Origin of the sequence: Lentilactobacillus curieae (genome assembly GCF_000785105.2) — a bacterium.
GTDB lineage: Bacteria > Bacillota > Bacilli > Lactobacillales > Lactobacillaceae > Lentilactobacillus > Lentilactobacillus curieae.
In genome coordinates, this window is sequence record NZ_CP018906.1 from 461372 (window position 1) to 1384117 (window position 922746).

Below are 922746 nucleotides of genomic sequence, written 5' to 3' on the forward strand. Positions count from 1 at the left end.
ATCAAAACATATGCCATTGGTTGTAATTCTGGAATCTTGGCCATCAGTTTCATAATAACTTCAGCGACTCCCCGCATTGCTAGAATCCCGATTAACCCACCAATTAACACAATTACTGGATTAGGCGAAATTGCCAATGATGAAAGTACTGAGTCAATTGAAAAGACAACGTCCATAAACTCAATCTGAATAACAACCGACCAGAACAGTGAAATTTTACGTCCCTTTTTATCGGAAGCCAACTTCTTAGTGTGGACAACCTTTGTTTTTCTAAAGTAAGACCAAACAAGGTAAAGCAGGTACACTCCACCTAAAATTTTGATTTCCCAGAAATTAATCAGGTAAGTTCCAACACCGATAATTAGAAATCTAAATAGGTAAGCTCCCCACAGCCCGTAAAACAGTGATTTTTCCTGTTGCTTTTTAGTCGGCAACACTTGAGTTTGTGCAGCCAAAACCACAGCATTATCAACTGATAGTAAACACTCAATAACAACCAGTGAAAAAATAATTAGCCAGTCAGAAGACGATGTGATCACCGTTTCCCAATTGTGCACATCAAAGAACGGTCCGTAAAGCTTTTCAATAATGTTCAACGATCAAACCCCTTCCAGTTTTCCCTACATATATATTAAGCACGTTAATTAACTTCTGTGAAGCTTATTTTATCATCTACCGGAAAGAAACGGGGGCTTTCTGATAAAATCATTTCATCTGTCAGCCGATATTTGAGAACTTGCTTAGAATGATATGTTTGGTAATATAGCGTTCTGCTCTCACAACAAACGGCCGCTCGGTAAACTGAATAGGTTGGCTGGTGTTCACTACTCTTTGGCACATTGACGGAGTCCAGAATGTGCCAGCAATTATCAACCGCTTCAGCTTCATCCATTGGTAAATCAATCCGTTCTTTAAGATATGCAGCCCGAATAAATCGGGAACCAGGGGTATAAGATCCCGGCGGTGTCATCTTACCAGATACGCTACGGGTCGTTACTCTCGGAGTATTTAATGGTACCGTCCCATTTTTAAAATCTGGAGTAAATTCAACATAATCTTCTAGGCGCGCAAGCTGGCGTTGAAAATGGTTTGAGTTGGTCACTACTCCAAGCGGATTTTCAATCACTTCAATTGGGTGAGTCACTGGTTCAATCACCACAATTCTTCCGGTTGGGTCACTGGCTGCAAAGTGTAGCTCTGAATGACCATATTTTTTTAGGCTGTACTTGTCAGCCATCAACTCAATTTGTTCTATATTAGCCACAATGTCTTCAACCGATTCAAAGTTAGCTAATAAATAGTAGGAAAGTTCAAAAGGTGCAAGGTGTGTTTTCCCTGGAGTTGGCTCAACCGTAAGCTCTGAACCGTTTGTAAACGTTAGTTTTTGGACAGCCAATCCATGTTCATTAACGCCATCAGAAATATCAATCTCATTGTCGTGTTGCCCTCCAGAACCCAAGACTGCGTATTTACTGATAAATTCGTGGTTATCAAAAACTGATTGCCAGTGAAAGTTTCTCGGAACAAAGGTTGGTTTTGCACCTAATCGGGGCCAATCCATAGTTCTGGCCAGGACGTGTTTGCCATCTTCTTGCCCAATTTGAAAAATACTCGTACACAAATTTGCCACCCCACTTCTTAAGTTTAAGTAAAATCAATAGTAATTCTGATTGTTTGGCTAAAATTCCTTAAGCGACTTCTAATTAAATGGTATCCTTATAGTAGTTGTATTTACAAACATTCTAGGAGACCGAGTAATATGAAGCAGTTAATTCAAAAATTACATAAAAATCGAATATTTACCCTAATAGTATGGTTGATAGTGGTACTCATTGCAATCATTTCAGCTCCAAACATCACCACTTCAATCCAGCAGTACAATCAGCCTCAACTATCGGCAAAGTCACAGCCTTCTAAGGCCCAAAAAATCAGAAATGATTGGGGGTACGGCCTTAAGGATACTTTCACAATGGACCTGGTGTATCAGAGTTCCAAGGGTAAGTTAACCGCTAAGCAGCAGCAAGACATTGCAACTCAACTAAGCAAACTAAAGGATAATCAGTCTTACTATAGTATCAAAAAGATTTCCACTATTGATACTAACTTACAGGGAAAGCCAGCAATGTTATCAAAGGATGGTTCGACAGAAGTTGCCACCATTGATATCTCTAATAACGGAAATAGTTTGCGGGTTTTGACTAATCAGTTAGTTGATCAAGCAAAAGTTTCTGGTTTGAAGTCATACGTTACCAGTCCAGAAGTTGTTCGCGATGTTAATAACGCTAAGATAGCTAAGGTAACCACGGTCAGTCTAATTGCCCTCTTCATTGCGGCAACGTTGATTATTGCCATTTACCTACGCTCGATTCTGGCAGCACTAGTTTCATTTGTAACTTTATTTGCATCGTTTGTTACGACGTACAGTCTTAGCTTGCATTTAGCAATGCACTTCAACTGGCCATTTTCCGACTATTCAGTTTTAGAAATAGGATTTGCGACTTTAATGATCGGTACCATCTGGCAAATTTACATACTGCGCCGTTTTCGAGAGCTGCTTAAAGCCCAGCCTGAATCGCACTACTCTACAAAACAGACAATCTCTGATTTGAGATTTCCAGTCACTGTTGTTGGCTTAACGTTGTCATTTATATTTCTATGCACAACGTTTATAAACTTCAACGAAATTAAGTCACTATACGTTTTATCGATTGCATACGCAGTGTTGATTCTGGCCGTACTGACGTTAACTCCTGTGTTCATGTCAGCACTTGGAGAAAGTATCTTTTGGCCAACAAGCTCAAAATCAAAGATTTCTAAAGCTACCTACTTTGAAAAGGCCGGGGAGTTCTCAATGTGGCAACCATTTGCCAGTCTGCTTTTGGTGCTATACCTCATCTTACCGTTCATTTACTTCTTCAATAGCAAACTGAGTTACTCACCAATGACTAACCTTACCCAACAAGATCAAGCGGTTAAAGGTGCTCAGACCCTAAGTGCACACTTTACTCCAGGAAAACCAACGCCAATGATCGTCTACATTCAAAACGACAAGCCACTGAATAACGAGAAGTATTTACAACCTCTCGATGCGTTAACCACCAAGTTAAAGGCTAATAAGAACGTTGATTCTGTATATTCACTAACGCAACCAGGTGGCATGCAGATTGAAAAGTACTACGTTTCAAATCAACTTGAGGCAATTTCATTTGATACAAAGCAGGCAAGCGGTCAGCTTAAAAAAGCTTCTGTTGGAATTAAAACTAACGCAAGAAACCTGAACCTGGCTAATTTGCAGCAACAAGTTAAGGACATGCAAAAGCTTGTTGGTCGTAGTGATAGAATTGTTTCTCGCAGTAATAGTCTTTCTAATCAGGTGAGCCAAGCCACTAGTTCGGTTAGTTCATCAGAACGAAGAAGCGCATCCAAGAAGATTCGCCGTTATCAAGCCAAAATCAAGAACTTGACCGAAGAATTGCAAACAGTTGAATCTGGTCTGTCACAATTGGTTTCAACCGGACAAATCATTCAAGATTACAGCCAAACAAATTACACGTACATTAAAGATTACAGTCAGCAAATTAAGCAAATCAATAAGCAGTTACAGGCCGTTAACAAAAACGTTGTCTCCTCAAGCGACCAATTAAATGACATCTATGATTACCTTGACGGGCTGCAAAGCTCACAGGCAGCCAATGTTTACTATGTAACTCCTCAACAGTTAAAGGGTTCAGACTTTAAGCAAACAATGGCAAACTTTGGTAGTCAAGATCAAAAGACCACAATGTTACAAGTTGTCTTTAATAAAGATACCGATTCAGGAAGCAACCTCAAAAGAGTTAAAGATGTCCAACAACAAATCAAGTTGCAACTTAGGGGTACCCCACTCGCAAAGGCCAAAGTTGCGGTCACCGGTGAGCCAGTAATCGAGTCCACCATTGAAAGTAGAATGAACAATAAATTTGTATTCTTATTATCCGTACTAATTATTGGCATGCTACTTGCAGTATTCATTCTGAGCAGAGCCATTTTGCAACCACTTTACTGGACTGCCGCCTTTGTAGCTTCGGCTTTCACTGGTTTTCAATTAACATACATTACAATGCATTTCATTGCTCACGTAGAATCATTTGACTGGCAAGTACCAATTATTGCTGCAGGACTGTTAACAGCGATAGCTTCTTGGCAAATAATCAGCCTTGGATTGTCGTTACGTTACACAGAGTTGCCTTTACTAGAATGGTTGATTCCAACAGTCAAAAGTTACGGAACCATTGTCCGTTACATTGTCCTTGTTGCAATCGCATTTGCAATTGCAATGACATTTGGCGCTTCGAATGCATTAATTGAGGTTGCATTAATCTTAATTTACACAACGTTAGCATTCTATTTAGTATTACCAATGATCATCGTTTCGTTAGGTAAACTAGCTGTTACACTCCCTAGCAAGGAAAATATCATCAAAAACAAGTAAATTTAACTAAAAGTGCCTCCATCTTTTCACAAAGATGGAGGCACTTTTATTACAGTAACTATTCGCTATATACCAGCGTTTATGAAAGTTGTCCGGCCAAACATTGTGAAAGCTGTTGCAACCTGACAAATTCATTTAACTGGTTTGATATTGTTTTGTCACAGTTCTGCAACATTCAATTGGTATTCTATTCCCTGTTAAATACGAATAGGAGTTGTTGAAAAGTTATGAAATTACATAAGAATGTTTTGTTAAGTTTAGTTGCATTGTTCACATTATTGACCGCAGGTTTCTTCGAAGTTGATGCAGGTGCTAAGGCAAAGGCTGATACAGATGCTACTTTCTCACAAGTTTATAGCACTGCTAAGTCAAAGCTTGGTACTCCATATGTTTGGGGCGCTACTGGTCCTACATCATTTGATTGTTCAGGTTTCACTAGCTACGTTTACAAAAAGGCAGCTGGAGTAACAATCGCTCGTACTGCACAAGCACAATACAACACTAACAAGCATGTTGCTTACAAGAACATCGAAAAAGGTGACCTAGTATTCTTCGGTGGTAGCTCAGCATCAATCTCACACGTTGGTATGTACATTGGTGGCGGTAAGATGATCGATGCTCAAAACCGTGGAGTTATTACTGAAAGCGTTAAGGCCCCTTGGTGGCATTATGTTGGCGCAGCTCACGTTGCTGACCTCGACTAATAAATACCAAACCTATTTAACTTCACAACATAACAACAACTAAATAAATTAAAAAAATCATCTATGACGAAAGGTCATAGATGATTTTTTGTACTACATATTTACTAAATAACTATAGCTTACGGTTCATCATTCGGTGACGGATTCCTGCTTCCATAAATGGTTCAGAGGTAACTTCAAACCCAAGCTTTTCATAAAATCCAATCGCCGTCTCTTGAGCACCTAAATAAAACTCTTTAGCCCTAGCAAATGATGAATCATCCATCAAAGCCAAAATAACCGCTCTAGCAACTCCCTGACCACGGTATGGCTTTAGAGTAGCGACTCGTTGAATATGCACCTTATCATCCTCTAGAGTACCTCTCGCAGTGGCAGCTGGCTTATCATCTACATAGGCAACAAAATGCACCGCCGCCTCATCACTTCCGTCAAATTCAATTGCAGGAACCACACCTTGTTCTTCAACAAATACCGTTTTTCTAATCATCCGGGCATCTGTATACACGGGACTGGTTAAATCCGTAGTTTTTCTTACTTCCATATCATTACCTACTTTTCGTTATATGCTGTTATTTTGGCATCGTCGCCATCAAATTCCAGTTTAGTGAGACTACCGTTGGCTGGGCGTTCAGAAATATCAAACTGACCATTCCCATATCGTTCAACCACACTCAACAAGGTGTTTCCATGGCTCACTAACAAAACGTTATCGCCATCTGAGATGTCAGGATTTTGTTTGATTAGATCAAAGCCAGCATCAACCCGTTCCCAATACTCTTCGTTGTTTTCCGCCTGATGGAACGGATCCGCATCTTTCAAGAAGTCCTTGGCTTTGCCAATCGAATACTCGGCAACAATATCCTTGAACGTTGGCAATCCATGAGGTGCACCTGCTAAATACCACGCTTGATCCATATCGGTACCCTCATAGTATCCATAAAATTCCTCACGAAAATGCATTGAAGTAATTGGTTGATTGACATCTGATACTTGGTTCTTATCAAGAATTGTTTGAATCGTATCCATAGCTCTAGTAGTATCACTGCAGTAAGCCGCTGCAAATTTAACATTGGCAAGTTTTTCACCAGTATCAACCGCATTTTGAATTCCCTTTTCGGTCAATGGCGAATTACTCCACCCTTGTAACTTATTATAAATATTGAAATACGTTTGTCCGTGACGCACCATATACAATGTAAATTTCTTTGCCATTTTAAAAAATCACGTCCTTTACGTTTACTACATTAAGTATACCAACTATAATCAGTCGAGGACCAGATTCGGTTAAGATTTTTGCAAGGTTCAAAAATTTCCTTAACTTTCATATTTACTCTGGTAATATGAAACAAGTAAACACTATTTAAGGAGCCCCGTCTTGAAATATATAAATAAGATTCTGGAAAAGAGCAGTACCCGCCGAGGGTTTCTAGTTCTTTTAGCTGCGCTTTTCTGGATAAAGACCATCATTGCGTACTTTGTTGACTTTAAATTAGGAATTCAAAATCCCTTCCAATTTATAATCGTAATGATCAATCCAATCGCAACCACTGCACTATTATTAGGAATCCCGCTTTACTTCAAAAAGAGTCGGGTATTTTACCCTCTAGCAATTCTAATTGCCATTCTCCAAACGGTTCTACTGTACTTAAACGTTATTTACTTCAGAGAATTTACTGACTTCATGACTGTCAGCACAATGACCGGTTATTCGAAAGTAAATCAGGGATTGAGTGGAAGTTCGCTTGCCTTAACCAACGTTCACGATATTATCTACTGGATTGACATTGTTGCGGTAGTAGTATTGTTAGGACTTAAAAAGATTAAGATTGACCCCCGCCCTCTCAATAAACGGATTGGTTTGGCCGTAACATCGTTTGCAATGCTATTTTTTACTATCAACCTATCCTTAGGTGAAATGGATCGACCACAACTCCTAACTAGGACTTTTGACAGGACTTATATCGTTAAGTATCTTGGCTTGGACGCGTTCACAGTTTACGATGGGATGAAGTCACAGCATAACAACGACCTGCGGGCTACCGCTACTAAATCCGAACTAACCAACGTTTTAAAATTCACTCGTAAGCATTACGCCAAACCAGATAAAAAGTATTACGGAATGGCAAAGGGTAAGAACGTCATCGTGATTCATTTGGAAAGTTTCCAACAATTCTTAATTGGTCAAAAGATTAATGGTAAAGAAGTTACTCCATTTTTAAACAAACTATATAAGAGCAAATCAACGTTTGCCTACCGCAACTTCTTCCACCAAGTTGGTCAAGGAAAAACTTCCGATGCTGAAAACATGCTCGAAACTAGTACTTATGGATTGCCACAAGGATCATTATTTGCCCAACTCGGTAGTGATAACACATTCCAGGCAGCCCCAGCAATCCTTAAACAACGAGCTGGCTACACAAGTGGCGTCTTCCACGGAAACATCGCCAGTTTCTGGAATCGAAACAACGTGTACAAAAACATGGGTTACGAAAACTTCTTTGATGCCAGTTACTTTGACACCACAGGTGACCGATCACTTGGATATGGTTTAAAAGATAAACTACTGTTCAACGATTCCATTAAGTACCTACAGCACTTACAACAACCGTTCTACGTAAAATACTTAACGGTTACTAACCACTTCCCTTACGATCTCGATAAGGAAGATACCAACTTTAAGACTACTAATACTGATGATGACGTTGTTAACAACTACTTCCTCACGGCTCATTATCTTGACCAGTCTGTTCACGAGTTCTATCGTTACCTTAAGAAGTCTGGATTATTGAAGAATTCAATGATTGTACTTTATGGTGACCACTACGGAATTTCTGATTCTGAGAATAAAAACTTAGCTAAAGCGTTAGGTAAGAATCCAGACACCTGGGATGATTTTGATGACGCCCAAATGCAAAGAGTTCCCTTCATGGTCAACATGCCTGGAACTAAGAAAGGTTTCATTTCTAATAAGTATGCTGGAGAGATTGATGTATTACCTACCATCATGCATTTATTAGGAATTAGCACTAAGCGTTACGTCCAATTTGGTACAGATGTCCTTTCAAAACAACATGACCAAGTTGTCGCATTCAGAAATCAAGATTGGGTAAGCCCCCACTACACATCTATCAGTGGCGACGTTTATGATAACCGGACTGGTAAATTAGCCAAGCTTACTAAAACTCAAAGAAAACAGGTCAAAAAGAACAAAGATAAAGTTCAAACTGAGCTTTCACTTTCCGATTCACTAAACGAGAAAAACTTATTACGTTTCTATCACCCTAAAGGATTTGAAAGTGTTGATCCTCGTAAATACAATTACGCCAATAGTTTAGATAAAGAAATCAACATCGAAAAGAAATTGGGTAAAAAGTCCAAGAGCTTGTTCTCTGAAAATGGTAATAAATCAACTCAGAAGTTGTACAAGACAAATGCTCCTGAAATTCATCACAAGACAACTAACTCAAGCAGAATTAAGATTACCAACCCAGATGCAACTCATGAAAGTTCTCGATAATCGAGGTCATTAACTGTGAATTCAAATGTTAAATCAGGATTAATATTAATCTACAACATAGCTTTATCAATGTTGGCAATTTTTTCAATGGTCCTTACCGTTCTGTCGCTACTTGGTGATATTTCACTTCGCCATGGCCTAGCATCGGTAACATTCTTTGGAATCTGGATTATTTTCTTCGCTGATTACATCATCAGATTTTGGGCAGCTAAGTCCAAAAAAACATTTTTGATTCAGAATATGTTTGATTTAATTGCATTAATTCCATCCCATCCGGTATTCTCGTTTTTCCGGATCTCCCGAATTGTGCAAATCATTCGCTATTACCATCTGTTTTGGAAACTAGGCTGGTCAGGGAAATTTACGAAAAAGCTTCATAATTTCTTGTACGATACTGGCTTTATTTATCTACTGTCAATCAGTCTGGTTATTCTGATTTTTAGCTCGCTAATCTTCGCTTCATTTGAACATGATTCCCTCGAGAAATCACTATGGTGGGCAATCACAACGGCGACAACCGTTGGCTATGGCGACGTTACCCCGACGACTGGTGGCGGGAAACTCATATCAGCCGTCCTCATGTTTGGCGGAATTGGTTTTATTGGTTTGCTAACTTCAACGATCACTGATTTCTTCACGGATCAGGACAAAGAAGACGAACAAACCCAAAGCATTAAACAACTAACCAAACAGGTCGAGCACTTGTCAAAGCAGGTCAGTCAGCTGCAAAAGACTGTGAATGCGAAGGCAAGTCATAGAACGACGAAGAAAAAATAACGTCCAATCAAGAATCAAAAAAGCTCCTAGCATATGAACTCGGAATTTTAATTGTTTCCGCGTCAATATGCTAGGAGCTTTTAATATTTAAAAGAAGTTTCTTGGTTGCCGATATTTAAATTCCGTTATTTTCAATATAGTTAAAAAAGTCTTTAACACTAAATGGTAGGCTTGTATACCCATAACTATCAAGAATCTTGGCAAGTCTAGTCTTGGTAAATGTCCTATGATACTTACCTAAATCCATACTTTTTTTATAGATTACCTCCATAATATAGTCATTATGCGGATTATTTAACCATGCTTTGATTAGATCTTGTTTAGTTGGCTGATATGATAATAATGATTTTTAAAGTTGAATGCTTTTTGAGCTTTCTCCTCACTCTTATAGCCATAGCCTCTACCATCATCTAGCAGTTCACCAGTATCAATATCAATTACTACAAACCGATCTTCTTTTATTGATAGTTTCTTTGACTTAATGATTGCGATGTTTTCGATAGTAATCACTTCCATTCATATGATTAGTACTTGATGATTATCCAAGTTAGTGTTTCTGATTAATATACTTTTGGCAGTTCCTGCTTTCCAATTACTACATTGTGAGAAAAACTTTTTAATAATTACTTTTCTAAATTCAAACGTTCTTTTATGAATTTTTGAAACTATGATTGTATTTTCTTACATACCTTTACCATCTTTATGGACAATCATAATTTTTATCTGATTCACATTCAGCAAACACATTTAATATAATAATGATTATCTGCCAGTTTCAATTGCCTCCATAGATACTGTCTTGTCAGAAGGATCAATTATTGTTCCCATACCGATAGTTTTACTAGTTTTATCTAGTAAAATTTCTTTATGACCATTGTTCGATTGATCATCTTGATAAATCATTTCGTAAACACTCTCTTTAGCAACTGAATCTCCAGTAAACCCATTTTTCATAAAACCATGATCATCAACGTCAGCAGCAGATATTGCTAAACACTCACCATTCCAATTACTGATGCTCTCTTTGGCAGAAAGTTCTTTTGGTAAGTCATGACCATCTTTATAATGGTCGAAATTAGTAGGAAGGGTAATTGCCCGTTCATGAGCCATATTATCTAGGGTGCCACTTTCAGCTACAGGAGCAATGTTACGTTTTGCTCTTTCTTCATTTAAGTATTTAACAAATGATGTTCTAAAATCACTTTCTGTAAAGTCATACTTAATTCTCTTATTATCATCTGGGTTCCATACGGTATTTTCATCAGTAGCCGTTGATTTCTTTTTGTCATTATCTTTTTTAGGTTTGTTATTATTTTTACTTTTTTTGTTTACAATTTGAGTGAGATAACCGTTCCAAATCCACCCGTGAACTTTACCAGATTTGTTTTTAATGTAAGAATAGTAGGCTTTCTTACCATTAGTTTTTCTCACAGTAATAAAGCGATGCGTTGTAAATTTTGTAGTTAAATAATGACTTGCATCATGAGCCTTAGTTTTAAGATGACGATTAGCCCAAATATTCCCATGTTGAGCCATTACAGTAATATATGAGTCTACCACGGTATTATGTAATATTTTCATTCTACTAGATGCTGATGCAACTTGTGCGCTGTAGCCAAACCCAATCACTATCCCTACGATTGTAGAGGAAGTTACCACAATCTTTTTTAAGCCGTGTTTTCCCATGCTTACGCTCCATTCAACTTTATTTAACTGGTTTATTCTTTTTGAAACTCAATCAATTTATCAACCACAAATCCAGGACTATCGCCGGTTGCAGCGGACAACGCTAACACAATTTTCAGGCTGATGTTGCCAACCGGTTTCGAATTAGCATAAAAGAGAGTGTTTTGATTAATCCCAGTGATTTTGCTAACTTGATACCTTGAAATCTGATGATTTTGCAAATATTTATCTATTTCCCCCGCCAAATTAATATCCCCCTCAAATTTTTTAAAACTTAATTGTATACGCAAAAATCACCTCCAAGATTATTTATAGCAGTAAGGACCTAACGGACAGCTACTGATTTATTTGACGGGCTTTTTTACCCTATCCAAATATGCACAGTTATTATACTTCAATATATTGAAGTAATCAATGATGACAACCAAAAAGCAAGTAAGAATTTTAAACTAAAATTCTTACCTGCTTTTTTTATTAGCTCATTCAGTTTATTTTCGCCAAAATAAAGTCATGTCCGCCTTATCCTGAATATTAAAGTCGATGAACTTTTTTAAAAGTCCGTAATCAACTTCTTCATTCCAACCAATTCGCACAAAATTTTTAGTGTATGTGTATCCTGATTCCTCAATGTCTTGTTTGAATTTATTCATAGTGTACTGCTCTGGAGCAACCGCAAAATTATTTTTAAAATGACTAAACCCAATTATATAGGTCCCATGGTCAGTAAACATCGGCTGATTCCAAGCAATCTTACCATCAAGATTGGGGTAAGACTTCGCAACCCAGTCTAAAACCAACGACATTTTTTCACGGTGATCAGGCTCATCAATCTTTTGTAAGTACTCTTCAAACATGATGACACCTCCTATGGTTTTAGGTTAATTATGACATAGTTGGTAGGTGGTGTGGTGAAGAAGGGCTCGAGCTAATCCCTACAATGGCAGCATAGCTAAAGCGTGCTTACTCAATCTAATCCCTACAATGGCAACATAGCCAAAACGTGCTCACTCAATCTAATCCCTACGTTTAAAAAAAGCGAGACCGCGCCGTTTGCTCGCTCCCACTTTTTAAATTAGTGCTCAATGATTACCGCTTGCGGTCGGCACTCTATTCTAGAACGGCTTCACCCAGCAGTTCACTCTCCTAAGCACAAATTTTTGTCCGCGCATTACACTTGCTCGCCCAAAAATTTGCAACTTAGTGCTCGTGAACTACCACTGGGTTCAGCACTCTTATCTTTTCATCGACGTACTATGCACGGGTCCGCGTCGATCCGGATAAATGCTCTTCATCGCCGCATTCACCGCCATCGGTGCCTCGCCAAATCCAGTAGCAATTAAAGGCTGCTTATCCTCATACTCTGCCACGTCACCAATCGTGAACACGTTCTTCACATTCGTCGTTCCATTCATCCCACTATGGATCTTTCCTCGTTGTCCATCAGGGTGTACTTCCCATCCTGCCAACGCATCATCCTGTGCAATAAAGCCATAATTAACAACGATGTCATCAACGACCATCGTCTTCTCTTCATCACTCTTCATTCGTTTAGCTTCGACCTTAACTCGGTCACCTTCTTGACTCAATGAATGAATCAAAAATGGTGTTACTGGTTCAACTGTAGATTCGTTTAGCATATCAACGCTATGTTCCATCGCCCGAAAATTGTCACGACGATGCAGCAAGTAAACCTGGCTAGCAACCGATTCAAGTAGTAAAGCTTCATCAATCGCAGAATCTCCACCACCAGCGACAAGCACTTCTCTGTTTTTAAAGTGCTCAAGATTTTTAACACTGTAAAAGAGGTTTTTGCCTTCAAACTCATCACTATTATCAACAGCTAGTTTTCTTGGGTTAAAGGCACCAACCCCTGTTGCAATAATGATTGCCTTGGTCATTGATTTACCAGTACTAGTTTCAATTTCAAATTCGTCACCAACTTGGCGAACATTCTGCACCGTAGTGTTCAACTTAACTTCAGTGTCAACGGTCTTAAGCTGTTCCTCCAAACGGGAAACCAGTTCACGCCCTTTAATTTGTGGGTAACCACCAACGTCCAAGATTGTTTTCTCTGGATATAAAGCAGCTACCTGACCGCCTAATTCCGAAAGACTCTCAATAATTTGCGTTTTGGCATTTCTTAATCCAGCATAAAAGCCAGCAAACATCCCGGCAGGGCCGCCCCCAACTACCGTAATATCATAAGTTTCTAGAGCTTCAGCCATGATAATCCTCCTACTTAGTTTTAATCCGCTTAAGCATTCTGCGGCTATCTTTTTTATTGGTAATAATCTGTCCCTGAAGGGTTTTAACTTCACGTAACCCAGCATCGATCAGGATCGTAATTGCAAACCAACCAACAATGACATCAATCGCTTCTTGAATCAATGACATCACAATTGTGGTATTAGGAATGTCCCAATCCCAAAAGGTATGTAGGGCAATCACTAGTAATAAGAATATAAAGAATCGGGGTTTGGTAAAGAAGTCACGCACCGTAAACGGCTTCTTTCTAACTTTACCTAGAATAATTGCCCCGCCAACAATTGCCGCCCACACGGTATGAGTTCCAAAGGCTTGGAAGCTTCGCGTAAAGATGGTAAACAGTCCATACTCACTCACATAACCGGAACTTTCAAACACTGAGAAACCCGCACCAATGGCGGCACCAATTAGCACCCCATTAAATATATAGTTCACCTTATAGCGATTGATAAACAAAATAATTACGAGACACTTTGCTACTTCTTCGACAAAACCGACTAACAATGCGTTTTCAATACTAACTGTCGTTTTAATTGGTAACGCTAAATACAAACTCATCGTAACCAACAACGACATAATTCCACCAACCAGGAATGTCGTCAGTAATTGCAGGACCGAAATGTTCTGATACACATTAATTTCAAAAAACATCATCAAAAGCGAAAACGGCACCGCCAACGATCCAATAAAAATCATTCCTGGAATTGCCTTATCACTTTGGAATAGGTACAACAACAGCATTAGCATTGAAAAACTAACTGCCAGGACTAAAAATACTCGAGTGAAGAACCAAGGTTTGACTGGGCGACTTGAGACTTTCTTTAAGCTAGGAGTCGTCGTCCGGGTTCCCACAATAAACAAACGGTCAGCCTCATCTTTGGTATGACGTTTAAATACCTCAGAGAACATCTTAGAAAGGTGAATTTCGACCGTCTCATCAGGATTATCGCCCAGATGCTTGGCAATGTTGTCGTCTAAATTATCATAATTTCGCTTAACACCTGTCCATAAAAATGAACACATTTTACGAAAGGTGCTCGTAATTTTATTTTCCATATAGAACTCCCTGTTTATCAGTCTTACTAAGCGTAAACTAGAAATTAATTTGATTCAAGTGGTAGAAAAATTGAGTTTTAAGTCATAATCGAGTATTATTAAGTAAAGGGTTTTCATTACTGATATTATAATAACTGGAGGTAGTTTTTAATGGCCCAAAAGAAAATGATTCTTGATCTTGATACTGGTATTGATGACGCAATGGCAATCGCCTACGCAGTCGCTTCACCCGAAGTTGATCTAATCGGGATTGTTGGTTCATACGGAAACTTATACGTTGAAGATGGTGCAATCAACTCACTGAAAATTCTCGAATTACTTGGAGTAACCGATGTACCCGTGTACGTTGGTTTATCACATTCATCTGAAGATGATCACTTCGACAGAATGCCTGTTTCAGCACAGATTCATGGTGAAAATGGAATTGGTGAAGTTGAACTTCCAGCACCAAGTCGTCCGGTTGAATCAAAAAATCCAGACGATGCCATCGATTTCTTAATCGACTCAGTCAAAAAATACGGTAAAGATTTGATTTTAGTTCCAACGGGTCCATTAACTAACCTTGATGCTGCTATCCAAAAAGATCCTTCAATTACCAAAGAAATTGGTAATGTCACAATTATGGGTGGTGCATTAACAGTTCCTGGTAACGTATCTAACGTGACTGAAGCAAACATCCAACAAGATGCAGCTGCAGCTAACCGTGTATTTACCAGCCCACTCCACTTAACGATGGTTGGTCTTGATGTTACTTTGAGAACCCTATTAACTTATAAAGAAACTCAACAATGGCGTGACCTTGGCACGAAGTCAGGTAAGGCATTTGCTGATATCGTTGATTATTATATCAAAGCCTACGAAGTTACTAGCCCAGATTTGCACGGATGTGCTTTGCATGATCCATTTGCTGTTGGGGTTGCAATCAATCCCGACTTCGTTAGTTGCCTAGATTTGAATATGTACGTAACTACTGATGATAAGTTTTACGGTAGAACTGTTGGGGATCCAGCAAGACTTTCAGAACCTGACACCAATGTTAAAGTAGCGGTAAACGCTAATGTTGATGCATATCTAAATGAATTTATGAATCGTCTAACTGGACTATTCAAAGAAAATTAGCCGGTAGCCATATCGGTAATTTTAAAAAACTAGCTAAGTTGTTTTCCAACATCTTAGCTAGTTTTTTAGTCTTATTTAAACAGCTCCTGGGTATCTTTTCTCTTTAAAAATGCAGCAACACCATCGTCATCATTCGACAAAGTAATCGCATCACTAACATTTTTGACCTCATCACTAGCGTTGGCCATTGCGACCCCCACTTTAGCGTGCTCAATCATTCCAAGATCATTGGAAGCATCCCCAAATGTCATCAAGTTTGAAAAGTTCCAACCAAAGTGTTCAAGTAACTTTCCGAGTCCCACAACTTTATCCATATCTGGAGCAAGAAATTCCATGATGTGTGGTTGTGACCTAACAATGTGGTAGTTCTGCTTTAGTTCTGGAGTAAATTTAGTTTCGTACTCGTCCAATAATTCTGGCCGATCACAAATCACTGCCTTTGAATACAATTTTTGATCATCTAAGTCAGCAAATGGCATATGATCAAATTTCAATTGGCCATGGAACTGTTCTTCGTACAAAGAATGTTTCAAGTCAGTCACTGAGTACACTTGCTCGAAGTCCAGAATATCCAATGGGGCGCCAATTTCTTGGGCAAAATCATGTAGAATTTGCCAATGAGCCTTATCTACACCGCTCTTAGCTAATTCAGCTTTATCGCGGTTATGGACCACCAACGCACCATTGAAGGTAATTGTGAAGTCCTCGTCCTGTAATAAATCAAGTTGTTCAATCAAGTGCCAAATCGCATTAATTGGGCGACCAGTACACAAAACTACTTTGATTCCTTTACTATGTAAATCCCTAAGTACAGCTTCGTTAGTTTTTGAAATGGTTTTTTCACTAGTTAATAACGTGTTATCCAAATCAAGGGCAATCATCTTAATCACGTGCGCGTCCTCCTTAATTACCTCTATATTGTACAACCATATGTGAACAATTGAACAGATATTTTAAATAAAGCAACAAAAAAAGCCAACATCAAAAATGTTGGCTTTTGGATTCAACATAACTTATACGTAATGTTGATTATCCAATCATCTGAGCTTCAAGCTCACGAAGTTCAGCTTCCCTGACACTGCGTGGTAGAAACCGACGAATTTCTTCTTCGTTAAATCCGACTTCAATCCGGTGATCATCAAAGATGATTGGTCGCTTAATTAAATCGGAATATTTAACAACCAAGTTTACTAGTTGTGATACTGACAAATCATCTAAATTAAGATTCAACTTCTTATAAATGTTGGAGCGAGTTGAAATGATGTCCTCGCTACCGTTTTCGGTTAAGCGCAATAGTTTCTTCACTTCATCAGCACTCAAAGGATTAGAATTAATGTTTCTTTCCTTGAATTCGATGTTGTGCCCCTTTAACCATGCACGTGCTTTCCGACTTGATGCACTGCTTTGTGCTACATATAAATTTAACATTTATATCCCCCCTATAGGCTATCTTGTACAACATATCCCTTGTGTATAATATTATCACAGCGATAATTATTGTCAACACCGTTACTTACTTTTTTACAATCACTTTTTCACAATCATTTTCCCTTTTTTTGTCCCCCTGTGTGACCTATAATAGCACTAATAACGCTTTTGGGGGACATTTTTATGGAAACGTTTTATTCTGTAACACTACTTATTGTGGCCGCAATTATTTCAAACATAATTGCCTCCGCATTTGATAAAATTCCGCTAACATTTTTCGAAATTGCTTGCGGTTTTGCACTATCATTTCTGCCATTATTCCACCATTATTCACTATATCCTGAGATGTTTATGATCTGCATAATCGCTCCATTATTATACACAGACGGTACAAAAGCCAATCTAAAACAATTTCGAACTTCACTAGGCCAACTGTTTTCAATGGCTGTGTTTCTTGCCATTGCTACTGCAATATTAATGGGAATCCTCTTTCATTCACTAATGACGATTGTTCCACTAACATTGTCAATCATGTTGGCAGCTATCATCACCCCGACTGATTCACTGGCCTTATCATCTATCACTACAGACATTAAAATTCCCCACCATGTTTCTGGAGCCCTTGAAAATGAATCGTTATTTAACGACGCATCGGGGATCGTTGTTTTTAACTTAGCTATCCTAACCTTTTCAACTGGTGATTTCTCCTTAGCAAATGGATTGGCAAGTTTTTCAATCAGCTTCTTTGGGGGAATTTTTATCGGCCTCATTGTTGGATTATTATTTTATTCCTTACAAGGATTTTTAATTTCAAAATCGATGGATACCTCAACCGTTTTGGTTCCATTAAACTTAATGTCACCAATCGCTACATATTTAGTCGCTGAAGAATTTCATGCTTCCGGAATCTTAGCAGTTGTTGCCGCAGGAATTCTACATGGCCTTTACTCTAGCCGTCTACGTTTAACTTCAACTGATGTTCAATTGGTTATCAAAGCCTCGTGGCAAGTTGTTAGCAGCTTGTTATCTGGAATTGTGTTTGTCTTGCTGGGAGTCACCATTCCAACTGTGATTTCGAAAATGACCCAGTTCTCCAACCATTTCTTGATGGAGTTGTTAGTGTTAGCCGTTGTCCTATATCTTGGAATGCTAATGATTAGATTTATGTGGGCTAAATTTAATTTAGTAAATCTCCATCCAGATACCCAAACTAAGAACTCTACCAAAGATTCATTCTTAATTGCCATCGGCGGAATTCACGGAACCATTACGCTATCAATGGCGTTATCAATTCCCTTTACTATCAATGGCCACGACTTTCCGTTCAGAGATGAAATCATTTTCGTCGCCACCATTGTAATTTTATTAAGTTTAGTAGTTCCAACATTTGTCCTCCCACTAATACTAGACAGACGAGAACGCCATGATGACGCTAGCTTCAACAGTTATCGAAACCAAATGGTCAATTACAGTATTCAGCAGATTCGCTCTGATCCAACAATTAACCTAGTTGACCGCAACTATGTAATGGATTTACTTGATAGCCAAAAGAAACAAGGAACTACCAACAAAAAACAGGTTCAAGAAATTATGAACCAAATTAATTCCATTCAGTACCAAACCATCGTAGAAACTTTGGGAGATAATAAGATTGATCGGAAATTGGCAAACTTTGCCGCCCGAAGATTTTTGGTAAACCCAAACCGTCCTGGTGGCATTTTTAAAAAGATTGGTTTCTTCATTAGGTTAACAATTTCAAAACGGTGGGCAAGAAAAGCCCAACGAAAATTCGTTGAGCGTGATCCAGAAGAGCACAAAGAAAGCCGTGCTGCTCTAAGAGATCAACTTCATGCGTTGCGTGCGCAGATTGAAGATGAAGCATTTAGCAGGGTAAATGAGTACCTTGATGAAATCGAAAGCATGGAGAACAGTAACTCAGTAAGCTTTGTCCGCCGCTCCGTTACCTTCCGCCACATGCGAGAAGATGCCGATCATGAAACCGATGTTCAACGCAATGAACTACTGATTAAAGCACTTCAATTTGAGTATCAATTCGTTTCAGAACGGTTTAGACAAGGTAACATTGATAAGGAACTTTCAGATCGACTAAATCAAAGCATTGCTACCGACCAAATGGTTTATTTACAGTCGGTTGAAACTGATTAATGATTCTTTCTTTGGGATAATTTACATTACATTCAATGTTATATATACTAGAGTTCATAGATAATCTGCGGGTGAAAATATGAAAATAACAATTCTTTGTACTAGTGATACACATGGGTTCATTGAACCTACTAATTATGTTGATAAGGGCTTAAATAAACCGTTTGGAATTGGAAAAGCAGCCAGTGCCATTCGGGATTATAAGCAGCACCATAAAGACGAAAAAATCATTGTAGTCGACAATGGGGACTTTTTAGAGGGCTCTCCATTGTCTTATTATGCTGCCAAAAAAGCTGACGATACTGATCGACACATCTACACCGAATGTTACAACGAAGTGGGTTATGAGTTAGGAACGATTGGCAACCATGAATTTGATTACGGCTTAAGCTATTTGCGAGACGTAATGCGTCAATCACATAGAAAATTCATCTGCGCCAATATCGTTGATCATAATAACCAACCAATGTTAGGGAAACCATACGAAATTGTGGATTTTGGCCCGTGTAAAATCGGTTTCCTAGGTCTAAGCACCACCAGTACCAAAAAGTGGAAAAACGTAAACGACCTAGATGACTTTAACTTAGTGTCAGAAATTGATACTGCAGAAAAATATATTCCTGAAATAAAAAAGCAAGCTGACTTTGTCGTCGTTGTTTATCATGGTGGCTTTGAACGTGACCATACTGGCAACTGGAACGATATTAATCCTGGAGAGAACAAAGGCTATGATTTGCTAAGCCAATTTCCAGAGATTGACGCCTTAATTTCTGGTCATCAACACAGGAAGATTGAAAGCCATTTATTCAAAAAACCAATTGTTCAGCCAGGATTCCGGGGTGAATTTATCGGTAGAATCACCCTTAACGTATCCGCTTCAGAAAAGCGAATTACCAAAAGCGAATCAGAATTAATCAGTGTGGCTGATTATCCCGTCCATGAAAGAATTAGTAAAACAGTAACCCCTCTTGCTAAAGATGTTGCTCATTGGCTAGACCACCCCCTTTCAAGAATCCAAGGCGATTTATCATTCCTAGATCCGTTTACAGCTAGAACTGAAGATTCTTCATTCATTGAATTTATTCAAAAGGTCCAAATGGAAAAGATGGGCGTCGACATCTCAGCAACGGCTCTATACAATAACGAAGCCCATGGATTTGCGAACCCAATTACCATGCGCAACATCATTACCAACTATGTTTATCCCAACACATTAGTGGTATCTGAAATTTCGGGTGCGGACCTAAAGGGAGCCCTTGAAGTTTCAGCTGAATACTTCGCTTTAAAGGGTGGCAAAGTTGTCGTTAACGAAAAATTCATTTTTCCAAAACACCGCTATTATAATTATGATATGTACGAAGGCGTTGACTACACTTTAGACATTTCCAAACCCGTTGGCAGTCGCGTGACCAAGCTCGAATATCACGGCGAACCAGTAAGCCCAGAACAAAAACTGCGAGTAGTGCTTAATCGTTATCGGGCCAACGGTGGTGGTCACTACCCCATGTTTACCAAAGATAAAATCGTCAAAACAGATGATACAATCATCTCGCAGATTTTCCTCGAGTATTTAAAGAAACATCCAGTAATCGAAGCAACCAATAACCATAACTTCAACGTGATTTCTGGGAAAAAGTAAGCCATTGATATTTAAAAACACGACCTATGGTGCTTTCTGCATCGTAGGTCGTTTTTGATTCAAATAATTTTCCACCATAATATATTTTGGTGATTGCTTTTATATACCCCCGGGGGTATATTGTTATTTAGACAAAAATAAATCGAGGTAATCAAATTATGATGGATTCAATTAATAGCAATGACTTTTACACCAAGGAAACTTCAACCCCTGTACCACTTATTGACGTTCGTGAAACAGATGAATTCGCAGAGGCGCACATCCCAGGTGCCGTCAACCTACCACTTAGTACCTTAAACACTAATTTTAGTCAGCTTGATCACGATACTCACTACTACATCATTTGCCGTTCGGGTCGCCGTTCTCAATTGGCTAGTCAATTCTTATCAGCCAACGGTTACTCTGTAACTAACGTTGAGGGCGGAATGCTCGCATGGAAAGGATCTGTTGCTTAATGGCAGAACAACAATCAGTCATAAATCGCTTAAAACGAGTTGAAGGCCAACTCAGAGGCGTTCAAAAAATGATTGCTGATGATTCTGACTGCCTAAAAGTAATCAACCAGTTAAGTGCGATTCGCTCAAGTGTTGATCGTACAATTGGGGTTATCGTTGCTGAGAATCTAAAAGATTGTTTGGAAAATCCTGAAAATGATACCACTGCCCAAGAACAAAAAATCAATGAAGCAATCAAACTAATCATCAAAAAATAAGTAGCAAAAAAGGCGAGCCATTAGGCACGCCTTTTCTTTTTCTTCTTGTCAGCACCAACGTACGATACTGCTTTAAAACTGCGAATCAAAGTAACTTTGATCTTACCTGGATAAGTAAGTTCATCCTCAATTTGATCCTTTATCTGCTTGGATAACTCTTGGTTTTTAGCGTCATCCACTTTATTTGGATCAACCATCACGCGGACCTCACGACCTGCCTGAATGGCAAAACTATCTTTAACCCCTTGTTGTTGTCTGGCAATCTTTTCAAGACTCCGAAGACGATTGATATACTCTTCAACCGACTCACTTCTGGCACCTGGACGGCCTCCAGAAATTGAATCCCCTGCCGCAACTAAGTGGGCGATTGGGGTGGTAACGTCAACATCACCATGATGAGAAGCGATTGAATTAATTACTCGCTCGTCTTCACCATAGGTTTCAGCTATTTGAACTCCAAGTTCAACGTGAGTTCCATCAACATCATGGTCAATCGCCTTTCCAATATCATGGAATAGGCCGGCCCGTTTTGCAATTTGAACATCGAGCCCAAATTCAGCGGCCAACAAACCTGCAATTTTAGCTACTTCAATCGAGTGGTTCAATACATTTTGACCATAACTTGTCCGGTACTTGAGCCTACCTAGAATCTTCATCTCATCAGGATGAACAAATCCGATGTGAAGGCCAGTAGCAACATCCTCACCAGTCTTGCGAATTTCTGTCATTAGATTGGTTGATGCAGTTTCAACTTGTTGTTCAATCGTCTGTGAATTAATTTGTCTGGTAACCATCAAGTTTCCAATAACAGTTCTAGCGATTTCTCTTCTCAACGGATCAGAGGTTACCACATGAAGCATTAACGGTTCGTTTCGGTCAAAGACAATGTCAACTCCAGTCAGGGTTTCAATGTACCTTAAGTTGGTATTTTCACGACCAAGTAGTTTCTGTTTAGTGCCCTTGTCTGGTAGCACAACAGAATGTTCTACATGTTCCCGCGGATAATCAACTGGTCCACGCTGGATTGCGTCATCCGCAATCCTTCTAGCCATTTTAGGTGCAATTACTTTTGCTTCATCATTTTGGTAACGAAGTTCAACGTCACGGTCACGTTTCAAATCAATCTTTAATTGGTCGATGATTTGTTCCGTAGCAGCTTCATAACTAAGTTTAGCGTTATTTTGTAACGCAACTTTCCGCTCAGTTTCCAATAAATGCTGTTTGTCGGTCAATTCCTTGATTTCATTTTTAGCTTCATCAAGTTCAACTTGTTGTTCAGCCAAATTTGTATGCATTTGATCAAGTCGCTGCTTGGTTTGCTCAATCCCATGATTCCTTTGGTCAATCCGAGACTGGCGAGTACGGTTATCCGCCTCATAACTATCAAGTTCCTCATTCATTGAGGCTCGATACTCTTGAGCACGTTGTTTACCTTCATTTATTACCTCGGTCTTAACGCTCTGTGCGTCTGACTTGGCATTTTCAATGATTTTATCAGCTTGTTGCTTTGCTTGCTCAATTTGCTGAGCGTGCTTCTTTTGCTCAAGCTTCATCCCCGCAACTCCAGCAACCACAGCTGCGATAATTGCTAATCCAATTATTAATATCACTCAGGCACCTCCCTTCAAAAAACTCGATACAACTCATTATAACAACATTTCAGTACTTTTTCTTCCTATTTAACATACTTGTTTAGGAATGCACTCACCTTTTCTGTATATAACTTTGGGTTCTTGTCGTAGGACTGGGCGTGAGCAGCTCCCTTTACAATCAATAATTCTTTTGGCCCCTTTGTAGCATGATAGAGCGGGTAGACCATTTTTGTTGGTACAAACTTGTCTCTAGATCCATGAATGAACATCATTGGTCGGTGATTCTTTGCCACTTGTTTCAAAGCACTCGCTTGCTTAAAGTTATAGCCATCCTTGGCCTGAGTAATCAGGCTAACAATATCTACTAGTGGAAATTTAGGCAAACTGTACATTGATTTAGCCTGGTAAGCAATTTCATCGTAGGCAGTAGTGTAACCACAATCTTCAACAAAGGTTTTGACCTGTTTTGGCAACCCTTCATCCCCACTGACCATCATTGTTGTCGCGCCACCCATGCTGACACCAAACACAACAATTTGCGAGTCCTCGCCATTCTTATTGACAACTTGTTTGATCCACTTTAAATAGTCTAGACGTTCAGGCCATCCAAACCCAATATAGTCACCCTGACTTTGCCCATGGCCCCTAGCATCTGGCAGCAAAACATTGTATCCCAAATTATGAAACATGTAGGCATACGAAAACATTTTGTTCTTATTACTCATGAAACCATGAGCAACCAGCACCGTCTTGTTTGTTTTCTTAGCTGCCGGTATGTAATTAGCATCCAATTTTAAATTCTGGCCAGCTGAAGTCTCATACCACTTATCCTTTTCTACATCCTGGTACCATTTATGGGCAGGATATGCTGGACTATTCTTGCGGATTGGCTTGTCCTTTGACAAGAATGTCTTAGGCGCAGGAACGACCGCCACGTTATAGAAGTACATCCCTGCTCCAAACAGGCCGGCTGCTACAACGGCTAACGCAGAGGCGCCAATTGTAATTACTTTGGTTTTCTTTTTCATCTTATTCATCCTTAAATTAAAGTCATAACGTCGATAATAATAACACATCATCCCATTAATCAAATGGAAAGTTTTTGAGAACTGCTAAAATGCAGTATAATGAAAGTAATAACAAGGATGGTGATCATATGTTTTCTGAACGACTGAGAGCGCTCCGTACTGGGCAACACCTTACGTTAGAGGGGTTGGCTAGCGAATTGAATAAAATGTTTCCAACTGACAAGCAGCATGAAAACACCCCTGCTCAAATTGGAAACTGGGAACGAGGGGTCAGGACTCCCTCATATCTGGAAGTTCAAAAGCTCGCAAAGTATTTTGACGTCACAATGGACTACATCACGGGCTTATCAGAAAACACCACTTACGATTTAGGCCGACTATTTATCTCCGATAAGGATTTAACTTTCAACGGCCAAACAATTTCTTCTGCCGATCGTTATGAAGTATACCAACTTATTTCTGGATACTTACATGGTAAAGAAAATCGCAGTGTTAAACCTGGGTTCCAAAATGGATTTCAAGAACAGTTGGACCTTAACATCAATGACAATTAAGGAATTTTAAGATGCTCTCAAAAAAACAGAAGAAACAACTTTTAAAAAATAAACATTCTCATTCAAATAAATCGAATCCTGATTCCGACTACATCTCGCAAATGAACGCATATCGGGATCTTTTTTCTGCTGTCCCTGAAATCGGCTTTCTAATTAATAATGTCCTGCAAAGCGACCGCTTAATAAAATCAGGAATCCTACCTCAAGACTTACCAGAATTGATTTTACCAGACAATATCCAAGATCAAATTTTTGAAATCGTAAATGCTAAATATGCCAAGGGCGATCCTGAAGGGGATAAACTCTGGAACCAACTAACTGATGCTCTGCCCAAGGTCGATAAATTGCTCAGATCATACCGAGACTATCTGGAGGAAACGTACGGAATGTGGGCGTATATCTCTGCCCCCTTCGTCAGTTCAATTGCCGATTACATCGGGGATAAGGCCGTTCTTGAAGTTATGGCAGGGAATGGCTATATCTCTAAGGGACTCCAAAATTTAGGAAAACAAGTTTTTCCAACCGACAGTTTGGCTTGGGAATCCGAAAATGAAACTGGTAACCACCAAGTAACTAACGTTGAAAAGCTTGATGCGCTCACTGCCATTGAAAAGTATGGTAATGAAGTTGGTTACGTAATTATGAGCTGGTCTCCCGATAAGGATCCTATCGACGTTCAAGTACTTCAAAAAATAAGAAACGCCAACAACAAAGAGCTTAAACTCATTGTCATTGGCGAAAAAGATGGTGCAACTAACTCAGCCGAATTTTGGAAGATTGCTAACTTCATTGATGAAGAAGCAGCAGCCAAGATAAACGAACATCATCAGCCATTTGATTTAATTAAAGACCAGGCTTACCTAGTTGACTAAGATTAGGTAACGGTAACTTTTGAATAAAACGCTTTTTAGGGGCACTTCTTTCAAGTTGGAGAAGTGCTTTTTTCTGTGCCTCGCCACCACGATACTTACCAGGTTCCCCATCAGCCTTAACAATTCGATGACATGGAATCATAATCAAAACTGGGTTTAACGCAACAGCATGGGCAACCGCCCGGGTCGACTTTCTGTTGCCGATCTTTGAAGCCAGGTCACCATAGCTCATAGTTTCCCCATATGGGACTTCCTCCACAGTTTCCCAGACTAGCTGTTGAAACTCTGTGCCTGCTTCAGAAACATCGATAGGCAAGTCAAAATGGCGCTCTTTACCAGCCAAGTAATCTTCAAATTGTTCACGATAATGGGAGGTTTTTAGCTCATCGTAGTCAAATTCAATTTGGTACCGGGATTTTGGATAAAAATCAAACATCTCTGATAACTTTTTCCCTGGGCTGGAAACGAAGTTTATCCCCTTGTCCGTAACGGTGAAAAAGAATTTTGTATTCTCAATCTCAACACTATCCCAATAGATTTTTTTAATCATGTTAGATTCTCCATATAATATCACTAGTCTCATTTTATCATGAAACAACGAATGGTGCTAACGACTACTGACTAAAAAAACGCGACGATAAATTAACTAGTTTAAGATATCGCCGCATTTTTATTTCAGTTGATATGTGATCTTATGCTTTAAAGGGTCTTCCAGTCTCTATCACTGCTTATGCACATGCGCACGGTAATAATTGAACGAAGTGACCCTTTCGACATCATCCCCATACGCAACCTGAAGTTGTTTGTACTTTCCACTCTTACTTACCCGGTAAAAAGTTCCGGTACCATGATCTTTAGAACTTTTGATTTCAACCCATTTACCCTTGGCATTCTTTGCCGTTGATTTTATTGGGTCTTCATACTGATACTTACCCTCATTGAAGTTCCGGTAAGATACAGTATGCTTAGTAAACCGGATTCGGGCATAGTGATGATCTCCTAGATACTGGTACCAGTTACCCCGAATACTCTTAGGGATAACTGCAGCTTGCGCCTGGACCGTTAAGCCTGTGCTTAAACTTAAACCCATTAAACAAGCTATGCCAAATACCTTAGCAAATCTGCATTTTTTTGAATTCATTTTCCTGTCCTTCTTGATTGATTAATATCTATTATTGATTGTTCACAAAAATTAGCAACCTTAATCGACAAAAAATCAATCTTTTTTCGATTTCTAGCCACACAAAATTCACAATCTTCACGGAAAAGTCATAAATATGTAAGGGGCAACCACTACCTTTCAGCAAAATACCGAAAGCTAATAGTTGCCCCTAATTAAACATTAATGTGGTTTTAGAAGGTAATCTGACCAACAATCAAACCGTAGATTGCGTAAATCGCACCAATCACGATTAATATTGCGACTACCCTTTCAACTGGTCCAAATACCTTTTCTGCGTGATTATCCTTCTTTTGAAGAATCCAGTAAACTGGAATTCCGGCTGCAAACAAGATGCAAGTTAATAGTAAGAAACTTGCTCCGGCGGCAAACAGTAACCACAATGCATAGATACTTGAAATTACACCGATTACAATGTTTCCAGTTCTTCCAGCTGATCCGCTTGATTCATTTAACGAGAATTTCAGTTGATAAAAGGCTGAAAATGCGTATGGAATCAAAATTGCGGCACTAGCGATTGAATAGAAGAAGTTATAAGCCTGAGCAGTAATCAAGTATGAGAACATAAAGATTTCAACTAAGACGTTAGTAAAGAGTAACGAGTTAATTGGTGCACCATTTTTGTTTTCCTTGGCGAATACTTTAGGGAATGTTCCTTCCTTAGCAGCTTCGTATGGAAGTTGGCCGGCAAACATTGTCCATGAAAGCCAAGCACCAACCACAGAAATGATAAGTCCCAAGTTAACAACTACGGCACCCCACTTACCAACTAAGCTTTCTAGCAATTGTGCCATTGCTGGTTGTGACAAGTGTGCAAGTCCGTTTCTACTCATTACACCAAATGATAGCAATGTAATCAGCATGTAAATCAAGATAACGGTAATGATACCAAGAACAGTTGCTTTACCAACATCAGAACGTTTTCTAGCTCTTCCTGAGAAAACAACGGCTCCTTCAATACCGATAAATACCCAAACAGTTACTAACATAGTGCTCTTGGCTTGCGAGAGAACGCTGCCCCATTCAAAGTTACCACTTGCAGTGTCCCAGAAGTCCATTGTGAACATGTTGAGCTTAAATGCGAATAATACAATGATCAAGAATAAGAAGATTGGAATCAACTTAGCAATCGTGATGATCGTGTTAACAAATGACGCTGATTCTACACCTCGTAAAATCATAAAGTGACAAGCCCATAAAATGAATGAGGCAGCCACGATTGACCAAATGTTTTGACCATCTTTAAAGATTGGCAAGAAGTATGCAACGGCACTCATCAGTAATGTTGCATAACCAACGTTTCCTAACCATGCGGATAGCCAATAGCCCCACGCTGAGTTGAAACCCATAAACTTACCAAACCCAGCTTCGGCGTAACTATATACTCCGGCATCCAGGTCTGGTCGTTTCATTGTTAAGTTTTGGAATGTTAATGCTAACATAACCATTCCGATTGCGGTGATTACCCAACCAATGATGATGGCACCGGCACCAGCGTCGGTAGACATATCATGCATCAAGTTGAAAACTCCACCACCGATGATTGATCCAACAACTAAACCAATCAACTCAATTAAACCTAATTTTCCATCATGTTCTTTCATTTCTTCACTCCCTAACTAGGTAAAACCCCTATTTGTTATCTGTCAAAATCCGAAAATACTTTTTGCCATACAAAATCTTCTGGTCTTTAACTAACTCTGACACCATCTGACTGGTTGTTTCCCTTGTAGTTCCACTGATTTTCGATAATTCAATCAGTGTCGTTGGATAAGGTATCAAGATCGTGCCATCCGGTTGTTTCTCACCAATCTGCTCTCCCAAAAACTCGACGGCGCTTTCCACTCGCTTTTTGGCACTGGTAGTTACCATCTTTCGCAACTGAATTTCAGTTGTGTTAATGATACGTCCCATTTCCTTGATCACGGAAACCATCATGTCGGGATTCTTCTTCAACAGTTTTTCAAACAGCTGCATTGGCATAATTGCCAACTTAACCTCTGACATTGTTTCAGCACTATAACTATAGTTCTCGCCAGAAAACAAACCGATAAATGGGAACGTCTTACCTTCCTTGATGTAAAAGTAAAGTTTCTCATCGCCATTTTCGTCATAGTGTAGTGACTTTACGATACCGGAAATAATCAAATAAAAATTATTGCGGGGGTCACCCTGGTCATAAAGAACCTGGCCACGGTGATATTCCTTTATCGTAATTGCGTTCACAAGCTCATCCATATCCCGCTCGCTCATTCCCGCGAACTCTGGATGATGTTTAATTTTGAGTAAGCATTCTGTATAGTCATTTTTATCTATCATTTTCGGATTCCCCAGAACATTTTTATTATGTTGCTTGAAAAACTTAAGTGCAAATTATATGTCCGTAACCCCCAGACTAATCCGCACTAATAATTGTTCCTGATCCATCATTGATGAACCCATCAATGTTATCAAGAGCAGTAACCACTGCTTCACTCTTAGTTGCCTTAACAAAGTCGATTGCGGCCTGAACTTTTGGCAACATGCTTCCCTTAGCAAATTGGTCTTCATCAATGTACTTCTCTAATTCAGATACGGTAACGTGTTCCAATTTCTTTTGATCTGGTTTATTGAAGTTAACAAAGATATTTTCAACAGCAGTCAAAATGATTAATGCGTCAGCACCAACCAATTCAGCTAATTTTTCACTAGCAAAATCCTTATCAATAACCGCTTCGCGGCCTTCTAAGTTACCATCTTTAGTGACAACTGGGATTCCACCACCACCGACTGAAATTGGCACGATACCAGCGTCAACCAAGGTATTAACTGCTTGGGTTTCCACCACGTTGATTGGTTTTGGTGATGGAACAACCCGCCGGTATCCACGGCCAGCATCCTCAACAAAGGTAAAGTTAGGATTCTCTGCCTTAGCCTCATCCGCTTCATCCTTTGACATGAATGGACCAATTGGCTTGGTTGGATTAGTAAATGCAGGATCATCAGGACTAACTTCAACTTGTGTAACCACAGTAGCAACAGTTTTATCCATTCCCTTTTCCTTTAAAACCCGGTTCATGGCATTTTGCATCCAGTAACCAATGCTTCCTTGAGTCATCGCAACGGCTGTATCCAAAGGCATTTCTGGGTTTTCTGGAGTACTACCCCCAGCTTGTTGAAGTAACAAGTTACCCACTTGAGGACCATTCCCGTGAGAAATGATCAGTTGGTCTCCGTTTTCGATAAACTTAACTAAATGTTGAGCGGTATCTAAAAGTGCTTTTTGTTGGGCACTGGCTGAGGCATCCTTTGATAGAATGGCGTTACCACCTAGTGCAACTACGATTTTTCTTCCCATGCTGTTCTTCCTCCAAAATCAACAATTTAAATCAAAAAGGGACGGAATTGATATCCCATCCCTTCTTTGAAGTGTCCCTCGTTAGAGGTGCACTCTTCGTATTAAACCTTAGGGATGAACATGTTTCCTAAAGTTGCGGCCATCATAGCCTTAATTGAGTGCATTCTGTTTTCTGCTTCTTCGAATTGACGAGCATACTTGCTAGTGAACACTTCATCTGTAACTTCCATTTCAGTGATTCCATACTTCTTCTCAACATCTTGTCCATATTGAGTTTCAGTGTTATGGAAGGCAGGTAGGCAGTGCATGAAGATCAATTGATCATCAGGTGTGCCAGTTGCTTTAAGTGCTTCCATATTTACTTGGTATGGCTTCAAGAGGTTAACTCTTTCTTCCCAGTTATCTTCACCCATTGATACCCAAACGTCAGTATAAACGATGTTTGAACCGAGCATACCTTCTTTTACGTCATCAGTGATGAGGATCTTAGCACCTGATTTTTCAGCGAATCCACGTGCGATGCTTTGAGTTTCTTCAGTTGGGAACAAGCTCTTTGGAGCAACGATGTGAACATTGACACCAAGGATGGCACCAGTAACTAACAATGAGTTAGCAACGTTGTTACGGCCATCACCCATAAATGTAAGGGTTAAGCCCTTCAAAGTACCAAAGTTTTCCTTAACAGTCATAAAGTCAGCCAACATTTGAGTTGGGTGCCATTCATCAGTTAAACCATTCCAAACTGGAACTCCACTATCGCGGGCAAGGATTTCAGCATCGCTTTGCTTGAAACCTCTAAATTCGATTCCGTCAAACATACCTCCAAGAACCTTGGCAGTATCAGAAGTACTTTCCTTCTTACCTAATTGAATGTCATTTTGACCCAAGTATTCTGGGTGTGCACCTAGATCGATAGCTGCAGTGGTAAATGCAGAACGAGTTCTAGTTGATGACTTTTCGAAAAGTAAGGCAATGTTTTTGCCTTCAAGGTAGTGATGTGGAATCCCTGCCTTCTTTAATGCCTTCAAGTGTAGGCCTAAGTCGATTAAATATTCCAATTCTGCGGCAGTAAAGTCTTTTTCGGCCAAAACACTGCGGCCTTGGAATACGCTTTGTCTAAAATCCTTTTCCATTGTGGACTCTCCCTTGATTTTAAAGTTTATTTAGTTAAATCTTCACGAACGATTGGGCAACTCATGCAACGTGGACCCCCACGACCTCTAGATAATTCACTTGAAATAACTTCAAGTACTTTAAGGCCATGTTGTCTCAATAACTCGTTTGAAACATAGTTACGGTTGTAGGTTACAACAACGCCTGGTGCAATTGCCAAAGTGTTTGAGCCATCGTTCCATTGTTCACGACCAGCGATGATTGGATCACCGTTACCAGTTGGGATTAGGTCAAGATCATCTAAGTGAAGTGCATCCTTCAAGGTTTCCTTGAGGTCTGTCTTGTGTTGGATATGAATCTCGCCTTCGCCTTGGCCAGGAGTAAGGGTGTAAGTGTCGATATGGCCACCTTCACCTAAGATCCCTGGATGAACTGTAAATTGATCGTAGTTGATCATAGTGAACACAGTGTCTAAGTGCATCATTGCATGGTTATGAGGAATACTGATTGCGATAACAGTGTCGTAGTTACTGTCTTTAAACAGGTTACGAGCGATATCTTCAATCGCATCAGCTGAAGTTCTTTGTGAAACCCCAATTGCCATAACGTGGTCGTTTAAGACTAATTCGTCCCCACCCTCGATACGAGTGCTGTGGTTACGATCACGCCATACGTGAACACCTTGGTTAGCAAACCGTGGATGATGTTCAATAATGATTTGGTTAAACAATGATTCTCGTTGACGAGCAGCGAAAGTCATATGATTAATACTCAAACCTTCCCCTATACATGCTGAAGGATCACGAGTGAAGTAGAGGTTAGGCATTGGATCCATGTAGAATTCATAGTCCCCGTCTTCGGCCATGCTTTGTAAATCAGTTGGCACAAAGTCTATTTCATTCTTGCGAATACCTTCCATGATCTTGTTGACCATGTCTTGGTTATTCATGCTAGCAAGATATTCTTTCAAAGCATCATGGGTTGCCCCAGTTGCGTATCCAGATTCTGTTAACATCTGTTCCAAAAACTTGTCTTTTAATTCGGCCCCGCCAGCATCTAATGCTTCTGCAGCGAGCTTTTCAAGGTAAAGAACTTCTACTCCGTTATCACGAAGTGTGTTTGCAAAGTAGTCATGTTCTTCCTGTGCCTTAGGTAAATATGGTATGTCATCGAACAAAAGTCTTGGCATCATATCAGGGGTGAAGTTTTCAATTTCATGTCCTGGTCGTTTAAGCAAAACTGTCTTTAACTTACCGATTTCCGAAAAGTTGTGAATTGGACTTGTCATATTACTGCCTCCTGTTCCTTTCTTAATACAACCACATCATAATTCTTTCTGAAACCGCTATCAAGAAATAACTCTCAGACAAAACGAGAGATTTCTAACAAAATTAAGTGTAATCGTATATTTGGCATTCTATATGACAAATAATTCACAATCAATAAATATGCTCGATAATTATTCACAAAAAATATTTTAAATTAGAAAATAAATTTTTGATTAGATTTAAAAATAGCAATCCAACAGGTGGTTAAGCGATTACACGGCCATCGTTATCTAATAGAGTTGGGTTATTTATACCCTCCGTTTAAATTTATTCAAAAAATAATCACAAAAAAAGTGCCGTTTCTTCATAGAAACGGCATTTTTCACGTACTTACTTTTTTACTATTCAGAATAGAATGTATGATTTTCGACTATTCTTCGCTAACAGAGACCATCAAATCAGGGTTTACGTGTTTCATAAAGAAATCATGAACCTCTGTTGCAGCCTGCTTGCTTGGACAAAAGGTAACGATTGTATCATAACCAGCAAGTGTCCCAGTCACATTATCTAAGCGCAAGTCATCAATAACTGCAGATAAAGGGTTGGCATAACTTGGTTGCGTATGGATCACATTAACAAATTCAATCTGTTTAACATCAGTCACTGAATTATTGATCATCCGATTAAGGCGTTCCAGTTCGTTTTGGTTCCCAGACTTAAAGATCATGTATCGAGCATTACCTGAACTATCTGGTTGCTTTACAATCTGCATCTCACGGATATCTCTTGATAACGTGGCTTGAGTAACACTGATGCCAGTGTCTTTAAGCTTACTCATCAATTCCTCTTGAGTCGTAATGGTAAATTGATTGATGATCTGCTCAATTTTTGCTTGGCGTGATTCTTTCTTCATTGAAAATGCCTCCAACTATTAAGTTTGTTTATATTATTTGTTTAAAAAAAGCAATTCGATAATTTTATATGAATAACCTTACCAACAAATGATAAAACAAACTGGCGACGATTACCACAAAGCAATCGTAAATTTCATCAGGCTCTAATATTTAATCACTTGATTAGGGCTCTCCCTAGTTAGTTCGCACTCTGCTCCAGCAATTATCATCGTTGTCCCCGTACCGCTTAACAGGCTAACTCGGACCTCGTGCTCATAGATTGCAAATATATACTCGCTATTATAGAGAAAGATTCTAAACTTCACACTATTCCACTGTGAAGGTAATTTAGGGTACATCGAGAACGTTTCTGCATTATTAACCACCCCAGCAAATCCATAAAAGATTCCTTCCCATGCAGCTCCCAAACTTCCCGCATGAATTCCATTTGAAGTATTGTGATGAGAGTTTTGAATATCAGTCTCAATTGCTTGTGCAAAGAAGCTATACGCTTGTTTCTCTTTGCCAATCCTAGCCGCTGCAATCGCAAAGATGGCCTTTGATAGACTCGAGTCATGGGTCGTGATTGGCTCATAAAAATCAAAGTCTCGGGTTAATTCCTCATCACTGTATCCCTTTGGAAATAGGATATCAGCCAATATGGTATCAGCTTGCTTATTAACCTGGCTCCGATACAACATTAGCGGATGATAGTGTAGTAGTAGTGGAAAATCACTAGTATCGATATGACTGAGGTTAATTTTGTTCATCTTATCAAAGTTTTGATACTGTAATTTGACGTTATTTTCCTTATCAAATGGTAAGTACATTAAATCGGCAGCTTCTTTGATCTCTGCCAATTCCTGTTTGGATAAGCTAAGCCGTTTTGATAGGTCAGTATTTTCAAACCGTTTTGCATACTTCTCAACCATTCTCAAATTAAACTTAACCATCTTGTTTGTATAGTAATTATTATCAACAATCGCGCTATACTCATCAGGACCAGTTACCCGATTGATAACAAACCGACGTTCGCCATCAATTTCGGTAAATTTTCCCCATTCCATGTAAAAGCGGGCCGTTTCAACAATGATTTCATAACCATAGTCAGCTAAAAAGTCATCATCACCAGTGACTTCATAATACTGTTCGATTGCATATGCAATGTCCGCATTAATATGAATCTGAGCCGTTCCGGCTGGCCAATAGGCACTAGCTTCATAACCATTGATTGTTCGCCAAGCATACATAGCACCACGATTAAATCCAAATTGAGTGGCTTGCCGTTGCGCTTGCTTAAGAGTTTGGTAACGATACATCAGAATTTTTTTAGCAAGTTCTGGGTTCGTGTAAATAAAGAACGGTAACATAAAAATTTCAGTATCCCAGAAGTAATGACCACCATAACCACTTCCAGACAGCCCCTTTGCCGGAATACTTGTGTGCGCATTACGTCCAGCCGACTGATGCAGCTCAAATAAGTTAAACCGCAAACTTAACTGAACTTGTGGATCACCATCAATCTCCACATCACTGTGAAGCCAAAACGTTTGCCATACTTGAGCAGATGCCATTAGTTCTGCTTTAAAACTAGTATGCCGAATATGTTCATTTAGTTTTGCAAGGTATTGGTCCGCGTACATCTGGGCATTTACCAATGGATGAACATCACCAATGGAGAATAGAAATTCAAACTCTTTTTGTGAGCCCTTTTTGGCATGATACTTAGCATGGTAGCCCCAATGATTATTTTCGTCTTTGTAATACTCCAGCTTAAAGCCCTTACCATTATACGTAAGGATTGCCCCCTGCTGGCTCTTATACGTAGTAATCAAGTAGCTGGGTTGGTCATATCCTTCAAGAAAATCAAGCTGCAGGTGTCCTTCTGATTCATTAACCCGGACATCTGAAACAGTCGAACTAGTAGCCTGATTGATGTAACTATGCATTTTGATGACTTCAATATCATCATCAAAGTTAACCGGCACAACCCCATATTTAATTCCATAAACATTGTCAGACGCAAGACTGCTAAAGCTCTCAACAACTAGGTTAAATATTTTGCCCTCGGGAGTTGTTACGCTAAATATTTCGTGGAGTAACCCCGTTTGCATGTCCAGGTTCTTATCAACAGTTTCTGACTTGAAGAAGTCTACGGAAGAATTCTCATCCCCAACTTTAATTCTGATGTACCGCGGATCAAATAATCGGTTGATTACCTGATCATTCTCAGGATATCCAGTATATTTTTCCCCATACTCAATTGGGTAATAGTCGTAAAATCCGTTAACAAATAGCCCTGGTGTCCCCACATAGTTCGGATTGTTTCCTTGAAGCGGGTTAGAGTCTCTGACCCCAATGTGTCCATTTGCCACATTAAATATAGTTTCTAGATATAATTGATCTTTTGACTTGAGATTTTGTAAATGGATTTGAAAATCTGGCCGTTGTTCAATTCGCATTTCAATTCTCCTATTAGCTAATTGTTTTATTAACTATTAAGGTAATTAAAACCACAAAAAAAAGCAATCATTTGAGATTGCTTTTAAGTAAAACGCTATATTACCAACTAGCCTTTTTAACACCAGGTAATTTACCCTCGTGTGCCAACTTTCTAAAGTTGAGTCGTGACATGTGGAACTTACGCATATATGCGTGTGGACGGCCGTCGATTTCGTCACGACGGTGGATTCTTGTAGGTGAGGCGTTTCTTGGCAGCTTACTTAGAGCTGCGTAATCGCCCTTAGCCTTGAGTTCACGGCGTAAGTCAGCGTATTTTGCCACTGTTCTTTCGATTTTTAATTCTTTTTGGATCTTTGATGTTTTTGCGATAAGACGCTACCTTCTCTCTCAAATAGTATTAATTACCATTTAAATATACCATTAACTTATTTTTTGTCAACAAAATTTAAAGTAATGAAACCGCCCATCCCCTTTACTAACCCGTTTTTAATGGGTATAATTAACTTGTTTTTCACTTGGGACATACACTGTATTCACGGGCATAGGAAATGCGTCGAGTTAGCTGATGCTATATAATGTGTGTAATGAATACGCCAGTTTTTATAACCTCAAAGAAATTTTTTCTAAAGGAGAAATTAAAGTATGAACAGTAAGCTACTTTCATTTCTGGAAGAGATCAAAGCCCAAGGAAATATGTCAAAGGCTGCTCAGTCTTTATTTGTGACCCAGCCTTACATTAGTAGAGTTATCAAAAATGCGGAGGACAATTTCGGTGTTAAATTAATCGACCGATCATCTCACCCCATTCAGCTAACTTACGCCGGCGAACGATTACTTGGCTTCTTACAAGATGAACACCAACTAAGAGCCAATCTTGACCGGGAAATGACCCATCTGTCTCAATTTAAATACGGCCACCTTACGATAGCATCAAATGAGGCGGTTACCAACGAAGTTTATAAGCCAGTCCTCCTTAGGTTCTATGATAAATACCCTAAAGTGCATGCGCAAATTATTTCAATTCCAAGTCGTGATGCTGAAAAGCGTTTGACTTCCGGATCATTAGACTTTTTCGTCGGTAACCCACTTCAAAGTCCAAAAATTCAATATTTACCAGTTGCTCGGGTACCACTAGTATTGGTAATTCCAAAGTCATCTGCCCTTTACCAAGAAGGCAAGACGTTTGTTGATTTTGAAGAGCTAGACCTCAAGCAAATGGCGGGCGAATCATTTATCAGTATTCCCCATGACAACACATATCACAGACTTATCGCTAGTTTCCTTCATGATAAGGGTGTTGCAGTCGAATATAGTATTGAAGTACCGGATGTTGGTTTAGCTGCCGAATTAGCGCTTAACCACATTGGGGCATCAATTATTCCAGAGAATTACGTCACTGAGGACAAGCTTGCTGATGCAAAAACTGAAGACATCAACATCGCCCGAATTCCAATGGGTATGCTTACTGCTGACTTCGGAATTTCATACATCAAATCAAAACAGACTGCAGAACCAGTTGATGACTTGGTGACAATCATCTCAGATGTATTCAAAGAGCTCACTCCCAAGCGAGACTAACACGTCTTAGAGTAAAATATTAGCCATTTATATTTAATGGCTACAAAAAATATTAGCAACATTGAAAAAGCCACTCTCATTTCGAGAGTGGCTTTTATCCGTTTAGTCTTCTGTAACAACATCTTTTAGACCAGTGTGATTCAACAGAATGTTTAAAATTACGGCTGTAAAACAGCCAATAACCATTCCGTTACTCATAATAACTTGAACTGATGATGGTAAGTATTGGAATAAAGCAGGCTGAGTAGTAACCCCAATTCCCATACCAACTGAAATCGCAATAATTAATAGGTTTCTGATGTTTAAATCAACGTCTGAGAGCATCTTGATACCTTGAGCACCAACCATCCCAAACATGATCAACATTGCACCACCAAGAACTGAGCTTGGAATTAGAGTAGCAACCGCCCCAAACTTGGGAATTAATCCCAAAATCATCAACATAAATGCTGAATAGTAAATTGGTGCTAACTTCTTAATTCCTGATAATTGCACGATTCCCACATTTTGTGAGAATGTTGAATATGGGAAGGTATTAAATAATCCACCCAGGATGGCGGCAAGCCCTTCTGAACGGTATCCTCTAGCCAAGTCATCGTCTGATAGATCACGTTTGGTAATATCAGCAAGAGCAAAATATACCCCCGTTGATTCAATCATACAGGTCAATGCGGCTAAAATTAATGTAGCAATTGATGACCATTCAAACTTCGGTGCTGAGAAATAGAATAATTGTGGTAATTGAACCCAGTGAGCTTGGCCAACTGAAGCAAAGTCTACAGTTCCCATCGCAACTGCTAGTAATGTTCCCATTACAATCCCAATTAAAATGGCAATTTGTTTGATGAATCCACGAGCCCAAATGTTGAGCACAATAATAACTAAAGCTGTAAATGAACCAATAATCAAATGGGTTGGATCACCAAACGATTTAGCAGTAGTATCGCCACCACCAAGGTTTTGGAACGCCACTGGCATCAGGGTAAAACCAATTAATGTAATTAATGAACCAGTAACAACTGGAGGGAAGAACTTACGCAGTTTTGCAAATGGTTTTGCAATTAAAAGAATAAACAGTCCGGCAACCATAATTCCACCGTACATGTAACCTAAACCAAAGTTCTTACCAATTGATTGTAGTGGGGCAACATATTCGACCGCACAACCCAAAACAACTGGCAACCCAATCCCTGTAATTGGAGTTCGCTTGATTTGCAATAGCGTTGCAACCCCACACATAAAGATATCCATTGAAACTAAGTACGTCATCTGAACAGCATTAAATCTCAAGGCAGTTCCGATTAATAACGGAACTAAAATGTCGCCTGAGTACATCGCAAGCAAATGTTGAAAACCAAGAATCGCATTTCTAACTTGTGACTGCTTTTTTGGCGCTGATGCATTATCCATTAACTTCCACCTTTTCCTAATCGTTTAGAATAGGTTAATGTTAACATTTTGTTCGGGAAATGGCAACGAAAATCCGAATATTAACCGTTTTCAGAAATCGTTTGTTTGTATTTTACGGACTAATGTTCGGATTTAGGTGGTTGGTATGGGTAAAATTCGGATTTTAAGTCGTTTTAATGTATTTCCAAACGTGCTCACTCAATCTAATCCCTACGTTTAAAAAAATAACGAGCATCACGACAACTCGTCGCAACTTTGGCAATATAGACTAAACGTGCTCAACCTTTCAGGTTACTGTGTACCTCTTAGCAACTCCCAAACGTGCTCACTCAATCTAATCCCTAAGTTTAAAAAAATAACGAGCATCACGACAACTCGTCGCAGTTCTGGCACCATAGCCAAAACGTGTTCAACCTTTCAGGTTACTGTGTATCTCTCAGCAACTCCCAAACGTGCTCACTCAATCTAATCCCTACGTTTAAAAAAATAACGAGCATCACGACAAATCGTCGTAATGCTCGTTATTTCATTAATCCTCGGGATTACCCGATTGAGTTCGCACTCTATTTTCTTAATACCACCCATGTGACAACCAGTGGCGCTTAGCATTCACCCAGCTACCATAACGGTTCTTCACATAACGATCAGCAGTCTTTTCTTGGTTGGTCTTTGACCAATCACCATGAAGATATGCAGCTGACAGTTGGTAACGACCAATGTATTGGCCATTTCTTACCTTGTATGATCCTCTTGATTCACGGTATGCGATCCAAGCCTTGGCCTTTTGATTAGCCTTTGATAAATTTGATTTGTAAACTTTGCTAGTCTTAGCGCTTGCAACATCTGGGGTTACAACGCTTTCGAATGTGCCAAACAATGTTAAAGCACTCATTAAAACTACAACTAATTTCTTGAAATTCATAAAGATTATTTCTCCCCTTAATTTATTCAACGATGGATAATATACAGCATCGGAATTACAGGGGGATATCTGTCAAGTTACATATTTATTAATCATCTTATGAAAATCGTAACATTTGTGTCACATTGGTCGATAAATTTTATATTCTATGGATTTTCATTCGCATTTATTCCGGTCTTTTCCTATAATAAGGCAAGTACATATACTATCCAGGGGGGATTGCGGATGGACGACGAGTTTAATGACGTTACTAAAGCGGGATACGAAAAGTTAGAGCAAGAAATTGAAGATTTAAAAGCGTCAAGACCAGAAAAAATTAAAATCTTAGCAGCTGCTAGAGCACTTGGAGACCTTTCTGAGAATGCTGAATATAGTGCTGCTAAGCGTGATTTACGGCACCTTGAAAGCAGACTTCGGTTTCTTACAAAACAGCTCCAATACGCTAGAGTCTACGAGCCAAGCGATAACGATATTGTTGAGATCGGCAAAACCGTTACGTTCCAATATCTTGACGATAACGACACTGACACCTATGAAGTTGTCGGTACTCCAGAGGTTGATATTGATCATGGAAAGATATCAATTGCCTCACCAATTGGAGCAGCACTTATGAATCACAAAACTGGGGACACGATTACTGTTTCCGCTCCAAATAATAGTTTCAAAGTAAAAATCATTAAAATAACCCGGTAAAGGAGAAACTGATGTCGCAATATATTCATGTTGTAATGACGGCTGCAGTTGCATTTCCATTCATTGCAATTTTAATCACGTTTCCAATTTTATTAATCAATTATCACAAGTACGGTTCCATCCCCAAATGGAACATCTTCATGCTTTATACCTTTGTGTTCTACTTATTATGTGCGTATTTCTTAATTATTCTGCCATTACCACCACTTAGTTATGTGGAACATTTAACGACACCAAAATATAATTTAAAGCCATTTACATTTATTCTTGAATTTATTAAATACAATCCATTTTCGCCACTACACCCAGGAACTTGGGTAGCTGCATTAAAAGCCCCCACCGTCATCCAACCAGTCTTCAACATGGTTCTGACAGTTCCGTTTGGGCTTTACCTTCGCTACTACTTCAAGCGAAATATAAAACAAACTATTTTAATTTCATTCCTACTTTCATTATTCTTTGAAATCACCCAACTAAGTGGGCTATACGGTATTTACCCCCGCCCTTATAGGCTCTTTGATATTGATGACCTGATGCTCAACACTTTGGGTGGTGTAATTGGGTTCTTGCTTGCGGGTCCACTTCTCCGCTGGCTACCTACTCGAGAAAACGTAATGAAACGGGCAAGTTCGTTAACCGAAAACGTTTCTGTATTTCGTCGGGCAGTCGCCTTTATTTTCGACATGATTGTCGTGTTTGCACTATCAATTATCTTTAACTTCGTGCCTGTTATTCGTGACTTTGGTTTCGCGCTTTCTCTAATCATATTGGTGGTTATCCCGCAGATTATCTGGGGCAAATCGCTTGGGATGCGAATGGTCCGAATTAAAGTGACGGATCAGTACAACCAGAAACCACTTTGGTGGCAAGTTATTATTAGAAACATATTTGCATACGGACTATCTGGCGGTTTAGTACTGGTATGGCTCAAAATGTTAGAGTTGACTGGAACAATTTCTCGTAGCTATTTAGGGATTGTTCACATCTCCATTATTATCATTACCGTGTTTATCGTACTAATTCTGGCTGACTTTTTGCTGGAATCATTCTCAAAGAAGCATCGCTTGTACTTTGAACATCTAAGCAAAACAGATACCAAAAATACGTATAGATAGAAAAAACCAGCCTTGATTATAAAATCATGGCTGGTTTTTGTATATGTCATACATTTATTTTCCCAACGCCTTCTTGATTCCTGACAGTACAAACGTAGGAACCGCTGAAATGATAATGATTCCAGCATACAGAGGCATTGATAGTGGCGCTGTTCCCATCACTTCGTTGAAGAATGGTAACAAGGTCACCAACACAGATGAGGTTGCAGCGAACCCAACTGCTAGGGTCAACCGTGAATTAGAGAACGGATTCCTGTCAAACAGTGTATGGGCGCTTCTGGCATCGTACACGTGCCATAGCTGACCAAATACCAACACAAGAAAGGCAACAGTCTGTGACTCTGCCACAGAATAGCCACTACTTGCAGCCCAGATGAAGCCTAAGAATACTAGGCCACCCATGACAGATCCCCTTAGTAGCACTCGTCCTAGCATCCCATTTGCTAAGATTGACTGGCTGGTATCACGAGGAGCTTCTTTCATCATGTTAGCTTCTGCTTCATCATAGCCCAATGCGAATGAAGGCATTGAGTCACTAACCATGTTGACCCACAACACCATCAAGGCAGTCAAGGTTGGGGTAACTGCAGTAACTTCACCGATAGTAGTGTTGATTAACACCACCCCTAGTAACAGTGATAGAACTTCGGCCACATTCGTAGTCAACTCATGGCGCATAAAATTCAGGATGTTACCAAAGATTGTCCGCCCAGATTCTACGGAAGCCTCAATCGTCGTGAATTTGTCATCCAATAAGATTAAATCTGCGGCATCTTTCGTAACCTCAGTTCCATTGATTCCCATAGCAATTCCGATGTTTGCGGCTTTTAGTGCCGGAGCATCATTAATTCCATCTCCAGTCATCCCCACAACTTGGCGGTGACGCTGAAGCTGCTTCACAATTCTTTGCTTATGCTCAGGTGAAACCCGAGCGTAAACTCTTGTATCCAAAACTTTTTCGCTCAACTGATCATCAGTCATCTCTTCGATTTGGCTACCCACAATTGCTTCAGCACTGTCACTCTTAATAATTCCTAGTCGCTTAGCAATCGCTTTTGCCGTTGCAGCGTGGTCTCCGGTGATCATTACCACGTTAACAGAAGCCCCAGTCAGTTTACTGATGGCATCCTTAACCTCTTCACGTGGGGGATCAATGATTCCAGCAATTCCTAAGAAGCATAAATCCTGCTCTAGCTCCTCAGCCGTACCGTGATAAGCTTGCTCTTCAGTAACTTTTCTGTGGGTAATAGCGATAGTTCTCAATGCATCATTAGCGAACTCCAGAATCGTTTGGTCAACTTCATCAGCGATTTGTGAATAGCTAACCTGTTCTCCGTTGACCAACGCACCAGTTGTCCTCACAGCTACCACATCAGGTGCGCCTTTAGTTAAACTGTAGTATTGATCATCTTCTTTGATAACCACCGTCATCATTTTTCTAGTACTATCAAACGGAATCACCCTAAGCACATCAATATCCCGATTTTCTTCCTTCTCTAACAGATGATCTCTGGTAATCCCAGCTTTTTTGGCCATGACAACCAAAGAAACATCAGTAGGGTTACCAAACGGCCGCCAATTCTGGTTCTCGTCCGGCTTAACTTCCGCTTCATTATTCAAGGCAGCAATTTCAAAGAAACGGCGATAGTCCTTTTCATCAGCGACCTCGCATTTATCATCAAGAATATCACCAAACGGAGTGTAGCCATTTCCTTCCACGTTGAATTTCTTGCGATTTGAATAAAATCTGGTTACCGTCATCTCATTCTTAGTTAAAGTTCCAGTTTTATCAGAAGCAATGTATGTTGTTGCCCCAAGGGTTTCCACACTGCTTAATGATTTGATCAGGCCTTTAGATTTAGCGAGCAACTTGGCGCCAATCGTCAACACGATTGAAAGTACCACAGGCATCGCATCTGGAATTGACGCCACGGCGATTGCGATTGCCGTTGAAGAGATTCCAGCAATGTCTGATACCGTGATTGTGCCAACGTTCATAAATTGCTTAGTTAATTCAAATCCAACGGTAAAGACAATTACTCCACCAGCAATCAACATTAACTTTTTACTTAAATCAGCCACCGACTTTTCAATTGGCGTCTTTTGGGTGTCTTCGTCATCCATTAAGTCAGCAATCTTACCAAGTTCCGTATCCATCCCGGTTGCAACGATTACCCCGATACCATTTCCGTTTACTACCATCGATCCTGAAAATCCCATGTTAGTTCTGTCCGCTAAATCAGTATCTTCTGGCAAACTATCTGTAGTTTTGGTAATCGCATCGGATTCACCGGTTAATTGGGACTCGTCAACCTGTAATTCCGACGTCTTAAAGAAACGCATATCGCCTTCAATAAAGTCACCTGACTTAACACTAACTATGTCTCCAGGAACTAGCTCGTCAGCTGCAACCGATGTCCACGTTCCATCTCTAAGCACATTTAAATGCGGTTGGCGCATATCACGCAGTGCATCCAGAGATTTTTGCGCACTCCTAGTCTGGTGGAAGGTTAGACCCCCGTTGATTAAAACGATGATAAAAATTGCGGCCGCTTCATATAGTGAGGCCACTCCATGTTCAGAATTACCTGAATTAAACTCATAGATTGAGCTTAGAATTGCAATCGTGATTGCTACTAACAAGATAACAATCAGTGGTTCTTTAAAGCTTTCCAGAAACATGAGCCAAGCTGGCTTACTCTTTTTCTGGGTGATTTCGTTGGGACCGTAAGAATCAATTCGCTTACTTGCCTCAGCATTGCTTAGCCCCGACGCTCGATCGGTGTTGAGCTTTGAAATTACTGAGTTTGCATCATTTGAATACCATGACATGGTGCTCACTCCATTCGATAATTATTTTGTTATTAAAAGTATAACAAAAATAACGGAACGATTCACTAATTAACTACTGGGTGCCAACAAAAAAATGGGTATCTAAGGCATTTATCATGCCTTAGGTACCCACTTTTTATTTAATCTTCGCTTTAGTTTTTGAGTATCGATAATAAAGAAATGCAGCAACTGCCACGACTGCAATTACTAAAATCACAACCAACCATTCATCGACAATTCCAAGAATGTGTTGCCATGCATGGCCAGCATAATGACCAACAATAATCAAAATTGTATTCCAAATTAAGGTTCCGAGAATTGTAAATAAGCTAAATTTTGCAAACGGATAATTCACCATGCCCGCTGGAATCGAAATTAAGCTCCTCACTACCGGCACACAACGGCCAAAGAAGATTGCTTTACCCCCGTATTCAGAGAAAAAGTTTCCTGCCTTGACGACATCACTGCCTTTTAACCTAAGCACTCGGCCGATTCTTCCGGACAGAACTTTTTCCAGTTGATGCACACTTAGGAGTTTTCCGACCCCAAACAAGACTAATGCACCAAGATACGCCCCGACTGTTGCAGCAATAATTGCACCAATAATGTTGATATCACTGGAAATCGTTAAGTAGCCAGCAAACACTAAAACTAATTCGGACGGGATTGGTGGAAAGATATTTTCAATGGCAATCAGGAAGGCAATTCCTAGATAGCCATACTGATTTACTAATTCGATAATTTGAGTTTGGCTCACGAAATAGTCTCCCTCTCTTGATTTGTTAAAAAAATTATAGCATAATCCCCTCAGCAATTTCTTAAACTAAGGTTTAACTGAAAGCGTTATAATGGAATTCAGAAAGGACTGATACACTTGAAAACGATTAAACTTGGAAACACAAATTTTGAAGCATCCCAAGTCGCATTAGGCATTATGCGGATGGCCGGTATGGAAACTGGTAAGGCTGCTGATGCCATCAATGCTGCCGTAGATTCAGGTATCAATTACATTGACTCAGCCGATATTTACGGCGAAGGTCAATCAGAAACTAAGTTTAAAGAGGCACTAAAGCAAGCTAACGTTAGCCGTGACAAGCTTTTTATTCAATCAAAGGGTGGAATTGTTCTCGACCCTAAACGTAGTCATGACGGCTTGGTATTCGGTGCTCGTTACGACTTTTCGAAGGAACATCTAATTGAATCAGTTGATGGGATCTTGGAACGAATGGGCCTTGATTATCTGGACTCATTCCTACTTCACCGACCAGATCCACTGATGGAAGAGGATGAAGTAGCTGACGCCTTTGATACTTTACAACGTCAAGGTAAAGTCCGCCACTTTGGGGTTTCAAACTTCAACCCTGAACAAGTTGAAATGGTTCAATCATGGGTTAACCAACGATTGATTATCAACCAACTTCAATTTAACGTAGTTCATTCTGGAATGGTTACTCGCGGAATGCACACTAACATGATCGATAACGGAAGTATTGATCATGATGGTGGAATTCTGGAATACTCGAGAAGAAAGCACATGACGATTCAAGCATGGTCACCTTTCAACTATGGATTATTTGCAGGAATGTACATTAATGATCCTAAGTACCCTGAACTAAACGCCAAGTTGCAAGAACTTGCTGATAAGTACGGGGTATCAAAGAACGCCATTGCAACGGCATGGATTATGCGTCACCCAGCACACGTTCAGGTTCTTTTGGGAACGATGAATCCAGAGCACATCAAGGATAGTGCTAAGGGTGCGGATGTTGAGCTGACAAAGCAGGAGTGGTATGACTTGTACTTTGCGGCAGGAAATGATTTGCCATAGAAAACAGAGTGCTGAACCCAGCGGGAGTTTACGAGCACTAAGGCGCAAATTTTTGGGCGAGCAAACGAAGTGCGCGGACAAAAATTTGTGCTTAGGAGAGTGAACTGCTGGGTGAAGCCGTTCTACTAGAGTGCTGAACTAAACGGTATTCATCGATCATTTTCTTAATATTTTGAATTTAGTAAACAACGCCCATCAGATTGAACATCAGTCTGGTGGGCGTTATTTTATTTTAAATGACGTAAAAATCTTAATGAACAGTCATCCCCATTAATTCAACGGCTTTTGCGACCTCACAATTTCCGCCGGCCACAACATTAGTAAATATCCATGACCTTCCTGATCAAATGCTAAGCTCTCACACTCACGCCTAGATGTTAACGCTGTGTAGTGAATATCTGATGGCTTAAAACTACCATCTCGAACCTGCTGAGCCGGAATTGAAGTCAAAATATCATCAGTGACGTAGTAAATTCGGTCGTTTGCAGGGTTATAACTTATACCCTGATTGGGCGAGCCACCCCGATTTTTCATGTATGATGGAGCCGCTTGAAATTGGATGTTATTTTTATCTAACCGGCCATAGAAAAACATATAACCCATTCCAATTTTTCTACCCCAGTAAGCATTCCCCGCTTTATCAAACGTCAAAGTGTGTAACTGCAGATTTCCATCAGTCCCATTATGCATCTGAAAATTGTACTGTCTAATTGGGTTTAAAGACTGTGCATCCATTTCAACAACTTCATTATTTTGGTCCCTCGTTGCCAAATCAGTCAGCGTATTATCCTGAACAATATATAGATGCCGATTTTGCGGATTAAACGCAAGCGTTTCGCCATGACCGATATCAATTTGTGGGCTCAATTGCGCAGCACTAGCAACCTTTGCGTACTCCAGTAAAGCGTGATTTTTATCTTGGAATTTTTTCAAATTATCATTCTGGTTTTTAAGTCGTAATTTCAATTTAGAACTGCTTTTCTGTACTAGCTTCCCCTTAGTTATCCTTATTTCTTGCTTATCCGTCTTGATTCTATCTGCCACATCTGAATACTGCTGATTATGAGCAATGCCGTCTTTCGTGTATGGATTGTAGTAATTAAATGCCCGCCATAAAATCATCGGGTCTGACTCAGTTCCCAGCTTTTTTAGTTTAGAAAGTTGGTATTTAATAATTACCCCTAAATTTGTTTCACTTCCGTTTGACTCTGCAAAATAGATATTCCCTGAATCATCCATCGTTACGTTTTGAAAGTTTCCATGCTGATAGCTGGTAACGTTGAATCCATCTGGTAAATATAAATCTGTTTTAAAGGAATTGCTACTGGTGCTGTCAGCGGTTGTTTGATAATTATTTATCGGGGCTGCTTCATTGAAATCCAACTCTTTTTCAATATATTTCCGATCCATATTGCCCTTTGCAGTAAGGTTATCAACCGCATTCAAACTATTCTTTGTGTAGTCCTTCAGGACATTGCCTGCATTCACCACTGGAATGTTTTTGGTACTACTACTAGGAACGTCTAAAACATCAGCTTGGGCAACTTCCACTGCCCCACCAACTGCAACAAATGTTGCCAGCATCAATAAAGTTGTCTTTAATTTAGTCATTTATGTCACCTCGACTGGTCTGTAATTGAACTGGAACGTTTATCGAATCACCAAACTTAGCACTTGCTAACCTATCAGCGTCGGCATCAGAAATTTGCTCTCCGTTACCAATTTGGTACCCAGTGCCATCCAGAATTGCAATTGCTTGGTGAATAATGGCTAACCGATCTGCGGGTAGCAATTGCAGCTTACCGTTATTGATTGCTCCCAAGGTACTTCCCTTTTTAGCGGGATTATCGGAATCTGTATTTACATAATCAAAGCTCCGGACTACATTTTTGTTATCACCACTTACAAGGTTAATTCGCACAGCGTTATCCGCAATCTTGTTAGTTTTAGAGCTGGCTGAGACATACACCTGGCCACCAAAATTACCATTAGCAATCTGCTGGTACTGACTATCAGTTAACTTAATCTGGTACGTTGACGCTTTAAACTTATCGTCTAATTGCGATTGAATCTGTTTTCTTTCATCTGCACCTAAACTGCCAACCTTCGTTCCCCTTTGTGCTTCCTTTCTTGCAAAATCAACGTACCCAATCACAGAATCATTTGGATCCATAACGTTGATTCTAATTGCATCATCACCAATCTTAATCGTTGGCAAGGCAGTTAATGCAGCCTTACCACCAAAGGTTGCCTGAGCCAAAAAGCCACCCTTACTTGAAGTAATCGCATCCAAAGTGTAGCCTGTGCCAGATAATGATGCCCTGACTGCGTCCTGAATTTTCTTTTGATCCGTAGCCTTCAAAAGCCAGACGGGCGTTCCATCATTTAGATAACTGATTCCCAAAGTTTGGCCGCTCTGAGCCCCAGGCTTCTGGTAGTCGAAATACTTAATCAGATGACCAGCACTGTTTAAAATATCAATTCTAACAGTGTCATCACTAACCTTGGGCTCCGCTTCAACAAGTCCTTTCAGTTCAATCCAACCGTTAGCCCTTGTGTCTTTTGCATCAGTATTCTTAACGTGCACCCAAGTATCTCCTTCACGGGTTCGTTCCCCGATTTTATCAATTCTAAATGTTGAGTCTTGATACGAAATTAATGAGTTCACTGTTCTACCAGCACCCAAAACCGTATTCATTGGTTGTATATATGTAGAATTTTTGCCATCATTTACCAGTCCAAAGGTTGCCAACTTAAACGTTTTGGTGATCAAACTCTCTGGAACTGAGCTTTCCTTAAAAGTGATAAATTGCTTAACTCCACCGCTCAATCTTTTAGGTTGCTTGCCTCCATAAATCCAACCCTGATATCGATTATCGAAGGACCGTACCCAGTAGAATCTTTTCCCATTTGCTTCTTTAGCAACTTTTAGAGCAACAAAGTTATCCTTTGAATTGGTACTTTTTGCCAATCTTTTCAATTGGGATTTGGTCAAGATTATCTGCCTAGAACCACTTGTTTGGGGATCTCGATAAAGAGCAAACTTCCCAGTAAACGTAACGTTAGGCCTAGAATTTCCAGTTAATGAACTTACCTTTACACTTTGAGGATTATGGCTGGCAGTAGCTGTCGTCGATCCGGGTAAACACCCCAGTGCAATGCCTGTGAACACCGCAATTATTCCTAAACCAGTTGTGTGATGTAATTTCAATCAGCTCATCTCCGTTTCACATAATTGTTTACAAACTGATTGTAACCTCGATTAGCAGCTGAAAATGTTGATTTACCAAAGGTTTACACACCCTTTACATACTTTTACAAAGGTACGGCTTTACTTGCCCGCACAAACGTTTGCTGTTATCGTTATTAGGTAAGTTATTAAAGGGGAATGACCATGCCAAAAAGACGAAGATACTACCACAAGCGCACAACCCAAAGCACAATTGCTGCCCTCGCATTGCTTCTTGTTATTTGGGTAGTCAACGGAATTTCTAAGGGAAATTTATTTGAAAACAATTCTCAAAATAATATCACCAATTCACGCACTGTTGCTAAATCGGATGAGCTATCAAATCTTGATTTTAAGTCTGGCGAATCCAGCGTAGTTTACATAAATAATAACAAGGCGACACTAAACCCGGCAGATTGGAAAAGTAACCACGTCGAGTACCAAAACCTCGACCAGTACAACCGCACAAGCGGAGCTAATGTTGCCTACTTAGAAAACCACAACTTAGCTTCCGATAATAGTCGTGAGCGTCAATACGTCCGTCCAACTGCGTGGCATCAGAAATTTGTCGATGGAGAACCAATCATCAACCGTGGCCATCTGATTGCCTACTCACTTTCGGGTGGAATTAATTCTGATGGTCGATACGTGGGGTCTGACGTGGGTGACCAAAATAACCCTAAGAACTTGTTTACCCAAACATCATTCTCAAATCAAAAAGTTCAAACAATTTATGAGCAAAAAGTTCGCCAAGCTCTTTATGACTACAAAAAGGTGATTTTTTATGCTAAGCCAATTTTCAAAGGTTCGGAATTGATGGCCCGCGGAATTCACCTGCAAGCAATCAGCACTGATAAAAGTTTAAACTTTAATGTTTATCTGTTTAACGTGCAACCGGGGGTTAAGTTTGATTATCAAAATGGCCGATCAACAATTGATCGAAACTTTGACGTTAAGGAGCCCTAACAATTTCATTTAATCCATTAAAAAACAAAAAGCAGCTGCGATTAATTATCGCAGCTGTTTTTATAACTTACCCACTGGTTTACTTTTTAACCAACCTTAAATTAGTGTCAATAATCTTTCTGTTGGTTTCATTTAGTTCTTCATAACTCATAAAATTTGGGTGCTTAAACCAATATACATATGAATTGATAATGCCAAACGAAATATATTCTAACGCCAATTTCTTTGGACTATCATCATCACTGATTTCCAGGACTTCTTGAAATGTACTAAAAAGCATCTTATGCAAATCATCAATCAAGGCATGATGACGATTATTCAAGCATAACTGCCTGAACCCTTGGTAATTTGACATCAGGATTTTGTCAAAAATCGTAATGATATCGCTCGACACAGATGCTTCATTATTGAGAGCTCGATATACCTTTAGTGCCATCTCATCTCGGAAGTCCTCAAAAATTTCAAAAATATTGGAATAGTGCATATAAAATGTCCGGCGACTCACATGTGCCTTAGCGCATAGTTTTGTAATCGTGATTTCTTCAATCGGCTCATCTTCTAACAAACCGAACAATGCACTGGTTAAAGCTTGCCTAGTTTTTTCAATTCGCTTGTCCATAATAATTCCCCTAAAGATATTGCACACTTTACTGTATTTTGGCGCTAAAGCTATTCTACAAAGCAATAAAATAAATAACAAGTAAAGGCACAATATCTTTTGGAAGAGAAGAATAATTATGTGGAACTTTTTAAACAGTATTTTTGCAACATATCATGGGACGTCATATTCCTTAAACGAATTTGTTCATTCGTTCAGTCCCAGTAATCCTCATTTTGCGTTAACTTTAGGAATTGCTGGTTTAACTTTTGCAATTGGATTTATTGAATACATTTACAGCTTTTTATTAGTAAATCGTGAAGCTAAATCACCATACAATATTTTGATGCACTCTTATTATTTTGCTATTGATTCTATGGGGATTTTCGTATTTGCCACCGCATCACACGCAGTTGGTGGGTTTTGGGTATTTAATGCCGCTTCCATTGCAGAAGTTGTGTGGACCTTATTTGAGGTTTATAACCTAGTTAAATGTGTTTACCTAGAGCGTGAAGATATTTGGGGTAATATTTCAGTTGCTGACGCCTGGATGAGAGTCTGTGGATGGGTATTAGTAATGGTTCCAACAGTTAACTTATTCAGGGTATTCATGAATGATCCCGCAATGTTAAAATGGTACATTTTCACTAACGTTTTAATGGGAATCATGCCTGGTCTGTACTGGGAAAAACGGGGAACCCGCGAAGGTGCTTCTTTTGGCTTAGCAATCGTAATCCTAATTGGGACAGTCAACTCGTTCTTGCCAAATAACATGTGGTCATTAACTAGTTCATACTTCTCATTTTCAAACAATCCATGGTTCTATGTGACTGGAATCGTAGCAATTTGCTTTTCTATCCGAACTTTATTCGTATATAAAAAATTACCAGCCAAGCCAAAAGTTTTGGCAAATGGTAAGCATTCAGTCTGGTAATTAAAAGACATGCAACTAACTTTTTTTCCAGAGCCTGCTATGTTTAAATCAATAAAGCGCAATGATGATTAAATCATCATTGCGCTTTTCTGTTTGATAACTATTGTTCCAAGCTTTTAAGCTCTTTGGCCACCATCAACTGTAAATTCTGCACCATTTGCAAACTTGGATTCATCACTGCCCAAGTACACGCAAATTTCACCAATATCCTTTGGCTCACCCATGTGACCAACTGGAATTCCGGCAACAATCGCATCCTTGTATGCATCTGGCACAATATTAGTATCAATCCAACCTGGATGAACTGAGTTGACCCGAATATCAACCTTTTGTTGTGCGAGTTGAAGTGCAGTTGCGTGGGTCAACATTCTTGTTCCTCCCTTTGTTGCGGAGTAAGCGGGGTTGAGTGGTAATCCAACCAAACCAGCTACTGATGAAACATTGATGATTGAACCCTTACCACCATTATGTTCCTTCATGGCTAAGATTCCGAACTTCTCACCTAAGAAGTTCCCCGTTAAGTTAATCCCAACAATTTGGTTCCAATCTTCCAAAGTAGCAGTTTCGATTGGAATGTTCTTGCCACCAATTCCGGCATTGTTGACCAAGATATCTAATTTACCAAACTTCTTGATAGTTTGATCAATCGTGTTCTTCCATGAATCTTCATCGGCAACATCCTGTTGCACAAACAGTGCTTTGTCATCACCAAATTTTTCAACGGCTTTCTTTCCACCGTCAACGTTATGGTTTGCGGTAATAACAACCTTAGCACCTTCACGAACAAAACATTCTGCAATCCCCAGCCCGATTCCGGCAACACCACCTGTGATAATTGCTACCTTATCCTTTAATCTATCCATGTCTGATTTCCCCTTTCACTTTTTGAAACGCTTTCATGATAATTTTATCTAGCAGGTTTCCAAATAGCAATTAATTACTATTAATTTCACAACCAAAATTTGTTAATCGCATTGACCATTTTGATGATAAAATTAAATCACAAAAATTCTTCACAAGGAGCTAACTGACATGCCAGGAATTACAACCGAAATGCGCAAAGTTGCGGATAATCTTTGGACTAAAAGTTTTAATCACCCCTTCATTAAGAAGTTGGCTGACGGTAGTCTGCCAATGGACACCTTCCGTTACTATTTGAAACAGGATAATTATTATTTAAAAAACTTTGGAGAACTCCATTATAAAATTGCCAATCAAGTTGATGATGAACAAACTAAGCGGTTCCTAATTGATGGTGCTCAGGGGCTAAATGAAGGTGAAAATGAAATTCGCCGAGAATTTTTTAGTAAACTTGAGATCACCGCAAATGAAATGAAGGATACACCAATTGCACCTAATGCTTACAGCTACGTATCCCATATGTATCACGAGCTTAACGAAGGGACGGCTGCGAGAGCTTGCACCGCACTACTCCCTTGCTATTGGCTGTACAACGAAATTGGAAAACAACTAATCGCTAATGGCTCACCAGTAGATTTATACCAACAGTTTATAGAAACCTACGACAGTCCCGAATTTACAGACTCAACTAATAAGATGATTGAGATCGTTGATAATTTTGGCGCTAATGCCGATGTTAATGAACAACAAGAAATGATTACTGCATTTGTCAGGAGTAGTTATTACGAGCTTAACTTTTGGGAGATGGCATACTCAAATGAAAGTTGGAGAGCATAGTTAGTTGAATTAAAAATCAAAAACGAGTCTTGATGTTTTTAAGCATCAAGACTCGTTTTTTGTTTAACTAAAACTCTTCCACCGTTTCCACAGTATAATTTGCACTACCCGACAGCAATTGAGACACAGGACATCGACCTTCTGCTTCCTTCACCATGTCTTCAGCTGTTGCTAAATCAACCTTAGGAACCCTAATTCGAGCATTAACTAAAAACTGGTACTTTGCTCGTTCACCAATGAAGGCAATTTGGACATGGACTTGCGCAGAATGCTCAATTCCCCGCTCCTTTTCAATCGCTTCAAGTGTCGACTTCAAACATGTTGCTAACGACATCCCCAGCAACTGTTCTGGATTCGATCCTGGGTGCTGGTTAAGCGGACTACTGGTCTTAACCACAATGCCATCCGGTACATAAGCATATCCTTCAAGCCCCGTATCATTTCTTGCTTCCGTCTTGTAAAGTGCGTTGTTCCAGCGTTCATCCTTCATGTTAGCGCCTCCATCATTTTCGTTGATTCAATTATATGCCGCTACCAAATTAAATCAATCATTTTCAGGGCGCACTATTTTTCTACGAGTGTTGCGACCAATTAATCCTAACCACCTGTTACCATCAATGTTTAAATTAAAGTAATCAAAAATTAGATTAATCTTTTTATCGTATCTAAAGTATAGGTTGCTGATATTTATCGTTCACATTTGACCACCTTAACCCAGGTTAACGAACAAGGTGCTATCTAATGGCACACAAATAGGACTTAATACTTGTATCCTTCAATTTACAAAGTGAGACCTCACAATTCTGAATAAATGCAAACTTTCTTCAAATTTTAACTGGTAAGGGGTGGTAATAATTAGCTAGTTAGTTATAATGGATATGGATGATGAAAGCGCAACCATTTATTGATATATCTACTTTTGGCACTTTCACTGGCTGCGTGGTTCTGCCAATATTTTATGAGAGGGAGCATAATTATGGACAGAAATATGGTAATTTCATTAATTGGTTTATTCACACTGATTTTTGGTACGATTTTAGCAGGAATTGTTGCTAATTGGGGAATCGGAGAAATGTTACCAGAACTGGCATCGTTTGGGGTCGCTGCTTTAATTGCGGTCGGAATTGCTAAGGCATCACATTTGAGATATAAGCACTAATTGATTTCAGTTAATTTTGGATCAAGTAGCCAACGGTCAGAATTTATTAGATTCTGACCGTTTTTTATGTGTGGAGATTACCGTGGAGCTCAGCACTCTTTTCTTAGAACGGCTTCCCTCCACAATCTCCTCTTCCAATTTCAAAATTCTGTCCGTGCACTCCGTTTGCTCGCAATCCTTGGCTGGCTAATCCTCGGGAATTCCCGTGAGGCTCAGCACTCTTATAAAAAAAAGTATATACTATTACTAACATTCATTAGGGGGTCTTTTCTTGTTCACACATCAAGTTAACCAATCCATCTCACTTAAACTACCAGCGGTTTCTGACGCTGCCGCTCTCTATGAGCTTGTTGACGAAGACCGCCGAGATTTTAGCCAATGGCTACCATGGGCCGAACAAATGATGTCTGTTCAAGATGAAGCCTCATTTCTCGATTACGGGATTAAAAAGATGGCCGAAGGTAACTTCTGGTTTGCCATTATTCTTGTAGATAACGAAGTTGCTGGAATGATCGATATTCATGCAATTGACCAAGAACACCACCGCGGCGAAATTGGTTACTGGCTCAGCGAGCGTTACCAAGGACAGGGAGCAGTCACTGCATCCCTTGAAGCCGTTGAAGACATTGCCTTCAATGAGCTAGCAATCCATCGTCTAGAGCTGTTTGCAGTTACCACTAACACCAAAAGTCGGGCGGTTGCCGAACGTCGATTTTTCCATCAGGATGCTGTTTTAAAGGATTATCTGATGAATAATGGTAAATATGAGGACGCAGTACTATATTCTAAAATCGCTGATAATTAAAACAAGGCCTAGATTTCAAAGAAATCTGGGCCTTGTTTTACATTGTTCCAACACTTGTTTTCTCAATCACCTGTTTTATGATATCCACCCCTGCCAGTAACTTTGCTTCCGGCATAATCAATGGTGGTAGTAGTCTCAGAGTGTTATGCTCTGCGCTCAACGTTAACATTCCTACCTTGTGCAGCTCTTTAATCACATCAATAACTGGTACCTCATCACTTAGATGAATACCAATCATCAACCCCTGGCCAGTAACTTCTATAACTGCAGGTAGTGAGCAAACTTCATTTTTTAACTTGGTCCACAAAGTTTCTGCTTTTTCTTGAACCACCTTTAAAAACTCTGGTGTTAGTTGAGTCAACACTGCCTTAGCAGACGCCATAGCCACCTTGTTACCACCAAACGTAGTTCCATGCGTTCCAGGTCCAAACGCCCCAACTAATTTCTCTTTGCCAATCATTGCTCCAACGGGAAGCCCATTTCCCAATGCTTTTGCACTAGTAATGATATCGGGATCGAGCCCATATTGTTCATATGCAAATTTTGTACCTGTTCGGCCAATTCCCGTCTGAACTTCATCCACAATCAACAAAACGCCGTGTTGGTGACAAGCTAATTCAACCGCCTTAATCCAGTCAGCATTGGCGGGAACAACTCCACCTTCACCTTGGACAACTTCTAAGATGACGGCTGCTAAATCATTAGTGACGGCTTCGACACTTTCTGGATCGTTATAAGTCGCAAAACTAACCCCAGGAACTAAAGGCGCAAATCCTTCTGAAATGTGGGGATTTCCCGTCAAAGACATTGAACCATATGAACGACCGTGAAACCCATTCTTAAATGCCAATACTTTGGTTTTGCCAGTGGCTTTTCGGGCAAGTTTAAAAGCCGCCTCATTTGCTTCGGTCCCAGAATTACAGAAGAATGCCACCATTCCCACAGGGCATAACAAGCTAGCAACATCTTCTTGGATCTGACTGGGATACAGATTTGAAGTATGCCATACCTTCCCAATCTGTTCAGTAACCGATTTTGTGATTAGCTCATTACTATACCCAAAACTGCAGACCCCAATTCCACTGGTAAAATCCAAATACTCAGTGCCGATACTATCAACCAAATGATAATCATGGCCGTCCACAATTTCCATTGGGAACTGGGCGTATGTATTAAATAAATGTGTCATTAAATTACCTCCTCATTAGCTAAACTAATTTCCGTACCTGGAGCGGTCAAACTTCCAGTGATTGCCACCGAATTAACCCCGGATTTTAATGCGGTTACAGCAGCATTGATTTTCGGAATCATTCCTGAAGTGATCTCACCATCTTGAAACAGTTCTTTAGCTTTCAACTCTGATAGTTTTTCAATCAACTGATGCTCGTGCAAAACCCCAGGAACGTCAGTTAAAAATAATAATTTATCCGCCTGAATTTGTTTTGCCAGTCCTGCAGCAAAACTATCCGCATTAACATTAAGTAACTGTCCAAACTGATTTTTAACCAATGGGGCGAGAACGCCGATACCCAACTCAGAATGCACTGGATCTAGATCACAACTAACCAACTTACCAACCAGACCGTATTGACTGGTGTCAATCTCTGTTCCGTTCAAATCAACATTGCTATTTAAGTTAAGCGAATTGGCAAATATTTGGTGCTGCTTAAGCTTATCAATCAGTTGGGGCTGAACTACTCCCAACAATACTGCTTGGACAACAGCAATTTCTTGTTCACTAGTCACCCTGATTCCGTCAATTTTAGGAGCCAAAACTCCTAGTTTCTGACTAATCTTCCCAATCTGTGGACCCCCACCATGGACGATAATCACCTTAATTCCAGCGGTCTGCCATAATCTTAACTGGCTGAAAAAGCTATCGTTCAAATCCTCTACTGCCTGTCCGCCAATCTTCACTACATAAGTTTTCATATAATCACCTATTCATATGCTGCATTGATCTGTACGTATTTGTACGTCAAATCGCATCCCCAAGCTGTTCCCACACTATTACCGGCATGTAAATCAACGTCAATCACAACTTCATGCTCGCTCAATGAATCGCGGGCTGGTTGTAAATCAAATGTTGCTGGTTCGCTATTCTTCACGAGTTGAATACCATTCAACCACACATTAACGTGATCAACATCGAGCGAAGCATCTGTCTTCCCGATAGCGTCCATAATTCTGCCCCAATTTGCATCTTCACCAAAGAGCATGGCTTTTACCAAACTAGAACCAACAATTTCTTTAGCAACCTGTTTGGCTTCTAATTCTGTGGCAGCCGACTTAACATTAACCTCTACTAACTTAGATGCACCTTCACCATCTTCAGCAATTTGTTTTGCTAGGTAAGCCAGCACCTGGTGGATTGCCAAAGCGAATTTTTCTTTTTCGCTAGATGAATCATCAATTTCCACATTGCCTGCCATTCCATTAGCCATCAATACAACCATGTCGTTCGTAGAGGTATCTCCATCAACCGTAATTTGGTTAAATGTATTATTGGTTTCATCAATTAAAAGTTGCTGTAAATAATCTCCATCTACGCTTGCATCAGTTGTCACAAAGCCAAGCATCGTTGCCATATTAGGATGAATCATCCCTGAGCCCTTACAAAATCCGGAAATCGTAACCTGCTTGCCAGAAAGATCTAATTGCACCGCAATGGTTTTGGGATGAGTGTCAGTCGTTAACACTGCTTCCGTGACCGCAATTGAATCTGACAATTGCAAAGCATCAATCCCCTGTTCAATTTTTGCCATCGGAAGTTGTTTGCCAATAATGCCTGTGGAAGCGACCCCAACTAAATCAGGAGCTATGTTTAACTTATCGGCAATCATATTCTGTTCTTTCAACGCATTCTGCTTGCCTAACTTACCCGTACACGAATTTGCATTACCACTGTTCAAAATAACCGCTTGAAGCTGCTGATCCGCACTAATCGTTGCCTTAGTTAGTTTAGTGGGTGCTGCTTGGAACTGGTTTGTTGTGTATACTCCTGCCGCTGATGCTGGAACTTCAGAAACTAACCAGCCTAAATCTAACTTATTCTGTTTAATCCCTGACTTGGTTGCACCAGCACTATATCCAAGGGGCCATTTAAAATCAATTTCAGTTGCTTGTTGTTCTATCTCTTGCATATTCCTGTCTCCCTTACACTGTCACTTGGGCCAACTTTAGCCCCTCGTCTTCAGCAAAGCCAAACATCTGGTTAAAATTCTGGACTGCTTGGCCACTTGCACCCTTTATCAAATTGTCAATTACACTGACAATCATCAACGTCTGATTAGTTTCGTTATAGGCAATTCCAACATCACAGAAGTTAGTTCCAACCACTTCCTTGATATCCGGGAGTTCAGTCCCTGTAAATCTAGTAAATGGAGCATCCGCTAATTCTGCTTCAAACAATTCATCAATCTCTGAAATTCCAACATCAGGTTTAACCTTAACATACATAGTTGCCATAATTCCTCGAGAAATCGGTAACAACGAGGTAGTGAACTGAATTGGCTTTGCCTCATGATTCCACTCGACGAGTTGCTGCATAATTTCTGGAATGTGCTGATGTTGATTAGGTTTATATACTGAGAGATTTTCATTAACGTTAGTAAAATGACTACTCTCAGTTAACCTTTTACAAGCTCCTGAGGTTCCAGATTTAGCATCCACAATCACACTGTCTAAGGAAAACATGTCAGAATTAAATACAGGTTTTAATCCTGTTAGCGTGGCCGTAGCGTAGCACCCAGGATTGGCAACGTAGTTAGTAGTTGAAGCTAAATGATTGAAGTCAGCAATTCCATATTCTGCTTCGTCCAATCCGCTAACTGCTGCCGGCTTGTGATACCAGTCTTCATAAGTTTGGGGATCAGTTAACCGATAATCTCCTGACAAATCAATGACTGGAAAACCTTCGTGAATAAACGGTTGGGCCAGTTTTGAGGTGACCCCGGCTGGGGTGGCAAAGAAAGCTGCGTCATTTTTATTCATAATTTCTGAATAGTCATATGGATAAACTCGGTCTCGGTTACCAATCATTCCCTTATATGTATCCGCAACAGTGGTAACCTCATCAACGTTGTGATCGTAGATATTTACTTGATTTACTCGGGAATGGCCACCCAACAATTGATATAATACTTTACCTGCGTACCCACTCAATCCAATTAACGCGACTTTCATATGCACACCCCTTTTTATTCATTTGATGATTATTTTATAAATTGTTTTGTATATTACACTACTGGTTTTATAAAATCAAGGAGTTTTAGAAAAATATTCTTTTATTTTTATTATTATAAATATTTATGCAATGTAAAGGTATAAAAGTAGGCTGAGCAGTTTAATAATTCAAACTTTACCCAGCCTATAATCTAAAATTATTTAATTAGCGTCCAAAGACTAACGTCAACAACAAAGCCACAGCAGAAATTAAAATCGTCTTAGCACCTAAAATTGGTAATAACAATCCGCTTAAAAAGGCACCAAATGCAAACGCCGTAATCACTAAAATAATTCTACCTGCACGATTTCCGGCGTCCTTGTCACCAGTTGTTAGAAAGTCAAAAATTGATTCAGAGAAGGTTCTCAAGTGTCCCGTCATCATTAATGAAGTGAAAGGCTTGCCCTTCATAAGTCGGAACTCCTGAAGCTGCCCGGCTGCCGCAATTGACAAGAATCCTGCAGTTAGCATTCTAGGCATAAGCGGTGCTAAGAATGCCACCAAAACAAAAATTGCTATTTCATAAATTAGCGTCAGAGATTGTCGCTTTAATGCTACCTCACTTGGATAATGTTGCTGGATGACTCGGATAATAAATACCCCAATCATGAACATAAATATTGAGAACAATTCAAGGCCAGCCTGGCTAAAGTCACGACTACCGATGTGCATCCCCATTAGGATCAAGTTACCAGTTTGCAAACCTGCAAATACTCCGCCGTCATGTAAATATGAGTATGCATCAAGGGAACCTGCTGCAGTTGCCAACATCATTCCCGTGGATAGCTTTTGGTAAAATTCTTCATCTTTTTCCATCATGTCTCTCACCCCAAAATCCCGTTATTCTGGTGTATATATAACTACACTTTTAAAAAATAAGCAACTAACTCACCCAGAAACATGACAGCAAAAAAGCAGGCTCACAGGCCTGCTTTTTGTGGTTTATAGTGACAATCCACCTGTAAAGTGGTTGGCATTGTTTGTTGTGTAAACTTTGATAGTATAGTTACCCTTCCCGACCAATAGTGAACCAGTTAAGGTTCCGTTGTCCGAACTGATTGTTTTATAAAGGTTACCGTTCTTGTAAATTCGGATTGAGAATGGATTGCCACTGTCAGCACCTCCATCTGTGTATGTTTTGACATTATACTTCAACACATTTAGTAAGTATGGGGCTGAGACACTTGTGGTCTGACCACGATTCTCACTCTTGAATTCTGAGCCCGTTAGGCGAGGAGCTTGAACTTTAGCACTATTTGCTGATTTGGTTTTATCAACGTTTGATCGTTGTTGCTTATTTTGATCAGTTACCCGCTCTTGACGAACTTGATTGTTACCAGGGGCAACGTTCGCACTTGCAGCGACTGATGTTAACGCTACGGGTGAAATCATTGAGACAGCAACCGCTGCCTTTACTAAATTGTTCTTTACATTTTTCATATTCAAATACCTCTTTTATATTCACATATTCCACAGTTGAAGGCGCCTTGCTTAACTGTTGAAGATAGTATATAAAAGCCAACTTAATGGTGACTTAACCTGACCTTAAACGGGGCTTAAATTCAAATGTTTATAAATTATCTTTCCCATTAAGTTGGATTGCTTTGAGAATCTCTGTTAGCAACTTTAAACCTAACAACTGAACCAGTCCGTGCTGAGTTTGGCTGACTAACGGTTTCTGTAAATCCAACCGCTGACTCCACTACATATAGTGGTCGTTTCCTTGATGCAACGAATGTCCGATAAATATAGGACCCAAGAACGCCAACTGAAGTAATAACTGCACCAGCCATTGCAACGACAACGCTTGCTAAAATATCAACATCACTAAAACTAAAGATCAAGCACCCTAAGATTAAAGCAACCCCAATTCCAAATAAACCGGAACCAATGATGCTGATCAACTTAAGAGGAAAATTAGAAAACGAAGTAATGCCATCCATTGCTAATTTAAACATTTTCTTCAAAGGATACTTGGTTTCACCGGCAATTCGCTCCTGTCTTTCATAGCGAACAGCTGCTTGCTTGAAGCCAACCCAACTTACCATCCCCCTAACAAAGGGTTCTGGTTCGTCCATCGAGGTCAACACATCGACTACCTTTCTATCCATAAGTCTAAAATCACCAGTATCTACTGGAATTTCAATTGAAGTAATTCGATCTAACAAACGATAAAATGTTGCCGCTGTGAACTTCTTAAACTTGCTTTCACCCGCCCTTGCAACCCGTTGACCGTACACAACGTCGTATCCCTGTTGCCACATTGAAATCATTTTTGAAATAATTTCAGGTGAGTCCTGTAGATCCGCATCCATTACCACAACGGCACTACCGGATGTGTATCTAATTCCCGCGGTGATGGCTAATTGGTGGCCAAAATTTCTTGAGAAATTAACTAACTTAATATTTGGCTTTCTAGACGCATGATGTTTAATTATCTGGACAGTTCTATCACTTGAACCATCGTTAACAAAAATTAGTTCAAATCTTTCGTTTCTTGTTTCCACATATTTTTCTAGTTTATTGATGGTGGTTGCAATTAGCTCTTCTTCATTAAATACAGGAAGAACAATTGAAACTAAATCTGCTTTTTCTACCATTGCCTTCCTCCTTTATTTATAAATTCCTGACAAGTCGTACAAAGTCTCTTGATTGCCACCGCCCATTGGTCCTTGCGGCTGTTTCATTCCTTGCTTTGGCTTCGAATTTGAAGTTTGTTTTCCAGTTGCTTTTTGTTTTGGATTTGGATTTTGTTTTAAATTCTTACCTGGCTTACCCTTGCCTTTAAACCCAGGTCCTTGCTTTGATGATTTATTAGGTCTATTGGGCATTTGTCCACTAGCTTTAGATTTGTTGGTACTACGTGATTTTCTAGTTTGACTAACCTGCCCAGGTTGGTTATTTTTGCTTGTCTTATCCAGATATTCTGAACTTGCAACTTTCTTACCATTTTTCTTGACCCAGCTTATGATTTTGCTATTCTCACTACTACTTGATCCTTGACCACCCATCATTCCACCACCGTAAAAATACTTAAGTTGGCCTGACTTAACGAGCTGCTTTAACTCCTTTAAGGTAATGGCCGGATCGGATCCTTGGAAGCCGCCCATTGCCATCACTGGTTTTCCAGTCTTAATAATGTATGGTGCTGCTGATTGAGAACTACTAGTGGCGAATAAATATTTAGCACCATCCTGATTCTTTTCCAAATAGTTCAGCAATTTGGTGTTGAGCTGGTTACCCATATCTCCGCCACCCATTCCGGTAGCTCCTTGTTTATTGGATAATAAATCAGGTCCAGCACTAGGAATTCCGGCGGATTCAGCTGCAATTGTTGGTGTCAATGACCACCATGTTGGAATCACCATGATTCCGATTATGGCGGCAATACTACCGTAACGAATCAGTTTCTGATGGTTTCTTAGTACAACTAAGGCGACTGCCAATAGGATAATCAGTCCAAATAAAATGCCTGTCCAACGTGGATAATATTCATAGGCATACCACAACTGAAGAATTCCAGTTAAGATAACGCCAACAACCAACGTAAGACCAGAAATACTCATTATTCCGGATTTTCGGATCCCCGAAATTAACTTAGTGACCCCAACACCAGCCATGACGGCAATTGGAGGTGCCAACATTATCATGTAGTATGGGTGAAAGAATCCCGCAATTGAAAAGAATCCATAAACCGGAACTAACCAGCCTGCCCACATCAACAGATTCTTTTGCTGTTCGGATAGTTCATACCACCGACGACGTCGGTCTTTATATGCAAACAGACTAAACATCAATCCGATAATTGCCATCGGCAATAGCCAACTAATTTGTGGTCCTAGTTCTTTTTGAAATAGGCGGAATGGTCCGGCAGTTCCAATGTTAAATGCGCCACCACCGCCACCTTTTTTACCGGCTCCGCCCATCTTTGGTGCTTTCATTTTTTCCCCACTGAGCTTCTTCTTAACACCGGAGGGAATTCCCTTAGGTTGCTTGTGTTTACCCCCACTTGGCATGGCACCACCACCGCCACCAGATTGTCCCGTAAGTCTTTGAGTACCGTTATATCCAAACGCGAGTTCTAACTCTGAATTATGTTGAGACCCACCGATATATGGACGCTGTGATGCCGGGATTGAATCAATAGTGATCGGCAAAGCCAACGTAAAGACAGCTAGTGACAGCGTGGCCAAAAGTGTCTTGATAATTTTTTGTTTCCAACTTTCATGACCAGCAATCCAGTAGAAGAAATACATCGCTGGCAAGATCATAAATGCTTGAAGCATCTTGATATTAAATCCAATTCCGACAAGTCCAAAACTAATCAGTAGCCAACGAGTTTTGCTTGTCTGAACCGCTTTGTCCAAAAACCAGAGAGCCAATAACAAGAAGAACATCAATGTTGCATCCATGTTATTAGTCCGTGCGTTGGCAACCACAATCGGTGTAAGCGTCATGATTAATGCTGCCATCCGCCCTGCGTTTCTTCCAAAGTGCGGAGTTACCAGCTTATAAATCAAAAATACGGAACCGGTACTAAACAATATTGACGGAAGAACAATGCTCCATCCATGGAGGCCAAATATTTTAGCACTGATTGCCATAAACCAAAGTGCAACTGGCGGTTTATCTACTGTGATGTACCCTGCAGGATCAAAACTGGCAAAGAAGAAATTCTTGAAGCTCATTGTCATACTCTTAATTGCGGATGTATAAAACGAGTTAGCATTTCCCGCTTTCCAGCATTGCCATCCGTATAAAAATAGTGCAAGTGCTATAATTGCTGTTAAAACCCAGTCAAATTTTTTTCGCTGGGGTGCTTTACTATATTGCATTTTTATCTCCTAAATAATTAAAGTGTAAGTATTTATTAATCATAATTAACTCACCATAAGCCAACCTTAAATATTATTAATTATCAAAATATTGCAAATTAATTTGACCAAATCCATTTCAATCCGTACACTGAATAAATTCAATTAACTATTAAATATTACTGATACACCTGGAGGTACCACATTGAACGACTTAAACATTCTAGTAATCGAAGACGATGAAGATCTCGCAAAAAGTCTTAAACTATTTTTAGACGACCTTGGTAAGGTAACAGTTAGTTACGACGGCTTTGAAGGCCAAATGCTAGGAGAAGACGGTATTTATGACCTAGTTGTACTTGACCTAATGTTGCCTGAAATAAATGGCTTTGAAATACTGAAAAAATGGCGGACCGATGATAAGTTGGATATGCCCGTATTAATCTTGACTGCCAAGGACACTCTAGATGATAAGGTCCACGGCTTTCAATTAGGGGCAGATGACTACCTCACTAAACCATTTCACAGAGAAGAATTATTATTACGTGTAAAAGCGCTACTTAAGCGTTCTGGACGAATCGGTGATGAAAATCAACTAACCGTTGAACCATTTAGTGCCAACTTAAAAAACCGCACAGTCAAGGTTAATGGCACTAACCTTGAACTGAACGGTAAAGAATATGATTTATTAGTTTACTTCTTGCAAAATCCCGGCACCATTATTACCAAAGATCAAATTTTTGACCGTTTATGGGGATTCGACTCAGATACTGCTCTATCAGTAATTGAAGTTTATATGAGTAATTTGAGAAAGAAGATCAAGCAAGTAGCGGAAATTCAACCCATCAAAACCATCAGAAACGTTGGTTACATTTTTGAAACGGAGGAATAGGATTGGCAAAAAATGACCCTCAGCAAAAACAGCAGCGAACCTTCTTTGTTAAGGAACTGATTGCCTTTGCCGTACTGTTTATCTTGCTTGGATTTACAGTGTTCGGAATTTTTCAACATTCAGTAATGCAAAACGTTGATATTGGTTTGGAAAATCAGCGGAGCCAAATCCTAACCAACCAATCGCAACCATCAATAAGAATTGACCCTAACAAGGGGACGGCAAAGATTACTCCATCTGTAGGTGGCCCTTTCAGATCATCAACAATCATCTTTGATAAAGATGGCACAATCATTAACAAGCCAATGCTAGGTGACCACTTCTACTCACTTATCAAGAGTATAAAATTAGATAAAACTCAGACTGATAAAATTTATGACATGACAATCAGTTCCAAAAACTTTACTAGCCACTTTAGAACATTATTAGTAAAGGTTCCTGAAAGTAATGAAAACGCCCTGTATGCAGGTAACTATGCAATGATCGTTGAAAACATAGATGCTGATCTCCTGGCTCTAAAAAGCTTCCAAAAGGCAATCTTTATCACAATTATTATTTTCTGGATTCTAGCAATTAGTATTGCATACTACCTTTCAAAATCCAGCATGAAGCCAATCTTAAAATCATGGCGGCGTCAAAGGGACTTCAGTGCTAATGCCGCACACGAATTGAGAACTCCCCTAACAATTATCCGTAATCAGCTTGAGTTCTTGTTAACTAAGCCCAATGATAAAGTTGTTGATCAAGCGGAGAAAATCTCCACATCTCTCAACAGTGTTAATCAGCTACAAACGTTAACCGATAGGCTCCTAACGTTGTCTAGGTCTGATGCAGATGTTGTCCAAGTTAATTTGCAGTCACAAAAACTAGACACCTTTTTTACCGAGGTAATTCGGCCATACAAAGATGTTGCTGCCAGCCAAAATAAAAACCTAACTGTAAATATTGATACTCCAGGATCTGGAGCTTTTGATGGTGGCTTGATTCGCCAACTGTTAGTAATTTTGATTGATAACGGAATCAAGTACACCCCAACTGAAGGTGAGATTGGCATTGATATTCAACGAATTAAGGATAACTTGAAGATTAAGGTTAGCGATAATGGACCGGGAATCCCAGATACAGATAAAAAGCGGATTTTCGAGCGTTTCTACCGAACTGATAAATCAAGAAATAGTAAAACCGGTGGCAATGGTCTCGGTTTAGCAATTGCATCATTTATCGTTGACCAACATCACGGAAAAATTTCCGTGAGGGACAATCAACCAAATGGTGCAATATTTGAAGTTTCAATTCCGCTTAAAAGTCATGTCAAAGTGATATAACCGTTGATTCATATTTTAAAAAAATTGTCTAATCGTGCGCAACCAGTCATTGCCTATTTGACAGTAAATGGTATCATTAAGGTATGAATTATCATACACAATAATTCATAGTTCCACACAAAGAAATCTAGCCATCTCTTGTATGTCCCAATACTTGATGGCTAGATTTTTTCGTATGGAGGTCTTTTCTGGAGTAGAAGCTGACTTATCCGTTTAAAAATAATAACGGCACTACGATAAAGTGTTTCGAAAGCGTGTTCAGTTGCTCATTTTTCTCCGCTTAGTAGGCTACACTGCCTAAACGTGTTCATATAAGCTGATTCCTACGTTTAAAATAATAACGGCACTACGATAAAGTTCAATCGTAATGCCGTTATTTCTTTAATCCTCGAAATCACCCGCTTATACTCACACTCTACACAAAAACACCCGCTCCAGCAGCGGGTGTCAGCAATTATTATATGAGGAAAGGAATTTTTATGGAGTATGCGGCCTCATACCCCAAGTCCTCACAATATTATTTGTAAAAGCCGAAATAGTCGTGTGCATTGTTATACGAAATATCTTCAACCATCTTACCCAATAATTCTTCATCTTCTGGAACTTGACCACGTTCTGCCCAGGTTCCAATCAAATTACATAGAACTCGTCTAAAGTACTCATGACGTGGATACGATAAGAAACTCCGTGAATCCGTTAACATTCCAACAAAGTTTGATAACAAGCTTTGTTCTGCCATAGTTGTAAGTTGGTTGGTCATTCCAGTGTAGGTGTCATTAAACCACCATGCAGCCCCTAACTGAATCTTCTGAACACCATCTTGTTGGAAGTCACCCATTCCACTGGCTAATTGAAGCCAATCGTTTGGATTAAGTGAGTACAAAATCATCTTTGGCAATTCATTTTCTGATTGCATATCAATCAATAACTTCATAAATTGATCTGCAATATCAGCTTGAGTTCCCATCGAATCAAACCCACCGTTACTACCAAATGCCTTAAGCATTGGCTTGTTGGCATCACGGATAACATTCATATGGAATTGCATTGTCCAGTTGTGCTTCTTATTCAGTTTCATTAACTCTTCAACGACCATCGTTTGATACTTATCAATTTCAGTTTCAGTCAAATCTTCGTTATTACGAGCCTTTTTGATAATTGCATCAACTTCTGAATCACTAGCCTTGTTAAATCGGAAGAAATTCAAGCCATGGTCTGATAAGCTACCGCCCATGGTTTCAAAGAAATCAAATCTTTGGTCTAGAGCAGCCATCAAGTCTTTAAATGAATTGATGTCCTTACCTGAAATTGCAGATAACTGCTTCAGGTAGTCATCATACCCAGCACTAGTTAGGTTAAACACAGCGTCTGGACGCATTGCTGGCAATACTTTAAATCCGTTTTCCTTTTCTTCTTCCTTAAGTAATTTGTGATACTTAAGGTCTGAGGCAGGATCATCTGTTGTACAAACAACTTCAACATTAGAACGCTTGATTAAGTTTCTTGGTTTGAAGTCCTCAGTTGCCAACATTTTATTAGCCTTTTCCCAAATTGCTGGGGCTGTCTTTTCACTGAAAACATCATCAATCCCGAAGAAACGTCTTAACTCAAGGTGCGTCCACTCATAGAGTGGGTTGCCGAACGCTTTTTCGATTGTTTTTGCCCAAGCAATGAACTTTTCGTAATCATCACCATCACCAGTAATCAAGTCTTCCTTGACCCCGTTGGCGCGCATTAACCGCCACTTATAATGGTCCCCAAAGTTTCCTTCATTGATCCAAACCTGGGTAATATTGTCATAGTTCTTGTTTTCGTAAATTTCTTTTGGTTCCAAGTGACAATGAAAATCAATAATTGGCATTTTTTCAGCATGATCATGGAAAAGCTTTTTTGCCATATCATTAGTTAATAGAAAATCATCGTTCAATAATGACATTTTTAAAATCTCCTCTTTTATTTAGAAAATTCTGCTAAAGTGGCCTTTAATGTTGCCCGAACGGCACCCTTACCACTAATTTGTTTTGCAAAGTACGATTCAACTTGATCAGCTAAACCAATTTCATACAAGTCATGACCAAAGATCGCCTTGTTCGCCAAAATGTCCTTCAAGTGTTCGTGAACATTAACGTCTTCACCAAGTTTGATGTCCGAAACCTTTGGTTGAAGTTCAGTTAACAATGGATCTGGACTTGGTGTGAACTCCTCACCATTATCGTCGATTGCCATTAAGTAACGGCACCAAGTTGCCAATACAAGTGGGATAAAGTGAAGATCAGAAACATTTCTGTCACTTGCATCTAAATAGTGAGAAATGGTTACCCCATATCGGATAGCAAGTTTTTGTGAAGTATCTGATGCAATCCGTTGAGGCTTGTCAGGAATGTATGGATTTGGTAATCGCTTGTTTAATAGTTGGTCGATAAAGTCCTTTGGATCGATAACCTTAGGATCCTTAACAACCGGAAGGCCCTCGACGTAACCAATTTGCTTTATCAAGTTAAGCATATCTTCATCCTTAACTTCTTCAGAAATTGATTCAAATCCTAGTAAATCACCATGAACTGCTAAGGCAGTATGCAATGGGTTCAAACAAGTAGTAACCTTCATCTCATCGGCATCATTAACAGTATCTCTATCCGTCATGATAACCCCAGCTTTTTCAAATGATGGCCGTCCATTAGGGAATGAGTCCTCAACAACCAGGTAATGAACCTCTTCAGTATTAGCAAATGCGGCAAAGTCGGTATTTCCAGTTGAAATAAGTTGAGAGTCTTCAAAGCCTTCGTTTGCCAATTTCTTAGCAACCGTTTCTGAAGGGTTTGGTGTGATTCGGTCAATCATTGATAGTGGGAAGCTAACTAACTTATCGTTCTTCAAGTAGTCAACAAACTCACTATCAACTAAACCATTTTTAGCCCAGCCTTCAGCTACCGTAACTACACTCTTCTTCAGCTTATCTCCATTTTGTGAAAAGTTATCGGTACTCAATAATGCCATCGGGTACTTTCCAGCTTTAAAACGGGCAAACATCAATGATGCTAAACCTGCCATATTATTAACAGGGCTATCGGGGCCATCAGCGATGTCCTTTTTGACAACATCTGTTAACTCACCATCTGACTTCCAAAGACCATAACCCTTTTCAGTAATGGTAAATGATGCAAGCTGTAACTCAGGCGATTCGAAAATCCCCTTCATTTTTTTCCAATTATCTGTTTCTGAAGGCGTTAAATATAATGCCTCAGAAACTGAAGCAAGTAATGACTTATCAAAATTTCCATCATCTTTTGTAATTACCCGCAATATTTTATTGTTAAAGGGTTTGTACACATCTTCAATCACAGCTTTACTGTGAGTATCTGCTACCACAACTCCGGCATCAAGATCACCAATTGATAGCAATTTGTCGGCCACTGCGGCGTGGTAAGCCCTAAATAAGTTTCCACCACCAAAATGAACCCAACGAGTTTTTCCAGATAGCTTAGTATCATCGTAATCTGGAACAGAGATTCCGGCGTCCGCGAATGCTTGATTATTAATATAATTATCCGTAATTTTTACCATGTTAGAATTTAATCCTCCTGAATACCATTGTACTGGTAAGCGATTTCACTTAAAAGCTAAAAAATAGCCGAACTAACGGCTATTTAATTTTTATTCGAAACTGTTCCATTTAGAAATCAATTCTTTAGCATTAGCAGTAACTGCTGCATAATCACCCTTTGCAGCTGGAGCACTAAGTGAACCACCAACTCCGACAATCAAAGCACCGGCTTCTTTCCATTCGCCAAGGTTGTCTGCATTTACGCCACCTGAAGGCATAACACTAACGTATGGGAATGGTCCGTGAATTTCTTTAATTGCACCTGGTTGTGCGATGCTTCCTGGGAAGAGCTTAACAATGTCAGCACCAAATTCAAGAGCATGTTGAATTTCAGTATTTGTAAAGGTTCCTGGAATGTATGGAATTTGATAAAGGTTTGAAATTTTAGCAACTTCTTCATTAAATGATGGGCTAACAATAAACTTGGCACCAGCAATAATGGCAATTCTTGCTGATACTGGATCCAATACAGTTCCAGCACCAACCATTACATCAGTTCCTGCATACTTTTCGTTTAATTCACTAATTGCTTGGTCAGCGTTAGGAACAGTAAACGTTAACTCAATTCCCTTAACGCCACCTTCGACAATTGCATCAACTGTCTTAATCGCTTGTTCTTTTGAATCGCCACGAACTACAGCAACGACACCAGCCTTTTTTACATTGTTAAGAATCTCTACTCGTTTCAAAAGGTTCACCCTCACTTTAATTTTTTTGTTACCTTAAGTATATTAATATATTAGTTAATGTCAAACTATTCTTTTAATTTGATTTATTTCTTTAATTAAAGTACGTTTGACATACTGATATATTAATATACAATATTTGTAAGCGCACTCATAATATCACAAAAATTGGAGATTGAAAACTATGAAATTAACATCCTTTGGTGAATTAATGTTGAGATTCAAGCCAGAATCGGCAAAGCGGATCAGCCAATGTGACAGATTTGAAGCAAGTTTTGGCGGTGCCGAATCTAACGTTGCCGTTTCACTTACTCTATTAGGAGATAACGCACAGTACGTAACTAAGCTTCCTGAAAACACCCTAGGTGATATGGGAATTCAAAAACTGCGTGGCATCGGCGTTGATACTAAAAATATCGTTCGTGGCGGAGATAGAATAGGAATTTATTTCTTTGAAAAAGGTGCTAGTGTTCGGGGAACTGACGTCGTTTATGATCGTAAATTTAGTTCCTTTTCTGAATCAAAAGCCGATGAGTATGATTGGAGCAAAATTTTAGGTGACACTAATTACTTCTATGTATCAGGGATTACCCCTGCCCTTTCAAAAGAACTACAAGAAGCAACACTTGCTGCAGCAAATTACTGTAATGCACACGGAATTGAAGTGATTTATGATGCTAACTATCGTGGCAAACTATGGTCAGTGGAAGAAGCTCAAGCATTTTCTAAGCAAATGTTGCCAAAGGTTTCAGTTGTGTTAGCCCATGATGAGGACTTTGAACAAGCTTTTGGAATCAAGGCATTTGACGGTGACATGACAAACGGTATCAACCAAATCGCTTCGTTTGAAGACGCAATGAAGGAATTAAAGAATCAATACCCTAACATTAAAACAGTTGGGACTGTAGTTAGAAACATCCTATCCGTAGAAAAGAGTACTTGGACAGCACTTCTATATACAGACGGAAAGTTTTACCAAGGTGGTTCTTACGATATGCACGTATACGAAGGTGTTGCCGGTGGTGATGCATTCGGAGCGGGCTTAGTCCACGGAATGATGAATGGAATGGATCCACAGGCACAAATCAACTTCGCAATTGCTGCTAGTGTCTACAAGCTAACAATTAGTGGCGACTGGAACCTAGCTTCCGAATCAGAAATTAGTAGCATTATTTCTGGTGGTTCAGCAATGAATCGTTAAAAGTGAAATAGTTTTTCAAATCTTGGCACCCTCAACTTATTGGGGGTGCCTTTTTTAGTGTGTATTCATTGTTTTTGTGAATAAATCAACATTTTTAACAAACAATTAAAAATAATTTACAAAATATCTAAAGCAGACAAACGCTGCTATTTCAGTACATCAAGGGGTTCTTTTGGTCGAATTTTATTGAAAACGCTTTATATTTTGTTGTAGAATGTGAATTTTTGTGCTAATCTTTATCTGTATTGAAATACTAATATATTAATTATTGATTTTATTCATTATTTGGAGGCATTATTATGAAAGCAACAACTAACGCTACGCCCTTGTCTAGCAAGGAACACAAACGTGCTTACCCCAAGTATTTAACGCTTACCGTTTTCGTTGCAGCACTTGGTGGGCTCTTGTTTGGTTATGATCAAGGTGTCATGTCAGGAGCAGTTTCGTTTATCGGTCACTCGTTCAAAATGTCCAGTGGACTGCTCGGTTTTATCTCAGGCTGCATCCCTTTGGGAGCCATGGTTGGTTGCCTGATTGCAGGTTACCTTGCTGATAAGATTGGTCGGAAATTGATGATGTTTGTTTCAGCAATTTTCTTTGCTCTTTCAGGTGTCGGCTGTGCAGTTGCACCATCAGTTGGAATTCTAATTGCATCACGACTTCTTGGTGGTCTAGGAATTGGTATGGTATCCACATTAGTTCCCCTTTACATCGCAGAAATTTCTCCTAAGAATGTTCGTGGAAAAATGGTTGGTAGTTATCAACTTGCCGTTGCAACTGGAATTTTCATAGTCTATCTAGTTAATGCTTTGATTGCCAACACCCACACCATGGAATGGAACCAAAACGTTGGCTGGCGCATGATGTTCATGGCCGCAATCATCCCCGGAATTTTATTCTTTGGATTACTATTCTTAATCCCTGAAAGTCCAAGATACTTAATTAGTAAGCATCAAGACGAAGAAGCTCGTAAAATTATGACTCGGGTTTCTTATGAAAGTAGTCAAACTATCAACAATGAAGTTGAAAGTGTTAAAGATTCACTGAAAGAAGAAAATAACAGTGGTAATTTCTGGAAAGAAATTATCAAAAAGGGAACTCGAATGGCCTTGTTCATCGCCATTATGTGTTCAATCTTCCAACAATTAACTGGTGTAAGTGCCGTTGCTTACTATGCCCCAGTTATTTTCAAAAATGCCGGTGCAGGTACCGATGCTGCGATGGTAGAAACCGTTTTAATTGGTTTAGTAAAAGTTATCTTTGTTGCCTTCTTCATGGGAATGATCGACAAGCTCGGTAGAAAGCGACTTCTTAAATGGGGTGGCTACGGAATGGCAATTTGTATGTTCCTACTAGCCTACTGCTTCAGCCAAAGCGATATGTCAAAGGCATTCGATATCTTCGTCATTGCCCTGATCATCATCCACACTAGTTTCTTCGAAATGTCATGGGGTGGCGGTGCCTGGGTTCTTATCTCAGAAATGCTTCCAAATAAGATTCGTGGTCGTGCATCATCTCTCGCATCATTTGCTCTTTGGGGTGCCACATACGCAGTAACCCAATTGTTCCCAATGATGCTTGATAACCTTGGTGATGTTTGGACATTCGCAATTTTCGGTATCTTCTGTGTCATCATGGGATTATTCATTCACTTCTTCTTTAAAGAAACTGCTGGAAAATCTCTAGAGGAAATTCAAGAGTCAAAATAAAGTCTATTAAGCAAAAAATAGCGCGTTAGAAAGCCCATAGCTTTTCTAACGCGCTATTTTTTAGGCAAGAAGCCTTCTTATCCGACACTTACCAAACTAACCTTAGATTGCCCAGCAACGACCACTGAGAGCTTGCTAATCCATGTAGCTTAGGCTGTCGATTCAACACGGACTGACTTTATAATACAAAAAACCAAGAGAGCGGCAAGGAGGCATATTCGTATGCTTTCTTGACCGCTCTCTTGGATTTTTTTTTGTTTAGATAATACTCTTTAAAACTAGTTATATGATTAGGAAATAACTAATTACTCAATGAATAAGTTCCAGAACCTAATTCGGTCTTAGTATAGTCCGTTCCATTTGCCTTTGGTAACATTACCGTTGCCTTAGTATTTGCGGGAACAGTTACCTTAGCCGTAAGCTTATCTCCACTCATTTGGTAACTGACCTCAATTGTTCCTGATGCAGTCGGAACTTTGATTGCAGCACTATTAACATTTCCTGGTTGAACTTTAACATCAAAGGTCTTGTATCCAGGAGCAGTTGGTTTAAGTCCAAACATTCCTTGAATCAATTGAGTTGCTGGAGCAGATCCCCAAGGATGAGAGAACGTCATGTTAGGCTTCAATGATGGGTCCCATGCCTCAGGAGTAATTGTTGAGTGCAAGTTATCAATAACGTGCAACCAGCTCCTAATGTCAGTCGAATTCAACAATTTAGTTGCTTGTTGTGAATCGTTACCATTATAAAGTCCTTGAAGAACGAAGTATGCTCCGTAAATACTGGTATGGAATCCATCTCCACGAGCATCAATCTTCTGAGTTAAATTCTTAGCCATTTCAGGGGTGTCATAAACTCCCATTGCTAGTGGGAATGCTTGGGCATGTTCAGAAGCGTGGTCAGTTGCTTCTGAATCTTTAAACTGTCCTTTTTTGCTGTCATAAAGATTTTTGATCATCCCTGATTTTACATTGTCCGCGTACTTAGTAAATGCGGCTTTATCACTTTGATTACCAACCGCGTCAGCAATCTTGGACATATCTCTATATGCACCATATGCCAAGGCATTTAAAACAGTATCATATTTACCAAATGTATAGTCATCACGCTCGGATTGTGGCCAATCGACTAGCACAGCATTCATAGTGCTTGATGACGTGTTTTCATCTCTAACTAATCCGTTCGCATCGATATCATGTGTAAATAAGTCGTTACGACTAGCCTTTAACGCATCATATTCCTTTAATAATAAGGTCTTATCACCAGTATATAAATATTCATTCCAAGCATTCATGACTGAGAAGAAGCCATATTCTGCTGGCCAAGTCGGATTACTAATGCCCCACTCAGTACTAAAAGCTGATAATGCGTAGTTATTATCTACCGAGTATGAAGATAGTGAGTTGATCAATGTATCTCCCTCATAAACCCCACGTTCACGGGATTGAGAATCAACCATCAAATCTTGGTTAGTAGCTTTAATTGAGTACTTGGATAATTCATATTCCTTATTCATTGCACTATCTGAAGATTTAAAGTTCGATGCTTCATCATTAAATTCTTGTTGAAGGGCTAGTCCTTCAACATTGTTTGTCTTCAAATCTGCTGGTAAATTAGAAATTTCTACATACCTATAAGTTAGCAAATCAGTATTTTCAACCGTCTGCTTACCTTTAAGGAAGCTCCAAAACTCACCATAATTATTGGTAGTCCGCATTCTCCATTTGACTGAGTTACCATCAAGTTCCTCACCATATCTAATTTCAGCAGTTCTATCTGATTTAACATTTAAATTGCTTAATCCAAAACTACCGACAATCTCTTTACCCATATCAATCAGATAGTGGCCATTAGCTAATTTCTTAATTGATTGAGGACGAACAACCTTACGTTGAACATTATCTACTGGGTAGCTTTCAAGCTGTTGATCACTTGATACTAAATAATTACCGTGGCTTGTTGGCGTCTTCCATCCCTTATTAGAAGTGTTTTTAGGGTTAGTCCAATTGTTAGGGAAATATTTTTGATTAATATTTTGAGGTGCTGCTTTGAAGTAAAAAGTTCCTAAATTATCCTTGCCATTATCACCAAACGCTTTGGTTCCATCGTAAACTTGCCATCCAGAATTTTTCACCCCACTATTAGTCATTATTTTTTTAGTTCCATCTTTATAGTAGACCGTCATTTGGGCTAAGAAACCAGAATCCAATAACGAATAATTCAGTGCTCCAATAACATTCTTACCCTTACGCAGATTATTAGTGATGTCATAGTTATTGTAATAGTAAGTATTGCCATTATTTCTAGCTGGACCTTCACCGACAAATTTTCCGTTCACGTAAAACGAATCAACGAATTGGCGGGTTTCTTGATTGTTTTTGGCTGCAACACTAACCACAGCTTTCTCAATCTTTTCTGGATTGTTGATATTCAATCGTTTTCTTGCAAACACAAAGTTCGCGTCCACTCCAGAATTATTTTTTAGTGACCAGATTGAGTTTTTACTCTGCCAGTCGGTTTTAGTGGTAAAACTTTGCTTATTTGATGGTCCACTGGTATTCCCATGATTATCTTTAACCTGAACTGTCCAACTGTATAAATCATTGTCTTTAAGTTGGCTAACTTGGGCAACATGAACTCCTGTAGAATTATCTGACTGGGTCCATCCAGTTTCCACAACAGGGGAATTTGAACCTTCATGGTAAATACTAATTTTGTAGGCAGTCTGTTTACTGTTGTTTTGGTTATCGGTCATCGCCCAAGAAAACGTTGGTTCTTTTGATTGATCAACTCCCAATGGTTTGTTCATTAAATTAATCTTTTGATTAGTCACATTAACTTTATTTTCGCTAGCTAGCAACGTTAGTGAGCCAAAGGTCAACGCAATTGCAAACGATAATACTGCTAAATACATCTTCTTCATTTGTTTAGTGTCCTTCCTGTAAGCGCTTTTAATTATTCCAATAAAAAAAGGCACTCCGATACCGTTTTTAATCGTAAATCATTGTTTTACTTTTCAATCGCCTTTCCGAGTTCATTTAATAACTCTACCCACGACTTCTTACCTTGGTACTTAATATCCATACTGGCAACAAACTGAGTAAGAATATCTTGAGTTGGTTGTGAATACTGACCCTTCACATCTTTTAATGCTTCATTAATTCTTAAGTCTTCCCATTGCATGTAGGTCTGGCTTTCCCACTCGGTGCCGTTATACACCAAGGCAAATGTTTCTTGATTAACTAGATTACTAAGATTAGCGTTATCACTCAGTCCAATTTCCGTTAAGTCAAGGTTTGAAAAATCATCGCTCTTTGAGACATTAAACATGTTCTGGTCTGGTTGGTTGTATACAATAATTGAATCTGCCAATGTAAAAAGTTCCTTCTTTCATACTCACTAGGTTATTTTCTTAAATCATCACTAATATCCACTGCATCCAGGGTAAACTTGCCCTTTGTTACCACCACCCTAACTTCATGGTGACCATATGGTAGGTCATGGATAATCAGCACTTCTGACTTATCAGCACCCTTTTGGCTGGCAACACTCGGTAAAACAACCCGTCCATCAATGAACACCTTTAAATATGATCTGCGGTTTTGCTTTCCAATTAGTGAAAAGCCAGTTCCGTCAAATTCGAATTTGAAGTTATTCTCACCATCGCCCTGAGCTGAAGACAAAGAACGATTCCAGATGGTGTTTCCAAGGCCACAAACGTGATTCCAGTTTCCGCCGTAAATAATCTGATCATCTAAGTCATCTAGGCGAGTCTTAGTGACCGTGACACCGCCAGAGATACTTATAACAGTGATTTTATGAATTTTAGTATTGTAAAAACCAGTTCCAATCTTAATTCGACCACTGTAGTGAATATTTTCGTCATCAACGTACTTAAATAGCACTTTATCGTCTACTTTTGAATACAGAATCCCGTCAACAATCGTAAACTCAACGATATGATGAGCATCTAAATCCAAACCATCCACGTAACCTAAATTAACAACTTGATCATCCTTAAGTAGTTGATAAGACCCGTCAGTATAAAGCTTGAATACATAAGGGGCACTTTCCAATCTCCCCTTGACATCAGTCATTTCGTACAGACCAATCCCGATGTAGTTACCATAAGCAGTGTTTTGAATTGTCTGGTTATCAAACTGGAAGTCCAACTTGACACTGTAATCTGTCCAGTGGTCATCCCCCAAAGTAAAGTTAGGGGCGTATGAGTATTCCCAGTCTAATGCTCGTTCCTTTTCGGTAATCATTTGCTGCAGAACGTTTCCTTCTGGGGTCTGAACGACTTCAAAAGCACCGCCCTGGTCGGTAGTAAACCTTGGAGTCCCTCCTCGGCGGCTTAGATAGTCAGCAGGATAATCTGAATAACTAAAGTCATCAGAGTACAACAAATTTGTTCGTACATCTTGGACTAAGACCTTCTCATCTTTACCAGAAGTAATTCGTTGATACTTAACTTCATTATCGTCAGCTAATTTTAACGTCGTGGCAGTCACAATACTATGAGCTGGTACGAACACCTTAACTACATCTGCAAAATCAATCGTCTCTCGTAGCCGCTTTAGATTAGCATCATAATCTTCTTCTGCACTCTTAGGTCCCTGGCTTTCCCAAACATCTAAATCTTTTTCCGGAATATTTTTTAGTGAGATTTCGTACTCACGGCCAGCAGGACCGTCATTAACAAAAATCACCGAATAATCTTGCTTGTCTGGAGACATTAGGGTTAAGTAACTTGGCTTGAAGGTATCTTCGGTCAGATTTTCCGTTCCGCCAACTTGGCTATCAGAAGCACTAGTTAGAATCCGCCAAGCGCCGCAATCTTCCCAGCCGGTTTTGGCAAAGTCAGTAAAGTGCTTGATAATTTGAAGTCCAACGTTGTCTACATCAAACTCTCCTGACCATGGACGGCTGGCAGAAATTAGCTCTTTGTGACTGTAGTTAACCCCTGGATAATAGGCCGAAACGGCAGGTTGGAACAGATACAAACTACGCCGCGACTTTACGTAACTTTTGATTACTCGGTTGGCAACATCCAGCCCTGACTGCTTGCCACCGATTCCATCACCGTTACTTGCTTTGACTCGATACTTGCCAAAGGTCATTGGCGCAATTCCTTCGCTATACCAAACTTCCTTATGATACTCATCAGCAAGTTTCGTAAACGAGTTATCTGGACTGTCGTCAGTATTATAGTGGAAACCAGCAGCAGTTACTTTATCTCTGAGTTCTGCATCCGCTACCATAGCATCCCCAAAGTCAGTCTCGTAGTTCTGATCGGCAGCGATAATTTTAATCGCATGATATTCATCCACCGGAAAACCATTGGGAAAATCTATGTCACTCTTAATTCGGTCTGCAAACCACTTTGTCCACTTATACATTGGGTGCTTATTTTCATTACGATCTGGATTCACATAGTCAAACACAAACCCGTAAGTTTCATAAGCCGCAACAATTGTTTTCTTGTAATATTGGTACATTGGTTCATAAGCAGACTCAGGTACTCGGTTGTCGTGATCCGAACTCTTAACCTCTGTCCAAAACGGCCTTAAAAATCCTGGTTCACCCCAGCGTAATAAGGCTGTTTTGATATCAGGTTGGATTCGTTTTACATCAGCAATTAGCTGATAGCCTGCCCCACGTTTAACATTCGCTTCACCATCAATGGATCTAACTGGAGCTGGTTCTGTACCAGACGAGGTATTAGCATCGTCACCCAGTTCTACTTTGAGCATTCGCATTACTGGGTGCTTACCACCAAATAAGGTAGCTAGAATTTGTTGATAACTTTCTGGATGTTCATATTTGTAGTCCATCAACAATCTTGATGAATTGTTACAGTTGATGTAGCCAAATCCCTTAAAGGTATTAGCATCCGAGGTTGTTAACAACTCGCTTGCATCAATCGTAAAACTGGTACTATTCAATGTAATCCCTCCAATTGAATTATGTTTAGGCTTTTAGTCGCCTAGTTTTTCCCAACGCTTCTTTAAGAAGAAAGCTGCTGCTTTTGGCTGGCGATCTCTTGTAAAGATACCCTTCTTGTTACCGTTCACCCGCATATTTCCTTCAACAGTTTGGAAATCAGCGAAGTTCCAAACTTGTTCACCACGAATGAAGTCATATGAATCAAACACTCGGCCAAACATTTCTAGAACTTCAACTTGATACTCTTCACTCCACATGATTGAAGGCAATTTATGAAGTCCTGGTTCAGTATCAGCACCGTATTCCGTGTATACTAGTGGCTTATCAATATCTGAATTCTTCCACTGATCCATCTCACGTCTTAATCCAGCTTCACCATCTGAGATTTCAAATCCCCACTTGTGATACCAACCTGGATAACGGTTAAGAAGGTATAGGTCTGGGAATTGCTTACATTTTGATGCTTCGTAAGTATCATCTTCACTAAGAGTGAATGTCCGACCACGGTGTTGTGGGTCTAAGTCTTTAGTTTCTTCAAAGACTTTGGCAAAGTATGGCACGGCTGAATCAGTTACAGTATCAGGTTCGTTAAACAAGCTCCAAGCAAATACTGATGGATGGTTCTTGTCACGTAAAATCATATCGTGAATTTGTTCCAAATGCTTCTTTTGCAATTCTTCAGTCCAATCACCATCAAAGAATGATGCGTTCAATCCACCTAAGAAACTAGCGGCTGCCATCTTAAATCCAACCGCAGGAACTTCATCAATCACTAAGAATCCTTCACGGTCAGCAAAGCGGTATGCTTCTTCATCATATGGGTAATGTGAAGTTCTAAATGAGTTAGCATCAGTCCACTTCATCAACTCAACGTCTTTTCTTTCAACGTTAAGATCAAATGCACGGCCAGAGAAAATACTATCCTCGTGGCGGCCAAATCCTTTAAGGTATACAGATTTACCATTAACTAAAATCTCGTGGCCTTTGATTTCGATTGTTCGAATTCCAATTTCATCAGAATATTCATCCACAATTTGATCACCATCGACTAGCTGAATTTTGATTGTGTACAAATATGCGTCTCTAACATTCCATAACTTAGGATTAGTAACTTCTAAGCTACCAGATTTACCAGTGGCAGTTGCTACTTCATTGCCCTCTTCATCAGCTAGACTAACCTTAACGTCTGCATCACCAGTAATTTCTACTGAATAATTGACTTTAGCTGAATTATTACCTAGTTCAAATGTAGTTGAGTAGTCACTAACAGCTACCTTTGGAGTTGCAATTAAGTGAACACTTCTGTTCAAACCTGAGTAATTATAAAAGTCAAAAAATGGTTTTACCATCTTCTTACCATTTTCAAGGGTGATCGTATCCCCTGCAGGAAGAGCATCGCGATGTAATTCATTGTTGATTTTAATCGAAACAACGTTATCTGCACCAAACTTTGCTGCAGACGTAATATCAGCGGTGAATGGTAGAAAGCCACCTTCATGACTACGAATTTCTTGGCCGTTAACATAAACAGTTGCCCGGTGGGTTGCAGCACCAAACCGAATCCCAACTTGTTTGTCAGCTAGGTCACTTGGAATGAAAAATTTGGTTGAATACCAAAAGTCTCCAGCATATTCACGAGATTCCTTATCAGTAAAAAAGTCATTAAAACTGGCAGGAACCGGCATCTTGGTGCCATCGTGAAATCCCTTAGTCCAATCTTCTTGATTACCGACCTGTTTTGGATCAAACTTGAAGTTCCAAAGACCATCAAGCTTGCGGTCGTAGCGATATTCATTTAATTCTGGGTAAAGTAAACTTGTTTCCATAATTGTTGTATCCTCCAAATCAAATTAGGTAAGCGCTTTCTCTTTAACTTTTATTGTACTAGCAAAAAAGTCCCGGTCAATGTTTTTTAGTAAAAAAGAAGAACTTTTATCAAACTTACACATTATTTTACTAAAAAAGAAGGCTACTCCTCGTTTAACGAGAAATAACCTTCTACATTAATTATAAACTACTACCTCGATACACAATTTCAGTAGCTAATGTATTTGTTTCTGGAATCTTTTTAGGGTTCTTAATTCGCTGTTGCAATAACTCAATTGCCCGCTCACCAAGTGCTTCGGTATGTGAATGTACCGTTGTCAACGGAGGAGTGGTGTACTTGGCAATTGCAACATCGTTGAAACTAATGATGCTAACGCGATCAGGAATTGGGATAGCATGATCATTCAATGCCCTAATCGCGCCAACTGCCATCGTATCACTAGCAACAATGAACCCATGTGGCAACTTATCACCTAAAGTATCAATCGCTTTGTTCATCAATTGATATCCGGAATCCGGGCCAAATTCACCGTTGAATACAAAATCAGCATTAAAAACTCCCTTAGCAGTTAGATAATCTTTATGCGTCTGCTGTCTAGGTTCGGGAACTAGATTCTTTTCAGTTACAGTAGTTTCTTGACCACTCAGCATTCCAATATCTCGAATTCCCTCTTCAAAGAAATGATCAATAATTTGCTTAACTGGGGTAATGTAATCACTTCTTACACTATCAAATCCATACTGCAAAGTATCTTGACCAACAAACACAACTGGCTTTCCAGTATTTGCCAACTTATCAACCTCGGTTTTATCAAATTTCCCGATTGCCACAATTCCGTCAAAATCTGAAATCGTATCATTATCTAAGTTTTTTATTGAAAAGGTATCAGTTGTAGCACCAGTATTACTTGCTTTGTTTTCAATTCCGTACTGAATCTGTAGGTAATATAAATCAGTTAGTTCCTCTTGATTTGAGTGCCATTGAGCAATTGCGATTTTTTGAGAAACAGGCTTATTCTTTTTTCTTGGCTTACGCTTATACTGGATTCGCTCGGCAACCTCGAACACTCGTTGTTTAGTGTCATTGGTAACCGCTAAAGTATCATCGTAGTTTAGGATACGCGAGACGGTTGAGATTGAAACCCCCGCTTGTTCTGCTACATCTTTAATTGTTGGTCCCTTTTCTGAGCTCATCCGCGCACCCCGTTTCAAATTTAAATCATTACGATTACTAAACTAGTTTAACAAATTATGCCAATTTTTCCTAAAAATACTGATAATTAACTAGAACTCAGCTAATTCAGTTATAAATTCTTGATCAGAAACTTTAAATGTAACCTTACCATCAGCTAATTCAACAGTTGGAATAATTAACGTTCCATTTTCATCAAGGGACTCTAGTTCACGGTCACCAAGGTATAGTGAAACAAATACATAATCTCCAGGATCTACAACTCCACTTTGTAGAGGAATTCTAGTCTTTGGGAAGTAGATGTTGGTATTTGGCTCTGGAGTTGATAGTTCTGCAGTTAATTTTTCAGAGTAACCAACAATCCCGGTAATTCCTACTTCAGTTTTATAAAAGACTGAGTTAGGGACATCAGTTTTGATTTCTTGTTGTTCTGGCAACCCTGCTTCAGGTCCTGAAAAGCTCCCTTCAGCAAGATGTAAGGTTCTTCCAGTATGGATCTTGTGAACACGTACGTGCCAAGGCATATGAGGGATCACAAAGTTTTTAATTTCAACGTCATCATATGGTTTCCAATCAGAATAAACGTAGTCTTCATGCTCTGCGTAATCTTCATACTTAAAGGCGGTTTGCCAGAAGTTTTCTGATTCAGAAACGGCCAGTGTGTTATCAAAAGCTCCTTGCTTCAATAAAACACTACCCTTTGGCGTTGAAAAACCGAAAGTTGTAGAGTAAACATACTTTTCGTACTTGGCTTCACCATGAGCATGTTCATGTGAGTGTTGACCAGCGGTAAATGCTTGAACTTCTAATCCATTCTTGCTGTGTTCAACGAGCATTCTTGGTTCTGGTTGTAACTTACTCTTTTCAAACTTAAAGTCATCGCTCTCTTTTGCTTGCCAGAATTCGTCGTCATCAGGAAGAGCAAAGAAGATAAATGTCTTGAGTGCCCAGTATGCTGATGCTGGTCCGTTATACCCTTCAGCAAAGTTCATATTTGGATATGAGTAGCCAATTGGAATCAAGCCATCGGTAGTAAAAATATTTTGTTTGAACCACCAACGGAGGTTATTAAGAAGTAAATGCTTAATGTCACCCATTGTGTAACCTTCAGGCATATCAACGTGAGCATATGAGTACGCTGCCCAGAAAGCCGCTTGAGCAAACCGATAATCCAAACTACGTCCATATGGCAAGGCTGCACCATCAGCCGCAAACCAGTTAGCGTAACTAGGAACAAATGCCTTGGCACGTTCCTTCAACAGTTCAGCTTGTTTGCTAGTTGACTTAGTTAATCCAACAGTCAAAATCGTAAAGAACTGATATGCAAATGGAATGTAATTATCAATTTGATTTTCATAACCGTCATATGACCAACCATGATCTAAGTAGTGAGTGTTAGTTATTGCATAGTCATCGTCAACTTGCTTGGAACGATCATAATATCCTGAATCCGTAATAAACTGATTGACCATTGCTCTAAAGAATAGCCAGTTAGTCTTTGGGACAACTTTGTAATTAACTTGATCCATCCAGTCAACAATGCGCTTTTGTTGCACTTCTGAAAGGTGGTCCCAAAAGTAATCCTTAGTTTCATATAGGTATGCAGTCAAAGCACCCATTTCGACAAATAATTGGTCATAATCTCCAAGATCACCACCAAAATAATCAGGTGATTCTGGGTTTGTTCCTTCTAGAATTCCCTTAGACACCATCTCAAACCATTCTGGTTTTTCATATACCCTACGCTCATCACTAAAGAAAGGCCCCAAGCCCCAGAGCAAACGCATAAATCCTTCAATTTCTGTCTTATCCTGTAAATAAACGGCACCGCTGTCGCTCATTCTAAATCTACCCGCTCGCTTTTGTTGGGCTAAGACATTCATTGCTGGTTCAAGGATATCTTCTAAAGCAGCTTTAACATCAGCTTTAGTTCTTAACGGATTATCTTTGATCTGTTCATTAAACAATTTTCGATAACTCATATGACACCTGTCCTTCCGTTTTTTTGAAACCGATTACAAAAATAAGTATAAAATAGTTTTAGTAAAAATCAACAAAAATTCTAAACAATCTGCTCTTTAACATTTTTTTACTGTCCTTCACACATTCGTTGAAAAAAATGCGTTTCCTTTATATAACAAAGAAAACGGTTACGTCATGTGAATAAAATTTACTAAAATATAAAAAATATTACTAAATTTCTTGTGTACTTTTGCCAGTTAATGATTATAATGGTGGATGTAAGCGCTTATATATTCTCTTTTACTTTAAACAAAGGAGTAACAAAAATGGCAGACAATAAAGAAAAAAAGGTCGTCAAAACTGCGGTTGGTGAAATCACTAACGCAGTCATTAAAGATGAACAACAACCAAAATTACCATGGTTAGTATCATCTGCAATGTTTTTGGCACCATTATGTTGGTACGGACCTATTGGTTCTACTAGAAGTGTTTTAATTCCACAACTATTTGCACAAATTGATCCAGCAAACAAAGTTTGGGCCGTTGGTATCTTAGCAACGATTGCATCAATTACTGGTGCGGTCGCTAACTTGCTATTCGGTGCATTCTCAGATGTTACTAGAACTAAATTCGGTAAACGTAAGCCATACATAGTTGCTGGTACTGTGTTGGTGGCAATATCACTAATTATCATTGCTAACCTAACGTCGATTTGGGGAATTATAATTGTTTGGATTGTCGCGGCGGCAGCTGAAAATGCGATTGCAGCTGCGATATACCCACAAATTTCTGATCGAGTTGCCCCTAAATGGCGTGGTACTGTTTCAACATTCTATGGTGTTGGATTTACCATTGCCCAACAAGGTTTCGCTTTACTTGCCGCTCAATTCCTTGGCAATGTAAAAGTTGGTATCTATGTTATGGCTTCAATGACCGTTGTACTTGCAATCATTCATGTACTATTGATTAACGAACACAGTAACTTGTCAGAACCACGGGTTGCTTTTAATAAAGAATCATTGAAGAAGTACTTCTTCTTCCCAACCCATGATGCCCGTGATTTCTATCTTGCCTTAACTGGTAAGTTCTTCATGGTTGTTGGTTCAACAATCGTCACTACTTTCCAACTATTTATCTTTACAGATTACATCGGCCAAAGTACAAAATCAGCCGGTCAATCAATCTCTATTTTCTCAATGATCATGTTATTCATCGGTGTATTCTTTGCCTTAGTTGGTGGACCATTAGCTGATAAAATGAAGCGAGTTAAGGCACCAGTTGTTATTGCAACCTTCGCTCTTGGTGCAGCTGCCCTCTTCCCACTATTTATCCGTCACCCATGGGCAATGTTTGTATACGCAATTATCGCTGCATTTGGTAATGGACTTTACAACTCAGTTGACGGTGCCCTTAACATGGACGTTTTGCCATCATCTGATACTGCCGGAAAAGATTTAGGTTTAATTAACTTGGCCAACACTTTAGGTCAAATGCTTGGTGCCATGGTTGCCTCAGCAATCGTTGAAGCCTTCGGTTACCAATCAATCTTTATCTTCGCCGTTGCAATGGAAATCATTGGTGGTGCTGCTATCATGGCCATCAAACGTGTCCGGTAATTCTATAATTTACAGTAGAAAGAAGGATTTACATGTCTGTAAACAATGAAGATTGGAAAGCTGCCTTACAGTCTAAGGAAGGCTTTGAAGAATTTATTACTAAATACTTTCATGAACACAAAGAGTTAACCGGTAACTATGATACTCCCAGTTACTACGAGTATTACACCGTAACTTTAGATAGCAAAAAGGGACTAGTTGTTACCCTTAAAACTGGTTTAAAACAATCAAATCCCCCACTACCATTCAAAGATATCGAGCACTTATCAATTGAAGAATTCCGCCAACTGATTTTAAACAAAAAGTTTGAGGATCAAAGCGAAACTCTGGGAGATGTCTTTTCAAAGATGTTGTCCGAAGAACCTAGTGCCCACATCAAAAAGAAGGACGAATAATTTAATCAACAGCAGCAACCTCATAAAGTTGTTGCTGTTTTTACATACTAATAAAGCGAGGAATTTCCAAATGAAAAAACACGGATATTATTTATTTACTTACTTTGCTGGCGAAAAATACGCTGATGGTGAAAGCATATTCTTTGCCGTTAGCCGTGACGGCTTACACTGGCAAGACATAAACGATAATCACCCCATACTAACTTCAAACACTGGTACCCACGGGATACGTGATCCATTTATTATTAAAAACCCACGAACAAATCAGTACACAATTATCGGCACTGACTTAAAGATGCATGAAGCTGATAACTGGGGTGAAGTTCAGAGAATCGGTAGCCGCAGTCTACTTATCTCAAATTCTGATGATTTACTGAATTGGAGTGCCCCACAATTAATCGAAGTAGCTCCTGAAGGCTTCGGTTGTGTCTGGGCTCCAGAGGCAACCTATGACCCAGTAACTAATCAATTTTTAGTTTATTGGTCCTCAAAAACTAATGAAGATGACTATAAGAAGCAAAGAGTTTATTGCGCTACCACTCTAGACTTCACTAACTTTAGTTCACCAAAACTGATGATTGAAAAAGACCACAGCACAATTGATACCACCGTCATTCACTACAGAGATCACTATTATCGATTTAGTAAGGATGAAACTGATAAGCGGGTTTTTGCCGAACGTCTGAAACAATTGGCCTCTACCCCTCAACCAGTCACCTCTCCTGCACTAACTGCACTTTCAGGGGTTGAAGGACCAACTATATACAAATTAGTTGGCCAATCCAAGTGGGTTTTACTTCTAGATAATTATTCAAAATCAGGATACTTTCCATTACTATCAAATAACCTTCCTAAGGGCGAATTTAAGCAACTACCAGAATCCGCATACCACATGCCTTCTCGCGCCCGCCATGGGACGGTAATCTCAATTACCCAAGAAGAGTACCAACGCATCAAAAATCACCAATTTTAAACAATAAAATACCGCCTGTGATTATTCCCTGATGGGTTAATCACAAGCGGTATTTTTAATTAATCAATATATTGTTTAGATTACTTATTCTTTTGGATTGATTCCCAAAGTCCATTTAGGTAAGTAATTCCTAGGGCTCTGTCGTACAAACCATAACCAGGACGGCCATCTTCGTCCCAGATATTTCTACCATGGTCAGGACGGATGTAACCATCAAAACCACTATCATCCAATGCCTTCATGATTTCGTACATATCTAGTGAACCTTCGTCTGACAAGTGTGGAGCTTCATGGAACTTAGTCTTTTCAGCGTTAGTAAACTTGATGTTTCTAGCATGGATAAATGGTGCACGGTCCTTGCCAACAAATTCTCGGATAATTGCAGGAAGGTCGTTCTTAGGGTTTTCGCCCAAACTACCAGTACAGATAGTGAAACCATTGTACTTAGATTCGTTTAATTCTTCAATGGCAACCATGTCATCACGGTTTTTGTAGATTCTTGGCAAACCAAATAGTGGGAATGGAGGATCATCTGGATGCATTGCCATTCTTACGTCAGCTTCCTCACAAACAGGAATAATTTCGTCAAGGAAGTACTTAAGGTTTTCAGTTAACTTCTTAGCATCAACGCTCTTGTATTTTTCAAACAAGGCTTTAACTTCAGCAAGACGGTCTGGCTCCCATCCTGGCATTTCAAATCCTTTTGAGCCTTCTTTGATTCTTTCAATCATTTCATTAGGATCGTCAGGCACCATAGTTGGATCATATGCCAAGGCATTTGAACCATCTTCAAGGGGTTCATGCAAATTAGTTCTCAACCAGTCGAATACGGGCATAAAGTTGTAACAAATTACCTTAATTCCGTATTTTGAAAGGTTACGGATTGTTTGCTTGTAGTTTTCAATATATTTATCACGAGTTGGCAAACCAATCTTGATGTCATCGTGGATATTAACAGATTCGATTACTTCAAGCTTAAGGCCAGCCGCTTCAACAGTTTCCTTCAAGTGAGCAATCTTTTCTTCTGGCCAAACTTCACCAACTGGAACATCGTACAGTGATGCCACAACCTGAGTAGTACCAGGAATTTGTCTAATTTGCTTTAACGTAATTGGGTCATCATCTTCGCCAAACCAGCGAAAGCCCATATCTAGCTTCTTCATCTTCTGCCTCCAAAATTTAAATACGAATATATTAGTATTCTAGTATATAGAAAACATTTTTGCAGCTAACTACGTCTTAAGTTATGGGCTTAATTTAAGCCCCAAATCTAATAGTTGATAACAAACGGCACTGATCAAACCCGCAAAGGAATTACGTTTGTCCATCCTATAAATAAAATTTGCTGGCTACAAAAATTGTTCTTTATTTAATTAATATATTAGTATACTATATACATATGATAGCATCTTCTGTAACCGCTATCAACACATATTTTTACTTTATTTAATAAGATTTATGATAAGATTTAAATGTTAATAATTTTCGACACAAAGGACAATATAATGGAAAGTCTACAAGATCGTGCATACAGCACAATATACAATTCAATAATTACCTTGGAACTAAAACCTGGGCAACGAGTTTCTGACCATGAGTTCGAAAAGCAGCTCGAAATGAGCCGCACCCCAATTAGAGAGGCCATGCTCCGTTTATCAAGAAACGGCCTACTTAACTCTGTTCCCCAAAGTGGAACTTTCGTTACCAGGATCAATATCAAGAAAGCCTTAGATGCTCGGTTTGCCCGCCAGACTCTTGAGCGTAAAATTGTTAGTGAAATTACCGCCAACCACACCGAACAAAACATTGAAGACCTAGAATTTTTATTGCTTCAACAAAAAAGAGCAATTAGTCGAAATGAACTAAGAACATTTTTTGAAGCCGATGATGAATTTCATGCCTCGCTTTACAAATTCACAGATCACGGTAGTATTTGGGACTGGTTAATGAGTTTAAGCATCGACTTAAACCGATTCAGATATCTCCGTTTATTCGATACCAACTTATCCCCTACCCCATTGATTGATGCCCATGCACGTTTAATTGATGCCATTAAAGGTGATAAGAAGGGCGATGCTGACAAAATCATTGAGGACCATTTGGATTTGCAATTGGTTGATAAAAACGATGTGATTAAGCAGTATCCTGACTACTTTGAAGAATAAAAAAAGACCATCACGGTAAAATGCCGTGGTGGTCTTTTTTTGTTTGTGTTGGGTTTTAGAATTTGCTGTTTGCCAACGGCAACATAGCCAAAACGTGTTCACTCAATCTAACCCCGAGGATTACCCGATTGAGTTCGACACTCTACCAGAACGGCTTCCAGCCTCAGACTTTTCTCTTAGCTCCAAATTTTGCCTTGCGCACTTCGTTTGCTCAATCCAAAATTTTAAGCTAATGCTCAAAGTCTCCCAAGGCTGTCAGCACTCTATTCCTTATTCATGCTCCGCATGGCTCTTTGACTTCGCATTGTTTTGACCGTAATATGCGTTCGCACCATGCTTACGGTAGTAATGCTTGTCCAACAAGTATTGTGGTACGTGGATTTCATCTCTAGTCAATTGCAAACCATGGTATGCAATTTCAGCTGAAACTTCCAATACCTTTGCGTTGTAAACTGACTTGTCTGGTGTTGGTCCCCATGAGAATGGTCCGTGTTGGCTAACCAATACGGCTGGCACAGCATCTGGATCAATACCACGACGTTCAAATTCGTCAACGATAACCTTTCCAGTATTTAATTCGTATGCTTCTTCAATTTGTTCCTTAGTCAAAGCTGGAGCAGCTGGAATATCACCGTAGAAAGTATCTGCATGAGTAGTACTTACAGCAGGAATATCCATCTTAGCTGCAGCAAATGAAACACCCCAAGGTGAATGAGTATGAGTAATTCCACCAATGTTTGGGAAATGGTTGTATAGGTAAGTATGAGTTGGTGTATCTGAAGAAGGGTTCATGTCACCTTCAACAACTTTACCGTCCAAATCAACAACAACCATATCTTCTGGCTTCATATCATCGTATTCAACACCTGATGGTTTGATTACAAATAAACCTTTTTCACGGTCGATACCTGAAACGTTACCCCAAGTAAAGGTAACCAAATCAAGCTTTGGCAATTTCATGTTTGCTTCGTAGACTTCTTGTTTGAGCTTTTCTAGCATTCTCGTAACTTCCTTTTCGAATTTTTGATGGTCATTAGTTTTATTTCAAAACTTACGTTTTACCTAACAATGCCAATGTCAAAAAACGGTCGTTAACTGATCAGTTTTTAACATCGGCATAGTTAATTATCCGGACAACTTTGTTTACTTAGTCATCTTCATTGACTTAACAGCTTCTTGTTCTGCAGGAAGAGCAGCCTTGTAGTTATCGATAAACTTATCGTAACCAGCAACACTTTCTGGTTCAGGTTCAAGAGTTGCACCAGTGGCATCCTTGAAGACGCGATTCTCAAGGTAATCTGCCAAGCTTTCGCCGTTCTTCTTGTTGCTTGCGTACAATGCAAGAATTGCCATACCCCATGGGCCACCTTCGCCGGCGTTGTCCATAACAGTAATTGGAGTGTTAAGAGCGTCAGCCAAAACTTGTTGGGCAACGACTGGTGTCTTGAACACACCACCTTGAGCAATCAGTACGTTTGTCTTGATGTGTTCTTCTCTAAGAAGAATATCCATACCAATCTTCAATGGAGCAAATGCTGAGTACAATTGAGTCTTAATGAAGTTTGCTAGGTTCATCTTTGAATCTGGCTTTCTTACAAACATTGGGCGACCTTCAGGAACACGAGTAATGTTTTCACCTGAAAGGTAACTGAAGTTTACAAGGCCACCGGCATCTTGGTCACCCTTAACTGATTCTGAGAATAAAGTTCCGTATAAATCGTTAGGTTTAACTTGGACACCAAGTGCACGAGCAAATTCACCAAACAATGATACCCAGGCATTGATATCTGAAGAACCATTGTTAACGTGAACCATGGCAACTGGTGCTCCATCTGGAGTAGTAACCATATCAATATCGCGGTGAACTGCCTTCATTGGGCCATCAAGGACAACCATTGAGAATGCTGAAGTTCCGGCTGAAATGTTACCGGTACGAACCTTAACAGCGTTAGTTGATACCATACCAGTACCAGCATCACCTTCTGGAGGAGCGATTAATGATCCTGCTTCAAGTTGACCTGAAGCATCAAGTAATTTAGCACCTTCAGCGGTTAATTCACCAGCTTTTTCACCGGCTGGCAAGATTGCTGGTAATACGTCAGGAACGTTCCATGAACGGGCTTTGATTTCATCAAGGTCATTGAATTTATCAAGCATTTCTTGGTCGTATGACTTAGTTTCGTTATTAATTGGAAATACACCTGAGGCATCACCAACACCCAATACGTTTTGACCTGAAATCTTCCAAGTTACGTATCCTGCAAGTGTAGTGATGAAATCAATATCATCGATGTGTGATTCGTTGTTAAGCACTGCTTGGTAAAGGTGAGCAATACTCCAACGTTCTGGAATGTTGAAATCAAATAACTTAGTCAGCTTTTCAGCAGCTTGACCAGTGATATTGTTTCTCCAAGTTCTAAATGGAACTATAAGTTCACCCTTTTTGTTGAATGGCATGTAACCGTGCATCATAGCACTTACACCAATTGAGCCAATCTTCTTAAGATCAACGCCATATTCATCATGAACTTGTAATGCCATGTTGGCGTAACTAGTTTGAATTCCAGTCCAAACTTTATCGATTGAGTAAGTCCAGATACCGTTATCCAATTCGTTTTCCCAGATAAAATCACCTGAGGCAGCCGTTTCAAAGTCATCGGTAACTAAGACAGCTTTGATACGTGTAGAACCAAGTTCAATTCCAAGCGAGATGTTTCCGCTTACAATTTCATCTTTAATATGATTTTTGTCCATCGGTTTTTCCTCCACCGTTCGTTAGTTATTTACCTTACAAATCTAAGTATAAAATATTCGTACGTATAAATCAATGAATACAGAAATTTATTGAACAAATTTTTGTAAGCGCTAAACTATCAGTGCTAACCCGTCTTCATCGATGATTGAGACTTTTGCTCCAGCCGTACTAATTAGCCCTTGTTCTGCGAACTTTTTCAGCGTTCTGGTAATTGTTTCTGGAGTTGTCCCTAAATAAACCGCAATATCTTTTTTCTTCAGCGGTAATTTAAACGATTTCGATTTTTCACCAGCGCTAGTTTCCAATAAATAACGCGCAACTTTTTCGGTAACGCTGGCAGTTGATGCGACCGCCTTTTCGTTTTCCAACTCAGTAATTCGACTTCCCATCGATGCCATCATATTCGTTGCCAAATCAGGGCTCTTGGTTAGTAGTTGTTGAAATGATGTTTGACTGATCTGACAAATGTTTGAATCGGTTAGGGCAACTGATGTGGCATTTCGCGAGTTTCCAGAAAAGAGTGCAGTTTCGCCATCAAACTCCCCTGGAAGGAGAACCCGAATTATTTGTTCCTTACCATCTCGGTTTACCGTTGATACCTTCAGCTGACCCTTATCGACAATCATGAACTGGCCTAGTTTATCTCCGGCCATATAAATCGTTGTGCCCTTGGGATAAAATTTTTGAACAACCAAATCAGCTAATTGTTGACGCTGGTCTAACGGCAATGTGTTAAACATTGGCACTAAATTTATACATTCTAAAGCATGATGCTGATCCATAGAATCACCTATTTTTCTGAAATCATTTGTAACCATTTTTTAGTTGGTACATCAAAGTTATCAGGAACGTCAAATCCAAGTGGTTCAAAGATTCCCCGAACCTTTTCCCAGTCAATTGTACCTTCGTTACTAAAACTAGTAATTGTTGCTTCTAATTGTTCTTGGGTAACTTGTTGAAGCTTTTCTTGGTTGCCACCTAAAGTTGCGATAAACGTATTAGCAGCTAATTGGCCAGCAATAATTTCGTTAACCCCGCTAGCATCCAACTCATCACTGATTGTTTTTCGTTCCTTAAGTGGAACAGCTTTTAACTCCCGATTTAAAAATCCTTGGAATTCAGAAAAGTTATCTGCAATTTGTTCATAAAATTGCCAAGGAACCCCAACATTAATTTGTTGTAGTACTTGAGGTAATAATTCTTCAATCGACCATACTTGTTGGTCCTGGCCAATAACGATCCACTGTTGTAAGAATCGTTGCATTGATTCTCTAACTGCTAACTTAAGTTTTTTCTTTAAAGTTAAACCGTAGCGAACAAGCATGAAATCTTCGAACTCTGAATCGTTGATTGTTCTTTCTTGTGGCTTGCGTTTTGCCTTTAAAATTTGCTTGATTTGTTTTTGTTTGCTTGATTTTGCGTACTTACCTTGTTTTGCCAATGTATTTTCTCCTTTGTCGTATACAGACATTTTATCATGAAATGATTAACTAATTTTGAGGAATGAAAATTGGTCTTTTCATTGGAAAATAGTAAACGTATTTTGCGTACGAATTTCTTGCTATAAATTTTTTTCTGGCTAATACAACATCCAAAATGGAAAATCAAGATTGAATATACAAACTTGTGTTCGTATAATTAAATAACCGAACGGAGGTTGATTACATGGAACAAATTTTACCAATCAGCGCAATTGCCGAGGACGCAATGCGCAACGGAGCAATCGTTGAAATTAAACTTTTCAATAAACAAAAGGTGTTTCACCGACAGGATTTAATCGGTAACGTCACCGGAGTAAAGGATAGAATAATTACCTTAACTAACCTCTTTAACCATTCAAAAAAAATTAATGAGGATGATATCGACGATATTGTCTACATAACAAAATAAGGGAGAGCTAAAGAAATCTCTGATTTCGTCTTAGCTCCCCCGCAACGATGACGCATACTAATCGGCACGAGTAGTGACGATTAGTCGCGACAGAGACTGTGCTGAAGTTTGCGAGTAGCAACTATCTGTATAAAAGAGAAAATACCGTTATAATTTCAAAAAATGAAATTATAACGGTATTTTTTTGATGGGCCTAGTTTTTATCCCAGCCTCTTTTTATTTACCACTTCTAATTCACACATCATGAACTTCCAATATTGCATTAAACACACTCTGTGGCAGTTTAATATCATTCTGAGCTGCCTTTCTCTTATTTATATTTTGGCGTCTCAACAATGCTTGTTTCTTAGATACACTCTTCTTATCGCCACTAACCGCAGCATTCTTTCTTAATGGTGGCACGTCAACTCTAGCAATCGCCTTACCCTCAACCATCGCTTGGACTGGCATTGGATAAAGCTTTCTAGGAATTGTGTACTTCAACTTGTGTACTAACTCTTGCGTCTGTTTTGGTGCATCCAATCGGTGAGTTACGAATGCCAATGAATCCACGTCAGCATAGTTAATTCTGACATCCACCTGCACCATATCAGCGACCCGATAGCCAATCATCTTAGAAGATAACGTTGCGTAACCATGACTAACCGACTTAAGTTTATTGAAAAATTCAAAGGCAATTTCTGATAGTGGCATATTATAAATTGCGTCAATCAGGCCGTTATTATCCTGCAAATCATCAAGTTCCCCCTTATACTGCTCAGCTAACTTCATAACCTCGCTAAGTAATTCGTTAGGCGTAGAAATAGTTGCCCTAACAAACGGCTCCTCAACGTATTGCACCTCTGAAAAGTCTGGAAATTGGCCTGGATTTTCAACTGTTAATGCTTGTCCATCGCTAGTTGTCACATGGTAAGTAACGTTGGGTGAGGTGGTCAAAACGCTGACCCCATATTCATCCACTAGTCGCTCACGGATGATTTGCAAATGAAATCCGCCAAGAAACCCACACCGAAATCCAGGCCCTAATGCGTCCGAAACTTCTTCCCTGTAGTGAAAAGCAGGGTCATTTAAAGCAACCTTTTCCACGGCTAATTTCAAATCAGCGTAGCTCGACTCATCTGGATATAGTCCAGCAAACACAACCGGTTCTGAGGATTCGTATCCTGGTAAGGTTACTTTTGCTGGTGCCTCAGCATAGGTAATCGTATCGCCAATCCTAACTTTTTGAGGATCCTTAATTCCAGTAATTATGTAGCCAACTTCTCCAGCAATTAAACTGTCCTGTGGATTTTTGTCAGGGGTTAGAATCCCCACCTCACCCGCATTAAAATCGGTCTGATTGGCCATCAATCTTAATTGTCTTTGCTTTGTTAGGTTGCCACTAACCACTCTAACTAACGCCACGATTCCCTTATACTGGTCGTAATTAGAATCAAAAACTAACGCCTTCAACTCATCGCCATCATCGGCAGTTGGCGCAGATATTTTATCAACAATGGCTTCTAAGACTTCAGGAACTCCTAATCCAGTTTTAGCCGAGATTTTGAGAATTTTTTCATCTTTTAGTAACTCATCTAAATTATGGATCTGAGATTCTACTCGATCCACTTCTGCAGACTGGCTATCAACTTTATTAATTACGGGGATTATTGCTAGACCTGCAGCTTTAGCTAGCCTAAAATTTGCAACCGTTTGTGCCTGAACACCCTTTGTTGCATCGACCAATAAGATTGCCCCTTCACAGGCAGACATACTCCGTGAGACCTCATATGCGAAATCAACGTGCCCCGGCGTATCAATAAAGTTTAGTTCATACTTTTGGCCATCGCCGGCCTGATACTCATTAGTAACCGTTCTCGATTTTACCGTCACTCCATGGGCTTGCTCAACCTGCAAATCATCCAGCAACTGATCAGACTGCTCCCGTTCACTAATCGTATCCGTTAACTCCATAATTCGGTCTGCCAAAGTCGATTTGCCATGGTCAATATGCGCGATGATTGCAAAGTTACGAATTTGCTTTACGTTTTTCACTTGATGCCATTCCTCTCTGAAAATCCATTTAGGTAATCTTGAAAGGTCTCAATTGACTCTGCGACCACATTAACGTTAAAGTCCTTAAAATCCCCAATTTGTTCGCTATTAAAGTCACTCAAACCAGACAAATTCATCAATCCACTAACAATTGAACTTTGGATTACAAATAAATGGCTAGCTGCTGAAACAGAAATTTGTGGTAATTTTTGATGAATCATTTCACCTAACTCTTCGTTGATGACGTACAAACGTTCCCTTTGTGCGAGCGTTTGTTTACGATCAGCTCCGGGTTCCAAGATTGGTCCCCTTAAAGAATTAAGCCGTAGTATAACTGTCTCGTTAGTTACCATGTCTTTAGTCTCAACTAAAAGCCAATTAGCAAACTCGTCCCAGTTGTTTATTTCAGCGGCATTTAATCTATTGATAAAACCCGCAAAATACTGCTGGTATCCGTCTAAAAGTAGATACATAAAAACATTTTCTTTAGTTTTAAAGTAATTAAATAGTGTCCCCTTAGAAACCCCAGCTCGTTTAGCAATAACAGCCATCGTAATTTCGGGATAACTCTGCTCTTTAAAAATTGTTTTAGCTGTATTGGCAATAAGTCTTGCCTTAGCAGCTTTTTCTTCATCAGATAAAAAATTCATATTGCACCTTTCAAAACTGACTACCGGTCATTTTTAATCAATATTATTACCTGTGGACGTATAAATGTCAAATTAAGACGGGCTCAGATCCACTACGTTCCCAATAAAAAAAGGCCGCGAATCCTCGCAGCCATTCCTTATCCCACCTTTGCGTGGGCAAAACTATCTTTAATCTTATAGGTCAAAATAAATGAAGCGAAAAGGAATACCGTAACTACTATATATGGGTAGTGGTAATTCCAATCAAGCAAAGCACCGGAAACAATTGGGCCAATGATATTTCCAACACTGGTTAACGACATGTTGATTCCGTTAACAAAACCTTGGTTAGTGGTGCTTGCCTTTGTCAGCAATGTGGTAATTGCTGGTCTCAATAAATCATACATCGTAAACACAATTAAAGTTGCCACAATAACTTCAATTTTTGAATGGGCCAAGATAATCCAAATCGTTCCAGCAAATGCTAGGAAGAAACAATATCTAATTAATCGTTTCTCAGTCAACCACGTTACCATCCGGTCGAACAAGACAACTTGGAAAAACAATGACGTAAATCCATTAAGCGTCAAAACTAACGCAATGTTTTCTAGAGTGAAATGATGAACTTCGTTAACGTACAAACTATAAATACTCTCAAATCCAACTAGTCCAAATGATGATACCAAAATCATCAAGAACAGTAATCCCATCGGACCAAATAAAATTCCTTTAGTTTGAGTCCAACTAGCTCTACCAGCTCGGGGATCTTTGACCTCTCCCCCAGTTTGATTGGCAAGTACTTTGATATCTTCGTCTTTAGGCAACATCACAATGAAGGAAATCATTGAGAGGACACCCAAAACAGCTGCACTCCAAAATGGTGCCTTGTAGTCAATCTTAGCAAGGATACCGCCAAGACCGGGTCCTAAAATCAATCCCCCACTGAATGCCGCTGACAACAATCCAATTACTCTAGCACGTTGTTTGGGCGTGGTAATATCCGCAGCCAATGCGTTAGTAGTTGGTACCACCATCGCTGCTGACAGTCCCCCAATTACCCGAGAAATATCAAACATCCACAGATAGTTGGTGGCAGCGAACATCACTTCCGAGACAGCATACAAAGCTAGACCAGCTACCAAAATCTTTTTTCTACCCATTCGATCAGAGATCTGACCAACAATCGGCGAGGCAATTAGCTGTGCCAACGCAAACAACGAGTTCATAATTCCCATGTCAGTCGCCGATAAATGTAGTTCATTTTTAATAAACGGCATAACTGGGAAAATCAAGCTCATCCCAATACATACCAAAAAGTTTCCAAAAATCAAAACAATAATGGCATTTCTTACCTTTTTAGACATAACTAATCCCCTCTTTCGAATCAAGTCCAATAGAGTAGATTATACGAGATTTTTTATGTAAAGGTCAACTCACTTGAAGAACAAAAATCGGTGGTACAAAAAGCATCTGAGAATACTTTCTGTACCACCGACTATAATTTAAAAGTAGTATTAGGCTCAAAAGCAGTTAAGCCGTCTTATTCCTCATTCCAAATAGTGCGCTTACTATCAATACCAACACACAAGCCCCAATAATAGAAGGAATCAATGCCATCCCCGCTAACTGTGGCCCCCATGATCCTAAAAGGTTTTCTCCTAGCCAAGAGCCAATCAAGCCCGCAATAATGTTTGCAATCCATCCGGATGGACGTTTTGTAATCCAACCTGCAACTGCTCCGATAACTGCACCAATAATTAATGTCCAAATTAATGACATGGTTAGTACCTCCTTTTTAGTTCCTTACCTACATCTCTACAACCATAATTATAAATAATTTGTTTTTAAATTTCACTTTTAAAGTCTGAAACAGTTATCCTCAATCCATAATTAGATGATTTTGTGAAAGTTACCGCCAATCCATTATTTATGGGGCATAATTTGTTATCATTAACTCAAATATTGCACCAAAAGGAGTCGCCAAATGAATCAAGCAATTCAATTACCAGTAAAAATTAAAACAGTTTGGAAATTTTCAGCTTTAATGACATTTTTATCTACTATCGTTATCTTTGGAGTAGCGTTTACTATCGGACTAGCAACCGAATGGAGATGGTTAGTTTACTTATCATACGTTGCTCTTGGATTAGGACTAATACTTAGTATCGGTGAGTTTGCCTTGATTTCATACCGATATGCCTTCTTCCGCTACCAACTCACGGAAGATGCTGTCCAGATTCAAAAGGGGTTTATATTTCGCGAACGGGTTTCGGTTCCCATCGCTAGAGTTCAGGACGTTAAAATTGAACAGGGACCCATCTTGCGATCGCAAAACCTTCAGTCAGTCACGGTGACAACTGCTTCAACTAATCATGCAATCGACGGTCTTGAACCAGAAGTCGCTGAACAACTTCGTGAACAAATCATGGAAAAGGCAATGGAGGCGGTTGAAAATGACGTCTAAGAAACACCTTAGCCCAGTGGCTCTGCTATATTTCATTTATAAGACCTTAGTTGAATGGTTATGGGTAATCTTCGTATCATTTGCCTCTGTACTCAATATTTTCAAAGATCTCCACATAAGCCTACCTTTGGTGATTGCAGGTTTTGTGGTACTGATTGTCGCAATCTCGGTTATTAGATTCGTTGTATTTACGTACGAAATCACCGACAAAATGGTCACCATCAACAGAGGGATATTTATTAAGAAGCATATTCATATCCCATACCACCGGATTCAGACTATCACCCAAAGCCAACTCTTCTTCTTGATTCCGTTTCACTTAGAAACTATCTACATCGAAACCGCTGGGCACGAAGATGGCAAAGCGGAAGCTGTATTACCAATGGTTCCAGATACCGTTAGGTCAGAAATCGAAACCTACCGTCAGGGTGCCCAACCAGGAAGCGATTTAGAAGTTCACAACATTTCGCAGAACTTAGAAACTGGCGACGAAAACACATATAGGATCAACAACCATGACTTGAATTTATTTTCATTAACATCGTTGGGCATCTTGCCTATCATCGCAATTTTAGGAGCAATATATGGAAAGGTTCAGGAAGCTATTCCTGACAAATACATCAATAGTGCATTTAGCAAAATTGGTCATGAATCGCTGCCAATCATTATCGGTGGTGTGGTAATTGTGTTGGTAGTTGGCCTAATTGCATCTTACTTAATGAGTGTGTTGAAATACTACAGATTCACCCTCTCAGAAAATAATGGGCAATTACAAACCACTCAAGGGTTAATTACCAAGCGGTCATTTAGCGTTAAGCAACAACGAATTCAAGCAATCGTGTTTAAGCAAAACGTCATTCGCCAGCTATTCAATCTGACCACAGTTCAAACGATTGTGGCATCAAAAGCTGGTAAAGAAGAGGACGAAAGCGACATCACAATGGTTCCTGTAATCAAAAACGACGAGGCGGCCACAATGGTTAACGGATTTGTTAGCTGGGTTCCTAACTCAATGCCTCAGCTAAACCGCCTTGCTCATAGCAGTTACTGGTACTACATTCGTAATGCCATTTTAATTAGTCTAATTGTAATTATTCCAAGTATCGTATTTTTCCGATTTTGGGGAGCAATTAGTTTAGTGTTGATTCCGCTTGCTGTTTGGGTCGGTTGGTACTCAGCTAAAAATAACGGCTACTACATTGGTAACAAGCAGTTAATTATCTCTGATGGCCACTTGCTGACAAGATCCATCTATGTTGTTGAAACTAAGAATATTCAGTCATCCGCCGTTCGCCAGTCAGTTTGGATGGCCAACAAGGGGCTGGCCCACTTTAAGATTCACGTCCGTTCAAAAAACAATGATAAAGAAATTGAGCTTCGCTACATTTCTAAAAAAGAAGCCGATGAACTTTTTACCTGGCTAGCTTAGAATTGAAATAAAGGAGGACGATATCAGATGAAGACAATCACAATTGGAGACATTACCGTTCCCGCAATTGGTTTGGGAACTTGGCATATGGGTGACCATGCAGAAACCCGCGACGCAGAAATTAGTGCTATTCGAGCTGGCGTTGAAGCCGGTGCTCGGGTCATTGACACTGCAGAAATGTATGGTTCTGGAAATAGCGAAAGTTTAGTTGGTGAAGCAATCAAAGGACTTGATCGCACCAAACTGTTTATAATTGATAAAGTTCTACCATCAAACGCATCCCTCAAACAATTACCTAAAAGCTTAGATGCTAGCCTCGCTAAAGTTGGCACAGATTACTTTGATTTATACCTATACCATTGGCGTGGTGGCGTACCGCTGTCTGAAACTGTTGAGGCCTTGAGAAACGCTCAGGAGGAAGGCAAGATCCGCCAATGGGGCGTTTCCAACTTTGACGTCAGTGATATGGAAGAATTGTTAAAATTACCAGGTGGCAAGGGAGTTGCTGCTAACGAAGACTTATATAATCTTGGTAGTCGTGGCACCGAATTTGATCTCCAGCCATGGCAAGAAAAACGTGAAATTCCGTTCATTGCGTACACTCCGGTCGCTCAAGGGGATAGATTTGGTAAGAATCTAACCAAAAACAAGGTAATCCAAGCAATTGCTGGTAACCATAAGGCCACTCCTTATCAAATTCTTTTGGCTTGGGTCATTAGAAATGGCAATGTCTTAGCAATCCCACAATCAGGCGATCCAGTTCACGCCCGAGAAAACGTTGAGGCAGCGAACATCGAGTTATCAAAGGAAGAACTATTTATGATCGATAGCGAGTTTCCTGCCCCAACCAGCAAACAACCTTTGGATATTTTATGATGAGCGATATCTATAAAGTTACTAAACTTACTAACCCGACACCCGTTCAAATGGACCAAATCATGGATCTCTGGTTACAAGGAAACTTGGATGCCCATTCATTTATTAGTCGAAACTACTGGCTAGCCAACGTTGCTGAGGTTCGTGGAGCAATTAAACAATCAGAACTTTACGTTGCTACCGAACATGAGGACAAAATCATCGGTTTCATTGGGCTGGTAAATGATTATGCGGCCGGCTTGTTCGTTGCTACCAATCATCGAAGTCATGGAATTGGTAGTGAACTACTTAAAGTGGCTATCAGAACTCATCCCCACCTCACATTGCATGTTTACGAGAAGAATCCACGTGCCTTTGAGTTGTATAGACGATTAGGATTTAAGGTAATTAGTAAACAAGTTGACGATGAAACGGGTGAAATGGGATATTCTATGGAAATACAAAAAGGAACGCCTTAGGCGTTCCTTTTTGCATTACGGCTCAATTTCAAAAGCAAACTCAATATCTTTCTCAGCCGAAATGTGATATTCATCTTCAACATCAGCACCCCAACTATCGATTCCGCCAACTCCACGAACAGCTCCCATAATGGTGAGCACCGTGCGTCTTTCTAGTGGCAATTCTTCGATATGAGTGGCATTCTCCAACTCTTCAGCTGTGTATGGTAAACAACTAAATGCAAATGGTTTATCAGTCTTTTCAATTCGTAAACTAAACGGGTTATCATCGTTATCCGCATTATTTTGCGTTGTCCTTCTAGTGACCACAACCTCACTAGATTCCATATGAACCCCACAATCTTGTGGAACCATGTAAGGTGCAACGGGCATTCCTTCAACCTCGTAAGTTCCGAGAATCCCGCCATCCTTTCTATCAGGATACGTCTCACCCGATAGTCCAGTATAAGAAAAACCGTCAGCTGCAGTTGGCATGATCATTCTAAACCCAAAAACAGGAAGCTCTGGTAATCCTTGTTTTCCAGTGAAATGACTGGTAACAGTAATCTTGCCATCAGCATCCACTACATATTTTACGGTTACTTCTGTAGCAGGTACCGTAGGCGTTTCAAACGTATAAGTAACCCCCGCTTGACTAGCTACCTCATTGGGGCCGTATTGATTATTGACCGGAGCGATTGGCATCTCAATTGGTTTACCATCCACTTGAACTTCGGTTCCAACTTGTTTTAAAAACATGTCAGCGCCCAGCCACATAGCTGATTTTTCACTAAAGTGGCTACCACGGTCATTATCTGTAGTTGCCCGCCAAAAAGTTGGCTTCGGTGTTCGATACAACCATTCTTTTCCATCAATTAATAAAGATTCTAGACCACCTTTTTCGTAACTAAAGATGTAGTGGAAATTGTCCCCAGCAACGCCAAGTGTACCATCGCCAAAAACTAGTTTTAGACTATTCTTTGTATTTTCCATAGTAGTACTTAACCTCCTGCATTGCTGGTTTTTCAGTTCTGTCAGCGAACATGATTCCGTCTCCTGAGAACTCGTAATCTGAATGGCGTTCATCAAAATCGCCACCGTAACGTAATACCTGTTTTCCCGAAACTGCATCGGTTACAAATAACGCTTGATCAATGAAGTCCCAGATAAATCCGCCTGAGTATCCTTGATGCTTATCATACAGTTTCATATATGAATCCAGGCCACCCATTGAGTTTCCCATGTCATGCATGAATTCACAGCTCAAGAATGGCTTTTTAGGATTGTTGGTCAAATAGTCATCTACATCCTTTGGTGGGAAGTACATCATACTTTCAACATCCGAAATTTGATCCTCATACTTACGGTTACGGCAGACCCCTTCGTAGTGAGTAAGTCGGCTTGAGTCCATTTCTTTGTAGTATTTGTCCATAGCCGCAATATCGTCACCTGCATAGGATTCGTTTCCTAATGACCAGAATAAAATGCTGGTATGGTTTTTAAACGTTTCGTAGTTATTCTTGGCGCGATCTAGCACAGCTCCCAGCCACTTAGGTGACGAACCAGGAACGTTGTATGAAGGCTCAACCGCGCCCATTTTTTGCCATGACCCATGAGATTCAAGGTTGTTTTCTGCCATCATATAAATTCCATTTTGGTCACACATGTAGTACCAAGGAATTTGGTCTGGATAGTGACAGGTCCGAACAGCATTAATATTGTTGTCCTTAAACGTCTGCATGTCCGCTTGCATATCAGCAAGTGTGATTGCTCTTCCTGAGTGGGCATCCCATTCATGACGGTTAACCCCATTTAATTTGAGGCGTTTACCATTTAGCAAAATTACCTTATCTTTAATTTCAATTTTTCGGAAACCAAAGTCGTAAGGAACAATCTCCATCAATGATCCGTCAGCATCCCTAACTTCAATCGTCAAAGAATACAAATATGGATCAATATTATCCCAAAGATGAACACCATCTAGGGCACCTGACTTAAACTCAATTGTTTCACCAGCTGTCTTTTCATCACTGAAAACGACATTGCCTTCAGCATCCACCGCATTCAATTTAACAGTGGCACCAGTCAAATCCGCGCCAGTTAACTTAGTGGTTGCTGAGAGTTGGCCAGTCTTAAAATCATCAGATAACGTTGGTTTAATCGTCAAATCCTCAACATGTGCCTTAGGACGGGCAATCAGGTTAACACTCCTAAAGATTCCAGAAAAACGGAACATATCCTGATCTTCTAGGAAGGAGGCAGTACTGTGCTTAAACACCTCAACAGCTAAAACATTCTTTCCATCTTCGTTAAGGTATGGTGTCAAATCGTACTCAGAAGGCGCAAAGCTGTCTTCGCAATAACCAATAAAGTTACCGTTGATCCAGATAAACATAGCGCGTTCGACACCCTCAAACTCTACGCTAACCCGTTGATTCTTAAAGTTATCAGGAAGTTCGAACTCTTTGACGTAAGAGCCGACAGTATTATCTAGTCCTTTACTAAACATCCCTGCTTGTGGATCAGTCTCATCCGGAACATATGCTGGTCGTCTAAAAAACTTTCCTTCCCAAGGATACAAAGTGTTGATGTACTGAATTTGACCATACCCGTTCAACTCGATGTGAGACGGAACCTTAATGTCGTCAAAGTCACTGACATCAAAACTCGTTTGGTAAAAATTTTGTGGTCTGTCCATCGGCGTCTTAGAAAATTTAAATTTCCAGGTACCGTTTAAACTTTTAATTAAACTTGATTGATGTTCCTTTAACTCACGATAATTCGCGTAAAATCGGTGGTCACTATGAATTGGAATTTGGCCGACTCGAAAAGTTTCCGGATCGTCTAACCATGTAATGTCTGGTGTCATGGAATGCTCCTCTCATTTCTTGTGTTTGTTATCATTATTTATAGTATAGCGAATAAAATGTGCAACCGCTTACTAAATCAACGCTTAAAACTAATTTTTGCAACTTGATGGTTAACATCAACTGTTTCTCCTGAACCTACTTCGATGTTTTCCTGATCAATCTTCTTTTGTTCCGTAAATAGAATCAGTACCGTATCTTTATAACCACGGGATTTAATCAAGTCACGGTTAAAGTCTAACAGTAAGTCACCCTTCTTTACTTGTTGGCCCTCAACAAAGTGCGTAATAAATCCTTCTCCGCGCATATTAACCGTTCCAAGACCAACGTGAATCAGTAACTCGAGTCCTTGATCCGTAACGAACCCAATCGTTTGCTTAGTTGTGAATGATAAAATAATTTTCCCGTTTGCCGGTGCGTAGATATGGCCGTCTAGCGGACGAACAGCAAAACCATTTCCAGGAACGCCTGTATGGCCGGTTTCATCTTCCACTTCATCCAGCTTCTGAACAACACCCTCAACTGGTGAAGTCAAAAATTCCGTGACACTTTGGTTGGTTTCGACAGTTTCACTGCTATCTCCCTCAATACCTTCACTAGCCAATTTTGCTTGTAGTTCTTCGACAATTTCAGCATGCTTCTTTTCAGTAACTTTAACCTTTGTCATATAGATAACTAAAGCCAGAATCAGCAATACTAAACCAGCGTAAAATGCAACTCCCTTAAATAGATGAATTCCAGCAGGAGTAATTGATGCCGCTGTTGCTGTTCCGGTCATTCCGGTAGCAACGGCAACCCAACCAACAATGGCATTTGATAGGGCTCCTGACATTTTGTCGAGCATTGGTCTAATTGCAAGCGTAACAGCTTCGTTCCGGTTACCATTTTTCAACTGACCATATTCGATGGTATCGGTCAAAGTTAAAATAATGGTCATAAAAATAAATCCTTGTGGAACATAGTAAAGAACTAAGCCAAAGATGACCATTGGTAAGGAATCAGTTGAAACAATGAAAATCACGTATGCCAAAATCATGGAAATCATGCTGACACAGTAAATGATTTTTCTTGGCACGTACTTGTTAATAATTGGGAACAGTGGTGATGTAAAGAAACCAGCAATCGTTGGAATAATTCCTGAAATCCAGAATGCACCCGGCTGTCCCAAAACATACTTGAACATGTAGAACATTAGCCCAGCGGTGGCAGCATTACCAAAACCGTAAACTAAGTAAGGTAAAGCTGTCCACAACATTTGATCATTATGAGCAAGACCATAAAACATTTCCTTGAGAGAAGTTTTCTTCTTAGTTACCTGACGAATTGCGTTGTTCTTTTCGTGTGTTCCTAAAGCAACAACAAACGAACAGATAATCGCAACCACAGCGATCATTGCGGCAAACACAGTCCACCCTGCCTGACCTTCGTTATGTTTACCAGTAAATACGAAGGTAAAGTATGTAACGACGGGAACAACAATCATTGTGACGATATTTTGACCAAATCCAGTAAAGTTACCAGCTGCCGTATAAATTGACCGCTCGTGACTATCTTCAGTTAATGCTGGAACCATTCCCCAATAAGAAACATCTCTGAATGAGTAAAAAACATCAAAGATAATAAAAATCGGGATGAATAAGATTGTAAACCAAAGGGGATTCATTCTAGATAATCCAAACACTCCTGAGAACAGTACAATCAATAGCAATGCGGAAATTGTTCCACCAATTATCAACCATGGTTTAAATTTTCCCCACTTAGTATTAGTATTATCAACAATATTTCCTAAAATTGGGTCAACAAAAATTTCTGCAATCCGAATGATAAATACCAACGACGTGATCATTGCAATTAATTTATTAGCCGTTGCTGCAGGTACTCCAGTAAACATTGCGGTAGTTACATAAATCATAAAGTAAGTTCCGAATGTCATATATAGAGCAGAACCACCCAAGTTAGCAATCGCAAAAGATACAATTGAACTTAAACTTTTATCTTTCTTTGGATGTTGTGCCTTAGTTGCTTGATCTTCAATATGAGTATCCAATTTGATACACCTCCAAAACAAAATAGCGGTATTTAGTTAACTGAAGTAAAATTAAATTAGAGCAAAAGCAGAGCACTAAACACCTTTAATACAAGGATTTCTGTTACCTTGCATTTATAAGTTTATATTGTAAGGGCTTTCATAATGTCATAAATTAACTTTAAAGTATCAGATTTTGAACCTATTTTTGGGAGGGATACGAATGCGAATTGCGTTTAATAAACCAACAAATGTCTTACCGCTGTATTGCGACAGCATTGGATACAACTGGCGAGAACAGGATATGAAGCGTCCAAACGGATACTACACATATCATTGGTTACAAACAGAAGCTGGAAGTGGGACAGTTTCAATAAATGGCAAATCTTTTGCATTATCCCCTAATCAAGGGTTACTAATGCGATCCCGCTTGCCTCATAGTTATCATCCTAACGAAGGCGACACCTGGATGACGTCATTTTTAACATTTGATGGCACCCTGGCCGAACCCATCACTTCTTTATTCGGATTAAAAGATTACGTGCTATTACCCAAGTTGGCTCCGGAACTAGCAACATTTATTTCTAAATACTTTGATACCTTCGTCAATAAGGACTTAATTTCACTAAATGAACAGTCGGTGAATATCTACCGATTTCTTACATTAATTCACGAAAACGAACTGTACGCGCGACGGACCACCTTTCATGACCAAGAAATTGTCTCCAAGATCATCCAATACATTAACCAGCACTACCCCGAAAGAATTACTAACGCTACGCTTTCAGAAGTTACCCGCTACACAACTGCCTACCAAAACCGAATTTTTAACAAAATCTATAATCAAACTCCACTTGAGTATTTGGATGATTACAGAATGCAGAAAGCTAAAGAATTTTTGCTTACTAAACCCGACTGGGAAGTTAATAAAGTAGCTTACGAAATTGGTTTTGGAACGTCTTCTCAATTTATTTTTCACTTTCGAAAGTATTACGGAATCACTCCAGAGCAATTTCGCAAGAACTTTTAGCAAAATAAAAGCCCCCAGAAGTTTTCACTTCTAGGGGCTTTATTCTCTACTTTAATAGTTAAAATGATGTCAGCTAAGTTCACTCAATCGTTGTTTTCACTTGTTCATACATTTTGGGGGAGATGAATAATTATGAAGAGATGAGATCACTCATGATGGTCGAGCCATCAACCATTTAACTAAGTGTCTATATAGTAACTTGCTTACCTTAAGCCAACCTTAAATTGGTTTAAGTTTTTTTCTGAATTCTTTTTTGGGGAAACCTAAAAACTAAGCGCATACCTTCTTTCTTTTAGGATGACTACATAATATATTCTGAAGCTTAAATGAAGGTTAAGTTTGGCAATTATATTTAATCTTTCCCAAAAGAAAAACCGATTCCTGCTTCAAGGGAATCGGCTTATTTTTAAGTTTTAAATTAAATGATGGATCTTGGAGTCAACGGATTGTATTTTCTACGATTTAATATATTGGGGGAGTAAATGAAGAGTTTCTACAATTTGTTATTAAGAGGGGGTGTTGGCTCCAATGCTTCAACCATATTTAATTGTGTTTAATTTACATCTTCTAACTTAAAACTAGCTTAAAAGTTAAAAATATTTTTTAGGCGTTGAAGAACACTGAGTTGTTATCCACATTTGTGGTTAATTTGTTGTGGTATTGTTTCGAGAGTGTTTTGACCATTTATTTTATTTAGAGGTTAATACCGTGCTGATATTTTGTGAATCGAACTTGTGGCAACAGCAACCGCAGCGATAATTGCGGCTGTGCCTGCAGTGATAATTAGTGTTTTATTTTTCATATAGTAACTTCCTTTCATTAATCGACTTCAGCGAGTGCTGATGGCTATGAACTAAGTTGATTCACTCCTTTCGCTTATTGATTGTTTGTAGAATACAGTGGCTAGCTTAAGCCAAGTTTAAAAATCAAAATTTAGGTGTTAGCTTAAGAAATCCATAATAAAAGGAGATAAGCCAGTCGTCAGATTTCTAGTGACGATTACTTATCTCCTTATTTTTTCAATAGTTCCCTCAACTTCCGCGAATCCTCATCCACCACCGGTTTCATTGCCTTAAACCTCTTTGAATATGATGGGTGGTACAACGGAAAAATGTCGTACTTATTTTTAGTCCATTCAAACTTGCCGGTCGCTTCATTGAAATGTTGGACAGACTCATTGAGCAACTGTCCATGGAGCTCGCCGACTTTAGCATCCTTCCCCAAAAGTCGCTGGAGACTAGCGTTGCCCATCGTGACCAATAATTTATCTTTAAACTGCACCAGTTCGTAATCAAACATTGGCGCATACGCCTTCACTTCTTTGTTATTAGGGCGACGGTCACTTTTTAAACCAGATTTTCCAACCCTAAACGGTCTAGCACTGACTACCCCAAAGATGTAAACATCTTCTCTGGTCAGCCCAAGTGAGTCAAGCCAGCGATCCAGTTCCTTACCGGAAGGTCCCTGAAATGGATGGCCAAGCTCAATCTCCTTGGCACCAGGTGCTTCACCTAAAAGCAAAATTTTCGGGTTCATACCACCTTCCCCGGCAACAAAACCCTCTAAATTATCAAACTTTTCGGATTGTTCCTTACCCCATTTTATCCATTCTGGAGTTAGTACTGTTTGAATTGACAAGTTGATCACCTCGTTATTTGAATTTATAGTAACTAACACCCATAAATACCGTCACATCAATATTTAAATCATACCAAAATTCCTCTAGTTTTTATAATTCTTAGCTTTTCAACTCATTCTTTACATACTCATAATCGCGCTTAACTGTCGTTCAGCACATTACATAATTACAAATTAGTATTTTTTACATATAGTTTCCAAAAATGAGGTGTGAACAACTTTTACGGGGCTTTTTAAATATGTTATTTTTTATCAACTTCTAATTAAATCAACTTTATTTTCGTTTTTTTACCAATCCGTGTAACCGAACATTTTAAATATAAGGGCAATATATATGTCGTGATTAGGTGTTAGATGCTAATTTTTGCGGGATTTATCATTAACATCAAAATGTGATAAGTTGCAGTTTTTATAATCGTTTTATAATGTTCGTTACCCATCTGATAACGAACGTCTATTGACAAGGCCATTTATTGTCTCTAAAATTACATAAAAACTAATTAAATTATTTTCTTTCTCATTTTCGCTCAAAGACGAAGGAAGGACATCAATGAAAAATTATAACATCATCCCTGTTGGCGACCAGTCAATTTCCATTGAGTTCGCTAACCAAATCGATCCAACTATCAACAAGACATTACAAATAATTGCCAAAAGTATAGTTTCCAGCAATACGGATGGAATTACTTCAGTTGTCCCTGCCTACCACACCCTGCTAGTTTCCTTTGACGCATTATTAACAACCCGAGAGAGCTTGATTGAAAAAATCCAGAAACTAATTAAAAATCTTCCTGACGCTTCAAGCGTAAAAACTAAAACTTGGATTATTCCTGTCTGCTACGATTCGGAATTTGCTCCTGACTTAACCGATGTAGCAACCTTTGGCGGTCTCACACCAGAGCAAGTCATAAAAATGCATACTAGTAAAAAATATTTAATCTATTTTCTTGGATTCTTGCCTGGCTTTGCATATATGGCAAGTGTTGATAAAAAGATTGCCATGCCAAGACTATCAAAGCCAAGGCTAAAAATTGCCGCAGGAAGTGTGGGAATTGCAGGCAGCCAAACCGGTTTTTATCCAGTTGATTCTCCTGGTGGCTGGCGATTAATTGGTAAAACCCCAATTAATTTATACGATTCCACTCATCCTGAACCATTCTACCAAGCTGGCGATTTTATTCAGTTCAAGTCAGTTTCTAAGCCTGAATTTTTAGACATCCAACAAAAAGATCGAGCGGGTGAATTCAAGCCAAAGGTGGTGACTACAAATGGATAATCTTACATTCTTAGACGCAGGGTTTCAAACCACTGTTCAAGATAGCGGTCGACTAAACTACCAGATTGAGGGGTTTCCCCAGTCGGGATATATGGATTTCCTTTCTGCCGAAACTAGTAATATTCTTCTCGGAAATGAACGAAACACCGCTGTCTTTGAGTTCGCATTTAGTGGACCAACCATCAAATTCAACTGTCCTACTTTTTTTACAATTACCGGTGCAGAGTATCAGCCTAAACTAAACGGACAGCAAATCAATACCTACCAAGTTTACCAAGCAAACATTAATGACGTACTAACAATTGGTGCCTGCCATCAAGGACGCTTTGGATACTTAGCAATTTTGGGCGGAATATCAGTGCCAAAACTAATGAATAGCTATTCCACCACAACCAGAATCGGAATTGGCGGATTCCACGGTCGAAAACTTGAATCTGGTGACAACGTTATGATCCATAGTTCAGAGACGTTGGTTGGCTATTACCACCGAAAGACCGCATCAACATTAAACACAGATGCAGAAAAAACTATCAGATTTGTTAAGGGGCCTCAGTGGAATATGTTTTCTGATACCGATAGAAGGGCTCTTCTTTCGACGACGTTTACATTAACAAACCAATCGGACAGAATGGGTTACCGCCTTTCAGGCAAAAAGATCGGTTCAAATCTATCAAGCTTGCTTTCAGAGGGGACTGTCAGAGGTGAAATCCAAATTCCCAATGATGGCCAACCAATCGTCTTAATGGTTGATAGACAAACGACGGGTGGTTACCCAGTCATAGCTGCTGTTTCCAGTGCGGATATTCCTTTGCTAGTTCAGAGCCAACCAGGAACTAAACTAAGATTCAAAGAAATATCGCTTTCTGAATCTACCGAATTAATCAAAAAGCAGAGCCAACAACTAAATAAATTACAAAACCAAATCACCCAATCGCTATTTAAGCCTCCATACGGCATTAATAGAATTGCAAGTCACAGAATATCAGAACTATTTGAGGAGGTTTAATCGTGGATACAAGTGATATCGAATCATTAATCAAACTTTTAAAAGATAATAACCTATCTGAAATTACATTTGAGGAGGATGACAGAAAAATTGAGGTAAAACAAGAATTGTCGTCCTCTCCCTTAACTGCAACCCCTGCAGATGCTTCACCAAAGGCTGATACAGTTACCCAAAAATCAAAAACAATCAATGCTCCAATGATTGGAACATTTTATCAGGCTCCTTCTCCTGATGAACCTGCTTTTGTAAAAGTTGGCGACAAGATTAATGTCGGTGACAAAGTTGGCCTGATTGAAGCAATGAAAATGCTAACCGATATTAAGTCGGATCAAGCTGGAGAAGTTGCTGAAATTCTCGTTCCAGATGGAGAGGGGGTTGAATATGGTCAACCGCTTATTCGCCTCAAATAATCCCGTTTCAACTTGGCCATTCCACAAGATACTAATTGCTAACCGTGGAGAAATTGCCGTCCGTATTATTCAGACATGCCGTTATTTAGGAATTCCCACAGTCGCAGTTTATTCAACTGCAGACCGTTCAGCAATGCACGTTAAGCTCGCAGGCGAAGCAGTTTGTATTGGCCCCCCATCACCAACTAAAAGTTATTTGAACATCGCCGCTTTAATTACAGCCGCAAAGCAAACTGGTGCAGATGCAATCCATCCTGGATATGGCTTTCTCTCCGAAAGCTCAGAATTTTCAGAAGCTTGCGCCAAAGAAAAAATAAAGTTTATCGGTGCCAAAAAAGAAATGATTGATCTTTTAGGAGACAAAGAACGGGCTAGAGCAACCATGAAATCTGCTGGCTTGCCAATTGTAAAGGGTAGTTCCAAAGCAGTAACTACAGTTGAAGAAGCTTTAATCCAAGCTGATGAGATTGGCTTTCCAATAATGCTAAAAGCAAGTTCAGGTGGCGGCGGTAAAGGTATGCGCATCATTGAAAGTCGTGAACAGCTCAAAGATAACTTTTCAACTGCTCAAGATGAAGCTATTTCATCATTTAATGATAATCATATGTATCTCGAACAATACTTAGCCACCCCGCGCCACATAGAAGTTCAGATTATTGCTGATCAGTACGGAAATGTAACCGCTCTGGGTGAACGCGATTGTACTATCCAGGCACGTCACCAAAAAGTATTAGAAGAAGCCCCAGCAGTCGTATTAAAAGCAAAAACCAGAAAAGAGATTTTTGAGCGTTGCGAAAATGCTGTTGAAATTCTAGGGTACGAGGGATTGGGAACGATTGAGTTTCTATACAATCCTGATGGTTCTTATTATTTCATGGAAATGAACACCAGAATTCAAGTCGAACACCCCATCACTGAACTAACCACTAGAACTGATTTGGTACAGATGCAGCTTGAAGTCGCTGCAGGTGCCAAACTAAATAAAAGGCGACCCCAAAAGACTGGCTTTGCTCTGGAGTGTCGAATCAATGCCTTTACACCCGGAAAAATCACTGGGCTTCATCTTCCAACTGGACATGGTGTTAGAGTCGATACTGCCATTTATCAAGGATATTCAGTTCCAGCAAATTACGATTCAATGATTGCTAAACTAATCGTGTTTGGCAGAGAACGAAAATCTGTTATTCGCAGGATGATTACCGTACTAGATGAAACCGTAATTGACGGAATAGAAACTAATTTGGACCAACTTGTACAAATTCTCGAACAACCTGAAGTTCAAAAGCAAACCACTAACGTCAATTGGCTCGACCAAAAGATTGATGGGAAGGAGTGATTTTAATGACAACCGTAACAGCAAACTTAACACCAGTAGAATTACGAAGAAAAATTAGAAGTGGAGAATTTTCATTACCAACAAGTGGTTTATGTCCTGGATATACCCAAGCTAATCTTGTGATTCTTCCTAAATCACTTGCATATGATTTTCTGCTATTTACTCAAAGAAATCCTCGTCCTTGCCCAGTACTAGAAGTAAGTGATGCTGGTAGTCGTTCGCTAAATGTATTTGCAAAGGACGTGGACTTAGCGAATGATTTCCCAAAATACAGAATCTACAAAAATGGAGAAGTGACGGATGAAGTCACATCGGTTCAGAATTACTGGCAGGAAGATTTCGTAAGCTTCCTAATTGGGTGTAGTTTCTCATTCGAATCCGAACTAATTTCTGCTGGAATTGAGGTTAGAAATATAACTGAGAATGTAAACGTCCCAATGTTTAATACCAACATCCCTCTCCAATCAGCTGGAATCTTTCATGGAAACATGGTTGTAAGTATGCGTCCCATTCCAGAAGCACAGGTCCCAACTGCAGTGCAAGTAACAGCAAGTATGCCAAAAGTACACGGTGCTCCTATTCAAATCGGAGATCCACAAGCGATTGGAATCAGTGATGTAAATCAACCTGATTATGGTGACTCTGTAACCATTAAGCCAGGTGAAGTCCCAGTTTTCTGGCCATGTGGAGTAACCCCTCAAAACGTTATCATGCAGACCAAACCACCCCTAGTAATCACCCATGCACCTGGTCACATGCTTGTAACTGATGTTATTAATACCACTTTGAAGTATTAGGAGGCTCTATTATGTTAAAAATTGATTTAAATAGTGATTTAGGGGAAAGCTATGGCCGCTACCATATTGGAAAAGACGACCAGGTCATCCCTCTAATCACATCTGCCAACATTGCTTGTGGGTATCATGCTGGCGACCCAGATGTAATTGCAAAAACAGTCGCTACTGCTGAAGAAAATCACGTTGGTGTTGGAGCTCATCCAGGTTTCCCTGATTTAGATGGTTTTGGACGTCGAAAAATGGATATGAGTCTAGATTCTGTTTCCCACATGGTTACTTATCAGATTGCAGCCCTTGCTGGATTCACTAGCAACCATAAACTCCATCACGTCAAACCACACGGTGCTCTGTACAATGCAGCTGGGAAGGATCTCAACTTAGCACTTGCAATTTGCCGAGGAATTAAGGAGTTTGACCCCAATCTCACCGTTTACGCCTTATCAAACGGAAAGTTGGTAGAAGCCGCTAAACAACTTGGACTACCAGTTGCCCAAGAAGTATTTGCAGATAGAAATTACGAAGCAGACGGTAGCTTAGTTTCCAGAAAGAAGCCTAATGCTGTTCTAACAGATCCCGAGGTAGTGGCCAAGCGAACAGTCGAAATGATTAAAAATCAAGCCGTCACCGCAATCACAGGTGAAACCGTTCCATTAACTGTTAATTCCATCTGCGTTCATGGCGACAACGATGCAGCTTTACAGATAGTTAGTCAGTTACACAAAACTTTGAATAATGAACAAATTGACGTTGCAACTTATTAGGTATCCACGAAAGGAGACCGCTTATGGCCCAAAAAATTACAGATATTCCCGTAACTATTGAAACCCCAGCAATTAAGGCAAAGAAAAAACGCAGCATCGCAATGGGTGCCGCTTTCCTAATGGCAATGGCGGCCGTAGGTCCAGGTTTTCTAACCCAAACTGCTACCTTTACTGGTCAAATGGGCGCAAACTTCGGATTTGCAATTGGAATTTGTATCTTGGTCGACATTGTGGTTCAACTTAATATTTGGAGAATCATTATTGTTTCAGGAAAAAGAGCTCAAGTTATCGCGAATGATGTATTTCCCGGATTAGGATATGTTTTATCATTTTTAGTTGCCGTTGGTGGTTTCTTTTTCAACATCGGTAACATTGGTGGAGCCGGTCTTGGTCTTAACGTTCTGTTTGGTATTTCTCCTGAAAATGGTGCAATTATCGCTGCCGCAATTGCCGTTAAAATCTTGATTGTTAAGAATGCACTTAAGGCGATGGACCGAACGGTTATGTTGCTTGCAGTTATTAAAGTTGGAATTTTAGCTTATATTTTAGCAATAATGAAAGTTCCTTATGCTCCTGCAATTCATCATACATTCATGCCAACTCAAATTAACTTCTACTCAATCGTTACAATCGTTGGTGGTACTGTTGGTGGATATATTTCATTCGCTGGTGGTCACCGACTATTAGAAGGTGGTCTTCATGGCAAAGAAAACATTAAATACGTGAATGAAGGTGCCCTAACAGGAATTGGTTTAGCCTCAGTAATTCGTATAATGTTGTTCCTTGCGGGTCTTGCTGTCGTCATTACTGGTGCAAAGCTTAACCCCGCCAACCCAGCCGCATCAATTTTCCAATCAGCAGCTGGAGGGTTTGGATACAAATTCTTTGGCCTCTTAATTTTTGCATCTGGAATGTCATCAATTATTGGATCAACCTTTACTTCAACTTCATTTTTGGATTATGCTGTTGGTGGCAAGCAAGAAGGTGCCTTCAAACAATACAGAACTGCATTTATTATCGCGTTCATTGTTCTATCAACTGCTGTTTTCTACTTTGTTGGTAACCCTGCTCAAGTATTAGTTGTCGTTGGTGCGGCGAACGGATTTGTATTGCCAATCGCACTTACGATTTTATTAATTGCATCTAACAGGACAAAAATTATGGGTACTAAATACCGCCATCCATTGTGGTTAACAATCACGGGATGGGTCGTTGTCCTATTCATGGCTTTCGCTAGTGTTGAAACAGTTATTAACTTGGTTCACTAATATTTCTTTATTAGCAACAAAAAGAACACCCCAATTCTATAAATGAATTGGGGTGTTCTTCTATTAACCTATACTTTTAACTCGACCCAAAAATTCCTCAAACAACTTATCTTCGACCACATCCCCTTCAAACATGAGTTCCGGATGCCACTGGACTCCCATTATTGAACCATCCGAATTTTCAACGGCCTCAATTATTCCATCCCCTGATTTGGCAGTCACGTGAAGTTCATCAGCGACCTGCTTAATTGCTTGATGGTGGTGACTATTTACTAATAGTTTATCTGTATTAACGATACTGGCTAACTTGCTTTCAGACTCAATATCAACATAATGCGCTGTTTCAGATATGTTATTCTTTTGAGAATGCTGAAATACAGGAGTGGCAATTTGACTCTCAATGTCTTGGTATAGGTTTCCACCCATAGCAACGTTCAAAATTTGCATTCCTCGACACAACGCAAAAATCGGCTTTTGGGCATGAATAAATTCTTTAATTAATCTGATTTCACTTTCATCCAACAACGGATCAATATCCCCATTTTGCGGAATCGGCTCCTCACCATAAAACCGTGGTGCCACATCAGTACCACCAGGTAGTAGGAGTCCATCAACTAATGGCAAGTATTCAGTTACTACATCAGGATTCCGCGTTGGAATCAATAATGGCAACCCACCGTGCCTTAAAATGGCTTTCACTTCACCCTCATTGACGTTATTTCTTAATGTTCCGTTAAACGTCCGAATTTCAGCGGGGATCCCGATTGTAGGTTTGTTAAGTTTCATCTGTTTCTCCTTAAACAATATGTTTTTTTATTACGCCACTCGATCACTGTCCTCAGTCGTCTTAAACGCCATCACAACAAGTTCAATGAATGTAATTAGCATTCCTGTTGGGGGGATAAAAATAAATTGCAACTAAGACAATTACGTATACTGCATATGACAACCAACTTTTCAGATAACGAAAAATCGTCATTGCGGAAATTTTATCGGCAGCCTCTTCATTACCACTTTCTTTGGCTGCTTTCACAATTCCCAACGTCAATCCAAGGTATGCGACACTCCAAATAAAAAATACAATTACATAGAAATATTCAGGAACTGGCTTATCGATAAACTTTCCAGCCCAAGCAGTTGCAACTGGGATCAAAGACATTGAAAATAGCCAAGCACTATTTAACCAAAAAATTTTCTTCGTTATTTTCGGTGCTAAAGCAAACATATAGTGGTGATTATACCAGGCTACTGAGATAAATAAGAAGCTGACGGCAAATGCAAATAGATAAGGCAGTTGCTCCAAAAGTCCGTCCCATTCAAACGTCTCTGGCGTCTTAAATTCCAAAATCATAATTGTCATAATTATAGCAACAACTGCATCAGTAAATGCGGCTACCCGACCTTTGTCCATGAAGATTTCCCCCTGATTTATTTAACAAAATTGTACAATAAGCCACATTCTTTGTAACCTAAAACACATTTATTTATCAAAAAAGGCCTCGCAAAAGCGAAACCTTTATAAAATAACTATTTATTATGATGGACAATGGGAGCAGCTACATTCTTTTTTGCAGCAAGACTCTCACCAGTAATTTTACTTCTGTTGTAAATCATTAATGCTAATGTAGCAATTACTAATATGCTTGAACCAATTGCAGCAAAGTTTGTAGTAAATGTATAAACAATCCATGCTAATGGGCTAGCGGCAAAATCAACACTTGCAACTGAACTAGTACCAGCAGGAATTAAGTTTGCTTGAACCATCTTAACTGCTGAGGTAAAAATGGTTGCAAGTGCTGTTGCTGAAAGTACACCTGCTATTAAACTAACTAATCCAACAATAAATGATCTTAAAACATTTCCATTTGTATATGGAAGAACTAATGGAAATAGGTAAATTAATCCAGAAAGACTAGCAAGCGGTAAGAATTCATTACCAGGAACAACTACTGATAAGAAAAGAATTGTTGGTACCAAAAGTAATGAACAAACTAAAGTGGTTGGATGACCTATAACAAGTGCAGGTGTCATACCAATATTAAATTTTCGACCCTTAAATCTTTTACTAATCAATTCTTGAGAACGCAACGAAATTGGATTCAATCCTTCAATAAACATTCCCGTAATTTTTGGAATCAATACCATTACCGCACTTAAAATAATCCCAAGCTGTAATGTTTTGGCAATTGGATAACGTGCTAACAATCCAAGCAATATTCCAATGATGACCCCTAGTAGGATTGGATCGCCAAATAACCCGAACTTCTTTTCTAGTTTTTTAGCGTCAAAATCAACTTTATTCAAGCCTGGAATCTTATCTATAACCCAATTAATAGCTATTGCAAATGGAATAAATGTCACACAGAAAGCCTGTGGAATTGAAATTCCTTTCATATCATCACCATAGAAACTTTCCACCTTCTTCTGAGATCTATCCGCTCCAACTAAAGTAACAATAATTGTGATTGATGCGGCAAATAATCCCCAGAAAAAGCTCTTAGTTGCTATTGACACAATTGAACCAATAAATGCAAAGTGCCAATAATTCCAAAGGTCAATATTTAGAGTTTCAGTTGTCTTAGTTAACAACATCAACACATTAATACCTAAACCTAGTGGAATAATAATCGCTCCAACCTGTGTACCAAACGCAACTGCAGAAGCAGCAGGCCAACCTATATCAAGAGTGTGTAAGTGAAGTCCATATATCTTAACCATAGAATTAACTGCTGGTCCCAGATTATCAGCAAGTAACTGAGTAATCACGTTCAGCCCAACAAAACCAACTCCAACAGAAAGCCCTGATTTCAAAGACTTCGATGGCCCCATACCAATTAGCATTCCAAAGACAAAGAAAATAATTGGCATCATTACACTTGCCCCCAAAGACATGATGTAATCAATAACGCCCATAGTGTACCCCTCCATAACTAAAATGTGTTTTCTTATATGGAAATCGATTATTCTCAAAAGGAAATTACAAACAGAGTATAAAATAGCAATTACGAAATTGCAAATGATTTCACAAAATAATTTACAACTTTTAAATCATTACTAGGCATCTTTAATTACAGAATACATCGTCATGATTGCGTTTACATAAGTTTTGATAGTTTATAAAATTTTTTTGCAGGTCCAGGGAAAATGATATTTTTTTAACAATCAATCTGACAAATCAATTTTTTTGGACTACAATGTTTCCATATAAGAAATTAATGGAGAATTATTTTATGGAAAAGAAAATGTATGGAACCGTCTTAATTAAGGCCTCAGATATTCTTGATGCCCTTGATGATGGTAAACCCAAATCAATTCAAACGATCTCTCAAGAAACTGGTATCGGTGCTCCAACTGTCTCAAAAATTTTATCAACACTAGAGTATCTATACTATGTATCTAAAAATAGTAATGACAAAACATATTCACTGGGCTCAAAATTCATGAAGTTCGGGTCGATTGAAACAACCACAACTGACTTTGTGGAAAAAACCCGTCCTTATTTAGAGGAATTACAAGGAAACATTGACGAAGCAATTCACTTAGCAGTTCCTCAAAACGATAAAATGATATATGTAAATAAGTTAGAGCCCAAAAAGCAGTCAATATATATGACTTCAAAAATTGGACTGACAAGAGAGATGTATAGTTCAGGAATTGGTAAAGCCGTCTTGAGTCAATACTCTCCTAAAATGTTGGATAACTATCTATCAAAAATAAATCTTACTCCGAAAACTCCAAATACCATTACTTCTAAAGAAGAATTAAAACAAGACTTATTAGAAACTCGCAAGCGAGGATACGCCATAGACAATGAAGAACAGGAAAAAGATGGCTATTGTATTGCCGTTCCAATTTCGAGATTTGATCAGGTGGTTGGTTCCTTGAGTATTAGCATTCCAAAATTTAGATTAACTGAAGAATATCGTGATCAAATTATCGCCAATATTAAAAAAACTCAACATAAAATTGAAAGCGAACTAAATAAATAGTTCGCTTTTTTTGTGCATTAAATATGGTTAGATACTCACAAATTTAAAAAAATTAGATAAATTATGTTGCAATTGGATTTTTATAATATATACTTAAGTCACATATAGGAAATGGTTTATTCCAAATAGGAAATTACAAATTAAATTTATTTGGAGGAAAACACAATGACACAATCAGAAGAAGAGATTAAAGAAATTACGGCTGCACTCAATAAGTTCAAGATGAACTGGTTTGATTTGTCCGGAAAAGTAGCAATCGTGACCGGAGGTAACACTGGGTTAGGCCAAGGATATGCAGTTGCCTTAGCAGAGGCCGGCGCTGACATCTTCATTGCCACCTTCGGTACCCAAGGCTGGGATAGCACTCGCGAACTAATTGAATCCAGAGGTCGAACCGTCGAATTTATGCAAACGGATTTGACTGAAGATGGCGCTGCTGACAAAGTAATTTCAGAAGCAATTTCCAAGTTTGGTCACATCGATATTTTAATCAACAACGCGGGAATGATTAAACGTAATCCAATTCTAGAATCAAAAGATGAAGATTGGGAAAATGTTATTGCAATTAACCTTTCAGCTGTTTATCACCTTTCCCTAGCTGCTTCAAAGGAATTTGCTAAGCAAAAATCAGGTAAGATTATAAACATCGGATCAATGCTTTCATTCCAAGGAGGAAAGTTCATTCCTTCTTACACTGCTGCCAAACATGGTGTTGCAGGATTAACAAAATCATTTGCTAGTGAAATGGCTGCATATAACGTTCAGGTTAATGCAATTGCCCCAGGATATATCAAGACTGCAAATACAGCTCCAATTAGAGCTGACAAGCAGCGTAATAATGAGATTCTTTCAAGAATTCCTGCCGGTCATTGGGGTGAACCTTATGAATTAATGGGAATTGCCGTATATCTTTCCAGTGATGCCGCAAATTACATTAATGGGGCCGTAATTCCCGTTGATGGTGGATACTTAGTAAGATAGTTCATCTATTTGTAGGAGGTTATTATGAGTGAAATCCTAACAATTGGTGAACCACTGGTTGTATTCAACTCAACACAGACCGATGTTCCGTTAGAAAACAGCAACCAATTTAACAAGCAGATTGGTGGTGCTGAGCTCAACGTTGCGATTGGAGCAACAAGGCTTGGTCATTCCGTTAATTACATTTCACAAGTGGGAACAGATTCGCTTGGTAAGTTCATCATCAATGAAATTAATAGTGCAGGAATAAATACTAGAAATATTTTCTCAAGTACAGAATATTCAACTGGTCATCAATTCAAATCTAAGGTATCGAGTGGCGACCCTTATGTAGAAAACTACCGAAGGAATTCAGCATGTAGCCACTTGACTCCAGATGTTATTAATCGAGTTAACTTAGACGGCACAAAAATTGCCCATTTTACAGGAATTTTTCCGGCAATTTCACCATTGGCAATTAACACTATGCAACTACTATTCAATAAACTAATTGCTAAAAGAATTCCAATTGTTTTTGATACCAATTTACGTCCTTCACTTTGGAAAAGCCAAAATAACATGGTTAAAACTATCAACCACTTTGCATCTCAAGCAACAATCGTTTTGCCAGGCCTTAAAGAAGGACAATTGCTAACCGGTTTAGAATCTGATAATGAAATAGCAGATTATTACTTAAATAACGAAAAAACTAAGGCGGTTATCGTAAAAGATGGGCCAGATGGTGCATTAGTAAAGACATGCAACGGAATTAAAGAGTTTGTTCCTGGTTTTAAGGTTAATCACGTTATCGATACAGTTGGTGCTGGTGATGGATTCGCACTGGGTACGATCACTGCCCTACTTGAAAATAAGAGTATTGTGGACGCAGCTTTGCGTGGAAATGCCATCGGTTCTCTTCAAGTTCAAACACCTGGAGACAATGATGGATATCCTACCAAACAACAACTAAAAAAATATTATGAAAAAACTCAAAAAAACGCTTCGGGGGTAAAAGAACATGCATAGCAAATCTGAGATACTTACAAATATTCAGAATAATCCTGTTGTTTCAGTAATCAGAGGAGAAAGTGCTCAAGAATCTTACAACACAGCTGAAGCATGCATCAACGGGGGAGTCAAAGTCATAGAGTTAGCATTCACAGCACCTCATGCTGATGAAACGATTGCTAGCCTAAGTGAAAAATACACAGATACAGATATTGAAATTGGCGCAGGAACTGTTTTAGAGGCAGAAACTGCCAGAATCGCAATTATCTCAGGGGCAACTTTTATAGTTAGCCCATCATTTTCAGAAGAAGTGGCGAAGATTTGTAATCTTTACACAGTTCCGTATATTCCTGGTTGTCTCACCCCTTCAGATGTTCAATCAGCCCTTACCTATGGTTCAGAGATAATCAAATTATTCCCTGGATCTGTTGTCGGTCCACAAATGATTTCTGAATTACACGGACCATTCCCACAAGTTAAGGTTATGGTTACAGGTGGAGTTTCACTTGATAGCCTCCAATCTTGGTTTGATGCAGGGGCAAATATTGTTGGTGTAGGTGGCCAAATGGTTGGGCCTGCAAAAAATGGTGATTACAAAGGTGTCACTAAGAATGCAGAGAAGTTCATAAAAGGCACAAAAGCCTTACATTTAATCGCATAAAGAATTAAATAAAGTCTATCTTTATTAGAAGATAGACTTTTTTGGTCTTATTAAAAATAAAACGTCCAATTATTTTACACCACGGTGCTATCACTATATACTCAAGATGGTCAAAAGACCAAGTGATTTAAAGGAGGTTTGATAATGGCAAAGGTTGCAATTGTAACCGGTGGTGGTCAAGGAATTGGTGAAGGTATCGTCCGCCAATTAGCCAAGGATGGGTTCACTGTCGGGGTGGCTGACTTAAACGAAGAAAACGCTAAGAAAGTCGCCGAAGATGTTGGTAATAACTCACGCGGATATTTTGTTGATGTCGCAGAGAAACAGAGTTTAGTTGATTTAGTTACTCGAGTAGCCTCAGACTTAGGTGACCTCAATGTTATGATCAATAACGCCGGAATTGCTAAAATTGGCCAAATCACTGAAACTAGTGAAGCCGATTTATCACAAATCTTAGACGTTAACATCAAGGGAGCATTTTTTGGTATTCAAGCCGCTGCCGACCAAATGAAGACACAGGGACACGGTGGAAAGATTATCAATGCTTGTTCCATTGCAGGTCACGAAGGTTTTGAACTTCTCGGTGCATACTCCGCTACAAAATTCGCAGTTCGTGGTTTAACACAAGTTGCGGCAAAAGAGTTGGCCAAAGACCAAATCACGGTCAATGCTTACTGCCCTGGCATTGTTTTGACCCCAATGTGGGATCAAATCGACGCTGAAATGGCTAAAATCTACAATGTTCCGATTGGAGCTAGTCTTCAAAAGAACATTGACTCAATTGCACTTGGTCGCGGTGAAAAGCCTGCAGACGTGGCCAACTTAGTATCTTTCTTATCAGATGAAAAATCGAATTACATCACCGGACAATCAATAATCGTCGATGGTGGAATCAATTATTCATAACCTCTTTATTAATACCCTTAATTCCATTTTTGATATTCTCCCCGATCCCCAAGTTGCCCTCCCACAGTAACTTGGGGATTTATTGTAAACAAAAAGCGTGATCCCCTCTCTCGAGTGGTTCACGCTTTTTCGCCTATATTAGCTTTCTGACGCTCCAGTTGACGCATCAACCTCTGGCTTTGCAGCGGCTGGTGTACTTGGCTTTGGTGCAGCCTTTGGAGTCTCAGTTACTTCTTTTGGTTGAATACCTTCAGTAGCGGTATTGTTACCTGAGTTAAGCAGGTCACCAATTTCGATGCCACCTTCGTCAGCGACTGGCGCTTGTTCAACTGCAGGTGCGGCTGGAGTTGCGTCACTTTCTGAAGCTCCGGTAGAAGCATCTGCTTGTGGAGCAGCACTTGCTGAGCTTCCGTGTGAAGAAGCCCCAGTAACTGCATCCAATCCAATAATTGGTGATGTTGGCCGTTTATTTTCATCAACAACTAGCTTTTGACCAGTTGAATCTAAGTAGTACTTAATGATTGGCATGATGTCAACGACCCACTCGTTAACTCCCCGATAACGACCATTTTCATCGTGCATCCCTTTATAGTAATGCATAATGTGCTTGTCTGGGCCGTTACCCGGAACAGGCATTGCCACCAAGTCAGAATCGCCAGTCCGTAAAGCATGAATAACTTGCTTAACGTGCTTTACAGCGCGGTCAGGGTGAACTGATGATAATGGATCACCCGCTTGACCTGGACGACGTGGTGCCAACATCTTAGCAGTTGGAGTGTTCTTGTTGTAGTAGATGAACTGGTTGTTGTCATCAGCATAAGTCAACTCAACTGGCATTGTGTTCAAGAAGTAGTTAAGTTGATCAACAGTTAAAATCCCACGATCCAACTTAACGTAAGTACTTCCATCGACAGCATGAACCCGAACAGCGGCCTTTTCAACCCACTCATCATCGTTCATGTCGACACCTTCGATAGTGGTGTTAACCTTACCTTTAGCTTCAAGGTCCTCGTCATCAGCAGTCATTGTATCTGGAGCATCAAACAAATCGATAACCTTAACGTACTTCAAGAATTTATGAAGCAGCTTTTCCAAGAAACCAATTGTTCGCGCATCCTTCAAGTTACCTTCTGCATCAAAGGCTTCTTTTGCGTTAGAAAGAAGGAACTCATCACCAGGCATAACAACAGCATTGATTCCTGGTGATTCCAAAATTTGTTTTAAATGAAGTTGAGCTCTAGCTGACCCTTGGCTGTGGTATGATGCACCAACGATCCAGACTGGTTTGCCTTCAAATGGATGCAAATTGTATGACAACCATTCAATCATGTTCTTCATTGCTGCAGGAACAGTATGGTTGTGTTCTGGAGTTGCCAAAATTACCCCTTGGGCACTAGCAATCTTTTGGTATACTCGTTGAACTTCTGGGCTCTCACTTTGATCCTTATCTGGGTTAAATACAGGAAGGTCACTAATATCAACCAATTCGATTTCTGCTAAACCAGCATACTTCTTAGCAATAAACTTCAATAAATCGCGATTATATGATTGTTCGCCGATTGAACCAGCGATTCCAACTAATTTCATCATTAATGTTCAGCCTGCCTTTCAGTTCCTTCGACACCGTAGTCAACATGCATTTCGTTTTTCCGGCGTTCATCATCCGCATAGGTATGTTTAAGTTTACCAGTTACATCTGTAAAGGTCATGAAATCTTCGAACAAGGCGTCTAAACGTTCATTTTGACTCTCGTCCAACAGGTCTCCATTTTGATCAAATGCGTTAAGTGAATGACCTAATAAGAACTCAGAACTTGGCATAATTCTGGCTTCAATTTCTGGTGAATCCAAAATTTGGCGAAGTTGAGCTTGGGCACGAGAAGTTCCCAAGTTACCAAATGAAGCTCCAGTGATCATAACCGGTTTGTCCATTAATGGATGGATTCCGTATGATAACCAAGCAAGCGCACTTGAAAGGATTGCTGGGATACTGTGATCCCATTCAGGAGTGGCGATAATTACGCCAGCAGCGGCATCGATTTTTGCGGCCATTTCTTTAGCTTGATCTGGAATTACCATTCCGCGGGTCTTTTGGAAAATTGGTAAGCCATCGACCTCCATCAAGTCAATTTCTGCCTCACCTTTATACCGTTGTTGCATATATTCCAAAAGTTGGCGATTTGTGGACCGATCAGCGTTTGACCCCACAATTGCAACAATTTTTTTCATAATTTTATTCCTCTTCCTAACTCTTTTCATCTTAAACAATGGCTTACCACATACCGATTAACTTCATCCAGAGTGAACCTACACCAACCCAGACAACTAGGTAGAAGATTCCCATTAAGGCGTTCATCGACCACCACTTGTTTTGAGTAACGTATCCTGAACCAAACAAGATTGGTGAAGGACCACTACCATAGTGAGTAGTTGATGCGAACAAGTTACCGAAGAAACCAAGCATCAATGCAGCAAGCATTGGTGGAACTCCGGCAGATAGAGCAACGGCAAGCAAAGCACTGTACATTGCACTAACGTGAGCAGTAGCACTAGCAAACAAGTAGTGACTGTAGAAGTAAGCCAAGATGATGATTACCAAAGCGATAATCCAGTTGAAGCCCTTCATATCATCTGAAATTGTCTTACTTAACCAAGGAATAAATCCAAGGGTGTTCAATTGAGTTGCCATCATAACAAGAACTGAGAACCAAGTTAAAGTATTCCAAGCACCAGTTTCGTGAGTAACGTCGCTCCATGATAGAACGCCGAATACCAACAGTAATGACAAAGCAATAAATGCAGTAACAGTTGCGTCAATGTGAATAACACTACCAGCTACCCAAAGAACCAGCGCTACGATAAATACTGCTGTCATAGCTTTTTCGGGTTTGCTCATTGGACCCATGTCTGACAATTGTCCTTCTGCCCATTCACGAGCATTAGGTGTTTCTTTAATTTCAGGTGGGTAAATCTTGTAGATAATAAATGGAACTAAAATCAATGAAATCAGTCCAGGAACTAAGGCTGATAAGAACCAACCCATCCAGCTAATGTGGACACCTAGTGACTTAGCTAATGATTGTGCCAATGGGTTTCCGGCCATAGCGGTCATAAACATTGCTGAAGTAATAATGTTTCCTTGGAATTCTGAGTAAAGTAAGAATGATCCGATTTTACGTTGGGTACCATCCTTAGGGCTTGAACCAAATGATTCAGCCAATGAATTAATGATTGGATACATGATCCCACCGGCACGGGCAGTGTTACTTGGAGTGGCAGGTGCCAACACCAAATCAACCCCGATCAATGAGTATGCCAATCCTAAAGTCTTACGACCAAACATCTTAACAAATTGGAAGGCAATTCGTCTTCCGAGCCCGGTTTTAATAAAACCACGGGAAATAAAGAATGCCATTACGATCAACCAAATACTTCCGTTACCAAATCCGGTAATGGCGGTATCGATTGGGACTACGCCAGATAATACTGTAATGGTGAAACCAATAATTGCAACCCCACCAATGGGGAGTGGTTGGGTGATACACCCAATAATTGTTGCCACGAAAATGGCAAACATATGCCAGCCGGCCATTGAAACACTGTCCGGTTTAATTGGTGAAGCAAACCATAAGATCAGCCCAACCAAAACTGGCGCTATGAATTTTTTATAATCAACTTTTTCTAAGCTCATCAGCTTTCCTCTTCTCGTATCTCGGTACTAGTTCAAATAATTAAATACTTGTTGACCCGCTTGGCGACCAAAAATCACAGTTTCCGCAATCGAGTTCCCACCGATTCGGTTATTACCGTGAAGGCCCCCAACGATTTCTCCACAGGCATAAAGTCCTGGGATAACTTGGTCATCATCAGTCAATACTTCAGTTTCCTTATTGATACCAACGCCACCCATAGTGTAGTGAACAGCTGGAGCAATGTGGATAGTGTAGAATGGGCCATCTTCAATCGAGCGGTCCATTCCAGTCGTTCTACCAAACTCAGTATCGTTATGGTCAGCGACTGCCTTGTTCCAAGTAGCCACTGTTTCAGCCAATGCCTTACCATCAAGACCAGTCTTGTCAGCAACTTCTTCCACGGTGTTACCTGTGTTTACCAACCCGATTGAGTCGTAAAATTCAACGGCTTTAACTCGGTCACGGATTGCCTTACCAAATACAAGGTAGGCGCCGCCTTCGTTCAAACCATCAATGGCATTAGAAACTGTCTTTCTAGTGTCCAATTCGTTGATGAATCGCTTGCCAGACTTGTTAACCAAGATGGCACCTTCACCACGAACAGCTTCCCCGATTAGGTAAGCATGAGCGTTGTCTTGTTGAACAGTTGGGTGAACTTGGATTTGGTCCATGTCGACCACTTTGGCACCCAATTCTTCTGCCAAACGAATTCCGTCTCCGGTTGCACCAACTTGGTTAGTTGTCTTGTAGCCCTTCAAGTCAGGACGGTACTTAACTAACATGTCTTGGTTAGCACCGAAACCACCAGTAGCCAAAATAATTGCCTTGGCAGCAATGTGCTTTGCTTCGCCATTGGCAGTTACCTTCATACCGGCAACCTTGCCATCGCTATCCTTTTCAAGTTCGTTAACCTTAACACCTGCAAATAGAGGAATTTCTAGCTCTTGAATTTGCTTTAATAATTCAGTTACCAAGAAGGCACCGATTGGAGCCATTGATGCTGGACGATGAGTTCTCATCTTGCTCATCCCACCAGTGATGGTAATGTCATCCAAACGGATGCCGTGGTCAGCTAACCAATCGATTGAAAGTGCAGCGTGATCAGTGAAGTATCTTAATAGTTCAGTGTTGTTCATCCTGCCACCACCGACATAAGTTTCTTCAAAGAAATCTTCATAGCTATCAACCACGTTGTGCTTAAGTTGAACCAAAGTTTCAGCGGCATTCATCCCTGATGATGCTCGAGTTGAGTTACCACCTAACTTGTCCATCTTCTCCAAGATGATTGGGTTCAATCCCAATTCTTTGGCTTGGATGGCACTGGTCAAACCAGCAGCACCTGAACCAATCACAACTAGGTCATAACTATCTTTTAGTTCGCTGACATCAGTCAGTCTGAATTTAAACTTGTCTGCCATTGTTTTGCTCCTTCGTTTTGGTAATTCGCACCAATCGTCTTATTTGTCGTAATTAGTCATGTCGATTGGCACAACCCATGCGTCAAATTGTTCTTCAGTAATTTCGCCAGACTTCAATGCTGCTTCTTTCAATGTAGTACCGTCTTTTTGGGCTTGTTGAGCTATTACAGCACTGTCGTGGTAACCAATGTGTGGTGACAATGCAGTAACGGTCATCAATGAGTTTTCAACTAACTCTTCCATTCTTTCAGCGTTAACTGTCATGCCGGCAATCATCTTGTCAGCAAAGCCAATTTCAGTACCTGCCAATAATTCAGCTGATTCAAGGAATGCACTGATTAATACTGGTTTGTAAACGTTCATTTCAAAGTTACCTTGGCTTGATGCAATATCAACAGTTACGTCGTTACCCATAACACGGGCAGCTGCCATTGTGATTGCTTCTGCTTGGGTTGGGTTAACCTTACCAGGCATGATTGATGAACCAGGTTCGTTAGCTGGTAAGTTTAATTCACCATATCCGGCACGAGGACCACTACCTAAGAAACGAACATCGTTAGCAATCTTCATTAAATCACTTGCTAGTGTCTTGAAGGCACCGTGAACAACGTTTAGTCCAGAGTGATGTGAAAGGCCATAGAACTTGTTTGATTCTGAAGTGAACTTAATGCCGTAGATTTCAGTCATCTTTTCAGCGATGATTTTTGAGAAATGAGGGGCGGCGTTCAAACCAGTTCCAACAGCAGTACCACCCATTGCTAATTCGCCAAGGGTTGGTGCTAATTGGTTAAGGTATTCCAAATCATGTTCCAAAGCACTCTTCCAACCACTGATTTCTTGACCAAATGTCAATGGCACAGCGTCTTGAAGGTGGGTCCGGCCGATTTTAACAACGTCCCAGTACTTCTTTTGTTTCTTATCTAATTCGTCGATCAAGTGTTGAGTTGCCTTCTTTAAGTCTTCAACGGCAACTGCTGCAGTAATGTTCATTGCAGTTGGGAAAATATCGTTTGAACTTTGACCATGGTTAACGTCATCGTTTGGCAAGATTTCAATATTAGGATTGATCTTAGCTGCCATGTGAGAAACAACTTCGTTAGTGTTCATGTTAGTTTGAGTACCTGAACCAGTTTGGTAGATAACCAATGGGAAGTCTTTACGCAAGTCTTCGTCACTAAGAGCCAACAAACTATCAATAGCTTCGATAATTAAGTCAGCTTTTTCAGCTGCAATTGCCTTTTCTTCTTTGTTAGCTTGAGCAGCAGCCTTCTTAATTTGAAGCAATGCCTTGATCATTTCCAATGGCATCTTTGAGCCAGTTGGGAAGTTGTTACGGCTACGTTCAGTTTGTGCGCCCCAAAGTGCGTCAGCGGGAATTTGTACGGGGCCTAGAGTGTCTTCTTCAGTACGATATTCTGTCATGATGTATCCTCCTATTTCTGGACAAACGATTAACATTATTTACAAACAAATGATATATTTCACAAGGTGCTATAGTCAACCATTTAGCAATCTATAAAGATTACTTATAACGCCACAACCCCCTTGAACACGGCATTCTTGTTATTCGCCGTTTATGTACACTAGCGATAGCGACCCAGCCAAAGTCGTTGATACCACTACGATTGATCACGATTTCACATCAATATTTAAAAAAATGTGAGCTACTGCCCTCCCATCTAAATTTGCTCAAAAAAATACCCCAAACCGGCAGTTCGACAACTAACAGAATGGAGCACGAAAAAAATTCACTTTTTCTAGTATAGCTAATGTAGGCGGGTGGGTCTAGGAGAAAATGGATAAATCAGACATTTTCTTGGCCACCCTTATATTCCCTAAATTGATACAGCAACAATTCCATAATCACTATCATTGAAACATGTGATGTGATTTCAATTTTCTTGTCGTGAATCTCGTCAGAAAATACGTATAGATTATAATCGCTTAGATTTTGAATACTATTGTTGTTAGCCCCCGTCACTGAAACGAGGGAAGCAAAGTCACACTGGTTTTTGATAACCTGAATAATCCGGATCAGCTCTTGGTCATCCCCCGAATAACTCATCACAAACACAAGGTCATCCTTACCAATATTTCGGTAGGCCAACTTCCGTTGCTCAAAATTTTTAGGAAAGACTACCAGAAATCCTTCTAGGGTATACAAGTATTCAACGTACTCTGCCGCATACTTGCTGAATCCCTTCGCAAAGATAAAGATTTTTGGTCGGTTCATCATCAGTTCACAGAGGGAGTTCAGTTTGTTATCGTCCAAAACCCTGACGGTTTCCTCAATATTCTTGAGGTATTCTTCGCGGTAATCAGATTGCTTCATGTCAAAGGTAGCAGTAGCTGCTGGCTTTTCTTGGTCATTTAAAACTGTATATTTGATCACAGTCGTAAATTCACTATAACCAGAAAAACCAATTTTACGGACAAACCTTAGGAACGTGGTTGTGGACACAAAACACGCCGCAGCAACTTCCCGAATGTTTTGGTTATGGATCTCGTTCATGTGCTTAATAACGTAATCCAAAATTTCATATTCATTTTTAGTTAGTTTCTCAATGTTTGGATTAATTATTTCAAAAAAATTCATACTGGATCCCCTTATTTCGGAATGCTAGCTACGATTGAATGGATATTTCCCCCACCGAGTAACAACTCTCGGCAATAGATAGGGATAATCTTATGGTCTGGGAACAGCTCACTAAACGTTTTAATGGCCACAGCATCCTGTTCATCATTAAACGTTGGCAGGATGACCGCCCCATTAACAATGTAAAAGTTAACATAAGAGGCTACCAATCGATCCCCAGGATACCTAGGCAATAAGCCATTAACCGGATCGACCCCTTCACTTTCACCATCGCTAGCGTACATTGGTGAAGGAATTTGGATTTTATGAATCTTCAACCGGTTACCGTTTGCGTCAGTAGCAGCCTCTAAAGTCTGCAATGCTGCCCGTGAAATCTGGTACTGTGGATCATTCTCATCATCAGTCCACGTCAACACGACCTCACCTGGTTTAACAAACCGAACCATGTTGTCAATGTCACCGTTGGTTTCATCCATATAGTAACCCTGTTCAATCCAAATAATCTGTTTTACGTTCAAATAGTCCTTCAACAGTTGCTCAACGGCTTCCTTTTGAACCACGCCATTACGCCCTTCTGACATAACTGACTCTTCCGTCAAGATCAGTGTCCCTTGACCATCAGTTACAAAACCACAGCCTTCGAGCACAAAGTCATTGTGATAATAGTCAATCCGGTTAAGTTCACACACTTTTTTGGATACCAGATTGTCTTGGTCCCATGGGAAATAGAGCCCATCAAACAAGCCACCCCAGGCGTTAAACTCCCAGTCGATTGCCCGTATATTCGTGCCATTCTTCAAAAAAGTTGGTCCTAAATCCCGAAAGAAAGCATCGTTGTAACTCATCTCGACTACCCGAACATTGGTATTCTCAAACACACTGTGAGCGTGTTGATATTGCGATCGGTTAACCAACATTGTTACTGGTTCGACTTCACTAATGTGTTTAGCAATCTCTGCGTAAACTTTTTGTGCCGGCTTACCCCCTTCACGCCAGTTATCCGGTCTCATTGGCCACAACATATATGACTCAGAATGTTGATTCCATTCGGGTGCTAGGTGGTAATTATCCTGTTTTGGAACTGTCCCTTTGATTTCCATTTCATTTCACCCCGTTGATATTTAAATCATACCATTAATTATGCAAAAAGAATCGGGCTTTTGGCGACCCGATTCTTTCTAAAGTTCTAGTTTTTAACCGTTTCACTAACTGCGTGAATGATGGTTCCCTCAGTTCCCTTGATGATGTCTTTAACATCTTCTAGGTCGCCGATTACGGCTGGGTTGCCAGTTGCATTGACAAAGTCAACAGCTGCCTGAACCTTAGGAAGCATGCTTCCCTTTGCAAACTCATCGTTAGCAATGTGTTCTTCGATTTCACTTACGGCAACGTCGTGAAGTTCAACTTCATCTGGCTTGCCAAAGTTATAGAAGACTCCGCCAACTGATGTCAGAATGATCAGCTTGTCGGCATCAACTAGCTGAGCAATCTTCGAGGCACTAAAGTCCTTGTCAATTACGGCTTCTTTACCAACTAACTTGCCATCTTTGCGAACAACGGGGATTCCGCCACCACCAGAAACGATGGGAACGATTCCTGCGTCAACCACAGTCCGAATTGCTGAGTACTCATTGATTTCAACTGGTTTTGGTGAAGGAACAACTCTTCGGTAACCACGGCCAGCATCTTCCATCAAATTCCAATCAGGATGTTCTGCCCGAATTTCAGCTACTTGGTTTTCTTTATAGAAAGGTCCAATGGGCTTTGAAGGGTTAGAAAATGCAGGGTCATCGTCATCAACGATTGTCTGGGTAATGATTGCCATTACGTCCTTGTTGATTCCGCGTTTTGCCAACGCTTCCTTCATTGCGTTTTGGAACCAGTAGCCAATGCTACCTTGAGTCATTGCCCCACAAGTATCCAATGGCATTGCGGGATTTTCAGTTGAATCCGAGTTGATTTGCTGGAGTAACAAGTTCCCAACTTGGGGACCGTTTCCGTGGGTAATGATCAACTGATCACCATTTTCCACAAAGTTTACTAATTGTTCAACGGTTTCTTCAACCGCTTTTCTTTGTGCTTGTGCAGAAGCATCCTTTGAAAGAATTGCGTTTCCACCCAAAGCGACTACGATTTTTGCCATACTTACCTACACCTCTATTTGCCCAGCGGAACTTGTTGGGTGATGCAGTGAATGTTTCCACCACCAAGGAGGATTTCACGTGCATAAACACCAACGATTTCACGGTCTGGATATAGTCTTTGTAACGTTTCTTTAGCTTTTTGGTCCATTGGATCGTTAAATTCAGGATAGATGATTGCGCCGTTTGCAGTGTAGTAATTTACATAGCTAGCTGCCAATCTGTCGCCTTCTTGGCGAGGAAGGGTTCCGTCGACTGCGTCAACGCCTTCACTTTCTTCCTTAGTGATTTTAACTGGGGTTGGTAAGTAAATCTTCTCAACCTGAATCTTACGGCCTTGAGCGTCAGTTGCGTTTGATAAAATATCATAATTTTCTTTTGAAATGGCGTATTGAGGATCGTTCTCATCGTCAGTCCAAGCAAGGGCAACTACCCCTGGACGGACAAAGTTTGCAATGTTGTCAACGTGACCATTAGTTTCGTCATTGTAAATCCCGTTCTTCAACCAAATGACCTTATCAAGGTTCAAGTATTCTTTAAGAATGCTTTCGATTTGGTCCTTTGAAAGTTGTGAGTTACGGCCATCTGAGAGCAAGCACTCTTCAGTGGTAATCAATGTTCCTTCACCATCAACGTGGATTGAACCACCTTCAAGGATGAAGTCATCTAAGCGGTAACGGTCGGCATGTTCTAATTCGGTGATCTTTTGGGCAACACGGTCATCCTTATCCCATGGGAAGTAAAGGCCATCAACCAGGCCACCCCAAGCATTGAAAGTCCAGTCGACTCCCCGAATTTCACCATCGTCGTTGGTAACAAACGATGGACCACAGTCTCGAACCCAAGAGTCATCGTTTGAAATTTCTACAACTTCAACATCGTCTGGCAACATGTGGCGTGCATTTTCGTATTGTGCATCTGAAACCCCAACAGTTACGTGTTCAAATTTTGAAATTGCCTTAGCCACGTTTACAAATGTATGTTGGGCTGGCTTGCCTCCATTTCTCCAGTTGTCAGGACGTTCTGGCCAAAGAATGTAGACGCCTTTATGAGGTTCAAACTCGCCGGGCATTCTGAAGCCGTCTTTTTTAGGAGATGATTGTAAAGTGTTCATATCTAGTTCGCTCCTTTGTCATGCGCTATTTTTGAATCAACTTTTGGTTGTTGAATTTTATCTTGCTTTTCTGAATGAGCAATGCAGATTTCGCCAATGATTACCGTGATGATCGTTCCAATCAGAATTGGGCCTTTGTCGTTGATTTCACTTGCTGAGCCGTTTAGAGGGATAGCTGTAAAAATCAAAGTGATAATCAGTAAGGTAACTGGAATCCAAGTCATAAGGTTAATCATGAACTTGTTGCCAGGAACTCTAAATGGTCTTTCAGTATTAGGGTCATCTTTTCTGAGTTTCCAGAATGCTGGGAACATCAAGATGTAAGAGCCTAGCAAGGCCACCACGTTAAGTGAGAAGAAGGCCCAGAACAAGTCGGGATTTGGAATCAATGGGGCTGCAATTACTAGTACTGCGGCAATCACACCATTCAGTACGGTTGCTCCAGTAGGCATTTCTGTCTTCTTATTAATCTTACCAAAGATACTTGGTAAATCATGGTTCTTGGCTGCGTATGAAGCAACATAGTTAACTCCGGCTGACCAGGAGATCAGGTTGGCAGCTAATGTGTACATGAATAAGAAGGCGATTAAAACAACGAACCAGTTGTGTTGACCAACTAAGAGAAGAATTGAGTCCATCAATCCACCTGATGCTGATAAACTGCTTGCTGGAATTGCGACACCCATTCCAAATGCTGCAAAGACATAGAAGAAGGCAATCAGAATTCCACCCCAGATAATGGCTTGGGGAATTTGTTTCTTAGGGTTTGGCATGTCACTGGCCATCGTTGTAACGACCTCAAATCCAAGGAAGTTAAATAGGATAACTGAGATGTAGCTCAAACTCTTTAAGTCAAACTTAGGTAACATGGTTGAAACTGTGAACTTGCTGGCAACCCCTTTAGTGACCGCCACGTAAATTCCCAAAATACCTAAACTCATGATAATTACAATCTTGGCAATCGCAGCTAAGTTAAGGATCCACTTGCTGTCTGCGATTGGATAGCAACAAATCAACGTGATTACTGCGATAAAGATAAGTTGAATCGCCACGTTTGTCCACGTGCCCATCTTAACCTGGAAGGTTTGTTCAATCACTCCAGTGAATAGGACGGCCAAACTCGCCATCCAGATTGGAAAGTTGATCCAGTAGAGCCAGGCAGCACGCCCGCCCCACTTTTTACCAAATGCTTTTCTTACCCAGTCATAGATTCCACCATCATCATCATAAGTGGTTCCGAGTTCAGCGGAAATCAATCCGTATGGTAAGAAGAAAAGAATCAATAACGCTATCCACCAAAAGAATTGTGATGGTCCAATTGCTGCTGCAGGGGCGACCGATTCAACAACCAGTACGACTACGACAGCCATTAAAACTGCATCAAACAGTCTAAATTTTTTCTTTTCCATTATTTTCACCCCTAGTTGAGGAATCGAATCGCCTCACATTAGAATGTGGAGTTATCAACTCTTTCTAATAGCATTTGTTTCAAAGTAGGATCGTTTAATCCGTCTAATTCTGATTCAGTGTAGTTCATTGTTGGTGTCATCAAGTAAACAAGTAATGCTCTCATGGCAGTCAAACGGTTTTCGGCCTCATCCCAAGCGATTGATGCTGGTGAGTCGATTACGCTATCAGTAACTTCTTCGCCACGGTTAGCTGGCAAGCAGTGCATGAACATTGCGTGTGGAGCAGCCTTTGCCATTAATTCGTCGTTTACTTGGTACTTAGGGAAGAAGATCTTCATTCTTTCGTCGTATGAAAGTGGTGCTTCATACAAGCCATACCATACGTCGGTGTAAACAAAGTCTGCATCCTTCATTGCTTCGTCAGCATCTTCAGTGATGGTGATTGTTGAGCCTGACTTTTCAGCGTTCTTCTTGGCGATTGCCAATTGTTTTTCGGGGACTTGGAAGCCTTCTGGGCCAAATTGAACGAAGTCCATACCCATCTTAGAAGCCATGAACATCATTGATACACAAACTTGAGTTGCGTCACCAACGAAGACTACTTTACAGTCGCTAAGGCGTTTGCCTGAAGGTAAGTGTTCTGCCATGGTGATGATGTCGCCCATTTCTTGGGTTGGATGGTTGTAATCACTCATACCGTTAAGAACTGGAACAGTTGCAGTTTGAGCAAGCTTTTCAACAGTTTCGTGCTTGGCAACCCGAGCCATCAAGATGTCTACTAAACGTGAAAGAACAATTGCTGTGTCACCTAATGATTCGCTTTCAGCACTTCCTAAATGAATTTGACCTGGTGCAAGGTATTGAGCATGACCACCAAGTTGAGTCATTGCAGTTTCGAATGAAACTCGAGTTCTAGTTGATGATTCTTCGAAGATCATTCCTAATGTTCTGTGTGAAAGTAAATCTGGGTAGTTCCCATCTTTGATATCCTTCTTGATTTGGATACCTAATTTGATCATGTATTGGATTTCTTCTTTGGTGTATTCGTTAGTATCGATAAAGTCGCGTTTCATAATGAGCATCTCCTAAAATTTTTATTTTTTGGTTGTTCAGAAATTCTCGAGTATTTCTTTATGGCTTAAATATAAATTATGTAAGCGCTAAAATCTAGTCATATCAACGGCTTTGACGCTTTTTGGTGGGGTTAGGATTTTGTTCCAAATCGCGGAACATGTTCCACCTGCCTATTAAGTTGAGCGTTTAACTATGATTAAACAAAAAAATCACGACCTGAGAAGGTCGTGATTGGGGAGAGGTATGTGAGTTTTGTTACATGATTTCCACACCAAACATCGTTATCAACAAACTTGCCTGGTACGCATTGATTTTAAGCCCTTTTAACCTAGTTGGATCAACTACCAAATCATTGAACGTGGCTGTACTTAAGTCGACACCCTTCAAGTTAGTATCTAGAAAATCAATACCGTCAACCACACAGTTATCGAACTTCAGTCCTTTGACCACTTTGACGTCTTGAAATGATGACTCGATTAGGTCACAATCGATGAATTTGCTTTGCTCAATCTTGGTTTCACTGAAGTTTGAGTACAGTAACTTGCAGTTTGCGAACTTGGTTTTCAACAACTTGGTTCCTACAGAAAAATCCGTTCCCGTCATTAAAGATCCCGTAAACTCGCAGTCCACAAAATAGCTACGGTGGAACGTCTTATTGGGTAGCGAGCAATTGATGAACTTGACGTCAGTCCAATCAACACCGTCAAAGTCGTCCTGTTCAAACGCACAATGGTTGAAAACAACGTCTTGGACCATCGTCTTTTCGTTGGCTGGGCTAAAGGTACAATCTTGGTACTCGTTATCAGCTTCGATATCATCGAATGAAAGGTGCTCGTTAGTGTACGTCATGCAGTGAATTCTCCTTTAATTTTTCTTCCCTAAAACTACCCTTGATGTAAATACAGCCAGGCAAACTCCTAGCGCTAAAGGAAGTAGCGCCGAATAGTTTAGGTGACAAACTTCAAATATCATAAACAGTGCCATGAATGGCGCTTGCTGTGATGCCGCTAAAAACGAAACGGCACCCAGTAGGCCCGTCTCCCAAAGCGGAATTCCAGGGCCAAAGCTGTTTAAAATCAATCCAAACACAACTCCGACAACCGCACCAATCGCGATTGACGGTGTCAAAGTTCCGCCTGATGCACCGGCCCGTAGTGACAAGACAGTAACCACCGCCTTCACCGCAGCACCAATTATCAATACTTCGAGAATAAACTTTGGATTCGTTGATGCAAAAGCGGTTTGTGCTAAAGCACGACCGTTTCCCATTACCTCAGGAAACTTAATTGCTGTAATCGCGGTAATCAGTGCAACTAATGGCAATTGCCAAAGAATCTTGTTATCCCTAGTCTGGTGAGCATTAGCGTAACTAAATAACTTGCGGAACCCGCCACCTAACAAGCCACACACTGGCGCAATTAGTAAAACTACTGCCGTACTGATGAGCGAAAAGTTATCATGCCCCACCCCGTAGTATGGCTGAAATCCCTTTTCAATCGAGCCAACCAACATCGCTTCAATCGACATCGTGACACTGACGAGAATTGCCCGTTGGTCAACCCGTTTTAGTAGCAACTCAAGGCTGAACATCGTCCCTGTAATCGGGGCAATATAAACTCCAGCAAATCCTGCCCCAGCTGCTGCAGCAATTAACAATCTTCTGTCATCGTCTGACAGTTCAAGATTAGTAAACTTTTTCAATAGTCGTTGCCAAGTCTGTGACAACATTGCCCCCAATTCACGAGGAGCCAATTCACGACCAACAGAGCCACCGGCACTAACGAAAAAGATTTGCGTCAGCACGTGGACGAAGGTGGTTCCAACTGGCATGTCCTTGCCAGCTATCCCCTGGTTGATTGATACCGTTGACTTCATCTTGGTTCTGACAAGCCACCAAACAAGCGTCGCAACGATTCCCCCAACTAAAATGGAAATAAATCTTGTGCCAGCACCCGATACCCAAGCAACTGGGGCCCACGTAGTTTCATGGTAGTGCAGAAATAGTTCTTCTATTAAATTAAAAAATAGGCTCAAAAGCATTGAGCCAAGCCCTACCAAGAAACCAAGAACGATGGTGGAGATGATGAGGGCGGTGTTTTTTGAGGAGTTAAGCATGTGTGGTGTGTCCTTTTAATTAATTTTCTTCAAAGTAATAATCATCTAATGCATAAGTCTTTATTGGGGTAATATGTAATTCATATTTTTGAACCAAATCAGCTAATGTTTGGCCATCAATTAAAGTAACTGTATTATTTCCTTGTCTAGCCTTTTTAATGGCTTGAGCAGTAAATTGACTGGTAGTTACAAAGATACCATATTCGGCATTAAATCCGTCCATGACTCCTTTAAATTTATCAATTTCTGGTTCTGAAACCGAGTTGTCCGTATACCGCTTGCATTGAATTGCAACCCTACTAGTTCTAAATTCATCAGAAGTGAAGTACCCAAAACCATCAATACCATGATCGCCAGATTTAACAATACCTCGCTCTTTATCAATTTGAACTCCCATTTTATTGATTAATAATCTAGAGAAACTTTCAAATTTAGCTGGAGAGAATTTCTTCAAACAATCTAGTAGTTCTGACTTCCATTTAGTTGAACTAACGTCTTCAGCGTCACTACTATCTACAGATTCGGGTTCATCTAAATGAACCGTTTCTTTCTCTGCTGCTTTTCGTTCCTTATTAAGTTGATGCTTTTTATCCCAGTATTCCGAAACCTTACTTTCAATTTCATGAGTTGGAAAACTAGACATATCAAAATCGCGGCCAACTTTAGTCAAAACCAAGTCAACTCCCCGTTGAGCACCTTCAATAAATCCTGCTGCTACCAATCCCTGAATTCCAAAGTTAAAATCAAACATAAATGGACTATATTTATTACCACTCTTTGCAGTTACCTGTCCAAAAACATCTTCTTCAGTAAAATCATCGATACTGTTACTAGCTATCTCTGCTCTAACTTGCTTTCTTGATGCAGAACCACCTAAGTTTCGCAAAGCTAAAACAATTGCTTTTATGGTGTCTCGACGTTCATACTTGTTAGCCATTTCTTCACCCCATAATATTGCATTAACAAACTAAATATCAGAATAATTCTTGTATTTAAAAAAATCCTAACTTATAAGACTATATTATCACGACCACCCAAAAGTCCGATCTCATTAATAAGGTTCTTGAGTAGTCAAAACAACTCATGACTGTCCATTTACCTTTTATATTGATTCATAAAAATAGGAGAAGCCATTAAAGGCTCCTCCCCAAAAGTATATTTGATTGATTTAAGAGGTTAGATAACTAGTAAGTAGTAATTATTACTTCATCAACTTTACCTCTCCCACTGCCTTTAGAATTGATGGCTCGACTAGCTTGAACCCTGTTAATAGTAAAAATACTATCCGAATACAATTCTTCAATCAGGGGAACATCTGCATTGGAAAGCATAACTTTTACCCCACGATTATGAAGTTCAATTGCAGTATCCCTTAATTGTTCTTGCTGCAACAAACCGAAGCCGTTTGAAGTATAACTTGTAAATGAAGATGTTGGACTCACGGGGATATAAGGCGGATCAAAATAGACAAAATCATTTGACACTGCCTCAGAAACTGCCGCTCTGTAATCACCGCTAGTTATCTTAACATCATTCTCGTTAAGATAACTACTAACTTTTTCTAATGATGGCGAAATTATCTTAGGATTACTATACCTTCCATACGGAACATTGTTTTGACCCTTTGAATTTACACGCCAAAGCCCATTAAACCCAGTTTTATTCATAAAAATAAACCTTGCAGCTCTTTCGACAGGAGTCATTTCAGCAATTCTTCCATCCCTATCAGCAGATCTAAGGTTAAGATAATAATCTTTAGAATTGTTTTTTTTATGAACTTCTAACAACTTAATTAAATCATTTGGAAAATCTTTTACTACCTTCCAAACATTTACTAATTCTTCGTTCCAGTCATTAATAACAGCGCGTTCAGGCTGTAATGACAGCAAGAGTGCTCCACCACCAATGAATGGCTCATAGTAGGTTGAATAGTGTGAAGGAGCATATTCCTTCAGAAATCGAACAATTTGACGTTTCCCACCGACCCACTTAATGAATGGGGTCAAAACCTCACTTTTTGAAAGCTTAACTATATCAGTATCTAAAACATCAGAAAGTTTACTTACATATTCCTGCTTCCAATTACTAATCTCTTTATCTTTTATCGAAGCTAGCGTGGTATATGGAATGTCAGCGGCATTTGCTAATTCCTTTAGGTTATACCCATACTCCTTGCCAATTTCTTTAATATTCATCGCAGTCTCTTTTCGTATTTAATAACAACATTTTATATCATAATACTAAATACCACAACGTAGATTTATTTTTATTTTTCTACCAACTCACTAAGATACCCATTTTTTGCCATAGTGACATTGATAATATTTGGAATGATTGCAAAAGCTTCTTCCATAGGATTTTTTGCAGTATCCCACCCAGGGCCGTCACTAATCCAAACAAAGTTTACGTTTTTTGCATTCTTAAAGTTAACGCTGTAAAGATCACTAAATTCACCAGCCACAGCTTTTAGTTTAGAACCACCAGAACCATAAAAGTTAGTTTCAATGATTGTCACTGTCTCAGTTAAATCATTATATATTGCTCCATCATATCGACGACCACCCTTATTTTTTGATGGAGTAACCTCTGGTACAAGGATGCCCCATTGATTAAACATTTGTACTTGTGTAGGTTGCAATAGATAATGTAAACTTTCATCTCCACTAACTACCCTCTCAAGTAATGTCGCAAGGATTCTTTCGTTCTGCTGTCCACTACGATTTTTTCTGCCGTTACTATCTAGGCCTACTTGTACACCCAAAACATAATCTACAAGTGATTCATTAAGTTCTTTTTCTAAGAAGTTTAATAAACCTGAATCTTTCATAAAGTTTAGATATAAATCAATTTTACTAATGTCGGGATTCAAAAAATCTATAAGTGAATGAGACATCTCATTATCAGCATCAACAATTAAAACATCTAAGGTCATATCTCGACTAGCTATTAACAATGGAATGGTTTTTATTAAGTTAGGTTGCTCTAAAAAGAGTTTTCTAGCCTCTTCCGCTATATTTTCTTTACCAACTAAGTAATTCAGTGTATTTAATGATACTTCGTATGATGCAATATGCTTATTAGCATTTTCCCACTTAACCCAATACGAAGGCGTTCTATTTGTGGTCAATCTTGTCTTCATAAAGTACTGAAACTTGTTTACTGGAGACATCCCCATATATTCTGCAAAATCTATAATATCTTTCCAACCCTTTCGTTTTCAATATCAATAACTCTATTTTTAGCTATTGATAAATAACTTTCTGATTCATCTACTCCTATTACCTTCATTCCAAGCATTTTTCCAGCAACTGCTGTTGTTCCAGAGCCGACAAAGGGATCTAAAATAATCATATTTGTGTTTGCACTAGCCTTTAATATCCTCAGCATTAACGACAATGGCTTTTGAGTTGGGTGCTTTCCAAATCTCTTTTCCAACTTACTAATTGTAGACGTCGTCCAAACATCCTTCATTTGTTTGCCCCCATTGATAGCTCTCATTTCATCGTAGTTAAACAGCTGTTTGCCGCCTTGCTTTTTTGCCCAAAGAATGGTTTCCGTTGAGTGCGTAAACATTCTACGACTCAAATTTGGTGCTGGATTAGACTTTTGCCAGGTAACATTATTTAAAATTTTAAATCCTAGCTTAGGTAACAGGTAGCCTATTGTGTATATATTGTGCATTGTTCCAAAAATCCACAGAGTACCATTATCCTTTAAAACTCTAAATGATTCTTCAAGAAAACTCGAATAAAATTGTTCGGAATCAACCAGGTTTGGATCATCCCACGATCCCTTATTGACACTAACTTTTTTACCCCCACTATTTGAAAAGCCACCATTACTTAAAAAATAAGGTGGATCAGTTACTATCAAGTCTATAGATTTATCTGGTAATTTTTTCAAATAATCAAAACTATCTCCCAATATGTATTTAACATTTTGGTCTTTATAAAATTCTTTCATCGTAATCCTCCAAATCGCGTTTATACAGTTAATTACGATCTATATCCTAATTACCTAGATTTAATTTATACTTTATTTGAGTGTATTACCATAATTCATAGGATAATGCCTAGCTTGTGAGCATTGATAATAGAGTTATTACTTTTTATTCTTACCTACCACCTCCTTTAATGAAACAATATGAAAGTAGCAGGTATCCCTTAATTAGCATACTTTACCTTTATCAACAATTCATCTTCATCCCTTTTAAATCCATAGAAATCATTTAATTGCTTTTCAAACCTTTTTTTAAACTTATCTGTGGTTCTAGTTCCTATTAATGGCAGAAAATCCTGAACAAGATAATCAAACTTAATTTCATTGGAATTTCTAAACACCCGTACCCATTCATGAACTTTTAACATAAGGTCACTATTTGTTTGATCTAGCAATATAAATGGCGAGCCCGAAACTATAAGATGTGAATTTTTTTGTAATAATACCTGTAGTAATTCTTTATCTACTTCGTTAAATAAAATAATCGGTCTAGTCTTAATACCCTGGACGATTGTCATTTCTTCGACTCTAAAATTTTCTATCAATTCACTAGTCAGCTTTGCTGAGCTGACTTCTACTTTTGGACTATAATTATTACCGGTGAAATTTCTGAATACCCTTTTAAATAAGCTTAGCTTCTTCTCGTCTGTACCATTAGCTTCAATTTTTGTATCTCTAATTGCTTTCAATCGTTCTTTTATTGAAAACCGATACTCAAAAGTTAATTCTTGCCAAAATTCAATTTGATATAAGGGGGGCAACTTTGAAATTCTTCTTACAAACCCGTCATTTAAGTTTAACGAATCAATCATTAATTTCTTTTGGTTTATACTTATTTCATTACCTGGAATATCCACCCTTTGGCGTAAATATTCCGCAACATTTTTCATCACAAAGTTAATGTCATCATCCATTCCCAAAAATTCTAAATCAGTCCTAAGAACCTCTCCGTTATGAAGATGAATAACATCTAATCCACAGCTCTGAAAAGCTTGTCGGATTCTCTTAGAATGTATAATAATTTCTGGAAATACAACCTCAGCTGCTTGCTCATTATTCTTAACTGCGTCTAATAAGTTGTTAAAAGATAGTTCTTCCTTTTCATCAAAGACACTTTTACCTATCTCAGTGTTTTGTTTATAAGATTTATAATCACGCTTTGGTTCTTCTGGTTTATTATGATTTGCTTCCAGCACTTCTTCAACCGTCATTTCTAAAACATCATCATTTAATGGAACTATTCCAATACCTTGTAATTGATTGAATATCCTCGTATCAGCACTAAAAAATACTCTGAACAGGTTACTGACAATAATTCCATTAAAATAATCGCTGCTCTCAACGCCAGACTTTTCAAGAAAGTATCTAATCTCATTTGGCAAAACCAGATCTTTAAATGTATTAAAATTTGGTTTAACTGCTTTAAAAATTGTGAAGTAATCATCAAATTGTTCAATGTTTTTATAAAATACATCTGTTGGTGTGTTAGTTATTACTTCAAATCCCCTTAAAGCAAACTCCATAACCAACCTATGAAAAAATGTATTATCCTTTTGATAAACCTGATTCAATTTTGTAAGTGGGATTCTTACTTCGCTTTTATAGCACAGCAATTTTAAATTAATGTCATATTCATTGATAAACTTATGTAAATTGGGGCTATTAATTGAATCAACGTTAGTTGGACACCTAACATAACCTACTATCATATTCTTCCCTCTCTAGTTGTAACTCTAAATGTTGTGTAAAATTTCACAGTAATAATTAAGTATACAGGAATTGTTACCATAATAAAACCGTGCTATAAAAATGTGAAAATACACTTAATCTAGTTACATTTCTATCACGTGCCGTCAATAAACATAAAAAGATAGTGTTGAGACATAAGTCTATCCATAACTGTTGCAGGCGGATGGGTCAAAATAAATTTATATTTTTAAATTTATCCCAATTGATTTTTAATATCATATACAATTAACCTAACTACAAAACCGGAGGTAATCCCCTTGCAAACCATCTACTTTAACCACGACGGTAACGTCGACGACCTTGTTTCATTGCTGCTAATTCTCCAATTCCCTAACACTAAGATTATTGGTGTTAGTGCGGTTGGTGCAGACTCTTACGTTGAGCCATCTGTTTCCGCATCTCGCAAAATCATTGATCTATTTGGTCATCAAGATGATTTAGAAGTCGCAATGTCAAACTCCCGCGCAGTTAACCAATTTCCAAAAGACTGGCGCTTAAGCACATTCTCTTTTGATGATTTTCCAATTCTTAACGAATCTGGCCAAGTCAAAACACCGCAGGCTAAGCAACCCGCACATTTGGATATGCTTGAAAAAATCAAAGCTAGTGAAGAGAAGGTCACTCTTGTAATGACTGGTCCGCTAACTGATTTAGCTAGAGCAATCGAAATCGATCCAACGGTCACTGATAACATTGATGAACTTTTCTGGATGGGTGGTTCAATGACCACTGACGGAAACGTTTCGGAACCTGGCCATGACGGCTCCGCTGAATGGAACGCATTCTGGGATCCAGAGGCAGTTAAAACCGTCTGGGACTCCAACTTAAAAATCACGGTTGTTAGTTTAGATAGTACCAACCAAGTACCGTTGACTCCTGAACTTAGAAAACGCTGGGCAAGGAAACGCCAATACCCCGCAATTGATTTGATTGGAATGGGCTACTCACTAGTTCACTCATTTGAAGCAGATTCCACTTACTACCTTTGGGACGTGTTGACCACGTTGGTAAGCAAGTACCCTGAATTGGTTGAATCAAAACAAATCAAGTCAGACGTGGTCGTTGACGGACCATCTGCTGGAAAAACCTACATCACCGAATCCGGTCGTGAAGTTACCTTCGTGACGAGTGTTCATGCGGATGAGTTCTTTGATAAGATGGATGAGTTGGCGAAGAGTGCGACAAAGTAAGTAACAGATGTTATAAGAAAAACCACTTCAAAATGAAGTGGTTTTTACTTTAAAAAATATAATTATTCGCGAATTTCAGCTTCGTCTTTAACTCGTTTAAACTTAATATCTGTGTCAACAGCTTTGAAATGTTTTTCACCGGAAATGATTTTTTCTCGTTCATGTGGCCTTAACTGCTCGTCACTAACATTACCTTTTGTTTCAACAATAAAGTAAAGATGTTGTTCATTATCTTCTTCATAAAGTAATGCCCAATCTGGATTGTATGGCCCAAGTGGTGTGCGAATCTTAAACCAATCTGGCAGTTTTATGTAAAACTTCACATAGTCATCCATCTCGGCTTTTTTAGCAAATTCTTTTTCAATCGCCGAGTCGGTCACAATGTAGTCATACACAGTTTTGTGCTTAGTCTCATCAACTTTTACAGAATTACCATTGTCTCCTAAATATGCACTGAGCGTTTCAGTTGTGAATAATGTTTGCTCATATTCATCATCCGTACGGGTATATTCAATACCATCAACAATTAGCTGATTTTTAATAGCATTTATAATTTTAGCTGCTTGGTTCATATAGGCTAATGGGTTGTTAATAAAGCTATCCAAATTATTTACAGATTTTAATATCGAAACAAGGGTTTTTCGCGTTAAATTAGTTTCATTCTGTAAAAATGTTATAATATCTGGCAACTTATATGCACCAGGAGTCTCCGCTTTTACATTACTTTCGCTAGTCTCCTTTGCTTTCACACCAGCATCACTCATTTGAACCATACCCTTATTATAAAGGTAGGTTCCTCGGCGGGTTTGAATAGAGTTTATTCCTTCTAGCGACTCGTTTCCATTAATGGCAAAATCTATTAGCTTATTTGAATCAAAGTTAATTTTATATGTCGTCTTGTATTTGATCTTATTCCATAGCTCTAAGAAGTCCTCCGTTAATGCTTCTTTTACAACTTTGACTTCAACCTTATCCCTAGCATCTTTAATATCAAGACTCTTGACCTTAGACTTAACAACATCCAATATTTTTGAACCAAGTTCTGAAAACTCTTCGGGAATTTCTAACTCCTGGTCGGCAATCGCTTCCTTCATTTTATCCGTTGCATGACCGGATGAACTTATATAATCCTCATCTTTAAAGAAATTGAAAAGTTGCTCTGATTTTTTCTTTCCAAAGATTTGCAAATCTTCAGTTACGTTGTCATAAGATTCAATAATGGTAGTAAAGCTATCCTTATCAAATACTCCAAAGACAACTCCCTCTTCTTCGTATTCCTTCTGAAGTCCTTCAGCAAATTCTTTATAGCTCTCATTAGCCATAACAGTTAAGGTATTCACTTGAAATCCTGGAACCCGCTGGCCTTCTTCATTAACTGCAATACGTAATCCACGACCAATCTTCTGCCGTTTTGTAATCGTATCCTTAGTCTCAATCAAAGTTGCAATCTGAAATACATTTGGATTATCCCATCCTTCTTTTAGTGCTGAATGAGAGAAAATAAACCTGATTTTATTGGCCTTATCCGTATGATGCTTCTCTTCATCATAGAAAGTTAACAGTCCTTCTTTATTCTTCATTATCATTTCATAGGTTGATTCATCCGCTTGAGAATCGCCCTTAGTATTTTTTAGCTTCCCTTTTTTATCAACAGAAAAGTAACCATCATGAACTTCAGAAGCTGGAACGTTAACATCATTTAATACTTTATACTTCGGCAACCGAATTAACTTATTATATTGTTCCTCAAATATTCGTGCATATCTACCAGGAGTCGCATTTCCGTTATCATCATATACACGATAGTTTTCAACCTTATCCAAGAAAAATAGACTCAGAACCTTAATACGTTGGCCAGATTGTTTAAACTGTAATTCTTTATTCAAATGTTCTTCAATCGTTTTTGAAATTTGATTACGTTTCACCACTTCATCTTCCAAAGTGGCAGATTCCAGTGTTATTTTGTCCGGCGTGCCAGAAAAATATACTGACTCCAATCCCGGTGTAGCATCAATATCTTGGATGAATCCAACCTCTTCATATGCTTGAAGCTTGGTCTTAGTGAACATGTCATCCCCTGCTTTGAAACTCAAAATTTTCTTATCAGCATCCTTACTCGTTTTTTTATATACCTCAATTCTAGCTGTTATTCCGTTTTTACCCGTCTTAACATCAATCAGCTTCATATGAGCACGATTGCCATCTTCGTCCATTGAAATACTAGCTACTTCAATTTGCTTAACTAACTGCTTATCATAAGCTTCAACTGCACCGAGTTGATAAACTTTTGGGTAAGAACCATCACGATGAGTAGCTGAATAACGAAATCCCGCCGATGGATTTAAACTAGTAAGTGCACCTTTTGCCAAGACAGTATTATCTACTGACTGTGGCTCATCAATAATGACAATCGGCCGAGTTTCCGCAATTAAATCAATTGGACGTGCTCCCGCGAGTTGATCATTTTCGCGATTCATAACGTTCGTATCCTTATTAAACGCCTGAATCGTTGTAACCATTATGTCGATTGTAGTTGCTGATGCAAATGACCTAACACGGTCAAGTTTGCTACTATCAAACATAAATAAGTCGTAAGCTACACCATTGTACTGATTCTTAAAGAATTCTTTTGTAATTTGGAAGGTCTTAAGGACACCTTCCCTAATTGCAACACTTGGTACAACAATAACAAATTTCGTAAACCCATATTTTTTATTCATTTCAAGAATAGTCTTCAAATATACAAATGTTTTGCCTGTTCCCGTCTCCATCTCAATATTGAATTGGGGAAAGTTTTTATTGTTTCCAAATAAATTATCACTTGGAACAATACCGTTCAAAATTTGTACTTTGTTAACATTTTTTAACATTTGCTCTTCGTTAATAATTATACGATTTCCAACCCCGATACCATCACTCGCAAACAACGTTCCTTGAGGGTCGCTGTTTGTGATAGTAAAATTAGATTCTTTTATTGTCTGGCCTTCAAACACACGTACTGCACTATTCACAGCATCGGTTTGAAAATCAAGAGTATCAAATTGTATTTTCAAGTGTATGTACCTCCCTTCCTTTAAATACTCAAAATATCATCATACTGAATACCACTTGCGTTTAACCGCTCAATCATATTTAGCTTTTCACTATCATCAACAAATTTTTCATCTTGCAAAACAACTACTGAATTTTCAGCTTTTTCGTCATCGATTTTCTTAATAATATATCCAGCGATATCACTCGTAATGTTGTTTCCAAGCACTACAAACATCGAACCAAATGCAATATCATAAATAACTGCATCTCCAACTTTTGTTTCATTGATTGGATAAGTTAAATCAAGGCCTTGTTTTAACATGATTTCATATACAACATCGAGTGGTTTTGAATCTTCTTCAAAGTTATTAGTGAGTAGTTCAAATTGTTTATTCAAATCTTCTGGATTTGAATTCCATTTTTTGATATTTGACTTGGAAAGTTCAAATACCTTAAACCCAGTATCAAGCTGTTCTGTTGAAGTAGAACTTTCTTGAATAATTTTATTACCAGCAAGCCGAATCCGTTCTTCTGCAATATCTGAAATAGTTTTATACCCATCCTTATAAGCAATATCCTTTTCAGAGAGTTGTTCTGGCAATTGAACCATAATAAAGTGACGATCACCACCGTCTTCAGCATTCATCCGCATTACAGCCTCTGCCGTCGTAGCTGAACCACTGAAAAAATCCAGGACAATTGAATCTTGATTAGAATACAATTCAACAATTCGTTGAACCAACGGTACTGGTTTAGGATATGAAAAATATGCTTTATCATTAAAAAGATGCTTTAGATATTGGCTAGCACTTTGGGAATGTCCTACGTCTTCGTATTTCCATATTGTCATTGGAGTAACAGTTTCTTTTACCTCAGACGCAAATCTCTTGTATGAGGGTGCGTTATTTCCATCCATTCCAAACCATACACGATTATCAGCACGCAATTCATCATATTTTTCCTTTGAAAATCTCCAAGAATATCCACTTGGCGGCATTACCTTCCTTCCTGAAGGAGTGACAATTTCATATATATTTTTTTCATTTGCTGGACCAACAGAGAAGTTATCAGCTTTATATGGGCCTCTATAATCATTGTCAGGATTTTTATACATTTTTGTTTGTTTAGATAATCTAGATATTCCGTTGGACTGCACCAACTCACGATTCTTTGCATAGACCAATATATAATCATGACTTTGAGAAAAATTTTTCTTCAAGTTGATTGGGGCATACGCCCTTTCCCAAACAACCTGTGCTAAAAAATTTTTCTCTCCAAATATCTCATCACATATTTTCCGTAAGTTATGATCTTCCGTGTCATCGATACTAATAAAACAACTCCATCTTCGGTCAATAAGTTTCTCGCAAGCTTTAATCTTGGATACATCATATTTAGCCAATCAGTATGATAACGGCCATTTGTTTCTGAATTAACACTTAACTTATTGCCTTCATTATCAACCTGACCAGTCTGCTCTAGGTAATTTTCTAAGGAATCCGAAAAGTTGTCGTTATACACAAAATCTTTTCCCGTATTATAAGGTGGATCTACATATATCATTTTTACTTTTTTAGCATATGATTTCTGCAAAGTCTTTAAAACTTCTAGGTTATCGCCTTCAATATATATATTTTGGGTTTTATCCCAATCCTTAGACTTTTCCTTGTTCGGCTTTAATGTAGCTACAGTTGGTTGTTGTGCCAGCTTCATTGCCTGCTTCTTTCCATTCCAAGTAAAACTATAGCGTTCTGGTGCTGTTTCAATCTGATCACCAAGAATCAAACGCAGCTTATCAAAATCAATCTTTTTCTCAGTTAGTACTTCAGGAAACAATTCCTTCAGCTTTTCAACATTTTGCTCAGTAATATCAAGTGAATTTGAAGGCACTTGATTATTCTCATCCATCATAAATTAGATTTCCTTTCACACTTTCATCCTAATGATTAATTTCACTTGAAAACTCATCCTTCAATTTCTTCAACTTCATTTGCATGTCAATTTTACGATTCAGCTGAGGTTCTTTTTTTATATTGCTACGCAAATCTTCCATCTGCTTTTTCAAATCATCAAGTTTATCTTTCTTTTCACTATCGATATGCCCTACAGTTTCACCATATTGTACTTTAGCCATAAATGTAGCAATTTCATCACGTATTCCATCATAAAGTACTTTCATGTTTTGATTTGGCAGATTGATAAATGATATCCGATGTAAAACCATTTGTAATTCTTCATCTTGATAGACAGGTGACGGATAAATATTTGCTAAGTTCAAGTAACCGGTTGATTTTTTTTCAAATCGGCCAGTATAAATAGTAAAACTGTCCGGTTCATCAGTGAGAATTACTAATGGATACGGAATCAATAACGACAACATTTTATATATTTTAGTTGAGTCACCTTTTCCTTTAGTTTTCACATAAAGGAATTGGATTTCTTGATAAAGTTCCTTATCATCTTCATATACATCTATGTTTGTATTATCTTTTCTCAAAGTAGCTAAAACATATATATTTTGCACAGAATCTTGTAAAAAATGCTTGTCAGTCGCTTCTTTCATATGTGGATAGATTTGAGTTTTTGGCAAATTACGATTAATAATCGTACTGTTTGGAAAACCCCACCATTTTATAACGTCTTTTGTTTCCAAATGTATCACCTACTTAATTATTAAAAATGATATTAATTCTACATCATCTAAGTTATTCAATAATTCTGTCTGCAAATTTGTGCCTCCTGGAGAGAATAACGATCCCATGCCTACTTCGTCTTGTTTACCTTTAATTGCTTCAATAGCTTTACTTAATATTTCTGAGTAAACAGACATATCTCTTCCACCGCTTGTTTCCGCATAGAATTTATCCACTAATGGCTGATTAACAGTGCTTTTGCCGACTGTTAACTTCTTAAAAAAGTCCAATGCCTGCTTGGCATACATATAATTAACTTTTGTAGTTCCATCCATCCTCATGTAAACCACAATATATGGCAAGATACTATTATCTTTGCCAAATTCATCAGTTTGCTGTTTTAAAGTTAAAATAACACCTGGTTCAGCTTCAGAAAATCCACTTGTATCAGTGATTGCATACATTCCTAGTGGAGCCTCATTCAACAGTTTTTCGTGATCTTTTAGTGCATTTTGTAAATCAGCCTTAAAATCATTAAAGGTCATATCTGTGATTGAAATTGCCCCATGAACATCTTCCAAATCAACTACTTGAGTTTGCAACTGCTGCAACTGTTTCTTACGGTATTTCAAATCATTCATTTCTTTATTGGGCTTAATATTAAGTAAATCATCTTCACCCGTCGCTGCAGTATCCAACATCACCATTCTTCCCTTGGCTCGTTGTTCCAGATTAAGATAAGTATCTAAGTCCACGTTTGGCCAAAAATTAACTAACTGAATTCGTTTGTTTTTTGAGCCAATACGGTCAATACGACCAAAACGCTGAATTACACGCACAGGATTCCAATGAATATCATAATTGATCAGATAATCTGCGTCTTGTAAGTTTTGCCCTTCCGATATTGTATCTGTCGCAATAAGCAATTCAATTTCTTCAGTGGCATTTGGGTTAATTTGAGCGCGACCTTTTGATATTGGTGAAAAGTTCGTTAAGATATCACTCATCTCATTTGCGTTAACTCCACGCATGGTTGTCTTGTTCGGTGTTGAACCACCTGTAATTAATGCCGAATTAAATCCAAAATTGTCTTTAACTTTATTTGCTAAATTTTCATATAGATAATTTGCAGTATCAGCAAACGCAGTAAATACAATAATCTTTTTGTTGTTTCGGTTAATTGGATGCTCATACTTATCCTTAATAATTTTTTCTAAGTCTATGAGCTTAGCATCTTTTTCAGGGGTTACCTTATGTGTAATATTTTGAAGTTGTTTCAATTCAAGCAAATCTTCTTTAAGTGCTTGTGGCCACTGCAATAGATCCATATCACCAATTAATATTTTTGTCTTCGTACCAACTGATTGTTCATCAAACGCATTTTCCAGATCTTCATCATCAAAGTCCGTAATACTTGGCATTTCAACATCATTAGACTGACTGGCTTTGATATTGTCTAGGATTTCTTCAATACCGTTAACCATTCGGTCTATGGTTAATCCAAATGAAAAGATTGAACTTTCAAGTCGCTTGAATAAATTAGCCCGAATCAAGTTACCCAGTTCTTGCTCACGGTCTGTTTGCCTAAATGCGGATTTTCCATCTTTCACCTTGGTATCATATAGGTCTTCGTAATACCTACGTTTCACGGGTAGAACATACTTAAGTGGCTTATACATTGCCATGTTTAAGCGTCCAATGGATTCATACACATTTTTTAAATTAGGAAACTCTCCCGATGCATCGATATCAGGCTTAACAGTTTTTGGTTTTAACCTCTCTGGAAAGCTACCAAGTGAAGCAGTATCATAATACTTTTCAATATGCTTACGACTACGTGCAATCGTCACCATATCCAATAGCTTAAAGTAATCAGGGTTAACTGTATCAAGAAAATTTTGGGTTGTTCGTTCATTTTCATCAAGTTCCATCCACTGATTAAAAGCACGTTGGGCAGATCTCAATGTAGTGTCAATATCTTCGATTCCATATTCAGCTAGTGCATCAGTTTTTCCTTCGGTAATAAAACCAATTTGATTTTTCAAATCATTCATTTGGTTATTAATTGGCGTAGCTGAAAGCATAAGCACCTTAGTCCTACGACCTTTTTTTATAATGTCTTCCATTAAGCGTTGATACCGAGTTTTTGTTTCTCGATTTACACTAGTATCATTATTACGAAAATTATGAGATTCATCTATTACCACTAAATCAAAATCTGACCATAAAAACGAATCCAGTTTAATTCCATCACTTTCACCTTTATATCTACTAAGATCTGTATGATTCAAAACTGTGTAATTAAAGTAATCATCTACTAATACATTACGCACATCTGGTCTAGTATAGAGTGTCCAATTATCTCTCAAACGTTTTGGAGCAAGAACTAAGACGCGTTTACGTTGCAGTTCATAATACTTTATAACTGCCAATGCAGAAAATGTTTTTCCTAAACCAACAGAATCAGCAAGTATTACTCCATTATATTTTTCAAGTTTACGAATAAGACCCATTACACCATCTTTTTGAAATTGATAAAGCTTATTCCAGATGACAGATTCCTTAAATCCAGAACCATCGGGAGCGACATCCTGTTCATCAAGTTCTTCTAGCTTGTCATGAAAAATATGATATAGAGACACAAAGTAAAGCCATTCGGGTGTGTTTTCCTGATAAATAGTTCTTACTTTATCAAGAACTTTGTTAGTCACTTCTTTAGACTTGTCAGAATCATTCCAAATCCTATCAAAATCCGCTTTAAGCCCTTCAAAATAATCGGCGTCAACGTCAGCATCTGAACCACCAATTGCCGTCATCGAAGATAAATTATTAGACTCAGTAATTCCTAACCCATCCGAAGTAAACTTGAACATTCCTGGTATTGCTAGACTATCTTTGATGTCTTTGTCATTAAGAATCAATAACTGATCGAGTGCACTTTGATCTGGGCTTAACTGTTTAACATTTACTTTATCTTCTATAAGCTGAGCTGTCTCACGAGCAATAAAAGCTGTGTTCATCTTATTTCTCAACTTGATTTCATACTTATTTCCATATACACCGTCACTGTCCTGTGCTATTTCATACCTTTTTAAAAAACTCGTCTCTTCTTTTTCAAAAAAACTTTTCGTTAAAATAAGTCTTAATTCTTTTGACTGCTTAATTTCCTTTTGTAGCGCGTGAAAAGCAAAAATAGAAAATGCAGCTGTCTGTATACTTATTTTCGAATGAGTATTAACCTTGTCGCTTATTAAGTTTTTTAAGGTGTTATCACCTTTGTTATTTACCAGCTTTGGCACAACTTACCTCCCCAAAGAATATCAATTTCAACTTCAATTGTTTTGTTATATAACTTTATGCTTTTAAATGATCTCAAACACAATTAAAAGCTAAGAAATATTCCAATAGTATTATGATTATTCGTATCAGTACGTTAAAAGTAATTATTTTATTCCGAAATTAAATGTAGCAAAGTTGTACTGATAATGTCAACGGGTAAAAGGCTTAACCAGGGCATATAAACTTGATGAATTCTTATTTGTCGAATTTAATGTAAGTTGACCTTTGATTATTAAATAATATGCCTATCTCCAATTGCCTAAATTACTAGTTAAAATATCTGATATTGATTTACCATGCCACTAGTTCACTAACCCAAAGATATATAAATATTTCTTTCAAATATAAAAAGGTACCGATAATATTTATCGGTACCACAATGGCTCTGCTAACTGACCAACACCTTTATGCCAATACCCACCAATGTCTCAATTCTTACTCGGTAGTTTCAGCAACGCATGAGCAACTTTGTTTCGCTTAAATTATGTGATTTATTCATCATTTTGAAGTTGCTTTTTCTTTCTTAGTCCGTCAATTTCGCCATTTATTTTACATTGGAATGACCTTATTAAGCACAGGAGTTACTAATGTCAGATCAATGTGTTGCCTTTTTTCTATTACCCCAAAATATGTAAAAAGCCACCTAAAACACTCAAACACCTATTCCCCCGCCTTTCTTAGTGCTATGCTTATAATGGCGTAGAAGAAAGTAAAGGTGGCGAACTATTTATTCAGCGGTTATAAATCTAACTATCTATTATTAATACATATTCGCCACTCAAAAAGGGACGGTGAAGACCAACATGAAGAGTCATTTTGATGGATCAGACATTGGTGTTGATATCATTATTATTGGAGCAACAATTATATACTGCATTTTTTTTGTAGAGTTTTGTATTGATCTATTTTGACCAACTCTTTTTTCTAAAAAAAGAGGTCGAGGAAATTACCTCGGCCTCTTTCATTTATATTAATCCTAAAACTCCAACCTCTCCACACTCCTCAAACTTGCCCAGTACGTTAGTGCCAAAATCACAATGGTCACTAACCCTGCTGCAATCATGAAAGGTGTGAAACCGTCATCTATATATAGTTCCATCAATTTATCCCAGGCGTTTTGCCCAAAATCTGTCTTGGTAAAGATCCAGGATGCTAATCCCAGAATCAAAACAACTGCAGCGCCAATTCCGGACACGAACATCTGGGTTTTGGTTGGACCAAACTTAATCTGGAGCGGAATCAGTGCAAAGCCCACAACGGTAATTGCCATGCAAACTAAGGCAATCTGATTGATTAATGACTGCTCCTCCACCGACCAATTTAGCAGATTGTGGAAAATATACATCGCAATGATGGTCAGCACAAATGAATCAATCATTAACGCCAACAATATGCTGAACTTTTCCGTCACGTACTGTTTTCGCGTTATCGGCGTAGTGAAAAGAAATTTCAGACCATTATTTTCTTGATCACTAGAAATTAAAAACAGGGTTATGAACTCCATGTTTACGCCAATAATTGCCATTGTAATATACAGTCCCGTTGCCCCAAACAACATTGGATCCAACATTGCCAGGAAAGAAATTATAAATGCCATTGCCAACTTTTTGATGGCAATTCCATCACGTACGAATAAACTACTCATGGTCAATCCCTCCTACAAAAAACAAGATAATGTCATCAATTGACGTTTGTTCAATCACAACTTCAGGATAATTTTCTGCGTAAAAACTTCTTTGATCGGTCAACGCACTATAACCAAAATCGGTCTTGTTTGCTTTCAACAAGTATTGCTTATCAACATTGTCGTATTGTGCTTCGGTTAATTTTAGCAGTGCGTACGAATCGACAATCTTATCTGTATCTTCTTTAAAAATCAACTTACCGTCATCAATCAGCATCACCCGATCAGCAAGTGAAGCTAAATCACTGGAAATGTGCGTGGTGATCAAAATACTTCTAGTTTCATCTGCATCTAGGTAGTCTTGCAGTAATTCGATGATTTGCTGGCGAACAACAACGTCCAGTCCCGCAGTCGGTTCATCTAAAACTAAAATTTTAGCATTATGCGTCAATGCAATGATCGTCTTCAATTTTGCTTGATTACCTGTTGATAGATCCTTAACTGCTTTGTCCAACGGAAGCTTGAGTTTAGCTGCTAAATCCATGAACTGCGACTCAGAAAAGTGTTTAAACGTAGACTTTAGAAGTTTGACCGTATCCAATGCTGTGAACTTTTCTGGCACTGTACTATCTGGGAATACGTAACCAAACTGCTCTTTGCCATCAGTGGACAGTTTTTTGACATCAGTCCCATCAAAGGAAACCTCGCCTGCATCCCGCTCAATTAAATTGCCAATTGCCTTTAACACGGTCGATTTACCAGCACCGTTTCTACCAATCAGTCCGACTACAGAACCCTCCGGAACTTGAAAACTCACGTCAAGTTTAAATCCTGGATAGTTCTTTTTTAAATCCTTCACGTTTAGCATTTACTTTCCCTCCAATTCATCTGAAAACAGTTCAGTAATCTGCTTATCAGTTAGTCCTAAGCTCTGGGCCTTGCTGATTGTCTTGCCAAACTCTGTCTTAATTTCTTTACCAATTTCGGTGACTTGTTCATCCGAATTGATTTTTGCGATAAAGCTTCCCTTTCCGTGAACCGTGTTAACCAAACCCTCAGTTTCAAGCTGGTCGTACGCTTTTTTTACGGTCAACGCACTGATGTGTTGATCCTTGGCTACACTTCTAACCGATGGGAGCGGCGTGCCTTCAAGTAGCTGTCCAGCAACCATCTGCTTCTTAATTTGGTCAACAATCTGTTCATAGATCGGCACCATTGAATTTTTTGAAATTATCAGATTCACTTCATCACTTCCTCAACTGTTTATCCATTCGTAAACAGTATATAACAATATATAACAGTGTCAAATAAAATACTTAAATTCCGTCTTCTTCCCAGTGCTATACTTAAACCAACATACTTTGGGGGAATCACTATGAAACTAGGTCGTACTATCTACATAACTTTATTTACCCTGCTACTTGCATTCTGTTTTACAATACCGGCAAATGCAGAAAAGCTCCAAACAGAACCGGTAATTCAAGACGACATGGGCTTACTGTCGAGTAGTCAAATAGATGAAATTAATCAAATAAATGATAAGTTAGCAAAGCTAAAGTCGCCCCAACAGATTTGGGTATACACATCGAGATCAGCTCCGGATTATTACGATTCCGGATTTGCTGACGACACTGGCAATCATGGGCAAGTCAAAATCTCTGATTCTGTTTCGGAATCGGCTAAGGTTAAAATTGCTGAACAACTTGGGATTGACTACAATAACCCAACGACCATGCAGACTGACAAATTGAACAACACAACGATGATCACCGTCATCTTCGTTTCACCATCCATGAAGCAGCCAGTCTCAGTTGCAATGTCCGATGACATGGACTCCACTATGGGTGGCATTCGCCAGACATTCTTCAATTTTAAAATTGATAATCAGACAATGAGTGGTACGAACATTGTTAACACTGCCAAGAACTATTCTGCGTTTATGGAGAAACATTTAGACACACATACTATGGACAGTGGACCAGAATGGGATACCACCATTACCTGGACGCTTATTTTTCTGGGGATATTCTTTCTCATTCGTCACATCGTCAAAGGTAAAACTGGCGGTGGCAGCAGTGGTAGCGGCAACAGTTACGACAGCGGATTCGGTGACGGCTGGTGGCTGGGACAGAATTCGGGAAATGATGAGAGGTATTGAGTGAAAAGGATGACAATTCTATTTTAAAAATTGTCATCCTTTTTAGCTAATTTTCTCCCCACCCCCACCATCCCGCAGTACACTTAAACTATTCAATACATACGGGAGATGATCTGCTTGGACGACAAGTCTTCAAGTTCATTTAGTTCCATACTTAGCACCTTAGTCACACTGGTAGCATTCGGCTTAATTTTGGTATTCGGATTTTATGCACTTATAGTAGCGATAGTTATAATCGTCTTAACGTTATATTGGCTAATTCGCGGAATAATTTTTTTATATCAATATTTCTTTCATTCAAAAACGTTGGATGCAGAGACGTTTAAAGACTACTACTTCGATAACCTTGGAAAAGAAAAGGAAATTGTGTTTTCTCTAACCCAAGAACAATTTACATACTATGTAGCAGCAATTTATCACCAACTTGGCTATCAAAATGTCCGTGTCATCAAGTCTGTAATCGGAGATCAATTGCTTGTCAGTGCGGATAATGGCAACCAACGGACCGAAGTTTTATGTTGCTACGATACAGATGATTATCAACATCATTACGATATGAATGAAGTCCGTAGTCTATTCGACCGTGACATTGACAACCGAATATTCTTCACAAAAGATTATCTAACTGATGAGGAAGTGGAAACTTTAAATAGTTACTTTATTGACGCAATTTATGGACAAGGGTTTACAGAAACCATCAAAAACGTGATTGAAAATAACTAACTGATTCGCTATACTTATGCAGGCTAAATGGTATAAACTTCTACATAAAGTCAAACCTTAACTAACAACAACGTGTTGTGCAATCAAGGCTACGGTCTTGCTGCCAACGCGTTTTTTAAACCAAGTAATCGCAAGGAGGAACGGCTATGGAAACCATTCCCAGCAAAGACCTATCAACAGACAATAAGGCGCTAATTGCGGCAGTTTTATCCATGGGCAAGGGACTAATTGAGTTCGGTTCTGAAGTTAAACGTGCCGAAGACACCATGAACCGAATCATCAATAGCTCCACATTCCTAACGCCTGATGAAAAACAAGAATCGTACGTCTACGTCACCATTAACTCAATCTTTTTTCGTAACGGCAACGTTGATGTGGATTTCGTAAACGTCTTGAACCGTGAATTTAATTTGGATAAAGTCGCCAAATTAAATCAATTGTCCCGCGATTACTCTGCTCAAAAAATTTCAATTCAAAAATTATTGGCGAGTATCAAAAAGGTACTAAAAGAGCCAGCCAAGAAAAAGTTCTCCTGGCTGGCATATAGTGTTTTAAGTTCAAGTGTGACACTGATTTTAAACGGGAGCGTGTTGGAATGTGCCTTAGCTGCAATTATCGGACTGGTAACCAGCCAGTCCTATCCATTTTTTAGACGCTATTTAAACAACAAGTTCTTGCCGGAATTTATTGCGGCGTTCATTGGCGGTTTAATGGCCGCACTGTTTTGTAAGTTTTTCAAGCTCGACCCAACGTTACTATACACTGCCGCAATCATCCCCATGGTTCCTGGAATCGCTCTAACCAACGGGGTGCACGATACCTTCGATGACTATTTCATCTCTGGTCCGGTCATGATTCTGGAAAGCTTGACGACCCTGGTATCAATTTCGCTAGGAATCACGCTGGTTCAAGTCCTACCTTTGGGAATCCAGGCCTCCGGAGAAATTCAGGTAACAACGGTATCGTTAGTTGCCCAGATTATTGGAAGCGCACTTTGTTCAGTTTCATTTGCTTACATTATTCACGCATCCAAGTCGATGTTTTGGCCCATCAGTGTTGCCGGGGCATTAACCTGGATTGCCTACGTAGAGGTCACATCCCTCTCCCACAACAGTTTGCTAAACACGTTAGTTAGCGTCGGCATCCTGTCTTTAGTTTCACAATATTTTGCCAAACGCTACAAGGCACCGATGACGATCTTCTTCATCCCGTCATTAGTTGCCCTGGTCCCCGGAATCACCATGTTCGTTGGCCTCAGCCAACTAGGTACAGGCCAAACTGCAGCGGCAATTACCACCCTAATTGGGGTGATGGCTAATTTGCTTGGCCTAACCATTGGCAGTATTACTGGTGATGAGGTGTATAGACTGTTTATGCTGGTGAAAAATAAGGTGGTTAACCTAAGTTAAAAGAAAATCATCTGTGATGCGAACTGCACCACAGATGATTTTTTCATTTATAACAATTACTCGCGATCCTTAAAATCCTTCTCCTGCCAATCCATAAACACGCCCAACCCAAACATTGGAAATGACTTCAACGTTGCGGATAAAGTTTCCAGAAGTAATAAGAACAAAAATGGTGCCGACCACTTTAAAACGTGAAAAATAAAACTGATCCAACCAATAATCACAAACCACCGCTTGAAGGTTTCCCATTTTGAATCAGTTCGAACAGTAGCGTGACGCGGTTGGTATCTATGTATTTGGAACTTCATTTCTTCCCCTCATACTCTATTTAGATTTATTCAAATTCAAAACAATCTGAATATTCAATTTTCCGTACTTTGTACGCTGCAAAGCTAAAAGCGCGTTAATATCCCCCAACTCAGCCCGCCGTTCTATTTCATGGCGCGCGTAAACCGATAAAAGTGCCGAGCCAAAATCTGTTGGTTTCAGTAAGCGAGCTAATTCAGCATCCGTTTTATCACGCATATTTTTTCACCTTCATAACTGTATTTGTTATCTAGTTTACCGCAATTTTTTCCTATTAAACCAACAATCGCACAGCTTATAAGATTTTTCTCTGGTAAATTAAAACGTTAAAATTATTTTATTTTTGATATGGAAACGATTACACTATGAGTGTACTAATTTTCATTAGCATTCATTTTATTCTAGGGGGAATTTAATATGTTCAACTTTTTGAAGGCGTCGCCTGACGCTACGCAAAAGGTGCCGGATGATCAAGTCGCTAGCGTGTACAAGCGCAAACAACTCGGGGTTATCATCGCTACCAGTCTGACGTACATTAGCTATTATATTATTCGTCTAATTTTCACGACTGAACAGGCACCAATTATGAAGCAGTATGGCTTCAGTATCGGCCAAATTGGTTTGATCTTATCAACATTCGGGGTTGGGTACGGAATATCTAAATTATTCATGGGTGCCCTTTCTGATAAGTCAAACACCAAGGTATTCTTGGCCACCGGGCTTTATGCTTCTAGTGTTTTAAACGCTTTTCTAGGATTCACCCGTAATTTCTGGGTGATTTTAGGATTGATGTTATTGATTTCAATTACGCAGGCAGCTGGTGCCCCAGCTTGTCAGCGGGAAATCAACCTGTGGTTTTCTAAGAAACACAGAGGAACCATGTACGCAATCTGGTCATCAGCCCATAATGCTGGTGCTTTCGTATGTGTGGCCTGTGTGCAACTTGCAACTTTCCTTTTCTCTGGATCATTGACTGCTGTGTTCCTTACAGCATCAGTAATTTCAGCAGTTATCGCCACTTTGATGCTGTTGATTAACTCAGAACGTCCAGAAACTGAAGGTTTGCCAAACATGGCTGAATATTCTGGTGAAGTTGAATTGACTGAATCAGGAAAATCAACCGCTAAGGATGTCACCACTGAATCAACTTGGAACATCTTCGTTCACGATATTTTGATGAACAAAGTTGTTTGGGCAGTTACTTTAACTTCAATGTCACTATATCTTGTCCGTTACGGGGTTATGAGCTGGATTCCAAGTTACTTACCTACCAAGGGATTTTCTGAAGACTGGGCAAAATGGTTAGTTGGTATCTTTGAATTGGCAGCTGTTCCCGGAGTTATCATCATGGGAGCAATTTCCGATGCATTAAAAGGTCGGCGGGCATTAGTATGTTTCCTATGTTTGTTAGGCATGATTGCTTGCCTTATTGCCTACTTTACCAGTGCAAACCACGCTGTTATCGTGGCAGTTTTGTTCGTCCTTGGTTCATTAATTTACGCCCCACTTACTTTAGTGGGACTAATGGTTAATGAAGCCGTACCAAACTACGCCGTTGGTTTCTCAACTGGATTCATGGGATTCTTCCAATACGTGTTTGGTGAAACTGCCGCCACTGCTCTAATTGGTAACTTAGTTGCCAAATTTGGCTGGGTGGCTCAATCATCCACAATTTATGTAGCTGCTGCCGTTGCCTTCTTATTGCTTGTTTACTTACTGTTCAAGGAACGTAAGATTCTAGCAATGGAAGAAAAAGCAACCGCAGAAAAGGCTAAGTCTGAAGAATAAGCAATTATAATAAAAGCCGTATCGCAATTGCGATACGGCTTTTTTAGTTAATTTTTAACACTAGTTCCAGTTGCGTAATTTAACGTGTATCCTGGTTCAACATTATGAATATAAACATTGAAACTCACATCATTGCTACCAACTGATTTAGCTTGCATATGAATCCCTGAGGCTAACAGGTTGTTGCCCTTAAAATCAGGAGCAACTGAATACCGCACATAATGGCGTGAATTCATTTTCAAATAGCTAGCAATCTGGTTTTCATACTTAAGCATTGCCGGATCATTCAACTCTCGCGTTCCAGTAATCAGATTACGAGGATTGTTGTTCTGGCCAGTTAGTTGATAACCAATTAGGTGACAACGATTGTACAGCCAACCTGTACTGGTACGTTTGTTCTTCCAACCGGTCGGGTTAAAATAGAGCGGCTCACGCTCAGCTGTCGGCATTAAGCGCTCATTAAGCATTGCCTTAGCTAGCGTAGCCCGATTTAGCCCATCAAGATTACCGTAATATTGCCAAGGACCGCGAGCAGTAGAGAGGTCGCTTTTGGTAAACGTTGGCCGATTACCGTTGACTAAGGAAATAATCTTGCCATGGTAATTTGTCTTTTTGACGGTTGGATTTCGCCGAACCGCTCGTCTGACTGTGCGGCGTTTGACCCGTTTAACCGTCTTCCTGTGAGGATTGTAGTCGGTTTTGGCTAAGGTCAACCCTCGCCGTCTAGCAGTAGAAAGTCTAACTTTGAAAACTTTCTTAGCCCGATTCAAACCACGATTGTGGCGATGATAAAAGTAGTGCTTGCCAGTCCGTGTAATGTACACGTATGTGGCTGCATTTGTAGGTGTCGGATTCACAACGGCTTGCGAACTAATGGTCAGTCCGAAAACTAGCATGAACACCAAGACAACCTTCTTGAATTGATGCATAAATTCATCTCCCAAATATGTATTGTGCGCTTAAATCTAGGCGCAATAGATAATTATACCGAAGTTGGGAAATGAATAAAAATTTTATTTAGGGATTGCGTACATTTGGTAGCTGCTTTCTAAAATCAAAATTATTGACTTACGAATTTCAAACGGCTACAAAAGTTTGTCCTGACGCGGTTACTTTCTTTGACCAGGTTACAGAAATTCCATTACTATGAAACCGAAATCAAAAAAATGGAGGTTTTATCATGACAGATCGTTTAAAGGACAAAGTTGCCATTATCACTGGTGGGGTTGCCGGAATCGGGCTTGGAATCGCCGAATGTTACGTGCGTGAAGGAGCTAAGGTCGTTTTAACGGCCAACCATAACGTTGATGGTGGAAAGGCCGCCGTCGAAAAATTTGGTGAGGATAACGCCCTCTTTGTTCAACAAGATGTTTCTCAAGAAGCTGACTGGGAAAAGGTTATCGAAGAAACCATGAATAAGTTTGGCAAGGTCGACATCGTTGTTAATAACGCTGGCGTTCCACCAGTTCAAGTGCCAATTAATCAGTTAGACATGAAAGATTGGAATAGAATTATTTCAATTAACTTAACTGGAACCTTCTTAGGTATTAAACATGGAATGAACGCAATGCTTAAGAGCGGTGGCGGATCAATTATCAACATTTCTTCAATCGAAGGCTTTGTTGGTGTCCCAACCGGAGGTCCTTACAACGCAAGTAAGGGTGGCGTTCGGGCAATGACTAAGGCCGCAGCACTTGATGCCACTACTGGGGATTACAACATCCGCGTAAACTCAGTCCACCCAGGATTTATTGACACGCCAATCCTGCCAGAAGAGTCACGCAAGCAATTAGCTTCAATTACGCCAATGAAGCATATTGGTGATCCACAAGATATTGGTGAGCTTTGTATCTACCTTGGCTCGGCTGAATCTAAGTTTGCCACTGGATCAGAATTTGTTGTTGATGGTGGATTTATCGCTCAATAATCCGTTTATGCTAAACGACTGTTGCCTATTTTGAAGGCACAGTCGTTTTTATTATGGGAACAATCTGTACAAAAGTATAATATTCATAATAACCGGGGCATTATAATCACTATTAAACGGGGGTTCTTAAAAATTTGTTCGTAAATTTGTCTGTTCCCCTTTTGTTATGGGGATTAACTATTATACAATGGCTTTTGTCAATCGTTTGACAATGATAACAATGGGAGAAAGATAATTTATGAACAACCACAAAGTTTCAACCGCACTAGTAACAACAACATTGCTATTTAGCGCAGGCCTAACTACTTTTGCCGCTGCTAAGAAGGCTAAGGTTAGCCATTACAAAGTAACTGAAAACAGTCGTTACTTCACTGGAAAGGCTACACCAAAAGCTAAAGTGAAGGTTTCACGATACGGTATCACTTATGCTTACGGCAAAGCAAAGGCTAACGGAACTTTCAAGTTGAAGGCTAACGATGAGTTAACTGCTAACTGGAAGTACCGTGTAACCGTTGCCAAGAAGGGTTACAAGACTACTAGCAAGTACGTTAAGGCCAAGGCTGTTTCACAAAAGACAAACACTGTCTACGTACCCCAAACTGACCCCGCAACTGACATTGCATTGCAAAACAGTCAAAAGCAAATCAGCCAATTAAACGACCAAGTTAAGAGCTTGAACGACCAATTGACTGGTTTAAAGGGTAACAATACTGAATCTGCAAAGAGCACTGCAAGTGATCTCCAAAGCAGAATTGATGATTTAAAATACAGAATCGCAGATTTGAATAGTACTAATAATGATTTGCAGGCGAAGATTGCGGAATATAAGCCAAACGTAGATGCATACACCAAATACACAAACGCTCAAAAAGCAATCAAAGATGCTCGTTGGGATAGTATCAGAGTTAAAAACTGGCTTAACATTAAAGAACAATTAGGTACTGTTAAGACTAGAGCTACAGCATGGGCACAACTTGCTCAAAATCTCAAAGGTTACAACAAAATCAAAAAGAATCATGACCAATACATCAATACTTACAACACAATGAAAGATCAAGTTGCTAGCAACTCCGCTAACATCACCAACCTTACAAATCAGCAGACTAACTTGAGCAACCAATTGGCTGCCATCAACAAAGAATTGGGCGTTTCAAACTAAAGTCCACCTATTCTGTTATTTATTTACCTTACAGGAATGCCACGCACCGAAATGATGCGTGGCATTTTCTATTTCCTTAGATTTACTTTGCCAACCCCCACCCTATTCAGCTATATTATAAGTAACGACTACTTACAAAGAAGGTAACTACATGAAAGCTGTTAGTACTATAGAGATTGATGGCAAGGTCTACTTGGAGATTCCAAGTGACTTCAAGGTACCCGCTGGCGCCACGTTTGAACCTAAACAGGTAAATAACGGAATCTTCTACGAAGCGGTAGACCAAAAGCCTAGTTACGACTTCACTAGTGAAATTTTGGAAGAGGTTATCGAAGCCGGATTTACGGGCGACGACGTCATTAAAGAGTTCAACCGTAGAAAAGAACAACTTCGTAAAATTCTTGGCGATTAGCTTAATGAACAAAAATAAGGAGGTACCAAATCAACTGATTTGGTACCTCCTTTTATGTCAGGCGGACATAATTATATTTATAAATCTATGTGCAACAACTACTACCTTCAGCAGTGCGGATGTATCACTTACTGAATGTAATCCCCTTTAAAACTCCGTCCCCTAGAGCTGTTTCGGTATTCCTCGTGTATCTCAACTAAAAATTATGCGTTTTGAGTTTGAAGTCTGTACTTCTTGTTACTCTTGTACAAGTCATAAATGGTCCATGCCAACAATGCCAGGATTAAAGCGATAACCACATAAGCGATGTTGTCTGCTAAATGCAGTTGAGCAGCAGTTGCGTGGTCACCGAAGAATCCTTCGATTGAATCTGGTAGTCCCTTCATGTTCAAAACTGTTAATGCAACAACTGAAATCCAGCCTAGCCAATTAACTAGTCTTGAGTTCTTGAAACGGTTTCCCATTTCCTCTGCAGAATTAGTCATCATCAATAGTGGAAGCATTGAGAATGGCAATGCAAAGGCCAAGAACACTTGCGAGTTGTTCATCAAGGTATTTAGTGCTTGATGTTGTTGAATTGGTGATTGGCGACTTGTCATGGCAACACAGAGCAATACTGGGATAACTGAGATTAGACGAGTAACCAAACGACGAAGCCATAATGGCATCTTCATGTGAATGAAGCCTTCCATGATTACTTGACCAGTCAAAGTCCCGGTAATGGTTGAGTTTTGACCTGAAGCCAACAATGCAACAGCAAACAAGATTGATAAAATTCCTGATTTAGCAACTCCAATTAAGATTCCGTTACTCAAAACAGATGTATCTGATAGAGCTTGGAACAAACCGAAGAATGATGGATCTTTAACTGCACCGGTCTTAAATACGGCAACACCCATAATTAAGAGAAGTGAGTTTACAACAAATGCAAATGATAGCTGAATGTTAGAATCCCAAGTTGAGAAACGAACAGTCCGTGCAACGTCCTCTTCGTCATTATGATCAACTTTTCTCGTTTGAGAAACTGCTGAATGTAGGTAAAGGTTATGTGGCATAACCGTAGCTCCGATAATTCCAAGAGCCCCACTCAGTGGGTTCATTCCACCAACGTTTGGTCCACCAGAGAATGTCTTGGTAGTTGGTACTAATCCACCAAACACTCCAAGCCAATCAGGTTTTGAAAGTGCAACCTGATATACGAAGACAAACAGAATGACCAAAATCAAACAAACAACGATTGCTTCAATCTTTCTAAACCCGACTTTCGTCAATAATAGCAATAACAATACATCAAATACTGTGATGAAAACTGCGTATACCAATGGAATATGGAATAAAAGATATAAAGCAATGGCTGCTCCAATAACTTCAGCGATATCTGTCGCCATAATAGCTAACTCTGTTAGGATCCATAGAACGATTCCTAAAGCCTTACTAGTTCTTGCCCGAATTGCTTGTGCAAGATCCATTTGAGTCACAATGCCCAGTTTAGCCGCCATGTACTGCAATAACATTGCAATTAAACTCGACATTAAGATCACAGACATTAATAGGTATTGGAAACTTTGACCACCAGTAATTGAAGTTGACCAATTACCTGGATCCATATATCCAACCGCTACTAATGCACCCGGCCCAGAATACATAAATAATGTTTTCCAGAATCCTTTGCCTTTTGGTACCTCAACAGTTCCGTTGATTTCTTCCAAAGAGCGACCATTTGCGTATTCAATTAAATGATGCTTCTTCGGAGTAGTTTCTTTATCCATAAATGGATTCCTCCTTCGTTGGACGACAACGTCCGCCTGAACATCCTCACTTATAGTAGCACTATCTTTTTATTATAGGAACCCCCAAAATGCCCATCCACGGGCATTTACTAGAAACACAAGTTAAACAATCGGTTTTACAAAAGCGATGAAAGCGATTGCTAACAATTTGATTTTTTCTCAAAAAATCTTATAGTTGATTATGATTTGAATTAATTGTGTGCCTCCATGCATATTTCTACTGTTTAAAATAATTGCATGGTAGAATTGCTTTCATGAACAAGTGATTACCATAAATAACTTACCAATCAAAAGCTCGTTAAATCATTACTGTATCAACGTTAGTACGACTTATACATCACCATGTAATCATCTATCAAATTTCGCCTTGCTTTGGTACATTATTATATATAAGACAACTTATAGGGGGGGTGTGTGTTGGGTATATCAGCGAAGAAAACCAGAACGACTATCACCCTGGAAAAAGAATTTAAAGAGCACCTTCAACAATTAGCGGACGAAGAGAATCGCTCTATGAATAACCTTATCGAAACTGCACTTAAAAAATACGTAACTGAGCACGAAGAAGAAAGCAAAAAGTCAGGTAATTAGCGCAGTTAACCGGCAATTCACACCAAATTGGTTTTTCCAATCGCAGCAATGCATAGTCGAAAAAAGACCAGAATTTAAATTCTGGTCTTTTTTGTCTATATTTTTATTTTTCAGTTACTTGTTCTGGATGCTTAACATCGTATTTGTACTCAGTATAGAAGTAGATTGTAACGATGATGAAGCAGATCACTGGAACGATGAATGAGAATTGCATTGAACCTGAAAGGTCTGATACCAATCCTTGAACAGCTGGAAGAACAGCTCCACCAACGATGGCCATAACAACGAAAGCACCAGCAGTTTCTGTAAAACGCTTGTCCTCAACTGTATCAAGGGTATGAGCGTAAATTGTTGGCCATTCAGGACCAAAGAAGAAACTGGTTGCGATTGCCATCCAAACGGCTGTCATGTTTGGAATTGTAGTTGTCAAAATCAAAGTAACAGTTCCAAGCAATGAGTAGAAAGTTAAAACTTTGGTTACAGAGAACTTGTTCATCAAGAAGTTAGCAACAACTTTTCCGACGAACCATGCTGCATAAGCGTAAATCATGAATGTACTTGCATCTGAATCAGTAATGTTGTGGCCCAAGTTAAGTGCCAAACGAATTGTAAATGACCAGACAGTTGTTTGCATTCCAACGTAGAAGAATTGTGCCATGACACCTTTCTTGAAACGCTTGTTCTTTGACAGGTACTTGAAGGTTTCAACTAATGAAGGTTGATCCTTCTTTTCAGCATTCTCGCTAACTGCCTTAGATTTAGGCATTGGTGTAATCGCTAACAAAATTAGGATTGCAATTAGGACAACCAAGATGTACTTATATGGTTGCAAAGTAAGTTGCAACATCTTTTCACCATAGGCAAGTCTTTCAGCACCATGCATGTGTGACATAGTCTCTGATAAGTTACCAACGGCACCGAAAATCAAGTATTTTCCTAACACAATTCCAGCGATATCTCCAAGTGGTACCAAAGTTTGGGAGATGTTTAGCCGCAAGTTAGCGTACTTTTTAGGTCCAAGCATCGAACTATAAGTATCACAAGATGTTTCTAGGAAACTTAATCCTACAGCAATCGCAAAGATAGCTGCAAGGAACATTGTGTATGTAGCAACCTGTGATGCTGGGAAGAACATTCCACAACCAACGATATAAAAGATTAAACCAGTCATAATAGCAAATTTATAACTTTGTTTTTTAATTACCAGCGATGCAGGAATCGCAATCAAGAAGTAACCACCGTAAAAGGCACTTTGAACGAATGCTGTTGCAGCATCGTTAAGTTGAAAAACGGTCTTACATTGAGTAATTAGAATGTCGTTAAGCGATGCTGCAGCTCCCCAAAGTGGGAAAATTAACGAGATCAACGCAAATTGAAAAATCGGGGTTTTTGATAAATACCCATCGGCTAGCTGGCGCCAACCGTGCTTTTCTTCAACGACTTTAGCTTCAGTTCCATTAATGTCCATGTCGATATCCTCCAAATTGTTTTAAAAAGTAACGCCTGATTCAAGAATGATGTTTGAAAATGCGGTCATTTCACCAGTTCTAACAAATGCGTGTGTCTTTGCTAAGTTCTTCTTCAAGTCTGAGTGAGGCATGAATTCAACCTCAACATCAGGTAGCAACTCGTTAATTGCTTTAAGTTGTTCTGGGTTTTCAGTCTTGATTTCATCTGCCAAGTATATCTTTTGAACTTCTAACTCAGACAAGATGTTTTTCAAAACATCCATAAAACTTGGTAATTGCTTGGTTAGTGCCAAATCAATTTTCTTAGTTCCCATTGGGACGGGCATCCCTGCATCCCCAATACTCAACCAATCCATGTGGCCCATTCCGGCAATCACATTTGATAGTTCAGTATTAATTACGGTTGTTTTCTTCATTATTTTTTATCTCCTAATTATTAATTAACTCTTTAACTTCATCCAAGTGAGGAATTGATGGTTGAGCACCCAATCTTTGGACTGTGATTGAGCTTGAATGTTCAGCAAATGAAATTGCTTCTTCAACGTTGCTGTAATCAGTTTTAAGCTGTGCTGACAATGCCCCAATGAAAGTGTCACCGGCTGCGGTTGTGTCCACTGCTTGAACCTTATAAGCAGGAACTAAGTTATGTTTACCATCAATCATATAAAATGCGCCGCGGTCTCCAACAGTAATTAGTACATTGGCAACTCCCATTTCGGCGAAACAGGCAGCTGTTTTTACCATTGATTCTTCATCGGTGATTTCAATTCCAGTGATTGATGCACTTTCCAATTCATTTGGAACGATAATGTCAGTTAATTTCAACAATTCTGGATCAATTGACTTTGGTGCTGGTGCAGGATTCAAGATTGTCTTAACCCCGTTTGCCTTAGCAATTTCGAACGCCCGAATTGCCACATTTTGTGGAGTTTCGAATTGAGCAACCAAGAAATCAGAACTGGCAATTTCATCTTCGGCTCCTTCAATATCTTCTGGAGTAATTGCTTGGTTAGCACCACCATAAACTAAAATGCAGTTTTGACCGTCTTCGTCCAACATGATTGTTGCAGTTCCAGTTCCAACACTTGGGTTGATACTGACACAACTAGCATCAATATTATCTTCTTCAAGTGACTTCACCATGAATCGACCTGAGGCGTCGTCACCAACTTGACCGATGAATGATGTTTGAGCTCCTAAACGTGAGGCAGCAACTGCTTGGTTGGCGCCTTTACCACCAGCAGCGTTTCCCTTTTCCTTAACACTGATAGTTTCGCCAGGTTTGGGGAAATCAGTAACTCTAAATGATGTATCTACGTTGAGGCTTCCTAATACTGTGACTTTATTCAAAGTGTTCACTTCCTTATTGAAATTAATTGTTTTTGATTAAAACGTTTATTTACAACGGTTTACTAAAATGTTTTACGAATGATAATTTATCATGGATTGTTTCCGCTTTCAACAACTTTTTTTAATTTAGATGATAAATTAATCTTTGAAAACTGTGATGTAAGCTTGCTAGGTAAAAGGATAAAGCTAACTAAAAAAGTTCAAAAAAATTCCGTTAGCTAACAGCCAACGGAATCATTTTGAACAATTTCTATTTAAATAAATATGCTCTTGTTTCATATGGTCGAAGATTTTCTGACTTATCTTCGTAATTACTAATGAGCAGTTCATCAGCGGCATCCTGCCCATAATCTCGACTAACTTCCTTGTCAGTAAAGTTGCTGATAACTAGCAGAGTCTGGCCATTATAGTGACGTTTGTATGCGAATACCTCATCATCGGTCGGATCTAACAGCTCGTAGTTACCATATCTAATAAGTTCGCTCTCATGGCGCAGTTTAATTAGTTTTTGGTAGTAGTAGTAAACGGAGTCCTTATCGTCAACCGCTTGTTTAACGTTAATTTCAGGATAATTGGGATTCAATCTGTACCAAGGTTCAGAATCGGTAAAGCCAGCATTCTTACCGTCATCCCATTGCATTGGTGTCCGAGCATTATCCCTTGATCGGTCAGCAACGTACTTCATAAATAGTTCTGGCTTGATGATTTTCTCATCCTCAACAGCTTGCTTGTACAAATTCTTCACTTCAAGGTCTTCGTACTCAGAAAGTTTGGTGAAGTGATTATTAGTCATTCCAATCTCTTCGCCTTCATACACGAATGGTGTTCCTTGCATGAAGTGAAGTGTGGTTCCTAACATCTTGGCAGCCCTAACCCGATATTTGGGATCATCAGTTGCAAACCGAGAAACTGCCCGTGGTTGATCATGGTTGTTCCAGTATAGACTGTTCCAACCCTTGCCATCTAAATCTTCTTCCCAACGAGAAAGTGCCTGTTTTAACTCAGGAAGCTTGATTTTAGAATCAATATACTTACCGAGTCTCGCATCTGGGTTAGGTGACAAATTAACGTGCTGGAATTGGAATACCATGTTTAACTCGGTGCCATCTAGATTAGTGTATTGAGTGGCATCCTCTGGAGTTGAACCGGGCATCTCCCCAACCGTCATGATGTCATACTTGGAAAGTACTTCACGATTCATTTCTTGTAAAAATTCATTTAAACGAGGGCCATCAGCAACCAGTGGTTCAACGTTGCCATACTCACCACCCTCTGGCATTGGTGCGTCAGGCAAGCCTTCAGGTTTGGAAATCAAGTTGATAACGTCCATTCTAAATCCATCAACACCCTTATCAAGCCAGAACTTCATTAGGTCATAGACATGTTGACGGACAACAGGATTTTCCCAGTTCAGATCTGGTTGTTCTTTAGCAAATAGGTGAAGGTAGTACTGGCCTCTTTCGGGAACGTAAGTCCAAGCTGGACCACTAAAGTAGGAACCCCAGTTATTGGGTTCGTGGCCGTCGACTGGATCACGCCAGACATAGAAATCTGAATATGGATTATCCTTTGATTTTTTACTTTCTTGGAACCATTTATGCTGATCAGAGGTATGGTTCACAACCAAATCCATTAATAGCTTCATCCCGTTTTCGTGGATGTCAGAGAGTAAGTTATCAAAGTCTTCCATAGTTCCGTAGTCTGGATTAATACTTTCATAATCGGCAATGTCATAGCCATTATCAACGTTTGGTGATTTGTAAATCGGGTTGAGCCATAGCACATCAACTCCCAAATTTTTCAGATAAGGTAGCCGTTGACGAATCCCATTCAAGTCCCCAATTCCATCGTGATTACTATCTTGAAAGCTCATTGGGTAGATTTGATAAATGACTGAATCTTTAAACCAAGTGGATTTCATGTTATTTTGCCTCCGTAGTTTTTTTAGTTTCAAATGATGAATGAATCAGACTAACTGATAGTGACGCCAAAATCAATGAGAATCCGGCAACTAAGAGCATTGCTGGCATTGAGTGACCAACTAGTGGGAAGATTGCAAAACTAGCAACTGAGGCCACAATTTGTGGTAAACAAATGCTGCAGTTAAACAGTCCAAGGTAAGCACCTTCGTTTTTACCATCAAGTGATTCAGTAAGAAGCGAAAATGGTTGAGTATTCATAGTCAAATTGTTTACCCCAATTAGGATAAATGAAATGATCAGCAACCACTGACTGTGAATAAAGAATACTGAGATAAACCCAGCTGCCCCGATTAGTGCACCCACTCTGTACCAGAATTTACGCTGCTCTGGACGTGACTTTGCAAGGAATACTCCAAACAATACAGATGCAACTGACTGAACACAGAACAAAACTCCGTACCAGTTACCAGCTGCTTGATACCCAGCTGATGATGCATCTGATGTATGCCAAACATTTTGCGCAATGGCACCAGTTGAGTAAGTCCAAAGATACATAACCGCAAACCATTCGAAGAATTGAACAACAGCAATTTCCCAGAATGACTTAGGTGCTGATTTCAATAATTCAATAAAACTTGGTGATTTTTTGTCCTCTTCTTCTGGATCGATTCCATGATACTCTGCGTATTTAACCGGATCATATTCATGAACAGAAAACACAGTGTACAAAGATGAAAGAAGCAAAATAATGGCTGCTGCATAGTATGAAATTTTAACTGTTAAAGGAACTTCACCCTTTGGTGCTGTGTTAGCAACGCCAAACATCGTTAGTAAGAATGGTGCAATTGTTGCAACAACTCCCCCTAAATTAGAGAATGACTGTTGCCACGACCAAGCCATATCCTTTTGATTTTCGTTAACCATGTCACCAATAACCATCTTATATGGTTGCATACAGGCATTAGATGTCAAATCCATGAATAATGTCGCAATTGCCCCAAACATCAAAGCTGCCAATGATCCGTAACCAAATCCAAATGATCCCGCGTTTGGAAGTAGAATCAAAACGATTGCCCCGATTGGACCAGCAACTAACAGATAAGGCATTCTCCGTCCGTATTTCGTCCAGGTCTTATCAGAATACTTACCAATTAATGGCTGAATTACCATTCCTGCCAATGGTGGCAAAATAAAGAACCAGCCAAGGTTATTAGGGTTAGCCCCTAAAGTCTGAAAAATTCTCCCCATTTGTGACGACTGAAGTGAAAAGGCCATGTTTACCCCAAAGAAACCAAATGTCAGTGCAAAAATTGTGGACATCCTAAGTTGTGGTAACTTATGACTTGGTGTTTCGCTCACAACAGTTGCCTTTTCAACTTCTTCGCTAGATACTTGATTATTAATCATAATCGTCCCTCCCTAGAATAGGTCTTATGTGTTCACCAATAATTTAACACTAATTGTAAACGTTTACAATAGCTGTTTTAAAGAAACACAAACGTTTACAATATATCAAATCGTTTTAATTGTGATAAAATAGGGCTAAGAAAAAATTGTGAGGCAAATCATGAAGGCAACAATCAAAGACATCGCTAAAAAAACAAATTTATCAGTAGCCACCGTGTCCAGAATTTTAAATAATAAAACCGGCTTTTACTCTGAAAAATCTGCAGCTAAAGTTCACCAAGCTGCTGATGAGCTGGGGTATCAAAAAAATTCTAGTGCCGTGGAATTAGTCACCCAGAAAAGCCGGGTAGTTGCAGTAATTATTTCCTCAACTAAAACGAACTTTGCCAGTCATATCATTGATGGGGTTCAAAAAGTTGCCTTTGCCAACGATTTAAACGTCATCTTTTTATATGCAGGTGAAAATAATGAAGAACTACAAAAAAAGGCATTAGAAACCGCAATCGAAAGATCAGTCATGGGAATAATCATGGTGGCAATTGAATTAGATGGCAACAATCTAGACTACCTTCAGCAATCAAGAATTCCATATGTACTGTTATCAACTGCCCATGGTCCAAATGGGTCGACGTTTATCACAACTGACAACTATCAACTCGGATACAAAACCACAAAATACTTAATTTCCCGTGGGCATAAAAGAATTGGCCTAATCGGTAATGACCTTTCTGATACTGGAACAGAACGACTTCGGGGTTATAAAGACGCATTGCATGAAGCAAAAATAATGTTCAATCCAGATTTTGTCACCACTGGTCACTTCACTTACGAAAATGGTGTCGATGCCATCAATAAATTGTGTAAAGAAAGCCAGCAAGTCACGGGCTTGATTGGCGGAAGTGATATGGTCGCCATTGGAATGATCAATCGGGCGAAGGACCTAGGATTAGCAGTTCCGGCTGATTTATCGGTAATGAGTTTGGATGGGACCGAGCTAACTAAGCTGTACCGTCCCATCATCACTTCGGCTATCCAACCATTTGAAGAAATTGGCAAAAAAGGAATGGAGCATTTATTGGAAAACAACGAAGACTCTAAACACTCCCAATTGCTATCATTTAAAATTGAAGATGGCGAAAGTACAAGAAAGCTATAAAAAAGAGGATTGCTGGGAGCAATCCTCTTTTTTTAAATCTTCAATCTCTTCATCATTCTTCTCAACACCCCAATTGAAAATTGGCCTGGTGCTGATTCTTGCCCAACCGTCGCAAAGGTAATCGCAGAGCCAAACAACTCTCCACTTACCCGAGTGATTTTACCCAAGTTACCCATAGACATCGTAACGATAGGTTCATCAAACCGCTTATCGGCTTGATTAGTCACATCCAGTAAGGTTAAAACATCCTCGACACTTTGAGGCATTACCGCGATTTTTAAAATGTCAGCATGCTTATCACTCATCTGCGAAAATCTTCGCATTAATTTTTGTTTATCAGGTGTTCGCTGAAATTCATGGTTGCTCATTACAACAACAATCCCATTCTGGTGGGCATCTTCAACCAATTTATCCACTCGCTTTGAATCACGCAACAACTCAACATCAATTGCATCAACGTATCTGTCAGTCACCATCACGTTTCCCAGTTCAAAATATTTATCTTCATTAAAGGGCTGGTTTCCACCTTCTGCTGCGGTTCTAAACGTCGCCAAAATTGGAATCTCATCTAATATTTGCCGAAGCTGGGCACTAACGTCTGATACCAATGAAAAGTCATCGACATCATTAAACAAATCAAGACGCCACTCCACAATGTCAGGAAGGTATCCCCTGATTACCTCAGCTTGCTCGAGGATACTCGGGACCGTTTTGGCCGTGATTGGTACGGCAATCTTTGGCAACCCGGATCCCACATTTACATTTCTCAACTTCACTGGATTCATCTTCCCACCTCTTCATGTATTTATTTTTACTATACAATAACTAGGCACTCAAACATACTTTGCGACACTGAAAAAGCCGTGATAATTTCAAATTGAGATTATCACGGCCATTTTTCTGTTATTCAGATAGTGTCATCTTTGTGGGGAAAGCATCTTCGTATGCTTTCTGTCTCACTCCCTATTAAACGGGTTATCTTTCAACACACGAATATAAAACTCAATATCCTTAAATGCATCTTGGAAACGTGCCGCAAAGTGGTCACTGTTTTCAACACTCATATCCAACTTGCCATCATCAACAAAGTTAGGATCAGCATTCCAAATTAAAACTGGTTCTGGTAGAACCATCATCTTAAGCATTTGAAGAATTTCCACAATTGACTCAGCAGCAAGCATTCCCCCATCACTAAAGTGTGAGTAGCTAATGATTTGTACTGGCTTGTGATCAACTTCTGGGCCAATGTAATCCAAAGCATTTTTGAATGCACCAGTAATCGCATGATCGTATTCTGGAGTCATCATGATGTAACCATCTTGTTCAGCAATCACTGACAACCATTTTGATTCTGCATCATTCAAACCTTGAATTCGCTCAGACAACGGAGTTTCTTCATGGTCATAAAGTGGCAATGGGTAGTCCTTAAGACTGATCCATGTGTACTCAACTTCCTCAGTCGACTTGAAAGTGTTCTTCAAGTAATCCATGATTTTTGAACCAAGTGAGTTGGATCTGGTACTTCCTAAAATTATTCCAATTTTGTATGACATTATATATACACCTCGAATTTTTCATATAAAGTATTGCACAAAAAAAGGATTAGGACAATGCCTAATCCAAAAATACTTATAAAAAATTAGTAGAAGCTTGGCTTATCGCCATCTGTACCAGGTTGATTTACTCCCAAGGAACGCCGAATTTCTTTTGTTGGATCTTCAATCAGTTTAACAACAACGTCAGCAATGCTCTTTCTAGAAACTTCGGTACCTTTAAATGGCTCACCCTTTTGCGTAATCTCATAATCAACAATGTCTTTATTGGATAACCAGGCTGGGCGAATTAAGGTGTAGTCTAAGTCAGACGCTTCGATCACCTTTGCTGCTGCGGAGTACGTTTCTAGGTAACCGCCATCAAGCATTTGATGGTTCCACTCGCCATATTTCCCCGGAACCTCGTCATAAATTCCAAGGGTTGAAATCCAGACGAGACGTTTTACACCAGCAGCATCCATCGCTGCTACCACAGTTTTTGCTTGACTCTCAATATTACTACCAGATAGGTTTGCGTAGACAACATCCACACCACTCAAAGCACTCTTTAGGGTCTCTGCGTCAGTCACGTCACCCTCAATTACGGTCTGACGTTTACTGTCAGCAACTTGGAGTCGGCTTGCGTTTCTCAAGAATAATTTCATGTGAGCATCTGTTTCAGAAAGTAACTGTTCTTCAGCTAAATGAGCAATCTTTCCGTTTGCCCCTAAAATCAGTACATTTGTCATAATGCTATCCCCTTTCGATTACAATTACATATTAGATTCTTTTTGGCAGTCAGATAACGGACAATATGGAGAGTTTGTCCGTAAATTATGGGGTTGAACCGCAGTGCTCATGGTTTTATCATAGGGGGTGCACCATAAATCTGAACAGAATTAAAGGAGAGTTTTATTATGAGCAAAATTGCTGTTCTTGTGACCGACTTTGTAGAAGATATTGAATATACTTCACCAGTGGAAGCATTGGAAAAAGCCGGTAACGACATTACTGTTATTGAATTTGAAGCAGGTAAAACTGTTGAAGGTAAGCACGGCACCAAAATCAAGGTCGACAAAGCTATCTCAGATGTTAAGCCAGAAGATTTTGATGGCCTGTTAATTCCTGGTGGCTTCTCTCCTGACCAACTTCGTGATGACGAAAAGATGGTAGACTTTGTTAAATCATTCTTGTTAGCAAGCAAACCAACCTTTGCAATCTGCCACGGCCCACAATTGTTTATCCAAACTGGATTAACTAAAGGTCGCAAGATGACTGCGTACAACACCGTTCGCCCCGATCTTTACTACGCAGGTGCAGAAGTTGAGGATAAGGCAGTCGTTGTTGATAACAACTTAGTTACTAGCCGAACTCCAGATGACCTCGACCAATTTAACGCCGCAATCGTCGACACACTGAAGTAATTTGATTACAATTGACGTAAATAGATCCGAAAGAAGTGACATTTATGTCAACCAAAAACAAAATTGCTGCAGCTACTAAACAATTGGTACTATCACAGCCCTTTAACCAAATATCGGTAACCAACATAATGCAAACTGCAAACTTGAGGCGGCAAACATTTTACGATTTCTTCCACGACAAGTATGATGTTCTGGAATGGGTATACCAGTCTGAAGTTCAGGAAGCAGTATCCAAATGTACCGAGTTTAAAACTTGGCCGGAGACTGTCGTTAAAATGTTAACTTACTTCAATGACAACCGTGAGTTTTACCAACGAGTAATTAAAATTGATGATCAAAATTCACCAGAGCAGATTATTAAGGAGCACATTGAAAGTATGGTTGGCGCAATCTTCAAGGATATGGCTAACCAGAAACACATTTTGGTTAATACTGACTATTGTGTATTCGTTCAAGAAATGCTGAGTGCCTCATTGGTGTACCGCTTAAAAACTTTTCTGGACTCTCGGGAAACTAATATCAGCGCCGAAGCTAGAAAAATGCAGTACTACCTTGAAGATGGTATGAATGGTTTACTGATGAGAATTGGCGATAAAGTAACAACTAATTAAAGTGGAAATTGACTACGGTCAATTTCCATTTTTTTATCCTTGCCAATAAATAATTCTCAAAAAGGGGTTTACTATTAAAAAATAATGAGTTAATATACTTGATAAATTAAAAGAACATTAAATAAAAGCACAGATAAGCGAGAGTAAACTATTAACCGTATTCAGAGAGTGACCGTTTGATGAAAGGTCATTACGTTTAATTCTTGAAAGTAGGCTTTGAGCTGTAGATGCGAACCTGAGTGTCTAATGGATGCCACCATTAAAAGGCCAGTGATTCCGGATCAGTCCGCGATCATTAAGGTTGAGTTTATTCTCAACAAAATTAAGGTGGTACCGTGCATCTAATGCGCCCTTCGATTTAATTCGAGGGGCGTATTTTTTTGTTCTTTTAAAAAAATAGGAGGTTTTACAATGCATAAATTACTAAGACAACTAACTGAAAACGCTGGGACAATTATTCCAGCAGCTGGTAACGGCAATACTTTACAAATCTTAAACGGCTACGAGTCCGCCACCATTTATTTAGACGGTACTCTGGCAGCAAACAATCTGCTAGCTGAAAATTCTCAGGGCCTATTGACATTGTCAGAATACTCAAAATTTCTCAGAGACATGCGCTTAAAAACTGACAAAATGTTAATTGCAGATTTACAGGCTGGGTTTGGCTCACCACTGAACACTTATTACGCTGCTCAAGAGCTAGAACGTTCAGGAGCAACCGCAATGATTTTGAACGATCAAACCTATCCCGCACACAGTAACTCACACCCCATTATCACATCTGCTGAAGATTTACTTGGTAAGACTAGAGCTGCACTAGATGGAATTTCAGAAGAATCGACGGAGCTCTGGGTCAAACTAGAAGGCATGAAAGAATTTGGGTTAGAAGAAATTCGTACTAGAATCAACTACCTAGCTAAAGCTGGTGCCCATGCGATCGTCATCGACCACTTCACTGATTATGAGTTGGCATCACTGACAAATGAACCTTCTCCGCTACCATTAATTGCAACTTGGACCCCAGATACCAATCAAATTGCTGGAATTACAGCTTGGTTAGACAAGGGATATTTGGAGAAACAAGCAACTGCAGCTAAAACCGCAGCACTAAACACAATTAATTATGGAGGCCTAGAATATGCAAAAAGATAATGAGATGCGCAAACAGTTTAAGAACATGGTAATGAGTGGCAAAATCGTCCGCATGATGGTTGCTCCTGATGCCCTAGCAGCAAAAGTTGCGGAAGCAAGTGGTGCCCAGGCGGTTTTCTCCGCTGGATATGCTTCCAGTGCATCGGCCTTAGCAATGCCAGACCGCGGAATCGCCGACTTCGGTATCACGTTGGAACGGTGTCGAGAAATTATAAATGCTGTAAACATTCCCGTTTTCGCTGACGCCGACACTGGTTATGGCGATGATGACAATATTCGTCGTACCGTTGAAAATTTTGAAGCCATTGGCGCTGCCGGTATCTTTATCGAAGACCAGACTTGGCCAAAGCGTTGTGGGCACATGGATGGCAAGACCGTTGAACCCACAGAAGTATTGGAACATAAAATTAGAATTGCTGAAGAAACCAGAAAACATGACGATTTCTTAATCATGTCACGGACAGATGCCCGCGCTGTTAATGGACTTGAAGATGCCATCAACCGTAGCAAACGTTACCGGGCAGCTGGTGCCGACCTGATTTTCATTGAGGCACCACAAAGCATCGAAGAATTGGAAACAATCCACGAAGCGTTCCCAGATACTCCAATGATGGCCAACATGATTGAAGACAGAAAGACACCACTTACCGAAACATCCGAGCTAGAACGACTTGGCTTTAACATTGTAGTTCACCCTAACGCTATGACCTACACTCAAGCATTCGCCGAAAAAGAGTTGATTGAAACCCTTAAGCGGGACGGAACCACCAAGGCTTTCAAGGACCATATGATTACGTTCCCAAAGTTCAATGAATTTGTAGGTCTCGATAAAGTTAACAACCGGGACGCAATGTACAGCCCTGAAAAAATGCACGCATATATGGATTAACAATTGGAGGTTATTATATGGAAGCAAGTTCAATTAAATTAGAAGCCGCGCTTAACAGCGCCAAGGAAACCCCACTGTTCTACAAAGTTTTTGCTCTAGCTGGCGCCGGAATGATTCTAGATGCAGCTGACGTTTACATGGCTAGTGCTATCAATAGTTCCCTAATCGCGAGTAAATTCGCGAGTATTAGCCAAGGATCGTTCTTCTTATCAAGTGGTTTCTTAGGACTATTTATTGGTTCAATTTTAGCCGGATACATAGGCGACTTTTATGGTCGTAAGCGCGCCTATCAGTTTAATTTATTACTGTTTGGCGCATTTACCTTACTATCATCAATCGCCCCAAACATGACAATTTTAATTTTATTTAGGTTTATTTCAGCCATTGGTCTCGGTGCCGAAATCGTCACCGGGTACGCAGTTGTTAATGAGTTTGCTCCAATAAAACGGCGTGGCCACTGGTCTGGAATGACAGCGATTGTTGCCAACACTGGTGCTCCAATCACCTTATTGATTGCGACCTTTATGATTCCACGATTTGGTTGGCGTTCCATGTTCATTTTAATTGGAAGTTTTGCAATCATTCTTTGGTTTCTGAGAAGACATTTCCCAGAATCTCCCCGTTGGCTACTAGCTAAAGGTAGAACCTCTGAAGCTAACGAAATAATTGAAAAACTAACTCAACGTGGACTGTACGAGGAAGGCGAACTCAAGGATAAAAACGAACCAGCTGTTCATATCAGTTTTTCTAAGGGATTATTTATTGCCGTTATTGCGGTTAGTGCAACTCTGCTCTGCCAATACACATTCACTTCATGGGTACCAACGTTGCTATTAAAACAAGGGATCGACATCGTTGGTTCAATCGGTTTTTCAGCAATTATGATGATTGGCGCCCCAATTGGTTCTGCAATCGGTGCACTATTAATTGATAAGACTGGTCGAAAAAAGTTAATTATTTCAGCATTTATCTCAACCGCAATCTTAGGAATCGCATATCCATACGAACAAACTACTGCAGGCACCCTAATCAATGGTTTCTTATTAACAATCACGCTCTACATCCTAGTTGCCAGCGTTGTTAGTATTTACACCAACGAGCTTTTCGAAACCTCACACAGGTTTAGGGGAGCAGGAATTGCGAATGGAACATCTAAGCTGCTAAACGTTTTAATGCCAACGACCGTTGCCTTCTTGATTACTCAGATTTCAACTTCGTTTATCTTCTACGGGATTGCTGCATTAGCAATCATCGCTTCGATAATCATTGGAATTTTTGGACCAGAAACGGATCAAAAAGCCATCAAGTAACAAAAAAGTCATTTCAACAGACCGTTGAAATGACTTTTTTCTATCTCTTATAATCTTTTCGATACGCAATTCCCACCATTACCAAGTTCACAATCACTAGTAGCGTGGTCATCAAGAACACATGACGATAATCAAAGATTCCAGCAACCCCTGAAGCTAACATTGGTCCCACCACACACCCAAATGCTTGAGCAGATTGGTAGTAACTAAAGATTCGGCTCACAGATTGAGTTGGTGATTCAAGGGTCAGGACAGTTTGGACAACCGGCAACAAGGCAGCGTCCGCGATCCCGATAAGGAACCTGAGTACCCCTAAGAATCCAACTGAAGTTACAAAAAACATTGGGAAGAACACAATTCCTGAGAATGCTAATCCCCACAACAGCACTTTTTGCGGACCAACTCGGTCACCTAACTCACCTAATTTAGGAGCTGAAAACAACGTGGCAATTCCAGGTAGAGCCGCAATGATTCCACTCATAAAAGCAACATTCCCATGACCATGCATCAATTGTTTAACAAACAAACTGATGATTGGGTTAATTGAGTTGGTGGCTGCTTGAATAAGCAATGATGAAGCAAACATCGCCCACACCACCCGTTTATGAGCAATCCCAGCAAAGGCTTCCTTGATTCCACTTTTCGCCTTCTTAGCAATCGGGGTAAAGTTTTCCTTCACAAAGAACAGGGTCACCATCGATGCACAGAACATCATAAACCCAAAGATGAAAAACGGAATCCGATAGCCAAACATTCCAGCAAGATAACCACCAATAATCGGACCAATCAGCTGACCACCGACAGTTCCCGTGGTCATTTTCCCCATCGCTGAACCACTTTTGTCACTAGGAACTTCACTCGCAACCAACGCATAGGCGTTATTAATGTAACCAGAGAAGGTTCCCTGAATTGCCCGAATGATGATAAGTACCCACACATTTGGTGAAAAACCCGTTAGTGTAGCGCTAATCGTCATTCCAAACGCTGCTCTTAGCAACATTGGTTTACGGCCAGTTCTATCAGCTAAGTTCCCCCATAGTGGCGAGACAATTGCTTGGGATAAGAAGGTCACTGCAAAGGCAGCCCCCGCATATAAAGTTAGTTCCCACTTGGGAAAGTTTCCCATTTGGGAGATAAATAGCGGCAGGAAGGGCAAAGACATGCTTGCTCCAGCCCCCGTCGCAAAGTTTCCAAACCACAACGCTCGCATGTTTCGTTGCCACTGTGGTGTGCTGCTGTTACTCATAAAAGATGAACCTTTCTATTTAAAAATCGAGTCAAACAATAATTGAGTATAAACGTTTTTAACAAAAAATAAAGGGGCTTACCCATGGCTGACCAACGTCAACTCGGATAAGTCCCTTCGACTTGAATTATTTTTTAGTTAATTGTTGTTGCAACCACTGACTAATGTAGTAGCCAAATTGTTGGTAAGTTTGGCTAGTTGGATGAACCCGGTGATCATAGTATTTTTGGTAGAAATTTGTCTTATTGATGAAGTATGGGTGAGCCTTAGAAATATTATAGGTAGGAATTCCTAACTTTTTATAGGTCTGCGCCATCCCTCTTTGTAGTTCTGGGAAAGTGTAACCACCAATTCCGACTCTAGTGTTGATATCACTAAAATCAAATCTAGGTAGTGGAATAATCCCATAAATTTTTATTTTAGGATTTTGCTTTCTGATATATTTGATTGCTTGCGTCATCTTTGCCTGTACCTGCTTAAGACTAGCAGTGCTGTGGCGATAATCATTAGTTCCGTATTCAATCACTAACACATTAGGATTCTTAAAATTAATGGTTGGCAAAATTGTGAACAGATCGTTGAAATTATGACCCGTTACTGACGAACGAACGTGACCCTGCTTGTGGACCTTAGCTTGTAGATACTTATGAACCCACAGCGGGAAACTGGCATTTTTATAGTTGTAATAACCGTTATAACCCTTAGTAATTGAGTCACCCATAAATAAGATGGTGTTCTTCTTCATGCTTGCGGTGTTAGGCAATGCCACTCGATAGTGTCGATTAACAACAGTTGCGATTGCCTTGCGTGGTACAACCAACTTTTTAGTTTGATTACCACTTTGGACTTCATAAAGATCGCCAGCAACAGACTTACCAACTGCATACCACACCGTCTTGGGGTGGGTCATAGTTAGTTTTTTATCCTTAACGTAGACTGGAATCGCGTCCATTTTACTGAACTCAACTTGATTTAATTTTTTAACTGTTTGCTGGCGTGCACTTGCGGGTGCGTGCGTGGTAGCCCCGCCTGACACAACCGGGTAAGTTGCGCAAACCAATAAAGCACCCAGGCTAATAATTGCCTTGCTGATAAACTTGCTCTTCATTATTAAACTCTCCCAAAACTGTTTCATTAACATTTATATATACTACCAAAATCCCCAATTAATGTGAAGAACTTGTCACAGAATTCAGGCTCAATATCTTGACAATCAGATTAAGAAGTGATTTCACAAAGATTACATTGAGTAAAACGTTGATATGTTAGGGATAATCCAACTTTTATTTTTTGCTTGTTAAACCGCTTACATCACTTTATACTTAAAGCAATCACATAAGGAGGGTTCACAAGATGACTCACAAAAATAGATATGCAATTATTGGATTATTAGGTATGCTTTCCGTTTTATTACTGATCGTAACCGGCTGTGGAAAATCAAATTCCAGCAAAGCACCAATTACCGTGGCCACGTCAGGGACACTTTACCCCACTTCATTTCACGATGAAAAATCAAATAAGCTGACAGGATTTGACGTAGAGGTTGTTCGAGCCGTTGCCAAAAAACTCGGTCGTAAAGTTGAGTTCAAAGAAATGAACGTTGCTGGTCAACTAACAGCTGTCAAGACCGGTAAAGTTGACATGGCTGCTAATGATTTCTCAATCTCTCCTGCTAGAAAGAAGCAATTCGTACTATCTACCCCATACAAACACTCATGGAACAGTATGGTAGTTCGGAAAAAAGATAATTCTGGCATCCATTCATGGGCTGACATCAAGGGCAAAAAAGCTGCCGGTGAAGCAGGAACCAGTTACCAAAAGTTGGCAAAACAATTGGGAGCAAAAACCGTTAACTACGATAACGTTGCTAACTCAGTTTATTTAAAGGACGTCAAAAATGGACGGACCGATCTAATTATGAATGACTACTACCTACAAAAACTTGCCCTTTCAGCTGTGCCAAATAATGGTTTGAAGATTTTAACCAACATGTTCTTCACTACCAATGATGATGGTGCTGGAACCGGGATTTTAATGAAGAAGAGCAATACTAAATTAGCAAAGCAAGTTAACAAAGCTCTCAAGGAATTAAAAAAGGACGGCACTTTAAAGAAGATTTCTATGAAGTACTACAAGGCAGACGTAACCAAGAAGCCTAACGTGAAGATTTCTCGGAACTTTACGATTAAATAGTAACCAGGTGATTTGATGTCGATTCTTCACTATCTATCAATCCCCAACTTTTTCGACGCTCCATTAGCTTTCAACTCGGTACCAAAAATTCTCGCTGGGTTTCCGTTATCGATTATCCTAACAATCATCAGTTTTATTCTGGCCTTGACCTTAGGACTTTTGTTGACACTAGCTCAACTTAGTAAACGTAAACTTTTTCACCGCCTTGCAAGAGCCTTTATCTCCTTCATGCGTGGTGTACCAATGATCGTGGTTTTGTTTGTCGTTTACTTTGGATTCAATACTGCTGCATTACCAGCTGCAATCATTTCGTTTAGTATCGTCAGCAGTGCATTTGTCTCCGAAGTCTTTCGGTCCTCATTTATGGCCGTGGATACTGGTCAGTGGGAGGCAGCCTACTCACTAGGTTTGTCGTACCGAATTGTGGTGGCAAAAATCGTGTTTCCACAGGCTTTTCGAATTGCAATCCCAGCTTTAGGAAATATTTTATTGGATCTGTTTAAAAGCACGTCACTTGCAGCAATGATCACCGTCAGTGAAATGTTCATGAATGCACAGATTGTTGCTGGCGCCCATCAGGACTACATGACGATCTACTTAACGATTGCCGTGATTTACTGGTTCTTCTGTTGGTTGTTGACGGTTGGACAGACGATGTTGGAGAAAAAGTTGGCATAACCAAAAACCGCAAACCTCGCTTGAGGTTTGCGGTTTTGTCTTCGTCTTTATAGTTCTTCTTCTCGGTACTTAACCAAATCAGCGGTGATTGCTTTAGTACTTGGATAGATTTGCTTATAAATTTCATGAAGTCGTTGATATTTTTTAACGTTGTCAGGTTTTGGTAGAAATACATCCTTAAATGACACAAAAGTCTTGGTACATTCCTGAACGTCTTTGAACCAGCCCAACCCGACAGCCGCAAGCATTGCTGCCCCAAGGCCAGGTCCCTGTTCATTTTTAAGGGAAACCACCTTAACGTTGAAAATATCGGCCTGAATTTGTTGCCAAAGCGGACTCTTTGCCCCACCACCGATTGAAACGACAGTGTCGAACTTGGCTCCATTTTCTTCGTAAATGTCCATAATATCTCTGAACGAAAAGATGATGCCCTCTAGGACAGCCCGAACAAAGTCATGCCGCTTATGAATTCCATCAATTCCAATAAAGCTACCACGGATATCAGCATCTGCATAAGGTGCTCGTTCACCAACAATATATGGTGCAAATAACAGACCGTTTGCACCTACTGTTGACTCAGCCGCACTTTCAACAACTGAAGTAAAATCTTCGTTTTCAGCAAACGTCTTCTTAAACCAACTTAATGAAAACCCAGCGGCCAAGGTAACTCCCATTGAATAAAACGCATCCGGAATCGCATGATCTTCATACTGCAGAACCCCACGGTAATTAGTTTCCTTTTGTGGCTCATACTTTAAAATTACTCCGGAAGTCCCAATACTTGAAAGCACCTTAGTTGGCGAATCGATTCCAGCGCCGACTGCTCCGCAAGCATTGTCTGCACCACCACCAAATGTTTTAGTGGTTGTCGATAACCCAGAATACTCTGAATATGCTGGGGTAATGTTGCCAGTTTCATCAATCGAACGAACCAGTGGTGGACAGAGCGATTCTGGAATATCGAACGCCTCTAGAATTTCTTGGCTCCATTGTTGGGTATCGACATCCAGCATTACCGTTCCAGTAGCATCGGAATAATCCATTGCCAAGTTCCCAGTCATTCTAAACCTGAGGTAGTCCTTAGGGAGCAACATTGTTTTTGCCTTAGCAAAAATTTCAGGTTGATTTTCTTTAACCCACAGCAGTTTGGGTAAAGTGAAACCTTCGAGCGGTTTGTTATGAGTGATGTCGATAAATTTTTCGCCCATCTTAGCCAAAATCTCCTCGCACTGTTTGGTCGAACGAGTATCATTCCAAAGCATGGCTGGACGCAAAACTTCGTTGTTCTCATCCAAAAGGACTAGCCCATGCATCTGACCAGAGTAACTGATACCGGCAATGTCTTCCGGCTTGATTTGATCATTTAAAATTAACCGTACAATAGAAACTGTGGTTGCGCTAACCCAGTCCTCTGGATCTTGTTCTGCATAACCTGGTTTGGGTTGTTGGAGGGGGAAATCCATTCCCTCTTGAGCAATAATTGTTCCGTCAGCAGTTACAGCCGAAACTTTTACTGAGCTAGTTCCTAAATCAACTCCAAGAACACACTGTGCCATGTTAATTACCTCCCTTATCAAAAAAGGATGGAAGGTTAATTCCATCCCTTTTGAAAATATTGTTTTTAGAAGAAAGATTCATTTGTTACTAATACTTGTAGTGATTACTTTGAAAGTGTGTCAATGATGTAATGGTTAATTGTGTCCTTAACTCTTTCAAGATGATCTGATGAAGTTGCGTCACGCAATTCCTTTTGGGTCTTGTCTAATGAGTAGTCTTCAAGAGTCTTCATGTCGGCCTTACCACTTTCAATGTCAGCACCGATACCACTGTTGTATGAACTATAGCGTTCCTTAACGATGTCTTCAAGAACACCGTCTTCCTTCATCTTGTTAGCAACTCTAAGTCCAGCAGCAAATGTATCCATACCAACAATATGACTGTAGAATAGGTCATTTGCTTCAAATGATGAACGACGAGGCTTAGCATCAAAGTTTAATCCACCACGAGGGCCAATTCCGCCTGCTTCAACGACTTCATACATCGCTCCTACTGCTTCGTACAAGTCTGAAGGGAATTCATCAATATCCCAACCAATCAACTTGTCTCCTTGGTTTGCATCCAATGAACCAAGCATACCGGCTTCGCGTGCAACACGAATTTCGTGTTGGTACGTATGACCTGCTAAGTTAGCATGGTTACCTTCAAGGTTAAGCTTGAAGTCTTTATCCAAACCGTATTCCTTCATAAATGAAATAGTAGTAGCGGCATCGAAATCATATTGATGAGTTGATGGTTCCTTTGGTTTTGGTTCAAGTAGCATTTGAGCATCAAAGCCAATTTCATTAGCGTAATCTTTTGCCATGTGGAACAACTTAGCTGCATGCTCTTGTTCCATCTTCATATCAGTGTTCCACAGTGATTCGTAACCTTCACGGCCACCCCAGAATACGTAGTTTTCAGAACCTACACGCTTACCAATTTCAAGACTGTGTTTTAATTGGGCAGCTGAGTAAGCAAAGATGTCAGCGTATGGTGATGTACCTGCACCTGAAACAAAACGTGGGTTTGTGAACATGTTTGAAGTATTCCAAAGAACCTTCATACCACTTGTCTTTTGATTTTCCACAATCTTGTCAACAACTTTATCCAAGTTCTTGTTAGTCTCACGAAGGGTATCGCCTTCTGGAGCTAAATCACGATCATGGAATGCTAAGTAGTCAACACCCAATTTGTCGTAAAATTCAAAAGCATAGTCAACTTTTGCAAGTGCTTGATCCATTGGATCTGAGTACTTGTCATATGGACGAATTGCAGTTCCATCACCAAATGGGTCAACTAAACGTTGATCAAATGTGTGCCAGTAAGCAACTGAAAAGCGCAACCAGTCACGCATCTTCTTACCACCAATAACTTCATCAGGGTTGTAGTATTGGAAAAAGTTTCCTGACTTTAAATCTTTTGTTCCTTCATATTTAATTTTATCAATATCCCAGTAACTCATAAGATAGCCTCCAAGTTATTTGTTTTATTTTTAATTAGTTTGTCTATCCAACCAACTTACAAATTTAATTATAAAAGGCTTGATCATTTTTTGCAAGCCTTTTCATAATTTTATTTTTTATAATTCTTTGTAATCGAAATAATCAAATTCAGCGGGCTCGTCATATCCCGCATAATCGACAGCTGCTAAGCCAACAAATGCACCAGTAAAAAATCCACCATATGTTTGTAGCACATAGTCATCAGATAAAACCGCTGCATCTAATTTAACAGGTACCTCTTTCCATTCTTTACCATCAAACGAATATTCATAGGTATATGTTTGTTTTCTAACTTTAGTCCTGAAGTACACAGCTTCAATATTGGCAGGGATACTAATTGCGTCTTCTTTCAAATAAGACGTATAGTTTCCACGATTATTTTCAGCAACTTCAATAACTCGTCCCTTGTTTTCATCAAAAGTAACAAAGATCCATGACCAATGTTTATCATTATAGAAGTTAGTTAATCCCGCCATTTGCTGGTATGAGAACGGATTAAATTTAACTTTTGTTTCAGCATCAAAATTAAACGCTTGCCATCTACTTGCAACCAGTGATACATCAAAGGTACTTGCTAGTGAATTTTTTCCAACTAGTCTTAAATTTCCGCTACCAGTCGAACCCATTTCAGCATTGAAAGGCACCCTTAATGTGTTCCAATCGTTATCCAATACGTCATCGTCAAAATCATCGTGGCGAGAATGGTCCAACGGAGCATCAGTAATAATCGCATCTTTAGGCGCATCAACCTCAACTTGTCCGCCGTGTCCTCCAACTATTCTTGGCCAGCCTTCATCATCCCACTCAACTTTCTGAATTGATGTTTCTCTACCCAGCGTGCTCCAGCCACGAGGATCATACGCTGACTCATTATCATGATTCCATGGTCGTGAGCTTAACGATGCATAGTACCACTCCCCGCCCGGTGTACTAACAAGTGCACCATGCCCTTGTTTTTGAATTTCCAAATCGGGAGTATCAAAGTTTGTTAAAAACACTTCTCCAGGTTCTGTAGCAAATGAATCAGCATCAAGTGATGTTGACCTGGCCACAACCTCCTGATGGGTAAACACGGTTCCACCTTGAGCAGCAAAAAGGTAGTAGTAACCATCTTTTTGGTAGATATGGGGACCTTCAACAAGTTTAACTTTGGTTCCATAATAAATCGTTCGAGCCGTTTCAGGCTTAAGCTTCTTAGTCGAAACATCATATTCTGTTAGTGTGATTCCATTAAACGGATGCTTATATTCTCTATGATCCCAGGTTTGTTGAACTAAATACTTTCTACCATCTTCATCATGGAATAAAGATGCATCAAACCCAACTCCATTTAAGCGAATAGGAGAACTCCAAGGGCCATTAATATCTTTAGCTGTTGTAAGATAGTTAGTCATATCTTTAAAAGCACCTTCGGTCACCTTAACATCTGTATATACTAGCCAGAATTGGCCATCAGAATATGATAAATCTGGCGCCCAAATTCCTCCAGAAGCTGGGTTTCCTTTCATATTCAATAATTCTGTTGTCGACAGTGGAGAAGGAAGTAAATTCCAATGAACTAAATCTTTTGATTCATGCAACCTAACACCAGGGAACCATTCAAAAGTTGAATTTGCAATATAATACGTATCATCAACTCTAATAATACTTGGATCAGCATTGAACCCTGGAAGAACTGGATTATTAATTTTCATGATTTACACTCCTAATCACTTATAGTTTTCCTTCAGATTTTCTTTCATCAATTTCAAGATTAATTCGATCAACATCTGCATCACTTAATGGATAACGACTCATAATCCACATAGCAACAACGGCAAGAACAATTGGTATCCAAATCATCGACCACTGAATTCCCATCAGCGCTGTATTACTTTGAGTAGCTTTTGTACCATCAAATTTAAAGAATGCATTAATATAACCAGGAATAATTCCACCCAGAGCTAGACCAATCTTAAAGAATAATCCCATAATGGCATTAATAATACCTGCCACACGTTTTTGGGATTTATATTCCCCATAAGATACCACTTCCGGAACAAGTGACCACATATAACCTGTTGCTGAAGTTATACCCCATTGTTGTAAAAATCTTCCGATATAGCCCAATAATGGTGATTCTTTAAAAGCAGAAGTTTGCCAGATCCATAGAATAACTTGTCCAACTACGAATAAGGTAAGGAAAATATAGAAGAACTGTTTCTTTCCAATTCTCTTTCTAACAATTGGCCATAAGAATACTAAGAATATCCCTGGAATCGATCCAATTAGGTTAATAGATGCCATCCATTCAGGATGCCCAACATTGTACTGCATATAAAATGGCCATACAGTATTTCCAAAAAACATAAAGGTAAAACCAATTAAGAAAAACATTCCAAGAATCTGTAATGGTTTATTTCTTTTTATTTCGGCAAATAAATCTGTATATTTAACTGAATCTGTCTCTTCTTTTGTGGGTAACACACGTTCTTTAACCCCAAAGTAAGTGAATAGCAACAGCGCAAATCCAATTACCATGTAAATCGACATCACCATAAAGTAGGCTCCGCCGGCGTGTGGTGATGCATAATTTCCTAAGTTAAGTTTAATTCCAAATAAACCAATATCTTTAATTTGTTTATCTGGAGAGGCTAACTGAACAAATAAAGGCAAAAAGGTATAAACCATCAAATTACCAATATTCGCTTCGGTCATTCTAACTGTTGTAAGCGTTGAAACTTCGTTATTATCTCTTGTTAATGACGCATTTAATGCTCCATAAGGGATATTGACGAATGAATATATAAGTGCAGTTGCTAAATAAGAAATAAATGCGTATACAACGCTTCCTCTAACAGCATCAATAGGGAAGAAGAGCAGAGCTGCACAAACAGTTAGCGGGATTCCAAAGTAAAGAATGAATGGGCGGTATTTGCCGCTTTTAAACTTACTCCGATCAACAACAGCCCCAACCCATGGATCCCAAAAAACATTGACCCATCTAACCACTAGAAAAATAGTAGCCCCAACTGCAGCTGAAATTCCAAATACTGTTGTTAAATAAAATAGCAACATCGAACCAACAGTTCCAAAGATTAAATTTTGTGCTAAATCACCAGCACCATAGCTAATTCTTTCTATCCAAGTCAGCTTTGCAAACTCATTTTTAGCCACGTTGTTTTCATCCTTGGTTTTTTGCAGATTATTATCCATAGCAATGAATCCTTCCTGGTAGTCATTTTCTTCATTTAGTTTGTTTGTTATACCAACTAAACAAAGCAAAACGTTTCCTGCAGAAAAACGATCAGACTTCCCCAAACATTTTATTTTTATAGGTTCCCTACAAAAACAATTGTATTCGCTTTCATCAAAAATTTGTATATCCATTTGTGCCTATTTTTTGTCAAATTGTGACATTAATTGTTTTGAGTTATTCAAAATAACCTTTTTGAGTTTTTGATCTAACGATACGTTTTTTTGAAATCTGTCTTCTATATTGGGAAGGTGTCACTCCTGACCATTTTTTAAATTGTTTACTGAAAACCGCTATATCTCCCGCCCCAATCATAAAAGCCACATCTTCGATAGAATATTCATCATACCCTAAAAGGATTTTAGCTTTTTGATATTTTTGATCCTCTATATAATGTAAGGGCGTTACTCCATAAACTTTTTTAAATAATCTGTGACCATATCCTGTACTAATCCCCAATTGATTACATATATCTCCAAAACTAAATGCAGTATGTTCGATATCATCAACTTTAGACTGAATTAACGCCGCAATTTCTTGACTAACGGTTGCTTCTCGTTCTGAAAAAATGGAATCGCTGGTATTAATGTTATGATCTACATTTTCAGCTAAATATGCCATATATTGTAGTATCACTATCTGAATCTTTAATTTAATAACCTCAGTACTCAAGTTTGTAGAGCCACTAATATCAATAACCTGTCTTGCTACCCTATTAGACATTAACGCAATTTCGTTATCCCGATCAATTACTCTATTTGCCAAGTAACCAATTAGCTTAGACTTTAACTTTAGACTATCAAAATTAAAATGAAAGCATATATACGTCATCTCTTTAAATATACTACTATTTTTATTGGTATGACTTGTTCCTGGAGAGATTATAACTACATCACCGGGTCCATAAGAAAGTGTCTTATTATTTTTAAATTCAGTTGTTTGCCCACCATCAATTACACACATCAACTCAAACGCTTGATGCTTTTGCTCAAAAAAACTCCATCCTCCTGGAACAGTATGTTGATGACCACCGAACATGTACATACTCGACTCAACTACTGGAATTGATATAAATTTTTCCATATTTTCCCCTTATATTACACATACATACTAGCTACCAAAATTTAGGTCTGCAGCACTAATCCCCAATACTTCATGAGTAACTAACGAACAAGCTCCCAACAAACATGCCTTATCTGAATCATCAAGCAATATTAATTCAATATCAGATTTCCCGAAATTTCGTACAGCTTCACTAATTAAGCCGAAAATTTCTGGTTTTTCTTGCATTAAAGGCGATCCAATATAAATTGATTTTGTGTCAAAGTTCATGGCAACATTAAAAATTAACATTGATATTTCACTGATAAATCTATCCATTGCTTCAAATGCAAGCTTATCTTTTTTATCTAGCAAGCGAATTAAATCTTGTCGACTTAGTTTTTCTACACTACTTCGTTCAACTACATAATTTATGATTGCATCTTCCGAACAGATAGATTCAATCGTTGCATAATGACCATCATTGGTTTTTGTCAGTGTTCGACCCACTTCACCAGCCTCACCATTGAATCCTCTAAATAAGCCATTATTCAATATAATTCCAGATCCAATTCCTTTGTGGATGCTTATTGCAATCAAGTTTTTAATTCCTTCATTGTTTAGGAAGTCTCTAACATACAAGCCTGTTAAGTTAGATTCATTTTCAAGGTAAACAGGAACGTTATATTTATATTCAAACTCTTTTTTAATATCTTTATCTCCCATATCCAAAAAAGGTGAATACGTAATCTGACCATCCTTAACAATTCCATGAATTGAAATTCCAATTCCTAAAAGTCCATTCACTGACGACGTGGTCCGACCATAATAATCTATCCTATCAGTAATTTTTGAGACTATTTGTTCAATTGAATCTCCTTCAATATTAATATCTTCTCTACTAATTACAGATGCGTCCAAATAATTAACCATAAAATGGATGCGATGATAGGCAAGGTCTAAGCTTATGGTGTAACCAAACTCAGCATTCAATTTTATTCTTGTTGGGCGTCTCCCCCCAACCTTTGAAGCCTCACCTTCTCCAACCTCAGTAACGATTCCATAATCTTTTAAGTCGTCATAAATACTCGAAACTGTGGATTTATTTAACCCTAGATCTCTTGAAATTTGGGCTCTAGTGGTGATACCTCCGTTAATTAATTGCTGCAGAACCATTTTCGATGATTCCCTTTGCAATACATCCGATTTACTAAGTTCAAACATTAGTTCAACCTCACAATTTAGATTTTAATAATTTTTTAGGTTAGTATACTTTATAAACTAATTAATCTTAATCTAACACGAACACTGAGATGGAGTAAATATATATTCACACAATACATATGGTTCTCTATAAAAAAGCCAGTCGAGATAATTCTCTCGACTGGCCACTTTAAAACCAAGCTATATCTTATTTAATCCTGAAATTATCTTTTGAATATCTTCTGGGCTGACTCCCATAGTGGTTGCCGCACGAAGTGGCATGTTACTAAACATTTTTGACTCCGGTGTACCATTAACCAGACCATCATATATATCTTTAAGACCTAAGTTGATCATTTCATCCTTAAATTCTGGTCTCTTAACAATATCACCGATATATGTTGAGTCACTTACCTTATCTAATTTTGCTTTATTCCAGTCAAGATTGATATCACTCATTAAATTAGCTGTTGAACTACTTTGTCCAACAGAAATGATATATTGGCCGTTATCCAGTTGCCAGTCACCGGATTCACTATTATACCAACTAAACTCACGTTTCTCCAAAACCATGTGGATACGTTGCGTCTCTCCAGCATTCAAGTAAACTTTATCAAAATCAGCTAAAATTTTCTTTGGCTTTTCAATTTTACTTGTCATATTGCTAACATAGGTTTCCACAACACATTTTCCAGGAAAATCTCCTGTGTTAGTGACATCAACATCGACATTGACATTATTTGATTCCACATCCACATTCATATTTCCAAATTCAAACGATGTATAGCTCAATCCATGACCGAATGGGAAAAGGACAGGCATATTCTTTTTTTCGTAGTATCTATACCCAACAAAAACACCTTCACGATAGTCCTCAGCTTCAGGGTTTGCATTAAATGTTAAATAACTCGGTGTATCCTCAATCCTTAATGGAAATGATTCAGCCAACTTTCCGGAAGGGTTGACTCTTCCCGTCAAAACATCCCAAGTCGCCTCGCCAACTGCTTCTCCTGTAAGATACGTTTCTAGTACCGCACCTACCTTATTAATCCATGGCATAGTGACTGCTGACCCGTTTTGCAAAACAACAATAACATTGTCGTTTACTTCACAGATTTGATTAATTAGATTGGTTTGATTTTTTGGCAGGTTAATACCTTCCTTATCATAACCTTCAGACTCCATACTTTCAGGATATCCCGCAAAAATTATAACTTTATCAGCCTGCTTTGATGCCGTAAGAGCACTATCTAACAAATCGTGATCATCGTTATCACTGCTCAGATTATACCCTTCATCATAGCTATAATTAATCTTTTCTTTTTCCAGTCTATCAAGGGGGGTGACCAGTTTATATGCATTAACATGAGAACTACCACTTGCCTGATACCTTGGATTAGCTGCAAGCTGCCCAACTACAGCAATCTTCTCAGTTTCATTTATAGGCAAAATTTGATTCTCGTTTTTAAGAAGCACAAAACTATCAGCTGCAAGCTTTCTAGAAAACTCATGCTGCTTTTCAAGATCATAGTCTACACTGTCCTGACGATGTAAGCTGAATTTTGAAACCATATTTATAACTCGGTTCACAGAAACATCCAACTCTTCTTCAGATAAAGTACCATTGCGAACTGCATCAACAACCTCGTCTACTGAAAGTTTTCCTTTTCCAGGCATTTCTAAATCAAGGCCTGCCTTTATTGACTCAGCATGATCAGAAACAGCACCCCAGTCAGACATTACTAATCCATGAAATCCCCATTGATTTCTCAATACATCCGAAAGCAGCCACTTATTTTGCGCACTGGGAATTCCGTTGATTTTATTATAAGAACACATTAACGTTGCTGGATGGGCTTTCTTTACAACTTTCTCAAAAGCTGATAAATACATCTCTCTGAGCGTTCTTTCATCGATATTCGAAGACATGGTAAACCTTTTATTTTCCCTATTGTTTGCGGCAAAATGTTTAACGCTAACACCAACACCTTCGCTTTGTACACCCTTTACATATTCAGTCGCAAGTTCACCAGCTAGATAGGGGTCTTCTGAAAAGTATTCAAAGTTTCTCCCTGCCAATGGGCTCCTTTTTAGATTAATACCTGGCCCGAGTAAAATCGAAACTCCTTCTGCCTTTGCAGCAGTCCCTAAATTTTCACCTAATTGATTTAAAGCACATCTATCAAAAGAACATGCCGTTAAGGCTGAGGCTGGAAAGCACACTGCCTCAACGCTATTATTAAGACTTAAGCCTGCTGGATCATTGATTTGCTTGCGAAGTCCAGAAGGCCCATCTGTCATCATTATTGAATCTAGTTTTCCAGGTATCTTTGCTGTATACCAAAAATCTTTGCCTGAAACTAGTTCTGCTTTTTCTTCTAAAGTTAACTGGGAAATTATTTTCGAATTATCTTTCATGCATAATAACTCCTTTGTAGGTAATTAATGATGAAATATCAACCTAATCCCATCCATATTTAATGCCGTGTGAATTGCAACCGATGCACCTCCAAGTAAGGTGGCTGAGTTAGTATCTTTTGACATTACAATTGGAGGAATAAGAGGCATAAATGACAATTTCATTTGAATTTTCTTTAATATTTCAGGAATTTCTTCAATCAAAGGTGAGTTGAAAAATATCATTTGTGGATCAAAGGCTGCAATTAGGTCTGCGGTTACAATTGCGAGCTGGTAACAAAAATCATCTATTAAGCTAATTATTTTCGGATTTTGTTCATTGTAATCAATAACCAATTGTTTTAAATCATAATTTTTGTCCTCGAATATTTCTTGGGCTTTTTTTATTATTGCCTTTTGAGACCATTCTGATTCAAAACTAGCCAATTTTTTCAAATTCTTACCATCATTTCCCGGTGACTGAATAACAATTCTACCAATTTCTCCAGCCTGACCGTAGTTACCAGTATACAGCTGGGTATTTAATATTATTCCTGCCCCCACACCCTCATGGATACTTATAGAAATGATATTCTGTAACTCCTGCTTACTAAAATCTTGTTCAAAAATTGCAGAAAGATTTGCTTCATTTTCTAAAATAACGGGAACACTATATAAATCTTTCAGTTTTGAAACAATATCAAAACTCGAGAAGTCAATAAATGGAGAATTGATAACTTCACCATTATAAACCGTCCCAAAAACTGCAATTGAAATTGCCAATAAGCCATTCGTCGCGTCAAACTTCGGCATAGTATCAATAGAATCCTTCATCATTGTATAAACTTTATCAATTGATTGATCACCAATATTTTGAATGCTTCGTTCAAGTGTCCTGCCGTCTAGCTTTGTTGCCAGCATCTCTAATGTCTTACCAGAAACGCTAAAATTAACTACATACCCAAATGAAGAGTTAAACTCAACCAATTCCGGCTTACGACCACTCGTTAAGGTTGTTTGATCTTCTCCTAGGCTCTTAACAATCTGCTTATCAATAAAGGTGCCTACAATTTCAGAAACCGACATTTTATTAAGGCCTAGCTTCTTCGATATGTCATTTCGTGAAATTGGACCACTATTAATTATTGCTTGAAGAACCGACTTTTCATTTCGATTCCGCATAACTTCTTTATTGATAATCACCTTTTATCCACTCACTTTTCAAATTTAATTCTCAGCATTTTCTTTAGCGTGTTTTACTGCCAAGTCGCCTTGCATCTTTTTCTCAATGCTATCAACATGATAGAACATTAAAGCGATTCCTGAAAGTGCAAAACCAATGAGTGGAACCCAAATATAATTCATTTCAATTCCATGAAGTGCCGTAACACTTTGAGTTTTGTTAGCAACATAACCTGTAACTGATAAGATCCAACCAGTAATTACGCCACCAATTCCCATTCCTAACTTGGCACTGAAACTTGAAAATGAAGTAACAATTCCTTCAGCTCTAACACCATTTTTCCACTCACCATAGTCAACGGCATCCGCTAACATAACAGCAATAAGTCCAGATACATATCCAGTTCCTAAATACCCTATAATTGTTGCAATAATAATGATTGAAACACTTAGATGAGTAGCACCTAAACTAAGTAAAAGTTGACCAGCTACAGCCATCACCATACCAATCAACATAGTGTTTCTTTTCCCAATCAACTTAGAAGTTAACGGAGTTAACACAACCGCAATTAATGATACGAATTGTAAACTAAGTACAAATGAGGCTAAGCCAGCGTTGTGCATATTGTATTTAAAGAAATAAACGGTTACCTGAGATCTCGTCTGCATACCCATCCAGTAAATAAAGTTAATGAAAATAATAATTGCCCAAGGCCAGTTTTTCTTTAGAGCCTTTAAAGACTCTTTAATTGGAATGGATTCGCGGGAGCTTTTTGTTTGTACACGTTCATTTGTGTTCTTGAAGACAATTGCAAAAATAATCACTACAATAATTCCCACAATCAATGCCCAAATAAACCACCCTTTTGAACTAGTAGTTGATCCACCAAAGAAGGAAACCATTGTTAAGGTAATTCCAGTGATTATTGCTGCACCAGCAGTACCCATAAATTGACGAATGGTAGACAAAGTAACTCTTTCCTGACTGCTGCTTGTTAGTGAAGGTAGGATAGAAGTAATAGGTATATTAACTGCTGAATATAAAACATCAACCCCAATATATGTGATGTAAGCCCAAATTAATTTTCCGGTTAAGCTTAAGTTTGGGGTTGTAAATACTAATACACAGAATACCGCAAATGGGATTGAAAACCACAACCAGTATGGCCGACTTTTGCCCCATTTTGTATGGGTATGGTCAATCATAATCCCCCAGAATGGGCCGTCAAAAGCATCAACTATTCTGGCTACTAAGAATAAAGTTCCGACAGCTGCGGCACTAATACCAAAAGTATCAGTATAAAAAATCATCAGATAAGTTCCTACCATCTGAAATGAAAGGTTACAAGCAAAATCACTTAAACTGTAAGAAAACCGTTCATTCCATGGAACCATATTTTTAACTTTCTTGTCTGTCACTGACTCAACATCATGACCATGAAGTACTGTTTGGCTCATATCAAACACCTCAAATTTTTATTTGACATTTTAGTAAGTTCAACTTTCGAACAAAGTATAGTGTAACCGATTTCATAAGTCAACACTTTGTTATTTTAATTATTAAAACAGTATAAAAACACTTATATAACAGTTTTTGTCAAAGAAAGCGTTGACATATTTCCGATTAAGCTATACACTTTGTTCGACAATTAATAAGTTCAACTTTCTAATTGAAAATTATGAGGTGACTAGCAATGAAATTTACAGATGGATATTGGCTAACGCGTCCAGAATTTGAAATCGAATCTCCGAGGGAGGTTTTTGACTATAAGAAAAATGATGATTCACTTATTTTATATGCACCTTTCAAACAAATAAATGATCGCGGTGATGAATTGAACCTTGGTATGAGCACCATAAAAATTTCATCCCCTGTAGAGGGAGTCATTGGTGTTAAATTAGTTCACTTTGATCAAAACAAAAAGGGACCATCTTTTGAGCTCGTAGATGAGCATCCGAAAGTTGCTATTAAAACTTCTGATGATGAGCTTTCTTTTAAGTCCGGTGACTTAACCGCCAAGGTCCCTTACAAGTCGGGATTTGAGATTGACTTTTTGCATGGAGATAAAATTATCACTAAATCTATGGATAAAGCTGAAGGTGTAATTTACGACCAAAAGAACAATAAGCATTACATGAGAGAACAGTTATCTATGGGTATTGATGAACTTATTTATGGGCTTGGAGAGAGGTTTACTTCATTTGTAAAAAATGGGCAATCTGTAGATATCTGGAACAGAGACGGTGGTACTGGTAGTGAGCAAGCATACAAGAACATTCCATTCTATTTAAGTAGTGAAGGGTATGGAGTTTTTGTAAACCAACCAGAGAATGTTTCTTTTGAAATTGCATCTGAAAATGTTGACCGAACTCAATTTAGTGTTGAAGGCCAATCACTTGAATATTTCATTATTGATGGTCCAACACCAAAAGAAGTTTTGAATAAGTACACTCGATTAACGGGACAGATAGCATTACCACCAGCATGGTCATTTGGATTATGGCTATCAACATCTTTCACAACAGATTATAGAGAAGAAACTGTTATGAAGTTTATCGATGGTATGCGTGACCGCGAAATTCCTCTAGATGTTTTTCATTTCGACTGTTTCTGGCAAAAAGGATTCGAATGGTGCAATTTGCTTTGGGACAACGAACAATTTCCTGATCCAGAGGGGTTAATTAAACGCATTCACGACAGGGGTATTAAGGTGTGCGTTTGGATAAACCCATATATTGCTCAAAAGTCCCCATTATTTGAAGAAGGTAAAAAGAACGGTTACTTCATAAAGAGAAAAGATGGTAATGTTTGGCAATGGGACCTTTGGCAAGCTGGCAACGGTTTTGTTGACTTTACAAATCCGGATGCCGTTAAATGGTACACAAGTAAGCTAAAAGCTCTACTTGATATGGGAGTAGATTGTTTCAAAACAGACTTTGGTGAAAGAATCCCCGTTGAGGATGCCGTATTCTTTGATGGTTCAGATCCCCGTAGAGAACATAATTATTACACTTATCAATACAATGAAGCTGTTTTCGATTTAATTAAGCAAGAAAAGGGGGACGATCAAGCGGTTGTATTTGCCCGTTCAGCTACTGTTGGTTCCCAAAAATTCCCTGTTCATTGGGGAGGAGACAATCTATCTAGATTTAAATCAATGGCTGATTCTTTAAGAGGTGGGCTTTCATTCCTCCTTTCAGGATTTGGGTTTTGGAGTCACGATATTAGTGGTTTTGAAGAGCAAGCAACCCCTTCACTATATAAGCGATGGTCCCAATTTGGACTTCTATCATCTCATTCACGCTACCACGGAAGTGTACAGTATAAGGTGCCTTGGTTGTTTGATGAAGAAGCGGTTGCAAACACCAAGAAGTTTGTTGACCTTAAATTATCTTTAATGCCTTATCTTTACGCAGAGGCTGTCAACACTCACAAAACCGGTACCCCATTGATGAGGCCAACATTCCTTGAATATACAGAAGACAGAAACACTTACTTCCTCGAACACCAATACATGCTTGGTAGCAAATTACTGGTTGCACCCATCTTTAATGACGAAGGAACCGTAAAATACTACCTTCCTGAAGGAAAATGGACAAATATTCTGACAGAAAATTCTTACCCAGTTTCAAAAGGTGGAGAATGGATTGAAGAAACATATGATAATTTAACCTTACCGGTTCTTGCTCCAGAAAATAGCATAATCTTGAGAAAGCCAGGTGCAGTTCATGCTGAATACGACTACGCTGACAGCCCTGACATCAATTGTTATGAAATTCAAGACGGTGCTAATTTAAGCACTCCTGTTGTTGATATTAAAGGTAATCAAGTCGGAACCGTTTCCGTAAAAAGAAATGGTAATAAACTGAGTGTATCAACCTCTGGTATTCAAGGGAACCCAACTGTGATCATGCATTATAACGGTGAAACTAATTCAACAACTATGAAATCGTCAACTGAGACGATTACAATCTAAACTAATTTACTGTGAATAAAAAGCAGGAGGAATTTAATGTTCCTCCTGTTTTTTATTGATCATGGTTCTTTAGAAAGCGCTTGCAATATTTATACCAGAATGTTACTATTCAGTTGATAAGTTTTCCCAACCAACCAACTTACAAATAAAACGATTGAGGTGCTTATCATGCAACAAAGTTCAAATACTAAGACTAAAGTTCATCACGTAACTGCTGCCTTCGTTTACTTTTTTGGTGCCCTAGGCGGCCTACTTTTTGGATATGATACTGGTGTTATCTCCGGAGCCATTTTATTTATTGAAAAACAACTACATCTGGATTCTTGGCAACAAGGATGGGTCGTTAGTGCTGTTCTATTAGGTGCCATTCTAGGTGCAGCCATCATTGGTCCAATGTCAGACAAATACGGTCGCCGAAAGTTAGTGCTATTATCAGGAATTATTTTCTTTATCGGTGCCATTGGATCTGCATTTTCTCCTGAATTCTGGACGTTAATTATTTCTAGAATTATTCTAGGTATGGCAGTTGGTGCCGCATCAGCTTTGATTCCAACATATCTAGCAGAATTATCCCCAGCTGATAAGCGGGGCGCAATGTCTAGTCTATTTCAATTAATGGTTATGACTGGAATTTTTCTTGCTTACGTAACAAACTACACATTCTCAGGTATGTATACAGGTTGGCGTTGGATGCTCGGGTTTGCAGCCATTCCCGCCGCACTACTTTTTGTTGGTGCCCTTATCCTACCCGAAAGTCCTCGTTTCTTAGTCAAAGAAAACAAGGCAGATGAAGCTCGTCAAATCTTAAATATCATGAACAAGAATAATTCTGGTGTTGTTGATCAAGAACTTAAAGATATTAAAGAACAAGCTGCCATTAAGAGTGGTGGCTGGAAAGAACTATTTGGTAAGTTAGTGAGACCCGCATTGGTCATTGGTGTCGGTCTAGCTATTTTCCAACAAGTTATGGGATGTAATACCGTCCTGTACTACGCCCCAACAATTTTTACTGACGTTGGCTTCGGTGTGTCTGCTGCATTAATTGCTCATATTGGTATCGGAATTTTCAACGTTATCGTCACTGCAGTTGCCGTTATGATCATGGATAAAATTGATCGTAAGAAAATGCTGATTGGTGGAGCAATCGGAATGGGTATCTCCCTATTTGTAATGAGTTTTGCAATGAAATTCTCAGGACAAAGCCATGCCGCAGCAATTATTTGTGTTATCGCCTTAACTATATACATCGCATTCTTCTCAGCAACTTGGGGTCCAGTTATGTGGGTTATGATTGGTGAAGTATTCCCACTTAATATTCGTGGTTTAGGTAACTCTTTCTCAAGTGTTATCAATTGGACTGCAAACATGATTGTTTCATTAACATTCCCACCATTGTTGGACTTCTTCGGAACAGGTAGTCTATTCATCGGTTACGGTGTCTTATGTTTTGTTGCTATCTGGTTCGTTCATAGTAAAGTGTTCGAAACTAGAAACAGATCACTTGAAGATATTGAAGAAGAATTGCGTAAACGTGAAAACACAGTTGAAGAATCAAATATAACACCACAAAGTCATTAAGAGATAATTTGCTAAGAAACTAGCAAAAAAAGGAGTACCTCTCTCGTTAGAGGTACTCCTTTTTATAAATTTTCCCTACCCTCTTCTGCATTCTTCCCAAATACTGTACTCTTTAATTAAGAACTCTTTTTGAAAGAAGGCTATTTGTCTTGAATAAATTTAAGCTTCAATCCATTGTCTTTGTCCTGGTCGCATTTATGCTAGGGTGCAATGAATTCATGGTTGTCGGGGTGATTTCCGACCTCGCCAAAAGTTTCCACGTGTCAATTTCATTAGTCGGCTACCTGGTTACCATCTTCGCGACCGTCTACGCAGTCAGTACACCATTTGTAACAATTTTAACCAGTAAGTACCGTCATTACAACACACTTATGGTACTAATGGTGGTCTTCTTAGTTGGAAACACACTGAGTGCATTTGCCACCAACTTCTGGTTCATGATGATCTCAAGAATTATTTCGGCGATGACAGCTGGTTCAATCATCTCACTTATAATGACGTTTGCTAGCCAAATTGCCCCTCGTGAACAACGGGCATCCCTCATCTCATGGATTTTCGCCGGTTTTAGTATCGCCTCAGTTTTTGGAGTCCCAATCGGAGTTGCGATTAGCACAAGCTTCGGCTGGCGTTACGCCTTCTGGCTAATTTCTATTGTAAGCATCTTTACAATGATTCTTTTGGGAATCCTACTACCTAAAAAAGTTGACCAAACAACTAGTACCATTAAAAGCCAATTGTCACTGTTACTCGATAAGCGAATTTACTACGGCATCATCTTAGTTCTTTTTACCGCTGCCACTATGTATTCTTACTACACTTACATCAGACCACTCCTCACAACTAGCATGCACTTCAGTCTTGGTAGTCTAAACTGGCTATTAGTCATTATCGGAATCTTTAGTATCCTTAGTAACCGACTTTCAGGAAAGATTGCTGAATTACCAAATAGTTTAGGAAAAATGCCTGCATTCTATATTACTGATATTATCCTGCTTTCAGCACTACCGTTTTTATTACAGTTCAAATTTATAGCCTTTATTGTAATTTTGGCACTGACATTGATCGTAACAATTTTAAACGCCCCAATTCAGATTCATTTCTTAAATGTTGCTGAAACTGAATATCCCCAATCTTTAGTATTGGCATCGTCATTAAACTCCATCTTCTTTAATTTTGGAATCTCCTTGGGATCCGCTACTGCTTCAATCATGATTTCAAAAGTTGGTTTGAACAACATCAGTCTGAGTGGTGCGGTTTACGCACTGCTATGCCTGGGCTTAGTAACCCTGCTTGTCCATTCAATCAAAACACGCACCGTTTCCCCTAAAGGCAAAGAAGAACTATAATCAACAGTAATAAATTTTTCACGGGGGTATTTTCATGGATAAACTAGATCGAAAAATTCTCAACATAATCCAAGAAGATGGACGGGCATCAGTTAAAAGCATTGCCGAACGTTGCTTTATTTCTGCCCCATCCGCATCAGTTCGAATTCAAAATCTAGAGAACCACGGATTTATTAATGGCTATAAAGCAGACGTCAACTATGAAAAACTTGGCTACTTGATCAAAGCCTTCGTCCGAATCGACGTCAGCTACAAAGAGATGCCTAAATTTGTAAATTACATCTCCAAAGTGCCAAATGTAGTGGAATGTAACTACATTACTGGGGACGCCTCAGTCCAACTAAAAGTATTCTATAAAAACATGACCGAACTAAACGAGTTCAACGCCTCGCTCAAAGAATTTGGGGATACCCATACGAACGTTGCGTTTACCACTAATATCGGTCCTCGCCCACTCAACCTTCCAGAAGAGTAGGCTTTTTTATTTTCAACTAAAGCTATCAAAAGCACAATTGATGTGCGACAATTAAATTACCTTACATATTCTCCACCCGAAAGGAATCTTCACAATGGAAAAGACTGCATACCAACACATGATGGATCAAGAACTATACGACGTTAATGACGAAAAGTTAACCGCCGATCGCGAAAAGGCGCGGATTATTTGCGATAAAATGGCAGCGCTTCCAATTACCGCAAAGAAAGAAGCCACAGAGTTAGCCAAACAATTAGTCGGTACATCGGGCGATAAAATTACGATTATGCCTCGGTTTATTTGTGACTATGGTTACAACATCCACGTTGGCGATAATTTCTTTGCCAATTACGACTGTATTTTACTAGATACTTGTCCGATCACCATCGGAAAGAACGCCCTGCTTGCTCCACGGGTACAAATTTACGCTGCTGGTCATCCATATAACGTTGAGGCTCGGACCTCTTGGCTTGGCAACGGAAAACCAGTTACCATTGGAGATAATTACTGGATCGGTGGTAATTCAATTATTGTTCCTGGCGTGACCCTCGGCTCAAACGTAATTGTCGGCGCAGGTTCGGTTGTTACGAAATCATTCGGCGATAACGTTGTAATTGCTGGTGATCCTGCTCGAATCGTTCATCATCTTGATGACGAAGGTAACGTTATTGATTAAGCTCCCTTGGGGGCTTTTTTATTTTGTTGTAATGAAAAACAATTTTATTTTCATAGGCAGCAACTCCCGTTTACCTTATTTTCATTAAAAAATATCCAATTTTTATAAATCATCTAAAAACTCATCCCCCAAACAAACACATATAGATTAATGAATGCTAGCATATTCCCAATTGATTAGAAGGCCTCTAGTTTAATTAGAATCTTTGAAAATCGGGAGGAAGAATTATATGCAAAAAACACAGATTACAGAAAACGAGGATGGTACCCGCCGTTCACTTAGCAACAGAAACGTCCAGATGATTGCCATTGGGGGAACAATTGGAACTGGATTGTTTCTTGGATCAGGTACTACCATTAGCAAAACCGGACCATCAATTTTGTTAGTATATTTAGTCTTAGGAATCTTTTTCTTCTTAATGATGAGGGCAATTGGGGAAATGCTGTACTCAGACCCATCGCAACATACTTTCGTGGCCTTCATCACGAAGTACCTTGGCCCAACAGTCGGTCACTTTACCGGTTGGACATATTGGTTAGGAATGTCCTTTTGTGCCATGGCTGAAATCACTGCCATCTCTACATATGTTCAATTTTGGTTTCCAAACATCCCAGCGTGGATCATTCAACTAACATTCTTAGGTGTCTTAGCTGGCGTCAATCTAATTGCCGCCAAAATCTTTGGTGAAGCTGAGTTTTGGTTTGCGCTGATAAAAATCTTTGCAATTTTAGCATTGATCGTCACAGGTATCTTTATGATTACCTCTCACTCGGTCACTCCTGTTGGCCATGCTTCAATGCAAAACATCTTCCATAACTTTTCAATGTTCCCACACGGAACTTTAAGCTTTGTTTCAGCATTTCCCATGGTGTTCTTTGCCTTTCAAGGAATTGAATTTGTTAGCATTACTATCGGTGAAGCCACTACTCCTCACAAAATCATTAAAAAAGCTGTTAACGAAACCCTACTCAAAATTCTTGTATTCTACTTTGGTGCTCTAATCGTAATTATGGGAATTATTCCATGGACCCATCTTAATGCTGATAGCTCCCCATTCGTTCAAGTATTTAAACTAGCTGGATTCCCAGCAGCCGCTGCTTTGATTAATTTCGTTGTCTTAACTTCAGCATCATCATCACTCAACAGTTTCATCTTTTCTGCTGGTCGTCACTTGTACCAAATCGCTGACGAGCTTCAAGAGGATAGCTGGATGCACCAACACGTTGCTAAGATTTCAAAGAACGGTGTTCCTGCAGCTGCTATCACCCTCTCGGCAATCTTCTTGCTAGTTACGCCACTCATGAGTTTGACCAGCGCCACATCATCTGTATTTACAATCGTTTCCGGTTCTTCAAACGATATGTACATCATCGTGTATGCACTAGCTATGATTGCCCACAGAAAGTATCGTGAATCTAACGACTTTCTAGAAGATGGTTTCAAGATGCCCTGGTACAATTTCACCAGCCCACTAACTATCGGATTCTTCGCCATTATCTTCATTACCTTGTTCTTCATCCCTCAAGATATCATCGGTGCTGTTGGTGCCATTATCTGGACCGTTGTTTTCGGTGGAATCACTTACCTTCACCAACGCAGCTTGGTTTCAGTCGACATCAACTAAAGGGTTTCCACCATTTAGACTCCACTGATTATTTTCCTTGTTATAATTAACTAAGAAGATAATCAGGAGGTAGAGACCATCATTCAAAAAACATATTCAGGATTAGGTACCAAGATTGACCTATCAATCAGTGACCAAGCAAATCCTGAAATTCTCCCACAAACCAACGAATTAATTCAAAAATATGAGGACTCACTTACCGTTAACCGCGATCAGTCCGAAATCATGGATATTAATCATAATGCCGGCGTAAAACCTGTCAAAATCTCAGTCCCAGCTTATTCAATCGTGAAGCAAGCAGTTGAGGTAAGTCAGTGGCACGCCGGTTTTAATGTGGCCATTGGCCCGCTTGTTAAGCTCTGGAAAATTGGATTTGGTGGTGCCAACGTTCCACCGAAAGAAAAGATTGCGACTGCTTTACAGGATATCAATTCCGATAATATCGTGTTGGATGATGCTAACCAAACAGTATTCTTAACTCAACCTGGCATGGAACTAGACCTCGGTGGAATTGCCAAGGGGTACATTGCTGACAAGATTAAGGAATTTTGGCAGTCAAAACATGTTTCCAACGGTATCATCAACCTTGGTGGTAACATACTGTTAGTGGGCAATAGTGATCATGAAAACGGGCTATGGAACATCGGAATTCAGTCACCAGAATTAAAACGGGGACAAGATTTAGCCGTCGTAACAATTCCAGAATCATCAATTGTAACCTCCGGAGTTTACGAGCGGTATCTAAAAACAGATGGTCATATGTACCACCACATCATCGACCCTCATACTGGATATCCATTTGAAACCGACATCGCAGGGATCACAGCCATAACTCCCACCTCAACAGAGGCTGAAATCTGGACTAGTTTAGGATTCTTTAACGGAATCGACAAAGCTACCCAAATGGCTGCTGAACGCGGATATCAAGTTAGTTTCATTGCTGTATACCAGGATGAAACGATTAGAATATCAGACAACTTGAAAGATCGCTTTACTCTAACTGATTCCACCTACCAACTTATTTAAACAAGGAGAATTGCCATGACAGAAGTTAGTCCTTATATCAAAGACACAATTATTCAATTCAAAACTGGCCAGCTATCACTGAGACAAATTGAAGCTATTTTTAGCGTTTTGCCATTTGAAGTCGACTTTATCGATGATAATGACCGCTTCATCTTCTTTTCAAACCAAGCAACCAGGATTCATTCCAGAACTTTAGATCAGCTCAACTCTGATTTAGCAGTATTGCATCCGGATGCTGTTAAACCGATGGTTGCCAAAATGATTACTGATCTTCGCTCCGGAACAAAAGATAAATTCGAAATTGTGTCAGGCGAACACCACACCTATAATGGTTACTTCGCTGTTCGAGATAACGACAACAACTACATGGGAACGTTAGTATTCACTGGTCAACTCGATTACTTTACCAATTTAATCGAGAATGGACCAAGCTTTGATCAAGTTGCTAAGCCAGATACATCGACCGGGGCATCTGCATCTTACGACCCCACCAAATTTGAGGCACCAAAATACGACAAAGCTCCTCACCCTCATAAGCCAGTTGAAAAGCACCCAACATCATCAAGAACGGTGCACAAAGACGCTAGCACTGGACCGTCGGATACCCACTGGTTGTCATAATTAAATACGGAATTAATAGTGAGATTTTTTTGAAATTCTCGCTATTTTTTTGTCCTTAACGGCAAAAATATGCTAAAACTAAAGTAGGAGGTGAGATAAGAATGGTAAAAGTTCAAGTTAATCCTCATAAGGATCAACAAACTGTTAAGTTATCCGATGGTAGTGAAGGCTTTGCTCGGAAAGTAAATGATGAATTTGATTTTGAATTTTCAAATCACCTGCATCCCGCTTTTTGGACGCCATCAACGTTGAATAATCATGAAGTATTTAACGTTCATTCCATCGATGGTACCCAACAATTTGAAATTGTATTTAGTTGATGATTTTATATATGTTATTTACGAAGGTAAAGAACACATATAAGCTTAGCAACAGCATAAAGGCTCTGTGCATTGGCACAGAGCCTTATTTGATTTGAGTCTTGAATACTGATACCATTAGTTGAAATATTTAAGAGAGGTAGTGAAAGCATGATTTATTCACCATTAAACGAATGTGACGTTCCTGCTATCCGTTAATCAGCGGATAGTTTCCGCTGAATTCAAATTAAGAATAAAAGCGGAGGAATAAAAAATGAATAACAATAAGTTACTTGGAGCAGTTTTTCTTAGCCTAGCAGCTAGTATTTGGGGCGGCATGTTTGTGGTCGTTAAATTAGTGGTTTCAACAGTTCCGCCAGTTGAGTTGGTTTGGTTGAGGTACATTATTGCAATCATAGTCCTACTAATAATTAGCCGGATTCAAAGAGATCAATGGAAAGTTAATAAGCGTGACTTAATTCTAATTTTCATAATTGGCTTAGTTGGCAATGCAATTTCAATTGTTGCTCAAGAGACTGGCACTTGGCTATCTAGTGCTCAGACAGGGGCCGTAATTACATCAGCGACCCCAACTTTTATGCTATTTTTTGGTTTCATAATTTTGAAGGAAAGACTAGACTCAGTTAAAGTCACTTCAATAATTATGGCAACAATTGGTGTAATCATGATAGTTGGCGTAAATCTAACTGGGACACATATCTTGCTAGGAACTTTTTCACTCATCATTGCCGCAATTACGTGGGCACTGATGTCTGTGTTGATAAAGTTGCTTTCCAGCAACTATAACTCTATTCAAGTAACAATTTTATCGACAGGTGTAGCAATTGCTTTGCTAACTCCCTACATCATCAGCCACCACCAAGTAATGGCAACAATTCCGTTTGGGTCTCCAAGGGTTTTCTTATCATTACTATATCTCGGGGTAATTTCAACAGCATTAGCTTTTGTGATGTGGAATAAAGGGCTCCGATTAATGAACGCTGCAAGTTCCGGGCTGTTTTTCCTTTTTCAACCGATTGTCGGAACACTTTTAGGATATATATTTTTGAAAGAGCCATTATCAGTAGGTTTCTTGATTGGATTTATCCTAATAATTGCCAGCGTTTGGGTTTCTATAAGATTTGCAAAATAGCCATTAAAGATTTAAAACATTAATAAAACCGTAGCATTGATTTTTCTAACTAAAATCATTGCTGCGGTTTTTTGTTAAAGTAATCCCGAAAATCAAACGTATTTATTAAACTGTTCCATCAAATATTTCACCGTCAAACTATCCTCTGTCTTAATCAACTCGGATGGTTTTCCAGCCGCCACAATCTTGCCACCAAGACTGCCACCTTTAGGACCCATATCGATCATGTAGTCGGCATTTGCCATTAAATCAAGGTCATGGGTGATCATCAAAACTGTTGCCCCTTGTTTAATTAAGCCATCAAACACCGTTAGTAAAACGTGAACGTCGATTGGATGTAGTCCAACTGATGGTTCATCGAAGATAAACAACGTGTTCTTCTGCGAACGTTTCATGTGAGATGCGAGTTTTAACCTCTGTGCTTCCCCACCAGAGAGACTTGGGGTACTTTCACCAAGGTGCAGATAATCAAGCCCCATTCCCTTCAAAGTGTTTAAAGTTTGAACAATTGCATCCTCATCGCCTAGTTTTTCCAGCGCTTCGTTAACATCCAAATCAAGGACATCAGCAATCGACATGTCGTGCCACTTAACCTGTAACACATCCTGGTTAAAACGCTTGCCGTGACACGTTGGGCATTCCTCAACCATGTCGGGAAGGTACTGAATATCTAGTGAAATCTCCCCAGTACCGCCACAGGTTGGGCAGGCTCCTTGCTTATTATTGTAAGAAAAGTGGCTTGCGGTGTAATGGTTCTCTTTTGCCAAAGGCTGTGCTGCGTACAGTCTACGCAAATGATCCATTATGTTCGTGTAAGTTGCCACCGTTGAGCGAGCGTTCTTCCCAACGGGAGTAGCATCAACACTAACCACATTTTTAATGTGCTTAGGGTCAAACTTATTTACATAATTAGGTAACTGAACATGTTTTTTATTGCTTGCAAACGCCTTTAGTAGACCATCAAGCACTAGCGTTGTCTTTCCAGCACCTGAAAACCCAGTCACCGCAGTCAATCGATTGATTGGGAAGTGAGCTTCAACGTTGTTTAAATTAAATCGTTGGCTGATTTGCAGGTCAACGCTACCATTTTTAAATGGTTCGGCGGCCACCTCACGAGTTTGTAACTGAGCCTTTCCCGTTAAGAACGGACCAATCAAGGATTTTGAATTCTGCTTAATGTCGGCTGGAGTGCCCTGCGTGATTACCTGACCACCTCTTTGACCAGATCCAGGTCCAATCTCGATTACCCAATCAGCAGCGTCAATTATTGATGTTTCGTGATCAACAACTACTAGCGAATTACCTTGCTCAACGAGTTGATGAAAGATATTGATCATCCCCGCAACGTTATCCGGATGTAACCCAACTGATGGTTCATCTAAAACGTACAACACCCCTGTTGTCTGGGTTCTTAAAGTCCTTCCTAACTGGATTCGTTGTAATTCTCCAGTTGATAACGTTGCTCCTGCCCGGTCCATAGTTAGGTAGTCTAGCCCCAAGTCGAGTAACGGCTGCAATTGATTTAGCAGTTCACTTGCTAGGTTATCGGCAAGTTTTTGCATATTATCAGGAAGCCAAGCCTTCAGATCAGCCACGAACTTCGGTAATTCACCAAGTGGTAATTGACTGGCTTCATAAATATTTTTGCCATTGATAAGTTGAGAAAGGCGATTAGGATTAATTCGGCTTCCATGACAAACTGGGCAAGTAGTGAATTTATAAAACTTATTCAACCGCTTTAGCGCAATCTCACTCTTAGTTGTCTTCATGCTATCTTGAATAGCGTTAAAGGCATTTTCGTAAAGCGCGTTATCCATATGAAAGACCCGCCCATTTTTTGAGGGGATATTAATGGCAAACTTTTTTTGTTCCCCATGTAAAACCGTATCGACCTCTTCGTCGGTAAGCTCATTAAATGGGACATCAATTCTGACCCCGGCTGCTTGAGCAACAATGGGCATGAAGTTTCTACCAGGAATGTGCCAGGCATTAACCGCACCTTCCCTAATTGTTTTAGTTCTATCACCAATGAGCGTATCAGGATCAATTTGTTTGGTAACCCCTAATCCTTCACATTCAGGACAGGCGCCGTCGGAATTAAAGGCGAAGTCCTCGGCACTAAACGCGTAAAACTGAACCCCACAGGTTGGACAAGTAATTCTGCCCATTTCTTCACCAGTTTTATCCATCGCTTCAGCAATTTCAATCGTTGGTGGTACCTGATGGCCATTAGGGCATTTTGGAGAACCTAACCGAGAATACATTAGCCGCAATACATTAAAGATTTCGGTCATGGTTCCAACGGTTGAACGAGCTCCAGGGACGGTAGGCCGCTGCCGCAGTGCAAGCGCTGATGGAATGTGTTTAACCGACTTAACGTCGCTTCTGCCTACCTGGCTAATTCTGCGTCTGGTATAAGTTGCGAGGGCGTCCAAGTATCTTCGAGCCCCTTCAGAGTAAAGGATTCCCATCGCTAAAGATGATTTTCCTGAACCAGATAAACCAGAGATAGCCACAAATTTATGTAGTGGGATATTGATATTAATGTTTTTTAAATTATTGACGTTACCGCCAATCACTTCAATATGTTCAGTCTTATCCATACGTTCGCCCTCCTTGAGTCCATTATAGTAAACGCCTAACTTTTCGCCAAAATAAAAGGGGTGAGACATCGTAATCAGAATAACCCAATTACCGTCCCACCGCCTATTCGTAAAATTTAACTGGTAATGCTGGTCCTGGCTCAACCTTGCCAGGATTTTCTTCAATTGCAAATAGCGTATCAATCAGTCTGGTAGCAATTTCATCGATCGGCTGAATCACAGTTGGCAATTCGGGCACCATTGAACGGACTAACTGACTACCATCATACCCCGTAATTAAAAAGTCGGTAAATGGTTTCTTGTCGGTTAGTCTCACCTGGTTAGCAATTTCAATTGCGACCATGTCATTACTAGCAACCACCCCATCAAAATCACCTGGAAAAACATCAGCAAGTTTAGTCTTATTCAAATCAACCGGAAGATAGTCAATGTGGTTCTCAGTGAACACATCAACCGAACCTTGAAGTCGATTGAGGGTTGGTGAGCTAGATGTGTCTTCATCAACGATAACAGCAACGTTCTTTGCCTGGTTTTTGACCATGTAATCAGCTGCCATTCGTCCCCCAGCATAATTATCTGCAGAGACAATTGGAATATTATCAGATAAATAGCGGTCAAACGCTACGATTGGTGCAGAAATCCGTTGATATTCTTCAATTCCCAAATTATGGCTACTGGAAATAATTCCCTCAACTTGGTTAGCCATCAGCATACCCAGATATTCGTGCTCAATCTGCTCATTTTCAGCCGAAGAAGCAATAATCACCTTGTAGCCCTTCTTGAAGAGTTGGCGTTCAAGAGCATTAACTAACTCCGCAAAAAATGGATTAGTTAAATTCGGAAAAATCAACCCAACAAATTGAGATGACTTTCCCTGCATTGCTCGCGCCAAAGCATTTGGTTGATAATTCAACTCGCGCATTGCGTCATGAACTTTTCCAATGGTTTTATCACTAAGCGATCCGTAATTGTTGATCACTCGCGACACAGTCGTGACTGACACCCCGGCTAGCTTAGCGACATCTTGTAATTTTGCCACCATACTTTTCCCTCAACTTTTATTTATTATCTCTAGTATACAAAAAGAACTGAAAAGTAAAACCAATTCAGTGCTAATTTTTACAAAGAGCTATTTTTTATTCTGGGTCTTGAACCATTACAGTTTCGCCGTTTGCGGTTACCTTAAATGATTTGTCAGCAGCGTTTGCTTCTAGGACAGCAACGTTAGCACCTGACTTATCCTTACGGGTAACAACCATTGTAGTGTCTGATGGAGTTTCTACTTCGATTGAACCATCAAGGTCGAAGGCAGCAAATTCGTTTCTCCATGAAAGCAACTTCAATAGGTTAGCAACTACTGGGCGTTTAACTTCTTCCGCTACTTCGTCCTTAGTGTAGTAATGACGGTTGATGTTTCGGCCTTCCTTAGTCTTTTCAAGCAGGTCAATATCGTTTTCACCTGCCAACAAACCAACGTAGTAGATTTGAGGAATTCCTGGTGCGAAAATTTGAAATGCCCGAGCAAGCAAGTATGCTTTATCGTTGTTACCCAAAGCTGAATAGTAAGTTGAGTTGATTTGGTAAATATCAAGGTTGTTGTAGGCAGCTGAAGAATATGTCTTCTTAACGTTAGCCCCAATCTTGTAAAGTTCGTTTGATGCATAATCAATTTCATCGTCGGTTAAGATATCACGAGCATCAACGACCCCAATACCATCATGAGTATCCAAAGTAGTGAATTGCTTCATTGGTGTCATTTGTAACCACTTAGCAAGCCGGTTAGTCTTTCCTGAGTATAGAGTGTATAGAGTAGTCATTGGCAGTGCAAAGTCGTAAGTGAAGTAACCGTGGTCAGAAATCTTCTTTGGAATTGAGTAATGTTCATGAATTTCAGGCAAAATTTCTGCGTGAAGTGGTTCAAGGATGGCGCGAACCTGGTTTAATAATTCCCAAATTTCTGGTTCAACAAAGAAATCGTTAGTATCAATCTTCTTGATTGCGTATGCAAATGCATCCAATCTGATCAAATCAGCACCGTGATCCACCATGTCCTTGAGAGTTTGGCGAACGAATTGCATTGCAACGTCTGATTTAACGTTGATATCAATTTGTTCTTCACCAAATGTGTTCCACAAATGTTCTTTAGTTCCGTCAGCAAATTCAATTTCTTGGATTGGTGCCCGGTCTTTACGTTTGTAAATCAAATCTACATCTTCTTGGGTTGGCCGGTTTTCACCAGCTTCAGCCCAGAATTTTTCCCAGCGAATAAAGAAATCTTTGTATTTTGAATCGTCATGCTTTTGCTTAAAGTCTTGGTACATTTCTGATTGAGTTGAAATGTGGTTAATCATGAAATCAAACATCAAGTAGTATTCTTCACCCAATGCTTCAACGTCATCCCAGTTACCAAATGCAGGATCAACAGTTGTGTAATCTGAAGGAGCAAATCCTCTATCACCAGCTGATGGGAAGAACGGCAATAAGTGAACTCCACCGATTGCGTCACCAATGTAGTCTTTTAAAACTTCATGGACTTCTTTGATATTTTTACCCATTGAATCAGAATAAGTAATTAACATTGCTTTGTTTTTAATTGGCATTATTATTTCCTCACTAACTTTTTGATGTTGAAACTTTCTTATATCCATATATTCCAGCGGCGATCACCAATAAGATGATTCCGTACACCGGAAACGGTGTTGCTAAAGCCAAGCCTTCGTTTGGTTTGCCAAACAGGTGGTTGATCAATTCGGCCACACTTGGGGATAAAAATGCTCCCAGGTTAAAGCCAATCAATACCAGAGATGTTGCCATTGATTGCCACTTTAACGGTGCTAAATTAGGCAGTTGATTAAAAATCAGCGGTGACACTAATTGTAGTGGGAACCCGATTAGAAGTAAGCCAATCACCATTACCACAAAATTGTCACCTGCAAATCCGAACATGAAACTTGAAAGAGCCATCAATCCTAGTCCAAGATAGACAGTTCCGAAACCCAGTTTTTCTTGAATCCAACCGTAAGTTAGGCCACCCAAAGTTGCTCCAATCAACATTAATGATAGAAACATCGAGGCTCCATGATACTGACTACCATTAATGGCAACTGCTATACTTGAAAACCGATTTTCCATTCCCACAAAATCGACTACCAGAAAGAATGCAAACGCCGCAAGTACATAAACCATTGGGCTGACCTTTTCAGGATAGTTTGTCTTGTTGGGCTGTGAATCTTCAGCATCAGTTTCCTCTTCAAGCTGGACTTCATCAGTATCAGGAACTCTCAATGAGAAGAACACCAATGCTGCAAAAGCTAAAGCATAAACAAGAAATGATGAGTGCCAGCCAAAGGTTAATAAGAATCCTGCAACCAGCAAGGTTCCCGCTTGGCCAAGTTGCTCAGCGGCCGCCCGCCAACCCAGCATCTGTGATCTGGTATTTCCTTGGTACCAGATTGAGATAAGGGCAATGGCTTGAGAATTGTACAATCCTAGCCCAATTCCCAATGCCAGACGCGATACTAAAATTACCCAATAATTTGAGATAAAGAATGGAACTAACCCTGCAATTCCGACAATCGTCAAACCAATCTGAATCATCCGTTTGTCAGATAACTTAAACAATCTCGAGATGATTGGCGAAGCGATTACAAAAAACATCACCATAAACGAAGGGGTCGTTGCAAGATACTCAGCTTGTGTTTGGCTAACTCCCAAAGCGTCCCTAAGCTGGGGTAGCGCTCCCTGAATCGCATATGCGCTGGTAAGCACAAATGACACAGATAGGAAAGCCGCCTTGGTCAACAAGCTATTCTGGTTTTTCATTTCATCACCTACTGCAAAATGCATTTCCTTCCAAAAACTATTGCAAAAAGTAAATTGATAAACGTTTATCAAATTTCCAAAGCAAATATATCATTCTCTCAGAAAAATGTCAAACGTTTATCAATTTCTTTTTTGGTGATTTTTATTAAAACAATTTTTTATTCAGCTAACTCATGTCTCTTCTTCAAATCCGCTTCGATCTTAGGTTGCATCTTATCGAACTTGTAGAAGTACATCAGGATTAAACCAATCCCAAATCCAATGAATGGCACCCAGACAAAGTTCATTTCAATTGCTTTTAAAGCTTGAGCAGTCTGTGCGTGGTTTGCAACGTATCCATTCATACTTAGTAGGAATCCGGTAACAACACCACCCATTCCCATTCCTAGGTTTGAGGCAATTCCTGAGAATGAAGTTACTAAACCTTCAGCACGAACACCATTTTTCCATTCACCATAATCAACAGTGTCAGCAAGCATAACTGGAAGAAGTCCTGCAAAGAAACCATTACCAAAGTAGCCAAGAATTGTTGCTCCGGCAAGAATTGGAACGTTCATCATTTGTGCACCAATTCCTAAAATCAATTGACTTAGCACACAGAGACCTAGGCCAATAACCATAGTTCCTTTTTTACCGAAGTGCTTAGTTAAGAATGGTGTAAATACAATCACAATTAGCGAAAGTGCTTGAAGTCCTAGCATAAATGAAGCTAGGTCAGCGTTGTGCATGTTGTATTTGAAGAAGTAAACGGTAACTTGAAGCTTGGTTTGCATCCCAATCCAGAAGAAGAAGTACATCAATGAGATGATCATCCATGGCCAGTTTCCTTTAAGCGCACTAATTGATTCTTTCAATGAAAGCTTTTCTTGTTTTTGTGAATGAACCCGTTCGTGCGTGTTTTTGAACGTCAATAACAGTAAGAATACCGTGAGGACAGCCACTACGATAGCGGTTACAAAAAATCCCTTACGATCATTGCCTTGACCCAACAATTGAACTGTTGGCAAGACAGCAATCGAAATCAATGTAGCACCAGTAGTTGCCAAAACTTGGCGAACAGTACTGAATTTGACCCGTTCTTGAGGATCAGCGGTTAAACTTGGGAGCATTGAAGTAATTGGAATGTTAATACCTAAATATAAAATATCAATTGCAATGTACGTTACGTATGCCCAAATTAATTTTCCGAGTGGTCCCAGTGGAACTGATGAGAACGTCAGAATAAACATGATTGCGTATGGAATTGAGAACCAAAGGAAGTATGGCCGACTCTTTCCCCAGCGAGTATGGGTTCGGTCAATCATGATTCCCCAAGTTGGTCCAGAAACAGCGTCCACAATTCTGGCAATGAAGAACAAAGTTCCAATTGCCCCGGCTGCTAAACCAAAAACATCGGTATAGTAGTACATCAAGTATGTTCCAACCATTCCGTTGGCAACGTTACATGCGAAATCACTCGCACCATAACTTAAACGTTCTTTATTAGTAATCGCATCATCAAGCGGCTCAGTTGAAATGTTATTTTGCATAGTCCCTGTCACTTTCATAATCTTTTTTCCTTTCTTCAAAACCTACTGTTCAAACTTGAACATTGCGGCATCCCATGGTGCCAGTTCAACTTTGCCCTCATCCTTCAAAGAATCATTATTAGAAATTACCAGTTTTAGCTGATTAAATGTAGTTGGCAACATGTAGCTTGTTGGTTCATCACTTAAATTAGTAACTATCAGATAACCGTGACCATTTTCTACTCGTTTATAAACAAACAGTTGGTGATCGTCAGTATCAACCAATTCGTACTTACCATCTAATAATGCTGATTCAGTCTGGCGGAGTTTGATTAACTGCTTGTAAAAATTAAGGGTTGAGTTTGGCTGGTCGATTTCATTGTCAACGTTAACTTCGTGGTAATTTTCGTTAGTTGCTAACCAAGGCTTGCTTTGGCTAAAGCCACCATTAACATCTGAACTCCACTGCATCGGTGTTCTTGCGTTATCCCGACTCTTAGCACGGAGACGCATTAATGTATCAGTCTTCGTCTCACCAGCAGCAAGTTGTTCCTTATAGAAACGAATTGAATCCAAGTCATCAAAATCATCAATGTTGTTAAAGGAAATGTTAGCCATTCCCAACTCTTGGCCCTGGTAAACAAATGGCGTTCCCTTCATCATCATGTACATAAGTCCCAATGCTGTGGCACTTTTTTTGCGGAACTTAGTATCATTACCGAAATAAGAAACGGCCCTTGGTAAATCGTGATTTTCTAGGAACAAAGCATTCCAACCAATTCCCTCAAGGCCTTCCTGCCAACGTGATAACGCTTGGCGTAGTTGAGCAATATCGACTTTCCCGACCGTAAACTTTTCCCAAAAACTTACGTGATCGAATTGAAAAATCATATCGAAGTAGCCGGTTTTTGAATTAACCCAACGCTTGGCTTCTTCAACGGGAATGCCACCAGCTTCACCAACTGTCATTAAGTGATTAGCTTTAAAATCATCACTTAACTGTGCGAGAATCTTATCAATCCCCGGAACGTTATTCATTGCGGCCTCTTGATTAGTAACATCCGCAAATGTTTGGTCCTTCTTTAAATGCGAAATGGCATCTAATCGGAAACCATCCACGCCCTTATCTGCCCACCATTTAATGATGTCAGAGACAGCTGAATGCACTTTAGGATTCTCCCAGTTTAAATCGGGCTGCTGCTTGGCAAATAAGTGATAGTAGTACTCATCGGTTGTTTCGTTATATTCCCATGCTGGACCACCAAATAGTGATACCCAATTATTTGGCAGCTTCCCTTCTGGTGCTTTCTTCCACATATAGAAGTCATGATATGGATTATCAACTGACTTCTTGGCCTCTTGGAACCACCTATGTTGATCAGAGGTGTGATTGATAACTAAATCAAAAACCACGCGGATTCCTCGTTCATGGAACTTAGCAATCATTTCAAACACATCATCAAGATTCCCATATTGAGGGTCAATATCTTGGTAGTCCGAAACATCGTAGCCATTGTCCACATTGGGAGACTTGAAGAATGGCGATAACCAAACAAAGTTGACTCCCAACGAAGAAATATATGGGATTTTTTCAATTATTCCGGGAATATCACCGATCCCGTCATTATTACTGTCATAAAAGCTTTTGGGATAAATTTGATATCCAACGGCATTTTGCCACCAAGTTGGATCTGACTTATTATCGATCAAAGTTTTCACCCTCCAAATTGTTTTGCAAGCACTTTCAGAAAACCCTTACAAGTGATATCATACTCATAAAATAATTTATGTCAAACGTTTATCATATTTTTCCAGATATCCATTTTTTAGCAATGCTATAATTTAAATAAACAACTATCAATAAGGAGTAATCAAGATGCAACCTAAGTTAGCTGACGTGGCAAAATTAGCAGGCGTCTCTGTCACTACAGTTTCAAGAGTAATCAATAATCGCGGTTATCTTTCTACAGACACTAAACAACGCGTCTCTGCAGCCATGCGCCAGTTAAACTACCAACCTAGTTCAGCCGCTCGGGCACTGAAGGGTAAACAGTTCAAGCTAATTGGTTTAATTTTTGCTAGTTTAGAAAATCCACTAATCGCTGAAGTAGTTGAAGAAATTGAAGATAGACTATTTGGCCATGGATACAAGGCCATCATTTGTAACAGTAAGGATAATCCCGAAAAGGAACGTCAGTATCTAAAGATGCTGGTCTCTAATCAAGTTGACGGAATCATCACCGGTTCTCACAATGAAGGAATTGATGAATACCGCATGTCAGGCTTGCCAATCGTTTCTTATGATCGTTATTTTCAAACTCAAATTCCGACTGTCAGTAGCGATAACTACGCTGGTGGTCAGCTGGCCGCCAACACCTTGATAAATAAGGGTTCAAAGAAACTGCTACTGGTTTCTGGTAGTTTAGAAAGCAAGACTCCAAACAATCTACGTTCTACCGGATTTCTTGACACCGCTAAGGACAAAGGCGTTACGGTTAACCACCTTAAGTTTCCGTTTAATACCACCCCTACTATTAAGCGTGCAACCTTGAAGGATGAACTTTCAAAAAAACACCCTGACGGCATTTTTTGTACTGATGACCTAACAGCTTTGCTGTGCATGCAAACAGCTAAGGAGGCTGGTTTAAAAATTCCTGAGGACGTCCAGATTATTGGCTACGATGGCTCAACTTATGTGCAGGAATATCATCCCGAGTTAAGTACCATTGTGCAACCAGTTAGCGACATTGCTGATATGGTAGTCAGATTGTTGTTTAATCGACTCCAACCAAACGACGAAAAACTATTAGATCAGTACTTGCTGCCTGTAAAGTTACTTCAACGCAATTCATTAAGAGAATAACCAATCGGAGATGATTTTTTGAAACGCCTTGCACCACTATTCGTCGCAATTGGCGCAATCAGTTACGGGATTCCCGGATCCCTATTTAAATTAGCAAACCATGATCAGGTAGCAGACGGTGCCTTACTGATTGCTACCTTTTTAATTGCGTTCATAATTTTTACACTAATTCGTAGTTTATTACCTAAGCGTCAAAAGCGAGTCGCAAACCGCAAACTAAAGTGGTTAGTGATTGTTTCCGGAAGCTCAATGGGCTTCACTAACACATTCTATCTACTATCTTTGAGTTACGTTCCTGTGGCAATTGCTGCGGTCATGATGATGCAGTCAGTGTGGCTGTCAATCGTAATCTCATGTCTGATCAACCGCAAACTACCGACCAAAACACAAGTTATCAGCGTGATTACCATCCTAATTGGAACTGTTCTAGCAACTGGACTTTTCCCGTTAGATCATGCTGTATCACTCAAAGGAATGGCATTGAGCTTCCTGTCAGCTTTGGCATACGCGTTAACAATTCAATTTACTGGTAACGTTGGCCAAGAACTGCATCCCTTTACCAAAGCCCAACTAATGAGTGCCGGTGCGCTGATAGTAATCTTATTAATCTGGGTACCAACAGTTTGGCCACTTACCCACATCAGTTCTGCTATCCATTGGGGAAGCATCACCTCATTCTTTGCCATGGTTTTACCACTAACTTGCTTTTCATTTTTCATGCCAAAACTTTCATTAGGAATTGGGCCAATCATCTCATCGCTTGAATTACCTTCATCCGTTGTTTTCGCCTTTATGCTGTTAGACGAAACCGTAACCGGAGCGCAAATTTTGGGAGTTATCTTAATTATTCTAGCAGTGATAATTACAAATATTTTGCCGTTGAGAACTCAAAGGCAGTGGAAATAAAAAACCTCGTAGACACTAGTCTACGAGGCTTTTTATATTATAAAGTTTTCAATTTCCCTCTAAATTCATCTAGAGAATGATAACCCTTTTCTTCCATGATATCTTCTAGTTCTTGAGAAATTCTGTCAAAAATTGGGGTACCCTCTGGACCAAATGCTGTTCCAATTTGAACTAAGTCTGCACCGCAAAGGACGTGTTCAAAAACGTCCATTCCTGACTTAATTCCACCAGTACCAATCATCTTGATCTCTGGTTTTAATCGTAATCGGAAACCGCGAACGTTGGCCAACGCAGTTGGTTTAACATATTCGCCACCGATTCCACCAAAACCGCCCTTAGGTTTGATCACAGCAGTTTCAGTTGCAGGATCAATAACCAAACCATTTCCAATTGAGTTAATTGAATTAACGTAAGCAATTGGGAACTTATTCAAAATTTCAGCCATTGCATCGAACTGGGTTAAGTCAAAGTATGGTGGTAACTTCAATCCTAATTTCTTATCGAAAAACTTAAATGCTTCAGTAAGTACACGTTCAACGGCCTCAAAGTCATAACCAACCTGTGGTTTTCCCTTAACATTAGGGCATGAAAGGTTCAATTCTACTAAACCATTGAAGTTGCTACTTTGAATTTCTTTAAGCATTTTAAGGTCATCTTCAATTGATAAACCGGCGACAGAAAAGATAATGTTGTTTCTACCTTCTGATTGTTCCTTCAATACGTACGCCATATAGTAATCAAATCCGTGATTAGGTAATCCCATTGAATTGATACTACCCAATGGAAGTGACTTCATTCTTGGGCTTTCGTTTCCTTCACGTTCTTCAAGAGTGGCGCTCTTAGTAACTGCACCACCAGCTTGAGAATTAAGGATTTCATTGAGATCCTTGATACTTGAACAACGAACACCCGCAGCATTTAACATCAAGTTGTCGAACTTTACACCAGCGATTTCTGATTGAAGAGATACCTTAGTTTGCATTAGCTTCCTCCTGTTTTGTCCAGTCCCATGGGGCTTTGTGCCAAGTTGATAAGTAGTCAAACTGCTCTTTAGTCAAGCGACCCTCATCGTAACCCTGCTTGATTACGTCTGAGTAAGTTAGCAGCGGTTGAAGTTCAGTATCCGCATCAGCGAAGTTCTTATCTGCATCTGGAAATTGGTAAGTGTAGATTGAAGCAACCCCAGCAACATTGTATCCGGCGTCCCGGACCGCTTTAACAGCCTTCAAGACACTACCACCGGTTGAGATTAAGTCATCAATCAGTACAACCTTGTCGTCTGATTTGATTCGTCCTTCAATTTGTTTATTAGCACCATGATCTTTGGGTTTGGAACGAACATAGATCAATGGCAAACCTAATTTTTGAGCAACCCATGATGCATGAGGAATTCCGGCGGTTGCAACCCCACCGATTACGGTTGCGTCTGGGTAGTTGGTTTTAATAATTTCTGCCAAACCTTCAGCAATCATTTCCCGCAAGTCTGGAATGGAGATTGTTAATCTAAAATCCGTGTAGATTGGTGCCAGGATTCCACTGGCGTATCTAAATGGTTTATCAAGTGAAATACTTACAATTTCGTTGTCAATTAATGATTGAATGATTTTATCTCTTTGCATCTTCCCACTCCTCTAACATCTTATGGTATGCAGCAACTGGATCAGCTGCCTTGATAATTGGTCGACCAACAACTAGTGCACTACTTCCATATTCAGCAGCTTCCGCTGGGCTAGCAGTTCTTGATTGGTCATCCTTAGGAAAGTCCTTTGGCCGGATTCCCGGAGTAACGTACCAGAAATCGTCACCAACTTCACGTTTCAGTGCACTTACTTCGAGTGGTGAGGTGATAACTCCATCTGCACCTGAGCTTTTCGCAAGTTTTGCCAGAGAAACAACTTGGTCAACCATGCTGAGCTTACTATTTTGCTCGTTTGCTAACCCTTCAGGAGTGATTGAAGTCAACTCTGTAACGGCCAATAATTTAGGTGTTGGGACACCAGCTTCCTTGGCTCCTTCTACTAATCCTTGTTTAGCCTCGGCAATCATCTCTGATCCTCCAAGTGCGTGAACGGTAGTAAATGTAACGCCCAGGCGACCAATTTGCTTCATGCCATTTTTAACAGTGTTGGGAATATCGTGTAGTTTTAAATCGAGGAAGATATCATATCCTCTATCAAGTAAATCCCGAACAATCTGCGGACCTTCACCGTAGAAAAATTCCATTCCAATTTTAACCGTGAGCTTTTCGTCCCGATCAAATTTATCAATTAATGAAAATAAGTCTCCCCTTGTGGAAACGTCTAATGAAATAATTAATGGTCCTTGCATCGTTTACCTCCTGAAATTTGGCACAAAAAAAGTCCGAGAAATTTGCGGTGGATAGAGTTCCTCTGAATTCTATCCAATTGTCCCGCAAGTTCACGGACATTATCTATTCGTCCGCTTTTGGCTTCTCTGAACCAAATTAAAGCTTTGTTATTTGATAACAACTTTATCACGACAGGGAAATATGTCAAGATGAATCTAAATTTTAGTTATTTTAATACCCGATCAATTTACCCTTGAATTATCTTTAAGTTCGTGGAATAATCTTAGGTAATCAAAAATAAGGAATGTCAGCGAGCATTCATTTGGAGGAACGACACATGGAAAATACTACTGTAAACACGCACACTCATGGCTTAACAACTAAGCAGAAATGGACAATTGCTTCAACTAGTTCAGGTTTTGCTTTGGAAAACATGGATGTGCTTTTTTTATCGTTTGCGATGAGTTCCATGATCAGTGACCTCCACCTTTCAGGTGGGGCTGCAGGTCTAATTGGTTCAATCACAAACTTGGGAATGTTATTCGGGGGAATTTTATTTGGACTTGTCGGCGATAAATTTGGCCGAGTCAAAACATTCACATACACGATTTTCATCTTCGCTTTCGCTACAGCAATGATGGCAGTTGCAAACAACATTGCAATGATTTACATCCTCAGATTCCTAGCCGGAATTGGTGCTGGTGGTGAATATGGCGTTGGAATTTCAATCATCGCAGAATCTTTCCACAAGAACCAAATCGGTAAGATGACTTCAATTGCCGCAATTGGAGGTCAAATCGGGGCAATCCTTGCCGCTATTGCAGCTGCTATGATTATCCCTACTCTTGGTTGGCACGGACTCTTCTTGCTCGGAATCGTCCCAGTAGTTCTAACCTACTTTGTTCGTCGCCATCTAACTGAAACTGATGAATTTATCAACGCAAAGAAGGTTGAAAAGGAATCAACTAGTAAAGCCGTATTTGAATACATGTTTAGCTCACCAAAAGTGGCTTACCAAAGTTTTGCACTAATGATTATGACAACTGTTCAAATCGCCGGATACTTTGGTTTAATGAACTGGTTACCAATCATTGTTCAAAAGCAATTAGGACTTAACGTTTCTGGTTCATCCCTCTGGATGATTGCTACCATTGTCGGAATGAGTTTGGGAATGATGACCTTTGGTTCAATCCTTGATTTCTTCGGACCTAGAAGAGCGTTCGGAATCTTCTTGATTGCTTCAGCCCTTATGGTTTACACCATCACTCTTGCTCATAACACCGTTACTTTACTAATCATCGGTGCTATCGTCGGATTCTTCTCAAACGGAATGTTTGGTGGTTACGGAGCCGTCATTTCTCGCCTCTACCCAACCGAAATTCGCTCAACCGCCAACAACATCATCGTCAATGTCGGCCGGGCAGTTGGTGGCTTTTCATCAGTAGTAATCGGAATTTTGATGGATCATTATTCACTAACAGTCGTAATGACATTCTTATCAGTTTTATACATCATCAGCTTCATCACCATGATGACATTGCCTGGTATGAAGAAATTATCAGTTAAAAACTAACCATACTTTTCAAAAGCTCAATTCCGGCCAGTGCCTGAGTTGAGCTTTTTTATTATCCATAATTTAGAAATTGGTTATTAACCCTTTACAAAACTTGAAAATCGGACGATTATTTTAGTATGGAGTTTTCATATTTATCTACAAATGGCCATGTACCACACAGAGAGAAAAGTAGAAGAGGTTTAAAATGCAAAGAGAGAAAGAGAGTTCCAAATTGTTTGACCCCAAATCATTGGGGATTTTGTCATTATCACTATTAACTATGGCAACGGGAATTGTCTCACCGGCCATCCCCGCCATTGCCAAGCAGTACCCAGCGGTATCTCAAAGCTTGGTTGATCAAGTTTCAACCATTCCATCATTTCTGATGGCCCTATTCATCTTGATTAGTGGTTGGATCGTCCGAAAAATTGGGACAAAGAAAACAGTAATTATTGGTCTTTGGTTAATTATTGCCTCAACAGTTCTATCGCTAATTGCCCCAAACATTTATGTCTTATTGGCTGCTAGAGCCCTTCTTGGCGCCGGGATTGGAATGTATAACTCCTTGGCAGTCAGCTTGATTACTGTTTCCTATCAAGGCGACAAGCAGTCACAGCTACTTGGCTGGCAAAACGCCTTTCAAGGAATTGGAGCGCTTGGTGGATCATTACTTGTATCGGTCTTGTTACTGATTCATTGGCGAGCAAGCTTTATAATCTACTTCATCGCAATTTACATTTTGTTTGTTTACCAAAAGAACGTTCCTGAAATTGCCGTAACGGGAACCGCAGCTGAAGATAATGCGTCAGCTCCTCAAAAGACTAACTGGATGACAGTTATTGCTGCTGGAATAGTTACTTTCGTATTGATGGCAGCTTACATGATTTCCGTAGTCAAAATTCCAACTTATTTGATTCAAAATAACATTGGTTCAGCTAGTACAAGTAGCTTGCTAATTGGGGCAATCTCCCTATTAATTATTTTTGCCGGAATCGTATATGGTAATTTATACAAACGTTTAGGTTATGGCGTTTTGATTATCGCTTCATTTTTAATGTTGGCAGCATATGCCTTACTAGCTTTTAGTCACACGTTGATTACTAGCGCGCTTGCAACAATCTTAATCGGTGTAGCATTTGGATTCTTTGTTCCATTCACATTCGGTGCCGCAAGTAATGCCGCAGACATTTCACAGTCGGATAACGTTACGAAATTTATGATGATCATGAATAACTTAGCCAACTTTGCTGCTCCATTTTTAGCGGCTTCAATCAGTGGCAACAGCAGTTCTACTAACGCCGTATTTAGCGGCGGAACTATCGTTCTTACTGTAGCCTTTATCCTAATTTTATTAGTCGGCGTTAAAGAGTTGGCACACATAAGAAATCACAGTTTGAGTCGGTAATTCTGCGCAGAAACTTGGTCTGATAACAAAATATGAAAACATACTAAACTAAATATATCTAGAGGCGGGAAACCCAAATATGGGCATTCCCACCTCTTTTTTATCTTAAGACAAAATGTGTAGTTATATCACCGTGAATGGAGTAGAATAAAGTTGTGGATGAAAACGGTTCCACGAAATCTATCGCCCATTTTCAAAATTCAATTATTTAAGGAGACGATTAGTTATGAAAGCAGCTGTATGGCACGGTGTTAAAGATATTCGCGTTGAAGATGTTGATTTAAAACCGCACAAGGACAATGAGGTTGTTGTTAAAGTCGCCTGGGCAGGGATTTGTGGAAGTGACCTTCATGAGTATTTGGAAGGCCCAGTGTTCATTCCGGTTGACCACACCGATGAATTAACCGGCGGTCATGCCCCATTAACAATGGGACACGAATTTTCTGGTGTAATTCAAGAAGTTGGTAAAGATGTCACTAAATTTAAAGTTGGGGATCACGTATCAATCAACCCAACCATCACCCATCATAATGTTCCTGACGACATTGATGTTTACGATGGGTACAGTTTCATTGGTCTTAGTACTGATGGTGGGTTCACTTCACTTGTAAATGTTCCTGAAGAAAACCTATATTCATTACCTGCTGACTTCCCATTAGAACTCGCAGCAACCATCGAGCCAACTGCCGTAGCTGTGCAAGCAGTTAAAGAAGGTGGCCTAAAATTCGGTGAAACCGTAGCAATTTTTGGAGCTGGACCAATTGGCGTATTGGTTGCCGCGGCTGCTAAAGCAGCTGGTGCCACAAAGATTATTTCGGTTGATTTATCAGAAGTTCGTTTAGATAAAGCTAAAGAAATGGGTGCAACCGATGTAATTAACCCAGCTAACGACGACGCAATTAAGAAAATCCATGAACTCGTACCAAATGGTGTAGATGTATCCTTTGAAGTTGCTGGTGTTCAGCCAACATTTGAACAAGCAATTGACGCTACGAAGGCTCGAGGTAAGATGGTAATCGTGTCAATTTTTGCTCGACCAATCCAGTTCAACCCAATGCAATTAATGAACTCCGGAGTTCAAATTACTACCACAATTGCATACTCAATGGAAACCTTCCAACAAACAGTTGACCTTGTATCAAGTGGTCAAATTAACGTCAAACCAGTAATTACCAAACATATTGATCTTGATAATATCGTTAATGACGGATTTGAAGCATTAACTACGGATAAGTCACAGGCGAAGATTTTGATTAATTTGGAGAAGGAATCGTAAAACGTACTAAAGAAGACCAGGCAATAACTGCCTGGTCTTTTCTATGCCGATTTAAACGTCACCGCCACCTTCACACCCTCATGCTCCGCCTGGTCACTAACATATTTTTTGATTTGTTCTTTTACCTTACTATCATTATGATTTAAATAAATTATCAAAACACTTTGTTTATTGTCTCCCTGCTCGTCTAGATTACCAACAGCGACCCTATCAACATCTGAGCTAAATTTATTTTCAACTTGATTCTGTAATTGATTCAATTCTTCTGAATCTTGATTATTACCCTGATCTGAAACTGAGTCGCTACTTGATTCCTTCATATACGACTTAAACTCCTTGGCCGTAATGTAGTTCCCCCTAGGAACCGCAATGACAATCGCAATTACCGTTCCCCAAATCTTATGCTTTAAAGAAAGTTTCACGTGTTCCCCATTTTTTATTCTAAAATAGGCGGTCCCGACTACAGTCGCCAGCATAATGAAGAAAATATTAATTAAGAACAGGTAGCCTGCACCCAATATATAATGTAAATTCATCTGGGTGATACCAAATCCAACTGTACATACTGGTGGCAACAACGCTGTGGCGATTGCCACTCCGGGGATAACATTACCGCCATCCTGTTTAGATGCAGCGATAATTCCTGCTAAGCCACCGAAGAAAGCGATGATAACGTCCCAAAGCGTTGGGGCAGTCCTGGCAAGAATCTGATCATTGAGTTCTTTTAGTGGCGATGCGAAAAAATATAAAGTAGAAGCAACTAAAACAAACAGCACTTCCGTCAAAAACAACTTAAAGGCGGTTCCCAATAACTTTGAATCACCGCTTCCAAATGCGTACCCCATCCCAACGATTGGTCCCATCATCGGTGAAATCAGCATTGCTCCAATCACAACTGGCGATGAATCCATGTTCATCCCCACGCAGGCAACAACCACTGCACACACCAAAATGGCCAGATTAGGAGCCCGAAGGTTCAAATCCGACCTAACATTAGTATTTAAATTTTTGATTTCGGAAACTCGTTCAGTATCCATTAGGCTCATCCCCAAATAAGTATCTACCAAAAGTTTATCATTGTCTGGGGAATTCCTGCCAATATAGCGACCTAACCAACAAATCCATACGCATCTAGGAACAGCCAGATTGAAAGTCCGATTGCTCCAATGACAACAATCCCTTTCATCAACCGTTCTGGAATTAATCTAACAATCCTAGGGCCAATAAATCCACCAACAAAAAATCCAATTGCCAATGGAATAACCAAAATCCAATAAATATGTGATTTAAACGCATAAATAATAGCTGCTAATAGATTTGATGCTCCTAAAGACACATTTTTCAGTGCATTATAAGTCGTGAATTTATACTTGCCACTTCTTGAAAGCAAAGCCAGCAACATGACTCCCCCGGCAGCTCCAAAATAGCCAGTATATGCCCCAACAACAATGATCAGAAGATCAAAACCGAAAGAACGCCACTTACTTCCCTGACGTGCTTCAAGTGACGCCGCCGATGGTGGAAAGGCAAGGATTAGACCTGCAGCCAAGACAAAAAATGGCACAACTTTTTCAAAGGTGTCTGCCGGCTGTTCAAGTAGTAAAATCGCCCCTAAAATACTCCCTAACAGCGTTAATGGCATAACCTTCATCAAATCACCATAATGGTGTTTAAGCTCCTTCTGCGATGAAACAGTGGCTCCTGCTCCCGCCAATACTAGGGCAGTAGTATTGGTAACATTTGCAAAAACTGGAGGTACTCCCACAGCAAGTAAGGCCGGATAAGAAACTAACGATGCCATCCCAGTAGTTGAACTCATAATCCCAGCAAGAATTCCAGCTGGAAATAATACAATAATTGCTTGAAACATATCGATATGGATAATCACCACTTCATTTCATTTAAATTACCATACTATTGAACCACAATAACCGTCTGAATGGAACTGATGTTACTACGTCAAAAGGAGAATTCGTTTCCGAATTCTCCTTTGTCTTAATAATTATTAAATGTCCCTATATCCAATATCTTCCCGGTAGTAAAACTTAGATAGATCAATTTCTGCTAGTTCAGCATAAACTTTTTGTTGAGCATTTTTTAAGCTGTCGGCATGATCAACAATGGTAAAAATTCGACCGCCATGACTTACCAGTTGGTTTGCATTTTTTTGGACGCCCGCAAACACAACGTTCTTTGGAAGATCAGGCATCGGAATCGATTGCTCTGGTTTTTCTGGATAACCTGGTGCTGAAACTACCACCCCAAGATAAAATCCATCGTGCTGAAACTCAGTCTTAACGGGATTCCCAGCAATTAAATCCATGGTTAACTGATAAAAATCACTTTTTAGTTGAGGTAATAAAACTTGGGTTTCGGGATCACCAAATCTAAGGTTGTATTCAATAACTTTGGGAACACCATGATCCAAAATACAACCAATATATATCACCCCATTAAAATCAAGGTGTTGAGCCTTTATTCCCTTGATAGTGGGATCAACAATCGTTCTCTCAGTGATTCTTATTAATGAATCATCAATGTGTGGAACCGGAGAGTATGCCCCCATCCCTCCAGTATTGGGACCCTTATCGCCAGCAAAAATTTTCTTGTGATCTTGGGAGACCGGAAAAATCACCCGATCATTCTTCCCTAACAACACCATCATTGAAAACTCTTCGCCATCAATAAACTCTTCAAGTAATACCCGGCCATCCTTAGAAATTGCGTCATTGATAGCAGCTTCCAAATCGGTTTGGTTATTGACGATGGCAACGCCTTTTCCAGCAGCCAAGCCAATCTGCTTAACTACTACCGGAAACCCTAGTTTAGTCGCAAATTTAAGGGCAGTTGCCGAATCGGTAAATGAACCAAATTGGGCCGTAGGAATACCATTCAGTAGCATAAAATGTTTAGCGAAATCCTTATCACTTTCTAGTCTAGCGGCATCCTTGTTAGGACCAAACACTGTTAATCCAGCTGCTTCAAAGGCGTCAACAACCCCTTTTGCCAGGGGAACTTCAGGGCCAACGAATGTTAAGTTAATTAGCTTATCCTTTGCAAATTCAACCAAACCATCAAAATCTAGTTCTGCAATATCAATAGTTTGAATATTATCACGAACCATTCCTGGATTTCCCGGAGCGCAGAACACGTCAGTAACTTGCGGACTCTTTAAGAATGTCTGTGCTAAAGCGTGTTCCCTAGCTCCTGAGCCAATTACTAATACCTTCGCCATCGTTGTTCCTCCTAGTGTCTAAAGTGGCGTCTTCCGGTTACCACCATTGCGATTCCGTATTTATTTGCCATATCAATTGAGTCTTGGTCTTTAATACTTCCACCCGGTTGAACAACCGCCTTGATACCATGTTGAGCAGCATATTCAACACAGTCATTCATTGGAAAGAATGCATCTGAAGCTAAAATAGCATTTTCGTAGCCATCTTTTGGCATTGCCTTTTCAATTGCAATTTTGGTTGAATCAATTCGGTTTGGCTGACCCATACCAACACCAAGAGTTTTAGTATCAGTTGTAACTACCACTGCATTACTCTTAACGTGTTTAACAACATGTTGGCCAAATTGAAGGGCTTTAAGTTGCTTGGCAGTTGGCTTAGCATCAGTAACCACTTTAAATTCTTCAATTTGATCCACGGTGTGATCAACTTCTTGCATCAGCATCCCTCCACTAACAGTGACTAATTCAAACTTGTCTGCCTTGTCCCGGTTAGTTAGGTCAACTTGAAGCAAGCGGATATTCTTCTTCTTAGCAAGCATATCGTAAGCTTCATCGGTAAATGAAGGAGCAATGACAATTTCCAAGAATAGTTCGTGCATCTTAGTTGCCGTTTCTAAATCAACTTCTCGGTTAACCGCAATAATCCCACCAAAAATTGAAATTGGATCAGATGCGTATGCCTCGTCCCAAGCCTCACTTAATGAGCGAGCAACCCCAACACCACAAGGATTCATATGCTTCATTGCGATAACGGTTGGATCATCAAATTCACTAACCATGTTAAGGGCGGCATTAGCATCCTTAATGTTGTTGTATGATAACTCCTTACCATGAAGCTGGTTAGCAATAATTGAAAGTTTAGATGGCAAAGCGTTCTTGTAAAATGCTGCCTTTTGGTGACTATTTTCACCGTAACGCAAACCTTGTTGCTTTTCAAAAGTCACGGTCAGCTTTTCAGGGAATTCTTCTTCAGTGAGGTAATTAGCAATTAGTGAATCATAGGCAGCGGTATGTCTAAAGACCTTAGCTGCCAAATGTTTTCTAAAGTCGTAGTCATCATCATTATTCTTAATGGCATCAGCAACTGAACTGTAATCTTTAGGATCAACAACCGTTAACACACCAGTAAAGTTCTTTGCGGCTGCCCGTAGCATTGATGGGCCACCAATATCAATTTGTTCGATTGCTTGTCCTTCAGTCGTATCTGTGCGTTCAATGGTTTCTTTGAATGGGTATAAGTTGACAACTACTAAGTCGATTGGAGTAATTCCTGCTTGTTTTAACGCATCCATATGATTAGGATCATCACGCCGAGCCAAGATTCCTGCGTGAATCTTAGGATGAAGTGTCTTAACTCGACCATCTAACATTTCTGGAAATCCTGTAACTTCGTCAACACCAGTAACACTTAAGCCGGCATCTTCTAGTGCCCTTTTTGTACCACCGGTGGAAACTAGTTCGAAATCCAGGTTTGCGAGTTGGTTTGCGAATTCAACTAAACCAGTTTTATCTGAAACACTTAACAAAGCTCTTCTTGTCATTATATTTCTCCCTTTTCAAATAAATCTTTTACGACTTGTGGATACAATTTATGTTCAGTTGCGTGGATTCGAGTTTCTAATTCCGACAAAGAATCCGACTGATAAACCGGAACCTCTGCTTGGGCAATGATCTGCCCTGAGTCAATTCCTGAATCAACCCAGTGGACTGTTACCCCAGTCTTAGAAACACCGGCTTCATATGCGTCTTCGATTCCATGGCGTCCTGGAAAGCTTGGTAACAACGCTGGATGGATATTGATGATTTTTCCTTCAAACTTATCTAACAGTGTTGGTCCAATAATCCGCATATAGCCTGCTAAAATAATGAAGTCAATTTTTTCGTTTTCAAGTTGCTTTAGAATTTCTTCTTCTGCTGCAGCTTTGTTTTCGTAATTTTTAAAATTTATGATAAACGTTGGTACATTCGCTTTCTTAGCCCTGTTCAACACATTGACTTTTTGATGATCACAAACCAGCAACTTTACGTTGAAAGGTAATTTTTCAGATTCAAAATAATCAACTAATGATGTGAAGTTCGTTCCTTCACCTGATGCAAAAATGGCAATGTTTTTTTGCTGACTCATCTTTATTTTTGCACCTCGCTTAATTCCACTTTATCTTCTCCCTTAACAATGTGACCAATTTTAAATGCCGGTTGGTTGGCTGATTCTAATTCTTGGAGAACTTCGCCCTCATCTTTTTCATGAACAACTAGAATAAACCCAATTCCTAAATTAAATGTTTGATCCATATCTGCCTGTGAAAGATTGCCCTGAGACTGAATAAACCGCATGATTGCTGGAACTTGCCAACTGCTGCGCTCTAGCTTAGCCGTTAATCCGGCCGGAATAACTCGGCCAAGGTTATCAGCAATTCCACCGCCAGTGATGTGCGCCGCTCCTGCGATTAATTTACGTTCAAAAAGCGGCATCAACTGTTTGACGTAAATTTGGGTTGGCTTTAATAATTCCTCACCTAGATCAGTTTCTAAACCTTCAGGGACGTCATTGATTGATAAATGCTGTTGTTTAAACAACACATCCCTCACTAGACTAAACCCATTTGAGTGCAAACCTGACGAAGGCAAACCAATAACGGCATCGCCAGGTTCAATTTGACTCCCGTCAACTAACTTTGATTTGTCAGCAATTCCTACAGAAAATCCTGCAAGATCATAATGGCCATTTGAGTACATATCTGGCATCTCAGCGGTCTCACCACCGATTAGACTGCAGCCAGCCAGTTCACATCCCTGTTCAACCCCAGCAACAATTTTGGCAGCTTTTTCGGGAACTAACTGACCAATTCCTAAGTAATCCAGGAAAAACAACGGCTTAGCCCCCTGTGCCAACACGTCGTTGACACACATTGCAACTAAATCAATCCCAATCGTGTCGTGTTTATCAGCTTCAAGTGCAACCAATAACTTTGTTCCAACACCGTCAGTTCCAGAAACTAATACAGGATCTGAAACCCCAGCTAAATTCAATGGAAACATGCCACCAAAGCCACCAAGATCAGCATTATTACTAATTCTTTTAACGGTATCTACAAACTTTTTGCCAGCCTCAACGTCAACTCCAGCTCGTTTATATGCGTCCACGTTTCTACCTCATTTCTTGAAGTGATCGTAATTCGTAGTTGTACTCAGTTTGATAATCATAAAGTGGCGTTGGGTACTTACCGTCAAAGTAAGCAACACATAGACCTTGGTTTGGTGCATCGCTTTTTAAATTAATCGCCTTAATCAGGTTATCTGTGCTTAAAAATGCAAGTGAGTCAGCACCAAAGTACTCACGCATTTCTTCAACAGTTTTATTCGCAGCAATCAATTCCTTAACACTTTGAATATCGATTCCGTAAAAGCATGGGTATCTTAATGCTGGTGATGCGATCCGAAGGTGAACTTCTGCTGCACCAGCATCTTTAAGGAGCTTAACAATTCGTTTGCTTGTAGTTCCACGAACGATTGAATCATCCACCAAAACGATTTTTTTACCGGCAACCACACCCTTTACGGCCGAAAGCTTCATGTTAACTCCTTGTTCCCGTAGTTCTTGAGTTGGTTGGATAAACGTTCTGGATGAATATTGGTTTTTGATCAAGCCCATTTCATAAGGTAAACCAGAAGCCTCGGAGTAACCGGTGGCCGCTGACAAAGAGGAATTGGGAACCCCAATTACCATATCTGCATCAGCAGGGTGTTCTTTAGCTAACATTTCTCCCATTCTTTTTCGTGCTGAATGGACGTTTACTCCGTATATATCTGAGTCAGGTCTAGCAAAGTAAATAAATTCCATGGAGCAAATCGCTAGTTGAGTATCTTCAGTATATTTATCAATTTTCAAACCATTGTCATCGATGATCAGTAGCTGCCCAGGTTTAACATCAAACTTAAACTCCGCACCAACCGCATCCAGTGCACAAGTTTCGCTCGTCACAACGTAACCGCCATCCGGTAATTGACCAACAACTAAAGGTCGAAAACCATTAGGATCAAGAGCTGCATACAACTTGTCGTTAGTCATAATTAGGTAAGCAAAGCCCCCCTTAATCGTGTCCAGTGCTTCCTTAACCTGATCATCTAGATTAGTTTGCCGACTTAAGCGGATAAGGTGCATTAGGTTCTCGGTATCGGAACTTGAGTGATAGATTGCTCCACGACTTTCAAGTTGTTTTCTAATCGAAATCGCATTCGTTAGGTTTCCGTTGTGAGCTAAAGCAAATTGAGAGTCACTGAAGTTAAATGGTAGTGGTTGAATATTTTCTAACAGATTACTTCCAGCAGTTGAGTAGCGCACATGGCCAATTGCTGAAGATCCGGTTAATTCACCCACGGCTTCTTGATTAGGAAAAACGTCAGTTAACAATCCCATTCCCCGTTTAGTAGTAAGCACCCCATCATTATTAACCGTAATTCCTGCACCTTCTTGGCCACGATGTTGAAGGGCAAACAGACCAACATATGTCAATCTGGCAGCATTTGGGGTTCCCCAAACTCCAAAGACGCCGCACTCTTCATTTAAACTTTTTACTTCATTTGGCATTCGAGTGCTCCCTTCCAGGTTTTCTTTGCATCCTTGATCGATAGTTTTAATTGATTGTCCGAAGTAGTGATATTAACCATTCCATCTGAAGTTGTCTGACCAACTAGAGTAGCTGCATTACCCATGATTTTTTCAAATGCCGACTGTTGTTTCTTGGAAACGGAAACCACAAACCGTGATTGAGTTTCAGCAAACATCTGACTAGCTGTTAAGTTAACAGTGACATCGAAACCAACTTCATGACCAAATCCGCTTTCAAGCAAACCAACCATCAAACCACCTTCAGCCAAGTCATGGGCACTTTGGACAGTGCCCGCTTCGATAGCTGTTCTAACTTTATTTTGATTGGAAAATTCTGTATCAAGATTGAAATCGAACAGTTTACCTGAAACTTTTCCAGTTAACATTTTCTGAATTTCTGAACCGTTAAAGTCGTTACCTGTTTTACCAACAATGTAGATTAAGTCATCAGTGCCTTTAAAATCTTGAGTCGTAATGTATTCAAGTTTTTCAATCAATCCAACCATCCCCACCATTGGAGTTGGGTAGATAGCCTGACCGTCAAATTCATTATTCAAAGATACGTTTCCAGAAATTACTGGAGTGTCGAATAGCTTGCATGCATCAGTCATTCCCATTACGGCTTGGTCTAATTCATAAAATTGATCAGGCTTTTCTGGATTTCCAAAGTTTAGACAGTCTGTGATTCCGACTGGCAACCCACCTGAAGCAACAACATTTCTAGCTGCTTCAGCGACTGCCATTTGCCCACCAACCCGTGGGTCTAAGTATAAGTAACGACCATTAACATCGGTAGTCATTGCCAGAGCCTTGTTAGTCCCACGAACTCGAAGGACCGCAGCATCTGAACCAGGGGCAACCACTGTGTTAGTTTGTACTTGAGTGTCATAAGTTTCATAAATACTATGTTTTGAAGCAATGGTTGGCTGAGCTAGCATCTTATTGGTGGTAGCTTCTAAATCCTTAACTTGAGGATCAAACTGTTCATTTGATGCATGAAGTAATCTATCAGGGACTTGTGATTCACGGTGATAAACTGGGGCATCTGATGCTAGTGAATCAACGGGAACATCAGCAACAACTTCGCCATGATGAATCAACTTGTAGTTAGAGCCTTCAGTAACGTGACCAATGACTGCTGCTTGAACCCCAAAGTCATCAAACACATCAAGAATTTCTTGTTCATGTCCTGCGCGAACACACAACAACATTCTTTCTTGAGATTCTGAAAGCATAATTTCAAATGGTGTCATGCCCGATTCACGTTGTGGGACTAAATCAAGATCAAGCGTCATTCCATTGCCGCCAGCTTTAGAACCCATTTCAGCAGATGACGAGACCAGCCCAGCGGCACCCATATCCTGAATACCAACCAAGGCATCTGGATGATTGTTAATAACTTCGAGGCAGGCATCCATTACTAATTTTTCAGTAAATGGATCACCAACTTGAACAGCCGAACGTTGGCTTTCGTGTTCAGAATCAAATTGTGAAGAGGCGAATGAAGCCCCATTGATTCCGTCACGACCAGTACTTGCACCAACATAAATAATACTGTTGCCAACACCGGCAGCCTTACCAACCTTGATTTTATCCAAATCCATCAAACCAACACACATAACGTTAACCAACGGATTTTTTGAATACGCATCATCAAATGCAACGTCACCACCGACTGTTGGAACGCCGATACAGTTTCCATAAGCACTAATTCCAGCTACGATTTGGGAAATGAAGTAGCTGTCGTTCTGGTTTTTGATTTCCCCAAAACGCAAACTATCAAGACAAGCAATTGGCTGAGCTCCCATTGAAAAGATGTCGCGGAGGATACCGCCAACACCAGTTGTTGCACCTTGGAATGGCTCAACAGCTGAAGGATGGTTATGACTCTCGGCTTTAAAAACAATGCCCTTACCGTCACCAATATCGATAATTCCGGCTCCTTCACCTGGTCCTTGAACTACCCGACTAGATTTTGAATAAAACTTCTTCAAAACCGGCTTAGAGTTTTTATAAGAACAGTGCTCACTCCACATACCAGAATATAGGCCAATTTCAGTATAATTAGGTTTGCGTTTTAAGACTTGGTTTGCGATTAGGTCATATTCATGATCTGTGAGACCCATATTCGCATACAACTTTCGATCCTTGATTTCTTGTGGTGACACGGCTTGTTTAATCATAGACAATTCCTCTACTCATTACGTTTTCAATCATCGACTTAAACAATCTGATTCCATCAGTGGAACCAAGTAACTCTTCAACAGCTCGTTCAGGATGAGGCATCATCCCTAATACGTTGCCACTTTTGCTAACAATTCCGGCAATATCATCGACACTACCATTAGGGTTTTCCGCGTATTTAAATGCTATTTGATTATTTTCTTCAAGCTCTTTTAAGGTAGTTGCATCGCAAAAATAATTTCCCTCTCCGTGAGCAATTGGCAATTCAATTTCTTCACCAAACTGATACTCACTAGTAAACATTGTTTGGTTATTTTGAACTTGAAGTTTAACTGGCTTACAGATAAACTTGGCCGTTTTATTGGTTAACAACGTTCCTGGCAATAAACCAGCTTCCGTTAAAATTTGAAATCCGTTACAAATTCCCACGATTGGTTTTCCAGTTCTGGCAAATTTAATCAACTCAGTAATAATTGGTGAAAAACGAGCAATTGCGCCACCCCGTAAATAATCTCCGTATGAGAACCCACCTGGAATCAGCACTGCATCAAATTCGTTAAGAGAACCACCTTTGTATGAAACTAGTTCTCCCGTTTCCCCCATCACATCAGTAATTGCATGGAGTAAATCATACTCACAGTTTGAGCCTGGAAAACTTAAAATTGCAAACCTCATTTTGCGGCCTCCAATTCCTCGATTTCATATTTATAGGTTTCCATATTTACGTTTGCTAATAATTGATCACAAATTTCGTCAGTCTTTTTAGCTGCTTCATCTTTGTTCTTAACCCCGTCAATGGTTAATTCAAAATACTTACCAAGCTTGAGGTCGTTTACCTCATCATAGCCAAGCCGATTAATAATTGCCCCTTTGATAGCTTGGGCTTCTGGGTTCAAAATTGATTGTTTGTAATTTACGTAGATTTTTGCCAGATACATAATTACGCCTCCACAGTTTTAAGTCTGTCTAGAATTTCATCATAAACGGGAACCAATTCTCCCAAACCTTTACGGAACACATCTTTATCAAGTGAGTTGCCAGTTGATTTATCTATTAGTCGACAACTATCAGGTGAAATTTCGTCTGCCAAGATTAGGTTTCCAGTGCCATCAATTCCAAATTCAACCTTAAAATCAACTAGATCAATGTTCATATTCAAAAAAATATTTTTAAGGCGTTTGTTAACCTGAAGAGCAATTGTAATCATGGTAGTCATTTGAGCAGGTGTAGCAACTCCGAGAGCTTCAGCTTGAGATTCATTAATAAATGGATCATCAAGTTCATCACTCTTATAGAAAAATTCCACAACCGGTTTTTCGAATTTCATTAAATGTTCAGTGGCAAACTTTCTTTCAAAACTACCTGAAGCCATGTTCCGAACTACGGTTTCCAATGGAATGATGTTTACTCGTTTAACCAACTGGTTGTTGTCATCAATTTGCTCGATAAAGTGGTTAGGAATGCTATTGGCTGTTAGGTCTTTGAAAATCAGGCTGGAGATATTGCAATTAGCAGCACCTTTACCACTCATTTGAACTTTTTTCTTACCGTTAAATGCAGTGACCTGGTCCATATAGTGAACCCAAACTACTTCTGGGTCCTCAGTTGAATACATTTCCTTTGCTTTGCCTTTATAAAGTAAATCTTGCTTAGTAAGTTCTGTCATGATTTCTCCTTTAATTTTCACCGGTTAACATTGCAACTGTGTCTAATAACTTTTCTTGATCATCACCGACAACGGTAACGTGGCCCATTTTCCGCTGTGGTTTGAACACTGCTTTACCATAATCGTGAAAATGCCACTCTGGATGATTGATTAGTAATTCACGGGCAGTCGTTAAATCATTTCCAAGAATGTTTCTCATAACTGCTGGTTTGTACTGTTCAATCTTTGGGATTGGTAACCCACAAATACTACGAACGTGAGCTTCATATTGAGAAACGTTGCAGGCTTCAATGGAATAGTGACCCGAATTGTGTGGTCTAGGAGCAAGTTCATTAACCATCACCTGGCCATCTTCAGTGATAAACATTTCGATTCCCAAAACACCGAACAAATTAAGCTTTTCAGCAATCTTCTTGGCGATTTCACTAGCCTGTTCGTGAACTGACTGTGAAAATCTACCAGGGGCAATGGTTGTATGGAGAATGTGGTTATGGTGAATGTTTTCAACTAATGGGAAACTAACGACCTCACCATTTCCAGCTCTCGTTACCATAACTGATGCTTCAGCGTGAAATTTAATCTTAGCTTCCAAAATGCAACGACTGCCCTGATATAACTTTTGGGCCGCAAACAAATCTTCTTTGCCATTAATGTCCATCTGACCGTGACCGTCATAGCCACCAGACACAGTCTTTAAAATTGCTGGGTAGCCTGTAATCTCAACTGCTTTTTTCAGTGAAGACTCGTCTGTCACCTCAGCAAACTTAACGACTGGCACCCCAGAATCCTTAAGAAAGTTCTTTTCGTTAAGCCGATTTCCTGTTGTTCTAAGTAAGTCTGTTCCTTGTGGAAGTTCACTGTATTGTTTAGCTTCATCCAAGGTATTTTCATCAGCGTTTTCAAATTCGTAAGTCAGAACATCGCTGAGTTTCGCTAATTTCATAATGGCTTCATGGTCATCGTAATCAGCAACGATTTGGAAATCAGAAACCTGAGCTGCAGGTGCATCTGGCGTTGGGTCCAAGACAATCACCTTATAGCCCATTTCCTTAGCACTTTGAGCCATCATTTGTCCAAGTTGGCCAGCTCCAACGATTCCAATTGTTGCTGGCGGGAGAATGGTTTTAATCAAGGCGTTGTTCACTGGCCTTTGCCTCCTCGCGTTGGTTTTGTTTAAATTCAAGCAATTTATCTCTTAGTGATGAATTACCTCTAGCGATTACTTGGACAGCTAGGATTGCCGCATTTTTAGCTCCTGCATCACCGATGCTTACAGTTGCAACCGGAGCACCGAATGGCATTTGGACAATTGAAAGCAAAGAATCCATTCCGTTTAATGTTCGTGTTTTAATTGGAACACCGATTACAGGCAAGACAGTGTTAGCAGCAAGCATTCCTGGTAAATGTGCAGCTCCACCCGCCCCAGCAATTATCACTGAAAAGCCGTTTTGTTCGGCTTCTTTACCAAACGATGTCAACTCATCAGGCATCCGGTGAGCCGAAATTATGTGTTTTTCATATTCGATGCCTAAGTTATCTAGCACTTCACATCCGAGTTTCATTGTGTCCCAGTCGGAAATTGATCCCATTACTACAGCAACTTTTTCGCTAGCCATCAATCACACCTCGTTTTATTTTGTGTCTAAATAATACTTAACAATTGTTTTTAAGTCAATACCTAATGTTCGTGTTTTTTATTTTTCACTGAAATTTATAGTTTTCATAAGCACTATTGTTCGTGTTTTGCTGGGGGCTGATTTTCAAATTCCTTTTCATCTCTAGTGGGAGTATGATTTACCCAAGGAATTAAAAGGAGTAACGATAATTATGAAATATAGAACTTTAGGTAAAACTGGATTCAAAGTCAGCGAAGTTTCTCTGGGTACATGGCAGCTTGGTGGCCAATGGGGGACCCCATTGGATTCAAAGGATGCAATGGATACACTTGAGGAAGCTTATAATAACGGGGTAAACTTTTTTGATACCGCTGACGGTTATCAAGACGGTGATAGTGAATACACAGTTGGAAAATTTTTAAAAACTCATCCAGACGTTCATTTCACTACTAAAATCGGTCGTAAGGATCCCCTTTCCGTTGAGAACTTTGATAAAAAGCATTTAAATCGTTATGTAGAAGAGTCATTAACCAACCTTGGTGTCGATTCTCTTGATATGGTGCTTTTGCACTGTCCACCAATGAGTGTCTACTACATGCCAGAGACTTTCTTTGCATTGGACGAATTGAAGAAAGCTGGAAAGATTCAAAATTACGGAGTTAGTGTTGAACGCGTTGAAGAAGGTTTAAAGGCTCTAAGCTATGACATTTCAGCCGTAGAAATAATTTTCAATATGTTTAGACTTCGCCCAAGAGACCTTTTCTTCGAACAAGCCGCTAAACACAACGTAGGAATATTAGCCCGCGTTCCGTTAGCTAGTGGCCTCTTAACTGGAAAATATACCTTAGACACTAAATTTCCAAAGGAAGATCACAGAACAAATAACCGAAATGGCGAGTTTTTTGATAAGGGAGAGACATTCTCTGGCGTTGACTACGCTACCGGAGTAAAAGCAGCAAGTGAACTTAAGGAGCGTCTCGGAACTGATAACTTAGCTGCAACAGCATTGAAATTCATTTTGATGTATGACTCTGTTTCAACGGTTATTCCCGGTGCAAGTAAGCCTAATCAAATTCAAAGAAATACAATTGCCTCTGATGAGCCAAGTTTAACCAATGAACAGATGAAAATTGTTAATGATGTTTACGACAAGTACATTAAGAACCCAGTTGAATATTTGTGGTAGTAGAAAAAAGGTCAGCAACTAATAAGTTGCTGACCTTTTCAGTTATATTTAATTAGAGGTGGCGTTGTGGGGAAAATGTCACGGAATCACAGATTCCTTCGATTATCTACACAGTCGCCATCACGACTCAACGCCGCTCCTCACGGCGTTCAGTTAGAGGTGCCGTTGTGGGGGAACTGTCACGGAATCGCAGATTCCTTCGATTATCTACACAGTCGCCATCACGACTCAACGCCGCTTCTCACGGCGTTTAGTTAGAGGTGCCGTTGTGGGGGAACTGTCACGGAATCACAGATTCCTACAGTTCCTCCTCCTCCAACCCCTCCCTCGGATCATTACCCAACATTGCCTGCAATTCCGCAATGTTATGGTTGTTTTCACCTAGTAATCCAATCAAAAATTGGCCTACCACCGGGCGTTCTTCCTTATCCGCCAACTTAATTGCTCTAGTAATGAACAAGTTTTCCGTATCATAATCGCGAACCAAGTTTTCGATTTGCCATTCGGCACTCTCATACTTATTCTGACCGTTTTCCTCAAGCATTGCATACTCACTAAATTCCTTAGTCGTAGTTGGCGTCAATAGATTCTCATCCACTAGCAACGTACCTAGTTGATCTTTTTGCTGCTGCGCTTGCACAAGTAATTTTGCTGCCTGTTGCTTAATAACTGGCGCCTGTGGTCCTTTAGCATACCATTTGACTAATTGTAGCTTATTAGCTAAAACTACCAAATTACTAACGATATGGCCAATCATCGCCCCGGCCGTTGGGGTATGGTGATCAATATCTGCTTGCTTTACTTCTTCTGCGAATAACTCTGCTGGGCTTTGCATATTAGTCCTCCTTAACCTTCATATTTTGAACTTCGTAACCTAAATCACTAACAGTTTTTGCCAATGCATCAGCACTAATTTCACTGCTATCAAACTCTGTTTTTACCTTTGCGGCATTAAATAAAACTTTAACTGTTGAAACTCCCGCTTGCTTTTCAAGAGCACCTTGAATCTTTTGCATACATGAAGGGCATGACAATGCGTCTAATTGTAAGATTGCTTTACTCATAACTATCTCCTCCTAATTTACCTTTAGTTTAATGGTTTCCAGATTCGTTTAAATTGACCTGCATCAAGTTTTTATCAACTTGCTGACTTTTTGGTCGATACTTTATTAATCTCATCGCGTTGAAAATAACCACCAGGATACTTGCTTCATGGACAAACATTCCGCTAGCCATGTAGATGTATCCAAAAATCAATCCGACTAGTAAAAACACAACCGTACCAACAGCAATAATAATGTTTTCCCAAGTATTTCTAACAGTTTGCTTTGAAATTCCGTAGGCGTGAACTAACTCGCCAAATTTAGATGACATCAAAACTACGTCTGATGTTTCAATTGCCACGTCAGTTCCCGCTCCCATTGCGATTCCAATGTCCGCCGTTACTAGTGAAGGGCTGTCATTAATACCATCACCAACAAAGACAACTTTTAGCCCGGCGGCCTGCATCTTTTTAACATATTCAACTTTCTCATCGGGTAACAGTTCTGCATGAACCTCATCGATTCCTAGCTGATCAGCCACGATTTGGGCAGTTGCGGCATTATCTCCAGTCAGCATCACCAATTGCTTAATTCCCATTTCTTTTAGAGTGGCAAGTTCTTCCTTGACTTCAGGCCTAATTGCATCTGCAATTCCAAACATTGCACTAACCTTACCAGCAATCGTTGCAATCGAAACTGACTGACCAGCCGAAGTCATTTTTTCGTAATCAGCATGTTGTTCGCTAGATAAATCAATCGCATAATCTGCCAATAGTTTAGGATTACCAATCAACACATCCCCAGAATTAATCTGTGCCTTAACTCCCTTTCCCTTAATTGTATCAACACTAGCAACCTTTTCTAGTTGGTTTGCAGTTTGCGTTCCTTGTGAATCCAAATAATCAGCAATCGCTTTGGCTAATGGGTGTTCAGACTGCCGTTCAATCTGGGCAAAATAGTCTAGGTATTCATCTGTTGCCTCATAGTTTTTAAATGAAACTACTTCTGGGTGGCCTTTAGTCAAGGTACCGGTCTTATCAAACACCATCACGTCAGCCTTACTCAAAGTATCCATTACTTCGCCGCCCTTGATCAAAGCACCGTTATGAGCACCATTACCAATTCCGGCAACACTAGAAACGGGAGCTCCAATAACGAGGGCCCCTGGACAACCCAAAACCAAAACGGTGATTGCTAAAGGGACATCCCTAGTAATGAGCCACACCACAAACGCAATCATCAATACTGCTGGTGTGTAGTACTTAGCAAAATGGTCAATGAACTTCTCTGCATGCGATTTAGTGTCCTGAGCTTCTTCAACCAATTCCACGATTTTTCCAAACGTAGTGTCTTCGCCTGCTTTGGTAGTTTCGATCTTTATGGTTCCATTATCAACAATTGTTCCAGCAAACGTGTCTGAACCCGTAGTCTTCTCAACTAGCTTTGATTCACCCGTAACGCTTGCTTCGTTAACGTTTGCTGTACCTTCAATCACACGACCGTCAACCGGAATTTGATTACCAGCCTTGACGATAACTACGTCTCCTTCATCAATGAAATCCACGTCTTCTTCAACTTCACCATAATCAGTCACTAGTGTGGCCGTCTTTGGTGCCAAGTCGGTTAACGCTTTAATCGAATTTCTAGTCTTTCCAAGTGTTTTTTCCTCAAGAAAAGTTCCAAATAAGAATAGGAAGGTGACAATCGCCGACTCTTCAAACTCCCCAATTAAAATAGCCCCGATTACTGCGATGCTAACGAGGAGTTCAATCCCAATCACTCGATATCGTAGTGCTGAAACAGCCTTTAAAATGATTGGCGTAGCAGCAATTATCGAAGCAATTAAAAAGAACGTTGCAACGATCGATTCATTTCCCAACAAGTGACCAGCAAAGGCAATCCCAATCAGAATTGCCGAAGCAATGGTAATTTCATTTGTATGTTTATAGATATATTTTGAAAATTTCATCCTGCTCATCTCCCTTACAAATCAAGTTTAAAATACAGCCCTTCATAAAAAATTGATCCCCATCAAGTAAATTTCAAGTTGTTTTGGTTTTTAAATTCTCAATATGAAAGTATAATTTAATTGTTAAAATAACTATTAGGAGGGCACAAGATGAAAATCACTGTGATTGGAGCCACCGGTCGTGTAGGTTCTACAATCGTAAAAAAGTTGACCAACGCCCCAGATGTTGAAGTATTTGCAGGCGCCCGGAGTCCCGAAAAAGTTGACAAGGGTAATAACGTTACCCCGTTCAAAATTGACCTGCACGCATCTCCAGAGATAATTAATGAGGAGTTACCAGAAAGTGATGTTATCATTTTCGCAGCAGGCTCAGGTGGTAAGGACTTACTTCAAGTTGACCTCAATGGCGCCGTTAAGGTAATGCGGGGAGCTGAACATAAAGGAATCCGTCGATTTATTATGCTTAGTTCTCGAGATTCATTAGATCTTGAAGCATTCAGCGAACCAGACGCATCTCCTTTGACTAACTACCTAATCGCTAAACATTACGCTGACAAATGGTTAATGAACAACACTGACCTTGACTTTACAATTCTCCAGCCAACTTCATTAACTGAAGAACCCGGAACAGGAAAAATCACACTAGGGCAATTCACTTCAAGTACCAACACAATTGATGACGTGGCGGAAACACTGATTACGATCATTAAGAATGAAAGAACTATCCGCAAAGTACTTGCTATGAGCAACGGGGATACACCGATTGAAGATGCTGTACTAGCGATTTAATTTAGTGATAGCACTCTGCAATGTTACTTTATATGACATCACGTGGGACACTTCCAAAAAAAATTTTGGAGGTGTTTTTTTATATTTACCAATGAATTTTCATTTGTTTTCAAAAATTGGTATATGACATCTATAAAAAAATCCTTTTTATTTTCTAATCAGAATGTTAGAATTCTTAACATTAAATAAAAGGGAGCGGTTCTATGAGTTTGGCTAACACATCATTCGTTATACTTTCCAGTATCTTAGTATTATTTATGACTCCAGGCCTGGCATTTTTCTATGGTGGTCTAGTTTCAAAAAGAAACGTAGTCAATACAATGCTATCTGTTTTCATAATGACTGGAGTAGCAATTTTACTTTGGATCATCGTTGGCTACTCATTATCATTCAGCGGTGACCACTTTGGATTCATCGGTGATTTGAATCACTTCTTTATGCACGGATTTAAAGCTGATAGTCTTACAGCTACTAAAATCCCTGAAAGCATCTACTCTTTGTTTCAGATGATGTTTGCAATCATTACCCCCGCACTATTCGTTGGTGCGGTTGTCGGCAGAATCAAATTCAATTTCTTATTAGTTTTTTTGATTGTCTGGTCAATTTTGGTTTATTACCCTATGGTGCACATGGTTTGGAGTACAGGCGGCATTCTTGCTAAACTAGGCACCCTTGATTTTGCAGGTGGAACTGTCGTCCACATCAATGCCGGAGTTACAGCATTCGTTCTATCAGCATTTCTTGGCAAAAGAATTCACTATGGTGATATCCCTCACACCCATTACAACCTTCCATGGGTACTTCTAGGAACCGCAATTCTTTGGATTGGTTGGTATGGATTCAACGCCGGTTCAGCCTTGGCGGTCAACAACGTAGCCGTTGCCGCGGTAGTCACCACCACGGTCTCAACTGGGACTGCAATGGTAACTTGGATGATTCTTGACATGATTATTTCTGGAAAACCAACGTTAGTCGGGGTATGTACGGGAACGCTTTGTGGTTTAGTTGGGATTACCCCCGCAGCTGGTTTCGTAACCATCCCCGGAGCATTTGCCATCGGAATTCTTGCCACACTAGCAAGTTACTTCTTTGTATCTCAATTAAAAGACCGAATCGGAATTGACGATGCTCTAGACGCCTTTGGTTGTCACGGAATTAGTGGAATCGTTGGTAGTATTGCGACTGGCTTGTTTGCCACTAAAAGTGTTAACCCTATCGTTACTTCAAACGGCTTGTTTTATGGGGGTGGCTGGAAACTACTCGGAATCCAAATCACAGCTACTTTATTTACCATCGTATTTGTAATTATCGCCTGCTCCATCATCATTAAGGGGCTTTCTCTAGTTATGCCAATGCGCGTCAACCGAAAAGAAGAAGAGCTAGGATTGGATAAAGGTGAACATGGTGAAGAAGTTGATTACACTATTGAGATGTCACAAGACATCGATACGTATCGCAGTGATCTCAGTGTTTACAGTAAAGAATTCCGCGGCCAGATTGGTCAGTTGACTAAGCATTCAGATCCAGATTGATGATTCAGGCTCTCAATGATTTGCTATACTAAATGTAAATCTGAGTTTGAGGTGAGCAAATGACTTATTCACGTTCTGAACCAATTGAAATGGTTAATATGTGCATGATTTATAACCCCGAAACTAACGAAGTGCTAGTAGAGGATAAAACTGACGTTACTTGGAAATTCGGTCACACTTTCCCCGGCGGCCATGTTGATAACCGCGAACGCCTTTATGATGCTATGGTCAGGGAAGTATTTGAGGAAACTGGGCTAACAGTTAAAAACCTTGAGCTGTGTGGTAACGTTGAGTGGTTTGATACTAACCCTGATTATCGCAGAATTGGCTTTCTATATAGAACCAGCGACTTGTCTGGTGAGCTTAAGCAAAGCGAAGAAGGTAAGAACTTCTGGATGAATCTCGATGACCTAACTGAAGAAAATACGGCAGATAGTTTTATGGAAATGCTCGAAATCTTCACTAAACCACACGTAGTTGATGCTTTTTCAAACGAAATGAACGGTCATTTATCACTAAATCCTAAACAATAAAAAACGGTAACCAAAAATTCACTTCAGACTTAGAAATGAATTTTTGGTTACCGTTTTATTTGTATCTAATGAACAAATCCAGCATAAATCACGTATTTGTGACCATGACGATCACTAATTAAATCGTAGTTTAGCTTATGGCCTTGTTTCTCAATCACAAGTTTTGCTTTTACCGTGAATTGCTTGTGAGTCCTAGTTTTAACCCACTTGTTCAAATGGTAATTACTATAAAATCTATGGCTTCCTGAAACCTTGACATAACGTTTCCCCTTAACAAACTTAGTAGCTAATAAGTCAGCGGAATTGTTCTTTTTAACCGGTTTTGCAGGCTGGCTAGTAGAACTATTTGAATTTACAACAGGAGCAGGATTTTGAACTGCTGGCGTTGAATTAGTTGATTCAGTTGGAGCTACCGGTTGGGAGCTTGGTTGTTGGGTCTGACTAACCGGTTGTTGCGTAGATGGTTGCTCAACCGGACTCGCCGGCTTAGCTGGAACTGATGGTTTTATGACTTTCGCAGGCTTAACCTTAATAACTTCAACCTTATCGCCCTTTTCACCGCCAATTAGGTTAAAGTTCATCTCACCAACCTGAGTATAACCGTCAATATCGAAGTGATAAATAACATCTCTAATAAATTCTTTGTCATCTGTCGATACGGTTACCAGACCATTCTTATCGGTACGTTTAGCGATTTTTTGGTTATCTTTAACGGCACCATTTAGATTAGGAATTTCTGTTAAATTGGCATTCTTAACGGGTTTTCCAGTGTCTGCGTCAACAATCTTAAATACTCTTTTTCCAGCAAGGTATGCAAAGGCATCAACTTCAACGTCTAGTTTCTGCTTATCACCAAATTTAAACGATTCTGTGAGTGGCTTGACTTTTTGATTATCTGAATACAAGACAAGTTTGTATGTTTGGCCCTTAACCAACCCATCTTTAGTTGTCAAAGTAGCTCCAGTATTTGCAAGACTAGGATATTCATCGGTAGTCTTTTTGATCACCTTGGTAGTAATGAGCTTTTGGCCATCGTAAACTTTCACCGTTAGGTCTTTGCCATAGGCAGCAGGAGAGCCATTTTGTAAGCTAAATACTAGCGCCTCACTGGTTTCGACCTGGGGCTTTGCGACTGTTACAGGCTTAACCTTGATGACTTCAACCTTATCACCTTTTTCACCACCGATTAAGTTAAAGTTCATTACACCAACTTGGTTGTAACCATCAATATCGAAGTGGTAAATAACATCTCTAATAAATTCTTTGTCATCCGTCGATACGGTTACCAAACCATTCTCATCGGTGTGCTTAGCGATTTTTTGGTTATCTTTAACGGCACCATTTAGATTAGGAATTTCTTTCAAACTAGTATTAGCAATTGGTTTTCCAGAATCAGCATCAACAATCTTAAATACTCTTTTTCCAGCAAGGTATGCAAAGGCATCAACTTCAACATCTAGTTCTTGCTTATCACCAAATTCAAATGTTTCTGTAAGTGGCTTTACTTGTTGATTATCCGAAGTCAAGACAAGTTTATACGTTCTCCCCTTAACTAACCCATCCTTTGTGGTTAACGTAACTCCAGTATTTGCAAGACTAGGATACTCGTCGGTAGTCTTTTTGATCACCTTGGTAGTAACGAGCTTTTGGCCATCGTAAACTTTCACCGTTAGGTCTTTGCCATAGGCAGCAGGAGAGCCATTTTGTAAGCTAAATACTAATGCCTCACTGGTTTCGGCTTGGGGCTTTGCAGCTACTTGTGAGCTGGTAGTGGCCGCAACTGCATTATCTGCAAAAGCACCAACTCCCAATAATGCTGCTACTGATAAAAATATGTATCTCTTTTTCAAGAAAATCTCCTCCTTGTTTTTAAATAGTAATCGTTACTATTTATAGCAGTGCAACAAACATATTAGCGTAAAATGAGCATTTCGTCCACAACTTTTTGAAAACCACTTAATATTTTTCGAAATATGGATTATGATTAACAGAATAAATCCATTACTGAGAGGATAAATTATGGACGAAGAACAAAGCCGCAAATTGTATCACATCACCCGCGCACTCAATAACCCAATCCGATTGCAAATCTTGTATAGTTTGCTCAATAATGGCCACCAGAACGTCACTGCACTAGTAAACCAAGTGAAGGTCAGCCAGCCAGCCGTATCGCACCATATTCGTATTCTTGCCGACTCTGCACTTGTTTGTTTCCACACCCATGGAAAGGAAAAATTCTTTGATTTGGCTGATGATCACGTGAAGCAAATACTGGAAATCTTAAGTTCACATTTAACTGAGTAAATTTCTTGATAAACATATCAACATATGTTTATATATAGATGTAGGAAGAAACCGTTTTCATTATCTAGGGAGGAATTTACTATGGCAGACAACAAAGCAGAAGTAATTAAAAACCATGTACACTCATTAGAGTGTGGACACACGAAATTACTGCATGAAGGCCACGTAGATTACGTAGAAGCAAATGGGCATCTTCATCATAAACATGAAGACCATTGGGACGAGTGCAAGATTGAAGTAACCGACATGAATCCAGATGCTGAAACTCCAGTTAAAGGCGAGATCCATGACGAATACTGCGGACATGAAACTGTTCCTCACGGCGACCACGTTGACTACTTGGTAAACGGACGTTTACAACACGTTCATGATGGTCACGTTGATGATCACGGACCTGTTGATGTGGTAAGCTAACTAATTAAATATAAATGAAAAGGACCACGAGATTTATTCTCGTGGTCCTTTATTAATGAATATGGACAGAATTATTTTGCTAAACCTTCAGCAATCTTATCTAAGTTCCACTTCATCATGCCATAATAACTGTCACCAGTTTGGCCTTTTTTAGCAATTGAATCAGTAAATAGCGTTGAGTAAATTGGAATTCCCGTATCTCTAGAAACTGTCTTCATTGGTTTTCTACTTACACTACTTTCAACAAAAATTGATGAAACCTTTGTCTTCTTTAGTTTGCGTACTAAAGTCTTAATTTGATCAGGTGAGCCTTCAACTTCAGTGTTAATTTCCCAAATGTAAGCTGAAGGAACATTGTATGCCTTACTGAAGTACTTAAAGCAACCTTCACTAGTAACAATTAATTTCTTGTCCTTAGGGATCTTATTAAATGCTTTCTTTGCTTTGGCATCAAGCTTTTGTAGCTTACCAACATAAGCATTCAAGTTCTTTTGGTAATCAGACTTATGCTTAGGATCTACTCTTTCAAGTTGCTTAGCAATATTTTTGGCATAAATAATTCCGTTCTCAAGGTTTAACCATGCATGGGGATCTTCTTTATTAGTTTGACCCTTACCTTCTAAGTGAATGGCATCAACGCCTTCACTAGCAGCAAATGACTTTTTCTTAACTTTTTCACCAAGATTATTTTGCATCTTAGTGAACCAGGCATTCTTAGCATTTTCTAGGTTAAGACCATTGTAAAATACTAAATCAGCTTTAGCGGTTTTAGAAACGTCTTCTGGAAGTGGATCATATTCATGAGGGTCTTGACCTGTTGGAACGATTACATGAATATCAGCGTGATTTTTAGCAACGTTTTTTGCAATATCACCGATAATTGTGTCCGTTGCAACAACAGATACCTTGCATGATGCATTAGTATTTTGTGAACTATCTTTTGACTTTGATTGGCTACATGCAGTTAGTGTAAGACCTAGAACCGCAACAAGGGCTAGTCTAAGAATCGATTTCAGTTTCATTGGATAATCTCCTCCGGTGGATTAGTGTTTGTTTTGGTGAAAAGATGAAGCTAATTGCAAAAATTATAGCCCCCACAATTACAATGCATGAGCCAACAGCAATATTTAAGTTATATCCTATAAACAAACCTAGTACTGAGGTCACTCCACCGAGAGTTGCGGAAACAATAATCATCGACTTTAATTTATTGCAGAACAAGTAAGCTGTTGCCGCTGGCGTAACAAGCAGTGAAACAATTAAGATTGTTCCCACACTTTGCATTGAAACGACTGATACCAACGTAAGCATTGCCATTAATAGGTAATGATATGCGTTGACACGCATTCCAAGTGCTTTGGCCATGGTTGGGTCAAATGAAGTTAATAATAATTCCTTGAAAAATAATCCAACCAAAATTAAAACAACTACTGATACTCCAATAGTTAAATACATATCTTGATCTTGAACTGCCAACACATTTCCAAATAAAATATGAAACAGGTTGGTAGTAGTTGGAACGAGGGCAATCAAAATCACTCCTAGTGCCAAAAAGGTACTAAAGGTAATTCCAATGGCCGTGTCGCTTTTAATGACACTATTCTGTCTGATTAATGTTATTAAAAACGATGCGACAATCCCGAAAATTGCAGCTCCAATTAACGGATGAATTCCAAACATGAACGAGATTGCAACCCCTGGTAACACCGCATGTGAGATTGCATCGCCCATTAAGGACATTCCCCTTAGAATGATAAAACTTCCGATAGTTCCGGCAATTATTCCGATTACTACCGAGGTGATCAAAGCGTTTTGTAAAAAGTGAAACTCTTGAAGTCCACTAATAAAATTAGTAATCATATTATCCTCCCTATACTTCCAGCATTGGCAATCCGTACGCTGCACTCATATTCTTTGAATTGAATGTATCGTCCGTTTTTCCTGCTGCAATCAAGTTCTTCTTAATGATTACCGTATTATCAAAATACTCTGAAACCTTATTCAAATCATGATGAACCATCAAAATCGTCTTTCCTTCAGCTTTAAGTTCACGCAAGATTTTCATAATCGTTGCTTCACTATGAGCATCAATTCCAGCAAATGGTTCATCTAACAGAATTAATTCTGGTTGTTGAATAATACAACGGCCAATCATAACTCGCTGAAGTTGTCCGCCTGATAGTTGGCCAATTTGTCGATCAGCGAATTCGGTCATCTCAATTCGATCCATGACACTTTCGATTTCATGGCGATATTTCTTTTTGCTTAGTCGTTGAAACAACCTTAGCCTTGGCAAGATTCCCAAACCGATTGTTTCTGCAACTGTAATCGGAAAGTTCAGATCAACCTTACTCTTCTGTTGTACGTACCCAATCTTTTTTGCCATTTGGGGAAGGCTCACACCATCAAAGGTTGCTCCTCCTTCGTGGGGGATAACTCCTAAAATGGAATTCAATAGTGTGGATTTCCCCGCACCGTTTGGGCCGATGATTCCAGTAATTGTACCAGTGGGAACTGAAAATGATACATCCGATAGCACTTTCTTCCGATTCTGGTAGACAACACTGACTCCGTTGACAATAAGTATGTGAATCATTCCTTAAAAACTATACCTTAGTAACAAAACATTTTTGACGCTTACTCACCTCCTCGTAAAAAGATATAGGAATTTCCCACCCCCGTCAATAGTAATTTTTACTCTTTAAGAAACAGTGGTCCGCAAAACATTGACATTTCAGCAAAATGCTTTAATATTTAAATGGTATTAGTTACTATTTGTCAAGGAGGCATTCGTATGCGCATCAATATCGTATTACGCAATAAAGAAACTGGCGAAGAATACTTAACCAGTAAAAACCGTCGTAATAACCCAGATAGAATCAAATTGATGAAGTATTCACCAAAACTTCACAAACGAGTTATTTTCGAAGAAAAGAAAAACTAATTAGTCTTTAGGGGATTTGCATTTTTGCAAGTCTCCTTTTTTATTTTAAATTTTATCTTGACAAATCTTTGTGATTGGATTCATAATGTTAAACCGTAACGATTACTATTTACGATTTTGGAGATGATAGGTCATTTGAATGATAATTTTGTTTTGCTCTGCTCGCTCGTAATGATTCCCATGATTTTCTTTGTCCCGGTAATGTACATAAACAGCTACCCCGATAGCGAATCAGACAATCATCTAACATCAATGATTACCGCATTACTCTGTGGAATTGCTTGTTGGATAATCTTCGGTAACTCTGAATCTTTCCACTTTGGTTTTTCTAGTCTAAGTCTCCAAAGTGGGAATCCAGACATAACATTACTCTCACAAATGTGCTTTTATTTGTATTCAATCGTAATGTTTACCGGAACTGTTCTAAGAAATGCCAGCTGGAAATTCTTTGTCGGCTTTATCCCCCTCTGGACGCTATTGGTCTACGCCCCAATTGCGAACCTAATTTGGTCACCGACCGGAGTTCTCTATAAAATGGGAGCTCTAGACTTTTCCGGCGGGCTAGTTGTCCATTTGACCGCAGGATTGACCAGCCTAATTTTGTCAGTTTTTATGCGAAACAACCGAATTAAATTACCCAAAGATAACCAACTGCTAAATTACGTTGCCACCTTGTTTATCCTAACCGGCTGGCTTGGCTTTAACCTTGCCCCCGCAGGTGTATTCAGCAACGGTGGATCCTCGATCATCGTAAATACCTTAGTTGCAGTTATCGGATCAGTAATTGGCTGGACATACAGCAGTAACCTTGGACTTTCTTCAGATGCAGGTGCCGTGTACAACGGGATTATCTGTGGACTCGTTGCCAGTACAGCTCTCGTAGCCTACGTTTCAACCTTATCAATGCTCATTGTAGCGTTAGTTAGTGGCATTATTTGCCACTACATGTGTGAGCTCCTGTCAGCATCAGACATCTTCCATGATCCAGTCGATTCATTTGCAATAAATGGTATCGGTGGAATTGTTGGAACTCTTGGTTTAATTCTGTTTGCAAGCCCAATTGTCAACAAAGATGGCGCAATTGGATTACTTGCAGGTGGTTTTAACTTTACTGGTGTTGAATTATTAACCCTCCTCACCACAACTCTAATTACGTTACTTGGCACATTGATCAGTTTAGGAATTGTAAAGGCTATAAAGGAGCTTAAAGTCCGAACAGGAAAGGAAGAAGCATTTTGAACGTTAACTACTCAGTCGCAATAATTGGGGCAGGTCCCGCTGGGATTGGCCTTGGAACAGCCTTGCAAAATTACGGAATCAATAACTTCGTAATTCTAGAAAAGGATTATGTGGGTGCTACTTTCGATAAATGGAATAAAGAGACTCACTTCATTTCACCATCCTTTACTACGAATGGTTTTGGTGCACCCGATTTAAATTCCATTACAACAGATACTTCACCAGCATATTCAATCAATTCAGAACATCCCTCTGGAAAGCAATATGCAAATTACCTTCGCTTAGTAGCGATGATGAATCATCTACCCGTCATTCAAAACACAGCGGTTAAAGATATTATCCCTTCTGGAAACCACTATGAATTGATGCTTTCATCATCAGAAGTGATTGAGGCTCAATATGTATTTATTGGAATTGGTGACTATTCATATCCTTATCGCCCTGACATTTCAGGGAGCAACTATGGGCTGCACTACGTGGATATTCAAGATTACGACGATTTTGAACGCAAACCGCAAACCATCATCGGTGGTAATGAAGCTGGCATTGATATCGCTGTCAATCTTGCCAAACGAGGTATCCCGTCAACAATTTATACCGACGAAAGTGGTCTCGAATCAAAATCAGCTGATCCTAGCAAAAGATTATCAACCTACACCACCAGTCGTTATTTGAACTATGCGAATATGATTAATATTGAGTCTAATAAGAAACTCGTGGCTATTAAAAAAACAACCTCTGAATATAACCTCACATTTCGTGATGCCTCAACAGCAATATCACAAACCAGACCAATATTTGCAACCGGGTTTGCGGTTTCGCAAAGCCCATTGATCAGTAATCTCTTCGAAGTTAGTTCAAATCGTCCTGTACTCACAGCCTCCGACGAATCAACAATCCATCCCAATGTCTTTTTGATTGGTCCACAGGTAACACATGACGACGTAGTACTTTGTTACATCTATAAATACCGCCAACGTTTTGCACCGTTGGCAGAAGAAATTCTAGCTCGCAACAATCTGGCAGCTAATCCACAAATCACTCAAGCGTACAAAAACGCAAACATGTTTTTAGATGACTTTGACGATTGTGATGTAAACTGCGAGTGTTGATGTACCGAAAGGAGAATTCCTTTGGAGAAACAAGATCTTGCTTCTGCTTACCGGCGAATGAAGAGTCCTAACATTAAGACTCGTAAGCGTGCCTTGAAAATCATTCACGAAGTTAAGCGACAAAAGAAGCACAATGCATTGGCAAGTAAGTAATTAAAAAATAGACCTAATTCTGAGTTGCCCCTCAGCGTTAGGTCTATTTTTTATACTCCAGCTTTTTTCATGTTCAAAGCTAGTTTAGTTCTCATTAAATCCGTTTGTGTAATTGGATTAAACCCATTTTTACTCTTAGCAACCTTCTGATAATCAAAAATCTCAGGTCTTTGACTCGACCAGTACATTACGTCAGTTTTGTTTGGTGAATGCTCTAGTCCAAACACATGCCCAAATTCATGGGTGATGATATTTGCATATTGGAATTTACGTGCCTTATAAGCCGTACCATTCTTGTCAATTGAGCTTTGGACTTCTTCTAATTGCTTCTGAACATAGTCAATTTGCTGTTGTCTGTAATGTTCCACTTTTGAATAATAATCTGGATCAGACTTTCCTATCTGGTTCGCATACGCCACAATCTTGCGATTAGCGACCGCAGAAAACTGGCTCAAGGATTTCTTCAACATTTCATTTCGGATGCCACTAACGGACAATTTATAGTAATAATCACGAACTTGCATTTTCTTTAGTTTTGGAATCCACCATGCATCGCCTGTATCTACTCCAGAGGTAATTGGTTCCTTAGAAACTGAAAACGTCAGAGTATGGCTACGCTTAGTCCCATACGTAATTACCTTCTTACCTAATTTTTGGTTCCAATAGTTAACTGCTAATTTAATACTAGATCTTAGAGTCTTGTTTTTAGTTGCCACATAGATTTTGGCGTGACCATTCTTAGTCAGGGCAGTCTGTAAACTATAAGTAATGCGATACTTCTTGGCAATTGTCTTAGCATGACTTCGATAGTAAGTTTTCGTTTTTTTAAGCATCGTCGCAGACGGTTTAACACTGCTAGCATGCACATTAGAGCTTGTTGGAAAGGCAAATAGTGTCAAGGATAAAACTGAAATCATCAGTAGTTTTATCCGTAAGTTAAGCTTGGTTGTCATGAAAATCCCTCCTCAAAAATAAGCATACCACGTTTCCGCATGTTTGCAGTTTTGGATAAACTAAAAAACACAAACAGTTTCATTAGAAAATGTTTGTGTCCAATAGGTTATGAAGTTTAATTATTTTTCAGCGTTCTTCAAAATCTTTTCAAGTTGGCTGTATTGGCTAACCATCCATGATTTGTATGTCTTACCAGCTGGTAAGGTTTCCGTTACAGGTAATACGGGAACTCCGCTTTTCTTTGAAAGAGAAACCATGTTATCAACGGTCTTTGAATCAACTTGCTTGTTAAATACGAAGAAAGCAATCTTCTTTCCTTTGATTCCTTCTTGCATATTCTTAATTGTACTTGGAGCTTGATCAACATCGTTTTCAGTGTCTTCTTCAAACTTCTTATTTCCAACCTTAAAGCCAGCAGCTTCAAGAGCGTAATCAAAAACAGGTTCACTTACATAAACTAATTTTGAATCTGACTTCTTAGCAATTGCATTCAAACTATCAATCTTTTCATTAATTGGCTTCAATGAATTGATGTACTTTTGAGCATTCTTTTTAAAGTATGCCTTGTTCTTAGGTTGAATTTTACCAAAACGAGCTGCTAATGCATTAGCAAGTTTGGGCATAGTTTCTGGCTTGTACCACAAGTGAGGATTGTCACCATCTTTTTTGTTTAATAGTGATTCCCCAACCTTAATGTACTTAACATCTGAATTGTTCTTAACCAGTTTATTCATCCAGCCATCATAGCCCACACCATTAGCTACGGCAACGTTTGCCTTAGCAACTTCAGTACCGACTTTAGTAGTTGGTGTGTAATCATGAGGGTCTACATTAGGATTATTAATAATTGAAGTAACCTTACCCTTGTCCCCAACAACAGCCTTGGCAACTTCACCATAAAAATCAGTGGTAGTAACAACATTAATCTTACCGCTCTTGGCGTTAGATCCCCCATTAGATGAACAACCAGCGATAAAGAAAATTAGTGAAAACAACGCAGCGAGTAGAACAAAAAATCTTGATTTCTTGACCAAAACGACGATCTCCTTTTTCTAAATAGTAATCAATACTTTTTACATTATGATGTATAAGTTTTAACTTGTCAATAAGTTTTAGACAAATGTCACAAGATGGGAAATTAATTTAATTGTTGATACATTTTGAAAGAATGTGGTTACATCCAGGAGATATAGCAAAATTACCAATTAATAGTCAATGATTCCATCAATTTTTGCCGCTAAACATAAAAAATGCCCACAAGATTAAATAATAATCTTGTGGACGCTTTTTAAAGTAGTGATTAGTGATTACCGCTTAGCACTCTATTTAGAACGGCTTCACCGAGCAGTTCACTCTCCTAAGCACAAATTTTTGTCCGCGCGTTTCACTTGCTCGCTCCAAAATTTGCGACTTAGTGCTCGTGAACTCCCGCTGGGTTCAGCACTCTTTCTTAGAACGGCTTCCAACCTCAGACTTTTCTCTTAGCTCCAAATTTTGCCTTGCGCACTTCGTTTGCTCGCTTTCGATTTTTCCGTTAATGATCGATGAATCCCGTTTAGCTCAGCACTCTTTTACTTTCCATTCTTATCCACCGCTACAAGGCCACCAGCCAAATTATCAAAGTTTGGCTTGTCCGCCTTGACGATGAGTTGTTCATTAACGAACGCCATCTGACCAATATGGCTCATTTCACGGCCATATCCTGAGTTCTTAACTCCACCAAATGGAATTTCTGGCAATGAAACCATGAAGTTATTTACAAAGACCATTCCAGTCTCAACTTGGGAAGCAACTTCAGCAGCATGTTCTGTATCACCGCCAAATACAATCCCACCTAATCCGAACATTGAATCATTAGCAAGTTCAATTGCCTCTTCTTCGCTATGGACCTTGTATACATGAGCGACTGGTCCGAACATTTCTTCACTGTATGCTGGGTTGTCCTTAGTAATATTAGTCAAAATAGTTGGCTTGAAGAATTGACCGGGAAGATCAATTGGTTCATTATCATATTCAACGGTAGCACCAGCAGCAACCGCACGATCAACTTGATCTTGTAGCTTATTCTTAGCTTTTTCTGAGTTCATTGGTGCCAACGTTGTGTCATCATCCATTGGATCACCAGGTTTAACTGCAGCAAAGTTTTCCTTTAATTTTTCAACAAACTCATCGTAAAGGTTATCCATAACAATGAATCTCTTTGATGAAGTACATACTTGACCGGCATTATAGAGTCTTGCTCTCCACGCAACGTTGTTAACATCATCGATATTGGCATCACCGAGAACAATAAACGCATCCATTCCACCAAGTTCCATAGTGTTTTTCTTCAAGTTTTTACCAGCAGCTTCAGCAACTGAACGGCCACCACGTTCTGAACCAGTCAAGGCAACACCCTGAATTCTAGGGTCAGAAACAGCTTCAGTAACTTGGTCGTAGCTTAAGAACAAATTAGTAAGTGAACCCTTAGGAGCACCTGCCTCTTCAACAACATCTGCAAACATTTGTGCTGATGTTGGGGTGTTTGATGCATGCTTCAAAATCATTGTATTCCCAACCATGAAGTTTGGTGCAAACACACGCATAATTTGGTAATAAGGGAAGTTCCATGGCTCAACCATCATAATTACCCCGGTAGCGTGCTTTTGAACTTCTGCTTCACCAGTGGCAATAGTATCAATCTTATCAGGTTTTAATAATTCTTCTGAATGATCTGCAAACCAGTCTGCAATAATTGCACAAAGCTCAACTTCACCCTTTGATTCGCGAAGAAGCTTACCCATGTCCACGGTTGCAGCTTTAGCTAATTCATCAGAATGTTTACGAATATTTGCGGCTACAGCATGCAAAATCTTTGACCGCTCTGAAATAGGTTGTTTCTTGAACTGTTTAAACAGTTTGTAGCTAGTATCAATTGCCGAGCTTAGTTCAGCTTCTGTTGTCTCTGGGTACTCTTTCACTACTTCATTTGTATATGGATTTACTGTCTTGTATGCCATGTCTATGATTCCTCCTAAAATTGTGAAAAAATAATCAATCTCTCTAAGAAACAGAAAAGCAACCAGCAAGTGGTTGCAAGATTGGTTTAATAGATTGTTAAAGCGATTTCATTTCGCCCAACTAGAATCATAGCACGCTTTGAAAATGTAATCAATATAAAAAGGCTACGTTTTCAAAAATAACTAAAAACGCTGCCTTTTAAGTAAATAGACCGTGAAAATAATTTTAATTAATCCATCTTTTTAGTCGAATCTTTAATAATAAATACCAAAATCATGGCAAAAATTTCCAAAAGCAAAAAAGTTAGGAATACCGCGGAAAAGTTCCCGTTTCCTAAAATAACCGTAGCGATAACCACCGCAGTCGATCCCATGATTTGCCGAATTGTAGCAATAATCGACGACCCATGAGGAATCAAATCATCTGTAAGTGAATTGGCACCTAAAGTTGTGGCGGGCATCATCGCAAATGCGTTACCCGCTTCAACAACCATCGATCCAATAATTGCTAGCCAAACATTGTGTAATCCACTAATTGAAAGTAATAATAACCAGCCGACGATAAATAGACCAAATCCAATCATAATTGTTGGCTTAAAACCAACCCTATCAGCCATTTTACCGCTTCTACGGTTTAACCAAGATAATAATGCAGCAGCTGGAACCAAGGCTAATCCAGACCAAAGAGGTGTCATTCCAAGTACTTGTTGATAGTAGAGCGGCATGATAATTGTCACAGTTATTAGTGACATATAGGAAAGTGAAGTTAATGCAACACCTAAATCAAAATTACCGATTTTTAAAATGTCCAGTCGCAATAAAGGTTCCTTTGATGCCAGTTGCCGTTGTACAAACAAACCCAGTAGCACTAAAGAAATTACTAAGATAATCCAGTTACCGTAATTGCCACTAGTCATTTGTTTGATTTCATTAATAAAATACAACAATCCAATTATTCCGAGCGAGTAAAACACTGATAGAAAGTCAAAACGAGTAGCTTTAATTTCTCTTGGGCTAATAATCGTTCTCGATGCTAACAAAAATACCACAACCAATACGATTAAAAAGAGACCAAAAATCGCTTGCCAATTTAAAACTTGGAGAACAACACCTGAAATGATTGGTCCAACTGCTAAAGCAGAACCCATTACAAGACCAACAGTACCCATAATTGCACCACGGTGCTCCTGTGGTGTAATCTCCAAAATAATTGATTGGTACGAAGGAAATAAGATTCCGACACTGACTGCTTCCATTAGCCGACCAACCATCATAATTGGAAAGTTTGGCGCAAATATTATTATGATTGTCCCAATCGCAAAAATTGCCAGTAAGGTTAAATACAGTGGTTTGAATTTAAAGTTATCCATCAGCCAAGGAGATAGTGGCATAACCACAGACATAACTAGCATAAACCCAGTGGTTAGCCATGCGACTGTACTAGCTGGTAGGTTAAAGTAGCGCATAAACGTTGGGTATGCAGTCGATAGTGCTGACTGACTAATTGACATTGTAAAAGTTCCAACCAGCAAAGTGGCAACAAACCACTTTCTGGCTTTATTTGAAAGTTCCAAAGTAGATTCCCCCAAAAATATATTTATAAAAAAGGCAGGAAATCAACATTCTTCGATTTCCTGCCTATAAGCTAAATTGCTTGCCAATTTTAATTAAATTATTCTCTTACAACCATAACTGAAATTGGTGAATACTTAGCCATGTATGCAGCTTGGGAACCAAAATACTTTCTGATTCCTGTTTTTGAAAGTGAACCAATAATTAACAAATCAGCATCCGCAGCTGGAATAACGTTCTTAACGATTGTTTCTCCGGCTTCGCCTTCATCAATAATCATTTCAACATTCTTAACACCGGCTCTAAGTGCCAAATCACGATATTTAGAGATATGATCCGCTAACTCATCACGCTTACCGTGAACAAAGTCCTTATTGAGAGCTTCATAAACATTCATATCTTCATGTTCAAGAATTGAAGCAATGATTAATGTTGCATCAGAACTTCTTGCTTCACGAATTGCGTATCTAAATGCTAGTTGGGCATCTTCTGAATCATCAACTCCAACCAGAATTCTTTTAAAATTTTTATGTTCTTCCTGCTTTTGTTGCATGGAATTCCCCTTCTTTCAACCATCACAATTTTTATTTATCTGAACCAGAAACAACTCTCTTGTTACCACGATATAAATCATAAATTGTCCAAGCTAATAGCGCCAAAATGAGAACGATTAAAACATAAGCAATTATGTTCGCCATATCAGTCTGGGCTGGGGTAGGATTTGCACCAAAGAATTCAGCAATTGAATCTGGTAATCCCTTTAAGTTCAAGAATGTTAAGGCAATAACTGATATCCAGCCAAATAACTTAACTAAGAATGAGTTCTTAAATCTGTCACCCATTTCTTCCTTTGAGTTAGTCATCAAAAGAAGTGGCAACATTGAAAATGGTAAAGCGAAAGCAAGGAACACCTGAGAATTATTCATCAGCGTATTCAGAGCCTCATGTTGCTTAATAGCTGATTGACCACTTGTCATTGCCACACTAAGAAGTACGGGAATAACTGAAATCAAACGGGTTACCAAACGACGAAGCCATAGTGGCATCTTCATGTGGATGAAACCTTCCATAATAACTTGCCCTGTCAAAGTACCCGTAATGGTTGAATTTTGACCTGAAGCCAATAAGGCAACGGCGAACAGAACTGACAAGATTCCTGATTTAGCAACTGCGATTAAAATTCCGTTACTCAATACAGAAGTATCTGAAAGAGCTTGGAACAAACCGAAGAACGATGGATCCTTAACTGCACCAGTCTTGAACACAGCAACACCCATGATCAATAGTAATGAGTTAACGATGAATGCAAATGAAAGTTGGATGTTTGAATCCCATGTTGAGAATCGAACAGTTCTTGCAACATCTTCTTCATCATCATGATCAACTTTTCTTGTTTGAGAAACAGCTGAATGCAGATATAGGTTATGGGGCATAACAGTTGCTCCGATGATTCCCAAAGCACCTTGAAGTGGGTTCATCCCACCAATTTCAGGTGAACTTGAAAATGTTTGTGGAGTTGGGATTAATCCCTTAGCAACTCCAAGCCAGTCTGGTTTTGATAATGCTACTTGATAAACGAAAACAAATAGGATAACCATGATTAAAGCAACAACGATTGCTTCGATCTTTCTGAAACCAATTTTCGTTAACAATAGTAAAAGCAAAACATCAAATACTGTGATAAATACCGCATAAACTAATGGAATGTGGAACAACAAGTATAGGGCAATCGCAGCACCAATAACTTCTGCGATATCTGTTGCCATAATTGCTAACTCTGTTAAAATCCATAAAACAATTCCTAATGATTTACTTGTTCTTGCCCGAATAGCTTGCGCCAAATCCATCTGCGTCACAATGCCCAGTTTAGCCGCCATGTATTGAAGTAACATTGCAATTAAACTCGACATTAAGATTACAGACATCAATAGGTATTGAAAACTTTGTCCACCAGAAATTGATGTTGACCAGTTACCTGGATCCATGTATCCAACAGCTACTAATGCGCCAGGTCCTGAATACATAAATAGTGTCTTCCAGAATCCTTTACCCTTTGGTACTTCAACGGTTCCGTTGATTTCCTCTAAAGAACGACCATTTGCGTAGTGAATTAAGCCCTTCTTCTTTGGATTTTTGTTATTATCCATAGCGGATACCTCCTCTTAGTGCGTGTTTAACACCACCGTTTATACTATCACAATTTTTTCAAAAAGAAACCCCCAAAAATGCCCGTAGACGGGCATTTTCAGGGGGTAATTAGTTCAAAAACTTCAACAGTCATAGCTATGAAAGCGTTCCCTATAAGTTGAATAATCTGTAATGGTTCTAATCTAATTTAACAATTTTTCCAGTAGCAATTGGTAATGTCGTGTGGGGGTCATACATCCCCACTGATCCTTGAACTGTATCAGGAAATTCCATATCTGCAGGAACGCCATGAATATAGATTACCCGTTTATCCAAGCGTAAATCATCATCATTGAAAACTTCTTTAAACTTGGCACTAATTTCTGATAGCGGAACTTTTTTCTCATAGTGATAGTGACCAGTAGAATCAGAAACTGGGTAAGTATCAGTCAAGACATTCATCTCTTCAGGGGCATCGTTAAAAGGCACCATTGTAGTCCCTGAAACCGGCTCAGTTTCCGGCAAGTCTACATAACCATCACCATTAGTGTCTTGGGCTTCAGTTGCTGGTTCCGCATCTTTACCATCTGGGAATCCATGAAAATGCATCCAGTGCTCTGTATTTGGAGAAGTTCCTTCCATAGTAATTTCTACATCTAGTTGGTCGCCATCAATAGTAAAAGTAGCCACTCCTGTAGCACTGGTTCCAATCTTGTTGCCATTTAACGGTTCAATCTTTGCTTCATACTTTGTCATCAAATCACTCCTTTTGTTTAGTTGACTTAAGTATAGTCAATAAATAGATTGCGAACAATTTATATGCAATATTTTTTATTTGGTTATTGACTTTAGATGCCGTGGTGTTTATATTTACCACGTGTTGCATAAATAAGGAGGAACATCCATGGCATTTCTAGAACTACATGACATCCATAAGTCATACTACCTAGGAAGCGAAGAATTTCCCGTTCTAAAGGGAATTGACCTCAATCTCGAACGAGGCGAATTCGTTTCCATTTTAGGTGAGTCTGGTGGCGGTAAATCAACGTTGATGAACATTATCGGTGGGCTTGACCGAAACTTTGATGGTGCGGTCATCGTTGATGGTAAGAAACTGGATCACAGTAAAGAAAAACAATTAGACAATTATCGGAGAAGTACCATTGGTTACATTTACCAATCTTACAATCTAATAAGTCATCTAAACATCGTTGATAATATTTTGGTGTCACTAGATATGACCAAATTAAGCAACGCTGAAAGAAAGCAACGGGCAATCGACTTGCTAACTCAAGTCGGCCTAGGAGATCAGCTAAAAAAGCATCCCAATCAATTGTCTGGTGGTCAAAAGCAACGGGTCGCAATTGCTAGAGCGTTAGCTAGTGACCCCGATATCATTATCGCAGATGAGCCAACTGGTGCCTTAGATTCACAAAACACTAAAGAAGTTTTAGAAATTCTAGAAAAAATTGCTGCCGAAGGTCGGCTAGTAATAACCGTTACTCATTCACAGGATGTTGCTAATTACGGGACTAGGATTGTCCACCTTGCGGATGGAAAGCTAGATGGTGATACTCGATTAAAGCCAGCTTTCCCAATTCCTAGTAATACTGAAAAAATCGAATCCAAACCACTTTCAGCTGGTGCCAGCTACAACAATGCCTTTAAGCATTTAAAATACAACTTCTGGCGTAATTCTTTGATTATGATTGGAACCGCAATTGGGTTGTTTGCGGTCTTACTATTTAGTGGACTTGGGAACGGAGTTAGTGCGTTTATTCAGAACCAAATCAACTCTATGGTTAACCCAAACTCAGTCACCGTAATGAAAAATCCGTCTGGTAAAAAGATGAGTACCGCTGCATTCCAAGCATCAATGAGCAAGTTTGCAAGCCAGCCACAAAAGATGTTGGTTAAAGACTCGGAAGTTGCTAAACTGAGGGATATAAAAAATGTAGATAAAGTTGAGCCTGGATACCAACTCAGCACATACACCCTCTCTAGAGGTAGAAAGAACTCAAACGGAAACGGACTACAAACTTGGTCAAAGGCGTTTGCGACTAACACCATTCAAACCGGTCACAAACCTGGAAATAATGAAATTGTCATCAGTAAGAACGAGGCCATTTCATTATCAAGTGGTAAAAATTACAAAAATCTGATTGGCAAAAAGATCAAGCTATCACTACCTTGGATCACTTCTAAAAATCATCCCGTTCAAGTAAAAGGAACCTTGAAAGTTGTTGGTTTTACAAAGGGTGGCAGCGCATCAATTCCTGCCGCAACAAACTTCAGTACAATGAAACAACTACTTAAAGATGCCAAGGCGGAAACTAAGGCAAACTACATTTCCGTCAACATCAAAAAGAGTACTCAAGTTAAGCAAGCTGCCAAAGACATTAAAAACATCAAGTCAGATGGTAAATACACCTTTGGTTCAATTACCGTCGGTGAAATTTTAGATACCGTTAACCAATACGTTCAAATCGCTACAATCTTGTTGGCTGCAATTGCGGGAATCTCATTAATCGTTTCTGCTCTGATGATCATCGTCACGATGTACATGTCCGTTTCAGAAAGAACTAAAGAAATTGGAATTCTGCGTGCATTAGGCGCTAGGAAGAAAGACATTAGACGATTATTCACAGCTGAATCAGTATTTATTGGTTTATTCTCCGCTGCAATTGCCTTAGTTATCGCGTGGGGCGCAGCAATTGGACTGAACAATGTCCTATACGGAATCGTCAAATATAACATGGTGCAGATAACTCCAACTAATATAATTGTTACGGTTATTATCGCACTAATTATTTCATTCATCGCCGCGCTAATGCCATCACGTCGGGCTTCTAGACTTAACCCAATTGATGCGTTAGCTGCAGATTAATCGAAACCAAATAAGCACGACTAATCGTTTGAATTAGTTGTGCTTTTTATTTGTCCAAATTTTTAGCTGGTGCTATATTATCTCCCATAAAAATAAAAGTTACTTTTTGTAAGCCATTATCCATAAGGGGGATCTTGTCATGATTAATGCACAAAAAAAGGCAACTTTAACTCAATCAAACATGGTCAGACCATTAATTTTCGTAACAATTGGAATTTATCTTGTTTATATTTTTGCATCACGATTAATAGAATTACTGGTTCCCAATTATGGAATCAATTCAGTGATTCACATTGTGCTGGTAGCTTCAATTTCATTTGGAATCATGGCCATCGCTAAGAAATTCAACTTTCATTTAAACTATTCACTTGGAAACTTACGTGGATTAGTTAGAGTCCTACCAATGATTGTAATTGGTATGTGGTACTTCTTTTTAAATACACTGCCACAGGTAATTAATAATACCAGCGATTGGCTTAATATGGGTATTGGTAAGAATATGGCAGACGTTTTGTATGGAATTTCAGCAGGATTTTGGGAAGAAACTTTTCTTCGTGGATTCTTACTAGCCGGTTTATTATTAGCATTTAGCACTGGTAAAAATTCCGGAATAAAAGCGGTGATTTACTCAGCACTAATTTTTGGTGCAATGCACATTACTAACTTGATGAACCCTGGGTCATCCCTTTTAGGCGTCTTTCAACAAATGGTTTACGCAGCAATCTTTGGCGTTTTATTCGGAGTACTCTACCTCCACACCCATACCTTAGTTTATGGAATCATTATCCACTCTGTCTATGATTTTGCCAGTTTCATGTCAGCACCTAAAGGCGCTTTAGCTGGCGATGCCGTGATACAGTGGAATGGCTTTATTGTGGTATTCGGTTCGATGTTATTAGTAGCTTTATTTTATCTATTTGCGTTTAGAAAATATAACCAAACGTTGGTAGAACATATTAAATAACTAAGTTAAAAAACTGCTAACAGATGTTAGCAGTTTTTTAGTTTATTATTTATTTTTTCTAGTCAATCTCATAATGACAACATACAAAATTGCTGCCAAAATCATCGACACGAAAGTCGCACCAACTGTATTTACAATCCATGGTACCATCTTGAACAGGCTATAGCTGACAACAGCAACTGCCCACACAATAATAGCAACCCAATTAATTCCAAACTGATACCAGTACTTACCATTAATTCTGGTAAACTCAGTGGTATCATACGTTGATTTTTCAAGAAGATAATAATCAGCTAAGAATATTGCAATTTCTGGGCCCAGGAACATCCCAATTCCATCCAAGAATGCTGTGAAAACTCCTAGGAAAGTTGAATAAAAAACAGGAATAAAGGTAACGAATGTCGCAATAATTGTAACTAGGATAATGCTAGGAGTTAGCTTTAATCGCTTAGTCATATTGGTCAACGCAGAACCCGCAGCCATTAAGTTGACCGCATTGGCAGTGGTACTAGTAATAATAATTACTAACATTGCTAAGATCCCTAAACCAAGTTTGCTGGCAATCGTTGATGGGTCCGAATTATTCGCATCAAAGTGACCCAAAGTAATGGCAGTTGCTAATGTTGAAATTGTCCCGACCATAGTAAACCAGAACAATCCGAGGTTGGCACCCAAGAACGGTGCCCACGTCGCACTACTTTCTCGTTTAGAAAATCTCGTAAAATCACTGCCGGCAGTGACCCAGGCAAGGTTAAATGCTGCCAAAACGTCAATTGCCTGACCAGGTGTCATTCGCACGTCTGCAGCTGGACGGTAGGAAACAATTTGGCTAAATGATACATGTTTAAACACAACATAACTTTCCCAAATTACCAAAATGAAAACTAGCACAATTCCGACTCGCTCAATGATTCTGACGGATTTTTCTCCCATTGAGGTGCTAAGAATGTGGAGAATACTCATGACGATGATTCCACATATTAGCCCCTTCATCCCTCCTGGCTTTCCGTAAACTGGCCATCCTAGAAGGTCATGCAAGATGTAACTAATTGATGTTGCAGCGATAAACGTATTAACCGCTGCCCAACCAATAAATTGAACTAGATTGATTACGGAAGGCAAAAAGCTACCTCGAAGCCCAAATGATGCTCTAGTCAAGGCCATCGATGAAATTCCAGTATCGTAGCCCATCTTCGCCGCAAGGGCTAACAGAATGTATGAAATTACTCCCGCAACTACCATTGTTACAGATGCCGTCGCAAATCCACACGCAGCCATTACTCCCCCAACGTACCAAGTTCCATTATTAGCATTGGCTCCAACCCAAGTGGCAAACATGTCCCAGAACGACTGATGCCGATGTTGTTTTTCAATAACTTCAATTTGACCAAACCGTTTTTCTTCCATAATAGCTCCTAACTAAAAATCCCCTTATGCGCCGTGGCATAAGGGGATTTCAGCAGTCTATAACTGTTGTTAAGTCGTTCCTTATAGCCTCACGGGACTAATTAAAGGTTTAATTTCTAATGATTGATTATACGGTCAAATTGACATTCGCGCAATAGCTTTATTGAGCTAAATATCCACCATCAACAACAAATTCTGATCCAGTAGCAAATTTAGATTCGTCGGATGCAAGGTAAACACACATATATGCAATATCGTTAGGTTCGCCGATATGTCCCATTGGTGTTTGAGTTCTTTGTGATTGAGCCTCTTCAGCACCTGGAATATCATCTACCAATGGTGTCTTAATGTAACCTGGGTGAACTGTGTTAACCCGAACATCATAATCATTCAGCGAGCAGTGCAAAGCTGCTGACTTAGTCAATAAACGAACTCCACCCTTTGATGCGTTGTAGGCAGCTAAATTAGGATCCCCAACGAAGCCTTCAATTGATGACATATTGATAATTGAAGCCCCTAAATTCTTATTCTTCATGCGAATAATTCCTAATTTAGTACCATAAAATACACCGTCAAGGTTAATTGACATCAACTTACGCCATTCTTCTGCAGTGGTATCTTCAATATTCTTAGCAAGTGCAATCCCAGCATTATTTACTAATGTAGTAACCTGACCAAACGCTTTTTCCGTTTCATCAAATAGGTCAGTCCAACCCTGCTCATCTGATGCATCATGCTTAATAAACCGAATTTGGTCTGGGGTGCCAATTTCTTTAGCAGCCTTTTCGCCAACCTCTTCTCGACGACCAGTGATTACAACCTTAGCGCCTTCTTCAACAAACTTTTGTGCAACTGCGTAACCAATCCCTAAAGTACCTCCAGTAACGATTGCAACTTTACCTTTTAATCTATCTGCCATAAAAAAATCCCCCTTACTTGTTTTCATGTAAACGATATCACAATTTACCAATCAGCTGAAATAATTACTCTGGTGAGTTGACACTCACTTTGAAATTGATATAATTAGTTTGAAAAGTGAGTGGCCACTCACTAAGGAGGCAAACTAATGACTGACCTTATTAAAGTAACCAACGTTAATAAGTCTTATAACGGTAAGTTAACGCTTGAATCAATTAATTTAGTAGCTAAATCCAACCAAGTACTAGGTTTACTCGGTCCTTCTGGGGCCGGGAAAACCACACTAATCAAAATCATTATGGGCATGGAACATCCTGATTCTGGAACTGCGACCGTTTTTGATCAGCAAATGCCAAATCGAGAAGTATTACAGTCTATCGGGTTTATGGCTCAAGAAGACGCTTTATATTCAAGTTTATCCGCTCGCGAAAATCTTCGGTTCTTCGCAGAGTTATTTCAACTAAATAAAGATGATATTGAGAACCGAATCAACTACGTTGCCAGTATCGTCGACCTAGTTCCCGATTTAAATAGGCGGGTCAGCAATTTTTCCGGCGGAATGAAGCGGCGCTTATCACTAGCAATTAGCTTAATTGCAGATCCCAAAATTTTGATTTTGGATGAACCAACCGTGGGAATTGATCCTGAGCTTAGACGGCAAATCTGGAACGAACTCCATAAGTACCGCGATGAAGGAAAGACAATTATCATCACAACGCACGTAATGGAAGACGCCGCTCAGTGTGATAACCTCGCTATGATTAGGAACGGTAAGATAATTAGTTCTGGTTCGCCTGAAGAAATGAAACAAGCGTACCACGCAAAAGATTTGGAAGAAGTATTTTTAACAGCGGGGAGGGTTACAAATGAGAATTCTGTCAATAACTAAGCGAATCATTAAGGAAATGCGCCGTGATAAAAGAACTTTGGCGTTGATGTTTGTCGCCCCTCTATTTATTCTGACGTTAATGTTCTTTTTGTTTCAGCAAAATTCTGACGTTGTAGCAAAAGTTGGAGTACACAATGTTCCAGCAGCTGTCACTAAGCAAATCAAAAATAAGCACATTGAATTTAAACATTTCGATAACAAGCAATCAGCTAAAGAAAACATTCGCAATCATGATTTAGACGGCTACATTTCAAAAAACGGAAACCAGTTACACGTAACTTACCAAAATGCGAGCCAAACCCAAGCTGGAATCATAAAGAAATCAGTTCAAGCTGCGTTAGTAAAACTACAAATCAAAAAACTTGCTACCGGTGGTCAAAAAGCCCGTTTAGCAATTAACAAAATGCAGTCACAGATTAAACAAATCTCCGCTCAACTACCAGCCCAAGCACGTTCACGGATTAAGCAACCGCAAACCACAAACCAAGGGTTTTCAAATTCGACCCTAACGATGAAGAATGGTTACTTATATGGCAATAGTGACTCAACATTTTTCTCAACGATGTTCCCCATTTTTGTAGGTTTCGTTGTCTTCTTCTTCGTTTTCTTAATCTCAGGAATTTCCCTGCTTCGCGAACGTAATACCCGTACGCTGGACAGATTACTGGCAACTCCAGTTAAACGAAGCGAAATTATCTTTGGTTATATTTGCGGTTACGGTTTGTTTGCGATTGTGCAAACATTAATCGTTGTTCTTTACTGCATTTATGGTCTTCAAGTCCAAATTTTAGGTAGCATTTGGTTAGTATTGTTAATTTGTTTCCTATTAGCTTTAGTTGCCTTATCGATTGGACTATTTGTATCAACATTTGCTGCCTCAGAATTTCAAATGATGCAGTTCATTCCAATCCTAGTCATCCCCCAAATTTTCTTCTCTGGAATTATTCCCGTTGAAAACATGGCTGGTTGGTTACAAGTCATTGCCCATATAATGCCACTCTATTATGGAGCTAGTGCATTAACCGACGTGATTCAAAAATCAGCAACTTTGAGCTCCGTTTCAATTCCGGTGCTAATACTCTTATTCTTCTTCGTTGTGTTTACAGTTCTCAATGTAGTAGGCATGCGTCGTTACCGGAAAGTGTAGGTGAATATAGTGACCTCAACTTCAATCAAATCTTTTTACAACGAAGACATAAACACCGATGAGAACTTACCTAATAAGCAAAAGCAAGTGATCAAAGCTGCCTTAGAATTATTTTCGACAAAGGGATTTAGCCAAACAACCACCACTGATATTGCCGAAAAAGCCGGTGTGTCTCAAGGAACTGTTTATAAACGATTTCGCACTAAAGACGAATTGCTTCAGGCAGTCTTATCACCAATCTTCCAAAAAAGTCTCCCTAAAGCAATCGATGAATTTAAAAACCAAGTTGAAAGTGCAGATCAAAGCGATTTACGTAAACTACTGAAGTATAGTTTTCAAAATCGGTTTGAATTTATTATCGCAAACCAGCAATACATCAAAATAATGTTTACTGAAGCGCTTAGTAACGATCAATTAAAATCAGAACTAATCCAAGCATTTAGCGCCCTTTCTTTAGGAGCATTACCTAAAATTATCGAAAAGTTTAAAGCAGAAAAAAAGATCGTTGATTGGCCAACAAAACGAATAGTTCAATATTTAATTGCGACTGGAGCTAGTTACGCTGTCCAACCAATTCTTTTAGACTTACCTCTTGATCCGGATCAGGCATCAACTGATGCAGCCGAATTTTTGTACCAAGCATTGTCTGTAAAATAAAAAACATTTAAAAATAGCCTTGACAAAAAATTACGACACGATTAGTATTATCATTAAATTTTAATGAATATCGAATTTAAGGCTCAGACGAGAAGAGTAACTTCTAAGTGGCTTTCAAAGAGAACCCGGCTGGTGTGAAAGGGTAAAGCTAACGGAAGTGAATATGAACTCGAAATAGCCATCCCGCAGTTAACGCTGTGGTATCGGGAGCAACCGTTACATTGCCGAAGTATCAACAGGTACTTTTTGAGGTAACGTCTGCGAGGGCGCTACAAACCAAGGGTGGTAACGCGAAAGCACTCGCCCCTTCATCAGAAATGGTGTTGGGGTGAGTGCTTTTTTATTTACTCATATTCAATATTGAATTCGAAATTCATTAAAAAAAAATGCTAATTAAAGTTAAAAGGAGATTTTTATTATGGCAAAAGTTGAAAGTTTTACACTGGATCACACAAAGGTTAAGGCACCATACGTACGGTTAATCACTGAGGAACATGGCGACAAGGGTGACGTGATTTCAAACTATGATTTACGATTAGTTCAACCTAACGAAAATGCAATTCCAACAGCCGGATTACACACAATTGAACATCTGCTGGCTGGCCTACTTCGCGATCGTTTAACCGGCGTAATTGATTGTTCACCCTTTGGCTGTCGAACGGGATTTCATCTAATCACTTGGGGTGAGCATTCAACTACTGAAGTTGCTAAGGCACTAAAGAGTTCTCTAGAAGAAATCGCAACAGTAACCAAATGGGAAGATGTTCCTGGCACCGACATTACTAGTTGCGGTAACTACCGTGATCATTCACTTTTCTCAGCAAAAGAATGGAGTAAGAAAATTCTCGATGAGGGAATTTCTGACGAACCATTCGAACGCAATGTAATCTAGTTACTAAACCTTAAAGGAGGCTATGCTATGACAACCACTATTATCGGATTCCCAAGAATTGGTCACCATCGTGAACTTAAATTCGCTACTGAACATTACTGGAAAAACAAGATCAGCAAGGAAGAATTGCTTGAAAAGGCAAAAACAATTCGGCAAAACCACTGGCAAGCTCAGTTAGATGCTGGGATTGATTTGATTCCCGTCGGCGACTTTTCTTTTTTTGATGGTCTGTTGGACACCGCAAACCTATTGAACGTGGTTCCCAATCGGTATAAGCAATTAAACTTATCACCACTTGATGAATACTTTGCTCAAGCCCGTGGTCGTCAAAGCGATGGCACTTCGATTAAGGCACTCTCCATGAAAAAATGGTTCAACACCAATTATCACTACATTGTTCCTGAATTTTCAAAAACTACCGAGATTAAATTAGTTGGAAATAAACTGTTCGAAGAAGTTGCAGAAGCTCAAGCACTTAACGTTCCTGTAAAAGCTGTTATTACTGGCCCCTACACGCTATTAAGACTTAGCCGTTTCGTAGACGGCACCACTCCAAACGAATATGTAAATAGCTTAGTTTCTGCATATAAAGCCGTTCTGGCAAAACTGGCTAGTCAACATGTTGAATGGGTTCAAATTGATGAACCAGCACTTTGTTTTGACGTTACCACTCATGAGAAAAACGTATTTGACCAGTTGTATGACGGAATCCTAGCTGAAAAATCTGGGGTAAAGGTTCTATTACAAACCTACTTTGGTGATATTCGTGACATTTACAATGACGTAGTCTCAAAGGATTTTGACGGAATTGGTTTGGACTTTATTGAAGGTAAATACAACCAAGAATTAGTAGAAAAATCTGGTTTTCCAGCTGACAAAGTATTATTTGCCGGGGTTCTAAACGGTAAGAACATCTGGAGAAACCATTATTCAGAAACCATAAAGACTTTGAATCAACTAGGTATAAAGTCAAATATCATTTTGAACACCTCATGTTCTTTACTCCATGTCCCATATTCCGCTGAAGACGAAACCGAATTACCGGGCGATGTTAAACAACACTTATCATTTGCCATTCAAAAACTGTCAGAACTAAAGGATATCGATTGGATTTTTTCAAATAAGGATAAAGAAGATAAAATTCTCAAAAACAATGATGCTTTGTTTAGCAACGTTAAACATCCCGTAAATGAAGATGTTCGAAAGGAAATTACCTCATTAACCGATGCAGACTACACTCGTTTACCAAAGCGCAGTGAACGCGAACAAATTCAAAAAGATGAATTTAAGCTCCCTATTCTGCCAACTACTACTATTGGATCGTTTCCACAAACTAAAGATGTGCGCCAAAATCGTTCCAAGCTCCGCAAAGGTGAAATCACCCGCGAAGAATACGACCAATTTAATAACGATAAAATTAAACGAATCATTAAGTTCCAGGAAGAGATTGGCTTAGATGTATTGGTTCATGGTGAATATGAACGAAACGACATGGTTGAATATTTTGGTGAAAAACTTGATGGGTTTGTATTTACCCAAAACGGTTGGGTTCAATCATACGGTACTAGAGGTGTTAAACCTCCAATCATCTGGGGCGATATCTCTAGAAACGCTCCGATTACTGTTAAGGATACCGTTTTCGCAAAGAATTTAACTAACAAACCAGTTAAGGGAATGCTAACTGGCCCAGTGACGATTTTCAACTGGTCTTTCCCACGTGAAGATGTTTCTCCTAAAGAATCAGTGACTCAAATTGCCTTAGCTCTCCAAGATGAAGTTCTTGATTTGGAAAAAAATGATATCAAAATTATTCAAATTGACGAGCCAGCACTTAGAGAAAACCTACCACTTAGAAAATCAAACTGGTATTCAAACTATCTCGATTGGGCAGTACCGGCATTCCGCCTAGTTCATAGTAAAGTTGCCCCTTCAACCCAGATTCATACTCATATGTGCTACAGTGAATTTGGCGATATCATTAAGGCGATCGATGCGTTAGACGCTGATGTTATTTCGTTCGAAGCATCAAGAGCAGACTTTACCTTAATTGATCAATTGGTTGAAGCTAACTTCCAAACAGAAGTTGGCCCTGGAGTTTACGATATTCACTCACCAAGAGTCCCATCAGAGGACGAAGTCGAAAGTTTGATCAAGCAATTAGTTGATAAACTGCCACTTGAAAAGATCTGGGTTAACCCCGACTGTGGTTTAAAGACTCGTTCAGAGGATGAATCATTCCAAAGCTTAAAGAATATTGTTAATGCTACCAGGAAAGTTAGGAGTGAAATCCATGAACCTAACGGAGTTATCTAAAACGAAAACTATTTTCTCACTAGAAGTTTTTCCACCCAAGAAAACCTCCCCCAACTCAACTGTTCTGGACACCATTTCAAAATTTAAAGCCGTCAATCCAGACTTTATCTCAGTTACGTTAGGAGCCGGTGGAAGTAACCACTTTGAGGGAACCATTGAAGTTGCAGATATCATCCAAAATCAATTGGGAATTGAAGCAGTTGCCCATGTGCCAGGCCTTTATCAGTCAAAGCAAGATGTATTAAAGTTGCTGGATAAGCTAAATTCAATTAACGTCGAAAATGTTTTGGCGCTTCGTGGTGACCACATTCCAGAACGCAAACCGGTTGGCGATTTTAACCACGCAAACGAATTAGTTGAATTCATTAAAGAAAACCGACCAGAGTTTGATGTCACTGGGGCTTGCTACCCAAACTGCCATCAAGATTCTAAAGATTTTATTGACGATATCGCAAACCTAAAACGAAAAGTGGAATGTGGTGCTGACCACCTAATCACACAATTGTTCTTTGATAACAACGCCTTCTACGATTTTTACGAAAAAACTAGAATTGCGGGAATCAACGTACCAATTGAAGCTGGAATCATGCCATGTACTAATAAGAATCAAATTGATAGAATCACTGCCATCACCGGTGTACCAGTTCCTCGAAAATTCAGAGCGATTCTCGATCGTTATGCAGATAATAAGGAAGCAATGCGCGATGCAGGGATCGCCTTTGCAGTTGACCAAATTATCGACCTAGTTTCACAAGGGGTGGATGGAATCCATCTCTACACGATGAATCGAGCAGATATTGCTTGTAGAATTTATGAAGATACAAAGTCCGTGTTCAAGGCAGCAGAAGTTAAATAATAACAATATCAATTGTGAAAATCAAAAAGCTGATGAACTGTAAAGTTCATCAGCTTTTTCTATATCTATTACATAATCAATCGCACCACAGCCATCGAGATTACCCCTACGATTACAACCACCATTAAGCTTTTTGAAATTACACCACTAATAATGGTTGGAACTGAAGCAATTAAATTTTCAATGTTAAATGCTGGCCAGGCACCCTTTTGGTAAACCAACAAACTTTCCACAAAAATTGCGGTCAAGATTGCAACTGGAACAAAACTAAGAAAGCTCATCACTCCCTTAGAAATCTTAAACTTCTGAACAATAATAAACGGCACTACTCTAAGCAACCACGTTACTACCCCACTTGCAATAATCGTTCCATAAACATAACTAGTCACTTTTTCTCCACCACCATTCCGAAGAAACAACCAAGAATTGTTGCTACCAAAATTGCACTGTTACCAGGCATAAACCTCATTAATACAAAGACACACACTGCAACAAAACCGGCAACTTTAAGGTGCATTATTAATGGTTTGCTTCTATCAGTAATCATCTGAAGATAAAGCAGGCCAATGAACATTGCTACTACAGCAAAGTCTAGTCCTAATGTTTTGGGATCTGATACAGCACTACCTAAAATAGCTCCAATCGCAGTTGATAATGCCCATACTAAATATGCAACTATGTTTGCGGAATTGAACCAAGAGCTGTTTAACTTTCGTTCTGTGTAATTCATTTTGTTCATCGACAACGCAAAAGTTTCGTCAGTTAGTAATGTTCCAATCCCAATATTAGTAAGCATGTTTTCGCCCTTAAGATGCGGAGCGACCGTCATACTCATAAGACTCATCCGCGCATTAATCAAAAAAGTTGAAATTGTAATGGCCAATATGGGACTATGTGACAACATCATTGACACGATTAAAAATTGGGCTGAACCTGCATAAACCACTAGCGACATGATAAAGACAGAGATAATTGAGAGGCTCGCAGCTTTGGCAACCACCCCAAAAGCTAGTCCAACCCCAATGTAACCGACCAAGGTGGGTACGACATCCTTGAGTCCTGCTTTAAATGTAAGTTCCTGATCCAATGAATATCACTCCCACTTAATTAAAAAAGTTTTAATATTAATTATACCAACATAACCGTTGTTATCAACGAGTTTTTGAAACACAGTTTGTGAATTTGACATTGCTTATAGAAATGATAAGATATAAGTGTAGAGAGGGGTAGGCTCTTTAAACCGTAAGTCGTTAAATTAGGACGGAGGTTTTAATATGATTAACCTATATGTATCTTCAAGTAGTGCGTCGAGTCGTAAGGCAAAAGAATGGTTGGAAGCCAATGGTATTGAATTTAAAGAAAGAAATATCGGACGGAAACCACTTACGCGAGATGAAATTAAACAGCTCCTCTCTCTAACAGAAAATGGTAGTGAAGATATCGTATCTACCCGCGCAAGAATGTACGGCAAGATTAAGTCAAAAATCGATAACTTAACGCTATCACAGTTAATTGATGTGTTAGTGAAAAATCAGGAACTGATCAAGCGGCCGATCATTTTTAATGACCGAATCATGCAGATTGGGTTTAGCGAGGAAGATATCCGAGCTTTCCTACCGCGGAGTGTCCGGAAACAGAATTTAGAGTTAATGACCAAGAAGGCATTGACCGTATAAAAGGAGCGCCTAGGGCGCTCCTTTTTACTTGAACAATGTACGAATCAACAATCAAATTTCTTATAATTAGTCTTCCTAGTTTAGAATTGTTATAATGTAGATGTGAAAGATTCGACTAAACTAAAGGGGAGGATTACATGATTAAACTAAGCAACTACACCAGACTGATGGGGGTGTTAGGGGTTGCCATTATTGCGTCCATTTTAGAATTTATCTTGCACCAACAAATGACCGCTCAAATATTAATTACCATCGCTGGTTCGATAATCGCCCTACTCATGTTTATTGATATGATCAATACCTTGCGATCAGGAAAATTTGGTGTTGATTTACTGGCAATTACCGCTGTGATTGCAACGCTAGTAGTATCAGAATACTGGGCAGCATTAATTGTGTTACTGATGCTAACTGGTGGTGATGCCCTTGAAGATTATGCAGCTAGTAAAGCAAACAGCGAACTGCAAACCTTACTTGATCAATCACCGCAAACTGCGCATCTCATTAAACAAGATACAGTTTCGGACGTTAAGGTTGAACAGGTAAAAGTCGGCGATAGAATACTGGTTAAACCGGGGGAGGTTGTCCCCGTTGACGGAACAATTTTTTCAGGTTCTGCAACTGTAGATGAATCCTCGCTAACTGGCGAGTCTAGGCCAATAGATAAAACAGTCGGTGATCAGATTATGTCAGGATCGCTTAACCAAGATACTTCATTTAAAATGATGGCTGACAAATCGGCCAAAGATAGCCAGTACCAAAATATCATTAAATTAGTTAGGGAGGCTGAGGAGCACCCTGCTCCATTCGTAAGAATGGCTGACCGGTATGCTGTACCATTCACAATCGTGGCATATATTATTGCTGGGATTGCTTGGTACCTTTCTGGCGACCCGGTAAGGTTTGCTGAAGTATTGGTTGTTGCATCACCGTGTCCATTAATTCTTGCCGCTCCAATTGCTTTAGTTTCAGGAATGAGTCTCTCTTCTAGAAACGGAATCATCGTTAAGAGTGGAATTACTATCGAACAACTCTCTAAAGCTAAAACATTCGCATTTGATAAAACGGGAACCATTACTAAAGGTCAATTAACGGTTTCCGATATTTACTCAGTTAATGGCTACACAGATGAACAAGTTCTAAGTTTAGCCGCTAGTGCTGAGCAACAATCAGGTCACATCCTCGCCCGTTCCTTAGTAAAGGCAGCTTTGGGAAACATTCCTGAAGCAAGTGATGTCACCGAAGTAACCGCACAGGGTGTCCAAGCAACAATTGACGGTAAATTAGTCAAAGCCGGAAAGTCATCTTTTGTAAGCGAAGAAAGTTTTGAAACGGTTGATAAAACCGCTGTCTACGTTTCAGTTAACGGCAAATACGTTGGCTATGTAGCCTTCGAAGATGAACTTCGTCCTGAAGCAAAATCAGTTATGGATAGTTTGCATGACCTTGGGGCTAAAAACTTACTCATGATTTCGGGAGACAAATACCCAATTGCTAAGAAAATTGCCAATGCCGTTGACATTGATAAAGTTTATGCTGAAAAGTTGCCTAAGGAGAAAATCCAGGTACTTTCACAACTTGATAAACATGAAAAACCTGTCGTAATGGTCGGCGATGGGGTTAACGATGCTCCATCATTAGCAACTGCAGACGTGGGGATTGCAATGGGGGCTCACGGAGCTACAGCAGCCTCTGAATCAGCAGATGCAGTTGTTTTAAAAGATGACCTATCTCTAGTCAGCAAAGCCCGTCAAATTGCAGATCACACTATGGGCGTTGCTAAAAACGCGGTTTTAATTGGAATTGCCATCTGTATTATTCTAATGTTAATTGCTAGTACCGGAGTTATCCCCGCAATTATCGGTGCTCTTTTTCAAGAAGTTGTTGATACAGTTACGATTCTGTGGGCATTGCGGGCAAGAATAGATCCCACTAAATAATTGGAATAAAGCAATCTTAAAAACAAAACAAGCTATGATGTTGAAAAACATCATAGCTTGTTTGCTTGTTTTATTATTAATAACGACTTGTCGACATCAACACTTCTGGATTTCTGTTAGAAAGTAACATCCCATGACCAGATGCATCATAGAACAAACTTTCAAATTCTCTACCAGACTTAAATCTTGTGTATTTGAATGATCCATTAGTTAATGAACCGCGACCTTTTAGGCGTTTTGCTGGCAAGCTAGCAATTGAATCATCGGAAACTAGGTACAAGCGACCATTCTTTGGGTTATAGCCCATAGATTGTTGGTGGGTACCGGTTTGATGTGCTAATAACTGCTTGGTTAGCGTTACAGAGATATGGTTTCCGGAAATCGTGGCCTTGTAAATTTTTACTTTACCACCAGATATTCCCCACCAGTATGCGTGACCAGTCGTATCAAAAGTCAAATTATGCCCGGCAGGAACGTTAGCCCCGTGATTGCTCATGTGGAATTTAATTGCCTTATTTGGCTTTAATGACGTAGCAGAAATTCTTTGAATAGTTGACCACTTGGTTGGTTTCATACTAGTTGAATCCTTCCACATCCACAACGAGTGATGCTTCTTGTCATAAGCTAGTGATTGACCATGACCAACCTTAAACATTGGTCCAACTTTAATTCCTGGTGCCGGTGTTTTAGTATCCAAACCGGATTGTGCCTTTGCAAATCCCATACTTGCAAGTTTGGAACGGTCATAACGAACCACAAACCCCATGCCATTTAATTGGTGAGGTGCATAAGCAACAAACAGGTACTTACCATTGGTAGCTGCAGATTGCGGATTAGTAACATCGTACTTACCGTTTCCCTTTGCAGCATGGGTGGTCGGCAATAGGTACTTTGTCTTTAATGACCACTTAGTCCCACTGGCACTAGAGATTGTCTCACTTCCAGTTGGGTTTTTTGACCAAGCATAGTTACCATTTGCCTTAACAAACTTAACCTTACTGTTGTTAACAGTTCGCAAACTTGCTGACGAATATTGATGGATGGCATTTGATTTTTGTACATAGGTTGCCGCCTCAGCAATTCCAAATGAAGCAAATGCAGCTAATCCACCAACGATGATTCCACTACTGATCTTCTTAAATCTCATGTAAAACTCCCCCACATCTAAAATGGCTTATCGGCCTGCAAGACTTCTGGATAGTGATTTACCAGTAAATTTCCATGCGAAGTTCCATCGTAAGCGATTCCTTCAAATTCACGAATGGGTGAAAACTTCGTCCACTCAAAGCTCTTATTGGTCAAATGGCCACGTCCTTTGAGCTTTTTAGCTGAAAAACTAGCAATCGATCCATCAGAAACCAGCAATAACCGTTTCCTAATAGGATTATACCCCATACTTTGAATTCTAGTACCTGGAATATGACGTAAAATTTGGTGAGTTAGTCTAAATTTAACCGACTTTTTGTGAATTTTCCCCTTGTAAACATACCCACCAAATCCTGGATTTGACCAAAAGTACGCATTTCCGCTCTTATCAAATGTCAAAGTATGACCACCAGGAACACTGAATTTTTTGTGTTTCAGTCTAAACCGAATCATTTTATCTGGTCGTAACTTTTCGTGATCAATATGAAGAATATATCCCCATTTACTGGTTGGGATTCTTGGTGCCTTCTCTTTATCACGCCACATATACAAACCATGATTCTTCCAATTGTATGCTAGTGACTGTCCATGACCAGTCACAAAGATTGGCCCAACCTTAATATATTTTTGGATTTGTTTTTGCAGTTTTGAATAATGCCCGTTCTTCTTTATGTACGCTCGCTGCAATTTCTCCGGATGTAACCGAATCCCCATTTTGTCTAGCTTTTTAATGTTAAACCGGACGATTCGGCCTTTGTTTTTTAGATTAGTAGGACAATACACAACATACATATACTTATGCTTAGTCATTGCAATCGACTGAGGGTTTCCCCAACGTTGGTTATTTTTCCCTGGGAACGGAAGGAGATATCGAGTCGTAAAGGTAACCTTTTTCCCCTTAACCCCCTTTATCTTGTGCTCATCGGACTTATGAGCAACGTGATGGTACTTCTTTGGTACCTTCACGTACTTCACTTTTTTATTGTTTACGTACCTCAGTGATCCCTTCTTAAGTGCTGATGACTTCTGGTGGTACACCGTAAACTTTGCATTTGCCGTAACCGAACCACACAAACAAAAAGACAATATAATCCCACAACAAATTCTAATTAGCTTCATAGACATCCCCCTAGCTAATAAAGTGAACAAAAAAACTGGTCTAATTAAAATATTAGACCAGAATTATTTTAAAGTAAAATTAAAGATTTGCCTTTATCACTTGATTTGGTAAATGCTTCACTGCTTTTTCAAGTTCTGAACCATCGATTTTAATCGTCTGGGTTGGCTCTCGCTTTGAAAAAAGAATCCCCTCCGTTTTAAATACCGCGTTATCAATTATTAGCGTATCTTCATCCGGATATCCAAATGGGCACAAACAACCTGGTATACAACCCGAAACTTTTTCCACCTTATCTTCAGAAACAAAGGTTAATTGCTTTCCTGCAAGTTCACGCAGTTGCGGGAAACTAACCCTTCTTCTAGCCAGCGTAAACACCATATAATAATGTTTCCGTTTGTCCTGTAACAAAAGTGTTTTGGTTTCCGTTCCGTCAAAGTTTGCTTGTCGTTTAGCAACTTCCGCATCTTCATAAGACAAAACTCGCAGATGTTTATAAATCTGATAATTCAAATGATAGTACTTTAATAAATCTTCAAAGTCGAACACAAAATCACCTAGTTACTTTTCAAGGGTTAACTGCCAGCTAGTCCCAAACTTATCGGTTAAATTGGCATACAATGCAGTGAAGAATGATTCCTGAAGTGGTAAGTGTACTTTGCCACCATCAGCTAAACGCGAATATGCATTTCTAATTTGGGATTCGTCTTTGGAATTAAACAATAAGGCGAAGTTATTTCCATGTTTTAGGTTTGTACCTTTGGCCACGTCAGACATTAAAATCTTCATATCGTTAATTTTAATCTCTGAGTGGATTACTCGGTCCGCATCTTCGGGATTACCCTCAAAATCGGGTGCATCTTTATAGGTCATGATTCGCTTATCTTCATCAGCTACATCAAAAACATCAGCATAAAAATCGATTGCCTGTTTGCAATCACCATCAAAATACAAATACACATTCAAAGCCATTTAGACACTTCTCCATTCAATTTAATTACCAGTAACCCAACTTCTGGGCTAGTTTAGCTCTATTAATGTCACGATCAGTAAACGTTCCACCGTTCTCAGTTCCATCAAGGCCGGTACTTGAACGTTCAACCGGCGTCTTCCAGGAATACTTTGCAACTGCATTACCTTCACTGCTGCTTGCATACATTAAATCACTCTGATAGCCCGTATGATCCAATCCCAAGGTATGACCCAATTCATGTGTCATCACTCCGACCCAGTACGTACTAGGAGTAATTTGAGCAGCTTTTTGTTGACTGAGATAGGCAGTTGGATATCGTGGGTTTAAGAACCGACTAGCATCAATATAAACTGCTTGTCCATTGTACATCCCATCCCAGTCCGAATTACTAGCGTTAACTAATTTAACTTCTAACGTATGATTATTTCTGGTTCCTAGCTTAAACACAGTCTGTTCCATTGCGCTATTCCACTTCTCAATTGCTTGTTGAACGTACGGAACAAGTCGACTATTCTCAACGTAAATCGTTGCGGTATGATTATTAAACATCCCTGAAGGGGAGGTTTTAATGATGTTGTAAGCCTTGTTCAAGGTTTCCCCGTAAACATTATACTCGTTTGCACTGAGGTTCAAAATAGCGTCAGATGGGTTCATATCAGGCGCCTCGTCGATCAAACGACTCATTGCACCTGCAGACATCATTTGTTCTGCAGCTTCAGCGCTTACTTGATTGTTATCAGTGGCGGATTCTGAGTTAGCAACTACTTTCTTGGAAGGTATCTGAATCATATAGCCACGCCAAATGTAGCCCTTTACCTTCTTAGATTTATTCTGAACGTAATAGTAAACCGCATTTTTACCATTAGTCTTTTTAACAGTAACTTGTTTATTCACATAAAAAACTGTCTTTGGATAATTGTCAGCGTTGTGAACCTTCTTAGTCAGTTTAGCTGAACTATAAATATATCCCTTTGTTGCCCTAAATTTCTTGGTATCAAACTTCTTAGTTTTAATAATTTTTACGCTCTTCGTTTTTGCTTGAGCTGTTTGTCCAGTTACCCCAATTAGCACAGCTCCAAAGGAAAAGGCAGCCGTAACTAATAACAGAAACCGGTTTTTGAATTTTGCCATAAAAAACCACCCCTTAAATCTGTTATTGATATAAATATAACATATCTAGGGGTGGCGTTTTCAGTTATATGCATTGATGAAACTAGCTAACAATATGAAGACTGCCATTACCATTTAAAATACTAATGGTATCGTCTAAGGCAATATCAACCATATTTTTAACAGCAACGTTTGTATAAAATCCAATGTGGGGACTAACGTTCACATTTGGCATCTTCAACAATTTTTGGAGGTTTGCGTTTGGAACCTCACCATTAAGGTCCTTTCCAACCGTAGCGCTCTCACCTTCATAAGTATCAATGGCGGCTCCAGCAATTTCATGATTTTCTAAAGCAGACACTAAATCTTCAGTTTTCACCACGGGACCTCTAGAAGCATTGATAAAGAACGCACTCGGCTTCATTTTTTTAAACACTTCAGTATCAATCATGTGGTGAGTTTCATCGGTCAATGGAGTATGCATAGTCACAATGTCCGCAGTTTTAAACACAGTATCGTGATCAACATAAGTCAGCGTATCGTTTAGTTCGGGACGCTTAATTGGGTCAGCTGCAATCACAGTGGCTCCTAAGGCTCTAAAAATCCGGGCAACCGCACTCCCAATTTTTCCTGCTCCGATGATTCCGACTGTCATGTCATGAATCTCACCAGATTCAATTCCATCCCAACTGAAGTTCCCCTGACTTTCTCTGTCTGTCACAATCCCCATGTGGCGAACTAACCACATTGCATGAGCAAGAACTAGTTCACTAACCGAGCGGGGTGAATAAGCAGGTACATTCGTAACCACCAAGTCATTCTTCCTAGCAGCATCCAAGTTTGCAATTTCGTAACCAGTAATTCGCAAACCTACTTGTTTGATTCCAAATGAATGCAGTTGTTCATAAACTTTTTCCGAACCTAAGGAGCCGTGTTGCTGAGTAATAATTCCATCGTAACCCTTAGCCAACTCGACCGTGTCATCACTAAGTGGTACGTGGTTTGTGGCAATCTCAACGTTATGGCTTGCTTGGTAATTTGAAATATCCTGTTCTTCATCTGTTCTGACGTTGTACATCAAAATCTTCATTATGACTGGGTCTCCTTATTTGACTAATGCGTATTCTTTAATTCGCTTAACGGCTTCCTTCAAATCAGTTTCACTGGCAGCGTAGCTGATTCGAACATATCCTTCACCACCTGGTCCAAATGAGGCGCCTGGAATTAGTGCAACTTTGGCGTTTTCTGCTAATTCGTAACAAAAATCAACGCTATTTTGGGTCATCCCTGCAGGAATCTTTGCGAAAATATAGAAAGCACCTTTTGGATTAGGACACTCAAAACCCGCTTCAGATAATCCTTGAGTTACAATATCTCGCCGTTTTTCGTACTCGGCCTTCATAGGAGCAGCATCGTTCATTCCGTTTTTAAATGCTTCTGCAGCAGCTCTTTGAGCGTTTGTGGTTTCCGATGTTACGGTAAATTCACTTACCTTTCCGATTTCAGAAATAATATCTGCCGGGCCACAAATAACTCCGATTCTCCAACCAGTCATGGCGTGGGACTTAGATACCCCATTAATAACTAATGTTTGTTCAGGTAAAATGGTTCCCATTGAAACGTGTTTCTTTTCGTAAGTTAATTCACTGTAAATTTCATCACTAATCAAAAAGATATCCTTACCGCGGAGAACATCAGCAATTTTTTCCAGATCATCGCGACCGTAAGTAACTCCAGTTGGGTTAGTTGGGTAATTTAAAATTACCGCCTTGACTGTATCCTTATTCTCCTCAATTGCTTCTGCCAACTTCTCAGGTGACAAGATAAAACCATTATCTGATGTATCTACAAAAATTGGAGTTGCCCCATTTAATTGCGTGATTGGTATGTAGAACGGGAATATTGGGGTAGGAATAATCACTGAATCGCCAGGATTTAAAATTGCAGTAAGTGATGAGTAAATTGAGCCTGTAGCTCCAGCTGTAATCAAAACCTCACTTTCGGCATCGTAATTTAAATCGTATTTAGTGTTAAGGTAGTTAGCTGCGGCCTCGCGCAGCTCAATAATTCCGTGAGAGTTTGTGTAGTGACTATCATTATCCTCAATTGCGTCAATTGCAGCTTGCTTGATATGGTCTGGGGTATTAAAATCTGGCTCTCCTAAAGTTAGCTTGATAATCCCTTCAATGCCAGAAATCTTTTTATTGAACTCCAGAATTGATGATGGCTTAAGTTGAGTCACCCGCTTATTCATTTTTGCTACTAATTCTTTACTCATATCCATTTCTCCCTTCAAAAAAGCCCTAGCAATCATATTAGACTGCTAGGGCTTGCACTAGTTTCATCCCACGCAGTCAATGTCTGATCTGCGCGGCCTTAATTCCATTACGAAATTCTTTTGGCTTACAGATCGTTTCTGAAAAACCAAAAGCATAAATAACTATTCAATTGAGTTTCACATTTTTTAGTCATGATTAAAAACTCCTTAGAATAATTTAATCTAATACTAGCACACTGAGAATAACAATCAACCTTAATTTTGCATCGATTCCGCAAATTTAGTCTTGATGAAGTTTGCAGAAGTTTGTAACTTCTCTTTTTCTTCATCGGTTAACTTAAGTTGAAGTTGTTCCACAACACCATTTCTACCAACAATTGCCGGGTATGAAAGGTATGTGTCGAGCTCTTTACGGTAATTTGATACTGGTAATTCTTCGTGTGCATCATTCAATACAACATTTGCTAAACGCACGGCAGCTGTTGCAACACCATAGTTGGTATAACCCTTGCCACGGAAGACAACGTAACCACCAATTCGAGCATCATGATCAATTTCGTCAAGATCAAGGCCGCGTTCTTCAGCAATTTCAGTAACTGGACGACCCAAGGCCCGTACAGTTGACCAAGCAGTAAATTGAGAATTTCCATGCTCACCAAGGTTGTAACCAACGACTGAACGAGGATCGATATCTAATCCGTGAGCAACTGCCCGCTTCATCCGAGCTGAATCAAGTAAGGTACCGGTACCTAACACTTGGTTCTTTGGTAATCCAGTTACCTCTTGGTAGATTGACGTAATCACATCAACTGGGTTGGTGATTGCAATAATTACGCCGTGGAAACCTGAATCCTTAATCTTTTGAGCTACGTCCTTTACCTGACCACTAGTAAATGGTAATTCTGCAAATCGGTCATCGCCTTCATTATCTTGCAAGTCAATTTTGCCTAAAGCTGACACGATTACGTCAGCATCTGATAAAGCAGAATAGTCGTTTACTGTAATATTAGTATGTGTAGGTAAGTTAGCCATTGCGTCTTCAAAGTCGACAGCATCAGCAGTTACCTTCTTTTCATTTGTGTCGATCAGCACTAAATCATCTGCTGACCCTGATGATACTATGTAATGGGCTACCGTTGATCCAACGGAACCCATTCCGATTACTCCAATTTTTCTTGTCAATATAATCACCTCAAAGTCATAAATTATTAACAGTCTATTACTTGTACGAGGTGATTTCAACAGCGAATTTTAATTTTTCTAATTTATTTTTAATTCAGTGTCACTTCATATATGCATATTTATAGTTCCATTGTGTTCCGGCAGTGTTATGAATCACCCCGTGAATTGTTGGTTTTTGCAGGTATGCAGTTACTTGTTGATAGAGCGGCGTAATTCCTTGATCACGATTAAGTGTCTTACTTGCATTAACCAAGTCATCCCAACGTTTCTCATGATTATTGGCATCCTGATTTGAGGCTTTTTCAATCAGTTGATTGTATTCTTTATTATCGTATTTTCCATAGTTATAAGGGGTGCCCTTTGCAGGGATTTGTAAGTGAGAAATTGGGTCATTAAAGTCCGCACCCCAACCTGACAAACTGATGTCAAAATCACCCTTTTGGGTTAAGCTATTGGCTGCATTACCCGGAATAGATCTCAACTCAAGTGTAAATCCAGATAATGTTTTTTGTAGTTGTGCTTTCAAATATTGAGTTACAGTGCTTGCTTCTGGATCATCATTTGAAGCTAATAGACCTAATGAAACTTTCTTGATTCCCAATTCCTGCAATCCCTTTTGCCAATATTTTTTAGCTAACTTGGAATTATAGTCAACCGTATCTTTAACCACTTGTTGTTTAGAAAAGTCTTGGCCACTCTTTGGATCCTTGGCGACATTTGAAGGAACCAATCCAGTTGGCGTTGATGAACCGTCTCCTAAAACTTTCTTGGTTAATTGATCCCGATTGATTGCTAGGGAAATTGCTAGACGGATATTTCGATTATTTAAAATCTTGCGCTTAGCAGCATTACTATCAGCAAAGTTATACTTCAAGAAGGTATTGTAAGAATATGGATATTGCCTATATTCGTTATTATTCTTATAGTTTCTAACTTGTTCAGTTGAAAGTGGTGTCAGATCTAGCTTGTTTTGTTGATACAAATCAATTCCAGTTGACGGATTTTGCACAACGGTATAGTTGATGCGGTTAAGCTTAACGACCTTCTTATCCCAATACTGATTATTCTTTACAAATGACCACTTGTTGCCAGTTCCGGTCCAATTAGTAATCTTAAATGGGCCAGAATAAACCATATATTTTGATTTTGTAGCGTACTTCTTGCCGTACTGCTTAATTACCTTCTCGTTTTGTGGTCCAAAAAGTGGGTAAGCCATTAATACCTTGAAATAAGCAATTGGTTTATCTAACTGCACAACTACAGTTTGCTTATCCTTTGCTGAAATACCAATTGAATTAGGGCTCTTTTTACCACTATTAACAGCACTTGCATTTTTAATTCCATCAAATAAATATGCGTATTCCGATTTAGTTTTCGGGTTAATCGTTCGTCTCCATGAATAAACAAAGTCTTTAGCTGTAATTGGATCTCCATTACTCCATTTAGCATCTCGCAATTTAAACGTCCAAGTCTTTCCGTCCTTTGAAACAGATGAACTCTTAGCTAGTCCAGGAGTAGCCTTACCATTTTTACCAAGTCTAAAGAAACTTTCAAATACATTTCCAGTTTGACCATATCCAGACGACTTTGAGATATCAATCGTATCCAAAGGTGCAGTTGCGCTTAAGTTCATAACTTGATCCTTCACACCTTGCGAATTGGTATTCGTCTTTCGGTTGGCAACAACAAAGCCACCAATTCCTCCAACGATAACCACCGCAGCAACAAGTCCAACAATTCCCTTTTTATTCATCAATAATTCCTCCGATTTTTGTTAATTTAACCTCGATACTTCAACATCGGACTACACATAAAATTCGACCATCCCTCCGAAATTAAGCAGAAAAAAAGTGCCCAGTATCAGCTACACCGATACTAGGCACTTCTAGTTTCTAGATATACTTTTCCCTCAAAAGCTGGGAATCATATCTAAAATTGAATACCAGAAAAACCACGATCAGCGCGCACTTGTACTGAACACATTGAACAACACATAGTAACTGCGGCTAATTTGCACATTCGTGGTTTTCCCCTTTCGTCTACTTATTTTGGAATAATAATACCTAAAGATTTTTATAATGTCAACGCAGTTATTTTTAAAACCGTGGTAAGATAGCATTATTAAATTGTTGTGAGGGGTAGACAATGCCAAAGCACGTAGAGAAAGAACCAAAGTCAAACTCAGCCAAAAAAATAATTTGGTGGGTAGTCACAATTCTGGTAATCATTGGAATTGGTGCATTTGCGATAAGTAGGAGTCGTTCGACAAACAAAAACGATGCAACTAGATCTAGCCAGCAATCGAATACAAAAAAGGCTAAACCGAAGAAAAAGCCACAGCCAAAAGTCAAGTTAACAAAGGCTGAAAAAAAGATTGCTAAACGCTACAAGTTAACTTCATTTGAAGTTGCTAATGCAAAAAAACGCCAAGTTACAGCCATTGGGGACTCGGTCATGGTTGATATCGAGTGGGCAATTAAAGAAGTTATGCCTCATAGTACTGTGAATGGGGAAGTTGGGAGACAATTTAACCAATTACCAGGAATAGTCGCTCAACTAAAGGCTAACGGAAGTCTAGCTAATAATATCGTTATTAACTTGGGGACAAACGGACCACCTACACAAACAGATGTAAATTCAGTTCTTAAAGAAGTTGGAACCAAACGCCAAATTTTCTGGATTAACACCCACGTGCCAACCCAGCCATGGGAAAAAACAACTAACAAATTAATTGCTAAAACTGCCAAAAAACACAGTAATGTACACGTAGTCAACTGGTACAAGCTTTCTAAGCACCATAAAGCTTGGTTTGCAGCTGACGACGTTCATGTTGGTGATGTCGGAGCCAAGTACTACGTCGCTGAAATTGCTAAGGTAATGGCAGATGTTTATAACAAGTAAATCAGAAATAGAGCTGAAAAAAGTCGCTATAATTTCAAGAATGAAATTATAACGACTTTTTATTTTATCCAGATGGCTGTAACACGCAGTATGCGTCAGGAGTGATTCCCACTATTCATAGACTTCTAAATGCTCCTCAGAACCTTGAATCCGCAACGCGATTAAAGTATCGGACATAATAATTCTCATGTTCTCTATCATAAGTAATTTTAGTGACACTACAATTGTCGGGCTCTTCCACCGCCATCAAGTCATCCGAATTATTGGTGGCTCCTAACACAGCAGCCTTAATTGTAAATCCATGGGTTACAGCAATAATATCACCTTGCGGGTACTGTTTTGCATAGTCCATCATAAATTGCTTAGCCCGGTATATAACTTGCTGAAATGTTTCCCCGTTGGCAAGACTAGCATACTCAGGTAAAACGTCATTTAAGACGGGATCAAAGACTTCAGGAAACTTATCTTTGAGGTCAGCATTGCTTTGCCCATCCCATTCTCCATACGAAATCTCCAAGAGACGTTCATCGGTTTCCGTTTTTAGGTTTGCGTTCTGGTTTAAAATCGCTGCTGTATCAACAGTTCGCTGTAACGGGCTTGATACGATTAGACTTGCAAACCCAATATCAAGCTGATCATGAAGTTGGTTAGCTTGACTCTTTCCAACTTCCGTTAAATTAGTGATTTCCGAGTTAATTGTCCCCTGCTTCAAACCAGCTTTGTTAGCTGAAGTTTGGCCGTGACGTACAAAGTAAAAGTTAGTCATTTGCACCCTCCGATTTTTAATTACTACAATTCTGCTAAACAACCTTTATTTGGTCAAGTGTTTAATGCTACTTAAGCCTCTGTTGGTGTCTTAAAAAGTTTCCTTAAAACAGCAAAGTTTATTAGTACCAACACTAGAACTAATCCGAATGATACCTGACTACCAATTGCCACATTTTGGACGTTGGAATTACCTGGTAGACTGATACCAGTCATTAAAGCAGCCATAATTGTAGTACCAACTGAACCCGCTAGTTGTTGCCCCGTATTATAAACCGCGTTTGCATCGTTTCTCAGATTCTGATTCATGACTTTTAACCCATATGTCATGGTATTTCCAAATGCCATCGAGCGACCAATACTGAAAATCAGGTATAGCACAATAATTACTGGAATCGTCATTGTGGATCCCATTATAACCATAACAACCATTGAAACGGCAACCAAAAAGTTACCCAAATATAATGGCAATTTACCACCAAACCGATCTAACATGTACCCGTATAGTGGCTGACCAAAACCATTAAGCAAACTTCCTGGCAATAATATCATCCCTCCCACTAATGAGCTAGAATGATTAACCAATTGAACGTAATTTGGTAACAGAAAGTTGATTCCAATGTTGCTTAACTGCAAAAAGACGTATGGCAAAAAGCTTAAAGCAAAGATAGAATCCTTAAATACTTTTAGGTTAAACAATGCTTTGTTGCTGTTCTTTGATTGAAGGTAAAAGATAATCAGCATTATCATTGAGAAAACAAATAAAACTGCAAACTTGATCCAGCCATTATCGCTCGTTGCCAAGTTTAAACCTAAAATTAAGGCAACTATCCCGACTGAAAGAACCACAAACCTAACCCAATCGAATTCGATTTTAACAGTTTCTGAATATTGGCCAATTACCCTTCTACCAATAAATAAGTCAATCACAGCAATTGGTAATGTTGACCAAAATATTAACCGCCAATCTGAAAGGTAAACCATCAAACCGCCAAACGAGGGGCCAATTGCCGGAGCAATTAGAATGATTAAGCTCCCCATTCCTAAATAAAGCCCTAATTTACGTCTAGGAACAAGCTCCAACATAATATTAGTCATTAGCGGACCAGAAATTCCCACACACCCTGACTGAACTATTCTGCCCAATAACAGCATCCAAAAATTCGGAGCAAAGATACACATTAAGTCACCGATTATGTACAGAATAGCGGCTGCGGTGAATAACTGAACATTTTTAAATCGTCTCTTTAAAAATGCGGAGGTAATCATTAACAGCGCAACGGTTAACAAGTACCCAGTCGTTACCCATTGAACAGTATTCATATTTACCCCATAAGTTTTCATCAGCGCAGGAAAGGTAACGTTCATCGAAGTTTCTGTAAGGACCCCGATAAATGTCAAAGTAGCAATAGTCGCAATTGCTAAAAATGACTTCCGACTGATTTTTGTTTCAGTAGTATCCAATCGTTTTTCCTCCTAAAAGTTCTCAACTATTAATATTAGCGAAATATTGAGTAAAGGACAAAACTATTTATGACAGTTGCTTTTTAAATTAAAATTTGGTAAGTTTTATTTATACCAATGAGGAGGAATAATTTAATGAAATTAACAATTAAATTCAACAATGTATCATCCTCCTGGTCCACATACCAACCTAAGTGGGCCTAGTTTTGGTTGCAAAACATGACATTAGGGTCCCGCATAGGTTGTCATAACTTCTGCGAGGCCGCTTAATTAGCGAAAGTGTGAGTCCTCACAGGTAAACTGTGGGGACTTTTTTATTTTTAGAAGGAGTGGAAATGATGAAGATATACAATTACGCTGCCGGGCCAGCAAAACTACCCGATTCAGTTATCAAACAAATTCAAGAGGAACTACCATCTGTTCACGGTTCAGGAATGAGTGTCCTGGAAATATCTCATCGCTCCTCTCTGTTCGAAAATATCCTTGAGGATGCCAAAAACGATTTGAAAGAACTCATGGGTATCCCCGATAACTACCACATTCTGTTTTTCCAAGGTGGCGGAACTGGTCAATTTGCCGCTGCTCCATTAAATCTAGCAACTAACAATCATAAAATCGCTCTACTAGACAGTGGTCATTGGGCAGCTCGAGCCGGAGACGAAGCAGTCAAGTTAGGATTTGAAGTTGATACACTAGCATCGACTAAAGATAATCATTATCAATCATTACCCCACCTACCTAAAGATACTAATGGCAGTGTGTATGATTACCTTCACCTAACGATGAACAACACCATCGAAGGAACTGCTTACCATACGCCAGAAAAATTACCAAATACCACTTTAGTAGCAGACATGTCGTCAAACTTCTTGGCCGAAACGTATAACGTCAATGATTACGGTTTAATTTTCGCAGGTGCTCAAAAGAACCTAGGTCCTGCTGGTGTAACAGTTGTGATTGTCAGAGATGACTTAGTTCATCCAGTCGAAAAAATTCCTAGTATGTTGGATTACAACCTATTTGTAAAAAAGAATTCCCTATATAATACGCCGCCTGTATTCCCAATCTACGCCGCAGGACTTGTTTTAAAGTGGCTTAAAGATCTCGGTGGCGTGTCAGAAATGCAAAAAATAAATGAGCACAAATCAGGATTACTTTACGACTTTCTTGATCAGTCACAAATGTTTAGTAACCACATCAAACCAAGCGACCGCTCATTAACGAACATTCCATTTACCACTGGAAGTGATGACTTAGACGCACAAGTTATTAAGGCTGCAACTGATCACGGTTTAATGAGTCTTAAAGGTCACAGAAGTGTTGGCGGCCTTAGAGCAAGCTTGTATAACGCAATGCCAGTAGAAGGTGCTCAAGCGTTAGTTGACTTTTTAGATAACTTTGAAAAGAACAATAAAAGGGGATAACTAATATGTATCAAATTAAAACTTTTAATGCAATTGCCCAGGAAGGCTTAGCCAAATTCACAAATAACTATGAAATCAACAAAACAGACAACGCTGATGCGTACCTAATTCGTTCTGTAGATATGCACGAACACGATTTTCCAAGTAACTTGAAGGTCATTGCCAGAGCCGGTGCTGGATTCAATAACATCCCTATCGACAAGGCCACTGAAAATGGAATCGCTGTTTTCACAACTCCCGGAAGTAATGCAAATGCTGTAAAAGAGATTGTCATTGCAATGCTGGTTGCGGCTTCAAGAAACCTATTCGCAGCCGCTGCATACTCTGCCCAAAATAGTGGTGCAGACATCTCACTAAGAGCCGAAAAAGATAAAACCAAGTTTAACGGTGAAGAACTCGAAGGCAAAACGCTAGCTGTTATCGGAGTTGGCCACGTTGGTTCACTCGTTGCAAACGCTGCAAGTGCACTCGGAATGAAAGTTATCGGTTACGATCCCTATCTTTCTGCTGATGCCGCATGGCAAATTTCGACTGACATCAACCGTGCTGAATCTTTTAATGATGCAATTAAGGATGCCGACTTCGTGACGGTTCATGTACCTAAGAATGACGAGACAACTGGGATGATTGGAACCCCAGCAATTGCAAACATGAAAAATGGTGCTACCCTATTAAACTTTGCTAGAGGTGGTATCGTCGATAACGAAGCTGCGGTTGTAGCTTTGGATGCTGGCAAACTACACTCGTTCATGACTGACTTCGGTGACGACGTTTTGCTTAACCGCAATGATGTTGTAATTACGCCTCATATCGGTGGTTCAACTGAAGAAGCCGAAGTTAACGGGGCTACTAAGGGTGCCACTACAATCATGAGTTACTTGGAAACAGGTAACGTACATGATTCAGTTAACTTGCCAAACCTTTCAGTACCATTTAATTCACCTTACCGAATTACAATTATTCACAAAAACATTCCTAACATGGTGGGTCAAATTGCCACGGCATTAGCAAACGAAAACATCAACATTGAAAGTATGTCTAACGCCGCAAGAAAAGAAGTAGCCTACACGATTATCGACACTAATCATCTGCAAGAAAAACAAGTAGACGAAGTTATCAATGAACTTGATAAGATTGGCTCAGTATATAAAACCCGCGTGATTGAAAAGTAAAATAGACCAGGACTGCGTGGAGCAGATATCTGGATAAAAAAACACCGTGATAATTTCAAGACAATGAAATTATCACGGTGTTTTTTAACTATTTATTTTTGGTACACTACCTGGCCATCAACCATTGTTAATTCAGTTTGGCCATATACTTTTTCGCCAACAAATGGTGAATTTTTACCCTTAGATTCAAACTCAATCTCTTTAATTGAGCTAGCATCATCTAGATTAAATACCGCTAAATCAGCTGGTGAGCCAACACTGATTTCGCCAGCACCTTTGATGTTAAATACTCTTGCAGGCTTCTTAGCTAACCAGCCAACAAGTTGTTCTAACGTAAAGATTCCAGTTTTTACATACTTTGTGTATAGCATTGAAAATGCGGTCTCGCTTCCAGTGATTCCAAATGGTGCCTTACTAATTGGCTTATTTTTCTCATCTGGTGTGTGCGGAGCATGGTCAGTAGCAATCATATCAATTGTTCCATCAAGTAAACCATCAACCAACGCCTGACGATCCTCTTCGCTTCTCAAAGGTGGATTCATCTTAAACAGTGAATTGTCTTCTACAATGTCGTCTTCTGTTAGTAATAAGTGGTGTGGTGTAACTTCACATGTAACATTAATCCCATGACGTTTGGCAGCTCTAATTATTTCAACAGTGTGCTTTGAAGATACGTGGCAAACGTGATAGTGAGCACCAGCCGATTCAGCTAGCATTAAATCCCTAGCAACTTGTGCTGTCTCACTAACCCATGGAATTGGTTTAACCCCAATCCGTTCAGCAGCAGTTTCGGCAAGGGCACCACCGGCGGATAGTGAAGAATCCTCGACGTGCGCAACAACTGCCATTTCAAGTTTAGCTGCTTCTTGCATTGCTTTATACATTGTTTCGCTAGTCTGAATTCCACTACCGTCGTTAGAAAAAGCAAACGCACCGGCATTCTTCAATGCAGCAAAATCAACAAGTTTGTCACCCTCACGATTTTCAGTAATCGTTGCATATTGGAGAACTTTAACAACTGCCTTTTCGTCATTCAACTTAATTTGATCAGTTAAATGTTCAACTGTATCAGGAGTTGGATTAAGATTTGGCATCGCACATACAGTTGTGTAACCACCGTGCGCAGCTGCCAATGTCCCAGTTCTAATAGTTTCCTTTTCCGTATAACCAGGTTCGCGATAGTGAACGTGCACATCTACAAGCCCCGGAGAAACAAACTTTCCAGCAGCATCAATCGTCTCGTCTGCGGCAACATCTTGGCCGGGCATTAATATAGAAGAAACAATTCCATTTTCAATCAAAACATCTTGAGAAACTAGCTTGTTATCAACAAGCAATTGACCATTTTTAACTAACGTCCGCATTTAAATTCATCCTATCTATTCTATTCTTCGATTAATCCGCGATATCTAAGCATGCTAGCAAGAATTGCCATTCTAATGAACACACCGTTAGACATTTGGGCGAAGATTCTTGAGCGGTCGCATTCAACCAATTCGTCAGCAATTTCAACGTCGCGGTTTACTGGAGCTGGATGCATGATGATTGCATCATCCTTCATGCGACGTTCACGTGCTTGGGTCAAACCGTATGTTTCATGATACTTAACATCTGAGAATGAACCATTTTCATCAGCAGCGAGTCGTTCGTGTTGAACTCTGAGGAACATCATGACGTCCATTTCTGGTACCAATTCATCGATTTCACGCCATTCACCATATTCAGCAAAGTCTTCGTTAAACCACTTTTCTGGTCCGCCAAAGTATACCTTAGCACCCAGTTTAGTTAATACTTCCATGTTCGAACGAGCCACACGTGAGTGAGCTAAGTCACCGATAATCGCAACTTTAAGTCCTTCAAAATGACCGAATTCTTCATAAATAGTCATCATATCTAGAAGTGATTGTGATGGATGTTGTCCTGAACCGTCACCACCGTTGGCAATTCCTAAATGAACATTTGGATCTTCAACCAAATCCTTGTAGTATTCATTCTTACGGTCACGGATAGCAACTAGGTCAACGCCAATTGCTTGAAGAGTTTTCACAGTATCGGCCATTGATTCACCCTTGCTTAATGAACTAGTTGAAGGATCAAAGTTTACTACGTTCATTCCAAGTTTCCGTTCTGCCATTTCAAAACTGGTGTGGGTTCTTGTACTGTTTTCGAAGAACAAGTTTGATGCATATACGGGTCTGGTTAAAGTAACTTCCTTGCCGTTCTTAAATTGTGAAGCTTCTTTAATAAATTCCAAAACATCGGCAGCACTTAAATCTTCCATGCTCAAAACATTTTCAAAACTGAGTACGTTAGTCATTTCCATCATGGTAAAATTCCTCCTAAAAAAAGCGCCTTGCCGTGTTTGCAAAGCGCCTAATCCAGGGTTCACCTGTAGTAGTATGTGCGTTTTGCTCTCACGGGAGCAAATTAACTTATTTTTATTTTTATAAAGAAAACAGCCTCTCTACCGTCCGTGGGTAAAGAGGCTGCTTTTAGTCTGCTACTAATAGCAAGTTTCTTCGTCGATCCTTCTTAACCTCACGGGGTTATTGTTAAAGGCAATTAACTTTATCCAAAATAATATTCTAATTCTGATCAGAAAGCAACCCCTAAATCTAAATTTGTTTTTGTTTATTTATCCAAAGTTCGTAAAACAACCAAAATTTAGGATAATAATATAGAAATTCAGCTTAGACAGTAACCATTTTGTCGGAATCCGACATTTTTATATTTATGCGTAGTATGCAAAACTTTTTAATATATTTTCATATTTAACCATATTTTCGTATATTTTCTCTTGACAAAGCATCATTTTCCATCTATCTTTTATAACCAAACGCATGAACTTTTGTGTCGACGATAATCAGGAGGTTCGGAAATGAAGAAATATCTAACTTTAGAAAATGGTGATACCTTCGTTGGTGAAGCCTGCGGTGATAAAACTGCAGAAATTGATGGTGAATTAGTTTTCACTACCAGTATGACCGGCTACCAGGAAACGGTAACTGATCCTTCATACGAAGGCCAAATCATCCTATTCACTTACCCACTTATTGGAAATTACGGGATTTCAATGGCAACAAGCCAATCAGATTCAGTTACTGCACGGGCAGTTGTAGTTCGCGAAATGACTGATGAAGTTTCCCATTACCAAAGCGTATTAACCATGAATTCATTTCTTAAACAAGCAGGGGTTCCTGCAATCAGTGGCGTAGACACTCGCCAACTTACTAAGATCATTCGCCGATACGGAACAATGAAAGCTAGCTTGACCAATCAACCAATTAACCAAGAAGAAACGCAAACTCCAAACTTATCAGTAATTGAAGAGAAGAAGTTTAGCAGTCAAGCAAACTCAGAGACTAAAGAAATTGTCCTCGTTGACTTTGGTGTCAAAGACAATATCGTTTCATTACTTCAACAAGAAAACGTGAACGTAACGGTAGTTTCACCAGAATCTACACTGCAAGATATTGAATCACTCCATCCATCTGGAATTTTACTTTCAAACGGTCCTGGTGATCCAACTGACTGGGAAGCCTTTGTGCCAGTAATCCAGGCGCTCCAAGAAAAATACCCAATCTTCGGTATCTGCCTTGGGCACCAACTACTCGCTTTAGCAAATGGCGCCAAAACATACAAGTTACCATTCGGACACAGAGGGATTAATCATCCAGTTAAAGATTTACAAACCGGCAAGATTTTTATTACTTCACAAAACCATGGTTATGCAGTAGATATTGACTCAATTGCTGACACCCCACTGGAATTGACTGCAATTGAAGTTAACGATAAAACGTGTGAAGGTTTGCGTTATCCTGGAAAACCAATTTTCTCAGTCCAATTTCACCCAGAAGCTGCACCTGGTCCACACGAAGCTACTGAACTATTTGATAAATTTCTAAACACAGTCAACGGAGGTGTAGTCAATGCCTAAAAGAACAGACATTAACAAAATCGTGATTATTGGATCGGGTCCAATCATTATTGGTCAAGCAGCCGAATTTGATTATTCTGGAAGCCAGGCATGTCTAAGTTTGCGAGAAGAGGGCTACGAAGTTATCTTGATAAACTCAAACCCTGCCACCATCATGACAGATGATGAAATTGCAGATAAAGTATATCTAGAACCACTAACTTTGCCTAGCATCAAAAAAATCATTAACAAGGAACACCCTGATGCAATTCTGCCAACTCTGGGTGGACAAACAGGACTGAACCTTGCTGTTCAACTAAGTAAAGACGGCATCCTAGACGAACTCGGAATTGAGTTACTGGGTACCAGCCTTAAAACTATCAACCAAGCCGAAGACCGTGAAGAGTTTAAGAGTTTAATGAATGAGTTGGGCCAACCAATCCCAGCATCAAAGACAGTCTATGAGCTTCAAGAAGGATTAGATTTTGCCGAATCAATTGGTTACCCTGTTATCATTCGTCCCGCATATACACTTGGTGGAACTGGCGGTGGAATTGCTAAAAACGCAAACCAAATGGAAACCATTTTAAGCCGTGGTTTAACCATGTCACCAACCACGGAATGCTTGATTGAAAAGAGTATTGCTGGGTATAAAGAAATTGAATTTGAAGTAATGCGTGACCATAACGGAAGTTCGATTATTGTTACGGGAATGGAAAACTTTGATCCAGTCGGAGTTCATACTGGTGATTCAATTGTGTTTGCCCCAACCCAGACTCTAACTGATAAAGAATATCAGCGTTTACGTGATGCATCACTTACTATAGTTAACGCTCTAAAAATCGAAGGTGGCTGTAACGTTCAGCTAGCTCAGGACCCAACTAGTGAAAACTACTACGTAATTGAAGTTAACCCACGTGTTAGCCGTTCTTCTGCTCTAGCTTCAAAAGCAACTGGTTATCCAATCGCCAAAATTGCTGCTAAAATTGCTGTCGGTCTTAATTTAGATGAAATTATCAACCCAATTACGGAAACCACGTTTGCAATGTTTGAACCTGCATTGGACTACGTCGTAGCTAAGATTCCTCGTTTTGCTTTTGATAAGTTTACCAATGCTGACAACACCCTAGGTACCCAGATGAAGGCTACTGGGGAAGTTATGGCAATTGGTACATCAATCGAAGAATCATTGGTCAAAGCCATTAGTTCTTTGGAACTTGATGATGAATTACAGACTAATCTACTATCTCCAGAAGACACAACCAAAAAACTAGCAGTTTTACTAAAAGAAATTGAAACTCCAACAGACATTCGTCTATTTAAGATTTTGACCGCCCTCGGTGAAGGAGCATCAATCAACTCTATTTATAACGCAACTAAAATTGATAAGTTCTTCCTTGAAAAGTTGCAACACATTGTTGACATCCAAAAGGAACTCAAAGGTGGCCTGCTATCAGCACAACTAGTTGAGAAGGCAAGAAAAGCCGGTTTTACCAATGCAATGATCAAAGCTGTTCACCAAGCAACTGATAAAGAACTAGCAAAACTAGACTCAATGGCCAATCAGCACATGGTTTATAAAATGGTTGATACTTGTGCAGCTGAATTTGAAAGCACTACCCCATATTTCTACAGCACAATGGGAACCGAAAACGAAAGTAAACCGCTTGGAAACAGCGTTCTAGTTATCGGTGCAGGACCAATCAGAATTGGTCAAGGAGTTGAGTTCGATTACGCCACTGTCCACAGTGTTAAAGCAATTCAAGCTGCAGGATACAACGCAATTATAATCAATAACAACCCCGAAACGGTTTCCACTGATTTCTCGATTTCCGATAAGCTATACTTTGAACCTTTAACTATCGATAGCGTTATGAACGTCATTGATCTTGAACATCCTCTGGGGGTTGTCGTTGAGTTTGGTGGTCAAACTGCAATTAACTTGACTGAAGAACTTACCAAGCGTGGAGTTAAGATTCTGGGTACATCCCTTAAGGGAATTGAACAAACTGAAAACCGCCACAATTCGAAGATCTATTGATCAGTCAAAACATTTCTCATCCAAAGGGAATGACTGCAATGTCAGCCGAAGAAGCGAAAGGAATCGCCAAAAAGCTTGGTTATCCAGTCTTAGTTCGTCCAAGTTTCGTTCTTGGTGGTCGAGGAATGGCCGTTGTTGATAACGAAGGCGAATTAAACGATTACTTAGGACCTGCACTTAAGGCGAGTCATGGTCAACCCATCCTAATTGATCAATACATTAAGGGGATTGAATGCGAAGTCGATATTCTAAGTGACGGCAAAGACGTATTTGTTCCAGGAATTATGGAACATTTAGAGGGATCTGGAGTCCACTCAGGAGACTCTGTTGCAATGTACCCACCACAGCACCTAACGGATGAACAAAAGACAAAAATTGTTGCAGTGGCTACAAAGATTGGAAAACAAGTTCATGCAGTGGGAATGATGAACATTCAGTTTATCGTTGCCGATGATGTCTACGTCATTGAAGTTAACCCTCGGGCATCAAGAACGGTGCCATTCATGAGCAAGATTACTAAAATGCATTTAGCTCAGCTAGCAACTCACCTAATTTTAGGTAAATCATTAGCGGATCTTGGTTTGAATGCAGGACTTTATCCAGAACCAGACAAAGTGTTTGTTAAGGCACCGGTATTTTCATTCGCAAAACTCCCTGATGCTCCGACCGCTCTTAGCCCTGAAATGAAGTCAACAGGAGAAGATATTGGCTCAGGCGATACTTTTGAAGAAGCCTATCACAAAGCTTTGTTTGACAGTTATCACTACGATTCTGATTCATCAGCCCAAAACATAATTGTTTCGCAAACCGATGGTAACAATGCTGAAACGGTTTCCGAATTAACCAACAATGGATTTAAAGTTATTGAATATTCACACGGAATGGACTGGCCTGATGACCTAGCATTCGTCTTGGCAACATCTGATGACACCACTAGCGACCGCCAACTAATTTTGGCCGCATTAAGCCATCAAACTCCTCTATTTACTGCTTTTGATACTGTAAAATCACTATCACCTAAAAATGTAACAATTAGTTAAAATAAATATTTAAATATGAAAGCGGCTCAGAATATAGCATTCTGAGCCGCTTTTTACATACTATATGTTGTGTTTTTGATTAAATAGCACACAATATATGGTTGAAATGTGTTTCACAAAACCATACAATAATCTCAGACATTTCAAAAAGGGGCGCTGGATATGGATGTAATTAAGAATATAACTTCTACTCAAGAAATCGAAGATAAATTATTAAACTCAACCACTGTAATCAAGGCCGATGGGGAAAAGACTAAATTCTATCCCTACAAAATTAGCTTAGTTCTGGATGAGTTAACAGATGATTCCGAACTAAAGGCTAGCCTTTACGCAACTATTCTCTCAGCAATTGAGGGAACTGCGACAATCACTACTGATAAAATCCGGGAAATTTTTAAACAAGCCTTAGAAGTCGCTGGTCAAAATGACCTACTAAACCAATATACTACATATAGACAAAATGATGTTGCTTCTTTTGAACGGATTACTGATCCCAAAACTAAACTGAATCAATTCTTCAACAATTCTGACACAATTGTTCATGAAAACGCGAATAAAGACAGTGACGTTTTTAGCACCCGACGCGATTTAACTGCCGGGATGGTCGGTAAGTCACTTGGACTAACAATGATGCCACAAACGGTCGCTAAGGCCCATTTACGCGGTGATATTCATTACCATGATCTCGACTACTCCCCATTAACTGAAATGACTAACTGCTGTTTAGTTGATTTTAAGGAAATGCTCACGAACGGGTTTAAAATTGGAAACGCTGATGTTGCGTCACCAAAATCTATTCAAACCGCAACTGCTCAAATGTCACAAATAATTGCCAATGTGGCATCAAGTCAATACGGTGGTTGCTCAGCTGATCGTGCAGATGAACTATTGGCACCATTCGCAGAACTAAACTACAAGAAACATTTAAGAGATGCTGAAAAATGGGTTCCAGAAGATAAGCGGGAAGAGTACGCCAAGAGTAAGACTAAAAAAGACATCTACGATGCTATGCAAGCATTAGAGTATGAGATCAACACCCTGTTCTCATCACAAGGTCAAACACCATTTACCACAGTTGGTTTTGGTTTAGGGACTTCTTGGATCGAACGTGAAATTCAAAAATCGATTCTGCAAATCCGAATCAAAGGGCTTGGCAAGCAACACAGAACGGCAATCTTTCCTAAGCTTGTTTTCACTCTAAAACGCGGATTAAATTTGAAACCAGGTGATCCTAACTATGACATCAAGGAATTAGCTGTCGAGTGTGCAACTAAACGGATGTACCCTGACATTTTAATGTACGATAAAATCAAGGAATTGACTGGAAGTTTCAAGGCTCCAATGGGCTGCCGTAGTTTCCTTCAAGGGTGGAAAGACGAGAACGGCAAGGAAGTAAATTCTGGCCGCATGAACCTCGGAGTTGTAACAATCAACCTACCAAGAATTGCCATTGAATCCCACGGCGATAAGAGAGTATTTGAAGAAATCTTTGATGATCGCCTCCAAGTCGCTAAGAAAGCCCTACTCAATAAAGTTGAGAGAGTAAAGCAAGCAAAACCAGAAAATGCGCCAATTTTGTACCAATACGGTGCATTTGGTAAACGCCTTAATGAAGGTGATTCTGTTGATGAACTATTTACTCACCGTAGAGCGACCGTATCCTTGGGATACATCGGTCTCTATGAAGTCGGTACCGTATTCTATGGTCCAAAGTGGGAACACAACCAGGAAGCCCACGACTTTACCTTAGGAATCGTCAAAAAACTACATGATTACTGTGTTGCTTGGGAAAAGGAATATGACTATCACTTTTCCGTTTACTCAACGCCTGCAGAATCACTAACAGATACTTTTTGTGAAGACGACATTAAAAAGTTCGGTAAAATTAAAGACATCACTGAAAAGGAATATTACACGAACAGTTTCCATTACGACGTTAGAAAGAACCCAACTCCATTTGAAAAGTTAGCATTTGAAAAGGATTATCCAAAGTATGCTTCAGGTGGTTTCATTCACTACTGTGAATACCCAAACCTCAAGCAAAACCCTAAAGCACTCGAAGCTGTCTGGGACTGGGCATATGATCAAGTTGGCTATTTAGGGACCAATACATGTATCGATCATTGCTATAAATGTGGTTTTGATGGTGAATTTAAGCCAACTGCCCGTGGATTCGAATGCCCAGACTGTGGAAACCGCGATCCAGAAACTTGTGACGTTGTTAAACGAACTTGTGGATACTTAGGCAATCCACAAAAGCGCCCAATGGTTCACGGACGTCACGTTGAAATCAGTTCACGTGTTAAAAATATGAAACTGGGTGAGATTCAAAATGGATAGAACAAAAACCACCCGCAAACCTAGAAATCCGCAACCCCAAGAATGGTTGGCTAAAGACCACAGTATCAACTACGTTGCTGACTATAAGCCATTCAATTTTGTTGATGGTGAAGGTGTCCGCTGTAGTTTGTATGTATCTGGTTGCTTGTTTAACTGCCCTGGCTGCTATAACAAGGCAGCGCAGAGTTTCCATTATGGCCAACCTTATACGCAAGACCTTGAAGATCAAATCATCAAGGATATGTCCCAAGACTACGTTCAGGGATTAACCCTTCTAGGCGGTGAACCATTTCTTAACACCGAAGTCTGCTTAAAGTTAGTTCGCCGGATTCGGGCTGAATTTGGTCACACCAAAGATATTTGGTCATGGACTGGTTACACCTGGGAAGAAATGATGCAGGAATCGTATGATAAATTAACTTTGCTTAGTTATCTAGATATCCTCGTCGACGGACGATTTATGCAAGATAAAATGGATCTTACGCTCCAATTTAGAGGTAGCTCAAACCAAAGAATTATTGATGTTCCAAAGTCACTTGCCCAAAACAAGGTAGTTATTTGGGATAAATTAGTACGGTAAAAATCGGAGGCTCACATGGCAAATCTGGAAATTAAAAATTTAAGCGTTGCAGTAGAAGATAAAACAATTCTCAACGGCGTCAACCTGACAATAAATGACGGTGAAGTACACGCTTTGATGGGCCCTAATGGAACCGGAAAATCTACTCTTTCAGAAACGATTATGGGAAACCCTCGGTACAGGGTCACTGACGGTGAAATAATGCTTAACGGGCAAGACTTACTCAAGATGACTGTTGATGAACGAGCAAGAAACGGAATATTCCTGGCTATGCAGTATCCCATGGAGGTAGCAGGAATATCAAACGCTGACTTCATCCATTCTGCCATGAATGCTAAAAACGCAAACCATGCTGTTCCGGTGTTACAGTTCATGCAAAAGCTGGAACAGAACATGAATTTTCTAGACATGAAGCCAGAAGTAGCCGAAAGAGATCTAAACGAAGATTTTTCTGGGGGTGAAAAGAAGCGCAATGAAATTCTCCAGATGATGATGCTCCAACCTGAGTTAGCTATTTTGGATGAAATCGATTCTGGTTTAGATATTGATGCACTAAAGGTTGTAGCTAAAGGAATCAACTCAATGCGGGACAATAAATTTTCTGCCCTCATGGTCACCCATTACCAGCGACTGCTAAACTATGTAGTTCCTGACGTTGTCCACATAATGATGGATGGCAAAATCGTGGAAACTGGTGGCCCAGAACTAGCTCAGCAGCTCGAAAAAACTGGATATTCTGATATTAGAGAGACCCTTGTTGGGGAAAGTACAGGTGATTAGCAATGCAGGAACTTTCATCATTAGCAAAAAAATACGATAAAAATGCCAAATTTCCTGAATATATGGGGATTGATTACTCAACTTCACTGTTCGACTGGCAGGATGTCAACAATTCCGAATGGAAATGGAACGCTAATCAGGACACCCTTTCAGAGTTACGAGCAAATGGCGGAGACGTTAAAACTTTTTCAAGTAGCACAATTACTGAAAATGAGATGAAGTTTTTAACCAATCAAATGGAAACTAATAACGAGAACCAACTGTTACTTAACCATTTTAAAACCGACATCAATGGAATTGTAATTTCTGTTCCTGACAATATTCATATCACCGAACCACTTAACTTAACAATTGATGCAACATCAAATCATTCTGTAGCGTTGACCTTAATTTTAAATATTGGTAGTAATAGTTCCGTATCTATCAATGAACGAGTTAATATTTCTGGTAAAGCAAAGCAGGCCAGCATTAACGTAACGGGTAAAGTAGCAAGTGATAGTTCTGTCGATTTCTCAACTATTATGACCTCACTATCAGACACCAAGCTATTTATTTTTGGTGATCAAAATGTTCAGCAAAACGCAAACCTCAACTGGTCATATTTCTCTTCTTGCAGAGGAAATATTTTAGGCGAGCTAACTACTCATTTAAATGAACAAGGGGCACGAGCAAACTTCTATGGTTTGGAAATTGCCAATTCAAATGATCAAATTGGATTGCAAGCTGCCATCAAACATCATGCTGGCCACTCAACTTCACGTATCAACATGCGTGGTGTTTTATTAAATGACTCGAAACTCGAATTTACCAGTATCGGTCAAATAGATAATGGAGCATCCCTATCAGACGCTCAGCAAGAAAGTAGATTAATGACCGTTGGCAAAAACGCAAACGGGTCGGTCAATCCCCTATTGCTAATTGACGAAAATGATGTAATTGCAGGTCACGCTGCTTCAGTTGGCCGTTTCAACGATGAACAATTGTATTACTTACTTAGTCGCGGGATTCCAGAGAGTGCCGCAAAACAGATCTTAATTAATAGCTTCATTGCCCCAGTTGCATCACATTTACCTGCAGAAGCCAAAGGAATTATTAGCCGTTACTTTGATTAGAGGATATTTCTATGGATAAAGATAATAAAGTCTATCTCGATAATGCTGCCACTGCGCCAATTGCTCCCAACGTTATTTCAGTCATCGAAAACTATTATAAGGACTGTAAGGTGAATGTTCACCGGGGAATGTACAACTCAGCACAACTGGTAACTGACCAGTTTGAACTGGTTAGGTCGAAGATGGCAAAATTCATCAACGCGCCCGAACCAGAAAACATCGTGTTCACTTCTGGTGCTACTGATTCACTTAATATGGTCGCCTTTGGGTTTGCAACCAAGTTGCTAAACCCTGGTGACCATATTTTGACGACAGTTTTGGAGCACCACTCTAACTTTGTTTGTTGGCAGCAAGTCGCAAACCAAACCGGCGCAAGCCTGGACATCGTTCACTTAGATAACAATGGTTACTTAGACCAAAGTGAACTATCCAAATTACTTAAAAATCACCCTAAAATTGTTGCCATTTCAATGATGAGTAACGTTCTTGGAACGGTTCAGCCCATTAAATCGATTAGTAAGACAGTGCATGATGCTGGTGGTTATATCGTTGTAGATGCTGCTCAAGCTATCCCCCACCTACCAGTTGACGTCCAAGATTTAGATGTTGATTTTCTCGCCTTTTCAGGCCATAAACTTTACGGGCCAACTGGGATTGGGGTCCTTTATGGTAAATTAGATCTTTTAACCCAAATGAATCCAGTTAGATTTGGTGGTGAAATGATCGATAATGTAACGGAAACTGAAACAACATTTCAACCAGCACCAATTAAATTTGAAGCTGGAACTCCCAACATTGCGGGTGTTCTTGGATTAGGTGCTGCCATTGATTATCTTTCAAAGCAAGATTTTGATAATCTTATCAGTAAAGAACGCAGATTAGTTTGCTACTTGTTTAGTGAATTAGAAAAAATACCGAACGCGAAACTTTATGGTCCAAAAGAAGCATACGCACACACCTCAGTAATTAGCTTTAACATCGCTAATTACCATCCCCACGATGTCGCCACAATTTTAGATAACTACGGTGTTGAGGTTCGGGCTGGCCACCACTGTGCCATGCCATTAATGCAGGAGCTACATACAGAAAGCGTTGTTAGAGTCAGTTTAAGTTTCCTGAACACTGAAGAAGACATTGATCAACTAATCTTTGGTCTAAAAAAGGTGGCCGATATATTATCATGACCGACATAAAGGATTTATATCAAAAAATTATTATTCAGCATGCCAACTCACCACACAATTTCGGAAACCTACCGGAAACTCCCTTCAAAGTTACTTTAAGAAATCCAAGCTGTGGAGACGTGATTACAGTTGCTGCAACCATCAGTGACAACTATATTTCTAAAGTTTGCTTTACCGGTTCGGGTTGTGCAATTAGCCAAGCTTCTGCCAGCATGATGACGGACATTATTCCAGGAATGATAGTCACTGACGCAATTCAAACTTCCAAGGATTTTCATCACCTTACTGAGGGACAACAGCTTGACCAAAATGTGTTAGCTTCACTATCAGATGCAGTTGCCTTTTCAACTCTCCATCAATTTCCTACCAGAGTTCGTTGTGGTAATTTAGCCTGGCACGCATTAGATACAATTTTAGAAATGTGGGGTAAATAGTATGGAAAATTCTACCGAAACTGAAATCGAAGAACGGGGAGATACCGATAACTTTACCCCATTGCTAAGTACCGGAATTGGTATCAACGAAGATACAATCAGAATGATTTCTAAAGCCAAGCAAGAACCGAAATGGATGTTAGAAAAACGTCTAGCAGCATTTGCTCAGTATAAGGAAATGCCTTTACCCTCATTTGGACCCAATCTCAGTGACCTGGATTTAAGTGATATTTTGTACTTTCAACGACCAGTTAATCACGTGTCTAGAACATGGGATGAAGTTCCAGACACAATTAAAAAAACTTTTGATCGAATTGGCGTCCCCCAAGCTGAAAGAGAATACCTTGCTGGTTCAGCTGCCCAGTATGAATCAGAAATGGTCTACAGTAACCTTAAAAAAGAACTAGAGAGTCAGGGAATCATCTTTATGGACACTGATTCTGCCCTCAAGCAACATCCTGACATCGTTAAAGAATACTTTGGCACATTGGTACCTGCAGATAATAACAAGTTCTCCGCCCTCAATACAGCAGTCTGGTCAGGTGGAACATTTATATATGTTCCCAAAGGGGTTCATGCCGACATCCCGATTCAAAGCTACTTCAGAATCAATGCTGGTCGCACAGGACAGTTTGAGCGAACCCTAATCATCGTGGATGAGGGAGCCAGCGTTAATTACGTTGAAGGCTGTACTGCTCCAAACTACTCTGAGGACAGCCTCCACGCCGCTGTCGTAGAAGTGTTTGTTAAGGAAGGTGGATACTGTCGATACACAACCATTCAAAATTGGTCCACTAATGTGTATAGTTTAGAAACCAAACGAGCTACTGCTGCCAAAGACGCAACCATGGAATGGATTGATGGTAACCTAGGCTCCAAAGTAACCATGAAATACCCAAGCGTTATTCTCACTGGAGAACATGCATCTGGAACAATGCTGTCAATCGCTTCTGCCGGTGGTGGAATTCATCAGGACACTGGAGCCAAAATGATTCACCTGGCTCCCCACACCAGCAGTTCCATCGTTTCTAAAACAATTTGTCATGACGGTGGCCGAGTCGATTACCGTGGATTGGTTAAATTTGGCAAAGACGCACACTTTGCACACTCTCACGTTGAGTGCGACACCATTTTAATGGATCCAGAAAGTGCAAGTGATACCTTCCCGCAAAATGACATTGAAACAACAGACGGAACTATCGAACACGAAGCTAAGGTTTCCAAAGTTTCTGAAGAACAGCTTTACTACCTAATGAGTCGAGGATTAACTGAAGAAGAGGCCACCCAAATGATTTTGATGGGATTCTTAGACCCCTTCACTAAACAGTTGCCAATGGAGTACGCGGTTGAACTGAATCGATTAATTAAGTTCCAAATGGAAGGCAGTATTGGATAGGTAGCACTGCATAAATCTCTTATTTATTCCTTTATTATCATTAATAACGTAAAGAAGCTACGATGCTTTCAACATCGTAGCTTCTTTTATTTACAAATCCTTATTACAAAGATTTTCCTTATATTATTAAACAATTTCCAAATGTAATTGTGTGTTCTTAACCCAGTGAAGAGCAAGAAGAACTCTGTATACAACAATTGACACAATAGCGGGAACTACGATTCCCATCAATAGATAGGCCATAAATGAACCCAAATTAGTCGATGCCAGTGTAATTGGTGCAATAAGTGAGTTAAGCCCTAATCCACCAAGCGTATAACTAACCTTAAAGTGGAAGAACAACGTAGCGATTGGTGCTGAAATCACAGCTGCCGTAAAGGTTGGAATTGCCAATTTTGGGTTGGCTAATAAATTAGGGAACTGAACCTTTGGGGTAATGATTCCTTGAGCGATGTTTGCACCCAGGTCATTTTGTTTCCATGAAATAACTGTGAAACCAACGAACTGAGCCGTTGTACCAATTAATGCAGCTCCGGATGACAAAGGATCTAACATAATTGCAACTGCCAATGCTGCAGACGAGGCCGGAGTCATTAGGAAAAGTGACCACGCAAGCGAAATTACCATTGAACCTACCAAAGGATTAACTTGCATTGATTGAGCAATAAATCCGCTCAACCAGTTCAATGCGGGAGTAGTAACGCTCGCCAGTCCCAGTCCTGCAATCGATCCAACTAAAGTTGCCGCCAAAGGTACAAGCATCATATCCAAGGGAGTTTTTCCGGTTAAGTACTTCCCAACTAAGGCTGCAATCAAACCAGCAGCAACAGCACTAATTGGTTGGCCAGTTGTAAAGATGCCGGCTTGAGCAGCTTGAGCCATCTGATTTCCCGTGGCTGTTGCAGCATGAACACCGCTAGCAGTAAAGTAAACTGCATTTGCACCAACTGTCGCTGCAATCATCGAAGAGAATAATACCAAAGTGTTCGTTTTAAGTTGTGAGGCAACAGCTGCCCCAAACGCCGGAGCTAGTAGCCACTGTGCAATTGACCCGATTTGATGAAGTTGTGGCCAGTGAACGAAGTTTGCTAAGGCTTGAGTTAATAAGCCAATTCCTAACATCACCAACACCGCATTTGATACCCCTGCAGAAACCATGTAAACATAATCCATAACTGACATTTTCTTTGTTGACTCATTAACTGAAGCTTCCATAGCAATCCCTCGATTCTTTTTCAAAATTATAATTTGATTAATAATAAATTAGATTATTGCAATTTAAGCACCTTTAAGTTTACTTGTCAACATGTAATATGAAACTTTTTTCATTTTAATTCACTTATTTATCAGCGTTCATAACGAAACGGGCTCAATTAAATCCTAATTATTAGAGTTTTTTTCATTTTAATTTTCAGGTATCGTAAATGCCATTTATCGCTTTGTGATATACTCAAATGATGAATATTTAATAATAGTAAAGAGGAATTATCATGGGAAAAATTGCAATCGTAACTGATAGCACTGCGGCAATTTCTGAGTCGGAAGCCGCAAAGCTCGGGAACGTTTTTGTGGTTCCGATAACCGTTACGATCAACGACCAAGTTTTTCGCGAAGGTATCGACATCACAAACGAAAAATTCTACAGTACGCTCACCACTTTAAAAAAACTACCAACAACTGCCCCACCTACCCCTCAAGAGATGTTGGACACATACGACAAGCTTGTTAATGCCGGTTATGACCAAATTATCAGTATTCACCTAACATCCGGGATCACCGGATTTATTAATAATCTCAAAATGATTGTTAGCGGTTATCCCAAAGCAAAAGTTTTTGTTTTTGATTCACATATTAGTATTGAAGCAATGGGATACATGGTTAGGTATGCTTCTGCACTCGCAAACTCTGGTGAAGACGTTACTAATATCATCTCAAAGTTAAAGGACGTTAGAGCATCTTTAAACGAGTATTTCGTTGTTGATGACCTGAAAAATTTAGTTACCGGTGGCCGACTAACAAACGCTGCAGCATTTGCTGGTAGTGTATTGAAAATCAAACCAATATTGACTCTTAACGACCAACATGAAATTGTAGCGATCGATAAAATTCGTACCCTTAAGAAGGCTCGTAGATTCATCGAAGGCAAGTTTGCGGATGTTTATCAGCAGTCTAACTTTCCTCTACATGTTATTCTGACCGGAACGAATAATGCTTCTGCTATCAGTGATTGGCAGGCCGAAATGAAAACTAAGTTCCCGAATGCTACTTTTGAAACAGGACAAATTGGGCCCGTAGTTGGCACACATTTGGGATCCAACGCATTTGTTATCTTGTGGCTAAAACAAGTTCCTGAACTAAATAAATAGCCATTATTAATGGTGCTAAAGTTTGATCAAAGCCAAACTCTAGCACCTTTTTATTAAAACCAGTCTTTTGTCCGTACTGCATTTACGGTATAATGAAGCCGATTTCAAGAATTTTATCAATGAGGGAGATCTAAATGTTAAGCTACTTTGCTTTAATTACACTTGTTAAGCTGTCTGGTTTACTCATTCCACTAATCTGGTTTTTGATTATTGCAGACAAACGAGGCCGCCTTATAGGCCTTGGATTAGTGTTAGTACTATTTGTTGTTAGTTATATCAACACCTATTTCAATCTGCCAGATTTAGCTTACCCGGCATTAATCGATGGTTGGTTAAGTTGGTTAATTGGTGGTCTGATTGTAGTTGTCGTAATTCAGAGGATGTTTTACTCAACCAAAGCATCAAAAAGCTCAGACTCAAATGGTTTCTTTGCTCAAGTTGTGAATCGTTTGACAGACGCATTTGGCTGGGCTGGAAAAGTTATCCTAGCACTTGGGTTTGCGATGTTAGTTTTCGTTGTGCTAACTGGAATTTCTAGCGTAGTTACGCAAATGAACCCTGCACCATCAGTTAATTCCATTAAAACTGATTTGAACAATGACGCCAGCAAAGCACCTATGCCCGTAATTAAGGGTGGCGACGACACTCCTGTTGTTAATGCTCCACAAACCATTTCAACGGATATGAACAACTCGCTAAACAGTTTTAAGAACTCAAACGTTTACGACTTAAACCATATGCGCGTTCAAATGTACAAGAAAAAGATGGTTTACGTAGCTCCTGTTGAATTTTCAGGCGGTTTTTGGAGATATATTCACTACCAACAAGTCCCCGGGTACTTCATGACAAACGCTACGGATAAAAATGCCGATCCAAAATTTATTAAAAAGCCTATGAAGTACACTCCAAGTGCTTACTTTAATAATGACGCAGATAGAAGAATTAGTGCTCATAGCCTTGGCTACTCCATGGTTGGATCAACTGCTCAACTAGAAGTAGATGATAAAGGCACTCCATACTATGTCCGGACATTGGCCAAACCCATTTCGTATATTAATCGAAATTATGACTACAAGCATTTCAAAGTTGCCGTTCTAAACACCATCACAGGTAAGGTTTCCGTTTACTCACCAAATAAGGTTCCCAAGTTTGTCGATATCTCCGTTGCACCTGAGTGGGTGTCAAAAGAAGTGTCAATGTTTGGTAAGTATCGTAAAGGGTTCTGGAATGCAACAAGTTTTGGTGGTCATACTGACGTTATGAAACCAACTAAAGCCGGTACTGAAGGTGGCGATACGTTGACTCCTTATGCTTATAAAGGTCGCGTGTACTACTTTACTGGAATGACAAGTATCAATTCCCATCAAAGTTCAATTCTTGGTTACACATTCGTTGATGCCAGAACAAACACACTACATTACTACAAAGAACACGGAAACGTGATGACTCCTGAACGAGCAATCTCCTACGCGGAGCAAGATATTAACCCTCAAAACTATAAGGGAACCTTGCCATTACTTTATAAAATTGGTGGCAAGCCAACCTGGGTAGTTTCAATGCTTGATCGTGAAAATAACTCGTTTATGAAGTTTGTATATTTGCTCGCAGATGGAAATAATCAGTCAGGAACTTATGCCGTGGGCGATGATGCTCAGAGTACCCTTGATTTATTTAATCAACGTGTAGGTGCAAAGGTAACTCCGGACAAATCAAGTAAACAACTGGCTAAGACCGTTAAAGGAACTATATACAGAATAATCAGAACGGACGATAATCAAGTCCTATTTATTCTTAAAGGCGATCCTCAAGTTTATAAGATTGATCCAAAGGATTCAGACTTTAAGCCAATGTATTCATTCATATCCACTGGTGATAAGGTTAACTTTAAAGCTAGTCCAATCAACGGAAGTAACGAACTAGCTACTGCAAATGTAACTTTAAATACCTTCAAAGATTCAGCATTAACTCAAAAATAAACAAAAAAAACGGAAACCAATTGGTTTTCGTTTTTTTATACGTTGTTCACTTCAGAATGGTTACGTTTAACAGCCTGTAACTTCATTTTTGTTCTCTCAAGCCCCTGTGCCCAAATATTCAATACACCTGCACAAAGCATTATGATTAAAGCAACCACCATAATATTATGAAGACCAGTATGTAAAATAGTCCGCATTTGTGGTAACAATTGGCTTGGAAGCCCCTTTGCAGTTGCTGAGTTTGACAACTGATTCATCATTTTCATTGTAATGGTACCACCTGAATCTTGAACACCAGATTTTAAAGCACTGTTCAAAATAATCCCAAAAATCGAGGCAGTGAATGATTGACTCAACATTCTTACCAAAAAACTGAACGATGTTGCCGCCGGAATGTCTCGGGCATTTGCATCTTCTTGAACCTTAACTTGCAGTTCGTTGAAACAAGCTCCATTACCAAATCCTTCAAACGCACCTGCTAGCAACAATACCCAGTATGGTGCTCTAACTCCGCAAAATACCATTAACAAGAAGCAAATTATCAGCGTTAGCAAGCTGAGCCCCACCACTTGTTGTGGAGTTATATATCTTCTCATCGGGGCAACTGCACCAGAACCGATAAAATCAGTAACTGATCCTGGAATTTGAGTCATTCCCCCAATAAACGCTGAGGTTCCCAATAATCCTTGTGCCCACATCGGACTATATATCAGAAAGCCAATAAAAGATCCCCAAACAAGTGCAAACGTCACAAAGTCAATTACTAGCGAACGGTTTTTAAATAACCGGTTGGGAATTATTGGGTCCTCAACTACATTTTCGACTTTAAACATTATTGCTAATAGGATTACTGCAGCTACCACTAACACACCAATAAGTACGTAGCTAGCATCCCCAATCAACTCGATTGCTAGAAGTAAACAAAATAATCCAGCAGTCATCAACACTGCCCCTAGGTAATCAACCTGGGTATTCTTTTCCTCCAACTTACTTGCCTTGTAATAGTATTGAATAACAAATATTGAAATCAAACCAATAGGAACACTAATGTAAAAAATCCAGTGCCAACTAAAGGCATCAACAATATAACCACCAACCAGTGGCCCTAAAATAGTTGCCATGCTGTAACTAGCAGAGACAAATCCCAGAACCTGCATTCTTTTTCTTGGGTTTGCGTACATTTTAGAGTAAATAATGTACGGAACAGAAACCATCCCCCCGTTTCCAATTCCCATAAATGTCCGCGAAATAATCAGCATCCACATGCTACTAGAAATTCCTGAAAGAAATGATCCAAGCACAAAAATCGCCACAGATAGTTGATAACTGCGCTTGTTTCCTATGTACTCACCTAATTTACTCCACAAAGGAGTACTAATTGCAGTTCCCAGAAGGAAAACTGCTACCACCCAACCAATCAATTCAATTCCGTGTAAATCAGAAATAATTGCTGGCAAAGCCGTGTTGATTATCGTGTTATCCAAACCACTCATTGCATTTGAGAGCAATAATGCACACGTAACGATAACGATTTGTCGCTTTGTCATAGTGCCACTTCTTTCCTAATTAATCATGCCTTAAACATGTTACAACAAAATTAGGTATATAAAAAAGGGCTAATTTTAAAATTAGCCCTTTTCTCTATTAAACATTAAAATTACTTAGTAGCTGCTTTTGCTGAATCAGTGGTAGTTGCAGTAGTAGCTGCTGCATTATCTGAGCTAGCATTAGCGGCTTTCTTAGCTGCATCGTCCGCTGCCTTCTTAGCTGCTTCATCAGCGGCTTTCTTTTCTTCAACAGTTTGGCCAGTGTAACGAGTGTTACCAAAGTTAGTCAAGTTTTCGAAAGCTGACTTGATACGGTTGAAAAGGCTGCTAATTGCGTTTTCAAAGCTGTTTTCAGTATCAGCCTTCTTGTCAGTGGCAACTGCAGTAGTAGTGGTTGCGTCAGTAGTTGTGTTAGTAGCAGTGGTATCAGCTGATACAGCACCTGCACTAGCAACAAAGAAAGTTGCAGCTGCAACTAAAACCATAAGTGTCTTCTTCATAATATAAAACCCTCCAAAAATTCCAGTTCTAAAAACAATCTTTAATGATTTTATCTGAATTTAACATTAATTACAATAGTTAATTTATTATCTGATAACGGTCTTAATTAGCTCTATTCATTAATGTATCAGGATTTAGAACTAATTTTTCACCATCAAATAATAAGGGCTAAGGCATAAAGCTTACCCATATATACTAAAAATGTAAACTAACTGATTCTTTTCAAACCATTCAAAAACTGTTACAGTATAATCTGAATTTTTAATCTAGGACGGAAAATACTTTGAGATCAAAATCGCAATCCAAAAAATCCAAAAGTATAATTACCCATAAAAATATTGTAGTTACCGCAATCTGTCTTATGGTGCTTGGAATTTTGGTCCTAATATCTGGAAACTTAAAAATTATGTTGGCTGATAGCGCCTTAAACATCGGGTTTGGCGTTATTTATGTAGCTTTAATCATCTTTCAGTTTTGGAACCATAAGCATTAGGACAAAAATAATTCACACTTTTTTCACGAAACATTTACAATAACGGCATTTTTTGTTCACTTTTTAGGTTTTAAATACTCATTATGGGGATAAAGAATCATAAGGAGTGTCTGTTATGAAATCATTTTCGAATAGATTAAAGCTTGCCAGAAAAAATTGTGGCCTTTCACAAAAAGAAGTTGCTGAAGCAATGAATATTTCTCGTCAGTCAGTTTCTCGATGGGAAAATAACCGCTCATACCCTGAAATTAACAACCTAGTTCAGCTGAGCCAATTGTATGACACTTCTGTGGATGAACTACTACAAAAAAATGGTTGGAGTTATTTAAACAAGGTAACCAACTGATAACTAAAGAACATCCCCCTGAAAACGTTAGTTTCCAGGGGAATGTTCTTTTTTTAGTCAATTTCCAAATCTCTTCTTTTATATCCAAGCCAACCAATTATGAACAGAACAATCGCTAATAGTATCATCAACCAAAAAACATTCCAATCCATTTCCTTTACTGGAACTTTATTTACCCAACCAAACGGAATAACTTTTTTTGTCCAACCAGGCAACTTTAACAATCCGCCCATATAAAGAATGATAAATCCAACAGCAGTGTATAGCCACAACACTGAAGTTAGCCTTGGAAGCCAACCAACTAAGACTACCGCTAGTCCAACCATTATCAAAATTGCTGGAATATAGGTAAGAAATAATTGTGTTCCCACCCTACCAGCGTTTAGCTGTTGGGCTGACGATAACATAGCATTTCCTGTTCCAATTAATGAATAAACTCCAATTGCCAGTAAGCCAACCCCTAAAATTAACGCTACAAACATATATCCTAGTAACATTCTAGTTCGCGATAGTGGCTTAGAGTGCAATATTTCCAGCCATCCTTTGGACTCGTCACTCTTAAGTTTAAAAATAATTTGAATTCCCGGAACCACTGCTAGTATGGCTAAGACCATTCCGATGGTAGCAATAAAGTTTAATATTAGTGTGTGGTTTGCGCTGTGAACAGCCGCACTACCAAAAACCTTTTGCATTGTCGGGTTCGTCTTTAATACATCACCAATTGAGTTAAATACCGAACCATACGAAACGGCTAACGCTAATACACCAACTATCCAAGCAATGATTGTCGTTCTTTGTAACCTCAATAGCAAGCTAACTGGTCCTTGTAGCCAAACTGAAGCACCCCTTTTACCTGGTCTTGTGCTAATAATTCCACTACCTAAGTCTCGATGAAGATTGGCCACATAGGCTAACCCTATAAAGATTACGGAAAGAACTACCATTAAGACAATTGGCGCCCAGTTGTTATTTTGATATGGAGAAGTTTTTTCAATCCAACCAATGGGTGACCACCATGTAAAATCAGGATTTGAAACATCAGTAACCATTCTAATAATATATGCAACTGCAAAGCCCAAATAGCTCAGTATCATCGCATTGTTAGTGTGATCAGCAACCTGAGCCATCAGCAACGCAAATGATGCAAACATGATGCCAATAAATCCTAGTGATAATCCAATTATCCAATCGCCTTGATTATCTGAGCCACTCATATTCGCAAACTGCAAACCAACTGAATATGCAACTCCTAAAACAAAATTAATCGTTACTAATTCGATAATTTGAGCAGTAAGCGGACTTAGTTTTCCAACAGTTTTAGCTCTGATCATTTCAGTAACACCAAGGTCTTCTTCTCCACGGGTGCCAGAAATTGCTAGCGAATAATTCATCACGACGGTTACAATCGACATAAAAATTACCATTTCTTGTGCAAAAACGCGGGCAGTTGTCATGGTAACCGAATTTGGATAACCAAGGGTTCCAAATAATGAAACCATTGCTTTTGATTTTAATGTTGGCATAAGTGTTTTAATCGCAGTAGAAGAACCGTATATGTCACCAAATTTCCAAGCAATCATCACCATCAGAGCAATTAGTACAATAATCCAAACAATTAATTTAAAGCGATCCTTTCTAAAATTAAACCTAGTTAAAAGTCCGCTTGAATGAAATAAGCTACTCATTGTCGCCCACTTCCTTTTCGTCTGAACTTTTATCGTTATAGTAACGCATAAAGAGATCTTCTAGAGTTGGCGGTGTGCTTTGAATAGAAATGATTCTCCTTGAGACTAGCTCAGCCATTACTGACTGCATACTCTCAGAGTCAACTGAAAACGTTGCTTGTAACCTATCATCACTTAATTCAAATCCGTGAACACCACCAATAGCCTCCATACCGCTAAGGGAGTTTGCGGTTTTCACTTTAATAACTGTTCGCGTCAGGTGTCGCATTTCATCTAACGTCCCAGTTTCAATAATTTTACCTTCCCGAATTATTCCAATCCGATCACACATCTTTTCGACTTCAGACAGAATATGACTTGAAAGTAAGACTGACTTACCAGCATTTTTTAGTTCTTGAACATTTCTTTGGAAGATTTCTTCATTAAGTGGATCAAGTCCCGAAGTCGGCTCATCAAAAATATAAAAGTCAGCATCAGTCGAAAATGCTGCAATTAGCGCAACCTTTTGTCTATTTCCCTTAGAATAAGTTCGCGCTTTTTTTGATGGGTCAAGAGAGAACTCCTTGATTAAATCATCAGTTTTTTGAGAATGCCGGTTTCCACCAAGCTTCAATAAGAGGTCAATAATTTCCCCACCGGTTAAATTTGGCCACAGATAAACGTCACCTGGAACTTATGCGATCCGTTTATGGATTTTCACACTGTCCCGCCAAACGTCATCACCAAAGATGGTTGCATTTCCTGTACTTGCCTTTAAAATTCCTAATAATGTTCTGATTGTAGTTGATTTACCGGCTCCGTTGGGACCGATAAATCCAAAAACTTCACCCGAATATACATCAAAATTAATGTCTTTTAATGCTTCAAATTTCCCAAACTTTTTCCCAAGATGGTCAACGTGTAGTACAACTTTAGATTCAGTCATAGCTACCCCTCCAATCCCCTTTTTCATTTCGCCATAATCTTAAAACTATTCATTCTCGATGTCAATCAAAAATGAACTATTGAGAATTTATATTTCATTTTTAATAAAGCCGCTGTAATCAGAACGATTCAATATTTTTATTTATAGAATGAAATATTATATGATATAATTTCATTATCGAACAGGATATAGGAGGCACTTTATGGCAAACCATTCAAAACAATCAAAAAAAGACTTGATCTTAGCAACTGCTAATAAGTTATTTGTTACTCAGGGTTACCAGCCAACAAGTATCCAAATGATTGCTCAAGCTGCAAATGTTTCACAAGTAACAATTTATAAATACTATGAAAGTAAACAGTTTCTAGCCCATAAAGTTGTTCTTGGACTGATTACTGATGGGTATGCCGATTTCCAAAAAATTGTGGACGATTCCAAATTAAGCTTTAAATCACTTGTAAAACAAATGATTCTAACCAGTAGTATGGAAACTAAGGATATGCACCCAGATTTTCTTAAATTTATGATTAAGGATTTAAGCGGAGAGTTTGGTAATCACGAATCGATTAACGCATATGAGGATGGTAAGGCTAAATTCTGGGGGGCCGTTATCAAACGGGGTCGCAAAGAAGGAGTAATTAGCTCAACAATTTCCAACCAAGCAATAATGGTTTATCTGGAGATGTTTGTCCAATTTTCGCAAAACCCTAAAAATAAACACCTGTATGAAAATTCACCTAGCACAATGCTTTCGATTACCGATGAGCTCCAACATATGTTCTTCTACGGACTAATTGGTAAGGGTGATGAGGAAGAATAGGGTTGTTCTATTCGAATTAGGCAATATGAAGTTAGAATCACCAAAAAATGCCTTGATAATTTCATCTTTAAAATTATCAAGACATTTTTTATTTTATTTAAAATCGCTTTAATCGTCTAAAGATTAGTATTTTGAACGATTGGTGTTTTCGTAGTCGACACTTCTATCAGCTTTGCGTTTAACTGTTTAAATTCATTTTGTGCAATATTTGCATTTTCTTGATTAGCCCGTGTGAGCATTTGGGTCAATTGATCTGGATTGGCAATCGTCTGAGCTAACTGATCATCTTCGAACAGTCTAGCTGATAATTCACTATTAACACTGCTTTGAACAGGTCTAACGTACTTCTTAACATACTCATTATAATATGGATCCGCGAGTGTCTTGGTTTCCTTATATGTCCAGTACGCTGAGCGATTGTCATATTTATTAGTACCAATTTTATATTGTTCAGGAGTGTTATTGATATCCGTATAGAACGGAACAAAAACACTCGTATCAGGTGATGATAATGCTAACCACTGAATTCCAGAAACGGCATCAGGAACATCCTGTCTAAACTGGATAATGTGTGACTCCATGTTAGTTGGTACATTAATTGGTCGATATTTTCCTTCCCACTTACCTGTCGAATCATATTTAGTTCCGTTAAAATGCAAACCGAGAACCTTAGCAACTTTTGAAACACTGATTTTTTTGTCTGGTTTCATAAACATTGCAAACCGCTTCTGCTGAGGTGTCTGTTTCTTACTTGGTGTTAGATACCTTTGCCCATCCCATACCCTTGGCCGATTATATTGGGCATCGGATTTCTCATTTGTTCCAAAAGTTTTTGCAAAATCAATTGAGTTATTCTTGATAGTGGTTAAGTGGTTTTTCTTCACAAAAGACTGTAAGTTCGGCGAAACTAGGTAATTATTTGAGCTATTGAATTTAACTTTGCCAATCATCAACTGATTAGGAATCACAGCATACTTGTCATCTGGAACTTTTACAGCCGCCCACTGATGACCAGATCCAATTTCAAAGTACCAAATTTCATTTTTATCCGAAAAAATAATTCCATCTGATTCGGCAGCACCCTTTTCATCAATAATCTTCCCTAAGCGTTGGACTCCCTCTCTTGCAGAGTGAATAAATGGCAAAACCACATCCAGCATAGAATCTTCGCTGATTCCAGTCTTAACAAAAGGGTCAGCCTTTAATACTTTTTTGTTAGCCGTGGCAGATTCAGTCCCACTCATTGCAACGTTACTTTGATTAATTCCATCTTCGCCAAAAGTACCATCCTTGTCAGTCCAGTCAGGTGTAGAGGTATATCTTTGCTGCACCGCGGGTAGCGAAATTGAAAAATCATTACCTTTAGAAATATAGTTTGTTTCCCCATTATTTGTTGCAGGAGTCACCACAAATCGTTTTGTCCAAGCAGTTTGAGCATCTTCATTTCTAGCAATTATTGTTGATCCATCAGTGCTTGCCTTTTTACCAACAAGTACCGTGGTACATGCTTGAGCAGTTGTTATAGCTATCGAACTCATACTTATTGAAGCAATCACTAAAAGTGCCTGTCTAATTCCTTTATTCATAATAAATCCTCCCCATTAAGTGTAACCGTTTACAAGTGAATCATAACACAATCTACAACCCTTATTAAGTGAATTTTTTGGCTAAACTTCACATATTTTATAAACGCAAATAGTATAATGAATTTACCAAATCATTGGGGGAGATGAGTACAATGAAAATTTCAAAAATTCTATTTCTGGTTGCAACATCACTTTCATTTGTTGCACTATCGCAAACTACCAACGCAGCAACGCAAACCGTCAAAAGTTCTCGAAACCTAACGTTCAAACAAATCACAGCCAATAATTCTCACAGATTAGGGACCATACGACAGTTAACCCGTAGCCAAATTGCTACTGACCACAAATTAACCGGAAAACAAGTTCAGTATCTGGCCAGCTTACCATTGCCTAAGAGATTGTCCGCCAAAAACTTTACAATTGACTCACAGAATCTCACAATGTATTTAACAAAAAATAAGCTTAACGTTAAAACAGCAAGAATTCCTTTGTCGAAACTATCCGGAATTATTTTAAACCGCTATATGCCTTCCAAGTATAAGTTCAAAGCTCCCGTTTCTAGTAAGCACAAAGTAGTTGCCCTCACATTTGATGACGGTCCAGATCCAACTTTAACTCCAAGGTTACTCAAAATTCTTAAGAAAGCTAACGTTCACGCCACATTTTTTGAAGTTGGTAGTAGTGTAATCCGCTATCCCCAAATTTCAAAAATGGTTTTGAAATACGGAAACCAAATCGGAAACCATTCATGGAATCATCCGCAATTAACCTCAATTGGCCGTTTAAAGGCGCTTAACCAAATAGCACTTACGGATGCTGCAATTTATAAAGCAACTGGCACGTTACCAGAATTTGTTCGTCCACCATATGGAGCAATTAATTCTTCAGTTGGATCAGCATTTGACCGGCCAATTATTCAATGGAACGTTGACTCACGCGATTGGGCATATTTGAACACTACGAAAACTATTAATCATGTACTTGCAACAACCCACAACGGATCAGTAATTTTAATGCATGATATTCATGCTACTTCAGTTGCTGCAGTGCCAACAATTATTAGCACTTTAAAAAAACGCGGGTATAAGTTCGTGACCTTGCAGGAATTAATGCAAAAGCCCTTGTTGTCAAATTACCAATACTTTGGTAAGAATGATTACCGTGGACTTTAATAAAAATAATTTTACCAATCAAAAAGGAGCGACGATGCAATACATCGTTGCTCCTTTTATACATTAGCAAAAACAGTTTATTTAAATGGCAAAATGATATCTGATGGTTTAACTTCTTTGCCAAAGTATGGCTTCAATTGTGAATTGTAATCCTTAAGGAAGAACTTTTGCTTGTTTAGCTTAGTAATTTCTTTATTTGTCCAGTTAAGTAGTGACTTATTGCCCTTCTTCACTGCAGGAGCAATGTATGACTTAGGTCCGATACTCTTAATCCCAACAGTGTACTTAGGATTGTTCTTTGACCATGCATACAAGTATGAATTGTCATCAGCAAGTGCTGCCGCACGACCATTCTTGAGGGCATTAAACTGTTGAGTTTTCGAATCAAACTTCATTAAGTCAACACTCTTTTGACTTTGTGTAAAGTAGGTTTCCGCGGTAGTTCCCTTTGTAACAATCAAATTCTTTCCCTTTAGTTGGCTAACCTTAGTGATTGGCTTACTTTTAGGGGAAACCACTCCAACGGAAACCTTCATGTATGGTTTAGCAAAATCAATAACCTGTTTTCGTTCTGGAGTAACCGTGAAGTTTGCGAGTACCAAATCAACCTTATTTGAATTTAAAGCATCAACTCGGTTGTTAGCATTAACTTGAACAAACTTAACCTTAACTCCCAAGTCATTGGCAACTCTGTGTGCAAGGGTTACATCATACCCAACTCGTTTTCCCTGTTTGTTAACCCAACCGTAAGGAGGTAGATCACCAAACACAGCAATCCTGATTGTACCCTTTTTCTTAATTTGTTGAACTGAGCTTGGGTTGTTGCTGCTACTACTTGAATTCTTTCCATTACCGCAACCGGCAAGCACCAAAACTAGCACTGCTAATGAACCAATAACCACGGCTAAGCGTTTAAATAATTTACTCTTCATAATTATCTCCTCCAATTAATAACTAGAAATCCATACTTTCCAAAAAATCCTTTGCGCGATCAGTTTGCGGATTGCTGAAAAACTTGTCAGCAGGCGTTTGCTCCAATATTTGGCCATTTTCCAAGAACAATACTCTATCTGCAATCTGCTTAGCAAAATTCATTTCATGAGTCACAACAATCATCGTCATATGATCATTTTTAGCTAAACCAATAATAATATCCAAAATTCCGCGAACCATTTCTGGATCCAGAGAAGCAGTAACCTCATCAAACAGCATGAATTCTGGATGTAGTGCCAATGCTCTAACGATTGCCACCCGTTGCTTTTGGCCACCTGATAATTGTCTAGGATAGGCACTGGCAAATTCATTTAAACCAACACTCTTTAACAATTCATGAGCTTCAGATTCAACCGACTTTTTATCCTTCTTTTGAACCTTAACAGGACCCAACGTTATGTTATCAAGAACTGACAGATTCGGAAATAAATCGTAACTTTGGAATACCATCCCAATTTTTTGTCTTAACTTTTGCAAATTTTTCTCGGTTGGAACAACTTCTTCACCTTGAAAGAAAATTTGGCCAGACTGGTAATCTTCCAATCCATTAATAGTTCTGATCAAAGTACTCTTACCAGAGCCAGAAGGCCCGAGCAATGTAACCACCTCTCCCTTCGCAACACTAAAGTTTATGTCGTGAAGGACTTGTTTTTTACCGTATGCCTTATTCAATTCTTTTACGTTCAATATTGTGTTAGCCATTTTCCCGCTCCATTCTTCGCTTTTCTAACCTCTTTGCCCACCAAGATAACGGGTAATCGATCAAGAAGTACAGTACGAAAATTAGTCCATACACCCAGAAAACTCCAGTTGGATAGCTGTGGTTATTAGCCTCAATAACTTGCTGGCCAACGTTGATAACATCCATCACCGAAATTAGCATTAACAACGAAGTAGTCTTGATTACCCTAGTTGCTAAATTAATTGTGGCAGGAATTTCTAAAGAAACAGCTTGGGGAATGAGCACATATCTGTAAAGTTGATATCTGTTTAATCCGATGGCTTTACCAGACTCTTGTTGGTGCCTAGGCACAGAAATCAACGCTCCTCTAACTATGTCGCTCATTTCCGCTGCCACCCACAAACCGAAAACTAAGGTTGCCAGTTCGTTGGCTGGTAAATTAAAGTTTAGCTGGCGGGGCAGAATGTAGTAGAACAAGAACAACAAAACTACGGTTGGAACAATTCTGAAAAACTCTAGGTAAAGTCTTAATACAAACCTAAGGAGACGATTTTTAAAAGTTCTTAAAACGCCAAGAATCGTTCCTAAAATCAATCCTCCAACCAGTGCACCAGCAGCAATCTTAATTGTGATCCAAAGGCCACCAAGCAAACGGATGAAGTTCTCGCCTTCAAATAGTACATTAATTCCCGAATGACCCATAACGAACCCTCTTTTCAAGATATGTTAGCACTAATGACAGTGGAATTAGGATAATTGCGTAAGCTACAACTAACACAAACAAATATTCATTGGAACGGTAATACATCCCAATCAAATCCAATGCTGTGTTTGTCAGCTCAGGAATCGCAATCACTGTAAAAATCGACGTTTCTTTAATCAAGAAAATAACATTTGCAGCCATGGCGGGAACACTAAGCGCAAACCCTTGTGGAAAAACTACGTACCTAGCAAGTTGGCCACGACTAAGACCAATTGCCTTACCGGTTTCAATTTGAGTTTTGGCAACCCCATTAAAGCCTCCGGTAAAGCCTTCCGCCATGTAGCTGCCACCAAGAAAAATTAGCCCAATGATTCCAGAAAGTTCGGCACCGAGTTTAATGCCGAAAACCGGAAACGCATAATATAAGAAAAATAGCTGAATTAATAGTGGTGTGTTTCTTGATATTTCAACGTAGATACTACCGAATTGGTGGAGAATTGGCACCTTAAAGTACTGAACTAAACTCACAACTATCCCAACAATAATTGAGCCTAAGACCCCAACAAAAGAAAGCCAAAGTGTTAGTTCAAATCCCTTAGTAAACATTGGCAAACTTTGTTGAATAATTGCCCAGCTCATGCGAACTCATCTCCCTCATCTATTCATAATTCCAATAAAAAAGTCCCTGCAAATAACTTGCAGGGACGATAGATTATCGTGGTTCCACCCATTTTCACACACCCAAAGTGTGCCTCATGAATAAGACTATTTAGTTGTTAACGAACTCCGAGCGCACTTTCAGCACGTTTCCGTCGCTTTCTCACCATCCACGATCTCTTAATCGGAAACAATTGCATACTCTTCTCTTCATCGTTCAATTAAAATTCTCATTGTTATCTAACAATTAATTATTAATCTAACGGGAAACGGGAAAAAAGTCAACTGTTTTTAATTTAATGGCTTAAGCTGTTCATCTACATCAAAACCTTGTCTAGCGATATTTGCTAACAATTCAGCTCTCACGCTTCGATCCCTGGAAAGCTCTGACAGGATATGAGTGCTGAATGTCTCCTTACGATTGTTGCTACCCCTTTCAGCATAATATTCATTGATTTGGGCATCATATTCGGGGAGAACATCAGAAATTACTTTGTCTAATTGATAAGTATCAGTAAAGTGCTGGAGCTGTTTAGGCATTCTTGGCTTAGTTTCCGGTTCTGTTTCAGGATAACCAACCGCAATCCCTAATAAAGGAAACGTTAATTCTGGTAATCCTAATAATTCAATAATTCGCTCTGATTCATTAAGGATACTTCCCATAATAGTTGCACCCATCCCCATACTCTCAGCTGCCAAAACCAGATTTTCAGTTGCTAGGCTCGCATCAAAAACACTTGCCAAAAATTTATCGGTAGTTCTTAATATATATGGATCTTGACCAGCTTTCTGCGCGATTTGTAAATTACGATACTGATCTGCAACCATCACAAAGTAATGGCCACTCCCTAACATCCATTTTTTTCCACCAGTTAATCGCTCAATCTCAGCAAGTTTTTGGGGATCGGTCACACTAATAATCGAATATTGTTGAGAAAAAGTAGACGTTGATGCATGAGTAGCAGCATCAACTAATGTGTCCACTTCATCGCCCGTCAATTTTTGATTTTTAAAGTGGCGAATACTTTTATGATTTGTAATTACATCTATAATTGAATTGTTCATAAAAAAATCTCCTAGATAAATAAAGTAGTGAAAAAATAAATTGCAATGAAACTAAAAACGTATATAATAAAAAGTGTTAGATAATAATAATTACAAACTAGGTGGGAGATATGAAGAAAAAAAGGACGCTGGCTCAAAAGATTAACGTTATGCGTGCAGCCGTTATGGGCGCAAACGATGGTATTCTTTCAGTAGCCGGTATAGTTATTGGGGTTGCAGGTGCAACTACTGATAATTTTGCAATTTTTATTTCAGGAATCTCTGGAATGCTGGCCGGAACTGTATCAATGGCAATGGGGGAGTGGGTTTCAGTGAACACCCAAAAGGATTCCCAAAAGAATGCAATCGCTCATCAGAAGAAGGCTCTAAAGAAATCATACCAAGAGGAGTTTGATTTTGTAGCGAATAAGCTCACAGATTCAGGAATTGCCCCAGAATTAGCTAATCAAGCGACTCACGAAATGATGGAACGGAACGCATTGCAAACAACAGTCCGTCAGAGATATGGATTTAACGTTAATGAATTTACTAACCCATTCTCTGCTGCATTAGCTTCCATGATTTCATTTCCACTAGGCTCAATTTTACCACTTGTAGCAATTACTCAGTTTCCACCCGCAATTAAAGTGGCTGCAACCGCAATTTCAGTAGTCATCGCTTTATCAATTACAGGTTTTACCGCCGCTAAACTAGGCAACTCCAACAAAACTCGTGGAGTTATTCGAAATGTTGTTTCCGGAATACTAACCATGATAGTTACATACGCAATTGGTAGACTTATCGGAAACTTGTAGGAGGAAAACAATGGAGATTTCGAAGGATAATAAACAAAAGAAACACGAAACACTAGAGGAGAAACTAAATACCCTTAGAGCGGGAGTTTTAGGATCCAACGATGGAATTCTAACAGTTGTTGGTGTGCTTTTCAGTGTTGCTGTTGCGACCACAAATCAGTTCACCATTTTCATTGCTGGTCTTTCAGACTTACTTGCCTGTGCTTTCTCAATGGCTTCTGGTGAATATGCATCAGTTAGCACCCAAAAGGACACCGAAAAATCTGTCGTGGCAACAGAAACTAAATTACTAAAAACGGATTTTGAAGGCGAGCTAAAGGCTGTTTCCGACTACTATCTTTCACAAGGTGTTTCTCGTGAAACATCAGAAAAAATTGCTAAAGATTTAATGTCTAAAAAACCGCTTGAAACTATTGTTGACGTAAAGTATGGAATTCAATTGGGGCATTATATGAACCCTTGGAATGCCGCATTTTCGTCATTATTCTCAGCTGCCGCTGGTGGCCTCTTCCCACTAGTAGCCATGACATTAGTGCCTGGAATTTTTCAATGGCCAGCAACAATTTTAGCCGTCTGTGTATCCGTTGCAATCACTGGCTTTTTAAGTGCCAAACTAGGTAATGGTCTCGTTAAGACCGCAATGATTAGAAATGTTATTGTTGGTATCGTTACTATGATCATTCACTATTCAATCGGATTGCTTCTCTAACAACAATTGACCAGATTACTCTACCACTTGATGGTGGAGTTTTTTTGTACACTAAATAAGCTATCATAACTTTTATTTTAAGCAGTTCTGAAAATTATGCTGCTAATGCTGTCGTAACAGTTTCTGCATCGTTAGCTGATGATCCACTAGATTGTTGCGAGTTAACTGTTTGTTGAGTGCTATTTGTTTGATCACTTGTAGTTTGGGTTGTCTCAGTAGATGAAGTTACATTACTTGATTCTGAAGTACCAGCGGTAGTTGTATCTTGGCTACCATTAATTTCATCAGTACCGCTTGCTATATTGTCGTTACCAGTAGGGTTACTCTGCTGGTTATTATCATCATTTACAGTTGGTGCTTCCGGAACACTGGCAGTCGGTTTTTGAGCCGTAGCGTTACTATCCTTGCTTGTTGAAGGTTTGCTTTGCTGGTTTGCTTTTGAAGGCGTCTTTTTAGCTGGCGTTCTATTTTCTTTTTGAGATGTAGTCTTCTTCACCGACTTATTTGTAGATTTAACAGTATTTGTCCGCTTAGTTGAGCCTACACGGTTACTCTGATATCCTCCAGCTGCTGGTGCTTGATAATCAACATTGTTAGTTGAATTGCGACTAGGATTATTAGTTTTAACTGTATTAACTTGTTGTGAATTGTAATTATTATAGCCTTGAGTATTCTGGGTGTCGTATGTTCCTGATGCACTTGCACCGCTTACGTAGTAATTACCTGTATTGGCAACATTACCATTTACAGGCTGACTATTTTGATAATATGTGGTTTGTGAAGCTCCACCATTATAGTTTTCGTTATTTGTTGTTGAGGTCTGAACTGGACTTTGCTTAAAGAAATCGCTACTTGGAGCAGTAGTATAAGTTCCAGAAGTTGGGTCAAAAGTTGTTACTGTGGCTTGTTTACTTGGAGTAGTTTGAGAAGTGTTGCCTGCAGCCGCATTGCTCTCGGTCGAATTAACTGAACTTGATTGACTAGTTGTGTCGTTAGAGTTAAAGCTACTATCGCTGTCTGAATCGTCATCTGTAGACTTGAACATATCTACAGATTTGATCACGTTATTTTTAATTTTAAGCTTTTGATCATTAAAGGTTGCTTTGATTGCAGTTTTGCCACCCTTTTCTTTAGTGGGAATGGCGTATGCTTGAATGAACTTACCGTTCTTAACCGTCTTAGTAAATTTAAGTTCTAATTTATAGTTACCGCCTTTGTGATACTTAAATGGCAGACTTTTTGCCGCACTTGCCTGCATGTTCTTGAGATTAACGTTCTTTTTATCAAACTCAAAATTAAGTTTATCGCCCTTAACAAAGTAATTATCCTTTGTTGGAGTAACTGTTACTTTGAGAACAGGAACTTCTTTAGAATATTTAACTGTAGCCTTCACAGCTTTCTTAAGATCAACCTTACGATCCTTTTTGTCCGCATGGGCTACTACACTATCCGCACTAGCCAACATGACTGGTTGTGCCACAACTGGGGCAAATACAACAAATGCGGATGCCAAGGCAAGCAATTGTCTAATTTTCTTTACTCCAAACGCCATCAAATGACTCCTCCTGTAATCTCAAAAACTAAAATTGTCGAAAATAATCCTACATTACAGAATATCATTAAGTGTGCAAATTCGCTATCTTTTTTTGATTAAGTGGTGTCATTCTGTAAATTTTATCCATATAAAATGAGGTTGAGACAAAACTAGGCTCAACGAAAAAATGCTGTTATAATTTCACTTTTTGAAATTATAACGGCATTTTTTCTTCTATTCAGATGGTTACTACACGCAGTAACCATCAGGACTGATAGTCTCAGGACAGTAAGCATCAGGAGTGAATCCCGCTACTCGCAGAATTCACTTACTGTTGCTCTTGTCGGGGCACTACGACTGAATCAAAGATTCATGTAGTGCTCCCTACTCCTGACTCTCAGTTACTGTTGGTCTTGCGGGGGTGAGACGACGAAAGCATCTTCGTATGCTTTCTGTCCCACTCCCTTTTTGACTATTTCACCAAGAATTCCAGAATCAAAACAAGAATTTGAAAGCACCCTTTATTCATGTGCCGAATTTTGCAAATTAATCATGTCGTAATAATAACCATGCTTTGCCAACAATTCATCATTCGTTCCTCGTTCAACTATTCGTCCATTCTCCAGAACCAATATTAAATCAGCATTTTGAATGGTTGAAAGTCTGTGTGCAATTGCCACTGTGGTCCGATTCTTTTGAATATTGGCCAAACCTTGTTGAATCAACTTCTCAGTTTCAGTATCAATATTGGCTGTCGCTTCATCCAAAATGAGCACCTTTGGATCTGTGGCGACAGTTCTAGCAAATGAAATCAATTGTTTTTCACCACTAGAATAACTTGCCCCTCGCTCAATCACCTTAGATGAATAGCCGTCAGGAAGAGCCTCAATAAATTTATCAGCGTGAACGAACTCGGCTGCTCTACGAACATCCCCATCACTTATTGAACTGTTAAACATCCTGATATTGGAAGCAATCGTTCCATAAAACATAAACGGCTCCTGCAAAACCAATCCAAATTTTTCACGAAGTTCTTCAATTGAATAATCCCTGATATCCCGATCATCAATCAAAATTTGACCTGATTGATATTCATAGAACCTCATTAGAATGTTAATAATTGAGGATTTTCCACTTCCAGTTTCCCCGACTAGAGCCAATGTTTGCCCTGGATTGATCGTAAACGAAATATCATTTAGGACTGGATTATCACCATCGTAAGCAAAGGTAACGTGTTTAAATTCAATTTTACCAAGACTTACCTTAGCATCCTCAACCGGAGTTTGTTTAGGAGTCAAAGTCTGATCATCCATAATTCTTAAAACTCGCGAACCGGCAACCACACCATCTTGGAAATCACTTAAACTGTCCATCATGTTGGTCATCGGATTATAGAAGTTTTCAATGTACGTCACAAAAGCATAAATCAGTCCTGCTGGTACATAAGCATGCAAACCGCGAACCCCAAACATAGCTAAAGCGAGAACCACACCAAATGAATATAGCAAGTTTATGATTGGGCTCAATAGTAGTGAGTTAACACGAATCATTGATCGTCTAGTTTGAAAATACTGTTCGTTAGTATCATTGAATTCATTATTAATCCGTTTTTCCTGTCTAAATTGCTGGATCACACTAACTCCAGTAATGGCCTCTGCAAGCTTAGCATTTAGCTCACTTAAACGTTCACGCATCCGTCTATAGACTCGAGAACTGTACTTCTGGTAATACCAAATCACCAATAATAAGAATGGAACAAGTACTAAGAGCCACAATGCAATTTCGGTGTCAGCTGTATACATTGCAATAAACGATGAAATTACTGCGAATGATGCCACAATCAAACTACTAAACAACTGCCAAAAGTTTGCGAACGCCATCGTATCGTTAGTTAATCGCGAAAGTATCGAACCACTCGGAACTTGGTCAAAGTACCGCATCCCCAAAGTAGTTAATTTCTTAAAAAGAACTCGCCGGGTATTTTCCAGCATATATTCTGCACCCATTTCATACAGATAAGTTTGGACAAATTGCATAATTGCTTTGGATAGCATTCCAAAAAAATATAAGCCCGCAAAAAACCACATGACTTTGAATTCCGGATGGTTAGCAACTAAGTGACTATCCATATATACCTGAATTATCTTTGGCAGCAAAATATTAACCACACTAATTGCTGCGGCAAATATAATTGAAATAAAGAAGTACCATTTGTAAGGCTTAGCAAACGTGAATAATCTGCCAATAATTCTCAGCTGATCTTTCAATGATATACTCTGCGACCACGCAGATTTTCGACTTGAACTTGCCAAACTACTCACCTCCCTGATTGCTTACATCAAGTTTCTGTTCAGCAAACATTTGAGCATACCAACCATTCAATTTCATTAATTCATCATGGTTACCACGCTCAACAATTTTACCTTCGTTCATCACCAAGATTTCGTCAGCATCCATCACAGAACTTAGACGGTGTGCTGAAATAATCGTTGTCTTGTTTTTTCTTTCTTGCTTTAAATTAGCTAAAATCTGGCTTTCTGTTTCGGCATCAACCGCTGACAAGGCATCATCCAAAATTAAAAGTTCAGGATCGATTAGCAACGCCCTTGCAATAGCTAGTCGTTGCCGCTGACCTCCAGAAAGAGAGATTCCCTCTTCGCCAACCTGAGTTTGATAGCCATCTGGTAGGCCCTCGATTTGTTTAAATAAATCACTCTTCTTAACAGCCGCCGTAACTTCTTCATCAGTGGCATCTGGTCTAGCAAACTTAATGTTTTCTTTAATAGAAGTTGAAAATAAAAAGGTGTCTTGTGGAACATAACCAATTGCCGGAATCAATGAATCGAGTTTGTAGTTTCGAATATCAATTCCGTTGTATTTAATCGTCCCTTGATATTTATCAAATTGGCGAAGGAGTAGTCTAGAAATGGTGCTCTTCCCTGAACCAACTTTACCAACTAACCCAACTGTTGCACCTGGTTTGACCGTAAAATTAATGTCTTGGAGAATGGGCTGTTGGCCATCTGGATACGTAAACTCAGCAACGTTATATTCTAACGCCCCTGTAGGCTTTTGATCTACACCATCTGGATCATCAATTACTTCACTCTTTTCATTAAGCAATTCCATAATCCGATCATACGAGGCGTTACCTCTTTCCAAAGTATTAAATAACATTCCAATCGCAAACATTGGCCAAATCATCATCGCAAGATAAGAAACAAAGGAAACCAATTCTCCAATAGTAATTTGGTTTGTGGTAACTAAATACCCTCCATAAACGATTGTAACCACATATGAAATTGAAATTATCATTGTGGTAATCGGATCAAATAGTGAATCAAGGAAGTTTACTCGCCGGTTAATTTTGATTGTTTCAGCAACTTGATTATCAAAATCTTCTCGGTCTTGTTCTTCTTGGCCTAAAGACTTGATCACTTTAACCCCAGAAATACTCTCCTGTGCTTTATTATTGAGCCGCGAAAAAGCTGCCTGAGATTTTCTAAACGCGAAGTGCATCTTTGTCCCAAGTTTTCTCGCCATCAGTGCCAATAGCGGAAATGGCAGGATTGCAATCAAAGTTAGGCGCCAATCAATCATTGTAATCATGGCAATTAGCACCGTTCCACCAGTAATCATAGAATCTGCCAGCTGAAGAATTCCTCCACCGGCAACTCTTTGAACGGCAGATACATCGTTGGTTGCATGTGCCATTAAGTCTCCAGTACGATACTTTTGAAAAAACTCCTCATCCATACCAAGGTAATGCCAAAATAAGCGAGTTCGAAGCACCTGTTCTAATCTTGCAGCTCCACCCCAAATTGCGGTTCGCCACATATAGCGCGTTATGTACTGGCCAATTGCAACAACCGCAAGAATTCCTAGAAGAAATACTAATGAATTCACTGCCAGATGTCCCGAATGAATATTATCAACAAGTAATCCAATTATTCTGGGTGGCACAATTGTCAAAATAGCAGTGAGAACTAGTCCTAATATCCCTAAAAGATACAGTTTCTTTTCCTGCTTAAAAAACCATCCCAATTTTGAAAAGATACTCATTTAATAGCCCACCTTTCTAAACCGCAATATCGTAACACAACCATAACAATCCATTACAAAATATGCTCAAAATGTAATCCTAACTGTTTTTTAAGAGGTTTGTGTGTTTAAATTATTGTATAATATGTAATAGATATGATTTATAGGGCGGTGAATAACTTGAACGACAAAAATAACTACTGGACGATGAAACAAATCGCTGATGATTTGGGCGTAAACAAGATGCGCGTATATAGAACAATCAGCAAAAATAACATTTCCGAATCATTCAAAAAAGGCCAAGCCCTATACTTTGATGAAAAAGCGAAAACCACAATCGAAAACCTGATTAATCCAAGTTCAAACCGCCAATTACCAACAACTAACGTTAGTGCATCAGTACTAAGATCACTAAATGAAGAAATCGCTAGTCAGCAGGAGCAAATTGAACGGCTAACCCAATTATTAGATCAATCGCAGAAACTTCAATTGCTTGCACAACAGCGAAGCGTTGCTGCGGAACGCAAAGCTAACCAAATGGAAACTCAGCTCAAACAGATTGATGCCAAAGAGATCGATTCTAATCGTTTGGAAACTGCTCCGACAAATGATAATCAGCAACGGGTATCAACCAACCACCATTACGATAAGCCAACGGAAGTAATCATGCCCAATAAAAGCCAAGACAGTTTGGCAAAACGGGCTAGCAAATCAAATGAAGATAGTGATTCAAATGACAACTTCTTCAAGCGTTTCTGGGAAAAGCCTTTACTATAAAAGTAAGTTGTTTAATTGAATAAAGCTACCCGAAATGATACCATATCTTTAAAATAAACTAATCGTTTTTTAATTTTACACTCATTTTAAAAAATACTCAATTTGACGAGGTGGAATATGCGACCACGAATAGCACTTCCTGCAGACACACTTGCAGAAGCAACCAACATTATTAATGAACGAAACGCCGCCTTCGCACCACGTCCCGCAATTGAAGCAATCGTCAAATCTGGCGGTGTTCCCGTAATTTTTCCTAGTGTCAACCCCGAGGATGTGCGGGACTACATGACCCTCTTCGACGGTGTCTGCTTTTTGGGTGGATCAGATGTTGATCCAACTTTTTATGGAGAAGAACCATTTTATAAGTTAGGCATGACTTACCGAAAACGCGATCTATTTGAAATTGAATTGCTCAAACAATCGGTAACAGCGGGAAAAGCAATATTTGGGATCTGCCGTGGTATGCAACTAATCAACGTTGGCCTCGGTGGAACGCTCTACCAAGATTTATCTCAAGATCTTCACGCAACTCTTAAGCACAGCCAGGATGCTCCTGGCAATATGCCATCACACCACGTAACCGTTGACCCACAATCACGATTACACACAATTATTGGTGAGCGTCCATATGTCAATTCTCGACATCACCAAGCAATTAAAGAGCTTGCCCCTTATCTTAAAGTGACTGCTCGAGCCGATGATCAAGTAATTGAGGGAATTGAATCTGTAAACAACGACCAAATAATGGCGGTACAGTGGCATCCCGAAAATATTTATAAGCATTTTGAAGATTCAAAACGGCTCTTTCGTGATTTCGTCCAACGGGCGGAACTGGTTGCTGAAAAGCGAAATCAATAACAAAACAGGCTAACGAGAACCATCTCGTTAGCCTGTTTTTAGTTTTCGGTTTTCGGTTTCTACTTAATGTTAGCTACCTTAACTTGCTTCAATGTTTTAGTCTTATAATCAAAATACGTAATGTGTTGCTTACGAAGGTTGATTTTATCCTTAGCAGTTAAAGTTCCGTGACCGGCGTATAAAGCTGATTCCCAACCACCGTACATTGGGTTTGGAAGAATAATGTATTGAGTACCAAACTTATCTTTATTCTGTTCAACATCAGCATTTCTACCATCAACTGTGCTTTCCGAAGGATCGTTAAAATCAGTTAGGTTATCCCCAACATACATTACAACATTGTGGGTCTTTTCAATCTCATCTCTTCTAGTTTGCTTACTAGTCATAGAAGGCGTTTTTAAAATAATGTGATCTGGGTTTGCTTGTGGCAAGCCTTGGTTACGTAAGTTTTCTTCAGTTGCACTTAATTCAGTATTCGCATCACGATCAGATACATAATAGATATCTACTCCATTATGATCTGCATAGTTTAAGAATTCGCGTGCACCTGGAACAGCCTTAGCTTGGGCACTAAGAACCCAATCATGCCAGCCAGTTGGATACCCAACGTGTTGAATGATTTGGGTTCCTTCTGTTGGTGAATTATCCAAAACGGTTTCATCAATATCAAGCACTACTGCAAGCTTCTTATCTGAATGCTTAGTAAGTGCCTGTTTCAGGTTGTTGGTAGCCGTTTGGTAGCCTTGATAATAAAGTGCCTTGGCTTCGGAAGAAGTTTGATACCAGGCAACAGCCATTGTTAGTTCATCAGTAGCTTGGTTCGCATACTTCGTTGAATTACCATTTTCTTTTGTAGCTGTTGTCTTCTTAGTCCGCTTTACCTTCTTGGCTTTCTTAACTTTCTTAACCTTCTTAGCTGCTTGAGCTACGGTTTGACCATTATCAGTCGTTGGCACAAGGTTAACATCTTGACTAAATACCCCAAGGCCTAAACCAACAGCAAGTAACAACAAAAACTTAGTCTTCATTTATTATTCCTCCCCAAAAAAATAATTGTTTCATAACAATTATATGTTAAAATTCACAAACCAATCAATATAATTCCAAATTCATTTTTTAATCATTTATGCTATCAGTAAGGGGGAAATATTATGCCTAAAAAGCCATCTGTACGCAATTTTAATGAATATGTTAGCATCTCCGCACCTGGCGCTCAGCCACTCTTAATTGGATTACGAAACCAAATACTTAGTGAAACTGAATCCGTTTCCGAAACGATTTCCTGGTCCCAACCATTCTTTGTTTTACCTGATAAAAAAATAAGCACCTCCGCTTATAAAGATCACGTCAGTCTTCAAACTTCACTGGATTTGACTGACTCAATTACATCCCAAGCAAAGGCTGCTGGCTATACAACTGGGCAAAAACGACTCAACATAAAGTTCGACCAAGAATTGCCTACACAAATCATTAGCGAAATTATCAAGCAATCTGCAAATCCTTAAACAAATCTTGATAACAATCACGAGACTGTTACAGTTTTTAAAATTTTATTATCTATCATTTACTGAACCGCAACATTCGGTTATTCCTGTCAACAATGTGTTACGCTTTGCGTGAAATGAAAAATATTTCACAGGGAGATGTAGGATATGAAGCATAATTCATTAATCAAAATTGGGGTTTCTTTTGCTGCGGTCGCAGGGATTGCCCTATTTTCAAATCAAGCTAAGGCCGCTCTTTATCCATCAAGCACAAATCCAAGGACTGACATGTTAGACGTTTCTAGCTGGCAGGCAAACCTTAGTGCTAGTGATTATCAAAATTTAGCAAATAATGGCGTTAAAGCCGTAACCATTAAGGCATCTGAAGGTACGGGTTACATTAACCCTTACCTTTCACAACAAGTCCAATATGCTCAAAATGCTGGCTTAAGTATTAATTTTTATCACTTCGTTCACTTCACATCACAATCTGCTGCAAAACAAGAAGCCCAGAACTTCATTACAGCTGTTCAACAAGTGACTGATAGTAAAAATGTTGTCATGGTCGCAGATTTTGAATCATCTGAATTGGGTGGACTATCAAAAGCTGCCAATAACGCAAACCTAGCAGCATTTGACCAAACGCTTAATCAAGCTGGTTACAACAAAACCGACCTCTACACAATGTCTAGCTGGTTAGGCTCAAAAATCGACACCAACGATCAAAATAAGGGCTGGATTGCCAACTGGCCAGGAACTCCAACTGGAAATAAGTACCCAGATGCCAATGCTTGGCAATGGGCAAGTGATTACCGATTCCCAGGCGAAAACCTTAATCTAGATATTAGTCAACTAAACAACGACTTCTATCTTGGATCTGCAGGAACTTCAAGCAACCACACATCCTCAGATACTAATGATTCTAGTTCAAGTACTAATTCTGATTCTTCATCAAGTAGCACGACAGATAATTCAAACTCTGACAGTTCTACTGGTACTGATGGAACAGCAGTAATTGTTCCTGGACCTCCAGCATCAAAGAGCCAATATTCAGCAACAAGATCCAAATCTGTTAAACTAATTTGGCGTAAGTCGATGGGTAGATATGCGTTCCATACTCTTAAGGGTGCTCGTTATTCTAAACATATGGGAATTCGCTATGGATATAACGAAGACTTGCCAAACGTAACTTGGTACACAGATGCCCATCAAAAACTGTATAAGAAGAATACTGGCCATTACGCAATTTACTATCACGTTAGAAGTCATGACAATGCACATGGTGGTTGGATTTGGAGAGGCTACCTTACTAGAGGTATTAACCCAAACCAAAACTAAATTAAAAACCTCGAGACACAAATTGTGCCTCGGGGTTTTTGTATGTCCTTATTCTTTTTCTGATGAAGCAACACGTTGTCTTCCTAGAACTGGTCTTAAGAAGTGATACCCGAGCCCTAATACAGCACCAAGGACAGCAGGGACAACCCAATCCATCCCTAAACTTGCAAACGGCAATACGTGTTGTTGGAAACTAGTTAATGCTTGTCCAAATGCACTTTGGCTAACAACTGGTGGGAATGCTGCAACCATATCCAATAATGCAGGAACAGTTGTGAAACCAACTACTAGTGCATAAACTACTGGATCACGGTCGAATAATGGAGATGTTACCGAAAGTAAGATCAAAACCATAGCAAATGGATATAAGAACATTAGCATTGGAGTAGACCAAGCAATGATTGTATCCAAGCCAAAGTTTGCAGTTAAGAATGAGGCGGCACACATCATTGCCAACCATGCACGGTAACTAACCTTTGGAAAATGATGATGAAAGTCTTGTGCAAATGCAGCAACAAGGCCAACGGCTGTCGTTAAACAAGTCACCGTTAGCAATGTAGCCAATAGCGCGTGGCCAAAACCACCTAAGTAATAAGAAACTAATTGGTTAAAAGCAACTCCACCATCTGCGGATGGTTTAAAGTGTGCTAACGTGGTTGAACCTAACCAAACCAAAACAACGTAGATGGCGCCAATGGCAGCAGTAGCAAAAACTCCAGCCTTAGCAGTCACCTTTGCGTTAGAGCTTGGACGAGTTTTTCCAAGTTGCTTAACTGCAGTAACTACGGTAACCCCAAATGCTAATCCAGCTAACGCATCCATTGTGTTATATCCTTGTAAAAATCCGTTGAAGAAAGATTGATGTTGATATGCAGAAGTGACAGCCTGTTGAGAAGCCTTTCCCATTGGGCTTAAGAACCCTAACAAAAATACACTAAATAATAGCACTAAAAAGACTGGGTTAAGCACTTTCCCAACACTACTCATAACGTTTGATTCTCTAAATGAAACTAGGAAAGCAGCCCCGAAGAATAAAGCTGAAAATAAAAACAGTCCAACCTGGGCAAATGATTGTGGTAGTAATGGTTGAACTCCAACACTGAAAGGTACTGTCGCTGTTCTTGGAGTCCCAAAGAGTGGTCCAATGGTTGCGTGAATAAGAATCATAAACGTCAGTGCAAACACTGGCCCTAAGGGTTTTCCAATATCATAAACCCCTTCTGAACGCGTTACACTAACTGCAAGAACTGAAAGTAATGGCAAAACAACTGCAGTTACCAAAAAACCAACTGTGGCACTCACCCAATGAGATCCAGCCAATTGGCCCAAATGAATTGGGAAAATTAAATTTCCGGCTCCAAAAAAGAGTCCAAATAACATCGAACTGACGACAAAATATTGTTTTTTAGTTAACGGCTTAGTATTTAAGTCCTGTAATTTTTCCATTTCCATACCCCTTTTGAGAAAATAAAATACTTTTGATTGTGACTAATCTGACTAATATCAATCTGAGATTCCATTTACACCATCTCCTTTATTTTCGAAACAAAAAAGCACCCCTAGTCTAATAGACTAAGGGTGCTTCTACCTGCACGGTACCACCTTAATTCATGACACTATCACTAATGTCACCTCTCGCGTACGGCCACTATGGGCGATACGCCAGCACTATAATGGGTGCCACCAATGCACGTTACTTTTGTTTTGGTGCATCGCTCGAAAGGGATATTCCCATAAATCAATTGTGCTTCCTCTCACCTAACGAAGCTCGCTTCACAATTATCATTACGGTACTAAGCTTTCTCATCGCGTTTGCTAATAATTGTCACTTATCATAATCAGATTTAAATAAATTGTCAAATCAAAAATTCAGAAAATGTGATTATTTCTTTTAAAGACTGAATTAACCTATAATTAAAGCGGATACAATTTTATATGAGGAAGTGTTTTTACATGACTAAAGTACTGATTGCAGGAAGAATTCCAGAACACGCACTTAATATATTAAAGAACGCAAACCTAGAAGTTTCTGTTTTTGATGACAGCGAGAGGCTCATAACCAAAGACGAATTAATGAAACTTATCCCAGATAAAGATTTTTTGATAACCCCACTGTCAACACCAGTCGACTCAGAAACAATCGATGCCGGAAAAAATCTAAAATTGATTGCTAACTTCGGTGCTGGATTCAATAATATTGATACAGATTATGCCAAACAAAAAGGAATTCCCGTTACCAACACACCTAAAGTCTCTACAGTTTCAACTGCAGAAGTAACATGTGGACTGATCATCGGCCTTGCTCACCGGATGATGGAAGGTGACCACCTAATGAGAACTGAGGGCTTTAGTGGTTGGGCTCCTTTGTTCTTCCTTGGAACTGAATTAAAGGGGAAAACATTGGGAATTATTGGAATGGGACAAATTGGTCAAGCCGTTGCCAAGAGGATGCATGCATTTGACATGAATATTATCTACACTCAACGCCACCAACTAGATTCGGAAACTGAAAACAAACTTGGAGCAAAGTTTGTCACCCAAGATGACCTTATCAAACAAGCCGATGTTATCTCGATTCATCGACCAGCTACTCCCGATGCCCATCACATGATTGACGCCGAACAATTCAAACAAATGAAGAATTCAGCTGTTTTGATCAATGCAGCCCGGGGACCATTAATCAACGAAGCTGCTTTGTTGTCTGCATTAAAAAACAAAGATATTGCCGGAGCCGCACTTGATGTTTATGAAAATGAACCAGAGGTTGATGACGGATTTAAGCTGCTTAACAATGTTGTTCTCACTCCACATATTGGTAATGCAACCACAGAAGCCAGAAATGCCATGGCAGAAATAGTCGCAAACAACACGGTCAAGGTTGCCAATGGTGATAAGCCACTTTACGTTGTAAATGGCGTCAAATAAGGATTATAAGTGCAAACAAAAACCCGTAACGTTATGTTACGGGTTTTTGTTTTTGTTTCTGTTTATTCTTTATAATTATCTTCACCCATCAATCGTTTTAAACGATCAATTCGTTCATCCAGAGGCGGATGCGTGTCAAACATTTTTAGAATAAATGGAGTCTTTCCATTCTTTTTAATTGGTTCATTGATATATAAAGCTGCACTCGAAGCGTCTGCCTTTTTCATAGGAGTGGAATCATTTTTAAGTACTTCTAAGGCGTTAATTAATCCTTGTGGATCTCTGGTTAAATTAACCCCAGAAACGTCTGCTAGTGATTCACGTTCCCGAGAAACGGCAAACTGGAGGACTTGCGCGATTGGAACACCAATGATCCTGATAATCCAGCCACCAATCCAGATGATTACCCCAAACGCAATCATTCCCATCACGAAGGCCAATCCGCTCTTATTATCATCACTATCACGACTACCAAAGCTCATCCAACTGGCATTTCTCATTAGTCCAGCACCAGCAATAATTAGAACTGTCCCTGCGCCTGCAATAAAAGTTGTTAAGGCAACAGTAATTGATGACACCCTAATATCGTAGTTTTTAATATGTGAGATTTCATGGGCAATTACCCCTTCGAGTTCCTCACGGTTCATCATTAAACGTAACCCTTTAGTCACCGCAACTGCTGCGTGCTTAGGGTCGCGCCCGGTTGCGAACGCATTAGGTGCGTCTTCGTTGATCATGTAAATATCCGGAACAGGAATATTCGCAGCCATCGAAAGGTCAGTCACGATATTAAATAGTTGCTGATCATCAGACTCTTGGATTTTAACCGCATTACTCCCACGCATTAAAATATTTGTTACTCCCATATACGTGAAGAATGCATATATAACAGCCGCAACCAAAAAACCGGCCATTGTGTACAATGCGACATTTAAATCAAACACCTCTTGGCGAGACGCAAAGATGCACCCAATCAGAAAACCAATAACGGAAACAACCACGAGAAAGGCAACCAGAACAAACCAAGTTCGTCTTCTATTTTGAGAAACCTGCTTGCTAATAGTTTCCATTTATTTGCCAATCTCCTTAATTAAAATTTCATTTGTGGGACTTCTTTTGCTGATTCAGGAACTTGCAAGAATTCTTTTTGCTTAAAGTTACCTAATTTAGCCACAAGATTGCTAGGGAATGATTGAAGTTTGTTATTCAATTCCATTACGTTAGCGTTGTAATTTTGACGAGAGAATGAAATCTTATTTTCAGTGTTGGCCAGCTCTTCTTGAAGGCTCATAAAGTTTTGGTTTGCCTTTAAGTCAGGATAGTTTTCTGAAACAGCGAACAAATGGTTCAGTGTATCAGTCAGCTGGTTATCAGCCTTGACCTTGTCGCCCAAACTTGCATTTGGATCTGAAATTTGGGTTCTCATTTCAGTAACCTTTGCTAGAGTTTCCTTTTCATGAGCAGCATATCCCTTAACCGTTTCCAGCAAGTTGGGTAATAAGTCAGCCCGTCGTTGAAGCTGAACATCAATTTGACTTTCAGCCTCATCGACTAAGTTTCTTTGGCGAACTAGTCCGTTATACATCATAACGACTGCTAACACTACTAGCACGACAATCACAATTATCGCAATTAACATAATGATACCTCCCAATTAATATTAGCTTAAATCTACCATATCCATAATTAATGTAAAGGTTATACGCTGGATATTTATAGATTACTAATTGTTTTCGTTAAAATTTTTTAACCAAACGTTGTTCTCGGTATTCGCTACGCCCAAAATGTGCAACCACAAAAGTACAGTTACCCTCAAACTATCATTCGTATTTAACCACCATCATTTTTCCATGCCGGTACGTTGCCATAAAGATTGTTTTCAGCTCTTCTGGTCCAGAAATTCCTAATTTATCATAGAGCCAATCTTCGCTCTCTTCCATTACTTCTAACACATCAGGATCTAACTGGCCATCAACTACTACGGGGTAGCGGATACTTCCATCACCGCGCCTCAGAACGGTTAAACTCCCATTTTGTTCCAAAATTGCTCGCTTAACATCTTCTACATCATAAACACCAGCCGTTCGAAGTTTAAAATCTACATCTTTCGCAGATAAGTTAGCTTTTAAACAATTTTCGACTAAGATTTCTCCATTTCTCACAATCGTAATCGGTTCACCTTCAATAAATTTTCCGAACCAATGAATATGGGTTTTTAAATACCTAGTTCCCAAAATTAGCAGTGACCATAACAGCAATACCGTAATAAATTCCGCCAAAGTAATCGCTGGATTGTACAGCACCCCACCAATAATTCCACCAAGAACATAGTTCTGTAGCTGGTCCATTGCTGAAGTGGGTGCCAAGTTCCCTTTTCCTGTTAAGTTGATTAATACCGATATAAATAAGAAACCTACGATTAGTTTTACGACTATATCTGAGTACGTAAACATCTGGCTACCCCCTAATTATCTTGATTTTTGGATCGTGTAATTCAATTTTTTCTAGCACAAAACTTGTCCCATCTGAACTAAAATCAATTCTAAAAAATCCCTTTGGCGTATCAACAATTAGACCATCAGTTTGATTTGTTGAATTTACCGCCACCTGAGAAGGTTTGATTTTAAGCTCCTTTGCGGTTTGCTTTACGGTTTGCGTTATTTGCCCAGTTTGTTTTTGAGAATTTAACAAATTGCTATAATCGTTATACTGCATTGCAAGTACTAACAACAGTGCCGTTGCAAAAATAATTCCTAAATCTTTGTACTTAATTTCAAATCTATTTTTTAAATACATAAAAAAGAATGCACTAACTGCAATCACTAACACAACAATCACAATAATTTTTATGAGCTGCCGTGTATCCTGATTTGAAACTAAGTATTCATATGAGTAAAAGTTCATTTGTTATCCCCCAGACTAAAAAATACCATTTCAGTATAAAACAGAAATGGTATTTTCACTATTTAATTATTCAAATTCTTCATACTCATTTGGATCCTGACCATCAACCCGTCCGTCGCTCTTACTTAAACTGTTGATAGCAGCCATTTCATCATCAGTAAGCTGGAAATCAAATGTTTCAAGGTTAAGGCTTTGATGTTTTAAATTAGCCGACTTAGGAATTGGAATGATACCTCGTTGTTCGTGCCACCGCAGGATAACTTGCCCTACATTCTTACCATACTTGTCAGCAATCTTTTGAATAACTGGTTCCTTCAGTGCAGCGCTACCACGCCCTAGTGGACTCCATGCTTCTGTTACTACACCTCGCTGATTGTCTGCCTCAAGCATTCGTTCGTTATTCCAGTACGGATGAACTTCAATTTGGTTAACCGATGGCATCACACCAGTTTCCGATTTTAACCTATCCAAATGCTCCGGCTCAAAATTAGAAACCCCTATTGAGCGAATCAGACCTCGTTTTTGAGCATCAATCATCGCTTGAAACGCTTCTACATAATGGTCACGCTTAGGTAGTGGCCAATGAATCAAGAATAGGTCTAAATAATCTAATCCTAGCCGATAAATCGATTCTTGAATTGCCATTGTTGCGTCTTCGTACCTATGATACTTTCCGGGTAGCTTTGAAGTGACAAACAGATCGGCACGGTTAACGCCTGAGCGCTTGATTGCACGGCCAACTACTCCTTCATTATCATAGTTTGTGGCTGTATCAATTCCAACATAGCCATCCTTAATAGCAGCAAGAATATGGTTAACACCATCCCCGCCACGCATCTGATACGTTCCTAGCCCAATCGCCGGCATCTTAACACCATCATTGAGAGAAATAAATGGAATTTTGCTTGTCATGAAACTGCCTCCTTTTATACCAATAACATAACGCGATTTTTTAAAAATGTGAACTTTAAAACACAAAATCGGAAACCATATTTAGTTTCCGATTGGATGAATTATTTGTTTAAACCTTGTTTTTCAATGTCTTCAAGCGTATGACCTCTGGTTTCTGGAACCCGAGTTCTAATGAAGAGCACTCCCAGTAGGCAAATGATTCCAAAAATTGAGAACACTACTTCCTGATTCATTGAAGCAGTCATAATTGGGAATAGCAATCCAACTAGCCATGATCCAACCCAGTTGAGTGATGATGCTAAACCTGATGCCCGACCACGAACTGCAAGTGGAAACATTTCCCCAACTATAACCCAAGTTAATGGGGCCCAAGTAAATGAATAAAAGGCAACGAAAATTGAAAGGAATACCACAATTAACATTGGATGAGTTCCGGGAACAATAAACTTAAGTAAAGCAGGCATCAAAAATGAAATCCCCATCACTGCTCCACCAAGAGTTAACAATGTTCTCCGCTTAAATTTATCAGCAATTGCAATGAATACCAACGAACCAATTACCAAAATAACTCCCTGAACAATTGGCCACATTAGTGCTGAGCTAGCAGCTTTACCCGTAGCCTTTTCGATAATCAGAGGAATGTAGTAAAAAATCGCATTAGCTCCCTGAAATTGTTGGAAAGCAGCAACCCCAATACCGGCAATTACTAAAAACCGGTACTTCTTAGTAAATAGTGATCCCCAATTTGTTGTGGCTGCAGCTTGTTTTTCATCAACAGCCGCTTTTTTAATTTCATTGATTTCTTGATCAGCAGCATCTGCGCTCGGACGGATATAACCAAGAACTTTTCTAGCGTCATCTTCACGATTGTTTTTAACTAGGAAACGTGGTGATTCTGGCAACTTTAAAACTCCTGCAAATAAAATTAATGCGGGAACAGCAGCCAACCCAAGCATCAGTCTCCATGCTAATTCTTCAGGCAAATCTTTAAGTAAGAAGTCAACAACATATGATATCAACATTCCTGATACAATCATTGTTTGGTTCAGTCCCGTTAGCTGTCCCCTTAGCTTAGCCGGAGCCATCTCCGACATGTACGCAGGAACCAGTGCGGATGAAGCACCAACAGCAGTTCCAAGGAATACTCTGACCACGATCAAGTAGATTGAACCATCATGGGGAGCAAGGCCAGACAATAGTGAACCAATCATGAAAACAATGGCTGAAAGCAAAATCATCTTTCTACGACCAAGTTTATCGGATAGCTGACCCGCAATGGCGCCGCCAAATATTGCACCAAACATAACAGCTGAAGTAATCCAACCAGTAATTCCAGCACTATTTTGTAGACCCCAGTCAACTTGAAGAAATGGTAATGCACCAGTCATAACTCCAATATCGTAACCAAACAGTATTCCACCAAAAGATCCGAAGAAATAAATAAACGCGCTTGAAATCTTCTTTTCTTTAGTAACGACTTCTTCCATAAAAATAAAATCTCCTAATTGTAAAAATTTGTCCATACAAATAAATTAAAGCACTTACATTTACATCTAAATGCCATAACATCAGTAACACACGACTACTCGAATGATAAAAACGGTTACATTAAACTTTAAAAAATATATTGAACACGAGAAGTATATTATGATATTTGTACGTATAAATCAACACCTATTTAATTTATACTTACCAAAAATATTTAACTTTCAAAGCAGAATATAAAAATTATTTTAGTAATGTACTTTTACAAGTTTTGCATGTTTTACTGCTTCAATATCCTTAGTTCCAGCAAGTTGCATGTCAATTTCCAACTCATGATTGAGCTCTTCAAACACTGATTGAACTCCTTGAGCACCACCAAGTGCTAAACCATAAATTACTGGGCGACCCATTGCAACTAAGTCTGCCCCGCTTGCCAATGCTTTGAATACGTGTGATCCTCGACGAATACCACTATCAAAAATAATTGGTACTTGGTGATTAACGGCCTTAGCCACATCTTCAAGAACATCAAATGAAGCTGGTCCACCGTTCAATTGACGACCACCATGGTTTGAAACGTAGATTCCCTTTGCGCCAGCACCAATTGCAAGTAATGCATCTTCTGGTGATTCGATTCCTTTAACAATAACAGGAAGATCAGTATAATCAGCAATCCGTTTTACATCATCTGCATTAATCTTTTGAGCAGCTGATGCGTAGATTTCTTCGATTCCTTTACCTTCACCGTCCCCTTCAGAGAACTTAGTCAAGTTTGCCATTGGAATTGGGAATTGGAAGTTATTGATAATGTCAGCTTCACGATAACCATCAACAGTAGCATCAACAGTCAAAATGATTGCCTTAACGCCAGCTTTTTTAGCCTCATCTAGCAAACTTTCATTAAAGTCCCAATCTTTACTCATATAAAGTTGGAAAAATTGAGGTGCCCCTTTACCGGCAGCAGCGGTATCTGCAATTGAAGTTGATGAGTAAGTACTTTGTGCCATCAATGCACCAGCAGCAGCAACACCTTCAGCAGTTGCCTCTTCACCGCGTGAGTGTGCAAGACCTTGCGCAGCGGTTGGAGCCATCATAATTGGAGTTTTAAGATCTAATCCAAATACCTTAGTGGCAGTAGATGGGTTTTCCATATCAGTTAACGCACGGGGAACAATCTGTACGTGATTAAAAGCTTCTGAGTTATGGTTAAGTGTCCATTCATCTTCAGAACCACCAACAATATAACCAAATCCACCAGTTGGGATAATCTTTTTAGCTTCTGCCTCCAAAGAAGGTAGATTTAAAATGTTCAATTTTTCTTCACGGTCACTTTGTTCATATCCATTTACTACAGTCATATTTATTATCTCCTTTAATTTACAGTGGTCTGTCATCCAAATAAATTAAACCAAACACGCTGTTCCTTTATGTAAAAACATGTTATCCGCTCCTGTTACTTTTTTAAGCACATCTATAAATTAAAACTATTTTGTCCACTTGTCAACAAATAAATTAAAAAACCTCTACAGCTGTTTTAGTCAAACTGTAGAGGTCGATCAATTATCTGTTTATATTAAACTGTCTGAGTCTTTTTCTGAATTACACATACATCATCAAGCACTTCTTGCAGAGTAATCTTCGCCATTCTAGCTTCAGCAGTACTTTGAATCTCTTGATAATAATGGTCCAAAACATTGGGAATTACTGATCCAACTGGACAAGTCGAATTAGTCTTTTCATCAACATTAAGTAAACTATTATCTGGAGAAATAGCCAAATAGACATCTAGTAAGGATATTTCCCCCGGATTCTTAGCAAGTGAGGGAGTAGCCGCACCCTTTACCGCGTTAATTAAACCCGCATTTTTTAGCTTACTCATCATTCGTCTAATTAAACTTGGGGAAGTATTAATGCTCTCAGCTATTGCCGAGCTCTTAATTTCTGATTTATCTTGATTTAATGCAATGTATGCGAGAATGTGCGTTGCGTCACTTAACTGTGTATTAGCCATAATTATCATCCTCCTCGCTAACCTGTTATAAATTATATAACAACTCGCTAAAAAAACAAGCTTCTAAAGTTACTTGAAACATAAAAAAGCAAGCATCATTGCTTGCTCAATAATTCTATATTATTTCTTAACTCCCGCGGGGCTTTTCACGCTAGTAATATCCGTTGCACTATATATAAACGAATGTTTTTCCACCTTATACATTCCAACTTCAAAGTTGTTTTTCTTCTTCGTGTACTGTAAATCTCCCGATATTTCATACACATGCTTATTTACATAACTACTATAATCACGGTCATAGTATGGAATGCATTCCAATGCCCTAACTGGATGGCCATCCAACATCATCCGCAATTTAACGGCGTTTTCTGGTGAAAGCGACATTCCAAACGCAATCATAACTAGCCCCACTATGACAACCACAATAGCTTTAAAGATCCCTTTTTTCATTCAATATCCCCGTACCTTTCTTCCCCAAGAAAGTAATGCTTACAAGTATGTTATGGCATTGTTTACTTCAAAAATCAATAAATATAAACTTTTTTGTATACAAAAATCCCTTCCAAACAAAATTAGAAGGGATTTGTTATATCTAGTTATTTAGTAATATTTAAGACGTCGTCACCATGGGTAACTTTGCCACTAGCCTGTTTAAATTCAATGTTATGAACTTCGTCAGAGTTACTAATTACAAGCAATACCGTGTCATCTAAACCAGCTTTTTCAATCGCCGGTGCCCAGAATTCAAGCAACATATCGCCTTGTTCAACACGCTGACCCTGTTTTACGTATGAAATAAATCCAGTACCGCGCATTGTAACTGTATCAATTCCGACGTGGATCAATGTTACCACCCCGTTATCTGACTTCAATCCAACCGCGTGTCTAGTTGGAAATACAACTTCAACGGTTCCACTAAATGGTGCGTAAACTTTACCATCAGTTGGTTTAATGGCAAATCCTTTACCCATTTCACCAGAAGCGAATCTTTCATCATTAACGTTGGCTAGGTCAATCAATTCACCATCAATTGGTGCTTTATAGTCGATTACTTGAGCTTCAGATTCTGTATCTGCAGAATCATCTGTCCCTAAGTGTTGACCCCATGTCTTTTCAAGTTCATCAACAATCTCTGCATGGGCCTTTTCATCCAATTTGATTTTCTTTGAGAACAAGATTGAGGCAATCAAGAACATTACTGCTGGAATCCCAAACATCATAAACTTAAATGCTAACTGTCCACTTGGAGTGATGTCAGAAGCTGATGCTCCAGAGGTCATTCCAGCAATAATGGCTGTCAAAACAACCACTCCGTTTGAAACAGCACCACCAAGTTTATCAAGCAAAGGTCTAACCGATAGAGTCAATGATTCATCACGGTGTCCCAACTTCAATTGACCATACTCCACTGAATCAGTCAAAATCATTAGCACAACCAAGAATACTAAAGGTTGTGGAATATAGAACAACACAGCTGAGAAGAGCACCATAAATAGTGACTTACCAGAGAATGCGAATAATAGTAAAGCTAAGAACATGATTGAAATTGAAATAAAGAACACATTTTTTCGCTTAAACTTTTGTGCCAGTGGTGGAAAGGCCAAAACGGCAAATACACCAATCACCGCATTAAGTGAAGCTAGAAAACTAAATTCAGCCGGCTTACCAAGAATATAAGTGAAGTAGTAAAGTTCGAGTGAATTAGTAATGGCCATTCCAGTAGTGTAAATACCGTATGTCAAAGCCAACCACATAAGTTGATCATTGTGGACTAAGACCCCAAGAACCCCTCTAAACGTAGTCTTTTCTTTATTCTTACGCAAATCTGAGTCAATTTCTTTAGTTCCTGCAGCAACTACCATTGCAGAAATCCAGGCAATCAGCGCAACAATTGCCGCAAACGCAAACCATCCACGCTTATCACCTTGGCCGTGGTTCGCATTTACTGAGAAGAACAGAACCAACGGCATAACGATAACTCCAACAATATTTTGACCAATATTTGATCCCACCCGCGCGAAAGTGGCAATCTTTTCACGTTCATTCGAATCAAATGATAGTGCTGGGATCATTGACCAGAAGCCAATATCTTTAAATGAATAAAAAATATCCATAGTGATATATAAAATTGCAAATAAAATTAGGTATAACCATGGGTTGGATACATTTAATCCGCCTAAATCAGTGAACAGTGCTGCTAGGATGATTGATCCTAGGGTTCCACCAAACACAATCCAAGGCTTAAAATGTCCCCACCTGGTATTGGTATTATCAATTGTGTTACCAATAAACGGATCAATAACTAGCTCAACAATTCTAAGCGACGTCATGATTATCGTTATGTAGGTAATCATCTTGGCACCAGTACCACCGTTACTCTTATCAAACAAATGCGACGTAATAAACATTACGAAGTACGTTGACAGGGTAGCGTAAAACATATCGTGACCAAACGCTCCAAATGTATATGAGAGCCGTGAGGCCAACTTATGAGTCTTTTGCTGCATTGCGTACATCTCCTCAAGAAAAAAATAATTGCTTAAGTATAATGTAACCGTTTGTAGAGAATTTCACAACTTAGTTTACTTTTTAATTAGTAAATTTTACTGAATATCATTTTCAAATGGCAACTAACTCTTTACATACCAAGGGATACAACAATTTAAATAAGAAAAAATATTTTTAAAATTATATCAACTTGCTCAATGATTATTTTGTAAAAAATGAGCAAATTTCGCTTTTTGATGACAAAAAAATAAGCCACATAATCTTCAAAAAATGAAAACTACGTGACCCAATCCATTTATATTTTATCTTCTTCTATGTTTAACAAATGTAAAGAAATGCAACATGCAAGCTAGTAATACGTAAAAGATAACCACAAATGAAATCCACATTAGCCAAAAGCTGTGGTTTGCTAATAAGCCTGTCAGTGATTGGATTCCCATTGTAGCTAAAGCCATAACTGCAATCATAAAGAACAGCTCTATGTATCGTTTCATCGTGTTATCATCCTTTCGAATAGCTGAGTTTAACTTAATCCCTGCTTGCCTTAATTGCCGTTGCTTATTATTAGGCAACTCTGTTAATCCGTAGCTATTTGTAACCACGATTTCGTTTAACTTAATTACCCCAGCAGAAGACATTACCTTATCTATAATTCGGAAACTTTGATCGGTAACCCCCGTAACAAAGTTTTCGATGCTACTCATATAACAGTCGGTAATGCTGATATAATGTTTGTCCTTAAACTTATCAGGATGCGTTTCACCTAGATGATCAATCCGTACTAACCGCTGACGCATACAATCAAAGAAGTCTTTTAATTTCCCAGATAAACTTCCCCAGTACGTTGGTGCCGCAATAACCCACACGTCTGCCTCAAGCATCTTAGATTCCAGGATATCTAAAACCGGATCCTTAGCATCTCCTTTATCTGGGCCAAAATTATAATCTTCGAGATAGATAAAGTCTGTTGTATTCGGAAACTTAACTTGATTGAGAACAGTATCCAAAGCCATTCTAGTGACACCATTCTCTTTATGAGAACCAAGAATCCCCAATATCTTCATTTAATCCGCCCCCAAATTAAAGTAAATTACTTATGCCTCAATTTTAAGGATATTTATAATTTTTTACAAATCAAAAGGAGTTCCATTGTTTGAAAACAACGGAACTCCTCTATTAAAATTTAAATTTTGTCTTGATGCTTAAAATAGTCTCTACCATAACTATTCACGCTCGCTATGAGAGCCTGATTCATTTTTAATGGTATCAGAAATCGGGTAAGTTAACCTTAAGAAGCTTCCAACCACAACTGGAATCAAGAAAATCAGGAAGATTAACCCGACAATCACACCTATGGCCACTTGAATCAACGTCAATACCCCGGAAGGCATCAAGGCTGCAAATGTACCACCAAGGATTATTGCGGCTGAGATAACAACAGTTCCAATAATCGAAGCCGCCTTAACGATTCTACGGCTTGGAATATCATAGTAGACACCCAATTCTCTGTACTTAGTCATCAGGAAGATACTGTAATCCACCCCCAAAGCAACTAGCATAACAAAGGTAAAGAATGGCGTATTCCAAGTCAACAAGTCATGCCCAAGGAAATGGCCACTAATAAATCTGGTAATGCTAAGCGAGCTAAAGTAAGCAAATATCAAAGTTCCAATGATATATAGTGGCTGCAAGACTGACTTGGTTGTAAACATCAACGCAATTAGAATTCCAATTAGCATGATTATTGCAGTTCTCAAGAAGTCACTGTTGGCAGTCTTTTTAACATCAGAAATCGTTGCGGTTTGCCCGCCAACTGCAACCTTTGCTTTATTCATTGAAGTTCCCTTCAACACTGCTTTAACTTGGTCACCTAATTGATCTACGCGCTTCATGGAAGTTTGTGAGTTAGGGTCTGTTCCCAAAATAACGGTCAATTTAGCAGACTTCTTATCCTGTGAAAGGTAAGCATTGGTTGACTGCTTAAATGTATCGCTCTTTAAAACAGAGTTAGGGATGTAGAACGTGTTGGCAGCTGCAGATTTTTGCAATCCAACAAGGTAATCATCAGCTTCTTTTAAGCCCTTACCAATTTGCTCTAAACCAGCATTAGCTTGCTTCAGTGATGATTGAATAGTTTTAAGCTGCATACCGACTGCTTGAGTATCACTGCCAATTGTCTTAGTACTTGCTGCGACTGACTGAAGCTTTCCGGCAATGGCTTCGGTTTTTGCTTGTTGCTGCTGCATTGCAGCAGACAACACTTGAGTTTGCGTTGCGGTTAGCGGTTGCCCAACTTGAGTCATTTTGGCTTGAATTCCGGTAATCACAGACGAGCCACTAGTGGTCTGACTTGACTGAATGGAGCGGAGTTGTGTCGCTATACTTTGAGCATTTGACCCAATTGATTTCAAGTTAGAAGAATCAAATTTAGTGTTCTCACTCTTCTTTTGAATGGTCTTAATTCCCTTTTGAGCGGTCTTCATCCGCCCGTTCAAGGTTCTTAACTGATCATTTACATAAAGCTGGTTAAGTGCTGAACCACCAGGCTGAGTGACGGATGCTACAGTCTTAACCCCAGGTTCCTTTTGGAGTTGCTTGGTTAGCGCATCTAACGTCTTCAAATCCTTCTCGTTATTGAGTTTGTGATTAGCTCTAATGTAAATCGTAGTTGGTTCAGCAGTTCCCTTTGAGAACTGCTTTTGGACAATCTGATAACCTTGCTTTGATGACAAGTCGTTTGAAAGTTCAGTTGTATCATCATAGTTTAACTTGCTTTGATAAGTAGCTAAAAAAGGAACGGTAACGACCAGTGCAGCAATAATAGCAATCACTGGGTGTAAAACAGACTGTTTAGATAAGAATTTCCAAGTAGGACTTTCTTTAGTTGACACCCGCTCATGCGATGGCCAGAAAATCTTTTTCCCAAAGGTTGCCATAAAGAATGGGTTCATGGTCAATAGGACAAACAATAGGACAAATACCCCAATTGCAACTCCAAAGGCTGATTGATAAATCGAGAACTTAGCAAGTCCTAAAGCTGCAAACCCAATGAGAACTGAGCTACCACTGTAAAGGATAGTCTTACCAGCCACCTTGAGCGAATGCATTGTGGCCTCGGCTTTCTCCAGACCTTCATTTAAGTCATTTTTAAACTGATTGTATAACAAGATGTTATAGTCGGTTCCAATTCCAAACAGAACCACCACCATGAATACCTGGGTGAAGTTAGAAATTGTTAACCCGTAATTTTTAGCTAGATTCATTACAATGCTAAGCGAAATAATGAAGGATGTTCCGACAGTTAATAACGAAATTAATGGAACAATTGGTGAAGCAAACACAATGATTAGCACGATCAATATGAAAATTGTGGCAATCAATTCTGTCTTCTTAATCCCATCTTCAGTTGCTTTTCTAAAATCATCATTTAACACATCGCTACCTGTAACGTATGTTTTTACGCCAGCGGTTTTCGATGCTTTCTTAATATCCGAGTTCATTTTCTGCACGGAATATTTCTTCCCAACATCTAATTGAACCAGCTGAGTAGTTTTATCTTTTGAAATTAGTTGCTTTTGGGTCATCGTACTATCATTTGGCCCAGTGATCCCTTTGATATTAAGCTGTTTTGTTTGGTTCTTTAGATAATTAATGGTTGAGTTGATGTTTTGTTGTTGCGTGTCCGAAAGTTTGCCATTTTTATCATGGAACACAACAACAACTTGTCTCGTGTTGGAAATTTTGTGACCCCATTTATTTTGAATCACTTTGGCAACCTGACTTTGGGCACTATCGGGAATCTTAGTTTGCCCTTTATCTGCAAGTAGTTGCGACATGTTTGGTAACAAAATAACGGAAACCAAAATCGCAATTACCCAGCCAATAAACGCAAACCCATATCTCTTACTTAGCTTATTCATGAATTCTACCTTACTCCTTCACATTCTTTTCTCTCAATTGGTTATTGTTTAACAGCGACGAAAGATACTTGTGAGCCTTAGCTTTATCGACTGGATTATTCCGAAGAAAAATCCATTCCAAGACTAATAAAATGGTATTGCAATAATGGTCAGCAACTAACTCAGGAGGAACATCATTATCATAATTATTGCTAAATTCTTCAGCAATCTTTCTAACCAAATCTTTAAAATAATTCAAAAAGCTATTAATTAATAATCCATCCATTGAATTACATTTTTTAATGCCATCAAGTAGCTCTTCTTTCTCTGACAACAAGTCAAAGAGCCGGTCAAAATATACGTCAATCAATTCTTCAGGACTAAATTTCAAATACTCCTCTAAATGAATCTCTTGACTAAGAACATACCAGCAGTAGTTAGCTAAATCATACTTATCATCGAAATAGTTATAAAACGTGGCACGGGGAAAATTACTTACATTCGAAATTTCATTAACGCTAATATCCTCAAATGGCTTCTCCTGCAGCAAACTAAACATAGTCTGTGCGAATGCATCTAAGGTTCTTACAGCCCCTCTAGTAGGCTTTTTATTTAAGTCATACTTCATATTATCTCTCCAAAATACCCAGTATTTTTCAACACTGGGTAGTCTAGCATGCTGACCAAATTTTTGCAACTGTCTAAATTTAAACATATGTAAATATCAGTTTGAAGTTTTGACAATTTCTTCTACTAATTCCGCAAATTTTTTATCATGATAATCAGAATCTCTAACTATTAAATAGATACTCCGTGAAAAGTGATTTCCAATTTCTATTGTTGGTACTTTTTTCGGAATATCTTGATTTGAAATGATTGATTCACCAACCCCGTCAGCAAGAAGCTGCTTAATCAAACCGCTATTATTAACCTGAATAATTTTCTTTGGTTGAATACTCTCTTCACGTAAATACTGATCAGTATAGTAACCAATCCCTGAGCCGCTTTCCCGAGTAATCCATACTCCAGTCTGGTAACCTGCCCTTACTAGTTGGTCATCAGCCACTGAAATTCGCTTGATTCCTTCCGTTACTAATGGTTTTTCAATCATACCAATATCAATCTTATGGTTCACCAATTGATATAGAACATCGTCTGAATTACTAACTTTTACTAAAAAATCATTTTTACTTCCATATTTATTTTCAAGATTACCCATTATTTTTGAAAACATCACCCGAGAAACGGTCTGAGAAATACCAAATTCAACCATTCTGCGTTGTTCGCCTTCGATATTATCAATGTCACGACCAACCTCTGTCCAAATATCTATTAATTCATTAGCCCCTTTATATAGAACATCTGCTGCTTTAGTTGGAATTACTTCTCGCTTTTTTTGTCTAATAAACAGATCTGATCCAACCTGCTCCTCAAGTTGCTTAATCTGATTTGAAACCGTTGGCTGGGTAATGAACAATTGGTCGGCAGCCAATGAAAAGCTTCTGGTTTCGTATACAATTACAAATGTCTCAAGAAATTTAAACATGTAGTGAGCCCCCTTTTAACATAAGAAATATTTATGCTAAAAATAAAATTAATCAATTTTATCTATTATACTACGCAGTTTATAATTAAGACATAAAGAAAATAACTTATACATTCAGGAGGAAAACGCATGAAGACATTGTTTAGGCAAGTGCCACTACCAATTTGTGGACTAATTTTAGGAATTGCATCTTTAGGAAATTTGTTCAAGGCACTTGGACTCAATGTAGTTGCTAACGGGTTCGGAATTATCTCATCCGTTTTGATGCTGCTAGTTTTATGCAAGATCGTTACTGATTTTAAACACACAATTATGGACATTAAAGATCCAATCATTGCATCTGTTGCTCCAACCTTCACGATGGCCTTGATGATTATTGCTACTTTCATTAAAGCTTGGGGAGCTCCTAGCTTAGCTGCTGTAATCTGGGTTGCCGCAGTCATTCTCCAGTTCGTAATCATCGGTGCATTCTTCTACTTCCACATGTTAGTTCCATCAGTTGGTTTAGAAAATGTCTATCCAAGCTGGTTTGTAACATTTGTTGGAATTGGTGTAATCCCTGTTACTGCACCCAACTTTATCGTTCAACTAGGAACACCAGTGTTATGGCTCTCACTACTACTCTACGCAGTATTACTACCAATTGTCTGCGTTCGCTTACTTAGAAGGGAACTACCATTCGAAGCAACTTTACCATTGCTAACAATCATGGCTGCTCCTGCATCACTTTGCTTAACTGGCTACTTATCAATGACTAGCCACCCATCATGGGGATTCAGCTTATTTATGCTAATCCTAGCTCAAACATTATACTGGGGAACTTTAGCAAAAATCGTTAAGTATGTTCGCCTTTCATTCTATCCAAGCTTTGCAGCATTCACATTTCCTCTCGTAATATCAGCAACCGCACTAAACTTGTTTAACAAAACATTTGTACTAACAAACAACCTAAACCAGATTCTTAACGGCTTGGTTTATGTAGAACTAGTTATCGCAACATCAATGGTACTATTCGTTCTCGTACGTTACGTTGCCTTTCTTGCCAAGAAATTTCAAGTTCAACTATCAGAATTAAAAAATGAGACTTTGTAAGGTCACAAAAGCCGATGCGTTTGCATCGGCTTTTTATTTTTCAATAATGCCACTTTTCCAAAAACGAAGCTCTGTTTCGCCAACCAAATCTATATTGGTTTACGGTTGCCGTCTTTGAACTCAATCTAAATACTGACCAAGCATTAGCATTGATACCTGAAAGACTCCTAATTGACTTCTGTGGATTTCGATACTTTTCAGCACCGTCACCACGGTCGGCAATTCCAGAGGTTTGCGTAACAAACCAGATTCCATTTTTATAAGCATAGTTGTCTTGGTGAGTGTGACCGGAAATATAACCAACCACCCTGTCAGTCTTTTGCTTAAACTGACTGATCAAATTAAACACTTGGCGGCTTTCTTGAACACCTGGAATGTTAGTAACTTCATTATTTTCAAATAAGGTTTTTAGATAAGAATGCTCAGAACGTCTACGGCCAGCCATATCATAAGTGTTAACCCAGTTATCCACGCCATTAACAGCAATGTGATTTACAAACAAGGCTTGCTTATCTTCAGGAAAGTTATTGAGCTGGTCAGTTAACCACTCTATCTGTTCCCGACTGTAATGAGTGTATCCATGGCGGAAACTACTAAAGTGAATCTCCCCATCCTCTCCTGGAACTAAGTCTGCTTGGTCAAATCCATCCAGAACGATGACCCTGAATGGCGATTCTGGAATATCATACGTTCCATAAACAGCGTGGTTTTCGTTCTCACGTCGATTCAAGAAATTGCTTTGGCGAATTTCCCATGCTTGTTCGTTAGTAATCAGTTGATCGACTAAGTAACCTGAGTTATCCCTAGCGTAACCTGAATTATCGTCATGGTTTCCGTTCAAAATGATAAATGGTTTTTCGGATTCTTTAATTGCTTGAGTTCCTAGCATGACATCTTGAAAACTTATCTCCCTTGGTTTGTTACCATCATTCAAGTCACCACCATGAATAACTAAATCCACACCATAATTTTTAGCGTAATAACTCAGTAACCGCAAACTTCGTAATACGGAAACCGAACCTGGTGTTTGATAACTATCAATATGAGTATCAGTCACGTAAGCAATCAGCTTATCTGTACTGTCCATATCTTTTCTAACTTCAGCATCAAACATATCAAGTGCTAATTTTTCTTGCTCGGTTGGAATAAATTCAGAATCAAAGTCTTCATGGTTCAAATCCAATCCTTTTTCCCAATCAGTAACGTTTGCTAAAAATGAGCCCGTTTTACGACCATTAACATCAATTTTTTTACCCTTAGATTTAGCCGAATATGGCCAAATGTTTTCCCAGGGCTGTTCGGCATTCTGGTCTAAAATATTCCCAACCTTTTCATATCTACCCGGTCGCGGTAACTTAGTAATCTTTCTTAAATCTTTGGGTGCATACATTGGTAGGTAACTGCCATCCAGTAATTCAGCCCAAAAAGAGTCATTATCAATTCCCTTTACCTTGGCCTGATAATTGACCCGTTCACCGCTAGAGATTACTCTATCGGTCCGATATTGCTTTAAAAATGATGGCTGCTGGTACACAGCCACCGGCTTTTTAACTTCCAACCAACTACTTGGTTTCATCGGAAACCGATAGTCTTCTAAAGACCTTTTTGATGACATACTTTACCTCCGCATACTTTCTAGTAACAGTTTAGTTGAGCCAATACTTTGGTGCAAATTATATTTTTTGTTGCATTTACAACAAAAGTGGGCTAAATTAATTAATAACCTGGAGGTGAGTCAAATTAAGCCAGATATATTACGTAATCTTGGAATGATTGCCAGATCACTGGATTCAATCGCAAACATTGAATTTAAAGACTATGCATTAAATAAGGGTCAATACCTATATCTTGTCCGCGTTTTTGAAAATCCCGGGATCATTCAAGAGCATTTAGCAGAAATGATCAAAGTTGATCGGACAACAGCCGCTCGTTCAGTTAAGAAGCTGATAACTAACGAAATTTTGACCAGGAAACCAGACCCCGAGAATAAGAAAATTTGGCATCTTTACGCCACAGATAAGGGTAAGCGAATCGCACCTATTATTATTCGAGAAAACCAATACTCCAATGAGCGGGCATTGTCTGGAATTAGCGATGATGATGCAAAAAAACTAGCCACTTTATTGGAGCAAGTTAACAATAATATCAATGAAGATTGGCACTATGTAAAAAAAGGTAATCACAGAAAATACTAAATTTGGGGGAGTTATAGATGCAAAAATTAATTATTGATAATGGTATTTTAGATATATTCCCAGAGATTCAAATCAACATTTTAACGTTGTCAGGAATTGACAACCATCATAACGATTCACAGGAAGACTACTTCAAAAATTTACTTGCCGAAGCAACAAAAGCTTCCGCAAAATTTACTAATGAAGAAGAAACCTTCAGTAAAAATCCTGTAGTTGCTCAATGGCGTGAAGCAGAAAGAACTATGTTAACCGATGAGACAACCAATGCGGTACTAGTTATTGAATCTATCAACGAAGAACAAGCAAATCGAGCTAATAATGCAATGAGCGAACTGAAAAACTTATGCGAGGCTTATTTTAATGTAACAGGTGAAACGCAAACTTTAACTAAAGAAAATCCCGAATCAGTTATTAAAAAATAAAAAGGTGAAGCATAGAGGCTTTTGTAATCATAGTCTCTCAGGCTTCACCTTTTTTAAGCTTTTTTAGATTTTTCCAACCAGCTTAGTTCCCGGTTGCAAAGTTTTCTCTGCTGGTTTCCAGTTTGCAGGGCAAACCCGATCACCATGTTCTGCGACAAATTGTGCTGCCTCAAGTGTTCTCAAAACTTCACTTGCATTACGACCAACACCCATATCGTTAATGGTGTATGACCGAATCTTTCCTTCAGGATCAATGATAAAGACACCACGATATGCTTGGCCGGCCTCTTCATCAAGGACATCAAAGAATCTAGCTAACTTTCCTGCTGGATCAGCAAGCATCGGGTACTTAACTTTGCCAACCTCTTCACTGCGTTCGTGCCAAGCTTGGTGAACAAATTCAGTATCTTCAGAAACTGAATAAACCTCAGCCCCAACACTTTGGAACTCTTCATACAAGTCTGCCAAATCCCCTAACTCTGTAGGACAAACAAATGAAAAATCAGCTGGGTAAAACAATACTACTGACCAGTGCCCCAACATATCTTTTTTAGATACTTCGTGGACATCCCCATTCTGGTACGCGTTCACAGAAAACTCTTCGATTTCTTTACCGATAAAACTCATCAATAACCACCCTTTCAATTTTAAGTCCCTACAGTTATAGTTTAGCGTACCCATCAGCAGTAATCAATAACCATTCTAATCTAATAATTATTATTTATAATCTTCATCGTTTTCCCAACCTTTTTTCTGTATAATTATCATTAAACAAACCAGAAAATGTAAAGGAGATATCAATTTATGCAAATTGCTGGATTTGGTGTCGAAGAATGGCTTAACGTTTGGGAACGGAAAGCAACTTACGATATCGCTCAAAGCACCATTGCTTCAATGACCATGAAAGAAATTTTAAACATTGATGGTAGTAATGGACAAAGCTTTTACGATCTACTCGACCAACAAAAGATGAACTACGGTTGGATCGAGGGCTCACCTGAATTTAAAGAAGAAGTGGCCAAACTATATAAGCATGTGGATTCAGATAACGTACTGCAAACTAACGGTGCCACTGGTGCCAATCACCTTGCACTGTATTCATTAATTGAACCTGGTGACCAAGTAATCGCTGAATACCCTTCATACCAACAGCTTTACGATATCCCAAAGTCATTAGGTGCTAAAGTTGATTACTGGACCATTCACGAAGATGACAACTGGTATCCAGATATCGAAGAATTAAAGCAGCTTGTTTCACGTGAAACAAAAATGATTTGTTTAAATAACGCCAATAACCCAACAGGAACTGTGCTAGACACTAACTTCTTAAAACAAGTAGTAGAAATTGCCAAGTCAGTTGACGCCTACGTATTAGTCGATGAGGTTTACCTACCCTTAGACAACCCAGAGAGCTTTACTTCTATCGTCGACTTATACGACAAGGGAATTGCTACAAATTCACTATCAAAAACCTATTCGGTCCCCGGTATTCGAATCGGATGGACAGCTTCAAATGCTGAAGTTGCAGACATCTTTAGAAAATACCGTGACTACACGATGATTTGTGCCGGAGTATTCAACGACATGCTGGCAGTTCACGTTCTCCGGAATAAAGATAAGATTCTTAGCCGTAACAAACAGTTAGTTATGAACAACTTAAAAATCTACCAAGAATGGATTGAAAATGAGCCAAAAGTGAGTTTGATCATGCCACAAGCAGTCTCTACATCCTTTCCTAAAATTGATATTAACGAAGATATTGAAGAGTTCTGCATTAAGTTGCTTAAAGAAAAAGGCGTTTTGTTGGTTCCCGGAAATCGTTTCGACATGCCAGGCCATGTTCGCTTGGGATATTGTGCTCAAGAAGATACATTAAAACAAGGATTAGCAAAACTTTCAGAATTTTTGAAAGAATACTAAAAAATCATGGTCTCAAAATTCGTAATTGAATAGCGAGATCATGATTTTTATATTTAATGTCCTTGGTACACTTTTCGATTTAACTGTGGAGCTTGAACTGGTGTTCCTGCTGCGGTCATATCCTTGATATATTGAACAAAAGTATCTGTATCCGTTCCAATAGAACCTTGGATTGGCGTATCTTTAAACGCAGTAAAGTCATCCCCACCTCCGTGAAGGAAGTCATTAATAACCACATTATACGTCCCATCTGGGCTAATCTTTGTCCCATCATCCTTTGTCATTGATACCACCTTAAACGGCTGGTTAGAATCACCTGAATCAGTATAAGTATATTTAAGTCCAGCTATTTGTAAGTAATATTGCTGATTTTGATCATACTGCTGATTCAACGCTTGTTCAATTTGCTTTCCAGTCATCTTTACAACCTGGAGAATATTTCCGAATGGTTGGACGGCAGTTGCTGATCCCCAGGTAATATCTCCATTTGAGTTAACTTCAAGGTCAGCTCGAACACCACCTGTATTAGTCATAGCAAAATCAGCAGGAACGTTGTGCTTATTAGCCTCGTATAGTTGCCCATCGACAACCAATTCACCAGCTGCATTTTCCATTGTTTTATTATTGTGCAAACGGCCAGTAATGGTTTCTGGTTTAGCTGCTTTACCAATAACCTGGTTAACCTGTGGGCCTACACGATCATCTGCATCCTTAACAACGGCCGCAACATTTGGGTTTGGACTAGTTGTTGGATCATCTTGCTGTGATAACACTGGGTACACGTGTGGTGCAACAGTTACAAACTTACCAGATTTTGGACTAACGTAGCTCCAAACATCATCGTATGCTTTACCTGTGTAAACTGCTTGAACAACGTGAGTATTCCCGATCTTAGCGTTTGCGTATTGATGTGAGTGACCAGCAACATAAAGACCGACATGATTATCTGGATCAATTGAGTTTAATTTATTAAGAATATCAACAACTGGGCCAGTCGTTTGTCCTTGTGGACTCGTTGCCACACCAGTATGGGCAAGAACAACAACTGCTTTAACACCCTTCTTATTTAGGATCGTATCGTACTTGGCAATGGTTTGGGCCTCATCCAGAACCTTGTAATCTTTGTAGTTATCATAGAGTGTTAAACTTGGCAAAGTTGATGTGTCCACACCAATAAACCCAATCTTAGCCTTTTCATTACCGGCCTTTATAGTTTTAATGGTATATGGTTTATACCCAAATGGGATTTGGCCATTATCCTGGCGAACTACATTAGCAACAACCAATTGCATGTCAGTTGAATAATGAGGATAGTCCTTCACCAATTGGTTGGCGTTAGTTTGTGCTGTAGGCGGATTTCCATTTAAAATTCGGTTAAATTCAGGTAACCCGCGATCAAACTCATGGTTCCCCAAGGTCCCTATTTGAAACCGCATTTCTTTAAGCGCGTGCATTGTAGATTCATGAGCTAACAATGATGAATTTGCCGGAGCAGCACCCACCATGTCGCCTGCTTCAACCCTAAAGGTATTATTTGAATTGGCAACTTCCTTAAATTGCTCTTGTGCTTGATCAAGATATGTAGCTAATCTAGCTGCTGTTCCAGCACCCTTGTAAGTCTTTTGGCCGATTCCTACATCCCCCGTGGTACTTAGTCCACCATGGAGATCGTTAATTCCTAAAATCTGTACAGGAATGTCCTTTTTATACTTACTTGGAACAGATTGAAATTCCGGTTGTTCGATTGGCTTAGCATACTCATCGGTACCCGCAACATTCGGTAATGTTTGGGTTGAATCATCTGCATTTGCTGCTGGTGCTATACTTACAAGTCCCGCTAAAATCAGTGGTAGGGACAGCATCGAAATCAGCTTTCCCCTAATGTGACTAGTCATAATTATTCCTCCCCTTAAAAACTTATATAACGCCAAAAGTTTATAATGAAAACGCTTTACTTGTCAACGATATGTGCCGTTTTTTTATTTGCAAATCATTATTTGCTTATGATGATAAACTAATCTCAGAGGATCAAAATTATGGAAGAAATTATATTAGATAAAAGCAGTTCCCAAATTAAGCAATTTGCCAAATTAATTCAAGAAGTTTCTTGGGGAGCCGGAAAGTATTTAGCAAATATCATGATAAATAATCAACTTTCTGACTTTGAACGAGTAATAATGCTGACAAATCAAAATGAATTAGTTGGATTTGCAGCACTACTAAAAGAAGATATCGTTAAAGACACTGGTCTAACCCCATTTATTAGCACCGTGTTTGTTGCCGAAAAATATCGGGGCAAGAAGTTGAGTCAAAAATTAGTTTCTGACTTAGAAACTATTGCTAGGCAGGCGGGATTTTCAACTGTATATATTGCAACTGCTCACATCGGTTTGTACGAAAAGATTGGTTACCAACACTTTGATGATAAATTAGACATAATGGGTAGGCCGATGCGATTACTAAAGAAACAATTAACAAGCGCTAACTAGATTTATTTATGCAAAACTATTTTTTACGAAAGGGATGAACTAATGAAAGAGATTAAACTTAAGTGGCTCGTAACCGGTGCCCTAACTAGTAGTATTGGGATGAGTTTCATATGGCCACTCACCAGTGTGTATTTGCATAATCATTTACACGTATCATTAACCATTGTCGGAATTGTGTTACTCTTCAACTCCCTTGCAAGTGTGTTGGGAAGTTACATCGGCGGCCACATGTATGATCACGGAAATCCATATAAATTGCTAGTTGGTGGCGTAACAACCACGTTAGTAACACTACTCTTATTAATTCCATTTCATGGTTGGCCAATTTTTGGGCTTTTGCTATTTTTTAATGGTCTTACCTCTGGCTGGAATATTACCATGGTCAACGCAATCGGCTCCAGCATTCGTAGCCAAGATACCAGGTTTGTGTTTAACATGCTCTACTTCGCTCAGAACCTTGGTGTCGTATTGGGAACATCACTTGTCGGCTTTGTTTACAACTTTAGCGTTACGCTACTGTTTGTCATCGCTAGTGGTTTATACCTTATCTTTTTAATACTCGTCATCACCAAGTACAAACCAGCAGCAGTTAAGCCAAAAAAAGCACTAATACGCAATCGCAAAGACCAAAAACCTGATAAATTACCAAGAGCTAACATACTAATTCTAAACTTATTCTTTATATCGCTATTGTTAATTTGGGTTATGTATCAGCAGTGGGTATCTAACCTTTCCGTATATATGACTGGTCAAGGAATTCCCCTAAGCCTTTACAGTGTGCTTTGGACACTTAATGCCGGCCTGATTGTAGTGATCCAAATAATTACTAATTGGATTGCCCGTTATTACGAAAACCTAATCTTGCAAATCCTGTTCGGAATACTAGTGGTCGCTTCGTCCTTCGTGGTTTTGATTTTTGCCAAAAGTTACTACATGTTTGTAATTTCGATGGTAGTTCTCACCATTGGTGAAGCAACGGCCTTTCCAACCATCCCAGCCCTCGTCAATACCCTTACGCCAGTATCAGTAAAGGGAAAGTACCAGGGAGCAGTAAATGCTTGGGCATCAGCAGGACGTGCTTTTGGTCCATTATTAGGTGGGCTGATTATTGACGCTCAATCATATGTGTCATTATTTATTATTGCAACAATTACAATCTTTCTGGTATTAATCACCCTAGCAACAACCTGGAATTTAACTAAGTCAAAGTTAGAATTTTATAGATAATAAAACCCGCCTTTCATTCGGAAAGGCGGGTTTCAATTAGAATACACTTCGAATTCTTTTCTGCAGTTCTGGTAACACATCAGTTTCAAACCACGGGTTTCGTTTTAACCACCCATAATTAAGTGGCGAGGGATGGACTAATGGAAAGTACTCTGGTAGATACATTTGATAATTGCGAACCGTTTCCGTCAGGTTCTTACCTAACCTGCCATTTAAATAGTATTTTTGTGCATACTGGCCAATCAGTAGGGTTACCTTAACATTAGGCATCTGTCTCAACAGTTGTGCATGCCATTTCTCAGCAAACCCCTTCCTAGGCGGTAGATCACCATGAGTACCCTTACCAGGATAGTAGAAATCTAGTGGCATCACTGCCACCTTACCAGCGTTATAAAATTCATCCTTGGTCACACCCATCCATTCTCGTAATCGGTCACCACTCGGGTCATCCCAAAACACCATGGATTCTTGGGCTTTTCTACTAGGTGCTTGACTAATAATTAGAATTTCTGCTTCAGGAATTACATGATATAACGGCAAGATTCCCTTTTCCGTAAACGCTCTGTTATCTGGATCCGCCTTAATATCATCAAAGATTTTTTGTAGTTGTTCCACGACTAATCCTCCTGGGATTCTTGTAACGCCTTATAAAATTCAGGAAGTTTCCGTTTCAAATTGATAATTCGATTATTCGCATCTAAAAAGCCATGTTCACTGATTCCTTCAAATACTAATTCGTCATTATGAAACATCTGGTATTTCAAAATTAGCTTTGCTACACCGACTTCTGAAACTTGGGTTTCAATTCTAATTTTATCAGGGAATGTTGTTGGTTTGAGGTATTTTCCGTTAACTGAAGCAACGGGGGATGTGATCCCGCTTTTCTCAAGCTTTTCAAATGGCCAATCAATCTTGTCTAAAAAGTCAGTTCTGGCTTCCTCCATATAACGGATATAGTTAGAATGATGCGTAATTTGCATTCGATCTGTTTCGTAGTATTGCACTTGGTGATAATATTCTGAAATCATGTTTTGCCTCCTAATTTACTTATGATATGGGCTACCCTCATTAATCATAAACGCCCGATAAATCTGTTCAGTTAATACTAACCTCATCAACTGGTGAGGTAACGTAAACCTACCAAACGAAATCTGTGTGTCCGCGCGTTTTAATACGGCCGGATCTAATCCTAATGATCCGCCAATTACAAAGGTGATGTCTGAATGTCCGTAAGTTGTCAGGTTTGCGATTTCTTTCGCGAATTCCTCAGATGAACGCTCCTTCCCAAGAATCGCAAGTGCGTAAACATACTCCTTATCCTTGATTTTCCCCAGAATCCGTTCTCCTTCTTTTTGCATCACATCAGCCATTTCAGCATCACTCAACGATTCTGGAGCCTTTTCATCGGGAACTTCAACGATTTGAAATTTGCAGAATCTTGAAAGGCGTTTAGCGTATTCCGCAATTCCTTGCTTAAAGTACTTTTCCTTTAGCTTCCCCACAACGACCAGTTTAATGTTCATCTAATCTTTTCCTCCTGTGCACTACTGTGCAAAAATATCGAGGTATCAACAGTTTATCCACAAAGTTATCCACAGGTTGATAAAATGATACCGCTTTTCCTTATCCATGCATTTTTTTCTAAATTGTCAATAAGCATTTTTTATCCACAACTTTATTAACAACATGTGTTCGGAATCTTAAAACGCAAACCCTAATATGGCAACGTTTCTAACGTCTTTCTAATCCGAACAAACAATCTCTGCAAAGTTATCCACATTTCTGTGGATAACTTTTAGATTGTCCAAAACATTTTTATTTACTTTAATACCGCCTTTTTAACCAAAACCAAAAGTTATTCACCAAGTTATCCACAGAGTTATTCTCAATCTTTTTTTGAAATAAATTTTGTATTGAAATATATAATCTTGATTTTCAGTTGGCGTTCGCTTTTTTATCATACAACAAAACAAATTTGAGTGCTAAGTCTGGTTTTTGTTCGGAATTTGAAAAATATGTCACCCATAACAGACAAATTCTTCGACTTATTCCATACAAAACCATAGCTTCGCATGATCATCCTACCAATATAATTGGAAAAGCCGATTATCCAGCAATTTTATTCTGGTAGGACAAAATAAAAAGCAGCGAGATTATCGCTGCCTTTCATTAACTATTTAGGTTTGATTTTTGAGTTAACTTAACTTGGCCGGTTTTTTGCGAACCATTGTGATAGTAAGTTATCGAAATCGAATCACCAAGTTTGTGTTGATAGAGAATATCTCTAATCGCTGTCTGCTCAGTAATTTTTTTACCATCAAGCTCAGTAATCACATCGTACTTCTTCAAACCAGCCTTTGCTGCTGGAGAACCTGATGAAACCTTAAAGACTACCACTCCAGTGGATACTGAACTAGGCAATTTCAGAATCGACCTCTGTTGTTTCTCAGAGATATTAGCTAAATCAACATATTCAATTCCCAGTGCAGGTCTTACCACCTTACCACCAGATATCAATTGATTAATGATTCTCACAACTTCATTGGAAGGAATTGCAAAGCCCATTCCCTCAACGCTAGTTCCTTCTTGATCCTGAGCTAGCTTCATTGAATTGATCCCAACTACTTGGCCATCCATATTGATTAATGGACCACCAGAGTTACCTGGGTTGATAGCTGCATCAGTCTGAATAACCGTTGCGTTTCCGATTGCTTGACCATTAGAGTTGGTTTGGGCAACCTCACGTTTTTTAGCAGAAATGATCCCTTGGGTAACAGATGTTGCGTATTGTGAGCCAAGTGGTGAACCAATAGCAAGCACTGGTTCAGCAACCTTGATATTATCAGAATTACCAAACGAAGCTACGGTCTTAATCTTATTAGACTTAACTTTCAGTACAGCTAAATCGGTAACTGAATCCTTACCAACAATTTCGGCACCAACCTTAGATCCATCACTGAGGATAATTTCCAAAGAATTTGAACCGCTGATAACGTGGTTATTAGTTACGATATAAGCCGTATTACCATTCTTCTTGTAAACTACACCCGAACCTTCACTGGCGGCCTCTAGCTTGCCTGAATCGCTCTTAGAACTCGATCCACTATCGCCCTCAATGCTCCCAAACAGTCCAGCTAATCCTCCAGAAGAACTAGTATTTTCCTTCTGCAGATTAATAACGGAGACCACAGCATTTTTAGTAGAATTAAAAGCCTTTTCTGATTGGGTATTCAGATTGACCTTAACATTACTTACTTTCGCCGCTCCAGAACTATTTGTAGTTAATTCAGACGTTGTTCCGCCATCTTGGTTATTGAAATACGAAACGCCACCATAAGTTACCGCGCCACCAAGTGCACCGGCAACCAACGCAGTCAGCACGATTTTTCCAAAACCATTACTTGTTGCCATCGGGACTCCTCCTTGTGTAAGAACACTTTTTATATTTATTTTAGTCTATAACAATAAACTTAAAATAACCTAAAATAATTAACTAAATAATCATTAAAGGTGAAGCAGATTCAGCCTCGGTATCGTATAGTTGAAAATCATTATCAACCCCGAAATCATGCTCTGTCAACATTGAAGATACTGTTAGGTGTGCTAAAGATTTCATGTTATTGTGTTGGCTTCTGTGACCTAAGAAGATTTTCTTAGTTCGATGACCAATAATATCCATCATGGTATTAGCACCATCAACGTTTGATAAATGCCCGCGATCGGACATAATTCGCTGCTTTAGTGGCCAAGAATAGTCGCCATTACGTAGCATCTCTATATCATGATTACATTCCAGTAAATAGCCTTCAGCATCCTTAATAACGCCTTCCATTCGGTCAGAAACATAACCGGTATCCGTTAAGACTACAAACGACTTATTATTATGGTGAAATACATAAAACTGGGGCTCTGCAGCATCATGTGACACCGAAAAACTCTCAATGTCCAAATCTCCAAAACTCTTCACTGTATCAGGTGGAAAAATGTTCATCTTATCGGCAGGCATTTTACCAATCTTGCCGTTCATTGCGTCCCAAGTTCCCTCGTTAGCATAAACATTTAAGTCATACTTTCTAGCCAAAACGCCCACACTTTGACGGTGATCAGAGTGCTCATGGGTCACTAATAACGAGTCGACATCGTTAATATCTCTACCAATAGAACTCATCAAGTTAGCAATTTTCTTGCCACTCAATCCAGCATCCAGTAAAACCTTATGCTGAGGCGTCTCTATGTAAGTGACATTACCAGTGCTTCCACTGGCAAGGACACTAATTTTCATATCATCATTTTCCACATTAATTACTCCCTGTTTAGCTAATCCCACCATTGGTTTGACCATTTTTAAGTTCCGCATTAGTTTCTCGAATAATTCCCCCGGTAAATGCATTGATCCGTTTAAGCTGAACCTGAGGTGAATTTTGTGGTCGAATCGCAATAATCCACGTTGGAATAAATACTCTATCTGGCTCAACCGTAATCAGCTTTGTATAGCCCAATTTCGTCCAGGCAACTTGGGTATTATTTGGAATTTCATTGTATTGATATAACCAGATTAACGCCCTTTGTTCAGATATTGTATCAGATTTTTCACGCAGGGTCGTAATATCATCCAGGTGAGTTTGCGTATAATTTACAATCTGGTTATTTTCGTTCATGAAAAATTTGATCTGAGCCTCACTCGAATATATTTCCTGACCAACTGCCTTCTGAACGTACACAATTGTCTGATCAGTTGATAAATCCTTACTGTATTTATAATCATTCCCGTCAATCATGAAGGAGGAGTCCTTAATTAAGGCATTGATAGTCTTACTAGGATTCTTAGGATCCACGTCTACAGGTTGTTTAAATTCACTTTGAATCTCATGGCCAACATAGTGGGGAGTCTGGTTGGCTAATTGTCCCATCATGGAACGCAAACCATCATTTTGCGAACCTGAAATATAGTATGCTTCACTTTGCGAAGTCGATAAATCACCAAATTTAATTTGGTCGCTCTTCATCTCTTTAGTAATTGTGGAATTGGTATTTCCTTGAGAAACATTTTCAGCCTGCATGTTCATATTCTGCCTGAACATCCCAAACAAAAAGATATCAATCGCAATAAAGGTAACCAAAAAAATAATTTCAATTCGCTTAAAGTTCACTAGACTCCCCTCCCTTCTATTTGCTTAACATAGTTGAGTAACTGTACCACTTGTTGTTGTATTGAATAAACCAATCTGGAGTTAAATTAATCAACATTGATCGTTGCTGCTTTTGTTTCCAGTCATAACCCAACCGGACTTTCTTCACCCTTTTAAGATTGTATCCGTGGGCCTTCAGCCGTTTTAAAACAGTTGCTGTTGGCGGTAATGTTGTATAACCGTCCTTACTTGGAATTGGAACTTGCGGCGTATCCAACAAGAAATTAATCTTTTGAACACTTTCATTCACAGTGTTGATTGCAATTTCTCCAAACCCGTTTTGCCGAAAAATCGGAAACCCTTCGACAAATGTTCTAAACGAGGCCTCTCGATTATTGCTCTTTTCAAAGCCATAGAAACGCAAATTATCCATTGGCAACCCAATCTTCAATAACAAACGATAAGAGTCATCAATTACTGACTTAAGGTTATTAGGAATGTTGTTTGCTGAGTAATTAGAATAAGTTGCAATTCTGCTTTTTGAATTAAACACTAACTGTTTCGTTCTTTGATCAGAGTAAACGGCAGTATTTTGCCGTCTCTTAACCGTAACGTTTGCTGAATTTTCGTCATTTAACAAACGACTTACAAAATAATCAGCAGATTGGCGGTCTAACAGGTACTTATATGGCTGCATTTGCACCGGTTGATCAACATACATTAGCGGAGTTCCATTTAGATTTCTAATGGAAACTGGAAACCTACGAGACTGAATTTTGAGAACATTATTGAGTCCCTTAAGACTGTGTTTTTTTACACTTACTTGGTAAACAGTAAAGTTACTGTCATTTAGCAGGAAGATTCGTGATGAATCATCCAGTGGTAGCAAAATTCTTGTTACTTGATGATCATCTAAGTTTGCAAACTTGTTATGAACTATAGCATTGACCGTTGAAATCATTACTGGACTAGCGTAATTCAATAAAATTGAATTAGGTCTGGTAGCCATTTCATAATATTTCTTTTGATTTTGAGAAACTGTAGTCTTCAACTTTGCGTTTTGATAGTTTCTCATTTGGTGTTTAATTTCAGAAATCATGTTAACTGAACGGTTGACCAGTATATTTTGCGAACCGTCCTTATCGTTAACAACTGCTTGAGTTGGTGAAAAAACGGACCGTTTTGGCTTTACCAAAACTTCATCCTGTGGATTTTGAGTAGTGCTCGTTTTACTACGGTAGTTCGCTGGATTAGTCCACAAAATAACTGATAAAGCTAAACTCAAAATAACCGCAATTACCAGAGAAATTGGAATTAAAAATTTACTAAACCTCATCCCATAGATCCTCCTCTGCTAATGGTTCGTAAGGTAATGCAATGTAAAATGTAGATCCCTTACCTTCAATACTTTCAGCCCAAAGTTGACCACCCAAGGCTTCAACCACTTCTTTAGAAATAGCTAGCCCAAGACCAGTCCCACCTTGTTTTCTGGACCGAGCCTTATCAACACGGTAAAAACGATCAAAAATGTGTGGTAGATCCTTACGTGGAATCCCTAAACCTTGGTCACTGATACTCATAATGACCTTGTTTCTAGTCTCATACAGACGACAAGTTACAATTCCACCATCTGGAGAATACTTGATTGCGTTATTCATAATGTTATCAAGTACCTGAGTAAACCTATCGGTGTCCAGTTCAACCCACAGATCACGTTTTGTAAAGTACCGCTTAATCGAATAGGTCTTCTCTGGATGATCGTCCTTTTTAATGATCATATCAAATCGATTCAACACATAATTGAACAGTTCGTTGATATTAACCATTTCGGTTTCCATTTTTTGGGTTCCCGATTCCATTCTTGAAAGTGTTAGCAAGTCATTGATCATCCGAATCATTCGGTCAGTTTCATCCTGCGTAACTTTCAAGAACTTAGGTGCCAGCTTCTCATCCTGCCAAGCACCATCAGATAAAGCTTCAATATACGAACGCACACTGGTTAGTGGAGTTCTCAACTCATGGGAAACATTAGAAACAAATTGCTTACGATCCTGGTCAATTCGTTGCTGTTCAGTAATATCACGAAGAACACAGACAAGACCACTAATAAACCCTGATTCTCTTTGAATCAAAGAGAAATGAGCATGCAAAATTAAATCCTGCTCATCATTTGAGAGATCTAAAATCACTTCATCAGGTTGCTCAAGTAAATCGCGCAAGTTGTAATCCTTTTGAATGTCTAAAACGTCCAAAATGGAGCGTCCCATAGCATCCCCTTCCTTTAAATCAAGGAAGCTAGCGGCTGTTTCATTGATAATAATTACATTACCACGACGATCGGTCGCCAAAACCCCGTCAGTCATGTTGGCCAACACTGAATCAAGTCGCCGACGTTCCGACTCCGTTGATTCATGTGATTCTTCAACTCTGACAGACAGGTTATTAACTGCACTGGCTAACTGACCAAGCTCATCGTTTCCATAAACGTGAACCTGTCCAGAATAGTCCCCACGAGCAATTCTTAGGGTTTGCTGTTTCATTTCTTCAATTGGTTTAGTTATCGCCCTAGAAATCACGATTGAAATCAATAGTCCCAGGATTATGGCAATTGATGCCGCAAACAGGTAGATTACCGTAATGCTATTGATCTGTTGATAGACAGTATCAAGGTTAGCCTTTACGAAAACTGCCCCTACGACCTGCCGGTTATTCCCGGAACTCTTCATCAAAGGAGTGATTCTAGTGTAATATCGAGCATCGCTTGCAGAATCAAAAGTATTCTTTTCAATTGGTTTTCCAGAATATAGTGCGTTCTTAACTGAATTGTCGGTAGTCTTTTGGCCAACAATGGTTTGATTATTGATTTGATTAGTTCCCCTGATAGTTCCCTTACTATCAATAACCTGAATTTGTGCAGAACTGGTATTTTCTGAATCATTTAGAATCGTTTTGATTTGCCGATTTGCCAACCTAGTATTGGAACGCGATAACTGCGTCGTTAGTGATTTGCTCACGTAAGTTTGCAGTTGAACCTGATTTTTGAATGTAGACAGGTTTTGGTGTTCCAATTGTTTAACAAAAACGGCCCCCACAATTTCGAGGGTCAATAGTAGAACTAGGGCGAAAACTAGCGCAATTTTGAATTTAATTGATTGATAAAATTTGATTTTCTCGTTCAAAACCAGTTTTACCCCTTTTATTATTTACTAGGCTTGTTCATTTTCTGGATTTCTTAAGTAGTAACCAACCCCACGGCGAGTTACTAACCAAGTTGGGTGACTTGGGTTATCTTCAACTTTTTCACGAAGACGACGAACAGTTACATCAACCGTTCTGACATCACCAAAGTAGTCATAGCCCCAAACAGTTTGAAGCAAATGTTCACGGGTCATAACTTGGCCAATATGTTGTGCCAAATAGTGAAGCAATTCAAATTCACGGTGAGTTAACTCGATACTTTCACCGCGTTTCGAGACTGAGTAAGCATCTGGATGAATTACCAAGTCTCCAATTTCGATATCTTGCGTTTCGCCATCTTGATCACCAGTATTTGCTGGAACAGTTTGGCGACGCAAATTAGCCTTTACTCGAGCTACTAACTCACGGTTTGAGAATGGTTTAGTAACGTAATCATCCGCACCTAATTCCAGACCAAGGACCTTATCTAATTCAGAGTCCTTAGCAGTTACCATAATGATTGGAGTATCTTTGGTCTTTCGAACTTCTCTAGCAACCTCTAGACCATCAACCTTAGGCAACATCAAGTCAAGAATGATTAGATCTGGATCCACTTCGTTTACTTGCTCTAGAGCCTCTTCACCATCATAAGCTACATATACATCGTAGCCTTCTTTATTTAAATTAAACTTTTCAATATCGACGATTGGCTTTTCATCATCGACAACTAAAATCTTTTTTGCCATTAACAATTCTCCTAACGTTGAATTCTAATGTTTATTTTTATTTTTTACCTAAGTTCACACACGAATATTATAACACAGTGCTAGATTACCCTTAAAATTCACACAATTTCAACTTTTTGAAACTTTTTTTAATTCTAGTGTTGCAAAAATTTTTTCAGCATGATACTATATTTAAGTCGGTTAGTGATGGGCAGTTAGCTCAGTTGGTAGAGCAACGGACTCTTAATCCGTGGGTCCAGGGTTCGAGCCCCTGACTGCCCACTATCATTACTATTAAATAACAGTAACGCCGCCCCTGAGCCGTTACTGTTATTTTTTTACCCAAAATTTGGGTTTACATATAAGCTAAACGCCCCGAGGGAACGATTTCGTTTGAAACCGCCTCGGGGCGTTTTTTATTTATCCTTCTGGTGCGTAGGAAATTGAGGAGAACTTATTATATGACTTAACAAACAGCAATTTAATCGTTCCTCGAGGACCTGAACGGTTCTTCTCGATAATTACCTCAACTTCACCTACATCGCCCGTATCGTCCTCTTCTTGGCCTCCTGCGTCATCATCTTCGCCATCCTCACGTTCATAGTAGTCATCACGATATAGAAAGGCTACGATATCAGCATCCTGCTCAATTGATCCAGACTCACGAATATCAGACAATACTGGTCGCTTATCTTGGCGTTGTTCCACACCACGAGATAACTGAGAAAGGGATATCACGGGAACGTGTAGCTCCTTAGCAAGCTTCTTCAACTGCCGAGAAATATCAGAAACTTCTTGTTGCCGGTTTTCCTTATTTCCGCCTTCAATCAACTGAAGGTAATCAATCACAATTAACCCCATGTTGCCAGTTTCTTTTTCAAGCCGCCGACATTTAGCCCGAATTTCGGACATCTTAATACCAGGAGTATCGTCAATGTAAATGTTAGCTCTAGAAAGACTTCCCATCGCTACAACCAAGTTTTGCCACTCTTCTTCAGTCAGTTGACCAGTTCGTAAATGATTGGCATCAATGCTACCTTCAGCACACAGCATCCGGTTTACCAAAGACTCAGCACTCATTTCCAAACTGAAAATGGCAACCGCTTTATCCGTTTTGGTTCCAACGTTTTGCGCCACGTTAAGTGCAAACGCAGTCTTACCAACGGCAGGCCTAGCTGCCAAGATTACCAACTCATCATCATGTAACCCAGTAGTGATTTTATCCAACTCGGGATAACCAGTTGATAGCCCTGTAATCTCATCCCCCTCTTGAGAGAGACGGTCGATTTCACTAAACGCTGAATTTAAAACATCTTTAATTGGCTTAAAACCCGACTGATTTCGATTTTCGGCAACATTCATAATGTCACGTTCGGCATTGTCTAAGACCGTTTCAACGTCGTCCTCAGTCGCATAACTATTTGTAACAATATTAGTAGCCGTCTGGATTAAACGCCTTAAAACGGCCTTATCCTTAACAATTTTGGCGTAGTAAACCACATTGGCAGCTGTAGGCACTGATCCAGCAAGTTCTGCGATATATGCCATTCCGCCAACGTCTTCGAGGTTATTTTGATCAGTCAACATATCCGACACTGTAACAACATCGATTGCCTGATCCTTATCATTTAAGTCCACCATCACTTGGAATATGATTTGGTGTGCCCGTTTATAAAAGTCACCCGGATCTAAGTATTCCATCGCTTCAATCAAAGCGTCGGTACTTAAAAAGATGGCTCCTAAAACAGCCTTTTCCGCATCAATATTTTGGGGTGGCAGCTCATTTATAGCTTCATTGTTCATTTAAATTCCCCAAGTTTCTACATAATTAAGTCTATATTAGCACAATCCATTATAAATCAAAAAACGTTGTTACATCGGGATTCGCACCCTTTACGAAAAACAAATACCCCATAGTTACCAGTTATTCTGGTAATTATGAGGTATCCATTATTCACAATAATTATTGTTCAGAAACATGAACTCTAATTTTTGCAGTTACCTTTGGGTGGAGCTTAACTGGAACATTTGTGTAACCAGCAACCCGAATTGGTTCGTCTAACTCAATCTTTCGTTTATCAAGTTTAACTCCAAATTGCTTATCAAGAGCTGAAGCAATTTGCTTACTAGGAATTGAACCAAACAAACGACCATCGGCACCTGCCTTGGCTTTCAATTCAACTACTGTATCATCGCTCTCGAGGGTTTGCTTAACCTTTTGGGCATCTTCAAATACTTCCTCAGCCTTTTTCTCTTCAGCCTTTTGTTGACCTTTGAGTTGGCTCATAGCTGAAGCTGTTGCTGCTTTGGCCTTGCCTTGTTTAATTAAAAAGTTTTGAGCATAGCCATCCGGAACCTCTTTGACCTGGCCGCGTTTACCTTTTCCGCGAACGTCCTGTAAAAAAATTACTTTCATAATTGATCACTCCTACTCAAAATTATTCCTGTTATTCATTATCATCGATATGGTCAATGGTTTCAAGGAGCATTTCTTTTACTTCAGCAACTGTCTTATCTTCAAGTTGGGTAGCTCCACTGGATAAGTGACCACCACCGCCCATTCTTTCCATAATAATTTGAACGTTGATGTTTCCAGTACTTCTTGCAGATACCCCAATTTTACCGTCTGACCGCTTTGTAATAATAAATGAAGCATCTACCCCAGACATTGTTAATAACGAGTCACAGGCTTGCGCAGCGGTTACTGAGTCGTAGTTTTTATCCTCTTCACCAGTAATCAGTGCCATATCATCGTGGAAAAATTCAACCAACGAAATTAGGTGGTTTCTCTCAAGATAATTATCAACATTTTCCTTCATTAATTGCTGCATATCATTAGAATCCGCACCAGTTGATCGCAAGTAACTAGCAGCATCAAAAGTTCTTGTCCCAGTTCTCATTGAGAAACTCTGGGTATCAACAAAGATTCCCGTTAGCATTGCCGTTGCTTCAACCTTATTAATCGGTTCTTCTTCATGTGATTGGTACTCAAACATTTCAGTAATCAGTTCACACGTTGACGATGCATAGGGTTCAATATAAACCAGCATTGGATTTTCAGGGAATTCTTCACCACGTCTATGGTGATCAATAATAACCACCTTTTTAGACATTGATTGATAAACATCCTCTGAAATACTGATTGATGGTTTTGAATGATCCACCATGATTAACAGACTGTTGTCAGTAGCCTTAGATTGAGCTTCAGAAGGTGTGATAATTGAATCGCTAATTTCTGGATAACTCTTAGTTTCTTGAAGTAATCTTTGAATATCTGAGTGAACCCGTTCCTTATCAAGGACTATCCAACACTTTTTGCCATTCATTTGAGCAATTCTTCTAATTCCCAAACAAGCCCCTAGAGAATCCATATCTGGACGAGTATGACCCTGAACAAAAATCTGGTCAGAATCATTCATTAACTCGTTAAGAGCTTGTGAGATCATCCGTGCTCTAACTCTGGTACGTTTCTCCATTGGGTTGGTTTTACCACCATAGAAACGAGCGGTGCCTTCAAGACTTTTAACTACGACTTGATCACCACCACGTCCAAGTGCTAAGTCTAAATTACTTTGAGCCTGGTCAGCTAAACTATTCAAGTCTTCGTCACCATAAGCAATTCCGATACTCAATGTGAGTGGGAAGTTTTGTTTAGATGTACTTTCTCGAACCACGTCCAAAATATTGAATTTATCGGACTCTACGTCTGTCAATGATTTAACATATGCCAGCAAGAAGAAGTGGTCATCATCGATTTGCTTCAAATACATACCATATTTTTGTGACCAAGAGGCTAGTTCATTGGTAACATAATTACTCAAGTTAGAAATATCTTGATCGGTCATTGACTGGGTAACTTCATCATAGTTATCCAAGAAAATTTGCCCAACTGTGATTTGTTCGTTGTCGTAACGTTCCTCTAATTGGGCATACTTTGTGATATCTAAGAAGTACACCGTGTTATATTCTCGCTGAACCAACATTGAAAACTTATTATCATGCCAAGTAACTGTATGAAACTCCTTGGAATCTTCAAACTTAAGGATCAGTTTCTCTAATTCAGGATCAAGTTCACCCAGTCGCTTTTGGAGAATGCTGTCACTCTGGAAATAATTAAGTAAGAATGGATTTGCCCACTCAATTTTCTTATTATCACCAAGTACTAACACACCAATTGGCATCTCTAACAGTGCTTCTTGCTCACCACGATGAATTCGATAAGAAAGATCAGCAATGTATTTGTTGGTATCAGAACTGATTTCGTTCATCATCACTATGGTGTAGATTAGTCCAACCACACTAATTGCGATTAAAATTGAAGCCGCAATCGTGCTATATAAAAAGGACACTACGACCCCATAGATCACAGTGATAGAAATAAAAATCATTATTCGTCTTAATCTAGTGTTATGAATAAATGGAGGTAGTTGCCCACCATTTTTCGAATTATTATTGTTCATACTAATCCTCTTAACTTAACGATGTAATTCTCTTTATTTTACCATAAATAGGGATACCCCTGTTATTCACTACTCTAGGTGACAGTTTTTAGAGTAAAAAAAGAACCGAGATATAAATATCCCAGTCCTGGTATCGCTATTAGTCTTCAGCAACGAAAGGCATTAATCCCATGATGCGTGAACGTTTGATAGCAATTGTTAATTTACGTTGGTTTTTAGCACTAGTTCCAGTCACACGACGTGGAAGAATCTTTCCACGTTCTGAGACGAAACGCTTCAACAAATCAACATCTTTGTAATCAATGTACTCGATGTGGTTTGCTGCGATAAAATCAACTTTACGACGGTGACGGCCGCCACGTCTTTGTTGAGCCATAACTATTTCCTCCTCAAGTTATTCGAGTGTTTACCTAGAATGGTAAATCGTCATCGGAAATATCGATTGAGTCTCCTGAATTAGCAAATGGATCTGCAGGTGCAGAACTATTGCTGTTATTAGAAGAACCTCCACCGAATGGATTTCCGTTATCTTGTTGAGGAGCATTGCCACCTTGTGGTGCACTTTGATTATTGTTATCACGATTTGATCGTGGTTCTAATAGTGCAAAGTTTTCAACCACAACTTCAGTTACATAAACTCGTTGACCTTGTTGATTTTCATAATTTCTAGTCTGAATCCGACCATCAATTCCAACCAAAGATCCTTTATGAACGAAGTTGGCAAAATTTTCAGCGGATTTACGCCAGATAACGCAGTTAATGAAATCTGCCTCACGTTCACCTTGTTGATTAGTAAAGCGACGATCAACTGCCAGTGTAAAAGTACCAACAGCTGTTCCGCTTTGTGTGTATCGTAAATCAACATCGCGGGTTAGGCGTCCCGTTAACATTGCTCTGTTTAGCATGCTGAATTTGCCCCTCTCAATTTAAAATTTAAATATTAACCTTCGCGTACAACGGTCATATGACGTAAAATATCGTCATTGATCTTTGCAAGACGGTCAAATTCGTTCAATGCTGCATCTGAATCAGTAGTTAAGTTAACAATGTGGTAAGTACCTTCATTGTAACCACCAATTTCGTATGCAAATTTACGCTTTGACCAGTCTTTTGAATCGATGACCTTGGCACCGTTATCGGCCAAGACCTTGTCGAATCTTTCTACTAAAGTAGTCTTAGCAGCGTCTTCAATATCAGGACGGATAATGTACGTAATTTCGTATTTCTTTTCTTCCATGATTTGCACCTCCTTCTGGACTAATGGCTCTTCTTATTAAGAGCAAGGAGAGTTTCTGTATTATCAGATACTCACAGTTTAAAACTATAACATGCATTCAAAAAAATATCAATATGCCTAAAATGTTGATCACGATACACCAATTATATACGAAAAAAGATGACGATTACCGTCATCTTTTTAAATTATTCTTCAGAATTATTTTCGTCATTTGCTTGGTTGCCATTTTCATCGGCTTCATCATCTTCAGAAACTTCTTCTTTTTCAACTTTTGCCATGGTAGCAACCTTTGCATCATCGTCCATTCTAATCAAATGAACTCCGAGAGTTGCCCGACCAGTTTCAGATACGCCGTTGACATCAAAACGGATCATAACACCCTTATTGGTAATCAGCATAATATCTTCTTGTCCACTAACAGTAGTTAGTCCCGCAAGTGGTCCATTCTTTTCAGTAATGTTGGCAGTCTTAATACCTTTACCACCACGACCCTTAATTGGGTACTGAGCAGCAGGCGTCCGCTTTCCATAACCTTTCTCAGAGATTATAAATACTTCACTCTCTGGGTCAAGGATATCTGAACCAACCACATAGTCTTCTTCACGGAGTCTTATTCCGCGAACACCGGTTGCAGAACGTCCCATTGAACGAACATCGGCAGCTTTAAAACTAACAGCATAACCACGATGAGTTCCGATAATAATGTTTTGATTTTCTTCAACAATCAATACGTTATTAACTTCATCCCCGTCCTTAAGGTGAATTGCCTTAAGACCGTTGCTCCGAATATTTGTAAATTCAGCAACTGGAGTTCGTTTAACAGTTCCTTGGGTCGTAACAAAGAATAGATCCTTTTCGGTGTCATTATTTCTGTCTGAGATATTAATCACAGCTTGAATCTTTTCGCCGTTTTCAATACTCAACAAATTAATGATTGGAATTCCTTTAGCTGACCGACCGTATTCTGGAATTTCGTATCCCTTCATCCGGTAAATCTTACCAGCGTCAGTAAAGAATAGTAGTACGTCATGAGTTGATGTGGAAACTAAATGTTCCACAAAGTCATCATCATGAACTCCCATTCCTTGAACACCACGACCACCACGATTTTGTGATTTAAATTCATCCGTTGGAATTCGCTTGATGTACCCATTGTGAGTAAGAGAAACAATAACGTCCTCTTCTTCAATTAGGTCTTCATCTTCAAGACTAAGAACCTCACCAACTAACAATTCAGTCCGGCGCTCATCACCAAATTTGCTTTGAATTTCAAGTAATTCTTGGTAAATGATGTCATTGACTTTATCACGACTACCAAGAATAGCCTTAAACTCCTCAATGCTCTTCATGAGTTCGTCGTACTCTTTATCAATCTTTTCACGTTCCAAACCAGTTAATCTAACCAGTCGCATATCTAAGATTGCTTGAGCTTGCTTATCACTAAGACCAAAATCACTGATCAATTGGTTTTTAGCAATTTCGCCAGTTTGTGAACCACGAATAATCTTAATAATGGCATCAATATGGTCCAACGCAATTCTCAATCCTTCAAGAATGTGAGCTCTTGCTTGGGCCTTATTTAATTCATACTTAGTTCTGCGAGTAATAACCTCAACTTGATGTTCCAAGTAATAGGTTAAAATTTCTTTCAAACTAAGGATTCTTGGAGTTCCGGCAACAATTGCCAACATGTTAAAGCTAAATGATGTTTGCATCAACGTTAGTTTATAAAGATTATTCAGAATAACTTCTGCACTAGCCTCACGCTTAACATCAATAACCACCCGTAAACCTTCACGGTCAGATTCATCATTGATATCAGAAATTCCTTCAATTCGTTTATCACGAACTAATTCGGCAACTCTTTCAATCAACTTAGCTTTATTAACCATGTATGGTAATTCAGTGGCAACAATCTTTTGCTTGCTATCTGAATCACCTTCAATTTCAACTTTAGCTCGTAAAGTAATGGTACCCTTACCAGTTTCGTAAGCCTTACGAATTCCAGACTTACCCATTACGACACCACCGGTTGGGAAGTCAGGTCCAGGTACTGCTTCCATCAAATCCGCTGTGGTAGCATCTGGATTTTTCATCAGAATATGAATAGCACTAATTACTTCAGCCAAATTGTGAGGCGGAATGTTGGTTGCCATTCCGACAGCAATCCCTGAAGCACCGTTAACCAATAAGTTAGGAAAACGTGCTGGCAAAACGCTAGGTTCACGTTCTGTACCATCATAGTTATCAACAAAGTCAATTGTATCTTTATTGATATCGCGTAACATTTCCAAAGCAATTTTACTTAAACGTGCTTCGGTATAACGCATGGCCGCAGCACCATCACCATCGACAGAACCAAAGTTTCCGTGACCGTCAACTAACATGTAACGATAACTAAAGTCCTGTGCCATTCTAACCATTGATTCGTATACGGCAGAATCACCATGGGGGTGATACTTACCTAAAACATCACCAACGATTCTGGCAGATTTCTTAAATGGCTTATCAGGTGTAACACCCAATTCATGCATATCGTATAAGATACGACGATGAACAGGCTTCAAACCATCACGAACATCAGGCAAAGCACGAGCCACAATAACACTCATGGCGTAGTCCAAGAAAGATGTCCGCATTTTTTTAACTAAGTCGACATTGGTTACTCGACCATCATTGTACTTATTATCTTCATTAGCCAACCCTCAAACCTCCATTTCGGGTAACAAAAGATCAATGTTTCATGTGAAACAAAAGCTAAATATCCAAGTTTTCAACAAATGTAGCGTTATCTTCAATGAACTCGCGCCGAGGTTCAACTTTGTCTCCCATTAACATTGAGAAAACATCATTTGCTTCGGCAGCATCTTGAGATTCAACTCTCAATAATCTACGATTTTCTGGATTCATGGTTGTTTCCCATAATTGTTCCGCATCCATTTCACCAAGACCCTTATACCGTTGAATAACTGGTTTAGGTGATGGTTGTAATTGACCAAGAAAATCAGTCAACTCTTCGTCACTATCAATATATTGTTGCATCTTACCTTGACGCACTTGATACAAAGGTGGTTGCGCAATGTAAACAAATCCTGCATCAACCAATGGCCGCATGTACCTGTAAATCAAAGTTAGCAACAATGTTTGAATATGAGCACCATCGACATCGGCATCAGTCATGATAATTAGCTTATGATAATGAATTTTTGCTAAATCAAAATCTTCACCAAATCCTGTTCCCATGGCTGTAAACAGTGAACGAATTTCTTCATTCGCCAGAATTTTATCCATAGTTGCTTTTTCAACATTCAAAATCTTTCCCCGAATTGGCAAGATTGCTTGAGTTAGTCGCGAACGCCCCTGCTTAGCTGAACCACCGGCAGAATCACCCTCGACGATAAATAATTCTGAAATTTCGGGATCTTTTGATGTGTTATCAGCCAACTTACCTGGTAAGTTACTGATTTCCAGACCACTCTTTTTCCGAGTAACTTCTCTGGCACGCTTAGCCGCACTTCTAGCTTTAGAAGCTAAAATCCCTCGATCAACAATTTTTCTTGCAACGCTAGGATTTTCCATCAGCACTTTTGAGAAGTGGTCACTAAAGATTCGGTCAGTAGCAGTTCTGGCATCAGAGTTACCTAACTTAGTCTTAGTCTGACCTTCAAATTGTGGATCCGGATGTTTGATACTTACAACGGCAGTTGTTCCTTCACGAACATCTTCACCAGAAAGGTTATCATCGTTGTCTTTAAGCAGATTATTTTTGCGAGCATAATCATTGATTACTCTGGTTAAAGCACGTTTGAAACCTTCTTCGTGAGTCCCACCTTCATAGGTATGAATGTTGTTAGTAAACGTCATTAAGTTACTGTGGTAATCATCAGTATATTGAATCGCAACTTCGACTGTAATTCCGTTTTCTACACCTTCAACGTAGATTGGTTCGTCAAACAGAACTGTCTTATTTTTATCGAGATACTCAACGTAGTGCTTGATTCCACCTTCATATAAGAAGTCTTCTTCAGTTGGTTTTTCAGGACGAAGATCACGAACTACGATTCTCAAACCTTTGTTCAAGAATGCAAGCTCTCGAAGTCTAGTTGTTAGAATTTTAATATCATAAGTGGTTGTTTCTCTAAAGATATCTGGATCTGGAACGAAGTGAACCTTGGTTCCGTGCAAGTCGTCAGAAACTTCATCGATTACTTTCATTGAAGTTTTAACTCGGCCACGTTCAAAGTCCATGTAGTAAACCTTACCATCACGGGTAACGGCAACATCTAATTCCTCTGAAAGGGCGTTAACAACAGACGCACCAACACCATGAAGACCACCAGATACTTTATATCCGCCGCCGCCAAACTTACCACCAGCATGCAAAATAGTATAAACAGTTTCTAGGGCTGGTTTTCCAGTCTTCTTTTGAATATCAACAGGAATACCACGACCATCATCTGTAACGGTGATACTGTTGTCTTTTTCAACAGTTACAGTTATTTTAGTTGCAAAACCTGCGAGGGCTTCATCAATACCGTTATCCACGATTTCCCAAACCAAATGGTGAAGGCCTTGAGAAGTAGTAGTTCCGATATACATCCCTGGACGCTTACGAACAGCTTCAAGTCCTTCAAGAACTTGAATTTGACTGGCATCATATTCATGGGCTAACTCTTTTTTTGTTTCCTTTTCGTCTGCCATTTACGATCCTCCTGATCTTAATCCTTAGTTACTTTTCCAGCGGCAATGTGAAACACCTGAGGATTTGTAAGCAACTCCTGTTGAACCCCACTTAAACTCGTTGTGGTAAGAAACGTCTGGACCCGATCTTGGATTGCCGTTAGTAAATGAGTCTGGCGGTAATCATCGAGTTCAGACAGCACATCATCAAGTAACAGAACTGGATATTCTCCAGTTTGTTGTTTCATCAAGTCAATCTCTGCGAGTTTCAGTGACAAGGCTGTGGTTCTTTGTTGACCCTGTGAACCAAATGACTGAACTTCCTTATCATTAACGACAAAGACGATATCATCGCGGTGAGGACCAATAATTGTAGATGCTTGCATTATTTCTTTTTCCTTGATGGTTGAAAATTGTGTCAAAAGATTATTGTAGATGGAATCAACACTATCCATTTCACCTTTAGAAGCGGCAGTTTTGTATCTAAAAATCAACTTCTCTTTCCCTTGGGTGATTTCCGTGTGAATCCGTTGTGCAAAGGTTTGTAACTGATTTAAAAGTGAAATCCGTTCAAAAATAATCTCAGCCCCATAAGCAGCAAGTTGATCAGATAAAACATCTAAATAAACTTTATCGCTGCGGCGCCGAAACTTTAAATCTTTCAAATACCTATTACGTTGTTTTAATATCTTTCGGTACTGAGTCAAGTTGTACAAATAATGATTGCTCATCTGGCCAAATTCCATGTCCATAAACTTACGACGTCCCTGAGGCGAACCTTTCACAATTGAGAGGTCTTCTGGGGCAAATAAAATAACGTTGAGCTGACCAATATAACTAGATAACTTTGCCTGCTCTAAGTGATTTAACTTAGCCTTTTTACCTTTGGGTCCTAAGTCCAATTCGATTGGTAGGCTTGAATATTGTTTCTCCACCAAGCCTTTAATTTGGGCATTTTGACTATCCCAACTGATCAATTCCTTATCATTTGAAGTTCTATGGCTACGGGCTAATGCCAGTACATAGATTGCCTCTAACAAATTGGTCTTTCCCTGGGCGTTTTCTCCCAGCAAAACATTGATTCCGTCAGAAAAGTCTAGTTCCTGGTCTTCATAATTACGAAAATTATGAAGGCTAATTTTTTTTAACTTCATTCACTTTCCTGCTTTGAGCGAATAAAAAATAAGCCAACATCTGGAACGGAAACATTATCGCCGTCGCGTAATTTCTTACCTCGCCGATTTTCCGGTTCCCCATTGACATCGACTGCCGTTTCGCGCAAAAACCATTTAGCTTGACCACCACTTGAAATGATCGATTCCTCTTTTAACAGTTGACCTAAAGTGATGTATTCTCCATCAATCAAAATCTCTTTTTTCACAATTTCACCCACCTTTGACAAGTACTATTATACGCTTAGTTATGATAAAAGTACATCTCACAATGCAATATAAGCCACTGTAAGCCGTTTTTTTGTATTTCGACTTATTTGCCCAAATTTAAATAAAATTCCATAAAACCGCGTACACCGAATTTTAAAGAAAATCCCCCCATTTTTTTAATTAAGGTCAAAAAAAATCACCTCTCTTAACGAGAGATGATTAAAGTTAACTAATTTGTGAACTAAAATGTCCGAATTGGTGTAATCAATTGAATAAAGCTTTCACCGTCTTCAGTTGGCATCAAAGTAAATGGTCTTAATGCAGATGTAAAGTCCACATTAATTGATGTTTGGCTAAGTGAACGCAAAGCATCCTTCATGTAATCAGGGTTAAATGAAATTTCCAACTGATTACCTTCCAATGAAATTGGATCAATATTTTCTTGAACCACACCAACGTCTGGGGAGTTACCGTAAATCGTAACTTTCTTTTCATCAGGTTCGATAATCATTTTAATTACATTATTCCGTGACTCATGTGAAAGTAAAGATGCACGTTCAACAGTTGAAAGTAGTGCTGATGCATCAAATGATACGCGGGTATCAAATGAATCTGGAATTAAACGAGAAGTGTCAGGATAGTTTCCCTCTAATAATCTTGAGTAGAACAAAGTATCACCAACGACAAATAGTGCTTGGTTTTCAGTGACCGACAATAGAATGTCATCTTTTGAGTCATCGATCATCTTTGAAAGTTCAGCTAAGCTCTTTCCAGGTAACACAAAGTCGTAGCTATTTTCGAATGGTTGTTTCAAGGCAACTTTCCGTTGACTAAGTCTATGACTATCAGTAGCAACTGCCAGAATGTTATCTTGATCCATCGTGAAATGAACCCCAGTTAATATTGGCCGACTTTCTTGGTTAGAAACAGCAACAACTGTTTCACTAATGATTTGCTTTAACACATCTCCAGCAACTGGTAGTGAGTTACTTGAATCGATTTCTGGTAAATGAGGATAGTTGTTTGCATCTAAGCCATTAATGGTAAATGAAGCTGATCCAGATGTTATAACGGTTTGGAAGTTATCAGTAACTTCGATGGTTAAAGTGTCTTCTGGTAGTTTCTTAACGATTTCAGTAAAGAAACGTGCAGGTAGAACGATTGCTCCTTCGGATTCAACTGCTAATAAGTTGTCAGGATCTGATGTCTTAATAGTTGTTTCAATGGAAATATCTGCATCGCTTCCTGTTAGTATCAAGCTTTGATTTGTAGCAACAATCTTCAATCCAGTAAGAATTGGAATTGTTGTTTTAGTTGAGATGGCTCTTGATACTGTGTTAAGTCCCTTAATGAAAGCGGACTTGCTGATTGTGAATTTCATTATTTCTTTGAACCTCCCGGAGTGTTGTTTTATATATTTAATTAATAAAAAAATAGCAGAAACAGTAGGACCTGTGGATTTGTGGATAACTATCGAAAAGCACAGATGACAACTAAAAAGAGACTGTGGATAACTCTGTGCATAATTTTAAGTGAACTCTGAAGCTTATCCACAGACGATTATACCATTTTATCCAAGTCCCTTTTTGAGATCGGTAATTTCTTTTCTCAAATCGGTATCGATTTTTATCTTCTCGGCAATTTTTTCATAAGCATGAATGACGGTTGTGTGATCCTTACCACCAAATTCCTTACCAATTTTTGGAAGTGAGTTGTTAGTAAGTTCTCTTGCCAAGTACATTGCGATTTGTCTTGGCATTACGATTGATGCTAATCGTTTCTTGCCCTTCAAATCGTTAACTGAAACGTGGAAGTAATCTGCAACTTTACTTTGAATATCTACGATACTAAGTTGGTGACTTTTTGTTTCTAATTTTAATCCTTTAAGCGCTTCATAAGCTAAATCTGTGGTAATTGGTTCGCCCTTCAATTTTGAATATGCTTGAACTCTAGATAGGACTCCCTCTAATTCACGAACGTTTGAATCAACCTGATTTGCTATGTAATTGATGGTTTCACTAGGGATTTCTAGGTTATCAATTTCAGCCTTGTTTTGGAGGATTGCAATTCTAGTTTCTAAATCTGGCGGGGTAATGTCGACTGGGAGGCCCCATGCAAATCTCGATACCAATCGGTCTTGGAGCTTGGGGATTTCTTGTGGTACCCGATCTGAAGTTAGGACGATTTGTTTATCATCGTTATATAGATCGTTAAATGTATGGAAGAACTCTTCTTGAGTTGCTTCTTTATCGGCGAAGAATTGAATATCATCAACCATTAAAATATCAACGTTGCGATACTCCTGACGAAATTCTTCAGTTTGATTGGTTTGGATTGCGTTGATGAAGTCGTTAGTAAAAGCTTCACTAGTTACGTATTTAACCTTAGCATCTGGTCGGTCAGCAACTAACTTGTTACCAATTGCTTGCATCAAATGCGTTTTTCCTAAACCAACACCACCATAGAAGAATAATGGGTTGTACAACTTTCCGGGCTCTTCGGAAACGATTAGCGCTGCTGCATGAGCCATTTGGTTACCCTTACCAATGATGAAAGTATCAAATGTATAGTGAGGGTTTAAATGTCCTTCCTTACTAAATGCATAACTTTCTGGTTTTTTCTTGGCCTCAGGAATATCTGATTTATCATCCGTGCTGGCTTTAACATCGGAATCTAGCACAAATTTTGGTTCAATATTTCCCTTTGTGAGTACAAACGCGTACTCAATTAGGTTTGGTGCAAGTTGTTTTTCCCAATAATCACGATGCAATTCAGATGGTAAAGATAACGTGAGTGTCGAACCATCAAAGTTAACTGGTTTTACAGGTTCGATCCAGGTTTCGAATGAAAGCTTTGGCGTGTTTGCTCTGAACTTCTCGCTAAGTTCGGACCATAGAGCTTCTTTATCTGGCACGGCTGTTCCCCCTTTTATATTTTTAAAATCAACTCGATTTTTTTGAAAGCAAATTTATTCTAGCATTCTCAAAAAAAGTTTTCCACAGGGTAAAAGTGCCTGTGCATAAATGTTTCACATAAGTTGATGACTCAAAATGCCACCCTGTGGATAAGTGTGGATAACTTTTGAGATTACGGGTAATCCACAACTGCCTGTGGACAAAAAGTTGGTGTCGTGCTAGGGTTACAGAGAATTATTTTTAGTTTTCCACAGCCTGTGGAATGTGGATATCACACTGTGTGTATTTGTGGATAACTTTGTACAAAACTTGTGGAGGGACTTTTTCTCCACATAGAGTTATCCACATGTTTATGCTCATGAAACATTTTAAAAAATTTTTTTGACACTCAATTAACTATTTCAATAATTTTGGAACTGTGTTACTATATTTGGGAAATGCATTTGAAACTTATATATTAAATGCTTAATTGCAACTTTCTAGTAAAGGAGGATTCCTTCTTATGAAGAGAACATACCAACCAAAGAAGCGTCACCGCGCTCGCGTTCATGGTTTCCGTAAACGTATGAGTACCAGCAATGGTCGTAAAGTGTTAGCACGCCGACGTCAAAAAGGTAGAAAATCATTGACTGCATAGACCACTGACCATTCAGTGGTCTTTTTTCATTTTTAAGCTTATTGGAGATGCACTATGCGAAAATCATATCGGGTCAAAAAAGAGGCTGACTTTCAAGAAGTCTTTGAGACCCATAACTCTGTCGCTAACCGACAATTTGTCGTGTACTCATTAGATAAACCAGGGCAATTACATTTTCGAGTGGGAATTTCCGTTGGTAAAAAGATTGGTAACGCAGTTCATCGGAATTGGGTAAAACGCAGAATCCGCCAATCAATCTTTGAGTTAAAACCTGATTTGAGACAAGATGTTGATTTCATTGTTATTGCCAGACCATCAACTGATCAGATGGCGATGAAGGACGTTAAATCAGGTTTAATTCACGTTTTGAAGTTAGCAAATCTTTTAGATCAAGATTACGATAGCGAGGAATAACGTTGAAAAAGAAAGTTAAGAAGGTAGTAACGCTACTGGCCTTACTGAGTATGACGTTGATTTTGACGGCTTGTAGCAACGCACCAATCACCAGTCATAGCAAGGGATTGTGGGACGGCTTAGTTGTCCTTAACTTCTCACGAGCAATCATTTGGTTATCAAAATTCTTCAGTGATAATTATGGAATTGGTATCATCGTATTTACTATCATTGTAAGAATTATCATTTTGCCATTGATGATTTACCAAACTCGAAGCATGAGAAAAACTCAGGAGATTCAGCCACAGCTTAAGGCACTCCAACAAAAGTATTCTTCTCGTGATGCTGAGACAATGCAAAAACTACAAGCAGAGCAAAAGAAGTTATATTCAGAAGCTGGCGTTAACCCAGTTGCTGGATGTCTCCCACTTGTTGTACAAATGCCAATTATTTTTGCGTTGTATCAAGCAATTTGGAGAACTGAAATTCTTCGTAGTGGATCATTTATGTGGTTGCAATTAGGTCATAAAGATCCATACTTCATTTTGCCAATTCTAGCCGCAATCTTTACGTTCTTGAGTTCATGGTTAGCCATGAAGGGTCAACCAGAGTCAAACTCAATGACTACAATGATGACAGTCGGAATGCCAGTAGTAATTTTGATTACTGCCATTAACTTACCTTCAGCTTTGTCACTGTACTGGGTGGTAACTAACGCATTCCAAGTTGGACAAACATTAGTAATTCAAAATCCTTGGAAGATTCGCCGGGAGCGAGAAGCCAAGGAAAATGAAGAAAAAGAGCGGAAACGCGCAATTCAAAGAGCTATGAAAAAGGCTAAGAAGAGTAAGCGTAAGTAGTTATGCCGCTTGGATAAATAAAACCCGCATGTCATTGTTGAAATGACATGCGGGTTTTTGTTTAATATAATATTTATTTTAATCTGCCACATCCTGCTTCTTCTTCAGACTTAGTGGATATGCTTTAACATCGGCATCTAAAATATCGTAAGTTTCCATTAACGCATTTTCAACTCGCTCACCAATTACATACGATGTATTTAAATCAGTATGGTCAGCAAGATAAATTCCTACTTGAATGACAACTTGATCACCGAGATATCTAGGCTCAATGCTTTGGACACCAAGAACGCCATCGACGTTGCTTACCGTTTCACTATATTTATCAATGACTTGAGGATCAAAACCTTCAGTTAGTTTCATAATGGTGGTCCTAAAAATCGTTATACTGGCGTGTAAGATGAATCCACCGACTATGAGGGTTGCAATCCCATCAAGCCATTTTAAGCCGAGGTACGCCCCGCAAATCGACAGGAATGTACCAAAACTCGTGATAGCGTCACTTTGGAGATCTTTTCCTGAAGCAGTTAGGGCGGTGTTGTTCAACTTAAATCCCTGATGTGAGTTAATTAATGCTAATCCGGTAATTAGGACCCCAGAAATCAAACTAATTCCTAAAGACCACAGGTTGGGGTTGATTGTTTCACCCGCAAAGTACCTTTGTAGTGATTCAAAACCAGAAATAAAAATTTGGATACTTACTGCGAACATGATTGCTGCTGAGAGAAGTGCGGCCACATTTTCAAACTGCCAATGACCCAGAACGTGTGATTTGTCAGGCGGCTTAACTGCCATATGTAACCCAAAAATTAGAATCAAAGCACCACAAACTCCTGTTAAGTTGTTTAAACCATCAGCGATTAACACGGTTAGGTGAGTCATATACCCGATAATTAATTCAGCAGTCATGATTGCTGAATAAGTGAATAAATTAATATAAGTTATTTTTTGAGCTTGGTAGAGTTTCTTGATTCTTTTGTTCCAATCAAGCAGAACGTTTCTACCAGCATCATATTGCCCCGAATTTGACATTTCAATCCCCTCTGATATTGAAATCTTACCTTAAATCTTCAGATAAATGGACTGAAAATGCAACTAATTGAATGTTTCATAACTGTTATTTAATTACAAAAAGGTTGCGAACATAATAAGATGCACGTCATATCTACGAAATCCATTTATTTGATAGTAAAAGTGTGCTATCATATTTCAGTTAAATTTATTAGAAGAGGTTTGTAATGACTACTTATTCAGGAAAAACAATTGAAGAAGCAATCGCAAACGGTCTAAAAGACCTTTCATTGACCCGAGACCAAGCCAGCGTTGCCGTTAAGGTACAACCTAGAAACGGTTTTTTTGGTATTGGTAGAAAATTAGCACAAGTTGAAATTACTAAAAAAGAAGAACCAAAGACTGAGGAGAATAATCAAGCTTCCGTGAAAATTGTAAACCAAACGTTTACTGTTGCTGGATTTGACCAGGCTCCAACTGAAGACGAAGATTCTGAGGAGCAAAATGAAGAAAAGCTCCAGGATATCGTCACTGATTTAAGTACGTATCTTAATGATGTGATTGATGCGATGGGCTTTGAGCACACTTTAAGCACAGACTTGAAAAATCATCATTCACTATACGTAAATATTGACACTGCTGAAGAAAAGCAGAGTCTATTAATTGGGCGCCATGGTCGGACAATTAACGCTATGCAAGGATTGGCACAAATTTACGTTAACCGTTTAGGGGCAAATAACCTAAATGTTGTTTTGGATATTGCTAATTACCGTGCAAGAAGAAGTGAAGCGTTGGCTCAGTTGGCTGAAAAAACTGCGCGAAATGCAATTGCAAATGGTAAGCCAGTGTATCTTAACCCAATGCCTGCATTTGAACGTAAAGAAATCCATAATGTTTTGGCTGATAATGATCACGTGATTACTTATTCAACGGGACGCGAGCCCCACCGGGTAATCGTGGTTGCACCCAAATAAAATCTAAATATCGTTGACAAATGATACCCGATAAAATATTATAGTGGTAATCATTCTTATCTTAACTAGGTAAAGTAGTGAAAGTGCTTTATCCACGTCCCTAGGGCGTGGTGTAGGCACTTTTTTTGTTCTGAAAATGCTTTTTCGCATTTTGGAGGTAATAATTTATGGTTTTAACAACAACTGAATTGGATACAATCGCAGCAATTTCAACTCCACCTGGAGAAGGGGGAATTTCTATCATCAGAGTTAGTGGTGAAGAAGCCCTAAACGTTGCTGAAAAGTTATATCGCGGTAAGGATATCTCAAAAGTAGCCAGCAATACTATCAATTACGGACACATTATTGATCCTGAGTCTGGTGAAGAGGTTGACGAAGTTATGCTTTCAGTAATGAAGGCACCGAGAACTTACACGATGGAAGATATTATCGAAATTAACTGTCATGGTGGAATCGTTGCCACTAACCGGATTTTACAACTGGTTTTAAGCAACGGCGCACGGATGGCAGAACCTGGTGAATTTACTAAGCGGGCATTTCTAAATGGGCGAATTGATTTATCTCAGTCAGAAGCCGTCATGGATTTGATTGAAGCTAAAACTGACCAGTCCATGAAAGCTGCAATCAGCCAACTTGACGGTAATTTATCGCATTTAATCCGTAATTTGCGCCAAGATATTTTGGATGTTTTAGCGCAAGTTGAGGTTAATATTGACTACCCTGAATATGACGATGTAGAAACGATGACTAGCCGTCTCCTCAGGGATAAAGCAGTTGATGTTCACGCTAGAATTGACCAATTATTGAAAACTGCCAAGCAGGGAAAAATCCTCCGGGATGGTTTAGCCACCTCAATTATTGGACGACCAAATGTTGGAAAATCAAGTTTATTAAACCACTTACTACACGAAGATAAGGCAATCGTTACGGATATTCCTGGTACGACGAGGGATGTTCTTGAAGAGTACGTTAACGTTCGTGGCGTGCCATTGAAGCTAATTGATACGGCTGGAATTCGAGATACTGAAGACAAGGTTGAAAAAATCGGGGTTGATCGCTCCAGAAAAGCTATCGATAGTGCTGACTTAGTTCTACTTGTCATTAATGCAAGTGAACCGCTCACTGGTGAAGATCGGGAACTAATTGAAAAAACTTCTGGTAAACAACGAATTGTTGTTTTAAATAAGACAGATTTACCAATTAAGTTAGACCTTGAAGAACTTAAGCGACTAACTGGCGGTAAAAATATGATTTCAACGTCAGCAATTGAAGCTAATGGGCTTCAAGAGCTTGAAGAATTAATTGCGAAAATGTTCTTTGAAGAAGGAATTGAGAATAGTCAAAACAATGTGATGGTTACTAATGCTCGCCACATTGGCTTGTTGAATCAAGCGAACCAGTCATTGAATAGTGTCATTAATGGCCTTGACCAAGGGATGCCAGTTGATTTAGTTCAAATTGACATGACTCATTGTTGGGACCTACTTGGTGAAATTACTGGTGATAGTTATCAAGATGAATTAATTGACCAATTATTTACGCAATTTTGTCTAGGAAAATAGTTGTTTCATGTGAAACATTTGGAGGAAAAAACATTGGAGAGTTTACGTGTTAGCGATGTGAAACAGTCATATCGCGGTGAAGACTATGATGTCATTGTAGTTGGAGCAGGCCACGCTGGCTGTGAGGCCGCACTTGCTGCTGCTCGGATGGGTAACAGAACATTGTTAATGACCATTAATTTGGACATGGTGGCGTTCATGCCATGTAATCCATCAATCGGTGGCCCTGCAAAGGGAATCGTGGTTCGTGAAGTTGATGCTTTAGGTGGCGAAATGGGTCACAACATTGATAAGACTTATGTTCAAATGAGAATGTTGAATACTGGTAAGGGTCCAGCAGTTCAAGCTTTAAGAGCTCAAGCTGATAAGCATGCTTACCATGCTGAAATGAAGGATACGCTTGAAAATGAACCAAATTTGACACTCCGTCAAGGGATTGTTGATGACTTGATTGTTGAAGATGGTGAATGTCGAGGAGTAATTACCAATACAGGTGCTAAATACAGTGCTAAGGCTGTTGTAATTGCTGCTGGAACCGCTGCTCGCGGTAAGATTATCATCGGGGAATTGATGTACGCATCAGGTCCTAATAATTCACAACCAGCCGAAAAGTTAACTGCTAACTTAGAAAAACTAGGTTTTGATTTGGAACGGTTTAAGACCGGTACCCCTCCACGGGTTGATGGAACAACTATTGATTACGGTAAAACTGAGGAACAACCTGGAGATGAACAACCAAATCACTTTAGTTACGAAACTCCAGATAGTGAATACATTGATGTGAAGAACCAACTATCTTGTTGGCTAACTTATACCAATGAAAAAACCCATGAAATTATCAAAGAAAATCTTGATCGAGCACCTATGTTTACTGGTGTGATTGAAGGTGTCGGTCCACGTTACTGCCCTTCAATTGAGGATAAAATTGTCCGCTTTGCGGATAAGAGTCGTCACCAACTATTCTTAGAGCCAGAAGGTCGTAAGACAGAGGAATGGTATGTTCAAGGACTCTCAACTTCAATGCCTGAAGAAGTTCAGCAAAAGATCGTTCACTCAATTGCAGGTTTGGAAAATGCTCAAATGATGCGTCCAGGTTACGCAATTGAATATGATGTAGTTGCGCCTTACCAATTGAAGCCAACTTTGGAAACTAAGCTGCTTAAGAATTTGTACACTGCTGGCCAAACAAATGGTACTTCAGGATATGAAGAAGCTGCTGGTCAAGGAATTATTGCCGGAATTAACGCTGGTCGCCGAGCACTCGGTAAAGAACCATTCGTTTTGAAGCGGAATGAAGCTTATATTGGTGTAATGATTGATGATTTGGTAACTAAGGGAACTAAGGAACCATATCGTTTATTAACTAGTCGTGCAGAATATCGTTTGTTGCTTAGAAATGATAACGCTGATATGCGGCTAACTGAAAAAGGCCATGAACTTGGACTAATTTCAGAAGATCGTTACGAAAACTTCTTAGCTAAGAAATCTGCTGTTGAAAGTGAACTTGATCGCCTGAATAGCATTCGGATTAAGCCTTCTGATAAGGTGAACGAATTTGTTCAAGCGCATGGTGATAAACCACTTCAAGACGGTGTGCTTGCCGCTGTGTTCCTTCGTCGACCATATGTTGATTACAAAACTTTGATGCAATTTATCGATGCTCCTGAGGTTTCACTTGATCACCGTGTAGTCGAGCAAGTGGAAATTCGGACTAAGTATGCTGGTTATATTGCTAAAGCTGAAGCTAACGTCGATAAGATGAAGCGGATGGAAGAAAAGCATATTCCAGATCGAATTGATTACGCTGCGATTGATGGAATTGCCACTGAGGCCCGCCAAAAGTTGGCTAAGATCCAGCCACAAACAATTGCCCAAGCATCAAGAATTAGTGGGGTTAACCCATCTGATATTGCAATTTTGAGTGTATACATTCAACAGGGAAAGATTGCGAAGATTGATGCTCAAGGTGCATAAATGATTAAATGAATAGGGAGCGTTACAGAAATCTTTGATTTCGTTTTAACGCCCCCACAACGATGACACAAACTGAGCGCTGCGAATAGCGGCGGTCAGTCGTGACAGAGACTGTGAAGAGCTGTTACAGAAATCTTTGATTTCGTCTTAACGCCCCCACAACGAAGACACAAAAAAGGCTACGATGTTAAAAACATCGTAGCCTTTTTATTAGGTTCATTAACCATTTAAATATTTTATCTTTGTGGCTTCATATTTAACGTACTAAATAATGTAAAGCTTAATATCATACAAATCGCAATAGCAACTGCCATCGGTAGGTATGTTGCAGTTCCGAATAGACCAACAATTGGAGACATCAGACTACCAGTACCATTTTGAGCTAAACCAAATAGTGCAGAAATACTACCGCCGTTTCGGGAGCCAATGTTCATAACGATTGAAGTTGTGAGGGTAAAGAGTACACCAAACTGTGTGACAATCAAGAATACCAATACGATTACGATTGGTAATGATCTAAATGTGTACCAACTTCCAACTAGCAATAACGAACTAATGAATGCGGTCATTAAAACAATTTTTGTCTGTTTCGTTTCCGGAACTCGACTTGCTAGGAATCCTGGGATAATTGAACCAATTGCAATCCCGATCCCGTTTAGTGCATATAAGAAGCTGAAGTTTTGTACGGACATATTGAAGTAATCTTGAAATACAAATGATGAAGCTGAAATGTAAGCAAATAGTCCGCCCGTAACTAGCCCAGCTGAAATGATTAGTCTCAGGAACCTACCGTTCTTAACTAGTGCTCCAATTGAGGCGATGGTAGAAATGAATCCACCGTCAGTCCTTTCGTTAGTTGGCAAGGTTTCCTTGATTCCGCAGAACAGTGCCAAAACAACTAACAGTCCAATTACAGCAAGAACGACAAATATTCCCTGCCAACTGGTGTACTGAATGATTATTCCCCCAATAACCGGTGATAAAACTGGGAAAATTCCGTTAACTGCGGAAAGCATCGAGTAAAATTTAGTTAATAATGGGCCGCTGAATAGGTCTCGTGCGATTGCCCTTGAAAGTACCTGACCGGATGAACCAGCGAGTCCTTGGATAAATCTAAGGCCAATCAAAAGCGTAATTGAGTTGGTCATAGAAATCATTAGTGAAACAATTCCAAATAGGGCAAATCCAATGATTAATGGTTTTTTTCTACCAAATTTATCACTCAGTGGTCCAACAATTAGTTGGCCCAGAGCAAGTCCAATCAAACAGGCGCTTAGGCTTAGTTGTAGTACAGATACCTGGGTGTGTAGATCAGTCGCCATTTGCGGTAAGGCTGGCAGGTACATGTCCATCGAAAGTGGTCCCGTTGCGCTGACGGTTCCTAAAATAAACGCGAGCCACGCTTGTTTTTTTCCAGAAATATTTGATTTCATTTTCATTCTCCTAACACGATTTACTATAATACAGGGTTGGCTTACCTAGCGCAAATTAATAAGAAGTGCTTAAGATATGAACTCAATATTAATAATGTGATAAAATAAGTGTCAGCTGTAGCCTACCTTTTAGTTAGGCTACTTTTATTTAAAGGAGTTAAACAATGTCAAAGAAATCAAAAGCTGAACAAAAGCCAAATTCGAAATTTGCTGAAGCCATGAGTTGGATCATTCCAATTGTAGTTGGAGTATTAGTTGCACTACTATTGAGACAATTTGTTGTAACATTTGCTCGGGTAGATGGTCCTTCAATGGAACCAAACCTAGTAAATAATGAACGAATGATAGTTTGGCGTCAGGCTAAAGTAAAACACCTCAGCGTAATTGTGTTTGATGCTCATGGAGTCGATCCAGAAGCTACTAAGCCAAATACCGATTATGTTAAGCGGGTGATTGGAATGCCTGGGGACACCGTTTCAAGTCGTAACGGTAATATCTATGTTAATGGCAAAAAAATCAACCAAAACTTTATTAATAAGTACCAAAGAACTACTGGTACAGGTAACTGGGACTTGAAGTCATTATCAAAGAGTTGGTCGAGACATACTAACTCAGTTAAGGTTCCTAAGGGTGAATATTTTGCCCTTGGTGATCACCGTAGCGTATCTAACGATGGTCGTTACTGGGGTTTCATTCCTAAGAAAAAGGTTCTTGGAGTTGCCAAGACATTCTTCTGGGAAACAAACAAGACTAAGCGTAATAACGTTAATAATTTAGCTTATTAATTAAATTGGTTCTCACATTAACTACGGCAGTGGTTGAGTGAGAGCTTTTTTGTTAGAAAGGTTGAATAATATATGGTTGATTTGGATAAACTGTACCGAATTTTGAGTCAACATTTAGGCCCGTCTGGCTGGTGGCCGGCGGATTCTAAGCGAGAAATTATTATTGGTGCCATTTTAGTTCAAAACACCAACTGGAATAATGCTGCGTTGGGATTGGTCAGTCTTAAAGCAAAGACAGCGTTTGAACCAAAAAACATTCTTAGTTTATCGCAATCAGAGTTGATGGAGATAATCAAATCAAGTGGGTTTTATAAAAATAAATCGCGAGCAATTTTGGCCACATTTGAATGGCTGAATAATGAGGGGTGGGACTATGATGAAATCCGTGATCGTTATGGGGACAATCTTCGGCAGCAGCTGTTAAAAATCCCCGGGATTGGCCAAGAAACGGCGGATGTTTTTCAAGTTTACATTTTTGATAAACCGGTATTCATTGCAGACAGTTATACACGCCGACTATTCAGTAAACTTGGTTATCGAAAGACAAAAACTTACCAAGATCTTTGGCGCCAGGTAAAGTTACCTGCGAGTTTTAGTTATCAGGACGCTCAAGAGTTTCATGGATTAATTGATAATTTTGGGAAACAATATTTAAGGTATGCGGGACAGTTTGAGAAAAGTTTTTTAAATAACAAAGACGTGAAACACTCGTAAGTGTTTCACGTCTTTTGCTCTAGATTTCTGTTTGGTTGTACTTTAATAGCTCAGGTTCAGCTGTTACATCTAACACAGCGATACTTCCATTTTGGGGCTGTTCAACAAACCCACCTGGCTTTGAGTAAAGCGTAGCAACGTTTCTGATGAATGTTCCATGTGAAACAACCAACGCTGTTTCTCCATCTTTAAGTTGTTTTTGGACATCAGAGAATGCTAATTGAATTCGGTGTTTTAAATCGTCACCAGTTTCAGCTTCTTTAAATGGATCCGCATCATGCATGAAATCACGGACCTTAAATGTATCATATTTTTTGATTAACACGTCCTGATCGAAGCTTCCGTGGGGGCCACCAATTTGGTTCCAGGTTAATACACTGTCGATTCCCTCAAACGAACCAAAGTAAACTTCTCGAAAGTTTTTATCGATAATAGGAGTCACTGTTGAGGCAGTGTTTTCCGCTAAGATTAGATCTCGGGTTCGAATTGCCCGCATCATGTCTGAACTGAGTGCTAAATCAAAGTGAACCTGACTCAGTAGTTTACCAGTAGCTGATGCTTGTCTTTCGCCAGCTTCAGTTAATGGCGAGTCGACCCACCCTTGCATTCTTCTAAAACGGTTAAGAATTGTTTGACCATGACGGACTAGATAGACTGTTTTCATAATTATTCCCTTCGAAAATAAAGACTATCATTATTTTAATATATCCGGCACAAATTAGCCATTAAGCTTGTACTGTCACTGGACTAGTTGCCAAAAAATTAGAGACGATTTGGTTGGCAACGGATGTGTCAGTCATAATTGATTCTGGGTGGAATTGGATTCCATAAACTGCGCGTTCTTCATCAGCGATGGCCATAATTTCCCGATCCTCAGAAACGGCACTGACACTAAGATCAATTGGGAGGGGACCATGTGAAACTACCAGTGAATGATATCTTGCTGCAGTAAAGGACGAGGGGCAATCATTAAAAAGTTGGTTTTGCTCCAAAACGGTAATGTTTGAAGGTTTTCCATGCATTAATTTATTGGCATGGACTACTTTACCACCATAGGCTTCAGCAATTGCTTGGTGGCCTAAACAGACTCCCAGAATTGGTGTTTTGCCAATAAACTTATCGAGTACTTCCATTAGTTTACCGGCATCTTCAGGTCGCCCAGGTCCAGGAGAAAGAATGATTCGCTCCGGATTAAGGTCCTCAAGGTGGTCAAGCTGAGGGTCATCGTTCTTTAATACCGTAACGTTACCGTTAGTTAGCGTCCCAATCAGTTGACTGAGGTTGTAAGAAAAACTGTCGTAATTATCAATTAGAAAATTCATGTGCATTCTCCTCCTCTGAAACTGGGTAAAGTGAATTAATCACGCCCCGAGCTTTATTATTAAATTCTTGATACTCATATTTAGCAACACTGTCGGCAACGATTCCTGCTCCAGAATGGATAATCAAATGATTACCCTTCCGATAAGCAAGCCGGATTCCAATACATAAATCAAGGTCACCGTTAAAACCAAGGTAGCCAATCCCACCGCCATAGATTCCCCGTTTGTTATTTTCTAGCTTGGCAATGATTTGCATTGCGGAAACCTTTGGGGCTCCAGATAACGTACCTGCAGGAAGCACGGAGTCAACGATATCCATAGCAGTGATATCTTTAGCAGCTTGGCTTTCAATTACTGAACCTAGGTGCATCACACTCGAAAATTTAAGCAGATTTCTTGCAGAAATTACATTAACTGAGCCAAATTCGCTGACACGCCCAAGGTCATTTCTCCCTAAATCGATCAGCATATTGTGTTCAGAAAGCTCTTTTTCACTGGTTTGAAGTTCCTTAGCGAGTTGTTGATCCTCGGCAGCGGTTTTTCCTCTGCGTCTAGTACCAGCCAATGGATATGAAAATAGGCTTTCCTGACGTTTGGTGATCAAGGTTTCTGGGGATGCGCCAACCGATTCAAAATCATCGTGATGAAAATAAAATTGGTATGGTGAAGGATTTTGGTTAAAGAACCTTCGAGCACTTCCTAACAATGAACCCTTAATTGTTGCCATGTGTGGATTAGATAAAATCAATTGAAAGATATCGCCATCCACAATGTGCTGCTTAGTGGCAGCTACCTTTTTGCTAAACTCAGCTAATGAAAATTGAAGCTTCAGTGGTGACAATTCTGGAGCTTTGATTGGTATTTGGGTTGTTGGTGACATAATTCTCTGCTTAAATTTATTAAGCTCAGCGGTTGTCTTTTCGAACAATTCTTCAACCCGACTTGCATTGACCAGCTTGATGATCGTTACCTGCTGTGAAGTATGGTTATACGCCACCACAGTTTTAACTAACATTAAGTCGGCATCGGCCAGTTCATGAGGATCTGTCACCTGGGTAATTGATGCTGTGGTGGCATAACGCGAGTAATCATAGCCAAAGTAACCAACAACTCCACCAGTAAACGGTGGCAGTCCGGCTAACCTTGGTGTGCGATTTTGCTCAAGTAGATTCTCGACGAAGGGATGTAATGGAGTGGCGGTAGTCTTTAAGTCACCTGTAAAATTATCGATGGTGAGCTTACCATTTCGATATGTATAACTAGCCTCTGGATCCACACAAATAAATGTATATCCATCTTCATTTTGTTTAGGCTTACCAGTCATCATAAGTGACGGCTTACCTGCAATCTGAAATTCTCTCATTATTGAAAGAGCGTCAAAGTTGGTATCCTTAAATTCAATTGTGATTGGTAGTAATGCGTAATCCTGCTTTAGGTTCAGTAAGTTTTCAATGTTCATAATGGGTTCCTCCGTTAAATTTAGTAGTTTATCAACTCAACGGAAGTTGCCATCGTCTTTCATAAATCATATAAATTCCTCCTATCAAAAAATCCGCCCTCACAAAAAAGAAATTGTTAAGGACGGAAATTCCGCGGTGCCACCTTAATTCAGCATTCACTTCAAAAAATAGGAAGATAAATACTGCCCTCATGAGATACAATCATATCTCTGACAACTGACGTATGTCGAAACGTTTCCCCGTACTAAAATTTCGGAGGAACCCTCGGTGGTCCATTTAGCTAGCTGCGTTCGGTTACTTCTCAGCTCCAGTAACTCTCTGTGCGTGCACACTAACCTTGATCTCCACCTCATCGGTTTGATGGGCATGTAAATTTATATTGGGAATAAGATACGAGTTTTATGAGAAAAAGTCAACCGATAATTAGAAAATTAATTTTAGATGTTGACAATTGTCCGTCACAGGACTAGACTTCAAAACAATTAAATTAAAACTTTAACAGGAGATTCTCATTATGCAAACTAAACCACTAGCATTTTCACAGTCTTATTATTTTTGGCCACGCTAGTGTCTACGACGTACAAGTTGCAGGCACTGTCTACAACTTGTGCGGCCAAGGTTTGTTAAGCTCAATTATTGGTCACACAGTATTGATTGAACACTGTGGGGCCTTATTTTTTACCCAAATTTCCCCGCAGTGAAAACTCTCACTGCGGGTTTTTATTTAACTAAATTTTAGAAATGAGGGATTATTATGATTATCGTTATTAAACCAGGAAATGAAGCAATGGTGCATGAAATTAGTCAAAGGTTTGCTAATAAAGCAGACGTTTTTACTCACGGAAACCGGGTGGCAATTCAGGGTGCTGACCGTGATTGTTTAAGTGCAGAAGAATTGGCGGCCACTCAGGAAATTATTGAAAACCATCCAGCAGCAATTCAAGGCAGTCGGGTATTTCATCCTGAGGATACGGTAATCGAAACTGCCCATAGTCTAATTGGTGGCGATAACTTTACGATGATGGCGGGACCATGTTCAGTAGAGTCATTGGCCCATGTTCGGAAAATGGCTGCTGTCGCCAAACAAGGCGGCGCCACAGTTTTACGTGGTGGTGCATTCAAACCCAGAACCTCACCATACTCATTTCAAGGTTTAGGTGAACCGGGATTAAAGTTTTTACGCCAAGCAGCAGATGAATTTGGTATGGATGTTTTAACTGAAGTTATGGATGAAGATCACGTAGAAATGGTTGGCAAGTACACTGATATTTTTCAAATTGGCGCTAGAAACATGCAAAACTTCTCGCTATTAAAAGCGGTTGGTAAGACTAATATTCCGGTGATGTTGAAGCGCGGGATGTCCGCAACCGTTGATGATATTTTGAATGCAGCAGAGTACATTGCGGCTGGTGGAAATGAACAGATTATGATTGCTGAAAGAGGAATTCGGACGTTTGATAACAAATATACTCGGAACACTCTAGACGTTGGTTCTGTGCCAGTCTTGCAGAAGTTATCACACTACCCAGTAATCGTAGACCCAAGTCACGCTGCCGGACATACAGAATTTGTTACCCGTGAGGCGTTAGCTGGGGTGGCGATTGGAGCTAGTGGACTAGTGGTTGAGATTCATGATGATCCAGCACACGCATTTTCTGATGGTGCTCAAGCCCTGAAACCTGATGAGTTCCAAGCAATGGCTGATAAAGCATTTGCTATTCGTTCGTTGGTCAAACCAAATCAGAAGGCTGAGGTGAATGCTTAATGGAGATTCTAGATGTTAACATTCCGAGCCATCCATACCAAGTAAAAATTGGTAGAAATCTATTAGCAAGTACCGGTTCCTTGGTAGCTTCTGTGTGGCAACCACGCAAGGTAGCTTTGATTAGTGATGACAACGTTGCCCCACTCTACCAAGAAAAGGTAGCAGAATCACTTACTAAATCAGGATTTACCGTTTGTGCTTACCGATTTCCTGCTGGCGAACAATCAAAATCACTTGATGTACTTGGTGAACTGGCGACGCAGATGACCGATGATGGATTTAACCGTGATGATGGAGTAATTGCTCTGGGCGGTGGTGTTACTGGGGATCTAGCAGGATTTGTAGCTGCATCATACATGCGGGGATTGCCTTTAATCCAGATTCCAACATCATTTTTAGCCCAAGTAGATAGTTCTGTGGGTGGTAAGACTGCGGTTGATTTGGGAACGACTAAAAATATTTTAGGGGCTTTCTTACAGCCGGATTTAGTGATTGTTGATCCTGAAACGTTAAAGACGTTGGATCAGCGTGACTTGGTCGAGGGTTACGGAGAAGTAGTTAAGGTGGCCGGTCTTACCGATCATGACATTTGGAGTTTAGTAAAGATGATTAATTCACCTACCGATATTTTAAAAAATTCTGAAAAACTCAGTGAGCTAGCAATTAAATATAAAGCTGAGGTAGTTGAAGCGGATGAAAAGGAGGGCGGCCTTCGGCAAGTTCTCAATTTTGGCCATACAATTGGCCATGCCGTTGAAGCACTTAGTGATGGCAAGCTCCGCCACGGAGAAGCAGTAGCAATTGGGATGGTAGCAATCAGCCAGGTTTTTACTGACCATGGACTGACTCCAGCTACAGTTACTGAGCAGCTTAAGGAACGCTTGGCATCGGTTAACCTGCCAGTTGAAATGCCAAGTGTTTCTCCAAAACAAGTATTAGCTAAAGTTAAAAATGATAAGAAAAATCATGATGGTAAGCTTAATTTGGTATTTTTAAAGGAAATTGGCGGTCCTGCGATTAAATCAGTAGATCTTGAAGATGTCGCTGATTTTCTAGGCCTCACGAGTGATGCTTCGAGTCACTAGAAAAGTTTTTTGCAAAAAGTATTTGACAAATTGATGTTTTCTGAATAGTATTTAATACAATTAGATTTTGATTAATCGGCTGTGAAGAGAAAAGTAGCTGCTCTATTTCAGATTAGAGAGGTCCATCTTAGGTGAAATTGGATCGCTGAACGGAGTAAGTGAAAGTAGTCTCTGAGCCGCAAACGCGAGAGTGATTTAGTGTTTGCTGGGTGCGCCCATTACAGCGCCAGTGTATCGCGGAATTTCCGCCGTACATGATGAGACAATGGCTGTGAGGTCGTTGTGAAGCTGGGTGGTACCACGAATTCTAAATCAATTCGTCCCTTGAAGTTATTAACTTCAAGGGACTTTTTTTATGCATTGAAAGGAGAACTAAAAATGAAATTTAAATCAGCTGGCGGGATTACCCGAGTGAAAATGATGACAATGTTGACTGGTAACTTACGAATTAAAGAGGAGAGATTTACATGAATAATCAGGAAACTAAATTAGGGATGAAACACTATATTATTATTGGATCAATGTTGTTCGGGATGTTCTTTGGTGCCGGGAATCTAATTTTTCCAATTCATTTAGGACAACTCGCAGGATCAAACTGGTTAATTGCCGGAATTGGGTTCTTATTAACTGGAACACTCTTACCATTATTAGCAATTATTGCAATCAGCGTTACTAGAAGTAGTGGAATTTATGATCTGGCAAAACCAATTGGTAGTAAATACGCAACATTTTTCATGTTGTTAGTTTGCGCAACATTGGGACCATTATTTGCCACTCCCAGAACCGCAACTGTACCATTTCAAATTGGATTTGCCAGTCATTTAAGTAAGGCCGATCAACCATTGTGGCTGTTTATCTACTCACTTATTTTCTTCGGAATTACCTACTGGGCGTCAAGAAAGCCAACGAACATTATTAATACCATCGGAAAATTACTTAACCCTGCATTTTTAATCTTACTAGCAATTATTTTTGGGTTCGCATTTTCACAACCAATCCATGGTGGCAACAGCATGACCCCATCAACTGGTTATGGTAACGCAGCAATGCTTAATGGTTTTCTTCAAGGCTATAACACAATGGACTGTATTGCTGGATTACTCTTTGGGATTGCGATTGTTACTGCAATTAAAGGCCTAGGTGCTAAGAGTCCTCGTCAGATTTCAATGACAACATTAAAATCAGGACTACTTGGGATTGGTCTTGAAGCAATTATCTACATTGGGCTAATTTGGTTAGGCTCTACTAGTTTGAGCATGTTTAAAACCAGTATTGATGGTGGAATTGCATTCAACCAAATTGCCAATCATTACCTTGGTATGACCGGACAAATTATTTTAGCAATCATGGCTACCCTTACCTGCTTGACTACCGCAGTTGGGTTATCAGCATCATTCTCTGAAGCACTTCACAGAAAGTTCCCAAATATTTCATACAGAACGTTTAACATCATGGCAGTTGGTTTCTCATTTGCATTTGCTAACGTTGGCTTGGATACCATCATTGCTTGGTCAACTCCAATGTTGATGTTCCTTTATCCACTTGCAATCACTCTGATCATCTTGTCGATTACTTCACCACTATTTAACAAGGATCGTAGAGTTTACATCTGGACCACCATTTTTACCATTATTCCAGCAATTTTGGATGCAATTGCTTCAGCTCCAGCAATTATCTCTAAATCAGCAATTGCTCAAGGAATTCTTAAATTGGATAACTTCTTGCCAGGAGCAAGTCTTGGAATGGACTGGTTACTACCTGCAGGAATCGGGCTAGCAATTGGTTTGATCATCCACTTTGCAACTTCATTCAGTGGTGAAAAGGCAACTGAAATCGAACACGAATAGTTAACTGTAAGGGGGAAACAAAATGGACTTTATTGGTGCTTTATGTTTCTTGCTAATCGTGTCAACGTTGTGTGGTCACCTTGCGAATCGATTCAAGATTCCCGCTGTAATTGGGCAAATTGGTGCCGGAATTATTATTGGTCCAGCAGTGCTTAATCTGATTCAGCCCACCAGTGCAATTAATTTATTTTCAAATATCGGCGTTATCGTGTTGATGTTTATTGGTGGAATCGGCAGTAATTTGGAACTCCTTAAAAAATACCTGCGACCGGCGATTATTGTTGCAGTTATTGGGGTAATTTTTCCAGTGATCATGATTGGAATTGCATTAATCTGGTTTAACTTTTCGATGTTTGAAGCAATATTTATCGGAGTTATCTTTAGTGCAACGTCTGTTTCAATTAGTGTTGAAGTGTTGAAGGACTACCATTCATTAAACACAAAGGAAGGCGCTACGATATTGGGTGCTGCGGTGGCGGATGACATCATCGGTGTTGTTCTACTGTCTATCATGGTCTCACTGATTGGAACTATTAAAGGTGGACAATCAGTAGATTTCAGTAAGTTTGGTGTTCTGTTTATTGGCCAAGTGATATTTGTGGCTGTAACCTACTTCATGATGAAGTGGATTGTACCGTACCTAATGGGAATCTCTGAAAAACTGCTGATGTCATCAAGCCCCACAATTGTATGTATTGTAATCTGCTTGTTCATGGCGTGGCTTGCTGAGAAAGTTGGTTTGAGTGGTGCTGTTGGTGCATTCTTTGGAGGAATTGCGGTTTCTAAGACTGCTGAAGCTAAACTGATTGAATCACACGTCGAATCGATTGGTTACGCAGTTTTTGTCCCAGTTTTCTTCATTAGTATTGGATTGAAGATGAGTTTTTCTGGGATCGGGCAATCGCTCGGTTTGGTAATTGTGCTTACTGCCCTCGCCTGTGCTAGCAAATTATTAGGCTGTGGATTAGGATCCGTAGTTAGTGGAAATTCGCTACGCAGTAGTTATCTGATTGGTTCAGGAATGATTTCTCGTGGTGAAATGGGACTAATTACTGCCCAAATCGGGTTTTCACAACACATAATTTCTAGTCAGTACTACTCAGCTGTTATCTTAGTTATTATTTTGACTACGTTGATTGCACCGTTGCTGATTAAGCATTCATTGCATGGACTTAAAAATCAGGATTCAGTGATTAGTGACTCAGAGTTGGCTGACGGAACAAAATAAAAAAGAATATATGGTTTGGCATATTTATTGAAGACTGGTTTGGTATCTAGTAGATATCTAACTGGTCTTTTTTGGATAGAGAATTGTGTTAACCTAGTGCGCTGACTGATGATTGGAAGTTAATTTTTAGCAAGTTTTATAGACATGTATCATCAAAGTTTCTGGATCTACGATATGGTTAAGAAACCTGTGAAAGAGAAGAAAAAAGAGCCAGTGAAATATTAAGAATCAATTATCATCCATAAGTAATCTATAAGGATTGATTCATTTTCGTACATATTATACATAAAGTGTAATACTAATAGCGAAATGGGGGTCAATTATGAAGCATAAAAAATTTGCTATTTGGTCTGCTGGGATTGCAGTAGTTGCCATCTTTGGTTTTGTAGCTGTTAAGTCAACGCTCAGCCCTGATAGCATGCCAGCCGCGGTAACTCAGGTTAAGGGTGAAGTGGCACCAAATCATGTGTTTCAAACTTATAAATACCCTTATAAGTTACGGCTAAAAGCAAATAGTACCAAACTATTCTCGGCCCCAGCTGGAACACGTGGGGCAAAATATTTAGGGACGGTTAGCGATAACAAAGTTACTAAGAACATCATGGCAACAAGGCGCTCAGATTTAAATGGAAGTGCCAAAACAGGTTACATTAAGTTTAAGGATAAGGCACACACGTACTGGGTAAGCGCTCAGCAAGTTAGTTTCCGAGATTTGAACGCATTAGCCGGAAACAATGCTAAGGTTGAAACGGCCATCAAAGCTGGTTTGAAACTAGTAGGTCATTCAGGATATGATTATGGTGGTGGCAGAAATATAGCTGATGTGAAACACCATAAGTTTGATTGTTCTTCTTTTGTTAGGTATTGCTATAGTAAGGCCGGAATTACGTTGGGCGATTTAAGCAGCGTTACGACGTATACTTTGGTTGAAATGGGACAACCTGAAAAATTTAAAAACTTAAAGCGTGGAGATCTATTTTTCTTCACCAACTCTAAGGGTCAGGTCAACTCGCACGTGGCGATGTACCTCGGTAACAACCTATTTTTACATGACCACAGGCAGTCTGATACGGGTGGCGTCGGCATTTCTACGCTAAACGCTCCAAGTTGGCGTAAAGAGACAAATGGAACGGTTAGAAGAATTGCTGTTTAAAAAATGCTTGTTAAATGTAAGCAATGAGTTTAAAATGTCCCCTATCGCTCAAAAAATAATATATAATTTGGCTGGTACGGAGATAGGTAAGCTGTTTACTAGGAGGATTTACAATGAAATTACAATTAGCAATCGACTTGGAAGATGTTGACGGTGCAATTAAGTTAATTGAAAAGACTAAAGATAGTGTTGATATCTTTGAATACGGAACACCATTAGTAATTAACTTTGGTTTGGAAGGTCTCAAGAAAGTTCGCGAAGCATTCCCCGATATTACATTACTCGCTGATTTGAAAATCATGGACGTGGCTTCATATGAAGTTGAACAAGCCTTCAAGTATGGCGCTGATATCACAACGATTCTAGCAGCTGCTGAAGACCAGTCCATCAAGGATGCAGTTAAAGCTGCCCACGATGCTGGCAAAGAATTATTAGTCGATATGATTGGAATTCATGATTTAGCTAAACGTGCTAAAGAAGTTGACGCCATGGGCGCAGATTACATTGGTACTCACACAGGATATGATTTACAAGCACTTGGTGAAACGCCATTTGAGGCATTTAATACGATTAAAGAAAACGTAATTACTACTAAAACTGCGGTTGCCGGTGGAATCAAGGTTGATACTGCAGAAAAGATTATTGCGGCAGGCCCAGACCTATTAATCGTTGGTGGTGGAATATCTACTGTAGATGATCCAGCTGCTGCAGCTAAGCAAATCAAGGCAATGATGCCTAAGGATTAAGAGGAGTTGTCTGAATGGATAATTATTGGTCAAAAATAATTGGTGAGCTCAATCAGGTTGATGTCACTGTTGATGATAAGTTTGTTGACTTTATCCATGATGCCAACAGAATTTTTGTAATTGGAGCCGGTAGATCAGGATTAGCAATCAAAGCTTTTGCGATGCGGCTATCCCAATTAGGTAAGCAAGCGTTTGTGGTTGGCGAAACTACTAACCCGCCAATTACTGAGGGAGATGTTATAGTGGTTGCTTCTGGATCCGGAACCACTGCACAGGCAGTCATGCTTGCTCAAAAAGCTCAAACGGTTGGCGCTAAAGTTGGACTAATTACAACTAGTCGCGATACGCCTTTAACGGAAATTGCTGAACAGGTTGTTTTCCTAGGTGGTAAGGCGAAGTACGAAGAAAATTCAACAACTGTTCAGCCAATGGGTTCATTGTTTGAACAGTCGGTATTCCTTTATGGAGATGCATTTGTGCTTGGTTATATGGAAAAATTCTCCATTACAGAATCAGAGATGCAACAACGACACGCAAATTTAGAATAGTGAATAGTTTTAAATGTAAAAGTCTGTACTATCAGCTAAACTGATGGTACAGACTTTTTGGGTTTCTATCCTTAAAATAATAATTGTGGTATAACTAAAGGGATGTTAAGTTGCTTAAACAAGGAGATGCATGTATGTCAGTAAAAGTTCGTCATCTGTTTGGACTCGCGGCGATCATTTGTTTTTTAATTGCGGCCGCAATCTGGTTTGTCCATTTTCAAAGCCATACGGTAGAACAACTAATGCCAGTTATTGGGCATAATCGGCCAAATGGTGCGTTTGGCTGGTCATTAGTTATTGGAGTAATTCTACTAATTATCCCTAACTTCTTTTCGAAACAAAAGTAAGAATACATAATTTAATTGCCAAACATATACCCGAACCCCCTGATTGTTCTTAACAATCGGGGGCTTTTTGGATTGAGTTCGATTTTTTTCCTAAGGTTACTGATGTGAGTGTCAATAATTCTGAGCGTTGCCCCACTTGTATTTTCCCAGACCTCAGCTGCGATTTGTACTCGGTTCAAAACCACACCCTGGTGCTCCATAAAGAATAACAGAAGTTTATACTCAATGGGGCTGAGCTTAATTGGGTGATTGTCAACTAGCACAGTGAAGGTATCCAGATTGATTTTGAGGTTTGCTGTGCTAATGATATTTTGAGATTCGTTCTGTTTGCGGTTAGCAAGCGGAACGTTTTTTTGGTATGCCCACATTTTTTGGACTAGCCGGTAGCCAATTTCGGAAATGGGCCGTTTATATAGGTAGTCATCAAAATGGTAGTCCATGAAGCACTGTTTGATAAATGAATTTGGGCGATTTTGTTTATCCAAAATGATGATTGGTCCCACTACTTGGTTTCTAATGAACGAAAGTAATGCTGGATCCGTTGGTAACGGTATGTTACCTAAATCCCAGATAATGGCAAAACAGGTTTTGATCAGCTCAAATGAAAACGAGTTTGTTGTTTTCATAAGGATATGAAAACTATTAAGTTCGCTTTCAATCTGTTGCTGTAATTTTAAATCTGAACTTATTAATAAAACATCGGCTACCATGGCTGTCCCTCCGCTAAATGTTTTTTCCTCACCATAGTTATCCCATATATAAAACAGAAATTGGGCGAATTTACGATACATTTACAAAAACAAAACTTGATATTTACATTGCCTTGATATATTAAAACCGTACTCAAGAGCAGTACACAAAACTTGGGATTTACATTTAGGAGGAAATATCATGAAAAAGAAGTCACTAGTTTCTGTCGCAATCGCATTTTCAGCACTTGGGGTAATTTTAGCTGGGTGTGGTTCTAGTGCATCAAAGTCTTCTTCATCTCAATCTGCTAACGCCAAGGTAACGGCGGTTGGCTCGACTGCTTTGCAACCATTAGTTGAACAAGCAGCATCTAACTATCAAAAGGCAAACAAGGGTGCCAATATCACCGTTCAAGGTGGTGGTTCAGGAACAGGGCTTAGCCAGGTTGCAACCGGTGCTGTCGCAATCGGAAACTCAGATATCTTTGCTGAGCAACAAGCAGGAATCAAGGCCAATAAGCTAGTTGATCATCAAGTTGCCGTGGTTGGTATGGCACCAGTTGTAAATAAATCTGCTGGGGTTTCTAACTTATCAATGAGTCAACTTAAAGGAATTTTCACTGGTAAGTTCACAAACTGGAAACAAGTTGGCGGTAAAAACGAAAAGATTACCGTTGTGAACCGGGCACAAGGATCAGGAACTCGGGCAACATTTGAGGGCGCAGTCCTTGAAGGAGCTAAAGCAGTTAAATCTCAAGAACAAGATTCCAATGGTACTGTTCAAAAGATCGTTTCAAGCACCCCAGGAACCATTAGTTACCTTGCATTTTCATACATTAATAAGAAACTCGAACCAGTGTCGATTGATCATGTAAAACCAGTTGATAAGAATGTAACTAATAACAAGTGGAAAATCTGGTCATATGAACACATGTACACACCAAAGGCTAAAACAAACAAGACAGCCAACAAGTTTATCAAGTATGTTCTATCAGACAAGGTTCAAAAAGGATTGGTTCAAAAACTTGGTTACATTAGCATTCACGATATGAAGGTTCAAAAGAATGCTAAAAATGTAGTAACTGAGAAGTAATCAATAGAAGCTTTGGTCTGAATTGAGATCGAAGCTTTTTATTTCAGGAGGGTAAGCATGGATGAAATCAAGGAAAAATTGACCCGTTCATCTAAAGCGACAAGACAGGACTACTTTGGAAAAGCAATCAGCTACGTATGTATTGCACTAGTTGGCTTATTGGTAATTTCAATTTTGTACTTCATCGCAACTAGAGGAATTGCAACGTTCACTGTTAATCACGCTAGTATTACTGATTTTTTAACGAAAACTAATTGGAATCCAGGAATGCTCGATAGTAAAGGGAAACCAGAAATTGGTGCACTACCGATGATCGTAACCTCATTTAGTGTCACGATTCTTGCAGCATTGGTGGCCACCCCCTTTGCATTAGCAGTCGCAATCTTTATGACAGAAATTGCGCCGCAAAGAGGTTCGCGATTTTTACAACCAGTAATTGAATTACTGGTGGGGATTCCGTCGGTTGTTTATGGATTTATTGGATTAACGGTGGTCGTTCCGGCAATCCGCCACGTTGCTGGAGGTACTGGTTTCGGGATTTTAGCCGGGACCGTCGTCCTATTCGTTATGGTATTACCTACCATTACGTCGCTTTGTGTGGACAGCATCAAAGCGGTGCCCTTGTACTTTCGTTCAGCTTCATTAGCTCTGGGGGCAACTAGGTGGCAGACCACCTATAAGGTTGTTCTCCGGGCGGCAACTCCTGGAATTTTGACTGCAATTATTTTTGGAATGGCAAGAGCGTTTGGTGAGGCACTTGCAGTTCAAATGGTGATTGGTAATGCAGCAATTATGCCAAAGGGTTTAATTTCACCAGCATCAACGCTGACTAGTCAGTTGACAAGTGAAATTGGTAACACAACTTTAGGAACGTTACCAAACAATGCCCTGTGGTCATTGGCGCTAGTCTTACTGTTTATGTCACTTGTTTTTAACATTATCGTTAGGTTTATCGGGAAGCGAGGTCAGATGAAAAAATGAATCCTAAAACTAGTAATAACGTAGCGACTGGAATCATTATGGCCTTGGTTGGGATTGTGGTGCTGATACTGGCCGGAATTCTTGGCTATATTCTATATGCAGGAATACCACACATGTCATGGCACTTTTTGACCTCTGCCTCTCAGTCCTTTAAAGCTGGCGGTGGAATCCGTGATCAATTATTTAATTCACTTTACCTGTTGGTTCTCACTTTGATAATTTCGTTTCCGATTGCTTTGGGATCGGGAATTTATCTTTCTGAATACGCAGCTGATAATTGGTTTACCGGAATTATTCGAACCGCAATTGAAGTTCTAAGCTCATTGCCTTCAGTAGTTGTTGGATTGTTTGGCTACCTGCTATTTGTTATTCAATTTAAAATGGGGTTTTCGATTTTAGCCGGGGCCATTGCCCTTACGTTTTTTAACCTACCGCTACTTACAAGAAATATTGAAGAATCCCTCTCTGACGTTTCCGATTTACAGCGTGAGGCTGGGTTATCGCTCGGGTTATCAAATTGGAAAACCATCACCGGAATTGTGCTACCTGCTGCATTGCCCGGTATTCTAACTGGAATCATTTTAAGTGCTGGACGGGTATTTGGGGAAGCGGCTGCTTTGATTTATACCGCGGGACAAAGTTCTCCCGTGGTCAACTATGGCGACTTCAATCCAATGTCAGCAGATAGTTTTCTGAATCCGTTCAGGCCAGCGGAAACTTTAGCGGTTCACATCTGGAAGGTTAATACAGAAGCAGTTACCCCTGACGCACTTTCCATTTCTGCAGGTTCTTCAGCGGTTTTAATCATCGTAATCCTGTTGTTTAACCTATTAGCTCGGTGGGCAGGTAAACGACTCTATAACAAAATGACGGCAACGAAGTAGGTGAAAAGTATGAAACAGTATGACTTTGAAGATACTCACATTATTAAATTGAATCGCGAACTTGCAATGGAAACCGAAAACCTGCAAGTGTTCTACGGCAAAAATCACGCAATGCATGATGCCAGCTTGCAATTTGCAAGGCATCGAATCACAGCTTTGATTGGCGCATCTGGATCTGGAAAGTCCACTTATCTTCGTTGTTTAAACCGAATGAATGATCGGGTAGCCAACGTGGAAGGTGCAATAATGTACCGAGATACCGATATTAATAACAAGGGCGTGAATGTTTACGAAGTTCGTAAACATATTAGTATGGTATTTCAAAGACCCAATCCCTTTGCTAAATCAATTCGTGATAACATTACCTTTGCCTTGAAAAAGAATGGGATCAAAGACAAACAAGTTCTTAACCAAAGAGTTGAGGAAAGTCTCCGAGCTGCTGCTCTGTGGGATGAAGTCAAAGATGACTTGGACAAGAGTGCGTTAGCTCTATCCGGTGGCCAGGCGCAAAGACTATGCATCGCTAGGTGCGTTGCAATGAAACCAGATGTCTTGCTTTTAGATGAACCTGCAAGTGCCTTAGACCCAATTTCAACAGCCAAGATTGAGGAAACGTTGCAAAAACTTCGTGAAGATTATTCGATTATCATTGTGACTCACAATATGCAGCAGGCTTCGAGAATTGCTGATTACACGGCGTTTTTCCACATGGGTCATGTGCTTGAATTTGATAAAACTAGCACGCTATTCACAACGCCCCAAGTAAAGGCAACTGAAGACTATATTTCTGGAAACTTTGGCTAAGGGGTGATCATATGGAAAACGTAATAACGAGTAGTGCCGTAAAAGTGTTTTACGGTGAAAAGGAAGCCCTTCATGGAATTGACTTAGATATTCCAAAACAGGGGATTACGGCGTTGATTGGTCCTTCTGGATGCGGTAAGTCGACCTATCTTAGATGTCTTAATCGCATGAATGATCTAGTGCCCAATACGCGAGTGGCGGGTGATATTAGGCTTGATGGGACTGATATAAACGATGCTAAAACAGACGTAGTTGAACTTAGACGTCGGGTCGGAATGGTCTTTCAACAACCAAATCCGTTTCCGTTTAGCGTGTATGACAACGTTACGTATGGTTTGCGAACCAATGGCAAGTTTAGCAAGGATGAACTAGATGAACGGGTTGAAACTAGTTTAAAACAAGCGGCAATTTGGGACGAAGTAAAGGATGATTTGAACAAGAATGCCTGGGAATTTTCCGGTGGTCAACAACAACGAATTTGCGTTGCTAGAGTACTGGCAGTTCACCCAGACGTAGTTCTTTTGGATGAACCAACGAGTGCGCTTGATCCAATTTCTAGCGCAAAAATCGAGGATACATTAATGAATATTCGTGATCAATACACAATCGTAATCGTCACACATAATATGCAACAGGCCTCCAGAATATCTGACAAAACTGCGTTTCTACTAAACGGAAACTTAATTGAATATTCGCAAACCAAGAAAATGTTTATCAATCCTGATAAGCAGGAGACTAGTGACTACCTTAATGGAAAATTTGGTTAGGAGGCCAGATGATGAGAGCATTATTTGAAGACGAACTAAAGAAACTACACGTTAGATTTTCCGAAATGGGAATTAACGTTAGTGAACAAATTTATCGAGCAACTAAAGCATTTGTGGATCATGATAAGCAACTTGCTCAAGAAGTTATCGATTACGACAATGAAACTAATGATGATGAGATGGGACTAGAAAAACAGGCACTTGAGTTGATTGCTTTGCAGCAGCCTGTGGCAACTGATTTTAGAGTGATTATTAGTATTTTAAAGGCATCCTCTGACTTGGAACGGGTTGGGGATCATGCAGTTGGGATTGCGCGAGAGACCATTAGGGAAAAAGGAAGTCAGCGAGTTCCCGAAATTGAAAACCAAATTAGTAAAATGTCTGACGAAATCCGCGAAATGCTCTCAGGAGTTCTGGATGCGTATGCTGCTAATGACGATGCCAAGGCCACTGCAGTGGCAAAAAAGGACATCGAAGTTGATAAGCATTACATTGAAATCCGTGATGCAATTACGAAAGCCGTGGCGGGAGACTCTACAACAGCCGCTGCGACATCCAGTTACTTACTTGTTATCAAGTTGCTCGAACGAATTGGTGATCATTTGGTCAATATTTCTGAATGGATTGTATATAGTTCAGCGGGTAAAATTGTGGAGCTCAATCCTGGTAAGTCTGATCCGGAATTGTTAAGTCGAATAATGGGCGGGAAGTAACCGAAAATATTTACTGTCGTTTTACAATTGATTAGCTAGTTTTTTACATCTATTTGTTACTCTTACATTGTAAGAAAGGGTGTGATTGAAATGGTTGCCGTTATCAGTGAAATTAAACAGACTTCCCCTATTGGTTGGATTATTTCAGTAATTGGTTTTTTAACGATTTTGATCTCAATGCTAGTTTATTAAGTTAGTAAATATGAAAATAAAAAGGGCCACTTTCATTAAAATGAAAGTGGCCTTTTCGTTTTCAAAGCAACGCTAATATTTAGTTTAAAATACTTCCATTGTGGAGTACTTTTGTTCCAAATTATTGAAGTCGTACTTCTTCAAATTTTGGATATCATCTTTGCCGTTAAAGAAGGCAGTGTAGCTTCTAGCTAGCATTAGGTTTAACTTGTGAGCAGTTTCAAACTGTACCATGATAACGGGGGTATTGTGTTCAAAAGCTGCACCGATTTCAAAGATGGTGCCAGAATCTGGTTCTGGATTACCCTCTTCAGTTTGGTAATCTAAAATGGCAACCACTACGTCTGCTTTGTGAACTTGACGCATATCTGAAGCAAATACGGCATCCTGCCATTTAAATGTTCCGAAGGGTTCTGCTTCAAACTGGTGGTCCTCAGGAATGAAGATTCCTTCGCTATCAATGGTTGGGTTTTGCTTTAATAGCTCAACAACCTCCTTGATACGGTTCTTTTGCCCTTCTGAAAAGAATGGTGAGGCGAGGTAGACTTTGTTCTGATAGTTTGCCATTATTCTGACTTCCTTTGCTTAAATTTATACTCTTATTGTACCAACCTAGAACAATTTTCCCAATGATTTTTTAATCGTTCGTGATTACTACTTTGCCAATCATTTTGTTAGCTTCTACCAATGCATGACCTTTACGTAGGTTTTGGGCATTGATCGGTGCCAACTGCTCTGTAAGTGTGCTTTTGATAATCCCACTATCTAGCATTTGGGAGATTTGGTTCAAAATATCGTGTTGGCTAATCATATCTGCAGTTTGATATTTAGACTTTGTGTACATCCACTCCCAAGCAAATGTTGCCCGTTTTTGTTTTAAGATGGTTAAATCAAGTGGCTGTCTGCTTCCAGTAATTGAAACTATCTTCCCGCTTGGCACAATCAGTTCAGCAAACTCATTCCAATGCTGGTCAAGCCCTTTCAGATCTAGAATATAGTCTACATAATGAAAACCTAGTTCGCGAACCTGGTCCACAAAGTTTTTGTGGTGATCCACTACATAGTCAGCCTCATGCTCTTTGACCCATTCAATGGTTTCGGGTCGTGATGCTGAGGCAATCACTGTTAACCCTGCTAGATGTGCGAGTTGGGTTGCAATTGAGCCAACGCCACCAGCACCATTATTGATTAGCAAAGTTTTTCCCTGGTTTGCGTTTTTATCGGTCGGGTTAATGTTCATCTGTTCAAATAAAGCTTCCCAGGCGGTTAACGAAGTTAGTGGCATTGCTGCCGCATGTGCATCATCCAACTTTTTAGGAGCAATGCCAACGATTCGCTCATCAACTAGTTGAAATTCACTATTACTGCCGGGCCTAATAAATGAACCCGCATAAAATACTCGGTCACCAACTTTAAATAGCGAAACATCGTTTCCAATTTCAGAAACGATACCCACGGCATCCCAGCCGATTACTTTTGGAGACGTTAGCTTCTCGTTGTTAGTCCGCACTGCAATGTCGACAGGATTAACTGAAACGGCGTTGATTTTAACTAGTAAATCATGCCCCTGTGGGGTTGGTTTAGGAACCTCTATATCAATTAAGCTATTTGAGTTCTGGATAGGTAAATGTTCTGTATAACCGATGGCTTTCATGGCTTTTAACTCCAATCTTTTTTTAAAATACAAACCACCCGTTCACTTTGAACGGGTGGTTTATGTTTGCTATTTAATTACCAGCCGATCTTTCCTGCATCAGCTGGGATTTCAACTTCATTGTTTTCAGCGGCGGTAAACGCATCATCGAGAACCGCAAACGCCTTATCAAGCTGTTCGCGAGTGATTACCAACGGTGGTTGGAATCTAAGAATGTTTCCGCAAAGGGTAATGATAACCACTCCATGTTGGAATGCATAGTAGATAACTTTCGTAGCAAAGTCAGGATCAGCTTCTTTGGTTTCTCGATCCTTAACCAGTTCGATTCCACCGTTTAGTCCCCACATTCTTACATCGCCAATATTTGGATGGCGCTTTTGCATGTCGAGGAATTGTTGCTTTGCGTATTCGCCATCGACCTTTGATTTGTTGACCAAGTCCTCCTCCTCAAGAATATCGAGGGTAGCGAGCGATGCGGCACAACAAACTGGGTTTGCGGCTGTGGTAAACACGTTTGCGGGAGCCTCAAGACTCTGCATAACTTCTTTCTTACCAACAACAGCGCTTAGAGGCATTCCAGCAGCAATCGACTTGCCGACCGACATTAAATCCGGTTCAATGTTGTCATATTGCTGGATTCCCCACATCTTACCAGTTCTACCGAGTCCTTGGTTGACTTCATCGACTGCAAACAAGATACCATTTTCGTGGCAGAACTTGTAAACGAGTTGCATGAATTCTTCTGGGGCCTTCACGATTCCACCGTCACCTTGGATTGGTTCAATCAATACGCAGGCAACTTCATCAGCTGGAAGGAACGATTCAAATGGCTTTTTAAATGAATCAAAGTATCTCATTGCCACATCATGTTCACTTTCTCCGGGAAGACGTCTGTATAGGTCAGGGTATGGCACGTGAACGACGCCAGGCAACATTGGACCCATTTTCCTTGTCATGTTTAGACTGGTCCCAGACAGGCTCATAGAGCCATATGTGGAGCCATGATAGGAGCCCATGAAAGATACGATGTATTGGCGGCCTGTATATGCTCTTGAAAATTTGATGATGGCATCATTAGCGTCAGATCCAGTTAACCCAAAACTAACCATTTTTTCTGAATCGCCAGGAGCAAGTTTTGTGAGTCTTTCAGCTAACTCAATTTGTGGAGTGTGATGAAAATAAGCGGGAGTGTAGTGAATGAGCTTTTTGGCCTGTTCAGTGATGGCATCGACGACCTTATCGGGTGTGTGCCCAACGTTGATGGCGGATGCACTGGCTAATAAGTCAATGTACTCATTACCGTCAACGTCAACAAGCGTTGCCCCGTGGGCATGATCGATTACTAAATTGTAGTAATCAATCCGCGTACAGTCGGCGTTATAGTGACTTTCATCATTGATTAAAGCAGTAGCTTTTTCCAATTTGTTCATACAATCCACTCCTTATTAAGTTGTTAAATTAAAACGTGATTACTTTTCCTCACGCCCCGCGTTTGAATGACGGATTCCGTAAAGGAAGTAAATGATGATCCCGAATACAAACCAACCAAATGCGTAAGTTTTTGCCTGAATATCAAGTCCCCAGAAAACACCAAGTGATCCTAAGAAACCTAAGGCAGGAAGAACTGGGTAAAGAGGCATTTTAAAACTAGGCATTGGAATGTCCTTTCCTTCACGTGGACGAAGGGCGTAAACACCGACAGAAACGAACATGAAGGCAATAAGGGTACCTGCGGAAATTAATTGTGCTAAGAATGCGAATGGGAAAACTGATCCCAAAAGAACACCAATAATAGTAAGGACGATTAATGCACGGTCAGGTAAGTTGTTAGTTAATTTTCCGAGCCATTTTGGTAGCAAACCATCACGACCGAATGAGTAAAGTAAACGTGAACCGGCAAGCATCATTCCAATTAGGGCTGTAAACATACCAACAACGGCAATTGCTTGGACAACCGCTGCAACGGTTCCGTGACCACTTTGACGTAGTGCCCAACCAACAGGTTCAGCATTGTTAGCATATTTTGAGTAGTGGAACATACCAACAAGGACAAGTGATACGGTGATGAAAAGGGCAACGGCAATCAACAGTGAACCGAGAATTCCACGAGGCATTGTCTTTTGTGGGTTCTTGGCTTCAGCTGAGTTAGCAGCGATTGAATCAAAACCGATATATGCAAGGAAGATTTCTGAAACCCCTGCATAAATACCTTGCCAACCACCGAATGCTGAACCATCAGCGTTAACATGGTATTTAGGAATGAATGGCACATAATTTTGCACATGAATTGCGGTTAAACCAACAATAATAAATACGATAATTGCTAAAACTTTAAGGACAACCAATGTGTTTTCAACGCGGGCAGTTTGTGATGCACCACGAGAAAGCAACAAGGCAACTAAAACAACTACAACAACGGCAATAATATCAACTAGACCACCGTTAGAACCAGTTGAAGCAGCTGATAGTGATGCGGGAAGTTTGATTCCGAGTGGTCCGATTAATCCTTGGAAGTTAGCAGATAGACCAGATGCAACAAACGCCACGGCGATAAAGTACTCGGCAAGTAACGCCCAACCAGCAATCCAACCCCAGAATTCGCCAAAGACAACGTGAATCCAAGAATATGCTGAGCCGGCGAAAGGCATTGCAGCAGACATTTCTGCATATGCAAAGGCGACCAAGGCGGCAACTACACCAGCGACAACGAAAGAAAGGGCAACAGCTGGACCAGCGTGTTGAGCCGCAACAACACCAGGAAGGGTGAAGATTGAGGTAGAAACAATCGTCCCGACACCCAGTGCCAAGAAATCTTTTGTGGTCAAACTTCTGATCAGATGGGAATCCTTATCTTGATAGACCGCAGGGTCCTCTTTACGAAACATGCGCTCAGTTAATTTGCTCATAGAAACACTCCATTTCAGTGATTGATTAAATTTGGTAGTAAACAAAAAATGCCTATTTCTAATTGTTTAGAAGAATTATCCTCCGACTAAAAATAGGTAGTTCTGAAAACTCCGACATTAATTATTATTCGCACTATTTTACCGTAAGTTTCATGAGATTGTCAATAATTTTCTAATCATTTTCTAATTTAAAACAATTTGCTCTATTATAAATAAACCAATATAATGGAATCTGGAAATTGCAAACTTAAAAAAGAAATCGCGGGGGCGAAGTCAATGAGTTTAACTATCAAGGAAATTGCGGATCAACTGAACGTTTCAAAAACGGCAGTTCGCAAACACATGGACGATAAGTTCAGAGATACATATACCGAGAAAAATGGTAACAAGATTTTGATCACTGATTCAGGGGTTGAGGAACTAAAGAAACAGTTCGCAAACTCTAAGTCAGCCGAAAGTGACAATAGCGAGAACACCAAGTCAGAAAAGAAAACAGCTGCTGCAAGTAGCTCATCAAAGTCAACTTCAAAACAAGCTGAGAAGCAAAGTAGCGTACCAGCTGTGAATGCAGAGGAGTATGAATTACTTTCAGAACAACTTGATGAACAAACTAAGCAATTAAAAGCTAAGGATAAGCAAATTGCTGAGTTGCATCAATTGCTAGATCAATCACAACGACTCCAATTAGATGTCCAAAACAAGTTAAAGCAATTGGAAAGTAAAACTGACCAATCAAAGTCAATTGAAGGAAGCAGCGATGACAATATTCCAAATGGTTACCGTCCTGCTGGAAGTCAAAGCAGAAGTACTGCTTACAATGCAGCTGGCGAGGAAAAACGTCACTGGTGGCAACTTTGGAAGTAATTAAATAAAATGAGCATTTAAAAAGGGATTTCCTACTCAGGAAATCCCTTTTTTTATTTAGTCAATTGAAATTAACGAAACATTACTTGCTCCATCAATTTCTCGAATGTTATTCAATAGATCATCAATCGTTCCTTGCAAATGCGTTAAATCGATTGATAGTACTAATGTGGCAATACTGTGAATGGGGATGTTTTGGTTAATCGTCAGAATACTTGCCTGACAGTCTGAGATTGCCATCAATACCTTTGAAAGCACTCCTTGCTTGTCCTCGAGTAATAGTGAAATTACCGCTTTTCTATCCATCATGTTTTCTTCCGGCAAAAAAACAAGGTCCTTGTACTTGTAGTAAGTTCCTCTACTGATTCCGACATGTTTCGCGGCTTCACTAACTTGGTGAAACTTACCAGATTCTAGTAGCTGGCGGGCTTCAATCACCTTTCCAAATGATTCCGGCAATATTGAACTATCAACGATGTAATACTTTTCCACGATTGGATACCTCACTTGTTACGCCGGCGTTATCTATCATTACTGATTCAACTCGCCAGTTTGGGAATTTTCTTTTAGCGGCGCCAATTAGTTGATTCGAATCTTCAGAATTAGAAAGAACCGCCATCATTGTTGAGCCACTACCACTAATGTAGAGTGCACCGTTAAAATTCTTGACCAATTCTTGAACCGTTGAGTAGTCAGGGATTAATTTAGCACGATATGGTTCGTGCATTCGGTCATCCATACCCATCCTTAATTCATTTAAGTTTCCGTTTTCGATTCCATGGATTAACATTCCAAAATGGCTGACTTGGTGGACAGTATCTTGGTAGCTGAGTGAAGTTGGTAAAGCCTCGCGTGCTTCATCAGTGCTTACTTGATAATCAGGAATCAGAGTTACAAAGTTTAGGTTATCGGAAACCTGGTAGGAAACGAGTTGGGGATGGTTATTGTCATCTAGAAACGATAATTGTAACCCACCTAAAATAGCTGGCACCACGTTGTCTGGGTGACCTTCCATTTTGGTAGCGAGAACTACTAGTTCGTCATCGCTGAGTTTGCCACCAAACCACTCACTAGCTGCTTTAAGTCCAGCAACAATACATACAGCGGAACTACCAAGCCCTCTAGAAACGGGAACGTCACTATCAATTTCGATTTTTACGTTAGGAACTGGTTGTTCTAAGTATTCGCAACCACGAACAAAGGCCTTATACACCAGATTGTTTGCGTTTTGAAATTTGGAATCAGTTCCGGTGATTTCTAACTTTGAACTACTCTCTGAAAAAATAAACGTTGAGTAAATCGCCACCGCTAAGCCAAGGGTATCGAACCCAACAGAAACGTTAGCGCTGGTTGCTGGTACTTTAATCTTTATCATCGAATACCTCCTTAACTTTGGCTAACACATAATTTTCCATATCTGCTTTTTCAATTACATCTTTGTGCTTGATTGGTAAACTCCATACTGATTTGAGGTTTTCTGGGATGGCTACTTTCGTCTTTTGGTTGATGTCAGCCATCATCTGCTGAGGATCATCGCTATTTGATACGTGAATCGCATCGTTAACGGCGCCGACAAACTTGTATGGACTTGCGGTACTTAACAAGACCATTGGAGTTTCACTATCGATTTGTTGATAGTCACGCATCACTTTATATCCGGCTGCAGTGTGCGGATCCATTAGGTAGTTATGCTCTGAATAGGTATCTTGGATAGATGCCTCAATATCATCATTAATGCTGTAACCAAAGTAAAAGTCTTCCTTGATTGAATCGAGAACTGCTTGAGAAACCTGATATTTGCCTTCAGTTTCTAATTGGCTCATCAAATTAGCTACATATTTAGAATCTTGGCCACTCTTATAGTAGAGCAAGCGTTCAAAGTTACTTGAAATTTGGATATCCATACTTGGGGCAACGGTTTTGAAAAATGGTCGGTTGCGGTCGTATGTTCCATTGGTAAAGAAATCTGCCAGAACCTTATTTTCGTTTGCAGCAACAACAAACTTATCAACGGGCAATCCCATCATTTTTGCATAATATCCAGCCAGGACATCGCCAAAGTTTCCAGTAGGAACAGTAAAGTTAACTGGATCACCTAGCTTGACTGCACCTTGGTTTACAAGTTGTTTATATGAATCGAAGTAGTATACAACCTGTGGAATCAGGCGACCAATGTTGATTGAATTGGCACTTGATAAGCTAACGTTTTCGCCAATTGCTTGTTTAAGTTTTTTATCATTAAACAGTTGTTTGACGTTGGTCTGAGCATCATCGAAGTTACCCTCAATGGCTACAACTTTTGTGTTTTTTCCACCAGTAGTTGCCATTTGTAACTGTTGAACTTTGCTGACACCGCCATGGGGATAAAAAACGGTAATTCCCATATTTGGTTGGTCTTTAAAGCCTTCAAGGGCAGCTTTACCAGTATCACCACTAGTTGCTGTAAGGATCATTACCTGATTACCAGCGTCCAAAACGTGAGTCATTAGTTGCGGAAGGAGTTGTAAGCCAACATCCTTAAAGGCAGCTGTTGGACCGTGAAACAACTCTAAAACGTGAAAGTTGCCTACTGAAACGACTGGGGTGATTTTATCATCATCAAAGCTATTTGAGTACGCATTACTGATACTGCTTGAAATTTCTTTAGCATTAAAATCAGGTAATAAGTTTTTAAGTACTAAAGCAGCAATATCTTGGTAGCTTAATTCGGTTAGGTTTTTAATATCAATATTAATGTCTTCTATATTAGGAAGAACAAAAAGACCTTTGTCGTCAGCAAAGCCCTTTTTGATTGCAGCCTTTGCTGAGAGTTCAATTGTGTTATTGCGAGTGCTAGTATAAAGATTTTTCATTTAGTAAACTCCTTGCATTTCTGTGATTCTTATGATAATCTGTTTTCAATTAAAAAACAAGTGTTTATTATTAATGAACATAAAAAAACGGAGGTTGGAACTGTGAATATTGCAATTTTAGGTTTTGGAACGGTTGGCACAGGAGTATATGAAATAATTAAGAAGGCCAGTCGCCAAACCACCAACCTTTCAGTTAAGAAGATTTTGATCAGAAAGAATAAAAAAGCTGAATTACCAGAAATGACTGACAGCATTGAAGAAATTTTAAACGATGATGATATTGATGTAGTTGTTGAAGTAATTGGTGGAATTGAACCCGCTCATCAATACATCTTGGATGCTTTGAAGCACAAAAAGCACGTAATTACTGCTAACAAAGCTGTCATTGCCCGCCATATGGATGAATTTTCTTCAGTAGCGGCTGAAAATGACGTTAAGTTTTACTTCGAATCAAGTGTTGGTGGTGGAATTCCCTGGATTCAAGGTTTGGAAAGAGCTTTGAGAATCGATGACGTTGATTCAATTACAGGAATTTTTAACGGAACTAGTAATTTCATTCTCGATCAAATGAAGAAGACTGGTCGTTCATTCAGCGATGTCCTCCTAAATGCTCAGCAATTAGGCTACGCTGAAGCAGATCCAAGTGCTGACATTGATGGATTAGATGTTGCTAACAAATTGTGCATCAGTGCTGATATTGCGTACGATATTTTTGTAACTCCTAATGATAATTTACCAATTTTTGGAATTAGAAATATTAGTGAGGAAGACATTGCTCACTTCACAAGTAAGAATTTAACAGTGAAATTAATGGGTAAAAGTCACCAATTGGGTAACGAGTTTGACTATGTGGTTGAGCCTACGCTCTGCAAGGCAGAAGCCATTGAAGCAAACGTTCCCGATAATTATAATGTAATTTCCCTTCACGGAAATACCATCGGAACTTTGAAGTTCATGGGCCAAGGTGCTGGGCAATTTCCAACTGCTAATGCAGTTATTCAAGACATCTTGGACATATACCAAGAAAAAGAACATTTACGTCGCGAATTTCATAGTAACTTGAAGTTCAACGCTAATTTGACTAAGAGCGACTACGTTGTGAGATCAGAAATTGATGTTGCAGATATCTTTGCTGACTACCAACCAGAAACGAGAAATGATTACTTGATGGTTCACGATGTTCCTGTTGGAACGATGCACAACTTGATGAAGGATGTACTAAAGAAAGACGAGCTAGCATTTATGGCTAGCGTGCCAGCGGAAGGAGGAGTCCTGTAATGAAAGTAGCAAAGTTTGGCGGTAGTTCGGTTGCCGATGCCGGCCAGTTCAAAAAGGTCGCAAAAATTGTGAAGTCTGATCCTACTAGACGGATAGTTGTTGTAAGTGCAGCTGGTAAGTGGCAAGCACAAAAAATTAAGGTTACTGATTTACTGATTGACTCTTTTAACGCAAATGCAAAGCAAGAAGATTTTCACCAACCATTTGCGATTGTTCGTCATCGCTTAGTCAAAATTCAAAGCGAATTAGGTTTAACTACAAAAATCGAAGCTGATTTGGATGAAATTGAGGCCAAGATTCCATCTGCTACATACGATTATGTTGTGTCGCGGGGGGAATACTTAACTGCTAAACTAATGGCTAACTACATTGGTTATTCATTTATTGATGCAGCTAAATTCATCACTTTTAGGGATGGTGACGTTGATTTAGGCGCATCAAAACGCAAACTTGAAAACGAAATGTTAGGTTCTCGGTTTGCACTTGTTCCTGGATTCTACGGTGCCGACGAGGCGGGCAACATTAAACTTATGCCTCGCGGTGGCAGCGATATTACTGGGGCAATCATTGCCAACCTAGTTGACGCTGACTTATATGAAAACTGGACTGATGTGTCCGGAGTTAAGGTTGCGGATCCAAGAATCATTGACCACTCAAAGAAAATTGATGAGTTAACATACAGTGAGTTACAAGAGCTGTCATACATGGGAATCAGTGTTTTTCAAGAGGAAGCTGTTGAACCAGTTAGAGAAAAACACATTCCCATTGCAATTTTAAATACCAATGCACCTTCAGAAGGTGGAACAATTGTTGCTAGTTCAGTGATTAGTGACAAGCAACAACTTGTTACTGGAATTGCCGGTAAGAAAAACTATGTGGTAATTTCAATTAAGAAACACCAACTTAGCCGCCGAATGGATATTCTCCAGTCAGCGATTGAAGTCCTGTCAAAATTTAACGTGATGCCGAATTTCCTACCATCTGGAAATGATGCAGTCAGCTTTCTAATTGACTTTAACCAGGTGGAAATCGACCTTGATAAAATTGTTAGTGAACTAAAATCTAAGATTGATGTTGATTCAGTTGATTTAAGAAAGAATATTGCTTTGGTGGCGGCTGTCTCTGCTAAGTTTAGCAAGCATCCAGCAATTGCCGGTAAGATTCTTGAAAAGCTTGATAAGAGTGATATCGATGTTCATATGGTTGTTCAAGAAGGTTCTGATATTAAGCTTGTAGTCGGAGTGGACAATGATGATTACGAGAGAACAATTCGTGAACTCTACCTGAATAGTAGTGAAGTAGCGACCAGTAGAATAAGTGCGGTTATTGCGTAAAGTAAAAAGGAGCCATGATGTTTCAACATCATGGCTCCTTTTTTTCATTAACAATCTATTTTAAACCATCTGAAATCGATTCCCATCCTTCGCTAGCAATGAAGTAAACTAATACCAGGGCGAAAACTGAGTCTGCCCACCACCAACCCAGAAATGTAGTGAGTACGGCGCCAACAAGAACCGTTCCTGCCATATAGGCACAGGTGATGTTGCACATGCCATCTTCGACTAAGGCGTCAGAACCTAACAGCTGACCGTAATTTCTCTTTTTTAATGTCAAAATCGGCATCAATAGGACTGACAGAATGGCAATTGTAATTCCCGACGGACTGCTTTCTGCTGGAGTATGCGTTGCTAAATTGTAGATTGATACGATAACCACATAAACTGAAAGCAACAACAGAATCGAACCAACGATTAATGATGACCGTTTTTCCGCAGTCTCAATTTGTTCTGCCGATGCTTCGGCAAGCTCTTTTTTTAATCGCCAAATCAAAGCAAAACCTGCGACGATTTCAAGGAGACTATCTAGGCCGAACGCAACCAATAAAATAGAATGAGCGGTTATCCCAGAGATAACTCCAACCAAAAATTCGAACGCCATCCATGAATTGGAAAAGTATTCGGTTCGCAAGGCTTTTGTTGCGATTGCACTATTCCCCATGTTTTTTCCCCCTAGACACGTGGTCAGCATGTTCAAGCATTTCGTTAATAATGTCTAAAATATGCGGATCATCTAATTTGTAGTACATTTGTTTTCCTTCCCGACGAGTGGAAACTAATTGATGCTTTCTAAGTAAAGCCAACTGATGGGAAATTACCGATTGTTCAATGTTCAGTGCTTCCTGTAATTCGGAAACATTAAGTTCCCGTTGCTCTAAAATGTAGAGCAATTGCAATCTGGTTGGGTTTGAAAGAATTTTAAATATTCGCTCGGACTCTATCAGTTCGCGCTGATTGATGTTTTTAATGTTATTCATATGTTAAATTTAACATGTGTAAAAGGTTTGCTCAAGTGGTATATTCAAAAACAACAAAATTAAAGGAGTTGATATTAGTGAAAATTAGGCATATTCAACCTAAAGATGACCCACAATTAGCTACAATCATTCGTCATTTACTGAAGTCGTTTGGACTTGATAAACCAGGAACTGCTTATTTTGACCCTGAACTGGAACATCTTAGTGATTACTACGCCCAGTCGAAAAAACGTGAATATTTTGTTTTGGTGGACGATAATGATCGCGTACTCGGTGGTAATGGAATTGCAGAATATGATCCGCAAAATGGAGTTGCTGAACTTCAAAAACTATACATATCTGAATCTGCCCAGGGTAATCATATGAGTTTTAAGTTAATTGATGCTGCCCTGGAGTTTGCAAAGCAAGCTGGGTATCGTGAGGTATACTTAGAAACGCACCATGACTTAGCAGCTGCGGTCCATCTATATCAGCGTTATGGTTTCCGGAAACTTGATGGTCCACTAGGTGGTGGTGAACACTCTGAAATGGATATTTTCTTCGCGTATCCGTTGGTATAACTAGAGGCAAAGATTCTTTGCTAGTCAAGGAGATAAAATGCCAGTATTCTCAAAGTGAAAGAAGGGATAAACGTGGAATTTGGTAATCGAATTAAGCAGGGACGCATTAATAAGGGACTGACTCAGCAGGAAGTTGCCGATGAACTAAGCGTGTCACGGCAGACGATTTCAAGTTGGGAAAATGAGAAGAGCTACCCTGATATTAATAGTCTGATTGATTTAAGTAATAAATATCAAATTTCACTAGACGTCCTTCTTAAGGAGGATACTGGGATGAAAGAATATTTAGAAAAGCAAATGGTGTTGAAGAGAATTAAGCCAATTGGTCGGGCATTAATTGCTCTGGATTTATTGTTAGTACTAATTATGACGCTAAATATTTTTGAGATTGTTAAGGTACGTGGCATAGAGATGTTGGTTATGTTAGTTGTGCTATTAATCACACTATATGCTCTAACTAGTTTCAATGATTTCGAACTAGAATTGACTGGCAAACACCGGTTTCCCAAGCTGGTAGCATTTATATCTGGTAATTATATGTGGTATTTGATTTTAGCCACCGGATTAATTTCTATCGGTTCGTACTTTGTATTTGGTTTAAGTCAATTGTCTGGATTTTTTACGGGTACTGTTTGCGCTTTGATCGTTTTTAAGTTGGCGGTTAAATATAGAAAAAGATGAGTATAAAGAAGATGGTGTGCGGTAATCGCACACCATCTTTTTTAGATAAGAAATATTTCCACGTTGAAATAGCTTTAAACATTTTTGGTTATTCGTAAGCTATTAATGTTGGTATAACAGTAATGCTTTAAAATAAAGCCTATGTATTTTAAAAATTATATTGATTAATAAATTATGTAGTTGTGTAATTTGGTTATAAATATTTTTTTGAATGGAGAGATAATTATGGAAAAGCATAGACAATTTTACAAGTCGTTTGATTTTTGGATTGGGTTCGTGTTAATAGTTGCTAATTTATACAGTTGTATAACTGTTGAAAAATTTCATGGTTGGTCAGCGGTATTTGATGCAATCGGATTAATTTTGGGATTGGTTTTAGTGATTGGGTCTATTGTGACACAGATAAAGTTGAATAAAAAATAAGCATCAACTACCTCACTATAAGTATGGCATTAATTATGAATATTGTTTTTTAATTTAGGACGCAAAAAAATAAGGACGCTGAGGCTTACTGAAATTGTAAAGATAAGCAGGAATTCGCCTGTAAATGAACCTAGAATTCCAGCAAAGTCACTTGGAAGATTTCTTTGAAAGTTGGAATTTAATCCAATTGTTAAACCATTAATGAATAGAATTAGAAAGAAAAATCCAGTTGCAGAGGCAATTTTTCTAGGTTTTAAGTCATTCCAGTAGGGATAATAGGAAATAAGTACTACTAAACAAATTGTTAGTAAGATTGGAACTATTGATAAATGAAAATTGTTGATACCAAACATATGAATATAACTAAAAATTAAAAGGATAATGCATAGACAATAAGAAATGTTAAAAAACCGTTGTTTTTGTTTTAGCTGTTTTTCCTGTTCAAGTACAGCGGGAAGTCCCTTAGTATCAATTAGAAGATCATCCATTGAAATTCCGAATAATTCGCTCATCTTGATTAAACTGTTCATGTCCGGGGAATTTCTATCTGTTTCCCAACCTGATATGGTCTTTCTTGAAACGTGAAGTTGCTTTGATAAGTCTAGCTGAGTCATATTTTTTTGTTTTCTGCACATCTTTATTTTTTCCGATACATTCATGACCAATCTACCTTAGTAATATATGTTTTCTCAATAGCAAGGAACTACTTTAAATGGAGTCCAAGTATTTATATCTAAAAGTATATCATTAAATAATTCGTAAAGACTGATTATTTAGGACTCAGAGCGATTACATTTAAAATAAATAACATTAGTGTTTTTCTTTTTGTTGGAGGTCGTTGCTGACAAATAACCTCTTGCAAATGTGGTTAAAATAGCCCCTAATATCCATACTGGATGAGGTGTACCCCAAAAGTTAAAGTAAATATTTGCTTGTCTTTCTTTCCTAGGCGGCACAGACTCGATAGTGTATCGACAATGTGCCGCCTAGTTTCATTTGTATTCGTTTACTATTTGTAATAGATTTTTTAAGCAATTCACGATCTAAGCGCGTGATGATACGTAGACTTTGCTGGAGTTATTTGCCTGAAAGTGGCGTGAGAGTGCGTCTATGTAACATTGAAAATAATGACTACCGATACTAGGAGCATTTGACGTTGGTTTTATTAGATAACCGAGTTAATGCATAAAATCTTTGTTGATTTTCGAAAAGCACGTCGAAATTAAATTGGCCATTATAACTTTTATGGTTATGATTTAACGCTAACTTACTTGGGTAATAAATACGATCAATCCTTCAACGACGGCGTTTATGCACTTATAAGAAATAACTATTGTATTTAGATGATGTTGAGCTATACTTAATTTGTGAAAACAATAATATGTATTAGGGGAGAAGAAATATGAAAATTTATAATTTATGTTTACAAGCGGGGTTAATTAGCGCCGTAGCCATGGGTATGGTGTTGACAAGTACCGACATTGAGACCCAAGCAAGCACCGGCATTGACGTAACGACTGCTAAGGCAGTGGTTAAACCAACAGCTACCAAGGCTAAATCAATACATAAACCAACGACTATAGTTAAGCCAAGTAGACCGGCTAATAAAAAAGTGAAACCAGTCAGAGCCACTAAGGCAACTACGTTAAAACACCAAGTCAAGCCAGCCAAAACGACTAAGCAAAAAAATTCTAAAAACGCAACTAAACGGACTGCTAAGCACGTAGTGATGAAGAATCAAGCAGCTAACGCGACTAGAAAATCGACTAAATCAGTTAAAAACTCAACTGAGTATCGGGAAGTAAAGACGCGCTACACAACCAAGAAAAATAAGCGGGGCAAGACATCAACCAAACAACAAATTATTAGGCGGAAAGTTGTCGCTGACAAGCCGGCGGCTAAACCGGTCACAGTTACCCCAGCTCCAAGCGAGGAACCCGCTAACAATCAAAATACGACTACCCCAGCTGACAACGCAACTACTCAACCAACGACAGACAATCAAAACAGTAGTTCAGCTACCACAACGGTCTTAAGTGCCGAGGATGCTAAAAAGAACCAAGACGCCACTAAAGAAAATATTCGCTTACAACCAGCTTTAACCCAATCGCAGATTGGTGCTAATCAGGGGCAACTTGCTTATGACATTACTGGATCCGTTTCCAATGTCGTTGGTCAAGGGACAGCAATTGTTAATTCAATTTGCCAAGTAGTTTCAACAATTCGGAATCTATTTAGATAACCAGCACATTGAAAGTGGGGGACAGAGTTGAGGATTAAACAATTAATCGCTGTATTTATTGGGGCAACGGCGATTGGAACAGTTACTATGTATAGCAATTCTAAACCAGTGATGGCATATGCGGATGCTACTGCAGCTTAAATAATAACAACGATAATAATAATGACAATGATGACAATACTAATGGTCAAGGAGATCGTGAACCAGGTGTCATTGGGGGAAATGATCAAGGTGGCGCTATTGGTGGCGATGCAGGTGCTGGTGGAGCAACGACTGGCGGTACAACAGCTGGGGCAACAGCGATTGGAACAGTTACTATTTATAGCACTTCTAAACCAGTGATGGCGTATGCGGATACTACTGCATCTTCAAATAACAACAACGATAATAATGATGACAATGATGACAATACTAATGGTCAAGGAGATCGTGAACCAGGTGTCATTGGGGGAAATGATCAAGGTGGAGCTATTGGTGGCGATGCAGGTGCTGGTGGAGCAACGACTGGCGGTACAACAGCTGGGGCAACCGTAACCAGTGGAGTTGGGGCTGGTACAACGACAACAAATCCACAGAATCCTACAAATTATGGCTCGGTAAATAAACAACCTTCTGCTTCTACCAGTGATAATGAAGAAAAAAATAATAATTTGGACGCTTATCAGCGTTCTAGAGGAAATTTGAACCAAACAGCAAGTAACACTAATCAATCTTCTCAAACTAGTGAACGGTTAAATAAAAAAAGTGAATCAGCGTTCAGAAAGAAATCTTCTATGAATAGAAATCAGTATGTCAAAAAGACTAATGTAGGGAAAACAAATACTTTTAAAAACGCATCATCGAAATACGTTTACCCTGGTTCTGGTTCAAACTTTAAGTGGAAGAAGATGTATTCAAAGACAGGCCGTAGTGCTGGGCACATTGAGGTTGACTCGACGGTTTATGCTGTTACGGAGTTCGAAAAACATTTCGACATTCAGATAAATGTAAAAAAAATAACAATACATTTGACTCCTCATTTTGAAAAGAACATCAATAAGATCAAACGCTATTTAACCGGTATGAAACATTTGAATTATAAATTAACCAGATATTATGATGTAGATAGTGGTGCAGTTTACTATAAGGATGTAATCACTTGGTATACTAATAGAAAACATAATAAGGTTTTGGGAAAATCAGCTTACTTTAGTTCACGACTTATTAATAACAGTCACCATAGGGCAATTTATATTTTGGAGGTAATTTAATGAAAAGGTATATAAATATAGTGCTTTTTATCAGTTGCTTATTATTAACGATATCATTTGGTCATGGCAGCACCGCCAGCGCAAATTACACAAGCTGGCGTGAGTATAATACTAAGTTATTTGGATTAGCTAAGAAACAGCAGATTTTAAATTATGACGGGAGTAATATGGGAATGTATTTGGAATTTTATCAGAATAAATATTTCAAGGAGACAAAAGGTACAAAATATAAATATAATCCGAAAACGAGAACAGTCATATTAAGATATGTTAATAATCATAAAACGCCTAAAACAAAATACAATTATCGAAAATTGATAATTTCCAACGGACATAAAAGGCCAATAATCAAATATTATTACAAGCTAGGAAAAGGTAAATTTTTATTTACTAATAAAGTTAAATACTGGATGGTAAAAAACATTTACTTTTAAGAAATGGAGATATAGTTGATGAAAAAAAGTTATTTTTCCTTTTTACTCTTTCTATTTTTTTCCTTTTTTAGTGTGATAACAGTTTCTGCAAACTCTACAAAACAATATAACGGTGTGCCTGATAAATTAGTTAATAAATACTGGAAAGTGAAGAACGGTTTTAATGACCATACAGAATTTTTTTATGGCAACCGTGATAGCTATTTTGGCAAACACACAAGGATGGGAAATTTTAAATCAAAATGGATTTCTTATACAAAGGTGCAAGGCTCATATGTTATGACTGGAACTGATCCATTTGATGAAGACCAAGTAATCTGGTGGTTTATTAAACCGGTTAATAATTGGAAACAAATAAAAATTGGATATACCATTGTATCTTTTAATAAAATTCCACAGTATTCACCGAGCCATTATACTAAAAAATTAGCAACAAGAGTTACAAAAGTCACAGCAATGCTCTATTAATGGGAAAAGCCAGGGAATTAAGTTCCCTAGCTTTTTTTCTAAATATGTAGCTCCAAAACCCCTTTTTTGATTTGGAGATGTAGTCATACAATGAAAAGAAAAGCAAATATCAAAAGGATAATCTTAGGAATTGCGGTACTACTGTTTTTGGTAAGCACCTTATTTCCTAAAAATTCTGTTAGGACTACGATGCTATTAACGGGTGCCTCTCCGGTAAGCGTTATAAAATGTAATCCAGAATATCTTGGACCAGAGTCCAAATACTATAAAACCCCTGTTTACATGATTCCGATGAAATATGGATATACGCCATTATTCTCAAATGCACTGGAACCAATGTACACTTTCAAAATTCAAAGAATTCTGTTTATTTTTAATTTTGCAATTCCAACATTTTTGGATACCCCATTGTAATAAAAATTTTTAATTTTAGGAGAGCAACTAATTAATTTAAAAATATTTTTACTGGCCATCACTACAATCTTTGTACTTTTAATCAGTGTTAGTGACGTTTCAGCAAATTCTAATATCACGGTTCATAAGGGCTTTCCCTCAGGATTGATTAATAAGTATTGGCAAATTCAAAACAGGCATAAAAACAAGCAATACTTCTATTTCAAGAAAAATCATATGGTTGCTAAGCATACAGAGCTAGGATCTTACTCTGCTAGTGACGGTTTATGGATGAAAAAGGATAATGTTTTTGTAGTATCATCCTGGAATGCTAATGATATTTACAATAGCATTTGGTGGTTTATTAAGCCTAACAAAAATATGACTGAGTCAAGAGTGGGTTATACGAGGATACCAATTAACAAATATCCAACACATCAACCGGCATACTACCTTAAAATGCACGCAAAGCGCGTTTCAGCAGTAACAGCACAATTAGGCTAACAATAGATACAAGTGCGATGCTTAGTATTTTTTAACATAAGACTTTTGATATGTGAAATGCACATGAGAACGTATAGGTTTACATTGATTGGAGTATATAAACCTATACGTTCTTTTAGTTTCTTCTTAAAAGGATAAAGTTTAAATTGTTATAGTAATCTAGTGTAGTGAACACACATATATAAGTTGGGGAATTAAATAATTGGACTATAGTCAACACGTGAGACATATTTTATGAGAGATTGGATACGGCAAAATGGATTATTACGCTATTTTACCGTTTTAGAAGAGGATGACTGTTAATGCAAAGATTGAAGTCTGTCTATCAAGAAATAAAAAGCAACCCATGGGAAACGTTAATCATGGTTATAGTAATTGTTGCTATGATATGGCTTGTGACAAATGTTAGGCTTTTCTCATTTTTAAGTATTGTGGTAGTGGCTTTAATTCTGCTAATTCCAGTAATGTACTTATGGAAATCGTCTAAAAATGGTGAGTGATTAAACAATCCGTAAAGACTGATTATTTAGGCATCTAAAGAAGCTGGATTAAATTAATTTTAATTTAATTACAAAAAAGTGTTGACACCTCTCATCTGTTTATTCTATACTTCATTCAACAATTTAATCCGAATAAGTTATTTGGCTGATGGAGTAGTCACTTAGCCCTACAAAGAGAGTACCGTTACGGTGTGAAGGTATTAGGACTTCTTGATTAAAGATTATCCAAGTTAATGTTCACTTTACGAGGTGAACTGGGTGCACCCAATACAGTGCAGCGTATCGCAAACTCGAGTGCCGTACGTGAAGAGTGATTAGCAGTGATGTTGATCAGAATTTTGGGTGGTAACACGTTATCTAACGTCCCTTGGTCTTTGACCAAGGGGCGTTTTTTTCGGATTAAATTAAAAAATCAAAGGAGTGTGGTTTTCATGAAGTATGGAATTATTGGTGCAGGCGCAATGGGATACAGGTACGGAGTAATGTTACAAGAAAATGCTGGCGTGGAAGTTGATTTCATCGATACATGGGAACCAAACGTTGAAAAGGTTCGCGAACAAGGTGGAGTTTCTGTTGCCAGAGATCATCAGAACCGCAGAATCGTTCCAATCAACATTTACTACCCAGAAGAATATAGTGGTCATCCTGATGTCTGGATTATTTTTAAGAAGCAAATGCAATTAGCTGAAGAAATGGAACGTGACCAAGCTGCTGGGATTTTTCACGAAGATCAGTATGTATTCTCAGCAATGAACGGTATGGGTCACTTTGAAAAAATCGCCAAGTATTTCCCAGCAGATCACATCATTTGTGGTACTGCAATGATTGCTACCAGATTAGATGGCCCCGCTAATGTTGATTTCATGGGTGCTGAAGGAACTGAGGAAATGCACATGGCACGTTACACTAACGAAAAGCCTAATGACGTGATGGAAGCAGTTGTCGCCGATTTTAAACAAGCTAAGATGAACCCAATTTTCGCCGATGATTATATGGGAATGTGTATGTCAAAAGTGGTTTTCAACGCGGTAACCAATACATTATGTACAATGTTTGAAATGCAGATGGGTCAATTTATCGAGTATGAGGGTGTTCGCGAGATGGCACGGCAATTATTCGATGAGGCTTATGATGCATGTGAGAGAGCGGGAATTTACCTAATTGCTACTCGTCAGGAACAGGTTGATTCGGTGATCACGGTCAGTCAAGAATATAAGTACCACTATCCATCAATGTACCAAGACTTTTCAAAGGGTCGACCAACCGAAGTTGATTACATCAACGGCTACATCGCAAAAATTGGTCGTCAACACGACTACGTTTGCAGAACCCATGAGTTTGTAACCCATGAAGTCCACATGGCTGAAATGATGCGCAAATATCACAAGAACGTTGAAAATGTTGCAGATGTACAAGTTGAACCAGCCAAAGCAATTTAATGTAGTTATTTCACAATAAAAGTTTAATCACATAGAGCCAAAGAATAGTACACATAAACGAGAACGCAAACTTGTAGAAGTTTGCGTTCTTTTTAGTTGATGTAAACTAATGGTTGCTTTTTAACCCCTTATAAACGTGCTATTGTGGTATTAAACCCGTAAGGAGGTCCACTGTTATTAAAGATAAATTTTTAGCCCTTATAGCAATTGTTCTTTTAGTAATTGGGGCGTCATTCTTTTTATTTGTGATCCTAGTTGCGGGTTGGGGTTTTCTAGCACTGTTATTTTTATGGTTAACTCGGACATTTTTAGTAATTCCCGGTTTAGGGAATATAAATCTATTAATATTCTATTTATACATAGTTATTCTTTCTTCAATCTGGGGTAGCGTAATCAAGCGAAAAATAGTGAAGCGTGAACTTCGTAGATTAACCGATATCGGTGTTCATTTAGTATGGCAGTTTCCGTTTATCCTAATCACCATGTTTGGATATTTTGAAATTGCCGGATGGGATTACACAATGGAATCATTCTCCGTTATGGCCATGATTGTAATGCTGATTTGGACGGTTAACCTTGGGTTAGAATACATAGTAGAAAATTTTGGTAGGTTTAAGGCCTGGATTCAAGGATCTGATAGTGCGGAGTAGGTTTACTAGTTTATGAAATTATCCAGTAGGAGGTTTTTTAATGAAGGTTAAGCCATTATGGAAATATGCATTGGTGAATTCTGTACCAATTGTTTTTACTTTGTGTACGTTAGGGATAGTAGAAATCTCAGTATCTAGCAATAAATTTACAGTATTTTTGATTACAGTCGGGATTTTGATTCTGGTATTTGGATTGCTGCAAATATTTGTATATGAACGCTGGCTTTTTAAAGTTCATCCAGAGTACGACTATAGAAATTATGATATTTCTACTTTAGGAAAAATTGTTACCTGGATCTTAATAATTATTTGGATAGTTTGTATATTTACTATCCCTGATAGGTATAACCAATTGTATTTTATTGGTTTCATAATAGCGAACAACTTTTTGCAGTACCTACTGTCTGTTCCTAAGAATCAGAAAGAGAAACAACCAAACAAGTCAGGCAAGATTGATGAGTAGTTTATATTTAGCAGTTTTAGCAACGATCATCGGTGGAGTGATTGGGACACTTGCTGATGCTGGGTGGAGTCTAAGAGCTTTAAATCCACGGCTGTTTCTCCCCTACTTTCTGTTTGCAGGGCTGATATGTTCCGTACTATATTATGCATTTAACTACCCATTTGAATAAACAAGTACATAAACTCGATTTAAATTGTGCACTATTGACACTCAATGCCAGATGTTGTACGCTTTTCACATTGACTTATCGATTCAAAATAACAGCGTCGGCTTGACGAATAGAGTATGATATTTGTTGGATTGGTTTACCATAAAGTGTATGCCAGTGCTCTAATCGGGTTGGTTATACGGCGAGTCCGTTCCAGCGCACCAACTGCGCAGGGCGGACTTTTTATTTTGTGAAAATATTATGGGAGCGAAGAATATATGTGGAAAATAGTTACTGATGCAACTCCGCAATTGCTAAGTGCGGGATTTAAATACACGATTCCAATTGCAATTATTTCCTTTATTATTGGTCTGATTTTAGCATTGATCACAGCACTAGTTAGGCTTTCCAGTAAAAAGGGCTTCTTTATCATTATAAAGGGGATTTTTAGATTCTATGTCTGGCTATTTAGAAGTACGCCACTGTTGGTTCAATTATTTATCGTGTATTTTGGATTACCCTATTTAACAATTAAAGGAGTTTTCCCTCACGGAATCAAACTCAGTCCATGGACGGCCGGAATTATTACGTTCTCACTGAATACCGGCGCTTACTGTTCTGAAACAATTCGGGCCGCCATTTTATCAATTCCAAACGGTCAGTGGGAAGCTGCTTATTCAATTGGAATGACGCGGTCACAAATTCTTAAGCGGATTATCTTGCCACAAGCATTGCGAGTATCACTACCACCACTTTCTAATAGTTTTATTGGGTTGGTCAAAGATACGTCGTTGGCAGCCTCAATTACAATAGTAGAAATGTTTGAAGTTAGTCAGCAAATTACCGCTGAAAACTATCAACCACTATTGATGTACAGCTTAGTTGCCTTGTACTATGCACTGTTCTGTACAGTGCTCACTTGGGTCCAAGGATACTTGGAAAAGTCAACGTCCAAATACATCACTCCAGCAAGGTAGGAGGTTACCATGTTAAAATTAACAAAGTTAAATAAAACTTTTGATGGAACTCATGTTTTGAAGGAGATTACCACCGAGTTTCCGGAAAATAAAACAACGGTCATCGTCGGCCCGTCTGGATCGGGGAAGTCAACGTTGTTGCGGTCGTTAAACTTTTTGGAACGTCCAGAGTCAGGGATTTATGATTTTGAGGGGATGCAAATTGATTTTAGCAAACCGCTAACCAACAAAACTATTTTAGATATTCGTAAGCGAACTGAAATGGTGTTTCAAAGCTATAATTTATTTCCGCATCTCACTGTAGTTAAAAATGTTATGGAAGGTCCAACCCAAGTGTTAGGATTATCTAAGGCTGATGCAAAGGCGGAAGCACTGGAGTTACTTGATAAAGTGGGTCTTAAGGAAAAAGCCGATGTTTACCCAGCTCAGTTATCAGGTGGGCAAGCCCAAAGAGTAGCAATTGCTCGTTCATTGGCTATGCATCCGGAATATATATTTTTAGATGAGCCAACTAGTGCACTCGATCCAGAACTTGAACTCGAAGTTTTGAAGGTATTGATGAAGATTGCTGAAGAACAACAGTCGATGATTATTGTGACTCACAACCTAGCGTTTGCTAGAAAAGTTGCTGACAAGATCATCTTTGTGGAAGACGGAAACATACTATATGACGGGGACGTCAACCAGTTCTTTAATTCGGATAATGAACGGATTCAAAGTTTTGTTAATGCGATGACGTTTAATGATATTTCGTAATTTTGGAGGAGAAATCATGAAGAAAAAAGGAATCATTACTAAGCTACTGCTAGTTGCTGCTGTATTAGGGGTTGCAGGCGTTTTAACTGCTTGCGGTTCTAATAGTAGCGATAAAGGCGGTTCATCATACAAATCTGAGCTTACTGAAAGCGGTAAGTTAACTATCGGTTTGGAAGGAACTTATGCTCCATACTCATACCGTAAAGACGGTAAGTTAACCGGATTTGAAGTTGACCTTGGCAAGGCAATTGCCAAAAAATTAGATGTTAAGGCTAATTTTGTTCCTACTAAATGGGATAGTTTGATTGCTGGACTTGGTAGCAACAAGTTTGATGTGGTGTTGAATAACGTAACGGTTACTAATGAACGGAAAAAGAGTTATGCATTTGCTAGTCCATACATCTTCACTCAGTATGTTTTGGTAACTAAATCAAGCGATAAGAATATTAAAAACCTTAAGGACATTAAGGGTAAGAAATTCGCTGAGGGAACTGGTACCAACAATGAAGATGTTGCTAAAAAGTATGGTGCCAAAACTATTCCATCAGACCAGTTTGTTAATAGTGTTAATATGATTCGCCAAGGAAGAGTTCAAGGAACCGTAAATGCCCTCGATGCATGGAATTCATATGCTAAGTCACAATCAACAAAGGGACTTAAAGCACGGGCAATTCCTGCTTCCGAAGAACCATTTGCACAAGTTTCGCCAATGCTTAACAAGGACTCAACTAAACTTAAGGCCAAAGTTAGCGATGCAATTAAAGATTTAAGAAAAGACGGTACATTGGCTAAGATTTCTAAGAAATACTTTGGTAAAGATGTAACCATGGAAAACAATTAAGACAAAAAACGCAAACCATTACTGGTTTGCGTTTTTATTATTCTGATCATTTTTTTCTAAATATAGCTTAACATCATTATCTTTTATTCTGGCCACAACATCAGCGTCCGGTACGTTTTCTGCCGGACCAAAACTTAGGGTGGAAACGTCACCGTCTTTTTCAATTGATTCTAATCGTTGACTGATTAATAGTTGTAGAGCATCGGCATCTTTTAGATACTGTTGTAAATCTTCTGCCGCTTTGGTTAAGGTATAACCTTCATCAATTTTCGATTTGATAAATAAAATTCCAGCAATGTTTTTAAGTGTGTATCTCTTATTAGTTCCATCTCCACGACGAACGGACTGAATCAGACCCTTCTTTTCCCAATAACGAATCTGGGTAGTGGTGGCACCAGTTATTCTGCTGGTCTCGCCGATTCCAATGGTGATGTATAGACTGCGTAATCTTTTTGTGAAATTATCCATGTTTGCCCTCCACTTACTATTGACACATTATAAACAAAGTTATAACATAGTGCAATGTAAATATCACATAATGTGATAAAGATATTTCAAAATATTTTAAGGCAGGCGTAATTAATGGAACGAAAAGATATTAATGGCAAGCCAATAAATATCCCAATGATGGTTTCTACACTGATTGTTGGGGTATTTATTACGGTTTTGAACCAAACAATTCTAGCAACGGCATTTCCAACGTTGATGGATGAATTTAATATTTCGACTGCCACGGTGCAATGGTTAACAACCGGATTTATGATGGTTAACGGGATTATGATTCCGGTTTCCGCATTTTTAAGCGCCAAGGTGCCGACAAAGTGGTTATACATTACCGCTATGAGTACATTTTTGGTGGGGACGATTGTAGCGTTCGTAGCTGACAATTTTGCTCTACTTCTTGCAGGACGTCTGATTCAGGCCCTTGGTGTGGGTGTTACCATGCCATTGTTGCAGAACATCATGCTGACAATTTTTCCACCAGAAAAACGTGGTGCAGCGATGGGATACACTGGAATCGCTGTTGGGGTTGCACCAGCAATTGGCCCAACTCTTTCTGGATACATTATTGATAACTTTGGTTGGCGGATGCTATTTGGAATGTTGATTCCAATTATTATTATCGTTTTGATTCTCTCACTAGGATTTGTGAAAAACGTGTTACCGCTAAGCTCTCCTAAGCTAGACGTATTGTCTCTGATTGAATCTACAATCGGTTTCGGATCATTACTTTACGGTTTCTCCGAAGTTGGAAATAAGGGTTGGGGTAGCCCAGTTGTTCTTGGAACAATCTTAATTGGAATGATTTTTATTGTTATCTTTGGGATGCGTCAATTACACCTTGAACATCCATTTGTTGAAATCAGAGTGTTTAAAAATAAGATTTTTTCACTTTCTACTGCCTTAGCCTCAATCGCTAACATGGCAATGGTTGGTGCCGGAATGATCATTCCATTGTACTTGCAAATTATTCATGGTAAGTCTGCATTTGAATCTGGACTGACACTGCTTCCAGGTGCATTGTTGATTGGAATCATGAGTCCGATTACTGGGGTTGTATTTGACCGAATTGGTGCCAAACGCCTCGCAATGCTTGGACTATTTATCATGATGGTGGCTACGGTACCATTTGCAACTATTACTCCAAATATGCCATCAATATTCATTACGGTGGTCTACGCAGCTCGGATGTTTGGAATTGCGATCGTGATGATGCCATTGACTACTAATGGTATGAATGCATTGAGACCGGAAATGATTCCGCACGGAACAGCAGCGAATAATACTGTTCGCCAGATTGCGTCATCCGTTACAACTGCCATCATGGTTTCCGTTCTAACAAACGTAACCAATGCTTCAAAGCCTGGTAACGGTTTGATGAAAACAGATCCGTTGGCATTTAAACACGGATTTATTAATGCGACACTTAATGGTTATCACGCCGCCTTTTGGATTGCCGTTGGTTTTAGTTTAGTTGGATGGGTCCTATCATTCATGCTAAACAAGAAACCAGTTCAAAGTCGCAAACTTGAAAAGAAGGGGGCGTAAAAATGATTCTTTGGATATTAGGAATTAGTACTGTTTGCTTGTATTTATGTTTTGTTTTGATGTCTTCTTCCCTCATGCGATCGGCACTTGTGCTAGTTACGGGATTTGTAATGCTTGGTTCACTTGTGGTAATTATCGATAACGATAATAATCACTTGGGTATGCGAAAAGTGGAAACCACCACTGAAAGACAGGTTTACACTGCTTCGCCAAGCAAACAATTGCCACTCATGCTTTATAAAAACATTGGTACTAGTGGGAAGCACAAGGTTTATATTTATAAATCAAACCCCAAAGCAAAAGCTACCCATACGAAAGCTGATTTTGCGGTAAATAACCAGATTAAGCAGGTTAGCGGTACCACAGCAAGTGTTCAAAAGCAGGTAACCACATGGCGTTACCGAAATTCATTCTATAAATTACTCTTTTCAAATAAAAACCAGGGAAAATTTGAAAAGGAAACTAATGTAATCAAGGTTCCCAAAACCTGGTATGTACTATCAACGACCCAAGCTCAAAAATTAGCTAAGAGGGCAAAGGCACTGACAAAGATGTCCCCAGCCGATAAAGCTAAACAAAAAATGGTTGTTGAAAAACAAGTAATGGCGGCTCGCAAAAAGAATCCGAAAATGAGCGCCCAGGAACAAGCTTCGTTGGTTCAAAAGATTACTGATCAAATGAAACAGCAAGCGGTTAAAAAACTAATTGATGAAGTAAAATAAATTGTTTATAAAAAGCGCGTCAGTCTTGAGACTGATGCGCTTTTTGTAAACCAATGGTTGCTTTTCAAGCAGCAATTCATGTGGTATTTTAAAAATAAAACGGAGGTAATTCATCTTGAAACGACTTTATAGTTTTGGAATTATACTATACGTGCTAATTTTATTGGTATATTTAACTACAAATTTCGATAATTTATCAGTTACGATTATCGGTGTTGGGTCAGCTATTTTTGGATTTTTGGTTTGCGCTTTAAAGCTACACACGATTAAAAGTAAAAAAATCTAAGGGATCTGATTGTGTGTTTGAAGAATCTAATAAAAGCTAGGCTTGTTAGTCTTAATTGCGCAATTGTATTTAATCTTTTACTCGTTCAATTCAATAATGGGTGTAGTCTTATAGATAACAAGATTATAACTTCGTTGAATTTCAAAGGTGGGAGTATTAAATGGACAATAAATTTAGTTCGCAATTAAATTTGCTTAGGAGACAGGCACACTTATCGCAAACCGATTTAGCCAACAAAGTTTTCGTTACCCGCCAATCAGTTTCAAAATGGGAGCGAGGAGATTCCGTTCCGGATTTAGACTCGTTAATTAAGCTGTCTGAGGTATTTAACGTAGATTTGAATGAATTGGTGTTCGGGATAAGTAACGTTCTGGGAGACGATACTGAAAAACTGAGTAATATTGAATTAATTCAGAGAGCCAAGGAATGGCTATCTGAATATTTGATAGTAATTGTTGTTTCTATAATTGTACTGGCTATTTTTTTCTTTTAAAAATTAATCGAAAACCTTTGGGGCGCTGCCACGGAATCTTTAATTCCTGCAGTGCTCCTTATTCTTTTAAAACGCCATCTGGATAGTGACCTTGGATAAATTCATTAATTGTTTTGATCATTCTTTGAGTCGAAGGTGCCTTTGACTGGGTGGGAGTAGTTACCATCCCAATTGATCGGTAGAACTGTTCATCAAAGGGATATACTGCTACATTACCGCTAATTTTTTGCAGGGCGAGCTCGGGCAAAATCCCCCAGCCTAAACCAGCTTCGACCATCGCAATAATGGATTGGTCATCAATTGAAAATTGGATTGAATTTGGCTGGATATTATAGTGGTCAAGCGTTGCTTTAGTATCCAGGTCATAATCTCCTGGTTGGAGAATGAAAGTTCGGTCCTGCATATCGGCCTTAGTGACTGTTTGCTTATTTTTAGGAACAAATCCCTGTGGAGCAATGCAGTAGATTTCATCTTTGATTAGGTCATCAACAATCAGGTTTTCGGTGACTGGCAGTGCCGTAAACCCGATATCTAGAGTTCCGTTTTTAACTTCCTGCACGATTTGGTTAAACCCGTTTTGGTAAACCGAAATCTCAATCTCAGGATATTGGTGCTTAAATGATTGAATGATTGGTGGTAGCCAATTGATACAAACGGAGGAGAAGGCACCGATTCGAATCGAGCCTGAATTTAGTCCGTTAATGTTGTCCGCTTCTTGTTCAAGCCGTTTTTGGCTATTTAAAATGTCTTGGATAATTGGTAAAATCTGTCTACCATTCTCGGTTAACTCCACTCCAGTTCGTGAACGATTGAACACAGGGAAGCCAAGCTCCGTTTCCAATTGATTGATGGAATGGCTAACTGCGGATGGGGTAACGTTTAATTTTAGAGATGCTTTGTAGAAAGTTCCTTCTGTGATAACAGTACTAAACACAAGGTAAGCGAATGGAAGCATAATGATCCCTCTAACATGAATTATTTTCAACTAAAAATGAGTACTTTGAATTTTACTAATCTTTGAGATAAGTATATCATAGTTTAAAATATCACAAACGAGGTGTAGGTTATGAGAGAAGAACTATTTGCAGATCGAGTTCAACCAGATACCCCTTCCAGATTGGAAGGATTGTTTCCACAGATGGATTTTGATGACGCGATTACGTTCACCGCGGGATCGCCAGCTGAAGATTTGTTTCCTAAGGAAGCAATGCAACAAGCGTACTTAGATGCAATCGCTGCGGAAGGCGCCCACACCTTCCAATACCACACGATTTCTGGGCCAGAAGAATTGCGTTCAAGGTTAGCGGTTCGGGCTCAACAAAAAATGGCCATTGAAGGCGTTGATGCAGATAACGTTATGTTAACAGCGGGTGGTCAACAAGGAATTGATCTAATTGCTAAACTGATGCTTAATAAGGGTGACGGTTTAGTTGTTGAAGCCCCAACGTATGTTGGCGCTTTGTCATCATTTGATATGTACGAACCAACCTATTATGAAGTTCAGCTTGAATCCGACGGAATGGATGTTGACCAGCTGGAAGAAACTTTGAAGGCTCACAACAACATCAAGCTAGTTTATACAGTTGCTGATTTCCATAATCCTGGTGGCGTGACTATGTCAGTTGAAAAGCGGAAACGTTTAGTTGAATTGGCAAACGAATATGACTTTATGATTTTAGAAGATACTCCGTACCGTGATTTACGCTATGTTGGTGAATCATTACCATCTATCAAACATTTTGATACTGAAGACCGAGTAATTTTCTTATCAAGTTTTTCAAAGATTTTGATGCCAACCCTTCGTTTAGGTTGGATGGTTGCTCCAAAAGCAGTAATTAAGCAACTTTATAAGCTTAAAGAAGCTGCTGACTTGGAAGTCCCAAACATTACGGCCTCAGCAGTTAACCAGTTTTTGGCTAAGAATGATTTGGACAAACACATTGAGGGATTAATCAAAGCCTATTCTGGCAAACGCCAAGCAATGTTTGATGCATTAGCCAAAGAAATGCCAGAGGGTGTGGAAGCAACTTGCCCAGAAGGTGGCTTCTTTACTTGGGTAACGGTTCCTGATTTTATTAACACAACGGATCTGTTGTACGACGTGGTTACACCTAAAGCTCACATTGCGTATGTTCCTTCTAAGAACTTCTATGCATTTAAAGACCATACAAATGGGATGAGAATTAATTTCACTGGTTTGACTCCTGATCAAATCGCTGATGGGATGCACAGACTTGGTGGCGTTTTAAAAGAAGAAATGAGTAAAGCATCACTGAAAACTGCACAATAAATAATCGAGAGACACGACTTGCGAGCGTGTCTTTTTTGTTTGAAAATAAGGACATAGAATTGCTTGAGGAGGGATTTGGCATGGCAAGTTTATCCGTTATTCAGGGTGATATTACTAAACTATCAGTTGATGCAATTGTAAATGCTGCAAACACCTCGCTTATGGGTGGGGGCGGAGTTGATGGGGCAATTCATCGTGCAGCAGGACCTCAACTTGATGAGGCATGTAGGAAACTCAATGGGTGTCCGACCGGAGAAGCGAAGGTCACACCTGCATTTAACCTTGATGCAAAGATAATTATTCATACTCCGGGACCAATCTGGCGAGGAGGCCAAAATAATGAACCCGAGCTACTAAAAGATTGTTACGTTAATAGTTTGAGACGGGCAGTTGAGAATGACTGTCAGACGGTGGCATTTCCATCCATTAGCACTGGTGTTTATGGGTATCCGCTCAGAGATGCTGCTAAAATTGCTACAGCGACGATTCAAGAATTTCCAAAGCAATTACGAGTTCAGATGGTTTGCTTTGATACGGTGACTTATAAGCAGTACCTTGAAGCCGTTACAAAACAGTCTTAAAAGCGAGATCACGCAACTTGGTAGTGATTCCAACCACGGTTGATATTTACCATTTACCGTTTCATAATGGGATTAGAATCATAAGTTAAGGAGATGGCTGGTATGTGGTGTGGTGGCATGTACGGTTTCGGCGGTGGCGGATTTTTGTTTATGTTGCTTCAGTCGATAATTCCAATTGCGATTATCGCTGGTCTATTTTATGTAGGATATAAAGTGCTTTCTAAATAGAAAATGTGAATCTTATCAAAAACAAGCTACGATGTTTTTAACATCGTAGCTTGTTTTTTAATGACGCCATTTTATGGCCATCACAATTATTGCAACATAACAAACGCAACGGTTTCCCCTTGATCTGCTGAAATAAATCCACACTTCTCGTAGAAGTGGCGAACATCGGGGGCTTCTTCGGTGAGCAATACCCGTTGACGGACATTTGGATATGCACCAAGCATTCGCTTGATGAGCGCGGTCCCAATTCCCTGATTTTGGTAGTCAGGGGAGATTAAAATATCTTGGATGTAAAGTATCGAAATCCCATCACCGACTGCACGTATCTGACCAACCAATTTGTCCTTATCCCAGGCTTGGAATACAGATAAAGAGTTCTGAACAGCAACGTACAGGTTCTGGGGGTTTTGAGTGTAGGCATACCATTCAACGCTGTCATATAGCTGTTTAAGTTCTGACACCATAGCAGTGTTTCCACGGCGAAATTGAATCACAATTTTCACTTCCTAATCAGCTGTTACTTACCCCAAACATCTTCGGCAATTTCTTTAACTAAACTAAGCTTTGCCCATTGTTGTTCTTCAGTCAATTTGTTACCTTCCTCAGTGGATGCAAACCCGCACTGTGTTGATAGTGCCAGGTTTTCAAGTGGAACATGTCCAGCTGCTTCGTTGATTCGGTTGATAATTACTTGCTTATCTTCAAGTTCAGGAGATTTTGAGGTGATTAAACCTAGGACAATCCGTTTATTTTGGTTCCCGTTCCAGATGGTGTCTAGGGGTGAAAAGTCGCCGGCACGGTCGCTGTCATATTCTAGGAAGAGGCCATCGTAATTTAGCTGGCCGAGGTATCCAGCAACGTCATCATATCCGCCAGAGAAAAGGTAAGTTGATTTAAAGTTTCCTCGGCAAATGTGAGTAGTTACGGTTAAGTCATCTGGTAATCCTTCTAGAAGTTGATTGATAACGCGAACTGAATCTTCGGCAATTTTTACATAGTTTTCGTGTTCAGTTGGGTTATCCTCGGTTTCGTTTAATTTACTGATTAAAAATGCCCAGGTGGTATCGTCTAGTTGGATATATCGACAACCAAGTTCATAAAAATGCTGAATTGTTTCATGATAGGCAGTTGCCAGATCGTCCAGATATTCATCCCAACTATCATAAAATTGGCTCCAGTTATCACTTCGATTATCACGGAAAATCATTGTTGGTGATGGGATTGTTTGTTTTGGAGTAACGGCGCTAGCCAAGCTTTGGAGTTTGGAATCGGTGCCGTTCCCAGAAGCTTCTTGATCCACGACTTCTTTAACGAACTGGAAGTCTTTGAAGAAGGGATGGTCTGGGTTGAACCCAATTTTGCCGACAAGTTCGGCGTTGTCTGTTCGAGTTTTTGATCCGTGGAACTTGTAGCTCTTGTGATAATCATAATGACCAACTCCTTTCAATCCCCATAAAAAGTCAAGATGCCACCAACTGCGGTTGTATTCGCCGTCAGTCACGTCTTTGAATCCTAATTCAATTTGTTTGTTGACGATGCGACGAGTTTCTTCGTGTTTAATGTTAATAAAGTCATTTTCATTGATGTCGTGGTTGCGATATTGTTCGACTGCCCGTTTTAATCTATCAAATCGTAGTAAACTACCAACAATGTCATAGCGGTTCGGAAACTTAGTTTGTGTACTGATTTCTGTCATAAAAAATTCCTCCATTTTTGATAATTTGCTAACGAAATAAAAAAAGCACTCGTCCCCAATAAGCGTACTTATACGCTTAAGGGACGAATGCTTCGTGTTACCACCCTAGTTCACACCACTTTCACAAGTGGTGCCTCATCGGTACCTGTTGATACCCGGGAAAGTAACGGTTCCTACCGATTATTCTGCGTGAACAGGATAATTACTTTAAGAGCTCATCTTCACCGGCGTCTCAATACCTGTTCTCAGCAATCAGGCTTTCTGTAAAAGATTGTGACGGCTACTCTTCTCTTTAGTCGTTAGCAAATTAAATTTTAATTAAAGATAGTCTCATTTAAAACGAATGTCAACCCTATTTATTAAAAATATTTACGCTTTCATTCGTTGTAATTGTCAGAAGAGCTGATTTGATAGGGTTTGTTTAAAAAAAGCAAGGCTGCTGTTGCAAACCTTGCCTATACTCGTCTACCGACGATAATGAATTTTATAAACATTGATAGTATGGTAATCACCGCAAACACTGTTACCCAAATGTCTAAGTTTACGGCGAGCGTCAAGTCGTATGTTATCAGGTTTAAAATGGCAATCAATCCCAGTGCAACTGCAATCCATCTAACACCGTTCAGTAGCATCATTAACCCCATCACAATTTCAGCAACTCCAGAAACTATCCATGAATATAGTTGGTATTCGCTGGCATTATCAATAATTGTGGGATTTTGGTTCATGTAGCCCTCTAGTAAAACTACGATACCCAATGCAATTAGAACAATGCAGGTACCATATTTTAAAGTAACCTTCGTCTTCTCCATGAATCCATCTCCCAACTTTGATTAAATCAGTCCTTACATAATATTCTGACATGGCTAGAAAATAAATCAATGGCAAATTTCAAATTAAAAAAGCCGGCAAATAGCCGACTTCTTAGGAAAAACATTGTATTTTTATACGTACTTGATCCCGCCATCTACCATGATAGCTTGTCCTGTGATGTAGTCAGCTTTGTCACTAGCTAAGAATGATACTAGGTTAGCAACGTCTGAAGGCTCTTCACCACGTCCTAAAGCGATTCCGGCGAGGTATTGCTTGAGAGATTCACCCTTTGGTACGTTATGGATTTGTCCCATTTCTTCATCGATTTGATCCCACATTGGAGTAAGAACGATTCCTGGACAGTAGGCATTAACAGTAATTTTATCTTTAGCTAATTCCTTAGCGGCTGCTTGGGTTAAACCACGAATAGCAAACTTAGTTGCTGAGTATACTCCAAGCAATTCGAAACCTTCGTGACCAGCAATTGAAGAAGCGTTGATGATCTTACCAGGAGTGCCTTGCTTTTTAAACTGTTCTGCAGCAGCTTGGATACCGTAAATGGTTCCCTTAACGTTAATATCCATAAGAGAATCAATGTGTGCTTGGTCTGTATTACATAGTTGAGCAACGTGGGCAATTCCTGCGTTGTTTACGTAAACATCAAGGTGACCAAGTTTGTCTGCAACTTCCTTAACTCCAGCAAAAACTTCATCGCGAACTGAAACGTCAGTCTTTAAGGCAATAGCTTTGCCACCATTTTCGTTGATGCTATCGGCAACTTTTTGAACTTTATCCAAATGACGACCTGAGAGGGCGACTTGGAAACCGTCGTTAGCAAGCTGACGGGCAATTCCTTCACCGATTCCTTGACCGGCACCAGTAATAAGAGCAACTTTTTCTGTCATGATATGTTTCCTCCATTTATGTGAAATCGTTAACAATCTATGTAAACATTGTAACGCTGATTTAAATTGGGCACAACGATTTTTGTAAAATATTTTCAACAAATAGTTTTAAAAGTGCTTTTTTAGTAAAACCTTTCTATTGCTAACAGAACTTCTTTGACGAAAAGGGTAGCAAATATTCGGGTAACCATTGCCATATAATGCAGAGCTGTTATAATTTTGACATGAAACATTAAAAAATGATGTGAAAAAGTTTAGATTGAGGTTTAGCATTTGTATAAAGATAAGCTAATTTTTATTTCTGAAGATTATTCTGCGGTCGGGAGAATGTCGTTAACTGCTGCCGAAGCAGTCATGTCAGCCTTCGACTTTCCGGTTGTGGGACTGCCAACCCAAATATTTTCGACCCAAACGGAAGGCTTTGGTGAGCCAGTTGCGTTGACCATTGATGAGTGGCAGCAGCAAGCTTTTGAACACTGGGAAAAGGCAAAAATTACTGATTTCTCATCTGGACTGATTGGTTATATTGGGAAGGCGGAGATCGCTGAAAATCTGGTGAACTTCATAAATCATCACACCTTAGATCGGTTGGTTGTTGACCCGGTAATGGGAGATCAAGGTTCGTTTTATCCAGGAATTTTTCCGGAATACGCATCAGCAATTAAGAGGTTAGTAAAAAATGCCGATGTAATTACACCGAATTTATTTGAACTTGGAACCCTGATTGGCCATGAAGTAGAAGATGTCGATGGCGCAATTAACGAGTTGACTGCCAGTACAAATCCAAATCTTCGGGTCGTTGTTACTGGAATTGTCCGCGATAACCAGATCGGTGTTTTATACCGAGATGATTCGGTGTTGAGGTGGGTGGGTAGCCCAAGGGTTGCTGGTCACTTTTATGGAACTGGGGATTTGTTTGCAGCATTATTAACTGGCTATTTAACAGCCGGGTTACCATTTAACCGGTCTGTAGAGTTGAGCCAACGTGGTACTTATCTGGCAGTAGTCAAAACAGCAAACCTATCGGAAAGTTTGCGAAAATTTGGAATGAGTTTATCGGCCACTTTAGCTGATATTATTAACAATATGCAAAGAGAGAAGTGATTGGTATGAGCCTTGAAAATGTTAAAGCGGATTTAGATGCAGTCCTATCAGAGTATTTTGAAGAAGTGAAATACCCTAAAAACAGTTTATTTGTAGTCGGGTGTAGCACTAGTGAAATCCGCGGTGCGTGGAAGGGAACTAGTTCAAGTTTGGATGTTGGCAAGGTAGTTTATGAAACAGTTATGGACTTTTTAATTCCTCGTAAAATTGAAGTCGCAATTCAGGGTTGTGAGCATATTAACCGGTCATTATTAATGGAAAGAGCAACTGCGGACAGATTTGGCTATGAAGAAGTCGCGGTTGTCCCTGCAATGCATGCTGGTGGAGGAACCCAAGTTGCTGCATACCAAGCCATGAATGACCCCGTGGAAGTTGAACACATTCAAGCGTTCGGTGGAATTGATATTGGTGGAACCGAAATTGGAATGCACGTCAAATTTGTTCAGATTCCTATGCGGACCCAGCAAAGAAAAGTTGGCGAAGCTAACGTAACCTGTTTAAAATCACGTCCAAAACTGGTTGGCGGAATTCGCGCCCAGTATGAATTTACTGATAACAATTTAGTGGAGTAGGTGGAAAAATGGAAAATCGAGTATCAAATCATGAACAAATAAAGAAGATGGTGATTGCTGCAGTCTTGATTGCTTTTACAGTGGTGATTAGCCGGGTGTTTATTATTCCGGTGCCAATGACACACGGGTACATTAATCTATGTGACGCGGGGATATTTATTGCTGCATTTCTATTGGGGCCAAAGCTAGGTGGTCTGGTTGGAGGAGCAACTGGTTTCTTGCTAGATTTACTGGCAGGTTATGGGCAATACATGATTTTTTCCCTGATAGTCCATGGTTTAGAAGGATTTTTAGTTGGATTAATCGCAAACCAGAACGCAAACCACCGTTACATTAAAACGATTGCGATGGTGATTGGAGTGGTCGTAATGGTAGTTGGTTACCTAATCACAGATTCACTTCTTTATACTCCTGCTACAGGGTTTGTAGGAGTACCAATGAATATTGTTCAGGGCATCGTTGGTGCAGGGTTTGCAGCAGGGATTTACCCAATCTTGAAGCGAAGAGTATAAATACTGGAGGTTAGATGTATGAGCGTCAATAGTAAAGAATTAAGCGAAGCGGATTTTAAGGAATTAAGAGCGGACGCTGCTAGTCAACCAAGAGCTGATGTGTTAGCTCGAGTAATTACAGCAAATGGGATTAACCAAGCTGCCAAGGATCCTGAGGCAACCGTAAGACTTGATCCAGTGTTTTCGGTGGACCTACAAACCGGTTCGGTTTCTAATCAAAAACAGAGTGGTCGTTGTTGGCTGTTTTCACTATTGAACACATTAAGACACGGTTTTGCTAAGGAATATAAAGTTAAGGATTTTGAATTATCAGAGAAGTACTTATTTTTCTGGGATAAGATTGAACGAGCAAACATTTTTTATGATCGAATGATTGCGACTGCAGGTCGGCCAGTAAATGATCGTGAGGTTACATATTACTTAGATGCCCCCGGTGATGATGGTGGGCAGTGGGGAATGGCTGCTGCGTTAGTCCAGAAGTATGGAGTAGTTCCTGCATCACTTTATCCAGAAACTAATAACGTTGAGAATACTGGGGCACTTAACACGATTTTAAATCGCAAACTTCGTAAGGATGGGATGATTCTTAGAAGTCTTGTTCAGGATGGTCATACCGATGAAGAAATTATTTCAGCAAGGGGCAAAATGTTGAAAGAAATTTACAGAATAGTGGTTTATTCTTTGGGAGTACCACCGACCGCTGTTGAATTTGCTTATCGAGATGATGATAAGAAATATCACAAAGTTTCTGGTTTGACCCCTAAAGAATTTTTTGACCAATATTTTAAGGTTGATCTGGATAACTACGTTGTTTTAACAAATTCTCCAGAAAAGCCATTTGATAAGCTATATTCACTACCATCTTCACAAAACGTTGTCGGTGGAAAACAAGTTGAATTTTTAAATGTTCCGATGGACTACCTAAAGCGGGCAGCAATTGCTCAATTAAAAGCTGGCGAAACTGTTTGGTTTGGAAATGATGTTTTAGAACAGATGGATAGAAAGAGTGGCTTTTTAGACAGCAATCTATACCGTTATTCTGAGCTGTTTGATGTCGATTTAGAAATGTCTAAGGCTGAGAGGCTCGAGTATCACCAAGCAGAGGTATCTCATGCGATGACGCTAACAGGAGTTGACCTTGATGAAGAAGGCAACCCTACAAAGTGGAAAGTTGAAAATTCATGGGGTGAAAAGAACGGTGTGAAGGGTTACTTCACGATGGCCGATAACTGGATGGAAGATTATGTTTATGAAGTCGTTGTTCGCAAAGAATTCTTGACTTCTAGCCAAGAGAAATTGTTGAATACGGCACCAGTTGAACTTCCAGCTTGGGATTCTCTAGCATAGTCAATAAGATGATTGGATAATCAGTCACGTAGAATAACAAAGAGCCTTACAGAAATCCATGATTTCTGTAAGGCTCTTTGTTAACTATTATCTTGGTGTTACTAATACTTGGTTAGTCTGATCTTCGTCCAGATCACGAACGACTTTATAGCCAGCTACATGAAGGTTGGCCTTCTTGTATTTACCGGTAACTTTAGACTTGAATGAAACTGTTTGTTCCATTGGGATTCCAGAAAGTTTGCCCTTCATGTGGATAACGGGGTTACTTGAAGAATTATTCGTGAATGAATATTTCAAAGTACCCTGTTTGTTCAAATCATTAGCACGTTTTGCCTGATTAAAACTCTTGTAGATTTTTGATACACTATAAATTGTAACTGTGTTGTTCTTTTTGTTGAAATGGTAAGCGTCGATTCCGGATTTACTGTTGTAATTGATTTTACCATTCATGTACCAAAGATTATTGCCAGATGTCAAAGCTTGTTTGACAGTTTTTCCAGCAGTGGGATTTTGCATACTTGCTTTGCTGCTATCATTATTGTTGGAAGAACTATTATTTGATTTTTGGCAACCCGCAAGAATCAGTGCGAATGCGGCAAATACAGATAAAAATGCAACCAATGATTTGCTTCTTTTCATAATTATTATCACCTCATGTGTTGAAATTATCACATAAACGGCGCAAAATCTAGTGGAATGACTATTTGTTAAGTAACGACACGAATTTTTAATATTTTCGAAAAAAAATTAATTTTGGAGGACAATAGTTTGGTAACGATTCGAGACATCGCGAACAAATTGGGACTATCTGTATCAACGGTGTCCCGAGCGCTAAATAACAACCCCAGAATCAGCGTTAAAACAAGACGGCTGGTTAGAGAATACGCGGATAAAGTGGGGTATGAGCCAAACTACAACGCCCGAAATTTGACTCTCCAAGAGGCAAATGCAGTTGGGGTGGTATTTCCTGTTAATGAGCGAGTAATTGATAACATTTTTTATGTGGAGTTATTGCGCGGAATCAATAAGCAACTTAATAAGAATAACTTTGTCCTTTCAATCGCCATTGGAGATACTGCAGAGTCCGTAATGGATAGTGTTAGTTCAATGATCAGCCGTGGCAAAATCAAACGGTTCATTATTTTCTACTCACATGCAGGCGATCCTGTTATCAAGCTGATTGATGATGCCCCCGTTGATTATGTCACGATTGGAAAACCAACCCATGGAAACAACTGGCTTTATGTGGATAACGATAACCGAAAAGCGGGAGCGGATGCCAGTCAATTTTTAATTGATAACTTCAACATCAAGCACCCAGTGTTCATTGAATCAACATTTGGTTGGCCATATGAGGAGGATCGGCGGACGGGTTACCTTGAACTGTTGGATAAATTAGGAATCAAGCCGTTAGTGTTTTCAATTCCTGAAGACCAAACGGATAGTGTGGATGAGTTCATTAAAGAGCACCCAGAAATCGATGGGGTTGTGGCTACCGACGATTATACGGGAATGAAATTTTATAAACGGTTTAGAGTGATGAATGACGGCCGCTCAGTTGAAGTTGTCGGCTTTAACGCTTCATTACCTAAAGAGTTAGTTGATGAACACTTCCACTCTGTTAATCTATTCCCTAAAGAAATGGGGAAGGCCGCTGTTGATTTGTTAGTTAAAAATGATCAAGAACAATTATTTGGTGATCAAAGGTTTAGAATTGTTGATCATGAAATCTAAATAAAAATGATGATAAAGACCGGGTAACCGCAGTTAAACTACTGTGATAACCCGGTTTTTATTTTGATATAGAATAATTAGACAACAACAAGACCTTAAAAAAATATTTTATGTAACCGCTACCATTGTTGTAGCAACGGTTCAAACGACTGGTTTAGACCAAAAAAAGTAATGCAAGCGGTTGCAAAAAAATCTAGTCAATGCAATAATGTGTTTGTGTAAAAGTAATGATTAAAATGGAGGGAATTTTAATGGATGAAAAAAGTACGGTAACAGAGCCTAAAACTCATGGATTACCGAAGCTTCCTGCTAGTACGATTTGGATGATCAACTTTGGTTTTCTAGGGGTCCAAATGGCATTCACGTTGCAAAGTTCGCAAATGAGCCGGATTTTCCAAACAATTGGTGCAGATCCAAACAACTTAGGTTGGTTCTTTATTTTGCCACCACTTGCAGGACTAATTGTTCAACCAATTATTGGGTATTATTCAGATAGAACCTGGGCACCTAAATTAGGTGGTCGGCGGCTACCTTACCTAGCTTTAGGTACGTTAATTGCAATTATTGTTATGTGTTTACTTCCTAACTCAGGAAGTTTTGGATTTGGGTTTGCATCAGTTACAGCATTGGTATTTGGTGCCGTAACGGTTGCCCTTTTGGATGTTTCATCAAACATTGCCATGCAGCCATTTAAGATGATGGTCGGGGATATGGTTAACGATGACCAGAAGAGTTATGCATACGGAATTCAAAGCTTCCTATCAAACGGTGGTGCCGTATTGGCTGCCATCTTCCCATTCCTATTTACTGCAACGGGAATTGCTAACACTGCTAAAAAGGGTGTTGTTCCCCAATCAGTTGTTATTTCATTCTATGTTGGGGCTGCACTGTTACTAATTACTAGTTTATTTACAATTCTCCGGGTTCATGAATATGATCCACAAACGTATGCTAAGTACCATGGTATTTCAGAAGATGCTAACTCAACTGGTGGTAACTGGTTTAGCTTATTGAAAAAAGCACCAAAGGTATTCTGGACAGTTTCTTTAGTTCAATTTTTCTGTTGGGTTGCATTCCAATACTTATGGACTTACTCAGCTGGTGCCATTGCTGATAACGTTTGGAACACTACTAACGCTGCTTCATCAGGATATCAAGCCGCAGGTAACTGGTATGGTGTCTTATCAGCTGTTCAGTCAATTGCAGCCGTTGTTTGGTCATACGTATTAGCAAAGGTTCCAAATAACCATCACAAACTAGGTTACTCACTTAGTTTAGGAATTGGTGCACTTGGATTCTTGTCAATCTTCTTCGTTCATTCACAAAGCTTATTGATTGTTTCATATGTTTTCGTCGGAATGGCATGGGCTGCAATGAACACTTACCCACTAACAATGGTTACCAACGCCCTTAACGGTGAACATATGGGAACTTACCTTGGTCTATTCAACGGATCAATTTGTTTACCACAAATCGTTGCCTCACTTGCCAGCTTTGCATTGTTTCCACTTCTTGGTGGTTTACAAGCAAACATGTTCATTTTAGCCGGTATCGTTATGGCACTAGGTGCATTATCAGTTGGATTGATTAAGGAAACCTACAAGGAATAGAAAGGATGCTCACGATGAAAAGAACTTTTGATGTTGAACCATGGAACGTTGTGACTCACACATTCAAAAATGACTCAGAAAATAAGCGACTTCAAGAATCCATGACTAGTCTAGGAAATGGCTACATGGGGATGCGTGGTTTCTTTGAAGAAGATTATTCTGGCGACACACTACCCGGAATTTACCTTGGTGGTGTTTGGTATCCAGATAAAACTCGGGTTGGTTGGTGGAAAAATGGCTATCCTGAATATTTTGGTAAGGTAGTTAACGCAGCCAACTTTATTAAAATGCACGTTAAAATCAATGACGAGAGCGTTGATTTAGCAAAGGATCAGATTTCTGATTTTACTTTGAATCTTGATATGAAGCAGTCACTATTGACTCGTTCATTTGTCGTTACCAAAGGCAATTCAAAAGTCCAATTGACCTTTGAACGTTTCTTAAGTGTTGCTCAACAAGAACTTTCAGTTCAAAGAGTTACTGCCAAGAACCTTGGTTCAAGCGATGTTGCATTGACAATTGATTCAGCAATCGATGCAGACGTTGAAAATGAAGATGCTAATTATGATGAACGTTTCTGGGATGTTTTAGGAACTGAACAAGGAACTGATTCTGGTTACGTCATTTCTAAGACCATTGAAAATCCTTTTGGAACTCCAAGATTTACAGTGGGCATGGAAATGCGTCACGTAACTGACATGACTGCTAAAAAAGTTGCCCAACCAGGGGAAAAAGAAGTAGTTAACGAATTCAGCACTACTTTAGCTGCGGATGCGGTTGCCCAACTTGAAAAACGGGTAATTGTGGTTACGTCACGTGATTACGATTCAGAGGATAAACTATCGGCTGCCATGCATGAACTAAGTGATAAGGTTGCCGGAAAGACTTATCCTGAATTGTTCACTGAACATGCTGATATCTGGGCAGATCGCTGGGAAAAATCAGATATTCAAATTGGTGGCGATGACGAAGCGCAACAAGGAATTCGCTTTAATCTGTTTGAACTGTTCTCAACGTACTATGGTGAGGATGCTCGTTTGAATATCGGTCCTAAAGGGTTTACCGGCGAGAAGTACGGTGGAGCAACGTATTGGGATACTGAGGCGTTTGCGGTTCCCGTTTACTTGGGAATCACGGATCCAGAGGTTACCAAAAACTTGTTGATGTATCGCTTTAAACAACTTGATGGTGCTTACCACAACGCTAAGCAACAAGGATTAAAGGGTGCACTATTCCCAATGGTTACTTTTGATGGAATTGAATGTCACAACGAGTGGGAAATTACATTTGAAGAAATTCACCGTAACGGTGACATTGCATTTGCGATTTATAACTACACTCGTTATACAGGCGACAAGTCCTATGTTCAAAATGAAGGTGCTAAGGTACTAGCAGAAATTTCAAAATTCTGGGCAGACCGGGTTCACTTTAGTGAGCGCAACCAAAAGTACATGATCCATGGGGTTACAGGACCTGATGAATATGAAAACAACGTTGATAACAACTGGTACACCAACATTCTTGCTCAATGGACATTGAAGTACACGCTTGAAATTTTGGACGATGTTTCTCCTGAATGGAAAGCTAAGCTGGATGTCACTGATGCTGATAAGCAAAAGTGGCAGGACATCGTTGATCGGATGTACTTACCATATGATAAAGATTTAAATATCTTTGTTCAGCATGATGGCTTCTTAGACAAGGATCTAAAGCCCGTTAGTTCATTAGGCAAGAATGATTTACCATTAAATCAAAACTGGTCATGGGATAAAATCCTTCGTTCACCATACATCAAACAAGGTGACGTTCTTCAAGGAATTTGGGACTTTATTGATGACTTTACTCCTGAACAAAAGAAAGCTAACTTTGATTTTTATGAACCTTTAACTGTTCATGAATCAAGCTTGTCGGCTTCAATCCACTCAGTATTAGCTGCTGACCTTCACTATGAAGACAAAGCGGTTGAGCTGTATGAAAGAACTGCTCGTCTTGATCTTGATAACTATAACAATGATACGGTTGATGGTTTGCATGTTACCGCTATGACTGGTGGTTGGATTGCTGTTGTGCAAGGCTTTGCTGGCATGCGTGTCCGTGATGATAAATTACACTTTGCACCATTCCTACCAAAGAAATGGGATCACTATGCATTCCGCCAAGTATTTAGAGGGCGTGTGATTGAAGTTACAGTTGATGGTTCTGGCGCATCATTCAAATTGTTGGATGGTGACCCAATTACTATCGATGTTGATGGTAAGGATGTAGAACTTACTAAATAATTTGTTTTAAAAACCGGCTTAGTTTACAAACTAGGCCGGTTTTATATGTCCACAATATAACTATCCGTTATTAAAACACAACGGAATGTTACACATGAAACAATTTAAATTAAGACTGACATTATCGGTTTTAGCGACTACAATGAAGATGAATTTGCATTGAAATTTGGCGGAGATGATTTAAATGAAGTATCAAATTCCAGAAACGATGAGGGCATGGCAAATTACCACGCCTGGAAAGATCGATGGTAGTAAATCACCGTTGGAACTTGTAACTAAGCCGGTTCCTCAACCTCAACGTGGCGAGGTTTTGGTTCGAGTGTTAACGTGTGGAGTCTGCCATACTGACTTACACGTAACGGAAGGCGATTTACCTGTGCACAAAGATCATTTGACCCCAGGTCATGAGATAGTCGGGGAAGTGGTTAAGCAAGGTCCAGAATCTAGTCGATTTAAGCTTGGAGATAGGATTGGAATTCCTTGGTTGCGTTGGACGTGTGGAGTTTGTCAATATTGTCGTTCAGGAAAGGAAAACCTGTGTCCGAACTCTTTGTATACTGGCTGGGATCATGATGGTGGGTATGCGGAGTATGCTACAGTTCCGGAAGGATTTGCTTACCGAATTCCAGATAGATTTGATTCCCAGACGGCTGCACCATTACTGTGTGCTGGAATTATTGGCTATCGGGCCTTTTTAAGGGCTAATATTCCAGCTGGTGGTAAACTTGGACTTTATGGATTCGGTGGCTCTGCTCACATCACGGCTCAATTGGCGATTGATCAAGGAATGGAGGTCCATGTATTAACTCGTGGTGAGGATGCTAAGAAATTCGCACTTAAGCTGGGAGCTAAATCGGTAAATGGAGCGTATGACTTACCGCCAGTTAAACTGGATTCTTCAATTATTTTTGCCCCAGTTGGTGATATTGTTCCTAAAGCCCTTGAAGGGTTGAAACCAGGAGGCACATTAGCGTTAGCTGGAATTCACATGACTGATGTTCCTCAAATAAGTTACCAAGAACATATTTTCCATGAGAAGAACCTGACTAGTGTTGAGAGTAACACTCGTAGCGATGGTGAGCATTTCTTAACGTTAGCTGACCGTTTAGGGATTGAACCTAAAACTACCCCATATCCGTTTGAAAAGGCTGATGAGGCTTTAAGATATGTTTCTAAGGGGGATATTAAGGGTGCTTGTGTGCTAAAAATTGGCGAAAAATAAAAGTTTAAACAAAAAGAGCTATCAACATATGTTGATAGCTCTTTTAAACTAATTATTTAAGAACGCGGAAACGATCTGCATCGTCCATGAAGTCCTTATCACCGGCACCGGCTTCGATTGAACCAAAGTCCAATTGTGCGCGTAGCTTCCAGTTATCAGGAACATTGAATGCATCCTTTACAAGATCATCAATGATTGGGTTGTAATGTTGTAAGTTAGCACCAATTCCGTTTTCAGCTAATGAAGTCCAAACAGCATATTGAGCATTACCTTGAGCTTGTTCTGACCAGTCTGAGAAGTTGTCAGCGTATAGTGGGAATGCATCTTCGTTTGCCTTAACAACGTCAACATCAGTAAAGAACATTACTGTACCAAAGGCTGCCTTGAAAGCGTTGATCTTTTGTAAAGTCTTTTGGTAAGCTTCTTCACTAGGAACTTCTGACTTAAGACGGTCAGCAACGATGTCCCAAAGCTTTTCATGGTTTTCGCCAAACAAGATGATGGCACGAGTAGTTTGGTTGTTGAATGGTGTTGGTGCCCACTTGATGTTTTCTTGAATCAAGTTAGCGATTTCGTCTGGGCTTTGGCTTACGTTACGACCAAGAGCGTAAATTGAGCGACGGTTCTTTGATAAGTCTAAGAATTGTTCCTTCATGTGATGAATACCTCACTTTTTATATTTTAAAGTTTATTACTTTTATTTTATCAATAACTATTATTATACTGATTACTTTTAGTAAGTAAAGGGGTATGCAGAAAAAAGTTGATTAAAATAAAAAGTACGCCATTAAAGTGGCGCACTTATAGGGGTTCTAGCCCTCAGTTTTTTCCTTGTGTTCACGACGCATTTCCATTTCGATGTCTTCAAGAGACTTTCCACGAGTTTCTGGAACCACGTGTTGAACGAAGAAGTATGATAATACAGCGAATACAGTAAATACGGCAAATGGACCACCGATATTATTGTGGAAGAAGGCTAGCATGCTAAGGAAGAATTGAGAAACAATAAAGTTTCCAATCCAGTTAGCTGCTGAACCGATTGAAGCACCAATTCCCCGGACACTGAGTGGGAAGATTTCACCAATCATAACCCAGGCAATTGGACCCCAGGAAACGGCAAATCCAAAGATGTAGATAGCGATTAGAATAACTGTTGGAATAGCAGCACTCTTCACGTCAATAGTGAAGTTAATGACTGATAAAATACCAATTGATAGAGCCATCACGATCGAACCGAACTTCAAAATCTTCTTACGGTCAAATTTATCCATGATTTTGTATGCGATAACTGTACATAAGAAGTTAACAACACCAATAAATACTGAGATCCAGATAGCATTACTTTCTGGGAAGCTAAATGCTTTGATAAATACTTGTGGTAAGAAGTAAATCACTGAGTTGATACCAACTAATTGTTGTAAGAACATCAACCCAACAGCAACGATAACTGCAGGGCGAGCAAAGGTGAATAATTCTTTAATTCCACCCTTTGGCTGGTTAGCAACCGCCTGAATTTCAGATAACTCTTTTTCAGGATCATCATCAGGATTGTTTTTCCGCAAATTTTGTAACGTGTCTCTAGCATCGTCAATATCACCTTTTTCAACCAAGAAACGTGGTGATTCGGGAAGCAAGATAGCACCGATGAATAAGATTACGGCAGGAATTAAGGCTGAACCTAACATCCACCGCCAGTCACGAACACCTAGTAAGTTGTGGTGTAGAAAACCTAAGTTAGAAACGTAAGCCATCAAGATACCAAATGTCAGCATCAACTGGAACATGGTTCCTAGTGAACCACGATGTTCAGCATCTGCCAATTCTGCAAGGTATGCTGGAGTTAATGCTGAAGCAGAACCAACGGCAAGACCTAAGATGATTCTGGCAATAACCATTGAGGTGAATCCTCCGGCAACCATTGATAATCCAGAACCAACTAAGAACAAAATTGAAGCAACAATTAGTAACTTCTTTCGACCAAACTTATCTGAAAGTGGACCAATTGAAAGGGCACCAATTGATGATCCAATCAAAACAGATGAGGTAATAAATCCAGTTTGAGCAACACTCAAACTAAAGTTTGTTTCAATAAGTGGTGACGCACCGGAAATGATACCTGTATCAAATCCAAATAGCAGTCCACCAAGTGCACCGAAGAAAAAGATTGCTCCGGTACTTAAATGACGCTTTTGCATAAGAAAATCCTCCCCTAAATAACTTAGTGTAAAAGATTACTTAGCTTTATAACCTTATGTTTCCATAATTTGCAGCAAAAAATTGTAAATTATTAAAAATAATGGCTGTTAGTAATGAAACGTTTGAAACACAGGGGAAATAAATGTAAGCAACTTATTTACGGTACTTACAATAAACGACATCATTTAAAAATGCAAGCGCTTGCAATAAAAAAGACTAACTTTTTGTAATTACTTAAAAATGGTGATTAATTTAACTCTAAAGGCTATTTTATTGACTATTTGGTTCTAATCTAAAATACTTTAGCTGTAGAAAATAAATTGTGGAGGCGAAGAATATGGCAATTAAAATTGGTGTTATCGGAGCAACGGGGATGGCCGGAAGTGCAATTACGGAGAACGCCATTGATCGTGGGTTTGAAGTTACGGCAATCGTTAGGCATGTGACGAAAGCACAAGATAAATTTGGTGAAAAAATCAATTATCTTGAAAAGGATGCCTTTGATTTAAGTTATGAAGATATTCAAGAATTTGATGCTTTAATTGATGCATTTGCACCTGGTGACCAAAAGTTGGCAAATAAGCATATTGAACTGGCAGAAAAATTAGTCAGTTTAGTTAAGGGACACGATAGGCCCCGTTTGGGATTCATTCTCGGGGCTGCCAGTTTGAATATTGGTAATGGTAAACAACTATTAGACCGGTTGCTAGAAATGCCCGATGCTGACAGTTGGATTGCTACACCAAAAGCGCAATTTGAGGAATATCACATGTTGCTCAATTCGGATGGCGTTGATTGGTTTGCAGTATCACCTAGCGGAAGCTTTGAACCAGGTGAGTTAACCGAGTATACGGTTGGTGGAAATGATTTACTAAAAAACAAGAACGGGAAGTCAATTGTTTATAGTAGGACATTAGCAAAAGTTTTGGTTGATGAGGTTGAAGACCCACAACATCATAATGAGAGATTCACGGTGGTTAGTGAAATTTAATTTTTAATTTATAGAAAAAGGAAGCTAAGCTAATTTTCATGAATGAAAATTGTTTAGCTTCCTTTTCATATGTGGTGATTAGACAGCTTTAGCAGCTTTTGTTCCCTCTTGATTAATCGATTCAGAAACGGAAACTGCAAACCGATTCACTTGTTCGGGAGCTGAAATTCCATGTTTATCAATAATATCCACAATCGCACTGCCTATAATTACGCCATCTGCAATTTCTGCCATCTGAGCGGCCTGTTCAGGGGTGTGAACACCAAACCCGATTGCTGTGGGAACGTTGGTGTACTTCCTAATTTCAGCAACCAGTTCTTGAATTCCTGAGTAGAAACTGTCCCGTTGACCAGTGATTCCCATGGATGAAACTACGTAGATAAAACCAGTAGCAGCTTCTGCAATTTTTTTGATTCGGTTTCCCGAAGTAGGGGTTACTAAAGGAATAATGTCAATTCCATACTGGTTAGCTGTTGGTACAATTTCATCTCGACTTTCGAGTGGTAAGTCGGGGATAACTAAACCAGAGACGTTAAGTTCTGAGCAGCGTTTCAAAAAACGGTTAAATCCATATTTGAATGGAATATTCAAGTAGGTTAGAAATACGATTGGAACATCAGTTAGCTTACGAACGGCCTCAACAATTTCAAAAACCTTATCAGTTGTAATGCCGGCCTTGAAGGCTCTTAAATCTGCGGCTTGAATCACTGGACCATCGGCGACGGGGTCGGAAAATGGGATTCCTAATTCAACAATGTCTGCACCACCATTAGCGAGGCTGACTACGTTTTTAACCGTGGTATCAAAATCGGGATCGTCGGCAACGACAAACGGAATGAATGCCTTCTTATTTTTAAAGATATCTGATAAATTACTCATCTACATCTACCCCCTTGTATTTAGCGATGCTAGCCACATCTTTATCTCCACGACCCGATAGAGTGCAGACGATAATTTGGTCCTTTCCCATTTTAGGAGCTAATTTTTTTACATAAGCAACAGCGTGGCAACTTTCAATTGCGGCAACAATTCCTTCGGTTCTGGCAATGTACTCGAATGCTTCAACTGCTTCATCATCAGTAATGCCAACATAATCAGCACGACCTTCATCCGCTAAAGCTGCATGTTCAGGGCCAACTCCAGGGTAGTCAAGACCAGCTGAGATTGAGTAAACTTGGTCAATCTGACCGTCTTGATTTTGAAGGAACATTGATTTCATCCCGTGGAAGATTCCCACGGAGCCTTTTTCAATTGTTGCTGCAGTTTGGGAAGTGTTTACACCCTTACCAGCAGCTTCCACACCAATCAACTGAACTTCAGGATTTTTGATGTAATCTGCAAAACTTCCAATTGCGTTGCTACCACCACCAACACAGGCAACAACTGCATCTGGTAGCCGGTTTTCTTTAGCTTGTAGTTGAGCTTTAGACTCCTTGCTAATTACGCTTTGGAAGTATTTGACCATTTCGGGGTATGGGTGAGGGCCAACGGCAGATCCCATCACGTAGAAGGTGTCCTCACACCGAGATGCCCATTCCTGTAAAGTGGCGTTAACAGCGTCTTTTAGAACCATCGATCCTGTAGTTACCGGGTGGACTTTTGCGCCAAGAAGTTCCATTCGATAGACGTTAAGTTTTTGCCGATCAGTGTCCATTTTGCCCATGAATATTTCACATTCCATGCCTAGTAAAGTGGCGATGGTTGCTGTTGCCACTCCGTGTTGACCGGCTCCAGTTTCAGCAATCAATCGTTTTTTGCCCATGTGTTTTGCCATTAAGGCTTGGCCGATTACGTTGTTGATTTTGTGGGCACCTGTGTGGTTTAAATCTTCGCGCTTCAGATAAATTTTGGCTCCACCAAGGTCTTCGGTCATGTTCTTTGCGTAGTAGAGCAATGATGGCCGGTTTGCGTAGTTTACGAGCAAGTCATGAAGTTCGGCTTGAAATTCATCGTCGGTCTTGATCTTTTCAAATTCTGCGTTTACTTTTTCAAGTTCTGACATTAATGTTTCCGGAATGTATTGGCCACCAAGGCCGTTCCCATAAATACCGGGTTTAGTTTGTTTGAGTTCTTGCATATGAATCACTCCTCTTTACTTGTTTGATAAATTCGTTAATTTTTTCTGGATCTTTTTTGCCATCGGTTTCGACTCCGGACGAAACGTCTACCGCAAATGGATGAATCTTATTTATTGCTTGGCTAACGTTAATTGGCGTTAATCCGCCAGCTAAGAAAACGGTGTGATCAACGTTTAGGTTGTCCAAGTTTAGCAGATTGCCACTACCGTAACCGGAATCAATCATTGAAAAGTTTGCGTTTAGGTTTGCGTTTATTGGTTCGTTAACAAAGACACGGATTGTTACTATTCCAGCCGTTCTAAGCTGACCAATCATTTCTTGGTTACCGTATCCATGCAACTGGGCTACAGAAATAATTCCTGCGTTAAATAGATCAATGATTTCTGATGCGGGGGTGTCTATAAAGACCCCAACCGCTTGAATTTTGTTATCAAGAATCCTTTTTAGCTTAGCTGCTTTTTGTTTATCAAGTTGATGGCGCCCGCGAGCAAAGACGAAGCCTGCGTAATCAGGTTGGGCAGAGTTGACTGCATTCACATCAGCGGCCGTCATCAGACCACAAATCTTTACTTTAGTCATTATTCCACCTTCTTGAACTGTCGAATCAATTGTTCCTTGTTGGTTGACCGCATCAAGGTCTCGCCAACTAAAATTGCGTTAAATCCTGCATCTCGTAACTCGTCGACATCCTTTTGTGTCTTTATGCCACTTTCAGAAATGGTCAGGATGTTATTTGGAATTAGTTTCTTTAAGTGGATGCTATTTTTAAAATTAACCGTGAAGTTTTTCAGGTTGCGATTATTGATACCAATGATTTTGGCACCGGATTTGATTGCTCTGTGCACTTCGCTTTCATCGTGAGCTTCCACGATGGCATCCATTCCGAGTGATTCAGCAAGGTTACGATATTGCTCAAGTTGCTGGTCACTTAGGATTGCTACGATTAGTAAAATCACACTTGCTCCATTTGCTTTAGCCTCGTAAATCATGTATTCGTTAATTGTAAAATCTTTACGGAGGACGGGCGTAGGCACATGTTCGGAAACCTCCCTAAGGTAGGTTAACTTACCGTGAAAGTAGTGTGGTTCTGTGAGTACGGAAATTGCATCAACCTTTGCGTTACGGTACTCACGAGCAATTTGTAGGTAGGGGAAGTCTTCTACGATGATCCCTTTTGAAGGTGATGCCTGTTTGATTTCAGCGATAACGTGAAGCCCAGGATTTTCGAGAGTGGTTTTAAAACCACTTATCGTTTTTAAATTTTTGGCGGTAGTTTGTAGTTCTTTAAGCGGAATCCGACTTTCATGATCTTTAATCCTTTTATTGGTTGCATCCACAAGGTCGTCTAAAATCATGCGACCACATCCTTTTTGGAAAGGTGAATTAATTCATTTAATTTAGTAATTGCCTTACCACTGTCGATGGTTTCTGTGGCGATTTTGATTCCGTTTGCGATTGAGATTTCAGGATTAGCAGTATGGATTGCCATCCCAGCATTCATGATTACGGTTTCGCGTTTAGGCCCCTTTACACCAGAGAGAATGTCTCTGGTAATTTGGGCATTTTCTGCGGGGGTTCCGCCAACTAAATCGTCCTGATCCGCTAATGGTAAACCGAAGTCTTCCGGAGTTACGGTGTATTCGGCAAGTTTGTCACCTGTAACTTCTACTACATAGGTCTTACCAGTTGTAGTAACCTCGTCGAGACCATCAGCACCGTGGACTACCAATGCATGCTTAACACCGAGTCTTGCCAAAACCTTAGCAAGTGGTTTCATCAGGTTCTTGTCATAAACACCCAGGAGTTGAGTAGTGGGCTTGGCAGGATTAGCAAGTGGTCCAAGGATATTGAAAATGGTGCGGATTCCCAACGCTTTTCTAACAGGAGCCACATACTTCATGGATTTGTGATATTCCTGGGCAAATAGGAAACATAGGTTTGCGGTTTGTAAACTGGTGAATGACTCTGAAGGAGTTTGGTTAATGTTCAATCCTAATGCTTCTAGCACATCGGCGGCACCGCTCTTTGATGAGGCAGCTCGATTTCCGTGCTTAGCAACTTTGACTCCTGCAGCTGCAAGGACGATTGCACTTGTCGTTGAGATGTTGAACGTATTGGCATGGTCGCCACCAGTACCAACAATTTCTAACACGTTGTCTACTTTAGGGAAGGCTAGTGCGTGTGATCTCATTGATTCTGCGGCACCGGCAATTTCATCAATAGTTTCATGTTTAGATGCTAGCGCTGTGAGTAGGCTGGCAGTTTCGATTTCACTAGTTTGGCCATTCATAATTTCATCTAGAACAGCTTGGCTTTCTTTAAATGTTAGGTCGTTGTGGTTAGTAACTTTTTCAATGGCTTCTTTAATCATAATAATTCCTCCTAATGTGAGTGAGTAACGAACTATAAATGATTGGCCTGCCATCGTTTTCCAGGATTTTGTTTCATGTGAATGACCTCCGCTTTTTGAGAATAAAAAAATCCGCCCATAACAAACTTTGTTGTTAAGGACGGAATTTCCGCGGTGCCACCTTAATTTGATTACTTGGAGTTACACAAATAAACTTGCCAAATAATCACCCTTAGCGAGAGACTATCATCTCCCCGACAACTGACGTATGTCTGTACGTTTTCCCATACTCGTAATACTTTCAGAGAAACCCTCAGTGGTCCATTTAATCATCTGCATTCGGCTGCATTCTCAGCGACGGCAACTCTCTTTACGTGCACAATGATCTTGATCTCCACATCAACGGTTTATATGGACGAATTAATTGTTGCTGATAATATTAAAAGCTGATTAAAGAAATGTCAACTTTTTTCTTTAATTTTAATCTAAAGACTGTTGGTAATCGCCATCCTTTGCTGTTATACCAGCATTTGTTGGCAAATAAAACTTTTTCGTTGACATTAGTTAGGCACCTAAGTATACTTAAAATCAAGTTAGGCACCTAACTATTTTTAACACAGAAAGAGGGACTTACCATGGAACTAAATTCTATGGACCTAATTAAAAAACTACAGTTTATCGGGCGAGCTAGTGTGAGCTTTGCAACTAAAAACAAGAAACGTTTCTCAGGACGCCAGAGAATTATTAACATTTTGGGTAAGGAAAATGGCATGATGCAGAGCCAATTGGCTGAAATATTGGATGTTCGACCAAGTTCCCTAGCAGAAATGATTAAGAAAATGGAAGCGGATGGGGATGTGAAACGTGAAGCCGACGAAAGTGACGGGCGGATTAAGCGAGTTTACCTAACTGATGCAGGTAAAGAAAAAATAGTTGAAAGTAGTGATTCGGATGATGAATTTAGCAATCGGTTTTTTGCTGGGCTTTCTAATCAAGAAAAGTCTAGTCTAGGTGAATACTTAGATAAGATTGCTGCTGGTTGGTCAGACGATTTCAAAGAAAAATCAGCTAAGTTCACAGATCCGACTGAAAGGTTTGAAGAGATTCAAAGACTGAGAAGTGAAATGTTCGACCGTGATTGGCGGGATATGTCCAGAGAAGAACGCAATGAGTTGAAGCAAGAATTCAGAAAACGCGCAAAAGAAATGCACTTTGGTCCCTTTGGACATCCAGGGTTCCATCATCATGGGTTTGATTACAATGATCGCGATAAGAAGGATTGGGACTAAGTAAAAGTTGGTCGGGAAGACTGAATAAAAATGATTGTGAGTTAGTGTATAACTAGCTACACTTAAAAAAGGCGTGATAATTTCAATTTTGAAATTAATCACGCCTTTTTTATCTAGGTATTTGCCACGTGAAGCAACTAGTGACGACTGGATTAAAGATTTCTGTAGAACTCCCTAATACAAGTCATGACTAAAAGCACCCTTAACCTCACCAGCCGCCTTGGTAACTAGCTTGGTGAGCAACTCATTAGTAGCATTTTCAATGTGATCAGCTGTTGCTTGGTTTTCATTTGTAAGTTCTTGTGTAACCATGCTTGAGTCAGTCATGGAGCTACTAGAAATTGTTTCTACTCGATGATGTCCATATCCTAGCGTTTTTTCTTGGTAATCTTCAATGTCAGCGATTAGTGACTGATAATGATCAGCAGCGATCACCGAGATAATTCGATTAGTCCAGTAAGCACTACTAGTTGATGCAGTGGTTGTCGTGTCCCTGAAATAGGCAGGTGTGTTGTTGACGTTCGTGAAAAATGGAACCAACGTGTTGAATGGGTTAGTGGCAAGGGCTAACCATTGAATGGCTGCGATACTATCTGGGACATTGGGTCTGATTTGGATAATAGAAAGTTCTTGGTTTCTGTTAATTCCGATTGGCCTGAACTTGGTTGGCTCCATTGCGTCCTTACCAAATGGGTCATATTGGGTGTCTTGATAGTGTGACCCCAAAATGTATTTAATGTCTTCAATTGTGATTTTTCTGGGGGCGTGGCAGATAAAATCTAAGTCATCACTCATTGGTCCTTTACCTTCAACTAGCTCAGGGTTTAAATAACGTTGAGCAAACCATGCTCTTGGAGTGTTGTAGTGATGATCTAGTTGTGAATGAGACCCGAAGATTTCGCGAAAATTAAATCCGGTTCCTAGGTTTAAATTATGATTCTCCGCAAACTTCTTTAGGTCAGCTGAGTACATAAAGTTATCTTTATCAGCAAAATCTACTTCTTGAATTCCGGTCTGGTTTGGGGCGATTACAAATGCATCGTCGGGCACTCGTTGGGCAACCCAGTGATGACCGCCGGCAGTTTCCATATACCAGACTTCATCTTTATCTGAAAAGATAATCCCGTTTGATTCATAAGTACCATGATTTTCCAGGATTTCACCAACCCGGAGAACACCCTCTCTTGCGGAGCTTATGTAAGGCAGTGTTACGGTTAGCAAATCCTCTTCACCAACGCCGTCAGCAACTAAGGGATCAGCACCGAGAACTCGGGGGTTTGTGGTAATGGTTTCCGTTGCGCTCATCGCAATGTTTTTGCTGTTTACGCCAGCTTCGCCCCAAACGCCGTCATCTGCAGCATCTGGAGTTGAAGTGTAGCGTAATGGGTTGTCAGGAAGGGTGATTTTAAAGCCACTTTCCTTGGCTACATAGTCACGAGGTTGATCATCCGGTTGGACAACTTCGAAGCGCTTGGGATTAACCGAGCCACCAGCATCCTCGTTACGGGCAATAATGGTTGAACCGTCAAAACTGGCTGCTTTACCAACCAGTACAGTGGTACATGAACTGTGTTTTGTAAAAGACATAAGAAAACCTCCCAGAAGTGTTGTTAAGCTGATTGTACACCCGGGAGGAATTATAAAATTTATATTTTTATTATTTCTTCTCAATCACTGAAAACACTAGTGCAGCAAAAACCGCAAACCCAATAATTGGTTTCCACCATACTATCAGGTGCTTCTTAAACGACAAAAGCCAACGCTGCCAATGACTAGAACTTTGTTGGAATTGCGTGTCATCAACAGTAGTCAGTGCGAGGCCAAGGAGCAAGTATAGTGGAACAGCATAAATTAGAGTAAACACCAGCGAAATGATAGTAGTAAAGAAGTCTAGTTTTAACAGAGCAGTGATCATTTGAATAAAGGCAAGTACTGGAAAGATAACGAAGGGAAAGGTAATAATCCCAACGGCGAGGCGTTGGGCAAACATGGAACTTATAATAAATAAGAATGTTTCAACAATTAAGTATTTAGCTATAAACATAAAGCTAGTCAACGAGAATCCAGAAATTGTGTAGTTGGAAATAGTAATCCCAAAATTTATTAATGGAACGCCAACAGCTACCACAATCAAAATTGTGTATATTACTACAGAACTCTTTTTAATTGAATATGTTTCCACTACTTTCATCTCCCAAAATCAATTGGTATCAGTATACCTTGAATTGGTTAGATGCGTAAGCAACCATTGGTTTACATCTATATTTATCTCCGGTTCACATAGCGGTAAATTAGAAACAGGACAACGGCAACTAAAATTGCCCAGCCAATGAGTGGCTGTTCTCTAAAAATCAGGTGGAAGAAAAATATCCGGTGAATTCCATGAAGTCTTGGCATTCTACGCATTAATGTTATAAATGGGTTCATTTTTATCTCCTATAACGAGTATACTGACAGCATACAAATATTTTAACTTTTGGGGTATTACGATGGATATTGATTGGTCATTAATTTTTCAGATTATTGTGGTGGTCAACGCCGCATTAGCTATTTTAACAGTATTCCGCGAAAAGCGGGATATTGCAGCGATTTGGGCTTGGCTATTAGTGCTGGTGTTTATACCAGTTGTTGGATTTATTGCGTACGCCTTTATCGGCCGAAAACTACCTAAGAACCGGTTATTCAAATTGCATTCACACGTTCAGATGCAACTGGATGAACGACTTGAAGAACAACGCAGGCAACTTGGTAGTGAGCAAAAAACGGCGTCTGATGTTATTTCTAAACGTGCCATAAGTGCCGTTAACATGTTTAGCAAAACCAGTTCGTCATTCCTGGCTCGACAAAATAAGGTCAAAATTTTTACTGATGGCAGATCTCTGTTTCACCGAGTGATTGAAGATATCGAAGGTGCTAGAAAAAGTATTCATATTGAATTTTATACCTTCTATAATGACAAACTTGGTAACGAAATTCTAGACCTGTTGGTTAAAAAAGCTCAGGAAGGTGTCGAAGTTCGTGTCATTTACGATTCTTGGGGTTCAATGGGAACAACTAGGAAATTTTTCAAACCACTAAATGATGCTGGTGGTCACGCTTACCCATTCTTAAACACTAGGTCTGTTATTTTGGACTTCCGTCTTAACTTTCGTGACCATAGAAAGATTATCGTGGTCGATGGGATGATTGGCTATACCGGTGGGTTTAACATCGGTGATCAGTACCTTGGGAGAAAAAAGAAATTTGGCAATTGGCGTGATACTCATATGAGAATCATTGGCTCCGGAGTTTTCGGACTGCAAGCCAGATTTATTTTGGATTGGAATGCCACTAGTCCTACATCACTCATTAATGAGGACAAAGTTGATCCAAAGTACTTCCCAGTTACAACGACTAAGGGCTCAGTTAACATGCAGATTGTTTCTAGTGGACCAGATTCTGACCTGCAACAAATTAAAATGGGATATATCAAGCTAATTACCCTTGCAAGGGATTACTGTTACATTCAATCGCCATATTTGATACCTGATGATAGTGTCCTGGATGCGTTGAGGATTGCTGCTTCATCAGGAGTTGACGTCCGTATCATGGTTCCATCAATGCCTGACCACCCATTTGTGTACCGAGCAACGCAATATTATGCCCGTCAGTTAGCTGAGGAGGGCATTAAAGTCTATTACTATGACAACGGCTTTATGCACGCTAAGACAATGGTTATCGACGATAGCATGGCTTCTGTTGGGTCGGCAAACATGGATTATCGGAGTTTCAAACTTAACTTTGAAATCAATTCGTTCATTTATGACGAGAAGGTCGCAACTGAATTAAAAAACATTTTTGTAAATGATATGGATAGAAGTACTTTACAGACTCCAGAAATGTTTAAAAAGCAGTCATCATGGCTTAAATTCAAGCAGACATTTTCCAGATTATTATCACCAATTTTATAGAGCAAAATGCTTGCTGTTTTAATCAAAATTTTATATTATAACGGTGAAAGGTGAATGACTAATCACCTGTTTGACAGACGAAGGATATAGCGACTTTGTGTATTACCAAATCAACGTATTTGGATCCTCGTAGTCTGCCGGATTAAACAGAAGAACATGATTTATTTAATAACGACTCAACAGAGTCACTGATTGGTCAAACCTTTCATTTGTGCCACATGTATCACTTGTATCATGCACCACTTGTACAATGTATCATGAGCACCAGGGTTTACAGTACCATATGTACAATTTGTTTTAAGTACCAAAGCACCATGAACCACAAGTAACATTTGTACGATGCACCATGAGTACTGAGCACCAATGCACCATTGTAGCAAGAATCATTTTCCAGAGTTCCTCGTCGTGAGACGAGGAACTTTTTTTGTTGGAATCAGGAAATTATTTGCTCAAAGGGTTGATTTATTTGCCGAATAATATTAATATTATTCTCAACATATTCTAAGGAGTTTTTAATCATGATAGCAGCCATGACAACTCAATTGAATATCAGCAATCCAGAGTTTTGGTTTTTTTCAGAATGGTGATCTGAACGAACCAGGAAACTTTGTTGTGAAATGGTCCGTACAGATTGTAACCATGATTGTGCGGGCACTCTCCTATAAAATGAGAACCCTCGCATTCCAGGAACTTTTGCGAGGGTTTTATTTTTGGACTACATAATTTGAGTTGGTTGCTAGAATATGGGGGCGTTTGTTACAGGGGTCAATTATTTGGTGATGAGTTGAACTGAGGGGCAATTCGCCAGGTGAGTAAGTAGGGAGCGATGCAGATGAAGTTACATACATTAGGACCGGAAACGACTGATAGTTATAAGGCCGCTATGTATTTGCGGGAGATGTACTTGGATTTAGAGGATGCGGAGTTGGTGCTTCATGACTCTTTTGACGATATTTATCGTAAACTGGATGACGAACAGGGAGATTTGTTTTTAGTTCCGGTGGCTTATCGAAGTGCGCAATCTAATGGTAACTGGGCGGATAATAATTTAAAATATTGGGATACATTGAAGATTATGGACGTTTTTAAGCTACCAATTATGCCTTTAGTTTTGGTTAGAAATCCAGATGGCAAGGATGGTGAGGCAGTCCTACATCCATCGACTAAGGAATTGATAAAGGAATATAGTCTTAATCAGGGGCGCAAGTTGCATTTGGAATTTGTGGATAGTAAGGCTGAGGCACTAAGAAAATTTGAATCAGATAAGTATGAATTTTCAATTGTGACTAAGGATGTTTATCAAAGCAACTGTGCTGACCGACAAGATGAAGTTTTGGCTGAATACGAGCCGAATATGGTTTGGTGTTTATATCGAATCGGAATTCAGCAAAAAGCTGTATAGAAAAGGGACGCGAATTTCGCGTCCCTTTTCTATACTATTTGCTTAAGTCAACGGACATGTTAACAAAGTACAAGATCACCGCACCGATTCCCATAGTGACAAACTCGCCAATTCCGGTAGTTAAGTATGAACTCCAGAAGGTAGGCCAAAATGCGCTACTACCAAAGAATGCGATTTCAAAGGCAATGATGAACATGTAAAAAGTTCCGATTAATACTGATATGACCAGTTTTAAAGGCAAACTGCTCATTTTCTTAGTTACAAAGTGGATCGTAACTAATGTGATAAATGTTTCGAAAGTTCCGAAAATCATATCGACCGGCCCCAAAGAAGACATCATGTTAGAGATAAAGCATCCTAAGGTGATGGCAACGATGTACCGCTTGTTGAAGGGAACTAAGTTGTTAAGCCCTTCGGCGAAACGAAATTGGATGGGGCCAAAACTAAAGGCTGCAAAGACCGTCGTGGTTAACACGATATAGAGTGCAGCGACAACGGCAGCCTTTACGATGTCGATCAGGCTATCGATGCCGAAAAAATTGATCTTAGAATTCATTGCTAAATTCCTTCCTTTATCTATTCAGTTATTGTCTAACCAATTAACTTTACCCCAAAACATTTATGTGGTCAAAATGACATATGATTAGGATTCGAGAATCCAAAGGAAGATAACGAAGATTACTGCCAATGCGTACATCATTGGACTAACTTCCTTACCACGTTTTGCTGCAATCATTGTAATTGGGTAAGTAATAAATCCAAGAGCAATTCCGTCAGCAATACTGTAAGTGAATGGCATTCCTACTAGTGTGATAAATGCTGGTGCAGCGATTTCAAATTGATCCCAATGAACGTTTTTAAGCGCTTGAGCCATTAATACCCCAACGATAATTAATGCTGGAGCGGTAACTTGGCTAGTAATTACACCAAGCATTGGTGAGAAGAAGGCACCAAGGACGAATAAGATTCCAACGACGATGGTGGTAAATCCGGTCCGGCCACCAATAGCAATTCCGGCAGATGATTCAACGAAGGCACCCATTGGTGAAGTTCCTAACACTGAACCCACCAACATGGTTGATGAGTCAGCGACTAGGGCTTTACCAACGTTGGGAATCTTGTTGTTTTTAATAAAACCAGCTTGTTCTGCCAAACCAACCAGGGTACCTGCAGTATCAAAGAAGGTAACCAACAAGAAGGTCAGAACAACAACTACTAACTGAACTGAGTTAATGTCGCCAATGTGAGAAATTGCCACTCCAAATGTTGGTTTAAGGCTAGGCATTGCTGAAACAATTTGGTGAGGCATTGGAATTAAACCAGTAAATAATCCCAGAATTGAGTTAAGAACCATTCCAATAAAGATGGCACCTGGAACTTTCATACTCATTAAAATTAAGGTAACCAGTAGCCCAAAAATCGTTAACCAGGTGGTTCCGGAAAGGTGACCAAGGCCAATAATTGAGTCCTTGTTGGCAGCAACAATTCCACCTTCTGATAAACCAATTAAGGCTATGAATAATCCAATCCCACCACCGATAGCTGATTTTAAATCAGCGGGGATGGCATCGATGATTCGTTCACGAACTTTAGTTGCAGTTAAAATAACGAAGATCAATGAAGCGGCGAAAACGCCAGCGAGGGCAGTTTCCCAAGGAACCTTCATTCCAATACAAACAGAGTATGCAAAGAATGCGTTTTGGCCCAAACTAGCAGAAATTGCAATTGGGTAATTAGCAAGAACACCCATTACAAAACAGCCAAATGCTGAGGCTAATGCGGTTGCTGTGAAGACAGCACCCTTATCGATTCCTGATGCACCCAAGATGTTTGGGTTAACAAACAAAATGTACACCATGGAAACGAATGTGGTGATTCCGGCTAATGTTTCGGTTTTGAAATTAGTGTGGCGATTTTCAAAGTCGAAGAACTTACTAATTGATGACATTGAAGACAGCTCCTTTAATATAGTTCGGATAATAGCTAAAACAAGAACGTATATATATTACCATTATCCGATTGTTCGTTCAATAACCGAATTATTTACCAAGTTTTTGGATTAACGTGGCACTTTCTACAAATAAAAACCTTAACGTTGATTTTCATCAATGTTAAGGTTCAGAGGTGCTTTAATTAAAACTCTTAAATGCATTGTCGATGGAATTATATTCTTCGTCAGATAAACTAACTGCTAACGATTTAGCGTTGCTTTTTACCTGTTCAGGGCGTTTTGCTCCTGGAATAACAACGGCAACGTCGGGGTTCTTAATGTACCAAGCCAATACGACTTGGGCAATTGTTGCATTATGATTCTCTGCAATTGGTTTCAAGCTGTTCACTGCATCAGTGATTGCATTGAACCGAGTACCTTGAAAATTAGGATCTTCAGCCCTAATATCACCTTCAGCAAAATCTAAAGCTTCATTACTGTATTTACCGGTTAATAGTCCCGAAGCGAGTGGAAAATAAGGTACAAAAGAAATATTGTTTTCACGAAGATATGGGAATAATTTTTGTTCCGCACTCCGTTCAACCATACTATATTGATCTTCAACAACATCGACCTGGCCATTTTTATTGGCTTCTTTAATTTGTTCGAGTGAGAAGTTGGATACTCCAATAGCTTTGATCTTACCAGCCTGCTTTAATTCGTTCAGTGCAGCTACTGCTTCATCTTTAGGGGTGTTTTCATCTGGAAAATGAATGTAAAATATATCAATGTAATCTGTTTGGAGTCGTTCAAGACTTTCTTCAACACTCTTTTTTAAAAATTCTGGATCATTAGAAAGAGTTTGTTTACCATCTTGGATGATTTGGGCACCCTTTGTGGCGATTGTTATTTGAGAACGGTCATAGTCTTTGATTGCTTGGCCAATTAACTCTTCTGACCGACCTAATCCATATACGTAGGCTGTATCGAGCAACTTAATTCCGTTATCAAGCGCAGCTTTGACAGAGTCGATTCCGGCTTGTTCATCCAAGTTCGGAAATAGGTTGTGGCCACCAACAGCATTAGTTCCCAGACCAAGCGGAGTGGTTTTTACGGTTGAGCTACCAATATAAATTTCTTTAGTCATTGTAGTTCCTCCTTATGATATTCAACGTAACTAAAGTTACACCATAAATGTATGCCAATAATAAATAAAAGTCCAAATGTTAGGGAGAAAAAATGAAAAAACTACTTATTATAAGTGAAAATGATAAGGCTACTCAGGAAATCGAACGAGAAATGAAAACTTCGGATTATGAAGTTCACGTTTTTCAGGGTGATTTTAATAGTGAGACCGATTATAATAGCCAACTCAGTGGTGTTAGTGAAATTGTGACTGTGTTGGGACCAAGTGACAGTGATTTATACTTTGATCAACTATTTGATGCTATTTTTGATTCTGGTGTGGTTATTGACCATTTTGTAATGGTGACTTATTCTGGAATTGATAATGAAGTGGTTGGTGGTAGAGAGTACGAGGGCGTTGATGACGTTAAAGAGTTTATAAAACAACAAAGATATTCGGCAAAGATTGTTGATGAGGCCGAAATTCCGTATTCTATTATTAGAGCTGGAAAAATGGTTGATGGATCTCAGTCAGCGTTGTCATTATTTGCTGAAGGTCAACCGATGCCAAATGGCGTGTTGACATACGCTAGTTTAGCGAACTTTATCAACGAGATTTTAGCAGACCACAGGCATATAAATGAGTCGATTGGCGTAATTAACGCAAATAGGGGGTAGCAACGTGACGGTAAGTTTAGACAAGGATAAGATTGAGACTTTGCGGCAGCAACTGTTTGAAGCAAACCGAGTGTCTCATTTCGTAATAATTGAAGCCAGAGCTAAGGTATCTGGTGCTACAACTGAAATTGTTACTGACTACAATAATTATTTGAATATGCGCCAAGAAAATGGGGCAAGTTTTGATTTTAGTATTTTACGAGATATATTGCCAATTACGGATAATTTAGTTTACTGGGCAGTTGCTCAACAAAAACTGCACTCGATTGTGGATGAAGAGTCGCCTGAAAGAGATGAAGCAATTAATGATTTGGAAATGTACACGCAAAAGGTAATGGAAGATAATAAATTATAAAAAAACGAGTAGAAATTAATTTAATTTCTACTCGCTTTTTTTGACCAAAAATATCAAGTTATTTAACGTAATTAACCTTCAGAAGCTACCGTACTTTGAGTCGCAGGCTTTTCAGCTTTGTCGATAGTCTTTAATCCGATTCCGGTAAATCCACTAATAAGTGAAAAGACAGGGCATAATAGGCTAAAGAATACGAATGGTAGGTATTGAATGGTTGGTACTCCTAATGTGTTAGCAATGAACACACCACCAACACCCCAAGGAACTAGGTAATTGAGAACAGTTCCACCATCTTCAAGTACCCGACCAAGTGCACCACTCTTTAGGTTTCCTTGATTAAATGATTTTTTGAATGCTCGTCCAGGAAGGATGATTGATAGGAATTGTTCACCAACGAAGATGTTTACCCCGATACAAGTAGCGAGTGCTGATGCTACAAGCTTTGATGGCTTATTCAACTTAGTTGAGAGGGGATCCATTACGGCACTGATTAAACCAAAGTGGACTAACAGGCCACCTAGTGAAAGGGTTAAGACGATTAGGGCAACAGTTGGCATCATGCTAACAATTCCACCACGTGATAGTAGCAGGTTAACTTCGCTGTTAGAAGTTTTGGCAACAAAACCGTTGGTAATAATGTCTGTGGCTTTGCTGATTGTTAAGCTTGGGTTATTGAAGAACATCATTACTGTTGAGACAAGAATGTTCAGTAGCATGGTAGGCACGGCTGCCATTTTAATTGCGGCACATGCGAAGACTAATACGATTGGAATTAATGATAATGCGGAGATGTGGAAATCGCTTGAGAGAGCACTGACAGTGCTGTTAATTTTGCTCATGTTGGCACCGCTGTGACCGCCGCTGAGAATGGTGAATAAAATGGTGGAGATTAAAGCAGCAGGTAAGGTTGACCAAAGAATCGTTTTCATGTGATCAAATAGGTCAGTATCAACAACAGCTGCTGCTAAGTTGTTAGTTTCTGAAAGCGGTGAGAGTTTATCACCAAAGACACCACCGGCAACAATTGCGCCCGCTACGATAGCTGGGTTGAAGTTCATGGTAACGCCAATTCCAAAGAAGGCGATGCCGACTGTTGAAACAACTGTAAAGCAACTACCAACTGCTGCACCAACTAATGAACAAACTAAGAATACAGTCGGTAAGAACCACTGAGCATTGATTGCTTTAAATCCGATTACCATCAAAGTTGGAATTGTGCCAGCGGCAATCCAGGTACTGATCATTGCCCCGATTAGAATGAAGATAACGATGGGGATGATTCCCTTATCAATACCGTCCTTAATACCATCATTGATTGAATCCCAGGTAAAGCCAGAAAACTTGGCCCAAAAAATTGTCACGGTAATTGCTAGTAAAACTGGCACTTGGGGAGAAAGCTTTAGCCCAATAACTCCAGTACCCATAATTGCTAAAATAATAATTAATACAATAATTGCTTGTCGTAAACTGATTTTTGATTTTTCCATTGTGATAACCTCACTTTTTTAATTTAGTAGCGTGAAATAAAAGTTGAGGTTTAGTATCGAACAATGCCCCCATTACTTGTAAATTCCATATCCAACATCCTTTCTCCATAAAAAAAGTCCCTACTGCAAATAAATGCAATAGGGACGATTGTAAACTACCGTGGTACCACCCAGCTTGTGTACAAAAAGTACACCACTCACTAGAAGATAATGGATTCTAGTTATTAACCATTGCCGATAGTATCCGGTATTTCGTTTACCTTACCCTGATTGGTTCGCAGCAACCACCAACTTCCTGACACACAGATAAGGAACTACTTCTTAGATAACGACTTTATTTATTGGTTTGAATTATAAAACGATTAAAATAATATTGCAACAATTTATTTGTTTCTCATGAAAGCATCCTTGAAAATGATAAAATAAAAAGTCACCAGATACGGTCTGGAAGCTTTTAAGTATAAGAGATTAATTTTTAGATATATTGGGGGTAGATCATAAAAGCTTCGGCTTCGAATAGAGCGTCGAGAGCTGACAGTTTCAAACAAGATCAATGCAAGCATAAAGCTTTCATTTTGGTCAAATAATGTGGGTGCTCTACTAACATCCACGTTATTAATGATAACCTATTTTGAATATACTTCAACGAAAAAGCACGGCTAATTTTCACCTGGGAAAGCTAATTTCTTGTTTGCCATTATGTTAATATTAAAGCATTAACGGGGAGTGAAACGCATGTCATTACAATTTTTATTAAGCACTGCCAGTCAAGACAGTGTGCGCGAAGTCGTAAATATTATTAAAACAGAACAGTCGTCTCATCCGGATGACCAATTCTTTTATTTAGTCCCTAACCATATTAAGTTTGAATCAGAAGTTAGGGTAATTGAAGGGTTGAGTGAAAACGTGAAGATTGCTGCAGAAAGTAATGTTCAGGTGTTGTCGTTTTCACGGCTTGCATGGTTCTTTATGCGCAATACTCCAGAGTATCAAAAGCAAAGGATAAGTCCTGCTGGAATTAATATGTTGCTCTACCAAATTATTACTGATAATGAAGATAAACTGGTTCTTTTTAACCAAGAGGTCCACCAACCAGGATTTTTAGATCAATTAGCTCATCAAATTACCGAGTTTCAGTCTGGCAATGTTATGCCAGAAGATTTGTTTAGAATCTATGAAAACGATTCTGCAAGTCTACCTAATGATTTACAAGATAAGATTCAAGATTTTTCAATCATCTATACCCAGTTTCAAAAAGTTATTAATGAAAATTATTTTGATAGTCATAATGGGCTAAACTTACTAAGTGAATATTTGGATACCCAGGACATCTCTCACTTTCATTTCTACATAAACGGTTTTTCACGATTCACTGCTCAAGAATTGAAATTAGTCGAGACGTTGATAACCAAAGGTGGCTCAACGTTAGTTTCTCTAAATCTGGACAAACCATACCCAGTAGATAAACCCAACCCAATGGAATTCTTTAATGTTCCAGGAAGAGTGTTTAATCAACTGTATAAGTTTGCCAGCGAACACCAAGTTCCTTACTTACCAGTGATTAAGGCTAGCGCCTCAAGGATTAATTCTGATCTGCAAAAGCTGGAAAGATACTGGATTGAGTCTTCATCATTGAGACCAATTTCGGATGATCAACTAACCGATAAAGATTCAATTCAAATTGTTCATGCGGGAAACCGCTACTCCGAACTAGATCAAGTTGCAAACCGAATTCGCAAAATGGTAGCAAGTGGCCAGTATCGTTACTCTGATTTTTTAGTGGTAACCAGAAACTTAAGTAATTATCATAATATCTTACAACCCATTTTTGATGGCGCGGAAATTCCATACTTTGAGGATATTCAGCGTGCTATGAGTGATCACCCATTGGTTGAACTTTTAGCCTCCCTGTTTGATATCTATCAGCCAGGTCGGAAACGGAATTATCGATATGACGATGTGATGCGGTTACTGAAATCGGAATTAGTTTTACCACAAATCGATGGCCAACCCATGGATATTGATGATTACCGTGATGCAGTTTCGCTAACTGAGAATCTAGTTTTGAAAAATGGCTATGAGGATTATCGTTGGCTTCAACCCGAAGATTGGCAGTATAAGTGGATTGCTGACGAAGATGTCCACCAGGTTTTAAGTGATAAGGATCAAGAAATTGCTAGAAAGATCAACGTGATTCGGCATTTGATTAAGGACACATTGCCACCGTTTTTTGATCGGCTTTACCGGGCCAAGACTAATCAGGAAGCAGCAACGATTCTCTTTAATTTTTTAAGTCGTTGTGGAGCAATTTCGGAATTACAACACTGGCGTGATCAAGCTTTGAATGATGGTGATGTTAGCCGAAGTGATCAAATCGACCAAGTGTACCGGACATTTTGTTCTCTGCTTGATGAGTGTGTTTCAATCCTTGGTGATTCAGAATTTGTTCCAGATGAGTTCTGGAATTTAATGTACTCAGGATTTTCGGGTTCTGAATATTCAATGGTTCCCAGCACTCTAGACCAGGTTGTGGTTTCTGAATCCGGAATGGTTCAAAGTGCAAACCGCAAAGTTACCTTCATAATGGGGGCAACGGATGATAATATGCCCGCAGTTTCCACTAATGCAAACCTGTTTGGGGATGACGATGTAAGTCATCTACAAGCTGTTTTACCTGATGATAAATTTGTTAGCGATTCGGCCGAACTACAGATGGCGTTTGAACCGTTTTTGAATTATTTGGCGTACATGACACCAAGTGAAAAGCTGATATTCACGTATGCAAATGATCAGACGGATGATACCAACATCAAAATTTCTCCATACGTTAGCCGAATTGCGGCGCACTTTGAGATTAAGGAGCAAGTCGTTAAAGCAATTCCGGATGTTAACGCTCCCGCTGACACTTATATTGGAACGAAGAAAAGCACTCTCCATCATTTAGTTCAGGTAAGCCAAAGTGCTGCTCAGACTGGTAGTGATTTATCTGCCGAATGGCAACAAATTCTTAGAATACTAAAAATGGATCCGCAGATGACGTTTTTAGTTGGGAGAATGTTGGCTAGCTTAAACTACAAAAATACTGTAACCCCGTTACAGCCGGAAATTGTGACGGGCCTATATGGTGACTCTTTAAATATTTCAATTTCTCAACTAGAGTCTTTTTATAAGAACCCATATGAATACTTCTTGCAATACGGATTGAAGCTAAAAGAACGGGACGAGTTTGACTTGTCACCAGCGTCGACCGGCCAGTTCTACCACGAAGCACTTGATGAAATTATGAAGTTAGTAAATCAACAAAAAATCGATTTAGAAACGCTTGATGATCAAGCAATCAGTGAGTTGGTAAATGAGGTCACAGCTAAAATTGTGGAAGATCCCAATAATTTTGCTTATGTAGTCCTGCAAAGTTCTAACCGAATGAAATATATCACGAGCCAGCTGCAGAAAACTATTAAGCAGATGATTCAGGTAACTCGCGATCAGCAAAAACGCACCCCAATGAGACCAAGAAGAACTGAATTGACGTTTGGCCAACCAGGTCAGGGTAACTTAGCCGGGCTTCACTACGATTTAAGCGACGGTAAGGATATCTTGGTGCGTGGACGAATTGACCGAATTGATTCAATGGAAATAAAGGGTAAGCAATACTTCTCAGTTATTGATTACAAATCATCCGACCGTAAATTTGAAATTCCTAAGGCTTATGTTGGAGTTTCTATGCAATTGTTAACTTATCTTGATGTTGTTCGGCAAAATTTAGGGGCACTTTCTAATGATGAACTTAATGAACTAGCGGGAGCACTGTACTTACACATTAAGAATTCCAAGTTCAAACAATCAGATTTGCAAAAAGTTAACGGGGATTTTGAAAAACAATTGTTAAAGGATCATTCGTTTAAGGGAATTTTAGTTGAGGATATTGATTTACTTAATGAAATTGACCGAACATTCAGCAAGGGTGAGAAGAGTTCGCTGTTCCTACCAGTCAAGTTTAGAACGGATGGTACCCCTAGCAAGTTAGACTCGTTGATTGAGCCTAAGCTGTTGGACCGATTTTTAAACCAAAACGAGAACTTGATTAGAGAAGCCGGTTCGCGAATTTTAACCGGAGATGTTTCAATGAATCCCGTAAAGATGACAGGTATGACTGCCATGCAGTTCACACCGTATAAGTCGATCATGAACTTTGATCCGCTATTGCCAGAGAATAACTATCGTAACGTTACTATTGATAAAAACGAAGTATTAAAGCGACTAAAGGAGGATAATGACTGATGGACTACACCCCAAATCAGGAAAAAGCGATTAACGATGAACCAAATGGTAACGTCTTGGTTTCCGCTTCAGCGGGTTCCGGTAAGACGCGGGTATTGGTTGACCGAATCATTAACCTCGTTGAAAATCGTGGCGTTGATGTTGACCGTTTGCTAGTGGTAACGTTCACCCACGCTGCTGCTAAAGAAATGAAAGAACGACTAACTAGCTCCCTCCAAAGCCTGTACTCGAAGGAAACTAATCAAGACAAAAAGCGGCGGCTGTTACAACAGTTACAAAAGGTGAACGTTGCAGACATTACGACGATGGACGCATACTGTCAAAAGTTGATTACTCGCTATTATTATCTGCTAGGAATTGATCCCAATTTCCGAATTTTGTCTGATGAAACGGAATTGGCTTTACTGAGAGATTCAGTTTGGTATAACCTGCGAGAAGAGCTCTATACAGATGATGAAGACGGCTCATTCGCAAACCTAACCGAAAACTTTAGTAATGACCGCTCAGATGATGGGTTAACGGACGTTGTGTATAAGATGAACGATTTTGCTAACGTAAATGACGATCCTGAGCAATGGTTACGCAGCGCGGCTGACTTTTACGATGTTGACGCGGAAGCGGGCCTAGCTAGCAGTGAATTTTATCAACAGTACATTTTGCCAGAAATTATTAATACATTAAAAAATGCGAAGATGAGTGCTGATTTAGCAATTACATATTCGCAGACGGCAGATATTGATAAAGATGAAGCCTTTTTTGTGGAACTTGTTAGTCACTTGGATTCATTAATTGCTCTAGTAAAAGAAGCGTCGTTTGATGATTTTCGTAAGGCACTTAGTGAACTTAAAATTGCTAGTATTCCTAGGATTCAGACCAAGGCTGATGCTGAGCAGAAACGGTATCATAGATTATCAGGGGGCATTAGAAAAGACATTCACGATAGAGTGTCATCACTCAATGAAGACTATTTTATTAATGATGAGAAAACTAACATCGAGACTATGCAATCCTCAAAGGAAAGAGTTCAAAAGTTAATTGAAGTCGTCTTTGAATTCCGGTCAGCATACGCTGAAGAAAAGCGCAAGCGCCATCTAATGGAATTTAATGATATCGAACAAGCAGCTTACGAAATGTTGACTCTCAAAAGTGAGCAGGCCAAGGAAGTTCAAAAGAAGATTCGAGACCAATATTATGAAATTATGGTCGATGAGTATCAGGATAATAACCGGCTTCAAGATGCAATTCTTAACCAGATTGCCACAACTGACCCGCAAAATCGGTTTATGGTGGGGGATGTTAAGCAGTCAATCTACAAATTCCGTTTGGCAGACCCAACGATGTTTGTTGAGAAACAACAGGGTTACGCGGATGAGAATGACAATGAACTGATTAATTTAGCTGAAAACTTTAGATCAACTGAGAACATTGACAACTTTACTAACCTAATTTTTGAGCAAATTATGGATCCTGAATTCGGTGATATTGACTATGCTAATCAGGGAAAACTCAAGTTTGGTGCGAAATACTACCCAGATGATCTAGATTCAAAGATTGAATTACTGCTTTATAATGTTCAAGACAAAAAGGATTTTGATGGAGACGATAATAGCTTCCAAGCAGATGGAAAGGAGTCTGGTCAGTCAGAAGTGATTGCTCAAAAAATCCACAAGATGATAACTGACCAAACTGAAATCTACGATAAGGGTACAGAGCAGATGCGTCCCGTTACCTATGGTGACTTTGCGGTAATTTCTCCCACACATAATAGTGAATTGGTGCTTGCTGATGCTTTTGGTCGTTATGGAATCCCTGCTGAAATCAACGGTGCCAAAAATTACTTTAAAACTACTGAAATTCAAGTAATGATGTCGCTTCTGACAATTGTGGACAATCCATATCAGGATATCCCGTTGGTTTCTGTGCTCAGGTCTCCAATTGTTGGGCTGAATGAAAATGAATTGGCATTTTTGAGAATCAACCAAAAGACTGGCGATTACTACTCAGCCTTAAAGACTTTTTACAATAATTATGATTACGAGACGCCATCTGAATATGCAAAGAAGATATATCCCAAAATTGACAAGTTGCTAAAGCAGTTGAAACAGTTTAAAGATACTGCTCAGCAAGATGGAATTGTAGCGTTGATTTGGAAAATCTATACCGAAACCGGATTTTTGGACTATGTTGGTGGAATGCCGTCTGGTTACCAACGACAAGCCAATCTACACGCATTGTATGCACGAGCAGAAGACTACGAAAGAAACGGTTTTAAGGGACTGTTTCAATTCGTTTTATTTGTTAAACGGATGCAAAATCGTGACGAAGATTTAGCAAGTACTAATCCTTCTACCACTGAGAATGCGGTTCACGTAATGACGATTCATGGTAGTAAAGGCTTGCAGTTCCCCATTGTCTTCATAAACGATGTCTCTAAAAAGTTTAATAAACAAGATTTGCGAGGCCCATACGTTCTTAACGATAAACTAGGTATTGGAATTACGTACTTAAAAAATGACACTCGTGAATTATTTGAACCGCTCCAAAAACGGGCTTTGTATGACATAACAGATAACGCCAGTTTAGGCGAGGAAATGCGAAAGCTGTACGTAGCTCTGACCAGGGCTGAGCAACAATTATACTTAGTCGGCAATGTGTCAAAAGTTAATGATGGTGCTGACGTAGTTCAAAAGTGGCTTGCTAAAACCACTGATGATTCTATGGTGCTACCAGTAGCTTCTAGGAATGTAGTTGATACTTTTTTGGGCTGGATTGGGCCGGCAATTTCGCGTCATCCAATTGTTTCTGAAGAGTTCGGCATTGAAAAAGACAGAAAATTCTTGGCTGATGATAAATCTAAGTTTGATATTAAGTTTATTACTGATGAAGATATTTCAAAGTATGGCAAGACGGTCAACGTTAAACCAATCGAGGATGTTTCTTGGATAACGGACACTTTGAAACAAGTTGATCAGTTACCAGAGATGGGCGTTGATGACTTGAAGCGGGTGTTAGATTTTGAATATCCATATGAAGCAGCTGTTAAAACTACTGCCTATCAATCTGTTTCTGAAATTAAGCGAGTATTTGAAGATCCAGACAACCTTGAAATGATGAATAATCCAACTTTAAATGTTGATACAGTTGGCGCAAACAGAATGGTTCAAAAAGAAATGCCAACGCCTAAGTTCTTAGTGAATGAAGAAAAACCAGCACCGACAGATGTCGGAACGGCGACTCATCTATTGCTCCAACAAATCGATATTCATACTAAGCCGACCGTTGGTGATTTCTCCAATTTGTTAGATCGATTGATCGCACAAGGATCAATTGCTAGCCAAGTGGCAGCGTTAATTGATTTAAATAAAGTAACTAACTTTTTTGAATCAGATATGGGTGAGTTAGTGTTGGAAAATGCTGATGAAGTTAAACGAGAGGCACCGTTCTCCTTACTAGTAAATGCTGGAGATGTATTCCCTGGATTTGAGCAGGATGATGAACAACGCCTTTTAATTCATGGAATTATTGATGGATATGTAGTTGTTGATGGCAAAGTATATCTATTTGACTACAAGACTGATAAAATAACCCCTAAAACCAGCGTGACAGATATTGAAGATCGTTATCGTGGTCAGATTAATCTGTATGCGATGGCTTTGGGAGAAATTTTACACTTACCGGTAGATCATAAATACTTATACCTGTTGGACAGTAATCAGCTAGTTTCAGTTGAATAATTGGTAAAGCTTAGTTTACGAACCTTGTTAAGTTTGAAAATTGCTGTAAGATATTCATATATTAGCAATTAGATGTTTACGTATGGAGAAATCATGAAAAAAATTGTGCAACTTTTAGTGGTTTTATTGGCCGTGGTTGGGTTGTCAGCCTGTGGTAACAATTCAGCTTCGGATAAGAAGCCCACAAATCAGACAACTGAAAAGAAAGCGAAGGCACAACCAGTTGCGATTAACTGGCGGAAGCCCTCAGAGGATAAACCTTACCCTAAAATCACCGCTGAAAGCGGACGTTACTTACACGTTTCGATTGCAAAGCAGCGGGTCTTTATTCTTTCTCCACAAAAGAAGGTTCTATATACAATGAACGCATCGACTGGGAAGGATGATTCTACTCCAAGAGGAGTATACGAAATCCAACCTGAACATGGTGACTTCTTTTTCAACCAGGAGTCTGGAGAAGGTGCTAAGTACTGGACATCATTTAAGGATCACGGAATTTACTTATTCCACACAGTTCCAACTGATGATAAAGGTAATTACATTCCATCTGAAGCTGAAAAGTTAGGGAAAGAAGCTAATTCGCACGGATGTGTTCGCCTTTCGATTCCTGATGCTAAGTGGATCAATCATCATGTCCCAGTTGGCACAAAAGTTGTTATCAGTTAGGAGAGATCTAGATGACAAAATTCAATACCCTATTGGTGCGTGGAGGAGACGTTCACGACAACAATACTGGGGCAGTCAATGTTCCGGTGTATAATTCATCAACTTATCGTTACCCTAAGCTTGGACAACAAGTTGAATATGATTACGAGCGCTCTGGAAATCCAACCAGAGCGTTAGTCGAGATGGTTTGCGTTGAGTTAGAAAAGGGTGACCGTGGGTTTGCGTTTTCAAGCGGGATGGCTGCAATTCATGCGGCACTTTCAATTTTTAAGCCCGGAGATCACATAGTGATTGGCGATAACATTTATGGTGGGACTTTTAGACTGGTAAATGATTTCTTAAAACCGATGGGAATTGAATTTTCTGAAGTTGATACGCGAGATTTAAATGCGGTTAAGGCTGCAATTACGCCATCGACTAAGGCGATTTACTTTGAAACGCTGACTAATCCCTTATTACACGTTTCGAGTGTAAAACAAATTTCTAAGATTGCTAAGGCTCACGGAGCATTAACAATCGTGGATAATACGTTCTTATCACCGTACCTTCAGCAACCGCTTGATTTAGGGGCTGATATGGTGGTTCATTCAGCTACTAAGTATTTAGGAGGCCATTCTGATATCATGGCAGGAATGGTTGTTACTAAGGGAAAAGAACTCGGTGAAAAAGTTTATCTAACTCAAAATTCCATTGGTGCGGTTTTAGCCCCTCAAGAGGCAAGCACTTTGCGCCGAGGAATTCAGACGCTTAATTTGAGAATGGATCGGCATTTGGAAAATACAAACAAAGTAATTGATTACTTACGTGCAAATCCAAAAGTAGCTAAAATTAACTACCCAACGCTTGATCAAGATTCAGAAGCGTACGCGATTATCAAAGACGAAACTAATGGTGCCGGTGGAGTTCTATCCTTCGAATTACAACCGGGACTGGATTCGCGAGAATTTGTAAATAATTTGAGCTTGTTCGTTTTGGCGGTCTCGTTGGGAGCTGCTGAAAGTTTAGTTGAAGTACCTGCGTTCATGTCTCACTTTGAAATTCCTAAACCAGAAAGATTAAAGATGGGAATCAAGGATGAGTTGATCAGACTATCAATCGGACTGGAAGATGCCGATGATTTGATTGCTGACCTTGATGCTGCATTTTCAAAAATATAGAAAAAACACGCTTCTCTGAGTTGTTTCAGGGAAGCGTGTTTTTGTTAATTTAAATACTTATCAAAAAATGTAAGTGTTGGTTGAATGGCGTCGTCAAGGTATGCTTTTCCATGTCGGCTACCTGTTAATGTCAATAGAGTGGATGGGATATTAAATGAGTTTAGTTGGTTGAATATGTCCATCATTCCAGACATTGGAACTAATTCATTTAGTGAATTTGCCAAAAACATGGGACCGGTTTGTGAGTCAATCCTGTATATTGGGGATGCCTTTTTTAGTAATACCGGATCACCCTTAACGTAGTTTAAAATGAACCATTTGTAGTAACCATTATCCAATCCCGTTTGGTCAATCTGATCACTGGGTGTGTTTGGATCGGGAGCATTTGAATTTGATGGTTTAACGTCCTGATTTTCGGCAATCCATTTTTCAATGTCGATGATTCCTGACCAGGATGCGATGGGGATGTGTTTACGAATAGCTAATTCGATGGCCAAGTTACCACCAGCAGACATGCCGATTGCTCCGATTTTCTTTCTATCAAATTCGTATTCAGATTTTCCAATCCAGTCATAAAGTTGTAGCATGTCATCAATTGCAGCTGGGAAAATGCTGTCTGGCGCCAGGCGGTAGTTGGGAACAAATACGGTGTAACCGTGTTCTGCGAAGTACTTAGCCCAGTCCGCTTCTTTATGCTTATCGCCTTGATACCAACCGCCACCGTGAATAGCTATTACGGCACGTTGATTAGAATCAGTACTAGAGGTTGGGTGGTAAATGTCGACTTTTAAGTTATTGTATTGGTCGTAGGTAATATCTAACTCAGTTTTAATCTCAGTCATTATTATTCACCTCAATTTTTTAAGGCCAGTATAAACTTACGGAGATAAAAAAGCAGTGATTTTGCATTGCTGAAAATAAAAGCCACAGGACTCTCAAATATCGAGAATAACTGTGGCTAGTTTTATTTTACGTTTATTAAAAAGACGAGGATAATCGTCATAATCAGGATCACTGAGGCAATTCCTGTTGAGAAACGGGTCCACAGCTTACCATTTAAGTGATTTAAAAATAAAAATGTAGTTAGTAAGAATAATAGCCCAATAATGTACATTGTTAGTAACGCGATTTTTACCGCTTCATCAGATTGCAACATAGTTGTCGTCTCCTCTATTAGTTACTTGCATTGTACATCATTTTTAGTTGATTACTCAATTATTAACTGGTAGGCGTAACGTGGAGATGCCTCTCCCTCTTCTTCTTCCATGTGAATGACGCCACGCTTTTCAAAACCGTTTGTTGTGATTACGTGTTGCATTCCTAGGTTTTCTGGATGTGTATCGATTCGAATGTCCTTATATCCAAGAACACTTGAGATGGTGATTAAACCGGTCATCATTTTTTCCGAAAGGTGCTGACCACGAAAGTCTGATGACATTGCGATTCTGTGGATAGCGGTGTAGCGACCGTTAACGCCGTTAATCCATTCCCCATCATGAATCTTTAAGTAGCTAACGTCTAACCCTTGATGTAGGGCAGCGGTGGCCGCAATTTTATTGTCGATTATTAAAACATAGGTAATCCCAAATTTGATGTCTGTTTCCAGATCTTCATCAGTTGGGTAACCAGTTTGCCACTGGTCAATTCCCTGTTCATTCAAATATTTTTTTGCTTCACCAATTATCTTCTTGATTGCTGGTAAGTCTTCATTAGTTGCTTGCCGCAAGTAAGTTGCTGCCATGAGTGAATCACCCCTTTGTTAAAATCTAATCTAAATGATTAGTAAAAACACAAGAATGAATTATAGAGCAGTTAGTCGTTAACTTCAACAGAATTCAATAAAAAATCGAAACAATTTCTTGTTTCGATTACGTAATTATATATTGATCGATAATGGAGTATCGAAGATTATTTGTCCTTGTTTTTGTCCAACAAGTCGTTTGCCTTTTCAGCAACTTTATCCTTAGCATCTTCAAATGTATCCTTAGCTTTGCCGGCAGCATCTTGGAGCTTTCCTTTTAACTTCATGTCCTCATTGCCGGTTGCTTCGCCCACGCCTTCTTTTACTTTACCTTTAACTTGGTCAGTTTTGCTGTCTAAACTCATGGATAGTCCTCCTTTCATTTCTTAACTATATAGTAAAATAATTATGGTAAGACGGTCAAAAATTGAGCTTGTGAATAAAAAAGCCGTGCATAATCCAGTTAAATGGTATTATTTTAGGTAACAATACATAGAGGTATTCGATATGGAAAGACGAAGTAGATTTGGTGATCAAGTTTTTAGGAATATTGGTATATTTACTTCTCGGATTTTTGGAGAAAATTCTTATGCGAAAAATCGGATTTTTGATGAGCGAATAAGTCATAGCCAAGTTGTCACAGGTATTCAAAAATTAGCTGATGGGATTTCATTGGCTGACTTTAAACTGTCTAAGTCTGCACAGATAGGCTACATCATTGGGTTAACTGACTTGCAGAGGCTTGATTTGGCAAGGCTTAACTTTGTTTCAATGTGGGCGACTGGCCAACAAAGTGATGTAGTGGTTAACCGAGCTGCTGGCAGTTTGTTCAGTCAGTGGTATCAAAAAAATGAAAACCCACAAAGATTTAGGCAGGGATACCAGACGGCGTTGATTCACTTTATGAGCGGAATCACTGGCGAAAAGGGCTTTGTTAACCAAATGATTTCTAAAATCCATTTATTATCTGATGATGATCGCAAGCAGTATATTGAGCGGTGGTTTACGAATGTCCATTTACATTTGGGTGACCTCGATCCAACAATGAGTATTAACTCCTCGAATTTGGATTTGAAGCATTCCCAAGATATTATTAATTTTTTGTTTTCAGAAATTGATTCCAGAAGTTTGGATGTTGATCAAGTTGAGGAGCTAAACATGGATGAGGGTCCGAATTTTTTACCTGAACTTAGTATTCCTACTAACTTAATTGCAGAGCTTAATTATCAGTCACCGGTGGAGACGGCTGCTCGATTTATTAAGAATGAGCTGGTTCCAATGATTAATTTAGTTCACGTTGGTTTGATGCAGTGGTTCTCAACAAATGTAATCAGTAAAGGCAATGTCAATTTGATTGGAATTCCTAATATAAGCCTAAGTAGTGATAAAGACTATTTAGATTTTCCAGAATCGATTGACGAGTTATTTGCAAGGTGTGGCATGTTTGATTTAAGCGAGTACAGTCACTCTAGAAGTAAGGTTAGGGATAATTATCAATTAAACTATTCCATAGTAATGGCGGGGAATGAACCGTTAATAGATAGATTTGGCGAACCAATCAGAATTAACTATGGGGTACTGAACTTACTATATAATGAGTTAGAAGATTTACTTGTAAACGAGATAATTGGAATGGTTCATAAGCGGAGAGATTTTAACCTACGAAAGACAAAGCAAGGGACTTGGTCCGCTGGTTCTGTTTTGGCACCGACTGACACTAGTCTGTCTAGCAAGACTAACTTCGTGGTCGACCGATTATTCGAACAGGTTGGCAAACTAGCCGCTGTTGGTCAGCAACATTTTGATTCTTTAAGCTATGCTCATTCGCTAAGCTCGTTTGTTCGCTATTTAAAAGATGACCAGTGGATTGAGATTGGTGACGATTTTAGTAAAGTTAATAAAGAAACGCGGTTAACGCTTTATTGGATTTATCAAAGCCGCTTTATTGATACGTTAGATATAGAAGAGCGGGTTAAACTTCCATAAAAAGAGTAGTGATCTCAACGACAATTGAAATCACTACTCTTTTTATAATGGAAAAATTAAACTATTTTGATTGCAATGGCTGCTCCCATGCCACCGCCCATACATAGTGATGCGATTCCGTACGTTTTTTCTGTACGAATTAGGTTATTGATGAGGGTGGTTACGATTCTGGCCCCTGAATCACCAAGTGGGTGTCCTAATGCTAAAGCGCCCCCTGAAATGTTTAGTTTGATATCAGGGATGTGCAGGTCTCGGCTAACTGCATAAGCTTGTGAGGCAAACGCCTCATTGATTTCAAACAAATCAATATCTGACACATTCATGTGTAGCTTATCCATTAGGGTTGAAATTGCATGATATGGGGCGTATCCCATTATCTGGGGATCGATTCCCACTTCAGTGTAATCGATAATCTCTGCTAAGGGTGTAAGCCGGTTTTCTGCGACGGATTGTTCGGATGATATGAGCAGTGCGCTTGCACCATCGTTAAGTGCAGCTGCATTTCCAGCAGTTACAGTCCCATTTTCTTTAAATACAGGGTTGAGGCTACTCAACTTTTCTAAACTGGTGTCAAATCGGATTCCCTGGTCTTGAGTAATGGGCTTGTCTTTTGGACCGATAGGAATGATTTCCCGATTGAAGTAATGGTTGTTGACTGCCTGTTGGGCTTTTAAATGTGAGTTTAGTGCGAATTCATCTTGCTCCTCACGGCTTACTTGAAAACGTTCCGCGATGTTTTCAGCTGTCATTCCCATTGGGAGGCCAGAAAAAGAATCGTTTAGGCCATCTCGGTTAAGCCCATCTTCTAAGACGATGGAACCGAACTTGTTACCAGACCTAACGTGTTTATTATAAAACGGAACGTTAGTCATGCTCTCCGTTCCACCAGCAATGATATTGTTTGCTTCATTTAATTGAATTGCTGAGTATGCTTGGTGAATTGCCTTTAAGCCAGACCCACAAACTTGATTGACTGTGAATGCGGTCTTAGTGTTGGGGATGCCGCTGTTAATTTCTATTTGTCTGGCAACATTTTGGCCGTTACCAGCCTGAATTGCGTTTCCAAAGATAACTTGATCTATTTGATCTGTTGAAATATTGGCAGCATTGATGACTGTTTTAGTGGAAATTGTTCCAAGTTGTTCAGCACTATATGATGATAAATGACCACCAAGTTTTCCTATGGGGGTTCGTTTTGCTTGTGTGATGTACGTTTTTGTCACGAGCCAGTACTCCTTTTTATTAATGCAACGTATAGTATACATACAATGTAGAGAAATGTGTTGATTTGCATTCATCCTTAATTAGTTTTCAACTTTTTGAGTTTTGTTTATAAAAGTTGTTGACCCTCAGCGATATCCTTGATATGATATTACCTGTTGCTGATTGAGAGCGAACGACATATACCAATTTAAAAATTAAAGTTGTTGTTGACAATGATTTTTGAACGTTATATAATAATCTTCGTTGCTTAATTGCAACACACAAAAGGAGTTGAGCGATTCAACGCAAGTTGGATCGCGGATGATTTCAGATGTGTCAGCAAGGTAGACCTTTGAAAACTGAACAAAATTTTCGACAAACAAATGTGTAGGGTCCTTTGATCGTTAGATCAAAGACAAACATTTGCGAAGTCAATTCGCGATAAAGAACAAATATAATCATGAGCTTACAAGCTTATCATTTTTAAAATGAGAGTTTGATCCTGGCTCAGGACGAACGCTGGCGGCGTGCCTAATACATGCAAGTCGAACGCGTCCTCGCTGATGAAGTTGAAGTGCTTGCACGGATTCTGATTCAACATTTGGACGAGTGGCGAACTGGTGAGTAACACGTGGGTAACCTGCCCTCAAGCAGGGGATAACACTTGGAAACAGGTGCTAATACCGTATAACAATGAAAACCGCATGGTTTTCATTTGAAAGATGGTTTCGGCTATCACTTGAGGATGGACCCGCGGCGTATTAGCTAGTTGGTGAGGTAACGGCTCACCAAGGCAATGATACGTAGCCGACCTGAGAGGGTAATCGGCCACATTGGGACTGAGACACGGCCCAAACTCCTACGGGAGGCAGCAGTAGGGAATCTTCCACAATGGACGAAAGTCTGATGGAGCAACGCCGCGTGAGTGAAGAAGGGTTTCGGCTCGTAAAACTCTGTTGTTAAAGAAGAACAGGTGTAAGAGTAACTGTTTACACCGTGACGGTATTTAACCAGAAAGCCACGGCTAACTACGTGCCAGCAGCCGCGGTAATACGTAGGTGGCAAGCGTTGTCCGGATTTATTGGGCGTAAAGCGAGCGCAGGCGGTCTTTTAAGTCTGATGTGAAAGCCTTCGGCTTAACCGGAGAAGTGCATCGGAAACTGGGAGACTTGAGTGCAGAAGAGGACAGTGGAACTCCATGTGTAGCGGTGAAATGCGTAGATATATGGAAGAACACCAGTGGCGAAGGCGGCTGTCTGGTCTGTAACTGACGCTGAGGCTCGAAAGCATGGGTAGCGAACAGGATTAGATACCCTGGTAGTCCATGCCGTAAACGATGAGTGCTAAGTGTTGGAGGGTTTCCGCCCTTCAGTGCTGCAGCTAACGCATTAAGCACTCCGCCTGGGGAGTACGACCGCAAGGTTGAAACTCAAAGGAATTGACGGGGGCCCGCACAAGCGGTGGAGCATGTGGTTTAATTCGATGCTACGCGAAGAACCTTACCAGGTCTTGACATCTTCTGCTAACCCAAGAGATTGGGCGTTCCCTTCGGGACGGAATGACAGGTGGTGCATGGTTGTCGTCAGCTCGTGTCGTGAGATGTTGGGTTAAGTCCCGCAACGAGCGCAACCCTTATTGTTAGTTGCCAGCATTTAGTTGGGCACTCTAGCAAGACTGCCGGTGACAAACCGGAGGAAGGTGGGGACGACGTCAAATCATCATGCCCCTTATGACCTGGGCTACACACGTGCTACAATGGACGGTACAACGAGTCGCGAAACCGCGAGGTCAAGCTAATCTCTTAAAGCCGTTCTCAGTTCGGATTGCAGGCTGCAACTCGCCTGCATGAAGTTGGAATCGCTAGTAATCGTGGATCAGCATGCCACGGTGAATACGTTCCCGGGCCTTGTACACACCGCCCGTCACACCATGAGAGTTTGTAACACCCAAAGTCGGTGAGGTAACCTTTTGGAGCCAGCCGCCTAAGGTGGGACAGATGATTAGGGTGAAGTCGTAACAAGGTAGCCGTAGGAGAACCTGCGGCTGGATCACCTCCTTTCTAAGGAATAATACGGAAACCTACACATGTCGAAAGTTTTGTTTAGTTTTGAGAGGTCTACTCTCAAATTTTGTTCTTTGAAAACTAGATAATATTAATTTTCTGTAGTGAATTATATTTAAAATATAATTTCAACCGAGAACACCGCGTTTATTGAGTCAAATTAACGAAATGTTTTATTCGCGTAAAACTCAATTAACTTGAGTATCACGAAGTGATACTAGGTTAAGTTATTAAGGGCGCATGGTGAATGCCTTGGCACTAGGAGCCGATGAAGGACGGGACTAACACCGATATGCTTCGGGGAGCTGTACGTAAGCTTTGATCCGGAGATTTCCGAATGGGGAAACCCAGCAGTTTTAATCGACTGTTACTGTTCAGTGAATACATAGCTGATCAGAGGTAGACGTGGGGAACTGAAACATCTAATTACCCACAGGAAGAGAAAGAAAAATCGATTCCCTAAGTAGCGGCGAGCGAACGGGGAACAGCCCAAACCAAAGAGCTTGCTCTTTGGGGTTGTAGGACTGAACATTTGAGTTACCAAAGTTGTTGATAATCGAACAATCTGGGAAGATTGGCGAGACAGGGTGATAGCCCCGTAGATGAAATCAATGACCCTCAGTTCAGGATCCTGAGTACGGCGACACACGTGAAACGTCGTCGGAATCCGGGAGGACCATCTCCCAAGGCTAAATACTCCCTAGTGACCGATAGTGAACCAGTACCGTGAGGGAAAGGTGAAAAGCACCCCGGAAGGGGAGTGAAATAGTTCCTGAAACCATGTGCCTACAAGCAGTTAGAGCCCGTTAATGGGTGATAGCGTGCCTTTTGTAGAATGAACCGGCGAGTTACAGTAACATGCAAGGTTAAGGTGAAAAAGCCGGAGCCGCAGCGAAAGCGAGTCTGAAATGGGCGTTTAAGTATGTTGCCGTAGACCCGAAACCAGGTGATCTACCCATGTCCAGGCTGAAGGTGAGGTAAAACTTACTGGAGGGCCGAACCCGTGTACGTTGAAAAGTGCTGGGATGAGGTGTGGGTAGCGGTGAAATTCCAAACGAACTTGGAGATAGCTGGTTCTCTCCGAAATAGCTTTAGGGCTAGCCTCGGACTTAGAATCATGGAGGTAGAGCACTGTTTGGATGAGGGGCCCGTCATGGGTTACTAAATTCAGATAAACTCCGAATACCATTGATTTATATCCGGGAGTCAGACGGTGAGTGATAAGATCCATCGTCGAAAGGGGAACAGCCCAGACCACCAGTTAAGGTCCCTAAATGTATGCTAAGTGGAAAAGGATGTGGAGTTGCATAGACAACTAGGATGTTGGCTTAGAAGCAGCCACTCATTTAAAGAGTGCGTAATAGCTCACTAGTCGAGTGATTCCGCGCCGAAAATTTACCGGGGCTAAGCATACTACCGAGACTGTGGACATGACCTTATGGTCATGTGATAGGAGAGCGTTCTAAGGGCAATGAAGTCAGACCGTAAGGACTGGTGGAGCGCTTAGAAGTGAGAATGCCGGTATGAGTAGCGAAAGATCAGTGAGAATCTGATCCACCGAATGACTAAGGTTTCCTGGGGAAGGCTCGTCCTCCCAGGGTTAGTCGGGACCTAAGCCGAGGCCGAGAGGCGTAGGCGATGGACAACAGGTTGAGATTCCTGTACTAGTTGATTATGTTTGAACGATGGAGGGACGCAGAAGGCTAAGTTGTGCGCACGATTGGAAATGTGCGTTCAAGCTACAAGTCAGTTGAGGAGTCAAATGCTTCTCAGCGGGTTGACAAGTAGTGATGAGGACCGAAATTTAAGTAGGGAAGCGACTGATGTCACGCTGCCGAGAAAAGCTTCTAGTGAGTAATCAACTACCCGTACCGCAAACCGACACAGGTAGTCGAGGAGAGAATCCTAAGGTGAGCGAGTGAACTCTCGTTAAGGAACTCGGCAAAATGACCCCGTAACTTCGGGAGAAGGGGTGCTGACCGCAAGGTCAGCCGCAGTGAAAAGGCCCAGGCGACTGTTTATCAAAAACACAGGTTTCTGCAAAATCGTAAGATGACGTATAGGGGCTGACGCCTGCCCGGTGCTGGAAGGTTAAGTGGATGAGTTAGCTTCGGCGAAGCCCAGAAATGAAGCCCCAGTAAACGGCGGCCGTAACTATAACGGTCCTAAGGTAGCGAAATTCCTTGTCGGGTAAGTTCCGACCCGCACGAAAGGCGTAACGATCTGGGCACTGTCTCAACGAGAGACTCGGTGAAATTAAGATACCTGTGAAGAAGCAGGTTACCCGCGACAGGACGGAAAGACCCCATGGAGCTTTACTGTAGCTTGATATTGGGTGTTGACACAGCTTGTACAGGATAGGTAGGAGCCGATGAAGTCGGAACGCTAGTTTCGACTGAGGCGTTGGTGGGATACTACCCTCGCTGTGTGAACACTCTAACCCGCGCCACTAAGCGTGGCGGGAGACAGTGTCAGGTGGGCAGTTTGACTGGGGCGGTCGCCTCCCAAACAGTAACGGAGGCGCCCAAAGGTTCCCTCAGAATGGTTGGAAATCATTCATAGAGTGTAAAGGCAGAAGGGAGCTTGACTGCGAGACAGACAGGTCGAGCAGGGACGAAAGTCGGGCTTAGTGATCCGGTGGTTCCGCATGGAAGGGCCATCGCTCAACGGATAAAAGCTACCCTGGGGATAACAGGCTTATCTCCCCCAAGAGTCCACATCGACGGGGAGGTTTGGCACCTCGATGTCGGCTCATCGCATCCTGGGGCTGTAGTCGGTCCCAAGGGTTGGGCTGTTCGCCCATTAAAGCGGTACGCGAGCTGGGTTCAGAACGTCGTGAGACAGTTCGGTCCCTATCCGTCGCGGGCGTAGGAAATTTGAGAGGAGCTGTCCTTAGTACGAGAGGACCGGGATGGACATACCGCTGGTGTACCAGTTGTGCCGCCAGGCGCATCGCTGGGTAGCTATGTATGGATGAGATAAACGCTGAAAGCATCTAAGTGTGAAACTCGCCTCAAGATGAGATTTCCCATTCCTATATGGAAGTAAGACCCCTCAGAGATGATGAGGTAGATAGGTTGGAAGTGGAAGTGCAGTGATGTACGGAGCGGACCAATACTAATCGGTCGAGGACTTAACCAAAATAAATGGTAAGTATCGGCAGCAGAAAATTAATATTAGCTAGTTTTGAGAGAACAAAGTTCTCTAAAGTAAATAGTGTGGTGGCGATAGCCTGAAGGATACACCTGTTCCCATGCCGAACACAGAAGTTAAGCTTCAGCACGCCGATAGTAGTTGGGGGATCGCCCCCTGCAAGGGTAGGACGTTGCCACGCAAATCAAGTCTTCGATAGTTTTACTATCGAGGGCTTTTGTTTTATATTTATATAGTATGGAATTTTTTAGATTGGATGGGAGAAATCATGAAGAAGTACAAGCAGTACCGTCTGTCCTTGGGCTGGCAAATTATGATCGGGCTAGGACTAGGAATTGTATTGGGAGTCGTATTTTACGGTAACCAAGTTGCCATCACTACGATGCAGAATATTGGAACAATGTTTATCAGCTTGATTCAGATGATTGTTTTGCCAATTGTTGTATCTTGTTTAACCGTCGGAATTGCAAGCATTGGCGATATAAAAAAGCTTGGCCGCGTCGGTTTGAAAACATTAGTTTACTTTGAGCTAATGACCACAGTTGCCATTGCTTTAGGTATGATTGTTGCTAATGTATTGCATCCTGGAACCATGATCGATATTCATTCGCTACATAGTTCAGATATTAGTCAGTATATGGCTACTGCCAAAGCTGCTAAGCATTCTGGAATTTGGGAAACACTAATGGGAATTATTCCTACTAATATATTTAGTTCACTTTCAAACGGTGACATGATGCCAGTTATTTTCTTCTCCGTATTTTTTGGACTAGGAATTGCCGCAATCGGAGAAAAGGGAAAGATATTAATAGACGTTCTTCAGTCAGTATCCGAAGTTATGTTCAAAGTTACTAATTGGGTTATGCACGTTGCCCCAATTGGTGTCTGTGCGTTGATTGGAGTTGCACTTGCTGAAATGGGAATTTCGGCGTTGATTCCACTTGGTTACTTTGTAATTATTACTTATGGAACGATGATTGTATTTGTTATTGTTGTCATGGGAATTGTTGCTAAAATCTTTGGATTCAATATTTTCCATTTATTGACGGTAATTAAAGATGAAATTGTGTTGGCATTTTCAACGGCCAGTTCAGAAGCTGTCTTACCTCGAATGATTGAAAAAATGGATAATTACGGTACTAATCAAGGAATTGTGTCCTTTGTTATTCCAACTGGATACACATTCAACCTTGATGGTTCAGCAATCTACCAATCAATCGCTGCGTTGTTCCTTGCACAGGCTTACCACATTCATCTGTCGCTTGGTCAACAGATTACCTTACTAGTTGTTCTAATGGTCACTTCAAAGGGTATGGCAGGGGTTCCTGGTGCCTCATTCGTTGTGCTACTTGCAACTATCTCGACAATTGGGGTTCCAGTTACGGGATTAACTTTCATTGCCGGAATTGATAGATTAGTTGATATGGGACGGACAGCTGTTAACGTGGTTGGTAACTCTCTAGCTACTATGGTAATCGGTAAGTCCGAGCACGAATTTGATCAGGCACGATCGGATGCTTACCTTGCTGAGTTTAAGAAAAAATAAATTGCAAACAAAAAAACACCAACGATATTAACGTTGGTGTTTTTATAATGTTATTTTTGATAATTGGCAGTCTACTTTCAATAATTAGGTTTCCACCCAATTCCTGGAGGTACGTCCCTCAAGATTACCAGTATTATCATTAAATAAAGATTGGCAATATCCACGACTAATGGCGTTTCTCCCCAATTAGTTTCCTAAAAGGTGAAGCGTTTTTCGACTGTGTCGATTGGATACAGTTGCGTCAACAACTTAATAACCAAAACCACCGAGAAATTGCATTAATCGAATTCCCGATACTTCTTCTGGTGTCCTGGGCCAACGGATACGAGAGATTCCCTGTGATGCATTCAACGCAAAGCCGAAAAGCAGGAAATATGAACACCCAGTGAGCTAAGAAGAAATATTAAACTGATGATGGGAAAACCGATTATCACAATTTCTCTGATAACAATTTTAAGAGAAGGTCATGACGACCGATTCTCCCATGGTAGACTGATGCTTAGACGCTCCAGGATCAATAAATTCAGCTGTCATGACTTTCACCTCCGATTAAAAGTTGTGGATCAAATTTTATGAATGAAAAAGCGCCCGACCTAGATTGGCCCGACGCAAATAAACATTGTCAGCCAATCGTTGAGTTTTAGCACTATACAGCGTAGTTAATAATTAACAGCTACGTTAGTTCAAGCCTTATTTTGACTTGAACAGCTGACTCATTGGCGTTTTTCGACGTTTCTGAGCAGTAGCATTTTCTGTATAGGAGCCTCACCTAACAGCCGTATTAAGTTTTCCATTCGTCTATTATCTTAGCATACTAATTTTTAACTGGCAACAAAAAGAATTACATATCCATTCCAGGGATGTTGAGATCCTTACGATCAACTCCGCGCTCTTTAGCAAAGGCGTTCATTAAGGTATCCATATCCATCAGCTTATACTGCTTTGGTTGATCTGGGTCAAAAACTTCAAACTGGGCCATCATTCCGCCATCTTCATGTTCGATGATGTGGCAGTGGTTCATAAACACTCCAAGATGAGTGAACCATACTTTAAGCTTAACCACTTCTCCAGGATTTACACTAACTGTATCTTTTAGTCCCATTTCATTTGGATAAGGAGCATGGCCGTTTCTGGAAATGACTCTAAATTGGGTTCCGTGCATGTGGTAGGGGTGCAACATTCCACTATCTTTATCGTTGGTGTTAATAATGCTCCACACCTCTACGTTGCCTAGCTTTTGCCGGTCATCAATCCGTTGCATATCAAATTTTTTCCCATTCATTTCAACCATCTCATCCATACCTGACATTGCTACTTGGTGAACAGGGGTGTCAGGGGTAATTTCTGGATCTGGGATATCTACTAAGTGTTCAGGTAGCTTTAAATCATGATGGGCAAACTCATGAATCTTGAAAGTCATAATTGCTACGTCGTCTGTGTACAAGGTTACTTCATCACCGGGCTTGTATTTACCAAAATCAACAATGATTTCAGCTCTCTCAGCACACGTTAACATCAAATGGGTAAAGTGGACGGGTGAAGGTAAAATACCGCCATCAGAGGCCACTTGCGTAAATTCAAGGTCATCACTAAAATGCAGTCGCCATTCTCTCCGGTTAGCTCCGTCTAGTAACCGCAGGCGAACTTGCTGAGTGGTAACGTCAAAGTACGGGTTAACAGTTCCGTTGATCAAGGCAGTTGGCCCCTGAACGCCGTCTGGGTCATAGTCAGCCAAGTAGTCTAACTGGTTATTTTCATGAAAGTTTCGGTCTTGTAAGATAACGGGAATATCATCAACTCCGTAATTTCTTGGTAGCGGTAATTTGGCCTCCACATCATCCTTAACAATTACGCCAGTAGCAAGTCCCTTCCATACGTGTTCAGCAGTAGATGGGCATGGATGAGCATGAAGCCAAAGGGTAGCTGCTGGTTGGTCACAGGTAAATTCAATTTCACTACTTTCGCCTGGATAAACTGGGGCATGGCAACCACCATCTGTGATTGGTCCTGGGACATTTAGTCCGTGCCAATGAAAAGTAGTTAATTCTGGTAGTTCATTTTTTAAAGTAACGTGAATATGTTTTCCGTTTTTAAAAACAATTGATTTGCCAAGGTAGTTGGCGTTATATCCCCAAGTCTTAGTTTTCTTTCCTGGTAAAAATTGGGTTTCACCTTCTTGAGCCACTACCGTGTAATACATATCTGTATCAGTCTCTTTATCGGGCTCCAAAATTTCTGGAACGTTTAATTTATTTTCAGCAACGTCTGGCCTAACTAATGGTATGTAGCCACCATCGTGGGTGTTAAATGCAGGTTCATCAAAAAAATAGTCAGTATAAACTTTTTCTGTAGCCATGAAATCTCCCCATTTCTTCAGTATCTATCCCAATTTTACTACTAAATTGTTCAATATAAAATTGCTGTGGCATAATGGAGTTGAAGGAGGTGGCACTGTGGCAAAGAAAGTTAAATTTGATGAATTGAGTGACGACGCGAAAGAACAAGCAGCCTTTGACTTTATCCGTTTTTATTTAGGTCGGTACAAGGTTAACAATTTGGAAATCTTGTCTAGCTATAAAGTCGATTACTTTTTGAATGATATCAATCACTTTATCTTTGAGAATCAGTCGCTCACCCCGAAACAGATCCAAACTGAGCTGTTCCGCAGGTGTGGTAACGAAATTAATAGTGTAATTTCAACGATTGACCCAGAGTATTATGATAGTGGTAATTTGGTTGCTGATACGTGGGATAATTGGTACGAACAAAAGTTTGAAAAGATTCCAGTACACGATTAGTCTTTTGATTATACTTTTTAATTTGTTTTTGCTATGATTTAGTTATCAACAGACAGGGGGAATTGTCATGGCAGACAAGAAGTTACGCTACAAGACAAAAGTTGATTTGAAGCAGTTGATGGTCAATCATTCATTAACAACTTTGAAAGTGCCGACAATTCAAGCTCGGCAACAAGCTCAGCGAATGATTACTGACAATATCGATCAAGGAATCACTCCGTACTACTTAAAAAAAGAAGCCCTCAGTCGTTTGAGCGGCACTCATTATGAATAATAAAAAAACCGTTGAGAATTTCTCAACGGTTTTTGTTTGGTTTAAAAATGTTTTATTGTTCTTCGTACCATGGGTAATGGAAGCTACCTTCACGGTCAACACGTTCGTAAGTGTGAGCACCGAAGTAATCACGTTGTGCTTGCAATAAGTTTGCAGGAACAACTTCTGAACGATATGAATCGTAGTATGAAACAGCAGCTGCAAGTGATGGAATTGGAATTCCAGCTTTTGCAGAAAGAGCAACAACGTCACGTGCTGATTCTTGATACTTTTCACAGATTTCAGTGAAGTAAGGGTCAAGAAGCAAGTTTTGAAGTGCAGGGTTCTTGTCGTAAGCATCAGTGATGTTTTGCAAGAAACGAGCACGGATGATACAACCTGCACGCCAGATCTTAGCCATTTCGCCTAACTTAAGGTCCCATTCGTATTGGTCTGAAGCGGCCTTCATTTGGGCAAATCCTTGAGCATAACTCATAACTTTACCAAAGTAGAGTGCTTCACGAACTTTTTCAACGAGTTCCTTCTTGTCGAAGTCAACGTTGCCTTTAGGAGCAGGAAGTACTTTAGAAGCAGCAACACGTTCGTCTTTGATCATTGAGATGAAACGAGCGTAAACTGATTCAGTGATAAGTGATTGGTCAACACCAACTTCAAGAGCATCTTGTGAACTCCACTTACCAGTACCCTTGTTAGCACCACGGTCAAGAATCATATCAACGATAGGCTTACTCTTGTCATCACCAAGATCATCTTTACGAGTAAGGATGTCAGCAGTAATTTCAATTAAGTAACTTTCAAGTTCGCCTTTGTTCCATTCTTTGAAGATGTCAGCAAGTTCATCAACTGAGTAACCTGCAAGGTTTCTCAAGATGTTGTAACTTTCGTCGATCAACTCTTCATCACCGTATTCGATACCGTTATGAACCATCTTTACATAGTGACCAGCACCGTTAGGGCCGATGTAAGTAACACAAGGTTCGCCATCAGCAGGGGCCTTAGCAGCGATTTGAGTTAAGATTGGTTCAACTAAATCGTATGCTTCTTTTTGGCCACCAGGCATAAGTGAAGGACCTTGAAGGGCACCAAGTTCACCACCAGATACACCCATACCAATAAAGTTGATACCAGATTTATCTAGCTTAGCATTTCTTGCCATAGTATCGTGGAAGTTTGTGTTACCACCATCAATTAAAACGTCACCTTTGTCTAGCAAAGGAATAAGTTCATCGATAACGGCATCAGTTGGCTTTCCAGCCTTAACCATCATAACGATACGACGAGGAGTTTCAAGTGACTTAACGAAGTCCTTGATTGAGTAACTAGGAACTAATTTCTTTTCGCTGTGATCAGCCATTACGTTCTTAGTCTTTGATTCTGAACGGTTATAGATACCAACAGTAAAGCCGCGGCTTTCAATGTTAAGGGCAAGGTTCTTACCCATAACGGCCATACCTACAACACCAATGTTTGCTTTTTGATCAGCCATTGTAATACCATCCTTTGCGTATAAAAAATTGTAAAGTTCGTACAAAAATAGTGTAACACTGCACAAGCGATATGTGAATGGAAAAGATTTTCAAAAAAACGGGTAAATATTTAGTAAAACTGAAAAAATCCCCTCAAATGGGGGATTTTTGATTATTGATTTAATTTGTAAATCCATTCACGGTGGTCACGTGCTAATAATTCATCAGCAGCAACTGGTCCCATTGATCCAGGGATGTAGTTAGGGAACATTGGTTGTTGAATGTCCCAAACGCGACGAATTTGGTCAACAAACTTCCATGCACTGGCAACTTCTGGCCAACTTGAGAAGTTAGTACCGTCACCCTTAAGTACGTCATGAATCAAACGTTCGTATGGTTGTGGAGTTGCTTTAGTACGTTGTGAGTTTTCGTAGAAGTCCAAGTTAACTGGTTCAGTATGGAATCCTTGTTCACCATTCTTAGCGTTAACGACAAGTGAGAATCCTTGTTCTGGTTCGATGTGGATTGTCAATACGTTAGGGCTAAGCAATGTGTTGCCATCTTGTGGGAATGAGAAAATGTCCACTAAAGGCTTCTTAAAGACAACGTCAACTCTGGTGAACTTGTCAGCAAGTTTTTTACCAGTTCTAATGTAGAAAGGAACTCCTGACCAACGGTAGTTATCAAATAATAGCTTACCTGCAACGAATGTTTCAGTGTTTGAATCTGCTGGAACACCATCTTCTTCACGGTATTCTTTGGTCTCACCATCACCAGATGCACTGTATTGGCCGCGAACAAAGTTGGTTGAAGCTTCGGCAACGTTGTAGACACGAAGACTACGCAAAGCCTTAACTTTTTCAGAACGAATATCAGTATCCTTGAAGGCAACAGGTTGTTCCATAGCAAGCAAACTAACGATTTGCATGATGTGGTTTTGAACCATGTCACGAAGGGCACCTGAGTTATCGTAATAACCGGCACGTTCTTCAACACCAAGATTTTCAGCTAATGTAACTTGGATGTTGTCGATGTAACGGTTGTTCCAAAGGGCTTCGAAGATTGTGTTTCCAAAACGAACAGCTTCGATGTTTTGGATCATTTCTTTACCAAGATAGTGGTCGATACGGTAGATTTGGTTTTCTTCAAATGATTCGCTAAGTGCATCATTCAATTCCTTAGCAGATTCGAAATCACGACCGAATGGTTTTTCAATTACAAGACGGTTGAAGCCTTTGCCTTCTGTAAGAAGTCCTTGATTTTTAAGGTTTTTAGCAACAGTACCAAAGAAGTTTGGTGCCATTGAGATGTAGAATACTCGGTTACCTTCTAGCTTGAACTTCTTATCAAGTTCTTCAGCCTTTTCTTTCAAGACTGAGTAATGATCTAGGTCGGTAACGTCATGGGTAACAAAGAAGAAATGCTTGATGAATGATTCAACAAGCTTCTTGTCAACACCCTTTTCAGATACAGATTTTGAAACTGTTTCTCTAAATTTTTCATCATCAAACTTGTAACGAGAAGTACCAATAACGGCAAAATGTTCCTTTAAGTTACCTTTTTTATAAAGGTTAAAGATTGCTGGGTACAACTTTCTAGTTGCTAAATCTCCGGTTGCACCGAAAAGCATAATCAACGAACGTCTTTCAGTTGGCAAAATGTCCACTCCTATCAGTAATTAACTAAGTAAATTGGTATAAATGTCTATACCACTGCAAAAACATTATATAACACATAATTCACTAAAAAAAGGGGGCTAGTGGAATTAGTTCTTAGTTTACCCATAAATATGTAAATCGCTTACAAATTTTCACTTTATTTCTTTAAGAAAAACGTAAGCTACCAAGTATTTGCAGATATTTTTGAAAAAGGTGACTATAATAAAATCTGCAATTTTAATTTGAGGAGTTAATAACTAATGAAAAGATCAAAGTTTTTGGTATTTGCTGTCGCTTTGTTTGCCCTATTGTTTGGTGCCAAAGCCGTCTCTGCCAACTCACTTACGCTAGATATCGATGATGTTTATACAAACTCAACTAGCATCACTGGAGACGCCACAAAGGGTGCCTCAATTATTGTTAGGGATGCTAACAAAAAAGTTTTAGCTAAATCAACTGCTGATTCAGTTAATGGTAAGTTCCAAGTTAACCTAAATAGTAAGTTAAAAGCCTACCAAAAAGTGTACGTTTACGTCCGCGAAGCTAATGATTCATACTTCTACAGAATTATGAACGTTAAGCCAGCATCAAGTAAGGTAACTACTAATCATAGTTCTTCAGCTACTACCAGCACTTCAAATAGTTCATCGAGCAAGACAAATAGTAGCAGTAAAAAGACCTCATCAAGTAAAAGTTCAAAGGTTTCAATTAACACACCAACTGGTACTTGGAAGTCAGGTAACAACGCTGGTTACACAGTGGTAACTAAATTTAATCAATCAACTGGATTAAATCAATACCTTTACTACAACGGTAAATACACTAAGAAGTTGATTAACTACGCAACTTACAAGGTAACTGCTAAAGGTTCATTCTGGAAGATTACTTACCGTCAACGTCATCACAAGACTTACCAAAACATGTACATCAGATTTACTAGCAACAAAACTTTCTGGATCGTAAACAGCAAGAACAAGCCACTAAAGGTTAAGTTTGGTAACGCTCCGGTTCATTACTACAAGTTCGCATTACAAAAGTAAACTAATAAACTCAAGCATCGATTATCTTCAATGGAAGATAGTCGATGCTTTTTTTAATAAGGATGGAAACGAACAATTTGCCAATCAGATAAAAAGTAATAGTTTCAATCAATAATCATTTAGTTTTACAGCCTGGTATGCGAAAATATAAGGAGTGAGTTTATTAGTTAGGAGGAAACAACCGTGATTAAAAAAAGGTCAGAGGTTAATCTAATCTGTGTGATTGCGTGTTCGCTGCTGCTGAATGCTGGGGCAGCCTTTATGTGGCCACTAGTAACGGTTTATATGCATAACTACTTACATAAATCGTTGACTCTGGCTGGGACAACACTTCTTGTGATGTCGTGTTTTATGATGCTTGGGAATTATTTAGGCGGTAAGTTATTTGATAAGTGGTCGCCATACTGGGCAACTATTTTAAGTGTATCTTCATCAACGTTAGCGATTATTATCCTAATTTTCTTTCATGATTGGCCAGTATTTGGAATTATGCTACTGTTCGTTGGCTTTGGTGATGGGGCCTGCATGACGTTATTTAATTCGTTCGCGGCAACAATCAAAAGTCGTTCAACTCGGACGATCTTTAATGTTTTGTACATTGGAACAAACATCGGGGTCGTAATTGGCACGCTATTAGTTGGTTTTCTACTTAAATTTGGGGTAACAACCGTTTTTGCAGTTACATCGTTTTTTTATTTGGCCTTATTAATAATTACCATTACGATGTTCAACGTCGATATTGATAAACGAGCCAGCAAAGAAACCAGTGGCGAATCTGCAGTTGTTGGGATTAAGACTAGGGGAATTGTTATCTCTATCTGTTTAGTTGTCTTGGCAGTTTACCTCTCCTACACTTTGTGGGAAAGCGTGATTTCTGTTCACATGACTTCCTTGGGGATTTCTTTTGAGAAATACAGCTTACTTTGGACCTTAAATGGACTAATGATTGTGTTCTTGCAACCATTCGTTAACAGAATTGGTGAACGGGTCAAATTAAGCACTCAAACTTATGTAGGAACGTTTATATTCGGAATTTCATTTTTAGGACTGATATTTGCACGAGACTATCCAGCTTTTGTCGCTGTGATGGTTGTCACTACGATTGGTGAAATGATTGGTTTCCCAGGGATTCCAGCTTGGATTGATAATTTATCATCGCCCGCTGAACGTGGTAAGTATCAGGGGATGTATAACCTGTTTATGTCTTTTGGTAGGGCAATCGGTCCGCTAATCGGTGGCTTTATTATCGACTTTGCTTCCTATAAGTCGTTATTTGGGTTTGCAGCAGGAATAATCGTTGTGGCAATTGCTGTTTTGATGGTTGTAAATGCGGTTAAACAAAGAAAGTTAAGACGGTTGGAGGGGGAATGAAAAAAGGCGCCATGATGTTTAACATCATGGCGCCTTTTTCCATTATCCCCTACTTGGCATCAACCAAAATCTTATAGATACGTTCAACATCCGCACCGGTTCCTCGCAACTCGTAGTCTGCTAAGAATGGGGCGTTGAACTTCTCTGCATACCGTCTGGCAGTCAAACAGTATTGTTCGTTAAAGTTACGGTTTCCACTACCAATAACTCCCTTAAGCAACCGAGCATTATTACCATAATCAATGTACTCGCCCAAAGCGTTAGTCATCAATTCCTTAACCCCGTTGTCGATTCCGTTACCACCATTTAGGTAAGTTGGAACAAAGGTGAAGAAGGGATCGACTTCGTTATCGAAGTCAGTTTGCTCGCTAATTTCCTTTAATTCGATGGTAGGATTGCTGTCATCCTGGGAATTCATGGATTCTGAATATTCTTTGAGGTTTTTTAAAAATGAACGGGTATTACCCTCAATTGAGATATATAAAATTTTAATTGGTTTCACTGGCTTATCTCCTAATCTAATTCTGGTTACTAGTTAAATATACAGGTAAAAATCAATAAAAAACATCCTTTAATTTTTACCGAATTCGTGATTGTCATTTTCTAACCGCGTGCTTACTTCGCGGCCTTCTTGCTATGACAGCCGAAATGATGCCAATGATGATTAATATTAGTGTGCTAATAATTGAAATAAGTTTACCGAGTTTAGATCCTGGGGTTGTGTATGTCAGTGCGACATCGTGGGTACCGGTTGGTATATTAGCACCAACAAATCCCTTGTTCACAACAAATGTCTTTGCCTGCTTACCGTCAATAGTTAGCTTCCATCCAGTGGAGTAGGGGATGGACGTAACTAAAGTTTGACTAGTAGGGACCGTAGCGGTTCCAGTAACGTGATTATTCTTAACTGTGAGGTTCTTCAACCCATTTTGCTTGAGCTTTTGCAACCGTTGATCATACTGCTTGTTAAATGGCACCGCGACTAATTTAACGGATTTGAACTTGATGTTCTTAACTTGGTTGAACAGCAACTTGATGTTTTTTCTGGCGTTCTTTGAATACCCTAAGTTAAGAACAATGTTGTTAATTTGGCGATAGTTTGAAAGGTTATCGCTATCGTATTGAGCAAATCCAGTGTGATAGCTATTAGTGTATGCATCAAAATTGTAGCCACCAAAAGGCGGATCAGTTAGATTGGTTCTCAAGTTATTGAGCTTTTGAAGCCGAGTATAGAGCTTGTTATCCATTAGTTTTTGGTTTGATAGCCATTGCATTCGATTTTTAAGGCTACCATCTGTTTGATGGATTCCCTTAATTACCAAATACAACTCACTGTTCTTCGTAGACTTAGGATCATTGACGCTTAGCGAATATTGTAGTGGCTTGCCAGTAACATCCGTGGTCATCTCTTTTAGACCGTTACGGTTGTTGTACTCGTTGTTTTCAAGAATCATTCTGTTATCTGCTAAGAGATCCTTAGTCTTCTGGTAATTAGCACCCAGGCTAACCTGACTATGGGGCTGCTTGATCAGTTTGTCTGCGTTGGGATTATCAAGCAGATTCAGTCGGTACTTGGTAAGCTGGTCGCCAGAGTAAATTAATTGACTAGTATCGACATTAACTTGATATTTCAAGTCCTTTTTAGATGACTGATAATTTAGTGGTGATTTGTCCTCTGACTGCTTATCGACAACAGCCCCTTGAGTCATAACCTGTTCTTTGTCGATGGCATCCAACTTGTTAAATTTAGCTGGCGAGATGGTTTTGGGTTGAGTGTACATCAAAGGCAAGGCATTGTCAGATTTATAAATAATCGTTCCGTAAAGATTTTCGATGGCAGGATCTGCATAGGTCCGAGCTTTTGCCTGAAAGACCTTCACTTTACCATTCTTATCCTTTACGGGAGTGTAGCCATAAGGAACCATTGGTTTGTGCTTTGTGTTAGCTTTCGCAAACATGTAACGGACACCCATCAGATTATTTAATGAAGTCCGGTAGTCATTTTGGCCAATGGGAGTATTCATTGAGAATTGACTATTGGCAACTGCTCGAGAGAACTTTCCTAGGTAGCCATTTTGCAACGTTAGGTAAATTGACTCGTCATTGATTCCAGTGTTGATTGAAATGTTGGTGTTGGTATTGGTGTAGTTAGCCAGGTTTTCCAGATTCTTATTATATTGATAGCGAGGAGCCTTTGATGTTCTGAAGAATCCAGGTTGAGCCATTACATACTTCTGGGCATCGTTATAGTAATCCTTTGAAAAACGAGTAGAGAGGCCACGGGCCATCTGCTGCTTTGCCAGGTTAGTTGCATTTGGACTATAGATTCCGACAATGTTAACCGCAACGTTAAGCGAGAATACACAAACCAGTACGACTAAGTTTGTGGTTTTCGACCACTTGAAAAATAACATACATAGAATGGCAATAATCGTTAATAGCAACATTCCGTATTCGATAAAGTCATGGCGTTTCAAGGTCAGAATCATCCCATTATTCACCCAAACAAGTGCAATTAGACCAATACTACTACCAAGTAGCCAATAAACATCTTTTCTAGTTAAGCTATCCAGGTTGTCGATCAAAATCATTGTGGCAAAAGCAAAAAGTAAGTTTGCTAATAAAATCCACCGGTTGGATGGGGTGGATATCGCATTGATAACCGCACCAAACGCTGGAATCATCAGCCCGATAATGATTATTAACAGGTAGATATTTCCCCAAATGTACTTTTTAAAATGAACCAGCATGTACACGATTCCAAGGTAAGACAGCCCGGTAATTCCGATAACCAGCCAGAAGCTCATTGCCCGACCGTTGAGCAAAATTGTGTTTGGCATCTTCAGATAGTATTCGAATGGAAATAATGTCAGCCCATTCGCGAATTTTTGGTGAATTCGAGTGGAGTTAGCAGCAAGTAAAATCGTTGGTAAGAAGATAATTGCTGCCATGCCTAATCCAAGAACTGCAGAACCCACTAACTTCCCAATTGATTTTATAAAATGAAACTCAGGGTTCTTTCTAACGCTAATCAGGCGAACTAGTGTATAAACCACAGCTCCAATTGCTAAAATCCATGCGAAGTAAAAGTTACCGATTAGAGTTAAAAAGACTGCGAGAACTAGGGGAACAAATGATTTATTCTTAAGAACATTATCGACTCCGTATGCCAGTAGTGGGAAGAAAATTAGTGGCAAAATGAAGAATGGGTGGTGCAGTCCGGTCGATAGAGCGTAGCCGTTAAATGCATATGCAATAGCCCCGATTACAGTACTCATTTTTTTGAAGTGATAGTTGTGAGTAAATAACAAGAATGCCAGCCCGGTTGTGTACATCCTCAAAAATACGAGTACCGCGAATCCCGTTTCTATCTGGCTCTTCGGGAATAAAACAATTAGGTAATTGAATAGGTCCCCAGTAACGTAGTACTGAAAGTTAGTGAGGGTATCCGAACCTAACCCAATGTTCCATGCCCAATGTGTAAATCCTTGAGAAGGGTTATTTAAAAAACTGACTAACATGTGTCTGAACTGAACGATAATTGGGTAATGTTGGGCAAGCCCATCAAGTTCCCAAATCATTGATTTGCCGCTCATAAAGAGACAACTAACTATTACACCGACAAACAGCAAAAAGAATGCCGTGTAGATAACGAATGCCGGTGTTTTTTTCCATACAGTTTTCAAAACAAATCCTCCCTAGATATGTATCAAAAAAGAGCAGGAAGGAAGAAACAACTAATGTTCTCCATCTTCCTACTCCTTGGTGGTGTTAGTAAGTACTAAGTAATTATCACTAATCTTGCTTATCTTCTGGTTTGGCTGGTTCTCTAAGCGTAACTTCAAACCAATTGATGAATGAGTTTTCGTAATCGATAATCTTGAAATCAAAGTTATGGAATTGAATAGTGTCGCCGGCCTTTAAATCTGGATAGTTATCAATAAAGTAACCAGCTAAGGTAACCGCATCAGAATCCGTAAACTCAGGAAAATCAACGTGGAAGTAACGTTCGAAATCATGAATATTTAGCTTACCGTTAGCCTGATAAGTACCATTAGGCTGCTTAAAGATGTACTCAGTAAACGAAGGATCAATTTCATCACGAACGGTTCCGAACAGTTCTTCATAGATATCCTTATCAGTAATGATTCCTGACGTTCCACCGTACTCATCAACCACAACAACGATTGGAGTCCGTTTTTTGATCATTTGGTTCAACACTTCAGTGATTGGTGTCATTTCAGGGGTAGTTGAAATGTTTCTCAACAACCGGTCTACCTTAATGCTTGAATTAACCTGTGATTGGCGAATCAAGTCATAGTTATAAACGTAACCTAAAATTTTATCCTTATCATTATCGGCAACAACTGGAATCCGACTAAACTTCTCTTGAAGATACATCTGAATAGCCTCGTGAACGTCAGCTGTAATATCAATAACTTCAAGTTGAGTCCGGTCGATCATGATGTCCTTGGCAACCTTATCATTTAGATCAAATGCCCGTTGCATGTACAAGTAATCATTTTGCTCAAGCTCACCAGTTTTAACCGCATTTTTTGATAGGTTCAAAATTTCTGCTTGTGAAAACTGTTCTGAGTTTTCGTTTGCTACTGGAAGTCCCAACATCTTCACGATTCCGTTAGCTGATACGTTTAATAACCAAACGAATGGGTAGAAGATGACATGGAACCAGTGAAGGGGTGTAGAAATAAAGCTTAGCACCTTCAATGGCATATCAATACTGATGTTTTTAGGAACGATTTCGGTTAACACAACTTCTAAGTAGGTTAAGATAATGATTCCGAGAACAGCACCAATTGCGTGAGCTGTTGCAGGATTGATTGGGGAATTGTGGATCTCCATGATATCAACTAAGACAGTTACAACGAAAGATTCACCAACCCAACCTAAAATAATTCCTGCCAAACTGACACCCACTTGGGTCGTTGAAAGGTATTCGTTAAGATTGGTGACCATGTGAATCTCACGGTCAATCTTCTTAGTTTTCTTCCCCATTTTTTTGCGCCGTTCTTCTAGCGCACTGAGTCTAGATTGTACCAGTGCAAACTCACTGGCAACGAAAAATGCTGCAAAAATAAAAGTGATAATCACGATAATTAAATTAGTTATTATCTGGCCATCGCCCAAAGTAAAATTCCTCATTTCATAAAAATAAATATTTCATACTTCATTATAGTATTGATTAAGATTATACGCTTGTAAAAATTATTTTTTAAGGGTTTTGTAATCAATTCTTTCATTAAACAAAATCTAAAAAAAGTGGTAATCTCTAATTAGATAAATAGTTAGGGGATGTTGATATGGCAGAGGAAACTGCTACTAAACCAAAAATCAACTTTTCCGGCGACCAAGTTAAAAAAGCTGCCAAATTACTAGAAGGTCAAGGATACATTACTAAACTTGATTTTCCAGAGATGAAGGACTACGAATGGACGAAGCAATTCGAACAAGCTGTAGATAAGACTTTCCAAGACAGCAAGGACGATCCATATCTTTATTACGAACGCTTTGACTTTGTCGGTGGGGACATCGACTCGATCATCTTTAATATGGACATCATCAAGTCTCGCGAGCTGGCACTAGAAAAGTTGGCTGAGGTATTGAAAGAAAAAATAGAGTAATTAAGTAAGCTTAAAAATAAAGAGCAGGGAGTGAGACAGAAATCATTGATTTCGTCTTAGCGCCCCAGCAAGAACAACAAGTATTGAATTCTGCGAATAGCAGGATTCAGTCCTGATGTTAATTCGTGTAGCAACTATCTGAATAGAAGAAAAAGATGCCGTTATAATTTCAAAAAGTGAAATTATAACAGCATTTTTTTCGTTAAGCCTTGTTTTGTCGCAACCTGCTTTCTATTTTTAGCTACTGCTTCTTGCCTATAATAAATACATAACTGTTCTCATGAGTACTATCGCTATCTAAACTAGGGCTCTTGATGTTATTGATAATTTGGATTCCCAGTTTATAACCTGACAATGATTTTCGCTTAGCAGCGGTATAACCCGCTTTAGCTAGTCCCTTTTTAATGATTGATAGCTTAGTAGCGTTTGATGCAGATGAATATTTGTACAAACGCTTTTGAATTGCAGAGAATGAGATGAAGTCTGAATATCCATGTGTTGAGACTGGCTCAACGTCGCCATCAATGTCAACATAGCCACCGTAATTGTAAACGGCAATCCTTGATAAACCTAAGTCTGGAGTGCTATTTGGAAATAGTTTGATGATTTCTCTAGCCAGCTTTTGGTTGACCCCAGTCTGCAGGTAATGATTAAAGTCGGTATTGTTAACGAAGTCGTTGATGTGGACAATCTTCATTTTGTCGTGGTTGGGGTTCTTTCCCGCCACGATATTGCTTGCAGGGACGTAGCCACTAACGCGCTTGTTGTTAGTGCCGTCAGCTTCTCCTGAGAGGTAATAATATTTTGTCTTCTTACCATTGTGTTGCATAACCACTGTTTCGCTACGGTACCAGTTGGCACCGGGATAATCCTTTAAATTAGCCCGCTTTTTGGTGTGGCTCCAGTTCCACATGTAGGTGTTCAATTTGTTGTTTTTAATGTGGAAGGTGCCTGCCTGGTTACCCCAATGCTCCTCAATAATTTGGTAGCCTTTGGGACTAAACCCTTTTTTAAGGGCACTGGTGCGGACAAACCCTCTTCTGGATCCGGTCTTATTAGCAATGTCGTAATAGTCTGCGGACTTACCTTTGTTGTAAGTGCGGACTTTTCTATTAACAAACCAAGTAGTGTCAGGATATGACTTTAGGTTAAATACTTTTTTGGTAAATGGTTTAGCCTTTTGGCCCCAATCATCGTTGTACACCCACACACTCTTCTTGAGATTTTTTGTGTGGTAAGCATTTTCGGCGAATGATTGTGAGCTGTACTCTTTAATTACTCTAGTCTTCAAAGCCGCTGAAGCCTGTACCCCACCAAAAGCTGTGAAGGTAAACACGGCCGCAATTAAAATCCGTTTATAAATTCGATTCATGTTAATTCTCCCCGTTAATTAAATTCTGATAATATTCGGTCGATTTATATAAGTATGGCCGAACATCAGTGGTTGCGCTGATTGTGTCAATGGTCTTGTTTTGGTTACCGTGTGTCCAAAGTGAAACGTCCACTTCTGTGGCATCATCGCTAACTTTAGTTTGGCTCTTATCGACCTTCATGAAGCTAACGCTAAATTGATAATTCCACTTACCAGATTCATATTTATATTGAGTAAAACCACCGGTACCGATTAACCGATAAACCTTTGACTTATTGGGATCTAATGCCTTCATAACTGCACGGCCCGCTTTGTTTCCGCTAATTGCTTGTCCAGATCCGTACCAGATTCCATTCTTCAAGATTGGCTTGGTTGGGTTAATGTACATAATGCTACTAGTAAGTACGTATTGTACCTTTGTGTAGAATTCCACCAGCGATAAATTGTGGTTTGGACCCACATTATTACTGTAAACTTTGCTAATTGTGCTACCAAAGTTAGAAGCGTACTGAGCATCTGAGTCGTTGAAGTTAAAACGAATACCATTTAAATAAACAGCGCCATCAGACGTACTGTTTTTTGCTACATAAGTCTTCACGTGCTTTCGGTTTGTGTTCATTACGTCCTTTGCAACGGCAAAGTTTGTTCGGGTATTGTACCAGTAAGAGCTGCTCTTTCCATAAGCAAACTCAACTACCGGAATTTTGATAATGTTGTTAGTGGCTGATCCGGTCCATGATTTTTCGGTAACGATTCTAGCTGCTCTTTTGGCACCTGATCTCAAAGTCCAAGGTAATGTTTTATCGCCGTCATGCTTACGGTAATAACTCAGGACTTTTTTCATTGAACTTAGACTAGGGGTCTTGGCAAACGCGCTAAGGGATGAGTTGGTTGAATAGCCATCCATAGCGGACTGACCATCATTTTGCAGATCCTTAGAATTTCTTGCCCTAGTAGTTGAGAGCAGAATATTATACTTTGGGTAGCTGAAATAGCCACCCTTGTAGGATTTACCTTGAACCATCGACTTAGCCCAAACGTATCCCTTAAGTTTGTGGTTGCTGCTAGTTACATAGTAATAATTTACTGAGTATTGGTAATGTGGAAAGCGCATGGCTACTAATTTAGAAGCGTAAAACGTGGTTTTTGAATAATTTTTAAGATTGGCTAATTTCTTGGTATGCTTGGCATTCCATAAGTAATTAGTCTTTAACGTTCGTGTAAGTAAGGCTCTTTTTGAGTCATATTTTTGAACTGTGGTGATTTTTGGATTCACCTTTTTTGCAGCTTGGGCTGGTGTTTGGGAAATAACCACTCCTGTGGTGGTCAATGCCAGACCGGTTGCTACTTTAAATAGAAAACTTTTCATAATTAAACCCCTCCAGATGGTTACAGTATACTAACCATAATTAGCTATGTATCTGATTTAATAAAAATGAAATAGCTTCTTAATAAATGGTGAATAACGTGATTATTTGATATCGGGCGGGGCCTTTTTTGTATGCCAGAGCAACCAAGGCAGAAAAACTCCCCACAAAGAAGTTTTTGAACAGCTTTGCAGGGAGCTCTTTTCTAAGTTATAAAGTATGAGATGCTTAACTTTCACAACGGCAGCAGACATTTTTAAGGTTAACCTTGTCCGGTAGATGTTGTTGAGTTCTTTGGTGGATCTTCCAAGACAACAACGCCTCGACCATAGTTGGGGCTGCCTTTAGGAAAGGCATAAGCCCCTATCAAATTATTTTGAAAGGTTTTGAAACTAGTGTTGCCATTATGAGCATAAACGGCATTATTAACATAGTCCTTAAACGAAACTTTTCCGGACTTTAGTTGTTGCTGTTCCTTTTTACCATTAGTAGCACTATTACCAATGAAAAAGAAGGACATGTATTTTTGAGTAGCTTTGTAATTATTTGCGACCATTATTTGAAAGTATTCATCGCCACTGTCCGGATTACTGTACTTACTAACAAAGCTGGGGTACTGATTGGCAATTTGCTGCAACTGGTTATTTGGGACTGTATTTTCGAAAAAGCCAGCTAACTCTTGGCTCAAACTATTAGTTGGCTTACTAGTTGTGTTGTTGGCTGAGTTACCAGTGCTAGAACTATTACTTGATGCATCTCCAGCGTTGCTATTAACTGGTTTCATATATCCCTTCCAGATCCAGCCTTGTAGCCCGCTTTTACTGGTGACGTGATAGTAAATCGAGTACATCCGTAGATTTTTTAAATATAGTTTTTCATGAGCATCGGTATACCAAGTTACATCAGCCGTTTGTGGGTTATAGCCATAACAAACACCTAAATGCTTAGAAAATCTTGCCCCAGTGGGGGCTTTAAATGCGTGGGTACCCATTGAACGCCGCCAAATTAACTTGACTTCATGGGAACGTTTAGCCGAATACTGGCTGGCTGCGTTGGCGGTGACTTGCAGGCCACATAGACTGGCCAGTAAGCCAGTGAATAAAATTAGTTGTTTTTTCAAATGATGAACCTCCTTTAAATTTGCGTTATAAAAAGTCTGAATGATAGCATTCAGACTTTTTAAAATCATCAATAAGACTACTTAGCTTTGACCACGGCAACATATTGAGTACCACCAAAGACAGCGTCAGTATTGACAAAGCTCTTAAAGGTGTAGCCAGCTGGCACATGTTTCTTGGCAAAAGCGGATAGGCTTAAACCGTTAGCGTCTTGATACTTGCTGACAGCGGTGCCGGCATTAGCATCAGCGTTGGCAGCCGTAAAGGTTTGCTCAGTTTTTTCAATTGGATTGTTATTGTTGTTGGTAGCGTCCAAATAAACCACTTTGACTTGCGCAGCTTTTTTAACTTGAACGTATTGAGTACCGCCAAAGACAGCATTGTCATTGACAAAGGAAACAAACGCATAACCAGCAGGGACGTTCTTCTTGGCAAAGTCCTGCAAGGACAAATTATCGGCGTTTACAAATGAACTGGCAGCCACTTGGCCAGCTTTGGTCGAAGTGTCAGTCGTGGTGAAGGTCTTGTTGGCTTTATCGACTGGGTTGTTGGTACTATTATCACCGTTAAGGTAAACTACCGTGACACTGTTATCAGTAGTGCTGGTATTGGCTGGCTTAGCCGGTTTAGCTTCAGCCAAGTTGTCCTTGTTTACCCATTTCCCGTTCAGGTCAGCATTGTTAGAAGCTAGTTGATACCAAGTTGTGTTATCGCGTGGATTTGTGACCGCCTTGGTAACCGTAAACGTAGCATCCTTATAGTTTGATAGGGTGGTAATGGTTGGGGTTGCGCCAACCTTGTATTCTGTGTTGGCTGGGGCATCATAAATCACATTATTGGTAGTGGCAGCTAGGGCGGTGTCGGCTAGTTTAAATTGAGCCTTAGCATCTGGAGCTGTGGCGTCCTGTGTTGTGGCGTAAGGGGCAACTCCACCACCAAATGTACCTGTGGAAGTACCACCATAGATCCAGCCGCGATAATTACCATCGAAGGTGACCACCTTGTAGTAAACTGAACCGCGGTCTGTAGTGGCTACTCGGTAAGCCCGAACATTGGAGCCCAGAGTGTTTGCGGCATTCAAGTTACTCAAGGTAGTAGCCGAAGCAATTACCCGAGCACCCCGCAAGGTTCCCGCCTTGGTATAAAGTGCATTATTACCGGTAAAAACAACATTACGAGTTGTTGGATCGGTGGTTAGTTGTTGATTAGATGTGACGTGGGCATACCGTTTGGCCGCATTAGTTTGCACTTGAAGGCCACCGAGAATCCCAAAACTTAAACCGGTCATTAGAACATACTTTAGATTTTTCATTAAACTGTCTCTCCTTATAGTTGATTATCAGTAAATTAGAATTAATGGTTGGAAAATTCAATAACTCGGATCAACTTAAGGACTGGCGCGACCAATGCCATCGATGTTGCTTATGTAAAATAGCTTAGTTTGAACAATATGTTGGCTAACAACTAAGTTAGCTAAAAAAGTAGAGACTTGCATAGTAACGCTCCTTTAAGTAGATTTCCCCCGAAATCCCCAGAAGCAGGTATCAATTGACCTTAATATACAACTAATCCACGATTAAGCTATGGCTTTTAACGAATGTTTACTTATTTGAATACAAAACTTAATAAACAGTGTAACTAAAAAAGATCTAGATAGAGGATGAAGTTAATCATCTCTATCTAGATCTAAGCTTAGATTGTTTTAGTTATAGTTTCTGAAATGATAGTTATGCACGGACCGTAAAAATGTTTAGTATTGCTTACCCTTCTCATAAACCAGCTCTGGCTCATTACCAGTTCTTTGGTTTTTGTCGAGGATATCAATCATTGTCATTTCGTCATCGCTGAGCTCGAAGTCCAGTTGGATGTTTTCTTTGACGCGGGAAACGGTTTTTGACTTCGGAATGATTGCTACACCACGTTGCAATTGCCACCTTAAAATCACTTGGGCAATTGAACGGTCATGATGATCAGCAATCTTTTTGATCATCGGATCTTCTAGGACCAAGCCTCTGCCGAGAGGGCTCCAGGCTTGTGTCAAAATTGACTCTTGTTTATCAAAGTCGATCATTGGTTGTTGGGTTAAGTAGGGATGAGTTTCGATTTGGTTAAGTACCGGCATCTCATTGGCTTGAGTCTTTAACAATTGCAAGTGAGCTTGGGTAAAGTTTGATACTCCAATGGATTTGGCTTTCCCTTGCTTTTTCAGTTCTTCAAAGGCACGCCAAGTGTCGAAAAACTTATCTGAAATTGGCCAGTGAACCAAAAGTAAGTCAAAATAGTCAGTTCCCATCTGCTGGAGAGAATAGTCTGCACTATTGATTGTTAGATCATAACCCTGATTCATTTCGGTGATTTTGTCGGTAATGAAAATCTTGTCTCTACTGATACCTAACTTTCTAATTGCTTCACCGAGTAAACGCTCATTTTGGTATAGCTGGGCTGTATCAAACAGACGATATCCTGCTTCATAGGCCGCCTTAACCGCTGTATCCATTTTTTCAGCATCATCTAATAAGTACGTTCCGAATCCCATCATTGGGATTGAGTTGCCATCTGCTAATTGATATGTATTGTTTGTAATTTCACTCATTTAATTGTCCTCCTTGGGTAACGCTTACATTTTATCATAAATGATTGCCTAAGACTGGTAAATCAATAAATTGCTAATTCTTAAAACTTTAATAATTGAACACTAAAAATGGGTTTTTTAAGCGGATTTTTGTACAATAGAATGTTAAAGAGAGGAGTTAAGCCAATGGCCGCCATTAAATTATCAGATGTGAATGTTGAACAGGGCTTAACCACGAGTCAAGTTCATCAACAAATCGAAGCTGGAAACAAAAACATTGCAGAACAGTCGCTGACAAGAAGCGTTAAACAGATTCTGTCAGATAACATCTTCACGTTGTTCAACTTAATCAACGTGGTCCTTGGAGCTCTGGTGTTTTATACGGGTAGTTATAAGAACCTACTCTTCCTGGGAATTGCCTTTTTCAATACAGTAATCGGTATTATCCAAGAAATTCGTTCGAAGCGTCAGGTCGACAAGATGGTGCTTTTGGCCGAAGGTAAAAACGTTGTTATTAGGGATGGTAAGGAAGTTGAAGTTCTGTCTGAAGAAATTGTTTTGGGTGACATTGTTCAACTATCCCGTGGAGACCAAGTCCCTGTGGATGGCCAAGTGGTTGCGAGCCGGTCAATGCAGGTTGATGAGTCGCAAATTACTGGTGAGGCCAAGACCATCACTAAGGAAAAGGCGGATGAACTAACTTCTGGTAGTTATCTTGTTGGTGGCTCTGGAAAAATGTTGGTAACTAAAGTTGGAAAAGATACTTTTGTTAACCACCTTTCTGACGAAGCCAAACAGGGTAAAGATGCTCCAAGTATTTTATTGAATACTATCAACAGAATCATCAAGGTGTTAACCTTCGTCATTATTCCTTTAGGGATTATTTTGTTTATGGTTAAGCTCAATCAGGGATTGGGGATTAATCGCTCCATTTTAGGAACCGTTGCTGCGATGATTGGAATGATCCCAGAAGGATTAGTTCTATTAACCTCGATGACACTGGCAGTTTCAGCAATGGCTTTGGCTCGGAAACGGACGTTGGTTCGTGACCTTCCCGCAATTGAAGCGTTAGCTCGTGTTGACACAATTTGTTTGGATAAAACCGGAACAATCACCAGTGGTGATTTGAAATTTGAGCGCTTGATTCCGATGGCAGCTGGAATTTCAGATGATCAGCTGAGAAAGATAGTTGCCACCATTTCGTACGGAACGGGTGACAGTAACGAAACGGCAATGGCGATTAAGTCAGAAATCGCTGATCCTAATCAAGAAGTTTCAAAAGTTGAAGCATTTTCTTCGGAACGTAAATGGAGTGGGGTCGAGGTTGCCGGTCAAGGAGCCTTTATCCTCGGAGCTCCCCAATTTATCTTTAAAAACTTAGATACAAAGGTTCAATCTCAAATCGATCAGGAAGCCAAAAACGGCTATCGGGTTTTAGCTGTAGCTAAAGCTGATCAGTTAGAGACGGAAAAATCATTACCTACCCCAGAACTTTTGGGATTGTTGTTGATTAGTGACGTTATTCGTCCAAATGCTCAAAGCACGTTTGATTTCTTTAGAAATCAGGATGTAGATATTAAGGTGATTTCAGGGGATGATCCGGTCACTGTTTCTACCATCGCCAATAACGCTGGCATTAGCAACGCGCGTGACTATATTGATATGTCGAAGGTTAGCGATGACGATGATTTTGGCAAACTTGCTTCAGAAAACGTTGTGTTTGGTCGGGTAACTCCAGATCAGAAAAAACGGTTGATCAGTGGACTCCAAGAAGATAAACATACCGTGGCGATGACGGGTGATGGTGTTAACGATATTTTGGCACTGAGACAGGCTGACTGTGGAATTGCCATGGCATCTGGAAGTGAGAGTACTAAAAGTATTGCGGACTTTGTTTTGATTGATTCCAATTTTGATGCCATGATTGGGGTTCTGAACGAAGGTCGGCGGGTTATTAATAACATCCAACGGGTCGCCGCAATGTATTTGATTAAGACAATGTACTCCGTTGCGTTATCGATTCTCTTCATGTTTTTCCAAAACAATTATCCATTTGAACCAATCCAGTTAACACCGATTACGACCTTAATGGTAGGAATCCCATCGTTTGTACTGGCATTACAGCCAAACTTTGCAAGAATCACTAACCAGTTTATGCGCCAAGTGTTGATTATTTCCGCACCAGCGGCGGCATGTATCGTCGGGTACATCGTGATCATTCAAGGAATTGGGGTTATTTTTGGACTAAACTATCGCTTTACCTCAACGCTGTGTGTTTTGATTACAGGGGCAATTTGCTGGCTGGCGTTAGTGTTGGTATCGCGGCCATTCAACCGTTTAAAGATTGCTTTAGATGTGGCCGTACTGGCGGCATTCTTGCTAATTGTAGTGTTCTTTAATAACTTATTCTCGCTAGTTTCACTGTTTAATCCGGTTGTCTGGTGGATTGCAATTCCACTGATTGCCACAGCATATCCAATCTATTTATTTGCCCAGGGATTAATCAGCAAGATTATGGATGCCCGGGAGCGAAGAAGATTGAAGAAAAGCCACGTTTAATTGGAACCAGAACATCTAGTGTTGTACACTAGATGTAGTAATTAACTCAATCAGTAGAGGTGTGCTATGACAGATAAAGAAGCTCAATATCAAAAGTGGGAACAGGACCTAAAAAAGGTAGAACTGCCCTTGTGGTCAGAACTACCAAAGTTTGATTTATACATGGATCAAGTGACGGCGTTTGTTAATGGAGTTCTTGGACAAATTGGCATCTCTCCAGTAACTCCAGCGATGGTCAACAACTACGTAAAAAATAAGGCAATAATTGCCCCAGTTAAGAAAAAGTACCAGACAATGCAAATTGCGGACATCATTATGATTAGTTTGCTTAAACCAGCGTTTTCTTTGGGCACCATTCGGCATGCAATCGATCAGGTTACTGCTAACATGTATCCTCAGCAGGCATATGATAATTTTATAAAGCGGCTGACTTTTTCATTTAAGAACATCGATAATATTTCTAATCGTGCTTTAGAAGAAAAAGATTTGAACGAAAAATTAATGCAAGTTGCAGCCAATGTTGTTATAGATAGGGTCCAATCTGAGAAACTTTTGGATATAATCAAGAAGCCATTACCGCAACTGAAGAGCTAGTGAACAGGTTCACATATAGGCAATGTAATCGCTTTCAAGAAATTGAACAAACTTTAGTAAGTAAGAAATGTAGCCAAAGATTGAGATATCAATGGTTACATTTTTTATTTTCACTTTTTGTGATTTTTTGAGCAAAAACTATTTACATTGAAAATATTCGTGTTATTATAATCTTGTGAAATAAATAACAAACCATTTTTGGAGGCAGCTCATGATTGAGAACAAAGTAGAAAACAAAAAAACAACTGATGTAGATACAATGATCAATGGTTTAGTTGAAAAAGCTCAAAAAGCTCTCGAGATTATGGATTCGTTTGACCAAGAAAAAGTCGATTACATTACACACCAAATGGTTATGGCTGGCCAAGACAAGCATATGGACCTTGCCATTATGGCAGCTGAAGAAACTGGCCGTGGTGTTGCAGAAGATAAAGCAATTAAAAACATGTATGCCACAGAAGAAATTTGGCACAGCATTCGCGAACACAAGACTGTTGGGGTTATCAAAGATGACCGCGAACGTCAATTGATTACTGTTGCAGAACCTCTTGGTGTTTTAGCCGGAATTACTCCAGTTACTAACCCAACTTCAACTGCATTGTTTAAGTCAATTATCGCAATGAAGACAAGAAACCCAATCATCTTTAGTTTCCACCCACAAGCATTGAAGTCATCAATTGCAGCCGCAAAGGTTGTCCGTGATGCCGCAATTGCTGCTGGTGCTCCTGAAGGTGCAATCCAATGGATTACAGAACCAAGTATTGAAGCTACTAACAAGTTGATCAACCACCCAGGCGTTGCCTCAACATTAGCAACTGGTGGTCCCGGCATGGTTAAGGCAGCTTACTCAACTGGTAAACCAGCCTTAGGTGTTGGTCCTGGTAATGGTCCCGTATATATCGAAAAGACTGCTAACATTCTTCGCGCAGTTAACGATTTAGTTCTTTCAAAGACTTTTGATAACGGAATGATTTGTGCCACTGAAAACAGTGCCATTATCGATGCAGATATTTACGATGTTGTTAAACATGAATTGGAAAGAAATGGTGTATTCTTCGTTAAGAAGGCAGATCACAAGAAACTTTCTGAAACAATGTTTAACCAAGAAAAAGGAAATGTTCTTGGACCAATCGCTGGTCAACCAGCTAAGAAGATTGCTGAAATGGCCGGAATTAAAGTTCCTGACAACACTAAAGTGTTAGCCGTTGAAATTAACAAGATTGGAATCAAGGAACCACTTTCAGGTGAAAAACTTTCACCAGTTATCAGTGTCTTCAAGTCAGCTGATCATAAAGAAGCATTTGACCTTGCTGAAAAATTATTGAACTATGGTGGTCTCGGACACACTGCTGCTATTCAAACTACCGACGATGACTTGGCACTTGAATACGGTAAGAAGATGAAGGCAGCCAGAGTTCTAGTTAACACACCAGGTGGTTTTGGTGGAATTGGTAACTTGTACAACGAAATGACACCATCACTTACTTTAGGTACTGGTTCATGGGGTGCTAACTCAATTTCTCATAACGTTACTGATTACGATCTACTAAACATCAAAACTATCGCAAAGAGACGAAATAATATGCAATGGGTTAAATTACCAAGAGTTTACTTTGAAAAGACTTCTATTCGCTACCTCGATGACATGCCAGGCATCAACAAGGTATTCATCGTAACCACACCAGGTATGGTTGAACATGGATACGTTGATAAGGTTCTGGATGAATTGAAACGTCGTCCTAACGAAATTCAATACTCACTCTTCTCAGATGTTGAACCAGACCCATCAACTGATACAGTTAACAAGGGTGTTGCTCAAATGCGTGCCTTTGAACCTGATACCATTATTGCTTTAGGTGGTGGTTCACCACTTGATGCCGCTAAGAACATGTGGTTGTTCTACGAAGATCCAGATACTAGCTTCTTCGGCGCAAAGCAAAAGTTCATTGATATCAGAAAACGTGCTTACCGCTTTAACAAGCCACGTAAGGCCCAAATGATTGCTATCCCAACTACTTCAGGTACTGGTTCAGAAGTAACTCCATTTGCTGTTATTACTGACTCAAAGACCCATGTTAAGTACCCATTAGCTGACTACGCATTGACTCCAGACGTTGCCATTGTCGACCCTCAATTCGTTGAAACTGTACCAAAGGGAACAGTTGCGGCATCAGGACTTGATACTCTTTGCCACGGAATTGAATCATTCGTTTCAACTATGGCTTCAGATTACACAAGACCATTGTCACTACAAGCAATCAAGTTAGTATTTGAAAACTTGGAAAAATCATACCAAGGTGATGCTGACGCCCGTGCAGAAATGCATAACGCAGCTACCCTTGCAGGTATGGCATTCGGTAACGCATTCCTAGGAATCAACCACTCAATTGCCCACAAACTTGGTGGAGAATTTGGTTTGACCCACGGAATTGCAATTGCAATCACTATGCCACACGTAATCAGATTTAATGCTAAATTACCAGAAAAGATCGCCGTATGGCCTAAGTACGAATACTTCCGCGCAAACAAAGACTACGCAGAAATTGCTCGTTACATTGGCTTGAGTGGTAAGAATGATGAAGAATTGATCGAAGCTTTGGTTAACAAGATTATTGACCTTGCTCACAAAGTTGGCGTAACTCTAAGCTTAAAGGCATGGGGTGTCGACAAGAAGCAATTTGAAAAGGCTGTTGACCGTCTCTCAGTTCTTGCTTACGAAGATCAATGTACTACTGCTAATCCAAAGGAACCATTGATGGCTGATTTGAAGCAAATCATGATCGATGAATACGATGGAAAAGGCGTTGAAAAGAAAAAATAAGCGATTAATATAATTGTTTATAAATAACAAAGAGCTACGATGTTGAACATCGTAGCTCTTTTTTGGCGAAAATAATCAGTAATTACAACTGCTTGTATTCCTTCCACTCTGGCCTGGGTTTTCCAGTTTCTTCTGCCCTTTTGATTGCTTGGTAGTACGCAATTTTGCGATTCAGATGGCGTTGATTCTCTTGCAGTTCAGCAATTGTCTGAGCTATCTTTTGCTCGCGTTCAGCCAAAATATTGCAGATTAGTTCGGTATTTTTGCTGTCAGAATCAAGCTCAAAAAGTTCCTTAATCTCAGTTAAGTTCATGCCGGCGTTTTTAAAGCAACAAATCGTACTCAGTCTGCTTAAATGATTATCGTTATAGATGCGTCTTCCATGACTCCTAGGGACGTTAAATATCAGACCAAGTTGTTCGTAATACCGCAAAGTTGAGGCCTGTAATTGATATTTTTCGGCAACTTCACTGATTGAGTAAGTTTTCATAAGCGTTCCTTTGACTTAAAGTTTACTTTAAGTTGTACCCTTAAGGAAGATAATTGTAAAGGGGACGAAAAAATGTATCTAGCTAATAGCAAGCGTTATGATCAGATGAAATACAATCGAGTTGGCAAAAGCGGGTTAAAGATTTCCGCATTAGCTTTAGGACTTTGGCACAATTTTGGTAGTGTTGATGACTTTGAAAACCAAAAGCAGATTATTCATGCGGCGTTTGATTCCGGAATCACTTACTTTGATTTGGCAAACAATTACGGACCAATTCCTGGAAGTGCAGAGGAGAACTTCGGTCGAATCATGGCAACGGATATGAAATCGTACCGAGATGAAATGATTATTGCTTCAAAGGCGGGTTATGTGATGTGGCCGGGACCATATGGAGATTGGGGTTCACGCAAGAGTATTATCGCCAGTGCTGATCAATCCTTGCAGCGGATGGGACTAGACTATGTCGATATCTTTTATACCCATCGCCCTGATCCCGAAACACCAGTGGAAGAAACTGCAAGAGCGTTGAACCAGTTAGTAACTGAAGGAAAGGCACTTTATGTAGGAATTTCCAATTATAATGGCAAACAAACCGAAGAAATTGCCAAGGTGTTTGAAAAATTAGGCACCCCATTTGTGATTTCTCAGCCAAGATACAATATGTTTAACCGAACTGCTGAATCTGACCTATTTCCAGTTCTTAAGAAACTTGGGAAGGCTGCAGTCGGCTTTAGTTCACTATCACAAGGGTTGCTGACGGATAAGTACCTAAATGGTGTTCCAAGTGATTCTCGGGCAAGCAAGAGTTCAAGTCCATTCTTAAGTCCTGCTCAAGTCGAAGAGACTGTAGCGACCGTTAAACAGTTAAATGAATTGGCAGGTCAACGAGGACAAACTTTAGCAGAGATGGCCTTGGCTTGGAATTTGAGAGAGCCTGAGGTGGCGAGCGTCTTAATTGGAGCAAGTCGTCCAGAACAAATTGCGGATAATGTAGCTGCATTAAAGAATCTTGAATTTTCTACCGATGAATTAAAAGAAATTGATCAAATCCTTGATCGACAGGGTAAAATCGATTGGGATAAGCGATAGATTAATAGGAGTAGGGAGTGGGACAGAACAAGGCTCAACGAAAAAAATGCTGTTATAATTTCAAAAAGTGAAATTATAACGGCATCTTTTTCTTCTATTCAGATAGTTGCTACACGCAGTAACCATCAGGACTGAGAGCCATTTCTCATGACTCTCAGTTACTGTTGGTCTGCAGTAAACATCAAGTTTGAATCCTACTATTCGTAGAATTCAATACTTGTTGTTCTTGCTGGGGCGCTAAGACGAAATCAAAGATTTCTGTACCGCTCTCTGCGGGGGTGGGACGACGAAAGCATCTTAGTATGCTTTCTGTCTCACTCCCTACTTTTAGCTAAATTAAATAATTATTCCGTTGCAGTGATCGACTTCATGCTGGATGATTTGGGCAGTGAAATCAGTGAACTCCTGGGTATGCTGTTTAAAATTCTGATCCTGATATCTAACGGTAATTGTGGAATAGCGGGTAGTTTCTCGTTCTCCGGGTAAGGAAAGACAGCCTTCAGTCGTAACGTACTTGCCTGTCTTGCTGATAATTTTGGGATTTAGCATTGGAACGCTCATAATTCCCAGTTGGAATACGATTATCTGTTTTTGAACACCAATCATATTTGCAGCTAAGCCAACGGCCCTGTCTGAGTTTGCTTTAATTGTGTCAATCAAATCGGTGACGTGTTGCTTGTCAGCTGGAGTGACTGGTTGGGAGGGCTGAGCTAAAAATGCTTGATCGGAAATAATGTTTTGTTTCATGAGGTCAAGTCCTTTAATAGATTTGATATGGGGTATAATTAATAGATATAAAAACGTTAAGTGGGGCAGAGTATGAACGCTAATTTAAGAAAAATTGATGAGTTTGTTAGAGGAGAGCTAGGCCACGAGACGTCTGGCCATGATTATCAACATATTAAGCGGGTGGTTAACCTTGCCAAATTGATAATCGAAGGTGAACCCGCAAACGAGGAACTTGTCTTGATATCAGCTTATCTTCACGATGTGATTGATGATAAGGTTACTGATAATCCAGAGGCCAAAAAGGCAGAAATCAAAAAATTATTATCATCGATGGGATATCAAGATGAATTTATTTCATCAGTCTTTAGCATTATTGAAAATATGTCATATAGTGCCAATTTAAAGTCAAAACACGTACTTTCACTAGAGGGACAAATTGTTCAGGACGCTGACCGCCTTGACGCCATTGGGGCGATTGGAATTGCCCGGACGTTTTATTTTGGCGGCCACTTTGGGGAGATAATGTATGATCCAAGAATCATGCCTCGCAAGGAAATGGATAAGACTGAGTACCGTAAGCGAAATACCGTGATTAACCATTTTTATGAAAAATTGTTGAAGTTAAAAGATCAGTTAAATACTAACACCGCAACAGAGATTGCCGAGAGACGCCAGCAGGTGATGCTCGATTTTCTGGCAGAATTTTACGATGAATGGAACGGCAAAAAATAATTAGACTAGTTTTGCCAGCCAGTTGATGATTATTGAAATCACTAAGTTAAAAGCTAAGATAATGGCAATCCCGATGGTAAAGTGAATAATTCCGGTTAGCATTCCAGAAAATAGGGATGTCAGGCTTAAAAGGACGGTAATTACAATAATTGTTATAAGAGCGGGGATGAGTCCTTGCTTAGCGTTATTAAAATCAGCGGAACTCAGGTCAAATCCGCCAACACAAATGGTGATTGCCAGTAGAATAAAGATTACATAGCCGGCAACACTAAATTCTGGAAGCGAAAACGCCTGTAAATCACTATTTTTAACGGCTAAAATTGCGGAGCTAAAGCTGATTGGAAACAGGATTTTGTATGCCAATAACATAATTAAGGAACATCCAAACGTTGGGGCCAAACCAATAAACAGGTTACCAGTCCGCTGGTAAATGCTATTGGGGTCCCAGCTATGATTAACGTATCCAAGGGTTGGCTCATCTTGGGTGGGAAACTTAATCAGCCGGACTGAGTCGATTCGGTGTCTAAAAATCAACGCCATTAGCCAGTGTGAAGCTTCGTGAATCATGACGCCGATTCCGCCAATAAATACCTGACTGCGAATCCCTAAGTGGCTAGCAACTAGACTTTTGGTTTCTTGATTTAATTTGGACAGCATCACCGTAAACAAAAAAGGTACTCCGAAAAGGAGCACAATTACGATCAAAATGTTTTCAAAGATTTGAATGAGCATTAAATTACTCCTCTAAATCAATGAAATCAGCGTGGACGAGATTGGCTAAATCCTCCGCATTCAGCTTGACTGAGCGGCCAATCTGACCAGAAGAAACAATGATTTCTCCCATTTCCTTGGCCTCTTGATCAATGTAGATTGGGTAATGGAATTTTTCCCAAATTCCGACTGGAGTGTTAGCGCCATGTTCGTAACCAGTTGTTTTTAGCAGGTCTTTAAGGGGCACCATACCAACCTTTTTGTTTCCTGATGCCTTGGCTAATTTTTTGTAACTTAGGTGCTTATCAACCGGAAGAACCCCAACAACTGGGCCAGTGTTATTTCCTGTCAGCACGAGTGTTTTGTAAATCGTGTGTTCATCTTGGCCAATGTGATCAACGCTGAGTTGAGCGACATCGCCCTCTTGATGGGTTGGAAATTCCATTTGTTCAAACGAAATTTTGTTTTTATCTAGAATCTGTTCAACTAAAGTTTTGTGAGCTTTCTTTTGCTTCTTTTTTGCCATTTTAAAACACCTCGAGCTAATTTTATCACATCATAAAGGTGATTTACTTATGGTCTAGTTATAAATATCTGTTATACTTTAGCATTGGTAGTTCAAACGAACGAATTTTTTAAGGAGAAGAAATGGTGGATTTAGTTTATCGCAATATTATGACCGACTTAAAGCGGCGAATTGAGAATAACGAATTCAAAAATAAGCGGTTACCTGATGAACGAAGCCTTAGTGAGTCCTACGGGGTGAGCCGAAGTTCCGTTAAACGAGCTCTTAATGTGCTTGCAAATCAGGGAATCATTTTTAAAAAACGGGGATCAGGTACGTTTATCAACCCACTGTATCAAAAGAACCAGTCTATTTTTCAGTACGAAGGATCAAATTTGGGGGTTACCGATAGTTTTAAGAGCAACGGCAAGATTCCCCAAATTAAATTGTTAGATTTCAAAGTCGTAACTGCGGACGAAGATTTACAAACGGAGTTGTTTTTGAAACCGGGGGATTTTGTGTACCAAATCAAGCGGCTTAGAACGTTTGAAGATCAACCGTTTATGATTGAGTTAGGCTATATCCCAATTCGGGTTGCCCCAGAATTGACTAAAGAAGTCGTTGAGGGTTCAATCTTTAATTATTTTGAAGATACGACTGGAAAATCAGTTACGAAATCGTTTATGTCAATTAAGGCCGAACCTTCCAGGGATGAAGACCATGAACTTCTTGGGCTGAAACCAGTGGAACCGGTTGGGGTGATGGAAGGAATTTTCTTCCTTGATGATGGAACCCCATTTGAGGTTTCAAACATGCGACTCCACTATAAATATTTAAATTACAATACGTTCGTCGATTTAGACGATTAGTCTATAGTAAGTGTTTGGATAAAGAGCAACGATAATTTCAAGAAATTATCGTTGCTCTTTTTTGTCCATTTTTAATTAAATATTTTTTCCAGCAGTTTTGGTCAGGATAAACCCAACTGGTAAGCGCCATCATTTTTGAGAAAAAATGGCACCTTTTTTTACTGAAAACACTAGACGATTGCGGTTTTTAGATACATAATGGCACTGTCGCATGGATTGTTTTTTGAGATTTAAGAATTGGACCGTATCAATTTACGCAAAAGTTGACTTTTGGTTTTCTTTGATTATTATTAGAGGTGTAAGTTGATCAATTATCTAATTGGTGAATTTTACGAGCATTCGATGCACAATATGCTGCTAAAAATAAAAGGAGTGTTAATTCATGGCTGTAGATTACGATTCCAAAGAGTATTTGGAACTTGTTGACAAGTATTGGCGTGCTGCTAATTATCTTTCAGTAGGTCAACTATACTTGCGTAAGAACCCATTATTAAAAGAACCTCTAAAGGCTGAAGACGTAAAAGTTAAGCCTATTGGTCACTGGGGAACTATTGTTTCTCAGAACTTCATTTATGCTCAATTAGATCGTGTTATTAACAAGTACGACTTGAACATGTTCTATATTGAAGGATCAGGTCACGGTGGCCAAGTTATGGTTTCAAACTCATACCTTGACGGCTCATATTCTGACATTTACCCTAACATCTCTCAAGATGAAGAAGGTATGGCAAGACTGTTTAAGCAATTCTCATTCCCAGGTGGAGTTGCTTCACATGCTGCCCCTGAAACTCCAGGTTCAATCCATGAAGGTGGAGAACTTGGATACTCACTTTCACACGGTGTTGGTGCTATCTTTGATAACCCTGACGTAATTGCCGCTGTTGAAATTGGTGATGGTGAATCAGAAACTGGTCCATTAGCTGCATCATGGTTCTCAGATAAATTCATTAACCCAATTACTGATGGTGCTGTTCTACCAATCATTAACATGAACGGTGCTAAGATTTCTAACCCAACAATTCTTTCACGGATGACTGATGAAGAGTTGACTAATTACTTTGGTGGTATGGGTTGGGAAGCTCACTTTGTTGAAACTGATGGTAACGATGACTACCTCAAAGTTGCTGAAGACTTCTCAAAGACATTGGATACAGTTATTGAAAAGATCAAGGCCATTCAAAAGAATGCTCGTGAAAACGAAACACCAGATCACGTTAAATTGCCTACTTGGCCAATGATCGTCTTCCGTTCACCTAAGGGCTGGACTGGTCCTAAGAAGGATCTTAACGGTGACCCTATTGAAGGTTCATTCCGTGCTCACCAAATTCCAATTCCTGTTGATGCCAACAACATGGATCACGCTGACATCTTGGTAAACTGGATGAAGTCATACAAGCCAGAAGAATTGTTCAACGATGATGGTACTTTGAAGGATGAAATCCGTGAAGTTGCCCCTAAGGGTGATCGTCGGATGTCAGTTAACCCAATCACTAATGGTGGTATCGATCCTAAGCCATTAGTATTGCCAGACGTTAAGGACTTCGCTGTTAAATTTAACAAGCGTGGTAATGAAGAACGCCAAGACATGGTTGTTTGGTCAGACTGGTTGAACGAAGTTGCTAAACTCAATCCAAAGAGCTTCCGTGGATTCGGTCCTGATGAATCTAAATCAAACCGTCTATTCAGCCTACTTGACGATCAAAAGCGTCAATGGATGGAAGACATTCATGATACATTTGATGAAAACATGTCAAACAGTGGTCGTGTCATTGATTCACAACTTTCAGAACACCAAGCAGAAGGTTGGCTTGAAGGTTACGTATTGACTGGCCGTCATGGATTCTTTGCCACATACGAATCATTTGGACGGGTTGTTGACTCAATGTTGACTCAACACTTCAAGTGGTTACGTAAAGCTGCTGAACAAAACTGGAGAAACAAGTACCCATCATTGAACTTTGTTGATACATCAACTGTATTCCAACAAGATCACAATGGTTACACTCACCAAGATCCAGGTATGCTTACTCACTTAGCTGAAAAGAAGCCAGAATTCATTCGTGAATACTTGCCATCTGATGCTAACACCTTGCTTGCTGTTGGTGACGTTGCATTTGCTAGTGAAGAAAAAATTAACTTGATTGTTACTTCAAAGCACCCACGTCTACAATGGTACTCAATTGAAGAAGCAACTAACTTGGTACACAATGGTCTTGGCTACATTGATTGGGCATCTACTGATCAAGGTCAAGAACCTGATGTTGTCTTTGCTGCCGCTGGTAGTGAACCAAACCTTGAAGCACTTGCTGCTATCTCAATCTTGAACAAGGAATTCCCAGAATTGAAGATTCGTTACATCAACGTTGTTGATCTATTGAAGCTTCGTTCACCTAAGGTTGACCCTCGTGGATTGAGTGACGAAGAATTTGACAACTTGTTCACCACTGACAAGCCTGTTATCTTCGCCTTCCATGGTTTCGAAGGTTTGATCAAGGATATCTTCTTCGATCGTCACAACCATAACTTACACGTCCATGGTTACCGTGAAAACGGTGATATCACTACACCATTTGATATGCGTGTATTGAACCAACTCGACCGTTTTGACCTTGCTAAAGAAGCAATTTCAGACGTTCCTGAATATGCAATTAAAGGAAGCTACTTCATTCAACGTATGAATGACACGATTGACAAGCACAATGCTTACATTCGTGAAGTTGGTACTGACTTACCAGAAGTAACAAACTGGAAGTGGGAAGGCCTTAACAAGTAATTCTTTGCTTGTTTAGCTTCATAATAAAAAACGAAGACCGCTAAATCTTAATGGATTTAGCGGTCTTTTATTTTCTTTATTTTGGGTCTCGCAAGAGTGTGAACTTATCGTTATCTTCGAATAATTTTCCAACAGCTAACAAAAGATCTTCGCGACCTTTTCTAGCCATAAATTGGATTCCAAGTGGCATTCCATTATCGCTGATATGAGTTGGCAGGCTAATACCGGGTTGGCCACTGATATTTGCCAACTGGGTGAATGGTGAAAGAGTTAGGGATGGTAACCACTGATCCCAAATGATATTAAGCTGTTCATTTGGATCGTAGTCCTCAATATGCAGCATCTTTTCAAAATTCTCTTCACTAACTAATTGCTCGGCGATTTTAGGAGCGGTGTGCGCAGTGGCAGGAGTTAGGTACAGGTCATGCTCTGTGTTGAAGGCGTCCATTTCGGCACCAACATTATCCCAAAAGGTAAGGGAACTACTGTAATCGACTGCGGATACACCACGACCAGTGTAGCCCAGTGCCCAACTAAGGGTTTCTACATTTTGCTTAATTGTTTGATCAGATAGTCCCATCGATGCAAACATGGTTGCCGTCTCTCCAGCATTCATCTGGTAATAGCTTTGCATTAACTTGGTTCCGTCGACCGGTGCATCACGTTCTTCAACCTTGAACCCAAGTGATTCCAAGAAAACAACTGCGTCCTTTACGGCAGTAATTGCGGTTTCAGAGACCGGGGTTCCAACGGGAGATTTGGTTGAAAATGCAATTTTGATATCTTTGGATAGGTTAGAGATTCTATCAAATGGGGTTGGTGGCAATGGAACCTGGAATGGGGCAGCCATCTGAACGACACTCAGTGCATTCAGTGTTGACGCTATGTCTTGAATATTGTTTGAAATGGCAAAGTTGATTGCAGCTCCTTGCCAGCCACGCCATTCTCCTGGCCCAGCAGGGACTCTCCCACGCGTAGGCTTGAGACCAATCACTCCAGAAAATGATGACGGAATTCTAATCGATCCGCCACCATCGGAAGCAGTTGCAATTGGCAGCCACGAATCGCTAACAGCTGCAGCAGCCCCTCCGGAGGATCCACCTGGCTGAAAATCAAGGTTCCACGGGTTATGGGCATCACCATAAAGTTTTGAGTCGGTGATATTTTTAAAACCAAATTCAGGGGCGTTGGTTTCGCCGACTGGGATAAACCCAGCTTTAATCACTTGCTTAACAAAATTGTTAGTATCTGCCGCTACTGCGTCTTTAAGCAACTTAGAGCTTCCAGTATCGGGTTCACCTTTGATTCCTTGTCCAAGACCTTTTAAAAGGATTGGGATGCCGGCAAATTGCTGGCCTTGATCGGTAAAAGAAGTTGCCCAGTTACGAGCTTTTTCCGGCCAAGTTGATGTGACGGCATTTAATCGGGAATTTTCTGCATCAATCGTTGATAACAATTCATTTACTAGTTCAAACGGTGTAACATCGCCATTTCTAATCATTTTCGTTAATTCTGTTGCGGAATGGGTTCTAAGCAAAGTAGTCATTAAACTTCTTCCTTTCCGGTATGGGGATCACTCATGATATTGATGAATGCTTGCTCACTCGAATCTAAAACGTATCCCTTTCTAAACGCAATGTAGACTTTAAAAGTGGGAACGAACGAATCCGTTAGGGTAAGTTCCCTTAGTTTATCATTTTTAGTCACGGCTAAGCTCGTTAATAGAGCGATTCCGCCACCGGCAGCAACAATTCTCTTTAAGATTTCGGCTTCGGTAGTCTTAAACGCAATTTTCGGCTCTACACCAACCGTTTGCTTAAGTTGAGAAAAGACACGATTATGGACAAAACCTTCCTCAAAGGTAACGAAGTCACTACTGGCAGCGTCCTTAAAGGCAATCCGGTTTTCTTTGAAGCGGGTATCGGATTCAGGAGTGATTATGGTAAATGGAAATTTTCCGAGTAGTCGCAATTCTAAGTCATTAGCACTGAGTGGGGTGGTTGAACCTAGCAGGGCAATGTTGATATTCCCTTTTAGTAGTTCCCCAAGGGCTTCGGACGAACCAGTAGTTTGAGCATCGATTTTTGCTAATAATTGATGCTGCTTTAAATCCTTTATGAATTTTGGGAAGAAATAGGTTCCTAAAATTGGAGGCAGTCCCAACTTGATCTTGGGAGACGTGGCTTCCTTGATTTCAAGCTTTGCTAATTCTAGTTGGTGGGTGGCAACTTGGGCGCGCTGATAGAATTGCCAGCCAGAGTCAGTAATTTCAAGGGCATGGTGGCCAGGATCATTCTTCACTAATTTAGTATCTAAGCCTTCTTCCAGACGCTTAATTGCGTAAGAAATCGTTGGTTGCGATACGCCGAAAAAGGTGGCAACCTTTGAATAATTTTTATCTTCAACCAATTTCATGAAGTATTGTAAATCTTTTGTTTGCATAATTAGCACCTCGATATAAATTAATTTTATCATAACAAAACCATTTGACTATATTTTTTATAGTGAACTACGATGTGGATATACTAATAAGAAGAGGTGCTTCAAATGAATGCACGGGATATTCTAAATAATCCTTTTTTAAATAAGGGAACTGGCTTTACGAAAGCTGAACGAGATGAGCTTGGACTTAATGGCCTCGTTCCCCCTAGAGTTCAGACGATTGACGAACAAGCAGCAGAGACTTATCAACTGCTAGAAACTAAGCAAAGTGATTTGGAAAAGCGATTCTTTTTAATGAACGTTTTTAACGAAAATCGGACGCTGTTTTTCAAAGTGTTTAGTCAACATATAGAAGAGTTAATGCCGATTGTTTATGATCCAACGATTGCTGATACCATTGAAAATTACAGTCATTGGTACGTTCGCCCTCAGGGTGCAGTATTCTTATCAATCGACGAACCGGATAATATTGAGACCGCCTTGAAGAATGGGGCGAATGGTCGGGATATTCGACTAATTGTCGTTAGTGATTCTGAAGGGATTTTAGGAATTGGTGATTGGGGTGTCCAGGGAGTTGATATTTCTGTGGGTAAGCTAATGGTTTATACCGCAGCTGCCGGAATTGACCCTAGTCAAGTTTTGCCAGTTGTAATCGATGACGGGACTAACCGTCAAAGTCTGTTGGATGATCCGCTGTATTTAGGTAACCGTCATAAACGGGTTCGCGGCAAACAATATGATGATTTTATTGATAAATTTGTTAATACGGTGGAAACGTTATTTCCAAAGGTTTACCTTCATTGGGAGGACTTTGGTAGGGGAAATGCTGCCAATATTTTAAATCGTTACAAGGATAAAATTACCACATTTAATGATGATATTCAGGGAACAGGAATTATTGTGTTATCCGGAATTCTGGGTGCATTGCAAATCTCTGGTCAAAAATTAACTGACCAAAAGTACGTTTCCTTTGGAGCCGGAACCGCTGGAGCTGGAATCGTGAAGCGCATTTACGATGAAATGATCTTACAAGGATTAACTCCGGATGAAGCAAAACAACATTTTTATTTGGTTGATAAGCAGGGATTGTTGTTTGCGGATGATGAAACTTTGACACCAGAGCAAAAACCATTTGCCCGTGCTTGCAATGAGTTTGCTAATGCTGAAGAACTGACTGATTTAGAATCTGTAATTAAGACAGTTCAGCCAACAATTTTGGTGGGAACATCAACAGTTTCTGGGGCATTCACTGAAAGTGTAGTTTCAGAAATGGCTGCCCATACTGAGAGGCCAATAATCTTTCCAATTTCAAACCCAACTAAATTAATGGAAGCAAGTGCTGATGATGTGCTTCGATGGTCTGATGGTAGGGCCTTAGTGGCAACTGGAATACCTAGTCAACCAGTTGAGTATAAAGGAGTCACTTATGACATTGGCCAGGCCAATAACGCATTAGTTTATCCGGGATTGGCGCTAGGAACAATTGCAGCGGAAGCAAGTGTGTTGTCTGATTCAATGATCAGTGCGGCCGCACATTCATTGGGCGGAATCGTGGATACTGACAAACCTGGGGCAGCAGTCTTGCCACCAGTTTCAAAATTGGATGAGTTTTCTCGAACCGTTGCTGTTGCTGTTGCGAAGGCAGCAATTAAAGACGGGGTAAGTAATCACAGTGAAGATGAGGTAGAAAACTTAGTCAATTCAATGAAGTGGACACCTGAATATTAGTGGATTTATTTTAAGCAAAAAATAGGAGCCAGATAAAAGCATCTTCGGACGCTATCTATCTGACTCCATTTTTATTATCTAGTTTGACGATGATGTGCTTGAACTAAGAATAACCAAGCAATTAAACCAAAGATGATTGGACCTCCGATGGTCCAGAATCCGGTTTGAACGTCACCTTCTAAGAATGGTTGGATGGCAGAAAAGCCAATTCCGCCGACCAAAACGACCAATACAACGGCAACGATTGAGTTAGTTACAAATTTATTTTTAAAGAAGACGAATGGGCGTTCCAAGTCAGTTCTTCTCTTAAAGAATGGAAACGCACCAATCAAGAACAGGTAAGGGAATGAGGTGGAGATATTCCCCATGTCGGTCAGGATAGTGTAAAACTGCTTGGCACCTGATCCACCAAATGAAACGAAGAATATAAAGACGCAGACGATTGCAGCTTGTAACCACATCGAGAATGCTGGCATTCCTGCCTTATTGAGCTTAGTCATCCGGGCAGGCCAAAATTCTTTATTTGAACCAAGGATAAATGATTTTAGAGGGGAATAAATAAGTACGAAAAATGACCCCATATACGCCATGAACATGCTAAGGCCAGCGAACCTAGCCAGACTTGTTCCAAGGAGGTTTGCGGTTTGTGCTGACAGGTGCAGACTTTGGCCGATATATACCCCAAGGTTATTCATAAGGACGTAAGTGATGTTTCCCAAGTTAGTTCCCTTACTACTCAAAACCTTATCCCAGTTTGTTGTGATTCCCCACAAGAAGATGGAGATTGAATAGGTAAACGTAATTACAATTGTTGAGACGATTATTCCCTTTGGAAATGTTTTTTCGGGTTTATCTAGTTTGTCGGTGATTCCACCCATTGATTCACTTCCGGCGTACGCAAAAACGGCGTAAACGAAAAAGCTTAGGATGGCTGAGTTTGAATGAAATTCAGGGTTAGGCGACTTGATGAAGCTAGCTACACCAGTAATTGGTTCAGCTAAGTGGCCACCGTTTAATGCTAGTGCAAGTAAACTAAGGACGGCAAAAACTCCCGTCAAGATCATCACAAAAACGCCACCAACAGATGCAACTTTAGAAATTGAATCAATTCCATGAACCGCAAATAGTGTGACTACTAGGATCCAGAGAATTCCTAAAATTCCGATAGTCTCAGTCGCGTTTAGACCTAGAAAACTCCAAGTTTGGGTTTTATCGCTTCCAAAAAGGAAAGTTGAAAACGGAATCCATACTTTTGAAGCAGTAGACATCATCCAGATTACCCAGGATGATAGCCAGATGAACGTTCCAATGAATGCCCATTCTTCCCCAATGGATCCAGCTAACCAAGAGTAAATTCCACCTTTGGCTTCTTTGAAAGCTGATCCATACTCAGCAAACATCAGTCCACTAGGTAGAAAGAACAAAATTGCAGCAAGCACATACCAGATGATACTTGCGTAACCCATTTGATCAAACGCAACGGTAGTGTTTGCAAAACCATAAATTGTACTAAAAATCATTAGTATTAAACTAACGGTTTTGATTTGTTTCGACTGTGCCATTTATTTCAATCCCCAATAATAAAATTTGTAAGCTGAGGAATTAATGATTGCTGACTAAAATTGAATTAATAAATAAAAATCCCTCAGAATTACCAAAGATAGTCTATCACTGGGATGTATAAAGAAGCGGTTACTTTGGTTAGAATTAGATAATAATTAGGTTAAATTAGGTTATTTTTGATAGATTCTTTGCATAATGTAATGAAATTGCTAAGTCATTTATCCTGAACATTAATAAAAGATTTGAAATCTGCGGGTACGGGTGCCTCAACGGAAACCCAATTGCGATAAAACGGTAACTTAAAGCGGATGGTTTGCGAATGGAGCAACATGTGGGTAAATGAATCGTCAGAGTAAAGTGGGTCGCCAACAAGTGGGTGGCCAATAGATTGCATGTGAACCCTAATTTGGTGAGTTCTGCCAGTTTCTAATTTGATTTGTATGAGGGAATATCCGTTTCTTGAATCGCAAACTTGATAATGGGTGATTGCGTTTTGGCCATCTATGGTAGAGACTTTCCGCTTACGTTTATCTTCAGGATCCTTTCCAATGGGGGAGTTAATTGTTCCGTGATCACTATCGAATGTTCCATGAACCCAAGCTAAGTAAGTTCTTTCAGTGACCTTATGGCGGATATCATCGACTAGACTTGGGACTACTGCAGGATTCTTGCCAAAAATAATTGCCCCACTAGTTTCCTGATCAAGTCTATGGATCATATAAGGAACTATTCCGGTAGCATCAAGATAACCAGCGAGCTGGTTGATTGTTGCCCCATTTTCTCCGGGTTGGTTTGGATGGGTTTTGTCCCCACGACGTTTGTTGACCACAATCACATCATCAGTTTCGTATAGAATCTGTGGTTGATATGATTTATCGACCAGGACTGTTGGAAATGCTGATTCAAAGTCCTCGGGGATAAATTCTAGCTGGATGGAATCACCACCCTTAACTGCAAAGCTCACAGGGAGATAGTTGCCGTTTACGGTTACCCGTTCGGCTTTTCGAACGCTGTATAGAAGGTGCTTTGGCAATCCATAATAATTACTAAGAACTTCCTTTAGTGTAGTTTGGGGGAAACTTTTAGGAATGATTAAATTGTAATGCCACTGTGTTTTCATCACTGTACCTCAGTTATTTCAAAATAAAAGGAGCACAAATCCCTAGGGATCCTCTGCTCCTTTAAAAACTAATATTTAGGTGTAGCTTACTTTTTAGCTTGCTTTTCTGGACGAACAATTAGCACGTCACAAGTTGCAGTTCTGACAACAAAGCTAGTAACAGAACCAATAATCAATCTTTCAACGGCGCTTAAACCAGTTGAACCAATGATTACTAAGTCAGTATTGTGATCTTTAGGAAATTCGCGAGCGATGATTGGCTTTGGATTACCAAATCGAATGTGAATATCAACATCGCTAACACCTGCAGCCTCTGCCTTATCTTTCATTTGCTTAAGCTTGTCTTCAGTATTTTCAGTTAATTTGAAAACAACGTCGCCACTTACGGCTGAACCATATGTTTGGTTGAATTGATTAACTTCCAAGACATTGAGGATATCAAGGTGTGCCCCTGCTTCCTTAGCAACTTCAATTCCTCGATCGAGAATGTTTTGAGTAACGGCAGAACCGTCAACTGGTACTAAAATGTTTTTGTATCCACTTAATGCCATACTAATCACCCCTGGATTCGTTTGTTTATAGTTAAACTATAACATTGTCTGGCGAGAATGTAACCTTTTTGGCCGATTTCACAAGCGATTGAAATCGCTTTCTCGAAGTGGTATGATTGCTTACAAATAGAATTGAAATGGGGCTTTTCTAATGTATTTTCACATAATGAAATCAGACGATATTCGACTTAATTTGGCAACTGAAACCTATTTGATGAACGAAAAGAAATTTGACGAACCATTATTGTTATTCTACATTGAAGGACCATGTATTATTGTGGGCCGGAATCAAAACACATTGGAAGAGATCAACAAACAATACGTAGATGACAACGGTATTGTTGTCACGAGAAGAACTTCTGGTGGGGGAGCAGTTTACCAAGATTTAGGTAACCTGTGCTTTAGTTTCGTTGTGGACAGCGATAGTGAAGAATTTGGTGACTTCAAGTCATTTGTTCAACCTGTTGTTGATGCGCTGCACAGAATGGGGGCAACGACTGCGGAAGTTTCTGGACGCAATGACATTTTAGTAGATGGTAAGAAGTTCTCCGGAAACGCGATGTACACTAAAAATGGTAAGACTTTCTCACATGGTACTTTGATGCTTGATGTTGATTTAACAGTGTTACCAAAGGCACTAACTGTTCCTGAAGATAAGATCAAGTCTAAGGGAATCAAGTCAGTTAGCTCGCGGGTAACTAACCTCCGGCCGTACTTATCATCCGAGTACCAAGACATGACTACTCCACAATTTAGAGATGAATTGTTAAAGGAATTATTCCATGTTGATAACCTTGATGAAATCAAAGATCGTGAGTATAAATTAACCCCTGAGGATGAAGCTGGAATTGACAAAATCAATTCAGAAATCTTCGACAACTGGGATTGGGTTTATGGAAATTCACCAGAATTTACCGTTAAGAAACGTCAGCACTTTACAAGTGGTACTATAGATGCAAGATTTATCGTTGACGATGGTAAGGTGACTACCGCTAAATTCTACGGTGACTTCTTTGGACCTAAGGATGCTTCAGAATTGGCAAGCAAGCTTGAAGGCGTTCGTTTTGAACGCGAAGAGGTTGCTAAAGTTCTTGACGCTGTTGACGTTAATCAGTACTTTACTGGAATTACAAAGGACGACTTACTTGGTTTGCTTTTCTAACCTTAGGAAATACGTTAAACTAAATTTAAACTGATAAAGATAAATTCGGTATGGATTTATCTTTTTTATTTGGAGGATTATATGAAACCAGAAGAAAAGAAAGTTATTGGGTGGGCCGTTATTTCACTGGTTGTGTTTTTACTTACAAATGCGATCATGACTTTTAAGTGGATGGACCTAACTCGTCCTGTTACCATGGCAGAAACTTTGCAGGTAACGTACATTGCTATTGCTTTTTACGCTGCGACCATCGTGTTGGCAATGTTAAAGGTTAGACTCAGCTACTATTTGCTTGCGGTGGTTGTAGCAATCTATTCAGTTGGATTTGTAGGCATGGGGATCACGTTGGTTCAAGGAAGCAATGGTAACATTTTGTTAAGAATTCTGGTATTAGCCCTTGTTATTTTTGGAATTGTTGTTAATGTGTACTGGTACATGTTAGCATTTAAACTTAGATCAGTACTTCAAACTGAGTTAATAAAAAAACGAGCTGCAAAGCATAATACAGAAATTAGGTGATTGAATAATGGACGCTGAGGTATCAACGTTTATTGAAAATGTTAAGGCTGGAAATGTTTTGGCCAACCACACAAGTATGAAGTTAGCAGAATTACAAAAAATCGACGCAAAAGCAATCAAACCTATAATTGACTACATGGTTAGTCATTTAAAGGAAGGCAATCAGGAAGTTGTTTCCGAGATTAAGGTTGCTGACGATGATACAGCTGTATTTAGGTTGGAAAGTAATTTAATTAACTTGCCACTTGATGAAATTGATAGAATCAATAAGATGATTTCCGATCAAGAAAGTTTGCCGGTAAATGTGTACCTGGTTGTGGTTTCCGAATTTGTAAATCAATCTGGTTTGCGAATTGACGAAGTGACATCAGCAGATGATTTTATTGCTGATCCGGATAGCTTTTCAGCAACAATTACTGATTGGATTTCAGAAAAAGCAACGGCAATTGCCGAAAATAAGGCTAGTGAAGACGAGTCCAAAAAGTAATTGCTTATTTTCAGAAAACATTGTATAATCATTGCATGCGATGAGTCGAGAGATCACGCAACTTCGGTTGTTCGCGCAATCGATTTAAGTGATGTTTTGAGCGGGACACATTTTCTGCACGGATTTGCAGGTGTTTGGTTCTAGAGGATTGTGGAATCCAAGGAACTCGCTTAGAAATAAGCGCCGTAAAAGACCAGTCATTCTTTTGAATGGCTGGTCTTTTTATTTTGCTTTCATTTTAGGTTGTAAACAACCTATTTGCAGTTTTGAAAAAATGCAGTATATTATTTTTGGAGGCGAAAATAATGAAATTAACAATCACAGACTCCGCACAATCAAAAATTAACCAGGTAGCTGACGAGGACACTCGCTTACTGTTAAGCTTTGATGATGGTGTGGGACCATTTTCAAAATGGGGTATTTGCTCACTAGAAACTGCCTTTGATGTAATTGCTGTTGATAAAGATGCGTTAACGCCTGATTATGAAAAGTCACTCTCTACAAATCATGGAGAGTGGGCATATAAGGGTTATTCAAAGAATTATTTAGATGATGATATGAAGCTTGATGTAGTAAACAATAATCTAGTGTTATCCGGCGAAAGCGGAATCTTGGATAGCGCTGTTACTTTAAAGCGCGTGTCAGCATAATAAAAAATCCCCATTGATTTTCATAAAATGAAAATTAATGGGGATTTCTTTTTGGTTGTCCGTTACAATGAACTCGCCGCGGGCTATAATAAGTAGTGTTTGAATATTATATTGTGTTGACTAGTGGTTACTTTATACATAATTTTCAGAAAAAAAGTTGGTTTAACCATTTTGAAATTGACTTTTAACCACTTTAATAGTTAAAATAGAATAATATAATTCTAACCATATTTTAATAAAACGGAGGAATTGCCGATGTCATTAGGCTCAAGGATTTTCCGAAAGGAAAAAATTGATCGGTATCTAGAAACGGATAAGAAGTTTGGCAAAACCATGACGGCAGTCGACCTGATTTCACTTGGAATTGGTGCGGTTATCGGAACTGGTATTTTCATCCTTCCAGGAACTGTTGCCGCAACTAAAGCTGGTCCAGCAATTATTTTATCATTTATTTTAGCAGCAATTGTCTGTTCAACTGCAGCGATGTGTTACGCAGAGTTTGCTTCTGCATTACCAGTTGCGGGTAGTGCGTACTCATACGGAAATTTGGTTTTCGGTGAGGTTATTGGTTGGGTGCTAGGTTGGGCCCTGATTTTGGAATATGTACTTGCGGTAGCTGCCGTGTCGAGTGCCTGGGGAGCCTACCTTAAATCATTCTTAGCAGGGTTCCACTTGAATATTCCTGCAGCAATCGTCGGTCCGTTTGATCCAGCAAAGGGAACTTACGGAAACTGGATTGCGGTTTTGGTTGTAATTGCTATTTCATTGATGTTGAACCATGGTGTTCATTCATCAGTACGAATCAATAACTTTATTGTTTTAGTTAAGATTGCCATCATTATCTTATTCATCGTAGTTGGGGCTTTCTTCGTAAAGCCAAGTCACTGGCAACCATTCTATGCATTTGGTGGTAGTGGTGTTCTGCATGGTGCCGCAGCGGTGTTCTTTGCTTACCTTGGGTTTGATGCGGTTTCTAGCTCGGCTGCCGAAGTTAAAAATCCCCGAAAGAATATGCCAATTGGAATTATCGGAACGTTAGTGATTGCAACAATCCTTTATGTTGGGGTTTCGATTGTCCTTACAGGAATGGTTTCCTATACTAAGTTGAACGTTGCTGATCCAGTGGCGTTTGCTATGAACTTGGTTAACCAAAACTGGACCGCCGGAATTATTTCACTAGGTGCCTTAGCAGGAATGTTCACCATGATGGTTACGATGATCTATAGTTCATCACGATTGATTTACTCAATTGGTCGTGACGGATTATTGCCTAAGTTTTTAGGAAAACTCGACAAGAAGGGAACTCCTAAGAACAGTATGATTACAATTACCATCGTGATTGCATTCATGGGTGGGTTTGTACCGCTAGACCAATTAACTAACTTAGTTAATATTGGAACGTTGATTGCATTCTTATTTGTTTCAATTGGAATTATTCCATTAAGAAAGAATAAGGACATCGATAACTCTAAAGGGTTCCAAGTTCCATTTTACCCAGTGCTACCAATCATTTCCGCATTGCTTTGTGTATTGATGTTGACGCAATTGCAAGCTGAAACTTGGATTGCTTCTGCTGTTTGGTTTGCTTTTGGCCTAATTCTTTACTTTAGTTACGGAGTTAAGCACAGCAGGTTAAACACTCAAGAGTAGCTGACAAGGTGACATAAACTCAACAGTCAAAATAATAGCTTACACAATCTAAATAATTTATCATGAAAGCGATACCTGTTGTGAATTATTTAGGAGGAATTTATTATGGCTGTTGAAGGATCACTTTACCACACAGAAATTGTTAACGAACGTGGATTAACCGGTCAAAGTTATGTCCGCGGTGATGAAGGCCTTTCACTAGGAGTAAGTAGCTCACTAGTTAAGAGTCCTGGAACTAACCCGGAACAGTTTATTGGTTTCGCGCTTAGCACCTGTTTTAACGCCACAATTGGAATTGTCGAAGAGCAACATAAATTAAAGCACGACAGTGTCATCCACACTGGTGTGGATATTGTTAAGGACACTAAGGGGTATAAATTTATTGTTCGCTGCCAAATCATGTTCCATGAAATTGATAATTCTCAGGGGCAACAGATGGTAAATGAAGCGTTAGATCAGTGTCCAGTTGCAAAACTACTTAAGGATCACGATAACGTTACTTTTGAAGTGGTAGATAAATTTGATTTTTAAATATTAAATACATTAAGCCTATGGCATGGGCAATCGGGGTTGGTAAGCATTCAGTATCTGCTGAAATGTTTGTCAGCCCTTTGTTTATCTGTAAAGTAGGTTTAAGGCTGGAAGAAGGATTTTAATGAAGAAAATTGGGTTGGTTGGTGGTATGGGACCTGAATCCACACTGGATTACTACAAGCAAATCACCAGAAAATACGAACAGAAAAAACCACGCAGCTTCCCGCCTTTGGTGATGGATAGTTTGGATGTTTTTGAAATTTTGAAAGACGAAGAGAACGGTGAACGAGATTTACTAGTTCAAAAGCTTAATCATAGCGTTCAGAATCTACAAGCTGCGGGAGCCGATTTTGCTGTGCTTACAGCTAACACACCACACATCGTGTTTGATGAACTACAAAATGTCTCATCTCTACCCCTGATCAGCATTTTGGACAGTACCGCTCGAGCAATTCAAGCAAGTAAGCAGAAGCGAGTGTTGCTACTTGGAACGGGAGTGACAATGACGAAGTCGTTCTTTGTGGACAAATTAAGGGAGTACTCAATTGAGGTAGTCGTGCCTAATGCGGCAGAAATAGAACGAATCAGCTCAATTATCGCTGATGAATTGGAACTTGGAATCGTTAATCCTGATAGTAAGCAATATCTGATAGCTGTAATTGAAAACTATCGAAGCAGTGGAGTTCAAGGAGTGATTCTGGGTTGTACTGAGTTACCATTAGCAATTAGTGCGAGTGATGTGTCTGTTAAAGTATATGATACCGTCAAGATTCACGTTGATGAGATACTAAAGTATGCGATGGGCGAGTAGTTACGGTTGGTGACTGCCTGTAGCAAATACTTGGATAAATTAAAAAAGCAGCGATAATTTCAATAAAAAGAAATTATCGCTGCTTTTTCGGTACGCCTGATTTTTATCAGACTTCTGATTTATTTATTTTTAATAAGATAAGTTTGCTGGTCTTGAGAAACCAACTACGTGCCACCATGGGGCGTAAACTTTTTCGACAACAACACCACGGTTTTGAGAATCAATCATCTTACCGTTACCAATGTACATACCAACGTGGTAAATGCTGTGCTTGCTACCACCGAAGTATACTAGGTCACCCTTTTTGATGTTTGACTTGGTTACATGTTTAGTGTGGTTGTATTGTGCTTGAGCAGTTCTTGGAATCGACTTCTTGATTGACTTTTTGTAAACATACTTTGTGAAGCCAGAGCAATCAAAACGTGAAGGACCAGTTGCTCCCCATACATAACGGGCGCCAAGATGCTTCTTGGCAGTTTTAAGAACTGAGTCGTATGAACGGTTTGATGCTGAAGCGCTGTCTGATGACAAGTTAGCTGCACCGAACATGGCTACTAAAGTTGCGATAAAAAGTAATGGTTTAACGATTTTTTTGATAAGACTATTGGAAATGATAATAAATTCTCCTTTATTGATTACTGAGATACGTAGGCTTTATTTGCTGTGATGAAGTTACCGTTCGTTAGTTGGAATCTGTAGGCATTGCCATCTGATTTAACAACTGATGAAACTGATAATGTCTTTCCAGCAGTAATTTTTTTAATTCGATTTTTAAAATTCTTGTCTGAGTATTGGTAGATTGCTTTGCTAGTAGTTACCTTTTTGTTTGCAGGTAAGCTAGTAAAGTAACTTGGCTTTACGTGCTTTTCAGTGGTTGAATACCAGCTTGCAACGTTACTGTTCAAAGCTTTGTTTAGATCAACGTTTCCGGAAATTCCACTAACGCGACCCTTTGAACTGTACTGCCATAAATCTGATTTAACGTTTGGCTTTGCAGAATAGTTAGCAATCCATGAACCGTCAAATTTTGAATAGTTGATTTTGTGAACGTTCACGTAGTTTTGGTATGAGTAGTAAACTAAAGGCTTGTTAGTCAATGAACGCATTGTTTTGTACCAAGCGTTGACGTAAGCTTGCTCGCTACCCTTACCTTTACGGTGCTCGTTATCTAATACGTAGAAACGTGCGTGTTTGTTACTACGTTTATAGAAGTCTTTGGCTTCCTTCTTGGCATCAGCCACGCTACTAAATTCAGCGTAACCATATTGACCGAATGGTACTTTATATTTGTATGCGCCTGCTGCATTGACATCTTTCTTTGAATCGATTGAGAAATCAGCATCGCCGGTATCACCGTGTTGAACTCTGATGATTACCATCTTCAAATCCTTTGAAGCCTTGCTCCAATTAATGCTTCCTTGATATTGAGAAACATCTGCGATTTTAGTTTTACTAGCATAGGCTGTGGTTCCAATCGTAAGTGCGGCTAAGGCACCCATGAATAGGCCGGCTATTTTCTTATAATTGACTTTCATAAATAGTCCTCCTCTAAAAGATACAAGAGCTATTGTATAGGATGAATGCTACCAAACAATATCAAGGTGGTTTCATAAATGTTAAAAAAGATTTCAGATTTAAAAATAAGCAGCAATTGCCATTGCAATGGGAATATTCTTAGTTGAGAAAATCAAAATTTTTTAAAAAAATTAACAAATTAACCTAAAACGTCCTTTTCTTAGCCGTAAAATGTCGTAAATGTTTCAAAAATAGTCAACTATGTAACATAGGCACGACACATCGTAATGGAATCGGTGATGGAAAAATGGTGGGGATTATTCCCGTCCGTTAAGGATTTACGTTACAATGAATGAGCATTAATAAAATAGAAAGAGTTTGAACGATGTTAACGACAAAAGCAAATGAACGCAGAAATTTTTATATTAAAGCACTAATTATTCCGGTAATTGTACTGACGGCCATGTTTTTAATCCTTAGAATTAGTCCGTTTGGTCCCCGAAACTTCTTAATTAGTGACCTTTCTACGCAATACTTACAGTTTTTTACGGAGCTTCGCCGCCAACTTCTCCATTTAAACTTTTCTAGCTACTCGTTTCTAATCTCAATTGGAGACAGTGTGGTACCAATCTATTCCTATTACTTACTAAGTCCACTTAATTTGATAATTGTGTTCTTTAAAAATGCTCAGCTACCGATTGCAATCGACTTAATTATTTGGTTGAAGCTTATCTTGGCAAACATCACGATGAGTACATATTTAGCTAAGAAGTATCAAAAGTATGATGTGATGGCAATTGGGGCTGGGGTCGCATATGGCCTCTGTGGATTCGTTGCTATGTATTTCTATGATTTGATGTGGCTGGATGCATTAATTATGTTGCCGATCGTTATCATGGGACTGGAGCGGTTATTCTACCAAGATAGAGTTTGGCTCTACGTCTTTTCGTTAGCGTACACAATCATTACTAACTACTATATGGGTTATATTCTGTGTATTTTTAGTGTTCTATATTATGTTTACTTGCTTCTATTAAATCAGCCAAACAAACTTTCCTTGAAGCCTTATATCAAACAACAAGGGCGGCAAACAGCAAAGTTCCTTTGGTATTCATTTTTGGTGGGGGGACTTTCTGCTCTGGTATTAGTTCCTACTGGTATCGCAATGATTTCCACTGGGAAAAGTGATTTGGCGTTAAAAAATTTCTTCTTAAAGGGAAGTTTCGGACTTAGTTCATTGGTTAACCTGGGGGTTGGAGCTAACAACTTTACTGGCCGACTAGTCCATGATCCGAGTTTCTTTAGCGGCACTGTGTTTATTATTGCTGCAATTTGTTACTTCTTTTCAACTAAGATCAATCAGCGTAGTAAGCAAGCTGCTGGATTTGTTTTGGGAGCAGTGTTTTTGGGGATGTGGCTCAGACCACTAAACACGGTATGGCATATGTTCCAGAAGCCGGCTGGTTTTCCATTCAGAATGGTATTTGTTCTAAGTTTTTTAGTGATTATGCTGGGCTTTGAAGCTTATACCAAAGGTGTGTTTAAAGACCGCCAGCTGATTGTAAGAACTACAGCTGGAGTAGCTGTTGCACTAACGGTTGGCTATATTTTTGCAAATATTTTTGGTAAAAAAATGCAGCCATTTAAATTTACGATTCCCCAATTGTCCGTTAGTAACTGGTTTTTACTACTGGGAATTGGGTTCTTAGCCCTAACGGCGTTTTTGATGATTGGAACAACAGTTAATTCTGATGTTAAAAAACACTACCTAGTATTAACTATTATGGTAGAAATGGTTCTGAACTTTTTAATTGCAACTGGTGGAGCTCCATTTACCAGCCAACGAGAGTATGCCAAAGCATATAATCGCAGCGAAAAGGTAATGGCAGCCGTTAATTCCGATGATTTAGATCACGGGAGAGCTTACAGATCAGTAGTTATTAATCATCCAATGAAAGAATTATATGCAGAACCCTACTATGGATATAATGATGCCTTGATTTTTCAAAATCGTGGGATTAGCTCATACAGTTCAACGTTGAATTCGCATACCCATCATGTACTTGCGAGTTTAGGCTTCTCAACTAGAAATATTCGGCGAATCGATATGCTTGGGGGGACAGCGGTCTCTAATCACTTACTGGGAATTCGCAACCAAGTTGTGATTGGCAAACATCGAGTTAAGGTTCATAAAAACCCACAGGTCGCCCCAATTGGTTTCATGGTTAACGACGGTGTTCAGAATTTGACCTTCGAAAAAAATATGATTTTCAATAACTTAAACCGTCTAGTTCAGACAGAGGCAGGTAATAACAAACAGTACTTTAAAGCTCCTCAAATTATGGCAACTAAAAGCAACTATCGACGAGGAACGTACAACTATACACTAAAAATCAAGTCGCAGGTAACAGGTCCACAGTATCTTTACATTCCTAGTAAACGACTATATGGGGTAACGGTTTCCGTTAATGGCAGGAAGTTATCATCAATTTATAGTGGTTTAGGGACAGAAGTCTTACCGCTTGGAACCAAGAAGATGAATCAGCCGTTTGTTGTGAGAGTGACATCAACGTACGAACTTGCTGGATTAGCTAGTGATTTTTCTGGCATGAATGGTAATGCCTTTAAGCGGGATGTGCTAGAGAACCCTACCAGTACTTTTGAATTTGATGAACCAGAAAAGTTAAATTACCAAGGTAGTAATTTTAAAGGTAACGTCAACGTAATCAAGGATCACCAAACATTATTGTTAAGTATGCCGTTTGATAAGGGATGGCACGTTACTGTAAACGACAAGCCGCACCAGATATTAAAAGTGGCCGATGGGTTGATGGGGATTAAGTTAACTCCGGGGGAGAAACAGCTACATTTCAGATATGAAGCGGCTGGACTAGGCTTAGGACGCCTATTGACAGGGATTGCTGTGGTCCTAATGTTGATTACAGCTGGAGTTCGCATTAAAAAGCGTAAAATGTAAATCAATTTCAAATGTTAATAAAAGTCGTTAAGCCTGTGTAAAGGATAAAAGCCTATTACACAGGCTTTTTAAATCTTATTCGAAAAAAATTTACATTTTTGCCACTTTTTACTTGTGAAAATTATTTTCAAATTATATAATGTCCTTGTAAGTATTAAAGAAGATGTTTTTAAGGACAAGGAGACAGAGAATATGCAAATTGGTATGATTGGTTTAGGAAAAATGGGTCTTAACCTAGTTAAGAACATGATTCGTAACGGAAATGAAGTTGTTGCTTTTGATTTGAACGCTGATAACGTTAAACTTGCCGAAGAAGCAGGTGCAATCGCTGCTACAAGTAACGAAGACCTTGTAAGCAAGTTACAAGCTCCAAAGACTGTTTGGATCATGGTTCCAGCCGGCAAGCCAACCGACTCAACTGTTGAAGAATTAGTTGGCCTTCTTTCAGAAGGTGACTACCTAATTGATGGTGGTAACTCATTCTACGAAGATTCACTACGTCACAGCAAGATTGCTGCAGAACAAGGAATTAACTTCTTTGACTGTGGTACTTCAGGTGGTAAAGATGGTGCCCTTAACGGTGGTAACTTTATGATTGGTGGACCAAGTAAGGAAGCATTTGAACATTTAGTACCATTGTTTGAAGGTATTTCTGAAAAAGACGGTTACCTTTACACTGGTGAACCAGGTTCTGGTCACTACTTGAAGATGGTTCATAATGGTATCGAATACGGTATGATGGAAGCTATCGGTGAAGGTTACGATGTTCTTCACAACAGTCAATTTGAATACGATAACGAAGCAGTTGCTAAAGTTTGGTCACACGGTTCAGTTATCCGTGGATGGCTAATGGAACTTGCTGAAGAAGCCTTTGCTAAGGATGCTAACCTAGATAACATTGCTGGTGTTATGCACTCATCTGGTGAAGGTAAGTGGACTATCCAAGAAGCACTTAAGCTTGGTGTTCCAGTTCCCGTTATTGCTAACTCACTATTTGTCCGTAATTACTCAGAAGCAGACGATACCTTTACTGGTAAGGTTGTTTCATCATTGCGTAATGGTTTTGGTGGCCACGCAATGGACATGAAGAAGTAATTTAAATTAATTCAAAAAAGATTAGGCGAATGCCTAATCTTTTTTTGTGTCTGAACTAATTTGGGGAGCTTACTGATTCTCTAATTACAAGTTCAGGCTTAAACTCTTGATAGTCATTAGCAACAGAAAAATCTCCGCTGAGTAGCTTCTCTAAAGATTCTAACGAAGTTAAAACTAATTGCGGTTTGGAAACCTAGATTCCCTGTTTGGTGATTTCTAACACTGTATCGTTACCCCGTCAGGCGTTTCGAACACCAGTGTTGGGTAATTTTGCAATGTAAACTATTGGTTTCTTTCCAACACAGTGTTTGAGGTGTACTCTGTGAGAGATACATATAACATATTTGGAGGAATCGCTTTGAATCGTCAAGAGCTTAAAGAAGATGCTAGATCGCTATTGAACCAACATTACAGCTATTATTTTATTATGATATTGCCATTGATCATTGTAATGATTTTTAATGGATTACTGAGTAATGGTGATCATGAAACTGCGTCACTTTTTGTATCAACTATACTTGATTTACTGGAATACAGTTTGCTGTATACCTTCATCGACATTGCCCGTAACCAAGATGACTTTAAAAAACCAATTGTTAAAGCGTTTGTTGTGTTTAGCAATGGCTACCTATTTTTAGGAACTTTGCTCATGAATATTTTAACTAGTATTATGTGCTTTCTGTGGGGAATCCTCTTAGTAATTCCCGGATTTGTCAAAGCTTATTCGTATTCGCAAGCCTTATTTATTTACCGAGATTCGGTTGCTGAAGATGCGCCAATGGGATATATTGAGGCAATTACTGAGAGTAGACGATTGATGGATGGACACAAGCTGGAGTTGTTCATTTTAGACCTGTCATTCATTGGCTGGGCTCTAGCTGTTCTTGTCACATTGGGAATTGCTAGTATTTGGGTTATCCCATACTATCACCAAACTAAGGCTCAGTTTTATAAAGGCTTAACTGATGAGGACGATCGGTTGAACGGAAATCCAATAATCTAATGAAAAAAATTGTAACCACTTGAAAATGGCTTTGCCTTTTTGGGTGGTTTGCGTTTTAATTGATATGTAAGCGTTATCAAAAAAATCGAGGAGATGCTAACATGAAAATTAAAGCAGCAGTGGTTAATGAAAAAGGGGCACCGTTTGAAATTAAGGATGATGTGGAATTAGCTGAACTACAGCCGGACGATCTTCAAGTTCACATGGTTGCTAGTGGAATCTGCCATTCTGACGAAGCTTTGAAAAAAGGGGACGCTGTCATTGGCTACCCAATAATTCTTGGCCATGAAGGCTCAGGAATTGTTGAAAAAGTTGGCTCAGAAGTTAAGGGCTTTGAACCTGGGGATCACGTTGTTCTTTCATTTTACGGATGCGGAAATTGTGTTAACTGTTTGCGTGGAGTTCCTACTCAGTGTCTGAACTACGCTGCAAATAATCTATCAGGAGTTCGTCCTGACGGGAGCGCCCACTTTAAGGAAAATGGCAAGGACGTTGCTGACATGTTTGACCAATCTTCATTTACAACTACAACGGTTGTTCGTGAAAGAAATGCCGTTAAAGTACCAAAAGATTTAGACTTAAGAATGCTTGGACCTCTTGGATGCGGATATGTTACTGGTAGCGGAACTGTCCTTAATACGCTTAAACCAAAACCAGGCCAAACAATTGCTGTATTTGGTACTGGAGCGGTTGGTTTAGCGGCAATGATGGCTGGCCGAATCAGTGGCTGTACCACAGTTATTGCTGTTGATATTGTTGATTCACGATTAGAATTAGCCAAAGAGCTTGGGGCAACAGATGCAATCAACAGCAAAGGTGTAGATGTTGTTGAAAAAATCAAAGAACTCACTGGTGGCATAGGGGTAGACTTTGCTGTTGATACTACTGGAGTGACTTCTGTAATGGAGTCATCAATCAAGGCACTAGCTCAAGGAGGAACAACGGCGACGATTGCGGTAACTCCTAACCATATTGATTTGGATACATGGAATGACCTTTGTGTTGATGACAGGAAGATTGTTGGCGTCAATATGGGTGACTCAATTCCTCAAATCGACATTCCAAGATTAATTAAGTTCTATCAAATGGGAATGTTTGATTTTGACAAGACTGAAAAGTTCTATAAATTTAGCGAAATTAACGAAGCTAATGCGGATTCAATCAGCGGAAAAACAATTAAACCGGTGCTGGTAATCGATGAGGATTATCAACCGGGGAAATAATAAAAACGGACTCTAGGGTTATTTTTCTGAAACCTTAGAGCCTTTTTTTGTTTGTGCTTATACAGGTATTAGCTTGAGTAATTTTATAAAAAGAATAGAATATATTTGAAATACTAATATGTTAGTGATTTATTCTGGGGGGATAATCTATGAAACTTAAAGATAATGTGGCACCGTCACATTTCAAAATGTACAAGAAGGGGAAAAATTGGGTGTTTGGTTTTGCATTTATATCCTTACTTGGATCTACAATGGTAGCCCAGGCAAGTGATAATGTTAAAGCAGACAAACCAGTAGTCTATAGCGTTGGTAGTCGGGATGTTCCAACAAAAACTACCAGTACTAAAAAAAGACCAGCGTTAGCCCATAAAGCAGTTAATCAGGAAAGCCAGTCTAGCACTGGAGATAGTCATGCAGTTACATACCAAGTCGATTCAAGAACTACTAAACCAGTCTCTGAAAATCAATCAGCCCAACAAGCAGTAAGTAAGCCTGCTCAAGTAGCGAAAGTGATACCAAACAATACTAAAACAGTTAGCGAACAGCCTGCTAGTACAGTAAACCAGCCTGTAACTTCGCACCGTACTACGTCAATAACAAGTTCTAAGACACCGGCTACCCAAGCTGCACGTTATCATGTATCGTCTGCTGTTCAAAAAGTGGCTAGGCATACCGTGACGACAACTTCTAAGAAATATATTCCGTATAGCCAAGTTAACAAAAATGATCCCACTACTGAAGGACGGGTATTTGTTAAGAATGCTAACACTAGCGACGGAACAACAAAGTACTATGAAGTCTTAAAAGACTCGAAGGAAAATTCCACTACTTTAAAGGAAATCACAGACGAGACTACTTTGAATGAAATTGCGGGAGCTTATGCAAACCGGGTAGTAAAGGACTATTACCTCGATGAAAAGCAACTGAAAAATTATTTAAACTCATCGATTAAAAATCCAGCTATTCCAGTTGAAAACTGGAACGGTTATAAAATTGTGCGCTCAACTGGTTCAGTGGACGATTTGGTCAAAGAATTGCAGAAGTCAGACCCAACGTTTAGTGATGCCAATGTGATTGTAACTAACCAGGAATTTGTGCCATTGACTGATGTTAATAGTACAGATAACAGCGTTGAGAAGTACACTTACATTGAAAAAAATGGGAAATACTATGTGTACGATGAAACAAAGGGTGCGTTTAATGAAGAGCCTAGTTCAGCATTAAGTGCTAAAAAGGGGTATCTAGATAAAGCAAAAGCTGCTAAAGCAGTTAGAACTAACTACATGAGCAATTCAGATTTAGAGGCATTTGCCAAAAAATATCAAGACGAAATTAAGGATGCTGTTGAGAATTCGACTGATGCTGCAAAGAAACCTAAAGCGATGGACGAAACCTCGGGTAGGTATCAAGTTTTCGTTACGACTGATGAAGGAACTGCAAAAAAAGAGTCTGAGAGAAATTACATTGAGGTCAAGACTGAAGATGGTAAGGAGGGCAATGCTTATAAGGAACTCTTCTTCGCTCCTGGTGATGCAGGCTACACTACAGCCGACAAGCGCACTGTGGCGGTTGTTGACGGCCGATATTATGAATATAACTTAAAGGATGGTAAGTTTACCGAAGTTACTAATAAGAATGAGATAGCTGCAATTAAGCGGGCACAGGTGGCAAAAAAGGACACTGTTGCAGATGGAAAAGTGAAAACGTCTGCGGATCCTGTTTTCGTTCAGAAGTTGATGCCGAAGAGTGATGCTAATAATCAGGCACTTCAAGAAGCTATAAAAAACGGTAGGAATACTGTTAAGGGTACCGATGGCCAAGAGTACTATATTGTTAAGACATCTGATCCCCAAGCCTTTAATAATGGGGCATTTTACCAAGATAGCAAGGCAGTTAGGTCAACTGAAACTCCTGCTATTGGTAAAGATGAATTTGGTGTTTTAAAAACTACCAATCCAGGATTTAACATTACGGTAGGTGATTATACGACTCAGCCTGACGAAGGTGGTCATTATTACACTGGAATTAATGGTGGTCACGATTTGTTGTTCTTTAAGAATTGGTACAGTAATAACGATACTAAGACTAGCCCAATTAACATTAGTAAAGCGGGAGCAACACAGGGAATTGTAGAGAAACGATTAGGTGACGATGGCTTTCCAGTACTGGCAAGCGGGAGCAATCAATCATTAGCTTACCTATTTGATTCAGATTCGTCTCAGTATGCAACTAAGATAAACTTAGATCCAGCTAACGCCAATTTATTTACCACAGATGGAGAAGGCAATTATTCGTTTGATAGTTCCAAAAATTACGCACGCTTAGTGAATGATAAGCTGATTGTTTACAATCAACCGGCTGTATATAGCGATACTCAGGGCAGAGGGCAATTTTTACCACTTGGGGATGTTAAGAACGTCTTTAGTGGAGATTCTTTGCCAACTAGTGCAGAGGATAAGTCGATTTCTCTTAAGGCTGCTGATCCGGTTAATAATAAGCAGGCTCGTGACGAGGCAAATGATCATTACTTTGGTATGAGTATGTCAGTTGATTACACACAGCCTGAGAACGGACAAATCAATGATAAGGATTCAGTCTTTAACTTTAGTGGTGATGATGATTTTTGGCTGTATATCGATGGTAATCTAGTCCTTGATATCGGTGGTGCTCACGGTGTTGTCGGTGGTAGTATCAACTTTAAAACGGGGAATGTTACCGTTGATGGTGCCAAAAATCAGAATCTGGACAATATTCTTGGAGGTGGCTGGAATACAGCGGGAGTTGACCACAAGATTAATATTTTCTACCTTGAACGTGGAAACTATGAGTCTAATTTGAAGATGAACTTCAACTTGTCAATTCCAGAATATTACTATGCAACTAGTGCAGACTATGCAACTAAAATGGAAAAAATCTACCCCGTTTATATCTATGGTAAGAACAATAGCTTCGGAGTAATTAACCAGGTCGTTGCGGGAGTGTAACAAAGATACGGAATAAAGACGGTGACAACAACGACCAATACACCTCCAGAACCGGGTGGTGGTAACGAGGTTCCACCATTAATCCCAGGTAACGAGGTTCCGCCAACTCCGGATAACAACGTTCCACCATTAATTCCAGGTAATGAAGTTCCACCGTCACCTGAAAAGCCTAAAGTTCCTGAGACTCCCAAGCCTTCTACACCAACAAAGACTCCAAGCTTAACTCACGAAATGGGATTGACTGAGATTTCAAGTGGGCAAATCCTAAATGGTACGCCCGGTACTTGGCATTCTGGTGCTTCAGTAACTTATCATCTAGTTAATGGTAAGTACGTTGCGGTTCCATTAGAGCCAGAAGCAAAGGTAACCCAACCTAACTTTGTTCAGAATAAATTACCTCAAACTGGTGAAACCAGTGAAGGGAAGGCGGTCTCACTTTTAGGATTAGTTACCTTAGCATTCTCAGTGTTTGGTTTTGAAAAATTATTTAAAAAACAAGATTAAAAATAAGCGAATATTATGTAGAAATACGGCCATGGCTTTAAATTATTTAAGTCATGGCCGTATTGTGATTGTGTGTTTTATTTGGACTCCGACTGATTATACTTTTTGTCCAATGAAAAACTAATATAAATTGCTAGTAACAAACCTGCTGCAATAAAAATTGTGGTTAGATTATTTGGCATACTCTTTGAAGCAACTTGCCAGGCTACCCATATTAGGGCTAGTTGGAATATCCATGATATTAGTGATTGACCGGCAAATTTCTTAAAAATTAATTTCATGATGTTTCTCCTTTTTATTCTGGAATGTCCCCGTTTTCGGGGATGTAATCGATTGAATCTGCAATCCACTTAGGAATTGGAATTTGTGGATCTACATGAGGATTGTTTAAGTGAATCATGTTGTAGGAATTTCGATATTCACTAGGTGTTAGACCAGTTTCCGTTTTGAACCTGCGCATGAAAGTCTTGTCATCACTGAAGTAGGCATAATCGGCAATTTTCTTGATTGGCATTTCAGTTCTAACTAATAGTAAGGAAGCGACCTCGATTTTTAGGTGATTTAGGTATTGCAACGTTGTCATCCCAGTGTGTTTTTTGAATAACCTAGTTAAGTAATCAGGATTTAAATGAACGCAGTTGGCAATTTGATTCACACTTAAACTGCTAGACATGTGCGCACGAATCCACTCCTTTAGGTAATTCATCCTGGTTGTTTCCTCGTCAGGTTGATACTGGTTTAGAAATTGCTTGAATAGTCTGATCAAAAGTGCGGAAGTTAGAAAGTCTCTTTCTTCTACGTAGGCCAGCTCATCTCTGATTGAGAGAATCTGGTGGATTAATACCAAGATTTGGCGACTATCACTTAATTTGAATTGGCTGGGCAGTGAAATTTGGTGGTGGGTTGATTTTTGATTTCGCAATTCTGCAGCAACGGCAGCTTCGTCTTTATGGTACGTATCTTCTTTAAATTGTGAGAAAAAGTGTAACCAGTAAAAATCAGCTCCGTCTGGAGAATCTTTGAAACCTCCAAATTTAGTAAATGGCGGAACGATTAATACGTCGTCTTCATTAAGCGTATATTCTTCCGAATCAATTTCAAGGTAAACAGGCCCCTTGATACACACGATTAGTTCATAGTCACCCTTATGGTACATCTGCCGATGTTGCCATTGGGATTCCGCAATAAATTCGCCTCCTTTATAAAATAAAACACTTTTTTCAAGAGTGAAGGTAAAAAATCTCATTTTTAAGTCCTCCTTGGCTATATGTCGGAAATTAACACCTGTTATCAAAAAATAAATACTTTGTGAAATGTAGGATTTTGACACTGATTGTTTTAAAAGTGTTACTAATCGGTTTGTTTAGTACCTAAGCAGCCCCTAACAAGTCGGTTTTAATTACCATATTTCGTATTATAGACCTTTTTTAAACGTTTGAAAACGCTTACTATTGGTCTTGTAGAAAAGATCTTTTCTTGGGGGTTAACCTGTGACGGGAAGTTTTCGCCGCGAGTTTTTGTAATTTAGCAATTATTGATTGCTGATTTTTTACAGAGGTTTAAATAAAATTTGGAGGCTTTATCATGAGTGCAAACACACCTAACGCTCAACATATCGATGCAAATGTTGCTTCAGCACAAGCATTGCTTGCTGATGATAAATTACCATTACACCGTAAAATTACGTATGGTTTTACAGATATGTCTGGTAACTTGCTTTACTGTATTATCAGTTCTTACATGCTTTACTTCTTTACTAACGTTTTTGGTTTATCGGTTGGGATGGCCGGTACCTTGCTACTGATTGGTCGGATCTTTGATGCCATTGGTGCTCCAGTCATGGGTATCTTGGTTGACCATACTCACAGTAAATACGGAAAGAGTCGCCCTTGGTTCCTATGGATGTCACTACCATTTGCAATCTTCGTTTGGTTGCTATTTACCACTCCAGCTCTAAGCGGAACTGCTAAAATTCTCTACGCCGGAGTAATGTACATTCTTGCTGACTTATCATACACGGCTATGTCAACACCAATCACTTCAGTTTTACCTAACTTAACTTCTGATACTGATGGTAGAATGCAAGCCAACTCAATCCGGTTGGTATTAGGAAATGTTGGTAACTTCTTCGCTGTTACGTTCATTATTCCTTTTGCCGGCTTCCTTGGCCATGGTAACGATCAACGGGGTTGGTCATTGGCCGTTGGTGTCTACTCAATCGTCGCATTTATTCTTCTAATAATAGCTTTCTTGGATATGCGTGAAAAGAACATTGAAAGCGAAGAAGTTATCACTATTCGTCAAAGTTTAAAGGCTACAAAACATAACTGGCCTTGGATCATTATCGTGGTTGCTAACTTGCTTTACTGGACTGCATTCATTGTTCGTAACTCAGCATTGCCATACTACTTCCAATACAATTTGAGTGATAAGAACTTAATTTCGTTCTTTAACGGTTTCTCAATCATTCAGATTATCGGAATGGCTTCTGTTCCATTGTTTGTTAAGTTCCTTCATAAATGGGGAACAACAGTATTCTTCCTAGCCATGACAATGATTGGCCAAATCGGAATTGGATTTGCAGGTCACAACGTTACCCTTGCATTAGTATTCTGGTGCCTTGCATGTATCGGTTCAGGTTCAGCATGTACCATGTTCTTCGGAATGGTCGGAGACACAGTTGACTTCGGTGAATGGAAGAACGGTATCCGTGCTAATGGATTCTTAACTGCTATTGGTGCTTCATTCTGTATCCAAATGGGATCAGGATTTGGATCATTTATCGCTGCCAAGTTGATGGAACAATTCGGATTCTCAGCAGCTCTTAAGACACAAAGCGCAACTAGTCTTGGCGGAATTAGCTTTACATTCATTTGGGTTCCAGTAATCATTTACGCAATTAGCTTGATTTTGATGGTTGTTTACCGTAAATGGGAAAACCATGAACCAATTGTTAAGGCTGACCTTGCAAAGCGTCATGCTGAAGAAGCAAAGGCATAATTATTTAACTAGATTTTTTCAAAAGAGAGGGTTTAACAATGAAAGTATTAACTTCACCCAAATTGAGTCACGTAGAAGTGACTTCAGACTTCTGGAAGAGATATCGTGAACTGATTGTTAAGGAAGTTTTGCCTTACCAATGGGCAGTTATGAATGATGAAGCTGACATTAGTATCGCTGAAGATCCCCAAAACAATGGTCAAGATAAGAATAGTCATGCAGTTGCCAACTTAAAAATAGCTGCGGGTAAGATGGAAGGCCATCACTATGGCTTTCCATTCCAAGACACCGACGTTTATAAGTGGTTAGAAGCTGCTGCATATTCATTTAATTACCATCCAAATGAAGATTTACAAAAGATTACTGACGAGTTGATTGACCTAATTGCCGAGGCTCAAGATGATGATGGTTACCTATCAACTTACTTCCAGATTGATGCTCCAGAAAGAAAGTTCAAACGCCTTCAACAATCACATGAACTATACACAATGGGTCATTATATTGAAGCTGGAGTTGCCTACTACCAATCAACTGGAAACCAAAAGGCCTTAGACATTGCTACTAGAATGGCTGACTGTATTGACCAAAACTTTGGTCTTGAAGACGGCAAGATTCCAGGGTACGATGGTCATCCAGAAATTGAACTTGCATTAGCACGCTTGTACGAAGTTACTAAGGAAAAACGCTACCTCGATTTGGCTCATTATTTCTTGAACCAACGTGGACAAGATCCTGAATTTTTCAATAAACAAATTGAAGAGGATGGAGAAGAACGTGATCTAATTGCTAACATGCGCGAATTCCCCCTTAGCTACTACCAAAATGATAAGCCAATCAAGGACCAAGAATCTTTAACTGGTCATGCTGTTCGGGTTGTGTACTTATGTACTGGAATTGCTCACGTTGCTCGTTTAACTGGCGATGAAGACTTACTCGCTGCCTGCAAACGTTTTTGGAACGATATTGTAAAACGCAGAATGTACGTGACTGGTAATATTGGTTCAACTACTACCGGTGAGTCATTTACTTATGACTATGATTTACCAAATGACACTGATTATGGTGAAACTTGTGCTTCTGTTGGAATGTCATTCTTTGCAAAGCAAATGCTTAATATCGAAGCAAAAGGTGAATATGGTGATGTTCTTGAAAAGGAATTATTTAACGGAACACTATCAGGGATGTCACTTGATGGTAAGCATTTCTACTATGTGAACCCACTTGAAGCTGATCCCGTAGCTTCAAAGGGTAATCCAGGTAAATCACACGTGTTGACTCATAGAGCCGATTGGTTTGGCTGCGCTTGCTGTCCAGCTAACTTAGCTCGGTTGATTGCTTCAGTTGACCAGTATATTTACACTGAAGGCGAGGATGCAGTGCTTTCTCACCAATTTATCTCAAACACTGCTGAATTCCAAAATGGTGTTACTGTTTCCCAAACTAATAACTTCCCTTGGGCCGGAGACATTCATTACACCATTGAAAATCCTAGTGGTGAAGACTTCAAACTAGGAATCCGTATCCCGGGTTGGTCAAACAAAACTAGTTATAAAGTTAATGGTGAAAACAAGTCGTTATCTGTTGAAGATGGTTTTGTATACGTAATTGCTACGGATGGAACCACAACTATTGATATCGAGCTTGATATGAGCACTAAGTTTATGCGCTCAAATAACCGTAACGTTTCTGATTACGGCAAGGTTGCTGTTCAAAGAGGCCCAGTGGTTTATGCTGCGGAACAAGCTGATAATGAAATTCCACTTTGGTTGTACAAAGTTAACACCAAAGAAGAACCTGAATACCACTTCGACGAAAAACTACTCGATGGCGTTGGCGTACTAAAAGTAGTAGCTGACAAACCTGCCCTGGATAGTGAAAATGATGATTTATATGTTGAAGATCAGGAACAAGAATTAATCCCAAGTACATTAACATTGATTCCTTACTACGCATGGGCTAACCGTGAAGACGGTCAAATGCGGGTTTGGTTAAACAAATAATTAAAAGGTTTGGGTGAGACTCTCCCCGCTCACTTAATCTTGATAAGTAGTCACACATTCAAATATCTCCTAAGCTAAAAGCTTCCACATTATGTGGAAGCTTTTATTATGTAAGCGTTTTTCATTAAGCCCAATCTATGGTTTAATAGAGGTATCATCAATCTACGTTAGGGGACTAGACTATGAAAATATTGATTGTAAACGCAGGAAGCTCTTCATTAAAGTTCAAACTATTTGAAATGCCAAACGAAGATGTATTGGCATCAGGAGAAATTGAACGACTTAATATGCCAGGCTCTAAAGTGAAAATCAAGTATGGAGATGGTGAAGTTTATAAGGAAGAGCAAGATAAGATTGATTATGAACAATCTGCCGGAATTATGCTTAATCGTTTGAAAGACCTTAATGTTATCGAACATTTAGGTGATATTAAAGCGGTTGCTCACCGGGTAGTTGCCGGTGCCAATGTATTTGATAAGGTAGCTGAAATTAATGACCAAACACTCAAACAAATTGTTGATTTGGGAGAAATTGCTCCAATTCATAATCCGAGTGAGGCTAAATATATCGATATCGTTGCTTCGATCTTACCTGACGTTAAGCAATATGCAGTATTTGACAGTGCCTTTTTCCATGATGTTCCTGAGATGAATGGCCAATACGGGATTCCTCACGAACTCACAGAAAAGTTTGGAATCCAACGTTATGGAGAACACGGAATAAACCACACTTACATTACTCAAGAGGCAATGAAGATGTTGGGAACCGATAAAGCAGACCTTGTCACTTTACATCTTGGTTCTGGCTCATCAATTGCCGCTGAGCGTGATGGAAAGTGTTATGACACCTCAATGGGTTACACCCCGATGAACGGGCTCCTGATGGGAACTAGAGCAGGAGACGTGGATCCAGCTTTAGTGCCATTTTTGATGAAACGAATGGGCGCCTCCGCTGATGAAATTATTGAAATGTTTAACGAAAGATCAGGAATGCTTGGAGTATCTGGGATTTCATCTGACATGCGCGACCTTGAGGAATCTGATGATTCGCGGGCTAAATTAGCGCTTGATATGTTCCTAACTCGGGTAATTAAATACGCTGCTTCGTACATTACTGAACTAGATGGGGTTGATGCCATTGTGTTCTCAGGTGGGATTGGCGAACACGATGAATGGGTTCGTTCAGAAGTATGTAAAAAATTGCGCTGGTTTGGAATTAAACTTGATGAAGAGAAAAATCATGCCCAACAGCCGGGTGACATGAGTGCTCCAGATTCGAAAGTTAAGGTGTTTCTGATTCCTGCCGATGAAGAAATTGCCATGGTGCGCGATGTGTTTAAATATCAAAATTAGATTAAAACGGGTTCATACTTGGTAGTTTCAAATACTGGTATGAAGCCGTTTTTATTTTTTAAAAAATATTTTTAAAAATTATCCGTATAAGCCAATCCCTTGGGGCATAAGGGGTGGTTGACGAAAAGGCTTACATTTTTAGAAACCGCTTCCTTGATTTATACGTACAAATAATATATTATAATTTTTGTAAGCGTTACCTATACTTTGAAATATAAGCTAGTGCGTTGCAAAACCACTGTGTCTGCCATCATTTCAGTGACGTTTTACACCAAAAAATATTATGGCCGTAATATTTATGTTTAGGTTAATCAATATAAAAAATATTGTTTAGGAGAATAACTATGGAGAAAGAAAAAAAGATCCCAAGTGGTTTCATATACTTCTTTGGTTCATTCGGTGGAATCCTTTTTGGTTACGATATCGGTGTTATGACCGGTGCGCTACCATTCTTGCAAATTGATTGGAGTTTGCAAAACAGTGCAGGAGTTGTTGGTTGGATTACTTCAGCCGTTATGTTCGGTGCTATTTTCGGTGGTGCTATCGCCGGTCAATTGTCTGATAGACTTGGCCGTCGGAAGATGATTTTGATTTCAGCTTTGATTTTCGTTATTGGTTCTGTATTGTCAGGAGTTTCTCCTCACAACGGTACTCTTTACTTAATCATTGTGCGGATTTTCTTAGGTACAGCCGTTGGTGCTGCTTCAGCTTTGGTTCCTGCTTATATGTCAGAAATGGCACCCGCAAAATTGCGTGGTCAATTATCAGGTTTGAACCAAACTATGATCGTTTCAGGAATGTTGCTATCATATATCGTTGACTTCTTGCTTAAGGACCTTCCAGAACACTGGGCATGGAGATTAATGTTAGGTTTGGCTGCTGTTCCAGCTTTGATCTTGTACTTCGGAGTTTTGAAATTGCCAGAATCACCACGTTTCTTAGTTAGAACTGGTCACGAAGATGAAGCACGTAAAGTGTTAACTTACATCCGTAAAGATGACTCAGCAATCGACAAAGAACTTGCTGACATTAAGGAAACTGCTCAAGATGAAAAGAAAGCTGCCGTTTCAACATCATGGGCAACATTGTTTAGTGGTAAGTATCGTTACCTTGTTATCGCCGGTATTGGTGTTGCTGCATTCCAACAATTCCAAGGTGCTAACGCCATCTTCTACTACATTCCATTGATTGTTGAAAAAGCTACTGGTAATGCCGCTAGTTCAGCACTTATGTGGCCAATTATTCAAGGTGTTATCTTGGTTCTTGGTTCATTGCTCTACATCGCAATTGCCGATCGCTTTAACAGAAGAACCCTTATCATGATGGGTGGTACTGTCATGGGTCTTTCATTCTTACTTCCAGCTGTTATTAACTGGATGATGCCACACACTAACCCAATGATGATTGTTGTGTTCCTATGTATCTATGTTGCATTCTACTCATTCACATGGGCTCCACTTACATGGGTTATCGTTGGTGAAATCTTCCCATTGGCAATTAGAGGTCGTGCATCAGGTTTAGCTTCATCATTTAACTGGATTGGTTCATGGTTAGTTGGTTTGCTATTCCCAATCATGACTGCATCAATGCCACAAGAAGCAGTGTTCGCTATCTTTGGTGTAATTTGTATCATTGGTGTTGCCTTCACTAAGTTCTGTGTTCCTGAAACACGTGGACGTACTCTTGAAGAAATTGAAGAGCAAGGTACTAGAAAATAATATTTCTATTAAAATAAATGGCTCGGGACTGTGATCCCGAACCATTTTTAATTTGCTAATAAATTCGTTATATTGTGTAAAAAAACAGCCACAGTCCTTTGTAATTAAAAGAATTGTGGCTGGCTTTTGTGATTGTGTTGATGAAGCTATTGTAAATTTTATACAGTGGTTATTGCGAGTGACAGTGAGCATCAGGAGTGAATCCCGCTACTCGAAACGCTCAGTATGTGTCATCGTTGTGGGGGAACTACTACGGAATCGTAGATTCCTGTAGGCTCCACGCAGTCTCTGTCGCGACTAACCGCCACTATTCGTGCCGATTAGTAAGCGTCATCGTTGCGGGCACGCTACCACGAAATCGAAGATTTCTGTAGCGTTGCCTAAAACTCGGCCTTGTACGAAATTTCGTAACTCTTCTCTTTACCTGCAGGAAGCACGATATCACCAAATCCTTCGTGGTTCACAGCATCTGGAAGGTTTTGCGCTTCTAGTGCAACTCCCATGTATGGTTTACCAGTTCCGTATTCCTTAAAGCTCATTGAGCTAAGGTCATCCGGCGTGAAGACAACTAGCCCATTACGAGCTGACTTAATTGATACTTTACGACCAGATGCTGAATCGTTAAGCACTGCAATTGGTTGGTCAGCTTGATGATCATTGATAACAAAAATATCATCAAACGCACTACCAGTTTGTGATTCTTTCTTTTCAATTGCTGAACCAAGTTCTTGTGCCGAATTAAAATCAAACACTGTTGAGTTAACGTCTAACTGCTTGCCAGTTGGTGTTTTGTCGTCTTTGTTTAAGTCTAGGTGTTTATCTGCATTGATTTGAAGAGAGTGTTGCTTAACGTTATCGGTATCACCTAAATTAAAGTAGATGTGTTGAGTTGGGTTAAACAATGTGTCTTCTGTACTTTCAGCGGTGTACTTAATTGTAAGTTCGTTATCGTCACTCAATGAATATTCAATTTTAGCATCGAGATCACCTGGGAATGAATCATGTGATGATGCAATGTGTTTTGATAAAACAATTTTGTCACCATCGATGGCGCCTTCCCAAAGAAATGATGAGAAGCCGTTTGGCCCACCGTGAAGGGTTGTTTCACCTTCGTTTGTGTCTAGGTGAACAGTCTTGCCGTTCAAGGTGTAAGTTCCCTTAGTTGTTCTACCAGCAGTCCGACCAATTGCCATACAGAAGTAGAATGGATTATCTAAGTATTTTTCTGGTGATTCGAAGTTGATAACTAAGTTCTTCTTACCGCCATCTTTAGTGGGAACTAAAAATTCATAAAGTGCACCACCTAAAGTTAGTGCTGAAATAGAAACATTGTTTGAGTTAGTAATTGTGTATTTTTCAACAGGGGTTCCTTTGTAAGAACCGAAGTTTGTTTTAGTAACTTCCATGTTAATCTCCTTAGATTGAAAAAAATATTAGCGAAATGAAAACGCTTAATCTTATTATAATTCTATTTTGGTGGAGAGCGCAATTGTTCTAACGTAATTCATACGGATAATTTCAAATACCATGACATGTTTTATTACTTACCTAACAAATTAAACCAATAAATTAAAGCATTTTAAGCGACTTGTTGGAAAAATACATGATAAAGTAATAACAAATTTGGTTAATTTTTAGAAATGAATGATATAATACAATTAATAATCTGTAACGACAGGGGAAACATATGGAAACTAAGTATTCAAAAGTGAAGAAAGGCCTAAAGCACGACATAGTTGGGCGCAAATATATGATTCATGATAAGTTGCCAACTGAGTCTGAACTAATGGACATGTTTAGTGTTAGTCGGTACACAATCAGGAGAGCCATGGGGGATCTTGAACACGAGGGCTACATTGAAAGAGTTCAGGGTGGCGGAATGTACGTTGCTGACTGGGTTAATAAAGACTCTGATTTAAAGCTAAATCGGACTGTCGGAGTTGTCACAACACACATTGCTGATTATATTTTCCCAAATATTATTAGTGGAATCGATCAAGTTATTTCTGACGAAGGTATGTCCGTACTAATTGGAAATACACATGATCAACACGATAAAGAGCGTCAAAGCTTGATCAATATGTTGGATAATGATGTTGCGGGGTTTATTGTTGAGCCCACTCAAAGTACATTGGATAATCCGAACTTGGATATTTACCAGACAATTCAGGAAGCTGGTAAGCCGGTTGTCTTTATCAACTCACATTACGCTGAACTACCATTTCCATATGTAGAGTTAAATGATGAAAACGCTGAAAAGCAACTCATTGAGCATCTATTAGATGTTGGACATGAAAAGATAATGGGAATTTTCCAGGTTGATGACCGCCAGGGAGTTAACCGGATGAGTGGTTTTGTCAAAGCCTATCAAAATCGACCAAACATCGCCTCGCTAGGGGATATTATGATGTATCGTTCTAGTGATGATATCAATAGTGTTTTGAACCAGGTTAAAGAAAGAATTTCTAGCGAAAATGCGACTCGACCAACTGCTATTGTCTGCTATAACGATGAGTTAGCAATTGAGGTTTTAGGGTTGCTCAGCAAAATGGGGATTTCTGTTCCGGATGACATTTCCTTAGCAGGGTTTGATGATTATGAGTTGTCTAAATACATTAGTCCTGGCTTAACGACAATGGTGCATCCTAAGCGAGAACTTGGGATTGACGCTGCTAAGATGCTGTTATCGATGATTAATAAGGGATCTAAGTCTAAGCCAAAGGTTTTAGAAGCTGAACTGGTTAAGCGTGATTCGGTTAAGAAGATAGTTAAGAAAAGATCTAAAAAATAGTATCTGAATATTAGAAGTGTGACCCTATATTTTCAGCAAGCGACAATGTAGGGACGCACTTTTTTTATGGAATTGGCGATTTGTTAGAACCCAATTTAGATAAATTATTATGCTTGGAATAGCGGTAAATCAGCGTTTTTGAAACCGATTTCAAATTCTTGTGCTAATAAATAATTTTACCTGTTGATTTATGCGGACAAATATTTTATAATCATATTTGTAAGCGATACCATTACATGAAACACGGGTCGCACGGATTTCAGAAATAATTATATAGAGGAGAGACATTATTATGTTAAAAGTTCCTGATTATGAATTTTGGTTTGTAACTGGTAGTCAACACCTTTATGGTGAAGAACAATTAAAGTCAGTTGAAAAAGATGCCCGCGAAATCGTGGACAAATTAAATGCAAGTGGCAAATTACCTTACAAGGTAGTATTCAAGATGGTTGCTACTACTGCTGATAGCATCACAAGCTTTATGAAAGAAGCAAACTACAACGACAACGTTGCAGGTGTTATGACTTGGATGCACACATTCTCACCAGCCAAAAACTGGATCCGTGGTACTAAGTTATTGCAAAAGCCTTTACTTCACTTAGCTACTCAATTCCTCGACCACATTCCATATGAAACTATCGACTTCGATTACATGAACCTTAACCAAAGTGCTCATGGTGACCGTGAATATGGTTTCATCAACTCACGTCTACAAAAACACAACAAGATCGTTTACGGTTACTGGGGTGACGAAGAAGTTCAATCAGAAATTGCTGATTGGGAAGACGTTGCTGTAGCTTACAACGAAAGCTTCAAGATCAAGGTTGCTCGTTTTGGAGACAACATGAGAAACGTTGCTGTTACTGAAGGTGACAAGGTTGAAGCCCAAATCCAATTTGGTTGGACTGTTGATTACTTTGGTATCGGTGACTTAGTACAAGAAGTTAACGCTGTATCAGATAGCGATATCGATGCTAAATACGCTGAATTACAAAAAGAATACGAATTTGTTCAAGGCGACAACGACGCCAAGAAGTACGAAGACTCAGTACGTTACCAAATCCGTGAATACTTCGGAATCAAGAACTTCCTTGACAAAGGTAACTACTCAGCATTCACTACTAACTTCGAAGACCTTTACGGTTTGGAACAATTACCAGGACTTGCAGTTCAATTATTGATGGCTGAAGGTTATGGATTCGGTGCCGAAGGTGACTGGAAGACAGCTGCTCTTGGACGCTTATTGAAGATCATGACTCACAACGAATTGACTGCATTCATGGAAGATTACACTCTTGAATTGCAAAAGGGTAAGGAAGCAATCCTTGGCTCACATATGCTTGAAGTTGACCCAACAATCGCTTCAGACAAACCTCGTGTTGAAGTTCACCCATTGGATATCGGTGGTAAAGATGATCCTGCACGTCTTGTATTTACTGGACGCGAAGGTGAAGCTTACGACGTAACTGTATCTGACTTTGGTACTGAATACAACATGATTGGTTACCCTGTTACTGCTAACAAGGCTCCTAAAGACACTCCACATCTTCCAGTTGCTAAGCAAATGTGGACTCCAAAGGTTGGCTTGAAGCATGGTGCAACTTCATGGATCAAGTACGGTGGTGGTCACCACACAGTTCTTGTATTCGGTGAAAACAGAGAACAACAAATCGCTGACTTAGCTGAAATGTTCGACTTACCATTCAAGGACATCAACGAATAATCAGTTAGATTAAAAATTTTGCAAAGGGACGTTCTAAATAGAACGCCCCTTTGTTTGTTATAGGAGTTGCTGTAGATGAGTAGGACAGAAAAGGAAAAAATGCTAAATAACGAGCGGTATTTAAATACCGACCCGGAACTAGCAAGTGATCGGAAGAAAAATCGTAAATTGGTGAACCAATTTAACGAAGTTGCCAAGGAAAATCCAGAGGCATCAGCAGCAATAATTAAGCAAATTTTTGCTAATACTGGTGAGCAGATCGACATTCAACCTGATTTTCGTTGTGACTATGGATATACCGTTTCGGTTGGGGAAAACTTCTTTGCCAATTATGGATGTGTTTTTATCGACGTTGGTAAAATAACCATTGGTGATAATTGCATGTTTGGCCCAGGAACCCATATCTATTCTGTAAATCATCCACTTGATCCAGTTGAGAGAAATCAAAATTATGAGTTTCCCAAACCAGTTACGATTGGCGACAATGTCTGGATTGGTGGGGATGCAGTAATTGTTCCAGGTGTAACCATCGGAAATAATGTTACAATTGCAGCAGGCGCTGTTGTAACGAAGTCATTCGGTGATAATGTCGTAATTGGCGGAAATCCAGCACGGGTTATTAAACATATTTAATTTGTTGGAGGATATTCATGAGCAATTTTAATATTGGTACCAGAGTAAAACTCGCAGATGGCAATGAAATGCCTATCCAAGGCCTGGGAGTATACAAGATGACTGATGAGCAGCAACTGATAAATTCAGTTAAGACTGCCTACAATACCGGCTATCGATTGTTTGATACCGCTCAAATGTACAAAAATGAAGCAGCTGTTGGCCAAGCTTTAAAAGAATTAGGTGCAGACAGAAAGGAAATCTTTGTAACCACTAAGATTGACGAAGAAAACCAGGGTTACGATGGGGTAATGAAGTCGTTTGAAGAATCACTTAAGAAACTTCAATTAGACTACGTTGACTTGCTATTGGTTCACTGGCCAATTCATCAACACTTCTTTGAAACATGGCGTGCTTTTGAACAATTAAAGGCAGAGGGCCTTGTTAAATCGATTGGAACAAGTAATTATGGAATGCTTCACCTTGAGTATTTGAAAACAAAGGCAAATGAAATGCCAGTAGTTGATCAAATTGAAAACCATCCATACTTGTCTCAAGAATCAATGCTTGAATTTAACCGGGAAAACAACATTGTAACTCAGGCATGGGCTCCATTGGGTCGAGGTCGAATCTTTGATGATCCTACATTGGTTCAAATTGCCAATGCTCACCAAAAATCGACAGCTCAAGTTATTTTGCGTTGGCACTTACAACGTGGTAACTCGTTTATTCCTAAATCAGTGCATGAAAACCGCATTGTTGAAAATGGTTCAATTTACGATTTCGAACTTACTGATGAGGAAATGAGCTTGATTGCTGGAATGAACAAAAATACCAGAATTAGCCAAGAGCCAGAAATGGTTTATGAGATTGGCCACCAGTACCCACATGGTTGATTGGTACGACAAATACTGTGTGTAGCAAACATCATGATAAAAGAAAAAATGCCGTTGTAATTTCATTTTTTGAAATTATGCCGGTATTTTTATTTTTCCCAACCCTTTTTAATTCACACTTCTACGCTCATCAACATTAAACCTGGATAACTAGTAAAATTAATAAAATTTATTCCGATTATTGATAAAAAATGATATACAATAGTAATTGAGATAAGTTGTAAACAATTTAGTTTGGAGGAATTTAGGATGACTAAGAAAACTTCAATTATAAAAATTGCTGCGGCAGGTGCCGCAGCCGGCGTAGTTTCTGGCTTTGTCAAATTAGGCTGGGAAGCATTACTTCCACCAAGAACGCCAGAACGAGATGCTACTAACCCACCACAGGCTACTCTGGAAAAGATGGGGATGAGTAAGGAGCAATCACATGCCACTTACACATATTCTAATCATGAAATCCCTTGGATGAGTTTAGTGGTTCACTTTACTTTTTCATCGACATTTGGAGCAATGTACGCTGTTGCAGGACATTACGTTCCATTATTTAAACTTGGACGAGGAGTGTTCTGGGGCCTAGGTGTTTGGGCAGGTGCCCATTTGCTTGGGATGCCAGCAATGGGGGTTGTTCCAAGTGTTAAGGAGCAACCAGCTGAGGAACACATTTCTGAAGCTGCTGGTCATGCTGTCTGGAATTGGGTCAACGATGCAGTTACTGACGAGCTTTTAAACCGTAAAAAATAGATTGATTAGAGGGTTGCCACGTGGAAAATGAAACGAAATGGCCCGAGCGAATTAGCTATGGGCTGAGTGACGCAGCTGATAATTTAGTTTTTCAAGTAATGACCACGTACCTGCTATTTTTCTATACGGATGTGTATGGATTAAAAGCAGGTGATGTAGCCGTACTATTTTTGATCGCGAGAATTGCTGATGTTTTTGAAAGTCCAGTAGTTGGTTGGATGATCGATAAAACCCACTCACGATTTGGTAAGAGTCGACCGTTCTTTCTATGGTATTCGTTACCCTATGCAGTTTTTGCGGTATTGACATTCGTTACGCCTGATTTCAGTCCAGCTGGAAAACTTGCCTGGGCTTACGTTACATATTTGGGACTAGGATTTTTGTATACCGCGGTTAACCTACCGATAACATCAGTACTGCCAACAATGTCACGTAACCAACGAGAGTTAACTTTGTTAGGAGTGATTCGTCAGTTTGGTGGGAGTGCTATCCAAATCGTGGTGGCGGTATTCACGCTGCCATTGGTCGCTACTCTAGGCGGACATAATCAGCAAAAGGGTTTTCTGTTGACGATGATTTTGTTTGCTGCAATTTCTCTTTTCTTAATCCTAAACACGTTTTTTCATATTCGTGAGCGCCATACTGTTGCCGAGATAGCGCACCGTCCATTTAAGGTGGTTCTTAATTTGGCTGCCCATAACAAGCCCTGGATTATTTTATCCCTGATTATTTTTTGTTTCTGGCTTGTGACGGCGATTAAAAATCAAACGACCGTATATTACTTTAAATACGTATTTAATGACCAAGGCCTCGTGGCCTGGGCAAATAGTTTTACCTTTTCATCGCTGATTGGCGTGGTTCTGATTATGAAAGTTACTGATCATGTCGGCAATAAACGAACGATGAGAACCGGAATGCTCATTGCTTTGATTGGCCAGATATTCTTGATGTTTGGGGTTATTAGCAAGACGTTGATAACAATTTTTGCGGGAATTTTGATTAACAGTATTGGCCAAGGGATGATTGTTGGGCTAGTGTCGATTATGCTTTCTGATACGATTCGTTATGGTATTAGCTTGGGAGCTCAGGCCGAGGGATTTCTGTCGTCAAGTAACGATTTTGGCGTAAACCTAGGACTAGGGATCGGTGGTCTGGTAACTGCCGGTTTGTTTGATTTAGCCGGCTACGTTCCAAATCACGCCCAAAATTCTAGTACGATTTCGATGATCAACTTAAACTATGTTTGGATTCCATTAGCCCTATATGTCTTATTAATTATTTTGATTCATTTTTATCCGGAAGAAAAAATGTATGCCCAAATCAAAAGTGTAGAAAACTAACCCCATGGAACAATTGCTAAACTAGGTTATAATTAAGGCATAAATCTAGGAAGTGGGATGATCAATAATGACAGTTACCGCATACATGGTTCGTCACGGGCAAACGTACCTAAACTACTATAACCGGGTTCAAGGGTGGATTGACTCACCATTGACTGATAAAGGGATTGAGGATGCCAAAAACGCCGGTAAACGGCTCAAGGACATTAACTTCACCGCATCATTCAGTAGTGATTCAGGTCGGGCAATTGATACGGCTCGATTGATCATGAAACAAAATCCAAATAATATGAATATTGTTAGTTATCAGTATCCCGAATTAAGGGAGCAGTTTCACGGGTACTTTGAAGGTAGCGATTTAAGCCAGATGTGGCAGTTTGTTGGGGTCCAAGTCCAAGAAACGACCGAAAGTGAAGTCTTAAAGAACTTTGGGTTGGAGCGTGCGCGAGATTTGATTCATCGAGCAGATTTATACAATCACGCTGAGAATAACGCCATGTTTTGGGAACGCCTTAATTATGGATTTGACAAGATTCGCGAAAACACCAATGATGGTGATCAAATCTTAATTGTTTCCCACGGAATGACAATTAGATCAATCGTTGATCGTTATGCGCCTAAGTTGGATATTGGTGAAGCAACTGCTAACGGTAGCGTTACGAAACTAAAAATTAATGATGACGACATTGAAGTTGAGTACTTTAACAACCTTGGTGAAGTTTAAGTAATAAATTAGGGGCCGGATAATCTGGCCTCTTTGTGTATAAACAATAAGTTTTTGATTGGAGTAAACAATGGCTGAATTTGTGCAAACTTTAATTGAAAAGCGGGCTGACCTTTGGCAGGCAATTGGCCAGCATATTTGGCTATCGCTAGTATCGCTGCTGATTGCGATGATTATTGCGATTCCAATTGCTATCGCTGTCCAGAAACATAAGCGAATTGCAGAATTATTGAATCAGTTTGCTGGGGTCTTACAGACGATTCCTTCGCTAGCTTTACTAGGACTATTGATTCCGATTGTTGGAATTGGCCAAGTGCCAGCGGTGATTGCGTTGGTGATTTACGCAATTTTTCCGATTTATCAAAATACGTTTGTGGGAATATCGTCCATTGATGACTCCTTGGAGGAAGCAGCCGATGCTTTTGGAATGACGAGGTTTGAAAAACTACGTAGAGTTGAGTTGCCAATTGCGATGCCAGTAATATTGACTGGAATCCGTCAGGCAATGGTATTGATTGTTGGAACTGCAACCTTAGCAGCTTTGATCGGATCAGGTGGTTTAGGAACTTTTATTTTGTTGGGAATTAGTAGAAATAATAATTCAATGACTTTAATTGGTGCCATTGCTTCGGCGTTGCTGGCAATTGCCTTTAGTTTGCTGATCCAGTTACTTCAAAGATTACGGTTACGGACGATTTTAATTTCAATTGGAGTTGTTCTCCTTGCGTTCTTAGGGATTAGCGGTTTTCAGACCATTCAAAACTCTAGCCAACAAATAGTTATTGCTGGGAAAATGGGTTCAGAACCAGAAATCTTAATCAATATGTATAAGGACTTGATCAAGGATGACAACCCGCGAGCAGATGTTGTGTTGAAACCTGACTTTGGACAAACTAGTTTTCTTTTCAATGCCCTAAAATCAGACCAGATAACCATTTACCCAGAATTTACTGGAACGGTCCTCCAGGGCTTAGTAAAGGGCAAATACGATGTGCAACAGATGCCGGCTACTGAAATTTATGATACTGCCAAGCACAGCTTGAATAATCAGTTTAAAATGCAGTATTTAAAACCGATGAAGTATAACAACACCTACGCACTTGTTGTTAAGCAAAGCTTCGCCAATAAGTACCACCTTGAAACGATTTCTGATTTGAGAAGGGTGGAAAGTCGCCTTCATGCGGGCTTTGACCTAGAATTTATTGACAGGCCAGATGGTTACAAAGGTATCAAACAAAAATATAACTTGGCGTTTAAATACAAATCGATGGATCCGGATTTGAGATATGAAGCAATCAATAAGGGAGCCGTGAATATCGTGGACGGGTACTCAACAGACTCGCAAATTCGCCAGTATCACTTGGTGGCTTTAAAGGATGATCGTAATCTGTTCCCCGTATATCAGGGGGCACCGTTGATGAAACATAAGTTTGCCCAGGATAATCCTAGAGTTGTTAGTGCACTAAATAAGCTATCTGGAAAGATTAGTGAACGACAGATGCAACAGATGAATTATGAAGTTAACGTCTTGAAGAGGTCGGCTGCCTCTGTTGCGAAGAATTATCTGGTTAAGCATCGCTTGATTGGAGGTGACCGTTAATATGACGGACCCGATTTTAAAGTTAGACCACGTTAGCAAACAGTTTAGCGATCAACTAGGAGTTGCTGATGTGTCTTTGACAGTCAACGATGGTGAGTTTTTCGTTTTGGTTGGTTCTTCCGGAAGCGGGAAGACCACCACTTTGCGGATGATTAACAGATTGATTGAACCATCCAGCGGGACGATTACTTTCCATGGCAAAAACACGGCGGAATATAATTTACGGGAATTGAGAACTTCAATTGGATATGTTTTACAAGATATTGCCCTGTTTCCGAACATGACGGTTCAGCAAAATGTCTCCTTAATTCCTGAAATGCGCGGGAAGGATAAAAAGGCCACTAAGCTGCTTGCGGAACAATTGCTTCGGGAGGTGGATCTAGATCCCGAACAATATTTACAAAAGATGCCGGCAGACCTTTCTGGGGGAGAGCAGCAACGGGTCGGAATCTTAAGGGCATTTGCAGCCAACCCCAAGCTGATTTTGATGGACGAGCCCTTTAGTGCGCTTGACCCAATTTCGCGGCGACAACTTCGAGAATTAGTAAAAAAAATCCATGAAAATACTCATAGTACAATAATTTTTGTCACCCATGATATGGATGAGGCTCTAGAGCTGGGAGACAAGATTGCGGTTATGAGACTGGGAAAAGTTGAACAGATTGGTTCGCCAAGTGAGATTGTGTCAACGCCAGCCAATGACTTTGTGGCAAAGATGTTTTCCAAGTCGCTGGCTCACGATATCTACGGGGTTTACCTAAATAAGCTAGCTTTGATGGGTTACTTAACCCAAGATAAAAAAACTACCGCAACGGTTCCTTCGATTGAAGAAACCGCTACGGTAGGCGATGTACTTTCTTTGATTAATCAGGCGGGAGAGGTAAAAATTATGCGTGGACAAATCTCGGCTGGCTACCTAACTCAGTCTGAATTGTTGAGGTTTATGGCAGATTTTCAAAAAGCTCACAGGTAGTAAGTCATGTCAGAAGCTGGAGTTGGGTAAGCAGGAATTTGATGGGCTACTGCTTGCTTATCTGCTTTTTGGTTAATTTCAAATGTAAAGTAGTTGATGATTTCGTCAGCGATTTTAGACAGTACGGTTGCACCCGCAATTGTGCTGTTCTTTTTGTCTAGAACAGTAATGACAACTGCATTTGGATCTTGAATTCGGTTAAATGTGTACCAGCTACCAGTCTTAACTGTTTTAACGGTGTACAAAGATGGATTGTCAACGGCTTCAGAAAGTGAAACTCCGGTGGTGGCAATTTGTAGCGATGAGTATACTACTTGAGGAATTGCAGGATACCGAATTGAATCGTGGTCATTATTGGTAAGAATTCCTTCAGCAACGTATGCCCCTTCAAATGAAGCAACTGGGGTTAGTTTAGGTTGCGAACGGTTAACAACATCACCAACCGCATAGATGTTGGGGTTGGATGTCTCTAAGAATGCGTTAACTTGGATGCCGTGGTTATCATAATTTACGCCGGCAACGTTTAAGTTTAGAGAATCGAGCTTAGGAACCCGACCCATTGCGGCAAACACTTCGTCTACTTCGATACTAAAGTCATTTTCTCCAAGCAGTTCGTAGTCCCCATCGGCACGTTCCCTGATAGATGATAATGTGGTATCAAAGTGGAAGTGAACACCGTGATCCTTCATTGAATCCACTAAAGCACTTGTAAGTTCCTTTGGGTATCGTTTAAGAACTTGATCATTGTGCTGAATCAGGTGAACTTCAGCTCCGGATTCTGCAGCGATGTTTGCTAGTTCGATACCAACAAAACCACCACCGATAAAGGCAACCTTTTCAGGCAAATGTGGCATGCTTAAAAAGTCTGCACTGGTGTGAATAAACTCATTTCCTTCAATTTGAGGAATTGCTGGATGAAGTCCGGTGGCTAAGACAAATTTATCAGCTTGATAACTAGTGTCATTAACCGAAATAGTTGTTTCGTCAATAAAGGTCGCTTTGCCGTGCTCAGTTAAAATATTTGCGGACTTGAGTCCATCAAGGGTTCCGGAAGGAATTTTTTCTGTGTACTGTTTTTTAAATTCCATCATTTCTTCCCAGTTAATACTGGAATCGCTTTTTAAACCAACTGCGGCTAGGTCAGCAGCTTGCTGCTTAGTATGTACAACACTGTAAAGCATCTTTTTGGGATCACATCCACGGTTAGGACAAGTCCCACCCCAGAGATCATTTTCGACTACAAGGACAGTTTTATTGCTTGCCAGACCGTAAGCGGCAGCTAAACCACCTGGGCCGGCACCAATAATAATTACATCGACTTTTTTATCTGCCATGATATAAACCTCCCGACATTATTCTTAACTACTATTTTAGCATGTTATTTGGTTGGCTACTGATAAAAAAAGTGAGGCCAACTTTCCGTTGGCCTCACAGCTGCTTTAATATTCCCGTTTTGTAGTGTTTTTGTTTTGCATCGTAAAGTTAATGATGGCAGACACAGTGGCGATTGCGCCGAGGACTGCCAAGAAGATAAACGCAATTTGACCACCAGCAAATGTCCGACTGATAAAGCTACCAGTTCCGCGTAGTTGTGCGTTAGACAGCATCGCAGCCAAGATGCCGACACCTAATGATCCAGCATATTGTTGTAGCATGTTGAACACTGAATTTACGTCCGGACTGTTTTGAGGCTTTACTAAGGTTGTTGCATTTCCAATTGAATTTGAGAATGCCATGTTGAACCCAAACCGTAAGAAAATGTATAGGGCGGCAACTAGAATTGAACCTAGTAAGCTTTGAGTTAAGAAATAGAGTAAGCTTCCGAGGGTTACTGCACAGGTCCCGATGATAATTGGTAGTGCGTATCCCTTGGTATCAGCCAACTTACCAGCGAATGGTGATGTGAAGGCACCGACCAAAGCTCCAGGTAGCAAAATCAAGCCCGAAACCATTGAGCTGGTGTGCATTACGTACTGACAATACACGGGAATTAAGAAAGAAATCCCGATGTTGATAAATTGAAGAATGAAGTAGGTAATGGTTGATAGTGTGATATTAACGGAACTATAAATGGACAAATCAAAGAGTTGTGATTTCCCCCGGCCATTTGAAAATAAGAAGGCTGCAATTGCAATGATTCCTAACACAATTGGTGCAATGGCCTTAATGTTACCAATTCCGACTGAACCACTTTGGCTAACTCCAATCACGATACTTGTAAATGAAATGGCAATCAAAATTAGACTGACCGTATCAAATGATTTGTCGGTTCCAGAATTTTCCAAATCAACGTATAGATAACCCAATATCAAACTAGCAACCACAATTGGTAATACTAACCAGAAAATCATTCGCCAGTCTAGCATGGTAGCAACGATTCCCCCATAGGTAGGCCCCAGAGCTGGAGCGAATGAAATTACCATTCCAGCGACTCCAGTCATAGTTCCAATCTTATTTTGAGGAATTTTAGCGAAAATAATTTGATACATAATTGGAGTTGATAATCCAGTCGCAATTGCTTGAATCAATCTTCCAACCAACAGGACTGGGAAGTTCATTGCAATGGCACACAGTATATCCCCAATGATGAATGAAGTAGCCGCAAAGATTAAGAGATTTTTGGCAGGAAATTTCTTCAATAAAAATGAGGTGGTTGCCATAACCAGAGTTACCATCAATAAGTAACCAGTTGTAATCCATTGTAGAATATCCAATGAAACTGAGAATTGTTTTGCTAACTCTGGGAAGGTAACATTCATTGATGTTTCAGTCAGGATCCCAGTGAAAGATAGCAGTGCAGTCGCAAAAATGGCTAGGTACGTTTTCCGTTCGATTTTTTGTTCCAAATAAGCATCTCCTCATAATAATTCTTACCGCTTGCCAGCCTAAAAATAATTGCATATAAAATGAGTGCCACTGCTGGCACCCATTAAGGTATTGCATAGCAAGTTTTTCGAATGTTTTTCTCTAACAAAGCAAGTTTACTCTGATTCAGAAAAAAATGCCAAGTGATTGTTCAAACAAAAAAGGAGCACTACATGAATCTTCGATTCAGTCGTAGTGCTCCTTATCGTCTACTTATGCCTAAATTATTTACGACACAACTAGTTATTAATCAATGCGTTAATTTGTTTATCCAGTTCTTTTTCAAATTCAGATAACTTAGCTTGAACGGCATCTTCAGTTTTGTCAACCAGGCCAAGGTAGAACTTGATCTTTGGTTCTGTTCCTGAAGGACGAACTGCTAACCAAGTTTCATCATCAAACCAGTACTTGAGTACGTTTGATTGTGGTAGATCAATCTTGGTAGTTGAACCATCAGCTGCTGTTTCAGTTGATGTTGAGTAGTCAGCGTGCTTAACCACTTTGTGGCCGGCGAGTTCAGTAATTGGGTTGTTTCTCAATTCATCCATCATGTGAGCCATCTTTTCCTTACCGTCAAGCCCGTCAAATTCTTTAGCAACAGTCTTTTCAGCGAAGAATCCGTACTTGTTGTACATTTCTTGGACACCATCGTAAAGGGTCTTGCCTTGGCTCTTGTAGTAAGCAGCAACTTCGGCTAATAGTAGAACGGTTTGAATTGCATCCTTGTCACGAACAAATGGCTTAACGAGGTAACCGAAACTTTCTTCAAAACCAAACAGGAAGGTATGGTCATGATTGGTTTCGTATTTGTGGATTTCTTCAGCAATAAACTTAAATCCAGTCAACACGTTCTTAGTTTCAATTCCAAATGAATCGGCAATTTTTGCGGCTAACTCAGTTGAAACGATTGATTTTACAACCCGGCCGTCTTTAGGCAAGGTGTTCGAATTTTTCTTGGCAGTCAAAATGTAGTTTAAAAGAACACTGGCAATTTGGTTACCACTCAATAGTTGGTAATCGCCGTTTGGCAAACGGACTGCAGCACCAAGGCGGTCAGCATCGGGATCGGTAGCAATCAAAACGTCTGCGTCGACTTTCTTCCCAAGTTCCTTTGCTAAGTCAAAAGCTTGTGGAAATTCAGGATTTGGGAATGGGACAGTTGGAAATTCGGGATCGGCAATTGTTTGTTCTTTAACAACAGAATAATTACTAAATCCTGCTTCTTCCAATGCACGACGGGCGATTACGCGGCCAGTTCCGTGAAGTGGCGTGTAGACAAACTTCATAGATTTACCGGTGCTTTTTACTAACTCAGTATCAATGTTTACGGTTTTTACTTCGTCAAGGTATGCAGAATCAACGTTTTCACCAATGATACTCATTAATTTAGCTTCTCTAAGCTTACCTTCTGGGGCAGCTTTAATGGAAAAGAGATCCTCGGTTTTACGAATGTATGAAGTAATCAAGTCTGATTCCTTTGGTGGCATTTGACCACCATCTTCACCATAAATTTTAAAACCATTGTATTGCTTAGGATTATGACTTGCGGTGATCATGATTCCTGCATAAGTATGTAGATGGCGAACTGCAAATGATAGTTCTGGAGTAGGGCGAATGTCATCGAATACAAATGACTTAATGTTATGAGCTCCGAGTACTCTGGCAGCTTCGTGAGCAAATTCTGATGATTGGTAACGTGAGTCAAAACTAATTGCAACGCCACGGTCACGAGTTGCTTCATCCAAAGTATCCATGAAGGCAGCTAACCCTTCAGTTGCTTGGCGAACTGTGTAGATGTTCATCCGGTTGATGCCGGCACCTAGCAATCCTCTCATTCCAGCGGTTCCGAATGATAATGGGGCTGCGAAGGCATCCTCGATTTTGTCGTTGTTTCCTTTTAAGCTATTTAAGTCTTCTAGTAAGTTTTCTGGTAAGTTAGGTTGCTTGGTCCATTTTTCATATAAAGTCTGAGCAGTATCCAATGTAATGGCCTCCCGTTATTTTTAGCTTAATTATAAAAATTTACCTACGGTACGTCAATGATTTTACTAGGATAAATCCTAATAATAGTCGCAAAGGCTTGACTTGATAAGGTAAACAAAATATATTTATTTTAGTAAAATAAATTGAACGAAAAGGTTGAAAACATCATGGCTACTATAAAAGATATTGCCGAGAAAGCCGGAGTATCAATTACGACGGTGTCTCGAGTACTAAATTATGATAAATCATTATCAGTCAGTGAAACTACCAGAAAAAAGATTTTTCAGGTTGCTGAATCAATGTCATACACAAAAAATCGCAGGAAAGTCTCTGCCCAGGATACAATCGCGATTGTCCAGTGGTATACAGAAACTAAGGAGTTAGATGATTTATACTACTTATCTATCAGAATGGGTGCAGAAAAGGCTGCGGCTAAGGAAAACTTTAAGGTGAAACAGTATTTTGCCAACGATTCTCTAAACGATATTGGTGACGTTAAGGCAATTATTGCGATTGGTAAATACAGTGATGCCCAAATCAAGAAACTGGCCAAAAAGTCTGAAACACTAATTTTCGTTGACTTTGACACGCTTTCTAAGGGATACGACTGCGTAGTGACTGACTTTGACAACTCAACTAGAAATGTAATTGATAGTTTTATTGATGCAGGAATTACCAATATTGGGATGGTTTCGGGAACGGAATCCACTAGCGATGGCAAACTTACAATTAGCGATCCGCGGGTTGCCACATTTAAGAATTATTTGTCGCAAAAAGGATTGTTCGAACCAGAAGACGTCTTTACAGCTGACTATACTTTAGATGGTGCATATGAATTATTACTGGATAGGTTGGAGACGATGGGGGATGCTTTTCCGAAGGCGCTGTTTATTTCAAACGACGCAATGGCAGTTGGTGCCGTGAAGGCGTTGACTGAGAAGAAAAAGCGGATTCCAGAAGATGTTAGTATCGTCAGTTTTAACGATACTTCCATCGCCAAGTACGTTATTCCTGCCCTTAGCTCGGTTAAGGTTGAGACTACCAGAATGGGTGAAGTGGCACTTAATATGGTTAAGAACGCCATTGAAACCGGTAAGCAGACTACTGAAAAGGTTGTTGTATCAAACGAGCTTATCAAGCGAGAAAGTAGCATCTAGCATTACCAAATACTAATTACTAAAAGTGCCAAACTAAAACTTTTTTTAATTGTCCAGATTCCCCGGAATACATTGACTTATTGCTAATCTCAATTATAATTTTATTTATAATAACTTAAATTTTATAGTAGGGGATTTGTGTATCTTAATCACAAAAATCCGAAAAATAAATCAATAATTGCGGTTTAGTACACGTGTGTTCACTGTTCGTAGAGGGAAGTTCGGTTGTTTGCCAAATTAATGTTTAAGCAAATTTTTAATAACATTAACCCAAATACGTTTTACTATACAATGCCAATCGCTAATTTTTTAGATGATTGGCTTTTATTTTGGTGACAATCTTTCGTGTGGAATAAGGAGAAAGAATATGAGTAAATTCTTCAAAAGGTACATAGGAATAATCATTGCTTGGCTAATTGTGATTATTTTAAGCATTGCTTACATGCCAAGCATTAGCCATTTGGTTAATCAAAAGGGAGAAACCCACATTCCGAGCTCCATGCAAAGCCAAGTGGCAGCGAAAATTGGGGACAAATTTCATAAAACTGAGCGTGGCACGCGGCCAGTTATTGTGGTGTTTAATTCTAAAAAGAAGCTGAATTCTGAGCAAGTCGACAAAATGTATTCAACGATTGGCAAGATTCAGAATCACCAGAAGAAATTGGGAATTAAGTCGATGGTTACACCACCGGATACTACGTCTTCACAAAAGCAGCTGATTGCTAAAGACAGTACGACACAAATTATCACCTTAAATGTGGACAAGAAGGTCCCAATCAAGACGATGAACGCCCGTTTGATTGCGGCGGCCAAAACGCCAACTTTAAGAACTTACGTTACCAGCTATGATACGATTCAAAGACAAACTAATGATAAGGTAAAACATGGAATTACGAAGGCAGAAATTATTATTTCAATCTTCATTCTATTGATCTTGGTTTTGGTGTTCAGATCATTAATCCTACCCGTAATTTCTCTCATCACTACACTTATGGCGTATTACGTATCATTATGTGTAGTTGGAAACCTTTCTATTAGCTATGGATTACCAGTTTCAATCTATACGCAAGCTGTGCTGATGTTGGTCATGATGGCACTAGGAACGGAATATCAAATCCTGTTCTTTAATGAATTAAAGCGACAATTTGTTAACGGAAAAGATGAAACTGAAGCAACTATTGCAGCAAGAAAGCAATCCGGCAAATCAATTTTAGTTTCAGGAATTGTACTAGCAATTGCGTTTGGCTCGCTTGGCTTCATTGATTACTCAATGATTCAATCATTAGCTAGTGTGGGAATTGGAATCGTTATTTTACTACTTGCAGTATTTACTTTCTTGCCATTCTTCACCTTCGCGTTAGGCAAAAAGATTTTCCTACCATCCACCAACCTGTCAGCTCATAATTACAGTAAGAGTTGGGGCTTCTTATCATCAAAATCAAGCAAGTACCCACTAATTTCATTAGCGTTGGTAATCTTGATCGCGATTCCGTTTGTCCTCAACAGTAGGGGAAAGGTTTCGTTTGACCCCACGAGAGAAGTGGCAACGAAAACTTCATCAGCTACTCAAGGATACAAGAGCATCAAGGAGCATTATCCAAAGGGAACGGCTGAACCACTTACCGTTTACATTAAATCAGATCATAAATTAGATAATGATGCCGACCTACGCGAAATCGATAGGGTAACAACCCAATTGGAAAACGATAAAATGGTCAGCTCAATCAATTCGGTCACTCAACCTGAGGGCGAGCCACTTCAGCAGCTTTACATGAAGGAACAAATCCAAATCGTTACTGGAAGTATCGGTGCTAGCTCGAACGCCTTAAACCGTGTGGCTAAGGGACTAAAGAAAACTAAGATTGATAGTAAGCCACTTTCAAAAGCAAGCAAGACTGTTAGTTCCATTACTAACGAAGTTAACCGAATCCAAACGCTTAATGCAGCTAATAATGTTACGGAAACACCATCTCAGATAGTTCAGCAGGTACAGGCAGAGCTGCAGTTGTTTAGACACAAACGAATGACAAGGTTCCAACGGGAAGTCGTTAAGGATGCTTTGCAACGCTCAATGGTTGATCAAGCTCAACAAAATAAGATGAATGATGCATTGAACCGAATTGGAATGCGGACTGATAGTACTAACAGCCGAATTTCAAACTTTGAAATGGAACTTAATTCAATTCAATCACGGGTTCAAAACTTCGGTACTCAGATTGCTGATTCAACTAAAGAAATCGGCCAATCAAAAGACTTTTTGGATGAAATGGCAAAGTCGCCAGCAGGCCAAACTTTCTACATTCCTAAAGATGTTTTGAATAGCGCAACCTTCCAACAAGCGGTCATGAAGTACTTGTCTGATGATAAAAAGACTGCAAAAATTAATGTGATTTTGAACAAGGATCCACATTCAAGTGAGTCACTTCAATACATCAATGATGTTAGCTCACAATTGAAGGCAAGCCTTGCAGCAACTACTTTACAGAACGCTACCGTAGTTGTTGGCGGTGTGCCATCAACGATTCAAGATGCACGGAGTATTTCAAAAGCAAACTTTAATAAAACAGCGCTGATTTTTGCTGGGGTATTGATTGTCTTGTCAATGTTCGTTGCGGCATCGATTCTTCAGGCAGCTTACGTTGGGATTGTGGCTTTTGTTACCTACTTGATGTCACTTGGTTTCTCAAAGTGGATGAGCAGTAATCTATTGGATCAGCATCAATTGACTGCAAGCGTTCCTTACTTGCTCTTTATTCTGCTGTTTGCATTTGCAATTAATTACTCGCTTTACCTGTTTATTAGGAATCGCCAGAATAGTGAGCAGTCCTTCACTGCAAAAATGCAGGTATCTGCTGGGTTACTTGGAACTGTAATTATTTTTGCTATTTCAGTTGTTATTGCCAACGCTGCGTCATTAATGACATCTAGTCAACTAACGTTAATTCAACTTGCAATGGGGCTGATCTTTGGCCTAATCGTAATCGGTCTAGTAATTCCAATTACCTTGCCCGGATTAGATAGATTGACATACGACAATTATTTCCAAGGATTGTTCAGTTCGAAGAAAAAGGTAGAAAAGGAATAAGGGCTACTTTTTCCTAATGACCAAGATGTTCGTACAATAAAAACCGCCATCACATTTTCAATTAGCTGAAGATGCGATGGCGGTTTTGGTATTGAATATTCGATTGTTTTATCCTAATAGATAAGTTAATCCTGTTGAGCGTAATCCCATATAACTGGCCATTTCTGGCTTAGTTATGCGAACTTCAATCGGGACAAACGGAAACTCTTTTTCTAACATTTTCTTAATCAGACTGGCCCATTTTTCTTCCCCAGCATGAAGAACCGTTAGTTTAACAATGTTTTCATCATGCATTTTTAGCAATTGTTCATTCCAAAAATCTTCGATACAACATCCTGCTTGACTACGAGTTATCAAGTCAAAATTATTGTCTACAAATTGAAAAATGTATGAAGTTTTTAATTTGCTTTCAATGGCACCACGAAGCTTGCTGATAATGTTTTTACTGATTAATTGATTATTATCTGAAACTGAGAAGAACGTTCTAGTTTTTGTCCGCGTATGAGAGAGCTTGGTTAAAATTTCTTTGACTGTTCGGCCGCGTTTAATGCATTCAGCCGCCTTAGTTACCTGGTATGCCAAGCCTCCAGACGTAGCCATGCTATCAACAACAGTAACATCACTACTAGATATCTTAGCGGCATCTTGCGCGGTGTAGTAAGTTGGCGAAAGGGTGCTGCTAAGGTGAATTGAGATGATTTGGCTGCCGTCACTTCCGAGTTCATCGTAAAGGTTGGCTAACTCTGAAACATCTGCTCCACCTAGTGCTGGTGATGAGCTACAATTAGATAGTAAATGTAAAAATTTATCGCTTGAAATGTTTTTAACTGAGCCGTAAAGCTTTCCGTTAATAATAATTGGAAGATCGATAATTTTGATATCATGGTTTCGAATGCTTGATTGAGATAATGATGCTGCCGAATCAGTCACGATTCTGATGTTGGCCAAAATATCACCCCTTTGATTATTACAGAGAGAATTATAATATTAACTTTAGGAAAAATTATAAAATTCATAAATAATTCTTTATTCTTCACAAATTGTTCACAATTAGAAATGAGGTATCCAAATGAAGGGAAAGTACGAAGTTTTTCAATATATCGGAGTTCCAATCACCACTGATGATTCGGGAAACTATATGATAAAAAAAGACGAGAATGGCGAGTTTAAACTTCATAGTTGGAGAACTGGTAAACACACCAAGGGTAAACCTCAGGGGGTAGGCCAAATCTTTATTACTGAAAATAATATGCTGGTGGCGGTAATTAAGGAAATTCCAGTTAAGTTCAAAGATCGCCACGAATATACACCACTGCAAAGATTTACTAGTGAGTTTGTTAGTGATGGAATTGTTAGGGAAGCACAGACAGAAATATAAAAAACGGGTGGTCTCCTAAAAGCAAATCTAGGAGACCACCCGTTTAACATTATTACCTGTTAGTTGTGTAGTAGTTTTTCGACGTCTGACTTAATGTCATCCTCGGACATTGACATATATGGATGCATGTCCTTTTCGGTGGCGTTAGTATCACGTTCGTTCTTTTCCATGTAGTAATCCCATAGAGCGTCACGAACTGGCTCCGAACTATCACTCCAATCAAATGCTTCATTCATTTTTACGTTCAAAAAAGTAGATTCAGTTTTAGTCTCTGCCATAAATACTTACCTCCTAACAACTTCAGTATAGTTCTATTAGCAAAAAGTGTTAAGTAACTTATGCTAACTTTTTGTCTTTTTAATGACCATAATCCAGTTAATCTTAGGATCAGGTTGGTTTAGTCTATCGATATCCTTCCCAATATCTGAGTTTCGTTCAATTACCTCGCCAGCAATTGGGCTTTTCAAAGTTTCAACTGACTTATCTCCTTCGATATCCAAAATGTCGTCATCGATTTCAATGGTTGATTGATCGGTAGGAAAATCAGCGAAGGTAATTTGGCCGATTTGGTCATAAACTGATGTGTCAATTCCTAGCAGGTAATTTCCATCAGTCTTGGTGGCGTACCAAATGCCGTCTTTAACTTCGGGTGTCCCGAATGATTCGGTACTAGCTTTATTAGCTGAGAAAAGGGCTTTGAGTTTATCCCAAAATGATGTTTGTGCCATTTGCATTCACCTCGTTATTATTTACTTTGATTATAACGTATAATTAAGCCATAACTAACAATATGATAGGGGGCCAAACCATGTATTTGATAGATACCCAAAGAGATGGCAAAGAAATCTTTGATGCAAGAGTAAACCAGTCCTTAGATAATTATTTTGTAAATGAAAAAAAGTTACCAGGACACGGTTTTATGATGTATATCAATCAGCCGTCAGTAATTATCGGTAAGAACCAAAATGTGTGGGCCGAAGTCAACACTGATTACCTCCGTGAACACGATATTCAACTAGTTAGAAGGACTTCCGGAGGCGGAGCAGTCTATCACGATATGGGAAACCTGATTTTTGAAAACATCGTGATTGATGATGACTCTGAGTTTGGTAACTATGCCCACTTTGCTGAGCCGGTGTTAAAGGCCCTGCAAAAACTAGGCGTCGATGTGAAGATGAAGGAAAATAGCAGTGACCTGATTTTTCAGGATAAAAAATTTTCTGGAATGACTATGTTTAAGAGTGGCAATAGTCTGGCTGCGGGCGGAACAATTATGTATGATTTGAATCTGGAAAATGCCCATTACAGCCTAACGGAAAATGAATGTGAAAAAGCTAAACGATTGGGAGTTGCTTCAAAACGTAGCCCGATGATCAATTTAAAAGATTATCTACCAGAAGATATGGATATTAACAGCCTAAGAGACTATCTTTTGAAGGAAATATTCGCCGTTGAAGATCTGAGCGAAATTGAAGTCTACCATATGACTGATGACGACTGGAAAATTATTGATCAGAGAATGAAGGAAACTTATGGAACCGATGAGTGGAACTTTGGTAGGAATCCTGGTTATTACCATTATGCAGCCCGAAATTTTGAATCCGGAAAGTTAGGGATCAACTACACTGTTGTCGATGGGAAGGTCGAACATTTAAAGCTTAACCCGGACTTTATTCCCGATGGTGATCTTGGTGAAATTGAGAAAAGGTTGGTTGGTAAGAACCCGTCAATAAATATGATTGAGAAGGCTGTGAAGAAATCTAAGCTCCGAAACGTGGATTTTAACCAATTAGTTAACTTCTTAAATGAGTTTTTAAACAACTAAGCGCCGTTATAACGGTGCTTTTTTATTTTGTAAACTAATCATTAAGATAACTAATTGATAATATTGTGACTTTTTTTAGTCCAAACATTTACAATTTGTTCACAGAATCTTGGAAGAAAAATTGAATCGAATTGGTACTCTATTACCGTAAATAAGAAAGCACTAATCATATCGATAATGGAGGAAACAAAGATGAAAAGACTCAAGAAAGGAACGATTGTCCAAATATTTGGTGTATTAACACTGGTGGTAGGGCAATTCTTCACAGCCGGAACAGCATTAGCAGATACGAGTCAAACTCGGGAAGTTAGTGCGGGAAATGCTGCAATTGTAGACGATGAACGACGAATGGTTGGCGGTGCCCGCGTGGGTGACAAGAAAAAACTATTCTTCAACGTTCTAGCAAATGGAAATGAAAAATCAGGAACGGTTAATTTTGCTTATAACCATGATTTCCTGGAAATTAAGAAGAAAAAGTATCATTATGCTGCTGGCGATGCAGAATTAACTGTGAAAATCGACGGGGATGAATCGACGATTTCATGGCAAAACGTGGATAATCGCCAACACATTTTTAACGTTGAGTTACCAGTTGAATTTAAAAAGACAATTGAAAGTGGAAATTTAGCAATTCAAGTAGACGGTAAAAACACTAAGTTACCGTTTATTCAAGTGGTGCCAAAAGCAGAACAGGCGCCTAAGGGAGAAACTGATGGTGATCTAGCAAATGATAGCAGTATCAACGAAATGCTAGAGAAAGAACAAGCACAAAAGAACCAAGAAAAGGCACAAGAATATCTAAAGGAAAAACAAAAAGCGGATGCTGAAAAAGCGGAAGCTAAGAATGAAGAAGCTAAACAGGCCAAACCAGAAAATGAGTCTGCCGAAAGCCAAGCTGCTCAAAAGAAACAAAGCCAAGTTGCGGCAAAAGAACGTGCAAGCAAGACTGTTGAGCAGATTGAGTCTGAGGTAACAACGACTGAGGAAGCGTTGGATGAAGCGGATGGTGAGGAGCCGACAGAAGCCCCAGTTGACCCGATGGCAGGCTCAGCATTAAGAAGTGCTGTGCCAAGAAATACGGGTGAAGGTGAGTTGGAGGATCCGTTAAATATCACGAAGAATATTACTGAATCTTTCTTTAGTAAGGTAACGCTTAGATATAAGGATAGTGATGGCACAGAACAATCGATCGTTATTCACCCTGTAAAAGATAGTCCAGACGAGTTGCCTGCTATTTTACGCGAAAATAATAATGTAAAGGTTGACTACGAGTGGGATATAGATTCGGTTTGGGAAGAAAACGAAATTCCGATGGATAAAATGGTCAATGGCGCATATTATGAGTTCCAAATCAATGGGTTACTGTATAATTACGATAAACAAAATAGCCAACGCGACATCACCGCGATTATTAACGGGGAGACAGTTACGATTGGTAAGTTCGGAATTTCACCAGTTTTTGATGAAGATGGGCGACAAATTCAGGATAAGCACACTGTAAGGGTGACGTTCTACCCAGATGCTGTAAATAACCAATCAAACATTAAATATTTTGCATCGCTAGAAACACAATTGAACACTGAAAGCGATGGGTTTGATTTTGGCCAATCCGTTAAAGAAGGAAGCAATATTAGTCTTGAAAAACATAGATATGAGCTTGAAAAAAGTGCTAAATTTGAACGGACTGAAGCCGACGGGAATACTGTAAAAGATCTAAGTTCAATTAAGTGGAATGTTAAGTATAGTACTTTGGAAGGCTCTGCATCACAGAAAGTTGTTCTGGATGAAATCTTTGGAAGCAATTACGATTACAATCCCGAAAATGATGGCGTTAGTTACAGTATTAAAGTTACTGAAAAGTTGGCTGATGGTGAAACTGGGAAACCTAAAGAATATATCATTGACTCTACAAAAAATAGTCAGTTATTTAAGCAAGTTTACAACAACGATACTCAGAGATTTGTTTTTGACGTAAATGATGATTATCTTAAAGGATTTAATGCCATTGAGACGGTTAACATTGATATTATTACTCCCATCACCGACGCAACTCAATCAGCTTTTGATAACAAAGTTCAGTTAAGCGACGATTCCGTTATTAATGACCAAAAGTTAAAGAACCCTTCTGAGTTTATTACTGCAGAAATTAATCGAGGCAGTATTCTCTCCAAATCGGGTGCCCAGACAAAGCACGGAAATATTAAGTATACGGTTAATTTCTGGATGGATCCCGGAGAGTCAGAAAACAATCAATTGGTTATTGAGGATATCCTTACTGACGGTTCAGATAAATTTGAAGTTGATGTAAGTACAGTTAAGGTTTACAAGGGAAACGAGCATGTTAATAACGAAGTTTCAGGAGTTTCAGTTCCGACCATCGAAGGCAATAAAATGACGGTTAAATTACCAAAGGGTGCTTCGGATGTTGATGTTAAAACTAAATTCACATTGATATATGAGCTTAAGCCCAAAGAAGGTGCTGAGTTAACACCTAAAGATTACGAGGGTATTAATAACAGCGTCATTTGGAATGGATATAAGCGTGATGCAAGTTTTAAGGGAACAGCTGATACTAAAGAAGCATTTAATGCTGACTGGCAGAAAGAAACAATTGCTTGGCGCCTAAATGTGAACAATCTTGGGTTACCTTACAAAGAGGCGACTGAAGGTGAGGGTGGCACTGTCACAATCACTGAACCAACAAACGTTAAAGCGAACTATAGTGATTTTAGTATCTTTGGTAAGTTGATTGAAGAGTTTAAAAATGCTGAAACAGACGCAGAAAAAAAGGCCGTGGCCGATAAACTTAATACTCATTTAAGTATTAAGAAGGATAAGAATGACAAACCTTCCTTGAGGTATGAGCTTGATTCTGTGGTTAGTTCTGAAGATGAAGAAGAAAATAAAGATACACTGAACATAAAAGTAACGGACATACAAAATAATGGGAATCCTGTGAAATTAGCCATCTCAGAAAAAGAGGGAGTGGTGACGTTAGTATTTACGGGGTTACCTATTAAGTATGGCGGATTTGTGGTGGAATTTCTTGAGATTCCATTAGCAATGGACAAGATGTATGCAAGTGGAAGCACGATTACATCTTTTAGAAACCAAGCATTAATTAATTACAATGGCTGGACGGGTGACCCTAGGACAACGGTTTACCTTGATAAATTTATGAGGGCAAAGGCAGGTAAATCTGGAAAGTTAAGTTCAAACTTTCATGAGGCTGAAGGTAGAAAGATTCATTGGAGTACGACTTTTAACCATATGAATTCGTTTGGCCCAGATGAAAAAAATCTATTGCTGTCAGGACTTACAATCACCGATTTGGTTGGTGATGATAATGTCTACTTTGAGGGCAAGGATGATTCTCACAAGGAAAAACTACAGTTTATAAAAGATACCCTTCTTGATAGCCTTAAGGTTTCATTAGGAAACATCAATGAGAAGGGAACCGGAGCAGAAAACTTTACTGAACTAAAAAAAGGAACCCATTATGAAATTGAATTTGATAATGACGATAATCAAGATCATAGTGTGAAATTCAACCTGAGGTTAACTGAAGACGGATATAACGAGTTTTATGCCAAGGGTAAAAAAATCTTCAAACTAGAGTATGATTCTGACGTGCCAAGTCTGTGGAACGGACAAAAAGGCGTTTATGAGCATATCAAGAGATGGAACTTCCGAAATGAAGTTTCAATAAAACCTAAGGATAGTAATAATGCTGCAGAAGAGATGAAAACCCATGCTAATTTGGACTACATGGATGAGGGGTACTTGTTAGATAAACAGGCTCCTGAAGACCCAGAAACAATCACCCTAAATAAGGGAACAGATGAAGAAGAACAACTGCGTGTTCTTAAATGGGGAGTTGTTGTGAATGGTGAGGGTCAGAAACTAGGTCGAAAAGTTACCATTAAAGATGAAATAGTTGGCGATAGTCATTATCATTTAAAGACCAAAGATTCAAACTACCAACTTAAAATATTTGAGGCTGAAAGGTCTTTTAATGAAAGTACAGGTAAGGTTGAGTACAAAAAAAATCCTGACGTTCAACTAGAAGAAAAGCAGGAATATGAAGTGGGCTACTCAGATAGTGCTAACACCATGACTGTTAATTTTATCAATGGGTATAGGGTTGATCATCCACTTGTTTTTGAATACTACACTGTGGCTTCAAAAGTAGACGGAAACAATTACTCAAATAATATTGAGTTAAATATTAATGGTAAAGAATTCAGCGAAAGCGAAGAGTTTGATTCTGATATCTCTGTGGGTGGTAGTGTTAACACTTATGGGGTTAACTTTACTAAGACGGATTCAGAGGATGGTAAAAAACCCCTGGCAGGGGTTAAATTCAAATTACAGATAAAACGACTAGGAAGTTCAGATTGGGAAGATTCTATAAATCATAAGGTAAAAGAAACTGATGAAAATGGACAAATCCAATTTAGAGGGCTGTATGAACGGCCAACTTATAGAATTGTTGAAGTTCAGGGACTTCCAGGCTATGACGGTCACTATATTTCTAAGGAATTTACAATCAAAGATGCTGAAAAAGAATCCTCTGAAGAGGGGGATGAAAATGAGAGTATCTTTGTCCTTAACGCTAAAAACGACAAGGTTAAAGATCTTCAAATTAATAAGCATGTTTCAACTGGTTCTGAAGAGATAGATATAAAGTCTAAGTTCAATTATCAGTTGCATGTGATGAAAAATCGACAAGTTGATACTAGTTTTAGTGGTTCTTATCTCGTAACAACCGATGGTGGTGAAACAACTAAAGCTTATCCGGTCGTTAATGGGGTAATGGCTCTTCCAGAGATTGCTGATGATGAAACCATCGAGATTCTCGATCTACCGGTTAAGAATGCATACCAAGTGGTCGAATTAAGAACCCCAGGGTATGACATTAGTCACGAAGCCAAGAATGTGGTTTCAAAAGAGACCGTCGGGGACAGTGAGGGAAAAACTGATTCGTTTACATTTGACGAAAAAGAGTCTCATGAGACTGATGGAATCATCAACTATACAAACACGCTGAGAACTAAAGAACTATCAATTGCAAAACAAATTGATGGCCCAAATGCAAGTAACGACAAAGATCGTGAATTCGAATTTGAGATTTTCGCTTACGATAAAGATGGCAATATTGATAAAAACTTTGCTGGAGTTTTCCCAGCTGTGCGCGTTGTTGGCGAAGACTCAGAAAACGGAGTTATCGAATTTGAAGAAGGAAAGGCCGTAGAATTTGTCACATACAATAAAGATAAGGAAGAAACTTCTCGTAGTAAATTAATTCTTAAGCACAATTCTAGATACAATCACATTGTGTTACCTGAAAGCACCAGACTTAAAGTTAGAGAAAAAGTTGATGGCCAGTACTCAAAGGCTGAGGTAAATATTGATAAATCTGAAACATCTGAAGCAACTTCGGATGGGGATGGATATTTCTCGAGCCGAATGATTACATTAGCCGGAAACAAAGAAATGGTTTGGACTAACATCCACAAAACAGATGCTTTTGGGTTCGGTAAGACAATTGAAGGACCAGATGCTGATGCAGACGCTGCAAATAAAGAGTTCAGCTATAAGGTTGAGCTGTCCGATGATAACTATTCTGGTGTTGTAAAAGGGTTATTCCACAAAGATGATGAAGACAAAGGAACCGAGGTTTGGTTTATATTTGAAAAGGGAGTTGCCACTCAATATAGCGAAACAAGTAGCGGTGATAATCCTAAAGACATCACACTAAGACACGGGGAAGCTTACCGGGATATTCAGTTAACCAACAATCCGGAAGTCAAAATTACTGAAAGTGTTGATGACAAGTATAGCCGAGTTCAGTACTTGACTAGCGGAAGTTCTAAACGAAGTGATGCTAAGATAGATGACTCTGGGCAGGCCTCAACCAGGTCGCTATCAACTGATAGTTACAAATATATTGACTTCTTCAACATTCATGATGCTAACAAGCTGCAAATCGTTAAAGAGGTTGAAGGCGAATTTCTTGAAGGAATGGATCCGTTTAAGTTTGAAATCCGTGCACTAGAAGCCGGAGAAGAAGGCGCGGTATTCCATCCAGAGGTTGCGAACAAGGAATTCCGGGCAGCAATCATGAAGGCGAACACGGAAGAAGTTCTTCATGAAGGATCTGTGAAGTTTGATGGAAATGGTAAAGCTAATAAGTTCACACCTAGCGGGACAAGTGAGCGGGATATTATCTTGAAGGATCATGAACGTTTGGTTATTTACGATTTACCAAAAGAAGTAACTTTCTATGTAGAGGAAACTGAATCTGCAGATTATATTGGCGCTTGGCAGGTTAAGGGTTCAAATGATGACTTTCAAACTGGCCCAGCTGTTGCCAATATGGGCGCAGATGATGTAACAGTTAACTTTAAGAATACTATCACCATTCCTGAACCCAAATCCGTCAACTTCACTGTTGGAAAAGAGCTAGTTGGCCCAGAAGGCTCGGTAGCGGATGACCATGAATTTGAGTTTAAGGTATCGCTGTTTGATACTAAATGGACTGGAAATGACCGCTTAGTAGAGGCTGAAATTGGCGACAGAAAAGAAAATGTTAGGTTTACTAAGTTAGACAGTTCAAGTTCATACCAAGCTACAATTGACCTCAAAGCTGGTGAGAAGTTCGTTCTAAAGGATATTCCTGAATATGCCAAGATTAGTGTTAAGGAATCAGGCACTGACAAGGATGTTGATGTAAGCCATGAGTTTGACGGCACAACAGAACTTGGAACCGAATTTAAGTCTGAAACCCTTAGTAACTATGAAGACATCAAATCTCCAACTGTAACGTTTACCAATGAGTATCCGGAAACGGATCTTAAGCTAACCAAAACAGTTAAGGGTAACGGGGATGAAGACCAAACATTCAAGTTTACTCCTAGCGATGTTAAGGTTGGCGAAAGAAATCTAAGTGGAACCTATGAAGCTCAGATTGACAATGGCAACAGCCATAAAGTTGAATTTGATGATGGAAAGTTGGTAAAGGTTGATGACAAGGAACGGGACCACTTTGAACTCAAAGCTGGCGAAGTCTTGCACATTACTGGACTACCTGTCCGTACTCAGATGAACATTACTGAAGAAAGTACTGAAGGCTATGAAGTTTCATATTCTCTCAATAACGGAAATGAAAAGAATGGTTCTCAGACTGGACCGGTAACAACTGAGAATGGCAAAACTGCCGAAGTTGAATTTATCAACACTAAGATGGATCCTAAAACTGCTAACCTGTCTGTAACTAAGGAGATTGATAGTTACGACGAGGCAGATATGGAACAGCAATTTGACTTTAGGTTGAAAGCAGAGAATCCTGAAAAAGTAGCTGGCAAGGAATTTGAAGGATTTGTTACTAATACGAAAGGTCACCAAACCGGCGAAACAATTCAGTTCAATCAGAATGGTTTATCTCAAATGATCAAACTAGGTCATAACGAACGACTAGACGTCAACAAGTTACCAATTGATACCAGATTTAAGGTGGTTGAAGTTGTGGGTGACAGTAGTAAGTTTGACGTTGAGTATCAGATTGACCGTGGTGAATTTAAGTCAGCTAACAGAACTAACTACTTTGAAGTTAAAGATGGTGCTACTCACCACGTAACCTTTAAAAACACCAATAATCAAACCAATTTGATTGTTGAAAAGAAATTAGGTGGTAGTGCCCTTGAAGCGGCTGACAAGGATCGTATGTTTGAGTTTGAAATTGAGTTAGACTCGGGCGAAAATCTTGTTGCCAACCTGTCTAAACTGGACATTAATGGTAATGAAATGCTATTGACGGACAAGCTTCCATTTATTGATGGCAAGGCAACCATTCACCTTAAAGGTGGTGAATCAGCAAGAATTGCTGGCTTACCAGCTGGGACAGTTGCTCACGTGACTGAAAAGCAGGAAGCTGAGTTTAAAACCAGTAACCAAGTTGATAATTATGAGATCAAGGATGGAACTAAGTCTGGAGATATTCAACTTAAACGGGAAACTGATCGAAAGGTTACTTTCCACAATGATAAGTTGGATCCAAAACTTGCTAACTTGACTGTAACTAAGAAGGTTGATAGTTACGACAAGGCAGATATGGACCAAAAATTTAAATTTAGGTTGACTGCTGAGAATGCCGAAAAGGTAGCGGGAAAGACATTTGGTGGATACATTACTGATGCAGATAACAATCGGCACTCAGAAGAAATTGTCTTCGATCGAAATGGTGATTCTCAACAGATCGAACTGAAACATGACGAAAGATTAGACATCAACAAGCTACCAATTGATACCAAATTTAAGGTGACTGAAGTTGATGCTGATAGTAAGTTTGACGTCGAGTACAAGATTGACCGTGGTGAATTTAAGTCAGGTGAAGAAACTGATTACTTTGAAGTTAAAGATGGCACCACGCACCACGTAACCTTTAAAAATACGAATAATCAAACTGATTTGATTGTTGAAAAGAAATTAGGTGGTAGTGCGCTCGAGGCGGATGACAAGGAACGTAAGTTTGAGTTTAAGATTACGTTAGACTCAGAAGAAGATATTGTTGCTGATCTTTATCAGCGGAGTATCAACGGTGATGAGCCGGAAACCCCAACTCAACTTGATTTTTCTAACGGTGAGGCAACCATTCACCTTAAAGGTGGCGAATCAGCAAGAATTGCTGGCTTACCAGCTGGGACTGTTGCTAACGTGACTGAAGATTCAGAAGATGAGTTTAAAACCAGTAACCAAGTTGATGATTATGAGATCAAGGATGGAACTGAGTCTGAAGATATTCAGCTTAAACGGGAAACTGATCGAAAGGTTACTTTCCACAATGATAAGTTGGATCCAGAACTTACAGACTTAACTGTTTCTAAGAACGTTGAAAGTAAGGACGATAATGATCTTAAGCGACGGTTCGAATTCCAGCTTGTATCAGAAGATGACGCGGTTAAAGGCGAGACCTTTGCTGGGGTAGTTACCGACGCAGAAAATGTTGATCACAACAAAAAAGTTAAATTTAATGCTGACGGTAAAACAAACTCAATTGGTTTAGCTCATAGTGAATCCCTTCGAGTAAATGGTCTGCCAGCAGGTGTTAAGGTCAAGGTTATTGAAGAAGATTCACAAGGCTTAACTGCCAGCTATGAAGTTGACCGTGATGGGGTTGTGCTAAGCAATGATACTAAAAACATTGCGACTGAAAACATTGAACTTGAAAATAACAATCACCACCGCGTGAAGTTCGTTAACAGTAAAGTCCTCGCTGACTTGGAAATTGATAAAAAGGTTACAAGTAGTAAGGATTCTGATAACGACAAGTTGTTCAAGTTTAAGTTGAAAGCCACCACCGATGTTAATGATGGTGAATACAAAGCTGTTACTACAGATGTTAATGGTGATAAACATGATTCAACCATTAAATTCACAAATGGCGAATCTAATGAATTTGGCCTTCGTCACAACGACCGAATTCTGATTTATGGGCTTCCTGATGGAGTTGAAGTCAAAGTATCTGAAATTAAGGATGAAGACTTTGATGTAGAACATGAGATTGGTAATGGTGGTTTTGAAAAGGGTGAAACTACTGAAGCGATTAAATTAGTCGATAGCGAACATCCACAAAACGTAACTTTCAGAAACGTCAGACCAGATGAAAAACTTACTGATTTGATTGTGAATAAGAAAGTAGTTAGCCACATTCCGGATGATCAATCAAAACGATTTGATTTCCGTCTTAACGTAGCTAATGGGGATGACTTTGCTAAAGTAGTGGAAACCGAGAAACGGTCAGGATTTGAGGCAACCATTACTGATCAAAGTGGTAAGACTCATACTCAAGAGGTTAAATTTGCTAAGACCGATCGTGGGCTCTCAAATATTATCCGTTTGGCAAGTAATGAAAAACTGCACGTAAGTAATTTACCAGCAGGAATTCACGTAACTGTGACTGAAACAGCGGCGGATGGGTTTGAGACAACGAACGTGGTTGATCGAAATGATAAGGTTAACGGCACAACTACTGATTCAATCAAGCTGGTTGATGGTAATGCTCATAAAGTTGAGTTTGAAAACTCCAAGGATGCTGGCTACGGTAAGTTCACTGTTAATAAGTTTGTCAATATGGATGGAAACCGACTAATGCCGTTTACATTCAACGTTGAGTTAACTGATGACAAGGGACAACCGGTCAACGAGACAATCACTGTAACCAAGAAATACCCAGGTTACTCATACGCTAGCACGATTGAGTTTACAGATGGTAAGGGTCAATTTAGACTCCTCCATGGCCAGTCAATCGAATTTAACCTACCAATTGGGTACAAATATCAGGTTGCTGAACATGATTACTCATACCTGAACTATGGAACGACGGCTCTTAAGGATAGAGTTAGCCAAGAGGGGATCACAGTTTCAGGAACAGTAAGTAATCATCATGACAGAATCGATTACCATAACGATTATGGTGAAAGAAACATTTGGAACCCAGGTACACCGCCAGGCCCAGGAACTCCTCCGGGACCGGGAACTCCACCACCAGGACCAGGTACTAATCCTCCAGGTGGAAACAACAATGGTGGTAATAATGGGAACGACGGCAACAACGGTAACAATAACGGAAACAATGGTAACAATGGAAATAACACCGGCAATAACGGTAATAACGGAAGCAACGGCAACAATTCAAATAATGGAAGTGGTAACGGAAACGTCCAACCACCAATGGGACTTCCAGAGTTAGGTGGTTCATCTGAACTGGATGATCCAATCACAGGTGGAACATCAGGTTTAGGCTCAGCTTCAAGTGTTGGCTCAGCTGAAAAACCGATGGGACTTCCATCATCAGGTTACGGTGGCAAATTGCCGCAGACTGGTGACGGTAACGATAAGTTATACACGATTATTGGGATGATCACATTAGTGATGATTGCCTCAGCAACTGGATTGTATTTGAAACTAAGAAGAAAGGATAATTAATAAAAAGGGCGTGGGTGCGATAACCGCGCCCTTTTTTGTGTGAATATATTTTATTTATCACATTAAATTCTAAATTAATGTTGACATTTTCTAATCTAAATCACATAATACAATCATCGACGTAATGAGAAATTGCAAAAACTCAGCTAAGAGAATCACGATTGGTGGAAAGTGATGTGGGTAATTGCTTGGAATCATTACATTAACCCATTAGATCGGTGAGCTAGATTTAGTTAGCTGATCTCGGAAATGCCCGTTAAAGCGTACCCAGAGTGAGCAGATAGTGTGCTTAAAAAGGTGGTACCGCGGCAAAAAGTCGTCCTTTACGAATGTAGAGGGCGACTTTTTTTATCGGGTTTCTGGTGATGAAAAATTGAAAGGATGATTTTAATGAAATATACAGTATTGGGTGCAGGAGCAATGGGACTTCGTTACGGAGTTCTTCTCCAAGAAGCGGGTTACGATGTGGATTTTGTTGATACTTGGGAACCTCAAGTAAATACAATTCACGAACAAAACGGGGTATATGTTTCCCGTGACGGTCAGGATAAACATTTAGTTCCGGTTAATATTTATTTTCCAGAGGATTACGAAGGTGATCCAGATGTGTTAATTGTATTTACTAAGCAATACGGATTAGCGGATATGTTGGAGCGTTGCTCACGTTTCTTCAATGATCGTCAGTATGTAGTTACTTGCATGAACGGAATGGGCCATATTGAGAAGTTAAATCAATACTTCGCTAAGGAAAAAGTTCTTGGCGGAACTGCTTTGATTGGAACGGTGTTGAATAAGGCTGGGGACGTTGACTTTATTGGTAAAAAAGGCGCTGGTTCAATGAACATCGCGAACGAAACTGAAGTTCCTGACGAAATGACCCATAAAATCGTTGAGGAATTCCAAAATGCCAATCTCAATCCCAATTTAACAACTAACTTTATGGGAACTTTGATGGCTAAAGTAGTCTTTAACTCAGTAATCAATACTCTATGTACTATGTTCAAAATCAGAATGGGCGAATTTATCCAATCTGACGTTGCTAAGAAGCTTGGGGTACAATTAATCGATGAGGCGTTTGATGTGTGCGAGAGAGCTGGAATTACGCTCCTAAACACAAGGGAAGAAGAATGGCAGACAGTTCAAACTGTAAGTGAAGTATCAAACCCACTTCACTTCCCATCAATGTATCAAGATATTTCAAAACAACGCCCAACAGAAGTCGATTACATCAACGGATACATTTATGAACTAGGAACTAAGTACCATTACGAGGCGAAAACTCATGACTTCCTGAGAAACTTAGTTCATTTGGCAGAATTTTCAGACAAGTTCGATGTGGATGCGTACGTAAAATCTGTGAGATCTGCCGATAAGACAACGGTATAAAACTTGCGGTAGTCTGTATGTTGATTACTGCATTTAATCGTTAACATAGAACATTTGTCTCATGAGTCCTTAGGGACTACACATAGGAATAACGGTACAAAAAAACAAGGTAGCTACGATGTTTTCATCATCATGGCTACCTTGTTTTTTGATAATTGATAAAAAAGGGTACAAAAAAACCAGTGATTGCTCACTGGTTAAAAGCTGTTGAATTATTCAACAACGTTAACGTTAGCAGCTTGTGGTCCACGGTCGCTGTCTTCAACGTCAAGAGTAACTTTTTGGCCTTCGTCTAATGACTTGAAGCCGTCTTTTTGGATAGCTGAGAAGTGAACGAAAACGTCACCGTCGTCAGTAGTAATAAATCCGTAACCTTTGTCAGCGTTGAACCATTTAACAGTACCTTGTTTCATAATTATGAAACCTCCTTGCGCTCTTGCGCGATAAAAAATTGTTAATGTATCTAGTTGAACGTAATTCCAAGGAAGTTATTTCATAATACTATAAAACAAGACCTTAAAAATCGAAACCTAAAACACATTGACTATAATATACCAACCGGCTCGAAATATGTCAATTAAAATCCCCTGAATATGATAATTCTCTTGAAATAGTTTCTTAGTGTTCCACAGGCATAACTTTTAGCTGATTGTTTGCCATAGAAACTGTAAAGGCTTTTCACACGATGACATCTCTAATATCAAATAGTTAACAGATGTGTTATTACTATGAGATGAATCTGCACAATCGTTAGCCAAATAGAGTGCTAATTATAACCGATTTCAACTAATTATGAGTGAATATCCCTTTAATAATTAGTTGAATTTCACAAAACACTAAAAAAGAGCCACGGTGTTAAAACATCATGGCCCCTTAATTGATTATCTTGATTTGTAACTTTGAATCTTATTAAAAATCTTTTTGTTAACGTTGTCGTTCCAGAATTCAATCAGTGGACCAGTGAAGAAGGCAATGATAATGGTAACAAACCCAAATGGACCACCAACGAAGAAGGCGATTGCCATGAAGATGATGTCTTGAATAATTCTAACGACACGGTAACGAACGTGGAACCATTCTGACAAGATTGGAGCAACACCATCGTATGGAGCAACCCCGATTTGAGCCATCATGTACATTGAAGCACCAAATGTGAAGATGATTAAGCCAATCAAGGCATTAACGATTTGTAGTGGTAGCGAATGAACGGTACCGAAGACTGATGAGTAAATCCCAGAGAAAAATTGAATTTCGTAACCTACTAACACCATGTTTAATACGGTACCAATTCCGATCATCTTACGGTTGGCGAATACCACAAACAGGAAGATGATTAGGTTCATTATTAGTTGGAAGTTACCCAGACCCATGTGGAGTAAGTTACTAAAACCGATGTTAACACCAGTAAATGGATCCATTCCTAAGTTAGCTGCCTGCAAAAAACTTTCACCCATTGAAAGGATTAAAATCCCTACGAATGACATGATTGTTTTGTTTGTTAAAATAACTGCTTTATCCCTCTTTGCAACCGGTTGCATTTTTACGTCCATATCCTTGTCCATTTTTTGTACCATCCTTATCGTTTTATCTCAATTGCCATCTCGACTGCATCTTCCAAAGTTTTGTGGACGGTGCATCTGTGAATGACCTCTTCGACAAAATTTTGTTGTTCATCGCTACTTAAATTGGTTTTACAATCAACTATAATATTGATTTTTGAAATTTTTGAAGACTTATCTGGAAAAACGGTTGTCTCACCAGAAACGTCAACATCAAATTTCTCAATCTCGAGGTTGTCCATTCGGCGTGCAAGAATACTTGCAGTTGCTCCAAAGCAAGCGCCAATCGAGCCTAATAGGTATTCGATTGGAGTAGGACCAGCATCTGTCCCATGAACTTTGGTGGGGCGGTCTGCGGTGAACTCGTGGTTACCAGCAGTGGTAATGGTTTTTGCACCAACGTTTTGATATGCTGTATGCACTGAATAACTTGCCATTAGGATTAACCTCCGTTTATAGTTTATATGAGGATTTTACAACAAATCTAGACCAATGAAAACCCATTCATTTTGGTGGAGGTAATAAAAATGAAGACCCAAATATTGGTTTCACACCCGCAAATCAGGGATTCGGGCACCCAAAAGTTCTTAGAAACCACCGTAAAATTTTTTCAAAATATTTTTTTCGAACCAATTGATATTGAATATCCAGATGGAAATATCGATGTTGAAAAAGAGCAGGAGCGTTTAAAACGAGCTGATCGCATCATTTTTCAGTTTCCAATGTACTGGTATCAATCTCCTGATAGTTTAAGTAAGTACATGCAAACCGTATTTACTAGGAAATTTGTTGAAGCACAGAAAGCACTAGCAGGAAAAGAACTTGGTGTGGTTGTTACTACGGGCGATTCACTGTCTCAGTTTCGGTTAGGAGGTAGTGAAAACTTTACCATTTCCGAACTGATGGCTCCATACGCTGCGTTTGCACATAAAGCGGGAATGAAGTTCTTACCCGTATTTCCAATTGAACAGTTTGCATATTTAGATGAGCCACAAAAAGCTAAACTAGTTGGGGATTATGCTATGTATGTTGGGGCTAAGCAGCCACTAACGTTGGATAACCAAACTAGTTGGATCGTCGAACAATTAAATGCAATTGCTGAAGGCAACAATAATAAAGAGGCCATCAATCTGATTATCGATTCTATTAATAGTAGAAAAGATAAGATTGACGACCTCAAGATGAACATTAAGATGATTCGTGACGAGGAGGAATAGTAATGGATGATGAACAAAAGTGGTTATTAGACCAGCTTGATCAATTACAGTCAGAGACGACCTCGTTTATTGAAAAGTCATTATTTGATACTACAAAACGAATTATTGTCCAGCAGGGAAAGCGGATTGAACAACATGAAGGTGAATTAGATGGTCGTATTTGGAATCCGGGCAAGTGGTAATTATTCTTTTGGTGCCCAGTGATTGATTGGCCCAAATTTGTGACCAACAAAGATTTCGTTTTCAATTGCTTCGTTAACAAACTTTTTGGCAATGGTAATTGCTGTCTTAATATCTGTGCCTTTGGCGATTTCGGCAGCAATGCATGCTGAGAGACTGTCACCAGTTCCGTTTACTCGGGTAGTATCATGGAAGGTGTCGTGTAGGAAAAAGCCTTCGCCAGATTCAAGCAGTACGTAATCAGATACCTGTTTTTGATCTGAATTATCATGCCGGCCTTTTAACACTACGTTTTTGGCACCCAATTGTTGCAATTTGTGAGCAGCTTCTTCCGTGTCCTGCTCATTGTTGATTTCCATCTCAGCTAGTTTTTGGGTTTCAAAAAAGTTAGGTGTAATTACGGTGGCAAGTGGAATTAATTTATCCCTAAGCGTTTTGTACGCACTTTCTTCTAGTAGTACGTTACCATGTTTAGTGGTGATAACCGGATCAACAACTAGTGGTCCAAAGTCATACTTGGTATAGTTTTTGACCACATCCAAAATAAGTTCAGAGTCAGATAACATTCCAGTTTTGCTAGCCTTGATGTGATAATCATCTGCAAGTGCCTTAAACTCGTTATCAATAAAGCTAGTTGGTAAATTGACGGAGTCATGAATTCCGTAACTGTTACCAGCTACTGCAGCGGTCATTACAGAAGCTCCGTACACACCTCTTCTAAAGAAGGTATGTAAGTCAGCTTGCATACCTGCGCTTCCGTCACTGTCTGAGCCTGCAATCGTTAATGCTTGTGGATATTGTTCTGCCATTGTTAATCACCTCAACTGGTTTATTTGACTATAAATCGTACCACAATTGGGTTTTAAATGTTAGTTTGATTTTTCTGGGTCAGTTGTAGTACAATATTAAAGTCTATTGAAGTTATGAGAATTATTAAAGTTTATAAGGAGAGTTCACAATGCGTAAATGTCATCCAAATGGCGTTCAAGGACGTCGTCCAATTAACCAAAAGAACGATGCAAAACGTAACAAACAAATTGCTGACCTTCAAAGATTCTTGAAGTCAAAGCCAGCTAAGTAGTTTTTACTTGCTAGTTCAAAAAGGGGTGAAACATGAGTTTTGCCTTTAATAAGATAAGCCAGGTTTTCCACAAATTCGTGGAGAGCTTGGCTTATTTTTTTATATTCTAGTATGTTTCAAATCATTCTTTATATCTCTTATCAACAAAGGAGTTAGCAGCACAACATAGATAAATAGTAGTGCCCCAGTTCCAATGAAAATATATGCTCCATTACTGAAAACTTTAAAAGCAAACATAAATATTATTGATCCTAGTGGGGAAATACAAGTTATCAGCGACGTGAATGTCGACATTACCCGTCCAAGTAAATACGTCGGAATTGTTAATTGCATATAAACTGAGGTGGAAATGTTTAGAACAGAATTAAAGGCTCCCATAATTGCCAATGAACAGGAACAAAGTACTGTGAATGAGAACGCTGCGGTGTAAGTTAAAGTGTAAATTCCGATTAGAAACATTACCAAGCTAGTAATTATGAGAGGAGTAATGATTTTTCCTAATAAATGTTTCTGACTCGGGAAGATGCTCAATAGAATGCTTCCGGTTAATATTCCTGCCGAAAAGAGTCCATCTATTACTCCTACCACTGAATTACCTGCATGGAGATGGTGGATGATTGTGTAGGGAAGTCCAACTGTGACTGCAACAAATAAAAAGTTAATCATACAGCCTACTAAAATAAAATCCCTCATGATTTTACGAGTGGTAATGTAATTTAAGCCTTCCTTGAATTCTTTAATTTGACCAACTATGGAATTATTAATATTTGGATTTATGTTTAAATTAGACGGTTGGTAATGAAACTTCATTGAGATAGTCAGTCCAAGCCAAATGAGTGATACGATAACTGAAATCAATATGAACACATCGAACCGTACTACGGAGTAAAGTGCAACACCAACAATTGGAGCTAACACAGAAGACATGGCTGACGCAGATTGATTTAAAGATCCCAGACGGGGGATGAAGTTTTGATTAACTAGTTCTTTGACAGATGCAGTGTATGTAGTGGTTGAAAAGCTGTTAGTAGTTGAAATGATAGTTAGTAATAATATTACTGGAATCAGTTTAGAAAAACCTGAAAAGTAATTAATTATTAATCCAAATAAAATTAGGGTAGCAATTTTTATTAGTGAGCAAATAATTAAAATTTGCTTATGAGGATATCTATCTGTGATAGTGCCGACTGGAATCATCGCAAGGAGACTGACAATGGGAGTGATAGCTGATTCAATTCCAAACGCAATAGGAGAGTTTGTGGTTCGTAGTAGCATTAAACCAAGAGCAAGAGAGAACATGTTACTACTAAATGAGTTGAAAAGATTACCGATAATTTCTTTTAACATCTGGACTTTGGATTCCGCCTCTGTAATCGTCTGAGGATAATCATTGATTGCTTCTAATTTTTTTGTCATCACAATCACCTATAAAACAATTTTATCGTTTAAAAATATTTTAACGTTATCATAAACTTATCCGTTTGATATTATTTTGTCAAGAGTCTATTATAATTTCGAGGTGAAACAAATGAGCGTAAAAAGAGTGTCTGAGTTTGCTAAATTGATGAGTGATGAAAAAATAGTACTAATTCTAAAAGTGACAAATGTTTCTGAAGGAGTAACCGCAAAAAAGATATCTGAGAAGGCAGGAGTGCCAGTTAGCCAGTTGTATTATAAAATTAAGAAATTGGTTGACGCGGGGCTTTTAGAAATTGTAAACGTTAAGAGCGTTAAAAATTTACAAGAATACTATTATTCAAGTGCAGGATTTAGAGATGCAAACCAAGAATTTGATGGAAATGAAATGGACGTTTCAGCAGCTTGGGTTGCAGACCATAGCGATGAAGTTGCTCAGTGGCTGTTGTATACAAATCAACGGTTTTTAGATTCTTTGCAATACGATACTAAGATGTATGGTAAGGCAACGGATTATAAACAGCAGATTCATAGTTCTTATCTAACCGATACTGCTCAACTCAGTAAGGAAGCGGAAGATAAGCTGTTTAATGACGTCCGAAAGTTATTACAGGACGCTGAGAAAAATGATAAAGGTAAGGATAAGCAGACGATTAACTTTATTTTTGAAAAGTGGATGGAAAGATAAGGCTGAAGAGGTGGAACTTATCTCTGGTTAGCTGTTAATTCGTGACAGACAGGGATTTAAGCGTGAAAAAATGAGCTATGATGTATCAACATCGTAGCTCATTTTAATTTAAAAATTTATATTCACTGTCTGATAGTTACTTTTTAATAAAATTTATTCTTCCGTAGCCAACTTTTCAAACTTCTCTACTGCCGCTTGGTCGCCAATTACGGTAATGATGTCGTTGTCGTGCAAGACTGTATCTTGTTTGGCAATAAAGGTATCGCTCTTGTCAGCACGAGAAACCGCAATTAATGTAATCCCATAACGATTGGTAAGATCCAAATCATTTAGTGACTTTTCAGTTAAATCATCGTTAGACATTTCTAATTCAGCTACTGACAAGGTTCCTGATAACTTTAAATCACCAATAATTTTTGGATCCATGGTGTGCAAAGCGATTCGCCGTCCCATATCTCGTTCCGGTTGGATAATTTCATCCGCACCTAAACGTTTTAAAACCCGGGCGTGGCGCTTATTTTCCGCCTTGCAGATTAAATGCTTAACGCCTAACTCTTTACAAATCATCGTTGCCATAATGCTGGCCTCAATATCGGTTGCAATTGAAATAAAGACGTTATCAAAGTTACCAATATCCAGTTGTTTTAATGCCAACTCATTTTGAGCATCAGCAACGACTGCCGAAGTGGCAATGTCCCGGTATTGCTCAACTAACTCTTCTTTTTCGTCAATGACCAGAACCTCTTGGCCATGTTCGACTAGTGTGTCGACAATGCTACCACCAAAAAGTCCTAAGCCAATTACGGCGTAGTTCTTCTTCATATTAATGACGCTCCTTTATCCAATCATAACGTTTTCTTCTGGGTACCTGAATTCATCGTCAGGGTGCTTAGATGTCAATACAGAATACATAACGGTGAAGATTCCGACTCTTCCCATGAACATTAATGCGCAGAAAATCAGTTTTCCAATCCATGTTAGGTTAGGGGTTAATCCTAGTGTCAGGCCGGTCGTTCCAAATGCAGAGACCACATCGAACACAATGTATTCAAATCCCATGTGCCGGGGAATCGATTCAGTCATCAGTAAGAACAGTGCTGCGATTGCGAGGGTGACAGTAACCAAAAATCCAAGGGTTAAGGAACGGTTGACGTTATCGTCAGAAAACCGTCTGCCCATGAACGTCGCATCGCGTTTTCCTCGTAAAATCGACCACACTTTGATTAGCAGAATCCCAACCGTAGTGGTTTTGATACCACCGGCAGTTGAACCTGGTGTACCACCGATAAACATAAGGACGATGGTAAACAAAACCCCAGCATCAGAAAAACTGTTGTAGTTAAAAATGTAAAACCCAGCTGTTCGTGGAGTAACTGAAACGAAGAAGGTGTCAACCAGCCGTTGGAAAAAGTTAAGCTGTGAGTGATCACCAAAGTTGCGTTCAGTGGCTAAGAAAACTACGAAACTAATGACGATTAGACCAAGATAAGTAGTCAGGGCTAACTTTGTGTGGAGTGACAATCGTCGATCCTCGTGGAAGAAGAGAATATCTTTCCAGACAAGGAAACCGAGTGACCCAGAGATAATCAATCCAGACAGAACTAACAGCAGGTAAGGATCGCCTGCAAATCGGGTTAATGAATTTGGATATAGATCAAACCCAGCGTTACAAAAGGCGCTAATCGAGTGAAAAATGCTGTACCCCAGTCCCTTCCAAAAACCGTATCGGGAACCAAAATCCGCAAACAAGAGGATGGTTCCCAGTGCTTGAATCAATAATGAAAAATTCACAACTAGGCGCACAACACTATAAATGTTGGCAGCCGATTGTAAATTTAATGATTGTTGGGTCAGAAGTGACGTTGTTAGGTCAACTTTCCGGCGTAAGAATATGAATAATAGAACGGCGAAAGTCATAAATCCTAATCCACCAATTTCTACAAGTGCCAAAATCACGACTTTACCAAAAATGCTCCAGTGAATCGCGGTGTTAACAACAGTCATTCCGGTAATGCAAGTAGCTGATGTGGCCGTGAAAAATGCATCTATGTAATTGGTACTTTGCCCGGAGCGAGTTGCAATCGGTAGGCTTAGTAATAGCGTTCCAACGATAATTATAATGATGAAACCAAGGGTAAGCATTCTTGGCAATGGTAGCTTTTTATCAACATTTATCAATTGGCATCTTTACCCCTTTCAAAAACTTCTAAGAACATTATCACACTGAATTATAAATATCTCCAACAGCAAGCGCTTTTTGAGCTATAATTTACTGAGACTATAGCTCGGGGGTATAACGATGTTAATTAAAAATGTTCACATTCAAAATGCGGAGGCTGCACAAGACGTCCGTATTGAAGGTGGTAAGTTTGTCGAAATTGCCAAGACAATTTCTGCTCATGATGGCGAGCAGGTTATTGATGCCACGGATAAACTACTACTGCCACCATTTGTTGATCCGCACGTTCATTTGGATGCCACAATGACTGCTGGTGATCCTGAGTGGAACCAAACCGGAACTCTGTTTGACGGAATTCGGATTTGGAGTGAACGGAAAAAGACACTCACTAAAGAAGATGTTAAAACTAGGGCCAAACAAGCAATCAAAACCCAAGTCGCAAATGGAATCCAGTTTGTTCGCAGCCACGTGGACGTGACTGATCCTAACTTGACTGCATTGAAGGCGTTGATTGAAGTTCGCGAAGAGGTTAAGGACCAGGTAGAACTTCAGTTGGTTGCCTTCCCACAAGAAGGAATCCTATCATTTCCAAACGGAAAGGAATTGATGACAGAGGCAGCTGATTTAGGTGCTGATGCCATTGGTGGAATTCCTCACTTCGAGTTTACCCGTGAATACGCAGTTGAATCACTCAAATTTTTGATGAAGCTAGCTGAACAAAAGGATAAATTGGTTGATGTTCACTGTGACGAAATTGATGATCCTCAATCACGTAGTTTGGAAACCTTAGCAACCCTAGCTCTTGAAAGCAAGATGGGCGATAAGGTGACAGCTAGTCATACTACAGCAATGGGATCATATAATGATGCTTACGCATATAAACTATTTAGATTATTAAAGATGTCCAACATTAACTTCATTGCTAATCCGCTAGTAAATACTAATCTTGGTGGTAGGTTTGATACCTATCCAAAGCGTAGAGGGATGACAAGGGTCAAGGAACTCCACGAGGATGGCATTAATGTTGCATTTGGTGAAGATGATATTAAGGATCCTTGGTACCCAATGGGAAATGGTAATATGCTTGATGCCTTGCACATGGGGCTTCACGTTGGTCACTTGATGGGATACAACGATATTTTGAACTCATATCAATTCATTACGTTTAATGGTGCTAAAGCAATGCATGTGACTGACCACTACGGAATTGAAGTGGGTAAGCCGGCAAACTGCATTATCATGAATAATGATAACTTCTATAATGCGCTTAATGAACGTTCTGAAGTTTTGTACTCAATTCATAATGGAGAAGTTTTGGTAAAAACGGAGCCTAAGCAGGTTGATAATCGATTTAGGGAACGTTAAAGAGAAGAGACGATGTTAAAAACATCGTCTCTTCTTTTAATTAAGTCCTTCACTTCAAAATGTCTGAAATTTGTTCCGCTATCTTCGCAAACGTCTTTTCTTTTGGGGTTCCGGGGATGTAAACTAGGCTTAGCTCATGATTAATATCAAAGTCAGCTAATTCAAAAGTACTTAAGTGAAAATACTGAGGCAGTGAATTAACTGCTGATTCATACATAAAACTAATTCCGACATTTTCGCTCAGTAATTGCTGAATAGTGACAATATCGCCAATCGAAATAACTTTTGCGAAATCATCTAGATCATAATTCATACTAGCTAACCAATTTTCAAAGATAAACCGGCTTCCTGAGCCAGGTTCACGAATCAGCAACTGCCTGTTTAAAATATCCTTGATACTTACCTTTGCTTGGCTTAAAGGGCTATCGGCGCTGCATACACCAATGAACTTATCAGTACTAATTGGAATACTAGCAAAATTTTGACGCTCAAAGTTTCCTTCAATCAACCCAAATTCAATTTCCCCACTGGCTAGTTGCTCGATAATCGTAGTGGTGTTTTTTACCGTACAGTTGATTCTTGGATAAGTTCGCGTCAAAGATTTAATGAATTCAGGCTCAATCATTTCATTGAAGGATAGGGTGGTACCAAACGAAATGCTTTTGACTTGTTGGGAATCAGAGATTTGTGCTAGCACTTGCTGAGTTTGAGTTTCGGTACGCTCAATTAGCCTAGCTAATTCGGTTCCTTCTTGAGTGAATGTCAGTTTTGATTTGTTGTAATCTACTAGTTTTAAATTGAGTTCTTGTTGCAGTGCCCGAACCTTCTGAGAAACGGCAGGTTGGGTAACGAATAGTTGCTTGGCGGTTTCTGTGTAGGACTTGGTTTTGTATAGAGTTAGAAACGTTGTGTATTTTGAATCCAGCATAAAATCACCTCATAAGTTGTACTTATATGGGTATCATACTTAATAATTTTGAATTATACAACGACTTTGGTAAGCTATTATTATCTACGGAGGGATGAGAATGAAGAATTATAGTATTTTGGAAATGAAGAGTTTCGGTCTTGCGGCAATTCTAACTTTGATTTGTGCGCTGATTGGAACTTTCATGGCTGGTTTGCCATATCTTAGCTTGATTGGTGCGCTGGTTATTTCCCTAATTATGGGAATGGTATTTCAGGTGTTTAAAACACCAGTTGAAAATGCCAAAATTGGAATTGGCTTTATTTCAAATAAATTTTTGCGTTTAGGAATTATTTTATTAGGATTTAAGCTTAACTTGATTGACCTAGCTCGTGCTGGAGTCAAGACAATTTTATTGGCGGTTGTTGTTGTAACGGGAACTATCATCCTGACTTATACAATTTCTCGCAAGTTACACGTTGAAAAAGAATTAGCTATTTTAGCTGCTGGTGGTACTGGAATTTGTGGTGCTGCTGCAGTAATGGGGATTTCACCCCAAATCAAGGTTCCGGAAGAACAAGCTGAACATCAACACGAAAACGAAGTGTTGGCTGTTGCGATTGTTGCTATCTTAGGAACTGTCTTTACTTTAGTAGATATTGGAATCAAGCCATTGTTGCACTTAACTCCAACTCAATTTGGTGTTATGACCGGTGCTTCACTGCACGAAATTGCTCATGCGGTTGCTGCTGGTAGTGCCGGTGGTCCTGTCAGTTTGGATGCTTCAATCATCACAAAGCTTTCACGGGTTTTGATGTTAGCTCCAGCAAGTTTGATTATTGGTGCTTGGTACCAACGTAGTAATGCCAAAGAAACTGGTAATACTGAAAAGGCAAAGCTACCAATTCCATGGTTTATGGCTGGCTTTATCATCGCCAGTGTGATTGGAACTTTCTTACCATTGGGTGCCAGCTTGTTGGCCCTATTGGTTAAGGCTGCATACCTATTCTTAGGGATGGCAATGGCCGCTCTTGGAATGAGTGTTAACTTTAAAGTCATTTTCCAGCGTGGAAAGAATGTATTCTTAGCTGCAATTATTTCATCAATCATTTTGTTATTGTTCTCAATTTTAGTAGTTAAGTTGTTCTTCTAATAGAAAACTCGAAGCCTGAAGGGGCTTCGAGTTTTTTTATACCATTATTTTAAAGATAGTGGAACCAGAGTCAAAATGAACGCCACGATGTATATTATCCAGACAGGCTTTAGTGCAGTACCAACTGCCCGAATCCAATTAATTATAAATAAACTCTGGTATCTATATTGAAGGTTTTCATGATAATTTTCATTTATGTCAAAAACAATTTTTAAATTTAGTAAGCACCAGATAATGGCCCCAAAAGATGTGACGATGCTTAACACCGCTAATAGTGGCTGGGAGAGAATCCCCAAAAAATCGATTGCTAGTGTAAAGATAGCTATTGAAAAAGGAACGGTGGTGCTAATTGATAACCAAACTGACGAGAAAAATTTGGTAGGAATAATTGTTAGTATTAATGCATTTAAAACGATGTGCAAATATCCCTTGAATAAAACTAATAAATCTTTTAATCCATAAGTATCAACTCCAGTTGATGAGTCCAGTGATTCATGTGAAAGTAAACTGGAAGCAAATCCGAGTGACTCCGCGAATATGAGAATAATTGATAAGCTAAGCATTAAGTACCAATACTTATTCTTAGTTAATTCGTGTAGGTATTCTTTCATTTTATTTTTGGTAATTAGTTGTCTCATTGCTTCCGATCCCCTCCCCGCACCATTAGTTTGAGAATACCCCAATTACAAATATCTGGATAAAAAAAGGTCAACCAATTTTCGGTTGACCTTCATGTTTTATTAGAATCCTTGAATCTTATTCATTTCTGATTGGACTCCACTTGCGTACATTGAACCAAACTTAACCAGGTGAACCATTAAGTAGTACATTCGGTAAAATTCAATTCGTTGGTCTGAACCCTCATCCAGCGGGTAAGCCTCGTTATAGGCCTGATAAAAGTTAGCATCAAACCCACCAAATACCGTTGTGACACCTAAATCAAACTCGCGGTCACCATAAAATGATGATGGGTCGATTAGGGCAGGCTGACCGATATCGGTAAACATATAATTGCCTCCCCAAAGATCGCCGTGTAAAAGTGAAGGCTCGCTGTGGTGGGCTGCCAGCTTATCTATGATAATTTGGCGGACCTTTCGGTATTGTTCAAGTTCAGCAGGTGACCACAAGTTGTGCTCTAAAATTGCGTCGCGAAGTTTGTCTAGACGACGTTCAACAAAAATTTCCGTCCAGGAATCTGTCCATGCATTATCAAACTCAAGTTCATTTCCCTGATATTTGGTGTCAAAACCAAACTGTCCGTTAGGGCTGATGTGGTGATGTAATTTGGCTACCAGTTTTCCTAAATCGGATTGACTCCCCATACCCGATTCAAAATATGTAATTAGTAGGTAAGCATCTCCCTGGATTTCACCGTTGGCAATTACGCGGGGAGCCAAGATATCTGCATTTGCGAATTCCTTAAGCCCGGCAATTTCGCCTGCGTAAAAGTCAGCATCTCGGCCTGGCTGAGTAAGGAGGAATAATGTCCCGTCATCTGTGTCAAGTTTGTAAGCTTCGTTAACGTCTCCACCACCAACTGGGGTTGCGGTTTTGATCCCAGTTAGAGGTAGTTGGTGCAACCATTGCTCATTCATAAAAATCACCTCACCACAATTGTAGGTCAGATTTTAAATCGTTCAATAGTTGTTAGTAATAAAGGTAATTTAATCGTATTCATTTTGAAATATAATTTTTTTCAAATTGTCACAGAAATCGCGCTATTGGCGGTGTATCATAGAAAACCACGAGGGGAGTATTCATACAGAAGGAGAAGATCATGCAAAAACACCAAATTGTTTACTACATAGATGAAGGATACGATAGTCCCCAACTACAAATGATTCAGGAACTTATGGGAGTTCCAAACACCATTGGCAACGGTCAGGTCAAGCCAATTGACAGTGATGCGCTTCGTGAATACACCCGGGGATTTACATTTGAGGTTGTTTACTGTAACAACCATAAACTAGAGAACGTTCAGAATTGGGAAGTTAGACGGATTTTGAAGAATGCTAAATCATGTCCGTTACCAATCGTTGAGATCGATGATTTCGTGGTTTGCCGCGGAAGGTTACTAAGTGCGGGGGAATTAGCGCAAATATTGAATGGCCGAAGCTTTGCAGCCAGTCATTCTAGATGAAAAAACGGCTTAGGTATTAAACCTAAGCCGTTTTTGTGTTAACTTTTCTTCTTGGCAGCCGCCGCTGCCTTTTTTTTCTTGGATCTGCTCTTTAAAACGTCCTTTAACTCAACGATGTCGTCTTCATGCTTAACTTTCCATTGCTTATATGAAGAACTTGAATCTGTATCACCAGGCTTAAGACCTGTATCGAGCCAGAACAGTGCTTCAGTTAAACTGGAAAAGTTGTGCATCCAAAGTGTTTGACCATTTTCAGAGTCAAAAGCTACATATGAACGAGCATGTCTCGCCAAAAAAGTGTGCTTACGAATCTTAAATGCCTCACGTTTTCTGGTCAAGCGATAATCAGGTAGTATATACTTACCTTGACGTTTTAATTGTGGGAACCGCTCGTTAATTTGATCTGAACGATCTTTGAGCAGCGCCTTAGCTTCTTCAACACTAATTAGTGTTGCGTTTAATTGGGTCATTGCGATTGCCCCCTTTGCTAATATTTTCGCATAGATTTATCTAATTGAAAAGAACAATGGAAAAAATATAATTGATTATTAAGAATTTTATGTTACTTTGTTTTAATTTGGAGGTTGAATTTTATTAAATTTTACGCAGTAAAAAAGGGTAGGCAACCAGGAGTTTACACAACTTGGCCTGCCGCACAAAAGCAAATTTCTAAGTTTCCAGGAGCTGTTTTCAAAAGCTTTCAGACAAAAAAGGAAGCGGAAGATTTTATTGCCGGTAAGGGTGGAAACGGCAATTTAGTTACTTCGGAACCTAATGATTCAGAAATTGTGGTTTACACTGACGGCGGATCTCGCAATCACGGGAATGTCGCTGGGGGCCATGTAAAGGATACAGATCCTGCCGCATGGGCTTATTTGATTATTAAAGATGGCGTTAGGATTCCTGGTACTGGTGGAGAGTTTGGAGCTACAAATAACCGCATGGAAATTATGGGGTTGCGCAATGCTCTTCAGTACCTGGTCGATGAAGAACTCAACGAAAAAAAGGTGCACGTAATTGCCGATTCCAAGTACGTTCTTGATGCAATCACGCTTGGTTGGTTAGCTGGCTGGCGGAAACGTGGGTACAAACGAAGCCAAGGTGAGTTGAAAAACCGTGAGCTTTGGCAAGATATTGATAAACTGTTACCCAAGTTCACAAACATTGTTTACTCATGGACCAAGGGCCACGCAGATAACGATGGCAATGTTTATGTTGATGAATTATTAAACAAGACGATGGACCAGATGACGGCTGGCAAAGAAGTAACTGTTCCCAAGCCTCATCAGGTTTCAAAGCAGGCAACAAAGAGCATCAAAGTAAATTCGGCTAAAAAGCCTGAAAATGCAGAACCAAAGAAAAATCGTGACGATAATCCCAAAATAAAAGAGTCCGTCGAAGCCATTAAGGAAAATTTATGGCAACTAGGACTCTTTGATGACAAAAATTAACGTTTATTAACGCTGTGATAGCGACGATCAACTTCTTTACTCCAGAACCCACCAGAAAGTTGAACGGGTTCTTGAACCATTATGAAGGCGTCAGGAGAGATTTCTTTAATCTGCTCCATTAGTCTACGGTCAGCCTTTCTTGGTGCCAAAATGTTGAGTACTAAACGGGCGCCATATCGGCCTTCGGCATGGGAAACCGTAACTCCATAACCTAACTCCCTCAGCATTTCTGGAAGATCTTCATTTTTCTTATGAACTGGGTTATCAGGATCGATTTGGACGGTGACCTCAAAATTAACGTAACCTAAAGCGATTTTATCTTCAATTACGATTCCGATGTAAATACCAACTCCAAATCCAATGGCGTATGCAGCAATGTTTAGTGGACTATCAATGTGCTGCAAGGCGATTGCCAAGGCCATAACGTAAATTGATTCCTCGACGACCGCGACCACGGGCGCCAAAAAGCGGTGCCCCTTGACGACCAACATAGTTCGGAATGTATTAATGGAAATATAGAGTGCATTTAATACAAAAATTGTGGCAGCTAATTGCAAATTTGTTTCCTCCTTAAAATTTTATAAATGCTGATATAGAGCCATTTGTTCGCCCTAAAATTGACGTGATAGCGGTTTTAAGGTATTCTTATGGCTGTACAAAAACAAACGTAAGGGTTGTTGACCTCATGAATCAAGAATTAATTCCATATCTCACATTTGAGAACACAAAAGATGCTCTTGAATACTATAAACGGGTATTTGGTGCTACCGATATTTTTCGGGAAGCTCCAACCGTAAAGCAGGCTGCTGAGATGGCATTTAATGATGACGTTGACCTAGAAAGCATGACCATGAATGGTCACTTTAAAATCTGGGGCAAGGAAATCTGGTGTGCCGACAGTTTTCTTGGCAAGCCGGTAGTATCCTCATTGATTTCTTTGATGTTCAAAGTTGACTTAAACGATTCTGACGCAGTTTCTGAGATGGAAGCTTTGTATAAACAAGCTGTCAATTCTGAAGAAGTAAAAGTCATTGTAACGTTTGAGAAGAAGTCCAGTGGAAATCGTTATGGGCAAATTGTCGATAAATACGGTGTTACGTGGATCTTTAATGCAGTACGTAATGACTAAATTTTAGTTTAAAAGGCCATGCAAAACAATTGTTTTGCACGGCCTTTTGTTTACTCCAAACTACAATTAGGAGACTATTTTTGAATCATGCTATGATAGTGTTAAAAGTAAGTGAGGGGGATGCTGGCATGCAAGATTTTGGTGATATTAAAGGTTGGTGTTTTGATTTGCACGGTGTGATTACAGATTCTTGGATCTATCACGCAATGGCATGGCAAGAAACTGCTGAAATATTGGGGGTAACGTGGACCGATGACATTCAAGAACAGCTTAAAGGCCGTGACAGAATGGATTCACTAGAATATATTCTTCAAGTAGGTGGCATCCAGGATCAATATACCCTATCTGAAAAACAAGCGATTGCCGCCCGTAAAAATAAAAGGTATTTAAAGTACCTCCAAAAAATGAATCCTAGTGATGTATTGCCTGGAATTAATGAGTTGCTTGCAGATTTACAAGCAGACGGCTACCAGATGATTATTGCCTCAGCGTCCCAAAATGCTCCACTAGAAATCGAAAAGCTGGGGTTGACTAAATACTTTACCAAGGTTGTAGATGTTACCCAACTAGCTCACAATAAGCCTGCACCAGATGTATTCTTAAAGGCTGCTGAAATGCTTGAGCTTGATGTTAGTGAATGTGTTGGGATTGATGACGGTTTGGTTGGTGTCCAGTCAATCAACGCTGCCAACATGGTTTCAATTGGAGTGGGTGACCAGCAGATTCTACACGAAGCTGACATTGTTTTTCCAAGCACTACTGATTTAACAATTGCTAATGTCCGTCAGGCATTCAAGTGATTTTCAACGTATGTCTTCAACACAACCGCTTGATTATCCTTTTGGTCTTTGGCACCGTATAAAAATAAAACGTCTTGTGTTTTTAACTGTTCAGAAACTAGTGAGATAAAGTCACTGGTTTTTTCATTTGCATCCAATTCAGCGATATATTTGGTTGTAAATTCTGCAAATTTTTCAGGATCATGCGAAAACCATGATCGAAGCTCCTTTGAAGGGGCAATTTCCTTTTCCCAAACGTCTAGTTTGGCGTTAACTTTAGAGATTCCGCGAGGCCATAAGCGGTCTACCAAAATCCGGTAACCGGATAAGTCTTGTGGTTTTTCATAAATTCTTTCAAGCTTGATTTCCATGACGTGACCTCCAAATTCTTATTGAAAGGACAATAATATGACCATTCACAACTTCTATGATAGTGATACTACTGATCAAATTGCAAAAAAGATGTTAGGAACGTTGCTAACTTATGATTCTCCAAATGGCCTTGTTGGTGGCCGAATTGTTGAAACTGAGGCGTACATGGGCGAGCGAGACTCTGCAGCTCATGCATTTAATGGTAAACGAACGGCTTCAAATGAACCGCTGTATGGGCCACCTGGAACTATTTACATATATTCAATTCATGGACGTTACCTACTTGATGTTGCTACCCAGGCAAAAGATGTCCCCCAGGGGGTTCTGATTCGTGCAATTCAACCGACGATTGGCCAGGAAATTATGTACCATAATCGTCCCAAGCATGGTGTGGAGCTAACAAATGGTCCCGGAAAACTTATGGGCGCACTTGGAATTGAGGATAAGTTGATGAATTTTCAAATAATTGGTGACGATAAGTTGAAAATTGATATCGATAATCGTTTAGAGCCACGACAAATTAAGACTTCTGGCCGAATTGGCGTCTCAAAAGGTGATTGGACCGATAAGCCACTACGATATTACGTTAGCCATAATCCATATGTTTCAGGCCTAACAAAGGCTGAAGTAAACATTGCTCACTTTGGTTGGAAATAAATTAGTTGTGTTCATGAGCTGTTTTTGCTGATACCGCACTAACAATGGCACCGACGATATCGTCAACAAACGTGTTTGAAACACCGTCTTTTTCTTCGTCTAAATCCTTGATCTTTCCGGTTTTATCGCGGTCGATGAACCCGTAGTTAGTGACCCCGATAGTACCGTAAATGTTGGCGATGTTTAAGGCGATTCCTTCATCAACTCCGAAGACGCCGGAGTCATTCATGACAATGCTTTCAAGTGGTTCTTTCAACAGTCCTTGTGATGCAAGACGGTCAAGCTCAAGGCCCACCATGGCGTTATTCAGCACTTCTCGTTTATGTAATACATCATTGGTATTCTTCAACATTTCATCCATCGTCAAATTATCGAAAAATACTTTTTGGAGGCTCATTGCCATGTTAGCAATGTCTTCCACGGTGATTCCTTTTTCATTAAGCGCACTAATTACAAAATTGTACGCTGCAGTATCTGGAAATTTAAAATTTTTATTATTCATTATTTTCACCCCTGAATTCTATTATAGGTTGTGGCCGATGATTCGCAATCTTCAAGCCTACCCGTTATATGAAAGGTTACCAGTGTTGTGGAATAGATTAAAGACTTGACTATTAAAAATTTGATCAAAAGAAAACCGCAAGTAAGTTTCAACAATATCTGAAACTTACTTGCGGTTTTTTTATTAAAGCTGGTACTTTTTATCAATATCCAGTCCTTGGGATGTCAAAATCTTAGGACCATCTTTGGTGATTGCAATTGTGTGTTCATATTGTGATGAAGGTGTTCCATCAGCAGATACGTAATAAGTCCAATCGTCCTTTTCGTCTAGTCGGTCCTTGATCTCCCAAGTTCCGGTGTTGACCATTGGTTCAATGGTAATTGTCATACCTTCTTTAAGGCGAAGACCATGACCTTCCTTACCATAAGCAGGGACACTTGGTTCTTCATGCATGCTTGGTTGAATACCGTGACCAATTAGTTCACGAACATCACCGAAGCCATTTTCACCTTCAACGTAGTTTTGAATGGCAGCACCAATATCACCAATTCGGTTACCAATGACGGCTTTGTCAATTCCCATATAAAGTGATTTTTGGGTAACTTCCATTAACTTCTTAACTTCGTCACTAACTTCGCCAACGGCGTATGACCAGCAAGAATCACTTTCGAAACCATCAAGATTGACAGTTAAATCAACCTTAACAATGTCTCCTTCTTTAAGCTTGAGACCCTTACGGGGAATTCCATGAGCAACTTCATCATTGATAGAAACGCAGGTTGCGTACTTATAGCCTTCGAATCCTAATTCTGAAGGAGTTGCGTTGCGTTTTTCGATGTAGTTACGGGCAAATTCTTCAATTTCCCATGTATCAAGACCTGGCTTGATCATATCGCGGAGTCCTTTATGAACACCAGCGAGAACTGCACCAGATTCAGCCATTTTTTCAATTTCTCGTGGGGATTTTAATGTAATCAATTAATAAACTTCCTTTGTATAAAATTCGTGGGCAAAGTTAAATAACAGCAACTAATACTATTGCCTTATTTAAATATGTCAAGAAAAGTCGCCTGACCATTTTTGACAATGGATTAGATTAGTCATTACTTAATTTACCTCATCGATAATTCCCTTTTGCAAGGCTTCTAAGATCAACTTGACCTCTGTCATCTTTGAGTCAACCAGGTATTGCATTGGTTCGTTGTTGTTTTCTTTTGCGTCATCTAACTGTTCATTAAGGAATGTTAGTTGACCGTGGAGATATTCACTTAGTTTCACGTCGATCACCTCACATCTTACTTGTATCATTATAGCCTAAATCCAATTATTTTACATTAGATTAGAATTGTTATTAGTTAAGAAAGAAAACTTAGTTGAAGATAAAAAATAAAAATTGTATGCATCCATACAAATTAACAGATAGAAATGCGAATTATTCGTAAAAGATAACAGAAAAATGAAAATTTGCTTAAAAAATTACTGAAAATAGACTACAATGTTAATAATCCGAATTTACAACAATCAATAGAAGAAGGAGAATTTAATTTTTATGGCACAAGAAAAAATTGATACAGCGCCGTTATACGTGAACCCAGATAGAGGGGTTGCAGTATTGAATTACAGCAACAAGTTTATCAAGGATGTTTTTCAACTAGCAAATAGTGATGAACTAGCTGATGTAATCAAGGTTTATTTGGAAGATGAAAATTACCAAAAAACACCTTCTGCGCTGAACGATGCTTCAGTACAAGATTATGTTGATGTGATCAAGGATATTTTGATGAATCGCATGGACGAACTCAAATTTGATTCAGAAGATATCTTAAATAGTATCGAAGATTTGTACTCATATTACCGTTCACTCCTTCGAGTTGCCACAATTAATAAACATCAAAATGATATTGTTGCCACAGCCTTCATGGATATTGACAACCAATTTAACGAACTAGTTCTAAAACTTTACAGAACTGTTGAAGAAAAGCTACAAGGACACGGAAACCACATTTACCGTCAGGTTAATGCTGGTTCAAATGCTTGTATTTTAACTCAATCAATTAAGTGGCCAGTTCCTGACAAATACGCTGCTTTAACTAGCATTCGCTTCATTGACACATTGATGGTTCGCCCACCAATGATGGTTCACACTAAGAGCAACAAGCGTGAAGGTGTGTTCTCAGAAACTAAGCAGAACCCAATTGAAAACTTTAAAGGTGATCGTGACAGTTGGTATTGTTACCCAGCTTGGGTCGGTCAAAGTCTTGCATACATCTACTTTGACCGCGATTACTTCTCAAACGGATTAGCATTAGGTAATTTGTTTGAATTAGCTAATGAAGAAGATGTTAAGGGCCACAAACCTGATATTATCTTGCTCTTTGGTACAGAAGGAGCTGCTTCTGATACTGATGATAACTGTCATTACTTCCTTGATGAAGAAAACGATATTTATGTTGGTCAAGTACCTTACAATGACAAAACCACATACTTCGGTTACATGAAGAAGATGGTATTGACTCTTCATAACTTAAGCATGATTAGCAAGCACAAGTTGCCAATCCATGGTTCAATGGTTAAAATCACATTCTCAAACGGTAAGACTAAATCAGTTGTCTTCTTTGGTGATAGTGGTGCCGGTAAGTCAGAATCAATCGAAGCGTTGCAAGAGATTGCCGATGACAAGATTGTAAACATTGAAACTATTTTCGATGACATGGGAAGCTTTACCTTGACTGGTGATGACCAAGCTATCTACGCTCAAGGTACTGAAACTGGTGCGTTCGTTCGTTTGGATGACCTTAGTTCAGAAGTTGCTTTCAGCAACATGGATCGTGGTATCTACATGAACCCAGAACTTTCAAATGCTCGTTGTATCATTCCTGCCAACACTTATCCAAATATTGTTCAACACCATCACGTTGATATGTGGTTGTACGCAAACAACTACTCAAAGGAAATTGGGGTTCACCAATTTGAGGATGAAGAATCTGCTAAGGCAGTGTTCGTTGCTGGTAAGCGGAAGGCATTGGGAACTACTGATGAAGTTGGAATGAGTACTACATTCTTTGCCAACCCATTTGGACCTGTGCAAAAGCAAGCAGAAACCCAACCAATTATTGATGAAGTGTTCTCTTCATTGTTTAAGAAGGGTACGTTTGTTGGTGAAATTTATACCCACCTTGGCTACGATAAGAAGAAGTCAAGTTTGAATGAATCAGCGCAAGAATTGCTTGATGTGTTGATGAATAGGGATTAATTATAGAGTGCTGAACACCACGGGTGTTTTTGAGCACTAAGGTAAATACCGAGTTTGGAGCTATGCTCCGGGCTCGGTATTTATTTTAGGCGGAGAAAACAGTGGTGAGAAGCACGTTTTAGCTATGACGACCAACTTCCACTCTACGAATCCCCATAAGAAACTTATTACTCATTAATGACAATTCCATTACTTGTTTTCAAACTGCTTGATATATTCCAGAATGACTTGTACTATGAAACTAAATTTATGAATATTCAGGGGAAGTTTATGATTAAAAATATGAAGATTAAAACAGTAATGATTGCTGGAATCGCTTGTTCATTTGTGTTTGCACCGTTAGCTAACATAGTGCCAGCTTCCGCAGCTACACTTACTAGTGTGACGCCAACAACTTCGTTGCTCAGCAAGAGTAATAAATACTATCGGGCTCACAAGTCAGCAATTGTAAAAAAATATAAATTAGATCTCAGCTCGCAAACAGCGCTCACTTCAAAGAAAACTGCGAGTGTGTATGTAAAAACTAGCAATAAATATTTGAAACAAAGCCTAACGTTAGCAATGAACTACTGGAATCAAAAATTAGGTAGAAAGGTTCTAAAATTTGGAACCCAGAGAAGCCATACATTAACATTCTCAGTTTCACGCGCCCAAGCAACACTAGCTGATGAAAGTGATGCTTGGTGGTCACCAACTGACAAGAAGATGCAGGTTCGCTATTCATTTTTTGTAAAGGCACCACAAAGTTTGGCTAATGAAATTTTATCCACAAGTATGGCATCGTTGATCAAGAAGGCTAACGCCAATATTGATGAGTATGCTAAGACATTGGATCCTAGTTCAGCGGATTATGCTCAGAAACTTGCAACGTATCGTAACGCACAGATTGCTGCGGCTAAGGCACAATTAACAGCTGAAAAGAGTGATATCTCGAAGAGTAACATTGGATACAAAGCTAGAACTTTGGAATATGCAGGAACACTGGCTCATGAATTTGGTCATGCCCTCGGGTTAGATCACTCACCTAACAAAAATGATGCAATGTACTACGCAAGTGATACCCCACAGATTTACGATTACGCTAAGCTCAAGGCTAATACAAAGGGATTCAACCCGTTAACCTACACGGACGTAGCCAGAGCAAAGTTAGCTTTAAAGATGTACTCAGCAGTTAAATAAACTACGTAAAGCGGCGATGAGCCGCTTTTTTTATGAATTGAGGAAGTTAAAATGAATTTAGAATTTCGGGCACCACCAATAAATGATCTTGATAAACTCATGGAGATTGAGAATGCTGGATTTACCCCTGAAGAGGCGGCAACTAGTGACAGCATGGCTGAAAGAATTGGTAAGATTAGCGATACATTTGTTGTTGCCGAGGCTGCCGGAATGATTGTCGGCTACATCGTTGGCCCAGCTAGCGATGAACGATACATTGACGATGGATTATTTGATCAAGTTACGACTAATCAACCAGCTGACCGGTACATCGCAGTATTAAGCCTTGCTGTGCATCCACAATTCCGCAGTAATGGAGTTGGTAGCCAACTACTTAGCCAGTTGGCAAGTGTTGGACAACAGCAAGGACGAGAAGCAATTACTTTAACTTGTTTGGAAGAGCTGATTCCGTTTTATGAAGCTAATGGATATGTGAATGAAGGAGTTTCAGCTTTTGAGCATGCAGGGGAAACTTGGTTTAATATGGTTAAAGAATTGAAGTAGCAAGATTGTTTACAATATCTAGTTTACTAAACCTAAAAAGACCAGCAACTCCTTCGCGAGTCGCTGGTCTTTGTTTAACCATTCTTTTTCTTCTGCCACAGGTCCCTAATTAGTCCTAGAATTGCAAATCCGACTAACCAAAGAACGCCGATGATTGATACCAAAATTCCTAATTTGAACCCAGGAGTAGCATACGTCATTACAATGTTATGTTCTCCCTTAGGAATTGTTGCCCCAATAAACCCTTTGTTAACCAGATAGGTTGGGGTGCGTTTGCCATCAACCTTGAGGTGCCACCCCTTGGTATAAGGGATGGACGTGGTTAAGATAGTTTGGTGATTGGTATCGTTTGTCGTACCGGTGATTCGGTCATTTTTAACCTGCAGATTTTGCAGTCCATGACGTTGAAGTTGGGTAACTTCACGGTTGTAATTCTTGTTAAATGGAATTGCCATTAATTTAACGCTGTTGAATTTTAGGCGTTTGACTCCATTAAATCTGACAATTACGCCACCACGTGGAGCAGACGAGTAACCTAAATTAAGCACCACATGTTGCCGGTCTTTATAATCCGACAAGTTGCTTACAGGCAACTGACGGTAGTAATTTGAATTAGTTTTGGTTTGAACTGATAAGGTGTAGGCACCTAAATCAGGGAACTGGATTGCAGTTCTAGCCCGATCGATTTTTTGCAGCTTTGAAAGTGGGTCACCGCTAACAACTGCATTAGCATCTAAGGTATTGATTCGGTCTCTTAAGCTGTGGCGAGAGCTTTTTACCCCGTCAATCACAAGGTAAAGTTCACAGTTCTTGTACTTTTTTGGATTATCAATTTTTAATTGATACGACAAGTGGCGTCCCTGAGCGTCGTTATCCATTAGATGTAAACTGCTGCTGTTTTCTATATTATTGCGATCAATTACCGCTTGATTTTTCTTGATCACATTTTGTAGATAAGGACTGTGAGGATGAACTCCGGTTGCTTTTGCCCAAATCATTCGTTTGTTTTCGGGCAATGTTACCGGATTATCGGCAGCTGTTTGTTGGTAACGAGTGTTAGGTGAATGCCGCATTCTGTAAAGAACTGCTTTGACAGCGTTATTAACGATGTGCTGAGTGTAAAGATGTGGGGTGTAACTAACAGTTTGAATGTTGGAACTTGGCTGAATTGAGCTGACGCCAGAAACTGACTTACCAACTTCAGCCCCCTGGAGAAGTGCCTGCTCACGCTGCAATGGGCCTAAACTGTCATAGGTTGCCGTTGAAATTGATTTTTCTTGTAGGTAAGCAAGTGGCAGTGACAAATTTGATTTTAGGATGACCGTTCCAGAATGATTAGAAAGCCCCGGAACTGGTTTTTCAGGATAGTCAATAATCTTTCCAGCTTTGTTTCTTACAAAGCTAAAACCGTACGGAATCGACTGTGGTTTTTTGAGAATATCGGTTTTGGCAAACAGGTATTTAACTCCCAATAAATTCAGCAAGGTCGTCCGGTTATCCCCTTGACCAACTGAGCCATTCACCACTGATTGTGGGTTATTTAATGACTCGTTGAATTTGTACAGGTACCCATTTTGAATCGAGTAATAAGAATTTAAATCTTTTGCCCCCAAGAAGGTAGGAATGTTATTTCCCGCAGTTGGGTGTGAGTAATAATTATGGGTCGTAGTCGTTCGGTAGAAACTCTTGTCCTGTTTAACATTTTTTTCAGCCCCATCATAGTAATCGTGAAGCCACATGGTGGCAGATCCTGAGGTTAGTTCTTGGGACGTGTTTCTACTATTATTTGGGCTTAGCCACCCTTGACCGTTACTGATTAGGCTAACAAAAACAACGCTTGTTAGAGCCAGCATAAACCAGCTAGATTTGAGATGCATTGAATGTCTACCAACTATAACAATCAATAAGACAAACAAGAATCCATAAGTTACAAGGTCGTTTGTGGGAATGTTAAGAGTGAACCCTTGGGTTGCCCAAACAAGTACCACTAAGACGACCGAAGCGCTAACTAGCCAGATTAGGTCACGGCCAGTCAGCTCGTTTGCTTTATCCACAAAAATCATCGTGGCAAGGGCTAGTGGCAATACTGCTAGTAATAGCCACCTGTTTGATGGGGTTGAGAATGCGTTGATGGTTGCACTAACTTGTGGAAGCAGAACTGCAACGAAGATGATTGAAAGAACGGATGCCAAATATTTATGAGCTTTAAAATGAATTAATACGTAGATTGTTGCTAAAAAGGCAATCCCACCAATATTAACGACAAACCAGAAGTTTTTGATTGTGGTGCTGGTGATTAGTTGGTTGGGGATGCTTAGGTAGTAGCTAAATGGGTATAAGAACAGTCCATTAGCAAATTCCGCGTGATTCATTGATCTAGATGACTGAAAAACTGCCATCAGAGTTGGAATCAAGATGATTCCAGACATTAGTAGCCCGGTGAAAACACCTTGAAGGACTCGATAAATCAAAAACCAATCGAATTTTTTGTTTTCTGATTGGCTACGAATGTGAAGTAGCCGAGCAAGCAAATAGACGAAGGTTCCGAATGCTAACACGTAAGCAAAATAGAAATTACTGATTAAGGCTAGTGCAGTAGCGATTGCTAATGGAATCCACTTGCGTTTTTGAAGAACATCTTCAACACCCATAGCTAACAGCGGAAAAATAATCATTGGTAGTAGGAAAAATGGGTGATGCATTGAAACGTAGAAGTTGTATCCAGAGAACGTGTAGATTAAGGTTCCAATGAGTTTGCTGTGCTTGCTATATGGTAGGCGGTTAGCCCAAGCCATGAATGCCAGACCGACACAGTACAGACGTAAAATGATTAGAAATTGGAATCCAAATTCGAGTTTTGATGCGGGGAAAAGGGCGATTAAATAACTAAAAGGATCCCCCATCACGTAGTAAGCAAATGTGGTTAACTGGTCCCCACCAGCACCAAGATTCCACGACCACCCAGCGAGTGACTGGTGGACGTGCCCCTGTAAAATTCCTTGAAATTGTGCCAAAATTGGAAAATGTTGGGCAATCCCATCAATGTTCCAAATCAGTGCCTTTTCTGAAAGCCAAGGCATCGAGTAAGTTAGACCACAGATGACCACGAAGGCAATCGTGTAGTAAAGATAATTGAGCGATTTATGTTCCTTTGGTTGTTTAATTGTCCTTTGCATAATCGTACCTCCCCGTATGTACAATCTAATTGTTATGCGAGGATAACCAGAAAACAAGCCAATTAAGAAAGACTTAAACTAAGATAAAGAGTTGTAAGAAAACGGTAATCAAAAACGATAACCAATTCCTATCACAGGAGTTGATTATCGTTTTTTGATTTAAACTACCAGATTTTAACTCGCTTATCTTCGGGTAGGAACATTCCGTCACCCTCAGTGACGTTAAATGTGCTGTAGAAGTCATCGAGATTCTTAACTTGGACGTTAGCCCGCAGTTCGTTAGGAGCGTGCACATCAATGTTAAGGAGCAATTGCATGTACTCAGTTGTAGCTTTCATTCTCCAAATTCGCGCCCAGTTTATGAAGAATGCCTTTAAATCATATTCTGATTCATTTTTAGCAGCTTCGTTAGCGCAGCTCAAGCCACCCGCATCAGCGATGTTTTCAGAAACAGTTAGTTTACCGTTAACCTTCGCACCTGCAAAAGCCAGGCCATCAAATTCAGCAATCATATTGTCTGCCAACTGGTTAAAGTGTTTCCGGTCTTCATCAGTCCACCAGTCGTTTAGGTTACCCAATTCATCGAATTGCGAACCATTGTTATCAAATGCATGAGAAATTTCATGGGCAATTACGGCACCAATTCCACCATAATTTTCACTTGAAGACTGGTCGAGGCTGTAGAAAGGCGCCTGCAAAATTGCTGCGGGGAACACGATGATGTTCTTTGATGGATCGTAGTAAGCATTAACGGTGTTGGCACTCATTTCCCATCGGCTGCGGTCAACGGGCTTACCAAGTTCAGCGAACCTGGCTTCCTTAGTGATGCGTCTAAATTCACTTACATTTGCAAATAGTGTTCCACCATCACCTTGAGGAGTAACTTTATATTTGTATTCAATTGGGTCGATTTTGTCAGGATAGCCAACGTGAAGTTCCAACTTGCTAAGTTTGAGAATTGCTTTATCACGCGTGTCCTTACCAAGCCAAGTGTTATTTTCAAGGCGTTGTTGGTAAACCTTGATCATGTTGCGAACCATTTGTTCAACGTCAGCTTTGGCCTTTGGCCCAAAGTACTTTTTAGCGTAGTAGTCACCAACGGTTTGACCAAAGACTCCTGAAGCCAAGTAGAAAGCAGACTTCTTTTGTGGGGTGGCAACCTTTTTACCTGACAGGGCGCGGCTATACGTCGAACCAGTTTGTCTAAATTCTTCAGATAGGTAACTTGATGCAGAAGTAACAAATTTAACTAACATCCAGTTTTTCATGTCGCTGAAACTGTCTTCGTTTACGAATGAATCAAGAGCTTCATAGTACTTAGGTTCTGTGACGATGATTTGTTCTGGAGCGTTACCAAATAGTGAGTCAGCATAACCTTTGAAGTCAATGTTGCTACTTGTTTTAGCAAATTCGGCAAATTTTCTTGGGTTGTAAGATTTAGTGTAATCGGCAGACTCTTCGGCTGATTTTACGTGAGGGGCAATGCTTGAATCAAACTTTTTAGCAGACTCCATGATTTCGTCAGCTTCACTGCTACTGTAATCTGCAAGAACCAACAGTGATGTGACCATCTTCGAGAAAACGGGCATTAATTGGTCGTATGCAGGATTGTTATTTTCATAATACGTGCGGTCTGGTAAGAATAGGCCAGGGGTTCCGGCGTAAAGTGCGTTAATTTTGGTGTTCTTCATGTCAGCGTCGACCCAGTATCCAAATGGAAGTGGTAGGCCACTAAGGGTCCAGTCCTTCAATTGGCTGTTCAGGTCATCGAAGTTACTGATGCTTTCGATTTTATCTAGGAATGGCTTGATTGGTTCAGCACCATCCTTGTCCCGCTTGTCAAAATTTTGGGCAAGTGCGTAAAGTTTAGCGAACTCTTGAAATGGTTCGTTGGTATCCTTCAAGTCAGCATCTGGTAATTTGTCAAAGTCACTCATCAATGTTTTATCGATGTTGTCGTTCAGATCCATGAATCCACCAGTTGATGCGTGGTCATCGGGAATCGTTGCGTCCTTTAACCAATTTCCATTTACTGCTTGGTAGAGGTCGTCCTTAAATTGGGACTCGTCAATTACTTCTTTAGGTGTGTTAGCCATTTCGATTCCTCCTAGTATGATGTTAAAAACCAGTATAGTTCATAAAAAACGGTTATAAAAGCTTTTCATGTTCTTTCAGTGAATTTATCGGTATTATTAGAGTAATGAATCCAGTTGAGGTGAAACTATGAGTCAAGTCTATTGTAAAGATACCAGAGCTGTCCACGAAGGGTACGTTTTTCCGCGTGACCTAAATAATAGTCAAATGCAGTTTGGTGGCCGAACCCTTGAAGTTTTGGATGCAAATGCAGGAATGGCAGTAGTTAAGTATCTCCCCGGTGTTAATTTTGTAACTGCTTCTTATGACCGTGTTCATTTCTATAGCCCAATTAGTCAGCAGACGATTTACAAGTGCGTATCGTACGTCACTGGAGCAACTACTAAGTCTGTCGAGGTGTTCACTAAGTTTGTAACTCAAGATAAAGATAGTGGAGACAAGCAAGTTGCTTTTACTGCGTTTTGTAGCCTAGTAATCACTGATCAACTAGCTGAGGTCCCGGACATTGTCCCAGAAAGTTCAGAAGAAACGTATATTTGTAAGGGATTTGGTGTCAGGCTAGAAGAACGAATCAGCGAATTGAAACAAAGCAAGGCGGATTTACAGCATTTGAGTTATGAATAATGAAACTGAAACTTTTCTGTATCTGGTCAATGACCTTAATGATAAAATAAGAATGTAAATATATGTCTGGAGGGATTTATTATGTATGACAAAATATTAGTTCCAATCGATGGTAGTGAGAATGCCGATGCTGCTTTGACTGAGGCATTAAAATTAGCAAAAAAGTTGGGTTCATCTTTGGAAATTGTTTCCGTCGCAACTGATCAACGTTACGTCCAGTATGGGGTGACCTTGGGACAAGATGTCATGGAATCCTTCCAGAAGCGCGCTGAAGAAATTTTATCAAAAGCTAAGCAAAGGGCTGATGAAGCTGGGGTTGATGCCAACACTAACTTTGTTATTGGGGTTCCTAAGCAAGCAATCTCTAAAGAGCTACCACAAAAGTATGGCACTGATTTAACAGTTGTTGGTAAATCGGGGGTCAACGGAATTTCTAGAGCTTTATTAGGTTCAACTACTGAGTATGTCGTTCGTCACTCAGTCACAAACGTGTTAGTTATTGAGTAATTAAAAAAGGAGGTAGCTAGGATGCAATTTGCATCTTGGCTATCTCCTTTAGTTTTATCAATAAAGTTTGAAGTTTAGCTATAGATTGTCTTCAAGGCCGCAATGTCGCTAGCTGAGATTTGTTCATCGCAAACATTGGGATTCATGACGGATGGAGAAACATCGTTATGTTTTAAACCTAAAATATGCCCCAATTCATGGGTAGCCACATTTTCCTTCTGGTGAGTAGAATAATTAGCTTCGGCTAGGGGATGACTAAGTAAGATTCCCCGGGCTTTAATGAAGCGGTGATGATTACTTGAAAAATAACTACATCCAGTAGTGGTTGGGGACTGAAAATCCTTTGGCCGCTCTGATTGTGTTTGTAGAGTGACATCAGCACTTTGCTTTGAACTAACCAGATTTAAGCTGACCACGTTGGTTTGATTCCACTTATTAACTGCGTTTTGCCAAATTGATTGATAATCGGAATCCATATTCTCGATAAAAACGTTAATGTTTTTAGTTGACCATTTATTATCACTGATGGGTGTCACCGGCACTGGCTTAGGTTTACTGACAGTTCGGCCAGTATGAGTTGGTTGATACTTAACGTGACTGAATGAGACTGCCTTAGAGTTGATCCAGGCTCCACGGTTACCAACGTAGTAGAAGTGGAGGTACGATGTCCTGGAATTGATAATTTTTTTCTGGTCAAAGAGAAAAGTCTCATTCTTTTTTAGCCGCCCAAGCGATTTTGATTTAGGGTGGGGGATACGCTTGTAATATCGGTAATTTCGGTTAGTTATTCTTCCTAACCGGTTCACTTTATAATTAGCTCGAGAAGCGTTGGCTTCAATGGGGATAATTCCTAATGTTGCAATAATCGTGACGAGTTTGATTGGTTTCAGGTACATGGGGACTCCTTTTTGATAGATTAATAAGCCTTGGTAATTATATAATCAATAAACAAATAATCATACCTATTTTAGGAATTTGTTTAATACTTTTTAAAGCGGTGCTGCAAAGTTGCATGTTGATGATACAATTACGAATAAAATGAATTCGAAAAGAAGACGTGATATGCAGCTAATAAAAAAAGTAACGTGGTTTCAGATTCTAGCGATTATTTTAGTATGTATCGGGACAGTGTTCCTAGTTGCCCATAATGACCGGTTTTATTCTGATCCAATCATGAAGGTAACGTCAGTCAAAAATCAGGGTAAATATAAGGTAACAGATGAATTCCAAAATGTTGACCACCAGCATAAGCAACTAGTTTCGGGGACGATTACCAATGGAAAGTATGCCGGTAAGAAGTTGACCATTAGTAATCTGTATTCCGATTCGGGAGCGATGGATCATAATCTTCATAAAGGACAAAAAGTTTTTCTAACTGTACATAAACAGCCCAATCTAAGGGCAACGGTCAAAGATGTTAAACGTGACACATCAGTTGCATTTTTATTTGCGTTAGCAATTTGTCTATTACTGGTGTTCCTTAAATGGCAAGGGATTACGGTGATTTCCAGCATTGTGATTAACTCAATCCTGTTTATCATCGCGATTCGGATTAACGAGCACATTCAAGGTGCACGGGTAATCTTAAACTTTAGTATTTTGGCACTGATATTCTGTGTGATTACACTGCTGTTAGTTGTTGGTTGGAACCAACGGATGGTTATCTCCTTAGCATCAGTTGTGGGGGCAACAGCATTAACAATTATAATTTTGATGATTGTTTTCAGAGTCACGCATGAACGAGGCGTTTACTACGAATCAATGCAGTACGTGACCCAGCTTCCGCGACCACTATTTGTGGCTGAAGTCCTGATTGGTGTGTTGGGAGCAGTTATGGATGAATCTGTTGATATTGTTGCATCGCTTGCAACATTGAAAACTGAGCGTCCTGAACTAACCAGACGAGAAATTTTTGATTCTGGTCGTCAAATTGGAAAGTCGATTATGGGGCCGTTAGTAAATGTGCTGTTCTTTGTGTTTATGGCAGAGACACTACCGATGACGTTATTATTTTTGAAAAACGGTAATTCTTGGGGTTATTCGTTTTCAATGAATATGTCGTTGGGGATGCTGTCTAGTCTGGTCAGCGCCATTGGGATTGTTATGACGGTGATTTTCTCAAGTTTTCTATCAAGCATTTGGCTGAAAGCAGGTGAGAAATAATGGGAACAATTACATTATTATTTATTATTCTGCTTGGACTAATGCTGTTTGTTGGTGGTAGCCAGGGAGTTAGCGCATTTCTAAGTATGATTGTTAACTTTGGAATTGTGTTCTTTACGATTGTGCTCATTGCTTTTCACTTCCCCCCAATAATAGTTACGGTAACTGCTAGCGTTGTTGTTTTAGCAATTACTATTTTTTGGAGCAACGCAAGTGATAATGCCTCAACCACAGCATTCTTTGGAGCCCTAATTATTTTAACGCTTTTAGTGTTGACCATTATTCCTGTTGAGTATTGGGCAAAAGTTGGCGGTTTTGGTTTGGAAGATAGTGAGGAACTTGAAGGACTATCTGTTTTAGTTGGTATCAACTTTACCAAGGTTGCCATTTGTACGGCAATTTTAACTTCACTTGGAGCAATCGCTGAGGCGGCGATTGCAATTGCTTCGGGACTAGATGAAATCTTGACCGTTCATAAAGAAATTACGAGTGATCAGCTGTTTTCAGATGGAATCGAAATTGGTAAGGAAATTATCGGAACGGCCGTGAACACATTGTTTTTTGGTTTCTTTGGAAATTCATTGGCACTATTCATTTGGCTAAATGGATTAGGTTATTCGTTTGGATCAATTATCAACGATAAGGTTTTTGCTAATGACTTGATTGCAATTGTTCTGTCACTAATTGGGGTTGTACTGACGATTCCAATTACAACGTGGATAATGGCGATGAGAAGGCGAAGAAGCGAACGGGTATTGTAAAAAAATGAACCTGGGACAAAAACTAGGCTCATCAAAAAAATACCGTTATAATTTCATTTTTTGAAATTATAACGGTATTTTTTCTTATATACAGATAGTTGCTACACGCAGTAACCATCAGGACTGAGAGCCATTACCCATGACTCTCAGTTACTGTTGGTCTTGCGGGGGTGGGACGACGAAAGCATCTTCGTATGCTTTCTGTCCTACTCCCTTTTTTTACTTTAGTAGACTCATTTTATATTCGCTTTTGCTATTTTCTAATCTGGCCATCTCCCGAGATTACATACTTCGTTGTAGTAATTTCGTTGAGTCCCATTGGCCCGCGAGCGTGTAGCTTTTGGGTGCTAATACCAATTTCGGCACCAAACCCAAATTCAAATCCGTCAGTGAACCTAGTTGAAGCATTGACGTAAACGCAGGCTGAGTCAATCAGCTGCTGGAATTTTTTTGCATGAGCGTAGTTATTAGTGATGATTGATTCTGAATGACCAGTTGAATATTCATTGATGTGGCTAATAGCGTCATCGACTGAGTCGACTACCTTAACTGCCATAATCAAATCATTGTATTCAGTTGACCAATCATCCGCTGTTGCTGGTTTGATAGAACTTACGATTTGACGACTCTTATCATCACCACGAAGTTCCACACCATTATCCTCCAGTGCCTGAGCAATCGTTGGCAACATTTCGTCAGCAACGTCAGCGTTAATTAATAGTTTTTCAGCGGCGTTACAAACGCTTGGGCGCTGGACTTTGGCATTGACTGTAATGTCGGTGGCCATTTTTAAATCGGCACTGTCATCGACGTAAATGTGGCAATTGCCGGCACCAGTTTCGATTACGGGAACAGTAGAGTTTTGAACAACAGCGTTGATCAGACCAGAGCCACCTCGAGGGATTAGTACGTCAACATAACGGTTGAGATGCATTAATTCATTGGCAGTTTCGTGACTAGTGTCATGCAAAATTTGGATGGCGTTTTCGTCGATTCCGTTTTTATTGAGCACCGTTCTGAGGATGTCCACGAGGGTGGTGTTAGAATTGATTGCTTCCTTACCACCCCTTAAAATTACTGCGTTACCGCTCTTAAAGGTGAGGGCAGAAGCATCAACGCTAACGTTTGGCCTGGCTTCAAAAATCATGGCAATAACCCCAAGTGGCACGCGTCGTTGTTCGATGATTAACCCATCTTTGTTGGTAAATCCAGTATCAACGTTTCCGATTGGATCCGCTAAATTAGCAACTTGACGAAGGCCTTCAGCCATCCCGTCAATTCTTTCAGGAGTTAGTTTTAAACGGTCCACAAATTTTGCAGGTAAATCATTGGCGTTATCTAAATCCTTGTTATTTGCAGTAACGATTTCATTTGTGTGCTCAGTTAATGCAGTAGCAAATTCATTCAAAACTTGGTTTTTGGTTTCAGTATCTAAATTAGCAATTTGAAATGCGGCTTTCTTGGCGTTCGCACCAATTTCGTTTAAATTATCTGTCATCATTTGGCCTCCTCTTGAAGAGCGGTTGTGGAGTTGCTAAACAAAGTTCCAATTGGCTCACCAGCTAAAATATCGAAAATAATCCGGGGGTCCTCACCATTAGCAAGTACCATTTGGCGGTTTTCGTCAATCATCCGTTTAGCAGCGGCCAGTTTAGTTTTCATACCACCAGTTCCAAAACGACTCCCGGTTCCACCAGCCACGGTGAATGTTTCATCATCGATTGAATTAATTTGACTGATTAGATTGGCATCAGGGTTCTTCTTTGGATTAGCATCATAAAAGCCGTTAACATCCGAGAGAACAATTAATAGATCTGCATCAACGTGGCTGGCTACAATTGCCGAAAGTTGGTCGTTGTCGCCAAAAGTAGTGCGGTGATCCAATTCATCTGCGGCGACGGTATCATTTTCGTTGACGATGGGAATAATGTTGTCCTTAAGTAGACAGTTGAAGGTGTTCATTACGTAGTTGTTGCTTTTGGGGTAATCAAAAACGTCATGGGTCAAAAGCACCTGGGCGATATTGTTTAGATAGTGGTTAAACCGTTGGGTAAACAGAGTCATGAGTTCTGATTGGCCAATTGCTGCCAGAGCTTGTTGAGCTCCGATTTCGGTTGGCCGCTCTTTAAGATTTAACTTATTTAAACCAACCCCAATTGCTCCAGAAGATACCAAAATCAGTTCCTTGCCCTGGTTATTGAGCTCACTCAATACATAAGCAAGCTGATCGAAAGTCCGGAGATTTACCGTCCCGTTAGGGTGAATTAAGCTACTTGTTCCCACTTTAACTACGATTCTTTGTGATTTAATTTTCCGATTGACTGCCAAATAATCACCCTTTTTTCTAAAAAAAGCTCTGCTTTGAAATTGAGACACCCATTGGGCGGTACCATTCTCATTCAAAGCAGAGCTTCGCACTTTTACAGTTATAATATTAATTTTTATTATAGAAAGGTAGGATTCGCGACTTCAAAGTTCTTTCAGCAATCGAACTTCTCTCTTTAGTGCGCTACTTGGTCTTTCAGTAAAGTAATAATATGCAATTTTTATTCTTATGTCAACTGTTTAGCTGAAATCATCTGAAGTAACTGTGGTTGAACTTGAGTTAGTTTCATTGCTTGAGCTAGTAACCACTTCGCTACTTGAATCAGTAGCAGTGTCATCAACGGCAACCTTGGCACTTGCTTCTGAGGCCTCGTCAGCACTAATGTTCAATGCCTTTTCGTATACCCAGTACTTCTTAGCAGAATCACTCTTTGAGAAACGGATTCGATACCAAGCGTACTTACCATTTTCCTTCTGGCCAATGTTGTCAATGTAGACTTTCTTACCAGTCTTAGCTTTCACTGAACTCCAGCTATAACTTTTAACACCTGCTCTAGATCCCTTTACATGGTTGTAAAGGCGGTATGACTTGTACTTGTTACCAAGTGAAGCAGTATCGTTAGATGACTTGTAGCTAACCTTATCGTAACTAGCAGCTGGTGTGTGTGCTTCAACGTACAAGTTATTGTAGTTGGTTTTTACTAGCTTATAGAATTGTGCAAATGAGTATGAAGCCCCAAAGTACTTCTTACCCATTGAAGCATAATAATCCTTTGGATCAGAATGGTTGGTACCACCTAGATACTTAGAAACAGCCCCATGAGACCAGACAGTTCCTTTACCATCATAAACAGCGTCGTTTGGTTTCAATCCATACTTATGCAAAATGTAGGCAGTATAGTAAGCCGCATTAGACACTTCTTTAGCAAATGCTGACTTGCTGTGAACCCGAACTTGCTCGAATTGAACAAAGCGAGCGTTGGCAACTGGGCCAGCTCCCCAAGCAAGGTACTTAGTGTTTGCGATGTTGATAATTCTGCTGGCATCGATAAATGAATGTACGAATGCAGCGTTATAATTTTTCTTCATGTACGCAATTTCATTGTAAATTGTTGAGTTTGGGTTTGCAGTTTCGTGGACTACCACACCCTCAGGTTTACCTTTATGGCGGTAATTATTATGTGGGAATCCTCCCCAAACAGATGATGTTACTGAAGCATGGCCAATCCCATTATTGGCAATGTAGCTATTAACGCTTTGTGCATTAGCAGTTTGACTACCTGAAGCGGCGAGCAAACCGAATGCAGCAAATGACAATGTGCAGATAGCTTTGATGATACCTTTCTTCAAATTGAACTCTCCTTACCCAATGGTTTCATATCCCGAACGGACTTTATTTCGTTTTAACTGCCAACACTATATATGATTCTAGTCTTGGTAGCAACAATAACGAAAGCCCGTAAAACGCCACAATCAGCGTTATTACGGGCTTTGTAAGCATAATTGTCAATCATGTTAAGAGTTGTTGACAAACATTATCTAACAATGACAAACAAGTGTTACATTACTTTTTGAATGATTCCTTTACTTGCAGCTTTTTTTGGCATTCCTTGCACAGTCCAGTAACTTCTAATTGAGTTCCAGTTACTAAGTAGCCAGTTTTTTCCGTAGTTTCTTTTTTAATTGCCTGTACGATATCTGCGTACTGATCAGAAAAGACATCAATAATTTTTCCACAGTTTTCACAAATTGCGTGATAGTGGGGTCTGCCGAAGAAGTCGTACCTGATTCCACCGTCATCGTTTGGCAATTCGATAACCAAACCTTTGTCTACCAACAATTTTAACGTATTGTAAATCGTTGCCACACTTAAGTTTGGTAGTTTTTCGTCAATCCCATCCCGAATCATTTCAACTGTGGGGTGGGTATCAACTTGGATCAAGTAATCAAGAATGATTTCTCGTTGTGGGGTGATCCGGACTCCCTGTTCCTTTAAGCTTGCCAAAGATTCACTCAAGGCACTACTTGTCATTTTGACTCCTCCTTAAATGATTCTACCTATTACCTTAGAATCATTCTAATCTATTTTTAGGGATAATTCAATTTTTTAGAAATTTTCTTTCAAATCTTCAGTTAAGGAAAGAACCCAGCGACCTTGATTTGCCTGGATAAATCCTAATAGTTTTAGAATTTGGGTTACTGATTGATTATCTTTTTCCAAATGAATGGCAACTTTTGTGGAAGCAAAGTGATCAATAATAAATTTTACAGTTCGTTTTACAACTTGGAAAAGGAGCTCCTCGGGTTGTTGGGCCTTAGTAACAAAGGAGATCTTAGCTTCTGGAGTGTCTTCTGAAAGGTCAAAGGCCTTAATCACCCCAAGAAATTCCCCTGAGTCTGAATCTGTGATTCCCCAAGTCAATTCCTTCTCTGCCATAACTTTTTGCATTGTGTGGTTAACATTCCGAACGGTATCCAGAATGCTGCTGGGGCGCTTGATTGTTAAGCTGGTTTCATAGTTATTGCCTTGGTATAGCTCAAAAATATTCTTAACTGGTGTTTGAGTTAACCAGTCAAGGGTGTAGTTAGGCGTTAAGATTGGGTGATACTTTTCAAATTGTGACATAAAATTACCTTCATTCACGATTATTAGTTTTGTTCATGGCATTGGCTATGGCATAATGAAAGCGTAGACAAATTAGGAGGCCATGATTAATGATTGAACAATTTTACATTGGAACATATACTCACAAAACAAGCAAGGGTGTTTACCAACTTGACTTGAATTTAGAATCACAAAAATTAGAAAACTTACAATTAGTTGGTCCTGCTGGAAACCCAACGTACGTTGCATCCGCAAGCAATGGTCGGTTGTATATGGTTGATAAAGAAAGCAATGGTGGTGGAGTTCAATCTTTCGACACCACTCAAGGCTCTATGCCATTTGAACCCCAAGATAAAGTGATCGACCAAGATACCAACCCAGCTTATATTACTGTCGATGCTGGTCGGAACTTAGTATATACCGCTAACTATCATACAGCAGAAATTACGACTTACACAATTGAAAATGACGGTTCTTTGAAGTTGGCTGACCGAGTAACTCACAGTGGCCAAGTTGGTCCAAAGGAAGAACAGGCTGATGGACCTCATCCACACTTTATGGATCTAACTCCAGATAACCGTGTCGTCGTTTGTGACCTTGGCTTAGACCGTGTTTACGTGTATGACGTTGATGATCAGGGTAAGCTCGCTAAGGTTAGTGAGTTAGCACTTGAACCTGGTTTTGGTCCACGGCATATTGTGTTTGCTAAAAATTCAGATAATGCTTATCTAGTTGGAGAACTTAGCAGTAACCTTGCTGTACTTAGCTATGACAAATCGACTGGTAGCTTTGCTATCAAACAGGTAATCAGTACAATTCCTGCTGATTGGACAACCCATAACGGAGCTGCTGCAATCAGGATTTCTAACGATGATAATTATGTTTACGTTTCAAATCGTGGTCACAATTCATTGGCAGTATTCAAAGTTGGTGCTGATACTGATGCAGAATTGATTCAACTGATTAGTTCTGAGGGTGATTTTCCTCGTGACTTCAACTTAAGTAAAGACCAATCAATGGTTGTATTGGTAAATCAAAATACTGATAATGCAACGTTGTATTCTCGCGATGCTAAGACTGGTAAGCTTGAGTTGGTTCAAAAAGACTACGCTGTTCCAGAAGGCGTTTGTGTTTATCCTAAATAAAATTAACAAAAGCCTGTGAATGGCGGCTGTGCTGATGCACTGTCGTTCTGTTCGCAGGCTTTTTATTATTGACTAATTTACTTTAGTGGTGATGGTTCCTAATCCATCAATCGTACTCTCAACCACATCTCCGTGTTTTAAGAAGACCTGGGGATCACGACCAACACCGGTTCCACTTGGGGTTCCGGTGAAGATCAAGTCACCTGGGTAGAGTTCAATTACTGATGAAATGTGAGCAATCAAGGTTTGAACGTCAAAAATCATTTGTTCGATTTTAGCATCCTGAACAGTTTCGTCATTAACTTTGGTGACAACACTCTGTGAGTCTAGATCAGTGATTGATCCCATCGTTGTTAAATATGGTCCAACTGGTGAATAGTTTTTAAATGACTTTGCAAGCGTAAACTGAGTGCTTGGCCCGTCTATGGACTGTAAATTTCTATCAGATAGGTCTTGGCCGACCATAAAACCAGCAATGGCATCCTCGGCATCTTCGCGGCTGATATTTCTACCACCACGCCCAATAACAATGACCAATTCAGATTCCCAGTCAACCGTGTCACTACTCAAGTTGATTTGATTATTTGGGCCAGCTAGCGAGCTGATAAATTTATTAAATACGTTAGGCTTCTTGGGTAGCGTGATGTCCATTTCCTTCATGTGATCCTTGTAATTAAATCCAATCGCAGGAAGTTGGCGTGGGTGCTGAATGGGTAACTCGAGTTTTTCAGGATCCAATAACTTTGCGTTGTCGTCATTTAGCACGTCTTCATCAGTGAGGTTTAGCAAAAACGATTCTTGAAAACTTATCCAGTCAGCGAGAATCTCATCGATATTCCTATATGTGGCGATTGCCGTCCCCCAAAGCTGATCATTATGCACTGTGATAAAGGTAGGCTTGCCTTCATACATTCCAATTTTCATAAAAATCCTCCTCGCCTTTTTAGTGCAAAACAAGTGAATGATAATTACATTATACAATCAAAAGTAAAAGATGATTATAAATTGTCCCGCCAAAATTTGCTGACAATGTCTGAAAGAGCAGTTGGACTGTTGATTATCCGTGGTTTTGACCACTGAGTAGGGAAAATTGATCTGTAACGATTTTGGGCAAATCTAGCATCCATTAAGACAATGATTCCTTTGTCAGTTTGCGTTCGGATTAGCCGACCGGCGGCTTGGGTAACGTTGTTAAATCCAGGAAGCTGATAGGCAAACATGAATCCCTGATGGTTGTCGTTGTCGTAGTAGTCCTTTACAAGGTTGGACTCCTCATTGATCATTGGCAGGCCAACCCCAACGATGGCAACCCCGATTAACTGCTCACTTTTCAAATCTACTCCCTCAGAAAAAATTCCACCTAGAACAGCAAAACCCATCATGGTTTTACCGTCAGTAGCTCGAAAACGATTTAAGAATTCGGTGCGTTCTTCGTGAGACATATCTGCTTGCTGCATGTGAGTTTCGATGTCTGGATAGGCTAGGTTAAATGCTTCAACTACCTTGTTCATATAAGTCATTGAAGGAAAGAAAGCCAGGTAATGACCTTCTCGACCATTAATCATGGCAAAAAGACTGGCACAGATGTCAGGAATACTATTTTGCCGGTGCCTATAAGTCGTGTCGATACCTTGTTGAATAATTAATTCAAAGTTGTTTCGTGGGAATGAGGATCCGGCTGCGTATTTAATACTGTTAGGTTCGTTGCCAAGCACCCTACGATAGTAATCGAGTGGACTTAGAGTTGCTGAAAATAGGATGGCAGCCCGTCCTAAGTCGAGGCTTTCGGAGATTTGTTGGGCAGGGTCGATACAGAATTGACGAAATAAGATGTCATCGTCAGTCAAGACGATTCTAGTTCGATAAGTCTCATCATAATACTGACTAATCAGGTTGTAAGTCCGGCAGCTTAGGTAGTAATCAACCACGGCATCCACAGTATCACTAGGTTTCCTGCCTGACAGCCAATCATGAATTGCATCAATTAGTTTGCTTACTTTGCTAGTGAAGTTGGGGATGGGTTCTACCTGGGAATATGTTGATTCATCATTATCACGAGATTCCTTGCTGTATCTCATGAATGCTCGTTTTAAACCCCGAAGACGCTTGATTACGGGCTGATTTTCTTCTTCGTTAGCCTTAAGCCGTTCAATTAAATTAGGAATTGGCTTCATACTTAGTGTGGCAGAGTACATCTCTCGTGCTCGCGAAACTAAGTTGTGGGCTTCGTCAATTAAAAAACAGTTAGTGTTGTCTGGAACTGAGAAAAATCGTTGGAGATGCACTTGGGGGTCAAATAGGTAGTTGTAATCACAGATGATGATGTCACAAAAAAGACTGACATCAAGTGAAAATTCAAAGGGATCTACTTGATGCTTTTGGGCGTAACTTTGAACTTCTGCCTTTGTAATTTGCGATTCATTGTTGATTATATCTAGAATAGCTGGTTTGATCCGATTATAGTAGCCAACCATGTATGGATTTTGGTCAGCGGGGACATCTTTTTCTTCAGGGAAGGAAATCTGCTCTCTAGCCGTTAAAGTGATGCTTTTGATAGCTAGTCCTTTTCCTGATAGTAGTTTCACTGCTTCCTCACAGACCCGTCGAGTGCTTTGTTTAGCTGTAAAATAAAAAATCCGGTTAATTAGTTCTTCGCCCATTGATTTAACAGCAGGAAACAAAGTGGAAATTGTCTTGCCGGTGCCAGTAGGTGCCTCTAAAAAGAGATGCTTGTCATTAACAATGGTTTTGTAAACAACTTTTGAGATGTCATACTGGCCAGCACGGTATTTTGGAAATGGAAAAGTAACTGCTTTGGCAGTTGTTACACGACTTTCTGCTAAGTCACGACTTAATTTAAGCCATTTTTTGTATTCAGAAATCAGCGAATTAAAAAATTCGGTTGCTTCCGTCTTTTTGTAAACGATTTTGGTGGGGGTTATTTGCTCATCTGGAGTTTGAACGTAGGTCAGCTGGATGGTCACTTGATCAAGGCCTTCTGTGGTCATCAAAATATAACCATATACCTTGGCTTGTGCCCAGTAGAGATCCAGCGTATTGTCTGGTAGTTCACTAAATTTAACGTCTGAAGTTTTGATTTCTTCGATTAATGTTTCGGAATCAGTGCGATTGATTCCGTCAGCTCTTCCCGAAATTTCGTACGTCGTATCAAGATAATCAAAGTCAGTTTTTAACGCAACTTCTGAGGAGTACGTACTGGGTCGTGATTTTTGAATTTTTCGATGAATTCGGCTACCGGCTGCCATCGAGTTATCGCTAACGCTAGTTGGCACTAAGTCACCACGTCGCAGGATAAACTCAACCAGGGTTCGAATACCGATTTGAATGTTAGCCATTTTGTCCTCCCCATAATTAATCAACATCCATTATACTGGTAGGTAGTGAAAATGTGATAAGAAATTGGGTGGAAATAAATGGACTTGCCATTTGGTTCAATCATAAAAGATAAGCAGCAGCGGTACCTGGTAATTGGGAACGTAGTTAGTAACAACCCGCAGCTTATTCTGGACAATGTAAATTACATAGGAAAAAAGAATTTTGTGATTCATATTAGGTATGGACAAGGAATTAGTCATAATGCCGTCTTGATTTGCAAATACTCTGGAAGAATTCCGGAATACTTAAAAAATGATGTTCCCAAAGATTTTGAAGCTGCAGTTAGAGCTGATGAAATAATCCTGGCTGAACCGGATGAAATTAACCAGTTTAAAACTGAAGAACCGTTGGAGATTGATGCTGATGAAGACGTTGGTTTTGTTGCTAGTGTGAGACAAAATGCAATCTTAACCATTGAGAATTATGTTGATGATTTGCAAAAACAAATCAACAAGTTATCACAAAGGAAAATGAATCATTATTTTTCAGATAAGCAACATTATGAAGACGTTAAAGATTACTTATTGGTTATCACACCGTTCTCAGATTTACGGTTAAAGTCTAGTCAGATTCGGCAAGATGAATGGCGACTAAAATTGCAGTTAGGGGGGCAATGAAATGATGACTGAGCAGAAGTTACGGGCAATTGTGGATGTTTACGCAAGGTACAATGTTGAAATTAAGACTGATCAGATGAAAATTACCAGTATTAACCAGCATGAGGTGGATTTTGATGCGAACACCTATATGCAAGATCAACTAATTGAGCTGATTGCAAAGGTGTTGGCTAATCAACTGATTAAAGAAGTTTTTGAAGAGGAGTTCGGATGAGTAACTGAATTTAACGGGGAAATCAAAAAAGAGTTGCGACGGATTAACGTCGTAACTCTTTTTGCTTGTAAGGTATTACTAACTATATTTATTAATCAACTGGATCCTTAATTCCAGCAACGAACGCTTCGTACGCTGCTTGTTCGCCAGTTTCTGAAATTTGAGCATTTTCAATGTTATTTGTGTGAAGATCAGATTCATCAATTTCCACGTCATGGGTAATTGTTGCGTTACCAATCAAATCGATGTAGTAACCCTCTGAATCTCGATCATGAACCCGAGTTTTTACCATTCCACCTGGATTGAAAACTGTAATTTCATCTTCAAATGAAGCGGCGTCTGGATGATTGAGGCAGAACGCAAGACTAGTTGCAGACATTCCAGTACCACAGGCATTTGTAAAGCCAACGCCGCGTTCAAAGGTTCTCACAAACAGTGAGTTACGGCCGATGATTTTAGCGTAACTTACGTTCACGCCATCATAGAAGTATGGATTTTCTGAATTGAGCATCTTGCCAACGTGTTCTAACGAGTCAGATTCCATAACGTCTTCTGAGACAAAACTGATCAGGTGGGGGTTAGGAACGGCAATTGCTGTGAAGGTTAAATTCTCATCAAATTCAGGTACTGGTTGGTCAATCAAAGTATCGGTGTTTAAATTACTGAATGGTAATGATTCTTTGTTAAATGTTACTGGAGAAATTTCTACGCTAAAGGTTGGAACACCGTCAGCAAAATTAGCTTCTCTGCTGACATGAAGGTCGGCATCTTGGGTTTCAACTTTGAATTCGTCTTGGCCAAATTTTTCAGCTAGGTGACGGCTTACCGTTCTTAAACCATTTCCGCACATCGAAGCGATACTTCCGTCAGTGTTAATAACTTGCATGCTACCAATACAGTCAGCGTGATTTGATTTGTCTACGACAAGTAAACCGTCAGCACCATCAAGTAAACCTTCACTGGCATCTGTAATGTGTTTGGCAAACGTAACTAACTCAGTTTGGCTTAAGGGTTGCTCAAGCTCTGTTTGGTCTAACAGAAAGAATGTGTTCATTGAGCCGTGAACTTTTTGTAGTTGTGTCATAGCAAATCCTCCGAATTAATTAAAAAAGTGATTGTATATTTCTTTGATTGATGTGTCGGCGTCAGCCTCTTGAACCCCAATCATGATTGAGATTCTTGAAGCACCTTGGTTGATCATGTGAACAGCGATTTGGTTATCGGCCAGTGGTTTGATGATGTTTTCGATCGTCCCAATTCTGGCACGCATTCCTTCACCGACCACCATAATGATTGCGTAATCGTCGATCCATTCCATGTCATCTGGTGAAACAGCTTCCTGAATGTCAGCACACATTTTCTTTATAGTTTGGCCATCGAGTTGGCTTTTGTCAAAGATTATTGTCAGGTCATCGATTCCTGAAGGCATGTGTTCGTATGATACACCGTACTTGTAGAGAATGTCTAAAATTTTTCTAGTAAATCCAACTTCTTTGTTAAGCAAATACCTGTGCAGATACAATGCAGCGAATCTGTTTGAAGCTGTGATTCCAGTAACTGGTGACTTGATTTCTAGTTCATCTTCGGGAACGATTAAGGTTCCGTCTGCTTCAGGGTTATTGGTATTTTTAACGTTGATGGGAACTTGCCCTTGAATAGCGGGGATGATGGCCTCGTCATTGAATACAGAAAATCCAGCATAGGAAAGCTCTCGCATTTCCCTGAAAGTCATTTTGTTGATTGGTAACGGATCCTTTACGATTTTTGGATTAGCAGCGTAGATTGCATCTACATCAGTAAAGTTTTCGTAGAGATCGGCTTTTAATCCTCTAGCTAAAATAGAGCCAGTAATATCTGAGCCGCCGCGTGCAAATGTTGCGATTTCACCATTTTTGGTAAAACCGAAGAAACCTGGGAAAATTAATCTCTCATTGCCAATTTTAATTTTGGCTAAATTAGTATATGTTTCTTCATCGACGGATGCGTTGTTGGGATTATCAGTTAGGATGATTCCGGCTTCACTTGGATCAACAAACTTGGCTGGCTGACCAAGTGCAGTTAAGCAAGCAGCGAATAGCTCAGCGTTTAATCTTTCGCCATGGGCTTTAAATGCAGCCATCAGGTATTCATCGTTTGGGTATTGCTTAGTTGGCAGTGCGGCTAGTTTTTGATTGATGTTATCAAGAACTTCACTAGAAACTGAGAATTCTTTACCGATATCGCTATATCTAGCAAAGATTTGCTGCTGGATTTCAGCATATGGTTGGTTTGCAATGACAGTTTCAGCGAATTTGATCAATAAGTCAGTGACTTTGATGTCACCATCAAACCGTTTTCCAGGAGCAGACGTAACTACCACCTGACGGCTTGAATCACTGGAAATAATATCAATTACTTTGCGGAAATGGTCGGCATCAGCTAATGAGCTGCCCCCAAATTTGACGACTTTCATAACGTGAGATTCTCCTTTAGTGCATATTCGTTGCAAATATTTGAAATTGTTAAGGAGAATTCTAGCATTTCTAATTTAATTATCAACTCACAACTTGTCTAAAACACGGTCTTATTCGCCGCATTAAGTAGAAAAAAAGAAAATATTGCGTCTGTATAAAAATTAGAAGTTGACTAAACATGAGATTTATTATAAACTTTTAATAATTTAAAAAGTATAGAGGTTGCGACCAACAACAGTAATTAGTAGAGCTACTGCTTTAGCTGAGAAACTAACGAAAGGGGCGGTCGCCGAAGCACTAAGCCTTGCAGGGCTCAGTAAGCTGGGACGTAGTTTAATAGACTGCGGACTGTCGCAGCGGATACGTCGGCTGCGGGGCGCTATCGACAAACGATAAAAGAATGCATAAATTTCTTAGATCCTTTTGTTTTTAGCGTAAAACAAAAGGATCTTTTTTTATGCCCCGAACGACAAGCTGTATACACTTGGAGGCCATTATGTCAGAAGAAAATCAACCATATCAGATTAATGAACAAGGACACGTAGCAATTGGAGGGGTCGATACTTTAGACTTAGCTAAGCAATTTGGCACACCATTAGTTGCCTATGATGTTAGTGCCATTCGTAACCAAATTCATCACTTCCAAAGTGTTTTTGAAGATAATCATGTTAGCTATGAAGTCAGCTATGCTAGCAAGGCTTTTGCGTCAATTGCAATGTTTCAAGTGATTAACGAAGAGGGCGGCCACATTGATGTTGTGTCTGGCGGCGAACTATATACGGCAATCAAAGCTGGTTTCCCGATGGAACGCGTCAGCTTCCACGGTAATAATAAATCAGCAGCTGAATTAGAGATGGCAGTCGATAACCACGTTGGAGTGATCATGTTAGATAACTTCCACGAAATTGAGGTATTACAATCGATTCTTCATGAGAAACAAGCAACCATCAACGTAATGTTGCGAGTAACCCCCGGAATTTCGGCTCACACCCATGAGTACGACCAAACTGGTCAAGTTGATAGCAAGTTTGGTTTTGATATTCAAAGTGGTCAGGCTTTTGAAGCTTTGGAAAAGGTATTAACCATCGATTCGATGAACATGCTTGGAATTCACGCTCACATCGGCTCACAAATCTTTGAGGTTAATGGATTTGAAATGGCGGCTAAGAAGTTGATTGATACCTTAGCTGAATGGAAGTCGAAAAATGGCTATGAAGCTAAAGTGCTTAATGTCGGTGGTGGTTTTGGAATTCGCTACACCGAGTCAGATGATCCAATTGCCCCAGAACAATTTGTTGATGCAATTGTTAAGACGGTGAAGGCTGAGTCAGCAGAACGGATGCTTACCACCCCAGCCATTTGGATTGAACCTGGACGCTCAATCGTTGGCCCTGCTGGATATAATTTGTACACTGTTGGATCAAGAAAGGACGTTCCGGGCATTGAGCCATATGTAACGGTTGATGGGGGAATGGGTGACAATATCCGGCCGGCACTTTACCAAGCAGATTACGAAGCAGTCTTGGCAAGTGACCCAACTAAAAAGCCAGACGAAACTGTTCGTGTCGCTGGTAAGTATTGTGAATCGGGCGATATTTTAATTAAGAATCAGCCGTTACCAGCAACCCATCCTGGTGATGTGCTAGTAATGCTTGCCACCGGAGCGTATGGATATGCAATGGCATCGAACTATAATCGGAACCCCCGCCCCGCAGTTGTTTTCTGTGAGAACGGTGAAGCCAAACTAGTAATTAAACGTGAGACGTTTGCTGACCTAGTTGCTCGAGACCTAACAATTTAATGAGGAGTTTTTATATATTATGGAAGAAATGAACGCACAAGAGATTATTGAATACATCGGAAACGCTGATAAGAAGACCCCTGTAAAGGTTTTTGTTAAGGGTCAATTGAGTAACTTAGAGGTACCCGAAACAATTAAAGCATTCGTAGAAACCAAAACTGGCGTATTGTTTGGTGACTGGAGTGACGTTGAACCATTTTTAAAGCAAAATTCCAGTGCAATTAGCGACTACGAGGTTGAAAATAACGCAAGAAACTCAGCGGTCCCATTGTTAGACCTTAAGAAATTCAATGCCAGAATTGAACCTGGAGCAATTATTAGGGACAAAGTAAGCATTGGTGACAACGCAGTTATCATGATGGGGGCAATCATCAACATTGGTGCTGAGATTGGTGCCGATTCAATGATTGATATGGGAGTTGTTCTTGGTGGACGAGCAATTGTTGGTAAGCATTCACACATCGGCGCCGGTGCAGTTCTTGCAGGAGTAATTGAACCTGCCTCAGCAAAACCAGTTCAAATTGATGACAATGTATTAGTTGGTGCCAATGCAGTAGTAATCGAAGGGGTTCATGTTGGTGAAGGCGCAGTGGTTGCTGCCGGATCAATCGTAACTTCAGATGTTGCTCCCCACACTATGGTGGCTGGAGTTCCCGCTCGCAAGATTAAGGATATTGACGAAAAGACAAAATCAAAAACTAGCCTTGAAGACGATTTAAGAAAGTTGTGATCTAATGGCCCAACTAACTGACGAAGAATTAATTCAAATCAGAAGGCATTTACACCAAATTCCTGAGCTTGCGATGCACGAAACACAAACTCATGACTACTTAATAGAAGTAATTAGCAAAATGAATCTTGAACATGCTGAAATTCGGGAACAACTTCCGGATTTACCAACGGCAGTGTTAGTACGAATCGAAGGTACCAACCCACAAAGAACCATTGGTTACAGAACAGATATTGATGCATTACCGGTTTCTGAACAGACTGGGTTACCATTTTCTTCAACGCACCCAGATGTAATGCATGCTTGTGGGCATGACATTCACATGACGGTTGCACTTGGGGTGCTAAATCACTTCTTAGAGCATCAACCAAAGGATAACGTGGTGTTCTTCTTTCAACCCGCTGAAGAAAGCGAAAACGGCGGTAAGGTTGCCTATGAGCAGGGAGTCTTTCAGGGAAAGTGGCAACCGGATGAATTTTACGGTTTGCATGATAATCCAGACTTACCTGCAGGGGCGATTGGTTGCCGGATGGGAACTTTGTTTGCAGGAACAACTGAGGTCAACGTTGATTTTCACGGAAAGAGTGGTCACGCTGCCTTTCCGCAAAATGCTAATGATATGGTGGTTGCTGCCTCGCAGTTTATCAACCAAGTTCAGACAATTATTTCCAGAAGCATTAACCCGATTGAAAGTGGGGTTGTGACTTTTGGGTTAATGAAAGCCGGAACCATTCGGAATGTGATTGCTGGAAGTGCCCGATTAGAGGGGACAATCAGGGGATTGACCCAGGTTATGATCGAACGAATCGTGGAGCGCCTCAAAGAAGTTGCCGAAGGAATTGCCAAAAGCTATGACTGCACCGTAAAAATTGCGTTTAATCAGGGCGGTTACTTGCCGGTTGAAAATAATCCAGAGCTTACCAAACGTTTTATTAGTTTTTGTGAACAGGATGATCAAACGAACTTTGTGGAAACCGCACCTGCAATGACTGGTGAAGATTTTGGCTACTTGCTTTCCAAGTTTCCAGGGACGATGTTTTGGCTAGGAGTAGAAGATGACTCCCAGTTACATTCGGCCACATTGAATCCCAAAGAAGAATCAATTAGTAAGGGAATCAATTCGATAAACAGATTTTTAGAATTTAGGATGAATCACTAGAAAGTGGGGATATAATTATGATTAATGCAGATATTATGACAGCAATCGTTACACCGTTTGGAGAAGACGGATCAATTGATTTTGCAGCACTTGAAAAATTAACTAATCATCTGATTGATACAGGTAGCCAAGGGTTTGTAATTGGTGGAACTACAGGTGAAACTCCTACGTTAAGCCATGATGAAAAAATCGAACTTTACACTCGTTTTGCTCAAATCGTTGACGGCAGGGGAACCGTTATCGCCGGAACTGGTAGTAACAGTACGTACCAAACAGCTAACTTTACCAAAGAAGTTAGCGATATTGATGGCATTGATTACGCTTTGGTCGTGGTACCTTATTACAACAAACCTAATCAACGCGGAATGATGGCTCACTTTGAAACGGTTGCCGAAAACTCAAATGTTCCAATTATCATGTACAACATCCCAGGTAGAACCGGTGTCACAATGGACAAAGAAACAGTGGTTACTCTATCAAAGAACCCAAACATTGCTGGGGTTAAGCAATGTACTTCACTTGAGGATTTGGAATACTTGGTAGAAAACACTGATAACTTCAACGTTTACACAGGCGAAGATGCCCAAGCACTTTCTGCTAAGGTTGTAGGAGCTAACGGAGTAATTTCTGTTGCTAGCCATATCTATGGTAATGACATGCGTAAAATGTACGATGCTGTTGATGCAGGTGACTTTGCCACTGCCGGAGCAATTATGAGACAATTATCACCAAAGATGCAGGCATTATTTATGTACCCATCACCATCACCTGTTAAGGCAGTACTGAATGCGACTGGCTACGAAGTTGGTAGTTGCCGCTTACCAATCCTACCTTTAAACGATGATGAAAAAGTTGAGTTAGCTCGTTGTCTTTCAATGGCTGACAATGCTTTAATAAGTCAGTAAGGGAGTAGTTTGATGATTAAAGTATTAGTTGCTGGATTTATGGGATCCATGGGACAAAAAACGGTCAATATGGTCAACCAAAACCCTGATTTTCAATTGGTTGCTGGGCTAAACCCAGGAGCCAGTGAGATTAACAAAGCAGAGTACAATTTAGCAGATGACGTAGCCGTTTTTGATCAATTATCAGATGTTAAAACTGATGCCGAAGTTTGGATAGATTTTACAATTCCTAGCGTCGCCTTCGAAAACGTAAAGTTCGCAATTGAAAATGGAATTCATCCGGTTGTCGGAACATCTGGAATGGCGGATGATCAAGTTGATGAATTAACGAAGCTAGCAGCTGATAAGCGGGTAGGTGGGTTGATTGCCCCCAACTTTGGATTATCAGCAGTGTTACTCATGAAGTTCGCAACTGAGGCTGCTAAATACTTCCCAGATGCTGAAGTCATTGAAATGCACCACGAGGACAAACTTGATGCCCCTTCAGGAACTGCAATCAGTACAGCAAAAATGATTGCGGCTGCCAGGGATGAACCAACCGCACCTGCATCTCAAGAGAGTGTGACTGGTGCCCGGGGAGGCGAAGTTGACGGTGTTCCCGTTCATTCAGTTAGATTACCGGGATACGTTGCCCATGAACAAGTATTGTTTGGTGGTCCCGGAGAAGCATTGACAATTAGGCAAGATTCCTTTGACCGAGAGTCATTTATGAGTGGAGTTAAGTTGGCTGTACCGGCAGCGGCTAAAGCCAAAACGTTAATTATTGGATTAGAGAATATCCTTTAACAAATAGGAGGAAATCATGCCAGAATTAGACAGTAAGTTAAATAACGTCGTAAACACTAAGGTTCAAGCTGTTGGACCTTCTGGAATTCGTGAATTTGACCAAGAGATTTCATCAGTGGATGGAATTGTAAAGTTAACAATCGGTGAGCCAGACTTTGATGTTCCAGAACATGTCAAAGAGGCTGCAATCCAAAGCATCAAAGATAATGAATCTCATTACTCAGCCCAAAAGGGAATTGTTGAGTTGAGAAATGCCATTAGCAGTTATTTGAAGACTGCGACTGGCGTTACATACGATCCAGAATCTGAAGTTATTGTGACAATTGGGGCAACTGAAGCAATTTATACTGCATTGACTACGATTTTGAACCCTGGGGATAAGGTGATTGTGCCAACCCCAGCATTTGCCCTGTACTTCCCAATCATTAATCTTGCAGGCGCAGAATTGATCACCATTGATACTTCTGACGATGGCTTTGTACTTTCGCCAGAGAAACTACAAAAAGCACTGGATGAAAATGGTGATAGCGTAAAGGCAATTATTTTGAACTACCCATCTAACCCAACCGGGGTTGAGTATTCAAAGGCTCAACTACAAGCCTTAGCAGATATTATTTCTAAGCACTCAATGTATGTGATTGCTGACGAAATCTACTGTGAATTGACATATGGAGTCGAACATAACTCAATCGCTTCGATGATTCCAGGACAAACCATTGTGGTTAATGGGTTATCAAAGTCACACGCGATGACCGGTTACAGAATTGGCTACATTGCTGCTCCAAAGGATATGGTTACTCAGGCAGCTAAGACCCACGCATTCGTGATTACCTCACCATCTAACCCAGCACAATATGCCGCAGCAGAAGCACTACAAAATGGTTTGGACGATCCAAAGGCAATGAAGGCAACTTACGAAAAGCGGCTTCACTACATTTCACAGCGTTTGAGTGATATGGGCTTTGAAGTTGTTAATCCCGAGGGTGCTTTCTATATTTTCGTGAAGATTCCTGGTACAATACACAAAAACTCGGTTGAGTTTGCCACTGACTTAGCATACAACGCTAAAGTTGGTGTCACCCCAGGTTCAGCTTTTGGACCAGGTGGCGAGGGCTACATCAGACTTTCTTATGCAGCTTCGGATGAAGATATCAAGTTAGCAATGGATCGAATGGAACAATATTTACAACAGCAATAAAAAATAGATAAGGGGACATTACAAATGGCAGAAGAATTTAACGTAGCAATTTTAGGAGCAACTGGTGCAGTTGGTACTCGATTAATTTCTCAACTAGAACAATCAACAATTCCGGTAAAGAGTGTGAAGTTTTTGGCTTCAGCTCGTTCAGCAGGAAAGGTTCTTAAATTTAAAGGCGAGGATGTAACAATTGAGGAAGCCAAGCCAGAAAGCTTTGACGGAGTTGATCTTGTGTTGGCTTCTGCCGGTGGTTCTGTTTCTAAGAAATTTCTTCCAGAAGCTGTAAAACGTGGAGCTGTCTGTGTGGACAATACCAGTGCTTTTCGGATGGATCCACAAGTTCCACTTATTGTTCCTGAAGTTAATGCTAAGGAATTGGTTAACCACAAGGGAATTATTGCTAATCCTAACTGTTCAACTATCCAAATGGTGGTTGCACTTGAACCAATCAGACAACAATTTGGTTTGAAACAAGTAATTGTTTCTACTTACCAAGCTGTTTCTGGTGCTGGCCAATCTGCCCTCAATGAGTTGATGGAAGAATCAGAACAATACATTAAGGGTGAGGAAATCAACCCACAAATTTTGCCAACTAAGGGTGACAATAAGCATTATCAAATGGCATTTAACCTATTGCCACAAATCGACGTCTTCGAAGATGATGGATATACTCACGAAGAGTGGAAGATGATCCATGAAACTAAGAAGATTATGCTTAACGACATGGATGCCAAAGATATTAAGGTTACTGCAACTTGTGTCCGCGTTCCAGTTAGAATTGGACATGGTGAGACTGTCTACTTTGAAGTTGAAGACAAGAGTGCTACTGCTAAGCAAATTCAAGACGCCCTTTCAAACGCTGCAGGAGTTGTATTACAAGATGATCCGAGCCAACAACTTTACCCACAATCAATTAATTCTGAAGGAAGCCGTGATACTTTTGTAGGTCGCGTTCGTCCTGATTTGGAAAATGAAGGAAACTTCAATATGTGGGTCGTATCTGATAACTTGTTAAAGGGTGCCGCATGGAACACCGTTCAAATCGCAGAAGAGTTGGTTAAGAATAACTTGGTTCGCGTTCCTGAAAATGCATACGAAGCTTAATAAAACAAATTATTTATAAATAATAACGGTTAGCTTGGGTTGAAATGCTCAAAATGACCGTTATTTTTATATTTAGAGTGAATTTGTTTACCGAACGGTGTGCTTTTATATATAATTTAGTTAACAAATATTTTAAATGGATAGGTGATTTATTTAATGGAAGACAAGCAAAACCCTCCTGGGGAAAATTTATGGCAATTGGAAGATAAACAATTAGCTGACAAGTACCAATCTGACCTTGAGAATGGGTTGACTTCAAGCGAAGCTCAACAACGGTTGGCTAAAGATGGCTATAACGAATTGGAGGCAAAAAAGAAAAGTAAGCTAGTGCAATTTTTAGCACAGTTTAACAACAGTATCATTTACATTTTGATTGCTGCTGCAATAATTACACTCTTGCTTCATCATTACTCAGATTCTGCCGTTATCGCCGTGGTTATTATTGCCAACGCATTTATTGGCTTTTTCCAAGAAGTACAGGCTGATAATGCATTAACCAAAATTCGTGAATTGCTAGTTAGTCAAAATATTGTAATTCGTGACGGTCACAAGATTGAAGTACCAGCTCGCGAATTGGTAGTTGGTGATGTTGTGATTGTGGAGGCTGGGGATGCTATCCCAGCAGATATGCGATTAGTGGAAGCCGACAACCTTAACATTCAAGAATCAACACTTACAGGTGAAAGTAACTCCGTTGACAAAACTGAGGATCCACTTGCTAACAATGAAATTCCTTTAGCAGAGCGTTCTAACATGGCGTATGCGTCAACTGCTGTGACCCAAGGTTCTGGTCGTGGAATTGTGGTTGCCACTGCCAACGATACTGAAATTGGTGGCATTCAAGAGAGTGTTCAAGAGGTAAAAACTCAAGTTACGCCGTTGATGAAGAACCTGAATAAATTAGGGGTTAACCTATCAATTTTCATCGTGGTTGTCGCAATCATCTTGTTCATTGTTGGTTTATTTACCAAGATTTACAGCTTACCAACGTTGACCATTGCCATTATCACTATGGTTGTTGGGTCAATACCTGAAGGATTACCTGCATCAACGTCCGTTGTTTTAGCTCGTGGAGTTCAAACCATGACTAAGAATGGCGCTATTGTTAAAACATTACCTGCTGTTGAAACCCTGGGTGCCGTGGATATCGTTAACACTGATAAAACTGGTACCCTAACGAAAAATGAAATGACGGTTACTGACGTAATCACTGATAAAGAGCATTACCAAGTTACCGGGATTGGTTTCGTTGATGGTGATCAGGGAGTTGCTGGGGATGTTTTATTGAACGGCAACAAGGTTGACTACCGCCAAGACCCTGATTTTGATAAGTTGGTTACGATTGCTGGAACCACAACCGATGCCGAGTTGGTTAAAGATGAAGGCGAGTGGTCATTGACCGGTGAACCAACTGATGGTGCCTTGACGACTTTATTCCACAAGTTAAAGGGTCGTGAGCCCAACGTTGATGAAGTTGATACGCTACCGTTTGATTCAGCTTATCGATACAGTGCAAGATTAGTTAATTATGAAGGTAAACGCGTCTTGATGATCAAGGGAGCTCCCGGAACTGTATTTGATATGGTGATGAAGCATGACACAAGCTTTAATGAGCCAGCTTGGAATGCCAAGGTTAATGAGCTAACTCAAGATGGTTTGCGAGTTGTTGCTTTGGCCCAGATTGATAACGTTACTGGCGATGAAATCAATGATGAAATGCTTGATGGCGACGTTAAGTTAACTGGAGTCGTGGGAATTATTGATCCTCCACGAGAAGAAGTGATTCCCGCCATTCATAGCCTTCGTCAAGCGGGGGTTAAGGTCAACATGATTACTGGTGACCACCCTGATACCGCAACAGCAATTGCTAAGAAGCTTAATCTAGATGAAAGTGTTCATGCAATTACTGGTCCTGAGTTGGATGAAATGTCTGATGAAGAACTTCAGAAAAACATCGGTCGCTATAACGTGTTTGCCAGAACAACACCGCAAAATAAACTTAGAATCGTTAAGGCTCAGCAGGCTAACGAGAAAGTCGTTGCCATGACTGGGGACGGTGTTAACGATGCCGCTGCCTTGAAACAGGCCAATATTGGGATTGCGATGGGGGTTAAAGGTACCGAGGTGGCTAAGGAAGCGTCTGATATGGTTCTGGTTCGGGATGACTTTACCACGATTGTTGACGCTGTTTTCGAAGGGCGTCACGTGTTTGATAACATCCGCAAGACCATTCGATTCTTACTACCAACTAGTTTTGCTGAAGGTTTAGTTGTGTTGATTAGTATGGTGATGGGACAAGAACTCCCACTGTTCCCAACCCAATTGCTTTGGATCAACACAGTTTCGGCGTTGACGATTCAATTTGCCTTTATCTTTGAACCAGCTGAGGCTTCGGTGATGAAACGGGGGCCGCGTGATGTTAAGAAGGGTATATTGAGCTGGATGGATAATATAGAAATCACGTATGTGTCAGTCTTGATTGCTGCACTTGGCATCTTCTTGTTCGACAAATTTGTTGATGCCAACGTGTTAACCCCAGTTCTTGGTTCAACCATGGCCGTTAACATCATTATCTTTGGTAAGATTTTCTACCTGTTCAACATCAGAAACTCATACCCAATTGTTTCTAAACATTTCTTTGAGAATAAGGCTGCCTTCGTAATTATCGGTATTTTGGTAGTTATGCAGCTATTCTTAATATACGTACCATTCATGCAGGATATTTTCCACACAGCAAATATTAATTTCTACTATGGTTGGTTAGTGCCAATCATCGCCGGATTTATCGTGATGGTGGTTACAGAAATCGTCAAACTTGCTCGAATCGCGTACTCACGAAAGAGTAGCAAAGCGACGGGAATGAAAAATTAATTCAATGTACTAAAGAGCTGTTCTGCCAAGGCAGAGCGGCTCTTTTTATTGAATGATGTGTCATTTATAATTGACACGTTTAGAGATTGTGTTTAGACTGTCATATATAAATGACAGGGGCTGAATGCAATGAATCGTGTGAACGAATACCGAAAACAAAGGGGGATTTCTCAGCTGGAATTGGCTAAACGAGTTGGAATAGCCAGGCAAACAATCAATCTGATTGAAAATGATAAGTACAACCCGTCATTGAGATTATGTATTGAGATTGCTAAGGAGTTGGGGACGGACTTAAATACCCTATTTTGGGAGGAGTGACAGTTTTGAAGAGTAAGCAAAGCTTTCGTGACCGGTTGATCTGTTTTATATTTGGGATTCCCGGTTCATTGGACGAGTACAAAAGAAGTCAAATTGATCGGGTCGGAAACAATTGTTTCTTGGCACTGTTGGGATTCTTAATCGTATCAGGAATCTTTTTTATCGGATTTACTGGGACATTATTAGATCATAACTGGGGAATGTTGTACCTTTTCTTAAATTTTATGTTTATTTTACTCTTGCTGGGATGGTACGTTACCCCAACGTTCAAAAAGTTAGGAATCACAACGCAGGAACTATCGGAAGATGAGTTGAAAGGATTCAAGTGGCGGGCTGGAAAAATCACGCTGTTTCAATCGATGATCTTATCGGTCACTATGTGGATTGTTTACGGACTTTCTGCGTCTGCAGTGGATGTAACAAGTTTTATTCATTCATTGTTTTCAGAGAATGGGTTACTGTGGTTGGGGCTTTTCTTCATTATTTATTGGCTTGCTTCTTGGAGTCGTATGCTGAGCAGAACGAAGATGGCTAAATAGACTAATAAAAGAAGCCAGACAGAACGAATTCAATTTCGTCCTGCCTGGCTTCTTCAATTTTTAAGCTGTTTGCAGATATACAGTTGTTTGTCTTTGATTGACAAGCGTAGTTATCATCAATGGCACTGCGATTGCAATTAGTGATGAAACAACAATGTTATTGATGTTAGCCATTCCACAAATATCTAAAATAGCTTTGTGGAGGTACATAATGATCATCGTGTGGCGACCGATTAGTGGCAATAAAGTTAATCGGGGTATTTTAGCAATTAATACTGAGATTCCCATTATTGCAAACGAAAGAACCAATGGAACCACAATGATTAGCAGCCCGTTAAGCTGCGGAATTGATGATTCAATCATGTGAGACTTCATCGAGAACTTAAACCGGAAATCCGTAGCTAATCTAAGCGCGATGAACAACGTCGCTAAACTAGTTAATCCGGCAATTGCAGCGGGTTTTTGAATCCACTTCCAATTGGTGTGGAAGAATAAGTAACCAATGTAGGTGTAAAATGCAGCGATTAGAACTCCATCGAGATTCCAAGGTAACATTGTGTACCCAGAAATTTGGAATGGAACCTGGCCATAAGAAGCACCGACCAGAATCCCAGCGGTTACGATTCCAAGTTGCCACCACCGATTCTTAACCAGTGTTATCAACAATGTGACAGCAGTGATTGAAAGTAGGTAAACGTTGATAAACCAGAATGTGCTAGTGTAATTGTTTAGTGTCCGCCCACCAATCAAGAGCTTAGGTAGCGTGTCGATTAGGTAGTGGAAGTCCTTGTTGTGGAGTAATCCAAACAACAAGATCATGATAATTCCGGTCATGAAGTAAATTATCAAGTCGGTTTTGATTTTTTTGTTAAAAAATGCCGTGATTTTTTTCAGACTAATTGGCTTTAAGAAAAAGCCCGCTAGGATGAAGAAAAAGGGCATGTGCCACCAGTAAATTATTTGGCTGGTAGTGCCACTGACTAAAGCGTGGCCAAAGACAACAGCAATAATTCCGATTGCCTTTGCGATATCAATCCATTCAATTCTCTTTTTAAGCATACTGTTTCCGATCACCTTCATTTTCAGAAAGGGTGAAAAATCACCCAAATTCCATTCTAGTCAACATCGAAATTTTGTTAAGTGATGTGCCTTTAACTTGAGTACAGATTATCAACTGCAACTTAAGTCAAGCTTAAATAGATATTTCGGTAACATGTTAACTGGATTACAAGAAGATGGTCAAAAAATAAGCCTAAATGAAAATCAGTGGAAACTATGAAAAGTCGTTTCCACTGATTAGTTTAAAACGAGAGGGCCTAGCAGATGGCCCTCCCTAGATGCATAAGATTAATCGTGTAGATGCAATGCATTAAGTCGATATTGGAGGACAATAGGGGTTTCATCCTCCACCTATATTATATCAAATCAGTGTATAAAATTAGTGAATAATGACTCGCAAACACAGTGGGAGGTTGAAATATGCAAAAAAACCACAAAATGTTGTATTATCAACATTTTGCGGTTTTTACTTATTTAGTGAATTCAACTTCACTTTGTTTTACGAAGGCAATTCGGTGATTGAACTGAATTTGAACATAATGTTCTTTACCAGTAAAGTATTGTTCTTCAGTTTCATCATTTAAGGTCGAGTTATAGTAATCGGCCGTATAAATACCGCCAACAACGTACTTTTGACCCTGCTTGAGCTTTGCGAATGGTTTAAGTGCGGCACTCTTAAATCCGTGATTATTTAACTCGGCTGCAGAAGGGTAGGCACCGCCAAAGACGTCAGCAGTACTGTTTTTTGCAGTGATCACAGTTCCGGATGCGTTGGTGACATTCTTATCACGGGGATTGTAGAACCAGGCCTTTTTACCGTCATAGTAAATTGCGGTCCAGTCGCCCTTTTGTCCGGCTTTGACAAATTGTTGGCCATATACAGCTTTGTCTGACCAATCAGGCTCCTCGGTTGTTCCTGACTTACCCGCCTTGAAGTTGGCGTTAGTGATAAATTTAGAGCTAAATGAAGGTGATTGGTGAAGGTAAACAAAGTTTGTCCCGGTCTTGGTTAGCTCATCGCCGTTGTATGTTAGCTTTTCAGTTTTACCTTTCAAACTGTACTTAGGGTTTGGCGTAATCGTTACCACATCACTCTTCTTTTTGGCTGGTTTATTTAAATCAACTCCAAGAAGTTTGAAGTAATGGTTCCAATTCCAGTATGCACCTGGATCCCAGTGCATTCCTGCTTGGTCCTTAGCTTCCAAACCAGGCACGTTATCGTGGCCAATAATGTGTTCTCTATCTAAAGGAACGTTGTAACGTTTGGCTAATAACTTAACTAATTTTGCTGATTGTTCATACATAGGTTCAGTGAACCACTTACCACCATGGACTGCAAAGCCTTCATGCTCGATGCCGACCGAATGGGAGTTCACGTACCAGTTACCAGCATGCCAAGCCACGTTCTCTGGGCGGATAATTTCAGCGATTTGACCGTCATTTGAACGGACGAGGAAGTTAGCGGCAGCGTAACTTTGGCCTTGGAACAACTTTAAGGCGTCCTCATAAGTGGTTTCGGTATTGTGAATAACGATGTAGCGAACATCAAGACCATTTTGTGTTCGGTTAGAACGGTCGTAATTTCCGTAGTCGCCCTTATCATCGAAGGCAGAATGGGCAGCTGGAATATATTGAACGTTCAAACTACTTGGGTAATTAGGATCCTTAGTAGTGTTGTTTTGTAAATTAAGTTTGGTAATTTGAGTAACGTCGGGATCAATTGCTTGTTTTGACAAAGTGAGGGTAGAACCATCAGCGAACTTTTCGCTAGTTCCTGATTTAATTGTTGAATACACATGGTTTGCAAATTGTTCAGCGGCACTTTGCTCAGTGTTTTGACTGTATTTAGCGACTGCGCCATACCACTGATTAATATCGGAACTAAGTGGAAGGCCAAGATCTTTCTGGTATTTAGCCAACAATGCGGCACCAGCGTTGATGTTCGCAGCGTCATCTGACTTAACGTCTGCTAAACTTTCACCACTTAGATTGGCGGCTGTGACTGCTGTTTCCAGCGCACTTGAATTGGTGCTGTCACCTAATCCCTTTGCATCTGTAAGATGCATAACTCCGTAGCCACCGTTCATGCTTGGTTGAAAGTTATGGTTATTCCAAACAGTTTCGCTGTAAGCTACTGACATGAGAATTGGTTCTGGAACTTGGTATTTTGCTGCGGCCTGAGAAAAGTCGGATTGCATATCGTTGACGGTATCACTCCTTGCACTAATGTTCAGACAAAATAAGACTAAAAATGAGAAAATTATCGTGGATAGAAAAACTTTCCACTTCTTCATAAAATCACCCACCAATCTGATTTGTTACCATTAAGATTACTCCTTAATGAGTGCAAAATGAAGAAAAATTTAATCATATGTTAATGTTTATAACATGAAGTTCTTATTTTGTATCTGTAACTAAGATTATAGAACAAAAAATCCAAGTTTCAGTCAATCATGACTAAGACTTGGATTTTACTTTGGCGCTATTGTTGACTAGAACCTAGTCAGTTCTCCACTTTTCGAAGAAGGCTGAGTTACTACCTAAGTAGTTGATTGCATCTTTTGCAAGCTGGTCTGCCTTTTGTTTGAGGTCTTCTTCAGAGATTCCAAGGTTGTTATTTCTGAGTGAACCGACCCCAACGTTATAAAATTTATTTATTCGCCCAAAGCCATTGTCTTTGAATAAATCGTCGAGCTTGTTGATATCGCCTTTTGCGGCATCAGAAACGATTTGTGAAAGGTTGTCATTTGGGTTGAGAATCGTTGCTGCGTAAGTGATCAAAAATTGATCCATATCAAGAATAATTTCTTGACGTACGTTTTTCTTTGCCATTACGTTCACCTCAATATTAGTGTAAACTTTTTAGACTAGTTTTGCCAACTAGTGATGCATTTTGAACTCTAAGTACAAATCATTGTACTGTTCAACTTTTTGCTGACTAAGATTCTTATAGACTTGGAGACGTTTGATTACTTGCTGGTCTGGATAAAATTGTTTATCGTCTCTAATGGACTTGGGTAACAATTTATAAGCGGCTGTGTTTGGTGTTGAGTAACCAATATACTCAGCATTCTGCGCCGCATTTTCCGGACGTGACATGAAGTTAAGAAACTTGTAGATTGCGGTGAAGTGTTTAGCCGTCTTGGGAATTACTAAGTTATCAAACCACATGTTACTTCCCTCAGTTGGAACGATGTAGTGCAGGTGAGAATTCTGACTCATCATTTCAGCAGCTTCACCAGACCAGTCCACGGCCAATGGTGCTTCTCCGTCAGCCATGTACATTTTAATTTCATCAGCGACGACTGCCTTTACGTTTGGTGCTAACCGAATTAATTTTTTCTTCGCTGCAAGTAATTCTTGGTTATTTGTCGTATTTACAGAGTGTCCCTGTGAAATCAAAGTCATTCCCATAATATCTCGTGCAGAATCAATCAGCATCAATTGGTTTTTAAATTTTTTGTTCCATAACTGGTTCCAATGTTGGACCTCGCAAGGTTTAACATATTTATCGTTATAAATAATTCCTAACGTTCCCCAGAAGTAGGGAAGGGAATACTTGTTACCGCGATCGAAACTCTTGTTAAGGTAGGCCTGACCATAGTTGTCCATACCAGTTAATCTAGTCTTATTTAGAGGCAACAGTAGATGGCTTTCCTTCATTTTGCCGACCATATAGTCACTAGGTACCGTGATGTCGTAGTTGGTACCGCCTTGCTGCACCTTGGTGTACATGGCTTCGTTACTATCAAACGTTTCAACGTTAACGTGATAACCGGTTTCTTTTTGAAACTTGGAAATCAATGCAGGGTCAATATAGTCACCCCAGTTGTAGAGGTTAAGGACTTTGCTACCGGTGTCCCCAGCAGATTTTTGTAATTCGTTACTACCGTAAGCTAACCCCAAGCAAATGAGGATAATGGCTCCGGCGACCATCAATAATCGTTTCATCGTTCAGTCGCCCCCGTTCTTCGCTTCTTCTTAGTTGACCGGCTGCGATTATGACTTTCAATGAAGTAATAAACCACTACCAGTACTAATGAGAAGACAAACATAATTCCGGATAGCGCATTAATTTCTAGGTCAATTCCTTGCCGAGCTCGTGAGTAAATTTCTACAGAGAGCGTTGTAAACCCGTTACCAGTCACGAAAAAGGTAACCGCAAAGTCGTCTAATGAGTACGTGATGGCCATGAAGAACCCAGAAATAATTCCGGGTTGGATGAACGGAATTACGATGTCTGACAAGATTTGGGTTGATGATGCTCCTAAATCTTTAGCAGCGTTGATTAGTGATGGACTCATTTCGTTAAGCCTTGGCAACACCATGAGCAAGACGATTGGAATTTCAAAGGCAATGTGGCTAAGCAACACTGACCAGAATCCCAGCGGCACGCTCAAGGCAGTAAAGAAAATCAAGAAGCTAGCACCGATAATGACGTCCGGAGATACAAGCAGAATACTGTTGAGTGACAGTAACATTTGCTTTGTCCGCTTCCGTTTAGCATTGCTGATATTGAATGCACCAATGGTTCCGATGATTGTTGAAATCAAAGATGAAAGCAAGGCGATTAAAATCGTGTTTAAAAATATTGCTAGCATGCGTTTGTCATTGAACAGGGTTCCGTAGTGTTTAAGGGTAAACCCTTGGAAGTTGTTCATCGTCGTTCCCTTGGAAAACGAGTACATAATTAAGTAAATAATTGGGATATACAGCAACAAAAAGATAAACACTAAGTAAAACTTACCAAATTTTGATGTTTTAGATGTCATTTCATCGGCCCCCTTCGTTTCCTACGGTTACCAGTGAAGAACATTACGATCGCCATCGAAATGATCAGTACAACACCGATTGTGGAACCCATTCCCCAGTTCATTGTGGTCAAAAAATGTTCCTCAACTGCTGTACCTAGAGTGATGATTTTATTTCCACCAATCAACCTTGAAAGCATGAAAAGTGATAACGATGGAATAAAAACGATTTGAACACCCGACTGAATCCCGGGTTTAGTAAGTGGCAGAATTACCTTAGTAAAAGTTTGGTAGGCTGTAGCTCCCAGGTCATGACTTGCCCGAATGTAAGAATCATTGATGTCTAGCAGTGAATTATAAATTGGCAAAATCATGAACGGAATCTGGATGTAAGCTGCAACTAAGATAAAACTGGTGTTGGTAAACAGCATGTTGTGAATGCCAAGTCCTAGCCACTGTGAAATGTTGTTGACCATCCCATCGTGACTTAGCAGGCCAATGAAGGCGTATGCCTTGAGTAGCAGGTTGATCCAGGTTGGCAGAATTACCAACAATATCCAGAGATTTCTGTGCTTTAGTTTACTAATGTAGTAGGCCATTGGGTAGCTGATCAGCAGTGCAATCAGGGTGATTAAAAATGCGTACAGCACTGAATTGGCTGTCATCGTCAAGTACGTCCCTGATTCAAAGAACGTTTTGTAGTTGTCCAGGGTAAATTGGTGAGCAACGTTGAAAAACGAGTAATAAAATATCAAGGCAACAGGCGAAATCACAAACAAAATCAGCCATAAAACGTAAGGGGCGTAAAATGCCCCGCTAATTTTCTTGTTCATGAGCTCACCTCTCATCCTCATAAGTGTCTAGCCGTTTATCAAAGTTAGCTTCAGTTTCGTTAAATCGCATAACGTGCATATCGTGAGGGCCAAAGCTAAGACCGACAATCTTGTCATCTTCAGTGGCGTTAGTTGAATGAATTAACCATTCGTTATCATCCTTATCGTAAGCAAGGATTTCATAGTAGTCGCCTCTGAATAGTTGGGTGCTAACCTTAACTTGGAGCTTTCCATTTTCAGGAGATGTAATGACCAAGTCTTCAGGACGAATCACTACTTCAACTGGTTCGTTTGGCCGCATTCCTGCATCTGAGCATTCAAACGTGTGACCTAAGAATTCGACTCTGTAATCTTCGATCATCGTCCCAGGAATGATGTTACTTTCGCCAATAAAGTCAGCTACAAAGTGGTTAATTGGCTCGTCGTAAATGTCGACAGGAGATCCTTGCTGGAGGATTTCACCCTTGTTCATGACAAAAATTTCGTCAGACATGGCGAGTGCTTCTTCTTGATCGTGGGTAACGAATAAGAATGTGATTCCTAGCCGTTGTTGAAGGTCACGTAGTTCATACTGCATGTCCTTTCTCAGCTTGGCATCTAAAGCAGATAACGGCTCATCTAAGAGCAACACCTTAGGTTGCTTGACAATGGCTCTGGCAATCGCAATTCGTTGTTGTTGACCACCAGAAAGCTCAGAGATTTCACGGTCGGCATACTGTTCCAGCTGGACTAACTTAAGGGCAGAAACCACCCGATCTTGAATTTCATCCTTAGGAACGTTTGAGACGACTAGGCCAAACGCAACGTTTTCGTACACGTTCATGTTTGGAAAAAGAGCATAATCCTGAAATACGGTGTTAAGTTGGCGTTTGTTTGCGGGAATGTCGTTGATTCGTTTACCATCAAACAAAACTTCCCCGGATGATACTTCGGTGAACCCTGCAATTGACCGTAAAATTGTGGTTTTTCCGCAACCGGATGGGCCAAGCAGGGTGTAGAACTCACCTTGTTTTAGTTTAAAATTAATGTTTTTTAGAGCCACAAAGCCGTCATCGTACTGCTTGCGGACTCCTTTTAGTTCAACGATTGCTTTTTCCAATCGGAATTCCTCCATACTATGTGTGAATTACTTGAGTTAAATGTTTAGTGGCGGGATGATCTGTGACCAGTGGATCCCTTCATCTTATGAATTCTTCGCTTAAATTTTGGTTTGGAGCCATTAGCAACATACTTAAAATGCTCCATCTTACCGTTATAGGATTGACCGGATAGGCGAATTGACACCCATTTCTGCATCGCGGTGATCATCGAATCAACGGCGGCAATTCTTTCAGGGATTCCTTCATCCTTGGCAGCTTTGCGGATATCGGTATCAAGCTGGGTAATCAGATTTTGGTGGTAGTCCACCAATTCTTGAGTTAGTGGTGCGTCCTTGTACTGATTAAATAGTTTTTCAATTTGCCGCATGGCATCTTTTGAATTATTAGGTTGATAATAACGTTCTGAATCGGTCATTTGAATTCCTCTTTAAAAAATAAAGTATCTTATTATATTTTACGGTACAATGAGATAGATTAACAGTCTGAGAGGTTTAGAACAATGAAAACTATTTTAGCAATTCACACAGGTGGCACAATTTCAATGTCACAAAATGAAGACGGTGAGGTTGTCCAAAACGACGAAAACCCAATCGCAGAACAAGAAGTGATTTTAAACGGGAAAATCAACCTGATCACTGACGAAATGTTTAACTTACCTTCACCCCACGTAAACCCTGGTGTGATGATGAAAATAAACGCCCGCATTAAGAAGGCGATGGCCGATGGAATTGACGGAGTTGTCATTACTCATGGAACTGATACGCTAGAAGAAACGGCATACTTTCTTGATTTGACGTTGCCTAATACTATCCCCGTTGTGTTAACTGGGGCAATGCGGTCATCAAACGAAATTGGTTCAGATGGTCTTTACAACTTCCAAAGTGCAATTAAGGTGGCTGCAGCTGATGAGTCATATGGCAAGGGTGTCTTAGTTGTGATGAACGATGAGATTCATACCGCAAGATATGTAACCAAAACTCACACTACTAATGTGGCCACATTCAGAACGCCAACATTTGGACCAATTGGAATCGTCACTCAGCGAGGGGCAAACTATTTCCAAGAATTGATTGAAACCGAAGCGGTTGAAATTGATAAAGTATTGGACCACGTGTTTCTTTTGAAGGCTTACGCTGGAATGGATGGAACTTTGTTTGAAGCCATCAATCAGCCAACGACTCGTGGCTTAGTAATTGAAGGCTTGGGTGCAGGTAATCTACCTCCAGAAACCTTGCCAGCCGTGCAACAACTGCTCGACAACGACATTCCCATTGTTTTAGTTTCAAGATGTTATAATGGCGTTGCTCAGGATATTTATGACTACGAGGGTGGTGGCATCCAACTAAAACGGATGGGCATAATCCTGTGCAAGGGACTTAACGGTCAAAAGGCAAGAATTAAATTGCTAGTTGGCTTGAGTGCCGGCAAGCGTGGTCAAGAGCTAGTTGACTTTGTAAATAACGCAGTTTCTTAATAATTAAGTTAGAGGGATATTTTGATAGAAATGTATGAAACACTAAGGTCAGCCCAAATCGATGAAATGCTGATCAACGTTTACCAAAAGCATACGGATATTGTGTACACCGGAACAATCCAGTACCTTAGTTCGAATGATCTGATTATGAACACTTATAATGACTTTGGAATTCAGGATGGCTCGGTTTACTTAAAGCTAGCGATTATTGCTCAGGTAGAAACTGATAGTTATGATTTGGCTAACATGAAGGACAGAATCGCTTTTGATGAAGCTAACCGAGTGTTGCTTGATGAAGATGTTGATATGCCAATCAATATGTCTGACAACTTATTCGAACGGGTGATCACTAACCTGCAAAATACCAATTCGATGGGGTTGATTGTTACTTTAGAGGATAATCAGCTCAAATACTCAGAAGGGCTGATTGAGAAGTATTCGGGTGGTACAATCAGTTTCCGGACGATCGATAAATTCAACTTTGAAAAATCAGAGCTGAAGTTAATTGACTTGAGTGACATTGTGGGAATTGAGTTTTCAGGTAGCGAACTTGTACTGCTTGGAGACTCCCTACCAATCATCCGCGAAGAAGACCATATTTCTCCAGTTGAAGTAACTTCGTCAGAACAAATCCCGGATGAAATAATGAAACTAAGGGATAACGGTGGCTTCTCCATCATCACTACAACGGATGACCGGAAGTACTTCTATGTAGGAACGATTATTTCTGCTAATCCTGTCGAGTTTGTCATGCAGGTCGTTGATATGAGTGGCCGTTTCGGTGGTTACGTTTGGATGCGTTATGACGACGTTGCCAAAGTGGTGCTTGATTCTGACTACCTTAAAGTCATGAAAAATTTCGTGACTAACAACCGGGTCGGTGGTAAATTCGTTCTTCCTGGCTTAAATGACCAGCGCGCGTTTGATGATAATGATAATTTGTTGACTTATTTAATCGACCAATCGATTAAGCATCATAAGTTGATTAGGTTCGAACTGGTTGACGGCACTGACGTCATTGGATTTCCAAATGCCATTGACCAGAGAACTGGGAGCCTAGTAATCTGGTTACTAGACTTCGACGAAGTTACCAATAGCGTTAAACGAACCGTTGGACTCGAGGAGATTAAGGAAATGGCCTTCGATTATTACAAGGCATTCTTATTAGAAAATCATATTGATTAGGGGGATTTGCACATGGCTCAAAAAAAGCAGTTTAAGTTACCAAAATGGATCAAGGACACCTTACAGGTTGTGATTATGATCGGTGTATTAATGGCAGCTTACAATTTTTTCGGCCCTGCAATTAACCCAAACGGTACGTACTTTGCCTGGTGGACATTTCCATACTCAATCTTGGCAGCATTATTGGTAGTTGGTGCTTGGAACTTTTTGAAGTACCGGATGAGTCTCCTGAAAATCGAAATGGATAAAGAAGACGAACAGAAAGCTCAACGTGAACAGGCTCGCCAACAGAAGGCTGCAGCAGAAGACGCTGTTGAAGCGGAAAAACGGCGACAACGAAACCAGTCCAAGCAACAAAGTAGGTAAAGATAATGGAAAATGAACCAAAAGCATTTTGCCCATATTGTGGGTTTAAGTTAGATAAAGATTACGAAATTTGTCCAAATTGTGGTAAGCGATTAAAAAGTGAAACTTCAGGGATGAACCGGTTGATGATGAATCCCTATGCTGAAGGTATGAAGCGGTACAAAAAAGAGTCTTCAAAGCCTTCTTGGTGGGAGCGACTCTTTAAGTCAAAAAAGTAGGTGAAATCGGTGAAAAACAATTCGACTATTGTAAAACGAGCAGCCAAGGATGTCCTCAACTGGTTAATTCTTGTTTTGGGGCTAAACGTAATTTTGGTGCCAGTCGATTTATTATTTCACCAGCCAATTTTAGGTGGTCTGGTTGATATGTTTATCAATGATACCAATCGGATCCGCGTAGTTCTAGTCGTGGTTGTAGTTGTGGCGTTAAGCTGGTTACTGATTTTTTACTTAGTTTGGCAGTTAGATGGCTAATGCTATTTATGGGTCGCAACGATGTTTATAAACAATAATCTTAGATGAGGTAACAAAATGCCGTTGAATAGGCATTTTGTTACCTCTTTTTTTTACATAATCGTTAGGTACCAAACTTTTTTTGCATTTTGTCCAAAAAACGGTTTTTTTTCTTGTCAAATAAGTGTACAATAACCGACTGTGTTCACAAATAATACAGTGGTTTAATCAATTTACGATTGTGCGTGCGAAAGGAGTTTTAACATGCTAAAAATTGCCAAGGGGCGGATTTCCTATTGGGCAGTTCTCGGTGCGATCTTATTTATGGTCGTTCAGGTTATTTCTAACCTTAACCTGCCGAGTTTAACTTCCGACATCGTTAATAATGGTGTTGCAAAGGGAAATCTTGGATATATTTGGAAAGTCGGGTTTGAAATGGTCGGCTTTTCATTGCTCAGTATTGTGGCAGCTATTTGTAACGTATTCTTGGCATCAAGAACGTCACAAAAACTTGGCCAGAATTTACGTAGTGATATTTATAAGAAGGTTATCAACTTTTCAAACGATGAGTTTGATCAAATTGAAACTTCTTCATTGATTACCAGAACCACCAACGATGTGGTGCAGATTCAAAACGTGGCGATTATTATGCTACGGATGATGTTGATGGCACCGATTATGTTGGTAGGGGCTAGCTTCCTAGCATACTCAAAGGACCACCAATTAACGATGGTTTTCTTGGTCGTTGTGCCGGTTATGTTGATTTTTATTGGATTGTTACTGTACTTTGCTGTTCCACTGTTTCAAGCAATGCAGACGAAGACCGATAAGATCAACCGGGTATTCCGTGAGGGGTTGACCGGGGTTCGGGTTATCCGGGCATTTAGACAAGACCAACGCGAACAGGATCGCTTCGAAGATGCTAACGTTGACTATACGAATAACGCAATCAAGGTAAACACGATTATGGCCTTAGCCTTCCCAGTGATGACCTTGATTATGAGTGGAACTAACGTTGCTATTATTTGGTTTGGTTCTGGATTAATTGGTAACCAAGCGATGGAAGTTGGTAATCTGATTGCCTTCATGACATACGCAATGCAAATCCTGATGAGTTTTATGATGCTTTCAATGGTGTTCATCTTTATCCCAAGAGCACAAGCTTCAGCCAAGCGAATCCAAGAAGTATTTAACCAAGAATCAACTATTAAAGAAGAAAACAACCCAACTACTTTACCAGAAGCTACTAAGCATGAACTGAAATTTGACCACGTTGACTACCGTTATCGTGGTGCTGAGATGTTGGCTTTGGATGACATCGACTTTCAAGCAACTAGTGGCCAAACTGTTGCCATTATTGGTGGTACTGGTTCTGGTAAGAGTACCTTAGTCAACTTGATTCCTCGATTCTATGATATTGAATCTGGTGAAATCAGCCTTGATGGAACCAACATCGATAAGTTGGATCTTAAGGCACTAAGAGATGCTGTTGCATTGGTTCCACAAACTGCAACTTTGTTTACTGGAACATTGAGAGAAAATTTGCTATATGGTAATGACAAGGCTACTGACGAAGACCTTTGGCACGCTTTAGACATTGCCAAAGCCACTGACTTCGTTAAGGAAGATCCCGCTGGATTAGACCTTCACGTTGAACAGGGCGGTGGTAACTTCTCTGGTGGTCAACGTCAACGGTTAGCCATTGCTAGAGCGTTGGTTAAACGTGCCTCTGTATATGTTTTTGATGACTCGTTCTCAGCGCTTGATTTTAAGACGGATGCTGAATTGCGGGCTGCATTGAAACAAGATAGTCACATCCAACAAAGCATTACAGTGATCGTTGCACAACGAATTGCAACAGTTGCTGATGCAGACGTTATCCTGGTTCTCGACAACGGTAAACTAGTTGGTAAGGGAACCCATGAAGAACTCAAGGATAGCTGCGAAGTTTATAAAGAAATCATCAAGTCACAACTCAGAGAGGGGGCCCTTCCAAATGAGTGATAACAAGTCAAATACTCGGCCAACGCAAACTGCTAGACCAGGAGGCGGTCCTCGTGGTGGACACGGCCATGGTGGCCTAGTCGAAAAGCCAAAGAATTTCTGGGGAACAACCAAACGACTTTTAGGTTACATGTCTGATCGTTGGGTTGGTCTCGTCATGGTATTCGCCTTTGCAATTATCAGTGTAATTTTCCAAATTCGGACACCAAAGATTTTGGGTGAAGCAACTACTGAAATTTTTAAAGGCGTGATGAAGGGGACTGCTCAACAAAAGGCTGGATTTAACGTTGGTGGGCTGCCAATCAACTATTCAAAGATTATGCAAATTATCATCATTGTTTTAGTGATGTACCTTGCATCAGCTCTATTCAGTTTCTTGCAACAGTACATCATGACCCGGATTTCTCAAAAGACCGTATACCGGTTGAGACGAAACATGAAGGGTAAGCTGAGACTAGTACCAATCAGCTACTATGATACCCACAATAATGGTGACATTATGAGCCGGGCTGTTAATGATATGGATAACATTGCTGGGACTTTACAGCAAAGTTTAACCCAAGCAGTTACTAGTTTTGTTACGTTTATCGGGACTCTATGGATGATGTTCACAATCAGTTGGAAATTAACCCTGATTGCTCTGATCACTATTCCGCTGAGTTTGATAATCGTGGGAATCGTTGCCCCACGGTCACAAAAATACTTTGCTGCTCAACAGAAGAGTTTAGGACTGATCAACGACCAAGTTGAAGAAAACTATGCCGGTCACATTGTTTTGAAGAGTTTTAATAAAGAACAAGACATGATCGACCAGTTTGAAGTTCAAAACGAAAATTACTATAAGGCAGCTTGGAAAGCTCAGTTTATTTCAGGAATTATCATGCCGTTAATGATGTTCTTAAACAACATTGGCTACGTATTCGTTGCTATCGTTGGTGGAATCGGAGTTTCTAACGGTAACATCACTCTTGGTAACGTTCAGGCTTTCTTGCAATACACCAACCAATTCTCTCAACCAATTCAACAACTTGCTAACTTGATGAACACGATTCAATCAACCGTGGCATCTGCTGAGCGAGTATTTGAAGTGATTGACGAAGAAGAGATGAAGGAAACTAACGAGAATCGACCAGTTAAAGAAAGCACTGACAACTTAATTGAGTTGGATCACGTCCAATTCGGTTATAGTGACAATGACCTTCTAATGACTGATTACAACCTCGAAGTTAAACCAGGGCAGCAAGTTGCCATTGTTGGACCTACCGGTGCTGGTAAGACAACGATTATCAACTTGCTCGAGCGTTTCTATGATGTAAAGGGCGGGGCAATTCTCCTAAACGGTAAGGATACTCGTGATCTTGACCGTGAGGATTTGCGTTCTCACTTTGCTATGGTGCTTCAGGATACTTGGCTATTTACGGGAACGATTTACGACAACATCAAGTATGGTCGTGAAGATGCTACTCATGATGAAATTATTGCAGCAGCTAAGGCAGCTCACGTGGACGAATTTGTTCGTAAGCTACCGGATGGTTACGACACAATTTTGAATGAAGAAGCATCAAACATTTCCCAAGGGCAACGCCAACTATTGACGATTGCCAGAGCGTTTGTGGCCGATCCAGAGATTTTGATTTTGGATGAGGCAACTAGTTCGGTTGATACACGGACAGAAGTTCAGATTCAACACGCGATGAGTCAATTGCTCAAGAACCGGACGAGTTTTGTGGTTGCTCACAGACTTTCTACGATTCAAAACGCTGATAACATTATCGTGATGAACCATGGTTCAGTTATTGAAACAGGAACTCACGATGAGTTGATGGCTCAAGATGGGTTCTATGCCGATCTTTACAACTCACAATTTTCTGGAAACGTTCAGTTAGGATAGGAGGATCACGATGAAGCGAAAGGTACTAATGATTGCCGTAGTGTTCCTTGGAATTATTCTGGCGGGATGCGGAAAGGCAAATCTAAGTGTTAACGATAAACACGTTGATCCAGATGGACTAGCGGCAGTCATCAAGGGACAGAGTAACCAAAAGACGGTTAATTACCAAATTGATGGGGCAGCTACTAAGTCAGTTAAGACCAAGAGTGGTGCATTTGCATTCACTGTCCCAGCAAAGGATAAGGTGCAAACCGTTACTATTAAGACGGGTAAACTCAGCAAAGATGTTCGGGTTTCAAAAATTCCGGCATTGGGTAACTACTCAACAATTAGTTCAAAGTACAACCAGTCTTTGGCTGGAAGTGCGTTATCAAAACAAGATCAAAAATTAGCTGGTGAACTTTCAGCTAAAGGTGCTGCCCTTAAAAAAGAGCAGGCTAAGTTAAAACAAGCTTCGCCACAAGTCCAAGCTACTAAGGGACAAGCACTTATGAAACAGGCGGCATCACTTAAGGCCGACTCTGCAAAGGTTAAAAAGGCGCTTGCAGTGGCTAACTCAAAGGTTAAAGACACCAAGTTGCCTACTAAGGCAAAAAATGGGGTTAGCGACCTAATTAAGACTAAGCACATGACCATTCGTGGCAATGTGAGTGATGGCAAGACAATTGGGTTAGCTTTAATGGTTCCAGTTAAAGATTTAAAGACTGTAAAAAAAGCCAAAAGCTTTGTAACTAGTTTTTCAATCTTAGCTGATTCCGTGGGTGCTGACGCTAAGAAGATTCTTAGTGATTTCCAAAAGCAGGCTAACGGTAAAAACAAAAATCAAACTACAACTAACGTACTTAAGTCGCATGGGGTTAACTTCAGTATTGGTTATTCAACAACGACGTTGTATGTGTATATTACTAAGTAAGAAAAGGGCATGAGCCATAAAGCATATGAGGATGCTTTATGGCTCATGCCCTTTCTATTTATAACTAACTATTCACAATCGTTCCCACTACCGTCAGTACAATTAATGAAAATCCTGCTGAGAAGCCAACTAAGGCAACAATTATTGAAACGATTATATTGATATTGTGTTTACACAGCGATACCAATATCAACCCTGAAACCCATAGAGTTAAGCCAAAGAAAATTTCATCGGTAAAGTTGCCGAGTGGTGGGTAAAGCATTGCGAGAACCGATATGGCAAGCAAAGGTAATGATATTCGGTAAAGCCACTTCAGTTCGTGACTGGATAAAACATCCGCAATATCCGTGGTAGCTTGTTTTAAAATCCTCATCAGGTCCTCCTATCTGTCTTTTTGCGTATTAAATAGAATACCACATAGATTAGGGGCAATTGGGGAAGTTCACAATTGTTTCAGAATAAAATCACACTTTGTAGAAAATGGACAAATATTCTTCATAATAAATTCACATTCTAATCTGTTATCCTTAAACCATAAGAAAAATAGGGAGGCAATTATATGAATAACGCTGAACGGAAAGCAAAACACCTAGTATACTTAGCAACTGATCCGGAGGTAACTGAAAAACAACCAGAATATTTAGACCAAGTATTTGAATACAATCAAATTAAACCTTCCGACCAAGAAAAGAAGAGTGCCATGCTAAAGGAAATGTTTGCGGAGGTCGGTGAACATTGTTATATTGAAACGCCGTTCTTCGCTAACTTTGGTGGTCATAACGTTCACCTTGGGATGGGAGTTTATGCTAACTTCAACCTGACGTTAACTGACGATACGGATATTTATATTGGTGACCGAACGATGATTGGTCCGAATGTAACGCTGGCAACTGCTGGCCACCCAATCAGACCAGATTTGCGGATGGAAGGGTATCAGTACGATTTTCCGATTCACATTGGAAAAAATGTTTGGCTGGGAGCTAATGTAGTGGTTTGCCCAGGGGTAACGATTGGAGACAATACAGTAATTGGGGCAGGCAGCGTAGTTACTAAGGATATCCCAGCTGATGTGGTCGCATTTGGTTCCCCATGTAAAGTAATTCGCGAAATTGGTGAACGTGACCGAGAGTACTATTTTAAAGATCATAAGTTGGATATCTAAGACTCTGCAATCCTCTATCACTGAATCATCACTAACAATTCAGAAGTTTATCACAGAAATTTCACACTTTTAGTCCAGACTTATTTTATGTAATCGCTTTGGCGATAATTTCAGCTTAAGGTTGGTGCTTATGACAGTTCAAAACTTGGCAATCGGCTTAATTGCCGTCGCAATTGGGTTAGCAATTTCGGTATTCCCATTAGTTGGGCTTTACCTAGCATTTCAATCAAGCGTTGTTTTTGGCGTAGTGCTAGCATTAGTATACGTAATTGCGTTTTGTGTTCTTCTTAAAAAACGGCAAAAAAATCGGACGTCCTCAAATTTTTAATGAGGCGTCCTTTTTACTATCTAATAAACTTTTGAATAATTGTGCTTTCTTCAGGGGTTGGTTCAGATTCCATCGACTTGATGTTGTGGAGTCGTTCAACTGTAATGTGCAAGCTGAAAGCCAACTGAGTGTCCGGCATTTCGTGCTTCTTCTGATAATTGATGATTTCTTCAGCTAAACTGCTAAATTCATTTGCCATTGGAATTCCTCCGTTGCTTTTGTTTATATCTTAATTATAACAATAAATAATAATCTTGCTGAGAATGACTCTTAACGATAGCGCAGACCGAATTCAATGATGGCAATAATCAATACTGCGACGAAAATACTAGTTATGTAATTATAGTGAGTCTGTACTAAAAAGTAGTAGAAAATTCCGATTCCCACGACCGCCAGGGAAGCGTAACGAATGTGGCTGTGATCGATTGATAGAAATACCAATCCCACCACGATGATAATGCTTCCCCAAAGAATTCCGGTGGCACTATCGTTGGTGCCTAACTTTAAGAATAATGAAAACACATCAAAAATAATTCCAACCACTACGGCAAAAATTCCAAACGCAAATGCAAATTTGTTGGCACGCATAAACTCCACCCTCTTTAAAATAATTGTTATTAAAAGTATAGAACAAAAGATTGGAATGAACAAAGATAGCGCTATTGGTTTATATAAAAAAGGCAACCAGACTAGTTTCAGTTGTTGAAACCGTTCTGATTGCCCCGATTATTTACAGCTTGATCACAAACAACATCACGTTTACAATCACTAGACCGCCAATAAAGAAAATCCAGTCCCAGGCTGTGATTTTGATTACGCGGTAGTGAGTCCGTGGTTGATCTTCTACGAATCCATGGGAGGTCATTGCCTCCGCTAGATTTTGCGACCACTGAATTGATGCCAAGATTGCCTTGAAGTAAAGTTGTGGCGACCAAAAGTGAAGTACTGTTCCTCGCATTAGCGCCGCTGTTTTAATCGTTTGAACTTCTTGCCGAATCTTTGGAATCAGGTTGAATGCTGCCAACACTCCGTAAGCAAATTTTGAAGGTAAAGCAAAGTCTTGCTCCAGAGTGAGGGCCAGATCAACGAATTCGGTGGTAATTGTGAATGTTGCCCCGATAAATACATATGCGTAAATCCGCGTTAACAGGATCGTCGCAAAGTAAATTCCTGCATCACCATAGAACCATTGTGAGATAAATAGCCCGAAGGCGGGGAAAAATGGCCACAAGATTAGTCCCATGAACTGCTTGAAACTAATGTGATGGATCAACAGGTAGATGATACTAAACCCGATTAGAACCAGGTTGACGATCAAGCTGGTGGTGAACGATATTTCTAGCGCAATAATTACTACTAAAAGGAGTTTTAAACCAGGATTCATTTCAATACCTCCTGGTACTCCAAAGTTTGGTTGCTAAAATTGGCGTGATAGTCCACCAAGTCTGTGATGCCCGCAAATTGGTGCGAAATTAGAATCTGAGTTTGCCCATGCTCATTTTTGGCTGCTATCAAAAACTTAACGATGGTTCTCAGTGACTCGTAGTCTAATCCCTTAAACGGTTCATCAAGCAATAAAACTGGTGGATTCATAATTAGCATTTCCAAAATCTGGAGTTTCTTTTTCTGACCCTCGCTCAGGGAATAGACAACTTGGTCCATTCTGTCTGCGAGCCCCAGTTCACTAACCATCTGATCAATTTGTTCGTCAGAATAGTCAGCGGTAATTCGGTGCTGTTTTGATAGTTCAAGTTCTTCTTGGATAGTAATTGCCAAGAATTGATTTTCTGCGTCTTGAAATAATAGGCTGACGCTTTTTGCGTAAGTTAGTGCCCTAATTTTTTTGATGTTCTTTCCCTGAAAGAAAACTGCGCCTTCATAAGGCAGTAGCTTTGTCAGGGCTGAGAATAAAGTCGACTTTCCAATTCCGTTTTCGCCGGTGATCAGGGTCGTTTTTTGTTGATAAAAATTAAATTCTCCCAGTTGCAACAATGTTTCTTTATGGGGATCCAGTTTGAAGTCATTCAGGTAAAGGATGTTGTTATCCTGTCCAGTTGGCATGCTTACCGGGATTTCTTCGATTTGGTTTTCAGCGAATCTTTGGAAAAACGCGTTGGCAGAATCGGTGTCTAGCTTAGAAATCTGACGGGTAGCTGGATCCAGATAAAAGAAGTTGTCGATTAACCCTTGATAGTTGCTCAAATCGTGGTCGGCTAAAATAATTGTCTTCCCGAATGTTGTTTGAAGCTGTTTTAACTTATTGATCAGGTCCGTCCGAGTATCAAAATCAATGCTGGCAAATGGCTCATCGAGAACAATCACGTCAGCGTCCATGGCAATAATGCTGGCGAGTGCCACTCGTTGCTTTTGCCCACCGGAAAGGGTGCTGATCTTTCGGTTCTTCAATGATGTGATTCCCACGAAGTCAAGGGCATGATCAATGATGCGGTCCATCTTAGCAGGGTCAGCTTGGATGTTTTCAAGGACGAAGACCAGTTCATCCTTGACCACGTCCATAGCAAACTGTTGATTTGGGTTTTGAAACATCATGGCGACAAGCTGGTTCTTGGTGTTTTGGGAAACCTTAGTGATGTCTTGACCAGAAAACTCAATGGTCCCCGTTGATTCACCTTCCACAAAGTTCGGGTACAGGCTCGCAATGAACTTCAACAGCGTAGTCTTACCACTCCCAGATGGTCCCGATAATAGTGAAAATTCACCGTCAGGGAAGGTGAGGTTTAGGTCTTTAAGAACCCAGTCGTCCACGCCTTGATATTTAAAATTAAAATGAGTTACTGCAACGTCAGCCATTAATAATCCCTCTAATTAGTTGATACTGATAGGTGGCTCTTATCAAGCATGTTGGTGATTGCTTTGGTAAGTAGGCCACCAAAGATGAATGTTGAGATGTAGCGGGTAATAAATAGTGCCACAATCATCAGTGGTGCGTAGTGACCGTACCCGTTTTTGATGATGTCCCAACCAAAGGTAACCACAACTGTGGTCAAAATGGATAGGTTTAAACCAAACCAACCGTATTTTTTGTAACCAGTTAGGGCAAATCCAAGTTCAGAACCAATTCCTTGAACTAAACCAGAGATGAATGCCCCAGCGCCCCATTGGCCACCAAGAAATACTTCGACTGCTGAACCTAGGAATTCACCTAAGAAGGCAGAACCGAGAGTTTTGATCAGGTAACCAGTTAATGGCCCAGCCATTGTCCAGAGTCCCATGAGGATATCATTGGCAAATGGTGCCATTCCGAGTGGGGTAAGGGCAACGGTCAGCGCAGTATAGAGAAAACCGGCCCCCCAGAAGATGATTCCGCTAAAGATGGCAATTAGCGCAACCAGGATAATGTTGTGCAAAGTCCAAGGACTTTTTTTCTTGTTTTCCATGAAACAAGACCTCCAAAATTTATTTCATACAAACTATGGAGATTGGTCTACAGTGAATTCTTTTGTTGGCAAGTATAAATCAAATGAATAATTGATAACTCTAGCCAAACAAAAAGGCCCACCCTGACTAGGGTGGACCTTGATAAAATTCATCGTAAATGCAGTTTATCCATTAAAAAAATACAACGGAATTATGCTCCCTTCGCTGGTATTAGCCAGATCAGGTTCGATGGGTTTTATCTCAGCCTTGCGGCACCCCAGATAGTTGTATGATCGACATTCAGTATACAGGTATAGTTAGTTTTTAGCAATCGATTAATTAATTGTGATGCGTTAGAATTGAAGGTAGATTGATTACACTTTTAAAAATAAGGAGGAAGCGACATGGTTAAAGTCATTGCTTCTGATATGGATGGAACATTTTTAAATGATCAAAGTGAGTTCGATACTGAGGCATTTCAAGCTCAACTGGATCAAATGAAGGACAAGGGGATGCACTTTATTTGTGCGACTAGTAATACGTATGCCCACTCATTACGACAGTTTAGTCAAAATTCTGGGCCAATCGCCTACGTTTGCGATAACGGGGCGCACGTAATTGATGATCGTGGCGTTACTGTATTTGAAGATGCCATTGATCCTCTGTTGCTCCGCCAAATTATTGAGTTCCTACAGACTGATCGTGACTTTGTAGGAGCAGAGATTATTCTCGCTGGTCGTAACGGTTCGTACTGTAATCTTCCTGCTGAATCTGACCGGTTTAAGGATTCACAGAACTTTTACGAGGATCTCCAGTCAGTTGGGGATTTAACCATGATTTTTGATGCGATTTATAAGGTTGATTTGATGGTCGATGGTGCTAATGCTGTCCAAATGGCCCGTACAGTTAGGCAGCAGTTTGCTAATAAAGTCAACGCCGTTTCTAGTGGAATGAATGGGGTCGACATTATGAACTTTGATATCAACAAGGCCAACGGTGTGCAAGAATTGTTACGCAAGTGGCAATTAACGTTTGCTGATGTAGCAGCGTTTGGTGACAATGGTAACGATTTTGAGATGGTTAATGATGCAGCTGAAGGGTTTGCGATGAAGAATGCTGCTCCAGATTTGTTGGCGATGGTTTCAAACGTTACCGAGTATACTAATGCTGAATCAGGGGTACAAAAAAAGATCGCCGAGTATTTAAACTAAGAAGCGATCTTGATTTGCAAATTGATCTAGAACCTCCGGCAATGAGTATTCTGTCAGCTTGCCAGTGAAGCAGTCGGTGAATTGATAAGTTAAACTAGTGCAGTCCCACGCTGAGATGTAGTGGGTAAAGTTAAAGTTGGGGTGGTCATTCATTGTTGGTTTGAAAGGAATGGCTACCTCTGCGAGAGTTTGGCTCAGTTGCGCGAAGGCTTCCGGAGCATTAACGGGTTTGGGATTGCCATATTTAGTGATAGCTGCATAGACAAAGCGGGTGGTAGGCGTGTTTGTTGGTTCAGGAACCCGGTGCTCCGCAACTAGTTTGGTAGCTGCAGAGGTTAAGTTGTGGTTATTGATTTCAGCTAGATTAAGTTTACTTGCTAAATTTTCTACGTGGCTTTCATAAGTTGGTGAATTCGTGAGGACGCCAATGTTGTCAGTGATCACTTTGAGTCGTTTGTTCAATGGTTCGATGATGGCAACTTGCCCGCTAGGATCTTCGAGAATCCAGTGAAACGAATAGATTTCGTGGCCGGATAGCCATTCTCTACCAATAACGGCAATGTTATCGAGATTTCCCAACACATCAGCGATACTTTTGTGCTCGCCAAGTACCCAGAACAAGAAGTCCTGGGGAGTGAGGTTTAGTTTGTCTGCTGTCGGTTCGTTGAGGTAGTCAGCTTTGAGTGGAAACATTAATTCGGAACAGCTCAACCCCTCTGTGTTGATGCCGTCGGCAACCAGGATATCTTGATTATCAATGAGACGACCCCCACCAAGGTATGGGTACTTGATTTTCCGAGTACCTGCCAGTGGGGTGCGGTAGGTTGCGGATGAGATTATTACCGGTTTCCAGTCAGCTTTGACCGGAAAGTCCATTGTCCTGCCTGCTAGTACGTGATCATTAAGGGTGTCGATTGCTAAACTAGTGCACATTTTTTCACCTTCATCGCCATAGAATCATTTTCCAATTTATTTATAAATAGTGTAAACTAAACGTATTAACAATAAAAGGAGATACACCATGAAATCAGCTTGGAACTTAGTTGGAATGGGCCTTTGGCTCCTTCTGGTTATTTATCTAGTATGGATGATCCATGACATGCGGTCACGACGATTAAAGTTGATCGTGACTGAAAAAAAGTCATTCAGCTGGCCAAACTTTACGAGGTCAGCAATCGAGCTAGTGGTATTTTTGCTGGCACTGTGGGGGATGACTTACGCAACCATTTTCCAAGATGTTGCTAAACTAAATAAAGATGCTGTAAAGACTACTTATACATACAAACCATTGGTTTTACAATACGCAGAGCGTTCGCACTATGTCACTGTTTCACAGACAAGTGGGAGAAAACCAATGCAAACGTACTCATACTACATTGATGGTGGAAAGTACGAAGTAAATAGTAGTGATGCCACGATTTCTTACGGGAAAAATCCGCTGAATGTTTCTGCGGAAGCCTATAAGTGGAATAAGGAATGGCTAAAACATCTTGATGTTCGTTATCAACGAGCTTGGGTGGGAACAGTTACCACCACCTACAAGAAGAACTTTATGAACGGAATTGGTTTACATGCTGGCCGGCAAGCAAACCGCTTTAGCTTGATTCGGGTACCGGATAAGTCGTTCATGAAAACAGATGAATGATTGACTAGATCATAATAAAAAGACAGCGAGACAACTAAAGCACACATAGATGCTTTTATCGTCTCACTGCCTTTTTTGTTTGCGCGTGTAATCTCTAAAGTCTCAATTGAGAATTGTTTAACTACATCATCAATACACCGTCTGCAGACTTTAGTCCTAAAACATCCGCTGCGAGTTTATCCGCAGTTTGCAAGTTAGGATCGTTAGTTCCTGGGCGTGGACTAGCAGTGGTTGCCAGTCTCATTCCGTCCAATGGAACACCCCAAATGTAGATTGATGATTCCTGAACCCCGTTGGAGGTTAGTAATTGATCTGATTCTGGGTTAACGTCAACTGCTGCCAGACCTTCGTCTTCATCACGGACTTTAACCTTGTATTCACGAATCATTCCGTTTTGTTTCAAATCTTCGAGTAGTGGGTTGGCCGTAATTTCAATGTCGGCCTTTGGTACCCGAGCTTCAATTAATACGGAAGACTTGAATGTATCGGTGTTACGTTTTGGTGAGCCGGCAACAAACCAACCGTCCTCAGCCTTTACTTGCATCCCTGGTGCCATAACGGTCACGATGCCAGCTCTAATCAGAGCTGATAGTTGGGCTGAACGGAACGCTGGACCACCAACGGCTAGGAAGTTCCGGTCACGAATAAATTGGCCACGGAAGTCCTTCGCGTACTCGTCGCTAGAAAAGACGTTTTGAGCAACCAGTTTTCTTAATGTTGGGGCAAAGTCTCTAAATAGTTCGAGAGTTGAAGTTAGCGGACCAGTTTTTGACCCCTTCATGGCGTCTTCAACAATGTTGTTGAGCCAATTAACCACGATGTTTTGATAATCAGTGGTTGAAACTACTTTTACATCTTTGAATGGATCAAGAATGTAGTCCCAATCAAATAATTCTTCTTCTTTGAAGTGGTAGCTATCGATAACTGCTTGCTTGTCATCAGCCTCAATAAATTTCTGCTTGAACTCAGTGATAATTTCAAATGGATATTTATCATTCAAAAGTAAGGTATAGTAATAGAATTGGAAGTCTAATCTTACTAAGTCGATGAACTTTTCAAATGGTAGTTTGCCACCTTCAAGATTCTTTTGGATGTTTTCTTCAGTCAAGAAGACAGGCTTGATCATCTCACCGTAACGCTTTTCACTAACTGGTTTTGGATAGTAAGGAACGCCGTGACCTGATCCCGCAATAATCTTGGGCTCGCGACCAGATGGTTGGTAAAATAACGTCCCGTCATCATTTTTAAAGTATTGGCCACCGCGGCCTAAAGTTAATTCAGAAGCATAGTCCAAGAATGATAGACTCAATCCACGAATCAAGATTGGCTCGCCAGCAGGCAGGTCATCTAAATTAACATCGCCGGGATGAGTTGGTTGTAAGTACTTTAAGTCATGTTCTTCAGCGTATGAAGCGAGCTTTTGCTCCTCATCGTTGAGGTAGTTGTCTTGCTGACCAAGTGCCATAACGACTCTGTCAAAAATCTCTTCGTTATCAGAAGTGACCACGTTTACTTGATCACCTTGTTCGGTTCCTAAACTGATGATTTGCGACTTGATGATTTCCACTTCAGCGTTATGCGGAATTTGGCGAGTTAATTCCTGGTAGAACCACTTGATATAGCCACCGTAAAGTACTCGGGGAGCATAATCGTTAGGAGCAATGGTCTTCGCCTTTTCAATCATTTCAGAGTCGAAACCGTTATTGGTTAAAAATTTGTTGGCGGCGTCACTTCTTAGCCATTCAAATAGGGATGGACCATCATAAACCTTACTTGATAAGGTAACTGTTTTATCAGTAAACAAAGTAACTTGGTCAGCTGGGGAGTTCATTACTAGGCCGTTCCATTGGTCAGTTCTCCAAACCCGACCACCAGCCCCGTATGGGTCATAAATTTTAATGGTTAATGGGTCTTTTTGATCAGTTTTTTGCTTATATTGATTTAATAGGGCGGAGGTCACAAGAATCCCCCGAGGACCTGCCCCGATGATTGCAATTTTCATTGGTATCTCTCCTCAGAATTAATAGTCTTTTGGATCAACTTCTAAGGGACCAAATTCGTCCATGTCTGAATCTCTGAAGTCCCACCATTCGTTTTCGTAGCCGTCAAAACCCGCGGCGACCATTGCATCATTTAGTATGTTGTAATTTTTAGTTGCAGTTTGTGTCCAAGTGGCGTTGCGTTTTGCGCCGCCCTTGAAGTCGTCAAATGGAGTTGGCATCTCGATTTCACTGCCATCGGGCTTAACAAGTGTGATATCGAATGTTACGCCTTTTTGGTGACTGAAATTGGGATCGGGTTCTGCTACCCACATTGGGTCAGGGTAAACTTCGAACAACTTTTTTTGAGCGTAGGTTGGGCGATAAGCGTCCCAGATTTTAAGTCGGTAACCTTGCTGTTTGATCAGTTCGCTTGCTTTGGCTAATTTCTTCACCGTATCAATTCTGGCGATTGCTTGATCAAAGTCATACACCACTTGACCCGTGAAATTATCGGTCGTTGCGTACTTTAAGTCAACGAAAATGTCTGGGTCAGCGTCCTTAACGTTCATATAGCCTTGGTTCTTCTTATCCATGGCCGTTCCTCCTAAATGACGAATAATTTAGTTTTCGCTTTTGTTACCACGATAAATGCCGATATCATCGACGAAAATTTTCCCAGTGTAGTCCCATGATTCTGGTTCGGTCATTCCAACCTTTTCGTAAGCAATGGTTGAAGTTGAAGCTGCCTTGATGGCGGTTCCTAGTGGTTTACCTGTGTCTCCATTTAGACCAGAAGGGATGTCGATAGCATGAATGCTTGCTTTTGCAGCATTTGCCTTGTCGATAATATCTTTGTATTCACCCTCAACTTCGCGGGCAAGGCCACTACCAAAGAGACCGTCAACGATTGTGGTGTAACCACTGAAGTCACTGTTGGCGTCAACCTCTGGAATGTCATAGTAACGGCAGACCTTCAGTTGGGCGACGTGGTCTTCACTTGCGTGGTCAGGATCGCCAACTAAAGCAATGCTGACATCGTAGTCATGGGTATACAGTAGGCGGGCAACGACCAAAGCGTCCCCACCATTATTACCACTACCAACGAGGACTAATGTCTTAGTTAGGTCCAAGTCAGGGTTATTAATCATATCGTGATAAATTCCTAAGGCGGCACGTTCCATCAGAACTAATGAAGGAATCCCAATTTCCTCAATGGTTTTTTTATCTAAATCGCGTGATTCTGCAACGGTAATTGCTGGTCGCATACTTTATGTCCTCCTTAAAAAATATCTTATGTATATGTTCATTCATTCGCGGTTTAAATGCAAGCGGAATGGTTAATTCCTTTAGGTTGCGTGTTAAAATATTGGTAGAAATAAACGACGGAGGAATCATTATGGAAGTAGATGTACCTTTATCAATGCCAGAAGTTGCCGAAAAGGTGAAAGAACTTAACTCAAAGGGCCAAAACGTTACTGAAGATGACGTTATTCGTGACACGATTCTGCAATCATTCCAAGGTTACTTAGACGAAGCCGAAGAGGGTCACTACGACTCAGCCCGTTACGAGGATGAACTTGAAGTGTTAACTGTTACTGGCCGGGTTACCCATACCATTAAGCCAATGGCTGCCGACTCACTAATCGAGGACTTTAAGAAGAATGCAGACATGACGTTTATGTATTTAGCTGACCAGGCGGAGGCCATTGCCAAAGAAGGTTAGGTTGATTTTAACGTGACGTTTACTATACTTAAAGATGTAAGGCGTCCTTAGTGTAATGGATAGCACATGAGATTTCGGTCCTCATGATCCGAGTTCGATTCTCGGGGGACGCATAAGTGTAAAATGTTGTCATACCTGGTAATTCCAGACTATTTGGAGCATCAAAAAAATCCTTATCTAAAATCAATACAAGTTGATTAGAGTACCATTCATTAGTCAGTAAAGCTTTTTAAGCTTACTGGCTTTTCTTTTGCCTCCAGGAGTGGGAGAACTGTAAATTTGTTGAAAGTTGTTAACATGACAATTTCCGGGGCTTCTAAATACAAAAAGTAATCCTTCTTCGGAGGTGATTTTAAAGTTTGTTCTTTGCCAAGGGGAAATCATTAGTAGTACAAAAATTTGAAATAATTATTTGATGCCAAACAAAGCATAATTATCATAACTACTGCATATTCAACAGTGTAAAACTATTATTTACAAGCTTAGTTAAAGACTTAGTCATAGATTCAAAGGTGTAGGCATCTTGATGGTTTACCCAGTAAATATAAATATTGATAATGCCATTGCAAGAGTATCGCATGATAACTCGTGATTGGTCAGTTTGATTGCTAATACCACTCATTAATGTGTCATAAAGCAAATTCTCTAACTCTTGCAGGAGAATATACTGTCGATGGTTTGAACAGATATAAGTAAAACCAATTAAATTGTCTTCAAATATTTGATTGAATGTTGCAACTAAGGCTGGTGCATCATGGATTGGTGCCAAAAGTGTCTGTCGAATTTGGAATTTCAGGTCGTCTTCATACTCACTGAAGACCTCTAAAACATTATCATAGTGCAGATAGAAAGTTCTGCGATTGATATTGGCTTGACGACAGAGACCGGAAACAGTTATGTCTTCAACCAAGTGATTTTTTAAAAGTTGGAATAATGCTTTACGCAATGCATTTTTAGTTCGGATTACACGTGGATCTAAGATAGTTTGACGTCTCATTACTAATACACACTTCTTCCTAATTTGTGGCAAACTTGTTGAAAACATGTGATTTAATAATACACATAAGAAAAGGAGATGACAATATGTATACGATTAATCAAGTGATGTCCATTGTATATCATAATGAGTCAGCCGCAATTTTGATGGCATTTATGACATATGCATTCGGATTCGCACAGTATATTACTAGCATGGTGATGCAGGTTAAGGGTAAGGAAGCACCTTTTTATTTTTGGATGCATGCTTGGTATTTTGGTCATGATTTGACATTTTCATTATTATTTCATCAGTGGTTTAATACCGTTCATTTTTGGTTATTCGAGGTTTTGTGGGCAGGATGCGTGGTATTTGTAGGAATTGAGATATTTTCATTGTATTACTCAGTTAAATATGAAAGAAATACTATTTGGAAAAAGTATCTTAAACACGATGTGTCTACAGGTGAGGGATGGCGTTATGGTATAGTTGGATATGCATTAGGGTTCTCACTGTTTTTCCTCATTCGATTGGGACTTGGTGACCAAATGTGTCTAATTCTCATGATGTCTACGAATGCAATTCTTGCCTTGGCTGTTTCATTTAAGCTCCAGGAAATGGGAAGTCGACGCTATGGAACAATTATGCTTGGATGGTTCACATTGTTTGGAACAATATTTACTTTCATGCCAAAGGGACTAGGATTCTTTGCAACTCTAATTCCTCCATTGGATGGTAGCTGGTTTACAGCTTTAGGAATTATTTGCACGTTATTTGCAGTTCGCTATTTAATAATTGCTTTTCGCATGCCAAAGCAACTGGGTAAATAATATTTAGACTATAGATTGATCAATCGGTGAAAAATGATGGATGGGGAATAATATGCAATGCTTTGATTAGTATAATCGGCTTTGAAAATTAGTAACTGGAATTACAGGGGTTTTAGAAATGAATGGAAAAATTAATTATGACAAGCTGCCTTCTGGTATTGCGTCAAATGTGATTACAAAAGGTTGCTTGATTATTGAAGGCGGTGCTTTTCGTGGAGTTTATGCACAAGGGGTAACAGATTGTTTGATGGAGCATAATTTTAATTTTGAATGTACAGTTGGCTGTTCAGCAGGGGCTTTGACTGGCATGAATTATGTATCCGGCCAGATTGGTCGAGCAATCAGGATTAATTTAGCCTATCGACACGATAGTCGTTATGTTGGTTTAAAAGCAATCATGAAAAATAATGGCCTAATTGGTTTTGATTTTGTCCTCAATGGAGTAAACCAATATAATCGATTTGATACGAGAAGATTTTTGTCCAACAATCGACGCTTTGTCGCTGTGGCTACTGATATTAAGACTGGTAAACCACGTTATTTTGACAAGGCAATGGCCGCTGATTATCAATCTACAATCCAAGCTTCTGCAAGCATGCCATTTGTGTCCAAACCGGTTGCCATAGAAGACTCTTTTTATCTTGATGGAGGAATCACCGATTCTATTCCCTACCAGTGGGCAATAAATCACGGTTATGAGAAAGTTATCGTAGTCAGAACTAGGGAAGATACCTATCGAAAGAACACTAAAAAAATGAGTAACGTATTAAATCATTCAGAACTTTTTAAAGAATATCCAGCGTTAGGTAAGGCATTAAACGACCGACCTACTATGTATAACCGGCAGTGTGATACCCTTGATCGTCTAGTTAAGGGAGAAAGTGTCTTTCGAATTAGTCCATCAGAACCAGTGACTGTTGGCCGATTAGAATCAAATATTTCCAAACTTGAGGAACTTTACTGGTTTGGGTATCAAGATGCAAAAAAGCAACTAACCAATTTGTACGATTATTTAAAAAAATGATATCGAATATTTTAAATTAGGCAATTATAAATTACCAAACTATTTCCTATGCTATTGATTATGTTTGATTTTAATAAACTGACGGATGTGAGTAACTTTGTGCTAAGTGTATAAGTCACTCTTAGACAGGATAAATTATGATATTTCGGTCCTCATGATCCGAGTTCGATTCTCGGGAGACGCATAAAAATAGCACCTCATCAAAGTTGTTGCTTTTCGACTTTGGTGGGGTGCTTTTATCGTTGTTTTTAGTTTCGAGATTATTTCTTTACTACATAAACCGTTTGGGTTGAACCCTTTGCAGCATTCGTTGCGATTTTAGATGTGAAGTCATGATCCATGTCTCCGGCTTCATAACCATCAGGGATTTGTTGGTAGTTGTAAATAGTCGAGAGATTCATTCCGGTTTGGCCAGGCGTTTGCCTGTATGGAACAATCACCGTTTTTAATGTTTTCCCAGAATTATAGTCTACATAATTAACAGTGATTCCATCTTGAGGTGACACCGAGTCAATCTTTTTAAGGCCACCGTCACGAATGTATCCGGAAATCCTTGCATTGTCTTTAGCTCCTAAGCTTGCTACAGACAACCAGCGATCGCCTTCGCGAGCGTTAGTGACCGCATCAGTAATTACAAATATATAATTTTTATATTTTTCTGAACTATTTTTATCTGGCATGTTAATTAAGGGGCCACCCAATCCAAGTGGAGACACGTTGAATGGGATGGAGTAAACCTTTGAATAACCATCGTTTGCAGTCCCAGGCTTAGCCAGTTCGTAAAAATTGGATTTTTCTGCAGCCGTAAGTGGAGATTTGAGCAAAGTACGGAATTCAGCCAGGCCACCTGCAGGACGTGTATGCTTTTTGTCCTTATAGTAGAATGGCCCAAACTGATAGCTTTTAGTTTTCCCAGAATAAATCCAGCCGGTTATGTTGTTGTCGAATGACCGAACTTTATTATAGATATTACCGTTTGAAAGGATCGCTGTTCTAAGTAGCATAAATGAATCTAATCCGCGCTTTGAATTTGCATATTGAATCAATTGCAGTTTGTTTCTTACTACTTTTGCTCCCTTCAGTGGAGCAGCCTTACTGTACAATGCATTTTTTCCGGTAAAGGTGACATAGGTTGAAGACGCCACAAGGCGGTGTGATATTTTTTTAATCGTTGGTCGTTTGGTTTTGGCATGGACATTCTCTGGAATTGATATGAGAAGTGGCATAGCTAATAAAATTAATGCTAATCTTTTTATTTTCATAATTATCCCCCGTTACTGATTTGATTACCTTACTAACCTATCATAAATTTTATGGATGGGATATTAAGTCTAAGTTACTAAATAATGTGGACATTTTGCTTATCCCCCCCCAGTTTCTTTCACAATCAAATACTTATTTTTCTCCATTTTCCAATGCTATACTTCAGGTGTAGATTTTATTCAGACAATGACTAATTCAACACCTAAGGAGTGATTATTATCGCAATTGCAAAAGTAATTGAGGGGCCTACCATGACGTCAATCGATGCTGACAACATTGAGTGTCGGCAGCATCAGTTGATTTGCATTGATGGCCAGGGATATATCGATAGAGTTGTTGACGAAACGGATGCCGAATTCGAGACGGTCAGACAAGAAGCGGTAGCCGGCGATAAGTTGATTTCACTGAACCCCGATGAATATATTTTGCCAGGGTTTATCGATCTTCACATTCACGCACCACAATGGCCAAACGCCGGGGTTGCGTTAGACAGACCGCTAAATGAGTGGTTGGATGTGTACACATTCCCGATGGAGGCTAAGTATCGGGATGTTGAGTTTGCCAAACGAGTTTATGATGATTTGGTTAACGAACTGATTGCTAACGGAACAACTACTGCGTTGTACTTTGGGACAATTCATAACGAAGCTAATTTAGAATTGGCAAAGGCTTGTGTCCGTCACAATCAACGTGGATTTATTGGTAAAGTGGCGATGGATAATCCTGAAGAAACGCCGGAAAATTATCGGGATGCATCGGCTAAGGTAGCGGTTGAGCAGACCGAGGAATTTATTCACCAGTTGGAAGAACTCAACCAAACCGCAATGGTAAAGCAGACACCAGTTATTACACCAAGATTTGTACCTAGTTGTACCCCAGAACTTCTTAAGGGGTTAGGGGAGTTAGCTGCAAAATATGATCTTCCAATTCAGTCACATTGTAGTGAAAATGATTGGGAAAATGGATTTGCCTTGGAACATTACCACAAGCGTGACTCAGAGGTTCTTGACCAGTATGGTCTGTTGACTGATAAGTCTGTGATGGCCCATGGAACCATGCTGAACCAATCAGATTTGACGAGATTTAAGCAGCGGGGAGTTGCGGTGGCTCACTGTCCAATTTCTAACGTTTTCTTTGGTGATGCGGTTTTACCAGTTAGCAAGTTATTACAGCAACACAACAAGGTCGGCATGGGGACGGACATCTCTGGTGGCTATTCTCCAAGTCTTTACCAAAATATTCGCCAGTCAGTCATTTCTTCACGTATGCTGCACCAAGGTGTCGATCCAGAATTGTCACCTGAGGAGCGGGGGACCGATAATCAACAAATCACCGCAAAGAATGGTTTTTATTTAGCAACTGTTGGCGGTGCCGAGGGATTACATTTAAAAACTGGTCAAATCAAGGCGGGCTACTTAGCGGATTTACAAGTTGTGAAGGCCCCATTGACTAAATTTGAAGATGAGTCGTTGGACCAGACATTTGAAAAGATTATCTATCAGGCAACGAAACATGACATTAAACAAGTGTTTGTTAGGGGACAAGTGGCAAAAGGCTAGTTTTAACAAACGGTTAAGACTAATAGGTATGAAGAATTGGTGCTGTAATTGATGATATCCTTAAAATATAATCTTGATTATTGAAATGGGGACTTTCACAATTGACTTTGCAATTCGATTCTAAAATATTGATCCAGCAGATTCTGTTACTGGCTGTTTCAGTATTACTATCTAGTATTTCCGTTTTTATGTCAGCACTCAAATTGTCGGTTGGTGGATTGCTGATAGTTGATGTTATTGTAACGTTGCTTACTTTTTACTCACTCGAAAGAATTCGCCAGGTGATTCATAATGGAAATTCACGAAAATACTACACACAGGACCAGTCCTTTCTTGCATTTGTTATTACCCAAGCAATCGGGCTGCCTTTATTGTCTGTTTGTTTTCAAGGTAACGCTTGGAGTTCATGGCTGTGGATGGGTTGTGTGATTGTAAACTACGTTATTGTCATGATGCTGCCGATGGAGTGGCTGAATCGGGTGTTTCCGAAGAGGTAAAGCCAGATGGATAGCGAACAAAGATCTGATTCTTTAGACGTTCGACCGACAATTAATTTAAAACTTTAAATACAAAAGCCCCTCAAAGTTTTTACTTCAACTTTGAGGGGCTTTTGTATTTTGTTACCCGATTTTTCTATCAAACTTTTTAAATCCAAATAACTTGTCGATCCGACTAAAGTATTCTTCAGGGATTTCCAAGTCAATTGCTTTCAGGTTATTTGCGAGTTGCTCTGGTTTTGAAGCACCCGTAATCAAACTTGATATTCGTCGATCACGTAATGCCCATGCTAGTGAGAATGTTGCTAGGTCAGTATTGAGCTCTTTGGCCATTAGGACAAGTTCCTCAACCTTATCTAAGTTTTCCTCTGTCAAAAGCGCTTGAATTTGGTCTTGGTAAGTTGCTCTGGAACCAGCGGGGATTTGTTGACCCTTACGGTATTTTCCAGTTAACAAGCCTTGCGACAATGGAGAGAATGGGACAATTCCCAGTCCAAGCTTATCGCACACATCCATTAATTCGTGCTCAATATAGCGATCAAACATATTATATTGGGGTTGGACTACACTCATTGGGTGAAGTCCGAGGCGTTCGATTACTAACTGAGCCTCCAAAATTTGAACTGGTCGCCATTCGCTAACGCCATAGTATAAAATTTTGCCTTGATCAACCAGGTCACTTAGCGCCGTAAGGGTTTCTTCCAATGGAGTATTGGAATCAAATCGGTGGCAAAAGTATAAATCTAAATAATCGGTTTGTAAGTTCTTCAGCGATTGATCAATCGACTCCATAATGTGTTTGCGTGATAGACCTCTATCATTGATTCCACTGCCGGTTGGAAAATACACCTTACTAGAAAGCACAATTTCTTTGCGGGGGAATTGCTTCAGTGTTTTTCCTAGGAACCGTTCAGCTGCACCGCCACTGTAAGTATCGGCACAGTCAAAAAAGTTAACCCCGTTATTGTAGGCTTTTTTGATACTTTCGGCAGCAAGTTGTTGTTTTGCCTCGTCACTAACATCAGTCATCCAACTACCGAGAGCTAGTTCACTAACTCTGATTCCTTGATTACCAAGTCTTCTGTATTTCATGATTAGTCCTTTTCCTCTATTCCTGAGTAAATGTATCTCTGAAAATAATCTTTCCTGGGATGATAGTGCGCTCAGTCCAGTTCATTTCAAGAGATTTGGCAATTGATTTCGCTTTAATTACGGCTGCTTTTCCCAAGTCAACTTTGGGAATTGAAATTGTTGTTAGTGCAGGTGAGAGAAGTGCGGCAAAATCCATGTCGTCAAAGCTTACAAGGTGAATTTGTTTGCCGACGTCTATATTGTGATTCCGTAGACTTTTTAGTGTCCCAATTGCTAGAAGCGAGTCTGAGTTGACGAATATCGCACCTAAATTATCTCCCTCGGATTCTAGTAGGTTATCAGTTTGCTTCAAAGCCTCGTTGTTAGACCAGTTGGTGTTTACAAAAAGTTCTTTACGGTTATTGTTTACACACCACTGCTTATACGCAGCAACTCGGGGATCCTCAACACTATCATTCACGGTTCCATCCAAATCAACTTCGCGGCGGTGACCGCTAATCATTGCAATATCTTTATTAGTTTTTTTTGCTAATAAGTCTAAAGTTGATTGAGTTAGCTCTGCAAAGTTTGTATCAATTGTGTGGGCACAATGGTCTAAATTGATTCCACCATCAACTACTAATAAATTTGGGTTTACCTCGGACAATTTTTGAGCTGTTGCTTTTGAAATTGTACCAACAATTAAAACAGCATCAAAATCAGCAATATCCCAAGGATTGAGACCGTCTCTTAAGTCAATTACCTTGTCGAGACTGATTTTTTGATTTTCCAACTCTTTATAAATTCCTAGTCTCACTAATCGCCAATATTCATCCTTGGTTTCTTCTTCAATAGTGTGGGTGTTTATTAATGCAAAGCTAAGCCCATCAATATTTCTTCCGGTATCACTGGGATTAGTTCGCTTTTCTGGAAGCGAATAGCCCATCTGTTTGGCAATTGTCTTTACCTTTACTCTGGTAGCTTCGGAGACGGAACTGCTTTTTTGTGGGTTTAAAGCTCTAGATACAGTACCTGGAGAAACTTTAGCGGCCTTTGATATGTCCCTAATGGTTGTCAATAGTAATCACTTCTTTCGCAAGCGTTCTCATTCCCTTCAGTCTAGCATAGTTACGTTCAAAATTAAACATTTATCTATTGTTTACTAAACAAAAGGTAAACAGTGATGATAAATTTCAATAGTTTAATTAAAACATCTTGACTTTGTTTAAGAAACCGTTTACATTAATAGGCGAAACTTAACAAAAAAGGGGTTGCTATTTATGGATGCACGACCGAGCACAGCGAAAAAGCTAACATCGCGTTTATCATATGCATTTGGAGCGTTTGGACATGATATGTTTTACAACACTCTTTCTGTGTACTTTATTATGTTTGTTACGGCACATTTGTTTGATAAGTCTGCTGGTGGCGAGAATGCGAAAATGATCGCCTATATCACGGCAATTATCTTTGTTCTTCGATTTGTTGAACTAGCAATCGATCCATTTATTGGAAATACGATCGACAATACAAACAGTCGTTGGGGCCACTTTAAGCCATGGATTCTTGCTGGTGGAACGGTTGGATCAATTGTATTAACAATTTTATTTTCAAATATGGGTGGCCTAAATAATTCTAGTCCAATTATGTATTTGATTATCTTTGCAATTTTATATATCACTATGGATATTTTTTATTCATTTAAAGATGTTGGTTTTTGGTCAATGATTCCAGCGATTTCGTTTGATACCAAGGAGCGTGAAAAGACCGCGACATTTGCCAGAGTCGGTTCAACGATTGGTGCCAACATTGTGGGAATTTTTGTTATGCCACTTGTTTTGGCGTTTTCAGTAAATAGTAACCATGGTCAAGGAGATCTTAGAGGTTGGTTTGTATTCGGGTTGACTATTGCCGTCATTTCTTGGATTTCTGCAGTTGCTGTTGGTGTTGGAACTAAAGAAACTGATACTGATTTAAGAAAGAATGCAGAAAAGACTAGTTTCAAGGATGTCTTTAAAGTTCTTGGAAGAAATGATCAGTTAATGTGGTTATCGTTGACGTATGGCCTTTATACGGCGGGAATCCAAATTACAAACTCGCTTGAGCTTTACTATTTTACCTATATTTTAGGAAAGCCACTGCAATTTAGTTCTTTAGCTACACTTAATTCAATTATTGGAATCTTTGCTGTATTGGCATTTCCACCAATGGCACAAAAATTTAGTAGAAGAAACGTTTTCTTTATCTCAATTGCCATTATGATTGCCTCGATAATTCTTTTCGCATTTTCAGGCCAATCATTAACACTTGTATTGATTTCAGCTGTATTGTTCTATATTCCACAACCATTAATTTTCTTAGTTGTCTTAATGATTATTAGTGATTCAGTTGAGTACGGTCAATTAAAATTTGGTCACAGAGATGAATCATTAACTCTATCTGTTCGCCCATTATTAGATAAATTAGGTGGGGCTGTTTCAAACGGGGTTGCCGGGTTAACTGCAGTATTAGCTGGGATGACAGCCGGAGTTACAGCTAACGATGTTACACCTCACGGGGCACTGATTTTTAAGCTAATGATGTTTGGAATTCCAGCTTTATTGATTCTGATAGGAACATTTGTATTTTTCAAAAAGGTAACGCTTGATGAAAAGCAACATGAAAAAATTGTTGATGAGCTTGAGAAAACTTGGCATAAACATTTAGACGGTTCTGAAGAGGGTGAAAAGGTTTCTTCATTAACTGTTATCAAGGCACCAGTTTCCGGTCAAATCATGCCCTTAGATCAAGTCGAATCAACGAAATTTGCTGATGGAACAATGGGTAAGGGATTTGCAATTAAACCAAGTGACGAAACGGTAATTGCTCCTTTTGATGGTACGGTAGAAGCAACGTTTCCAACCAGACATGCCATTGGCTTGAAGTCGGATAGTGGAGTTTTAACTTTGATCCATATTGGTAACGAAACAGTAACACTGAAAGGTAATGGTTTTACTCAATTTGTTGAGCAAGGTGACCGGATCGTTAGGGGCCAGAAGTTAATTGAATTTTCAGATCAATTGATTAAACAGGCCAATATTGATGACACTGTCATGGTGGCAATTTCAAATTCTGCTCACTATACCAGCAATGAATTAACTGTTACTTCAGGAAGTGTTAATAGTGGCGATGATGTATTTGAAGTTTCAAATCCACTCAATAATGAAAACGGTAAGGGAGATCTCGATAAATGAGTATAACAATTAATGATGAAAAGCTAATCTTTCATTTACAAACTAAAAATACCAGCTACATTTTTGGTGTGATGGAGAACGGCCAACTTGGCCAAATCTACTATGGCAAGAAAGTTCATTCAAGTGATAATTATGATAATCTACAATCTCGTGAGTGGCGAAACGCCATACCTGCATTGGATGATGAGCATAATGACTTCCAATTAGAAATGATAAAGCAAGAATACTCAAACTTTGGTACTGGTGATTTTCGCAAGCCGGCATTTAAAGTGACAGAACCAAATGGAAGTCGAATTACCGTCTTGAATTATGATAGTTATCAGTTACTAGATGGAAAGTCTCGGATAGATGCTGGTCTACCATCAACATTTGATGACGATGGGGATGGCGCTAAATCATTAATAATTAAGTTAACTGATAAATTAACGGGATTAAATGTTTACCTTAATTATTCTGTATTTCCAAATCAAGATGTCATTGTGCGTTCAACAAAGTTTGTCAATCAAGGTTCAAGCACTCTTTCTCTTAACCGAGCATTGAGTTTACAACTCGACTTGCCTGACAAAGAGTACGATATGATTCATTTTCACGGTTCTTGGGCACGTGAGCGCGAGTTGAGTCGAGATTCAATTCATGATGGGATTCAAGAGATAGGTAGTTTGAGGACAGCGTCCAGTCATCAAGAAAACCCATTCTTTATCTTAGCTCGTCATGATACTAATGAAGATCAAGGAGCTGCCTTCGGGTTTAACTTGGTTTATTCGGGAAACTTCATTGATAGTGTTGAAGTAGACCAATATAGAACGACCAGGGTCCTTGTGGGAATTAATCCTGAAGAGTTTGGGTGGCAACTGGAACCTAACCAAGAATTTCAAACTCCAGAGGCGGTGTTAAGCTTTAGTGCAGATGGATTTAACCAACTTAGCCAACAGTTAGGCGAATTTTATGAACGGCATTTAGTTAACCCTAACTTTGCTAACGAACTTAGACCAATTTTGATTAATAACTGGGAAGCAACTGAGTTTAATATCAATGAACAGAAGTTAACTAGTTTTGCGGAAACAGCTAAGAAACTCGGAATAGAAATGATGGTGCTTGATGACGGCTGGTTCGGAAAACGAAATGATGATACCAGTTCATTAGGTGACTGGAAAGTTAACCATGACAAATTTCCAAGTGGGTTGGGTCATTTATCACAGTCAATCCATAATCTAGGGATGAAATTTGGACTGTGGTTTGAACCTGAAATGATTTCTCAAAATAGTGATTTGTATCGGGAACACCCTGAGTGGTTGGTGGTTGCTCCTGGAAGAAAGCCAACACCACAACGCCACCAGTCTGTATTAGATATGTCTAGAACTGAAGTTGTTGACTACCTTTTTGAGTCAATGGCTAAGATTATTAAAGATAATCAAATTGATTACATTAAATGGGACATGAATCGAAACATTACGGAGGCCTTTGGGTTAAAGCTTACTTCTGACCAGCAATTAGAGTTTGGCCATCGATATATTCTTGGTGTATATTCGCTTTACCAGAAGCTAGTTGATAAGTTTCCTAATGTCTTATTTGAGTCTTGTGCTTCCGGTGGTGGTCGGTTTGATTTGGGAATGATGTACTACGCTCCGCAAGCATGGACGAGTGATGATACTGATGCAGTTGAAAGAATTAAGATCCAATATGGAACTTCATACGGATATCCATTGTCCATGATGGGAGCTCATATTTCGGCAGTTCCTAATGGCCTGAACGGTAGACAAACACCACTTGCTACTCGTGGAAACGTGGCCTTCTTCGGTGACTTTGGATATGAGTTGGATATTACCAGTCTGGATGACGATACTTTGGCTGAGATGAAAGAGCAAGTCGAGTTTTATAAGCAATATCGTCAGGTATTTCAATTTGGTAAGTTTTATAGAATTGAAAGTCCATTTGACACTCGCGGAAGCTATTCATCATGGGAAGTTGTCGATGGAAATCAAGAAGTTGCAATTGCTGGGTTATACCAAACTTTGCAAAGACCGAATGACAGCTATATTCGCTTATACTTTAAAGGCCTTAAAGAAGACGCCCAATATCAAGTTAATAATGATCCGCACGTGTATTACGGTGACGAATTGATGAATGCGGGATATTTTGTCTCACACTTTAATCGGGATAAGCGAACCGGCAGTGTGGACTTTACCTCACAGTTGTTTATTGCTAAAGCTAAATAAAAAGGCATAAGGGAGAGTAATATGTATTCTGCAAATAGTGAACGTTATAGTAATATGATTTATAACCGGGTTGGTAGGAGTGGTCTTAAGCTTTCTGCTTTGGGGCTAGGACTGTGGCATAATTTTGGTAGCGTTGATTCTTTTGAAAACCAAAAGGCAATTATCCATGAGGCGTTTGATAAGGGAATTACCTACTTCGACCTTGCAAATAATTATGGGCCAATTCCAGGAAGTGCAGAGGAAAATTTCGGTCGCATAATGGCACATGATATGAAGGCGTATCGAGATGAAATGATAATTTCATCTAAAGCTGGCTATGACATGTGGCCTGGTCCTTATGGTGAATGGGGTTCAAGAAAGAACATTATTGCGAGTGCAGATCAGAGTTTGAAACGACTGGGCTTAGACTACGTTGATATTTTCTATTCACACAGGTATGATCCAGAAACACCGGTTGAGGAGACTGCTAGGGCGCTGAATCAGTTAGTAAACTCCGGCAAGGCTCTTTATATTGGAATTTCTAATTATAATGGTGAGCAAACAGAGAGAATTGCAAAGGTATTCTCAGATTTAGGAACACCATTTATTATCTCGCAACCTCAATATAATATGTTTCAACGCGGTTCTGAGAATGATTTATTTCCAGTCCTATCCAAGCTAAATAAGGCTGCCGTTGGATTTAGTTCACTTGCGCAAGGATTATTAACAGATAAATATCTTAATGGTATTCCGGAAGACTCTCGTGCCCATAAATCCACGAGTCCATTTTTAGGGGAAACACAAGTTGATGAGACCCTCGCTGCCGTTAAACAGCTTAATGAAGTGGCCAATCGTAGAGGCCAGACTTTGGCAGAAATGGCTTTAGCATGGAATTTACGAAGACCAGAGGTAGCATCCGTGCTAATTGGCGCTAGCCGACCAGAGCAGATTGATGACAATGTTAAGGCGTTGGAGAATCTTGAATTTTCTGATGATGAATTGACTGAAATTGACTTAATTTTAGGCAAGCAACAAAAAATTGATTGGTAATAAAAAGGCGATAACTAGAATGTTTAACACGTTCTAATTATCACCTTTTTTATTGTGGCACAATATCTTTGTAATAGAATCTGGCTTTAATTCCTTGGTTATGGTTACCAAAATTCTTTCCGAAAATTGTACACCCACCAACGTTTTCAGAACTATCTTTTACTTCAAATCTAAGGGGCCATGCGTTTTTTGTTAAATCTAGGTCACTTATTAATGTGTCGCTTGAACGTTGACCATCAATAAATGATCCGTGTTTTGAAATTCTAAAAGACTTTAACAGCCCATATTGGTTCATATCGTTATAAACCCAGTCCGGAGTGTATCTCCCACGAATATCTGAGAAATCACCAGGACTAGTCCAAGTCCCAATCTCCTGACCGTCCAGTGAAACGGTAATGTCAGATGGCCAGACATTATTTGAAAACGGAAATTCTGAACTGAGCTCAGCACTAAACTCAATCATTTCCAGCGACTGTTCATCAGTAAGATAATTAGGGACTTGGTATTCAACGAAACCCTTAGAAAACCAAATCATTCCAGCTGCATATCTATCTGGATCCATGAAGTAACTTGGGTTATCTACCTTGCCAATAAAGCCATCTTGACCAGCTAGCCCGCAGGATGGGGTAACATCGTAAGCTGTATATTGGCCAATCGGAAGGTCAATTCGCCAATCTTTATATGGAATATAAAGTTGATTGGGGAATGAAATATTGATTTTATCAACCTGGAGTTTGGAAATTCGCTGAGTTCCTTTCTTTTCACGATCAATAATGTGAGCAGCTTCTAACTTATTTAGATGCATGATTGTGATTGCACTAGAAAGGTTGAGCTCCTTAGAAATCTCCCTGACGTTCATTTTTCGTTCAGATAGTAACTGGATAATTTTGATTCGCACCGGACTATCTAATGCGGAGAAAACATTCAGCGAGTGATCTGAGATATCTATGTCCATATTCCAACACTCCGTTCGTAATGATTTTATTAACATTGTAATCGCTTACTTTAAGAATGTCTAATTTTCATTAACAAATAGACTTATATTCGTCCAAAAAAAGCCCTTATTTGTTGAAATAACGTTTACACGGCTGGATGAAAGCGCTATATTAACGTTGTTAAAAATAATATCGATATTAATTAACATATTTATTTACAAGAGATTTTGTCATGAAGGGCAGGAATTATTAATGACCATTGAATTGCTAACTAATAAAAAAGGCAATAAAATCAGCAAGTATATTTACGGTCAATTTTCAGAACATCTTGGTCGCGGAATATATGAAGGCCTATACGTAGGTGAGGATTCGAAGATTCCTAATGTTAATGGGATGAGAACTGATGTTGTGGAAGCTTTGAAGCAGATCCACGTGCCAGTACTGAGGTGGCCAGGCGGATTGTTCGCAGACACTTATCATTGGAAAGATGGTGTGGGCCCTAAAGAAGGACGAAAAAAGATCGTTAACACCAATTGGGGTGATGTAACTGAAGATAACTCATTTGGTACTCACGAATACTTCGAATTGTTAAGACAGCTTGGGGCTGATTCTTATGTGGCTGCTAACATGGGAAGCGGAACAATTCAGGAAATGGCTGAATGGGTTGAATACATGACTATGGAAGGCGAGTCACCAATGGCAAATTGGCGTCGCGAAAATGGTCAAAACGATCCTTGGAAACTTAAGTTCTTCGGAATTGGAAACGAATCTTGGGGTGGCGGTGGAAATATGCGCCCAGAATATTACAGTGACCTTTACCGTCAATACCAAGCGTTTGTTCCTCAATACAACAAAGATGAACCTATTGTAAAGGTAGCTTGTGGACCTAATGAAGATGACTACGAGTGGACTGATAAGATCATGTCGATTGCCGGTGAATTTCTTGATGCAATTAGCCTTCATTACTATGACCTACCAACTAACACTTGGGGTGATGGTAATAAAGGTGATGCCACAGGATTCCCAGAATCACAATGGGATTCAACAATGGTAAATGCTAAAAAGATGGATGAATTGGTAACTAAGCATTCAACAATCATGGATAAATATGATCCTGATAAACGTGTTAGTTTGTTCGTTGATGAATGGGGTATGTGGACTAACTCAGAACCTGGAACTAACCCAGGATTCCTATATCAACAAAACACGATTCGAGATGCAATGGTTGCGGCAATCACTTTAAATATCTTCCACAAGCATTCAGATCGTGTAAGAATGGCTAATATTGCCCAGACAGTCAATGTATTGCAAGCCATGATTTTAACTGATGGCGAAAAAATGATCAAAACTCCAACTTATTATGTATTCGATATGTATCAAAAGCATATGGATGCTGATTTGGTTGAAGGGTTTGGCGAAGAAATCGAAAATGTTTCTTACACCGCATCAATTAAAAATGGTGAATTAACAGTTTCAATAGTTAACTACGATAAGGATAAGTCCCAAGATATCGAGTTTGATCTCGATAACAAGTACAGTGATATCGTGTACTCAAAGGTAGTTACTGCCGATAAAATTGATTCTCATAACACATTTGATAATCCAGATGTAGTTACAGAACAAGACTTTGATGGAGCCGAGTTATCAAATAATAAGGTTTCAGTAAAGATGGCACCAAAGAGTGTAGTAACAATCACTCTAAAGTAAGGATTTTTTCCTTATTTTTCAAGAAAATGAAAACGGTTACTAACCTGGGGAGGGTTAATCATGAACAAGAATTCTACCGATAAGGATACTGCTTCTGAAAACCGAGGAGTATCTGTTGGAGAAGTAACAAATGCAAACGTCACTAACGAACAGCAGCCAAAGTTCCCTAAACTATTTGGTTTAGCAATGTTTATTGGACCATTCGTTTGGTTGGCACCAGCTGGTAACGTTAGAAATACTTTATTGCCACAATATTTTAGCCAAATCGATCCTAGTGGAAAGGTTGCCGCAATTGCAATTTTAGCATCAGTAACATCAATCGTAGCTGCCGTTTCTAATATTTTATTCGGTGCTCTTTCTGATTTAACTAGAAGTAAGTTTGGTAAAAGAAAACCTTGGATTTTATTTGGTACGTTAATTGAATCAGGAATGATTTGCTTGGTTGCCAACTTAACTAACATGTTAGCAATTGTTATCTGTTGGGGTATCGTAGCTGCAGCCGAAAATGCCGTTGCCGCAGCCATGGTTGCCCAGGAAGCCGATCGAATTGCTCCTAAATGGCGGGGAACCATTTCAACATTATATGGATTGGGTTACACGGCAATCCAAGTTGTTGCAATGATTGCTGCTGGGTTCCTTTCAAATCCTAAACTTGGTATGTACGTAATGGCTGGAATTGGTTTTGGAATGGGTATCATCCATGTTCTGTTAGCTAAAGAGCCATCAAATCTCGATGAGCCCCGTGATAAGTTTAGTTGGTCAACAATCTGGACTCACTTCTCATTACCAACTTCAGGATCAAGAGACTACTGGTTGGCCGTTCTTGGTAAGTTAGCAATGGTTATGGGTGGAACAATTACCAACGCATACATGCTGTTCGTTTTGACTGATTACATGAAGTTAAGTCAAGGAACAACTAGTAAGACATTAGCAACATTTGCGTCAATTCAATTAGTACTTGGACTTGTATTTACCGCGATTTCAGGACCTATTGCTGATAAGATGGGTAGATTGAAGTTACCTGTTGCCTTATCAACTGCTGTATTGGGAATTGGTCAATTCTTCCCATTCATTGCTCCTCATGTATGGACCTTGTATGCAATGACAATTATGACTGCCATTGCCAATGGTGTTTACAATGCCGTTGATGGTGCTTTGAACTTAGCTGTTTTGCCTAACAAGGAAACTGCTGGTAAAGATATGGGATTCATTAACTTGGCCAACACCTTGTCACAAATTGCTGGTACTGTGGTTGCCGGATTGATTGTTACTTATCTTGGCGGATATCGAGCAATCTTCCCATGCGCCTTTGCTATCAGTTTGTTAGGTGCAATTTTAATTATGTTCATTAAGAAAGTTAGATAGTATTTGGTTAAAAAGGAATAATTTTAGACTGTTAAAATTATTCCTTTTTTGCATTTAAGGAGTGTTTTGGGATGTTCAAGTTCAAAATTAAAAACGTAACTGACGTTCAACTTAATGATCTTTATGGCATTTTTTTTGAGGACATTAATCATGCGGCAGACGGGGGTCTATATGCGGAAATGGTGCAAAATAGGTCATTTGAGTTTGAACATGTGGATAATCAAGCTTATAAGCCTCTGTACTCCTGGAAAGTCAGTGGGACATTTCATTATTCTGTTGAGAGCAATGATTCGCTAGGTAGTCAAAATCTCCATTATCTGCACGTAGATTCAGGTAGTGGACCAGTAACGGTGACTAATTTTGGGTTTAATGATGGGATGGCCCTCACAATCCAAAGCCAATATGATTTTTCGTTGTTTGCTAATCCAAAGCAACCATTTGCAATCGAGGTTATGCTAATTGATGATGAAAACAATGAAATAAGCCAGCGAGAGACGATTCAGATTTCGAAATTACGTTGGCAAAAATATCAATGTCGGTTAACTGCGAATACGACAACTTCCAGAGGGCGATTAGTCTTAATAATCCCCAAAGGACAGGATGTAAACCTTGATATGATTTCGCTTTTTCCTGTTGATACTTTTAAGCATCGTAAAAATGGCGTCCGAAAAGATATTGCCAAAGTATTATTGGAAATGAAACCGAAATTCCTTAGATTTCCTGGTGGTTGTTTAGTGCACGACGGTACCTTGGATAAGGATGACCGTGACTCAATGTATAGATGGAAGAATTCGATTGGCCCAGTTGAGCATCGCCCAACGAGGAGAAACAAGTGGGGATATAACCAAACTCTCGGATTGGGATTCTTTGAGTATTTTCAATTTGCAGAAGATATTGGCGCTAAGCCACTTCCGGTTTTGCCTGGTGGTTACGATCCTCATCATCATCGAGCAGCCCCAATTAACAAGCTCAACGAGTGGGTTCAAGATGCATTAGATTTAATTGAATTTGCAAATGGTGGCACTAATACGACATGGGGATGTTTAAGGTCTGAAATGGGACATCCTGAACCATTTAACCTAGAGTATTTGGCAATTGGAAATGAGGAGGTAGGTCAAGAATTCTTTGATCGTTATCCAATCTTCCACAAAGCAATCAAGGAAAAGTATCCTGACATAAAACTAATCAATTCGAGCGGCCCATTTGCTTCTGGTAAGGAATTTAACAGAGGCTGGCAAAGTGCGGTAGCGAACGGCTCGGATTTTGTAGATGAACATTTCTACATGGCACCAGACTGGTTTTATGCGAATTACTCACGCTATGATAATTACGACTCTAACGGACCCAAGGCGTTTATTGGGGAATATGCGTCAAAGGCTAACCGTTGGGAAAATGCCCTGGCCGAGGCAGCATTTATGACTTCATTAGAGAAAAATGCAAATAAGGTTGGACTAGCTTGCTACGCTCCTTTATTGGCAAACATTGCTTACGTTAATTGGTCTCCAGACTTGATTTTCTTCAACCAAAAGGAAGTTTGTCCGAGTGTCAATTACTATGTCCAAAAGGCATTTATGAATTTTCAAGGGACAAACGATGTTGCTTATGAGGTTTCTGGCGAGCAAAGGAATAAAGTACTTAAGGAAAATAAATTTGGTGGCACCATCGGACTAGAAGGAGACAATGCGGATGTTGAATTTTATGGTGCAACTCTAACTAACTACGAAGATAACTTAACTTATCATTTAGATTCTGCGACGATAAGTGATAAGAACCACATTGATTTATTCAGTATTGATAGCCAATCCTATGGCATCAAATTCAAAGCAAAACGAATTGGTGGTAGATCTGATAAGGGATTCCACTTGGCATTTAGCAAGCAAGGCGTGAATAATCAATTTCAATGGATTCTGGGTGGTTGGGAAAATCAGGATTCAATCATCAGACAGTTAGGTTCAGGAAATGATCAAAGTGAATGGGATCAATGCGCTTGGTCAATGGAAACAAACAAGGAATATCAGTTTGAAATTCAGGTGAGAAAACGAAACGTCAAGACTTATATTGACGGGGAAATAATGAATGATATCGACATATCACCATCCGTTATTCACTCGCTTTACCATAATTTAGTTTTTGATAAGAATAACAAAGAATATTATTTAAAATTGGTAAATGTAACGAATGATTCATTTGATGTTTCTTTAGATGATCCAATCTTTGTTGGTGCAAAGATTCATGAACTATCAGGTGATCCAAAATCTGAAAATTTGACTGGGCAGGAAAATGTTCTAAGCCAAAAAGAGTATGAAGTTGATAGCTTAAAAGTTGAGGTTCCAAAATATTCGGTGATAATTGTAGAAAGCCAACCACAGATTGATGGGAGTTATAAAAATGATTAATATTGTCGAAACTGCAAATATTTTGTTGCAAGATAATGAGTTGTTGACATACCAAAAAAATACTCAAAATTACTTATTGAGTTTGAACCCAGATAAATTTTTGGTTAATTTTTTTAATGTCGCTGGTATTGATGTACCAGGCAACCTTGATTCGTATGGTGGTTGGGAGCGCAATGATGGTACAAACTTTAGGGGTCACTTTTTTGGTCATTATATATCGGCACTATCTCAATCAATTGTTGAAACTAAAGATTCTAAGCTTAAGGATCAATTAATTGATAAGTTGACTCAGTCAGTCAACGGAATATTTACAGCCCAAGAAGTATATGGAAACAATCATCCAGATAGTTATGGATATGTTTCTGCTTTTAGAGAATCTGCTTTAGATGAAGTTGAAGGGAAATTTGTTTCAGATTCAGAGAAAGAAAATGTTTTGGTGCCTTGGTATGACCTTCATAAGATATTAGCTGGTTTAATAATGACCTACGATAATTTGCAAGAAATCGATGGAAATCTGGCAAGTAAAGCTTTGGATGCCGCCAAAAATTTCGGCGATTATGTATACAATCGAGTAACAAAGTTAACTGATAAAGATCAAATGCTTAAAACTGAGTATGGTGGGATGAATGATGCTTTGTATCATTTGTTTGCCATCACAAATGACAAGCGCCATCTCATTGCTGCTCAATATTTTGATGAAGTTAAATTATTTGAAGAGCTTAGCAACAACCACGATGTGTTATCGGGATTGCATGCGAATACCACGATTCCTAAACTCTTAGGAGCAATCCGAAGGTATGAACTGTTTAATAACTCGAGTGAGCTTGCTAATGAAAATCTCTCAGCTACAGAATTAAATAATTTAAATATGTATTTTACTGCTGCTAAGAATTTTTGGGACATCGTTACAGAACACCATACTTATGTAACCGGAGGTAACAGTCAGGCAGAACACTTCCATGATGCTGATAAGCTTTATCATGATGCGGTTATTGAAGATGGTGGCTTAACATGTGAAACTTGCAATTCGCATAACATGCTTAAATTAACACGTGAGCTTTACCGAATTACTAAAGATGAAAAGTATTTGGACTATTACGAAAAGACATATTTGAACGCAATTATGGGATCTCAAAATCCACAGTCTGGGATGATGACCTATTTTCAACCAATGGCTTCAGGATTTTTGAAAGTATTTAACCGACCATTTGATGAATTTTGGTGCTGTACTGGAACTGGAATTGAAAGCTTTACCAAACTTACCGATTCGTATTATTACCTGGATAACGGTTCGTTGATAATTGGTATGTATATTTCAAATACATTGAATGACCCAAAGATTAATCTTGATCTAAGTATAAAAGCGAATAGACAGACTGGCCATGTAGATATCAAGGTTAGTCCATTGGATAGATCAAAACCAGTTCAAATAAAGTCAATTAAATTGAGGGTTCCAGAGTGGGCTAAGTCTGGCAGTTCAATAACAATCAACGACCAGACAGAAAATATATCATCAGAAAGTGGATTTAGAGATGTTGAAATAAGCAATCAATTAAGCGAGATTTCACTTAACCTTAAGCAGGATATCACAATAGAATCAACTCCTGATAATCGTGAGTATGTATCTTTTAAATATGGTCCGTACGTTTTAGCCGGACTATTGCCTGACTATAAGTTAGATGATGATCGACCAACTGGTATTCTGGTTCGTAGCTCGACACCTGATGAATCAGCGGTTGGAACGTTAACTACTAATGATAAATTTAGTCTCTGGCAGAGCCAAGTTACGACAAAAGCTCAACCTAAGACGGATGAACGCTATCTCTTTAAGTTTTCGATTCCTGGAATTGAAGAAGACGTTAATTTTGTCCCTTATTACCAAGTATATGATAAAAGGTACAGCGTGTATTTTCAGTGGCAACAGGAAGGCAGTGAAGCTGCCAAACAAAGGGAAAGTGAACTTGAGAAAATTAGGAGCCGACAAAAGAGTGTGGTAGATGAGCTTACTAACTTTGATGAAAACAACTTTGAATATAATAAGCAAATTGAGTCAATTTATTCTGAAATTGGCGCCTTTCGAGGCAAACGCTACCGGGTTGCTCGTGAAAATGGCTGGTTCTCTTATGTATTTCGTAACGAAATTAAACAAAAGGTGATAATTGAGCTGACATTAAATTTAGCAGATGTAGGCAAAGTGGTGGCCTTACAGATTGGTGATCAAAAGGAGCAATTCACAGTGGCTGCTCCCGACCCGTGGATGCTAGATAAGTCGGAATTTTTCATTAAAAAGTTGAAGATAACTCATTTGAATAATGAACCAATTATTCCGTTGAAATTTTATGGTAGTGATAAAGCCGCAAGAATTTTTGGAATTACCATTCGAAAAGAGGAAGCATAACAATGACTAATTACATCAATCCCGTTGTAGTTCAGCGGGCAGACCCTTTCATATATAAACATTCTGACGGGTATTACTATTTTTCTGCCAGTGTTCCTGAGTATGACAGAATTGAATTACGCAGAGCAAAGACAATTAATGGTTTAGCTCACGCGACTCCAAGGACAATTTGGAAAAAACACGAAACGCCTGGAGTAATGGATAACTTGATTTGGGCGCCTGAAATACATTGGATTGATGGAGTTTGGTATATCTATTTTGAAGCTGAAAGTACTGTGTTTAATTCCAATGGTGGTGCTGATCACCCACATAGAATGTTTTGCATAAGTTCAGATCTAGAAAATCCAATGGACTTCTCGGGATGGGTGGAAAAAGGGCAGATTGAAACCCCAATTGATAGTTTTAGTTTAGATGAAACTGTTTTTGAGCTAAATGGTAACTTAATGATGGTCTGGGCACAAAAAGATCCAGCAATCGAAGGCAGTTCCAACTTATATATTGCGCAGATGAAGAATCCATGGACTATTGGTAGCGAGCCGGTGATGATAAGCACGCCAACTTTTGATTGGGAAAAACGGAGATTTGCGGTTAATGAGGGCCCGGCAGTGATAGTAAAAAATGGTATGGTGTTTATTACCTATTCTGCCAGTGCTACCGATGAAAATTACTGTGTAGGAATGCTGTATGCGAAGGATAGCTCAGATTTACTTAATGCAGATTCGTGGACGAAATTAGACCATCCTGTATTTGAGAGTAATCCAGAAAATCACCAGTATGGTCCTGGCCATAATTCCTTTACCAAGTCAGAAGATGGGCGGCAAGACCTGATTGTGTATCATTGCCGTGATTACAAAGATATTGATGGTGACCCACTATACGACCCCAATAGGCATACGATGGTTCAACCATTTACATGGGATCAGAATGGATTTCCGGTGTTTGGTAAGCCAGTCTCGAATAATTATGATTAAAAAAAGCTCGGCACCTTAACGGTGTCGAGCTTTTGCTTTGAAAATTATTCAGTGGTGATTCCTGTAAAGTTATTAAATACATCTGCTAAAGTCTTGCCCTTTTCAGCGAACTTCTTGTTAAGAAGTAGTTGACGGAAGTCTTCAATTGAAATGTTTTCAGTTTGCTTCAATGGTAGTGATGGTGTACCGGCTGCAACAGTTAATCCAGTAGTCATTGTGATGATGATTCCTTTAGAACTGTTGTAGTGAACCGTATAGTATTCGAAGTATGCGTTAGTTTCGTATGATCCTTCGAGTACTTGATTCTTTGAGAAGTAGTCTAAGATAAATTTTTCGAATTGTTCTTTTGAGTTTAGGGTTGTGTTAGAAATTTTTTCAGTCATTATATTATCTCCTTAAAAATTAAAACTGATATATTACCTTTCAACAACACCTATTCTAAAGAGGTTTTCTGAAAATGCAAGTTTTAAACACTAAAAATTTACTAAAAAACGGCTTGAAAGCCCTTTATTACGGCAATGAAAGAACATGAAAACGGGTGTCGGAGTAGACGCTGCGCAATTTTAAAATTAAATTCAAAATTTTTTTATTAATGCTGAAAAACAAGCCTTAAAATTGCTAAATTTGATGCTTTTGACAAAGAATTTTGCGTTCATCTTCATTATTTTAACTTCAAAAGATGAAGGCAGTCATTAAAGGAGATTTTATTAGTTAATAAAAAGCATTGGGACCTATGGAAATCCCAGTGCTTTAGTTTTTGTCTAGGTGAAATAACTAAAAGTCACCTCCTTTAAGTTATAAATATTTTTTAAAGTTTACTGCTCAATTAAGCAGACATCATGTGAAGCAATTGATACGGACGAAGATGCAGTTAAATCAGTTTCTTCCCAACAGAGTTTTCCTTTTTTGGAAATGTCTAGCGAAGTGAGAATTGAATCTAAATTGTTAATAGCAGAAGATGAAATGTTAAAAATTGCAAAGTATTTGTGTTCTGCCGAATCTGCTTCCCAGACAATATAATCCTCATTTCTGAACAGTTGATATTTTTCTAAAATATGATCATCCATTGTTAGTATGGTTTTGTTTGTGAGGAGGCTAGTGGTCCAATCATCAAGATCCGGAAGTTCACCACCCATGATTAATGGCGACTGCATCATTCCCCAAAGAGTCATCATTGTTTTTTGCTCAGGTTTAGTAAAACGAGTTTGGCGGTTACCACCGGGGCCATCAACTGAGCGAATTCCAATATGTCCTAGCGGAAGCATGTCACAATCTGGCCAGTTTCCTGGGCGTGACATTGCTGACCATTTTTCTGCTCGGTCAAACATGTTCAAAAGTAAGTTCCATTGATCCCAAAAGTCATTAGTGATTCTCCACATGTTGGCATTTCTTTGAAGGAAGGCGCCATTTTCAACTGGTGCAGGACCTGGGGACAATGAAAGAACCATGTCTTTACCAGTCTTATCGATGGCTTTTCGTAAGGCAACGACTTCTTTTTTCAATGTACCGTTATAGATTGATGAATTAGCAATATCATCGCATTTGATGAAGTCAACACCCCAAGAAGCGTAAAGTTCCATCAATGAATCGTAATATAATTGTCCTTCAGGTATATCAACGTTCACACCTTACATGTCTGAATTCCAAGGACAAATTGAATTGAGTGCAATATCACGAGCAGTTTTGTTAGTTCCCTTGATTGCGGTTGCGTTATGAACTGCTTGGCGAGGAATTCCCCGCATAATGTGGATTCCAAATTTTAAGCCCAGCGAATGGATATAATCAGCAAGCTCAGTGAATCCGCTTCCATTTTTAGCGGAAGGAAATCTTTTTTCATCTGGAATCAAACGAGAAAATTCATCCATCACTAATGGGTAGAAGTTATGGTAAGCCGAAGAGTTAGCAGTTGGCTCGTACCATTGTATATCTACAACAACATATTCATACCCAAAATTCTTTAAGTTTTTAGCCATATATTCTGCGTTACGGCGAACTTCATCTTCTTTTACTGAGGCTCCGTAACTATCCCAACTGTTCCAGCCTTTTGGTGGAACTGCTGCAAATTCACGAAATTCTTCTTTCATAGTTAACTCCTTCAAGGTCGTTATAATTATATGGAACTGGTTTTCCTAATATTGGCGCTTGCTATTCAAGTACCAATGGACAGCCTATGGTTTTCATTAAGCATTGCTTTGCGTAATTTCGTTAAATTATCAGTATTTGAGTACTCACATCCTTATTTACTTTTATAATCTCTAAACAATTTTTTATTCATATCTTTATCATACGAGCTTATAAAACGCTTTCAATGCTAATGCCAGTTTTTGATGGCTTTTTTAAAAAGCAGTAAATGTTTTAGTTTCGTTTCTACTACTTTGTACATAACAGTTCATTGTATAATTAATAAAAATGTTAATGAATTCGCATACTATAATTTTTTAAGTTTAGGTCTTTGGTTAAAAACCAAAAATAATATTTACGTACTGCTTTTTTTCCTTGACCTCCAGCCCACTCTAAGTCGTACTCTATACACATACCAAGGAGGCACACTATGAAAATTGGTGAATTTAGCGAGAAGGTTGGACTATCAGTCTTTACACTCCGTTATTACGAAGATGAAGGGCTGATTCGGCCGCAGCGTGATGAAAATAATCGGCGCTATTACACAGATCAAGATGCCCGCTGGCTTATGTTTGTCCTGCATTTAAAAGGTACCGGAATGACGATGGAAGAAATCCAGCAATACATTAAGCTCCGGGCAATTGGCGATTCCACGATTTTAGAGCGCAAGGAACTATTAAAAAAGGTTAGTCAGCGCGCAAAAAATGAAATCAAGGAACTCCAAGCAAATTTACGAGTAATCAACCATAAGATTGACTGGTATTCAGGAAAGTTAGACTCCACGATTTCTGATAGTGAGTCCTTCAAGGAATATCTTGAAAGAATGGGTGAGCAAAGTGACTAAAAATGAAGAGGTTAAAAACGGCGTGATTTTTGACCGTGGTGATTTGAACGAAGCATTTGCAAAATATTTTGTTGGTAATAGTTATTTGAATCATCTGGTGACTGATCCAGAAGTAAACGTAGGTGTTGGGGTGGTGACATTTGAACCGGGAACCAGAAACAACTGGCATATTCATCATGATGGCTACCAAATTCTGTTGGTAACCGGTGGTGAAGGCTGGTATCAAGAAGATGGCAAACCAGCTCAGAAATTAACTGCTGGTGACGTAATCGTCACTCATGATGGTGTCAAACATTGGCATGGAGCTACAAGTAATAGTTGGTTCTCCCATATCGCAATTACAGCGGGAACCCCTGAATGGCTCGAACCCGTTAGCGATAAAGTTTATAATAAATTGGAGGGATAAAACATGAAAAAACAAACAGCTGGTCGTGAAAAACTGGGTGACTTTGCCCCCAAGTTTGCCGAACTAAATGATGATGTTTTGTTTGGTGAAGTTTGGTCGCGTGAGCAGGAGATGTCACCACGTGATCGAAGTTTGATTACTTGTTCAGCCCTCATGGCACAAGGACTATTTCCCCAATTGGAGAGCCATATGAAGATTGCTAAGCAAAATGGCGTTACTAAAGACGAAATGGTCGAACTAATTACCCAACTGGCGTTTTATACTGGTTGGCCCAAGGCGTGGTCAGCATTTGGCATCGCTAAGGAAATATTCGAATAGTTTTAAATTTTAGGGAGGATTTTGAAATGAAAGAAGCAATTTTAGTTAAACCAGGTGAAATGGAGATTACCGACAAGGATATCCCCATGATTGAACAACCTAGTGACGTGATTTTGAAGGTTGTGCGTACCTGTGTTTGTGGTTCAGATTTATGGAACTATCGAGGAATTAACGATGTTAAGCCTGACCAGATTAATTCTGGGCATGAAGCTTTGGCAATCGTTGAAAGCGTTGGTGACGATGTAACCACCGTTAAGCCAGGTGACTTTGTGATTGCACCATTTACCCATGGATGTGGCCATTGTGCTGCTTGTTTAGCCGGATTTGATGGCTCGTGTCAAAACCATACCGATAACTTTAGTGAGGGTGTTCAAGCTGAATATGTGCGGTTCCAATATGGGCAATGGGCATTGGTAAAAGTCCCTGGTAAGCCAGACGATTACAGTGAAGGGATGTTAAAATCCTTGTTAACTTTGGCTGATGTGATGGCCACTGGTTATCATGCTGCCCAAGTCGCAAACGTTTCTGCAGGCGATACTGTGGTCGTAATGGGTGACGGAGCGGTTGGCCTTTGTGGAATTATCGCTGCTAAGATGAAGGGCGCTAAAAAGATTATTTCTACTAGTCGGCATGAGGATCGGTTAGCGCTTGCCAAAGAATTTGGGGCAACCGACAACGTTGCTACCCGTGGTGACGAAGCCGTCCGTGACATTATGGCACTCACAAACAACCAAGGTGCTGACGCAGTCCTTGAGTGTGTGGGAACTGAGCAATCAACCGAGACCGCCCTTCAAGTCGGCCGTCCAGGAGCAATTGTCGGCCGTGTTGGGTTGCCACATACTGCAAGTCAAGATATGACTGGCTTGTTCTACCAAAACCTTCAAGTTGCAGGTGGTCCAGCTTCTGTAACGACCTATGATAAGCAAGCATTACTAAAAGCTGTTCTTGACGGTGAAATCAATCCAGGTAAGGTGTTTACAAATACTTATTCATTGTCTGAAATTGATCAGGCATATAAGGATATGGATTCACGTAAGACAGTGAAGGCATATGTAGTAGTCGAATAAGATAAAAAAGCTCAGGCAGTTTTGAATTTTAAAACTGTCTGAGCTTTCTTTTATCTTTGAAAAATAAACTTTTGAACCACATCATTAGCTATCGCAGCCACTTCTTCAACACTGAGACTAAAATCAGAGTCAAACCACTCTAACACAATGCTAGCAATCATTCCCATGATTCCGGCATAAGCGTATTGGGCTTTGATTTCACTATTTTCATGTAACAATTTTGCCCAGTACGGAAAAAACTCTTTGGAAAAATAATGAATTCGACTCACAAATAGGGTTTCTTGATCATGGTCATACATTATCAGAATATGTTTTGCATTGTTCTTTACGTAAGTTAGTAGATTGATAAAGTAACTATTTAACATTGTGCATATTTCTTCAGGCGATTGGCTTGTTACTATCGCTTTTTCGTTAGTGATCTGTTTGATACCATCAATAAGTTGATCTTGTAAATGCCCCAATAGTTCATATTTGTCTGGAAAGTAGTTGTAAAAGGTGGATCGGTTAATATTTGCTACCTTGATAATGTCGGTGACGGTTAGCCGTTCCAAGCCTTTTTCATCAAGTACCTGCCAAAATGCGTCCTCGATGCGGGCTTCGGTTTCTTTAGCCTTTAAATTGAGCTTCATGTTCTCCCCCCTAATGCAACACATGTTGAATATGTGTTGTTGTTACGCAATTAAACTAACAATATAATAGCATTAAACAACACGTGTTGTTTAAAAAGTTCACACAAATTTCTGTATCCCAATTTCCCCTTAATTTTGAGGTACTATATCCGTGTTTTTAGCATTCTAGCGGGGGCTAGAATGCTTTTTTTATTGTCTTTAATTATGTATTTTTCTCTCATGGTCTTGTAATTTATTTCTAATGTAATATAATCTAACATTAATAAGTTAAAGGAGATGATTACGTGCTTAACCACTTAATGTTTGCACTACTCCCCGTGATTTTCACGTTTGCGTTGGGATATTTTGCGGCGGCAAAAGGTTCGTTCGATGACCGTGATAGTAGGAAACTGGTCTCGTTAGTTATGAATGTTATGTTGCCAATGAGTGTCTTTGCGGGAATTTGGGGTACACCTAGAAAGATTATTATCCAAGATATTCCGTTAGCAGGCTGGTTAATAATTGGGATGGTCGGCAGCTATTTCTCGTTACTATTGATTCATCGCTTCATTATGAAGACGCCAATTAGTGTGTCCTTATTACGAGCGATGTCAGTTGCGATGCCGTCAGTTCCCTTTATTGGCTCGGCAATCTTACCCCCAGTATTTGGGGCATCGTTAAGTGCCATCACAATTGGGGTTTGTTCCCTAGTAATTAATGTGATTATGTTGCCAGTAGCTTACGCCTTACTTGATGGTGAAAAGTCGGCGAATGGGAATCGAGTGCTAACAACGTTGCGCAAACCTTTGGTTGCCTCGGCTCTTGGTGGATTTGCCCTCGCGTTATTGGGATGGCAAATGCCAGCTAACTTTGCAGGCACCTTTGAATTACTTGGAAAGGGTGCTGGTGGACTAGCAATTTTTGCGACTGGAGTCGTTTTGTTTACCAAGAAGATTTCTGTTAGCAAGACCATTTTTGCGACAGTTACTTCTAAAAACATCATATTTCCACTAGTTGTTTGGGGATTAATGTTACTGTTCAATCTGCCATCAGAAATTCGCCGGGTGGTCGTAGTCACCTTAGCAATTCCAACCGCAGTAATGCCAACTAGTTTAGGGATTCAATTTAACGTCAATCCCGCAGAATTAGCATCAACACAGTTCTGGAGTACAGTTGTTTCCGCAGTTTCGTTAGCAATTTTCTTGATGGCTCTTAGTTAAATCTACTTTACAAAGGAGGATAAACTGCATAAGTAACCTAAATATAGCTAAGGATGCCTTAGCAAACTGGAGATGAAGATATGTTACAAACATTGTTGTTTGCACTACTACCAATTATTGTTACCATCGCGTTAGGATATATGTCTGCTGCCAAGGGAATGTTCGATGATCATGATAGTCGTCAATTTGTTCACTTGGTCTTGAATTACATGCTGCCATTAAGCGTGTTTTCTGGAATTTGGAGTACTCCAAGGAAGATAATTATTCAGGATATTCCATTAGCGACCTGGTTATTAGTTAGCATGGTGGGTGCCTATTTTCTACTGCTAGTTATTCATAGATACATACTACATACAGAACTGCAGATTTCGTCATTGAGATCCATGTCGGTTGCGGACCCGTCTGTGCTGTTTATCGGTTCAGCGATTCTACCATTGATTTTTGGCCAGTCGTTAAGTGCAATTACGATTGGAATCTGTACGTTGATCATTAATATCATAATGTTACCAGTGGTGTTTAGCTCATTAACGGAAGTCCGTTCACTGGGCTCCAGAATCGTTAGCACGTTAAAAAAGCCGCTGGTTTTAGCAGCACTTTTAGGGTTTGTGCTCGCACTTTGCGGATCACAGATGCCCGAACAATTAGCAGGATCATTTGAATTACTTGGTAAAGGTGCGGGTGGTTTAGCAATTTTTGCAACTGGAATTATTCTGTATACCAGAAAGATTTTGGTAAACAGTGCAATTGCAATGACTGTACTTACCAAGAATGTTCTTTTCCCATTAGTAATTTGGGGCGTAATGTTGGCTTTAAATGCACCTTCAGAGTTGCAAAGAATCGTGGTGTTAACTTTAGCAATTCCAACCGCAACGATGCCAACCAGTTTAGCAATTCAGTTTAAAGTTAATGAATCAGAGTTGGCATCAACTCAATTCTGGAGCACGGTGTGTTCGTTTGTGACATTATCTGGATTTTTAATCGTGTTGAGTTAGAAAGGATATAAAAATGCAAACCGAAAAAATTGAAATTAACGGTGATCAGATAGTTACCCCTGATCATCCAATAATTCCCTTTATTCAGGGGGATGGAATTGGTCCAGAAATTTGGCAGGCAGCTCAGACTGTATTTGATGCAGCGGTTAAGTCTGCATACCATGGGACAAGAAAAGTTGAATGGCTGCCATTGTTAGCCGGTGAGGTAGCTTATAAGCAAACGGGTGAGTGGTTGCCAAAGGAGACCCTAACTAAACTTGATCAGTATTTAGTGGGAATAAAGGGACCATTAACTACCCCAATTGGTGAGGGACACAGGTCAATCAATGTAACTCTGAGACAAAAACTAGATTTGTATGCGTGTTTTCGGCCAGTAACTTACTTTGACGGTGCGCCTTCTCCGGTGGTTCATCCCGAGCGAGTTAACATTGACGTTTTTCGAGAAAACACTGAGGATATCTATGCCGGAATCGATGCTGATGTTGGAACTGATGAGGCCGAGCAAATTAAAAAACTGCTTGAAAATAACGGGCAACTAACCAAAGTCAGATTTCCTGACACGGCCGCCTTCGCCATCAAACCAATTTCGATTGATGGCTCTAACCGAATCGTGGCAGCAGCGATTGAGCACGCATTGTCCCATGATCGGCACACTCTAACTCTGGTTCATAAAGGAAACATCATGAAGAAGACAGAGGGAAGCTTTAAAAAGTGGGGCTATGAACTGGCTGAGAAAAAGTATGGTGATAGAGTATTTACTATGAACCAATATGCTGACATTGAGCAAAATCATGGTAAGAACGCTGCAGAGACGGCATTAGCTGATGCTAGGGCAACTGGTAAACTGATTGTTAATGATGTAATCACCGACAACTTTTTTCAGCAAGCTCTCCTTCATCCGGAAAACTTTGAGGTTGTTGCCACGATGAATCTTAATGGTGACTATATTTCAGACGCTTTGGCTGCTCAGGTTGGTGGAATTGGGATTGCTCCTGGTGCTAACATTAACTACCAGACTGGTCACGCCATCTTTGAAGCGACCCACGGAACCGCACCTCAGTTCGCTGGCCAAAATAAAATGAACCCAACGTCGATCATTCTGTCAGGAGCGATGATGTTTGACTACATTGGTTGGGGTGAAGTTGCGAGTGTAATTAAAGCCGCAATTAGTGAAGCAATAAAAACTCAGCATGTAACCGAAGATTTTGCCACTATGGAATCTGCTGAAATTCTCAGTACGAGTGAGTTTGGGGAGTATGTAGCAAAGTTGATTAAATAGCTTTGCGAATAAAAAAGAAGGAGTTTGCAATTTAGCACGCAAACTTCTTCTTTTTTTATTTTCTCACCGCTGATACTTCATGGTGGTGTAACTTCTTATATTTGCCAGGCGACATTCCAACTCGCTGACCAAACGTTCTAATAAAGTTGCTATAATTACCAAAACCGCACCTTTCGCATGTGTCAGTGACGCTGGCACCTTCTCTAAGCAGCTGTTTGGCTAACTCAATTCGTTTTTCAATCACATAGGTATGAATCGATACGTGCATGTATTTTTTGAAGTACTGATCAATATAGTTAGGGTTCAAGAAAAATTGTTGGCTAAAAATGGATAGACTTAACTTTTGGTCAATGTTCTCAGAAATAAATCTGGTGAGTTCCTCCAACAGTTTGGGAATATTGTTTTCCCGGTGCTCCTGAACAGGAGTAACTTCATTAGCTAGTAGCAGCATTCTTGCTAAGATAATCCTTTCATAAATATCAGAGGCATATTCATTTTGTTCAATAATCGATGATAAATTTTCACACATGGTGGTAAATGAAGCACATTGTTGTTCGTCAAGAATCATCGTACTGACTTCTTGGTTACGAGCAGCTTCAAAACACTTGTACAGGTTAGTTTTGTCCGTTGATAAAATATCGATTAAATCTAGATCGATGTTAACGTATGCCCGTTCATAAGGACTATCATCATGGGTAACAGCACAATGCCAAATGCCATCTGGAATGATAATCAGCGATTTAGGTGGGATTTTGAATGCTTGCTTTTCAGTATAAAAACTTGCGTTTCCAGAAATTAATAAGAAAAGTTCAATATGATGGGTATGAACATGTAGTGGACTGTCGTGATGCCTACTGGTAACGTGGTTACAGAAGACATCGATTGGAATTGTTCCGTCAATTGGAAGGTTGTCAATCAATAATATCACCTATCTTTTTGCAATGTTTGGCTATAAAAATGCAAAGAATGTGCGTTGTAAAGCGCTTACAATGAGATTGTACAAAAAATTAAGTTGAAAGTAAACAGCAACTAGCTAGTGCAATTATTTCGGAATACCCGTTTTCGCGGGAATTGTTTACTATCGGCTTAAAGTTTCTCCCCCGTTTCAACGGCTCGTCTTAAAGTTTTTTGCACAAAATTTTTTACACATTAATGAAAGCGAATTCAAAATTCGCCGGTAATTAGGAGGATATTATGGATATGCAAAACAAGAAGGTTCATGATGGCTGGGATGAATATGCCAACAAGGGAATCTACCAAGCTAAAGGAAAAGTTGGCTTAGGCAGATCAGTTGGATTTGGCGTTTTCTCATTCTTCAGTATTTCGATGCAAGGATTAGTTGGTGCTTGGTTGCTGTTCTTCTACACAACATTCTGTGGATTGTCAGCTGGTCAAGGGGCTACGATTTTCTTAGTTGGTCGTGTGGCTGATGGAATTGCCTCTCTAGTAATGGGAAACATTTCAGATAATGTTTACAAGTACAAGCTAGGCCGTAAATTTGGTCGTCGTCACTTGTTTATTTTGGCTGCCGCACCTTCAGTGTTGTTTGCCATTACAATGTGGATTGCCGGAATGAGCTTCTGGTACTACTTGGTAACATACGTTATCACTACTGTCTTGATGTCAGTTCTGCAAATTCCTTGGGAAACTTTACCAAACGAAATGACCAAGGATTACAACCAACGGACAACAATGTCTACTGCCCGGATGGTTATTGCTGGGTTAGGTAACATGTTGGCACAATTCGTTCCTGCTCAATTGTTCAACTACTTCCCAAAGACTTCACCAACTCCATATTTAATTATGCAAGCTGGTTTCTCAATCGTTACGTTCTTCTTGATCTTCATTACATACAAGACCACGTGGGAACACTTTATCACTAAGGATGAAGCTAAGAAGCTTGAAGCAGAAGCCTTACGTGCAAATAACGGTAAAAAACCTAACTTGAAGTCAGAAGTTAAGAACTACTTCTCGACATTCAAGATTAAGAGTTTCAGAATTCACATGGGTATTTATTTAAGCTCATACTTTGCAACTATTCTTTGGTCAACAGTATTTGTTTACTTTATTGTTTTCGTTGTTGGTAAGACAACTTCAGTTTCAGGATTCCTGCAATCATTAAGTATTGTTTCTGTACCAGTTACTTTGGCAGCTGGATACATTGTTACTAAGATTTCACCAAGATCGCTGTATACAATTGGTTACTCACTAATTTTAATTTCATGTCTTGACTGGGCCTTTGTTGCTTTAACTAAACCTGCTCACGTTATGGTATGGCTTGTTATTGGTACTTTGTTCTACGAAGTTGGTTTGTACATCTTGTACTTTGTTCCTTGGAACGTATTCCCATTCATCCCTGATGTTGATACCTTGGTTACTGGTAAAAACCGTGCCGGACTATTTGCCTCAGTTATGGTATTTATCAACCAAATCAGTCAAGGTTTAGCTTCAGTTGTTGCTGGTTACTTACTTGATTTTGCTCATTTCAAACAATCAACTACTGGTGCTGTTGCTCAACCAGGTAGTGCTATTCACATGATTACATTCATCGTTTCTGGCGGTGTTGGAATTATGATTTTGATTGCGCTTCTATTTGCAAGTCGCTTTAAGCTAAGTAAGAAGACATTCGGTGTCCTTGCTAGCGAATTAGTTAGACTTCAAAAGGGTGGTAGCATGAAGGACGTTGACCCTAAGACTAAGAAGGTCTGTGAAGACTTGACTGGTGTTGACTACGACTCAATTGATTTCTGGAAGAAGAATGATCAAGAAGGTTCTACTGTAAAATAAGCGATTTATAGGTTTAGATAGGAGACGATTTTATGGCTGAGGAAAATTTAGACTGGAAAGAAGCCTTGAAGTCTGCGGAAAGTTTTCACGCATTCATTACTGATTACTTCAAGACTCATAAAGAGTTAACTGGATCATATGAAATCCCTTCATATTATGAACATTACACCGTAACTTTGGATAGCCGCGATGGAATTGTAATTACTCTAGTTACTGGTTTAAATCAAAATGGGGTGGTTGCTTCACCACTACCCTTTAAGCAAAAAGAAAGCATGTCGATTGAAGACTTCAGAAACTTGATTCTCCACAAGAAATTTGCGGATCAAAACATGTCACTTGCTGATGTGTTCCAGGCAGTTGCTGGGGTTCCTGATTCGGATAACGACAGTGATAAATAGTGTGAAAGAATGTGAATGACGTGATCGAAAATCCATTGGTTGGGAAGACAATGTATGCCTTTGGCACTAGTATCGTTAATGGCCATCTGGCAAATGTAAGTTTTGTTGATGATATTTGCCGGGCAAACAAAATTTCTTTTAAAAAATTTTGCGTCAACGGAGCAACTTCGAGGACAACCGATCCAAACAACATTATCAAGCAAATTACGAGTACGCCCGATGATGTTCCTGATTTGATTGTATTTGACTCGATTGCTAATGACGCATATCCCGAAGTTGTTAACGATCCTAAGAAATTAGGCAAGATAAGTAACGGGTATGATGAGCAACTAGATCCTACGACATACTGTGGTGCCGTTGAAACTATCTGCAAGATGTTGGAGACTAAGTACCAAGGTGCCAAAATTTTGTACGTTGCTACGCATAAGACGCCGGCAAGAGATTTAATGGTTCAAAACGTCATGCACGACATTTCACTGAAAATTATGAGTAAATGGTCGATTATGGTTGCTGATTTGTACACGGAGGGTAATTTCAATGGCTTTCTAAAACAGTATCAGCACGACTACTCTTATGATGAAACTGATGAACAAGGTGGCAATCACTCATTTGGCGGTACGGGAACTCATCCGAACGCTGACGGGTATCGACTATTTTATGATCCCCTAATTTTGGGTAAGCTGAATTTGCTGGTTTTTCAAACGAATGATGAAACAAACTGAAGAGTAGGGGTTAGAGGAGTTAAGAATGGAAGATAAATTTTTAGTATCTAAAAGCACTGTTGTTACAACTGATTACACAAATGATGTCCTTAGAAATGCTGCCAAAATACTGATTCGCGATATCGATGCGGTTGTTTCTGCCGATGGTGACCAAAACGAAATTCAGTTGGTTATTGATGATCAGGCACCGGCTGATGAACAGTTTAAGGTTAGTCTAAATGATGCAAGCCACTTAATCGTCAGTTCTGGAACTGCTCGTGGGGTTATGTATGGAGCCCTAGCAATTTCACGAGATGCGCTCAAGGTTGATGATTTCTGGTTCTGGCTGGATAAAGAACCAGAACGAGTTCCCTACGTCACAATTAGCAATCTTGATGACATCAAATTACCTGACTTTCGGGTTAAGTACCGTGGCTGGTTTGTAAACGACGAACTTTTATTAAATGAATGGGACTACCGTGAATCCACCGACAATGTTTGGCAAATGATCTACGAAACGCTACTTCGTTGTGGGGGAAACGTTATTATCCCTGGGACGGGGCAAACAAGTCAAAATCATCAAGGTACCGCTGCTAAGATGGGATTGATTTTGACCCATCACCATGCTGAACCACTTGGCGCAGAAATGTTTTCTAGAGTTTACCCAGATCTTGATGCTTCATATTTTAAACATCCAGACCTGTTCAAAAAACTTTGGCAAGATTCAATTGATGAGCAAAAGGATTCTGATGTTATCTGGGCCCTTGGATTTAGAGGGCAGGGTGACCGTCCTTTCTGGCTAGATGATGATCATGAGTACACGCTTGCTGACCGGGCTAAGGTGATTAATGATGTTATCAAGATTCAATATGACATGGTCAAAAAGGCAGTTCCAGACGCTGTCTGCACAATTAACATCTATGGTGAGTTAACTGCGCTCTACAATGCAGGGTTACTCGATATTCCAAATGATGTGATTCAAATTTGGGCAGATAATGGTTATGGACGAATGGTTTCTCGTCGTCAGGGTAACGATGATCCACGTTCTGATGTTCTAAGCGGTAGTGATCCTAAACTATCACAAGGAATTTATTACCACGTTGCGTTCCATGACTTACAAGCATCGAACTTCCTTTCAATGCTACAGATTGCTCCCCATGAAGTAGCTGATGAATTGGAAAAGGTTCATGAAGCTGGCATGGATGATTTCGTTTTGTGCAACACCGGTAATATTAAGCCGAATGTGCTATTCTTACGCTTAGTTGAGCAGACCTGGAGAAGTGATTTCAAGGTTAAGAGTAACGCTGAAATTTTGTCTGAATATGTAGAAACATACTATCAAACTAACCAAGAAAAGATTGCCGCATTGTATCAAGATTACTTTGACTGCATCTTGAACTATGGTAAGTTTGCTGACCAAAAGGCTGGCGATGAGTTTTACACCTATACTTTAAGGAAAATTGTCGCAACCTGGATTGCTCAGCGGGATAAATTGCCTGAGATGGAGTGGCTAACTGGTAATAAGAAATTTATCGGTGAACTATCCATGATTGATCAGTTGATTAGCGATCATGTTGAACCATTTGAAAAACTGGTTCATAAGATTAAGGCGCTGATTGAGGAATTACCAGATGACGATAGTAGTCGGTTATACAATGACTTGTGGTTGAGTGTGGCAGTTCATGCATATCCAATCAAAGCGTTGAAACTGACAATTGATTCATTCGATGCATTCTTCGCTGACACAGAAGATTTCTATGCAAATTCGTTCTTGCTTGCTAGCGAAGCTGCACAAACCCTTAATAAGGTGCTACTAGCGTGGCAAAACAATCCATCTAAAAAGTGGGTTCGGTTCTACGACAACGATTGCTACACCAATATTTCACTAACCATTAACGTTTTAGGAACGCTTACCAATTATGTCCGCATTATTGGTGATGGTCCAGACGAGGACCAATGGGAACGTGAATACTTGATGGATAAGAGCGACGCAAAAATCATGTTATTATCCAATACTCACAAGGCGTACGATGATCGGGAGATGGCGATTAGATTACAGGGCCGATTTGGCGGTAATCAGGCTAAATAAATAAAATGACCACATCCAGCGGATGTGGTCATTTTATTTATTACTGAGAAAGATAGTCTAAAATTCTAAACATAACTGCACGGTTCTCTTCTGGAACTTTGGTAGCTAAAATATCCTCTTTAGTTTGTTTTAGAATTGACCCTGGGATGTAGTTGAAGTCGTTAACTACCATTTCCCTCACGTTATTGGGCTTAGGCTCAAAATGGAATTGGAGCCCCACAACGTGGTGGCCCAAAACGAATCCTTGGTTTTTAACAGCGTCACTAGAAAACAGCAATTCAGCACCGTCTGGAACTTCAAACATTTCTTCGTGCCAGTGAAGTGCTTGTAAGGTCTCTGGAATTCCTGGGATGACGTGGCTTTGTAAATGCACAGGAGCCCAACCAACTTCCTTAGCAGGAGCTTTAGTGACAGGATAGCCAAGTGTCTTGCTAATTTGTTGAGCACCATAACAAGCACCAAAGATGGGGGTGTTGTTATCGAGAAGCTCTTTGATCAATTTACGTTCAGCTTTGATCCAATCAATATCATCGTTAGGGCTCATTGGTCCGCCAAGAATTACCAACATATCGGTTTCATCCGCCGTAGGTAGGTGACCGAATTGGTAGGGATGGTACGTATATACTTCATGGTTGTGAACTTCAGCCCAGTCAAGGATTGATCCCGGACCTTCATTTGGGGTGTGCTGTAAAACATTAATGCGCATAATCGTTCCTTTCACATCAACGGCAATGTTTTACTTAGGTATCGCCTGCAATTACCTATTATTGGAGGTAAGTATAGCACAAAAAACTACTGAATCGTATTTTTCATCATATCTCCCAACACCTTCACGATTCCCGTCACAGCAAACGGAATTGCCACCAATAAAATTCCAAATAGCATTAAGCCTGGTGCGTCATCTGCTTGCGCAGCAACGTAGAAGAATGGAAGTACCAAAATGCTTGAGAGGCTGAGAATTAGCAGCGATTTGGTTGACTTACGAAAATGAATTAGAGATGCCGCTGTGATTTGGTCATGGTTGACGGTGTATTCCTGATAAAATCTATTAAATTGAATTAGGACGTAGATTACGTTGATCAACACTATGTATGCAGCAATCATCATCAACCAAACAACGTATGGATGTTGTAACTTTCCAGCAGTTGCGACTTACGTGGTTACAAGCGCCGCAACTAGCACGAAGAATGCTCCTAAAAACAGTAACGTGATATTTTTGATTGCAGTAGTGATTCTCATAATTAGTTTCCTCCCCAGAAAAAAACATGGTTGTATTTCCTTAATGTTAGTTTAAGTAGCCACTAACAGACAGGAATTCAGCCATGTTTTGCTTTAATTTAATATTTTGATTTACTGAAACATCTTTTTTGTTGCTCGTGCGAGAACCTTTGGATCCTTGTCGAACCGAGGATTCTTGACTAACTTATCCATTGGGACGCCCGCAAAATGGAATGCAGCAATCTCTCCGGAACGAACTGCACTTTGTTCAGTGAAGACCATTTGGTATGGTTGCTCGACAAATTCACCAGTGAAGGCAAGGTTGGTTGAATGTTCTGGGATCACCTCTGGACGATCAGATTTGGCTCTGTTATTGAAGAGGGCGGATGCGTAAGGCATGTAAACGGGGATGTTGTTAATCACGCTGTCCATGATTTCTGATTCTTTATCTTTAATGTTACCAGGACCAGGGTCGACTTTAGATAGTTGGCCGATCAGTTCCTGAAGCATTTCCTTACCTGTCATTTTGATGTACTGCTTTTCGACAAATTCACCAGTCCGACGTGGGTAGAGGAAGTAGCCCCAAATAACTGACTCGTTAGGTTTTTGATCAGTAAAGTGTGGTTGATGATGGACCACGATGGACATGTTGACATCTTCTTGTCCTAAAGGCGTGATTGGGGTAGTTGATAGAAATGAGTTCAGGGCATTTCCCGGAACTTGGGTAGTGATTCTAGTGATTTCGTTCAGTAGTAAATGATTTTTGGTGGTGAGGGTAAAACTGACCCATTCGCTAGCATTGCGATCATTGAAGAATTTGTCTGGATTACCTAGGTTGTAAAAACGTTCAGTTGCCTTTTTCCAAAGACTTGATGCAGCACCGTAATCTGGATTTTCTTCTGCTGGGGTATTGAAATCACCTAAAGTGGCGGAGTCTGTAATTGACCCGTTGGTAAAGAATACGGCGGTCTGATCATCGACCGGAACGTTTTCTTCCTCATCAGTTTCGGTATTAACCATCTTTAGTCCCGTGACTGTGATTTCATCTTGCATCTTAGTATCCTTGAATTCCCAGTCAGTCACTCTACGGTTGAGAACAAGGTTGACTCCCTGGTCCTTCAAATAATTGATCAGTGGCAGCATGATGCTTTCGTATTGATTGTAACGAGTTCGGTTGACCCCAACTAAGTGTTCGATTTGGGTAAATTCATAGATCATTTGGTGCATGTAGCGACGCAATTCCTGAGCGGAGCTTTGAGTTCTAAAGGCAAAGGTAGTTTCCCACATATACCAAAAATTGGTTTGAAACATGTGGGGACTAGATTTGAAGTAGTCAGCAATGGTAACGTTGTCTAGATCGGTTTCCTTTGAATCAGGCATTAAAACAAGCTTAGATAGTAACATCCTGTCCTTATTGTTTAGTCCAAGCTTGCCACCATCAATAATTCCGTGGCCACCTTTAAGAAGACGAGCTTTATCGTAGGTTCTGTGTTTAGCGTCAAAATCACGGGTGTCTTCTGCAGCAGTCATGCCTTCTTCGGTTGCTGATGGAACGCGTGATAACAAGTCCATCAAATCCACATAGGTTCTGTAGTTCAACATTCTCCCGCCGCGGGCAACAAACCCTGGCTGACTTCCCAAGGGATGATTTTGATTCCAATATTCATCCGCGGCAGTGCTAACTGAGGAACCGTCATTTGAGCCATGATCGTCGATTGAATAAAAGGTGATCTGACTTCCATTCCAATGTCCCTCTTGAATTAAATAAACTGCCCCGGCTAAGTTTGCTAATCCAGCACCAATCATGATTGCTTTGCTCTTTGTCATAACGATTCCCTCCAATAAATAGTTAATGTGGTAACACTGTTAATAGTTGACTATGTGATTACATCTATATTATAAAACTTTTTTAGAAAAATGGAAGCGTTTTTCTCGATTTTTAAAAACAAAGTAGAACCATTGCTATAACTTAACATGTAATGGTAGTGTAATTAGGCAGGCGCGTAAAGCCACTGTTACATTGCATTATTATAATTAAGGGCATATACTTCTGCTTATAATGAATTTTGAAAACCGAGGATTAATATATGGCTGCAAAAGCGAAGATTTTAATTGGTGGATTACTTACACTGCTAGGAATTAAGATGATCTTTACACAGGGATTGGCCGTGCATATTCAGACTAGCAAGCCTGGATATGCCACATACTTTGGAATGAATGGCGGCGGAATTGGAACCTATTTAGTATTACTGTTAGCGGTGGGATTACTAATCTCTGGGGGCTTTTCTATGTTTAGAAGTCGGAGAAAGCGTTAGAATAGTAGTAACAGAGATTAAAAGGAGATTTTACCCATGGCCAAATTTAATTTTGATTACGCACCTGAATACGCACTAACGTACGGCAAAGCAAAAGCAGGCAAAGAGATGACAGTTATTTTGAACCTGGGCTGTCCTGACAGTAAGCAATGGTTCCTGGACAACCAAGCTGATTTGTTCAAAGCGGTCGACGAAGGTACATTACTACTTCACTTGAAGTTCTGGAACAAGGACAAGGATGACCTTGTAAATGGTGCCGTAGCTGATGATTTTGTTGATTATTCAAACCCAGAAAAGGCACTCGAATACGTTCGTGATGTTTTTGAAAACCAAGAAAAGCTAAATGAGCAAAATGTTGAACAAGTTCCAGAATATTTGGAAACCCGTTATGGGGTTACCGACGGTCCTCATAATACTGACGCTTCAGATAAAGTAATTGAGGAAGCTGTTACCAACGATATTTTCAAATTACCTACCGTTATTATTGATGACCAAATGTACTTTGATGATACATTGAAGCCAGCTGCAGAGCTGATTAAGTAATAGTTAAGAAGAAACTGGTAAAAAGTGCCCATGTCATTTTTGACATGGGCACTTTCTTTTAATCATTTTCCTTCAACCATCCATCTAACACACTTATGAACTCATCATGCTGATCAAGTAAGGCAAGGTGGCGACTGTTAGCGAACAGATGCCACTTTGCTCCAGGAATGTTGTCGTACACAGTTTTGGCAATTAATGGGGTACATAAATCGTCAGTTCCGTTAGTGACTAAGACGGGCACGTGGACTTTATGCAAGTCGTCAGTAACATCAAAATCGCTAATGGTTCCATTTTCTGTAAACTCATTAGGACCTTCCGCAATCAAACTAGCCCGTTTTCCGTTAGTTTCTCTACGCATTGGCTCTGGAGAATTTTCATTAGGCTCGTCCCAGCAATAGGCTTCCATGTAACGGGAGTTGGCTGCCAGATAACGCGGATTAGTAAAATCTCCCGTGCGTTCTGCTTCCGCAATTGCCTGACGATCTTCGTAACTAAGATATTGAATCAAGCGGTGTTGTTCCTTAACCCAAAGTTTAATTGATGATGGTGAGCCATCGATCATTACACTCTTGATGCCTTTAGGATCAAACTGAGTGAGGTAGTACATCTCCAACATTCCACCCCAAGATTGCCCTAACATATGGACTTGATCCAGGTGTAGGTACTTTCTCAACTCTATTAATTCTTCTGCCCAAGTTTCCTTAACGTAAACAGATTCATCTTCCGGTAGTGATGATTTACCGCAGCCAACTTGGTCATACATAATCAGCTGCCGACCGGTTTCAGCGTAGTCGTCCATCATTTCAAAATAATTGTGTGATGATCCGGGGCCACCATGAATTAATAACAATGGTGCTTTATCAGGGTTGGGTTCGCCGACAATCCGATAATATGTTTGGTACTGGTGAAAGGGCATGTAGCCTTCTTGAATTTTCATATGTAAGAACCTCCTAAAAGTGGTTAGATTCATTGTAGTTCTAAATGAAAACGATGGCGGAACTTTTTGGGAATTATGACAAATATTGAATCAGAATCCCACTAAAAATTACGTGTTTATTAGTTGGAAACCTTTTAGCATTCATTCTGGTGATTTAAGTCAAAAAAATCATTACGGTACTAGAAAATTAAATAATATTCGCTACTCTATGACAGTTAAGCTCCAAAAAGGAAAATGGCATCCTTTAATTAGGTAATGTACTTAAATCTACAACCTGTTTTAAAGTATATTGGTGGAATATAAAGGATTTAACTTTTAGCTCAATACCGTATGTTTTACTTTTAGAGCCAATTTTGGATGGAAAGTAAGCCACATTTTCGGATCCCTGGTTATCAGTTCTAAACTTTATGATCACGTGCTTTTGGGATTTCAAAGCTTTAAATACTCGTTTATTTGAACTTATTTTCAATAATTTATTGTTGTCATTATTTTTTAACGCGGTGTTTATGACATCTTGAGTATATTTTTCCATACCTTTATCTACAGTGAAAAATTGGTATCCCAGTATAACTAAAATTAGAATTACAAGCGATAAAAATATTTTTAGAGCCATTTTATTATGTTTCATAGATATCATGACCTTCCATAATTATTGTCATATCATAGAACAGGATAATATCGTTTATAAATATATGGAAGAACATTTGATGTAAATACATAAAATGTTATTAATTAAAAAATTTCGCAACTGTCGTATTTACTTAGGTGTAAGATGAATCTTAATAAATAAAAAGCTAGAATAGCTAAGGGAGTAAATAAAATGGCAGAATGGTATGAAGATCGAATCACTTCCGCTGTTAATGGAACCAATCCAATGGTTATGGCGGAGTTAAAGGGTGGTTACGCAGTTTTTGGCGATGTACAGTTTTTGTCGGGATATTCTGTTTTATTACCTTAACAAAAATTCGATGCGACTGAACCTTATACGGTTCTCCATACTGACGTGACACAGGTTAAATTAGCTAATAATCAATGGGGATATATTTCGGCAGTAATTGATGAAGCTAGTAATGAAGTTGTTTCCCTTAATGTGTCTAATCATGCCAATAAGCAGCAATTAGCCACTACATTGAGTAATCTTCAAGCTACGATTCCTAAGGAATCAATGCCTATCTTACATTCTGATCAAGGCTGGCAATATTAACTATCGTACTATCATCAAACGTTACATAAAATGTGGATTATACCTAGCATGTCTCGTAAGGGAAACTGCCATGATAACGCGCCAATTGAAAGCTTCTTCAATTTACTAAAAAGAGAACGATTAAACCGATCCAAGATTGAAGACTTGGATAGGCTTGAAGAAATAACTAGTCAGTACGTAAAATGGTTCAACGAAGACCGAATCTCACTAAACAAAAATGGCTTAACTCCGATTGAATATCGGAATCAAGCCATAGCTTAAACTTTTTTAAAATGTCTAACTTTTTTGTGGCACTTCAGTATTCTCCCAGTCTTTTTAGTTACAATATTTGACGGTGACAACAAATATTATCATTAATTTGATTACAAAGGACGACTAATTTAAAACAACTCACCTTAATATAAAAACAAGCGGTGAAGGGCAAAATGTTCAAGTTTATACTACTTGACACCTTCTTGTATACCGCTAACAAAAGATGCCTCTAGACCAAATCCAATGACCGCTTGTATCATAAAGATTAATTTATTGTTGCTGCGTATAGACTTTGCCAATTTGGGGTGATGAGATTTAATCCATTTTCCAACCTTTATTCCTGACTTATGGGTATATCCATTAACAGATACAACATTTTGAATGAATCCTGCAAGTTCGTAAAGTGTACCCCAGCTTGGTAGTGAAATAAAGCTATTTGAATATGGAGTTTTCCCGTTATTAGTTTGTGTGGCAGCATTCTTGATTTCTGTAGGGTTTACGGTGTATTCTACACCATTAATGGTAAGCTTGCTCTGACCATTATTGATTTGTGTTAAAACATCAACAATCTGATCATCTGTTAGATTCATACTGAACAATTCTTGACGTGACAGATTTGGCAAGTTTTGTTTAGAAGTGGAAACTTGTTGAAGTTGAGAGTCAGCAAATGCGGAAGAAACTCCACCTAATGATGTTGTTGTAAGACATGCAGCGACAGAAAATACGATTAGCTTTGATTTATTCTTCATTGTAATTACCTTACCTAACTAAATTAATTTAAGGATTACAATTAGTATTAACATTGCTAAAAAGAATAGACTTCCCGATTTTTTAAATATGTATCCAACTTTTTGGATATTTGAATTACTCTGCTCTACGTGAATAGCATTAAATGAAATGACCGTTGCTATTAAAAAGCAGAAGAAGTATCTGAATTGGTCAACAAAATTAAAATTTAAAAAAACAAATGGGGAAACTATAATGCTAACAATGCCAATAATAACGTAAATCCACATGTAAGTATCAAAATGCGCTTTTTTGATAAATATTACCTCCAAAATTCATTCGCGAACTTTTATTATGCTACTAGTGTGTTGTGAAAATTATGTGAAGATGAAGTGACCATTATGTAAAAATAGAGTGACTATTTTGTGACTTTAGGATTATATTCCTATACTAAAGTCGTTTAATGAGTTATCAATTTCATCTTCGGTAATTCCAATATATCTCTTGGTGATTTCTTGTGAACTATGGTTAAAGATAGCCATTAGCGTAGCAATATCATGAGTTTTACGATAGTAGTGATAGCCAAACGTTTTGCGGAGCGTGTGTGTGCCGAGGTCATCACGATCCATTTCTTGGCCTAATTTATCCATAATTCTATATACACCATTTACGGTTAGGTGATACCCAGGCTTTTGAGAAGGAAAGAGCCAGTCGTCATCATTCTTCCCGAAGATATATTGGTCAATCATATCTGACAAGTTGGTTAAGTTAAGCCTGCGTTGCTTACCAGTCTTTTGCTCAATAATATACGGCTTCTTGGTGTGTCTAAACTCTCCAACCTTACGAATAACAATATCTGACGCACGTAAACCTGTGTTGATACCGAATAAAAAGAGCAGCAAATCACGGTCTGCATGGCGGTTTCTTGATAGGAAAAATTTTGCAGTTTCGATTGCTGATTTAGTTCTTAGTGGTTGAATGTTAATATGTAAACCCTTGTTAGTATTGTGCGGTTTATCAGTAGACATGATAATCAACTCCATTCAAAAATACTGTGCACTGTGTTATACTAACCACAGATACACAGTAAAGTTGTAGAGATGGCGTTCCGCTATCTAGTTATGAAGAACCGTCAGCGTGCCCGCCAAAGTTTGCAAACGGTTCTTTTTGTTTGTCTACTTTTTCGTGTTTTTGAGCAAAGCGCCAATTGCACGAATGATTGCAGCGATTCCGTAAAGAATGCAGGCAATTCCGACCAATAAAAGTTGCGTTTCCTTTCGTTTGGATTTTGTGTGTCATACACATCACTCCAATCCGATAGTCAACGTCACCGTCTAACAGCTCTACAAATAAGATTATATCATAACTAACAACTAATGCACGGTGTTTTTAAAAACCGTGCATTAATTAAAAATCAAAAATTTTTAGTTAATATTATACGAAAACGAAAGGACTGTTGATATGAACCCCCAAAAGACAGCTTACATTGTTAGTGAGGTGGTTAAATTCATCAGTTTTATTATTTTAATCGTAGCAGTCTATATTACAAAAGGACTAAATATTGTTTTCTGGTTAATTGCTATGATAAATTTTGGGGTCTCAATACTATTTTTACCTAACAACTTTTTAAATAACTTAGTTCTAAGTTTTATTAAGAACAAAAGATAACAGTTTCTAGCTATTAGGCGATTACCTTTTTATTTCTTGTGAAAACTTGAAGTAATATTAAGCCGTTGGAATTATTACAACGGCTTTTAATTTAGTCCAAAAAATCTACGATTTACAATGAATTCGTAGATAGATATAGAGTGACAGCTTATCGGTTGCTAAGAACCGCTGAACTACATTGAGACATGATCGGTTTTTCTTATAATTTATGTTAATTCCCTTGTTAACGAAATTTCTTCCGTAAATGTTGCTTAAGCAATACCCCAATCTACTGACTGATTACCACCGCTCTAACTACTCTACATTAACTATTATTCACGCAAAGCCCTTAAGTCTAAATGACTTAAGGACTTTTTCATTTGAGATAATTATTATTTTTTTTAGTCCACAATGTGATTTGCGCTGGTGTAGATTGGCTCACGATTAAGAGCCCGCTTGATACTTTCTTCTATGGCTAATGGACTGTTTACATTGGTTGAAGAGACCAGCTTGTTGAGATCCTTTGAAGTGCGAAAGGCTTGATTGGCAATCTTGTGACTCATGGAATCCAGCATAACGATCACAACATCATCGTGCTTAATCGCTGACAGCAAGCTAGTTTCAATTCCTTTACCAGTGACGGCTTCATCATAGGTCAAAAGCTCTTTGCCGAGAGGAGCTTTACAAATGACCGATAACCAACTAACTTAACTAAAAAGCGTTGCTGAACATGCGGCGACTAATCGCAAATGGATTCAAGTTCGACTGTTTGAATTTGAAGATAATCCGTTAAAGCTTGAAGATTGGCAGGAATTTATTACGGAATTAGCTGATAATTACTTGATCCTGGTCACTGACGATGGGAAATGGAAAATTAATTATCGCGACGTAGTTAAGGTTGAAATATTACTACCTACTTACGAAAAATAAAATACACGTCTTTTGGGATTGTTAACACAATTGGGGTATTTTTTAAGTATTACATTATTACGGTGAAATTATATTGACATATTTATTATCTAAAACTATTATTTAGTTGTTATTAAATAAATACAAAAGGGGAAGATTTATGATGAGATTGAAAGCAATTATGTTTACAGCGTTAAGTTGTTTATTTTTTACAAGCTTTAATGTCAGCGCTAACGCAATTAAGCATGAACAAATTACTAATAGTGAGGGACAGACACATCAATTAGCAACTAATCCAGCAGAACAGGAAAATCAGATTAGAAGTAATGGTAATACGACCACACATGTTAAATCTGTAGTACATAAAAGGACAGTAATTGTTAACCCTGCTGATAGGGTCAGCAAAAAGTCCTTGGTAGAGAAGCACACGGTAACGACTAAACCGCGCTATTCAAAATTGCAATTAAAGAAATTAATGGAGAAGCAGTTTGCCAGCAAAAAAAGATGATGGCGCAAGATAAAGTAAAACGGCAACGTGAGAATGTTAAACTGCGTGCCAAAGAACAGGCCAATGAAAAGTCTTTAGCTCAGGCAGCAGCTCATGCTAAACAAGTTAAAAAGGCAGAAGCCTTAAAGCAAGAAAGCAATAATTCAGTAACAGCCACTAGTCAACCAACAAATGAGCAAAGTACAGCCGATAGTCAAACTCAGCCGGCAACACAAGAACAACAACCACAAATGACTGATAGAGAAAAGAAAAATCAAGAAGCGCAAGATGCAAATACTAGATTACAACCTTGGTACACTGGAACTGCTGCGGCAGCTAACGTGGGACAACTCGCTTATTATGTCACAGGTTCAGTATCGAACGTAGTCGGTCAGGGTACAGCTATTGTTAATTCTATAACCGGAGTTATTTCAGCCATTAGAAGTCTAATTTAATTGGAGATGTGACGAATGCTAAAGAACGATCTGAAATTATTGCCAAAGCTTTTAATTTCACTAGTAGCCGTGTTCTCATTTTCGATAACTGTTACTCCTAATGTCATCCACGCTGACTATGATCGGTACGGTCAGAGAATAGACAATAATAATAGTTCATCTAATAATAATGATAACGATGACGATAATAGAAAACCAGAAGGCGGCGGTGTTGTTGACCCAGGTGGAGCTATTGGCGGCACACCAGGTGTTGCTGGTGGAGCTGCTGGTAATCCTTCCGCTTCTGCGACAGGTGCTGGAGTTTCTGCGGGGACTGTAAACCCGAATGCTCAAAATACAGCTGCAATTCCAAATCAGCAACAAACCTTTAACAATGTTAATGGTAACAATAACAGTGGCCAAGAAACAACCAAAACAAGGACACCAGTTGGAGTAAACGACCAAGCAAATAATTTAGGACAAAGAAATCAAGCCACAAAGAGTAGCAACAATTTAGCACCAAGAAACCAAGTCACAAAAAGTAGTAATAATGTTAGCAAAGCTAATATTAACAACAATCCGGGGACTGAATACCATCATCGACATGGTAATCATGTCAAGAGAATCAAAGGTCTACACAAACACCCTGGCCGATTAGGCCAATATCATATGAAACCTGGAGACATTATAATCTGTTATGGTGGCGGTTCCAGTGGTAGTATAGGGGGTATCCCCGGACATGTTGGTATTGCCAACACATCAAGTACAATTCTAGAGATGCCTGGAGCTAATTATGGCTACTCAAAGAAAAATAATGTTAAAGATAATAAAAAAGGGGTATTTTTTAATAGACATGTCATTGGGAGACATAAAAACAGAAAACATAACAAATCATCAGATAAAACTATGAAAGTAATTGTATTTAGATTTAAAAATCCAAAATATGGTAAAGAAGCGGCTAGCTACGCTTATCACCATATGTTCAAGAATGGTAATTTAAATTACGCTATAGGAACTGGAGCTATGATTCATAAAAAGAATCCTAGTTATTGTTCTAAATTTGTGTACCAGGCCTATCTTTATGGAACTAAGGGAAAGGTTACTAGAACTATCCATCTGCCACTTTATTGGATCTATCCTCACAACATTATGCATTATTTCAAACCAAAATATAAGCCCAGAGAAGTATACAGTCTGACATATTAGGAGGGATAATTTGAAAACAATCAATGGTTTTAATATATTATCGCTAATAGTTATTTCATTAGGTTTACTGGGCTCGTGCTTAGCTTTGTCGGCAGATATCTGGTTTTCGAACATGGGGTATTACACTGGGCCCGATACATGGTATGGACACCCTCAATGGTTGTTACAAAATGTTACCTTTTTTCTAGTCATTGTTTGTGTAGCAACTCTTTGGATAAAAAAATCCAATGCGGTAATAATTATACTTGCTACTATAGTTGCCTTACTTTTAATTTTTAATTTGACACTACCATATGACGCAACATTTAACATTTGGAGTGGTACTATTGTTCCAGGGAGTATCGGACTGTACGTGATCCTTCACGTTTTAATTAAAGGGGTCTAATTAGCGGTCATGATTTATACTATTATCAATAGTTTCTCTTATTAACGAATCTTCCAAGCATTACAGTGTAGTTAATAAATAACTTAAAGCAATAATGAAGACAGCCATGGGTTACACTCATGGCTGTTTTTAGTGCACATATTTTTTATACAGGAGTAGTTTATACTATATTAAGAAACTAGAAATATTTATTGGTGAGTAAACCTATAATGCGTCAAGATTAGCTTATATGGCGTAATTTTGGCCAGGCATTCAACTTCTATTATTGTTAGAATGAACATAGTACCTAATAAAAAAAGAATGAGTGATATTATATGAGTAAAGTAACGCCGACACAATTTGGGGAGAAGCTTCGGGACTTGCGTAAACAGAAAGGATATTTGCTTAGACAAGATTAACGGCAATTGAAAACAAAAGATCAACCTCAAATTTCTGATGGCTACTGGTCGTTGATTGAAAATGGAAAAAGAAGTATTCCAAAAGCAGATACATCGCGTCGAATGGCAAAAGGTCTCCGGCTAGATGTTGATATTTTATATCAAGCAGCTGGTTATTCTGAGGTGAATTTAATGCTAGGAAATATAACATAACCAGGATGATGTTGTTAGAATACCAGTTCTAGAAACCTCGGATCTTTTGGGTGAAGACGAAGACTTGCAAGCTCAATCATATGAGTTGGTGGGCTCAAATACAATTGACCTTAATTTTAGTTATTATTGGATCCACGTAACGCAAACCGACTTATTGGCTGACCACATCATGCCAGAGGACTTAGCTTTGATAAAAGAAACTGACAACTTTAATAATGATTAAATTTGTTTAGTTAGAATTAAGCATGATCGTCTCATACTTGCTCATGTCAGTCGGCAAGGTTCACCAATTTTATTAGTCAATTATGAATCGGGTTTTAAAGCTCAGGTATTTGGTCAGACGGATTCTCAATCGATCAAGATTATTGGCACCGTCCAACAAATAAGAAGAAATTTTGCGTAGTTAGGTAAAAATGATTAAAAATCCAAGACTTTATTTATGTTATGACTTTACCAGCAATCAGAGGGATAAACTTATTTATCGTCTCATCAAAACAGGCTTTAAAATACGCTTATATCACGTGTGTAACCCTAAAAACACCAAAAAACCGCTTACCTAGTATTAAGACATACAATGGTAAACGGTTTTTTTAATTTTAACAGATATTCAGAGTTAATTCAGCACGAGGGGTACAGATCAGATTCGCTCCTAGTCCTCTTTGTATTATAAGTGCTTAAATAGCAGGCATTATTTTTTCGTCTGATCAAACAGTGAATCATAATCTGGTCCACATTCAAGATAGTCCGTTAATTCGTATAATCGGTGATATGAGTATTCTGCTGTTGCTACAAGAAGGTCAATAACTAATTTATTGTCAACTAAAGTTTGTGAACCAGCCAAGACATCTTCAACCACCTTACGATATTTAGGCAAGGCGCTTACCTCAAGATTTTCGTCAGACTCTGATAAACGAATAAAGCCCGACACAATCGAATCCCGCTGAACAGAAGTAATTCCAGTCTCCAAGCATAATAGGCTTAGTAGTCTTGTACTCCACTCTGTATTTACAAGTTTATCTGATAATTCTCTGACGGCTTCTCTTAACAAATAGACTTGATCCTCAAGTCGTTCACTATTCATTGATTAATCCTCCTAAATAAAAATTCTGAGCACCTGTTCAAGTGCCTGAGCAATGGTTAGATTGCAACTTAATTAAAGTTTAAGTTGACTTATAATCCAAGGGAATCGTTCTTCATCTTGAAATGCAGCTATTAACTCATGAATCGTGGCTTCAGCAGTTTGACTTGAAGTGTCAGGTTTGATTTCTTGTATTTTAGAGATAACTTCATCAGTTGATAATGATTTCTTACTATGTTCGATCCTGACAAAATAGGAGTACAATGATTGAATTTCGTTGTCAGAGTAAGATCGACTAAGAAAAACAAAAGCACTGCTATGAATATTAAGCTTTGTGCAGATGGTATCAAGTATATCTATTAAAAGGGCTTCTTTTGTGAAAACTTCCATTGGTAATTTACCTCTAATCATCTAAATTTATGATAAAAGTTGTGCGGCTTGTACTGCCCAATAACAAATTGATTTATTAAATAACGAGCTTAACTTTTAGAGTCATTGCGTGGCCTCTTGGCATGGAACTTAACAAAACCAAGCAACAAAACTAATCCGTCTGATCAAACACTGAGTCATAATCCATTCCCAATTCAAGATGGTCCGTTAACTCAGACAATCCATGAACTGGAAATACGGTTGCTGCTTGGATAAGTGTAATCACCAGTCTATTGTTAATATCTGCAGATAATGTCTGCGACCCAGTCAAGGCATCTTCCACTACTTTACGATATTTTGGTAAAGCAATTGTATCAAGATTTTCATCGTAATCCGCTAATCTAAAAAAACCAGATACAATCGAATCTCGCTGCTCCAATGTAATCCCATAGTCTAAACATAAAAGGCTGAGGGAAATTGGATTCTCGTTTGTGTTTCCAAGCCTATCTGCTAATTCTCCTACGGCATCAGTTAATAATTCTATTCGATTTTCAAGTTGTTCATTATTCATCATTAATCCTCCTAGATAAAAATTTGCAGAACTTGTTTAACTGCCTCAGCGATGGCAACAGCTGATGAGTGGTTAATCTTAGCATCTACTAATGCGTGTTGTACTTTGTGTAGCTGTAGTTGTTTCTTGATGTTGAGTATCTGCTAAGGAAACAGAAATTCCACTAATAAGGTGGTTGCCAAACTTGCTGCTAGGGAAAGCGTAAGAAGCCTTTCCTGAAGTTCATAGTATATATACTTTCGTAATTCAACTATTTAAGAATTACGATTTGAAATTGAAAAAAACATAAGGAGGAAATTTCTTATATAAATCGAATCCACATAACATATCAAAATGCGCTTTTTTATAGTTCTAAAAATGATTCGCTAACGCTTATAATATTAATAGTAGGTTGTGAACATTTGATGATTATTATATGAATATTGATGGTAGATTATGTGAATTTTTAAAATTAACATATGTAAATTGAGTTCATTTGGCGCTGTTTTTAGTATGTAAATTAAAATAGATCTCTATATGAAAGACAAAAAAGGCAGAGAAACTATTGAACATAGTCCTCTGCCTTTTTATATGCGACTTGTTATTATGCTTCAACTGTATTTTCCGGCTTACCATCAACAAACGCCTGGAGATTGTCCGCCGCAATTCCCAACAAACGTGAGCGGGTTTCTAGCGGTGCCCATGCAATGTGGGGAGTAATGATTGCATTTTTGGCAGTTAGCAATGGGTTATCCTTTTTGATTGGTTCGTAACTTGCAACGTCGACACCAAGACCGAATATTTTTCCATTGTTAAGGGCGTCTGCAGTAGCGGATTCTTCGATTAAACCACCACGAGCAGTATTGATGATAATAACTCCATCCTTCATTTTAGCGATGTTATCTCGGTTAATGATTTCACTGGTTTGCGGAGTTAGTGGAGTATGCAGACTAATGATGTCTGCTTGAGCAAATAAATCATCTAACTCTACTTGTGTTGCCCAGTCACCAGGTGCTTGCTTTGGTCGGTGATTGTAATAGATAACATTCATTGAAAATGCATGGGCGATTTGGGCAACTTGTTGACCAATCTTACCAAAACCAATTAACCCAATGGTTTTGCCCCGGAGCTCAACCAAGGGTTTAACCCAGAAAGTGAAATCTGGGTTAGTTGACCATTTTCCGTCATGAACCAAACGATCATGCACGCCAACTTGGTTTGTGATTTCTAATAGCAATGCAAATGCATGTTGGGCAACTGCATCGGTTCCGTACGTTGGGATGTTGGTAACAACTACGTCATTTTGTTTGGCAGCATCCAAATCAATTACGTCATACCCAGTACTTAGAAGCCCGATGTATTTGAGATTGGGTGCTTTAGCAATAATATCAGCGGTGAGTGGCGTTTTGTTATCAAACACAATGTCTGCATCGCCAATTCGTTTCAAAATTTCATCTGCATTATCAACGGGAGTGCGGTCATACAGTGTAAAATCACCAAACTTTTTTAAGGGTTCCCAGTCAAGGTCACCTGGATTTAGAGCATAGCCGTCTAACACAACGATTTTCATATTTTCCACCACTTTCTATCAGGTTTATCCGTGAATAAGGGTACCACAGCAGGAGGTGTTTACCTATTAAAACACCCGATTCAAATTGACTATTCTAGAGATTGAAATACAATTAAGAATAATTAACTTAAATGGCGGAGGTGTCCTAATGGCACAAGTATATATTCGCGCAGCAACCCCAAACGACGTTCCTGATGTGATGAAAATTATTGATGAGGCAAAAGCATTTTTGAAATCTTATGGGAGTCCACAGTGGCAGGATGGTCATCCAAATGAGGAGATGATCAACGCCGATATTGAAAATAAAATCGCATATGTGCTGATTGTGGAAGGACATGTTGCTGGGTATTCAGCTCTATCATTTACAGCAGACCCCAACTATGATGGGATTTACGATGGTCAGTGGCAAAATAATTCCGACAAGTATGCAGTTATCCACCGTTCTGCAATTTCAGCTAACTACCGTGGTCAGCACCTAACTAACTTTTTATTTTCAAATTTGATTTCAAGGACGCTGGCTGAAGGAATTCACAATATTAGAATTGATACTCATCCTATGAACAAGCCAATGCAACACTTAGTTGGTTCCTTTGGCTTTGTTAAACGGGGGAAAGTAGATGTCGATGATCAAATTGATCCGGTTAGGGATGCATTTGAACTAAACCTATGAGGTGATACCAATGATAACTAAATCACTAGATGTGAGACTAATTACTCAGCGTCCCGAATTGCCGACAGGCTGTGAAATTACGGCAGTGACAATGATGCTTGCGTATTCAGGTGCAACAGTCGATAAGGTTGCTCTGGCCAAAGAAATGCCGTTTAGTGATTCTGACCCTAATGAAGGCTTTGTGGGAGATCCATTCACTGATAATGGTGACAGTATTTACCCACCTGCACTGCTAAAACTTGTGACGAAATATGCTGGTAGTGCTGTGAATCTTTCGGGCAAATCAATTGACCAACTAAGAGATTTTATTGACAAACGGCAACATCCAGTCGTTGTTTGGGTAGGTGAGTTTGATGGCTTTCATACCCATGCCTTAGTAATTACGGGAATTAATGATGTGGTATTTTATAACGACTGTTGGACAGGAGAACGGACGACAATGAGTATTTCCCGCTTTGAAGAGAAGTGGAAGTTGAAGGATAGAATGGCACTTAGTTATTAAATATATGTGTAGAAGAAGGGAGTGGGACAGAAAGCATACGAAGATGCTTTCGTCGTCTCACCCCCGCAAGACCAACAGTAAGTGAATTCTGCGAGTAGCGGGATTCACTCCTGATGCTTACTGTCCTGAGGCTCTCAGTCCTGATGGTTACTGCGTGTAGTAACCATCTGAATAGAAGAAAAAATGCCGTTATAATTTCAAAAAGTGAAATTATAACAGCATTTTTTCGTTGACCCTAGTTTTGTCTGAACCTCGTTTTGATTATTATATAAATGGTCGTTTAACGCCAGCGATGTAAGAGCGTTGACTATTTTTAAATTACCGCACATAATACCCGTTAATTCCCATTCCTGCACTGTTTGGAACTTTTACATAAACTTTATTGTGGCTGATAACTTTAAGCTTCAAAGTTTCGCGGATTCCGCCAGCAGGGGCGTTATTGAAATATTTGCCACTTACAGTGTAATGATGGGCTGAAGTTTTCTTGTATTTAATTTGGGTAACCGTTTGTGGATCTGGAAGAAGTGCTGATTTGTAAGTTACGTGGCCAGCGTAGATTTTTACAGTTGAATGCCTGCCGTTAAATGATTTGGAACTGACCCAGGCACTGCGAAGTGCTTTTGGAGTGCCTTTGTGCCATTGAGATGCGTTGGTAACGGCGGGGGTTAGCGCCAAAAAGCCTGCCAGTGTAGCTGCGGATAATAATATTTTCTTATTCATGAGTATCTCCATCTAATAAATTTTGGGTGGTTGGTGCCATAAAAAATGGCAGATGGCCCGATATGTCTAGGAGTATAAACCATATTAGTGTTTTTTCCAATATGGTTAGTTACTGCGCCATTCTTTCCGTAAAGTTCCATATTTCACTGAATCCCAATATTTACTATCCCAATACCTTACTTGGCGAACTTGAGCTTCTTTGGTCATTCCAATTGATTCCGCTAGCTTCATCATCCGAATGTTACCTGACCAAGTTGTCAGACCAATATGGGGTAAGTCGACTAGCTCAAACAGTTCACTGATCCATTTTCTTAAAGCCTCTTTACCAATTCCAGAATGCCATCTGCTTTCGTCATAAATGACAATCCCAACGTCTAACCACTGCATTAAGTCACCATCTTCATAATTTGCACTAACCATACCAACCATGTGGCCATTTAGCCAAATTAATTTTTTAAGTGGGTTATTTACATAATTGTATTTCTCTTGGTGGTTTATAAAATCACTCTGGGTTGGCAATTTATCATGAAAGTATGGACCATTCCATTTTGTCCATTCAGCTTCATCATCACTGAAAGCAAGTTGCCAAAAATCTGTTAAGTCTGATTGTCTAAATGGTTTAAGTTCGATATTGATTTGGATCAGCTCCTTGAGACTAAGATATTGAATCGTGTAAAAGGCTATATAACAGTATCCTATCATTTATGTGGTGGATATTGTTCAAACATAAGGAGAAAAAACTAGCCTTTTAGTCATGATTTGTTGCGGCTATTTTAAGTTGAAGTTTATTTAATAGTTATTCTTATGCAGAGACTGCAGTAAAGGATGGGTATATTGAACCTGTGCTTTTTGTTTACTGATTTATTTAGGAACATCCAGAGTCTATCGAGGAATTGTGGAAGAACAATGATGGGAATAAAGTCTGAACGGTAATTATAAAAGATTAAAATAAAGATGACAGAAGCACCCCTATAACTTGATAGGGGTGCTTCTGTCATTTAGTTTGCGGTTTGCACTTTATTAAACTCTCTTACCACATAAAGCAGTTAATTCGTTGAGCTACCGGTTTTGCTAAGAGGATTAGCTTGCAGATAAACGCAAACCAAGTGCACTATGATTTTTTGAAAGGAGAAATCAGGTGCTTTCTTGGAAATCCGATTAAGATTATGGCTTCGGAGATAACTAACAGTGTTGTGATTATCAGTGCACCAAATGTAAACCCAAACAGGTAATATGGTTCATGCATGTTAAAAGTCGAAGTAAGGTGAACCCTAGTGGGAAGTAGAAAGATATTCAGCAATGCTAAAGCAATTATTATTTCGACAGTTGACCATAAGCTATGATTTTTTTCTTCGTTATTAGGTTGAAGGTTTAATAAAAATAAACACACACTAACGGTTATGCCAATTTCAGAAATTAAGATTGTTATGTGTAAGAAATTGAAAATAAATCCTAAATGAAGGATAACAAGAAAGATGATGTTGGCAATATAGCTAGCTAATCGAACCTTATCGGATTTGTTGCCTTTCTTAATTTGACAATCATAGTCATTAATAATCTGGCTATCTTTAATCAAGTTATCGAGAGGGACATCAAAAATATTACTCAAAGAAACAAGACTTTGAAGGTCTGGAAGGCTGCGGCCAGTTTCCCAACTTGAAACTGTCTTTCTGGACAGATTTATTTTCTCAGCAAGCTGCGTTTGTGTTATGCCCATGGAAGTTCTATAAAATTTAATTTTTTTACCAATCTGCATTTTTATCTCCACGGTTTCAAAATTATAAGTCCAAATAAATTATAAACTAATATATTATTTCAGGAGTGGATAAAATGAACACTAAATACGTACAAATGAACAATTTAATCTTAGGATTACTTGGCCTACCATACATCATATTTTCCATCACTTTAGATACTAGTATCTTCAATAAGATAATAATCATGGTTGCTGGCTTAATTCTAGGAGTTGGTTACCTGTTGTTGGGGATTTTACAGTGGAATGTTGATCCCCAAGATGCATCGGTATTGCACCGAGTGCTTACCAACTCGAGAATTTATGTCTGGATTTGGATAATTTTCTCAATTGGGATGGATAATATAAGTCGTCAAGGAATGCAATGTAAAGCCTTTGTTATGTATTCAACGATTGGGTTGATTGCAATTGCTCTGTTGCAATTTAAGTTCAGAGATAAAGTTGAGGATGTAGTGGAAAATAATTCTAAAGATTTGGATTAGCGAAAATTAAAAAAGTTGATAGGCTTTTTAATTATTTTCGAGACTTTAGATATGTTTTGATTTATCTAAGATTTCTCTTTTAGATTGGTCATATCCAGTAACAAAATCAGCGATTTCATGAAATTTATTTTTAAATAAGGAATTTACCATACTGATTATTTTGACAGGGTAGAGTTTGAACTTGTGGTTTGCTGTGAAGTCTTTGAGTGCAGCTCTTTTCCCCAAATTAAAATCACTAATTGAATTTTTGAAAGTATTCTGATAATTGTGACTATCAGAATATTTTTTATTTACATGGAAATTTCCATTTTCGTAATTTTTCTTGATGTAAGAATGTAACCTAAATATTTTTTTAAGCATGATTGATCTGCCACCTTATTTGAATAAATTTGGATCATTTGTCTTCGTTTAAGGATTGAAGTTATGATTGCTTAATCCAACCTTTTTACTCTTCTCAATCTTCTCGCCACAACCACTGCTAACAATGACTTGATCGTATCCCCAGGGATGAAAGTTAAAAATGTTATTGCGGCCGCTGACAAGCTTAAATGATTTTGAATTGCTAACCAACTTGCTCCAAATACATTCATGACGACCACACCAGCAATCCACACAGCTAGCCATTCACGCCACCAACTGTTAGTGGCATTGGTTAATTTAATTAAACCACCAACCAATGCGGGGGTAAACAGCCAGATTATAAGATATCCAGCGGTTGGGCCAAGAAATACAGCGAACCCGCCATTGCCCCCAGATAAGAACGGCATTCCTAAAACAACTAATAATTCGAATAGCCAGACGGAAATCGTTCCGCGTTTAATTCCAAAAAGTTCACCGGCAAGTAAGATTCCCACGTTTTGCAAAACGATGGGAACGGGAATAAAGCCAAGCGGGATCCCGGGGATCAGCCCAAGGACAATAATTACCGCAGTCATTAATGCGGCTTGCATCATATGTTTAATTGACATAATTGCTCCTTAATAGTTAATGGCATATTGTATGTACCGTTTGATTCTATCCTAATCTGAAATGGAAAACCAGACTTGATTTTTCAAGACTTCATTCATTAACATTTTTTCGAGTAAGGATATACTTAAATGAGAATGTTTTTTTCGGGGGCAAAAAAATGAAGTTGAAGAAATGGTTACCATTGTTGTTGATTGGTTTGTTGGCAGGGTGTGCTGCGAAAAAAAGTGCTCAGCCGAAACCCAAACCAAAACCTAAGGCACCGGTGGTATTAACGACGAAGCAAAAAATTAACCAACAAGTAGCTAAGATGACCTTAGACGAAAAAATTGGGCAGCTGTTTGTAACGGAAGTACCAAACGATTCTGCTCAGGTTAAACAAGATATTCAAAAATACCATCTTGGGGGAATCTTGTTGATGGGGAATAACTTTGTTGGCAATCGGGATTCGTTTAAAAAACGGTTAGTAGGGTATCAGCGAGTCGCAAAGGTACCGTTGATGATTGCGACTGATCAGGAAGGTGGTACGGTTTCTCGGTTGAGCAGTAATTCCAAGATTTCTGGCAGGTCTAGTTACCCGTCTCCCCAAGAGTCGTTTAATAAAGGTGGTATGAAGGCAGTTCTTGCCAGCTATCGTGGCCAAGCTCGCAACTTGAAGTCACTTGGGATCAACTGGAACTTTGCCCCAGTGGCTGATGTTTCTAAACATCCTGATAGTTTTATCTATAACCGAACTCTGGGTAAGGGATACGTTAAGACGGCCAGATACATTAGTAAGGTTGTCCCAGAAATTCAGGCTCAAGGAGTTGCAGCATCTGTCAAACATTTTCCAGGTTATGGGGCAGCAGCTGATACCCACACCGGCTCAGCATCGGTTGATAGGAGCCTGACGGAATTTAAACGGAGTGATTTTATTCCATTTAGGTCTGGAATCAGGAGTGGCGCGGACTCCGTGATGGTTACCCACATTATATTGAAAAAAGTGGATCCAAGAAGACCGGCTTCTCTCTCTAAAAAGGTAATTGATATTTTGCGAAATGACCTCAAATACGATGGGGTAATTGTGTCAGATAGCCTTCAGATGGGGGCGGTCAGTGATTATGCGGCCAAGTATCACGTTTCTCGAGACGTGGCGGCGTTCAAAGCGGGCAATGATGTCCTCCTTTCAAGCGACTATCAAATTGGAATTCCAAAGATTAAACGAGCTGTTGAAAAACATGAGATTTCTGAAACCCAGTTAAACAAGTCAGTTGCTAGGATTTTGATGATGAAGCACAAGGTTGGATTGAGTGTGGTTGATAAGGGTAAGTAGAAGAGTTAAAAAAATAGCACTACGATGTTTTAAACATCGTAGCGCTATTTTGATTATGGCTTATTATAGTTAATTCAGAACCGCATAAGAATTTTATAACTCTCATGTTGGCATGTTTTCTTCAGGTACTCACAAGCCTATAGTCGAAGTAAATGTAAAAAGGTGTGATATATAATGTTTTCTCTAAGTGCAACGCTTTTTGTTATTTCATCGGTATGGATTACCGTACAACTATTTCGACATAAAAAACCAGACACGTTTCTGATTATATTGTTTGGCTTTTCCCTATTCATGCAAATTTTATCGATTGTACTTTTCTTTAATAGCGACTGCTAACAATCCCAAGACCATTATTTTTGATGGGGTAATCAGTAAATTCGATACTAGTCTTTTGGTTAAACACTAAGTACTTTGTCCTTAATATCCGTATTTTGGTTTTGACTATCAACTGTTTTTAAGAACTGTTCAATGTGTGCCATGTAATCCACCACATCGTTATTGGCAGAAGCGTGGCCACCAACTGTGCCACCTAAAATCCAGAGTTGCTTGTTTTCTGAAGCGCTCAGGTTATAGAGTGTTTCAGTTTGGTTGTCTGGAATGAAGGTATCGTCTTTTGTTGAGATGAATAGGGTAGGCAACTTACTGTTTTGCACAGCAGTTAGTCCAGATGCTTCATCAAAACTAGTTCCAGTAAACGTCTTTTGCCAGAAGTTAAGACTGTTTAGTAGTTTGTTAAATGGTAAGAATGGAATATTGCCATTGTTTTTAATCCCAAACTTGCTGGCTAGGTCATCGAACTTTTGGCCAATTCCTGAGTATTGTGAATAAAGTAATGATGGAATGGTTGAGTAACCACAATCAGCGATCACTGCCTTTACGTTACTTGGCATTTCGTTGGTACCAGCGGCTTCGAGGGCAAGATCTGCTCCAAGAGATTGGCCATATAGAATAACTTCGCCATCTTTACCATTTATTTCATTTACTCTGTTAACCCAGTTGACCCAGTCATTTTTGTCTTTGGCACCGAAGTTGATGAAGTTTCCATCTGAAGAACTTTGCCCTTCAGTGTAGACCATCAGTACGTTGTATCCCATATCATAGAATACCTTTGAAATGTACCCCATCCAACTGGGTTCGGTTGTCCAACCTTGACCGTAAATTACGGTTTTGTTTGATCCTTTTTTGGCAACATAAGTTCCCCGGGCTGTCCCGGAACCATCAGCGAATGGAATCGCTAAATCTTGCTTAGGGGCTTCAGTTTCCCACCAAGTTTTAGCGGCAGTGTAAAATTCCTTAGTTGCCGTTGAGTCATACTCACTGCTTAGATACTTCCAAGTTTGGTCAATATCATACCGATCTGGTGACAGCAAGGTTCTGAACTTTGAAGTTAGTTGTGAGCCGAATTTTGAAGCAAATAATGGGTAGAGCACTGAAGCTGCTGCGAAACTAGTCACGTCAGTTATGGCGTTGTAGATCAGGCCACCCTTTGGATGTAGGGCTGGGTCCGTTGAATTATTTACATTGTCAACGGTCAAATCGGTGTATGAATTGCCGTCCTTGTTTTGGTCGGTTTGAGCATTAGGGATTGCCTGAACCCCTGAAGCGGTGGTGTCAGCTTGAGCGCTAACTTCGCCAGTAGTGGTTACTGCTGTGCCTGGCTCGCTGTTATCAGTGGTGCTAGTTTCAGTTGTGGGAGTTGAATCTGCACTAGTAGGTTGATCAGTTGAATCAGAAACTGTGGTGTCGGTTTTAGTGGCAGCGTCAGTTGTAGTGGTTGAGTCTGTTGTAGTTGCAGGTTCAGCAGTTGCACTGGAGTTTTCTGAGTCGGGTTCACTAACAGTTGGGGTTGCTGATTCAGCACTTGAATCTGCTGTTTGTGGACTGTCTGACTCAGTTTGAGTTGCATTATCGGATTCTGATGATTGGTCGGCAGTTGGAACGGTTACTGATTCGTTGGTATTTTGTGTATCAGTTTGTTGTTGATTGTTGGTAACAACCACTGCTTGTTTAGGTTCAGTTTGGTCATCGGCTGAAGCCGGATTTTGGCTAGCCAGCATAAAGCATGTCGATGATGCAACTAAAAGTCCCATCGACATTAAGCGGTTCTTGGTATTCTTGCTCATTATGTAATTCTCCCTCAGATATGTAATAGCACAAGTATACGGGAATGGTGTAACAGGGAAGTTACATAAAGATGAAAAAACGCTAAATTATTGGTAGACAAAAAAAGATTCGGGAATTTTCCCGAATCTTTTTAGAGTAGAAATTAAGTTAATTACATTGACCAGGCGCCCATACCTTGTTGCTTGTAAAGACTTACGGCAGCGTTAACTTGGTCTTGGACTGAACCGCCACTGATGTGCATGTTTTGGAATAAACCGTAGGCACCAGATGAACTGTTACGAACTGTTGGTTGCCAGTTTGATTCACGGTTAATGATGTAGTTCCAAGTTGATGCAGATACACCAGTTCTTGATGCCATTTGGCTCAGAACATAGCTCTTAGTGCTGTTACCACCAGTGTAGCTTGAACCTGAGTTTGAGCTAGTTGATGCAGCTTGTGAGTTAGTGTTTGCTGATTTGTTGTATGATGCATTTTGGTTATATGATGAAGTTTGGTTGTTTGAAGCAGTTTGAGTGCTTGCAGCTGGTTGGCTGTAAGTTTGGGTAGCTGCTTGTTGGTTGTAGCTTTGTGTAGTTTGTTGAGCTGCAGGTTGTGCAGTTGCAACAGTAGTAGTTCCATCAGGGATAACCAAAGTTTGACCAGGTAAGATCAAGTGGTTTTGAATGCTGTTAGCATTTTCGATTGCATCGATTGTTGAACCAAATTGTTGTGAGATGGCCCAAACTGAATCACCAGATTTAACGGTGTAGTTAGTAGATGCGTCTGCACTAGTTGAACCTGCGAGGAACAAACCAAGTGCTGCGGCAGTAGTAGCAAGAATTGTAGTAACTAATTTTTTCAAATGAGTACACTCCTATATATTTAAAATCCTATTTTCGTGTTTCTGTCTTTGGTCGATTTCTATCAATCAACAAAGCATAGTCTACACAATTAGTATTACTGACAAATACCACGCAAGTTAAGAGATGAAGTCAGAAATGGGAGTTATTTTACACGTTGGTAATAAATGTAAATCGATGAAAACGTGGGTGATAGGTCAAAGTACTGTTATATAAGCTATACAAACTGTCATTCAAATATTCAGCATTAAGACATTGTTACGAACGCTATCTTGAGTGAAAAACAAAACCGCATCAGATTGCGATTTACGGGGAGTGCCTATGTAACAGGAGTTTGACACAATCTCTCCAATGACTGGGATCACTACCGTTAAAGTGTGTCTTTTTTATGAAGTGGTATAGGAAATGTGGTTATTTGATGAAGATATTGCAAATGTTTTATGAAAATCATTGTAAGTGATAGCACCTAAGATTACTCTGATTATGGGGAATAGATCTAATTTATGGTTGGATAACCAACTAAATCTTAATTTAGGAGTGTAACAATGACAGATAATATACTGCAGGTTGACGGCCTGAATAAATACTTTGGCAGAAAACACGTGCTAAAAGACGTTTCGTTCACAGTTAAACCTGGCCGGATCGTTGGACTTGTCGGGCCAAACGGTGCAGGTAAATCTACAATTATGAAAGCAATTCTCGGATTGTTTAACTATAATAGTGGGAAAATTTCAATTGATGGGTCACCCGTGTCGCCAACTAGCCACAAGGTTTTGAAAAAAGTTGGTGCTTTGATCGAATATCCAGGAATCTACCCATTCTTAACGGGTGTGCAACATTTAAGGTTGTTTAGCTCTGATGAGATAACGACGAAGCAAATCAATGAGTTAGTCGCTAAGTTGAAAATGGATAAATACATTGATAGGAAAGCTAAGAGTTATTCATTAGGAATGAAGCAGAAGTTGGGGATTGCCTTAGCACTTGTTAATCATCCAGAATTTGTAATTTTGGACGAGCCGATGAACGGGCTTGATCCTCAGGCTAATATGGATCTCCGAAACATTATTTCTGATTTGGCAGCTCAAGGAACCACATTTTTGATTTCTAGTCACATTTTAAGTGAGTTGGAAAAACTGGTTGATGATCTTGTGGTGATTGACCAAGGAGAAATTGTGTACACCGAAAGTATGGCTGCCCTTGAATCTGGCGGCGAGCAAATTATTCGGATCAGTACCTCAGATAATCAGAAAGCCAAGCAAGTATTTGGGGCAGCCGGCTATGTACTGAGCGAAAGCCCAGCTGATGATCAAACTATCGGAGTAATCGAAACTGAGGACGCTTCATTAAACAATGTTTTGAAACTGGTGATTGATAATGAACTGACAATTTTAGATGTTTCCAGAGAGCATCACGATTTAGAATCTTCATTATTAAATCTGTTGAAAAATGACAAGGTTTCAAAGGAGGCGGCCAAATGATTTCACTAGTTAAGGAAGAAATATATAAGTTAGTTAACAAGAAGAGTACGATTGCCATCACTATTTGTTTGTTAGTTGCAATGACGGGAATTGCAATTATCACTAAGGTTCAACCGAAAATATTCGGGGCAAAAATGATGTTTGATGCAACGTATACGGGATTGACCTGGGTAGTATTGGTGTTGATTGCTGCATGTGGCACGATTATCGCCATGGAATTTCAGTACGGAACCATCAAAGAGGTTTTATATCGCCAGTACTATCGTGGACAAGTCATTGTTAGTAAGTGGATTACGATGCTGTTGTACTCGCTTTATCTATTTATCTTGACGTTTGTATATTCAATAATTTTAAAATTTGTGCTCTTTAATGACAAGATTGATCTTTCAAAACATTATGGAGCAGATCATTCATTATTAGTGACCACGATTATTAGCTATGCAGGACAATTTGTGAGTGTTTGGCTGATACTGAGTTTGGTGCTTTTATTGGCAAACTTATTCAAGAGCAATGCGGCTGCCATTTCAATCGGAATTATTGGTTACTTTGCTCTCAGCATGGTTTCTCAGTTGATGACTTTAGCCATTCACAAGTGGAACTGGCTTAAGTGGAATCCACTTAACATGATGAATTTGGGTAACCAAGTTGTGGAAGGTTCATATAAACATTTGACCTATCTGTCAACGACCCAGCTAACCTGGGGATGTTTAGCCTATACGGCAATCTTCCTGTTTATTAGTTATGTAGTGTTTAAAAAACGTAGTGTTTAACAATAATTAAGCACAAAAAAAGGACCGGGATAAAATCCCGATCCTTTTTAAAATGTAATGAGTTAAATTACATTGACGAAGCGCCCATACCTTGTGAGTGGTAAAGACTTACGGCAGCATTAACTTGGCCTTGAACTATCACTAAGCTGCAGTTTCATTAAGCCAATTTGCTATGACTTCTTTGGGACATTGTAATAGTGTTGCCTAAAAATCAAAATGGCATAAGAGGCAATAATGATAAAAATTATCCAGATAACTAGTGTTTCGACTCCATGAATATAGTTAAACTGAATGTTTCTTGTTTGATGAGCAAGTTGCCCAGAAACCACATTAACGCCATTGAAATAACTGGTAGGTAAAAATTGACCAGACTTTGCCAGAATTTTAAGGTAAGGAGTGACTAGGTTAGAACCGATTAAAGTGATAATACTTATGAGAATAGCTGGTAAAAGTTGTTTAGTTACTACGGAAATTAGATAAACGAATGTCACTACAAAACAGGTGCTTAAAATTCGAAGAACCAAAATTGGAACAATTAACGAGCCTTGTGAAACGTAAATATTAAATGGCATTTTAGGTGAATAATAGGCGATGGGATATTTCCAACTTCCAACACCGGCGAAAGATGATGAAAGCACAAAGCTAAGCCCAATTGTTCCAATAATTAGTAATAGTGAGATGGCATACCCAATACTCAAGTTTTGAAATAAACTACTGGTATTAGAAATAGGAATTAAACGCTCTTTATCAACACCGTTACCATATCGTTTTGTATACAATAATCCAAAGTTAAAAATAAGTAGCAGGGGGATTAATATGGAAGAGATAATGTGATCAATAAAAATAGAAAATGTGATTCCTTTGGTTGGGCTAGTTCTGGATTGCTCAGGAAGATTGTGTTTCAGCAAATATTGGCAGCGATAAACTTCACTCATCAAAAAGTTAACAACTGATCGATCAATTACTTTTCCATTACTCTCTGCTTTAAGCTGCCAATTATTATATTTAATTTGAGCATGGTAAGCACGCCGCCACTTTTGGGCAACAGCCAATTTATGTATCTGGTAATTCATCTGACGATCATCCTTAGTTAGTGCAATGTTCTCTTGGCTATCTTTGGACTTGTCTGGGGCACTTCGTTTGATTTGTTGAGTATCAAACTGCATCTGATTTTTGGCATTATTAGCCAGAGTTTGATCGTTTTGATTTCGTAGATTAAGTGCTAGACATGCGGTTATCAGAATTACAATTGAAATTACAAATAATTTTGATTTAATTACCTTTTTAAATAAAAATAGGGAGTAATACACTCAATCAACTTCTTTCATAACTTGATTTTTTAATTCGAGAACATGATCTGCAATGGGATTCATGTCAGTACGATAATGCGAAGAAATGATGATACATTTATTCTCTTCTCTGGTAGAGATTCTTAATTTCTCGTAGAGAAGTGATCTACTATCTTCGTCAAGCCCATTGGTAATTTCGTCCATAATTAAATAATCGGCATTACTAATAAAGTACATCGCAATTAATAAGCGTTGCTTCATACCTAGAGAATACTTTTTGATTGGTACTTTAACGTATTCTTCCATTCCCCAAAACTTAACCACTTCCTTTATTTCGCGGGTTGAATGCCATTGTCGTTTAACAAACTTCAGATAATCAAGCGCTGACAGATTTCCATCAAACCAATCTGATGATTCATAGAAAAATATGTGGTGCTTACTATGTTCAAATGATTTTTGATTAAAGCTAATTTCTCCTTGTTCACGTTTTATAAGGTTAGTTAGGGTTCTAAAAAAAGTCGTTTTTCCCGTCCCGTTTGTAGCAATAATTAAATATAGTTGTCCTTGAGCGAATTGGTAGTTAAATTTACTCAATATTGGGTGGCGTAACTGAATTGATAGGTTTTTAATATGTAAAATATTGAACTCCTCCTTAAGCTGACAAACTAAGTGCAAAGAAAGAAAAAATATTTATAATTCATTGCACAGTAACAGTTATTTTTGAAAAAAATAGCCTGCTATAAACAATTATGTTTTAAGTATACTAGCCAAATTTTTAGTTGAAACCCCTAATCAGAAAATTAGAATTATTGATTACTTTGACCTCAGCATTGTTTTTCATTTAATAATTTTAGCAACCCATAGAAAGCGTTTAACAATAATTAAGCACAAAAAAAGACCGGGATAAAATCCCGATCCTTTTTAAAATGTAATGAGTTAGATTACATTGACCAAGCGCCCATACCTTGTGAGTGGTATAGACTTACGGCAGCGTTAACTTGGTCTTGAACTGAACCGCCACTGATGTGCATGTTTTGGAATAAACCATAGGCACCAGATGAACTGTTACGAACTGATGGTTGCCAGTTTGATTCACGTTGGATGATGTAGTTCCAAGTTGATGCAGGTACACCGGTTCTTGAAGCCATTTGGCTAAGCACGTAGCTCTTTGTGCTTCCGCCATTGTAGTTGGCAGCTGAGCTAGTAGTTTGAGTTTGTGTGCTTGCAGCTGGTTGGCTGTAAGTTTGAGTACTTTGTTGAGTAGTTGCTGCAGGTTGTTGAGTTGCAGTAGCTGTAGTAGTTTGTTGTGCAGGTGCAGCAGTAGTAGTTGCAGCACTGTTAGCGTCAGGAATAACTAACTTTTCACCTGGAAGGATAAGGTGAGCTTGAATATTGTTAGCATTTTCGATTGCGTCGATTGTAGTGTCAAACTTCTGTGAGATAGCCCAAACAGAGTCGCCTGACTTAACAGTGTAGTTTGTTGATGCGTCAGCGTTAGCTGAACCAGCAAAGAACAAACCTAAAGCAGCAGCAGTTGTTGCAAGTAATGTAGTAACTAATTTCTTCAAAAGAATACACTCCTATAAAATAAATTCTAGAAAATTCTGTCTCGTTTCGATGTGTCGATCTCTCAATCAACAAATGCGATACTACTCCGTAGTTATTACCAAAAAATATCTAGGATGTTAAGAGATAAAGTCATAAATCGGATTTTCTTTACAGCCCTGAAATATTTGTAATATAAATGAAGTAATAATGATTTGTAATAATCGGTGGGAAAGCCGTGTGGTTTTTGACGAAATTTATCATCATTTTGCACAATCTTTGTCGAAATTATGTTACATAGTTTACCAAAAAAGTCGTCTTGTCATATCGAAATTTTAGCTAAAGTGGGGAAAATATTGTTAAATACCAACTAATTTGCCCTAAAACAACTGTCATTTTTGCAAAAGTGGGGATTTGATGAGAAAAGCAAGTTATTAATGTGAATCTGTATGTGAATTTGTGGGGCTACTAAGCCACTGCAGTATCAGTCTGGGGGAATAACTGAATAGTAAAGGGAGCGATACAGAAAGCATCGATTTACTCTCGATGTGGACAGTGTGTTGCAAGTATCTGGTTAAAATAAAAGCGCCATGATAATTTCAATAAAGAAATTATCATAACGTTTTTTGGACGCCAAGTTATGGCCAGATTCAGATACTAATTATTTAATTGCCGGCTCTTCTTTGGTGAAAAGGTTTCTAGGAAAAAGACGGCCATTCCAGTTACCATCACAATGATTAAACCAGAAGTTGCTGAGTTCCAAAGGTTTGCGTGGTAGAACAGGAGGCTTTTGGCACCATCAAAGAGAAATCTCATTGGGAGCCAAGGAAGAATGTAGTGTTGATAGAAACTTGGAAGTAATTGTGGTGCAAGTGACATTAATGGGATTGAGAAGAACAATAATAGTACAAACAGGATAATTGCTGGAAAACCAAGCCAGGCGATGAATCCCGAGAACAACATTATGAATGCAAATGATGCGATTGCCATGAAGCTCCCAATGACCATTGGGTTTGAGAAGTTGTACCCGAGGATCCAAGTTACGTACCCAGTGGTTAAAAATCCAATTGCAGATGCAACTACCGCAGCGATTACCATGAAGCCAGTTTTGTGAGTCACGATGTGTAATCTTGAACGCCACTTATTCTTGTCTTTAAATGCGAAATATAATAGTAGACTTGAAACTAAACTAGTTAGCCAAATTGGTTGGAAAAAGACTGAGTTGGCTGAAGCTAACTTTGAATACTTGTGAGTTACCGTAACTTTGGTAGTGATTGGGTTAGCAAGTTTATTAACCGTTGCTGCTGGCAGGCTAGCGTGAGCTTTTTCAAGATTACCAACAATTTGTCCCCGCAGGCCAGCACCAATTTTATTTACCATGGTGGTCATAATTGTTTGAACTGAAGTTGCAAGGGTGCTGTTTTTTTGCTGATTAATTAAAATATCAATATTTGCTGCTGTAGATTTGGGATTTTTAATCAGTGTTGCCATTTTTTGACTGAAATCCTTGGGAATGACTAAGGCACCATAATAATGTTGCTTGTCCATTGATTTTTTAACGGCAGATTCACTACTAACTTCATGCCAGTTAAGAACTCGATCAGACTTCTTAGTTTTATTTGTGGTGCTTTCAATTTGGTTAACGACTTTTGAGCCCATTGCCCCAGCATCTTCATTTACAATGGCGACTGGAACGTCCCGGGGTTTTGATTTAGCGTAAGGAATTTGAACTGAAACCATGACTAAAGTCAGGATGATGCTGGCTACGATAGTAAAGCCAAGATATTTATTTTTGAACATTTTTACTCCTCCTGAATATTGAACAGTGTGTTGTTTTTGTTTCCATAAGAGAATATACTCTGCTTTAAATGGAAAAGCGATAATCAAAATTAATCAATGTGTTGCATTTTCGAAAAGGAGTCAGAATGGCATACGATAACAAGATTAAACAAACAAATAAAATCATTGTGGATAGTTTCTTAGAGCTTTTGAGCACTAAAACTTTTGAAGAAATCTCAGTTAGCGATATTTCAAAACTAGCGGGAATCAACCGCGGAACGTTTTATCGGCATTACATCGACAAATATGATTTGCTTGAAAAAGTGGAGGAAGAATTCTTCGAAGTGATGGGAAAGATTCCCAGAGGAATGATGGATCCTAAAATTCCTACCGAAGTTATCAAAGGTAACTTAAAGGATTATTTGCGCTCGTTATTCGTGATTGTTAGAGAAAATTCGCGGCTATTGGAAAAGTTATTAAGCGATAATGGTGACCAACGGTTTAAGTCGAGGTTGAAAGAACAGCTTTCATACAGAATTAAAAACAGTTTGGTGTTGGAGGAGAAACAACGACCGCTTGATTTAGATTTGGCAATTGAGTTCATTAGTTCGGCTGATGTGGCGGTGTTTGAATATATCGTTGATCATCCTGAAAAGACACAGGAAGATATTTTTGACACTTTTTTCTACTTATTAATTAACGGACCAATGAACACGCTGATTAATGTCGGTAAGTAACTTTTAACGTTGAAAAAGAGGCAAACAGATTGTTTGCTTCTTTTTGTTTACCCTTGTAAACTTAAAGTGGAAATAAGTAAAAAGGGGATGATATTAATGATTGATGCGAAGGACGTTTCAATTTCAGACTCAGAGTGGGAAGTAATGAGAGCAATCTGGACCTTAAAGTCGGTGACTAGTCGCCAGCTGATCAATATTATGAATGAAACGCAAGGTTGGTCTGACTCAACCACCAAAACCTTGCTGACAAGGTTAGTTAAAAAAGCAGCTGTCAGGCAGGTAGGGGACAATCGACCATTCAATTATGAACCGGTCGTTGCAGAGAAGGAATCAGTTGCAAGAGCTGCCGTGGATTTATTTGATCATATGTGTGCGATGCAAGCTGGTTCGGCAATTGAAGCAGTAATTAATAGTAGGGAAATCTCAAAAAATGATATTCAAAGACTCCAAAGTTTGCTGGCTGAAAAGTTGAAAACTGCTCCTGAAATGGTGGCATGTAACTGCTTGCCGTCAAATGATAGCAGTTGTTGTGAGGTGAACGAAAATGAAAAATGATATGCATGAAATGGATCATTCAAAGCACGAACCCATGGGCCACGATATGAAGAATATGAATCATGACCATATGGATATGGGTGACAGTGACATGATGATGCATGGTGGGCACATGATGCACATGGGTAATTTGAAACAGAAATTCTGGGTGTCGGTAGTTTTGGCATTACCGGTACTATTCTTGGCACCAATCATGGGATTAGACCGGCCAATTCTTAACTTTGGTCACTCAATGATCACTGGAATCATTATCTTAGTCTTTGACACTGCACTTTATTTTTACGGTGGGGCACCCTTTTTAAAGGGAGCTAAAAGCGAGTTACAAAGCAAAGAACCAGCGATGATGACGTTAATTACTTTGGGAATTTCAGTATCTTTCTTCTATAGTATTTACGCATTTATTGCGAATAATTTTTTGCGTGGCGATCACGTAATGGATTTTTCATTTGAACTTGCCACATTGATATTGATCATGCTGTTAGGCCACTGGATTGAAATGAATGCGGTGATGGGAGCCGGTAATGCGCTCGAGAAGATGGCTGCATTGCTACCGAAAACTGCTCATCTTGTGACTGATAGTGGGGAAACTCAAGACGTTAAGGTTAGCGAATTACAAGTAGACCAGATGGTGCAAGTTCGGGCTGGCGAGAGTATCCCGGCTGATGGTGAATTGACAGTGGGTGAGACCACGGTTAACGAATCGTTGGTTACTGGGGAATCTGCGGCAGTTACCAAAAAAGTGGGCGACCAGGTAATTGGTGGCGCTACTAACAACAACGGAACGATTACAGTTAAAGTTACTGGAACTGGTGACTCTGGATACTTGTCACAGGTTATGCAGATGGTTCAAAGTGCTCAGCAGTCAAAATCAAGTGCAGAGGACAAAGCAGATAAGGTTGCTGGTTACTTATTTTACGCAGCAACAATTGTCGGTCTAATTGCCTTCTTTGCATGGCTGCCACAAGGACTACCGATGGCGCTGAATCGCTTGGTAACTGTATTGGTGATTGCATGTCCGCATGCTTTAGGAGTTGCCATCCCACTAGTGATTGCTCGGTCAACTTCAATTGGGGCCCAGAACGGGCTGTTGATTAGAAACCGTCAGGCAATTGAAGCTAGCCAAAAAATCACCCACGTTTTGCTGGATAAAACTGGCACGTTGACCGAAGGTAAGTTTACTGTGAATGCACTGGTTGCCGCCGATGGGGTTACGGATGATGAATTGTTGGCAAACTTAGCCGCACTGGAAAGCAACTCAACTCATCCCCTTGCGCAAGCAATCGTCGATTATGCTAATAGTAAGCAAGTTCAATTTTCGCCAGCAGAAAATTCTGAAAATCTCCCTGGTGTGGGAATTTCTGGTGAAATTGCAGGAACCAAGTATACGATTGTTAATGCTAAATATCTGGATAAACAAGAAATTGGCTATGATCACTCACTTGCTAATGAGTGGGCAGAAAAGGGTAACTCCGTGAGTTTCTTAATCAATGATGACCATGTTTTAGGATTAGTTGCTGAAGGTGACACAATCAAACCTGGAGCTAAAGATTTAATTGTGGGGTTACAAAACCGAGGAATTACCCCAGTAATGCTCACAGGAGACAATCCGCAAGCGGCGAGCCACGTTGCCGAACTTCTGGGAATTACGGAATTTCACGGAGGACTTTTACCTGAGGAAAAGCAGACTAAGGTTGCTGAATATAAAAGCCAAGGCCATCACGTAATCATGGTTGGTGATGGTGTCAATGACGCCCCTAGTTTGGCAGCGGCGGACATTGGGGTCGCAATTGGTGCTGGGACAGATGTTGCCATTGATTCTGCTGACGTGGTTTTGGTCAAATCAGAGCCTAGCGATATTTTGCACTTTTTGGATTTAGCAAAACTAACCAATCGCAAGATGGTTCAGAACCTTTGGTGGGGAGCTGGATATAACATCGTTGCCATTCCGCTAGCTGCCGGGATTTTGGCATTTGCTGGAATCATTTTGGACCCAGCAGTTGGGGCAATCTTAATGGCACTATCAACTGTTGTAGTTGCGATTAATGCAATGGGATTGACGGCGAAGAAAGTAAAGGGATAATTGAATACAAAAAACAGCAATAACATTTTTCGTGTTATTGCTGTTTTTTATATAAAATTAATGATACTCAAAATTAGCAGTGTCTTTCTTTGCAGCCAAGTTAACGTAAGCTTTGGCAATTTCATTAGGATCCATGTGGCCAGCTTTACCTTTGCGGATGTAGGTATTGATGGTGACCATCCCAGCGAAGACTCCTGATTTGCTTAGTTGCTTGTTGAGGGCAACCACGTAGTTTTTGAGTCCAACCTTACCAATTGATTGTTCAACGTCACTGGGACCGGGCTTGGTAGCAACGATTGAACCTGTGTAGAGGAATACCCCGTCTCCCGTTTGCTTAACGACAGGCAATGCTTTGTTAGTTACCGTTACCGCACCGAGTAGATTGCTGGTAAGGCTATCGATTAACGAGTCTCCGGTTAGGTCTGTAGGTTGGTTCTTGGTTCTCATTGTTGCATTGTAAATTACTACTTGAAGATTCCCGTGACTAGAAATATCCGTAATGGCCTTAGCCACACTATCGGAATTAGATAGATCTGCTTGTAACGAAAATGCTGAAATGTGATTTTGTTTTAAAGCGGCCACTAATTCATCTAGTGGGGCTAGATTTTTCCCTAGTAACGCTATCTGGAAGCCATGGTCACCAAATTGATTGGCAAGAGCCTCTCCCAATCCCGCATGTCCGGGACCTACTATTAGTGCAATCTTTGTAGCCATATTTAATCCTCCCCTAAACAAAAACAACTTCATTTTTATGCAGACATGTTAACACAAAATTAAAAAATGGGTTACTTAAAGCCCTTACATAAAAACATCGCTCGTAAATTATGCAATTAAGTTATTTTCTGGTAGTATTATGTAGTTGGTTAAAAAATATCAATCAATACTTTATAAGCGGGTTTAATCCCAGAGAGGTTTTAAATGGATACAAATAGTCACCCTGGAGGTAATCCTTCAGGAATTGGTTTTATGTCGTTAACTGCAATGGTAGTTACATCATCAATTGGTGCAGGGGTATTCGCCCTGACTACTGATTTGGCTAAAGCTGCTTCACCGGGACCTGCGCTAATTGCGTGGTTGATCGTCGGTGTTGGAATTATGGCCTTGGCATTGAGTATGATGAATCTGGTTGCTAAGCGCCCCGACATTGAAGGGGTGTTTGCGTATGCCGAGGAAGGCTTCGGCGAGTACGCTGGTTTTATTAGTGGCTGGGGGTACTGGTTGTCATCATGGATGGGAAACGTTGCGTTTGCCACGGTTATGATGAGTGCAATTGGGTACTTCATTCCGGTATTTAAATCGGGATCGAACGTGCCGTCCATCTTAGTTGCCAGTTGTGTTTCGTGGATTTTGACTTACATCGTTAATCGTGGGGTTGAAAGTGCTGCGTTGCTAAATGCGGTAATCACGATTTGCAAATTGATCCCATTATTTACCTTTATTGTATTTGCAATTATTATGTTTAAGGGGCACATCTTTACTGCATCATTCTGGAATAATTTGAGTGGTAACTTTAACGGTGGATCCGGAATTGGTACTCAAATCAAGAACTGTTTGATGGTTTTGATGTGGGTGTTTGTCGGAATCGAAGGGGCGACAATGATGTCGTCTCGGGCTAAGAAGAAGAGTGACGTTGGTAAGGCAACTGTCCTAGGGCTTTGTTGCTTGCTAGTCATTTATATTCTGGCATCAATTCTGCCCTATGGCTACATGACGCGTGCGGAGTTAACTAACATCAACCAACCTGCCATGGTTTACATTTTTAAGGATATGGTAGGAACTTGGGGTGGTGCAATGATTAGTGCTGGCCTGTTTGTTTCGACCTTGGGTTCATGGCTTTCCTGGACAATGTTACCAGCTGAAACGGTTATGTTGATGGCTGAACGCGACTTGTTGCCAAAGGCATTTGGAAAGACTAACAAGCATGGTGCCCCAACATTCTCACTAATCATTAGTGGCTTGTTGATTCAGGTATTCCTATGTACGTTGATTTTTACCGATCAAGCTTATAACTTTGCTTATTCGTTATGTACCGCAGCCATTGTTATTAGTTACATCTTCGTTGCTGCCTACCAAGTTAAGTATTCGATTCAAAACATCCACGACAAGGGAAATTGGTTGCAATTGATCATCGGCCTAGTTGCCTTGATTTTTGAAACGGTTGCGATTTATCTTGCGGGGCTTGAGTACTTACTACTCTGTTGTATTGCCTACATTCCGGGCTTCTTCTTGTTCATGAAGGGAAGGAACAACAAGCACAACCGAAATTGGTTATCTAAGCGTGAATTAATTACCACACTGGTAATTCTAGCTGCCGCAATCGGTGGATTTATCTTAATCTTTACTGGAAATGTTTCATTTTAAAATATGGTCATCTCTTCAGAATTCTGGAGGGATGGCCTTTTTGTTTAAGCTAACATTAAGTTAATAATGACATACTTATCTTCGAAAGAGAGGTAAGTCTATGAAGACGAAAACTATTAATAAATTTTTGATTACAGCTATTATTGCTTTAGGAGTTATTTTCATGGTTGAAATTAAGCATGTAAGTGCTAGTTCAACAACAGATAAAACATCTGCAACAGCATTAAACAAATTGAAGATCAATAATAAGAAGTGGAAATACAATTCAAAGACCAACGTGTACTACCAAACAGGAATTAGTTATGGTACTAAAACGGTCAGCAAGAAGTACGAAAGTATGGGTATTTATGTTCCCGGTAAGTACGTTACTGCGAAGAAAAATGCCTCTGAAAAAACCTACACAGTGAAGTTTAATACCAAAAAGAAGGTTAAGGGATATACTTCCAAAACTGCCCCAATTGTGATGCCGGTCAATACTCCTGGCTATGCAGCTCAAAAAGCTCCAACAGGATATAAGTCTGAAGCAACTACCTTTACAAAAGCTGGATTTATTTATGTTCTTGCAGGAGCTAGAGGTAGAGGTAACACCTATACTAAGAGCGGTAAGTTAGCGTATAGTAGTGGCTCTCCTTGGGGCGTTACTGATTTGAAAGCGGCCGTTCGTGACCTACGATTAAACAAGAGTCGTTTACCAGGTAATACTGGTCGTATTTTTACATTCGGTCACAGTGGCGGTGGTGCCCAAAGCTCTTTAATGGGATCAACGGGCGATAGTTCTTTATATACTCCGTACTTGAAGAAGATTGGTGCTGCAATTACCACCAAGAGTGGTAAGAAGATTAGCGATGCAATTGATGGTGCAATGGCATGGTGTCCAATTACCAGTTTAGATGAAGCAGATGAAGCTTATGAGTGGAATATGGGGCAGTTCTCAAGTACAGGTACCAGAAAGAGTGGAACTTGGACTAAGGAATTATCCAATGACATGGCAAAGCAATACGCCAGCTATCTAAATAAATTAGGTTTAAAGACTACAAAGGGAACAACGCTTAAACTTAACGATAGCGGTAGTGGAATCTATATGTCAGGTTCTTATTATAGCTACCTAAAAGCGGAAGTTACTCAATCGTTAAATAACTTCTTGAAGGATACAAAATTCCCTTACAAGCAAACCACAATGTCGGGACCTAGTGGTGCGGCGGCTCAAAAGGGTGGTAAACCAGGTAAAAAGCCGTCAGGAAAAAAGAGTGGTAAAATGCCAGCCGCAATGGGTAACCAAAAGTCCAAGACATACAAGACAGTTAAGTCTTATATTAAGTCTTTAAATAAGAATGGAACTTGGGTTAAGTACAACGCAAAAACGAATACTGCAACCATTACTAGTTTGTCAGCGTTTGTTAAGCATCTAAAGACTGCATCAAAGGATGTTACTGCATTTGATGGTTTGACTAGAAATCAAACTGAAAACCAGGTGTTTGCTAATAAAAAAAGTAAGGGTACTCATTTTGACACTAATTTGGATAAATTACTGGTAACCAATGCTGATAAGTACTCCAAGTACAGTGGCTATAAGGATTACACCAGTCAATTTGCTGCAGATTTTAAGTTAAAGGATAGCGTTGGTAACACAAATGAAACTCGTTCAAATATGTATAATCCAATGTACTACTTATCAAGCTACTACTCAGATTACAAGAAGTCTAAAGTAGCAAAGCACTGGAGAATTAGAACAGGCATTAATCAAGGTGACACCGCATTAACTACTGAAACCAATTTGAAGCTGGCCTTGAAAAACTATGCCGGAGTTAAGGATGTCGACTTTGCTACCGTTTGGGGGCAGGGACACACTGAAGCTGAACGTAAGGGAACGGCAAATGGCAACTTTATCAAATGGGTAAATAAGAGCGTTAAGTCAGAATAGTTAATGTATGACACAATAAAACAGATGCCAGAATTATCTAGATGATAGTTCTGGCACCTGTTTTTTATTTTTTAAAATTTTATTCTTCCACCGATTCATTCAACTTTTCTGCTTGATAGAAGTCAGCAAATACATGGTGACTCTTCACACCCCAGTAATAAAAGACTAAGGCAGCAATGATGATTACCAAGAAATCGTATGGATAGTGAATCCAGTTCATTCCGTTAAACTCACGACTTCCACCATAAGATGCTAAGGATAGAAAGGCGAGGTAGGTGATCATCCAAAGTGACGACCAGAAGGCTTTTCTGGTGTTAACAAATCCGGCTTTGTATTCGTAGAAGTAGTAGAGTGGCAACCCGATTACGATTACCAAGATAACTTCAACTGTGGTTGGCCACATTGCCCAGTAAATAGCTAAGGAAGCTAGTACGAATGACAATGGCGCCATGAACCCTAAGTGCTTCAAACGAATTGGCCGTTTGAAATTAGGAGCCATCTTTCTAAATGAAACTGCAGTGACCGGACCTGTCAGATAGGCGATTAACGTTGACGTACAGATAACTGTTGCCAATGTTGCCCATGATCTAAATACAGATACCATCAGCATACTAAGCAGGGCGTTTACCACGAGGGCAACCCGAGGAATCCCATACTTTTGGTTGATTTTTCCAATAAAGCTGGGGATGTGTTGGTTTGACTCCATGGCATAAAGGGCCCGTGCAGTTGAGGCCGCAAAGGAAACGCCGGTACCAAAAGGAGAAACAAACGCATCCATATACAATAGAACAGAGAGCCAGTGAATCCCTAACAAAATTGCTAAATCAGCAAATGGGGAATTAAAGCTAATTCCGTTCCAGCCATAATGGTGAAGGAAACTAGTATCCATTGAAGTGATGAACACACTTTGAAGCACGATGTAGATCGCCCCACTAATTAGCAGGGAAATCATAATTCCGCGCATGATGTTTCGTTTAGAATCCTTGATTTCACTTCCCATGTTAATAACTGTTTGGAAAGCGTTAAAGGAGAAGATGATTCCGGCTGTGGCAGTTGCTGAGAAAATTGGGGCAGAGCCGTAAGGCATAAACTCATGAAGTGAGTGACCATAATTTTCAGGATGAAATCCAGAAACTGTCAGCATGATAATTGTCAGAATTGGAATCCCGATTTTAAATATCGAGATAAAACTGGTGAACTTGGTCAATAAAGTAACTGACCAGTAGTTTAACAGTGTAAAGACGATGATGAATACGAATACCATCAATAGATCAGGGGTCGTGATGGTTCCGTTTTTTAAGAATCCGTGGGTCCATTTAGCAAATGACCATGGCCATGAGCTCATGTACTGAACCGCGGCTACGGCTTCAATTGGGATCAATGTAATTAGTGAGATCCAGTTAGCCCATGAAGCGATGAAACCAAGCATCGGGCCATGAGAGTACTGTGCGTACTTACTCATTCCACCAGCTTCGGGAAACATTGCTCCAAGTTCAATATAATTGTACGCGATCGTCGCAATCACGAGACCACCTACGACCCAAGAAATAATGGCTGCGGGACCGGCTACCTTTGAAGCCTCCCAGGAACCAAATAACCACCCTGAGCCAATCAGTGATCCTAAGGTTAACATTACAAGTTGAAATAAACCGATTTTCGTTGTGTTTGACGAATCCATACATACCTCCTAAAACAAAGTATGTTCCAGTGTAACAAATCTAGAAATGATGTCAAAAAAACACTGACATATCTAGGTTTTCAATGAGCTTTCAATAGTTGTAACCATGCCCATTAGAAGCAATTTCGATTTTTTTGAAAAAATTGTTCAATTAACTTATTCTTCGATAATAATTGCATTGATTCCGTTACCGGCAAGGATTCTGCTGGCGTTGTAAGGACCAAGCCCCTTCCTAAACGTGATATAAACCTTTTTCTTGGTTGGAACCTCATTGATCCGATTACGTAATTCAGATAGCGGGATGTGGATGGTTGGGGTGATTGTCCCAGTCATCTTTTTGTCATCCTCACGAATATCTAAGAAAACTGCGTGGTCATAGTCTTCAACGGGGATGTCAGTGAGTTTGATGCTATTGAACTTATTAGTAAGTTGGTTGATTGCCACGTAACCAGCAATATTCAATATATCTCTAGTTGATGAATATGGTGGTGAGTATGGGATTTCTAGAGCTGGAAGGTCGAATACGGATAGGTTACCCGTAATGGCAACTGAAAGTTGAGAAATCCGTTTATCAATTCCATTTCTCCCAACTGCTTGGCCACCAAGAATCTTTCCAGTGCCATCTTCAAAAATTAGTTTGAAGTTAACCCGGTCGGCGTCAGGATAGAAATATGCATGGTCGTAAGGGGTGATGAATACGGTTTTGTAGTTAGTCACACCCTTTTGAATCAATGCTTGTTCTGTGTAGCCAACAAAGCTGGCAGTTAAATCGAATATTTTTGTGGCCCCTGCACCAATAAATCCATGGTATCTGAATGGCTCCCCGTTCAAAATGTCCGCAAGTAGGTGTCCCTGACGGTTAGCAGCACTGGACAGCAAACTAGCGATTGGTTGGTGGTCAATTAAGCTGGTAGTTTCGATTACATCTCCGATTGCATAAATATCTTCAACGTTAGTTGCTAAGCGATCATCGACTGGAATATGACCATCTGGAGTTGTGCTGATTCCAGCAGCCTTAGCAATTTCTGAGTTTGGTTTGACTCCAGTGCCTAAAAATACCATATCAGTAGTGTGGGCAGTTCCGTCAGCGTAGTTAACTGTGTGACCGCCGTCCGCAATGCTTGCTACAGTCTGGTTTAAGTAGAGATGAATGCCTTTTTGTTCAAGATGTTCCTTAATGATATCTGTGATTTCGCTATCAAATGGGGCGGCAACCTGGCCACTTTGCTCCACAATTGAAACATCGAGTCCGAGTTCCTTGAATGCCTCAGCGAGCTCGATTCCAATTGTTCCGGCACCAACAACGATTACTGATTGAGGGTGGTTTTGGTCAATGAAGTCTTTAATCTTATCTGCTTGGCTGATACTTCTGAGAATAAATGCGTTTGGTGCGTCTTTAATTCCAGGAATATTAGGGAAGGTTGGACTAGCTCCGGTAGCTAAAACGAGGCGGTCATAGCTTTCGGTGTACTGTTCGCCGTCCGCAAGGTTGGTGATTGTCAGCGTTTTGTCAGCTGGATTGATTTGATTGACTTCGTTATGAAGCCGGACATCAATGTTGTTCTTTTGTTTTAAAATCTCCGGTGTCCGTTCAACTAAGTCGTCCCGGTTTTTGATAACTCCACTGAGGTAGTAGGGGATTGCACAACTGGCAACTGAAATTGCCGATCCCTTTTCTAAAATGATAATTTCAGCATTTTCATCGATTCGAGAAAGTCTAGTTGCAAATGATGGACCACCGGCGATGCCGCCAATTACGATATATTTCATGGAAAATCCCCCTTAAATGGATGCGGTTTCGATACCTAAATTTTAACTGTCTGAAGGGGTGAGGGCAATTAAAGCGTACTGACAAAAAAGGCCGCGGACCATTAGTTATTCACTAACGATTCGCGACCAGTAAAATTATATTATTCAGCTGTAAGTGGCTTATTGTCAGGTGTAGTTCTAACAACCATTACATCATTTCTTGAGTTACGGTTAACGAATGATGATACAGAACCTTCCAATACTCGTTGCAAACGGCTCATACCAGTTGCACCGATTACTGTTAAGTCAATATCATGATCTTTTGGAAATTCAAAGGCAATAACCGTCTTTGGGTTACCAAAACGAATATGAATTTCGATATCATCGAATTCTGCTTCCGTTTTGATTCTGTCGACCAGTTTGTTGAGGTAGTCAGTGGTGTCTTCAACTAAGTTGTTGATGACGTCGCCATCTACCATTCCGCCATAATTGTAACCGTATTGAGTTGTGCTAAGTACATGAAGCACGTCAAGGTGGGCACCGTTGACTTTAGCAATCATTGCTCCCTTTGCAAGTGCATCTTCTGATTGTTTAGATCCGTCCACTGGTACTAGTACTTTTTTATAACTAGTTTCCATGATTCTTCCCTCCAATAAGCTCATCTATTATCAAGTTAATTATATCACTAATGAAAGTGTGGCATAACTAATTTCTAGATGGAATGGCAATCATTGATGTTTCAATTACATGGCCTGCCATTTTCTTCTGTAATTCATTTAACCAAAAGCCATCGCTTAAGTCCAGAGTGGAATCTAGCGCATAGACATTAAGTTGATAATCATGAACTGCATCAGGAGGTTGGGGACCGTTATATCTCCAAGCTGAATCAGGGTTTTGGTTGCCAACTATGGCACCGGCAGTGCTATTTCGTCCCTGCACCATTGGAACCTTTAAAGTTCGACTATTATCTTCAGGAATCTCAGTTACTTTCCCGTCAATGTTTGCGGCAACCCAGTGAATCCAAGCGAATCCGCCAACTGGAATTGCGTCCCAATCAATAAGTAGCAATGCAAACGCCTTTGTGTTTGCTGGAGCGTCGCTAATTGTTATTGGAAATGAAATGATTGGCTTATCGTCCAGCTTTTCTTCAGCGTACTTACCGTACTTATCTGGAAGTAAGCCATTTTCTAATGGAACTGAAATTTTCATTAATGATCACCTCAGTAATTTATTTTGTAAACGTCAAGGTAAAGTACCCTTGGCCGTTAGCAGTGATTGTGTAGTTAGTATATCCGGCCTTTAACCACTGATCTTTTGTAGCATCAGCCCAATTCTTGGCATCTGGAATTGAGGCGAAGGTATGGGTGGATGAGAACTGATTACTTTCTGCTGGAGCGGGTTGCTTGGGCGCGACTTTTTTAGGTTGTGGCTTAGCAACTTGCTTAGTTTGGGCATCGTTTAGCAGAGCCTGTTCACGTTTTTTAACAGAGCTGTTTGACTCCTTATTAATCAGCCCTTGGAGCTGCTTACGCTGTGAACTGGTAATTCCGTTATTATCCATCTCATTTAGCTTGTCTTGGAAGTTAGCAACTCTTTGATTTTGGACTTGCTCAGATAATTTTCCCTTAACGGTTTTAGTGATTGGATCATTATTGATAGAGCTTTTGGTGCTACCACCAGAATCCTTTAACCAACTGATTCCCAGACCAATTGTCAGGGCAATCAGAAGGATGACCAGAGCGAACCACCACCCTCTAAAGTTAGAACGCTGGTTGCGCTGATTTGGATTGTCTACGTTAAAGTCGTAGCGTTTATAATTTGGTGTTTCCTTGTTGTTATTCAAAAAAATCCCTCATTTTGACTTTTCTTGCATGAAACTGCCAACGGTTCTATTATAACAGAAAGACACAAATCAAGATTTTTAAGGCGGTGGCAACCATTAATTCTAAGTTTAGTAAGCTCAACGATTTAAGTCCAAAGGAGATTTTTGACATCTTTCAATTGCGTGTGGCGGTGTTTGTTGTCGAGCAGCATTGTCCCTATCAGGAAGTTGATGAAGATGACTTAACTGCATTTCACCTGACGATTAGAAATGATGCTGGGGAGTTGATTGCGTATAGTCGAGTGATCCCAGAGCAAGAAGGGAAAGTCGCCCACATTGGTAGGGTGATTGTCAGGTCTGACCAGCGAAAGTCTGGAATGGGTAAAAAATTATTGCAAGCTAGCTTGGATTTTTCTAAGCAGGAGATGCCTAACTTAGAAAAGTATTTCTTGGCTGGACAGGAATATGTAAAGAATTTTTATCACTCATTCGGATTCCAAGATGTTAGTGATGTCTACCTTGAAGACGATATTCCTCATATTGATATGGAATTACCAGTATCAAAATAAAATTGACATGCAGGTTACAACAGGTATAATTATTCACTAAAGAACAGAATCTTTAACTCTAGTCCAGAGAGACTAGTAAGACAGCGAAATGTAACGGCTCACTTTTATGTGGTCGAATAACGCTCACTGCTTACTAGCAGTGGGCGTTTTGTTTTAGGTTCAAAATCAAATAACGAGGTGCAACTGATGCAACAAAACCAAAAAGAGTTCCATGATGACCGTGCGATTTTAGATGTGCACGACATGCCTAAGTTCTGGCCATGGGTGGGCTTATCCTTACAACACATGTTTTCGATGTTTGGCTCGACAGTTATCGTGCCACTGCTAGTTGGATTAAGTCCAAGTATCGCGCTATTCTCATCTGGTGTTGGTACCTTACTCCACATTATGATTACTCAACGAAAGATTCCGGCTTACATGGGATCTAGTTTCGCATTCATCTTGCCAATGACGGCACTGATGAAGACGACTGGATATCCAGGTATTGCCCAAGGGGTTATCGGTGTTGGTCTGGTTTACTTAGTTGTCGCCTTGATTATTTGGCTCATTGGGTCTGACTGGGTTGATAAAATCTTGCCACCAATCGTTGTTGGACCAATTGTTATGGTTATTGGACTTTCATTAGCCGGAAGTGCCGCTCAAGATGCCATGATGAATAACGGAAAGTATGATATCAAGTACTTCATAGTAGCTTTAGTTACCTTGTTTTTGGCTATTTTCTTCAACATGGTATTCAAGGGATTCATTGGTTTGATTCCTGTGCTTCTCGCAATTGTCTGTGGCTACGTTCTTTCAATGTTCTTAGGCATGGTTGATCTCCATGCGATTGCAGCAGCTTCGTGGTTCAAAATTCCAGCATTTGAATTTCCGGGCATTTCTTATAAATTCCATCTGAATTGGCAAGCGATTATTTCAATTACGCCAATTGCATTCGTTACAATGACTGAGCACATGGGCCACATCATGGTGCTTAACGAAATTACTGGGCGTGACTACTTCAGAGATCCTGGTTTAAACAGAACTCTTGCAGGTGATGGTGCCGCATCACTATTTGCTGGATTAGTTGGTGGTCCTGCCGTTACTAGTTATGGTGAGAACATCGGGGTTATGGCCATTACTAAGATTCACAGTGTTTATGTTTTGATGGGTGCTGCAATGTTTGCTATCATCTTCTCATTCGTGCACAAACTAAACGTGCTGATTATGCAAATGCCAATGCCTGTTATTGGTGGAATTAGTTTCTTACTGTTTGGTACCATTGCAACATCAGGCATCCAAGTTATGGTTGAAAACCACGTTGATATGGGACTCAAGCGTAACTTGATGATTGCATCCTCAGTTATGGTTATCGGGGTTGGTAATGCCTACCTCCAGATTGGACCAAACTTCCAATTTACAGGGTTGGCATTCGCTACCATTATTGGAATCGTGTTGAACCTATTGTTGCCACAAAAGGCTGCTAGTGAAAAAGAACATGAGCAGAATTTGGCAGATAAGGCAAAGGCACAACAAGAGCTTAAGAAATAAAACAAATTAAGATTAATAGTTAGATTGTAAAAATGCAGCTAGAATTTCAATACTGAAATTCTAGCTGCATTTTTTGTTTTGTGTAGTTGTAGGTACCGTGCAGTTTCAAAAAACTGCATGGTAAGAGTGACAGTAAGCATCAGGAGTGAATCCCACTGTTCGGTGAATTCATATACTGTTGTCTTTGCGGAGGCACTGCCACGGAATCAAAGATTCCTGCAAGCTCCACACAGTCTCTGTCACGACTGACCGTCGCTATTCGCAACGCTCAGTATGTGTCATCGTTGTGGGGGCGCTAAGACGAAATCGAAGATTTCTGTAGCGCTCCCTAATTTACGACGGCATTGATAATCAATACCATTGCTAACCCAACCACTGACAACACCGTTTCCAACACTGTCCAGATTTGTAGGGTTTGCTTAACTGTTAATTCGAAGTATTCATTAACCATCCAGAAACCAGCATCGTTAACATGTGATGCTGCCACTGAACCAGCACCGATTGCCAAAACAATCATCACTGGATCAGCATGCGTTGCAGTAACCAATGGCATCACCAAACCTGCAGCAGTCAATGACGCTACGGCAGCTGAACCAAGGGCAACCCGCAAGATTACGGCAATTAACCATGCAAGGATGATTGGTGAAAGTGATACACCAGACATTGCGTGTTGAATGGCAGTACCAACACCACCATCAAGTAATACTTGTTTAAATGCAGCACCACCAGAGATAATCATCAAAAGAACGGCAACTGACTTAATTGCTTCGTTAAGTGTGTTCCCAATTTCCTTCATGTTTTTACGTTGGTGAATCCCCATTGACCACATGGCAAATAATAGGGAAACTAGCATTGCAGCAGTTGGGGTTCCAATCAAAGCCATGACTGCGTTGAATCCATGACGCTCCGCAGCCTTATCACCATGAGTAACAACCAATTGATAAATAGTTGAAGCTCCCATGAAGATAACTGGGAAAAGTGAAGTTAACATTGAAATTCCAAAACCAGGAGTTTCATCAAGGTTGAACTTCTTCATTTCACCAAGTGCAGGCAATTCACGTTTAACTTCAAATGCATTTGGAGCATAACGCTTAGCAAGTTTTGAGAATAAAGGACCGGCAACGATAACTGTTGGAATCGCAGCGATGATACCAAAAATCAAAACTTTACCAATGTTAGCACCCATTGCCAATGTAACAGCAGTTGGTGCTGGTTGTGGTGGCAAGAATGCTTGAGTAGTTGAAAGGGCGGCCAACATTGGAATTCCTAAGTAAAGGAAAGGAATTTCTGCTTCAAGGGCAACAGCGAAGATGATTGGGGTTAAAAGAACCAATCCAACTTCGAAGAACATTGACATTCCGATAATAAATGAAGCAATCACAACAGCTAGTTGTAACCTATTTTTACCGAAGAAACCAATCAAGGTTTCAGAAATTCTGTATGATCCACCAGCATCGGAAACCAGACGGCCGATCATGGCACCAAAACCGAATACGACAGCAAGGTCACCCATGGAACTTCCGATACCTTTAGTAATCGTAGTAGCAACGTCGGCAGGGTTCATACCCAATCCGAGAGCTACGACGAATGCAGTTAGGACCAAAGCTACGAAGGTATTCATTTTAATTCTGATAATTAAGTACAGAAGTAAAGCAATACCTAAGAACAGTACTATAAATTGCAAGACTCTTCCTCATTTCTATAATAAAAATCCAAAACGAAACAAGATAACATTATATGAGGTGAACCTTACGAGGTCAACTTTTTATGAAACAGCTTGATTCTTTATGAAAACGCATTACTTGATTTTTTTCAAATGTATGGTAAACACTTTATTAGTGCCGATGTAAAGAATTTTCAGAAATTTTTGTGAATTTTCAAACTAATAGTAAAATAACTAAAAAAAGCACCGATAAATACCGAAATGATAGTATTTACCGGTGTTAAAATTATTTTCAAAAGCTAATTCTTAATACTTTCTTAATATTTGGTTTACATTTTGAAGCCACTTTCATTTAGTACATAGTTGTTTAATGGCTTCTGCGTAGATATCCATAGCCTTAAACATGCTCTTTAATGGCCAATTTTCATTGACTTGGTGCATGAAATCAGGAACGTCTGGCAGCATTGCTCCAAAAGCAACACACTGATTCATTGTTCTTGCATAGGTTGCACCACCAGAAATTTGTGGTTGGGTATCGTCACCAGTCATGTCCTTGTAAACATTCATCAAGGTTTTTACCAATTCTGAATCGGTTGGAACATATAGTGGGGCAAGGTAGTCGAACGGTTCGTAGTGAAGGCCAAACTTTTGAACTTTATCATCGAGTTGCTTGATTAAATCATCCCGGTCAACTGTAACCGGAATCCGCATGTCGATTTGCATCCGACTTTCGTTTTTGTTGATTGTAAGGCTGGAAATGTTAAATGTAAGGTGACCAGACTGATCATCTTTGACATCACCCAAAACGTTGGTTCCGGTAGCATCTTCCTTAAATAACTTACCGATGAAATCCAAAGTTGGACTGGAAAATACGTCATTTAAAGCAATTGCTAGTCGCAAAACAGCGTTTGTTCCATTAGGAGCCAACATTGCGTGAACTGATTTTCCAGTTACCACAATACCGTTATCTCCGTTATCCTCATAATTAAATCCGTGTTTGTCGAGGGCAGCTTTAACTTCGGCTAGTTTTGGACCATTGTATTCAGCTTTGGCTGGTACAGCATTAAAAGCGTTCTTAAGGTCAATGTTGAGATCATCCATCCCTGCACCAACCAAGTAAGCCTGCTCAAGTCCCTTTTCCGCATAAATTAGTGGAAATTCTGCGTCGGGAGCGATTCCCATGTCGATTGGGGATTCTTTCTCGTTATAAACAGCAATGCCACGCCACAAGTTTTCTTCATCAGTTCCGAATATAAACCGGATCTTTTTTGTGAATTTGTAACCTGCATCAATTAATGATTTAACAGCAAACATTGTGGCAATCGTGGGCCCCTTATCATCTTGAGAACCACGACCGTAGATGGCACCATCTTTTACATAGCCGTCAAACGGGTCATGATCCCAGTCGTTAGCGTCACCCTCGGGAACAACGTCAACGTGGCCGATGATTCCGAAAATTTGGTCACCTTCGCCAATCTCTGCGTAACCATAATGGCCAGTTGGCGACTTGAAAGTTTTAAATCCTAGCTCGTCAGCAATCTTCAATACTTCCGTGAGCGCAGCATCAATTCCCGCACCGAATGGGGCGGTATCTGACTTGGTTGATTCGTTGTAAACGGACTTTTTACTGATCATGCGTTTTAGTGCCTCAACGGCAGCAGTTTGTTGTTCTTCAGTTACGATTTTTTCCATCTTGATTCCTCCAATTTTCTATATAACTGCCATTACGCCTAAGAATAGGGCAGTGACAATAAATAGATAGATCATCAGTTTGAACATGAATTTCCACCAAACTGTGATGTTAACGTGAGCAATTGCTAAAGCCCCCATAACAACACCGGAAGTTGGAGTGATTAAGTTGACCCACCCAGAGGCACTTTGATATGCAGTAACAACGAGGCTAGGATCAACACCTGCAAACTTACCCATTGGGCCAATGATCCCCATAGTTGCTGCAGCAAGGCCAGAAGTTGATGGGATTAAGAATGACATTGGAATGTAGAAGATGTAGGTCAAAATAATGAAGAATACTGATCCTAATCCAGATAGTCCAGTTTCACCCCAATGGAGAACAGTGGCGGTAATGTTACCGTCATTCATAATGACTTGAATCCCTCTAGCAACAGCTACCACGATAGCAACGCCCATAAAGTCGTTCATTCCACCCATGAATGCGTCCACAAATGTTGATTCTTTCATCTTGAAGACAAACATGATTACCACAGACATTAAGAAGAAGAGGGTGGTAATTTCGGTGAAGTACCATGAACCAAATGGCACCATGTTTGAACCAACTAAGTTACCTAATACAGGAACCTTTTGGAGCCATTTAGTGAAGTCAACGAAGAATGACCAGTTCTTATTAATTGTATCCCAAGGAATTAAACCTAGAATCATGATTAAAAATGTTGCTCCAAATAACCAGAGAACGGCTTTTTGTCGCCCGGTCATTTGGGTATTGGCATTTTCACTTTGGTCCTGGATAGAGAATCTAGTTAAGTCTTCTTCACGCTGGTCATAAATTAACGAGGCTTTTGGATCTTTCTCAACTTTAGAAGCGTAATGATAAACAAAGGCAATGCTGACTGCAATTGTTAACACTAACAGTACGATTCTAGAGAAGATTCCGTCACCTGGGGAAATGTTTAGTGCCTGAGATGCAACTCCAGTGGCAAACGGGTTAACAGTTGAGGCTAAACAACCAACTTGTGAACCCACCAGAACAATGGCAACGGCGACAAGCGAATCAAAGCCAACACCAATCATTACTGGAATCAGTAGTGGGTAGAAGGCAATAGTTTCCTCAGCCATTCCGTATGTTGAACCACCAAGGGCAAATAAAATCATTAGAAGGGGAATCAGTAGTTTTTCTCTACCCTTGTTCTTTTTAACTACTGATGCGATTCCGTCGTCAAGAGCTTTGGTCTGATTGACCACCCCTAAAAAGCCACCAATTACTAGAATGAACAATGAAACTGAGATTGCTCCCTCAGTTTTATCATTACCCACCATTCCAAAAATTGGAGCAGCAAAAACATCCCAGATACCTTGTGGGTTAGATGCTACTGCCTTATACGTGTGCGCGATAATGTTACCAGCCTTATCGGTCGAATACTCTCCGGCAGGAATTATCCAGGTAAGAATTGCAACGAGAATAATAATTAAAAATAAGATTGTGTACGCCGAAGGCATTTTAAAACGCCGTTTTGGTTTGCTTTCATTATTTTGCATGTGAATCACTTCCTTTTCTTTAATTACCTTAATTGTAGAAAAAGAGAATAAGAGTTTGCTGAGACCGCTTTCTTTTTGATAGTAAGGGTCTTGACGCCTGATGTTATGCCAATATAAAAAGCCGCCAGAATATAAATTCTGACGGCTTTCGTTATTTATCTTATTGTTTTGTAATATTTCCATCCATAATTTCGTATACATTATCGGCAAATTCTTCTAAACGGTGATCATGGGTTACTACGACGATGGCCTTATTATTCTTGTGGGCAAGGTCACGCATGAGCTTACCAACTTCAATAACCCGAGCAGAATCAAGTGCTGCTGTAGGTTCGTCAGCGAGGACAATTTCAGGGTTAGTGTAGAGTGCTCGGGCGATAGCAACCCGTTGGCTTTGACCCCCAGATAGTTCGCTGGGGTATTTGTTTACCAAGTTAGCGATTCCGAGTGTCTCAAGTAACTCCTGAAGTTCCTCTTTTGAAAGGTTGTTTCCTTTGTTAACGCGGTCCACTAAGGTGAACTGTTCCTTAACTGTTAGGTATGGAACTAGGTTATAGGATTGGAGGACAAAACCAATTTTTTGCAGCCTGGTTTTTTCACGGCTTTTGGCACTTTGACCGTTAATTTGTTGGTCATCAATATAGATGTCACCTGATGTTGGAGTTTGAAGTCCTCCAGCAATGGTGAGAAAAGTACTTTTACCAGATCCAGAAGGTCCGATCACTAAGTTTAATTCGCCCTTTTCTGCGGCAAAATCAATGTTATTTAATACCTTTACGTGGTTAGTTCCTGAACCGAATTCTTTATTTACGTTTTTAACGCTGATTGCTGTCATGATTTATCCTCCAATAACTGTAACGGGGTCAACTTTAACAATAGTTCTAACTGGGATAAGGGCGGCAACGATTGAAATTAAAATCATTCCGACCGTAACTGCTGAGAGAATTGGAATGTCGAAGAACATTGGTACTCCAACAGGTAATGCACTAGCTGTTGCAAACGTTAGTGCTGCCCCAATTATTAAACCGCCAACGACGATGATAAGCGATTGGGCAATGGTTGCCTTAACTAAAACCTTTGATGGAATTCCTTGTGCTCTAAGCACTGCGTAATTGGCAAGCTTCTGCATCGTGAGGATGTAAAGGAATACTGCAATCACTACGAGAGAAATTACCATTAAGAAACCAATCATAAATCCAAAGGTGCTGTTTTGGGCTGAGTATCCAGGGAGTTTGTTTACAAAGGTACTCTTTGAGTAGCTCTTGAGGTACTTATCATTGAACTTAGGGTTGCTGTGTTTTGAAACTACGGCACTACCAACAATATTTGAATTAACACTCTTCAAATCTCTCCAAGTATTGAGGTTTCCGTAAACTACTGGGGCAACGCTATATTTTTGATCATGCATGAAGCCAACGATTTCATATTTGTCTTCATCGGAGTTCATTGTCACTTTGTCACCAATCTTGTAACCATCATTTTTAAACTGGTCATCAACAACGATTTGGTTGGCTTTACTTGGCTTGTGACCCTTGGTAACCTTCATTTCTTTGTAAATGTATTGATTTTTGTTGATACCAAAGAATTGAGCTGATTCATTGTCACGATTTTTTGACTTGGCAACAATTGGTGCTTGGCCAATCATTGCTTGGCTTGAATTTAATTTGCCAACTTGACCCTTAACAATCATAGATTGCCCAAGGCTGATATTGGAATCTTTGTTCATGACCACTGACTTAACGTCCCATGAATCAATTGTCAGTGTGTTTTGACGGGCAAGTCCAATTGCTAAACTGGTCAAGATAAAGATCAAATAGGCGATTAAAACGACCATTGAGATGATTAAACCGTAGCGAAGCTTTTCACGCTTCATTTCCTTAAGTGCTAAAAACATATTATTTTCCTCCTATGCTAGGTGCTGCAAATTTTCCTTTAGTCTTTGAATTATGAAATCTTTTTTATCTGGGAATACTAGTAATTCCTTAACTGCCTCATGACTGAGGGTTGAAACTGCCCAAGTTGTGGCTGGAAGTTCTGCTTCCCTGGTCAATCCAGCCATACTATTTTGGCGATAACTACTTTCATTAAATAGATAGTGGAGTTTAAGTAGCTGATAGTATCGGCTATTGATGACCTGATTAATAAAGGAGTCAAGTGAATTGATAAATTTATCCAATACAAAATTGTCGCCAACCATTCTGGCAAATCCCATGTGGAAGTCTGCGAGCGCAAGGTGAAACACGTAACGGTAGGCATCGTTAATATCTTCAAAATATTTGTAAAATGCCCCACGCGCAATCCCAGCATCTTTGATGATACGGGCAACCTGCGCATCTTTTAGCGGGTAAAAACTGAATTCATTAATCAGTGCGTCCGTTACAGCTTCTTTTTTCTTTGCTTTTAAGTTGGTAAATGTACTGGTTGGCATGACAATCTTTCCTTTCGTTTTTTAAAGTGACACCGTGTCACTTTTCGGATATAAATATACCGAGCACACAATATAAAGTCAACTAATTATTATGAAAAGATTTGGGTTATTTGCACAAAATCCCTTGTCACTGGGCTTCTATTGGTGCAAAATTAAATCAATTCTTGATGGAATTTGCATTTTTGGAGGAGAGAATCGTGGAAGATAGCAAACAGCACTCTTGGATTTACCGGCAGTTATTTACCAATTGGAAGAAGTTTGAAGTGATTTACGTTTACTTATTGATCCTGTTGCAAGTTGCCGTTTATGCCATTGCCCCTGATAGTTTTATCGGGATGGTCTCTGGTTTGGCAGGAGTTTTGTGTCTAGTATATGGAATGAAGGGACGCAAAATATCGTTCATTTTTGGGATTATTCAATGTTTAGCCATGACTTACGTTGCGTGGATTAGTCACGCGTACGGGTCATTTGCAATGGACATTATTTATGTAATTTCTCAGCCAATCGGCTGGTTCTTGTGGGGGCGGGATGAAGCGACTAGATCGTTCAGCCCAAGTACTCGAAGAGTTATTTTTGGCGGGGCGTTTGTGGCATGGGCAGTTGGTTGGCTCATACTTACAATGCTCAATGGTCAACTACCATACTTTGATTCAATCAACTTTGTGGTTAGTTTGATTGCTCAAGCGCTATACATTTTTAAATATAAAGAAAACTGGTCATTATGGATTGTGGTCAACATTGCCAATGTGCTTTATTGGGGAATCTTGACGGTTCAAACAATGACTGGAGCGACTAATATCGGTAGCCTTGGTGCTAACTTGTCGCAAGTTGCCTTGCAGTTCGCATTATTGTTCAACTCCGTTTATGCCAATAAGGTGTGGGCGAGTGGTGAAGCAGATAATGAAGGGGGAGCCAATTCGCTTAAATAAAGCGGCGTCCTTCTTGGTAAGAATGTAGATAATAAGCAAAAGCCTTGATAATTTCTAAATGAAATTATCAAGGCTTTTTTTGTAAAATTTTATTCTATATCTCTCAACTGCCGAATTTTAACTTCGATTCCATCTCTAACTTCTCTGAAGATGTTCAACCTTTCGGCTTCCGTTCCCTTGGTAAGAGCGGGATCAGTAAATCCCCAATGGATTTTTTTCACACTTGTTGGGACAGCTGGACATCTATCCCTAGCGTCCCCGCATAGTGTAATGACCAAATCACTACTATTTAAATAGTTTGGGTCGATCAGCTTCGATTTGTTCATCGAGATATCGATGTTCTTTTCTGCCATTGTCTTAACAGCTAGTGGGTTTAAACCGTGACTTTCAATCCCGGCGCTGGCAATTGTCCAGTCCGGAAAATACTTATGAGCAAGCCCTTCAGCTATTTGACTGCGGCATGAGTTGCCTGTGCATAGGAAATAAATTTGCATGGAAAAATCCTTTCGGTGGTGAAAACAATTGTAGATGGATTGCTGAAACTAAATCTAAAAGTTAAGCAAGCCAAGGTTACGCATCAATGTCGCTAAAGAATGACAACAGTTTCTCTTTAGTCAATGATTCCTTCTCGCCATCGGATACGTCATACGAAATCTTTCCGTGATCTAACACGATTAAACGATTGCCGTACGTTAATGCGTCCTCCAAATGGTGGGTGATCATCAAACAAGTTAATTTATCTTCAGTGATTCTCTCGTTTGTTGCGTGCATTAACTCTGCAGAAGTTTGGGGATCTAAGGCAGCTGTATGTTCATCAAGCAACAGAATTTCTGGTCGCTTGATCGTTGCCATCAAGAAACTCAGTGCTTGGCGTTGACCACCGGAAAGGTCTCTAGTTGGAGTGTTTAGACGTTGATCCAAACCATTTGGCATTGTTTGGGTAATCTTTTTAAACTCAGCCATATTTTGCTTGAGGCGTCTAGAACCAAGTCCACGAGATTCACCACGCTTTTTTGATAGTAGTAAGTTTTCAGCAACGGTCATCCGGGGAGCCGTTCCCATCTTAGGGTCTTGGAAAACTCGGCTTAAGAACTTAGTCCTGTGTTCAACTGACATCCCAGTTATATCTTTGCCGTGAAGCAGAATTTCTCCGCTAGTTACCTTCAAGTCGCCACCAATAATGTTAAAGAGCGTTGACTTACCAGCACCGTTTGAACCCAGTACGGTAATGAAATCACCGGCATGAATCTGTAAATTAACGTGGTCCATGATGTTGATCTGTTCGGGGGTACCTTGATTGACGGTCACCACAACATCTTTTAGTTCAAATATTGGTTCACTCATGTTTAGCCATCCCCCTCGACAATGATCTTCTTAACTTGAAACGCTTCTTGAAGGCTGGGAACATCATGAAGATTGCCAGCACGATTGCAGAAATCAAGTTTAAATCGTTGGCATTGAAGCCAAGTTTCAAAACAATCAGGATTACGAACCGGTACAAAATACTACCGACAGTAACGGCAATTAAACGTTCGTTCATGGTCAACTCACCGAAGACGACCTCACCAATGATGATTGAAGCGAGGGCAACAACGATGATTCCGATTCCCATGTTGACGTCGGCAAACCCATTTTCTTGGGCGACCAGTGCACCACCTAAGGCAATTAAACCGTTGGAAACACTGAGACCCATGATTTGCATTGCATCAGTACTGATTCCTAGCGAGCGAGCCATAGTTGAGTTATCACCAGTGGCAATAAACGCTTGGCCTAAATTGGTTTGTAAGAAGTAAATAATTAGTCCGGTTACGATTACGATAACAATCATGCCAAGAAACACGCTGTTAAAGTAAGGAGGCAGCCCATTAAATAGGTCTAATAAACTTTTCTTTCCATATAAAGAGAGGTTGGCTCTGCCCATAATTCTCAAGTTGATTGAGTAAGCGGCAGTCATGGTCAAAATTCCGGCTAGCAGTACAGGAATTTTTCCCTTTGTGTAAAGCAGGCCTGTAACTAAACCGGCTAACATCCCAACTCCAAAGGCAATCAAAGTTGCTACGAGGGGAGAAAAGCCGTGGTAAATTGCGGCAACTGCAGCTGCAGCGCCCATTGGAAAAGTTCCTTCAACAGTCATATCAGGGAAGTCAAGAATTCTAAAGGTTAAAAACAACCCAATTCCGACAATTCCCCAAGTGAGCCCTTGCCCAATTGCGGATACGATTATACTCATTGAATGATCTCTCCCTTCGTTTTAGCTTCCTTCATTAGTGAAGCTGGAATGTTAATGTTGTATTTCTTGGCCGCCTTAAGGTTGATGATTAACTTACCCTTTTTAAAGTATTTAATTGGGGTAGTGGCAGGTTTCTTCTTACCTTTAAGAATTTCAGCACTCATCTTACCAGTGGCAACCCCAAGTTGATATTGATCAACGGCGTAGGTGGCAACCCCACCGGACTTAACCATTGTGTCAACAGCGGGGAAAACAGGTACTTTAGCTTGGCCAGCTGCACCAACCAAGGTTGAGATGGCTCCAGCAATTGTATTATCAGTTGGGACATAGATTGCATCTACTGAATTGACTGCTTGTTGAGCAACCTGGTTTAAATCATTCGTGTTTGAAATCGAATAAGCCTTCAATGGTACTTTTTCTTGCTCACAGATTTTTTTGAACATCTTATACTGAGCAACCGCTGAGTCATCACTAGAAGTGTAGATGATTCCTAACGTTTTCATCTTTGGCATTAACTGTTTAATCAATCCAAGTTGGCGTTTTAGTGGGGCTTGGTCAGAAACCCCAGTGATGTTGCCACCTGGGTGATTGTTGTTCTTCACCAAGTTGGCTCCCTTGGGATCAGTGATGGCACCCAAGACAACGGGGCGGTCAGAGATGCTGTTAGCTAACGCTTGGGCAGATGGTGTGGCAATTCCAATCGATAAGTCGGCATCTTCGTTAGCGAATTTGCTACTCATCGTTTTCAAATTACTCTGGTCGTTTTGGGCGTTTTGAAAATCAATCTTGATGTTCTTTCCAGGAACGTAACCCTCTTCTTTAAGACCAGCAATGATTCCTTTATGGATTGAATCAAGAGCGGGGTGGGACATCAACTGCAAAATCCCCACCGTTGGGGTCTTGTGTTGTGCGGATTCCATGTTGTTCTTTTCAGTGAAGAACGCATAGGTTAGAAAAATAAATAAAACAATAATTGCGGTTATCAATGGATAACTTCTTTTTTTCATAGTTACTCTCCTTTTCACGAAATTTGGTTGGAGATGAAAAAAAGCAACCCGGCAGTCACCGAGTTGCTTGTCCGGTCTGCCAAGATTTCATCTGCACAGACCATTGTTAGAAAGCTGCCGGCACAGATGCGCTTTAATCATCGCAAAAAGATCAAGCGCCATCTGTGTGAGATGTTGCTTGATTACCGGAATTGCCAAAGACGTAGGGTAATCATATTCATAGGGCAGTCTTTCCTTTCGTTTAAGATATTTTTAATCATAATGTAAGCCTGATTATCAGTCAAGTTCAGAATTTAGGGATGTAGTGATAAAACACCTGGATTTATTAGCAGAATCCGAATATTAAAACGCAGGCAAAAAACTTAAAATTACAATTGCAGTAAAACCCGAACATTCGGAGAAAACAATTTCTGAAAACACTTGAAAATATTAAATTAAGGATTTATACTATGAACAACAAATCAGCGAACTTTACTTTTTATCATTAAAATAATGTTCGGAATTTACTCAAGGGGAGACACACAATACTGATGAAACATAAAGAAAACGGTTTGCTTTACGGACCAGAAGACAAAGTTTCTTATTTTCAATCTGGATTATTGGGACTTCAACATGTGTTAGCAATGGATGTTTACGTTCCACCGTTGATCATTGCCGGGTTACTTTCAATGACACTCGATCAAAAGACTGGCTTCTTGCAAGTTGCCTTTCTTGCCTGTGGAATTGGCACAATTTTGCAAACTAAGTTCTTTATGAAGTTACCAGTATCTCAAGGACCATCATTCGTCCCAATTGGTGCGGTTGCCGGTGTTTATGCCGCCTATGGTGCTGCTAACGGCGGAATGGGAACGGTTCTTGGTTCATTAGCAATTGGCGCATTATTACTAATTGTCTTGGGTGTCTCAGGAATTTACCAAAAGATCATCAACAAGTTAGTTCCTGCTTTAGTTGGTGGAACCATCATCACTTGTGTGGGGCTATCATTATTGCCATCAGCTTTGAATGACAATATTTTTAAGGCAACTGGAAACATCAACCAAAACATTGAAATCGCTGCTGTGACTGGTGCAGTTATGTTGCTTGCTATCACCATCGGATTGCGCTTCCCACAATTTCAAAAGCTGTTCAGAGTTAGTTCAATCGTAATTGCTTTGATCGTTGGAACAATCTTTGCTTCATCAATGGGTCGAGTGGACTGGTCTGTGGTTGCTAACGCTGACTGGTTGAGCTTACCTAAGTTCACTGCACTTCATTACGGTTTTCATTTTTCACTTCCAGCAATTTTGACATTTGTAGTTATTTACATGGTTTTGACTACTGAAACCACCGGTACTTGGTTCGCAATGAGTGCCGTAGTTGGTGAAAAGATTTCTAAGAAACAATGGAACCGCGGAATTATTGGTGAAGGAATCAGCTGTTTAGTTGCAGCATTCTTGGGTACTACTCCAATGACTGGTTACTCAACTAACGCCGGAGTTGTTTCAATTACCGGGGTTGCCAGCAAGCGGGTCTTCGTTTCAGCCGGAATCTGGTTTATCATCCTTGGATTCTTCGGCAAACTATCTGCCTTTCTTTCAGCAGTTCCTGCTCCCGTGATTGGGGGAATCTTCTCAATTATCTGTGTAATCATTATGCTAAACGGTCTTAACGTGATTCGTGATTTGAAGATCGATGAAAGTACCACCTATATTTTGGGAATTCCAATTGTTTTAACAATGGCAGTAATCTTGCTACCAGATAAGGTTACTCAAGCTACTCCACAAATGGTGCAATACCTATTGGGTTCACCAATTACAGTTGGAGCCATCAGTGCAATTATCTTGAACTTGGTAATGGGTCATCAAGATACTGAGGAAACAGTTGAGGACCCAAAAGCAAATGTCGCTGAAGCTAAGTAGTGATTTCCGACTCCTTCATTTACAAAGCGGGTTTTCTTGGACTATCTGAGGGAACTTAGCTAGAATTAAGGTAAATGATGAATGGGGATGACACCTATGGATAATGGCGATTTAAAAGAATTCACTCGTGAGGAGCTTGCACAGTTTGATGGCAATGGCCGGCGAGCTTATGTAGCAATTGATGGCCTGGTTTATGACGTGACTCACGAAGAGTCATGGGCATACGGCAAACACTATGGTCTCACTGCTGGTAAGGATTTTTCAAAAGAAATCATGGGCACACCACACGAAAAGATAATCCTGGGCAAGTTGAAGATTGTCGGTAAGTTAGTAGATTAATAGAAATGAAATTCCGAAGGCGGGGAGCTGGAGGAATTTTTTTATTCAGAGAAAACCCATTCTTAAATTAAAACTGTTTTTTCCCATACTCCCTGCACTTCCCACCCTGTTAGTCGTACAATGGAGTTAACAAACTCGAGAGGTGACTTTATGAAAATTGAGACAGTTTCTCTAAACGATAGTAAAACCAGCGCGCTTGATATCTATGAAAGTGCGTCTGATGAAAAACTACCAGGAATCGTGGTGATTGCGGGTGGAAGTTACAACCCAATCAAGGAACGCGACTCCGAACGGGTGGCACTTACCTTCGCAACCCACGCTTACCAAGCGTTTGTAGTGAAGTATCCGGTGGCTGAAAACAAGTCATATGCGGATGCTAAGACAGCAATTTCAGCTTCTTTTGATTACATTACTGAACACGCTGATGAGTTGAATGTTAACGTTAACAAGCTAGGAATTATTGGCTTTTCTGCTGGTGGCCAACTTGCTGCTGCCTACGCTAACGAGGCAGATAGCAAGGCGAAATTTGAAATTTTGGGTTACCCAGTTACTAAACCAACGTTGGACGAACGCATGGGCGTTACTACTGAAGACGTTGTGCCAATGGTTTCCAAGAACACACCCAAGACTTTTATCTTCGGTGCTACTCAAGATGAACTGACACCATTTACCCAACACATCTTGCCATACGTCCAGGCACTAGCTGAAAATGGGGTTTCGTTTGAACTCCATGAATTTGCGACTGGAAATCACGGGATGAGTTTAGCTAACAAATACACTAGCATCGTCAATGATGACCGAGCAGATGAACATTTTTCTGAATGGTTCCCACTGGCTCTCGGTTGGTTAAACGAGATTCTTTAAAACAAAAAAGGCAGCCAAACTGCTCTCATTGAGGGTGTTTTGGCTGCCTTTGTTTACTTAGAATACACTTTATTTCCCGCCATCCAGGTCTGCTCAACTCGGATATCTTTGATCTGTTCTTCAGGAACGGTGAAGATATCGTCAGTCAGGATCACGAAATCGGCATCAAATCCGGGTAGTAGGCGACCGTTATGCTCAAAACTACCAACTTGAGCGGCAAAATCAGTATAGCCATGAACGGCATCTAACACGCTGATAGCCTCTTCGGGATTAACGATGTCATCATTAGCTGCCTTACGAGTTACGGCAGCGTAGATACTATAAAACGGACTGTCAGGTTCTGCCCACGGCGTGCAAGGTGCATCAGAGCTTAGCGCCGTTACCGCAGTTGAGTCAATCATGGACTTGAGTCGGTAGGCAGTCTTAAATTGTTTGGAGTTAAGGAATTGCCGGTATGATTCATCTTCAGTAAAATAAAAAATTGGTTGGGTTACCAAGGCATAGTTCATCTTGGCATCTTTAACTTGGTTAAGCATGTCGTCAGTCATCAAACTAGCGTGTTCAATCCGAACGCTAGGAATGCCATCTGCCAACCAGGGTTCAATGTCTTTAGTGACATCAATAACTCGTTGAATTGCGGCATCACCCATGGCGTGAACGGCAAGTTGTAGGTTGTGCTGTTTTGCGTAAGCAACTGCTTCTGCCAGGCGCTCTGGAGTGGTGAGGGCAACTCCAGTATTGCCACTAGGGTACTTATCAAAATTAAAGGCGGTTTCCCCGGAAATGCTTCCATCCATGAACACCTTAACGCCGGCAATTCTAAGTTGATCACCTTCAGTGGCATCGACTTGCTGATCACGAATCTCACTAAAAACGTAGTAAATTGATGACTTGGGTTTGAATCCTTTGGCCACTGAATCTTCGTACAGTTTCAAAGTATCATACGGTTGTTTTCTGCCCATCATTTCACCAATGGCAACAATTCCGTTTTCAAGATAGTGGGTGGAACTGTTAACCATATTGGTTACGTCGGTCTCATAACTTTGAGCTGACTTTGCTTGAATCAGCAACTGGCTGGCAGCGACTTCCCTCATAAATCCAGTGGGGCGGCCATCTGAAAAATGTTCAATGAATCCACCTTTAGGATCTGGAGTGTTTTCATCAATCCCAGCAAGTTCGAGTGCCTTTGAATTTCCAACTGAAGAATGGCAGTCAGAACGGTATATAAAAATTGGCTGTTCAGTCGATATTTGATCAAGGTCATCCCGATTGGGTGAGCGGTGTTCAGCTAACTTGGTTTCATCAAAACCCCAACCTTCGATCCAAGTATTGGGACCCTTGCCAAAAGCAGGTGAGTTTTTCAGGGCTGCCTTCATTTCTTCAATGCTATTAACGTTTGGTGGCGTACAGGCGACACCGTGCAGGGCATCAGCGATATACTTAGGGTGGGTGTGAGCATCGATTAGTCCTGGAAGGACAGTTTTGCCGTTCAGGTCAATAATGTTATCATCATTGACGTCAGCGGTATCACCCGCCCACACGATTTCTCCGTGTTCGACTGTAAAAGCAGAAACAAATTTGTTACCAAATCCGGTGAAGACTTTACCATTGATAAACGAAGTCATTCAATTCACGCTCCTTGATCAGTTCTTAACAATATCATGCTTGATTAAGGAACCGCTGTCAATACTGAAAAATCGGCGAAAGGAGCCTGTTTAAATGCAATCACATACCTTAAATGCCTTTTCTCAAAATGTGCAGTTAACTGACCGCCAGCGACAGATATTTAACCAAATAATTGAGTTTACATATGATCACCAAGATGATTCACAGCACGCAGTATTTGTGCTGGTTGGGGATGCCGGAACGGGGAAAAGCTTGATCTTAAACCAGATGTTTACCAAACTAGCACAGGAACTTCCTGAAAGTTACTTTCTAGTCAACCATCCTGAATTGCTCAAGGTTTACCGTGAATTGGCAGGGCAAACTCCTGGGATGCTAAAGAAGTATTATCAACGACCAACTTCATTTATCAACCAAATGCATAAACACAATCAAAAGGTTGATTTAACCGTGGTAGATGAAGCCCACTTACTGTTGAGTAAACCAGATCACTACAACAATTACTATGGTGATAATCAGCTGAGCGACATTATTGAAATTAGTCGGGTCACCGTGGTCGTATTTGACCCCACCCAGGTGTTGAAAACTAAGAGTTACTGGAATGCTGACCGCTTGGGTTCTGTCATTAAAAAGCATCCGCACAAAATTGTCCACTTGAAGGAGCAGTTTCGGATTCAGGCTAACCCCGCAATGATGAACTGGCTGGATAATTTTATTTCTGGAAAGCCAATTCCACAGCTACCTGCAGATATTGGCGATTATGATTTTCGGGTGTTTAGCGATGCGGAAAAGATGTATCAAGAAATCATTAAACAAAATGGTCGCGTTGGTTTGGCACGGATGACCGCAACTAGTGGTTATCCATCGGTGTTGGATGGTGGCAAGCACTTTGTTAATGAAGGAAATTTCCACTTGCCGTGGGACCAGTACAACTTTACGGCTATACCATGGGCTGAACAACCACAAACAATTAACGAAGTTGGGAGTATCTACACCGTTCAGGGATTTGATTTGAACTATATTGGAATTATCATCGGACCGCCGTTTTATTTGACTGCAGATCATGGTCTCGGTGTCGACTCAGACAAGGTGACTGATGTTGAGGTGTACAAGCGCAGAGAAGATATGAGTGCAGAGGAATTTGCGGAGAGTAAACGGTCACTGCTGAGAAACTCCTTGAACGTGCTATTAAGACGAGGAATTAAGGGGATGTACATTCACGCTCACGATGAAAAGTTAGAGTCATTCCTTGAAAAGGTTGCCCGAGTATAGGAAACTTTTGGTAAGAGTAATCAGGGAGGATATCGCATGAGTAAAAGAACAACCGCATTAATAATTGTTTTGATTGTTTTGGCTGCCGGGCTTGGTGCTATGTACTACCAAAATATGGCACGCGAGTACTATTATGGCCAGGTTGGTAAACTAGCCAACACTGATGAGTCAAAGGGAAATCACGACCCAGATGTTTACTGGTACAATATTAAGGGTTACAACAAGCAGGGGAAATTTCGAGAACTGCACGTGGGTTCATATCAAGGCCATAAATTTACTAAGGGACACTACATTAAAGTTGGCTGGTCACAGCATAAGGGTGTCATTAGTTATGAAGAGGTAAGTAGAGACCAGGTGCCTAAACAGGCGTTGAGTAAGATTAATATGTAAACCAGTAGTTGCTTTGCAAGCACTTTTTGTGATGATATGCTTGATGTATTAGGAATTGGGTGATTGCAATTAAAGCTGATTATAAGGAAAATCGCAAGACTACAAGAAAACGACAAATTGTCTGGTGGCTATCTTACATTGCGACTGTAATTATATTGTGGAAGTTATCAACTCCGCTTGAATCGTATATTATCGATTCTTTTGATATAAATGGATTTACAACGCTAATGATTGGTTTACTTTTAATCATGATAGTTAACTTGCATTTGCCAATGAAGTTTATCCATTGGGTGTATGGTAGGTTAAAATAATGAAAAAATAGCAACGATACTCTTAATTGAGCTATCGTTGCTATTTTTTTGAAATTTTTAGATAAACGTCATCAAATTATTCAGCATATGCAAACCAATATTGAACCGCAAATCTCGGTAGTGCATGTATGCGTATGACAGGAATAGACCTAACCCTGAATACATCAACCAGTTGAGGTCGAATTGCATTTCATGGGCGAATCCAAACAATAGTGCACTGGAAAGCATAGCTAGCCAGTTGTTGACACGATTGTCCTTGTTGAAGAAGTAGTTCATGAAGATACCACGGAACACTAACTCTTCAAAGATGGGGGCCAAAATAATTGAGTAGACACCATTCCAAATTGGCATTCTGAGTGACTGTTCGGCAACGGCCTGCTGATTTTCAGGCATGTGAATCACACCAGAGGAAATCAAAAAGCTCCAGAAATATTGGAAACACATCATGCCGACAAAAAGGGCAATCAAAAACCAGATTTTTTTGGCGGTAGTAGGTTTATGACCAAAATGCCGGGGATTATTTTTATCAAGTTGCTGGTAGTAGCGCCAGCCAATTACACCAAGAGCAATCGCAGTGGCAATTAAGCCGACTCCCAACACGTTTTGGGCTTTCACCGGATCATTGGTGTAGAGGCCAGCTAACTGAAAGATTGAAGATGAAATCAAATAAATGGCAACGAAAGCCAACCACTTGACGATTTGAAGCCCCTTAGTTGTTAAGTAATGGGTATTTTTCATCATTAATTAAACACGGTAATTTCAATTCGGTTCTTATCAGGATCAAGAACTGTTACTGAAGTTGCCTTTCTCCTTAGTTCGTTGGTTTCGTGGGGATCCTCAACGATATCCACGAAGTAGTTGATGAGGTGGGAGTGAATGTTTTCCATCGTATCCTTGTCGACAAAGCCGAATTCAACTGGATATTCAACTTTTTCAACCTCTCTGAATTTAATGAAGTGCTTATTTAGTTGAGCACCTTAGGAACCATCAGCGATCTCGATGATGGGTAAATCAAATACTTCATGGTAAAATCTGAGGCTGACCTCAAGGTTAGAAACGGGAATGGTAATGTATTCAACTTCTCTTATGTTCATTGTTTAAACATCCTTTTTTAAAAGTACTTCAATTATATACCATTTTAAGCGTTTGCGAAGGTTGACTCATAATTGAAATAAGAGTAGCGTACTATCATGTACGATTATTTCGAATTTATTAAGGAGCTACATTAAATGCCACTGTTAGAAGTGTCAGATCTTTCGATGAGTTTTGCGGAAAAAGATCTGTACAAGGATGCCGAGTTTCAGTTGGAAAAGGACGATCATATGGGGGTCGTTGGTCAAAATGGGGTTGGTAAATCAACCTTGATCAAGATCATCACCGGAAGTATGCTCCCCTTGTCCGGAGACATTAAATGGCAAAAAAACATTAAAATTGGATATTTGGATCAGTACGCCGACGTTGAAGAAGATTTAACGCTGACCGATTTCTTGCGCACTGCTTTTGCGGATTTGTACGAGAAGAATAAACGACTGACTGAAATTTATGAAGAATACGCCAACACAGGCGACGATAAGTTGATGGAACGTGCAGGGCAACTTCAAGATGACTTGGATGCCGGTAACTTCTATGAGTTGGATACTGAGATTGAACAAACCATCGTTGGTTTGGGGTTAGACAGTATCGGCCGCGATCACTTGGTTGGAAAGATGTCTGGTGGCCAACGTTCAAAGGCGATTTTAGCTAAAATGCTACTTGCAAGCCCGGACGTAATCTTACTGGATGAGCCTACCAACTATTTGGATACTGCCCAAATCGAGTGGTTGATTGATTACATCAACAACTTCAAGGGTGCCGTTTTTGTGGTTTCCCATGATTACGACTTCTTAGAGCAGATCACTAACTGTATCATCAACGTGGCGTTTGGTAAAATTACCAAGTATCGTGGAAGTTTTAAAAAAGCGATGCGCCAACGTGAAGAACGAGAAGAGTTCCAACAAAAGCAATTTGATAAGCAACAAGTTGAAATTGAAAAGGCCGAGCGGTTTATCCGGAAAAACAAAGCTGGTTCTAAATCAACCATGGCCAAGTCACGGGAAAAGAAACTGGCGAGAATGGACAAGGTGGATCCACCTTCGACAAATGTACAAGCTAGCTTTAACTTCCCATTTGCGGACACTGGTTCGCATGAAGCCTTGGTCGTTGAAAAACTTTCTGTTGGGTACAACAAACCACTTTTGGAACCCGTTACTTTCTCAGTAACGATGGGTGAAAAGGTCGGCTTTAGTGGATTTAACGGGGTTGGTAAGTCAACTTTGATTAAGACCATTTTGCAAAAGATTCCTGCTAAGGGTGGGGATGTTAAGTTCTCTCCATCAACTAAAATAAACTACTTTAGCCAGGAACTTTTGTGGGATAATAACCAAATGACACCAATGCAGATTATTTCTGATGAGTATCCTAAGATGAACCAAAAGGCAATCAGAACTAAGTTAGCTAAGTGTGGATTGGACGCCCAAAACGCAATGAAGCCAATTGGCCAACTTTCTGGTGGGGAACAAACCAAGGTCAAGCTTGCTTTGATGGAATTTAAAGAAAGCAACTTCTTGATTATGGATGAGCCTACCAACCATTTGGATGAGGAAACTAAGGAAGCTTTGAAGCGTTCGATTGACCGATTCCCAGGAAATGTTATTATTGTTAGCCATGAGAACAGTTTTTATGACGGCTTAGTCGACAAGGTTCTCAACGTTGAAAAACTCAGCCTTCGTAACCGCGAGGGTATTTAATAGGAGCGTGACGATATGTATCCGCAATTAGATTTAGCAAATGCAACTGGAACTAAAGTAACAATTAAAACTAACCACGGTGACATCCAAATCCAATTGTTTGATGATTTGGCACCAAAGACGGTTAAGAACTTCGTTGAATTATCAAAAAATGATTACTACAAGGACGTAATTTTCCACCGAGTAATTCCTGATTTCATGATTCAAGGTGGCGACCCAACTGGTACTGGTATGGGTGGCGAAAGTATCTACGGTTCAAAGTTTGAAGATGAATTCTCAGCTGAATTATTCAACTTTAACGGTGCTCTTTCAATGGCCAATGCTGGTCCTAACACCAACGGAAGCCAATTCTTCATCGTTTCAAACGAAAATATGCCAGCTAACATGATTCCAGAAATGGAAGCAGCAGGTTATCCAGCAGAAGTCGTTGAAAAGTACAAGAACGGTGGAACTCCTTGGTTGGATCACAGACATACTGTGTTTGGCCAAGTAATCTCTGGTATGGACATTGTTAAGGAAATTAGCAAGGTTGATCGGGATGCATCAGATAAACCACTCGAAGATGTTGTAATTAAAGAAGTAACGGTAGATTAATATAACGAAGAGGCCAATTCCATTGTGGAATTGGCCTCTTTTTCTTGAATTGATTCTACCCCCATTAGCTGTTAAGATTATTTAGTTGGTTAAAATGCTTTAGGTACAGCATTTATAGCCGAATTACATAGGGGGTTCTTATGAAGTCTTTCAACTTTCGCTTCTTCATTCTGGTGTTAATTTCGTTCACACTGGGGTGTGGAGAGTTTCTCGTATCAGGAATTTTAAATGATTTATCAAACTACTTTAACCATTCGCTGGCAAGTGTTGGCTTACTGGTCACGGTTTTTGCCTTAGTCTATGCGATCAGTACCCCAATCATCACTTTGCTGGTAGGCCGTTACCGGTACTATCGGACGTTTGCGGTCCTGATGGTGATTTATATTCTCGGGTTAATAATGAGTGCGACGGCAATCAACTATCCAATCATGGTGATCTCTAGGATTATTACCGCGTCCGTCTCAGGAGCACTGCTTTCAGTTGCCCTAACTTTTGGAAATGCAATTGCTCCAGAGGAAAAGCGCGGGTTTACGATTGCGTGGATTTTCTCTGGTTTTAGTATTGCCAGTGTTGTGGGGATACCTGTCGGCACTTACGTTGCCCACGTTGCCAGTTGGCACGCTGCGTTCTGGGTAGTGGCGATTTTGTCTTTAATTACTTTTGGTTTGGGACTAATTTCGTTGCCCAATGATCTTAGGGCTGGCTATGATGATGACCAAGATAGTCCACTTGTACTTTTAAAAGATCCACTGATTTGGGTAGGGGTACTTGTGCCACTATTCTGGTCTGCCGGAATTAATACTTTCCACACTTACATTGCCCCGATAATCACCGACATTCTACACTTTGGTCCGGTTATGTTGAGTACGTTGCTGGCAATTATTGGAGTTATTTCAATCTTCAGTAGCCAAGCATCTGGAATTTTAGCAAACCATCATGGGTTGCGGAAAATGCCATTTATTTTCATTGTTGAAATCCTGCTGTTTTTAGCTGTTGGTTTTTCATATTCAAACGTAGCCATCGCTTTAACACTGATATTTTTGATGGAATCAATGTTTAACTTTTTAGGTTCATCAATTGAAATTCACTTTTTGGACGTAGCGGAAGAATTTTACCCACAGTCTGTGGTGTTTGCTTCATCGCTTAACCCAGTCTTCTTTAACCTAGGGATTTCGTTAGGATCGGCTAGCGGAAGTGTCATCATTGATGGTCCTGGACTGAGGTATATCAATTATGGAAGCATTGTGTTTATTATTGTGGCGTTTGGCTTGCTAACAATATTGAACAGGATGATTGCGGGTAGAGGATTGAAAGAATAATCGGATTGATTAGCATTCAATTCACCTTTTAGCCACTCCCAATGGAACGTGGTGCGCACGACTTCGAACCTTTCAAACCCCGAAAGTTTCAAAGCTCGACGTTGTCGTAAGTCATGCTGACTAACGACAATTTCACCACTGATTGGGGTGGCTCTAGGGGTGAATTTGGGTAAGTGGAGAGTTAGTCCATATGTGGGCTCACTCTTTTTTGTATAAGAAAAGCCCCACATTAAGGGGCCTCGCTTAATATCTATAAAACCATGAACTACTATTTGTTCGTGCATACCATAATGTTTTACCGTGACCAGCAACATATAGCATAAATCCATCAGGACCCATGTGATAGAACCTGGCAATTTTTATATGTTTACCTCTTGGCAAATCTTGATCCCAAAATCCAGTGGTAAACGTGAATTGGTCTGGAAAATTTTGCTCTATGCATACTACTTGCTTGTGCAGTCTGTTGCGTTGTCAATCCGGTTAATCCCAAAGCAGCCCATAAAAAAACACCTGCAAGACATAATTGTCTTACAGATGTTTTTTTATCCAGCGAACGAACCATTTTCCACTTCTCTAATAAACGTTGCCAAATGATCATAGTACACATCCGGATTATCCACCATATGATGATGGCCACCCTCAGGTGTTGATACAAATCTTGCGTTAGGGATCATTTCAGCCATCCGCTTACCAGTTTCAATTGGCATTGATTCATGTTCACCATAGGTTACCAACGTTGGTACCTTAATGTTCTTTAATTTGTCAGTAAAGTTCCATTCACCCAACTTACCAGTGATAACAAACTCATTGTCACCTTGGAAAGCACCGTAAATATCAGTGTTCATGGTACTGATCAAATGATCAAGGGTTGATGGTTGTTTACGGTCAATGTAGCTCTTGTTCAAAATATCAACGAGTGATTGGTATTCCTCGTTGTCATAATCGTTCTTAGCTTCGCATTCCTTCATGAATGACAATTGTTCAGGAGTAAATGTCTTTTCACGAATTTGTGCCAAGTGGTCAGTATAGTCTTTGATGTTATCGACCATTGATGAAACGATGGCACCCTTCAAATGTTCACCATACTTTTCAGCATACATTTGAACCAATGAGCCACCCCATGATTGACCAATCAAGTAGAATTGATCGATACCTAATTTTTGACGAACTTCTTCAACTTCGTCCAAGAAGTAGTCGTAAGTTAAGATTGAGTCCCTAACTTTTTGGTCTGAGAAATCAGGGCTATCTGAGTACCATGATCCTAGTTGGTCATACATATGAACTTGGACGTTTAGCCCTTGCTTCTTAAGTTGCTTTGCAGCATCTTCCCAATATTCGTGATTGCCACCAGGGCCACCGTGAAGTGCTAACAAATGAATATCGCCTTCACCTTGAGTGTTTGTCCAGAGATGGTAACCGTTATCTAGTGTGATGATCTTAGTTCCTTGACGCATTTTATCACCTGTCCTTTGCAATATAAGTTAAATTATACCACTTTTCAGCACGTGATTTCATCCTCTATTCGATTGGGAGCGTGATGCTTGATTTGTTTAAATCAACAGTGTAGTTGATTTCTTGGTTAGTTCTAATCGTGAAATCAAGGTCGGCTGAGAATAATAGAATCCCAATTTTGTGACCCTTCAAAATGCGGAACACTTCAGGTTCTAAATCAAAGTCGACTTGGTATGATTCTCCTGGAACTACGTCATCAATGTGATAGCTATTTTGGCGGTTTTGCATGTTGATGTGGCCGTCAGTAATCTTTTTGTACTCAGTTGCTTTCTTTTCGGATTCAAACTCCCGCAAGTTATCTTTTCGCCAATTGTAGCCAAGGTTGATTTGCATTGGCTCAAGAACTTGGGGAGTAGGGGTAAGCCGTTTAGCCTTACCATAGTCGACGATTTTGGCACTTAACATTCCCAAATTCTGGTCGCTGGCTACATTAATTGAAAGGTGAACCTTACCATTGATGGTTAGGTCCTCTTCAAGCGGTGCAGAAACTAGCTTAATGCTGTTTTGGTCGACTTTAGATGTGTCGAGCTTATAAAGTTCTGAGCGCCATTTGCTGGTATTGTCACTAAATTCTTTAAACTGTTCGGCTGGCATCTGGTTACTAAACTTGGCGTTACCGTTCACGTTGGTGAACCATTCGTCAGCGAGACTAACTTGCTTCGTTTTCTCGGATCCCCAATTAATGATGGTCTTCCAAGTCTGTTCTTCAGCGTTATCTTGAACAAGAACGTCTGGAAGAACTTTGTCGGCTTGATTCTCGATTCCGTAAAGTTTGTTGACCAGCCAAAGGTTGACCATATCTGTGAAGTCAACGGAGCGGAAGTTGTTTAGGTATTCGTGTTGGCCTTGATGAAGAACGGTTTTTAAGGTGAGGTTATCGTTTTTCAATAACTCCTTTAAGTTGTAAGCATGGGATAGCTTAACGTTCCAGTCATTCAAACCATGAACCAATAGAACGTCTGCCTTCGCTTTGTCAGAATTTAGGTAGTTTCTGGCGTCCCAAAACTTATTGTAATCGCCGGTTTTTCTGTCCTCATCCTTTTCAATTGCCTTTAATTGGTGTTCCCAAGACTGTTTAGTTTCAAGGTATTGGTTAGCCCGTTGTTTCCTTGAGAAAGTCAATTCCGCCAGGATGTCGGCATCTTCTCCTTGGAAACCGCCAGGGGCAACTACTAGACCGTTTTCGCGGTAGTAGTCATACCAGTTAGAAATTCCGGCTTCGACAACTGCAGTCTTCAAGCCGTCGACACCAGATAGTACAGCAGCATTTGCAAGGGTACCAAGGTATGAACGTCCAGTCATACCAACGTTGCCGTTGCTCCACCATGCTTCGATTCCAACCTTGTCAGTCCGGTTCGTGAAGGCGACCCGGTTGTGACTTAACCACTCAATTACAGCTGTAGTTGAAATGGTTTCAGCATCTGAGCCAGTTGTCCGGTAACCATCAGAATCTTTAGTTCCGACTCCTGAAGAGTAAACGACTGCAAATCCATGGGCCAACAAATAATCGTTGAGTGTGTAAGTCCAGGTTTTTGTGAATGATTCTTCTGCTGTATCGGTCATTTGTTCTGGTTTAGTTTCTGGTGGTAATGATGTATTAGGGGCATCGGCAGTCACGTCTACCTTGGTAAAATCATTTGGATCTTTGTGAACAAGCTGGTCCTTAGAAACGTCGTGAGTCAGGTCATCGGCCTGCTTGTCATTAGTTCCCTGGTCGTAAGGGCTAGCAGTGAAGACGACCGGCACCTTGACGCCCTTGTTAGTTTCGTTTGGGCGAATAACCTCAACTTTGATTAAGTCGCGCTTTCCATCATGGTCGGAATCGACTGGCGCTTCGACGTAGACAACTTCGCGAATTAGCTTGGAGGTATTAAACACAGCTTGAGATTTACCGTTGAAAAAGACGGGCTTCTTCAAACCTGAATCTGCACCAAATTGGGCGTAGTAACCTTGACCTGCTAGGTAATCAATCAGTGTCTGGCCAAACTTAGTCCTGGTATTTAGCAGTAAATACCAGGCGTCAATTAGGCCGTCTCGGTCAAATGGGTCTGCGGCTTCAGTAGTTGGTAAGCCAAATTCATGCATTTTTTTGACTGGATCCGTTAAGTCAAAATCCAGGCCAACTTCAAACTGAAGTAGTTGTAAAGCTACATTGTAAAATGCCTCGTGTGAAATAGCAGCATTAGTTTTGGTATACTCGTCAACGCTTTGTTCAGCAGTCGCCATGATGGTGGTTAGGCGATGCTCACGGGTTGAATGGCCCTGATTTTCGAGCAGAAACTTCATCAAAAATTGCCGGTAGAGCATCACAGGGTCTGATACCTTCCTGGTTTTTGGCGTTACAAACCGAATATCTGCTAGCTCCTGAACGATTTTATCGTGGCTAGTTGGTACGTAAGCGAACTGGTTAATTTTCAAAGTAAGTACCTCCGTAACGATTGAATTAAAGTAATTATACATTACCTGACCAATCGCTGTTTTAAATGGCAGAGATTTTTCTAAAATGATAGTATTTAGTTATAAGAAAAAAAGTAGGGAGAATATATGGATTACGTTGGGCAAATTGCATTAATTTTAATAACGACTTTGATTGCATCGGCATTAAGCCAGCGAGTTGGGATGCCAGCAGTTATTGGGCAGCTAATCGTAGGGGTGCTCCTAGGACCTGGAGTTTTTGGCATTCTTGCAAATAATCACCTGATGCACGTTGGTTCCGAACTTGGAGTAATCGTGTTGATGTTTATTGCTGGGATCGAAAGTGACCTCGATTTATTAAAGAAGTATTTCCGGCCAGCAATCTACGTTGCGATGTGCGGAGTCATTGCCCCGATGATTTTGTTCTATATATATGGACAATTTATGGGGCAAGGATTTGAACGCTCGATTTTTTGGGGTGTCATTTTTGCAGCAACGTCAGTTTCAATCAGTGTTGAGGTTTTACGTGAGTTTAAGAAACTTGATACTAGAGAGGGTGCTACCATTTTGGGAGCGGCAGTGGTCGATGACATTATTGCCGTTATCCTGCTAAGTGTTTTTGTTAGCGTATTTGGCGTTGGCGGTGATGGTCAGATGAACTTGGTTACTGCCACGATACTACAGGTGTGCTACTTCATTGGGGTTGTATTCCTGGTTAAATGGGTGGTTCCCTTCGTTCTCAGGTTAGCAGAGCGGTTACCCGTTCACGGAGCGGTCGCAATCGTTTCCTTATCGATTTGTTTATTGATGGCCTACACAGCTGATTTAATTGGGTTGAGTGCCGTTGTTGGGGCCTTCTTTGCTGGGGTGGCTGTTTCTCAGACCAAGTATGAAGGAGAAATTTCCAGTTCGGTCAGTTCAGTTGGCTACACCTTCTTTATTCCAATTTTCTTTGTTAGCATTGGATTGGAAATGGAATTTGATGGCGTCCTAAAGAATATTGGTCTAATTGTGATTATGTCGGTATTGGCAGTAATTACTAAACTATATGGTGGAGCAATTGGGGCAAAGATTGCTAGAATGAACACAACTAGTGCGATGGTAGTTGGTTCAGGAATGATTTCTCGTGGTGAAATGGCGTTGATTATCGCCCAAATCGGAATCTCAGCAAAGTTGATTGCACCAGAATTGTATTCAGAAATTATTATTGTAATCGTGATTTCAACGATTATTGCACCGCTATTCCTTAAGCGGACCATTGCAAAATTAGACAAATTGGGTGAGGGGAGTAATTAATATGGCTACTGAAAACGCAAGTGGAGCAGTTGTTTATCAGATTAGAAACAATATGGTTTGCTACCTACTATTACAAAGTGCTACTGATGACTTTTGGGGATTTCCAAAGGGACACGTTGAAGCGAATGAAAATCTAGTGCAAACTGCGGTACGAGAAATTCGTGAAGAAACTGATTTGGAGACTAAAATTGATACTAACTTCGAGCAGACCTTGGAGTATGACATGAAGAATGGTAATCACAAGGTGGTAACCTTTTATGTAAGTCGGGTACCAGAAGACGTACAAGTTTCCCGTCAAGCTGAAGAAATTAATTCGTTTGGTTGGTTTACCTTTGATAAGGCGTACAATACTTTAACTTATGACAATTTACGTGAGTTACTAAAGTCTGCTGATAGCTACATCAAAACCAAAGAAAAAGTTGGCGATTAAGATGAGTGAACAACGTGTATTTGTAATTACGGGAGCCGCCGGGAGCGGTAAGACCACAGTTAGAAATTACTTGACCAAGGAGTTTAATATGCCCAAGGTCATTACTCATACGACTCGGGCACCGAGGATTCATGAAGAAGATGGGGTGGATTACTACTTTGAATCGGAAGATTCGTTTGGGGATAACCACTATCTGGAATCAGTTTCTTATGCGGGAAATCGGTATGGATCATCATTTGAAGGTCTTGATGAAGCTTGGAAGAGTTCTGACTTCATTACCATTGTTTTGGATACCGCGGGAGCGATTACTTATAAACGTGAGTTGGGTGATAAAGCCGTTGTCATTTTTTTGAAAGTTGATGATTCGAGTACGCTACTCCAACGGATGAAGACCAGGGGAGATGACACCCAGACGTTAGCTGATCGGATTAAGAGCGATGAATATTTGCGAGATTTAACTCTTCCCGAAGAACTTAAGGGTAACGCATTTGTCATTAACAACAATGATTGGGAACGAACGAAACACATTGTTAATGATATTGTTGCAAAATATAAATAATAATGTAAAAATCCTTGCCACGTCAGTTTGTATGTGGCATTTTTTTGTGTTAGGATAAGTTAAATAGTAATAGTAATCGTTACATTTAACGGAGGTAACTAAAATATGCCTGCAGTAGAAGAAGCAACTAAAGTCTTAAAAAGCAATAATTATAAAATTACAAAGCAACGAATCGCGATGATCAAGTACCTTGCGAACACCGCTGACCATAAATATGTAGAAGTAACCGCAATTGACGATTATATGCGTAAGTCATTTCCTAAGATGAGCCATAATACTATCTATAGAAACATTTCTGAATTTGAAGAAATGGGAATCGTTGAAAAACAAGTTCAGGGACAACATCAGTGTGTTAAGTTCCAATGTGACTTTAAAAATGAGCATCATCATCACTTTATCTGTAATAATTGTGGCAAGGTGACTGAGCTTAAGGAATGCCCACTAAGCCCTGAGGTGCTTGAACAGCTTCCCGGTGTTGAAATAACGGGTCACTACTTCCAAATTTACGGTTTGTGCCAAGAATGTGCTAATTTAAAGAATAATTAACGAAAAATTTATCAGAATAACATATATTTGTGGCATAATCTGGTTTAACAATTTGAGTAAGGAAGTGTATCCATGGACAATCGAATCCCACCGTTAATCACGCCGTTTGCGATTTTATCAATTTCACTCGCACTGGGAGCAACTAACGTTGTGGTTAATAAGGTAACTGCTACTAATGAGGGGACACCGGCCCAAACTCAAACAGCAAATCAGCAAAGCCTTTCTAAAAAGATTTATGGTAAGACTGAAAAGCCAAGTAAAAATAGCTCTAGTGCAGAGTTGAAAGATAATACTGATAAGAAGAAAGCCGATAAGAGTAAGGATGATTCAGCTGAGAAAAAAGCTGAACAAACCAAAACTGATGAGCAAAATGACAAAGCGGCCACTGCAACAGACACTGGCACCACAACTAATAAAGCTAAAAAATCGGCAAGTAACACGACAACGTCAGCTAAAGATAAATCTAACTCCGGTACTAAGAAATCTGGCACGGTTACGGGAACAACAAGTAACACCAAGAAAAATGCCAACGCCACCCAGACTGAAAAACAAGGGACTGAGACCACAACTGGGAACACGGCTAACACTGGTGATACTACCACTGGGACGACAGAACCTGAGAAGACTACTGGTACAGCCCGTAGCACTACTGGGAATACTACCCGAACAACTACGCAACAGAATACAACCACTCAGGGAGGTGATGATTAATGTTTAGTTTCTTAGACATGGTTAACCATTACCTTGGGTACTTCAACATTAGTGTCACCTTAAAGAGTAGGATTTATACGATTTTAGGTGCGCTAGGTGACGCATACCTGTTTTACATTTCATACAGGTTTTTGAGTAACGGATACATTCCTCGAGGGTTAATGTTTCTGCTAGTCGCCATCGTGTTGCTTTACTTTGAGATTTGTAACTTCTTTTATTACTTTACAAATCATCAACCGAAGTTTGATTTGACCCCCAAATTGGCTAAAGCCTTACACATCGCTAATAAGCCAAAGAAAACCCAAATTAATTCGCAGATGACTGGCAGTAATGTGGTCACTAATAACATTCCTGCCAACGGGATGTTTGACGATCGTCACGTGATTCCAGCGAAGGTAGAGTGCACACCTGACCAACAACAAAATATCAATCAAATTGTGACGATTTTAAAATCAAAGAACTTGTTACGTGAAGATTATGGTGGTCATTCTGATCGCCAGCTTGCGGAAGTGATCAAGGCAACAGATGGTAAGCCTGTCTTTGCGATTGGTAAGGGAGTCTTGCTGCCATATTTTGATATGAAACGGACGGGTGACCGCTATGTGGTCTACGCCGGGCTTAACCAAGCTGAACAATTTCCAGTTGGTGAGGTTAAAAGAATTGGTTTGCAATCAATCAAGTCGATTGATAAAGAAAATATCAAGTTCTTTTTAGCCTCGGTGACACTGGTTGGTGGACCCTACAAAAAGTACGGTCGTTCAACCTTGATGGAACACCAAAAAGACTACGAAATCGCGATTAAAGTTGCTTACCAAAAGCAAAAATAAAATGAATAGAAGTACTCAAAATGAAGATTAGCTTGAAAAGATTATGAAAGCTAATCTTTTTGTTTTGCCATTATTTTTGCAAAAAAAACTGTACATCTTAGCTATTAATCGGGTAAAATATTAAATACTACCAACTTAAGCCGATAATTATTCGGAATTGATTTATTGAGATAACGGCAGTCTTAGTCGCTATCATTTTGTTTCAATTTTTTTAGGTTAGGTTATTTTACACGGGGGCAGTTTTAACCTATGATTGATTTAGTAATAATTCTTAGACAATTTTAATTAATTGCCCTGAGTTTGGAGGAAATAAGTATGGCAATGATCGAGTTTGATGACGTACAAAAGTATTATGGTGATTTTCACGCGTTAAAAGACATCAACTTAAAGATAGAGGCCGGCGAAACGGTTGTGTTGATTGGACCTTCAGGTTCAGGTAAATCAACCCTAATTCGTACGGTTAATGGACTGGAACCAGTTCAAGATGGTCGCTTGATCGTTAACGGTCAGGATTTAGCAAACCGGAAGACGGATATTAACCGAATTCGGAAGAACGTTGGGATGGTGTTCCAACACTTTAACCTCTATGCTAACAAGACAATTCTTGAAAACATTATGCTAGCACCACGAATCGTTTTGAAACGTGATGAAGCAGAAAACAAAAAGTTCGCAATGGAATTACTAGACCGAGTTGGGTTGGCTGATCAAGCTGAAAAGTATCCAGCACAACTATCTGGTGGTCAACAACAACGAATTGCTATTGCTCGTTCACTAGCAATGAAACCTAAGTGTTTGTTGTTTGATGAGCCAACTTCAGCTCTCGATCCCGAAATGATTGATGATGTTTTGAACGTAATGAAAGATATTGCTCGTGACTCCAACATGACAATGCTGGTTGTTACCCACGAAATGGGCTTTGCTCGTGAAGTGGCTGACCGAGTTATTTTCATGGCTGATGGTCAAATTCTTGAAGATGACAGCAGTGATACATTCTTTAATGGTGAACCTTCAAATGAACGTGCTCGTCAGTTCTTAGGCAAGATTATTACGCACTAAAATCGTTACGTGGAGGGATGCACTATGAAAAAGGTCTACAGGAAGCTTGGACTTTTGCTTGCACTGTTTGTAACGATTATTAGTTTAAGTGCATGTAGTTCAAGCGCTAAAAAAGACGTCTTAGCCGAAGACAAAGCATCGAACACCATTACCTGGGGTGTTAAAGCTGATACTAAGTTATTCGGTTTGATGGACGTTAAAGATAATGAAATTAAGGGATTTGAAGTCGACTTAGCTAAGGCGATGACTAAACAAATCCTCGGCAAAGACGGTAAGGCTCGTTTCTTACAAGTTACTAGTCAAACCCGGATGCCTTTACTTAGAAACGGAAACATTGATGCCATTATGGCAACTATGACCATCACCCCAGAGCGGGCAAAGCAAGTTGACTTTAGTCGTTCATACTTTGACGCTGGGCAAGCAATTTTGGTCAAAGATGGTAGCCCAATTAAGAACGTTAAGGACCTTAATAAGAAGGGCGACGTTGTCCTTGGGGTTGTTGGCTCTAACTCAGTTCAAAACATTGGTAAGTTTGCTCCCAAGGCAAGAGTGCTACAACTAACCGACTACTCACAAGCGCTGACTGCTTTGAAGTCCGGCCAAGGACAAGCACTTACTACCGATAACGGTATCCTTTATGGTATGTCTGTTGAAAACCCTGGCTACTCCGTTGTTGGTGGAACATTCACTAACGAACCTTACGGAATTGCGGTTGATAAGGGTCAAACTAAGCTACAAAAAGCAATGAATGGTGCCCTCACCAAGGTTGAAAAATCTGGTGAGTACAACAAGTTACTAAACAAGTGGTTCGGAAATGTTAAAGGATTCAATTTGAAGGAGGCGTACAGACAATGATAAGTATTTTTCAAAATTATGGAGGCCTTCTTCTCCAAGGATTCTGGCAAACAATTCTATGTAGTTTGATTGCGTTGTTCTTTGCGTTGATCATTGGTTCTGCATTCGCTATTTTGGAAGTTATGCCAAACAAGTTGGTTCATGTAATCGCTAAGGCATACATCGAACTATTCCGGAACATTCCGCTACTAGTTATCACAATGTTTTTCTACGTGGTTATTCCAATGTACGTGGCAAAAATTAGTGGGTTTGCTTCTGGAACAATTGGTCTGACACTTTACTCATCAGCGTTTATTGCTGAAACTGTTCGTTCAGGAATTCAATCGGTTGATCCTGGACAAATGGAAGGTGCCCGTTCAAATGGTTTGACCTTCTGGCAATCAATGCGTTACATAGTGTTGCCACAGGCCTTTAAGTACGTTATCCCACCATTGGGAAACCAATTTATCAACTTAATTAAGAACTCATCAGTTCTAGCCTTCGTTGCTGGATTTGATTTGATGTACCAGGGTAACGTTATTGCTTCTGACTCACTACAAAGTATGAGTGCTTATATGTGTGTCGGAGTGCTTTATTTGGTAATCACATTGCCATTGAGCTACTATATGCGTCACCTTGAAAAGAAAATTGCTGCTTAAAAGGAGGAATCAAATATGTTAAACGTATTAGGTGCATATTCATGGGTTAACATCCGGTTCCTTCTTGAAGGAGCTTGGGTCACTGTTTTTGTTTCAGTCCTTTCAATTTTATTTAGCTACATTTTAGGGGTTATCTTAGGAATTACCCGTTACGTTAATATCAAATGGTTGTCACCAATTGTTGGGTTCATTATTGATATCATTCGTAACTTGCCATTGATTTTGATAATCTTCTTTACCTACTTTGGTTTGCCACTTCTAGGCTTTAAGCCAGCGCCAATTTGGGCATCAATTATGGCGCTTTCAATTTTCGAAGCTGCCATGGTTGCTGAAATTGTGCGTGCCGGAATTGCCTCGATCCCAGTTGGTCAAATGGAAGGTGCTCGGGCCAATGGACTTACTTATTGGCAAGGTTTGTGGCACATTGTGTTACCCCAAGCCATTAGAAATATGATTCCTGCCATCGTTTCTCAATTCATTTCCTTAGTTAAGGATACTTCACTGGCAACTATCATTGTGCTGCCTGATTTGATGAACCATGCGCAAATCATTTATGGTCAGAATACTAATTACACAATTCCAATGTTTATTGCATTGGCGGTTATTTACTTTATCGTTTGTTACTCACTTTCACTGTTTGCCTCATACCTTGAGAGACGTCAGAAGAAGTCTATTGCCCAAGACCCTGAAGATGAAGATGTTCAGGGTGGAGATATGCCGCTGCAATAGGGATTCATTACAGAAAGCTGAACACCAATTACGGTGGTTCGGCTTTTTTTGTATCCCAAATCAAATTTATGTTGTAATCAAGTTTTGCAGATGATAACGTATATTTATACGTTTTTGACGAAAAAGGAGTTATTAAACTATGGAAAAACAGCAGAAAATTCAGATTTTATCTGATCTGATTGCAATTCGATCAGTGAACGATAATGAAGCACAGGTTGCTGATTACATCTCAGGGTTATTTGAACCTTATGCAAATAAGGGAGTGGATATTCAAAGAGTTACATATGCGCCTGGAAGAGATAACTTGGTGATTACGATTGGAGAAGGCCCATCAACACTTGGCTTTTCTGGTCATGAGGATGTGGTTGCTGCGGGTGATCCTGCTGATTGGAGTAGCGATCCGTTTGAAGCAACTATCAAAGATAACAAACTATACGGTCGTGGTGCTACTGACATGAAGAGCGGCTTGGCAGCACAACTCATTGCTATGTTAGAGATGCTTGAGTCAGATAGTGTTCCAGGAAAGATAAAGATGTTTGCAACAGTGGGTGAAGAAACTGGGGAGTATGGTGCTGCTCAATTGACTAAAGCTGGATACGTTGACGGAATTGGTGGACTGATTATTTCGGAGCCGGGTGATGGCATGAGCCGAGTTGGCTTTACGTCTAAAGGAGTTATTGATTACATCATCACTTCTGTTGGTAAGGGTGCGCATAGTTCTCGTCCAGAAAAGGGAGTCAACGCTATTGACCCTTTGGTTGATTTTGCTACTGAAGTTAGATCTGTGATGGCCAAATTTGATAAGGAGAACCCGGTTCTTGGCAAGTTGACTCACGTTCAAAGTGTCATTAGTGGTGGGGTACAAATTAATAGTGTTCCTGCTAAGGGGATCATGAAGGGAAACATTCGCACGATTCCAGAATATCCTAATCAAGTAGTTTTTGATGCGTTGAATGGGTTGGTGGAGAAGTTGAATCAAAGGCCGGGTTTTGATTTATCGATAAAATATAGCTTTCCAGAAGAAGCAATGCCCGGGGATGAAAACTCGCCATTTATCAAGTTGCTCAAAAAGGTTCATGATGGGATGTTTGATGAACCATTGGAAGCAGTTGGGCAAACCGGCGCAAATGATGGTCAAGAATTTCTTCATGCAAAGGGTGACTTCAGTATTGCTCTATTGGGACCTGGTAACGATACTTCCCACCAAGTTGATGAGTATGTAGACTTAGATGTCTATCTCAAATCAATTGATTTTTATAAACAGTTAGCAGTTGAATTCTTCGCAAAGGAGAAATAAATTATGAATCAAATCGATGAAAAAAAGTCTAAACGGTTAAAGATGCCGTCAGCGTTTACGATTTTATTTGGTCTGATTGCGCTGATTGCTGTTCTGACCTGGGTTATTCCAGCTGGGACGTACTCAACGACATCAGATGGAACGCTAATCAGTGGAACCTACAAAACAGTTGCTAGCCATACCCAAGGACTTTGGGATGTTTTAATGGCACCAATTATTGGGATGATTGGAAATAAGCAGACCACTGGAGCCATTGAAATTTCGATGTTTATTTTGGTTATTGGTGGATTTCTTGGCGTTGTCAATAAGACAGGTGCCTTAGATGACGGTATTCGAGCCATTGTTAACCGTTATCGAGGACATGAAAAGCGCCTCATTATCGTATTAATGATTTTGTTTTCAATTGGTGGTTCAACGTACGGAATGGGTGAAGAAACGATGGCATTCTTCCCATTGTTGATTCCAATTATGATGGGGGTTGGCTATGATTCTTTGGTTGCAGTGGGAATTATTTTGCTTAGCACCAGAGTTGGTGATTTAGCATCAACCGTTAACCCGTTTGCAACAGGAGTGGCTTCAGGAATTATCAAAATATCCCCTGGGGTTGGCCTGTTTTCTAGAATTATTTTATTAATTATCGTTACTGCAATTGCAATTTTATTCGTGCTTCATTACGCAGAAAAGATTCGAAAAGATCCGACAAAGTCATTAGTATATCAGCAACGTGATAAAGATATGGAAACATTCTCTGTTGCTGCCAGGACAGCTGAACCTAAGCCACTGACAAAGAATCAAAAAGGGGTACTAGTTGTATTCTGTCTAACCTTTGTAATCATGATTATTGGATTAGTGCCTTGGACGAGTATTAACAGTCACTGGACGTTCTTTGATAGCTTTAATAGCTTGATCACTAAAAACACATTTTTAGGAACTATCCTTGGTAAAGATATCGTTTCATTAGGTAATTGGTACTTTAATGAAATCACTTTGCTATTCTTATTGATGTCGATTGTAATTAAGTTTGTGGGGCACATAAATGAATCTGAGTTTATTTCATCGTTTATGGGTGGAATGGCAGAACTTTTAAACGTAGCTATTATTGTTGCGGTTGCTAGAGGGATTCAAGCAATTATGAATAGTGGGATGATTACTGGGACGATTCTTCACTTTGGAGAAACCGGCTTGAGTGGATTGCCTAAACCGGTATTTGCCATTTTGGCATTTGTATTCTTCTGTGTGCTATCAATCGTAATTCCGTCAAGCTCTGGTTTGGCTGCAGCTACGATGGGCATTATGGGTTCGTTAGCGGCATTTTCACACGTAGACGGCAGTGTAATGGTTTCTGCATTTCAAGCATCATCGGGGTTGATTACTGCGATTACACCAACCTCAGCCATTCTGATGGGGGCACTAGCCTTATCTCATATCAGTCTAATCACTTGGTGGAAATGGACCTGGAAACTAATAGCAATGTTATTTATCATCACTTGTGCCTTCTTAGGAATTGTGGCAGTTTTATAAATGCATATAAAAACGACCAATCTCAAGATTGGTCGTTTTTTCGTACTTATTAATCAATTTCTTCTTCTGCCGGACCATTATCTGGTTCACCAGCATGTTTTTTACTTTGGTAATAGAACACTGGAATTCCAATGATAACGAAGACAAATGAAGTTAATACTCCAACTAAGTCTGATTGGATTTCACTAACAATCACGAACAATGAACCAAGGATGGCAACGATTGGCGTGATTGGGAAGAGTGGAGTTGAGAATACTCGTTTCTTACCAGCATTCCGCTTTCTGAGCAAGAATACACCAACGAAGGCCATTACGTAGAAGCAGTAAACCGTAAAGATACATAGTTCTGATAAACGGTCAGCGTTAGCAAAAACAATCATCAAAGCAACGATTGCTAGTTCACCAACAGTTGAAAAGATTGGTGTGTGACTCTTTGGGTGAAGGTATGAGAGAGTCTTTGAAAATGGTAGTTGGTTCCGACGAGCCATTGCGTACATGATCCGTGGGAAAGTCATAATCTTACCATTCATACAGCCCACGATTGAAATAATAATTCCAATACTTAGAATCTTACCACCAACGTCACCAAAGGCTTGATTGGCAATGTAAGGAATTGCACTAGTTCCGAGTGAGTGAATCTTTTCAGCAGGAATTGCTCGATAAACCCCAAAGGAAACTAACAAGTAAATTGCCAAAACTGCAAGGATCCCGTAAGTAATTGCTTGTGGCAATAATTTACGAGGGTTCTTGATTTCACCACCAAGGTTAGCAACTAGGATCCAACCATCAAAGGCGAACAGCGTTGCTAGGATGGCAACACCAAAGTTACCAGCAGTTGCATGAACCTCTGAAATACTTTGACCGAAGGCATCGTGTTTACCGAAGAACAAACCAAAGATGATCAGTGCTCCAACCGGAACGAGCTTACATAAAGTTGTAATAATAGCAAAAGTTGCTCCGTATCGGTTTGAAAACAGGTTTAAAATTCCAACGGCGATAACTGTACCGATAGCAAGTGGAATGTTCCAGCTTGATGGGAAACCAAAGAAGTCAGACAACAAAATTGCTAGGTAGGCACCAAGAGAAGCAATCATTGCTGGGCCGTAAATAATGATTTGCATCCAGCCAGATAGGAATCCCCAAAGCTTACCGTACAGTTTTTCCATGTAGACATATAAACCACCAGTTTGTGGTAATTGTGAGGCAATTTCAGCAATTGTCAGACCAGCAGTTAGAGTTAAAATCCCACCAGCTATCCATGCTAGCAATCCCATCGTGGTTGAGCCAGCGTCATCCAAAACGGCTGATTGTCTAACGAACACACCGGCACCAATAATCGTACCGATAACTAATGATAGTGCTGACCATAAACCTAGGTCACGGTCTAGTGAAACCTTCTTTTGATTATCTTGTTGCATAGCAAAAACTCCTTCTCATTTGCCAGGGGCTAATCTTCCTCTGGGAGGATGTAGCCGCCATATCTCTTAAAATCAACGTCATTAAGCTCTACTTTGATCATTGTACCGTTGGCATCATAGTCGGTAGAGATGACGTTAGTATTGTCATTTAAATATGAAATGATGTCGCCTTTGTCAAACGGAATCATCAATGTGACTGTGTGGTAATTATCAAAAATCTTTTCCTTAATAATTGAAACCAATTGTTGAAGTGATGATTCATCTAGGGCTGACATTATTAGGTTATCGCCTTCGCGACTTGGGAAGGTGACTTCTAACTTGTCTGCCTTGTTAAACGCGATGATGGTTGGAATACCGGTGACGCCAACGTCATTTAACGTATCTTCAGTTGTTTTCATCATCAAATCGCGATTTTCGTCTGAATAATCAACCACTTGAATTAGTAAGTCAGCGTTAGCAGCTTCAGCCAAAGTTGATTTAAATGCTTCAACCAGTTGGTGAGGCAGTTGGCTAACAAATCCAACGGTATCACTTAGTAAGAACGTTTTTGAATCTGGTAAAGTCAGCTTTCTAACTGAGGTATCCAAGGTTGCAAATAACATGTTCTTAACCATTACTTGTTTGTCGACATTTTCACCGAACAAGTTGATCAATCCGTTCATAACGGTAGACTTTCCAGCGTTGGTATATCCAACTAAGGCAACTGTTGGTAGGTTACTCTTATCACGCTGCTTGCGTTTAACATCAGAGGCTTTACCTAGCTCCTTAAGTTCGTGACGAACGTGTGAAATTCGGTCTTGTAAGGTCCGTCGATTTAATTCCAATTGTGATTCACCAGAACCACGGTTGGTAAATCCTCCGCCACCACCGGAACCTGTTTGCTGGTCAAGACGTTGACTAGCTGAGGTATGCAATCTAGGCATTTGGTATTGCAATTTAGCGAGCTCAACTTGGAGTTTAGCTTCACGGGATTGTGCTCGGTTGGCAAAGATTTCTAAAATCAACCCGGTTCGGTCGATGATTTTAGCATTGGTTTGCTTTTCAATATTCCGAATTTGACTTGGTGATAGTTCGTCGTTAGCAACCACTGTGTTAGCACCAGTGTCTTGAACCACTGTGGCAAGTTCTTCAATCTTTCCTTTACCAAAGTAGGTTGATGCGTCTGGACGATCTAACTTTTGAATCAATGTTTCGGTCACAGTCATGTTATTTGCTGTGGCTAAATTATTTAATTCTTCTATTGAATAGTTAAAATTTTTAGACCCGCGATTTAGGCCAATTGTAATTACGGGAGTTTTTTCTTCGAGTTCTGTCATTGACTGCCTCCTGATTTGATGTGTCTTAGTATAGCACACAAGTGTTTAATTTTTGTAGACAAATTGTTTTTTTCATCACTTTGTAACATAAACATTTCTGAGATTAAATAAAATCTAATTATTAGCACTGTAATATCAGCGTTTATGAATGATTTGCAAGGCTGATTAGCGATTACATTAAAATGAAATGTTGATTTTAATCTAATTTTAATTTAAAATTAAGAACATTATACAAGTAGAGGGTGAAAGTGAATGAAGTTGAAGAGTGGTATTAAGATTGCCGGTTTAGCTCTATTGTCTGGACTGGTACTTGCAGGGTGTGGGAAACAATCCTCATCTGAATCAAGCAAGAAAGAAATTAGCTGGATGCAGATCAACAGTTTGACAACAATGGATCCTTCAAAGGCGACTGACCAAATTTCTGGCCAGACGCAAAATGGAACTAATGAAGGTTTGCTAAGAATGTCGACTGACAACAAGGTTATTCCGGGAGTAGCCAAGAATTACACCATCTCTAAAGATGGAAAAACTTGGACGTTTAACTTACGGAAATCTAAGTGGAACGACGGTAGTGCTGTTACAGCCCAGGACTTTGTCTATGCTTGGCGGCGAACGTTAAATCCCAAGACTGCCTCACAATACGCATACATATTTGACCATATTAAAAATGCTAACGAGGTCAACACTGGCAAAAAGCCGTTGAGTGCGTTGGGAGTTAAGGCCGAAGGTAAATATAAGCTGGTAGTTACTTTAGCTAAACCCCAAAGCTACTTCAAGTATTTGGTTGCCCAGTCTTACTTCATGCCCCAAAAGGCGAGCTACGTTAAGAAATTTGGTGCCAAGTACGGGACAACAGCTAATGATTTGGCATACAACGGTCCTTTCGTTTTGAAAGGCTGGAATGGGACCAATGATACTTGGACCTTAGTTAAGAACAAGAATTACTGGAATGCTAAGGCAGTTAAGTTGAACAAAATTAATTTCCAAACAGTTAAGGATCCTTCGACAGGATTGAATCAGTACCAAAGTGGCAAACTTGACGTGGTTACGTTAAGTGGCCAACAGGTTAAGAACTACAAGAATAATAAGGAATTTGCTTCACGGAAGGTCGCTTCGACTTGGTATCTTGAAATGAACCAACGCAAGATTCCATTCTTTAAGAATAAGAATATACGTAAGGCAATTTCATTAGCAATTGACCGTGATCAATTGGCAAACAAGGTGCTAGCCGACGGTTCAGTTGCTGCCAAAGGGTTTGTAGCAACTGACATGTCACTTCACGATGGCAAAGATTTTGCAGACGCATCATACGTTAAGGGTGCAGTTAGTCAAAATCTCGCCCAAGCTAAGAAGTACTGGGCAAAGGGAATGAAAGAAGAGGGCAAAAAATCAGTTTCATTCACATTAATGGGTGATGATACAGACCAAGCCAAGAAGACAAATGAGTTTGTTCAAAGCCAATTGTCAAAACTGCCTGGGTTTAAGGTAACTAACCAGAACTTGCCATACAAGACGAGATTACAACGCTCTGCTGATGGTCAATTCCAGATGGTACTTTCAGGGTGGACTGGTGACTTCCCAGATCCAATTACATTCTTATCATTGATGACATCTCACAACACTTATAACAATGGTCGTTGGGGCAATAAACAATATGATAAGTTGATTGCGAATGCTGAAGGTAAAGACGCTAACAATACTGATAAACGCTGGGACGATATGGTTCAAGCTGAAAAAATATTGGTAAATGATGAAGGGGTCGTTCCACTTTATCAACAAGTTACGCCACAGCTGGTTAAATCAAACATCAAAGGAATTCAATTCTTCCCAACAGCACCAATTTGGGACTGGAGTAAAGTAACGATCAAATAGAACAAATAAGGACCGGCGATATCCAAAAGATGGATATTTTGTCGGTCCTTATTCATATTTATAAGGCTAAATAGTTGACAATCATTAGAAAAAATGAGAATGACTCTTGCTTGATGAAATGAAACTATTTTGGATGATGAAATTCCACTAATAAACCTTGATATAATTTATTTTTCAGTCGGTTCAGGGCTTGAACCGGTTTCAGTAAAACGCATTAACTGTTACTACTATGATGCGTGGTGGCGTTTATGAGTGTTTGTTAAGTAAAAATGATAATGAAAAACAAAATAAAAATGTGCCTTTAGCATTGATTTTAATTTAATTTTAATCTAAAATATATCTATTCTGAATACAGAAAATAAGAGGGGTGCTTATTATGAAATTAAGCTCAGTTGCAAAATTGGGTGGAGTTGCTGTCTTCGCTGCTTTAATCTTAGCAGGTTGTGGTAGTAATTCTTCTCAAGGTGGCAGTTCAAAGACTTTGAACTGGACCGAAAGTGCTAACTTACCAACTATGGATTTGTCAAAGGCTACTGATATTGTGTCAGGTCGGATGACAAACTCTACTGGTGAAGGTTTATTACGTTTAGCTGCCAACAACAAAGTTGTTCCTGGTGTTGCTAAGAGCTACAAGGTTTCTAAGGATGGAAAGACTTGGACTTTCAACCTTCGTAAATCAAATTGGAGTAATGGTAAGCCAGTTACTGCTAAAGACTTCGTCTACTCATGGCAACGGACAGTTAATCCAAAGACTGCATCACAATATGCATACATATTTGGCAACATTGTGAATGCTAACAATGTCAACACTGGCAAACTACCACTTTCTAAGTTAGGGGTAGAAGCTAAGGGAGACTACAAGCTAGTCGTTCACTTGATCAAGCCACAAAGTTTCTTCAAGTACATGGTTGCTCAAACTTACTACTTCCCAGAAAATAAAGCCGCTGTTCAAAAGAACGGTTCTAAGTACGGTACTACAAGTAAAGCACTTGTATACAACGGACCATTCAAGATGACTAACTGGAACGGTACTAACGATTCATGGAAGTTAGTTAAGAATAACCAGTACTGGAACAAGAACAAAGTTAAGTTAGATGCGGTTAACGTTCAAGTTATCAAGGATCCATCAACTGCCTTGAACAGTTACCAAAGCAACAAGATTGATTTCACCACCCTTAACGGTACTCAAGTTAAGCAATACAAGAATAACAAGGAATACCACGTTAACAAGGAAGCTTCAACATTCTATCTAGAAATGAACCGTAAGAAGGATCCGATCTTCAAGAATGCTAATATCCGTAAGGCCTTGTCATACGCAATCGACCGTAAGCAAATGGCTGACAAAGTGTTAGCTGATGGTTCAACTGCTCCTAAGGGCTACGTTCCAGCAAACATGTCTAAGCACAATGGTAAGGACTTTGCTGATGCTGCATACTCAAAGAACGGTGTTTCATACAACTTAGCTCAAGCTAAGAAGTACTGGGCAAAAGGTTTGAAGGAAACTGGTAAGAAGTCAGTTACCTGGAACTTACTTTCTGATGATACAGATGGTGCTAAGAAGTCCACAGAGTTTGTTCAAAGCCAACTCGAAAAACTTCCTGGCTTGAAGATCAATAACCAAAACTTACCATTCAAGACTCGTCTTTCACGTTCAACTGATGGTAACTTCGATTTAGTAATTACCGCTTGGATTGCTGATTACCCAGACCCAAGTAACTTCCTTGATTTGATGACTTCAACCAACTCACAAAACAATGGTAAGTTTAAGAACGCTGAATACGATAAGTTAGTCAAGGATTACGGTGGTAAGGATGCCAACAATGAAACTGCTCGTTGGAATGACATGGTGAAGGCTGAAAAGATTTTAATGGATCAAAACGCCATCATCCCACTTTATCAAACAGGTAAATCTGGTTTACTCAAGTCAAGAGTCAGTGGATTTGAATACTTCCCAACATCTCCAGAATATGGATTTGAAAATGCGTCAGTTAAGTAATTAAACACAAAGTTTACCCAATTGAGACTGGTTAATCTTCCAGTCTCTTTTGCGGTATTACGTACCTAAAAGAAATGAGAGGAATCTCGTATGGTTAAGTATCTCGGAAAAAGAATTTTTTATATTCTTGTTACTTTATTCTTGGTAACAACAATTACCTTTTTCTTGATGAAATACATGCCAGGGACACCGTTTACTAACCAAGCAAAGATGTCACCTGAACAGATTCACCAAGTTAAAGAACAATATGGACTAACTAAGCCACTCTGGTATCAATATTTGGCATATCTTGGTGGGGTTGTTCATGGTGACTTTGGAACCTCATTCCAATTTAGTGACCAACCAGTTTCATATCTGATTGGAACTAGAATTGGACCTTCTCTACAATTGGGTGCTCAAGCCATGGTTGTCGGTGTTATTGCCGGAATCATCTTGGGAGCCTTCGGTGCCGTTAAGAAGGATACTTGGGCTGATACCGCAGCAACTATCGTGGCTATCTTAGGAATTTCAATTCCTTCATTCGTTTTGGCCATCCTGTTGCAATACTACCTAGGGCTTAAATTGAAGCTCTTCCCAATCGCTGATTGGCAAGGATTTGCTTATACGGTTCTACCAACGTTAGCGTTGGCGGCCGCGCCACTGGCTGAGTCGGCCAGGTTTATGCGAACCGAAATGGTTGACGTGCTTAATTCGGACTATATTGAGCTGGCAAAGGCCAAGGGACTCAATAAGTTCGGGATTATTTACCACCACGCCTTGCGGAACAGTTTGATTCCGCTGGTTACCATCGTGGGTCCACTAGCCGTTAACATTATGACTGGTTCAATGGTTGTTGAAAACATCTTCTCAATTCCCGGAATTGGTGAGCAATTCGTTAAGTCAGTTTTGACTAACGATTACCCAACCATCATGGGATTGACGATTATGTACAGTTTCATGTTGTGTGTTGTGTTGTTGATCACTGATATCATGTACGGAATCATTGATCCACGAATTAGAATTAACAAGTAGGAGGAAGAGAATAATGGCAGATAATGCTAAGAAATTATCACCAGATGATTTCAAGTTAATGTCCGACACTGGTCAGGCATTCTTGGATCGCGAAAAAATTTCAGCGCCATCATTAACTTTCTTACAAGATTCGTGGCGTAGATTGAAAAAGAACAAAGCAGCAATGGTTTCATTGATTATCCTAGTGATCATCATTATCTTGGCGTTCACTTCAAGTTTCTGGCAACCACATAATCCAAATGCAACCAATCCTAACTTGGCAAACTTGCCTCCTAAGATTCCTGGAATTGACATTAACGGATTTAACGGAACTTTGAATCAGTCGGGAACAAGAGTTGATGCTTATGCTCAAGCCGGTGCTGGTAAGGGGATTCACTACCTTATGGGTACTGATTACCTTGGTCGTGACTTGTTCTCGCGGGTACTTTACGGTACTAGAATTTCATTGATCATCGCCTTAGTTGCCAGTTTCTTCGACCTAACCATTGGGGTTCTTTACGGAATCGTTTCAGGTTGGAAGGGTGGCCGAGTTGATAACGTTATGCAACGGATTATTGAAATTATGCTTTCAATTCCATACATCGTTATCATGGTGCTTTTGATTTTGGTATTGAAACCAGGTATGAGTGCCATCATCTTGGCTATCGCCATTACCAGCTGGATCAACATGGCCCGACTGGTAAGAGCTCAAACTTTGGAACTTAAAAACCAAGAGTTTATCTTGGCAGCAAGAACTTTGGGTGAAAGCCCACTTAAGATTGCCTTTAAGCACCTTTTGCCCAACTTGAGTAGTGTTATCATCATCAACATGATGTTCACTATCCCAACCGCAATCTTTAACGAAGCGTTCCTTTCATACATTGGTATCGGAATTAGTGCTCCACAAGCCTCACTTGGTACTTTGATCAGTGATGGCCAAAAGAACTTCCAATTCTTGCCTTACCAAATGTGGTATCCAGCAATCGTGCTGTCAATTTTGATGATTGCATTTAACATCCTCGGTGATGGTTTGCGTGATGCATTCGATCCAAAGAGTAGGGAGTAGGTGATTTTGAGATGGAAAATGAAAAGAATGTGCTAGAGGTTAGAAATCTCGAAATCAACTTTAAGACGTACGCAGGTACGGTTAACGCTATTCGTGATGTTAGTTTTGATTTACGTAAGGGTGAAACCCTTGCAATTGTTGGGGAATCTGGTTCAGGTAAGTCAGTTACGACTCGTTCAATCATGGGACTACTTGCAAACAATGCGGTGGTTGCCAATGGTTCAATTACGTACAAGGACCAAGACCTATTAAAGAAGTCAGATAAAGAAATGGATGAACTTCGTGGTAAGGATATCGCTGAAATTTTCCAAGACCCAATGACTTCACTAGACCCAACTATGAAAATTGGTAAACAAATCGCTGAACCTTTGATGATCCATAAAGGGATGAAGAAGGAAAAGGCGTATGCTCAAGCATTGGAAATGATGAAGTTAGTTGGTATCACTGACGCTGAAAAGCGGATCAACAACTATCCTCACCAATTCTCAGGTGGTATGAGACAACGGATCGTTATTGCGATTGCGTTGGTCAACTACCCAGAAATCTTGATTGCTGATGAGCCCACCACTGCGTTGGACGTTACAATTCAAGCTCAGATTCTTGATTTGATGAAAGAACTTCAGGAAAAAATCAACACTTCAATTATTTTCATCACCCATGACCTTGGTGTGGTTGCCGGAATGGCTGACCGGGTTGCGGTTATGTATGCTGGAAAAATTGTTGAGTATGGTACCGTTGACGAAATTTTCTACAATCCTAAGCACCCCTATACTTGGGGATTGTTGAACTCAATGCCAACCCTTGATACTGAAGGTTCAGAATTACCATCAATTCCAGGAACACCGCCTGATTTGTTGGATCCACCGGCAGGGGATGCGTTTGCTCCAAGAAATCCGTACGCCTTAAAGGTAGATACGGAACAAGAACCACCTTTCTTTAAAGTTTCAGACACTCACTATGCTGCAACTTGGTTATTGGACGAACGGGCACCAAAAGTGACCCCTCCAGATCCAATTATTCAACGTCAAAAGCACTTTGCTGAGTTGGTCGAAAAAGAGAAGAGCCGTAGTTTAGGCGCACACGTTAATGAACAGGAGGAACAACTTTAATGGATTATTCAAAAGCCAGAAAAATACTGGAAGTTAGCCATTTGAAGCAATACTTCAATATTGGCAAACCAAATGAAGTTCATGCGGTTGATGACATCAGTTTTGACGTGTATGAAGGTGAAACCTTTGGGTTAGTTGGTGAATCAGGATCAGGTAAGACGACTACTGGTCGGGCTATCATCCATTTGTACGAACCAACTGAAGGTGAAATTACGTTTGATGGTCAAGATGTGTCTAAGTTAAATACGAAGGAAAAGCGTCAGCACTTCCGCCGTGAAATGCAGATGATTTTCCAAGATCCATACGCTTCATTGAACCCAAGAATGAAGGTTAAGGATATCGTTGCTGAAGGAATTGATATCAACCACCTTGCTACTAGTAAGGAAGACCGTTCAAAACAAGTTGAAGACTTATTGGAAACTGTTGGGTTGAACAAAGACCATTCAAGCCGTTACCCACATGAATTTTCAGGTGGTCAACGTCAACGTATCGGGATTGCCCGTGCATTGGCTGTGCAACCACAATTTATTATCGCTGATGAACCAATTTCAGCACTTGATGTTTCGATTCAAGCCCAGGTCGTTAACTTGCTCAAAAAGTTGCAACGGGAAAAGAATTTGACATACTTATTCATTGCCCATGATTTATCAATGGTTAAGTACATCAGTGACCGAATTGGGGTTATGCATTATGGAAGAATGCTAGAAATTGCGTCATCTGACGAAATTTATGCTCACCCATTGCATGACTACACTGCCAGCCTACTATCAGCTGTGCCTGTCCCAGATCCTGATTACGAGCGTACTCGGGTTCAAAAGGACTATGATGCCAGCCAAGAGTTTGATGGTAAGGAAAGAAAACTTGTAGAAATCGTGCCACATCATTGGGTACGAGCAAGTGAAGATGAAATTCCTATGTACAAGGAACGGGCAATGGCCGCTCCGAAGACTAACAACAATTAAGAGAAAGCCGCGAATGAAAGTTCGCGGCTTTTTTTGTGTGCAATATTTATGAGGTTAGGGTTCAATTCACCTTTTTTGCACTCCCAATGGAACGTGGTGCGCACGACTTCGAACCTTTTAAAAACCAAAAAGTTTCAAAGATCGACGTTGTCGTAAGTCATACTGACTAACGACAATTTCACCACTGATTGGGGTGCATTTAGGGTGAATTGAAGGGCAACAAATTGTGTAAAAAAAGGACCACAAGATTATTCTTGTGATCCTTGATTGTTGTTGATAATGTGGGCACTGTATGCAGAACGACCTCCAACCTCAGACTTTTCTCTTAGCTACAAATTTGGCCTTGCGCACTTCGTTTGCTCAATTCAAAATTTTAAGCTAATGCTCAAAGTCTCCCGAGGTTGTCGGCACTCTACACAGAACGGCCTCCCTAAGCAATCATCTCCGCCTAATAAAAAAGTGAGACCGCGCACTTCGTTTGCTCGCTCCCACTTTTTAAATTAGTGCTCAATGATTCCCGCTTGCAGTCGGCACTCTACCTAGAACGGATTCACCCAGCAGTTCACTCGCCTAAGTACAAATTTTTGTCCGCGCACTTCGTTTGCTCACCCAAAAATTTGCAACTTAGTGCTCGTGAACTACCGCTGGGTTCAGCACTCTTCGTAAATCGGCTTCGCTAAACATTCATCTCCCTTAACGTTAAATCTCAACCGCGCACTACGTTTACTCGCTTTCGATTTTTCCGTTAATGGTCGATGAATCCCGTTTAGCTCAGCACTCTTTCCCTAATCCACCTTATTAAAATATTCCACCTGATAGTTTTTACCATCCCAGTTCACCTTGGTCACACTACCATTCTTCGTTGACACATCAACCGGAATGTCGCTCCAATGGCTCACTAGGTTTCTAATCAATGTTCCGTGGGTTGCCACCAAAATCTGGTCGCCATCCTTCGCGTTGGCAATCATCTTTTCAACGCCAGGAACAAATCTCTTCCAGAAATCCTTACCTGACTCAGCGTCACCGTATGGATCGGCAGCAGCAATCTTATCCTCTGCAGCTTCAATTCCATAACGACCAATCATTTCGTGAAATGAATTGTCCCCTGTTGGACCACCAATTGTATGCCAAGTCTTAACGTCATCTTCACCTTCGAAGTAACCGAAGTTAAGTTCACGCAGCTCTTCTAATTCAGTTGGTACATCGATAGCAACTGGATTTTCAGCCAGCATTAACTTAGCAGTTTGAACAGCACGACGAGCGTCACTTGAGTAAGCAGCGGCAAACTTAATGTCGCTAAGACGCTTTCCGGCGTCTTTGGCATCGTTGATTCCCTTTTCTGTGAGGGGAGAGTCAGCGTAACCTTGAATTCTGTGGTATTTGTTTAAAAATGTTTGTCCATGGCGAACAAAGTACAGTGAGATTGTCATCTTAAATCCTCCAATGTATACATTTGTTTGGAAACACTATTATTTTACCATATCTACCCGAGTTCTGTGGCGTATACCAATTTGAAATTAAAATTTTCAATATATTAAAAAAGACCGCGATATCATCGCATTTCTTTGAATTTTCTGCCTAACTATGCTAAACTATTTAGTCAAGTTGTTAGGGGGTAAGAACATGGCAGACAACATTAAAACGCAAGAGCAGCACCATCTCGACCACGTTACCAAAGAGATAAAAGCCGCTGAAAAAGACTTCTCTAGTAAAGTAAAATCTACTAAGAGAGATATTAAGGGAATCAACGACAATTTTAGTAACGACGTGCGAATCAAGACCGATACATATAGCGGTATGATGGAAACTGCAATGTCGATTAGACAGCAACAGCAAATGCTTGCTGAACGTGAAAACCGACAGGAATACGCAGCCAAGCAATTGGCAACATTGACAAAGTTGGAGAAGAATCCATACTTTGCCAGAATTGACTTCAAAGAAAATGGTGAGGCTAAGCCCGAGACCATTTATATTGGTATGGCGTCATTCACCGATCGGCCAGATCATTATCTCATTTATGACTGGCGAGCTCCAATTTCAAGTATTTACTACAATGGTGGAATCGGTGACGTTACTTATGACACGCCTGATGGCGAACAAACCGTCAACGTTAAGTTGAAGCGGCAGTTCCAAATTGAAGGTGGCAAGATCAAGACTGTCTTTGATACTGAAGAGGTGGTCGGTGATCAAATGTTGCTAGATGCCTTAGGTGGCCATTCAGACACCAAGATGAAGAGCATCGTTACCACGATTCAAAAGGAACAAAATAAGATTATTCGGGATACGAGTTCTGATTTACTATTCGTTCAGGGAGCTGCCGGTTCAGGGAAAACCGCAGCTGTCCTTCAACGAGTGGCTTATTTGCTATACCAGTACTCTGGTAAGTTGCATTCAGGCCAAATTATCTTGTTCTCTCCTAACCAATTATTCAACGACTACATTAACCAAGTTTTGCCAGAACTTGGTGAACAAAACATGGTTCAAATGACGTTCTACCAATACAGTTCGCACCGTTTACCAAGTGTTGAAGTAGAAACTCTATCTCAAAGATTTGATGAACAGTTTATGGGTAATGCTCGTAAAATCAATGATATCAAGGGAAGCCTTGATTTCTTTAGAGCCGTTACGGCATATGCTAATCATTTGAATAAAGAAGATATGCGTTTCAAGAACCTAATGTTCCAAGGCAAGGTTCTGATTCCTAAGGAAAAAATCGAAGAAATCTATTACAGTTTCAATGAAAACTACAACTTGAGAAATCGGTTGTCGGCAACTAAGGAATCTTTGCTCAAGATTTTAAACCGGAAAGTCCATACAGAAATGAAGAAGGACTGGGTTGAAGAGGCAGTTCAAAACCTAACTAAGGAAGACATTCAGCGGATGCACGCTGACGCTGAAGAGGAAATTGAGAACGCGGATAAAGAGTTTAAGTTCTTGGCTCGTCAAATCGTTATCAAGTCATTCAGAAAGGTTCAACGGCAAATCAACCGGAACCACTTCCTAAGTATTAACAACCAGTTCGTCCACATGATGCGGAGCATTCCGCAAATCATCGATTTAAAGGCCTATGACCTCACTGAAGATGATTGGCAACAAGTTGTTCAACACACAATTGATCGACTCAAGGAAGGCAAGCTATCAATCGATGACGCCAGTGCATATCTCTACCTGTATGACCTAATGACAGGTAAACGTGGTGAGCGAGAAATTCGTTACTTGTTTATTGATGAAGTTCAGGATTACTCAGCATTCCAGCTAGCCTTCTTGAAGTTTAACTTCCCACGAGCAAGATTTACGTTGCTTGGAGATTTAAACCAGGCAATCTTTACTCACGAAAACAGCCACAAGTTGCTTAATGAGCTTGGCGGCATGTTTGATAAGGAAAAGACCAAGGTCGTCCAATTGACCAAGTCATACCGTTCAACTGCCCAGATTACTGACTTCACCAAAGAAATTCTGGATAATGGTGAAGCGATTGAGGCATTTAACCGTGATGGTGAACTGCCAGTGGTCTCAATTCAAAAAGATGAGCAACGAGCAATTGAATTTTTAAAGGAACAAGCTAACACCAACGTTGAAGAACACGAAACTACAGCCATCATTGGCAAGACGCTTGAAGAATGTGAGCAACTATTCGAGGACTTGAAAGCTGCTGGGGTTCGGACAACGTTTATTAGAACTGAAAATCAACGGTTGGTGAATGGCATAATCATCGTGCCGTCATTCTTAGCCAAGGGGCTTGAGTTCGACAGCATCATCATGTGGGATGCCTCGAAGAAGAACTACGCAGATGAAGATGACCGTCAGTTGGTATATACGATTTGTACTCGGGCAATGCACAGACTGACAATTATTTCAGTTGGGGAACTTTCGCCGTTGTTTGATAAAGTTGATAAGTCACTTTATCAAATTGAAGAGTGAGGCGATTCCAGTGATTAGGTATGATCAACTATCTGATAATTGTGAACTAGTCGATATCACCGACCCAAGTGATGAAGAGAAACAACACTTAAAGGCTTCATACAGTGTGACTGATGAAATGCTGGGTTACGCCTACGATATCGATGAACGAGCCCGGATGGAATACGATGACGACGTCAATTTGATGACAATCATCTACGATACGGTTATGGACAGTAGTGACCGGAACCCTGAGTTAGACCCAACGGCTCCTGTCATGTTCCTGTTTAACCGTTCTAAATTGTTAGTTTTCACTTCGAGCAACACACATTTTGTTGCTGAAAAGATTAAAGCAATGAAGCGAATTAGGCAGGACGATGAGCCCCTGGATATCGTTTTAAAGTCGATGTATATGCTGTCGAATAGTTACTTTAATGTGATTCACAAAATTGATACCTCTCGACAACGGTTGCAAAAGAGTTTACAAACTAAGGTCAACAAGTCATCTGTTACCCAATTGATGGGCTTACAGACCCAGTTAGTTTACTATTTGACCTCTCTGCGTTCGAACTCAAGTTTATTATCTGATTTACAGCATTCAAAGGAAATTACGATTTCTGATCAGCAACTGGAGCAAGTTGAAGATGACATCATTGAACTTCAACAAGGACTTGAAATGGCTGATATGGCCAGTGACGTGATTGAACACGTTGCTGATGCGTATAAGAGTGTGCTGGATATTGAACTGAACGGAACGATGAAGTTACTAACGATTTATTCAATTTTGTTAGCATTGCCACAGTTGGTATTTGGCTTCTTTGGTCAAAACGTCAAGCTGCCAATGCTGCAAGACGGATGGTTGATGACGATTGGCTGGTCCGTGTTCTTGTTAGTAGTCGGCGCAATTGTGCTGAATATCCACCAACGAAAGTAATAATTATATGAAATAATAAAACGCCATGATAAATTCTAAAAAGAATTGTCATGACGTTTTTATTTACATCAGTTCCATGATCGCAAACACCAACGGAATTGTTGCAACACTTAAAATTGTTGAGGTGGTCATTAACGTAACTGCTGGGCTAGCATCACCCTTTGCCTGTAAGGTGAACAAGACGACGATCCCTGCAGCAGGACAGGCGGCCATCAATACAGTGGTATAAAGGGAAACCCCAGAAATTTGAAGTGCCTGTAAGATAAAGATAGCTGCGATTGGGAAAAACAGGTTTCTAAATATTACAGCCAACCAAAGCCGAAAATCTAGTAATTGGCGAGTGAACTTAATGTTTCCCAGACTGTTACCAATCACGATCATTGATAGTGGGGTGTTGATGGAAGTTATGTATTTGATTAATCCATCCACAGGCCCAGGGATTCTAATTGAAAACAAGAAAATTAGTAGTCCAATTGCTATGGCGATAATGTTAGGATTAAGCACCATCTCCCTGAGGTTTTGCCGAACACTGGGATGGTTCTCTTTTGATTTAAATAAAGCAACTCCGTGAGTCCAGTTAAAGAAGTTGAACATCGCCAGGTAGGCAATTGCGAAGAATACTCCTGCAGCACCAAAAAGCGCACTAGTCAGCGGCACGCCCATAAAACCAGCGTTGGAGTAAATGCTGCCGTATTGAGTAATTCGGCTGAGGTTGCGATTCTTCATTTTGCCAAAAACTAGTTTGGCAATAATAATCTCCACAACGAACATAATGGCAATTGCACCGCAAACCATCAGTAATTTATGTAGCTTAGCCGGTGAATAGTCAGCTTCAAATGCACTGATGATTAAGCAGGGTGAAACTATGTATAACAGAATATTGGTAAGGTCATTGGATGTTTCTCCGTGCATGAATCCTAGTTTGTTAATTAGAACTCCGACTAACATCAAGGCGAACACCAATCCGATTTGATTAGTCAATTGACCGATTGCCATGGGCATTCCTCCAATCATTAAGAACGTTACCAACCATTATAGTTGTTGGGATTTATTAAAGTAAAGCAAATTTGAAATTCAGGTGGAAAGACTGCTGATAAGTTGGGAACAATGTTATAATTTACGAGACTAAAACTTCGGAGATGAATTATGGCTGACCTTATAAATTACTACTCATTTAGTAAGGATGAGTGGAAAAAATTTTATTCTGACATTGAGTTGCCACTAACTGAACATGAATTGAAGCATATCAAGGCCTTTAACGACCAAATTTCACTGCAAGATGTTTCTGACATCTATAAGCCATTGGTTCATATGATTCGTCTGCAAAAGGATAACTTTTCTGAATGGCAGACTAAGAAGGCGAGATTTTTACATAAACCGGTGAGAAACGTACCGTTTATTATCGGAATATCTGGGAGTGTGGCAGTTGGTAAATCAACCACTGCCCGGGTTTTGGAAGACTTGCTGACCAATTATTTTACTGGTGAACACATTCAGTTGATTACCACGGATGGTTTTCTTTACCCAAACGCTGAACTAAAAAAACAAGGGATTCTTGACCGCAAAGGCTTTCCAGAAAGTTACGATATGAAGGCGCTGATCAACTTTTTAAACAGCGTTAAATCAGGAGTTCCGGTAATTAAAACGCCAGTTTATTCTCACCAGGTTTATGACATTGTGCCCGACCAGTTTGAGGTTATCAATCGACCAGATGTGCTGATAGTTGAGGGAATCAATACCTTGCAACTACCTCAAAATCAGCAAATTTACATTTCTGACTTTACAGACTTTTCGATCTACATGGATGCAGATCCTGACTTAATTGAAAAGTGGTATCTTGAACGATTCGGAAAGTTGATGGATACTGCATTTTTGGATCCAGATAACTACTATCATAAATACGCAATCGGCGACCGAAATCAAGCATTTGATATGGCTAAAGATGTTTGGCAACGAGTTGATATGCCGAACTTAAATGAAAACATTTTGCCAACTCGTTCGCGAGCTGATATGATTATGCACAAAACGGTCGGTCATTTAATCGATCGATTGTACCTACGAAAGTACTAATTGTTTGTGTTTTTAATTGACTGTTGACCTGGAAGCGTTTAATCAGCTATGATGGACATAGCAATTTTGAAAGGGTGGAAGACTTGGCAAACGTTGATTTATCGACTTTTGATAAGATCCTAGTATTGGACTTTGGAAGTCAGTATAACCAATTGATCACTCGGCGGATTCGTGACTTAGGCGTATATTCAGAGCTTAAATCACATAAATTGTCCGCAAAAGAGATCAAAGAAATGAACCCCAAGGGAATTATTTTCTCTGGTGGTCCGAACAGTGTGTATGAAGAAGGTGCCTTTAAGGTAGACCCAGACATTTTTAAGTTGGGGATTCCGATTTTAGGTATCTGTTATGGTATGCAGATTATGGCGTACACCCTTGAAGGTGGCGTTGAAAATGCTGAAAACAGTGAATACGGTCACGCTGACATTGAGGTTACCTCAGAAGATGCTACCTTGTTCAAGGGACTTCCTAAGAAGCAAGCTGTTTGGATGAGCCACGGTGACTTGGTAACTCGAGTTCCCGAAGGTTTTGAATCAGTTGCTACTAGCAAGGATTGCCCAATTTCTGCAATGCAGGATGTAGATCGCAAGTTCTATGGAATTCAATTCCATGCTGAAGTTCGTAACACCGAATACGGTAACGATATTCTTAAAAACTTTGCATTCGACGTTTGTCAAGCTAAGCCTAACTGGACAATGAACGACTTTATCGACCTTCAAGTTGAACATATTCGTGAAGTTGTTGGCGATAAGAAGGTTCTGCTTGGACTTTCTGGTGGGGTTGATTCCTCAGTTGTTGGGGTATTGCTCCACAAGGCAATCGGTGACCAGTTGACAAGTATCTTTGTTGACCACGGTTTGCTTAGAAAGTACGAAGCTGACCAAGTTATGGAGAGTTTGGAAGGTAAGTTCGGATTGAACATCATTAAAGTTGATGCTCAGGACCGTTTCTTATCTAAACTAGCCGGTGTATCTGACCCAGAAAAGAAACGGAAGATTATTGGTAACGAGTTCATCCAGGTATTCAATGACGAAGCCCAAAAGCTTGATGGCATTGACTTCCTAGCTCAAGGAACTCTTTACACTGACGTTATTGAATCTGGTACTGATACTGCCCAAACTATCAAGTCTCACCACAATGTTGGTGGACTTCCAGAAGACATGCACTTCCAATTGATCGAACCATTGAACTCATTGTTCAAGGACGAAGCTCGTGAAATTGGTGAAAAGTTAGGCATGCCTGAAGAATTAGTTTGGCGCCAACCATTCCCAGGACCAGGTCTTGGAATTAGAGTTATCGGGGAAGTTACCCCTGAAAAGCTAAAAATCGTTCGTGATAGTGATTTTGTCCTTCGTGATGAAATTGCCAAGGCCGGTTTGAAGCGTGATATTTGGCAATATTTTACTGTCCTTCCTGGTTTCAAATCAGTTGGGGTTATGGGTGATGGTAGAACTTACGAGTACACCATTGCCATCCGTGGAGTTAACTCAGTTGACGGAATGACCGCTGACTTTGCCCGCATTCCATGGGACGTATTGCAAAGCATTTCAGTTAGAATCGTAAACGAAGTTGAAGGCATCAACCGCGTAGTGTATGACATTACGAGCAAGCCACCTTCGACAATTGAGTGGGAATAAAAGTTTCTGCTCGGTAAAAATAAAGGAGTTCGCTTAGTAGCGAACTCCTTTTTGTGTTGAATAAATTTGAATTTAACACTCTTTTTGGCCTTTTGTAATTAGGTAAAAAAAGTTTATGCAATCAACCGCCCTCAGACGAGGTGCCAAAGTGAACCACAAATTGCTTCCTCCACGACACTAAGAAATAAATATCAGTAAGATAAAAATGTAATTAAAGCGAATTATTCTTTTTGGGGTTCAGTATAATTAACTTTTGATTAAATAGAGTTATCTTTTGGTAAAGTACACTTTACTTTATTTAAACCAAGATCTATTATGTATGTATAAAGTGAGGTGGTGCAAATGAGTAAAAAGAAATTTGATGAGGACCAAATAATCAATAAAGTGTATGAATTTCGAGTACTTAGTCATATGTCTCAAAAAGACTTGGCGGATGCCGTTGGAGTTAGTAAGCAAACTATTTTAGTTATGGAAAAGGGGCACTATTCACCGTCACTTAAGTTGGCATTTAGACTTGCCAATTATTTTAATGTTTCGATTAGTGATATTTTTAGCTATAAAGAAGGAGATGATGCTCATGAACGTTAAATCAATTTCGGATATTCCAGGTTGGATGTTTTATCCGATCAAGATGTGGGCAGTCAAAGATAACTTTAATTTCAATTTTTTAGTAGGTATGGGAATGATTTTACTAGTGTTATCTTTTATTGCAGTATGGATATTGGTAAAACGGATAGGACACCCTGACGAAAGAACTTCAGAGATATATTTAAAAGCAATGTCAAATGCATTAGTTGTCATTCTTGTTTGTGAGATAATTTTCCCCTCAACTTATCTCGTTAACCAATTTAAATTGTATAAGTACGGTTTTGCAATGATTGCGTCAGCAGTTTATTTGTTCATTAGGTATCGTAAAGAAATGAGGTAATGTTATGAAATTGAAAACATTTACGGCATTTGGCCAAGGCAGCTTAGATAGGCAAGTTAACAGATTTTTAGCTAATTCAAACCCAGAAATTATTAGTATTGATTTCTCAGTGGGCTTTGGTTATGTTGGTGCGATGGTAGTTTATAAATAATTATATGTTTTATATAGTTCAAGTGAACTGTGTGGAAGGTAGTCTGGGAATAGTTCCTAGTAAACGCAAAATCCTCGGAAATAATTTCCGAGGCTTTTTTATGAAGGTTAATTTGTTTTTAGAATAGAATTTTTTCTAAATAATTCTAATAATAAATTTTCTTGAAATTAAAACAATTAACTTCGCTTTTTCAGCATCTTCTTCCCATAGTACACCGCATAACATGCCGCGATAAATGGAATCATGTAGAACAACGCTGGCCTTTGAGTTGGGTCAAATACAATCAGAACACAGGATAGAAAACTAAGGATGAATGCTGCCCAAGGAACAACTGGATACCATGGTGTTTTGAATTTCAACTCACTAACAGAGTGGCCCGACTTCAGCCATTGTTTTCTGAAATTGATTTGAGAATATGCAATTGCCATCCAGACAATAACTACAGCCAACCCCGAAATCGACACGAGGACTAAATAGACAGTTGAAGCAGCAACAACACTTGAAATCAGGGCGAGTACACCACCAAGCATACTTAGCACCAGAGCGATCATTGGCACCCCACGGGAATTTGTTTTGGCATATTTCATTGGGATCATCCCTTCGTGAGCGAGTGACCACAACATTCTTGTTGATGCGTATAACCCAGAGTTCGCAGCCGATAAAATGGCTGTTAGGACCACAAAGTTCATAAGGTCTCCGGCAAATGGAAGCTCAATACTATTGAACACCAAAACAAATGGGCTTTGGTTAACTCCAGCCTTTTGCCAGGGAACCAGTGCCGCCATGACGGTTATGCTACCGATGAAGAAAATTATCAACCGGAGAAGGGTAGTGTGAATCGCCTTAGGAATGTTTTTCTCGGGATCTTTGGTTTCTCCAGCGGTAATCCCAATTAGTTCAGTTCCAGAAAACGCAAAGTTTACAGTCAGCATAGTTGTAAAAACACCCTTTACGCCGTTTGGAAACATCCCGTCTCTAAACAAATTATGGAAAAGTGGGGCGTGCGTGTATCCTTTGATTGGCAAAACGCCAAAGATTGCTAAGGCACCAAGAACAATGAATGCGATGATGGCGATAACTTTAATGCTTGAAAACCAAAATTCAGTTTCAGCAAAGAATCTAACTGACAAAGCGTTAGACGTAAAAATAACAATCATAAATAACAGACTCCAAATCCACGTTGGTGAGTTTGGAAACCAGGTATGCATGATCAGTCCAGCCGCAGTAAATTCTGAACCTAGGGCAACGGTCCAAGTCAGCCAATAAAGAATTGCGACAGTAAATCCTGTTCCAGGACCGATATATTTATCAGCGTACACGTGAAATGATCCGGTCTGCGGCATGGCGACTGAAAGTTCACCTAGACATAACATGACTAGGTATACGATAACAGCTCCCACTGCGTAGGCTAAAATTGTCCCAATGGGACCGGCTTCGTGAATTGTGTATCCAGAACTTAAAAAGAGTCCGGTACCAATCACCCCACCTAAAGAAATCATTAAAAGATGGCGAGATTCCATCTTGCGCTCAAGGGCGACGTGTGGCTTTTCAGTCAAAAGATTACCTCCATACGATTGCTTTTTTCTCATTTTAAGATAAAATGATTAGAATCCGATAACTAACAGAATGCACTAAAAAACCAAAAGTTACAACCTAAAATTTAGTGGAGGTAAATGATGAAAGACTTAATCAAAGAAAATTTAGCTGATAGACAGGCGATGGTGATCGATGGGGCAATGGCCACTGAACTAGAAAAGTATGGGGTAGACACTAACAGTAGTCTTTGGTCAGCAACTGCCTTAATCAATAACCCTGAGGCGATTAAAGCAGTCCATAAAAGCTACCTAGAAGCTGGTGGGGACGTGGCAACTACTGATACATATCAAGCTAACGCTGAAGGCTTTAGAAAAGCGGGGTTCACCGAGCAACAAAGTGAAGGTTTGATTACCGAAGCTGTTAAATTGGCGGTGGAAGCTAAGGATGAATTTTATCAACAACTAACTCCAGATGAAAGAAATCAACGAGTTGCCAATCCACTTGTGGCAGGCAGCGTGGGCCCTTACGGAGCCTTTTTAGCAGATGGCAGTGAGTACACTGGCGACTATCAGTTAACTAAAAAGGAGTATCAGGATTTTCATAGGAAACGCATGGAATTAATGGCTGGAGCTGGAGTGGACGTTTTTGCATTTGAAACCCAGCCTAATTTTGAAGAGAGTAAGGCATTAGCGGATTTACTCAGGGATGAATTTCCAGAATTGACCGCCTGGCTCTCTTTTAGCATCAAAGATTCTGAGCATTTATGCGATTGAACAACTTTGGCTGATGCGGTTAAATATTTTGAGGACAATTCTCAAATTAGTGCAATTGGCGTTAACTGTACTTCAATGGATAAAATTGAGGCCACAGTCAAGACGGTTGCTGCTAACACTAGTAAACCAATAATTGTGTATCCAAATAATGGGGACATTTATGATCCGAAAACCAAGACCTGGACAGCTAATCCGAATGCAGATACCTTTGCAGACCTAACGCCGAAATGGTTAGCTGCTGGGGCAAACTTAATCGGCGGTTGTTGCAGAACGACCCCTGCGGATATGAAGCAGGTTGCAGATGGGGTGTATGGATAAATGGGTTAAAGAAAAAAAGCCTTCGGAGTGCAGGCTTTTTTGTGTGCATCATTTTTTCTTCTTCCAATCCTTTTCTAACATCTTCTTGGAATAATACCAATACAATATTGAGTGGAGACCAGCGTACTGCATTTTGGTAACTTCTGTGGCTGATTTTAAATCAATACTGGTCAAAGATTTAGGTGAAAACGGTTCTTGTTTAGCTTGTTCGTTGAACATATTAACGAAGTTGTCATAACCTTCCTTTGGCGAAAATTCTCTAAGCACCCAGTGAAGGGCATACTTAATTTCATTTAAAGAAAAGTTGTTTTTTAAAAGGTCAACTACGATTGCTCCGGCAACGTCTTTTTGTTCATAGAACTTGCCAACAGGGGCGGGGAGAACATCTGCTTTGAAATAGTTATGCATCATTGTTTGAGTCAACGTATCGTCAATAATCGGTTCAACGTATTGATTGGTAATTTCAAGCAGTTGTTTCATTCGCAAACTTTCCGTTGGCAACTCGTCCCAAAGTGGTAGTCTGAGTGGAACGTGGCTTACCAGTCTGCTCACTTCCTTAATCTACTAATCGATTTGAACGGCAATCCCAATCAACCCTGAACCGGTATGAACTCCGAGAGCAGGCGAAACATCACCATTGTATATGTTTTGTTTAGGCAACTTTTCTTGCATCATGGCAGTTACTTTTTTCATCAAGGCATCATCATTTCCTTGGACAACAGCAACGCGCGCATGAGCGGCGGTTTTTGAATGCTCAACTGCTAGATCTATAAGTTTAGAGATGGCCTTAGATTCTGAGCGCGCCTTAGCGATTGGGTAGTAGATTCCATCTTCATTACAAGAAATAATTGGTTTGATTTTTAGTGCCGAACCAACTAATCCAGCAACTCGGCCAATTCGGCCACCTAGGCGGAGAAACTTAAGGGTAGGTACGTAAAAATAAACTCGACTATTCGCAACTGAGTGGTTTACCCGCTTAACTATATCCTCAAAACCGACACCTTCAAGAATCAAATCCTCAGCGTATGTTGCGATCAGGCCACTTCCGATTCCAATGTTTTTAGTATCAATCACGGAAATTTTAAGGTCAGAATACTGTTCTGCAGCTTGTTTAAATACTTGGTTAGTAACTGAAAGACCACCTGAAATTGTTACGGCAACAATCTCAGTAAAACCTCTGGATTTTAGTCGCTCAATTGATTTAATGACCAATTCAATGGTTGGACTCGCGGTTTTGGGAATTACATCTTTATCCATGAACCTATAAACCTCATTAGTATCAATGGTTTCGCGATCTAGGTACTCCTCACCATTGACTGTAACAATGAGTGGAACAATATCGACGTTTGTGTTTGCAGCGATTTCTGCGGGAATATCAAAAGCAGAATCGACTAGTAATCCAATTTTTGGTTGCATTAGAATTCTCCTTAAACCTACTTTGTTTACTAAGTAATATTGTAAACTACATTTGTCTTTGGTCAATAGTTAAGCACATAAACAAAAACGCCACCCATTAAAAATGGGAGCGTTTATTGTTAAACAGGATCAGCAGTTGCTTCCCAACCACCATCAAGGATTTGGTGGTAATGGCGACCAATTGGAATCCAAACTTTAGCTTCGAGAATTCGGTGCATCACTTCCCAGAATAGGGAGTCAGTTTTTTCTTTTTTGGAAAGGTTGATTTTTAAGGTCTTGCCTTCTTCTGTTTTTACAATCACAAATGGGTAGAAAACTTTAGTTACTTGACCCGCCGTGATATTTTTAGACATTTCTTTGTCATCTAATAGTACTGACATCAAAACACCTGCTTTCATCTTTTGATTACTAACAGAATACTCGTTAATGTTTAAGCCAACCTTAAATTATTTTCGTTTTAAAAATCTGGCAGCTCGAGGTAGCATGTTACGAATGCCACCCGCGGGGTGTTTAACATCACCTTTATATCTAGGAATTAGGTGAAAGTGGCAGTGCATAACGGTTTGCCCAGCATACTCACCAACGTTGATACCGATGTTGTAGCCATCAGGAGCATATTTGCTATCGATTAAAACTTTGCCTTGACGCACTAAGTCATCCATAGCTAACAATTCAGGCTTGTCCAACTGAAAATAGTCTTGCTTATGTTCCTTCAACACAACCAATAAGTGTCCCTTACGAACGGGATGAATATCCCAGAAGGCCACTGCTAGGTCGTTCTCAAGTACGATTGGGATACCAATTCGTTGACAGAAAATACAGTTAGCCTGTTTCATGGCACTTTACTCCAATCTTTTTCTTCTAATTATAAGATAAACTGCAAGTTACGTCTGCAGTTGCGGCCACGACCGGATTGTTTGCTTGCCAGCTATTCAGGATTGGATGCGGTTATCACCAAACTAATAATTTGTGCGAAAGTAAATATTTTCGGGGATTTGTTGTTATAATTAGTGTAATTCTAATAAATCTAAGGAGATACTCATGACTGAAATAACCCATTTTTATGAGACATTCCAACCAGAACATTACGATATTTATTTAGACATCAACCGAGACAAAAAACAGTTCAGTGGTAAGACCACAATTACAGGTGATGCTAAAACAGAAAAAATTTCCATTCACCAGAAGTTTTTAAACATTGAGAAGGTTGAGGTTGACGGCAACAGCGCTAACTTTACCAAAGATGATGATAATGATGCTTTTTACGTTGAAATTGGCCACAAGGGTGACGTTAAGGTAACTATCACATACAGTGCGAAATTAACTGATAGCATGATGGGAATTTACCCTTCATATTACGAAGTAAATGGTGAAAAGAAGCAAATCATCGGAACTCAATTCGAAACCACATTTGCTAGACAGGCTTTCCCATCAGTTGATGAGCCGGAAGCTAAGGCTACGTTTGACCTAGCAATCAAGTACGATGAACAACCTGGTGAAACGATTCTTGCTAACATGCCTGAAGTTAAGGAAGAAGCCGGTGTTCACTACTTTGATACCACTGTCAGAATGTCAACTTACCTAATTGCGTTTGCATTTGGTGACCTTCAAAGCAAGACAACTACCACAAAGAGTGGCGTTAAGGTCGGAGCGTTTGGCACTAAGGCACATAAAGCAAACGAACTAGACTTTGCTTTAGATATTGCAAAACGGTCAATCGAATTCTATGAAGATTTCTACCAGACGCCATATCCGCTTCCACATTCATGGCAATTGGCTTTACCTGATTTCTCTGCTGGTGCAATGGAGAACTGGGGACTAGTAACTTACCGTGAGGCGTACTTGCTCCTAGACCCTGACAATACTGCTTTGGATACTAAACAAGTGGTTGCCACAGTTATCGCCCATGAGCTGGCTCACCAATGGTTCGGAGACCTCGTAACTATGAAGTGGTGGGATGATCTCTGGTTAAACGAAAGTTTTGCTAACATGATGGAATACGTTTCAATTGATGCCATTGAACCAGATTGGCACATTTGGGAATTATTCCAAACTTCAGATGCACCAATGGCATTGCAACGTGATGCTACTGACGGAGTTCAACCAGTTCACGTTCAGGTTAACAACCCAGCTGAAATCGATGCTTTATTTGATCCAGCAATTGTTTATGCCAAGGGTGCCAGAATGCTGGTAATGGTTCGGGCTTTACTCGGTGATGACGCACTTAGAGAGGGACTAAAGAACTACTTTGCAGCCCACAAGTATGGTAACGCCCGTGGGGAAGATTTGTGGTCAGCTTTGGGGGATGCTTCGGGACTTAACGTTGGTAAAATCATGAATTCGTGGCTCGAACAACCGGGTTACCCAGTTGTTGATGCTCTAGTTCAAAATGGGGATTTGATGCTAACTCAAAACCAATTCTTCATTGGTGAAGGCAAATATGCTGGCCGTCAATGGCAAGTGCCTTTAAATAGTAATTACGCAGAAGCTCCGGAAATTTTTGGGGAGAGGACAATTAATTTAGGAAACTACGCTGAGTTGAGAAAGCAAAATGGGAAACCATTCCGTGTCAATATTGGCAACAATTCTCACTTTATTGTCAACTATGATCAAACTTTACTGGATGATATTTTGGCAACCGCGACTGAACTTGACCCAATCGATCAGTTGCAAGTGTTACAGGATCTTCGTTTGTTAGCTGAGGGTCGGCGAATTTCATATGCAAAGATTGTGCCATTGTTGGCTAACTTTGCGGATAGTAAATCAAATATTGTTAACGCAATTTTGTATCAAATTGCGGGTGACCTTCGGAAATTTTTAACTCCGGATTCCGCTGAAGAAGAGACTTTACGTAAATTGTATGATAAGTTGAGTGAGAGCCAAGTAGAGCGCCTTGGATGGCAACCACAGGCCGGCGAGAGTAATGATGACCAGTTAACCAGGCCATACGTTTTAAGCGCCTCACTGTACGCTAAGAGTGCGGATTCAATTGCAGCAGCTCACAAGTTGTTTGAAGACAATCATGACCGCCTTGAATCATTGGCTGCAGATACGCGAGTATTTGTTTTAAGAAATGAAGTTAAGAATTTCGGTAGTGATGCACTATTTGAAGAACTTCTACACACTTATGTACAAACTTCTGACGCTAGTTTTAAAGCTGACATCCGTGCAGCGCTAACCAGCACCACTGATCAAGAACAAATCAAAAAAATCGTTGCTAAATTTGAAGATGCTGGAACAATCAAACCACAAGACTTGCGTGGTTGGTACTTCGGTGTTCTTGCAAACAACGATGGTCAACAAGCTGCCTGGGATTGGATTAGAAATGACTGGCAATGGCTTGAAGATACAGTCGGTGGGGATATGGAATTCTCATCATTTATCACCGTTACTTCAAGAGTGTTCCGGACTCCAGAACGGTTAGCTGAGTTTAAAGAGTTCTTTGAACCTAAACTCAACACTCCAGGATTAACTCGGGAAATTGAAATGGATATCAGAATTATTGAAACTCGAGTTAAGTTGGTCGAAGATGAAAAGACAGCTGTGAATGCAGCAGTCAAAGATGCAGTTAAGTAAGTATTATTCATCAGGCTTAAAGAGTAATAAATAACAAAATAAGGAGGACAATATTCTCTTAGTTGAGAATATTGCCCTCCTTATTTGCAGACTTCATTTTTTCCTTTTACCCCAAAATATGGTTTCATAGTAACCATACTTATACCTATTTACAGCAAGGGGATTTGCTTATGGCGGATTACAAGAAAAAAACTCAAAAACTAACCCGAATTACTCTGTTAGCCAGTTTATTGGTGGTACTGATGATTGGACTTGGCACACTATTTAGCCACGAAGAGGTCGATAAGGCTTCTGCAGTTGTTCCAACAACCACTAAGTCTCAAAACAGCCAGGGACCTCATCAGCTGGTGACTAAGGATGGTTATCAAATCACGGTAAACCAAGTGGAACGGTACCGTGGTTCAGCATTGGACAAGCCACAAGCTGGGCACGAATTCGTCATTTGCAACGTTACGATTAAAAATAATTCTAAAGTTGATCAGCATTACACCAATCTTGATTTTAAATTCTGTGATGGTAACGATGATTGCCAAGTAGGCAGGACGTTGATGGATAAAAATTATGTTCATGACTCACTTCAGTTTGGAACTCTCGCACCCCAGGAAATGGTGACGGGAAATCTAGTTGGCGAAGTTAGGCGGGGAAGTGGCGACTTATCGCTACATTTCAAGCCTGCTGATATTGGGACAAAGGTTGAGAAAATTAATCTGGGATAAAAGAAAAAAGGTCGTTATAATTTCATTGAAATTATAACGACTTTTTTTCGATGGACCCAGTGTCAGGCATTGATCTTCTCGTGCATTTAATTATTTCTCTGTCACTCTAACGTTTAACAACTTTCACACCATGTTTTGTGTAGTCAATTGTCCAGTGCTTACCACCGGCAATTGAAACGTGGTCAAACTTACCAGAGATTTTTTGTGCTTTAATTAAGTAGTGATTTGCTTTCAGTTGTTTTCCGGTAACTCGCAATTTACCGTTTAATTTTGCAGCCTTACTGATTGTGATTGTATTGCTACCAGATTCTGACAGGGTTCCAGAATTGCCTTGACTATAAGTACCATTTACGACCAATTTTTTAGTGTTGGCTAATAAGGTTCCACCACTCAAACGAACGCTACCTGTACCTAGTGCTTGGCGATTAGCTGCTTGAAGGGTTCCGTCCTTGACCGTGGTGCCACCGGAATAACTGTTGTCCCCAGCGAGACTGAGCGACCCAGTTCCCGTTTTCACTAATGAACCAGTCCCGCCAATGTTGTTTAAGAAGGTATCCTTAGCGTTGAAGCCACCTTTAGCGGCGTCCATGTTAATCGTGGTGGTATCGTTAAACTTACCGTATCCATTGGCGGCTTCAAACAGGTTAAGACGACCCCAGCCTTCAGTATCATCGCCCATTGGGTATCCCGAAGGTAGTCCTGTAGTGGCAAGCACTTCTCGGCGTTGCTGGTCTGACAGGAATGGTAGGCGAGTCTTTAGTAGGACTTCAGCTCCCTTGGGAACCACCATTGGTTTATTGGTATCACCAATTGGGGCAAACCCGTAAGTTAAGCGATAATTGTAATCCTTTAAGTTTTGTTGGTAATTGCTGAACTCATCTTTAACCGATTTATCTGGATCACCAGCTAAATCTTTTGACTGAGCTTCAGTAGTTGCCTTTTTGATTAGGTCTTGGTTAGCTGGATCGTTTAAAACGCTTGCCGTGATGGCGGTTCCCAGAACACGGCCACCCATTACGGCAAGTGGGGAATGGCGGCCTGCTAAGACGCGATCATAGCCGACTTCTGAAGAACGAGTAATTAGTTGTTGGAATCGTTGAGGGACTGCGTAAGCCAACGTAATTCCAGTTTCAAAGGCTCCGGTGGTGTGTCCTGATGGAAAGTCAAAGTCAGTTTGCTTAGCGTCGGCCATCACGTTTTTCAGTGCGGGGTTAACAGATACTTGGGTACTCTTTCTATATGGTCGAACGAATTGGAAGTACGCTTTGGGCGTACCAGTGCTTGACCAGCTAGAATTTTCAGCAGTATCGACCAGTTTAACAAGGTCTCCTAGTTTAGAAGTCTCACTTGCCCAAGTCATTGAGCTGTAAGGGGAATTGCCCGGAAGTGGGCTGTCAGGGTAACTATTAAAATCAGTTTGGGCTGCTGCATTTTTAATAAACGCTGTTTGGAAAGGTCCCAGTCCCGAAATTAGATTGTATCTGAGATCACGACGATCTGTCAGGTAAGAGCGGACAGTCTCGGATTGGGTTCGGTTGTTGGTAATCTCAATTGATTTGTCCAAATTTTCCTTTAATAGAGCTGGATTAAGTTCGGTGCCACCGTTCGCAGCAGACCAATACTTTGAGAAGGTGTTGTTAAAGATTGCGATTGCCGGGTTGGTGTCGGGCTGATTATTTTGCTTTTGATTATCTTGATAGTGATCAACATAACTACCATAACTAGCGCTGACTGGTTGGGTATTTTCTGAGTTACTTGCAGCCTTACTACTAGTTTCTAGATTAATTGCTGCCAATGCGCTTAGTGATAGTGCAGACGCAAATAATAGTGCTTTATGAGTAAACGAATGATTGATCATGAATCTCTCACCCCAAATATATATTTAGCTGGACGTTGCTAATTCCTTGCTATGGGATAAAGATACCAAGCCAATGTAAATATGCAGTGGTACTTACGTAAAAATAATGTAAAGGTGTTATTTTTCGCTACGGTTACTTGCCTGAACAATTCCAGAAGCTAGCATAACCGCACCGCCGATGGCGATGAATGCGCCACTGACGATGTTTAGTACTGAAGATGCAGTATTTGTTTTTTTAGACATATTGAATCTCCTTTAGGGTTGATTTTGGGTTAAGTATACATAAAAAAAGAACCTTTCAGCAATCTAGTATAACCGCTGAGAGGTTCTAAATGTTTATGGATTCAATCTGTTTAGCATTCTTGGGAACGGAATTACTTCGCGCAAGTGGTCTTGAAGGGTGATCCAAGTTAAGAATCGTTCAAGTCCCATTCCGAAACCTGAGTGAGGAACGGCACCGTATCTAAGCAGATCTAAGTACCATTCATAATTGCTCAAGTCTTGACCAGTTTCCTTCAAGCGACCCAAAATGTAATCGTAGTCGGATGAACGTTCTGACCCACCAATAATTTCACCATAACCTTCAGGTGCAAGTAGATCCGCACATACTACTAGATCATCTCTAGTAGGGTGTGGTTGCATGTAGAATGCTTTGATGTCCTTAGGATAGTTCATAACGAAGACTGGCTTGTCAAAGTGGTTTGCCAAGAAAGTTTCTTCAGGTGAACCGAAGTCGATTCCCCATTTAACGTCGAAGCCGTTTTCTTGGAGCAGCTTGATAGCGTCATCATAGGAAATGCGGGGGTAAGGTAGTTGAGTGTATTTCTTTAGTACCTCAACATCACGATCTAATATCTTTAATTCTGATTGACAGTTGTCGATAACTGCTTGAACGAGGTAAGCTACCATGCGTTCTTGGAGTTCCAAACTTTCATCTTGGTGATACCAAGCCATTTCTGGTTCAAGTTGCCAAAATTCAGTAAGGTGACGACGAGTCTTTGACTTTTCAGCTCTAAATGTTGGGCCTAAGGTATAAATTTTACCAAGAGCCATGGCACCAGCTTCACCGTAAAGCTGACCAGTTTGTGAGAGGTAGGCATTTTTGCCAAAGTAGTCAGTTTCGAATAGTTCAGTGGTTCCTTCAGGAGCTGATCCTGTAAGGATTGGGGCGTCAAATTTGGTAAATCCTTCTTTATAGAAGAATTCGTTAGCAGCGTGGAGAACTTCGTTTCTGATTTTCATAATCGCGTTTGGTCTTGTTGAACGCAACCAAAGGTGACGATGGTCTAACAGAAAGTCGATTCCGTGTTCCTTAGGTGTGATTGGGTAGTCTTCACTTTCGCCAACGACTTCAAAGTCAGTGATTTGAATTTCGTAACCAAAGTGTGAACGACTATCTTCATGGATTTCACCAATAACGTATAAACTTGTTTCTTGGCGAAGTTCCTTGGCTTCGGTGAACTTTTCTTCACCGATACCGTTTTTTAAAACAACTCCCTGGAAAAATCCAGAGCCATCACGAAGTTGTAGAAAGGCAATCTTTCCACTGCTTCGTTTATTAGTTACCCAAACACCAATCTTAACCGTTTCATTGACGTGTTTCGGTGAGTCAATGATTCTAATGGTTTCCAAAAAAATTCCTCCTATAAAATGTGGATGCCAGCAGCTTCACATTTTTCAATCATTTCATCTGGCCAAATACTTGCTTGGACTTCACCAACGTGAGCCTTACCAAGTAATAACATACATAGACGGGATTGACCGATTCCTCCACCAATTGTATAGGGAAGTTCTTCATTCATCAATGTTTTATGGTATGGCAATGAAAGTCGATCTTCTGCACCAGCCATTTTAAGTTGTTTGGCCATTGATTCTGGACTTACACGAATACCCATACTTGAAACTTCAAGTGAGCGTTGAAGAGGTTCATACCAGAACAAGATGTCACCGTTTAAATCCCAGTCATCGTAGTCAGGGGCGCGGCCATCATGCTTCTTGCCATTCTTCATTGGGCCACCAATCTTCATTAGGAAGACACAGCCAAGCTCTTTACAAATGGCATCTTCACGAGCTTGACGATCTAGATCAGGATAGCGGTCTTCAAGTTCTTGGGTGGTTACGAAGTGAATTTCGTCTGGTAAGTGGTAAACAGCTTCTGGGTACTTGTACCAAACTTCGTGTTCCATATGCTTGATAACTTTAAAGATTTGGCGAACGGTAGCTTTTAGTGTTTCTTCGTTACGTTCTTCCTTCTTGATAACTTTTTCCCAGTCCCATTGGTCAACGTAGATTGAGTGAATGTTGTCTAAGTCTTCGTCCTTACGGATGGCGTTCATGTTAGTGTATAAACCAGTGTGCATGTCGAAGTTAAATCGCTTCAGTGCCCAACGTTTCCACTTAGCAAGTGAGTGAACAACTTCAATGGTTTCACCAGGAAGTTCTTTCATAGTAAATGAAACTGGAGTTTCCACACCGTTCAGGTTATCGTTCAATCCAGTTGAGTGCTTAACGAACATTGGAGCAGATAAACGAGAAAGGTTCATTTCCTTACCAAATTCGTCTTGGAAAGTTTCTCTGATGTAACGGATAGCTTCTTGAGTTGTCTTAACTGGTAATTTAGGATCGTAATCCTTTGGAATAATTAATTGCATAAGTTGTTGCTCCTTCAAATTTTTTATTTTTTTGGGAACAAAAAAAGCCTTTCGTCCCCATGTCAAGGGACGAAAGACTTTCGCGGTACCACCCAAGTTGCCTACAGAAAAAATAGGCCACCTCAATAAGAGCACTAACATGCTCCACCGAGGGTAACGTTCCGGTTTTACGTCTGCTCCTACTTGAGTCATTGCTGACTGGTTCAGACAGAAACTAGAAAGTGTTTTTCAGATATTTCAAGATCTTATCGGTTTTCCACTATCCCCGACTCACTGCAAGTTTGAAATAACTTACTCGTCTTTCTTTGCGTTTTTTAATGTTTCGAATTGACAAGTTAAAATTTAGCACAGTAATTTTTGGTTGTAAAGCATTAAAATTCAAAAAGTTTTTGCTGATGAATTAAATTTGAGTGTTTTTTTGAATCGTTTTTGGAAGATAAACCCCTGTTACAAAAGGATTTTGTAGGGTGTGTAAAAAAGTTGAAAATTCGGCATTTTTTTATTTGTGTAAGTGCTAAACTGAATGTTAATCACATAAAAGATTGGAGAACTTCTAATGACATTAGTCAGAATTAAGCACTTGCAGTCGCAATTACATAGTTTAAAAATTGATTGCTTAATCGTAACTGATCAATACAATGTTCAATACCTATCTGATTATGACGAGTTAGAGGGTGATGGCTGCCTGGTCGTCTCAGAATAGCAGGCAACGTTGATCACTGATGCTCGGTATGAAGAAGACTTGAAACAACAGTTAAATTCCGCCATTAGTCTAAGAATCACCAGAGATTACTATGGCGAAGCCAAGAGTGTAATTTCTGAATTAGGACTTAAATACGTTGGCTTTGAAGACACCGTTAGTTATCAAACATATGCTACTCTTAAAGAACTGTTTGGTAATGGTTTGCGTCCGTTGTCAGGAACCATTCAAAAATTAAGGGAAGTCAAAGATGAACAAGAAATTGCCATTCTTAAAAAATCTACTGAGTTAGCGGCTAACGGGTTTAAAGCCCTGTTAGAGTTTGTCCAGGTTGGTCAAACTGAACGGGAAGTTTCCAATTGGTTAAACAATTGGATGCTTGTCCATGGGGCTACCAAACCTAGTTTTGACACAATCGTTGCGAGTGGCTATCGGTCAGCACTTCCACATGGTTCCGCGACGGAAAAACGGATTGCAGACGGGGATATGGTTACTGTGGACTTTGGTTACTTCTATGAAGGTTATACTTCGGATGTTACCAGAACATTTGCGGTCGGAGATCCTGGTGAGAAGATGCGTGAAGTTTATGCAGTTGTCAAGCAGGCACAAGCAAACATGTTTACTGCAATCAAGTCAGGTGCTAACGGGCAAGAAGTTGATAAGGCTGGCCGAGATTATATAACCGAAAAAGGATTTGGCGATTATTACAACCATGGTAGTGGTCATGGAATCGGCTTAGAGATTCATGAAGGCCCTAATTTAGGTGCCCGATATGTTGATGAAATTTTGACTCCGGGCAATATTGTTACTGCAGAGCCTGGGGTGTACCTGCCTGAAATTGGTGGCGTGAGAATTGAAGATGATCTATTAGTAACGGAGAGTGGTAACGAAATTTTAACTGACGCTCCGAGAGATTTGATTATTTTATAGCTTAAAAGTCTCGTGGAGATTGGTTTCGAGCAAGTTGCTTAAATTAAAAACAAAAAAGTTTTATGAGAAACGTTGACATTTAATTAAAAGTTTTCTATACTTCGAGTCATCCATTAAAAATCTATTGAACAGGAGGTTATCGACATGCAAAAGATTAATATTCAAACTTCAATTATTAGCCGGCTGACGGTAATCTCAACAGTTCAAGATTTAGCCTTATTATTAAAGATGAAGGACCCGACTTTGATTATGGAATCTTAGGATTCCATAACAATCAACCAGTTGAGCCCTTATTTTGCATCTTTAATGATGAGGGCTTGCTGGAGAATATCCAAAACCTCATTCGTTAAAGAATGAGGTTTTTTTCTTGCCCAAAATCGTGAGGAGGGGAAAACCGGGCTACTAAAATTAATACTTAAACAACAGAAAGTGGGAGATTTTTATGAAGAGCACATATAAGAAGATTGCGTATATAATTTCAATGGCATTTATCGCGGTGATTTTTGCAGGATGTAGTACGGCAAAAACAAGTAGCAAGGGTAATCCGCAAACAGGTAACACAATTAAAATTGGTGAAAACATGGAGCTTTCAGGGGCTGCCGGTGGTTATGGTAACCAGATGAAACAAGGAATTAAGATGGCCGTTGATGAAATTAACAAACAAGGTGGAATCGATGTTAACGGTAAGAAGAAAAAGATCGATTTGAAGGTTAAAGATAACAAGACTTCAACCACCACATCTGCATCAGTTGCAGCTCAATTTGTTAATAATGACAAGGTAAACGCAATTGTCGGTACTGCAACAACAAACGCTGGAACGGCCCAGATTCCTAACATCACTAAGGCAGCAGTTCCCGCAATTAGTCCTTCAGCAACTGATCCAAACTTTACGTTGCAAAAGAATGGCCAGGTTCAACCATATGTATTTAGAGCATGTTACCAAAATAACTTCCAGGGGGGCACCGGAGCTAAGTTCATCTCAGACACTTTGAAGGCTAAACGGGTTGCGGTTCTTTATGATAACTCAACAGATTATGGAACTGGACTTGCTAAAGCATTCAAGAAGTCATTTAAGGGAACCATTGTTGATAGCCAAGCATATACAGAAGGCGATAAAGATTTCAATGCAATTTTGACATCATTCAAGCACAAGAAGATGGATGCAATTTACGTTCCTGGTTACTACACCGAAGTTGGTTTGATCGTTAAACAAGCTCGTCAAGCAGGAATGAACGTTCCAATCGTTGGTACTGATGGAATGGCTGATCCTAAGTTGGCACAGATTGCTGGTAACAAGAATGCTCATAACGTTTTCTACACCACGCCATTTTCAACTAAGGCGTCTACAAGCAACCCAGTTGCTAAGAAATTCATGGCAGCTTACGAAAAGAAGTACCACGCAGAAGCACCAACATTCTCAGCTCTTGCCTACGATTCAATCTACATGATCAAGCAAGCAATCGAAAACGAGAAGTCAGCAGACTCAACTAAGATTGCCGAGGGATTGAGCAAAATTAAGAACTTCAAGTGTGTTACTGGTAGTATCACCGTTAACAAACATCACGATCCAGAAAAGCCAATTGCCATTGAACAATTGACTAACGGCAAGGTTTCGAAGACTTACCAAGTTAAATAAGTAAGCCATCATGATGAGATTTAAAGGAGGAGAGAACAGTGCAGACATTTTTTCAACAAGTAATTAACGGACTGTCACTCGGCAGCATTTATGCACTACTAGCCCTCGGTTATACGATGGTTTATGGCATTATCAAACTGATCAACTTTGCCCACGGTGATATTTATATGTTAGGAGCCTTTTGGGGCTACTACGTGATCAATGCTTGGCACTTCAGCTTTATTGAGGCGTTGCTAAGCTCGATGGTAGTTGGTGCTGTAAGTGGGGTTGTGATTGAGTACTTTGCATACCGACCACTACGCCATGCACCAAGAATCACCGCCCTAATCACGGCGATTGGGGTATCGTTCCTCCTTGAAAATGGGATGTCATACCTATTTTCTTCAAACACTAGGGACTTTCCCCAAATTATTTCACAGCACAACTATGATATCGGGGGTGTCTTGATTTCAAACATCCAAATTTTGATTCTGGTCACTGCCTGCATCCTAATGATTTTGTTGCAGTTGATTATCAAGAAAACCAAGATGGGTAAAGCAATGCGAGCTGTGTCAGTCGATGCGGATGCAGCTGAAATGGTGGGAATCAACATTAACCGGACAATTTCATTCACCTTTGCACTAGGTTCAGCACTGGCTGGTGCTGCTGGTGTACTGATTGGCTTGTATTACAACTCAACCGACCCATTGATGGGAATGACACCAGGAATCAAAGCGTTTGTCGCCGCTGTTCTTGGTGGAATCGGTTCAGTCCCAGGGGCATCAGTTGGTGGTTTCTTGATTGGAATTTTGGAAACTTTGTTCCAGTCGATTGGGCTGTCAGCGTATAAAGATGCCGTTGTTTACGGTGTATTGATCATTATTTTGTTGGTACTCCCAGCCGGGATTTTTGGTAAGAACGTCAAGGAAAAAGTGTAGGTGAACTCGATGAAAGCAAATTGGAAAACAAATGTGGCGTGGTTGGCAATTATGGTTGCTGGCTTCTACTTAATGAACACTTTGATTTTAATTGGGGTCATCAACGCGTTTATTGAAAACATGTTGGTCACGATTGGAATTAACATTATTTTAGCAACTGGGTTGAACCTAATTATTGGCTTTGCAGGACAGTTTTCACTTGGTCATGCTGGTTTCATGGCCATTGGAGCGTACTCAACTGCCATCATTACAAGCAGTAATGAGAGCCCTGTGGGATTTTACATCTCGCTTGTGGTTGGAATCGGATTAACGATTATTGCTGCATTGATTGTGGGAATTCCAACTCTACGACTTCGTGGTGATTATCTAGCAATTGCGACGATGGGCGCCGCTGAAATCATCAGAATTATCATTAATAACCTCAAAATTACTGGTGGGGCATCCGGAATTTTTAACATCCCAGCGCTAGCATCTTGGCCAACCGTATACATTATGGTTTGTGTCACCACCATTATTATTTTGAACTTTATTAGAAGTCGTGGGGCCGAGCGGTTATGTCGGTTAGAGAAGATGAAATTGCGGCTGAAGCAATGGGAATTAATATTTTTAAGTGGAAGTTGGCAGCGTTTGTTCTGGGAGCTGCCACTGCAGCAATTGCAGGCTCACTTCATGCTTCGTATCTACAAACGATTGGTCCAAACGACTTTAACATCATGGCTTCAATTTCAATTCTGATCATTGTGGTTCTTGGTGGAGTTGGTAGTATCACTGGATCATTTTTAGCAGCAACAGTGCTTGGTGTGATTGACACCATTCTCCAAAACTTTGGCACGCTATGAATGGTAATCTACTCAATCGCTTTGATTGCTTTGATGGTATTTAAACCATCCGGACTACTTGGTACTTGGGAACTTTCCCTCACCAAGGTATTTCACCGCAATAAGAAGCGGGCAGAGGAGGCGTCAGAATGAGTAATTTGCTGAGAGTTGATAATATCATCAAAAACTTTGGTGGATTAACGGCTGTTTCTAACGTCTCGATGTATTTAAATAACGATGAGTTGGTTGCATTGATTGGGCCAAATGGAGCAGGAAAAACCACCTTGTTTAACCTATTAACTGGGGTAATTCCACCATCATCTGGTTCCATCGTTCTGACGGGGCGTGACGGTACTTATACTTTGAATAATTTGCCCGCCCACAAGGTTGCCAAGATGGGACTGTCGCGAACATTTCAAAATATTCGGCTCTTTAAGGAACTGTCAGTTTTGGAAAACGTAATGATTGCAATGACCAGCCGGTACAAGGAAGGGTTCGTGAGTTCGATTTTCAGAACACCAAAGTTTTATAAGACAGAAGTTGAGATGAAGAACGAAGCCATTGAGTTATTGAAAATATTTGAGCTCGATGATCAGCAAGAAACTAAGGCCAAGAACCTACCGTATGGGATTCAGCGCCGGCTGGAAATTGTGCGAGCGTTGGCAACCAAGCCCCAAATTTTATTTTTGGATGAACCAGCTGCGGGGATGAACCCCGAGTAAACTGCTGACCTGACAAGACTAATTCTTCAAGTCCAGAAAACCTTTCACATTACGGTTTTGTTGATTGAACATGATATGTCGCTGGTAATGAATGTGGCGCAACGAATTTACGTTTTAAATCATGGAGCACTACTGGCTTCTGGAACTCCAGAAGAAATTAAACATAATCAAGATGTCATTACGGCATATCTGGGAGAGGAGGCGTAGCGATGCTAAAAGTTGAGAATCTGAGTGTCAATTACGGAGTGATCAACGCAGTTAAGGATGTTTCCTTTGAAATCAATGAAGGGGAAATTGTTTCTCTAATTGGCGCTAACGGTGCTGGTAAGACAACTATCCTAAAAATAATTTCTGGACTTCTAAAGGCCAGGTCTGGATCAATTACATACCTTGGAAATAATATCCAAAAACAGAGTGCCCCCAAAATTGTTGCTGAAGGCATCTCCCAAGTACCAGAAGGGCGGCATATCTTCTCTGGGTTGTCGGTGATGGAAAACCTACAGATGGGTGCTTTCTTGACGAAAGGAAAGCAACGAATCCAGGATAATTACCGTGAGGTGTTTGACCGGTTTCCAATTCTAAAAGAACGTCAGGGACAAGATGCTGCTACCTTATCTGGAGGCGAGCAACAAATGCTTGCGATGGGGCGTGCATTAATGGCCAATCCGAAATTAATTTTGCTGGATGAGCCTTCAATGGGCTTGGCACCAATTTTTATTAACGAGATTTTTGAAATTATTAAGGCAATCAATAAGGCGGGAACCACAGTGCTGTTAATTGAGCAAAACGCAAAAAAGGCTCTGTCGATTTCCGACCGGGCGTATGTTGTGGCGACTGGTGAAATTAAGCTAGCGGGAACAGGCCAAGAATTATTGGCAAATAGAGATGTTCAAAAAGTATACCTGGGAGGTTGATCAGATGAGCGTAGCGGATTTTATGACTAGGGGCGTTAAAACAGTGTCACCTGACACCAAGATCAACGTCGCTGTTAGTACAATGAAGGAAAGCGGAATTCACAGATTGCCAGTAGTGGATAATGGCCAGGTAGTTGGAATTATCACGCAACGAGATATCGAGCGGACTACGCCATCAAAGGCAACTAGTCTATCAATTTATGAAATGAATTACCTACTAAACCAGATGACTGTGGCAGATGCGATGACTAAGGATGTCAAAACAGTAAATCAAAATGAGTCTTTAGAGGATGCCATCTATGTGATGCGGCAGCACCAAATCGGCGTTTTACCAGTAATGGATAATGGTGAATTAGTTGGGATTATCACCAATAATGATATCTTAGATGCGTTTTTGGATGTTACTGACTACAAAGAGGATGGTACTGTTGTTCAGGTCTTTGTTGAGAAGGATCGGCCGGGGGTCATCTTTGAAATTGGTGAGATCACGGCCAATAGTGGTGTCAACATTCAAACCTTAATGGTTACTCATCAAGGAACAACTAAGGTAGTAGAAATTCATGTAGATAAGGCAGATGTTTCGGTTGCAGATAAACTGGTACAGGCGGGTTTTAAAGCACAAGAGGCAGACCATTATAAAGAAAGAGTCAAAAATTAGGCCAGTTTAATATGATTGCACTTTAGAATAATTCTAATTTAAGGTATACTTTTATTGTTAAATACTTTATTTTAGGGGATGATTTAATGACTGTAGATATTAAACGTGGGCAGGATGTATACAAAGATGCCGGCGAAAATGTCATTTTTGCAACGTTAAATTTAAAGCGCGAGGATTTAGATGGCGATAGAGAAGTGATTCAAGACTTCACTGATATGTCGAAATCAATTATCAACAGTATGAGGATCAGGGATCCAAAGGAGCATTTAGCAGTTGCTTGGGGATTCTCATCAAATGCGTGGGATTACTTATTCCCAAAGGCACCAAAACCCGCAGAATTGGAAACTTTCCAAGAAATTAAGGGACCAAAGTACACTGCGGTTTCTACTCCAGGAGATATTTTCTTGCACGTTCGAGCAAACAGTGAAGCGATTACGTACGAAATTATGGATCAGTTCATGAAAATTTTGCGGCCAATCGTAACTGTTGAAGACGAAACTCACGGCTTTAGATACATTGAAGGTCGAGCAATTATTGGCTTTATTGATGGAACCGAAAATCCAGCTGGGGTTGAGTCGATGGACTATACCTTGATTGATGATGACCAAGACCCTGAGTTTGCGAATGGTTCTTACGCTTTTGCCCAAAAGTACATCCATAATATGGATGCTTGGGATGATCTGAAAACGGAGGATCAAGAAAAGGCGATTGGTAGGCACAAGTTTAACGACCGTGAATTAGACGATGACGAAAAATTGCCTAATGCCCATAACGTTGCTTCAAAAGATGAAGAGGGTGGAGTTGAACATAAAATTGTGCGGATGAACGTACCTTTTGCTGATCCGGCAAAGAATAATAAGGGAACCTACTTTATTGGTTACTCCAAAACGTTTTCAATTACGAAGCGGATGCTAACAAATATGTTTACGCAAAGCGATCGGCTGTTAGATTTTTCGACACCCGTAACGGGTAACCTCTTCTTCATTCCGTCTGTTGATACGATGGATAAGATTGCCGAGGGTGAATACTGAGATGTAAAAGTGTTATGAGGTTTTTAACCTCATAACGCTTTTTTGATGTCACTAAGATGGTCGTACCATGTTGGGTAAAAGTACGAAACCAAATGTTTGCCGATTAGTCTCGTTTTTGAAATAATAACCACATAAGGACTATCTTTTAATGTTTGGGGGAGATTAAATGAAGTTCAGTAAGTTATTAGTTGCGTTGGGAATGCTTGTTGGCGTTGGACTCGCAGGAGTTGGTTCTGCTCACGCTCAAGTCGCTAGTAAGCGAGTTACAGTTCAGTTTAAAAGTACAACTGGAAAAAACCTTCAGGCGAGCCGCACATTTTATTTGCCGAACGATGGGGTCAGTACTGTTAGTGGCAGTGATCAGCTAATCAAGGGGTACATCCCGTATGATGGTGGCAAAACTTATACATATAAGAATTGTCCACGAACACTAACGATTCGTTACAGTAAGTTGAGTACTGTTGCCACAAAGGTTGGTAAATACTATATGCAACAGATCAATGCTTACCGAGTCACTCAAGGATTGGCTAAGCTCAGGGGCAACAGTGATTTGAAGAGGAAGGCGACAGTTCGCGCCAATGAACTATGGATTCAAACGAGTCATACCAGACCTAATGGTGAATCGTATAACACTAAAAACAGTGGTTATGCTGAGGTAATGGCAGTATTTCCAAGCTGTTTTCATTCAGTTGTTGGTTCTGGTGCCTACGTTGAATACCGAAAGTCTGGGACGCTTGATTACAAAGAAACTGCGGCAACGGCCAGCAATGAGTTGCTGACAATCGATGCTCAACACCGCGATACTGAATTGAACACGTGGTCCAAGTATAGTGAAGTTGCGTTCAGTTTTAAGCCGGATGGTTCGGGAATGATGGCACAGTTATTTAAACTTTAATATGTAGGGTTCAACGACACCGATAATAGCCATGAGTATCGGTGCCGTTCTTTGTTTATAAACGGGAATTTGGTGTTTTATATGTAAGCGTGACCACTTTTTCAACGGTTGTCACCGCTGTTATAACGGTGTTAAGCTAGTTTCTGGAGATTCAGGATAACGAATTTAATGAAAACGAATGTAATTGCGGTTCGACTGCCTTGTGGGGAGATGTTGACGTGCAGAATAGACATAGTTTATGTGACCGCCGATTTTACTGGTGGAAACGATTTTTAAATCAAGATTAACTGGATGTTCCTTCCCGAAAAATTATAGATTAGGAGGGATTATTCACGATTATGAGTAATTCAAGAAAAGGGATTAACTTTACATTTATGATTTTCATGTTGTCGGCCAACTTAAGGCTGGCAATCACAGGAATTCCGCCACTGGTTAGTACGATTCAGTCTTCACTTGGACTAACGAATGGCCAGATGGGGATATTAACCACGATTCCGCTTCTGTGTTTTGCATTTCTATCAATTTTAGTTTCCAGGTTGATCAACCGGATTGGAACTAGTGCAACCCTACAAATTGCGCTGCTATTACTGGTAATTTCTAATACGCTAAGGGTATATACGACCTGGAGCTTGTTTGCAGGGACGATTTTAGTTGGGGTAGCGATTGCGATGCTTAATGTTTTGATGCCAACGCTAATTATTGAGTGGCACCCAGAACAATCAGCAAAGCTCAACGGAATCTATACCTCATCATTAAGCTTGTTGTCAGCAGTTGCGGGTGCAATTGCGGTACCAATTGCAAAGTCGGTTGGTTGGCAATTTACGATTCAAATCTTCTCAATTCCAGCAGTCTTGGCATTTATTTGCTGGTTATTTGTAGGTAAGAAGCCAGAGTGGCACCCAACAAATAACAAAGATGTTGCTAAGGAAGACCGGCCAAAGCATTGGCAAAAGCCAGAAATTTGGATGCTGGCAATGTTTATGGGGATGCAGTCATTTATCTTTTATACTCTAGTTGCCTGGGTTCCAAGTGTGTTAACTTCTCACGGAATATCTGCTTCAGTGGCAGGACTCCTCTTTGGTGTTTTTCAGCTGGCAGGGGTACCGTTTGCGTACTTTGTACCGCGAGCAACTCAAAGTAAGACGGGATTAATTACCCTGATGACATTGCTATTCATCGGCTATTTATCAGGTATGGGGATTCTCACTTTCGGTGGGAGTAACGTCATTCTTCAAGTAATTGCCTGTGCCTTGATTGGAATCACTACTTCTGCTTCATTCTCACTTTCATTGACAATGATCTCAGTCATTTCAGATACGCCCCAAGACGCCGGGACAATTGGGGGAATGGTTCAAGCTGCTGGCTATTTACTGGCTAGTATCGGCCCCACACTTATTGGTGTTTTGGAAGGAACTTTTGGTGGTTGGACACCAGCAATGCTGATTTTAATGTCATTGTCGGTAATTACCATCGCAATCGGATTTGTAATGATTCGAGCCGTTGGTAGAAGGGTTTCTTAATTTTAAAATTAATGTAATTGAAAAATTTAAGTGATATATAATTAATCCAGTCGTGAAGTTTAGTTGAAAACTTTGTGACTGGATTTTTTTACAACATAGAATGTGGGGGCATTATGAAAAAAGTAATTAAATGGCTATTAACAATTATCGTAATTTTGGTCACAATCATTGCAGGTTACGTTGCTTATGTATTTCTTACATATCATCGCTTACCTGACAATCAGGAGCTTACTGTAGAAAATCGGAGTAGCCGCGAGCTGAAACCCGGAAAAACTTATAAGGCGATGACCTTTAACGTGGGTTATGGTGCATACCCACATAACTACACGTTTTTTATGGATGGCGGATATTATTCGCGGGCGTTTAGTAAAAAAAGCGTTGAGCAGGGGATGGGGGCATTTGTGAATGCCGTTAAGTCTGAAAATCCTGACTTGATGTTATTCCAAGAAGTTGACCCTGACGGAGATCGTTCTCAGCATGTTAATGAAGTTAAGTGGCTGACCAAAAACCTGCCAGCATATTCTCATGTCTACGCTCAAAACTATGATTCGGCTTACTTATTTTATCCGCTTACCCACCCAATCGGGAAAGCTAAGTCAGGAATCGTGACACTGACAAAAACTAAAATCAATAATAGTACCCGCTATAAACTGCCAATTGATACTAATTTCAGTAAATTTGTTGATTTAGACCGAGCAATTTCTGTCACCCGAATCCCGGTCAAAAATGGTAAGCAACTGGCTTTGATTAACGTTCACTTATCCGCATTTACCAAGAATAAGAAAGTGATGAATGCCCAGCTGAATAAGGTGTTTAATCGAATGAAACTGGAACAACGACGTGGAAATTACGTAATTGTTGGTGGTGATTACAATCACGATATGCTGCAAAATAGTCCCCAAGTTTTCCACACAACTTCAAAGCGGTTGAGTTGGACGCATCCGTTTCCAGTAAAGAAAATTCCTTCTGAATTTACCTTAGTTACTAAAGGATTACGAAAGGCTGGAATTCCTTCAGTTAGGAATAATAATCAACCATACAGAGCTGGCAAAACGTACGTATCGTTTGCAGACGGTTTTATGGTTTCGAAAAATGTTATTCCACAGCTTATTCACGTGAAAAACTTGCACTTTGCTCATTCAGATCACAATCCAGTTGTGATGACGTTTAAGCTGGCTGACATGTGAATTTAGTGACTTTCTGGCTCAGATATGGCAACATTACAGTAACTACTCACCGAAAGGAGAATTCTTATGAGTCTTGAATTAAAGCCAATTAACCGCCGCTCAGCGGATTTTCCCAAGGTAAAGCAGCTATTTAGCCAAGCCTTTCCGAAGGATGAACAGGTTCCAATGTGGTACTTGTTGTTCAAGGCAAGACGACAAAACGTTGACTTCTTTGGACTTTACGACAATCAACGCTGGGTTGGCCTTACCTATACAATCACCCATCAAAAAGTTACTTACGTCTTTTTCCTAGCGATTGATCCAAATAATCGCTCCCAAGGATACGGTAGTCAGGCCTTAGCAGCAGTTAAGGCGAGGTATCCTGGTAACAAGATTGGCCTAGTTATTGAAGAAGTAAAAAAAGCCGCTGCCAACTATGAGCAACGACTTAGACGTAAGCAGTTTTACCAGAAGAACGGGTTTGCGGAGACTGATTTCACGTTGACTGAGGGAAAAACTGACTATGAATTTATGAGTACGAATGGTGTCATTTCACCATTTGAATACATGGGTTTGATGCGTGACTATGGTGGCACGGTTTTGCAGTGGTACATTAAGACTAAAATTCACGTTAGACCAAAAAACCAAGTGCAGCCAGACTAATACCACCTACAAGGGTTAGACCTAGATACCAAGCAAAGGTTAAGTAAGCTTTTTCTTGTAGCAAGCTTAAACACTCATTTGCCATGGTAGAAAAGGTGGTGAAGCCACCACAGAGGCCGATGCCGAGGAATACCAGCCAATTAGGTTGACTAATAAGTCTGGCGGTTAAGATTCCTAGAAGCAGGGCTCCCAACCAGTTGATTACAAGTGTTGCAGTTGGAAAGCCTGTCATTTTATGGTTATTGACGAGTTTGGTGAAGTCATACCTGGCAACAGCCCCAATTGCGGCCCCAATCCCAATTAATAAATATTGAATCATCTATGATTACCTCCCGCTTTTAGGGTGGTAATTTTTTTGCCTAATATACTACCAAGGTATGCTAGAAAAATTCCCCCTATGATGCTAACCAATAAGTACATTCCGGCGGTGACAACTTCGTGAGATTGAAGTAACTTGATAATTTCCACAGTGAAAGTTGAAAAGGTAGTGAATGCACCAATCATTCCTGTTCCTAGGGCCAATGTCAATTGAGCTGGAAATCTTTCAGATACCGCTAGGGTGTTATTGATTAGTGCCAGTACAAAACAACCAATTAAGTTGATTATCACGGTTGCGAGGGGGAAAGTGGTGGTGGGGATGATGGCATCAACTCCAAAACGAGCCATACCCCCTAAGATCGCAAAAATGGCAATTAATAATTCGTCCATGGCAACCTCCTTATATTAACCATTAAATGGTACTCCTAGGATTAACAAAACTCACGATTTTTTTAAAATTAAGTTGACTTATCAAAATGACAGTGTAAAATAATGATAAATTTATTAAAAGATTATTAGACGCAGAAGAGAAGAGTAACGCTAGCGCAAGTACAACAGAGAGCTTTGTTCGGTGAGAGAAGCTACTTGCAACGGTGTGAAGATGAGCTCGGAGTCAGGTCAGCGGTCGTTAGGCTAGTTGATCCGGTAGCAACCGATACATTGCGGAGTATTCTATTTGAGTACTTGTCGAGGTTGCTGCTGTGAAGTAGTAACGAATCCAGGGTGGCATCACGAAGCTTTCGTCCCTAAGTTAAATACTTAGTGGCGGAAGCTTTTTTATTTTAGTTTAAACAGAAACGGAGTTGATAGGAATGACAGCGAACGCAATCAATGGTTTATTACGAGCAGATGGAAAGTGGCAAGCAAATGATTTAGATAATCCCCAACAAATTTTGGTGTTGAATTTGATGCCAACCAAACGAACAACGGAGCGGCAGTTCCTATCAACGTTTGATTATCTTGATCATGATGTGGAAATCACGTTCTTATACCCCAAGACCCACAGCTTTAAAACGGTGTCTGGTGAGAAAATCAGCCGATGTTATTGTTGCCTCAGTGACATCGCTGATAAGCACTATGATGGCCTAATTATCACGGGTGCACCGGTGGAAAAGCTCCGATTTGGTCAGGTTGATTACTTCAACGAGTTAAAAGAAATTATTGCGTGGGCGCACAGTCACGTAACGGAAATTTTATGTGAATGTTGGGCAGCCCAGGCTGTTTTGAACATTGAAAATGGGGTATCTAAGAAATTACTTGATAAGAAGCTGTTTGGAATTTACTGTGCGGACGAAGTAGTAAAGAGTTGCCTAACTGCCGGTCTTAGCGCTGGAGCTGGCCTCACAATGCCACAGTCGCGGCATACAGAAATCACCGGATTTGAAGACATTGTTGATTTGAAAGTATTGGCAAGTTCCAAGGTAGCAGGTCCGTGTATTTTAAGAAATGATGACTTGAACGAAACTTTCGTAACGGGTCATCCGGAATATTCATTGGAAACCTTGTTGATTGAATATCATCGAGACTTAAATAAGCACTTGCCAATTAAACGACCAGAGAACTACTTTGTTGGGATAGATGAGGAAGAAATCAATTATTCATGGCGACAAACAAGCCTTCAGTTATACAACAACTGGTTAAACTTAATTACTCAAACACAGAAAGTGGGAATTAATAATGAGCGAAGAAAAGTATCAATTTGAAACGTTACAAGTTCACGCAGGCCAAACCGTAGATGAAACTGGCTCTCGGGCAGTCCCAATTTACCAAACAACTTCATATGTATTCGACAGTCCAGAACAAGCGGCTGGCAGGTTTGGATTAACAGATCCAGGTAACATCTACACTCGGCTTACTAATCCGACTACAGATGTTGTTGATAAACGGGTGGCTGCTTTAGAAAATGGAACTGCAGGTGTGACCCTGGCGACCGGATCTGCCGCAATTGCGTCAGCCATTATCAACATTGCTGGTAAGGGCGATGAAATCGTTGCTGCTAGTACTTTGTACGGAGGGACGTTTGACCTCTTCAACGTAACCTTCCCAAATTTGGGAATTACGACCCACTTTGTTGACCCAGACAATCCTGAAAACTTTGAGGCCCCAATCAATGAACATACCAAAGCTCTTTATGTGGAAAGTATTGGTAATCCTGGAATCAATCTAGTCGATTTTGAAAAGATTGCTGAGATTGCCCATAGGCACGGCATTATTTTGATTGTTGATAATACTTTTGGAACACCATACCTAGTAAAACCATTGGATCACGGCGCTGATGTAGTGATTCATTCAGCCACAAAATTTATTGGTGGTCATGGAACAACGATGGGTGGGGTAATCGTTGAAAATGGTAAGTTCGATTGGAAAGCAAGCGGTCGCTATCCAGGCTTCACTGAGCCTAACGCTCAGTATGATGGCTTGGTGTTTGCGGATTTGGGGGATGCCGCATTTACGACCAAGGTGCGTGCAGAGTCGCTTAGAGATTTAGGTGCAACAATTAGCCCATTTAATTCGTTTTTACTTCTTCAGGGGCTGGAATCGCTGTCCCTGAGGGTTGAACGCCACGTAGAAAATACTAAAAAGATCGTGGAATTTTTAGACAATCATCCTAAGGTTGCTTGGATTAACTATCCGTCATTACAAACAAGTAAATACCATGATTTAGCAACCAAGTACTTTCCAAAGGGTGTTGGTTCAATCTTTACCCTTGGATTAACTGGTGGGGAGCAGGCAGGCAAACAATTGATCGAGAATTTAGATTTATTTTCGCTGTTGGCCAATGTCGCGGATGCTAAGTCATTAATCATTCATCCGGCATCAACTACCCATGCCCAGCTGAATAAGGAAGAACTAAAACAGGCAGGAGTAACTCCTGACCTAATCAGAATCTCTGTTGGAATTGAGAATGCGGATGATTTGATTGCTGATTTGAGTCAGGCACTGGATAAGATTTAGATGTCGTTTAAAAAAGGTAGCTACGTTATCGTAGCTACCTTTTTTGTTTTCTTATTACGTTTATTTAAACTTAACTGCTGTCCCATACGCAGCCACAGACTGCATATCCGTACTAATTGATCCTGAGTCAAAACGCATCATGACAACTGCGTCTGCTCCCATTGACTTAGCATTTTCTTTTAGGCGGTCAACTGCGGTATCTCGAGCTTCTTCAAGCATCTTGGTGTAATCTTTGATTTCCCCGCCGACAATGTTCTTTAAACCAGCGCCGATATTTCTTACAACGTTTTTTGATTGAGTTGTTAACCCAAATACCTCGCCAATTACTTCGTATTCCTTACCTGGAATATTTTCAGTGGTGGTGACAATAAAGTTTTCAGCCATATCGATTCTCCCTTTGTTAAAGTAGACATCATACACAAAAACCCACCAACCTAAGAGATTGATGGGTTTGCATCCAAAGATTCTCTCTGTGGTTGAAAAAGATCTTCATCACGATGCATTTTAATTATAACGTGTTCAAATATAGTTTACAAAATATATTTTTTAACTTAAAAGATTATTTAGCTGCCTTTTCTTGCGCTGCTTGAGCCAAGATATTTAGGTAATTGAATGGACGGTCAAATTGTGGTTGGAAAAGCATATCAACCATTGTTAAATCGTCAATTGTGTTTTCGTTTTGGATACATACTGATAAAGTGTTAGCTGATTGAGAAACATCGTAAGTACTTAATAGGGAACCACCAAGAATCTTACGACTATCCTTATCAAACACAAGCGACATCAGCACTTCTTCAGTCGTTGGCATAAATTCGGGACGGTAGTTATCCTTAACAATAACTCTCTCAGCATTGATTCCAGCTTGGTTAGCAGCAGACAATGTCAAACCAGTTGAGACCATGATTTTATCGTATAACTTCAAACCAGATGATGACTGAGTTCCCATGTATTTGACAGTTGGAGTTTCAATGTTTTTACCAACTAGGATTCCTTGACGAACTGCGTTAGTTGCCAATGGGATGTATGCCATGCCGTGCGTTGGGTTGTAGTGAACTGCAACGCTATCGCCAGCGGCATAGATGTCAGGATTTGATGTTTGCATGTAATCGTTAGTAATCAAAGCTCCGTTGTCGGTCATGTCCAATTGCCCCTTAAACAGGTCAGTGTTTGGTCTGAAACCAACACAAAGAACAACTAGATCGGCTTCGTAGGTGTTTTTATCAGTTTTAACTGTGGCAACGTCATCACCAGAAATTTCTTGAACCAATTCGCCTAGTCCGAGGGTAACGCCATTATCGCGGAAGTCCTTTTCAATGACATCTGTGAACTCGCTGTCAAAGTATTTAGGCATTACACGGTCAGCACCGTCTAGTAGGGTAACTTCGTGGCCACTCTTGCTGTAAGCTTCGGCAAGTTCGGCACCAATGTAACCAGCACCAATGACGATGATGCGCTTAGCGTCCTTTGCCTTTTCAAATAGCGTCTTTGCATGACCGTAGTTTTTGCAAAGGTAAACATTTTTGTTGTCTACGCCAGGAATTGGTGGGATTACTGGCCATGAGCCGTTGGTAGCAATCAGTTTGTCGTATGTGTCTGTAAATTCAGAGTTATCTTCAAGGTTCTTAACGGTGATTTCTTTCTTGTCAGGGTCAACACTCTCAACTGAATGCTTCATCTTAACGTTGGCACCTAACTTGGCAAGTTCGTCTGGACTTGAGTAGAATAATCCTTGCGGATCCTTAACTTCTCCGCCAAGGTAAAGAGCAATCCCACAAGAGAGAAAAGAAATGTTGTCATTTCTTTCGTATACGGTTACCTCTGCATCTGGATGTTCAGCTAAAACAGTTTTGATGGCAAATGTACCTGCGTGGGTACAACCAATTACAGCAATTTTCATATGAATTCTCCTAACAAATAATAATTACTTTATTCACAAGCGAGCTTGCATAACCATTATATGATGGAATGTAAGCGTGTCAAAGCCTTTGTATCCGTTATTTTTGCTTGTGAAATTATCGACTATTATAAAACTCAATAGCCATCAGTTTTCTAACGTCTACAAAAAAATTGTGCACAATCATAAAAAGTGGGTGAAAGACCAATGATTTTTAAAAGGTGGTCGAAAGACCGGTCATCTTTATTAAAATATTTGCGAATTGCTGATCCAGATGAGAGAGCAGTTCAAGAGTATTTAAATATGGGTGATGTGTTTGTACTAGTGGCAAATGACGATATTAATGATATAATTGCGGTCGCTTTGATGATATATGAAGCTCGTGGTAGGGTTGAGTTGAAAAATTTGGTTGTCAGACCTAAATACCAAAGACAAGGATATGGCGGTACGCTCATTGATATGTTGATTGATTATTATAAAAAGAAAAATCTGGATGAGATTGTTGTCGGTACTGCCAACTCAAGTTTTGGCAACCTTGAATTTTATCATCAAAAGGGATTTACAACGTTTGGGGTTAAAGAAGGATTTTTTGACCTGTATCCTGAACCGATTTTTGAGAATGGTATTCAGGCACACGATATGATTATGTTAATAAGGAAGATTGACGATGAAAATTGACTTTACATATGAACAAGAAGAACCAATCAAACTAAAGCGGTTTTTAAATCAAGTGGGAATTAGTCACAGGATGTACCGCTCGCTGAGAGATGATGGGGGAGAATTTTATGTACAGGGTAAGTTAGTACGAGATGCAACCATTAATCTTGGCGATCAGGTGACGGTGATGTTTCCACCGGAGAAAAGTGACCCCAATGTACCATTTAGTGATGGACCACTTACCGTTATGTATGAAGATAAAAATTGGCTAGTGGTTAATAAACCGGCGGGGTTGACTGTTGTACCGGGACCTGCAAATCGTGATGATACCTTAGTTAACCGAGTTAAAGGTTACTGGCAACAAAATGGTGAAGAAAATTTGGTACCACACATCATTACTCGTCTTGACCGATTTACGAGTGGTGTTGTGTTGATAGCAAAACATCGATTAGCTAATAGCCTTGCAAATGAACTTATGAGTGCTAAACGAATCGATAAGCAGTATTTAGCGGTGGTCTCTGGAACGGGCCTCCTTGAACATGGTGAAATTGATAAACCCTTAGCGAAGGACCCAAATGGATTTGGCCAAATAGTGTCTGAGGATGGTAAGCGGGCACTAACTGAGTATTGGAAAATAAATGAGGGTGAAGCTTACACGGCTGTGAAAGTAGTCCTCCATACAGGTAGAACACACCAAATTCGGGTGCACTTCACCTCTTTGGGGCACCCCCTGTTAGGCGATGAGCTATACTTAGGGCCTTTAAACCTAGGAATTGAGCGCCAGGCGCTGCATGCAGAAAGATTGTCATTCAATGATCCGTTTACTCATGAAGAGTTTGCGTTTACTGCAGAAATTCCAGCTGACATGAAGCAATATTTTGATTAGAATCGTTCTAATTAATCAATGGGCCAAAACCATACCAGTTCTATAATTTGCAATTTATAATCCTCATAGATTACAATCCAATGATAAGTTAATCATTTGAGTTGAGATTAACTGTTACATCGGTTATGATAACGGTATCAAATATGAGGAGGAGACTAGATATGTCTACCAATGGGGAATCGGAACAGACGATTCAAAAAATTATTGCTGAAATGGAAACTAACTTGAGTGTGTTAACTTGGATGAATGTTTCACAACGTGACGAGGCAACTGAAAAGCACATTCAGGCTCTGAAGGCTGCGTTATTAGACGCTAAGCAAGATTTAGTAAGAGCATAAACGTTAGTTGAATTGTTGGAAGATACCTAGTTTTTAAAAATATAACTTAAAACCTAAGCCTTACTGATATAATGTCAGTGAGGCTTTTTTTACTGAAATTTGGGGAGGAATCACGATGGAACAAGAACAATTTGTAACGTGCATTGTTGATAATCAGTCCCATCCAATTACAGATGGACGGCTGCTGAGAGAACTGGACCCAGCTGTGCGCAATTTAGTGAAGGGGGAATTTCCTGACGCTAAAGTCACCGACTTTATTTGTGATCATCATCTATTGAAATACCAATTGTTACGGGTAGATGGGTTGATCAATTCAGATGTAAAGCAGACAAACAAAATTAATCGCCGGCTGACTAAAGCAATGCAAAGCGACGATTACGACATTATTGATGTTAACGATACCCTTAATAAGAGCCTAACGTTTGGCCAAAGAGTTTCAGACTCAGTGGCTAGGTTCGGTGGAAGTTGGGGATTTATTCTGATTTTTGTTTTTGTTCTGATTGCGTGGATGTTAGTTAACGGCCTTAGTCTTTTTGGAATCCATTTTGATTCGTATCCATTTATCTTGCTTAATTTAGCGTTGAGCTGTATTGCAGCCATTCAAGCTCCCATCATTATGATGAGTCAAAACCGAGCTGCAGATCGTGACCGGATGAATTCGGAAAATGATTACCACGTTAATTTGAAATCAGAGCATGAGTTACGAATCTTGCATGCCAAGTTAGATAACTTAACTCAGAACCAAATTCCCCACACTTTGGAAATTCAAAAGTTAGAAATTGAGATTTTAGGCCAAATTAGAAGCGAACTAGATTCTCTCCAAAGAAATCAGAATTCATAAAGATTGAGTTTAGGTTTTGACAAAATTCATCTTTATCGGTATTCTTTTGTCTATAACTATGACATTAGATTTAAATCTAGGAGGATTTTTTTGATAACCATTAGAGAAGCACAGCAGGATGATGCTGGTCAGATAGCGCCGTTAATTGATATTATTTACGACGAGATGGAATTGAGTGAACTTGATGATGTGTCCGAACCCGGATTAGAGAAGGTCATCACGAAGGCTTATCAAACAGATGCATATCTGGGTGATAAAGCAACTACCGTGGTGGCCGAGGCCGATGGCCAAGTTGTTGGAGTAGCATTTGGTTACCCCAGCGAAAACGAAGACGCAATCAATCAAGTTCTGTATGACCTATCAAAACGCAGTGCTGAATTTGACCAACCACTAGTATCTGATTCCGAAACCAATTCGGATGAGTGGTACCTTGATTCAATTGCAGTTGACCCAAATTACCAGGGGATGGGAATTGGTTCAAAACTTTTGAATGCTGTACCTAACATGGCAGAAAATGACGGTAAGGCAGTGGTTGGGTTAAACGTTGATTTTGAAAATCCCAACGCTAAAAAGTTATATGCGAGAAAAGGGTTTAAGGATGTTGGTGTCCAAACGATTGGAGATCATCTTTACTACCACATGCAACGTGAAGTTGCGGTACCTAACCTCTCGTTCGCATAATGAATAAATAAATTCGGGAGTGAAGAGAAAATGTTATTGAATCTTCACTCCTTTTTAATTTGAAAGGATGAATTCCAGTGGAAGACAACATTACAATGGGTGATGCATCGTTTGGCAAGATGATGTTTGTGCTCGACAAAAAAATTAATAAGAAAAATCATCGCGATTATCGGTACGAAAACGAAGAATTAATTGAGATTGCTGACGGCATTTGGGCAATGCCGGCTTACATGAAGGAAGATGACGATTTTAGTATCTTCTTTATCATTACTGAAATTGATGATGGGAGCACCGTTATTGCTTTTTCAACGGGAACTCAAAGTTCTGAAGGATTTTCTCTTAGTGAGCCAATGATAACCGGTGAAGGACTAAACTTACTTAATGAACACAATGAAACCAGAACCAAGAGCGTTCTGCACTTTTTGAACCAAATTTCAAAGGCAGCAGAAGGAAATTGGCGAATTGTAGAATAGGCATTGCAATTCACTCCAGATTTGATATTATATTTTGGTATTTTAAATTTTGGAGAAGAGAAAATGGAATTATCAATTAGTGAATTTGCACACCGATACGGCGTTGAAATGACCGCCGTAGAAACATATGCGACCAATGGTTTGATTGGCCACATGACTGCCGAAAGCCAATCTGTCGTTTTAGACGATAATGATCGGTTTTGGGTAAACACCATTGATAGCTTTTTGGAAACTGGCACCCCCATTCAAGAATTAAAGACTGTCTTGAATCGTTGCCATCCATAGGGCATTTCGATTGTTAAATTAGTAACAGAATGCTAATCTAACAGTAGGGGGAACCTTACACCACTATTGTTAACTTAATTGGATTGTCGTTTGTAAACTAATGTTAGATTGTAACTTTAGATAACATGATAATGTTTTAGCGTGCGAGCAAAGCACTTTGAGTACTCAGCTTAAGCTGAGTCAGGATTCGATTATGAACGGAGTGTAATTTGATTAAAAAACAAGGTGTGGGGTTCCCTCCAAGGAAGGCTAGGACTTTTTGGTCCTCGCCTTTTTTGTATGGAATTGTATGCACATCAATGAGATAATAATTGGTAGATTGGAGTGATTTATATGGCTGAACATAGTCACAATCACGAAGAACTATCTAGGGGGAGATTTTTTTCGGTTACTTTGCTTAATGTGTTAATCACGGTAGCCGAATTTATTGGTGGAGTTTTCTCCGGAAGTTTGTCGTTGATATCAGATGCGTTTCATAACCTAGGCGATAGTCTGTCCATTGTAATTAGTTATGTTGCCAGCAGAATTAGCCTGAAAAACCAGGATGAAAATAATACTTATGGTTACAAACGGGCGCAGATCATTACTGCATTTTTAAATTCGATTGCACTGGTAATTATCTGTCTGGTTTTGATTGTCGAGGCGGTTAGAAGATTTTCACATCCAGAGCCAATTGATGGGCCAGTGATGTTGACCGTTGCAATTATTGGTTTAGTTGCCAATGCAGCATCGGCGTTGATGCTGAATGCGGGAGCTAAGAATAATTTGAATATGCGGGCAACGTACCTACATATTATGAGCGATGCCCTTTCTTCGGTTGCCATCATTATTGGTGGGGTACTGATTGAACTTTTCCACTGGAACTGGGTTGATCCGTTAGTTACGATTTTAGTAGCTGGGTACATCGCATACGAAACCTGGCCAATTATTCGTCAGACCAACCGAATTTTGATGGAAGGGGCACCAAAGATTGATTATGAGGGGATTAAAACAGATCTACTCGAAATCGATGGTGTCTACAATGTTCATCACGTTCATGCGTGGTTGATTGATGAGCACAACATTGTTTTCTCTGCTCACGTTAATCTACACGATATGAAGATTAGCGAGGCTCAGCCAATATACCGGGAGATTGACCACGTCTTGAAGACCAAATATGGTGTTTGTCACACTACAATTCAAGCAGAAGCTGATCGTGGTAAAGATGAAGATATCATTTATGATCAGGGTGAAGACATTTAGGATTTTAATTATCGAGGAATATGCAATTGGCAAAATTTGATGAGTTTGAACAACGGGTAATTGATACCTGTGTCTTGGCGGGAACAATCATGATTGAAAGTGGTTCTGAAATGAACCGAGTCAATGACACAATAAATCGGATCGCTAAGAACGCGGGCCTTCCTGATGTTTCAGCATACGTAACTCTGACAGGAATTATTATGTCTGGAAGCAACGGTGCGGGTGCCAAAGTTGGCCAGATTGAAAAGCGGGAATTTGACATGGAAAAGGTTGCTAAAGTCAATGAGCTATCCCGGGAATTTGCTCACGATAAAATTGATATTGATGAGTTTCATGACCAGCTTGTTCATATTGATGATATTGTTAACAAATTTCCAATTTGGCTGCAAATGATTGGTGCAGCTTTGGTTTCTGGACCATTGGTGGTGGTTTTTAGAAATGATCCAGCAGATTTTTGGATTACTTGTGTTGTGGGGATGCTTGGCTGGGTAATTTATTACTTTCTAAGTATCTACATTCGAATCCGGTTTTTGAGTGAATTCACTGCGGCAGTGGTAATTGCTGCAGCAGCTATTTTGTCCGTAAAGTTCAACTTGGGTGTTAAGGCTGATGACATAATTGTTGGGGCAATGATGCCGTTAGTTCCCGGGATTCCACTAACCAATGCGGTTCGAGATGCATTATCTGGAAACTTAATCAGCGGTCCTGCACGAGGCATCGAGGCATTAATTAGTGCCTGTGCGCTTGGCTTCGGCGTGGCAATTGGTCTGCATTTTTTCTAAGGGGTAGTTAAATGAGTAGTTTGATCATAAATATTATCTGTGTTTATCTTGCCTCAGTGGGGTTTGGCTTAATTGTCAATTTGCCACACAAAGCATTAAATGCTGCTGGTTTAGACGGAGTGCTTGGTTGGCTGGTTTACTATGTCTTGATGCAGACTACCGGCGAAATTGGTTCGGCGAACTTTTTTGGCGGTTTAGTAATTGGATTATGTTCGATAGTTCTGGCTAGAATGAAAAAGATGCCAGCAATTTTATTTGACGTTCCTGGATTAGTTCCATTAGTTCCTGGAGGACAAGCCTATAATGCAATTAAAAACTTTGCGATGGGCAACTATACTGAAGCATTTAATTATTTGGCTCAGGTGGTTTGGATTGCAGGGGCAATTGCCTTGGGATTTATAGTTGCTGAGCTTTGTTTGAAGATTGATGTTAAGATTCGCAGGGTGACTAGAGCCAAGCGGATTTCAAAAAGATAACGGATAAAAAGCGTGAGGCAAAAGCCTCACGCTTTTTATGTATTTGTGGGTTGACGGAAGTTTAAAACCTGTGTATGATGTGTTTAAAATCATATTATATGACGTATAGTATTGTAGAGGTGATAATATGGCAATCCAAATAACGTCCGAATTATTAGATGGCAGCGTCTTGTCCTTGTTAAGTCAAGATGATTACTATGGTTATTCATTGACGCAGAAGGTTCAAGAGTACCTACCGGTGTCTGAGTCAACAATGTACCCGGTACTAAGAAGACTGACCAAAAATAATTACTTAGAAACTTATGATGAGCCTTACCAAGGACGTAATCGTCGTTACTATCGAATTACTGATGACGGTAAAGCGAAGTTTGCTGAAATTAAGGATGAATGGCAAATCTTTAAAGAACAGGTCGATCAATTATTAGGAGGAAGTGATCAACATGAATAAATTCATTGATGAATTGGCGGAACATCTAGGTCAGTTGTCGGTTGAAGAACGTCAGGATGCAGTTGAATTTTACAGTGAGTATTTACAGGATGGAAACTTTACTGAGTATGATGATGCGGTAAAGGAGTTAGGAACTCCCAAACAATTAGCTAGAAAAATTTTAGCGGATTACTCAATCAAGGAAAGTGATGCGGCAAAAGATTCGAACGGTCGGAAGAAAAAACCAAAGTCTGATGCAAAAACAATTTGGTTAATTATCTTGGCGCTGCTCTCCACACCGGTTACTATCCCACTCGCAATCGGCTTAGTAGCTGCTGGATTTGGAGTTATTATTGGAATTTTGGGAATTATCTTTGCTTTTGTGATGATTTTAGGTAGTTTAATTATTCTTGCAGGAATAGCAATTTTTGCCGGAGTCACGGTTTTGTCGGCGGAAGTTTGGACCGGAATTTATTACTTAGGAATGGGATTAGCAATTTTAGGCTTGTTTGTAGTCGCAGTTCCAATTGGAAAGTGGTTAATTGACTTGCTAGTACATTGGACTTCAGTGCTTTCAAAGTGGGTCTATGAAAAAGTTGTTCCTAAAAACCGCGCAGAGAAACGGGGGAATCACTAATGAAAAAAACTTTAATTATTGGAGCCACTATGGTGATTGTCGGAACTTTCTTGTTTGGAATGGGATACGCCAAGGGTGGTAATAAAAACATCTATTGGAAAGATGGCGGGTTTCGGGTCGATAATTCAAAAGTTGTGACTAAGAGATATGCTGATATAGATTCGATTAAGATTCAGTCTGAAGACCCAATTACGATTCAGCGAGGTAACGTTGATCAGGTACAAGTCAAATACCGTACAAGTACTGAATTGAGCCACGATTCTGCCAACAAGACTTTATCAATTAAAGATAATGTCAATCAAAAATACTCGGTGGGCTTTGATTTTAATCACGGGGTTAGTGAGCATGACAATCGGGTGCTGATCACTATTCCTAATAAACAAAAGTTAAAAGAAATATCTGGGGTAACTTCTGAGTCAGTTAACGTAGATAATTTAAGGGTTGGCAAGGTATCACTTAGCGGTGGCGCTGATTTTACTTTGAATAAAGTCACGACTGATAAACCGCTTAAATTTAATGCAGGTGATAACTTAACTTTGAGAAATGTAACTGCACCAATGGTTCGTGCCGACCTATCTGATGGAGATATCTATGTGGACAACGGAAAATTTGATAAAGACATCAGCAAGGTGACTACGAGTGATGGGGATGTAGATGTCCACCACTCATCATTTAAAGAACTCGACGTATCTAGTGACGATGGTGATTTAACTATCAACCATTCGAGGTTTGCTAAAAAGTTGACCACGAAGACACTTGATGGTGATACACTGATCACTGGAATTGATAAGAACAAGACAGATGTGCATGCTGAAACAAGTGACGGTAATCTTTCCGTCTTTGGAAACTCAAAGCGAAATCATCGGGTAGATCATGCAAAAGCAACGATTGATGTTTCATCAGAAGATGGTGATGTAACGGTAAAAGAGTAGCGGGAACAAAACTAATCTAAGAAAGATAGAACAAAATTTATACTAATTTGATAGTAGGGCATAAATTATTGGATTTAATAAGAACTAGGGTGTGGTCTGCACCTTAGTTCTTATTTTTATAGATTCCGGAAAAATTTTGTCGGCATCAGACCAATTAATTAAAAGAATGATAAATCGATTTTGAAAACGGGGAGGTTGCACTAACTGTGATATACTCAAAGTTAGTACATAAGAGAGGATTGTTTTTGAAATGTATGATTCAAATTACATGTTTATCGAGCCGGATCGCAATCGGTTTGCTAAATTAATTGTCAGTTTTTTGCTCACAACTTTCCTGGCGGTTTCTGTATCATTCAACTTTGATTACCTGCAATTTCTAGATTCGCTAATTACCTCAGCGATTCAAGGAAAGGCAGTTAGTCAATTCGCCGAGAAGTTCTACACAATGATTTCTTTCTTAGCAAGTCCTAAGTTGGATATCTTCTGGATATTGGTGATTGCCTTCTTTCTTTGGGGATTTAAATATAAGATTCCAGCGTTATTTGCAATTTTTACCCTTGGAGTCGGCGATATCATCGGTTTCATCATTAAAAATGTAGTTAAGCGTGACCGACCACCATTGCATATGGCTGCAGACGATGGCTATAGTTTTCCAAGTGGTCATGTTTTGGGAATCTTCATTGTTTTAGCAATTATCTGGATTTTCGTGGTACCGATTATTAGTCGAGCATCGGTTCGGGTGATTATTAGATGCCTTATCGTAATTGCTTTGATTTTGGTAATGTTCTCACGGGTATATCTCAATGCACATTTCCCAACTGATACAATTGGGGCAGGCTTTGTTGCCTATACTTGGTTGCAATTAGCCGAAATCTTGTACGCCGGATATGCGCCAAGGCTTAAGCAAATTAGTTTTATTTCAAATTCAAAGATTTAATAGTGAGGCGGTGACGCCTCTTTTTTTATCGGGTGGTGAGTTAATTGATCGATAAATTTACGGTGGGAACAACCTTAGTCAGGCCAATGGAAGTAAGGGATTTTGAGCGAATCAATGAGTTGAGAAGCGATTCTCAGATAGCAAAAGGCACTGGCTTGAATTTGGTAAGTAGTGAATACTCAGTTCCTACGTTTACCAGGGAATTGCAACTGTCTGATACCTACGCGATTGTTGTTGATGAACAGGTTCAAGGAGCGATAATATTGAATGAAGTCGTGGGTGAGTTTGGTGATGTTGATAAAAGCCGCAAGGAGTTGAGTTATTATTTGAACCCAGTATTGTGGTCTCGTGGCATTATGACCCAGACCTTGGGTGAATTGTTTAAAAGAATTGGTGAAACACAAACTGAAACCGTTCAGGCTGAAGTGTTTTCAGAAAATGTTAAGTCAACTGCACTTCTTCATAGACTGGGGTTCACAAAATTAGCCACCTTGGTTGATCCATTTGCTCTGAAAGAAAAGGTGATTTATGAGCTATCATTACAGAAAAAGTAACATGATTTGTCAAAGAGCATTTTCTGGAGTAAACTAGCAGTTATAAAATTTTAATAAATAATATTCGAAGTAGAGGCGCGTTTATTAAGAGTATTTTTCAGGAACTTGAACAGAAGTGATGACTGGAATTGAAAGGGATAATCGCCGAAATTGCTAATTGCGTTTCCAATTAGTGGTTGGGTCTTAACTTAATAAGTTAAGGACTGTCGTGGTGTTTGCTACGGAGTGCTATCAAGATATTGAAACCTAAAGATCTTCTTCAATATTCTTGTGGAAGGTCTTTTTTGTGCTTTTAACTCTATGATGCTTTGAAGGATTGGGAGAGAGTTTTTATGAGTGATAATTCTAATGATCAGGTTAAACGGGGATTGAAGTCCCGCCATGTTTCAATGATTGCCTTAGGAGGGTGTATTGGAACGGGGTTGTTTGTTGCCAGTGGTTCTGCAATTAGTACCGCAGGGCCCGGTGGTGCTTTGGTTGCATATGGTCTGATGGGAATGATGGTTTACTTCTTGATGACTAGTCTGGGTGAAATGGCAACCAATATGCCGATTTCAGGATCATTTGCTGCTTACTCAGCTAAGTACGTTGACCCAGCCCTAGGATTTGCGATGGGATGGAATTATTGGTTTAATTGGGCAATAACTGTTGCTGTTGATGTAAGTACCGTTGCGTTGGTTATGAAGTTTTGGTTGCCAAATATTCCATCATGGATTTGGAGTGCGTTAGCGTTAGCCTTGATCTTCTTGATTAATGCAATGTCAGTTAAGACGTTCGGTGAAACTGAATTCTGGATGTCATTGATCAAGGTTGTAACCATTATCATCTTCTTGGTGGTTGGTTTGCTTACCATCTTTGGAATTATGGGAGGCCACTTCATTGGCCTACGTAATTTCACAGTTAAGGATGCACCGTTTGTTGGTGGAATCTCACCGATCATTTCCGTGTTCGTGGTTGCCGGGTTCTCGTTCCAAGGAACCGAGCTTGTCGGGATTACTGCTGGTGAGTCGCAAGACCCTTCACACAGTGTGCCAAAGGCAATTAATGAAGTTTTCTGGAGAATTATTTTATTCTATATCCTGGCCATTGCTGTAATCGCAGCAATCTTGCCATATACTAGTCATTCGTTGCTTGGATCTGACGCTTCTGATATTGCAATTAGTCCATTTACTTTGGTTTTCCAACGGGCTGGTCTTGCAGCAGCAGCCAGTGTGATGAACGCAGTTATTTTGACATCAGTTATCTCATCAGCTAATTCAGGGATGTACGCATCTACTAGAATGCTCTACTCACTTTCAAATAGTGGGTATGCACCAAAGGTATTAGGAAAGACGGGTTCAAACGGAATTCCATACAACGCTTTGTTGGTTACGACGTTTGTTTCATTGTTAACTTTCGTTTCAAGTATTGCTGGTCCACAAATTTACATGTGGTTAGTTGCTGCATCTGGTTTGACTGGATTTATTGCTTGGTTCGGAATCGCAATTTCTCATTACCGTTTCAGACGGGCATTCGTCAAGCAAGGCCATGATTTAAGTGAGTTGAAGTATCATGCTAAGTGGTTCCCATTTGGCCCTGTACTTTGTCTGATTTTGTGTTTGTTGGTTATCATCGGTCAAAACCCTGATGCCTTTGCATCCTTTGATTGGAAGCAAATCTTAGTTACTTATATGAGTGTTCCTTTGGTTGTTGTGCTTTATGTAGTTTATAAGATTAAGAATCATACTAAGGTTATTCCATTGGATAAGGTTGACGTCAGCCCTTCACACGAAGAGGAAGATTTATCAAAATTAAACGATAAGAATTAGTGAAATCAAAAATCGGTCTATTCCATAATGGAATAGACCTTTTTCTTTTTATAGGCGTTACCATTGACGTTCTTGAATGGTTTGGGTAAAATTGCTGTTAATTGGTATATTTAACAAACAGGGGTGATTTTTAATGACAAAGTACATGTCAAAAGGAAAATACGCAAGAATGAATAAGCTGGTTAATGACCACGGGGTAATTGATGCTCTGGCTTTGGACCAACGCGGTTCATTAGTTAAGGCAACAAAAAAAGCTGCTGAGGATGCTGGCAAGCTTTGGTCAATGGATATGGTTTATGATTTTAAGGAAACCGTTTCTGAAGTTTTAAGTCCATTAAGCTCTGCAATTTTGCTGGACGAACAAATGGGATTCAAAGGAATTGAAGCAAAGTCTGAGGACACTGGATTAATTATGTCGTACGAAAAGACTGGTTACGATGCAGACACACCAGGAAGATTACCTTCATTGATTTCGGAACAATCAGCACAGATTATGATTGATAACGGTGCGGATGCTTTAAAAGTTTTGATTTACTACAATCCAAATGATCCTGATGAGATCAATGATCAAAAGAGGGCATTTGCAGAACGTTATGGTACAGAGGCGATGGCTGCCGAAGTTCCAACCTTCTTTGAAATCGTTACTTATGATGATCGCCTTGCATCCGATTCACTTGAATTCGCTAAGTTAAAGCCAGAGCTAGTTTTGAAGTCAATGAAGGAATTTACTCAGGACAAATACCACATTGACGTTTTGAAGATGGAAGTACCATTCAATCCTAAGTTCATCAAGGAATGGAATGCTGATCTTGATGAGGCTGCTTATTCTGAAGCAGAAGCTCAGGGATACTTGAAACAACTAGGTGAAGAGGCAACACGACCATTCATCTTCTTAAGTGCGGGTGTGCCTATGGATACCTTCCAAAGAGAATTGAAGCTGGCAGGGGATGCTAAGGTGCCATTTACTGGTGTTCTAAGTGGTCGGGCAACCTGGATTGACGGAATCAATATTTTTGTTAAGGATGGCCGTGACGCGCTTGTTGACTGGTTGAAGAACCGTGGTACTAAGAACGTGACTGGTTTGACAGAAATTCTTAACCAAACTGCTATTGCTTGGTATGATGTTTACGGCGGTAAGGATAACATCGAGGTAGTGGATGTCTCGAATTTGAAATAGTTAATACAAGATATTGATAACCTTATTTGAAACTAGTACAATATATTGTGTTAATTAATATTTCGAATAAGGGGAATTTATACATGCTTGTACTAGCCGGAACCATTGGCGCGGGAAAAACTTCTTTAACCCAAATGTTATCAAAACACTTGGAAACCCCAGCCTATTATGAATCTGTTGATAATAACAAGATCTTGCCACTGTTTTATGAAAATCCAAAAAAGTATGCTTTTTTACTGCAAATCGATTTTTTAAATCGACGGATGGAAGATATTAAACGTGCTTGGAAAGATGGTCAAAGCGTTATGGACCGTTCTATCTTTGAAGACTCACTGTTATTCCATTTGAACGCTGACTTGGGTCGCTCTACTGATACCGAGGTTCAAATCTACGATTCATTATTGCAAAACATGATGCAAGAAATGCCTAATTCAAAGCATTCAAAGAACCCTGATTTGTTAATCCACATTAATATTTCTTTCGATACAATGCTTGATCGAATCAAAAAGCGTGGCCGTCCATACGAACAAATTGAGACGGATCCTAGTTTGTTCCAATACTATAAGGACCTTAATTCTAGGTACTCAAATTGGTATGAACAATATGATAAATCACCAAAGATTCAGATTGACGGTGACCACTATGATTTTGTGGAAAGCGAAAGCGACCGAAAGCAAGTTATTAATATAATCGATGATAAACTTAACGATTTGGCAATCTAGTGATTGCAGTCTGACTTAGGATTGGTTATACTTTAGTCAGTCAAAAACGTTTCGTACCTTTAAGTAGATTTCAGAGAGGCAATGGTTGGTGTGAATTGCTATCGAAACTTCCAGTACGAGTGAACGGGCAGGTAATGCTGCACGGTTGTATGCCGTTACCATACTTTGAGTGTTTGGTCGCAAAATGTGGCTGAAAACTTGGGTGGTACCGCGAAAAAGGATCCTTCGTCCCAACGACGAGGGGTCCTTTTTATATATTTCGGAGGGATAAATAATGCTAGATATTAAATTGATCAGAAAAGATCCACAATTTTACAAGGATAAGTTAGCAACTAGAAACGTTAAGCCCGAAACAATTGACGAATTATTGTCATTTGATACTAAACGCCGGGGATTAATTGTTCAATCAGAATCATTAAAAGCTAAGAGAAATGAAGTTTCAGAACAAATTTCACAGCTTAAACGTAACAAAGAAGATGCTTCAAGTGCCATCAACGATATGAAAGAAGTCGGTGGCCAAATCAAGGAGCTAGATGAACAATTACGTGAGATTGAGAATGACCAAAATAATTTGGCCGCCCACTTACCCAACGTTCCAGCCGATGATGTTCCCGTTGGATTAACTGAAGAAGGCGCTGTTGAGCTTAGAAAAGTTGGCGATTTACCGAACTACGACTTTAAGCCAAAAGAGCATTTTGAAATTGGTGAAGATCTTGGGATTTTAGACTTTGAACGGGCAGCTAAGGTATCAGGTAGCCGGTTTGTTTACTATGTCGGGGATGGTGCTTTACTAGAACGTGCCGTTTACAACTTCTTTCTTGATGAAAACGCCAAGGCTGGGTTTAAAGAAATGATTACCCCATACATGGTCAGCGATGATGCGATGTTTGGTACTGGCCAATTTCCTAAGTTTAAAGAAACTAAGGCTGGCTACGAGACGATGGACGGTGATCGTGAATACACGCTAATCCCTACTGCCGAAGTTCCTTTGGTTAACTATCATCGTGAAGAAGTTCTCCCAGCAGAAGATTTACCAATGTCAGTAACCGCACTATCTCCTGCATTTAGATCTGAAGCCGGAAGTGCCGGAAAAGATACTCGTGGATTAATTCGTTTACATCAATTTAATAAGGTGGAAATGGTTAAGTTTACCAAACCTGAGCAATCATGGGATGCCTTGGAAGACTTGACTCACCAAGCAGAAAGCTTACTTCAAAAACTTGGTTTGGCATACCACGTGATTACGTTAACCACTGGGGACATGAGTTTTACAGCTGCTAAGACTAATGATCTTGAAGTTTGGTTCCCAGCCCAAAATCGTTATCGCGAAATCTCGAGTTGTTCTAATACAACTGACTTCCAAGCAAGAAGAGCACACATTCAGTATCGGGATGAGGATGGTAAACTTCAATTCGTCCATACACTTAATGGTTCAGGATTGGCAGTTGGTAGAGCTGTCGCTGCAATTTTGGAGAATTATCAAAATGCAGATGGTACAGTTACGATCCCAGATGTGTTGGTTCCTTACATGCACGGAATGACTAAAATTGAAAAACAAAAGTAACTAAATAGATTTAAGGCCGGTAGTGAGAGTCATTCTCGCTATCGGCCTTTTGTTTAAAGTGTTGATTTGACGCGGGTTTGATTGGCCTTCATTCGATCTGCCCGAAAAAAATCAGATAATCTCAAAAAAAGGCTTTTCATGAACGGCTAGATACGATATAATAATTCTTGTCGAAAAATTGGCATTGCAATTAGAAAACAAACGTAAAATTGCTTCTTGACGCGGTCTGGTGGCGATGATACAATGTAATAGTTGCATTGAGGATGTCTCTATCATCCATTTCTAAATGTACCATGGAGGATTAGCTCAGCTGGGAGAGCATCTGCCTTACAAGCAGGAGGTCACAGGTTCGATCCCTGTATCCTCCATATGAGCCGTTAGCTCAGTTGGTAGAGCATCTGACTTTTAATCAGAGGGTCGGCAGTTCGAGACTGCCACGGCTCATCGCCAGTTTTTCGAAGTTTTGCGGGCGTGGCGGAACTGGCAGACGCGCTAGATTTAGGTTCTAGTGTCTATTGACGTGGGGGTTCGAATCCCTTCGCCCGCAGTTGTTCCAATATGCCGACTTAGCTCAGTTGGTTAGAGCGCTTCACTAGTAATGAAGAGGTCGGGCGTTCGAATCGTCTAGTCGGCACTTTTGCGGAAGTAGTTCAGTGGTAGAACATCACCTTGCCATGGTGGGGGTCGCGGGTTCGAATCCCGTCTTCCGCTTCCATCTTCGGATGGGAGTAGCAAGTGTTACTCGTTACAACTTAATATTTATTTTGCACCCATAGCGCAACTGGATAGAGTGTCTGACTACGAATCAGAAGGTTGTAGGTTCGACTCCTACTGGGTGCATTTTTTATGCCGTTTTATCGGTATATTTCGGGAAGTAGCTCAGCTTGGTAGAGCACCTGGTTTGGGACCAGGGGGTCGCAGGTTCGAATCCTGTCTTCCCGATAGTCAATTACATAGCGTCACCAAGATCGTTGGACATGAATTAGTTAATTCATGTCCTTTTCTTATCCACGATTGTTTAGCCTTGTCTGACCTTGTTTTAGTTATTAACATTTGTGCTATATTATATAGATAGTAATTAAATATGCACATTATCGGGAAGTAGCTCAGCTTGGTAGAGCACTACGTTCGGGACGTAGGGGTCGCAAGTTCAAATCTTGTTTTCCCGATTTTTTTGTATCAAGAGATATTAATTGCAATTTAATGGTGGATTCGTATAATAATAGTCAGGATTAGTCAAGGATTGGGTGATTATATGGCTGACGAAAATATTTCAGATTTAATTGAAAAGTATTTAAAGAAAATTCTAGCGGAAAACGAAACTGTTAAGATTCGTCGTTCAGAAATTGCCGGTTTATTTGACGTGGTTCCTTCCCAGATAAACTATGTGATCAACACACGTTTTACCATTCAAAATGGGTATATTGTGGAAAGTAAGCGTGGTGGCGGAGGATACATTCGGATTGAAAAAGTGCATCTGCTAGACGATATTGATATATTAGATTCATTGATTGCGGCAATTGGTAACGAAATTTCGAAAAGAGATAGTGAAACAATCGTCTCAACGTTATATAATAATGAATTAATTAATCGAAGAGAGGCAAGCATTATACTATCTGCGATTGATAAGAGTGCAATTGATTTGAACAATAATGAATTAACGGCTATACTTCGGGCTAACATTATGATTTCTATTTTGAACCGGTTGAAGTATGACCGCTAGGAAGCGAGGGTATATATGGATAATTTATTCACACCAAGCGCAAAGAACGTTCTTTCTATAGCTCAACGGCAGGCTAAGCGTTTTAAACACCAAGCAATTGGTACTGAACACTTGTTGCTCGGGCTACTTATCGAAACAAACGGGATTGCTTACAAGGCACTTTCACAGTTTTCGGTAACTTCTGAAGATATTATTGAAGAAGTTGAACGATTTGCCGGATATGGTACTTTAAAAGACTTAGATTCGAATGATTATTTACCATACTCTCCAAAGGCAAAAGAGGTGTTGGCTCAGGCTGGCGATTTTGCTAAGAAGAATGGTGTTCCTAAAGTTGGAACTGAGCATATTTTACTAGCACTGTTAACTGACGATGAAGCACTCTCTTCACGGATTTTAATTAATCTTGGACTCGACTTAGCTCAAATCAGAAAGGTTACCCTGCGGAAGATGGGGGTTAGTGGTGGCTCAATGGCAACTAACAACGGACCAAAACGTAGAGGTCAAAACCAACAAAAACAAAGTGATTCTGCAACACCTACAATTGATTCACTTGCGCGTGATTTAACTGAATTAGCGCGTGAGGACAAACTCGATCCAACTATTGGCCGTGATTTAGAAGTTAAGCGGGTTATTCAGATTTTGGCTCGTAGAACTAAAAATAATCCTGTATTGATTGGTGAGCCAGGCGTTGGTAAGACAGCAATCGCTGAAGGACTAGCCCAGAAGATTGTCGGCGGTGAAGTCCCATCAGATATGGAAAGCAAGCGACTAATGATGCTTGATATGGGTTCTTTAGTTGCCGGAACAAAGTATCGTGGTGAATTTGAGGATCGTTTGAAGAAAGTTATCGAAGAAATTTACCAAGACGGTAACATCATTCTCTTCATTGATGAATTGCACACTTTGATTGGTGCTGGGGGTGCTGAAGGTGCAATCGATGCATCTAACATTTTAAAACCAGCATTAGCTCGTGGCGAGTTACAATTGATTGGTGCAACTACTTTGGATGAATATCAAAAGTACATTGAATCTGATTCAGCTCTTGAACGTAGATTTGCCAAAGTTAGTGTTGCTGAACCAACTACTGACGAAACTTTGGAAATTCTAAAAGGGTTAAGACCTAAGTACGAAGCTCACCACCAAGTAGAAATTACCGATGAAGCTCTTGAAGCTGCTGTTTCACTTTCAAGTCGCTACATTTCAGATAGATTCTTGCCAGATAAGGCAATCGATTTGATGGATGAAGCAGCCGCCAAGGTTAGAATTGATAAGCTAGAAAATGGCAAGACTCAAACGGATCATCAAAAAGTTTCAGAATTATATGGTGAACTTAACGAGGCGTTACTTGCACAAGATTATGAAGCTGCCGCAAAGCTACGTAAGCAAGTTAATGCATTAGAAGCTAAATTAGCAAAAACTGCTGACTCAGATGACAAGCCTAACTATAAAGTTAAGGAAACTGAGGATGATGTTGCTGAGGTTGTTTCTGAGTGGACTGGTGTTCCAGTTACCCAGATGACCAAGACTGAAGCTGACAAATTAGTGAACTTGGAAGATGTCCTCCATAAGCGGGTCATTGGCCAGGAAGAGGCGATTTCAGCAGTTTCAAGGTCAATTAGACGTGCTAGAAGTGGTCTGAAGGATCCTAATCGTCCAATTGGTTCATTTATGTTCCTAGGACCTACCGGAGTTGGTAAAACGGAATTGGCTAAGGCGGTTGCAGAAGCAGTCTTTGGCTCAGAAGACGATATTATCCGAGTGGATATGAGTGAGTTCATGGAAAAATACTCGACTAGTCGTTTGATTGGTTCAGCTCCTGGTTACGTTGGTTATGATGAGGGTGGTCAATTAACTGAAAAGGTTCGTCAAAAGCCATATTCAGTTGTTTTATTCGATGAGGTCGAAAAGGCTCACCCAGATGTATTTAATCTTTTACTTCAAGTATTGGATGATGGTTTCCTAAGTGACTCTAAGGGTCGTAAGATTGACTTTAGAAACACAGTAATCATCATGACTTCTAACTTGGGAGCAACTACTCTTCGTGATAAGAAGACTGTTGGTTTCGGTGCTGAAGAGGCTAGTGAAGATTACAACGCTATGAAATCAACGATTCAAGAAGCACTTAAGCAGAGATTCCGTCCTGAATTCCTTAACAGAATTGACGAGACAGTCATCTTCCATTCATTAACTAAGAATGAATTGAGTCAAATCGTTAACTTGATGACTAAACCAGTTGTTAATAGGATTCACGAACAGGGAATCGACATTAAAGTAACCAAGACAGCAATTAACATTATTGCCAAGAACGGTTATGATCCTGAGTACGGTGCTCGTCCAATTAGAAGGGCAATCCAAACTCAACTTGAAGATAATCTAAGCGCTAAGTTGCTTGCAAAGGAAATTGTCCCTGGAGATTCAGTTACCGTTGGTGGCAGAAATAATCAGATTACAATTTCGGTCAAGAAACCTGAACCTAAGGGCTTAGTTAAAAATAAAAAGTAAACAGTTTTTCGATGTAAGGCAAACTATTGACATTTAATATGTAAGTTGGTATATTAACAGTTGTATTTGTTGTGAATCGAAATGGTCAGCGCGATCTATTGTCCGGGTTGACCTGCATAAAAACCAAAAGCAAGTTTGAGCTTGTTTTTGGATTTTTTTTGCTCAAAATCCGGCAAATTTGCTAAAAAAGGCAAATTGTAATCAAACTGTAACATTTCGATTCGGGAATTTTTGTGAGAGGTGAAAAACTTGGCAGGACATTTAGTTAAATATGGAAAACACCGCACCCGTCGAAGTTATGCACGTATCAAAGAAGTGCTAGATTTACCTAATCTGATTGAAATCCAAAGCGATTCATATAATTGGTTCTTGGATGACGGATTACGGGAAACATTCGATGGCATTATGCCAATTGACGATTTCCAAGGAAAATTATCATTGGAATTTGTTGATTATCAACTTTTAGAGCCAAAGTATACTGTTGACGAGGCTCGTGAACACGAAGCCAACTATTCAGCACCATTGCACATCACTTTGAAATTGACTAACCACGAAACTGGCGAAATCAAGACTCAAGATGTGTTCTTTGGTGACTTCCCATTGATGACTAATCAAGGTACTTTTATCATCAATGGTGCAGAACGAGTTATTGTTTCTCAATTAGTTCGTTCTCCTGGTGTTTACTACCATGAAGATAACGATAAAAATGGTAAGGTTTCATTTGGTACAACCATCATCCCTAACCGTGGTGCATGGCTAGAATTTGAAACTGATGCAAAGAACATTTCATATGTACGTATTGATAGAACTCGTAAGATTCCGTTGACTGAGTTGGTTCGTTCATTAGGTTTTGGTGATGATTCAGAAATCACTGAAATCTTTGGTGAAAACGACAGTTTGGAACTTACTCTTGAAAAGGACGTTCATAAAGATACTGACGATTCACGTGTTGAAGAGTCATTGAAAGATATCTACGAGCGTTTGCGGCCTGGTGAACCTAAGACTGCTGATTCTTCAAGAAGTTTATTGACTGCGCGTTTCTTTGATCCAAAGCGTTACGATATGGCTCCAGTTGGTCGTTACAAGACTAACAAGAAGCTCAGTTTAAAGACTCGTCTTTTGGGACTTACTCTTGCTGAAACTTTAGCTGATCCTGATACTGGTGAAGTTATTGCTCAAAAGGGTACTTTAGTGACCAAGGATGTAATGAAAGATTTGAGCCCATACTTGGATAACAAGGACTTCAAGGCATACACATTCAACCCTTCAGAAGAAGCCGTTGTTACTGAGCCAATGACTGTGCAAATTATCAAGGTTCAATCAGAAAACGATCCTGAGAGAGTTGTTCCAGTTATTGGTAACGACAACATTAGTCTCGACTTCAAGCACATTACTCCAGCTGACATCATCGCATCAATGAACTACTTCTTTAACTTACAAGAAGGTATTGGTTCAACTGATGATATCGATCACTTGGGTAACCGTCGTATCCGTTCAGTTGGTGAGTTACTACAAAACCAATTTAGAATCGGACTTTCACGGATGGAACGTGTTGTACGTGAAAGAATGTCTATTCAAGACAGTGCAACTGTTACACCACAACAATTGATTAACATTCGTCCTGTTGTAGCATCAATCAAGGAATTCTTCGGTTCTTCTCAACTCTCACAATTCATGGACCAAACTAATCCATTGGGTGAATTGACACACAAACGTCGTCTATCAGCCCTTGGACCTGGTGGTTTGACTCGTGACCGTGCCGGATATGAAGTTCGTGACGTTCACTATACCCACTATGGCCGTATGTGTCCTATTGAAACTCCTGAAGGTCCTAACATTGGATTGATCAACAGTTTGTCAAGTTATGCCCGAGTTAACAGATATGGGTTCATTGAAACTCCATACCGTCGTGTTGACTGGACTTCTCACAAAGTTACTGATCGAATCGATTATTTGACTGCTGACGAAGAAGATAACTTCGTTATTGCACAGGCCAACTCACCATTGAATGACGACGGTTCATTTGTAAATGACGTTGTTATGGCTCGTGCTAAGTCAAATAACATCGAAACTGGAATCGAAAACGTCGATTACATGGACGTTTCTCCTAAGCAAGTAGTTGCCGTTGCGACTGCATGTATTCCTTTCTTGGAAAATGATGACTCAAACCGTGCCTTAATGGGTGCTAACATGCAGCGTCAAGCCGTTCCTTTGGTTGACCCTCATGCTCCACTTATTGGTACTGGTATTGAATATAAAGCAGCTCATGATTCTGGTGTTGCTTTGATTTGTAAGTATGACGGTACCGTTGAATACGTTGATTCACGTGAAGTTCGTGTTCGTCGCGAAGATGGTACTCTTGATACCTACAAGCTAATGAAATTCCACCGTTCAAACGGTGGTAAGAACTACAACCAACGTCCAATCGTTAAGACAGGGGACAAAGTTGATGCTGACGAAATCTTAGCTGATGGTCCATCAATGGAAAACGGAGAGCTTGCTCTTGGTCAAAACCCAGTTGTTGCCTTCATGACTTGGCAAGGATATAACTTTGAAGATGCCATCGCTATCAACGAGCGATTGGTTAAGGATGATGTTTACACATCAATCCATATCGAAGAGTACGAATCAGAAACTCGGGACACTAAACTTGGACCTGAGGAAATGACTCGTGAGCTTCCTAACGTTGGTGAGGACGCACTTAAGAACCTTGATGAAAACGGTACTGTAATGATTGGTGCTGAAGTTCATGATGGTGATATCTTGGTTGGTAAAGTTACTCCTAAGGGTGTTACTGAATTATCAGCCGAAGAGCGTTTGCTGCATGCCATCTTTGGTGAAAAATCACGTGAAGTTCGTGATACATCACTTAGAGTTCCTCATGGTGGTGGCGGTATCGTCCAAGACGTTAAGGTCTTCACTCGTGAGAATGGTGACGAACTATCTCCAGGTGTTAACAAGATGATCCGGGTTTATATTGCTCAAAAACGTAAGCTCCAAGTTGGTGACAAGATGGCCGGTCGTCATGGTAACAAGGGTACAGTTTCAGTGGTTATTCCTGAAGAAGATATGCCTTACTTGCCAGACGGAACACCAATCGACATTATGCTTAGTCCCATGGGTGTGCCATCTCGTATGAACATCGGACAAGTTTTGGAAATCCATTTAGGTATGGCTGCTAGAAAACTTGGTATCCACATGGCTACACCTGTTTTCGATGGTGCTCAAGATAGTGATATTTGGGATGCTGTTAAGGAAGCTGGTATGGCTGATGATGGTAAGACTGTTGTTTACGATGGTCGTACCGGTGAACCATTTGACAAACGAATTGCCGTTGGGGTTATGCATTACATGAAGCTTGCCCACATGGTTGACGATAAGATTCATGCTCGTTCAATTGGACCTTACTCATTAGTTACGCAACAACCACTTGGTGGTAAAGCACAATTTGGTGGCCAGCGTTTCGGTGAAATGGAAGTTTGGGCACTTGAAGCTTATGGTGCAGCTTATACATTGCAAGAAATCTTAACTTACAAGTCTGATGATGTTACCGGACGGGTTAAGACTTATGAAGCAATTGTTAAGGGTGAACCAATTCCTAAGCCAGGTGTTCCAGAATCATTCCGAGTTCTTGTTAAAGAACTTCAATCTCTTGGTCTTGATATGAAAGTGCTCGATAACAGCAAGAAGGAAATCGAACTTCGTGATTTAGACGATGACGATGATGTCTTGAATGTTGATGCTATCAGCAAGATGGCAGAACAAAAAGCACAGCAGGAAAGTCAAGCTGCAGAAAACCAAGAATCTCAACAAGCAGAATCAACTCAAACGAACAACAACGAACAGTAATGGGAGGTTGAACTAGTGGTCGATGTTAACAAATTCGAAAGTATGCAAATTGGACTAGCATCTCCTGATAAGATCCGTAGTTGGTCTTATGGTGAAGTTAAGAAGCCAGAAACAATCAACTACCGGACATTGAAGCCTGAAAAAGATGGGCTTTTTGATGAAAGAATCTTTGGACCTACCAAAGATTGGGAGTGCGCGTGTGGTAAATACAAGCGAATCCGTTACAAGGGTATCGTCTGTGACCGATGTGGTGTTGAAGTTACTCGTTCAAAAGTCCGTCGTGAACGAATGGGTCATATTGAATTAGCAGCTCCAGTAACTCACATCTGGTACTTCAAAGGAATCCCTAGTCGGATGGGTCTTGTCCTTGACATGAGCCCACGTGCCCTTGAAGAAATTATCTACTTTGCATCATATGTTGTAACTGATCCAGGTAACACACCAATGGAGAAGAAACAACTCTTGTCAGAACGTGAATACCGTGAAAAGAAACAAGAATACGGTCCACGTTTCGAAGCCCAAGTTGGTGCGGAAGCAATTAAGACATTGTTAAAAGATGTCGATGTTGAAAAAGAAGTTGCTGAACTTAAGGAAGAACTTAAAGATGCAACTGGTCAAAAGAGAACTCGTGCCGTAAGACGTTTGGATATCTTGGAAGCATTCGTTAATTCCGGAAATGAACTTTCATGGATGGTAATGGATACAATTCCAGTTATTCCACCTGACTTACGTCCAATGGTTCAACTAGAAGGTGGCCGTTTCGCCACTTCTGATTTGAACGATTTATACCGTCGAGTTATTAACCGTAATAACCGTCTTAAGAGATTGCTTGACCTTAATGCCCCTGGTATTATTGTTCAAAACGAAAAGCGGATGCTTCAAGAAGCCGTTGATGCTTTGATCGATAATGGTCGTCGTGGCCGTCCAGTAGCCGGTCCAGGTAACCGTCCTCTTAAATCTCTTTCACACATGCTTAAGGGTAAGCAAGGACGTTTCCGTCAAAACTTACTTGGTAAGCGTGTTGATTACTCTGGTCGTTCAGTTATCGATGTTGGTCCTAACTTAAAGATGAACCAAATGGGTCTTCCTGTTCCAATGGCTATGGAATTATTCAAGCCATTCATCATGAAGGAACTAGTTGGTCGTAAATTAGCCTCAAACATCAAGAATGCCAAGAGAAAGATTGAACGCCAAGACGACGATGTATTTAGTGTATTGGACGACGTGATCAAGGAACATCCAGTTCTATTGAACCGTGCCCCTACACTTCACCGTTTGGGTATTCAAGCTTTTGAACCAGTATTGGTATCTGGTAAGGCAATGCGTCTTCACCCACTTGTGTGTGAAGCTTATAATGCCGATTTTGATGGTGACCAAATGGCCATCCATGTTCCTTTATCAGATGAGGCTCAAGCAGAATCAAGACTGTTGATGCTTGCTGCTGGTCACATCCTTGCACCTAAGGATGGAAAACCAGTTGTTGCTCCTTCACAAGATATGGTTATTGGTAACTACTACCTAACTATGGAAGAAGTTAACAAGATTGGTGAGGGAATGATTTTCAATTCACCAGATGAGACTGATCTTGCGTTTAGAAATGGTCTTGTTCACTGGCATACTCGTGTTGGTATCAAAGTGGATGCATATCCTAAGAAGAACTTTACTGATGAACAAAAGGGTAAGATCTTAGTTACATCAGTTGGTAAGATTTTGTTCAACCAAATCTTGCCTGCAGGATTCCCATACCTGAATGAACCAACAGAAACTAACTTGAACGGTTACCTAGATGACAAGTTCTTCTTGGAACCTGGTGAGGATATTAATGAGCATCTTAAAGATGCAGAAGTTATTCCTCCATTCAAGAAAGGTTTCTTGAGTGATATCATTGCTGAAGTTTACAAGCAATACAAGGTAACCGAAACTTCACTTCTACTAGATAGAATGAAGGATCTTGGTTACGATGACTCAACTAAATCAGGCTTGACCGTTGGTATCTCTGATGTTACCGAACTACCTGATAAACAAGAAATTATTGACAATGCCCACAAGAAGGTGGGAATGGTTACTAAGCAATTCCGTCGTGGATTGATTACAGATCACGAACGTTATGAACGAGTAATTGGTATCTGGAACGATGCTAAGGACGACATTCAAGGCCGACTCATGGAGAGTTTTGATCCTCAAAACCCTATCTTCATGATGAGTGATTCTGGAGCCCGTGGAAATGTTTCTAACTTTACCCAGCTTGCTGGTATGCGTGGTTTGATGGCTGCTCCTAACGGTGAAATCATGGAATTGCCTATTACTTCGAACTTCCGTGAGGGACTTTCTGTTTTGGAAATGTTCATTTCTACCCATGGTGCTCGTAAAGGTATGACTGATACTGCCCTTAAGACTGCCAACTCAGGTTACTTGACTCGTCGTCTTGTTGATGTGGCTCAAGATGTTATTGTTCGTGAGAAGGACTGTGGTACTGACCGTGGTTTGACTATTAGTGCAATTACTGAAGGTAACGAAATGATTGAACCATTGTACGACCGAATTGTTGGTCGTTACGCATTGAAGTCAGTTAAAAACCCTAAGACTGGTGAAGTTATTACACCAGCTGGAGTTATGATTGATGAAGATATGGGACAAGCTATCGTTGATGCTGGTATTGAAGAAGTTACTATCCGTTCAGCATTTACTTGCAACACCATTCATGGTGTCTGTGAAAAATGTTATGGTCGTAACATGGCTACTGGGGACGAGGTTGAAGTTGGTGAAGCTGTTGGTACTGTCGCAGCTCAATCAATCGGTGAACCTGGTACTCAATTGACTATGCGTAACTTCCATACCGGTGGTGTTGCTGGTAACGCCGATATTACCCAAGGACTTCCTCGTGTTCAAGAAATTTTTGAAGCTCGGAACCCTAAAGGTAAAGCTGAGATTTCTGAGGTTACTGGTACTGTTGAGTCAATCGAAGAAAACCCTGCTGAAAGAACTAAAGAAGTAACTATCAAGGGTGAAGCAGATACAAGAACTTACACTGTTCCAATCACTGCCAGAATGAGAGTTGTCGAAGGTGATTACATTCACCGTGGTGCTGCTCTTAACGAAGGTTCTGTCGATCCTAAGGAACTATTGAAAGTTCGTGATGTGCTTTCAACTGAGAATTACTTACTTCATGAAGTTCAAAAAGTTTATCGGATGCAAGGTGTGGAAGTTTCAGATAAGCACGTGGAAATCATGATTCGTCAAATGCTTCGTAAGGTTAGAATCATGGATCCAGGTGACACTGATGTTCTTCCAGGAACCCTTGTGGATATTAACGACTTTAAGGAAAGTAACGCAGATGCCGTTGTATCTGGTGCTGTTCCTGCTACTGGTCGTCCTGTCTTACTTGGAATTACTAAGGCCGCCCTTGAAACAAACAGTTTCTTGTCAGCCGCATCATTCCAGGAAACTACTCGAGTTCTTACTGATGCCGCAATTCGTGGTAAGAATGACCCACTTGTTGGACTTAAAGAAAATGTTATTATCGGTAAGTTAATCCCAGCCGGAACTGGAATGGGTGACTACCGTGGTATCAAACCAGAAGAAACTGGCGATTCATCAACTGAGGGAGTTTACTCAATCAGCGAACTTGAAGAAAAGATGAAAGCCGAAGAAGAACAAGGCAAGTAATCTGCTAGTTTCTACCAACTAAAGCACCGAGAGATGATCTCGATGCTTTTTTTGTACATAAAATTTTGTTCAGAAAAAATGTTAAGAGCTGTGGTAGTTATAATAAACGCGATGGATAAAAATGGAATAAATGGTAGCTTATAACGATAGTTTTTCAAACAACACAAAAACAGCAACGCCAGGATACACGCGATGAAGATAATTATTAGAGTGGTTAAATTACCGACAATGAGGAAAAATGCGAGAACTATTTCAATATCAGCATTACCGATAAAACGTTCTCTGTAGTTAATCCGAGTAATAATGAGTGATAAGGTCCAGATAAATCCGATGAAAACAAAAGGGTTTGGGCTGATGAAACTTGCCGTAATCATAAATCCCAATGTCTCCCATTGATACAACTGTTGATCTGATAGGTCTTCTAAAGTTAGCAAGGTCAGCCAGGTGAAAATTATTGCTGCACTGATAGGAGAGACTGCGTGTGTTGCTAAAATAAATAGGGTGCCTAATGAAATCTCAGCTATGAATCCAATCTTAGGAATTTTAGCCGAGCAATTACTACACTTTCCACGTAGGGTTATGTAACTTAGTACTGGAATAAGTTCCCAAGTGTGTAATACTGTTTGACAGTTGTCACAATGAGACTGAGGGAATATAATTGATTCGTTCCTCTTGAGTCTGGTTACGACCACACATAGAAACGACGCGAGGGAGCTTCCGAGAATAAAAGCAAACAGTGACATAATCATAATAATTGATACCTCCTATCAGTTAAGTACGATAAAAAGATATGATTATTCGATATTGACACAAACTGTTCTCCATGATAAATTAGACAAGGTGCTTTTTGTAACAGGTTTCTGAATCGATCAGACATGCTGACTGTTCTGACAAAAAGTGTTGGGCGGTACACATTCTTTTTTACCAAAAAAAGAACCGCCTGGATGTGTGGACTTATATTATATTGATATTTGCGAAAGGAGTACTTTTTAGATGCCTACAATTAACCAATTGGTTCGTAAAGGACGTAAATCTAGAAGTTCTAAATCAAATGCACCAGCTTTAAACTATGCTTACAACTCATACAAGAAGAAGCAAGTTAACGTACCTGCTCCTCAAAAACGTGGGGTTGCTACTCGTGTCGGTACTATGACACCAAAGAAGCCTAACTCTGCTTTGCGGAAGTATGCTCGTGTTCGTTTGTCAAACTTGATCGAAGTTACTGCTTACATTCCAGGTATTGGACACAACTTACAAGAACATAGTGTTGTTCTTATTCGTGGTGGCCGTGTAAAGGATTTACCTGGTGTTCGTTATCACGTTATTCGTGGTGCCCTTGATACTGCCGGTGTTCAAGATCGTCGTCAAAGTCGTTCTAAATACGGTACAAAGAAGCCTAAAGAATAATATCTATTCGATTAATTCAATTTAGTTCTATCTATTAATAGGAGGATAACGAAATGCCTAGAAAAGGAAATGTTCAAAAGAGAGAAGTACTACCAGATCCAATGTACAACTCTAAATTGGTTACTCGCTTGATTAACCGTATGATGCTTGACGGTAAGCGAGGAACTTCAGCAAAAATTTTATATGCTGCATTCGATTTAATTAAAGAAGAAACTGGTAATGAACCAGTTGAAGTGTTTGAAGAAGCTATGAAGAACGTAATGCCTGTACTTGAAGTTAAGGCTCGTCGTGTTGGTGGATCAAACTACCAAGTTCCAATCGAAGTTCGCCCAGATCGTCGTACTACTTTGGGTCTTCGTTGGATTGTTAGCTACGCACGTTTACGTGGTGAACATACTATGACTGAACGTCTTGCACGTGAAATCATGGATGCTGCTAACAATACTGGTGCAGCTGTTAAGAAGCGTGAAGACACTCACAAGATGGCTGAAGCCAACCGTGCCTTCGCTCATTACCGTTGGTAATCACATACAATTATTACAATTTTGGATAACGGTCAAACGACCGTTTTTCCTGTAAAATCAGCACGTTTTTTGAAAGGAGTCACACAATGGCTAACAAACGAGAATTTCCGCTAGAAAAAACTCGTAACATCGGTATCATGGCGCATATCGATGCTGGTAAAACAACTACTACTGAACGTATCTTGTACTATACCGGTAAGATTCACAAAATTGGTGAAACCCATGATGGTGCTTCACAAATGGACTGGATGGACCAAGAACAAGAACGTGGTATTACTATCACTTCAGCTGCTACAACAGCTGCTTGGAAAAACCACCGTATTAACATTATTGATACCCCAGGACACGTGGACTTCACTATTGAAGTTGAACGTTCACTCCGTGTTCTTGATGGTGCCGTAGCTGTTCTTGATGCACAAGCCGGTGTTGAACCTCAAACAGAAACTGTTTGGCGTCAAGCATCTGACTATGATGTTCCAAGAATCGTATTTGCAAACAAGATGGATAAGTTGGGTGCAGACTTCGACTTCTCTGTTCAATCACTACGTGACCGTTTGCAAGCTAATGCATTGGCTATTCAAATGCCAATTGGTGCCGAAGACGACTTCGAAGGTGTTATTGACCTTGTTGAAATGAAGGCTGATATCTACGACGAAGACGAATTGGGTTCAGAATGGGATACTGTTGATATTCCTGATGAATATAAAGAAGAAGCTGAAAAGCGTCGTGGACAAATGCTTGAACAATTAGCTGATATTGATGATGACATCATGGAAAAATACCTTGATGGACAAGAAATCTCAGTTGATGAAATCAAAGCTGCAATCCGTAAAGGTACTTTGAGCTTGGAACTATTCCCAGTACTTGCTGGTTCAGCTTTCAAGAACAAAGGTGTTCAAATGATGCTTGACGCTGTTGTTGATTACTTACCATCACCACTTGATGTTAAGCCATACAGTGCCACTGATCCTTCAACTGACGAACAAGTTGATTTAGTTGCTGGTGACGACAAGCCATTTGCTGCTTTAGCATTTAAGGTTGCTACCGACCCATTTGTTGGTCGTTTGACATTTATTCGTGTATATCAAGGTACTCTTGAATCAGGTTCATATGTTCTTAACGCTACTAAGGATAAACGTGAACGTGTTGGTCGTTTGCTACAAATGCATTCTAACCAACGTCAAGAAATTCCAGAAGTATTCTCAGGTGATATCGCTGCTGCTATCGGTTTGAAGAACACCACTACTGGTGATTCTTTGACTGATCCAGATCATCCACTTCACTTGGAATCAATGGAATTCCCTGACCCAGTTATCCAGGTTGCTGTTGAACCTAAGTCAAAAGCTGATCAAGATAAGATGGATGTTGCTCTTCAAAAGCTTGCTGAAGAAGATCCTTCATTCCATGCTGAAACTAACCCAGAAACTGGTGAAACTATTATCGCCGGAATGGGTGAGTTGCATTTGGACATTATCGTTGATCGTATGAGACGTGAATTTAACGTTGAAGCCACTATTGGTGCTCCACAAGTTTCATACCGTGAAGCCTTCACTAAGTCCGTTCAAGCTCAAGGTAAGTTTGTTCGTCAATCTGGTGGTAAAGGTCAATATGGTGATGTTTGGATTGAATTCACACCTAACGAAGAAGGTAAAGGATTCGAATTCGAAGATGCTATCGTTGGTGGTGTTGTTCCTCGTGAATACATCCCTTCAGTAGAACAAGGTTTGAAGGAAGCATTGAATAACGGTGTTCTTGCCGGTTATCCATTGGTTGACTTGAAAGCCAAGCTTTACGATGGTAGTTATCATGATGTCGATTCTAGTGAAGCCGCATTTAAGGTTGCCGCTTCAATCGCATTGAGAGAAGCTGCTAAGAAGGCTGCTCCAGTTATTCTTGAACCAATCATGAAGGTTGAAGTTCGTGTGCCAGAAGAGTACATGGGTGATATCATGGGTCAAATCACTGCCCGTCGTGGTCGTGTTGAAGGTATGGAAGCAGTTGCTGGCTCTGAAGAAATTCACGCCTTCGTTCCACTTTCAGAAATGTTCGGTTACGCAACTACTTTACGTTCTGCATCACAAGGTCGTGGTACTTTCACTATGACATTTGATCACTACGAAGCAGTTCCAAAGAGCATTCAAGAAGATATTATCAAGAAGAATGGCGGAAACGCTTCTTCAGAAGACTAATATTTTTAAAAGACGAGCTATGCTCGTCTTTTTTGTTTGGTAAAGAATGACAGAAATATTACAAATGCAAATTTATCTAGGATAAGCCTTGTCATGTGACGGGTTTTCTTGTACACTATTCAGGTAATTGTTTTTACGGGTAAGTATGCTCAAAAAATGATACAAGATAGCTTTGATGTGAAAGGTTGCGACACACCCGGATGCTTTGCCATGGGTTTGGCGGTAATTTTCACGGAGTTAGTCATATTTTTAAAATAGACGAAGGAGGGAACACAATGGCAAAACAAAAGATTCGTATTCGCTTAAAGGCATATGAGCATCGTATTTTAGATCAATCAGCAGAAAAAATCGTTGCTACGGCAGAAAGAACTGGAGCTACTATTTCAGGTCCAATTCCACTACCTACTGAACGCACAATTTATACTGTTTTGAGTTCACCACATAAGTTTAAGGATGCTCGTGAACAGTTTGAAATTTTGACACATAAGCGTTTAATCGATATTACTAATCCAACACCAAAGACAGTTGACTCATTAATGAAGCTCGACTTGCCAAGCGGTGTGGACATTGAAATTAAGCTATAAAAAATACAATTAAATTGGAGGTGTACTCATGACCACAAAAGGAATCTTAGGAAAGAAAGTTGGAATGACCCAAGTATTCACAGATAATGGTGAATTAGTTCCCGTTACAGTTGTTGAAGTAAGTCCAAACGTTGTTATGCAAGTTAAAACTGCAGAAACTGACGGTTACGACGCAATTCAATTGGGTTATGCAGACAAACGCGCTGTGCTTGCAAACAAGCCAGAAGAAGGTCATGCAAAGAAAGCAAAAACTACTCCTAAGCGCTTCATTAAAGAAATCAAAGATGTTGAGCTAGGAGATTACGAATTATCAGGTGAAGTTAAGGCTGACATCTTTGAACCAGGAGACATCGTTGATGTAACTGGTATTACTAAGGGTCATGGATACCAAGGTAACATTCATAAAGATGGTCAACGTCGTGGACCAGAAACTCATGGTTCTCGTTATCACCGTCGTCCAGGTTCATTGGGACCAATCATTAACCGTGTTGCAGCAGGTATGAAACTACCAGGTAGAATGGGTAACAAGACAGTTACAATTCAAAACCTTGAAATCGTTCGTACTGATGTTGAAAACAATGTGATTTTGGTTAAGGGTAACGTTCCTGGAGCTAACAAATCATACATTACAATCAAAACCGCAGCTCGCGGTACAAAATAATAGAAGGGAGGCAACCATAAATGACTGATGTAGCATTATATAAACAAGATGGAAGTAAAAGCGGTAACGTATCATTAAACGACTCAATCTTTGGTATTGAACCAAACGAAAACGTTGTTTTTGACACAATCTTAATGCAACGTGCTTCAATGCGCCAAGGAACACACGCTGTTAAGAACCGTTCAGCTGTTCGCGGTGGTGGTAAGAAACCATGGCGTCAAAAGGGTACTGGTAGAGCTCGTCAAGGATCAATTCGTTCACCACAATGGCGTGGCGGTGGAATTGTCTTCGGACCTGCTCCACGTTCATACGCATACCATTTACCACGTAAAGTTACTCGTTTAGCATTGAAGTCTGTTCTATCTACTAAGGTAGCAGATGACAAGTTCTTAGTTGTTGATGCACTTGCATATGACGCACCAAAGACTAAAGACTTCTCAGCAATGTTAGACAAGTTGGAAGTTTCAACTAAGACATTGGTAGTTTTGGAAGACGACAACGAAAAAGCAATGTTATCTGCACGTAACCTTGAAAACGTTAAGGTTGTCCTTGCAAAAGGAATTAACGTACTCGATGTTGCCAACAGTGACAAAGTCGTTATTACAAAAGCTGCCCTTTCTCAAGTAGAGGAGGTGCTCGCATAATGGAATCACGCGATATCATTTTACGCCCAGTTATTACTGAAGAATCAACCAGCAAGATGGACGATAAGAGCTACACTTTCGACGTAGATCTACGAGCAACTAAAACCCAAGTGAAAAAAGCTATCGAAGACATTTTTGATGTTAAAGTAACACGAGTAAACATCATGAACGTTAAGGGTAAGCAAAAACGCCAAGGTAGATATGTTGGCTTTACTAAGAAACGTCGTAAGGCAATCGTTACATTGTCTGAAGATTCAAAAGAAATTCAATTATTCGGCGAAGAATAAAAATAATCAACTAGGAGGGAAACATCTTGGCTATTAAGACATACAAGCCAACCAGCAATGGTAGACGTAACATGACTAGCCTTGACTACAGTGATATCACTAAGTCAAAGCCTGAAAAGTCATTGCTTGAACCAAAGAGCAAGACTGCTGGCCGTAACAACTACGGTCATATGACTGTTCGTCACCGTGGTGGTGGTAACAAGAATCAATACCGTGTTATTGATTTCAAACGTAACAAAGATGACATTACAGCTACTGTTAAAGCCATCGAATATGATCCTAACAGAACTGCAAACATTGCTCTTGTTGTATATGAAGATGGTGTTAAGTCATACATCCTCGCACCTAAGGGCTTAAAAGTTGGGGATAAAATTGAATCTGGTGCAAATGCAGATATTAAGACTGGTAACACTTTGCCATTGGTAAACATTCCAGTTGGTTCAGTTATCCACAATATCGAATTGAAGCCAGGTAAGGGTGGACAACTTGTTCGTTCTGCTGGTACTTCAGCTCAATTACTTGGCCGTGACGGTAAGTACGCACTTGTTAGATTATCATCTGGTGAAGTTCGTATGATTCTTTCTGTTAACCGCGCTACTATCGGTGCCGTAGGTAACGAAGAACATGAACTTGTTAATGTTGGTAAAGCTGGTCGTACTCGTTACAAGGGTCAACGTCCACACGTTCGTGGATCTGTAATGAACCCTAACGATCACCCACATGGTGGTGGTGAAGGTAAAGCTCCAGTTGGTCTTCCATCACCATTATCACCATGGGGTAAGAAGACAGTTGGTAAGAAGACTCGTTCTAAGAAGGCACGTTCAGATAAGTTTATCGTTCGTCGTCGTAAAGGATCGAAGATGTAATAAATCGCATTAAAAAGCACATGTTAACAGAGGAGGTCACATAATGAGTCGTAGCTTAAAAAAGGGACCATTCGCTGACGAGTACCTACTTAAGAAAGTAGATGCCCAAAAGGACCAAGACAAGAAGTCAGTAATCAAGACTTGGTCACGTCGTTCAACGATTTTCCCAAGTTTTATTGGATATACATTCGCAGTTTATGATGGACGTAAACACGTCCCAGTGTATGTTCAAGAAGACATGGTTGGACATAAACTCGGTGAGTTCGTTCCAACTCGTACTTTCCATGGACACGGTAGCAATGCCGATAAGAAAACAAAGTAAGCAAGGAGGATAACTAATGGCTGAACAAGTTACATCAGCAACAGCAACTGCTAAAACTGTTCGTATCGCCGCTCGTAAGGTCCGCCTTGTAGTTGATCTTATCAGAGGCAAGAACGTTGCAGAAGCAGCAGCTATCTTGGACTTCACACCTCGTGGAGCTTCACCGGTAGTATCAAAAGTACTAAAATCTGCAGTTGCTAACGCAGAAAACAACTTTGACTTAGACAGTGAGAACTTGTACGTAAGCGAAGCATTTGTCAACGAAGGACCAACGCTCAAGCGTTTCCGTCCACGTGCAAAGGGCTCAGCTTCACCAATCAACAAGCGCACAAGTCATATTACAATCGTAGTTTCAGAAAAAGAGGAGGGATAACGCGTGGGACAAAAAATTAATCCTAATGGATTCCGAGTAGGTGTGATTCGCGACTGGGAAGCTAAATGGTACGCTGATAAAGAATATGCAGCATACTTGCGTGAAGACCTACAAATCCGTAAATATATTGAAAAGCGTCTTGCAAGTGCTTCAGTTTCAACTGTTGAAATTGAACGTGCTGCAAACCGGGTTAACGTTTCAATTCATACTGCTAAACCAGGAATGGTTATTGGTAAGGGTGGATCTGAAGTAGAAAACCTTCGTAAAGAACTTAATAACCTTACTGGTAAGAGAGTTCACATCAACATCATCGAAATCAAGAAACCTGATTTAGATGCTAAATTAGTTGGCGAAAACATTGCTCGTCAATTGGAAGGCCGTGTTGCTTTCCGTCGCGCAATGCGTCAAGCAATGCAACGTTCAATGCGTTCAGGCGCAAAGGGTATCAAGACACAATCATCAGGTCGTTTAAACGGTGCGGATATGGCACGTGTTGAAACATATTCTGATGGTACTGTTCCTTTGCATACTCTTAGAGCTGATATTGACTATGCATGGGTAGAAGCTCACACAACTTACGGTGCAATTGGTGTTAAGACATGGATTTACCGTGGTGAAATTCTTCCAGAAAAAAAGAACAGCGAGAATGAGGACAAAGGAGGGAAATAAACATGTTAGTACCAAAACGTGTTAAGCATCGTCGTGAACACCGTGGCAAGCTCCGTGGAGCAGCTAAGGGTGGTAAGCAAGTAAGCTTCGGCGAATATGGTTTGCAATCTTTGGATTCAAAATGGATCACAAACAGACAAATCGAAGCCTCTCGTATAGCAATGACCCGTTATATGAAGCGTGGTGGAAAAGTTTGGATTAAGATTTTCCCTCACAAGTCATATACCGAAAAAGGTGTCGGAGTTCGTATGGGTAATGGTAAAGGTACGCCAGCTGGATGGGTAGCCCCTGTTAAGCGTGGTAAGGTACTTTTCGAAGTCGGTGGTGTTTCAGAGGAAGTTGCCAACGAAGCATTAAGACTTGCATCAATGAAACTTCCCGTTAGAACTAAGATTATTAAACGTGAGGAAGTAGGTGGCGAATCAAATGAAGGCTAATGAAATTAATGAATTAACCACTGCTCAAATGATTGACAAAGAAAAAGATTATAAAGACGAATTGTTCAATCTTCGTTTCCAATTGGCCACTGGCCAACTTGAAAACACTGCTCGTCTGAAGCAAGTTCGTAAGAACATTGCTCGTATCAAGACAGCACTTCGTCAACAAGAACTAAACAAGTAGAATACGATAAGGAGGTAACTAATTAATGGCTGAAGAACGCAACCAGCGTAAAGTATACCAAGGACGTGTAGTTTCTGCTAAGAGTGACAAAACTATCACTGTTGTTGTTGAAACATACAAGACACATCCTGTATATGGCAAGCGTGTTAAGTATTCTAAAAAATATACTGCTCATGATGAAAACAATGAAGCAAAGGTTAACGATATTGTCCGGATCATGGAAACTCGTCCAATGTCAAAGACAAAGCGTTTCCGTCTTCTAAACATCGTTGAAAAAGCGGTTATTATTTAATTTAATTTTTATCATTTTTTATCGTATTCTGATCTTAAAAAATGAAGGGAGGATATACCTTTGATTCAACAAGAAAGCCGTTTAAAAGTTGCTGACAACTCAGGCGCAAGAGAAATTTTAACTATTAAGGTCTTAGGTGGCTCAACTAGAAGATATGCCGGAATCGGTGACACCATCGTTGCTACGGTTAAACAAGCAACACCAGGTGGCGTTGTCAAAAAGGGTGACGTTGTTAAAGCTGTTGTTGTCCGTACTAAGTCAGTTACTCGTCGTAATGATGGTTCATACATTCGTTTTGACGAAAATGCTGCTGTATTGATTCGTGACGATAAAAGCCCTCAAGGTACTCGTATCTTTGGCCCGGTTGCTCGTGAATTGCGTGATCACAACTTCATGAAGATCGTTTCATTGGCCCCAGAAGTACTTTAATTTCAACCAAGGATATAAGGAGGTGCCGTTATGTTCATTAAAACTGGTGACAAAGTTCGCGTTATTAGTGGTAAGGACAAGGGTAAAGAAGGAACAGTTAAGAAGACTATTGCTTCAAAAGACCGTGTTATCGTCGAAGGCGTAAACATGATCAAGAAACATTCAAAGGCTTCATCAACTAACCCACAAGGTGGAATTGTTGATACTGAAGCACCTATCCATGTTTCTAACGTAATGCTAATTGACCCTTCAACAAATGAACCAACTCGTGTTGGTTTCAAAGTTGAAGATGGAAAAAAAGTTCGTTTTTCTAAAAAGACACAAAAAGCAATCAATTAATTATTAATTGAAAGGAGGATACCTTTTAAATGTCAAGTCGTTTACGAGAAAAATTTGATAACGAAATCAAATCACACATGATGGAAAAGTTCAACTATTCTTCAACTATGCAAGCACCTAAGATTGAGAAGATTGTTTTGAACATGGGTGTTGGTGACGCTGTTACTAACGCTAAGAACTTGGATGAAGCAGTTGCAGAACTTGCTTTGATCTCAGGTCAAAAACCTTTAGTTACAAAGGCTAAGAAATCAATTGCCGGTTTCAGACTTCGTGAAGGAATGTCAATCGGTGCCAAAGTTACCCTTCGTGGTGACAGAATGTATGATTTCTTGGATAAGTTGATCAATGTTTCATTACCACGTGTTCGTGACTTCCATGGTGTTAGTAGCCGTGCCTTTGATGGCCGTGGTAACTACACTTTGGGTGTTAGAGAACAATTGATTTTCCCAGAAATTGACTACGATAATGTTAACCGTGTTAGAGGTTTGGACATTGTTGTTGTAACTACTGCTAATACTGATGAAGAATCACGTGAATTGTTGACTCAATTCGGTATGCCATTCGCCAAATAATGAGGAGGTTTCACATTGGCTAAAAAATCATTAATTGTAAAAAGTGAACGCCCTGCTAAATTCTCAACTCAGAATTACACTCGTTGCGAACGTTGCGGACGACCTCATTCAGTTTACAAAAAATTCCATTTATGCCGTTTATGCGTACGTGAACTTGCCCACAAGGGACAAATTCCTGGCATGAAAAAAGCAAGTTGGTAATATTCTAAAAAGGAGGTTGTACGTTAATGTCTATGACTGACCCAATTGCAGACTTTTTAACTCGCATTCGTAATGCAAACATGGTTTACCATGAAACAGTTGAAGTACCTGCATCAAAGATTAAACGTGATATCGCTGAAATCCTCAAACGTGAAGGTTTTGTACGCGATGTTGAATATATTGAAGATGATAAGCAAGGCGTAATCCGCGTATTCTTGAAATACGGTAAGGACAAGCAACGCGTTATCACCGGTTTAAAGAGAATTTCAAAGCCAGGTTTACGTTCATACGTTAAAGCTGACGCTGTTCCTAAGGTTCTTAACGGACTTGGAATTGCAATTATTTCTACTTCAAACGGAGTTGTTACTGACAAAGAAGCTCGCGCTCAAAAAGTCGGTGGCGAAGTATTAGCTTACGTTTGGTAATAAATATCATTAAATAGGAGGTGTAATTTCAATGAGTCGTATTGGTTATAAAACTGTTACTATCCCTGAAGGTGTGGAAATTAAGTCTGAAGGAAACGTTGTAACTGTTAAGGGTTCTAAAGGATCTTTGACCCGTGAACTTTCATCAGATATTAAGATGAATGTTAACGGTAACGAGGTTACTTTTGAACCAATCGGAGCATACAACAACCGTGTTCGTGCTCTTCACGGAACTACTCGTGCCAACTTCAACAACATGGTTGAAGGTGTTACTGATGGTTTCAAGAAAACACTTAAACTTGTCGGTGTTGGATACCGTGCACAATTGAAGGGAAAAACATTAACTCTTAATGTTGGTTACTCAAACCCAGTCGACATGACTGTTCCTGAAGATTTGACTGTTGAAGTTCCAGATAACACTACTATCAACATTAGTGGTATCAACAAGCAACACGTTGGTGACTTTGCTGCCGAGGTTCGTGCAGTTCGTTCACCAGAACCATACAAGGGTAAGGGTATTCGTTACGAAAACGAACACATTATTCGTAAAGAAGGAAAGACTGGTAAGTAGTTCTTACTAGTAAATTAAATTGAGGTGACTATTTTGATTTCTAAACCAGATAAAAACAAGAACCGGAAACGTCGTCACAGTCGTGTCCGTAGTAAAATTTCTGGTACTGCCGAGCGCCCACGCTTAAATGTTTTCCGTTCAAACAAAAACATCTACGCTCAAGTAATTGATGACGTAGAGGGTGTAACGCTTGTTAGTGCCTCAACACTTGATACTGCAGTCAGTGGCGAAAGCAAGACTGAACAAGCAGCTAGTGTTGGTAAATTAGTAGCAGAACGCGCTAATGAAAAGAACATTAAGAATGTTGTTTTTGATCGTGGAGGATACATTTACCATGGTCGTGTTCAAGCTCTTGCAGATGCTGCTCGTGAAAATGGACTAGAATTTTAATAAAAGGAGGAATAACCGCACATGAAGAAGTTTATTGATCCAGATAAGTTAGAGCTTGAAGACACTGTCGTTTCAATCAACCGAATTACTAAGGTTGTTAAAGGTGGACGTCGTCTTCGTTTCGCCGCTTTGGTTGTCGTTGGTGACAAACAAGGACATGTTGGATTTGGTACTGGTAAAGCTCAAGAAGTTCCAGAAGCTATTCGTAAAGCAGTCGAAGCAGCTCGCAAGAACTTGATTGAGGTTCCGATTGTTGGTACAACAATTCCTCATGAAATCGTTGGAACATTCGGTGGTGGCCGTATTTTACTTAAGCCTGCCGCTGAAGGTTCTGGAGTTGCCGCTGGTGGTGCCGTACGTAACGTTATGGAACTTGCCGGTGTTGACGATGTTACAAGTAAGCGTTTGGGATCAAACACTCCAGTCAATGTTATTAGAGCTACTTTTGAAGGCTTGAAAGCTTTGAGAAATGCTGAAGCAGTTTCAGCATTACGTGGTGTTTCAGCCCAACATTTAGCTGAATAAGGAGGTTATTGTAATGGCTCAATTGAAAATTACATTAATTCGTAGTGCAGCACATCGCCTCCCAAAGCAACGTAAAATTGTGAAGGCTCTTGGCTTAAACCGGGTGAATAGCTCAGTTGTCAAGCCTGACAATGAAGCAACTCGGGGAGCTCTTTTCCAAATTGCACATTTAATTGATGTAGAACAAGTTAAAGACTAATTAATATTTTGTAAGGAGGTGCCAAATTCATGAATTTGAACGAATTGAAGGCCGCTGAAGGTTCTCGTTCATTACGTACTCGTAAGGGACGTGGCCGTTCTGCCGGTAAGGGTAAAACTGCTGGTCGTGGTCAAAAAGGACAAAAGGCTCGTAGTAAGACTCGTGTCGGATTTGAAGGTGGCCAAATGCCACTTTACCGTCGTATTCCAAAACGTGGTTTCAACAACATCAACCGGAAAGACTATGCTGTAGTTAACGTTGCTAAGCTTGATGCTTTCGACAACGGTACAGAAGTAACTCCAGAATTGCTTGTTGAATCAGGTATCGTCAAGAACGTTAAATCAGGCATCAAAATTCTTGGTGAAGGTGAGCTATCAAAGAAGTTAACTGTTAAAGCTAACAAATTCTCAAAGACAGCTCAATCTACTATTGAAAATGCAGGCGGTAAAATCGAGGTGATCTAATGCTCTCAACATTAAAGAGTGCATTTCAAGTTAAGGAAATAAGAAACAAGATCCTGTTTACATTAGGTGTGCTGATTATCTTCCGCTTAGGTGCCTACATTACGGTCCCTGGAATTAATGCGAAAGCACTTCAATCTGTTGCATCATCTGGGTTGGTTAGTATTTTGAACACCTTTAGTGGTGGAGGATTAACTAATTATTCCATATTTGCGATGGGAGTATCACCATACATCACTGCTCAAATCATCGTTCAGTTGTTACAAATGGATATTGTGCCCAGATTCGTCGAATGGGGTAAACAAGGTGAAGTTGGTAGAAGAAAGCTTAACCAATGGACAAGGTATCTTACCGTTATCCTTGGTTTCTTTCAATCTATCGGAATCACAGCTGGTTTTAACCAACTAAGTAGTTTGAATTTAGTCGCTCATCCCAATGCCCAAACATTTATCATGATTGGTGTTATTTTAACTGGTGGTACAATGCTTACCACTTGGATGGGTGATATGATCACCGAAAGAGGTATTGGTAACGGGATTTCAATGATTATCTTTGCAGGTATCATTGCCCGTCTACCAGTTGGTCTACAAAAGCTACATCAACAATATTTTGTTGGTGTTAGCGGAAGTGACCTATGGTGGGCAATCCTCTTCGGAGTCGTTCTTCTTGTGGCTGTACTTCTGATTGTTACATTCGTAACCTGGGTACAACAAGCTGAAAGACGGGTTCCAATTCAATATACTCGTCGAGTTGCTGGGGCATCAGATAGCAGTTACCTTCCATTGAAGGTTAACGTTGCGGGAGTTATCCCAGTTATCTTCGCAAGTTCATTTATTGCAACTCCACAAACAATTTTGATGGCATTTACTGCTAATCATTCACAAGACACTTGGTATCTAATACTTTCTGATATCTTTAACATGCAAACACCAACTGGTGCAACTTTGTATACTGTTTTGATTGTTATGTTTACTTTCTTCTATGCTTTTGTTCAAGTTAACCCAGAGAAACTTTCTGAGAACTTACAAAAACAAGGAAGTTACATTCCAGGCGTTTGGCCAGGACATGAAACACAAGCATATGTATCAAGTTTGCTGATGAGATTAAGTACTGTTGGATCGGTATTCTTGGGTATTGTTGCTTTAATTCCATTAATTGCTCAAAACGTTTGGAACTTAGATGAATCAATCGGTTTAGGTGGAACTAGTTTATTGATCGTTGTTGGTGTTGCTATTGAAACTATTCGTCAAATCAGAGGTTTGATGATGAAGAGACAATATGTCGGATTCATTAAGAAAGACACAAACCCAACTACAGATTAATTAAGCAAACCTAGTCGAGGAGGAAATCTAATGTCATTAAATTTAATTTTAATGGGCCTGCCTGGAGCAGGAAAAGGTACACAAGCTCAGTTTATCGTTGATAAGTATCCAATCCCTCATATTTCTACTGGAGATATGTTTAGAGAAGCTATCTCAAATGAAACTCCAATGGGACTGAAGGCTAAGGAATATACTGACAAAGGGAATTTGGTTCCCGATGAAGTAACTAATGGAATCGTTAAAGACCGTCTTTCAAAGGATGATACTAAGACTGGTTTCCTTCTAGATGGTTATCCAAGAACTTTAGAACAGGCTGACGCTTTGTCCGGCATGTCTGAAGAACTTAATAAACCACTAGATGCAGTTATTAACATCGATGTTGATCCTAAGATACTTACTGATCGGTTGACTGGTCGGTTTATCTGTAAGAATTGTGGTGCAACATATCACAAGATTTACCACATGCCTAAAGTGGAAAACACTTGTGATGTATGTGGCCACCACGAGTTTTATCAACGTGAGGATGACAAACCGGAGGCAGTTAAGAATCGCCTCGATGTAAACATTAAAATGAATACACCATTAATTTCTTACTACAAAGAAAGAGATTTACTATTTAATGTTGATGGTAACAAAGATATCAATGAAGTTTGGAAAGACTTAGACAAAATTCTTGGTTCTTTATAATTCTCGTTCTGTAAGAAAATGTGTTAGATTGAAGAATTCGGATTAATGTGGTAGACTATCGTTTGGCTATTATATCGTATTTGAACTGTCAATCTGACTTAATGGTTGGAGGTGTTTTTAATTGGCAAAAGATAATGTCATTGAAATTGAAGGAAAAGTCATCGAAACATTGCCAAATGCCATGTTCCGAGTAGAACTCGAAAACGGACATGAAATTTTAGCACACGTTTCTGGAAAGATCAGAATGCATTACATTCGAATCCTTCCAGGTGATAAAGTTACTGTTGAAATGTCGCCTTACGATTTGAGTAAGGGTAGAATTACTTATAGATTTAAGTAATACACTTCATTTCTTTTGAGGAGGGTTAATAATGAAGGTAAGACCATCTGTAAAACCAATGTGTGAACATTGTAAAGTTATTAAGCGTAAGGGTCGAGTAATGATTATTTGCTCTGCAAACCCTAAGCATAAGCAACGTCAAGGTAAGTAATAAATAGGAGGTGCTGTTAAATGGCTCGTATTGCCGGAATTGATTTGCCACGTGACAAGCGTATTGTCATTGGTCTAACATACATTTTTGGTATCGGCGACACAACTGCACAACAAATCTTAACTAAGGCCGGAGTTTCAGAAGACGTACGTGTACGTGATCTAACTCCAGACCAAGAAGATAAGATTCGTGCCGTTGTTGGCGATTTGAAAATTGAAGGTGACTTACGTCGTGAAGTAAGCATGAACATCAAGCGTCTTCAAGAAATCGGCTCATACCGTGGTATGCGTCACCGTCGTGGTTTGCCCGTTCGTGGACAACACACAAAGAACAATGCCCGTACTCGTAAGGGTAAGAAAACTGCTATTGCAGGTAAGAAAAAATAATTAACAAGGGAGGTCGTATGCTTTTATGGTAAACAAGAAGACAAGTCGTAAGCGTCGTGTTAAAAAGAATATTGAGACTGGTGTAGCTCACATTCACTCAACATTCAACAACACTTTAGTGATGATTACAGACTCACAAGGAAATGCTATTTCATGGTCATCTGCTGGTGCATTAGGTTTCCGTGGTAGTCGTAAATCAACACCTTTCGCTGCGCAAATGGCTGCAGAAGCTGCTGCTAAAGCATCTATGGAACATGGCATGAAGTCTGTTGAAGTTGCTGTTAAGGGACCAGGTTCTGGTCGTGAAGCTGCAATTCGTGCACTTCAAGCAACTGGTTTGGAAGTTACAGCTATTAGAGATGTTACTCCAGTGCCTCACAACGGATCTCGTCCTCCAAAGCGTCGTCGAGTTTAGTATTTTGCGCACTCAATTCATAAAGTGGAATATGTACCCGCATATTTACAAATTGTACGAACAAGACTCACGCGTTTTGAAAGGGGTTAATGATAAGAATGATTGAATTTGAAAAGCCTAACATTCACAAGATAGAAGAAACTGACAACTATGGTGAAGTTGTTGTTGAACCTTTAGAAAGAGGATACGGAACCACTCTAGGTAATTCACTTAGAAGAACTCTGCTTTCATCTTTACCAGGTGCAGCAATTACTAGTATCCAAATTGATGATGTCCTTCATGAGTTTTCAACGATTAAGGGTGTTGTCGAAGATGTCACTCAGATCATCTTAAATGTTAAGAAAATTTCATTAAAATTAGATGGACCTGAAGACGAAGAAGAGAATTTAGAGATTGATGTAATTGGACCTGCTGACGTTACAGCTGGTGATATTGTTGGGGATAGTGACGTTACTGTTCTTAACCCCGATTTACACATTGCCACAGTTGCGGAAGGTACTAACTTCCATATGCGACTAACTGCTAACAAGGGTCGTGGGTATGTTTCTGCTGTTGAAAACAAGAAACGCAGTTCAGAAATGCCTATTGGTGTACTTCCCGTCGATTCTATTTATACCCCAATTGAACGTGTCAACTATCAAGTTGAGAGTACCCGGGTTGGTCAACGTGATGACTTTGATAAGCTTACTTTGGATGTTTGGACTGATGGTTCAATCACACCTAGTGAGGCAGTTAGTTTAGCTGCAAAGATTTTAACTGAACATCTTGAAATGTTTGTTGATCTTACTGATGAAGCTAAGAACACTGAAATCATGGTCGAAAAAGAAGAAACACACAAAGAAAAGATGCTCGAAATGACAATTGAAGAATTGGATCTTTCGGTTCGTTCATATAATTGTCTCAAACGTGCAGGCATCAATACTGTTCAAGAGTTAACTGAAAAAAGTGAACCTGATATGATGAAAGTTCGTAACTTGGGCCGTAAATCATTAGAAGAAGTTAAAGAAAAACTCGCTGCTTTAGGTTTATCACTTCGTAAAGAAGACTAAAAAAAGGAGGACATCTAACTTATGAGTAATCGTAAATTACAACGTACCAGTGAACATCGTCGTTCAATGCTTCGTAACTTGACTACTGAATTGATCATTCATGGCCAAATCATTACTACTGAAGCCAGAGCAAAAGAAGTTCGCTCAACTACAGACAAAATGATTTCACTTGGTAAACGCGGTGACTTACACGCTCGTCGCCAAGCTGCTGCATATATTCGTGACGTGGTTGCGGATGTTAAAGAAGACGGTGATGACATTACAGTTACTACTGCTTTGCAAAAGCTATTTGGTGATTTAGCAACTAAGTACGCTGACCGTAACGGTGGATACACTAGAATCTACAAGACTATGCCACGCCGTGGTGATGGTGCAGAAATGGTTATCCTTCAATTGATTGACTAATATCATTAGACCATAAACATATTTTCACGAGAATCACTCAAGTTTTCGGTATAGAACGTCATGATGGTGGATTATTCCTAGTCTAGTTTGAATGTGGGCAATTGCCCAAGCACCGATTACTTGTAAGTGATTTTTTTGTACATAAAATTACATTACAGGGCAAACATTATGGAAAATATTATTGAAATCAACAACCTTTCATTTAAATATCCGGAACAAAATCAACTATTCGATAATCTTAGTTTGAGTATTGAAGCTGGTAAGTGGACTGCTATCCTTGGTCAGAATGGTAGTGGCAAAAGCACTTTAGCTAGACTAGTTGATGGTTTGCTGGAAGCAGAGTCAGGGACAATTAGAGTGGCGGGTCTAGAGGTTAACGATGACAACTTGCAATTGGTTAGAAACCAAATTGGAATGGTTTTTCAGAATCCTGAAGACCAATTTGTTGGGGCCACCGTTGAGGATGATGTGGCTTTTGGGCTTGAAAATCGGGAACAACCTCGTCAACAGATGCAGCTTGTGGTCAAAGAAAGTTTAGAAGCTGTGGGCATGTGGGAATATCGTAACCGGATTCCCGCTAGTCTTTCTGGTGGTCAAAAGCAGCGGGTAGCAATTGCTGGTATATTAGCAATTAAACCAAAAATATTAATTTTGGATGAATCAACGAGTATGTTGGATCCGAAGGGGCGGCAAGAAATTATTGATCTTGTCAAAGAGATTAAAGAAAAAGAAGAACTGACTGTAATTTCAATTACTCATGATATTGAGGAAGCTGCCATCGCAGACAGGATTGTGATTATTAATAAAGGGACTGTTGTTGCTGATAAAACTCCAATTGAGTTATTAAATCGAGAAGATTTTTTAAAAAAATATGAGTTGGAGACCCCCTTTACCACTAAATTGTTGAGTAGCTTAAAAGAGCTTGGCATTTCTGTTCCCGATAAATATTTGAATGATGAGGAGCTGATTTCATGGATCAAGAAGTCACTTTCACAAAAGTAGACCATATTTATGAGCCCAATTCACCACTTGCTAAGTTAGCTCTGTCTGATATTTCTTTAACCATTGACCGGGGAAGCTTTACAGCGATAATCGGTCACACTGGTAGTGGTAAATCGACATTAGTACAACACATTAATGCTTTGATCAAGCCTACCACTGGGACAATTACAGTTGCTGGTTTTGAAATTACGAATGAAACGAGTAATAAGAACCTGAAACAGCTTCGTGAGAATGTTGGAATGGTCTTTCAATTTCCAGAAAAACAACTATTCGATGAAACGGTGATCAAGGATGTAATGTTTGGCCCACTGAACTATGGCAAAACTGATGATGAGGCCAGACAAGCTGCAAGCTCCGCACTAAATCTGGTTAAGATTGGCGAACAATATTATGAAAAATCACCATTTGATTTATCAGGTGGTCAGATGAGACGGGTTGCAATTGCCGGTGTATTGGCTATGAAACCGGAGATCCTTATTTTAGATGAGCCGACGGCTGGCTTAGATCCACAGGGCCACCAAGAAATTATGGAATTGGTTCAAGCGCTTAACCGTGAGCAAAACGTGACCATTATATTGGTGACCCACCAAATGGAAGACGTTGTTGAATCAGCAAACCAAGTGGTTGTTATGGAGTCTGGTAAGATTGTTAAGGATGGGACTGTCAGAGAAATTTTTAACAATCCTCAATGGCTGGCAGACAAGCAGCTGTCGTTGCCTAAAGCGGCCGACTTTGCATCTAAACTAGGGCTGTTTGGACACAATGAAGAGTTGCCTCTAACAGTTGATGAACTTGCTAAGGCGATTGCCGGTAAGCTTAGGGAGGATCAAACTGATGAGTAACTTTATCTTTGGGCGTTATTTGCCAGGTGAATCCTGGATCCACAAGATGAGTCCACAGTCTAAATTGCTGTTATGCTTTTTCTTTGTATTAACGGTATTTTTTGCGAATAATGTGTGGACCTATGGTGTATTAGTGGTTGTGATGTTAGGGATTATTCTTTTGTCTGGGGTTTCAATTAGCTACTTCATTAAAGGAATTAGACCACTGATTTGGTTGATTATTTTTACTGTTCTCCTGCAAATTTTATTTAGTAGTGGAGGAACTCCAATATGGAATTGGGGGCCGTTTTCAATAACTGACGAAAGTTTGATAAACGGGGGCTATATCTTTATTCGTTTCCTCTTGATTATCATGATTTCAACAGTATTGACGTTAACTACTACACCACTTGCAATTGCGGATGGAGTACAAACAATTTTGAAGCCGTTAAAGTACGTTCATTTTCCAGTTGAAACCTTAGCGTTAATGCTTTCAATTGCACTCCGGTTTGTCCCCACGCTTATGGATGAACTTGAAACAATTATGAATGCTCAGCGTTCTCGTGGCGTTGACTTTGGTTCCGGAAGTATTGTAAAACGGGTTAAATCGGCCGTTCCCTTGTTAGTGCCACTTTTTAGTGGTGCAATCACCCATGCTGAAAATCTCTCCACTGCGATGGAAGCTAGAGGATTTGCAGATAGTGAACACCGATCTAAATACCGAGTTTATCATTGGCAGGGTAAAGATACGATCACATGGTTGTTTATGATAATCATTTTTGTCATCATTATCTTTATCAGAAAATAACATCGAGGTGAGTATCATTCGTTACAAAATAACCTTTGCATATGACGGAACCAACTTTAATGGTTTCCAACGTCAACCTAAGCAAAGGACTGTTGAAGGCGTTTTGACTTCAAAAATAAATATAATGGCAAAAAAGCCCCAAAAAACAATTGAAGTATTTGGGTCAGGTAGAACTGATTCTGGAGTTCATGCCTTAGCACAAGTTGCTCATTTTGATTTTCCTTTTGATCTACCAACTGAAGCAATTTACCGTGGTCTAAACAGTATGTTGCCTTTAGATATGGAAGTTTTAAAGGTAGAGAAGGTTAGTGACACCTTCCATGCGAGATATGATGTTTCTGGCAAACGGTATATGTATAGGGCTGACCTAGGAGAGTTTTCAAATCCATTTAAACGTAACTATACGGGGCATTGGAAATTTCCGGTTGACGTGGATAAAGTTAGGACTGCATTAACGGACTTAATTGGGCAGCATGATTTTTCAAGTTTTGTTGCATCAGGTTCTACCGCCAAGAGCAATGTCCGAACTATTTATGACGCCAAGTGTTTTTATGATGAAGCTGAGAACGAAATTAATATTGAGTTTTATGGAAATGGGTTCTTATATAATATGGTTCGCATTATGGTTGGTGTCGCAATGGAGATTGGGGCAGGGACGAGACCGGAACATGATGTATTAAGATTATTTGATGTTAAGGATAGAGATCAAGCACGGCTAACCATGCCAGCGTCTGGTTTATATTTAAAAAAAGTTTATTATGAGGGCGATGACCCAGAGCATCCTACCAAGTTACCGAAGTTCTAATTATTGTTTTCAAAATTAATTGACTTTAGCAGTAATTATTTGTATTATTGTAACTGGTATTGTTTGCCCCACGATAAGCCCCGGAAACTTATTTGGTGTCGAACAAACACAGAAACATGGAGGAAATTAACGTGCGTACAACATATATGGCAAAACCTGGTGAAGTAGAACGTAAATGGTACGTGGTTGACGCTACAGATGTTCCTTTGGGACGTCTTTCAGCAGTTGTTGCTTCTATTTTAAGAGGTAAGAACAAGCCAACTTTCACCCCTAACGTAGATACTGGGGACAATGTAATCGTAATTAACGCAGAAAAAGTGGCCTTGACAGGTAAGAAGGCTAAAAACAAGATTTATTACCGTCACAGTCGTTTTATCGGTGGCTTGAAGCAAAGAACCGCTGGTGATTTTCGTGAAAAAGATCCTGAAAAGTTGATCGAAACATCAGTTAAGGGAATGCTTCCTCATAACTCATTAGGTCACAAGATTGGTTTGAAGTTGCATGTATACACAGGCGCTGAACATACTCAACAAGCTCAAAAGCCTGAAGTATTAGACATTAGTAACCTAATTTAAGGAGGAAATAGCATTGGCTCAAGTACAATATCGCGGCACTGGCCGTCGTAAAGATTCAGTTGCTCGTGTACGTTTAGTACCAGGAACTGGTAAAATCACAATGAACGATCGTCCAATCGAAGACTACATTCCAGCAGCTGATTTACGTGAAGTTGTTGTTCAACCATTCAATGTTACTGAAACTCTTGGTAACTACGACGTTTTAGTTAACGTTAATGGTGGTGGTTACTCTGGACAAGCTGGCGCAACTCGTCACGGAATTGCCCGTGCATTGCTAGAAGTTGACCCAGACTTCCGTGGACCATTGAAGCGTGCAGGTCTATTGACTCGTGACGCTCGTATGAAAGAACGTAAGAAGCCAGGTCTTAAAAAGGCTCGTAAAGCTTCACAATTCTCAAAGCGTTAATATTCGTTTATTTTCGCAAAAACACCTTCCATTGTGGAAGGTGTTTTTTTATTGTTAAATATTATGATTTATCCAAGAAGCTAAACATTTAATGAAGATTTTTAGAAAACTTTTTGTTACATTATCTGTTAGTATATAATTACTTGAATTGTGGGAGGAAGTCTGATGAATACAAAGTCAAAAACGCTACGAATGAGTGTGTTGGCGATGTTTATCGCAATTATTATTTTACAAACAACTATTCCAATTATTGGGTACATACCGATTGGTCCACTTGAGATAACGATCATTCCGGTGACGGTAGTAATTGCGACTATCTTGATGGGAACCCTTGATGGTGCAATTGTTGGTGGGGTATGGGGGCTAATTACCTTTATTAGGGCATTTGCATGGCCTACTAGCCCATTAGCGGCTATCGTGTTCGTCAACCCTGTTGTTTCAGTGCTTCCACGAATTTTGATTGCAGTGGTTGCTGGCGTGGTGTATAGCAGTATAACAAAGCATATTAAAAGCAATTCTGCTAGCATTTCAATTGCGGCTATCCTTGGAAGCCTAACTAACACTGTGTTAGTCTTGGGGTTGATATACGTTTTTTATAAGGCACAGGCACCACAACTTTACCATTTAAATATAAAAGATTTATTGCCTTATTTACTAGGTGTAGTGGGGACAAACGGAATTCCAGAAGCAATCTTTAGTGGAATTGTTGCACCGTTAATTGTTACACCACTGCAAAAATCCTTTGGCTCTAAGTTAGTAAGAAAGCCAAAATAAAAAGGCCACGAGGGCCTTTTACTTTTCTTCTTCTTCATCGTCTTCAGTTTCAACTTTTGGAGCCGCTTTGATCATCTTAAGGTGCTGATTATTGATAACTACTTTATTGTGGTACTTATCAATAATTTCAGGATCTTTTGATTCAAAAGTGATCAAGAAAGAGTTGGTATAACTTTTATCGATGAAACCAGTAAACTTTTGCTTTTCGATGGTGAATTCAACTTCGTCACCTACGTTGTATTTTGCCTGTTGTTCTGAAACTTCGGTATTTTTTGCCAATGAAAACATCTCCAAGGTTTTTAAGTATCAAATGATAAAATAACCGATATTAACAGGGATGTCAAACAAAATTGTCGAAATCGTAATTTATTAATTGTCTTTACTCAAAATTACCGTTAGAATTAATTTATTGTAGAAAGATTGGAAATTAATTGTCAGCGTATAAAAAAGGCCGCAAAAGCCGAAAAAAACAATCAAATAGAATTGTCATGTTCGCATTTATTGCGTTCGGACTGTTTGTTGTGCTTGGATTTCATGTGTTATACCAGGCGGAATCTACTCCCCAACGGGTTGAGAATACTGGTCAAAGCCTAAGTGAGCAACACCAAAAGTTCATCCGGACAATTGCACCAGAGGCCCAAAAGTTGCAAGGACAGTATAATATTTTGCCAAGTATTACGATTGCGCAGGCAATATTGGAGTCGCAGTGGGGCGAAAGTGACCTTGCAAGTAAGTACAATAACTTATTTGGGGTTAAGGCTCAGGGGGGATTATCGAAGTCAGTCTATTTGGACACTCAAGAATTCGTAAATGGTGAGTATGTTACTGTAAAAGCGCGTTTCCAGGTATACTCTTCTTAC

General features: G+C 39.7%; 848 protein-coding genes, 10 tRNA genes, 3 rRNA genes, 11 pseudogenes, 4 riboswitches and 5 other annotated features (2 of these 881 only partly in view). Of the genes and pseudogenes, 459 read left to right on the forward strand and 413 right to left on the reverse strand.

Annotation, left to right across the window (positions count from 1 at the left end; translation table 11 throughout):
• Both PL11_RS02365 and PL11_RS02370 read right to left on the reverse strand, forming a co-directional pair.
• Positions 1-596: the 5' portion of a TerC family protein gene (locus PL11_RS02365; protein WP_035166079.1), read on the reverse strand. The gene continues 166 nt to the left of window position 1, outside the view; 596 of the gene's 762 nt are visible here — the first part of the coding sequence; it begins with the start codon at positions 594-596; the stop codon falls past the left edge of the window.
• A gap of 44 nt (positions 597-640) precedes the next feature.
• Positions 641-1621 (reverse strand): choloylglycine hydrolase family protein, encoded by a 981-nt coding sequence (locus PL11_RS02370; RefSeq protein ID WP_035166081.1) that lies wholly within the window; start codon positions 1619-1621, stop codon positions 641-643.
• Between the two features lie 138 nt (positions 1622-1759).
• Between PL11_RS02370 and PL11_RS02375 the strand changes: the two genes are divergently transcribed.
• Complete coding sequence (locus tag PL11_RS02375; protein WP_035166083.1) at positions 1760-4471, forward strand: MMPL family transporter; 2712 nt, start codon at positions 1760-1762, stop codon at positions 4469-4471.
• A 227-nt stretch (positions 4472-4698) separates the two neighbouring features.
• Positions 4699-5175: a C40 family peptidase gene (locus tag PL11_RS02380; protein ID WP_035166085.1), complete on the forward strand. Its 477-nt coding sequence runs from the start codon at positions 4699-4701 to the stop codon at positions 5173-5175.
• A 112-nt stretch (positions 5176-5287) separates the two neighbouring features.
• On the opposite strand, the gene PL11_RS02385 is transcribed toward PL11_RS02380, so the two are convergent.
• Both PL11_RS02385 and PL11_RS02390 read right to left on the reverse strand, forming a co-directional pair.
• The gene (locus tag PL11_RS02385; protein WP_035166087.1) at positions 5288-5716 is read right to left on the reverse strand and encodes a GNAT family N-acetyltransferase; all 429 of its coding nucleotides are present in this window, start codon (positions 5714-5716) and stop codon (positions 5288-5290) included.
• Between the two features lie 8 nt (positions 5717-5724).
• On the reverse strand, positions 5725-6387 hold the full coding sequence (locus tag PL11_RS02390) for a histidine phosphatase family protein (RefSeq protein WP_035166089.1): 663 nt from the start codon (positions 6385-6387) through the stop codon (positions 5725-5727).
• Positions 6388-6550: 163 nt separating this feature from the next.
• Here PL11_RS02390 and PL11_RS02395 point away from each other — a divergent pair, with 163 nt between their 5' ends.
• Together PL11_RS02395 and PL11_RS02400 are read left to right on the forward strand one after the other, a co-directional pair.
• Positions 6551-8692 (forward strand): LTA synthase family protein, encoded by a 2142-nt coding sequence (locus PL11_RS02395; protein ID WP_035166090.1) that lies wholly within the window; start codon positions 6551-6553, stop codon positions 8690-8692.
• A 69-nt stretch (positions 8693-8761) separates the two neighbouring features.
• Positions 8762-9469: a potassium channel family protein gene (locus tag PL11_RS02400; protein WP_078256973.1), complete on the forward strand. Its 708-nt coding sequence runs from the start codon at positions 8762-8764 to the stop codon at positions 9467-9469.
• Between the two features lie 115 nt (positions 9470-9584).
• On the opposite strand, the gene PL11_RS10440 is transcribed toward PL11_RS02400, so the two are convergent.
• The 7 genes from PL11_RS10440 to PL11_RS02430 all read right to left on the reverse strand — a co-directional run bounded on the left by PL11_RS10440 (position 9585) and on the right by PL11_RS02430 (position 14476).
• The gene (locus tag PL11_RS10440; RefSeq protein ID WP_257787908.1) at positions 9585-9716 is read right to left on the reverse strand and encodes a hypothetical protein; all 132 of its coding nucleotides are present in this window, start codon (positions 9714-9716) and stop codon (positions 9585-9587) included.
• Between the two features lie 62 nt (positions 9717-9778).
• Positions 9779-9985 (reverse strand): hypothetical protein, encoded by a 207-nt coding sequence (locus tag PL11_RS02405; protein WP_035166094.1) that lies wholly within the window; start codon positions 9983-9985, stop codon positions 9779-9781.
• A 246-nt stretch (positions 9986-10231) separates the two neighbouring features.
• Positions 10232-11155, reverse strand: coding sequence for a CAP domain-containing protein (locus PL11_RS02410; protein ID WP_052127709.1), 924 nt, complete (start codon positions 11153-11155; stop codon positions 10232-10234).
• Between the two features lie 32 nt (positions 11156-11187).
• A complete protein-coding gene (locus PL11_RS02415) occupies positions 11188-11400 on the reverse strand; it encodes a hypothetical protein (protein WP_035166750.1) in 213 nt (70 codons plus the stop codon).
• Between the two features lie 243 nt (positions 11401-11643).
• On the reverse strand, positions 11644-12009 hold the full coding sequence (locus tag PL11_RS02420) for an iron chaperone (protein ID WP_035166096.1): 366 nt from the start codon (positions 12007-12009) through the stop codon (positions 11644-11646).
• Between the two features lie 378 nt (positions 12010-12387).
• A complete protein-coding gene (locus PL11_RS02425) occupies positions 12388-13380 on the reverse strand; it encodes an NAD(P)/FAD-dependent oxidoreductase (RefSeq protein ID WP_035166098.1) in 993 nt (330 codons plus the stop codon).
• A 10-nt stretch (positions 13381-13390) separates the two neighbouring features.
• Positions 13391-14476 (reverse strand): PrsW family intramembrane metalloprotease, encoded by a 1086-nt coding sequence (locus PL11_RS02430; protein WP_052127713.1) that lies wholly within the window; start codon positions 14474-14476, stop codon positions 13391-13393.
• 150 nt (positions 14477-14626) lie between these two features.
• On the opposite strand from PL11_RS02430, the gene PL11_RS02435 reads away from it, so the two are divergent.
• Positions 14627-15595 carry a nucleoside hydrolase gene (locus tag PL11_RS02435; protein ID WP_035166100.1) on the forward strand — a complete coding sequence of 323 codons (969 nt, stop codon included), beginning with the start codon at positions 14627-14629 and terminating at the stop codon, positions 15593-15595.
• A 71-nt stretch (positions 15596-15666) separates the two neighbouring features.
• Here PL11_RS02435 and PL11_RS02440 read toward each other — a convergent pair whose 3' ends face one another.
• Both PL11_RS02440 and spx read right to left on the reverse strand, forming a co-directional pair.
• Entirely contained in the window at positions 15667-16476 is an 810-nt protein-coding gene (locus PL11_RS02440) for a Cof-type HAD-IIB family hydrolase (protein WP_035166752.1), read from the reverse strand.
• Positions 16477-16624: 148 nt separating this feature from the next.
• Positions 16625-17023, reverse strand: a complete 399-nt coding sequence (spx, locus tag PL11_RS02445; RefSeq protein ID WP_035166102.1) for a transcriptional regulator Spx — start codon at positions 17021-17023, stop codon at positions 16625-16627.
• A 183-nt stretch (positions 17024-17206) separates the two neighbouring features.
• Between spx and PL11_RS02450 the strand changes: the two genes are divergently transcribed.
• From PL11_RS02450 to PL11_RS02465, 4 genes are all read left to right on the forward strand, one after another.
• A complete protein-coding gene (locus tag PL11_RS02450; protein ID WP_078256897.1) occupies positions 17207-19189 on the forward strand; it encodes a cation:proton antiporter in 1983 nt (660 codons plus the stop codon).
• Positions 19190-19268: 79 nt separating this feature from the next.
• On the forward strand, positions 19269-20828 hold the full coding sequence (locus PL11_RS02455) for a bifunctional metallophosphatase/5'-nucleotidase (RefSeq protein WP_035166106.1): 1560 nt from the start codon (positions 19269-19271) through the stop codon (positions 20826-20828).
• 158 nt (positions 20829-20986) lie between these two features.
• Positions 20987-21283 (forward strand): rhodanese-like domain-containing protein, encoded by a 297-nt coding sequence (locus PL11_RS02460; protein WP_035166108.1) that lies wholly within the window; start codon positions 20987-20989, stop codon positions 21281-21283.
• Entirely contained in the window at positions 21283-21540 is a 258-nt protein-coding gene (locus PL11_RS02465; RefSeq protein WP_035166109.1) for a metal-sensitive transcriptional regulator, read from the forward strand. Before PL11_RS02460 ends, PL11_RS02465 begins: the two co-directional genes overlap by 1 nt.
• Positions 21541-21560: 20 nt before the next feature.
• Here the strand turns inward: PL11_RS02465 and rny are convergent, their stop codons facing one another.
• Complete coding sequence (gene rny / locus PL11_RS02470; protein ID WP_237047510.1) at positions 21561-23150, reverse strand: ribonuclease Y; 1590 nt, start codon at positions 23148-23150, stop codon at positions 21561-21563.
• A gap of 65 nt (positions 23151-23215) precedes the next feature.
• Positions 23216-24160, reverse strand: coding sequence for an alpha/beta hydrolase (locus PL11_RS02475; protein WP_035166110.1), 945 nt, complete (start codon positions 24158-24160; stop codon positions 23216-23218).
• A 128-nt stretch (positions 24161-24288) separates the two neighbouring features.
• On the opposite strand from PL11_RS02475, the gene PL11_RS02480 reads away from it, so the two are divergent.
• Both PL11_RS02480 and PL11_RS02485 read left to right on the forward strand, forming a co-directional pair.
• A complete protein-coding gene (locus PL11_RS02480) occupies positions 24289-24714 on the forward strand; it encodes a helix-turn-helix domain-containing protein (RefSeq protein WP_035166754.1) in 426 nt (141 codons plus the stop codon).
• Positions 24715-24725: 11 nt separating this feature from the next.
• Complete coding sequence (locus tag PL11_RS02485; RefSeq protein WP_035166111.1) at positions 24726-25586, forward strand: hypothetical protein; 861 nt, start codon at positions 24726-24728, stop codon at positions 25584-25586.
• Here PL11_RS02485 and PL11_RS02490 read toward each other — a convergent pair.
• The 10 genes from PL11_RS02490 to rpsN form a co-directional block, all read right to left on the reverse strand.
• Positions 25558-26136, reverse strand: a complete 579-nt coding sequence (locus PL11_RS02490; RefSeq protein ID WP_035166113.1) for a methylated-DNA--[protein]-cysteine S-methyltransferase — start codon at positions 26134-26136, stop codon at positions 25558-25560. The genes PL11_RS02485 and PL11_RS02490 overlap by 29 nt on opposite strands.
• A 171-nt stretch (positions 26137-26307) precedes the next feature.
• Complete coding sequence (locus tag PL11_RS02495) at positions 26308-26727, reverse strand: hypothetical protein (protein WP_035166114.1); 420 nt, start codon at positions 26725-26727, stop codon at positions 26308-26310.
• Between the two features lie 212 nt (positions 26728-26939).
• Positions 26940-28370 (reverse strand): arginine-ornithine antiporter, encoded by a 1431-nt coding sequence (arcD, locus tag PL11_RS02500; RefSeq protein WP_035166116.1) that lies wholly within the window; start codon positions 28368-28370, stop codon positions 26940-26942.
• Positions 28371-28398: 28 nt separating this feature from the next.
• Positions 28399-29085, reverse strand: a complete 687-nt coding sequence (locus PL11_RS02505) for a Crp/Fnr family transcriptional regulator (RefSeq protein ID WP_035166117.1) — start codon at positions 29083-29085, stop codon at positions 28399-28401.
• 76 nt (positions 29086-29161) lie between these two features.
• Positions 29162-30103: a carbamate kinase gene (gene arcC / locus PL11_RS02510; protein ID WP_035166119.1), complete on the reverse strand. Its 942-nt coding sequence runs from the start codon at positions 30101-30103 to the stop codon at positions 29162-29164.
• Positions 30104-30204: 101 nt separating this feature from the next.
• Positions 30205-31236, reverse strand: coding sequence for an ornithine carbamoyltransferase (gene argF / locus PL11_RS02515; RefSeq protein ID WP_035166121.1), 1032 nt, complete (start codon positions 31234-31236; stop codon positions 30205-30207).
• A 26-nt stretch (positions 31237-31262) separates the two neighbouring features.
• Positions 31263-32504: an arginine deiminase gene (gene arcA, locus PL11_RS02520; protein WP_035166123.1), complete on the reverse strand. Its 1242-nt coding sequence runs from the start codon at positions 32502-32504 to the stop codon at positions 31263-31265.
• 410 nt (positions 32505-32914) lie between these two features.
• Entirely contained in the window at positions 32915-33397 is a 483-nt protein-coding gene (argR, locus tag PL11_RS02525) for an arginine repressor (RefSeq protein WP_035166126.1), read from the reverse strand.
• Positions 33398-33541: 144 nt separating this feature from the next.
• The gene (locus PL11_RS02530) at positions 33542-35839 is read right to left on the reverse strand and encodes a glycoside hydrolase family 65 protein (protein WP_035166128.1); all 2298 of its coding nucleotides are present in this window, start codon (positions 35837-35839) and stop codon (positions 33542-33544) included.
• A 100-nt stretch (positions 35840-35939) separates the two neighbouring features.
• Complete coding sequence (gene rpsN / locus PL11_RS02535; RefSeq protein ID WP_035166130.1) at positions 35940-36209, reverse strand: 30S ribosomal protein S14; 270 nt, start codon at positions 36207-36209, stop codon at positions 35940-35942.
• A gap of 273 nt (positions 36210-36482) precedes the next feature.
• On the opposite strand from rpsN, the gene PL11_RS02540 reads away from it, so the two are divergent.
• The gene (locus tag PL11_RS02540; protein ID WP_035166131.1) at positions 36483-37418 is read left to right on the forward strand and encodes a LysR family transcriptional regulator; all 936 of its coding nucleotides are present in this window, start codon (positions 36483-36485) and stop codon (positions 37416-37418) included.
• Between the two features lie 102 nt (positions 37419-37520).
• On the opposite strand, the gene PL11_RS02545 is transcribed toward PL11_RS02540, so the two are convergent.
• Entirely contained in the window at positions 37521-38828 is a 1308-nt protein-coding gene (locus PL11_RS02545) for a nucleobase:cation symporter-2 family protein (protein ID WP_035166132.1), read from the reverse strand.
• A 571-nt stretch (positions 38829-39399) separates the two neighbouring features.
• On the reverse strand, positions 39400-39750 hold the full coding sequence (locus PL11_RS02550) for an aggregation-promoting factor C-terminal-like domain-containing protein (protein ID WP_035166136.1): 351 nt from the start codon (positions 39748-39750) through the stop codon (positions 39400-39402).
• A gap of 225 nt (positions 39751-39975) precedes the next feature.
• On the opposite strand from PL11_RS02550, the gene greA reads away from it, so the two are divergent.
• Positions 39976-40443, forward strand: coding sequence for a transcription elongation factor GreA (gene greA / locus PL11_RS02555; RefSeq protein WP_035166137.1), 468 nt, complete (start codon positions 39976-39978; stop codon positions 40441-40443).
• Between the two features lie 11 nt (positions 40444-40454).
• Complete coding sequence (locus PL11_RS02560) at positions 40455-41558, forward strand: VanZ family protein (protein WP_035166139.1); 1104 nt, start codon at positions 40455-40457, stop codon at positions 41556-41558.
• A gap of 54 nt (positions 41559-41612) precedes the next feature.
• Here PL11_RS02560 and PL11_RS02565 read toward each other — a convergent pair whose 3' ends face one another.
• Complete coding sequence (locus tag PL11_RS02565; protein ID WP_035166141.1) at positions 41613-44390, reverse strand: cation-translocating P-type ATPase; 2778 nt, start codon at positions 44388-44390, stop codon at positions 41613-41615.
• A gap of 136 nt (positions 44391-44526) precedes the next feature.
• On the reverse strand, positions 44527-45147 hold the full coding sequence (locus tag PL11_RS02570; RefSeq protein WP_035166143.1) for a DedA family protein: 621 nt from the start codon (positions 45145-45147) through the stop codon (positions 44527-44529).
• A 117-nt stretch (positions 45148-45264) separates the two neighbouring features.
• Between PL11_RS02570 and PL11_RS02575 the strand changes: the two genes are divergently transcribed.
• On the forward strand, positions 45265-46218 hold the full coding sequence (locus tag PL11_RS02575) for an aldo/keto reductase (protein WP_035166144.1): 954 nt from the start codon (positions 45265-45267) through the stop codon (positions 46216-46218).
• Positions 46219-46488: 270 nt separating this feature from the next.
• Here the strand turns inward: PL11_RS02575 and PL11_RS02580 are convergent, their stop codons facing one another.
• Together PL11_RS02580 and PL11_RS02585 are read right to left on the reverse strand one after the other, a co-directional pair.
• Positions 46489-47829: a hypothetical protein gene (locus PL11_RS02580; RefSeq protein ID WP_035166146.1), complete on the reverse strand. Its 1341-nt coding sequence runs from the start codon at positions 47827-47829 to the stop codon at positions 46489-46491.
• Positions 47822-49429, reverse strand: a complete 1608-nt coding sequence (locus PL11_RS02585; protein ID WP_052127715.1) for a hypothetical protein — start codon at positions 49427-49429, stop codon at positions 47822-47824. Before PL11_RS02585 ends, PL11_RS02580 begins: the two co-directional genes overlap by 8 nt.
• 183 nt (positions 49430-49612) lie before the next feature.
• Between PL11_RS02585 and PL11_RS02590 the strand changes: the two genes are divergently transcribed.
• A complete protein-coding gene (locus tag PL11_RS02590; RefSeq protein WP_035166148.1) occupies positions 49613-50413 on the forward strand; it encodes a DNA/RNA non-specific endonuclease in 801 nt (266 codons plus the stop codon).
• Positions 50414-50492: 79 nt separating this feature from the next.
• Here PL11_RS02590 and PL11_RS02595 read toward each other — a convergent pair whose 3' ends face one another.
• Positions 50493-51032: a TetR/AcrR family transcriptional regulator gene (locus tag PL11_RS02595; protein WP_035166150.1), complete on the reverse strand. Its 540-nt coding sequence runs from the start codon at positions 51030-51032 to the stop codon at positions 50493-50495.
• Positions 51033-51150: 118 nt separating this feature from the next.
• Here PL11_RS02595 and PL11_RS02600 point away from each other — a divergent pair, with 118 nt between their 5' ends.
• Positions 51151-51945 carry a hypothetical protein gene (locus PL11_RS02600; RefSeq protein ID WP_035166152.1) on the forward strand — a complete coding sequence of 265 codons (795 nt, stop codon included), beginning with the start codon at positions 51151-51153 and terminating at the stop codon, positions 51943-51945.
• A 116-nt stretch (positions 51946-52061) separates the two neighbouring features.
• Here the strand turns inward: PL11_RS02600 and PL11_RS02605 are convergent, their stop codons facing one another.
• Positions 52062-52808 carry a glucose 1-dehydrogenase gene (locus tag PL11_RS02605; RefSeq protein WP_035166153.1) on the reverse strand — a complete coding sequence of 249 codons (747 nt, stop codon included), beginning with the start codon at positions 52806-52808 and terminating at the stop codon, positions 52062-52064.
• Positions 52809-52977: 169 nt separating this feature from the next.
• Here PL11_RS02605 and tenA point away from each other — a divergent pair, with 169 nt between their 5' ends.
• Entirely contained in the window at positions 52978-53643 is a 666-nt protein-coding gene (tenA, locus tag PL11_RS02610; protein ID WP_035166154.1) for a thiaminase II, read from the forward strand.
• A 67-nt stretch (positions 53644-53710) separates the two neighbouring features.
• On the opposite strand, the gene PL11_RS02615 is transcribed toward tenA, so the two are convergent.
• Positions 53711-54133 (reverse strand): OsmC family protein, encoded by a 423-nt coding sequence (locus PL11_RS02615; protein WP_035166156.1) that lies wholly within the window; start codon positions 54131-54133, stop codon positions 53711-53713.
• Between the two features lie 486 nt (positions 54134-54619).
• On the opposite strand from PL11_RS02615, the gene PL11_RS02620 reads away from it, so the two are divergent.
• Together PL11_RS02620 and PL11_RS02625 are read left to right on the forward strand one after the other, a co-directional pair.
• Positions 54620-54802, forward strand: coding sequence for a hypothetical protein (locus PL11_RS02620; RefSeq protein ID WP_035166157.1), 183 nt, complete (start codon positions 54620-54622; stop codon positions 54800-54802).
• 271 nt (positions 54803-55073) lie between these two features.
• Complete coding sequence (locus PL11_RS02625) at positions 55074-55607, forward strand: GNAT family N-acetyltransferase (RefSeq protein WP_035166158.1); 534 nt, start codon at positions 55074-55076, stop codon at positions 55605-55607.
• Positions 55608-55644: 37 nt separating this feature from the next.
• Here PL11_RS02625 and PL11_RS02630 read toward each other — a convergent pair whose 3' ends face one another.
• From PL11_RS02630 to PL11_RS02665, 8 genes are all read right to left on the reverse strand, one after another.
• The gene (locus PL11_RS02630; RefSeq protein ID WP_035166160.1) at positions 55645-56796 is read right to left on the reverse strand and encodes an acetylornithine transaminase; all 1152 of its coding nucleotides are present in this window, start codon (positions 56794-56796) and stop codon (positions 55645-55647) included.
• Entirely contained in the window at positions 56796-57539 is a 744-nt protein-coding gene (argB, locus tag PL11_RS02635; protein WP_035166163.1) for an acetylglutamate kinase, read from the reverse strand. The genes PL11_RS02630 and argB overlap by 1 nt, the downstream gene beginning before the upstream one ends.
• An 8-nt stretch (positions 57540-57547) precedes the next feature.
• Complete coding sequence (gene argJ, locus PL11_RS02640; protein ID WP_035166165.1) at positions 57548-58750, reverse strand: bifunctional glutamate N-acetyltransferase/amino-acid acetyltransferase ArgJ; 1203 nt, start codon at positions 58748-58750, stop codon at positions 57548-57550.
• Between the two features lie 13 nt (positions 58751-58763).
• Complete coding sequence (argC, locus tag PL11_RS02645) at positions 58764-59792, reverse strand: N-acetyl-gamma-glutamyl-phosphate reductase (RefSeq protein WP_035166167.1); 1029 nt, start codon at positions 59790-59792, stop codon at positions 58764-58766.
• A gap of 205 nt (positions 59793-59997) precedes the next feature.
• Entirely contained in the window at positions 59998-60651 is a 654-nt protein-coding gene (locus PL11_RS02650) for a YoaK family protein (RefSeq protein ID WP_035166169.1), read from the reverse strand.
• A 123-nt stretch (positions 60652-60774) separates the two neighbouring features.
• Positions 60775-61272 (reverse strand): hypothetical protein, encoded by a 498-nt coding sequence (locus PL11_RS02655; protein ID WP_035166171.1) that lies wholly within the window; start codon positions 61270-61272, stop codon positions 60775-60777.
• A 149-nt stretch (positions 61273-61421) separates the two neighbouring features.
• Complete coding sequence (locus tag PL11_RS02660) at positions 61422-62432, reverse strand: glycosyltransferase family 2 protein (RefSeq protein ID WP_052127717.1); 1011 nt, start codon at positions 62430-62432, stop codon at positions 61422-61424.
• Positions 62433-62444: 12 nt separating this feature from the next.
• Positions 62445-64667: a glycosyltransferase family 39 protein gene (locus tag PL11_RS02665; RefSeq protein ID WP_035166172.1), complete on the reverse strand. Its 2223-nt coding sequence runs from the start codon at positions 64665-64667 to the stop codon at positions 62445-62447.
• Positions 64668-64851: 184 nt separating this feature from the next.
• On the opposite strand from PL11_RS02665, the gene PL11_RS02670 reads away from it, so the two are divergent.
• Both PL11_RS02670 and PL11_RS02675 read left to right on the forward strand, forming a co-directional pair.
• A complete protein-coding gene (locus PL11_RS02670; RefSeq protein ID WP_035166173.1) occupies positions 64852-65538 on the forward strand; it encodes a response regulator transcription factor in 687 nt (228 codons plus the stop codon).
• Between the two features lie 2 nt (positions 65539-65540).
• Positions 65541-66863 (forward strand): sensor histidine kinase, encoded by a 1323-nt coding sequence (locus PL11_RS02675; protein WP_035166174.1) that lies wholly within the window; start codon positions 65541-65543, stop codon positions 66861-66863.
• Between the two features lie 517 nt (positions 66864-67380).
• Here the strand turns inward: PL11_RS02675 and uxaC are convergent.
• The 3 genes from uxaC to PL11_RS02690 all read right to left on the reverse strand — a co-directional run bounded on the left by uxaC (position 67381) and on the right by PL11_RS02690 (position 71156).
• A complete protein-coding gene (uxaC, locus tag PL11_RS02680; protein ID WP_035166175.1) occupies positions 67381-68799 on the reverse strand; it encodes a glucuronate isomerase in 1419 nt (472 codons plus the stop codon).
• A gap of 17 nt (positions 68800-68816) precedes the next feature.
• On the reverse strand, positions 68817-70427 hold the full coding sequence (locus tag PL11_RS02685) for a mannitol dehydrogenase family protein (RefSeq protein ID WP_035166176.1): 1611 nt from the start codon (positions 70425-70427) through the stop codon (positions 68817-68819).
• A gap of 90 nt (positions 70428-70517) precedes the next feature.
• Positions 70518-71156, reverse strand: a complete 639-nt coding sequence (locus PL11_RS02690) for a bifunctional 2-keto-4-hydroxyglutarate aldolase/2-keto-3-deoxy-6-phosphogluconate aldolase (protein WP_035166178.1) — start codon at positions 71154-71156, stop codon at positions 70518-70520.
• Positions 71157-71337: 181 nt separating this feature from the next.
• Here PL11_RS02690 and PL11_RS02695 point away from each other — a divergent pair, with 181 nt between their 5' ends.
• On the forward strand, positions 71338-72354 hold the full coding sequence (locus PL11_RS02695; protein ID WP_035166179.1) for a sugar kinase: 1017 nt from the start codon (positions 71338-71340) through the stop codon (positions 72352-72354).
• 299 nt (positions 72355-72653) lie between these two features.
• A complete protein-coding gene (locus PL11_RS02700) occupies positions 72654-74063 on the forward strand; it encodes a sugar porter family MFS transporter (RefSeq protein WP_035166182.1) in 1410 nt (469 codons plus the stop codon).
• Between the two features lie 301 nt (positions 74064-74364).
• Here the strand turns inward: PL11_RS02700 and PL11_RS02705 are convergent, their stop codons facing one another.
• The 6 genes from PL11_RS02705 to PL11_RS02730 all read right to left on the reverse strand — a co-directional run bounded on the left by PL11_RS02705 (position 74365) and on the right by PL11_RS02730 (position 85013).
• Positions 74365-76986 (reverse strand): family 78 glycoside hydrolase catalytic domain, encoded by a 2622-nt coding sequence (locus PL11_RS02705; RefSeq protein ID WP_035166184.1) that lies wholly within the window; start codon positions 76984-76986, stop codon positions 74365-74367.
• A gap of 86 nt (positions 76987-77072) precedes the next feature.
• Complete coding sequence (locus PL11_RS02710) at positions 77073-77435, reverse strand: hypothetical protein (protein ID WP_035166186.1); 363 nt, start codon at positions 77433-77435, stop codon at positions 77073-77075.
• Between the two features lie 32 nt (positions 77436-77467).
• Positions 77468-80011, reverse strand: coding sequence for a glycosyl hydrolase (locus PL11_RS02715; protein ID WP_035166188.1), 2544 nt, complete (start codon positions 80009-80011; stop codon positions 77468-77470).
• Positions 80012-80044: 33 nt separating this feature from the next.
• Positions 80045-81838: a beta-glucuronidase gene (uidA, locus tag PL11_RS02720; protein ID WP_035166189.1), complete on the reverse strand. Its 1794-nt coding sequence runs from the start codon at positions 81836-81838 to the stop codon at positions 80045-80047.
• Positions 81839-82019: 181 nt separating this feature from the next.
• Positions 82020-83033, reverse strand: a complete 1014-nt coding sequence (locus PL11_RS02725) for a LacI family DNA-binding transcriptional regulator (protein WP_035166192.1) — start codon at positions 83031-83033, stop codon at positions 82020-82022.
• Between the two features lie 90 nt (positions 83034-83123).
• Positions 83124-85013 carry a DUF2264 domain-containing protein gene (locus PL11_RS02730; protein ID WP_035166194.1) on the reverse strand — a complete coding sequence of 630 codons (1890 nt, stop codon included), beginning with the start codon at positions 85011-85013 and terminating at the stop codon, positions 83124-83126.
• 306 nt (positions 85014-85319) lie between these two features.
• Here PL11_RS02730 and PL11_RS02735 point away from each other — a divergent pair, with 306 nt between their 5' ends.
• From PL11_RS02735 to PL11_RS02745, 3 genes are all read left to right on the forward strand, one after another.
• Positions 85320-86609, forward strand: coding sequence for an MFS transporter (locus PL11_RS02735; RefSeq protein ID WP_035166196.1), 1290 nt, complete (start codon positions 85320-85322; stop codon positions 86607-86609).
• A gap of 32 nt (positions 86610-86641) precedes the next feature.
• Positions 86642-87004: a hypothetical protein gene (locus tag PL11_RS02740; RefSeq protein WP_035166198.1), complete on the forward strand. Its 363-nt coding sequence runs from the start codon at positions 86642-86644 to the stop codon at positions 87002-87004.
• A 70-nt stretch (positions 87005-87074) separates the two neighbouring features.
• Entirely contained in the window at positions 87075-87977 is a 903-nt protein-coding gene (locus PL11_RS02745) for a glycoside hydrolase family 43 protein (protein WP_035166200.1), read from the forward strand.
• A gap of 80 nt (positions 87978-88057) precedes the next feature.
• On the opposite strand, the gene uxuA is transcribed toward PL11_RS02745, so the two are convergent.
• Positions 88058-89140, reverse strand: coding sequence for a mannonate dehydratase (gene uxuA / locus PL11_RS02750; protein WP_035166201.1), 1083 nt, complete (start codon positions 89138-89140; stop codon positions 88058-88060).
• Between the two features lie 342 nt (positions 89141-89482).
• On the opposite strand from uxuA, the gene PL11_RS02755 reads away from it, so the two are divergent.
• Positions 89483-90142 (forward strand): GntR family transcriptional regulator, encoded by a 660-nt coding sequence (locus PL11_RS02755; RefSeq protein WP_035166202.1) that lies wholly within the window; start codon positions 89483-89485, stop codon positions 90140-90142.
• Positions 90143-90412: 270 nt separating this feature from the next.
• Here PL11_RS02755 and PL11_RS02760 read toward each other — a convergent pair whose 3' ends face one another.
• The 4 genes from PL11_RS02760 to PL11_RS02775 form a co-directional block, all read right to left on the reverse strand.
• Entirely contained in the window at positions 90413-91141 is a 729-nt protein-coding gene (locus PL11_RS02760; protein WP_035166203.1) for an L-ribulose-5-phosphate 4-epimerase, read from the reverse strand.
• 144 nt (positions 91142-91285) lie between these two features.
• The gene (locus PL11_RS02765) at positions 91286-92896 is read right to left on the reverse strand and encodes a xylulokinase (protein ID WP_035166205.1); all 1611 of its coding nucleotides are present in this window, start codon (positions 92894-92896) and stop codon (positions 91286-91288) included.
• Between the two features lie 111 nt (positions 92897-93007).
• Positions 93008-93637 (reverse strand): Crp/Fnr family transcriptional regulator, encoded by a 630-nt coding sequence (locus PL11_RS02770; RefSeq protein WP_237047511.1) that lies wholly within the window; start codon positions 93635-93637, stop codon positions 93008-93010.
• 50 nt (positions 93638-93687) lie between these two features.
• Positions 93688-94338, reverse strand: a complete 651-nt coding sequence (locus PL11_RS02775) for a hypothetical protein (RefSeq protein ID WP_052127718.1) — start codon at positions 94336-94338, stop codon at positions 93688-93690.
• 224 nt (positions 94339-94562) lie between these two features.
• Here PL11_RS02775 and PL11_RS02780 point away from each other — a divergent pair, with 224 nt between their 5' ends.
• The gene (locus PL11_RS02780) at positions 94563-94787 is read left to right on the forward strand and encodes a hypothetical protein (RefSeq protein ID WP_035166210.1); all 225 of its coding nucleotides are present in this window, start codon (positions 94563-94565) and stop codon (positions 94785-94787) included.
• Positions 94788-95021: 234 nt separating this feature from the next.
• Here PL11_RS02780 and lepA read toward each other — a convergent pair whose 3' ends face one another.
• From lepA to PL11_RS02800, 4 genes are all read right to left on the reverse strand, one after another.
• Complete coding sequence (lepA, locus tag PL11_RS02785) at positions 95022-96821, reverse strand: translation elongation factor 4 (protein WP_035166212.1); 1800 nt, start codon at positions 96819-96821, stop codon at positions 95022-95024.
• On the reverse strand, positions 96818-97471 hold the full coding sequence (locus PL11_RS02790; protein WP_035166214.1) for a TetR/AcrR family transcriptional regulator: 654 nt from the start codon (positions 97469-97471) through the stop codon (positions 96818-96820). The genes lepA and PL11_RS02790 overlap by 4 nt, the downstream gene beginning before the upstream one ends.
• A 137-nt stretch (positions 97472-97608) precedes the next feature.
• Positions 97609-98814, reverse strand: coding sequence for an MFS transporter (locus tag PL11_RS02795; RefSeq protein WP_035166216.1), 1206 nt, complete (start codon positions 98812-98814; stop codon positions 97609-97611).
• 166 nt (positions 98815-98980) lie between these two features.
• Positions 98981-99229, reverse strand: coding sequence for a GlsB/YeaQ/YmgE family stress response membrane protein (locus PL11_RS02800; protein ID WP_035166218.1), 249 nt, complete (start codon positions 99227-99229; stop codon positions 98981-98983).
• 205 nt (positions 99230-99434) lie between these two features.
• On the opposite strand from PL11_RS02800, the gene PL11_RS02805 reads away from it, so the two are divergent.
• From PL11_RS02805 to PL11_RS02820, 4 genes are read left to right on the forward strand one after another with little or no spacing between them, the layout of a single operon-like run.
• Positions 99435-99914: a PH domain-containing protein gene (locus PL11_RS02805; RefSeq protein ID WP_035166219.1), complete on the forward strand. Its 480-nt coding sequence runs from the start codon at positions 99435-99437 to the stop codon at positions 99912-99914.
• Positions 99904-101343 carry a PH domain-containing protein gene (locus tag PL11_RS02810; RefSeq protein ID WP_035166221.1) on the forward strand — a complete coding sequence of 480 codons (1440 nt, stop codon included), beginning with the start codon at positions 99904-99906 and terminating at the stop codon, positions 101341-101343. Before PL11_RS02805 ends, PL11_RS02810 begins: the two co-directional genes overlap by 11 nt.
• A gap of 27 nt (positions 101344-101370) precedes the next feature.
• Positions 101371-102219: an aldo/keto reductase gene (locus PL11_RS02815; RefSeq protein ID WP_035166223.1), complete on the forward strand. Its 849-nt coding sequence runs from the start codon at positions 101371-101373 to the stop codon at positions 102217-102219.
• A complete protein-coding gene (locus PL11_RS02820) occupies positions 102219-102677 on the forward strand; it encodes a GNAT family N-acetyltransferase (protein WP_052127719.1) in 459 nt (152 codons plus the stop codon). Before PL11_RS02815 ends, PL11_RS02820 begins: the two co-directional genes overlap by 1 nt.
• 15 nt (positions 102678-102692) lie before the next feature.
• Here the strand turns inward: PL11_RS02820 and PL11_RS02825 are convergent, their stop codons facing one another.
• The 3 genes from PL11_RS02825 to PL11_RS02835 form a co-directional block, all read right to left on the reverse strand.
• Positions 102693-103649 (reverse strand): beta-galactosidase small subunit, encoded by a 957-nt coding sequence (locus tag PL11_RS02825; protein WP_035166224.1) that lies wholly within the window; start codon positions 103647-103649, stop codon positions 102693-102695.
• Positions 103630-105525 carry a glycoside hydrolase family 2 TIM barrel-domain containing protein gene (locus PL11_RS02830; RefSeq protein ID WP_035166225.1) on the reverse strand — a complete coding sequence of 632 codons (1896 nt, stop codon included), beginning with the start codon at positions 105523-105525 and terminating at the stop codon, positions 103630-103632. The genes PL11_RS02825 and PL11_RS02830 overlap by 20 nt, the downstream gene beginning before the upstream one ends.
• A 77-nt stretch (positions 105526-105602) precedes the next feature.
• The gene (locus PL11_RS02835) at positions 105603-107570 is read right to left on the reverse strand and encodes a sugar MFS transporter (RefSeq protein WP_472370236.1); all 1968 of its coding nucleotides are present in this window, start codon (positions 107568-107570) and stop codon (positions 105603-105605) included.
• A gap of 202 nt (positions 107571-107772) precedes the next feature.
• On the opposite strand from PL11_RS02835, the gene PL11_RS02840 reads away from it, so the two are divergent.
• Positions 107773-108579, forward strand: a complete 807-nt coding sequence (locus PL11_RS02840) for an AraC family transcriptional regulator (protein ID WP_035166226.1) — start codon at positions 107773-107775, stop codon at positions 108577-108579.
• Positions 108580-109590: 1011 nt separating this feature from the next.
• Here PL11_RS02840 and PL11_RS02845 read toward each other — a convergent pair.
• Positions 109591-110226 (reverse strand): uracil-DNA glycosylase, encoded by a 636-nt coding sequence (locus PL11_RS02845; protein ID WP_237047529.1) that lies wholly within the window; start codon positions 110224-110226, stop codon positions 109591-109593.
• A 541-nt stretch (positions 110227-110767) separates the two neighbouring features.
• On the opposite strand from PL11_RS02845, the gene pxpB reads away from it, so the two are divergent.
• From pxpB to PL11_RS02880, 7 genes are all read left to right on the forward strand, one after another.
• A complete protein-coding gene (pxpB, locus tag PL11_RS02850) occupies positions 110768-111493 on the forward strand; it encodes a 5-oxoprolinase subunit PxpB (RefSeq protein WP_035166228.1) in 726 nt (241 codons plus the stop codon).
• Positions 111486-112499, forward strand: a complete 1014-nt coding sequence (locus PL11_RS02855) for a 5-oxoprolinase subunit C family protein (RefSeq protein ID WP_035166229.1) — start codon at positions 111486-111488, stop codon at positions 112497-112499. Before pxpB ends, PL11_RS02855 begins: the two co-directional genes overlap by 8 nt.
• Before the next feature lie 2 nt (positions 112500-112501).
• A complete protein-coding gene (accB, locus tag PL11_RS02860; RefSeq protein WP_035166230.1) occupies positions 112502-112909 on the forward strand; it encodes an acetyl-CoA carboxylase biotin carboxyl carrier protein in 408 nt (135 codons plus the stop codon).
• Positions 112881-114245 (forward strand): acetyl-CoA carboxylase biotin carboxylase subunit, encoded by a 1365-nt coding sequence (locus PL11_RS02865; RefSeq protein ID WP_035166232.1) that lies wholly within the window; start codon positions 112881-112883, stop codon positions 114243-114245. Before accB ends, PL11_RS02865 begins: the two co-directional genes overlap by 29 nt.
• A gap of 5 nt (positions 114246-114250) precedes the next feature.
• Positions 114251-115042 carry a putative hydro-lyase gene (locus PL11_RS02870; RefSeq protein WP_191982083.1) on the forward strand — a complete coding sequence of 264 codons (792 nt, stop codon included), beginning with the start codon at positions 114251-114253 and terminating at the stop codon, positions 115040-115042.
• Between the two features lie 11 nt (positions 115043-115053).
• Positions 115054-115803, forward strand: a complete 750-nt coding sequence (locus PL11_RS02875) for a LamB/YcsF family protein (RefSeq protein WP_035166236.1) — start codon at positions 115054-115056, stop codon at positions 115801-115803.
• 101 nt (positions 115804-115904) lie between these two features.
• Complete coding sequence (locus PL11_RS02880; protein ID WP_237047530.1) at positions 115905-117071, forward strand: NRAMP family divalent metal transporter; 1167 nt, start codon at positions 115905-115907, stop codon at positions 117069-117071.
• 63 nt (positions 117072-117134) lie between these two features.
• Here PL11_RS02880 and PL11_RS02885 read toward each other — a convergent pair whose 3' ends face one another.
• From PL11_RS02885 to PL11_RS02895, 3 genes are all read right to left on the reverse strand, one after another.
• On the reverse strand, positions 117135-117857 hold the full coding sequence (locus PL11_RS02885; protein ID WP_035166238.1) for a gamma-glutamyl-gamma-aminobutyrate hydrolase family protein: 723 nt from the start codon (positions 117855-117857) through the stop codon (positions 117135-117137).
• Between the two features lie 82 nt (positions 117858-117939).
• Positions 117940-118482 carry a TMEM175 family protein gene (locus PL11_RS02890; RefSeq protein WP_237047512.1) on the reverse strand — a complete coding sequence of 181 codons (543 nt, stop codon included), beginning with the start codon at positions 118480-118482 and terminating at the stop codon, positions 117940-117942.
• A gap of 116 nt (positions 118483-118598) precedes the next feature.
• Positions 118599-119984 (reverse strand): PTS galactitol transporter subunit IIC, encoded by a 1386-nt coding sequence (locus tag PL11_RS02895; protein ID WP_035166240.1) that lies wholly within the window; start codon positions 119982-119984, stop codon positions 118599-118601.
• A 317-nt stretch (positions 119985-120301) separates the two neighbouring features.
• Here PL11_RS02895 and PL11_RS02900 point away from each other — a divergent pair, with 317 nt between their 5' ends.
• The 5 genes from PL11_RS02900 (at position 120302) to PL11_RS02920 (ending at position 124595) form a co-directional block, all read left to right on the forward strand.
• Complete coding sequence (locus PL11_RS02900; protein ID WP_035166242.1) at positions 120302-121060, forward strand: IclR family transcriptional regulator; 759 nt, start codon at positions 120302-120304, stop codon at positions 121058-121060.
• A 165-nt stretch (positions 121061-121225) separates the two neighbouring features.
• Entirely contained in the window at positions 121226-122041 is an 816-nt protein-coding gene (kduD, locus tag PL11_RS02905) for a 2-dehydro-3-deoxy-D-gluconate 5-dehydrogenase KduD (RefSeq protein ID WP_035166244.1), read from the forward strand.
• A 24-nt stretch (positions 122042-122065) separates the two neighbouring features.
• Positions 122066-123046 (forward strand): sugar kinase, encoded by a 981-nt coding sequence (locus PL11_RS02910; RefSeq protein ID WP_035166246.1) that lies wholly within the window; start codon positions 122066-122068, stop codon positions 123044-123046.
• Positions 123039-123689 (forward strand): bifunctional 2-keto-4-hydroxyglutarate aldolase/2-keto-3-deoxy-6-phosphogluconate aldolase, encoded by a 651-nt coding sequence (locus PL11_RS02915; RefSeq protein ID WP_035166247.1) that lies wholly within the window; start codon positions 123039-123041, stop codon positions 123687-123689. The genes PL11_RS02910 and PL11_RS02915 overlap by 8 nt, the downstream gene beginning before the upstream one ends.
• 144 nt (positions 123690-123833) lie before the next feature.
• The gene (locus tag PL11_RS02920; RefSeq protein ID WP_035166248.1) at positions 123834-124595 is read left to right on the forward strand and encodes an acetoin reductase; all 762 of its coding nucleotides are present in this window, start codon (positions 123834-123836) and stop codon (positions 124593-124595) included.
• 138 nt (positions 124596-124733) lie between these two features.
• Here PL11_RS02920 and PL11_RS02925 read toward each other — a convergent pair whose 3' ends face one another.
• The 18 genes from PL11_RS02925 to PL11_RS03010 all read right to left on the reverse strand — a co-directional run bounded on the left by PL11_RS02925 (position 124734) and on the right by PL11_RS03010 (position 145861).
• Positions 124734-126182: an NADPH-dependent oxidoreductase gene (locus PL11_RS02925; protein WP_078256975.1), complete on the reverse strand. Its 1449-nt coding sequence runs from the start codon at positions 126180-126182 to the stop codon at positions 124734-124736.
• 2 nt (positions 126183-126184) lie between these two features.
• Positions 126185-126823, reverse strand: coding sequence for an NADPH-dependent FMN reductase (locus PL11_RS02930; protein ID WP_052127723.1), 639 nt, complete (start codon positions 126821-126823; stop codon positions 126185-126187).
• 43 nt (positions 126824-126866) lie between these two features.
• Positions 126867-128288 carry an anion permease gene (locus PL11_RS02935; RefSeq protein WP_191982093.1) on the reverse strand — a complete coding sequence of 474 codons (1422 nt, stop codon included), beginning with the start codon at positions 128286-128288 and terminating at the stop codon, positions 126867-126869.
• A gap of 24 nt (positions 128289-128312) precedes the next feature.
• Positions 128313-129704, reverse strand: a complete 1392-nt coding sequence (locus PL11_RS02940; protein WP_035166251.1) for a flavocytochrome c — start codon at positions 129702-129704, stop codon at positions 128313-128315.
• A 39-nt stretch (positions 129705-129743) separates the two neighbouring features.
• Positions 129744-131126, reverse strand: coding sequence for a class II fumarate hydratase (locus PL11_RS02945; RefSeq protein ID WP_035166253.1), 1383 nt, complete (start codon positions 131124-131126; stop codon positions 129744-129746).
• 382 nt (positions 131127-131508) lie between these two features.
• On the reverse strand, positions 131509-132300 hold the full coding sequence (locus tag PL11_RS02950) for a MurR/RpiR family transcriptional regulator (RefSeq protein ID WP_035166255.1): 792 nt from the start codon (positions 132298-132300) through the stop codon (positions 131509-131511).
• 11 nt (positions 132301-132311) lie between these two features.
• Complete coding sequence (gene aguA, locus PL11_RS02955; RefSeq protein WP_035166257.1) at positions 132312-133400, reverse strand: agmatine deiminase; 1089 nt, start codon at positions 133398-133400, stop codon at positions 132312-132314.
• Between the two features lie 86 nt (positions 133401-133486).
• Complete coding sequence (arcC, locus tag PL11_RS02960; protein ID WP_035166258.1) at positions 133487-134443, reverse strand: carbamate kinase; 957 nt, start codon at positions 134441-134443, stop codon at positions 133487-133489.
• 14 nt (positions 134444-134457) lie between these two features.
• Entirely contained in the window at positions 134458-135555 is a 1098-nt protein-coding gene (gene aguA, locus PL11_RS02965; RefSeq protein WP_035166259.1) for an agmatine deiminase, read from the reverse strand.
• A 2-nt stretch (positions 135556-135557) separates the two neighbouring features.
• Positions 135558-136967 (reverse strand): APC family permease, encoded by a 1410-nt coding sequence (locus PL11_RS02970; protein WP_078256976.1) that lies wholly within the window; start codon positions 136965-136967, stop codon positions 135558-135560.
• A gap of 35 nt (positions 136968-137002) precedes the next feature.
• Positions 137003-138037 (reverse strand): putrescine carbamoyltransferase, encoded by a 1035-nt coding sequence (ptcA, locus tag PL11_RS02975; protein ID WP_035166261.1) that lies wholly within the window; start codon positions 138035-138037, stop codon positions 137003-137005.
• A 256-nt stretch (positions 138038-138293) separates the two neighbouring features.
• Positions 138294-138887 carry a pentapeptide repeat-containing protein gene (locus tag PL11_RS02980; RefSeq protein ID WP_035166262.1) on the reverse strand — a complete coding sequence of 198 codons (594 nt, stop codon included), beginning with the start codon at positions 138885-138887 and terminating at the stop codon, positions 138294-138296.
• Positions 138888-138902: 15 nt separating this feature from the next.
• Positions 138903-140153, reverse strand: coding sequence for a chloride channel protein (locus PL11_RS02985; protein ID WP_035166263.1), 1251 nt, complete (start codon positions 140151-140153; stop codon positions 138903-138905).
• Positions 140154-140172: 19 nt separating this feature from the next.
• A complete protein-coding gene (locus tag PL11_RS02990) occupies positions 140173-141090 on the reverse strand; it encodes a restriction endonuclease (RefSeq protein ID WP_035166264.1) in 918 nt (305 codons plus the stop codon).
• A gap of 247 nt (positions 141091-141337) precedes the next feature.
• Positions 141338-142348, reverse strand: coding sequence for a Dam family site-specific DNA-(adenine-N6)-methyltransferase (locus tag PL11_RS02995; RefSeq protein WP_078256903.1), 1011 nt, complete (start codon positions 142346-142348; stop codon positions 141338-141340).
• Between the two features lie 71 nt (positions 142349-142419).
• Positions 142420-143328, reverse strand: coding sequence for a type II restriction endonuclease (locus PL11_RS03000; RefSeq protein ID WP_257787909.1), 909 nt, complete (start codon positions 143326-143328; stop codon positions 142420-142422).
• A 14-nt stretch (positions 143329-143342) separates the two neighbouring features.
• Entirely contained in the window at positions 143343-144116 is a 774-nt protein-coding gene (locus PL11_RS03005) for a DNA-methyltransferase (protein WP_035166266.1), read from the reverse strand.
• A gap of 200 nt (positions 144117-144316) precedes the next feature.
• A complete protein-coding gene (locus PL11_RS03010) occupies positions 144317-145861 on the reverse strand; it encodes a hypothetical protein (protein WP_035166268.1) in 1545 nt (514 codons plus the stop codon).
• Positions 145862-146158: 297 nt separating this feature from the next.
• Here PL11_RS03010 and PL11_RS03015 point away from each other — a divergent pair, with 297 nt between their 5' ends.
• A complete protein-coding gene (locus PL11_RS03015) occupies positions 146159-147091 on the forward strand; it encodes a nucleoside hydrolase (protein WP_035166269.1) in 933 nt (310 codons plus the stop codon).
• 62 nt (positions 147092-147153) lie between these two features.
• On the opposite strand, the gene PL11_RS03020 is transcribed toward PL11_RS03015, so the two are convergent.
• The 7 genes and pseudogenes from PL11_RS03020 to PL11_RS03050 all read right to left on the reverse strand — a co-directional run bounded on the left by PL11_RS03020 (position 147154) and on the right by PL11_RS03050 (position 158963).
• Entirely contained in the window at positions 147154-150144 is a 2991-nt protein-coding gene (locus PL11_RS03020; protein WP_035166271.1) for a restriction endonuclease, read from the reverse strand.
• Between the two features lie 20 nt (positions 150145-150164).
• Positions 150165-152035 (reverse strand): annotated as a pseudogene (locus PL11_RS03025) (site-specific DNA-methyltransferase).
• 28 nt (positions 152036-152063) lie between these two features.
• Positions 152064-152786, reverse strand: coding sequence for a DUF4391 domain-containing protein (locus tag PL11_RS03030; RefSeq protein WP_152638991.1), 723 nt, complete (start codon positions 152784-152786; stop codon positions 152064-152066).
• Positions 152787-156056, reverse strand: coding sequence for a helicase-related protein (locus PL11_RS03035; protein ID WP_035166276.1), 3270 nt, complete (start codon positions 156054-156056; stop codon positions 152787-152789). It lies immediately after the preceding gene.
• A 1016-nt stretch (positions 156057-157072) separates the two neighbouring features.
• Positions 157073-157741 carry an ABC-2 transporter permease gene (locus PL11_RS03040; RefSeq protein ID WP_035166278.1) on the reverse strand — a complete coding sequence of 223 codons (669 nt, stop codon included), beginning with the start codon at positions 157739-157741 and terminating at the stop codon, positions 157073-157075.
• Positions 157734-158588 carry an ABC transporter ATP-binding protein gene (locus tag PL11_RS03045; RefSeq protein ID WP_035166279.1) on the reverse strand — a complete coding sequence of 285 codons (855 nt, stop codon included), beginning with the start codon at positions 158586-158588 and terminating at the stop codon, positions 157734-157736. Before PL11_RS03045 ends, PL11_RS03040 begins: the two co-directional genes overlap by 8 nt.
• Positions 158589-158963 carry a GntR family transcriptional regulator gene (locus tag PL11_RS03050; protein WP_035166280.1) on the reverse strand — a complete coding sequence of 125 codons (375 nt, stop codon included), beginning with the start codon at positions 158961-158963 and terminating at the stop codon, positions 158589-158591.
• A gap of 132 nt (positions 158964-159095) precedes the next feature.
• Between PL11_RS03050 and PL11_RS03055 the strand changes: the two genes are divergently transcribed.
• The 3 genes from PL11_RS03055 (at position 159096) to PL11_RS03065 (ending at position 162010) form a co-directional block, all read left to right on the forward strand.
• Complete coding sequence (locus PL11_RS03055) at positions 159096-159878, forward strand: TPM domain-containing protein (protein ID WP_035166281.1); 783 nt, start codon at positions 159096-159098, stop codon at positions 159876-159878.
• 117 nt (positions 159879-159995) lie between these two features.
• Positions 159996-160601 carry a hypothetical protein gene (locus tag PL11_RS03060; RefSeq protein ID WP_035166282.1) on the forward strand — a complete coding sequence of 202 codons (606 nt, stop codon included), beginning with the start codon at positions 159996-159998 and terminating at the stop codon, positions 160599-160601.
• A gap of 146 nt (positions 160602-160747) precedes the next feature.
• Positions 160748-162010: a threonine/serine exporter family protein gene (locus tag PL11_RS03065; protein WP_035166284.1), complete on the forward strand. Its 1263-nt coding sequence runs from the start codon at positions 160748-160750 to the stop codon at positions 162008-162010.
• Between the two features lie 56 nt (positions 162011-162066).
• Here the strand turns inward: PL11_RS03065 and PL11_RS03070 are convergent, their stop codons facing one another.
• Together PL11_RS03070 and PL11_RS03075 are read right to left on the reverse strand one after the other, a co-directional pair.
• On the reverse strand, positions 162067-162318 hold the full coding sequence (locus PL11_RS03070; RefSeq protein ID WP_035166285.1) for a hypothetical protein: 252 nt from the start codon (positions 162316-162318) through the stop codon (positions 162067-162069).
• A gap of 16 nt (positions 162319-162334) precedes the next feature.
• Positions 162335-162535 (reverse strand): hypothetical protein, encoded by a 201-nt coding sequence (locus PL11_RS03075; protein ID WP_035166287.1) that lies wholly within the window; start codon positions 162533-162535, stop codon positions 162335-162337.
• A 198-nt stretch (positions 162536-162733) separates the two neighbouring features.
• Between PL11_RS03075 and PL11_RS03080 the strand changes: the two genes are divergently transcribed.
• A complete protein-coding gene (locus PL11_RS03080; RefSeq protein ID WP_035166289.1) occupies positions 162734-164104 on the forward strand; it encodes an MFS transporter in 1371 nt (456 codons plus the stop codon).
• Positions 164105-164151: 47 nt separating this feature from the next.
• Here the strand turns inward: PL11_RS03080 and PL11_RS03085 are convergent, their stop codons facing one another.
• Positions 164152-165000, reverse strand: a complete 849-nt coding sequence (locus PL11_RS03085) for a DNA/RNA non-specific endonuclease (RefSeq protein WP_418287667.1) — start codon at positions 164998-165000, stop codon at positions 164152-164154.
• 284 nt (positions 165001-165284) lie between these two features.
• On the opposite strand from PL11_RS03085, the gene PL11_RS03090 reads away from it, so the two are divergent.
• From PL11_RS03090 to PL11_RS03100, 3 genes are all read left to right on the forward strand, one after another.
• A complete protein-coding gene (locus PL11_RS03090) occupies positions 165285-166031 on the forward strand; it encodes a glucose 1-dehydrogenase (RefSeq protein WP_035166293.1) in 747 nt (248 codons plus the stop codon).
• Between the two features lie 238 nt (positions 166032-166269).
• Positions 166270-167190: a hypothetical protein gene (locus tag PL11_RS03095; protein WP_035166295.1), complete on the forward strand. Its 921-nt coding sequence runs from the start codon at positions 166270-166272 to the stop codon at positions 167188-167190.
• A gap of 151 nt (positions 167191-167341) precedes the next feature.
• Positions 167342-167602, forward strand: coding sequence for a hypothetical protein (locus PL11_RS03100; RefSeq protein ID WP_052127725.1), 261 nt, complete (start codon positions 167342-167344; stop codon positions 167600-167602).
• 203 nt (positions 167603-167805) lie between these two features.
• Here PL11_RS03100 and PL11_RS03105 read toward each other — a convergent pair whose 3' ends face one another.
• Positions 167806-169371 carry an Nramp family divalent metal transporter gene (locus tag PL11_RS03105; protein WP_035166298.1) on the reverse strand — a complete coding sequence of 522 codons (1566 nt, stop codon included), beginning with the start codon at positions 169369-169371 and terminating at the stop codon, positions 167806-167808.
• A 438-nt stretch (positions 169372-169809) separates the two neighbouring features.
• Between PL11_RS03105 and PL11_RS03110 the strand changes: the two genes are divergently transcribed.
• Positions 169810-169983 (forward strand): ribbon-helix-helix domain-containing protein, encoded by a 174-nt coding sequence (locus PL11_RS03110; protein WP_035166300.1) that lies wholly within the window; start codon positions 169810-169812, stop codon positions 169981-169983.
• A gap of 103 nt (positions 169984-170086) precedes the next feature.
• On the opposite strand, the gene fucP is transcribed toward PL11_RS03110, so the two are convergent.
• The 5 genes from fucP to PL11_RS03135 all read right to left on the reverse strand — a co-directional run bounded on the left by fucP (position 170087) and on the right by PL11_RS03135 (position 176131).
• Positions 170087-171451, reverse strand: coding sequence for an L-fucose:H+ symporter permease (gene fucP / locus PL11_RS03115; protein ID WP_035166303.1), 1365 nt, complete (start codon positions 171449-171451; stop codon positions 170087-170089).
• A gap of 21 nt (positions 171452-171472) precedes the next feature.
• The gene (rbsD, locus tag PL11_RS03120; RefSeq protein ID WP_035166305.1) at positions 171473-171868 is read right to left on the reverse strand and encodes a D-ribose pyranase; all 396 of its coding nucleotides are present in this window, start codon (positions 171866-171868) and stop codon (positions 171473-171475) included.
• A gap of 13 nt (positions 171869-171881) precedes the next feature.
• Positions 171882-172802 carry a ribokinase gene (rbsK, locus tag PL11_RS03125; protein ID WP_035166307.1) on the reverse strand — a complete coding sequence of 307 codons (921 nt, stop codon included), beginning with the start codon at positions 172800-172802 and terminating at the stop codon, positions 171882-171884.
• Positions 172803-173052: 250 nt separating this feature from the next.
• Complete coding sequence (locus tag PL11_RS03130) at positions 173053-174723, reverse strand: glycoside hydrolase family 13 protein (protein WP_035166309.1); 1671 nt, start codon at positions 174721-174723, stop codon at positions 173053-173055.
• 1 nt (position 174724) lies between these two features.
• Complete coding sequence (locus PL11_RS03135) at positions 174725-176131, reverse strand: SLC45 family MFS transporter (protein WP_078256904.1); 1407 nt, start codon at positions 176129-176131, stop codon at positions 174725-174727.
• Between the two features lie 160 nt (positions 176132-176291).
• Here PL11_RS03135 and PL11_RS03140 point away from each other — a divergent pair, with 160 nt between their 5' ends.
• Entirely contained in the window at positions 176292-177287 is a 996-nt protein-coding gene (locus PL11_RS03140) for a LacI family DNA-binding transcriptional regulator (protein ID WP_035166310.1), read from the forward strand.
• A gap of 32 nt (positions 177288-177319) precedes the next feature.
• On the opposite strand, the gene aroD is transcribed toward PL11_RS03140, so the two are convergent.
• The 3 genes from aroD to PL11_RS03155 form a co-directional block, all read right to left on the reverse strand.
• Positions 177320-178072 carry a type I 3-dehydroquinate dehydratase gene (gene aroD, locus PL11_RS03145; protein WP_035166311.1) on the reverse strand — a complete coding sequence of 251 codons (753 nt, stop codon included), beginning with the start codon at positions 178070-178072 and terminating at the stop codon, positions 177320-177322.
• 171 nt (positions 178073-178243) lie between these two features.
• Positions 178244-178840, reverse strand: a complete 597-nt coding sequence (locus tag PL11_RS03150; RefSeq protein ID WP_035166312.1) for an NADPH-dependent FMN reductase — start codon at positions 178838-178840, stop codon at positions 178244-178246.
• Positions 178841-178926: 86 nt separating this feature from the next.
• The gene (locus PL11_RS03155) at positions 178927-179568 is read right to left on the reverse strand and encodes an SDR family oxidoreductase (RefSeq protein WP_035166314.1); all 642 of its coding nucleotides are present in this window, start codon (positions 179566-179568) and stop codon (positions 178927-178929) included.
• Between the two features lie 168 nt (positions 179569-179736).
• Between PL11_RS03155 and PL11_RS03160 the strand changes: the two genes are divergently transcribed.
• The 5 genes from PL11_RS03160 to PL11_RS03180 all read left to right on the forward strand — a co-directional run bounded on the left by PL11_RS03160 (position 179737) and on the right by PL11_RS03180 (position 184205).
• A complete protein-coding gene (locus tag PL11_RS03160; protein WP_035166315.1) occupies positions 179737-180243 on the forward strand; it encodes a type 1 glutamine amidotransferase domain-containing protein in 507 nt (168 codons plus the stop codon).
• Positions 180244-180287: 44 nt separating this feature from the next.
• Entirely contained in the window at positions 180288-180854 is a 567-nt protein-coding gene (gene dhaS, locus PL11_RS03165) for a dihydroxyacetone kinase transcriptional activator DhaS (protein ID WP_035166317.1), read from the forward strand.
• 121 nt (positions 180855-180975) lie between these two features.
• Positions 180976-181211, forward strand: a binding site (T-box leader).
• Between the two features lie 54 nt (positions 181212-181265).
• Complete coding sequence (locus PL11_RS03170) at positions 181266-182006, forward strand: isocitrate lyase/phosphoenolpyruvate mutase family protein (protein WP_035166320.1); 741 nt, start codon at positions 181266-181268, stop codon at positions 182004-182006.
• Positions 181993-182895, forward strand: coding sequence for an isocitrate lyase/PEP mutase family protein (locus PL11_RS03175; RefSeq protein ID WP_035166322.1), 903 nt, complete (start codon positions 181993-181995; stop codon positions 182893-182895). The genes PL11_RS03170 and PL11_RS03175 overlap by 14 nt, the downstream gene beginning before the upstream one ends.
• Before the next feature lie 17 nt (positions 182896-182912).
• Positions 182913-184205: an MFS transporter gene (locus PL11_RS03180; RefSeq protein WP_035166325.1), complete on the forward strand. Its 1293-nt coding sequence runs from the start codon at positions 182913-182915 to the stop codon at positions 184203-184205.
• A 40-nt stretch (positions 184206-184245) separates the two neighbouring features.
• On the opposite strand, the gene PL11_RS03185 is transcribed toward PL11_RS03180, so the two are convergent.
• A complete protein-coding gene (locus PL11_RS03185) occupies positions 184246-185451 on the reverse strand; it encodes an MFS transporter (protein ID WP_035166326.1) in 1206 nt (401 codons plus the stop codon).
• A 127-nt stretch (positions 185452-185578) separates the two neighbouring features.
• Entirely contained in the window at positions 185579-186559 is a 981-nt protein-coding gene (locus PL11_RS03190; RefSeq protein ID WP_035166327.1) for an SGNH/GDSL hydrolase family protein, read from the reverse strand.
• A 245-nt stretch (positions 186560-186804) separates the two neighbouring features.
• Between PL11_RS03190 and PL11_RS03195 the strand changes: the two genes are divergently transcribed.
• On the forward strand, positions 186805-187644 hold the full coding sequence (locus PL11_RS03195) for a transporter substrate-binding domain-containing protein (protein WP_035166328.1): 840 nt from the start codon (positions 186805-186807) through the stop codon (positions 187642-187644).
• A gap of 15 nt (positions 187645-187659) precedes the next feature.
• Positions 187660-188322, forward strand: a complete 663-nt coding sequence (locus PL11_RS03200; RefSeq protein WP_035166329.1) for an amino acid ABC transporter permease — start codon at positions 187660-187662, stop codon at positions 188320-188322.
• 47 nt (positions 188323-188369) lie between these two features.
• On the opposite strand, the gene xylB is transcribed toward PL11_RS03200, so the two are convergent.
• The 9 genes from xylB to PL11_RS03245 form a co-directional block, all read right to left on the reverse strand.
• The gene (xylB, locus tag PL11_RS03205; RefSeq protein WP_035166331.1) at positions 188370-189878 is read right to left on the reverse strand and encodes a xylulokinase; all 1509 of its coding nucleotides are present in this window, start codon (positions 189876-189878) and stop codon (positions 188370-188372) included.
• 104 nt (positions 189879-189982) lie between these two features.
• A complete protein-coding gene (gene xylA, locus PL11_RS03210) occupies positions 189983-191323 on the reverse strand; it encodes a xylose isomerase (protein WP_035166332.1) in 1341 nt (446 codons plus the stop codon).
• A 117-nt stretch (positions 191324-191440) separates the two neighbouring features.
• The gene (locus PL11_RS03215) at positions 191441-193057 is read right to left on the reverse strand and encodes a glycoside hydrolase family 43 protein (RefSeq protein ID WP_035166333.1); all 1617 of its coding nucleotides are present in this window, start codon (positions 193055-193057) and stop codon (positions 191441-191443) included.
• A gap of 19 nt (positions 193058-193076) precedes the next feature.
• Positions 193077-194558, reverse strand: coding sequence for an MFS transporter (locus PL11_RS03220; protein WP_035166771.1), 1482 nt, complete (start codon positions 194556-194558; stop codon positions 193077-193079).
• Positions 194559-194775: 217 nt separating this feature from the next.
• Entirely contained in the window at positions 194776-195681 is a 906-nt protein-coding gene (locus PL11_RS03225; protein ID WP_035166334.1) for a helix-turn-helix domain-containing protein, read from the reverse strand.
• 27 nt (positions 195682-195708) lie between these two features.
• Entirely contained in the window at positions 195709-196863 is a 1155-nt protein-coding gene (locus PL11_RS03230) for an ROK family transcriptional regulator (protein WP_035166336.1), read from the reverse strand.
• Between the two features lie 180 nt (positions 196864-197043).
• The gene (locus tag PL11_RS03235; protein ID WP_035166337.1) at positions 197044-199260 is read right to left on the reverse strand and encodes a glycoside hydrolase family 3 C-terminal domain-containing protein; all 2217 of its coding nucleotides are present in this window, start codon (positions 199258-199260) and stop codon (positions 197044-197046) included.
• Between the two features lie 24 nt (positions 199261-199284).
• Complete coding sequence (locus PL11_RS03240; protein WP_237047514.1) at positions 199285-200421, reverse strand: ROK family transcriptional regulator; 1137 nt, start codon at positions 200419-200421, stop codon at positions 199285-199287.
• Positions 200422-200466: 45 nt separating this feature from the next.
• Positions 200467-201879, reverse strand: a complete 1413-nt coding sequence (locus PL11_RS03245; RefSeq protein WP_052127726.1) for a glycoside-pentoside-hexuronide (GPH):cation symporter — start codon at positions 201877-201879, stop codon at positions 200467-200469.
• Positions 201880-202115: 236 nt separating this feature from the next.
• Here PL11_RS03245 and yicI point away from each other — a divergent pair, with 236 nt between their 5' ends.
• The 10 genes from yicI to PL11_RS03295 all read left to right on the forward strand — a co-directional run bounded on the left by yicI (position 202116) and on the right by PL11_RS03295 (position 213196).
• Entirely contained in the window at positions 202116-204398 is a 2283-nt protein-coding gene (yicI, locus tag PL11_RS03250) for an alpha-xylosidase (RefSeq protein WP_035166341.1), read from the forward strand.
• A 168-nt stretch (positions 204399-204566) separates the two neighbouring features.
• Positions 204567-205976: a sugar porter family MFS transporter gene (locus PL11_RS03255; RefSeq protein WP_035166342.1), complete on the forward strand. Its 1410-nt coding sequence runs from the start codon at positions 204567-204569 to the stop codon at positions 205974-205976.
• Positions 205977-206125: 149 nt separating this feature from the next.
• Positions 206126-207322 (forward strand): MFS transporter, encoded by a 1197-nt coding sequence (locus PL11_RS03260; RefSeq protein ID WP_035166343.1) that lies wholly within the window; start codon positions 206126-206128, stop codon positions 207320-207322.
• A gap of 34 nt (positions 207323-207356) precedes the next feature.
• Positions 207357-207797: an Lrp/AsnC family transcriptional regulator gene (locus PL11_RS03265; protein WP_035166344.1), complete on the forward strand. Its 441-nt coding sequence runs from the start codon at positions 207357-207359 to the stop codon at positions 207795-207797.
• A gap of 94 nt (positions 207798-207891) precedes the next feature.
• Positions 207892-208473 (forward strand): sugar O-acetyltransferase, encoded by a 582-nt coding sequence (locus PL11_RS03270; protein ID WP_035166345.1) that lies wholly within the window; start codon positions 207892-207894, stop codon positions 208471-208473.
• 229 nt (positions 208474-208702) lie between these two features.
• Positions 208703-210097 (forward strand): amino acid permease, encoded by a 1395-nt coding sequence (locus PL11_RS03275; RefSeq protein WP_035166346.1) that lies wholly within the window; start codon positions 208703-208705, stop codon positions 210095-210097.
• Between the two features lie 114 nt (positions 210098-210211).
• Positions 210212-211123, forward strand: a complete 912-nt coding sequence (locus tag PL11_RS03280; protein ID WP_257787914.1) for an FAD:protein FMN transferase — start codon at positions 210212-210214, stop codon at positions 211121-211123.
• Between the two features lie 15 nt (positions 211124-211138).
• Positions 211139-211744, forward strand: coding sequence for a PAS domain-containing protein (locus tag PL11_RS03285; protein ID WP_052127728.1), 606 nt, complete (start codon positions 211139-211141; stop codon positions 211742-211744).
• A gap of 101 nt (positions 211745-211845) precedes the next feature.
• Positions 211846-212064, forward strand: coding sequence for a hypothetical protein (locus PL11_RS03290; RefSeq protein ID WP_035166350.1), 219 nt, complete (start codon positions 211846-211848; stop codon positions 212062-212064).
• A 253-nt stretch (positions 212065-212317) separates the two neighbouring features.
• Positions 212318-213196 carry a DMT family transporter gene (locus PL11_RS03295; protein ID WP_035166352.1) on the forward strand — a complete coding sequence of 293 codons (879 nt, stop codon included), beginning with the start codon at positions 212318-212320 and terminating at the stop codon, positions 213194-213196.
• Between the two features lie 92 nt (positions 213197-213288).
• On the opposite strand, the gene PL11_RS03300 is transcribed toward PL11_RS03295, so the two are convergent.
• From PL11_RS03300 to PL11_RS03325, 6 genes are all read right to left on the reverse strand, one after another.
• On the reverse strand, positions 213289-215799 hold the full coding sequence (locus PL11_RS03300) for an excinuclease ABC subunit UvrA (RefSeq protein ID WP_035166354.1): 2511 nt from the start codon (positions 215797-215799) through the stop codon (positions 213289-213291).
• 103 nt (positions 215800-215902) lie between these two features.
• Complete coding sequence (locus tag PL11_RS03305) at positions 215903-216841, reverse strand: LacI family DNA-binding transcriptional regulator (protein WP_035166355.1); 939 nt, start codon at positions 216839-216841, stop codon at positions 215903-215905.
• A 94-nt stretch (positions 216842-216935) separates the two neighbouring features.
• Complete coding sequence (gene gtfA, locus PL11_RS03310; RefSeq protein ID WP_035166356.1) at positions 216936-218399, reverse strand: sucrose phosphorylase; 1464 nt, start codon at positions 218397-218399, stop codon at positions 216936-216938.
• A gap of 13 nt (positions 218400-218412) precedes the next feature.
• The gene (locus PL11_RS03315) at positions 218413-219621 is read right to left on the reverse strand and encodes an MFS transporter (protein ID WP_035166774.1); all 1209 of its coding nucleotides are present in this window, start codon (positions 219619-219621) and stop codon (positions 218413-218415) included.
• A 158-nt stretch (positions 219622-219779) separates the two neighbouring features.
• On the reverse strand, positions 219780-221150 hold the full coding sequence (locus PL11_RS03320; protein ID WP_191982095.1) for a glycoside-pentoside-hexuronide (GPH):cation symporter: 1371 nt from the start codon (positions 221148-221150) through the stop codon (positions 219780-219782).
• Positions 221151-221192: 42 nt separating this feature from the next.
• Positions 221193-222848: an alpha-glucosidase gene (locus PL11_RS03325; protein WP_418287665.1), complete on the reverse strand. Its 1656-nt coding sequence runs from the start codon at positions 222846-222848 to the stop codon at positions 221193-221195.
• Between the two features lie 157 nt (positions 222849-223005).
• On the opposite strand from PL11_RS03325, the gene PL11_RS03330 reads away from it, so the two are divergent.
• Complete coding sequence (locus PL11_RS03330; RefSeq protein WP_035166360.1) at positions 223006-223992, forward strand: LacI family DNA-binding transcriptional regulator; 987 nt, start codon at positions 223006-223008, stop codon at positions 223990-223992.
• A gap of 18 nt (positions 223993-224010) precedes the next feature.
• Complete coding sequence (locus PL11_RS03335; RefSeq protein WP_035166362.1) at positions 224011-224898, forward strand: DMT family transporter; 888 nt, start codon at positions 224011-224013, stop codon at positions 224896-224898.
• Positions 224899-224935: 37 nt separating this feature from the next.
• Here PL11_RS03335 and PL11_RS03340 read toward each other — a convergent pair whose 3' ends face one another.
• Genes PL11_RS03340 through pyrF form a run of 3 tightly spaced genes read right to left on the reverse strand, consistent with a single transcriptional unit; the run spans position 224936 to position 227226 of the window.
• Positions 224936-225880, reverse strand: coding sequence for a dihydroorotate oxidase (locus tag PL11_RS03340; protein ID WP_035166364.1), 945 nt, complete (start codon positions 225878-225880; stop codon positions 224936-224938).
• A complete protein-coding gene (gene pyrE, locus PL11_RS03345; RefSeq protein ID WP_035166367.1) occupies positions 225870-226517 on the reverse strand; it encodes an orotate phosphoribosyltransferase in 648 nt (215 codons plus the stop codon). The genes PL11_RS03340 and pyrE overlap by 11 nt, the downstream gene beginning before the upstream one ends.
• Positions 226504-227226, reverse strand: coding sequence for an orotidine-5'-phosphate decarboxylase (gene pyrF, locus PL11_RS03350; RefSeq protein ID WP_035166369.1), 723 nt, complete (start codon positions 227224-227226; stop codon positions 226504-226506). Before pyrF ends, pyrE begins: the two co-directional genes overlap by 14 nt.
• A 317-nt stretch (positions 227227-227543) precedes the next feature.
• Between pyrF and PL11_RS03355 the strand changes: the two genes are divergently transcribed.
• The 3 genes from PL11_RS03355 (at position 227544) to PL11_RS03365 (ending at position 231442) form a co-directional block, all read left to right on the forward strand.
• Positions 227544-228779, forward strand: coding sequence for an MFS transporter (locus PL11_RS03355; protein ID WP_035166371.1), 1236 nt, complete (start codon positions 227544-227546; stop codon positions 228777-228779).
• A gap of 187 nt (positions 228780-228966) precedes the next feature.
• A complete protein-coding gene (locus tag PL11_RS03360; protein ID WP_035166372.1) occupies positions 228967-230166 on the forward strand; it encodes an MFS transporter in 1200 nt (399 codons plus the stop codon).
• A 226-nt stretch (positions 230167-230392) separates the two neighbouring features.
• Entirely contained in the window at positions 230393-231442 is a 1050-nt protein-coding gene (locus PL11_RS03365; protein ID WP_035166373.1) for a 2,3-butanediol dehydrogenase, read from the forward strand.
• A gap of 41 nt (positions 231443-231483) precedes the next feature.
• Here PL11_RS03365 and PL11_RS03370 read toward each other — a convergent pair whose 3' ends face one another.
• The 13 genes from PL11_RS03370 to purE all read right to left on the reverse strand — a co-directional run bounded on the left by PL11_RS03370 (position 231484) and on the right by purE (position 244752).
• The gene (locus PL11_RS03370) at positions 231484-232479 is read right to left on the reverse strand and encodes a TIGR00341 family protein (protein WP_052127730.1); all 996 of its coding nucleotides are present in this window, start codon (positions 232477-232479) and stop codon (positions 231484-231486) included.
• A 71-nt stretch (positions 232480-232550) separates the two neighbouring features.
• Positions 232551-233312 carry a sulfite exporter TauE/SafE family protein gene (locus PL11_RS03375; protein ID WP_035166374.1) on the reverse strand — a complete coding sequence of 254 codons (762 nt, stop codon included), beginning with the start codon at positions 233310-233312 and terminating at the stop codon, positions 232551-232553.
• A 135-nt stretch (positions 233313-233447) separates the two neighbouring features.
• The gene (gene purD, locus PL11_RS03380; RefSeq protein ID WP_035166376.1) at positions 233448-234677 is read right to left on the reverse strand and encodes a phosphoribosylamine--glycine ligase; all 1230 of its coding nucleotides are present in this window, start codon (positions 234675-234677) and stop codon (positions 233448-233450) included.
• Between the two features lie 11 nt (positions 234678-234688).
• Positions 234689-236218, reverse strand: coding sequence for a bifunctional phosphoribosylaminoimidazolecarboxamide formyltransferase/IMP cyclohydrolase (purH, locus tag PL11_RS03385; protein ID WP_035166377.1), 1530 nt, complete (start codon positions 236216-236218; stop codon positions 234689-234691).
• Entirely contained in the window at positions 236218-236802 is a 585-nt protein-coding gene (gene purN / locus PL11_RS03390; RefSeq protein WP_035166378.1) for a phosphoribosylglycinamide formyltransferase, read from the reverse strand. Before purN ends, purH begins: the two co-directional genes overlap by 1 nt.
• 2 nt (positions 236803-236804) lie before the next feature.
• Positions 236805-237821, reverse strand: a complete 1017-nt coding sequence (gene purM, locus PL11_RS03395) for a phosphoribosylformylglycinamidine cyclo-ligase (RefSeq protein WP_035166379.1) — start codon at positions 237819-237821, stop codon at positions 236805-236807.
• A gap of 4 nt (positions 237822-237825) precedes the next feature.
• Positions 237826-239265, reverse strand: a complete 1440-nt coding sequence (gene purF, locus PL11_RS03400; protein WP_035166380.1) for an amidophosphoribosyltransferase — start codon at positions 239263-239265, stop codon at positions 237826-237828.
• Entirely contained in the window at positions 239250-241469 is a 2220-nt protein-coding gene (gene purL, locus PL11_RS03405; RefSeq protein WP_035166381.1) for a phosphoribosylformylglycinamidine synthase subunit PurL, read from the reverse strand. Before purL ends, purF begins: the two co-directional genes overlap by 16 nt.
• Positions 241462-242145: a phosphoribosylformylglycinamidine synthase subunit PurQ gene (gene purQ / locus PL11_RS03410; RefSeq protein WP_035166382.1), complete on the reverse strand. Its 684-nt coding sequence runs from the start codon at positions 242143-242145 to the stop codon at positions 241462-241464. The genes purL and purQ overlap by 8 nt, the downstream gene beginning before the upstream one ends.
• Positions 242142-242408: a phosphoribosylformylglycinamidine synthase subunit PurS gene (gene purS, locus PL11_RS03415; protein ID WP_035166383.1), complete on the reverse strand. Its 267-nt coding sequence runs from the start codon at positions 242406-242408 to the stop codon at positions 242142-242144. Before purS ends, purQ begins: the two co-directional genes overlap by 4 nt.
• Positions 242409-242410: 2 nt before the next feature.
• Entirely contained in the window at positions 242411-243136 is a 726-nt protein-coding gene (gene purC, locus PL11_RS03420; protein WP_035166384.1) for a phosphoribosylaminoimidazolesuccinocarboxamide synthase, read from the reverse strand.
• A gap of 10 nt (positions 243137-243146) precedes the next feature.
• Positions 243147-244280, reverse strand: coding sequence for a 5-(carboxyamino)imidazole ribonucleotide synthase (purK, locus tag PL11_RS03425; RefSeq protein ID WP_035166385.1), 1134 nt, complete (start codon positions 244278-244280; stop codon positions 243147-243149).
• On the reverse strand, positions 244261-244752 hold the full coding sequence (purE, locus tag PL11_RS03430) for a 5-(carboxyamino)imidazole ribonucleotide mutase (RefSeq protein WP_035166386.1): 492 nt from the start codon (positions 244750-244752) through the stop codon (positions 244261-244263). The genes purK and purE overlap by 20 nt, the downstream gene beginning before the upstream one ends.
• A 211-nt stretch (positions 244753-244963) precedes the next feature.
• On the opposite strand from purE, the gene PL11_RS03435 reads away from it, so the two are divergent.
• Positions 244964-245938 carry an aldo/keto reductase gene (locus PL11_RS03435; protein ID WP_191982084.1) on the forward strand — a complete coding sequence of 325 codons (975 nt, stop codon included), beginning with the start codon at positions 244964-244966 and terminating at the stop codon, positions 245936-245938.
• A gap of 298 nt (positions 245939-246236) precedes the next feature.
• On the opposite strand, the gene PL11_RS03440 is transcribed toward PL11_RS03435, so the two are convergent.
• The 3 genes from PL11_RS03440 to PL11_RS03450 are packed head-to-tail and all read right to left on the reverse strand — an operon-like array spanning position 246237 to position 248950.
• Positions 246237-246773: a ferritin-like domain-containing protein gene (locus PL11_RS03440; RefSeq protein ID WP_035166388.1), complete on the reverse strand. Its 537-nt coding sequence runs from the start codon at positions 246771-246773 to the stop codon at positions 246237-246239.
• Position 246774: 1 nt separating this feature from the next.
• A complete protein-coding gene (locus PL11_RS03445; RefSeq protein WP_035166389.1) occupies positions 246775-247002 on the reverse strand; it encodes a heavy-metal-associated domain-containing protein in 228 nt (75 codons plus the stop codon).
• Between the two features lie 28 nt (positions 247003-247030).
• Entirely contained in the window at positions 247031-248950 is a 1920-nt protein-coding gene (locus PL11_RS03450) for a heavy metal translocating P-type ATPase (protein WP_035166390.1), read from the reverse strand.
• A 150-nt stretch (positions 248951-249100) separates the two neighbouring features.
• Here PL11_RS03450 and PL11_RS03455 point away from each other — a divergent pair, with 150 nt between their 5' ends.
• From PL11_RS03455 to PL11_RS03465, 3 genes are all read left to right on the forward strand, one after another.
• Positions 249101-249739, forward strand: a complete 639-nt coding sequence (locus PL11_RS03455; protein WP_035166391.1) for an NAD(P)H-binding protein — start codon at positions 249101-249103, stop codon at positions 249737-249739.
• Between the two features lie 203 nt (positions 249740-249942).
• Positions 249943-251271 carry an ammonium transporter gene (locus PL11_RS03460; RefSeq protein ID WP_035166392.1) on the forward strand — a complete coding sequence of 443 codons (1329 nt, stop codon included), beginning with the start codon at positions 249943-249945 and terminating at the stop codon, positions 251269-251271.
• Between the two features lie 59 nt (positions 251272-251330).
• Positions 251331-251804 (forward strand): 8-oxo-dGTP diphosphatase, encoded by a 474-nt coding sequence (locus PL11_RS03465; RefSeq protein WP_035166394.1) that lies wholly within the window; start codon positions 251331-251333, stop codon positions 251802-251804.
• Between the two features lie 65 nt (positions 251805-251869).
• Here the strand turns inward: PL11_RS03465 and PL11_RS03470 are convergent, their stop codons facing one another.
• Entirely contained in the window at positions 251870-253654 is a 1785-nt protein-coding gene (locus PL11_RS03470) for a hypothetical protein (protein ID WP_035166395.1), read from the reverse strand.
• 169 nt (positions 253655-253823) lie between these two features.
• Here PL11_RS03470 and PL11_RS03475 point away from each other — a divergent pair, with 169 nt between their 5' ends.
• Together PL11_RS03475 and PL11_RS03480 are read left to right on the forward strand one after the other, a co-directional pair.
• Positions 253824-254108: an ArsR/SmtB family transcription factor gene (locus PL11_RS03475; protein WP_035166396.1), complete on the forward strand. Its 285-nt coding sequence runs from the start codon at positions 253824-253826 to the stop codon at positions 254106-254108.
• Between the two features lie 81 nt (positions 254109-254189).
• Positions 254190-254522, forward strand: coding sequence for a hypothetical protein (locus PL11_RS03480; RefSeq protein ID WP_035166397.1), 333 nt, complete (start codon positions 254190-254192; stop codon positions 254520-254522).
• A 71-nt stretch (positions 254523-254593) separates the two neighbouring features.
• On the opposite strand, the gene PL11_RS03485 is transcribed toward PL11_RS03480, so the two are convergent.
• Genes PL11_RS03485 through PL11_RS03495 form a run of 3 tightly spaced genes read right to left on the reverse strand, consistent with a single transcriptional unit; the run spans position 254594 to position 257013 of the window.
• Positions 254594-255544, reverse strand: a complete 951-nt coding sequence (locus tag PL11_RS03485) for a metal ABC transporter substrate-binding protein (RefSeq protein ID WP_035166398.1) — start codon at positions 255542-255544, stop codon at positions 254594-254596.
• Positions 255522-256382, reverse strand: coding sequence for a metal ABC transporter permease (locus PL11_RS03490; protein ID WP_035166399.1), 861 nt, complete (start codon positions 256380-256382; stop codon positions 255522-255524). Before PL11_RS03490 ends, PL11_RS03485 begins: the two co-directional genes overlap by 23 nt.
• 10 nt (positions 256383-256392) lie before the next feature.
• Entirely contained in the window at positions 256393-257013 is a 621-nt protein-coding gene (locus PL11_RS03495; protein ID WP_237047532.1) for a metal ABC transporter ATP-binding protein, read from the reverse strand.
• Positions 257014-257316: 303 nt separating this feature from the next.
• Between PL11_RS03495 and rpmG the strand changes: the two genes are divergently transcribed.
• The 4 genes from rpmG (at position 257317) to PL11_RS10340 (ending at position 259970) form a co-directional block, all read left to right on the forward strand.
• A complete protein-coding gene (rpmG, locus tag PL11_RS03500; RefSeq protein ID WP_035166400.1) occupies positions 257317-257466 on the forward strand; it encodes a 50S ribosomal protein L33 in 150 nt (49 codons plus the stop codon).
• A 123-nt stretch (positions 257467-257589) separates the two neighbouring features.
• Positions 257590-258705 carry an ammonium transporter family protein gene (locus PL11_RS03505; RefSeq protein ID WP_078256906.1) on the forward strand — a complete coding sequence of 372 codons (1116 nt, stop codon included), beginning with the start codon at positions 257590-257592 and terminating at the stop codon, positions 258703-258705.
• Positions 258702-259817: an NAD(P)/FAD-dependent oxidoreductase gene (locus PL11_RS03510; RefSeq protein ID WP_035166401.1), complete on the forward strand. Its 1116-nt coding sequence runs from the start codon at positions 258702-258704 to the stop codon at positions 259815-259817. The genes PL11_RS03505 and PL11_RS03510 overlap by 4 nt, the downstream gene beginning before the upstream one ends.
• Positions 259818-259838: 21 nt before the next feature.
• Positions 259839-259970 (forward strand): putative metal homeostasis protein, encoded by a 132-nt coding sequence (locus PL11_RS10340; protein ID WP_191982086.1) that lies wholly within the window; start codon positions 259839-259841, stop codon positions 259968-259970.
• A 50-nt stretch (positions 259971-260020) separates the two neighbouring features.
• Here the strand turns inward: PL11_RS10340 and PL11_RS03515 are convergent, their stop codons facing one another.
• The 7 genes from PL11_RS03515 to PL11_RS03545 form a co-directional block, all read right to left on the reverse strand.
• Positions 260021-260923 (reverse strand): matrixin family metalloprotease, encoded by a 903-nt coding sequence (locus tag PL11_RS03515; protein ID WP_035166403.1) that lies wholly within the window; start codon positions 260921-260923, stop codon positions 260021-260023.
• A 120-nt stretch (positions 260924-261043) separates the two neighbouring features.
• The gene (locus PL11_RS03520) at positions 261044-261958 is read right to left on the reverse strand and encodes a metal ABC transporter solute-binding protein (protein WP_035166404.1); all 915 of its coding nucleotides are present in this window, start codon (positions 261956-261958) and stop codon (positions 261044-261046) included.
• Between the two features lie 537 nt (positions 261959-262495).
• A complete protein-coding gene (locus PL11_RS03525) occupies positions 262496-263923 on the reverse strand; it encodes an NAD-dependent succinate-semialdehyde dehydrogenase (protein WP_035166405.1) in 1428 nt (475 codons plus the stop codon).
• 230 nt (positions 263924-264153) lie between these two features.
• Positions 264154-265497 (reverse strand): MFS transporter, encoded by a 1344-nt coding sequence (locus PL11_RS03530; RefSeq protein WP_035166406.1) that lies wholly within the window; start codon positions 265495-265497, stop codon positions 264154-264156.
• 98 nt (positions 265498-265595) lie between these two features.
• Positions 265596-266048, reverse strand: a complete 453-nt coding sequence (locus PL11_RS03535; RefSeq protein ID WP_035166407.1) for a universal stress protein — start codon at positions 266046-266048, stop codon at positions 265596-265598.
• A 31-nt stretch (positions 266049-266079) separates the two neighbouring features.
• Complete coding sequence (locus tag PL11_RS03540; RefSeq protein ID WP_035166409.1) at positions 266080-267642, reverse strand: Nramp family divalent metal transporter; 1563 nt, start codon at positions 267640-267642, stop codon at positions 266080-266082.
• A 178-nt stretch (positions 267643-267820) separates the two neighbouring features.
• Positions 267821-268378 carry a CHRD domain-containing protein gene (locus PL11_RS03545; RefSeq protein WP_035166410.1) on the reverse strand — a complete coding sequence of 186 codons (558 nt, stop codon included), beginning with the start codon at positions 268376-268378 and terminating at the stop codon, positions 267821-267823.
• Positions 268379-268526: 148 nt separating this feature from the next.
• On the opposite strand from PL11_RS03545, the gene PL11_RS03550 reads away from it, so the two are divergent.
• Both PL11_RS03550 and PL11_RS03555 read left to right on the forward strand, forming a co-directional pair.
• Positions 268527-270509 carry an ABC transporter ATP-binding protein/permease gene (locus PL11_RS03550; protein ID WP_035166412.1) on the forward strand — a complete coding sequence of 661 codons (1983 nt, stop codon included), beginning with the start codon at positions 268527-268529 and terminating at the stop codon, positions 270507-270509.
• Between the two features lie 139 nt (positions 270510-270648).
• A complete protein-coding gene (locus PL11_RS03555; RefSeq protein WP_035166414.1) occupies positions 270649-271473 on the forward strand; it encodes a CPBP family intramembrane glutamic endopeptidase in 825 nt (274 codons plus the stop codon).
• Between the two features lie 45 nt (positions 271474-271518).
• Here the strand turns inward: PL11_RS03555 and PL11_RS03560 are convergent, their stop codons facing one another.
• Positions 271519-272880 (reverse strand): cytosine permease, encoded by a 1362-nt coding sequence (locus tag PL11_RS03560; protein ID WP_035166415.1) that lies wholly within the window; start codon positions 272878-272880, stop codon positions 271519-271521.
• A 160-nt stretch (positions 272881-273040) separates the two neighbouring features.
• On the reverse strand, positions 273041-273799 hold the full coding sequence (locus tag PL11_RS03565; RefSeq protein ID WP_035166416.1) for an NADP-dependent (R)-specific alcohol dehydrogenase: 759 nt from the start codon (positions 273797-273799) through the stop codon (positions 273041-273043).
• 147 nt (positions 273800-273946) lie between these two features.
• On the opposite strand from PL11_RS03565, the gene PL11_RS03570 reads away from it, so the two are divergent.
• The 6 genes from PL11_RS03570 (at position 273947) to metF (ending at position 280552) form a co-directional block, all read left to right on the forward strand.
• A complete protein-coding gene (locus PL11_RS03570) occupies positions 273947-274687 on the forward strand; it encodes an ABC transporter ATP-binding protein (RefSeq protein WP_035166417.1) in 741 nt (246 codons plus the stop codon).
• Positions 274665-275834: an ABC transporter permease gene (locus PL11_RS03575; RefSeq protein WP_035166418.1), complete on the forward strand. Its 1170-nt coding sequence runs from the start codon at positions 274665-274667 to the stop codon at positions 275832-275834. The genes PL11_RS03570 and PL11_RS03575 overlap by 23 nt, the downstream gene beginning before the upstream one ends.
• Positions 275835-275843: 9 nt before the next feature.
• Positions 275844-276491, forward strand: a complete 648-nt coding sequence (locus PL11_RS03580) for a TetR/AcrR family transcriptional regulator (RefSeq protein ID WP_035166419.1) — start codon at positions 275844-275846, stop codon at positions 276489-276491.
• Positions 276492-276909: 418 nt separating this feature from the next.
• The gene (locus PL11_RS03585; protein WP_035166420.1) at positions 276910-277383 is read left to right on the forward strand and encodes an S-ribosylhomocysteine lyase; all 474 of its coding nucleotides are present in this window, start codon (positions 276910-276912) and stop codon (positions 277381-277383) included.
• 27 nt (positions 277384-277410) lie between these two features.
• The gene (gene metE, locus PL11_RS03590) at positions 277411-279696 is read left to right on the forward strand and encodes a 5-methyltetrahydropteroyltriglutamate--homocysteine S-methyltransferase (RefSeq protein WP_035166421.1); all 2286 of its coding nucleotides are present in this window, start codon (positions 277411-277413) and stop codon (positions 279694-279696) included.
• Positions 279674-280552: a methylenetetrahydrofolate reductase [NAD(P)H] gene (gene metF / locus PL11_RS03595; RefSeq protein WP_035166422.1), complete on the forward strand. Its 879-nt coding sequence runs from the start codon at positions 279674-279676 to the stop codon at positions 280550-280552. Before metE ends, metF begins: the two co-directional genes overlap by 23 nt.
• Before the next feature lie 68 nt (positions 280553-280620).
• Here metF and PL11_RS03600 read toward each other — a convergent pair whose 3' ends face one another.
• Positions 280621-280941, reverse strand: coding sequence for an AzlD domain-containing protein (locus tag PL11_RS03600; RefSeq protein ID WP_035166423.1), 321 nt, complete (start codon positions 280939-280941; stop codon positions 280621-280623).
• The gene (locus PL11_RS03605) at positions 280938-281639 is read right to left on the reverse strand and encodes an AzlC family ABC transporter permease (protein WP_035166424.1); all 702 of its coding nucleotides are present in this window, start codon (positions 281637-281639) and stop codon (positions 280938-280940) included. Before PL11_RS03605 ends, PL11_RS03600 begins: the two co-directional genes overlap by 4 nt.
• Positions 281640-281826: 187 nt before the next feature.
• Between PL11_RS03605 and PL11_RS03610 the strand changes: the two genes are divergently transcribed.
• A complete protein-coding gene (locus PL11_RS03610; RefSeq protein WP_035166425.1) occupies positions 281827-282228 on the forward strand; it encodes a Spx/MgsR family RNA polymerase-binding regulatory protein in 402 nt (133 codons plus the stop codon).
• 137 nt (positions 282229-282365) lie between these two features.
• Positions 282366-284165 (forward strand): heavy metal translocating P-type ATPase, encoded by a 1800-nt coding sequence (locus PL11_RS03615; protein WP_035166426.1) that lies wholly within the window; start codon positions 282366-282368, stop codon positions 284163-284165.
• 76 nt (positions 284166-284241) lie between these two features.
• Here PL11_RS03615 and PL11_RS03620 read toward each other — a convergent pair whose 3' ends face one another.
• From PL11_RS03620 to PL11_RS03660, 9 genes are all read right to left on the reverse strand, one after another.
• Positions 284242-285312, reverse strand: a complete 1071-nt coding sequence (locus PL11_RS03620; protein ID WP_035166427.1) for a hypothetical protein — start codon at positions 285310-285312, stop codon at positions 284242-284244.
• A gap of 17 nt (positions 285313-285329) precedes the next feature.
• Complete coding sequence (locus PL11_RS03625; RefSeq protein WP_035166428.1) at positions 285330-286430, reverse strand: hypothetical protein; 1101 nt, start codon at positions 286428-286430, stop codon at positions 285330-285332.
• Between the two features lie 79 nt (positions 286431-286509).
• A complete protein-coding gene (locus PL11_RS03630) occupies positions 286510-286977 on the reverse strand; it encodes a YbaK/EbsC family protein (protein WP_035166429.1) in 468 nt (155 codons plus the stop codon).
• A 12-nt stretch (positions 286978-286989) separates the two neighbouring features.
• Positions 286990-287400 (reverse strand): VOC family protein, encoded by a 411-nt coding sequence (locus tag PL11_RS03635; RefSeq protein WP_035166430.1) that lies wholly within the window; start codon positions 287398-287400, stop codon positions 286990-286992.
• A gap of 25 nt (positions 287401-287425) precedes the next feature.
• Positions 287426-288532 (reverse strand): matrixin family metalloprotease, encoded by a 1107-nt coding sequence (locus PL11_RS03640; protein WP_035166431.1) that lies wholly within the window; start codon positions 288530-288532, stop codon positions 287426-287428.
• Positions 288533-288614: 82 nt separating this feature from the next.
• A complete protein-coding gene (locus PL11_RS03645) occupies positions 288615-289604 on the reverse strand; it encodes a D-2-hydroxyacid dehydrogenase (protein ID WP_191982096.1) in 990 nt (329 codons plus the stop codon).
• A 12-nt stretch (positions 289605-289616) separates the two neighbouring features.
• A complete protein-coding gene (locus tag PL11_RS03650; RefSeq protein ID WP_035166433.1) occupies positions 289617-290789 on the reverse strand; it encodes an aminotransferase class I/II-fold pyridoxal phosphate-dependent enzyme in 1173 nt (390 codons plus the stop codon).
• 255 nt (positions 290790-291044) lie between these two features.
• Complete coding sequence (locus PL11_RS03655) at positions 291045-291971, reverse strand: L-lactate dehydrogenase (RefSeq protein ID WP_035166434.1); 927 nt, start codon at positions 291969-291971, stop codon at positions 291045-291047.
• 100 nt (positions 291972-292071) lie between these two features.
• Complete coding sequence (locus tag PL11_RS03660) at positions 292072-293724, reverse strand: peptide ABC transporter substrate-binding protein (RefSeq protein WP_035166435.1); 1653 nt, start codon at positions 293722-293724, stop codon at positions 292072-292074.
• Positions 293725-294116: 392 nt separating this feature from the next.
• On the opposite strand from PL11_RS03660, the gene PL11_RS03665 reads away from it, so the two are divergent.
• A complete protein-coding gene (locus tag PL11_RS03665; protein ID WP_035166436.1) occupies positions 294117-294872 on the forward strand; it encodes an SGNH/GDSL hydrolase family protein in 756 nt (251 codons plus the stop codon).
• 136 nt (positions 294873-295008) lie between these two features.
• Here the strand turns inward: PL11_RS03665 and PL11_RS03670 are convergent, their stop codons facing one another.
• Both PL11_RS03670 and PL11_RS03675 read right to left on the reverse strand, forming a co-directional pair.
• Complete coding sequence (locus PL11_RS03670) at positions 295009-295638, reverse strand: histidine phosphatase family protein (protein WP_035166437.1); 630 nt, start codon at positions 295636-295638, stop codon at positions 295009-295011.
• A gap of 71 nt (positions 295639-295709) precedes the next feature.
• Positions 295710-297101 carry an MFS transporter gene (locus tag PL11_RS03675; protein ID WP_052127735.1) on the reverse strand — a complete coding sequence of 464 codons (1392 nt, stop codon included), beginning with the start codon at positions 297099-297101 and terminating at the stop codon, positions 295710-295712.
• A 338-nt stretch (positions 297102-297439) separates the two neighbouring features.
• On the opposite strand from PL11_RS03675, the gene serC reads away from it, so the two are divergent.
• Together serC and PL11_RS03685 are read left to right on the forward strand one after the other, a co-directional pair.
• Positions 297440-298525: a 3-phosphoserine/phosphohydroxythreonine transaminase gene (gene serC / locus PL11_RS03680; protein WP_035166438.1), complete on the forward strand. Its 1086-nt coding sequence runs from the start codon at positions 297440-297442 to the stop codon at positions 298523-298525.
• A gap of 5 nt (positions 298526-298530) precedes the next feature.
• Positions 298531-299697: a phosphoglycerate dehydrogenase gene (locus PL11_RS03685; protein ID WP_035166440.1), complete on the forward strand. Its 1167-nt coding sequence runs from the start codon at positions 298531-298533 to the stop codon at positions 299695-299697.
• A 92-nt stretch (positions 299698-299789) separates the two neighbouring features.
• On the opposite strand, the gene PL11_RS03690 is transcribed toward PL11_RS03685, so the two are convergent.
• Both PL11_RS03690 and PL11_RS03695 read right to left on the reverse strand, forming a co-directional pair.
• Positions 299790-301061, reverse strand: coding sequence for a dihydroorotase (locus PL11_RS03690; RefSeq protein WP_035166441.1), 1272 nt, complete (start codon positions 301059-301061; stop codon positions 299790-299792).
• A gap of 20 nt (positions 301062-301081) precedes the next feature.
• Positions 301082-302014, reverse strand: coding sequence for an aspartate carbamoyltransferase catalytic subunit (locus PL11_RS03695; protein WP_418287668.1), 933 nt, complete (start codon positions 302012-302014; stop codon positions 301082-301084).
• A 561-nt stretch (positions 302015-302575) separates the two neighbouring features.
• Here PL11_RS03695 and PL11_RS03700 point away from each other — a divergent pair.
• From PL11_RS03700 to sufB, 9 genes and pseudogenes are all read left to right on the forward strand, one after another.
• The gene (locus tag PL11_RS03700; RefSeq protein ID WP_035166445.1) at positions 302576-303634 is read left to right on the forward strand and encodes a carbamoyl phosphate synthase small subunit; all 1059 of its coding nucleotides are present in this window, start codon (positions 302576-302578) and stop codon (positions 303632-303634) included.
• Positions 303627-306694, forward strand: a pseudogene (gene carB, locus PL11_RS03705) (carbamoyl-phosphate synthase large subunit). Before PL11_RS03700 ends, carB begins: the two are co-directional and overlap by 8 nt.
• A gap of 162 nt (positions 306695-306856) precedes the next feature.
• A complete protein-coding gene (nrdD, locus tag PL11_RS03710; RefSeq protein WP_035166446.1) occupies positions 306857-309034 on the forward strand; it encodes an anaerobic ribonucleoside-triphosphate reductase in 2178 nt (725 codons plus the stop codon).
• Positions 309027-309614 (forward strand): anaerobic ribonucleoside-triphosphate reductase activating protein, encoded by a 588-nt coding sequence (nrdG, locus tag PL11_RS03715; protein WP_035166447.1) that lies wholly within the window; start codon positions 309027-309029, stop codon positions 309612-309614. Before nrdD ends, nrdG begins: the two co-directional genes overlap by 8 nt.
• Before the next feature lie 15 nt (positions 309615-309629).
• Entirely contained in the window at positions 309630-310394 is a 765-nt protein-coding gene (gene sufC, locus PL11_RS03720; protein ID WP_035166448.1) for a Fe-S cluster assembly ATPase SufC, read from the forward strand.
• Between the two features lie 2 nt (positions 310395-310396).
• Positions 310397-311506, forward strand: coding sequence for a SufD family Fe-S cluster assembly protein (locus PL11_RS03725; protein WP_052127737.1), 1110 nt, complete (start codon positions 310397-310399; stop codon positions 311504-311506).
• An 11-nt stretch (positions 311507-311517) separates the two neighbouring features.
• Positions 311518-312690 (forward strand): aminotransferase class V-fold PLP-dependent enzyme, encoded by a 1173-nt coding sequence (locus tag PL11_RS03730; RefSeq protein WP_035166449.1) that lies wholly within the window; start codon positions 311518-311520, stop codon positions 312688-312690.
• Positions 312687-313124 (forward strand): Fe-S cluster assembly sulfur transfer protein SufU, encoded by a 438-nt coding sequence (sufU, locus tag PL11_RS03735; protein WP_035166450.1) that lies wholly within the window; start codon positions 312687-312689, stop codon positions 313122-313124. Before PL11_RS03730 ends, sufU begins: the two co-directional genes overlap by 4 nt.
• 1 nt (position 313125) lies before the next feature.
• The gene (gene sufB, locus PL11_RS03740) at positions 313126-314520 is read left to right on the forward strand and encodes a Fe-S cluster assembly protein SufB (protein WP_035166451.1); all 1395 of its coding nucleotides are present in this window, start codon (positions 313126-313128) and stop codon (positions 314518-314520) included.
• A 126-nt stretch (positions 314521-314646) separates the two neighbouring features.
• Here the strand turns inward: sufB and PL11_RS03745 are convergent, their stop codons facing one another.
• Entirely contained in the window at positions 314647-315735 is a 1089-nt protein-coding gene (locus PL11_RS03745; protein WP_035166452.1) for a PTS sugar transporter subunit IIC, read from the reverse strand.
• 275 nt (positions 315736-316010) lie between these two features.
• Here PL11_RS03745 and PL11_RS03750 point away from each other — a divergent pair, with 275 nt between their 5' ends.
• Together PL11_RS03750 and PL11_RS03755 are read left to right on the forward strand one after the other, a co-directional pair.
• Positions 316011-316886: a DegV family protein gene (locus tag PL11_RS03750; RefSeq protein WP_035166454.1), complete on the forward strand. Its 876-nt coding sequence runs from the start codon at positions 316011-316013 to the stop codon at positions 316884-316886.
• 134 nt (positions 316887-317020) lie between these two features.
• Positions 317021-318862 (forward strand): hypothetical protein, encoded by a 1842-nt coding sequence (locus tag PL11_RS03755; RefSeq protein ID WP_035166455.1) that lies wholly within the window; start codon positions 317021-317023, stop codon positions 318860-318862.
• Between the two features lie 35 nt (positions 318863-318897).
• Here the strand turns inward: PL11_RS03755 and PL11_RS03760 are convergent, their stop codons facing one another.
• Both PL11_RS03760 and PL11_RS10345 read right to left on the reverse strand, forming a co-directional pair.
• A complete protein-coding gene (locus PL11_RS03760; protein ID WP_035166457.1) occupies positions 318898-320409 on the reverse strand; it encodes an MFS transporter in 1512 nt (503 codons plus the stop codon).
• A gap of 110 nt (positions 320410-320519) precedes the next feature.
• On the reverse strand, positions 320520-320909 hold the full coding sequence (locus PL11_RS10345; protein WP_035166458.1) for a hypothetical protein: 390 nt from the start codon (positions 320907-320909) through the stop codon (positions 320520-320522).
• 609 nt (positions 320910-321518) lie between these two features.
• On the opposite strand from PL11_RS10345, the gene PL11_RS03775 reads away from it, so the two are divergent.
• Positions 321519-321749, forward strand: a complete 231-nt coding sequence (locus PL11_RS03775) for a helix-turn-helix domain-containing protein (protein ID WP_035166461.1) — start codon at positions 321519-321521, stop codon at positions 321747-321749.
• A 53-nt stretch (positions 321750-321802) separates the two neighbouring features.
• Here PL11_RS03775 and PL11_RS03780 read toward each other — a convergent pair whose 3' ends face one another.
• Positions 321803-323434: an ABC transporter permease gene (locus tag PL11_RS03780; RefSeq protein WP_035166462.1), complete on the reverse strand. Its 1632-nt coding sequence runs from the start codon at positions 323432-323434 to the stop codon at positions 321803-321805.
• Positions 323427-324359 (reverse strand): annotated as a pseudogene (locus PL11_RS03785) (ABC transporter ATP-binding protein). The gene PL11_RS03780 and the pseudogene PL11_RS03785 overlap by 8 nt, the downstream one beginning before the upstream one ends.
• Positions 324360-324561: 202 nt before the next feature.
• Between PL11_RS03785 and PL11_RS03790 the strand changes: the two are divergent.
• On the forward strand, positions 324562-325179 hold the full coding sequence (locus tag PL11_RS03790; protein WP_035166463.1) for a TetR/AcrR family transcriptional regulator: 618 nt from the start codon (positions 324562-324564) through the stop codon (positions 325177-325179).
• 116 nt (positions 325180-325295) lie between these two features.
• On the opposite strand, the gene PL11_RS03795 is transcribed toward PL11_RS03790, so the two are convergent.
• Positions 325296-326765 carry a C69 family dipeptidase gene (locus tag PL11_RS03795; protein ID WP_035166464.1) on the reverse strand — a complete coding sequence of 490 codons (1470 nt, stop codon included), beginning with the start codon at positions 326763-326765 and terminating at the stop codon, positions 325296-325298.
• Between the two features lie 152 nt (positions 326766-326917).
• Between PL11_RS03795 and PL11_RS03800 the strand changes: the two genes are divergently transcribed.
• Positions 326918-327937: a polysaccharide deacetylase family protein gene (locus PL11_RS03800; protein ID WP_078256909.1), complete on the forward strand. Its 1020-nt coding sequence runs from the start codon at positions 326918-326920 to the stop codon at positions 327935-327937.
• A gap of 77 nt (positions 327938-328014) precedes the next feature.
• Here PL11_RS03800 and PL11_RS03805 read toward each other — a convergent pair whose 3' ends face one another.
• The 5 genes from PL11_RS03805 to PL11_RS03825 form a co-directional block, all read right to left on the reverse strand.
• Positions 328015-328869: a transporter substrate-binding domain-containing protein gene (locus PL11_RS03805; RefSeq protein ID WP_035166467.1), complete on the reverse strand. Its 855-nt coding sequence runs from the start codon at positions 328867-328869 to the stop codon at positions 328015-328017.
• 22 nt (positions 328870-328891) lie between these two features.
• Positions 328892-329632 carry an amino acid ABC transporter ATP-binding protein gene (locus tag PL11_RS03810; RefSeq protein WP_035166469.1) on the reverse strand — a complete coding sequence of 247 codons (741 nt, stop codon included), beginning with the start codon at positions 329630-329632 and terminating at the stop codon, positions 328892-328894.
• Positions 329625-330314 (reverse strand): amino acid ABC transporter permease, encoded by a 690-nt coding sequence (locus tag PL11_RS03815; protein ID WP_035166472.1) that lies wholly within the window; start codon positions 330312-330314, stop codon positions 329625-329627. The genes PL11_RS03810 and PL11_RS03815 overlap by 8 nt, the downstream gene beginning before the upstream one ends.
• Positions 330295-330954 (reverse strand): amino acid ABC transporter permease, encoded by a 660-nt coding sequence (locus tag PL11_RS03820; RefSeq protein ID WP_035166473.1) that lies wholly within the window; start codon positions 330952-330954, stop codon positions 330295-330297. Before PL11_RS03820 ends, PL11_RS03815 begins: the two co-directional genes overlap by 20 nt.
• Before the next feature lie 309 nt (positions 330955-331263).
• The gene (locus PL11_RS03825; RefSeq protein ID WP_035166474.1) at positions 331264-332037 is read right to left on the reverse strand and encodes an NADPH-dependent oxidoreductase; all 774 of its coding nucleotides are present in this window, start codon (positions 332035-332037) and stop codon (positions 331264-331266) included.
• A 110-nt stretch (positions 332038-332147) separates the two neighbouring features.
• Here PL11_RS03825 and PL11_RS03830 point away from each other — a divergent pair, with 110 nt between their 5' ends.
• Both PL11_RS03830 and PL11_RS03835 read left to right on the forward strand, forming a co-directional pair.
• A complete protein-coding gene (locus PL11_RS03830; RefSeq protein ID WP_035166475.1) occupies positions 332148-332831 on the forward strand; it encodes a VIT1/CCC1 transporter family protein in 684 nt (227 codons plus the stop codon).
• Positions 332832-332841: 10 nt separating this feature from the next.
• Positions 332842-333540, forward strand: a complete 699-nt coding sequence (locus PL11_RS03835; RefSeq protein WP_035166477.1) for a VIT1/CCC1 transporter family protein — start codon at positions 332842-332844, stop codon at positions 333538-333540.
• A gap of 94 nt (positions 333541-333634) precedes the next feature.
• On the opposite strand, the gene PL11_RS03840 is transcribed toward PL11_RS03835, so the two are convergent.
• The 3 genes from PL11_RS03840 to PL11_RS03850 all read right to left on the reverse strand — a co-directional run bounded on the left by PL11_RS03840 (position 333635) and on the right by PL11_RS03850 (position 339136).
• Positions 333635-335092, reverse strand: coding sequence for a hypothetical protein (locus PL11_RS03840; protein WP_035166479.1), 1458 nt, complete (start codon positions 335090-335092; stop codon positions 333635-333637).
• 503 nt (positions 335093-335595) lie between these two features.
• Positions 335596-337386, reverse strand: coding sequence for an ABC transporter ATP-binding protein (locus PL11_RS03845; RefSeq protein ID WP_035166481.1), 1791 nt, complete (start codon positions 337384-337386; stop codon positions 335596-335598).
• A 1-nt stretch (position 337387) separates the two neighbouring features.
• Positions 337388-339136, reverse strand: coding sequence for an ABC transporter ATP-binding protein (locus PL11_RS03850; RefSeq protein WP_035166483.1), 1749 nt, complete (start codon positions 339134-339136; stop codon positions 337388-337390).
• 186 nt (positions 339137-339322) lie between these two features.
• Here PL11_RS03850 and PL11_RS03855 point away from each other — a divergent pair, with 186 nt between their 5' ends.
• A complete protein-coding gene (locus tag PL11_RS03855) occupies positions 339323-339892 on the forward strand; it encodes a helix-turn-helix domain-containing protein (protein ID WP_237047517.1) in 570 nt (189 codons plus the stop codon).
• Positions 339893-340009: 117 nt separating this feature from the next.
• A complete protein-coding gene (locus PL11_RS03860) occupies positions 340010-340750 on the forward strand; it encodes a gamma-glutamyl-gamma-aminobutyrate hydrolase family protein (protein ID WP_035166486.1) in 741 nt (246 codons plus the stop codon).
• A 59-nt stretch (positions 340751-340809) separates the two neighbouring features.
• Here the strand turns inward: PL11_RS03860 and PL11_RS03865 are convergent, their stop codons facing one another.
• Positions 340810-341778 carry a 5'-nucleotidase, lipoprotein e(P4) family gene (locus PL11_RS03865; protein WP_035166487.1) on the reverse strand — a complete coding sequence of 323 codons (969 nt, stop codon included), beginning with the start codon at positions 341776-341778 and terminating at the stop codon, positions 340810-340812.
• A gap of 123 nt (positions 341779-341901) precedes the next feature.
• Here PL11_RS03865 and PL11_RS03870 point away from each other — a divergent pair, with 123 nt between their 5' ends.
• Together PL11_RS03870 and PL11_RS03875 are read left to right on the forward strand one after the other, a co-directional pair.
• On the forward strand, positions 341902-342255 hold the full coding sequence (locus PL11_RS03870; protein WP_035166488.1) for a DUF1801 domain-containing protein: 354 nt from the start codon (positions 341902-341904) through the stop codon (positions 342253-342255).
• Between the two features lie 147 nt (positions 342256-342402).
• Positions 342403-343572, forward strand: a complete 1170-nt coding sequence (locus tag PL11_RS03875) for a GH25 family lysozyme (protein ID WP_078256910.1) — start codon at positions 342403-342405, stop codon at positions 343570-343572.
• A gap of 48 nt (positions 343573-343620) precedes the next feature.
• Here the strand turns inward: PL11_RS03875 and brnQ (PL11_RS03880) are convergent, their stop codons facing one another.
• Entirely contained in the window at positions 343621-345018 is a 1398-nt protein-coding gene (brnQ, locus tag PL11_RS03880) for a branched-chain amino acid transport system II carrier protein (protein ID WP_035166489.1), read from the reverse strand.
• Between the two features lie 125 nt (positions 345019-345143).
• Positions 345144-345388 (reverse strand) — a binding site (T-box leader).
• Between the two features lie 137 nt (positions 345389-345525).
• Here brnQ (PL11_RS03880) and PL11_RS03885 point away from each other — a divergent pair.
• Positions 345526-346497 (forward strand): 2-hydroxyacid dehydrogenase family protein, encoded by a 972-nt coding sequence (locus PL11_RS03885; protein ID WP_035166490.1) that lies wholly within the window; start codon positions 345526-345528, stop codon positions 346495-346497.
• Positions 346498-346559: 62 nt separating this feature from the next.
• On the opposite strand, the gene PL11_RS03890 is transcribed toward PL11_RS03885, so the two are convergent.
• The 14 genes from PL11_RS03890 to PL11_RS03955 all read right to left on the reverse strand — a co-directional run bounded on the left by PL11_RS03890 (position 346560) and on the right by PL11_RS03955 (position 361762).
• Positions 346560-347567: a M48 family metalloprotease gene (locus PL11_RS03890; protein ID WP_035166491.1), complete on the reverse strand. Its 1008-nt coding sequence runs from the start codon at positions 347565-347567 to the stop codon at positions 346560-346562.
• Positions 347568-347587: 20 nt separating this feature from the next.
• On the reverse strand, positions 347588-348136 hold the full coding sequence (locus tag PL11_RS03895) for a LemA family protein (RefSeq protein WP_035166492.1): 549 nt from the start codon (positions 348134-348136) through the stop codon (positions 347588-347590).
• 181 nt (positions 348137-348317) lie between these two features.
• Complete coding sequence (locus PL11_RS03900; protein WP_035166493.1) at positions 348318-348950, reverse strand: DUF421 domain-containing protein; 633 nt, start codon at positions 348948-348950, stop codon at positions 348318-348320.
• 4 nt (positions 348951-348954) lie between these two features.
• On the reverse strand, positions 348955-349401 hold the full coding sequence (locus PL11_RS03905; protein ID WP_035166494.1) for a DUF3290 domain-containing protein: 447 nt from the start codon (positions 349399-349401) through the stop codon (positions 348955-348957).
• Positions 349402-349467: 66 nt separating this feature from the next.
• A complete protein-coding gene (locus PL11_RS03910) occupies positions 349468-350313 on the reverse strand; it encodes an aldo/keto reductase (protein ID WP_035166496.1) in 846 nt (281 codons plus the stop codon).
• A 101-nt stretch (positions 350314-350414) separates the two neighbouring features.
• Positions 350415-351800, reverse strand: a complete 1386-nt coding sequence (locus PL11_RS03915) for a sugar porter family MFS transporter (protein ID WP_035166497.1) — start codon at positions 351798-351800, stop codon at positions 350415-350417.
• Positions 351801-352046: 246 nt separating this feature from the next.
• Positions 352047-353156: a lactate oxidase gene (locus tag PL11_RS03920; protein WP_035166498.1), complete on the reverse strand. Its 1110-nt coding sequence runs from the start codon at positions 353154-353156 to the stop codon at positions 352047-352049.
• Between the two features lie 215 nt (positions 353157-353371).
• Positions 353372-353809 carry an Rrf2 family transcriptional regulator gene (locus tag PL11_RS03925; RefSeq protein WP_035166500.1) on the reverse strand — a complete coding sequence of 146 codons (438 nt, stop codon included), beginning with the start codon at positions 353807-353809 and terminating at the stop codon, positions 353372-353374.
• A 120-nt stretch (positions 353810-353929) separates the two neighbouring features.
• The gene (locus PL11_RS03930; protein ID WP_035166501.1) at positions 353930-354259 is read right to left on the reverse strand and encodes a hypothetical protein; all 330 of its coding nucleotides are present in this window, start codon (positions 354257-354259) and stop codon (positions 353930-353932) included.
• Between the two features lie 146 nt (positions 354260-354405).
• Complete coding sequence (locus PL11_RS03935) at positions 354406-356316, reverse strand: sugar MFS transporter (protein WP_035166502.1); 1911 nt, start codon at positions 356314-356316, stop codon at positions 354406-354408.
• Between the two features lie 303 nt (positions 356317-356619).
• A complete protein-coding gene (locus PL11_RS03940) occupies positions 356620-357381 on the reverse strand; it encodes an NAD(P)H-dependent oxidoreductase (protein WP_035166504.1) in 762 nt (253 codons plus the stop codon).
• A gap of 159 nt (positions 357382-357540) precedes the next feature.
• Positions 357541-360237, reverse strand: coding sequence for an MMPL family transporter (locus PL11_RS03945; protein WP_035166505.1), 2697 nt, complete (start codon positions 360235-360237; stop codon positions 357541-357543).
• Positions 360238-360247: 10 nt separating this feature from the next.
• Positions 360248-360844 (reverse strand): TetR/AcrR family transcriptional regulator, encoded by a 597-nt coding sequence (locus PL11_RS03950; protein WP_035166506.1) that lies wholly within the window; start codon positions 360842-360844, stop codon positions 360248-360250.
• A 96-nt stretch (positions 360845-360940) separates the two neighbouring features.
• A complete protein-coding gene (locus PL11_RS03955) occupies positions 360941-361762 on the reverse strand; it encodes a LysR family transcriptional regulator (protein WP_035166507.1) in 822 nt (273 codons plus the stop codon).
• 129 nt (positions 361763-361891) lie between these two features.
• Between PL11_RS03955 and PL11_RS03960 the strand changes: the two genes are divergently transcribed.
• Entirely contained in the window at positions 361892-362854 is a 963-nt protein-coding gene (locus PL11_RS03960; protein WP_035166508.1) for a TDT family transporter, read from the forward strand.
• Between the two features lie 40 nt (positions 362855-362894).
• Here the strand turns inward: PL11_RS03960 and PL11_RS03965 are convergent, their stop codons facing one another.
• Entirely contained in the window at positions 362895-364469 is a 1575-nt protein-coding gene (locus PL11_RS03965; RefSeq protein ID WP_052127740.1) for a metallophosphoesterase family protein, read from the reverse strand.
• 154 nt (positions 364470-364623) lie between these two features.
• Between PL11_RS03965 and PL11_RS03970 the strand changes: the two genes are divergently transcribed.
• On the forward strand, positions 364624-365049 hold the full coding sequence (locus PL11_RS03970; protein ID WP_035166789.1) for a MarR family winged helix-turn-helix transcriptional regulator: 426 nt from the start codon (positions 364624-364626) through the stop codon (positions 365047-365049).
• Between the two features lie 221 nt (positions 365050-365270).
• Positions 365271-365471, forward strand: a pseudogene (locus tag PL11_RS10525) (hypothetical protein); the annotation flags it as partial.
• Positions 365472-365534: 63 nt separating this feature from the next.
• On the opposite strand, the gene ahpC reads toward PL11_RS10525, so the two are convergent.
• A complete protein-coding gene (gene ahpC / locus PL11_RS03980; RefSeq protein WP_035166512.1) occupies positions 365535-366098 on the reverse strand; it encodes an alkyl hydroperoxide reductase subunit C in 564 nt (187 codons plus the stop codon).
• Positions 366099-366275: 177 nt separating this feature from the next.
• Between ahpC and PL11_RS03985 the strand changes: the two genes are divergently transcribed.
• Positions 366276-367391: an aminotransferase gene (locus tag PL11_RS03985; protein WP_035166514.1), complete on the forward strand. Its 1116-nt coding sequence runs from the start codon at positions 366276-366278 to the stop codon at positions 367389-367391.
• A gap of 53 nt (positions 367392-367444) precedes the next feature.
• On the opposite strand, the gene PL11_RS03990 is transcribed toward PL11_RS03985, so the two are convergent.
• Positions 367445-369253 carry a bifunctional metallophosphatase/5'-nucleotidase gene (locus tag PL11_RS03990; RefSeq protein ID WP_152639024.1) on the reverse strand — a complete coding sequence of 603 codons (1809 nt, stop codon included), beginning with the start codon at positions 369251-369253 and terminating at the stop codon, positions 367445-367447.
• Positions 369254-369427: 174 nt separating this feature from the next.
• Here PL11_RS03990 and PL11_RS03995 point away from each other — a divergent pair, with 174 nt between their 5' ends.
• Positions 369428-369880 carry a GNAT family N-acetyltransferase gene (locus PL11_RS03995; protein WP_035166518.1) on the forward strand — a complete coding sequence of 151 codons (453 nt, stop codon included), beginning with the start codon at positions 369428-369430 and terminating at the stop codon, positions 369878-369880.
• 42 nt (positions 369881-369922) lie between these two features.
• Positions 369923-371107 carry an MDR family MFS transporter gene (locus PL11_RS04000; protein WP_035166520.1) on the forward strand — a complete coding sequence of 395 codons (1185 nt, stop codon included), beginning with the start codon at positions 369923-369925 and terminating at the stop codon, positions 371105-371107.
• A gap of 36 nt (positions 371108-371143) precedes the next feature.
• Here PL11_RS04000 and PL11_RS04005 read toward each other — a convergent pair whose 3' ends face one another.
• The 9 genes from PL11_RS04005 to yycF all read right to left on the reverse strand — a co-directional run bounded on the left by PL11_RS04005 (position 371144) and on the right by yycF (position 380159).
• Positions 371144-371722: a uracil-DNA glycosylase family protein gene (locus tag PL11_RS04005; RefSeq protein ID WP_035166522.1), complete on the reverse strand. Its 579-nt coding sequence runs from the start codon at positions 371720-371722 to the stop codon at positions 371144-371146.
• A gap of 2 nt (positions 371723-371724) precedes the next feature.
• Entirely contained in the window at positions 371725-372132 is a 408-nt protein-coding gene (locus PL11_RS04010; RefSeq protein WP_035166790.1) for an acyl-CoA thioesterase, read from the reverse strand.
• 18 nt (positions 372133-372150) lie between these two features.
• The gene (rlmH, locus tag PL11_RS04015) at positions 372151-372630 is read right to left on the reverse strand and encodes a 23S rRNA (pseudouridine(1915)-N(3))-methyltransferase RlmH (protein ID WP_035166523.1); all 480 of its coding nucleotides are present in this window, start codon (positions 372628-372630) and stop codon (positions 372151-372153) included.
• 646 nt (positions 372631-373276) lie between these two features.
• Positions 373277-374518, reverse strand: a complete 1242-nt coding sequence (locus PL11_RS04020; RefSeq protein WP_035166524.1) for a S1C family serine protease — start codon at positions 374516-374518, stop codon at positions 373277-373279.
• 82 nt (positions 374519-374600) lie between these two features.
• Entirely contained in the window at positions 374601-375437 is an 837-nt protein-coding gene (locus PL11_RS04025) for an MBL fold metallo-hydrolase (protein WP_035166791.1), read from the reverse strand.
• Positions 375421-376257 carry a two-component system regulatory protein YycI gene (locus PL11_RS04030; RefSeq protein WP_035166525.1) on the reverse strand — a complete coding sequence of 279 codons (837 nt, stop codon included), beginning with the start codon at positions 376255-376257 and terminating at the stop codon, positions 375421-375423. The genes PL11_RS04025 and PL11_RS04030 overlap by 17 nt, the downstream gene beginning before the upstream one ends.
• A 16-nt stretch (positions 376258-376273) precedes the next feature.
• Positions 376274-377572 carry a YycH family regulatory protein gene (locus PL11_RS04035; protein ID WP_035166526.1) on the reverse strand — a complete coding sequence of 433 codons (1299 nt, stop codon included), beginning with the start codon at positions 377570-377572 and terminating at the stop codon, positions 376274-376276.
• Complete coding sequence (gene walK, locus PL11_RS04040) at positions 377562-379415, reverse strand: cell wall metabolism sensor histidine kinase WalK (protein ID WP_035166528.1); 1854 nt, start codon at positions 379413-379415, stop codon at positions 377562-377564. The genes PL11_RS04035 and walK overlap by 11 nt, the downstream gene beginning before the upstream one ends.
• A gap of 27 nt (positions 379416-379442) precedes the next feature.
• The gene (yycF, locus tag PL11_RS04045; RefSeq protein WP_035166530.1) at positions 379443-380159 is read right to left on the reverse strand and encodes a response regulator YycF; all 717 of its coding nucleotides are present in this window, start codon (positions 380157-380159) and stop codon (positions 379443-379445) included.
• A gap of 188 nt (positions 380160-380347) precedes the next feature.
• On the opposite strand from yycF, the gene PL11_RS04050 reads away from it, so the two are divergent.
• A tRNA-Lys gene (locus PL11_RS04050) sits at positions 380348-380420 on the forward strand.
• A 138-nt stretch (positions 380421-380558) separates the two neighbouring features.
• On the opposite strand, the gene dnaB is transcribed toward PL11_RS04050, so the two are convergent.
• From dnaB to dnaA, 12 genes are all read right to left on the reverse strand, one after another.
• Positions 380559-381941 (reverse strand): replicative DNA helicase, encoded by a 1383-nt coding sequence (gene dnaB / locus PL11_RS04055; RefSeq protein WP_035166531.1) that lies wholly within the window; start codon positions 381939-381941, stop codon positions 380559-380561.
• Positions 381942-382101: 160 nt separating this feature from the next.
• The gene (gene rplI, locus PL11_RS04060; protein ID WP_035166533.1) at positions 382102-382554 is read right to left on the reverse strand and encodes a 50S ribosomal protein L9; all 453 of its coding nucleotides are present in this window, start codon (positions 382552-382554) and stop codon (positions 382102-382104) included.
• A gap of 31 nt (positions 382555-382585) precedes the next feature.
• The gene (locus PL11_RS04065) at positions 382586-384598 is read right to left on the reverse strand and encodes a DHH family phosphoesterase (RefSeq protein ID WP_191982087.1); all 2013 of its coding nucleotides are present in this window, start codon (positions 384596-384598) and stop codon (positions 382586-382588) included.
• 139 nt (positions 384599-384737) lie between these two features.
• Positions 384738-384974 carry a 30S ribosomal protein S18 gene (gene rpsR / locus PL11_RS04070; RefSeq protein ID WP_078256911.1) on the reverse strand — a complete coding sequence of 79 codons (237 nt, stop codon included), beginning with the start codon at positions 384972-384974 and terminating at the stop codon, positions 384738-384740.
• A gap of 34 nt (positions 384975-385008) precedes the next feature.
• A complete protein-coding gene (gene ssb, locus PL11_RS04075; protein ID WP_035166537.1) occupies positions 385009-385503 on the reverse strand; it encodes a single-stranded DNA-binding protein in 495 nt (164 codons plus the stop codon).
• A 35-nt stretch (positions 385504-385538) separates the two neighbouring features.
• The gene (rpsF, locus tag PL11_RS04080; protein WP_035166538.1) at positions 385539-385835 is read right to left on the reverse strand and encodes a 30S ribosomal protein S6; all 297 of its coding nucleotides are present in this window, start codon (positions 385833-385835) and stop codon (positions 385539-385541) included.
• A 185-nt stretch (positions 385836-386020) separates the two neighbouring features.
• Entirely contained in the window at positions 386021-388474 is a 2454-nt protein-coding gene (gene gyrA, locus PL11_RS04085; protein ID WP_237047534.1) for a DNA gyrase subunit A, read from the reverse strand.
• Positions 388475-388592: 118 nt separating this feature from the next.
• Positions 388593-390536, reverse strand: coding sequence for a DNA topoisomerase (ATP-hydrolyzing) subunit B (gene gyrB, locus PL11_RS04090; RefSeq protein WP_035166542.1), 1944 nt, complete (start codon positions 390534-390536; stop codon positions 388593-388595).
• A gap of 17 nt (positions 390537-390553) precedes the next feature.
• On the reverse strand, positions 390554-391669 hold the full coding sequence (recF, locus tag PL11_RS04095) for a DNA replication/repair protein RecF (protein WP_035166544.1): 1116 nt from the start codon (positions 391667-391669) through the stop codon (positions 390554-390556).
• Entirely contained in the window at positions 391666-391896 is a 231-nt protein-coding gene (yaaA, locus tag PL11_RS04100; RefSeq protein WP_191982088.1) for a S4 domain-containing protein YaaA, read from the reverse strand. Before yaaA ends, recF begins: the two co-directional genes overlap by 4 nt.
• 242 nt (positions 391897-392138) lie before the next feature.
• The gene (gene dnaN / locus PL11_RS04105) at positions 392139-393278 is read right to left on the reverse strand and encodes a DNA polymerase III subunit beta (RefSeq protein ID WP_035166545.1); all 1140 of its coding nucleotides are present in this window, start codon (positions 393276-393278) and stop codon (positions 392139-392141) included.
• Between the two features lie 189 nt (positions 393279-393467).
• Positions 393468-394811: a chromosomal replication initiator protein DnaA gene (gene dnaA / locus PL11_RS04110; RefSeq protein WP_035166546.1), complete on the reverse strand. Its 1344-nt coding sequence runs from the start codon at positions 394809-394811 to the stop codon at positions 393468-393470.
• Positions 394812-395314: 503 nt separating this feature from the next.
• On the opposite strand from dnaA, the gene rpmH reads away from it, so the two are divergent.
• From rpmH to yidC, 3 genes are read left to right on the forward strand one after another with little or no spacing between them, the layout of a single operon-like run.
• Positions 395315-395449 carry a 50S ribosomal protein L34 gene (rpmH, locus tag PL11_RS04115; protein WP_035166548.1) on the forward strand — a complete coding sequence of 45 codons (135 nt, stop codon included), beginning with the start codon at positions 395315-395317 and terminating at the stop codon, positions 395447-395449.
• A gap of 54 nt (positions 395450-395503) precedes the next feature.
• On the forward strand, positions 395504-395863 hold the full coding sequence (gene rnpA / locus PL11_RS04120; protein WP_035166550.1) for a ribonuclease P protein component: 360 nt from the start codon (positions 395504-395506) through the stop codon (positions 395861-395863).
• A 2-nt stretch (positions 395864-395865) separates the two neighbouring features.
• Positions 395866-396702: a membrane protein insertase YidC gene (gene yidC / locus PL11_RS04125; RefSeq protein ID WP_035166552.1), complete on the forward strand. Its 837-nt coding sequence runs from the start codon at positions 395866-395868 to the stop codon at positions 396700-396702.
• 78 nt (positions 396703-396780) lie between these two features.
• Here the strand turns inward: yidC and PL11_RS04130 are convergent, their stop codons facing one another.
• Complete coding sequence (locus tag PL11_RS04130) at positions 396781-397734, reverse strand: cation diffusion facilitator family transporter (RefSeq protein ID WP_035166554.1); 954 nt, start codon at positions 397732-397734, stop codon at positions 396781-396783.
• A 206-nt stretch (positions 397735-397940) separates the two neighbouring features.
• Here PL11_RS04130 and jag point away from each other — a divergent pair, with 206 nt between their 5' ends.
• From jag to mnmG, 3 genes are all read left to right on the forward strand, one after another.
• Positions 397941-398687 (forward strand): RNA-binding cell elongation regulator Jag/EloR, encoded by a 747-nt coding sequence (gene jag / locus PL11_RS04135; RefSeq protein WP_035166556.1) that lies wholly within the window; start codon positions 397941-397943, stop codon positions 398685-398687.
• Between the two features lie 167 nt (positions 398688-398854).
• Entirely contained in the window at positions 398855-400249 is a 1395-nt protein-coding gene (mnmE, locus tag PL11_RS04140; protein ID WP_035166557.1) for a tRNA uridine-5-carboxymethylaminomethyl(34) synthesis GTPase MnmE, read from the forward strand.
• Between the two features lie 33 nt (positions 400250-400282).
• Positions 400283-402223 (forward strand): tRNA uridine-5-carboxymethylaminomethyl(34) synthesis enzyme MnmG, encoded by a 1941-nt coding sequence (gene mnmG, locus PL11_RS04145; protein ID WP_035166558.1) that lies wholly within the window; start codon positions 400283-400285, stop codon positions 402221-402223.
• A gap of 236 nt (positions 402224-402459) precedes the next feature.
• Here the strand turns inward: mnmG and PL11_RS04150 are convergent, their stop codons facing one another.
• Positions 402460-403656, reverse strand: coding sequence for a multidrug effflux MFS transporter (locus PL11_RS04150; protein WP_035166559.1), 1197 nt, complete (start codon positions 403654-403656; stop codon positions 402460-402462).
• Between the two features lie 164 nt (positions 403657-403820).
• Between PL11_RS04150 and lepB the strand changes: the two genes are divergently transcribed.
• Both lepB and PL11_RS04160 read left to right on the forward strand, forming a co-directional pair.
• Entirely contained in the window at positions 403821-404441 is a 621-nt protein-coding gene (lepB, locus tag PL11_RS04155; RefSeq protein WP_052127742.1) for a signal peptidase I, read from the forward strand.
• A 102-nt stretch (positions 404442-404543) separates the two neighbouring features.
• The gene (locus PL11_RS04160) at positions 404544-405155 is read left to right on the forward strand and encodes an endonuclease III domain-containing protein (protein ID WP_335621933.1); all 612 of its coding nucleotides are present in this window, start codon (positions 404544-404546) and stop codon (positions 405153-405155) included.
• 19 nt (positions 405156-405174) lie between these two features.
• Here the strand turns inward: PL11_RS04160 and PL11_RS04165 are convergent, their stop codons facing one another.
• From PL11_RS04165 to PL11_RS04175, 3 genes are all read right to left on the reverse strand, one after another.
• Positions 405175-405819 carry a histidine phosphatase family protein gene (locus PL11_RS04165; RefSeq protein ID WP_078256912.1) on the reverse strand — a complete coding sequence of 215 codons (645 nt, stop codon included), beginning with the start codon at positions 405817-405819 and terminating at the stop codon, positions 405175-405177.
• Between the two features lie 61 nt (positions 405820-405880).
• Positions 405881-406477, reverse strand: a complete 597-nt coding sequence (locus PL11_RS04170; protein ID WP_035166562.1) for an anthranilate synthase component II — start codon at positions 406475-406477, stop codon at positions 405881-405883.
• Positions 406461-407936, reverse strand: a complete 1476-nt coding sequence (locus PL11_RS04175) for an anthranilate synthase component I family protein (RefSeq protein WP_035166563.1) — start codon at positions 407934-407936, stop codon at positions 406461-406463. The genes PL11_RS04170 and PL11_RS04175 overlap by 17 nt, the downstream gene beginning before the upstream one ends.
• Positions 407937-408051: 115 nt before the next feature.
• Positions 408052-408299, reverse strand: a binding site (T-box leader).
• Positions 408300-408691: 392 nt separating this feature from the next.
• On the opposite strand from PL11_RS04175, the gene aroF reads away from it, so the two are divergent.
• The 8 genes from aroF (at position 408692) to PL11_RS04220 (ending at position 416656) form a co-directional block, all read left to right on the forward strand.
• Positions 408692-409702 (forward strand): 3-deoxy-7-phosphoheptulonate synthase, encoded by a 1011-nt coding sequence (gene aroF, locus PL11_RS04180; protein WP_035166565.1) that lies wholly within the window; start codon positions 408692-408694, stop codon positions 409700-409702.
• Positions 409702-410787, forward strand: a complete 1086-nt coding sequence (aroB, locus tag PL11_RS04185) for a 3-dehydroquinate synthase (RefSeq protein ID WP_035166567.1) — start codon at positions 409702-409704, stop codon at positions 410785-410787. Before aroF ends, aroB begins: the two co-directional genes overlap by 1 nt.
• A 72-nt stretch (positions 410788-410859) precedes the next feature.
• Positions 410860-411115 (forward strand) — a binding site (T-box leader).
• Positions 411116-411254: 139 nt separating this feature from the next.
• A complete protein-coding gene (gene brnQ, locus PL11_RS04195; protein WP_035166569.1) occupies positions 411255-412634 on the forward strand; it encodes a branched-chain amino acid transport system II carrier protein in 1380 nt (459 codons plus the stop codon).
• Positions 412635-412656: 22 nt separating this feature from the next.
• Positions 412657-413862 carry a cation:proton antiporter gene (locus PL11_RS04200; RefSeq protein ID WP_035166570.1) on the forward strand — a complete coding sequence of 402 codons (1206 nt, stop codon included), beginning with the start codon at positions 412657-412659 and terminating at the stop codon, positions 413860-413862.
• 322 nt (positions 413863-414184) lie between these two features.
• On the forward strand, positions 414185-415015 hold the full coding sequence (locus tag PL11_RS04205; RefSeq protein WP_035166571.1) for a C40 family peptidase: 831 nt from the start codon (positions 414185-414187) through the stop codon (positions 415013-415015).
• A gap of 113 nt (positions 415016-415128) precedes the next feature.
• Positions 415129-415761 (forward strand): 3-hexulose-6-phosphate synthase, encoded by a 633-nt coding sequence (gene hxlA, locus PL11_RS04210; RefSeq protein ID WP_035166573.1) that lies wholly within the window; start codon positions 415129-415131, stop codon positions 415759-415761.
• A 14-nt stretch (positions 415762-415775) separates the two neighbouring features.
• Positions 415776-416309: a 6-phospho-3-hexuloisomerase gene (gene hxlB / locus PL11_RS04215; RefSeq protein ID WP_035166574.1), complete on the forward strand. Its 534-nt coding sequence runs from the start codon at positions 415776-415778 to the stop codon at positions 416307-416309.
• 134 nt (positions 416310-416443) lie between these two features.
• A complete protein-coding gene (locus PL11_RS04220) occupies positions 416444-416656 on the forward strand; it encodes a hypothetical protein (protein WP_035166575.1) in 213 nt (70 codons plus the stop codon).
• A gap of 11 nt (positions 416657-416667) precedes the next feature.
• Here the strand turns inward: PL11_RS04220 and PL11_RS04225 are convergent, their stop codons facing one another.
• Positions 416668-417282, reverse strand: a complete 615-nt coding sequence (locus PL11_RS04225) for a winged helix-turn-helix domain-containing protein (protein ID WP_191982089.1) — start codon at positions 417280-417282, stop codon at positions 416668-416670.
• A 265-nt stretch (positions 417283-417547) separates the two neighbouring features.
• Between PL11_RS04225 and PL11_RS04230 the strand changes: the two genes are divergently transcribed.
• Genes PL11_RS04230 through phoU form a run of 6 tightly spaced genes read left to right on the forward strand, consistent with a single transcriptional unit; the run spans position 417548 to position 422587 of the window.
• Positions 417548-418438, forward strand: coding sequence for a phosphate ABC transporter substrate-binding protein PstS family protein (locus PL11_RS04230; RefSeq protein ID WP_035166579.1), 891 nt, complete (start codon positions 417548-417550; stop codon positions 418436-418438).
• Positions 418439-418495: 57 nt separating this feature from the next.
• Complete coding sequence (gene pstC, locus PL11_RS04235; RefSeq protein ID WP_035166580.1) at positions 418496-419419, forward strand: phosphate ABC transporter permease subunit PstC; 924 nt, start codon at positions 418496-418498, stop codon at positions 419417-419419.
• Complete coding sequence (gene pstA, locus PL11_RS04240; protein ID WP_035166581.1) at positions 419416-420303, forward strand: phosphate ABC transporter permease PstA; 888 nt, start codon at positions 419416-419418, stop codon at positions 420301-420303. Before pstC ends, pstA begins: the two co-directional genes overlap by 4 nt.
• Positions 420304-421107 (forward strand): phosphate ABC transporter ATP-binding protein PstB, encoded by an 804-nt coding sequence (gene pstB / locus PL11_RS04245; protein ID WP_269466546.1) that lies wholly within the window; start codon positions 420304-420306, stop codon positions 421105-421107.
• Between the two features lie 11 nt (positions 421108-421118).
• Positions 421119-421874 carry a phosphate ABC transporter ATP-binding protein PstB gene (pstB, locus tag PL11_RS04250; RefSeq protein WP_035166583.1) on the forward strand — a complete coding sequence of 252 codons (756 nt, stop codon included), beginning with the start codon at positions 421119-421121 and terminating at the stop codon, positions 421872-421874.
• Positions 421875-421885: 11 nt separating this feature from the next.
• Positions 421886-422587 (forward strand): phosphate signaling complex protein PhoU, encoded by a 702-nt coding sequence (gene phoU, locus PL11_RS04255; protein WP_035166584.1) that lies wholly within the window; start codon positions 421886-421888, stop codon positions 422585-422587.
• A gap of 276 nt (positions 422588-422863) precedes the next feature.
• Here phoU and PL11_RS04260 read toward each other — a convergent pair whose 3' ends face one another.
• The 4 genes from PL11_RS04260 to PL11_RS04275 all read right to left on the reverse strand — a co-directional run bounded on the left by PL11_RS04260 (position 422864) and on the right by PL11_RS04275 (position 427339).
• Positions 422864-423346, reverse strand: coding sequence for a nucleoside 2-deoxyribosyltransferase (locus tag PL11_RS04260; RefSeq protein WP_035166586.1), 483 nt, complete (start codon positions 423344-423346; stop codon positions 422864-422866).
• A 70-nt stretch (positions 423347-423416) separates the two neighbouring features.
• Entirely contained in the window at positions 423417-424433 is a 1017-nt protein-coding gene (locus PL11_RS04265; RefSeq protein ID WP_035166587.1) for a zinc-binding alcohol dehydrogenase family protein, read from the reverse strand.
• A 77-nt stretch (positions 424434-424510) separates the two neighbouring features.
• Complete coding sequence (locus PL11_RS04270; protein ID WP_035166588.1) at positions 424511-425863, reverse strand: aspartate aminotransferase family protein; 1353 nt, start codon at positions 425861-425863, stop codon at positions 424511-424513.
• 39 nt (positions 425864-425902) lie between these two features.
• Complete coding sequence (locus tag PL11_RS04275) at positions 425903-427339, reverse strand: APC family permease (RefSeq protein WP_035166589.1); 1437 nt, start codon at positions 427337-427339, stop codon at positions 425903-425905.
• Between the two features lie 276 nt (positions 427340-427615).
• On the opposite strand from PL11_RS04275, the gene PL11_RS04280 reads away from it, so the two are divergent.
• Entirely contained in the window at positions 427616-428203 is a 588-nt protein-coding gene (locus PL11_RS04280) for an HTH domain-containing protein (RefSeq protein WP_035166590.1), read from the forward strand.
• 57 nt (positions 428204-428260) lie between these two features.
• Here the strand turns inward: PL11_RS04280 and PL11_RS04285 are convergent, their stop codons facing one another.
• Genes PL11_RS04285 through thrC form a run of 3 tightly spaced genes read right to left on the reverse strand, consistent with a single transcriptional unit; the run spans position 428261 to position 431055 of the window.
• Entirely contained in the window at positions 428261-428695 is a 435-nt protein-coding gene (locus PL11_RS04285) for an ACT domain-containing protein (RefSeq protein ID WP_035166591.1), read from the reverse strand.
• Positions 428673-429578 carry a homoserine kinase gene (gene thrB / locus PL11_RS04290; protein ID WP_035166593.1) on the reverse strand — a complete coding sequence of 302 codons (906 nt, stop codon included), beginning with the start codon at positions 429576-429578 and terminating at the stop codon, positions 428673-428675. The genes PL11_RS04285 and thrB overlap by 23 nt, the downstream gene beginning before the upstream one ends.
• Positions 429565-431055, reverse strand: a complete 1491-nt coding sequence (gene thrC, locus PL11_RS04295; protein ID WP_035166596.1) for a threonine synthase — start codon at positions 431053-431055, stop codon at positions 429565-429567. The genes thrB and thrC overlap by 14 nt, the downstream gene beginning before the upstream one ends.
• Before the next feature lie 102 nt (positions 431056-431157).
• Between thrC and PL11_RS04300 the strand changes: the two genes are divergently transcribed.
• Positions 431158-432333, forward strand: coding sequence for a homoserine dehydrogenase (locus PL11_RS04300; protein WP_035166598.1), 1176 nt, complete (start codon positions 431158-431160; stop codon positions 432331-432333).
• Positions 432333-433667, forward strand: a complete 1335-nt coding sequence (locus tag PL11_RS04305) for an aspartate kinase (RefSeq protein WP_035166600.1) — start codon at positions 432333-432335, stop codon at positions 433665-433667. The genes PL11_RS04300 and PL11_RS04305 overlap by 1 nt, the downstream gene beginning before the upstream one ends.
• A 55-nt stretch (positions 433668-433722) precedes the next feature.
• Here the strand turns inward: PL11_RS04305 and PL11_RS04310 are convergent, their stop codons facing one another.
• Positions 433723-434331, reverse strand: coding sequence for a cation efflux transmembrane domain-containing protein (locus tag PL11_RS04310; RefSeq protein WP_035166603.1), 609 nt, complete (start codon positions 434329-434331; stop codon positions 433723-433725).
• A complete protein-coding gene (locus PL11_RS04315; RefSeq protein ID WP_035166606.1) occupies positions 434321-434647 on the reverse strand; it encodes an ArsR/SmtB family transcription factor in 327 nt (108 codons plus the stop codon). The genes PL11_RS04310 and PL11_RS04315 overlap by 11 nt, the downstream gene beginning before the upstream one ends.
• Positions 434648-434661: 14 nt before the next feature.
• Between PL11_RS04315 and PL11_RS04320 the strand changes: the two genes are divergently transcribed.
• The 3 genes from PL11_RS04320 (at position 434662) to PL11_RS04330 (ending at position 436311) form a co-directional block, all read left to right on the forward strand.
• A complete protein-coding gene (locus PL11_RS04320) occupies positions 434662-435207 on the forward strand; it encodes a GNAT family N-acetyltransferase (RefSeq protein WP_052127744.1) in 546 nt (181 codons plus the stop codon).
• A gap of 72 nt (positions 435208-435279) precedes the next feature.
• Positions 435280-435888, forward strand: a complete 609-nt coding sequence (locus PL11_RS04325) for a helix-turn-helix domain-containing protein (protein WP_035166607.1) — start codon at positions 435280-435282, stop codon at positions 435886-435888.
• 225 nt (positions 435889-436113) lie between these two features.
• Positions 436114-436311, forward strand: a complete 198-nt coding sequence (locus PL11_RS04330) for a hypothetical protein (RefSeq protein ID WP_035166608.1) — start codon at positions 436114-436116, stop codon at positions 436309-436311.
• Between the two features lie 29 nt (positions 436312-436340).
• On the opposite strand, the gene PL11_RS04335 is transcribed toward PL11_RS04330, so the two are convergent.
• Positions 436341-436970, reverse strand: a complete 630-nt coding sequence (locus tag PL11_RS04335) for a helix-turn-helix domain-containing protein (RefSeq protein WP_035166610.1) — start codon at positions 436968-436970, stop codon at positions 436341-436343.
• A gap of 743 nt (positions 436971-437713) precedes the next feature.
• Here PL11_RS04335 and PL11_RS04340 point away from each other — a divergent pair.
• The 13 genes from PL11_RS04340 (at position 437714) to PL11_RS04400 (ending at position 447376) form a co-directional block, all read left to right on the forward strand.
• On the forward strand, positions 437714-438553 hold the full coding sequence (locus tag PL11_RS04340; protein ID WP_052127745.1) for a hypothetical protein: 840 nt from the start codon (positions 437714-437716) through the stop codon (positions 438551-438553).
• A gap of 168 nt (positions 438554-438721) precedes the next feature.
• Positions 438722-438895, forward strand: coding sequence for a hypothetical protein (locus tag PL11_RS10245; protein ID WP_191982090.1), 174 nt, complete (start codon positions 438722-438724; stop codon positions 438893-438895).
• Positions 438892-439803 carry a hypothetical protein gene (locus PL11_RS04345; RefSeq protein WP_237047519.1) on the forward strand — a complete coding sequence of 304 codons (912 nt, stop codon included), beginning with the start codon at positions 438892-438894 and terminating at the stop codon, positions 439801-439803. The genes PL11_RS10245 and PL11_RS04345 overlap by 4 nt, the downstream gene beginning before the upstream one ends.
• Entirely contained in the window at positions 439803-440237 is a 435-nt protein-coding gene (locus PL11_RS04350) for a hypothetical protein (RefSeq protein WP_052127747.1), read from the forward strand. The genes PL11_RS04345 and PL11_RS04350 overlap by 1 nt, the downstream gene beginning before the upstream one ends.
• Before the next feature lie 18 nt (positions 440238-440255).
• A complete protein-coding gene (locus PL11_RS04355; RefSeq protein WP_035166612.1) occupies positions 440256-440705 on the forward strand; it encodes a hypothetical protein in 450 nt (149 codons plus the stop codon).
• Positions 440706-440795: 90 nt separating this feature from the next.
• Complete coding sequence (locus tag PL11_RS04360; RefSeq protein WP_035166613.1) at positions 440796-441119, forward strand: hypothetical protein; 324 nt, start codon at positions 440796-440798, stop codon at positions 441117-441119.
• 144 nt (positions 441120-441263) lie between these two features.
• Positions 441264-441602 (forward strand): hypothetical protein, encoded by a 339-nt coding sequence (locus PL11_RS04365; RefSeq protein ID WP_035166614.1) that lies wholly within the window; start codon positions 441264-441266, stop codon positions 441600-441602.
• Positions 441603-442533: 931 nt separating this feature from the next.
• Positions 442534-443541: a ketopantoate reductase family protein gene (locus PL11_RS04375; protein WP_035166616.1), complete on the forward strand. Its 1008-nt coding sequence runs from the start codon at positions 442534-442536 to the stop codon at positions 443539-443541.
• Positions 443542-443948: 407 nt separating this feature from the next.
• Positions 443949-444191 carry a hypothetical protein gene (locus tag PL11_RS10250; protein WP_152638995.1) on the forward strand — a complete coding sequence of 81 codons (243 nt, stop codon included), beginning with the start codon at positions 443949-443951 and terminating at the stop codon, positions 444189-444191.
• 40 nt (positions 444192-444231) lie between these two features.
• On the forward strand, positions 444232-444654 hold the full coding sequence (locus tag PL11_RS04385) for a hypothetical protein (protein WP_035166618.1): 423 nt from the start codon (positions 444232-444234) through the stop codon (positions 444652-444654).
• A gap of 426 nt (positions 444655-445080) precedes the next feature.
• Complete coding sequence (locus PL11_RS04390; protein ID WP_035166619.1) at positions 445081-445779, forward strand: amino acid ABC transporter permease; 699 nt, start codon at positions 445081-445083, stop codon at positions 445777-445779.
• A gap of 9 nt (positions 445780-445788) precedes the next feature.
• Positions 445789-446535, forward strand: a complete 747-nt coding sequence (locus tag PL11_RS04395) for an amino acid ABC transporter ATP-binding protein (protein WP_035166620.1) — start codon at positions 445789-445791, stop codon at positions 446533-446535.
• 16 nt (positions 446536-446551) lie between these two features.
• Positions 446552-447376, forward strand: a complete 825-nt coding sequence (locus PL11_RS04400; protein WP_035166621.1) for a transporter substrate-binding domain-containing protein — start codon at positions 446552-446554, stop codon at positions 447374-447376.
• Between the two features lie 18 nt (positions 447377-447394).
• Here the strand turns inward: PL11_RS04400 and PL11_RS04405 are convergent, their stop codons facing one another.
• On the reverse strand, positions 447395-447844 hold the full coding sequence (locus PL11_RS04405; protein WP_052127749.1) for a MerR family transcriptional regulator: 450 nt from the start codon (positions 447842-447844) through the stop codon (positions 447395-447397).
• A 114-nt stretch (positions 447845-447958) separates the two neighbouring features.
• Between PL11_RS04405 and PL11_RS04410 the strand changes: the two genes are divergently transcribed.
• From PL11_RS04410 to PL11_RS04420, 3 genes are all read left to right on the forward strand, one after another.
• Positions 447959-449425: an MDR family MFS transporter gene (locus PL11_RS04410; protein ID WP_035166622.1), complete on the forward strand. Its 1467-nt coding sequence runs from the start codon at positions 447959-447961 to the stop codon at positions 449423-449425.
• Between the two features lie 2 nt (positions 449426-449427).
• Positions 449428-450147, forward strand: a complete 720-nt coding sequence (locus PL11_RS04415; RefSeq protein ID WP_078256916.1) for a DUF4811 domain-containing protein — start codon at positions 449428-449430, stop codon at positions 450145-450147.
• A 446-nt stretch (positions 450148-450593) separates the two neighbouring features.
• Positions 450594-450926, forward strand: a complete 333-nt coding sequence (locus tag PL11_RS04420) for a helix-turn-helix transcriptional regulator (protein ID WP_035166624.1) — start codon at positions 450594-450596, stop codon at positions 450924-450926.
• A gap of 58 nt (positions 450927-450984) precedes the next feature.
• Here the strand turns inward: PL11_RS04420 and PL11_RS04425 are convergent, their stop codons facing one another.
• Positions 450985-451881 carry a LysR family transcriptional regulator gene (locus PL11_RS04425; protein WP_035166626.1) on the reverse strand — a complete coding sequence of 299 codons (897 nt, stop codon included), beginning with the start codon at positions 451879-451881 and terminating at the stop codon, positions 450985-450987.
• Between the two features lie 111 nt (positions 451882-451992).
• On the opposite strand from PL11_RS04425, the gene PL11_RS04430 reads away from it, so the two are divergent.
• The 3 genes from PL11_RS04430 to PL11_RS10445 all read left to right on the forward strand — a co-directional run bounded on the left by PL11_RS04430 (position 451993) and on the right by PL11_RS10445 (position 454025).
• Entirely contained in the window at positions 451993-453216 is a 1224-nt protein-coding gene (locus PL11_RS04430; protein ID WP_035166627.1) for an aminotransferase-like domain-containing protein, read from the forward strand.
• Between the two features lie 80 nt (positions 453217-453296).
• Entirely contained in the window at positions 453297-453797 is a 501-nt protein-coding gene (locus PL11_RS04435) for an O-acetyl-ADP-ribose deacetylase (protein WP_035166628.1), read from the forward strand.
• Between the two features lie 102 nt (positions 453798-453899).
• Positions 453900-454025 carry a hypothetical protein gene (locus PL11_RS10445; RefSeq protein ID WP_257787910.1) on the forward strand — a complete coding sequence of 42 codons (126 nt, stop codon included), beginning with the start codon at positions 453900-453902 and terminating at the stop codon, positions 454023-454025.
• An 86-nt stretch (positions 454026-454111) separates the two neighbouring features.
• Here PL11_RS10445 and PL11_RS04440 read toward each other — a convergent pair whose 3' ends face one another.
• The 4 genes from PL11_RS04440 to PL11_RS04455 form a co-directional block, all read right to left on the reverse strand.
• Positions 454112-454522, reverse strand: a complete 411-nt coding sequence (locus tag PL11_RS04440; protein ID WP_418287669.1) for a GNAT family N-acetyltransferase — start codon at positions 454520-454522, stop codon at positions 454112-454114.
• Positions 454523-454542: 20 nt separating this feature from the next.
• Positions 454543-455721 (reverse strand): vitamin B12 independent methionine synthase, encoded by a 1179-nt coding sequence (locus tag PL11_RS04445; protein ID WP_035166629.1) that lies wholly within the window; start codon positions 455719-455721, stop codon positions 454543-454545.
• A 455-nt stretch (positions 455722-456176) separates the two neighbouring features.
• A complete protein-coding gene (locus PL11_RS04450; protein WP_035166630.1) occupies positions 456177-456533 on the reverse strand; it encodes a hypothetical protein in 357 nt (118 codons plus the stop codon).
• A 132-nt stretch (positions 456534-456665) separates the two neighbouring features.
• Positions 456666-457439, reverse strand: a complete 774-nt coding sequence (locus PL11_RS04455) for an acetoin reductase (protein ID WP_035166631.1) — start codon at positions 457437-457439, stop codon at positions 456666-456668.
• 273 nt (positions 457440-457712) lie between these two features.
• Here PL11_RS04455 and PL11_RS04460 point away from each other — a divergent pair, with 273 nt between their 5' ends.
• The 4 genes from PL11_RS04460 to PL11_RS04475 are packed head-to-tail and all read left to right on the forward strand — an operon-like array spanning position 457713 to position 460974.
• A complete protein-coding gene (locus tag PL11_RS04460) occupies positions 457713-458543 on the forward strand; it encodes a PfkB family carbohydrate kinase (protein WP_035166632.1) in 831 nt (276 codons plus the stop codon).
• A 5-nt stretch (positions 458544-458548) separates the two neighbouring features.
• A complete protein-coding gene (locus PL11_RS04465) occupies positions 458549-459115 on the forward strand; it encodes a TIGR01440 family protein (RefSeq protein WP_035166633.1) in 567 nt (188 codons plus the stop codon).
• 8 nt (positions 459116-459123) lie between these two features.
• Positions 459124-459627: an ECF transporter S component gene (locus PL11_RS04470; protein ID WP_035166634.1), complete on the forward strand. Its 504-nt coding sequence runs from the start codon at positions 459124-459126 to the stop codon at positions 459625-459627.
• Positions 459628-459645: 18 nt separating this feature from the next.
• The gene (locus PL11_RS04475; RefSeq protein ID WP_035166635.1) at positions 459646-460974 is read left to right on the forward strand and encodes a C1 family peptidase; all 1329 of its coding nucleotides are present in this window, start codon (positions 459646-459648) and stop codon (positions 460972-460974) included.
• Between the two features lie 87 nt (positions 460975-461061).
• Here the strand turns inward: PL11_RS04475 and PL11_RS04480 are convergent, their stop codons facing one another.
• Positions 461062-461613 (reverse strand): hypothetical protein, encoded by a 552-nt coding sequence (locus tag PL11_RS04480; RefSeq protein ID WP_035166636.1) that lies wholly within the window; start codon positions 461611-461613, stop codon positions 461062-461064.
• Between the two features lie 114 nt (positions 461614-461727).
• Between PL11_RS04480 and PL11_RS04485 the strand changes: the two genes are divergently transcribed.
• The 4 genes from PL11_RS04485 (at position 461728) to PL11_RS04500 (ending at position 467819) form a co-directional block, all read left to right on the forward strand.
• Positions 461728-462708, forward strand: a complete 981-nt coding sequence (locus tag PL11_RS04485; protein WP_152638996.1) for a LacI family DNA-binding transcriptional regulator — start codon at positions 461728-461730, stop codon at positions 462706-462708.
• A 251-nt stretch (positions 462709-462959) separates the two neighbouring features.
• Entirely contained in the window at positions 462960-464318 is a 1359-nt protein-coding gene (locus PL11_RS04490) for an SLC45 family MFS transporter (RefSeq protein ID WP_035166638.1), read from the forward strand.
• A gap of 14 nt (positions 464319-464332) precedes the next feature.
• Entirely contained in the window at positions 464333-466597 is a 2265-nt protein-coding gene (locus tag PL11_RS04495; RefSeq protein WP_035166640.1) for a glycoside hydrolase family 65 protein, read from the forward strand.
• 184 nt (positions 466598-466781) lie between these two features.
• Positions 466782-467819, forward strand: a complete 1038-nt coding sequence (locus PL11_RS04500; RefSeq protein ID WP_035166641.1) for a zinc-dependent alcohol dehydrogenase family protein — start codon at positions 466782-466784, stop codon at positions 467817-467819.
• A 52-nt stretch (positions 467820-467871) separates the two neighbouring features.
• Here the strand turns inward: PL11_RS04500 and PL11_RS04505 are convergent, their stop codons facing one another.
• Together PL11_RS04505 and PL11_RS04510 are read right to left on the reverse strand one after the other, a co-directional pair.
• The gene (locus PL11_RS04505; protein WP_035166642.1) at positions 467872-468474 is read right to left on the reverse strand and encodes a nitroreductase family protein; all 603 of its coding nucleotides are present in this window, start codon (positions 468472-468474) and stop codon (positions 467872-467874) included.
• Between the two features lie 157 nt (positions 468475-468631).
• The gene (locus PL11_RS04510) at positions 468632-470014 is read right to left on the reverse strand and encodes a sugar porter family MFS transporter (RefSeq protein ID WP_035166644.1); all 1383 of its coding nucleotides are present in this window, start codon (positions 470012-470014) and stop codon (positions 468632-468634) included.
• 338 nt (positions 470015-470352) lie between these two features.
• Between PL11_RS04510 and PL11_RS04515 the strand changes: the two genes are divergently transcribed.
• Positions 470353-471006, forward strand: coding sequence for an NAD(P)-dependent oxidoreductase (locus PL11_RS04515; protein ID WP_035166645.1), 654 nt, complete (start codon positions 470353-470355; stop codon positions 471004-471006).
• 78 nt (positions 471007-471084) lie between these two features.
• Here the strand turns inward: PL11_RS04515 and trpA are convergent, their stop codons facing one another.
• Genes trpA through trpD form a run of 5 tightly spaced genes read right to left on the reverse strand, consistent with a single transcriptional unit; the run spans position 471085 to position 475455 of the window.
• Positions 471085-471885 carry a tryptophan synthase subunit alpha gene (gene trpA, locus PL11_RS04520; RefSeq protein WP_035166646.1) on the reverse strand — a complete coding sequence of 267 codons (801 nt, stop codon included), beginning with the start codon at positions 471883-471885 and terminating at the stop codon, positions 471085-471087.
• Positions 471878-473083, reverse strand: coding sequence for a tryptophan synthase subunit beta (gene trpB, locus PL11_RS04525; RefSeq protein ID WP_035166647.1), 1206 nt, complete (start codon positions 473081-473083; stop codon positions 471878-471880). Before trpB ends, trpA begins: the two co-directional genes overlap by 8 nt.
• Entirely contained in the window at positions 473061-473663 is a 603-nt protein-coding gene (locus PL11_RS04530) for a phosphoribosylanthranilate isomerase (protein WP_035166649.1), read from the reverse strand. The genes trpB and PL11_RS04530 overlap by 23 nt, the downstream gene beginning before the upstream one ends.
• Positions 473663-474439, reverse strand: a complete 777-nt coding sequence (trpC, locus tag PL11_RS04535) for an indole-3-glycerol phosphate synthase TrpC (RefSeq protein ID WP_035166651.1) — start codon at positions 474437-474439, stop codon at positions 473663-473665. The genes PL11_RS04530 and trpC overlap by 1 nt, the downstream gene beginning before the upstream one ends.
• Positions 474436-475455, reverse strand: a complete 1020-nt coding sequence (gene trpD / locus PL11_RS04540) for an anthranilate phosphoribosyltransferase (RefSeq protein ID WP_035166652.1) — start codon at positions 475453-475455, stop codon at positions 474436-474438. Before trpD ends, trpC begins: the two co-directional genes overlap by 4 nt.
• Positions 475456-476069: 614 nt before the next feature.
• On the opposite strand from trpD, the gene PL11_RS04545 reads away from it, so the two are divergent.
• The gene (locus tag PL11_RS04545) at positions 476070-476723 is read left to right on the forward strand and encodes a MarR family winged helix-turn-helix transcriptional regulator (RefSeq protein ID WP_052127751.1); all 654 of its coding nucleotides are present in this window, start codon (positions 476070-476072) and stop codon (positions 476721-476723) included.
• A 174-nt stretch (positions 476724-476897) separates the two neighbouring features.
• Here the strand turns inward: PL11_RS04545 and PL11_RS04550 are convergent, their stop codons facing one another.
• The 3 genes from PL11_RS04550 to PL11_RS10350 form a co-directional block, all read right to left on the reverse strand.
• Positions 476898-478310 (reverse strand): C69 family dipeptidase, encoded by a 1413-nt coding sequence (locus PL11_RS04550; RefSeq protein ID WP_035166654.1) that lies wholly within the window; start codon positions 478308-478310, stop codon positions 476898-476900.
• A gap of 70 nt (positions 478311-478380) precedes the next feature.
• Positions 478381-478905 carry a hypothetical protein gene (locus PL11_RS04555; RefSeq protein ID WP_035166655.1) on the reverse strand — a complete coding sequence of 175 codons (525 nt, stop codon included), beginning with the start codon at positions 478903-478905 and terminating at the stop codon, positions 478381-478383.
• Between the two features lie 83 nt (positions 478906-478988).
• Positions 478989-479150 carry a hypothetical protein gene (locus PL11_RS10350; protein WP_191982111.1) on the reverse strand — a complete coding sequence of 54 codons (162 nt, stop codon included), beginning with the start codon at positions 479148-479150 and terminating at the stop codon, positions 478989-478991.
• A 62-nt stretch (positions 479151-479212) separates the two neighbouring features.
• On the opposite strand from PL11_RS10350, the gene cls reads away from it, so the two are divergent.
• Together cls and PL11_RS04565 are read left to right on the forward strand one after the other, a co-directional pair.
• Positions 479213-480673, forward strand: coding sequence for a cardiolipin synthase (gene cls, locus PL11_RS04560; protein WP_035166656.1), 1461 nt, complete (start codon positions 479213-479215; stop codon positions 480671-480673).
• A gap of 832 nt (positions 480674-481505) precedes the next feature.
• Positions 481506-482075, forward strand: coding sequence for a hypothetical protein (locus tag PL11_RS04565; RefSeq protein WP_035166658.1), 570 nt, complete (start codon positions 481506-481508; stop codon positions 482073-482075).
• Between the two features lie 34 nt (positions 482076-482109).
• Here the strand turns inward: PL11_RS04565 and PL11_RS04570 are convergent, their stop codons facing one another.
• The 3 genes from PL11_RS04570 to PL11_RS04580 form a co-directional block, all read right to left on the reverse strand.
• Entirely contained in the window at positions 482110-482631 is a 522-nt protein-coding gene (locus PL11_RS04570) for a QueT transporter family protein (RefSeq protein ID WP_035166660.1), read from the reverse strand.
• Positions 482632-482718: 87 nt separating this feature from the next.
• The gene (locus tag PL11_RS04575; protein WP_035166661.1) at positions 482719-484023 is read right to left on the reverse strand and encodes an NCS2 family permease; all 1305 of its coding nucleotides are present in this window, start codon (positions 484021-484023) and stop codon (positions 482719-482721) included.
• A 181-nt stretch (positions 484024-484204) separates the two neighbouring features.
• Positions 484205-485152 carry an aldo/keto reductase gene (locus PL11_RS04580; protein WP_035166662.1) on the reverse strand — a complete coding sequence of 316 codons (948 nt, stop codon included), beginning with the start codon at positions 485150-485152 and terminating at the stop codon, positions 484205-484207.
• Positions 485153-485244: 92 nt separating this feature from the next.
• Between PL11_RS04580 and PL11_RS04585 the strand changes: the two genes are divergently transcribed.
• Both PL11_RS04585 and PL11_RS04590 read left to right on the forward strand, forming a co-directional pair.
• Positions 485245-485808: an NAD(P)H-binding protein gene (locus PL11_RS04585; protein WP_035166663.1), complete on the forward strand. Its 564-nt coding sequence runs from the start codon at positions 485245-485247 to the stop codon at positions 485806-485808.
• A gap of 4 nt (positions 485809-485812) precedes the next feature.
• Positions 485813-486163: a hypothetical protein gene (locus PL11_RS04590; RefSeq protein ID WP_035166665.1), complete on the forward strand. Its 351-nt coding sequence runs from the start codon at positions 485813-485815 to the stop codon at positions 486161-486163.
• Positions 486164-486234: 71 nt separating this feature from the next.
• Here PL11_RS04590 and nhaC read toward each other — a convergent pair whose 3' ends face one another.
• On the reverse strand, positions 486235-487650 hold the full coding sequence (gene nhaC, locus PL11_RS04595; protein WP_035166667.1) for a Na+/H+ antiporter NhaC: 1416 nt from the start codon (positions 487648-487650) through the stop codon (positions 486235-486237).
• Between the two features lie 735 nt (positions 487651-488385).
• Between nhaC and PL11_RS04600 the strand changes: the two genes are divergently transcribed.
• From PL11_RS04600 to PL11_RS04615, 4 genes are all read left to right on the forward strand, one after another.
• Entirely contained in the window at positions 488386-491931 is a 3546-nt protein-coding gene (locus tag PL11_RS04600; protein WP_035166668.1) for a PD-(D/E)XK nuclease family protein, read from the forward strand.
• Positions 491931-495665 carry a helicase-exonuclease AddAB subunit AddA gene (gene addA / locus PL11_RS04605; RefSeq protein WP_035166670.1) on the forward strand — a complete coding sequence of 1245 codons (3735 nt, stop codon included), beginning with the start codon at positions 491931-491933 and terminating at the stop codon, positions 495663-495665. Before PL11_RS04600 ends, addA begins: the two co-directional genes overlap by 1 nt.
• A 93-nt stretch (positions 495666-495758) precedes the next feature.
• Complete coding sequence (locus PL11_RS04610; RefSeq protein ID WP_035166672.1) at positions 495759-496331, forward strand: L,D-transpeptidase family protein; 573 nt, start codon at positions 495759-495761, stop codon at positions 496329-496331.
• Between the two features lie 11 nt (positions 496332-496342).
• Positions 496343-497488, forward strand: a complete 1146-nt coding sequence (locus PL11_RS04615) for a trans-sulfuration enzyme family protein (RefSeq protein ID WP_035166673.1) — start codon at positions 496343-496345, stop codon at positions 497486-497488.
• 44 nt (positions 497489-497532) lie between these two features.
• Here the strand turns inward: PL11_RS04615 and PL11_RS04620 are convergent, their stop codons facing one another.
• The 4 genes from PL11_RS04620 to PL11_RS04635 all read right to left on the reverse strand — a co-directional run bounded on the left by PL11_RS04620 (position 497533) and on the right by PL11_RS04635 (position 499594).
• Positions 497533-498330 (reverse strand): alpha/beta hydrolase fold domain-containing protein, encoded by a 798-nt coding sequence (locus tag PL11_RS04620; RefSeq protein WP_035166675.1) that lies wholly within the window; start codon positions 498328-498330, stop codon positions 497533-497535.
• Between the two features lie 122 nt (positions 498331-498452).
• A complete protein-coding gene (locus PL11_RS04625; RefSeq protein WP_035166677.1) occupies positions 498453-498644 on the reverse strand; it encodes a hypothetical protein in 192 nt (63 codons plus the stop codon).
• 51 nt (positions 498645-498695) lie between these two features.
• A complete protein-coding gene (locus PL11_RS04630; RefSeq protein ID WP_035166678.1) occupies positions 498696-499229 on the reverse strand; it encodes a GNAT family N-acetyltransferase in 534 nt (177 codons plus the stop codon).
• A 167-nt stretch (positions 499230-499396) separates the two neighbouring features.
• Positions 499397-499594 (reverse strand): CsbD family protein, encoded by a 198-nt coding sequence (locus PL11_RS04635; protein WP_237047520.1) that lies wholly within the window; start codon positions 499592-499594, stop codon positions 499397-499399.
• Positions 499595-499736: 142 nt separating this feature from the next.
• On the opposite strand from PL11_RS04635, the gene PL11_RS04640 reads away from it, so the two are divergent.
• On the forward strand, positions 499737-501215 hold the full coding sequence (locus tag PL11_RS04640; protein WP_035166680.1) for a hypothetical protein: 1479 nt from the start codon (positions 499737-499739) through the stop codon (positions 501213-501215).
• A 56-nt stretch (positions 501216-501271) separates the two neighbouring features.
• On the opposite strand, the gene PL11_RS04645 is transcribed toward PL11_RS04640, so the two are convergent.
• Positions 501272-502438, reverse strand: coding sequence for a thiolase family protein (locus tag PL11_RS04645; RefSeq protein ID WP_035166682.1), 1167 nt, complete (start codon positions 502436-502438; stop codon positions 501272-501274).
• 464 nt (positions 502439-502902) lie between these two features.
• Between PL11_RS04645 and PL11_RS04650 the strand changes: the two genes are divergently transcribed.
• From PL11_RS04650 to PL11_RS04665, 4 genes are all read left to right on the forward strand, one after another.
• Positions 502903-504477, forward strand: a 16S ribosomal RNA gene (locus PL11_RS04650).
• A gap of 223 nt (positions 504478-504700) precedes the next feature.
• A 23S ribosomal RNA gene (locus tag PL11_RS04655) occupies positions 504701-507621 on the forward strand.
• 76 nt (positions 507622-507697) lie between these two features.
• A 5S ribosomal RNA gene (gene rrf, locus PL11_RS04660) occupies positions 507698-507814 on the forward strand.
• The 16S, 23S and 5S rRNA genes sit together here, the layout of an rRNA operon.
• Positions 507815-507901: 87 nt before the next feature.
• Complete coding sequence (locus PL11_RS04665) at positions 507902-509179, forward strand: cation:dicarboxylate symporter family transporter (RefSeq protein ID WP_035167711.1); 1278 nt, start codon at positions 507902-507904, stop codon at positions 509177-509179.
• Positions 509180-509797: 618 nt separating this feature from the next.
• Positions 509798-509963: riboswitch (M-box (ykoK) riboswitch) on the reverse strand.
• A gap of 57 nt (positions 509964-510020) precedes the next feature.
• On the opposite strand, the gene PL11_RS04670 is transcribed toward PL11_RS04665, so the two are convergent.
• On the reverse strand, positions 510021-511535 hold the full coding sequence (locus PL11_RS04670; RefSeq protein WP_035167712.1) for a multicopper oxidase family protein: 1515 nt from the start codon (positions 511533-511535) through the stop codon (positions 510021-510023).
• A 97-nt stretch (positions 511536-511632) separates the two neighbouring features.
• Here PL11_RS04670 and PL11_RS04675 point away from each other — a divergent pair, with 97 nt between their 5' ends.
• The gene (locus tag PL11_RS04675) at positions 511633-511977 is read left to right on the forward strand and encodes a hypothetical protein (RefSeq protein WP_237047521.1); all 345 of its coding nucleotides are present in this window, start codon (positions 511633-511635) and stop codon (positions 511975-511977) included.
• A gap of 67 nt (positions 511978-512044) precedes the next feature.
• Positions 512045-512251, forward strand: coding sequence for a hypothetical protein (locus PL11_RS04680; RefSeq protein WP_052127811.1), 207 nt, complete (start codon positions 512045-512047; stop codon positions 512249-512251).
• A 52-nt stretch (positions 512252-512303) separates the two neighbouring features.
• On the opposite strand, the gene gndA is transcribed toward PL11_RS04680, so the two are convergent.
• Positions 512304-513737 carry an NADP-dependent phosphogluconate dehydrogenase gene (gene gndA, locus PL11_RS04685; protein WP_035167715.1) on the reverse strand — a complete coding sequence of 478 codons (1434 nt, stop codon included), beginning with the start codon at positions 513735-513737 and terminating at the stop codon, positions 512304-512306.
• Positions 513738-513889: 152 nt separating this feature from the next.
• A complete protein-coding gene (zwf, locus tag PL11_RS04690; protein ID WP_035167716.1) occupies positions 513890-515374 on the reverse strand; it encodes a glucose-6-phosphate dehydrogenase in 1485 nt (494 codons plus the stop codon).
• A 261-nt stretch (positions 515375-515635) separates the two neighbouring features.
• On the opposite strand from zwf, the gene PL11_RS04695 reads away from it, so the two are divergent.
• Positions 515636-516415, forward strand: coding sequence for an Ig-like domain-containing protein (locus PL11_RS04695; RefSeq protein WP_035167717.1), 780 nt, complete (start codon positions 515636-515638; stop codon positions 516413-516415).
• A gap of 183 nt (positions 516416-516598) precedes the next feature.
• Positions 516599-517786 (forward strand): MDR family MFS transporter, encoded by a 1188-nt coding sequence (locus PL11_RS04700; protein ID WP_035167718.1) that lies wholly within the window; start codon positions 516599-516601, stop codon positions 517784-517786.
• Between the two features lie 49 nt (positions 517787-517835).
• Here the strand turns inward: PL11_RS04700 and nrdI are convergent, their stop codons facing one another.
• The 3 genes from nrdI to PL11_RS04715 form a co-directional block, all read right to left on the reverse strand.
• Complete coding sequence (nrdI, locus tag PL11_RS04705) at positions 517836-518288, reverse strand: class Ib ribonucleoside-diphosphate reductase assembly flavoprotein NrdI (RefSeq protein WP_035167719.1); 453 nt, start codon at positions 518286-518288, stop codon at positions 517836-517838.
• A gap of 94 nt (positions 518289-518382) precedes the next feature.
• Positions 518383-521472, reverse strand: coding sequence for a YfhO family protein (locus PL11_RS04710; RefSeq protein ID WP_035167720.1), 3090 nt, complete (start codon positions 521470-521472; stop codon positions 518383-518385).
• 109 nt (positions 521473-521581) lie between these two features.
• The gene (locus tag PL11_RS04715; protein ID WP_035167722.1) at positions 521582-522949 is read right to left on the reverse strand and encodes a hemolysin family protein; all 1368 of its coding nucleotides are present in this window, start codon (positions 522947-522949) and stop codon (positions 521582-521584) included.
• Positions 522950-523107: 158 nt separating this feature from the next.
• Between PL11_RS04715 and PL11_RS04720 the strand changes: the two genes are divergently transcribed.
• Positions 523108-523428: a hypothetical protein gene (locus tag PL11_RS04720; protein WP_035167723.1), complete on the forward strand. Its 321-nt coding sequence runs from the start codon at positions 523108-523110 to the stop codon at positions 523426-523428.
• A 241-nt stretch (positions 523429-523669) separates the two neighbouring features.
• Here the strand turns inward: PL11_RS04720 and PL11_RS04725 are convergent, their stop codons facing one another.
• From PL11_RS04725 to PL11_RS04745, 5 genes are all read right to left on the reverse strand, one after another.
• Positions 523670-524800: a hypothetical protein gene (locus PL11_RS04725; protein ID WP_035167724.1), complete on the reverse strand. Its 1131-nt coding sequence runs from the start codon at positions 524798-524800 to the stop codon at positions 523670-523672.
• Between the two features lies 1 nt (position 524801).
• On the reverse strand, positions 524802-526169 hold the full coding sequence (locus tag PL11_RS04730) for a hypothetical protein (protein ID WP_035167725.1): 1368 nt from the start codon (positions 526167-526169) through the stop codon (positions 524802-524804).
• 260 nt (positions 526170-526429) lie between these two features.
• Positions 526430-527287 (reverse strand): hypothetical protein, encoded by an 858-nt coding sequence (locus tag PL11_RS04735; protein WP_035167726.1) that lies wholly within the window; start codon positions 527285-527287, stop codon positions 526430-526432.
• Between the two features lie 77 nt (positions 527288-527364).
• On the reverse strand, positions 527365-528597 hold the full coding sequence (locus PL11_RS04740) for a hypothetical protein (RefSeq protein WP_052127812.1): 1233 nt from the start codon (positions 528595-528597) through the stop codon (positions 527365-527367).
• Positions 528598-529035: 438 nt separating this feature from the next.
• Entirely contained in the window at positions 529036-529878 is an 843-nt protein-coding gene (locus tag PL11_RS04745; RefSeq protein WP_078256918.1) for an aldo/keto reductase, read from the reverse strand.
• Positions 529879-530043: 165 nt separating this feature from the next.
• On the opposite strand from PL11_RS04745, the gene PL11_RS04750 reads away from it, so the two are divergent.
• The 3 genes from PL11_RS04750 to adhE all read left to right on the forward strand — a co-directional run bounded on the left by PL11_RS04750 (position 530044) and on the right by adhE (position 535831).
• On the forward strand, positions 530044-532416 hold the full coding sequence (locus PL11_RS04750; protein ID WP_035167728.1) for an HAD-IC family P-type ATPase: 2373 nt from the start codon (positions 530044-530046) through the stop codon (positions 532414-532416).
• A gap of 66 nt (positions 532417-532482) precedes the next feature.
• Complete coding sequence (locus PL11_RS04755) at positions 532483-533010, forward strand: DUF1836 domain-containing protein (protein ID WP_035167729.1); 528 nt, start codon at positions 532483-532485, stop codon at positions 533008-533010.
• Between the two features lie 211 nt (positions 533011-533221).
• Entirely contained in the window at positions 533222-535831 is a 2610-nt protein-coding gene (adhE, locus tag PL11_RS04760) for a bifunctional acetaldehyde-CoA/alcohol dehydrogenase (RefSeq protein ID WP_035167731.1), read from the forward strand.
• An 82-nt stretch (positions 535832-535913) separates the two neighbouring features.
• Here adhE and PL11_RS04765 read toward each other — a convergent pair whose 3' ends face one another.
• Positions 535914-536321: a MerR family transcriptional regulator gene (locus PL11_RS04765; RefSeq protein WP_035167732.1), complete on the reverse strand. Its 408-nt coding sequence runs from the start codon at positions 536319-536321 to the stop codon at positions 535914-535916.
• A gap of 72 nt (positions 536322-536393) precedes the next feature.
• Here PL11_RS04765 and PL11_RS04770 point away from each other — a divergent pair, with 72 nt between their 5' ends.
• Entirely contained in the window at positions 536394-537410 is a 1017-nt protein-coding gene (locus PL11_RS04770; RefSeq protein ID WP_035167733.1) for an aldo/keto reductase, read from the forward strand.
• Positions 537411-537746: 336 nt separating this feature from the next.
• Here PL11_RS04770 and PL11_RS04775 read toward each other — a convergent pair whose 3' ends face one another.
• Positions 537747-538157, reverse strand: a complete 411-nt coding sequence (locus tag PL11_RS04775; RefSeq protein ID WP_035167735.1) for a peptide deformylase — start codon at positions 538155-538157, stop codon at positions 537747-537749.
• Positions 538158-538229: 72 nt separating this feature from the next.
• Here PL11_RS04775 and PL11_RS04780 point away from each other — a divergent pair, with 72 nt between their 5' ends.
• Complete coding sequence (locus PL11_RS04780) at positions 538230-538871, forward strand: HD domain-containing protein (RefSeq protein WP_035167736.1); 642 nt, start codon at positions 538230-538232, stop codon at positions 538869-538871.
• On the opposite strand, the gene PL11_RS04785 is transcribed toward PL11_RS04780, so the two are convergent.
• Both PL11_RS04785 and ybaK read right to left on the reverse strand, forming a co-directional pair.
• On the reverse strand, positions 538872-539603 hold the full coding sequence (locus PL11_RS04785; RefSeq protein WP_035167737.1) for a hypothetical protein: 732 nt from the start codon (positions 539601-539603) through the stop codon (positions 538872-538874).
• A gap of 4 nt (positions 539604-539607) precedes the next feature.
• Positions 539608-540108, reverse strand: a complete 501-nt coding sequence (gene ybaK / locus PL11_RS04790) for a Cys-tRNA(Pro) deacylase (RefSeq protein WP_035167738.1) — start codon at positions 540106-540108, stop codon at positions 539608-539610.
• A 122-nt stretch (positions 540109-540230) separates the two neighbouring features.
• Between ybaK and PL11_RS04795 the strand changes: the two genes are divergently transcribed.
• Together PL11_RS04795 and PL11_RS04800 are read left to right on the forward strand one after the other, a co-directional pair.
• Entirely contained in the window at positions 540231-540956 is a 726-nt protein-coding gene (locus PL11_RS04795) for a GntR family transcriptional regulator (RefSeq protein ID WP_035167739.1), read from the forward strand.
• Positions 540957-541338: 382 nt separating this feature from the next.
• Complete coding sequence (locus PL11_RS04800) at positions 541339-543729, forward strand: phosphoketolase family protein (RefSeq protein WP_035167741.1); 2391 nt, start codon at positions 541339-541341, stop codon at positions 543727-543729.
• A gap of 76 nt (positions 543730-543805) precedes the next feature.
• Here PL11_RS04800 and PL11_RS04805 read toward each other — a convergent pair whose 3' ends face one another.
• A complete protein-coding gene (locus PL11_RS04805; protein WP_035167742.1) occupies positions 543806-545275 on the reverse strand; it encodes an amidase family protein in 1470 nt (489 codons plus the stop codon).
• The gene (locus tag PL11_RS04810) at positions 545275-546171 is read right to left on the reverse strand and encodes a LysR family transcriptional regulator (RefSeq protein WP_052127813.1); all 897 of its coding nucleotides are present in this window, start codon (positions 546169-546171) and stop codon (positions 545275-545277) included. Before PL11_RS04810 ends, PL11_RS04805 begins: the two co-directional genes overlap by 1 nt.
• A gap of 105 nt (positions 546172-546276) precedes the next feature.
• Here PL11_RS04810 and PL11_RS04815 point away from each other — a divergent pair, with 105 nt between their 5' ends.
• Positions 546277-547899 carry a malolactic enzyme gene (locus PL11_RS04815; protein ID WP_035167743.1) on the forward strand — a complete coding sequence of 541 codons (1623 nt, stop codon included), beginning with the start codon at positions 546277-546279 and terminating at the stop codon, positions 547897-547899.
• A 74-nt stretch (positions 547900-547973) separates the two neighbouring features.
• Here PL11_RS04815 and yjeM read toward each other — a convergent pair whose 3' ends face one another.
• The 3 genes from yjeM to PL11_RS04830 all read right to left on the reverse strand — a co-directional run bounded on the left by yjeM (position 547974) and on the right by PL11_RS04830 (position 551133).
• Positions 547974-549461 (reverse strand): glutamate/gamma-aminobutyrate family transporter YjeM, encoded by a 1488-nt coding sequence (gene yjeM / locus PL11_RS04820; RefSeq protein ID WP_035167745.1) that lies wholly within the window; start codon positions 549459-549461, stop codon positions 547974-547976.
• 215 nt (positions 549462-549676) lie between these two features.
• The gene (locus PL11_RS04825; protein ID WP_035167746.1) at positions 549677-550582 is read right to left on the reverse strand and encodes an RluA family pseudouridine synthase; all 906 of its coding nucleotides are present in this window, start codon (positions 550580-550582) and stop codon (positions 549677-549679) included.
• An 86-nt stretch (positions 550583-550668) separates the two neighbouring features.
• Positions 550669-551133, reverse strand: coding sequence for a universal stress protein (locus tag PL11_RS04830; protein WP_035167747.1), 465 nt, complete (start codon positions 551131-551133; stop codon positions 550669-550671).
• A 151-nt stretch (positions 551134-551284) separates the two neighbouring features.
• On the opposite strand from PL11_RS04830, the gene PL11_RS04835 reads away from it, so the two are divergent.
• The 7 genes from PL11_RS04835 to PL11_RS04865 all read left to right on the forward strand — a co-directional run bounded on the left by PL11_RS04835 (position 551285) and on the right by PL11_RS04865 (position 556946).
• Complete coding sequence (locus tag PL11_RS04835; protein WP_035167748.1) at positions 551285-552295, forward strand: lipoate--protein ligase; 1011 nt, start codon at positions 551285-551287, stop codon at positions 552293-552295.
• An 81-nt stretch (positions 552296-552376) separates the two neighbouring features.
• The gene (locus tag PL11_RS04840) at positions 552377-552814 is read left to right on the forward strand and encodes a hypothetical protein (protein ID WP_035167749.1); all 438 of its coding nucleotides are present in this window, start codon (positions 552377-552379) and stop codon (positions 552812-552814) included.
• Positions 552815-552821: 7 nt separating this feature from the next.
• Entirely contained in the window at positions 552822-553301 is a 480-nt protein-coding gene (locus tag PL11_RS04845) for a hypothetical protein (RefSeq protein ID WP_052127814.1), read from the forward strand.
• Positions 553302-553606: 305 nt separating this feature from the next.
• A complete protein-coding gene (locus PL11_RS04850; protein ID WP_152638997.1) occupies positions 553607-553951 on the forward strand; it encodes an iron-sulfur cluster biosynthesis family protein in 345 nt (114 codons plus the stop codon).
• Between the two features lie 255 nt (positions 553952-554206).
• On the forward strand, positions 554207-555601 hold the full coding sequence (locus PL11_RS04855) for an APC family permease (RefSeq protein WP_035167750.1): 1395 nt from the start codon (positions 554207-554209) through the stop codon (positions 555599-555601).
• Positions 555602-555706: 105 nt separating this feature from the next.
• Entirely contained in the window at positions 555707-556132 is a 426-nt protein-coding gene (locus PL11_RS04860) for an OsmC family protein (protein WP_035167751.1), read from the forward strand.
• 124 nt (positions 556133-556256) lie between these two features.
• The gene (locus PL11_RS04865) at positions 556257-556946 is read left to right on the forward strand and encodes an aspartate/glutamate racemase family protein (protein WP_035167752.1); all 690 of its coding nucleotides are present in this window, start codon (positions 556257-556259) and stop codon (positions 556944-556946) included.
• Between the two features lie 129 nt (positions 556947-557075).
• Here the strand turns inward: PL11_RS04865 and PL11_RS04870 are convergent, their stop codons facing one another.
• Positions 557076-557495, reverse strand: a complete 420-nt coding sequence (locus PL11_RS04870; protein ID WP_191982091.1) for a C40 family peptidase — start codon at positions 557493-557495, stop codon at positions 557076-557078.
• An 86-nt stretch (positions 557496-557581) separates the two neighbouring features.
• Positions 557582-558481 (reverse strand): DUF5776 domain-containing protein, encoded by a 900-nt coding sequence (locus PL11_RS04875; protein ID WP_035167754.1) that lies wholly within the window; start codon positions 558479-558481, stop codon positions 557582-557584.
• A 365-nt stretch (positions 558482-558846) separates the two neighbouring features.
• On the opposite strand from PL11_RS04875, the gene PL11_RS04880 reads away from it, so the two are divergent.
• The 6 genes from PL11_RS04880 (at position 558847) to PL11_RS04905 (ending at position 568247) form a co-directional block, all read left to right on the forward strand.
• Complete coding sequence (locus PL11_RS04880) at positions 558847-561438, forward strand: YfhO family protein (protein WP_035167755.1); 2592 nt, start codon at positions 558847-558849, stop codon at positions 561436-561438.
• A gap of 192 nt (positions 561439-561630) precedes the next feature.
• A complete protein-coding gene (gene gnd, locus PL11_RS04885; RefSeq protein ID WP_035167756.1) occupies positions 561631-562533 on the forward strand; it encodes a phosphogluconate dehydrogenase (NAD(+)-dependent, decarboxylating) in 903 nt (300 codons plus the stop codon).
• Between the two features lie 358 nt (positions 562534-562891).
• Positions 562892-563536, forward strand: a complete 645-nt coding sequence (locus PL11_RS04890) for a DUF975 family protein (protein WP_052127815.1) — start codon at positions 562892-562894, stop codon at positions 563534-563536.
• 101 nt (positions 563537-563637) lie between these two features.
• Positions 563638-564759, forward strand: coding sequence for an NAD(P)-dependent alcohol dehydrogenase (locus PL11_RS04895; RefSeq protein WP_035167757.1), 1122 nt, complete (start codon positions 563638-563640; stop codon positions 564757-564759).
• Between the two features lie 149 nt (positions 564760-564908).
• Positions 564909-567743: a fibro-slime domain-containing protein gene (locus tag PL11_RS04900; RefSeq protein ID WP_035167758.1), complete on the forward strand. Its 2835-nt coding sequence runs from the start codon at positions 564909-564911 to the stop codon at positions 567741-567743.
• A 21-nt stretch (positions 567744-567764) separates the two neighbouring features.
• The gene (locus PL11_RS04905; RefSeq protein WP_035167759.1) at positions 567765-568247 is read left to right on the forward strand and encodes an LPXTG cell wall anchor domain-containing protein; all 483 of its coding nucleotides are present in this window, start codon (positions 567765-567767) and stop codon (positions 568245-568247) included.
• Positions 568248-568324: 77 nt separating this feature from the next.
• Here the strand turns inward: PL11_RS04905 and PL11_RS04910 are convergent, their stop codons facing one another.
• Together PL11_RS04910 and PL11_RS04915 are read right to left on the reverse strand one after the other, a co-directional pair.
• Entirely contained in the window at positions 568325-568528 is a 204-nt protein-coding gene (locus tag PL11_RS04910; protein ID WP_035167760.1) for a hypothetical protein, read from the reverse strand.
• 14 nt (positions 568529-568542) lie between these two features.
• Positions 568543-569493, reverse strand: coding sequence for an AraC family transcriptional regulator (locus PL11_RS04915; protein WP_035167761.1), 951 nt, complete (start codon positions 569491-569493; stop codon positions 568543-568545).
• Between the two features lie 338 nt (positions 569494-569831).
• On the opposite strand from PL11_RS04915, the gene PL11_RS04920 reads away from it, so the two are divergent.
• The 4 genes from PL11_RS04920 (at position 569832) to PL11_RS04935 (ending at position 576317) form a co-directional block, all read left to right on the forward strand.
• Positions 569832-571247, forward strand: a complete 1416-nt coding sequence (locus PL11_RS04920) for an MFS transporter (protein WP_035167762.1) — start codon at positions 569832-569834, stop codon at positions 571245-571247.
• Positions 571248-571285: 38 nt separating this feature from the next.
• On the forward strand, positions 571286-573247 hold the full coding sequence (locus PL11_RS04925) for a glycoside hydrolase family 127 protein (RefSeq protein WP_035167763.1): 1962 nt from the start codon (positions 571286-571288) through the stop codon (positions 573245-573247).
• Positions 573248-573429: 182 nt separating this feature from the next.
• Entirely contained in the window at positions 573430-574599 is a 1170-nt protein-coding gene (locus PL11_RS04930) for an acetate/propionate family kinase (RefSeq protein WP_035167764.1), read from the forward strand.
• Between the two features lie 344 nt (positions 574600-574943).
• Complete coding sequence (locus tag PL11_RS04935; protein WP_035167765.1) at positions 574944-576317, forward strand: sugar porter family MFS transporter; 1374 nt, start codon at positions 574944-574946, stop codon at positions 576315-576317.
• A 380-nt stretch (positions 576318-576697) separates the two neighbouring features.
• Here PL11_RS04935 and PL11_RS04940 read toward each other — a convergent pair whose 3' ends face one another.
• Positions 576698-577723: an aldose epimerase family protein gene (locus tag PL11_RS04940; RefSeq protein ID WP_035167766.1), complete on the reverse strand. Its 1026-nt coding sequence runs from the start codon at positions 577721-577723 to the stop codon at positions 576698-576700.
• 281 nt (positions 577724-578004) lie between these two features.
• On the opposite strand from PL11_RS04940, the gene PL11_RS04945 reads away from it, so the two are divergent.
• The 9 genes from PL11_RS04945 to PL11_RS04985 all read left to right on the forward strand — a co-directional run bounded on the left by PL11_RS04945 (position 578005) and on the right by PL11_RS04985 (position 587717).
• Positions 578005-579108 carry a GntR family transcriptional regulator gene (locus PL11_RS04945; protein ID WP_035167767.1) on the forward strand — a complete coding sequence of 368 codons (1104 nt, stop codon included), beginning with the start codon at positions 578005-578007 and terminating at the stop codon, positions 579106-579108.
• A gap of 292 nt (positions 579109-579400) precedes the next feature.
• Complete coding sequence (gene araA / locus PL11_RS04950; protein ID WP_035167768.1) at positions 579401-580831, forward strand: L-arabinose isomerase; 1431 nt, start codon at positions 579401-579403, stop codon at positions 580829-580831.
• A 75-nt stretch (positions 580832-580906) separates the two neighbouring features.
• The gene (locus PL11_RS04955; RefSeq protein WP_035167769.1) at positions 580907-581464 is read left to right on the forward strand and encodes a sugar O-acetyltransferase; all 558 of its coding nucleotides are present in this window, start codon (positions 580907-580909) and stop codon (positions 581462-581464) included.
• Positions 581465-581481: 17 nt separating this feature from the next.
• Entirely contained in the window at positions 581482-582339 is an 858-nt protein-coding gene (locus tag PL11_RS04960) for an aldo/keto reductase (RefSeq protein ID WP_035167770.1), read from the forward strand.
• A 249-nt stretch (positions 582340-582588) separates the two neighbouring features.
• Entirely contained in the window at positions 582589-583080 is a 492-nt protein-coding gene (locus PL11_RS04965) for a DUF1440 domain-containing protein (protein ID WP_035167771.1), read from the forward strand.
• A gap of 20 nt (positions 583081-583100) precedes the next feature.
• A complete protein-coding gene (locus PL11_RS04970) occupies positions 583101-584420 on the forward strand; it encodes an MFS transporter (protein WP_035167772.1) in 1320 nt (439 codons plus the stop codon).
• A 64-nt stretch (positions 584421-584484) separates the two neighbouring features.
• Positions 584485-585144 carry a histidine phosphatase family protein gene (locus PL11_RS04975; RefSeq protein ID WP_152638998.1) on the forward strand — a complete coding sequence of 220 codons (660 nt, stop codon included), beginning with the start codon at positions 584485-584487 and terminating at the stop codon, positions 585142-585144.
• 70 nt (positions 585145-585214) lie between these two features.
• Positions 585215-586744: an ABC transporter permease/substrate-binding protein gene (locus tag PL11_RS04980; RefSeq protein WP_035167774.1), complete on the forward strand. Its 1530-nt coding sequence runs from the start codon at positions 585215-585217 to the stop codon at positions 586742-586744.
• Between the two features lies 1 nt (position 586745).
• The gene (locus tag PL11_RS04985; RefSeq protein WP_035167775.1) at positions 586746-587717 is read left to right on the forward strand and encodes an ABC transporter ATP-binding protein; all 972 of its coding nucleotides are present in this window, start codon (positions 586746-586748) and stop codon (positions 587715-587717) included.
• On the opposite strand, the gene PL11_RS04990 is transcribed toward PL11_RS04985, so the two are convergent.
• The 3 genes from PL11_RS04990 to PL11_RS05000 all read right to left on the reverse strand — a co-directional run bounded on the left by PL11_RS04990 (position 587708) and on the right by PL11_RS05000 (position 592564).
• Positions 587708-589051, reverse strand: coding sequence for a dihydrolipoyl dehydrogenase family protein (locus tag PL11_RS04990; RefSeq protein WP_035167776.1), 1344 nt, complete (start codon positions 589049-589051; stop codon positions 587708-587710). The genes PL11_RS04985 and PL11_RS04990 overlap by 10 nt on opposite strands.
• Before the next feature lie 105 nt (positions 589052-589156).
• Positions 589157-590563 carry an MFS transporter gene (locus tag PL11_RS04995; RefSeq protein ID WP_035167777.1) on the reverse strand — a complete coding sequence of 469 codons (1407 nt, stop codon included), beginning with the start codon at positions 590561-590563 and terminating at the stop codon, positions 589157-589159.
• Positions 590564-590821: 258 nt separating this feature from the next.
• Complete coding sequence (locus tag PL11_RS05000) at positions 590822-592564, reverse strand: phospho-sugar mutase (protein ID WP_035167778.1); 1743 nt, start codon at positions 592562-592564, stop codon at positions 590822-590824.
• A 168-nt stretch (positions 592565-592732) separates the two neighbouring features.
• Between PL11_RS05000 and PL11_RS05005 the strand changes: the two genes are divergently transcribed.
• Both PL11_RS05005 and PL11_RS05010 read left to right on the forward strand, forming a co-directional pair.
• Positions 592733-593722 (forward strand): LacI family DNA-binding transcriptional regulator, encoded by a 990-nt coding sequence (locus PL11_RS05005; RefSeq protein WP_035167779.1) that lies wholly within the window; start codon positions 592733-592735, stop codon positions 593720-593722.
• A 367-nt stretch (positions 593723-594089) separates the two neighbouring features.
• A complete protein-coding gene (locus PL11_RS05010; RefSeq protein WP_035167780.1) occupies positions 594090-596807 on the forward strand; it encodes an MMPL family transporter in 2718 nt (905 codons plus the stop codon).
• Between the two features lie 108 nt (positions 596808-596915).
• Here the strand turns inward: PL11_RS05010 and PL11_RS05015 are convergent, their stop codons facing one another.
• Complete coding sequence (locus PL11_RS05015; RefSeq protein WP_035167781.1) at positions 596916-597755, reverse strand: DegV family protein; 840 nt, start codon at positions 597753-597755, stop codon at positions 596916-596918.
• A 121-nt stretch (positions 597756-597876) separates the two neighbouring features.
• Here PL11_RS05015 and PL11_RS05020 point away from each other — a divergent pair, with 121 nt between their 5' ends.
• Positions 597877-598185 (forward strand): DUF7671 family protein, encoded by a 309-nt coding sequence (locus PL11_RS05020; protein WP_035167782.1) that lies wholly within the window; start codon positions 597877-597879, stop codon positions 598183-598185.
• A gap of 59 nt (positions 598186-598244) precedes the next feature.
• Here the strand turns inward: PL11_RS05020 and PL11_RS05025 are convergent, their stop codons facing one another.
• Both PL11_RS05025 and PL11_RS05030 read right to left on the reverse strand, forming a co-directional pair.
• Entirely contained in the window at positions 598245-598463 is a 219-nt protein-coding gene (locus PL11_RS05025; RefSeq protein WP_035167783.1) for a P8 family protein, read from the reverse strand.
• A gap of 63 nt (positions 598464-598526) precedes the next feature.
• Complete coding sequence (locus PL11_RS05030; protein WP_035167784.1) at positions 598527-598913, reverse strand: biotin/lipoyl attachment domain-containing protein; 387 nt, start codon at positions 598911-598913, stop codon at positions 598527-598529.
• 80 nt (positions 598914-598993) lie between these two features.
• Here PL11_RS05030 and PL11_RS05035 point away from each other — a divergent pair, with 80 nt between their 5' ends.
• The 3 genes from PL11_RS05035 to PL11_RS05045 all read left to right on the forward strand — a co-directional run bounded on the left by PL11_RS05035 (position 598994) and on the right by PL11_RS05045 (position 612382).
• Positions 598994-600010, forward strand: coding sequence for a lipoate--protein ligase (locus PL11_RS05035; protein ID WP_035167785.1), 1017 nt, complete (start codon positions 598994-598996; stop codon positions 600008-600010).
• A 192-nt stretch (positions 600011-600202) separates the two neighbouring features.
• Positions 600203-610996 carry a DUF7601 domain-containing protein gene (locus PL11_RS05040; RefSeq protein ID WP_035167786.1) on the forward strand — a complete coding sequence of 3598 codons (10794 nt, stop codon included), beginning with the start codon at positions 600203-600205 and terminating at the stop codon, positions 610994-610996.
• 390 nt (positions 610997-611386) lie between these two features.
• The gene (locus tag PL11_RS05045; RefSeq protein WP_035167787.1) at positions 611387-612382 is read left to right on the forward strand and encodes a ketopantoate reductase family protein; all 996 of its coding nucleotides are present in this window, start codon (positions 611387-611389) and stop codon (positions 612380-612382) included.
• A 212-nt stretch (positions 612383-612594) separates the two neighbouring features.
• Here PL11_RS05045 and PL11_RS05050 read toward each other — a convergent pair whose 3' ends face one another.
• The 3 genes from PL11_RS05050 to PL11_RS05060 all read right to left on the reverse strand — a co-directional run bounded on the left by PL11_RS05050 (position 612595) and on the right by PL11_RS05060 (position 614378).
• Positions 612595-612795 (reverse strand): cold-shock protein, encoded by a 201-nt coding sequence (locus tag PL11_RS05050; RefSeq protein ID WP_035167788.1) that lies wholly within the window; start codon positions 612793-612795, stop codon positions 612595-612597.
• Positions 612796-613263: 468 nt separating this feature from the next.
• A complete protein-coding gene (locus PL11_RS05055) occupies positions 613264-613944 on the reverse strand; it encodes a YczE/YyaS/YitT family protein (protein WP_052127816.1) in 681 nt (226 codons plus the stop codon).
• 14 nt (positions 613945-613958) lie between these two features.
• Complete coding sequence (locus tag PL11_RS05060; RefSeq protein ID WP_035167789.1) at positions 613959-614378, reverse strand: OsmC family protein; 420 nt, start codon at positions 614376-614378, stop codon at positions 613959-613961.
• Positions 614379-614468: 90 nt separating this feature from the next.
• On the opposite strand from PL11_RS05060, the gene PL11_RS05065 reads away from it, so the two are divergent.
• Both PL11_RS05065 and PL11_RS05070 read left to right on the forward strand, forming a co-directional pair.
• Complete coding sequence (locus PL11_RS05065; protein WP_035167790.1) at positions 614469-615158, forward strand: NAD(P)H-dependent oxidoreductase; 690 nt, start codon at positions 614469-614471, stop codon at positions 615156-615158.
• A gap of 2 nt (positions 615159-615160) precedes the next feature.
• A complete protein-coding gene (locus PL11_RS05070; protein ID WP_035167791.1) occupies positions 615161-615340 on the forward strand; it encodes a hypothetical protein in 180 nt (59 codons plus the stop codon).
• On the opposite strand, the gene thiD is transcribed toward PL11_RS05070, so the two are convergent.
• Entirely contained in the window at positions 615341-616147 is an 807-nt protein-coding gene (gene thiD, locus PL11_RS05075; protein ID WP_035167792.1) for a bifunctional hydroxymethylpyrimidine kinase/phosphomethylpyrimidine kinase, read from the reverse strand. It abuts the gene before it with no gap.
• A 149-nt stretch (positions 616148-616296) separates the two neighbouring features.
• On the opposite strand from thiD, the gene PL11_RS10450 reads away from it, so the two are divergent.
• Entirely contained in the window at positions 616297-616419 is a 123-nt protein-coding gene (locus PL11_RS10450; RefSeq protein WP_257787901.1) for a hypothetical protein, read from the forward strand.
• A 99-nt stretch (positions 616420-616518) separates the two neighbouring features.
• On the opposite strand, the gene PL11_RS05080 is transcribed toward PL11_RS10450, so the two are convergent.
• Positions 616519-617835, reverse strand: coding sequence for an MFS transporter (locus tag PL11_RS05080; protein ID WP_052127817.1), 1317 nt, complete (start codon positions 617833-617835; stop codon positions 616519-616521).
• Positions 617836-617947: 112 nt separating this feature from the next.
• Between PL11_RS05080 and PL11_RS05085 the strand changes: the two genes are divergently transcribed.
• Complete coding sequence (locus tag PL11_RS05085; RefSeq protein ID WP_035167793.1) at positions 617948-618523, forward strand: winged helix-turn-helix domain-containing protein; 576 nt, start codon at positions 617948-617950, stop codon at positions 618521-618523.
• A gap of 153 nt (positions 618524-618676) precedes the next feature.
• Here PL11_RS05085 and PL11_RS05090 read toward each other — a convergent pair whose 3' ends face one another.
• Both PL11_RS05090 and PL11_RS05095 read right to left on the reverse strand, forming a co-directional pair.
• A complete protein-coding gene (locus tag PL11_RS05090; RefSeq protein ID WP_035167794.1) occupies positions 618677-619345 on the reverse strand; it encodes a potassium channel family protein in 669 nt (222 codons plus the stop codon).
• A 15-nt stretch (positions 619346-619360) separates the two neighbouring features.
• A complete protein-coding gene (locus PL11_RS05095; protein ID WP_191982100.1) occupies positions 619361-620665 on the reverse strand; it encodes a TrkH family potassium uptake protein in 1305 nt (434 codons plus the stop codon).
• A 157-nt stretch (positions 620666-620822) separates the two neighbouring features.
• Here PL11_RS05095 and codA point away from each other — a divergent pair, with 157 nt between their 5' ends.
• Entirely contained in the window at positions 620823-622067 is a 1245-nt protein-coding gene (gene codA / locus PL11_RS05100; RefSeq protein WP_035167795.1) for a cytosine deaminase, read from the forward strand.
• A 49-nt stretch (positions 622068-622116) separates the two neighbouring features.
• Here the strand turns inward: codA and PL11_RS05105 are convergent, their stop codons facing one another.
• Entirely contained in the window at positions 622117-622995 is an 879-nt protein-coding gene (locus PL11_RS05105; RefSeq protein ID WP_035167796.1) for a LysR family transcriptional regulator, read from the reverse strand.
• 100 nt (positions 622996-623095) lie between these two features.
• Here PL11_RS05105 and PL11_RS05110 point away from each other — a divergent pair, with 100 nt between their 5' ends.
• Positions 623096-624127 (forward strand): YeiH family protein, encoded by a 1032-nt coding sequence (locus PL11_RS05110; protein ID WP_035167797.1) that lies wholly within the window; start codon positions 623096-623098, stop codon positions 624125-624127.
• 44 nt (positions 624128-624171) lie between these two features.
• On the opposite strand, the gene PL11_RS05115 is transcribed toward PL11_RS05110, so the two are convergent.
• The gene (locus PL11_RS05115; protein WP_035167798.1) at positions 624172-624765 is read right to left on the reverse strand and encodes a hypothetical protein; all 594 of its coding nucleotides are present in this window, start codon (positions 624763-624765) and stop codon (positions 624172-624174) included.
• 102 nt (positions 624766-624867) lie between these two features.
• Entirely contained in the window at positions 624868-625722 is an 855-nt protein-coding gene (locus PL11_RS05120; protein WP_035167799.1) for a fructosamine kinase family protein, read from the reverse strand.
• A 182-nt stretch (positions 625723-625904) separates the two neighbouring features.
• Here PL11_RS05120 and PL11_RS05125 point away from each other — a divergent pair, with 182 nt between their 5' ends.
• Positions 625905-626267, forward strand: coding sequence for a hypothetical protein (locus tag PL11_RS05125; RefSeq protein WP_035167800.1), 363 nt, complete (start codon positions 625905-625907; stop codon positions 626265-626267).
• Between the two features lie 38 nt (positions 626268-626305).
• Here PL11_RS05125 and PL11_RS05130 read toward each other — a convergent pair whose 3' ends face one another.
• Positions 626306-626737, reverse strand: a complete 432-nt coding sequence (locus PL11_RS05130) for a hypothetical protein (protein ID WP_035167801.1) — start codon at positions 626735-626737, stop codon at positions 626306-626308.
• Between the two features lie 123 nt (positions 626738-626860).
• On the opposite strand from PL11_RS05130, the gene PL11_RS05135 reads away from it, so the two are divergent.
• Positions 626861-627718 (forward strand): ribonuclease H family protein, encoded by an 858-nt coding sequence (locus PL11_RS05135; protein ID WP_078256981.1) that lies wholly within the window; start codon positions 626861-626863, stop codon positions 627716-627718.
• Here the strand turns inward: PL11_RS05135 and PL11_RS05140 are convergent.
• Positions 627715-628275, reverse strand: coding sequence for a DUF2179 domain-containing protein (locus PL11_RS05140; protein ID WP_035167803.1), 561 nt, complete (start codon positions 628273-628275; stop codon positions 627715-627717). The two genes, PL11_RS05135 and PL11_RS05140, sit on opposite strands and share 4 nt — an antisense overlap.
• A gap of 128 nt (positions 628276-628403) precedes the next feature.
• Between PL11_RS05140 and PL11_RS05145 the strand changes: the two genes are divergently transcribed.
• The gene (locus PL11_RS05145) at positions 628404-628847 is read left to right on the forward strand and encodes a VOC family protein (RefSeq protein ID WP_035167804.1); all 444 of its coding nucleotides are present in this window, start codon (positions 628404-628406) and stop codon (positions 628845-628847) included.
• Between the two features lie 128 nt (positions 628848-628975).
• On the forward strand, positions 628976-629647 hold the full coding sequence (gene pgmB / locus PL11_RS05150; protein WP_035167805.1) for a beta-phosphoglucomutase: 672 nt from the start codon (positions 628976-628978) through the stop codon (positions 629645-629647).
• On the opposite strand, the gene PL11_RS05155 is transcribed toward pgmB, so the two are convergent.
• Positions 629632-629997, reverse strand: a complete 366-nt coding sequence (locus PL11_RS05155; RefSeq protein WP_035167806.1) for a DUF488 domain-containing protein — start codon at positions 629995-629997, stop codon at positions 629632-629634. The two genes, pgmB and PL11_RS05155, sit on opposite strands and share 16 nt — an antisense overlap.
• A gap of 37 nt (positions 629998-630034) precedes the next feature.
• Between PL11_RS05155 and PL11_RS05160 the strand changes: the two genes are divergently transcribed.
• Complete coding sequence (locus PL11_RS05160) at positions 630035-630655, forward strand: DNA-3-methyladenine glycosylase (RefSeq protein WP_035167807.1); 621 nt, start codon at positions 630035-630037, stop codon at positions 630653-630655.
• A 1-nt stretch (position 630656) separates the two neighbouring features.
• Here PL11_RS05160 and PL11_RS05165 read toward each other — a convergent pair whose 3' ends face one another.
• The 3 genes from PL11_RS05165 to PL11_RS10355 all read right to left on the reverse strand — a co-directional run bounded on the left by PL11_RS05165 (position 630657) and on the right by PL11_RS10355 (position 632435).
• Positions 630657-631157, reverse strand: coding sequence for a phosphatidylglycerophosphatase A family protein (locus tag PL11_RS05165; RefSeq protein ID WP_035167808.1), 501 nt, complete (start codon positions 631155-631157; stop codon positions 630657-630659).
• A gap of 183 nt (positions 631158-631340) precedes the next feature.
• Positions 631341-632135 (reverse strand): type I methionyl aminopeptidase, encoded by a 795-nt coding sequence (gene map / locus PL11_RS05170; protein ID WP_035167809.1) that lies wholly within the window; start codon positions 632133-632135, stop codon positions 631341-631343.
• 129 nt (positions 632136-632264) lie between these two features.
• Positions 632265-632435 carry a hypothetical protein gene (locus PL11_RS10355; protein ID WP_191982047.1) on the reverse strand — a complete coding sequence of 57 codons (171 nt, stop codon included), beginning with the start codon at positions 632433-632435 and terminating at the stop codon, positions 632265-632267.
• 271 nt (positions 632436-632706) lie between these two features.
• On the opposite strand from PL11_RS10355, the gene PL11_RS05175 reads away from it, so the two are divergent.
• The 3 genes from PL11_RS05175 (at position 632707) to PL11_RS05185 (ending at position 636132) form a co-directional block, all read left to right on the forward strand.
• Positions 632707-634410 carry a phosphoenolpyruvate carboxykinase (ATP) gene (locus PL11_RS05175; RefSeq protein ID WP_035167810.1) on the forward strand — a complete coding sequence of 568 codons (1704 nt, stop codon included), beginning with the start codon at positions 632707-632709 and terminating at the stop codon, positions 634408-634410.
• Between the two features lie 177 nt (positions 634411-634587).
• Complete coding sequence (locus PL11_RS05180) at positions 634588-635589, forward strand: matrixin family metalloprotease (RefSeq protein WP_078256924.1); 1002 nt, start codon at positions 634588-634590, stop codon at positions 635587-635589.
• 51 nt (positions 635590-635640) lie between these two features.
• Positions 635641-636132, forward strand: a complete 492-nt coding sequence (locus PL11_RS05185) for a GNAT family N-acetyltransferase (RefSeq protein ID WP_035167812.1) — start codon at positions 635641-635643, stop codon at positions 636130-636132.
• 74 nt (positions 636133-636206) lie between these two features.
• On the opposite strand, the gene PL11_RS05190 is transcribed toward PL11_RS05185, so the two are convergent.
• Positions 636207-639308, reverse strand: a complete 3102-nt coding sequence (locus tag PL11_RS05190; RefSeq protein ID WP_052127818.1) for a YfhO family protein — start codon at positions 639306-639308, stop codon at positions 636207-636209.
• 164 nt (positions 639309-639472) lie between these two features.
• A complete protein-coding gene (locus tag PL11_RS05195) occupies positions 639473-641404 on the reverse strand; it encodes a M13 family metallopeptidase (RefSeq protein ID WP_078256925.1) in 1932 nt (643 codons plus the stop codon).
• A 127-nt stretch (positions 641405-641531) separates the two neighbouring features.
• Between PL11_RS05195 and PL11_RS05200 the strand changes: the two genes are divergently transcribed.
• Both PL11_RS05200 and PL11_RS05205 read left to right on the forward strand, forming a co-directional pair.
• Positions 641532-642026, forward strand: coding sequence for an acyl-CoA thioester hydrolase (locus PL11_RS05200; RefSeq protein WP_035167814.1), 495 nt, complete (start codon positions 641532-641534; stop codon positions 642024-642026).
• Between the two features lie 81 nt (positions 642027-642107).
• Positions 642108-642533 carry a universal stress protein gene (locus PL11_RS05205; RefSeq protein ID WP_035167815.1) on the forward strand — a complete coding sequence of 142 codons (426 nt, stop codon included), beginning with the start codon at positions 642108-642110 and terminating at the stop codon, positions 642531-642533.
• A gap of 74 nt (positions 642534-642607) precedes the next feature.
• Here PL11_RS05205 and PL11_RS05210 read toward each other — a convergent pair whose 3' ends face one another.
• Positions 642608-643429, reverse strand: a complete 822-nt coding sequence (locus tag PL11_RS05210; RefSeq protein ID WP_035167816.1) for a M57 family metalloprotease — start codon at positions 643427-643429, stop codon at positions 642608-642610.
• Between the two features lie 166 nt (positions 643430-643595).
• Between PL11_RS05210 and PL11_RS05215 the strand changes: the two genes are divergently transcribed.
• Complete coding sequence (locus PL11_RS05215) at positions 643596-644696, forward strand: YibE/F family protein (protein ID WP_035167817.1); 1101 nt, start codon at positions 643596-643598, stop codon at positions 644694-644696.
• Entirely contained in the window at positions 644696-645457 is a 762-nt protein-coding gene (locus PL11_RS05220) for a YibE/F family protein (RefSeq protein WP_035167818.1), read from the forward strand. Before PL11_RS05215 ends, PL11_RS05220 begins: the two co-directional genes overlap by 1 nt.
• 253 nt (positions 645458-645710) lie before the next feature.
• Here PL11_RS05220 and PL11_RS05225 read toward each other — a convergent pair whose 3' ends face one another.
• The 5 genes from PL11_RS05225 to PL11_RS05245 all read right to left on the reverse strand — a co-directional run bounded on the left by PL11_RS05225 (position 645711) and on the right by PL11_RS05245 (position 650408).
• Positions 645711-646955, reverse strand: a complete 1245-nt coding sequence (locus PL11_RS05225; protein ID WP_035167819.1) for a glutamate-5-semialdehyde dehydrogenase — start codon at positions 646953-646955, stop codon at positions 645711-645713.
• Complete coding sequence (gene proB, locus PL11_RS05230) at positions 646955-647785, reverse strand: glutamate 5-kinase (RefSeq protein WP_035168347.1); 831 nt, start codon at positions 647783-647785, stop codon at positions 646955-646957. Before proB ends, PL11_RS05225 begins: the two co-directional genes overlap by 1 nt.
• A 237-nt stretch (positions 647786-648022) precedes the next feature.
• Positions 648023-649132 (reverse strand): peptidoglycan recognition protein family protein, encoded by a 1110-nt coding sequence (locus PL11_RS05235; protein ID WP_035167820.1) that lies wholly within the window; start codon positions 649130-649132, stop codon positions 648023-648025.
• A gap of 214 nt (positions 649133-649346) precedes the next feature.
• The gene (locus tag PL11_RS05240) at positions 649347-649814 is read right to left on the reverse strand and encodes a Fur family transcriptional regulator (protein ID WP_035167821.1); all 468 of its coding nucleotides are present in this window, start codon (positions 649812-649814) and stop codon (positions 649347-649349) included.
• Between the two features lie 75 nt (positions 649815-649889).
• Positions 649890-650408, reverse strand: coding sequence for a GNAT family N-acetyltransferase (locus PL11_RS05245; protein WP_035167822.1), 519 nt, complete (start codon positions 650406-650408; stop codon positions 649890-649892).
• An 89-nt stretch (positions 650409-650497) separates the two neighbouring features.
• Between PL11_RS05245 and PL11_RS05250 the strand changes: the two genes are divergently transcribed.
• Positions 650498-651532 carry a lactonase family protein gene (locus tag PL11_RS05250; protein ID WP_035167823.1) on the forward strand — a complete coding sequence of 345 codons (1035 nt, stop codon included), beginning with the start codon at positions 650498-650500 and terminating at the stop codon, positions 651530-651532.
• Positions 651533-651604: 72 nt separating this feature from the next.
• On the opposite strand, the gene PL11_RS05255 is transcribed toward PL11_RS05250, so the two are convergent.
• A complete protein-coding gene (locus tag PL11_RS05255; RefSeq protein ID WP_035167824.1) occupies positions 651605-652456 on the reverse strand; it encodes a fumarylacetoacetate hydrolase family protein in 852 nt (283 codons plus the stop codon).
• Positions 652457-652530: 74 nt separating this feature from the next.
• On the reverse strand, positions 652531-654888 hold the full coding sequence (locus PL11_RS05260; protein WP_035167825.1) for a helicase C-terminal domain-containing protein: 2358 nt from the start codon (positions 654886-654888) through the stop codon (positions 652531-652533).
• A gap of 78 nt (positions 654889-654966) precedes the next feature.
• Here PL11_RS05260 and PL11_RS05265 point away from each other — a divergent pair, with 78 nt between their 5' ends.
• Together PL11_RS05265 and PL11_RS05270 are read left to right on the forward strand one after the other, a co-directional pair.
• Positions 654967-655545, forward strand: coding sequence for a hypothetical protein (locus PL11_RS05265; protein WP_035167826.1), 579 nt, complete (start codon positions 654967-654969; stop codon positions 655543-655545).
• 1 nt (position 655546) lies between these two features.
• Positions 655547-655759 (forward strand): hypothetical protein, encoded by a 213-nt coding sequence (locus PL11_RS05270; RefSeq protein ID WP_035167827.1) that lies wholly within the window; start codon positions 655547-655549, stop codon positions 655757-655759.
• Positions 655760-655850: 91 nt separating this feature from the next.
• On the opposite strand, the gene dapF is transcribed toward PL11_RS05270, so the two are convergent.
• Entirely contained in the window at positions 655851-656843 is a 993-nt protein-coding gene (gene dapF / locus PL11_RS05275) for a diaminopimelate epimerase (RefSeq protein ID WP_035167828.1), read from the reverse strand.
• A 15-nt stretch (positions 656844-656858) separates the two neighbouring features.
• Positions 656859-658211, reverse strand: coding sequence for an aspartate kinase (locus PL11_RS05280; protein ID WP_035167829.1), 1353 nt, complete (start codon positions 658209-658211; stop codon positions 656859-656861).
• A gap of 209 nt (positions 658212-658420) precedes the next feature.
• Positions 658421-658602: riboswitch (Lysine riboswitch) on the forward strand.
• 106 nt (positions 658603-658708) lie between these two features.
• On the opposite strand from PL11_RS05280, the gene lysA reads away from it, so the two are divergent.
• The 10 genes from lysA to PL11_RS05330 all read left to right on the forward strand — a co-directional run bounded on the left by lysA (position 658709) and on the right by PL11_RS05330 (position 669623).
• Entirely contained in the window at positions 658709-660013 is a 1305-nt protein-coding gene (gene lysA / locus PL11_RS05285) for a diaminopimelate decarboxylase (protein WP_035167830.1), read from the forward strand.
• Between the two features lie 19 nt (positions 660014-660032).
• Positions 660033-660743 (forward strand): 2,3,4,5-tetrahydropyridine-2,6-dicarboxylate N-acetyltransferase, encoded by a 711-nt coding sequence (gene dapD / locus PL11_RS05290; RefSeq protein WP_035167831.1) that lies wholly within the window; start codon positions 660033-660035, stop codon positions 660741-660743.
• A 4-nt stretch (positions 660744-660747) separates the two neighbouring features.
• Entirely contained in the window at positions 660748-661902 is a 1155-nt protein-coding gene (locus PL11_RS05295; protein WP_035167832.1) for an N-acetyldiaminopimelate deacetylase, read from the forward strand.
• A 17-nt stretch (positions 661903-661919) separates the two neighbouring features.
• Positions 661920-662807, forward strand: a complete 888-nt coding sequence (gene dapA / locus PL11_RS05300) for a 4-hydroxy-tetrahydrodipicolinate synthase (protein ID WP_035167833.1) — start codon at positions 661920-661922, stop codon at positions 662805-662807.
• A 12-nt stretch (positions 662808-662819) separates the two neighbouring features.
• Positions 662820-663593 carry a 4-hydroxy-tetrahydrodipicolinate reductase gene (gene dapB, locus PL11_RS05305; protein ID WP_035167834.1) on the forward strand — a complete coding sequence of 258 codons (774 nt, stop codon included), beginning with the start codon at positions 662820-662822 and terminating at the stop codon, positions 663591-663593.
• A 16-nt stretch (positions 663594-663609) separates the two neighbouring features.
• On the forward strand, positions 663610-664791 hold the full coding sequence (locus PL11_RS05310) for an aminotransferase class I/II-fold pyridoxal phosphate-dependent enzyme (protein WP_035167835.1): 1182 nt from the start codon (positions 663610-663612) through the stop codon (positions 664789-664791).
• Positions 664792-664815: 24 nt separating this feature from the next.
• Positions 664816-665895 (forward strand): aspartate-semialdehyde dehydrogenase, encoded by a 1080-nt coding sequence (locus PL11_RS05315; protein ID WP_035167836.1) that lies wholly within the window; start codon positions 664816-664818, stop codon positions 665893-665895.
• A gap of 156 nt (positions 665896-666051) precedes the next feature.
• Positions 666052-668766, forward strand: a complete 2715-nt coding sequence (locus tag PL11_RS05320; RefSeq protein ID WP_035167837.1) for an HAD-IC family P-type ATPase — start codon at positions 666052-666054, stop codon at positions 668764-668766.
• 129 nt (positions 668767-668895) lie between these two features.
• A complete protein-coding gene (locus PL11_RS05325; protein ID WP_035167838.1) occupies positions 668896-669084 on the forward strand; it encodes a helix-turn-helix transcriptional regulator in 189 nt (62 codons plus the stop codon).
• 5 nt (positions 669085-669089) lie between these two features.
• A complete protein-coding gene (locus tag PL11_RS05330) occupies positions 669090-669623 on the forward strand; it encodes a DUF3278 domain-containing protein (protein ID WP_035167839.1) in 534 nt (177 codons plus the stop codon).
• Between the two features lie 60 nt (positions 669624-669683).
• On the opposite strand, the gene PL11_RS05335 is transcribed toward PL11_RS05330, so the two are convergent.
• The 8 genes from PL11_RS05335 to PL11_RS05370 all read right to left on the reverse strand — a co-directional run bounded on the left by PL11_RS05335 (position 669684) and on the right by PL11_RS05370 (position 677781).
• Positions 669684-670703, reverse strand: a complete 1020-nt coding sequence (locus PL11_RS05335; RefSeq protein ID WP_335621928.1) for an acyltransferase family protein — start codon at positions 670701-670703, stop codon at positions 669684-669686.
• Between the two features lie 449 nt (positions 670704-671152).
• Complete coding sequence (locus tag PL11_RS05340) at positions 671153-672976, reverse strand: N-acetylmuramoyl-L-alanine amidase (RefSeq protein WP_078256927.1); 1824 nt, start codon at positions 672974-672976, stop codon at positions 671153-671155.
• Positions 672977-673181: 205 nt separating this feature from the next.
• Entirely contained in the window at positions 673182-673514 is a 333-nt protein-coding gene (locus tag PL11_RS05345; protein ID WP_035167841.1) for a hypothetical protein, read from the reverse strand.
• Between the two features lie 48 nt (positions 673515-673562).
• The gene (locus tag PL11_RS05350) at positions 673563-674633 is read right to left on the reverse strand and encodes an ABC transporter substrate-binding protein (protein ID WP_035167842.1); all 1071 of its coding nucleotides are present in this window, start codon (positions 674631-674633) and stop codon (positions 673563-673565) included.
• Positions 674630-675454 carry an ABC transporter permease gene (locus PL11_RS05355; protein WP_035167843.1) on the reverse strand — a complete coding sequence of 275 codons (825 nt, stop codon included), beginning with the start codon at positions 675452-675454 and terminating at the stop codon, positions 674630-674632. Before PL11_RS05355 ends, PL11_RS05350 begins: the two co-directional genes overlap by 4 nt.
• A complete protein-coding gene (locus PL11_RS05360; protein ID WP_035167844.1) occupies positions 675451-676266 on the reverse strand; it encodes an ABC transporter permease in 816 nt (271 codons plus the stop codon). Before PL11_RS05360 ends, PL11_RS05355 begins: the two co-directional genes overlap by 4 nt.
• A gap of 4 nt (positions 676267-676270) precedes the next feature.
• Complete coding sequence (locus PL11_RS05365) at positions 676271-677365, reverse strand: ABC transporter ATP-binding protein (protein ID WP_078256928.1); 1095 nt, start codon at positions 677363-677365, stop codon at positions 676271-676273.
• A gap of 44 nt (positions 677366-677409) precedes the next feature.
• Positions 677410-677781 (reverse strand): hypothetical protein, encoded by a 372-nt coding sequence (locus PL11_RS05370; RefSeq protein WP_035167846.1) that lies wholly within the window; start codon positions 677779-677781, stop codon positions 677410-677412.
• 84 nt (positions 677782-677865) lie between these two features.
• Between PL11_RS05370 and PL11_RS05375 the strand changes: the two genes are divergently transcribed.
• The 8 genes from PL11_RS05375 to PL11_RS05410 all read left to right on the forward strand — a co-directional run bounded on the left by PL11_RS05375 (position 677866) and on the right by PL11_RS05410 (position 685651).
• Positions 677866-678840, forward strand: coding sequence for an asparaginase (locus PL11_RS05375; RefSeq protein WP_035167847.1), 975 nt, complete (start codon positions 677866-677868; stop codon positions 678838-678840).
• Positions 678841-678870: 30 nt separating this feature from the next.
• Positions 678871-680025, forward strand: coding sequence for a hypothetical protein (locus PL11_RS05380; protein WP_035168349.1), 1155 nt, complete (start codon positions 678871-678873; stop codon positions 680023-680025).
• A 12-nt stretch (positions 680026-680037) separates the two neighbouring features.
• A complete protein-coding gene (locus PL11_RS05385) occupies positions 680038-680391 on the forward strand; it encodes a hypothetical protein (protein ID WP_035167848.1) in 354 nt (117 codons plus the stop codon).
• Positions 680392-680396: 5 nt separating this feature from the next.
• Positions 680397-680609, forward strand: a complete 213-nt coding sequence (locus tag PL11_RS05390) for a zinc ribbon domain-containing protein (RefSeq protein ID WP_035167849.1) — start codon at positions 680397-680399, stop codon at positions 680607-680609.
• 9 nt (positions 680610-680618) lie between these two features.
• Positions 680619-680864 carry a hypothetical protein gene (locus PL11_RS05395; RefSeq protein WP_035167850.1) on the forward strand — a complete coding sequence of 82 codons (246 nt, stop codon included), beginning with the start codon at positions 680619-680621 and terminating at the stop codon, positions 680862-680864.
• Positions 680865-681107: 243 nt separating this feature from the next.
• Positions 681108-682847: an ABC transporter ATP-binding protein gene (locus PL11_RS05400; protein WP_035167851.1), complete on the forward strand. Its 1740-nt coding sequence runs from the start codon at positions 681108-681110 to the stop codon at positions 682845-682847.
• Complete coding sequence (locus PL11_RS05405) at positions 682840-684738, forward strand: ABC transporter ATP-binding protein (RefSeq protein ID WP_035167852.1); 1899 nt, start codon at positions 682840-682842, stop codon at positions 684736-684738. The genes PL11_RS05400 and PL11_RS05405 overlap by 8 nt, the downstream gene beginning before the upstream one ends.
• Positions 684739-684748: 10 nt before the next feature.
• Entirely contained in the window at positions 684749-685651 is a 903-nt protein-coding gene (locus PL11_RS05410) for a hypothetical protein (protein WP_035167853.1), read from the forward strand.
• Positions 685652-685715: 64 nt separating this feature from the next.
• Here the strand turns inward: PL11_RS05410 and PL11_RS05415 are convergent, their stop codons facing one another.
• Positions 685716-686024: a hypothetical protein gene (locus PL11_RS05415; protein ID WP_035167854.1), complete on the reverse strand. Its 309-nt coding sequence runs from the start codon at positions 686022-686024 to the stop codon at positions 685716-685718.
• Positions 686025-686210: 186 nt separating this feature from the next.
• Between PL11_RS05415 and PL11_RS05420 the strand changes: the two genes are divergently transcribed.
• Positions 686211-686813, forward strand: a complete 603-nt coding sequence (locus tag PL11_RS05420) for a sugar O-acetyltransferase (RefSeq protein ID WP_035167855.1) — start codon at positions 686211-686213, stop codon at positions 686811-686813.
• Positions 686814-686943: 130 nt separating this feature from the next.
• On the forward strand, positions 686944-687141 hold the full coding sequence (locus PL11_RS05425; RefSeq protein WP_035167856.1) for a hypothetical protein: 198 nt from the start codon (positions 686944-686946) through the stop codon (positions 687139-687141).
• A gap of 16 nt (positions 687142-687157) precedes the next feature.
• Here the strand turns inward: PL11_RS05425 and PL11_RS05430 are convergent, their stop codons facing one another.
• From PL11_RS05430 to PL11_RS05450, 5 genes are all read right to left on the reverse strand, one after another.
• Positions 687158-687340 carry an LBP_cg2779 family protein gene (locus tag PL11_RS05430; protein ID WP_035167857.1) on the reverse strand — a complete coding sequence of 61 codons (183 nt, stop codon included), beginning with the start codon at positions 687338-687340 and terminating at the stop codon, positions 687158-687160.
• A gap of 71 nt (positions 687341-687411) precedes the next feature.
• Positions 687412-687729 carry a hypothetical protein gene (locus PL11_RS05435; RefSeq protein ID WP_035167858.1) on the reverse strand — a complete coding sequence of 106 codons (318 nt, stop codon included), beginning with the start codon at positions 687727-687729 and terminating at the stop codon, positions 687412-687414.
• 142 nt (positions 687730-687871) lie between these two features.
• Positions 687872-688525, reverse strand: a complete 654-nt coding sequence (locus tag PL11_RS05440) for an energy-coupling factor transporter transmembrane component T family protein (protein WP_035167859.1) — start codon at positions 688523-688525, stop codon at positions 687872-687874.
• Positions 688522-689952 (reverse strand): ABC transporter ATP-binding protein, encoded by a 1431-nt coding sequence (locus tag PL11_RS05445; protein ID WP_035167860.1) that lies wholly within the window; start codon positions 689950-689952, stop codon positions 688522-688524. The genes PL11_RS05440 and PL11_RS05445 overlap by 4 nt, the downstream gene beginning before the upstream one ends.
• A gap of 11 nt (positions 689953-689963) precedes the next feature.
• Positions 689964-690539 carry an ECF transporter S component gene (locus PL11_RS05450; protein ID WP_035167861.1) on the reverse strand — a complete coding sequence of 192 codons (576 nt, stop codon included), beginning with the start codon at positions 690537-690539 and terminating at the stop codon, positions 689964-689966.
• A gap of 179 nt (positions 690540-690718) precedes the next feature.
• Positions 690719-690809: riboswitch (TPP riboswitch) on the reverse strand.
• Positions 690810-690923: 114 nt separating this feature from the next.
• On the opposite strand from PL11_RS05450, the gene PL11_RS05455 reads away from it, so the two are divergent.
• The gene (locus tag PL11_RS05455; protein WP_035167862.1) at positions 690924-691730 is read left to right on the forward strand and encodes a Cof-type HAD-IIB family hydrolase; all 807 of its coding nucleotides are present in this window, start codon (positions 690924-690926) and stop codon (positions 691728-691730) included.
• Here PL11_RS05455 and PL11_RS05460 read toward each other — a convergent pair.
• Positions 691722-692663 carry a linear amide C-N hydrolase gene (locus PL11_RS05460; protein WP_035167863.1) on the reverse strand — a complete coding sequence of 314 codons (942 nt, stop codon included), beginning with the start codon at positions 692661-692663 and terminating at the stop codon, positions 691722-691724. The two genes, PL11_RS05455 and PL11_RS05460, sit on opposite strands and share 9 nt — an antisense overlap.
• An 88-nt stretch (positions 692664-692751) precedes the next feature.
• On the opposite strand from PL11_RS05460, the gene PL11_RS05465 reads away from it, so the two are divergent.
• Positions 692752-693375 (forward strand): LVIS_2131 family protein, encoded by a 624-nt coding sequence (locus tag PL11_RS05465; RefSeq protein ID WP_035167864.1) that lies wholly within the window; start codon positions 692752-692754, stop codon positions 693373-693375.
• A gap of 121 nt (positions 693376-693496) precedes the next feature.
• Here PL11_RS05465 and PL11_RS05470 read toward each other — a convergent pair whose 3' ends face one another.
• The 3 genes from PL11_RS05470 to PL11_RS05480 are packed head-to-tail and all read right to left on the reverse strand — an operon-like array spanning position 693497 to position 696622.
• Positions 693497-695377, reverse strand: a complete 1881-nt coding sequence (locus tag PL11_RS05470; protein ID WP_035167865.1) for an FAD/NAD(P)-binding protein — start codon at positions 695375-695377, stop codon at positions 693497-693499.
• 18 nt (positions 695378-695395) lie between these two features.
• Positions 695396-695950, reverse strand: a complete 555-nt coding sequence (locus PL11_RS05475) for a M15 family metallopeptidase (RefSeq protein WP_035167866.1) — start codon at positions 695948-695950, stop codon at positions 695396-695398.
• A gap of 27 nt (positions 695951-695977) precedes the next feature.
• Positions 695978-696622 (reverse strand): NAD(P)H-hydrate epimerase, encoded by a 645-nt coding sequence (locus tag PL11_RS05480; RefSeq protein ID WP_035167867.1) that lies wholly within the window; start codon positions 696620-696622, stop codon positions 695978-695980.
• A 131-nt stretch (positions 696623-696753) separates the two neighbouring features.
• Here PL11_RS05480 and PL11_RS05485 point away from each other — a divergent pair, with 131 nt between their 5' ends.
• The gene (locus tag PL11_RS05485; protein ID WP_035167868.1) at positions 696754-697080 is read left to right on the forward strand and encodes a hypothetical protein; all 327 of its coding nucleotides are present in this window, start codon (positions 696754-696756) and stop codon (positions 697078-697080) included.
• A 41-nt stretch (positions 697081-697121) separates the two neighbouring features.
• A tRNA-Arg gene (locus PL11_RS05490) sits at positions 697122-697193 on the forward strand.
• Between the two features lie 329 nt (positions 697194-697522).
• On the opposite strand, the gene PL11_RS05495 is transcribed toward PL11_RS05490, so the two are convergent.
• Positions 697523-698077: a TetR/AcrR family transcriptional regulator gene (locus PL11_RS05495; RefSeq protein ID WP_052127820.1), complete on the reverse strand. Its 555-nt coding sequence runs from the start codon at positions 698075-698077 to the stop codon at positions 697523-697525.
• An 86-nt stretch (positions 698078-698163) separates the two neighbouring features.
• Here PL11_RS05495 and PL11_RS05500 point away from each other — a divergent pair, with 86 nt between their 5' ends.
• Both PL11_RS05500 and PL11_RS05505 read left to right on the forward strand, forming a co-directional pair.
• A complete protein-coding gene (locus tag PL11_RS05500) occupies positions 698164-698886 on the forward strand; it encodes a hypothetical protein (protein WP_035167869.1) in 723 nt (240 codons plus the stop codon).
• A gap of 118 nt (positions 698887-699004) precedes the next feature.
• On the forward strand, positions 699005-699910 hold the full coding sequence (locus PL11_RS05505; protein ID WP_035167870.1) for a patatin-like phospholipase family protein: 906 nt from the start codon (positions 699005-699007) through the stop codon (positions 699908-699910).
• A 260-nt stretch (positions 699911-700170) separates the two neighbouring features.
• On the opposite strand, the gene PL11_RS05510 is transcribed toward PL11_RS05505, so the two are convergent.
• Positions 700171-701172, reverse strand: a complete 1002-nt coding sequence (locus tag PL11_RS05510) for a hypothetical protein (protein WP_035167871.1) — start codon at positions 701170-701172, stop codon at positions 700171-700173.
• Positions 701173-701424: 252 nt separating this feature from the next.
• Between PL11_RS05510 and guaD the strand changes: the two genes are divergently transcribed.
• Both guaD and PL11_RS05520 read left to right on the forward strand, forming a co-directional pair.
• The gene (guaD, locus tag PL11_RS05515; RefSeq protein ID WP_052127821.1) at positions 701425-702732 is read left to right on the forward strand and encodes a guanine deaminase; all 1308 of its coding nucleotides are present in this window, start codon (positions 701425-701427) and stop codon (positions 702730-702732) included.
• Positions 702733-702812: 80 nt separating this feature from the next.
• Positions 702813-703229 (forward strand): hypothetical protein, encoded by a 417-nt coding sequence (locus PL11_RS05520; RefSeq protein WP_152639000.1) that lies wholly within the window; start codon positions 702813-702815, stop codon positions 703227-703229.
• Between the two features lie 123 nt (positions 703230-703352).
• On the opposite strand, the gene PL11_RS05525 is transcribed toward PL11_RS05520, so the two are convergent.
• Positions 703353-704321 carry an aldo/keto reductase family protein gene (locus PL11_RS05525; protein WP_035167874.1) on the reverse strand — a complete coding sequence of 323 codons (969 nt, stop codon included), beginning with the start codon at positions 704319-704321 and terminating at the stop codon, positions 703353-703355.
• Between the two features lie 16 nt (positions 704322-704337).
• Positions 704338-705378 carry a LacI family DNA-binding transcriptional regulator gene (locus PL11_RS05530; protein ID WP_035167875.1) on the reverse strand — a complete coding sequence of 347 codons (1041 nt, stop codon included), beginning with the start codon at positions 705376-705378 and terminating at the stop codon, positions 704338-704340.
• A 202-nt stretch (positions 705379-705580) separates the two neighbouring features.
• Between PL11_RS05530 and PL11_RS05535 the strand changes: the two genes are divergently transcribed.
• Genes PL11_RS05535 through PL11_RS05545 form a run of 3 tightly spaced genes read left to right on the forward strand, consistent with a single transcriptional unit; the run spans position 705581 to position 710778 of the window.
• On the forward strand, positions 705581-707533 hold the full coding sequence (locus PL11_RS05535; protein ID WP_035167876.1) for a sugar MFS transporter: 1953 nt from the start codon (positions 705581-705583) through the stop codon (positions 707531-707533).
• Entirely contained in the window at positions 707530-709749 is a 2220-nt protein-coding gene (locus PL11_RS05540) for an alpha-galactosidase (RefSeq protein WP_035167877.1), read from the forward strand. The genes PL11_RS05535 and PL11_RS05540 overlap by 4 nt, the downstream gene beginning before the upstream one ends.
• 21 nt (positions 709750-709770) lie before the next feature.
• Entirely contained in the window at positions 709771-710778 is a 1008-nt protein-coding gene (locus PL11_RS05545) for an aldo/keto reductase (RefSeq protein WP_035167878.1), read from the forward strand.
• Between the two features lie 49 nt (positions 710779-710827).
• On the opposite strand, the gene PL11_RS05550 is transcribed toward PL11_RS05545, so the two are convergent.
• Positions 710828-711733, reverse strand: a complete 906-nt coding sequence (locus PL11_RS05550; RefSeq protein WP_035167879.1) for an ArsR/SmtB family transcription factor — start codon at positions 711731-711733, stop codon at positions 710828-710830.
• Between the two features lie 232 nt (positions 711734-711965).
• Between PL11_RS05550 and PL11_RS05555 the strand changes: the two genes are divergently transcribed.
• From PL11_RS05555 to PL11_RS05575, 5 genes are all read left to right on the forward strand, one after another.
• Positions 711966-713420: an alpha-N-arabinofuranosidase gene (locus tag PL11_RS05555; protein ID WP_035167880.1), complete on the forward strand. Its 1455-nt coding sequence runs from the start codon at positions 711966-711968 to the stop codon at positions 713418-713420.
• Between the two features lie 60 nt (positions 713421-713480).
• Positions 713481-714785, forward strand: coding sequence for an MFS transporter (locus PL11_RS05560; protein ID WP_035167881.1), 1305 nt, complete (start codon positions 713481-713483; stop codon positions 714783-714785).
• Between the two features lie 71 nt (positions 714786-714856).
• On the forward strand, positions 714857-717181 hold the full coding sequence (locus PL11_RS05565) for an alpha-L-arabinofuranosidase C-terminal domain-containing protein (protein WP_052127822.1): 2325 nt from the start codon (positions 714857-714859) through the stop codon (positions 717179-717181).
• On the forward strand, positions 717174-719579 hold the full coding sequence (locus PL11_RS05570; RefSeq protein WP_035167882.1) for a glycoside hydrolase family 127 protein: 2406 nt from the start codon (positions 717174-717176) through the stop codon (positions 719577-719579). Before PL11_RS05565 ends, PL11_RS05570 begins: the two co-directional genes overlap by 8 nt.
• Before the next feature lie 2 nt (positions 719580-719581).
• Entirely contained in the window at positions 719582-720550 is a 969-nt protein-coding gene (locus tag PL11_RS05575; protein ID WP_035167883.1) for a glycoside hydrolase family 43 protein, read from the forward strand.
• A 44-nt stretch (positions 720551-720594) separates the two neighbouring features.
• Here the strand turns inward: PL11_RS05575 and PL11_RS05580 are convergent, their stop codons facing one another.
• Positions 720595-720933 (reverse strand): hypothetical protein, encoded by a 339-nt coding sequence (locus PL11_RS05580; protein WP_035167884.1) that lies wholly within the window; start codon positions 720931-720933, stop codon positions 720595-720597.
• A gap of 432 nt (positions 720934-721365) precedes the next feature.
• Positions 721366-722634: pseudogene (locus tag PL11_RS05585) on the reverse strand (glycoside hydrolase family 27 protein).
• Between the two features lie 467 nt (positions 722635-723101).
• On the opposite strand from PL11_RS05585, the gene PL11_RS05590 reads away from it, so the two are divergent.
• Genes PL11_RS05590 through PL11_RS05605 form a run of 4 tightly spaced genes read left to right on the forward strand, consistent with a single transcriptional unit; the run spans position 723102 to position 725306 of the window.
• Positions 723102-723515, forward strand: coding sequence for a MerR family transcriptional regulator (locus PL11_RS05590; RefSeq protein WP_035167885.1), 414 nt, complete (start codon positions 723102-723104; stop codon positions 723513-723515).
• Positions 723508-723921 carry a cupin domain-containing protein gene (locus PL11_RS05595; RefSeq protein ID WP_035167886.1) on the forward strand — a complete coding sequence of 138 codons (414 nt, stop codon included), beginning with the start codon at positions 723508-723510 and terminating at the stop codon, positions 723919-723921. The genes PL11_RS05590 and PL11_RS05595 overlap by 8 nt, the downstream gene beginning before the upstream one ends.
• A 3-nt stretch (positions 723922-723924) precedes the next feature.
• A complete protein-coding gene (locus tag PL11_RS05600) occupies positions 723925-724239 on the forward strand; it encodes a carboxymuconolactone decarboxylase family protein (protein ID WP_035167887.1) in 315 nt (104 codons plus the stop codon).
• 26 nt (positions 724240-724265) lie between these two features.
• On the forward strand, positions 724266-725306 hold the full coding sequence (locus PL11_RS05605; RefSeq protein ID WP_035167888.1) for a zinc-binding dehydrogenase: 1041 nt from the start codon (positions 724266-724268) through the stop codon (positions 725304-725306).
• 50 nt (positions 725307-725356) lie between these two features.
• Here the strand turns inward: PL11_RS05605 and PL11_RS05610 are convergent, their stop codons facing one another.
• Positions 725357-725935, reverse strand: coding sequence for a TetR/AcrR family transcriptional regulator (locus PL11_RS05610; protein ID WP_052127823.1), 579 nt, complete (start codon positions 725933-725935; stop codon positions 725357-725359).
• Positions 725936-726219: 284 nt separating this feature from the next.
• Here PL11_RS05610 and PL11_RS05615 point away from each other — a divergent pair, with 284 nt between their 5' ends.
• From PL11_RS05615 to icd, 3 genes are all read left to right on the forward strand, one after another.
• On the forward strand, positions 726220-727134 hold the full coding sequence (locus PL11_RS05615; protein WP_035167890.1) for an AEC family transporter: 915 nt from the start codon (positions 726220-726222) through the stop codon (positions 727132-727134).
• Positions 727135-727214: 80 nt separating this feature from the next.
• Complete coding sequence (locus PL11_RS05620) at positions 727215-728126, forward strand: AEC family transporter (protein ID WP_035167892.1); 912 nt, start codon at positions 727215-727217, stop codon at positions 728124-728126.
• A gap of 13 nt (positions 728127-728139) precedes the next feature.
• A complete protein-coding gene (icd, locus tag PL11_RS05625) occupies positions 728140-729405 on the forward strand; it encodes an NADP-dependent isocitrate dehydrogenase (protein WP_035167894.1) in 1266 nt (421 codons plus the stop codon).
• A 55-nt stretch (positions 729406-729460) separates the two neighbouring features.
• Here icd and PL11_RS05630 read toward each other — a convergent pair whose 3' ends face one another.
• Entirely contained in the window at positions 729461-730324 is an 864-nt protein-coding gene (locus tag PL11_RS05630; RefSeq protein ID WP_035167896.1) for an AraC family transcriptional regulator, read from the reverse strand.
• A gap of 281 nt (positions 730325-730605) precedes the next feature.
• Here PL11_RS05630 and PL11_RS05635 point away from each other — a divergent pair, with 281 nt between their 5' ends.
• Genes PL11_RS05635 through PL11_RS05650 form a run of 4 tightly spaced genes read left to right on the forward strand, consistent with a single transcriptional unit; the run spans position 730606 to position 735380 of the window.
• Positions 730606-732192, forward strand: coding sequence for an MFS transporter (locus PL11_RS05635; RefSeq protein WP_035168357.1), 1587 nt, complete (start codon positions 730606-730608; stop codon positions 732190-732192).
• A 32-nt stretch (positions 732193-732224) separates the two neighbouring features.
• Positions 732225-732590 carry a hypothetical protein gene (locus PL11_RS05640; RefSeq protein ID WP_035167898.1) on the forward strand — a complete coding sequence of 122 codons (366 nt, stop codon included), beginning with the start codon at positions 732225-732227 and terminating at the stop codon, positions 732588-732590.
• A gap of 11 nt (positions 732591-732601) precedes the next feature.
• Positions 732602-733312 carry an SGNH/GDSL hydrolase family protein gene (locus tag PL11_RS05645; protein WP_237047473.1) on the forward strand — a complete coding sequence of 237 codons (711 nt, stop codon included), beginning with the start codon at positions 732602-732604 and terminating at the stop codon, positions 733310-733312.
• Between the two features lie 25 nt (positions 733313-733337).
• A complete protein-coding gene (locus PL11_RS05650; RefSeq protein ID WP_035167900.1) occupies positions 733338-735380 on the forward strand; it encodes a glycosyl hydrolase 115 family protein in 2043 nt (680 codons plus the stop codon).
• Positions 735381-735420: 40 nt separating this feature from the next.
• On the opposite strand, the gene PL11_RS05655 is transcribed toward PL11_RS05650, so the two are convergent.
• The 3 genes and pseudogenes from PL11_RS05655 to PL11_RS05665 form a co-directional block, all read right to left on the reverse strand.
• A complete protein-coding gene (locus PL11_RS05655; protein WP_035167902.1) occupies positions 735421-736086 on the reverse strand; it encodes a type 1 glutamine amidotransferase in 666 nt (221 codons plus the stop codon).
• An 86-nt stretch (positions 736087-736172) separates the two neighbouring features.
• A pseudogene (locus PL11_RS05660) lies at positions 736173-736496 on the reverse strand (DUF2975 domain-containing protein); the annotation flags it as partial.
• 234 nt (positions 736497-736730) lie between these two features.
• Positions 736731-738425 (reverse strand): oleate hydratase, encoded by a 1695-nt coding sequence (locus tag PL11_RS05665; protein ID WP_035167904.1) that lies wholly within the window; start codon positions 738423-738425, stop codon positions 736731-736733.
• A gap of 260 nt (positions 738426-738685) precedes the next feature.
• Between PL11_RS05665 and PL11_RS05670 the strand changes: the two genes are divergently transcribed.
• Together PL11_RS05670 and PL11_RS05675 are read left to right on the forward strand one after the other, a co-directional pair.
• A complete protein-coding gene (locus PL11_RS05670; protein ID WP_035167906.1) occupies positions 738686-738913 on the forward strand; it encodes a hypothetical protein in 228 nt (75 codons plus the stop codon).
• Positions 738914-738949: 36 nt separating this feature from the next.
• Entirely contained in the window at positions 738950-739456 is a 507-nt protein-coding gene (locus tag PL11_RS05675; protein WP_035167908.1) for a thioredoxin domain-containing protein, read from the forward strand.
• A 58-nt stretch (positions 739457-739514) separates the two neighbouring features.
• On the opposite strand, the gene pepI is transcribed toward PL11_RS05675, so the two are convergent.
• On the reverse strand, positions 739515-740393 hold the full coding sequence (gene pepI / locus PL11_RS05680; RefSeq protein WP_035167911.1) for a proline iminopeptidase: 879 nt from the start codon (positions 740391-740393) through the stop codon (positions 739515-739517).
• A 244-nt stretch (positions 740394-740637) separates the two neighbouring features.
• Positions 740638-741021: a hypothetical protein gene (locus PL11_RS05685; protein ID WP_035167913.1), complete on the reverse strand. Its 384-nt coding sequence runs from the start codon at positions 741019-741021 to the stop codon at positions 740638-740640.
• A 192-nt stretch (positions 741022-741213) separates the two neighbouring features.
• On the opposite strand from PL11_RS05685, the gene PL11_RS10360 reads away from it, so the two are divergent.
• From PL11_RS10360 to PL11_RS10260, 3 genes and pseudogenes are all read left to right on the forward strand, one after another.
• Entirely contained in the window at positions 741214-741351 is a 138-nt protein-coding gene (locus PL11_RS10360; RefSeq protein ID WP_191982110.1) for a hypothetical protein, read from the forward strand.
• Between the two features lie 27 nt (positions 741352-741378).
• Positions 741379-741597: pseudogene (locus PL11_RS10255) on the forward strand (DDE-type integrase/transposase/recombinase); the annotation flags it as partial.
• 48 nt (positions 741598-741645) lie between these two features.
• Positions 741646-741858, forward strand: coding sequence for an IS3 family transposase (locus PL11_RS10260; RefSeq protein ID WP_052127825.1), 213 nt, complete (start codon positions 741646-741648; stop codon positions 741856-741858).
• Between the two features lie 179 nt (positions 741859-742037).
• Here the strand turns inward: PL11_RS10260 and PL11_RS05695 are convergent, their stop codons facing one another.
• The 3 genes from PL11_RS05695 to PL11_RS05715 form a co-directional block, all read right to left on the reverse strand.
• A complete protein-coding gene (locus tag PL11_RS05695) occupies positions 742038-742598 on the reverse strand; it encodes a hypothetical protein (protein WP_035167916.1) in 561 nt (186 codons plus the stop codon).
• Between the two features lie 414 nt (positions 742599-743012).
• The gene (locus PL11_RS05700) at positions 743013-743603 is read right to left on the reverse strand and encodes a tyrosine-type recombinase/integrase (protein WP_052127826.1); all 591 of its coding nucleotides are present in this window, start codon (positions 743601-743603) and stop codon (positions 743013-743015) included.
• Between the two features lie 1020 nt (positions 743604-744623).
• Complete coding sequence (locus PL11_RS05715) at positions 744624-744881, reverse strand: hypothetical protein (RefSeq protein ID WP_035167920.1); 258 nt, start codon at positions 744879-744881, stop codon at positions 744624-744626.
• A gap of 410 nt (positions 744882-745291) precedes the next feature.
• Here PL11_RS05715 and PL11_RS05720 point away from each other — a divergent pair, with 410 nt between their 5' ends.
• From PL11_RS05720 to PL11_RS10365, 6 genes are all read left to right on the forward strand, one after another.
• Complete coding sequence (locus PL11_RS05720) at positions 745292-745639, forward strand: hypothetical protein (protein ID WP_035167923.1); 348 nt, start codon at positions 745292-745294, stop codon at positions 745637-745639.
• The gene (locus PL11_RS05725; protein WP_052127827.1) at positions 745636-746073 is read left to right on the forward strand and encodes a hypothetical protein; all 438 of its coding nucleotides are present in this window, start codon (positions 745636-745638) and stop codon (positions 746071-746073) included. The genes PL11_RS05720 and PL11_RS05725 overlap by 4 nt, the downstream gene beginning before the upstream one ends.
• A gap of 15 nt (positions 746074-746088) precedes the next feature.
• Entirely contained in the window at positions 746089-747258 is a 1170-nt protein-coding gene (locus PL11_RS05730; protein WP_052127828.1) for a hypothetical protein, read from the forward strand.
• 10 nt (positions 747259-747268) lie between these two features.
• Positions 747269-747643: a hypothetical protein gene (locus PL11_RS05735; RefSeq protein ID WP_035167925.1), complete on the forward strand. Its 375-nt coding sequence runs from the start codon at positions 747269-747271 to the stop codon at positions 747641-747643.
• 404 nt (positions 747644-748047) lie between these two features.
• A complete protein-coding gene (locus PL11_RS05740) occupies positions 748048-748233 on the forward strand; it encodes a helix-turn-helix domain-containing protein (RefSeq protein WP_052127829.1) in 186 nt (61 codons plus the stop codon).
• Between the two features lie 46 nt (positions 748234-748279).
• Entirely contained in the window at positions 748280-748456 is a 177-nt protein-coding gene (locus tag PL11_RS10365) for a hypothetical protein (protein WP_191982049.1), read from the forward strand.
• Between the two features lie 465 nt (positions 748457-748921).
• Here PL11_RS10365 and PL11_RS05745 read toward each other — a convergent pair whose 3' ends face one another.
• The 4 genes from PL11_RS05745 to PL11_RS05760 all read right to left on the reverse strand — a co-directional run bounded on the left by PL11_RS05745 (position 748922) and on the right by PL11_RS05760 (position 751800).
• Positions 748922-749314: a hypothetical protein gene (locus PL11_RS05745; protein WP_035167926.1), complete on the reverse strand. Its 393-nt coding sequence runs from the start codon at positions 749312-749314 to the stop codon at positions 748922-748924.
• 72 nt (positions 749315-749386) lie between these two features.
• On the reverse strand, positions 749387-749722 hold the full coding sequence (locus PL11_RS05750; protein WP_152639003.1) for a hypothetical protein: 336 nt from the start codon (positions 749720-749722) through the stop codon (positions 749387-749389).
• A 130-nt stretch (positions 749723-749852) separates the two neighbouring features.
• Positions 749853-750251, reverse strand: a complete 399-nt coding sequence (locus PL11_RS05755) for a hypothetical protein (protein WP_035167930.1) — start codon at positions 750249-750251, stop codon at positions 749853-749855.
• A 583-nt stretch (positions 750252-750834) separates the two neighbouring features.
• Positions 750835-751800, reverse strand: coding sequence for a D-2-hydroxyacid dehydrogenase (locus PL11_RS05760; protein WP_035167932.1), 966 nt, complete (start codon positions 751798-751800; stop codon positions 750835-750837).
• Positions 751801-751948: 148 nt separating this feature from the next.
• On the opposite strand from PL11_RS05760, the gene PL11_RS05765 reads away from it, so the two are divergent.
• Positions 751949-752470 carry a GNAT family N-acetyltransferase gene (locus PL11_RS05765; RefSeq protein WP_035167934.1) on the forward strand — a complete coding sequence of 174 codons (522 nt, stop codon included), beginning with the start codon at positions 751949-751951 and terminating at the stop codon, positions 752468-752470.
• 10 nt (positions 752471-752480) lie between these two features.
• Positions 752481-752972: a C39 family peptidase gene (locus tag PL11_RS05770; RefSeq protein ID WP_035167936.1), complete on the forward strand. Its 492-nt coding sequence runs from the start codon at positions 752481-752483 to the stop codon at positions 752970-752972.
• Positions 752973-753290: 318 nt separating this feature from the next.
• On the opposite strand, the gene PL11_RS05775 is transcribed toward PL11_RS05770, so the two are convergent.
• The 3 genes from PL11_RS05775 to PL11_RS05785 form a co-directional block, all read right to left on the reverse strand.
• Positions 753291-753692 carry a hypothetical protein gene (locus tag PL11_RS05775; protein WP_035167938.1) on the reverse strand — a complete coding sequence of 134 codons (402 nt, stop codon included), beginning with the start codon at positions 753690-753692 and terminating at the stop codon, positions 753291-753293.
• 105 nt (positions 753693-753797) lie between these two features.
• Positions 753798-754328, reverse strand: coding sequence for a GNAT family N-acetyltransferase (locus PL11_RS05780; protein ID WP_035168370.1), 531 nt, complete (start codon positions 754326-754328; stop codon positions 753798-753800).
• 475 nt (positions 754329-754803) lie between these two features.
• A complete protein-coding gene (locus PL11_RS05785; protein WP_052127830.1) occupies positions 754804-755448 on the reverse strand; it encodes a helix-turn-helix domain-containing protein in 645 nt (214 codons plus the stop codon).
• Between the two features lie 74 nt (positions 755449-755522).
• Between PL11_RS05785 and PL11_RS05790 the strand changes: the two genes are divergently transcribed.
• Positions 755523-755927 carry a hypothetical protein gene (locus tag PL11_RS05790; RefSeq protein ID WP_035167941.1) on the forward strand — a complete coding sequence of 135 codons (405 nt, stop codon included), beginning with the start codon at positions 755523-755525 and terminating at the stop codon, positions 755925-755927.
• A gap of 45 nt (positions 755928-755972) precedes the next feature.
• Here PL11_RS05790 and PL11_RS05795 read toward each other — a convergent pair whose 3' ends face one another.
• Positions 755973-756287, reverse strand: a complete 315-nt coding sequence (locus tag PL11_RS05795) for a hypothetical protein (protein ID WP_035167943.1) — start codon at positions 756285-756287, stop codon at positions 755973-755975.
• Between the two features lie 71 nt (positions 756288-756358).
• The gene (locus PL11_RS05800; RefSeq protein WP_035167945.1) at positions 756359-756895 is read right to left on the reverse strand and encodes a biotin transporter BioY; all 537 of its coding nucleotides are present in this window, start codon (positions 756893-756895) and stop codon (positions 756359-756361) included.
• 158 nt (positions 756896-757053) lie between these two features.
• Here PL11_RS05800 and PL11_RS05805 point away from each other — a divergent pair, with 158 nt between their 5' ends.
• The gene (locus tag PL11_RS05805) at positions 757054-758205 is read left to right on the forward strand and encodes a glycoside hydrolase family 3 protein (RefSeq protein WP_078256932.1); all 1152 of its coding nucleotides are present in this window, start codon (positions 757054-757056) and stop codon (positions 758203-758205) included.
• Between the two features lie 395 nt (positions 758206-758600).
• Here PL11_RS05805 and PL11_RS05810 read toward each other — a convergent pair whose 3' ends face one another.
• Together PL11_RS05810 and PL11_RS05815 are read right to left on the reverse strand one after the other, a co-directional pair.
• A complete protein-coding gene (locus PL11_RS05810) occupies positions 758601-760328 on the reverse strand; it encodes an alpha/beta hydrolase (RefSeq protein WP_035167946.1) in 1728 nt (575 codons plus the stop codon).
• Positions 760329-760480: 152 nt separating this feature from the next.
• Positions 760481-761170 (reverse strand): LysM peptidoglycan-binding domain-containing protein, encoded by a 690-nt coding sequence (locus PL11_RS05815; RefSeq protein WP_035167948.1) that lies wholly within the window; start codon positions 761168-761170, stop codon positions 760481-760483.
• Positions 761171-761713: 543 nt separating this feature from the next.
• On the opposite strand from PL11_RS05815, the gene PL11_RS05820 reads away from it, so the two are divergent.
• A complete protein-coding gene (locus PL11_RS05820; RefSeq protein WP_035167950.1) occupies positions 761714-762646 on the forward strand; it encodes an ABC transporter ATP-binding protein in 933 nt (310 codons plus the stop codon).
• Positions 762643-763416 carry an ABC transporter permease gene (locus PL11_RS05825; RefSeq protein ID WP_035167953.1) on the forward strand — a complete coding sequence of 258 codons (774 nt, stop codon included), beginning with the start codon at positions 762643-762645 and terminating at the stop codon, positions 763414-763416. Before PL11_RS05820 ends, PL11_RS05825 begins: the two co-directional genes overlap by 4 nt.
• A gap of 170 nt (positions 763417-763586) precedes the next feature.
• Here the strand turns inward: PL11_RS05825 and PL11_RS05830 are convergent, their stop codons facing one another.
• From PL11_RS05830 to PL11_RS05845, 4 genes are all read right to left on the reverse strand, one after another.
• Positions 763587-764582 carry a hypothetical protein gene (locus PL11_RS05830; RefSeq protein WP_191982050.1) on the reverse strand — a complete coding sequence of 332 codons (996 nt, stop codon included), beginning with the start codon at positions 764580-764582 and terminating at the stop codon, positions 763587-763589.
• A 144-nt stretch (positions 764583-764726) separates the two neighbouring features.
• Positions 764727-765299 carry an ATP-binding cassette domain-containing protein gene (locus tag PL11_RS05835; RefSeq protein ID WP_237047474.1) on the reverse strand — a complete coding sequence of 191 codons (573 nt, stop codon included), beginning with the start codon at positions 765297-765299 and terminating at the stop codon, positions 764727-764729.
• 347 nt (positions 765300-765646) lie between these two features.
• Positions 765647-766273: a LysM peptidoglycan-binding domain-containing protein gene (locus PL11_RS05840; protein WP_035167955.1), complete on the reverse strand. Its 627-nt coding sequence runs from the start codon at positions 766271-766273 to the stop codon at positions 765647-765649.
• Between the two features lie 634 nt (positions 766274-766907).
• A complete protein-coding gene (locus PL11_RS05845) occupies positions 766908-768050 on the reverse strand; it encodes a YhgE/Pip domain-containing protein (protein WP_035167956.1) in 1143 nt (380 codons plus the stop codon).
• A gap of 125 nt (positions 768051-768175) precedes the next feature.
• Here PL11_RS05845 and PL11_RS05850 point away from each other — a divergent pair, with 125 nt between their 5' ends.
• The 3 genes from PL11_RS05850 to PL11_RS05860 all read left to right on the forward strand — a co-directional run bounded on the left by PL11_RS05850 (position 768176) and on the right by PL11_RS05860 (position 771401).
• Positions 768176-768766, forward strand: coding sequence for a TetR/AcrR family transcriptional regulator (locus PL11_RS05850; protein ID WP_035167957.1), 591 nt, complete (start codon positions 768176-768178; stop codon positions 768764-768766).
• 96 nt (positions 768767-768862) lie between these two features.
• Complete coding sequence (locus PL11_RS05855) at positions 768863-769321, forward strand: CopY/TcrY family copper transport repressor (protein WP_035167958.1); 459 nt, start codon at positions 768863-768865, stop codon at positions 769319-769321.
• Positions 769311-771401, forward strand: coding sequence for a heavy metal translocating P-type ATPase (locus tag PL11_RS05860; protein ID WP_035167959.1), 2091 nt, complete (start codon positions 769311-769313; stop codon positions 771399-771401). The genes PL11_RS05855 and PL11_RS05860 overlap by 11 nt, the downstream gene beginning before the upstream one ends.
• A 57-nt stretch (positions 771402-771458) precedes the next feature.
• Here PL11_RS05860 and PL11_RS05865 read toward each other — a convergent pair whose 3' ends face one another.
• On the reverse strand, positions 771459-772115 hold the full coding sequence (locus tag PL11_RS05865) for an SDR family NAD(P)-dependent oxidoreductase (RefSeq protein WP_035167960.1): 657 nt from the start codon (positions 772113-772115) through the stop codon (positions 771459-771461).
• Between the two features lie 204 nt (positions 772116-772319).
• Between PL11_RS05865 and arcD (PL11_RS05870) the strand changes: the two genes are divergently transcribed.
• Together arcD (PL11_RS05870) and PL11_RS05875 are read left to right on the forward strand one after the other, a co-directional pair.
• Positions 772320-773762, forward strand: a complete 1443-nt coding sequence (gene arcD, locus PL11_RS05870) for an arginine-ornithine antiporter (protein ID WP_035167961.1) — start codon at positions 772320-772322, stop codon at positions 773760-773762.
• Between the two features lie 100 nt (positions 773763-773862).
• Positions 773863-775683 carry a subtype A tannase gene (locus tag PL11_RS05875; RefSeq protein WP_035167963.1) on the forward strand — a complete coding sequence of 607 codons (1821 nt, stop codon included), beginning with the start codon at positions 773863-773865 and terminating at the stop codon, positions 775681-775683.
• A gap of 79 nt (positions 775684-775762) precedes the next feature.
• Here PL11_RS05875 and PL11_RS05880 read toward each other — a convergent pair whose 3' ends face one another.
• From PL11_RS05880 to PL11_RS05900, 5 genes are all read right to left on the reverse strand, one after another.
• The gene (locus PL11_RS05880) at positions 775763-777361 is read right to left on the reverse strand and encodes an APC family permease (protein ID WP_035167965.1); all 1599 of its coding nucleotides are present in this window, start codon (positions 777359-777361) and stop codon (positions 775763-775765) included.
• A gap of 156 nt (positions 777362-777517) precedes the next feature.
• Positions 777518-779131, reverse strand: a complete 1614-nt coding sequence (locus PL11_RS05885; protein ID WP_035167967.1) for an FAD-dependent oxidoreductase — start codon at positions 779129-779131, stop codon at positions 777518-777520.
• Between the two features lie 140 nt (positions 779132-779271).
• Positions 779272-779748 (reverse strand): universal stress protein, encoded by a 477-nt coding sequence (locus tag PL11_RS05890; protein WP_035167969.1) that lies wholly within the window; start codon positions 779746-779748, stop codon positions 779272-779274.
• A gap of 67 nt (positions 779749-779815) precedes the next feature.
• Positions 779816-780319 carry a YbhB/YbcL family Raf kinase inhibitor-like protein gene (locus PL11_RS05895; protein ID WP_035167970.1) on the reverse strand — a complete coding sequence of 168 codons (504 nt, stop codon included), beginning with the start codon at positions 780317-780319 and terminating at the stop codon, positions 779816-779818.
• Positions 780320-780338: 19 nt separating this feature from the next.
• Entirely contained in the window at positions 780339-780953 is a 615-nt protein-coding gene (locus tag PL11_RS05900) for a hypothetical protein (RefSeq protein ID WP_035167971.1), read from the reverse strand.
• An 86-nt stretch (positions 780954-781039) separates the two neighbouring features.
• Here PL11_RS05900 and PL11_RS05905 point away from each other — a divergent pair, with 86 nt between their 5' ends.
• Both PL11_RS05905 and PL11_RS05910 read left to right on the forward strand, forming a co-directional pair.
• Positions 781040-781501, forward strand: a complete 462-nt coding sequence (locus PL11_RS05905) for a GNAT family N-acetyltransferase (RefSeq protein WP_152639004.1) — start codon at positions 781040-781042, stop codon at positions 781499-781501.
• Positions 781502-781687: 186 nt separating this feature from the next.
• Positions 781688-783028 carry a uracil-xanthine permease family protein gene (locus tag PL11_RS05910; protein ID WP_035167972.1) on the forward strand — a complete coding sequence of 447 codons (1341 nt, stop codon included), beginning with the start codon at positions 781688-781690 and terminating at the stop codon, positions 783026-783028.
• Between the two features lie 328 nt (positions 783029-783356).
• On the opposite strand, the gene PL11_RS05915 is transcribed toward PL11_RS05910, so the two are convergent.
• From PL11_RS05915 to PL11_RS05940, 6 genes are all read right to left on the reverse strand, one after another.
• Positions 783357-784712, reverse strand: a complete 1356-nt coding sequence (locus PL11_RS05915; protein ID WP_035167973.1) for a gluconate:H+ symporter — start codon at positions 784710-784712, stop codon at positions 783357-783359.
• Positions 784713-785039: 327 nt separating this feature from the next.
• Complete coding sequence (locus PL11_RS05920; RefSeq protein ID WP_035167975.1) at positions 785040-786383, reverse strand: M20 family metallopeptidase; 1344 nt, start codon at positions 786381-786383, stop codon at positions 785040-785042.
• Positions 786384-786401: 18 nt separating this feature from the next.
• Positions 786402-787922 (reverse strand): YfcC family protein, encoded by a 1521-nt coding sequence (locus PL11_RS05925; RefSeq protein ID WP_035167977.1) that lies wholly within the window; start codon positions 787920-787922, stop codon positions 786402-786404.
• A gap of 160 nt (positions 787923-788082) precedes the next feature.
• A complete protein-coding gene (locus PL11_RS05930; protein WP_035167978.1) occupies positions 788083-788754 on the reverse strand; it encodes an ABC transporter ATP-binding protein in 672 nt (223 codons plus the stop codon).
• A gap of 3 nt (positions 788755-788757) precedes the next feature.
• Complete coding sequence (locus tag PL11_RS05935) at positions 788758-789813, reverse strand: ABC transporter permease (protein WP_035167979.1); 1056 nt, start codon at positions 789811-789813, stop codon at positions 788758-788760.
• A gap of 12 nt (positions 789814-789825) precedes the next feature.
• Positions 789826-790347, reverse strand: a complete 522-nt coding sequence (locus PL11_RS05940) for a TetR/AcrR family transcriptional regulator (protein WP_035167981.1) — start codon at positions 790345-790347, stop codon at positions 789826-789828.
• A gap of 197 nt (positions 790348-790544) precedes the next feature.
• On the opposite strand from PL11_RS05940, the gene pnuC reads away from it, so the two are divergent.
• Positions 790545-791276: a nicotinamide riboside transporter PnuC gene (pnuC, locus tag PL11_RS05945; RefSeq protein ID WP_035167983.1), complete on the forward strand. Its 732-nt coding sequence runs from the start codon at positions 790545-790547 to the stop codon at positions 791274-791276.
• An 89-nt stretch (positions 791277-791365) separates the two neighbouring features.
• Here pnuC and arsC read toward each other — a convergent pair whose 3' ends face one another.
• From arsC to trpX, 4 genes are all read right to left on the reverse strand, one after another.
• A complete protein-coding gene (gene arsC, locus PL11_RS05950) occupies positions 791366-791770 on the reverse strand; it encodes an arsenate reductase (thioredoxin) (protein ID WP_035167985.1) in 405 nt (134 codons plus the stop codon).
• 76 nt (positions 791771-791846) lie between these two features.
• The gene (locus PL11_RS05955) at positions 791847-792620 is read right to left on the reverse strand and encodes an ABC transporter ATP-binding protein (RefSeq protein ID WP_035167987.1); all 774 of its coding nucleotides are present in this window, start codon (positions 792618-792620) and stop codon (positions 791847-791849) included.
• Entirely contained in the window at positions 792613-793506 is an 894-nt protein-coding gene (locus PL11_RS05960; protein ID WP_035167989.1) for an ABC transporter permease, read from the reverse strand. The genes PL11_RS05955 and PL11_RS05960 overlap by 8 nt, the downstream gene beginning before the upstream one ends.
• Positions 793503-794513, reverse strand: a complete 1011-nt coding sequence (trpX, locus tag PL11_RS05965; RefSeq protein ID WP_035167991.1) for a tryptophan ABC transporter substrate-binding protein — start codon at positions 794511-794513, stop codon at positions 793503-793505. Before trpX ends, PL11_RS05960 begins: the two co-directional genes overlap by 4 nt.
• A 530-nt stretch (positions 794514-795043) precedes the next feature.
• On the opposite strand from trpX, the gene PL11_RS05970 reads away from it, so the two are divergent.
• The 3 genes from PL11_RS05970 to PL11_RS05980 all read left to right on the forward strand — a co-directional run bounded on the left by PL11_RS05970 (position 795044) and on the right by PL11_RS05980 (position 797614).
• Entirely contained in the window at positions 795044-796411 is a 1368-nt protein-coding gene (locus PL11_RS05970) for a uracil-xanthine permease family protein (RefSeq protein ID WP_035167993.1), read from the forward strand.
• A gap of 96 nt (positions 796412-796507) precedes the next feature.
• Positions 796508-796750, forward strand: a complete 243-nt coding sequence (locus PL11_RS05975) for a cytochrome b5 domain-containing protein (RefSeq protein WP_035167995.1) — start codon at positions 796508-796510, stop codon at positions 796748-796750.
• A 150-nt stretch (positions 796751-796900) separates the two neighbouring features.
• Complete coding sequence (locus tag PL11_RS05980; protein ID WP_035167997.1) at positions 796901-797614, forward strand: alpha/beta hydrolase; 714 nt, start codon at positions 796901-796903, stop codon at positions 797612-797614.
• A gap of 53 nt (positions 797615-797667) precedes the next feature.
• Here PL11_RS05980 and PL11_RS05985 read toward each other — a convergent pair whose 3' ends face one another.
• Positions 797668-799239, reverse strand: coding sequence for an amidohydrolase (locus PL11_RS05985; protein WP_035167999.1), 1572 nt, complete (start codon positions 799237-799239; stop codon positions 797668-797670).
• 94 nt (positions 799240-799333) lie between these two features.
• Here PL11_RS05985 and PL11_RS05990 point away from each other — a divergent pair, with 94 nt between their 5' ends.
• A complete protein-coding gene (locus PL11_RS05990; protein ID WP_035168001.1) occupies positions 799334-800509 on the forward strand; it encodes a DUF2075 domain-containing protein in 1176 nt (391 codons plus the stop codon).
• 36 nt (positions 800510-800545) lie between these two features.
• On the forward strand, positions 800546-800899 hold the full coding sequence (locus tag PL11_RS05995; RefSeq protein ID WP_035168003.1) for a YxeA family protein: 354 nt from the start codon (positions 800546-800548) through the stop codon (positions 800897-800899).
• A 368-nt stretch (positions 800900-801267) separates the two neighbouring features.
• Here PL11_RS05995 and PL11_RS06000 read toward each other — a convergent pair whose 3' ends face one another.
• On the reverse strand, positions 801268-801951 hold the full coding sequence (locus PL11_RS06000; protein ID WP_237047475.1) for a CPBP family intramembrane glutamic endopeptidase: 684 nt from the start codon (positions 801949-801951) through the stop codon (positions 801268-801270).
• 236 nt (positions 801952-802187) lie between these two features.
• Positions 802188-802304, reverse strand: a complete 117-nt coding sequence (locus tag PL11_RS10500; protein ID WP_335621929.1) for a VOC family protein — start codon at positions 802302-802304, stop codon at positions 802188-802190.
• 135 nt (positions 802305-802439) lie between these two features.
• Between PL11_RS10500 and PL11_RS06010 the strand changes: the two genes are divergently transcribed.
• The 3 genes from PL11_RS06010 (at position 802440) to PL11_RS06020 (ending at position 805909) form a co-directional block, all read left to right on the forward strand.
• The gene (locus PL11_RS06010; RefSeq protein WP_035168004.1) at positions 802440-803996 is read left to right on the forward strand and encodes an ABC-F family ATP-binding cassette domain-containing protein; all 1557 of its coding nucleotides are present in this window, start codon (positions 802440-802442) and stop codon (positions 803994-803996) included.
• A 15-nt stretch (positions 803997-804011) separates the two neighbouring features.
• On the forward strand, positions 804012-804590 hold the full coding sequence (locus PL11_RS06015) for a peptidylprolyl isomerase (RefSeq protein WP_035168006.1): 579 nt from the start codon (positions 804012-804014) through the stop codon (positions 804588-804590).
• 140 nt (positions 804591-804730) lie between these two features.
• Positions 804731-805909 carry an MFS transporter gene (locus PL11_RS06020; RefSeq protein ID WP_035168008.1) on the forward strand — a complete coding sequence of 393 codons (1179 nt, stop codon included), beginning with the start codon at positions 804731-804733 and terminating at the stop codon, positions 805907-805909.
• 542 nt (positions 805910-806451) lie between these two features.
• Here the strand turns inward: PL11_RS06020 and PL11_RS06025 are convergent.
• Both PL11_RS06025 and PL11_RS06030 read right to left on the reverse strand, forming a co-directional pair.
• Positions 806452-807363, reverse strand: coding sequence for a proline iminopeptidase-family hydrolase (locus tag PL11_RS06025; protein WP_035168010.1), 912 nt, complete (start codon positions 807361-807363; stop codon positions 806452-806454).
• Between the two features lie 64 nt (positions 807364-807427).
• On the reverse strand, positions 807428-809839 hold the full coding sequence (locus tag PL11_RS06030; RefSeq protein WP_237047476.1) for a Xaa-Pro dipeptidyl-peptidase: 2412 nt from the start codon (positions 809837-809839) through the stop codon (positions 807428-807430).
• Between the two features lie 126 nt (positions 809840-809965).
• Here PL11_RS06030 and PL11_RS06035 point away from each other — a divergent pair, with 126 nt between their 5' ends.
• The 12 genes from PL11_RS06035 to PL11_RS06090 all read left to right on the forward strand — a co-directional run bounded on the left by PL11_RS06035 (position 809966) and on the right by PL11_RS06090 (position 820301).
• Positions 809966-811132 (forward strand): cation:proton antiporter, encoded by a 1167-nt coding sequence (locus tag PL11_RS06035; RefSeq protein ID WP_035168014.1) that lies wholly within the window; start codon positions 809966-809968, stop codon positions 811130-811132.
• 1 nt (position 811133) lies between these two features.
• Positions 811134-811562 carry a bis(5'-nucleosyl)-tetraphosphatase gene (locus PL11_RS06040; RefSeq protein ID WP_035168016.1) on the forward strand — a complete coding sequence of 143 codons (429 nt, stop codon included), beginning with the start codon at positions 811134-811136 and terminating at the stop codon, positions 811560-811562.
• Position 811563: 1 nt separating this feature from the next.
• On the forward strand, positions 811564-812121 hold the full coding sequence (locus tag PL11_RS06045) for a guanylate kinase (protein ID WP_035168019.1): 558 nt from the start codon (positions 811564-811566) through the stop codon (positions 812119-812121).
• Positions 812122-812226: 105 nt separating this feature from the next.
• A complete protein-coding gene (locus PL11_RS06050; protein ID WP_035168021.1) occupies positions 812227-812667 on the forward strand; it encodes a Fur family transcriptional regulator in 441 nt (146 codons plus the stop codon).
• 72 nt (positions 812668-812739) lie between these two features.
• Positions 812740-813378 carry a hypothetical protein gene (locus PL11_RS06055; protein ID WP_035168022.1) on the forward strand — a complete coding sequence of 213 codons (639 nt, stop codon included), beginning with the start codon at positions 812740-812742 and terminating at the stop codon, positions 813376-813378.
• Positions 813378-814205: a DUF6681 family protein gene (locus PL11_RS06060; RefSeq protein ID WP_035168024.1), complete on the forward strand. Its 828-nt coding sequence runs from the start codon at positions 813378-813380 to the stop codon at positions 814203-814205. The genes PL11_RS06055 and PL11_RS06060 overlap by 1 nt, the downstream gene beginning before the upstream one ends.
• A 315-nt stretch (positions 814206-814520) precedes the next feature.
• Positions 814521-815261, forward strand: coding sequence for an amino acid ABC transporter ATP-binding protein (locus tag PL11_RS06065; RefSeq protein WP_035168026.1), 741 nt, complete (start codon positions 814521-814523; stop codon positions 815259-815261).
• A gap of 24 nt (positions 815262-815285) precedes the next feature.
• Positions 815286-816116 carry a transporter substrate-binding domain-containing protein gene (locus PL11_RS06070; RefSeq protein WP_035168029.1) on the forward strand — a complete coding sequence of 277 codons (831 nt, stop codon included), beginning with the start codon at positions 815286-815288 and terminating at the stop codon, positions 816114-816116.
• Positions 816113-816754, forward strand: coding sequence for an amino acid ABC transporter permease (locus PL11_RS06075; RefSeq protein ID WP_035168031.1), 642 nt, complete (start codon positions 816113-816115; stop codon positions 816752-816754). Before PL11_RS06070 ends, PL11_RS06075 begins: the two co-directional genes overlap by 4 nt.
• Positions 816755-816769: 15 nt before the next feature.
• Positions 816770-817483 (forward strand): amino acid ABC transporter permease, encoded by a 714-nt coding sequence (locus tag PL11_RS06080; protein ID WP_078256933.1) that lies wholly within the window; start codon positions 816770-816772, stop codon positions 817481-817483.
• A gap of 139 nt (positions 817484-817622) precedes the next feature.
• On the forward strand, positions 817623-818780 hold the full coding sequence (locus PL11_RS06085) for an ArgE/DapE family deacylase (protein ID WP_035168033.1): 1158 nt from the start codon (positions 817623-817625) through the stop codon (positions 818778-818780).
• A 3-nt stretch (positions 818781-818783) separates the two neighbouring features.
• Complete coding sequence (locus PL11_RS06090; RefSeq protein WP_035168035.1) at positions 818784-820301, forward strand: YfcC family protein; 1518 nt, start codon at positions 818784-818786, stop codon at positions 820299-820301.
• 49 nt (positions 820302-820350) lie between these two features.
• On the opposite strand, the gene PL11_RS06095 is transcribed toward PL11_RS06090, so the two are convergent.
• Together PL11_RS06095 and hflX are read right to left on the reverse strand one after the other, a co-directional pair.
• Entirely contained in the window at positions 820351-821718 is a 1368-nt protein-coding gene (locus PL11_RS06095) for an APC family permease (protein WP_035168037.1), read from the reverse strand.
• Positions 821719-821747: 29 nt separating this feature from the next.
• Positions 821748-823034 (reverse strand): GTPase HflX, encoded by a 1287-nt coding sequence (gene hflX, locus PL11_RS06100; protein ID WP_035168040.1) that lies wholly within the window; start codon positions 823032-823034, stop codon positions 821748-821750.
• 252 nt (positions 823035-823286) lie between these two features.
• Here hflX and PL11_RS06105 point away from each other — a divergent pair, with 252 nt between their 5' ends.
• The 6 genes from PL11_RS06105 to PL11_RS06130 all read left to right on the forward strand — a co-directional run bounded on the left by PL11_RS06105 (position 823287) and on the right by PL11_RS06130 (position 831029).
• Positions 823287-824906, forward strand: a complete 1620-nt coding sequence (locus PL11_RS06105; RefSeq protein ID WP_035168042.1) for a peptide ABC transporter substrate-binding protein — start codon at positions 823287-823289, stop codon at positions 824904-824906.
• A gap of 376 nt (positions 824907-825282) precedes the next feature.
• Positions 825283-826902, forward strand: a complete 1620-nt coding sequence (locus tag PL11_RS06110; RefSeq protein ID WP_035168044.1) for a peptide ABC transporter substrate-binding protein — start codon at positions 825283-825285, stop codon at positions 826900-826902.
• A gap of 90 nt (positions 826903-826992) precedes the next feature.
• On the forward strand, positions 826993-827913 hold the full coding sequence (opp3b, locus tag PL11_RS06115; protein ID WP_035168047.1) for an oligopeptide ABC transporter permease: 921 nt from the start codon (positions 826993-826995) through the stop codon (positions 827911-827913).
• 13 nt (positions 827914-827926) lie between these two features.
• Positions 827927-828958: an ABC transporter permease gene (locus PL11_RS06120; RefSeq protein ID WP_035168048.1), complete on the forward strand. Its 1032-nt coding sequence runs from the start codon at positions 827927-827929 to the stop codon at positions 828956-828958.
• Between the two features lie 11 nt (positions 828959-828969).
• Entirely contained in the window at positions 828970-830067 is a 1098-nt protein-coding gene (locus PL11_RS06125; RefSeq protein WP_035168050.1) for an ABC transporter ATP-binding protein, read from the forward strand.
• Positions 830067-831029 carry an ABC transporter ATP-binding protein gene (locus PL11_RS06130; RefSeq protein ID WP_035168052.1) on the forward strand — a complete coding sequence of 321 codons (963 nt, stop codon included), beginning with the start codon at positions 830067-830069 and terminating at the stop codon, positions 831027-831029. Before PL11_RS06125 ends, PL11_RS06130 begins: the two co-directional genes overlap by 1 nt.
• Before the next feature lie 785 nt (positions 831030-831814).
• Here the strand turns inward: PL11_RS06130 and PL11_RS06135 are convergent.
• Complete coding sequence (locus tag PL11_RS06135; protein ID WP_035168053.1) at positions 831815-832459, reverse strand: histidine phosphatase family protein; 645 nt, start codon at positions 832457-832459, stop codon at positions 831815-831817.
• Between the two features lie 193 nt (positions 832460-832652).
• Between PL11_RS06135 and helD the strand changes: the two genes are divergently transcribed.
• Both helD and PL11_RS06145 read left to right on the forward strand, forming a co-directional pair.
• Positions 832653-834950, forward strand: a complete 2298-nt coding sequence (gene helD / locus PL11_RS06140; RefSeq protein WP_035168055.1) for an RNA polymerase recycling motor HelD — start codon at positions 832653-832655, stop codon at positions 834948-834950.
• Between the two features lie 10 nt (positions 834951-834960).
• On the forward strand, positions 834961-835863 hold the full coding sequence (locus PL11_RS06145; protein ID WP_035168057.1) for a magnesium transporter CorA family protein: 903 nt from the start codon (positions 834961-834963) through the stop codon (positions 835861-835863).
• Positions 835864-835926: 63 nt separating this feature from the next.
• On the opposite strand, the gene PL11_RS06150 is transcribed toward PL11_RS06145, so the two are convergent.
• Positions 835927-836859, reverse strand: coding sequence for an AEC family transporter (locus PL11_RS06150; RefSeq protein WP_035168060.1), 933 nt, complete (start codon positions 836857-836859; stop codon positions 835927-835929).
• Between the two features lie 150 nt (positions 836860-837009).
• Here PL11_RS06150 and coaA point away from each other — a divergent pair, with 150 nt between their 5' ends.
• From coaA to PL11_RS10370, 5 genes are all read left to right on the forward strand, one after another.
• Complete coding sequence (gene coaA / locus PL11_RS06155) at positions 837010-837933, forward strand: type I pantothenate kinase (protein ID WP_035168063.1); 924 nt, start codon at positions 837010-837012, stop codon at positions 837931-837933.
• An 83-nt stretch (positions 837934-838016) separates the two neighbouring features.
• Positions 838017-839570, forward strand: a complete 1554-nt coding sequence (gene guaA / locus PL11_RS06160) for a glutamine-hydrolyzing GMP synthase (protein WP_035168066.1) — start codon at positions 838017-838019, stop codon at positions 839568-839570.
• Positions 839571-839912: 342 nt separating this feature from the next.
• A complete protein-coding gene (locus PL11_RS06165) occupies positions 839913-840158 on the forward strand; it encodes a helix-turn-helix transcriptional regulator (RefSeq protein ID WP_035168068.1) in 246 nt (81 codons plus the stop codon).
• On the forward strand, positions 840148-840498 hold the full coding sequence (locus PL11_RS06170; protein ID WP_035168070.1) for a hypothetical protein: 351 nt from the start codon (positions 840148-840150) through the stop codon (positions 840496-840498). Before PL11_RS06165 ends, PL11_RS06170 begins: the two co-directional genes overlap by 11 nt.
• 4 nt (positions 840499-840502) lie before the next feature.
• Positions 840503-840649: a hypothetical protein gene (locus tag PL11_RS10370; protein ID WP_191982051.1), complete on the forward strand. Its 147-nt coding sequence runs from the start codon at positions 840503-840505 to the stop codon at positions 840647-840649.
• Positions 840650-840825: 176 nt separating this feature from the next.
• Here PL11_RS10370 and PL11_RS06175 read toward each other — a convergent pair whose 3' ends face one another.
• Positions 840826-842169 (reverse strand): amino acid permease, encoded by a 1344-nt coding sequence (locus PL11_RS06175; RefSeq protein WP_418287670.1) that lies wholly within the window; start codon positions 842167-842169, stop codon positions 840826-840828.
• 156 nt (positions 842170-842325) lie between these two features.
• On the opposite strand from PL11_RS06175, the pseudogene mmuM reads away from it, so the two are divergent.
• A pseudogene (gene mmuM, locus PL11_RS06180) lies at positions 842326-843276 on the forward strand (homocysteine S-methyltransferase).
• Between the two features lie 48 nt (positions 843277-843324).
• Here the strand turns inward: mmuM and PL11_RS06185 are convergent.
• From PL11_RS06185 to PL11_RS06200, 4 genes are all read right to left on the reverse strand, one after another.
• On the reverse strand, positions 843325-843828 hold the full coding sequence (locus tag PL11_RS06185; protein ID WP_035168074.1) for a DUF1836 domain-containing protein: 504 nt from the start codon (positions 843826-843828) through the stop codon (positions 843325-843327).
• Positions 843829-843840: 12 nt separating this feature from the next.
• Entirely contained in the window at positions 843841-844692 is an 852-nt protein-coding gene (locus PL11_RS06190) for a DegV family protein (protein ID WP_035168077.1), read from the reverse strand.
• A 119-nt stretch (positions 844693-844811) separates the two neighbouring features.
• A complete protein-coding gene (locus PL11_RS06195; RefSeq protein WP_035168079.1) occupies positions 844812-845072 on the reverse strand; it encodes a hypothetical protein in 261 nt (86 codons plus the stop codon).
• A 66-nt stretch (positions 845073-845138) separates the two neighbouring features.
• Positions 845139-845528 (reverse strand): HIT family protein, encoded by a 390-nt coding sequence (locus PL11_RS06200; protein ID WP_035168081.1) that lies wholly within the window; start codon positions 845526-845528, stop codon positions 845139-845141.
• A gap of 205 nt (positions 845529-845733) precedes the next feature.
• Between PL11_RS06200 and PL11_RS06205 the strand changes: the two genes are divergently transcribed.
• Complete coding sequence (locus tag PL11_RS06205) at positions 845734-848268, forward strand: M1 family metallopeptidase (protein ID WP_035168083.1); 2535 nt, start codon at positions 845734-845736, stop codon at positions 848266-848268.
• Positions 848269-848438: 170 nt separating this feature from the next.
• Positions 848439-848984, forward strand: a complete 546-nt coding sequence (locus PL11_RS06210; protein WP_035168084.1) for a DUF4352 domain-containing protein — start codon at positions 848439-848441, stop codon at positions 848982-848984.
• A 106-nt stretch (positions 848985-849090) separates the two neighbouring features.
• Here PL11_RS06210 and PL11_RS06215 read toward each other — a convergent pair whose 3' ends face one another.
• The 4 genes from PL11_RS06215 to asnA all read right to left on the reverse strand — a co-directional run bounded on the left by PL11_RS06215 (position 849091) and on the right by asnA (position 853493).
• Positions 849091-850842: a phosphatase PAP2 family protein gene (locus tag PL11_RS06215; protein ID WP_035168086.1), complete on the reverse strand. Its 1752-nt coding sequence runs from the start codon at positions 850840-850842 to the stop codon at positions 849091-849093.
• A gap of 117 nt (positions 850843-850959) precedes the next feature.
• Complete coding sequence (locus tag PL11_RS10455) at positions 850960-851085, reverse strand: hypothetical protein (RefSeq protein WP_257787902.1); 126 nt, start codon at positions 851083-851085, stop codon at positions 850960-850962.
• A gap of 93 nt (positions 851086-851178) precedes the next feature.
• Positions 851179-852474: an asparagine--tRNA ligase gene (asnS, locus tag PL11_RS06220; RefSeq protein ID WP_035168088.1), complete on the reverse strand. Its 1296-nt coding sequence runs from the start codon at positions 852472-852474 to the stop codon at positions 851179-851181.
• Between the two features lie 11 nt (positions 852475-852485).
• Positions 852486-853493, reverse strand: a complete 1008-nt coding sequence (gene asnA / locus PL11_RS06225; RefSeq protein ID WP_035168090.1) for an aspartate--ammonia ligase — start codon at positions 853491-853493, stop codon at positions 852486-852488.
• A gap of 62 nt (positions 853494-853555) precedes the next feature.
• Positions 853556-853810, reverse strand: a binding site (T-box leader).
• A gap of 239 nt (positions 853811-854049) precedes the next feature.
• Here asnA and PL11_RS10505 point away from each other — a divergent pair.
• The 13 genes and pseudogenes from PL11_RS10505 to PL11_RS06290 form a co-directional block, all read left to right on the forward strand.
• Positions 854050-854427 (forward strand): annotated as a pseudogene (locus tag PL11_RS10505) (aminopeptidase P family N-terminal domain-containing protein); the annotation flags it as partial.
• Positions 854407-855123, forward strand: a complete 717-nt coding sequence (locus tag PL11_RS10265) for a M24 family metallopeptidase (RefSeq protein WP_335621935.1) — start codon at positions 854407-854409, stop codon at positions 855121-855123. The pseudogene PL11_RS10505 and the gene PL11_RS10265, both read left to right, overlap by 21 nt.
• Before the next feature lie 442 nt (positions 855124-855565).
• Positions 855566-856759 carry an ABC transporter substrate-binding protein gene (locus PL11_RS06240; RefSeq protein WP_035168092.1) on the forward strand — a complete coding sequence of 398 codons (1194 nt, stop codon included), beginning with the start codon at positions 855566-855568 and terminating at the stop codon, positions 856757-856759.
• A gap of 38 nt (positions 856760-856797) precedes the next feature.
• A complete protein-coding gene (locus tag PL11_RS06245; RefSeq protein WP_035168093.1) occupies positions 856798-857676 on the forward strand; it encodes a branched-chain amino acid ABC transporter permease in 879 nt (292 codons plus the stop codon).
• A 9-nt stretch (positions 857677-857685) separates the two neighbouring features.
• Positions 857686-858647 (forward strand): annotated as a pseudogene (locus PL11_RS06250) (branched-chain amino acid ABC transporter permease).
• Positions 858644-859423 (forward strand): annotated as a pseudogene (locus PL11_RS06255) (ABC transporter ATP-binding protein). The pseudogenes PL11_RS06250 and PL11_RS06255 overlap by 4 nt, the downstream one beginning before the upstream one ends.
• Positions 859424-859425: 2 nt before the next feature.
• Positions 859426-860130, forward strand: a complete 705-nt coding sequence (locus tag PL11_RS06260; RefSeq protein WP_035168095.1) for an ABC transporter ATP-binding protein — start codon at positions 859426-859428, stop codon at positions 860128-860130.
• Between the two features lie 4 nt (positions 860131-860134).
• The gene (locus PL11_RS06265) at positions 860135-860788 is read left to right on the forward strand and encodes a CBS and ACT domain-containing protein (protein WP_035168097.1); all 654 of its coding nucleotides are present in this window, start codon (positions 860135-860137) and stop codon (positions 860786-860788) included.
• 86 nt (positions 860789-860874) lie between these two features.
• The gene (locus PL11_RS06270; protein ID WP_035168098.1) at positions 860875-861819 is read left to right on the forward strand and encodes a Dyp-type peroxidase; all 945 of its coding nucleotides are present in this window, start codon (positions 860875-860877) and stop codon (positions 861817-861819) included.
• A gap of 166 nt (positions 861820-861985) precedes the next feature.
• Positions 861986-862714, forward strand: coding sequence for a CAP domain-containing protein (locus PL11_RS06275; RefSeq protein WP_035168100.1), 729 nt, complete (start codon positions 861986-861988; stop codon positions 862712-862714).
• A 338-nt stretch (positions 862715-863052) separates the two neighbouring features.
• A complete protein-coding gene (locus PL11_RS06280; RefSeq protein ID WP_035168102.1) occupies positions 863053-864234 on the forward strand; it encodes a CynX/NimT family MFS transporter in 1182 nt (393 codons plus the stop codon).
• A 113-nt stretch (positions 864235-864347) separates the two neighbouring features.
• Positions 864348-865421, forward strand: a complete 1074-nt coding sequence (locus PL11_RS10375; protein ID WP_035168103.1) for an endonuclease/exonuclease/phosphatase family protein — start codon at positions 864348-864350, stop codon at positions 865419-865421.
• A gap of 66 nt (positions 865422-865487) precedes the next feature.
• A complete protein-coding gene (locus PL11_RS06290; RefSeq protein WP_035168104.1) occupies positions 865488-866063 on the forward strand; it encodes a GNAT family N-acetyltransferase in 576 nt (191 codons plus the stop codon).
• Here PL11_RS06290 and crcB read toward each other — a convergent pair.
• Together crcB and PL11_RS06300 are read right to left on the reverse strand one after the other, a co-directional pair.
• Positions 866032-866382 carry a fluoride efflux transporter CrcB gene (gene crcB, locus PL11_RS06295; protein WP_035168106.1) on the reverse strand — a complete coding sequence of 117 codons (351 nt, stop codon included), beginning with the start codon at positions 866380-866382 and terminating at the stop codon, positions 866032-866034. The two genes, PL11_RS06290 and crcB, sit on opposite strands and share 32 nt — an antisense overlap.
• Positions 866379-866771, reverse strand: a complete 393-nt coding sequence (locus tag PL11_RS06300) for a fluoride efflux transporter FluC (RefSeq protein ID WP_035168107.1) — start codon at positions 866769-866771, stop codon at positions 866379-866381. The genes crcB and PL11_RS06300 overlap by 4 nt, the downstream gene beginning before the upstream one ends.
• Before the next feature lie 422 nt (positions 866772-867193).
• Here PL11_RS06300 and PL11_RS06305 point away from each other — a divergent pair, with 422 nt between their 5' ends.
• Together PL11_RS06305 and PL11_RS06310 are read left to right on the forward strand one after the other, a co-directional pair.
• Positions 867194-868084: a homoserine O-acetyltransferase/O-succinyltransferase family protein gene (locus PL11_RS06305; protein ID WP_035168108.1), complete on the forward strand. Its 891-nt coding sequence runs from the start codon at positions 867194-867196 to the stop codon at positions 868082-868084.
• Positions 868059-869336: an O-acetylhomoserine aminocarboxypropyltransferase/cysteine synthase family protein gene (locus PL11_RS06310; protein ID WP_035168109.1), complete on the forward strand. Its 1278-nt coding sequence runs from the start codon at positions 868059-868061 to the stop codon at positions 869334-869336. The genes PL11_RS06305 and PL11_RS06310 overlap by 26 nt, the downstream gene beginning before the upstream one ends.
• 60 nt (positions 869337-869396) lie before the next feature.
• Here PL11_RS06310 and PL11_RS06315 read toward each other — a convergent pair whose 3' ends face one another.
• Together PL11_RS06315 and PL11_RS06320 are read right to left on the reverse strand one after the other, a co-directional pair.
• Positions 869397-869720 (reverse strand): heavy metal-binding domain-containing protein, encoded by a 324-nt coding sequence (locus PL11_RS06315; protein ID WP_035168110.1) that lies wholly within the window; start codon positions 869718-869720, stop codon positions 869397-869399.
• Positions 869721-869895: 175 nt separating this feature from the next.
• Positions 869896-871233 carry an FAD-dependent oxidoreductase gene (locus PL11_RS06320; RefSeq protein ID WP_035168111.1) on the reverse strand — a complete coding sequence of 446 codons (1338 nt, stop codon included), beginning with the start codon at positions 871231-871233 and terminating at the stop codon, positions 869896-869898.
• A 252-nt stretch (positions 871234-871485) separates the two neighbouring features.
• Here PL11_RS06320 and PL11_RS06325 point away from each other — a divergent pair, with 252 nt between their 5' ends.
• The 31 genes from PL11_RS06325 (at position 871486) to rpoC (ending at position 898389) form a co-directional block, all read left to right on the forward strand.
• Positions 871486-871908, forward strand: a complete 423-nt coding sequence (locus tag PL11_RS06325; RefSeq protein ID WP_237047478.1) for a GNAT family N-acetyltransferase — start codon at positions 871486-871488, stop codon at positions 871906-871908.
• The gene (locus tag PL11_RS06330; RefSeq protein WP_035168115.1) at positions 871898-872773 is read left to right on the forward strand and encodes an RluA family pseudouridine synthase; all 876 of its coding nucleotides are present in this window, start codon (positions 871898-871900) and stop codon (positions 872771-872773) included. Before PL11_RS06325 ends, PL11_RS06330 begins: the two co-directional genes overlap by 11 nt.
• A 161-nt stretch (positions 872774-872934) precedes the next feature.
• On the forward strand, positions 872935-873111 hold the full coding sequence (locus PL11_RS10380; RefSeq protein ID WP_191982052.1) for a hypothetical protein: 177 nt from the start codon (positions 872935-872937) through the stop codon (positions 873109-873111).
• 115 nt (positions 873112-873226) lie between these two features.
• On the forward strand, positions 873227-873952 hold the full coding sequence (locus PL11_RS06335) for a DUF1003 domain-containing protein (RefSeq protein WP_052127831.1): 726 nt from the start codon (positions 873227-873229) through the stop codon (positions 873950-873952).
• 90 nt (positions 873953-874042) lie between these two features.
• Complete coding sequence (locus tag PL11_RS06340; RefSeq protein WP_035168117.1) at positions 874043-874633, forward strand: GNAT family N-acetyltransferase; 591 nt, start codon at positions 874043-874045, stop codon at positions 874631-874633.
• 77 nt (positions 874634-874710) lie between these two features.
• Positions 874711-875106 carry a hypothetical protein gene (locus tag PL11_RS06345; RefSeq protein WP_035168119.1) on the forward strand — a complete coding sequence of 132 codons (396 nt, stop codon included), beginning with the start codon at positions 874711-874713 and terminating at the stop codon, positions 875104-875106.
• A gap of 63 nt (positions 875107-875169) precedes the next feature.
• Positions 875170-875391 (forward strand): MerR family transcriptional regulator, encoded by a 222-nt coding sequence (locus PL11_RS06350; RefSeq protein ID WP_035168122.1) that lies wholly within the window; start codon positions 875170-875172, stop codon positions 875389-875391.
• Between the two features lie 333 nt (positions 875392-875724).
• Positions 875725-876633 (forward strand): cation diffusion facilitator family transporter, encoded by a 909-nt coding sequence (locus PL11_RS06355; RefSeq protein WP_035168124.1) that lies wholly within the window; start codon positions 875725-875727, stop codon positions 876631-876633.
• Between the two features lie 20 nt (positions 876634-876653).
• Positions 876654-877415 carry a threonine/serine exporter family protein gene (locus PL11_RS06360; RefSeq protein ID WP_035168126.1) on the forward strand — a complete coding sequence of 254 codons (762 nt, stop codon included), beginning with the start codon at positions 876654-876656 and terminating at the stop codon, positions 877413-877415.
• An 11-nt stretch (positions 877416-877426) separates the two neighbouring features.
• Positions 877427-877891 carry a threonine/serine exporter family protein gene (locus tag PL11_RS06365; protein WP_035168128.1) on the forward strand — a complete coding sequence of 155 codons (465 nt, stop codon included), beginning with the start codon at positions 877427-877429 and terminating at the stop codon, positions 877889-877891.
• A 127-nt stretch (positions 877892-878018) separates the two neighbouring features.
• A complete protein-coding gene (locus PL11_RS06370; protein WP_035168131.1) occupies positions 878019-878339 on the forward strand; it encodes a PadR family transcriptional regulator in 321 nt (106 codons plus the stop codon).
• Positions 878332-878955: a DUF1700 domain-containing protein gene (locus tag PL11_RS06375; protein WP_035168134.1), complete on the forward strand. Its 624-nt coding sequence runs from the start codon at positions 878332-878334 to the stop codon at positions 878953-878955. The genes PL11_RS06370 and PL11_RS06375 overlap by 8 nt, the downstream gene beginning before the upstream one ends.
• On the forward strand, positions 878955-879887 hold the full coding sequence (locus PL11_RS06380) for a DUF4097 family beta strand repeat-containing protein (RefSeq protein ID WP_035168136.1): 933 nt from the start codon (positions 878955-878957) through the stop codon (positions 879885-879887). Before PL11_RS06375 ends, PL11_RS06380 begins: the two co-directional genes overlap by 1 nt.
• A 250-nt stretch (positions 879888-880137) precedes the next feature.
• Complete coding sequence (locus PL11_RS06385) at positions 880138-880824, forward strand: phosphatase PAP2 family protein (RefSeq protein WP_035168139.1); 687 nt, start codon at positions 880138-880140, stop codon at positions 880822-880824.
• A gap of 44 nt (positions 880825-880868) precedes the next feature.
• Positions 880869-881378 carry a GNAT family N-acetyltransferase gene (locus PL11_RS06390; RefSeq protein WP_052127832.1) on the forward strand — a complete coding sequence of 170 codons (510 nt, stop codon included), beginning with the start codon at positions 880869-880871 and terminating at the stop codon, positions 881376-881378.
• 62 nt (positions 881379-881440) lie between these two features.
• Positions 881441-881617, forward strand: a riboswitch (Lysine riboswitch).
• Positions 881618-881710: 93 nt separating this feature from the next.
• On the forward strand, positions 881711-883186 hold the full coding sequence (locus PL11_RS06395; protein ID WP_035168141.1) for an amino acid permease: 1476 nt from the start codon (positions 881711-881713) through the stop codon (positions 883184-883186).
• 133 nt (positions 883187-883319) lie between these two features.
• On the forward strand, positions 883320-884363 hold the full coding sequence (locus PL11_RS06400; protein WP_035168143.1) for a tagatose 1,6-diphosphate aldolase: 1044 nt from the start codon (positions 883320-883322) through the stop codon (positions 884361-884363).
• Positions 884364-884446: 83 nt separating this feature from the next.
• Positions 884447-885085, forward strand: a complete 639-nt coding sequence (locus tag PL11_RS06405) for a deoxynucleoside kinase (RefSeq protein WP_035168144.1) — start codon at positions 884447-884449, stop codon at positions 885083-885085.
• 274 nt (positions 885086-885359) lie between these two features.
• On the forward strand, positions 885360-886649 hold the full coding sequence (gene serS, locus PL11_RS06410) for a serine--tRNA ligase (protein WP_035168146.1): 1290 nt from the start codon (positions 885360-885362) through the stop codon (positions 886647-886649).
• A 295-nt stretch (positions 886650-886944) separates the two neighbouring features.
• A tRNA-Val gene (locus PL11_RS06415) sits at positions 886945-887017 on the forward strand.
• A 3-nt stretch (positions 887018-887020) separates the two neighbouring features.
• Positions 887021-887093, forward strand: a tRNA-Lys gene (locus PL11_RS06420).
• A gap of 21 nt (positions 887094-887114) precedes the next feature.
• Positions 887115-887196, forward strand: a tRNA-Leu gene (locus tag PL11_RS06425).
• Between the two features lie 13 nt (positions 887197-887209).
• Positions 887210-887283 (forward strand) — tRNA-Thr (locus tag PL11_RS06430).
• A gap of 5 nt (positions 887284-887288) precedes the next feature.
• Positions 887289-887360: transfer RNA gene (locus PL11_RS06435), tRNA-Gly, on the forward strand.
• 55 nt (positions 887361-887415) lie between these two features.
• Positions 887416-887489 (forward strand) — tRNA-Arg (locus PL11_RS06440).
• 28 nt (positions 887490-887517) lie between these two features.
• Positions 887518-887591: transfer RNA gene (locus PL11_RS06445), tRNA-Pro, on the forward strand.
• A gap of 153 nt (positions 887592-887744) precedes the next feature.
• Positions 887745-887818: transfer RNA gene (locus PL11_RS06450), tRNA-Pro, on the forward strand.
• 86 nt (positions 887819-887904) lie between these two features.
• Entirely contained in the window at positions 887905-888372 is a 468-nt protein-coding gene (locus PL11_RS06455; RefSeq protein WP_035168148.1) for a CtsR family transcriptional regulator, read from the forward strand.
• A 15-nt stretch (positions 888373-888387) separates the two neighbouring features.
• Complete coding sequence (locus PL11_RS06460; protein ID WP_035168150.1) at positions 888388-890874, forward strand: ATP-dependent Clp protease ATP-binding subunit; 2487 nt, start codon at positions 888388-888390, stop codon at positions 890872-890874.
• 249 nt (positions 890875-891123) lie between these two features.
• Positions 891124-894723 (forward strand): DNA-directed RNA polymerase subunit beta, encoded by a 3600-nt coding sequence (gene rpoB, locus PL11_RS06465; RefSeq protein WP_078256936.1) that lies wholly within the window; start codon positions 891124-891126, stop codon positions 894721-894723.
• 15 nt (positions 894724-894738) lie between these two features.
• Positions 894739-898389, forward strand: coding sequence for a DNA-directed RNA polymerase subunit beta' (gene rpoC, locus PL11_RS06470; protein WP_035168153.1), 3651 nt, complete (start codon positions 894739-894741; stop codon positions 898387-898389).
• An 11-nt stretch (positions 898390-898400) separates the two neighbouring features.
• On the opposite strand, the gene PL11_RS10530 is transcribed toward rpoC, so the two are convergent.
• Complete coding sequence (locus tag PL11_RS10530) at positions 898401-899138, reverse strand: prepilin peptidase (protein WP_052127833.1); 738 nt, start codon at positions 899136-899138, stop codon at positions 898401-898403.
• Between the two features lie 244 nt (positions 899139-899382).
• On the opposite strand from PL11_RS10530, the gene rpsL reads away from it, so the two are divergent.
• From rpsL to PL11_RS06670, 39 genes are all read left to right on the forward strand, one after another.
• Entirely contained in the window at positions 899383-899796 is a 414-nt protein-coding gene (rpsL, locus tag PL11_RS06480; protein ID WP_035168156.1) for a 30S ribosomal protein S12, read from the forward strand.
• Between the two features lie 53 nt (positions 899797-899849).
• Positions 899850-900320 (forward strand): 30S ribosomal protein S7, encoded by a 471-nt coding sequence (gene rpsG, locus PL11_RS06485; protein ID WP_035168159.1) that lies wholly within the window; start codon positions 899850-899852, stop codon positions 900318-900320.
• A gap of 86 nt (positions 900321-900406) precedes the next feature.
• Positions 900407-902509: an elongation factor G gene (gene fusA / locus PL11_RS06490; RefSeq protein WP_035168161.1), complete on the forward strand. Its 2103-nt coding sequence runs from the start codon at positions 900407-900409 to the stop codon at positions 902507-902509.
• Positions 902510-902784: 275 nt separating this feature from the next.
• A complete protein-coding gene (gene rpsJ / locus PL11_RS06495; RefSeq protein ID WP_035168163.1) occupies positions 902785-903093 on the forward strand; it encodes a 30S ribosomal protein S10 in 309 nt (102 codons plus the stop codon).
• A gap of 28 nt (positions 903094-903121) precedes the next feature.
• A complete protein-coding gene (gene rplC, locus PL11_RS06500; RefSeq protein WP_035168165.1) occupies positions 903122-903754 on the forward strand; it encodes a 50S ribosomal protein L3 in 633 nt (210 codons plus the stop codon).
• 20 nt (positions 903755-903774) lie between these two features.
• Positions 903775-904398, forward strand: coding sequence for a 50S ribosomal protein L4 (gene rplD / locus PL11_RS06505; protein WP_035168167.1), 624 nt, complete (start codon positions 903775-903777; stop codon positions 904396-904398).
• Positions 904398-904685 carry a 50S ribosomal protein L23 gene (rplW, locus tag PL11_RS06510; RefSeq protein ID WP_035168168.1) on the forward strand — a complete coding sequence of 96 codons (288 nt, stop codon included), beginning with the start codon at positions 904398-904400 and terminating at the stop codon, positions 904683-904685. The genes rplD and rplW overlap by 1 nt, the downstream gene beginning before the upstream one ends.
• 26 nt (positions 904686-904711) lie before the next feature.
• Positions 904712-905551: a 50S ribosomal protein L2 gene (rplB, locus tag PL11_RS06515; RefSeq protein WP_035168169.1), complete on the forward strand. Its 840-nt coding sequence runs from the start codon at positions 904712-904714 to the stop codon at positions 905549-905551.
• Positions 905552-905594: 43 nt separating this feature from the next.
• Positions 905595-905873 (forward strand): 30S ribosomal protein S19, encoded by a 279-nt coding sequence (rpsS, locus tag PL11_RS06520; RefSeq protein ID WP_035168170.1) that lies wholly within the window; start codon positions 905595-905597, stop codon positions 905871-905873.
• Positions 905874-905889: 16 nt separating this feature from the next.
• On the forward strand, positions 905890-906246 hold the full coding sequence (gene rplV, locus PL11_RS06525; RefSeq protein WP_035168172.1) for a 50S ribosomal protein L22: 357 nt from the start codon (positions 905890-905892) through the stop codon (positions 906244-906246).
• A 3-nt stretch (positions 906247-906249) separates the two neighbouring features.
• Complete coding sequence (gene rpsC / locus PL11_RS06530) at positions 906250-906915, forward strand: 30S ribosomal protein S3 (RefSeq protein ID WP_035168173.1); 666 nt, start codon at positions 906250-906252, stop codon at positions 906913-906915.
• A 2-nt stretch (positions 906916-906917) separates the two neighbouring features.
• Complete coding sequence (gene rplP, locus PL11_RS06535; protein WP_035168174.1) at positions 906918-907352, forward strand: 50S ribosomal protein L16; 435 nt, start codon at positions 906918-906920, stop codon at positions 907350-907352.
• The gene (rpmC, locus tag PL11_RS06540; protein ID WP_035168176.1) at positions 907342-907536 is read left to right on the forward strand and encodes a 50S ribosomal protein L29; all 195 of its coding nucleotides are present in this window, start codon (positions 907342-907344) and stop codon (positions 907534-907536) included. The genes rplP and rpmC overlap by 11 nt, the downstream gene beginning before the upstream one ends.
• A 25-nt stretch (positions 907537-907561) precedes the next feature.
• Entirely contained in the window at positions 907562-907828 is a 267-nt protein-coding gene (gene rpsQ, locus PL11_RS06545) for a 30S ribosomal protein S17 (RefSeq protein ID WP_035168177.1), read from the forward strand.
• Positions 907829-907888: 60 nt separating this feature from the next.
• Entirely contained in the window at positions 907889-908257 is a 369-nt protein-coding gene (gene rplN / locus PL11_RS06550) for a 50S ribosomal protein L14 (RefSeq protein ID WP_035168178.1), read from the forward strand.
• Positions 908258-908287: 30 nt separating this feature from the next.
• On the forward strand, positions 908288-908596 hold the full coding sequence (gene rplX, locus PL11_RS06555) for a 50S ribosomal protein L24 (RefSeq protein ID WP_035168179.1): 309 nt from the start codon (positions 908288-908290) through the stop codon (positions 908594-908596).
• Positions 908597-908625: 29 nt separating this feature from the next.
• A complete protein-coding gene (gene rplE, locus PL11_RS06560) occupies positions 908626-909168 on the forward strand; it encodes a 50S ribosomal protein L5 (protein WP_035168180.1) in 543 nt (180 codons plus the stop codon).
• 15 nt (positions 909169-909183) lie between these two features.
• Positions 909184-909369, forward strand: coding sequence for a type Z 30S ribosomal protein S14 (locus PL11_RS06565; protein ID WP_078256938.1), 186 nt, complete (start codon positions 909184-909186; stop codon positions 909367-909369).
• Positions 909370-909395: 26 nt separating this feature from the next.
• On the forward strand, positions 909396-909794 hold the full coding sequence (rpsH, locus tag PL11_RS06570; RefSeq protein ID WP_035168181.1) for a 30S ribosomal protein S8: 399 nt from the start codon (positions 909396-909398) through the stop codon (positions 909792-909794).
• A gap of 31 nt (positions 909795-909825) precedes the next feature.
• Positions 909826-910365 carry a 50S ribosomal protein L6 gene (gene rplF / locus PL11_RS06575; RefSeq protein WP_035168182.1) on the forward strand — a complete coding sequence of 180 codons (540 nt, stop codon included), beginning with the start codon at positions 909826-909828 and terminating at the stop codon, positions 910363-910365.
• 24 nt (positions 910366-910389) lie between these two features.
• Positions 910390-910755 carry a 50S ribosomal protein L18 gene (rplR, locus tag PL11_RS06580; protein WP_035168183.1) on the forward strand — a complete coding sequence of 122 codons (366 nt, stop codon included), beginning with the start codon at positions 910390-910392 and terminating at the stop codon, positions 910753-910755.
• Between the two features lie 21 nt (positions 910756-910776).
• Positions 910777-911280, forward strand: coding sequence for a 30S ribosomal protein S5 (gene rpsE / locus PL11_RS06585; RefSeq protein ID WP_035168184.1), 504 nt, complete (start codon positions 910777-910779; stop codon positions 911278-911280).
• A 13-nt stretch (positions 911281-911293) separates the two neighbouring features.
• Positions 911294-911479 carry a 50S ribosomal protein L30 gene (gene rpmD / locus PL11_RS06590; protein ID WP_035168186.1) on the forward strand — a complete coding sequence of 62 codons (186 nt, stop codon included), beginning with the start codon at positions 911294-911296 and terminating at the stop codon, positions 911477-911479.
• Between the two features lie 29 nt (positions 911480-911508).
• Positions 911509-911943 (forward strand): 50S ribosomal protein L15, encoded by a 435-nt coding sequence (rplO, locus tag PL11_RS06595; protein WP_035168187.1) that lies wholly within the window; start codon positions 911509-911511, stop codon positions 911941-911943.
• The gene (gene secY, locus PL11_RS06600) at positions 911943-913262 is read left to right on the forward strand and encodes a preprotein translocase subunit SecY (RefSeq protein WP_035168188.1); all 1320 of its coding nucleotides are present in this window, start codon (positions 911943-911945) and stop codon (positions 913260-913262) included. Before rplO ends, secY begins: the two co-directional genes overlap by 1 nt.
• 30 nt (positions 913263-913292) lie before the next feature.
• Positions 913293-913949, forward strand: coding sequence for an adenylate kinase (locus PL11_RS06605; protein ID WP_035168189.1), 657 nt, complete (start codon positions 913293-913295; stop codon positions 913947-913949).
• A gap of 121 nt (positions 913950-914070) precedes the next feature.
• Positions 914071-914289, forward strand: a complete 219-nt coding sequence (gene infA, locus PL11_RS06610) for a translation initiation factor IF-1 (RefSeq protein ID WP_035168191.1) — start codon at positions 914071-914073, stop codon at positions 914287-914289.
• 31 nt (positions 914290-914320) lie between these two features.
• Positions 914321-914440 carry a 50S ribosomal protein L36 gene (gene rpmJ, locus PL11_RS06615; RefSeq protein ID WP_008855781.1) on the forward strand — a complete coding sequence of 40 codons (120 nt, stop codon included), beginning with the start codon at positions 914321-914323 and terminating at the stop codon, positions 914438-914440.
• A 20-nt stretch (positions 914441-914460) separates the two neighbouring features.
• Positions 914461-914826, forward strand: coding sequence for a 30S ribosomal protein S13 (gene rpsM / locus PL11_RS06620; RefSeq protein ID WP_035168195.1), 366 nt, complete (start codon positions 914461-914463; stop codon positions 914824-914826).
• A gap of 25 nt (positions 914827-914851) precedes the next feature.
• Entirely contained in the window at positions 914852-915241 is a 390-nt protein-coding gene (gene rpsK, locus PL11_RS06625; protein ID WP_035168197.1) for a 30S ribosomal protein S11, read from the forward strand.
• A gap of 98 nt (positions 915242-915339) precedes the next feature.
• Positions 915340-916290, forward strand: coding sequence for a DNA-directed RNA polymerase subunit alpha (locus PL11_RS06630; protein ID WP_035168199.1), 951 nt, complete (start codon positions 915340-915342; stop codon positions 916288-916290).
• Positions 916291-916311: 21 nt separating this feature from the next.
• The gene (rplQ, locus tag PL11_RS06635; RefSeq protein ID WP_035168200.1) at positions 916312-916695 is read left to right on the forward strand and encodes a 50S ribosomal protein L17; all 384 of its coding nucleotides are present in this window, start codon (positions 916312-916314) and stop codon (positions 916693-916695) included.
• 168 nt (positions 916696-916863) lie between these two features.
• The gene (locus tag PL11_RS06640) at positions 916864-917697 is read left to right on the forward strand and encodes an energy-coupling factor transporter ATPase (RefSeq protein WP_035168201.1); all 834 of its coding nucleotides are present in this window, start codon (positions 916864-916866) and stop codon (positions 917695-917697) included.
• Positions 917667-918539 carry an energy-coupling factor transporter ATPase gene (locus PL11_RS06645; RefSeq protein WP_035168203.1) on the forward strand — a complete coding sequence of 291 codons (873 nt, stop codon included), beginning with the start codon at positions 917667-917669 and terminating at the stop codon, positions 918537-918539. Before PL11_RS06640 ends, PL11_RS06645 begins: the two co-directional genes overlap by 31 nt.
• Positions 918532-919326 carry an energy-coupling factor transporter transmembrane component T family protein gene (locus PL11_RS06650; RefSeq protein ID WP_035168205.1) on the forward strand — a complete coding sequence of 265 codons (795 nt, stop codon included), beginning with the start codon at positions 918532-918534 and terminating at the stop codon, positions 919324-919326. The genes PL11_RS06645 and PL11_RS06650 overlap by 8 nt, the downstream gene beginning before the upstream one ends.
• A 13-nt stretch (positions 919327-919339) precedes the next feature.
• Positions 919340-920131, forward strand: a complete 792-nt coding sequence (gene truA / locus PL11_RS06655; protein ID WP_035168392.1) for a tRNA pseudouridine(38-40) synthase TruA — start codon at positions 919340-919342, stop codon at positions 920129-920131.
• Between the two features lie 131 nt (positions 920132-920262).
• Positions 920263-920706 carry a 50S ribosomal protein L13 gene (gene rplM, locus PL11_RS06660; RefSeq protein WP_078256939.1) on the forward strand — a complete coding sequence of 148 codons (444 nt, stop codon included), beginning with the start codon at positions 920263-920265 and terminating at the stop codon, positions 920704-920706.
• A 13-nt stretch (positions 920707-920719) separates the two neighbouring features.
• The gene (gene rpsI, locus PL11_RS06665) at positions 920720-921112 is read left to right on the forward strand and encodes a 30S ribosomal protein S9 (RefSeq protein ID WP_035168207.1); all 393 of its coding nucleotides are present in this window, start codon (positions 920720-920722) and stop codon (positions 921110-921112) included.
• Between the two features lie 165 nt (positions 921113-921277).
• Positions 921278-921886 carry an ECF transporter S component gene (locus PL11_RS06670; protein WP_035168209.1) on the forward strand — a complete coding sequence of 203 codons (609 nt, stop codon included), beginning with the start codon at positions 921278-921280 and terminating at the stop codon, positions 921884-921886.
• Between the two features lie 18 nt (positions 921887-921904).
• On the opposite strand, the gene PL11_RS06675 is transcribed toward PL11_RS06670, so the two are convergent.
• Entirely contained in the window at positions 921905-922165 is a 261-nt protein-coding gene (locus PL11_RS06675) for a hypothetical protein (RefSeq protein ID WP_035168211.1), read from the reverse strand.
• A gap of 209 nt (positions 922166-922374) precedes the next feature.
• Here PL11_RS06675 and PL11_RS06680 point away from each other — a divergent pair, with 209 nt between their 5' ends.
• Positions 922375-922746 carry the 5' portion of a glycoside hydrolase family 73 protein gene (locus PL11_RS06680; protein ID WP_052127843.1) on the forward strand. 204 nt of this gene lie beyond the right edge of the window, so only the first 372 of its 576 coding nucleotides appear in the window; it begins with the start codon at positions 922375-922377; its stop codon lies off the right edge, out of view.

Excerpts from the sequence above, each read along its gene's own strand:
- PL11_RS02375 (WP_035166083.1), top strand. The coding sequence starts at position 1,760 with ATGAAGCAGTTAATTCAAAAATTACATAAAAATCGAATATTTACCCTA.
- PL11_RS02380 (WP_035166085.1), top strand. The coding sequence starts at position 4,699 with ATGAAATTACATAAGAATGTTTTGTTAAGTTTAGTTGCATTGTTCACA.
- PL11_RS02385 (WP_035166087.1), bottom strand. The coding sequence starts at position 5,716 with ATGGAAGTAAGAAAAACTACGGATTTAACCAGTCCCGTGTATACAGAT.
- PL11_RS02390 (WP_035166089.1), bottom strand. The coding sequence starts at position 6,387 with ATGGCAAAGAAATTTACATTGTATATGGTGCGTCACGGACAAACGTAT.
- PL11_RS02400 (WP_078256973.1), top strand. The coding sequence starts at position 8,762 with ATGTTGGCAATTTTTTCAATGGTCCTTACCGTTCTGTCGCTACTTGGT.
- PL11_RS10440 (WP_257787908.1), bottom strand. The coding sequence starts at position 9,716 with ATGGATTTAGGTAAGTATCATAGGACATTTACCAAGACTAGACTTGCC.
- PL11_RS02405 (WP_035166094.1), bottom strand. The coding sequence starts at position 9,985 with ATGGAAGTGATTACTATCGAAAACATCGCAATCATTAAGTCAAAGAAA.
- PL11_RS02410 (WP_052127709.1), bottom strand. The coding sequence starts at position 11,155 with ATGGGAAAACACGGCTTAAAAAAGATTGTGGTAACTTCCTCTACAATC.
- PL11_RS02420 (WP_035166096.1), bottom strand. The coding sequence starts at position 12,009 with ATGTTTGAAGAGTACTTACAAAAGATTGATGAGCCTGATCACCGTGAA.
- PL11_RS02425 (WP_035166098.1), bottom strand. The coding sequence starts at position 13,380 with ATGGCTGAAGCTCTAGAAACTTATGATATTACGGTAGTTGGGGGCGGC.
- PL11_RS02430 (WP_052127713.1), bottom strand. The coding sequence starts at position 14,476 with ATGGAAAATAAAATTACGAGCACCTTTCGTAAAATGTGTTCATTTTTA.
- PL11_RS02435 (WP_035166100.1), top strand. The coding sequence starts at position 14,627 with ATGGCCCAAAAGAAAATGATTCTTGATCTTGATACTGGTATTGATGAC.
- PL11_RS02440 (WP_035166752.1), bottom strand. The coding sequence starts at position 16,476 with ATGATTGCCCTTGATTTGGATAACACGTTATTAACTAGTGAAAAAACC.
- spx (WP_035166102.1), bottom strand. The coding sequence starts at position 17,023 with ATGTTAAATTTATATGTAGCACAAAGCAGTGCATCAAGTCGGAAAGCA.
- PL11_RS02450 (WP_078256897.1), top strand. The coding sequence starts at position 17,207 with ATGGAAACGTTTTATTCTGTAACACTACTTATTGTGGCCGCAATTATT.
- PL11_RS02455 (WP_035166106.1), top strand. The coding sequence starts at position 19,269 with ATGAAAATAACAATTCTTTGTACTAGTGATACACATGGGTTCATTGAA.
- PL11_RS02460 (WP_035166108.1), top strand. The coding sequence starts at position 20,987 with ATGATGGATTCAATTAATAGCAATGACTTTTACACCAAGGAAACTTCA.
- PL11_RS02465 (WP_035166109.1), top strand. The coding sequence starts at position 21,283 with ATGGCAGAACAACAATCAGTCATAAATCGCTTAAAACGAGTTGAAGGC.
- PL11_RS02475 (WP_035166110.1), bottom strand. The coding sequence starts at position 24,160 with ATGAAAAAGAAAACCAAAGTAATTACAATTGGCGCCTCTGCGTTAGCC.
- PL11_RS02480 (WP_035166754.1), top strand. The coding sequence starts at position 24,289 with ATGTTTTCTGAACGACTGAGAGCGCTCCGTACTGGGCAACACCTTACG.
- PL11_RS02485 (WP_035166111.1), top strand. The coding sequence starts at position 24,726 with ATGCTCTCAAAAAAACAGAAGAAACAACTTTTAAAAAATAAACATTCT.
- PL11_RS02490 (WP_035166113.1), bottom strand. The coding sequence starts at position 26,136 with ATGATTAAAAAAATCTATTGGGATAGTGTTGAGATTGAGAATACAAAA.
- PL11_RS02495 (WP_035166114.1), bottom strand. The coding sequence starts at position 26,727 with ATGAATTCAAAAAAATGCAGATTTGCTAAGGTATTTGGCATAGCTTGT.
- arcD (WP_035166116.1), bottom strand. The coding sequence starts at position 28,370 with ATGAAAGAACATGATGGAAAATTAGGTTTAATTGAGTTGATTGGTTTA.
- PL11_RS02505 (WP_035166117.1), bottom strand. The coding sequence starts at position 29,085 with ATGATAGATAAAAATGACTATACAGAATGCTTACTCAAAATTAAACAT.
- arcC (WP_035166119.1), bottom strand. The coding sequence starts at position 30,103 with ATGGGAAGAAAAATCGTAGTTGCACTAGGTGGTAACGCCATTCTATCA.
- argF (WP_035166121.1), bottom strand. The coding sequence starts at position 31,236 with ATGGAAAAGGATTTTAGACAAAGCGTATTCCAAGGCCGCAGTGTTTTG.
- arcA (WP_035166123.1), bottom strand. The coding sequence starts at position 32,504 with ATGACAAGTCCAATTCACAACTTTTCGGAAATCGGTAAGTTAAAGACA.
- argR (WP_035166126.1), bottom strand. The coding sequence starts at position 33,397 with ATGAAGAAAGAATCACGCCAAGCAAAAATTGAGCAGATCATCAATCAA.
- PL11_RS02530 (WP_035166128.1), bottom strand. The coding sequence starts at position 35,839 with ATGCGAATTGAACAACGGCCAGATTTTCAAATCCATTTACAAAATCTC.
- PL11_RS02540 (WP_035166131.1), top strand. The coding sequence starts at position 36,483 with ATGAACAGTAAGCTACTTTCATTTCTGGAAGAGATCAAAGCCCAAGGA.
- PL11_RS02545 (WP_035166132.1), bottom strand. The coding sequence starts at position 38,828 with ATGGATAATGCATCAGCGCCAAAAAAGCAGTCACAAGTTAGAAATGCG.
- PL11_RS02550 (WP_035166136.1), bottom strand. The coding sequence starts at position 39,750 with ATGAATTTCAAGAAATTAGTTGTAGTTTTAATGAGTGCTTTAACATTG.
- greA (WP_035166137.1), top strand. The coding sequence starts at position 39,976 with ATGGACGACGAGTTTAATGACGTTACTAAAGCGGGATACGAAAAGTTA.
- PL11_RS02560 (WP_035166139.1), top strand. The coding sequence starts at position 40,455 with ATGTCGCAATATATTCATGTTGTAATGACGGCTGCAGTTGCATTTCCA.
- PL11_RS02565 (WP_035166141.1), bottom strand. The coding sequence starts at position 44,390 with ATGTCATGGTATTCAAATGATGCAAACTCAGTAATTTCAAAGCTCAAC.
- PL11_RS02580 (WP_035166146.1), bottom strand. The coding sequence starts at position 47,829 with ATGACTAAATTAAAGACAACTTTATTGATGCTGGCAACATTTGTTGCA.
- PL11_RS02590 (WP_035166148.1), top strand. The coding sequence starts at position 49,613 with ATGCCAAAAAGACGAAGATACTACCACAAGCGCACAACCCAAAGCACA.
- PL11_RS02595 (WP_035166150.1), bottom strand. The coding sequence starts at position 51,032 with ATGGACAAGCGAATTGAAAAAACTAGGCAAGCTTTAACCAGTGCATTG.
- PL11_RS02600 (WP_035166152.1), top strand. The coding sequence starts at position 51,151 with ATGTGGAACTTTTTAAACAGTATTTTTGCAACATATCATGGGACGTCA.
- PL11_RS02605 (WP_035166153.1), bottom strand. The coding sequence starts at position 52,808 with ATGGATAGATTAAAGGATAAGGTAGCAATTATCACAGGTGGTGTTGCC.
- tenA (WP_035166154.1), top strand. The coding sequence starts at position 52,978 with ATGCCAGGAATTACAACCGAAATGCGCAAAGTTGCGGATAATCTTTGG.
- PL11_RS02615 (WP_035166156.1), bottom strand. The coding sequence starts at position 54,133 with ATGAAGGATGAACGCTGGAACAACGCACTTTACAAGACGGAAGCAAGA.
- PL11_RS02620 (WP_035166157.1), top strand. The coding sequence starts at position 54,620 with ATGGACAGAAATATGGTAATTTCATTAATTGGTTTATTCACACTGATT.
- PL11_RS02630 (WP_035166160.1), bottom strand. The coding sequence starts at position 56,796 with ATGACACATTTATTTAATACATACGCCCAGTTCCCAATGGAAATTGTG.
- argB (WP_035166163.1), bottom strand. The coding sequence starts at position 57,539 with ATGAAAACTTATGTAGTGAAGATTGGCGGACAGGCAGTAGAGGATTTG.
- argJ (WP_035166165.1), bottom strand. The coding sequence starts at position 58,750 with ATGCAAGAGATAGAACAACAAGCAACTGAAATTGATTTTAAATGGCCC.
- argC (WP_035166167.1), bottom strand. The coding sequence starts at position 59,792 with ATGAAAGTCGCGTTAATTGGATTGAGTGGGTACGCAGGTAAAGTATTA.
- PL11_RS02650 (WP_035166169.1), bottom strand. The coding sequence starts at position 60,651 with ATGATGGAAAAAGATGAAGAATTTTACCAAAAGCTATCCACGGGAATG.
- PL11_RS02655 (WP_035166171.1), bottom strand. The coding sequence starts at position 61,272 with ATGAAAAATGTAAAGAACAATTTAGTAAAGGCAGCGGTTGCTGTCTCA.
- PL11_RS02660 (WP_052127717.1), bottom strand. The coding sequence starts at position 62,432 with ATGGTAGAAAAAGCAGATTTAGTTTCAATTGTTCTTCCTGTATTTAAT.
- PL11_RS02665 (WP_035166172.1), bottom strand. The coding sequence starts at position 64,667 with ATGCAATATAGTAAAGCACCCCAGCGAAAAAAATTTGACTGGGTTTTA.
- uxaC (WP_035166175.1), bottom strand. The coding sequence starts at position 68,799 with ATGTCATTATTGAACGATGATTTTCTATTAACTAATGATATGGCAAAA.
- PL11_RS02685 (WP_035166176.1), bottom strand. The coding sequence starts at position 70,427 with ATGGTAAAAATTACGGATAATTATATTAATAATCAAGCATTCGCGGAC.
- PL11_RS02695 (WP_035166179.1), top strand. The coding sequence starts at position 71,338 with ATGAAATTAACATCCTTTGGTGAATTAATGTTGAGATTCAAGCCAGAA.
- PL11_RS02700 (WP_035166182.1), top strand. The coding sequence starts at position 72,654 with ATGAAAGCAACAACTAACGCTACGCCCTTGTCTAGCAAGGAACACAAA.
- PL11_RS02705 (WP_035166184.1), bottom strand. The coding sequence starts at position 76,986 with ATGAAGAAGATGTATTTAGCAGTATTATCGTTTGCAATTGCGTTGACC.
- uidA (WP_035166189.1), bottom strand. The coding sequence starts at position 81,838 with ATGGAAACAAGTTTACTTTACCCAGAATTAAATGAATATCGCTACGAC.
- PL11_RS02725 (WP_035166192.1), bottom strand. The coding sequence starts at position 83,033 with ATGAGCTCAGAAAAGGGACCAACAATTAAAGATGTAGCAGAACAAGCG.
- PL11_RS02730 (WP_035166194.1), bottom strand. The coding sequence starts at position 85,013 with ATGAGTTATCGAAAATTGTTTAATGAACAGATCAAAGATAATCCGTTA.
- PL11_RS02735 (WP_035166196.1), top strand. The coding sequence starts at position 85,320 with ATGGCAGACAATAAAGAAAAAAAGGTCGTCAAAACTGCGGTTGGTGAA.
- PL11_RS02740 (WP_035166198.1), top strand. The coding sequence starts at position 86,642 with ATGTCTGTAAACAATGAAGATTGGAAAGCTGCCTTACAGTCTAAGGAA.
- PL11_RS02745 (WP_035166200.1), top strand. The coding sequence starts at position 87,075 with ATGAAAAAACACGGATATTATTTATTTACTTACTTTGCTGGCGAAAAA.
- uxuA (WP_035166201.1), bottom strand. The coding sequence starts at position 89,140 with ATGAAGAAGCTAGATATGGGCTTTCGCTGGTTTGGCGAAGATGATGAC.
- PL11_RS02755 (WP_035166202.1), top strand. The coding sequence starts at position 89,483 with ATGGAAAGTCTACAAGATCGTGCATACAGCACAATATACAATTCAATA.
- PL11_RS02760 (WP_035166203.1), bottom strand. The coding sequence starts at position 91,141 with ATGCTAGAAAAGCTCAAACAAGAAGTCTACGAAGCAAACATGAAATTG.
- PL11_RS02765 (WP_035166205.1), bottom strand. The coding sequence starts at position 92,896 with ATGGACAAAAATCATATTAAAGATGAAATTGTAAGCGGAAACATCTCG.
- PL11_RS02770 (WP_237047511.1), bottom strand. The coding sequence starts at position 93,637 with ATGTTTAACACATTGCCGTTAGACCAGCGTCAACAATTAGCTGATTTG.
- PL11_RS02780 (WP_035166210.1), top strand. The coding sequence starts at position 94,563 with ATGGAACAAATTTTACCAATCAGCGCAATTGCCGAGGACGCAATGCGC.
- PL11_RS02790 (WP_035166214.1), bottom strand. The coding sequence starts at position 97,471 with ATGAATTTTTTATCTGATGAAGAAAAAGCTGCTAAGGCAAGACTTATT.
- PL11_RS02795 (WP_035166216.1), bottom strand. The coding sequence starts at position 98,814 with ATGTCTAAAAAGGTAAGAAATGCCATTATTGTTTTGATTTTTGGAAAC.
- PL11_RS02800 (WP_035166218.1), bottom strand. The coding sequence starts at position 99,229 with ATGTCATTAATTTGGACATTAATTATTGGTGCAGTTATCGGAGCAGTT.
- PL11_RS02805 (WP_035166219.1), top strand. The coding sequence starts at position 99,435 with ATGAATCAAGCAATTCAATTACCAGTAAAAATTAAAACAGTTTGGAAA.
- PL11_RS02810 (WP_035166221.1), top strand. The coding sequence starts at position 99,904 with ATGACGTCTAAGAAACACCTTAGCCCAGTGGCTCTGCTATATTTCATT.
- PL11_RS02815 (WP_035166223.1), top strand. The coding sequence starts at position 101,371 with ATGAAGACAATCACAATTGGAGACATTACCGTTCCCGCAATTGGTTTG.
- PL11_RS02820 (WP_052127719.1), top strand. The coding sequence starts at position 102,219 with ATGAGCGATATCTATAAAGTTACTAAACTTACTAACCCGACACCCGTT.
- PL11_RS02825 (WP_035166224.1), bottom strand. The coding sequence starts at position 103,649 with ATGGAAAATACAAAGAATAGTCTAAAACTAGTTTTTGGCGATGGTACA.
- PL11_RS02830 (WP_035166225.1), bottom strand. The coding sequence starts at position 105,525 with ATGACACCAGACATTACATGGTTAGACGATCCGGAAACTTTTCGAGTC.
- PL11_RS02840 (WP_035166226.1), top strand. The coding sequence starts at position 107,773 with ATGCGAATTGCGTTTAATAAACCAACAAATGTCTTACCGCTGTATTGC.
- pxpB (WP_035166228.1), top strand. The coding sequence starts at position 110,768 with ATGAAAAATTATAACATCATCCCTGTTGGCGACCAGTCAATTTCCATT.
- PL11_RS02855 (WP_035166229.1), top strand. The coding sequence starts at position 111,486 with ATGGATAATCTTACATTCTTAGACGCAGGGTTTCAAACCACTGTTCAA.
- PL11_RS02865 (WP_035166232.1), top strand. The coding sequence starts at position 112,881 with ATGGTCAACCGCTTATTCGCCTCAAATAATCCCGTTTCAACTTGGCCA.
- PL11_RS02870 (WP_191982083.1), top strand. The coding sequence starts at position 114,251 with ATGACAACCGTAACAGCAAACTTAACACCAGTAGAATTACGAAGAAAA.
- PL11_RS02875 (WP_035166236.1), top strand. The coding sequence starts at position 115,054 with ATGTTAAAAATTGATTTAAATAGTGATTTAGGGGAAAGCTATGGCCGC.
- PL11_RS02880 (WP_237047530.1), top strand. The coding sequence starts at position 115,905 with ATGGGTGCCGCTTTCCTAATGGCAATGGCGGCCGTAGGTCCAGGTTTT.
- PL11_RS02885 (WP_035166238.1), bottom strand. The coding sequence starts at position 117,857 with ATGAAACTTAACAAACCTACAATCGGGATCCCCGCTGAAATTCGGACG.
- PL11_RS02890 (WP_237047512.1), bottom strand. The coding sequence starts at position 118,482 with ATGGACAAAGGTCGGGTAGCCGCATTTACTGATGCAGTTGTTGCTATA.
- PL11_RS02895 (WP_035166240.1), bottom strand. The coding sequence starts at position 119,984 with ATGGGCGTTATTGATTACATCATGTCTTTGGGGGCAAGTGTAATGATG.
- PL11_RS02900 (WP_035166242.1), top strand. The coding sequence starts at position 120,302 with ATGGAAAAGAAAATGTATGGAACCGTCTTAATTAAGGCCTCAGATATT.
- kduD (WP_035166244.1), top strand. The coding sequence starts at position 121,226 with ATGACACAATCAGAAGAAGAGATTAAAGAAATTACGGCTGCACTCAAT.
- PL11_RS02910 (WP_035166246.1), top strand. The coding sequence starts at position 122,066 with ATGAGTGAAATCCTAACAATTGGTGAACCACTGGTTGTATTCAACTCA.
- PL11_RS02915 (WP_035166247.1), top strand. The coding sequence starts at position 123,039 with ATGCATAGCAAATCTGAGATACTTACAAATATTCAGAATAATCCTGTT.
- PL11_RS02920 (WP_035166248.1), top strand. The coding sequence starts at position 123,834 with ATGGCAAAGGTTGCAATTGTAACCGGTGGTGGTCAAGGAATTGGTGAA.
- PL11_RS02925 (WP_078256975.1), bottom strand. The coding sequence starts at position 126,182 with ATGAAATTAGTTGGAATCGCTGGTTCAATCGGCGAACAATCATATAAT.
- PL11_RS02930 (WP_052127723.1), bottom strand. The coding sequence starts at position 126,823 with ATGAAAAAAATTGTTGCAATTGTGGGGTCAAACGCTGATCGGTCCACA.
- PL11_RS02940 (WP_035166251.1), bottom strand. The coding sequence starts at position 129,704 with ATGGCAGACAAGTTTAAATTCAGACTGACTGATGTCAGCGAACTAAAA.
- PL11_RS02945 (WP_035166253.1), bottom strand. The coding sequence starts at position 131,126 with ATGACAGAATATCGTACTGAAGAAGACACTCTAGGCCCCGTACAAATT.
- PL11_RS02950 (WP_035166255.1), bottom strand. The coding sequence starts at position 132,300 with ATGAATTTTTTTGAAATAATTAATCCAAACATTGAGAAACTAACTAAA.
- aguA (WP_035166257.1), bottom strand. The coding sequence starts at position 133,400 with ATGGAAATCAAAGGGACAGTTCCAAAACAGGATAATTACCACCTAGCA.
- arcC (WP_035166258.1), bottom strand. The coding sequence starts at position 134,443 with ATGGCAAAAATCGTAGTCGCTTTGGGTGGAAACGCAATTCTTTCAAAG.
- aguA (WP_035166259.1), bottom strand. The coding sequence starts at position 135,555 with ATGAACACTTTACAATCATCTCCTAAAAAAGACGGCTTCAGAATGCCC.
- ptcA (WP_035166261.1), bottom strand. The coding sequence starts at position 138,037 with ATGAAACGCGACTTTATCGATACTAACGAATACACCAAAGAAGAAATC.
- PL11_RS02980 (WP_035166262.1), bottom strand. The coding sequence starts at position 138,887 with ATGACGTACACTAACGAGCACCTTTCATTCGATGATATCGAAGCTGAT.
- PL11_RS02985 (WP_035166263.1), bottom strand. The coding sequence starts at position 140,153 with ATGCTTAACTCCTCAAAAAACACCGCCCTCATCATCTCCACCATCGTT.
- PL11_RS02990 (WP_035166264.1), bottom strand. The coding sequence starts at position 141,090 with ATGGCTAACAAGTATGAACGTCGAGACACCATAAAAGCAATTGTTTTA.
- PL11_RS02995 (WP_078256903.1), bottom strand. The coding sequence starts at position 142,348 with ATGAATATTAAAGAAATTGGCAAGGAGTATGGGTATAACCTAAAGGAA.
- PL11_RS03000 (WP_257787909.1), bottom strand. The coding sequence starts at position 143,328 with ATGGGGATGTCTCCAGTAAACAAGTTTCAGTACTTTATGAAGACAAGA.
- PL11_RS03005 (WP_035166266.1), bottom strand. The coding sequence starts at position 144,116 with ATGAAAGAATTTTATAAAGACCAAAATGTTAAATACATATTGGGAGAT.
- PL11_RS03010 (WP_035166268.1), bottom strand. The coding sequence starts at position 145,861 with ATGATAGTAGGTTATGTTAGGTGTCCAACTAACGTTGATTCAATTAAT.
- PL11_RS03040 (WP_035166278.1), bottom strand. The coding sequence starts at position 157,741 with ATGAGTAGTTTATTCGTACGTGATGGAATTGCCATCAAAAAGTTGGCA.
- PL11_RS03045 (WP_035166279.1), bottom strand. The coding sequence starts at position 158,588 with ATGCTAAACGTGAAGGATTTAAAAAAGAACTATCCAGGATTTAAACTT.
- PL11_RS03055 (WP_035166281.1), top strand. The coding sequence starts at position 159,096 with ATGAAACTAGGTCGTACTATCTACATAACTTTATTTACCCTGCTACTT.
- PL11_RS03065 (WP_035166284.1), top strand. The coding sequence starts at position 160,748 with ATGGAAACCATTCCCAGCAAAGACCTATCAACAGACAATAAGGCGCTA.
- PL11_RS03070 (WP_035166285.1), bottom strand. The coding sequence starts at position 162,318 with ATGAAGTTCCAAATACATAGATACCAACCGCGTCACGCTACTGTTCGA.
- PL11_RS03075 (WP_035166287.1), bottom strand. The coding sequence starts at position 162,535 with ATGCGTGATAAAACGGATGCTGAATTAGCTCGCTTACTGAAACCAACA.
- PL11_RS03080 (WP_035166289.1), top strand. The coding sequence starts at position 162,734 with ATGTTCAACTTTTTGAAGGCGTCGCCTGACGCTACGCAAAAGGTGCCG.
- PL11_RS03085 (WP_418287667.1), bottom strand. The coding sequence starts at position 165,000 with ATGCTAGTTTTCGGACTGACCATTAGTTCGCAAGCCGTTGTGAATCCG.
- PL11_RS03090 (WP_035166293.1), top strand. The coding sequence starts at position 165,285 with ATGACAGATCGTTTAAAGGACAAAGTTGCCATTATCACTGGTGGGGTT.
- PL11_RS03095 (WP_035166295.1), top strand. The coding sequence starts at position 166,270 with ATGAACAACCACAAAGTTTCAACCGCACTAGTAACAACAACATTGCTA.
- PL11_RS03100 (WP_052127725.1), top strand. The coding sequence starts at position 167,342 with ATGAAAGCTGTTAGTACTATAGAGATTGATGGCAAGGTCTACTTGGAG.
- PL11_RS03105 (WP_035166298.1), bottom strand. The coding sequence starts at position 169,371 with ATGGATAAAGAAACTACTCCGAAGAAGCATCATTTAATTGAATACGCA.
- fucP (WP_035166303.1), bottom strand. The coding sequence starts at position 171,451 with ATGGACATTAATGGAACTGAAGCTAAAGTCGTTGAAGAAAAGCACGGT.
- rbsD (WP_035166305.1), bottom strand. The coding sequence starts at position 171,868 with ATGAAGAAAACAACCGTAATTAATACTGAACTATCAAATGTGATTGCC.
- PL11_RS03130 (WP_035166309.1), bottom strand. The coding sequence starts at position 174,723 with ATGAAATCCACTTGGTTTAAAGATTCAGTCATTTATCAAATCTACCCA.
- PL11_RS03135 (WP_078256904.1), bottom strand. The coding sequence starts at position 176,131 with ATGATTAATAATCAAGTATCTAGCGAAGAAGTTGAAAAGGCAACTGTT.
- PL11_RS03140 (WP_035166310.1), top strand. The coding sequence starts at position 176,292 with ATGAAGGCAACAATCAAAGACATCGCTAAAAAAACAAATTTATCAGTA.
- aroD (WP_035166311.1), bottom strand. The coding sequence starts at position 178,072 with ATGAATCCAGTGAAGTTGAGAAATGTAAATGTGGGATCCGGGTTGCCA.
- PL11_RS03150 (WP_035166312.1), bottom strand. The coding sequence starts at position 178,840 with ATGTCATACAAAATTGGAATAATTTTAGGAAGTACCAGATCCAACTCA.
- PL11_RS03155 (WP_035166314.1), bottom strand. The coding sequence starts at position 179,568 with ATGACAAATGTACTGATTTTAGGGGCAAACGGAAAGATTGCTCATTTA.
- PL11_RS03160 (WP_035166315.1), top strand. The coding sequence starts at position 179,737 with ATGAGCAAAATTGCTGTTCTTGTGACCGACTTTGTAGAAGATATTGAA.
- dhaS (WP_035166317.1), top strand. The coding sequence starts at position 180,288 with ATGTCAACCAAAAACAAAATTGCTGCAGCTACTAAACAATTGGTACTA.
- PL11_RS03170 (WP_035166320.1), top strand. The coding sequence starts at position 181,266 with ATGCATAAATTACTAAGACAACTAACTGAAAACGCTGGGACAATTATT.
- PL11_RS03175 (WP_035166322.1), top strand. The coding sequence starts at position 181,993 with ATGCAAAAAGATAATGAGATGCGCAAACAGTTTAAGAACATGGTAATG.
- PL11_RS03180 (WP_035166325.1), top strand. The coding sequence starts at position 182,913 with ATGGAAGCAAGTTCAATTAAATTAGAAGCCGCGCTTAACAGCGCCAAG.
- PL11_RS03185 (WP_035166326.1), bottom strand. The coding sequence starts at position 185,451 with ATGAGTAACAGCAGCACACCACAGTGGCAACGAAACATGCGAGCGTTG.
- PL11_RS03190 (WP_035166327.1), bottom strand. The coding sequence starts at position 186,559 with ATGAAGAGCAAGTTTATCAGCAAGGCAATTATTAGCCTGGGTGCTTTA.
- PL11_RS03195 (WP_035166328.1), top strand. The coding sequence starts at position 186,805 with ATGACTCACAAAAATAGATATGCAATTATTGGATTATTAGGTATGCTT.
- PL11_RS03200 (WP_035166329.1), top strand. The coding sequence starts at position 187,660 with ATGTCGATTCTTCACTATCTATCAATCCCCAACTTTTTCGACGCTCCA.
- xylB (WP_035166331.1), bottom strand. The coding sequence starts at position 189,878 with ATGGCACAGTGTGTTCTTGGAGTTGATTTAGGAACTAGCTCAGTAAAA.
- xylA (WP_035166332.1), bottom strand. The coding sequence starts at position 191,323 with ATGAGTTACTGGGATATTGATAAAATTAAATATGAAGGAACAAAAGAT.
- PL11_RS03215 (WP_035166333.1), bottom strand. The coding sequence starts at position 193,057 with ATGAAAATTAATAATCCAGTTCTTCCAGGGTTCAATGCTGATCCAAGT.
- PL11_RS03220 (WP_035166771.1), bottom strand. The coding sequence starts at position 194,558 with ATGGATAATAATCTGCAAAAAACCAAGGATGAAAACAACGTGGCTAAA.
- PL11_RS03225 (WP_035166334.1), bottom strand. The coding sequence starts at position 195,681 with ATGGAAAAATTTATATCAATTCCAGTAGTTGAGTCGAGTATGTACATG.
- PL11_RS03230 (WP_035166336.1), bottom strand. The coding sequence starts at position 196,863 with ATGTTTGAACTTAGTAAATCGGATGTATTGCAAAGGGAATCATCGAAA.
- PL11_RS03235 (WP_035166337.1), bottom strand. The coding sequence starts at position 199,260 with ATGAAAGATAATTCGAAAATAATTTCCCAGTTAACTTTAGAAGAAAAA.
- PL11_RS03240 (WP_237047514.1), bottom strand. The coding sequence starts at position 200,421 with ATGCGGAATCGAAATGAAAAGTCGGTTCTTCAAGCAATAATTAATAGT.
- PL11_RS03245 (WP_052127726.1), bottom strand. The coding sequence starts at position 201,879 with ATGAGCCAAACAGTACTTCATGGTCATGATGTTGAGTCAGTGACAGAC.
- yicI (WP_035166341.1), top strand. The coding sequence starts at position 202,116 with ATGAAATTTACAGATGGATATTGGCTAACGCGTCCAGAATTTGAAATC.
- PL11_RS03255 (WP_035166342.1), top strand. The coding sequence starts at position 204,567 with ATGCAACAAAGTTCAAATACTAAGACTAAAGTTCATCACGTAACTGCT.
- PL11_RS03265 (WP_035166344.1), top strand. The coding sequence starts at position 207,357 with ATGGATAAACTAGATCGAAAAATTCTCAACATAATCCAAGAAGATGGA.
- PL11_RS03270 (WP_035166345.1), top strand. The coding sequence starts at position 207,892 with ATGGAAAAGACTGCATACCAACACATGATGGATCAAGAACTATACGAC.
- PL11_RS03275 (WP_035166346.1), top strand. The coding sequence starts at position 208,703 with ATGCAAAAAACACAGATTACAGAAAACGAGGATGGTACCCGCCGTTCA.
- PL11_RS03285 (WP_052127728.1), top strand. The coding sequence starts at position 211,139 with ATGACAGAAGTTAGTCCTTATATCAAAGACACAATTATTCAATTCAAA.
- PL11_RS03290 (WP_035166350.1), top strand. The coding sequence starts at position 211,846 with ATGGTAAAAGTTCAAGTTAATCCTCATAAGGATCAACAAACTGTTAAG.
- PL11_RS03295 (WP_035166352.1), top strand. The coding sequence starts at position 212,318 with ATGAATAACAATAAGTTACTTGGAGCAGTTTTTCTTAGCCTAGCAGCT.
- PL11_RS03300 (WP_035166354.1), bottom strand. The coding sequence starts at position 215,799 with ATGGATAAGACTGAACATATTGAAGTGATTGGCGGTAACGTCAATAAT.
- PL11_RS03305 (WP_035166355.1), bottom strand. The coding sequence starts at position 216,841 with ATGGTGGCAAAATTACAAGATGTCGCTAAGCTAGCCGGGGTGTCAGTC.
- gtfA (WP_035166356.1), bottom strand. The coding sequence starts at position 218,399 with ATGCCAATTAAAAACAAAGCAATGTTAATTACTTATTCTGATTCAATG.
- PL11_RS03315 (WP_035166774.1), bottom strand. The coding sequence starts at position 219,621 with ATGAAAAACCAGAATAGCTTGTTGACCAAGGCGGCTTTCCTATCTGTG.
- PL11_RS03320 (WP_191982095.1), bottom strand. The coding sequence starts at position 221,150 with ATGCAAAATAACATTTCAACTGAGCCGCTTGATGATGCGATTACTAAT.
- PL11_RS03330 (WP_035166360.1), top strand. The coding sequence starts at position 223,006 with ATGCAACCTAAGTTAGCTGACGTGGCAAAATTAGCAGGCGTCTCTGTC.
- PL11_RS03340 (WP_035166364.1), bottom strand. The coding sequence starts at position 225,880 with ATGCAAACTAAGGTATCTCTTCAATCAGAAATCGCTGGTGTAAAGTTC.
- pyrE (WP_035166367.1), bottom strand. The coding sequence starts at position 226,517 with ATGCAAAGAGATAAAATCATTCAATCATTAATTGACAACGAAATTGTA.
- pyrF (WP_035166369.1), bottom strand. The coding sequence starts at position 227,226 with ATGCAAGGACCATTAATTATTTCATTAGACGTTTCCACAAGGGGAGAC.
- PL11_RS03355 (WP_035166371.1), top strand. The coding sequence starts at position 227,544 with ATGGAAAATACTACTGTAAACACGCACACTCATGGCTTAACAACTAAG.
- PL11_RS03360 (WP_035166372.1), top strand. The coding sequence starts at position 228,967 with ATGCAAAGAGAGAAAGAGAGTTCCAAATTGTTTGACCCCAAATCATTG.
- PL11_RS03365 (WP_035166373.1), top strand. The coding sequence starts at position 230,393 with ATGAAAGCAGCTGTATGGCACGGTGTTAAAGATATTCGCGTTGAAGAT.
- PL11_RS03370 (WP_052127730.1), bottom strand. The coding sequence starts at position 232,479 with ATGGATACTGAACGAGTTTCCGAAATCAAAAATTTAAATACTAATGTT.
- PL11_RS03375 (WP_035166374.1), bottom strand. The coding sequence starts at position 233,312 with ATGTTTCAAGCAATTATTGTATTATTTCCAGCTGGAATTCTTGCTGGG.
- purD (WP_035166376.1), bottom strand. The coding sequence starts at position 234,677 with ATGGCGAAGGTATTAGTAATTGGCTCAGGAGCTAGGGAACACGCTTTA.
- purH (WP_035166377.1), bottom strand. The coding sequence starts at position 236,218 with ATGACAAGAAGAGCTTTGTTAAGTGTTTCAGATAAAACTGGTTTAGTT.
- purN (WP_035166378.1), bottom strand. The coding sequence starts at position 236,802 with ATGAGTCAGCAAAAAAACATTGCCATTTTTGCATCAGGTGAAGGAACG.
- purF (WP_035166380.1), bottom strand. The coding sequence starts at position 239,265 with ATGCCAAATGAAGTAAAAAGTTTAAATGAAGAGTGCGGCGTCTTTGGA.
- purL (WP_035166381.1), bottom strand. The coding sequence starts at position 241,469 with ATGATTAAACAAGCCGTGTCACCACAAGAAATCAAGGATCGAAAGTTG.
- purQ (WP_035166382.1), bottom strand. The coding sequence starts at position 242,145 with ATGAGGTTTGCAATTTTAAGTTTTCCAGGCTCAAACTGTGAGTATGAT.
- purS (WP_035166383.1), bottom strand. The coding sequence starts at position 242,408 with ATGTATCTGGCAAAAATCTACGTAAATTACAAACAATCAATTTTGAAC.
- purC (WP_035166384.1), bottom strand. The coding sequence starts at position 243,136 with ATGACAGAACTTACTAAGCAAGATTTACTTTATAAAGGCAAAGCAAAG.
- purE (WP_035166386.1), bottom strand. The coding sequence starts at position 244,752 with ATGGCTAGCGAAAAAGTTGCTGTAGTAATGGGATCAATTTCCGACTGG.
- PL11_RS03435 (WP_191982084.1), top strand. The coding sequence starts at position 244,964 with ATGAAATATAGAACTTTAGGTAAAACTGGATTCAAAGTCAGCGAAGTT.
- PL11_RS03440 (WP_035166388.1), bottom strand. The coding sequence starts at position 246,773 with ATGCAAAGCCCAGCAGAGTTATTCGCAGAAGAAGTAAAGCAAGCAGAT.
- PL11_RS03445 (WP_035166389.1), bottom strand. The coding sequence starts at position 247,002 with ATGAGTAAAGCAATCTTACAATTAGACGCATTGTCATGCCCTTCATGT.
- PL11_RS03450 (WP_035166390.1), bottom strand. The coding sequence starts at position 248,950 with ATGAAATTTTCAAAATATATCTATAAACATACAAATGAAATTACCATT.
- PL11_RS03455 (WP_035166391.1), top strand. The coding sequence starts at position 249,101 with ATGAAAATCACTGTGATTGGAGCCACCGGTCGTGTAGGTTCTACAATC.
- PL11_RS03460 (WP_035166392.1), top strand. The coding sequence starts at position 249,943 with ATGAGTTTGGCTAACACATCATTCGTTATACTTTCCAGTATCTTAGTA.
- PL11_RS03465 (WP_035166394.1), top strand. The coding sequence starts at position 251,331 with ATGACTTATTCACGTTCTGAACCAATTGAAATGGTTAATATGTGCATG.
- PL11_RS03475 (WP_035166396.1), top strand. The coding sequence starts at position 253,824 with ATGGACGAAGAACAAAGCCGCAAATTGTATCACATCACCCGCGCACTC.
- PL11_RS03480 (WP_035166397.1), top strand. The coding sequence starts at position 254,190 with ATGGCAGACAACAAAGCAGAAGTAATTAAAAACCATGTACACTCATTA.
- PL11_RS03485 (WP_035166398.1), bottom strand. The coding sequence starts at position 255,544 with ATGAAACTGAAATCGATTCTTAGACTAGCCCTTGTTGCGGTTCTAGGT.
- PL11_RS03490 (WP_035166399.1), bottom strand. The coding sequence starts at position 256,382 with ATGATTACTAATTTTATTAGTGGACTTCAAGAGTTTCACTTTTTACAA.
- rpmG (WP_035166400.1), top strand. The coding sequence starts at position 257,317 with ATGCGCATCAATATCGTATTACGCAATAAAGAAACTGGCGAAGAATAC.
- PL11_RS03505 (WP_078256906.1), top strand. The coding sequence starts at position 257,590 with ATGATAGGTCATTTGAATGATAATTTTGTTTTGCTCTGCTCGCTCGTA.
- PL11_RS03515 (WP_035166403.1), bottom strand. The coding sequence starts at position 260,923 with ATGACAACCAAGCTTAACTTACGGATAAAACTACTGATGATTTCAGTT.
- PL11_RS03525 (WP_035166405.1), bottom strand. The coding sequence starts at position 263,923 with ATGGCATACAAGACAGTAAATCCATATACAAATGAAGTAGTGAAAGAG.
- PL11_RS03535 (WP_035166407.1), bottom strand. The coding sequence starts at position 266,048 with ATGCAACAAAAGCAGGAAGAACATAAAAATTTTAAAAGAATTCTGGTT.
- PL11_RS03540 (WP_035166409.1), bottom strand. The coding sequence starts at position 267,642 with ATGGATAATAACAAAAATCCAAAGAAGAAGGGCTTAATTCACTACGCA.
- PL11_RS03545 (WP_035166410.1), bottom strand. The coding sequence starts at position 268,378 with ATGACAAAGTATGAAGCAAAGATTGAACCGTTAAATGGCAACAAGATT.
- PL11_RS03550 (WP_035166412.1), top strand. The coding sequence starts at position 268,527 with ATGGCATTTCTAGAACTACATGACATCCATAAGTCATACTACCTAGGA.
- PL11_RS03555 (WP_035166414.1), top strand. The coding sequence starts at position 270,649 with ATGATTAATGCACAAAAAAAGGCAACTTTAACTCAATCAAACATGGTC.
- PL11_RS03560 (WP_035166415.1), bottom strand. The coding sequence starts at position 272,880 with ATGGAAGAAAAACGGTTTGGTCAAATTGAAGTTATTGAAAAACAACAT.
- PL11_RS03565 (WP_035166416.1), bottom strand. The coding sequence starts at position 273,799 with ATGGCAGATAGATTAAAAGGTAAAGTTGCAATCGTTACTGGAGGTACT.
- PL11_RS03570 (WP_035166417.1), top strand. The coding sequence starts at position 273,947 with ATGACTGACCTTATTAAAGTAACCAACGTTAATAAGTCTTATAACGGT.
- PL11_RS03575 (WP_035166418.1), top strand. The coding sequence starts at position 274,665 with ATGAGAATTCTGTCAATAACTAAGCGAATCATTAAGGAAATGCGCCGT.
- PL11_RS03585 (WP_035166420.1), top strand. The coding sequence starts at position 276,910 with ATGGCAAAAGTTGAAAGTTTTACACTGGATCACACAAAGGTTAAGGCA.
- metE (WP_035166421.1), top strand. The coding sequence starts at position 277,411 with ATGACAACCACTATTATCGGATTCCCAAGAATTGGTCACCATCGTGAA.
- metF (WP_035166422.1), top strand. The coding sequence starts at position 279,674 with ATGAACCTAACGGAGTTATCTAAAACGAAAACTATTTTCTCACTAGAA.
- PL11_RS03610 (WP_035166425.1), top strand. The coding sequence starts at position 281,827 with ATGATTAACCTATATGTATCTTCAAGTAGTGCGTCGAGTCGTAAGGCA.
- PL11_RS03615 (WP_035166426.1), top strand. The coding sequence starts at position 282,366 with ATGATTAAACTAAGCAACTACACCAGACTGATGGGGGTGTTAGGGGTT.
- PL11_RS03620 (WP_035166427.1), bottom strand. The coding sequence starts at position 285,312 with ATGAGATTTAAGAAGATCAGTAGTGGAATCATCGTTGGTGGATTAGCT.
- PL11_RS03625 (WP_035166428.1), bottom strand. The coding sequence starts at position 286,430 with ATGAAGCTAATTAGAATTTGTTGTGGGATTATATTGTCTTTTTGTTTG.
- PL11_RS03635 (WP_035166430.1), bottom strand. The coding sequence starts at position 287,400 with ATGGCTTTGAATGTGTATTTGTATTTTGATGGTGATTGCAAACAGGCA.
- PL11_RS03640 (WP_035166431.1), bottom strand. The coding sequence starts at position 288,532 with ATGGCAAAATTCAAAAACCGGTTTCTGTTATTAGTTACGGCTGCCTTT.
- PL11_RS03650 (WP_035166433.1), bottom strand. The coding sequence starts at position 290,789 with ATGAGTAAAGAATTAGTAGCAAAAATGAATAAGCGGGTGACTCAACTT.
- PL11_RS03660 (WP_035166435.1), bottom strand. The coding sequence starts at position 293,724 with ATGAATAAAAAGGGAATTGTTGGACTTGTTGCTGCGGTGGTTATCGTT.
- PL11_RS03665 (WP_035166436.1), top strand. The coding sequence starts at position 294,117 with ATGCCAAAGCACGTAGAGAAAGAACCAAAGTCAAACTCAGCCAAAAAA.
- PL11_RS03670 (WP_035166437.1), bottom strand. The coding sequence starts at position 295,638 with ATGACTAACTTTTACTTTGTACGTCACGGCCAAACTTCAGCTAACAAA.
- serC (WP_035166438.1), top strand. The coding sequence starts at position 297,440 with ATGAAGATATACAATTACGCTGCCGGGCCAGCAAAACTACCCGATTCA.
- PL11_RS03685 (WP_035166440.1), top strand. The coding sequence starts at position 298,531 with ATGTATCAAATTAAAACTTTTAATGCAATTGCCCAGGAAGGCTTAGCC.
- PL11_RS03690 (WP_035166441.1), bottom strand. The coding sequence starts at position 301,061 with ATGCGGACGTTAGTTAAAAATGGTCAATTGCTTGTTGATAACAAGCTA.
- PL11_RS03695 (WP_418287668.1), bottom strand. The coding sequence starts at position 302,014 with ATGACTAACGTACTCAGTTTTGAAAATGTTTTGAGCATGGAAGATTTA.
- PL11_RS03700 (WP_035166445.1), top strand. The coding sequence starts at position 302,576 with ATGAAGAAATATCTAACTTTAGAAAATGGTGATACCTTCGTTGGTGAA.
- nrdD (WP_035166446.1), top strand. The coding sequence starts at position 306,857 with ATGGATGTAATTAAGAATATAACTTCTACTCAAGAAATCGAAGATAAA.
- nrdG (WP_035166447.1), top strand. The coding sequence starts at position 309,027 with ATGGATAGAACAAAAACCACCCGCAAACCTAGAAATCCGCAACCCCAA.
- sufC (WP_035166448.1), top strand. The coding sequence starts at position 309,630 with ATGGCAAATCTGGAAATTAAAAATTTAAGCGTTGCAGTAGAAGATAAA.
- PL11_RS03725 (WP_052127737.1), top strand. The coding sequence starts at position 310,397 with ATGCAGGAACTTTCATCATTAGCAAAAAAATACGATAAAAATGCCAAA.
- PL11_RS03730 (WP_035166449.1), top strand. The coding sequence starts at position 311,518 with ATGGATAAAGATAATAAAGTCTATCTCGATAATGCTGCCACTGCGCCA.
- sufU (WP_035166450.1), top strand. The coding sequence starts at position 312,687 with ATGACCGACATAAAGGATTTATATCAAAAAATTATTATTCAGCATGCC.
- sufB (WP_035166451.1), top strand. The coding sequence starts at position 313,126 with ATGGAAAATTCTACCGAAACTGAAATCGAAGAACGGGGAGATACCGAT.
- PL11_RS03745 (WP_035166452.1), bottom strand. The coding sequence starts at position 315,735 with ATGGAAGCTTCAGTTAATGAGTCAACAAAGAAAATGTCAGTTATGGAT.
- PL11_RS03750 (WP_035166454.1), top strand. The coding sequence starts at position 316,011 with ATGGGAAAAATTGCAATCGTAACTGATAGCACTGCGGCAATTTCTGAG.
- PL11_RS03755 (WP_035166455.1), top strand. The coding sequence starts at position 317,021 with ATGTTAAGCTACTTTGCTTTAATTACACTTGTTAAGCTGTCTGGTTTA.
- PL11_RS03760 (WP_035166457.1), bottom strand. The coding sequence starts at position 320,409 with ATGACAAAGCGACAAATCGTTATCGTTACGTGTGCATTATTGCTCTCA.
- PL11_RS10345 (WP_035166458.1), bottom strand. The coding sequence starts at position 320,909 with ATGAAGAAGACACTTATGGTTTTAGTTGCAGCTGCAACTTTCTTTGTT.
- PL11_RS03775 (WP_035166461.1), top strand. The coding sequence starts at position 321,519 with ATGAAATCATTTTCGAATAGATTAAAGCTTGCCAGAAAAAATTGTGGC.
- PL11_RS03780 (WP_035166462.1), bottom strand. The coding sequence starts at position 323,434 with ATGAGTAGCTTATTTCATTCAAGCGGACTTTTAACTAGGTTTAATTTT.
- PL11_RS03790 (WP_035166463.1), top strand. The coding sequence starts at position 324,562 with ATGGCAAACCATTCAAAACAATCAAAAAAAGACTTGATCTTAGCAACT.
- PL11_RS03795 (WP_035166464.1), bottom strand. The coding sequence starts at position 326,765 with ATGAATAAAGGAATTAGACAGGCACTTTTAGTGATTGCTTCAATAAGT.
- PL11_RS03800 (WP_078256909.1), top strand. The coding sequence starts at position 326,918 with ATGAAAATTTCAAAAATTCTATTTCTGGTTGCAACATCACTTTCATTT.
- PL11_RS03805 (WP_035166467.1), bottom strand. The coding sequence starts at position 328,869 with ATGAAGAGTAAATTATTTAAACGCTTAGCCGTGGTTATTGGTTCATTA.
- PL11_RS03810 (WP_035166469.1), bottom strand. The coding sequence starts at position 329,632 with ATGGCTAACACAATATTGAACGTAAAAGAATTGAATAAGGCATACGGT.
- PL11_RS03815 (WP_035166472.1), bottom strand. The coding sequence starts at position 330,314 with ATGGGTCATTCGGGAATTAATGTACTATTTGAAGGCGAGAACTTCATC.
- PL11_RS03820 (WP_035166473.1), bottom strand. The coding sequence starts at position 330,954 with ATGAGCTGGGCAATTATTCAACAAAGTTTGCCAATGTTTACTAAGGGA.
- PL11_RS03825 (WP_035166474.1), bottom strand. The coding sequence starts at position 332,037 with ATGAACAATTCAATTATAGATGTAATTACAAATCATAAAAGTATTCGC.
- PL11_RS03830 (WP_035166475.1), top strand. The coding sequence starts at position 332,148 with ATGAAGAAAAAAAGGACGCTGGCTCAAAAGATTAACGTTATGCGTGCA.
- PL11_RS03835 (WP_035166477.1), top strand. The coding sequence starts at position 332,842 with ATGGAGATTTCGAAGGATAATAAACAAAAGAAACACGAAACACTAGAG.
- PL11_RS03840 (WP_035166479.1), bottom strand. The coding sequence starts at position 335,092 with ATGGCGTTTGGAGTAAAGAAAATTAGACAATTGCTTGCCTTGGCATCC.
- PL11_RS03850 (WP_035166483.1), bottom strand. The coding sequence starts at position 339,136 with ATGAGTATCTTTTCAAAATTGGGATGGTTTTTTAAGCAGGAAAAGAAA.
- PL11_RS03855 (WP_237047517.1), top strand. The coding sequence starts at position 339,323 with ATGAAACAAATCGCTGATGATTTGGGCGTAAACAAGATGCGCGTATAT.
- PL11_RS03860 (WP_035166486.1), top strand. The coding sequence starts at position 340,010 with ATGCGACCACGAATAGCACTTCCTGCAGACACACTTGCAGAAGCAACC.
- PL11_RS03865 (WP_035166487.1), bottom strand. The coding sequence starts at position 341,778 with ATGAAGACTAAGTTTTTGTTGTTACTTGCTGTTGGTTTAGGCCTTGGG.
- PL11_RS03870 (WP_035166488.1), top strand. The coding sequence starts at position 341,902 with ATGCCTAAAAAGCCATCTGTACGCAATTTTAATGAATATGTTAGCATC.
- PL11_RS03875 (WP_078256910.1), top strand. The coding sequence starts at position 342,403 with ATGAAGCATAATTCATTAATCAAAATTGGGGTTTCTTTTGCTGCGGTC.
- brnQ (WP_035166489.1), bottom strand. The coding sequence starts at position 345,018 with ATGGAAAAATTACAGGACTTAAATACTAAGCCGTTAACTAAAAAACAA.
- PL11_RS03885 (WP_035166490.1), top strand. The coding sequence starts at position 345,526 with ATGACTAAAGTACTGATTGCAGGAAGAATTCCAGAACACGCACTTAAT.
- PL11_RS03890 (WP_035166491.1), bottom strand. The coding sequence starts at position 347,567 with ATGGAAACTATTAGCAAGCAGGTTTCTCAAAATAGAAGACGAACTTGG.
- PL11_RS03895 (WP_035166492.1), bottom strand. The coding sequence starts at position 348,136 with ATGTTAATTGCGATAATTGTGATTGTCGTGCTAGTAGTGTTAGCAGTC.
- PL11_RS03900 (WP_035166493.1), bottom strand. The coding sequence starts at position 348,950 with ATGTTTACGTACTCAGATATAGTCGTAAAACTAATCGTAGGTTTCTTA.
- PL11_RS03905 (WP_035166494.1), bottom strand. The coding sequence starts at position 349,401 with ATGAACTTTTACTCATATGAATACTTAGTTTCAAATCAGGATACACGG.
- PL11_RS03910 (WP_035166496.1), bottom strand. The coding sequence starts at position 350,313 with ATGACAAGCAAAATTCCATTTATTTCTCTCAATGATGGTGTTAAGATG.
- PL11_RS03915 (WP_035166497.1), bottom strand. The coding sequence starts at position 351,800 with ATGGAAGAAGTCGTTACTAAAGAAAAGAAGATTTCAAGCGCGTTTATT.
- PL11_RS03920 (WP_035166498.1), bottom strand. The coding sequence starts at position 353,156 with ATGACTGTAGTAAATGGATATGAACAAAGTGACCGTGAAGAAAAATTG.
- PL11_RS03925 (WP_035166500.1), bottom strand. The coding sequence starts at position 353,809 with ATGGCTAATACACAGTTAAGTGACGCAACGCACATTCTCGCATACATT.
- PL11_RS03930 (WP_035166501.1), bottom strand. The coding sequence starts at position 354,259 with ATGAAAAAAGGGATCTTTAAAGCTATTGTGGTTGTCATAGTGGGGCTA.
- PL11_RS03935 (WP_035166502.1), bottom strand. The coding sequence starts at position 356,316 with ATGCAGCAAAAGACTCATAAGTTGGCCTCACGGCTCTCATATACATTT.
- PL11_RS03940 (WP_035166504.1), bottom strand. The coding sequence starts at position 357,381 with ATGAAGATATTGGGGATTCTTGGTTCTCATAAAGAGAATGGTGTCACT.
- PL11_RS03945 (WP_035166505.1), bottom strand. The coding sequence starts at position 360,237 with ATGAATAAGCTAAGTAAGAGATATGGGTTTGCGTTTATTGGCTGGGTA.
- PL11_RS03950 (WP_035166506.1), bottom strand. The coding sequence starts at position 360,844 with ATGAAGTATGACTTAAATAAAAAGCCTACTAGAGGGGCTGTAAGAACC.
- PL11_RS03955 (WP_035166507.1), bottom strand. The coding sequence starts at position 361,762 with ATGTTTAAATTTCTTGAGACATTTGTAATTGTATACGAAACCAGAAGC.
- PL11_RS03960 (WP_035166508.1), top strand. The coding sequence starts at position 361,892 with ATGAAGACATTGTTTAGGCAAGTGCCACTACCAATTTGTGGACTAATT.
- PL11_RS03965 (WP_052127740.1), bottom strand. The coding sequence starts at position 364,469 with ATGTCATCAAAAAGGTCTTTAGAAGACTATCGGTTTCCGATGAAACCA.
- PL11_RS03970 (WP_035166789.1), top strand. The coding sequence starts at position 364,624 with ATGATTGCCAGATCACTGGATTCAATCGCAAACATTGAATTTAAAGAC.
- ahpC (WP_035166512.1), bottom strand. The coding sequence starts at position 366,098 with ATGAGTTTTATCGGTAAAGAAATCGAAGAGTTTTCTGTGAACGCGTAC.
- PL11_RS03985 (WP_035166514.1), top strand. The coding sequence starts at position 366,276 with ATGCAAATTGCTGGATTTGGTGTCGAAGAATGGCTTAACGTTTGGGAA.
- PL11_RS03990 (WP_152639024.1), bottom strand. The coding sequence starts at position 369,253 with ATGCTGTCCCTACCACTGATTTTAGCGGGACTTGTAAGTATAGCACCA.
- PL11_RS03995 (WP_035166518.1), top strand. The coding sequence starts at position 369,428 with ATGGAAGAAATTATATTAGATAAAAGCAGTTCCCAAATTAAGCAATTT.
- PL11_RS04000 (WP_035166520.1), top strand. The coding sequence starts at position 369,923 with ATGAAAGAGATTAAACTTAAGTGGCTCGTAACCGGTGCCCTAACTAGT.
- rlmH (WP_035166523.1), bottom strand. The coding sequence starts at position 372,630 with ATGAACATTAAACTGGTCGTTGTGGGGAAGCTAAAGGAAAAGTACTTT.
- PL11_RS04020 (WP_035166524.1), bottom strand. The coding sequence starts at position 374,518 with ATGGCAACAAGTAATGGTTTTGGAAAAATCGTGCTGACTGCGTTGGTT.
- PL11_RS04025 (WP_035166791.1), bottom strand. The coding sequence starts at position 375,437 with ATGGTGGGATTAGCTAAACAGGGAGTAATTAATGTGGAAAATGATGAT.
- PL11_RS04035 (WP_035166526.1), bottom strand. The coding sequence starts at position 377,572 with ATGAGGTTTAGTAAATTTTTAATTCCAATTTCTCTGGTAATTGCGGTT.
- yycF (WP_035166530.1), bottom strand. The coding sequence starts at position 380,159 with ATGGCAAAAAAGATTTTAGTTGTCGATGATGAAAAGCCAATCGTCGAT.
- dnaB (WP_035166531.1), bottom strand. The coding sequence starts at position 381,941 with ATGAACAATGAAGCTATAAATGAGCTGCCACCCCAAAATATTGATGCG.
- rplI (WP_035166533.1), bottom strand. The coding sequence starts at position 382,554 with ATGAAAGTAATTTTTTTACAGGACGTTCGCGGAAAAGGTAAACGCGGC.
- PL11_RS04065 (WP_191982087.1), bottom strand. The coding sequence starts at position 384,598 with ATGAACAATAATAATTCGAAAAATGGTGGGCAACTACCTCCATTTATT.
- rpsR (WP_078256911.1), bottom strand. The coding sequence starts at position 384,974 with ATGGCTCAACAAAGACGTGGCGGCCGTCACCGTCGTAAAGTTGATTTT.
- ssb (WP_035166537.1), bottom strand. The coding sequence starts at position 385,503 with ATGCTAAACAGAGCAATGTTAACGGGACGCCTAACCCGCGATGTTGAT.
- rpsF (WP_035166538.1), bottom strand. The coding sequence starts at position 385,835 with ATGGAAGAAAAGAAATACGAAATTACGTACATTATCCGTCCTGATATT.
- gyrA (WP_237047534.1), bottom strand. The coding sequence starts at position 388,474 with ATGCGGACATCTTTCTTGGACTACGCCATGAGTGTTATTGTGGCTCGT.
- gyrB (WP_035166542.1), bottom strand. The coding sequence starts at position 390,536 with ATGGCAGACGAAAAGGAAACAAAAAAAGAGTTAGCCCATGAATATGAT.
- recF (WP_035166544.1), bottom strand. The coding sequence starts at position 391,669 with ATGAAGTTAAAAAAAATTAGCCTTCATAATTTTCGTAATTATGAAGAC.
- dnaN (WP_035166545.1), bottom strand. The coding sequence starts at position 393,278 with ATGAAATTCACAATCAGCAAGTCCGCTTTCATTAAGGGACTTAACACA.
- rpmH (WP_035166548.1), top strand. The coding sequence starts at position 395,315 with ATGAAGAGAACATACCAACCAAAGAAGCGTCACCGCGCTCGCGTTCAT.
- rnpA (WP_035166550.1), top strand. The coding sequence starts at position 395,504 with ATGCGAAAATCATATCGGGTCAAAAAAGAGGCTGACTTTCAAGAAGTC.
- PL11_RS04130 (WP_035166554.1), bottom strand. The coding sequence starts at position 397,734 with ATGTCAAATTCGGGGCAATATGATGCTGGTAGAAACGTTCTGCTTGAT.
- jag (WP_035166556.1), top strand. The coding sequence starts at position 397,941 with ATGACTACTTATTCAGGAAAAACAATTGAAGAAGCAATCGCAAACGGT.
- mnmE (WP_035166557.1), top strand. The coding sequence starts at position 398,855 with ATGGTTTTAACAACAACTGAATTGGATACAATCGCAGCAATTTCAACT.
- PL11_RS04150 (WP_035166559.1), bottom strand. The coding sequence starts at position 403,656 with ATGAAATCAAATATTTCTGGAAAAAAACAAGCGTGGCTCGCGTTTATT.
- lepB (WP_052127742.1), top strand. The coding sequence starts at position 403,821 with ATGTCAAAGAAATCAAAAGCTGAACAAAAGCCAAATTCGAAATTTGCT.
- PL11_RS04165 (WP_078256912.1), bottom strand. The coding sequence starts at position 405,819 with ATGAAAACAGTCTATCTAGTCCGTCATGGTCAAACAATTCTTAACCGT.
- PL11_RS04170 (WP_035166562.1), bottom strand. The coding sequence starts at position 406,477 with ATGAATTTTCTAATTGATAATTACGACAGTTTTTCTTACAACCTCAGT.
- PL11_RS04175 (WP_035166563.1), bottom strand. The coding sequence starts at position 407,936 with ATGAACATTGAAAACTTACTGAACCTAAAGCAGGATTACGCATTACTA.
- aroF (WP_035166565.1), top strand. The coding sequence starts at position 408,692 with ATGATTATCGTTATTAAACCAGGAAATGAAGCAATGGTGCATGAAATT.
- aroB (WP_035166567.1), top strand. The coding sequence starts at position 409,702 with ATGGAGATTCTAGATGTTAACATTCCGAGCCATCCATACCAAGTAAAA.
- brnQ (WP_035166569.1), top strand. The coding sequence starts at position 411,255 with ATGAATAATCAGGAAACTAAATTAGGGATGAAACACTATATTATTATT.
- PL11_RS04200 (WP_035166570.1), top strand. The coding sequence starts at position 412,657 with ATGGACTTTATTGGTGCTTTATGTTTCTTGCTAATCGTGTCAACGTTG.
- PL11_RS04205 (WP_035166571.1), top strand. The coding sequence starts at position 414,185 with ATGAAGCATAAAAAATTTGCTATTTGGTCTGCTGGGATTGCAGTAGTT.
- hxlA (WP_035166573.1), top strand. The coding sequence starts at position 415,129 with ATGAAATTACAATTAGCAATCGACTTGGAAGATGTTGACGGTGCAATT.
- hxlB (WP_035166574.1), top strand. The coding sequence starts at position 415,776 with ATGGATAATTATTGGTCAAAAATAATTGGTGAGCTCAATCAGGTTGAT.
- PL11_RS04220 (WP_035166575.1), top strand. The coding sequence starts at position 416,444 with ATGTCAGTAAAAGTTCGTCATCTGTTTGGACTCGCGGCGATCATTTGT.
- PL11_RS04225 (WP_191982089.1), bottom strand. The coding sequence starts at position 417,282 with ATGAAAACAACAAACTCGTTTTCATTTGAGCTGATCAAAACCTGTTTT.
- PL11_RS04230 (WP_035166579.1), top strand. The coding sequence starts at position 417,548 with ATGAAAAAGAAGTCACTAGTTTCTGTCGCAATCGCATTTTCAGCACTT.
- pstC (WP_035166580.1), top strand. The coding sequence starts at position 418,496 with ATGGATGAAATCAAGGAAAAATTGACCCGTTCATCTAAAGCGACAAGA.
- pstA (WP_035166581.1), top strand. The coding sequence starts at position 419,416 with ATGAATCCTAAAACTAGTAATAACGTAGCGACTGGAATCATTATGGCC.
- pstB (WP_035166583.1), top strand. The coding sequence starts at position 421,119 with ATGGAAAACGTAATAACGAGTAGTGCCGTAAAAGTGTTTTACGGTGAA.
- phoU (WP_035166584.1), top strand. The coding sequence starts at position 421,886 with ATGAGAGCATTATTTGAAGACGAACTAAAGAAACTACACGTTAGATTT.
- PL11_RS04260 (WP_035166586.1), bottom strand. The coding sequence starts at position 423,346 with ATGGCAAACTATCAGAACAAAGTCTACCTCGCCTCACCATTCTTTTCA.
- PL11_RS04265 (WP_035166587.1), bottom strand. The coding sequence starts at position 424,433 with ATGAAAGCCATCGGTTATACAGAACATTTACCTATCCAGAACTCAAAT.
- PL11_RS04270 (WP_035166588.1), bottom strand. The coding sequence starts at position 425,863 with ATGAACAAATTGGAAAAAGCTACTGCTTTAATCAATGATGAAAGTCAC.
- PL11_RS04275 (WP_035166589.1), bottom strand. The coding sequence starts at position 427,339 with ATGAGCAAATTAACTGAGCGCATGTTTCGTAAAGAGGACCCTGCGGTC.
- PL11_RS04280 (WP_035166590.1), top strand. The coding sequence starts at position 427,616 with ATGAGTTTAACTATCAAGGAAATTGCGGATCAACTGAACGTTTCAAAA.
- thrB (WP_035166593.1), bottom strand. The coding sequence starts at position 429,578 with ATGATAAAGATTAAAGTACCAGCAACCAGCGCTAACGTTTCTGTTGGG.
- thrC (WP_035166596.1), bottom strand. The coding sequence starts at position 431,055 with ATGAAAAATCTTTATACTAGCACTCGCAATAACACAATTGAACTCTCA.
- PL11_RS04305 (WP_035166600.1), top strand. The coding sequence starts at position 432,333 with ATGAAAGTAGCAAAGTTTGGCGGTAGTTCGGTTGCCGATGCCGGCCAG.
- PL11_RS04310 (WP_035166603.1), bottom strand. The coding sequence starts at position 434,331 with ATGGGGAATAGTGCAATCGCAACAAAAGCCTTGCGAACCGAATACTTT.
- PL11_RS04315 (WP_035166606.1), bottom strand. The coding sequence starts at position 434,647 with ATGAATAACATTAAAAACATCAATCAGCGCGAACTGATAGAGTCCGAG.
- PL11_RS04320 (WP_052127744.1), top strand. The coding sequence starts at position 434,662 with ATGTGTAAAAGGTTTGCTCAAGTGGTATATTCAAAAACAACAAAATTA.
- PL11_RS04330 (WP_035166608.1), top strand. The coding sequence starts at position 436,114 with ATGGAAAAGCATAGACAATTTTACAAGTCGTTTGATTTTTGGATTGGG.
- PL11_RS04335 (WP_035166610.1), bottom strand. The coding sequence starts at position 436,970 with ATGAATGTATCGGAAAAAATAAAGATGTGCAGAAAACAAAAAAATATG.
- PL11_RS04340 (WP_052127745.1), top strand. The coding sequence starts at position 437,714 with ATGAAAATTTATAATTTATGTTTACAAGCGGGGTTAATTAGCGCCGTA.
- PL11_RS10245 (WP_191982090.1), top strand. The coding sequence starts at position 438,722 with ATGATGACAATACTAATGGTCAAGGAGATCGTGAACCAGGTGTCATTG.
- PL11_RS04350 (WP_052127747.1), top strand. The coding sequence starts at position 439,803 with ATGAAAAGGTATATAAATATAGTGCTTTTTATCAGTTGCTTATTATTA.
- PL11_RS04355 (WP_035166612.1), top strand. The coding sequence starts at position 440,256 with ATGAAAAAAAGTTATTTTTCCTTTTTACTCTTTCTATTTTTTTCCTTT.
- PL11_RS04360 (WP_035166613.1), top strand. The coding sequence starts at position 440,796 with ATGAAAAGAAAAGCAAATATCAAAAGGATAATCTTAGGAATTGCGGTA.
- PL11_RS04375 (WP_035166616.1), top strand. The coding sequence starts at position 442,534 with ATGAAGTATGGAATTATTGGTGCAGGCGCAATGGGATACAGGTACGGA.
- PL11_RS04385 (WP_035166618.1), top strand. The coding sequence starts at position 444,232 with ATGAAGGTTAAGCCATTATGGAAATATGCATTGGTGAATTCTGTACCA.
- PL11_RS04390 (WP_035166619.1), top strand. The coding sequence starts at position 445,081 with ATGTGGAAAATAGTTACTGATGCAACTCCGCAATTGCTAAGTGCGGGA.
- PL11_RS04395 (WP_035166620.1), top strand. The coding sequence starts at position 445,789 with ATGTTAAAATTAACAAAGTTAAATAAAACTTTTGATGGAACTCATGTT.
- PL11_RS04400 (WP_035166621.1), top strand. The coding sequence starts at position 446,552 with ATGAAGAAAAAAGGAATCATTACTAAGCTACTGCTAGTTGCTGCTGTA.
- PL11_RS04405 (WP_052127749.1), bottom strand. The coding sequence starts at position 447,844 with ATGGATAATTTCACAAAAAGATTACGCAGTCTATACATCACCATTGGA.
- PL11_RS04410 (WP_035166622.1), top strand. The coding sequence starts at position 447,959 with ATGGAACGAAAAGATATTAATGGCAAGCCAATAAATATCCCAATGATG.
- PL11_RS04415 (WP_078256916.1), top strand. The coding sequence starts at position 449,428 with ATGATTCTTTGGATATTAGGAATTAGTACTGTTTGCTTGTATTTATGT.
- PL11_RS04420 (WP_035166624.1), top strand. The coding sequence starts at position 450,594 with ATGGACAATAAATTTAGTTCGCAATTAAATTTGCTTAGGAGACAGGCA.
- PL11_RS04425 (WP_035166626.1), bottom strand. The coding sequence starts at position 451,881 with ATGCTTCCATTCGCTTACCTTGTGTTTAGTACTGTTATCACAGAAGGA.
- PL11_RS04430 (WP_035166627.1), top strand. The coding sequence starts at position 451,993 with ATGAGAGAAGAACTATTTGCAGATCGAGTTCAACCAGATACCCCTTCC.
- PL11_RS04435 (WP_035166628.1), top strand. The coding sequence starts at position 453,297 with ATGGCAAGTTTATCCGTTATTCAGGGTGATATTACTAAACTATCAGTT.
- PL11_RS10445 (WP_257787910.1), top strand. The coding sequence starts at position 453,900 with ATGTGGTGTGGTGGCATGTACGGTTTCGGCGGTGGCGGATTTTTGTTT.
- PL11_RS04445 (WP_035166629.1), bottom strand. The coding sequence starts at position 455,721 with ATGACAGAAATCAGTACACAAACTAAGTTTCCGAACCGCTATGACATT.
- PL11_RS04450 (WP_035166630.1), bottom strand. The coding sequence starts at position 456,533 with ATGGAGAAGACGAAGGTTACTTTAAAATATGGTACCTGCATTGTTCTA.
- PL11_RS04455 (WP_035166631.1), bottom strand. The coding sequence starts at position 457,439 with ATGACAGAAAAAGTTGCTCTTATTACTGGTGCCGGTCAAGGAATCGGT.
- PL11_RS04465 (WP_035166633.1), top strand. The coding sequence starts at position 458,549 with ATGAGCCTTGAAAATGTTAAAGCGGATTTAGATGCAGTCCTATCAGAG.
- PL11_RS04470 (WP_035166634.1), top strand. The coding sequence starts at position 459,124 with ATGGAAAATCGAGTATCAAATCATGAACAAATAAAGAAGATGGTGATT.
- PL11_RS04475 (WP_035166635.1), top strand. The coding sequence starts at position 459,646 with ATGAGCGTCAATAGTAAAGAATTAAGCGAAGCGGATTTTAAGGAATTA.
- PL11_RS04480 (WP_035166636.1), bottom strand. The coding sequence starts at position 461,613 with ATGAAAAGAAGCAAATCATTGGTTGCATTTTTATCTGTATTTGCCGCA.
- PL11_RS04490 (WP_035166638.1), top strand. The coding sequence starts at position 462,960 with ATGGATGAAAAAAGTACGGTAACAGAGCCTAAAACTCATGGATTACCG.
- PL11_RS04495 (WP_035166640.1), top strand. The coding sequence starts at position 464,333 with ATGAAAAGAACTTTTGATGTTGAACCATGGAACGTTGTGACTCACACA.
- PL11_RS04500 (WP_035166641.1), top strand. The coding sequence starts at position 466,782 with ATGAAGTATCAAATTCCAGAAACGATGAGGGCATGGCAAATTACCACG.
- PL11_RS04505 (WP_035166642.1), bottom strand. The coding sequence starts at position 468,474 with ATGAAGGAACAATTCTTAGACTTATCAAAGAACCGTCGCTCAATTTAC.
- PL11_RS04510 (WP_035166644.1), bottom strand. The coding sequence starts at position 470,014 with ATGCAAAAGCGTCATTTAAGTACCGGAGCAATCTTTTTCTTCGGTGCA.
- PL11_RS04515 (WP_035166645.1), top strand. The coding sequence starts at position 470,353 with ATGGCAATTAAAATTGGTGTTATCGGAGCAACGGGGATGGCCGGAAGT.
- trpA (WP_035166646.1), bottom strand. The coding sequence starts at position 471,885 with ATGAGTAATTTATCAGATATCTTTAAAAATAAGAAGGCATTCATTCCG.
- trpB (WP_035166647.1), bottom strand. The coding sequence starts at position 473,083 with ATGCAAGAACTCAAACAAACTAAACCCGGTATTTATGGGAACGGCCTT.
- PL11_RS04530 (WP_035166649.1), bottom strand. The coding sequence starts at position 473,663 with ATGACTAAAGTAAAGATTTGTGGTCTGATGACGGCCGCTGATGTGAAT.
- trpC (WP_035166651.1), bottom strand. The coding sequence starts at position 474,439 with ATGATTTTAGACGACCTTGTGGATGCAACCAATAAAAGGATTAAAGAT.
- trpD (WP_035166652.1), bottom strand. The coding sequence starts at position 475,455 with ATGATTAAAGAAGCCATTGAAAAAGTTACTAACCACAACGACCTAACA.
- PL11_RS04545 (WP_052127751.1), top strand. The coding sequence starts at position 476,070 with ATGGAACTAAATTCTATGGACCTAATTAAAAAACTACAGTTTATCGGG.
- PL11_RS04550 (WP_035166654.1), bottom strand. The coding sequence starts at position 478,310 with ATGTCTTTTACAAAACACAGTTCATGTACCACTGTACTGGTTGGTAAA.
- PL11_RS10350 (WP_191982111.1), bottom strand. The coding sequence starts at position 479,150 with ATGAACCCATTTATAACATTAATGCGTAGAATGCCAAGACTTCATGGA.
- cls (WP_035166656.1), top strand. The coding sequence starts at position 479,213 with ATGGATATTGATTGGTCATTAATTTTTCAGATTATTGTGGTGGTCAAC.
- PL11_RS04565 (WP_035166658.1), top strand. The coding sequence starts at position 481,506 with ATGAAGTTACATACATTAGGACCGGAAACGACTGATAGTTATAAGGCC.
- PL11_RS04570 (WP_035166660.1), bottom strand. The coding sequence starts at position 482,631 with ATGAATTCTAAGATCAATTTTTTCGGCATCGATAGCCTGATCGACATC.
- PL11_RS04575 (WP_035166661.1), bottom strand. The coding sequence starts at position 484,023 with ATGTCATCAATTAGTAAGTTCTTCGACTTTGAAAATCGCCACACTAAT.
- PL11_RS04580 (WP_035166662.1), bottom strand. The coding sequence starts at position 485,152 with ATGACTAAAGAAATTTATATTGGTAGCTCAACCGTAAAAACCACTCCG.
- PL11_RS04585 (WP_035166663.1), top strand. The coding sequence starts at position 485,245 with ATGAAAAAACTACTTATTATAAGTGAAAATGATAAGGCTACTCAGGAA.
- nhaC (WP_035166667.1), bottom strand. The coding sequence starts at position 487,650 with ATGGAAAAATCAAAAATCAGTTTACGACAAGCAATTATTGTATTAATT.
- PL11_RS04600 (WP_035166668.1), top strand. The coding sequence starts at position 488,386 with ATGTCATTACAATTTTTATTAAGCACTGCCAGTCAAGACAGTGTGCGC.
- addA (WP_035166670.1), top strand. The coding sequence starts at position 491,931 with ATGGACTACACCCCAAATCAGGAAAAAGCGATTAACGATGAACCAAAT.
- PL11_RS04610 (WP_035166672.1), top strand. The coding sequence starts at position 495,759 with ATGAAAAAAATTGTGCAACTTTTAGTGGTTTTATTGGCCGTGGTTGGG.
- PL11_RS04615 (WP_035166673.1), top strand. The coding sequence starts at position 496,343 with ATGACAAAATTCAATACCCTATTGGTGCGTGGAGGAGACGTTCACGAC.
- PL11_RS04620 (WP_035166675.1), bottom strand. The coding sequence starts at position 498,330 with ATGACTGAGATTAAAACTGAGTTAGATATTACCTACGACCAATACAAT.
- PL11_RS04625 (WP_035166677.1), bottom strand. The coding sequence starts at position 498,644 with ATGTTGCAATCTGATGAAGCGGTAAAAATCGCGTTACTAACAATGTAC.
- PL11_RS04630 (WP_035166678.1), bottom strand. The coding sequence starts at position 499,229 with ATGGCAGCAACTTACTTGCGGCAAGCAACTAATGAAGACTTACCAGCA.
- PL11_RS04635 (WP_237047520.1), bottom strand. The coding sequence starts at position 499,594 with ATGAGTTTAGACAGCAAAACTGACCAAGTTAAAGGTAAAGTAAAAGAA.
- PL11_RS04640 (WP_035166680.1), top strand. The coding sequence starts at position 499,737 with ATGGAAAGACGAAGTAGATTTGGTGATCAAGTTTTTAGGAATATTGGT.
- PL11_RS04665 (WP_035167711.1), top strand. The coding sequence starts at position 507,902 with ATGAAGAAGTACAAGCAGTACCGTCTGTCCTTGGGCTGGCAAATTATG.
- PL11_RS04670 (WP_035167712.1), bottom strand. The coding sequence starts at position 511,535 with ATGGCTACAGAAAAAGTTTATACTGACTATTTTTTTGATGAACCTGCA.
- PL11_RS04680 (WP_052127811.1), top strand. The coding sequence starts at position 512,045 with ATGGCAGACAAGAAGTTACGCTACAAGACAAAAGTTGATTTGAAGCAG.
- gndA (WP_035167715.1), bottom strand. The coding sequence starts at position 513,737 with ATGGCTGATCAAAAAGCAAACATTGGTGTTGTAGGTATGGCCGTTATG.
- PL11_RS04695 (WP_035167717.1), top strand. The coding sequence starts at position 515,636 with ATGAAAAGATCAAAGTTTTTGGTATTTGCTGTCGCTTTGTTTGCCCTA.
- PL11_RS04715 (WP_035167722.1), bottom strand. The coding sequence starts at position 522,949 with ATGAGGAATTTTACTTTGGGCGATGGCCAGATAATAACTAATTTAATT.
- PL11_RS04720 (WP_035167723.1), top strand. The coding sequence starts at position 523,108 with ATGGCAGAGGAAACTGCTACTAAACCAAAAATCAACTTTTCCGGCGAC.
- PL11_RS04725 (WP_035167724.1), bottom strand. The coding sequence starts at position 524,800 with ATGAATCGAATTTATAAACGGATTTTAATTGCGGCCGTGTTTACCTTC.
- PL11_RS04730 (WP_035167725.1), bottom strand. The coding sequence starts at position 526,169 with ATGAAAAGTTTTCTATTTAAAGTAGCAACCGGTCTGGCATTGACCACC.
- PL11_RS04740 (WP_052127812.1), bottom strand. The coding sequence starts at position 528,597 with ATGAAAAATCTAAAGTATGTTCTAATGACCGGTTTAAGTTTTGGGATT.
- PL11_RS04745 (WP_078256918.1), bottom strand. The coding sequence starts at position 529,878 with ATGAGTGAAATTACAAACAATACATATCAATTAGCAGATGGCAACTCA.
- PL11_RS04750 (WP_035167728.1), top strand. The coding sequence starts at position 530,044 with ATGGCCGCCATTAAATTATCAGATGTGAATGTTGAACAGGGCTTAACC.
- PL11_RS04755 (WP_035167729.1), top strand. The coding sequence starts at position 532,483 with ATGACAGATAAAGAAGCTCAATATCAAAAGTGGGAACAGGACCTAAAA.
- adhE (WP_035167731.1), top strand. The coding sequence starts at position 533,222 with ATGATTGAGAACAAAGTAGAAAACAAAAAAACAACTGATGTAGATACA.
- PL11_RS04765 (WP_035167732.1), bottom strand. The coding sequence starts at position 536,321 with ATGAAAACTTACTCAATCAGTGAAGTTGCCGAAAAATATCAATTACAG.
- PL11_RS04770 (WP_035167733.1), top strand. The coding sequence starts at position 536,394 with ATGTATCTAGCTAATAGCAAGCGTTATGATCAGATGAAATACAATCGA.
- PL11_RS04775 (WP_035167735.1), bottom strand. The coding sequence starts at position 538,157 with ATGAAACAAAACATTATTTCCGATCAAGCATTTTTAGCTCAGCCCTCC.
- PL11_RS04780 (WP_035167736.1), top strand. The coding sequence starts at position 538,230 with ATGAACGCTAATTTAAGAAAAATTGATGAGTTTGTTAGAGGAGAGCTA.
- PL11_RS04785 (WP_035167737.1), bottom strand. The coding sequence starts at position 539,603 with ATGCTCATTCAAATCTTTGAAAACATTTTGATCGTAATTGTGCTCCTT.
- ybaK (WP_035167738.1), bottom strand. The coding sequence starts at position 540,108 with ATGGCAAAAAAGAAGCAAAAGAAAGCTCACAAAACTTTAGTTGAACAG.
- PL11_RS04795 (WP_035167739.1), top strand. The coding sequence starts at position 540,231 with ATGGTGGATTTAGTTTATCGCAATATTATGACCGACTTAAAGCGGCGA.
- PL11_RS04800 (WP_035167741.1), top strand. The coding sequence starts at position 541,339 with ATGGCTGTAGATTACGATTCCAAAGAGTATTTGGAACTTGTTGACAAG.
- PL11_RS04805 (WP_035167742.1), bottom strand. The coding sequence starts at position 545,275 with ATGACTACTTTGCTTAGAACCCATTCCGCAACAGAATTAACGAAAATG.
- PL11_RS04810 (WP_052127813.1), bottom strand. The coding sequence starts at position 546,171 with ATGCAAACAAAAGATTTACAATACTTCATGAAATTGGTTGAAGATAAA.
- PL11_RS04815 (WP_035167743.1), top strand. The coding sequence starts at position 546,277 with ATGAATGCACGGGATATTCTAAATAATCCTTTTTTAAATAAGGGAACT.
- yjeM (WP_035167745.1), bottom strand. The coding sequence starts at position 549,461 with ATGGCACAGTCGAAACAAATCAAAACCGTTAGTTTAATACTAATGATT.
- PL11_RS04825 (WP_035167746.1), bottom strand. The coding sequence starts at position 550,582 with ATGAAAACACAGTGGCATTACAATTTAATCATTCCTAAAAGTTTCCCC.
- PL11_RS04830 (WP_035167747.1), bottom strand. The coding sequence starts at position 551,133 with ATGGCATTAAGTGGATACAAAAACATTTTAGTACCAGTTGACGGTTCT.
- PL11_RS04835 (WP_035167748.1), top strand. The coding sequence starts at position 551,285 with ATGTATTTTCACATAATGAAATCAGACGATATTCGACTTAATTTGGCA.
- PL11_RS04840 (WP_035167749.1), top strand. The coding sequence starts at position 552,377 with ATGAAACCAGAAGAAAAGAAAGTTATTGGGTGGGCCGTTATTTCACTG.
- PL11_RS04845 (WP_052127814.1), top strand. The coding sequence starts at position 552,822 with ATGGACGCTGAGGTATCAACGTTTATTGAAAATGTTAAGGCTGGAAAT.
- PL11_RS04850 (WP_152638997.1), top strand. The coding sequence starts at position 553,607 with ATGAAATTAACAATCACAGACTCCGCACAATCAAAAATTAACCAGGTA.
- PL11_RS04855 (WP_035167750.1), top strand. The coding sequence starts at position 554,207 with ATGTCATTAGGCTCAAGGATTTTCCGAAAGGAAAAAATTGATCGGTAT.
- PL11_RS04860 (WP_035167751.1), top strand. The coding sequence starts at position 555,707 with ATGGCTGTTGAAGGATCACTTTACCACACAGAAATTGTTAACGAACGT.
- PL11_RS04865 (WP_035167752.1), top strand. The coding sequence starts at position 556,257 with ATGAAGAAAATTGGGTTGGTTGGTGGTATGGGACCTGAATCCACACTG.
- PL11_RS04870 (WP_191982091.1), bottom strand. The coding sequence starts at position 557,495 with ATGTTCGGTGCAGCTAACTTGTCATCAGACAGCGCTTCAGCATCAAAC.
- PL11_RS04875 (WP_035167754.1), bottom strand. The coding sequence starts at position 558,481 with ATGAAAGTCAATTATAAGAAAATAGCCGGCCTATTCATGGGTGCCTTA.
- PL11_RS04880 (WP_035167755.1), top strand. The coding sequence starts at position 558,847 with ATGTTAACGACAAAAGCAAATGAACGCAGAAATTTTTATATTAAAGCA.
- gnd (WP_035167756.1), top strand. The coding sequence starts at position 561,631 with ATGCAAATTGGTATGATTGGTTTAGGAAAAATGGGTCTTAACCTAGTT.
- PL11_RS04895 (WP_035167757.1), top strand. The coding sequence starts at position 563,638 with ATGAAAATTAAAGCAGCAGTGGTTAATGAAAAAGGGGCACCGTTTGAA.
- PL11_RS04900 (WP_035167758.1), top strand. The coding sequence starts at position 564,909 with ATGAAACTTAAAGATAATGTGGCACCGTCACATTTCAAAATGTACAAG.
- PL11_RS04910 (WP_035167760.1), bottom strand. The coding sequence starts at position 568,528 with ATGAAATTAATTTTTAAGAAATTTGCCGGTCAATCACTAATATCATGG.
- PL11_RS04915 (WP_035167761.1), bottom strand. The coding sequence starts at position 569,493 with ATGAGATTTTTTACCTTCACTCTTGAAAAAAGTGTTTTATTTTATAAA.
- PL11_RS04920 (WP_035167762.1), top strand. The coding sequence starts at position 569,832 with ATGAGTGCAAACACACCTAACGCTCAACATATCGATGCAAATGTTGCT.
- PL11_RS04925 (WP_035167763.1), top strand. The coding sequence starts at position 571,286 with ATGAAAGTATTAACTTCACCCAAATTGAGTCACGTAGAAGTGACTTCA.
- PL11_RS04930 (WP_035167764.1), top strand. The coding sequence starts at position 573,430 with ATGAAAATATTGATTGTAAACGCAGGAAGCTCTTCATTAAAGTTCAAA.
- PL11_RS04935 (WP_035167765.1), top strand. The coding sequence starts at position 574,944 with ATGGAGAAAGAAAAAAAGATCCCAAGTGGTTTCATATACTTCTTTGGT.
- PL11_RS04940 (WP_035167766.1), bottom strand. The coding sequence starts at position 577,723 with ATGGAAGTTACTAAAACAAACTTCGGTTCTTACAAAGGAACCCCTGTT.
- PL11_RS04945 (WP_035167767.1), top strand. The coding sequence starts at position 578,005 with ATGGAAACTAAGTATTCAAAAGTGAAGAAAGGCCTAAAGCACGACATA.
- araA (WP_035167768.1), top strand. The coding sequence starts at position 579,401 with ATGTTAAAAGTTCCTGATTATGAATTTTGGTTTGTAACTGGTAGTCAA.
- PL11_RS04955 (WP_035167769.1), top strand. The coding sequence starts at position 580,907 with ATGAGTAGGACAGAAAAGGAAAAAATGCTAAATAACGAGCGGTATTTA.
- PL11_RS04960 (WP_035167770.1), top strand. The coding sequence starts at position 581,482 with ATGAGCAATTTTAATATTGGTACCAGAGTAAAACTCGCAGATGGCAAT.
- PL11_RS04965 (WP_035167771.1), top strand. The coding sequence starts at position 582,589 with ATGACTAAGAAAACTTCAATTATAAAAATTGCTGCGGCAGGTGCCGCA.
- PL11_RS04980 (WP_035167774.1), top strand. The coding sequence starts at position 585,215 with ATGGCTGAATTTGTGCAAACTTTAATTGAAAAGCGGGCTGACCTTTGG.
- PL11_RS04985 (WP_035167775.1), top strand. The coding sequence starts at position 586,746 with ATGACGGACCCGATTTTAAAGTTAGACCACGTTAGCAAACAGTTTAGC.
- PL11_RS04990 (WP_035167776.1), bottom strand. The coding sequence starts at position 589,051 with ATGGCAGATAAAAAAGTCGATGTAATTATTATTGGTGCCGGCCCAGGT.
- PL11_RS05005 (WP_035167779.1), top strand. The coding sequence starts at position 592,733 with ATGGCTACTATAAAAGATATTGCCGAGAAAGCCGGAGTATCAATTACG.
- PL11_RS05010 (WP_035167780.1), top strand. The coding sequence starts at position 594,090 with ATGAGTAAATTCTTCAAAAGGTACATAGGAATAATCATTGCTTGGCTA.
- PL11_RS05020 (WP_035167782.1), top strand. The coding sequence starts at position 597,877 with ATGAAGGGAAAGTACGAAGTTTTTCAATATATCGGAGTTCCAATCACC.
- PL11_RS05025 (WP_035167783.1), bottom strand. The coding sequence starts at position 598,463 with ATGGCAGAGACTAAAACTGAATCTACTTTTTTGAACGTAAAAATGAAT.
- PL11_RS05030 (WP_035167784.1), bottom strand. The coding sequence starts at position 598,913 with ATGGCACAAACATCATTTTGGGATAAACTCAAAGCCCTTTTCTCAGCT.
- PL11_RS05035 (WP_035167785.1), top strand. The coding sequence starts at position 598,994 with ATGTATTTGATAGATACCCAAAGAGATGGCAAAGAAATCTTTGATGCA.
- PL11_RS05040 (WP_035167786.1), top strand. The coding sequence starts at position 600,203 with ATGAAAAGACTCAAGAAAGGAACGATTGTCCAAATATTTGGTGTATTA.
- PL11_RS05045 (WP_035167787.1), top strand. The coding sequence starts at position 611,387 with ATGAAATATACAGTATTGGGTGCAGGAGCAATGGGACTTCGTTACGGA.
- PL11_RS05050 (WP_035167788.1), bottom strand. The coding sequence starts at position 612,795 with ATGAAACAAGGTACTGTTAAATGGTTCAACGCTGACAAAGGTTACGGA.
- PL11_RS05055 (WP_052127816.1), bottom strand. The coding sequence starts at position 613,944 with ATGGACAAGGATATGGACGTAAAAATGCAACCGGTTGCAAAGAGGGAT.
- PL11_RS05060 (WP_035167789.1), bottom strand. The coding sequence starts at position 614,378 with ATGGCAAGTTATTCAGTGCATACAGCATATCAAAACGTTGGTGCAAAA.
- PL11_RS05065 (WP_035167790.1), top strand. The coding sequence starts at position 614,469 with ATGAAGACCCAAATATTGGTTTCACACCCGCAAATCAGGGATTCGGGC.
- PL11_RS05070 (WP_035167791.1), top strand. The coding sequence starts at position 615,161 with ATGGATGATGAACAAAAGTGGTTATTAGACCAGCTTGATCAATTACAG.
- thiD (WP_035167792.1), bottom strand. The coding sequence starts at position 616,147 with ATGGCAGAACAATATCCACAAGCATTAACGATTGCAGGCTCAGACAGT.
- PL11_RS10450 (WP_257787901.1), top strand. The coding sequence starts at position 616,297 with ATGCGTAAATGTCATCCAAATGGCGTTCAAGGACGTCGTCCAATTAAC.
- PL11_RS05080 (WP_052127817.1), bottom strand. The coding sequence starts at position 617,835 with ATGACAAAAAAATTAGAAGCAATCAATGATTATCCTCAGACGATTACA.
- PL11_RS05085 (WP_035167793.1), top strand. The coding sequence starts at position 617,948 with ATGAGCGTAAAAAGAGTGTCTGAGTTTGCTAAATTGATGAGTGATGAA.
- PL11_RS05090 (WP_035167794.1), bottom strand. The coding sequence starts at position 619,345 with ATGAAGAAGAACTACGCCGTAATTGGCTTAGGACTTTTTGGTGGTAGC.
- PL11_RS05095 (WP_191982100.1), bottom strand. The coding sequence starts at position 620,665 with ATGCTTACCCTTGGTTTCATCATTATAATTATCGTTGGAACGCTATTA.
- codA (WP_035167795.1), top strand. The coding sequence starts at position 620,823 with ATGTTAATTAAAAATGTTCACATTCAAAATGCGGAGGCTGCACAAGAC.
- PL11_RS05105 (WP_035167796.1), bottom strand. The coding sequence starts at position 622,995 with ATGCTGGATTCAAAATACACAACGTTTCTAACTCTATACAAAACCAAG.
- PL11_RS05110 (WP_035167797.1), top strand. The coding sequence starts at position 623,096 with ATGAAGAATTATAGTATTTTGGAAATGAAGAGTTTCGGTCTTGCGGCA.
- PL11_RS05115 (WP_035167798.1), bottom strand. The coding sequence starts at position 624,765 with ATGAGACAACTAATTACCAAAAATAAAATGAAAGAATACCTACACGAA.
- PL11_RS05120 (WP_035167799.1), bottom strand. The coding sequence starts at position 625,722 with ATGAATGAGCAATGGTTGCACCAACTACCTCTAACTGGGATCAAAACC.
- PL11_RS05125 (WP_035167800.1), top strand. The coding sequence starts at position 625,905 with ATGCAAAAACACCAAATTGTTTACTACATAGATGAAGGATACGATAGT.
- PL11_RS05130 (WP_035167801.1), bottom strand. The coding sequence starts at position 626,737 with ATGACCCAATTAAACGCAACACTAATTAGTGTTGAAGAAGCTAAGGCG.
- PL11_RS05145 (WP_035167804.1), top strand. The coding sequence starts at position 628,404 with ATGAATCAAGAATTAATTCCATATCTCACATTTGAGAACACAAAAGAT.
- pgmB (WP_035167805.1), top strand. The coding sequence starts at position 628,976 with ATGCAAGATTTTGGTGATATTAAAGGTTGGTGTTTTGATTTGCACGGT.
- PL11_RS05155 (WP_035167806.1), bottom strand. The coding sequence starts at position 629,997 with ATGGAAATCAAGCTTGAAAGAATTTATGAAAAACCACAAGACTTATCC.
- PL11_RS05160 (WP_035167807.1), top strand. The coding sequence starts at position 630,035 with ATGACCATTCACAACTTCTATGATAGTGATACTACTGATCAAATTGCA.
- PL11_RS05165 (WP_035167808.1), bottom strand. The coding sequence starts at position 631,157 with ATGAATAATAAAAATTTTAAATTTCCAGATACTGCAGCGTACAATTTT.
- PL11_RS05175 (WP_035167810.1), top strand. The coding sequence starts at position 632,707 with ATGGCACAAGAAAAAATTGATACAGCGCCGTTATACGTGAACCCAGAT.
- PL11_RS05180 (WP_078256924.1), top strand. The coding sequence starts at position 634,588 with ATGACAATTCCATTACTTGTTTTCAAACTGCTTGATATATTCCAGAAT.
- PL11_RS05185 (WP_035167812.1), top strand. The coding sequence starts at position 635,641 with ATGAATTTAGAATTTCGGGCACCACCAATAAATGATCTTGATAAACTC.
- PL11_RS05190 (WP_052127818.1), bottom strand. The coding sequence starts at position 639,308 with ATGCAAAGGACAATTAAACAACCAAAGGAACATAAATCGCTCAATTAT.
- PL11_RS05195 (WP_078256925.1), bottom strand. The coding sequence starts at position 641,404 with ATGGCTAACACACCTAAAGAAGTAATTGACGAGTCCCAATTTAAGGAC.
- PL11_RS05200 (WP_035167814.1), top strand. The coding sequence starts at position 641,532 with ATGAGTCAAGTCTATTGTAAAGATACCAGAGCTGTCCACGAAGGGTAC.
- PL11_RS05205 (WP_035167815.1), top strand. The coding sequence starts at position 642,108 with ATGTATGACAAAATATTAGTTCCAATCGATGGTAGTGAGAATGCCGAT.
- PL11_RS05210 (WP_035167816.1), bottom strand. The coding sequence starts at position 643,429 with ATGTACCTGAAACCAATCAAACTCGTCACGATTATTGCAACATTAGGA.
- PL11_RS05215 (WP_035167817.1), top strand. The coding sequence starts at position 643,596 with ATGCAGCTAATAAAAAAAGTAACGTGGTTTCAGATTCTAGCGATTATT.
- PL11_RS05220 (WP_035167818.1), top strand. The coding sequence starts at position 644,696 with ATGGGAACAATTACATTATTATTTATTATTCTGCTTGGACTAATGCTG.
- PL11_RS05225 (WP_035167819.1), bottom strand. The coding sequence starts at position 646,955 with ATGACAGATAATTTAAACGAAATTGGTGCGAACGCCAAGAAAGCCGCA.
- PL11_RS05240 (WP_035167821.1), bottom strand. The coding sequence starts at position 649,814 with ATGACAAGTAGTGCCTTGAGTGAATCTTTGGCAAGCTTAAAGGAACAG.
- PL11_RS05245 (WP_035167822.1), bottom strand. The coding sequence starts at position 650,408 with ATGTCACAATTTGAAAAGTATCACCCAATCTTAACGCCTAACTACACC.
- PL11_RS05250 (WP_035167823.1), top strand. The coding sequence starts at position 650,498 with ATGATTGAACAATTTTACATTGGAACATATACTCACAAAACAAGCAAG.
- PL11_RS05255 (WP_035167824.1), bottom strand. The coding sequence starts at position 652,456 with ATGAAAATTGGAATGTATGAAGGCAAGCCTACCTTTATCACAGTGCAT.
- PL11_RS05260 (WP_035167825.1), bottom strand. The coding sequence starts at position 654,888 with ATGGCTAACATTCAAATCGGTATTCGAACCCTGGTTGAGTTTATCCTG.
- PL11_RS05265 (WP_035167826.1), top strand. The coding sequence starts at position 654,967 with ATGGACTTGCCATTTGGTTCAATCATAAAAGATAAGCAGCAGCGGTAC.
- PL11_RS05270 (WP_035167827.1), top strand. The coding sequence starts at position 655,547 with ATGATGACTGAGCAGAAGTTACGGGCAATTGTGGATGTTTACGCAAGG.
- dapF (WP_035167828.1), bottom strand. The coding sequence starts at position 656,843 with ATGACACAACTACAAAAAGTTCACGGCTCAATGAACACATTCTTTCTG.
- PL11_RS05280 (WP_035167829.1), bottom strand. The coding sequence starts at position 658,211 with ATGAAAGTCGTCAAATTTGGGGGCAGCTCATTAGCTGATGCCGACCAT.
- lysA (WP_035167830.1), top strand. The coding sequence starts at position 658,709 with ATGTCAGAAGAAAATCAACCATATCAGATTAATGAACAAGGACACGTA.
- dapD (WP_035167831.1), top strand. The coding sequence starts at position 660,033 with ATGGAAGAAATGAACGCACAAGAGATTATTGAATACATCGGAAACGCT.
- PL11_RS05295 (WP_035167832.1), top strand. The coding sequence starts at position 660,748 with ATGGCCCAACTAACTGACGAAGAATTAATTCAAATCAGAAGGCATTTA.
- dapA (WP_035167833.1), top strand. The coding sequence starts at position 661,920 with ATGATTAATGCAGATATTATGACAGCAATCGTTACACCGTTTGGAGAA.
- dapB (WP_035167834.1), top strand. The coding sequence starts at position 662,820 with ATGATTAAAGTATTAGTTGCTGGATTTATGGGATCCATGGGACAAAAA.
- PL11_RS05310 (WP_035167835.1), top strand. The coding sequence starts at position 663,610 with ATGCCAGAATTAGACAGTAAGTTAAATAACGTCGTAAACACTAAGGTT.
- PL11_RS05315 (WP_035167836.1), top strand. The coding sequence starts at position 664,816 with ATGGCAGAAGAATTTAACGTAGCAATTTTAGGAGCAACTGGTGCAGTT.
- PL11_RS05320 (WP_035167837.1), top strand. The coding sequence starts at position 666,052 with ATGGAAGACAAGCAAAACCCTCCTGGGGAAAATTTATGGCAATTGGAA.
- PL11_RS05325 (WP_035167838.1), top strand. The coding sequence starts at position 668,896 with ATGAATCGTGTGAACGAATACCGAAAACAAAGGGGGATTTCTCAGCTG.
- PL11_RS05335 (WP_335621928.1), bottom strand. The coding sequence starts at position 670,703 with ATGAAGGTGATCGGAAACAGTATGCTTAAAAAGAGAATTGAATGGATT.
- PL11_RS05340 (WP_078256927.1), bottom strand. The coding sequence starts at position 672,976 with ATGAAGAAGTGGAAAGTTTTTCTATCCACGATAATTTTCTCATTTTTA.
- PL11_RS05345 (WP_035167841.1), bottom strand. The coding sequence starts at position 673,514 with ATGGCAAAGAAAAACGTACGTCAAGAAATTATTCTTGATATGGATCAA.
- PL11_RS05350 (WP_035167842.1), bottom strand. The coding sequence starts at position 674,633 with ATGAAACGATTATTGATGGTCGCCGGAGCCATTATCCTCATTTGCTTG.
- PL11_RS05355 (WP_035167843.1), bottom strand. The coding sequence starts at position 675,454 with ATGACATCTAAAACATCAAAATTTGGTAAGTTTTACTTAGTGTTTATC.
- PL11_RS05360 (WP_035167844.1), bottom strand. The coding sequence starts at position 676,266 with ATGAACAAGAAAATTAGCGGGGCATTTTACGCCCCTTACGTTTTATGG.
- PL11_RS05370 (WP_035167846.1), bottom strand. The coding sequence starts at position 677,781 with ATGACCGATTCAGAACGTTATTATCAACCTAATAATTCAAAAGATGCC.
- PL11_RS05375 (WP_035167847.1), top strand. The coding sequence starts at position 677,866 with ATGAAAACTATTTTAGCAATTCACACAGGTGGCACAATTTCAATGTCA.
- PL11_RS05380 (WP_035168349.1), top strand. The coding sequence starts at position 678,871 with ATGTATGAAACACTAAGGTCAGCCCAAATCGATGAAATGCTGATCAAC.
- PL11_RS05385 (WP_035167848.1), top strand. The coding sequence starts at position 680,038 with ATGGCTCAAAAAAAGCAGTTTAAGTTACCAAAATGGATCAAGGACACC.
- PL11_RS05390 (WP_035167849.1), top strand. The coding sequence starts at position 680,397 with ATGGAAAATGAACCAAAAGCATTTTGCCCATATTGTGGGTTTAAGTTA.
- PL11_RS05400 (WP_035167851.1), top strand. The coding sequence starts at position 681,108 with ATGCTAAAAATTGCCAAGGGGCGGATTTCCTATTGGGCAGTTCTCGGT.
- PL11_RS05405 (WP_035167852.1), top strand. The coding sequence starts at position 682,840 with ATGAGTGATAACAAGTCAAATACTCGGCCAACGCAAACTGCTAGACCA.
- PL11_RS05410 (WP_035167853.1), top strand. The coding sequence starts at position 684,749 with ATGAAGCGAAAGGTACTAATGATTGCCGTAGTGTTCCTTGGAATTATT.
- PL11_RS05415 (WP_035167854.1), bottom strand. The coding sequence starts at position 686,024 with ATGAGGATTTTAAAACAAGCTACCACGGATATTGCGGATGTTTTATCC.
- PL11_RS05420 (WP_035167855.1), top strand. The coding sequence starts at position 686,211 with ATGAATAACGCTGAACGGAAAGCAAAACACCTAGTATACTTAGCAACT.
- PL11_RS05425 (WP_035167856.1), top strand. The coding sequence starts at position 686,944 with ATGACAGTTCAAAACTTGGCAATCGGCTTAATTGCCGTCGCAATTGGG.
- PL11_RS05430 (WP_035167857.1), bottom strand. The coding sequence starts at position 687,340 with ATGGCAAATGAATTTAGCAGTTTAGCTGAAGAAATCATCAATTATCAG.
- PL11_RS05435 (WP_035167858.1), bottom strand. The coding sequence starts at position 687,729 with ATGCGTGCCAACAAATTTGCATTTGCGTTTGGAATTTTTGCCGTAGTG.
- PL11_RS05440 (WP_035167859.1), bottom strand. The coding sequence starts at position 688,525 with ATGAATCCTGGTTTAAAACTCCTTTTAGTAGTAATTATTGCGCTAGAA.
- PL11_RS05445 (WP_035167860.1), bottom strand. The coding sequence starts at position 689,952 with ATGGCTGACGTTGCAGTAACTCATTTTAATTTTAAATATCAAGGCGTG.
- PL11_RS05450 (WP_035167861.1), bottom strand. The coding sequence starts at position 690,539 with ATGGAAAACAAGAAAAAAAGTCCTTGGACTTTGCACAACATTATCCTG.
- PL11_RS05455 (WP_035167862.1), top strand. The coding sequence starts at position 690,924 with ATGGTTAAAGTCATTGCTTCTGATATGGATGGAACATTTTTAAATGAT.
- PL11_RS05460 (WP_035167863.1), bottom strand. The coding sequence starts at position 692,663 with ATGTGCACTAGTTTAGCAATCGACACCCTTAATGATCACGTACTAGCA.
- PL11_RS05465 (WP_035167864.1), top strand. The coding sequence starts at position 692,752 with ATGAAATCAGCTTGGAACTTAGTTGGAATGGGCCTTTGGCTCCTTCTG.
- PL11_RS05470 (WP_035167865.1), bottom strand. The coding sequence starts at position 695,377 with ATGAAAATTGCAATCATCGGGGCAGGTCCTCGGGGGATTCTTGTGACC.
- PL11_RS05475 (WP_035167866.1), bottom strand. The coding sequence starts at position 695,950 with ATGGATAAGAAGAACCAAGGCTATATGAACGTTAAGGACGCTGACCCA.
- PL11_RS05480 (WP_035167867.1), bottom strand. The coding sequence starts at position 696,622 with ATGCGACCAGCAATTACCGTTGCAGAATCACGCGATTTAGATAAAAAA.
- PL11_RS05485 (WP_035167868.1), top strand. The coding sequence starts at position 696,754 with ATGGAAGTAGATGTACCTTTATCAATGCCAGAAGTTGCCGAAAAGGTG.
- PL11_RS05495 (WP_052127820.1), bottom strand. The coding sequence starts at position 698,077 with ATGAGACGTCAAACTATCTTAGATCCACGTGTAATCCGAACTAAAAAT.
- PL11_RS05500 (WP_035167869.1), top strand. The coding sequence starts at position 698,164 with ATGTATACGATTAATCAAGTGATGTCCATTGTATATCATAATGAGTCA.
- PL11_RS05505 (WP_035167870.1), top strand. The coding sequence starts at position 699,005 with ATGAATGGAAAAATTAATTATGACAAGCTGCCTTCTGGTATTGCGTCA.
- PL11_RS05510 (WP_035167871.1), bottom strand. The coding sequence starts at position 701,172 with ATGAAAATAAAAAGATTAGCATTAATTTTATTAGCTATGCCACTTCTC.
- guaD (WP_052127821.1), top strand. The coding sequence starts at position 701,425 with ATGACGTCAATCGATGCTGACAACATTGAGTGTCGGCAGCATCAGTTG.
- PL11_RS05525 (WP_035167874.1), bottom strand. The coding sequence starts at position 704,321 with ATGAAATACAGAAGACTTGGTAATCAAGGAATCAGAGTTAGTGAACTA.
- PL11_RS05535 (WP_035167876.1), top strand. The coding sequence starts at position 705,581 with ATGGATGCACGACCGAGCACAGCGAAAAAGCTAACATCGCGTTTATCA.
- PL11_RS05540 (WP_035167877.1), top strand. The coding sequence starts at position 707,530 with ATGAGTATAACAATTAATGATGAAAAGCTAATCTTTCATTTACAAACT.
- PL11_RS05545 (WP_035167878.1), top strand. The coding sequence starts at position 709,771 with ATGTATTCTGCAAATAGTGAACGTTATAGTAATATGATTTATAACCGG.
- PL11_RS05550 (WP_035167879.1), bottom strand. The coding sequence starts at position 711,733 with ATGGACATAGATATCTCAGATCACTCGCTGAATGTTTTCTCCGCATTA.
- PL11_RS05555 (WP_035167880.1), top strand. The coding sequence starts at position 711,966 with ATGACCATTGAATTGCTAACTAATAAAAAAGGCAATAAAATCAGCAAG.
- PL11_RS05560 (WP_035167881.1), top strand. The coding sequence starts at position 713,481 with ATGAACAAGAATTCTACCGATAAGGATACTGCTTCTGAAAACCGAGGA.
- PL11_RS05565 (WP_052127822.1), top strand. The coding sequence starts at position 714,857 with ATGTTCAAGTTCAAAATTAAAAACGTAACTGACGTTCAACTTAATGAT.
- PL11_RS05570 (WP_035167882.1), top strand. The coding sequence starts at position 717,174 with ATGATTAATATTGTCGAAACTGCAAATATTTTGTTGCAAGATAATGAG.
- PL11_RS05575 (WP_035167883.1), top strand. The coding sequence starts at position 719,582 with ATGACTAATTACATCAATCCCGTTGTAGTTCAGCGGGCAGACCCTTTC.
- PL11_RS05580 (WP_035167884.1), bottom strand. The coding sequence starts at position 720,933 with ATGACTGAAAAAATTTCTAACACAACCCTAAACTCAAAAGAACAATTC.
- PL11_RS05590 (WP_035167885.1), top strand. The coding sequence starts at position 723,102 with ATGAAAATTGGTGAATTTAGCGAGAAGGTTGGACTATCAGTCTTTACA.
- PL11_RS05600 (WP_035167887.1), top strand. The coding sequence starts at position 723,925 with ATGAAAAAACAAACAGCTGGTCGTGAAAAACTGGGTGACTTTGCCCCC.
- PL11_RS05605 (WP_035167888.1), top strand. The coding sequence starts at position 724,266 with ATGAAAGAAGCAATTTTAGTTAAACCAGGTGAAATGGAGATTACCGAC.
- PL11_RS05610 (WP_052127823.1), bottom strand. The coding sequence starts at position 725,935 with ATGAAGCTCAATTTAAAGGCTAAAGAAACCGAAGCCCGCATCGAGGAC.
- PL11_RS05620 (WP_035167892.1), top strand. The coding sequence starts at position 727,215 with ATGTTACAAACATTGTTGTTTGCACTACTACCAATTATTGTTACCATC.
- icd (WP_035167894.1), top strand. The coding sequence starts at position 728,140 with ATGCAAACCGAAAAAATTGAAATTAACGGTGATCAGATAGTTACCCCT.
- PL11_RS05635 (WP_035168357.1), top strand. The coding sequence starts at position 730,606 with ATGCAAAACAAGAAGGTTCATGATGGCTGGGATGAATATGCCAACAAG.
- PL11_RS05640 (WP_035167898.1), top strand. The coding sequence starts at position 732,225 with ATGGCTGAGGAAAATTTAGACTGGAAAGAAGCCTTGAAGTCTGCGGAA.
- PL11_RS05650 (WP_035167900.1), top strand. The coding sequence starts at position 733,338 with ATGGAAGATAAATTTTTAGTATCTAAAAGCACTGTTGTTACAACTGAT.
- PL11_RS05655 (WP_035167902.1), bottom strand. The coding sequence starts at position 736,086 with ATGCGCATTAATGTTTTACAGCACACCCCAAATGAAGGTCCGGGATCA.
- PL11_RS05665 (WP_035167904.1), bottom strand. The coding sequence starts at position 738,425 with ATGACAAAGAGCAAAGCAATCATGATTGGTGCTGGATTAGCAAACTTA.
- PL11_RS05670 (WP_035167906.1), top strand. The coding sequence starts at position 738,686 with ATGGCTGCAAAAGCGAAGATTTTAATTGGTGGATTACTTACACTGCTA.
- PL11_RS05675 (WP_035167908.1), top strand. The coding sequence starts at position 738,950 with ATGGCCAAATTTAATTTTGATTACGCACCTGAATACGCACTAACGTAC.
- pepI (WP_035167911.1), bottom strand. The coding sequence starts at position 740,393 with ATGAAAATTCAAGAAGGCTACATGCCCTTTCACCAGTACCAAACATAT.
- PL11_RS05685 (WP_035167913.1), bottom strand. The coding sequence starts at position 741,021 with ATGAAACATAATAAAATGGCTCTAAAAATATTTTTATCGCTTGTAATT.
- PL11_RS10360 (WP_191982110.1), top strand. The coding sequence starts at position 741,214 with ATGGCAGAATGGTATGAAGATCGAATCACTTCCGCTGTTAATGGAACC.
- PL11_RS10260 (WP_052127825.1), top strand. The coding sequence starts at position 741,646 with ATGTCTCGTAAGGGAAACTGCCATGATAACGCGCCAATTGAAAGCTTC.
- PL11_RS05695 (WP_035167916.1), bottom strand. The coding sequence starts at position 742,598 with ATGAAGAATAAATCAAAGCTAATCGTATTTTCTGTCGCTGCATGTCTT.
- PL11_RS05700 (WP_052127826.1), bottom strand. The coding sequence starts at position 743,603 with ATGTCTACTGATAAACCGCACAATACTAACAAGGGTTTACATATTAAC.
- PL11_RS05720 (WP_035167923.1), top strand. The coding sequence starts at position 745,292 with ATGATGAGATTGAAAGCAATTATGTTTACAGCGTTAAGTTGTTTATTT.
- PL11_RS05725 (WP_052127827.1), top strand. The coding sequence starts at position 745,636 with ATGATGGCGCAAGATAAAGTAAAACGGCAACGTGAGAATGTTAAACTG.
- PL11_RS05730 (WP_052127828.1), top strand. The coding sequence starts at position 746,089 with ATGCTAAAGAACGATCTGAAATTATTGCCAAAGCTTTTAATTTCACTA.
- PL11_RS05745 (WP_035167926.1), bottom strand. The coding sequence starts at position 749,314 with ATGAATAGTGAACGACTTGAGGATCAAGTCTATTTGTTAAGAGAAGCC.
- PL11_RS05750 (WP_152639003.1), bottom strand. The coding sequence starts at position 749,722 with ATGATTAGAGGTAAATTACCAATGGAAGTTTTCACAAAAGAAGCCCTT.
- PL11_RS05755 (WP_035167930.1), bottom strand. The coding sequence starts at position 750,251 with ATGAATAATGAACAACTTGAAAATCGAATAGAATTATTAACTGATGCC.
- PL11_RS05760 (WP_035167932.1), bottom strand. The coding sequence starts at position 751,800 with ATGAAAATCGTTGTGTTAGACGGCTATGCTCTAAATCCAGGTGACCTT.
- PL11_RS05765 (WP_035167934.1), top strand. The coding sequence starts at position 751,949 with ATGGCACAAGTATATATTCGCGCAGCAACCCCAAACGACGTTCCTGAT.
- PL11_RS05770 (WP_035167936.1), top strand. The coding sequence starts at position 752,481 with ATGATAACTAAATCACTAGATGTGAGACTAATTACTCAGCGTCCCGAA.
- PL11_RS05775 (WP_035167938.1), bottom strand. The coding sequence starts at position 753,692 with ATGAATAAGAAAATATTATTATCCGCAGCTACACTGGCAGGCTTTTTG.
- PL11_RS05785 (WP_052127830.1), bottom strand. The coding sequence starts at position 755,448 with ATGCAGATTGGTAAAAAAATTAAATTTTATAGAACTTCCATGGGCATA.
- PL11_RS05790 (WP_035167941.1), top strand. The coding sequence starts at position 755,523 with ATGAACACTAAATACGTACAAATGAACAATTTAATCTTAGGATTACTT.
- PL11_RS05795 (WP_035167943.1), bottom strand. The coding sequence starts at position 756,287 with ATGCTTAAAAAAATATTTAGGTTACATTCTTACATCAAGAAAAATTAC.
- PL11_RS05800 (WP_035167945.1), bottom strand. The coding sequence starts at position 756,895 with ATGTCAATTAAACATATGATGCAAGCCGCATTAATGACTGCGGTAATT.
- PL11_RS05805 (WP_078256932.1), top strand. The coding sequence starts at position 757,054 with ATGAAGTTGAAGAAATGGTTACCATTGTTGTTGATTGGTTTGTTGGCA.
- PL11_RS05810 (WP_035167946.1), bottom strand. The coding sequence starts at position 760,328 with ATGAGCAAGAATACCAAGAACCGCTTAATGTCGATGGGACTTTTAGTT.
- PL11_RS05820 (WP_035167950.1), top strand. The coding sequence starts at position 761,714 with ATGACAGATAATATACTGCAGGTTGACGGCCTGAATAAATACTTTGGC.
- PL11_RS05825 (WP_035167953.1), top strand. The coding sequence starts at position 762,643 with ATGATTTCACTAGTTAAGGAAGAAATATATAAGTTAGTTAACAAGAAG.
- PL11_RS05830 (WP_191982050.1), bottom strand. The coding sequence starts at position 764,582 with ATGCAGTTTGATACTCAACAAATCAAACGAAGTGCCCCAGACAAGTCC.
- PL11_RS05845 (WP_035167956.1), bottom strand. The coding sequence starts at position 768,050 with ATGTTCAAAAATAAATATCTTGGCTTTACTATCGTAGCCAGCATCATC.
- PL11_RS05850 (WP_035167957.1), top strand. The coding sequence starts at position 768,176 with ATGGCATACGATAACAAGATTAAACAAACAAATAAAATCATTGTGGAT.
- PL11_RS05855 (WP_035167958.1), top strand. The coding sequence starts at position 768,863 with ATGATTGATGCGAAGGACGTTTCAATTTCAGACTCAGAGTGGGAAGTA.
- PL11_RS05860 (WP_035167959.1), top strand. The coding sequence starts at position 769,311 with ATGAAAAATGATATGCATGAAATGGATCATTCAAAGCACGAACCCATG.
- PL11_RS05865 (WP_035167960.1), bottom strand. The coding sequence starts at position 772,115 with ATGGCTACAAAGATTGCACTAATAGTAGGTCCCGGACATGCGGGATTG.
- arcD (WP_035167961.1), top strand. The coding sequence starts at position 772,320 with ATGGATACAAATAGTCACCCTGGAGGTAATCCTTCAGGAATTGGTTTT.
- PL11_RS05875 (WP_035167963.1), top strand. The coding sequence starts at position 773,863 with ATGAAGACGAAAACTATTAATAAATTTTTGATTACAGCTATTATTGCT.
- PL11_RS05880 (WP_035167965.1), bottom strand. The coding sequence starts at position 777,361 with ATGGATTCGTCAAACACAACGAAAATCGGTTTATTTCAACTTGTAATG.
- PL11_RS05885 (WP_035167967.1), bottom strand. The coding sequence starts at position 779,131 with ATGAAATATATCGTAATTGGCGGCATCGCCGGTGGTCCATCATTTGCA.
- PL11_RS05890 (WP_035167969.1), bottom strand. The coding sequence starts at position 779,748 with ATGGAAACTAGTTATAAAAAAGTACTAGTACCAGTGGACGGATCTAAA.
- PL11_RS05895 (WP_035167970.1), bottom strand. The coding sequence starts at position 780,319 with ATGAAAATTTCAGTTCCATTAGAAAATGGCTTACTTCCAGATAAGTAC.
- PL11_RS05910 (WP_035167972.1), top strand. The coding sequence starts at position 781,688 with ATGCAACAAAACCAAAAAGAGTTCCATGATGACCGTGCGATTTTAGAT.
- PL11_RS05920 (WP_035167975.1), bottom strand. The coding sequence starts at position 786,383 with ATGGAAAAAATCGTAACTGAAGAACAACAAACTGCTGCCGTTGAGGCA.
- PL11_RS05925 (WP_035167977.1), bottom strand. The coding sequence starts at position 787,922 with ATGCAAAATAATGAAAGCAAACCAAAACGGCGTTTTAAAATGCCTTCG.
- PL11_RS05930 (WP_035167978.1), bottom strand. The coding sequence starts at position 788,754 with ATGACAGCAATCAGCGTTAAAAACGTAAATAAAGAATTCGGTTCAGGA.
- PL11_RS05935 (WP_035167979.1), bottom strand. The coding sequence starts at position 789,813 with ATGTTTTTAGCACTTAAGGAAATGAAGCGTGAAAAGCTTCGCTACGGT.
- PL11_RS05940 (WP_035167981.1), bottom strand. The coding sequence starts at position 790,347 with ATGCCAACCAGTACATTTACCAACTTAAAAGCAAAGAAAAAAGAAGCT.
- arsC (WP_035167985.1), bottom strand. The coding sequence starts at position 791,770 with ATGCAAATTTATTTCCTATGCACAGGCAACTCATGCCGCAGTCAAATA.
- PL11_RS05955 (WP_035167987.1), bottom strand. The coding sequence starts at position 792,620 with ATGAGTGAACCAATATTTGAACTAAAAGATGTTGTGGTGACCGTCAAT.
- PL11_RS05960 (WP_035167989.1), bottom strand. The coding sequence starts at position 793,506 with ATGAGTATAATCGTATCCGCAATTGGGCAAGGGCTCACTTGGGGAATT.
- trpX (WP_035167991.1), bottom strand. The coding sequence starts at position 794,513 with ATGAAAAAAAGAAGTTATCCATTGATAACCGCAATTATTGTTTTATTT.
- PL11_RS05970 (WP_035167993.1), top strand. The coding sequence starts at position 795,044 with ATGAAACATAAAGAAAACGGTTTGCTTTACGGACCAGAAGACAAAGTT.
- PL11_RS05975 (WP_035167995.1), top strand. The coding sequence starts at position 796,508 with ATGGATAATGGCGATTTAAAAGAATTCACTCGTGAGGAGCTTGCACAG.
- PL11_RS05980 (WP_035167997.1), top strand. The coding sequence starts at position 796,901 with ATGAAAATTGAGACAGTTTCTCTAAACGATAGTAAAACCAGCGCGCTT.
- PL11_RS05985 (WP_035167999.1), bottom strand. The coding sequence starts at position 799,239 with ATGACTTCGTTTATCAATGGTAAAGTCTTCACCGGATTTGGTAACAAA.
- PL11_RS05990 (WP_035168001.1), top strand. The coding sequence starts at position 799,334 with ATGCAATCACATACCTTAAATGCCTTTTCTCAAAATGTGCAGTTAACT.
- PL11_RS05995 (WP_035168003.1), top strand. The coding sequence starts at position 800,546 with ATGAGTAAAAGAACAACCGCATTAATAATTGTTTTGATTGTTTTGGCT.
- PL11_RS06000 (WP_237047475.1), bottom strand. The coding sequence starts at position 801,951 with ATGATGAAAAATACCCATTACTTAACAACTAAGGGGCTTCAAATCGTC.
- PL11_RS10500 (WP_335621929.1), bottom strand. The coding sequence starts at position 802,304 with ATGAACATAAGAGAAGTTGAATACATTACCATTCCCGTTTCTAACCTT.
- PL11_RS06010 (WP_035168004.1), top strand. The coding sequence starts at position 802,440 with ATGCCACTGTTAGAAGTGTCAGATCTTTCGATGAGTTTTGCGGAAAAA.
- PL11_RS06015 (WP_035168006.1), top strand. The coding sequence starts at position 804,012 with ATGTATCCGCAATTAGATTTAGCAAATGCAACTGGAACTAAAGTAACA.
- PL11_RS06020 (WP_035168008.1), top strand. The coding sequence starts at position 804,731 with ATGAAGTCTTTCAACTTTCGCTTCTTCATTCTGGTGTTAATTTCGTTC.
- PL11_RS06025 (WP_035168010.1), bottom strand. The coding sequence starts at position 807,363 with ATGCGTCAAGGAACTAAGATCATCACACTAGATAACGGTTACCATCTC.
- PL11_RS06035 (WP_035168014.1), top strand. The coding sequence starts at position 809,966 with ATGGATTACGTTGGGCAAATTGCATTAATTTTAATAACGACTTTGATT.
- PL11_RS06040 (WP_035168016.1), top strand. The coding sequence starts at position 811,134 with ATGGCTACTGAAAACGCAAGTGGAGCAGTTGTTTATCAGATTAGAAAC.
- PL11_RS06045 (WP_035168019.1), top strand. The coding sequence starts at position 811,564 with ATGAGTGAACAACGTGTATTTGTAATTACGGGAGCCGCCGGGAGCGGT.
- PL11_RS06050 (WP_035168021.1), top strand. The coding sequence starts at position 812,227 with ATGCCTGCAGTAGAAGAAGCAACTAAAGTCTTAAAAAGCAATAATTAT.
- PL11_RS06055 (WP_035168022.1), top strand. The coding sequence starts at position 812,740 with ATGGACAATCGAATCCCACCGTTAATCACGCCGTTTGCGATTTTATCA.
- PL11_RS06060 (WP_035168024.1), top strand. The coding sequence starts at position 813,378 with ATGTTTAGTTTCTTAGACATGGTTAACCATTACCTTGGGTACTTCAAC.
- PL11_RS06065 (WP_035168026.1), top strand. The coding sequence starts at position 814,521 with ATGGCAATGATCGAGTTTGATGACGTACAAAAGTATTATGGTGATTTT.
- PL11_RS06070 (WP_035168029.1), top strand. The coding sequence starts at position 815,286 with ATGAAAAAGGTCTACAGGAAGCTTGGACTTTTGCTTGCACTGTTTGTA.
- PL11_RS06075 (WP_035168031.1), top strand. The coding sequence starts at position 816,113 with ATGATAAGTATTTTTCAAAATTATGGAGGCCTTCTTCTCCAAGGATTC.
- PL11_RS06080 (WP_078256933.1), top strand. The coding sequence starts at position 816,770 with ATGTTAAACGTATTAGGTGCATATTCATGGGTTAACATCCGGTTCCTT.
- PL11_RS06085 (WP_035168033.1), top strand. The coding sequence starts at position 817,623 with ATGGAAAAACAGCAGAAAATTCAGATTTTATCTGATCTGATTGCAATT.
- PL11_RS06090 (WP_035168035.1), top strand. The coding sequence starts at position 818,784 with ATGAATCAAATCGATGAAAAAAAGTCTAAACGGTTAAAGATGCCGTCA.
- PL11_RS06095 (WP_035168037.1), bottom strand. The coding sequence starts at position 821,718 with ATGCAACAAGATAATCAAAAGAAGGTTTCACTAGACCGTGACCTAGGT.
- hflX (WP_035168040.1), bottom strand. The coding sequence starts at position 823,034 with ATGACAGAACTCGAAGAAAAAACTCCCGTAATTACAATTGGCCTAAAT.
- PL11_RS06105 (WP_035168042.1), top strand. The coding sequence starts at position 823,287 with ATGAAGTTGAAGAGTGGTATTAAGATTGCCGGTTTAGCTCTATTGTCT.
- PL11_RS06110 (WP_035168044.1), top strand. The coding sequence starts at position 825,283 with ATGAAATTAAGCTCAGTTGCAAAATTGGGTGGAGTTGCTGTCTTCGCT.
- opp3b (WP_035168047.1), top strand. The coding sequence starts at position 826,993 with ATGGTTAAGTATCTCGGAAAAAGAATTTTTTATATTCTTGTTACTTTA.
- PL11_RS06120 (WP_035168048.1), top strand. The coding sequence starts at position 827,927 with ATGGCAGATAATGCTAAGAAATTATCACCAGATGATTTCAAGTTAATG.
- PL11_RS06125 (WP_035168050.1), top strand. The coding sequence starts at position 828,970 with ATGGAAAATGAAAAGAATGTGCTAGAGGTTAGAAATCTCGAAATCAAC.
- PL11_RS06130 (WP_035168052.1), top strand. The coding sequence starts at position 830,067 with ATGGATTATTCAAAAGCCAGAAAAATACTGGAAGTTAGCCATTTGAAG.
- PL11_RS06135 (WP_035168053.1), bottom strand. The coding sequence starts at position 832,459 with ATGACAATCTCACTGTACTTTGTTCGCCATGGACAAACATTTTTAAAC.
- helD (WP_035168055.1), top strand. The coding sequence starts at position 832,653 with ATGGCAGACAACATTAAAACGCAAGAGCAGCACCATCTCGACCACGTT.
- PL11_RS06150 (WP_035168060.1), bottom strand. The coding sequence starts at position 836,859 with ATGGCAATCGGTCAATTGACTAATCAAATCGGATTGGTGTTCGCCTTG.
- coaA (WP_035168063.1), top strand. The coding sequence starts at position 837,010 with ATGGCTGACCTTATAAATTACTACTCATTTAGTAAGGATGAGTGGAAA.
- PL11_RS06165 (WP_035168068.1), top strand. The coding sequence starts at position 839,913 with ATGAGTAAAAAGAAATTTGATGAGGACCAAATAATCAATAAAGTGTAT.
- PL11_RS06170 (WP_035168070.1), top strand. The coding sequence starts at position 840,148 with ATGAACGTTAAATCAATTTCGGATATTCCAGGTTGGATGTTTTATCCG.
- PL11_RS10370 (WP_191982051.1), top strand. The coding sequence starts at position 840,503 with ATGAAATTGAAAACATTTACGGCATTTGGCCAAGGCAGCTTAGATAGG.
- PL11_RS06175 (WP_418287670.1), bottom strand. The coding sequence starts at position 842,169 with ATGGAATCTCGCCATCTTTTAATGATTTCTTTAGGTGGGGTGATTGGT.
- PL11_RS06190 (WP_035168077.1), bottom strand. The coding sequence starts at position 844,692 with ATGCAACCAAAAATTGGATTACTAGTCGATTCTGCTTTTGATATTCCC.
- PL11_RS06195 (WP_035168079.1), bottom strand. The coding sequence starts at position 845,072 with ATGTCAGTACTATTAGATGACAAAGAAATGTCTAAAAATATCACGGCG.
- PL11_RS06200 (WP_035168081.1), bottom strand. The coding sequence starts at position 845,528 with ATGAAACAGGCTAACTGTATTTTCTGTCAACGAATTGGTATCCCAATC.
- PL11_RS06205 (WP_035168083.1), top strand. The coding sequence starts at position 845,734 with ATGACTGAAATAACCCATTTTTATGAGACATTCCAACCAGAACATTAC.
- PL11_RS06210 (WP_035168084.1), top strand. The coding sequence starts at position 848,439 with ATGGCGGATTACAAGAAAAAAACTCAAAAACTAACCCGAATTACTCTG.
- PL11_RS06215 (WP_035168086.1), bottom strand. The coding sequence starts at position 850,842 with ATGATCAATCATTCGTTTACTCATAAAGCACTATTATTTGCGTCTGCA.
- PL11_RS10455 (WP_257787902.1), bottom strand. The coding sequence starts at position 851,085 with ATGTCTAAAAAAACAAATACTGCATCTTCAGTACTAAACATCGTCAGT.
- asnA (WP_035168090.1), bottom strand. The coding sequence starts at position 853,493 with ATGCAATTAATTATTCCAAAGGATTACGATCCTAAATTACCAGTTAAG.
- PL11_RS06240 (WP_035168092.1), top strand. The coding sequence starts at position 855,566 with ATGAAGAGCACATATAAGAAGATTGCGTATATAATTTCAATGGCATTT.
- PL11_RS06260 (WP_035168095.1), top strand. The coding sequence starts at position 859,426 with ATGCTAAAAGTTGAGAATCTGAGTGTCAATTACGGAGTGATCAACGCA.
- PL11_RS06265 (WP_035168097.1), top strand. The coding sequence starts at position 860,135 with ATGAGCGTAGCGGATTTTATGACTAGGGGCGTTAAAACAGTGTCACCT.
- PL11_RS06270 (WP_035168098.1), top strand. The coding sequence starts at position 860,875 with ATGACTGTAGATATTAAACGTGGGCAGGATGTATACAAAGATGCCGGC.
- PL11_RS06275 (WP_035168100.1), top strand. The coding sequence starts at position 861,986 with ATGAAGTTCAGTAAGTTATTAGTTGCGTTGGGAATGCTTGTTGGCGTT.
- PL11_RS06280 (WP_035168102.1), top strand. The coding sequence starts at position 863,053 with ATGAGTAATTCAAGAAAAGGGATTAACTTTACATTTATGATTTTCATG.
- PL11_RS10375 (WP_035168103.1), top strand. The coding sequence starts at position 864,348 with ATGAAAAAAGTAATTAAATGGCTATTAACAATTATCGTAATTTTGGTC.
- PL11_RS06290 (WP_035168104.1), top strand. The coding sequence starts at position 865,488 with ATGAGTCTTGAATTAAAGCCAATTAACCGCCGCTCAGCGGATTTTCCC.
- crcB (WP_035168106.1), bottom strand. The coding sequence starts at position 866,382 with ATGATTCAATATTTATTAATTGGGATTGGGGCCGCAATTGGGGCTGTT.
- PL11_RS06300 (WP_035168107.1), bottom strand. The coding sequence starts at position 866,771 with ATGGACGAATTATTAATTGCCATTTTTGCGATCTTAGGGGGTATGGCT.
- PL11_RS06305 (WP_035168108.1), top strand. The coding sequence starts at position 867,194 with ATGACAGCGAACGCAATCAATGGTTTATTACGAGCAGATGGAAAGTGG.
- PL11_RS06310 (WP_035168109.1), top strand. The coding sequence starts at position 868,059 with ATGAGCGAAGAAAAGTATCAATTTGAAACGTTACAAGTTCACGCAGGC.
- PL11_RS06315 (WP_035168110.1), bottom strand. The coding sequence starts at position 869,720 with ATGGCTGAAAACTTTATTGTCACCACCACTGAAAATATTCCAGGTAAG.
- PL11_RS06320 (WP_035168111.1), bottom strand. The coding sequence starts at position 871,233 with ATGAAAATTGCTGTAATTGGTTGTACCCACGCAGGTACATTTGCCATC.
- PL11_RS06330 (WP_035168115.1), top strand. The coding sequence starts at position 871,898 with ATGAAAATTGACTTTACATATGAACAAGAAGAACCAATCAAACTAAAG.
- PL11_RS10380 (WP_191982052.1), top strand. The coding sequence starts at position 872,935 with ATGTCTACCAATGGGGAATCGGAACAGACGATTCAAAAAATTATTGCT.
- PL11_RS06335 (WP_052127831.1), top strand. The coding sequence starts at position 873,227 with ATGGAACAAGAACAATTTGTAACGTGCATTGTTGATAATCAGTCCCAT.
- PL11_RS06350 (WP_035168122.1), top strand. The coding sequence starts at position 875,170 with ATGGAATTATCAATTAGTGAATTTGCACACCGATACGGCGTTGAAATG.
- PL11_RS06355 (WP_035168124.1), top strand. The coding sequence starts at position 875,725 with ATGGCTGAACATAGTCACAATCACGAAGAACTATCTAGGGGGAGATTT.
- PL11_RS06360 (WP_035168126.1), top strand. The coding sequence starts at position 876,654 with ATGCAATTGGCAAAATTTGATGAGTTTGAACAACGGGTAATTGATACC.
- PL11_RS06365 (WP_035168128.1), top strand. The coding sequence starts at position 877,427 with ATGAGTAGTTTGATCATAAATATTATCTGTGTTTATCTTGCCTCAGTG.
- PL11_RS06370 (WP_035168131.1), top strand. The coding sequence starts at position 878,019 with ATGGCAATCCAAATAACGTCCGAATTATTAGATGGCAGCGTCTTGTCC.
- PL11_RS06375 (WP_035168134.1), top strand. The coding sequence starts at position 878,332 with ATGAATAAATTCATTGATGAATTGGCGGAACATCTAGGTCAGTTGTCG.
- PL11_RS06380 (WP_035168136.1), top strand. The coding sequence starts at position 878,955 with ATGAAAAAAACTTTAATTATTGGAGCCACTATGGTGATTGTCGGAACT.
- PL11_RS06385 (WP_035168139.1), top strand. The coding sequence starts at position 880,138 with ATGTATGATTCAAATTACATGTTTATCGAGCCGGATCGCAATCGGTTT.
- PL11_RS06395 (WP_035168141.1), top strand. The coding sequence starts at position 881,711 with ATGAGTGATAATTCTAATGATCAGGTTAAACGGGGATTGAAGTCCCGC.
- PL11_RS06400 (WP_035168143.1), top strand. The coding sequence starts at position 883,320 with ATGACAAAGTACATGTCAAAAGGAAAATACGCAAGAATGAATAAGCTG.
- PL11_RS06405 (WP_035168144.1), top strand. The coding sequence starts at position 884,447 with ATGCTTGTACTAGCCGGAACCATTGGCGCGGGAAAAACTTCTTTAACC.
- serS (WP_035168146.1), top strand. The coding sequence starts at position 885,360 with ATGCTAGATATTAAATTGATCAGAAAAGATCCACAATTTTACAAGGAT.
- PL11_RS06455 (WP_035168148.1), top strand. The coding sequence starts at position 887,905 with ATGGCTGACGAAAATATTTCAGATTTAATTGAAAAGTATTTAAAGAAA.
- PL11_RS06460 (WP_035168150.1), top strand. The coding sequence starts at position 888,388 with ATGGATAATTTATTCACACCAAGCGCAAAGAACGTTCTTTCTATAGCT.
- PL11_RS10530 (WP_052127833.1), bottom strand. The coding sequence starts at position 899,138 with ATGATTATGTCACTGTTTGCTTTTATTCTCGGAAGCTCCCTCGCGTCG.
- rpsL (WP_035168156.1), top strand. The coding sequence starts at position 899,383 with ATGCCTACAATTAACCAATTGGTTCGTAAAGGACGTAAATCTAGAAGT.
- rpsG (WP_035168159.1), top strand. The coding sequence starts at position 899,850 with ATGCCTAGAAAAGGAAATGTTCAAAAGAGAGAAGTACTACCAGATCCA.
- fusA (WP_035168161.1), top strand. The coding sequence starts at position 900,407 with ATGGCTAACAAACGAGAATTTCCGCTAGAAAAAACTCGTAACATCGGT.
- rpsJ (WP_035168163.1), top strand. The coding sequence starts at position 902,785 with ATGGCAAAACAAAAGATTCGTATTCGCTTAAAGGCATATGAGCATCGT.
- rplC (WP_035168165.1), top strand. The coding sequence starts at position 903,122 with ATGACCACAAAAGGAATCTTAGGAAAGAAAGTTGGAATGACCCAAGTA.
- rplD (WP_035168167.1), top strand. The coding sequence starts at position 903,775 with ATGACTGATGTAGCATTATATAAACAAGATGGAAGTAAAAGCGGTAAC.
- rplW (WP_035168168.1), top strand. The coding sequence starts at position 904,398 with ATGGAATCACGCGATATCATTTTACGCCCAGTTATTACTGAAGAATCA.
- rpsS (WP_035168170.1), top strand. The coding sequence starts at position 905,595 with ATGAGTCGTAGCTTAAAAAAGGGACCATTCGCTGACGAGTACCTACTT.
- rplV (WP_035168172.1), top strand. The coding sequence starts at position 905,890 with ATGGCTGAACAAGTTACATCAGCAACAGCAACTGCTAAAACTGTTCGT.
- rplP (WP_035168174.1), top strand. The coding sequence starts at position 906,918 with ATGTTAGTACCAAAACGTGTTAAGCATCGTCGTGAACACCGTGGCAAG.
- rpmC (WP_035168176.1), top strand. The coding sequence starts at position 907,342 with ATGAAGGCTAATGAAATTAATGAATTAACCACTGCTCAAATGATTGAC.
- rpsQ (WP_035168177.1), top strand. The coding sequence starts at position 907,562 with ATGGCTGAAGAACGCAACCAGCGTAAAGTATACCAAGGACGTGTAGTT.
- rplX (WP_035168179.1), top strand. The coding sequence starts at position 908,288 with ATGTTCATTAAAACTGGTGACAAAGTTCGCGTTATTAGTGGTAAGGAC.
- rplE (WP_035168180.1), top strand. The coding sequence starts at position 908,626 with ATGTCAAGTCGTTTACGAGAAAAATTTGATAACGAAATCAAATCACAC.
- rpsH (WP_035168181.1), top strand. The coding sequence starts at position 909,396 with ATGTCTATGACTGACCCAATTGCAGACTTTTTAACTCGCATTCGTAAT.
- rplF (WP_035168182.1), top strand. The coding sequence starts at position 909,826 with ATGAGTCGTATTGGTTATAAAACTGTTACTATCCCTGAAGGTGTGGAA.
- rpsE (WP_035168184.1), top strand. The coding sequence starts at position 910,777 with ATGAAGAAGTTTATTGATCCAGATAAGTTAGAGCTTGAAGACACTGTC.
- rpmD (WP_035168186.1), top strand. The coding sequence starts at position 911,294 with ATGGCTCAATTGAAAATTACATTAATTCGTAGTGCAGCACATCGCCTC.
- rplO (WP_035168187.1), top strand. The coding sequence starts at position 911,509 with ATGAATTTGAACGAATTGAAGGCCGCTGAAGGTTCTCGTTCATTACGT.
- secY (WP_035168188.1), top strand. The coding sequence starts at position 911,943 with ATGCTCTCAACATTAAAGAGTGCATTTCAAGTTAAGGAAATAAGAAAC.
- PL11_RS06605 (WP_035168189.1), top strand. The coding sequence starts at position 913,293 with ATGTCATTAAATTTAATTTTAATGGGCCTGCCTGGAGCAGGAAAAGGT.
- rpmJ (WP_008855781.1), top strand. The coding sequence starts at position 914,321 with ATGAAGGTAAGACCATCTGTAAAACCAATGTGTGAACATTGTAAAGTT.
- rpsM (WP_035168195.1), top strand. The coding sequence starts at position 914,461 with ATGGCTCGTATTGCCGGAATTGATTTGCCACGTGACAAGCGTATTGTC.
- rpsK (WP_035168197.1), top strand. The coding sequence starts at position 914,852 with ATGGTAAACAAGAAGACAAGTCGTAAGCGTCGTGTTAAAAAGAATATT.
- PL11_RS06630 (WP_035168199.1), top strand. The coding sequence starts at position 915,340 with ATGATTGAATTTGAAAAGCCTAACATTCACAAGATAGAAGAAACTGAC.
- rplQ (WP_035168200.1), top strand. The coding sequence starts at position 916,312 with ATGAGTAATCGTAAATTACAACGTACCAGTGAACATCGTCGTTCAATG.
- PL11_RS06640 (WP_035168201.1), top strand. The coding sequence starts at position 916,864 with ATGGAAAATATTATTGAAATCAACAACCTTTCATTTAAATATCCGGAA.
- PL11_RS06645 (WP_035168203.1), top strand. The coding sequence starts at position 917,667 with ATGGATCAAGAAGTCACTTTCACAAAAGTAGACCATATTTATGAGCCC.
- PL11_RS06650 (WP_035168205.1), top strand. The coding sequence starts at position 918,532 with ATGAGTAACTTTATCTTTGGGCGTTATTTGCCAGGTGAATCCTGGATC.
- PL11_RS06670 (WP_035168209.1), top strand. The coding sequence starts at position 921,278 with ATGAATACAAAGTCAAAAACGCTACGAATGAGTGTGTTGGCGATGTTT.